The organism is Variovorax paradoxus (assembly GCF_030815855.1).
In the GTDB taxonomy this organism is placed as follows: domain Bacteria; phylum Pseudomonadota; class Gammaproteobacteria; order Burkholderiales; family Burkholderiaceae_C; genus Variovorax; species Variovorax paradoxus_M.
In genome coordinates this window covers 445,140-1,342,880 of the sequence record NZ_JAUSXG010000001.1, presented here as the reverse complement: position 1 = coordinate 1,342,880, position 897,741 = coordinate 445,140, and the positions used below count along the sequence as shown (strand labels likewise).

Genomic DNA, 897,741 nt, shown 5'->3' with positions numbered 1-897,741 from the left:
GTTGAGGGCGTGAAACTTCACGTCCACCAACCGCGCCGTGTTGTCGGCGCGCTCCAGAAAGGTGCCCAGGCGCGAGAAGTAAAAGGCCTCGTCCTGCAGCATGGTGCCGAGCGTCACGCCGCGCGACAGGTGCGAGCGGAACTTGACCCATTCGAAGAACTGCGCCGGGTCGCGCTCGAAATCGCCGGCGCGCAGCATGCGGTTGACTTCGAGCCAGGTGGTGTTCTGGGTTTCCCAGGCTTCGGTGGTCAGTGCGCCGCGAACCGCGCGCGCGTTTTCGCGTGCCGCCTTGAGGCAGGAGACGATCGAAGACGGATTGCTCTCGTCCTTGACCATGAATTCCATCACCTCGTTGGGCGCGATCTGCTCGTACTTCTTGTTGTACGAAGGCAGCAGCTCGCTGATGGACAGCACGCCCTGCCAGCCGTACTTGGCCACTTCGGCCGATTGGGGCAGGAGCGAGGTCTGGTAGTTGACGTCGAGCATGCGCGCGGTGTTTTCCGCGCGCTCGGTATAGCGCGACATCCAGTAGAGGTGATCGGCAGTGCGTGACAGCATCGTTTGTTCTCCTGATTCCTTGCTTTGCTTGCTTGTCTGCTGCGTCAGGCCGACTGCGATTGACTTTGCGATTGCGTCGCCTTGGGCTTGGCGCCGCGGTCCGCTTCGAGGATCCAGGTGTCCTTGGTGCCGCCGCCCTGCGACGAGTTGACCACCAGCGAGCCTTCCTTGAGCGCCACGCGCGTGAGGCCGCCGGGCACCATCTGCACTTCCTTGCCCGACAGCACGAACGGGCGCAGGTCGATGTGGCGCGGCGCAATGCCGGCATCGACAAAAGTCGGCGAGGTCGACAGGCTCAGCGTGGGCTGGGCGATGTAGCCGTCGGGCTTGGCGATCACGGCCTTCTTGAAGTCTTCGATCTCGGCCTGCGTGGCGGCCGGACCGATCAACATGCCGTAGCCGCCGGCGCCGTGCACCTCCTTGACGACCAGGTCCTTCATGTTGTCGAGCGTGTACTGCAGCTCGTCCTTGTTGCGGCACATGTAGGTCGGCACGTTCTTCAGGATCGGCTTTTCGCCGAGGTAGAACTCGATCATCTTGGGCACGTAGGGGTAAATCGACTTGTCGTCGGCCACGCCGGTACCCACCGCATTGCAGATCACGACGTTGCCTGCGCGGTAGGCGCGCATCAGGCCGGCCGTGCCGAGCGTGGAGGTCGAGCGGAACACGTCGGGGTCGAGGAAGTCGTCGTCGACGCGGCGGTAGATCACGTCGACGCGCTTCGGCCCGCGCGTGGTGCGCATGTAGACGAAGTCGTCCTTGACGAACAGGTCCTGCCCTTCGACCAGCTCGACGCCCATCTGCTGCGCGAGGAAGGCATGCTCGAAGTAGGCGCTGTTGTACATGCCGGGGGTCAGCACCACCACGGTGGGCTCGGCCGTGGCGGGCGGTGCGCTCGCACGCAGCGTTTCGAGCAGCAGGTCGGGGTAGTGCGCCACGGGGGCGATGCGGTTCTGGTTGAACAGCTCGGGGAAGAGCCGCATCATCATCTTGCGGTTCTCGAGCATGTAGCTCACGCCGCTGGGCACGCGCAGGTTGTCTTCGAGCACGTAGTACTCGCCGTTGCCCTGGGCATCGGGGGCGCGGACGATGTCGATGCCCGAGATGTTCGAGTAGACGTTGTGCGGCACCGTGACGCCCATCATCTCGGGGCGGAACTGCGCGTTGTTCAGGATCTGCTCGGCCGGAATGATGCCGGCCTTGATGATTTCCTGGTCGTGGTAGACGTCATGCAGAAAGCGGTTGAGCGCCGTCACGCGCTGCACCAGCCCTTTTTCCATGCTCTCCCACTCGTGGGCGGGAATGATGCGCGGCAACAGGTCGAACGGAATGAGCCGCTCGGTACCGGAGCCGTCCTCGTCCTTGGCGCCGTACACCGCAAAGGTGATCCCGACCCGGCGAAAGATCATTTCCGCCTCTTCGCGCCGCGCCCTCATCACCTCGCCGGGCTGCTTCGCAAGCCATTGGTCGTAGCGCTTGTAGTGTTGCCTGATCGCAGCCCCCGCATAGGGCAACTGCTCATACATCTCATCGAATTTGTGCATGGAACGACCAATCTCCTTGAGCCATAGCTTAGCAAGTTCGAGGCCAGTGAAAGCCCTATGTTGGCGCGGAACCCGGCCCCGCGGCCGCTTTCAGGGCAGCCGGTGGTGCCAATAACGGGCATTGAGCTCCCGCTCGCAGCCGACCTCCGCAGGCGCCGCGCTACGCCACAGCGCGGCGCCGCAGGGCACGTTCTCCACCAGCCTGACGCCGTGCGCGGCGTAGCGGTCGACCACCTCCCGGGCCGGATGGCCGAACCGGTTGCGATAGCCCGCCTGAACCAGCGCAATGCGCGGGCGCACCGCGTCGAGCAGCGCCTCGCTCGACGAGGTCTTGCTGCCATGGTGCGGTGCCAGCAGCACATCGGCGCGAAGCTCCGGAGTCCGCGACACCAGCGCCGTTTCCTGCAGGCGCTCGATGTCGCCGGCCAGCAGCACGGTGGCGCGGCCGTTGCCGATGCGCAGCACGCAGGAAATCGCGTTGGGTTTGGTGAAGGAAAGATAGTCCGCCGGCACGGGATGGAGAATTTCGAAATCCACGCCGTCCCAGGTCCAGCGCTGGCCGGCCTCGCAACGCGTCGCCGGCCGCACCGCCTGCAGCGGATGCGTCGCTTCGATCGAGCTCACGAGTGCGGCCTGCGGCTGCATCGCGAGCACCGCGGCCGCGCCGCCGGTGTGGTCGCTGTCGCGGTGGCTCAGCAGCAGCATGTCCAGCCGCTCGTCGAAGGCGCGCAGCAAGGGCACGAGCACGCGGTGGCCGGCGTCGCTTTCGAGGCTGTAGCGCGGACCCGCGTCGTACAGCAGGCTATGCGTTGCGGTGCGAACCAGGACCGCATTGCCTTGCCCGATGTCGGCGGCCAGCAGTTCGAACTGTCCGGCGGCCGGCCGGGGCGCCTGCCAGAGCAGCACCGGCAGCAGCAGCGGCAGGCCCAGCGCGCGAAGCGACCACGGCAGGCGCATCGCCAGCAAAACGCCGCCCGCCACGCCGCACGCGGCCATCCACATCGGCGGGGCAGCCATCGAGACCGTGGCGTAGGGCAACGCGGCCAGCCACTGCAGCAGCACGGCGAGCGCCTGCACCGCCCAGCCGGCAAGATTCCAAAGCGGCGCCACCGCGGTACCCAACATCGCCAGCGGAGTGATCACCAGCGTGACCCATGGGATGGCGATCGCATTGGCCAGCAGGCCCACCACGGACACCTGCTGGAAGAGCAGCAGGCTCAGCGGGGTGAGCGCCAGCGTGATCACCCATTGCTCGCGAAAAAACGCCAGCAGCCGGACCGATGCGCCCGTCTTCTCGTCGGCGGGCCGCATGAAGCCGGTCGTGAACAGGACGCCGACCGCGACGAAGCTGAGCCAGAAACCCGCCTGCATCAACGCCCAAGGGTCGATCGCCACCACCACCGCCGCGATCAGCAGCCAGACATGCGGCCATGGCCAGCGCCGCCCGGTGAGCCGCAGCAACGCCGCGGTCGCCAGCATCCAGACCGTGCGCTGCGACGGCACGCCCCATCCGCTGAAAAGCGCATAGAGCCCGGCCAGCAGCACGCCGCCGACAAGCGCGGCCTGCGGCGCGGGAAAGCGCAGCATCAGCCAGGCGCTGCGGCGCCACAGTGCGCCGACAGCGTGTGCGGCGAGCCAGGCGAACATGGTGATGTGGAGCCCCGAGATCGACATCAGGTGCGCCACGCCGGTGGCGCGAAAAATATCCCAGTCGCTGCGCTCGATGGCGCCCTGGTCGCCGGTGACCAGGGCCGCGATCACGCCGGCCTGCCGGGCGTCGGCCACGCGCTCGAACACCGCGTCACGCACCGCTTCACGTGCCCGCTCGAGCGGATGCAGCCAAGTGGACTGCAGGCGTACCGGCGCCGCATCGCGAGACCCGGTTCGCACATAGCCGCTGGCACGCACGCCCTGCTCCCACAGCCACAGCTCGTTGTCGAAGCCATGCGGATTGAGATTGCCGTGCGGCGCCTTGAGCCGGACCGTGAGGCGCCAGCGTTCGCCCGCATGCAGCGGGCCTGTGTCTTTGCCGGCCATGGCATGCCCTTCGGAGGCGCGGCCCCAGAGACTGGTGTCGTCGCGGTACCAGCCGAGCGCAATGCGCTGCGGAACACGAACGGGAGATGCAAGGCGCCCGTCGGCCCAGCGAGCGGATTCGACATCCAGCCGAAAACGCGTGCCGCCCTCGCTGCGCTGAGGCATTTGCGCGATCACGCCGACCACCTGCAGGTCTTGGCCCTCGAGGGCCGGGTCGAGTGCGCCGTTCGAATAGGCGGCCGCCCGCCAGCCAGCGAGGCCGGCGCCGGCGAAGGATCCGCAAGCCAGGGCAACGATCATGGGCAGCCCTGCCAGCATCGGCCATGCGTAAGCCCGACGAGACAGGAAAGCCGGCGGCCGCCACCGCCGGGAGAGCACGGCCAGTCCCGCAAGCCCCACGAAGAACAAGACCGCGTAGACACCCGCGCTCCACAGCCGCGCCTGATGCAACTGCAATGCCGCACCGAACAGCGTTCCGCCCAGCGCGGCAAAGGCCCACGATCCAGCCGTGACGCTGACGGACTCACGCGCGGGCGTCAACAACGAACTCCAGAAGACATGATGCAAACCCTCCCTGGGCTCACGCTCAATGGCGCGTTAATTGCTTGTCATCTGGGCTAGTATGCGTCTCACAAGAGACATCTTTTCGATGCAATCTCGCAGTACTGCACACAAAACGCATGTCCATTCACGCCGCACTCCACCACGTCACCCATTACAAATACGACCGCCTGGTGCAGTTGGGCCCGCAGGTCGTGCGCTTGCGTCCCGCGCCGCATTGCCGCAGCAACGTCATCTCGTATTCGCTGCAGGTCGAGCCGGCCGGGCATTTCGTCAACTGGATGCAGGACCCGTTCGCCAACTACCAGGCGCGGCTCGTGTTTCCCGAAAAGACGCGCGAGTTCAAGGTCACGGTCGACCTCGTGGTCGAAATGGCGGTCTACAACCCGTTCGACTTTTTTCTCGAGCCGCAGGCCGAGAACTTCCCTTTCAAGTACACCGCCTCGCAGGCCGAAGAGCTTGCCCCCTACCTCGTCACCGAAGAACCCACGCCGCTGCTTTCGGCCTACCTCGACAAGATCGAGCGCAAGGAGCAGCGCACCATCGACTTCCTGGTCGGCCTCAACCAGCAGGTCCAGAAAGACGTCAATTACCTGATCCGCATGGAGCCTGGCGTGCAGACGCCGGAAGAAACGCTCACCAGCGGCAGCGGCTCCTGCCGAGACTCGGGCTGGCTGCTGGTGCAGCTGCTGCGCCACTGCGGCCTGGCGGCGCGTTTCGTTTCGGGCTACCTGATCCAGCTCACGCCCGACGTGAAGTCGCTCGACGGCCCGAGTGGCACCACGGTCGACTTCACCGACCTGCACGCCTGGTGCGAAGTGTTCCTGCCGGGCGCGGGCTGGGTCGGCCTGGACGCCACCTCGGGCCTGATGGCGGGCGAAGGCCACATCCCGCTCGCCTGCACGCCCACGCCTTCGAGCGCCGCGCCCATCGAAGGCGGCGTGGATGAGGCCGAGGTCGATTTCGGCCATGAGATGAAGGTCTCGCGCATCTACGAATCGCCGCGCGTGACCAAGCCCTACACCGAAGAACAATGGGCCGAGGTGCTCGCGCTCGGCGACGCGGTCGATGCGCGCCTCACGGCCGGCGACGTGCGGCTCACGATGGGCGGCGAGCCGACCTACGTGGCCACCAGCGACCGCGATGCGCCCGAGTGGAACACCGACGCGCTCGGCCCCACCAAACGCGGCTACGCCACCGAACTCGTCCACAAGCTGCGCGCGGAATACGGCCAAGGCGGCTTCCTGCACTTCGGCCAGGGCAAGTGGTATCCGGGCGAGCAGCTGCCGCGCTGGGCACTGTCGATCTTCTGGCGCGCCGACGGCCAGACGCTCTGGCACGACCCCGAGCTCTTTGCCGACGAGCGCGTGCCCACGCACTACACAAGCGAAGACGCACGCCGCTTCACCACCGTGCTGGCGCACAAGCTCGGCATCACCGAGCGCTACGTCCAGCCCGGCTACGAAGACGTTTATTACTACCTCTGGCGCGAACGCCGCCTGCCGGTCAACGTCGACCCGTTCGAGTCGAAGCTCGACGACGAACTCGAACGCATTCGCCTGCGCCGCGTGTTCACGCAGAAGCTCGATGCGGTCATCGGCTACATGCTGCCGCTCGAACCGGGCAACGCCGATGCCGATGCACCGGCGCTCGAAGGCCCGGGCTGGAAAACCGGCCCCTGGTTCCTGCGCGACGATCGGCTCTATCTGATCCCGGGCGATTCACCGATGGGCTACCGCCTGCCGCTCGACTCGCAGCCTTGGGCCAGCAAGGGCGACTACCCCTATCTGGTCGAGCGCGACCCGACCGCGCCGCGCACCGCGCTGCCGAGTTCGGCCGACTACCGCGCGCGCTACGCCGTGCCGGCCAGCGGCGCACCGGGCGCCGACCTGGGCACCGTGCCCTATGACTTCGCTGCGCCTCCCCTGGTGCCCGCCAGCTTGCGCATGCAGTCGCCGGGCGCAGCCGCGAGCGGCGATGCGGCCGCGGCCCTCGCCACGGCATCGGCCGAGGCTGCCAGCAGTTCCGCGGCACCGGCCACCCGCCAGCCCGTGCGCGGCGAATCGGCCCACTGGGTCACGCGCACCGCGCTGTGCGTCGAGGTGCGCGACCCGCGCCGCGCGAACGGCCCGGCCGCCGAGAAAAAGGGCAGCGCCTCGGGCGTGCTCTACGTCTTCATGCCGCCGCTTGCGCGCCTGGAAGACTATCTCGACCTGGTCGCGGCCGTCGAAGCCACGGCCCGGCAGCTCGGCATGCGGATCGTGATGGAAGGCTATCCGCCGCCGCGCGACCCGCGCCTGAAGATGCTGGCCGTCACGCCCGACCCGGGCGTGATCGAAGTCAACATCCATCCGGCGCACAACTGGAAGGAACTGGTCGACCACACCGAGTTTCTCTACAACGCCGCATTCGAAACCCGCCTGTCAGCCGAGAAGTTCATGACCGACGGCCGCCACACCGGCACCGGCGGTGGCAACCACTTCGTGATGGGCGGCGCCACGCCGGCCGACAGCCCGTTCCTGCGCCGGCCCGAGCTGCTGGCGAGCCTGCTGCTCTATTGGCACAACCACCCTTCGCTGAGCTACCTGTTCTCGGGCATGTTCATCGGCCCGACGAGCCAGGCGCCGCGCGTCGACGAAGCGCGCAACGACCAGGTCTACGAGCTCGAAATTGCGCTGAAAGAAATCGCGAAGAGCCGCGAGATCCACGGCGCCAACATGCCGGCGTGGCTGGTCGACCGCACCCTGCGCAACATCTTGATCGACGTGTCGGGCAACACGCACAGGAGCGAGTTCTGCATCGACAAGCTCTACTCGCCCGACTCGAGCACCGGCCGCCTCGGCCTGCTCGAATTGCGCGCGTTCGAAATGCCGCCGCACGCGCGCATGAGCATCGCGCAGCAGTTGCTGATTCGCGCCCTGGTGGCGCGCTTCTGGGACGAACCCTACAAGGCGCCTGTCACCCGCTGGGGCACCGAGCTGCACGACCGCTTCGTGCTGCCGACCTTCGTCAAGATGGACTTCGACGACGTGATCAGCGAGATGCGCCAGGCCGGTTTCGCCTTCGATTCCGACTGGTTCGCGCCACACCTGGAGTTCCGCTTCCCGCTGGTCGGCCAGGTGCAGGCCATGGGCGTGGAGCTTTCGCTGCGCAATGCGCTCGAGCCCTGGCATGTGATGGGCGAGGAAGGCTCGGCCGGCGGCACGGTGCGGTACGTCGATTCGTCGCTCGAACGCATCGAGGTGCGCGTGACCGGCCTGAACGAAAGCCGCCACGTGATCACGGTCAACGGCAAGGTGCTGCCACTGCAACCCACCGGCACCGTCGGCGAATTCGTCGCAGGCGTGCGCTACAAGGCCTGGAATCCGCCTTCGGCGCTGCATCCGAGCATCGACGCCCATGCGCCGCTGACCTTCGACATCGTCGACACCTGGATGAAGCGCTCGCTCGGTGGCTGCCAGTATTTCGTCGCCCACCCCGGCGGACTCAACTACGACACCTTCCCCGTCAATGCCTACGAGGCGGAAAGCCGGCGCATGTCGCGCTTCACGCGCATGGGCCACACGCCGGGCCTGATGCGCACGCCCCCGGCGACCATCGAACTCGCGGGCAGCCGCGAATTCCCGTTCACGCTCGATTTGCGGCGGTGAAAAGAGTTAAAGGGACACAGGGCGACATTTAGCACATCGCCCGCCACCTGGCACGGTGACGGCAATGTGACAATCCATCCCCTGTGGAACCTTTGAACGAATCCCTGTTCGACGCCCAGGCACTGGAATTTCCAGCCGCCCTGGCGTCGGCGCTCGCCCCGGCCGCCCTGCCCGGCCACTTCGACGAGCTGCGCGGGCAAGCCACGCCGGCGCGTCAGGCTGCCGCGGCAGCGCCGCCCGCAGCGGCCATGCCGCCCATGCTCTACGACACGGCCGCCGAGCGCCCTGCGCCGGCGCCGAGTCCGTCGCAGGCTCAATCGCAATCCCAGACGCAGACACAGACCCAGGTCCTTCAGCCACCGCAGCCCTCCAACGAGAAGCCGCCCCTCACGACCGCCTGGAACGCTTTCTTCGAACAACTCGGCCCGGGTGGGTTCGGCGACCTGCCAAGGCGCGCGGTCAGCCTGGAACGGCAGATCCGGGACAACGGCGTCACCTACAACGTCTACGCCGACGCCAATGGGCCGCAGCGCCCCTGGTCGCTCGACCTGTTCCCGCTGATCGTCTCGCCCGAGAGCTGGAGCCAGATCGAAACCGGCGTGCTGCAGCGCATGCGCGTGCTCGACCGCGTGATGGCCGATGTCTACGGCCCGCAGCAACTGCTGGCCGAGGGCCTGTTGCCACCGGCACTGGTGCGCGGCCATCCGGGCTACCTGCGCGCCCTTCATGGCGTGAAGCCGCCTGGCGACACCTGGCTGCATATTGCGGCCTTCGACCTCGCGCGCGGGCCCGACGGCAACTGGTGGGTGGTGTCGCAGCGCACGCAGGCGCCCTCGGGCCTCGGCTACCTGCTCGAAAACCGGCTCGCCGTCACACGCCAGTTCCCTCAGGCTTTCGAGGCGCTGCACGTGCAGCGCCTGGCCGCCACCTACAGCGCCATGATGGACGGCCTGCAGCGCATGTGCCCGGCCGGCGTGCCGCCGCACATCGCGCTGCTCACGCCCGGCCCGTACAACGAGACCTACTTCGAGCATGCGTACCTTGCGCGCTATCTCGGCGTGACGCTGGTCGAGGGCAGCGACCTCACGGTTCGCGACCAGCGGCTCTACCTCAAGACATTGCAGGGCCTGCGGCCGGTGCACGGGCTCATCAAGAGGCTGGACGACCAGTTCCTCGACCCCCTCGAGCTGCGCCCCGATTCCACGCTGGGCGTGCCCGGCCTGCTGCAGGCCATTCGCGCCGGCAACGTGCTGGTGGCCAACATGCCGGGGTCGGCGTTTCTCGAATCGCCTGCGCTGCTGGGTTTCCTGCCCGGGTTGGCGCGCCGCCTCATCGGCGAAAAGCTCAAGCTGCCGGCGCTGCCGACCTGGTGGTGCGGCGAACGCGCCGCGCTCGAGGCGGTGCTGCCGCAGCTCGGCGCCTCTGCCATCAAGCCCACCTACCCAGGCTCCGACGGGCAGACCAGCTTCGACGCGGTGCTCGGCAGCGAGCTGAGCCGGCGCCAGCTCGACGAATGGGCCGGCCGCATCGTGCGCGAGGGCGAAGCCCACACCGTGCAGAGCTATCTGCCGCTGTCGCAGATGCCCACCTGGGCCAATGACATGGGCCCCGGCCACATCGCGCCGCGTGCGGTGCTGCTGCGCGTCTTCGCGGTGAGCGACGGCGCGCAGTCGTGGCGCGTGCTGCCCGGCGGGCTGGCACGGCTCGCAGGCCGCGATGCGCAAATCGCCTCCATGCAGCGCGGCGGCAGCAGCGCCGACGTGTGGGTGCAAACGCACGGCGAAGTCGACCGCACCACGCTGCTGCAGCCGCATGCCACGCCGGCTTCGCTCGCGCGGCACCGTGCGCCGGTTACCAGCCGTGCGGCCGAGAACATGTTCTGGCTCGGCCGCTACACCGAGCGCGCCGAAAACGCGGTACGGCTCGCGCGCCTCACGCTCAACCTGCTGGGCAGCGAAGACCAGTCTTCGCGCCCGCTGCTCGACTGGCTGCACCGCATGGCCTTGCGCAATGCGCTGGTGCCGGCGGGCGTGCCCAGCGCGCCGCAATCGCGACGCGTGTTCGAGCGCGCGCTGATTGCCGAGCTCGGCGATGTGGAGCGCGGCGGCAGCGTGGGCTTCAGTTTGCGCTGCATCCGGCAGGCTGCCGCCGCCGTGCGCGAACGGCTCTCGCAGGACAACTGGAATCAGATCGTGCGCGCCGAAGCCGAGTTTCTGCGGCGCGCGGCCGAGCAGGCCGGCGAAGGCAGCTTTGCCACCGGCGCGGCGCTGCGCGCGCTCGAATCCGCCAGCACCGCACTGGCCGCCATGACCGGCGCGCAGACCGACCGCATGACGCGCGACGATGCCTGGCGCCTGCTCTCGATCGGCCGCCACATCGAACGCCTGGGTTTTCTGTCGGACGCGCTGGAGGCCGGCTTCGAGAACGGTGCGGTGCACGAGGTGAGCGGCTTCGAGGCCATGGTGGCGCTGTTCGACAGCACCATCACTTTCCACGCCCGCTACCAGCAGCGGCGCGACGTGGCCACGCTGGTCGACTTGCTGGTGCTCGATGCCGAGAACCCGCGTTCGCTGGCCTGGGTCACGCAAACGCTGCGCGGGCGCATTGCGCGCCTTGCGGGCAGCGCGCCCGGCAAGCTCACGGCGCTGTCTTACGAACTGCCCGATCCCGCGGCCTGGACGCTCGAGCATCTTTGCGCGGCCGGAGCCGATGCCGACTATCCCGCGCTGGTTCAGCTTCTCGCCAACTGCGAGACGGCGGCCTACCATGTGTCCGACGCCATCGGCACGCGCTATTTCACGCTCACGTCGGAATCGCTGCGTTCGGTCGGCGCCTGAACACGCCCTTTCTCCAGGAGGCCGCCACATGTTTGCCAACCGCTGCATCCCGTGGATTGCCGCCGGCCTTCTCGCCGGAGTTGCTGCTCTTGCACTGGCCGGCTGCGGCAAGCAGGAGCCCACTCCCGCTGGTACGGCCCCGCCTCCGCCGGCGGCGGCCCGGGTGCTGGTGGTCGGCACCGATGCCGCCTACACACCGTTCGAGTCGCAGAACGAAAAGGGCGAGATCGCGGGTTTCGACATCGACGTGGTCAAGGCGATCGCGGGCAAGGCCGGCTTCGAGGTGAAGTTCGTCGACACGCCATGGGAAGGCATCTTCAACGCGCTCGACCAGGGCGACCGCGACCTGCTGGTGTCGGCCATCACCATCACCGGCGAGCGCCGCCAGACCATGGACTTTTCGAAGCCCTACTTCGAAGCCAGGCAACTCATCGCAGTCAAGCGCGACGCACAGGTGGCCAGGTTCGAAGACATCAAGGCCATGAAGGTGGGCGTGCAGAACGGCACCACGGGCGACGAGGTGGTGGGCAAGCTGCAGGGCAAATCGAGCGGCAACATCAAACGTTTCGAGTCCACGCCGCTCGCGCTCAAGGAACTCGAAGCCGGCGGCGTCGAAGCCGTGGTGGCCGACAACGGCGTGGTGGAGCACTACCTTGCCAACAACCCCGGCGGCGGCTTCAGGACGGTGAGCGATGCGGCCTTCCCGGTCGAGCAATACGGCATTGCGGTCAAGAAAGGCAATGCGGAGCTCCTGGCCAGGATCGACAAGGGCCTGGACGGCATCAAGGCCGACGGCAGCTACGACAAGATCTACGCGGCGCATTTCGGCAGCACGCCGAAGTAGCAGCCCCAGCAGGAACCCCATGCTTCTTCACGTCACGCACGAAACCCGCTACGAGTATTCGCCCCCGGTCGAAACGGCGCAGCACCTTGCCCACTTGAAGCCGCTGGCCACCGCCTCGCAGCGGCTCGTAAGCCACAAGCTCGTCATCGAGCCGCAGCCCGCACAGCGCAACGAACTGCCCGATGTGTACGGCAACACCCGCGCCTTTTTTGCGCTCGAGGCCACGCACGACAGCCTCGTGGTCACCGCCGAGAGCGTGGTCGAGACCTCGGCGCCTGTGCTTTCTTCAGCCGTGGCACGTGACCTGCCCTGGGAGGCCGTTCGCGAGCGTTTCCGCTACCGCAAGGACGCCACCTTCGATCCGGCTTCCGAGTTTGTGTTTCCCTCGCCCTACGTGCCCCGCCACGACGACTTCGCGGCCTATGCGCGCGCAAGCTTCGCGCCCGAACGGCCGACCTTCGACGTGGCGATGGACCTCACCGAGCGCATGTACCGCGACTTTGCCTACGAAGCCGACAGCACCGAGATCAGCACGCCCGCCGTCGAAGCGCTCGCGCAGCGCAAGGGCGTGTGCCAGGACTTCGCCCACATCATGATTGCCTGCTTTCGCATGATGGGCCTGCCCGCGCGCTACGTGAGCGGCTATCTGCTCACGCAGCCGCCGCCGGGCCAGCCGCGGCTGGTGGGCGCCGACGCCTCGCATGCCTGGGTGTCGGTGTACCTGCCCGGTGAAAGCGATGGGAATGGCGACGGCCCCGAGAGCGCCGGCGGCTGGGCCGAGTTCGACCCCACCAACGGGCGCCAGCCGGGCGAAGACTACGTCGCACTCGCCATCGGCCGCGACTATTCCGACGTGTCGCCCATGCGCGGCGTGCTGCACGGCGGCGCGCGCCACACACTCAAGGTGGGGGTGACGGTGCAGCCCATCGAAGAGCTGCGCACGCAGGCTGCGCACGCGGCGCAGTCACAATCACAGACACAATCGCAGATTCAATCGCAACCCTCGGACAAGGATCTCCAATGAGCGTTTACGACAAGCTTTCCAGCCTCGGCATCACCCTGCCCCCGGTCGCCGCCCCTGCCGCGGCCTATGTGCCTTTCGTGCGCACCGGCAACCTGGTTTTTCTCTCGGGCCATATCGCCAAGAAGGACGGCAAGGTCTGGACCGGCCAGCTCGGCGCGAACATCAGCACCGAAGAAGGCAAGCAGGCCGCGCGCGCCATCGCCATCGATCTGCTGGGCACGCTCCACGCGGCCGTGGGCGACCTGAACAAGATCACGCGCATCGTCAAGGTCATGAGCCTGGTCAACTCCGTGGGCACCTTCACGGAGCAGCACCTGGTGACCAACGGCGCCAGCGAACTGTTTGCCGAAGTGTTCGGCGCCGAGAAGGGCTCGCATGCGCGCAGCGCGTTCGGCGTGGCACAGGTGCCGATGGGCGCCTGCGTCGAGATCGACCTGGTTGCCGAAGTCGGCTGACCACCAGCTCCCGCGCGGGCAGCAACAGCCATGAGCGTGCAGGCCCTGCGCTCGTCCTTCGGCAACAACTGCCACTGGTGCGGCCTGCCCATGGATTTTTCGGAGCCTCGCAGTGCCCCTGACTCGGCCACCATCGAGCACTTGAACGACTCGACGCTGGGCGGCGTCCGCAAGCAGAAGCACCGGCGGCTCGCCCATGCCATTTGCAACCACACGCGCAACGAGTTCAAGCTGCAGGCCGAGCGGAATTTCCAGCGCTGGATTGCCGAGCGCGTCGAACTCGTCCGCCTCGTTGGCGCTGCGGATCAGCCTTCTATGCCGGCTGCGACGAGCCCCGCACCACCAGCTGGCCCGGAAGCAGCAACTGGCGCGGCGGGGCATCCAGTCCCTGCAGCCGTTCGATCAGGCACGTAGCGGCCGACCGTCCGATGGCGTCGGTCGGCTGCGCCACGGTGCTCAGGCCGGGGCCGATCAGCGAAGCCCATTCAGGATCGTCGAAGCCGACGAAGCCCAGCTCCTGCCCGAAGTGCCAGCCGAGCCGCGCCATGGCCTGCGCCACGCGCAGTGTGACCACGGCGTTGCCCGCGACCACCGCGGCACGGCGCCCGCGCTTTGCACGTCGACGCAAGGCGCGCAGGGCTTCGTCGAGCGCATCGCTTTCTCCCTCGACGCTTTCGAACACCTCGCCCGCCACGCGCGGCTCATGCGCCGCAACGCAGGCACCGAAAGCGGCGGCACGTTCGCGCCGCGAGCTCACGCCTTTTTGCGGCTCGGTCAGGTAGAGCAACTCGCGATAGCCGCCTTCGACCAGGTGGCCGCAGGTGTCCCGCATCGCCGAATGGTTGTCGAGCGAGACGAAATCGGTGTGCATGCCGGCGTGCCGGCGGTCGACCAGCACCGCGGGCTTGCCGTGCAGCGTGACCGCATCGACCACGTTGCTGCCGCGCCCCAGCGTGTTGAGAATGAAGCCGTCGACCTGGTAGCCCGCAAGCGCATCGATGGCCTCGCGCTCGCGTTCGCTCTCGTTGCCGAGGTTGAACAGCATCACCAGGTAGCCCGCATCCTGGCAGGCCTTCTCGGCACCGCGCAACACGGCCACTGAATACGGGTTGGTGATATCGGCCACGATCAGGCCGATGAGCCGCGAGCGCCCGTGGCTCAGCGCTTGCGCCATCGGGCTCGGGGTGTAGGCCAGCTTGGCGATGGCCGCTTCCACGCGCGTGGCGATGTCGCGGCTCAAGAGGCGCTCGCGGTGGTTGAGAAAGCGCGAGACGGTGGCCTTGGAGACGCCTGCGGCTTCGGCCACGTCGGCGATGGTGGCGCGGCCGCTGGGGTTCACGGATTTGCTCCTTCCCCCGCTGGGGGAAGGTTGGGATGGGGGCAGGCAGAGCGCTCGATGGATGCGCCGCTTGCCCCCAACCCAGCCCTCCCCCGGAAGGGGAGGGAGAAAATCCTCGGGGGATTCATGCAGCCGCCGTGTCGTACGGCGCCGTCGGTTTCTCGCCCGCCAGCACCTGCAGCAGATTGGTCGTCGCCAGTTCCGCCATCGCATGCCGCGTTTCATGCGTGGCCGAGCCGATGTGCGGCAGCGGCGTCACGCGCGGATGCGTGCGCAGCGGCGAATCGGCGGGCAGCGGCTCTTTCGCGAACACGTCGAGGCCGGCGGCGCGCAATGTGCCGTGGTCGAGCGCGTGGAGCAAGGCAGCTTCGTTCACGGTGGCGCCACGGCCGCCATTGATGAAGGACGCTTGCGGCTTCATGCGCGCGAAAAAGTCAGCATCGATCATGCCGCGCGTCGCATCGGTGAGCGGCAGCATCGCAAGGACGATGTCCGAACGCGCGAGCAGTTCGTCGAGCGGGGTGTGCGTGACGCGGCCCTGCAGTTCGGGCGCCTGCGCCGCCAGGTCGACCGGGCGGCGCGAGTGGTAGAGCACCGGCATGCCGAAGCCCAGCGCAGCGCGCCGCGCCACGGCTTGGCCGATGCGGCCGAAACCGAGAATGCCCAGCGTCTTGCCGTGCACATCGGTGCCGAAAAGTTCATCGCCGATATTCTTCGTCCAGCGGCCTTCGCGCACCAGGCTCGAGAGCTCGACCACGCGCCGCTGCGTGGCCATCAGGATCGCGAACACCGTGTCGGCCACTGTCTCGGTGAGCACGTCGGGCGTGTGGCACAGCACGATGCCGCGCTTGTGCAGTTCCGCCAGCGCGTAGTTGTCCACGCCGACCGACACGCTCGATATGACCTGGAGCTGCGGCGCCGCGTCGAGCAGCGCCGCGTCGACCGTGTGGCTCGCGCCGATCAGGCCGTTCGCGGTGCGCAGCGCCGCGGCAAAAGCCTCGGGTTCGGTGCGCGGGTCGGCAACGGTGACATGGTGCGCGGCCTGCAGGCGCGCCAGTTGGTCTTCGGGCAAGGGCCGGAAGACAAGCACGTTCTTTTTTGTGGTCATGGTCAGAGTCCTGCTTCTTCAAGTTCGGTGCGCGTCGGCAAGCCTTCGGTATCGCCCAGCACCTGCACGGCGCGCGCGCCGATCCAGGCGCCGCGGCGCACGGCCTCGGGCACGCTCTTGCCTTCGAGCAATGCGCTCACCACGCCGGCCGCAAAGCCGTCGCCCGCACCCACGGTGTCGACGACTTCCTTCACCGGAAAACCGTCGATGCGGCCGGTGCCGGCCACGTCGCTGTCGTAGTAGGCACCCTCGGCACCGAGCTTGACGACCACCAGCTTCGCACCGCGCTCGCGGTAGAAGCGCGCCACGTCCTCGGGCTGGGTGTGGCCGGTGAGCAGCAGGCCTTCTTCGATGCCGGGCAGCACCCAGTCGGCGCGCGAAGCCAGCTCGTTGATCCAGTGGCGCATGGTTTCGGCCGAAGACCACAGTGTGGGCCGCAGGTTGGTGTCGAACGAGATCGTGCGGCCGGCCGCGCGCATCACGTCCATCGTCTTGATCGCCGCCTGCAGGCTGGTGTCTGAAATGGCCGGGAACACGCCCGTGGCGTGCAAGTGGCGCGCCGAACGCAGCCAGGCTTCATCGACATCGGCCGGTCCCATCTGGCTCGCGGCCGAACCCTTGCGGTGGTATTCGACCGGCGGATCGCTGCCGTCCGTAACGCGGCCCTTGAACTGGAAGCCGGTGCGCTGCGCGGGGTCGCAGATCACGTGCGAGCAGTCGATGCCCTCGGCTTTCATCGTTGCAATCAGGTAGCGCCCCATCGAGTCCGTGCCCAGCCGGCTGGCCCAGCCCACCTTCAGGCCGAGGCGCGAAAGGCCGATGGCCACGTTGGTCTCGGCGCCCGCGGTGCGCTTGTGGAACGCCTCTGCGTTTTCCAGCGGACCGGGCCGGTCGGCCACCAGCAGCAGCATGGCCTCGCCGAAAAGGGCGACATCGAAAGCGGTGGGTTCTGTCATGTGTGGTTCTACGCGCGTGCGGCGCGGATGAAGTCGATGTGCATGCGCGTGACGGCCAGCAGGTCGTCGCCTACCAGAGGGTATTCGATGGCGTGCGGCACGTCTGCCGGCAGCGCGCGCAGCACCGCGCGCCAGGGCGCAGCCGAGTCGCCGAGCGGCACCGCCACCCACTTGTGGGGCAGGCGCTGTGCGCCCTTGCAATGCACGTAGCGCACACGGCGGCCCAGCGCCTCGGCCGCCTGCAGCGGGCATTCGCCGACCCAGTGCCAGTTGCCCATGTCGAAGGTCATGCCAAGCTCGACGCCGGCGCGGTCGGCCGCGTCGAAGAAGGCTTGCAGTGCCGGCAGCGTGCCGGCGCGTACGGTCTGGTCGTTCTCGATCAGCAGCTCGACGCGGGTTTCCGCAAGCTGCACCTTCAGGCCCCACAGCGATCCGTGCGACGACGCACGAAAGTCGCCGATCGACATCTTGAGCCGCCTGACGCCCAGCTTCGTTGCGGCAGCAATGCCGCGCGCAAGCGCCGCGCTGTCGAGCCAGCCGCCTTCGGCCCAGAGGCCTTCGGGGCTGGAATACACGGAGGCAAGCCCCGCCAGCGACGGCAGTTCCGCATCGGGGTTGCGCAACATCTCGCCGCGCACCTCGACCGAATCGGCTCCTGCCTCGAGCGCCAGTTGCGAGCACCAGAGCTGGCCATGCCGGCCCACCTCGGCCGCACCGAAGGACGACAGAGAAATCAGTACCTGGAAAGACATCAGTGAGCCTGGTGCGAACTCAGGATCTGGCCGAGGAACTGGCGCGTTTTTTCGTTCTGCGGATTGCTGAAGAATTCCTGAGGCGGCGCCTGCTCGACGATCTTGCCGTCGGCCATGAAGATCACCCGGTCGGCCACGCTGCGGGCAAAGCCCATTTCGTGCGTCACGCACAGCATGGTCATGCCGTCTTCGGCCAGGCCGATCATGGTGTCGAGCACTTCCTTGACCATTTCGGGATCGAGCGCCGAGGTAGGCTCGTCGAACAGCATGATCTTGGGCGTCATGCACAGCGCGCGCGCAATGGCCACGCGCTGCTGCTGGCCACCCGAGAGTTGGCTCGGATACTTGTTGGCCTGCTCCGGAATGCGCACGCGCGTGAGGTACTTCATGGCCACCTCTTCCGCCTGCGCCTTGGTCATGCCACGCGAGCGCATCGGTGCGAGCGTGCAGTTTTCCAGAATGGTGAGGTGCGGAAACAGGTTGAACTGCTGAAACACCATGCCCACTTCGGCACGCACCGCATCCACGTTCTTGCCGCCGGCCGTCAGATCGATGCCGTCGACCACGATGCGGCCCTTCTGCACCGTCTCGAGCCGGTTGATGCAGCGAATGAGCGTGGACTTGCCCGAGCCCGAAGGCCCGCAGATCACGATGCGCTCGCCCTGGCGCACCGACAGGTCGATGCCGGTCAACACCTGGAATTCACCGTACCACTTGTTGACCGCTTCCATGCGGATGATCGATTCCGTCGTCATGCCAGGATTCCTTTTTCTTCTTCAGCCCCTGCGGTTCACTGCATCTTCGGCAGGTCGGCCTGCAGCCACTTCTGGTAGAGCTTGTTGAGCTCGCCGTTGGCGGTGTTCTTCGCGACGAAATCGTTGACGGCCTTGTGCAGCTCGTCCTGGCCCGGACGCATGGCGATGCCCATCGATTGCTGCACCAGCGTGAACTTGTTTTCGTAGCTGCCGGCGGGTACGCGCTTGGCGATCTGCGCCGCCACGGTCACCGAGCAGCCGATGGCATCGACCTGGCCCGAGATCAGTGCTTGCATGGCCGAGGCGTCGTCGTCGAAACGGCGGATCTCGGTGCCCTCGGGTGCGGCCTTGGTCACGGCCACGTCTTGCGTCGAAGCGCGGGCCACGCCCACGCGCAGGCCCTTCAGGTCGCCTGCGGCCTTGATGGGCGTCTTGGTGGCGCCGTACAGCACGATGGTGGCGGCCGCGTAGGGCTGCGAGAACTGCACCTGCTTGGCGCGCTCGGGCGTGATGGCCAGCGAGGCGACCAGCACGTCGACCTTGTTGGTCAGCAGGAAGGGAATGCGGTTCGGGCCGGTCACGGGCACGATGTTGGCCTTGACGCCCCACTCTTTAGCCAGCAGCTTGGCCACGTCGGCGTCGTAGCCGTCAGGCTGGTTCTGCGCATTGGTGGTGCCGTAGGGCGGAAAGTCGACCAGCATGCCGATGGTGATCTCGCCCTTCTTCTTGATGTCGGCCACGGATTGGGCCGATGCGAAAGGTGCGAACACGGTCAGTGCGGCGCCCAGTCCCAGGGATGCGAGGGCTGCCAGCGCAACGCGGCGGGTGGTGGTACGGGTCATTGGATGTGTCTCCTGAAAAATGGAATGCGACGAAAAAAGAGAAAAACGATCAGCGTGCGAGCGCCTGCGCACGCTTGCGTTCCATGCGGCCCGCCAGCAACGAGAGCGGCCAGCAGATCGCGAAGTAGATGGCGGCCACCACCGAGAACACGATGAGCGGCTGGAAGGTCGCGTTATTGACGATTTGCCCCGCACGCGTCACCTCCACGAAACCGATGATGGCTGCGAGCGAGGTGCCCTTGATGATCTGCACCAGGTAGCCCACTGTGGGCGCCAGCGCAATCTTGAAAGCCTGCGGCAACACCACGTCGCGCATGCGCGCGCTGTACTTGAGGCTCAACGCTTCGGCGGCTTCCCACTGGCCGCGTGGAACCGCCTCGATGCAGCCGCGCCAGATCTCGCCAAGGAAGGCCGCGCTGTTGAGGACGAGCGCCACGCCCGCGGCCACCCACGGATTGATGTCGAGCCCCAGCACCGGCGCGCCGAAGAACACCAGGAACAGCTGCAGCAGCAGCGGCGTGCCCTGGAAGATCTGGATGAAGGTGGTCGACACCCCGCGCGCCCACGTTGATTCGGACGTGCGCATGAGCGCGATGATCAACCCGAGGATCGCGCCGCCGACAAAGGCGATGGCGGAGAGCGCCAAGGTCCACTTGGCCGCTTCGAGAATGAACAGGAATTCGGGAAAACCGAAGGTACGCATGATGAGTCTTGCTCCGTCCGGGGCTTGTTACCGGCGGTCCGGATAGTTGAGCGTGCGCTTGTAGATCAGCTTGAACATGGCCGAGAAAGCCAGCGCCAACGCGAGGTAGATGGCAGCCACCACGATGTAGATCTCGAAGCTGCGGAACGTTTGCGACTGCAGGTTGGCGGCCACCGAGGTCAGGTCGTCGGCCGAGATGACCGACACCACGGCCGAGCTCAGCATCAGCAAGATGAACTGGCTCGTGAGTGCCGGGTAGATGGCCTTGAGCGCCGGCTTGATGATCACGAAGCGAAAGATTTCCCACGGCTTGAGGTTGAGCGCCCTGCCCGCCTCGATCTGCCCCTTGGGAATCGACTCGATGCCTGCGCGGATGATCTCGGTCGCATACGCGCCGAGGTTCACCACCATGGCCACGAGCGCAGCCGTCTGCGGCGACCAGCGCAGGCCGACGGCCGGCAGCGCGAAGAAGAAAAAGAACAGCTGCACGAGGAAGGGCGTGTTGCGGATCACCTCGATGTACGCGTTGATGACAAAGCGCAGCCAGCCCGGCCCCGAGGTCTTGCCCCAGGCACAGAAGATGGCTACGACCAAGCCGATCAGCGTGGCGGAAAGCGAGAGCTGAATCGTGATCCAGGTGCCCTTGAGCAGCAGCGGCCAGGCAGCGAACACGGCGTCGAATTGAAACTGGTAATTCATGGGGGGCGAGCACGGGCGTAGCCGTGCGCAGGCCTCGAAAGCAATGCTTGCAGCTTATATGAAACCGGTTTCAGAGCACCCTAGGGATTCCCCTAGGTCAGCTTTTCGAAGCACCTTCTGCCTACACTGGCGCGATGCTGAATACACCCGCGGCCGACACGACTGCAGAGGCAGGCGCATCTCCTACCGGCGTTCTTGCAGCGCCGGCCGTGCAGCACTTCAGGCAGGCCCTGCTCTGGCCCTTGCGGCTGATGCCGGCGCCTGATGCCAAGCCCGCGCACCACGGCCCTTGGCACGTGCTGCGCGAGATGGGCGATGCCTCGCCGTGGCGCGAGGAAATCGACGAATACACCGGCGACAGCGGCCGCTTTCACGAACGGCACTACAACGAGTTCGTGAGCTTTCTGCCGTATGTGCAGCGCTTTCTCTACGGCGAAGGCCGCTCCAAGGGCAAGAGCAGCGAAGGCACCGGCAACGACGGCGATTCGCCGATGCGCATCTTTCGCCGCCACGACGTTGCCGCCGTGCGCGTGGTGCCGCAGGCCGGCGACGCACCCATCACGCTCGACGTGGTGCATTGCGACCTGTACTTCTTCTTCGACATCGACGTGGTGCTGCTCAACCTCGAAGTCGGCGCGGACCACCTGAGCCTTGCGCAGGCGCAAGACCTGCTCTACCGCTTCGGCCGCGCCTACCCCGCTGGCTGGAACGCCGACGGCGGCGCGCTGCATTGCATGGCCAGCGTCGAATGGCTGGCCGCCGACGGCAGCGTGCTCGCGCAATCGGATGCGCAGCAGCGCGAAGCTTTTCTTTCGCACGTGGCCCAGCACCGCGCGCCGCGCATCTCTGCCCACTGGGCTTACCTGATGCAGCCGTTGGTGAGCGACCATTCCGACGACCCCGGCGTGCTGCGCTACCGGCAGATCGAGTACTACCGCATGCCCGTGATGGCGTACCTCTCGCTCGACGATCCGAAGCGCCTCTCGCGCAACGACTTCATCCGGCTCGGCCTCGTCACCGGTGCCGCCGAGGCCGACGCGGCCCGGCATGCCCACTTGCCTTACGCGGAGCAACACCTTGCGGACTTCGAGCACAAGTACTGCTACGACCGCTTCTGGGTCGACGCCGGCGCGGCGCCGAATACGCGCTACCTGTGCAACGGCCATGCGCTGATCGTGGTGGGCGATGCACGCTCCGAATTCTTCTGCTGCCGCGACCGCGGTGTGCTCGCGCAGTTCCGGCACCAGCACTTCCTGCTGTTCCTCATCGCGCATTTCCAGAAGGCATCGCTCTTGATGTTCTCGGACCAGCTGGTGGAGGCGCTCAAGCGGCTCGACATCCGCAGCACGCCGAGCGTCAAGCAGTTCAAGCGCGCGATCCGCTCGAGCTTCGAGCGCTTTCTGCGCTTCACGCACCGCTACTGGTTCCACGAGATTTCCGAGCAGGCGCAAGTGCGCGCGCTCTCGCACATGTGCACCACGCACCTCGGGCTCGACCCGCTCTATGACGAGGTCAAGTCGCGTATCGCCGACATGAACACCTATCTGGACGCCGACAGCTTGCGCCGGCAGGCCAGCACCGTGGTGCGACTCACGGTGGTCACGCTGTTCGGCCTGATCGGCACCGTGACGACGGGCTTCCTGGGCATGAACCTGCTGGCCGAGGCCGATGCGCCGTTGTGGCGCAAGGCGATCTGGTTCGGCGTGGTGTTCGTCTTCACGACCTGGCTCACGATCTACACGATGGTGAAGTCGCAACGCCTGTCCGACTTCATCGACGCGCTGTCCAACGACCGGCTGGGGTTTCGCGGAAAACTCGGTGCTTTGGCGCGGGTCTGGCGATCTGGGGCTGATTGATCTTGCGTGGGTGCGCTGTTCGGGGCGGCGCTCCCGCCGACGGGGTACCTTGTTCCGCGAATGTCCCCCGGCCTGCGGCCTCCTCCTTGATTTCGCTGCGCAAGGCACCCCATCAGCGGGAGCGTTGCAAAGAGCGGGAGTTGATCAGCCGTACACCAGCAGCGTGCCCCAGTGCACAGGGCATCGGGTGCTCCCCGCAGCGAAATCAAGGAGGAGGCGAAGCCGGGGGACATTCGCGGAGGGGAGTACCCGGTGGCCTGTGCACGCGCCCCGAACGCCTTCACGAACGAAGTCCCTCAGGACTAAGATCGCGCGCTCGTCAGCTCTCAGAAAAGACCACGAATGCGCATAGCCCTCGTCTCCGACATCCACGGAAACCTCCCCGCTCTCGAAGCCGTGGTCGAAGACATTGCCCGCCGCGGCGCGGATGTCATCGTCAACCTGGGCGACAGCCTCTCCGGTCCGCTGATGCCGCTGGAGACCGCGCAGTTCCTGATGGCGCAGGACTGGGTTCATCTCGGGGGCAACCATGAACGCCAGCTGCTCACAACGCCTGCGGAAAAGTGCGGCCCGTCCGATGCGTTCGCGCATGCCCGGCTCGGTGCCAAGGAGTTCGAGTGGATGGCGTCACTCGGGCACAGCTTGCGCTTCGGTCCGGAAGTCCTGCTCTGCCATGGCACGCCAGCGAGCGACCTTGAATACTTTTTGGAAACCGTGGAGCCCACGGTGTTCCGCGCTGCCACCCAGACGGAAATCGATGCGCGCCTCGGCAACGTCGATGCGCAGCTGATCGCCTGCGGGCACACCCATGTACCGCGCGTGGCGCATGCATCCGGCGGGCAGTTGATCGTCAATCCGGGCAGCGTGGGCCTGCCGGCTTACGACGACATTCATCCGTACCCGCACGCCGTGGAAACCGGCTCGCCGAACGCGCGCTATGCCATCGTGGAGCGGCACGAAAGCGGATGGTCCTCCCGGCTGATTGCGGTGCCCTACGACCACGCGGCCATGGCGGCACTGGCGCTTCAGAACGGACGGCCGGACTGGGCTCATGCCCTGGCGACCGGGCGCATGCCCTAGCGTTCTGGCGTCAGTCGCCGAACGCGATCTCTGCGCTGGGCACCGCGCGGATCGGCACATCGAAGCTCGTGATGTCCGACAGCGTGGCATTGTGGTGCGCACGAATGAAGGCGCCGGTGGCGTGCGGCTTGTCATGCGAAGTGTGCGCATCGGCCGCAAGCACGACCTCGTAGCCCAGCGCGGCGGCACGCCGCACGGTGCTGTCCACGCAGAACTCCGATGAATAGCCGCAGATCACCACGCGCTGCACCGCGTGGCCGGTCAGCCACGCTTCGAGCGGCGTGCGCAGGAACGAGTCGGAGGCGGTCTTGCGGATCTTCGTATCGCTCGCATCCACGCGCAACGCATCGGCAAGTTGCCAGCGTTCGGAGTCGAATTCCAGGTCGATGGCGTTCTCGTGCTGGATGAAGGCCACCGGCACGCCCGCGGCACGGGCGCGCTCGGTCAGGGCATTGACCCGCTGCGCGACCTCGGCGGCTTCGTGAGGGCGCGGCGGGTCGTCATAGAGGCCACGCTGCATGTCGATGATGAGAACGGCGGTTTTCATGATGGATGGAAAAGCAGAGCCTTGAACCATCCGAGTATGACGCCGGAGCCCGCCTGGTTTCAGCCTCAGTTCCAGGCGCTCACCTCGAGCCGCACCTTGCCGCTGATGCCCGGTGCCGCCGCTGCCGCGCCCAGGCTCGAAAGCGGCACGATGAACTGCTGCTTGCCGTTGGCCAGTTGCGTCGAACTCATCGGCAGCGAGGCCTTGCCCGCGGTGTCGGTCTGCCAGCCGTAGTTGACGTTCCAGTTCTGCGCGGGGTCGTCAGCCCGGGGCGGCGCAAGCTCGATGACGAGGGTGTCGCGGAACAGCGAACTGCCCTCGTAGTGGCCGTCGAGCCAGAACTTCTTGTTGACCTGGTAGTCGGGCACGCGCACGCCCAAGGTCATGGCGTAGGCCAGCGTCGGCCGGTCCTGCTTCACGCGTGCCTTGTTGGCAAGGAACACGGTCGAGAGATAGACAGAACGGCGCTCGAGCCTTTCGGGATCGGTCAGCTCCTTGTGCGTGCGGCAAGCCGGCGAATCTTCCTCGGCCACGCGCCGGCTCAGGTACCAGCGCTTGCCGCGCGGCGCGGCGAGCAGTTCGATCTGGTAGAGCGCATCGACATCGGCGTCCTTGGGCAGGTCGGGCGGCAAGGTGACGCCGTCGACATCGAACCAGAGATCGACGCGCACGTCGCCGAACAGGAAGCGCACGAGGTTCTGGTACGCCTCCTCGGAATTGACGATTCCGAAGTAGCCCGAGTGCGACCGAAAGGCGTAGGCGGTGGCCACGGGCTTGCTGCGCTTCGCCTCGTCGATGGACCACAGCGAGGCGTTCTCGATGCGCACCAGCCCGTCGCTGCCGTGGCCCGCGAACATGCGCGACAGGCCCTTGGCAGCCTCATAGTCGCCGCGGTTCGAGCCCACCATGCAGAAGAAGCGCTCGGCCGGAAACGCCGCCGCGGGCAGGTAGTCCATGCGGCCATCGACCGGTGCCGTGTCCAGAAACTCCGACATCCTTTCGCGGTTGAAGGTGTTCATCTCGTTTGCCGTGAGCCAGCCCGGCACGTTGACGCCTCCCATGTCGATGCCGTTGTGCGGTGTGGCATAGGTGAACACCTTGTCGACACAGGCGCGCGCGGCCGCCTCGCCGAGCGTGGGGTTCTGCAGGAAGGCCCGCACGACCAGCCCACCCATCGAATGCGCCACCAGGTAGCAGCGAAAGTCCGCCGACGAGAACGCGGCGCCCTCGCGCAGAGCGACCAGGTCGCGCACGCGCAGGATCAGCTTGCCGAGGCCCTGCGCGTAGATCTTCACGTCGCGCGACTTGCCGTCGCCGAGCAGTTCCGAGCCGCTGTCGTAGTAGCGGTAGATGACGATGGAAGCCGCCGGAATGCCGTCCACGTCTTTTCCCGTTTCGTCGGGCGAGGGCTTCCAGTCGTTGTCGAGAATGTCCAGGCCGTTCTGGTAGACGCTCTGGTACTGGAAGTCGGCCAGGAGCCGCACCACCGGGGATTCGAAGACGAACTTCTGCGCCGGCGCCTCCTTCTTGACGGTGGCGCGGTACACGGTGGAGCCGACATTGAAGCCGCAGAACGGATCGGCCGCCGTGTCGTCGCGCTCGGCTTCGGTCATGGCATAGCCGCGCACGTAGATGATGGGATAGCGGTTGCTGCTCATGGTGGGTGTCGCCTTCTCTAAGGCCGCGGGTCCGGCGCTTTTCAGTGTGCCGCGCGCCGCCGCCACCGACCATAGATCGCATGGCATACGACGGGCGGCGCGGCAAAGTCCCTTTGCGCCGAATGTTTCTGCCGTTGAAACCATTGGCAACGAAGCCGCGGCTAAGCTCGCGCCGCAAACACCCCGAACATCCGCATCCATGAACGACGTTGCCCGCCCCCTGCTCTCTCCAACGCACCGCTTGAGCCGCCTTCGCCTCTATGGCACTTCGCTCTTTGCGGCAAGCTGCGCATTGCTCGCCGGCTGCGTGAGCAGCAGCGGGTGCGAGGCACGCTACGACGCATCGCCGCAGTTCAAGGGCTGCGGCTTCCAGAATCTGCCGAACCCGGAAGTCCTGCCTTCCGCCAGCGCTTGGCGGATCTGGTCGCGCTTCATCGTGGGCAGCAAGGTCGAGACCGTGCCGGTCGATCCGATTCCCGTGCACATGCAGAGCACCGCCGAACTGGAGGCGCTCGATCCCAAGGCGAACCACGTGGTGCGGCTCGGCCATTCGTCGCACCTGCTCAAGCTGCAAGGCAAATACTGGCTCATCGATCCCGTGTTCAGCGAGCGCGCATCGCCGTTCACCTGGGTGGGCCCCAAGCGCTTTCACAAGCCGCCGCTCGCGCTCGAGCAGTTGCCGCCCATCGAAGGCCTGATCCTCTCGCACGACCACTACGACCACCTGGACGTGGCCACCATCGAGTACCTCGCGCAGCGCGTGCAGCGCTACTTCGTGCCGCTCGGCGTGCGTGCGCGGCTGGTCGCCATGGGCGTGCCCGCCGAGCGCGTGACCGAACTCGACTGGTGGCAAGGCGGCGAACACGACGGCGTGAAGCTCACCGCCACGCCAGCGCAGCACTTCTCGGGCCGCACGCTGACCGACCGGGACCGCACGCTGTGGGCCTCATGGGTGGTGCAAAGCGGCGACCAGCGCATTTTCTACAGCGGGGATTCGGGCTACTTTCCAGGCTTCAAGCAGATCGGCGAGCGCTTCGGCGGCTTCGACCTGGCACTGATGGAAAACGGCGCCTACGACCCCTACTGGCCCGGCGTGCACATGACGCCCGAGCAAAGCGTGCAGGCCTTCGAAGACCTGCGCGGCAAGGTGCTCTATTCGGTGCACAACAGCACCTTCGATCTGGCCTTCCACACCTGGCACGATCCGCTGGACCGCATCGCCGATTTGACGCAGGCGAAGAAGATCGAGCTGGCGACCCCGGTGATCGGCGAAGTGCTGACGATAGGAAAGGCGCGCACCAACGAGCGCTGGTGGCAGGGCCTGCATTAGCCGGCGTCTGCCACAGGGCTTACTTAGCCGCGCTCCTTGCGCTCCCGAGCCCGGCGCTGCTGCCGGGTTTCGTTGGCTTGCGCCGCGATGCGGTCCTTCTCGCGCTGCTTGGCCCCGCGCTTCAGGCGCATGCGGCGGCCGAACCAGAAACTGCCAATCCCCGTGACCACCGCGATGGCGAGGCCGATGACACTGATGTCGATGCCGCCCATCACAGAACCCGCACGATGCTCGTCGGCTTGAAGCCGAGATCGGCCGCCTTGCCCTTGCGCGCACGGCTGCCGCGCGCGTTGTTGAGCGTGCGGATCTCCAGGGTTTCGTCGCGCTCCTTGCCGCCGCGGCCAATGCCTTCGATCTTCACGCTGCGCGTGTAGGCGGCGGCGCCTGCGAGCGTGTCCTTGGCGTCGAGATCGATCAGCGTGAGACCGCGGCCACCCTTCGGCAGGCTCTTGAGCTCAGCGATGTCGAAGGTCAGGATGCGGCCGCCGGTGGAGGCGCAGGCCACGTGCGTGGCGGCGGGCATCGGCTCGGCGCCGCTCGCACCGCCCACCAGCGAGGGACGGCAGAGCTGTTCGCCCTCGCCCACGTCGATGAAAGCCTTGCCGCCGCGCTGGCGCGACATCATGTTCTCGACCGTGGCAATGAAGCCGTAGCCGCCGGTGTTGGCCAGCAGCACGCTCGCGCCTGCGGGGCCTGCGAAGAAATGCGTGACGTGCGTGCCGGCATCGAGTTCGATGAGCGTGGTGACGGGCTGGCCGTCGCCGCGCGCGCCGGGCAACGATGCCACGGGCACGGTGTAGACGCGCACAGTCTTGTCCTTGGCGCTGCCGAAGACCAGCAGCGTGTCGACGCTGCGGCACTCGAAGGCGCCGTAGAGCGCGTCGCCGGACTTGAAGCTGTATTCGGGCGTGGCCGATCCGTTGGTGCCATTCTTCTCGCTGGCCCACCCCTTCTGCGCACGGACCCAGCCCTTCTGCGAAACGATGACGGTGACGGGCTCGTCGACCACCTTCACTTCGGCCACGGCGCGCTTCTCGGCCTGGATCAGCGTGCGGCGCGGGTCTTCGAAGGTCTTGGCGTCGGCTTCTATTTCTTTCACCAGCAGGCGGCGCAATGCGGTCGGACTGCCGAGGATGTCTTCGAGCTTTTTCTGCTCTTCGCGCAGGTCCTTGAGCTCCTGCTCGATCTTGATGGCCTCGAGCCGCGCGAGTTGGCGCAGACGAATTTCGAGAATGTCTTCGGCCTGGCGCTCGCTGAGATTGAAGCGCGCAATGAGCGCGGCCTTCGGATCTTCCGCCGCGCGGATGATCGCAATCACCTCGTCGATGTTGAGCAGCACCAGCTGCCGGCCCTCGAGGATGTGAATGCGCTCGAGCACCTTGTTGAGCCGATGCCGCGAGCGCTTCTCGACGGTGATCTCGCGGAACGCGATCCACTCGTTGAGCATCTGGCGCAGCGACTTCTGCGTCGGCTTGCCGTCGATGCCCACCATCGTGAGGTTGATCGGCGACGAGGTCTCGAGCGAGGTCTGCGCAAGCAGCGTGGTGATGAATTCTTCCTGGCTGATGCGCGAGGTCTTGGGCTCGAACACCAGGCGCACCGCGGCGTCCTTGCTGGATTCGTCGCGCACCACGTCGAGCACCGACAGCATCGCGGCCTTCAGCTGGGTCTGGTCGGCGCTCAGGGCCTTCTTGCCGGCCTTGACCTTCGGGTTGGTGATTTCCTCGATTTCCTCGAGCACCTTCTGCGTGCTGACGCCGGGTGGCAGTTCGTTGACCACGAGCTGCCACTGGCCGCGCGCCAGGTCTTCGATCTTCCAGCGCGCGCGCACCTTCAGCGAGCCGCGGCCGGTGCGATAGGCGTCGGCAATGTCGGCCGGGCCGCTGATGATCTGCGCGCCGCCCGGATAGTCGGGGCCGGGCACGATCTGCAGCAGCTCCTCTTCGCTGAGCTTGCCGTTCGACTTGATCAGCGCCACGCAGGCATCGGCAATCTCACGCAGGTTGTGGCTTGGGATCTCGGTAGCGAGGCCGACCGCGATGCCGCTTGCGCCGTTGAGCAGCGTGAACGGCAGCCGAGCGGGCAGCAGGCGCGGCTCTTCGGTGCTGCCGTCGTAGTTGGGAATGAAGTCGACCGTGCCTTCGTCGATCTCGTCGAGCAGCAGGCTGGTGATGCGGGCCAGGCGCGCCTCGGTGTAGCGCATGGCCGCGGCACCGTCGCCGTCGCGGCTGCCGAAGTTGCCCTGGCCGTCGACCAGCGGATAGCGCTGCGAAAAGTCTTGCGCCATGCGCACCAGCGCGTCGTAGGCGGCCTGGTCGCTGTGCGGATGGAAGCGGCCGAGCACATCGCCGACCACGCGTGCGCTCTTAACGGGCTTGGCGCCTACGGTGCCGTTGGTGCCACCGAAGCCCAGGCCCATGCGCGACATCGAATAGAGGATGCGCCGCTGCACCGGCTTCTGGCCGTCGGACACGTCGGGCAGTGCACGGCCCTTGACCACGCTGAGCGCGTATTCGAGATAGGCGGTCTGTGCGTAGTCGGCCAGCGTGAGGGTGGTGTCGCCGTCGGTGGGGCCTGCAAGGTCGAGCGGAGGTTGGGAGTCGTCCATGGAGAAGAGAGAAAGAGAAACAGTCGGGGGCCGAGCGCCTGCGCGCTCAGCCCAATGTGAAAGCCTCGTGCACCGCGGACTGCACGGAGCCGCCGAGCACCGCGCCGCCGCCGGCCACGTAGATCCAATCGCCGATCACAGCGGCACCGACGGCATGGCGCGGCGTGGTCATCGGTGCATGCCGTTGCCAGGCGTCGGCCGCGGGGTCGTAGCTTTCCATCTGGCCGAACACCTTGGCTTGGCGCGGCACGCCGCCCACCAGGAAACCGCCCTCTCCGCCCATGGCGAAAAGGCGGCCGCGATAGACCACGAGGCCGTGGCCCGATCGCGCGGTGGGCAGCGGCGAGCGCAACTCCCATGTGTCGCGCGCGGGCAGGTAGACGTGGTGCAGGTCGGTGTTGTATTCGAAGGTGTTGAAGCGCCCGCCGATCACGTGGATCTGGCCGCTGTGCGCCACGCAGCCGACATGGTCGCGTGCGCCGGGCAGCGGCTTGCGCGTGGTCCAGCGGTCGGCCTTCGGGTCGTAGACCTCGTGCCAGCCCACGCTCGCACGCTCGGCCGCGGGCTCGGAAGCGCCGCCGATCAGGTGCAGCTGCCCATCGAGCATCACGGCGGCCGCGGCACCGCGCGGGCGAGGTAACGGCGCGATGGCGGTCCAGCGGTTGGCGGCTATTTCGTAGACGTAGGCGTTGGTGTCGGAGCGGCGGTTCTGTTCGACGAAGCCGCCGAGTGCATAGACGCGGCCTTCGTCGGCCGCCACCGCGACGTGATTGGCACCGCGCGGCAGCGGCGCACCATCGAGCCAGCGGTCGGCCACGGGGTCGTAGATGTGGTGGTAGTCGCGGTTCACCGCGCCTTCGCCGTAACCGCCGACCACGTGCATGCGGCCTTGTGCCGCCGTGGCCCAGGCCATCTCGCTGCGCGGAATCGGCAAGGCCGCGCGCGGCATCCAGCGTCCGGCAGGCCCGGCCGGCGCGGGGCTGTCCGTCACGCGTTGGGCCTCCTGCTCGGGCGTCATGTGATGCGGCACGCCGCCTTGCAGCCGCGCATACGGCTCCTTCGACGAAGGCGCCGCCGGCAACGTGTCGTGCGTGGCCGCATGCTGCGCGCGCGCAGCGCCGCTCACCGCGCAAGCGGCGGTCGCAAGAACAAGGCGTCGGCGTTGCATGAAGGGCTCCTTCATTGACGGGTAAAGGCGGGGCGCGGCATCAGGACACCGGCGCTTCCGCTGCGCCGTCCGGCACCGCCGGCTGCTCGGAGACCCCGGGCATGGCCGGCATGCTGCTTGGCGAATCGGACGGCATGTTGCCACGGCCCATCGCTCCGCCCTTCGGAACCACCAGTTCCATGCGGATGCGGCCCGGCGTCTTGCCGCCACGCGCGCCGCTCGCACCGCCGCCACCGCCACCGCCACCGCCACCGCCGTCCATTGCCACCGCCGCCGACGGCTTGAGGTAAGCATAGAGCCGCAGCACCGTCTGCACGTAGTTCTGCGTTTCCTTGTAGTTCGGAATCTTGTTGCCCGCGCGCTGCACCGCGCCTTCGCCCGCGTTATAGGCCGCAAGCGCCAGCTCGATCTGGCCCGGGAACATCGCGATCAGGTCGCGCAGGTAGCGCGAGCCGGCGGCGATGTTGATGCGCGGATCGAACAGCTTCTTCTCGATGGTGCTGCGCTTGTCCGCCGAGACGCCATAGCGCTGCGCGGTGGCCGGCATGAGTTGCATGAGGCCCATGGCGCCCTTGGGCGACACGGCCTGCGCATCGAAGCCCGATTCGGTGGCGATCAGCGCCTGCAGCAACTCGTAGTCGATCGAGTGCTTGTTCGACGCATCGCGCAGTGCCACCTTGGCGGTCTTGTAGCTTGGCGATGCTTCGAACAGCGCAAGCAATGTCTGCGACGCGGGCGGCACCTTGCCGTCGAGCCTGCGCCCGCCACGGCCGAGCGGCGAAAGGCCCTTGGCCGTGTCGAAGCTCTGCCCCCCGCGAAAGAAGATCTGGTAGCGCTCGTCGATCTTTTCCGATGCGAAGTGCGCCACGCCCTTGCCGTCGATGTAGCCGTAGATGTCAGCGGCGTGCGCAAGCCCCTGCTGCGCGCACAGCAGCAGGGCCAGGAGCAACGGACGCATGAAATCTGAAATTTTCACGAGGGTGGTCAAACATCGATATCGACATCGTCGGCGCGCAGTTCCATCAGTTCGCGCCGCGCGGCCGCCTCGCCCTTGCCCATGAGCTTGGTGATCTCCCCTTGGGTGGACGTGAAGTCGAAGCGTCCCAGCTGCACCTTCATGAGGCGCCGGGTATCCGGATTGAGCGTGGTTTCCCACAATTGTTCCGCGCTCATTTCGCCCAGGCCCTTGAAGCGGCTGATGCTCCAGGCGCCTTCGCGCACGCCGTCCTTGCGCAATTTGTCGAGTGTGGCAGTCAGTTCGCCCTCGTCAAGCGCGTAGACCTTGGAAGCCGGCTTCTTTCCGCGCGCGGGCGCATCGACGCGGAACAGCGGCGGCTTTGCGACATACACGTGGCCGGTTTCGATGAGCTTCGGAAAGTGGCGGAAGAACAGCGTGAGCAGCAGCACCTGGATGTGCGAGCCGTCGACGTCGGCGTCGGAGAGGATGCAGATCTTGCCGTAGCGCAGGCCGCTCATGTCGGGCGTGTCGCTGGGGCCGTGCGGATCGACGCCCACGGCCACCGAGATGTCGTGGATTTCGGTGTTGGCGAAGAGCCGGTCGCGCTCCACCTCCCAGGTGTTCAGCACCTTGCCGCGCAGCGGCAGGATGGCCTGGCTCTCCTTGTCGCGGCCCATCTTGGCGCTGCCGCCAGCCGAGTCACCCTCGACCAGGAAGACTTCGTTGTGGCTGATGTCCTTGCTCTCGCAGTCGGTCAGCTTGCCGGGCAACACGGCCACGCCCGAGCCCTTGCGCTTCTCGACCTTCTGGCCGGCGCGCTGACGCGTTTGCGCGGCCTTGATGGCGAGTTCGGCGAGCCTCTTGCCGTAGTCGACGTGCTGGTTGAGCCACAGCTCGAGCGCGGGGCGCACGAAGCTCGACACCAGCCGCACCGCGTCGCGCGAGTTCAGGCGCTCCTTGATCTGGCCCTGGAACTGCGGGTCGAGCACCTTGGCGCTCAGCACATATGAGGCGCGCGCAAACACGTCCTCGGGCAGGAGCTTCACGCCCTTGGGCAGCAGCGAGTGCAGTTCGATGAAGCCCTTCACCGCGGTGAAGAGGCCGTCGCGCAGACCGCTTTCGTGCGTGCCGCCTGCGCTGGTGGGAATCAGGTTGACGTAGCTCTCGCGCACCGGCTGGCCGTCTTCGGTGAAGGCCACGCACCAGTCGGCGCCCTCGCCCTCTGCGAAGTTGTCGGCGTTCTTGTCGGCATGGCCGCTGCCTTCGAACAGCGGAATCACCGGGTCGCCGTTGAGCGTCTGCATCAGGTAGTCGCTCAGGCCGCCCTTGTAGAGCCACTGCTGCGTTTCCTTGGTCTTCTCGACCGTGAGCGTGACGCTGACGCCGGGCATCAGCACGGCCTTGCTGCGCAAGAGATGCGTGAGCTCGCTCATCGGGAGCGCTGCGGTCTCGAAGTATTTGGCATCGGGCCAGGCACGCACCGTGGTGCCCTGCTTGCGCTCGCCGGCTTCGAGCTTGCGGATTTCGAGCGCCTCGATCACATCGCCGGCACTGAAGGCCAGCTTGGCCACCGAGCCTTCGCGATGCGAGGTGACTTCGAGCCGCTTCGACAGCGCGTTGGTCACCGACACGCCGACGCCGTGCAGGCCGCCCGAGAAGCTGTAGGCGCCGCCCGAGCCCTTGTCGAACTTGCCGCCCGCGTGCAGCCGGGTGTACACGAGCTCGATCACGGGCGCCTTTTCTTCGGGATGCAGGCCGAACGGAATGCCGCGGCCGTCGTCTTCGATGCTGGCCGAGCCGTCGGCATGCAGCGTGACCTTGATCTTCTTGCCGTAGCCCGCCAGCGCCTCGTCGGCGGCGTTGTCGAGCACTTCCTGGATGATGTGCAGCGGGTTGTCGGTCCGGGTGTACATGCCCGGGCGTTGCTTGACGGGCTCGAGGCCCTTGAGCACGCGGATGGAGCCCTCCGAATAGCCGGAGGACGCGGATGAGGAACTGGGGGGAGTCTTGGGGGGAGTCGCCATGGGGGCGGATTGTAGTCAGTCGATCCGAAATGACTGGATACCCATACAGGAACCACCGCCTCCCCCCGGCCGATGGTCCGCTCCGGTGGCCTACTTGTTGACGATGGCCTGGCCCGCATAAGCCAGCCAGCCCATTTCGGCCCGGGCCTTCTCGGCGGGCTCCAGATCGAGCACGATGCTTCCGGCCGCCAAGCCGAACGAAGGCGACATGCGCACGTACTTCGTCTCGCCTTCGGCGAGCGGAATAGCGAGCGTCTTGCGAAGGTCGGTGGTGGTGGCGGCGAGGTAGGTGCCCGCGGGACGGTCGACGAAAAAGAAGCTGCCGGGCTTCGACGACCCGACACCCAGCTTGTCGATGCGCACGCCGGGCTGCAGCGCGGCGCCGAAGGGGCCCGCGGCGCGGAAGAAATAGATGCGGCCATCGCCGGACTTGATCTTCGGAATGACGTTGCCCATCTCCTGGAACTTCGGGCCGGTTGGACCGCTGGCGCAGCCGGCGATGACCATCGCCAGCATCGTGGCGGCGGCGAGCTTCAGGGCAATTCTTCTCATGGTTCGGGGTCCTTGGAGAGCGGCATGACAGGAGCCCGAAATGTAACAAACTACAAGCATGTGCTGACCCCGGGCGAGCGGCTTTGATGCCCGCTGCGCATCGAACTGGCTCCGATAAATCATCAATGGCCTCAGCCCCCACGCCGCCTGCCACGGCACGCAAGTCGCTACATTCGACGGATGCAAGCCTCCGCCCCCACTCTTTCGGTCAAGCAGGTACTGATCTGCGGCGCCATGATCGTCACGCTCTCGATGGGCATCCGCCATGGCTTCGGCCTCTGGCTGCAGCCGATCACCCAGGCGCAGGACTGGACCCGCCAGACCTTTTCCTTCGCGCTCGCGATCCAGAATCTTTCATGGGGCATCTTCGGCGTGTTCGCCGGCATGGTGGCCGATCGCTTCGGGGCCTTCCGGGTTCTGATCGCGGGAACGGCCTTCTATGCGCTGGGCCTGCTGGGAATGGCCTATTCCCCGACGCCGCTGCTGTTCACTCTGAGCGCCGGCGTGCTGATCGGCGCGGCGCAGGCGGGCACCACCTATGCCGTGGTCTACGGCGTGATCGGGCGTCAGATTCCGGCCGAGCGGCGCTCGTGGGCCATGGGCGTGGCGGCGGCGGCCGGCTCGTTCGGCCAGTTCCTGATGGCGCCCATCGAAGGCCGCTTGATCGGACATCTGGGCTGGCAGACCGCGCTGGCGGTGGTGGCCATGCTGGCGCTGGTGATCGTGCCGCTGGCCTTCGGGCTGCGCGAGCCGCGCGCGGCCTTGGCCGCGCATCGCGAGCAATCGATGCTGCAGGCGGTGGGCGAAGCCTTCCGTTACCCGAGCTTCGGCTTGCTGATGGCCGGGTATTTCGTCTGCGGCTTCCAGCTGGCCTTCATCGGCATCCACATGCCGACCTACCTGCGCGACCAGAAGCTGCCGGTGGACGTGGCGGGCTACGCACTGGCGCTGATCGGGCTCTTCAACGTGTTCGGCACCTACACCGTGGGCCTCTTGGGCCAGAAGCTCGCCAAGCGCAAGATCCTGGCCGCCATCTACTTTGCGCGGGCGGTCTCGATCCTGCTGTTTCTGCTGGTGCCGATCTCGCCGATGAGCGTGTACGTCTTTTCGGCGGCCATGGGCTTTCTCTGGCTTTCGACGGTGCCCGCCACCAACGCGATCATCGCGGGCATCTTCGGCGTGGCGCACCTGTCGATGCTCAGCGGCTTCGTGTTCCTGAGCCACCAGGTGGGGTCGTTCATCGGCGTGTGGCTGGGCGGCTATCTGTATGACACCACGGGCAGCTACGACATCGTCTGGTACATCGCGATCGGCCTCGGCGTGTTCGCGGCGCTGATCAACCTGCCCGTCAAGGAAGGCGCCATTGCGCGCGGGGGCCGGACGGCCGCCGTAGCGGGCTGACCGCTGACGGCGGACAATGGCCGACATGACTTCGCAGATGCACCACCGCCTCGTGCACGCCGGCTGGCTGGCCGCCGCGCTGGCAGTGCTGGGCGGCGTTTTCGCGCTTTACGTGCATCCGGACTTTCTCGTCACACTGGTCGACCAGGTCTGGTCCTGCTTCTGATGGCCACGGAAGACACCGCAGCTTCGCACGCGGGACTGGCCGCGTCGGAATGGATCGCCAGGTGGTCGCACCTGCTCGCCCCCGGGGCGGCCGTGCTCGACGTTGCCTACGGGCAAGGACGGCACATGCAGTGGTTTGCGGGGCGCGGGCACGCGGTCACGGGTGTCGATCGCTCGACCGAAGCGACCGAAGCCGCAAGCGCCTTCGGCCGCACCGTGACGGCCGACATCGAATCGGGCCCCTGGCCCTTCGCAGGCCGGGTCTTCGGCGCCGTGGTCGTGACCAACTACCTCTGGCGGCCGCGCCTGGCCGACATCGTGGCCGCCGTTGCGCCAGGCGGCGTGCTGCTCTACGAAACCTTTGCCGCCGGCAACGAAACGGTGGGTAAGCCCTCGCGCCCCGATTTTCTGCTGCAGCCCGGCGAACTGCTGGCTGCATGCCGGGAGCTGCGCGTGGTGGCTTACGAGAACGGCTTTCTTGCCGAACCTGAACGCTTCGTGCAGCGCATTGCCGCGGTCCGAGCCGGCAATGCCGCATCAGGCCAACCTGAACGCCATCTCCTGCGGGGAAACTGACCCCGCCGGCGCGGCCGTTTCCGGAAGCTCCGGAGTAAGTAGAATCGGCGCTTTCGTCCACCCGACAGAGAGATTCCCCCTTGGAGCAACTGACAGGCAGCATCGTCGCTCTCGTCACGCCGATGCACGACGACGGCAGTGTCGACTATCCCGCCCTGCGCCGGCTGATCGACTGGCATATCGACGAAGGCACCGACTGCCTCGGCGTGGTCGGCACCACTGGCGAATCGCCCACGGTCGACGTGGAAGAGCACTGCGAAATCATCCGCGTGTCGGTCGAGCAGGCCAAGGGCCGCGTGCCCGTGATGGCCGGCTGCGGCGCCAATTCGACCAAGGAAGCCATCGAGCTCGCCAAGTTCGCCAAGGGCGTGGGCGCCGATTCTCAGCTGCAGGTGGTGCCCTACTACAACAAGCCGACGCAAGAAGGCCAGTACCAGCACTTCAAGGCCATTGCCGAAGCCGTGGGCGACCTGCCCATCGTGCTGTACAACGTGCCCGGCCGCACCGTGGCCGATATGGCGCACGACACCGTGCTGCGCCTGGCCCAGGTGCCGGGCATCATCGGCATCAAGGAAGCCACCGGCAACATCGAGCGCGCGCAGTGGCTCATTCGCGACCTGCCGAAGCACTTTGCGGTGTATTCCGGCGACGACCCGACCGCGGTGGCCCTCATGCTCTGCGGCGGCCAGGGCAACATCAGCGTCACGGCGAACATCGCGCCGCGCAAGATGCACGAGCTGTGCGTTGCGGCCATTGCGGGCGACGTGCGCAAGGCGATGCAGATCCAGTTCGAACTGATGCCGCTGCACCGCAACCTGTTCGTCGAACCGAACCCGATTCCTCTCAAGTGGGCCATGTCCAGGCTCGGACTTTGCGGCGGTACCCTGAGGCTGCCGCTCACCGAACTGGCCGAAACGAACCAACCCGTGGTCGAGGCTGCCCTGAGCGCCTGCGGACTGCTCAAGGGCTGAGCCCGCTTCTTCCTCCCCAAACACCGCATCTCTTTTCTTTCCGCCGCATCGAGGTTACGCAACCTTTTGCCTGAACCGTGCTCAGAGAGTGCGGGCAATGCGGCCCCCTAGATTGATCGAACCCATTCCAACAAGGAAGACGACGTTGAAGAACCTTTCGCACATCTCGCGATTCGCACTGCTGGCCCTCGTTGTCAGCCTCGCCGCCTGCTCCGTTCTCGAGGGCGACAAGATCGACTACAAGAGCGCCGGCAAAGCCCCGACCCTCGAAGTCCCGCCCGACCTGTCGCAGCTTTCGCGCGAAAACCGCTATGCGGTGCCGGGCGGCGCGGTCACGGCCAACGCCTACCAGGCAGGCGCCACCAACGCGCCGGGCATTCCCACCGCGGTGGCCAACATCGGCGACGTCCGCATGGAGCGTTCGGGCACGCAGCGCTGGATCGTCATCAACCGCTCGCCCGACCAGCTCTGGGATCCGGTGAAAGACTTCTGGCAGGAAAGCGGCTTTCTGCTGACCACCGAGCAGCGCAACCTCGGCATCATGGAAACCGACTGGGCCGAGAACCGCGCCAAGCTGCCGCAGGACATCATCCGCGGCACGCTGGGCAAGCTGGTCGATTCGGTCTACTCGACCGGTGAACTCGACCGCTTCCGCACCCGCCTGGAGCGCACGCCCAACGGCACCGAGATCTTCATCAGCCACCGCGGCATGCAAGAGGTCTACAACAACAGCCGCCAAGACCAGACCGTATGGCAGCCCCGCCCGAGCGACCCTGAACTCGAAACCGAGTTCCTGCGCCGCCTGATGGTCAAGCTCGGCGTTTCGCAAGAACAGTCGAAGATCCTGGCCGCCACCACCGCGCCGACCAAGACCGCCACCGTTGCCAACGCGGGCGGCCAACCGGTCGTGCAGATCAATGAAGGCTTCGACCGCGCATGGCGCCGCGTGGGCCTGGCGCTCGACCGCACCGGCTTCACCGTGGAAGACCGCGACCGCAGCGCCGGCATCTACTACGTGCGCTACGTGACCCCCAACGCGGACAAGAAGGAACCCGGCTTCTTCGGCAAGCTGTTCGGCAGCTCTTCCAGCAAGAACGAAGCGCCGATCAAGTTCCGCATCCTCGTGAAGGGCCAGGGCGAATCGACCACGGTCTCGGTGCTGAACGAATCCGGCGCACCTGAAACCTCGGCCAATGCGCAACGCATCGTCCAGGTCATTGCCGACGACCTGAAGTAACCCGCATGCTCCGCTTCCGAAGCCTCGGCAGCGGCAGCACGGGCAATGCCGCGCTGGTCGAGGCGACCAGTGGCGGCCGCACCTCACGGCTCCTGATCGACTGCGGCTTCGGCCTCAAACAACTCGATCTGCGGCTTGCCAGGGCCGGGCTCGCGGCCGGCGACATCGACGCGATCTTCGTGACCCACGAGCACGGCGATCACATCGGCTGCGCCCATTCGCTGTCGCGGCGCAACCGCATTCCCGTCTGGATGAGCGAAGGCACCTGGCTCGCCACGGGCGGCCGCGATTTCGAAGGCCGGCTCAACCTCGCACGAGACGAAGCGGAGTTCGCGATCGGCGACATCTCGGTGCAGCCCTTTACCGTGCCGCACGACGCCCGCGAGCCGCTGCAGCTGCGCTGCTCCGACGGCGCGCGCACCCTGGGCGTGCTCACCGACCTGGGCCATGCCACGGCGCATGTGCTCTCCAGCCTGCGCGGCGTGCATGCGCTGCTGCTCGAGTTCAATCACGACAGCGAGCTGCTGGCCAATTCGGCCTATCCGGCCTTCCTGAAGCTGCGCGTGGGCGGCAAGCATGGCCACCTGTCGAATGAAGCGGCCGCGGAGATCGCACGCGCGGTTCGCCACGATGGCCTGCGCCATGTGGTCGCGGCGCATTTGAGCGAGCAGAACAACCGCCCCGACATCGTGCGGCGGCTCATGGCCGAAGCCCTCGGGGGCCATGAGGCCGAGATGCTCACGGCCAGTGCGTCGGAAGGCTCGCCCTGGCTCGACGTGTGATCGCGCGCCCCGGGCCTCTCCGGGCGCCATCGAAAAAGTAAAAAAGCCGCCAACAAGGCGGCTTTTTGCTGGGCGAACGGATGCCCCGGTCGGCGGTCGTTACTGCTTGGGCGCCTGATTCTTCTTAGCCTCTTCCGTCGCGGCATTGGCCGCGTCGAGGGCCGAGGAAGCGCCTGGCGAGGGCGTCGTTGCACCTGGCGAAGGCGTGGTAGCGGCCGAAGGATCGGTGGTCGAAGGTGCTGGAGCAGCCGCAGGCGGCGGTGGCGCCGGTTCGGTCACCGGAGCGGGCGGCGGTGTCACAACCGCCGGCGCGGCGTCCTCTTTCTTTCCGCACGCCACGAGTGCGGCAGCGGCGATCAACGAAGCGAGCAGGACGGATGACGACTTCTTCATGGAAACTCCTTTGGCAAAGATGTCTGGACGAAAAAATTCTAGACCCGCATCACTGCCCGTTTGTGTCTGGCCCCCTCATTTGCGGCATTGGCTTACAAGCCCAATGTCGATGCCGGAAATGCAGGCCGCCCCTCCCGCCATGACTCATCAATGGCCTCGCGCAATTCGCGCCGCGCACGCGGGTCAACACCGCACACGCCGCGGCTGCGCTCGGGGTCGGTACGAAGAGCGAACCACTCCGGCGTCCAGATGGCGCTCGGCACCCCATTGCCGGCCTCTGCGCGCACGGTGCGGCATTCAACAATGTGGTCCCACATGCGCCGCCACGGAACAAGGCGCGCGTGGCTTCGTTCGACCACGTCGAAGCGCTGCGCCAGCAAGATGAAGCGGCGGCCGGTGGCCGACCACGCCTGAAGCGCCTCGATGCTGGCCCGTTCGCCCAAGGGCCAGTCGGCGAAGTCAGGGTCGCTCAGAACCAGCTCTCTCCAGCCTTGCCGCGCCGCGCTCGAGAGTGCAGCCCGCACGATGCCACCGAAGGCCTCGCGGCCATCGAACCGGCCCTCGGGCAACGCCGGCTCGGCGGCCGTACCCTCACTTGGCATGGAGCCACCCCGCTTCGCACCACTCGGCCAGCAGCGCACGCGCGCCGTCGCTCGCACGCGCCAGTTCGCGCGGCCCGAGCGCGCGTTGGTCGGCCAGCCGCCGCATCAGCGTGGCATCGGCGCCGCCGGCACGAAAGCTCTCGCCGTTGATGTAGAGATGCCGCGCGTCGTACAGCATGCGCGTGCGGCGGTCGAGCACCACGTGGTGCAACACGTCCGGCGTTTCGCCGCCTTCATCGAACCAGACATTCGCCTTCGGCTCGGTCAGCGATTCGCCCAGCGCGCGGTCGATGGCGTCGGGGTCGCGCAGCGCGGCATCGACGGCCTTGCGCGCGAAGGCCTGCAGCGCGGCGGGCATGGCGGCCGGCGCATTGACCGCGGGCTGCGAAGGGTCGCGGTAGCGCGCCAGTTCGGTGGGGCCGGCATCTTCCAGGGCCTCCGAATAGGCCTGCGCCATGCGCGCCAGCAGGTCGGCACCAAGCTCGCCGGTCGCCGACGAACGCAGGCCGATGGAACAGGTCATGCAGTCGTCGCCGACCGCGACCCCGTCGTGCGCATAGCGCGGCGGCAAATAGAGCATGTCGCCCGGCTCGAGCACAAAGCTTTGCTCGGGCTCGAAGTTCTCGAGAATCTTGAGCGGAACACCCTGCTGCAGGCGCAAATCGCTCTGCTGGCCGATCGACCAGCGCCGCCGGCCCTGCGCCTGCAGCAGGAACACGTCGTAGCTGTCGAAATGCGCGCCCACGCCGCCTTTGTCGCTGGCGTAGCTGATCATCAGGTCGTCCAGGCGCGCATCGGGCAAGAAGCGAAACTGCTGCAGCAATGCGTGCACGCCGTCGTGGTGCAGATCGACGCCCTGCACCAGCAAGGTCCATTCGGGCTGCTTCAGCGGCGGCAACGCACGGCGCGCGAGAGGCCCGTGCCTGAGCGTCCAGCCGGTGTTGCCGTGGCGGATCAGGCGCGATTCCACCTCCTCGCGCTCGGCCAGGGCAAAGAGCGCGCTGCGCTCGATCGGTGGCACCATGGCGGGTATGGCCTGGCGCACCAGCAACGGCTTTTTCTGCCAATACCGCCGCATGAACTGCGCGGCGCTCAGGCCGCCGAGCAACGGCAGCGGTTGTGTGATCTCCATGGGAGAATTCTGCAATGGAAATCTCTGAACAATGCGTGGTCGGCCTGACCTGGACGATGAAAGACACTTTGGGCGAAGTGCTGGACGTGCTCGACGAGCCCGTGGAATTCATGGTGGGGGGCGACGACCTCTTCGACGTGATCGAAGCCGCCCTGCAGGGCCATGAGCCCGGCGCCCGGGTGCAATTGCAGCTCGAACCCGAGCAAGGCTTCGGCGACTTCAACGACCAGTTGCTCTTTCTGGAGCCGCGCTCGCTGTTTCCCGAGGGCACCGAAGAAGGCATGACCTTCGACGGCGCCGCACTGCCCCCGGGCGTGAGCGAGGCCATGCCCAAGGACGTGATCTACACCGTGGCCGAAATCTACCCCGACCACCTGGTGCTCGACGGCAACCATCCGCTCGCAGGCATTGCGGTTCGGCTCGACATCACGGTTCGCTCGGTGCGTGAGGCCACCGAGGAAGAAGTCGGCAGCGGAACGGCGGGCACGGCCTTTTTCAAGGTGCCGCCGACCGCGCCGGGCAACGATTTGCTGCACTGACGGGCCGGCGAGCGAGCCGCCGCGAACAGCAGAAAGCCGGGCATGCCCGGCTTTTTTTGCGGCTCTCGCGAAGACCGTTTGAAAGACCTACATGCGCGAGATCTGGCCGTTGTCGATGCGCACGCGGTCGCCGATGCGCAGGTCGCCGGGGTGCTGCACATCGAAGGCACGGTAGCCGCCGCGGTCGGTTTGCACCGAGATGCGGTAGCTTTCGTAGGCCCGCGGGCCGTTGTTCTGGGCTTCGATGGTGTTGCCCAGAAGCGCGCCGCCCACGATGCCCAGTGCGGTCGCCGCGGCACGGCCACTGCCGTGACCGAACTGATTGCCCACCACGCCGCCGACGACACCACCCGCCACGGCGCCGCCGCCGGTGGTGCCGCTGCCCCTGGTTTCGCTGCGCAGCACTTCGATGTTGGCCACATGGCCATACTCGACATACGCCGCTTCCTGGTATGGAACGGCCTGCGGCGGCGCTTGGTAGGGGTAGCGCGTGGTGTGATAGACCGGCGCGGGGGCGACGCAGGCCGTGAGCGTGGCAAGTGCCAGCACGGAAGCGCCGATGGAAATGAAGCGCATTGAAATTTTCATATTGAAGGCTCCTCGAAATAGTCGGTGCGTCAGAGCGCACCAAGCCTGTATCTAACGCCCTTCCCACAAGGGGGATGACGCATGACACACACCGACACGTAGGAGCAGGCCGCGAATTGGTCGGTTCCGATCTTTACGGAATCGATACGAAACCCGAGCGCGAGCCGGCCAGAGCAGGTGGTCAGTGTTTGCCGGTGGAGCCGTAGCCGCCTTCACCGCGTTGCGAAGCCGCAAATTCTGTGACCACCCGAAACTGCGCCTGCACCACAGGCACGATCACGAGTTGCGCAAGCCGCTCCATCGGCTGGAGCACGAACGGCGTGTCGCTGCGGTTCCAGGCGCTGATCTTGAGTTCGCCCTGGTAGTCACTGTCGATCAGCCCTACGAGGTTTCCGAGCACGATCCCGTGCTTGTGGCCGAGGCCCGAGCGCGGAAGGATCAAAGCGGCGTAGCCGGGGTCCGCGAGGTGGATGGCGATGCCCGTGCCCACGAGTTGCCAAGCATTGGGCTCCAGCGTGATGGGCTCGTCGAGGCAGGCCCTGAGATCGAGGCCTGCGCTGCCGGGGGTGGCATAGGCGGGCAATTGATCCACCATGCGGGGATCGAGGATACGAACGTCTACTTTCACTTCTACTTGCCTTGCTTTTGTTGCTGTTCTCTTTGCTTGCGGGCGGCTTCCTCGAGCAGCTGCTGCCACTTGGCGATACCGGGCGTGAGCTTCAGGCCCTTGAACTTGCTGACGAGCCAGAACGCAGCCCCCGCCAGTGCGACCAGCACGACAAGCGATACGCCGGCCGACCACAGCACCAGGAGCACCAGCGCCCCCACGGCGCCCATGACCTTGAGCGCCGCGGGCGTGAACGCCCCACCGGTCGGCGCCGAGGTATCGCCGTTCGAGGATTCGCGCCGCTGTGCTGCCGCCGCCGCGGCGCCCTGCGCGCCCGGCGCGGGCGTGATGCCCACGTCGAGCCCGTGGTCGCCTTCATGCGCGGCCCGCTTGGGCAATGCGGCCTGGGCCGACAGCCGTTCCACATAGCTGGCGAAATCGCCGTTCGGCGGCGTGTTCCATTGGGGATTCATCAGACCCTCCAGTCAGGCAGACGTGCGGCGATCTCGGTCATGAGCTCGCGCGCCAGGGTGAGCTTGGGCGCGCGCGGCAATTCACGCGTGCCGTTGGCATCCACCAGCAGCAGCGCATTGTCGTCCTGGCCGAAGGTCAGCGGGCCGATGTTTCCGACCAGGAGCGGAATCCCCTTGCGCTGGCGCTTGGCCTTGGCATGCTCGGCCAGGTTCTCACTCTCGGCCGCGAATCCGACGCAGAACAACTGGCGGGATTGGGCTCGCTCGCTCTTCGCGACCGCGAGCAGGATGTCGGCGTTCTCGACGAAATTCAGCACGGGTGTCTTGCCGCTGCCGTCCTTCTTGATCTTTTGCTCGCTGTGAGTGGCGGGCCGCCAGTCGGCCACCGCGGCCGTCGCTACAAAAATGCTAGCAGACTGCGCAGCCCTCAGGGTCGCCTCGAGCATGTCCTGCGCCGAAAGCACGTCGATGCGGCTCACGCCGCGCGGCGTGGGCAGGTGCACCGGGCCGGCCACCAGCGTCACCTCCGCGCCGGCTTCGCGGGCGGCGCGCGCAATGGCAAAACCCATCTTCCCGGACGAATGGTTGGTGATGCCGCGTATCGGGTCGAGCGGCTCGAAGGTGGGCCCTGCGGTCACGAGCAGCTTCTGGCCCGCGAGAAGCTTGGGCGCAAAGAAGGCGGTGATGTCTTCGAGCAGTTGCGCCGGCTCGAGCATGCGTCCGTCGCCCGTCTCGCCGCAGGCCTGCCATCCGCTGCCCACGCCCAGCACGGTGGCGCCGTCGGCCGACACCTGCATCAGGTTGCGCTGGGTGGCCGGATGCGCCCACATCTCGCGGTTCATGGCCGGTGCAATCAAGAGCGGCACGCGGTCCATCGGGCGAGCCAGGCACATGAGGCTCAGCAAGTCGTCGGCCCTCCCCTGCACCAGCCGCGCCACGAAATTGGCACTGCACGGCGCGAGCACGATGGCATCGGCCTCGCGGCTCAGGTTGATGTGGGGCATGTTGTTGGGCTCGCGCGCGTCCCACTGCGAGGTGTAGACCGTGCGACCCGAGAGCGCCTGCATCGTGACCGGCGTGATGAACTGCTCGGCCGCCTCGGTCATCACCACCTGCACCGTGGCGCCCGCCTTCACGAACAGGCGGCACAGCTCCGCCGACTTGTAGCAGGCAATACCACCGGTAAGGCCCAGGACGATGTGTTTGCCTGCGAGATCTTGCATATCGCCGAAGTGTAATGACACCGCTTCGCACCGGGGCTGCCGCGGCACGGCCCGGCCCGCCCCCGACACGGGGAAGGAGAAGCGCGTGCAGCAGTCGGGGCCTCGAGGCGGGCCATATACAATCAGCATTTCCCACTGCCCGGTCCTCGCGTCCGGAACTGGCATGACCAAATTTGTCTTCGTCACCGGTGGTGTCGTATCTTCCCTTGGCAAGGGAATCGCCTCCGCCTCCCTCGCCGCGATCCTCGAATCGCGCGGCCTCAAGGTCACTCTCATCAAGCTCGATCCGTACATCAATGTCGACCCCGGCACGATGTCACCGTTCCAGCATGGCGAAGTGTTCGTCACCGACGACGGTGCCGAAACCGACCTCGACCTCGGCCACTACGAGCGCTTCATCACCACGCGGATGCGCAAGGCCAACAACTTCACCACCGGCCAGATCTACAAGACCGTGCTCGAAAAAGAGCGCCGCGGCGACTACCTCGGCAAGACGGTACAGGTGATTCCGCACATCACCAACGAAATCCAGGAATACATCAAGCGCGGCGCCGGCCTCGGCACCGCCCATGAAGTGGACGTGGCGATCGTCGAAATCGGCGGCACGGTCGGCGACATCGAATCGCTGCCGTTCCTCGAGGCGGTGCGCCAGATGAGCCTGCGCAACGGTCCGAACAACTCGGCCTTCGTGCACCTGAGCTATGTGCCCTGGATCGCCGCCGCCGGCGAGCTCAAGACCAAGCCCACGCAACACACCGCCAAGGAACTGCGCGCCATCGGCATCCAGGCCGACGTGCTGCTGTGCCGCGCCGACCGCCCGATCCCGGACGACGAGCGCGCCAAGATCTCCCTGTTCTCGAACGTGCCCGAATGGGGCGTGATCTCGATGTGGGACGTCGACACCATCTACAAGGTGCCGCGCATGCTGCACGAGCAGGGCCTCGACGGCCTCATCTGCGACAAGCTGCGCATCAACACGCCGCCCGCCAAGCTCACCCGCTGGGACGAGCTGGTCTACGAAGTCGAGCATCCGCAGCAGGAAGTCAGCATTGCCATGGTCGGCAAGTACGTCGACCTGTCCGACAGCTACAAGTCGCTGAACGAAGCGCTGCGCCATGCCGGCATGAAGAACCATGCCCGCGTGAAGATCGACTACATCGATTCCGAAACCATTTCTCCGCAAGACGTTTCGCGCCTTGCCAAGTACGACGCCATCCTGGTGCCCGGCGGTTTCGGCCAGCGCGGCGTCGAAGGCAAGATTTCGGCGGCCCGCTTTGCACGCGAAGGCAAGGTGCCCTACCTCGGCATCTGCCTGGGCATGCAGGTGGCCACCATCGAATACGCGCGCCACGTGGCGGGCCTCAAGAACGCCAACAGCACCGAGTTCGACCCCGAAACGCCCTGCCCCGTGATCGCGCTGATCACCGAGTGGAAGGACGCCGACGGCACCGTGAAGACGCGCAACGAGAAGTCCGACCTCGGCGGCACTATGCGCCTGGGCGCGCAGAGCTCCGACGTGGCCGCCGGCACGCTGGCCCACAGCATCTACGGCGACGTGGTGACCGAACGCCATCGCCACCGCTACGAAGCCAACGTCAACTACCTGGACGAACTGCGCGCCGCCGGCCTGGTGATTTCCGCGCTCACGCAGCGCGAGCACCTGACCGAAATCGTCGAATTGCCGCAAGACGTGCACCCCTGGTTCATGGGCGTGCAGTTCCACCCCGAATTCAAGTCGACGCCCTGGAGCGGCCATCCGCTGTTCAACGCCTTCATCAAGGCGGCGCTCGATCACAAGGCGCGCAGTGCGGGCGGTACCAAGAACCTGAAGGCTGTGGCATGAAACTCTGCGGATTCGACATCGGGCTCGACCAGCCCTTCTTCCTGATTGCCGGTCCCTGCGTGGTCGAATCCGAGCAATTGCAGATGGACACGGCCGGCACGCTGAAGGAAATCACGTCCTCGCTGGGCATTCCATTCATCTTCAAGAGCAGCTTCGACAAGGCCAACCGTTCCTCGAGCACCAGCTTTCGTGGCCCGGGCCGCGAAAAGGGCCTGGAGATTCTTGCCAAGGTGAAGCGCGAGCTCGGCCTGCCGGTGCTGACCGACGTGCACACCGAAGAAGACATCACCGAGGCCGCCAAGATGGTCGACGTGCTGCAGACGCCCGCCTTCCTGTGCCGCCAGACCGACTTCATTCGCGCGGTGGCGCAGTCGGGCAAGCCGGTGAATATCAAGAAGGGTCAGTTCCTTGCGCCGCACGACATGAAGAACGTGATCGACAAGGCGCGCGCGGCGGCCAAGGAAGCCGGCCTGCCCGAAGACAGCTTCATGGCCTGCGAACGCGGCGCGAGCTTTGGTTACAACAACCTGGTGTCGGACATGCGTTCGCTCGCGATCATGCGCGAGACTGGCGCACCGGTGGTGTTCGACGCCACGCATTCGGTGCAGTTGCCGGGCGGCCAGGGAACGACCTCGGGCGGCCAGCGCGAAATGGTGCCGGTGCTGGCACGAGCGGCCATCGCGGTCGGCGTAGCCGGTGTCTTCATGGAGACGCACCCCGACCCCGCCAAAGCCTTGAGCGACGGCCCCAACGCCGTGCCGCTCAAGCACATGAAAACCCTGTTGGAAACACTGCTCGAGCTGGACCGCATCACCAAGAAGAACGGCTTCCTCGAAAGCTCCTTCAACTGAGCCCCACAACAAGACTATTGGAGAACACCGTGGCCCCCGCCTACATCATCGTCGACATGAAGATCACCGACCCCGAACAGTACAAGCAGTACATGGCAGCCGCGCCCGCCGCGGTGAAGGCCGCGGGCGGCGAGTACCTGGTGCGCGGCGGCCGGTTCGAGACCATGGAAGGCAATTGGCAGCCCGCGCGCGTGGCCATGCTGCGGTTCCCCAGCTATGAGAAAGCCAAGGCCTTCTACGACGACGAGTTGTACCGCGCCGCGCGCGCCAAACGTGCCGGCGCGACCGAGTTCTTCAACATGGTTCTGGTCGAGGGCGTTGCCGCCCCGGTCTGAGATTCAGTTCAAAAAAACGAAAGGCAATAAGTGAGTGCAATCGTAGACATCGTCGGCCGCGAAATTCTCGACAGCCGAGGCAACCCCACCGTCGAATGCGACGTGCTGCTCGAATCGGGCACCATGGGCCGCGCGGCCGTGCCCTCGGGCGCATCGACCGGTTCGCGCGAAGCCATCGAGCTGCGCGACGGCGACAAGAAACGCTACCTGGGCAAGGGCGTGCTCAAGGCGGTGGAGAACATCAACACCGAGATCTCGGAATCCGTGCTCGGTCTCGACGCCAGCGAGCAGGCTTTCCTCGACCGCACGATGATCGACCTGGACGGCACCGACAACAAGGGCCGCCTGGGCGCCAACGCCACCCTCGCCGTCTCGATGGCCGTGGCACGCGCCGCCGCCGAAGAGTCGGGCCTGCCGCTGTACCGCTACTTCGGCGGCATGGGCGGCATGCAGCTGCCGGTGCCGATGATGAACGTGATCAACGGCGGCGCGCACGCCAACAACAGCCTCGACCTGCAAGAGTTCATGATCATCCCCGTGGGTGCTCCGAGCTTCCGCGAGGCCGTGCGCTACGGCGCCGAGGTGTTCCACGCGCTCAAGAAAATTCTGGGCGACCGCGGCATCAGCACGGCGGTCGGCGACGAAGGCGGTTTCGCGCCCAGCGTCGATAGCCATGAAGCGGCCATTCAACTGATTCTCGAAGCCATCGACAAGGCCGGCTACGTGGCGGGCGAGCAGATTGCGCTCGGCCTCGACTGCGCCGCCAGCGAGTTCTACAAGGACGGCAACTACGTGCTCTCCGGCGAGAACCTCACGCTGTCGGCCGGCAACTGGGCCGACATGCTGGCCACCTGGGTCGACAAGTACCCGATCATCAGCATCGAAGACGGCATGCACGAAGGCGACTGGGACGGCTGGAAGCTGCTCACCGATCGCCTGGGCAAGCGCGTGCAGCTGGTAGGCGACGACCTGTTCGTCACCAACACCAAGATCCTGCAAGAGGGCATCGACAAGGGCATTGCCAACTCGATCCTGATCAAGATCAACCAGATCGGCACGCTGACCGAAACCTTCGCCGCCATCGAGATGGCCAAGCGCGCGGGCTACACGGCCGTCATTTCGCACCGCTCGGGCGAGACCGAAGACAGCACCATCGCCGACATCGCGGTGGGCACCAACGCGGGCCAGATCAAGACCGGTTCGCTCTCGCGCTCGGACCGCATCGCCAAGTACAACCAGCTGCTGCGGATCGAAGAAGACCTCGGCGACATCGCCAGCTATCCCGGCCGCCGCGCGTTCTACAACCTGAAATAGCGCCCGGAAGCCGGCGGCATGCGCTCGCGCCTCGTTCCACCCATCGTGCTGTTGCTGCTGCTGGCCATCCTGCAGTGGCAGCTGTGGAACGGGCGCGGCAGCGTGCTCGACGTCTCTCAGCTGCAGGCCAGGCTGGCAGCGCAGAAGGAAGCCAACGCCAAGGCTGCGGTGACCAACGACAGGCTGGCTTCCGAGGTCAACGATCTCAAGGTCGGCCTCGAGATGGTCGAGGAGCGTGCGCGGCAGGAATTGGGCATGGTCAAGCCCAACGAAGTGTTCGTTCAAGTGACCCACTGAACACGCACCCAAGACCTCACCGTTGATGCCCGAGTTCTTCTCGGCCCCCGCCTTCGCGCTCTGGGGCTCACCGGTCAGCTGGCTCGAGCTCGTGGCGGCCGTGCTGGCGCTGGCCATGGTCGGCTGCAACATGCGCGAGATTCATTGGGGCTGGCCGCTCGCGATCGTCAGCTCGCTGCTCTACGTGGCGGTGTTCGCGCAGGCCCGCATCTATGGCGACGCCTCGCTCCAGGTGTTCTTCGCGGTGGTTGCGTTCTGGGGCTGGTTCCAGTGGCTGCGCGGCCACCGCGCCGATGGCAGCGTATTGCGGGTCGACCGGCTTTCGCCGCGCGGCATTGCGCTTGCGCTCGTGGCCTGCGCGTTGGCATGGCCCGCGGTCGCCCTCTTCCTGCAGCGTTTCACCGACACCGACGTGCCCTGGTGGGACGGCTTCTCCACCGGGCTCAGCTTGGTTGGCCAATTTTTGCTCGGGCGCAAGTTCATCGAGAACTGGCTGGTGTGGCTGGCGGTGAACATCGTGAGCGTGGGCCTGTTCATTCACAAGGGCCTGTGGCTCACGGTCGGGCTCTACGCGGTGTTCGCGGTGCTCAGCGTGGCGGGCTTTCTGGCATGGCGCTCGCGCATGCACGGCGAGGCCGCGCGCGCATGACGCCCATGCTGCCGGCCGGATGCGTCATTGCACTGCTCGGCGCCGAGAGCACGGGCAAGACCGAACTCGCCCGCGCGCTCGTGCAGCGCCTGCAGGAGCGCGGCATTGCGGCCACGCTGGTGGGTGAGTATCTGCGCGAGTGGTGCAATCGCGAGGGCCGCACGCCCCGTCCTGACGAGCAACGCGCCATCGCCGACGAGCAGACGCGCCGCATCGATGCCGCAGCGGCGTCGGGTGTGGTGGTGGCCGACACCACGGCGCTCATGACCGCGGTCTACAGCGAGCAATTGTTCGGCGATGCCTCGCTCTATGCCGACGCGCTCGCCGCGCAACGGCGCTACGCCATCACGCTGCTCACCGCGCTCGACATTCCCTGGGTCGCCGACGCCTTGCGCGACGGCGACCACGCGCGCGAGCCGAGCGACGCTTTGGTGCGCGCGGCGCTTTCGGGCGCCGGGCTTTCATTCGCGGTGGTACATGGCGCCGACGGCGAAAGGCTCTCCAATGCCTGGAACGCCATCAATTCCATTGCCGGCAACGAAGGCCGCACCCGGGCACGGGGGCGCGCCGATTCGAAACCCACCTCCTGGTCATGGCCTTGCGAGAAATGCTCCGACCCGGAATGCGAACATCGTCTGTTCAGCGACCTGCTCGTTCGCCGCGACAACCCGTAAAACCCCGTTCGGAGATCTGATGTTTCCGCTTCGTTTCTCTCGCCTTGCTTGTCTTTTTTGTCTCCTCGGCCCGGCCCTGCTCGCAGCCGGCACCGCGACAGCGGCGCCAGTCGCAGCCACGGTGGAAAACGCCACCACCACCACCGCCTGCGCCGAAGAAGACAACGTCTCGCTGGTGCTGCGCGGAGAGGGCATCCGGCGCATGCGCATCGAGGCGCTGCAGCCGTCCTATCTCGAGAGCATCGGCAACGACACCACCGCGCCCGACTTCTCGGGCTGCAATTTCGACGGCGGCGCCCACCCCACCGATCCTGCGCACAAGTTCAAGCCGCGCCGCGTGGTACTGCTCGACGACGCCCAGTGGCGCATCGTCGGCATGACGCTGCCCAGCTTCTGGCGGCCGCAGCAGGTGCCGGTGCGCGTGGGCGCGCGCACGGACCGCGGCTTTCACCTGCTGCAGATCTTCCGCAAGGAAGAAGGCAAGGTGCTCGAGGCGCTGGTGCTCTATCCGGCCGACGGCTACTGGCGCATCAAGCCACTGCCGGAGGCGCGCTTCGGCGACGGGGTCTACGGCTCTTCGTTCCTGCTCGGCCCGGTCGAACAGGGCAGCCGGCCGGTGGTCGACATTGCGGCGATCCGCATCGTGCCGAAGCCGCTCGCCATTCACCTGCGCTTCGCCAGGGGCGGCAGCGCCGTGGCCAGGGTGTCCGAGATCAGCCGTGCGCGCACCGCGCTCGACGTGCGGCTCTCGTCGCGGACCACGGATGCGCGGCCCTTCGCGGTGCTGCGCTCGATGTATGTCGCGCCCGACAACGCCGACGTGAGCGAAATCCGTTGGGAGGAAGCGCCCGGCGCCACGGAGCAGGTGCTGCCCCTGCCCGACGTGAAAACGCTGAGCGGCACGCAATTGCGCTTCGGGCGCAGCCTGCCTTCGCGCCACAACACGAGCGCGCCCGACATCGCATTCGGCGACTTCGACGACAAGGCGCCGCGCTGAGCGAGTGCGCTGCCCAGCCGGGGGGCTCGCACGTGATTGGAGCAACGATCCGCTCCGAATGCGCGAGGCCCAGGCGCACTACTGCACAACGGGGCTGGCGGGAACCTGGTCGCCCGGCGGCGTGAAGATCTGGGCCGTGTCGACGGCATCGAAGCGGTACTGCTTGCCGCAGAAGTCGCAGCCCACCTCGATGTCGCCGCGCTCGGCGAGGATTTCCTCGGCCTCTTCCACGCCGAGGCCGCGGATCATCTGCGCCACCCGATCTCGGCCGCAGGTGCATGCGAAATGCGGACCCAGCAGGCCAGCCTGCGGCTCGAAGCGCAGCAATTTTTCTTCCCAGAACAGGCGGCGAAGAATGGTTTCGACGTCGAGCGTCAGGAGCTCGTCGCGCGTCAGGGTCGACGCCAGAATCGAGATGCGGTTGTAGTCCTCGTTGCGGCCGATCTGGTCTTCGTTGGCCTGGTCGTGGTCCTTGTCCGAAGTACCCGACGCGCCTTCGAGGTTGCCCTCGCCCTTGATCGGCAGGCGCTGGATCAAGAGGCCCGCCGCCACCTTGTCGTCGGCCGCGAGCACCAGCGTGGTGTCGAGCTGCTCGCTCTGCAGCATGTAGTGCTGCAGCACGTCGCTGAGCTTGCCGAGCTTCTCGCCGTCGTCGTCGAAGAGCGGCACCACGCCCTGGTACGGCGTCGTGCCCGGCAGCTTGTCCTTGGGGTCGAGCGTGATCGCGCAGCGGCCCTTGTTGTTCTCGTTGACCATGTCGGGCAGGCGCGCATCGGCCGGCAGGTCGCCGATCACCTTGGCGGTGGCGCGCAGGCTCAGGTCGGGCTTGGCCTCGGCCACGGCCACCTTGACCGGACCGTCGCCGAAGATCTGCAGAATCAGCGAACCGTTGAACTTGATGTTGGCCTGCATCAGCGTGGCCGCGGCGGTCATCTCGCCGAGCAGCTCGGCCACGGGCGGCGGATAGGCGCCGGTGGTGGTGTTGGAGGCGCGCCGCGCCAGGATTTCCTGCCACGCATCTGTCAGGCGCACGATCACGCCGCGCACCGGCAGGCCATCGAACAGGAATTTGTGCAGCTCGCTCAAAACGGATTCTTCTTTCTGTGGGGCCTGCGCGGTGTCAGGCAATTTTCTTGAGGCCCTTCGCATAGCGAACGGCGTTGTTGACGTAGTGGTCGGAGCCGTGGCGCAGGCGGGCGGCGTCTTCGTCGCTGATCGTGCGCATTACCTTGGCGGGCGAACCGAAGATCAGGGAATTGTCGGGAAACTCCTTGCCCTCGGTCACGACGCTGCCGGCGCCAACAATCGAATTGCGGCCGATCTTCGCGTTATTCAAGACCACGGCCTGGATGCCGATCAGAGAGTTGTCGCCGATGGTGCAGCCATGCAGCATGACCTGGTGGCCGATGGTGACGTTCTCGCCGATGGTGAGCGGGCTCCCGGGGTCGGAATGCAGCATCGACATGTCCTGCACGTTGCTGTTGCGGCCGATGGTCATCGTCTCGTTGTCGCCTCGCAGCACCGCGCCGAACCAGATGCTCGCGTTCTCGCCCAACTGCACGTTGCCGATCACTTCCGCACTGTCGGCGACCCATGCGCCGGCGCCGAGTTGCGGCGCAACGCCGTCGAGTTCATAGAGGGCCATCGTCGAGTCTCCGGGGGCAAAAACTAGAATTGTAGGGATGCACCCCCGATTGAGCGCGCTGGCCGCGCTGCGACTGACCGACCCTGAAGCCAAGGTGTCGGCGACGCGCGCCACTGCTGCATTGGCAGCTACCGATTCCATAGCAACTGAACCCCTCCGCGCCGAAGGGGACGATCTTGGCGTGCCGGGCCGCCCCGAACGGCCGCTGCGCGTGGCCGCCACCGCCGTACAGAAACGCTCGCCCTTCACGCCCGAGGGCCGCGCCGCGCTGATCCATTCGATCTGCCACATCGAGTTCAACGCGATCAATCTCGCGCTCGATGCGGTGTGGCGCTACGACGGCATGCCCGAGGCCTATTACCGCGACTGGCTGCGCGTGGCGGATGAAGAAGCACAGCACTTCACGCTGCTGCATGCGCACCTGCAAGGCATGGGCTACCGCTACGGCGACTTCCCGGGCCACGACGGGCTCTGGAGCATGTGCGAGAAAACCAAGGACGACGTGCTCGCGCGCATGGCGCTGGTGCCGCGTACGCTCGAAGCACGCGGGCTCGATGCGACGCCGCTCATCCAGGCCAAGCTCAAGCGCGTCAACACGCCGGATGCGCTGCGCGCGGTCGAGATCCTCGACATCATCCTGCGCGACGAAGTCGGCCACGTGGCCATTGGCAACCGCTGGTACCGCTGGCTCTGCGAACGCGCCGGCCGAGACCCGGAGGCGACTTATCCCGAACTCGTGGCGCACTACGAAGCCCCGCGCCTGAAGCCCCCTTTCAACCTCGAAGCCCGCGAACGTGCCGGCTTCAGTGCCGAGGAGTTGCGTGCGCTCTCGGCGGGCACCAAGGACTGAATAGAAGAAGGTTTATGCCGGCCTGGCGTGCACGACCAACCTGGGCGTGAAGTTCTGCACCACCTCGCCGTGCTGGTTGAGCGTGCGGCAGCGCATCGTCACCATCGCGCGGCCAGGCTTGGAACGCGAAGGCACGATCTCGACCACCTCGCTCACCACGTGCAGCACATCGCCGGGGCGCGTCGGCTTGGGCCATTGCAGTTCGCCGCCCGAGCCGATGATGCCCTCGGCGAGCGGAATGCCGCTTTCCACCAGCAGCTTCATCGTGAGCGCCGCCGTGTGCCAGCCGCTAGCCGCAAGGCCGCCGAAGAAAGTGCTCTTCGCGGCTTCTTCGTCGGTGTGAAAGGGCTGCGGATCGAACTGGTGCGCAAAGGCCTTGATCTGCGCCGCGTCCAGCGCGTGTTCGCCGCTCTGGAAACGGTCGCCGACCGACAGGTCTTCGAGATACATCGCGCGCTGGGCGCCGGTGTCCTCAGGGAGTGCCGCCATGGGAGTTCCTTGTAGTGCTTGCGCGCATTCTCGGACTTTCAGAGGCGTTCGAGGATGGTGGCAATACCCTGCCCGCCGCCGATGCATTGCGTGGCCAGGGCGTAGCGGCCCTTCTCGCGCGCCAGCAGAGCCGCAGCCTTGCCGGTGATGCGCGCACCGGTCGCGCCCAGCGGATGGCCGATGGCAAGGCCGCCACCATCGAGATTGACCTTCGCCGGATCGAGCCCGAGGTCGCGGATGCAGGCCAGCGCCTGCGACGAAAAGGCTTCGTTGAGTTCGATCACGTCGAGGTCGGCAGCATTCAGGCCGGCACGCGCCAGCGCCTTGCGCGCCGCGGGGATCGGGCCGATGCCCATGACCGCCGGATCGACCCCCACCGCCGCGAAGGACTTGATGCGCGCAAGCGGCTGCAGCCTGTATCTTGCGGCGAAGGCATCGCTGGTGACCAGCACGACCGCGGCGCCGTCGGTGAGCGGCGACGAGGTGCCGGCCGTCACCACGCCATCGGAACGGAACGCCGGCTTCAGCCCCGCCAGCGCCTCGGCCGAAGTGCTCGGGCGAATGCAGCCGTCCGCATCGACCACGTCGCCGGAGGCCAGCCGCACCGGCACGATCTCGCCTGCCAGGCGGCCTTCGGCGCGCGCGGCGGCAGCCTTGCGGTGGGACTCGACCGCGAACGCCTCCTGGTCGGCGCGGCTCACGTTCCAGCGCTGTGCAACGTTCTCGGCCGTCTCGCCCATCGAGATGTAGGCGTCGGTGTTTTCCATCAACTCCGGACTGGGCGAGAAGTTGAAGCCGCCCTGCGGCACCATCGTCATCGACTCCACGCCGACGCACAGGAAGGCCTCGCCCATGCCCGCTTCGATCTGCGCCGCGGCGATGTGCACCGCCTGCATCGACGAGCCGCAGAAGCGGTTCACCGTCATGCCGCCCACCTCGTGCGGCAGGCCCGCGAGCAGTCCGACGATGCGCGCAAGGTTGTTGCCCTGCGAAGCTTCGGGATAGGCACAGCCGAGGATGATGTCTTCGAGCAGCGCGGGATCGAGATCGGTGCGCTGCAGCAGGCCGCGCACCACGCCGGCGGCCAGCGTGTCGGGGCGAACCTCGGCGAGCGCGCCCTTCTTCGCGAAGTGGAAGGGCGAGCGGGCATAGGCGGAGATGACGGCTTTCATGAAGAGGCTCCTTGCAATGAGACTACCATCCAATCGGTAGGCAATCAGGTCAAAAAATAGGCACGCCGATGCGTGCCTGCGATACCGCCCGGCGATCAGCCGGGCAATGCACTCCTGAGCTGCGCGATGGCTTCGTCGAAGTCTTCGGCGCGCCCCGTCATGCGAGAGGCGAGCAGCGCGCCCTGGCAGACCGAGAACACATAGGCCGCCAGCGACGCGACCTTCTTCTGTCCGGCCGGCGCCAGCGCCCCCAGCACGCCGGTGAGCCACAGCACCTGGGTATTGCGCAGTTCCTGCACGGCCTGCCGCAGCTCCTCGTTGATGCAGTCCCAGCCGGGCGTCAACGCCCCCGCGGGACACATGCCCGAACCCGCCTTGAGCGTGTGGCGGTACATGCGGAAATAGGAGTCGAGCGCGGCCTTCGGCGTTCGCACCCTGGCGGCGTCCCAATCCTTGAAGGCCTGGGTGGCCTCGCGGATCACCGCGATGCCCAGCGCTTCCTTGGTGGGAAAGTGGTGATACAGGCTCGCCTTCCGGATGCCGACCGCATCGGCCACGTCCTGGAAGCTGAAGCCCAGATAGGAGCGCGTTTCGATCAGCGAGCGCGCCACCGCGAGGATCTGCTCGCGGGTGGTGCCGGTGGCAAAAACGGGGGCGCTGGACATCTACCTACTATAAGGTAGGGAAGCACCGGCCTGCAAGCCGCAGGATCAATCGGCCTTGATGTTCGCCGCCTTGATGATCCGCCCGTTGCTCTCGAACTCCGAGGCGATTTCCTTTGCGAAGGCGGCCGGGGCGCCACCGGTCGGCACGTTGTCGGTGGCGGTGAGCTTTGCGCGAAGCTCCGGGCTGGCCAGCGCCTTGTTGATCTCGGCGTTGTATTTCGCGATCAGCGCGGGCGATGTTGCCGCCGGCGCGAACACACCGAACAGCGAGTTGATGTTCGCCGCGCTGTAGCCCAGCTCGCCCAGGGTGGGGACCTGCGGCAGGCTCTCGAGTCGCGCGGGCGCGCCCACCGCCAGCGGACGCAGCTTGCCCGACTGAATGTGCGAGGACAGCGTGGGGCTCGCATTGGTCGAGAGAATTTCGAACTGCCCGCCCAGCGCATCGTTGAGCTGCTGGCCGCCGCCCTTGTACGGCACATGCGTGATGTCCACGCCCGTCGCCGCCCTCACCTGCTCCAGCACGATGTGGCCGAGCGATGCCGGACCCGAAGTGGCCCAGCGCACCGCGCCCGGCTGCGCCTTGGCATCGGCGATGAGCGCGCGAAAATCCTTTGACTTGCTGCCCGGCGTGGCGATCAGCAGCACCGGCGAATACATCACGCTCGCGACGGGCGCGATGTCTTTCTGCGCATCGAAGGGCAGCTTGCCCAGGTGGGGGCTCAGCACCAGCGGGCTGATGGCCGAGAAGCCCAGCGTCGCGCCATCGGGCGCGGCCTTGGCCACGGCGTCCATGCCGATGGCACCGCTGGCGCCGGCCCGGTTTTCCACCACCACGGTGGTTCCCAGCTGGACGGCGAGCTTGTCGCCGAGCGCGCGGGCGACCACGTCGCTGACGCCGCCGGCGGGGTACGCGACGATGAGGCGCACGGTCTTCGGAACGGTTTGAGCCTGCACACCGGCTGCGGCCGCGCAAAGCGCCACGCCCGCGAAAAGCCACAAGGGCTTGAACGAGAAATGCATATCGGGTCTGGGGTAGTTCATGGCTGCCGGTCTGGGGAGAGCGCCGATTCTGAAGCAATGCGCAACAGCGTGAGTGCGTTGCCCACAGCCTCGCCGCCCGCCGTGTTGTCGAAGATGCACCAGCACGCCGCGCCCTCCTCGCGCGCCTGCCGCAATCGCGCGGCGAGCCGCGTCAGCAGCGCGTCCTCATAGGCCGACCAGTAGCGGCGCGGCGAGCCGTGCAGGCGCAGGTACACCAACCCGGGCCATCCGCCGGGCGCGGCTGCCTCGTCGAACAGCACCGGGTCGGCCAGCACGCGCGCGACATCGAAATCCGACAGCACGGCTTCCGCCTGCGGCACGAACCAGCTGCGGTGCCGCGGTTCGAGCGCGACCGACCCTGAGTGCCGGCGCCGCAGCGCCGCAAGAAATCGCTTCACCGCGCCGGCATCGAACACGAGGCTGGGCGGAAGCTGCACCACGAGGCAGCCGAGCTTGGCGCCCAGCCCATCGGCTTGCGCAATGAATGCCTCGAATTCGGGCATGGCATCGAGCAGCCGTTTCTCATGCGTGATGGATTGCGGCAGCTTGACCGAAAAGCGAAAGCCCTCGGGCGTGCTGGCGTCCCAGCGCTCATAAGTTTCGCGACGGTGCGGCCGGTAGAACGAGGTGTCGATTTCCACCGTGTCGAAGCGCTGCGCGTAGCGCACGAGGTGCGAACCTTCGGCCGGAAACTCCGGCCACAGTGCGCGCGGCAGGCTCCAGCCGGCACAACCGATGCGCAAGGTCGGCAGCGGCATCGTGCGGTCCATTTCGCCGCGCCTTCAGCCCCGCGGGTGATGCTGCGCGTGCAACTGCTTGAGCCGCTCGCGCGCCACGTGGGTGTAGATGGTGGTCGTCGAAATATCGGCGTGTCCCAGCAGCAACTGCACCGCGCGCAAATCGGCGCCATGGTTCAGCAGGTGGGTCGCAAATGCATGGCGCAGCGTGTGCGGCGACAGCGGCACGTGAATGCCGGCGGCCGCGGCCTGCTTCTTCACGATGACCCAGAACATCACGCGCGTCATGCCCGCGCCGCGCGAGGTCACGAACAGGTCGGGCGTCTGCTGGCCATCGAGAATGGCCGGCCTCGACTCCTCCAGGTAGCGCTCGATCCAGCGGCGAGCCTCACCCCCGAACGGCACGAGGCGTTCCTTGTTGCCCTTGCCCAGCACGCGCAGCACGCCGTCGTTCAGGCTCATGTCGATGGCCTTGAGCGCAATGAGTTCGCTCACGCGCAGCCCGCTCGCATACATCAGCTCGAGCATGGCGCGGTCGCGCAACCCGAGCGGCGTTTCCACGTCGGGCGCGGCCAGCAGATCGTCGACCTGTTTCTCCGACAGCGTCTTGATGGCGCGCGGCATCTGCCGTGCCGGCGCGAGCCGCAGGCTCGGGTCGGCCACGATGCGCCGCTCGCGCAGCGCCCAGCGGTAATAACGCTTGAACACGGTGAGCCGCCGATTGGCCGACGTGGCCTTGCCCTTGGTGGAGAGGCGCACGCCCATGTAGGCCTGCAGATCGTTCTCCTGCGCGGCATCGAGCACCACGCCGCTGCGCTCCTTGCGAAGCCATTGCGCGAACAGCGCCAGGTCGCGGCGGTAGGCGGCCAGCGTGTTCTTCGACAGCCCGTCCTCGAGCCAGAGGGCGTCGATGAAATCGTCGATTTCAGGGGTTTGTCTGGGGGCAGCCTCGGTCATGCGTGCAAGATAGCAAAAAAGAAAAAAGCCGCCCGGGCGCGGGCGGCTTGCTCGGGGGGAAGCAGATCAGTCGAGCTTCAGCTTCTGCTTCACGACGACCTGCTTGTAGACCTCGTACTCGGCCTTGATCTGGGCTGCGAACTGCTCGGGCGTGTTGGCGACGATCAGCGAACCCGTATCTTCGATGCGCTTCTTCACGGCCGGATCTTCCACCGCCTTCTTCACGCCGGCGCTGATCTTGTCGACCACTTCCTTCGGCAGGCCCTTGGGCCCGAGGATGCCGTAGTAGGCCATGCGATTGACCGGCTCGAGCCCCACTTCCTTGAAGGTCGGCACGTTGGGCAGCGCGGCCAGGCGCTGCGGCGCCGACACCACGATGGGGATCAGGCGGCCGCTCTGGATGAACGGCATGGCCGAGGGAATGTTGTCGAACATGATCGGCACCTGGCCCGCCACCACGTCGTTGAGCGCGGGGCCCGCGCCGCGGTAGGGAATGTGCGTGACGAAGGTGTTGGTGAGGCTCTTGTAGAGCTCCATCAGCAGGTGGCCGATGCCGCCGGTGCCCGACGAGGCATACGAATACTTGCCGGGGTTCTTCTTGAGCTCGGCCACGAACTCCGCATAGTTCTTGGCCGGAAAGCTCGGGTTCACCGCAATGATGTTCGGCGTGGCCGCGATGTTGATGATCGGCGTGAAGTCGTTGATCGGGTCGTACGGCACCTTGGGGTTGATGGCCGGATTGGCCGCCGTGCTCGAGACCGTGGCCACGCCGAGCTTGTAGCCGTCGGGCGCGGCGCGTGCCGTTTCGGCGGCGCCCACGATGCCGCCGCCCCCGGCACGGTTGATCACCACCACGGGCTGGCCCAGCACCTTGCCCAGCGGATCGGAAATCACACGCGCCACGATGTCGGTCGTACCGCCCGGTGCAAAGGGCACGCTCAGCTCGACCGGCTTGTTGGGATAGCCTTGCGCGAAGCTCTGGCCAGCGACCGCGACCAGCGCGGCGGCACCCACCATGGCGCCCCATTGACGACGTTGCATCTATAACTCCTTGATTGATGGACTGATGTCGAAAAGCAAAGCCCCGGATGCTAGCGGCTTCGCATTCCGCCGGTGCTGTGGATTACCCATGGTCCGCCACGGTTTATGCTCGAAGCGGTGAACTTTGCTCAGCTGCTCTTTCCGGATTTTTCGCTCATTGCCATCGGATGGCTTCTTTGCCGCTACACCGCGCTCGACCGCCGTGTGTGGGACCAGGTCGAAAGCCTGGTGTACTACTTTCTATTTCCGGTGCTGCTGTTCCATTCGATCGTGCGCAGTCCGCTCGATTTCGGCGCCACCTCGAGCCTGCTCACCGCGGGCGTGTGCATCGGCCTCTGCGGCATCGCGCTGGCTTACGCATTGCCCTACGTGCCGGGCCTCCGCTCGCACATCGACCGCCGCGACCATGCGGCCAGCGCGCAGATCGGCTTCCGCTTCAACTCCTTCATCTGCCTTGCGCTCGCCGAGCGGCTGGCCGGCCCGCAAGGCCTGTTGATGATCGCGGTGCTGATCGGCGTGTGCGTGCCGATGTTCAACATCGCGGCCGTCTGGCCGATGGCGCGGCATGCCCAGAGCGGCTTCGCAAAGCAACTGGTGCGCAACCCGCTGATCGTCGCCACGGTAGCGGGGCTGCTGGCCAATCTACTGGGCTTCACCGTTCCGAACTGGGCCACGCCGACGCTCACGCGCATCGGCGCCGCGTCGCTCGCGTTGGGCCTGCTCGCGGCGGGCGCGGGCATGCAGTTCGCCACCCTGGGGCGCGGCAAGGTGCTCGCGGTGTCGGTACTGTCGATCCGGCACCTGGTGTTGCCGCTGGTCGCCTGGGGCCTGTCTCGCGCGCTGCGGCTGGACGCCACGCAGGCTTCGGTGCTGATGGCGTTCTCCGCCGTGCCCACGGCCTCGAGCGCCTATGTGCTCGCGGCGCGCATGGGCTACAACGGACCGTATGTGGCCGGCCTCGTGACCCTGTCGACGCTGCTGGGCGTCGCGAGCCTGCCGTTTGCGCTGGCCTTGCCGCGCTAAGGCTGGGCCACCGGCTCGGGGCGCTGCGCCAGCGCCCATGCCACATGCTCCCGCACCAGCTCGCTCGCATCCGATGCGCGCGTGGCCAGCGCTTCGGCAGCGCCGCTTTCGCCGGCGCGCAGCGCGTTGCCCAGTGCCACGGCGATGTTGCGCAGCCAGCGTTCGTGGCCGATGCGCCGAATGGGGCTGCCCTCGGTGAAGCGCAAGAAATCTTCCTCGCTCCAGGCAAAGAGCGAAGCCAGCGCCTGTCCGGTGAGCCCTTCGCGCGCATCGAAATCGGGCAGCGCGCTTTTCTTCGCGAACTTGTTCCACGGACAGATCAGCTGGCAATCGTCGCAGCCGTAGATGCGGTTGGCCATCAGCGGTCGCAGTTCGAGCGGAATCGGCCCGCCGTGCTCGATGGTGAGGTATGAAATGCAGCGCCGCGCATCGAGCCGGTGCGGCGCGATGATGGCCTTTGTCGGGCACACGTCGATGCAGGCGCTGCAGCTGCCGCAATGCGCGGTGACCGGCTCGCTCTCGGGCAGCGCCATGTCGACGTAGATTTCGCCGAGAAAGAACATCGAACCCGCGCCGCGGTCCAGCACCAGCGTGTGCTTGCCGCGCCAGCCCTGGCCGCTGCGCGACGCGAGCTCGGCTTCGAGCACGGGCGCCGAATCGGTGAAGGCGCGGTGACCGAAGGGGCCCACCTCTTCGGCGATGCGCTCGGCCAGCCTCGCGAGCCGCGCGCGCAGCACCTTGTGATAGTCGCGGCCGCGCGCATACACGGAGACGATGGCCTCGCCGGGCCGTGCGAGGCGCTCGAACTCCATGGCCTGCCAATTCTCGAGCGGCGTGTCGCGCGGCAGGTAGTCCATGCGCGCCGTGATGACGCTCACCGTGCCGGGCACCAGCTCGGCCGGCCGCGCGCGGCGCGTGCCGTGCGTTGCCATGTATTTCATCTCGCCATGGAACCCATGGGCCAGCCATTGCATCAGACCATCCTCGGCGCTCGATAAATCGACGCCCGCGATTCCGATTTGGGAGAATCCGAGTTCCCGGGCCAATGCCTGAATACGAGCAACGAGTGGATGGCTGACGATCACGTGCCGATTGTAGAAACGCCGAAGAACGCCGGCCGCACACTGTGCTGGCGCAGCGAGGAGGACACCGATGCCTTCGCACGCGCGCTCGCGGCTTCGCCCGCGTTGCGCGACGCCTTCATCGCGCTGCACGGGGACCTCGGCGCCGGCAAGACCACCTTCGTGCGCCACCTGCTGCGGGCGCTCGGCATCGAAGGCCGCATCAAGAGCCCGACCTATGCCGTGGTGGAACCGCATGAGGCACCGGACGGCCTCGCCATCTTTCACTTCGACTTCTATCGCTTCAACGATCCGCGCGAGTGGGACGACGCCGGTTTCCGTGACATTTTCGCCGGACCGGGGCTCAAGCTTGCCGAATGGCCCGAAAACGCCGCAGGCCGCACACCAATTGCCGACCTCGCTATTAAAATAGAAGCAATGACAGACGACACACGCAGCGTGACCCTTCTTGCGAACACTCCTCGCGGCGGCGATCTGCTGACGCACATCGCCGCATGAAGGCGGGCGGCCTCAAACGGCGCGTGCTGCTTCAGGGCGGCAGCATCGCGCTGATGCTCGGCGTGCACCAGATTGCGCGCGGCGCCACCATCCTCGCGGTGCGCGTGTGGCCCGCGGCCGACTACACGCGCGTGACCATCGAGTCCGATGCGCGGCTCAATTCTCAGCAGCTGGTGGTCGGCAGCCCGCCGCGGCTGGCCGTGGACATCGAAGGCATCGACCTCAACCCCGAGTTGCGCGAGCTGGTCGGCAAGATCAAGCCGGGCGACCCCTACATCAACGGCCTGCGTGTCGGGCAGAACGCGCCGAAGGTCGTGCGCATCGTGTTCGACCTCAAGCAGGCCGTGGTGCCGCAGGTCTTCTCGCTCGCGCCGATCGCCGCGTACAAGCACCGGCTGGTGCTCGACCTCTATCCCGAAAAAGCCGTCGATCCGATGGAAGCGCTGATCACCGAGCGGCTGCGCGAAGCGCCGCGAGGCAACGGCGGCGGAGGAAACGACACCGCTGTGGCCAGCGCGCCTTCGGTCCCGCCGCCCGCGGCACCCTCTTTGCGCCCCGCGCCCGACGGCGGGCCGCCGATCCTCGTGCGGCCCTCGCCCAACGTGCCGGCGCCGCGCCCTTTGCCCGACAGCAGCGCGCCTCCCGCGCGGCCGCCGGTGGCGGTGGCCATGCCCCCGTCCACACCTGCGCCTACGCCTGCGCCCGACCCTCTCGGCGAACTGATGACGCAGCAGTCGACGCGGCCCGGCCCCGCAGCGCCGCCACCGCCCGTTGCACCTCCGGTGGCCGTCGCGCCTCCTCCTGCGCCGGTCACCGCCTCGCGCGGCGGCGCCACCGCAAGCCGCACCGACCGCATCATCATCGTGGCGCTCGATCCCGGCCATGGCGGCGAAGACCCAGGCGCCATCGGCCCGAACGGCACGCGCGAGAAAGACATCGTGCTGCAAATTGCGCATCGCCTGCGCGAGCGCATCAACGCCAGCAGCGTCGGCGGCAATCCGATGCGCGCGTTTCTCACGCGCGATGCCGATTTCTTCGTGCCGCTCAGCGTGCGCGTGCAGAAAGCGCGGCGCGTGCAGGCCGATCTCTTCGTGAGCATCCACGCCGATGCGTTCACCACCCCGGCCGCGCGCGGCGCGAGCGTTTTCGCGCTGAGCCAGAGCGGCGCCTCGAGCAGCGCCGCGCGCTGGCTGGCCAACAAGGAAAACGAAGCCGACAAGGTGGGCGGCGTGAACGTCGGCAACCACGAAGCGCAGGTGCAGCGCGCATTGCTCGACATGAGCACCACGGCCCAGATCAACGACAGCCTCAAGCTCGGCGGCGCCATGCTCGGCGAAATACGCGGCATCGGCGCGCGATTGCACAAGCCCCAGGTCGAACAGGCCGGATTCGCCGTGCTCAAGGCGCCCGATATTCCGAGCGTGCTGGTCGAAACGGCGTTCATCAGCAACCCCGAAGAAGAAGCGAATCTGCGCAGCGTCGCTTATCAGGAAAGCCTGTCCGACGCGCTGATGCGCGGCATCCAACGCTACTTCGCGCAGAACCCGCCGCTGGCGCGCAGTCGCCAGCTTTAGAACCTTCAGTTTAGAACGCGCCGCCCTGCTGTCCCACGCCAACCGGCCCGTGGCACCGCACAGTCAGGCGCGGCAGGCTCCTACACAGGGGCCTGGCCCCTCTTGCTCATGATGAACCCATCACTCTAGAAAGGTGGACATCATGAAGGCACGAATCTGGATTACCGCTGCAGCAGCGACCACGGTCATGACATTGGCGGGTTGTGCATCCGGCCCCAATCAGAACCTGGGCACCGGGGTGGGCGCACTCGGCGGCGCGGCAGTGGGCCATGCCATCGGCGGCAACACCGGCAGCACCTTGGGCGGCGCAGCCATTGGCGGCGTGATCGGCAACCAGGTCGGCCGCAGTGTCGACGAGCGCAACGAGCGCAACTACTACGAGAGCCAGCGCGCCTATCCGCCGGGCACCTACTACCCGCGCAACGGCCCGAACTACTGACCCTCTGCCATCCCCCTTGTGAAGCGCGCCACCACTGGCGCGCTTTTTTCATGCGGGGTGTTCAGGCCTTCGAAGGCAATTGCGCGCGCGCTTTTTCGGCGCGCGAGGCGCGCCAGGCGCCGAAGATCGCAATCAGGCCAGGCACGAAGATCAGCGCCCAGATGATCTTGTCGAGATGCTCGCGAACGAAAGGCAGGTTGCCGAAGAAGTAACCCGCCGTTGCAATGCCGAGTACCCAGAGCAGCGCGCCGCCCACATTGAACATCGTGAACTTCGCGCGGTTCATTTCAGCCACGCCCGCCACGAAAGGCGCGAAAGTGCGAATGAACGGCATGAAGCGCGCCAGCACGATCGTGACGCCGCCGTAGCGTTCGTAGAACGCATGCGCCTGGTCGAAGGCCTTGCGATTGAAGAAGCGCGAACTCTCCCACTTGAAAACCTTGGGCCCGAAATAGCGGCCGATGCTGTAGTTGCACTGGTCGCCAATAATGGCCGCGACGATCAGCACTGCGCATGCGACCGGAAAGCTCATGAGCCCCACGCCGCACAGCGCGCCCACGATGAAGAGCAGCGAGTCGCCGGGCAGGAACGGCATCACCACCGCGCCGGTTTCCACGAACACGATCAGGAAGAGCAGCGCGTAGACCCAGGGGCCATAGGCGACGACGAAGGCCTCGAGGTGTTTGTCGACATGCAGGATGAAGTCGACGAGAAAGCTGATGATTTCCATGGTGGCGGATTATCCGTGCTGCAAGTCCACGGGCGTCCGGTGATGGATTCGGAGACGCGGAATGACAGGTCGATACATCCCTGCGGGGCTTCTAGAATGCTCGCGTGAGCGCCCTTCCCTCTTCCATTCCCTCCCTCGAACGCCGGCCGATCCGCGAGCTTCCCGACGAGCTGATCAGCCAGATCGCCGCCGGTGAAGTGGTCGAGCGGCCGGCTTCGGTGGTGCGCGAACTGCTCGACAACGCGCTCGATGCGGGCGCCAGCCATGTCACGGTGCGGCTGGCTTCGGGCGGCGTGCGGTTGATCTCGGTCGAAGACGACGGCCTGGGCATTCCGCGCGAAGAACTCACGGTGGCCTTGCGCCGCCATGCGACCAGCAAGATCGCGAGCCTCAACGACCTCGAAACGGTCGGCACCATGGGCTTTCGCGGCGAGGCGCTCGCGGCCATCAACGCGATTGCCGAGCTCAGCATCCTTTCGCGCTTTACCGGCGCCGACAGCGCCTTCGCGCTCGATGGCCGCACGGGCGAGCTGCGCCCGGTGGCACGCTCCGTTGGCACCACGGTCGAAGTGCGGGAGCTGTTCTTCGCAACCCCGGCGCGCCGCAAGTTCCTGAAGACCGACGCCACCGAGCTGGCCCACTGCATCGAGGCCGTGCGCCGCCACGCGCTGGCGCGGCCCGAGGTCGGTTTTTCGGTCTGGCACGACGGCAAGCTCATGGAGCAATGGCGCGCCGCCGACCAGCGCGAGCAGCGCCTGGCCGATGCGCTCAGCGACGACTTCGTGGCGCAAAGCGTGGCCGTCGATCACCTCGGCGGCGCGGTGCGCGTGGTGGGCCGTGCCGGCATTCCCGACGCGGCCCGCTCGCGCGGCGACCAGCAGTTCTTTTATGTCAACGGCCGCTTCGTGCGCGACAAGGTGCTTTCGCACGCGGTACGCAGCGCCTACGAAGACGTGCTGCACGGACAGCGCCAGCCGGTGTATGCGCTCTACGTCGAAATCGATCCGTCGCGCGTCGACGTGAACGTGCATCCGACCAAGATCGAAGTGCGCTTTCGCGACGGCCGCGAGGTGCACCAGGCGGTGCGCCATGCCATCGAGAACGCCCTGGCCGCGCCCCGCGCGGGTGATGCGGTGATGCCGGCCGCCGCGCAGCAGCCTTTTTTCAAGCCGAATGTGCCCGCCTCGGGGGCCACCTGGGCGCAACCCGCCATGAATTTCGTGGCGGCGGAGCGCGGCGTGGGCGACTTCGACGCGATGTGGCCGCGCCGAGGCGACGATTCCGCAATGGAGCAATCCGGGGCCGAAATCTCCCGCTGGCCGGTGATCGGCACGCCGCCCATGTCGTTCCGGGCGCCCGTCGGGCTGCCGGCCGGCCCGGCGGCTTCCGAGTCCCTTGCCACCCACGAACAAGCCTGGCCGCTGGGCCGCGCGCTCGCGCAGCTGCACGGCATCTACATCCTGGCCGAGAACGCTCAGGGCCTGATCGTGGTCGACATGCATGCGGCGCACGAACGCATCGTCTACGAGCGGCTCAAGACGCAGCTCGACGGCGCGGCCATCACGAGCCAGCCGCTGCTGATTCCGGCCACATTCGCGGCCACGCCCCAGGAAGTGGCCACCGCCGAGGCGTGCGCCGCGGTACTGCCCACGCTGGGCCTGGAGATCACGCCTTTTTCGCCCCGCACCCTTGCGGTGCGCGCGGTGCCGGGCAGCCTGGCCGACGGCGATCCGGTCGAGCTCGCGCGCAGCGTGCTGGCCGAACTGGCGCAGCACGACGCCAGCACTGTGGTGCAACGGGCACAGAACGAACTGCTCTCGACCATGGCCTGTCATGGTGCGGTGCGAGCCAACCGCAAGCTCACCATCGACGAAATGAACGCTTTATTACGTCAAATGGAAGCCACCGAGCGCTCGGACCAATGCAATCACGGCCGCCCCACCTGGCGACAGCTGTCGATTCGCGAGTTGGACGCGCTTTTCATGCGCGGCAGATAGCAAATCCGGGCTTTTTGAGGGTTTTTCCGGAGTTTTTGGCGGTCATCCGCCAAACGGGCATGGGCGTTGCATATGTAGAACAAAGTGCCACCGGAGCACTGCAGGGGAGGTCCTGAGGCGCAGTGTCGGCGCGTTTCAGTCGAAAGCGTATGAACTTTCTGCCGACTTCGCTGTCCCTCATAGTCCATGAAGCGCTGGTCCCTGCTTGCCTCCGTTCTTTCGCTGTGCGCCCTTCTGGCCGCCGGCTGCTCCACATTCGACGAGCAGCAACGCGAGTGGATCTTTCAACCGAGCGACCGCAGCTGGGGCAACACCGCCACCATGACCGAGGGCATGCAGGACGTCTGGATCGACTTCCAATCGTCCATCACCGGTGAACCGGCGCGTCTGCATGGCCTCTGGCTCGGCGGCGAGCCCGAGACCACCGACCGCCCGGTCATGCTGTACCTGCACGGCGCCCGCTACAACGTGGCCGGCTCGGCCCCTCGCATCCAGCGCATGCACGAACTGGGCTTTTCGGTGCTGGCCATCGACTACCGGGGTTTCGGCAAGAGTTCCAAGGGTCTGCCATCGGAAGAATCCGCGCGCGAAGACGCCCGCGCCGCCTGGACCTGGCTGGCTGCTCGCCACCCGCGGCAGCATCGCTACATCTTCGGTCACTCGCTCGGCGGCGCCATCGGCATCGACCTGGCCGCGAGCGTCAACGACGAGAGCGGCACCATCGTCGAAAGCACCTTCACTTCCATTGCCGACGTCGTGAGCGGCTTCAAGTGGGGCTGGTTGCCGTTCGGCGCCCTCATCACGCAGCGCTTCGAGGCGATCAACCGGGTCAAGGACATCGGCGCGCCGCTGCTGGTGGTGCATGGCACAGCCGACAGCCTGATCAACCCCACGCTGGGCCGCAAGCTCTACAACGCGGCCACGGTACCCAAGCTCTTCGTGCTGGTCGAGGGCGGGTCGCATCACAACACCAATTCGATCGGCGAGGCGCAGTACCGCGCAGCGCTCCTGCAGCTGTTCCGCATGAAGCCCGAAACCACGCTGGCCTCGCGGCAAACGGAAGGCGCACCCGTGGTGCACGGCGCGCAGCCGGTGCCGGTGCTGCCGGTGCCCGGCCGCGCGGATTCGGCCGCTCTGCCGCAGGAAGCACGCGCCAAGGCTGCGGCAAGCGCGCAGGCAATCTGAGCTGAAGTCCCGGCTTCGTTTTGTTGTTACCCTCGGGCGCTTATGCCGCCCTCCGTCGCCGCTTCCGGCCCTCCTGAAAACCTGAAATACATCGCGCTCGCGGGGCCGACCGCTTCCGGCAAGACCGCCGTAGCGCTCGCGCTGGCACGCGTGCGCCCGGTCGAGATCGTCAGCGTCGATTCCGCGCTGGTCTACCGCGGCATGGACATCGGCACCGCCAAGCCGAGCAAGGCCGAACAGGCCATGGTGCCGCACCACCTGATCGATATCCTCGACCCCGCCGAAAGCTACAGCGCGGCCGCCTTCGTGGCCGACGCGACACGGCTCGTCGGCGAGATCCGCGCGCGCGGCGCCTTGCCGCTGCTCGTGGGCGGCACCATGCTTTACTTCAAGGCCCTGTTCGACGGCATCGACGCCATGCCGGCCGCGGACGCCGCGGTGCGTGCGCGCATCGACGCCGAAGCCGCGGCGCTGGGCTGGCCCGCCATGCACGCACGGCTCGCCAAGGTCGACGCTGTGACAGCCGCGCGCCTGGCGCCGCAAGACAGTCAGCGCATCCAGCGCGCGCTCGAAGTGTGGGAGAGCAGCGGCCAACCCTTGTCGAGCTTTCACACGAGCGACAACAAGGCCGCGAAAGCGCTGGACGGCGGCGTTCTCTTTTCGCTCGAACCCTCCGATCGCGCCTGGCTGCATTCGCGCATCGCCGAGCGCTTCGACGCCATGCTGGCGGCGGGCTTTCTCGACGAAGTGAAAGCGCTGCGCGCACGTGGCGATCTGACGACCGGACTGCCCTCGATGCGCTGCGTCGGCTACCGCCAGGCGTGGGAGATGCTCGATGCCTGCGGCGGCTCGCCCCCCGACGCCAGGGCGATCGCCGCGCTGCGCGAACGCGCTATCGCCGCCACACGGCAGCTCGCCAAGCGGCAGATCACCTGGCTGCGCAGCATGCCCGCGCGCACCGTGATCGCCTGCGACACACCCGATGCGGTGCAGGCCGCCGTTCAGCGCATCTCGGCGATGGCGAGCGCCGCATGACGCTGCGCATTTCCAACTTGGCCAAGCACTACGGCGACGTGCCCGTCTTCGAGAACGTGACGCTTACCGTCGAGCCCGGCGAGTTCGTCGCCATCGTGGGCGAATCGGGCGTGGGCAAGTCGACGCTGCTCAACTGCATGGCGGGCCTCGACAGCTGGGATGCGGGCACTGTCACGCACGAGGGCACCGACATCGGCGCGCTCGACGGCGAAGCCTGCGCGCTCTGGCGCCGCCGCCATGTGGGCTTTGTGTTCCAGGCCTTCCATGTGCTGCCGCACCTCGACGTGGCGCAGAACGTGTCGCTGCCGCTGATGCTGCTGGGCCGCCAGCGCGAGGAAAGCCGCGTCGCGCACATGCTCGATGCGGTGGGCCTGCCCGGCATGGGCGTGCGCCTGCCGCAGACGCTCTCGGGCGGCCAGTTGCAGCGCGTGGCGATTGCGCGCGCACTGGTGCACCGGCCCGCGCTGCTGCTCGCCGACGAGCCCACCGGCAATCTCGACCCGACCACGGCTGCGAAGGTGATGGAGTTGCTGATCGGCCAGACCCGCGAGCACGGCGCTTCGCTGGTACTCGTCACGCACTCCGAGAGCGCGGCGGCCCGTGCCGACCGGCTGCTGCACCTGACGGCCGGGGGAATCCGCGCCTGAGAGCCTGAAAGACTCAGGCCAGCAGCGCCGCGTAGCGCGAGAGATCGACGTTGCCGCCGCTGATCACGATGCCCACGCGCTGGCCCTCGATGAGCTTGCCCGCTGCGACCGCGCCCGCGAAGGCAAGGCATCCTGTGGGCTCCACCACCATCTTCATGCGCTCGGCGAAGAAGCGCATCGCTTCGACCAGCTGGTCGTCGGTCACTGTGAAGATGTCGTGCACGTCGCGCTGGATGATGCCGAAGGTGTACTCGCCCAGGTGCTGCGTCTGCGCGCCATCGGCAATGGTCTTCGGCGTTTCGATGTGCACGATCTTCCCGCTGCGCAGCGACTGCTGCCCGTCGTTGCCTGCCTCGGGCTCCACGCCGTAGATCTTGCAATCGGGCGACAGCGCGCGCGCCGACAGTGCCGAACCCGACAGCAGCCCGCCGCCGCCCAGGCACACGAACAGGTGGTCGAGCGGCCCCGTCTCTTCGATCAGCTCCTTCACCGCCGTGCCCTGCCCCGTGAGCACGTCGGGATGGTCGTAGGGCGGAATCATCGTCATGCCGCGTTCCTGCGCAAGCCGCTTCGTGAGCGCCTCGCGGTCTTCGGTGAAGCGGTCGTACATCACCACTTCGGCGCCATAGCCCTTCGTGGCGGCAACCTTGGCGGCTGGTGCGTCCTTGGGCATGACGATCACGGCCGGCATCGCCAAGAGCCGCGCCGACAGCGCGATGGCCTGCGCGTGATTGCCCGACGAAAAAGCGATCACGCCGCCCTTGCGCTGCGCCGCATCGAACTTCGAGAGCGCGTTGAAGGCGCCGCGGAACTTGAACGCGCCCATGCGCTGGAAGTTCTCGCACTTGAAGAAGAACCGGGCACCCCAGCGCTCATTGGCGGTGGCCGACTGCAGCACCGGGGTGCGGTGGGCATGCCCCTCGAGCCGCGCGGCCGCGGCGATCACATCGTCGTAGGTAGGTAGTTGCATGCGCCGAGCTTAGCGAAGGCTTACGTTCTTTTGCAGCCCTCGTCGGTAAAAACCCGGGATGCGCGACCGGCTCGAAGTTCGTACTCTGTATACAGAGTTCAGAGAAAGACGTTCCCATGCCGGCCCAGCTCCTCAGCATCGAAGTCGCGCCCGACCTCGTCGACCAGGTCTACCGCGCCCTGCTCGGAGCCATCAGCAGCGGCTCGCTGGCCCCCGGCGAGCGCCTCACGCAGGAAGACATTGCGCAGCGCCTTTCGGTGTCGCGCCAGCCGGTGCTGCAGGCTCTGCGACTGCTCAAGAAAGACGGCTTCGTGCATGACGCGCCCGGCCGCGGCGTGCTGGTAGCGCCGCTCGATGCCGAGGGCATGCAGAGGATCTATCAGGTGCGCGGCGCGCTCGACGTGCTGGCCGCGCGGCTCGCCGCGCAGCAGCGTTTTCGCATCGACCCCAAGCTCATCGAGCGCGGCCGCCGCGCCGCGCGCGGGCGCAATGTCGAAGCCATGATCGATGCCGACGTGGCCTTTCACCGCGCCATCTACGAAGCCTCGGGCAACCCGCTGATCGGCCAGAGCGCCGACCCGCACTGGCGCCACCTGCGGCGCGCCATGGGTGCGGTGCTGCAGGCCGAGCCGCAGCGCGAGTCGCTGTGGAACGAGCATGAAGCCATCGCCAATGCGATGGCCGCAGGCAACGCGGACCGCGCCGCGCGCCTGAGCGAAGAACACGTCGCGCAGGCCAGCGAGGCACTGAGCCGTCGCCTCGCCGAGCAACTGGCGCGCACCGCATCCAACACCCTCACCCGCAAAGGAGACAAGGCATGAAGCTGACACCCGAGCAACGCGCGCAATTCGAGCGCGACGGCTACCTGTTCTTCCCCGGCCATTTCTCGCCCGAAGAAACGAGGGCGCTGACCGATGCGGTGCCCGACCTGTACAGCAAGCGCGAAGCCTTCAACGTGCGCGAGAAAGGCTCCGACGCCGTGCGCACGAACTTTGCCGCGCACCTGATCAGCGAGCCCTTCGCGCGGCTCGCGCGCCACCCGCGCATGGTCGGGCCGGTGATGGATCTGTTCGACGAAGAGGTCTACATGCACCAGTTCAAGATCAACGGCAAGATGGCTTTCGAAGGCGACGTGTGGCAGTGGCACCAGGACTACGGCACCTGGCTCAACGACGACCTGATGCCGACCGAGCGCGCGATGAACGTCGCCATTTTTCTCGATGACGTGAACGAGCACAACGGCCCGTTGATGTTCATTCCGGGCAGCCACCGCAAGGGCGTGGTCGATGCGAAGCACGACGCCACGACCACCAGCTACCCGCTCTGGACCGTGGACCACGACCTGATCCGGCAACTGGTGGACCGCGCCGGAGGAAAAAACGGAGGCATCGTTTCGCCCAAGGGACCCGCAGGTTCGATGATCCTGTTCCACAGCTGCCTGGTGCATGCCTCGGGCAGCAACCTGTCGCCCTTCAACCGAGTGGCGGTGTACCTGAGCCTGTGCGCCGTCAGCAACCACATCCGCCGCCACAAGCGGCCCGAGTACATCGCGCACCGGGACTTCACGCCCATCGAGATGCTGCCCGACGACTGCCTGCTGAAGCCCTACCCGGTCGAGGTGCCGTGGAAGAACGGCTTGCCCGAAAGCGCGTTGCGTACGTCGCTCGAAGTTCTCGATACCGTGGAGGCCTGACGCCATGAGTCTCCACACCCGCCTGCAGCAGCGCGCCGCCGAAGGCCGCCCCATCCGCATCGGCCTGATCGGCGCCGGCAAGTTCGGCTCGATGTATCTCGCGCAGATTCCGCGCACGCCCGGCGTGCAACTGGTGGCGATCGCCGACCTCTCGCCCGCGGCGGCGCGCGTCAACCTCGAGCGCGTCGGCTGGAACCCGCAACGCGCCGCGGCGGGGTCGATGCAGGAGGCGCTGAAGACCGGCAACAGCTGGATCACCGAAGACTGGCAGGCCGTGACGCGCGAGCCCTCCATCGACATCGTGGTCGAGTGCACCGGCAATCCGGTGGCTGCGGTCGATCACTGCCTCGACGCGTTCGCGCACGGCAAGCACGTGGTCAACGTGACCGTCGAGGCCGATGCCTTCTGCGGCCCGCTGCTCGCGCACAAGGCGCAGCAGGCCGGCGTGATCTATTCGCTGGCCTTCGGCGACCAGCCCGCGCTCATCTGCGACCTGGTCGACTGGGCACGCACCTGCGGCTTTCCGGTGGTGGCGGCCGGTCGCGGCCACAAGTGGCTGCCTCACTTCACCGAATCGACGCCGGAAACGGTGTGGGGCAACTACGGCCTCACGCCCGAACAGGCGCTGCGCGGCGGGCTCAACCCGAAGATGTTCAACAGCTTTCTCGACGGCTCCAAGCCATCCATCGAAAGCTCCGCGGTGGCCAATGCCACCGGCCTCACGGTGCCTTCGGACGGCTTGCTCTATCCGCCCGCGAGCGTGGAAGACATTCCCTTCGTCACGCGGCCGCAGAGCGAAGGCGGCGTGCTGGAGCGCAAGGGCATGGTCGAAGTCATTTCCTCGCTCGAAGCCGATGGGCGAAAGATTCCGTACGACATCCGCATGGGCGTGTGGGTCACGGTCGAGGCCGAGACCGACTACATCAAGAACTGCTTCGAGGAATACAACGCGCACACCGACCCGAGCGGGCGCTACTTCACGCTCTACAAGCGCTGGCACCTGATCGGCCTGGAGGTTGGCATGTCCGTGGCAAGCGTCGCCTTGCGCGGCGAAGCGACCGGCGCCGCCACCTGCTGGAACGCCGACGTGGTGGCCACGGCCAAGCGCGACCTCGCGCCCGGTGAAATGCTCGACGGCGAAGGCGGCTACACCGTCTGGGGCAAGCTGCTGCCGGCCGAGCGCTCCATGCGGCTGGGCGGCCTGCCGCTCGGGCTGGCGCACAACGTCAGGCTGGTGCGCGCGGTGAAGAAAGGCCAGAGCCTCTGCTGGGCCGATGTGGCCATGGACACCTCGACCTCCGCCTGCAGGCTGCGAAACGAGATGGAAGCCATGTTTGCGCCTGCCGATCAGGCCAAGGCAGCCTGAAACCGTAGGTATCGCAACCGTTGCGCCGAACGGCAATAGCGTAAAAAATCATCTGCTCGACACGGACGCCGTGTCGAAATGACCGGCAGCGGGCCGTCATTGTGGTGAGCGATCCTGCTCAGCCTCTTTTCCACAACGGAGAGACACCATGCAGTACATGTTGATGTTCTATCAGCCCGCGGCCGAATTCGAACAACGGGACGACGCTTCTTCGCAGGCCTACCGGGCCAACTGGATGGCATATGCCGATGCGGTGCGCCAGTCGGGCATTTCGCTCGGCGGCCACGGCCTCTTTCCGCCCATGACCGGCACCACGCTGCGCGTGCGCGGCGACAAGCGCCAGGTGCAGGACGGGCCCTTTGCCGACACCAAGGAGCAGCTCGGAGGCTACTTCGTGGTGGACGTGCCGGACCTCGATGCCGCGCTCGAATGGGCGGCCCGCGCGCCCTGCGCGGCCAGCGGGGGCGTGGAGGTGCGGCCGGTCTTCACGGCCACGGCCCTCGCCGCGGCGACACCGTGAACGACCCGGCGGCTCACCAGGCCGCCGAACGGGCGGCGCGCGAATCGTACGGCCGCCTGCTGGCCATTCTGTCCGCGCGCACGCACGACATCGCCGCATCGGAAGATGCGCTCGCCGAAGCCTTCGCGCGTGCGCTCGAGCGCTGGCCGGCCGACGGCATTCCCGCGCAGCCCGACGCCTGGCTGCTGAGCGTGGCCCGGCACCGCAAGCTCGACGCCTGGCGCCATAGCCGCGTGCAGGACGACGCGACACAGACCCTGCTGCTGCTGGCCGGCGAAGTGGACGACGCCGCCGGCACCGAAGGCGCGGCCGTGCCCGACGAGCGGCTGCGCCTGATGTTCGTCTGCGCGCATCCCGCCATCGACGCGGCGGCGCGCGCGCCGCTGATGCTGCAGACCGTGCTCGGACTCGACGCGGCCCGCATGGCTGGCGCCTTTCTCACCGGGCCTTCGACGCTCGGCCAGCGGCTGGTGCGGGCCAAGGCGCGCATTCGCGCCGCGGGCATTCCCTTCGAGTACCCGCAGGCGCGCGAGCTTGCACAGCGGCTGCAGGACGTACAGGATGGCGTCTACGCCGCCTACGGCACCGGCTGGGACGACATCGATGGCGCCGATGCCCTGCCGCGCGGCCTCACGTCCGAGGCCATCGATCTCGGCCGCATCCTGTGCAGCCTGATGCCCGATGAGCCCGAGCCGCTGGGCCTGCTCGCGCTGATGCTCTTCTGCGAAAGCCGCGCTGCGGCGCGCCGCAGCGAGACCGGCGCCTACGTGCCGCTCGACCAGCAGGACCCGCTGCGCTGGAATCCCGACTTGCTTGCGCAGGCCGAACGCTGCCTGCGGCGGGCTTCGGACATGAAATCCCTCGGCCCCTACCAGCTGGAGGCGGCCATCCAGTCGGCCCATTGCGAGCGCCGCGTCGGCGCGCCCGTGCCACCCGAAGTGCTGGTGTCGCTCTACGAAGGACTGCTGGCCTTGCGGCCCAGCATCGGTGCCCAGGTCAGCCTGGCCTGCGCGCTGGCCAATGCGCGCGGCCCCGAGATCGGCCTGCGCGCGCTGGAGGCCATTGCGGCGGCCGAGGTGGCGAGCTACCAGCCGTTCTGGGCCGCCCGCGCCTACCTGCTTGCAGCCGGCGGCGCACGCGCGGCGGCACGCCAGGCCTACGACCGCGCCATCGGCCTCAGCAGCAACGCCGCCGTGCGCGCCTACCTCAACGGGATGTCGGAACGGCTCTGAGTTTTTTCAGCGCCTGGCCGCTCGATGCTGCGGAAGGTCCACGGCCTTCGCCGTGCCAGCCACAATGACGGCATGCGTGCCTTGCTCACCACCTTTTCCTGGCAGGAACTGCGCCACCACCCTTGGCGCAATGCCGCAGCCGTGCTGGCCGTGATGCTGGGCGTGGCGCTCGCGTTCTCGGTGCAGCTGATCAATGCCTCCGCCCTCGACGAGTTCTCCAGCGCCGTGAGGTCGGTCAACGGCCAACCGGACCTCGAAGTGCGCGCCGTGCAGGGCAGCTTCGACGAAGCGGTGTTCGCGCGCCTCGCGCAGCACCCGCAGGTCACGCTGGCGAGCCCGGTGCTCGAGTTCCAGGCCCTCGCGCTGTCCGGCGAGCGCCAGGTGCCGATGCGCGTGATCGGCATCGATGCGCTCGCGTTGCCCACCATCGCACCGGCGTTGATGCCGCAACCCGGCAAGAACGCCGGCCGCTTCGCGGTATTGGCGCCGGGCCATGTCTTTCTCAACGCCGCGGCGCGCAGCGTGCTCGGTCTGCCGAGCGAAGCTGTGGAAGGCCGCGCCGAGACGGTGCAGTTGCGCACGGGCGGCGCCTGGCAGCGGGTCGAGGCCGCCGGCCATGTCGCCGCAAGCGGCGCCGCGCTCGCGGTGATGGACATTGCAGCCGCGCAGGATCTGTTCGACAAGGTCGGCCAGCTCAGCCGCGTCGACCTGAGGCTGGCGCCCGGCACCGACCGGGCGGCCTTCATCGCATCGCTGCAGCGGTCGCCGGGCTGGCCCGCCGGCTTGCAGTTCGCCGAGCCGGGCGACGCCGCCGAGCGCGTCAGCAATCTCTCGCGCGCCTACCGCGTCAACCTGACGGTGCTGGCGCTGGTGGCGCTTTTCACCGGCGCTTTCCTGGTGTTCTCGGTGCTGGCGCTCAGCGTCGCCAAGCGTGCGCAGCAGTTCGCACTGCTCGGCGTGCTGGGCCTCACACCGCGCGAGCGATTGCGCCTGGTGCTGGTCGAATCGTTCGTGCTGGGCTTGATAGGAAGCGGTGCCGGCCTGGCACTGGGCACGGCGCTCGCAGCCTTCGCGTTGCGCGTGCTCGGCGGCGACTTGGGCGGCGGGTACTTCGAAGGCGTGGCGCCCACGCTGCACTGGAGCAGCGGCTCGGCCTTGCTGTACGGCGGACTCGGCGTGCTCGCCGCGCTCGTGGGCGGCTGGTGGCCCGCGCGCGCGGCGCAGGCGCTGCCAGAGGCGCAAACGCTCAAGGGCCTGGGCGCCGCCCCTGTCCAAAGCAAAAGCCACTGGCTGGCGCTCGGCCTCATTGCGGCGAGCGCGGGGCTGGCCAACCTGCCGGCTGTGGGCGGCATTCCGGTGGCGGCCTATCTTTCGGTGGGCTGCCTGCTGGTGGGCGGCATCACCGCATTGCCCTGGCTGATTGCGCTGCTGTACGACCGCATTGCGCCCGCGTTTGCCCAGCGCGTGCTGCCGATGCTGGCCATCGAGCGCGCAAGGCGCATGCGCGGCACGGCGGCCGTGGCCGTCAGCGGCGTGGTCGCCAGCCTGAGCCTCGCGGTCGCACTCACCGTCATGGTCGCGAGTTTTCGCGATTCGGTCACGCGCTGGCTCGACGTGGTGCTGCCGGCCGATCTCTATCTGCGCGCCACCTCGAGCGGCCGCTCCGGCAATTCGGGCACGCAGAGCAGCAGCGATACAGCCACGTTTTCACCGGCATTCGTGCAAGCCCTGGCGCAGTTGCCCGGCGTGGAACGTACCGGCACGCTGCGCACCCGGTCGCTGCAGCTCGACCCTTCCCAGCCCGCCGTCACGCTGATTGCGCGAAGCCTCCAAGGCGGCGCCGCGCAGGCGCTGCCGCTGGTGGGGCCCGCGCTGCCGGTGCCCGCCGGTCAGGTCGGCATCTACGTGAGCGAGCCGATGGTCGAGCTGTATGGCGCCAAACCGGGCGCCTTGTTTGCGCCGCTGTCGAATGCGCTGGGTACCAGCGGGGCTGCACCGGCTGCGTTCTTCGTGGCTGGCGTGTGGCGCGACTATGCGCGGCAGTTCGGCGCCATCACCATCGATGCGCGCGACTTCGAACGCCTCACGGGTGAGCGCGAGGTGAGCGACGTGTCTTTGTGGCTCGCGCCCGGTGCATCGGAAGGCGCGGTGCAGGCTGCTGTTCGCGAATTGGCAGCACGCCGCGGAAGCGCCGCGTCCGATTCGAGCATCGAGATTTCGTCGGTCGGACAGATTCGTGCGATTTCTTTGCGCATCTTCGATCGCAGCTTTGCCGTGACTTACTGGTTGCAGGCAGTGGCCATTGCCATTGGGCTGTTCGGCATTGCGGCGAGCTTCAGCGCGCAGGTGCTGGCGCGGCGCAAGGAGTTTGGGCTGCTTGCGCACCTGGGGTTCACGCGGCGGCAAGTGCTGGCGGTGGTGGCGGGTGAAGGCGCGGCATGGACTGCGATCGGTGCGGTGGCGGGACTTGTGCTCGGGCTGGCGGTTTCGGTGGTGCTGGTGAAGGTGGTGAATCCGCAGAGCTTTCACTGGACCATGGATTTGCTGGTGCCTTGGATGAGGCTGCTGGCACTATGCGGCGCGGTGGTGGTGGCCGGCACCGTCACCGCCTGGCTGGCGGGACGGGCCGCGGCGGGCAAGGACGCGGTGCTCGCGGTGAAAGAGGATTGGTAGAACCCTACCGCGCCGGCGTCAATTGAATGCGCTCGACCGTCTCCTTTTCCACGGCCCCGCGGCTATAGACCAGCGGCACGTACTTGCCTTCGAGCCACAGCGGCGCAAGATCCCGATAGTTCGGACTCTCCGGATTGCCCGACTGCCCCGGCGTATTGATCACTCGCGAGGCATCCCAGTTGCCCACGTCCAGCACCATCCGAAACGAAGCCCCTGAAGCCAGCCTGTAGTCGCTCGCGCGATAAGTCGCCGCCATCGGCGTGAAGCTCGACCCCGACATCGGCCAGTTGCCCACGTCGAGCTTCTTGCGCGTCGCAGCGTCAACCACATCGGCAAGCGGATGCCGGAATTCCGCGCGATGCAGCGCGCCCCATTTCCACGCAGCCATGTCGGGCCCGAGCTTGGCGGTGAGCTCCTGCATCGCAGGCGGCAGCGTCTGCAGCAGCAAGGCATCGCGCCGCGCATCGTTGACCCAACCGGACGGGTTCTCGAGCAGCAGCACCACGCGCGTGTTGTCGCCTGGTGCCGCCAGCGATGCGGCGGCATCACCCGCGCCCGCCTTGAGCACGGCCGCGCGCAATGTCTTGCTGCTCCACACCTCGTACAGCGCAGCGGCAGCGCTGTCGCGGTCCATGGTGCCGTCCCAGCCTTGCAGCAAACGCAGGCCGGCCGCGGCTTGCGCATCGTCGCTGCGCAAGCCGGCCAGGAGTTTCAGCAGGCGCTGGGCGGGCGTCGCGACGATGTCGTTCTGCATGCGCTCCGAGTCCTCGAGGGTGAAGCGAGAGCCCGCCGCCACTTTCGCCGCGAACAACTCCTTGAGGCGGCGCGCACGGGCCGCATCGCTCCACTCGTAGCCGATGCCTTTCTTCGCCGCCGGATGATCGGGCGGAATATTGTTTTCGTTCGCGGTCACCACGTAGCCGCGCGCGGGGTTGAACTCCGAGGGCAATTCGTCGCCGTTGCGAAAGCCCGACCACTCGTAGCGGCCGTCGCCCGGCACGGGCATCAAGCCGTCCCAGTTGGGCCGGATGGGCGTCAGGCCGCCCGGCATCCAGCCGACGTTGCCGTTGCGGTCGGCGTAGACCTGGTTCTCGCCCGGGGCGCCCCAGCGGTTCATGGCGGCGCGGAACTGGTCCCAGTTCTGCGCGCGCATGTAGTCCATGGAACCGAAGTACGGCGCCATGCCGGGTTCGAGCCAGGCCGCGCGCAACGCAAACGCACGCTGCTTGCCGGGCTCGGACAGCAGCACCGGGCCGTGGCGGGTGAAGGTGTTGACCACCTCGCGCGGCGCGCTCTCGCCGCGCACCGCAATGCGTTCAGTCACGCTCGTCATCGGCTCCCAACGGCCCTGGTAGCGGTACTCGTTCGGGTTCTGGGGGTTCAGCTGGTACACGTACAGGTCTTCCTGGTCCATGTAGAAGCGCGTGAGGCCGAATGCGATGGTACCGTTGTGGCCGATCGAAAGGCCCGGCAGGAAGGGCTCGCCGGCGCCGATGGCATCCATGCCCGGCGCGCTGAGATGCGTCATGTAGCGCAGGCTCGGTGCACCGTGCGCGCGGTGCGGGTCGTTGGCGAGGATGGGCCTTCCGGTGGACGTGAGCTTTGGCGCGATGACCCAGTTGTTGCTGCCATAGGCGGCCGTGGGGTCGCCTTGCATGGCCTGCCGTTGCCGCTCTTCTTCCTCGGCGCTTCTTGCAATGGCTTCGGCGCTGCCGGGCGGAAGCACCGCCGACGCGGCCGCCGCGCCGGCCAGCCGCGTGTTCTCCTTGGTGAAGCGCGGCGAATCGGTGGCCCGCAGGTAGGCGGCGCGCAATTCAGCCGCCGGAATGGTGCAGGGATCGAAGCCAGGCGGCACTTGCGGCGTGACCGGCGGATCGAGCTCGCGGCGCAGCCAGTCGGCCTTGATGCCTTCGCTGCCGGCGCAGAAAGCGCGGGCGCGGTCGATCTCGGAAGTGAAGTTGAGCGTGAGGCCGTGATGGCGGATGCGCACCACGTCTTCGGGCGACCACATCGCGGGCTGGTAGCCCAGCAATGCAAATTCGGTCGGCAGCAGCGCCGGCTGCGCGCGCACCTGGGCCACGTAGGCGTTGACGCCGGCAGTAAACGCTTCGGCCACGCGCTTGGCATCGGAGCCGTAGGCTAGCCACTCGCGGTACATGTCGCCGCGATAAAGCACGGCGCGCGCGGCGCGGTCGCTCTCGACCCATGCGGGGCCGAAGTCCTTGGCCATTTCGCCGAGCCCGCGCTTGCGCCAGAGGTCCATCTGCCAGAGCCGGTCGCGCGCGGCAATGAAGCCCTGCGCAACGAAGGCGTCGTACAGCGTGCCGGCATAAAGATGCGGCACGCCCCATCGATCGACCAGCACCTCGGCGGGCTTCTCGAGGCCGGGCACGGCAAAGGACGAGGGCGCGCGCGGTGGCGTCTGCACACCCGAAGGCCCCGATGCGCAACCCGCGAGCACGAGGGCCGCGAGCGCTGCGGCGCCAATGGAATGCCTTTGGCCTGACGAGCGCCGCGACGTGGGGCGCAGGTGTCTTGTTCTCATGCGTGGTGTCTCCTGCCGGGTGGAATTTGGCAGCGCACAGTATCCCGATTTGCATATCCGCTGGGTACTGCGAGGGATGACTTGTAGACTTCCTCCTACATGCAGCAAACACCCTCCCCCATTTCATGCGGTGGCTGGCTCGGCTCTGCCATACGGCGCATTGAAGCCGACTACCAGCGCAGCGCCGACACGCACCTGATCCCGCTGCCACTGCCTTCGCTTGCCGCGGCCGGCATCGACCTGTACCTGAAGGACGAGTCGACCCATCCCACAGGCAGCCTGAAGCACAGGCTCGCACGTTCGCTCTTTCTCTACGCGCTGTGCAACGGATGGGTGCGCGAAGGCACGACCATCGTCGAGGCCTCGAGCGGCTCGACGGCGGTGAGCGAGGCCTACTTCGCGCGGCTGCTCGGCCTGCCCTTCATCGCGGTGATGCCGCGCACCACCTCGCCCGAGAAGGTGGCGCAGATCGCCTTCTACGGTGCGCGCTGCCACTTCGTCGAGCATGCGGCGCAGGTCTACGAAGAAGCGCGCGCTCTCGCCGAGCAGACCGGCGGCCACTACATGGACCAGTTCACCTACGCCGAACGCGCCACCGACTGGCGCGGAAACAACAACATCGCCGAGAGCATGTTCCAGCAGATGGCGCGCGAGCGGCATCCGGTCCCGGCGTGGATCGTGGTGGGCGCGGGCACCGGCGGCACCAGCGCCACCATCGGGCGATATGTGCGCTACCGCTGCCACGACACGCAGGTGTGCGTGCCCGATCCTGAAGGCTCGGTGTTTTCCGCCTATCACCGCACCGGCGACGCCACGCTGACGGCGGCGGGCTCGCGCATCGAAGGCATCGGCCGGCCGCGGGTGGAGCCGAGCTTCATCCGCACGCTGGTCGACCGCATGATCGAAGTGCCCAATCTCGATTCTGTCGCCGCCATGCATGCGCTCTCGGCGCTGCTGGGGCGCAAGGTCGGCCCTTCGACGGGTACCAACTTCGTCGGCATGCTGGCCGTGGCACGCGAGATGCGCGAGGCCGGCCGGCAGGGCTCCATTCTTTCGCTGCTGTGCGATGCGGGCGAGCGCTACCTGCCGAGCTATCACGATGCGGGCTGGGTGCAGAACGCGTTCGGCGACATCGGTCCGGCGCAGCAACGCATCGACGCGCTGGTTGCGCAGTAATGCCTGCACCCGCCTTCTGCAAGCTCTCGCGCCGCAGCTTGGTGCTTGCGGCGCTGGCCGCAGCGCCTGCAAGCTGGGCGCTGCCCGCGCGCACCCTGCAGTTCCCGCGCGACTTCGGCAGCCACCCCGACCTGCAAACCGAATGGTGGTACATCACGGGCCACGCGAAGACCCCGGCGGGACGCGAGTTCGGTTTCCAGGTGACCTTCTTCCGCTCGCGCGTCGAGGCGACCCAGGGCCTGCGCTCGGCCTTCGCGGCCAAGCACCTCGTGTTCGCGCACGCGGCGGTCACTGACCTCGAAGGCCGCGTGCTGATGCATGACCAGCGCATTGCGCGTGCGGGCTTCGGCGTTGCGTCGGCCAGCGAAGCCGACACCGACGTGCGCCTGCGCGACTGGTCGCTGGTGCGCAAGAACGGCAGCTATGCGGCGCGCGTTCCGGCGGGCGAATTCACGCTCGACCTGCGCTTCGTGCCCACGCAGCCGGTGCTGCTGCAAGGCAAGGCCGGGCTCTCGCGCAAGGGCCCCGAAGAAGCACAGGCCAGCTACTACTACAGCGAGCCGCAACTCAAGACGCAGGGCCGGCTCACCCTCAAGGGCCAGGCCTTCGATGTCGACGGAACGGCCTGGCTCGACCACGAATGGAGCGAGGCGCTGATGCATCCCGATGCCGTGGGATGGGACTGGATCGGCATGAACCTGGACGATGGCAGCGCCCTCACCGCCTTTCACCTGCGGCGCCGCGACGGCAGCGCGCTGTGGGCCGGTGGATCGTTTCGCACGCGCGAGGGTGCGCTGCGCGTTTTCGGCAACGGCGAGGTGCGCTTCGAGGGCGCGAACGCGTGGACCAGCCCGCGCACGCAGGCGAAGTACCCGACCCGGTGGCGCGTGCAAACCCCATCGGGAATCTTCGAGGTTCGAGCCCTGCTCGAAGACCAGGAACTCGACAGCCGCGGCTCCACCGGCGGGGTGTACTGGGAAGGTGTGAGCGAGCTGCTCGATGCGCAAGGCCGACGCGTGGGCCGGGGCTACCTGGAGATGACCGGCTACGCCGCACCGCTGCGGCTCTGAGGCCACTCAGCCCGCCTCTGTCATCACGCCGTCATGCCGAAGCCCTGAACTCGGCCTCCGACATCGCACGATGGAACGTGCGCCAAGGCTTGAATGAACAGAAGACTCCGAGTCATCGCGCTGCTGATGGTTGTTGTGGCCGCCGCCGGCGCCGCGTGGGTGTTCGCGGCCACACGGCCCGCATCACCGGTGACGGACGCAGTGCTTGAAATCCGCTGGCACGGCAACGGCATCATCCTCCAGGGCGCAGTGAGGGATGCGGCCACGCAGCACGTGCTGGTGGAAGGCGCGACCGCACGGCTGGGCGGAGAAGCCGACCAGGTGGTGGACTGGCTGGACATCGCGCCCGCGGCACCGCCCATCGCGGATGCCGCGTCGCTCGGCAGCCTCATCAACCTGGGGCAAGAGGGATGGCACCTGCAGCGGCACGCGACCGAGGCATGGCTCGCGGTGCGGTCGCCCGATGACGAGCGCAGCACGCAAGCCAGGCAACTGCTGCAACGCGCCTTCGGCCCCCAGGTAGCCATTCGTCTCATTCCCCTGTCCTGAGCCCACGATGCACGATGGCGGTCATGGCGACGTCATCTGCCTTGTCCAGCATGCGCTACATTCCATCAAAAAGAGGAGGGGCCCATGCCTGCATCGCTGAAACATCTCGCCATGGCGGGGGTTGTCCTGGCCACGTTGTCCGCCTGTGGCGGAAGCAACGACTCGAACGGCTTCATTCCGTTTCTCCCGCCGCCGGCCCCGGCGCCCGCTCCTGCGGCACCGCCGCCTGCTCCGGCCACACCCAGCAGCGTGGACGTGAAGCTCATCGCCTTCAACGATCTGCACGGCAACCTCGAGCCGCCCAGGCTTTCCATCACCGCCCCGGCCAACGGCGGCGGCACGGTGCCGGTGCCCGCGGGCGGCGCCGCGTACCTTGCTTCAGCGATTGCGTCGCTCAAGTCCAAGAACGAGAACAACGCCGTGGTGTCTGCCGGCGACATGATCGGCGCCTCGCCGCTGGTGTCGGCGCTGTTCCTCGACGAGCCGACCATCGAGGCCGTCAACGCGATGAAGATCGACTTCAATGCAGTCGGCAACCATGAGTTCGACAAGGGCCAGACCGAGCTCCTGCGCATGAAGAACGGCGGCTGCGCCAAGAACACGCCGCTGGAGCCATGCCGGGTCAACAAGGCGTTTCCGGGCGCCAACTTCGGGTTCCTGGCGGCCAACACCGTGAAGGCCGACGGCCACACGCTCTTCCCCGCCACGGGCATGAAGACCTTCACCAAGGACGGCGCCACCGTGAAGGTGGCGTTCATCGGCATGACCCTCAAGGGCACGCCAAGCATCGTGACGCCGGCCGGCGTCGCGGGCCTGAGCTTCAAGGACGAGGCGGACACCGCCAATGCGCTGATTCCGCAATTGAAGGCCGAGGGCGCCGACGCGATCGTCGTCGTGGTGCACGAAGGCGCCACGACCACCGTCGGCTACAACGACAAGAGTTGCGCGGGGCTGAGCGGCGACATCCTGCCGATCCTCAACAAGCTCGATGCGGCGGTGGACGTGGTGATCTCGGGCCACACGCACCGCTCGTACATCTGCGACTACGCAAAGACGAACCCGGCCAAGCCCTTCCTGCTGACGAGCGCCGGCCAGTACGGCACCTTGCTGACCGACATCAACCTGACGATCGACACGCGCACGCGCAAGGTCTCGGCCAAGTCGGCCGACAACGTGATCGTCCAGGGAGAGGCCTACACCAGCGGTGCCAATACGGTGGCGCTGACCGACCAATACCCCGTGTTCGGCAAGAACCAGGAAGTGGCCGCGCTCATCAGCCAATACCTTTCCGTTGCGGCCCCGCTGGTGCAGCGGGTGGTGGGCACCCTCTCGGGGCCGGCGACGCGCACGCAAACGACGTCCCGGGAAAGCGTGCTCGGCAACCTGATTGCGGATGCGCAGCTCGATGCCACCACCCCCAGCAACAAGGGCGGCGCGCAAATCGCCTTCATGAACCCGGGCGGCGTGCGGGCCGACCTCGTGCCGGCCAACGACGGCAGCGTGACCTATGGCCAGATCTTCAGCGTGCAGCCCTTTGGCAACAGCCTGGTGGTGAAGACGATGACCGGCGCGCAGATCAAGGCCCTGCTCGAGCAGCAGTTCAACAGCGGCACCAACACGGTCGCCGCGCCGAGGGTGCTGCTGCCTTCGCGCAGCCTGAGCTACAGCTTCAGCCTCTCGGCGCCCGCGGGCTCGCGCATCAGCAACCTGGCACTCAACGGCACCGCGATGACCGACGGCACGAGCTACCGCGTGACGATGAACAGCTTTCTGGCCACCGGCGGAGACAACTTCACGGTCTTCAACCAGGGCACGGACACCCTGGGCGGCGACCAGGACGTGGACGCCCTGGAGGCCTACATCAAGGCGAACAGCCCACTGGCACCGCCCGCGACCAACCGCATTACCGTGGTGCCCTGAGCGGGGTTCTGGCCCCAGAAGCGAAGAAGGCGGACATGGTCCGCCTTCTTTCCTTTCATCAAACCTTGCCGCGCCGGCGGTCGATGAAAGCGATGACCTCGCCCATGATGCCCTTGCGGAATGCGAGCACGCAGATCACGAAGATCAGGCCCGTGACCATGGTCACCGATTCGCCGAGCGTGTTGAACCAGTCGACACCCGTGAGGCGCGCCATGAAGGTGCCGAAGTCGCCGACCTTGTTCTCCAGCAGCACCACCACGGCCGAGCCCACCAGAGGACCCGAGAGCGTGCCGAGGCCGCCCACCAGCGTCATGAGGATCACGTGGCCCGATGCGGTCCAGTGCACGTCGCTCAGCGAAGCGAAGCCGAGCACCAGCGTTTTCAGCGAACCGGCCAGGCCCGAGAGCGCGGCCGAGATCACGAAGGCCAGCAGCTTGAAGCGGTTGACGTCGTACCCCAGCGAGATGGCGCGCGGCTCGTTTTCCTTGATGCCCTTGAGCACCTGCCCGAAAGGCGAATGCACGGTGCGCGCGATGAGCAGGAAGGCCGCGACCACGATGACCAACGCAACGTAGTACATCGTGAGGTCGTCGCTCAGGTCGATGAGGCCGAACAGCTTGCCGCGTGGCACGCTCTGCAGGCCGTCCTCGCCGCCGGTGAACTTGGCCTGCAGCGCAACGAAATACATCATCTGCGCCAGCGCCAGCGTGATCATCGAAAAGTAGATGCCCTGGCGGCGGATCGCCAGCCAGCCGAACACCAGCCCCAGCAGCGCGCCGGCCAGCGTGCCTGCGATCAGCCCGAGCTCGGGCGTGAGGTGCCAAATCTTGAGCGCGTGGCCCGTGAGATAGGCCGAGCCGCCGAGGAACGCTGCATGGCCGAAGGACAGCATGCCGGTGTAGCCCAGCAGCAGGTTGAAGGCGCAGGCGAACAGTGCGAAGCACAGCACCTTCATCACGAACACGGGGTAAAAGCCGATGAAGGGTGCGGCGATGAGCGCCAGCAGCAGCACCCCGTAGACGACGAGCGATATTTTCTTCATGGACTTTATTTTTCGCTGCCGAACAGACCGGCGGGGCGGATCAGCAGCACCACGACCATGATCACGAACACCACGGTGGCCGAAGCCTCCGGATAGAACACCTTGGTGAGCCCCTCGACCACGCCGAGCCCCAGGCCTGTGATAATGGCGCCCATGATCGAGCCCATGCCGCCGATGACCACCACCGCGAACACGATGATGATCAGGTTCTGCCCCATCAGCGGCGAGATCTGGATGACCGGCGCCGCGAGCACGCCCGCGAAGGCCGCCAGCGCCACGCCGAAGCCGTAGGTCATCGTCACCATCAAGGGCACGTTGACGCCGAAGGCCTCCACGAGCCGCGGGTTCTCGGTGCCCGCGCGCAGGTAGGCGCCGAGCCGCGTCTTCTCGATGGCATACCAGGTGGCAAAGCACACGACCAGCGACGCCACCACCACCCAGGCGCGGTAGTTGGGCAGGAACATGAAGCCCAGGTTGGTGCCCCCGCTCAGTGCCTCGGGCGTGCTGTAGGCCAGGCCGGACACGCCGTACACCGAGCGGAAGCCGCCTTCGATCAGCAGCGTGAGGCCGAGCGTGAGCAACAGGCCGTAGAGGTGGTCGAGCTTGTAGATCCAGCGCAGCAGCAGCCGCTCGATCAGCACGCCGAACAGGCCGACGATGAGCGGCGCCACCGCCAGCATGACCCAGTAGTTGACGTTGAAATAATTCATCGCCATCCACGACAGCACCGCCCCCATCATGAACAGCGCGCCGTGCGCGAAGTTGATGACGTTGAGCAGCCCGAAGATCACCGCCAGCCCCAGGCTCAGGATCGCGTAGAACGACCCGTTGACCAGCCCCAGAAGGAGCTGGCTCAACAGGGCAGGCATAGAGATGTTCATCGTGGAAACGGGTTCAGAAAAGCGTCAAGGACCGGGGCGGGCAACCGTTACTTCCAGAGCGCGCAGGTGCTCTCTTCCTTGGACGTGTAGACCTGGTCGCCGGGCACCTTCTTGACGATCTTCAGCAGGTCCCAAGGGCCCTTGGATTCGGATGGCTTCTTGACCTCGGCCAGCAGCATGTCGTGCACCATGCGGCCGTCGGCGCGAATCACGCCCTTGGCGTAGAAGTCGTTGATCGGCGTCTTCTTGAGCTGCGCCATGACCTTGTCGGCGTCGGTGCTCTTCACGGCTTCCACAGCCTTCAGGTAGGCCATGGTGGCCGAATAGTCCGCCGCCTGGATATCGGTCGGCTTGTTCTTGGTCTTGGCTTCGTAGCGCGCGGCCCACTTGCGCGACTCGTCGTCGGCGTCCCAGTACCAGCTGGTGGTGTGCAGCAGGCCTTGCGTGGCCGGCAGGCCCAGGCTCTTCACGTCGGTCAGGAACACCAGGAGGCCCGCAACCTTCATCGACTTGTCGATGCCGAATTCCTTCGATGCCTTCATCGAATTGATGAAGTCGCCGCCGGCGTTGGCCAGGCCCAGCACCTGGGCCTTGGAGCTCTGCGCCTGCAGCAGGAAAGAAGAGAAGTCCGATGCGTTGAGCGGCGCGCGCACGGTGCCCACCACCGAGCCGCCCTTGGCCTTGACGACCTTGGCGGTGTCGGCTTCGAGCGCATGGCCGAAGGCGTAGTCGGCCGTCAGGAAGAACCAGCTCTTGCCGCCCGTGTCGACCACGGCGCCGCCGGTGCTCTTGGCAAGCGCGACGGTGTCGTAGGCGTAGTGCACGGTGTAGGGGCTGCACTGTGCATTGGTCAGCGCCGAGGTGGCCGCGCCGTTGGTAAAGAACACGCGCTTCTTTTCCTGCGCCACCTTGGCGGTGGCCAGCGCCACGCCCGAGTTGGTGCCCGCGAAGATCATGGTGGCGCCGGCGGTGTCGATCCACTCGCGCGCCTTCGAGGCCGCAATGTCGGGCTTGTTCTGGTGGTCGACGCTCAGCACTTCCACCGGCTGGCCGAGCACCTTGCCGCCCATGTCGTCGATGGCCATCTGGATGGCGGCTGCACCGCCCTTGCCTTCGAGGTCGGCATACAGGCCCGACAGGTCGCTGATGTAGCCGATGACGACCTTCTCCTGCGCCTGCACGGCATGGCTGGCCAGACCCGCGGCTCCGAGCATGAGAGCAATGATTTTGAGCTTGGTTTGCATGTGTGTCTCCTGGATGGTTGAGAGAGTCAACGGGAAAAAAGGTTGGCGCGGCGGCGGCTACACGCCCAGCAGTTCGCTGAGCACGGGCATCTTGGCGTCGAGCTCCTTGGCGCCGAAAGCCTCGACCATGCGGCCGTGCTCCATCACGTAGAAGCGGTCGGCCAGCGGCGCGGCGAAGCGGAAGTTCTGCTCCACCATCACGATGGTGTAGCCCTTGCTGCGCAGGGTGTGGATCATTCGGGCGAGCGCCTGCACGATCACTGGCGCCAGGCCTTCGGAAATTTCGTCGAGCAGCAGCAGCTTGGCGCCGGTGCGCAGGATGCGCGCCACTGCGAGCATCTGCTGCTCGCCGCCGGAAAGCCGCGTGCCGGGGCTGTTGCGGCGCTCAGCGAGGTTGGGAAACATCTCGTAGATTTCGGCCACCGACATGCCCGGTCCCGCACCCTTGAGCGCGGGCGGCAGCAGCAGGTTTTCCTCGGCGGAGAGGCTGGCGAAGATGCCGCGCTCTTCAGGGCAATAGCCGATGCCCAGGTGCGCGATGCGGTGCGTGGCCATGCCGATGGTCTGCGTGCCATTGACCTCGATGCTGCCCTTGCGGGAGCCGGTCAAGCCCATGATGGCGCGCAGCGTGCTCGTGCGTCCGGCGCCGTTGCGGCCGAGCAGCGTCACCACTTCGCCGGGCTGCACCACCATGTCCACGCCATGCAGCACGTGCGATTCGCCGTACCAGGCGTGGAGGCCTTTGATTTCCAGGGCGGCGGTCATGTCAATGTGCGCCTTGCAGTTGTCCGTCGGTGGTGCCCATGTAGGCCTCCATCACCTGCGGATTCTTCGAGACTTCGGCATACGGGCCTTCAGCCAGCACGGCGCCGCGCTGCAGCACGGTGATGGTGTCTGCAATGGTCGAGACCACGCTCATGTTGTGCTCGACCATCAGGATGGTGCGTCCGGCCGACACGCGCTTGATGAGCTCGGCCACGCGATGCACGTCTTCGTGGCCCATGCCCTGCGTGGGCTCGTCGAGCAGCATCAGCTCGGGGTCCATGGCCAGCGTGGTGGCGATTTCGAGCGCGCGCTTGTGGCCGTAGGGCAGGTTCACGGTCAGTTCGTCGGCCTGGTCGGCCAGGCCCACTTCGGCCAGCAGCTCACGGGCGCGCGCATCGAGCGGCTTGAGCGTCTTCTCGCTCTTCCAGAAATGGTACGAAGTGCCGAGCGCGCGCTGCAGGCCGAGGCGCACGTTCTCGAGCAGCGTGAGGTGCGGGAACACCGCCGATATCTGGAACGAGCGGATGATGCCGCGCCGCGCGATCTGCGCCGGGTGCTCGCCCGTGATGTCCTGTCCGTTGAACAGGATCGTGCCCCTGGTGGGTTCGAGGAATTTGGTGAGCAGGTTGAAGCAGGTGGTCTTGCCGGCACCGTTCGGGCCGATCAACGCGTGGATCGAGCCGCGCACGACCGAGAGATCGACCTTGCTGACCGCGGTGAACCCCTTGAATTCCTTGGTGAGCTGGCGTGTTTCGAGGATGACGTCGCTCATCTCGCGAAGCCGCCCGGGTTCAGGAAGGATATGTCGGTCATGCGGTCCATCTCTCAATGCGCCACTGTCGAGCGCGGCCTGATTGTTGGTGGGCGCCCGGTACTTGCATACTGGGGCAAATGCCTATGCTGCAGTGCAACCTGTCCACGCGGACCATCGTCGGCATCGGCCGACTGTCGTCACAATGACAATGACTCATCGGTTTTCAAACCTCGACCATGCCGAACTTCCGCTCACCCGAATTCCTGACCGGCCACATCCTGCGCACGCTGGCTTTCTACGAGCCGGTCAGCCGCGACCCATCGGGCGGCTTTTTCCACTTCTTCAAGGACGACGGCACGGTGTACGACCGGCGCACGCGGCACCTGGTCAGCAGCACGCGCTTTGTCTTCAACCATGCGATGGCGTACCGGCGCTTCGGCCGTCCGGACGATCTGGCCGCCGCGCGCCATGGCCTGGCGTTCGTGCAGCATGCGCACGCGCAGCCGAGAGACGGCTACGCATGGCAGATCGACTGGCACGACGCCCGTGCCACGGTGCAGGACGGCACGCACCATTGCTACGGCCAGGCCTTCGTGCTGCTCGCGCATGCGCACGCGCTGATGGCGGGCATCGACGAGGCGCGCGTGGGACTGGAGCACACCTGGCAGCTGATGGAACGGCATTTCTGGGAGCCGCAGCACGCGCTCTATGCCGACGAAGCCACTCCTCCTGATTGGCAGGTGGGGCCCTATCGGGGCCAGAACGCCAACATGCACGCTTGCGAGGCGATGCTCGCCGCATACGAGGCCACGCAGGACATGCGTTATCTCGATCGTGCGCAGGCACTCGCGGAATCAGTCACGGGCCGGCTGGCCGCACTGGCCGGCGGGCTGGTCTGGGAGCACTACCGCGACGACTGGTCGGTCGACTGGGACTACAACCGCGGCGACAAGAGCAACATCTTCCGGCCCTGGGGTTTCCAGACCGGCCATCTCACCGAGTGGACCAAGCTGCTGCTGCAGCTCGAACGCGTGCTTGTTGCGGCAGGCCGCGAAGCGGCCTGGATCGTGCCGCGCGCCAGGCATTTCTTCGACACCGCCATGCTGCGCGGCTGGGACGCGGCGCATGGCGGGCTCGTCTACGGATTCGGCCCCGACGGCGCGGTGTGCGACCGCGACAAGTACTTCTGGGTGCAGGCCGAAAGCTTCGCGGCCGCGGCCCTGCTGGCGGCGCGCACCGGCGATGCGGGCGACGTGGGTTACTGGAACTGGTACGACCGCATCTGGGCCTACAGCTGGGAACACTTCGTCGACCACCAGCACGGTGCGTGGTACCGCATCCTCACGCCCGACAACCGCAAGATCAGCGACGAGAAGAGCCCGGCCGGCAAGACCGACTACCACACCATGGGGGCGTGCTACGACGTCTTGCGCGCGCTGGGCGCGTGAGAAGCGCGCCCTCTTTGCGACTTGCGGTCGCGCTCAGTGCGCGCCTGCTGCCGCGTCGCCGCCCGCGCCGCCCTTTTGCGGCCGTGCCAGCCACACCAGCGGAATCAGCAGCAGGAACAGAATCGCCGATGCATAGAAGATGTCGTTCGCGGCCAGCATGAACGACTGCTGATCGACCAGGCGGTTGATCTGCCCCAGCACCTGCTCGCTGCTCAGGCCGCTGTTCGCCAGGCCGGCCATGGCACTGGTGGCCGCGTTGTTGCCCTGGTTCACCGACTCGGCAAGCTGCGAATGGTGCAGCGCCGCGCGGTTCTCCCACAGCGTGGTGGTGATCGACGTGCCCATGGCACCCGCGGTGATCCGCAGGAAGTTTGACAACCCCGAGGCCGCCGGAATGCGGTCAGGTGTGAGCCCCGACAACGTGATGGTCACCAGTGGAATGAAGAAGAACGCCATCGCAATGCCCTGGATGATCGTCGGGATGATGATCGTCGCGAAGTCGGCCTGCGTGTTGAAGTTCGACCGCATCCACAGCACCAGCGCGAACACCAGGAACGAGAAGGTCGCGTAGCGGCGCGGATCGATCTTGGACACCGTGAGCCCGACCACCGGCGAGAAGAAAATCGCGAGCAGCCCCACCGGCGCCATGATCATGCCGGCCTGCGTGGCGGTATAGCCCATCCACTGCTGCAGCCACAGAGGCAGCAGCACCACGTTGCCGAAGAACAGGCCGTAGGCCACGGCGGTTGCCACCGCGCCCGACCAGAAATTGCGGCGCTTGAAGAGCGACAGATCGACCACCGGGTGCTTGTCGGTCAGCTCCCAGATCAGGAAGAACGCGAAGCCGACCACGGCAACAACCGCCATCGTGACGATCTCGGGCGAATGGAACCAGTCGAGCTCCTTGCCCTTGTCGAGCATGAGCTGCATGGAGCCGACCCACAGCACCAGGAGCGCGAGGCCGATGGCGTCGATGGGCACCTTGCGCGTGGTGCTTTCACGGTCGCGGTAGAGCGCCCACGTGATGGCCGCTGCGACGATGCCCACGGGAATGTTGATGTAGAAGATCCACGGCCACGAGATATTGTCGGTGATCCAGCCGCCCAGGAGCGGCCCCATCACCGGCGCGACCAGCGTCGTCATCGACCACATCGCCATGGCCAGACCGGCCTTGGCGCGCGGATAGCTCGACAGCAGCAGCGTCTGCGACAGCGGAATCATCGGCCCTGCGACAAAGCCCTGCAGCGCGCGGAACAGGATGAGCGTGGTCATGTTCGGCGCGAGGCCGCACAGCAGCGAGGCGACCATGAACAGAATCACGCTGGCCATGAACAGGCGCACCTGGCCGAAGCGCTGGGTCATGAACCCCGTGAGCGGCACCGCGATGGCATTGGCCACCGCGAAGCTGGTGATGACCCAGGTGCCTTGCGTGGTGCTCACGCCCAGGTCGCCCGAGATGGCCGGCAACGACACGTTCGCGATCGACGAGTCGAGCACGTTCATGAAAGTTGCCGCGGAAAGCGCGACGGTCCCCCAGACGCGGGCGGAGCCCTCGAGCGGTGGATGCGCGACGTAAGCGGGAGCGGCTGTGGCCATTGGCGTTGCCCTGAGAACCGGCGACGGCGATCAGCCGGGATGGGACTGCGATGCAGCGGGTGCCGCATTGCCAGCAGGTGCGGCGGTGGCTGCACGGCCCGCCGGCGCTGCGGCGGCTGCCGGCGCGCCGCGGCCGAGGTTGGCGGCCACGATGCGGTCGACTTCGGCGTCGGCGCCGCGGTCCAGCTGGCTGTAGACCTGCGTCTGCGAGATGGCGGTGTCGCGCGGTGCGTCGGCCAGCATCTTGCCGCCCTTCTGCGTGATGTCGATCTCGGCGTCCATCGACAGGCCGATGCGCAGCGGGTTGGCCTTGAGCTGTTCAGGATCGAGCGCGATGCGCACAGGCACGCGCTGCACCACCTTGATCCAGTTGCCGGTGGCGTTCTGTGCCGGCAACAGCGCAAAGGCGCTGCCGGTTCCCACGCCCAGGCCCGCCACCTTGCCGGTGTATTCGACCTTCTTGCCATAGACGTCGGCCCTGAGCTTCACGGGCTGATCGATGCGGATGTTGCGCAGCTGCACTTCCTTGAAGTTCGCGTCGACCCACAGCTGGTTCAGCGGCACGATCGACATCATCGGCGTGCCGGCGGCCACGCGCTGGCCGAGCTGCACGGTGCGCTTGGCGACATAGCCGTCGACCGGTGCGGGCATGGCCACGCGCTGGGTGGCCAGGTACGCCTCGCGCACCTTGGCGGCAGCGGCCAGCACGCTCGGGTGCTGGGCCACGCTGGTGCCCTCGGTCAGCGACTGGTTGCTTGCCAGCTGCTCGCGCGCGGCGACTACGCCGGCCTGGGCAGCGGCCAGCGCGCTCCTGGCATTGGCCAGCTGCGTTTCAGCGTGGTTGAGCTCTTCCTTGGAGACCGCACCATTGCCCGACAGCGCACGGCGGCGCTGCAGGTCGTCCTGCGCCTTGGCAATGTCGCTCTGCGCCTTGACGATATCGGACTGGCGCAGCGTGACCTGCGCGGCCAGCGAACCGTTGTTGGCGTAGAGCGTGCGCACCTGGCGCACCGCCTGCGCGAGCGCGGCCTCGGCCTGCTCGAGCGCCACCTTGGCATCGGCGGGGTCCAGCTGCACCAGCGGCTGGCCGGCCTTCACGAAGTCGGTGTCGTCGGCGCTGATGGCCATGACGGTGCCGCCGATCTGCGGCGTGATCTGGATCACGTTGCCCTGCACGTAGGCGTTGTCGGTGTCCTCGTAGTGGCTGGCCACCAGCCATTCGTAGACGCCCCAGCCGCCGCCTGCGACGATCACCACGGCCGCGAGCGCGGTCAGTGCGCGGCGGCGCTTGCCGTTGCCGGCGGGTGCTTCAGGCGTTGCGGGGGCTGCCGTGGCAGCGGGCGTCGGAGTGTTGTTATCGCTCATGATGAAGTTCTTTCCGAAGACGAAAAAGTCGGTTCAGTTCAGTTCAGTGCGGCCGATGAAGCCGGTGCCGTGGCGGTGGCCGTCGCCGGCGGCTGCCAGCCGCCGCCGAGCGCGCGCGCCAGGCCCACTTGCGTGTCGAGTGCGCGCGCGGCAAGGTCCACGGCCAGCCGGCGCTGCGCGAGCACGGCGGTTTCCGCGGTCAGCACGTTGAGGTAGTTGCCGAGGCCGGCGCGATAGCGCTGCACGGCGATGTCGTAGGCGCCTTCGGCCGCGGTCTGCGCATCGCGCTGTTCGGCCTGCTGGCGCGCGATGGACTGCGCGCTCGACACCTGGTCGGCCGCGTCGCGCACGGCATCGAGCACGGCGGCGTTGTAGCTCTCGATGGCCGCGTCGAGATCGGCCGCCTTGCCGCGCAGGTTGGCGCGCAGCCGGCCGCCTTCGAAGATCGGCAGATGGATGGCGGGGCCCACGCCCCACTGCTCGCTGCCCGACTTGAGCAGCTTGCCGAAACCCAGGCTCTGGAAACCGACGAAGGCCGTGAGGTTCACGTTGGGATAGAACTGGGTCTTGGCATTGGCCACGTCGCTCGTGGCGGCCTCGACCCGCCAACGCGCGGCGGCAATGTCGGCACGGCGGCCCAGCAGGTCGGCCGGAATGTTGGCTTGCAGGGGCATCGGCTTGACGGCTTCCACCATCGGCGGCTTGAGCGACGCGGACACATTGGGCTGGCCCACGAGCGCATCGAGTGCGTGCTGCTGCAGCGCGATCTGCTCGTTGAGCGCTTCGATCTGCTGGCGCGCTTCGGGCAAGCCGCCTTCGCTCTGGCGCAATTCGAGGCGGGTGTCGAGGCCGGCGGACACGCGGTCGCGCACGAGCTTGAGGGTTTCATCGCGCTGGGCCAGCGTACGCCGGGCCACGCCGAGCTGTTCGTTCAGGCGAGCCCATTGGAAATAGCTGCGGGCCACGTTGCTGGCCAGCAGCACGCGCGCCGCATCGGCATCGGCCGCCGCGGCGTTGGCACTGCCGATGGCCGCGTCGAGCGCGCTGCGGTTCTTGCCGAAGAAGTCGAGCTCCCAGCTTGCGCCGAGCTGCAGCAGACCGATGTTCTGGGTCGAGCCGCCGAGCGGTGCGGGATAGATGTAGTTGCTGTTGAACTTCTGGCGGTTCAGGTCGAGTTCGCCATTGACCTTGGGCTTCAGGGCCGACTCGGCGACGTCCGCCGAAGCTTGTGCCCGTGCGAGGCGCGCACGTGCGACCTGCAGGTTCGGATTGCCGGTCACGGCCTGGTCAATCAGCGTGTCGAGCTGCGCATCGCCGAAAGCTCGCCACCATTGGCTGTCGACACCGGGCACAACCGCAGCGTTGGTGTCAGCGGCAATGCCGACCGACGACGCATCGTGCAACTTGGCGTGCGAGTTGATGCCAGCCATGTCGGCACAGCCGGCCAATGCGGCCACCAACAGCGCGGCGGCCACGACGGGGGTGCGGCGCATAGCGCGCGCGGCGAAAGATTCAGTCATTTTTTTCTCCACGGGCTGCCAAGGCCTGCGCGTTGTCGAGGATGCGGCGCAGGTAACCCTTGAGCTGCTCCCACTCTTCGTTGGTGAAACCCGCCAGGTGCTCGTTCTGCACGCGGCTCAGCACGTGCGGAACTTCCTTGGCGGCGGCACGCCCCTCTTCGGTCAGTTCGATATTGACCACGCGGCGGTCTTCCACCGAGCGGACGCGGCGGCACAGCCCCTTGGCCTCGAGGCGGTCGAGCAGGCGCGTCATGGCCCCGGCGTCGAGCTCGCAGGCCCGGGCCAACTCGGCCACCGTAGTGGCGGCACCGACGTGCACCTTGTACAGGGGCAACCATTGGGGAAAGGTAGGGCTGCCAGGTTCGCACATGCGGGTTTCCACGGCCTGGGCCACAGCGCTCAATATGCGCCGCATCAAATACCCGATGCTTTCCTCGGCCTTGTAGGTTTCGGCACGGTAGAAGTCGGCCGGCCGCCGCTCGGGGTCGCCGGAGGGGGGCGGGACTTGCGGGGTTTCTGCATCGCTCATGAGGCAAATATTAATTGCCCAAGCAATTATTGTCAAGGCCGCCTTTGTGCGGGCAAGGGTCGGTAGAATCCGCGCCATGGCTTCCTCTCCCCTGTCTCCACCGGCCAAGGGCTCGCCCCGATCGCTGTCGGGCCTGAGCCCTTTTCTTCGGCCCTACCGCGTTCAGATCGTGCTCGCGGGCATTTTTCTGGTGCTGGCGGCCGTCACGACGCTGGTGTTTCCGCTGGCGCTGCGCAGCCTGATCGACGGTGGATTGATCAGCGCCGACAAAGGCGCGCAGACCATGGCGCTGCGCGAGCACTTCGGCGCCCTTTTCGCCGTGGCCGTGGCGCTGGGCCTTTTTTCGGCCGCGCGCTTCTACACGGTGAGCTGGCTCGGCGAGCGCGTGACGGCCGACCTGCGCAACGCGGTCTACGGCCATGTGCTGCGCCAGAGCCCGGCCTTTTTCGAGACCACGCAGACCGGTGAAGTACTGTCGCGCCTGACGGCCGACACCACGCTGGTACAGACGGTGGTCGGCTCGTCGTTGAGCATGGGTCTGCGCAACGCCGTCATGGGCGTGGGCGCGCTGGCGGTGCTGATCTGGACCAATCCCTATGTGATGGTCCAGGTGCTGGGCATCCTGGTGCTGGTGGTGCTGCCGAGCATGTGGTTCGGCCGGCGCGTGCGCAAGCTCTCGCGCGCCAGCCAGGACCGGGTGGCCGATTCGAGCGCCATCGCGGCCGAGGTGCTCAACGCGATTCCGGTGGTGCAAAGCTACACCGCCGAAGCGCGCGAGGCCGGCCGCTTCAATGCCTCGACCGAGAACGCGTTCAGAACCGCCGTGCGGCGCACGAAGGCGCGCTCGGTGCTGGTGGCCTTCATCATCATCGCCACCTCGGCGGCGCTGCTCTGGGGCCTGTATCAAGGCACGCAAGCCGTGCTGCGCGGCGACATCACGGCCGGCCATCTCGGCCAGACCGTGGTGTATGTCGCCATTCTTGCGAGCGCCACTGCGGTGCTCGGCGAGGTCTACGGCGATCTGCTGCGCGCCGCCGGTGCCACCGAGCGCCTGATGGAACTGCTGCATGCGCCGGCGGCCATCGTTTCGCCGGCCGATCCCGCGGCTGCGCCCGTTCCGGTCGCGGGCAGCGCGGTCAAGTTCGACGCGGTGACTTTCCACTACCCCTCCAGACCCGGCACCCCGGCGCTGAAAGACTTCAGCCTGGACGTCGCGCCTGGCGAAACGGTGGCGCTGGTGGGCTCGAGCGGTGCGGGCAAGAGCACGGTGTTCCAGCTGCTGCTGCGCTACTACGACCCCCAGTCTGGACGGCTGCTGCTCGACGGCGCCCCGCTGGCATCGCTCGCGTTGCCCGACTTGCGCACCCGCATCGGCCTGGTGCCGCAGGACGCGGTGATCTTCTCGGCCAGCGCTTTCGAGAACATCCGCTACGGCCGCCCCGACGCGACGGCCGACGAAGTGCATGCCGCCGCGCGCGCAGCCTTTGCACACGACTTTCTTCAAGCACTGCCAGAGGGCTACGACACGTTCCTGGGTGAGCGTGGGGTGCGGCTGTCGGGCGGACAGCGCCAGCGCATCGCCATTGCGCGCGCCATTCTCAAGAACCCGCCGCTGCTGCTGCTCGACGAAGCCACGAGCGCGCTCGATGCGGAGAGCGAACGCATGGTGCAGGCCGCGCTCGAGTCGGCGATGGAAGGCCGGACCACGCTGGTCATTGCGCACCGGCTCGCCACGGTGCAGAAGGCCGACCGCATCATCGTGCTCGACCATGGCGGCATTGTCGAACAGGGAACGCATGCCACGCTGGTGGCGCAAGGCGGGGTGTATGCCCGCCTGGCCGCGCTCCAATTCACGGCCTGAATCGGCGGGCGTTGCAGCAGGCGGCTGCGGCAGATTACTGCAGCGTTTCCTTGAGCGCTGCAGGAATCGGCAGCGGCATCACCGGAATGCCCTCGTCGAGCAGCGCTTCGGTCTGCTCGCGGGTGGCCTGGCCGCGGATGCCGCGCTCTTCGGTTTCGCCGTAGTGCATCTTGCGCGCCTCGTCGGCAAAGCGGTCGCCGACGTCCTCGGTCTTGGCGAGCACCTCGCGCACGGCGCGCATCCAGCGTGCCTCGGGAGACAGTTCGGCGGGTACCTGGGCCGCGGCGGGCGCCGAAGACGATGCAGCGGCTTCCACTGGCGCCTTGGCATTGCCCAGGTTGAGGCGCGGCGCGCTCAACAGCTTGACGATGCGCGTGTCGGCACAGACCGGGCACTCGACCAGGCCGGCGGCCAGCTGACCTTCAAAAGCTTCGTTGGACGCAAACCAGCCTTCGAAGCCATGTCCATGCGAGCAGCGGAGATCGAGAACCTTCATGCGCGGATTATCCCGCGCCGCCTTGCGAAGCGGTGTCCTGCCAATCGAGTGCCCATGCGCCCGAAAGGACGTTCTGCAGCCAGAGCGCGCAAGTGAGCGACTTGGCGTCGGTGATCTTGCCCTCGCGGCACCAGCCGGCCACTTCCTGCGGGGTGGCCGTGAACACGTCGAGAAACTCGCCGTGGTCGAGCTGGCGCGCGCCCAGAGAAAGGCCGCGCGCAAAGTAGATGTGGATGATTTCGGTGGAATACGCCACCGCCAGGTGCATGGCGCCGGCATAGGCCCATTCGCGCGCGGTGTAGCCGGTTTCCTCGAGCAGTTCGCGCCGGCCGCAGACGAATGGATCTTCTCCCGCGTCGAGCTTGCCGGCCGGAAACTCGACCATCACGTGCCCGACCGGATACCGATATTGCCGCTCCAGCACCACGCGGCCATCGTCCAGCAGCGGCACCACGACCACCGCGCCCGGGTGAATCACGTATTCGCGCGTGGCGGTATGCCCGTCGGGCAGCCGCACGGTATCGCGGCAGACCTGGAGGAAATTGCCCTTGAGCAGAACCTCGCTGGCCGTGCGTTCTTCCTTCAGGTGCGAATCGGCGATGGGAGATGTCATGTCGGTCATCGGTCAGTGCCTGTGCTTCATGAGGTAGCGCCAGGTAAAGCCTGGAAAGGCCAGCACGATGAAAAGCGCGCCGGTCACTGCATAGAACTCCCAGCCCTGCGGGGCGATCTGCCCTGCCCGGCTTTCGAACAGCAGGCCGATGCCGCCGGCAACGAAATACAGCACCACCAGTTCGGCGAGCCGCACCGCGAGCGGCTTGGGCTGCGTGGCCAGCGGCACGACGCCGAACAACCGCTCATTGAGGAACGGCAGGTTGGCGGCCACCAGCGCCACCAGCAGAACGACCCAGACCGATGCGGTTTGCGACACCGTGGGCAGACCGGGATCAGTTGGCCAGCGTGGCCACGATCGCCTTGGCGCACAGCGTCATGAGGCCGCCGGGAACGATGCCCAGCACGAGAATCAGCAAGCCGTTGACCGAGAGCACGGCGCGCACGTCGCGCGGCGCCGAGACGGTGCTGGCGGTCAGGGGCGCGTCGAAGTACATGACCTTGACCACGCGCAGGTAGTAGAAGGCGCCGATCAGCGACATGATCACCGCGAACACCGCAAGACCGATGTAGATCGCCTGGCCCGACGCGATCAGCGCCTGCAACACGGCCAGCTTGGCGTAGAAGCCGACCAGCGGCGGCAGGCCCGCAAGCGAGAACATCGCAATGGCCATCACGCCAGCGTACAGCGGGCTGCGCTGGTTCAGGCCGGCCAGGTCGGTGATCTCTTCGCTTTCGAAGCCTTCGCGCGCCAGCAGCAGGATGATGCCGAAGCTGGCCAGCGTGGTCAGCACGTAGGTCACGATGTAGAACATCGACGCGCTGTACGCGAACTGCGCGTTGTAGGTGGTGCCGTCGACCACGCCCGCCACCAGGCCGAGCAGCATGAAGCCCATTTGCGCGATGGTCGAGTAGGCCAGCATGCGCTTGAGGTTGGTCTGCGCAATGGCGGCCAGGTTGCCCACCAGCAGCGATGCGACGGCCAGCAGCGCCAGCATCTGCTGCCAGTCGATGGCCAATGGCAGCAGCCCTTCCACCAGCAGGCGGATGATGATGGCGAAGGCTGCCAGTTCGGGCGCCGCGCCGATCAACAGCGTCACCGCCGTCGGAGCGCCCTGGTACACGTCGGGCACCCACATGTGGAAAGGCGCGGCCCCCACCTTGAACGCCAGGCCCGCGACGATGAACACCAGGCCGAACACCAGCACCTGGTGGTTCACCTTGCCGCTGGCGATGATCTTGAACACTTCGTTGGTGTCGAGCGAGCCGGTCGCGCCGTACAGCATCGAGAGGCCGTAGAGCAGGAAGCCGCTGGCCATGGCGCCGAGCACGAAGTACTTCATGGCCGCTTCGCTGGCCACCGCGTTGTCGCGGCGCAGCGCCACCAGCGCATAGCTCGACAGCGTGAGCAGTTCGAGGCCCAGGTAGATCAGGAGGAAGTTGCTGCCCGAGATCATCACGAACATGCCCAGCAGCGCGAACATGCTGATGGTGAACAGTTCGCCGCCGCGCAGCATTTCGCGGTCGGCCGCATAGGGGCGGCCGTACACCAGCGTGACCATCAGCGCCACGGTGGCGAAGCACTTGAGCCAGTTGCCCATGGGGTCGCTCACGACCATGCCGCCGAAACCGTAGATCGTCTTGCCGTCGTTGGCCGTGATGCCGGTCAAAACGGCCACCACGGCCAGCGTGAGCAGCGTCAGGATGTAGGTGCGCGTGCGGCGCGGGCTCGTGTCCGACAGGTCGACCAGCGCAATGATGCAGGCCATGACCAGCAGCACGATTTCGGGGTAGATCGCGACCCAGCTGAGTTTGTCAATCATCTCGTTCTCTTCTTCAGCGTGGAATCAGGGCAGTTTGGACGTTGCCACATGGCGCAGGAGCTCCGTCACGGAAACGTCCATCACATCGGTGAACGGCTTCGGATAGATGCCCATCCACAGCACGGCAATGGCCAGCAGCGACAGCATGAGGAACTCGCGGGCGTTGATGTCGGTGAGTTCCTTGACGTGGTCGTTGCCGACCGGGCCGAGGTAAACGCGCTTGTACATCCAGAGGGTGTAGGCCGCGCCGAAGATCAGTGCCGTTGCAGAGCCGAGGCCGATCCAGAAGTTGTACTTGACCGCGCCCAGGATGACCATCCACTCGCCCACGAATCCGGCGGTGCCCGGCAGGCCGCAGTTGGCCATGGCGAACAGCAGCGCGAACGCGGCGAACTTGGGCATGGTGTTGACCACGCCGCCGTAGTCGGCGATCTGGCGCGAATGCACGCGGTCGTACAGCACGCCGATGCCGAGGAACATGGCGCCCGAGACGAAGCCGTGCGCAATCATCTGCACGATGCCGCCCGACACGCCCAGCTCGTTGAAGATGAAGAAGCCGAGCGTCACGAAGCCCATGTGGGCGACCGACGAATAAGCCACGAGCTTCTTCATGTCTTCCTGCACCAACGCCACCAGGCCGACGTAGATCACGGCGATGAGCGACAGCGCGATCATGAGCCAGGCCCATTCGTGCGAAGCATCGGGCGCAATCGGCATCGAGAAGCGCAGGAAGCCGTAGGCACCGAGCTTCAGCATGATTGCCGCCAGCACGGCCGAGCCGCCGGTCGGCGCCTCGACGTGCACATCGGGCAGCCAGGTATGAACCGGCCACATCGGCACCTTGACGGCAAAGGCGGCAAAGAACGCGAAGAACAGGAAGGTCTGCGCCGTCGAACCCAGCGGCAGCTTGTGCCAGCTCAGGATGTCGAAGCTGCCGCCCGACTTGTTGTACAGGTAGATCAGCGCCACCAGCATCAGCAGCGAGCCGAGCAAGGTGTAGATGAAGAACTTGAACGCCGCGTAGATCTTGTTCGGGCCGCCCCAGATGCCGATGATCAGGTACATCGGGATCAGCGTGGCTTCGAAGAACACGTAGAACAGGATGCCGTCGAGCGCGGCGAACACGCCGATCATGAAGCCCGAGAGAATCAGGAACGCGCCCATGTACTGGTTGACGCGCTCGGTGATCACTTCCCAGGCCGAGATCACGACCACCACGGTGATGAACGAAGTCAGCAGCACCAGCCAGAGCGACAGGCCGTCGACACCGAGGTGGTAGTTGACGTTGAAGCGCGCAATCCAGCTGCCCTTCTCGACGAACTGCATCGCGGCGGTGCCGTTCTGGAAGCCGGTGTAAAGCGGCACGGTGACCAGGAAGCTGACGATCGCACCGACCAGCGCGACCCATCGCACGCCCCTGGCGTTCTCGTCACGGCCGAACGCCAGCAGCGCGACACCGAATGCGATCGGCACCCAGATGGCAAGGCTCAACAAACCCATTTTTATTTTTCTCCAGCGCTTAGCTCAGCGCTTGAACCAGACGAAGTACGTCATCAGGATGAAGATGCCGAGCAGCATCGAGAAGGCGTAGTGATAGATATAGCCCGACTGCAGCCAGCGCACGACGCCCGAGATGCGGCCGACCACCTTCCATGAACCGTTGACGATGGCGCCGTCGATCAGCGCCTGGTCGCCGCCCTTCCACAGGCCGGTGCCAAGGGCACGCGCACCACGGGCGACGATGTTCTCGTTGATCCAGTCGAGGTAGTACTTGTTGTCGAGCAGGCGGTAGACGGGGCCGAACGCGCGCTTGATCGCGGCGGGCAGCGCCGGATTGATCATGTACATGTAGAACGAGAGCGCCACGCCCGCCAGCGCCAGCCAGAACGGCGGCGTCCGCAAGCCATGGATCGCCATGGCCACCGGGCCGTGGAAGGCTTCTTCGAGTTCCTTCATGGCATGGTGCTTGTTCGCGTCGACCTCGATGGCTCCCTTGAAGAACTCGCCGAAGAGCATCGGCTCGATCGTCATGAAGCCGATCACCACCGACGGGATCGCAAGCAGCACCAGCGGCAGCCACACCACCATCGGCGATTCGTGCGGCTTGTGGTCGTGGTGGCCATGGCCATGGTCGTCGCCGTGCGCCGCATGGTCGTCGTGGTGCGCGTCGGGGTTCTGGTCGTAGCGCTCCTTGCCGTGGAACACCAGGAAGTACATGCGGAACGAATAGAACGCCGTCACGAACACACCGGCGAGCACCGCGTAGTACGCGAACTGCGCGCCCCACAGATGGCTTTCGTGCACCGCCTCGATGATGCTGTCCTTCGAGTAGAAGCCGGCGAAGAACGGCGTGCCGATCAGCGCGAGCGAACCCAGGAGCGAGGTGATCCAGGTGATGGGCATGTACTTGCGCACGCCGCCCATCCAGCGGATGTCCTGGTTGTGGTGCATGCCGATGATCACCGAGCCCGCGCCAAGGAACAGCAGCGCCTTGAAGAAGGCGTGCGTCATCAGGTGGAACACCGCGACCGAATAGGCCGAGGCACCGAGCGCCACCGTCATGTAGCCGAGCTGCGAGAGCGTCGAGTACGCGACCACGCGCTTGATGTCGTTCTGGATGATGCCCAGGAAGCCCATGAACAGCGCCGTGATGGCACCGATCACCAGGATGAACGAGAGTGCCGTGTCGCTGAGCTCGAACAGCGGCGACATGCGCGCCACCATGAAGATGCCGGCGGTCACCATGGTTGCCGCGTGGATCAGCGCCGAGATGGGCGTCGGGCCTTCCATCGAGTCGGGCAGCCACACGTGCAGCGGGAACTGCGCGCTCTTGCCCATGGCGCCGATGAAAAGGCAGATGCAGATCACGGTCACCAGCATCCACTCGGTGCCCGGGAAGGTGATGCCGGCCAGCGTGCCGGCCTTGGCGAAGGCTTCGCCGTAGTTCAGCGTGCCGGCATAGGCCGCGATCAGGCCGATGCCCAGGATGAAGCCGAAGTCGCCCACGCGGTTGACCAGGAACGCCTTCATGTTCGCGAAGATCGCCGTCGGCTTGTTGAACCAGAAGCCGATCAGCAGGTATGACACCAGGCCCACCGCTTCCCAGCCGAAGAACAGCTGGAGCATGTTGTTGCTCATGACGAGCATCAGCATGGAGAAGGTGAACAGCGAGATGTAGGCGAAGAAGCGGTTGTAGCCCTCGTCTTCTTCCATGTAGCCGATGGTGTAGATGTGCACCATCAGCGAGACGAAAGTCACGACGCACATCATCATGGCCGTGAGGCCGTCGACCAGGAAGCCGACTTCCATCTTCAGGCCGCCGACCACCATCCATTCGTAGATCGTGGCGTTGAAGCGGGCGCCGTCGACGACGACCGACTTCAGCGTCATGGCCGAGATGATGAAGGCGACCAGCACGCCGAGGATGGTCAGCGAATGCGTGACTTTGCGGCCGATGTGGTTGCCGCCGAACTTGGTGCCGAACAGGCCCGCGACGGCGGCGCCGACCAGGGGTGCCAGCGGCACGGCCAGCAGGGTGGATGCAGAAAGGGTTGCGCTCATGTTGCTTTCAACCCTTGAGCGAGTTGAGTTCGTCGATGTTGATGTTCGACTTGTTGCGGAACAGCAGCACCAGCAGGGCCAGGCCGATGGCCGACTCGGCGGCGGCCACCGTCAGGATGAAGAACACGAAGATCTGTCCGTGCATGTCGCCCAGGTAGTACGAGAACGCCACGAAGTTCATGTTCACCGCGAGTAGCATCAGCTCGATGGCCATCAGCAGCACGATGAGGTTCTTGCGGTTCAGGAAAATGCCGATGACCGACAGCGCGAAGAGCATGGCGCCGAGCGAAAGAAAGTGTCCGAGCGTGAGCGTCATGCCTTGTTTTCCTTTGCCGCCGTTGCTGCGCCCGCATCTGCATCTGCGGGTGCTTCCACCACCGGCTCGGCGGCGCGCGTGACCTGCATCTGCACGATGCGCACGCGGTCGCGCGCCTTCACGCGAACCTGGTCGGACGGGTTGACATATTTGCTGTCCTTGCGGGTTCGCAAGGTCAGGGCAATGGCGGCCACGATGGCCACGAGCAGGATGACGGCCGCAATTTCGAGGGGATACAAATACTCGGAATACAGCAGCTTGCCGAGCTCGAGCGTGTTCGAGCTGTTGGCCGCCGCGGCGGCCCCGGCGCGCGGCGGTTCCGCAAGGCGGAAGCCGCCCATCAGCACGGCGGCCATTTCAAGCGCGATGAGCGCGCCCACGCCGGCTGCCAGCGGAAAGTGCTTCCAAAAGCCTTGCCGCAGGCCATCGACGTTGATGTCCAGCATCATCACGACGAACAGGAACAGCACCATCACCGCGCCAACGTAAACGAGCACCAGCGAGATCGCGAGGAACTCGGCGCGCAGCAGCAGCCAGATCGCCGATGCCTGGAAGAAGGCGAGCACCAGGAACAGCGCCGCGTACACGGGGTTGCGGGCGGTGATGACGCGGAAGGCTGCGAACAGCAGCACCGCGGCAAACAGATAGAACAGACCGGTCTTGACGTCCATGGAATTCGAATGGGTACGGGGTTCGGGCTGGTCGGATCAGCGGTACTTGGCGTCGGCCGCCTTGTTCGCTGCAATTTCTTTTTCGTAGCGATCGCCCACGGCCAGCAGCATGTCCTTGGTGAAGTACAGGTCGCCGCGCTTTTCGCCGTGGTATTCGAAGATGTGGGTTTCCACGATCGAATCGACCGGGCAGCTTTCTTCGCAGAATCCGCAGAAGATGCACTTGGTCAGGTCGATGTCGTAGCGCGTGGTGCGGCGCGAGCCGTCGTCGCGCACATCGGATTCGATGGTGATGGCCAAGGCGGGACACACGGCTTCGCAGAGCTTGCAGGCAATGCAGCGCTCTTCGCCGTTTTCATAGCGGCGCAGCGCATGCAGGCCCCGAAAGCGCGGCGACAGCGGCGTCTTTTCTTCGGGGAACTGCACCGTGATCTTGCGGGCGAAGGCGTACTTGCCGGTGATCGCCAGCCCCTTGAACAGTTCGAACAGCATGAAGCTGCCCAGGAAGTCCTTGAGCGAGAACGGAGCGGACGCAAGCTTGGAAGGGCGCGCGAGCGCGCCGGTGGTATGCGCAGCAGTCATGATGTTGGCGCTTCCAGTTATTTCCAGATATTGAACGGGGTCTGCATCCATGCACCGACCACGACCAGCCACACGAGCGTGACCGGAATGAAGATCTTCCAGCCCAGACGCATGATCTGGTCATAGCGGAAGCGCGGGAACGTCGAGCGAACCCACAGAAACATGGTGACCACGCAGAAGGTCTTGGCACCGAGCCAGATCCAGCCCGGGATGAAGCTCAGGAACTCGAACGGCGGCAGCCATCCGCCGAGGAACAGCACAACGCACAGGATCGAGACCAGCCACATGTTGGCGTACTCGGCCAGGAAGAACATCGCGAAGCTCATGCCCGAGTACTCGATCATGTGGCCAGCGACGATTTCGGACTCGCCTTCGACCACGTCGAACGGATGGCGGTTGGTCTCGGCCAGGCCCGAGATGAAGTAGACGACGAAGATCGGCAGCAGCGGCAGCCAGTTCCACGACAGGAAGCCGAGGCCCATGCCGGCGAAGGTGCCCTTGCCCTGCACGTTCACGATTTCGCTCATGTTCAGGCTGCCTGAAACCATCAGCACCACGACGAAGCAGAAGCCCATCGCGATCTCGTAGCTCACCATCTGCGCCGAGGCACGCAGCGCGCCGAGAAAGGCGTACTTCGAGTTGGACGCCCAGCCCGCGATGATCACGCCGTAGACCTCGAGCGAGGTGATGGCCATCACGAACAGCAGGCCGGCATTGATGTTGGCCAGCGCCATTTCGGGGCCGAAGGGAATCACGGCCCATGCGACGAGCGCCGGCATGATGGTCATGATCGGGCCCAGCAGGAACAAGCCCTTGTTGGCAACCGTCGGAAGAATGATTTCCTTGGTCATCAACTTGAGCGCGTCCGCGATGGGCTGCAGCAGGCCCAGCGGCCCGATGCGGTTCGGACCCACGCGGATCTGCGTGAAGCCGATGGCCTTGCGTTCCCACAGCGTGAGGTAGGCCACGGCGCCCATCAGCGGCAGCACGACCACGATGATCTTGATCAGCGTCCAGATCACGGGCCAGGCCACGGTCGTCCACCAGCCCGCATGGACCAGTCCCTGGCCGAATGCATGCAGTGCGTCGATCATGCCAATGCCTCCTCGGCACGGGCCGGTGCAATCGATGCGTTGCGGGCATCGGCGGTGAGTTGCAGCGACGGTGCGCGGCGCACGATGGAATCGAGCTGGTAGATGCCTGCAACCGCGGGTTCGGGAGCCGCGCCATTGGAAGCCACGGCCTTCGCGGCGGTTGCATTGCCCAAGGCCTCGGCGGGCACGGCACCGTTCTCGCCGACGGTGCGCAGCACTTCAGCGGTCGATTCGAAGGCGAAGCCCGGCAGCCCGAGCAGGTTGGCCAGCACGCGCAGCACCTTCCAGGCCGGACGGGTTTCGCCTTGGGGCTTCACGACGGCGTGGAAACTTTGCATGCGGCCTTCGGCATTGACGAAGGTACCCGGCGTTTCGGTGAACGGCGCGATGGGCAGCAGCACGTCGCTGAACTCGAGGTTGGCCTTGAAGGGGCTCAGCGTGACGACCATTTGCGCATTGCCGATGACATCGGCGGCTGCGGCACCCGCGGCCGAGTCGAACACCGGTTCGGTGTTGAGCAGCATCACGGCCTTGAGACCGGAACCCGCGGCCAGCATGCGGCCGGCGTCGAGGCCGCCGTTCTTCGGGAATGCGCCGACGAGCTGCGCACCCACGGTGTTGGCGGCTTCGGTCAGGTAGCCGACGGTGGCGCCGGTCTGCGCACCGATCCAGTTTGCGAGGGCCAGCAGGCTGCCGGCTTGTGCGTGGTGGGCGGCGGCATTGCCGAGCAGGATGGCCTTGCGCTCGCCGCTGAGCAGCGACGCTGCAATGGCTTGAGCGGCGGCGTCCGGTGCGTTTGCCGGTGCCAGCGGCGCGGCTTGGCCGGTGGTCTGGCCAACGGCGGCAGCAATGCCGGCGAGCACTTCGACCCACTGGCCCGCGTCGACGATCGACGCCTGCGCCACGCTCATGGCCCACGCCTCGCTATCGGCCATCAGGTTGGACGAGGTCAGCACCGACAGCGCGGCGCCCTTGCGCACGGCCTGGCGGATGCGCTGCGCGAACAGCGGATGGTCCTTGCGCAGGTTCGAGCCGATCACGAATGCACGCTGCAGCTGCGTGAGCGATGCAATCGAGGTGCCGAGCCAGCGCACGCCTTCGAACGCCGTGAATTCGGCGTTGCGCAGGCGGTAGTCGATGTTGTCGCTGCCGAGCTCACGCGTGAGCATGGCGGCGAGCTGAAGCTCTTCGAGCGTGCTGTGCGGGCTCGCCAGCGTGCCGATGCTTTGCGCGCCGTGGTCGGCCTTGATCTGCTTCAGGCCGTTGGCCACGTATTCGAGTGCGGTCTGCCAGTCGACCTGCTGCCATTGGCCGCCCTGCTTGAGCATGGGCTGCGTGAGGCGCTCGGGGCCGTTGAGGGCTTCGTACGAGAAACGGTCGCGGTCGGCAATCCAGCACTCGTTGACGTCTTCGTTCTCGAGCGGCACCACGCGCATCACGCGGTTGTTCTTGACCTGGACGATCAGGTTGGCGCCGGTGGAATCGTGCGGGCTCACCGACTTGCGGCGCGACAGCTCCCAGGTGCGGGCGCTGTAGCGGAACGGCTTGCTCGTGAGCGCGCCGACCGGGCAGATGTCGATCATGTTGCCCGACAGCTCGGAGTCGACCGAGTCGCCGAGGAAGGTTTCGATTTCGGAGTGCTCGCCGCGCTGGGTCATGCCGAGCTCCATCACGCCGGCCACTTCCTGGCCGAAGCGGACGCAGCGCGTGCAATGGATGCAGCGGCTCATCTCTTCCATGCTGATCAGCGGGCCGACGTCCTTGTGGAAGACGACGCGCTTTTCTTCTTCGTAGCGCGAAGAAGAGCCGCCGTAGCCGACGGCCAAGTCCTGCAGCTGGCACTCGCCGCCCTGGTCGCAGATCGGGCAATCCAGCGGGTGGTTGATCAGGAGGAACTCCATGACCGACTGCTGCGCCTTGATGGCCTTTTCGCTCTTGGTGCGAACGATCATGCCCTGCGTGACGGGCGTGGCGCAGGCCGGCATCGGCTTGGGCGCCTTTTCCACGTCGACCAGGCACATGCGGCAGTTGGCCGCGATGCTGAGCTTCTTGTGATAGCAGAAGTGCGGGATGTAGGTGCCCGCCTTGTCGGCCGCATGCATGATCATGCTGCCTTCGGTCACGTCGACCTTCTTGCCGTCGAGTTCGATTTCAACCATATATGTGTATGTGTTTCTCGCGCTCAGGCCTGGACGGGCGCTTTCGGGACGTAGCCCGGAATCAAGGCCTCGAACTCGTGACGGAAGTGCTTGATCATGGCGCGCACCGGCATGGCCGCCGCGTCGCCGAGCGCGCAGATCGTGCGGCCCTGAATGTTGTCGGCCACGGAGTTGAGCAGGTCCATGTCGGTCGCCCTGCCCTGCCCGTTGTGGATGCGGTCCACCACGCGGTAGAGCCAGCCCGTGCCTTCGCGGCACGGCGTGCATTGGCCGCAGGACTCGTGCATATAGAAGTATGAAAGGCGCCGCAGCGACTCGACCATCGAGCGACTGTCGTCCATCACGATGACCGCGCCCGAGCCCAGCATGGAGCCGGCCTTGGCGATGGAGTCGTAGTCCATCGTGCATTCCATCATCATCGACGCCGGCAGCACCGGCGACGACGATCCACCGGGGATCACCGCCTTGAGCGTGCGGCCCTTGCGCACGCCACCGGCCAGCTCGAGCAGCTTGGAGAACGGCGTGCCCATGGGCACCTCGTAGTTGCCCGGCAGCTCGACGTCACCGCTCACCGAGTAGATCTTGGTGCCGCCGTTGTTCGGCTTGCCGCATTCGAGGTACGCCGGTCCGCCGTTGCGGATGATCCAGGGCACCGCCGCGAAGGTTTCGGTGTTGTTGATGGTGGTCGGCTTGCCGTACAGGCCGAAGCTCGCCGGGAACGGCGGCTTGAAGCGCGGCTGGCCCTTCTTGCCTTCGAGCGACTCGAGCAACGCGGTCTCTTCACCGCAGATGTAGGCACCGAATCCGTGGGCGGCGTGCAACTGGAAGTTGTACGTGCTGCCCATGATCGCGTCGCCGAGGTAGCCGGCCGCGCGCGCCTCTTCGAGGGCTTCCTCGAAGCGGTCGTAGCTCTGGAAGATCTCGCCGTGGATGTAGTTGTAGCCCACGCTGATGCCCATCGCATAGGCGGCGATGGCCATGCCTTCGATCACGATGTGCGGATTGAACTGCAGGATGTCGCGGTCCTTGCACGTGCCCGGCTCGCCTTCGTCGGAATTGCAGACGAGGTACTTCTGGCCCGGGAACTGGCGGGGCATGAAGCTCCACTTCAGGCCGGTAGGAAAGCCCGCGCCGCCGCGGCCGCGCAGGCCGGAAGCCTTGACCTCGGCAATCACCTGGTCGGGCGTGAGGCCCTCGGTGAGAATCTTGCGCAGCGCCTGGTAGCCGCCGCGCGACTCGTAGTCGGCCAGGCGCCAGTTGGTGCCGTCGAGGCCGGCATAGATCTGCGGCTCGATGTGGCGGTCATGGAAGCAGGTCTGGACGCCCGTGGCCTGGAACTGCTGGAGCACTTGTTCGGGTGACATCATGCGGCCTCCCCTTTGGTGGAACCACGCAGCCCGTCGATGAGCTGGTCGAGCTTCTCGTTGCTCATGAAGCTGCACATGGTGCGGTCGTTGACCAGCATCACGGGCGAATCGGCGCAGGCGCCCAGGCACTCGCTTTGCTGCAGCGTGAACAGGCCGTCGGCCGTGGTCTCGCCCATCTTGATGCCGAGCTTCTTCTCGAGATGAACGAGCGCGGTGACGCCGTCGCGCAGCTGGCACGGCAGGTTGGTGCACACGTTGAGCTTGAACTTGCCCACCGGATGCTGGTTGTACATGTTGTAGAAGGTCGTGACCTCATGCACGGCGATCGGCGCCATGCCGAGGTAGTCGGCGATCTCGCGTTCGCGCTGCATGCTCACATAACCTTCGTCCTGCTGGACGATGGCCAGGCAGGCCATCACGGCCGACTGCTTGCCGGCTTCAGGGTACTTGGCAACTTCGCGCGCAAAGCGCTCGAGAATCGCAGGCTTCAGAGGAGCAGAAGGCGCCGTAGGCGCCGTGTCATGGTGGGTCGAGGAAGTCGTCATTCGCTCTTTCTCACCTGTCGATTTCGCCGAACACGATGTCCATCGTGCCGATCACCGCGACAGCGTCGGCGATCATGTGGCCGCGCGACATTTCGTCGAGGGCGGCGAGGTGCGGGAAGCCGGGTGCGCGGATCTTCAGGCGGTAGGGCTTGTTGGCGCCGTCGCTCACGAGATAGATGCCGAACTCGCCCTTCGGGTGCTCGACGGCGGCATAGGCCTCGCCTTCGGGCACATGGAAGCCTTCGGTGAAGAGCTTGAAATGGTGGATCAGCTCCTCCATGTTCGCCTTCATCGATTCGCGCGCGGGCGCGGCGACCTTGTGGTTGCTGGTGATCACCGGGCCGGGATTGGCGCGCAGCCATGCCGAGCACTGCTGGATGATCTTGTTGGCCTGGCGCATTTCTTCCACGCGCACGAGGTAGCGGTCGTAGCAGTCGCCCGTCTTGCCGACCGGCACGTCGAACAGCATCTGGTCGTAGACGTCGTAGGGCTGCTTCTTGCGCAGGTCCCATTCGATGCCCGAGCCGCGCAGCATGGGGCCGGTGAAGCCAAGGTTAAGCGCGCGTTCCGGCGTCACGACGCCGATGCCCACGGTGCGCTGCTTCCAGATGCGGTTGTCGGTGAGCAGCGTCTCGTACTCGTCGACCATCTTGGGGAAGCGCTTGCAGAAGTCGTCGATGAAGTCGAGCAGCGAGCCCTGGCGGTTCTCGTTGAGGCGCTCGATGGCCTTGGCGTTCTTGATCTTGCTGACCTTGTACTGCGGCATGGCGTCCGGCAGGTCGCGGTAGACGCCGCCCGGACGGAAGTACGCCGCATGCATGCGCGCGCCGGACACCGCTTCGTACATGTCGAACAGGTCTTCACGCTCGCGGAAGCAGTAGATCAGCATGTTCATCGCTCCGCAGTCGAGACCGTGCGCGCCGAGCCACAGCAGGTGGTTCAGCAGGCGGGTGATCTCGGCGAACATCACGCGGATGTACTGCGCACGGATCGGCACGTCCAGGCCCATCATCCGTTCGATGGCCAGGCAGTAGGCGTGCTCGTTGCTCATCATCGACACGTAGTCGAGACGGTCCATGTACGGCAGCGACTGGATGAAGGTGCGCGATTCGGCGAGCTTCTCGGTCGCGCGGTGCAACAGGCCGATGTGCGGATCTGCGCGTTGGATCACTTCGCCGTCGAGCTCGAGCACCAGGCGCAGCACGCCGTGCGCTGCGGGATGCTGAGGGCCGAAGTTGAGTGTGTAGTTCTTGATTTCGGCCATTAGACCTCCCGCCGGGCCGCCCCAAGGGCGGTCTGCGCCCCCTCGGGGGGCAGTGAATACACGAAGTGATGAGCGTGGGGGTAAAACATCAGTGCAAACCGCTGCCGTAGTTGTCTTCGCGAATCACGCGTGGGGTGATTTCCCGCGGCTCGATCGAGACCGGCTGGTAGATGACGCGCTTCTGCTCTTCGTCGTAGCGCATTTCGACGTGCCCCGAGACCGGGAAGTCCTTGCGGAACGGATGGCCGATGAAGCCGTAGTCGGTGAGGATGCGGCGCAGGTCGTCGTGGCCTTCGAACACGATGCCATAGAGATCGAAGGCTTCGCGCTCGAACCAGGTCGCGGCACTCCAGACGGGCTGGAGCGAGTCGACCACGGGCAGGTCTTCGTTCGGCGCAAACACCTTGAGGCGCACGCGTTGGTTGAGGCTCACCGAAAGCAAGTGGGTGACGACGCAGTAGCGCTCGCCCTGCCACTCGCCTTCGCGGTAGTCGGAGTAGTCCATCCCGCAGAGGTCGATCATCTGCTCGAAGCGGCAGCCCGGCGCATCGCGCAGCAGCGTGGCGGCGTCGATGTAGTCGGCAGCGCTCACCACGACAGTCACCTCGCCCAGTGCGAGCGTCACGCTCCTGGCCTTGGCGCCGAGCGTCTCGGCGATGGTGGCGCGCAGCACCTCCGGCGAAATTGCAAAGTCAGTCATCGTCGGCAATCTCTCAGGCGCGGGCAATGGTGTTGGTGCGGCGAATCTTCTGCTGCAACTGGATCACACCGTAGAGCAAGGCTTCGGCGGTGGGCGGGCAACCGGGGACATAGACATCCACCGGCACGATGCGGTCGCAGCCGCGCACCACCGAATAGCTGTAGTGGTAGTAGCCGCCGCCGTTGGCACAGGAGCCCATGGAAAGAACCCAGCGCGGCTCCGGCATCTGGTCGTAGACCTTGCGCAAAGCCGGCGCCATCTTGTTGCACAGCGTGCCTGCCACGATCATCAGATCGGACTGGCGGGGGCTGGGCCGGAACAGCATGCCGAAACGGTCGATGTCGTAGCGGGCCGCGCCTGCGTGCATCATCTCGACGGCACAGCAAGCCAGACCGAAAGTCATCGGCCAGAGTGATCCGGTCTTCGCCCAGTTCACCACCGAGTCGTAGGTGGTGGTGACGAAGCCTTCCTTCATGACGCCTTCAATGGCCATTTTGATGATTCCTTGTCATTCCCAGTCGAGCGCGCCTTTTTTCCACTCGTAGGCAAAGCCCACGACGAGGATGGCGAGAAAGATCATCATGGCCCAGAAGCCGACGGCGCCGATTTCCTTGAGCGCAATGGCCCACGGAAAGAGAAAGGCAATCTCGAGATCGAAAAGGATGAAGAGAATGGCGACGAGGTAATAGCGCACGTCGAATTTCATGCGCGCATCCTCGAAGGCCTCGAAGCCACACTCGTAGGGAGCGTTCTTCGCTGCGTCGGGCCGATTGGGACCCAGGATGTAGCCGATGACTTGCGGTGCGACGCCTACACCGACACCGACCAAAATAAACAAAAGGACGGGGAGATAGGAATCGAGGTTCATCGGGAGATTTTCACCGCTTGCCACCGGCAGAAACGCTCTGGATGAGGTTTTCTGCCGGTGAGATTTGGTGCGGTCGGCGAGACTCGAACTCGCACAGCTTTCGCCACTACCCCCTCAAGATAGCGTGTCTACCAATTTCACCACGACCGCGGTTTTTTGTTCGGATGGCATGAGGTACCTGTGAAGGTGTTTGGCTTTCCGAACAGCTTTAGAGTTTACCCTGAAATGGAGCCGTTTCTTGCCAGCGACTCCATGAAAACAACTGGATTATTTGCTCGGGATCTGGCCCGGACCCGAAACAGGCGCGGCAGGCGCCGAGGCCGGCGCATTGGCCGGTGCCGTGCCCGACGTCCCTGCGGGAATCTGGCCAGGAATTTGCCCAGCGGGAGCGGAAGCAGGTGCCGCAGGCGCGCCGACCGCTGCGCGCTCCAGCAGGCTGCCGCCGCCGGCGGGCCGTGCGTGGCTGAAGTAGGCCAGCAGCAGCGTGCATGCAAAGAACACCGCCGCCAGCACTGCCGTGGTGCGCGAAAGGAAATTCGCACTGCCGCTCGCGCCGAACAGGCTGCCGGCGCTGCCGCTGCCGAAGGCCGCGCCCATGTCGGCGCCCTTGCCGTGCTGGATCAGGATCAACCCGATCATTGCAAGGGCCGACAGCATCTGCACGCCGACCAAAAGATTGAGGACCACATTCATTCGTTCTTACTCCTAATTGATGGCAGCCACTGCTCGCATTCAGCGAGCGGCGGCGGAAATGATCTGCAAAAAGTCGGGGGCCTTGAGCGAAGCGCCGCCGATAAGGCCGCCGTCGATGTCGGGCTGCGCCAGCAGCTGAGCGGCATTGGCCGCGTTCATGCTGCCGCCGTAAAGAATGCAGATGCCGGCCGCGTGTTCGCTGGCCGCATGGTGCAGTTGCGCGCGCAGCACGGCATGCACCGCCTGCGCCTGCTCGGGCGTTGCCGTCTTGCCGGTGCCGATGGCCCAGACGGGCTCGTAGGCAACGACGATTTCGCTGATGCAATGGCCGTTGACGTGGATCACCGCGGCCAGCTGGCGCTTGACGACTTCTTCGGTGTGGCCCGCTTCGCGCTCGGCCAGCGTTTCGCCCACGCAGACGATCGGCGTGATGCCGTTCGCCAGCGCAGCCGCCGTCTTGGCCGCCACGGCTTCATCGGTTTCGCCGTGGTACTGGCGACGCTCTGAATGGCCGACGATGGCATAGCGCACGCCGAATTCCTTCAGCATGGCCGCCGACTGCTCACCGGTGAACGCACCTTGCGGGTGCGCCGAGATGTCCTGCGCACCAAGCGCCATGGCCGTGGAACCCGCCAGCAGCGATTGCAACTGGGCGAAATACGGAGCCGGCGCGCAAAGCGCTATATCGCAACGAGCCGGCGCCGCGGCCAAGCCCTGCAGCAAGGCCTTCACCAGCGCCTCGTTGGCAGCCAGGCTGCCGTTCATCTTCCAGTTGCCGGCGATCAGCTTCTTTTTCGTTGTCATCGTGTGTTGTCCGTCACCATGTCAGCACGATCTTGCCGATGTGCTGGTTGGATTCCATCAGCGCATGCGCCTCGGCCGCGCCAGCGGGTTCGCCACCTGCTGCAAAGGTGCTGTGGATCACGGGCTTGACCGCGCCGGTTTCGAGCAGCGGCCAGACCTTCTCGCGCAGCGCCTTGGCAATGGCGCCCTTGAACGCCACCGGCCGCGGACGCAGCGTCGAGCCGGTGATCACCAACCTCTTGCGCAACACCAGGCCTGCATTGAAGTCGCTCTTGACCCCGCCTTGCACCGCGATGATCACGAGCCGGCCGTCTTCGGCCATGCACTCGATCTCGCGCGCCACGTAGTCGCCGGCGACCATGTCGAGGATCACGTCCACGCCCTTGCCGCCGGTGAGCTTCTTCGCCTCTTCGGCGAAGTCGCTCGTGCGGTAGTTGATGGCATGGTCCGCGCCCAGCTTCCTGCAGGCTTCGCACTTGTCGTCGCTGCCGGCCGTGACGATCACGGTGGCACCGAGCGCCTTGGCGATCTGGATCGCGGTCACGCCGATGCCGCTCGAGCCGCCCTGAATCAGCAGGGTTTCGCCCTTTTGCAGGCGACCCCGTTCGAACACGTTGCTCCAAACGGTGAAGAAAGTCTCGGGCAGCGAAGCCGCCTCGATATCGGTCCACCCCTTGGGCACCGGCAGGCATTGCGCCACCGGCGCCACGCACAGCTGCGCATAGCCGCCGCCCGCGATCAGCGCGCAGACGCGGTCGCCGATCTTGAAGCCCGCCTCGGCCAAGGCCGCGGCGTCGCCCGCCACGATCACGCCGGCCACTTCGAGGCCCGGCAGGTCGGAGGCGCCCGACGGAACCGGGTAGTGCCCCTTGCGCTGCAATACGTCCGGACGGTTCACGCCGCTGGCTGCGACGCGAATCAACAATTCACCCACGCCGGCCACCGGATCGGGGCGCTCCACGGCGCGCAGCACCTCAGGGGCGCCGTACGAAGTGATTTCAATGGCTTTCATGGTCTTTGGCCTGCAACGCCCGCGTCCGGGCGTGGTTAGCTATTTAAAAAGTTGGCAACGGCGGCAAAGCTGCCGTTGCGCCCTTCTTACTCTTGCGAGTCGCGCGGTGCGTACGGCTGCTCGCCGGCGGGCGCCTGCGGTTGCTCGTTGCGCGGCTGCTGCTGCTCGTTGTTGAAACGAGGCGCGCGTTCGCCGCCGCGATCGCCGCGGTCACCACCACGGTCGCCACGGTCCGAGCGTTCGCGGCGCTCGCCGCCACGATCACCACGGTCGCCGCCGCGGTCTTCACGCGGTGCACGCTCCTGGAATTCCATGCCGGCCGGGCGCTCGCTCAGGGCCTTCATGGACAGCTTGACGCGACCCTTTTCGTCCGTCTCGAGAACCTTGACCTTGACGATCTGGCCTTCGCTCAGGTAGTCGGTCACCTTCTCGACGCGCTCGTGCGCGATCTGGCTGATGTGCAGCAGGCCGTCCTTGCCGGGCAAGAGGTTGATGAGCGCGCCGAAGTCCAGGATCTTGGTGACCGGGCCTTCGTAGACCTTGCCGATTTCGACTTCGGCCGTGATCTGCTCGATGCGCCGCTTGGCGAACTCGGCCTTTTCCGGATCGGTCGAGGCGATGGTGATGGTGCCGTCTTCGTCGATGTTGATCGTCGTGCCGGTTTCTTCCTGCAGGCCGCGAATGACCGCGCCGCCCTTGCCGATCACGTCGCGGATCTTCTCGGGGTTGATCTTGAGCGTGGTCAGGCGCGGTGCGAACTGCGACACCTCGGTCTTGGCTTCGCCCATCGCTTCCTGCATCTTGCCGAGGATGTGCATGCGCGCTTCCTTGGCCTGGGCCAGTGCCACCTGCATGATTTCCTTGGTGATGCCCTGGATCTTGATGTCCATCTGCAGCGCGGTGATGCCGTTGGTCGTGCCGGCCACCTTGAAGTCCATGTCGCCCAGGTGATCTTCGTCGCCCAGGATGTCGGTCAGCACCGCAAAGCGGTTGTCTTCCTTGATCAGGCCCATGGCGATGCCGGCCACGTGGGCCTTCATCGGCACGCCGGCGTCCATCATCGACAGGCAGCCGCCGCAGACCGAAGCCATCGACGAGGAGCCGTTCGACTCGGTGATTTCCGACACTACGCGCACGGTGTACGGGAACTCTTCCTTGGTCGGCAGCACGGCGACGAGCGCGCGCTTGGCCAGGCGGCCATGGCCGATTTCGCGGCGCTTGGTCGAGCCCATGCGGCCCACTTCGCCGGTGGCGAAGGGAGGCATGTTGTAGTGGAACAGGAAGCGGTCTTCGTACTCGCCGGCCAGCGCATCGATGCGCTGTGCGTCGCGTTCGGTGCCGAGCGTGGTGATGACCAGCGCTTGCGTTTCACCGCGCGTGAACAGGGCCGAACCGTGGGTGCGCGGCAGCACGGAATTGCGGATCTCGATGGGACGCACGGTGCGCGTGTCGCGGCCGTCGATGCGCGGCTCGCCCGACAGGATCTGGCTGCGCACGATCTTCGATTCGATGGCGAACAGCAGGTCGTTGACCTTGCCGGCGTCGAACGGCTCGCCGCTTTCCTTCAGCGCGTTCATCACGCTGGCGTTGGCTTCGCGCAGAGCCTGCGTACGCGCCTGCTTGCTGCGGATCTGGTACACGGCACGCAGCTTTTCTTCGGCCAAGCCCTTGACCTTGGCGACGAAGGCTTCGTCTTCGGCGGGCGGCTGCCAGTCCCACACCGGCTTGCCGGCGTCGCGCACGAGGTCATGGATCGCGTTGATCGCGATGTTGGCCTGCTCGTGCCCGAACACCACGCCGCCCAGCATGATTTCTTCGCTGAGTTGCTGGGCTTCGGACTCGACCATCAGCACGGCAGCTTGCGTGCCGGCGACGACGAGGTCCATCTGCGAATCCTTGCGGGCGGTCTGGCCCGGATTCAGCACGTACTGGCCGTTGATGTAGCCCACGCGGGCGGCACCGATCGGTCCGCTGAACGGAATGCCCGAGATCGACAGCGCGGCGCTCACGCCGATCATGGCGGCGATGTCGGCGTCGACTTCAGGGTTGAGCGACACGGTGTGGATGACCACATGCACTTCGTTCAGGAAGCCTTCGGGGAACAGCGGGCGGATCGGACGGTCGATCAGGCGGCTGGTCAGCGTTTCATGTTCGCTGGGCTTGGCTTCGCGCTTGAAGAAGCTGCCGGGGATCTTGCCCGCGGCGTAGGTCTTCTCGATGTAGTCGACGGTCAGCGGGAAGAAATCCTGGCCGGGCTTGGCGGATTTGGAGGCGACCACGGTCGCCAGAATCACGGTGCCGTCGATGTCGACCAGCACGGCGCCATTGGCCTGGCGGGCGACTTCGCCCGTTTCCATGACGACAGTCTTGTCGCCCCATTGGAAGGACTTGGTGATTTTGTTGAAGAGGCTCATGTTTGCTCCTGTTTTGATAGCGAACGACCTGTATTCAGTACAGGTTCCGCAGGGACGGAGGCTTCTCAGAACACGATGCCATTCCAGCGAAGTTCGGCGGGAACTTCATTGGAATGACACAGCTTCGCTCTGTTTTGGCACTCCGAAAGTGGATCGCGAAGTAAAAAACGCCTGAGCTAGCGGACTAACCCAGGCGTTTTTTCATGCGATTCGGTTTACTTGCGCAGACCCAGCTTGGCGATCAGCGCGGTGTAACGGTCGGCGTCCTTGGACTTGAGGTAGTCCAGGAGCTTGCGGCGACGGCTCACCATGCGCAGCAGGCCGCGACGGCCATGGTGGTCCTTGGCGTGCGTCTTGAAGTGGGGGGTGAGCTCGTTGATACGGGCGGTCAGCAGTGCGACTTGCACTTCCGGGCTACCGGTGTCGTTGGCGGCGCGGGCGTTGTCCTTGACGACTTCGGCCTTGATGGAGGCTGCGATCATGTTGATTTCCTTGTTCCGGGATGTTTGACTTGCGGTAAGCGCTGGAACTGCCCTTACCGTGCGCCTTGCGGCATGCAAAGCCTCGGGATTATAGCTCGCCCCGGGTTACCGCGTTTACTGCCTGGACAGCCAGGTTTTCAGGCGTTCCACGCCTTGCACCAGGCGCTGGGGGTCCTTGGAGGCGAAGCACCAGCGCAGCCAGCCCTGGGCTTCGGGGGCGAAGGCGTTGCCGGGGGCGAGGCCCAGGCCGGCCTCGACGACCAGGCGCTTGGCCAAGTCCAGGGAGTCGCCGAAGCCTTCGAGGCGGAAGAAGGCGTACATGCCGCCCTTGGCGGGGGCCACCTGTACGCCGGGCAATGCGGCCAGCAGCGGCACGAGCGTGTCGCGGCACAGCTTCAGGTGCGCCACCACACGGGGCGTGATGTCTGCCGTGTGCTCGATGGCTGCGACGGCGGCGCGCTGGGTGAAAACGCTGGCGCAGGAGGTGTTGAACTCGATCAGCTTGCCGATGCCCTCGACCAGCGCGGGTGGCAGCACGAGCCAGCCGAGGCGCCAGCCGGTCATGAGGAAGCTCTTCGAGAAGCTGTGCGTCACCACCAGCCGGTCATCAGGGCTCGATATGTCGAGGAAGCTGGGTGCACAACCGGTCGGCGTGGGCTCGAAATACAGCCGCTCGTACACCTCGTCGGCCAGGATCCAGGTGCCGGTTTCGCGGCAGTGGTCGAGCACGGCCTGCTGCTCTTCGCGCGTCATGGTCCAGCCGGTCGGGTTGTTGGGCGCGTTGACGATCAGCAGTTTCGTCTTCGGGGTGACCGCTTTGCGCAACGCGGCAAGGTCGAGCGTCCACTGCCCGTCCGCAGGCACCAGCGACACCGTGCGCACCCGGGCGCCCAGGATTGCAGGCTGCGCCGTGAGGTTGGGCCACACGGGCGTGACCGCCACCACCTCGTCGCCCGCGTCGACCAGCGCCTGCACCGCGAGCATCAGCGCGCTGACGCCGCCCGAAGTGACGGCGATGCGCGAAGCATCGACCTTGGGATGCAGCCTGCTGGTGTAGCCGGCGATCGCCTCGCGCAGTTCGGGCAGGCCGAGGTTGTGCGCATAGAAGGTTTCGCCGCGCTGCAGCGAGTCGATGGCCGCCTGGCGGATCACCTCGGGCGTGACCTCGTCGCTTTCACCGAACCAGAACGCGAGCACGTCGTCGCGGCCGAGCCCGGCATTGGCAACCTCTCGGATCTTGGAGGCTTCGAGGTTGTGGATGGCTTCACGCATGTCTTGGCTTTCTACTTTCTAGATTCTTTTCATCTTGCAGGTGGTCGGCAATTCGGCGCTTTCGGGCGCAATGGTCTTGATCACGCGAAAACCATAGCCCGAGCCTTCGACATCGAACTGCACGCCCGGCCTGCCCTGTTTGTCCATCACGCCGACCACGAGCTGCTGCTGGAATTGATGGTCCGCCGCGCGCATGCGGCCGCGCTGTCCGTAGAGGCTCACGTCGGCCTGTTCGAGCGCACGCGCCACGGCCTGCGCATCGACACTGCCCGCGCGTTCGATCGCTTGCGCCAGCGACTCCACGAGCAATTGCATGCGCATGTGCACGTAGTCGTCGGCGGGTTTCGGAAAGCGCGTGCGGAAGGCGCGATAGAACGCCTCCGACTGCGCGGTCTGCACGTTGGGCAGCCAGTCGGCCACGGCAATCACGCGGCCGATGCCGGCGTCGCCGATGGCCGCGGGCGCGCCGAGCGCGTTGCCATAGAAGGTATAGAAGGTGCCGTTGAAGCCGGCCTCGCGCGCCGCCTTCACGAGCAGCGTGAGGTCGTTGCCCCAGTTGCCGGTGAACACCGCCTGCGCGCCGCTCGCAATGATCTTGCTGGCGTAGGGCGCGAAGTCCTTCACCTTGCCCATCGGGTGCAGCTCGTCCCCGACGATTTCCACGTCGGGCCGCCGCACGCCCAATTGGCGCTTCGATTCGCGCAGCACCGCCTGGCCAAAGCTGTAGTCCTGCCCGATGAGGTAAGCGCGCTTGAGCGCCGCGTCGTCCTTCACCACTTCCATCAGCGCGGCCACGCGCATGTCGGCATGCGCATCGAAGCGAAAGTGCCAGAAGCTGCAGCGCTCGTTGGTGAGCGCCGGATCGACCGCCGCGTAGTTGAGGAAGATCACGCGCCGCGAAGGATCGCGCTCGTTGTTCTTCTCGATGGCATCGACCAGCGCCGCGGCGGTGGCCGACGAGTTGCCTTGCAGCACGATGCGCGCGCCGTCGTCCATGGCCGCGCGCAATGCCGACAGTGCTTCTTCGTTCTGCCCCTTGCTGTCGTAGCGGTCGAGCTGCAGGGGCCGCGCCCCGCCGGGCACGCCCGGCAGCTTGACGCCGCCGCGCGCGTTCACGCGCTCCACGGCCCACAGCAGATTGCGGAACACGGCTTCGCCGGTGTTGGCAAAGGGCCCGCTCATGCTCTCGATCAGCGCCAGGCGAATGGGCGCCGGCGGCGTTTGCGCCACCGCGGCAAAGGGGGCCGCGCATAGCGCCAGCGCCGCAAATTTCAAGGCCTTGCGACGCCAAATAAAGGGGGGGTTCATTGTCTTGAAACGGGTGCGGCCGCGCCTAGATGTGGTGTCAAGCGGCACTCAGGATTGAATGGCCGCGCAGTGTAAGGGACACACATTCTTGTCCTCATTGTGTTCATTCAGGAGTTCTCCCATGTTTTTCGCACCCACCCTTCGCACCGCCCGCTTTGCGCCCCGCTCCCATGACCGCGCCTTCGAACGTTTCGTCAACGAAGCCTTCGCCGGAACCCGCCGCTCGCCGCTCGTGGAACAGGACGACAAGAGCTGGACGCTTTCCATCGATGTGCCGGGCCTCTCGCGCGAAGACCTCGTCATCGGCATCGAAGGCGCCGTGGTTCGCATCGACAGCAAGGCCGAAGCCAAGCGCCAGTTCAAGGCCGGCTACGAGTTGCCGCAAGACATCGACGTGGGCTCGAGCGAAGCCAAGCTCGAGAACGGCGTGCTCACCCTGAAGCTGGGCAAGCAAGCGCCGGTCAACCACGCTTCGCAGCTGCAGATCAGCTGATCCTGCAAAGCCCACGAGAGGAAAGTGTCGTTAACTATTGTTTTTGACTTTGAAGACGCTCTCTAATCACAATAGGACCGTGAATAACGTCACATCATGTGACGTTTTCACATTTTTCTTCTATTATTTTCGTGGGCGTCTCGCAAACGCACCGAATCCCTGACGGTGCGGATTCGGGTGCCCCCTAAGGCACACCATGATCACGCACCTCAAGTCAGCCAATGACAACGAACGGTCCGATACGCTCCTGGTCTTCCTCCCCGGCGCCTATCTGAAACCCGACGAGTTCGAACGCGAAGGCTTCATCAGCGCCGTTCGGGAGCGCCACCTGGCCGCCGATTCGCTGCTGGTGGACGCAGACGTTTCCTACTACTACGACCAGACGCTCAGCGAGCGCCTGCACGCGGACGTCATCGAACCGCAGCGGGCCAAGGGCTACAAGTCGATCTGGCTCGTCGGCATTTCCATCGGCGGCTTCGGCGCGCTGGTCCACGAGCTGTCGAGGCCGGGTTCGGTCGATGGCATCGTCGCGCTCGCCCCCTATCTGGGACGGCGCGTGCTCGGCGCCGAAATTCTCAAGGCTGGCGGCCTGCGCGCCTGGCAAGCGCCCGCGGGCCCCCTGCCCGACGAGGAAGTCGACCGCAAGCTGTGGCCCTGGTTTCAGAAATACCTGGAACCCCAAAGTTCCAAGAACTTGCCGCAGCTCTATCTCGGGTTCGGCCTCAGCGACCGCTTCGCCAGCAACCACAAGTTGCTGGCCGACGCGCTGCCCGAAGGCCGCGTCTTCACCACCGAGGGCGGCCACGACTGGCCGCAGTGGCGCCAGTTGTGGCGCAACATGCTCGACGTGCTGCCAGTGCCGTCTCTCGGCCGCTCGCAGCGCCCTGCGGCTACGCGGGCACCTGCGGCGCCGCCTCGGAGGTCATCAGCGAAGCCATGGGCCATCGCGGCTTGACGTCGAAGGCATAGCGCTCGCTGGCTTGCGCCAGCCCTGACTGCAGCCGCATGGCCGCCGCCATTGCGATCATTGCGCCGTTGTCGGTGCACAGGTGCAGCTCGGGATAGTGCACACGCACGCGGCGTTTCGCGCAGGCGCTGTTCAGCTGCTCCCGCAGGCTCTTGTTCGCGCCCACCCCGCCGGCCACCACGAGCCGCTCGAGGCCGGTTTGCTCGAGCGCGGCGAGCGACTTCTTCAGCAGCACCTCGACGATCGCGGCTTGCGTGGAAGCCGCCAGGTCGGCCTTGCGGGCGTCGAGCTCGGCGCCGAGCTTCTTGGCCTGCGTCAGCACCGCGGTCTTCAGGCCGGCGAACGAAAAATCCAGGTCGCCGCTATGCAAAAGCGGCCGCGGCAGCTTGAAGGCCGTGGCATTGCCCTCTTCCGCCAGCTTGGCCAGCCAGGGGCCGCCCGGATACGGCAGCCCCATGAGCTTGGCGCTCTTGTCGAAAGCCTCGCCAGCCGCATCGTCGATGGTTTCGCCCAGCAACTCGTAGCGCCCCACCCCGTCGACCCGCATCAATTGCGTATGGCCGCCGGACACGAGCAGCGCCACGAAAGGAAACTCCGGCGGATCCGCGCTCAAGAAGGGCGACAGCAGATGCCCCTCGAGGTGATGCACCCCGAGCACCGGCTTGCCGAGCGCCGCGCCCAATGCGCAGGCCACGCCCGCGCCCACCAGCAAGGCCCCGGCAAGACCCGGGCCGCGCGTATAGGCCACCACGTCGATGTCGGCCAGCGAGCGCCCGGCTTCCGCCATCACAGCCTCGGTCAGCGGCAGCACGCGGCGGATGTGATCGCGGCTGGCCAGCTCGGGCACCACGCCGCCATAGGCCTGGTGCATGGCGATCTGGCTGTGCAGCGCGTGCGAGCGCAACTGCGGCAGTGCGCTGCCATGCGTTTCCACCAGCGCCACGCCGGTTTCGTCGCAAGAGGATTCGATTCCCAGAAGAAGCATCCGCAGGAGTGTAGGCGGCGCGGAATGCCCGTGCGGCACGGATGTTGCAGCACGCCTTTGCCGCCCCTCCCCACCATGAAATCCGGACTGAATTTCCTGATCGCCGCCAGAAAGTGCGAAATCGACGAGCTCGACCAGCTCGCGCGCACCAGCGACCTGGTCGGGCTGATCGCGCGGCTCGTCCATGCGCTGCAGCGGGAGCGCGGCATGTCCAACGTGTTTCTCGCCTCTCGCGGTGTCCGGTTCGCCGACCAGCGCGATCCGCAAATTGTGGAATGCCTGGCGCTCGAACAGGAAGTGCGCGCCGGATTCGACCAGCTCGAGAGCCAGGGCCGCCCGGGCGCCACTGCGGGCAACAGCGCCCGGCTCTTCAGCCGGATAGCCTGGGTGCTGCCGGGCCTGGACGGCTTGCCCGCGCTGCGCCGCCGCGTCGGCGCGCTCGAACTGACACCCGCACAGGCCACCGCCGCTTTCGCCAAGCTCGTCGCCGGCTTGCTGGCGGTGGTGTTCGAGGCGGCAGACGGCGCCACCGACCCCGAGATTTCCCGCCTGCTCGTCGCGATGTTCAACTTCATGCAGGGCAAGGAGTTTGCCGGGCAGGAGCGCGCGTTCGGCGCGGCGTCGCTCGCGGTGGGGCGTACCGACGAAGCGCAGCGCCAGCAATGGCTGCACCTCATCGCGCTGCAGGAGCGCTGTTTCCAGGTCTTCATCGATTTTTCGAGCAGCGGCGTGCTTGCGCTCTGGCACCAGAGCCAGTCCGACGCCGTCATGGCCGAGATCGAGCGCGTGCGCCGCATGAGCGTGACCTCCGCCCAAGCCGCTTCGGCGGCCGCACCCGATCCCCGGCTGAGCCAGAACTGGTTCGACTGCTGCACCCGCCGCATCGACGCGATGAAAACCGTCGAACAGCGGCTGGCCGAAGACCTGCGCGAGCTCTGCGCCCGCAAGATCGCGCAGGCGCGCGGCGAACTGCAGAAATACCAGGAGGTGCTCGGCACCCTTGCGCCGCAAGCCGAAGGCGCGGTCTTCTTCGACGACATCGGTGCGGAGGCCACCGCGCCGGCGCAATACGGGCGGCACCTCGAACGTTCGGTGCTCGACATGGTGCAGGAGCAATCGCACCGGCTGCAGGCCATGAGCGAGGAGCTCGAAACGGTTCGCGCCTCCCTCAACGAGCGCAAGCTGGTCGAACGCGCCAAGGGACTCTTGATGGCGCACCGCCGCATGAGCGAGAACGAAGCCCACAAGATGCTGCTGCAAACGGCCATGAACCAGAAGCGCCGGCTCGTCGACGTCGCCGAGTCGATGCTCGCCATGGCCGACTACCTGCCCCTGGATGTGACATCGCGGCGCTGAACCGCGGCTCGCATGCGTTCGAAATGGTGCAGCGCACAACAAGCGTGCATGGCGGCGGCTTTCCGCGCGAGGCGCCCCGCGCACGCACGCACAGTCGCTCTTTTGCTGCCTATTCGATAGCAAAGCGCTAGCAAAAAGCGGCCACTAAAGCTGGCACGCAGTTTGCTGAAGTAGTCCATGGACCCCTGGGTCCCAGGCAGGCAGCACCCAACGGCGGGTGTTGCCCACCGCAATCGGACAAAGGCGTCCCCCATCCCGCAAGGGCTCGTTCTCGAGCAGCCCCTTGCGCGGTGCGGGACGCCTTTTTGTTTTTTGTCTTCCTTTTGTCTGTTCTTCGACCGGAGCCCGTCACATGACCGACCTGCTGAAAACCCGCCTCAGCCGCCGCCGCGTACTGCAAGCCGCCGCCATTGGCGCCGTGGGAATCGATCCCGCCCTGCGCGCCGCCGTCTGGGCCCAGGGCTCCGACAAGCCGGAAAAGGAAGAAGTGAAGATCGGCTTCATTCCGCTGACCGACTGCGCCAGCGTGGTGATGGCCTCGGTGCTGGGAATCGACAAGAAGTACGGCGTGAAGATCGTGCCCAGCAAGGAAGCCAGCTGGGCCGGCGTACGCGACAAGCTCTCCAACGGCGACCTGGACATGGCGCATGTGCTCTACGGCCTGGTCTACGGCATGCACCTGGGCCTGAGCGGTCCCAAGAAGGACATGGCCGTGCTCATGACCCTCAACAACAACGGCCAGGCCATCACGCTGTCGAAGAAGCTCGCCGACAAGGGCGCGGTGGACGCCGCGTCGCTGGCCAAGATGATCGCGGCTGAAAAGCGCGAATACACCTTCGCCCACACCTTCCCCACCGGCACGCATGCGATGTGGCTGTACTACTGGCTGGCCTCGGCCGGTATCGATCCGTTCAAGGACGTCAAGAACATCACCGTGCCCCCTCCGCAAATGGTGGCCAACATGCGCGTGGGCAACATGGACGGCTACTGCGTGGGCGAGCCCTGGGGCCAGCGCGCGATCATGGACGGCATCGGCGTGACGGCCATCACCACGCAGGACATCTGGAAGGACCATCCGGAGAAAGTGCTCGGCACCACGGGCGACTTCGTCAAGAAGTACCCCAACACCGCGCGTGCAGTCACCGCGGCCATCATCGAAGCCGGCAAGTGGATCGACACCGGCTTGCAGAACAAGAACAAGATGGCCGAGACCATTGCCGACAAGAGCTACGTCAACACCAGCGTGGATGCCATCAACCAGCGCATCCTGGGCCGCTACATCAACGGCATGGGCAAGAGCTGGGACGACCCCAACCACATGAAGTTCTACAACGGCGGCGCGGTGACCTTCCCGTACCTCTCGGACGGCATGTGGTTCCTCACGCAGCACAAGCGCTGGGGCTTGCTGAAGGAGCATCCGGACTACCTGAAGGTGGCCACCGAGATCAACCGCATCGACATCTACAAGCAAGCCGCCGCCGCCACGCAGACGCCCGTGCCCAAGGACGTGATGCGCACCAGCAAGCTGTTCGACGGCTCCGTGTGGGACGGCAAGGACCCGAAGAAATATGCCGACTCTTTCAAGCTCCACGTCTGAGGAGAAACACATCATGGTCAGTGCTGTATTTCATTCGCCGATGGACGCGTCTCTTCCTCTCCCGCGTGCCGGAGAGGGCCGGAGCGAGGCGGTGCCCCGCGCCGAGGTGGCCCCTCACCCCAGCCCTCTCCCCAAAGCGGAGAGGGTGCAAAAGCAACGCGCATCCATCGACCTGCGTGCCTTCTGGATGCGCGTGCTGCCGCCGCTCGCGGGCTTCGGCCTGCTGGTGCTGATCTGGGAGCTGGTCGCCATGAAGAGCACCACCGGCTTTCCCTCGCCGCTCGCCACCTGGCAGCAGGCGCTCACGGTGTTCAGCGATCCGTTCTACAGCAAGGGGCCCAACGACCAGGGCGTGGGCTGGAACGTGCTGTCGTCGCTGCAGCGCGTGGCGCTGGGCTTCGGGCTCGCAGCCGCCGTCGGCATTCCCGCGGGCTTTGCCATCGGACGCTTCGAGTTTCTTTCGCGCATGTTCAATCCGCTGATCAGCCTGATGCGCCCGGTGTCGCCGCTGGCGTGGCTGCCCATCGGCCTCCTGGTGTTCAAGGGTGCCAACCCGGCCGCCATCTGGACCATCTTCATCTGCTCGATCTGGCCGATGGTCATCAACACCGCGGTCGGCGTGCAGCGCGTGCCGAGCGACTACATGAACGTGGCCAAGGTGTTGAACCTCAGCGAATGGAAGATCTTCACCAAGATCCTGTTCCCGGCCGTGCTGCCCTACATGCTGACCGGCGTTCGTCTGGCCGTGGGCACCGCCTGGCTCGTGATCGTTGCGGCCGAAATGCTCACCGGCGGCGTCGGCATCGGCTTCTGGGTGTGGGACGAGTGGAACAACCTCAACGTCGCCAACATCATCATCGCGATCTTCGTGATCGGCATCGTGGGCCTGGTGCTGGAGTTCGCGCTCATCAAGCTTGCTACCGCATTCACGTTCGAAGAGGTGAAGTCATGAGCCGCACGGCCGTTCCGAAGGCGAATACCGCAGCGCTGCTGCGCGGAGGTTTCCAATGAATGATGATTCGAAGTACATCGAGATCCACGACGTCGAGCAGCGCTTCAAGACGGCCAAGGGCAGCTTCGTCGCGCTGCAGGGCGTCAACCTGAATGTCGCCAAAGGCGAGTTCGTCACGCTGATCGGGCACTCGGGCTGCGGCAAGTCGACGCTGCTGAACCTGATTGCCGGCCTGACGACGCCGACGCAGGGCGTGCTGCTGTGCGCCAACCGCGAAATCAAGGGCCCCGGCCCCGAGCGCGCGGTCGTGTTCCAGAACCACTCGCTGCTGCCCTGGCTCACCTGCTTCGAGAACGTGTACCTCGCGGTCGAGCGTGTCTTTGCCGCCACCGAAGGCAAGGCGCAATTGCGCGCCCGCACCGATGCGGCGCTCGCGATGGTCGGCCTCACGCCCGCCGCGCAAAAACGCCCCGGCGAAATCTCCGGCGGCATGAAGCAGCGCGTCGGCATTGCGCGCGCGCTCTCGATGGAACCCAAGGTGCTGCTGATGGACGAGCCCTTCGGCGCCCTCGACGCGCTCACGCGCGCCAAGCTGCAGGACGAACTGCTCGCCATCGTGCAGAAGACCCGGAGCACCGTGGTCATGGTCACGCACGACGTCGACGAAGCGGTGCTGCTGAGCGACCGCATCGTGATGCTCACCAACGGCCCGGCCGCCACCATCGGCGAAGTGCTGAAGGTCGACATCGCCCGTCCGCGCAACCGTGTCGAACTGGCCGAAGACCCCGCCTACGTGCACGCGCGCAAGGCCGTGATCGATTTTCTCTACACGCGCCAGGCGCACGTGGAGAAGGTTGCCGCCTGACCCCACAGGCGCCGCACAACCGGAGTCAGGACATGATGACTTGCAGGCTGTGCTCGTACCAGGCGGTGAGGCGCTCGAAGGTATCGACCAGCGCCTCGCTGGACCGCACCAGCGTGGCGCGGCCTTCAGGGCTCTCGAGCGCCTGCACCCCACCCACCAGGCGCAGCCATTCGTCCCGTGCGGCCGCCAGTGCCGCGCGGATCTCGGGTGAACTGAGAGGGGCGCGCTCGAGTTCCAGCAGCGCGGCCTCGAACTCGTTCATCGTCGGCAGCAGGCGCTCGCGCGAAGCGCCCGCGGCAAGTGCCGAGGCCAGCAATGCGTCCTTGGCCAGGCGCTGCGCGCGCATGCGCTGCCGCCCGCAAATGTTGACGATGCGCAGCGCGCGCCGTGCCCCGGATGCTTCCAGCGCATCGGTCAGCGCCTCAGCCGCGGCCAGCAGATCGTCACCGCGCTGGTCGATATCGGCCAGTGCCTGCGGCACCGCGCGCGCCGCCAGTGCAGCAGAAAGCCCGCTCCACGCGGCCTGCACCTCGCCCAGCGCACCTGCACCCGGAGCGCCCAGTTCAAGGGTCGCCAGATGATCCAGGTTTTGCTGCACCCGCTCGACCGATTGCGTGCGCAAGACGCGCGCGCGCTGCACGTCGATGCCGGCCAGCATCTGCGCCGCGATCCGCACGAGCCGCTGCGAGAGCATGCGCAGTTGCCCGGCGCGGTTGATGGCATCGGCCCACTGCGCGGCCTCGATCACCGAGCGCGAGACCTCGCCGAGCCGCAGGTTGGCGTGCATGGCCGCACCGCGCAGCAAGCCGAAGGCCTCGTCCTCGCCAATGCCGCGGGACGACATCAGGAGGCCCTTGGCGCGGTCGACCCATTTGCGTTCGTCCATGCGTGTGCGCAGGCCGTCGAGTTCGGTGCGCAGCGCGGCCTCGCGTCCCCGACGGGCTTGCGCCAGGACCGTCAACGCGGAAAGAGAAGCGCCATCGACGGCGCCCAGCGGCAGCCACGCATGCACGCCGAGCGCGACCAGCGCTTCGTGCTGCGCGCTGTCCAGCGGGGCGCTGACGAGGCTCAGCGCGCAAGGGGGCGCGCCTTTCCACTCACCGAGGGCATCGAGCAGCGCCTGCAGCTGTTGCGCCGGCGCCGGTTCGGGCAGCCAGGCCAGCACCTGTTGCGGTGCAAGCGCCCCCGCCCGCTGCACCAGCGTGTGGCAGGTGGCCCGCTCGCCGGCGGTGGCACCGGCACTCGCCAGCGCCTGCCGGAGTTGCTCCGGCAACGGCGCGGAGTCGGCGAATTCATTGGGCAGAACGACAAGAAGGGAGATCATGGAAAAGCGGTTGAAGGCACGTCAAGCATAGGCCACGCCCGCTCGTTTTCGCAGGCACGTCTCTTGCATCGATACGGGTGCGGTGTAACGAAGCACCGCTTTGGTGAGGCTGCAGGCTCCTGCATCCATCTTGGCAGCGCAATGGCCGGGAAGCACCCCCACGCCGACAGCGTCCGCTGCCGGCATACCGCCCCAACCCCGTCCGTCGACACGGCCCTCGCAAGGCCGCGCCGCGGCATTTCGCACGATTGAACGACCCATGTCCAGCTTCAAGACCTTCTTGCACTCAGGCCACGGCCCGACGCTGTTCGCGGCCTTTCTGTACTTCACGTTCTCGTGCTGCATCTGGGTGCTCAACGGCGCCATGGCGCCGTTCATCGGGGAGACCTTCGATCTTTCGCCCGCGCAGAAGGGGCTGATGCTGTCGGTGCCGATCATCGCGGGCGCGCTCATGCGCTTTCCGCTGGGCATCCTCTCGCAATACATCGGCCGCAAGAGCGCCACCTTGGTCGAAATGGGCCTGATCGCGGTGGCGATGCTGTTCGGCTTCTTCTTCGTGAAGAGCTTCAACGACCTGCTCGCCATGGGCGTGCTGCTGGGCATTGCCGGCGCGAGTTTCGGCGTGGCGCTGTCGCTCGGCTCGGGCTGGTTCCCGCCTCAGCACAAGGGCCTGGCGATGGGCCTGGTGGGCGCCGGCAACGTGGGCACGGCGGTGTCGGTGCTGGTGGCCCCGCCGCTCGCGCAGTGGCTCGGCTGGCAGGCGGTGTATGCCGTGGCGGCCGCCGCCATTCTGGTGCCGATGGTCGTGATGGTGGTGTTCGCCAAGGAGCCGCCCGACGTCGACAGCCATGCGAGTTTCCGCGAGCACATCGCCTGCCTGTTCGAAAAAGACGGCTGGGTGTTCAGCCTGATCTACGGCGTGACCTTCGGCGGTTTCATCGGGCTCATCACCTTCCTGCCCTCTTACTACTACGACCAGTTCGGCGTGAGCAAGGTGCAGGCCGGGCAACTCACCATGCTCGCAGCCTTCATGGGCGCCGCGGTGCGCATCGTCGGCGGCTGGATCTCCGACCGCTGGGGCGGCGTGAACACGCTCACGGTGGTACTGCTGGCGGTGGCCGTCGGGCTGGTGCTGGTGGGCATTTCGTCGTCCTCTCTCGCACTCACCACGCTGCTTCTGATCTTGTGCTTTGCCGCGCTGGGCGCGGGCAACGGCGCGCTGTTCCAGTTGGTGCCGCTGCGCTGGCCCACGAGCACGGCGGTGGCCGGTTCGATGATCGGCGAGATCGGCGCGCTCGGTGGCGGCCTGGTGCCGAATGCCATGGGCCTGTCGAAGCAATACCTGGGCAGCTACGTCTGGGGTTTCGTCTTCTTCGGCGTGCTGTCGCTGATCATGCTGGGCGTCATGCGCGTGATGCAGATCCGCTGGACCCGCACCTGGGCCGAAAAAGGCGGCCGCGCACGCGCGTCGGCCTCACCGGCTCCGGTCAAGTACACCGCTCCACCGAAGGCGACGCGGCCATGACCTTTTCGCGTTCGCCGTCAGCGTGGCAAGAAGAGCAACCACACCACGAGCAGTGCGTTGAACAGCAACGACACGGCGAGCGCGATCTTGTAGAGCGCGGCCGGGTCGCGGCGGATCAGCGGCGTGGCGGGCGGCGCACCGACCGGGCGGGACGCACCCCGTTCGAGGGCCAGCAGCATTTCCTCGGCGGTTTCGAAGCGCTCCCGCGGATCGCGCGCAACGGCCTTGCGCACCAGGTGGTCGAGCCACACGGGCACATCGGGCCGCAGCCGCGAGAGTGCGGCCGGGTCGCGCCGGTAGCGCGCCACCTGGTAGGGCTCGATTTCGCCGTAGGGCAGATGCCCGCCGAGCCACTGGTACAGCGTGACCCCGAGCGCGAACAGGTCGCTCGCGGTATCGGCATGGGCGCCCTCCCATTGCTCGGGATTGATGTAGCTGGGCGTGCCCGCATGCAGTTCGCGCTGCGCCGCGCCTTCGCGCCCGGACAGCGCCACGCCGAGGTCGAGGATGCGCCACCGGCCGTCGTCGCCCAGGTGCAGGTTGCCGGGCTTGATGTCGCGGTGCACGACGCCATGGCGGTGCAGCCGGCCCAGAGCCTTGGTCACCTCGATGGCGGCGGCAACTACCTCGGCCACCGCGCCGCGCGCGCCGGATTTTCGCATTTGCTCCAGCGTGCGCCCGCCGTGCCAATCGAACACGATGTAGAGCGCGCTGGCGTTCTCGGCACGCTCGTGCACGCGCACGAATCCACCGCTTCCCACGCGCTGGCCCAGCCAGGCTTCGTGCGCAAGCATCGCGCGCTCCTGCGGATCGCTGGCGCGCGAGGGGTGCAGCGTCTTGAGCGCCACCAGCTCGCGCGTGGCCGGGTTGCGCGCCTGGTACAACAGGTGCACGCCGGTGTCGGCCACGAGCGCAGTGACGACGTAGCCGTCGAGCGCATCGCCCACCTTCAACAAGGGCGGCGGCGCCAGTCGGCGACCGTCGCCGAGCTCGTCGTCCAGCTGCCGCACGTCGAGACCGACGACGCGAATGACGAGCGCGGTCGCGTTGTCGCGCGTGCCGGCGTCGATGGCCGCCTGCACCAGGGCCTCGCTCGCTTGCTCGGCACCGCCCTGCAAGGCGAGCGCGGCGAGCCGCTGCGGCTTGAGCACGCCGTGCACGCCGTCGGAGGTCAGCACGAAGCAGTCACCCACGCGCACGTCGCCCTGCGCATAGTCGACACGCACCTGATCGTCCAGGCCGATGGCGCGCGTCAAGCGGCTGCGCATGTCGGGATGCTCGAAGGCATGGTCCTGCGTCAGCGGCATGGCCGGCTCGCCGTCGGCGCGCACGCGCCAGGCGCGCGTGTCGCCCACATGCGCGAGCGTGTAGCTCTGGCCATGCAGCACCAATGCCGTCAACGTGGTGAGCGCGGTCGCGCTGCCTTGGCGGCGCCGGTTGTGATCGGCGAGCCAGGCATTCTGCGCGGCGACCAGGCGGTCGAGCGCGGCGGTCGGCTCCCAGGTGTCGGGCGTGGCGAAGTAGTCGGCGAGCAGGCCCATGACCGTGGTCTGAGCCGCCTCCAGGCCGCGTCCGCCTGTGGACACGCCGTCGGCAATGGCCGCAATGAGACCACGCGACTCGTCGCCCGGCGGTGCGTTGACGGCACCGGCAAAGTCTTCGTTCACGTCGCGCGGTCCGCGCTGGCTGCTGTAGCCGATGTCCACTTCAAAGCTCATGGCGCCATTCTCCACGTGCTTCCACGCGCGCCCGAGCGCTTCCCATCGATTGATTCGCTGAAAGGCCCCACCCCATGAAGAAACTCAAGCTCGTGATGGTCGGCAACGGCATGGCCGGCGTACGCACGCTCGAAGAACTCCTGAAGCTCGCCCCGGAGATGTACGACATCACCGTCTTCGGTGCCGAGCCGCACCCCAACTACAACCGCATCCTCCTGTCGCCCGTGCTCGCGGGCGAGCAGACCGTGGACGAGATCGTGCTCAACAGCTGGGAGTGGTACAGCGACAACCACATCACCCTGCACGCCGGCAAGAAAGTCGTCGAAGTCGACCGCGTCAAGCGCATCGTGCGCGCCGTGGATGCCCAGGGCGGCGTCACCGAAGCCGCCTACGACCGCCTCCTGATGTGCACCGGCTCCAACCCCTTCATGCTCCCGGTGCCCGGCAAGGACCTCAAGGGCGTCATCGCCTACCGCGACATCGCCGACACCGACTACATGATCGAGACCGCGCGCACCCACAAGCATGCGGTGGTCATCGGCGGCGGCCTCTTGGGCCTGGAAGCGGCCAACGGCCTCATGCTGCGCGGCATGAGCGTCACCGTGGTGCACGTCATGCCCTGGCTCATGGAGCGCCAGCTGGACGACGTGGCCGGCAAGCTGTTGCAGAAGTCCCTGGAAGACCGCGGCCTGAAGTTCCTCATCGGCGCCCAGACCCAGGAGCTCGTGGGCGATGCCGACGAGGGCAAGGCCGGCCGGCCGGACGGGGAAGGGGCCCCGTCCAAAGGACGGGTCCGGGCCATCCGCTTCAAGGACGGCACCGAAGTGGCCGCCGACCTGGTCGTCATGGCCGTGGGCATCCGCCCCAATGTGGAGCTGGCCGAGAAGATGCGCCTGCACTGCAACCGCGGCATCGTGGTCAACGACACCATGCAGACCGTGACCGATGCGCGCATCTACTCGGTGGGCGAATGCGCCGCCCACCGCGGCATCGCCTACGGCCTGGTCGCCCCTCTCTTCGAGCAGGCCAAGGTCGCGGCCAACCACCTGGCCCAGTTCGGCATCGGGCGCTACCTGGGCTCGCTCACCTCCACCAAGCTCAAGGTGACCGGTATCGACCTGTTCTCGGCCGGCGAGTTCATGGGCGGCGAAGGCACGGAAGAGATCGTCATGAGCGACCCCTTCGGCGGGGTCTACAAGAAGCTGGTGATCAAGGACGACAAGCTGGTGGGCGCGTGCCTCTATGGCGACACGGTGGACGGCAGCTGGTACTTCAAGCTCCTGCGCGACGGGCGCAGCGTGCACGACATCCGCGACAAGCTGATGTTCGGCGAATCCAACATCGGCGACACCGGCCACGAGGGCCACAACAAGGCCGCCAGCATGCCCGACGAGGCCGAGGTGTGCGGCTGCAACGGGGTGACCAAGGGCACCATCTGCAAGGCGATCAAGGACAAGGGCCTGTTCACGCTGGACGAGGTCAAGAAGCACACCAAGGCCAGCGCCAGCTGCGGCTCGTGCACGGGCCTGGTGGAGCAGATCCTGATGTTCACCGCCGGCGGCGACTATTCGGCCACGCCCAAGAAGAAGGCGGTGTGCGGCTGCACCGATGCGAGCCACCAGGATGTGCGCGAAGCCATCAAGAAGGAACACTGGCTCGGCCACGACGCGGTGTACCGCGGCCTGGGCTGGCGCACGCCCAACGGCTGCGCGACCTGCCGCCCGGCCATCAACTACTACCTGATCTCGACCTGGCCCAAGGAGGCCAAGGACGATCCGCAGAGCCGCTTCATCAACGAGCGCAGCCACGCCAACATCCAGAAGGACGGCACCTACTCGGTCATCCCGCGCATGTGGGGCGGCCACACCACGCCGGACGAGCTGCGGCGCATCGCGGATGCGGCCGACAAGTACAAGATCCCGACGGTCAAGGTGACGGGCGGCCAGCGCATCGACCTCTTGGGGGTGAAGAAGGAAGACCTGGAAGGGGTCTGGAAGGACATCGGCATGCCTTCGGGCTTTGCGTATGCCAAGAGCCTGCGCACGGTGAAGACCTGCGTGGGCAGCGAGTGGTGCCGCTTCGGCACGCAGGACAGCACCCAGATGGGCAAGGACCTGGAGCGGGCGCTGTGGGCGATGTATTCGCCGCACAAGGTCAAGCTGGCGGTCTCGGGCTGCCCGCGCAACTGCGCCGAGGCGGGGATCAAGGACGTGGGGGTGATCGGGGTGGACTCGGGCTGGGAGCTGTACGTCGGGGGCAACGGCGGCATCAAGACCGAGGTGGCGCAGTTCCTGGTGAAGGTGAAGACGGCGGCCGAGGTGATGGAGTACTCGGGAGCCTTCTTGCAGCTGTACCGCGAGGAAGGCTGGTACCTGGAGCGCACGGTGCACTACATCGGGCGGGTGGGGCTGGACTATGTGAAGAAGAAGATCCTGGAAGACGAGGCCGGGCGCAAGGCGTTGTGGGAGCGGCTGCAGTTCGCGCTGGATGGGGAGCCCGATCCGTGGTTCGAGTCGAGCCAGGCGCAGGTGGATGTGCGGCAGTTCACGCCGCTGGCCGTGTGAGTGGAAAAGCGGAGAAAACCGGTTTGAAAAGACGACTCTTCATCGCTTCTTCCGCGCTGGCCGCGGCGGGTGCCCGCGCGCAGGTGGCCGACCTCAACGACGCCATCAACAAGGCGGGGCGCCTGCGCATGCTGTCGCAGCGCGCGAGCAAGGCCTACCTGGCGCTCGTGCAGAACGTGGAAACGCGCAATGCGCAGCAGGTGCTCGACAAGTCGATTGCGCTGTTCGAAAAGCAACTGGGCGAGCTCAAGGCCTTTGCGCCGAGCCCGGCCATCCGCGGCACCTACGACACGCTCGGCGGCGCCTGGGGCGACTTCAAGCGCGAGCTCATGGGCATGGAGCCCAACAAGGAAGAGGCCGCCAAGGTGGTCAAGCTCGATGCCGCCGTGCTCGCACTCGCGAACCAGGGCACCACGCAGTACGAAGCCGCTTCGGGCAAGCCCGTGGGCCGGCTGGTCAACATCGCGGGGCGGCAGCGCATGCTGTCGCAGCGCATGGCTAAGTTCTACCTGGCCGGCGCGATGCAGATCGACGCGGTTGGCAGCACGGCCGAGATCGCCAAGTCGCGCGCCGAATTCCTGGCCGCGCTCGAAATCCTGCGCGGTGCGCCGGAAGCCACTCCGCAGATCCGGCAAGAGCTGGTACTGGCCGATGCCCAATGGATGTTCTTCAATCGCGGGCTCCAACGCCTCGAAGGCGCGGGTGCCTCGCCCGCCCTCATGTCCGACGTGTTCGTGACCAGCGAGAACCTGCTCGCCATCATGGACCGCGTGACCGGCCTGTATTCCGACCTCAAAACCTAGAGACCCCACCATGAGCGAATGGAAAGCCATCTGCCGCATCGACGACATCCCCGTGCTGGGCGCCCGCCGCGTGGCGCGCCCCGTGGGCGTGGCCGTCGCCGTGTTCCGCAATTCAGAGGACCAGGTGTTCGCTCTGCTCGACCGCTGCCCGCACAAAGGTGGGCCTCTGAGCCAGGGCATCGTGTTCGGCACCAGCGTGGCGTGCCCGCTGCACAACTGGGCCATCGGCCTGGACGACGGATGCGCCAAATCGCCCGACGAAGGCTGCACGCCGAAGTTCGCGGTGAAGGTGACTGAAGGCGTGGTGCACCTGGATGCGGAAGAACTCAAGACGCATGCCATCGACCTGGCCCCGCCTCGCGCAGGCCCCGGCGCCGCAACGGCCGGCAAGCTGGGCGACGAGACCTTCGACGTGCAGGCGCCGCACGGCAGCTAGCCGCAAAAACGAAGGCACGACCCATGGAAGAAACTCGCTCCACCTGCCCCTACTGCGGCGTGGGCTGCGGTGTGATCATCGAGTCCGACGGCGCGCAGATTACCGGCGTGCGCGGAGACCCCGACCACCCGGCCAACTTCGGGCGCCTTTGCACCAAGGGCTCGACACTGCACCTCACGGCCACGGCCACGGTCACGCGCCAGACACGGCTGCTGCAGCCGATGCGGCGCGCCGCGCGCGGTGCCGAGCCGATGCCCATCGCGTGGGACGGCGCGCTCGACGGCGCGGTCGACAAGTTCGCGCAAGTCATCCGCGACCATGGCCCCGACGCCGTGGGCTTCTATGTCTCGGGCCAGCTACTGACCGAGGACTACTACGTCTTCAACAAGCTCGCCAAGGGGCTGATCGGCACCAACAACATCGACACCAACTCGCGCCTGTGCATGAGCAGCGCGGTGGCCGGCTACAAGCAGACGCTGGGCGCCGATGCGCCGCCGGCCTGCTATGACGACCTGAAGCACGCGAGCTGCCTTTTCATCGTGGGCAGCAATGCCGCGTGGGCGCACCCCATTCTGTTTCGCCGCATCGAGGACGCGAAGGCCGCCAACCCCGAACTGAAGATCATCGTGGCCGATCCGCGCCGCACCGACACGGTGGAAATCGCCGACCTGTTCCTGCCCATCCAGCCCGGCACCGACGTCATGCTGTTCAACGGCATGCTGCACCTGATGCTGTGGGAAGGCTGGATCGACAACCGCTACATCGCCGCCCACACCAGCGGCTTCGACGCACTGAAGACCACGGTGCGCGAATGCACGCCCGACAAGGTGGCGCAGATCTGCGGCATCTCGAAGGACGACCTGCTCACCGCGGCGCGCATGTTCGCGACCTCGCCCGCCACGCTGAGCCTCTACTGCCAGGGCCTCAACCAGTCGTCGAGCGGCACCGCGAAGAACGCGGCGCTGATCAACCTGCACCTTGCGACCGGCCAGATCGGCAAGCCTGGCGCGGGCCCGTTCTCGCTCACCGGCCAGCCCAATGCGATGGGCGGGCGTGAAGTGGGCGGCCTGGCCAACCTGCTGAGCGCGCACCGCGACCTGGCCAACCCTGTGCATCGCGCGGAAGTGGCGGCGCTGTGGAACCTGCCCTCGGTCCCCGAGAAGCCCGGCAAGACCGCAGTCGAGATGTTCCAGGCCGCGGCCGATGGCGAGATCCGCGCGCTGTGGATTGCCTGCACCAATCCGGCCCAGTCGATGCCCGACCAGGCGACGGTACGCCGCGCCCTTGAGCGCGCCGAATTCGTCGTGGTGCAGGAGGCTTTTTCGACCACCTCGACCTGCGCCTTCGCCGACCTGCTGCTGCCAGCCACCACCTGGGGCGAGAAGGAAGGCACCGTGACCAACAGCGAGCGCCGCATCTCGCGCGTGCGCCCCGCGGTGACGGCACCGGGCGAGGCGCGCCACGACTGGTCGATTGCCGTCGATTTCGCGCGCCGGCTCGAACAGCGGCTCGGCCGCCCGGCCACGCTGTTTCCATACGACTCCGCCGAACGGGTGTGGAACGAGCACCGCGAATCGACGCGGGGCCGCGATCTCGACATCACCGGCATGAGCTACGCCATGCTCGACACGGCCGGCCCCCAGCAATGGCCGCTGAAGGAAGGCGAAACCACCGGCCGCGTCCGCCTCTACGAAGACGGCGTTTTCCCCACGCCGGACGGCCGCGCGCGCTTCGTCGACACGGTCTACAAGCCGGTGGCCGAGGCGCGCGAGGCACGCTATCCGTTCTCGCTCAACACGGGCCGTTTGCGCGACCAGTGGCACGGCATGAGCCGCACCGGCACGGTCGGCCGCCTGTTCGGCCATGTGGCCGAGCCGGTGGTGCAGATGAATGCGCAAGACATGGCGCGCCGGCAACTGAAAGACGGCGACCTGGTGCACCTCACCTCCAAGCGCGGCTCCATCCTGCTGCCCGCCCGCGCCAGCGCCGAGATCGGACTGAGCCAGGCTTTCGTCGCCATGCACTGGGGCGAGGAATACCTGAGCGGCTGCTCGTCGACCGGCACGCCGCTGGCGGGCATCAACGCGTTGACCACGTCGGCCTACTGCCCCACCTCGAAGCAGCCGGAGCTCAAGCACACGCCGGTCAAGATCCTCAAGGCCGAGTTGCCGTGGTCGCTGCTCGCGATGGCCTGGCTGCCGCCCGACGCGGCGCTGGCCGCGCACCAGGCGCTCAAGCCGCTGATGGCGATGTTTCCGTTTGCCACCTGCGTGCCGTTCTCGGGCAATACGCCGGGCGAAGAACGCAGCGGCATCCTGTTCCGCGCCGCCGCGCACGACGCGCCGGCCGACGAGCTCATCGACCGGATCGAAGGCCTGCTCGGCCTGCGCGGCAGCGACGCCCTGCGCTACGCCGACCAGCGGCGCGGCCAGCGCCGCGTGGCGCGGCTGGTGCGGCGCGCCGACGGCAACGCCGGCCTCGAAGCCTTTTTGCTGGGCGGCGATACGAGTGCCGAAGCCTGGATCGGCACCCTGCTGCGCGAAGAAATTCCAGCGCAAACCTATGGCCGTTTGCTACTGTCCCCGGGCGCCCGCGCGCCGGTGGCGGTGCAGTCCCGCGGGCAGCCGATCTGCACCTGCTTCAACGTGACCGACCTGGCGATCCGGGCCGAGCTGGGCCGCTGCAACGGCACGCCCGAAGAACGGCTGGCTTCGCTGCAGGGCACGCTGAAATGCGGCACCAACTGCGGCTCCTGCCTGCCGGAGCTCAAGCGCATGGTCCGGGCGACGCCTTCCGAGGCAATGGCGGAAGCCCCATGACTCCCCGTCTTGCTCCCTCCCCCGCCGGAGGAGGGCTGGGGTAGGGGCAAGCGGCGCATCCATTGAGCGCTCTGCCTGCCCCCAATCCCGACCTTCCCCCGGAAGGGGAAGGGACAAGACAGAGGCATAAGCCGCCTTGCATTCCGGCATAAGCATTGCGGGACAATCGGGGCACCCATGGGAATCAGCCAATACATCAAGGAAATCGGCCGCGGCGCGCGAGGCGCCAAGCCGCTGACGCGCGAACAGGCCACCGACCTGTTCGGCCAGGTGCTGGACGGCACCGTCACCGACCTCGAAATCGGCGGCTTTTGCCTGGCCATGCGCATCAAGGGCGAAACGCCCGAAGAGATGGCGGGCTTCCTCGATGCGACGCATGAGCGGCTCAACCGCCTGCCTCCTGCTGACCGCCCGCTCATCGTGCTGCCGAGCTACAACGGCGCGCGCAAACTGCCGGTGCTCACGCCGCTGCTTGCGCTGCTGCTCGCCCGCGAAGGCTTGCCGGTGCTGGTGCACGGCAGCGCCACCGAAACCTCGCGCGTGTTGGCATCGAACGTGCTGGAGGCACTGGACATACCGATGCTCACAGCCATCCGAAAAATCCCGTCCGGCGAGGTTGGCTTTGCGCCGACCGAACTGCTCAACCCTGCACTCAAGCGGCTGCTCGACGTGCGCCGTGTGGTGGGCCTGCGCAACCCCGGCCACAGCGTGGTCAAGCTGATGCAGCCGACCACTGGCCCCTCTGTGGTCGTGGCAAGCTATACGCATCCGGAATATGCGCGCACCATGGCCGAAACCTTCGAGCTCATGGGCATGACCGCCCTGCTCTCGCGCGGCCTCGAAGGCGAAGTGGTGTCCGACCCGCGCCGCACCGCACAGATCGACGGCTTCGTGCGCGGCGTGCGCAGCGAGTTGCAGGCCCAGGCCGCTGGCACATCGAACGAGGTGCCGGGCCTGCCCAAAGAGATCGACGTCGCGACCACGGCCGACTACACGCGCCGTGTATTGAACGGCGAGCTTCCCGTGCCCGAAGCCATCGCCACGCAGGTCAGGCACATCACGCAACTGGCAGCCCACGCATGAACGCACTCACATCCTCATTCACCGCCGGAAGCTGCACGCTGGTGGGTGCCGGCCCCGGCGACCCCGAATTGCTGACGATCAAGGCCGTGAAGGCGATCCAGGCCGCGACCGTGCTGCTGGTGGACGACCTCGTGAGCGAAAGCATCCTCGCCTCCTATGCCCGGCCCGGCGCGCGCATCGTGCACGTGGGCAAGCGCGGCGGCTGCAAGAGCACGCCGCAGGCGTTCATCGAACGGCTCATGATCACCGCGGTGCGCGAAGGCGAAACGGTGGTCCGGCTCAAGGGCGGCGACCCGTTCATCTTCGGCCGCGGCGGCGAAGAGGTCGAGCACCTGCGCGAAGCCGGCATCGAGTGCACGGTGATCAACGGCATTACCGCCGGCCTTGCCGCGGTGACTTCGCTCGGCGTACCGCTGACCCACCGCGACCATGCCCAGGGCGTGGTGTTCGTCACCGGCCACGCCAAGACGGGCGCCAGTGCGCATGAAGACGCCACCGCCTGGCGCGCGCTGGCCGCCACCGCGCACAGCGCACGGCTCACGCTGGTGATCTACATGGGTGTGGCGGGCGCGGGCCACATCGAGCGCGAACTGCTGCAGGGCCTGCCTGGCGACACGCCAGTGGCAGTCATCCAGCACGCGAGCCTGCCGCAGCAGCGGCACGTCACGGCCACGCTCGACCGGCTGCAAGCCTGCATTGCCGACGCCGGACTCGCGAGCCCCGCGGTCATCGTCGTGGGCGATGTGCTGCGCGGGCTGGCCGCGGCGGCATTGCCGGTGGATTCGGACGCCGGCTGGTTCGGCACCTGAGCCGCCGGAAGAGAAGGCTCGGCAGGCCCGGGCTGTTCTCCAAGTAAGACCTGCTGGGCTCGGGTTTTTCGCGGGCCCACATAGGGCGCTTCTGCACCCATGTGGCATGGAGCGTGCTTAACGCCAGCATGCTCGTTTTCCGATCGTTTTCCGCGCCCCGCGCCCCCGGCCAATGACCGCCGTCGCCGCGCCCCCGCCCGCCGCTGTCGAGATCGTTGCGCTGAGCAAGCGCTACGCCGCGGGCACGCCCGCCGCCGTCGACCAGATCGACCTGCGCATTGCCAGCGGCAGCTACTGCTGCCTGCTGGGTCCCTCGGGCTGCGGCAAGAGCACCACGCTGCGCATGATTGCGGGCCACGAGTCGGTCACCAGTGGCGACATCCTGCTGGACAACCGCAACATCACGAACCTGCCCGCGGCCGCGCGCGGCACCGCGATGATGTTCCAGAGCTTCGCGCTGTTTCCGCACCTGTCGGCGACGGACAACGTGGCCTTCAGCCTCAAGATGAAAGGCGTCGGCAAGGCCGAACGCCAGAAGCGCGCACGCGACCTGCTGGAGCGCGTGGCGATGGGCCACCTGGCCGAACGCAAGCCCGGTGAACTTTCCGGCGGCCAGCAGCAGCGTGTGGCGCTGGCGCGCGCGCTCATTACCGAGCCGCGCGTGCTGCTGCTCGACGAGCCGCTGTCGGCGCTCGATCCGTTCCTGCGCATTCAGATGCGCGCCGAGTTGCGGCGCTGGCAGAAGGAACTGGGGCTGACTTTCGTTCACGTGACGCATTCGCAGGAAGAAGCCATGGCGCTGGCCGACACCATGGTGGTGATGAACCACGGCGTGATCGAACAGGTCGGCTCGCCGCACCAGGTCTACAACCGCCCTGCAAACGAATTCGTGGCGCGCTTCATGGGCGGCCACAACGTGTTCGACACGCCGGCCGGCCCGATTGCGGTGCGCAACGACCACATGCGGATCATCCCGTCGTCGGGCACCGGCGCCCCCGGTGGCCTGGCCGCGACGGTGACCGACGTCGAATACCAGGGCACCTACGTGTTGCTCGGCCTCGCGCTGCAAGACGCCGCGCCGAACCGCGGCAACGTCTCGGTGCTGCTCGGTGAAGCCGCCTTTCTTGCGATCCCCCATGCGCCGGGCGATGCAGTGCGCCTCGCCTGGGCCGAAGCCGACGCGCGTGCTCTCGGCCCGGGTGCCAAACCGCCGGCTGCGCGGGAACCGGCGCCGGTCCACGAAGGCGCCGTGCGCGACGACATGGCCGCGCTCGCCAGCATGCCGCTGTGAGCGCGCGGCGATTCACGCATTGCCCGCCTTCCTTTTTCTTCCGCGTTCCCTTCCCTGTTTTTTCAACGGAGACTCTTCCATGACCGACCCCATCGACTCGTCCGCCGGCCTCCAGCGTCGCACCCTGCTGCAAGGCACCGCCGGCATTCTGGCCACGGGCATCGCGCCCTTCGTACATGCGCAGGAAAAGATCGTGCTGCGCTACCTGGGAACCGCGGTGAACCAGGACAAGGCCATTGCCGAGAAGTTCAAGGCCGACACCGGCATCGAGATCCAGTACGTGGCCGTGACCACCGACGACGTGACCAAGCGCGCCGTGACCGCGCCCAACAGCTTCGACCTGATCGACACCGAATTCTTTTCGCTCAAGAAGATCGTGCCCACGGGCAACCTGAAAGGCATCGACACCAGGAAGATCAAGAACGCCGACAAGATCACCACGCTTTTCACCAAGGGCGAAGTCGCCGGCAAGGCGGTGGGCGACCAGGGCACCGCGCCCAAGAAGGTGATCTATCTCGAAGGCGAGAAGTCGAAGAAGTTCGCGGCCGAGCCGACGCAGTTCATGTCGCTCATTCCGACGGTCTACAACGCCGACACGCTGGGCATTCGCCCCGACCTCATCAAACGGCCCATCGGTTCGTGGGCCGAGCTGCTGAACCCCGAGTTCAAGGGCAAGGCCGCGATCCTGAACATTCCTTCGATCGGCATCATGGACGCCGCAATGGTGGTGGAGGCCAAGGGCATCCACAAGTACAAGGACAAGGGCAACATGACCAAGGCCGAGATCGACCTGACGATCAAGACCCTGATCGAAGCGAAAAAGGCCGGACAGTTCCGCGCGCTGTGGAAGGACTTCAACGAGTCGGTCAACCTGATGGCCTCGGGCGAGGTGGTGATCCAGTCGATGTGGTCGCCGGCCGTCACGGCCGTGCGCACCAAGGGCATTGCCTGCAACTTCCAGCCGCTCAAGGAAGGCTACCGCGCCTGGGCGGCCGGCTTCGGCCTGCCGGCCACGCTGTCGGGCAAGAAGCTCGATGGCGCCTATGAATTCATCAACTGGTTCCTCGACGGCTGGGCCGGCGCGTACCTCAACCGCCAGGGCTACTACAGCGCGGTGCTCGACACCGCCAAGGCCAAGATGGAAGCCTACGAATGGGCCTACTGGATGGAAGGCAAGGCCGCCTCGCAAGACATCAAGGGCCCGAACGGCGACCTGCTGGCCAAGGCCGGCGCGGTGCGCGACGGTGGCAGCTACGAACAGCGCATGGGCGGCATCGCCTGCTGGAACGCCGTGATGGACGAGAACGAATACATGGTCCGCAAGTGGAACGAGTTCGTCGCCGCTTGACCCTGTGAGCGCTCCGACCGCCAGCGCGCACGCGCCCAGCCCGTCCGTCCATGCCGTGAAGGCATGGTGGCAGGCGGCGCCGTTTGCGCTGGTTTTCTTGCTGTTCTTCTTGATTCCACTGGCGCTGATCGCGATGGTCAGCCTGTGGAATTTCAACGAGTACGAGTTGATTCCGGCGGTGACGCTGCGCAACTACGCGAGCCTGTTCGAGGGCTGCTCGCAGCTCACCGACAACGGCGACCTGTGCGTCACGCTCAACACCTACCTGAGCACTTTCAAGTTCTGCCTGCTGGTGTGGGGCATCACCCTGCTCGTCGGTTTTTCGGTGGCGTATTTTCTCGCGTTCCACGTGCGTTCATCGACGATGCAGACGGTGCTGTTCGTGCTGTGCACGGTGCCGTTCTGGACCTCGAACGTGATCCGCATGATCTCGTGGGTGCCGCTGCTGGGGCGCAACGGTTTGGCCAATCAGGGGTTGATGGGCCTGGGCGTCGTGAGCCAGCCCGTCGAGTGGCTGCTGTTCTCCGACTTTTCAGTGGTGCTCGCTTTTGTGCACCTCTACACGATGTTCATGATCGTTCCGATCTTCAACAGCATGATGCGCATCGACCGCTCGCTGCTCGAAGCCGCGAGCGACGCGGGCGCCTCGGGCTGGCAGACGCTGTGGAACGTCGTGGTGCCGCTGTCGCGCACCGGCATCCTGATCGGTTCGATCTTTGTCATCACCATTGTGATGGGCGACTTCGTGACCATCGGCGTGATGGGAGGCCAGCAGATCGCATCGATCGGCAAGATCATCCAGGTGCAGACCTCGTACCTGCAATTTCCGCTGGCCGCGGCCAACGCGATGATTCTGTTGGCGGTGGTGCTGATGATCATCTGGGGACTCACTCGGCTTGTCGATATACGCAAAGAACTCTGAGATGAAGCCTTGCTTTGTCGTCCGTCGCGTTGATGGGTCTGAACGCGGCTGTTCGTGGCGCGCTCCCGGCGACGGGGTACCTTGCTCCGCGAATGTCCCCCGCCCTTCGGGCTCCTCCTTTATTTCGCTGCGCAAGGCACCCCATCGCCGGGAGCGTTATTCAGAGCAGTCGTTGGTCGAGCGGAACAAGCGCAGCGCCCGGTGTGCACAGGGCATCGGGTGCTCCCCGCAGCGAAATCAAGGAGGAGGCCGCAGGCCGGGGGACATTCGCGGAGGGGAGTACCCGGTGGCCTGTGCACGCGCCCCGAAAGAAAGACAACACAAATGAGCCAACGCATAGGAGAACAGAGAAGCCCAGGCTTCTGGCCATTGGCAATCGTGTTCACCCTCTTCGTGCTGTTCCTCTACGGCCCGATGATCACGATCTTCATCCTGAGCTTCCAGGGCCCTGAAGGCGGCCTCACCTTTCCGCTGCGCGGCGTCTCGCTGCACTGGTTCCACAAGCTGGCCGAGGGCCTGGGCACCGTCGACATCGGCGCGGCCTTCAGGCGCTCGCTGGCGCTGGGCGCGGTGGTGATGGGCTTCACCGTGGTGCTGTCGGTGCTGGCCGGCCTCGCGTTCCGCAAGAAGCTCGCGGGAAGCAACGCGCTCTTTTTCGTCACCGTGGCGAGCCTCATCATGCCGTCGATCATCATTTCGCTCGGCATCGGCCTGCAGTTCAGGCTCATCGACACCGGCCTCAAGAGCGTGCTGACGGCGATGGACGCCACCACGCTCCTCGAAGGCTACGGCACCGCCCTCGGCCTGTTCAGCTCCGCGCTCGGCGCGCACCTGACGTGGACCCTGCCCTTCGGGCTGCTCATCATGTTCGCGGTATTCAACCGCTTCAACCCGGCCTACGAGGAAGCCGCGCGCGACCTCGGCGCCACGCCGTGGCAGACCTTCCGGCACGTGGTGCTGCCGCTGATCGGCCCGTCGATCGTCGGCATCGGAATGTTCGGCTTCACGCTGTCATGGGACGAAATTGCCCGCACCTCGCAAGCCATCGGCGACGTCAACACCTTGCCGCTCGAACTGCAGGGCTTGACCTCGACGGTCACCACGCCGTCGATCTATGCACTGGGGACGGTGACCACCGTCGTGTCGCTGCTCGTGATGGCCGTGGCAGTGGGAACGGCGGCGCTGCTGCGTCGGCGTGCCGTCCGGCCGCGCTGACCCCGAAGACCGGCGCCGCGTCTAGACCTTTTGGCGGACGTGGGCGTTTTCCTACAGCCGCCTAAAATCGCGCTCCAACAAAAGCGTAAACAACGAGAGAGGCGGGAATGCTCGACATCGACAAACTCAACGAATTCACCCAGAACCATGGCGAGCTGCAGCGCGGCCGCGGCTTGGTCACAGGAACCATCGCCCTGAGCCTGGGCATCCTGTGCTTCCTGGGCGTGCTGGCATTCCACTTTCCGCAGTACCTCACGACGCCCGAGTTGCGCCGAAGCTACAACGTCGATGTGATGCGCTTCATTCTGCTGGCGGCCATGGTCGTCTCGGGCGGAATGGCGCTGGTGAACATCATCTTCAACCGCTCGCGCTGGCTCTCTTCGGCCGCCTTCCTGCTGGTGGCCGCGGCCGCGCTGCTGGGCGGGCATAAGGTGCCGGTGAACGACTTTGCCGACAACACGCCCTATATCGGCCTGGACTGGTTCATTCTCGACCTGCTGGGCTCCTCGCTGATCTTCATCTTCATCGAGAAGCTGTTCGCGCTGCGCAAGGACCAGCCGGTGTTCCGCGCCGAGTGGCAGACCGACTTCCACCATTTCGTGGTGAACCACATGATCGTGGGCTTCGTGCTGCTGGCCACCAACCTGATGGTGCACAAGTTCTTCGGCTGGGCCGCCAACGACGGCATTCGCGGCTGGGTGGGCAACCTGCCGTTCTGGGCCGGGCTGCTGCTGATCATCCTGGTGGCCGACCTGGTCCAGTACTGGACCCACCGCGCCTACCACGAGGTGCCGGTGCTCTGGCGGCTGCATGCGGTGCACCACAGCGTGAAAAGCATGGACTGGATGGCGGGCTCGCGCCAGCACATCCTCGAACTGCTGATCACGCGCACGCTGGTGCTCGCGCCGATCTACGTGTTCGGCTTTTCGAAAGAAGTGATCGACGCCTACATCGTGGTGGTGGGTTTCCAGGCGGTGTTCAACCACTGCAACGTGAGCGTGCGGCTCGGCCCGCTGCGCTACATCATCGTCACGCCCAACTTCCACCACTGGCACCACAGCCAGGACGTGGAGGCGCTCGACAAGAACTATTCGGCGCATTACGCCTTCCTTGACTACCTCTTCGGCACCGCGGTGAAAAGCACCAAGCTCTGGCCCGAGAAATACGGCGTGCTCGGCGACTACGTGCCCAACGGCTTCTTCAAGCAGTTGAAATTTCCGTTCATCTGGAAGGGATGATGAACCGTTATCTCAATGCGGCGGCGGCAGTGGCTGCCGCCGCGGCTGCGCTGCTGCTTCTGTCGGGCTGCGCCACCCGCGTCGATCTGCCGACCAAGGACACGGGCTTGCGCCTGCGGGTGCAAAGCTCGGTCATCGCGCCGGGCAACGGCGGCGAGCTCATCGCGGCCGATGCGCTGCAGCCGGGGGACATCCTGCTGACGTCCATCGCCACGGTCAATTCCTTCGGCATCCGGCTGGGCACCTTCTCGCCGGTGAGCCACGCGGTGCTGTACCTGGGCGATGGCCTGATCGCCGAAGCCGTGGGCACCGGCGTGCGCGCACGGCCGTTGGCCGACGTGGTGGACGAAGAACAGATGGTCGTGGCCTTTCGCGTGCCCGGGCTCGACGCCGCGGGTGTCGAAAAGCTCCGTGCCTGGGCCAATTCGCAGGTCGGCACCCGCTACAACACCACCGGGGTGCTGCTGAACGCGCCTTTCGTGCTGAACCGGCGCCTGTGCGAGCTGCCGCTGATTCCTTCGGCCGTGAGCCACTACTGCATCAGCGGCATGGCCATGGTGCAGCTGGGCGCGAGCCGCGACGACCAGTTCTTCTGCTCGCAATTTGTGCTCGAGGCCTACCGCCGGGCCGGCCTGCCGATCACCGACGCCGATCCGCGCTGGGTCAGCCCGGCCGACCTGCTGCACATGCGCGAGGGCGACGTGCCCTCCATTGCCGCCACGCAGCCGCTGCGCTACATCGGGCACCTGAAGTACAACGCACCGCCGCTGCTTGCCGCGGACGGCCCCTGATCGCCTTGGGTACGTCCGCTCATTTCGACGCCGTGGTGGTCGGCGCTGGTGCCGCGGGCCTGTTCTGCGCGGCGCTTGCCGGGCAGCGCGGCCTCAAGGTGCTGCTGGTCGACCACAGCGCGAAGGTCGGCGAGAAAATCCGCATCTCGGGCGGCGGCCGCGCCAACTTCACCAACCGCGACCTCGACGTGCGCGCACCGCAGCGCCACTTCATCGGCGACAACCCGAATTTCTGCCGCTCGGCGCTCTCGCGCTATGCGCCGCAGCAGTTCATCGAGCTGGTGCAGAAGCACGGCATCGCCTTTCACGAGAAGCACAAGGGGCAGCTGTTCTGCGACGGCTCCTCCCAGCAGATCGTCGACATGCTGCTGGCCGAGTGCGATGTAGGCAACGTCACGCGCTGGCAGCCTTGCAAGCTCGGAAAGATCGTGTTTTCGGCACCGGAAGCCGGTGCGGCGGACTCCGGCAGCTACCGAATCGATAGCAGCAAAGGCCTGATCGAAACGCCCAAGCTGGTGGTTGCCACCGGCGGCCTGTCGATTCCGCAGATCGGCGCGAGCGATTTCGGCTACCGGCTGGCCGAGCAGTTCGGCCTGCGCGTGGTCACGCCCCGCCCGGCGCTGGTGCCGCTGACTTTCGGCGGCGAGGCCTGGGCGCCCTATGCGGAACTGGCCGGCCTGGCGCTGCCGGTGCGCATCGAGACCGGGGCCAGGAAGGAAAAAATGGCCTTCCTCGAAGACCTGCTGTTCACCCATCGCGGCCTCTCGGGCCCGGCCGTGCTGCAGATTTCGAGCTACTGGAAGCCCGGATCGCCGTTGACGCTCGACTTTGCACCGGGCGTGGACGTGGCCGAAGCGCTGGGCGAAGCCAAGCTGCGCTCGAAGAAGCGCATCGCCAACGAACTGGCCGCGCTGGTGCCCTCCAGGCTGGCAGACGCCTGGGTGGGCCAGGATCCCGCCCTGCAGCGCCCCGTCAACGAGGCCGCCGACAAGGCCCTCGCCGCGCTGGCCGAGCGCGTCGCCCGCTGGCAGATCACCCCCAGCGGCACCGAGGGCTACAAGAAGGCCGAAGTCACTGCCGGCGGGGTCGACACCCGGGATTTGTCCTCCCAAACGATGGAATCGAAGCAGCCGGGCCTGTATTTCATCGGCGAAGTGGTCGATGTGACGGGTTGGTTGGGTGGATACAACTTTCAATGGGCCTGGGCGAGCGCCCATGCGTGCGCAACCGCGCTATAATCGCGGGCTAACTTTGGCCTTCCCTCAACGGCCGCAAAAATTTTTCAGTTGAGGAACCCCGGCTTGGGGCCTCGATCTCCCCGAGCCAACTTCAGTTCAACGATTCATCAATGACCACCATCCGCGTTAAAGAAAACGAGCCTTTCGACGTCGCCCTGCGCCGCTTCAAGCGCACCATCGAAAAGCTCGGCCTGCTGACCGACCTGCGCGCCCGCGAGTTCTACGAAAAGCCGACCGCCGAGCGCAAGCGCAAGAAGGCAGCCGCCGTCAAGCGCCACTACAAGCGCGTGCGCAGCATGCAGCTGCCCAAGAAGCTGTACTAAGCAACACCCGGGTCCGGCCGTCGGCGAAAGTCGCGGTCAGCGCCCCGTTGCCTCAGCCGCGCCAGGGAAACCTGCCGCGGCTTTTGTTTTTTCCCGAACCAGGAGCCCCGAGCATGAGCCTCAAGGAACAGATCACCGAAGACATGAAGACCGCGATGCGCGCCAAGGACTCGGAGCGCCTCGGCACCATTCGCCTGCTGCTGGCCGCACTGAAGCAGAAGGAAGTCGACGAGCGCGTGGAGCTCGACGACGCCATGGTCGTCGCCATCGTCGACAAGATGGTCAAGCAGCGCAAGGACTCGATCGCCGCGTTCACGACCGGCGGGCGCACCGACCTGGCGGACAAGGAAAGTGCCGAGATCAAGGTGCTCGAGGTGTACCTGCCGCAACGCATGAGCGCCGACGAAGTGGCTACCGAAGTGAAGGCCATCGTGGCCGAGCTGGGCGCCAAGGGCCCTGGCGACATGGGCAAGGTGATGGGCGCCGTCAAGACGCGCCTCGCGGGCAAGGCCGACATGGGCCAGGTGAGCGCGGCGGTCAAGGCGGCCCTCGCGGGCGCCTGATGAACGACGGCGGCTGCGCCACCACCGTGCTGAAGGCCTGCGCCTGCCTGGTCGACGCACGGGGCCGGCTGTTGGTGTTCCGCCATCCCGGCGACGGCAACATGCAGCTGCCCAAGGGCACCATCGAGCCCGGCGAATCGCCCGAGGCGGCGGTGCGCCGCGAACTGCTCGAAGAGTCGGGCATCGACCATGTCGGCGAACTGCAGTCGCTCGGCACGCTGGCGCGCGAGTGCGAGGCCGGCACGGAAGGCAACACGCTGCGCCATCCGCAGCTGTGGCACCTGTTCCTGATGCGCGCCGAAGGGCCGCTGCCCGAAACCTTCGACCACGTGGCCATGGGCAGCCCCGAGGAAGACGGCCTGGTATTCTCTTTCAGCTGGCTGGCACCGGGCGACGACGTCGAGAACTTCAGCCTGCCCTATCGGCAAGCCATCGAACGCGTTCGCGAGGCCCTGCTCGAAACCTGAGGCCCTGCCGCGGTTCAGGAGTGGCTCACGCCAGCGCGCGAGCCACCATGTAAAGCCCCAGCAGCGCCAGCCCGGCCAGAAAGCAGCGCCGGAACACCGCCACGGGCAGCCGCTTTCGCAGCCACGTCCCCAGCGCCATGCCGCCAAGCGCGGGCGCCAGCATCGCGATGGAGCCGCCGAACGCCGACACCGGATACTCCCCGTTGCCCGCCAGCCCGATGGCGAGCACCACGGTCGACGTGGTGAATGAAATGCCCATCGCCTGGATGAGCGCGTCACGCTGGAACCCCAGAGCCTGCATATAAGGCACGGCCGGCACCACGAACACGCCCGTCACCGCCGTGACCACGCCTGTCGCCGCGCCTGCGACAGGGCCGAGCCAGCGCTCACGCTCCGCCGGCACATGCAGCTGCCGGCCCGTGAGCCCCCAGAGCGCATAAGCCATCAGCGCCACTCCGAGCGCCACCGATGCCCATGCGCCCCCAGGCACACCGAGCCACAACGCGCCGCCCAAGGTGCCGAGCGCGATGCCGGCCTGCATGCCGCCGATGCGGCGCATCACCGGGCCGAAAGTCGCGCGTGGCCCGGCCTGCCAGAGGTTGGTGACCAGCGACGGCACGATCAGCAAGGCAGCCGCCTGCGCCGGCGGCATCCGGAGCGCGAGCAACGCCATCGCCACCGTCGGCAGGCCGAGCCCGATCACACCCTTGATCGCGCCGGCCAGCAGAAACACAGCAGCGGCAGCGGTCCAGTGGCAGACCAGTTGGTTCGATATTTCCATCGGTGCCCAGTCTGCCGGCCAGCCCTGCGCCTGCAAATGCGGCATTGGCGCAGCCGGCCTCAGGCACAGACTGAGGCTGGCGTGCTACCTTGCGGGCTCATCATGCGATTCGATCTCACCGACCTTCGGCTCTTCCTCCACGTGGTGGAGGCCGGCAGCCTCACCGCCGGCGCACAGCGTTCGCACATGACGCTGGCTTCAGCGAGCCAGCGCGTGCGCGGCATGGAAGACGCGCTCGGCAGCCCGCTGCTCACGCGGCACGCGCAGGGCGTGCGCCCCACCGAGGCGGGCCGCACGCTGCTGCACCATGCGCGCGTCGTGCTGCAGCAGATGGAGCGCATGCGCGGCGAGCTCGGCGAGTACGGCCAAGGCCTCAAGGGCCATGTGCGCTTCATGTGCGGCACCTCGGCGCTGAACGAGCACCTGCCCGAGGTGCTGAGCCGCTTTCTCGCGCAGCATCCGCGCATTTCGGTCGACCTCGAGGAACGGCCGAGCCCGGATTCCGTCGAGGCGCTGCGCGCGGGCCTGTGCGACATCGGCATCGTCTCCGACGCGGTCGGCACCGAAGGCCTCGAATGCCACCCCTTCCGCCGCGACGACCTCGTGCTCGTAATGCCGCGCGGCCACGCGCTGGCCGGGCGCCGGCGCGTGCAGCTGGCCGACGTGGCCGACAGCGAATTCGTCGGCCTGACAGAGGACAGTGCGCTGCAGCGGCTGGTGACGCAGCATGCCCGCGCCATGGGGCAAGCAGCTGGCCTACCGCGTGCGCGTGCGCAACTTCGAGGCGGTGTGCGGCATGGTCGAGCACGGCATCGGCGTGGGCATCGTGCCGCAGACCGCCGCCGTACGCTGCGCCCGCTCGATGAAGATCGCGCGCGCCGGCCTGAGCGATGCATGGGCCGAGCGCACGCTGATGGCCTGCGTGCGTTCGTCGGACGATCTGCCGCTCAACGCGCGGCGAATGCTCGAGCACCTGCTGGCGCTGCCTGAAAAGGCTGCGGCGAAGTAACCGGGCCGTCCCTCAGGCGGGCGCCGGAAACTCGATCTGGATCTTCACGTCGGTCGCATTCCCCGCCGCCGCTTCCTCGAAGGCCTTGATGCCATCCTCGAATGCGAAGGTGCGCGAGATGAACGGTTTCACGTTCACCTGCCCCGAGGCGATCAGCGCCAGCGCCCGCGGAAAGATGTTGGCGTAGCGAAACACGGATTCGATGCGCACTTCCTTCGCCTGGATCGCGACGATGTCGAAGGCCACCTTGGCGGGCGGAATGCCGACCAGCACCAGGCACCCGCCGGGGCACAGCAGGTCGAAGATGCCATCGAAGGCCCGCGTGCTGCCGCTGGCTTCGAACACCACGTTGGCGCCCCATCCGTCGGTGAGCTTCTTCACGGTCTCGGCAAGGTCGGTGTCGCGCACGTTGACCGTGGTCACCGCGGGGTTGCCGGCAAACAGCGCCAGCTTCTCGGGCACGAGGTCCGCGAGGATCACGCGCGCCGCACCGCCCGCGAGGGCAGCCAGCGCCGTCATCGCGCCGATGGTGCCGGCGCCGATGACGACCGCCACGTCACCCGGCTTGAGCGCAGCTTTTTTCGCGGCCTGCAGGCCGATGGCCAGCGGCTCGACGATGGCGCCCTCGCCGAAGCTCACGTTGTCGGGCATGCGGAAGGTAAAGGCGGCCGGGTGCACCACGAACGGCGTCAGGCAGCCGTGGATCGGCGGCGTGGCCCAGAAGCGCACGGCAGGGTCGAGGTTGTAGATGCCTTCGCGCGTTGCGCGCGAATCCATCTGCGGAATGCCCGGCTCCATGCACACGCGGTCGCCGGGCTTCAGGTGAGTGACTTCAGCACCCACTTCGGCCACCACGCCGGAAGCTTCATGGCCGAGGATCATCGGCTCGTCGACCGTGTAGGGGCCGATGCCGCCATGCTGGTAGTAGTGAACGTCGCTGCCGCAAACGCCCACGGTGTGCATGCGGATCTTCACGTCGCGAGGCCCCACGTGAAGGGGAACCTCGACGTCGCGCAGCGTGAGTTCGTGCGCCTTTTCCAGGACAAGTGCTCTCATTTGGATCTTTCGGCTTGAAGGCGTGTGTATTTCAGGGTTCAGTGCAGCGGGGTGTCGCCGCGCAGCAGCGAGGCACCGGTCTCGATGTCGAACAGATGCACCTGCAGCGGGTCGGCCGCGAAGCTCACGCGCTCGTGCAGCCGCGGTCCTTGCGCCGATGGCATCAGCGCGCAGATTTCGGCGCCGTCTTCACCGAAGCTCACCAGCACTTCGTTCCCGAGGTACTCGATGAGCTGGACCTCGCCGGAGAAGCAGCCATGGCGCCCGCTGTTCGTGTCGAGCTGCAGGTGCGCGGGGCGCAGGCCCAGCGTCACGCGCTCGCGGCCTTCGAGCGCAAAGCGGCGCGCGTCCACATGCACGCTGCCGCCGCGCCCGCTCAGCTCGCAATGCCCGCCGAGATGCTTGACCGACATTTCCATCAGGTTCATCGGCGGCGTCCCGATGAAGCCGGCCACGAAGGCCGAACGCGGACGCTCGAAAATCTCCTTGGGCGTGCCGACCTGCTCGATGCGCCCGTCGCGCAGCAGCACGATGCGGTCGGCCAGCGTCATGGCCTCGTGCTGGTCGTGCGTCACGTACACGGTGGTGGTCTTCAGTGCCTGGTGCAGCTTCGCGATCTCGATGCGCATGTGGTTGCGCAGCTTGGCATCGAGATTCGACAGCGGCTCGTCGAACAGGAAGACCTTGGGCGTCTTGATCATCGCGCGCGCAATGGCCACGCGCTGCTGCTGGCCGCCCGAGAGCTCGGCGGGTTTGCGCTGCAGGTAGCGCTCCAGGCCGAGCGTGTCCGACACCTCCTTGATGCGGCTGTCGATCTCGGCCTTGGGCACCTTCAGGCGCTTGAGGCCGAAGGCGATGTTGTCGCGCACCGTCATGTGCGGATAGAGCGCGTAGTTCTGGAACACCATGGCAATGCCGCGCTCCTGCGGCGGAAGGTCGTTGACGCGCCGGCCGCCGATCAGCAGGTCGCCGCCGCTGATGTCTTCCAGCCCCGCCAGCATGCGCAGGATGGTCGACTTGCCGCAGCCCGAAGGCCCGAGGAACACGACGAACTCGTTGTCCTGCACCTCGAGGTCGAACTGGTGCACGACCTGCGTGCCGCCGTAGCGCTTGACGATGTTGTTGCAGCTGATCGCGGACATGGCCTGCTTTCGAATGGAATGGGGAACCGCGCTCATGCGGCATCTCCCTTGCGTTTGAACGCGGCGTTGAGAAAGCCGCTGAGCACGCCGACCATCAGCAGCGGCGGCACCGACAGCAGGATGACCGAGGCGTTCAAGATGCCCCACGGCACGTCGCGCCCGAGCTGGCTGAGCTCCGAGGCGACGATGGGCAGCGTCTTGGCGTCCGAGGTGGTGAGCATCAGCGCGATGAGGAACTCGTTCCACACCAGGACGAAGCCGAAGGCGATGGCACCGATCAGCGAGCGCGCCGCAATCGGCAGCGACACGCGGAAGAAGATGGCGTAGGGCCCGTAGCCATCGACCCTGCCGGCCTCTTCCACCTCCTTGGGCACGGCCTTGAAAGCCGGAATGGCCAGCCAGATCACGGTCGAGAGCGTGAGCAGCGTGTAGGTCACGATGAGCGCCACGCGGGTGTCGTACAGCTCCAGCTGCAGCCAGATCACCATCAGCGGTATGGCCACCGCCACCGGCGGCAGGAAACGCATCGACAGCACGAAGAACTGGATGTCGTCGGCCCAGCGCAGCGGATAGCGCGCCAGCGCATACGCGGCCGGCAGCCCCAGCACCGCGCCGATAACGACGGCCGAGCCGACCACCACCAGCGAGTTGACCAACCCGCTGGCCACGGAATCGCGGCCGAGCACGTAGAGGTAGTTCTCGAGCGTCGGCGTGAAGACGAACTTCGGCACTGCCGAGACGATGTCCACCCGGTTCTTGAACGAGTTGAGAAAGGTCCAGAGCACCGGCACCAGCGCGGAGAGCCCGGCGCCGATCAGCACCAGCCGCGCGAACAGCGTGCCGAAGGAAAACGGCTTCTTTTTGCCGGCGGTCATGAGGGTCGCGTCCATTTCCAGATGTAGGTGAACGCCACCGTGGAGGCGACCATCATCAGCACCGCCATGCTCGACGCATACGAGATGCGGCCCGACTCGATGAAGCCCTGCGAGAAGGCGTACATGTCCAGCGTCTCGGTCGAGATGCCGGGCCCGCCGCGCGTCATCACGTAGATCAGGTCGAAGGCGCGCAGCGACTCGACCATCTTCACGAAGGTCAGGCTGATGAGGGGCGCCTTGAGCATCGGCAGCGCCACGTAGGCATAGACCTCCCAGGTCTTGGCGTGGTCCATGCGCGCGGCTTCGAAGGGTTGCGGCGGCAGCGTCTCGAGCAGCTTGAGCACGATGACGGCGAAAAACAGCCCCCACTGCCACACGTCCACGAAAGCCACCGTCAGCAGGGCCGTCACCGGACTCGCGAGCAGGTCCAGAGGCTCGCCCGTGATGGCCTTGTAGGGCCAGGTCAGCAGGCCGAACAGCGGATGGAAGGCAAACTTCCAGACGAAGGCGGCCGATACGCGCGGCAGCAGCACCGGCACGATGAAGAGCATCGAGAGCAGGTTGCGCCAGCGCGGCGTCGTGCACTGGAAGAGCAGCACGCCCAGCAGCACCGCGAGGCCCATGGTCGCGCTGACGGTCAGCACCTCCCAGGTCAGCGAGACGCCCACCGAGTTCAGAAAGCGCCGGTCGGAAAAAAGCTGGACATAGTTCGAGAACCACACCCAGCTCGAATCGGTCTGGCCCAGCTCACGGTCCTGCAGCGAGATGACGATCGCGAACAGCGTCGGCACCAGCGCCAGCACGGCCAGCACCAGCAGCCCCGGCCCGATGAAGACGGCCGGCAGCCTGGTCTTGTTGCTCCTTGTTCTCTTCACTTCTTGCGTCGTGCGATCAATTGCTTGGCGTAGGCGTCGAGTTCATCGAGCCCGCCCTTGATGTCGGTGCGCGAACCGGTGATCAACTCTTCGAGGATGATTCCCCAGCGGTCGCCCAGGTCGGGCCAGGCCGCGTCCTGCCAGAAGTTCACTGCGGTGAGCTTGCCGGTGTCGGCCAGCGCCTTGCCCAGGTCGGCGCCGTAGCGCCTGGCGAACTCGGGGCTGCCGAGCACGCTGGTGCGGTTGAGTTCGCCGAACTGGCCTTCCGCAAGGCGGCGCTGCTCGTTCTTCTTGGACGTGGCCCAGGCGATGAACAGGCCCGCGCACTTCTTCGCCTCTTCGGTCTTGTTGGCCTTGGTGCCGATCGCCAGCCCGTGGCCGTAGCCGCCGCCGGTCAGCGGCGAAGGCGGCGGCAGGTAGGCGACCTTGCCGATGACGGTGGACATCTTCGGGTCGAGCGCGTTGCCCGCGAGCGGCGTCGATTCGATCAGCATCGCGACCTTGCCCGCCAGGAACGCGCCGGTGGCCTCGTCCCATCCGCCGGTCTTGGTGCCGGGCGCCGAGTACTTGAACAGGTCGAGATAAGTCTGCGTGGCCTTCACCGCCGCGGGCGAGTTGAACACCGGCTTTTCGCCGTCGAACCACTGACCGCCGTTGCCGCGGAAGAACGGCATCCAGCGCCACACGTTGGCACCCGAGCCGCGCTGGCCGCGCAGGGCCACGCCGTAGATGCCGTTGGCAGGGTCGTTGAGCTTCTTGGCGGCGGCCACGAACTCCTCGAGCGTGGTCGGTGGCTTGATGCCGGCCTTCTCGAGGAGGTCCTTGCGGTAGACCAGCAGGTCGCCGCCGCCGGTAAGCGGTGCGAACCAGGCTTCGCCGGCGAAGGTTGCGACCTTCTGGCGGCCGGGATCGAAGTCCGCGTAGTCGTAATCGGCCGGGTAGTACTTGGCCAGCGGCGCGATCCACTTCGACTGCGCGAACAGCGGCACGTTGGCCTCGTCGACGTAGTACACGTTGTACTTGCCGACCGTCGAGGCGTCGGCGCGCGTCTTGGTGCGGCGGTCGTTCTCGTTGAGGTTGTCGATGCTGAAAGACGCGCCGCTCAGGCCCTTGAACTCGTCCTTGTACTTTTCAAGCAAGGTCAGCCCGTCACGCGGCTGGGACAGCACGCGCACGTCCTCCTTGCAGACCTGGGCCTGCGCCTGGCCCCAGGTGGCCAGCGCTGCCAGCAGCATGGCGCCGGCCGTGACTCGGCGTGTGGTTCGAATCGACATCGTTCGTCTCCTAGTGGCTTGTTGTGAATTGCCGGCGAACTGCCGGCGAGTGGACGGCAGAAGCAGGAGGGACGAAGCGTATGCAGCCGATGCCCGGCGCCGCGTACACGCAGACCGGTCGACTGATATTTTTATGACCAGCCGGCTTGGGGTTTTGCCGGGGGTCGGGGTGCATCTCGCGAAGCGAGATGGCGGCGGCTCAGGGCCGAAGCTCAGCCCCGAAGAACAGCGAGCAGTTCCGCCATCTTCCGCAGCGCCGCTTCCGGCGTCGGCTCGATGTGGATCGAACAGGCCATCATCAGGTTCAGCGGCTGGCCGAAGTCCTCGACGGCAATGCCGCTGCCGTCTTCGCGCAGCACGCCGGCCGCATCGAGCACGCAGGGCAATGCAGACTTCGCGCGGTCCGCGTAGCTGCCTTCCGGCACACCGTAGGCCACGACCGGAATCTGCAACGCCACGGCCGCCCCAACCTCGAACACCGTCCCCGAATCGGGCTCCAAGCCGCGAAAGCACGCAAGGTTGGCCACCACGCCATCGGCACCGCGAAGGCGCTGCATGTTGGCTTCGTAGATTCGTTTTTCCGGCGCTTGCGCACTCAGCTCCTCGTTGCCATCGGCCGGCAGCAAGGCCGCAAGCCCCAGCGCGTCGCAAGCCGCCGCAAGCCGAACGAAGTGGTCCCTGGCGTCGGGACGAAAGACGTCCGGGCCCGCGAGGTAGATGCGCCGACGTGCGAGGAGGTCAAGGTTCTGGTTCATGGATAAAGCATGTCAAGCCGCGGCGGCAACCGGCGTGTTCTGCGCGGTGCGCAGCCCGAACCGGTCCTGCGCCTGGTGCCGGTAGGCCGAAGGCGTCATGCCCTTGAGCTGCAGGAAGCGGCGGTTGAAGTTCGCGAGGTTCGAAAAGCCCACCTCGTAGCAGATGTCGCTCACCAGCCGGTCGGACACCTGCAGCATCTCGCAGGCTTTCGAGATGCGAAGGCGGGTGACGAAGTCGGTGAACGTGCTGCCCATGTGCTTGTGAAAGTAGCGCGAAAAACTGCTCTCGGCCATGTTGGCGACAGCGCACACGGCCGGCAGCGAGAGCTCCTCGGTCAGGTGCTGGTCGAGGTAGTCGAGCACGCGGCGGATGCGTGAGTTCGCGCTCGGGTCTTCGCCCAGCGGCCCGGCCGCGCTCGAGATCTGGCGGCAGTCCTCCCAGCTCGCGAGTTCGTGCAGCAGGCCGATGAATTCCGACAGCCGGGCCAGGCCCTCCTGCCCCTGGACGCGCGCAAAGCGCTCCCGCACCCGGTCCCCGATGCCGAAGAACTCGACACCGAGCCTGGCGCGGTCGAGCATCGGCAGCACAGCCTCCAACTCGGGGAACAGACCGACGCCCTTGCGCAGCGGCTCGTCGCGGAAGTGGATCACCATGCTGCGGTCGGCAATGCCCTCGGGGGGCACGTCGTCGGAAATCCAGGTGTGCGGCAGGCGCCCGCCCACGAGCGCGACGTAGCCGGGCTCGAAGCGGCCGATGTGGTTTCCGACATACGCGTCGCCGCTGCTGCGGTTGATGATCTGCAGCTCGTATTCGTCGTGGTAGTGCCAGCAGTCGAACGGCCAGGGCACGCCGTGCTGCAGGCAGCGCACGGAGCTGCCGCCCGCGGGCTCGAATCCGAGCCGCGGATCGCGCATCAGTTCATGTTCGAGTTCCGGCTTTCGCGCGGTGTGGTGTCTGCTCATGGCCTCTCTCAGGGGTGGCTTGCGTGCCCGTTCGGCTCCGCCGCCTTGCCCAGCCCGGCACCGGCCTGGCTGCGGAACTGCCGCGGCGTGACACCGTTGCGCAGCCTGAAGCGGCGGCTGAAGTAAACGGCGTCGCCGAAGCCGCACTGCCGTGCGATGTCGGCAATGCGGGCATTCGACGTGAGCAGCAACTCTTTCGCACGCTCGAGCCGCCGCTCGGTCACTAGTTCGGTAAACGTGCGGTGGGTCTGCTTCTTGAGCAGATGCGCGAGGTAGTTGGGCGACAGCATCGCCGCCGCGGCGGCCTCGTTGAGCGACATCTCCTCGCCCAGATGTTCGCGCACATAGCGCATCACGCGCTGCAGCGCGTCGCGCCCCGAACTGCGACCGCCCTGCAGCGCGGCCTGCGCGAGCAGCGGCGCCTCGTGCCGGTCGCAGGCCAGTGCCATCAGCTGCAGCAGGATGCCGCGCATCGCGCCCACGCTGCCGAAGCGCCGCTCCCGGTTCAGCGCGGCAAGCTCTTCGAGCCACCCGAGAATGCGCGCGAAATCCGCTTCGCCGAAATGAAAGTCCATGTACTCCTGGAACAGGAAGGGCGCCAACTCGGGCTGGCGCGACACGGGCACCTCTTCAAGATCGAGCGCCTCGACCGCCAGCTCGGGCCAGAGAAAGCCCTGGTCAAAATTCACGATGGCATAGCGCGCGCCCGGCGGATGCGGCACCACGTGCACCCGGTAGGGCAGCACGAAGCTCAGGTGCCCCGCGGTGAACGGGCGCACCGCGCCGCCGATCACCTGTTGCGAGCCGCCGTGGATGCTCACCTGGATTTGGAAATACTCGTGCCGATGCGGCCGCGCCAGCACGTCCCGCGCGCCTTCGAAGCGGATGTCGAAGTCGAGGTGGTTCGCGCGCTCCTGCATGCCGTAGAGGCGAAGGCTGGATGGAAGGGCCGACATGGCGCGATGGTAAGCCTTTGCCTCGGGGCTGCCGAGCGGGCGGCCCGTGTTGCTTGCGTCCTGTTTTTGCGTAGATGCGTGCGGAAACGCCGCGGCGGCGCGCTCCAGAATGAACCGGCTGGCTGCGGCCGGCTTTCATCGCTCACCACAAAAGACTCAGGAGACAAAGACCATGTCCAGTTCACGACGCGGCCTGCTGGCCGGTTCCGCCGCCATGGCGGCCGGCGCAGTTGCCGGTTGCGCGCTGCCCGCCGGCGCATCGCGCGCGCCGCAAACCCCTTTTGCGGTCGCCCAGGCCACGGTGCCGATCGTCGGCAGCGAGCAGGCGTTTCCGGTGCGCCGCATCTACTGCATCGGCCGCAATTACGCGGCCCATGCGCGGGAAATGGGTTCCGACCCGACCCGCGAGCCACCGTTCTTTTTCCAGAAGCCGTCGGATGCGATTCAGGTCGTCATGCCCGGCACCGTGGCCGACCATCCGTACCCGTCGCTCACGAAAAACTACCACTACGAGGTGGAACTGGTCGTGGCGCTCGCCAAGGGCGGCCGCAACATCGCGCCTGCCGATGCGTTGGGCCTGGTCTACGGCTACTCGCTCGGCCTGGACATGACCCGCCGCGATCTGCAGCGCGAAATGGGCGACCAGAAAAAGCCCTGGGAAATCGGCAAGAGCTTCGACAATTCGGCGCCCATCGGGCCGATCCATCCGGTGGCCAAGGTCGGCCACTACACCGACGGCACGATCTGGCTCAAGGTGAACGGCCAGACCAAGCAGAACGCCACGCTCAAGCACATGATCTGGTCGGTGGCGGAACAGATCAGCCGCCTGTCGCAGGCGTTCGAGCTGATGCCCGGGGACATCATCTACTCGGGCACGCCGGAGAACGTGGGCCCGGTGGTGCGCGGCGACCTGATCGAAATCCACATCGACGGGCTGCCGAACCTTTCGGTCCGCATCGTCTGAGCGAGGCAGGCGGCCTGCGGCCTCAGCTGCCGGCCACCTTCATGCGGTTGACCAGCACCGAGCCCGTGGTCTTGGCGCCGAAGGTGTAGGCATCGGCGCCGATGGCCTCGATGCCCATCAGCATGTCTTTCAGGTTGCCGGCAATGGTGATCTCCTGCACCGGGAAGGCGATGCGCCCCTTCTCGACCCAGAAGCCGCTGGCGCCGCGCGAGTAGTCGCCGGTCACGTAGTTCACGCCCTGCCCCATCAGCTCGATCACGAACAGGCCGGTGCCGAGCTTGGCCAGCATGGCGTCGAGGTCGTCACCGGCCTTGGTCAGGCGCGAGCTCAAGATCAGGTTGTGCGAGCCGCCGGCGTTGCCGGTGGTCTTCATGCCGAGCTTGCGCGCGGAATAGGTCGACAGAAAGTAGCCTTCGAGCCGGCCGGCATCCACCACCTTGCGCGCGCGGGTCACCACGCCTTCGTCGTCGAACGGCGAGCTGCCCTTGCCGCGCATCACGTGCGGGTCTTCGGCCACATCGACGTGCTTGGGCAGCACCGGCTTGCCGAGCGAATCGAGCAGGAAGGTGCTCTTGCGGTACAGCGCCCCGCCGCTCACGGCCTGCACCAGCCCGCCCAACAGGCCCACGGCCAGCGGCGATTCGAACAGCACCGGGCATTCGGTGGTCTTGATCTTGCGCGACTTGAGCCGGCTCAGCGCCCGCTCGGCGGCGTAGCGGCCCACGGCCTGCGGGCTGGCCAGTTCGCCGGCCGAGCGCATCGAGCTGTACCAGGAGTCGCGCTGCATGTCGTCGCCCTTGCCGGCGATGGGCGCCACCGAAATCGAATGCCGCGAGCTGGCATAGCCGCCGCGGAAACCGTGCGTGTGGGCGCTGAAGAAGTGGCTTTGCTGGGCCGAAACGCCCGCGCCTTCGCTGTTGGTGATGCGCTTGTCGGTCGACAGCGCTGCGGCTTCGCATTCGAGCGCGAGCTTGGCGGCCTGCTCGCTCGTCACGTCCCAGGGGTGGAACAGGTCGAGCTCGGGGTGTTCCTTGGCGATGTCTTCCTCGTCGGGAAGGCCGCTGACCGGGTCTTCGGCCGTGAAGCGGGCAATGTCGTAGGCGGCCTGCACGGTCTGCTTGATTGCGCCCTCGGAGAAGTCGGAGGTGCTGGCGTTGCCGCGGCGGTGGCCCACGTACACCGTGATGCCCAGCGACTTGTCGCGGTTGCGCTCGACGTTCTCGAGTTCGCCCTTGCGGACCGAGACGCTGAGGCCGCAGCCCTCGGACGCCTCGGCGCCGGCATCGGTCGCCCCGAGCTTTTTGGCGTGGGCCAGGGCCGTGTCGACCAGGTTTTCGAAGAAGGAGCGGCTGTAGGCGAAGCCGGAATCGGCGCGCGAGGAAGATGTCGTCATGTGGTGGCTATGATACTTGCGCCCCCCATTTTCCGTTTTCCCCAGCTTCCCACTGCGCACTGCACGCGTTAGACGCGTTGCAAGGCCGCACGGTGCGGCCCAGAATCGACCCCATGTCCCGCAAACCCAAAAAAGGCTATTTCGTCCGTGGCCAGTTCGTCGCCGAAGGCAGCGAGCTCGACCTGGAGCTCAAGCGCGAGCTCAAGGGCACCGACGAAGCCAGCCGCACCGATCTCAAGCGCGAAAGCGACGAACTGCAAAAGCTCGGCGAGGAGCTGTTAGGCCTGCGCGCCGCCCTGTTCGACGCGCTCCCGCTCGGCGAAAAACTCGTCGATGCCGTCGCCGAGGCCAAGCGCATCACCAATTTCGAGGGCAAGCGCCGCCAGATGCAGTTCATCGGCAAGCTGATGCGCAAGCTCGACGAACCCACGCTCGAGGCCGTGAAGCAAGCGCTCGCCGAGCAGAACACCGTACCCGCAGCCGAAGCCGCCGCCCTGCACGAGGCCGAGCGCTGGCGCGACCGGCTGATCGCCGACGACGACGCGCTGGGCGGCTGGATCGAAACCCACCCCGCCACCGATTCCCAACAGCTGCGCGCCCTGGTGCGCCAGGCCCGCAAGGACCTGAAGACCGGCCCGGCCGGCGAAGCGCCGCGCCAGGGCAAGGCCTACCGCGAGATCTTTCAGCTCGTGCGCGCGCAGCTGGCGGTGCACGGTGGCATCGACCACGCAGCCTCCGCGGCCGCGCAAGACCGGGAAGACGACGCATGAGCCGGTTGTCTTTCGACTTTCTCCCTCTCCCGCTTGCGGGAGAGGGTCGGGGTGAGGGTCGACGGCCTGTCCACACGTACGCTCTTTCCACCGCCAGAAGCCCTCACCCCAGCCCTCTCCCGCAAGCGGGAGAGGGAGCAAGAGGCATGAGACCATGACCGCACCTGACTCCGTACGCATCGGCATCGTCTCCATCAGCGACCGCGCCTCCAGCGGCACCTACGAAGACAAAGGCCTGCCCTCGCTGAAGGACTGGCTCGGCCGCGTCCTGAAGAACCCGATCGAGTTCGAGGCACGGCTGATTCCCGATGAGGCGGCGCAAATCAGCGCCACGCTGATCGAACTCGTCGACGCGGGCTGCTCGCTGGTGCTGACCACGGGCGGCACCGGCCCGGCCCTTCGCGACGTGACGCCCGAGGCCACCCTGGCCGTGGCCCACAAGGAAATGCCCGGATTCGGCGAGCAGATGCGCCAGATCAGCCTGCGCTTCGTGCCCACGGCCATTCTTTCGCGCCAGGTGGCGGTGATCCGCGACAAGAGCCTGATCATCAACCTGCCGGGGCAGCCGAAGTCGATTGCGGAGACGCTCGAAGGGCTGAAGGACACCGAAGGCGTGCAGATCGTTCCGGGCATCTTCGCGGCCGTGCCGTACTGCATCGACCTCATCGGCGGTCCTTATCTGGAAACCGACGATACGGTCTGCAAGGCCTTCAGGCCCAAATCGGCGATCCGGCCGGCGCGCTGAGCGCTACTTGACCAGGGTCAGCAACGGCGCGCCCTTGTCCTTGACCATCGTCACGAGGAACTTCGCGGGCTTGGTGGCGCTGGCGTTGCGGCCGACGGTATGGATGTCGGCCGGGCCTTCGTAGAAGGTCTGGCCCGGGGTCAGCGTGACCTCCTTGCCGCCTTTCACGCCCATCACGATCGATCCCTCGAGCACGTAGACGAAGGCATGGGCGTCGTGGCGATGAACAGGGTCGACGGAGCCCGGCGGAAAGTCGACGATGAACGAGATCGCCTCCTTGCCGGGCATGTCCGCCAGGTCCTTCGTCATGAGCACGGTCACGGCGGCCTCGGGTGCTGCCAGGGCGGGCACCGTGGCGAACATGCCGAGCGCGAGTCCGAGGGAGATGCCGGTCTTTTGAAAGCGGGTCATGGTTGTCTTTCCGGCCCGTGTCGCGGGCCTTGACTGAATGAATGGGTGAATAGCCAGCGGTTCAGGCCCGCGCACGCTGCGCAAGCCAGTCCTCGAAGCGGGTGGTTCCGAGGCGCGGAGCGGTGTCGGGCGTCAGCGAGCGGTCGTCGAGCCGCACGCCGAAGTAGCTCGCCTCGGCATCGGTGACGACCGGCCGCTCGTCGCCCGTCGCCGCGAACAGGCGGCGCACCAGCGCGTCGAGCGGCAGCGCCTCCGGCCCCGCGATCTCGATCCGGCCCTGCGCGGGCGGCTCGGCCACCACGACGGCGAGCGCGGCGGCAACGTCGTCCGCTGCCATCGGCTGTATCAGCGCGTTCGACAGCCGGACTTCGCCGCCCTGCGTGCTCCCGTCGGCGATGCCGGCCACGAATTCGAAGAACTGCGTGGCCTGCACGATGGTCCAGGGCACGGGGGAGGACTCGATCAGCTCTTCCTGGCGCTGCTTGGCGCGGAAATAGCCGCTGGCCAGCAGGCGCTCGGTGCCGACCACCGACAGCGCGACATGGTGCGCCACGCCAGCCTTCGCGGCGGCGGCCAGCAGGTTGCGCCCCGCGGTGTCGAAGAAGCGGAGCGCCGGCTCGTCCTCGAACGAAGGCGAATTCGCGACGTCGACGACCACGTCCGCCCCCGCCAGCGCCGCCTCCAGGCCTTCGCCGGTGAGCGTGTTGACGCCCGTGGAGGGCGAGGCCGCGTTGACCTCGTGGCCGGACTGGCGCAGACGGGCGGCGAGCTTGGAGCCGATGAGGCCGGAGCCTCCGATGATGACGATCTTCATGGTCGATTCCTCGGTAAAGGGAGTCAAAAAGGAACGCCCCCTGTGGGCGTCCACGGAGGAAGACGTCCAGCGGGGAGCGTTTGTGACACGGGGATCGAAAATCTCCGGAATATCACGCTGCCGGGGGCGGCAGCCCCCTTGCCCATTCAATGAAAGGGCGTTGAGCGTCTGGTCTGGCGAAGACCAACAGACCGCTTCGGGTCCGAGCTCCCTGGCTGCAACCGGCTACAGTCGGCCAAAAAGCCGCGACCTGGCCCGTTCCGCCGATTTCTACAGCGCGTTACGGTGACAGACGACGGCCGACGCACCAACCGACATGAACATCATTGCGCGTACGCGGCGGCCGATACCGCGGCACGCAGACCGAGCAGATAGCTGTCGACGCCAAATCCGCAAATCTGTCCTTTCGCAATCTCTGCGAACACCGAATGGCGGCGGAATTTCTCGCGCGCATGGATGTTCGACATGTGCAGTTCGACGACCGGCACCGTGAGGATCGCCAATGCATCGCGGATGCCGTAGCTGTAGTGCGTCCAGGCACCGGCGTTGATCAGCACCGCGTCCACGCCCTCGGTGAAGCCGCGGTGGATGCGCTCGCACATCGCGCCTTCGCTGTTGGTCTGGAAGCTCTCGACCTCGGCGCCGAGCTCCTTGCCAAGTGCTTGCAACTGCGCGTCGATTTCGGCCAACGTCACCGTGCCGTATTGCTTCGGGTCACGCTTGCCGAACATGTTGTGGTTGTTGATGCCGTGCAGCATGAGTATCTTCATGGGAGTGCCTGCGCGTCGTCGAGTCAGACCAGGGGAATGCTCATCCGGTCGATGAGGCTGCGCGTGTCGGGCCGCACGCCGCGCCACCATACGAAGGCTTCCGCCGCCTGTTCCACCAGCATGCCGACGCCGTCGGCCAGCTTCGGCACGCCGGCGTTCCGCGCCAGGCGCAGGAAGGGCGTGAGGCCCTTGCCATAGGCGAGCTCGTAAGCCAGCTTCGCGCCCTGCAGCGCCACTGCGGGCAGGGGCGGCAACTCGCCCTTCAGGCTGGCCGAGGTGCCGTTGATGACGATGTCGAATCGCTCGCCTGCCAGATCGCCATAGCCGCAGCCTTGCACGCGGCCGTGTCCGGCAAACTGCCTTGCAAGATCAATGGCCTTTGTCTGCGTGCGGTTCGCCAGCACCAGCACGGCCGGTTGTTGTGCAAGAAACGGCAGCAGTGCACCACGCACCGCACCGCCCGCGCCGATCACCAGCATGCGCGTCCCTTTTAGCGAGAAGCCCAGGTTGCGCTGGATGTCGTGGGTCAGGCCCACGCCGTCGAAGTTGTCGGCAACGATGCGGTCGCTTTCGAACTTGAGCGCGTTGGTGGCGCCAGCGAGCTCGGCGCGTTCGAGCCGTTCGGTGGCCAGCGCGTAGGCCTGCAGCTTGAAGGGGGCCGTGATGTTCATTCCGCGCCCGCCTGCCTTGCGAAATGCGTGCACGTCGTCGGCGAAGCGGTCGAGCGAACCTTCGATCGCGCTGTAGTCGATGTCCTGGCCGGTCGCTTGGGCGAAGCTGCCGTGGATCATCGGCGACTTGGTGTGTCCTATCGGGTTGCCGATCACGGCGTACTTGTCGGTCATGACTGTCTCCTTACTTGCTGTAGAGCACGCCATCGGCCTGCATGTCGGCGATCTGCGCAGCGTCGAAGCCCAGGCTTTCCGCGATTTCCGCGTTGTGCTCGCCCAACTCGGGCGCCACCTGCGTGATCGAGGTGTCGCAACCCGACATGCGAAAGGGCAGGTTCGGCAGTCGGATCTTTCCGAGCACCGGATGGTCCTGTTCGACCACCATGCCGCGCGCGTGGATCTGCGGATCGGCCAGCACTTCGTCGATGCGTTGAACCTTGGCTGCCGGCACGTCGATGCCGTCCAGCATCTTCAGCACCTGTGCGACCGGCCGCGCCGCAACCCACGGCTTCACCACTTCGAGGATCTCGGCGCGGCGGGCATTGCGCCCGGCCGAAGCGTGCAGCCGCGTGTCGCTGCCGAAACCCGCGGGGCCGCCGTTCTGCTCGACCAGCGCAGCAAAGCGCTTCCAGGCATCGTCCACCTGCGCGGCGATCACGAGGTCGCCGTCCTGCGCGCGGAACACGCCGTAGAGGGTGGAGTTGGGCATATCGTGCCCGGTCTGCACCGGCACCTCCTGTCCGTTGGAGAGCGTGTAGCACTGCACCGCGTACTCGTGCATGGACACCAGCGTGTCGTACAGCGCCATGTCGATGTGCTGTCCGCGGCCGGATTTCACGCGCCCGAGCAGCGCGGCATTGATGGCGGCGACCGCATGGATGCCGGTGTACATGTCGCCCAGCGATATGCGCAGCAGCGGCGGCGCCTCGCCCGGATTGCCGACCATCTGCATGACTCCGCTCTTGGCCTCGGCGATGAGGCCGAAGCCCGCGCGGTGCGAGTCGGGGCCGGTGTGGCCGTAGGCCGAGATCGAGCAGTACACGAGGCCGGGGTTGGTCTCGGCGAGTTCGGCATAGCCCAGGCCGAGCTTGTCGAGCGCACCGGGGCGGTAGTTCTCGACGAACACATCGGCGCTGTCGACCAGCTTCTTCATCAACGCGCGGCCGCGTGGGTCCTTCGTGTTCACGCTGAGGCCCTTCTTGCCCATGTTCTGCTGCAGGAAGTAGCCGCTGTGCTCGCCGACGAACCACGCATGCTGGCGCCCTGCATCGCCCGTTCCGGGGCGCTCGACCTTGATGACTTCCGCACCGAGCGCGGCGAGGCAGCGACCGACATAGGGGCCGGCCAGGAAGTGGCTGTAATCGACGACGCGGAAGCCGGCCAGCGGCAGCGCCTGTTGCGCAGGCGTGCTCATGCCGGCTTCCTCGGCACCATCACGCGATGCTCGCCCTGTTGCACGACCTCGCCGCGCTGGTTGATGAGTGCGGACGGCAGCACGAGGATGCCCCACCCCGGCTTGCTCTTCGACTCGCGCTTGCTGCCGACGTGGAATTTGACGCGCACTGTGTCGCCCAGCTTGATGGGGCCGACAAAGCGCCATTCCCAACCGAGCGACATGCCCGGCATGAAGCGCATGTCGCTCTTCGTCTTGAGCCCGTCGGCCACCGACAGGCCGAACAGGCCGTGCGCCACGCGGGTGCCGAACGGCGTGGTGCGCGCATAGACTTCGTCGGTGTGAACGGGGGTGTGGTCGCCGGTGAGGTCGGCATACGCCATCACGCGGGCCTCCGTCACTTCGTAGGGCGGGCTGATGCACTGCTGGCCGACGACGGCGTCATCCCAGTACTTGTCTTCGATGGTCAAGGCGGTCATGGATGGGTGTCTCTCTGTGTAGGGGTGGCGGTTCTTCAGGCACGGGGGTCGATGGCGAGAGCGCGTGCCACGGTGCCAGCGCTGGCCTGGATGAGTTCGACGGCCAGGCCGTCCGGCAGGCGCAGCCAGTTGCGGCCCTGCGGCATTTCGGTCACGCCGAAGGCCTTTGCGGCGGCGAGTGCAACTTCGAGGTCTTCACACATCACGCCGAGATGGCCGAGGCGGCCCTCAGGCCCGGCGTAGTCCGGCTTGGCCATGAACTGCATGCCGCCGAGGGTCCAGTACTGGACCGGCTCTTCGAGCGTGCCCTGCACTTCGCGCATCGTCATGCCGCAGACGTCGTGGAAGAACCTGATGTGCCAGTGGATGTCCTTCACCCAGATGGCGACGTGTTCCACGTAGGCGCGTGGCGTGCTCACTTCGCCTCCAGCCGGCGCTCGATGCCCTTGATGGCGGCCACCAGCGTCTGGTTGACCGGCGTCGGCACGTTGTGCTGGAGACCGGCGCGTACCACCGCGCCGTTGATGAAGTCGATTTCGGTGATGGAGCCTTTCTCCAGGCTTTGCAGCATCGAGGTCTTGAACTCGTAAGGCAGGCCTTCGGCGGCCATCACCCATGCATCGCGCGGGGCCTTGATCGACAGCTTCACGCCGATAGCCTGCGCGACGGCCATGGCCTCGGCCACGGCGGCGATGGCCGTGGCCTCGATCTCGGGCACCGCGTAGAGGCTGCCGTACACCTGGCCTGTGATGCCGCTCAGTGCGCCGGTCGAGACGTTGATGAGCAGCTTGTCCCACATCACGCCCACGATGTTGTCGCTGACCTCGCAAGGCAGCCCGGCACGCTCGAACTCGGCTGCGATGGCGCCGGCGCGTTCGCTCACGTGGCCGTCGAGTTCGCCGATGACAGTGCGCTTGCCGCGCGTGCCGGCAATGATGCGGCCCGGGCCGAGTAGAACGCCGCCAACGTAGGTTTTGCCGGCCAGCACATGCCCGCCGCCGGCGACGTCGGCCAGGATTTCCTCGTGGCCCATGCCGTTCTGCAGCGACATCAGCGCGGTGCCGGGCCCGATGATCGACAACGCGCCTTCGATGGCCGAGCGCGTGTGGAAGGACTTGACCAGCACGATCACCAGGTCGGCTGGCGGCAGGCCGTCGACGCTGGTCGATGCGCGCACCTTGACGCGGCGTTCCGAGTCGCCGTCCTTCACGAGGAGGCCGTCGCGATTGATCGCGTCGACGTGCACCTGGAACGGATCGATGAGCGTGACGTCCGACCCGCCGGCCGCGAGCGTGCCGCCGATGGCGCAGCCGAGGGCGCCGGCGCCGAGGAAATAGATTTTCATGCGTGTCTTTCGACGGTGTGTCTCGAAGCTGTGTCTCGAAGGAATGCCCTTGAAGATAGGTGCCGATAAACATTTCGTCCATGACATGGGATGAATGATCTACATTTCGTTCTGAAATGAATGCAGACGATGACAACCTGGACGCGAGCGCGGGCCTGCTCAGCCTCAAGCTGCTGCGCCTGTTCGACCTGATCTACACCACGCAAAGCGTGACGCGCGCGGCCGACCAGCTCGGTCAGAGCCAGCCGACGGTGAGCAACTGGCTGGGCCGGCTGCGCCGGCACTTGGGCGATGAGCTGTTCGTGCGCACCGCGGCCGGCATGCAGCCGACGCCGCGCGCGGAAGAGCTGATCGTCCCGGCCCGCGAGGCACTGGCGGCGCTGCGCCGCGTGGCCGCGCCGCCAGAGGCCTTCGATCCGTCGAGCGCCACACGGCGCTTCCGGATCTGCATGACGGATGCCAGCCACATCACGCTGCTGCCGCAACTGCTGGCGCACGTGCGCGCGGTGGGTCCCGGCATTCGCCTGGAGGCTGCGCGCATCGACGAGCAGACCGGGCAGGCGCTGCAGTCCGGCCAGGCCGACCTCGCGATCGGACTGGTGCCGTGGCTCGAATCAGGCTTCTACCAACAGGTGCTGTATCCGCAAGATTGGGTGTGCCTGGTGAATGCGCGGCATCCGCGCGTCGGCTCGAAGGGCATGGGCCTGCGCGACTACAAGACCGAGGCGCACATCGGCATCGTCGGCGGCACGGGCGTGCAATTGCTGGAGGCGGCGCTGCTTCGGCACCGTGTGGCGCGCCGCATCCTGCTGGAGTTGCCGGGCTTCCTGGGCCTGGCCGCCATCGTCTCGACCACCGACCTCGTCGCGACCGTGCCCCGCCAGATCGGCGAGACGCTGGCCCGCACCCACGGGCTCGCAGTGTTCGATTGCCCGGTGCCCGTGCCGCCCTTCACCGTCAAGCAGCACTGGCATGCGCGCTACAACCAGGACCCGGCGAATCGCTGGCTGCGGGGTTTGTGCGAGCGGCTTTTCGCCAAGAAATCGAACGCGCGCAAATAGAGGATCGAGCTGGTCGACGACCAGGGTGAAGAGCACGATGCACTTTTGAGCGACTGCTTCAGGCGATAGCTTGGGCTTGAGCTTCTGACATGGAAATTTATGAGGCCAGCCCCTAGATCAGGCCCTGAGCCGTCCGTGGACGGTCGATGAGATTCCCCCGCACGGCTTCGAGAAGGGTCTGCTTTGCGTTTCAACACCTGACGATAGGCGCATAGCTCAGCTTTCGGTGGGGCCATGGGTCATCTCTCCTGTGCAGGAGCTAGCGGTGCGCCATGGCTCTGTTCGCGGACTTCTTCCACCTCTTCATCCTCATCGCGCCGGTGGGCGACGCGGTAGAGCAGCGGCAGCACCAGCAGCGTCAGCACAGTCGAGGAAAGGATGCCGCCGATCACCACCGTCGCCAGCGGCCGCTGCACCTCGGCGCCGGTGCCCGTGGCGATCGCCATCGGCACGAAGCCCAGCGACGCCACCAATGCGGTCATCAGTACCGGGCGCAGCCGCGTGAGCGCGCCTTCGCGAATCGCCTCGTCGAGCGGCAGCCCGCCCTCGCGCAGGTTGCGGATGAACGAGATCATCACCAACCCGTTGAGCACCGCCACGCCCGAGAGCGCGATGAAACCCACCGCCGCCGAGATCGACAACGGAATGCCGCGCAGCCACAGCGCGACGATGCCGCCGGTGAGCGCGAACGGAATGCCGGTGAACACCAGCAGCCCGTCCTTCAGGTTGCCGAACATCGCGAACAGCAGCGTGAACACCAGCAGCAGCGACACCGGCACCACGATCTGCAGCCGCTCGGTGGCCGACGCCAGGTTTTCGTATTGGCCGCCCCAGGCGGTCCAGTAGCCCGGCGGAATGCTCACCTTGCGCATGGCTTCTTCGGCCTCGGCCACGAAGGAGCCGAGATCGCGGCCGCGCACATTGGCACTCACCACGATGCGGCGCTTGCCGTTCTCGCGGCTGACCTGGTTGGGCCCCGGCGCGAGCTCCAGCGTGGCCACTTCGCCGAGCGGGATGAAGCTGGTGCGCTGCTCCTGCGTGCCCGCACCCCTGGGCAGGGCCACAGGCAGGCGCTTGATCGCCTCCAGGTCGGTGCGCAAGTTCTCGGGCAGGCGCACGAGGATGTCGAAGCGGCGATCGCCGTCGTACAGCGTGCCGGCCTCGCGGCCGCCTACGGCGATGGAGATCGCGTCCTGCACGTCGCCCACGTTGAGGCCGTAGCGTGCGGTCTTGCCGCGGTCGACGTTCACCGTGAGCATCGGCAGGCCGGTGGTCTGCTCGACCTTCACTTCGGCGGCGCCGGAGATCTTGCCCAAGGTTTCCGCAACCTCGGCGGCCGTCTTGTTCAGCACGCCCATGTCGTCGCCGAAGATCTTCACGGCCACGTCGCTGCGCACACCGGAGATCAGCTCGTTGAAGCGCAGCTGGATCGGCTGCGAGAACTCGTAGTTGTTGCCCGGCAGCTTCTCGACCTCTTCCTGCACGGCTGCCAGCAGCTCGGCGCGTGTGCGTTTCGGCGCGGGCCATTCGCTCTCTGGCTTCAGCATGATGTAGCCGTCGGAAATGTTCGGCGGCATCGGGTCGGATGCGATCTCGGCCGTGCCGGTGCGCGCGAACACGCGCTCGATCTCCGGAAACTTCGCCTTCAGCGTGCGTTCGATCTGCTTCTGCATCTCGACCGATTGCGTGAGGCTCGTGCCCGGAATGCGCAGCGCCTGAATCGCGAAGTCGCCTTCGCTCAGGCTCGGCACGAACTCCGTGCCCAGCCGCGTGGCCAGCAGGCCCGACAGAACCACCGCCACCACGGCCGCGGTAACGACCAGCGGCTTGGCCGTCATCACGCGCGCCAGCAGCGGCTCGTAGCCGCGCCTGGCCCACACCATCAACCGGTTTTCCTTCTCGCCAACCTTGTTGCCGATGAACAGCGCCACGGCCGCGGGAATGAAGGTGACCGACAGGATCATCGCGCCCAGCAGCGCAATCACCACGGTGAAGGCCATCGGGTGGAACAGCTTGCCCTCCACACCCGTGAGCGCAAAGATCGGCAGGTACACGATCATGATGATCAGCTGCCCGAACAGCAGCGGGCGCCGTGCCTCCTGCGAGGCCGCGAACACTTCGTGGAAGCGCTCGCTGCGCGTGAGCGCCCGCCCATGCTTCGCCTGTGCATGCGCGAGGCGCCGCACGCAGTTCTCCACGATCACCACCGCGCCGTCGATGATGATGCCGAAGTCCAGCGCGCCCAGGCTCATGAGGTTGGCGCTGACCTTCTGGTTCACCATGCCGGTGAAGGTGAAGAGCATCGACAGCGGAATCACCAGCGCGGTGATCAGCGCCGCGCGCATGTTGCCGAGGAACAGGAACAGCACGGCAATCACCAGCACTGCGCCCTCGAACAGGTTTTTCTTCACCGTGGCGATGGCCTTGTCGACCAGCACCGTGCGGTCGTACACCGTCACGGCCTTCACACCCGCGGGCAACGTGCGGTTGATCTCCTGCATCTTCTTGTCGACCGCTTGCGACACGGTGCGGCTGTTCTCGCCGATCAGCATGAAGACAGTGCCCAGCACCACCTCGCGGCCGTTGTCGGTCGCCGCGCCCGTGCGCAGCTCCTGGCCGATGCCGACCTCGGCCACGTCCTGCACGCGCAGCGGAATGCCGCCCGCATTGCCGAGGATGACGTTGCCGATGTCCTCCACCGACTTCACCTGCCCCGGCGCGCGAATCAGGTACTGCTCGCCGCGCTTCTCGATGTAGCCCGCGCCCACGTTGGCGTTGTTGCGCTCCAGCGCGGTGACCAGGTCGGTCATCGTGAGACCGTGCGCCAAGAGCTTCGCGGGGTCGGGCGCAATCTGGAACTCCTTGGCATAGCCGCCGATGGCGTTGATCTCGGTCACGCCGGGCACGTTGCGCAGTTGCGGCTTGATGATCCAGTCCTGTATCTCGCGCAGGTCTGTGGGCGTGTAGGGCTTGCCGTCGGCCTTCTTCGCGCCCTCTTCCGCCTCCACGGTCCAGAGGTAGATCTCGCCCAGGCCGGTCGAGATCGGCCCGATCACCGGCGAGATGCCGCGCGGCATCTTCTCGCGCGCCGACTGGATTCGTTCGTTCACGAGCTGGCGCGCAAAGTAGATGTCGGTGCCGTCCGCGAAGATCACCGTCACCTGCGAGAGGCCGTAGCGCGAGAGCGAGCGCGTCTGCTGCAGCCCTGGCAGGCCGGCCATCACCGTCTCGATGGGATAGGTCACGCGCTGCTCGGCCTCGAGCGGCGAATAGCCTGGCGCGGCGGTGTTGATCTGCACCTGCACGTTGGTGATGTCCGGCACGGCGTCGATCGGCAGCTTCTGGTAGCTGAAGACGCCGAGCGCGGCCATGCCGAGCACGGCCAGCAACACCAGCCAGCGCTGTTCGATGGAAAACCGGATGACTCGTTCGAACATGCGGCGTCCTCAGTGGGTGTGCGTGGCAGAGCTCTTGCCCTGCTGCGACTTCACGACGAAGCTGCCTTCCGCGGCGTAGGTCGTGCCGGGCTTGAGCCCGCCCAGCACCTCGACGCGCCGGCCGTCGCTGCGGCCGGTCTGCACGTGCTGCGGCAGGAAGCCGCCGGGTACCTTGAGGAAGACGGTGGGTTTGTCTTCCACCGTTTGCACCGCATCGGCGGACACCGTGACGGGCGCGTCCGTCTCGGACGACTCCAGCTCGACACTCACGAACAGCCCCGGCCGCCACACGCGCTGCGGATTGGTCAGCGTCGCGCGCGCCATCGCCGTGCGTGTCTGCGCGCCGATGAGCGAGCCCACATACGATACCGTGCCGCTCGCCGCCTGGTCGAAGGCGCTGGAGCGGATGGTCACCGGCTCGCCGATGCGCACCAGGTTCAGGTTGTTCGCAGCCACGCTGATCTCGGCCCACACCGTGGAGAGATCGGAAATAGTGAACACGCTGGCGTCTTCCTTGACCGATTCGCCGAGCGAGAGGTGCTTCTCGACCACCATGCCGTCGAAGGGCGCACGCAGTTCGTAGCGGCCGAGCGCGGACGAGCCCGGCGTGGCGCCCAGCGCCAGCAATTTCTGGTTGGCATTGGCCACGGCGATCTGCGCCTCCTGAAGAACCTGCTGCGCCTGCAGATAGTCCTGCTGGGCCGAGATCTTTTCTTCCCAGAGTTTTTTCTCGCGCTGGTAAGTGGTGCGGGCCAGTTCGAGCCGGCGCTGCGCCGATTGCAGCTCGCTGCGCTGCTCCGAGAGCGCCGGGCTCAAGAGCACCGCCAGCACCTGGCCGCGCTTCACCTCCTGGCCGAGGTTGGCCGGCACGCTCTCGACCACGCCCGCGACGCGCGGCACCACGTGGGCCGTGCGGTCTTCGTTGAACTTGATCTCGCCGGGCAGTTGCAGCGACGTCTTGATGCGCGCGGGTCCGGCGCTTTCGACACTTACGCCGGCGGCCTTGATCTGCTCGTCGGTGAAGGCGATCTTTTCCTCGCCTTCGTTGTGGCCCTTCTCGTGGCTCTCCTTGTGCCCGGTGTCCTCCTTGCCGCCATGGCCGGAGGCCTGGCTGTGATCGTTGCCGTGATCCTTTCCTTCCTCCTTGCTTTCTTCTTCGTGGTGCTCGCCATCGGCATGCGCCGCCGGTCCGGAATGCCCCACGGCGGCTTCGGAGCCGGCCGGTGCGGTGCGCAGGATCAACGCGCCCGCGGCAAGGCCGACGACCAGAACAGCCACGATGGCCATCCACTGCTTCTTGCCGATGCGCCCGGCGGGTGTGTTGCGTTCTTCTGTGTTCATGATGTGGATTCCTTGTCAGCGCGCAACGGCCATTGCGCGCAGGGGTTCGTCACCGTCGGTGCCCAGCAGCCGGTCGAGCTCGCCGGCCGCACGATGGGTTTCGGCGACGGCAAGCAGGTACTGGTTGCGTACCTGGAACAGCGTGCGCTGCGCATCGAGCGCTTCGAGAAAGCTGGACTTTCCGAGCTCGAATCCCTTGGTGGCAGTCTTGTAGGCCGATTCGGCACCGGGCAATGCATCGCGCTGCAAGGTCTCGGCGGTGGCGCGCGCTGCACGCAGGCGCTCGATGCCCTGTGCAACATCGGCGCCCAGTTGCAGCTCGGCCGCCACAAGGTCGTCGCGCGCCTTCTCTTCGCGGCTCAGCGCTTCGGCAACGTTGCCGCGGTTGGTGTCGAAGATCGGCAGCGGCACCGACAAGCCGACCACGACCTGGTTGCGGCCGCGGCCGGTGCCGTCCTCGGCCAGCACGCGTTTCGCGCCGAGCGATACGGTGAGGTCGGGCATGCGCCGGGCCTGTTCCAGTGCCGAAAGCGCCTGGCGCCGCTCGACCTCGAGTCGCGCCTGGTGCAGCACGGGCGCCGCCGCGAGCCGGCTCTGCGCGTCCTGTGCCGAGGGGACGGCCGGTAACCGATCGACCGCGCCCTCCGCCTGCGTGAAGCGCGGGTTCGGGTTGCCCCACAACGCCGCGAATTGCTGGCGCGCCGAGCGCAACGTACCCTCGGCCTGCAGCAGTTCGACCTGGATGCCTGCCTCGGCCACGCGCGAGCGGGTTTCCTCGAGCGGCGCAACCTTGCCGGCCGCCACGCGGTTGGCGGCTGCGCGAGTCGCCGCCTGTGCGAGCGTCACCGAGTCCTGAGCCAGCCGCAAGCGCTCCTGCGCGGTCAGCACTTCGAAGAAGAGCGTGATCGCCGATGCGCGCAATCCGGAGCGCCGCGCAAGCCATGCCGATGCGGCCTGGTCGCGGGCGCGTTCCGCCGCGGTCACGCGGGCCGCGCGCTTGCCGCCCAGCTCGATGGGCTGGCTCAGCAGCAGCGTGGTGGTGCGGTTGTCGCGGCGCAGGTCTTCCACCTGCGCCTCGAGCACGGGGTTGGGCCAGGCGCCGGCCTGCACGAGAGCCGCATCGCCGGCCTCCCGTTCATGCAAGGCGGCCGAAAGCCCGGGGTTGAACTGCTGCACGAGCGCAAGCGCGCTGCGCAAGTCGAGCGGTCCTGCGGGCTCGACCGTTCTTGCCGCGGCCTGCCGCAGCGGCAAAGGGTTGGAACCGGCGGCGGTTTGTGAAAATGCCGGGGGCGCCGCCAAGGCCATGACGGCCAGCGGCACGAAGAGCGTGCGCATCGAATTCTCCTGGGTTGCAAAACAACGGGCGGGGGAATTCGGCGAGAGCTCAGCTGATGTGGGGACTCAGGGGCGTGGGTTTGTTCTCTCGCCGAATCAAGCGGCGAGAAGCCGTGCAGGACGCACGGGCACTTCGGAGATATGCGAGACAAAATGCTCCGTCCGCAAGACACGCAGGGCCTGCGCAAACGCAGGGAGGCCTTGCCCCTGCTCTGCCGCCGACGGCATGTGCTGCGCGTGGCCGAGGTGGCAGGCGGCGCAATCGCCGGCTGGCGCGTTCGGTTGCGTGCCCGGGCTCTTCTGCGTGTCGTCGGCGCGGGCACCGTCCCCGCGGCCGGCCTCGGATGTCTGATGCTCGTGATGGCCCCAATGGCGGGGTTGCACATCGCGCTCGTGCTGGCAATAGGCCGCCGACGCCGCCCAGCTGAACTGGAACGGAAGCAGGAGCAGCAAGAAGATCTGAAGCCAGCGGCGCATGGGTCCAAAAGTATATCGGTGGGTTGTGGCACGCCTCCTGCAATGCCCCTGCAACGCCCCTGTGATCCGCAGGTCCCCTGGCGCGCTTGTACGACACTCGGCCGTGTTTTACTGGCGGTCCGCATGACGACATCGTCAACGCCACAGCGCCCATCTCATCACTGATATCCGCGATGCGAATTCTGGTCATTGAGGACGAGCCCCGGCTGGGCGACCCGCTGAAGAAGGGCCTGGAAGAGAACGGCTATGCCGTCGACTTCGTGCGCGGCGGTGCCGAGGCCCGCTACCAGGCCGCGGAGCGCGACTACGCGCTGATCCTGCTCGACGTCGTGCTTCCCGGCAGCGACGGCTTTGCGGCTCTGCAGGCGATCCGGCGGTCCAGCAACGTGCCCGTGCTGGTGCTCACGGAGCGGGACAAGGTCGAAGACCGTGTCCATGGCCTGCAGCAAGGTGCCGACGACTACCTGGTGAAGCCCTTCGGGTTCTCAGAACTGCTGGCACGCATGCGGGGCCTGCTGCAATCCGGCAAGCCGCAGGAATCCGCCGTGCTTCGGCTGGCCGGCCTGGAGCTCGATCTTGCCAGCGGCCAGTGCGTTCGCGACCGCATGCGCATCGAACTCACGGCCAAGGAGTTCACGCTGCTCGCGGTGCTGCTGCGCCATCGCGGGCAGACCGTGTCGCGCAGCGCGCTCACCGAGCAGGTGTGGCGCACGCCGCTCGACAGCGACACCCATGTGGTCGAAGTGGCCATCCGCAGGCTGCGCAGCAAGATCGACGATCCCTTCGAGGCCAAGCTGCTGCACACGGTGCGCGGCGGCGGCTACGTGCTGGAAGACCGCTCCTGGTCTTGAGCCCCCGAGGGATCGCATCCGCCGGTTACGGCTCCGCGTGTACCTGCGCTTCGGCCTCGGCCACGGGCGGCGTCTTGTGCCGCCCCATCACCAGGTTGATCAACGGCCCCGTCATCGCGGTGGTGGCAAGCGCCATCACCAGCAGCATGGTGAACAGCTCGGGACCGATCAGCCCCACATCGAAGCCGATCTTGATCACGATCAGCTCCATCAGCCCGCGCGCATTCATCAGCGAACCGGTGGCCAGGCTGTCGCGCCAGCCGTAGCCCGCGATGCGCGCCCCGGCCGCGCCGCCGGCGATCTTGCCGATGGTGGCCACGGCCACGATCAGCAGCATCGCCCCCAGGCTCGCACCGGTGAAGGCATTCGCCGTGGTGCCCAGTCCGGCCAGCGCGAAGAACAGCGGCATCAGCACGACGATGGAAATCGGCTCGATGCGTTCGCTCAGCGAGCGCAGCAGGCGGTCGTCGCGCGGCAGGCAGGCGCCGAACAGGAAGGCGCCGAACACCGCGTGCAGATGCAGCCACTCGGTCAAGAGCGCGGTGGCCAGCAGGCCGATCATGAGCGAGGCCATCACCGTGGTCGAAGGCTCGCCGTCGGGCGCCTTCACGCGCAGCAGCCAGGCGAACGCCGGCTTCAAGCCGAAGAACAGGAGCGCAAGCATCACCACCACGCCCCCGGTGATCTTGATCAACCCCGCGTAGCCCTCGCCCGCACCGACCAGGGCCACCACGAAGGCCAGCAGGATCCAGGCGAACACGTCGACCACGGCCGCGGCGCTGAGCGACAGCTGGCCGAAGGACGTGCGCGTCATGCCACGGTCCTTGAGGATGCGCGCCATGACCGGAAAGGCGGTGATGGAGAGCGCCGCCGCCATGAACAGCGCAAAGGGCCAGAAGGCGACGCCGGCCGGCGCGAGCGTGGGGTACAGCGTCGGCGAGATCGCGAGGCCCAGCGCCAGCGGCACGATCACGCTGAGCACGCCCACGGCGCCCGCGGCCTTGAGTTGCGAACGCATGTTCTGCGAAGCCCGCAGTTCCAGGCCGACGACGAACATGAACAGCACCAGCCCCACCGTCGAAAGCGACGACAGGCCCTGCAGCAGCTCCTTGGAGAACAACTGCGCGTGCAGCGTGGGAAAGAGCGCGCCCATGACCGCGGGCCCGAGCATGAGGCCCGCGGCCATTTCGCCCACCACGCTGGGCTGGCCGACGTAGCGAAGCACCCAACCGCAAATGCGCGCGGTGGTGAGGATGACGATGAGTTGCAGCAGCAGGGTGGTGACGGACATGGACGAAACTGCGGTGGCGGATCTCCGCGGTTGCGGGGAATATCACCCGATCTTAGTTCGGCCCCTCCGCGTCGAACCATCGGTCGGCCCACTGGTTGAGCGGCTTGAGCCGCTTGACGAGTTCGACGCCCGATTCGGTGAGCACGTAGCCCCCATCGGCCAGCGCGACGATGCCGCCCGCGCGCAGTTCCTTGAGCCGGTCGTTCAACACCGAGGGCGACATGTCCCCCGTGCTCAGGCGCAGCGCCCGGAAGGTCTGCGGCAGCCCATCGCGCAATTCCCACAGGATGCGCAGCGTGCCCTTGCGGCCCAGTTGCTCCAGCAGCCGCATCACGGGCCGGCGCGATGCCGCCGTCGCGGCCGGTTCTGGCGGAGATTCACCGTTGTTCATGCCTGAGATTTCCAAAGGAGGTCCTGCTTGCTCTTGCGCTACGCATTTCGTAGCGATAGACTGCAACGATCGCTACGCTTTTCGTAGCGATAGAAGCCGCATTCTACGAAGAATTCCGACCATGACGACCCTTGCCGCACCCGACTCGCGCGCGCCTCGCATCCCGCCGCTCGAAGCGCCCTTCCCCGAACCCATTGCCGACCTCCTGAACCGGATGAACCCGCCCGGAAGATCCGAGATCCTGGCGCTTTTCCGCGTGCTTGCCGTCAACCCCGAACTGGCCGAGCGAACGCTGGGATTGGGCCGCTACCTGCTGGGCCGCAAGGCAGCCATCGGCCTGCGCGACCGCGAGGTGGTGATCACGCGCGCCTGCGCCCGCTGCGGTGCCGAGTACGAATGGGGTGTGCACATGGCGGCATTCGGCGATGCGGCGGGCTTCAGCGCCACCGATCGGCGCGTGATGGCCTCCGTAGCCGGAGACCTGGAACTGCTCGCGCCGCGAGACCGCCTGCTCGTGCAACTGGTGGACCAGCTGCACGACACCGGCCACCTGGACGACGCGCTCTGGGAGGCGCTGAGCGCCCTCTGGAGCCCACCGCAACTGATCGAGCTGATGATGCTCGCGGGCTGGTACCACGCGGTGAGCTACGTGTGCAACGCGGCGCGCGTGCCGCTCGAGCCATGGGCCGCGCGCTGGTAGCAGCGAGCTTCGCCGCTCAGTCGCTCTTCGGCATGCGCATCAGCCGCAACCCGTTGGCCACCACCAGCAGGCTCGCCCCCATGTCCGCAAACACCGCCATCCACATGGTCGCGCTGCCGAACACCGCGAGCACGAAGAACACGGCCTTGATGCCGAGCGCCAGCGCGATGTTCTGCCACAGCACCGAGTGCGCGCGGCGCGAGAGGCGAATGGTCTCGGGAAGGCGCCGCAGGTCGTCGTTCATGATGACCACGTCCGCCGCCTCCATGGCCGTGTCGGTGCCCGCACCGCCCATCGCAAAGCCGATGTCGGCCTGCGCGAGCGCGGGCGCATCGTTGATGCCGTCGCCCGCCATGCCGACGACGCCGTAGCGCTGCTGCAGCGCCTTGACGGCGTCGAGCTTCTGCTCGGGCAGCAGGTTGCCGCGCACGTCGTCGATGCCCGCGTGGGCACCGATGGCCCGGGCCGTGGCGGCGTTGTCGCCGGTCAGCATCACCGGCGTGACGCCCAGGGCGCGCAGCTCGGCCATGGCCGCTTGCGATGAAGGCTTGAGGGTGTCGGCCACCGCGAACAACGCCAGCACCTCGTGCCCGGAAGCCAGCAGCGTCACCGTGCGGCCCGCTTCTCCATGGCGCTTCAGCTCGGTTTCGAGCGCGGGGCTGCACAGCCCCCGCTCCTCCATCAGCCGGTGGTTGCCGAGCACATAGGCCCGGCCCCGGTGCGTGGCCTGCACGCCGCGTCCGGGCAGGGCCGTGAATTCGCCCACCTGCTGCGGCTCGCGCTTCAGGCCATCGGCAATGGCCTTCGATACCGGGTGGTCCGAGCGGCCCGCGATGCTGGCCGCAATCTCGAAGACCGCGCCCTCGTCGCCCGCCGCGTCGAGCAGACTCGATTCGACCAGCCGCGGCTTGCCTTCGGTGATGGTGCCCGTCTTGTCGAGCGCCACCGCCTTGAGCTTGCGCGCCTCTTCGAGGTAGGTGCCGCCCTTGATGAGAATCCCGCGCCGCGCGGCCGAGGCCAGAGCGCTCACCACCGTCACGGGCGTCGAGATCACAAGGGCGCACGGGCATGCGATGACCAGCAGCACCAGCGCCTTGTAGAGGGCCTGCAACCAGCCCCAGCCCATGAGCCAGGGCGTGAGCACCGCGACGGCCAACGCCAGTGCGAAGACCGCGGGCGTGTAGACCGCCGCGAACCTGTCGACGAAGCGCTGCGTGGGCGCGCGCGTACTCTGCGCTTCTTCGACCGCGTGAATGATGCGGGCCAGCGTGGTGTTGGCCGCCACGGCCGTGACGCGGAATTCGAGCGAACCCGTCTGGTTGATGGTGCCCGCAAACACCGCGTCCCCTGCCGACTTGTCGACCGGAATGCTTTCTCCGGTGACGGGCGCCTGGTCGATGGCGCTTGTGCCGTCGGTGACGACACCGTCCAGCGGCACGCGCTCGCCGGGACGAATACGCACAATGGCAGCCAGCGCCACCGTGTCGGCCTTCGCTGTCTTCCAGCTGCCGTCGGGCTGCCTGACCTCGGCCCGTTCGGGCGCCAGCGCCAGCAGGCCCTGGATGGCGTTGCGGGCACGGTCGACGGCACGCGCCTCGATCATTTCGGCAATCGCATAAAGCGCCATCACCATCGCGGCCTCGGGCCATTGGCCGATCAGGAAGGCGCCCGTGACGGCCACCGCCATCAGGGCATTGATGTTCAGCCGCCCGCGGACCAGTGCCGCGAAGCCCTTCTTGTAGGTGTCGAGTCCGGCGAGGGCGATGGCGGCGAGCGCCAGCCCCATCTCCGCTGCCGTGAACCCGGCGCCCTCCGGCGCGAAAAATGAAATTGTCTCGGCCGCAATCGCCAGCACCAGCGCGGCAACCAGCCGCAAAAGCTCGGGCGTGAAGAGGCCGGTGCGGCGCGCCATGCCGGCAGCAGGCTGCGCGCCGGCCGCATCGTTCAGCGGCTCGGGCTTGAACCCGGCCTTGCGGATGGCTTCGAGCGCATCGGGCAACGCGGTGCCATCGGCCGTGATCGCCATCGTGCGTTCGCCGAGGCGAAAGCGCAGCCCGCTGATGCCGCGGACGGGCTCGAGCGCGCGGCGAATCTCGGACTCTTCGACGGCGCAGTCCATGGTGGGAATGCGAAACAGCAAAGCGCCTTTCGGAACGTCGGCTGCGTGGATGGGCGCGGACACCGATCCGCAGGCGGAGCTGCCGCAGCACGCTGTTTCGGCAGGGGCCGGCGGCTGCCGATGAGCATGCGGCGCCACGGGCTTCAGGGCATTCTGGTTCGTCATGAAAGCCATTGGAAACCCTGAAGCAGGTGTAGAGTCAAACGACGATTCGCCACTTCATTCTTGCCGCATCATGAAAATCGGAGAACTGGCCAAGGCCGCGAACACGCCGGTGGAAACCATCCGGTACTACGAGCGCGAGCAGCTGCTGCCCGAGCCGGCGCGCACCGAAGGCAACTACCGCATCTACGACGACGAGCATGCGCAGCGGCTGGGCTTTATCCGCCGCTGCCGTTCGCTCGATATGACGCTCGACGAAATCCGCAGCCTGCTGCGGTTTCGCGATGCGCCAGGAGAAGACTGCGGCGAGGTCAACCAGCTCTTGGACGACCACATCGGCCACGTGGCCGCGCGCATTTCCGAACTCAAGACGCTGGAGAAGCAATTGAAGGCACTGCGGCTCCAGTGCTGCGGCCCCGAATCGGCGCAGAACTGCGGCATCCTGCAAGAGCTGGACACCGCCGAGCTCGCCACAGAGCCTTTCGGGCAGCACGCGGGGCATGTGCATGGATCGCTGCACGCACCCCCGAAGCGATCGGCCTGAATCGGCCTCGCAGGCCCCGCTACTTGCCGATGAGCTGGGTGAGCTTCTCCGCCTCGAAGCTCTCGTCACGCGCCGCATCGCAAGGCACGCAGTCTTTGGTGCCCGGATGCGCAGACAGCTTCTCGATGGCCTGCCACAGCAGCGCGATCTGGTGTTCCTGCCCCGCGGCGCTGTCGATCAACCCGCGCATCGCCTGGCTCAGCGGATCGTCGTCCTGCGTGATGCCGTAGGCGGAAAACTTCTGCGGCGCGGCCACGTCGGCGCTCTCGCCGGCCTTCGACGGAATGATGCGTGCGGGAATGCCCACCGCGGTCGCCCCTGCCGGCACCGGCTTGATGACCACCGCGTTGCTGCCGATCTTGGCACCGTCGCCGACGAGGAAGCCGCCCAGCACCTTGGCCCCCGCGCTCACCACCACGTTGCGCCCCAGGGTCGGGTGCCGCTTGGTGCCTTTGTAGAGCGAGGTGCCGCCCAGCGTCACGCCCTGGTAGATGGTGCAGCCGTCGCCGATCTCGGCGGTTTCGCCCACCACCACGCCCATGGCATGGTCGAAGAACACCCGCTCGCCGAGCTTGGCCGCCGGGTGGATCTCGATGCCCGTGAGCCAGCGCGCCCAGTGCGCGATGAAGCGGGCCGGCCACTTGAAGCCGTGCGTCCAACAGGCGTGTGCCCAACGGTGCAGCACCACGGCGTGGAAGCCGGGGTAGACCGTGATCACTTCCCAGGCGCTGCGTGCGGCCGGGTCGCGTTCGAGGATGCACCGGATGTCGGCGCGCAATCGAGAAAACATCGCTGCCTTTGTTGTCGTTATATCGATAGGGCCCGGGCAGTCTAAAGCGCGGGGTCTTCGCGTACGGGCGATGGGGTTTTAGACGCGTGGGCGGCGTCGGCCATGGCCTTGGCAATGCCGCGAAGGATGTGAATTTCCTCGGGCGTGGGCTGCGCGCGGTTGAAAAGCTGCTGCAGCCGGGGCATCAGCTTTTTGGGCGCCTGCGGGTCGAGAAAGCCGATTTCCACCAGCGAACGCTCCCAATGCTCGAGCATGCCCGCCACCGCTTTCGCATCGGCCGCCGCGATCGGCGCGGTGGCGTCGCGCACTTCGTAGCCGCCCAGCGCCAGGCGCCATTCGTAGGCCACCACCTGAATGGCGGCGCCAAGGTTCAGCGAACCGAAGGCCGGGTCGGTCGGAATGCTCAGCGCCACGTTGCAGCGGTAAACGTCCTCGTTGCGCATCCCGAAGCGTTCGGAGCCGAACAGGAAAGCCACGTGCTGATCGCCCTGCTTCGCGAGCGGTTCCAGGTGCTCGCGCGGGGTGCGCGTGGGAGGGCCGAAGTCGCGCGGAATCATCGCGGTGGCGCACAGGTGGGTGATGCCGTCGAGCGCTTCGTCGAGCGTTGCGACGATCCGGGCGTTGGTCAGCACGTCGAGCGCGCCGCTGGCGCGCTGGATGGTTTCTTCCCGCCGAAGCACGTTGGCCCACCTGGGCGCCACCAGCACGAGGTCGTCGAAACCCATGGTCTTCATGGCGCGGGCGGCGGCGCCCACATTGCCGGCATGGCTGGTCTGGATCAGGATAAAACGGGTGCGCATGGAGGGTTTGGAGACACGAAACGGGCGGAGCCGGTAAAATGACCGATTCTCGCCGCCCGCATCGCCGGGCCGCAGGGTCGCCTTCAGAGGGGGACCACTCCCACCGTTCTTCTCACAATCCAGAATGTCGTCCCCCAACCTGCATCCCATGCTCAATGTGGCCGTCAAGGCCGCACGCGCCGCCGGCGCAATCATCAACCGTGCCGCCCTCGACGTCGAGGCCGTGCGCATTTCGCAAAAGCAGGTCAACGACTTCGTCACCGAAGTCGACCACGCCAGCGAGCAGGTCATCATCGAAACGCTGCTTGGCGCGTATCCGGGGCACGGCATCCTGGCCGAAGAATCGGGCACCCAGCATGGTGCCAAGGATTCGGACTACGTCTGGATCATCGATCCGCTCGACGGCACCACCAATTTCATCCACGGCTTTCCGGTCTATTGCGTTTCCATTGCGCTGTCGGTGCGCGGCAAGATCGAGCAGGCGGTCATCTACGACCCGAGCCGCAACGACCTGTTCACCGCCACCAAGGGCCGCGGCGCCTACATGAACGAGCGGCGCATCCGCGTCTCCAAGCGCATCAAGCTCAGCGAGTGCCTGATTTCAACGGGCTTTCCGTTCCGCAGCGGCGACAACTTCAAGCAGTACCTCGCCATCATGGCCGACATGATGCCCCGCATGGCCGGCCTGCGCCGCCCCGGCGCCGCGGCGCTCGACCTGGCCTACGTGGCGGCCGGCTTCACCGACGGCTTCTTCGAAACCGGCCTCAACCCCTGGGACGTGGCCGCGGGTTCGCTGCTGGTGACCGAGGCCGGCGGCCTCATCGGCAACTTCACGGGCGAGCCCGACTTTCTCGAGCAGCGCGAATGCTTGGCCGGTGCGCCGCGCATCTACGGCCAGCTGGTGCCGCTGCTTGCCAAGTATTCGAAGTTCGCCGGCATCGACGACAAGATGCGCGCCAGCGACCGCGTGCGTGCCGTGTCGGCCGCCGCGCGGCCCGACGCTGACGAATCGGTCGACCTCTATGCGCGCAGCACCGTCACCGATCTGACGGCCGCGCCGCTCGACGGCGAGGCGCCTGCGCCCGCGGTTGCGCCGGCACCGGTGTCGCGCAAGCTCACGCGCATTCGCCGCGACGCGCCTGCCGACGGCAGCCCTTCCGAAGGCGACGCTTCCGCCAAGTGATGCAGGGGCCCGGTGCCGCCCTGCGGATTCGTGCCGCGCTGCGCATTGCGCTGAGCCAGTACGTCGCCAACGGCTTCAGCGTCGCGCTGGGCCTGCTGGTCATCTCGGCCGGCGCGCATTTGTGGCTCGGCGCCATCGCCGCCTCAGCCGCCGCGGTCGGCGTGATCGTCACGGCCCCGCCCGACCTGCCCGGCCCGCGCCGCGGCAAGTTCTTTCAGATGCTGCCGGCCCCGCTGATCGGCCTGCCGCTGTTTTTTCTGGTGCAGCTGCTGCACACCGCGCCCATCCGCCTCGGCCTGTTGCTGGTGCCCGCCACCTTCGTCGCCTTTCTGGCCATGGCGTGGGGCAAGCGGGGCATTCCCATTGCCATCGCGGTGATGTTCTCGATGGTTTTCTCGATGGCCACGCCCGCGCCGAGCGGCATGGCCGAGGCCATCGAACGCACCTGGCATTTCGGCCTGGGCGCGGGGCTCTACGTGATCTGGGCCACGCTGGCCAACCTTGCGCTCAATGCGCGCTATCGCGTGCAGTCGGTCTCGGACGTGCTGTATTCGCTTGCCGCGCTGATGCGCACCGAAGCCACCCAGTTCACGCCGCTGGACAACACCAGCGACATCCGCGAAACCCCTGCCCCGCTGCTCGGCCGGCTGCTGCGCGAGCAGGCCGCGCTGGCCGACCAGCTGCAGGCCACGCGCGACATCGTGCTCGAATCGCCGCGCACGCCGCGCCGGCAGCGGCTGGCCGCCATGCTGGTGATCGTGCTCGAAATGCGCGACCAGCTGCTTGCGAGCGAGCTCGACCTCGACGCGCTCAAGAGCCACCCCGCGCATGCCGAGGCGCTCATCGAAATGCGCCGCGTGCTCGAAGAGCTGGCCGACGAAACCACCGCCCTCGGCGACGCGCTGCTGATGGGCCGCCAGCCCGAAACCGTGGCCGACCGGCGCCCGCGGCTCGCGTCGATTCATCTCCCCCGCGAGGACCATGCGGCGAACCACGGCCTGCCCGGCCCGAACGCCGCCATGCTCGCGCGCGGCCTCGCCAGCCGCATCGGCCACATCAACGACGAGGTGCTGCGCCTCTCGGCCATGGCGCGCGGCGATGCCGAGCCCAACCTTGCGGTGGTGCGCGCCAATTGGCAGATGTTCGTGAGCCCGACCGACTGGTCGTGGCGGCCCTTTCTTGCGCTGTGGCGCTGGGACGCGCCGCCGCTGCGCCATGCCATTCGCGCAGCGCTGGCCATTGCGGCCGGCTACACCATTGCGGTGTCGCTGCCCTGGGGTTCGCACGACTACTGGATTCTTCTGACCATTGTGGTGGTGCTGCGCGGCAGCCTCTCGCAAACGCTGGAGCGGCGCAACAGCCGCGTCGCCGGCACGCTGCTGGGCTGCGTGCTGGCCGTGGGCCTGCTTTCGGCGCATCCGTCGCCGCTGTTGCTGCTGGCCTTCGTCACGGTATCGCAGGCCATTGCGCACAGCTTCGCGGTGCGGCGCTACCTGATCACGGCGGTGGCGGCCACGGTGCTCGGCCTGCTGCAGGCGCACATGCTCAACACCGGCGCCGCGCCCATCTTCGCGCTGTTCGAACGCATTGCCGACACGCTCATCGGCGCCGCGCTGGCCTGGGGCTTCTGCTATGTGCTGCCCTCGTGGGAGCGCGGGCAGATTCCGGCGCTGGTGGCGCGCACGCTCACCGCGCAGGCGCGCCATGCACGCCTGGCGCTCGGCCTCGGCCAGCTGCAGGCGGTCGACAGCAGCCCCGAGCTGGAATGGCGGCTTGCGCGCCGCGAAGCCTACGACAGCCTTTCGGCCCTGGTGCAGGCCACGCAGCGTTCGTTGTCCGAACCGCGTGCCGTGCAGCCGCCGCTCGAGCCGCTGGAGCACCTGCAGGCGCACAGCTACCAGTTGCTCGCGCAGCTGAGCGCCGTAAAATCGATGCTCGTGCTGCGGCGCGACCGGCTCACCCCCGGCGAAATCGAAGGCCCGCTCGCGCGCACGGCACAGCGCATCGAAGCGGCCATCGGCACCGCGCCGACCACCGGTCCCACGCTGCCCGAAAGCCCCGGCTCCACCGCCGTGGGCGGCCCGATTCCCCTGCCCGACCCGTTCGACAACGACATCAGCCCCTGGCTGCTGCGCCGTCTCGATCTGGCCACGGCACTCGCCACGCAGCTGCGCGACGACGCGGCGCGCATTCTTCAACCCCTGGAGACACAAGCCACGACCACCGCTCAATGACCGAAGAGATGCTTGCCCACCCCTGGTTCGGCACCTGGCTCGCAGCCCTGCTCGCCGTTCCGCTCGCGCTGCTTGTCCACCGTCTCGGCGGCCTTGTCCTAGTGCGAATCACCCGGCCGGCACCCGCGCTTCACGCGATGGTGCTCAACTGCAAGCCGGTGGCGCGGGTGGTGCTGCCGCTGGTGGCATTGCTGCTCGTGTTCCAGGCCGCGCCGAACGACCTGCGCTTCATCGGCACCGTGCGGCATTTCAACGGCCTGCTGCTGATCGCCGCCACCACCTGGCTCGCGGTGAAAGCCATCAGCGGGTTCGCCGACGGCGTGCTTGCGCAGCATCCCTCCGACATTGCCGACAACCTGCACGCGCGCCGCGTGCTCACGCAGACCCGCGTGCTTGCGCGCACCGCGATGACGATGGTGCTGGTGGCCGGCGGCGCGATGATGCTCATGACTTTTCCCGGCGCGCGCCAGGTCGGCGCCAGCCTGCTGGCCTCCGCGGGCGTGATCGGCATCGTGGCCGGCCTGGCGGCCAAGCCGGTGTTCAGCAACCTGATCGCCGGGCTGCAGATTGCGCTGGCGCAGCCCATACGCATCGACGACGTGCTGGTGGTCGAGGGCGAATGGGGCCGCGTCGAGGAGATCACCGGCACCTTCGTGGTGTTGAAGATCTGGGACGATCGTCGGCTCATCTTGCCGCTCACCTACTTCATCGAGAAGCCGTTCCAGAATTGGACCCGCCATTCGTCGCAGCTGCTGGGCGCGGTCTTCGTCTACGCCGACTACGGCATGCCGATGGCGCCGCTGCGCAAAGAGGTCGAACGCATCGTGAAGGCGGCGACCGAGTGGGACGGCCGTTTCTTCAACCTGCAGGTGACCGACGCCACAGAGCGCACCATGCAGGTTCGCGTGCTCTGCACCGCCGCCACTTCGAGCCTCGCTTTCGACCTGCGCTGCAAGGTGCGCGAAGGGCTCATCGACTTCATGCAGCGCGAGTACCCGCAGTTCCTGCCGAGGATGCGCATCGAAAGCGACGGCATGCACGAGAAGCCGCTTCACCAAGGTGCACACGCCGTCCGCGCGGCCTACCCGATGGGCCAGTTGGCTCAGGAAGGCGTGCCGCCGCGCTGATCGGCCTGATCGGCCTGATCGGCGCGGCCAGCGTGGATACGGCGGCGCATCGGCGGAAGCTGGAGATAGGTGAACGCCCGCAGCACCCACTCCGAGGCCCATAGGCAAAGCGGTGCATCCACCACCGGCTCAGCACCAGGTTGCCCGCGAAGATCGCGAATGCCACGGCAAACGACGCCAGCGGCCCGATGGTTCCGACCCATCGCAGCCCGTAGGCCAGAAAGATCCACGCGCAGACCAGCGATTGCAGCAGGTAGTTCGACAGCGCCATGCGGCCCGCCGGCGCGAGCAGCCGCGCCAGCACGCGGCCGCGCCCCGTCTGGAACACGAGCAGCATGCCGGCCGCGTAACCGGCGGCCAGAAACGGCGCGGTCAGCAGAGTGACCGCAAGGCCCTGGAGCTCGCGCACCGCGTCGTTCAGCCGCAGGGCCGGCAGGGCGTAGGCCAGCGCGCCCGGCAAGCCGATGGCGAGTCCCCATGACATAACCCGCCACAGCAGCTTGCGATGCGCTTCCACGTGCGCGAGCAGCCCGCGCCGCCCGGCGATGAACCCCGCAAAGAACATGGCCAATGCCTCAGGTGCCTGCACCAGCGCGGTGACCCACCAGACATTCGAGAGATCGCGCAGGTGCTGGACCACCACCATGGCGGGCGAGGCGCGGTAGGCGGCCTGCGCCGCGGCGGCTTCGGCGTACGCCGCCCGCGCTGCCATCTGCATGTCCGCTTGCGAATACATGTGGCCGACGCCGGCCCATAGCGCCGAAACCAGCAGCACCAGCCCCATGGCCGCACACGCCAGAAACACATCCCCGCGCCGCCGCAGCATGAGCAGCACCGCGCCCAGCACCGCATAGGTGGTGAGAATGTCGCCGTAGTAGAGCAGCACGGCATGCACCGCGCCGATCACCCACAGCCCCACGAGCCGCCGCACCATGCGCGGCACGAACGCCTTGCCGTCGCGCTCGGCCGCACGCATCTGCAGCGTGAAGCTGTAGCCGAACAGGAACGAGAACAGCAGGTAGAACTTGGTCTCGAACATGAAGGCCCGCGCGAACGAGGCAGAGCGTTCGGCCAGGGAAACGGCCATCGGGTCGGGAATGCCGATGCCGTAGTACGTCGACGCGAAACTGGCGATGTTGACCACCAGGATGCCCAGCAGCGCGAAGCCGCGCAGCGCATCGACCATGTGCTGCCGCTCGTTCGAGGCACTGCCGGGGTTTTGCGTGGAAGGATTCTGGTGCGCCATGTGGCGTTGCGGGTTAGTCTGGAGGATGGTGGATTAGATCAATCGACTGTAGCGTCCCTACAGTCGTTCGAGACCGAACGCCAACCTGCGAGAACACCCGGGGGCTCCCCCAACGGCCGAATGATTGATTGAACGAGGAGGAACCTCATCATGCTGAAGAACACACCCCTTACCCGCCGCCTTGCCATGCTGCTTGCCGCAGCAGGCTTCATGGCGTCCATTGCCGCCATGGCCACAACCGCGAGCGCCCAGTCGCTCGACAGCCCGCTGCACATCGTCGTCGGCTATGCCCCCGGCGGTGCGACCGACCGCGTGGCGCGCATCGTCGGCGAGAAGCTCGGCACCAAGCTCGGCGTGCCGGTCATCGTCGACAACAAGCCCGGCGCGGGCGGCCGCCTTGCTGCGCAGCAGGCCAAGAACACGCCCGCCAACCAGAACGTGCTGATGCTCGCCAACCCCGCCGTGATGGTGGTGGCGCCGCTGGTCTTCAAGGACAACAACTACGACCCCGAGCGCGACTTCGTGCCCGTGTCGCACGTCAACTCCTACGACTTTGCGCTTTCCGTGTCGCCCCACCTGCCGGTGCGCGAGCTGAACCACCTGCTCGCATGGATGCGCGCCAACCCCAACCAGGCCAACGTGGGCGTGCCGGCCACCGGCAGCCTGCCGCACTTCTTCGGCCTCATGGTGGGCGAGAAGGCCAAGGTGCAAACGCAGGTGATCGGCTACCGCGGCTCGGCGCCGCTGCTGAACGACCTGATCGGCGGCCAGGTGCCCATTTCGGTCGACACCGAAGACGTCGTGCTGCCGCAACACACCGCCGGCAAGCTGCGCATCCTCGCGATTTCGGGTGACAAGCGTTCGCCCTTCGCGCCGTCGATTCCGACCTTCAAGGAAGCCGGCCTCGACCTGGCCGCGACCGGCTGGAACACCTTCTTCGCGCCGAAGAGCATGCCGAAAGAGAAGGTCGACCGCCTGTCCGTGATGATTCGCGAAGTCATGCAAGACCCCGACACCCAGCGCAAGTTCAAGGACGCCGGCATGACACCGGTGGTGAGCACGCAGGCGCAGACCGCCGCCATGCTCAAGGCCTACAAGGCGCAGTGGGCGCCCGTTGTCCAGAAGTCCGGCTACCAGCCCTGAACCTCGTCAGAGACATGACTCGACCCAACATCATCTTCATCGTGGCCGACGACCTCGGCTATGCCGACCTCGGCTGCTACGGCGGCCGCGATGCCACATTCGGCCCCGTGTCGCCCGTGCTCGACGGCCTGGCGGCCAACGGCCTGAAGCTCACGCAGGGCTACTCGAACTCGCCCGTGTGCTCGCCCACGCGCTTCGCGATGATCACCGCGCGCTACCAGTACCGCCTGCGCGGCGCGGCCGAAGAGCCCATTCGCAGCAGCAGCCGCGGCAGCACCACGCTCGGCCTGCCCACCGACCACCCCACCCTGCCATCGCTGCTGAAGGCCGGCGGCTACCAGACTGCGCTCATCGGCAAATGGCACCTGGGCTACCCGCCGCACTTCGGACCGCTGCGCTCGGGGTACGACGAGTTCTTCGGGCCCATGTCGGGCGGCGTCGACTACTTCACCCACTGCGACTCCACCGGCCAGCACGACCTGTGGTTCGGCGAAGAAGACAAGCAGGAAGACGGCTACCTGACCGACCTGCTCTCGAAGCGCGCCGTCGACTATGTCGAGCGCATGGCCGCCAAGCAGAAGACCGAGGAAGAAGCGCCCTTCTTCCTGAGCCTGCACTACACCGCCCCGCACTGGCCCTGGGAAACACGCGACGACGCCGAAAAAGCGCCGACCGTGAAAGACAACCTGTTCGACCTGGCCGGCGGCAACATTCACGTGTACCGCCGCATGATCCATCACATGGACGAAGGCATCGGCTGGATCATGGCCGCGCTCGAAAAGCACGGCATGGCCGACAACACCCTGGTGGTGTTTACCAGCGACAACGGCGGCGAACGCTTCTCGGACAACTGGCCCTTGGTCGGCGGCAAGATGGATTTGACCGAAGGCGGCATCCGCGTGCCATGGATCGCGCACTGGCCCAAGGTGATTGCCAAGGGCGGCGAGAGCAAGCAACTCTGCATGACCATGGACTGGTCCGCCACGATGCTCGATGCGGCCAGCGTGAAGGCCGATGCGGCCTATCCGCTCGACGGCGTCTCGCTGATGCCCGTGCTGAAGGATGCGAAGCACAGCTTCCGCAGGCCGCTGCATTGGCGCATGAACCATCGCGGACAGGAAGCCATGCGCGATGGGGATTGGAAGTACCTGAAGGTGGATGGGAACGAGTACCTCTTCAACATTCCGGCCGATGAGCGCGAGCGGGCGAATCTGGGGAAGAAGGAGCCGCAGAGGCTGACTGCGATGCGGGCTGACTGGGCGGCGTGGAATGCGACGATGCCTGGGATTCCGGAGGATGCGACGGTTAGCTTGGGGTATTCGGTTAAGGATATGCCGCAGAGGTAGGAGTGCACTGGCGTGGGAAACGAGCGTCGTGCATGTCTCTTCCGAAGGCGATCGATGGAGGGATCTTCGAGGGCTGCTTAAGACTGACAGCGGTCCTAAGGTCGCGACGAGTGAACGTCGCAATCGGGCCCTGAGCCGTCTTTCGGTCCTCCCTAAAGCAGCCCTTCCTTTCAATCGCTCGACGTTTTCATTCCCATGGTCGACAAAGGTCCAGTGACTCCAAAGACCCGGCTCGCCAAACTGCGTGGCCCTTGGTCTTGGAGGTGAACACCCCGTGCAGAAGAACATAGCTCCGATTCTTGCAGGCAGAAGAAATCGCCGCCCAATTCGGCGGAAGCACCAGCGAAACAGAATTCAACGAGATGCGTGCGGTTAGGTCTTCTTTGTGGAGGTACAGAGCATCACCTTCGAACTGGGTGTTTAGAACGCCAATCACCGCGACCTTTTTGCCTTCGAAGGCATCTGGATTGGCGATCAACTGAACCATCGACACCTCGTACATGCCGCACTCGCCATTCGCAGCGCGCGGAAGCCATAGCGAGCAGTGCTGCTCAGCACTCACCGTATTGAACGCTAGACCCACAACCATTGCTGCCGCTGCACGCCGAAGGTATCGGCCGAGACTCATCTGCTTTTTCATAGCCCAATACTAGGTGTGGATTGCTTCGGTGGGCAACGCTGCCGAACGGCCGGTTGTGGCCGAACTCGGAAGTCTAGCCATGAGCAGCGACAGTCCGCTTCCGCTGCATACCGGAACTTCGACACCATCGCGCAAACGCCAGCTGTGCGCATGCATATGACGTCGGACGGCCCGCATCACTCCTCGGCGAATCGCGGGAACATGAGACGAGCAGGTCTGGACTTGTTGCTGCGCAAGGGGCGCGAGGCGGACCAACCGCCTCGTGCCTATCCCCACCCTTCATCCATTCACGCCAAACTGGACCCTGCGCGCGAGGCTGCCGGCTCAGACGCGCCAGCCGTCAGCGAGAGCCCAGCCGCGGAGGCAGTGCCCGTCTCCAGCGAACACCATGCAGCCGCAGGTTTGCCCGCCTCCAGCGAGCACCACGCGGCTGCCGGTTTGTCCGCCTCGAGCGAACACCACGCGGCCGCAACTTTGCCCGCCTCGAACGAACACCAAGCCGCTGCAGGTTTGCCCGTCTCAAGCGAGCACCAAGCCGCTGCGGGCTTGCCCGCCTCAAGCGAACACCAAGCCGCTGCCGGCTTGCCCACCTCGAGCGAACACCAAGCCGCTGCGGGCTTGCCCGCCTCGAGCGAGCACCAAGCGGCCACATCCTTGCCCGGCCCGCGTGGAGACGCGACCGCCGGCTCACCGAATTCCTCGGCGGTCAGGCGCTGCATCTCCACGAAGGCCGCTTGCAGCGCCTTGGCGTCGTCCTCGCCGCGCAGGCCGAGGTATGGAAAGTGGTGCAGAAAATAGCCGAACGTGGTTTCGCAATCGGCTGCGTACTTTCTCGTGTCGAGAATGTGCATGTGCCAGAAGCGGTCGACGTCCTGCTCGGGAGCGAGCGTCAGGTCGGGGTGCTTGGCGTGCAGGATCAGGTAGCGCTTGTAGGCCACCTCCATCTGATCTGCGTAGGCTGCCGACCAGCCATAGCCGTCTTCTTTGCGGGAGGCCTTGAACTTGATGAGTGTGAGGTCGAGCCCCTTGATGGCGGCGATCGTCTGTTCCAGTGTTTTGCCTTGTGTCGAATGAATCATGAATGCTCCTGCGAAGTTGCTGCAATGTCCGGGCGAACGTGCCCGGTAACGATTGCTTCAAGGGTCCGGCCGTCAGGCCGCGACCGTTGGAGCAAATTGGTTTCGCAGGTGACGCGCCATGAAATTGCGCACCTCATCTGCAGACACGGGCTTGCACAGCCAATAGCCCTGGGCCTCGTCGCATCCGCGGCTGTGCAGGTAATCGAACTGGGCTGGGGTCTCGACGCCCTCGGCCACGACCTTCATTCGCAAGCCATGGGCCAGGGTGATGATGCCGTCGATGAGCGCCCGCGCGTCGGCGTCCTGCGACAGGTCGTTGATGAAGGAGCGGTCGATCTTGACCGTCGACAGCGGAAAATGCTTCAGGTAAGAAAGCGAGGAATAGCCGGTTCCAAAGTCGTCGATGGCGAGCCCCACGCCCATGTCTCGAATCGTCTGGAGCAATTGCGTCGCACGCTCGGGGTTCGCCATCACCGCGCCTTCGGTAATTTCCAGTTCCAGCAGCGACGGCTTCAGGCCGGAGGCTTCCAGAATGGCCTGGATGTCGGCGATGAGCGTGCGGCTTTCGAATTGGCGCGGCGATAGATTGACGCTCATCAGCACCTCGGGCAAACCGAATTCCTGCCACGAACGCGAATCGGCGCAGGCCCTCTCCAGCGACCACTTGCCCAGGGACACGATCAATCCGATTTCTTCGGCAATCGGAATGAACTTCACCGGTGGAACCATGCCCAGCACCGGGTGGTGCCAACGCATGAGCGCCTCGACGCCGACGATGCGCTGGGTCTGCAGGTCCATCTTCGGCTGGTAGTGCATTTCGAGCTCGCCACGCTCCAAGGCTCGGCGCAACGCGCTTTCCAGCATCAGCTGTTCGGTGCTCTGCGCATTCATCTTCGCCGCGTAGAACCGGAAGGTATTGCGGCCTTTTTCCTTGGCGCGGTACATCGCCGTGTCGGCATTCTTCAAGAGCGCCTCGGCGTCGCCGCCGTCGTCCGGATAGACGCTGACGCCGACGCTGGCGGTCACGTGGAGCTCGCGTCCCGCAACGGCGAAAGGCTCGGCGCAGCAGGCCAGCACTTTTTCGGAGAGCACCGCGGCATCGTTCGCGCTGGAGAGATTCTCCAGCAGCAGCACGAACTCGTCGCCACCGAAACGCGCCACGACGTCGGCCTCGCGCAGCAGTGCCGTCAGGCGCTCGCCGCAGATCTTGATCATCTCGTCGCCCACGCCGTGGCCCAGCGTGTCGTTGATGTGCTTGAAGCGATCGAGGTCGATGAACAGCACCGCGAACTGCTTCTGATGGCGATTGCTGCGCTTGATGGCGCGATCAAGCTCGTGCTGCAGCGCGGCGCGGTTGAACAACCCGGTCAACTCGTCGTGGCTGGCCATGAAGCGAAGACTTCTCTCAGCCAGCTTGCGTTGCTTGTACTGGGCGATCTGCAAGGCGATGACACGCAGCGACTCCAGCGTCTCGGCGTCGACAGCGTAGGTATTGGAGCCGAAGAGCTCCAGCGCCGTGGTCGAGCCGGTAATGACAATCGGCACGACGACGCCGAAAGTCAGCCCGGATTGGCCGGCGAGCACGTCGCGGGCAAAGTCGTGCGGCGCCGCCAGCGTGTCGATTTGCACGATGCCGGTGGTTTTCCAGGCGCGGCCCAGCGAGCCTTCGTCGGCCCCGTACTCGAGCGATCGGCTGTCGGAGACGAATTGCCGCAATGCCTGGGGGGCGTGGTCGGCATGCCAGGCGGCGGCGCAGCGAACCGCGCCGTCCTCTCCCACGCTCCACAACGCGCCGCAGTCCCAGCGCAGGTCGGTGCACACGGCTTCCAGCGCTTGCGTGATCACCATCTCGGCCCTGCCATCGGCGGCAAGCAGTCGGGCGATCTTGTACTCGAGCTTCTGGCGCAGCGCATCCTTGCGCGGCCGCGTGGCGTCGCGCACGGTGCCGCGCACGAGCGTCTTTCCATCTTCTTCGGCCGACTGTGCGATGACGTGGAGCCAGCGTTCGGTGCCGTCGGGCAGGCACAGACGGTGCTCGAATTCACTGCGCTCCTTGGACTCGGAGACCCATGCGATCTGCTGTTCGACCGCGGCGCGGTCCCCGTCCGGAACGCGCAAGAGCAACGCGGGCAGGTCCGACCGCAAGGAGCCGGTCTCGAAGCCCAGGATGCGCCGGGCTTCCTCGGAGCATTGCAGGGCTCCGGTCTTGGGATCGAGGATCCAGCTGCCCAGGCTTGCCAGATGCTGGGCCTCCTCCAACTGCCGCTCGCTGGTGCGCAGGTGGACGGTCATCTTGTTCGCCAACACCTGGGCCCGGCTGCGCGAGGTGGTCAACGAAAAGACGATGCCCGCAAGCAGCATGCTGGTGGCCAGCCCACCGAAGACGATGAACCATGGAATGGCCTTGTCGAGCGGACCGAAGACCTGGTTTTCGTCCTGGCCGATTTCCACCAGCCAGGAGTGGCCGCCCAGCTCGAATCCGAGCATACGTTCCAGGCTGCGCACGGGCGCGGCGGCGGGCTTCGCAGAGGCCGCGCTGTCGAACAGCAATTGCTGCTCGCCGAACGAGGCCGGCGTGACAAACCTGGTCTCGGCGCGTGTTCCGATCGCGCCCTGGCCCGGCCCGGCATCGATCAGGCGCAACCGGAATGTCCTCGCGGCCGTGGCACCCACCACATCGCCCAGCATCCCGGCCACGCTGAAGCCCGCGCCCACGGAGCCGAGATAGGCATTGCGCCGCTGCTCGAGCGTGTCGAGCGGTTGCCTTGGACGATAGACCGGCAGCCGCATCGCCAATCCGATGTCGGACTCGCGCCCCGCGATGCGGACTTTGCGGCCGGACATGACGAGCCCGCCCGTGTCGCGCCCCTGCTCGAGCGCGTCTCCCCTGTCGGGCATTGCGCCCAGGTCGTTGCCGAGCAGCCTCTCGTTTCCAGCCCGCGGCTCGATGTAGACCAGCGGATAGTAGATTTCCCGTTCGCCGGGCGGCTTGATGGCGAAGCTGGAGGCCACGCTGGCGGTCAGGTCGGCATCACCGCGCACCCGTTGCTCGAAGGCCTGCTTGTCGCCGGCCAACACGCGCGGCGCATAGTTGACGGCCTGGAAACCGGGGTACGCGCTGGCCAGGTTCAGCCCCGCGACGTAATCCGTGAAGTCGCTCCGCGCCACGGTTTCGGAGGTATTGAACCGGGCACGCAGGCCGATCAGCACGGCGATGTAGTCGTCGAAGCGGGCTTCGACCTTGCGTGCCAGATCGAGCGCGGTTGCGTCGAAGCGTGCCTGGGCACTGCGCCCGATCTCCTGGCGGGCGGAGACGGCAAGGGCGATCGATAGCACCGCGCCGGCCACGAAAATTGCCAGTGGCAAGCGAATCCTGACCCAGACGGACAATGACATTGGATGGAATCCTGTCGTTGCGCAGGCCGGTTGGCGCCGTGTGCACCAGTGCGGCACGGCGGAGAACGCAGCAGCTTGTATCCTTTGTCGCAAATGTATACGGACGTGTCCAGAGCGTCACGCGATTTGTCTCCGCGGGAGTGAGGGTTTGACCTTGGGTGATCGCCCGGATCACTGCGCAAGATGCATCCCCCAAAAACGGTATGGCGGCGTGAGACCACCGCAGGGAAAATCGGCTTGGCCGAAAGGCCTCGCAACGCATCTGTGTTGCTGTGAGTCTGCAATCGGGCGACGAGAACCGGCTCGATTTCAGAAGACATCAACATGTAACACTAAAGTTGCACGACAATTCCGGGCAGCGAAAACTACAGCCGAGAATCGCCATGACCCTGGACGAACTGTTTGCCGAAAGCCATTTGCTTCCCACGGTGCCCAAGGTGGTTTTCGACCTGATCGAGCTCCTTCGCAACGAAGACGCCGCCGTTTCCGTGGTGGCACGCAAGATCGAACTCGACCAGGTGCTGACGGCCCGGGTGCTGCGCATGGCCAACTCCCCGTACTTCGGGCTGCGCCGCAAGATCCTGTCGATCCACGACGCCATCCAGCTGCTGGGTTTCTCCTCGATCCGCTCGCTGGTGGTGAGCTCCGGCCTCACGGGCACGTTCCGGAAGATCGACGGCGTGCACCTGCCGGCCTTCTGGTCGCACAGCCTGCGCGTGGCGGCGGTCGCCCGCTACCTTGCGGGCAAGACCCGTCGCGTGGACCAGAGCCTGGCATTCACCGTCGGCAGCATGCACGCCATCGGCCACCTGATCATGGCCGGCGCAATGAAGGAGCAGGTGGCGGCGCTCAACGCCGTGCATCCCTTCGACCGCATGGGACGCCTCGAGGTGGAGCGGCAGAAGTTCGGCTTCCACTATGGCGAAGTCGGCGCGCGGCTGGCCGCCCGCTGGGAATTTGCGCCCGAGTTCATCAGCGCCCTCTCGTGCTTTGCCAACCCGATGGAGGCCGAGCACGTCGACCCGCTGGCCAATGTGCTGCACCTCGCGGTCTGGCGTGTCGCTCTCGAGCGCGAAGGGCTGCGCATCGGTGACGCGCAACACGTCTGGCCGGCCCAGTCGGCCGACGCCATCGGCCTTTCCGAAGATGCCATGCAGGAAATGCCGGCGCCTCGCGAACTGGCGTCCGACCTGGAATCGATGATCGCCTGATCGTCCGCGCGGGCATCTGCTGCCCGTTGTTTTTTGCCTGGCCTTCGGCCAGCTCTCCCTCTCACCGGCCTGTCGACGGCATCGCACGCAATGCGGCATACGCACGGTTGCTTGACTTTTTTAGATATATCTAAAATAATTTCGACATACCTCAAGAAGACATCGATATGAGACACCCACACTTCGGCCATCACCACCATCACCACTGCCACACCCCGCGTGGCGAACACGAAGACGGCCTCTCCGGCGGCCGCGGCCATCACGGCGGCGGCGAGGAGCGCATGCACGGAGGAGGCCGCGGCGGACGCGGCGGCGGGCGGGTGTTCGGCCACGGGGGCCTGCGCTTCGTGCTGCTGCAGCTCATCGCCGGCAAGCCGGCCCACGGCTACGAACTCATCAAGGCCATCGAAGACCGCCTGGGCGGCAGCTATGCGCCGAGCCCCGGCGTGGTCTACCCCACGCTGACGCTGCTCGAAGAACTCGGCTACCTCAGCGTGGAAACGGCCGACACCGGCGGGCGCAAGCGCTACAGCATCACGGCCGGCGGCCATGAGTTTCTGGCTGCCAACCGCGACACGGCCGACGCCATGATGGCCCGCATGAGCGGTGGCGTGGACGGCGCCGGCCCGCGCGGCGGGCGCCCGCCGCAGGTCACGCGCGCCATCGAGAACCTGAAGCTCGCGATGCGCATGCGCCTCTCGGGCACGCCCCTCACAGAACAGCAAGCCCACGATTTCGCCGCAGTGCTCGACAGCGCCGCCCAGCAACTCGAACGCATCTAGAAAGTATTTCTTGAAATGACCGACTTCTCGACCGATACATCTCCCGCCTCCTCCTCCCTGTCCGATCGCACCCCGCGCCGCGTGCGCCACGAGCTTCGCTTTCGCCGGCTCACGGTGAAGACGGTTCAGCGCATCACGCCGCACCTTGTGCGCGTCACGCTCACGGGCGACGACCTCGCGGGCTTCACGAGCCCGGGCTTCGACGACCACTCGAAGATCTTTTTTCCCGATGCCGCAACCGGCGAGCTCACGCTGCCGACCACCGGACCCGACGGCCCGGTCTGGCCCGCCGGCGGCCGGCCGACCATGCGCGACTACACGCCGCGCAGGTACGACGCACAGGCCAACACGCTCGAAATCGACTTTGCGCTGCACGACGCCGGCCCCGCCACCCAATGGGCCGAGCAGGCCAAGCCCGGCGACATTCTTGGCGTGGGCGGCCCGCGCGGCTCGTTCATCGTGCCGACCGAGTTCGACTGGCACCTGCTGATCGGCGACGACACCGCTCTGCCCGCTATCGCACGGCGCCTGGCCGAGCTGCCGGCCGGTGCGCGGGTGGTGGTGCTGGCGGAGGTCGACAGCGAAGCCGACCAGATTCCGTTCGAGACGCAAACCGAGCTCACGCTGCAGTGGGTACACCGCGGCGGAGCCGAGCCGGGAGTGAGCCCCGTGCTGTTCGACGCGCTCAAGACGATGAAGCTGCCGGCCGGCGACTTCCATGCGTGGGTGGGATGCGAATCGGCGATGGCGAAGGCTCTGCGCGCTCATCTGGTGGGCGAGCGGGGCGCCAACCCGAAGTGGACCCGGGCGTCAGGCTACTGGCGCCGCGGCGCGGTGGCCACGCACGACACCCACGACGAGTAACCCGCATTGCGCCTTCCCCTTCCGGGGGAAGGTTGGGATGGGGGCTCGCGGCGCTTGAAAGTCTGCGGGTACTTGATACGCCGCTTGCCCCCACCCCTGCCCTCCCCCAGAAGGAGAGGTAGAAAGAAACTCAGAGCCAGCCCGCGCGCCTGAAACGGTAGTAGAGGTAGCTGCAGGTGCCGCCCATCAACGCCAGCGCCGCCGCATAGCCGTAGCGGAATTTCAGCTCCGGCATGTGCTCGAAGTTCATGCCCCAGATACCGGCGAACGCGGTGCACACCGCAAAGATGCTGGCCCAGGCCGCAAGCCGCTTGGTGACTTCGCTCTCTTCGATGGTGACCATCGAGAGGTTCACCGAGATGGCCGTGCCGATGGTGTCGCGCATCGCGTCGATCGAGCCGTTGATGCGCACGAGGTGGTCGGCCACGTCGCGAAAATACTCCTGCGAGCTCATGCAGATATGCGGCACCCGCCCGCCGTGCAGCTTGCCCGCGGCTTCGGCCAGCGGCGCCACCGCGCGCTTCAGGATCATGCTGCGCCGCTTCAGGTCGTAGAGCTGCTTGATCTTGTCGCGCGCCGCGCCGCCCTGGGTAAAGATCTGCTGCTCGATGGATTCGAGCTCCACCTCGAGCGCATCGATGACGGGAAAGTAGCGGTCGACTACCGCGTCCATCAGCGCGTAGAGCACAAAGCCCGCACCGTTGCGCAGCAGCTCGGGTTCGCGCTCGCAGCGTTCGCGCACGCCCAGAAAGCCCTGCTGGCTGCGGTTGCGCACCGACAGCACGTAGTTCTTGCCGACGAACACGTCGACCTCGCCCACGTTCACGCAATGCTCGCCTTCGGGCGAGGGCTCGACCAGGTGCATCACCACGAAGAGCGAGTCGCCGTATTCCTCGACCTTGGGCCGCTGGTGGCCGTGGTGGGCATCTTCCACCGCGAGCGGATGCAGATTGAATTCGTGCTGCATCTGGGTCAGTTCTTCCGGCGTGGCGTCGCTCAGCGCCACCCAGACGAAGCAGCCGGGCCGGACGATGTATTCACTGATGTCTTCGACCGGAATGTCGGCAAGCTTGGCGCCGTTTTCGTAGGCCACGCAGTTGATCAGCATCGGTACTCGTCCATGGTCGATCTTGAAGGCGGGTCAGGCGGCCGAAGCCGGGTTCGAAGCCGCCGCCAAAGCCGCAGTGGCGGCCAACGAAGCTTCGATGGCCTGCGTCTCGCTCTTGAGCAGCGCCAAGCCTTTTTCGGCGAGTTCGGAATGGCTTGCAACGTCGGCCCACAGGCTGGCAGCCGCTTCGGCGCACGTCAATGACGTGAAGCGGATGCGCCCCTTCGCCAAGTCCATGAAGCGCTTCTCGCGCAGCGGGTCCGTCCGGTCCCAGGCGCCGCCGATGAGCACGCGCCGGCCGCGTTTGACGCGGGGTTCGAGCTCGGCGAAGAAAGGCAGCTTGGCGGACACCCAGCCCAGGATGCCGGAGTTCAACGCGGTGTCGAAGGCCGTGGGGGCGGTGTGCGACCTGGCGAACGCGCGCAAGGTGCCGAGCGCATAGCGCACCGGGTCTTTCGAGCCGGCTGCGCCGCTTTCCACTGGCTTGATGACGGGCGGGCCGTTGCCTGCCCGCCCATCGGGGCGTTTCGATTTGCGCAGGTCGGCCAGCTGGGCGGGCGACATGCAGAGATACAGCGCGGCGAGTTCTGCAGGCACGGTGGCGGTGTCGGGCAGCGCGTCCGCCTCAGTGCCTTTGAATTCATCCGGATGGGCCATGGGCGCCTTGTTCTTCACGCGGGGTTTGCGCCGGCGGATTTTAGAGCGGCGGGTGCGTGCAATGAACCGGCATATCGGCGAGCTTGGCGTCATTCCACGGGCCACCCGGATGATCGTCATGGGTATCCGGCAAAGTTCACGGTAATCGGAAGCGAGACGGTGCCACGCAGCGCAAAAGCATCCAGGCCTTCTCGACAATCGGAATCAGGGGAGCCATTGCGCATCAATCGCATCCGGCTTTGTGTATAAAATCTTATACAGACGGACGCGTCGATGGATGAGAAAGAAATCCGGTGGGTGGGGTCGTCTTATGTGGATCTGTTGGCCTTTCCTGCTGAACCGCGCCGTACGGCCGGTTTCGAACTGCGCAAAGTCCAGGCCGGACTGGATCCGACGGACTGGAAGCCATTCAACGATGTGGGCACCGGCACGCGGGAGATCCGGCTCAGGGATCCAAGCGGAATCTACCGTGTGATGTACGTGGCCAAATTCGACGAAGCAATCTACGTTCTGCATTGCTTCCAGAAGAAGACACAGGCGACCGGCCAGCAGGACAAAGGCACCGCGCAGGCGCGCTATCGCGCGGTGATCGAAGCGAGGAAGAATCGACCATGAAACCCGACACCGCCATCCATCACGTCACCAAGCCCGGTGCCAACATTTTCCTCGAGTTGGGCTTCCCGCCAGCCGAGGCCAAGCGCCTGCAGGCCGCATCGCAAAAGCAGATCAACGACACGCGGCTGCTGAAGCAGCAACTCATGGAAGAGTTGTCGAACTGGATCGCGGAGCATCATCTGAGGCAGGCCGAGGCGGCGGAAATCCTGATGGTCTCCCGCCCTCGGGTTTCCGACGTGGTGAACAGAAAGACTGCCAAATTCACCATCGACACGTTGGTTGAAATGCTCAGCCGCGTCGGCAAACCCGTCAGGCTGGTCGTCGGCTGAGCCGTCCGCCCGTCCCCGATAATCGTGCGAGTGAATACGACGACTGCCCGCCCCACCCTCTCGCCCAGCGACTTTTCCGGGCACACGCCCATGATGGCCCAGTATCTGGGCCTGAAAGCGGACCATCCGGACACCCTGCTGTTCTACCGGATGGGCGACTTCTACGAGCTGTTCTGGGCCGATGCCGAAAAGGCTGCGCGCCTGCTCGACATCACGCTCACCCAGCGCGGCCAGTCGGCCGGGCAGCCGGTGGTGATGTGCGGCGTGCCCTTCCATGCGGTCGATACGTATCTGGCGCGGCTCATCAAGCTGGGCGAATCGGTCGCCATTTGCGAGCAGGTGGGCGAGGTCGGCGCCAGCAAGGGGCCGGTCGAGCGCAAGGTGATGCGCGTGGTCACGCCCGGCACGCTGACCGACTCGGAACTGCTCAGCGACAAGAGCGAATCTCTGCTGCTCGCGGTGCATGCGGGCACGCGCAATTTCTGCGGCTTGGCCTGGCTCAGCGTGACGGGTGCCGAACTGCGGCTGGCCGAGTGCCCGGCCGACGCGCTCGAAACCTGGATCGCGCGCATCGCGCCGAGCGAACTGCTCTACAGCGCCGAGGTCACGCCCGCCTTCGAGCAGCGCCTGAAGGCCGCGCGTGCGGCCACCCCTTTCACGCTCTCGATCCGCCCTGCCTGGCAGTTCGACGGCGGGCTGGGCGAACGCAAGCTCAGCGAGCAGATGGGCAGCAACAGTCTTGCCGCGTGGAACGCCGAATCGCTCTCCAACGCGCATGCCGCGGCCGCCGCATTGCTGGGCTATGCCGAGCACACGCAGGGCCGTGCACTCTCGCACGTGCAGCGCCTGTCGGTGGAGCGCGACGGCGACCTGATCGAGCTGCCGCCCACCACGCGGCGCAACCTGGAGCTGGTGCAGACCTTGCGCGGCGAAGATTCGCCCACCATGTTCTCGCTGCTCGACACCTGCATGACAGGCATGGGCAGCCGCCTTTTGAAACGCTGGCTGCTGTCGCCCCGGCGCGACCGCAGCGAGGCGCAGGCGCGGCTCGAAGCCATCGGCGCGCTGCAGTCCACGGTGCTGGGCGGCACCGCCGCGCCCTGGCGCACGCTGCGCGAGCAGCTCAAGAACACGAGCGACGTGGAACGCATTGCTGCGCGCATCGCGCTCAGGCAGGTGCGCCCGCGCGAACTGCTGGCGCTGCGCCTGGCACTCGACAAGGCGGAGCAGCTGGCGCCGCTTCTTCCGGCATCGGCCGCGCTGCTCGACCAAATTGCCGCACGGCTTGCGCCGCCGCCCGGCTGCGCCGACCTGCTGATGAGCGCCATCAAGCCCGACCCTTCGGCGCTGGTGCGCGACGGCGGCGTGATCGCCACCGGCCACGACGCCGAGCTCGACGAGCTGCGCGCCATCAGCGACAACTGCGACGACTTCCTGCTGAAGCTCGAAGTCAGCGAGCGCGAGCGCACCGGCATCAGCAACCTGCGCGTGCAGTTCAATCGCGTGCACGGCTTCTACATCGAGGTGACGCAAAGCGCGCTCTCGAAGGTGCCCGACAACTACCGCCGCCGCCAGACGCTGAAGAACGCCGAGCGCTTCATCACGCCCGAGCTCAAGGCCTTCGAGGACAAGGCGCTGAGCGCGCAAGACCGCGCGCTCGCCCGCGAAAAATGGCTCTACGAGCAGCTGCTCGATGCGCTGCAGCCCTCGGTGCCCGCGCTCACGCAACTGGCCGGCGCCATTGCCACGCTGGATGCGCTGTGCGCGCTGGCCGAGCGCTCGCACACGCTGCATTGGCGCGCGCCGAGCTTCGTCTCGCACCCGTGCATCGAAATCCAGCAGGGCCGCCATCCGGTGGTGGAAGCACGGCTGGCCGAAAAGTCGTCAGGCGGCTTCATCGCCAACGACACGCAGCTCGGGCCGCAGCAGCGCATGCAGGTCATCACCGGCCCCAACATGGGCGGCAAGTCGACCTACATGCGGCAGGTGGCGATCATCGTGCTCTTGGCCTCCATCGGCTCGCACGTGCCGGCGGCGGCCTGCCGGCTCGGACCGATCGACGCGATCCACACGCGCATCGGCGCGGCCGACGACCTGGCCAACGCGCAGTCGACCTTCATGCTGGAGATGACCGAGGCCGCGCAAATTTTGCACAGCGCCACCGCGCAGTCGCTGGTGCTGATGGACGAAATCGGACGCGGCACCAGCACCTTCGACGGGCTGGCGCTGGCCGCCGGCATTGCCGCCCAACTGCACGACCGCAGCAAGGCTTTCACGCTTTTCGCGACCCACTATTTCGAGCTGACCGAGTTCCCGGCCACGCACCACGGCGCGGTGAACATGCATGTGAGCGCGACCGAAGCGGGCCGCGACATCGTGTTCCTGCACGAAATGCAGCCCGGCCCGGCCAGCAAGAGCTACGGCATCCAGGTGGCACGGCTCGCGGGCATGCCCGCCGCCGTGGTCAACCATGCGCGGCAGGCGCTCGAGGCGCTGGAATCGCAGCATGCCCAGACGCGTGCACAGGTCGACCTGTTCGCCCCTCCGCCGGCGGCCGAAACTCCCATGGCCAGCGCCGTAGAATCCGCCCTGGCCGCGCTCGATCCCGACGCGATGACGCCGCGGGAGGCGCTCGACGCGCTCTATGCCTTACAAAAACTGAACACGCGGGAACGCGCCGCCACATGAGCGGGCATCCTTCGTGCGAGATCAAGAAATGACTTACTGCGTAGGCATCAAACTCAACGCCGGCCTGGTGTTTCTCTCCGACTCGCGCACCAACGCGGGCGTGGACCACATCAGCATCTTCCGCAAGATGATTGTCTACGAGCAGCCGGGCGACCGCGTCATGGTGCTGCTGTCTTCGGGCAACCTGAGCATCTCGCAGTCGGTGCGCGAAATTCTCCAGATCGAGGAGCTGCGCGAAACCCGCGAAGACGGCTCGCAGGGCGACCCCATCACCATCTGGAACGCCAAGAGCATGTTCGATGCCGCGCGCGTGCTCGGCTCGGCCGTGCGCCACGTGTACGACCGCGATGCCGAGGCGCTCAAGCATGCGGGGCTCGACTTCAACGTGTCGTTCATCTTCGGCGGCCAGGTCAAGGGTGAAGGCATGCGCCTGTTCCTGGTCTATGCGGCCGGCAACTTCATCGAAGCCACCACCGAGACGCCCTACTTCCAGGTCGGCGAATCGAAGTACGGCAAGCCCGTGCTCGACCGCGTGCTGACGCCCGAAACCCCGCTCGACGAGGCCGCCAAGTGCGCGCTGGTGTCGATGGACTCGACCATGAAGTCGAACCTCTCGGTGGGCCTGCCGCTCGACCTGGTGGTGTACGAGGCCAACAAGTTCGAAACCGACCGCGTGATCTGCATCGATGCCGACAACCCCTACTACCGAATGATGCACAACAGCTGGGGCCAGAAGCTGCGCGAGGTGTTCGACAGCATCGAAGACCCGGTGTGGGACGACGCCGCCACCGAGCATCCGCTGAAGATGCCGGCCACGCGCCACAGCGCGCTGCGCAAGATTTCCACGCCCGACGAAAAGCTCATCTGAAGCCGGCGGCGGCCATGGCGATGCCCCCTGTCGTCTTCTCGCACGGCAACAGCTTTCCAGCGAGCACCTACCGCGTCGTTCTCGACAGCCTGCGCAACCGCGGCTTCGAAGTCGACGCCATCGAGAAGTTCGGGCACGACCCGAAGTACCCCGTCACCGACAACTGGCCGCACCTGGTGCAGCAGCTGGCCGACTTCGCGCAGCAGCACGCCGACCGTGCCGGCGGCCCGGTGTTCCTGGTCGGCCATTCGCTCGGCGGGTTCCTGAGCCTGATGTGCGCGGCGCTGCATCCGGCGCTTGCCCGCGGCGTGGTGCTGCTCGACTCGCCGATTCTGGGCGGCTGGCGCGCGAACACGCTGAGCCTCGTGAAGCGCACCCCGCTGATGAAGACGGTGTCGCCCGGCGCCATCAGTCGCAAGCGCAAGAACAGCTGGGCCCACCGGGAAGCGGTGTTCGAGCACTTCCGCAGCAAGAAGGCCTTTGCCAAGTGGGACGAGCAGGTGCTGCACGACTACATCGACCACGGCACCTTCGACAGCGAAGACACGCGCGAACTGAGCTTCGACCGCAACGTGGAAACCGCCATCTACAACACCCTGCCCCACAACCTCGCAGCCCTGCTGCGCCGCCACCCGCTCAAATGCAAGGTGGCCTTCATCGGCGGGCGCCAGTCGGCCGAGATGAAGCAGGTGGGCATGGCGATGACCCAGAAGGTCACCAAGGGGCGGATCGCGATGCTCGACGGCTCGCACCTGTTCCCGATGGAAAAGCCGCTGGCCACCGCGGCAGCCGTCGAGGCGGCGCTGCGCAACCTGCTGGGCTGATCGAGGCGCGGCCTCCGCGCTGCAGTTTTTTTCGCGGGCGGCTGTCGGCCCGACGCATACTCGTTCGTCCTTGGGGTGACCGGAGCAATGAAGCCCATGCGCACGACCGAAACAGCCTGGATCGCGATCACGCTGACCGCCTCGCGGCCGCGTGCCGTTGCGGCGCTGCTGCGCTACTTTCGCGAACTCGACCTGGCCGAGGAAGCTTTCCAGGAAGCCAGCCTGCGCGCCCTGCAGCATTGGCCCGTGAGCGGCCCGCCGCGCGATCCGCTGGCCTGGCTGATCTTCGTGGGGCGCAATGCCGCGCTCGACGAGGTGCGGCGGCGCAAGCTGCATGAAGCACTGCCCGACGACGAAGCGTCGATCTCCGACCTGGACGACGCCGAAGCCCGGCTCGTCGAAGCGCTGGACCACACGCATTACCGCGACGACGTGCTGCGGCTGCTGTTCGTCTGCTGCCATCCCGATCTGCCGCTGACGCAGCAGATCGCCCTGGCGCTGCGCATTGTGTCGGGCCTCTCGGTGCAGGAGATTGCGCGCGCCTTCCTGGTGGGCGAAAGCGCGATGGAACAGCGCATCACGCGGGCCAAGAAACGGGTCGCGTCGGCCGGCATTTCGTTCGACGCGCCCGGTCCACGCGAGCGCGGCGAACGGCTGGCGGCCGTGTGCACCACGGTTTACCTGCTGTTCAACGAAGGCTATTCCGCAAGCGGCGGCGCCGAGCATCTGCGCATTGCGCTCTGCGAAGAAGCGATACGCCTCGCGCGGCTGCTGCTCGAGCTGTTTCCGGATCATCCGGAGCTCATGGGCCTGGCCGCGCTGCTGCTCCTGCAGCATGCGCGCGCCGATGCGCGGCTCGATGCCGACGCCATGGTCGTGCTGCTCGAAGACCAGGACCGCAGCCGCTGGAACCGCGCGCTCACGGCCGAAGGGCTGGCCCTGGTCGAGAACGCGCTGCGCCGCAGACGGCCCGGCCCTTACCAGTTGCAGGCCGCCATTGCCGCCACCCATGCCCAGGCGGCGCATGCGGCCGACACCGACTGGGCCGAGATCGACCGGCTGTATGTCGCGCTCGAGGTGCTGCAGCCTTCGCCGGTGGTCACGCTCAACCGCGCCGTGGCTGTTGCCAAGCTCCGAGGGCCCGAAGCCGCGCTCGCGATGATCGGTCCGCTGGCCGGGCCGCTGTCGGCCTACTTTCATTTCCACGGGCTCAGGGGCGGACTGCTGATGCAGCTGGGCCGTTCGGCAGACGCGAATGCGGCTTTCTCGGAAGCCATCGCCCTTGCCCGCACCCCGGCCGAGGCGGCGCACATCCGCGCCCTGCTCGACCGGCTGTCGGCGCCCGATCCCGCCGCAACGATTCCATGACCCAGAAGGACGACCGATGCTCTATTCCATCCTGATCTACGGCTCCGAATCCGCCGTTGCCGCCTGGGCGCCTGGCATCGAAGACGAGATGCTCGAACGCCACACCGACCTGCGGGACGAACTGCAGTCCCAGGGTCGGCTCGGCACGGTGCTGCGCCTGATGCCCGACGCTTCCACCACGGTGCGCCGCGCGGGCGATGCCCATCCGCTGGTCACCGACGCCCCTTCGCCGAAACCAAGGAGCAGCTGATGGGCCTCTACATCGTCGACTGCGACACCTTGGAACAGGCGCGGGACGCCGCCCGCCGGCTGGACTTCGAAGGCGGTGTGTTCGAGATCCGGCCGGTCACCTGGTACGACCCGGGCGTGATCGCTCCGCGCATTCCGCAGGTCTGAGCGAAAAAATTTCGTCCGCGTTGTCGGATCGCGCCCCCGCGCGCCGTCCTTGGTTCGAACGCCCGCATGTCGCCGGGCGCACCACCAAGGAGAGAAGTTCATGTCGTTGAATTCGTTGCAGGACAAGCGCGCCGTCATCCACGGCGCCGGCGGTGCCATCGGCGGGGCGGTGGCCCGCGCCTTTGCCAGCGTCGGCGCGAGGGTGTTCCTCGCGGGCCGCACGCGTACCAAGCTCGATGCCGTCGCGAAGGACATCGCCGCCGCCGGCGGCAGCGCCGAAGTCGCGGTGGTCGACGCGCTCGACGAAGCAGCCATGCTGCGCCACGCCAACGAAGTGGCCGAAGGGGCCGGCGGCATCGACATCGCATTCAACGCCATCGGCGTGATGCATGTGCAGGGCCGGCCACTGTCGGCACTGTCTTTGGAGGACTACTTTCTCCCTGTCCACGCCTATGCCCGCAGCAACTTCCTGACTGCGAAAGCCGTCGCACCGCACATGGCACGACAAGGCGGCGGCGTGATCATCTCGGTGTCCACGCCGGCGTCGCGCCTGCCGGGGCCTGGCTATCTCGGCCATGCCGTGGCCTGTGCGGGCGTCGAGGCGCTCACGCGCCACATGGCGGGCGAGCTGGCGGCCTTCAACATCCGCAGCGTGTGCATCCGATCGCATGCCATTCCCGAAGCCGCCGCTGCCGGCTCGCACAGCCGGGAGGTGTTTCGCCCGGTGGCCGAAAGCATGGGCATGACGGTCGAGCAGATGCTCGCGGCCAAGCCGGCCGGTCTGCTGGTGGCGCGGCTGCCCTCGCTGGACCAGATGGCAGGCACCGCGGTCTTCCTGGCCTCCGGCCATGCCGGCGCGATGACCGGCACCGTGGTCAACATGAGCGGCGGCGTGACGCTGGATTGACCCGCCTCGTCTCCCGCCAGTTCGATGGCGGGCGATGGCAACACTCTGCAACAATCCGGGAACAAGCAAAAGCAGCCTGTTGACCTGCTACCGATCGGATTGCACCGGATGTCCATTTCCCCACCGGAAATCGTTGAACCCGTTTCCCTCAGTCCCTCGCTGGTGGTCGAAGACGATCCGGCGATGCGCGAGCGCCTGGGCCGCGTACTGTCGTCGATGCTCGGCGGCGGCGGCGAGCCGCAGATCGCCTGGGCCGGCAGCATTGCGACGGCCAAGGAACTGCTCGGCGCGCAGAGCTTCGGCGTCGCGCTGGTCGACATCGGCCTGCCGGACGGCAGCGGGGTGGAACTGATCGGCTGGATGCAGGGGCAGCATCCCAAGGTGCCCGCGGTGGTGATCTCGGCCTGGCGCACGGAAGAAATCATCTTCGCGGCGCTGCGCGCCGGCGCCATCGGCTACCTTTTGAAAGAGCGCGACGACCTCGAACTCGGCATGGCGCTGCGCAGCATCGAGCAAGGGGGTGCGCCGATCGATCCGGCCATCGCGCGCCATATCCTCGGCTGGCTGGCCATGCAGCAGACTTCGCGGCCTGTTGTGGCGGCGGCCGATGCACCCGCGCCGCTGCCCGCGCCGCTGACCCCGCGTGAACGCAAGATTCTCGAACTCGTGTCGCAGGGGCTGAGCAACCGCGACATGGCCGAATCGCTGTCGATCTCGAGGCTGACGGTGGAATGCCACACCAAGAACATCTACCGCAAGCTGGCCGTCACCTCCCGCACCGAGGCTGTCTACCAGGCCCGAAGGCACGGCCTGCTGCACTGATCGGCGCTGCTTTCTTTTCTGCGCGCCTCACCATGCATAACCCGCCTGCACGCGGGCGGCAACGCGGTTGCTACTGCCGCTGCTGGTTGCGGTGGAAATACCGAGCCCCAGGTTGAAGTTGTCGTTGACCTGGTAGCCGAAAGCGAAGCCGACGGCCGACGCGCCGGCGTAGTTGCCCACGGCGGCCCCCATCCATTTCTTGCCCACCGCCAATGTCGGCATCGATGGCATCGCCAACGCCGCCGCCACCCCCTGTGCGGCAAAGGCGTTCGCCTGACTGGTCGCGTTGCTCACCGCCTGCTGCAGCTGATTGACGTTGACGGCGTCGGTGCCCAGCACGCCGGGCGCGACGTTCGCAATGCCGCGCAACTGGCCGGTGGCCGCGTTGCCCACCGACACGGTGTTGTCGCGATCCGCCACCGAACCCTGGCCCAGCGCGACCGCATTGCTGCCCGAGGCCAATGTGTTGGCGCCCAGTGCCACGGCATTGTTGCCGGTGGCCACCGCGTTGTTGCCGACCGCGGTGGTGGGATCGGCCAGCGCCTTGGCCCCGGCGCCGATGGCCACCGACCCGGCATAGCGAGCCTCGGCGCCATTCCCGATGGCGACGGTGTTCTCGCCGCTGGCCTGCGCATTGATGCCCATCGACGTACTGCCGGCACCGCTGGCGCCGGCCCCAGGCCCGCAAGCCACGGCGCCGCCCGCGCCCACCGCGCACACGCCGCTGGCCAACGCCTGGTTCATCAAGGTCTGCAGCGCGGTGACTTGTTGAACGGTGAAGTTGTTCGCCGTGGTGATGGCGGTCTGCTGGGCCTGCTGCACCTGGCCGACGTTGGCGGCATCGGTCGCAACCTGGCCCGCGCTGACATTGCCGATGGTGGTGCCGGCACCGCCGTTGGGGTTGAGCTGAAGCGAAGTGCCGCCCGCGCCGTATTGCGCCGAGTTCTGCGCCAGGCCGAGCGCGGAGTTGGCCGTGCCTTGCGCGGCGGAGGCTGCGGATGCCGCTGTGCTGGCGGTCTGCTGCACGGTGAACAGCTGGCTGCCATTGACGGCATCGGTGCTTGTGGCTGTCACCGCTCCGGCACTGACGTTGACCAGGCCGCGCGTTTGGCCGGCGGACCCGAAAGACACCGTGTTGGCCGCCGTGGCAACGGAGTTCGCACCGATGGCCGCGCTGCCGTTCGCGCCGCTCGCGACCCGGCTGCCGGCGCCGATCGCCACGCTGCCCGCGGCCAATGCGGCCGCGCCCGAAGCGCCGCCGTTCGCGCCGCCGTTCGCGCCGCCGATCGCGGTGCTGCCGTTGCCGGATGCCACGGCGCCCCGGCTGGTGCCCGAGGCGCTTCCGATGGCGATCGCGGCGTTGCCCGAAGCCTGCGCGCCACTGCCGCCTGCCGGGCCGGTACCGCCGCAGCAACCATCGCCGCCCGCGCCTCCTGCGCCGAGCGCGATCGCACCGCCCGCGGAGGCCTGCGCGCCACGCCCCCCTGCGCCGCCCGTTCCCCCCGCTTCGCCCAGCGCGCCGGCACCACCACCCCCGACAGCCGTCGCGCCGCTTGCGGTGGCGCTGGCGCCCGCCCCGCCCGCGCCGCCGAATCCAGCAGCAGTTCCGGCGCCGCCGTCACCGCCCGCACCGACGGCGGTGGCCCCGTCTCCCGAGACGACGGCCGCAGCGCCTCCGGCGCCAGCCGACCCGGCGGAAGTTGCCGAGCCATCGTTGCCCATCGTGCCACCGGCAAATCCTGCCGCGTAGGCGTTTCCTGCGACGAGCAGCGCAACCACGGACAGATGCCGAAGTTTGCGCAACCCTTCACGTGTGCCATCGGCGCGGATCTGGACTGGCATGGATTCCTCGTTTTTGAAAGAAAATAAAACAAACGTGGCAAAGTGTGTCTTTCCAGGCTCGACGAGGCCATCCCCGAAAACTGGTAAATGCCACACCAAAAAGCTTTCCCCCGGGCATGGCTTGCCGTATTGACTGGCGCCTTCCTTTTCTTTATCGCCGTCAGCCCGGCGCTGGCGCTGGCGCAACAGCCCGCCCTTGAACTCCGTATCGAAGCCGTGCGCGGCACGGGCTGGGACGACACCCGTCCGCCGGCCGACGGTTGGACGCCCGTCACCCTGCCCGACAGCTGGGCCGGGCGTTGGCCCGGCTTCGACGGCGTGGTCTGGTACCGGCTGACCTGGGACCAACCCGCGCAGGTCGCCGAAATGGGCCTGCTGCTGCACTACCTCAACATGGCCGGCGCGGTGTCGCTCAACGGCAGCCCGATCTCGCGCGACGACAGCCTGGTCGAACCGCTGACCCGCGCCTGGAACAGCCCGCGCTACTGGCTGCTGGCGCCGCCGCTGCTGCAGGCGGGACGCAACACGCTGCTGATACGCGTCTCGGGCCTCCACGCCTATCAGGCCGGGCTCGGTCCGGTCAGCCTCGGTACACCCGCGGCCATGCAGGCGGAGTACGCGCACGAGCGTGTCTTGCGCCACGATCTCCAGATGCTCGGCTTGGCGGTAAGCGCTGCGGTCTCGGCCTTCTTCGCCGCGCTGTGGCTATTGCGCCGGCGCGAAACGGCCTATGGCTGGTTCGCGCTGATGTCGGTGCTGTGGCTTCTGTTCGGCTACAACCAGATCGCGACCAGCCCCTGGCCTTTTGCGAGCAACCACAGCTGGCAGGCGCTGAACACCTCGCTGCTGCTGCTTTTCAGCGTGTCGTACGTTGTCTTCGCGCTGCGCTTCTGCGGGCGGCGCATGCCCCGCCTGGAAAGCTTGGCGCTGCTGGTCGCCGTGGCCGGCGTGCTCGACCTGTGGCTTGCCGGCTCGGCAAACCTGGTCACTCACCGCGCACTCTGGACGCTGGTGGGCGGCCTCACGATCATTGCCGTGAACAGCGCCTCGCTGGTCCACGCCGTGCGCCACCGCAGCAGCCCGATGCGCTCCCTTGCGCCCTTCATGGCACTGTCGGCGGTGACGGGCGCGCACGACCTGCTGGTGTTCACCCAGGTAATCGACAGCAACATCTACTACACCACGATGTCGTCATACGGCTTGCTGCTGGGCATGGCGCTGACCCAGGCCGCGCGCTTCGTGCAAAGCCTGGAACGCATAGAGAACTTCAACACCGAGTTGATCGAGGAAGTAAACGCCGCCAAGGCCGAACTGGCGGCCACGCTCGCGCAGCAGCACGCTTTGGAGCTCGCGCATGCGCGCATCGGCGAGCGCGTCAACCTCGCGAGCGATCTGCACGACGGACTGGGCGGCATGCTGGTCGGCAGCATCGCAACGCTCGAACGCAAGCCCGAGAACCTCTCGGCGCCCGAACTGCTCGCCATGCTCAAGCGCTTGCGCGACGACCTGCGGTTGATCATCGAAGCCACGGGCCGCCACGACGGCGCGCGGGCTTTCGGCGAGCTGCTCGCGCCGCTGCGGCACCGCACCTCGCAGTTGCTCGACGCCAACGGCATCGACTGCCGCTGGCAGGTGTCCAACATCGAGACGCTCGAACTGCCGCCCTCGCAGAGCCTCGACCTGCTGCGTTTTCTGCAGGAGGCGCTGACCAATGTGCTCAAGCACAGCGCGGGCCGGCGCGTGGATGTGGCGGTCATGCGCGCCGGCGCCGAATTGCAGCTGAACGTGCGCGACGACGGCCGCGGCTTCGTGGTGGACGGCGCCGACAAGGGTGCCGGCGCGGGTTTGCGCAGCCTGCGCGCACGGGCGCGCAGGCTGGGCGCCGATCTGCAACTGCATTCGCAGCCGGGCAAGACGCAGCTGGTACTGCGCATGCCGCTGGCCTGAACGGGCGAGGCGTGTGCAAGGTTTGCCAAGGCAGGGACAAACCAGACGATACAAATTGCAATCAGCAGTAACAATGGGAGAAAATAAGTAAAAACGTCCCAGTTCTCCGGCCACCGCTTCAAAATGTCGCCTAAATGTCAACGTCTCAGTCGGAAGCCGTCTCTCTGAGTCCGACGCTGGTGGTCGAGAACGACCCGGCGATGCAGGAACGTTTGCTCTACATCCTGTCGATGCTCGGGTGCGACGAGCCGGAAATCACCTGGGTCGAAAGCGGCGACCTGGCCATGGAACTGCTCGAGACCCGGCGCTTCGGCGTGGCTCTGGTGGATGTCGGCTTGCCCGAGGGCAGCGGGGTGGAGCTCATCGACTGGCTGCAGGCGCACCATCCGCAGGTGCCCGCCGTTGCAATTTCCGCCTCGCGCACCGAGGAAGTCATTTTTTCGGCGTTGCGCGCCGGTGCGGTGGCCTACCTGCTGAAGGAGCGCGACGATCTCGAGCTCAGCATCGGCTTGCGCAGCATCGAGCAAGGCGGCGCGCCGATCGACGCTTCCATTGCGCGGCGCGTCCTTGCCTGGCACGCGGAGCACGCGTCCGACCCGGCGGCCGAGCCCGACGCGGCGCTGACGCCGCGCGAACGCAAGATGCTCGAGCTCGTGGTCCAAGGACGCAGCCACAGCGACATCGCCGAGACGTTCTCGGCGCCCCGGCTGGAGGTGGAACGCCGCACCAAGGGCATCTATAAAAAGCTGGCGCTCGGCTCGCGGGAAACGGCGCATGCGGCCGGCGAATATTTTTCGCCGCGCTGAGGCGGCGGCCACGCCCAGCGCCGCGGGCTGAGGTTTACTCGGCCCAGACCACCACACCGGTCCATGCCGTGGCCAGCACCACGATGCCGAAGGCAATGCGATACCAGGCGAACGGAATGAAGTCGTGGGTGCTGATGTACTTCAGCAGCCAACGCACGCAGAGCCAGGCGCTGAGGAACGAGAACACCAATCCCACGGCGAACAGCGGAATGTCGGCCGCTGACAGCAGCGCACGCTCCTTGTAGAGGCTGTAGGCGCCCGCGCCGATCAGCGTCGGAATGGCGAGAAAGAACGAAAAATCGGTCGCCGCCTGGCGCGAGAGGCCCAGCAGCATGCCGCCGATGATGGTCGAGCCGCTGCGGCTCGTGCCCGGAATCATTGCAAAGCACTGCACCAGGCCGACCTTGAGGGCGTCCCACATCGTCATGTCGTCCACGTGCTCGATGCGCACAGAACCCGGCGGCCGCTTTTCGGCCCACAGGATGATGAAGCCACCGATGATGAAGGTACTCGCCACCACCACCGGGGTGAAGAGGTGCGCCTTGATCATCTTGCCGAATATCAGGCCCAGCACCACGGCGGGCAGGAAGCCGATGATCACGTTGATGGCCAGGCGCCGTGCCTTCGGCTGCCGCGGCAGCGCGACCACGGTGGAGTGGATCTTCTGCCAGTACACAAGAATTACCGCGAAGATCGCGCCCGTCTGAATGGCGATGTCGAACACCTTGGCCTTGGCGTCGTCGAAGCCGAGCAGCGAGCCCGCAAGAATCAGATGCCCGGTCGACGAGATCGGCAGAAACTCGGTCAGCCCCTCGACGATGCCCATGACAGCGGCCTTCACCAGCAAAACGATGTCCACGCTTACTCCTTTAAAGAGCACCAATTATGGCGAGGCGTCGAGTCAGGCCGGGTTCAGGCAGCCCCGGACCACCGCGGGCTTTTGTCAGCAGCCTTGCCCGGAGCGCAACCGCAGCGCCCGCACGGCGCTGTCGACGGTGGTCAGTACCGGCAGGCCGCTGGCCTGCTCGCAGGCAGCACGCGCACGCGCCATGCTGAACTGCGCGAGCGCAATGCGCGTGCAGCCGCGCTCGCGCAGCATTGCGGCCTGCGCGGCAATCAGGGCGTCGTGCCGCTCGGTATCGCCGGCGTTCAACGCCTCGAGCGCGCCTTCGGCCAGCACGGCGTCGAGCGCGATGCCGGACGGAAACTCGGGCGGCATCGACACCAGAGTGGCCGCAAAGGTGGCGATGAGCCCGAGCTTGCCCTGCCCTTGGCTCTGCCCTTGCACGGCCTCTGCGACCATCGCCTCGTTGGGCTTGAGAACCGGAATGCCCGCATGCCGCCGCGCCACCGCCTCGATGCACGGCCCGAAGGCCGAGCAGGTGAAGAGGATGCCCTGCGCGCCGGTGTCGACAGCGTACTGCGCGAGACGCTGAAAGCGCGCGTGCATCGAAGCGTCCAGCCCCTGGCCGCCGCGCTCCAGATCGGCCGAGAGGCTGTCGTCCAGCAGGTTCATGCGCACGGCCTCGGGCCAGTCGCGCTCGAAGGCTGCATTGATGGGCGCAACCGAATGCGAAAGCGCGTGGATCAGGGCTATGCGTGTCATGCGGGAGCGGTGGTCAGATGCCCTTGGACGACGGGTTGGCGAAGGCCTCTTTCGTCTCGGCGTTGAGCGGGTAGTTGATGTTGATGCCCTTGGGCGGAATCGGCGACATGAACCATTTGTTGTAGAGCTTTTCCATTTCGCCCGACTTCATCATGCCCGACACGACGCGGTCCACCAGCGCCTTGAAGGCCGGGTCGTCCTTGCGCAGCATGAGCGACTGATTTTCGGTGCGCAGGCTCTCCCCTGTGATGACGAAGTCCTTCGGGTTGCGCGCATTCGCGATCTGGCCGGCCAGCAGGATGTCGTCGAGCACGAAGGCCTGCGCCCTGCCGCTCTCCACCAGCAGGAACGAATCGCTGTGGTCCTTGCCGCCGAGGTTGTTCACTTCGAGGTTGCGGCCCTTGTCGGCCTCGCGCAGCAGGCGGAACGACGTGGTGCCGGTGGTGGTGACCACCGTCTTGCCCTGCAGGTCGGCAATGCTCTTGATGCCCGAATCCGCCTTGACCAGCATGCGCACGTTGTAGCGGAAGATGTCCGGCGAAAACGCGACCTGCTTCTGGCGCTCGATGAGATTGGTGGTGGAGCCGCATTCGATGTCGACCGTGCCGTTCTGCACCAGCGGAATGCGGTTCGCCGAAGTCACGGCCTGGTACTTGATCTCGATGGCCGGCAGCTTGAGCTCGCTCTTCACCGCCTCGACGATGCGGTTGCAGATCTCGATGCTGTAGCCCACCGGCTTCAGGTTGCCGTCGAGGTACGAGAAGCCGAACGACGACTCGCGGTAGCCGAAGGTAATGGCGCCGCTCGCCTTGATCTTGGCAAGCGTGTCGTTGGTGTCCTGGGCCTGTGCGGCGGTATGCGGCAACAGGACGGCAAAGGCCACCGCGAGGGCGGCAGCACCGAAGGGAATCGGCAGGCGAAGCTTGGGCATGGAAGCGCTCCTCGGAACGGCGGTTGAAGAAAACAGCGGAGAGAAAATTGGGAGCGGTCAGCGCGCGGCGGTGCTCGTCACCGCGTCGATGGAAGCTGCAAGACGGGTGGCGATTTCCCGCAGGTCTTGCCGCGTGGCGATGAAGGGCGGCGCGAGCAGCACGTGGTCGCCCTGCCGGCCGTCGACCGTGCCGCCGAAGGGATAGCACAGCAGGCCGCGCGCCATGGCGTCTTTCTTGATGGCGGCGTTGATCTTGAAGGCCGGATCGAACGGCGCCTTGCTCGCGCGGTCGGCCACCAGCTCGATGCCCCAGAAGAACCCGCGGCCGCGGATGTCGCCCACATGCGCGTGGCCGCCGAGCGCCTCGGCCAGCATGGCGCCGAAGGCGGCCCCGTCGTCGCGCACCTTGGTGACCAGGCCGTCGCGCCGGATCACCTGCTGCACCGCGAGCGCCGCCGCACAGGCCATCGGATGCCCGAGGTAGGTGTGGCCATGCTGGAAGAAGCCGCTGCCCTTCGACATGGCATCGACGATCTTGCCCTGCGCCAGCACCGCGCCGATCGGCTGGTAGCCACCGCCCAGACCCTTGGCAATGGTCATGAGGTCCGGCACCACGCCCTCCTGCTCGCAGGCGTGCAGCGAGCCGGTGCGGCCCATGCCGCACATCACCTCGTCGAGGATCAGCAGCACGCCGTATTTGTCGCACACCGACCGCACGGCCTTGAAGTAGCCGGGCACGGGCGTGAGCACGCCGGCCGTGGCGCCGCCCACTGTTTCCGCCACGAAGGCGATCACGCGATCGGCGCCCTGCGCGACGATGGCCGCTTCAAGCTCGGCCGCGAGGCGCAGCCCGTATTGCTCGGCGCTTTCATCGGTGCGCTGCTCGCGGTACGGGTAGCAAGGCGCGACGTGCGTGGCCGGCACCAGGATGGGCGCGAACGGTTCGCGCCGCCACGCGTTGCCGCCCACCGCGAGCGCGCCCAGCGTGTTGCCGTGGTAGCTCTGGCGTCGCGCAATGAAGTGCGTGCGCTGCGGCTGGCCGATCTCGACGAAGTACTGCCGCGCCATCTTGAGCGCCGCCTCCACCGCCTCGGAACCGCCGCTCACCAGATAGACATGGCTCATGCCTTCCGGCGCCGAGGCGATCAGTTCGTCGGCCAGCTGCTCGGCCACCTCACTGGTGAAGAAGCTGGTGTGGGCGTAGGCCAACTTGTCGAGCTGCGCGTGCATCGCGGCCAGCACTTCGGGGTGCGCATGGCCGAGCGACGACACGGCCGCGCCGCCCGAGGCATCGAGGTATTCGCGCCCTTCGGCATCGCGGATGAACATGCCTTTGGAGCCTGCGGCAACAGGCGGAGTCTGGCGAAGGTGGCGATGGAAGACGTGCGTCATGGCGGTGGGTGTCGAATTCGTATTTGGAACTAACGTTTCCGATGGATTATTGTTTGGAACAATTGTTCCGTCAACTGGTCCGTTCGTTTCGCGCGTTCCAGGTCGTGCGTGGAACACCCGGCGCGACTCCGGTACATTCGTTCCAGACACATTCCATAGGAGCTCCCGCATGGGTGCCAGAGACCTGATCCGCCAGCGCTTCAACGAACTGAGCCCTGCACTGCAGCAGGTGGCGCGCTATGTGCTCGATCACCCCAACGAAGTGGTGACCGCGTCGATGCGCAACGTGGGCACGCGCGCGCAGAGCACGCCCGCCACGCTGGTGCGCTTTGCGCAGCACCTCGGGTATGCGGGCTGGCCGCAGCTGAAGGAAGCCTTCGCGGGCGACATGGGCCTGGGAAGCGAAACCTACGGCGGCCGCGCCAAGCAGCTCATCGGCCGCGCGCAGGACAGGAGCCTCACGGGCGAGATGTTCGAGGTGCAGCGCCGCAACCTGGAGGCCACGCACCAGCAGAGCGAACAGGCGCTGCAGAAGGCCTGCGCATTGATCGAGAAGGCGCCCGCGGTACACGCGGCGGGGTTCAGGGCGTGCTTTCCGATCGCGTTCTCGTTCGTCTATGTGTACCGCCTCTTTCGCGCCAGCGTGCACCTGGTCGACGGCCAGGGCGGCTCGCTCGAAATGCAGCAGCGCGCTTTTGCAAAGGGCGATGCACTGGTCGTCGCCAGCTTCATGCCCTATTCCCGTGAGGCGCTGCAGGTGGCGGAGGCGGCCAAGGCGGCGGGCTGCCGCATCGTCGCCATTACCGACAGCGTGGCGTCGCCGCTGTCCTTGCTGGCCGACGAAACGCTGCTCTTCACGATCAACAGCCCCTCGTTCTTTCCGTCGGTCGCGGCCGGCGTGGCCGTGACCGAGGCGCTGGTCGAACTGCTCGCGAGCCGCGCGGGCAAGCCGGTGATCCGGCGCATCGACCAGGCGGAAGCGCAGCTGTTCGAATCGGGCGCGTACCTGGTACCGCCGGTGGCGCGCGGAAGCTAGAAGGAGGCCGTCGCGAACTAGGCATGGCGAACCAATCGCATGCTGCAGCGCCGCATCGCGGAACCCCGCTGAAAACGCTTCGTCAAAGTGGTGTCGCGGTTTTTTTATTGCGACAGGAGGTAATGACCATGAAGCAAGTGAAGCATTGGCAAGACCCGGTCAACGTCGCTCTCGGCGTGTGGCTGATCGTCTCGCCCTGGGTCCTGGGGTTCCAGGACGTCACCTTTGCGATGTGGAGCGCAGTCGCGACGGGTATCGTGCTGGGCGCCGTGGCGCTGGGGGCAACCTTGGTTCCGCGTGCCTGGGAAGAGTGGACCGAAGGCGCGCTCGCTGTCTGGCTGGCCGTATCCCCCTGGGTGCTCGGCTTCGCCACGGTCGAGAAGGCGATGGTCAACGCAGTGCTCGTGTCCGCGGCGATCCTGGTGCTCGCGCTCTGGGTGCTTGTGACCGACAAGGACTACCTGGGCGGGTCGATGGACCGTCACGCGCACTGAAGGCAGGTTGATCGCATCGTGAAGAGCCGCCCCGCACGCTGTACGCGGCGGGGCTGACGGGACGGGCCAAGGTCCGTCCCGCGCACAGCCAATTCAATCCGCTCAGCGGAGAGGGGGAGGCTGTGCGGCCGACAAGGGCGTGTCGCCGCCCGCCCCTCCCGCTTGCCAACCGCCGCCCAGGGCTTGAATCAGCGCCACCGCGGCGGTCTGGCGATTCACCTGCAACTGCACCAGCGTGCGCCGTGCGCTGAGCGCGGCTGCCTGGGCCGTGACCACTTCCGTGTAGCTCACCTGGGCCGCGCGATACCGATTGAGCAGTTGCTGCTCGGTCTTGTCGGCGGCGGCCGAGGCCTCGCGCCGCAGGCCTTCCTGCTGCGCCAGCGCGGCGCCCGCCGTCAATTGGTCTTCCACCCCCTGGAACGCAGCGAGCACCGTCTGGCGATAGCGCGCCACGCTGGCTTCGTGGCCGGCCTTGGCCGAATCGACGCTCGCGCCGATGGCGCCCGCGTCGAACACCACCTGCGCGACCGACAGGCCGAGCGCCCACAGCGTGTTGGATGCATTGAACAGGTCTTTCACGCGGCTCGCGTTGCCACCGACGGAGGCGCTGAGACCGAAGTTCGGAAAGTACGCCGAACGCGCAATGCCGATCTGCGCATTGGCGGCCGCCACCGCGCGCTCGGCTGCGGCGATGTCGGGCCGGCGCTGCAGCAGCGTCGAGGGCACGCCGGTCGGAATGCCAGGCACCGTGGGCGTCCACTGCGCGGCCGGCAGGCTGAAGTCGGCCGGCGCCACGCCCACCAGCATGGCAATGGCGTGCTCCAGCGTGGCGCGGGTGCGCTGCAGCCCCACGCGCTCCGCCTGCGCGCTCACGAGCTGGGTCTGCGCCTGCAGCACGTCGGTCTGCGCGGCAATGCCGGCCTTGTAGCGGTTGCTCGTGATTTCGTAGGCGCGCTGATAGCCCTCGATGGTCTGGTCGAGCAGCACGATCTCGGCATCGGTTTCGCGCAGCGAAAAATAGTTGATCGCCAGGTCACCGACGGCCGAGAGCCGCGCCGAAGCCAGGTCGGCCTCGCTGGCCTGTGCGTTGGCCTGCGCGCTGCTCACGGCTTGGCGCAACCGCCCCCACACATCCGGTGCCCAGTCGACGCCGAGCGACGCGGAGAAGGTGCTGGCCGCGTTGCTGGTGCCGCCAGCGTTGCCGCTTCGCCTGGCGCTGCCGTCGAGCGACACCGTCGGGAACAGCGCCGCGCGCTCGCCCCGCACCAGGGCCTGAGCCTGCGCGTAGTTGGCGACGGCCGCGGCGATGTTCTGGTTCGACACCTGCACGCGTGCGGCCAGCTCGTCGAGCGTGGTGTCACCAAAGAGCTTCCACCATTCGCCGCGGTCGAGCGCATCGGCCGGCGCGGCCGGGAGCCAGCCTTCGGCGGTCTTCTGCTCTTTCCATCCGGCGGGCGCGGCCGCGGTGGGTACCTCGTAGGCGGGACCTACAGCGCAGCCGGCCACCATGGCGGCCAACACGAGTGCGGACAGCCTGCCGGGCAGATGCGATTGAGTGCGTTGTCGTTGTTTCATGGCAGGTTCGTTCGTTCTTCTGTTCATGTCGGCGAACTGGCGGCGCGGCTCAGATGCCGCTCGTTGCCGGAGCGCCGGCGCAGCTTGTCGAGCAACACGTAGACCACGGGCGTAGTCAGCAGCGTGAGCAGCTGGCTCGCCACGAGGCCGCCGATGATCGCCACGCCCAGCGGCTGGCGCAGCTCGGAGCCCTGGCCGAAGCCGATGGCCAGCGGCAGCGCGCCGAGCGCCGCGGCCAGCGTGGTCATGAGAATCGGCCGGAAGCGCAGCAGGCAAGCCTCGCGCACCGCTTCCACGGCCGAGATGCCACGCGCGCGCTCGGCTTCGAGTGCAAAGTCGATGATCAGGATCGCGTTCTTCTTCACGATGCCGATCAAAAGGAAGAGCCCGATGAGCGCAATGATCGAGAACTCCATGCGGAACAGCAGCAGCGCCAGCACCGCACCGACGCCCGCCGAAGGCAGCGTGGTCAGCACCGTGATCGGGTGGATCAGGCTTTCATAGAGCACGCCCAGCACGATGTAGATGACGACGATGGCCGCCAGGATGAGCGCCAGCTGCTGCCCCTGCGACTGCTGTGCCGCCAGCGCTGTGCCCTGGAAGCTGCCGCGCACGTTCACGGGCATGGCAATGTCCGCCTCGGCCTGCGCAACGATGCGCCGTGCATCCTGTAGCGTGACGCCCTCGCCAAGGTTGAACGACACGGTGCTCGCGAGCTCGGTGTCCTGGTGGTCGATGGAGCTCGGCACTGCGCGCTCGCTCACCTTGGCCAGCGCCGAGAGCGGCACCATCAGCGTGGTGTTCGCCGCCAGCGCCTGGCCGGTGGACGCGGTTCGCAGGCCGGGGTTGGCCGATGTGGTGATCGAGGTGCCGGTGCTCGCGTCGGTGGTGTTGGCCAGCGAGCTCACGGTGGTGGAGCCGCTCGCGGTGGTGCTGCTGGTGAGCGTCGAAGGCACGTACAAGTCCTTCAGTACCACGGGTGCTCGCTGGTAGCGCGGCGCCCATTCCATGATCACCGAATACTGGTTGAGCTCGTCGTAGATGGTCGCGACCGAGCGCTGCCCGTAGGCGTTGTAGAGCGCGTTGTCGACGGCGCTCGAAGTCACGCCGAGCCGCGCGGCGGTTTCGCGGTTGACGTCGACGTAAGTCTCCACGCCGTTGTCTGCCTGGTCGCTGTCGACGTCGGTCAGCGCGGTTTCCTGGCGCAGCCGGTCCGCCAGCTTCGCGGTCCAGGTGCGCAGGTCGGCGAGGTTGTCGCCCTTCAACGTGTACTGGAAGGCGGAGTTGCTCGAACGCCCGCCCATGCGCAGGTCTTGCACCGGGCTCAGGAACACGCGCAGGCCGGTCAGCTGGTTGAGTTGCGGCCGCAGCCGGTTGACGACTGCCGCGGTCTTCTCGCTGCGCTGCGACACCGGCTTGAGGTTGACGAACATGAAGCCACCGCCCGAACGGCTGCCGCCCGCGAAGCCCACCACGGAATCGACCGCCGGGTCCTTGTGGATGATGTCGACCGCCTGGCGCAGCTTTTCGCTCAGCGCCACCGATGAAATACTCTGGTCTGCGCGCAGGCCCGCGTTGAGCTGCCCGTTGTCCTGCTCGGGGAAGTAGCCCTTGGGAATGGCGGAGAACAGGTACACGTTGAGGCCGACCACCGCCAGCAGCACCACCATGACCACGGCCTTGCTCGCGAGCGCCCAGTCGAGGCTGTGGGCATAGGTGCGCAGGCTCCACTGGTACACGCCCTCCGACATGCGCGCCAGGCGCCCCGGCGGCTTGGCGTCGGGTGCCTCGGGCTTGAGCAGCATGGCGCACAGCATCGGCGTGGTGGTGAGCGATATGACCAGCGAGATCAGCACCGCCACCGACAGCGTGACCGCGAATTCGCGGAACAGCCGGCCGATCTGCCCGTCCATGAACAGCAGCGGAATGAACACCGCCACCAGCGAGAGGCTGATCGACAGCACAGTGAATCCCACCTCGCGCGCGCCGCGCAAGGCCGCCTCGATGCGGCCCATGCCGGCCTCGATGTGGCGGCTGGTGTTCTCGAGCACCACGATGGCGTCGTCCACCACGAAGCCCGTGGCCACCGTGAGCGCCATCAGGCTCAGGTTGTTGAGGCTGTAGCCCAGCAGGTGCATCACGCCGAAGGTGCCGAGCAGCGACACCACAGTGGCCACGGCGGGAATGATGGTGGCGCGCGCCTTGCGCAGGAACAGGCCGACCACCAGCACCACCAGCGCAATGGAGATCATGAGCGTGGCCTCGATCTCGCGCAGCGAGGCGCGGATGGAGTTGGTGCGGTCGGACGCCACCTGCACCTCGATGTCTTGCGGCAGCTGCGCGCGCAGTTCGGGCATCAGGTCGCGCACGCCGTCCACGGTTTCGATGATATTGGCGCCGGGCTCCTGCGTGACCAGCACGATCACCGCCGGCTCGCCGTTGAAAAGGCCCAGGGTGCGTGTGTTCTCCACGCTGTCGATCACCCGCGCCACGTCGCCCAGCCGCACGGCCGCGCCGTTGCGCCAGGCGATCACCATGTCGCGGTACTCCACGGCGTGCCGGCCCGGCGAGGGCGTGTAGATCTGCAGCCGGCGGTCGTCGTTCTCGATAGCGCCCTTGGGCCGGTTGGCGTTGTTGGCCTGGATGGCGGCGCGCACGTCTTCGCTGCTGATGCCGAAGCGGTTGAGCGAGAAAGGCTCCAGCTCCACCCGCACGGCCGGCAGCGAGCCGCCGCCGATCTCGACCTCTCCCACGCCTTCCACCTGCGAGAGCTTCTGGCTCACGATGTTGGAGACGGCCTCGTAGATCTGGCCCGGTGTGCGCGTCTTGGAAGTCAGCGCCAGGATCATGACCGGCGCGGCCGTCGGGTTGCGCTTGCGGTAGCTCGGGTTGCTGCGCAGGGTGGCCGGCAGGTCGGCCCGCGCCGCGTTGATGGCGGCCTGCACCTCGCGCGCGGCGCTGTCGATGTTGCGCTTGAGGTCGAACTGCAGGCTGATGCGGGTCGAACCGTTGGAGCTTGTCGAGGTGAGTTCGTTGACACCGGCGATCACGCCGAGCCGACGCTCCAGCGGCGTTGCGACGCTCGACGCCATTGTGCTCGGGCTCGCACCCGCAAGGCTGGCGGTCACCGAAATGGCCGGGTAGTCGACCTGCGGAAGCGGCGACACGGGCAGCACGAAGAACGCCGCAATCCCGGCCAGCGCGATGCCGATGGTCAGCAAGACCGTGGCAATCGGGCGCTCGACAAAAGGCCGGGAGAGATTCATTCCGCCACGGCCTCCGGCTTGCGCCCGAACCGGCGGCCCATGCGGTCGAACGCCAGGTACACCACCGGCGTGGTGAACAGCGTGAGCACCTGGCTCACCACCAGCCCGCCGAAGATCGCGAGGCCCAGCGGCCTGCGCAGCTCGGCGCCCTCGCCCCAGCCGAACATCAGCGGCAGCGCTGCGAACAGCGCCGCCAGCGTGGTCATCAGAATAGGCCGGAAGCGCAGCAATGCCGCCTGGTGAATGGCTTCCCGCGGCGACTTGCCCTCGCGCCGCTCGGCGTCGATGGCAAAGTCGATCATCATGATCGCGTTCTTCTTCACGATGCCGATCAGCAGGATGATGCCGATGATGCCGATCACGCCCAGGTCATTGCCGGTAACCATGAGCGCCAGCAGCGCGCCCACGCCCGCCGAGGGCAGCGTCGAGAGAATCGTCAGCGGATGGATGTAGCTCTCATACAGCACGCCCAGCACGATGTACACGCACACCACCGCCGCCAGAATGAGCCACAGCTGGTTGGAGAGCGACTTTTCGTAGGCCCCCGCCGCGCCCAGGAAGCTCATCGTCACGCTCGCCGGCATGCCGATTTCCTTGGCCGCCGCGCGAATGGCCGCCACCGACTTGCCGAGCGCCACGTTCTCGGCCGTGTCGAAGCCCACCGTGGCGGCAGGGTACTGCGCCACGTGCGTCACCTGCAGCGGCGCCGACTGCTCGCGCACCGTGGCAATCGACGACAGCGTGGTCGGCGCGCCGCTGCCGGTACGCAATTGCAGGTTGCCCAGCAGTTGCGGCGAGGCCAGGGCTTCGCGCTGCGCCTCGAGGATCACGCGGTACTGGTTGGTTTCGGTGAAGATGGTCGAGACGATGCGCTGGCCGAACGCGCTGTAGAGCGTGTCGTCCACCGAACTGGCCGTGACGGAGAGACGCGAGGCCGTGTTGCGGTCGATGTCCACGTAGGCGGCAAGGCCCTTCGCGCCTGCGTTGGTGGTGGCATTGCGCACCAGCGGTTCGGAGCGCAGGCGCTCCACGAGCTTTTGCGCCCAGGCATCCACGGTGCTGGTGTCCACCCCTTCGAGCGACACGCGGAATTCGGTCGGGCCGGTTTCGGCGTCGATGGTCAGGTCTTGCGTGGGCTGCAGATACAGCGTGACGCCCGCCACGGCACGCACGCGCTCGCGCAGGCGCTGCATCGTGGCTTCCTGGTCGCCGCGGCCGGCGCGCATGTTGATGAGCATGCTGCCGGTGTTCAGCGCCGTGTTGTTGGCCGCGTCCACGCCCACCACCGAGCTCACGCTGGCGACCTCGGGGTCGGCCAGGATTGCGTTGGCGGCCTGCTGCTGCAGCTCGGCCATGCGCGTGTACGACACGTCCTGCGCGGCCTCGATGCGCGCCTGCAGCTGCCCGGTGTCCTGCGTCGGGAACAGTCCCTTGGGAATCACGGCGTAGAGCAGGACGGTGAGTGCCAGCGTCGCCAGCGCCACGACCAGGGTCAGCGGCTGGTGGCGCAACACCCATTGCAGCCACACGTCGTAGCGGCCGATCACGCGGTCGAAGAAGCGCTGCACGCTGGCACCGAAGCGCCCGCCTTCTTCGGCCTGCGGCTTGAGCCAGCGCGCCGACATCATCGGCACCAGCGTGAGCGACACCACCGCGGAAATCAGGATGGTGATGGCCAATGTGACGGCGAACTCGCGGAACAACCGGCCCACCACGTCGCCCATGAACAAGAGGGGAATCAGCACCGCAATGAGCGACACGGTCAGCGAAATGATCGTGAAGCCGATTTGCGTCGCGCCCTTGATGGCCGCCTTGAACGGCGGATCGCCCTCCTCCAGGTAGCGCGCGATGTTCTCGATCATCACGATCGCATCGTCGACCACGAAGCCGGTGGCAATGGTCAATGCCATCAGGCTCAGGTTGTTGAGGCTGTAGCCCAGCAGGTACATCAGGCCGCAGGTGCCGATGAGCGAGATCGGCACCGCCAGGCTCGCGATGATGGTGGCGCGCACGCTGTGCAAGAAGAAGAAGATCACCAGCACCACCATCACGACCGCCAGCCCCAGTTCGAGCTGCACGTGAGAGACCGAAGCGCGGATGCCGGTGGTGCGGTCGCTCAGCACTTCGACCTTGAGCGAACCCGGCAGCGAGGCCTGCAGCTCGGGCAGCTGCTTCTTGATGGCATCGACCGTGCCGATCACGTTGGCGCCCGGCTGGCGCTGCACGTTCAGGATGATGGCCGGGTACAGCACCGGTTCCCGCTCGCCCACGCGCAGCGCGGCCCAGGCGCCCAGCTGCGTGTTCTCGGCGCCGTCGACCACGCGCGCCACGTCGGTCATCTTCACCGGCGCGCCGTTCTTCCACGCGACGATGAGGTTCTTGTAATCGTCCGCCGTCACGAGCTGGTCGTTGGCATTGATGGTGTAGGCCCGCCGCGGTCCGTCGAAGCTGCCCTTGGCGCTGTTGGCGTTGGCCGCGGTGATGGCGCTGCGCAGCGTGTCCAGGCCGATGCCTACCGCCGCCAGCGCGTTGGTGTCGGCCTGGATGCGCACGGCCGGCCGCTGCCCGCCCGACAGCGACACCAGCCCCACGCCGCCGACCTGGCTGATCTTCTGCGCGAGCCGCGTGTTCACGAGGTTCTGCACCTCGGTGAGCGGCATGGTCTCCGAGCTCACCGCCAGCGTGAGAACGGGCGCGTCGGCCGGGTTCACCTTGGCGTACACGGGCGGCGCCGGCAGGTCGGCCGGCAGCAGAGAGCCGCCGGCGTTGATGGCCGCCTGCACCTGCTGCTCGGCCACGTCCAGGGTCTGGTCGAGCGCGAACTGCAGCGTGACGATCGACACGCCCGCCGAGCTCACCGAACTCATGCGGTTGAGCCCGGCCATCTGGCCGAACTGGCGCTCGAGCGGGGCGGTGACGGTGCGGCTCATGACCTCGGGGCTGGCGCCGGGGTAGAGGGTCTGCACCTGGATGGTCGGGTAGTCGACCTGCGGCAGCGCGGCCAGCGGCAGCAGCCGGAGGCCCACAAAGCCGGCCAGCACGATGGCGACCATCAGCAGCGCCGTGGCCACCGGCCGTTCGATAAAAGGGCGGGAGGGACTCATCGCGAACGCGCTCGCTGGTTCCGTGGGTTGCTCGTCATTCAGGAGCGCGCTGGCGCCGCCGCTCCCCACCGCCTTCGCCGCGCTGGCCGCGTGGACCCGAAGCCGCACCGCGCGGCCCCGAGGCGCCGCCGCGCGGGCCTGCCGCGGGCCGGTCGCCCTGCAGCTGCACGACCCCGCCATCCTTGATGCGGTCGCCGCCCTCGGTCACGACGTTCTCGCCGGACTTCAAGCCTGAAGTGATGGCCACCACATCGGCATTGGCCTCGCCGCGCTTCACCTGGCGCATCGACACGGTGCGGTCGTCGTTGATGACATACACATAGTCGCCATTGGGGCCGGTGCGCACCGCCGTGACCGGCACCACCACCGCGCGCACCTTGCGCAGCAGCAACTGCACGTTGACGAACTGGCTCGGGAACAGCGTGGTCTGCGCATTGCCGAAGCGGGCCTTGGCCTTCACCGTGCCGGTGGTGGTATCGACCACGTTGTCGAGCGTGGAGAAGGTTCCCGTATCGAGCGTGGCCGCGCGGTTACGGTCGAAGGCAGTGACCGGTAGCGGCTCGCCCTTGGCAAGCTGCGCCTGGATGTCGGGCACGCGGTCTTGCGGCACCGAGAACTGCACGTCGATCGGGTTCATCTGCGTGATGACCGCGATGCCCGTTGTCGCATTGGCCGTGACGGTGTTGCCCGCATCCACCGCGCGCAAGCCGATGCGGCCGGCCACGGGCGAGGTGATGCGGGTGTAGTCGAGATTCAGCTTGGCGGCGGCCTCGGCGGCCAGGTCGGTGGTGACGGTGCCTTCCAGCTGCCGGACCAGCGCGGCCTGGGTGTCGACGTCTTGCCGGGCAATGGAGTCCTGCCCAAGCAGCGTGCGGTAGCGCGCAAGCGTGACGCGCGCGGCTTCGAGCTGCGCCTCGTCGCGCTGGCGCGTGCCGCGGGCCTGCATCAGCGCCTGCTCGTAGGGCCGGGGGTCGATGCGCGCGAGCAGCTGGTTCCTCGCGACCGTCTGCCCTTCGGTGAACAGCACTTCGGTCAGCACGCCGCCGACCTGCGCCTTGAGCGTGATGGTCGCCAGCGGCGTGACCGTGCCGAGCGCTTCGATGGTCACCGGCAGCTCGATTTCGCGCGCCGCCGCATGCCCGACCGTGGCGGTCACGCCGCCGAAACCCGGCCCGCCGGCGGGACTGCTCTTGCGGTTGATGAGATACCAGGCGCCGCCTCCCAACACCAGGAGCAACAGCAGCGCGATCAGGCTGCCGAGCCAGATCCTGCGGCGCGAAGGCGGCCGGGGCGGTGGAGACGAGGCAGGGTGTACCGGTTGAACAGCAGGCGAATCGCCGGAAGAAGGCTCGGAGTTCGGAGATTCCATGGGTGTGTGGCAATGCGCAAGTACGGCCGCTAGTGGAGCGCCGGATCGTAGCGCTCCTGTCTTATGAACCGTAAAGCGCCGGTAAAGCTGTGCCGCGGCGCTGCATTTCGCGTCCGTTCGCTGCGTCTGGCGCCGCCGACTGGCGTTTCGTCGCAGGGCCGTGGCGGCTGTGGCGGGGCGCCGGCACAGTCCGCCCATCGAATCGTCTTTTCACAGGAGAAACACCATGCTGCTGCAAATCATTCTTCACACCCCGAAGTGGGTTTTCGCCGTTTTCGTGCTGCTGCTGTGGCTCGGCTGCAAGCAGCTGCTCGCCGGCAGCGTCGGCCTGACGAAGGTGACCGTGATGCCCATCGCCATGACCGGCCTCTCATTGGCCGGCGTGATCTCGGCCTTCGGCGATTCGCCCGGTGCCCTGCTCGGCTGGGCCGTGGCGGCCGCCGCGCTGGTGCTGCTGGTGCTGCAGAGCCCCTTGCCCGCAAGCACCCGCTACGACAGGGCGGCACGCGAATTTCACCTGGCCGGCAGCGCGGTGCCGCTGGTGCTGATGATGGGTATTTTCTTCACCAAGTACGCGGTGGGGGTCGCGCTGGCCATGCACCCCGAGCTGCGCCAGCAGGCCAGCTTCGCCGTGGCGGTTCCCATGCTGTATGGCGCCTTCAGCGGCATTTTCGCGGCCCGCGCCGTGCGCCTGTGGAAGCTGGCGATCCGTAGCGACGCCATGGCCGTGGCCGCCCGCGCAGCCTAAGATCGCCGCCGGCCACACTCCAGGAACCGCCATGACCGTGCTCTTTCTGATCCTCAAGATTGCCGTCTCGGTCGTGCTCGCCGCATCGCTCGCCGAAGCGCCCGGCGCTGCCGCGGCGTAAGCGCCAGCACTCCGAATCGAAAGCCCAGTCGTGAACCTTCAGTCTTCACATATCGCGTTTGCCGCCGGTACTGCCGTCTACCTCGCGATTCGCGCCGCGTTCCAGCGCCGCGCTTCGTCAGAAGAAAAAACACTCAGCCGTGCCGACATGCGCGACCGCCTGCTGATCGTCCTCGTCGGAGCCTGCCAGATCGGCCTGCCAGTCGTCCTGATACTGACCCCTTGGCTCGACGCAGCCAACTACACGATGCCGATCGCCCTCACTTGGGCCGGCACGCTGGCCATGGGGTGCGCGCTGTGGCTGTTCTGGCGATCGCATGCCGACCTGGGCACCAGCTGGTCCGTGACTCTGGAACTGAACCGGAACCACCGCTTGGTCACGCAGGGTGTCTATCGCCGCATCCGGCATCCCATGTATGCGTCGTTCTTCGCCATGGGCCTGGGCCAGGCCCTGATGCTGAACAACTGGATCGCCGGCTGGGCTGCACTCGTGGCGGTCAGCCTGCTCTACGCCATCCGCAAGCCCCATGAGGAGCGGATGCTGCTCGAGTCTTTCGGCGACGAATACCGGACCTACATGCGGTGCACCGGCGGTATCGTTCCGCATTTCGTACTGCGCGCCACCTCCAATTCCTGATCGACTTTTATCCTGAGGAGACCTGTCATGAATGCCCATCCCTCTTCGACCCCGGCCTTTTCCGACCTCGACAAGCTCGCCCGCCGCCGCGCCGGCGCCAAGATGGGCTGGTACATCCATGCCTTGGTCTATGTGCTGGTCAACCTCGGGCTGGTCGCGCTCTCCGCATCGCGCGGCCACACCTGGGCGGTGTATCCGCTCATGGGCTGGGGCCTGGGCCTGCTGATCCACGGCGCGGTCATCTGGTTCATTGCGCCCGGCGGCAGCTTCTATGACCGGCTGGTCGAGCGCGAACGGCGCACGCTGCGGGCCGGGGAGCGCGGATGAGCGTCGGCGCGCTCCCCCGCTTTCGCGCGGAGAACATCCGGAGCATGCTCCGGCATGGCCTGATGACCGTCGCCTTCTGCTGCTTCATTGCCGCAGCGCTGGCCATCACCCAGCACGGGAGCTGGAGCGCGCAGATGGTGTATTCGATGTCCATCGGGCTGATCAGCTGGCTCTTCATCGACGTGGGCCGGCTGCTGATCAGCGGCCACAGGGAGATCCTCTGGCCATCCGGACCCTGGGGCTACCTGCTGGTGGCTGGCGGCGTGACAGTCGGCTTTCTGGGGGGCAATGCCATCGGCGACGCCTGGACCCATCAGCCCCTGCTCGACTTCGGCAGCTTCGGGGAGCGCAAGCTCGCGACCACGATCATCATCACGGTGACGGCCACCGTCTGTATGTGCTTCTTCTTCTACAGCCTCGGCAGGAGCAAGCACATGCTGCGCCAGATCGAGCTGGCGCAGCGCAACGCCACCGAGGCACGGCTCAAGCTGCTCGAAACGCAACTCGAGCCGCACATGCTGTTCAACACATTGGCCAACCTGCGCGTGCTGATCACGACCGACCCGCCGCGCGCCGTGGCCATGCTGGACCGCCTGAACAACTACCTGCGCATGACGCTCAGCGGTTCGCGCGCGCTCGCGCATCCGCTGTCGGCCGAGTTCGAACGGTTGGCCGATTACCTCGAACTGATGTCGGTGCGCATGGGCGAGCGCCTGCGCTACACGCTCGAACTGCCGGAAGATTTGCGCGACACGCCCGTGCCGCCGCTGCTCTTGCAGCCGCTGGTGGAAAACAGCATCCGCCACGGGCTGGAGCCCAAGGTGGAAGGCGGCGAGATCGCCGTGCGCGCACGCCAGGACGCCGGCCGGCTGGTCATCGAAGTGAGCGACACAGGCGTCGGCCTCGACGGCGCGCCGCCCTCGGAGGGCAGCGGCTTCGGGCTCGAACAAGTGCGCGAGCGGCTGGCCACGGTGTACGGCGACCAAGGCCGCATGAGCCTGGCCGCCGAGCCCGCCGGCGGAACCCGCACCACACTCAGCTTTCCCTTGCCGCCACACGCATGAACCCGACCGCACTCATCGCCGAAGACGAGCCCTTGCTCGCCCACGCCCTCAAGGCCGAACTGGCCGCGGCGTGGCCCGAACTGCAGCTGCTTGCCACCGCGGGCGACGGCCGCAGCGCCGTGCGCGAGGCCTTGCGGCTGCTGCCGCAGGTGTTGTTCTTCGACATCCGCATGCCCGGCCTCGACGGCCTGGGCGCCGCCGCCGAACTGGCCGACCGCTGGCCCACCGACGAGGCGCCCATGCCGCAGCTGGTTTTCGTGACCGCCTACGACGAATACGCCGCCCGCGCCTTCGAGACCCAGGCCATCGACTACGTGCTCAAGCCCGTGCAGCCCGAGCGCCTGCGCAAGACCGTGCTGCGGCTTCAGCAGGCGCTGGCCGGGCAGCAGCAACCGAAATCGGCCGCAGCCGACGAAGCGCTCGAGAAAACCCTTGCGCAGTGGCGCCAGGTGCTGGCCGCCGCTGCCGGCAACGGCGCGTCGGCATCCTCCGCCCCCGGCGCCCCGCTGCGCATGATTGCCGCCAGCGAAGCCGCCGGCAGCACCGTGCGCATGGTTCCGATCGACGAAGTGCTGTATTTCGAGGCGGCCGACAAATACATTCGCGTGCTCACCGCCACGCACGAATACCTGATTCGCACGCCGCTGAAGCAGTTGCTGACCCAGCTCGACCCGGAGGTCTTCTGGCAGGTGCATCGCGCCGTGGTGGTGCGCAGCTCGGCCGTGGAGGCCGTGCACCGCGACGAGGCCGGCAAGCTGCATCTCGATCTGCGCGGCCGGCCCGAGAAAATACCCGTCAGCCGTCTTTACGGCCACCTGTTTCGCGCCATGTGAAATTTACGGGCGCCCGAATGCCCATGAAAAAAGCCGGCCCTTCAGGACCGGCTTCTTTGCCTGGCAGGCGCCAACGAAGGCGCCGCTCCGCTACTTAACGCCAGTGGCCGTGACCGTGCCCATGGCCGCGGTAGTAGCCACGCGGGCCGTAATAACGCGGTGCGTAGTACGCCGGCGGTGCGTAGTACACCGGGGCCGGACGGTAGTAAACCGGCGGCGGCGGGCGGTAGTACACCGGCGGCGGCGCGTCGTAGTACACCGGCGCGGGGGCTGCGTAGACCGGGGCCGGGTAGTAGGCCGGAGCGCCCACGCCCACGGACACGCCCGGAAGACCCACGCCGACCGACCAGCTCACGTCGCCGCGGGCACTGGCCGAAGTGGCCGCAAACAATGCACCGGCTGCCACGACACCCGCGGCGGCCCATTTGAAGAAGGTTGAACGTGTGAGGCTCATGATCTGGAACTCCTTGTTGGGGCGTTTCGGCCCATGTAGGTATTGAACGCGCCAAATGCAAAGCGGTTGCCCGCCGCAATGTGAAGAACGTTGCCAAAGGTAACCGGCAGGGGGTGCCCTCTAGAATGCCGCAATGACCTCCCCGACCGACAAAGACAGCCCCAAGACGGCCGCCGCACCGAGTAATTTTCTGCGCCACGTGATCGAAAACGACCTTGCGCAGGGGGCCTATTCTGGCCGCAAATGGGGTGGCTCGCCCGGCGACGCCGCCCATCATGCCCAAGGCATGGCCGACCCGGCCAAGGTGCGCATGCGCTTTCCGCCCGAGCCAAACGGTTACCTGCACATCGGCCACGCCAAGAGCATCTGGCTCAACTTCGAGCTGGCCAAGGAATACGGCGGCGGTGTGCCACCTGCGCTTCGACGACACCAACCCCGAAAAAGAAGAGCAGGAATACGTCGACTCCATCCGCGACGCGGTCAAGTGGCTCGGCTATGAAACCTACCTGGCCGACCGCCCGAGCGCACCAGGCACCCTGCAGCCGCACGAATACTTCGCAAGCGACTACTTCGACTTCATGTACCGCGCCGCCGAATACCTGATCGGCGCCGGCCTGGCCTATGTGGACGAGCAAAGCGCCGAAGAAATTCGCGCCAACCGCGGCGACTTCAACACGCCCGGCACCCACAGCCCCTTCCGCAGCCGCAGTGTGGAAGAAAATTTGGCCCGCTTCCGCGCCATGCGAGACGGCCAGCTGCCTGATGGCGCCGCCATCCTGCGCGCCAAGATCGACATGGCGAGCCCCAATATCAACATGCGCGACCCCGCGCTGTACCGCATTCGGCGCGCAACGCACCACAACACCGGCGACAAGTGGTGCATCTACCCGATGTACACCTTTGCGCACCCCATCGAAGACGCGCTCGAGCAGATCACCCACTCCATCTGCACGCTGGAGTTCGAAGACCAGCGCCCCTTCTACGACTGGCTGCTCGACCGTCTGGCCGAAGGCGGCCTGATCGCCAGCCCGCACCCGCGCCAGTATGAATTTGCGCGCCTCAACGTCACCCACGTGATGACCAGCAAGCGCAAGCTGCGCCAGCTGGTCGAAGAAAAGCACGTCGACGGCTGGGACGACCCGCGCATGCCCACCCTGGCCGGCCTGCGCCGCCGCGGCTACACGCCCGAGGCGCTGCGCCTGTTCTGCGAACGCAGCGGCACGACGAAATCCGGCGGCTGGATCGACTACGCCAGCCTGGAGGCCGCGCTGCGCGACACGCTCGACCCCATCGCCCCGCGCGCCATGGCCGTGCTCGACCCGGTCAAGCTGGTGATCACCAACTGGGGCGATTTGATGGACGGCGACGGCGTGCTCGACGACTGCACCGCCCCCGTCAACCCGCGCGACCCCGAAGCCGGCCTGCGCCATTTCAAGATCGGCCGCGAGGTGTGGATCGAAAGCACCGACTACGAAGACGTGCAACCCAAGGGCTTCTTCCGCCTGTTCCCCGGCAACAGGGTGCGCCTGAAGTACGGCCACACCATCGAATGCACCGGCGCCACACGCGATGCCGCCGGCAAGCTGCTCGAAGTGCAGGCCACGCTGGTGCCCGACACCAAGAGCGGCACCCCGGGCGCGGACGCCATCAAGGTGAAGGGCAACATCACCTGGGTGGCCGTGGCCGATGCGGTGCAGGCCAAGGTGCGGTTGTACGAGCGCCTGTTTGCGGCGGCGAACCCGGGCAGCGGGGAACTGCTGGACGAGTTGAACAGGCAGAGCCTGGAAACCTGCACTGCGTTCGTCGAGCCGTCGCTGGCCAATGCCGAAGACGGCGCGGCGTTTCAGTTCGAGCGGCATGGGTACTTCGTGCGCGATGCGAAGGCCGGTACGGATGGCAAGCACGTGTTCAACCGCGCGGCGGGGATGCGGGACAGCTGGGGCAAGTAGCCACTGCTCAGCTGCACGATATCCTGCGGGGGTCATGAATTCTCCGAGTTCCTCCCGCCTGATCCGTTTCAACAAGCCCTACGGCGTCCTCAGCCAGTTCACGCCCGAAGGCCGCTGGCGCGGGCTGAAAGACTTCATCGACATTCCCGATGTCTATGTGGCCGGCCGTCTCGATGCCGACAGCGAGGGCCTGCTGCTGCTCACCAACGACGGCCAACTCCAGGCGCGCATCGCCGATCCGCGTTTCAAGATGGAGAAGACCTATTGGGTGCAGGTGGAAGGCGTGCCCACCGAGGCGGCGCTGGCCGCCCTGCGCGGCGGCGTGCAGCTCAACGACGGCCTCACGCGCCCTGCCCGCGCGCGCCTGCTCGACCCACCGCCCGACGTGTGGGAGCGGCAACCGCCCATTCGCGAACGCAAGAGCATTCCCACCGCGTGGCTGGAACTCGCGATCAGCGAAGGCCGCAACCGCCAGGTCCGGCGCATGACTGCCGCCGTGGGGCTGCCCACCCTGCGCCTGATCCGCGCCGCCATCGGACCGCACACGCTCGATGGATTGGCGCCCGGCATATGGCTCGAGTAACGCGGCCACGCGGCAGCACCTGTTTCCTTCGATCTCCCTTTCCATGCACATCCGACCCTCTTCCCCCGGTTTTCTCTCGCCTGCCCTGAATCGCCGTGGCGCACTGCTGGGGGCGCTCGGCCTGCTGGCGCTGCCCGCAACGCGCGTCGCCGCGGCCGCTCCTGCAAAGTCCAAGCAACAACAGCATTCGGACGTCTGGCCACATGCGTCCCAGGTGCCGGGCGGCGTGGCACGGCTGTCGCTCGGCCCGAGCGCCAAGCGCCCCGAAGCCTTTGCAGGCGACGTGCCCTTGCTCGTGCTGGGCGACGCCATCGAGTGGACGGCGCTGGTCGGCATTCCGCTCGCAACCTCGCCCGGCGACGCCAGCATTGCGATGCGGACCGAGAGCGGCACCGAAAAGCAGATCGCCTACACGGTAGGTGCCAAACAGTACCGCGAGCAGCGCCTGACAGTGCCGCCGCGCACTGTGGATCTCTCGCCCGAAGACGAGGCGCGCTACGAGCGCGAACGCGCTCACCTTGCCACCGTGATGGCCACGTTCACCGACCTGCGGCCGAACGCCTCGTTGCAGATGCGCGTCCCCGTGCCCGGCCGCCGCTCCAGCTCGTTCGGCCTGCGCCGTGTGTTCAATGGCCAGTCGCGCAATCCGCACAGCGGCATGGACATCGCAGCCGGTACCGGCACGCCCGTGCTGGCGCCGCTGCCGGGCCGGGTGATCGATACGGGAGACTATTTCTTCAACGGCGGCACCGTGTGGCTCGACCACGGCGGTGGCCTGCTCACGATGTATTGCCACCTGAGCCGGGTCGATGTGAGGGTGGGCGATGTGCTGAAGACGGGCGAGCAGCTCGCGGCAGTGGGCGCCACCGGTCGCGTGACGGGGCCGCATCTGCACTGGTCGGTGATGTTGAACCGGGCGATGGTGGACCCGGCGCTGTTCATTGCGGCTTGAGATGGCCCAGCGTCGGGGACGCATTCACTCCTGAAATCGTCGCCGCCTGATCTGCCGACCGAGCTCAGACCGGCTTCGTCAAATACACCGCCTCGCGCCCCACGATCACGCGCTGCGCGGGCATGAAGATCGTGCAGTCGTCGCACGGCGCGCGAATCTCGTCCGGTCCGTTGGTGGCAATCAGCTCGCCCTTGGCAAAAGTCTCGAAGCCGATCAGCGGGCGCACGAAGGCAAACTCTTCCGACTTGATGACGTGCGTCTGCAGCAGCTCGAAGCGGCGCTGCGGGCCGGGCGGCGGCACGGCCGGGTCCTTGTCGATGAGGCCGAAGTGCGCCAGAAAGTCGAGCGCAATGGCGGTGGCCAACTCGGAGGCGGAACGCAGGAAGTGCTGGCCGCACTCGGCCACCAGCGCCACGCCCTTGCCTTCAGGCAGGCCATGGCGGCCATGCTGGATCAGCGGTGTGCCGGAGCCCAGGCCCTCGGGCATCACCAGATGCACCGACGGACGGCCGATGGCCATCGCCGCTTCGGCATTGCGGTCGTAGGCGGGGTACACCCAGAACGGAATCACCGGCTGGCTGGTGGAGTGAATGTCCAGGATGTGGTCGGCCGCGCTCACCACCGGGCGCAGCACGCGGGCACGGCGCAGCTCGGGGCTGTCTTCGGTGCCGTCGAGCCATTCGGGCGACCAGATGCGGTTGAGGTTGTGCACCAGCTGGCGGCTGTCGAAGGGCAGCGCCTTGTCGAAAGACTCGTACGCTTCCACGTTGGCGAAGCTCACGGTCAGCGTGCCGATCTTCGGGCGCACGTTGGTGTCGAGCAGGTGCGTGGCGGCGGTCATGCCGCAGATTTCGTTGCCGTGCGTGAGCGCATTGATCAGCACGTGCGGGCCGGGCTTGCCGGACTCGAAGCGGTGCACGTAGTCGATGCCGACGTTGCCCTTGCGGTAGGCGGAGAGGTCGCGGGGGAGGACTTCGAGGGCGGGAGGCGGTTGGGTCATTGGCGTTGGCTGTGTTGAGCGAAGCGGTCCGGCGAGTTTGCTACAGGTGACAGTTCCGTGTGTTTGGCGCCTCAAACGACCGCGCTGCGCCGCAAATTCACATTTACGAATCATTTTTTGAGCCGATTCATCTAAAATTCGGCGCATGGCCATCTCCGCCCCGCTCTACACTTGGCAGCAGCCTGATTGGCCGCAACTGCGTTATGACGCGGCCGCCGCGAGCCCCGCGCTGCTGCGCGCGCGCGAGCTCAAGGGAGAAGTGAGCGGCATGGCGCGCGCCATCGGGCTGGAAGGCTTGGTCGAAGCCGAGCAGGAGTTATGGATGCAGGAGGCCGTGGCCACCGCAGCCATCGAAGGCGAACGGCTCGAGCTTGCGGCGGTGCGCTCCTCGGTGATGCGGCGCCTCGGTACCGGCGACACAGGTCCGACCGACAGGCATGTCGATGGTCTGGTCGAAGTCATTCACGACGCCACGACCCATTTCGACCAGCCGCTCGATGCAGACCGGCTGTGCCGCTGGCAGTCGGCGCTCTTTCCCGGCGGCACCACGGGCATCCGGCGCATCGCTGTCGGCCGGTACCGGGACCATGCAGATCCCATGCAGATCGTGAGCGGCCTGCCGGGCAGGGAGGTCGTGCACTACACGGCGCCACCCTCCTCTTCCGTCGCACAGGAGATGGACGCCTTTCTAGCGTGGTTCGCGCAATCACGGCACGCCGGCATGGACGGCATTGCGCGCGCTGCCATTGCTCATCTGTGGTTCGAAACCATCCACCCGTTCGAAGACGGCAACGGCCGCGTCGGCCGGGCGATAGCCGATACGGCGCTGGCACAAGACACGGGTGCATCGACGCGCCTTTTCAGTCTCTCAAGGCAACTGCTTGTCGACCGCAAGGGCTACTACGACGCGCTGGCCGCGGGCCAGTCCGGCGGCATGGACGTGACCGCCTTCGTGCAATGGTTTGCGCAGGCCTTCGGGCACGCATGCATCGCATCGAGCCTTGTGATCCAGTCTTCGCTGGAACGCTCGCGCTTCTGGTCCAGGCATGCGCGGCATGCAATCAACGAGCGGCAGCGGCTGTTGTTGTGCAGGTTGCTCGAGGCTGGCGACGGCGGCTTTCTTGGCGGGCTCAACGTCGAGAAGTACCTGAAGATGGTGCGTGTCTCGAAGGCAACGGCTACGCGCGACCTGTCGGACCTGGTGCGCAACGGCATGCTTCATACGGCGGGCCAAGGAAAGGCCCTGCGCTACTACGTGACCGTGCCCGGATGGACGCACGGTGTTGCGGACGAATCCGGTCTGCAAGGCGAATCCGCCGCCTGAGCTCACTCGCGTCGCGTCGTTGCGGCGCTCCCTTCGCTACCAGTTCACCTCACGCTCCGGCGTCGCCGAAATGTGGTGAATCGACAGGTCGGCCCCGTCGTATTCCTCTTCCTGCGTGAGCCGCAGCCCCATCGTCGCCTTGAGGGTGCCGTACACCGCGGCCCCCGCAAGTGCAGCCCATGCCACGCCAACCAAGGTGCCGATGAGCTGAGCCCACACGTTCACCCCGCCGATGCCGCCCAGCGCCTGCGTGCCGAAGATGCCGGCCGCAATGCCGCCCCAGGTGCCGCACAGGCCGTGCAGCGGCCATACGCCGAGCACGTCGTCGATCTTCCATTTGTTCTGCGTGAGCGTGAACATGACGACGAAGATTGCGCCCGCCACGCCGCCCACCACCAGCGCGCCCAGCGGATGCATCAGGTCGGAGCCGGCACACACCGCCACGAGGCCGGCGAGCGGGCCGTTGTAGACAAAGCCGGGGTCGTTCTTGCCCATGGCCAGCGCCACCAGCGTGCCGCCCACCATGGCCATGAGCGAGTTCACGGCCACGAGGCCCGAGATCTTGTCGATGGTCTGCGCGCTCATCACGTTGAAGCCGAACCAGCCCGCGCACAGGATCCACGCGCCCAGCGCCAGAAAAGGAATGTTCGACGGCGGATGCGCGCTCAGCGAGCCGTCGCCGCGGTAGCGGTTGCGGCGTGCGCCCAGCAGCAGCACGGCCGGCAACGAAAGCCAGCCGCCCACCGCGTGCACCACGACCGAACCGGCAAAGTCATGGAACTCGTGGCCCGTGGCCGAGGCAATCCAGGCCTGGATGCCGAAAGCCTTGTTCCAGGCGATGCCTTCGTAGAGCGGATAAACGAGGCCGACGATGACCGCCGTGGCAATGAGTTGCGGCCAGAACTTGGCGCGCTCCGCAATTCCGCCAGAGATGATGGCCGGAATGGCCGCGGCAAAAGTCAGCAGGAAGAAGAACTTCACCAGCTCGTAGCCGCTCTTGGCCGCGAGTTCGGTGGCGCCCACGAAAAAGTGGATGCCATAGGCCACGCCGTAGCCAACAAGAAAGTACACGATGGTGGAGACCGAGAAGTCGACCAATATCTTGACCAGCGCATTGACCTGGTTCTTCTTGCGCACGGTGCCCAGTTCGAGAAAAGCAAAACCGGCATGCATGGCAAACACCATGATGGCGCCGAGAAGGATGAACAGCGCGTCTGCGCCCTGTTTGAGTGCGTCCATGGGAGCTTCTTGCAGTTTTTGATTTGAATTGGTGCATTGCACCCGAATTGCCCGGGGCAGCGCCGCAAGGAAGCAAAAATGGTGCCTAAAAGCTCTCTAGTGGTGCGTTATCGGTGCCGATGAGCCTTCTCAGTGCGAAAGCCGCACCGGAACAGGACGAAGCCGAGTGTGGCGCGATCAGCCTGCGCCGGCACGCAAGGCTTCGCGGAATCGGCGGCTGCAGGGCACCGTGGTGCCATCGCGCATATGCAGCCGGGCGTCGCCGCTGTCGAGCGGCTCGATCTCCTGGATGCGCCCCAGGTTGATCGCGTGGCTGCGGTGCACGCGGACGAATTGGGCGGGGTCGAGCTGGGCCAGAAAATCGGTGAGCGTGGCGCGCAGCAGGTAGTCGTGGCCGTTGACGTGCAGGCCGACGTAGTTGCCCTCGGCCTGAAGCCAGTCGATGTCGCCGGCCGCTATCAGGAATTCGCGCCGCAGCTTGCGCACCAGAAAGCGTTCAGGACGCGCGGGCGGCGCGGGCGGATGGGTGTCGGGCTCGGCGGGCGCCGCCGCCTCGGGCGCATCGAGCACGCGCGCTTCGCCCTGCAGCCGCAGCATGAAGACGCCGTAGACCCAGATGCCGAACACCATCGACAGGTAGGCGCGCACGTCCTTCAGGTATTCGTAGCCCCAGCGGCCGGTCCAGCCGGCGAAGTCGTAGCGCTCGCCGACCGAGGCATAGACCATGGCACGCAGCGCAAACATGGCCGCCACGTGCACCACGCTGAAGACGACGCTGGCGGCCAGGTGCCACGCCAGATAGCGCAACAACTGGGTGCGGGCCAGCGGCGAGAGCCGGCGCTGGATGGCCACCACGGCCGGCACCAGTGCCAGCAGCACGAGGTGGCTCGACACCTCCCAGGTGACGATTTCCCAGGCGCCGCGGGGCACCGCCCGGTCGCGCGCATCGACCAGCGCCACGGTGGTGTTGAACACCGCCTGCAGCGCCATGAAGACGATCCAGAAGCCCGCCTCCACACGATGGCGGATGGGCTCGTAGCGCTCGTACAGGTTCTTTCGGGAATCTCCCATGCCCAGGATTCTCGCGATCCGTGCGCCCAGCGGGCGAATTTCGTCCCCCAAGGCCGCCGCTCGTCACAAAAAGCCCGCGATCCGTCCCTTGGGCAAGCCACCCGAGGCGGATGGGCGCAACCATCGCGCCTTCTCCCCCTGGGTTTTCGAGGAGCTTTCGATGAATGCACTCCCGCTGCAACCTGACCGCCGGCATGACATCGACGCGCTGCGCGCGCTGGCCTTCCTGCTGGTCATCCTGTACCACGTGGCGATGTACTACGTGGCCGACTGGCCCTGGCACCTCAAGAGCCCGCATGCGGCCGAATGGCTGCAGTGGCCGATGCGGGTGCTCAACCTCTGGCGCATGGACCTGGTGTTTCTGATCTCGGGGGTGTCGCTGGGCTTCCTGAGCCGCAACCAGGGCACCTGGAGCTTGCTGCGCAGCCGCGGCGCCCGGCTGATGCTGCCGCTTGCGTTCGGCATGGCGGTGATCGTGCCCTACCAGGCCTACGCCGAAGGAGTGGCCAACGGGCTGGTCGCCCCGGGCTTCGGCGCCTTCCTGCTGCGCTATCTGTCGATGAGCGATCCATGGCCGAAGCAGGCGTTTGCCGGCGCGGAGTTCGGCATCACCTGGAACCACCTCTGGTACCTGCCCTATCTGTTCGCCTACACCGCGCTGATTGCGCTCACGCTGCCGCTGTGGAGGTCGCCGGGCGGCCAATGGATGCAGCGCCGCTTCAACGGGCTGCGCGGCTGGAAGCTGCTGTGGCTGCCGGCGCTTCCGCTGCTGGTCTGGACGATACTGCTGGCCCGGCACTTTCCGCCCACGCACAACCTCGTCCGCGACTTCTACCTGCACAGCATCTTCTTCACCGTGTTTCTCTACGGCTACTGGATGGGCGTGGACACCGGCGTGTGGCGCGAGCTGGTGCGCTTGCGCCGGATGTCGCTGGCACTGGCGGCAGTGGCAATCGCCACGTTCATCGTGCTGCGGCTCGGCGCGAAGGGGCCGCCATCGGGCGTGGTGACGGACACGCTGCGCGTGCTGTACCTGTGGCTGGCGGTGGCCGCCATCCTCGGTTACGGCCACCGCTATCTGGACCGGCCCTGGCCGTGGCTGCGCTGGGCCAACGAGTCGGTCTACCCGTGGTACGTGCTGCACCAGACGCTGATCATCGCGGGCATTGCGCTGCTGGCGCCGCTCGCACTGGGGCCGGTGCTGGAGCCGGTGCTGCTGGTCGCGCTGACCCTCTTCGGCTGCTGGGCGCTCACCGACGGGCTGATTCGCCGCTTCAATTGGCTGCGGCCGCTGTTCGGGCTGAAGCTCCGGCGCACCGGAGGCAAAGCGGAAGTCACTTCGCCGGCGGCGTCTCTTCCACCGGAACAAGAATGGCGCTCCCGGTCGCCACGAGCTTGAGGTTGCCGTCCTCGCCCTGTCCATAGAGCTCGGCGCTCGCAAACACCTGCTTGCGCCCCGCCTTCACCACCTTGCCGCGCGCAATGAAGGCGCGGCCCAGCGCGGGCGAGAGGCAGTTCACCGAAAAGTGCGATGCCAGCACCCGCCCCGCCACCGTGGCGGCTGCGAAGCCGCAGGCCGTGTCGAGCATCGCGCCGATGAGCCCCGCGTGCAGGAACCCGGCGTACTGGCCCATGTCCTCCTCGCGCCACTCCATGCGCAGTTCGGCTTCTCCGGCGGCGGCCTGGGTTACCTCGAAGCCGGCCCAGCGGTTGAAGGCGGCGGTCTTGTTGATGGCCTGAATGGTTTCGAGCATGGCTGTCTTTCAGAGAAGAAGGATGAAGCGTCGAGAGCGGAAAAGCCACTCTACGAAGCGGCTCCGTTGCGCGCCGTCGCGCCCGTGACCCGCAAGGCCCGCGCAGTTGCGTTGGCGACAGCGCACTTTTTTTCGGCGGCTTTAACCCCGGTCGGCGAGCCCCGCCGTATGAGTGGGGGAACGATCCACTACCGAGGCTCCGATGAAAGCAATCTCTTCCTCTTCCTTTTTTCGCTCAAACCTGCGTGCCACCGTCGTTGCCGCGGCCTGGCTGGTCCTCAACACCGGTGCGCATGCGCAGCCCGTGGTGGCCGCCGGCGGCGCGGATGCATCGCGCATCACCCAAGTCAAGGTCTACCCCGGCAGCGCGACGGTGGAACGCGTGGCGCGGGTGGCGGCCGGCAGCCGATCGGTCACCTTCGCCTGCCTGCCCGCGGGGCTCGACGTGCAGAGCCTGCAGGTGTCGGCGGCCGCTTCGGTGCGCGTGGGCGAAACCTCGGTGCTCAGCGAGGCGCGCGAGCTTTCGGCGCGCTGCGCGACCAGCGGGCTCGACGGCCGCATTCGCGATCTCGAAGACAAGAAGGCCGCACTGCAGGCCGAGAACGAGGCGCTCGGCATGGTGACGGGTTATCTCAAGGGCCTCTCGGGTGGAGGCGGCGAATCGGCCCAAGGCGCGCGCGCGCCGATGGATGCGCGCAACCTTGCCGCCGTGACGGACGCGATGCGCCGCACCGGGCAAGACTCGCTGCTGAAGCAGCACCAGATCCAGCGCAAGCAGACCGACATCGACCGCCAGCTCAACCCGCTGCTGGCCGAACGCAAGCGCTCGCAAGGCGACGGCGCGCAGGTGATGGCCGTGACGGTGACGCTGGCCACCGGCACCGATGCCGACGTGAAGCTCAGCTACCAGGTCAACGGCCCCGGCTGGACGCCCACCTACCGCGCGCTGCTCGACACCGCCACGCGCAAAGTGCGCATCGAGCGCCAGGCGCTGGTGGCGCAAGCCACGGGCGAAGACTGGCGCGGCGTGAAGCTGGTGCTCTCCACCGGTCAGCTGCGCCGCGAAACCACGGGCCGCACACCAAGCGCGTGGCGCATCGGCATCGAGCCGCCGCAGCGCGCGCCGGCGAGCCCGGCCCCGGCCGCGATGATGGCGGCGCCGGCGCCCATGGCATCCGCCGACCGGCGGCGCGCGATGGCCGAGGCTGCAGAGCCGCTTTTCGACGTGGCCGTGTTCGACAACAGCTTTGCCACCGAATTCGCGGTGCCCCAAAACATCGACGTGCCCTCCAACGGCCAGCGCGTGACGCTGGCACTGGGCCAGCACGAAGACACGGCGAAGCTCGCCGCGCGCACCAGTCCGCGCGTGGACGCCAGCGCCTTCCTGGTCGCCGAACTCCCGCAACCCGCAGGCGTATGGCCGGCCGGCGCGCTGCAGCTGTACCGCGACGGCAACTTCGTCGGCAGCGGCCGCTGGAATGCGCCCAGCGATGCGAAGCTCACGCTTTCCTTCGGCCGCGACGAGCTGGTGCGCGTGCAGGCCGAGCCCGAGCAGGACAGCCAGGGCACGGGCGGCTTCGTCGGCTCGCGTGCCGAGCGCAAGGTGCAACGCGCCTATGTGGTGGAGAACCGCCATCGCACACCGATCGCAGTGCAGGTGCTGGAGGCGGCGCCGGTCTCGGTCGACGAGCAGGTGCGCGTGGCCGCGCAGTTCGCGCCGCAGCCCGGCGAACTGGCCTGGAACAAGCAGCCGGGCCTGGCCATGTGGAGCTTCGACCTGGACGCCGGCAAGACCGCGCGCGTGGCGGCCGACTACACCATCAGCTACCCGAAGGACGCTCGCCTGCAGATGCGCTGAACGCGCCCTTCTCTCTTCTCTTCAGTGCGGCTCGGGCGCCTGGCCTTCGGGCGGCTCGGCGCCGGGCTTGCGCTTCTTGCCGCGCGCCGCCTTCTTGGCCGCACGCTCCGCATCGATGCGCTGGCCTTCGGCCAGCCATTGCGCGAACTCTTCGGGCGTCTCGAGCGTGACGCGCCCGAGATTGCCGGCACGAAACTCGTGCATCACGATCTCGGCGGCCTTCTGCAGGTTGACGCGGCCCTTGCCCAGCAGCGCGCCGCGCTTGCGCCCGATGGCGTCGAGCACTTCTTCGTCCTTCATGGCAGCGATGCTCGCCGCGTCGTGCTCCACCAGCTTGAACCGGGTGGCGATTCCCGCCGCGTAGTGCGCCTTCAGGTAGTTGAGCAGCTCCAGTGCCACTTCTTCCTCGTCGAAGGCATTGCGCCCCACAGCACCGCTGGCGGCCAGGTTGTAGCCGCTCTTCGGCACCACGATGCGCGGCCACAGCATGCCGGGCGTGTCCCACAGGTAGAAGTCGTCGGCCAGCGTGATGCGCTGCTCCAGCTTGGTGATGCCGGCTTCGTCGCCGGTCTTGGCCTTGCGGCTGCCGGTCAGCGTGTTGATGAGGGTCGACTTGCCGACGTTGGGAATGCCGCAGATCAGCACGCGCATCGGCTTGGCCATGCCGCCGCGGTTGGGCGAGAGCTCATGGCACGCGCGCACGATGGCCTGTGCGGGCGTGGTCAGGCTCGCGTCGAGCGCAATGGCGCGCGTGGCCGGCAGCGCGTTGTAGTGCGCGAGCCAGAGCGCGGTGCGCGCCGGGTCGGCCAGGTCCTGCTTGTTGAGCACCTTCAGCGAGGGCCGCCCGGCCGTGAGCTCGGCCAGCATCGGGTTGGCGCTGGAGCCGGGCAGCCGCGCGTCGAGCAGCTCGATGACCACGTCGATGTCCTTCACCCGCTCGGTGATGGCCTTCTGGGTCGTGTACATGTGCCCGGGGAACCACTGGATCGCCATCGATGAATGTTCTTTCTTTCGCGCTGTTCGCGAGGGAGTGGGCCCAAAGGCCGGGGGCGCATTGTGGACCGGGAATGCGCACCAGATCACACCGCTACGCTTTCGATAGCTGCACGTGCTCATTTTGCCTGCCTTCGGAGCGCACGGCCCCCTAGAATCCGCGCGCTGCACCCGCAGTCGCATTCAAATAATCACCCGAGGGAAATCCATGCTCAAACGCCTTGCCGCTGCCGCCCTGATGGCGGCCACCGTTGGTTCCGCGACCGTCGTCCACGCCCAGCGTCCCTCGCCTCCGCAGGGCCCGCTGATCACCGGCTATCTGTGCTGCAACATGCGAACCTACGGCAATTCGATCAGCGACATCAACTACGACGAGCAGGGCACGAGCATCGTGGCCGTGGGCACACCGGCCCGCGTCACGGCCTACGACTTCCGCTGGTTCAATCTCGACCTGGCCGGCAAGCCGCAGCGCATCAAGAACGACTACAGCCGCAACATCACGCTGATCGACTTCGCCAAGCGCTATGTGGTGACCGAAGACCCGAAGCAGAAGATGGCGAGCTTTCCGCCCGCGATCCGCGACGCCATCCTTGCCGTGAAGGTGATGCCGGGCATGACGCGCGAGCAGGTGCTGATGGCTGTCGGCTACCCGGTGGCCGGCGAGAACCCCAGCCTCGATGCGCCCACGTGGCGCTACTGGCGCGACAGCTGGTCCGAGTACCAGGTGAACTTCGACGAGAAGGGCTTGGTCAAGACCGTGCTCGGCGACCCGGTGGCGCTCAGCCGCGTGCTGGCACCGACACCTTAGTTCGCCTTGGCGCGACACGCGCAATCCCTTAGAGGTTTTGCATCGCGGGGGGCTGTTCCGCCCCTATCATTTGACTGAATGCGGCGCATCGGCGCGTCGGTCGAACTGAAAACTTTTTGATGGAGTTACCGCGATGAAACCCGTCTCCGAACTGCTCAAGCGCCACGATTCCGCGGCCTGGCGCACCACGCCGGACACCAGCGTGTTCGATGCGCTGGCCACCCTGGCGCATTTCGAGGTGGGCGCGCTCATGGTGATGGACGGCGAGAAGCTGGTGGGCTTTCTCTCCGAGCGCGACTACACCCGCAAGGTGGCGCTGCAGGGCAAGAATTCCAAGGAAGTGAAGGTCTCCGAGATCATGACGCCCGACGTGATGACCGTCACCCCGCAGACCCGCACGCGCGCCTGCATGGCGCTGATGAGCCAGCGCAAGTTCCGCCACCTGCCGGTGGTCGACGGCAACAAGGTGGTGGGCATGATCTCCATCCAGGACTTGATGGACGACATCATTTCGGACCACGAAGAGACCATCGCGCAGCTTACGACCTATATCCAGAGCTGAGCCCCGGCTATTGCAGGGTTGGCTTGCATCCCTACGCGCAGCAGGGCCGTTTAGGGCGCACAGTAGGGGCTCGTTCATCCATCAGCAGGAACATGGCATGCAGATTCAGGTCAACACGAGCAACGGCGTCAACAACAAGGACGCGCTGGAGCGCTGGGCCGATACGGAAATCAAGCAACAGCTGAGCCGCTTTGTCGACGACGTGACCCGCGTCGAAGTGCATCTGAGCGACGAAAACCACGACAAGGCCGGTGCGGGCAACAAGTGCTGCGTGATGGAAGCACGCCTTGCCCACCACCAGCCGCTGGCCGTGACGCAACACGCCACCAGCCTCGACGAGGCCTTTCGGGGCGCGGCCGAAAAGCTCAAGCGCCTGCTCGACAACACGCTGGGCCGCCTGAACAACCACCGCGACCGCGACTCGATCCGCAAGGACACGGGGTTTATCGCAGAGTAGCGTGGGCGCCACCGGCGGCTAGCGCGGCCTGCGCGGTTTCCGCACGGGCGCCTTGGCGCCGGGCGTCTCGGCCGGAATCAACGGCGGCGCTTGCCGGCCTTGGTGGGCACATCGCCGCTGAACAGCACCACCACCCGGTCGCCCTCGGCAATGATGCGCTCGGTCTTGCTCCGGTAAGGGCCCGCGAACTGCGCGAACAGCGGCTTGATCAGTTCTTCGCGGATGGCCGCCTTGCCCGCGTAGGTGCGCGACCATGGCGTGGTTCCTTCCAGCGTCCAGGCGGCGTCGTCGGCCAGGCTGTCGATGAAGAGCTGGCCGTTGCCCTCGTCCAGTGCGGCATGGATGCGCTGCACCAGCGCCTTGTTGTCTGTCGTCGTGTTCATGGCGGCATTTCCTTGCGAATGAATGAACCGGAAGCCCCGGTGAATTCATTGGAAATGCTCCAGTGCGCTCTAGGTCAAGCGCCATGGACACGGATCACGCGTCAGCCCTTCCTTGCGTTCGCCATGGCCTTGCCGACCTCGTTGCTGCCTTGGGCGGTACCGCTCTGCGGCACGATCTCGCCCTCGCGCGAGGTCACTTCGGCGAGCCGCGCGGCCAGCTGTTCGGGCGTGTCCGCGCCGATGCCGAGCCAGGCGCCCTGCGTGAGGGTGATGTGCGCGGCTTCGAAGGTGCCGGCGCCCGCGCAAAGAATGGTGCGGTTCGGCGCGTCGGCGGAGGCCAGCACCAGCATGGCGGGCACCACGGCCTCGGGCTTGAGGGCTTCGAGCACTTCCTGCGGCATCAGCCCCTCGGTCATCCGCGTGGCTGCGGTGGGCGCCAGGCAATTGACGCGGATGTCGTTCTTCGCGCCTTCGATGCTCAGCGTCTGCATCAAGCCCACCAGCGCGAGCTTGGCGGCGCCGTAGTTGCTCTGGCCGAAATTGCCGTAGAGCCCGGAAGACGAAGTGGTCATCACGATGCGGCCGTATTTCTGCTCGTTCATGAGCGCCCAGACGGCCTTGGTGCAGTTCACCGCGCCCATCAGGTGCACATCGACCACCAGCTTGAAATCGGCGAGTTCCATCTTGGCAAAGCTCTTGTCGCGCAGGATGCCGGCGTTGTTGACGAGGATGTCGACCCGGCCCCAGGCGTCGACCGCCTGCTGCACCATGGCCTGCACCGCCTCGAAATCCGTGACCGAGGCGCCGTTGGCGATGGCTTCGCCCCCGGCGGCCTTGATTTCGTCCACCACGGCCTGCGCGGCGCTCACCGACGCACCGGAGCCGTCGCTTGCGCCGCCCAGATCATTCACCACCACCTTGGCACCGCGCGCCGCGAGGGCGAGCGCGTGCTGGCGGCCCAGGCCGCCGCCCGCGCCGGTGACGATGGCCACTCGGCCGTTGAAGTCGATGGGGGTGTTGCTGTTGCTCATGTGTCGCTCTCGCTGCTTTCCTTGGAGACGGGGGTATTTGCTGGCAGCCATGGCGGCCGCGTGGCGTTTTACCCCAGAAAAGCGCGCCGCCCCAGCTGCCCCGGCGCCGGCTCAGTCGCGCGCGTGACGCAAGGTTTCGCAGTAGGCCACCAGTTGGTCGAGCTCGGCCGACTTGTCGAAAAAAGCATCGGCACCCAGTTGCGCCGAGCGTTGGCGCATGTCGGACGTGGCGTAGTTGCTCAGCACCACGACCTTTTGTTCCGGCATGCGGTCGCGGCAGGCCCGGACCACGCCCAGGCCGTTGCCGCGCTCCAGGAAAAGATCGACGATGGTCAGGTCCCAGTCGTCGCGATGCTGATGCAGCCAGCGCACGGCCTCTTCCTCGCTGCTGGCGCAGGCCACCACGTCCGCGTCCGCCACGTCGTGGAGGAACCCGATGAGGTTTTCACGGATGAGGGCACTGTCCTCGACCAGATAGGCCTTGAAAGTCATGCCGGAATCTCCGGCCAGACCATGGGCCGGAACAGGAATCTGAAGCTTGCGGGGTGCATGCCGTCCATGGTCTGCGCGGCGCCGGCGCCCGCAGTGGGTCATGCAGGCCAATGCCTGTAGGTCATCGGCCCCCGCGACTGTCGTCAGGCGGGCTATGTGACAGTGAGACCTGTAGGACAGGACAAATTCAAGTTCAGGCCGCGACGGCCATGCGGCCATGGCCGATGCCCAGGCGCGCGGGCGACACGTATTGCTCGCGGTAGATCTCGAAGGGCATGGTGTCGGCGGCCTCGATGCGCTTCTGCTCCTGGATCGATTCCTCGGTCATGCGCTCGAACGCGGCCTGATCTTCGTCCGAGAACGGCAGCGCGAGGAGCTTGGCGCGTGTCTGCTCGGACTGCGCGCGCACGAAGCCGATGAACGAGTTGCCGTGGCGTTCTTCGACGGCGGCCAGCACGCGTGCGGAAGGCAGGCTGTCCGGATTCTGCAGGGCGGACAGCGCGGCTTGCACCGCTTCGGCGTGCTGCGTGCCGCCGTTCGCGGCATCGAGCGCGGCGGCAATGGGCAGGCATTGCTCGACCAGTTCGATGCCCCAGTCGGCCAGCGCCATCTCACGCCCGCCGCGCAGCAGGTTCAGTCCCGGCTCGCGTCCGCGCGCAGCGGTGAGGTGCTGGTTGTGGGCCAGCTCGGCAATTTCCTGTGGCGTGTCGGCCGGGCTGTCGCTGAGCAGGCACTGCAGCAGGAACACGTCGATGAAGCGCATGGTCTGCGCATTGATCCCCACCGGCTCGAAGGGGTCGAGGTCCATCAGCCGCACCTCGACGTATTCGACGCCGCGCTCGCGCAGCGCGTGCAGCGGACGCTCGCCGGGGTTGATCACGCGCTTGGGGCGGATGGTGCCGTAGAACTCGTTCTCGATCTGCAGCAGGCTGGTGGCCAGCTGGTTGTAGTCGCCGCCGAGATTGCGGATGCCGATGGCCTCGTACGCCGGCCATGGGCGCGTGAGCGCGTCCTGCAGCGACGCGCCATAGCCCTCGAGGCTGTTGTAGCTCACGGCCAGCGAAGCCTGGGCGTCGCTCTGGTAGCCGAGCCGGCCCATGCGCAGCGACGTACCGTGCGGCATGAACATGCTGCCGTCGCCGAGCGGCTGCAGCTCGTGCGGGCGGCCCGCGACAAAGCTCGAACACAGCGCCGGCGAGGCGCCGAACAGGTACAGCAGCAGGAAGGCGTGGCGACGGAAGTTGCGGATGAGCGCGAAATACTGTTCGCTCGACACGTCGGGCAGCGACCAGTTGTAGTGAATGCCCGAAATGGTTTGCATGCGCCGCCCGTAGCGGTGGCTCAGGCCCATGCGGTAGACGCTCTTGGCGCGCCCCACGTTCGAGGAGCCGTAGCGGCCGATGGGAATGGTTTCGTCGGTCGGCAGGCCGCAGGGCATGCTCGAGACCCACAGCCTCTCGTCGCCCAGCGTGTCGAGCACGCGGTAGGTGAACTGGTGGACGCGGGTCAGCTCTTCGAGCGCCGATTCGACATTGCCATGCACACCCGTGATGAGTTCGAGCTGCGATTCGCTGAAGTCGGTCGTGATGTGCGGATGGGTCAGCGCCGACCCGAGCGCGATCGGGTGTGGCGTGAGCGCGAGTTTGCCGTCCGGCAGCGCACGCAGGCTTTCCTTCTCGATGCCGCGCCGCATCCCCTTCAACCGCGCGGTCGAGAGCGCACCCAACCTCTCCTGCAATCTGCTGCTCATATTCTTATGACCCGTCAATCTTCTGAGGGGCTGGAAGGTAGCACGGCCGCGCGGGCACTGCTGGTGCAGGGAATCCCGGTAGCCGCTATGCTGCGCGGCGCTATTGTTTTGATAGCTGAGTTCACGGTTCTCGTGCTTTCAGGGCTCGTCCGGCACGAACGATCAGGCGCGTGCCGCCGCGAGGTCGATCTCGTCGGACTGGTAGACGGATATCTGCGGCATGCCGTCCGCCATGGCGGCCAGGGCCTTGGCAAAGGCGCGCGAGGCCTCGACGCGGAAATGCGCCTTCAGCGCCGCCATGTCGCTCCAGCGCTCCACGAAGGTGAGCCGCAGCGGCTGCTCCACGTCGGCGCTGACCTCGTGCGAGATGCAGCCAGGTTCGCTGCGCGAACGCAGCACATGCTCGGTGCTGATGGCCAGCATCGCCTGCAGGGTTTCGGCTTTCGCCAGGGCGTGTCCGATGACCAGAATCATTTTGTCGTCTCCTTTCGCGGGTGCGTGCGTGAAGGCGCCGAAGGGCATGAAAGGCGCTATGGCGCCAGCACGCGCAGAAGAAATCGGTTCAGGTCGGCAATTTCTTCCATGCAGACCGAATGCGCCATCGTGTACTCGTGCCACTCGACGGTATAGCCCAGCGCGGAGAGCGCATCGCGTGACTGCAGCGCCCTGTCGAGCGGCACCACCGGGTCTTGCCGGCCGTGGGCCAGGAAAACCGGGGTCTCGTGGTTGGCGGCGTGCCGCTCGGCCGCCGTGGTGGCTGCAATCGGCAGGTAGCCCGAGAGGCCGACGATGCCGGCCAGCCGCTCTGTGTGGCGCAGGCCGGTCATGAGCGCCATGGCGCAGCCCTGCGAGAAACCGGCCACCACGATACGGTCGGCCTTGATGCCGCGGCTTTTCTCGTGGGCGATGAGGGTCTCGATGGTGGCCTGCGAACGGCGCAGGCCCGCCTCGTCCTCGCGCGCGGCCAGGTCGGCCACGGCAATGTCGTACCAGGCCGGCATCTGGTAGCCGCCGTTGATGGTGACCGGGATCACCGGCGCATTCGGGAACACGAAGCGCACCGGGCCCACGCTCGACAGGTCGAGTTCATTGGCAATCGGCACGAAGTCGTTTCCGTCGGCGCCGAGGCCGTGCATCACGATCACCGTGGCGGTGGGATGGGGAGCGGTTTCGATTTCGATCGGGGAACGGGACATGGTCGGTAGAAGGTATTCAAAAAACGCGAAAACCAGACCTTAGCGCATTCGGGCCGCGCGCGGCGCCGTCTCACCGAATGCAACACAATGGCGGTTCCACGCAAAATTCATGAGCCCACACCCGAAGCCCTCCCCTGCCGCCAAGGCATCCGGCAGCGAAGCCCTGCTGCGCAGCACCGGCCTGCGCGTGACGCGTGCCGCGCAAACCGTGCTCGAATTGCTGGAACACGCCTCCCAGCCCCTGACGCACGACGACGTGGTGGCCGCCTACACCACCGCGACGGGTGAAACGCCCGACCGCGTGACGGTCTACCGCGTGCTCGACCGCTTGGTCGAAGCCGGCCTGTGCGACCGCCGCGTGGGCGCGGACCGCGTGAACCGCTTCTCGCGCCACGTCGAAGCCGCTTCGGGCAATATCTTCGAATGCGACCAGTGCCACAAGGTGCTGGCCCTGCCTTCCGACCCGGAGCTGCCCAAGGTGATGAGCCGGCTGGGCCGGGAGCTCCGCAAACAGGGCATCGACACGCGCCACACCGCGCTCACCCTGCACGGCACCTGCGGGGAATGCAGGGGCTGAGCGCCGGGCGATCCAGCAGCCGGGCGACTGCGGCCTACACGTTCCAGGAAGGAAAAGGGTCGGGAAGATTGGCCCACCACGAAGCGCCATAGCGCATTTCGCTGTCGGTCAGCAGGCAGGCATCGAGCCGCGCGCGCAGGCCGGCCTCGTCCATGCCGATGCCGATCAGCACCAATTCCTGCCGCGCGTCGCCAGTGGCCGGGTCCCAGTTCTTGCGGATGGTTTCCTGCGCTTCTTCGTCGGCCGGCCAATGCTCGCGCGGCACCGCGGCCCACCACAGGCCCGCGACGCCATAACGGCAGGCACCACCCGCTTGCGACCACGAACCGGCGCGCGTGGCGCGGCTCGCGAGCCAGAAGAATCCCTTGGAGCGCACCACGCCCTCCCACTCGCTTTGCACCAGGTCCCAGAAGCGCTGCGGATGGAACGGCAGCCGCGCGCGATAGACGAAGCTGCGAATGCCGTAGGTCTCGCTTTCGGGCGGGTGCTCGCCGCGCAGCTCGGCCAACCAACCCGGCGCGCGCTCGGCCTGCTCGAAATCGAACAGGCCTGTGTCCAGCACGCGGTCGAGCGCCACGCGGCCGAACTCCGAGGTCTCGATGCGCGCACGCGGATTGAGGCTGCGCAGAATGGCCATCAGGCGCTCCCGCTCTTCGGCCGTGACGAGGTCGGTCTTGTTGACCACCAGCACGTCGCAGAACTCGATCTGCTCGATCAGCAGGTCGACCACGGTGCGCGTGTCCTCGTCGCCGAGCGACTGGCCGCGCTGGCCCAGGCTGTCGGCCGAGCCGTAGTCGCGTAGGAAGTTGAACGCATCGACCACCGTCACCATGGTGTCGAGGCGCGCCACGTCGGCCAGGCTCTTGCCGTCCTCGCCGGCGAAGGTGAAGGTTTCGGCCACGGGCAGCGGCTCGGAGATGCCGGTCGATTCGATCACCAACTGGTCGAAGCGCCCTTCCTTCGCGAGCCGCCCGACTTCGACGAGCAGGTCTTCGCGCAGCGTGCAGCAGATGCAGCCGTTGCTCATTTCGACCAGCTTCTCGTCGGTGCGCGAGAGCTCGGCGCCGCCGTCGCGCACCAGCGCCGCGTCGATGTTGACCTCGCTCATGTCATTGACGATGACCGCCACGCGGCGTCCCTCGCGGTTGTGCAGGATGTGATTGAGCAACGTGGTCTTGCCGGCGCCGAGGAAGCCGGACAGCACGGTGACGGGAAGGCGGTCGGTCATGGATATGGTTTTATATGCAACAGAATTGCATTATATGAACCAACGCAACCGTGTTGCATTTGAATTTGCCTGCCCTCCGCGGTACGAAGCGTCGGCATAGACTCTTGCGCTGCATGACAGACCCGAGCCTTCCCGTTCTCTACAGCTTCCGCCGCTGCCCCTACGCCATGCGCGCTCGCCTCGCATTGGCCGCGAGCGGCGAGCATTGCGAACTGCGCGAGGTGGTTCTGAAGGACAAGCCGGCCGAGATGCTGGCCGCCTCGCCCAAAGGCACCGTGCCCGTGCTGGTGCTGCCCGACGGCGCGGTGCTGGAACAAAGCCTCGACATCATGCTGTGGGCCCTGCGCCGCAACGACCCGCTGCGCTGGCTGGACCCGGCTGCGGGCACGCTCGACGACATGCTCGCGCTCGTGGCCGCGTGCGACAACGGCTTCAAGCCGCAGCTCGACCGCTACAAATACCCGGGCCGGTTCGTGGACGCATCCGCCGACGCGCGCGAGCTGGGCGCGCAATTCCTGCTGCAACTGGAAGCTCGGCTCGCCGGTGGCTCCGGGCAGCAACTCTTCGGCGCGCGGGCGGCGCTGGCCGATGCCGCCGTCATGCCCTTCGTGCGGCAGTTCGCAATGGTCGAGGCCGCCTGGTTCGACGACCAACCCTGGCCGCTGCTGCGTGCTTGGCTCGCGGGCTGGACCGCCTCGCCGCTGTTCGATCGCGCAATGCGGAAGTACGCGCCCTGGGCCTCGGGCGGCGCGGGCGCCGCCTACCCGCCGGCCTGATCAGGTATTCATCGCAGCCGCGCAGGCGCGCTGGATGCATTCCACGAAGTGCTGCGCGGCCGGCGTCAACAGCTGGCCGCGCCTGCGTATGACGCACACGCTGAGCGTGGGCAGCCGCTCCTCCACCTCGACCCGGCGGATGCCGTGGCGCTTGAAGGCCAGGCGCACCAGCGGCTCCACGAACATGCCGATCAGGTCCATGGTGCCCACCAGTGCCAGCGCCACCGTGACCGACTGCCCCTGGATCACGCGCGCCGGCGGCGGCAGGCCGAGCGGCAGCAGCGGCGAGATCGTGTCGCGGCCGCTGAAGTGGTCGCCGTCGCCGGGCAATATCCATTCGGCCGTGTACAGCTCGCGCAGCGACCGGCTCGCGCGCATCGGGTGCCGCTCGCGCATGCCGATCACCAGCTGCACCGGAAAGAGCTCGAGCGCTTCGAAATCGGGGTCGAGCGTGCCGGGCACCACATGGGCGACGGCGAAATCCAGGTAGCCCTCGCGCAGCCGCGACATCATCATCGGCAGCACGGCCTCGCTGAACTGCACATGGACCGCGGGCAGGCGGGTGTGGAAGTCCTTGAACGCGACGGGCAGCACCGTGAGGGCGAATGAGGCGCTCACGGCCATCGATACTGTGCCCCTGACGCCGTCTCTGATCTGCGCGATTTCGTCGCGTGCGCGCCGCATGTCCGCCAAGAGCAGCCGCGCGCGCGGCGCAAAGGCCTCGCCGTATTGGGTGAGCTGCACGCCCTTGACGCTGCGCTCCACCAGCGGCGCGCCTACCTCGCGCTCGAGCTCGCGAACGATCTTGGTCACTGCGGGCTGCGAAAGCCCCAGCACGCGCGCCGCAGCGCGGATGCTCATCTGCTCGACCACTGCCACGAAGGCGTGCAACTGATTGGGTTTCATGGCAATGGATGACAACCAAAAGTTATCGTCATCGCCCAATTATTGTCTTTTCAGCAGCGCACCCACTCTTTAGCATCCGACGCCGATCGAGCACTTTCCCCGGCCACAACCGCAACAAAGACACTGGAGAGACATGAGCACCCCTTCCCCCGCGAGCCCCGGAACCACGCGAGCCAGCCGGCGCCGCACCATCGTCGCCACCACCATCGGCAATGGCCTGGAGTTCTTCGATTTCACCGTCTACGGCTTTCTTGCGCTGGTGATCGGCAAGCTGTTCTTCCCGACCTTCGACTCTTACGGCCAACTGCTGCTCACGGTGGCGAGCTTCGGCGTGGGGTTCATCATGCGGCCACTGGGCGGCATCGTGATCGGCGCGTACGCCGACCGCGCGGGCCGCAAGAAGGCCATGACGCTCACCATCTTCCTGATGGCGCTGGGCTGCGCGCTGATCGCCTGCACGCCCACCTATGCGGCCATCGGCGTGGCCGCGCCCCTCGTCATCGTGCTGGCGCGGCTGATCCAGGGCTTCTCGGCCGGCGGCGAGGTGGGCGCATCGACCACCCTGCTGGTCGAGCACGCCACGCCGGCCAACCGCGGCTACATGGCCAGCTGGCAGTTCGCGAGCCAGGGCCTGGGCGTGATGCTCGGCGCCGTGGTGGTGGGCGGCCTGACCTTCTCGCTCACGCCGGAGGCCATGCAGAGTTGGGGCTGGCGCGTGCCGTTCGTGCTGGGCATGCTGATCGCGCCCGTGGGCATGTACATCCGCCGCCACCTCGAGGAGTCGCTGCACATCTCGCCCGAGGCCGCGGCCGCGCCGCGCGAAAACAGCCTGAAGATCGTCTGCACGCAGCACGGCAGGACCGTGCTGGCGGCCATTCTCTCGCTGGTCGGCGGCACCACGGCCGCCTATGTGGTGACCTTCTACATGCCGACCTATGCCGTGCGCGAACTCGGGCTCACGCCCTCGGTGGCGCTGTTCGGCGCCGCGCTCACCGGACTGATCTCGTTCGCGCTGGCGCCGTTCGTGGGCAGGCTGTCGGACGTCGTCGGACGCAAGCCGCTGATTGTCTGGAGCCGCATTGCGCTGGCCCTCCTGATCTACCCCGGCTTCCTGTGGCTCAACGCCTCGCCCACGCCCGCGGTGCTGTTCATCGTGCTCGGCGTCTTGAGCATCGGCCTCGTGGCGCAGACGGTGCCGGGCATCACGATGCTGCCGGAGATGTTCCCGAAGGCGGTGCGAGCAAGCGGCATGTCGCTGGTCTACAGCGTGGGCGTGGCACTGTTCGGCGGCTTCGCGCCCTTCATCAGCACCTGGCTGCTCAACGCCACCGGCAGCAAGCTCGCGCCGGCCTGGTACCTCGTGGCGATGACGTTGGTGTCGCTGCTCGGCCTGCTCTGGCTGCGCGACCACACGGGCCGCGACATCGATGCGGCTGGCGCCCACGCGGCAGCCGCCTGACGAGCAATACCCCACGACATCCACGCACAGGAGCCTCATGCAAGCCCAATCCACCGCCGCCACCCGCCATTTCTCCGGCACGTACGCCGAAGCGCGCGCCAAGTTCCTCGATGCCGCGGCGAGGCGCGGCGCCGCGGTCGAATCCTTCGTGCTGCCGACGCACCGCGGCGCGCTCGGCGAGGAACTGGCCACCGACGTGGCGCTGATCGGCGCCAAGGACGCGAAGAAGCTGCTGCTCGTCACCTCGGGCACGCACGGCCCCGAGGGCTTCTGCGGTTCGGGCGCGCAGCTTGCCACGCTGAACGACCCCGACCTGCTGGGCCGGCTCGAACAGGCGGGTGTGGCGCTGCTGCTGGTGCACGCCGTCAATCCGCACGGTTTCTCGCACCTGCATCGCACCAACGAAGACAACATCGACCTGAACCGCAACCACATCGACTTCGGCGCGCCGCTGCCGGTGAACGCGGAATACGCCGAGGTCGAGCCGCTCGTGCTGCCCGCCACCTGGCCGCCGGCGCCCGCCGACGAGGCCGCCATGGCCGCCTATGTCGAGAAGCACGGCATGCGCGCTTTCCGCGCGGCCGTCACCCGAGGCCAGTACAGCTCGCCCGACGGCCTCTTCTATGGCGGTACCGCGCCCTCGTGGAGCAACCGCACGATGCGATCGATCCTGCGCAGCTACGCCGCGTCGGCCACGCACATCGGCTGGATCGACATCCACACCGGCCTTGGCCCCTACGGCCACGGCGAGAAGATCTACCCGGGCCGCAATGCGCCGGCCGACCTCGCCCAGGCGCACGCCTGGTGGGGTGCCGACGTGTTCGCGCCTTTTGCCGGCGACTCGGCCTCGGCCGATGTGTCGGGGCCGGTGGTCTCCATCGCCTATGACGAGTGCCCCAAAGCGAGCATCGCGCCCATGGGCCTGGAGTTCGGCACCCTGCCCGAGGGCGAAGTGCTGACCCGCCTGCGTGCCGACACCTGGCTGCGCCGCCATCCCGCGGCGCCCGAAGCGCAGAAGCGCGAGATCCGCCGGCAACTGCGCGACGCTTTCTACTGCGACAACGACGAATGGAAGGGCATGGTGCTGGGACAGACGCGCGTGGTGCTGCTGCAGACCCTGCAAGGCCTGAAGAAGGCCTGATCCAGCAGGCCGGACTTCAGCCGAAGTTCGGCGCGCGCCGTTCGCGCAGCGAAGCCACGCCTTCGCGCACGTCGGGGCCCGCGAAGCCCATGAACTCCATTGCCAGCGAGGCGTCGAACGTCGGCCCGGCCTGGCGCAGCCAGTTGTTGAGTGCGTATTTGGTCAGGCGGATCGCACTCTGGCTGCCGGCCGCGAGCCGGTCGGCAATTTCGTAGGCGCGCGGCAGCAGGTCGGCCTCGTCCACCGCGAGCGACACCAGGCCGATGCGCTCGGCCTCTTCCCCGCTCACCGGTTCGCACAGCAGCAGGTGGTACTTGGCCTTGGCCATGCTGCACAGGAGCGGCCAGACGATGGCCGCATGGTCGCCCGCCGCCACGCCGAGCCGCGTGTGGCCGTCGACGATCTTCGCGCCCTTGGCGGCGATGGAAATGTCTGCGAGCAACCCCGCCACCAGCCCCGCGCCCACGGCCGGGCCGTGCATCGCGCTCACGATGGGCTTGTCGCAATTGATGATGTTGTAGACGAGGTCGCGCGCTTCTTTCCACACGCGCTGGCGCACCGCGTCGTCGGTGGTCATGTCCTGCACCATCGCAAGATCGCCGCCGCCCGAGAAGCCCAACCCTTCCCCGCGCAGCACCGCACAGCGAACCGTGTCGTCGGCCGACACGTCGCGCCAGATCTCGGCGAGCTCGCGGTGGCCGTCATGGCCTGCCGTCGGCAGCTTGCCGTTGAGCGCGCGCATCTGGATATCGAGCACCGCACCATCGACGCCGCGGCGCGTGATGGCGAGGGTCTGGTAGCGGGTGTAGTCCATGGTGTCTCCGCCTCGCCTTACCGGCGAGGACATTCTTTTGGTCGAAAGACGGGGCTTTATTTTCGCGCCGCGACCTCGCGGCAGCGCTGCACATTCGCCTCGAAGCGCGTCGCCAGGCCGGGCTCGCATCCGTCGCCCGAGGGAGTGAGCTTGCACATGCCGACGACCACGTAGTCCATCACGGCCTCGGTACACATCGGGTACTTCGCCAAGTCGGGATTGGCCTGCGCCTTGAAACCCCAGCGCTCGGAAAACTGCACCGTGCGGGCCATCGCGCCCTGGAAGAAACTGCGGTCCTTCGCGGCGATGGCCGCCTCCATGCGAGGCAACTCCTCGTTCAGGTAGCCGACAGAATCGAGAGGGAATGCCGAAGGGTCCTGCTGTGCGCCGGCGATCGATGCGGCCAGCATGAGCGGCACGGCGACGAAGGCGCGCAGCCGCGAGACAGAAGAAGAAAGAGAAGGCGCGAAACGGGTGGTCGGGCGATGGTGTTGCATGGCCCTGGATTTTGCAACGTCTGGACGCATGTTTGCATCGCGGCCGCCAGGCCTACTTGCCTTTTTTCTGCCGGTCGAACTTGCGCCAGTACTGGAATTCGTCCTCGTGCACTTCGAGATCGACTTCCGAAATGCGGGACTGAAGGCGCTCCTGCACGTCGACCACGGCCTTGTTGTAGACGATCGGGCCGACCTCCTCGAGGAAGAAGCCGAGCAGCGCACCGGCTGCGATGTTGCCGATCTTCTCTTCCATGTTCTCGCTGAAGTAGCGCTCGATCGACGTGATCGCCTGTTGGCGCGCTTCCTTGGATATCTCGATGGTCATGCAGGCTGCTCGTGGGTGTTGGATTGTTCGATTGTGCCGCTACCATGCGCTGCGGCGGGCGTGCGCAGCCCGCAGTACAAAGACCTACAACACGGAGACCGACTCATGAAATTCCGCCGCCCTGCCGCATTGGCCGCCCTTGCCTTGGCCGCTCTTGCGGGCTGCACCAGCCTGACACCTACCGTGCCGCAGCGCCAGCTGATGGTGGTCGCCAACGACGAAAAGCAGTCGTGGAGCGATGCCGGTGCCGTGATCCTCGGCCCGATGGGACGCGACACGGTGCAGCTGCTCGACATCGGCACCGACCCGCTCGCACCGAAGCTCGTCGGTACGCTGCAGCTCGACAACACCATCGCCGGCCCGCCGACCAATCTTGCGATCACGCCCGGCGAAACGCTGGCGCTGGTCGCCAACTCGCTCAACGTGATCGAAGAAAACGGCGCGCGAAAGCAGGTGCCCGACAACCGCCTCTTCGTGATCGACCTGACCACCACGCCGCCCAAGCTGATCGACACGCTCACCGTGGGCAAGCAGCCTTCGGGCCTGTCGATCAACCGCGCGGGCAACCTCGCGCTGGTGGCCAACCGCGCCGACAACTCGGTCAGCGTGCTGCGCATCGCGGGCAAGAGGGTCACGCTGATCGACACTGTGCCCATGAACGATTCGGTGGCGCACGTGCGCTTCACGCCCGACGGCAAGCGCGCGCTGGCGGCCAAGTTCCCCACTCACAAGATCGCGCTGCTCGAAGTGAACGGCGAAAAGGTCAGCTACAACAAGGTCGACCTCGCAGCCGGCCTCTGGCCCTACAACGTCGACGTGACGCCCGACGGCAAGCTCGCGCTCACGGCCGACAACGGCAACTCCGGCGCATCGGACGGGCAGATCGACACCGTGAGCGTGATCGACCTCGAGGCCACGCCGCCGCGCGTGATCGACAAGGTGGTGGTCGGCGACGGCCCCGAAGGCCTCGCCGTGAGCCCCACCGGCCGGCATGCGGTCGCCGTGCTGCTGCGCGGCAGCAACGCGGCCAAGAACGCGTACTTCTACAACCGCAATGGTTCCGTGGTGCTGCTGAAGATCGACGGCAAGAAGGTGACGCGCGCCAATGAAGTGGTGGTGCGAGGCCTGCCCGAAGGCGCCGTGTGGAGCGCCGATGGCCAATACCTCTACGTGGGCAACTTCATCGACCAGGACATCACCATCCTGCGCGTGGACGGCGACACGCTGGTGCCGACGGGCAAGTCGTTTCCGCTGCAGGGGCATCCGGCGGCGATGCGCGGGACAATGACGCACTGACAACGCAAAACCGACCTGATCGACACAGCCATGGCGCAACCCAAACGACAACTCCGCGCGCTCGAGCGCGGCATCCTCTGCCTGGTGATCGGCGCCGCCGTTCTGCTGGCACCGCGCTTCCTGCAGGGCACGCGATGGTTCGACATGGTGGCCGGTGCCTACCTGGTCGGGTGGTTCGCACTGGTGCTGGGTGCGGCGCTGGTCGGGGTCGGCCTGTTCCAGCGCGGCAAATCGCGCGAATAGGTCGCGAACAGGAAAAAGGCGGGCCGATGCGGCCGGCCGGCGAGAAGGCTCAGGCCTTCTTGCCCCGGAGCTTGCCGACGAGCTCGACCGCCGCCAGCACGATGGCGCCGGCCACAAGGCCCACGCCCGCATTCACGCCCATGGACCCGAGGGCGCCGAACACGCCGCCCGTGGCCTTGGCCCAGTCTTCGACGGCATGGCCGAAGGCCGGTACGCCGTGCACCAGGATGCCGCCGCCTACGAGGAACATGGCCGCGGTGCCCGCCACCGACAGCCCCTTCATGAGCCAGGGCGCCGCCGCGAGAATGCCGCGCCCCAGGGCCTGCGCGGCCTTGCCGGCTTGCTGGCTCAGGTACAGGCCCGCGTCGTCGAGCTTCACGATGCCGGCCACCAGGCCGTAGACGCCGATGGTCATGATCAACGCGATGCCCGCGAGCACGGTGAGCTGCGTGAGAAAAGGCTGGCCCTGCACGGTGCCCAGCGTGATGGCGATGATTTCGGCCGAAAGAATGAAGTCGGTGCGCACCGCGCCCTTGATCTTGTCCTTTTCGACCGCGACCACATCGACCGCCTCATCGGCCACGGCGCGCTCGTGGCGCGCGGTGTCGGCCTCGTGTTCCTGTTTGTGCAGGAACTTGTGCGCGAGCTTCTCGAAGCCTTCGAAGCAAAGAAACGCGCCGCCCACCATGAGCAGCGGCGTGACCAGCCAGGGCAGCCAGCTGCCGATGGCCAGCGCCGCGGGCACCAGGATGAGCTTGTTGACGAACGAGCCCTTGCACACGGCCCAGACCACCGGCAGTTCGCGCTCGGCCTTGACGCCCGAAACCTGCTGCGCGTTGAGTGCGAGGTCGTCTCCGAGAACACCGGCCGTTTTCTTCGCGGCGACCTTGGTGAGGACCGAGACGTCGTCCAGAACAGTCGCGATGTCGTCGAGCAGCAGAAGCAGGCTGGTGGCCATGGCAAGGGTCGGTGTGGAAAAAAGAATCGGCGAGCTTAGCCGCAAGCCCGGTCCGCGCCGGCAATAACCGTACGCGGCGGACGCGTCAGACGACGCTGCGCTTGAGGCGGATTTCTTCGACCCGCACGGTGCCCAGTGCGGTGGTCTTGGCGGTCTTCATTTCGCGCTTGAAGCCGGCCAGCTCGATGAAGCGCATGGCGCGGTCATTGCGAATGGGCACCCACACGGTGACCGTGGTGCAGCCCTCTTCCTCGAGGCCTTCGCGTGCGGCATCCCAGAGCGCGACGCCGAGGCCCTTGCCCCAATGCTCGGGCTTGACGTAGAGGGCCCAGATCTCGCCCGTGGTGGACGGCGTCTTGGGATCGCGCGAGCGGTCGAAACCGACGAAGCCGACGATTTCGCCGTCCAGTACCGCCACCTGCACCTGCGGCTCGCTGAACTCGATGGCTTCGCGCCACTTGGCTTCACGGGTGGCCGGCGCCAGCGTGCGCAGCTCTTCGTCGGGCAGGATGCCCTGGTAGGCCGCCTGGGCGGCCAGGGTATGGACTTCGGCGACGGCCTTGGCGTCGCGCATCGTGGCGGGGCGAACTTCGTAATCTGACATGAATGCGGAAAATCTGATGGAACCGGGTATTGTCGCCGCACCGCTAAACTGCTTGCTACATACGCGGCAAACACAGCATCAACAGGAGTAGATATGGCCAAGGGTCAACAACGCGCGAACAAGGAAGCCAAGAAACCGAAGAAGGACACTTCTCCGCCCAAGCCGGTGGGCACCGGCGGCATCGAGCCGGTCCGCACGATCACCACCGCGGTGATCCCGCGCGGCAAGCTCAAGAACAAGTGACCGACGAAGCGCCAGCGCCCGCCAAGCCGGCCCAGCCCCGGAACCCGTTGCACGGGCTCACGCTGGAAGCCATCGTCACGGCGCTGGCCGAGCATTACGGCTGGGAACAGCTCGGCGAGCTTGTTCCCCTCCGCTGCTTCACGTTCGAGCCGAGCGTGGGCTCCAGCCTCAAGTTCCTGCGCAAGACGCCGTGGGCACGCGAGAAGGTCGAAAGCCTTTATCTCTTCATGCTGCGCGACCAGCGCCGTCAGCAGCAGCAACAGCAAACCCCGCGGTGAAAGTCCGGCTCGAACCCTCGGGCCTCGGCTTCGAGGCCGAGGCCGGCACCACGCTCCTGAAAGCCGCCGAGGCGGCCGGCATCGAAATGCCGAGCTCCTGCCGCAACGGCACCTGCCGCACCTGCATCTGCCAGCTGCTCTCGGGCTCGATCCGCCACATCGTCGAATGGCCCGGCCTCAGCGCCGAAGAAAAGGCAGAGGGCTGGATATTGCCTTGCGTGGCAGAGGCGCAAAGCGAGCTCGCGATCGATGCACCGAAGGCCTTCTCGGTCTTCTGAAAACCCGCGCCTGTCCGTTCTGTCTTGCCCCGTCTAGCCCTGCTTGACGGCCACAGCGGGCATCGCGACCACCAGCCGGTCCCGCTGGGCCAGCGAGGGGAACAGCTTGAACCAGCCCAGCGCCACCATCATGGTTCCCACGCCGCCCAGCACCACCGAGCCCACCGGCCCCAGCAGCGCCGCCGTCGCGCCCGATTCGAACTCCCCCAGCTGGTTGCTGGCGCCGATGAAGATCGAATTGACCGCGCTCACCCGGCCGCGCATGGCATCCGGCGTTTCGAGCTGGACCAGCGTCTGGCGGATCACTACGTTGACCATGTCGGCCCCGCCGGACACCGCGAGCGCGATCAGCGAAACCATGAAGCTGCGCGAAAAGCCGAACACCACCATGCACAACCCGAAGAGCCCGACGGCGATCAGCAGGGTGCGGCCGATGTGGCGTTCGATGGGTCGGCGCGTAAGCGCAATCGACATCACGAGCGCGCCCACCGCCGGCGCCCCGCGCAACAGCCCGAGCCCCCAGGGCCCGGTATGCAGGATGTCCTTGGCGTAGATGGGCAGCAGCGCCACGGCGCCGCCCAACAGCACCGCAAAAAGATCGAGCGATACGGCACCGAGCACGGGCTTGCGCTTCCAGATGAAGTCGACACCCGCGAACACGGTGGCCAGCGTGACGGGCTCGCGCGCGGCCGGCGTGTGGGCATAGCGCAGCCGCAGCACGAGCACGCAGGCGATGGCAAAGCACAGCACGCTGGCGCCGTAGACCACCGCCATGCCCGCCACGAACAACAGGCCGCCGAGCGCCGGCCCGCCGATGATGGCGCCCTGCATGCCGGCCGAGCTGAAGGCCATGGCACGAGGCAGCATGGTGGCCGGCACCAGAAGCGGCGTCAGCGCCTGCTGCGCCGGCATCTGGAAGGCGCGCACGGCGCCGAGCACCAGCGACAGGCCCAGCAGCAGGCCGCGCGTGTCATAACGCTGCACCACCGCGAGCAGCAGCACCAGCGCGACCACCCCCTGCACCGCGAAGCAGGCCGCCACGATGCGCCCCCGATGGCGGCGGTCGACCACGTGGCCGGCCAGCAGCGCCAGCAACAAGGCGGGAACGAACTGGTAGAGGCCGACCAGGCCGAGGTCCCAGGCGCTGCTGGTGAGCTCGTACATGTGCCAGCCAATGGCCACCAGCAGCATCTGCGACGCCGCGGTACCGAAGAGCCGCGCCATCCACAACTGCATGAAGGGGCGCTCTCGCCTGAGTTCGGAAAAGCTCGGGGGCGGCGGAACGGAGGCGGAAACCGGAGCAGGAGAAGCTGGTGGAGAAGCGGGGCCGGACATTCATTCGAGGATAGCCGAGGCGTCATGAGCTTGGCATGAGCGCGGGCTCTCCTTCTCCTTCCTTCTCTCTACACTCTGCGGCAGCCATGCCCGACACCGACCTTTTTATCGACCTCGTTCACGAAGACGCCCACCTGCTGGTGCTGAACAAGCCCGCAGGCCTCTTGTGCGTGCCCGGCCGCGGCGAAGACAAGCAGGACTGCCTGAGCGCACGCGCCATGCGGCAATGGCCTGATGCGCTGATCGTTCACCGGCTCGACATGGCCACCAGCGGGCTCGTGCTGATGGCGCGCGGCGCCGCCATGCAGCGGACACTCGGCGACGCCTTTGCGAACCGCCTGGTGCACAAGCGCTACGAGGCCATCGTGGACGGCACCATGCCGGTGCAAGACGAATGGTCGGTCATCGACACGCCGCTGATGGCCGATTGGCCGCGGCGACCGTTGCAGAAAGTGGATCCGGCCGGCAAGCCCAGTCTCACGCGGTGGCGGGCGCTGTCTTCAGCATCGGACGCAGAAGCCGCTGCCACGCATGTGCTGCTGGAGCCGCTCACGGGCCGGTCGCATCAACTGCGCGTGCACCTGCTCTCGATCGGCCATCCGATTCTGGGGGATGCGCTTTACGGCAGCGCCGAGGTCCAGGCGCGTGCCCCGCGCCTGCTGCTGCATGCGAGCGAACTGGGCTTCGTGCATCCGGCGACTCGGCAAATGCTCCGCTTTCAAAGCCCGCCGGACTTTGCCCTTTCGGATCTTTCCGCGCCTTCTTGCTCTTCTTCCTCTTCTTCGCTACTTACAGCCCGCCCTTGACCACCAGCACCGGCATGGTCGCGTCCTGCAGCACGCGCTGCGTCACGCTTCCGAGCAGCAGCTTCTCGATGCCGCTGCGGCCGTGGGAGCCCATCACGATCAGGTCGGCCGCGATGGCGATGGCAGTGTCGACGATGCCCTCGTGCACCACGTGGCCGTCGATCACGCGCTGGTCGCTGTGCAGGCCCTCGGCCGCGAGCGCGGCCACGCCGCGCGCGAGCGCCGCATTCGCGCTCGCGGTGGCCGCGGCCAGGTATTCGTTCTGGCCGAGCGCATAGTCCGCGCCCACGCCGATGAAGGGATAGTTGTCGATCACGTGAATCAACGTGATGCGGCTGCCGAAGGCCAGCGCCAGGCCGCTGGCCTTGCTGACCGCGAGCATGGAAGTTTCGGAGCCGTCGATCGGAACCAGGATGTGATTGAACATGGCGGACCTCACTTTCATTCGTTCGCGGACAGGCGCGGCTCGCAACCGAACCGGGCCTCGAATTTAACCCCTCGGCCGCGGCGTGACTGTAGGACTCAAGCCAGCGGGGTCAATCCCCCTGGAAACCCTGAGCGCGGCAGGTGACGACCAGGGTGTCGCGCCAGCCGGCGGCGCCTTCTTCGAGCGGCTGGATGGGCGTGGATTCGTGGATCACGCGCGCGTCGTCGAGCAGCAGCAGCGTCCAGGGCTCGGTCATGGTGAAGCGTTCGCCGCGCCGTCCGTTGGCTTCGAACACGCGCGTTTCGCCACCCTTGACGCCGCTGCGTCCGACCAGCGCGACCGCCACCAGGTCGACACCGTCGCGGTGCGCGCCTTCGGGCGTGGGCCGGCCGATGCCGCCCGCGGTATCGATGCGGAACTGATGCGCCTCGACGAACCACGGCTGCGCCGTGGTGCCGCGCATGCCGCTCGCCGCTTCGCCCAGGCGTTGCAGCAGGCGCTGCCACACCGGCTGCGCCACCGTGGCCTCGTGCATGGGCGCGAACCAGCGCTGCATGCCGCCATGCAGTGCGTTGTATTCGACCGGCTGCCAGTGCGCGCGATGCGGCACCTGCGCAATCGCCTCACCCGCCACCGTGAAGCACGCGTGGCGCCGCGTGCGGTAGCGGCCACCGTCCTTCAGGTATTCGTCGGGCGGAAGATCGTTCCAGTCGGCGTGCAGCGCCTCGAGCTGGCCGAGCGGCACGCCGAGCCAGTCGCTCACGCCCTGCGGGCTCAGCACTGCATAGCCTTGTTCGCGCAGCGCGGCCGGTAGTTCGGCGGGCTGAATGAACGGGGGCGCGAACGCGGCCGTGGTCACGACGCGGTGACTTTCACGTCCTTCCAGAACGCCACGCGATCGCGGATTTCCTCGGCTTCGGGCTTCGGGTCGGCGTAGTACCAGGCGGCATCCGCGTGGAGCTCGCCGTTGACCAGCAGCGAGTAGTAGCTGGCGGTGCCCTTCCAGGGACAGGTGGTCTTGTGGTTGCTGAAGGTGACGTAGTCGCGGTTGAGCGCGCTCACTGGGAAATAGTGGTTACCTTCGACGAGCACGGTGTCGTCGCTTTCGGCGATGGTGACGCCGTTCCAGGTTGCTTTCATGTCTTGCTCTCCAAGGGAAGGGATATTGTGCCCTTTGCTTTTGAACCGGATTTTCTGCCTGGAGATGGGGGCTTTGTTTCTTTCCCGAGGCCGGGTCTCGCCCCGGCGGGCGACTCACTTTCTTTGCTTCGCCAAAGAAACGTAGGCAAAAGAAAGGCGACCCCACTGTCTGCGACCCCTGCGCTTCGCTACGGGGCAACCTGCGGTGCTCGGGTTTCGCGGGGTCTCGCAGAACTCGCTTCGCTTGTATGGTTGAGGCGCTGGGGTGGAGGGACTCGTTGCGCATTCGGCCGCGGCAGCGGACCGACGGTTTTGAGATTTCTCCCGCCCCACCTTCCAACGTCGATTAGGAACTGAGCGGAGCTCCGTTTTTGGACGGTGCGACCGCCGATCTAGACGCAAGCAAACGTGGTCGGTGGGCTGCACCCCAGCTTGGCAAATTGTCCAACCGGAGGTGTCGTCATGCAAGAGCCAACCCTGTTTATCGGCGTGGATGTTTCCAAGGCCGAATTGGTCATTTCTCTGGGGTCTGGGCACCGGCCTCGCAGCGTGGTCAACAATGCCGCGGGCATTGCCGATTGGCTGCGGGAAGTGCCGCCCCATGCCCTGGTCGCCATGGAATCCACCGGGCGGTACCACGGTCTGTTGGCGCACCTTGCAAGCCAGGCTGGCCTGAAGGTGTTCGTGCTCAATGCACGCGACGTGCACTTCTACGCCCAAGCCTTGGGAATGCGGGCCAAGACAGATGGCGTTGACGCCCAGCTCATCGCTCGCTATCTGGCGGAACACCACGGTCATCTGCATCCCTGGCAGCCGGCCAGCGCAGTGCAGCAACGACTGCAAGATCTGCTCACGCGCCGAGCGCAATTGGCGGCGCAGCGCTCGGCCTTCAAGCAGATCGTGACGGGTGTGGACGCCAGCGATATCGACACCGGCGAGTTGCAAAGGGCCTTCGATACCCTTCTGAAGGCAATGGATAGCAGGATGCAGGAGTTGGTTACCAGCGATCCGCGGCTGTCCGCTGGCTGCCAGAGATTGCTCACGATCACCGGTGTAGGACCGCAGACCTCGGTGTTGCTGGCGACGCTGTTCAGTCGCTTCAACTTCGGCAATACCGATGCCTTGGTGGCCTATTGCGGACTCGATCCAAGACCCAACGATTCGGGTGCCCGGCATGGGCGACGTCGCTTGAGCAAAAAGGGGCCGTCGCTGTTGCGCCGACAGATCTATCTGGTGGGCTTTGCTGCAAGTCGTAGCAAGGCGCTCAGGCCGTTGTATGAGGCCATTCGGGCCAAGGGCTTTGCAACCACTGCGGCCTTCATCATTCTCGGGCGCAAGCTGCTGCGCGTGGCGTTTGCTGTTTGGAAAGGTACGCAGTCGTTCGATCCGGCCCGGTTGATGCCGAAGAATGACTTGCAAAAAACATAGAACCTCAAACAGCTGCGGCCCTGATCCCGCCTCCATCTGCGCTCCTCGGCGCATACAGAAGGGGTGGGTGCGGGCAGGCCATCGCTTCGCTCGGCCCCAAGCCCAACAGCCCGCCCCAATACCAACCACCGCGGCGCGCAGCGCCGCGGTGGCTTCGTGGCCGAGCGAAGCAAAGGCCCGTTCGGTTTCCAAGCCCCTCTGTATGCGCCGAGGAGCGCAGGGTTTCGCGGATCAGGGCTCGCAGCTGTCTGAGGTTCTATGTTTTTTGCAAGTCATTCTTCGGCATCAACCGGGCCGGATCGAACGACTGCGTACCTTTCCAAACAGCAAACGCCACGCGCAGCAGCTTGCGCCCGAGAATGATGAAGGCCGCAGTGGTTGCAAAGCCCTTGGCCCGAATGGCCTCATACAACGGCCTGAGCGCCTTGCTACGACTTGCAGCAAAGCCCACCAGATAGATCTGTCGGCGCAACAGCGACGGCCCCTTTTTGCTCAAGCGACGTCGCCCATGCCGGGCACCCGAATCGTTGGGTCTTGGATCGAGTCCGCAATAGGCCACCAAGGCATCGGTATTGCCGAAGTTGAAGCGACTGAACAGCGTCGCCAGCAACACCGAGGTCTGCGGTCCTACACCGGTGATCGTGAGCAATCTCTGGCAGCCAGCGGACAGCCGCGGATCGCTGGTAACCAACTCCTGCATCCTGCTATCCATTGCCTTCAGAAGGGTATCGAAGGCCCTTTGCAACTCGCCGGTGTCGATATCGCTGGCGTCCACACCCGTCACGATCTGCTTGAAGGCCGAGCGCTGCGCCGCCAATTGCGCTCGGCGCGTGAGCAGATCTTGCAGTCGTTGCTGCACTGCGCTGGCCGGCTGCCAGGGATGCAGATGACCGTGGTGTTCCGCCAGATAGCGAGCGATGAGCTGGGCGTCAACGCCATCTGTCTTGGCCCGCATTCCCAAGGCTTGGGCGTAGAAGTGCACGTCGCGTGCATTGAGCACGAACACCTTCAGGCCAGCCTGGCTTGCAAGGTGCGCCAACAGACCGTGGTACCGCCCGGTGGATTCCATGGCGACCAGGGCATGGGGCGGCACTTCCCGCAGCCAATCGGCAATGCCCGCGGCATTGTTGACCACGCTGCGAGGCCGGTGCCCAGACCCCAGAGAAATGACCAATTCGGCCTTGGAAACATCCACGCCGATAAACAGGGTTGGCTCTTGCATGACGACACCTCCGGTTGGACAATTTGCCAAGCTGGGGTGCAGCCCACCGACCACGTTTGCTTGCGTCTAGATCGGCGGTCGCACCGTCCAAAAACGGAGCTCCGCTCAGTTCCTAATCGACGTTGGAAGGTGGGGCGGGAGAAATCTCAAAACCGTCGGTCCGCTGCCGCGGCCGAATGCGCAACGAGTCCCTCCACCCCAGCGCCTCAACCATACAAGCGAAGCGAGTTCTGCGAGACCCCGCGAAACCCGAGCACCGCAGGTTGCCCCGTAGCGAAGCGCAGGGGTCGCAGACAGTGGGGTCGCCTTTCTTTTGCCTACGTTTCTTTGGCGAAGCAAAGAAAAGTAGGTCGCCCGCCGGGGCGAGACCCGGCCTCGGGAAACAAACTAAGCCAACAAAACTCAAGCCCCCAACCAATGCACACTAAACAACCTCTCAGGATCCGTCCAAACCGCCAAAGGCCGAAACCCCGCCTTCACAGCCAGCGCCCGCAGTCCATCCACAGTGAACTTGTGCGAGTACTCGGTATGAATCGTCTCCCCTTCCTCGAACCCGAACCGCTCACCGTCCAGTGAAACAGTCTGGGCCCGGCGGCTCACCAGGTGCATCTCGATGCGCTGCTTCGGCGCGTTGTAGAACGCCGCATGCGCAAAGCCATCAAGGTCGAAATCCGCATCGAGCTCGGCGTTTGCGCGCCGCAAAAGATTGAGGTTGAATGCCGCGGTCACGCCTTGCGCATCGTTGTACGCCGAATGCAGGCGAGCTGGCTCCTTCACCAGATCGACGCCGATCAGCAAGCCGCCGCCGCGCAGCATCCGCGCCGCGAGCTGCAGAAAAGCCAGCGCCTCGTCGGGCTCGAAATTTCCAATGGTCGAGCCGGGGAAAAATCCTACGCGCTTGCCTGCGCCGGGCAGTGGCGCCGGCAGCACCAGCGGCATCGTGTAGTCCGCCGCAATCGGCTGCACCACGAGTTGGGGGTAGTCGGCTTTCAGCCGCTCGGCGGCGGCCTCCAGATGCTCGCCCGAGATGTCGATCGGCAGGTAGCGCTTGGGCGCCTCGAGCGCATCCAGCAGCAGCCGCACCTTGGTCAGGGAGCCGGCACCGAACTCCACGATCTCGGCGCCGGGACCGATCTGCTCGGCGATCTCTCCGGCACATTCGCCGAGGATGCGCAGCTCGGTGCGCGTGGGGTAGTACTCAGGCAATTCGCAGATGCGGTCGAACAGCTGCGAACCTGCCGCGTCGTAGAAAAATTTGGGTGAAATGCTGCGCGGCTTGCGCGCAAGACCCGCCTGCATTTCACGGCCGAATTCGGAGAGCGGCGACCGGGCGGCGACCGGAGCGGGCGCCTCGGGTTGGCGCTGCGGTTGTGCGGCGGCGAACGAGAAGGAGGACGACGATGTTGGATTGCGCATGATTCAGACGTCTTTCGCGAGCCTCAGCCCCGAGAACTGCCAGCGCCCGGCCGGCGGAAAGAAGTTGCGGTAGCTGGGCCGCGTATGCCCGGCCGGGGTGGCCACGCTGCCACCGCGCAACACCAGTTGACCCACCATGAACTTGCCGTTGTATTCGGCCGCGATGCCGGGCATGGGCCTGAACCCTGGGTACGGGTCGTAAGAGGAACGCGTCCACTGCCAGACATGGCCGGCCATCTGCGAGATGCCGGGCGCGTCGAACGCGGCCTCCCATTCGAACTCGGTGGGCAGCCGCGCGCCGGCCCATTCCGCGTACGCCGCGGCTTCGTAGAAACTCAGTTGCGACACCGGTGCATCGGCTTCCATCGGCCGCACGCCATGCAGGCCGAACACCTGCCAGCCGCCCTGCTGCTGCTGGGCTCCCAGTCGCGGATCGTCCGCCGCCAGCCAATAGGCCGGATGCCGCCAGCCCTGTGCCTGCACCGCGGCCCAGCCGTCGGACAGCCACAGCTCGGGCCGCCGGTAGCCGCCATCGGCAATGAACTGCGCATAGTCGCCGCAATTCACTAGCCTGTCGGCAATGGCATAGGGTTGCAGCAGCGCTGCGTGGCGCGGTGTTTCGTTGTCGAAGGCAAAACCGTGCTGCAGTCCTTCATGACCTACCTGGACCACGCCGCCGGGCTGCGGCAGCCATCGCATGGCCGGCGGCACGGCGGCGAGCCGCAGCGCGGGTCCAGCGGCCGGCTTGTAGGCGGGCAGCAGCGGGTTGCATGACAACGCATGAAGAATGTCGGTGAGCAGCAATTCCTGGTGCTGCTGCTCGTGATGCAGCCCCAGCGTGACGATGGGCTCGATGGCGGCCCAGTCCTGGTCGCCGATCTCGCCGTCGAGCAAGGCCAGCACCGCCTTGTCGACATGGCTGCGGTAGGCCTGCACTTCGTCCACCGAGGGGCGCGTGAGCAGCCCGCGCTGCGGCCGCGGATGGCGCGGGCCCAACGCCTCGTAGTACGAATTGAAGAGGTAATGAAAACGCACGTCGAAGGGCCGGTAGCCCGTGGCGTGAGGCTGGAGCAGCACGGTCTCGAAGAACCACGTCGTGTGCGCGAGATGCCATTTGGTGGGGCTCGCATCAGGCATCGATTGGATGCACTGGTCTTCGGCGGAGAGCGGCGCGGCGAGTGCCAGGCTGGCGGCCCGCACTTCGCGAAACTTGTCGCGCAATGCGCTCGCCGCCTGGGTGATCGGCCGGGAAAGCGTCATGGTGTCTCCAGTCGGGTCAACCGCAAGTTGTAGCCGATTCGTATTGCCGCAGTGCGTAGGACAAGTTCTCGCCCTGGCTCTCTGCCGGGGGGCGCCAAATCGGTGGGGGAGCCACTGTGGCACAAGATGCGGCGGCGTGCAGGGCGGCTGCGTATCATCCGTTCGATGCAAACGAACAACGCCTCCGCCCGTCCCCATGTCGTCATCGTCGGCTGCGGATTCGGCGGGCTCGAAGCCGCCCGCAAGCTCGAAACCGCCGACGTCGACGTGACGGTGATCGAAAAAACCAATCACCACCTGTTCCAGCCCCTGCTCTACCAAGTGGCGACCGCGGGGCTCGCGGCTCCGTCGATTGCGGCGCCGGTGCGTGCGCTGTTCCGCGAGCAGCCGCGCATCACCACGCTGCTCGGCGAAGTGAGTGCCATCGATCCGGCGGCGCGCGCGGTTCAATTGGCCAACGGCAGCCGCGTGAGCTACGACCACCTGATCGTGGCGGCCGGCGCCACGCACAGCTATTTCGGGCATGACGAATGGGCACCCCTCGCGCCCGGCCTCAAGACGCTGGCCGACGCCTTCGAAATCCGCCGCCGCGTGCTGATGTCTTTCGAGGCGGCCGAAACCGCGACCGATCCGCAGCGCCGCCGCGCCCTGCTGACCTTCGTGGTGATCGGTGCCGGGCCGACCGGCGTCGAAATGGCCGGCACCCTGGCCGAAATTGCCAAGCACACGCTCTCCGGCGAGTTCCGCCACATCGACCCGGGCAGCGCGCAGGTGCTGCTGGTCGAAGGCGGGCCGCGCGTGCTGCAGGCCATGCCCGAAAGCCTGAGCCAGAAAGCGCTGGAGCAACTGGAAAAACTCGGCGTCGAAGTGCGGCTGAATGCCCGCGTGACCGCCATCGACGCCGGCGGGCTCGAAGTGCAGGCTGGCGGCGGCGCAGACGGCGCGCCGGCCACCAGCTACCGCATCGAGAGCAGCTGCGTGGTTTGGGCGGCGGGCGTTGCGGCCTCGCCGCTGGGTCGCATGCTGGGCGAAGCGACCGGCGCCGAATGCGACCGCGCGGGCCGCATCAAGGTCGAGCCCGACCTGAGCCTGGCCGGCCACCCCGAAATCAGCGTGGTCGGCGATCTTGCGGCGGCCATGAGCCACGCGCCCGGCAAGCCGCCGAAGCCGGTGCCCGGCGTCTCGCCCGGCGCCAAGCAGATGGGCCGCGCCACCGCTTCGAACATTCTTCGCCGCATCGCGGGCGCCCCCACCGTGCCCTTTCGCTACCGCGATTACGGCAACCTGGCGACCATCGGCCGCAACTCGGCGGTGGTGGACCTGGGTACGCCCTTCGGGCCGCTGCGCTTCAGCGGCCGGCTCGCATGGCTCTTCTGGCTGTTCGCTCACGCGTATTTCTTGATCGGCTTTCGCAACCGCATCGTCGTGATGATGGACTGGGCCAGCGCGTACTGGAGCTTCCAGCGCAATGCGCGCGTGGTGGCGGACGTACGGGGCAAGAGCGAGTCGTAGCCGCAGAAACTGCGAAGACGGACGGCTGCCGGACAGACATGTCATTGCCCCTGTGGATCGCCCTGCATGCGCTGGACGCGGTGTTCTGGCTGTGGGTCTTGCGCTGGGACGGCGCGGCATGGCTCGAAGGCACCTTCGCCTCGGGCTTCCTGGTCAGCATCTTCGCGCCGCACTGGAGCGCCGAGGGCCTGCGCATGTTCGCGCTGCTGATGCTGATCGTGTGCGCGGTCAGTGTTCTCGCGGGCGTCTTCGTGCCTTCGCTGCGCTGTTTTTATACCGGCGCCTGCTGAGGCGTCGGCAGCCGCCCGCGCGGCGCCTCAGAACATCGAATTGTTCGCCTGATTCTCGCGCTGGCGCCGCCGCCAATCCCACGGTGGCGTGGGCCTTGCGCCGGCCCATAGGCCTTGGCGCTGTGCGCGCGCGCTGTCCTGCAGCTTGAACAGTTCGCCGCCGCGCCGCGTGGCAATGCCGTTGAAGTCGTACACCCAGGCCCAGCCTTCGGCCACCATCTGGGTTCCCGCGTCATGGCCGTTGCAACTCACGTCGGCCACCGTGCGGCCATAGCGGTCGGTGTCGCGCTCGGTGATCACGGCCTGCTCGAAATAGCAGAGGCGGCTCAGCGCCTGCCTGCTGCGCTGGCCGTAAGGCTGCGATCTTTCAGGTGCATCGATGGCGGCGATACGCACCTTGATTTCCTCGTAGGAACCGAAGCGGCCGCAACGCGCGGTGAGCGTGTCGCCGTCACTGATGCCGACGACGAGACAGGTTCGAGGGTCGGCGTGCGACAGCAGCGGCAGAAGCGCGAGACAACAAACGACGGGCAGTAAGCGCAAGCGCATGAGCAGAGAGAGGAAGAGAAAAACGTGGCGGCGGAAGCCATGGATTCTCGGTGCGAAGCACCCTCGCCCCGCGGGCACGAACCCGCTGTTACGCGGCGGTTTCGGTCTCGTTCTCGTCTTCCTGCAGCAGCCGCCACATCACCTTGCCGCTGCCGCTCTTGGGCAATGCATCGACGAACTGCACCTTGCGCGGAATCTTGTAGACCGCCATGTTCTCGCGGCACCAGTCGATGATGTCCTGCTCGGTGGTGTCCTTGTGCGTGGCGCGCAGCACCACCACGGCCTTGACCGATTCGCCGCGATAGCTGTCCTTGGTCGAGATCACGCACGCTTCCTGGATGGCCGGGTGGCGGAACATCAAGAGCTCCACCTCGGCCGGCCACACCTTGAAGCCGCTCGCGTTGATCATGCGCTTGAGCCGGTCGGTGATGAAGAAATAGCCGTCCTCGTCCATGCGACCCATGTCGCCCGAACGGAAGAAGCGCTTGCCCTCGAACTCGACGAAAGCTGCCTTCGTAGCATCGGGCCGTTTCCAATAGCCCTGGAACACCTCGGGGCCGTGGATGATGATCTCGCCCGACTCGCCGATGGGCATTTCGGCCAGCGTGTCGGGATCGACCACGCGCGCGTCCGTGCTCATGAACGGAATGCCCAGGCACTGCTGCTTGGGGTTTTCCGACGGGTTGGTGTGCGACGGCGCGGCGGTTTCGGTGAGGCCGTAGCCCTCCTGGTACTTGAGGCCGTATTGCTCGAACAGCCGCTGCGCCACGGCCTGCGGCATGGCCGCGCCGCCGCCGCCGATGTGCGTGAGGCTCGACAGGTCGTAGCTCGCGAAGTTGGGGCTGGCCATGAGATCGATCACCATGGTGGGAATGTTGGTCCAGCTCGTGACCTTCCAGCGCGAGATGAGCCGCCCCGCCACCTCGCGGTCCCAGCGCGGCATGATGACCAGCGTGCCCCCCGCGAGGATGGAGGTGTGCATCATGCTCACCACGCCCGTGATGTGGAACATGGGCACCACCGCCAGCACCACCGCTTCCGACGTCGCCGGGCCCCAGAGCTGGCCGGCCACCGCGTTGTGCATGAGGCTGGAATGGTGGTGCACGCAGCCTTTGGGCAGGCCGGTGGTGCCGCTGGTGTAGGGCAGCAGGGCCATGTCGTCGGCGCCCACCACGTGCTCGGGCGCCGGGTGGCCGGCCGCCAGCGCATCGGTCCAGGCCTGAGCCTTGCCGCGCGCCAGCTCGGGCAGTGGATGGCGCGCGGTGAGCCACTCTTTCCATGCCGGCGCGGGCGCATCGTCGCCGCTGGCCTCGGCATCGAAGGCATCGGTGAACTGGGTCACGATGAGGTGGTCGAGCTGCTGCTCCGGCGGCAGCGCATTGCTGGCCTTGGCCAGTTCGCCGGCCAGGTCGCCGGTGGTGATGGCCACCTTGGCGTCCGGGTCGACGATGTAGTGCTTGAGCTCTTCCGCCCGGTTCATCGGGTTGACGGGCACCACCACCGCATTGGCACGCAAGATCGCGAAATGCGCGATCACGAGCTGCGGGCAGTTCTGCATGTTCAGCACCACGCGGTCGCCGCGCTTCACGCCCAGTGCATGCAGCGTACCCGCCAGGCGCTCGACCTGACCGGCGAATTCGCGGTAGCTCGTCACGCGGCCGAAGAACACGAGCGCGGCCTTGTCCGGATAGCGCGCCGCCGAGGTCGCAAGGTTGTGCCACAGCGAAGTGGCGGGAACGGTGATCGAATGCGGAAGGCGCTTGGGCCAGAACTTGTGGTGCGGGCGTTGTTGCATGGTCAAGGCAGACGGACGGAGAAGAAAGAAAAAGGCAGCCCGCAGCCTAAGCGGCACCGGCCGCCGCTCCCATCGGGGAAGCCCCCGAGGGCGTCGCCTTGGCGACGCCCATTCTTCCCAATTTGGCAATCTGCAGCGCATGCGCCTTGCGACTACAGACAAGCCGCTCATTCCGCGCGATACATGCGTTCCCATCACCCATCACCCGAATGAAGGAGCTCCCATGCCAGCAGACAAGCGCGCAAGTGTTCACTGGGAAGGCGCCGGCAAGACCGGCAAGGGCCTCGTCAGCACCGAGACCGGCGCCCTCAAGGACTATCCCTACGGTTTCGCAAGCCGTTTCGAGGACGACAAGCGCGGCACCAACCCGGAGGAAATCGTCGGCGCGGCCCACGCGGCCTGTCTGACGATGGCCTTTGCCTTCGCACTCGAGAAAGAAGGCTTCACCGCAACGACGATCGACACCAGGGCCGCCGTGCGGCTGGCCAAGGACGGCGAGGGCTTCAAGATCGACCGCATCGCACTCGAACTCGACGCCGCCGTGCCGAATCTCGAAGAAGCCAAGTTCCAGCAGATTGCGGCCGCCGCCAAGGCCGGCTGCCCGTTGTCGAAAGCGCTGGCCAGCGTGCCGGAGATCACGCTGAAGGCAACGCTCACCGGCTGAGCCGCTGCTTATGATCGTCTCCACTTGAAAAAAAGAGGAGACGATTCCATGGCTCATCCGGTCCGCGCCGCCATCCTGGCGGCTTTTTCGATCGCGTCGCTCGCGTCATTCGGCGTTGGCAGCTCCGCCATGGCCGCCTATCCCGACAAGCCGATCAAGGTCGTCATCGGCTTCCCGGCCGGCGGTCCGCTCGACCAGCATGCGCGCCTCTTGACCGACAAGCTGCAGGCCGTGCTCGGCCAGCCGCTGATCGTCGACTACAAGCCCGGCGCGGGCGGCTCGGTGGGCGCCGACGCGGTCGCCAAGAGCCCGGCGGACGGCTACACGCTCATGCTGGCCAACACCGGCGTGGCAGTGATCAATGGCGCGCTTTACAGCAAGCTGCCCTACAACACACAGCGCGACTTCGTGCCGATCGCGCGCACGGCCATGCAGCCGCTGGCGCTGCTGGTCACGCCCCAGTTGCCGGTGCAGAACCTCAAGCAGTTCATCGACTACGCGAAGGCGCGGCCCGGCCAGGTCAACTATGGATCGGCCGGGAACGGCGGCATCAGCCACCTGGTGCCCGAGATGTTCAAGACCGCGACGGGCATCTTCATGGTGCACATTCCGTACCGCGGCAGCGCCCCGGCCTTTACGGACCTGATGGGCGGCCAGGTGCAGTTCATGGCCGAGTCGATCCCCCAGGCCGCCAACTATCACAAGCAAGGCAAGGTGCGCGCACTGGCCGTGACCAGCCGCGAACGCAACCCCGCCCTGCCCGACGTGCCGACGGTCATCGAATCGGGCGTCAAGGGCTTCGAGGTGGTGGGCTTCTACGGCTTTCTCGCTCCCAAGGACACACCCAAGGAAGTGGTCGCCAAGCTCAGCGAGGCCTTCAGGCAGGTGCTCACCAGCCCTGAGGTGCGCGACCGCATGGTGAGCCAGGGCGCCGACCCGGCGTACCTGGGCAGCGAGGACTTCGCGCGCTTCCTGGCCACGGAGACGCCCCGATGGGACAAGGCGGTGAAGGCTTCGGGCGCGCGGATGGATTGAACTGGCGGCGGGTGTAATGCGCCTGAAAGAACAGCTGCGCCGAAATCAAAGCACCAAAAACACGACGGACAGCGCGAGAGTGCACCACCGACACGCAGACCGGCCCATTTCGGTGCACATATCTTGCATACCAGTTGGCACAAAAGCTGCTGGTATGCAGGCCAATGTCTACATCCGCATCCGAAATCAGTGCACGCATCGTCGAAGCGGTGATGGCGCAGAAGCTCGCCCCGGGTTCGCGCCTGGGCGAACAGCAGCTGGCCATGCTCTTCGACTGCAGCCGCACCATCGTGCGCGAAGCCCTCACCCGGCTGGCGGCGCGCGGCATCGTCACGGTGAGCGCGCGGCGCGGCTGGTTCGTGATCGAGCCTTCGCAGGAAGAAGCCCGCGAAGCCTTCGAGGCGCGCCGCGTCATCGAGCTGGGTCTCATCCGGAGTACCAGCAAGATCGACAAGGCCGCGCTGCGCCAGCTGAAAGCGCACCTTCAGCGTGAAAAAACGGCCCTGAAAGAAAACGACGTCGGCAACCGCAGCTTTCTGCTCGGCGACTTCCATGTGTGCCTGGCCGAATGCCTGGGCAACACGCTGCTGGCCGACACGCTGCGCGACTTCACGGCACGCACCACGCTGATCGCCATGCTCTATCAAAGCACCCATGACGCGGTGCAGTCGTGCGAAGACCACGTGCAGATCGTCGCCGCACTCGAGCGGGGCGATCACGCCGCCGCCGAAGCGCTGATGGCCGCGCACATCGGCACCGTGCAGTCGGCGTTGCGCGTGCAGGCGCCAACCGACCCGCTCGCGCAGCTGCGCGATGCGCTGGCACCGCTGCAACAGAACACCGCGGCCAAGCCCAAGCGGCGCAAGGCGGCCGCTTCTTCGCAAGACAACACCGATTCATCGACTTACCTAGGAGCCCTGCTATGACCCTCTCTTCGTTTTCTGCGTTTTCTTCGTCCAAACGCCACCTCACGCTCGCGTTGGCTTCCGTTGCCATGCTGGCCGCAGCCGGCACCGCCCAGGCCCAGAACGCTCTGGACAACGTGCTGAAGGCCAAGACCATCAAAATCGCCGTGCCGACCGACTACCCGCCCTACGGCTCGGTCGACAGGAACATGAAGCCGCAAGGCCTCGACGTCGAAATGGCCGAGCTTATTGCCGCCAAGCTGGGCGTCAAGGTCGAGCTGGTGCCCGTGACCAGCGCCAACCGCATCCCCTATCTCCAGACCCGCAAGGCCGACCTCGTGATCTCCACGCTCGGCAAGAATGCCGAGCGCGAGAAGGTGATCGATTTCTCCGCCGCCTACGCGCCTTTCTTCCAGGCCGTGTACGCCGCCAAGAGCATGAAGCTCACCAGCTTTGCCGACATGGCCGGCAAGACCGTCGCCGTGACGCGCGGCGCGATGGAAGACCAGGAACTGAACAAGGTAGCCCCGCCGAACGTCGACTACCGCCGCTTCGAGGACAACAACGCGACCATCGCGGCCTTCGTGGCCGGCCAGACGCAAACCCTCGCGACCAGCGCGGCGGTCGCCGGCGACATGCTCGCCAAGAATCCGAAGGTGAGCGCCGAATTCAAGCTGCTGCTCAAGGACAGCCCGTGCTTCATCGGCGTTGCCAAGGGCGAAACCGCATTGAAGACCAAGGTCAACGAGATCATTGCCGCCGCCAAGAAGGACGGCACGCTGGACGCCATGTCGAAGAAGTGGCTCGGCAAGGCGGCCGGCGACCTGCCCGTCTGACCGTCTGCCGAACCTCGCATAAAGGCGCGCCATGGAATTCGACTTCGGTGCAGTTCTCGTCGACTGGCGTCTGCTCGCCAAGGGCGTCGCGTGGACGGTGGGGCTGACAGCCATTGCCACCCTCATCGGCATGGCCGTCGGCGTGGCCTGCGCCTGGGCGCGCGCCAGCGGGCCGGCATGGCTTCGCTGGATCGTCGGCAGCTACGTGGAGCTGATCCGCAACACGCCGTTCATCGTGCAGCTGTTCTTCATCTTCTTCGGGCTGCCCGCGGCCGGCGTCAAGCTCACGCCCGAGACGGCGTCGGTCATCGCGATGGTGATGAACCTCGGGGCCTACGCCACCGAGATCATCCGGGCCGGCATCGAGGCCACGCCCAAGGGGCAGATCGAGGCGGCCGTGAGCCTGGCACTGAACAAGGTGCAGGTGTTCACCCGCGTGGTGCTGCCGCCGGCGCTCAAGAAGGTATGGCCCGCGATGGTGAGCCAGATCATCATCGTGATGCTGGGCTCGGCGGTGTGCGGGCAGATCTCCACCGAGGAGCTGAGCTACGCGGCCAACCTCATCCAGAGCCGCAACTTCCGCGCCTTCGAGGCTTTCATCATTGCCACGCTGATCTACCTGGCGCTGGCGGTGGGGCTGCGCAGATTGCTCAATTGGGCCGGGCCGAAGTTCTTCTTCGGCCGCTGAACGCGGGAACACCCCATGGTCGATTTTTCTCTCTGGGACATCCTGCGCAACCTGCTGATGGCGCTGCGCTGGACTGTCGTGCTCTCGCTCATCGCCTTCGTCGGCGGAGGGCTGGTGGGCGGCTTGCTGTTGTTCCTGCGCCTGCGCGGCGGCAGCGTCATGAACCGCGCCGTGGGCTTCTACGTGCAGCTGTTCCAGGGTACGCCGCTGCTGATGCAGCTGTTTCTCGCGTACTTCGGCATCGCGCTGTTCGGCATCGACGTGTCGGCGTGGACCGCCGCGAGCGTGGCGCTCACGCTCTATACCAGCGCATTCCTCACCGAGATCTGGCGCGGCTGCGTGGCCTCCATTCCCAAAGGGCAGTGGGAGGCATCGGGCAGCCTGGCCCTGAGCTTCAGTGAGCAGATGCGCCACGTGGTCCTGCCGCAGGCCGTGAAGATCGCGATTGCGCCGACGGTGGGCTTCCTGGTGCAGGTGATCAAGGGCACCGCGCTCGCCTCCGTGATCGGCTTTGTCGAACTCACCAAGGCCGGCAGCATGATTTCGAACGCCACCTTCCAGCCCTTCGTGGTGTTCAGCTGCGTGGCGCTGCTTTACTTCGTGCTGTGCTTCCCGGTAAGCCTGTACGCCAAGAACCTCGAGAGGAAATCCCATGGCCGCCGTGCTTGAACCCCAGACTTCCGCCGCGCCGATCGTGCGCGTGACGGCGCTGCGCAAATCGTACGGCGCCAACGAGGTGCTCAAGGGCATCGATCTCGAAGTGAAACGCGGCGAGGTCATCGCCATCATCGGCAAGAGCGGCTCGGGCAAGAGCACGCTGCTGCGCTGCATCAACGGGCTCGAGGCGTTCCAGGAAGGCTCGCTCACGGTGGACGGCAAGCCGCTGCTGCACGAAAGCGCGATGGCCATGCGCGAGCTGCGCCAGCGCGTGGGCATGATCTTCCAGAGCTTCAACCTGTTTCCGCATCTCACGGTCGGCAGGAACGTGATGCTCGCACCCACGCTGGTGAAGAAGCGCAGCAGCCTGGAGGCGGCGTCGCAAGCGCGCAAGCTGCTCGAGCGCGTGGGCCTGGCCGAGAAGTTCGACGCCATGCCCGACCAGCTTTCGGGCGGCCAGCAGCAGCGCGTGGCCATTGCGCGCGCGTTGGCGATGGAGCCGGCGGTGCTGCTGTGCGACGAAATCACTTCCGCGCTCGACCCCGAACTGGTGGGCGACGTGCTGCGCGTGGTGGAGTCGCTGGCCGACGAAGGCATGACGCTCCTGATGGTCACGCACGAAATGAGCTTTGCACGCAAGGTGAGCGACCGCCTGATCTTCATGCACCAGGGCCGCGTGCACGAAATGGGGCCGCCGGCGGAGTTGTTCGGCAATCCACAGACGGCCGAGTTGAAGCAGTTTCTCTCGTCACTGCACGACTGAGGCGGCAGGCGCCGCTCCGCGGCTACTTGCGGCCCTGCGCCCTCGCACGTTTGCGCACGGCCACGCCGGGCGGCGGATCGAAGTTGTCGTCGGATCCGAGACCGGTGGCCACGCCGAGCCGGGCTGCGAGGTGCGCGGCATCGTAGGGCGCGTGCACCTTCACGTCGTTGTCGAAGTAGCAGTACACGTCGCGCCCCTTTTTGCGTGTCTGCAGACGCGAGGGATCGGCCAGCCTTGCGTTCTTCACCTGCCGCCCGTGGCGCCAGGCATCGATGCGCTCTGCCCAACGGTCGAGCGCTTCGTCGCTGTAGCCGCTCGCATAGAGCTCCTTGTCGCCATGCAGCCGCATGTAGACGAAATCGGCGCACAAGTCTTCGAGCAGCGGCCAGCGCCCCGCCGTGTCGGCGACGACCAGCGCGACACCATGCCGGCGCAGCATCGCGATGAAATCCGGATTTTCGAAGCTCGCATGCCGCACTTCCATCGCATGCCGGATCTGGAGTTTCGCGGGCACCTTCAGAAACGCGCGGTCGTCGTCCAGTTTCTCGTTGTGCTGCCGCGCCAGCGCAAGGGCGGACCGGCCGTCTCTCGGCAACAGCGCCAGAAACTCGTCGAGGCGATCGGCGTGGTAGACAAAGGACGGCGGCAACTGCCACAGGATTGGGCCCAGCTTGGAACGGAGGGCGAACACACCCGACGCGAAAAAGTTGGCCAGCGCCGTGCGCGGCTCCTTGAGCCTCAAGTTGTGGGTGATGTAGCGCGGCCCCTTCACCGCAAACACGAAATCATCCGGCGTCGCGTCGTGCCACGCCTGGTACGACACGGGACGCTGCAGCGAATAGAACGAGCCGTTGATCTCGATGGTGGGCAGCATGCGCGAGGCAAAGTCGAGTTCGAGCCGCTGCGCCAGGCCTTTCGGATAAAAGCGCCCCCGCCAGGGCGCATAGCGCCAGCCAGAAATACCGATTCGCGTGGCACCCTGCATCGTTCGTCTTTTTTTCATGCGGAAGCCTTGAACGTGGCCTCCCCTGCGCCATCGCGGCGTAGGAGATTTTCCTGTTCGCATAGCAGCGCGGGCAACTTGCGCGGCTGGGCATCGGGAACTCCTCCGACCCGCCGGAACCATGCAGGCTGTGGCAAGCTCCGAAAAGTATGCAAATCCGCCCCCTGCCCTTCCCGTCCCGCCGCTGGATGCTGCGCGCTCTCCTGGGCGCCGCGGCCCTGCAGTCGCCGCTCTCGGCGCTGGCCGGCTTCAACTTTTTTACCAGCGAATACACCGCGACCCGCGACGAACTGCAAACGCAGATCGCCAGGCGCTTTCCGGTGGCCGAGCGCTATGCGGAAATCTTCATGGTCGGCCTGCGCGATCCGCAGTTGGGCCTCGACGCGCGCGGCAACCGCGCGGCCATCACGGCCACGCTGACCATTGCGAGCCCGTTGCTGGCCGCCTCGCCGGTGCAGGGCGTGGTGTCGGTCAGCAGCGCGCTGCGCTACGACGCCGCCACGCGCGCGCTGCGGCTCGACCAGCCCAAGGCCGAACGCCTCGAGCTGCAGGGCGTGGAAGGCCGCGACGCGGAACGCCTGCAGAAGATCGGCGCGGTGGTGGCGCAGGAACTGCTTCAGGGGCAGGTGCTGCGCAGCTTTACGGCCGACGAGCTCACGGTCGGACGCAAGACCTACGAGATCGGCGACATCACGGTGCAGGACGACGGCATCAAGGTGCAGCTGAAATGAAATACGCACTGCTCGCCGCCGCTTTGCTTGTCGCGGGCTGCGCGGCGATTCTCCCCACGGCCAAGCAGCACTTCGACCTGCAGGCCCATCGCGGCGGGCGCGGCCTGGCGCCCGAGAACACGCTGGCGGCATTCTCCAAGGCCATCGACCTGGGCGTGACCACGCTCGAGCTCGACATCGGGCTCACGGCCGACGGCGTGGTCGTCATCTCGCACGACACCGCGCTCAACCCCGACCACACGCGCGATGCCAACGGCGCGTGGCTCGCTCCAAAGAGCGGCGCCACGGTCCGTTCTCTGACGCTGGCGCAGCTTCAGAGCTACGACGTGGGCCGCCTGAACCCCACGAGCAACTACGCCAAGCAGTTCGCGCTGCAGCAACCGCGCGACGGCGAGCGCATTCCTACCTTGGCTGCGCTGTTCGACCATGTGCGCGCACGCGGCGCTGCGGCGGCCACGGTGCGCTTCAATATCGAAACCAAGATCGACCCGACCCGGCCCGACGAGACCGCCGCGCCCGAGCCGATGGTGCGCGCGCTGCTCGCGGAGATCGACAAGGCGCAGATGGCCGGCCGAGTGACCCTCCAAAGCTTCGACTGGCGCACGCTCGCGCTGGCCGGCCAGCTCGCGCCGCAGCTGCCGCGCGCCTATCTGAGCTCCGCGCGCACGCTCAAGGACAGCCGCTGGGCGGCCGGCCTCAACGCAGCCGATTTTTCTTCGACGCCGCAGCTGGTCAAGGCCGCCGCCGGCAAGCCGGGCGCGCAGGTAACCTGGTCGCCGGCCTACAACGACCTGACCCCGGCGGCCCTCAAGGAGGCGCAAGCGCTCGGCTTCAAGGTGCTGCCATGGACCGTGAACCAGCGCGCCGACATGCTGCGGCTGATGGACTGGGGCGTGGACGGCCTCATTACCGACTACCCCGACGTGCTGCGCGACCTGATGCGCGAACGCGGCCTCTCGCTGCCCCCACCCGGAAAGGAATTGCCATGAACACCGCCGCACGGCAACTCGAGAGCATCGGCAGCCGCATCGCGGCATTGCAAGGCGGCGGCGGCTCGGCCACCGCGCTGTCGAACGAAGCCCGTGCCAGCACGGACTTGCTCGGCACTCTGCCCCCGCGCTATGGGGACGTGCTGCTGAACCTGCTCGACCGGCTCGAATCGAGCGCGCTGTTCAGCGAAGAAAGCTGTTCGTTCAGCCAGAAAGACCTGCTCGACAACCTGCAGGTGTGGGTCGACAAGGCCCGGGCCCAGCTGGCATCATCCTGAGGAGAATCCGCATGCAAAGACGCACCCTTCTTCTGCGCGCCGGCCCGATGCTGGCGCTCGCATCCACGGTGGCATGGCCGCTGGCCGCATCGGCTGCCGCGCCGATGGTCGAGATATGGAAAGACCCGAACTGCGGTTGCTGCCAGGATTGGGTGAAGCATCTCGACGCGAACGGCTTCGCAACCCGCGTGCACGACAACGGCAACGATGCCGCGCGCGCACGGCTCGGCGTGCCGGCCAAGCTGGGCTCGTGCCACACCGGCCTCGTCGGCGGCTATGCACTCGAAGGCCACGTGCCCGCGCGCGAGGTGCACCGGCTGTTGCGAGAAAAGCCCAAGGCCGTCGGCCTGGCCGTGCCGGGCATGCCGGTCGGCTCGCCGGGCATGGACGGCGCCGCTTATGGCGACCGGCACGATCCCTACGACGTTCTGCTGGTGCTGGCCGACGGCGGCAGCCGCGTCTACCAAAGCTACCGCTGAGCCGTTCCACGCAGCAAGCTCGGCATCAGCCGAAGCGGGCGGGATCGAAAGGGGCCAGCACCGTCTCGGGCGCGAGGCCCGCGAGCAATTGCGCCGCAAGCCTGCCGGTGCGCGCCGAGCCGCACAGGCCCACATGACCATGCCCAAAGGCCAGCACGACGTCCGGGCTGGCCCCGGACGCACCGATGCACGGCAAGCCATCGGGCAGGCTGGGCCGGTGGCCAAGCCAGTGCTTCACAGAGGCCGCATCCGGCCCCTGCTGGCCGAGCGCGGGAAACATCGACAGCAGGTGCCGGTGCAGGATCTCGGCGCGCCGCCAGTCGGGCGCGGCCTCGAGTCCGCCGATCTCGACCTGGCCCGCGGCGCGCAAGCCGCCGTCCATCCAATGTGCGATGAGCTTGCCGTCGGCCACCATCGTGGGCGTGCGCGGGCCCACCGAGGCGCCTTCGACGACCACGTGATAGCCGCGCTCCGTTTCGAGCGGCACCGGCGATGCGGCCGCCGCGGCGAGCGGGCCCGAGCGCGCGCCGGCACAGATGGCCGCGGCGTCGCAGGCGATTTCGCCGGCGTCCGTCTGCACCGCGCGCAATCGTCCACCCTCGATGCGAAAGCCGGTGGCGCGCGCTGCCACGCGCTGCGCACCGGCGTCGATTGCATGTTGAGCCAGCGCGGCCACATAGGCCCCAGGGTTGCGACAGTGGCCGGCCTCGGGCACGAAGATGCCGAGCGTGTAACGCGCGTCCAGATCGGGCTCCCGCTGCCTCAGTTCGAGTTCTGCCCATTCCTCCCATTGCACGCCGGTGTTCCGACGCACGCGCCAACCGAGCGCGTCGCCCTCGAACTCTTCGCGCGAACGGTACGCATGCAACAGTCCGCGCTGTTCGATGAGCTGCGGCACGCCGGCCTCGGCGGCCAGCCGGGCGTGCAGCGCCGGCGCATCGGCGAGCAGCGTGCGCAAGGCATCGGCGGTGCGCTGCACGCGCGCCTCGGTCCATCCAGAAGCCAGGTAGCGCAGCAGCCACGGCATGGCTCGCGGCAGATAGCGCCAGCGCAGCGCGAGTGGCCCCAGCGGATCGGCCAGCCAGCCGGGCACCTTGCGCCACGCACCGGGCAACGCGGGCGGCACCACGGAATGCGAGGACAACCAGCCCGCATTGCCATAGCTCGTCGCCTGCGGGCCACCCGGCTCGCCGGGCTCCACCACCGTCACGCGCAGGCCGGCGCGCAGTGCCTCGATGGCGGTCGCGCTGCCCACGGCGCCCGCGCCGATCACGACCGCGTGGCGCCCGGCGCCGCCCGCGGAGAAACTTCTTGCAACTGTCATGGGGGCCTATCGTAGAGGGCGCGGTCCCATAATCGGCCGCCATGCCCGCTCCGTCATCCGCACCCTCTTCTCTTTCTTCGTCCTCAGGCGCCATCACCGATGTCGCAGGCATCGAAGTCGGCCACTTCTCCGACCCGCGCCGGCCCACCGGCTGCACCGTGATCCTGGCCCGCGAGGGCGCTGTTGCCGGTGTGGACGTGCGCGGCGCCGCACCGGGCACGCGCGAGACCGACCTGCTCTCGCCCGGCAACCTGGTGCAGCAGGTGCACGGCATCATGCTGGCCGGCGGCAGCGCCTGGGGCCTGGCCACCGCCGAGGGCGCGATGCGCTGGCTCGAGGAGCGCAACATCGGCATGGACGTGCGCTTCGGCCTCCTGCCCATCGTGCCCGCAGCCGTGCTGTTCGACCTGCCGATGGGCGACGCACGCATCCGCCCCGACGCCGCAGCCGGTTATGCAGCCTGCGATGCGGCAAGCAGCGATGCACCGGCCGAAGGCAACGTGGGCGCCGGCAGCGGCGCGCTCGTGGGCAAGCTCTTCGGCGTGCATCGCGCGATGAAGGGCGGCATCGGCACGGCTTCGGTCACGGTCGGAGGCGTGACGGTGGGCGCGCTCATCGCGGTCAATGCGCTGGGCGACGTGATCGACCCCGACACCGCGCAGCCCGTGGCCGGTGCGCGCACCGAAAACGGCCTTGCACTGCTCGACACGCGCCGGGCCCTGCTGCGCGGCGAGCCGCCCAAGCCGTTGCTCGCGGGCACCAACACCACGCTCGGCGTGATCGCGACCGACGCGGCGTTGACCAAGGTGCAGGCCAACCGCCTCGCCAGCGTGGCGCACGACGGGCTGGCCCGCGCCATCAACCCGGTCCACACGATGAGCGACGGCGACACGCTGTTCGCGGTCGCCACGGGCCGCGTTCCGCTCGACGGCCCCGGCTCCGAATCCAGGCCCGGCATGACCGTGCTCGGCACCATGGCCGCCGAAGCGGTGGCGCGCGCCACCCTGCGCGCGGTGCTGGCGGCACGCTCCGTCACCATCGGTGAATTGCATGTTCCCTGCGCGGCCGACCTCGCAGCTAAAAAAGGTTGAACTCCCCATGGCCATGCCCAAGACGCTGAAGCTGATCCTGCTGTCCATACGCGACCTCATCGCTTCGGCCGGTCCTGTCGTGTTCCTTGTGATCGGCGTGCTGATTGCCGCCTACTGGTGGCTGGAACCGCAGCCGCCCAAGCACGTGACGCTGGCCACCGGCCCCACCGGCAGCGCGTATGCGCAGTTCGGCAAGCGTTATGCCGAGCTGCTCAAGAGCAGCGGCATCGAGGTGGAACTGAAGGCCACCACGGGATCGACCGAGAACCTGCAACTGCTGCGCACCGGCGGCGCCGACGTGGGCTTTGTGCGCGGCGGCAGCGCCGACCCTGTGGCCGACGAGGAAGCCGGGCTCACGTCACTCGGTAGCCTGTTCTTCGAACCGATATGGCTCTTCTATCGCGCCGACAGCGCACAGAAGATCGATCGCAAGACGGCCACGCTGACCTCGCTCACGCAATTGCGCGGCTTGCGCGTGAACGTCGACATGCCCGGCAGCGGCCTGCCCGAGATCATGGAAAGGCTCTTCAAGGCCAACCATCTCGAGCCCGATGCGCTGCAGCTCTCGAACCTGGAACAGGCGGCCGCGGCCGAAGCCCTGCAAGCCGGCCTGCTCGACGCCATCGTGCTGGCCTCGGCGCCGCAGTCGCCGCAGGTGCAGCGCCTGCTGCGCGCACCCGACATCAAGTTGATGGACTTCGGCCAGGCCGATGCCTACTCGCGGCGCTTTCCCTTTCTTTCCGCAGTGACGCTGCCGCGTGGCGTGGTCGACCTGTCGAAAGACCTGCCGCCTTCGGACGTCACACTGCTCGCGGCCACCACCTCGATGCTCTCGCGCGACGAAACGCACCCGGCGCTGCGGCAACTCTTCGCGCAGGCCGCCCAAGGCGTGCACAGCGATGCCGGCTGGTTCAACCGCGCGCGCGACTTCCCCAACACCCGCACCAGCGAACTGCCGGTGAGCCCCGAGGGCGACCGCGCCATCAACGGCACGCCGCCGTTCTGGCAGCGCTACCTGCCGTTCTGGGCCAGCAACCTGATCGAGCGCATGTGGCTGGTGCTCGGCGGCCTGCTGGTGCTGATGCTTCCGCTGAGCCGCGTGGTGCCGCCGCTTTACCAGTTCCGTGTGCGGCGCCGCGTGTTCCGCTGGTATGCGCGGCTGCGCGACATCGAAGCCAAGATCGATGCGCAGCAAGGCGGACGCGAGGAATTGCTGAGCGAACTCGAAGATCTCGACCGGGTGGTGAACAAGGTGGCCGTGCCGCTTTCCTATGCCGACGAGCTCTATGCGCTGCGCAACAACATCCATACGGTGCAAAGGCGCGTGCAGATGCGCTGGCCGCAGCCGGGCGATTTCGCGCCCCGGACACCGCCGCCGAAAGCACCGGCTGCAGAAACCGCTTGACTTAGAGCGCGCTCCAACTTCGAGAATTCCCGCCATGGAAGCCAGCTTGACCATTGCGGAAGTCGCGCAGCGCACCGGCCTCACGGCCCACACGCTGCGCTACTACGAGCGCATCGGCCTGATCGCCGCGGTGCCCCGTGCACCGGGCGGTCAGCGCCGCTATGCAAGCGCCGACATGGACTGGCTGGCCTTCCTGTTGCGCCTGCGCGAAACCGGTATGCCCATCCAGGGCATGCTGGCCTTCGCCGGGCTTCGAAGCCAGGGGGACGCCAGCGCTGCCGAACGGTGCAAGATGCTCGAACAGCACCTCGCCGAGGTTCAGGCCAGGGCGGAGGCGCTGCAGCAATCGATGCAGGCGCTTGCGCTCAAGATCGCGCACTACCGTGCGATCGAGAGCCGGGCGAAGAAGCGTCCCTCGTTATCGGGCACTGCCCCGGAAGGAAAGACGAGCAATGACGAACACACCAGCAAGCCGGAACCGCAACGACGTCAACCTGCGCTACGAGCGCGGACTGGCCAAACTGCAGGAAATCGACGGTGAAGGCGGCATCAAGGTGGTCGAAAGCCTGGCCGACATCGCACCCGACTTCGCCCGCCTCCTGATCGAGTTTCCCTTCGGCGACATCTACTCGCGCCCCGGTCTCGACCTGCGCTCCCGAGAGATCGCAGTGGTGGCCGCCCTCACGGCCATGGGCAATGCGGCGCCGCAATTGAAGGTGCATATCCAGGCCGCGCTGAACGTCGGCGTCACGCGCGCCGAGGTGATCGAGACCATCATGCAGATGGCCGTGTACGCGGGTTTCCCGGCAGCGGTCAACGGCCTGGCCGCCGCGCGCGAGGTGTTTGCGGCCGACGATGAAAAAAGCGCGCAGCCCCTTGCGGAACCGCGCGCTCTTGCTGAAGCGGCCTGAGGCTTACTTGAGCGCCTTGTAGCGCATGCGTTTCGGCTTGGCGCCTTCTTCGCCCAGGCGCTTCTTCTTGTCGGCTTCGTACTCCTGGTAGTTGCCGTCGAAGAAGGTCCACTGGCTGTCGCCTTCGGCGGCCAGGATGTGCGTGGCGATGCGGTCGAGGAACCAGCGGTCGTGGCTGATCACCATGACCGTGCCGGCGAACTCGAGCAGCGCGTCTTCGAGGGCCCGCAGCGTTTCAACGTCGAGGTCGTTCGAGGGTTCGTCCAGCAGCAGCACGTTGCCGCCCGCGATCAGCGTCTTGGCCAGGTGCAGGCGGCCGCGTTCGCCGCCCGACAGCGTGCCGACCTTCTTCTGCTGGTCCGCGCCGTTGAAGTTGAAGCGGCCCGCGTAGGCGCGGCTCGCCATCTGGAACTTGCCGACGTTGATGATGTCGAGGCCGTTGGAAATGTCTTCCCACACGGTCTTGTTGTTGGCGAGTTCGTCGCGGTGCTGGTCGACAAAGGCCATCTTGACCGTCGAGCCGATGATGACTTCGCCGCTGTCCGGCTTCTCCTTGCCCGCGAGCAGCTTGAAGAGCGTCGACTTGCCGGCGCCGTTCGGGCCGATGATGCCGACGATTGCGCCCGGTGGCACGGTGAAGCTCAGGTTGTCGATCAGCATGCGGTCGCCGAAGGACTTGCTGACGCCGTGGAACTCGAACACCTGCTGACCCAGCCGCTCGGCCACAGGAATGAAGATTTCCTGCGTCTCGTTGCGCTTCTGGTATTCCATGTCGCTCAGCTCTTCGAAGCGGGCCAGGCGCGATTTGCTCTTGGCCTGGCGTGCCTTCGGGTTCTGGCGCGACCACTCCAGCTCCTTCTTCAGCGCCTTGGCGTGGGCTTCTTCGCTCTTCTGCTCCTGCGCCAGGCGTTCGCCCTTCTGCTCGAGCCAGGTGCTGTAGTTGCCCTTCCAGGGAATGCCGCGGCCGCGGTCCATTTCCAGGATCCACTCGGCCGCGTTGTCGAGGAAGTAGCGATCGTGGGTAATGGCCACCACGGTGCCCGTGAAGCGCTGCAGGAACACTTCGAGCCACTCCACCGATTCGGCGTCCAGGTGGTTGGTCGGCTCGTCGAGCAGCAGCATGTCGGGCTTGGACAGCAAGAGGCGGCACAGCGCCACGCGCCGCTTTTCGCCGCCCGACAGCAAGCCGATCTTCGCGTCCCACGGCGGAAGGCGGAGGGCATCGGCGGCGATTTCCAGTTGATGTTCGGAATCGGTGCCGGCGGTGGCGATGATGGCTTCGAGCTGGGCCTGCTCGGCCGCCAGCGCGTCGAAGTCGGCGTCTTCGGCACCATAGGCGATGTACACCTCTTCGAGCCGCGCCTTGGCCGCAAACACCGCGCCCATGGACTCTTCGACCGATTCGCGCACCGTGTGCTCGTTGTTGAGCTTGGGTTCCTGCTCCAGATAGCCGATCGTCATGCCCGGCATGGGCAGCGCCTCGCCCTCGAACTCCTTGTCCACACCCGCCATGATCTTGAGCAGCGTGGACTTGCCCGAGCCGTTCAGGCCGAGCACGCCGATCTTGGCGCCGGGGAAGAAAGAGAGCGAAATGTCTTTCAAGAGCTGCCGCTTGGGCGGCACGGTCTTGCTGACACGGTTCATCGAATAGACGTATTGAGCCATCTGTGAGGGTTACCTTGGGTAGCGGGGATTTCGGAAAAGTCGGAGAACAGCGCGGGCGCCTGAAGAAAGCTTTGAGGCGCGGCAAACCATGGATTATCGACTCATGCGACAATAGGCACCGTTGCCGGGTCCAGTTGCCCGCAACACCGGCTCTCTGCCGGGGACGAAGAAAGCCCTTTGACACGACGGGTTTTTCGGCTCCCACCCCTGACCTTCATCAGCCTTGACTGGCTCGGCGTTACCAAAAAACGCCAAGCGGGCCGATGCCACTGCGCCGTGTATGGCGCTTATTGTTTCCAATGAATTTTGACGAACTGAAGCTGGCTCCCGCCATCTTGAAGGCTGTGCACGAGCACGGTTACGACACCCCCACCCCCATCCAGGCGCAAGCCATTCCCGCGGTTCTCGACGGCCACGACCTGCTCGGCGGCGCCCAGACCGGCACCGGCAAGACGGCCGCCTTCACGCTGCCGATGCTGCACAAGCTCAGCACGAGCGCCCGCGCCACCAACAAGTTCGGCGGCATCGGCATCCGTGCCCTGGTGCTCACGCCCACGCGCGAACTCGCGGCGCAGGTCGAAGAGTCGGTTCGCACCTACGGCAAGTACCTGGAGCTCGACTCGACCGTCATTTTCGGCGGCGTCGGCATGAACCCGCAGATCAGCAAGCTCAAGAAGGGTGTCGACATTCTCGTGGCCACCCCGGGCCGCCTGCTCGACCTGCAGCAACAAGGCATGCTCGACCTGAGCCAGGTCCAGATGCTGATCCTCGACGAAGCCGACCGCATGCTCGACATGGGCTTCATCCATGACGTGAAGAAAATCCTCGCGCTGGTGCCCCGGGAAAAGCAGAGCTTGCTGTTCTCGGCTACCTTCAGCGACGAAATCCGAGACCTGGCGGCCACGCTGCTCAAGAACCCGCAGAGCATCCAGGTCACGCCGCGCAACACCACCGTGCAGCGCATCACCCAGGTGATCCACCCCGTGGGCCGCGGCAAGAAGAAGGCGCTGCTCGCGCACATCATCAACGAGAACAAGTGGAGCCAGGTGCTCGTGTTCACGCGCACCAAGTTCGGCGCCAACAGCGTGGCCGAGTTCCTCACCAAGAACGGCATCGAGGCGATGGCGCTGCACGGCAACAAGAGCCAGAGCGCGCGTACGCAGGCGCTGGCCGGCTTCAAGAGCGGCGACATCCGCGCGCTGGTGGCCACCGACATCGCGGCCCGCGGCATCGACATCGACGAGCTGCCGCACGTCGTGAACTACGAGATTCCGAACGTCAGCGAAGACTACGTGCACCGCATCGGCCGCACCGGCCGCGCCGGCTCGAGCGGCGAAGCCGTGAGCTTCGTCTGCCTGGACGAAGAAGGCTTCATGCAGGAAATCGAACGCTTCACGAAGCAGGCGATTCCGGTGCAGTTCGTCGAAGGCTTCGGCCCTGAAGACGGCGAACGCGCCGAGCCGATCGCCATGGGCCGCCAGACGATCTGGGGCGGTGCCGGCCGTCCGCCGAGCCGTGACGTGATGCAGGCGGCCGCCAAGGCGGCTCGCACCGAGATGCTGCAGCGCGTTCGCGAGAACAAGGCCGGCCAGGGCGGCGGCGAACGCGCCGGCGGCGGTGGCGGCAACGGCGGCGGTCAACGCCGCGGTGGCGGCCAAGGCGGCGGCGGCCAAGGCCGCAACGCCAATGGCGGCGGTCAAGGCCAAGGCCCACGCGGCCAGGGTGCCCGCCCGGCACAAGGCCGTGGACCGCAAGGCCCGGCCCGCACGCCGCACCATGCGCCCCAGCATCAACAGAACCACCTGCCGCATGACGAGCGCCAACCGCGCCATCACGGCAACAGCCACAGCCCGACGCAAGCCAACCAGGTTGCGCACCTGCGCGCCGAAGCGGTTGCGGGCGGCGATGGCCAGCCCGATCCGTTGCGCACGAGCGTCGACCACATGGGTGGCGGACGCGGTCGCGGCCGTTCGGGCGGCGGCGGTGGTGGCTACGGCGGCAATCGTTCGGGCGGCGGTGGCCGTTCGGGTGGTGGCGGTGGCTACGGCGGTGGTGGTGGTGGCAGCCGCTCCGGCGGTGGCGGCCGTTCGTTCGGCCGTTAAGCGGAACCGCGGGTAGAACACCTACCTCGCAATTGAACAAGGGCACCTCGGTGCCCTTTGTTTTTTCGAGGCCGCTTGTCAGCGCGGCGGCGCCGTGCTCGCCCGGATGTTCTTTGCGATCCTGGTTGCCAGCGCAGCCACCGCATCGTCATAGCTGCGGGTGACTTCCTGCGGCTTCGCCACCAGTTCGCTGAAGCTCCCCCAGCGGTCTCGCGCGTTCGCCGGCACGCTGCCGGAAGAATCGCCGCTGGCGTCGGCACCGTAGTAGATGGTCTCGGAGTACACGGAGTCGCCATCCTTCGCGGTCATCAAATAGGCGCTCAGGTTCACGCGCGGCACGTAGTCGGTCGAAAAGCGCGCCGAGTACATGCCGACCTCGTTGAAGTAGACATGCAGCACCGGTTCCGACGTCGGCAACTTGCCGTAATCGATGTGGTCCGGCGAAGCCGCCGGCCTGGACACGCCCTCGAGCGCCTGCGCCTGGTAACCCAGCGCGTTCAGTTGCTGCACCAGCGCCGCCGTCATCTTCGGCCCCATGTCTTTGCGAACGGCCTCCATGCGCTCGTTGAATTCAGAACCCTTCACACGATCGGCAATCGATTGCCACAGCACGCCGAGCGGGACGCCCTTGTTCTCGGTGTGAAGCTTGTTGATCGGCGCCACGGGGATCACCATGATGCGGGTGACGATGGGGAGTTCGGGCGCAGTGGTGGGCCTGGAGCCGCAGCCTGCGACCAACAAGGTGATGGCAAAGGCAAAGGCCAGCGACGTACGGTGAGATTGAGTGCTATGGAATTTCATGGTCAAGTTGGTTGGTTCTGCATGCCGACCACGGATATTTCGAACCGATCGTTGCTCTGACTGTGGCAACGTCGATCGGGCGAGCCGGCCCTACCAGGTCTTTCAAGCGATAGCGCGCCTTTTGCACGCCACCTTCGGGTACGGGCCAAGCGTCCGTGTGCTCGAGGAACGTATAAAGCGCGGGACCGGGATCCTGGTAGGACTTGGTGCCACTGTCGCGGCAGCGCGCCGCCGTCTCGATCAGCCGCCTGGCAGCGAGCTCATCACCTTCCGCCAGCCAGTTCGCGGTGGTCAGAAAAGATCCCAGGCCTTCGCAACTGCCGCCCTCGAGCGGACCAAAGCTCCGGCCATCGTCCAGGTTGAGCCGGATCGTTGCGTAGGGCATGAGCACGTAATAAGACATGGCGCCATGGTCCAGGCCGCTCATGCGGGGAACCAAGCGGTTCGCAATCGCCGTCACTACCAAGAGGCCTTCTTTGTCTGCACAGCTTTCCGGGGGCACCTGAGCCGCACACTTTTGCAGGGTTCCAACGGAGGACAGCGCGATGTTCTTCCAGCTGGTCCCTTGAGCAGCCGCAAACGCGCGCTGGCATTCGGCGGAAGCTTGGCGAGCTTCTCCCTTGGTGACACTCGACGACACCAGTGCAAAGATTCCTAGTGCGACCGGAACAATCAGCAAGGTAACTGCTGTGCGCCAAACGGTACTCGACCGCAGCAACTGGTAAAGACCGCGCTTCAATCGCTCGATAAGCGGTGCATGCGCATGGGCCTGCGCCCACCGCTCCAGGTGCCCCGGTGGGAATAGCACGGAGCCGAGCGGCGTGTGTGCATTGATCTCTTGCTCCGGCTTCCATAACTTCAACGCGCCAGCGGCCGTGGGCTCTCCGGCAAGTAGCAGCATCCGCTGAAGCCGCGCCTGGGAGGTCTGGCTGACTTCATCGAGCACCGCATTCATGATGGAGCCAGAGAACCCCATGCGCGAAAGATGCCTTGCGCCATCAACGCGCCAACCGAAAACTTCGGCCGCAGCAAGAAGCAGCGCGCCATTGCAAGCCCGAAACTGTCGTACCCGCAGCGCTTCCACGAGCAAAACCTCGAAGGCATCTCGCCGGGCCAACGAGGTCATTGCGTCGGTTTCGACGATTCCCCGGAGCACCATGATCGCTGCAGCTACGTTGTCGGACGCAAAGGTTGCCGAGCGTTTCAATTGGTCGAGGAGCCCTTCTGGCGCAAAGGCATCCGGCAATGGTGATTCCGATTCGAAGACGTATGGCTCGTCGTCATCGAAAGCTGCTTCGGCGGTTCCCTCCGGTGCCGCACTCGCCATAGGGCTTGGGTTCACCGATTCGAATCGATCGAAGCTCTCGCCGGGAACGGGGTCGGGTACATCCCCTGCCTGCGGCGCAAAATCCGTTGATCCCCGTGCGCCTTCGATGGCCAGTGCCTGTTCGTAGTCCTGCCGCAGTTGTGCAAAGCGTTCGGGTTGCGTGGCAATATCAAGCAGCTTGAGTGCCTTTGCATAGGCGCGCTTGATGGATCGCACGTCAGCATCGGCAGGCAAGCCGAGGCGGGCAAAGCAGCCCGTCAGATCGGCGGCGTTCATTGCTCTTCGTCCAGCAGAAATCTATCTTTTTCCACCGTGGCGACGAGCATCTCGAGCTGCGTGCGCGCCGGCGCGATACTCCGCTCTTCTTGGGTATTGAGCGCCACTTCGAAGCGGCTGATGGCATCGGCAAGATGCTCACGCGCCTGCCCCAACAGTTGTTGATGCAAACGTTCAGCGCGCGCAAGAAGCGTGCGGGTTTCCAGCTTCTCACGCGGATGAATCTTGAGTTGTCTCAGCGCGGCAAGTCGCATGGAAATCTCTTCGGGGGAGAGCCGATCCGTCGAGTTCTCGATCACGAGTTGCCGCGGTGCACCGGCAGGCCGGTCATCCTTCACGGGCGTTGCTTCGACTTCGAGCAGCCCGCTCGCGTCATAGGTAAAGCGCACATCGGCTCCCACCTCCCCCATTCGCCCCTTCGGCATCTCGAGATCGAACTGCCCCAACAGGATGTTGTCCTGGACGCGTCGTGCCTCACCTTGATAAACCACGATCCGCAACAGGTTCTGGAAGTCGGCCACCGGATAGAAACGCTGCACCCGACTGGCAGGAATGACCGTGTTGCGGTCCAAAATTGGCGCCATGAAACCAGGGGCGAGGCGCCCGTCGCCAAAGTGGCGCGAAGTTTCGATGCCCAACGTGTAGGGGCAGACGTCGGTCAACACGCGCTCGGAAAGCGCCGCATCGTTCATCTTCAGACCCGCTTGAACAGCTGCGCCCATTGCGACGACTTCGTCCGGGTTGATCGCCGTCTCCGGGAATCTGCCGAACATCCGCGCCACGAGTTGCCGCACCGAACGCAACCGCGTGCTGCCGCCTGCAAGCACGATGGCCTCGAGTTCGCTGGCGCGAATCTTGGCATCGCGCAATGCTCGTTCGATGGGTGCACGAAGCCGCTCCAACAAAGGAGCAATCACCGTCGCCAAAGTATCGGCGGTCAACTCCATGGTGTACTCCTGCCGCTGCGCCGTAACGGAGATCGTGACGCTTTCGCGTGTCTCCAGCGCGCGTTTGGCCGCCTCGGCACGCGCGCCAATCTGGGCTCGCAGCGTGGCATTGTTGGAGAGCTTCTCCGGCAGTTTGGTATGCGCAATGAAGGCACTCACCAGCAGCGAGTCCACGTCTTCGCCACCGAGATGGTTGTCGCCCGCCGTTGCTCGAACCTCCATTACGCCATCGAACATTTCGAGAATTGAAACATCGAAGGTTCCGCCACCGAGGTCAAACACCAGGAACTGCGTTTCGCTGTCCCGTTGATTGAGACCGTATGCCAATGCCGCTGCCGTGGGCTCATTGAGCAGGCTGACCTGTGTGAAGCCGGCCAGGGCACCTGCAGATCGCGTGGCCTGGCGCTGTGCGTCGGAAAAGTACGCTGGCACCGTGATGACAGCGTCATGCACCATTTCTCCGAGAAAGGCCTCGGCGTCGGCCTTGAGCGAGCGGAGGACCAGCGACGAAAGCTCTTCGGCGCGAAAACGCCGCGCTGCGAGATCGAACTGCTTGGCGGTGCCCATGGCGCGCTTGAATGCCGCCACGGTGCGCGATGGGTGGCTCTGCAAACGTTCGCGCGCCGCCCGTCCGACAAGAATGCTTTCGTCCTCGTCGATGCTCACGACCGACGGCGTCAGAAATTCGCCGAGCGCATTGGGAACAAGTTGGGCGCGCCCATCGCGCCAGATGGCCACCAGGCTGTGAGTGGTCCCAAGGTCAACTCCGATGATCATCGTTTGCCGATCTTTTTTCTGCAGTGGTGTGTGAAGAACCGGAAGCTTCGGCTTCAGAGCTTCCCGCTGTCGGCGGGGTTGTGCACGATCTGGATCAGCACGTCGGGCGTGTAAGACCTGGTACGCGAGATCTCGGCAATTTCTCCGCCGGCCGTGCCGGCAAAGACCAGCACGCCTTGGCCTTTGTAGGCAAGGTAATGGCGCCACCGGTCGGTGCCGTTGTAGGTGGGGATCCAAGCCTTGCCGGTGTTCCGGACGGTTTCGGCGTTGGGTTTGCCCGCGATCTTGATGACTTCCGCGTAGCTCATGCTCGGCCGAAGCTGAGCGAAGGTGGTGCCGGGCACCGGCTGGCCGACCACGGTGCGCTCCTCGTCTTCCTGGGCTGCGACGAGCGCGCGGCGACCAGGTTCGTACAAGGGGGCAGATTGACAAGCGGCAAGCGCAGCGCATGCCAGCAAGACAGCACTGCTCGTTCGAATCTTCATCTTTGGTTTCCTCCCGTTGGGTGTTTGGCGCGGACCATAGGCGTCCGCGGTGCGGACAAAAAGAGTCCGCAGCATCGAATTGTCGTTTTACGAATCTGGACACAAATGGTGCGGGAGCACAAATTCAGCACATTTCTCGCGCCTTTTGTCAGCTACGCCACAAAGCAGCCCCGCCCTCTCCTTGCTCGTTAATACCAAAGCGTGCGCTCGGCCGTCGCCAGGGGGACACAATCGCGGTCCATGCAATACATACCGCCCAACTACGCCACGCTTTTCGTCGCGACCTGCAACCTGCTGAATCTCGCAAATCCGCACCGCGTGTACTACGAGAACCAGGATGCGTATGACGAGCGCGAATACGAACGCAAGATCGGCTGGATCGGCGAGCGCATTCACGCGCTCAACGCCGACGTGCTTGCGGTGCAAGAGGTCTGGGACGAGAGTGCGCTGAAGGCCGCGATTGCGCGCAGCGGCCTGCGCTATGACTTCGTCGCGGTGCCGGGCGCCGAGAACACGCCGCCGCACAACGGCGCGCAGGGCACGCCGCGGGTGGGCATCGCCACGCGGCTGCCGGTGGACCACAGCCAATCCTTTGTCGACTTTCCGGCGGGTTTCGGCATCGACGTGCCGGGCCTGGGCCCGCATACGCGCTTCGAGCGCCCGCCTTTTCTGGTCACGCTGCGCATGAAGCACGGCCAGCAGGTGCATGTTCTGACAGCGCACCTCAAGTCCAAGCGGCCGAAATTCCTGCAGGACGCGCAAGGCAACCCCCTCGAAGACCGGGAGGACCGCAAGGTCGGCGCGATGGCTTCGCTGCGCTCGCTGGTCATGCGGGGCGTCGAAGCGGCGGCCCTGCGCTGCATCGTGATCGACCTGCTGCAGGGTACGAACACGCCGCTGGTGGTGATGGGCGACTTCAACGACGAGCCGCACAGCGTCACCACGCAACTGGTGGCCGCCACCTCCGAGGTGGCCTACGACAAGGCCGCGCGCGACGTGGCGCTGTTCAATGCGTACGAGATGCAGGGCGAGTCGGCGCTCAAGAAAGATGTGGCCTATTCGCACATCCATCAGGGCTTTCCGGCCGTGCTCGACCAGATCTTCGTGAGCGAGGAGTTCGTGGCGACGAGCCGGCGCAGCCTGGGCGACGTGCGCCGGGTCGATTACTTCAACGACCACCTGCACGAAGGGCGCGACCGCTCGCGCTCGGACCACGGCTTCGTGCGGGCGCTGCTACGGCTGCGCACCGACTGAGCCGGAAGGAAGCTCAGTTCAGCTCAGCTCAGGGCATGCGCCGGCCGCTCTGGCGGTCGAACAGGTGCACGCGGTCGGCATCGATGGCCAGGCCCACGGTCTGGTCGGGCTGCGCATCGACACGGCCGTGCACCGCCAGGACCAGCTTCGCTTCGCCGACCTGCACCAGCAGTTCGGTTTCGGCGCCCGTGGGCTCGACCACGATAACCTGCGCATTGACGCCGCTGCCCCCGCCCAGCGTGATGTCGCCAGGGCGGATGCCGTAGTGCACCGGCTGGCCGTCGGGTGCCGAGGTGCCCGGCGGCACGGGCCAACGCGCGCCGTGCGCCTCGACGTGGCATTCGGTGCCCGAGCGCCGCACCGTGCCCTCGATCACGTTCATCGACGGCGAGCCGATGAACTGTGCGACAAACAGGTTGTCGGGACGGTCGTACAGGTCGAGCGGCGTGCCGATCTGCTCGACGATGCCGTCGTGCATCACCACGATGCGGTCGGCCATGGTCATGGCTTCGATCTGGTCGTGCGTCACGTAGACCGTGGTGGTCTTGAGGCGCTGGTGCAGCGCCTTGATCTCGGCCCGCATGGCCACGCGCAACTTGGCGTCGAGGTTGGACAGCGGCTCGTCGAACAAGAAGACCTTCGGGTCGCGCACGATGGCGCGCCCCATGGCCACGCGCTGGCGCTGCCCCCCCGACAGTTCGCGCGGGTAGCGTCCGAGCAGTGCGTCGAGGTTGAGGATCTTCGCGGCCCGCGACACGCGTTCGTCGGTCACCGACTTCTCGGCGTTGCGCAGGCGCAGGCTGAAGCCCATGTTCTCGCCCACGGTCATGTGCGGGTAGAGCGCATAGCTCTGGAACACCATGGCGATGTCGCGGTCCTTCGACTCGAGGTCGTTGACCACGCGGCTGTCGATCATGATCTCGCCGCCGCTGATGTCTTCGAGGCCCGCGAGCATGCGCAGCAGGGTCGACTTGCCGCAGCCCGAAGGCCCGACCAGCACGACGAATTCGCCGTCGGTGATGTCGAAGCTCAGGCCCTGGATGATCTGGACCTTGCCGAAGGATTTCTGGATATTGCGAAAAGATACGGATGCCATTTTTTTATTCCCAGGTTCGCTCAGCTCTTGACGGCACCAGCGGTGAGTCCGCCCACCATGTAGCGCTTGAAGGCGTAGTAGATCGCCGCGGGCGGCAATGCGTAGATGAGGCCGGTGGCCATCAGCAGCTCCCACGGCGAATCGTCGGCCGAGAGGAAGTTGCCGAGCGCCACCGCCAGCGTCACGCTCCTGTCGTTCGACAGCAGCAGGAAGGCGTAGAGGTATTCGTTCCACGCCAGCAGCAGCGAATAGGTGCCCACCGCCACCAGCGACGGCACCATCAGCGGCAGGTACACGAGGCGGAACAGTTGCAGCGGCGAGGCGCCGTCCATGCGGGCGGCTTCGTCGAGCTCGTAGGGCAGCTTGTCCGACGCCTGCTTCAGCACCCAGATGCAGTACGGCGAGGCGATGGTCACCATCGCGAGGATCAGCGCCCACTGGCTGTTGAGCAGGCCGTAGTTGCCCATGGTCTTGTACATGGGCACCGCGAGGAAGGCCGCGGGAATGAAGTAGGTGAAGAGCGCCAGGTTCATCACCGTGCGCCCGCCACGCACGCGCAGCCGGCTGATCGCGAACGCGGCCGTGGTCGCGACGAACAGCGTGAGCGCGCCGACCGACAACGCGATCAGGAGCGAGTTCCACAGCTGCAGCCAGAAGTGGTCGAGGTAGAAGTGCTTCTGCTGGAACACGATGCGGAAGTTGTCCAGCGTCGGGTTCTTGGGCCACAGGTGGCCCGAGGTCGCGGAGTCTTTCGACGAGATCGCGAACAGCACCATGTGGTAGACCGGGATCAGCGTCCACAGCAGCACCGGAATGCCGATCAGCAGCAGCTTGGCCTCGGTCGCTATGGCCTTGGGGGTCCAGGACTTCATTTCGAGAGCCTCTTCATCATGAAGTACACGAGCGGTAGCACGAGTGGCAGCGCCACCACGATGGATGCCATCGACAGATCGACCTGGTCGAGCCGCAGGTAGCGGATGCCCAGCGTCGCAAGCACATGCGTGAGGTCGGCAGGTCCGCCGCCGGTCAGCAGGTAGACGCTGTTGAAGTCACCCAGCGTCCAGATCATCGAGAGGATCAGCGACGTGATGTAGAGCGTCTTCAGCGCGGGCCAGCTCACGAAGCGGAATTTCTGCCACGACGAGGCGCCGTCGACCGAGGCGGCTTCGTACTGCTCCGTGGGAATGGCCAGCCGGCCAGCCACGAGGATGAGCGTCCAGAACGGCAGCGACTTCCAGATGTGCACGATCATCGCGAAGGCCAGCGCCAGCGAAGGGTCGTTCAGCCAGTTGGGACCATCGGCACCGGTGAGGCGGAAGATGGTGCTGTTGATCACGCCCCACTCGGGGTTGAGCATGAAGCGGATCGACAGGATGGTGGGAATCGAGGGCATCGCCCATGGCAGGATGAAGATCGCCGAGACGATCTTGATCCACCAGCGCGATGTCACGAAGAAGCCCGAGAGCACGAGTGCCACGAGCATCTTGATGTTGATCGCCACGACCAGGAAGATGGCCGTGTTGATCACCGAGCGGAAGAAGATCGGGTCTTCGACCAGCTTCACGTAGCTTTGCGGATGGCGGGCGAGCCACAGCCCGTAGCCCACCGGGTACAGCACGAAGACCACGAACACCAGCAGGTAGGGCACGACCATCACCGCGCCCCAGAACTGCCAGCGCGCATGCCGCGCTCCAAGATTGACGAGAGGCGCCGGCAGCGGCGCGGCGGTGGCGGTGGCGGTGGAGCTCATGCGAGTCAGCCCGGTGAGTGGTTGCTATGGCGGCTTACTGGGCCGCCACCGTCTTGATGCGCGCGATCATCTCGTCCACGGCCTTGTCCACCGGAACCTTGTCGGTCACGATGCGGCTCATGGCCTTGGCCCAGACGTTCTCGTTGTTGAGCACGGTGAACTTGTAGTTCTTGGTGAATTCGAAGGTCACGGTGCCGGCGGCGTACTGGTTGTAGACCGAGAGGCGGTGCGGATCGGCCTTCCAGAAGTCACGCTGCTGCCCGGTCTTGGTCACGGGGAACCAGCGGCCCAGCGAACCCTCGACGTACGGCGTGAGGTTTTCCTCCTGCAGCAGGAAGGCCACGAACTCCTTGGCGCGCGCCTTGTTCTTGGCGTCCTTGAACACCACACCGGTCTTCACCGCGCTGCGATAGACCATCTTGCTGCCGTCGGGCTTGCTCGGAAAGCCGGCCGTGCGGATGCGCTCGGTGTAGTTCTTGCGCGCTTCCTCGCGCTGTTCAGGCGTGAGCGAGGCGTTGTTCGAATCGTCGAGCCACTTGGCGGCAATGGAGATGGTCGCGTTGTGCGTCATCAGCGTGGTCTTGTTGTGGAACGCGACGTTGTTGTCCGGGTCCTTCCAGCTGGTGGAAGAAGGCGGCGTGCAGCCCTTGGTGTAAGGCGCGGTGTAGTCGGTCAGCGCACCAATCAGGCCGGCGCGCACCTTCGGGTCGTCGACCAGCAGCTTGCCGTTGTCGTCCACCAGCTTGACGTTGTAGGCGTCCATGAAGGTCAGGAACGAATAGAAGGAGTCGCTGGAGTCCACGCCCATCGGCATGCCGATGCCGAAGGTGCGCTTGCCGCTTTCCTTGCGGCTGGCGGGCTGTGCCTTTTCGCACCAGAACGACCAGTATTCCTTCCAGGTGCCCGGAATGTCCGATTCCTTCAAGCCCGCTTCCGTCAGCATGTCGCGCCAGTACTCGATGTGCATCGTCTGCTGCTTGATCGGGAAGGCGTAATAGGCCTTGCTCTTGGTCTGGTCGTTATAGAGGTAGGTGGTCTCGAGCGTGTTGGGCGCGAAGCGGTCCTTCATCGGCGTGAGCACGCTGCTGATGTCTTCGAGCTTGCCGTCGTAGGCCCACTTGCCCGTGACCTGGAAGTCGTACACGTCGGCGTACGCCACGTCGGGCGGGCTGCCCGAGTCGAGCGCGGACACGGTCTTGGGGATCATGTCCTGGATCGGGTACTGCGACAGTTCGATCTTCACGTTCTTGTTCTTCTCTTCGAACTTCTTGATGGCGGCGAACAGCGCTTCGTCCTCCGCCTTGTAGAAGCCCTTGACCCACCAGACAGTGAGCTTGTCCTGGGCGGCGGCAGGGCCCGCGGACGCCAGCAACCCCAGCGCGAACAATGTCGGCGCAATCAGCGACTTCACGGCTACTTTCATGGTGTCTCCTTCTTCTTGACGGAAATGCTCGGTATGCGAGCGTGGGTGAAAAAAATGGTCGAAATACAGGCCGGTGCCGGGAGCATTCGGCCCGCAGCTACGTGGCCTTGAGCCTCGGAGGCGGCCGGCTGAGCCTGGGCAGGCGCCGGCGCGAACCGAGCACGTCCTCGATGTCTTGCCGCGCGCCGTCGATCAGGCGGATCACCGCGCGCTCGGCCTTGGCCGGATCGTGCGCAATCACCGCATCGAGCACCGCGCGGTGCAGCGGCAGCGAGAGCGCGGGGCCATCGGCCTTGGTGGTCGATATCTCGAAGCTGGTGCGCAGCAGCGCGCTGAGTGCCTTGCTCATCTGCGCCAGCATGCGGTTGCGCGCGGCGCTCAACAGGCCGTTGTGGAAGCGCAGGTCGAAGGTGACGTAGTCGCCACCGTTCTCCACGGCCTCTTTCATGCCGGCGAAGGCGCGCTCTATTTCCTCGATGTCTTGCGGGCTGGCCCGTTCCGCCGCGAGCCGCACAGCCGCCGGCTCCACCACGCGACGCAGATCCTGCAGGTCGCGCAGGAACTCGGGCGTGAGGCCGGCGCGCGACTGCCAGGTGATGACGTCGGGGTCGAACCAGTTCCACTTGTCCTGCGGCAGCACGCGCGTGCCGACCTTCGGTCCCGTCACGATCAGGCCCTTGGCCGCGAGCGACTTGATGGCTTCCCGCACCACGGTGCGGCTCACGCCCAGCTCCTCACCCAGGATGGGCTCGGCCGGTATCGACGCACCTATGGCATACCGACCGGCCACGACCGCTTCGCCGAGCAACTCGAGCGTGCGACCGTGGATGTTTTTGATCATGTATGTAATATGAAATTTGGTATCTCGACGCTCGAAAACACTAAGGGTCTCGGCGTGTTGATCGCGCTTATCATATGATGATTGAAATGGCCGTTCGGCAGGACAAACCCTGAGGTTTGAGGCGTAAGCGGTCGTAAACGGAGACAAGACCGATGAGCACTTCCCCCAAGAAAAAGCCCGGCGAATTGCGCAGCCAGCAATGGTTCGGCCGCAATGACCGCGACGGTTTCATCTACCGCAGCTGGATGAAAGGCAAGGGCGTGCCGCACGACCAGTTCGACGGTCGTCCGGTCATCGGCATCTGCAACACCTTCAGCGAACTCACGCCCTGCAATTCGCACTTCCGCACGCTCGCCGAGCAGGTGAAGATCGGCGTGTACGAAGCGGGCGGCTTTCCCGTCGAGTTTCCGGTGATGTCGCTCGGCGAAACGCTGCTGCGTCCCACCGCCATGCTGTACCGCAACCTCGCGAGCATGGACGTGGAAGAGAGCATTCGCGGCAACCCGCTCGACGGCGTAGTGCTGCTCATGGGCTGCGACAAGACCACGCCCGCGCTCATGATGGGTGCGGCCAGTGTCGACCTGCCGACCATCGGGGTCTCGGGCGGCCCGATGCTCTCGGGCAAATGGCGCGGGCAGGAACTGGGCTCGGGCACCGGCGTGTGGCAGATGAGCGAGCAGGTGCGCGCCGGCACGCTCAAGCTGCAGGACTTCTTCGAGGCCGAGAGCTGCATGCACCGCAGCCACGGCCACTGCATGACGATGGGCACCGCGAGCACCATGGCCTGTATGGTCGAATCGCTCGGTATCGGCCTGCCCGGCAATGCGGCCTGTCCCGCCGTCGACGGCCGCCGCAACGTGCTCGCGCGCATGGCCGGTCGGCGCATCGTCGACATGGTGCATGAAGACCTCGTCATGTCGAAGATCCTCACGCGCGAGGCCATCGAGAACGCCATCAAGGTCAATGCGGCCATCGGCGGCTCGACCAACCTCGTGATTCACCTGCTGGCCATTGCGGGACGCATCGGTGTCGACCTGTCGCTCGACGACTTCGACCGGCTCGCTTCCGAACTGCCCTGCCTGGTCGACCTGCAGCCTTCGGGCCGCTTCCTGATGGAAGACTTCTGCTACGCGGGCGGCCTGCCGGTGGTCATCAAGGAAATTGCCGAGCACCTGCACAAGGACGCGATCACCGCCAACGGCCAGACGCTGTGGGACAACGTGAAGGACGCCGAGAACTACAACCCGCAGGTGATCCGCCCGCTCGCCGAGCCCTTCAAGGACAAGGCCGGCATCTGCGTGCTGCGCGGCAATCTCGCGCCCAACGGCGCCATCATCAAGCCGAGCGCCGCCACGCCCGAGCTGCTGGTGCACAAGGGCCGCGCAGTGGTGTTCGAGAACGCCGACGATCTGCACAAGCGCATCGACGACGAGGACCTCGACATCGACGAGCACTGCGTCATGGTGCTGAAGAACTGCGGCCCGCGCGGCTACCCGGGCATGGCCGAGTCGGGCAACATGCCGCTGCCGCCGAAGGTGCTGCGCAAGGGCATCACGGACATGGTCCGCATCAGCGATGCGCGCATGAGCGGCACTGCCTACGGCACGGTGGTGCTGCACACGGCGCCCGAAGCCGCCGCAGGCGGTCCGCTCGCGCTGGTGCAGGACGGCGATATCGTCGAACTCGACGTGCCCAACCGCAAGCTGCATCTGCACGTGAGCGACGAGGAGCTCGCGCGCCGCCTCGAGAAATGGGTCGCACCCAAGGCGCCGCTCGACTCGGGCTACTGGAAGCTCTATGTCGACACGGTGCTGCAGGCCGACCAGGGGGCCGACCTCGCGTTCCTGCGCGGGCGCCGCGGGGCCTTCGTGCCGCGCGACAATCACTAGGATGACAAGACTTGTAGCAATCGACTGGGGCACGAGCTCCCTGCGCGGCGCGTTGCTCGACGCCGGCGGGAAGATGCTCGAAGAGCGCAGCGACGCGCGCGGCATTCTCAAAGTGCCGGCGGGCGGCTTCCCCGCCGTCTTCGAAGCCTTGTTCGGCGACTGGATGCGGCTCGAAGGCGCGCGCTGTCTGATCTCCGGCATGGCCGGCAGCAAGCAGGGCTGGATCGAGGCGCCGTATTGCGCCTGCCCGGCGGGCCGCGTCGAAGTGGGCCGCAAGATCATCGACATCGACGTGCTGCCGGGCTCGCGCATTGCCATCGTGCCGGGCCTCAGCGACGAGCATGACGGCGTTCCCGATGTCATGCGCGGCGAAGAGGTGCAGATCTTCGGCGCCATGGCTTTGATGAATGTCGACGAAGGCGTCTTCGTGCTGCCGGGCACGCACAACAAGTGGGCCACGGTCAAGAAGGGCCGCGTCACGGGCTTTCGCACCTTCATGACCGGCGAGTTCTATGCGCTGCTGAGCCAGCACTCGATTCTGGCGCGCACGCTCGACGCCGATGCACCGCTCGACGAGGCAGCCTTCGTGCAGGGCGTTACCCGTGCCGACAACGGCCAGGGCCTGCTGCACAACGCCTTCGGCGCGCGCACGCTGGCGCTGTTCGAACGCATGCCCGTGCAGGAGCTCGCCAGCTATCTCTCGGGCCTCTTGATCGGCGAAGAACTGCGCACGCAGTCGCTGCATGCGTTCGGCGAAGTGGTGCTGATCGGCTCCCCCGCGCTGACGCAGCGCTACACGCTCGCGCTCAGCGCCACCGGCACCGCCACGCGCACGCTCGGCGCCGAAGCCACCTGGGCCGGACTGCATGCGCTGTCCGGTTTTCTCGACACAGACAGAACGCTCCCATGACGACTCCCCAAGAAAAATTCGAAGCCGCAATGCGCGAGCTGCCGCTGGTCGCCATCCTGCGCGGGCTCACGCCCCCCGAGGCCGCCGACGTAGGCGATGCCATCGTCGAGTCCGGCTTCCGGCTGCTCGAAGTGCCGCTCAATTCGCCCAAGCCCTATGCCAGCATCACGCTGATGCGCACGCGGTTTCCGCAAGCGCTGGTGGGTGCCGGCACGGTGCTCGACGTGCAGCAGGTGCGCTACGTGCATTCGGCCGGCGGCGAGCTGATCGTGTCGCCCAACTTCAATGCCGAGGTCATCGCCGAAGCCGTGCGGCTCGGCATGGTCTGCCTGCCCGGCGTGATGACGCCGACCGAAGCCTTCGGCGCACTCGCCGCCGGCGCGACCGGGCTCAAGCTCTTTCCGGCCGAACTGGCATCGCCCGCGGTGGTGAAGGCGCTGCTCGCCGTGTTGCCCGCCGGCACGCCGCTGATGCCCGTGGGCGGTATCACGCCGGCCAACATGGCCGAGTGGCGCGCGGCTGGCGCGTCCGGCTTCGGCATCGGCTCCGCGCTGTACAAGCCCGGCAAGCAAGCGTGGGAGGTGCGCGCCGATGCCCAGAAATTCGTTGCAGCCTATGCAGGCGCAACCCGCGCCTGAGCGCATTTTTTCTAGTCACATCCATCCACACATCCACGAGGTCCTGTCGATGTCCGCAGATTCAGACTACGCCAGCCCCGCCGTGCGCAAGTTGCGCGAAGACCTCGCGCTTGCACTGCGCGCCGCCGCGCACCACGGCCTGTCCGAAGGGGTCTGCAACCACTTCAGCGTGATGCTGCCCGGTGCGCAGGACCGCTACCTGATCAATCCGCGCGGCCTGCACTGGAGCGAGATCGGGCCCGACGACATCGTGCTGATCGACGTGCACGGCGACGTGCTTGCCGGCCGCCACCGGGTGGAGCCGACCGCGCTGTTCATTCATGGCGCGGTGCACCGCCTGACCGGCCGCGCCGTCGTGCTGCATTGCCACATGCCGTATGCCACCGCGCTCACGCTCACGGCCGATCGCGCGCTCGACCCCACGCTGAGCCAGAACGCGATGCGCTACATGAACCGCATCGCGATCGACGCGGTGTACAACGGGCTCGCGCTCGACAATGCCGAGGGCGAGCGCATCGCGCGCGCCATGGAAGGAAAGGACGTGGCCTTCCTCGCGAACCACGGCGTGATCGTGGTGGGCGCCACCATTGCGCATGCCTACGACGATCTCTACTACCTGGAACGCGCAAGCCTGCACCAGGTCATTGCGCAGTCGACCGGACGCCCGCTGGTTCCCGTCGATGCCAAGCTGGCGGCGCTCGCCGCGGCGCAGATCCAGGGCGAACGCGAACAGTCGGACCTGTTTTTCGAGGCGCTCCGGCGGATGCTGCCTCCGCCGCACGGCTGACGTCCGTTCGGCTGGTTTCGGATCCGGCGCAAGGCGCCTAGGATGGCGGAACGGCTGCGCAGCGGCTTACAGCTCTTCATCGGATTTCGCTCCAGCCTTACACAGCGTTCACATGGAGCCACGACGATAGGGCTTCCAACCACTCCATTGGAGTTGCCATGAAAAAGCTCATCTTCGCAATCAGCGCCGCAGCCCTGCTCTCGCTGGCCGCCCTCAGCGCTCCGGCGCAAGCCCAGACCGGCGGCCGCTTCATCCAGGCGCAGGTGTATGTCGTGCCCGCGCCGCCGCCCCCGCGCCATCACTACTATGCGCCGCCGCCTCCGCGCCACCACTACTACGGCCCGGGCTACCACCGCGGCCATGATCGCTACGAAGACCGCCGGCATCGCCATTGGGAAGAACGCCGCTACGGCCGCAGGGACTACGATGGTGACGGCGTGCCCAATCGCTATGACCGCCGGCCCAACAATCCCTACCGCTATTGATTTCGCGCGATAGGCCTTGCCTGAGCTGAAAGCCGGCCTCAGGCTTGCGCCGCCACGCGCCGCAGCAGATTGGTGGGCGAGCGTGGCCAGCCCACACGGCCGAACCATGCGCCGCCTGCGATCGCCGACGCGATGACGATGCCGTACACCACGAGCGCCACGCCTTGCGCGGCAAATACGCCGGTCAGCCCGCCGCCCCAGCGCAACGCCAGCCCACCGCCGATGCCGGCGACGGCGAGCCGCGCGATGTTGCCGAGCACGGGCCACAGCAAGCGCCCCGCCCCTTGCGAGGCAAAGTACAGCACCAGGCCAACACCGAAGAAACCATAAAGCGGCCCCACCACGCGCAAGTAATGGGCGCCCGTTTCGAGCATGGCGGGGTCATTGCCGAACAGCAGCAGCCAAGGCCGCGGAAACAGGGCCGCGGCGAGCCCGATGGTTTCGGTCAGTGCAAACGCCAGCGCGGCACCCGCCCATGTGGCGCGCAGCGCGCGTTCGCGCTGCCCGGCCCCCATGCAGGTGCCGACCATCGCAACCAGCGGCGCGCCAAGGCCGAACACCAGCGGCACCAGCAGGTATTCGAGCCGCGACGCGGTGCCATAGCCTGCCAGTGCGCCTGAACCGAAATGACCGGTCAGTGCCGTGGCGATGCCGATCGACAGATTGGTTGCTACGGTCGACACCGCACCCACGAGCCCGATGCCCAGGATGTTGCGGAACAGCGGCCAGCGCAGCTTCAGCGCGGCGAGCGTCGGGCGCAGCAGGCTGCGTGGCGAGCGCAGGTAGACGATGAGCGCCACCGAGCCCAGCAGGTAATACAGCAGCAGCGCCATCGCGCCGCCCGCAATGCCCATGCCCGGCAGCGGCCCCCAGCCGAAGATCAGCAATGGCGAAGTGGGAATGAGGAACACCACGCCTGCCACCGTCACGTTCGCCGGTACCGCCATGTTGCCGGTGCCGCGGATGATGGCCGACAGCGAGTTGAAGAGCCACACCAGCACCGCGCCCGCAAACACCCAGTTCGAATACGTCAGCGCCGCCTCGAGCGAGGCGCCGGTGCCGCCCATGATGCCGTACAGCCAGCGCCCGCCCGCCAGCAGCGCGAGCGAGAAGAGCAAGCCGAAGCCGATGGCGATGACCACCGCGTGCCACACCAGTGCGTCGGCATCATCGCGGCGGCGTGCACCCAGGGCCCGCGCAATGGACGAGGCAATGCCGCCGCCCATCGCGCCGCTCGACGTCATCTGCATCAGCATGACGATGGGGAACACCAGGGCCATGCCTGCGAGCGCCTCGGTACCCAGCTTGCCGACGAAGTAGGTTTCGATGAGCCCGACGGAAGCCTGCGCCAGCATCACGAGCACGTTGGGCGCCGCCAGGCGCAGCAGCGTAGGCACGATCGGCGCTTCGAGCAGCAGCCGCGTGCGCGGATCGAGTTCCTGGCTCATTCACCGGCCTCCGTGCCGTGCAGCCCGGTGCGTGCTCATGCCGCCGCCAGCTTCGTCGAACGCACGAGCCGCGCTTCGCGGATGGGCAGGTGCACCAGCGCGGCGCCGGCGGCGAGCGCGATGTCGATGTACCAGACGATGTCGTAGCTGCCCGTGGCCTGGAAGACGTAGCCGCCCAGGAACGCGCCGAGGAAGCCGCCGACCTGGTGCGCCAGCATCACGATGCCGAACAGCATCGCCATGTTGGCCGGCCCGAACATCTTGGCGACGAGGCCGGCGGTCGGCGGCACGGTCGACAGGAAGGTCACGCCCAGCACGGCGGCGAACACCAGCATGACCGCGGTCGTCTTCGGCGCCAGCAGGAACACCAGCACGGCGATGGCGCGCGTGGCATAGACCAGCGACAGCAGCGACTTCATGCGCCAGCGCCCCACGGCCCAGCCCATGGCAAGGCTGCCGACGATGTTGAAGAGCCCGATCATCGCGAGCGCCCAGCCACCGACTTCCGCCGGCAACCCGCAGGCCGCGACGACGCCGGGCAAGTGCGTGGCAAGGAAGGCCACGTGGAAGCCGCAGACCAGGAAGCCCAGGCTCAGGTAGCGGTAGCTGGGCGTCGCGAGCGCCTGGCCGATGGCTTGGCGTGCGCTCAGCGGCTTCGTGCCCGATGCGGCCGCCGAGGCCGCGGCCATCGCGTTCGAATTGCCCTTGAGCACCCACGCGGCCGGCAGCGCCAGCAGCACCAGCACGCCGAGCCACTGCATGGCGCCGGCCCAGCCCACGGCCGCCGTCAGGCCGACCGCGATCGGCGCCATCGCGAACTGCCCGAACGAGCCGCCGGCATTCACCATGCCGGTGGCCAGGCCACGCTTGTTCGCCGGCACCAGGCGGGTGGTCGCGGCCATCAACACCGAAGGGCCCGCCATGCCGGCGCCGCCGGCGGCGAGCACGCCAATGGCGAAGATCAGGCCCGCCGTGCTTGTCATGAGCGGCGTGATCAGCGTGCCGACGGCCACCAGCAGCACCCCGATGACCACCACGCGCCCGGCGCCGATGCGGTCGGCCGCGGCACCCGCGAAGGGCTGCGTGAGCCCCCACCAGAGCTGCCCGAACGCGAACGCGAGGCTGATGCTGCCGATGCCGAGCGCAGTCGAGGTGTTGAGCGCCGAGAGGAACAGGCCCATCGTCTGGCGCACGCCCATCGTGAGCGCGAAAGCGCCGGCGGCTGCGAGCAGCACGAGCCAGAGCGCATGGCGCCGGACAGAGGTTTCTTCATTCATCGAGGGCTCCTGTTTGGTCTTCCGGTTGTCCATCGCCCAGCCCTGCGCGCTGCAGCAATTCCAGGCTTTCGTCGAGAAGGGCATGCAGCGCCAGCACGCGCTCCGTGCCGAGAATGTCGTTGAGCGCCAGCTGCGCGCCGTGCCACAGGCGCTGCGCCTCGGCCCGCTTGTCGCGGCCCGCGTCGGTGATCGCCAGCATGCGGCTGCGCGCATCGGGCCCCTCGGTCTGCACCAGGAAGCCCGCCGCCAGCAGCGGCTTGAGATTGCGCGTGAGCGTGGAGGCGTCGACGTTCATCTCGCGCGCGAGGTCGACCGGGCGCAGCGGGCCGAAATGCAGCACGTGCGAGAGCAGTGAATACTGCGTGGTCTTGAGCCCGCTGGGCGCAACGTGCGCGTCATAGAAACGCGACGCCAGCCTAGAGAGCCGGCGCAGGCGGAAATTGGTACATCCTTGGGGCTTCAGCTGAGCAGGCTTCAGAGCGGTGTTCATGTTTTTATTGTAGCTACAATAATTGTACCTACAACTATCTGGAGTTATTCCATGACCGCCCCCTCTGCCATCGACGCCTGGATCGCCGAAGAACGCCAGGTGGTCGAGCGTCTTGAAGCCGGCCCCGGCCCGGGACTCGCCCGCCCCGAACAGATCGCAGGCAAGACCGGGCTCGAAATGATGCTGGCGATGCTGAACGCTGAAATTCCCTATGCGGCGATCGCCAAGACGCTCGACTTCACGCTTCTGTCGGTGAGCCCCGGCGTGGCCGTGTTCCAGGGCACACCGCTGCCGCGGCACCTGAACCCGCTCGGCACGATCCATGGCGGCTGGGTTGCCACGCTGCTCGATTCGGCACTGGGTTGCTCGGTCCACACGATGATGCCGGCCGGCCGCGCCTACACGACCGCCGAACTCAGCGTGAACTACGTGAAGGGGCTCACGCCCAAGGTGCAGCGGGTCCGCGCAGAGGGCAAGGTGATCCATTGCGGCCGGCAGCTCGCCACGGCCGAGGCGCGGCTCTTCGGGCCCGACGGCACGCTGTACGCGCACGCCACGACGACCTGCCTGGTGTTCGAGGTTCCTTCGGCGCGTTGAGCAGTGGAGCCGTAGCCATGCCTTCCACGCCCCTCGACCCTTCGCTCGCACCGGCTTTCAAGACTCTTCTTGCCGAGCGGTACAGCTGCCGGGCCTACCTGGCAGAGCCCGTCGCACGCCAGACCATCGACGCCATCCTGGAGCTGGCACAGCGCACCGCCTCGTGGTGCAACTCGCAGCCGTGGCAGGTGATCGTCGCCAGTGCCGCCGCCACCGGGCGGCTGCGCCAGGCCTTCGACACGGAGGAAGCCGTAGCCGACGCTGCGTTCGACATTGCGCCACCCGCGGAATACCGCGGCGTGTACCGCGAGCGCCGCCGGGAATGCGGCTTTCAGCTCTACGAGAGTGTCGGCATTGCACGCGGCGACCGCGAGGCATCGGAACGGCAGGCGCGGGAAAACTTCAAGTTCTTCGGGGCGCCGCATGTGGCCCTCATCACCACCGAGGCGCTGCTCGGCACCTACGGCGCACTGGATTGCGGCGCCTATGTCAGCAACTTCATGCTGGCGGCGCGCAGCCTGGGCGTGGCCAGCATCGCGCAGGCCGCCGTTGCGTCGCGCTCGAGGTTCCTGCACCGCTGGTTCGAGATTCCGGACGACCGCCAGATCGTCTGCGGCATTTCTTTCGGCTACGAGGATCCATCGCACCCGGCCAATCGGTTCCGCACGTCGCGCGCCGTGCCGGATCAGGTTTGCCGATGGGTGGATTAGGGCTTCGATAGTCCTTCGCCGCGTAAGTGCAAGGATATAAAAGCCGCCCCAAGGGCAGTGATAATGATTCTCATCGTCACCATCACGGTTGCGATGAAATCCCACAACACGTCTCTGCACCTGGAGGATCCTTCATGACCGACCGCCTCGGCGTTCAAGGCCGCGCCGCCCGCGCATTGCTCGGCGTCTCCGCCGCCTGGCTGGCCGCTGCCGCCCTGCCTGCTTACGCCGCCAACGACGAACTCACGCTCTATACGACGCGTGAAGCCGCGTTGATTCAACCGTTGATCACGGCCTTCAGCACGCAGAGCAACATCAAGGTCAACACGGTGTTCGTGAAGGACGGCCTGCTGGAGCGCGTCAAGGCCGAAGGCGTGCGCTCGCCGGCCGACGTGCTGATGACGGTGGACATCGGCAACCTGATGGACCTGGTGGACGGCGGCGCGACGCAGCCGGTGAAATCGGCCGCACTCGAATCGGCCATCCCCGCCAACCTGCGCGGCGCCGACGGGCAGTGGTTCGCGCTCTCGCTGCGTGCGCGCGTGCTCTACGCCGACAAGAATCAGCCGCTCACCAGCTTCCGCTATGAGGACCTGGCCAACCCGAAGTGGAAGGGCAAGGTTTGCATCCGCGCGGGCCAGCACCCCTACAACACGGCACTCGTCGCCTCGATGATCGCGCATGACGGCGAGGCCAAGACCGAACAATGGCTGCGCGGCGTCAAGGCCAATCTGGCCCGCAAGGCCACGGGCGGCGACCGCGACGTGGCGCGCGACATCCTCGGCGGCATCTGCGACATCGGCTTGGCCAACTCGTACTACGTCGGCCAGATGAAGAGCGCTTCGGCCGGTACCGACGCGCGCAAGTGGGGCGATGCCATCAAGGTGGTTCGCCCGACTTTCGCCAACGCGAAGAGCGGCGGCACGCACGTCAACATCAGCGGCGCGGCGGTGGCAAAGAACGCGCCGCAGCGCGCCAATGCGGTCAAGCTGCTCGAGTTCCTGGTGTCGGAGCCGGCGCAGGCGCTGTATGCCCAGACCAACTACGAATACCCCGTGCGCAAGGGCGTGGCGCTCGATCCGATCATCGGCGAGACCATCGGCGAGCTGAAGGTCGACCCGCTGCCGCTCACCGAGATTGCCAAGTACCGCAAGCAAGCCAGTGCGCTTGTCGACAAGGTCGGCTTCGACCAGTGATCGACATGGCCGGGCACGCCTTGGCGGTGCCTGAATGCTGATCGCGCGGCGCCAACTGCAGGGCCTGCACGCTGCAGGCCCGCTCTGGCGTAGCGTGTCGTTCGCCATCGCCGTCGGCGTGCTTGCGCCGGTGCTGACGCTCGCATGGCTCGCGTTCGGCTCCGGTGTCGGGCACTGGGGGCCGCTGTTCGCGCATGTGCTGCCGCAGGCGGCGCTCAACACGGCCGTGCTGCTCGCAGGTGTCGGCGTGCTGGTGCTGGTGATCGGCACCGGCTGCGCCTGGCTGGTCACGGCCTGCGACTTTCCGGGGCGGCGCGTGCTGCACTGGGCGCTGCTGCTGCCGCTCGCGATGCCGACCTACATTGTCGCCTTTGCCTACCTGGATTTGCTGCACCCGATCGGGCCGGTGCAAGGCGCGATCCGCTGGGCGTTGGGCTTCGACAGCCCGCGCCAGTTCCGCCTGCCCGACCTGCGCTCGATGCCCGGTGCGATTTTCGTGCTGGGCTTCGTGCTCTACCCCTATGTCTACATGACCGCGCGCGCCATGTTCATGACGCAGCCGGCCCACTTGCTGGAGGCCGCCCGCACGCTGGGCGAAAGCCGGCGCGGTGCGTTCTTTCGCGTGGCGCTGCCGCTGGCGCGCCCGGCGCTCGCCGTGGGCCTGAGCCTCGCGCTGCTCGAAACGCTCAATGACATCGGCGCCTCCGAATTCCTGGGCGTGAACACGCTCACGGTGGCGGTCTACACCACGTGGATCACGCGTTCCGACCTGGCCGGCGCGGCGCAGATCGCTTGCGCCATGCTCTTCGTGGTGGTAGCCCTGGTCTGGCTCGAACGCAACGGCCGCCAGCACCAGCGCTTCGGCTCGGCCCAGCGCATGCGCCCCATGCAGCCGCGGCGCCTGCACGGCAGCGCGGCCTGGCTCGCCACCGCCGCTGCTGCATTGCCGGTGGTGATCGGGTTCGTGGCGCCTGCCCTTTACCTCGTCTGGGAAAGCGCCAAGCGGCTGCGCCAGGGCGGCGGCGTATCGCAAGGCCTGCTCGCAAGTCTCGGCAACACGCTGGCGCTGGCCGCGGGCGTGACCGTGGTGGCGGTTGCCGCGGGATTGGTGGTCGCATGGGCGGCTCGCAGCCAGGGCTCGCGTCCCAACCGCGCGCGTTGGCAAGCACGCGTGGCCACGCTGGGCTATGCGGTGCCGGGCACGGTGCTCGCCATCGGCTTGCTCACGCCCGCACTGGCGTTCGACGCTGCGCTGGCCAACGTGCTCGGCCTGCGAGGCTTGCCGCTCATGGGCGCGGGCGTCGTGCTGGTAACAGCCTGCGCAATCCGTTTCCTCGCCATGCCGGTGGGCGGCATCGAGGCCGGACTCGCGCGCATTCCGCCCGCCATCGAACAGGCCTCGCGGCTACTGGGCGAGACTACCGGCGGCACATTGCGCCGGGTGCACCTGCCGCTTCTGCAGCCTGCGATTGCCACGGGCGCGCTGCTGGTTTTTGTCGATGCCATGAAAGAGCTGCCCGCCACGCTGCTGCTGCGCCCCGCCAATTTCGACACCCTGGCCACCTGGCTCTACGCCGAGGCCGCTCGCGGCACCTACGAAGAAGGCGCGATCGCCGCGCTCGCCATCGTCGCGGCCGGCCTGCTGCCGGTGGTGCTGCTGGCACGCAATCAATTGGGCACGCCATCGGCCCTCCCCGGTTCGCATCAAACATGAGCTCCCCCCTTTCCCTCGAGTCGATCCAGCTCGCCTACGAAACGCCGCGCGGCCTGCACACCGTGGTCAACGATTTCTCGCTGTCCCTGCCCGCCGGCGAAATCGCCTGCCTGTTCGGCCCGTCGGGCTGCGGCAAGACCACCGTGCTGCGCGCGATTGCGGGCTTCGAGCCCGTGCGCGCCGGCACGATCCGGCTCGGCGACATGCTGCTGTCCTCGGCCCAGGCGCACCTGCCGCCCGAGCAGCGGCGCGTGGGCATGATGTTCCAGGAGTACGCGCTGTTTCCCCATCTGTCGGCGAGCCGGAACGTCGCCTTCGGCCTGCGCCGCTCGAGCCGTGCGCAGCAACAGTCGCGCGTGGCCGAAATGCTGGCGCTCGTCGGTTTGGCCGACGCCGGCGAACGCTTTCCGCACGAACTGTCGGGCGGCCAGCAGCAGCGCATTGCGCTCGCCCGCGCGCTGGCGCCTTCACCCGCGCTGTTGCTGCTCGACGAGCCTTTTTCGAACCTCGACGGCGGCACGCGCGAACGCCTGACCGCGGAGGTGCGCGGCATTCTCAAGCGCGCCGGGCAGACCGCCATTCTGGTCACCCACAACGAGGCCGAAGCCCATGCCATGGCCGACCGTATCGGCGTGATGCATGGTGGCCGCGTCACGCACTGGCTGGACACCGCCAGATAGCACAAGGCGCCCGTTCGGCGAATGGGCTTTTCGGGAAAAGGTTGTTCGGGACCGCAAGAATGCGGCGGTCCTCCAACCTATTTTTCGGAACCTCCCATGGCCAAGCCCCTTACCCTCGTCAGCCATTTGCTGTGCCCCTATGTGCAGCGCGCAGCCATCGCCCTGGCCGAGAAAAACGTGCCCTTCGAGCGCGTGGTGATCGACCTCGCGAACAAGCCGGACTGGTTCATCGCGATCTCGCCGCTGGGCAAGGTGCCGCTGCTGCGCCTCGAGCGGCCCGATGGCGGCGAAGCGGTGCTGTTCGAAAGCAACGTGATCTGCGAATACCTGGAAGAGACCCAGCCCGGGCCGCACCTGCACCCCGAAGACCCGCTCACCCGCGCCGAGCACCGCGCGTGGATGGAATTCGGCTCGGCCATATTGGGTGACCTGTGGGGCTACGAAACCACGCGCGACGCCGAAGTGTTCGAACAGAAGCGCCTGGCACTCGCCGCCAAGTTCGAGCGCCTCGAAGCCGCGCTGGGCGGTGGGCCGTACTTCGCGGGCCCAAACTTCAGCCTGGTCGATGCGGTCTTCGCACCGATCTTTCGCTACTTCGAGGTGTTCGACGAGATCGCCAATTCGCACATCTTCGACGCTTTGCCCAAGGTGAATGCATGGCGCAAGGCGCTGGCGGCGCGGCCCAGCGTGCGCGGCGCCGTCGTGCCGGAGTACCCGCAGCACCTGCGCGAATTTCTCCGGAAGCATGAAGCGCATTTGCTCGCGCTTGCATAAAACGGACAATCGAAATTCTTCTTCCCACCACAACAGGCACCCACGAGATGCGACTTCTCCACACCATGCTGCGCGTCGGCAACCTCCAGCGCTCGATCGACTTCTACACCCAGGTGCTCGGCATGAACCTGCTGCGCACGTCCGAGAACCCCGAGTACAAGTACAGCCTTGCCTTTGTCGGCTACGACAAAGGCAACCCCGAGCAGGCCGAGATCGAGCTCACCTACAACTGGGGCACCGAGAGCTACGAACTCGGTACGGCCTACGGCCACATTGCGCTGGGCGTACCCGATGCGTATGCGGCCTGCGAAAAGATCAAGGCCGCGGGCGGCAACGTCACGCGCGAAGCCGGCCCCGTGAAAGGCGGCAGCACCGTCATCGCGTTCGTGACCGATCCGGATGGCTACAAGGTCGAGTTGATCCAGGAAAAATCGAAGGTCGACGGCAACAAGGCAGAAACCGCCGCAGACGCTTTGCGCGCACCGTAGTCATCAGGCGCTCTACGTGCCGGCTGACCGCCCAGCCGCACCAGGTTGCAAGCAACCGTAAGAAACGCGGTGCATGGAATGCGCGGGTGAATTAACGAGACAAAATAGCCGCCGTCGCAGAGCGACCGGCATATTCTTTGCTGCGGTGCCTTGGCAAGAAGCGTTAGTGCTAAACGCTTCAAACGCCTGAATTTGCAACAAGAAACTTCATGCTTGAACACGGATGCGGGTTCAAAAGCATTGAAGTGCCCCCGTTAATTTTGCCCCGTGTTCCCAATGAGCGCTTTCTTCTAAGCGGAATGAATTTGACCAGTCTAAGCATTCGCGGCAAGGCCATCGACCCGGCGATATCGCTCATCGTATTTTTATTTGCCGCTCTCGTCGTTGGAGCCATCCCGTTTGCCTACCACGACACCGCCGCGCAGATTTTTCCGGACGAAGAAACGCTCCTGAGCTTCTTCGGCGCCGATGCCTGCCAGCTGACCTCCACGACCGTCGAGGAAAGAAACTCCTACGCTTGCAGCGCGTTCCTGTTGGAGTCGGTGGGACTGAGCGCAAGTACCGCGCCCTTCGCCGGCGCCCTGCTGAGCGTATCACTGACCTTGATACCGATATTCCAGTTCGCCCGCATACCCTTGGGTGTCTTTCTCGCATCGCTCGCATGGGGAGTGATCAGGGCCATTTTCCTGTCGGTTCTTTCCAAGGACATGCTGTCCGCGGCCGTGGTGCTCGTCTCGGTCATGGCCGCGCGACAATCATGGTTCGGGATGACGTGGCTTTTGTCCGCAACGATCTATGGCTGGGTGGTGAGAAAGTACTGGCTGCTGGTCAGTGCCGTATGGTTCGGGCTGAGGCTCATAAGAAAGCAACTCACTGTCTTCAGGCTGCTCGTCATCATCGTTCTGGTCTACGTTGCGCTTGCGCTGACGTTCCAGATTGCATTGGGCGTCACGCTCGACTTTGCGCGGCTGGCGGTCAATGAAAACAGAGAAGTAGGTGCCGAAGGATCGCGCACGGTGATCGAGGCGGTCATCGCTTCGGACAATGCAATCCTGCAAGCGCTCAATGCAACGATCACGTTCTTCCGGCTGGCATTTCCGCTCGAGCTTCTGCGCTTTGGATCGGTCAGCCAACTGGCATTCATTTCCATCATGCCTTTCACGTTCGTTTGGATGGTGAAAGTCATCGTCAAGAGCGCCAAATCGGACAACAAGAAGATCATCCAGGCCGGCAAGATCGCTCTTGCGCCCCTGTCTTTTCTCATCATCGAGGGGGTTTTTGAACCCGACTTCGGTTCATTTGCGCGTCACTTCGCCATCGTCAGTCCGCTCGTTTTTTCCGCGATGGCTTTGATGCAGAAAGCCGAGCTGGTTCAGGAAAAGCTGCTGCGGCGCAGCCATCCCGCCGCCCCCATCGCGCCAGCCTTCGTTGGTGCCATTCAGCAGGACCGCATCTCGTGAAGTCCCAATCCATTGCGGTCGATCAGCCCCAGTACGTCGAATCGATCCAGGCGGGACGAGGCATTGCCGCGCTGCTGGTGGTCATTCACCACATCGCGCAAAAATCGCACGCCTTGTCCGGCGGTGCGATTCCGCTGTTCGATTTCGGGATTGTCGGCGTCGACATCTTCTTCATGATCAGCGGCTTCATCATCTACTTCGTCACCGCCGGCAAGACGATGACGCACATGGAGTTCATGGAAAAACGCGTCGTGAGAGTGTTCCCGCTTTACTGGGGGCTCTCGCTGCTGGCGCTGCTTGTTCTCATCTTCAAGCCGAATTTGATCAACAGCAACGCGCAGCAGGCAACGGATATTGCGGCATCGTTTTTCTTGTGGCCCACGACCGCGCCCTACCTGGTGAACAACGGCTGGACGCTGACCTACGAAATCATCTTCTACGGACTCTGGGCCCTTGTCGCGTTGCCAACCGCCAGCCGAAAAACGGCCTACCTTGCCTGCCTGGTATTGGCCGCAGCGTCGTTTGCAGGACTGCTTTTCAGCGTCGACCCCAAGGTCATCAATTTTTCGCTGTTCGTGGAATTTGCCTTCGGGGTGGCCATCGGCATCGCATTCAAGAAGGGCTTGTTTCAGCAGAACATTCCTGCCTCGATCATCCTGACCGGCCTCGGCGCTTTGCTCGCCTACCTGGCCATATCCGAAGGCCTGGGCAGCGGCCAGCTGAGAGGATTTGCGCTGGCAATCCCCTCGGCCATGATGTTCATCGGAATCATCCTGCTCGGGCCGTTCTGGAAAAGAATGCGCACCGTGCTGGCCATCGGGGACAGCTCCTACTCGCTGTATCTTTTTCATCCGTTCATCCTGGTCGGAATCCCGATCACGGTGAAGCTGCTCGGCGTTTCATCGCCGGCTCAGATCCTCGCCATTTCCGCGGCGGTCGGCGTCGCGGCCATTGCGGCCTCGCACATGGTCTACAAGTTCGTGGAGTTTCCGCTCACGCAAATGATGCGCGGAATGATCAAGTCCGCGAAATCCCTCGGCGCTGCTAGAGCAAGGTAGTTGCGGCCGATGAGCAGCGGCGCGATCAGCAGCCCAGCTGATCCGCCAGTTGGTTGATGTCGCGCGCGTGCAGGTTGTTTTCGGGGTTCGGCGAAACATCCTTGGGCTGCGTGCGGCCGTATTCCTGAGGCCGCTCGATGTAGGCGGTCTTCAGGCCGCACACGCGCGCGGCGGCAAGATCGTCGTGGTGCGCCGCCGCCAGCATGACCTGGCCGGGCGTCGCGTCGAACACACCCGCCACGCCAAGGTAGGTGCGCGGATCGGGCTTGTAGGCCTTGAACACTTCCGCCGAGAGCACGCAATCCCACGGCAGGCCGGCACGCTTGGCCATTTCGGTGAGCAGGCCGATGTTGCCGTTGGAGAGTGTGCAGATGGTGAATTTCCTCTTCAGGCGCGTGAGCCCTTCGACCGCGTCGGGCCAGGCGGGCAGCCGGTGCCAGGCGCGGCTCAGGTGGCGCTTGGCGGCGGTATCGAGCTGCTCGGTCAAGCCGAAATCATGCAGCACCTGTTCGAGCATGCTCAGGTGCAGCTCGTCGAGCAGCGTGAAGCCGCCCTCGCCCGCGGCGATGCGCTCCATCACGGACTTCATGGCAGGCTGGTAGCCGGCGCGCCAGGCCAGCGCGAAGGTGGCGCCGTCGACACCCGGCAATGCGAGCTCGGCCTCGGCGGCAATGCCGCTGTGCCAGTCGACCACCGTGCCGAAAACGTCGAACGCGATGACCTTCAGGTCGCTCGCGTCGAAATCCGCGCGCATGCTCAGCGTTGCAGTTGGCTCGCGGCGCGCGCCAGCTGCTCGATCAACGCCCAGTTGCCCTCGCGGATGGCATCGGTCGGCACGATCCACGAGCCGCCCACGCAAGCCACGTTCGAGAGCGCCAGGAACTCGGCCGCGTTGCCCGCATGGATGCCGCCGGTCGGGCAAAAGGTGACGTCGCCGAACGGCCCTTGCCAGGCCTTGAGCATGGGCAGGCCGCCCGCTTGCAGCGCGGGAAAGAACTTGAGCTCGGTGTAGCCGTCTTCTTGCGCCATCATGATCTCGCTGCCGGTGGCCACGCCGGGCAGCAGCGGCAGGCCGAGGTCGCGGCACGCCTTGCCGACCGCGCGCGTATAGCCCGGGCTCACGCCAAACTTGGCGCCGGCCAGCGCCGACGCCTGCGCATCGGCCGCGCTGCGGATGGTGCCCGCACCGGCCACGGCGTCGGGCACGTCTCGGGCAATGGCCTCGATGCATTCGAGCGCCTGCGGCGTGCGCAGCGTGACTTCGAGCATGCGAATGCCGCCGGCCACCAGCGCGCGCGCCAGCGGAACGGCATGTTTCACGTCGTGCAGCACGATGACCGGAATGACCGGTGCATCGCGCATGACGTCGAGTGCGGTGAGCTTTTTGTTGTCTACAGCCATGAACAGGCTCCTTCTTCAGCAGTCAATGCATTGCGGCGCATGCCGGCGAACAGCTCGCGGCCGAGGCCGTGGCCGTCGGCGATGCGTTTCGCGTCGGGCAGATTGGCAATCTCGCGTTCGGCCCATTCGTCGTCGGGCACCAGCACGGCAAGGGTACCCGCCACCGCATCGAGGCGTATGACGTCGCCGTCGCGCACCTTGGCGAGCGGCCCGCCCGCGGCGGCTTCGGGGGAAACGTGGATGGCGGCGGGCACCTTGCCCGATGCACCGCTCATGCGGCCGTCGGTGACCAGCGCCACGCGAAAGCCCTTGCCCTGCAGCACCGACAGCGGCGGCGTGAGCTTGTGCAGCTCGGGCATGCCGTTGGCCTGCGGCCCCTGCCAGCGCACGACGCACACGACGTCGCGCTCCAGTTCGCCGGCGGTAAAGGCCTGGTGCAGCGCGGCCTGCGAATCGAAGACACGCGCCGGCGCTTCGATCACGTGGCGGTCGTCGGGCACCGAAGACACCTTGATCACGCTGCGCCCCAGGTTGCCGTTGAGCAGCTTCAGGCCGCCGGTGGCGCTGAAAGGGCTCTCGACCGGGCGCGCAACAGCTTCGTCCTTCGAAGGCGCGGCGGAACTCCAGACCAGGCGCTTGTCGTCCGCCAGGGACGGGACGTTCGCAAACTCGCGGATGCCGCCGGCGCGCACGGTGAGCACGTCGGCGTGCATCAGGCCCGCATCGAGCAGCTCGCCGATCACGAAGCCCGGGCCGCCCGCGGCCTGGAACGCATTCACGTCGGCGCTGCCGTTGGGATAGACGCGCGTCAGCAGCGGAATCACGTCGGAGAGCCGGGAAAAGTCGTCCCAGTCGATCACGATGCCTGCCGAGCGCGCCACGGCCACCCAGTGGATCAGGTGATTGGTGGAGCCGCCGGTGGCGAGCAGCGCCACCATGGCGTTGACGATACAGCGCTCGTCCACCACTTCGCCGATGGGCGGGCAACTGAATGCCGTCTCGCTCGCGCGCCCGAGCACCGTGCGAACGGCTTCGCGCGTGAGCGTTTCGCGCATGGCGTCGCCGGGCTGGATGAACGCGGTGCCGGGCACGTGCAGGCCCATGGCCTCGAGCAGCATCTGGTTGCTGTTGGCGGTGCCGTAGAAGGTGCAGGTGCCCACGGTGTGGTAGGCCGCCATCTCGGCGTCGAGCAGGCCCTTGCGGCCGACCAGGCCTTGCGCCGCCTGCTCGCGCACCTTGGACTTTTCGCCGTTCGACAGGCCCGAGGGCATCGGCCCGGCGGGCACGAACACCGTGGGCAGGTGGCCGAAATGCAGCGCGCCGATCAACAGGCCCGGCACGATCTTGTCGCACACGCCCAACAGCAGCGCGCCATCGAACATGTCGTGCGTGAGCGCGACCGCGGTGCCCATGGCGATCACGTCGCGGCTGAAGAGACTCAGCTCCATGCCGGGCGTGCCCTGGGTCACGCCGTCGCACATCGCGGGCACGCCGCCGGCGACCTGCGCGGTGGCACCGAGGCTGCGCGCCTCGTTCTTGATGATGTCGGGGTAGCTCTGGTACGGCGCGTGGGCCGAGAGCATGTCGTTGTAGGCGGTGACGATGCCGATGTTGGGCGCGCGCTCGGTCACGACCCTGAACTTGTCGTTGGCCGGGATGCCGGCCACGGCGTGCGCGACGTTGGCGCAGCCCATGCGGTCGGAGCCGCGATCTCGGTTGCGGATTTCGGCGAGGCGCTCGAGGTACGCGCTGCGCGACCCCCGGCTGCGTTCGCGAATGCGATCGGTAACGTCAAGGACGGTGGGATGTGTGCTCATGGGGATGTATTCGGTCGCGCTGCCGGCAACTGGCCCTTGTCACTTTTGCGACCTTCGACTTGGAAGTCAATGGTACCAAGACAGCGGGAACAAGGCCGATTGAAAACGGGCTCCCGGCAATACGCATTTACATCCGCGCGCCGATCCGGAGCGGAAGGCGCTCAATCGATGAGCTTGACCTCGACGCGGCGCGCCTCGGCGTTGTTGCCCGAACCTGCCGTGACGGGGGGCCTTTGCAAGTCGATCTTGCTCGCCGGAACGCCCAGGCCCACCAGCACGTCGCGGATCATCTCGGCACGCTTCTTGGCGAGCTGCTCGTTGATGGCCGCGTCGCCAGTGGTGTCATGAAAGCCCGACACCACCGCCTTGCGCCCGCTCTCCACGCCCTTGATGACCGCGGCCAGCGCCTCGGCCGCACCGGGCGCGAGATCGGCGCTGCCGGTCGCGAAATAGAAGTTCACCACGCCGTCGGCCACGCGAATGCTGGCGCCATCGGGAATCACCACCGTGACGGTCTCGGTGACCTCGGCCACGGTCGTGGTGGCGGCGGGCGCGGCGGGCGCCACTGCAACCGCAACGGCAGGCTTGGCCTTTGCCGCCGCGTTGTGGCCCTTGTGCCAGAACGCGATGCCCAGGACAAAGGAGATCACCAGCGCAATCAATATCACGAGAAATCCGAGGGCGAATTTTTGCTGGCTGTCGTCTTCATTCATGGGTGTGCGTATTCCGTAGGGAAGAGGTCGGTAAATAATGGTGCGGTGAACCATGATCGTGAAATTGTAGGCGCCGGTCCCTCGAGCCCCCTCCCCGATCCCGGACCACCGGGCCTGGACCCGATGCCGCGGCCGTTGCGCGACCCGCAGCCGATGCTCGAACAGGCCATCGCCGACTGGGGTGGCCGCGAGGATCTGTGGCTGTTCGGCTACGGCTCGCTCATCTGGCGCCCCGAGTTCGACTTTGCCGAACGGCGGTTCGCCTGGGTGCATGGCTGGCACCGCGCATTGAAGATGTGGAGCCGCATCAACCGCGGCAGCGTGCAGACGCCGGGCCTCGTTTTCGGCCTGCTGTCGGGCGGCAGCTGCCGAGGCATGGTGTTCCGGGTGCCCGCAGCCCACGGTCTTGAAACCTTGCGCAGGCTCTGGCTGCGCGAAATGCCCACGGGGGTGTACGACCCCAAGTGGCTCAAGTGCACCACGCCCGAAGGCCCGGTGCGCGCGCTGGCCTTCACGCTCTCCAGGCGCAGCCCCAACTTCACGGGCGAGCTCAGCGACGACCGCTACCGCCACATCTTCACCCATGCGGTCGGCCGCTACGGCAGCTCGCTCGACTATGCGCGACAGACCTTGCTGGAGCTGCGCCGGCATTCGATCCACGATGCGGCGCTGGCCCGGCTCGTTGCGCTGGCGCACGAGAGGCAAGAGCAGCAGGAGCGACAGGAGCAGCGAGAGCGACAGGAGCAATCCGGCGCGGCGGCCGATTGCGGCACGCCTCCTGCTCCGGTATACGTTCCGGGGTCGCCGGACAAACAATCTTCTTCTTCCCGTTCTTCTCAACCATCCTCCGGACCGTCCAAGGAAAAACCATGAACCATCGTCTTCTCGCCGCCACCGGCACCGCCCTTCTCGCCAGCGCCCTGCTTTCGGCCTGCGGCGGCATGATGGGCGGCAAGCCGAGCGCGGCCGCCGAACTGATGCCCACCGCGGCGATCTCGCCCAACCCCACGCGCGGCACGGTGACCTTCACCGCGCTGGACCATGGCGTGCGCGTGGCCGGCGAAGTGCGGGGCCTCGCACCGGGCAGCGAGCACGGTTTTCACATCCATGAAAAGGGCGACTGCGGCGACAACGGCAACGCGTCGGGCGGCCACTTCAACCCCGCGGGCGGCACGCACGGCAAATTCGGCGCACCGGGCAGCCACGCCGGCGAACTCCCGAGCCTGGTTGCCGACGCCAGCGGCGTGGCACGCTTTCGCGTCGACATCCACTCGATTTCGCTGACCGAAGGCGCCGCCAACAACGTGGTGGGCCGCGCACTCGTCGTGCACCGCGACCGCGACGATTTCACGACCCAACCGGCCGGCAACTCCGGCCCGCGCACCGCGTGCGCGGTGATTGCACGGAGCTGATCGTCGGTTAAGCCGAACCCGCCGAGCGCTCCCGCCACAGGGCCTCGGCGCGCATGAGGGCCTCGGGCGTGTCGATGTCGGTCACGATGCCGATGTCGTCCACCACCAGGTCGGCGACCGCATCGATAGCGCGCATCGCTTTGAGGATGGAAGATGCGCCGAAGTTGCCCTGTAGCGCCACCAGCTGCGCGCGGCATCCGGCCGCAAAGCCGACTGGATGGCCGCGCTCGCCCTTGTATTGCGGCTGCGCCGCGCACACGCGGCCGGTGAGGGCCCCCGCCACCGCGCGCAGTGTCTCGGGGCGCACCAGCGGCAGGTCGCCCGGCAGGATCAACCAGCCGGCGGCGTCGGGCGTGGCGCGCACCGCGGCGGCAATCGAATCGCCCATGCCCGGATGCCCGGCGTCTTCGAGGCGCCATGGCAGCCCGCTGGCGCGGACGGCGTCCAATGTTCGCTCGAGCAGCGGCTTGCCCGCGAGCGGCGCCTGCAGCTTGGAACCCACGCCGCCCGCCGCGTTGAAACGCTCGCCCCGGCCCGAAGCCAGCACGATCACGCACGGAGAATTCGCCTTTGTCGCCATGGGCCGAGTATGTCCGCGGAATGGCCGAAGTGCCGAGCGGCATTGCATGCGCAACAATGCCGGCATGACGACCTCTTCTCCCTCCAACGAAACCCTGGCCGCGCTGCGCAAGAGTTACGAGCGGGCCGAACTCGGCGAAACCCACAGTGCCGACGACCCGCTGAAGCAGTTCGAGCGCTGGCTCGGCGAAGCCATCGACGCCCAGGTGCCGGAGCCCAACGCGATGACCCTGTGCACCGTGGGCAGCGACCTTCGGCCTTCGAGCCGCATCGTGCTCATCAAGGGGTACGACGCACGCGGGGTCGTCTGGTACACCAACTACGAAAGCCGCAAGGGCCGCGAGCTGTCGGGCAATCCGTATGCGGCACTGCAGTTCCACTGGGTCGAGCTCGAACGCGTGGTGCGCATCGAAGGCCGAGTCGAAAAAACCAGCGCCGAGGAAAGCGATGCCTACTTTGCCAGCCGACCGCTCGACTCGCGCATCGGCGCCTGGGCCAGCCCGCAAAGCGAAGTGATCAGCGGCCGGGACGTGCTCGTGAAAAACGCCGCCGTGGCTGCTGCCAAACACCTGCTCTCGCCTCCGCGTCCCCCGCATTGGGGCGGCTACCGGCTCGTGCCCGATCGCTGGGAATTCTGGCAAGGCCGCAAGAGCCGGCTGCACGACCGGCTGCGCTACCGACTCGAAGGCGATGGCTGGGTGCGCGAACGGCTCGCGCCCTGAGCTTGGTCAAGCCTCGCACGGCGCGACTTTGAACTCCACGCGGCGGTCGAGCGCATCGCTTGCGTCGTCTGCGCCCGTACCCACGATGTTCTCGCGGAACCCCATGCCGGATTCGCGCAGCTTCTTCGACAGCGGCGGCGCCTCGCCCACGAGCCGGGTCTTCACGCTGACTGCGCGCTGCAGCGACAAGCGTTCGTTGACCGCCTCCGGGCCAGTGCGGCTCGTGTGGCCCGTGACCACCACGCACGAATCGATCTGCGCGGCCTGGCGCGCGATCTGCCGCAGCCACATCGGGTAGGCGGCGCTGATCTTCGGATCGGCCAAGAAGTCCGTCGAGCCGGGCTTGAACAGGAACTTCACGCTCAGGTTGTTGGTTTCCAGCCCGAGCCGCGCAAGGGTGCCGAAGGTCTTCTCCGCGTCCGCCGCGCGGCCCAGCTGGGCCTGCGTGAGATACAAGCCGCTGTAGATGCGCAGCTGCTGGCCGTCGGGCCGGCGCGATGCGGCTTCGTAGCGGCCGAGGGCCTCGCTCATGCGGCCCGCCTCGTAGGCCGCGGTGGCTTCCTGCAGCACGGTCGACGTAGGCAGGCGTTCCAGGTACAGCGCATCGGCGGCCTGCCCGGGCTGCGTCTCGGCGGTGCGGATGTAACCTTCCACGCCGCGGTCCTTGCCGTTCACGGGGCTGTCGCGAAAGAAGGCCGTGGGCCGCGTGTCGAGCGTCGCATCGCTGATGCGCGCCACCGACTGCGCGATGACCACGCCGCTCTTGATTTCGGTCAGCGCCAGGTTCAGGCGGTAGCGTCCCTCCGCCGCGTCCTTGTCGCGCACCAGCGTGCCGTTCAGCACGTACTGCGCGCGTTCGATCTCGGCGCTGTTGAACGGCGTGACGGTGAACTGCTTGAACTGCGACTGCATGCGCTGGACGACGCGCTGCTCGGCCACCCGCGTCACCTCGGTCTGCTGGCCGCTGGAGCTTTCGAGCAGCGGGTCGATCACGATGCGGCTCTGTTTGATGGTCGACTCCACCTTGGCCAGGAAGGCCGGCAGCTTCTGCGTCTGCACGATCAGATCGTCGACAGCCTGGTTGACGGCCTGGTCGAAAGGCATGGCGTTGCCCGGCGCCGGCCGATGCGCGCAAGCGGCGGAAAGCACCGCGGCGCACAGCGCGAGCACGCGCAGCGCATTCCGGATGGGGCGGGTGGTGTTCGTCGTCGACATCATCATCAGCATTGACTCCTCAAGATCTTCATGTCTTCGTTCGACAGCGGCTCACCGACCGCCGCGCGCATGTTGATGTCGCTGCAACGCCTGGAGAGCGGTGGCCTTTTCGGCGCCGCGGCCTTCTCCACCTCCGGTGCCGGCGGGGAGGGCGGCTGCGCCGCCACGGCCACCGGCTGCGGCCTGGGCCTGGCGCTCGGCCGTGTTGCCGCGGCGGGCGCCGGCTTGGGCTGTGCAACGGCGGGCTCGGGCATCGGCGGCTGCGGCGGCGCCGCGTCGCGCGGCACGGCCGCCGAAAGGCACGGCGTCCGGCACGGCTTCGTATCGGCTGCCGCCGGCAAGGCGACACAACACAGCGCGATCACCATCGCGATCGGCGCCATGGCGGAAAACGGCGAAGACCGCGCCTGGTAAATCATCAGCCGGCAAATGTAGAGCGGCAGGCGCCGCTCGCCATCTCGCCAAATGGCCACCCTGCCGAACGGCATAGGCGCCCGTTGCGGGCGTGGCCGTTGCCTCAGTAGCCCGAAAGGCTACGAAAACTTCAAGGAAGCCACTGCACCAAGGTCATCACCAGCGTCAGCGTGGCCAGCGCGAGCACCGTCGACACGGCGACGCTGGCCGTCACCAGGTCTTCGGCCGTGCGATAGCGCTGCGAAAAGAGAAAGACATTGGCGCCGATGGGCAGCGCCGCCGCCACCACCATCACGGTGAGCGGAATGCCGCGCACGCCGAGCAGCCAGCCGATGCCGGCCACGAGCAGCGGATGCAGCAGGTTCTTCACCAGCGCTTGCACCGTGGCGCCGCGCCAGTGCCGCCCGATGGGCGTCAATGCGAGCGTAATGCCCACCATCACGAGCGCCACCGGGCCGAACGCTTGCCCGAGCAGCATGATCGGCTTGTCGATGGACTCAGGCATTGCGAGCCCCGTCTGGGCAAACAGCAGCCCCGCGATGATGGGCAGCGGCACCGGGTGAATGATGGCGTTGCGCAGTGCCCGCAGCACGGTGCGGGACATGGGACGCTTCTCGGCGCCGCCCGCCCCCGCATGCTCGCGCGCCACGGCCAGTTCGAGCACCACCGTGGCGCTGGTCAAGAGCACCAGCGAGTGCAGCGAGATCAGCGTGAGCAGCACGACCATGCCCTGCTCGCCATAGGCGAGGCCGACGAGCACGATGCCGATCATCACGGTGTTGCTGTAGGTGTTGGCGAGCGCAATGACCGCGGCCGTGCGGTTGAAGCCGCGCAGCGCGAGCGTGGCCGCGAACAGCAGGCCGGAGGCAATGAAGTACGCCGCCACCGGCTTCAGGCTGAGCTCTTCCACGTGCACCGTGCTCATGGCGCGGAACAGCAGCGCGGGCGCGAGCAGCAGGAAGATGAGGTTCGACAGGTCCTTGACGGCGTTGCCGCCGATCCAGCGGCGCCGGCCCGCGAGGTAACCCACGGCGATGAGGAAAACGACGGGGAGCAGCGAAGAGATGACGAAAGAGTTCACCTCGCCGAGGATAGCTTCTCGCTTGCGTCCGGGGCGCTTGCGTTCGGGGCGCTTGCGTTCGGGGCGATTTTTCCGGGCGCCGTTGTTCGGGGCGCTTTTTTTCAGGGCGCGTGCACAGGCCACCGGGTACTCCCCTCCGCGAATGTCCCCCGGCTTCGCCTCCTTGATTTCGCTGCGGGGAGCACCCGATGCCCTGTGCACTGGGGCACGTTCGTGGTGTACCGCTGATCAACGACTGCTCTGAATAACGCTCCCGCTGGCGGGGTGCCTTGCGCAGCGAAATCAAGGGGGAGGCCGCAGGCCGGAGGACATTCGCGGAGCAAGGTACCCCGTCGGCGGGAGCGCGCCCTGAACACAGCCCAGAGCACGAGCGCCCCCGGCGCGAGACAAGATCAGAACGTCACGCGCAAGCCCACCTTCAGCGACCGCCCCGGCAACGGCGCATTCGGGTACACCGTCGTCGTCAGGATCGACGTCGGGCTGTAGGCCAGCTTGTTCGTGATGTTGTCGACACGCGCATACCACGTGAGGTTGGCGCGCTGTACCTTCATGCGATAGGAAATCGAGGCGTTCCACAGCGTGTAAGAGTCGGTCTCACGCGCGCCCACGCTCGGCACCCGGCGCTGCGCCGCGTTGTAGTCGAAGCCGAAGCGTGCGGCCCAGGGCCCGTTGCCGTAGGCCAGCGCGGCGCCCACGCGCAACGGCGCTATGCGCGGCAGCGGCTCGCCGGTGTCGAGGTTCTTGGCTCGCACGATGTCGCCGCGCCATTCCAGGTCGAGCGTCGAGGCATCGGCCGTCGGCGCGAAGCCGTCGGTGCCCAGCAGCCGCAGGTTGCCGTTCGCCTCGATGCCGGTGAACCGCGCGCGCACGCCGCTGTAGGCGTACTCGGCCAGCGTGTCGGTCGCCGCGGGGTCGGTCACCACCTGGCCTTCTTCGTCGAGCGTGCGGCCCGATGCCGTCAGGCCGATGTAGTTGCGAAAGCGCGTGACGTAAGCGTTGACACGGGCCGTGTTGGCGCCGGACTTCCATTGCGCACCCACATCGAAGCCGGTCGACTTTTCCTTGTCGAGGTTCGGATTGCCGACCTCCCACGCGGCCGTTGCCACGTGCGGGCCGTTGGCGAGCAGTTCGTAGTCCTTCGGTGCCCGCTCGGTATAAGCGAGGTTCGAGGTCAGCTGCCATTGCGGCGTCAGGTTCACCAGCGCGCCCAGCGCGGCGCTGTGCGGATTAAACGTGCGCTCGCCGACGGCAAAGCGCGTCACGCTCGGATCGTCCGGGTAGCCGAGCGACGTGACGCGGACCTTCTCGGTGCGCGCGCCGAAGCTCAGCTTGCCCCAGGAGGTGCCGTACTCTTCGTACATGAAGAGCGCATTGGAGCGCGTGCGGCTGTGCGGCGCAAAGGCCTCTTCGCCGTCGGCGGCGAAGCGGTTGCTTTCGCTGCTGAAGCCGACCAGGCCTTCGAAGTTGCCGATCTTCCGGTGGCGCGCCTCGATGCGCAGGTCGTTGCTCATGTTCGAGAACGTGGTGCCGGCCTCGCCGCCCTCGTACTCGGTGTGGCGGTAGTTGGTGTGGCTGAGCTTGGCGTGAACGCTGCTGATGATGCCGCCCGGGCGCCATTCGCCTTCGATCGCATAGCGGTCGGACTTCATGCCGATGGTCACGTCGTCTTCGGCCACGGTGCCGTAGTTGCTGCGGTAGGTGCTGGCCGAAGCGCCGATATAACCCTGGTCGAAAAACAGCGTGCCGCCCACCGCGCCGCCGTGCGCCTCGTTCGCCGAGTTGCAGATCTTGCGCGCCAGTGTGGGGCGGCCGGGCTTGCTGCATTCCAAATCGATGGGCGCCGAGACATCCTTCGAGTCGCGGTTGAACGCATCGACGTGCAGCGCCAAGCGGTCGTTGCCGCCTTCGAGCACGACGCCGCCGTTCTTCTCCTTGTTGCCGCTCGAAAAGCCCAGGTCGGCACGGCCGCCGAAGCCGTTGATCGGCTCGGTCGGAATGCGGTTGTCGATCACGTTGACCACGCCGCCCACCGCGCTGCCGCCGTACTGCAGCGCCGAGGGGCCGCGCAGCACTTCGATGCGGTCGGTCACGAGCGCATCCACGGGCACTGCGTGGTCGTAGCTGAGCGCCGAGGCGTCGGGCGCACCGCCGCCGTTCTGCAGGATGCGGATGCGGTCGCCGTCCTGCCCGCGGATGATCGGCCGGCTCGCATTGGGGCCGAAGTAGCTGCTGCTCACGCCGGGCACGTTGTTGAGCGTTTCGCCGAGCGTCGATTCGGAGCGCATCAACAGCTTGTCGCCCGAGAGCGTGGTGGTGGGCGCGATGAGGTCGGCCGCGCCCAGCGGATTGCCGGTGACGGCAATTTCAGGCAGGGTGGCCGCGGGCGCTTCGGCGGGTTGCGCCTGGGCCATGGCCGCGAAAGAAGCCAGCGAAAGAACGGCAGCGCCGATGGCGTTGCGACGGAAGTTGGGAATCATGAATGAGCACTCGTTGAATCAAGGGACGATCTGCCGCCACCCGCGAGACGCGGGTGCAGCAACCGGAACACGGAGGGATTCAGCGAGTGGAAGGCGGGCCGCGCGCGTCGAACAGCGCGACCCAGCGGGCGATGGCTTCGCCCTGCAGATAGGCAAAGGTGGCTGATGGCAAGAACACCGGCAGCACCACCATGGGAACGCCCAGTGCGCCCGAGCCGTGCGACAGCTGGTCGTACAGCCGGCATTCGGCGTCGGAGTGATCGCCGAACAGGCCGGCAATTCCATGGGACTGGTGGGACACGTGGGCTGTATGCCCGCCCATCTCTTCAGCATGCCTCGCCTGCGCGGCCGCGTTCGCCTGGCCAAGGCCCGGCACGTGCAGCGTGCGGTGGATCAGCCCCAACGTGCCCGCGAACCACAGCGCAACCACCAGTGCGATGGCGACCGCACGGGTCGACAGAATCGACCGATGCGGAGCTTGGCTGGCGGTATGCATGGCGAACGGGGCTTTCAGGAACCGATCAGGCCTTGACGCGCGAGGCGAAGGTCTTCTGGAACTTCTCTACTTTGGGGCCGACCACGAAAGCGCAGTAGCCCTGGTTCGGGTTGTTCAGGAAGTAGTCCTGGTGGTAGGCCTCGGCGGTCGAGTAATTGGTGAGCGCCGCCACCTCGGTCACGATGGGCGCGCTGTAGGTCTTGCTGGCTTCTATTTCGCGGACGATCTCTTCGGCCACCTGTTTCTGCGCTTCGTTCGTGAAATAGATGCCGCTGCGGTACTGCGTGCCGGCATCGTTGCCTTGGCGGTTCAAGGTCGTGGGGTCGTGCACCACGAAGAAAATCTCGAGAATTTCGCGCAGGGCGATGACGGCGGGGTCGAATTCCACCTTCACCACCTCCACATGCCCGGTGCGCCCGGTGCAGACCTGCTCGTAGCTCGGATTGACCGTCTGGCCGTTGCAGTAGCCCGATTCGACGTCCACCACGCCCTGCACGCGGTCGAACACGGCCTCGGTGCACCAGAAGCAGCCTCCCCCGAGCACGATGGTTTCGGTTGGCAACGGTGAAGAAGACATGGGCTGCTCCGGCAGATAGGAAAAAAGCGAACCCGATATTGTCGCGGCTTGACGGGTCGGATGCGGGTCACTACATTACTAACCCGCGAGTCATTAATCTCATGTCCACCCCCCGTTCCTTTGTCGACAAGCTCTGCCCCGTGCGCTCCAAACGCGAGCGCCGCAAGGAAGCGCGCCCTGGCGAGCTGTTGGCGGCCGCGCTCGACCTCTTCGTCGAGAAAGGCTTTGCCGCCACCCGCTCCGAGGAAGTCGCGGCGCGTGCGGGGGTCTCCAAGGGCACGCTCTTTCTCTATTTTCCGAGCAAGGAAGAGCTTTTCAAGGCCGTGGTGGTCGAAAACCTCAGCGGCCGGTTTTCCGAGTGGAACGAAGAATTCGAAACCTTCGAAGGCAGCTCGGCGGACATGCTGCGCTATTGCATGCGCGTCTGGTGGGAGCGGGTCGGCATGACCAAGGCCTCGGGACTGACCAAGCTCATGATGAGCGAAGGCGCCAATTTTCCCGACCTGGCGGAGTTCTACCGCAAGGAAGTGATCCGGCCGGGCCACGCATTGCTGCGGCGCATCCTGCAGCGCGGCATCGACAAAGGCGAATTCGCGCCGGTCGACATCGACCACGCCATCTATTCGGTGGTGGCGCCCATGGTCTTCCTGATGCTGTGGAAGCATTCGGCCATGGTCTGCGTCGACGAAGACACCGCGCTCGACCCCGAAAAGTACCTCGCCACCCAGGCCGAGACCGTGCTCTACGGCCTCACGCGCCGCCCCGAGGCCGCGGCATGAAGCGTGCATCGATGGCCGGGCTTCCGCGAATGGGCGCGGCGCAACCTAAAATTGAAGGTTTGTCCTGAGCCCCACAAGGAAAAGCCTCCCATGAACCCGACACCCACCCTCGAGCGCTTGCGCTTCAACATGATCGAGCAGCAGATCCGGCCCTGGGATGTGCTGGACCTGGAAATTCTCGACCTGCTGGCCGCCATCCGGCGCGAAGACTACGTGCCGCCCGCGCACCGCGGCCTGGCCTTCTTCGACATGGAAATTCCGCTCGGCGACGGCTCCGTTCCCGGCCAGGTGATGCTCTCGCCCAAGGTCGAGGCGCGCATGCTGCAGGACCTGCATGTGCAAAAGCACGAATCGGTGCTCGAGATCGGCACCGGCTCCGGCTTCATGGCCGCCCTGCTCGCCCACCGCGCCGCGCAGGTGCTGTCGCTCGAAATCGACCCGGTGCTGGCCGCCCGCGCCGCCGAAACGCTGCGCCAGAACGGCGTTGCCAATGTCGAGGTGCGCAACGCCGACGGTGCCGTGCCGCTGGCGAGCGGCCCGAGCTTCGATGTGATCGTGCTCAGCGGTTCCGTCGCGCGCATTCCGCAGAACCTGCTCGGCTCGCTCAAGGTCGGCGGCCGTCTCGCCGCCATCGTGGGCGAAGAGCCGATGATGCGCGCGCACTTCGTCACCCGCTCGAGCGAAAGCAAGTGGGACACCCTCCAGCCGTGGGACACCGTGGCACCGCGACTGCTCAATTTCCCCGAGCCTTCGCGCTTCTCGTTCTGAACGGACGCTTTCGAATGATCGATCAAGTCCGCCCCTCCGACCTGGCCGCCTGGTTTGCGCAAAACCCCGATGCGGCGCCCGTGCTGCTCGACGTGCGCGAACCCTGGGAGCTGCAGACGGCGAGCGTCGCCCCCCAGGGCTTCACGCTGGTCGCCATTCCGATGAACGAAATTCCGGCCCGGCTTGCCGAGCTCGGCGAGGGCCAGCGCATTGCGTGCCTCTGCCATCACGGCGCACGCAGCCAGCGCGTGGCTGCCTTTCTGAACCAGAACGGCTTTGCCGAACTGGCCAACGTGGCCGGCGGCATCGACGCCTGGTCCGCACAGCACGACCCCGCCGTGCCGCGCTACTGATTCTTTCTTCAAGGACGTTCAATGCCTCCACGGCCCAGGCTTTTGCCTCTTTCCGCAGCGCTCGCAAGCCTTTTTGCCACCCTGCTCGCACTGCCGGCCCAAGGCCAGACACTGAACGAACTCTACGAATCCGCACGCGGCTTCGATGCCACGTACCAGGGTGCGCGGGCCCAGTACGACGCGAACGTGGCGCGCGCCGCCCAGGCCAAGGCTGGCATCCTTCCCGCCGTGGGGCTCACGGCCGGCGCCACGCGCAACAACCTCGACATCGACACGCTCACCGGCCCCGGCCGCGGAACGAGCACGCCGCGCGACTTCACCACGCAGAACGTCGGCATCAACGCCACGCAGCCGATCTACCGGCCCGCCAACTGGGCCACCTACGAGCAGGGCAAGCGGCAGGCCGAGATTGCCGAGGCGGTGCTCACCGCGGCCGAGCAGGACCTGATCGTTCGCGTGAGCCAGGCGTATTTCGACGTGCTCGCGAGCCAGGACAGCCTGACGCTGGTGCGCGCGCAAAAGGTGGCCGTGGCCGAGCAGCTCGCATCGGCCAAGCGCAACTTCGAGGTCGGCACCTCCACCATCACCGACACGCGCGAAGCCCAGGCCCGCTACGACCTCGTGATTGCGCAAGAGATTGCCGCCGAGAACGACCTGCAGGTGAAGAAGATCATCCTCGACCAGCTGGTCGGCCGCCCCGGCAGCGTGCCGGTGCCGCTGTCGCAGCCCGTGGTGTTGCCGACGGCCATGCCGGCCAACATCGAAGCCTGGGTGGCGCAGGCCGAGGAAGCACACCCCTCCATCCGCCAGGCGCGGCTCGGCCTCGACGTCGCGGGCCTGGAAATCCGCAAGGCCGAAGCCGGCCACAAGCCCACGCTGGACGCCAACCTGGGTTACAACATCACGCGCAATCCGCACGGCACCAGCACCAGCACCGTGGGCACGCGCATCGATGCCGCGTCGGTGGGCGTGGTGTTCAACATGCCGCTCTTCGCGGGCTTTGCCACCGAGAACCGCATCAAGGAAACGCTGGCGCTCGAAGACCAGTCGCGCAGCGTGCTCGAAGGCACCCGGCGCAGCGTGGCGCAGGCCACGCGCGCGGCCTATCTCGGGCTGGTGTCCGGTGCGGGCCAGGTCAAGGCCCTCGAAGCGGCCGAGGCCTCGAGCCAGAGCGCGCTCGATGCCAACCGGCTCGGCTACCAGGTGGGCGTGCGCATCAACATCGACGTGCTCAATTCGCAGAGCCAGCTGTTCCAGACCAAGCGCGACCTCGCGCAGGCGCGCTACAACGTGCTCCTGGGCAACCTGAAGCTGCGCCAGGCCAACGGCACGCTGACGGTGGAAGACATGAACGCGATCAATGCGACGCTGGCGAAGAACGGAGGCACGCCTTCGCAGCCCGCGCTCGGCGAGCGTCCGCAGACATCGCCTTCCACAGTGCCGGTCACCCCGCCGAGCATTCCCGTGGTGCCGCCGGTGCCGGTGCCGCCGTTCAATCCGCCGGCGCCGACGATGCCGTCGACGCCGGTGCCGCCGGTGATCCTCAATCCGCCGGTGCGCTGAGGATTTCTCCCTCCCCTCCCGGGGGAGGGCCGGGGTGGGGGCACGACGGCCTCGGCCCGATCATGGCGTTCGTTGGGCGCTCGCCCCCATCCCAGCCTTCCCCCAGCGGGGGAAGGAGCCACGCACACTCAGTCGAGTGTGGGTTCGGCGCGCGGCGCTTCGCTTTCGAGCGGCGCGTGTTCCGACGCCACCGGGTCCGCAGCCTGCGCAATGGCCAGCACCGCCGCGGCCGTGCGTTCGGCCGCCCCGCGATTCGACGACGAAAAAGCCAGCGCGGCCTGCGCCATGGCGGCGCGGCGCTCGGGGTTCTCGACCAGCTTGAGCGCCGCGGTCACCGCCTGCTCCATGGTCTCGACGCGCAGCGAGGCACCGGCTGCGAGCGACAGCTGCGCGGCTTCGGCGAAATTGAAGGTCGAAGGGCCCATGACCACCGGACAACCGCAGGCGGCGGGCTCGATGAGGTTCTGGCCGCCCAGCGGCTCGAAGCTTCCACCGAGCAGCGCGACGTCGGCCAGGCCGTAGTAAAGCGCCATCTCGCCGAGCGAATCGCCGAGCCATATCTCGGCGTCGGTCGGCTCACCGGCGGCGCTGCGGCGCGCCACGGCAAAGCCCTGCGATTCGATCAGCGCGGCCACCTCGTCGAAGCGCTGCGGATGGCGCGGCACGATCATCCATTGCACGTCGTGCACGCGCTTGGCAATCGAACGAACCGCCCCCTGCTCCGGCGGCACCGGCGACGTGGCCCCGAAGCGCTTGAGCACGTCGAGCAGCATGCGCTCCTCGCCGTCGCGCGAGCTCGCGAGCACCACCATGGGCTTGGGCAGCCGCTCGCGCAGCGCCACGGCCGCCGAGAGCTGGCGCACGTCGGGCGAGGCATCGAACTTGAGGTTGCCGTAGATGCCGGCCACCTTGGCGCCGAGGGACACGAGCCGATGCGCATCGGCCTCGGTCTGCGCCCACACGGCGGCCAGCGCCGAATACGCGGGCCGCGCGAGCCAGCCCAGGCGTTCGGCCGCAGCCAGCGATTTCTCGTTGAGCCGCGCATTGGCGAGCACCAGCGGAATGCGGCGCTCGGCACACGCGGCAGCCATCTCGGGCCAGACCTCGGTTTCCATCAGCACGCCGATGCGCGGCTGAAAGCGGTCGAGAAAGCGCGCCACCGCGCCCGGCGTGTCCCACGGCTGCCAGACCTGCGTGTCGCCCGGTTCGAGCAGCTTGGCGCCTTCTTCGCGGCCGGTGGCGGTGCCGTGCGTGAGCAGGATCGGGATGCCCGGATACTGCCGCCGCAACTCCGCAATCAGGATCGCGGCCGCGCGCGTTTCGCCGAGCGAGACCGCATGCACCCAGCACTGGCCCTCGCCGGTGGTTGCGTCGTCGTAGGTGCCGAAGCGTTCCTCGACGGCGACGCCATAGCCGGGCTCGGCCACCGCGCGGTGCCGCAGCTTGCGGCGAACCAGCGGTTGCACAACGGAGGTGAAAACGCCGTAGAGGCGCAGCAGCAGCGATCGCACGGGGTTCAGTGCGACGCTTCGGCCAGCGTCGCGTCAGCCTTGACGGTTCTGAGGAGCGCGAGCATTTCGGCTTCGATGCGCTTCAGCGCCGCATCGGTCTGGCCTTCGAAGCGCAGCACCAGCACCGGCGTGGTGTTCGAAGCGCGAATCAGGCCGAAGCCATCGGGCCAGTCGACGCGCAGGCCGTCGATGGTCGAGACCACGGCGGGCGCCGCGAAGCTCGCACCTGCCACCAGCTTGTCGACCACCGCGTGCGGCTCGCCTTCGGCGCACTTCACGTTGAGTTCGGGTGTCGAGAAGCTCGTGGGCAGCGCGTTGAGCGTGTCGCTCGCGTTGGGCGTCTTGCTCAATATCTCGAGCAGGCGGCAGCCCGCATAGGTGCCGTCGTCGAAGCCGAACCAGCGCTCCTTGAAGAAGATGTGGCCGCTCATTTCGCCGCCGAGCGGCGAATCGATTTCCTTCATCTTGGCCTTGATCAGCGAATGGCCGGTCTTGAAGATCATCGGCTTGCCGCCCGCCGCCTCGATGGCCGGCGCCAGGCGCTGCGAGCACTTCACGTCGTACACGATGGTGCCGCCCGGCACGCGCGAGAGCACGTCTTGTGCAAAGAGCTGCATCTGGCGATCGGGGAAGATGTTCTGGCCGTCTTTCGTGACGATGCCCAGCCGGTCGCCGTCTCCGTCGAAGGCGAGGCCCAGTTCCGCGTCGCCGGTGGCCAGTGCGGCCATCAGGTCCTTGAGGTTCTCGGGCCGGCTCGGATCGGGGTGGTGGTTGGGAAAGTCGCCGTCGACCTCGCTGAACAGCTCGCTCACCTCGCAGCCGATGGCCCGGAAGATGGCGGGAGCCGAAGCGCCCGCGATGCCGTTGCCCGAATCGACCACGATCTTGAGCGGACGCGCCAGCTTGATGTCGCCGACGATGCGCTTCACATAGGCATCGGTCACATCGACATTGCGCACGCTGCCGCCGGGTGCCAGCTTGGCGGTGCCCTCTTCCATCACCTTGCGCAGGCCCTGGATCTCGTCGCCGTAGATGGCGCGGCCGGCCAGCACCATCTTGAAGCCGTTGTAGTCCTTGGGGTTGTGGCTGCCCGTGACCTGGATACCGCTGCTCGACAGCGTGTGCGCCGCAAAGTACAGCATGGGCGTGGTCACGGCCCCGACATTAATGACCTCGACGCCAGTGGCCACAAGACCCTTGATCAGTGCTTCGGCGAGCGCAGGGCCCGACAGGCGGCCGTCGCGGCCCACGGCCACGGTTTTTTCACCGGCGGCTCGGGCGGCGCTGCCGAAAGCCCGGCCGAGCGCTTCGGCGACCTCGGCATCGAGCGTGACGGGCACCACGCCCCGAATGTCATAGGCCTTGAAAATCGACGCACTGAGTTGCATGAGAAGGCATTCCCTGTAGTTCTAAAGACCGAGCCATTGTAGGCAAGCAGTCTCGTGCCCACATGTCCGAAAACGGCCAGTTGAAACGAGTCGAAACCGTATCATTTGCCCATGCCTTCCACACATGCCTCCACCGAAGCGCTCGAGAGCGATGCCTGCTACCTGGCAATGAAGACGCACGACGCGCGCTTCGACGGCTCGTTCTTCACCGCGGTGACCTCCACCGGCATCTACTGCCGGCCGGTCTGCCGCGTGAAGCTGCCGCGGCGCGAGAACTGCCGGTTCTTCCGCCATGCGGCGCAGGCGGAGGCGGAAGGCTTTCGCCCCTGCCTGCGCTGCCGGCCCGAACTGGCACCGCGCGCCGCGAGCTGGTCCACCGAAGATGCCTCGCGCATTCTCGCGCTGCAGGCCGCGCGCCTCATCGACGAGCCCGATGCGTGGGCCGAAGAAGGTCCGGGTGCCGCGCAGATCGCCGCGCGGCTCGGCGTGAGCGACCGCCATCTGCGGCGCATCTTCGAAGCGCAGTTCGGCGTCTCGCCCTTGCAATATCTGCAGACGCGGCGCCTGCTGGCCGCCAAGCAATTGATTGCCGATACGCGGCTGCCGATGACGCAGGTGGCCCTGGCCAGCGGCTTTGCGAGCGTGCGCCGCTTCAATGCCGCTTTCCTTGAGCATTACGGCCTGAACCCGAGTGCGCTGCGGCGCGCGGGCGGCGCCGAGGGCGGCGAAGGCAAGGCCATCGAAGTGCGCCTGGGCTTTCGCCCGCCGTATGACGTGAACGCGATGCTCGGCTTCTTTGCGCGCCGTGCGCTGCGCGGCGTCGAGCTTGCGTTCACGGCCGACGGCAAGGAGCCCGTCAAAGGCAGCACGCCCACGTATGTGCGGCTGGCCCGCACACTGCGCGTGCAGCAAGGCGCCCAGACACACGCCGGATGGCTGCAGCTTCGCTTCGACATGGAGCGCGAGCAGATGCTGCTCTCGGTCAGCGATTCACTCGCCGCCGTCCTGCCGATCGTGATCAGCCGCGCGCGCGCCATGCTCGACCTCGACGCCGAGCCGATGGCGATCAACGCCGCGCTGCACGACGCCTTTCCGCACGGCGACGGACTGCGTGTGCCGGGCACGGTCGACGGCTTCGAGCTCGCGGTGCGTGCGGTGCTGGGCCAGCAGATCACGGTGGCTGCGGCGCGCACGCTGGGCTCACGGCTGGTCGCGGCATTCGGCGAACCCATCGCTACGCCCATCGAGGGCCTGGACCGGCTGTTTCCCACACCTGCAGCCGTGGCAGCGGCGAGCGGCGACGCGCTTGGGCAGCTCGGCATCGTGCGCCAGCGGCAAGCCGCGCTGCAGGCCATTGCCCGGGAAGTCGCCTCCGGCAAGCTGCCGCTGCATGCGGGCGCCGACGTGCCTTCGACCATTGCCGCGCTGCAGGAGTTGCCCGGCATCGGCGCCTGGACCGCGCAGTACATCGCGATGCGCGCGCTGCGCTGGCCCGATGCGTTTCCCGCGGGCGACATCGCGCTGCAGAAAGCACTGGGCGTGACCACCGCCCGCGCAGCCAGCGAGGCATCGCAGGCATGGCGGCCCTGGCGCAGCTATGCGGTGCTGCGCGCATGGCATGCGCCTTCACCTTCACCGGCTACAGCCTCGGACTCATCCGGGGCAGAAGCTTCCAGCAACATCACAACGGCAGGCCTCGCAACCTGAAATGTCATGAAGTTCAAGAGCAAAGTCATCTACACATCGCACATCGACACGCCGCTCGGCGGCATCACGATGGCGGCCACCGACGAAGGCCTGGCAGGCGTCTGGTTCGACCAGCAGCGCCACTGGCCCGACACGACGGGCTGGCAGACCAAAGACGACCATCCCGCACTCGTCGAAGCCGGCGCGCAGTTGCGCGATTATTTCGCCGGCAAGCGCGGCACCTTCGACGTGAAGCTCGACCTGTCGCACGGCACCGCGTTCCAGCAGAGCGTGTGGCAGGCACTGCTGGCCATTCCGGTGGGCGAGACCCTGAGCTACGGCGCATTGAGCGCAAACGTGGGCAATCCGGCCGCGGTGCGCGCGGTGGGTGCGGCCGTGGGGCGCAACCCGATCAGCGTGATCGTGCCCTGCCATCGCGTGCTCGGCGCGAACGGCTCGCTGACCGGTTACGCTGGCGGGCTTCACCGCAAGACCGCCCTGCTGGAACTCGAGGCGAAATAGAGCTCGGCGCCGGCTGCGCGCACTGATCGAAAGAACGTATGAGTACAACAACAACGAAAGACAACACCCCAGCCGCCGACGCGCCGAAGCCCAAGGCCTGGCTCATCGACCTCGTGCTGCTCGGCGCACTCTGGGGAGCGTCTTTTCTTTTCATGCGCATCGGCGCCGCCGAGTTCGGTGCCTTGCCTGCGGCCGCGGTGCGCGTCAGCGTTGCCACGCTGTTCCTGTTGCCGCTGCTGTTCATGCGCGGCCACGGCGCGGCGCTGGCGCAGCACTGGAAGGCCTCGATGGCCATCGGCGTGCTGAATTCGGGTATTCCGTTCGCATTGTTCTGCTTCGCGCTGCTCACCATCAACAGCGGCCTGGCCGCGGTGCTCAACGCCACGGTGCCGATGTTCGGCGCACTGGTGGCGTGGGCCTGGTTCCGCGACCGCCCGGACGCATCGCGCATCGTCGGGCTGATCATCGGCTTTGCGGGCGTCGCGATGCTGGCGAGCCGCAGCGCGGGCCTGCATGCCGATGCGGGCGGCAATGCCGCGCTGTGGGCCGTGCTGGCCTGCCTCGGCGCCTGCGCTAGCTATGGCGTGGCGGCCAGCGCCACGCGGCGCTACTTGGGCGGCGTGCCCGCGCTGGCCACGGCCACCGGCAGCCAGATCGGCGCCACGCTGTTCCTCGCGCTTCCCGCGCTGTGGTTCTGGCCCACGCAAATGCCCAGCCTGCGCGCATGGCTCGCGTTGCTGGCGCTCGGCATTGCCTGCACCGGCCTGGCCTACATCCTGTTCTTCCGGCTCATCGCCAATGCGGGACCGGCGCGCGCACTGACGGTGACTTTCCTGGTGCCGGTGTTCGCGGTGTTCTACGGCGCGGTGTTTCTCGGCGAAAGCATCACGCAGTGGATGCTGATCTGCGCGGCCGTCATCGTCTGCGGCGTGGCGCTGTCCACGGGCCTCGTGAAGCTCTGGCCGGGCGCTGGCTCGGCGGCCGCTACATCGCCGCCGCGACCACGTTGACCGACAGCGCGAGCACCAGCATGTTGAATGCAAAGGCGAGCACGCTGTGCACCAGCGTGATGCGCCGCATCTCGCGCGAGGTGGCCTGCACGTCCGACACTTGCGAGGTCATGCCGACCACGTAGGCGTAGTACAAAAAGTCGAAATAGTCTGGCTCGTCCTTGCCCGGAAAATCCAGCCCACCGTCGGGCGCGCCGTCGCGCTGGTCGATGTAGTAACGGTGCGCGTAGTGAAAGGCGTAGATCGTGTGCATCATGAGCCACGAGCCCGCGAGCGCCATCACCCCGAGCGCAATGTGCCCGGCGCGCGCCGGCCCGCTCATCAGCTTGACCTGCTGAAGCAGCATCGCGATGGCGACCACGCTCGCACCGATCGCGACCAGCATCGACACGAGGATCACCAGGTTGGGCTGGTCCAGCGACTGCGCGCGCTCGCGGGTTCGCTGCGCATCGAAAGTGTGGGCCAGCCACCATGTGAGCACGAGGTAGACCGCGGCACTCACGCACCAGCCCGCCAGCCCACGCGTCATGAGGTCGAGCGGCCAGGGAATGGCCGCCATCACTGCGCCCGCCACGCCACCGTAGAGAAGACGCTGCGGGCCGGTGGTCGCGGAAAGATGTTTGTGCATCTTCAAAGCTTAGCTTGAATACTTTTTCAGGTGCGCAAACGCCCGGATCGACACCGTCCTACAAGCACAGCGGCAATCAGCGCATGGGTTTTTGGCATGTGCCCTATTAACTTGTCGGTCATCAAAAGGGAGCCCCACCCGGAAGCACCGCGCGCATAGAAATTGCGTGTCGGGCCCGAGGTATTTTTTTGCCTTCCCAAGGACCTTTCATGCTGTTGCCTCGCTCCCGCCCGCTCGCCCATACCGCACGTTTGACAACGCTGGGCACACTGGCCGGTGCCGGATTGCTCTTCGCCCACGCACCGGCCTGGGCTGAACCGTCGCCCGCCTTGGACCGCTTCAGCTTCTCGGTGGGAGCCTTCAGCGCCGATCCCAAGTTCAATGCCTCCGTCAGCTCGCCCTACGGTGCGCTGCGAACGCGCGACCTCGAGCCCGGCCGGGTGACCATGCCGCGCGTCACGGCCGACCTCTTGATCGGCGACAGCCACGGCATCTCTTTCGACTACTACCGCTACAAGCGCGACTACTTCGGTCAAGCCGGCGGCAGCGAATCCCTTGGCGGCTTCGGCACGTTCAATGCCCTCGGCAACGCCAGCCTCAACGTGAAGCTCGACTTCGCCAAGCTTTCGTACAAGTGGTGGCTGGGCTCGGGCAATACGGTGTTCGGCCTCGGCGCGGGCGCGGCCTACTACCGCATCAACGTCGGCGCGAACGCCAACGTGGCGGTCAACGGACGGATCGGCCGGTTGAACGAGGACGCGAGCGACGACGCGATTGCGCCCTTGCTCGAAGTCGGCGTGCGGCATGCCATCAACCCGGATCTGCGCCTCTTTGCCGACCTCTCGGGCGTGCGCAAGGGCGGTGGGCGCTTTCACGGCAACATCTACAACGCCAGTGCGGGCATGGAGTGGTTCCCGGTGAAGAACGTCGGCCTGGTGCTGGCCTACGGCGTCACCAACATCGACCTGGCGCGCGAAAGCAGCACCGCGGAAACGCGGGTCAAGGTCAAGCTGCACGGGCCGTCGGCCTTCCTCAAGGCGCGGTTCTGAAACATCTCCCCGCGCCGAGGCCCCGCGATGCATGCCATGGGCCGGGCGCCGCGCGCATAGGTGCTTGCGATCATCGGCGGCCGCGCCAAGGCCACATATGATCTTTTGATGTACATCACAGCCACTCCCCGCTCCGACGAACTCGATGGGCGCGCCGCCACTGCGCGCCGCACCCGCAAGCCGCGCCCGCTCGGCCTTGCCGTCTCGGCGGCGGCGCTGCTGCTGGCCGCGGGCGCGCCGGCCCATGCGCTGGTCATCGGCGTGACCGAAGGCGTGACCTACCAGGTCACCGAAAGCCAGATTGCACCCCGCTTCGAGCCCATTGCCGAGGTGCTGAGCAAGGCGCTGAAGCAGCCCGTGACCATCAAGGTGTTGATCTCGTACAACAGTGCGCGCGAAGCCCTGAAGGAACAGCAGGTCGACCTGGCGTTCATCCATCCGGCCCATGTGGCGCTCGAAGCCGTCAAGAGCGGCCGCTATCAGACGCTGGCCTGGACGAGCGGCTTTACCGCGTACAAGGTGTCGCTGCTGTGCAAGGAGCCGCAGCCCATCTCCGACTGGAAGAGCACCGCCGGCAAGGGCCTCGTGATGCCCGACGCGGATTCGATCACCTCGGTGATCACGCGCGCCATGCTGCGCGAGCAAAGCGTGCAGCCCGCTTCGCTCAAGCTCACCAACACACGCTACCAGGACGCCATTCCTTTCTACGTCCAGAACGGCTTCGTTGCCTACGGCGCCACGGCCTCGTCGGGCGTGATCAAGACCTGGAAGGACGGCGGCGGCAACGTCTGCGCGGAATCGCGCGCGGTGCCCATCAAGCAATGGCTGGTGTCGCGCAAGCTCGATGCCGCCACCGCCGCCGCCGCGCGCGAAGCCCTGCTGGGACTGGCTCAAAGCGACGCCGGCAAGCGCGCGCTCGCAACATCGACCTACACTGGCTTCGCCGCACCCTCCGCCGACGTCGAGGCAGCCTTGATGACCTGGCTCGGTATCTGAAACCGGAAGGCGCGGCGTCCCCAACTCCGCTTTCCTGATTCACCCATGACCGACCTGTCCAGCTTTCCCATCACCCAGAAGTGGCCCGCGCTCCAGCCCGACCGGCTGCAGCTGTATTCGCTGCCCACGCCCAACGGCGTGAAGGTTTCGATCATGCTGGAAGAAACCGGCCTGCCCTACGAGCCGCACCTGGTGAGCTTCGAAACCAACGATCAGATGTCGCCGGAATTTCTGTCGCTCAACCCGAACAACAAGATTCCCGCCATCCTCGACCCTGACGGACCCGGCGGCAAGCCGCTCGCGCTTTTCGAATCGGGTGCCATTCTTCTCTACCTCGCCGACAAGACCGGCCAGTTCATTCCGCAAGATGCCGCGGGCCGCTACGAAACCATTCAGTGGCTGATGTTCCAGATGGGCGGCATCGGCCCCATGTTCGGCCAGCTCGGCTTCTTCAACAAGTTTGCCGGCAAGGACTACGAGGACAAGCGCCCGCGCGACCGCTATGTGGCCGAATCGAAGCGGTTGCTCGGCGTGCTCGACAAGCGCCTTGCAAGCAGCCAGTGGGTGGCGGGCGACAGCTACACCATCGCGGACATCGCCATTTTTCCGTGGGTGCGCAACCTCGTCGGCTTCTACGAAGCGGGCGACTTGGTCGGCTTCGGCGAGTTCAAGAACGTGGCGCGCACGCTCGAAACCTTCGTTGCCCGCCCCGCCGTCGCGCGCGGCCTGGCCATTCCGAAGCGGGGCTGATCGCCGGCGGCGGCGCATCCGCCGCCCGATCCGAAAACAGAACTATTCATTTTTGGATCGAGTGTCTTTTCTAGGCACGCAGCTGGGGTTCCCGAACCGTTATCGCGCCTTGTTCAGCCGCGGTTAAGGTTACACTTCAATAAGAATAATTCTTATTCAACCACCCGAGTCACCCCCTTCGCTCTGCGCGGTGACCGGCCCGGGAACCACCATCACTGCGGATGCTTGCGAGAAGGCGATCGGATGCGCGACCTCGTCCAGGAATTGGTAGCTCACTATGCGGACTTGCGCCGTCAGCTGACGCGCGACCTGCGGGACCCCCACTACGCGGCGGACATCGCGCAGTCCAGCTTCGAGCGGGTGTATGCGCACGCGCTCAAGATGAACAACGGCATCCGCATCGATGCGGCGTCGGACAGCGCGCAAGGCACGGGCGGCATCGAGTCGCCGCGGGCCCTTCTGTTTCGCGTGGCACGCAACCTGTGCGTGGACGATGCGCGCCGTCGCAAGGTGGCGCAGGACTGGGTGAGCACGCATTTCAGCGCCGGTTCGCGCCAGACGGTTCCATCCTGCGAATACATCGCGTCGCAGCAGCAGGTGATGGCGCGCGTGGTCGAAACGCTGGAAACGCTGCCGCCCCGTCGGCGCGAAGTGTTCCTGCTGTTCCGCGCCTATGGCCATACGCGCGCCGAGATCGCGCAGCAGCTCGGCATCACCGAGATGGCGGTGGCCAAGCATCTGCTGCGCGCCGCCATCGACTGCTCGCGCGTGTTCGCCGCGCTGCGCTCGGAACTGATCGAGCAGACGACCGTCTCCAACCGCGCGGGCTTCGACGCGAAGCTGGCCGAAGACTTCGCCTGAGCTTCCGCATCGTGGCAAGCGCTCCGGACGAAAAGCTTATCGAGCGTGCGCTCGCGCTCGTCGTCGAAAGCGAAAGCGCGCCGCAAGACACCGCGGTTGCCGCGCGCCTGGCCCTCGCCCGGTGGCGCAGCAGGTCGGTGGAACACGCCTTAGCGGCCCAAGAAGCACGGCGCCGCTGGGATGCCCTTGGCGGCATTGCGGCCGAATTGCGCAACCTGCAAAAGTAGCCAGCCGCACGGCCGGCCTTCACTGCAGCTGCCTCTCTTCGCGCAGCGCCTCTTCCATCGATGGCTTGACCAGTGCAGCCCCGGTCAGCGCCCACAAGGTCAGCACGTCGTCCAGCGCGCAGATGTTGCCGGGGTGCACGCCGAGCCAGCGGACGAGCGCTTCGGCGCGTTCCGGCGAAGGCGCGTCATGCAGCGTGCAGAAGAGCATCCATGCGACGTCGAAGGCGGGGTCGTCGCAGGTTGGCCGGGTCGTCTTGTCTTTCATTCCCCTCCTTCACGCGGCGAGGCTTTCCCGCGATTCGCGCACCCTGTCTTCCGCGACCTGCCCTGACCGCATCGTGATCACACGGTCGGCCAGGTGGAAGTAGCGGTCGTCGTGCGAGATCACCACCAGCAGGTGACCCTTGGCGCGCAACTCGGGCAGCAGCTCGGTGTAGAAAAGATGGCGGAAGGTCGGGTCCTGGTCGGCGGCCCATTCGTCGAACACCAGCACCGGGCGGCCTTCGAGGTACGCGTGCACCAGGGCCAGCCGCTTGCGCTGGCCGGTCGACAGGTCGGTGGTGCTGAACGCGCCGTTCTTCAGGCTCACCTTGTGGGCGATTTCCAGCCGCTCCAGGTAAGGCAGGGCTGTTTCGGGCAGCACTTCCATGCCCGCGCCGCCTTCTCTCTCTTCACCGGCCACGAGATCCTCGAACAGGTAAAAGTCGGAGAACACCGTGGTGAAGAGCTGGCGGTAGTCGTCGCGGCCCTCGGGCTTCACGGCCGAACCGTCGATCAGCACATCGCCCGACTGCGGCGCATAGAGGCCCAGCAGCAGCTTGATCAGCGTGGTCTTGCCGGAGCCGTTGTCGCCCACGACGAACACCATTTCACCGCGCCGCAGCGTGAGGTCGATCGGCCCGAGCGTGAAGGCCTCGCCGCCTTCGGGCGCATCGAACGCATAGCGCACGCCGCGCATGCCGATCTCCTGCTTCAGGATCACGCCGTTGGATGCGCGCTCCAGGTGCAGGTGCGGCTCGGGCGTGGCAAAGCGCGCCGAGAGGTCGCCGATGCGCTGGAACGCGACCTTGGCGCGGCCCACGCCGGGCAGCAGGAGCGCGATCTGGTCCAGCGGCCCCTTCAGAAACAGCAACACCAGCACGAAGCCGCTGAGCACCGCGGGCTCGGTCGGCCGGAACGCCGCCCAGCCCAGGATCAGCGCGATCAGCAGGAAGAACAGCGCCGAGCCGAAGGCCGTTGCAATCACATAGGTGTTGATGGCGCGCCCGTTCACCACGCGGATGGTGTCGACGATGCGCTCGATCTGGCCCGAGAACATGCGCGTGCGGCGCGTGCGGTGCATGCGCAGTTCCTTCGCGCCTTCGCTGATGGCGCGGTAGGCCTTGTGCAGCTGGTCTTCCTGCTCGCGCGCTTTCCAGAAGCCCGCCTCGCCGCGGATCTGCGCCATCAGCTGCACCGTGATGCCGATCACCAGCGCCACCAGCATCAGGCCAAACAACGGCAATGACAGAAACGCGAGGTAGCTCAGGCAGCCCAGCGCCACGGCAATCGCAATCAGCATGCCCGACAGCGCGAAGGCCACGTCGCTGATCATGTCCACGTCCTGCGACAGCACCGGCATGAGGCGGTGCGTGCGGTAGCGCTCCAGCGCATCGATGGGCGCCGCAAGAATCTTCTGCGCCAGGCTCTTGCGCACCTGGGCCACCAGGCGCTGGCCGACGAAGTTGGTCGACACGTCGGACGCCATGCGCCCGAACAGCGCCACGCCGCACAGGCCGATGAAAGTCAGCAGCAGCCCACCCGCCAGTCCGCCCGGCTGGTTGAGCACCCGGTTGATGGTGCCGAGCAGCGCGACCGTGGCGGCACCGGCGCTGATGCCCGTGACCGCGGACAGCAATATCCACGGAAGAAAGGGTTTCAGCAGGCGCCCGATTTCGGCGCCATTGCCTGCGGTGGTGGTTGTCATGCAAAGGCTCTTTCCGCCCCGGGGGCGACAGCTGGGAAACGACCATGCCGCGTGGCACAGCCCCGGTGGCTTCGTGCCACCTACTGCCTAGACGGTTGAGCCGTGGCAATGTTCAGCGGGGCGCCGAATGAACAGCCGCCGCGCGAATCCGTCTTGCAGGGATGCGCTTGCCGAAGGCCGACCCATGATCCCGCTGCTCGCGCCCCTGTTCCCGGGCGAGCTGGCCGTGCATGGCGAGAAGCTGCAGTACACGGACACGCTGCCGGCCGGCGCGGTGCGCGTGGCGGACCTTGTGCGATCGCCCGCGCCGCTCGCCGACGTGCTGAGGCGCAATGCACGCTACAGAGGCGCTGACGGTACGGACGGCGCGGACCTGCGCGCCGTCGCTTCCGCCTGGAGCCTCGAATACATCGCGATGCTGCTGCCGCCGGTGATGGCCGCGGCCAGCATGCTGCAGCACGTGTTCCCCATTGCGGCGGAACACACCTGGGTGCGGCTGGACGCGCATGGCGGACCGCTCGGCTTTCACATCCGGCACATGGGCCGATCGCGGCATGGGGCCGACACGGCGGAGCGCTATGGCCCGCTGCTCTGGCAGCACCTTGCCCCGCTCTTCGAGGCGCTCTGCAGCCTGACGCGGCTCGCACCCAAGATTCTCTGGAGCAACACGGTGCGGCTGATGGAGCCGGTGTTCGACCTGGCCGAACACGCATTGGCCGCCACCGGCGGCGCACCGTTGATCTCGCTCGACCGGCAGCAGTTGCTGCACAGCGCCACATGGCCGAACGAACTTGGCGCCAACCCGCTTTACGGCCGCCAGCGCATCCATCCCGTGAAGCTGCACCGCGAGTGCTGCCTGAATTACCTGCTGCCGTATGAGCACCACTGCAACGCCTGCCCGCTCGCGCCTGAGCATCGCGGCCTCGGGTGAACAGATTGCCGGCCATTCCGTCTTCCATCTATCCATCCATTCCACACCTATGTCCAAGGCCAAGCTCGTCTACATCCTGTCTTTGAGAAATGCCGCCGCCGACAAGGCCGGCCAGCACATTGCGTACAAAGGGGGGCAGCGCTACATGGCCTCCCCGCTCGAGTCCCTGGCCAAGGCGCTCGACGAAACGCCGCTGGGCGACGCCTATTCGCTCGAAGGCATCGTGATCGACGACGACCCGGGCTCGCCGCGCGACCAGGCCGCGCTGCAGGACTACGGCTTCTCGTGCCAGCCCGAGAAGAAATGGATCTTCCCGGCCGGCCTGAAGGCGCAAGGCAAGAGGCTCACCGACATCTTCCACTCGGTGCCTTCCGAATACCGGCGACTGCCGCTGGACTCGGCCGACCGCGTGGCCGGCAAGAGCCGCTTCGAGCGCACGTTGCTCGACAAGCTGCTGACGCTGCAGGCCGACATCGTCGTGCTCGACGGGCTGCTCGTGATCCTCGACGAACTGGTGCGGCCCGGCGCGCCGTTCCACCGCAAGATCGTCAACATCCATCCGGGCATCACCCGCATCGAATCCCCGTACGAACGCCGCGGCGCCTACGCCACGCTCGATGCGCTGCATGGCGCGCAGGGCCGCAAGGTCGTGGACTGGCAAACGATGGAAAGCGTGGCCGTGCCGCCGCTCTGCAAGACGGGCGCTTCGCTGCACTACGTCGACAACGGCATCGACTCCGGCGAGGTGATCCACGACGCGCTGCGCACCACCATCGACCCCGAGGACACCATCCTCGAGCTGCGCTGGAACAACTTCAACCTCAGCCTCTTCCCCGCCTTGCACGAGGGCTTGGCCCTGCTCGCGCAGCAATGGCAACCGATCATCGAAAGAACCGCATGACGTCCACTCCCTATGTCTCCTATGCGGACGGCATGCCGCACGCGGTCATGCGCGAGGGCGAAACGCTCGGTGTGCGCAACACGCAGGACGGCACGCGCTCGCTCTGGAAGATCGGCCAGGGCGCGTCGGGCGCCACGCTCGATTGGGTAGACGGCAGCGCTGCCTCCACGGGCCATCTGCTCGCGGCGCTCGAAGGCGCGTTCGAATACCGCCCCTCGAGCAAGAGCCTCGCCGTGGCCCCGAGCCACCCGGCCGCGGCGCTCGTGCGGGCCGGCGTGCTGCTGCAGGCCGAAGGCGGCCATGCCCGCGCCTGCCGCGACATGCTGTGGCAGCAGCCTTCTCTCTGGCTGCCGACCGTGCACGCGCCCATGGCGCTGCAGTACGCGCTGACCCACGGCAAGCGCCACCCCGTGCGCCCGCCCAAGCCGCGCGGCGTGCTCTACCAGCGCTTCATTCCCTGGCTCGGCAAGACCTTCTCGTTCCGCAGCTTCGATTTCGAGGCCGACCTTGCGATGTTCAACCGCTGGATGAACGACCCCGACGTGGCCGTGATCTGGGAGGAAGAAGGCGATCTCGACAAGCACCGCCAATACCTCTCGGCGATCGACCGCGACCCGCACATGTATTCAATGATCGCCTGCCTCGACGGCGAGCCCTTCGGCTACTTCGAGATGTACTGGGCCAAGGAAAGCCGCATCGCACCGTTCTACGACGTGGACGACCACGACCGCGGCTGGCACGTGCTGATCGGCGAGCCCGCGTTCCGCGGCAGGGCCTTCGCCACCGCATGGCTCACATCCATCTCGCACTACATCTTCCTGTGCGACCCGCGCACGCAACGTGCGGTCGGTGAGCCGCGCATCGACCACGTGCAGCAGATCCGCAACCTCGACAAGTCCGGCTACGCGAAGGTGAAGGAGTTCGACCTGCCGCACAAGCGCGCGCTGCTGGTTGTGATGCTGCGCGAACGCTATTTCACCGACGCCCTCTGGCTGCCCCGCAGCGACGGCGCCGCCATGCCCGCCCAACATTCTGCATAAAGGAAAAACCGCCATGGTGATTCACGACCTCATCGGCATCGGCTTCGGCCCTTCGAACATCGCGCTGGCCATTGCGCTGGACGAGAAGCGCCGCGACGGCCGCCGCGTCGATGCGATGTTCATCGAGAAGCAGCCCGGCTTTGCGTGGCACCGGGACATGATGCTGGACCAGGCGCACATGCAGATTTCCTTCATGAAGGACCTCGCGACGCTGCGCAACCCGACCAGCCGCTTCACCTTCATCAACTACCTGCATGAAAAGAAGCGCTTGCAGGACTTCATCAACCTGAAGACCTTCTTCCCGAGCCGGCACGAGTTCAACGACTACCTGGGCTGGGCCGCGGCCCAGTTCGAGGATGCCTGCGTGTATGGCGAGGAAGTCTTCGAGGTGCTGCCCGAAAAAGAGACGCACGGCGGGGAAGTCTCGCTGCTGCGCGTGCGTTCGCGCGACGGAACCGGGCACGTGAGCGAACGGCTCGCACGCAACCTCGTGGTCAGCATCGGCGGCATGCCCAACATTCCGGACGGCTTCCGGCTGCTCAGGGACGACCCACGCGTCTTTCATTCGAGCAGCTATCTGCGCGACATGGCCCGTCTGCCCGAGGCCGCGAAGATCGCCATCGTCGGCGCCGGCCAGAGTGCGGCCGAGATCTTCATGGACCTGCAGGGCCGGCCGCACGCGCCGCAGGTCGACCTCGTCATGCGGGCCCGCTCGATCCGCCCCTCGGACGACAGCCCCTTCGTGAACGAAGTCTTCAACGTCGAGTTCACCGACTACATCTATAGCCAGCCCGAGGACGAGCGCGCCGCGCTGATCGACGAATTCGGCCACACCAACTACGCGGTGGCCGACCTCGATTTGATCCAGCAGATCTTCAAGATGTTCTACGAACAGAAGGTCCGCGGCGAGGAGCGCATGCGCTTCCTGCGCCGGCACGACATCCGGGGCGTGCATGCCGCGGCCGACGGCATCCACCTGACCCTGCACGACCAGAACACCGGCCATGAAACCACCTCGCGCTACGACGCCGTGGTGCTGGCCACGGGCTACGCGCGCGAGCAGCACAAGGCCCTGCTGACACCGCTCGCGCCGTACCTCGGAGACTTTTCAGTCGACCGGCACTACCGCATCGGCAGCACGCCGGACTTCCACCCCGCCATCTTCCTGCAGGGTGCCTGCGAGTCCTCGCACGGGCTCAGCGACACGCTGCTGTCGGTCACCTCGGTGCGCACGGGCGAAATCGGCAATGCGTTGCTCAAGGCGATTCCGGCCGGTGCACCGGTGGCCGCCATGGCCGCAAACGCCGCGAACAGCCCCCGCCACGAGCGTCAGCCGGTTCAGGCCTAGGCACGGCCACCCCGGGGGGCCGGGGAGACAAAAAGAAAAGGAGACAGGTCGCTGTCTCCTTTTTTTTAAGTCAAACGTCTCATGTATGGAAGCGCCAAGGTGCCGGAAACCGGCCGGCCTTGGGCGTCGAAACGTGAACACGTCGTATTCAAGCACCTGGAGTATCAACCTTATGCGTCCCCTGCCCCGTCAACGTCTATTGAACGCCGCGCTCGCCACGGCCTTCGGAACGGCTTTTTCCCTTTGCAGCGTGAGCGCCTCCGCGCAAGCCACGGGGCAGCAGCAGCCGCGGGCCGCCGACTCGACGCTGCCCGCAATCACCGTGAACGCCGATACGGAAGAATCCGCTACTGGCCACGTCAACGGTTACCTGGCCAAGCGCAGCACGGCCGGCAGCAAGACCGACACGCCGATCGTCGAGACGCCGCAGTCGATCTCGGTCATCACGGCCGACCGCATGGACGCCATCGGTGCCACCAACGTCAAGGACGCGCTCGGCTACACCCCGGGCGTCAACATCTCCAGCTTCGGTGCCGACTCGCGCTACGACTGGATCTCGATCCGCGGCTTCGACGGTTATGCGCCGGGCTTTTATCTCGACGGGCTGCCGCTGCGCAACAACGGCACCTGGGGTCTCTGGAAGACCGAGAACTACGGCGCCGAGCGCATCGAAGTGCTGCGCGGCCCCACATCGGTGCTCTACGGCATGGCAAGCCCGGGCGGCGTGGTCAACATCGCGAGCAAGCTGCCCACGGCGGAACCGCTGCGCGAAATCCAGCTGCAATATGGCAATGACGCCCGCCGCCAGGTGGCCGGCGACTTCTCGGGTGCGCTCGATGCCGAAGGCAAGGTGCTCTACCGCATCACCGGCGTGGTGCGCGACGCCCAACTGCCCGGTGGAAGCTCACGCGACGACCGCACCTACATTGCGCCCTCGATCACCTGGAAGCCCTCGAGCGACACCACCTTCACGCTGCTGGCGCAGTACCAGAAGAACCGTGCCGGCACCTACACCCGCATCCGCCCCGCCGAGGGTTCGCTCAAGCCGACGCGCATCGGCACCACCATTCCGACCGACCTGAATGCGGGTGATCCGAACTTCGATCACTTCAACCAGGACCAGAAGATGATCGGGTACCAGCTCGAACATCGCTTCAACGACACCTTCACCGTGCGCCAGAAAGTGCGCTACGGCAAGCTCGAGGTGGACTACCGCGCCCTGCAGGCGCCGAGCTTCGTCGCCATGGACCCGGTCAATGCGCTGAACCCCGCCAACTACCAGTACCTGACACGCGGCGTCTTCGGCAGCCAGGAGAGCACCTCGTCGGTCACCATGGACAACCAGGTCGAGGCCAATCTGCGTTCGGGCGACTGGCAGCACAAGGTGCTGGCGGGCGTGGACTACCAGCGCACGCGCATCGACCAGTACACCTACAGCAGCGGCCTCGGCGCACCGCTGCTCGACATCTACGCCCCCGTCTATGGCGGCGCCATTGACATTCCGAGCCCCTACGTCAACGGCGTGAGCCGGCTCGCGCAGACCGGCGTGTACCTGCAGGACCAGATCAAGTGGGGCGACCGCTGGTCGCTCACGCTCGGCGGCCGCTACGACACTGCGCAGAGCACCGCCTACAGCCGGCTCGACGGTACGACGCAGCGCATTTCCGAGCACAAGTTCACCAAGCGCGCGGGCCTGGTCTACCTGGCGCCGAACGGGCTGGCGCCGTACCTGAGCTACTCGGAATCCTTCGCGCCGACCGGCGCGGTCGACCCCGTGAGCAAGAGCCCGTTCAAGCCGGAAAGCGGGCGCCAGTACGAAGCCGGCATCCGCTACCAGCCGCCGGGCGGCAAGTCGCTCTACAGCGCGGCCATCTTCGACCTGCGCCGCAAGAACTACATCACCTACGACGCGAGCTTCCTGCCGAAGCAGACCGGCGAGATCTCGGTGCGGGGCCTTGAGCTCGAGGCCACCACCGAGCTGATGCCGCGTCTGAATCTCACGGCCTCCTATGCCTACACGCCGCGCGCCATCGTCACGGCCAGCAGCCGCGAATCGGAAATCGGCAAGCAGGCGACCTCCGTTCCGCGCAACCGCCTGTCGGTGTGGGCGGACTACCGCTTCAGCAACGGCCTGAAGGTGGGCGCGGGCGTGCGCTTCAACGGCTCGACGCATGGCGATGGAGAAGTGGTCGCGCCGGCCAAGGTGCCGTCGTACACGCTGCTCGACGCCATGATCGGCTACGACATCGACCGCTGGACGCTGGCGCTGAACCTGCGCAACCTGACCAACAAGACCTACATCGCGAACTGCGCCTACGGCTATTGCTACCTGGGCACGCAGCGCACGGCGGTGGCAACGGCGACCTATCGCTGGTAAGCCTCCGCACGCCAGAGCAAAGGCCGGATGCCCTCGCGGGCATCCGGCCTTTCTTATTGCGTGAAAGTGCCGCGGCCTACGCGAGGTCGAGCGCCAGCAGCCGGCTCTTCACCGCGGCGCCGAACTGCGCATCGCGAATGATGTCCAGGTGCCCGGTGCGCGGCACTACCTCGGTCGAGAGCACGCGCGCGCGGTCCGCCCAGCGGCGCAACGCACCCGGCGCCTGCAGCGATCGTTCGGCATGGAACACCTGCACCGGCAGGTCCGTGCCGGCCTGTGCGTAGCGCGCAGACTGCACGCGGCTGTCGAGCGTGGCCCACAGCAGGTACTCGTAGGCCTCGTCGCCGGTGCCGTCGAGCGGCGACGCCCAGGCCGGTGCCAGCAACTGCTCGGCCACCCAGGTCCGCTCGGCATCGGTCATGCGGGCGAACAGCGCTTTCCAATGCGCCGCCATGTCCGACTTCGCGAGCCAGGCGGCGAGCACCTCGTCGGCCTGCGCGCGCTGCATCGTCGTCAGCGTGCCCGCGGGAATCATCGGCTCCGACTCGAACACGTCGACAGCGCCGAAGAACACGATTTCGATGCGACCCTGCATCTGCCGCGCCACTTCGAAGGCCAGGTCGCCGCCCAGCGACCAGCCCAGCAATGCGCAGCGTCCACCGGTGGCGGTCGCGACGATGAAGTCCGCATACTCGGCCGCGAGCTCGCGAATGGCAAAGCCGCGCCAGCGCTTGCGTGTGTAGACGTGGCTCACGAAGGCATACACCGGCCGGTCGCCTTGCACCGCACGCGCCAGCGGCTGGAACTCGCGCGAGTTGACGATCAGGCCGGGCAGGCAGAACAGCGGCACGCCCGTGCCGCCTTCGTGCAGGCACACCGCGTCGTTCGCGCTCTCGGCCCGCTGGTGCACGCGACCGGCCATCTCACGAAGGTTTGCGGCCTGCATCACATCGGCCAGGCTCAGGTGGCTGCCGCCGGGCAACTGCTTCCGGATGCGCGCGATCAGCTTGAGGCTCAGCAGCGAATCGCCGCCCAGCTCGAAGAAGTTGTCGCCGCGCCCCACACGTGCCACGCCCAGCACCTCGCGCCATATGGAGGCCAGCGCCTCTTCGGCCTCGCCTTGCGGCGCTTCGTACACGCGTTCGCCCCCCAGCCCTTCCGGCTCGGGCAGCGCCTTGCGGTCCACCTTGCCGTTGGCGTTCAGCGGCAGGGCCGCGAGCGTGACGATCAGGCGGGGCACCATGTAGTCGGGCAGCACCTGGCCGAGGCGCTCGCGCAGCACTGCGCTGTCGATGGCCTGGTCCGCATGCATCGCGATGTAGGCCACGAGCGATGTGCTGCCCGGGCCTTCCTTCGCCACGACCACCGCCTCGCGCACTTCGGGCTGCGCGAGCAGTTGCGCCTCGATCTCGCCGAGCTCGATGCGCAGGCCGCGGATCTTGACCTGGTGGTCGATGCGGCCCAGGTACTCGATCTGCCCTTCGGTATTCCAGCGCACAAGGTCGCCGGTACGGTACAGCCTGCCGCCCTTGCCGTCGAACGGATCGGCCACGAAGCGCTCCGCGCTCAGGCCGGGCCGGTTCAGGTAGCCACGCGCCAGGCTCACGCCCCCGAGATAGAGCTCGCCCGCCACGCCGCGCGGTACGAGATTGAGTTCGGCATCCAGCACATGGGCCTGCGTGTCGGTGATCGGCTGGCCGATGGGCACGAGGCTCTGGCCATCGTCCCTGCAGGTCCAGCGCGTGACATGGATGGTGGTTTCGGTCGGACCGTAGAGGTTCTGCAGCTTGGCACCACTCAGCCGCTGCAGCGTCTCCTTCTGCGTCTCGGCCGGCATCGCCTCGCCGCCGCAGATGATGTGCCTGAGGCGCGTGCTGGCCTCGATGCCTTCGTGCGCAAGAAAGGCCTGCAGCATCGAGGGCACGAAGTTGAGCGTGGTGACCTGGTGGCGCTGGATCAGCTCGACCAGCCGCGCCGGGTCACGATGGTCGCCCGGATTGGCGACGACAAGGCGCGCGCCGGCGGTCATGGGCCAGAACAGCTCCCACACCGACACGTCGAAGCCGAACGGCGCCTTGTGCAAGACGGTGTCGGCGCGCGTGAGGCCGTAGGTCCGCTGCATCCATGCCATGCAGCTGTGCAGCGCGTCGTGCCGGATGGCCGCGCCCTTGGGTTTGCCGGTGGAGCCCGAGGTGTAGATCACGTAGGCGAGGTTTTCGCCGTGCAATGCCACCTGTGGATCGGCGTCCGATTCGCCGCTGAAGTCGGTGCCGTCGATCTCGAGCGTGGTCAGGCTGCTGCGGTCGTCGAGGCACTCGCGGGTGGCGCGGTGCGCCAGCAGCAGTTCGATGCCGCTGTCCTGCACCATGTAGGCGAGGCGTTCGGTCGGGTAGTCCGGATCCAGCGGCAGGTAGGCGCCGCCGGCCTTGAGGATGCCGAGCAGTCCCACCACGAGTTCGACCGAGCGCTGCATGACGATGCCCACGCGCATGTCGGACTTGACGCCGAGAGCGATCAGGCGGTGCGCCAGGCGGTTGGCTCGCCGGTTGAGTTCGTCGAAGCTCAGCACCTCGTCGCCGAAGAGCAGGGCCGTGGCCTGCGGCTGCAATCGGGCCTGTTGCTCGATCATGCGGTGCACCGGCTCGTGCCGCGGCTCGCGATGCGCATTCACGCTCCATGCCGCGAGCTGCGCCTTTTCGGGTGCGTCCATCAGCTCGACGTCGCCCACGGCGTGGGCGTCGTCGCCGGCCAGCGCAGCAAGCATCGCGACGTAGTGCGCGGTCATGCGTTCGACGGTGCCCTGCTCGAACAGCTCCGACGCATAGATGAAGCTCGCATGCAGCCGCCCGTCCGTGTCCTCACTGGTGCTCAGCACCAGTTCGAACTGCGCCACCGGCGCCGCGAGCGGATAGTCTTCCAGTTCAAGATCGGGCAGCCGCTTCAGCGTGCGGGAGTCGGTCCGCTCGTGGCTGAACATCACCTGGAACAACGGGCTCACGCTCAGGCTGCGCTCGGGCTGCAGCGCCTCCACCAATTGTTCGAACGGGAGGTCCTGGTGCGCCTGCGCACCCATCGCGGCCTCCTTCGCCTGCGCCAGCACCTTCGCTAGGCTCATGCGGCTTTCGACCGCGCTGCGCATGACCTGCGTGTTGACGAAGAGCCCGATGACGCCTTCCGTCTCCGCGCGATGGCGGTTCGCCACCGACACGCCCACACGGATGTCGGGCTGCCCGGTGTAGCGGTGAAGCAGGGCCTGGAACGCGGCCAGCAGCACCATGAAGAGCGTCGCGCCCTGGGCGCGTGCGCGCTTGTGAAGCCCTTGCACCAGCTCGGGCGCAAGGTCGACGCCATGCCGGGCCGCAGTGTAGTGCCCGCTCGGCCGCCGGCTGTGGTCCGTGGCGAGCTGCAGCACCGGGTTGCCGGTGCCGAGGCGTTCGGTCCAGTAGGCGAGTTGCCTGTCTTTCTCGCCCGCTTCCAGCCAGTTGCGCTGCCATGCCGCGTAGTCCACATAGCGGATCGGCAGCGGCGGCAGGTCCACCATCCCATCGCCGCAGACGCGCGCGCGGTACTGCGCGACGAACTCGCCCACCAGCAGATGCAGGGAGCCGCCGTCGGACACGATGTGGTGCATCACGAGCACCAGCACATGCACCTGCGGCGCGAGCCGGATGACGCCTACCCGCATCAGCGGGCCGGTCGTGAGGTCGAAGGGCGTGGCACTCAGGCTGCGGGCTTCCTCGCGTGCGCGCGCTTCCACATCGCCCTGCCCACCGGCCAGGTCGATTACCGGAATGTCGAGCTCGACGTGGTCCTGCACGATCTGTTCGCACAGCCCTTGCGTGTCCGGCTGGAACACCGTGCGCAGCGATGCATGGCGCTCGGCCAATGCCGCAAAACTTTGCTTCAGCGCCCCGATGTCCAGTTCGCCATGCAGCTTCAGCGCGCCGGAGATGTGATACGCCGTGCTCTTCGGGTCGAGCTGCCACAGGAACCACTGGCGCAACTGCGCATAGGAAAGTTCGGCCTTGGTTCCAGGCGGCACCGCCACGATGGGCAGCTTGGCGAAGTCCACTCCCTGCTTCTGCAGGAGGCCGAGAAAGGCCTTCTGTTTCTCGCGGGGTAGGCGCGCGAACCGGTCCGCGATGCTGTGCTTGTCGATCTCCATCAATCCTCCATGAGGTCGAGCAGCGCGGCCATCTGCGCAAGGTCGTCAGACCCTCCCGCTGCCGCAGTGCCGACCTCTTCCTGCACGACGTCGGCCATCGCGGCCAGCGTCGGGTTTTCGAAATAGCGTTTGAGCGGCAGCTGCACCGCGAACTGCTTCTGCACCTTGGTCTGCACGGCCAGCAGGCTCAGCGAGTGGCCGCCCAGCTCGAAGAAGTTGTCGTTGCGACCGACGCGGTCCACCTCGAGCACTTCGGTCCAGATGGCAGCGAGCGCGCTCTCCACCTCCCCCATGGGCGGCGCATACGCACTGCCGCTCGCAAGCTCCGGATCGGGCAGCGCCTTGCGGTCGACCTTGCCGTTCGAATTCAGCGGCACGGCATCGAGCACCATCAGGGCCGCCGGCACCATGTAGTCCGGCAGCTTCCGCAGCAGCCGCTCGCGCAGCGCCACCGCATCCGCCGTCTGCCCCGTCCGCGCGGACACATAGGCCACCAGCCGCGTACCGCCCGCGCCCTCCTTCGCAAGCACCACCGCTTGGCGCACTTCGGGCTGCGCGAGCAATTGCGCCTCGATCTCGCCGAGCTCGATACGAAAGCCGCGGATCTTCACCTGGTGGTCGATGCGTCCGAGGTAGTCGAGCTCGCCGTCATCGCGCCAACGCACCAGGTCGCCGGTGCGGTACAGCCGGCCGCCCGCAGGGCCGAAAGGCGCGGCCACGAAACGCTCTGCGCTCAGGCCGGCCCGGTTCAGGTAGCCGCGCGCCAGGCCCGCGCCCGAGACATGGAGCTCGCCAGCCACGCCGGCAGGCAGCGGGTTGAGGTCGCTGTCGAGCACCCACAGGCCGAGGTCCGGGATGCAGGCGCCCACCGGGCTGCTCTGCTCGTCGAGGTCGGCGCGCACGATCGGCCGATAGGTCACGTGCACGGTGGTCTCGGTAATGCCGTACATGTTGACGAGCTGCGGCTGCCGGTCGCCGAAGCGATCGATCCACGGCCGCAGGCTTTCGGGCTCGAGCGCTTCGCCGCCGAAGATCACGCAGCGCAGCGGCAGGCGTTCGCCCGCGGCCAGCGCCGCGCCGTGGATCAGCTGCCGGAAGGCCGACGGCGTCTGGTTCAGCACGGTGACCTGCTGCGCGCGCAGCAGCGCCACGAAATCATCGGGCGAACGGCTGACCCAGAACGGCACGACCACCAGCTTGCCGCCGGTGCACAGCGCGCCGAAGATTTCCCACACCGAGAAGTCGAAGGCGCAGGAGTGGAAGTTCGTCCACACGTCCTGCGGGCCGAAGCCGAACCAAGGCTGCGTCGAGTCGAGCAGCCGCGTGACGTTGCGGTGGTTCAGCTGCGCTCCCTTGGGACGGCCGGTGGAGCCCGAGGTGTAGATGACGTAAGCCAGGTGCTCGGCATGCACCGCCACCTCGGGCGCATGCGCGGGCTCCACGGCCAAGTCGGCCGTATCGAGCGCCAGCACATGCATGTCGCCATGCAGCGGGAGCTTCGGCGCCACATGGCTTTGCGTGAGCAGCAGGCGAATGCCGCTGTCCGCGATCATGTAGGCCAGGCGTTCGACGGGGTACTCGGGGTCGAGCGGCACGTAGGCGCCACCGGCCTTCAGGATGGCGAGCAGGCCCACCACCATCTCGATGGAGCGTTCCACCGCGATGCCCACCTTCACCTCCGGCGCCACGCCGAGGCCGATCAGCCGGTGTGCGAGCCGGTTGGCGCGTGCATCGAGTTCGGCATAGCTCAGGCTTTCATCGCCGAAGACCACCGCCGTCGCATCGGGATGCAACGCGGCCTGCCGTTCGAACCAGCGGTGCACGGGTTGTCCGGTGCCGCCGTCGTGCACGTTCTTCGCGGGTTCGGGTTGCGGTGAATCGCATTCGTCCCGCAGGCCGATGTCGCCCACCCGAGCACCCGGTGCGTGCGCGAGCGCTTCGAGCAGCGTCTCCATGCGGCGCGCCAGCGTCTGCACGAGCGCTTTGCCGAACTGGCTGCGCGTATGGCTGTAACTCAGCACCAGCGTCTCGCCCTGGTTGACCGAGAGCGTCATCGGGTAGTTCGTCTCCTCGCGGTTCCAGACTTCGCCGAAGCGCAGCCTGTCCGGCGCGCCCTGCTTCAGCGCCTGGTCCAGCGGGTAGTTCTCGAACACCACGATGCTGTCGAACAGGTCTTGCCCGCCCTGGCCCGCCCAGCGCTGGATCTCGTAGAGCGGCGTGTGCTCGTGCTCCTGCGCACCGAGGTTCTGCGCCTGCAGTTCGCGCAGCCAGTCGCCAACGCTTTGCGCCGGCTGCAGCGTGGCGATGACCGGCAGCGTGTTGATGAACAGGCCCAGCATCTGCTGCGCACCGGGGAGTTCCACCGGCCTGCCCGCCACGGTGGCGCCGAAGCTCACTGTGCGCTGCCGTGTGTGACGGGCCAGCAGCAGGGCCCAGGCGGCTTGCACCAGGGTGTTGAGGGTCACGCGTTCGCGCTTGGCCGCTTCCATCAGTGCGCGCGTGCGCTGCGCTCCGATCTCGAAGCGGTGCATGCCATGGCCCGCCTGCGCATCGCGCGGCTTGGGCAGGGTGTTGGCCAGCCATGTGGGGCCTTCGACACGGCCCAGCTGTTTGCGCCAGTAGCGCTCGTCGGCCGCGCCGTCGCGCTGCTGCAGCCAAGCGATGTAGTCCGCATAACGTCCACTCGGCGATGCCAGCGATTCACCGGCGTAGTGCCGCAGCATTTCACCCATCAGCTGCGAGGTGCTCCAGCCGTCCAGCAGCAGGTGGTGCAGGGTCCAGATGAAATGATGCTTGCCGTCCTGCGCATGCACCAGCACGAGCCGCATCAGCGGTGGCTGCGCCAGGTCGAAGCCCTGCGCGAGCTGTGCCTGCGCCAGGTCGTCGAGCGCATCGGCCACGTCGGCACGGTCTCGCCAGTCGTGCTCGGCCATCGGCAACTCGGTCTGCCGGGCCACCCATTGCAGGGCAGGTTCGCCGACGAGGAAACCGGTGCGCAGCACCTCGTGCCGCTCCAGCACTGCACGCCATGCAGCCCTGAAGCGCGCGACGTCGAGCCCGTCGATATCGACGCGCAGCTGGTTGACGTAAGCGCTGCCGCCGGGTGCGTACAGGCTGTGGAACAGCATGCCCGCCTGCATCGGCGAGAGCGGGTACAGGTCCGCCAGATTCGCCGCCGGAACCGGCAAGGCGTCGAGCTGTTGCGAGCCGATGCGGGCCAGCGGAAAGTCCGACGGCGTCACGCCTTGCGCGCCGCTCGTGCAATGCGCCACCAGCGCTTCGAGCTCCTGCTGGAACCGTTCTACCCAGCCTTCGACGGCCGCGCGGTCATGGCGCGCCTGGCTGTAGCTCACACGCAGCGCCAGCACGCCGTCGTGGACCTGGCCGTTGACCGCGAACTCGTGCGTCAGCGGTGCGCCGGCATCCACCGGCGCGCCGCTCGGTTCGTGGGCCAGCACCCATTGCGCGCGCTCGTCGGCGCCGGCATCGAACTGGCCGAGGTAGTTGAAGACCACCTGCGCCTGGGGTAGCGCCCGCAGCGCCTGTTGCTGCGCGGGGTTGCCGAGGTGCTTGAGCACGCCATGCCCCAGCCCCTTGTCGGGAATGCGGCGCAGGCTTTCCTTCACGCGCTTGATGGCTTCGCCCGGTTCGCCCAGCGGATCGAGCGCGACCGGGAACAGGGTCGTGAACCAGCCGACGGTGCGCGAGAGGTCGATGTGCTCGAACAGGTCTTCGCGGCCATGCCCCTCGAGATCGACCAGCAACTGGCCGTGGCCGGCCCATGCGCACAGCGAGCGGCCCAATGCGGTCAGCAGCAAGTCGTTGGCCTGCGTGCGATAGGCCGCGGGTGCGTCCTTCAGCAGCGCCTGCGTCGTCGCCTTGTCCAGCCGGAGCTCGACGGTCTTCTGGTCGGCGACGGTGTTCGATCCCTCCGGGTGGGCGCACGGCAGGGCCGCGGGAACGTCCGCCAGGGCCGCCCAGTGGCCGATTCCTTCGGCATGGCTCCGGGCGTAGCCCTGCAGCGCGGTGGTCCACTCCTTGTAGCTGCTGCTCTTGGCGGGCAGCACGATGGCCTCGCCCGCGAGGCTCTGGCGGTAGGCGTCCTGCAGGTCTTCCAGCAGGATGCGCCATGACACGCCATCGACGACCATGTGGTGAATGGCGAGCAGCAGCCGCGATTCGCCGCCCGGCAGATCGACGAGGAGCGCTCGCAGCAACGGCCCATGCGCAAGGTCGAGGCTGCGCTGCGCTTCGTCGCAGAGCGCTTCGAGCTGCGCCGCATCGCGGGCCTTGCGCACCCACAGCAGTTCGGCGAGCTCGCTCTCCGGCATCGCCGTGTAGTGCTGGTGCCATGCGCCATCGGCGTCCTGGCTGTAGCGCAGGCCGAGGCTGTCGTGGTGCTGCGCCACCGCGCGCAGTGCCTGCCGGAAGGCCGCCAGCTGCAGCGGCTCGCGGCACTTCAGCAGCACCGCCTGGTTCCAGTGGTTGCGCACCGGCATCTGCATCTCGAAGAACGCATGCTGGAACGGCAGCAAGGGCGCCTCGCCCTGCGCATCGCCGGCAGCCGGTCGCTTTGCATCGCCCACCGGTTCGGCCGCGCCCGCAAGCTGGGCCACGGTCTGCCGCTCGAAGATCTGCTTGGGGCTCACCTTCCAGCCCGCGAGGCGCAGACGCGCCACGATCTGCAGGCTCAGGATGGAGTCACCACCCAGCTCGAAGAAGTTGTCGTTCCGCCCCACGCGTTCCAAGGCAAGCACGCCGGTCCAGACGTTGGCGATGGCCTGTTCGGCCTCGCCCTGCGGCGCTGCGTACGCCTTTTCGTCCTGCAGCAGTTCGGGCTCCGGCAGCGCCTGGCGGTCGACCTTGCCGCTCGGGCTCAGCGGCAGCGCATCGATCACCACGATGGCCGAAGGCACCATGTAGTCGGGCAGCGCGCGCGCGAGCCGTTCCTTCAGTGCCGCCACGTCGACGGACCGATCCGCCTTCAGCGACACATAGGCCGCGAGCCGTGCGCCGGCCGGTCCCTGGCGTGCGATCACCACGGCTTCGCGCACTTCGGGCTGCGCCAGCAGCTGCGCCTCGATTTCGCCGAGCTCGACGCGGAAGCCTCGAACCTTCACTTGATGATCAATGCGGCCCAGGTACTCGAGCTGGCCGTCGTCGCGCCACCGCACCCAGTCGCCTGTCCGGTACAGCCGCCCGCCGTTTGCGTCGAAGGGGTCGGCCACGAAACGTTCGGCCGTGAGCGCGGCGCGATGCAGGTAGCCGCGCGCGAGGCCCTCGCCGCCAAGGTACAGCTCGCCCGCGACATGGCGCGGCACGAGGTTGAGATCGGCATCGAGCACGCGCGCACTTCGGTCGCCCACGGGCCGGCCGATGGGTGCGTAGCCCTCTTCGAAGCTCGCCGCGCCATCGACCTTCCACAGCATCGGCGTCACGACCGCTTCGGTGGGGCCGTAGCCGTTGATCAGCAGCTCGGGCTTCAGGTGTCGGCGCACCGCGTCGAAGCCTTCGCGCGACATCGCTTCGCCGCCGAAGGAATACAGCTGTACCGGCGGGCAGCGGCCGGTGTCGCGCGCCCAGTCGGCCAGCTGGCGCAGGTAGGCCGGCGGAAAGCCGGCATTGGTCACGCGGTGGCGCTGCATCGCGTCCAGCGTCTGCTCGGCGGTCCACAGCGTTGCGTCGCGCAACAGCAGCGAGGCACCGCAGCACAGCGCCGTGAAGAGGCGTTCGTGCGCGCCGTCGAACGAAAAAGAAAGGAAGTGCAGCTCGCAGGATTGCGACCCCATCTCGTACAGCACAGCAGTTTCCACGCAATGGGCGGCGAAGGGACCGTGCGAGACCATCACGCCCTTGGGCATGCCGGTCGAGCCCGAGGTATAGATGATGTAGGCCAGGTTGCCGGCATGCACCGCGACGTCGGGCGAGCGGTCCGGCTCGGTGGCCAGGTCGAGCGTGTCGAGTTGCAGCACGCGCACGTGCTCGCCGCAGGGAATGCGCGCCTTCACATGGCTTTGCGTCACGAGCAGGTCGATGCCGCTGTCCGCGACCATATAGGCCAGGCGGTCCGCGGGGTACTCCGGGTCGAGCGGCACATAGGCGCCGCCGGCCTTCAGGATGCCGAGCAGGCCGATCACCACGTCGAAGGACCGTTCCACCGCGATGCCGACGCGCGTGTCCGGCTTCACGCCGAGCGCGATCAGCCGATGGGCCAGGCGGTTGGCGCGGCGATCGAGTTCGCCGTAGCTCAGCGATTCGTCGCCGAACAGCAGCGCAGTGGCCTCGGGGCGCTCGCGGGCCTGCCGCTCCATCAGCCGATGCACGGGCTCGCAGCGCTGTCCGGCCGGTGCGTTGACGCCCCACAGCGCGAGCCGATCTTTCTCGGCGGGCGCGAGCAGGTCGATGTCGCCCACCGCCTGCGTCGGGCTCTCGGCCAGCGCCGTGAGCACCGCAAGGTAGTGCCCCGCCATGTGCGCGATGGTCCCGGCATCGAACAGCTCCTGCGCATAATGGAAGCTGGCCTGTACATGGCCCTGCGCATCTTCGAGGACGCTCAGCGTGAGTTCGAACTGCGCGGCCTGGCCGCCCAGCTCGTGGTCCTGCAAGCTCAGGCCGGGCAGGTTCTCCAGCGCGCGAAGGTCGCGCCGCTGGTGGTTGAACATCACCTGAAACAACGGGGCGGTACCCAGGCTGCGCTCGGGCTGCAGGGCCTCCACCAGCTGTTCGAAGGGCAGGTCCTGGTGCGACTGCGCCCCCAGCGCCGCATCGCGCGTGGCTTCCAGCGCCTGCAGCAGGCTCGTGCGGCTGGTCAGCACATTGCGCAGGACCTGCGTGTTGACGAAAAATCCGATGACCTTTTCAGCTTCCACGCGATGGCGGTTGGCCACCGGCACGCCGACACGGATGTCCTGCTGCGCGGTGTAACGGTGCAGCAGCACCTGCAGTCCCGTGAGCAGCACCATGAACAGCGTCGCGCCCTGGGCCTGCGCGCGCTTGTGCAGTGCATCCGTCAGCTTCTGCAGCAGGACAATGTCATGGCGGGCCGCACGGTACCGGCCGTCCGCGCGGCGCGGGTGGTCTGTCGGCAACTGCAGCACCGGATGCTCGGTGCCGAGATGCGCTTTCCAGTAGTCGAGTTGCCGCTCTTTCTCGCCGGCTTCCAGCCAGTGCCGCTGCCAGACGGCGTAGTCGGCGTACTGGATCGGCAAAGGTTGCAACCGAGACGGCTGCCCGTTGGTCCGCGCGCGGTAATGCGCCACGAATTCGTCCACGAGAATTTTCAGCGACCAGCCGTCGGACACGATGTGATGCATCACGACGACGAGCAGGTGCGCCTGTTCATCCAGGCGGATCAGCGCGACCCGCAGGAGCGGATCGGCCGTCAGGTCGAAAGGTGTTTCGGCGATGCGCCGGGCTTCTTCCTGGGCTCGTGCGTCGCTTGCCGCGCCCGCGAGCGCGCCGAGGTCGACGAGCGGAATGTCCAGCCCCGCCCGCTGCTGCACCACCTGCTCGACCAGGCCCTCGGCATTTGCGCGGAACACCGTGCGCAGCGATTCGTGGCGCTCGACCAAGGCGTCGAAGCTCGCCTGCAGCGCATCCCTGTCCAGCGCGCCCTGAAGCCGGAGCGCACCCGTGATGTGATAGGCCGAGCTGCCCGGCTCCAGCTGCCAGAGGAACCACTGGCGCATCTGGGCATACGAGGGCGCGCAGGCGGGGCGCGCCGCCTCGTCGCGCACAAGGATCGGGAACTGCCCGATGGTCAGCCCCTCGGTGCGGATCTTCTGGTACACCGCGCGGCGTTGCGCCGGGGTCAGCTTGGAGAAGCGCTTGCCGATCTGGTCATGGGTGGCCGCGATGTCCATCAAGCGATCTCCAGGCTGTCCATGAAGGCGTCGATGTCGGAGAGAGACTGGGCCACGGGTTTCCTTTCGCCGGCACCTGCAATGAGTCGAGCCATGTCCATGAGAACGGGCTGCCTGAAAATGTCGGCGACCGTCAGGTCCGCATGCATTGCGGCCTGCACCCGGGCGACCACCTGCACGGACATGAGCGAATGCCCGCCGAGGTCGAAGAAGTTGTCGTGCCGGCCCACGCGCGGCACGCCGAGCACCTCGGTCCAGATTGCCGCCAGCGCTTCTTCGGTGCCGCCCTGCGGCGCTTCGTAGGCCTGGGTGCTCGCGCGCTCGGGCTCGGGCAATGCCTTGCGGTCGACCTTGCCGTTGGCGTTCAGCGGCAAGGTCTCCAGCACCACGACAAGGCTGGGCACCATGTAGTCGGGCAGCGCTCGGCCCAGGTGTTCGCGCAGGCGCGCGGTGTCGATGGCGTGCCCGGCCTGCGCCGAGACATAGGCCACGAGCCGCGCCCCGCCCGCGCCGTGGCTCGCAACGACCACGGCTTCGCGCACTTCGGGCTGCGCAAGCAGCTGCGCCTCGATCTCGCCCAGCTCGATGCGAAAACCGCGGATCTTCACCTGGTGGTCGATACGGCCCAGGTAATCGAGCTGGCCTTCGCTGTTCCAGCGCACGAGGTCGCCGGTGCGGTAGAGCCGGCCACGGCTTTCGCTATTGAACGGATCGGCCACGAAGCGCTCCGCGGTCAGGGCCGCACGCTGCACGTACCCGCGCGCAAGCCCCGCACCGCCCAGGTAAAGCTCGCCCGCGGCGCCCGGTGGCATCAGGTTCAGTTCGGCATCGAGCACATAGGTCTGCGTGTCGTCGATCGGCTGCCCGATCGCCACCTTGCTGCGGCCGTCGTCGCGGCAGGTCCAGTGGGTCACGTCGACGGCGGCCTCGGTGGGGCCATAGAGGTTGTAGAGCGCGGCCTGCGGCAGCCGCCTGAACACCTCGTTCTGCGCCTCGGCGGGCAGCGCCTCGCCGCTGCTGACGATGCGCCGCAAGCTGGTGCAAGCTTCGATATCGGGGTGCGCAAGAAAGGCCTGGAGCATCGAGGGCACGAAATGCAGCGTGCTCACTTCATGCGTGCGGATCAATTGCGCGAGGCGCGCCGGTTCGCGGTGGTCACCGGGGTTGGCCACGGCCAGCCGGGCACCGAACATCAGCGGCCAGAAGAACTCCCACACCGACACGTCGAAGCTGAACGGTGTCTTCTGCAGCACGGTGTCCGCTTCGCCGAGCTTGTAGGCCTGCTGCATCCACACCAGGCGGTTGTAGAGCGCGCCGTGGCGGTTGGCCGCGCCCTTGGGCTTGCCGGTCGATCCGGAGGTGTAGATCACATAGGCCAGGTTCTCGCTGTGGAGCGCCACCACGGGGTTGCTTTCCGGACAGCCGATCAGCTCCAGCGTGTCGAGCGCGAGCATGGGCACGCCGGCCTTCTGCGGCAGCCGTTCTTTCAGGCGCTCCTGCGTGAGCACCAAAGCGAGCGCACTGTCTTCGACCATGTAGGCGATGCGGTCGACCGGGTATTCCGGATCGAGCGGCACATAGGCGCCGCCCGCCTTGAGGATGGCCAGCAGGCCGACCACCAGTTCGGTGCTGCGCTCCAGCGCCACGCCGACCTTCACCTCGGGGCGCACACCCGCTTCGATGAGGCGGTGCGCGAGCTGGTTGGCGCGGCGGTTGAGTTCGCCATAGCTCAACGCTTCCGTGCCGAAGATCAGCGCGGTGGCATCCGGGCATTCGGCGGCCTGCTGCTCGATCAGGCGGTGCACGCATTGCGCTTCGCCGCGGCGATGGGTGTTGACGCCCCACTGCGCGAGCCGGGCCTGCTCCGCATCGCCCAGCAGATCCAGTTCGCCGAGCGTCGATGCCGGCAGGCGCACGAGCGCCTCGAGCACGCGCTGGTAGTGGCCCGCCATGCGTTCGATGGTCTCCGGTTCGAACAGTTCGGCCGCATAGCGGAAGTTGGCCTGGATGCCGCCGTCTTCGCGTTCGACGGTTTCCAGCGTCAGCTCGAAGGGCGCCGCGCGTTCCTCGAGGTCGATGCGCCGCACCTGCAGATCGGGCCAGCCCCGCAGCGGCCTGTCCCCCTGCCCCAGGTGGTTGAACATCACCTGGAACAGCGGCGCCGCGGTGTGCCCGTGCTCCGCGCGCAACGCCTGCACCACGCGTTCGAACGGCAGGTCCTGGTGCGCCTGGGCTTCGAGCGAGGTGCCCTGGACCTGCGCGAACAGTTCGGCCAGGCTCGTTTGCGCATGCAGGCGCGCATCGAGCACCAGCGTGTTGATAAAGATGCCGATGACACCCGAGGTCTCCGGCCGACTACGGCCCGCCACCGGCACACCGACGCGAATCTCGTTCTGGCCCGTGTAGCGGAACAGCAAGGCGTGGAACGCCGTGAGCAGCGCCATGAACAAGGTGCCGCCCTGCGCGCGTGCGAGCTGCTTCAGGTCCTGCGCGAGGCCTGCGGAAATGTCGAGCGAATGCTGTGCCGCGCTGTAGTTGGCTTCGGCGGAACGCGGCCGGTCGGTGGTCAGCGCGAGCACCGGCTGGCTGGCGCCGAGGCGCTCGCGCCAGTAGGCCAGTTGCTGGTCGCCTTCGCCATCGTCCAGCCACTTGCGCTGCCACAGACTGAAGTCGACGTAGCCGATCTCCGGCCTGGGCCGCATGTCGGGCATGCCCTGCGTTTGCAGGGCGTACGCCTCGGCAAGGTCGTCGAGCATGAGCTGGACCGACCATGCGTCGGAGATGATGTGATGCATCATGAGCAGCAGCTGGTGCTCGCCATCCGCCATCTTCAGCAAGGCGCAGCGCAACAGCGGGCCGGTCGTCAGATCGAAGGCCGTGCGGCAGACCTGGGCCACCGCCTCGCCATAGCGGGATTCGCGCGCAGCGGCATCGAGCACGCTGAGGTCGACGAAGGGAATGTCGATGCGCACTTCCGCCAGGACGCGCTGCTCCGGCAGGCCTTCGGGACCGGGTCCGAACACGGTCCGCAACGCCTCGTGGCGCTTTGCGATGGCCTGCATCGCTTCCTGCAGCACCGCCACGTCGAGCGTCCCCGAAAAGCCCAGGCCGCCACCGACGTGGTAGGCGGTGTTCGCGGGGTTCAGCTGCCACAGGAACCACTGGCCCTGCTGTGCGAAGGACACGTGCACGGGGCCGTCGATGTGGCCGCGCACGATGGCCTCGCGCGCGGGTGCCGCATTGCCGCCTTGCTTCAACCGGCGCTGCAGCAGACTCAGCTGCTCGGGCGAGAGCCTCGCGCGCCGTTCGGAAAGAAGAGGTGTATCGCTCATGATGAAAAACTTGCAGTGATGCGATCCGCTGCCGGATGCAGGTCGTCGGTGGTCGGGGTCTCGCGCTCGATCTCCTCGATCAGCTTCAGCTCGACGAGCGCGGCCAGCTCGGCCACAGTCGGCGCCTTGAAGAAATCGGCCGGCTGCAGCTCCACGCCATAGGCCTTGCGCACGCGGGACAACAGGCGAATCGCCAGCAGCGAGTCACCGCCCAACTCGAACAGGTTGTCGTGCGCGCCCACGGGCGCGATGCCGAGCGCTTCGGCCCACAGCGCGGCCAGGCCTTCTTCCAGTTCGCCTTCGGGCGCGGCGAACGGGGTGGACAGCGCCGGACGCGCATGGCTGGCGCGGGCTTCGGCCGCCGGCGCGGCGTCCATGTCGTCGAGCAGGTTGGTCAGCGGTCGCAGGCGCGGCGCCAGCGGCGAAACGGAGACCACCGTCTGCGGCAGGTCGGGCCCGTTGACGATGCGCTCGAAGGCGAGCACGCCGGTGCGCTCGTCGAGGCCGACGCCCTCGGGCAGGTCCATGTCGGCCGCGGCGCCGACATCGCGCCAGGCGTCCCAGTTCACCGAGAACACCGGCAGCGCCGAAGTGCGGCGGTGCGCCGTCGCCAGCGCGTCGAGGTAGGCATTGGAAGCGGCATAGTCGCTGCGGCCCAGGCCACCGACGAGCGTGGCGATGGAAGAGCAGAAGAGCACGAAATCCAGCGGCTCGCCGCGCAGCGCATCGAGCAAGGCGCGAGTGCCCGCCACCTTCGGCGCGAAGGCCGCTTCCACCTGCGCCCGGGTGCGCTGGGCGATCATGCCGAGTCCCGGGTCCATGACGGCGTGAACCACGCCGTGGATCGCGCCGAAGCGCGCATGCGCGGCCGCCAGGGCTTCGCCCAGCTGGGCGGCATCGGTCACATCCGCCGTCACTGTCAGCACCTGCGCGCCGGCGGTTTCGAGTTCGATCAGCTGCCGCAGCTTGCGGCGCAGTGCCGCGGGCTCATCGCCCGATGCGACGATGCGCTCCCAGTCGCCGCGCATGGGCAGCGGCGTGCGGCCGAGCAGCACCAGGCGGGCCTTCCATGCGCGGCTCAGGTGCCGCGCCAGGGCGAGGCCTACGCCGCCCATGCCGCCGGTGATGAGGTACACGCCGCCTTCACGAAGCCGCGGCGTGGCGGGTTGCGCAGGCAGCGGCTCGTAGTTCTTGGTCCAGCGGTGCGGTCCGCGGTAGGCCACCACGAAGTCGTCCTGCGCGGACGCCGCCTCATCGGCGATGCGGCGCGCCAGGTCGCTTTCGGCGGCGCTTTCCGGTGCAGGCAGCACCACGTCGATGACGCGGCAAGCGACCGACGGGTATTCCTGGCCCAGCACCTTGGCGATGCCGAGCAGGGTCGCCTTCTCGGGCGCCAGCGCCTCGGTGCCGGCGACATCCTCGATACGGTCGGTGACGATGGTCAGCGCCAGCGGGGCCCGGCCCGATCCGCCGACGGCGTCGAGCGCCTGGGCCAGTGCGAGCAGGCTGAAGCAGCCGGCGTCGAAGACCTCCGCATGCGATGGCGCGGGCCGGTCGCCGTCCAGGCTCCACAGGTGATGGAGGCTGTGCACAGTCCCCGCTTCGGCTTCCACCGCGCGCAGCAGCGCTTCGTGGTCGGCGCGTTCGCCTGATCGCACCGTGTACTGCCCAGATGCGGTGCGTGCAAAGCGCGTACCGCGCAAGGCCAGCACCACCTGTTCGCCGCGCTCCCGCAGCGTGCGGGCGAGCCGGTCGGTGAAGCTGTTGGCATCGCCCAGGACCAGCGTGCACCCGGTTCTGTCGGCACGCTGCGCAGCGCGCGGCAACGGCGTGCTTCGCTGCCAGTTCGGTGCATAGAAAAGACCGGGTGCGGCACTGGGCGACGAGGGCCGTGCGGCATCCCCGGCGTCGACCCAGTAGCGCTGGCGCTGGAAGGCATAGGTCGGCAACGGCACGCGGCGGCGCTCGCTGCCTTCATGGAGCGCAGACCAGTCAATGTCGACACCGGCGGTCCACAGGCCGGCCACGGCATTCGCCAGTTGCTGGCTGTTGCGCGCAGTCTGCTGCGCATGCGCTTGGCTGGCCCAGAGGCCTGCGGCCGAGCTGCTGCCCGGATGCTGGCGCGCGAGCCCCGTCAGCGTCTCGCCCGGGCCGACTTCGAGCACCACGCGGCCGGGCTTGTCGAAGATGTGGCGCAGGCCATCGGCGAAGCGCACGGTGTTGCGCAGGTGCCGGCCCCAGTACGCGGGGCTGGTCGCCTCCTGCGCGGTGATCGGCAGCCCGGTGAGGTTGGAGATGAAGGGGATGCGCGGCGCGTGGCGCGGCACCGAGGCGATCAGTTGCTCCAGCGCGGCCACGGCCGGATCGACCAGCCGTGAATGGAAGGCCACGGCGACATGCAGGCGGCGCGGCAGATGCTGGCGCGCACGCAGTTCTTCCTCGGCGCGAGCGATGGCTTCGGGCGTGCCGGCCAGCACGCAGAGCTGTTCGCCATTCACCGCCGCGAGGTCGCAGCCCGCCGCGAGGAACGGCGCGAGTTCGGATTCCGGCAGCGGCACGGCGAGCATGGCGCCGGCCGACAGCACCTGCACGAGGCGCGCACGCTGCGCGACGATGCGCAGCGCATCGTCCAGCGAGAACACGCCCGCCACGCAGGCGGCGACGTATTCGCCGAGGCTGTGGCCCATCATCAGCGCGGGCTTCACGCCGCCGTGCAGCCACCACTGCGCCATGGCGTACTCGACGGCAAAGAGCGCCGGCTGCGCGACCTCGATGTGGAACAGGCGCTCGTTCGCCAGCGCTTCATCGCCGGCGGCGGGGAACAACAGCGGGTGCAGGTCGATGCCGCTTTGCGCGCGCAGCAAGGCCATGCAGCGATCAAGCGCCTCGCGGAACACGGCGCGCTCGCGATAGAGCGCCGCGCCCATGAAGGCATGCTGGCTGCCGCTGCCCGGAAACAGAAAGACCACCTCGGGCGCGGAAGCCGGCGCCTGGCGAGATGCGGCGGCCGGGGAAGACAGCATCTGAGCGGCCATCTCCGGATCGTTCGCCACCACTGCGCTGCGCCATGCGAAGGCACGGCGTCCGGTTTGCAGGGTGTGCGCCACGTCCTGCAGCGCCTGTGCGGGTTGCGCCTGCAGATGCGCCGCGAGTTGTGTCCGGCCTTGGGCCAGAGCCGCCTCGCTCTTGGCCGACACGGGCAAGACCTGCCATGCCGGCGCCGCCACCGCATTCACCGCGACCGGTGCCTCTTCGAGCACGACGTGCACATTGGTGCCGCCGATGCCGAACGAACTCACGCCAGCACGCCGCGGCACCCGCCCCTCGACCCAAGGCCGCGCCTCGGTGTTCACATAGAACGGGCTGGCCGCGAAATCGATCTGCGGATTGGGCTGCTCGAAATGCAGGCTCGGCGGCAGCACGCGGTGCTTGAGCGCCATCGTCGCCTTGATGAGCCCCGCCACGCCGGCCGCGGCATCGAGGTGGCCGATGTTGGTCTTCACGGAGCCGATGGCGCAGAAGCCGCGCCGCTCGGTGTCGGCGCGAAAGGCCTGGGTGAGCGCAGCGATCTCGATCGGGTCGCCGAGCGTGGTGCCGGTGCCGTGCGCTTCCACATAGCCGATGGTGTCCGCCGCCACGCCCGCGATGAGCTGCGCCGCGCGAATGACCTCGGCCTGCCCGTCGACGCTGGGCGCCGTGAAACCGACCTTGGCGGCGCCGTCGTTGTTGGCGGCCGAGGCCTTGATCACCGCGTGGATGCTGTCGCCATCGCGCAGCGCATCGTCCAGGCGCTTGAGCACGACCACGCCGGCGCCGCTGCCGATCAGCGTGCCCGCGGCCTTCGCGTCGAAGGCGCGGCAGTGGCCGTCGGGCGAGAGGATGGCGCCCGCCTGGTAGCGGTAGCCGCCCTCCTGCAGCAGGTTGAGCCACACGCCGCCCGCCAGGGCCATGTCGCAGTCGTGGCCCAGCAGGGCCTGGCATGCGGTGTGCACGGCGACGAGCGATGTCGAGCAGGCGGTCTGCACGGTGACCGCGGGGCCGCGCAGGTCGAGCTTGTAGGCGACGCGCGTGCACAGCGAGCCGCCGGAGTTGCCGTTCATCAGCCCCAGCAGGTCGGCGATGCCGCTCTCGGCGTTGAGGCCAAAGGACGGCAGCAGGTTGCGGATCAGGTACAGGTTGGTGCCCTCGCCCGCATAGACGCCGACCTTGCCCGGCCAGCGCGCGACGTCGCAGCCCGCGTGTTCGAGCGAAGCCCAGGCGCACTCCAGGAAGACGCGCTGCTGCGGATCGAGGGTTTCGGCTTCGCGCGGCGTGTAGCCGAAGAAGCCCGCATCGAACTGGTCGAAGCCGTCGAAGCGCACGCCGGCCTTCACGTACTCGGGATCGTCCAGCAGGCTTTGCGGCACGCCGCGCGCGCGCAGTGCATCGTCGGTGAAGCGCGAGACCGACTCCACGCCGCCCTGCACATTGCGCCAGAAGGCGTCCACATCGTCGGCGCCGGGAAAGCGCCCGGCCATGCCGACGATGGCGATCTCGATGCCCGTCGGTTCGGAGAGCTCGTGGGGGGTGGACATCAGTTGACTCTCTCTGCCGCCTTGCGGCGTTGAAGCATGGCGGCGCGCTGGCGCAGCGCCCTGTCGTCGCTGGCTGCGGCCGCGGCGGCAGACGACGCGGCACCGGCCGGCGCCTGCTCGATCCACTGGGCCAGCGATTCGATGGTGGGGTACTTGAAGAGATTGACCACGGGGATCGCGGCCTGCAGCCGGTCTTCCAGCAGACGGTGCGCGCGGATCAGCAGCAGCGAGTGGCCGCCGAGGTCGAAGAAGTTGTCGTGCAAGCCGACCTGCGCGACCTGCAGCACCTCGGACCAGACGGCCGCCACGGTCTGCGCGACATGACCCTGCGGTGCTTCGTAGGCAAGCTCGCTGGCGAAGGCCTGCTCCGGCAGTGCCTTGCGGTCGACCTTGCCGTTGGCGTTGAGCGGCAGGCTGTCGAGCACGGCGAAGGCGCGCGGGACCATGTAGTCGGGCAGCACCTGTGCAAGGCGCTCCTTGAGCACCGCAGTGTCGATGGCCTGCTTCGCATGTGCCGCGAGGTAGGCCACGAGACGTGCGCCGGCCGGGCCGTCCTTCGCCACGACGACGGCTTCGCGCACCGCGGGCTGCGCGAGCAGCTGCGCTTCGATCTCGCCAAGCTCGATGCGGAAGCCGCGGATCTTCACCTGGTGGTCGATGCGGCCCAGATACTCCAGTTGCCCTTCGCCATTCCAGCGCACGAGGTCGCCGGTGCGGTAGAGCCTTCCACCGCCCTCGCTGTCGAACGGATCGGCCACGAAACGCTCCGCGCTCAGGCCCGCCCGCTTCAGGTAGCCCCGGGCCAGGCTGATGCCGCCCAGGTACAGCTCGCCCGCGACACCCTGGGGCACGAGGTTCAGGTCGGCATCGAGCACGTGGGTGCTGGTGTGGCTGATCGGCTTGCCGATGGGCACCTGGCTCTGGCCGTCGTTGCGGCAGGCCCAGTGCGTGACGTGGATGGTGGTCTCGGTCGGCCCGTAGAGGTTCTGCAGGCCCGCGCCGTGCAGGCGCTCGAGCGTCTCCTTCTGCGTCTCGGCCGGCATCGCCTCGCCGCCGCAGATGATGTGGCGCAGGCGCGTGCTGGTCTCGATGCCCTTGTGCGCGAGGAAGGCCTGCAGCATCGAGGGCACGAAGTTGAGCGTGGTGACCTGGTGGCGCTGGATCAGTTCGACCAGTCGGGCTGGGTCGCGGTGATCGCCGGGGTTGGCGACCACCAGCCGTGCGCCCGACGTCATCGGCCAGAACAGCTCCCACACCGACACGTCGAAGCCGAAGGGTGCCTTGTGCAGCACGGTGTCGGCGCGCGTCAGCTGGTAGATGTCCTGCATCCAGACCATGCAGCTGTGCAGCGCGCCGTGGCGGATGGCCGCGCCCTTGGGCTTGCCGGTGGAGCCCGAGGTGTAGATCACATAGGCGAGGTTCTCGCCGTGCAGCGCGACCTGCGGATCGCTGTCGGGTTCGCCTTCGAGGTTGGTTGCATCGACTTCCAGCACCGTCAACGCACGGCGGTCGGGCACGCAGTCGACAAGGCTGCGCTGCGTGAGCAGCAGCCCGATGCCGCTGTCCTGCACCATGTAGGCGAGGCGCTCGGCCGGGTATTCCGGGTCCAGCGGCACGTAGGCACCACCGGCCTTGAGCACGCCGAGTATCGCCACCACCATCTCGACGGAGCGCTCCATCGCGATGCCCACCAGCACCTCGGGCCTGACGCCCAGAGCGATCAACCGGTGCGCGAGGCGGTTGGCGCGGCGGTTCAGTTCAGCGAAATTCAGCGACTCGTCGGCGAAGAGCAGCGCGGCGGCGTCGGGCTGCGTGCGCGCCTGCCGTTCGATCATGCGGTGCACCGGCTCGGGTTGCGGCTCGCGGTGCGTGTTCACGCCCCATTGCGCCAGCCGTGCCTGCTCCGGCATGCCGAGCAGGCCGATGTCGCCCACCGGCTGCTCGGGACAATCGGCCAGCGCCTGCAGGATCGCGACGTAGTGGCCGGCCATGCGCTCGATGGTGCCGGGCTCGAACAGCTCGGCCGCATAGATCACGGACAGCGACAGATGGCCGTCCGGCCTTTCGCGCGCTTCGAGCGTGAGTTCGAACTGCGCCGCGAGATCGGGCAGTGCGTGGTCGCTCGCCCCGATGCCGGGCAGTTGCGCGAATGCGCGCAAGTCCTCGAACAGGTGGTTGAACATCACCTGGAACAACGGGGTGTGGCTCAGGCTGCGCGCAGGCTGCAGCGCTTCGACCAGTTGCTCGAAAGGCAGGTCCTGGTGCGCCTGCGCGCCGAGCACGGCATCGCGGGCTTGCGCCAGCACGCGCGACGCGCTCAGGCGTCCGTGGATCGGATTGCGCAGCACCAGGGTGTTGACGAACATGCCGACCACGCCCTCGACGTCCACGCGGTTGCGGTTGGCGATCGGCGCGCCGATGCGGATGTCTTCCTGCCCCGTGTAGCGGTGCAGCAGCGACTGGAAGCCCGCGAGCAGCACGATGAAGAGCGTCGCGCCGTGGGTGTCCGCTACGCCGCGCAGCTGGCCGAGCAGGCCGGTTGGCAGCTCGAAGGCATGGCGCGCGGCGCTGTAGCCGGCCTGCGGCTGGCGCGGATGGTCGGTGCGCAGGTCGAGCACCGCGTGCGTGTCGCCGAGGTGCGCGCGCCACCAGGTCAGCTGCCGTTCGCCCTCGCCCGCCGCAAGCCACTCGCGCTGCCAGAGCGCGTAGTCGGCGTACTGGATACGCGATGCGGACTGACGCATGGGCGTTCCGCCCAGATGCGCAGCGTAGCCCGCGGCCAGTTCGTCGATCAGCAACTGCATCGAGGCGCCGTCGGAAATGATGTGGTGTATCACCACGGCGAGCACATGGGTGTCGTCGGCGGTACGGATCAACGCGGCGCGCAGCAGCGGACCTTGCGTCAGGTCGAAGGGCTCGGCCCTGAGGCGCCGGGTTTCTTCCGCCAGCTGCTCGTCGCGCTTGGTCGCGTCTGCACTGCGCAAGTCGATCAGTGCCAGCGACAGCGTGCCGGCGGGCTTGATCCACTGCTCCGCATTGCCGTCGGCGGCTGCGCTGAACACCGTGCGCAGCGATTCGTGGTGCATGACGAGGTCGTCGAGCGCAGCGCGCAAGGCATCGGTGTTCACCGCCCCGGTGAGGCGAAGCGCGCCGCTCACGTGGTAGGCCGCGCTTCGGGGATCGATCTGCCAGAGGAACCACTGGCGCTCCTGCGCGTGCGAGAGCGGCATCGGCAACAGCCGGCGCTCCGCCGACAGCACGGGAATCGGCGCGGGCTGCGGGCGCGCACCTTGCGCCTGCAGTTGCCGGATGGCTGCCGCGCAGGCCTGCAGGCGCGGCTGCTCGAACAGCATTCGCGCCGAAAAGTCGATCTGCCAATGCGCCGAGATGCGCGCGGCCGCCTGCGTCGCGGTGAGGGAGCTGCCGCCGCGGTTGAAGAAGTGGGCATCGCGTGCGAGCGGCCGGTCGTCGCCCTGCTTGCAGACCTCGCGCCAGATCGCGGCCACGGCCTGGTCGACCTCGTCCAGCGGCGCCTCCTCGGGCGCCGCTTCACTCGGGCCGCCCCGCACGAAAGCGCCGTACTGGTAGATCGCATACGCATCGGCGCTGCCGTCGATCCAGCCCGCGCGGCAGGCGCTGCGCTGCAGCTTGCCGCTCGTGGTCTTGGGCAGGCCGCCGGGGTTGAGCAGCAGCACGACCGACAGCGGCTCGCCGAACACCTCGCCGACCGCGGCGCCGAGCGCATCGACCAGCACCTGCGGCGGCACCAGCTTCTGCATGCTGCGCGACACCTCGGCCGCGACGCCGATGCCCTCGCCGTCCGTCCCCTGCACCGCAAAGACCGCGACGCGGCTCTTGCGCACCGCATCGACCTCGGCCTCGATGAGCCGCTCGATGTCCTGCGGATAGAGGTTGTGGCCGCGAACGATGATCAGGTCCTTGATGCGGCCGGTGACGTAGAGCTGGCCTTCGTGCATGAAGCCGAGGTCGCCGGTGCGCAGCCAGCGCTCGCCGTCGCGCAGCACGAAGGTTTCGCGGGTCTCGCGCTCCTTGCCCCAGTAGCCAAGGCAGATGCTCCGGCCGCTGGTCCAGATCTCGCCGATCTTTCCGGGGGCCGCGGTCGTCAGCGACACGGCATCGACGATCTCGACGCGATGGCCCGGTGCCGCCACGCCGCAGCCCACCAGCATCGTGCCTTCCGCGGCCGGCGTGCCGGCACCGCTGGCCAACCCCTCGGCGGAGAAGGTGTTGGCTACCATGCCGCCGCCGCGCGTGCCGCCGGTGACGAACAGCGTCCCTTCGGCGAGGCCGTAGCAGGGGTAGGCCGCGTGCGGCTCGAAGCCCGCGGCGGCAAAGCGCGCGATGAATTCGGTTTCGGTGTCCGCGCGCACCGGCTCGGCACCCGTGTAGGCCACGCGCCAGCTCGACAGGTCGAGCTGCGCGAGCCGCGCATCGTTCACGCGCTCCAGGCAGAGGCGGAACGCGAAGTCGGGCCCGCCGCTGTGGGTGGCGCGGTGGCGCGAGATCAGCTCGAGCCAGCGCACCGGGCGTTCGAGAAAATAGCCCGGCGAGGTGAGTACCAGCGGAATGCCGTTGTAGAGCGGCAGCAGCAGCCCGCCGATCAGGCCCATGTCGTGATAGAGCGGCGCCCAGCAGACGAACTTGTCGTCGGGGCCGACGCCCATGCCGTGCGTCATGGCGACTTCGTTGGCGATCAGGTTGCCGTGCGACACCATCACGCCCTTGGGTGCGGAGGTCGACCCCGAGGTGTACTGCAGGAATGCGACGTCGTCGCCCGCGGGTTCGAAGGGCGTCCATGCATCGGCGAGCGATGCATCCACCGCATCGACGGCGATGATTGCCGCGTCGCCGAACTGGCCGGCCGCGCTCATTGCGCGCGACAAAGCGGCGGAGGTCAGCACGCAGCGAGCTTTCGAATCGAAAGCGATGCCGGTGAGCCGCGCCAGATGCTGCGGGCGCATGGACTCGGGCGGAAACACCGGCACCGCGATCACGCCGCTGTAGAAGCAGGCCAGCATGCACACCGCATAGTGGTCGCCGTTGTCGAGCATGATGAGCACCCGCTCGCCCTTGGCGAACTGCTGCTGGAGCCGGGCCGCGAGTGCGCGCACGCGATGCTCGAACACGCCGTAGCTGATCGGGTCTTCGCTGTATTCGCCGTTCACCGTGCCGGCCAGGGTGAGCCAGATGTCGTCGGGCCGCGTGCGTGCCAACGTGCGCAGATGGGCAACGAAGTTCTTCGGCTGCGGGCTGGCCTCTACTTGCGGCATTTCACTCATGTCGATTCCTTTGCGCGCCATGCAAGCGCGGCGGCATAGCCGGCGGGCGCCTCGAGCGTCATGGCTTGAAAATTTGTCCATTCGGGAACGGCACTTTCGAGCGCATAGCGCCCGTCCGCGCCGGGATGAATGCCGATGGATTTCAGATGCTCGGCCACGCCGACGCCGATGGCCTTCAGCACCGCTTCCTTGCCCACCCAGCGGCTGTAGAGGGCCTGCAGCCGATCGGCGGCGCCGCGCACTTCATCGCATTCGCGCTCGGTAAACGCCAGCGAAGCGACGCCCTCGATGTCGACGTCGGCCATGCACTCCTCGATGTCGACGCCCACTTCGCTCACCGCGCGCGCATCGCCCAGCACGATGAGCGCATGCGAGCCCGAATGGGAGAGATTGAACAGCGGCGCACCGCCGCTTGCGAGTTCGAGGTACGGCTTGCCGTGCGCGCTCGATGCGAGCGGCACCTCGGCAGGCTCGCAGCCCACGCGCTCGGCGAGCAGGCGGCGGAGCGCGGCGCGCGTTTCCGTGAAGCGCACGCGGTCGGCGGTTCTTGCAAACCTGTCGGCCTTGGCGCGCTCGGCCGGCGTCAGCACCTGCCGCGCTGCCGTGGCCTCGGTGGCCAGATCGAAGTCGAGGCGGTAGACCTCGATGCCCGCGGGCAGCGGGTCAGGCCAGGGCGTGAGATGCATGGCGATTTCCTGCAATGGCTTGGCCGAGGCGCTGCGCGAGCGCGGCCAGGAAAGCTGTTTCCTGCTGGCGGATGAAGAAGTGACCGCCGTCGAACCAGTCGAGCGTGAAGACACCGCCCGCCTCGGCCGACCACGCATCGATGCGTGCGGCGTCGATGTCGTCCTCACGGCCTGCGAAGACGTGCACCGGCATCGGCAGCGGCGCTTCGCCGGCATAGCGAAAGCCTTCGCAGACGCGGTAGTCGGCACCCAGCACATCGAGGGTGATGCGCATCAACTCCGCGCTCGCGAACACTTCTTCGGGCGTGCCGCCCTGCTTGCGTAGATCGGCGGTCAGCGAGGCGTCGTCGGTCTTGTCCGCAAAGCGCGCGGGGTCACGCTGCGAGGGCGCGGAACTGCCGGAGGCCAGCAGCGCGAGAGGCAACGCGCGCCCCATCGACCGCAGGCGGCGGGCCATGCCGTAGGCCAGCAACGCACCCATGCTGTGGCCGAAGAGCGCGAAGCTGCCGCGCAGGGCCTCGGCCTGCTCCGCGCAGAGTTGCGCGACGAGGCTGTCGAAATCCCGAACCAGGCTTTCGCCCGAGCGGCTTCCGCGGCCGGGCAATTCCACCGGCACGATGCGGACCCAGCGCGGCAGCAGGCGGCACCAGCGCAGGTACATCGTGGCGCTGGCGCCCGCACACGGCAGGCACAGCAGCGAGACGCTCGTCTCCACGCGCGTCAACCGGCCGCGGTTTCGGTGGTCGTCGGGTGCTGTTCCTGCTGCGCCATCCATTCGCGCAGCGAGCGGGGTCGCATGTCGGTCCACGTCTCTTCGACATAGGCCAGCGCGGTCTTCTTGTCGCCCTTGACGCCGTCGACCGCGGTCCATCCCTTGGGCACGGCCTTCCAGTGCGGCCAGATGGAATACTGGTCTTCGTGGTTGACCAGAACGATGAAAGTCTCGTCTTCGCGATCGAAGCAGCTCGTCGACATGGATACGTCCTTATGCGGTTGAACAGATTAAAGCGATTCGGCGACCCGGCGGGTCATCTCTTCGCTCCTCTGATCAACAAGACGTTTCAGGACGCGATCTGTTCACTCCGAGGAAGCGGTGGGAGGCACCAGCCCCGCGAGCAGCCACAGGCGGGCCGCCTTGTCGTAGGCTTTGCGATGCAGCGGGTCGGCCAGAAGCCAGGCCGTCATCTCGGCACGCGCGGCCGCATCGAAGCTGTCGCGGTCGTGCTCGCGCTGCACCCATTGCCATGCGGCGCTCCAGTTAGGGTCGTCCTGCTCTTGTGTCATGCGTGGAGTGTGTGGCATTGCGCGGCAGCACCATGCGTCGGCGCTAAGGCTTTTACCTTACCCCAATCTCGCACGCGTTCGGGGTTCGATCGTCCAGCCGCTCAATCGTCGTCGAGCAAGCGGCCGCATTGCTTGATCGCCTGCGCCGCTTCGGAAATCAGCCCGTTCACCAGGCCGAGCGCGCACCCCAGGCGCAGTGCGATGTCGCGCTGCGTGAGGCCTTCGAGCCGATAGAGCTCGAACACCAGCCGCGTTCGCGCGGGCAGCCCCGCCAGCACCTTGTCGATCGCGTGGATGGCCTGGCGCTCGCGCATCAGCCGGTCCGGCGAAGGCGGTCCCGCCACGTCCAGTGCCTCCACGTCGACGTCGAAGGTGCGGTAGTTGGCTTCGACGGTATGGCGCCGGCAGCAGTCGAGCGCCACATTGCGCACGACCTGGCAGCAATAGCCGATCGGCCGGTCGGCCTTGCGCACGCAGGGGCCGTCGGCAATCTTCAGATAGGCGTCCTGCACCACATCGTCGGCGAGCTCCGCGGTGCGGACGATTCTTCGCGCCACGCGCAAAAGCTGCGGACGGTTCGCAATGAAGACCTCGGCGAGCGTGGGCTCGGAAAGAGGCATCGACAGGTCGACGGGCTCCCTCATCATGCGAGGCGGGGCGCGAACCGCCCGAAAGAACGTTGGCAAGGCTGCAGACACATGAACATGAGGGAGGTACTCCTGAAGTGCTCAATACAAATGAGAATTATTACTACTTGTGGATACAAAAAAGCCCTATTCCCCAACCCTTCATGCTCCATACCCAGTAGACGTTCGAGCACGCCAAAGCGAGACAGCCCAGCGACGATTTCACGCAACCAAACGTTCGGCGATGTTCGGCCGGTTGCATGACAGCCCGATGATCGCGCCCGCCCCGCATCTAGAATTCCGCCCCTTCCCCACCTCCCTGCGCTCCCGATCCCTCTCATGAACATCGTCGTCAACGAAGAACTCAAAGCCTATATCGATCCATTGACTCCGGAGGAACACGAGGCGCTGGAACGCAGCATCCTCACCGAGGGCTGCCGCGATGCGCTGGTGCTGTGGGGCGACGTGCTGGTGGACGGCCACAACCGCTACGGCATTTGCCAGAAGCACGGCCTGCCGTTCCAGACGGTGCAGAACACGCGCTTCAAGTCCATCGAGGACGTGCACCTCTGGATGATCGACCAGCACCTCGGCCGGCGCAGCATTTCGGACTTTCTGCGCGGCGTGCTGGCGCTGCGAAAGAAAGACATCGTCGACGAGCGCCGCGCGCGCGCACTGGCCGACACGGCACCGTCGGATGACGGCGCGCCCTTCGACGCCGACACGCCCGCCGACGGATCGTCCGCCGACAACGCTTCGGCCCTGCCCCCGCCCGCGCCGCTCAGCAGCCGCGAAGCCATCGCACGCGCCGCGCGGCTCAGCAGCAACCAGGTGGTGATGATCGAAAAGATCCAGAAGCAGGCCGCGCCCGAACTGGTGGCGGCCGTGAAGGCGGGCGTGATTTCCATCAACACCGCGGCGGCGGTGGCCAGCCTGTCCGCCGAAGAACAGGTTTCCGCGGCGAACGCGGGCAAGGACGAACTCAAGCAGGCCGCCAAGCGCGTTCGCGAGGCCAAGCGCAAGCCGCGTGAGGAGCCCGCCGAATCCGCTGAATCGAATCCCGCCGATCAGCCCGAAAAAAACCTTGACGCTCTCCAGCTGCTGGAGCAGCGCGTGGCCGAACTCACGGCCGAGAACGAGGCCTTGCGCAGGCAGATCGCCGAACTCGAGGCGCAGTTGGTGAACTGACCGGCCGGGCAGGGTTCGGCCGGCCCAACCACCTACAGCCGGATCTCGGTGATCTTCGCGCCCGACAGCGAGACGCCGGCCTCGAGGCCCACGTTGGTCAGCACGAAGCCGACCACGGGCTGGCGCAGCGTATTGGTATCGATGCTGCCGTTGGCACCGAATGTTGCGGCGGCCACGGTGGCATCGGCGCCGGCCGTCCACCCGTTGCTGCTGCGGAACTTGTCGAGCGCGGCCCGCGTGGTGAACACGTAGATCACCGCCTTCGACTGCGCGCCGGCCTGGAAACCGATCGAACCCGCGGTGGTGCTGTAGTAGGCCTGCGTGCGTCCGTTCACGCGCAACGCGCCGCGGCCGTACTCGGCGCCGATGCCCATGCTGGCACCGACCACGGCGGGAAACACCAGCACGCCGCTCGAGGAGGCGACCAGTTCGCGCGAGCCCCTGGCGGAGTCATACAGCTTGGACAACGCGGCGTCGACCTGGGCGTCGATCGAAGCGCGCGACGATGCGCTGCTTGCCTGGTCGCCAGGCCGCGTGGTGGTGCAGCCCACGGCCGCAATGCCGCCGACTGCAACGGCGCACGCGAGAGCAAGGCTGCGGAAATGGATGGATCGCATGGCGTTCTCCTTTACAAGACACGCAAGAACCGATGAACGAGCCGAGTGCTTTCGTGGCACCCGGCGGCCTGTTCGACCCATGCTAGTTCCGCAAAATCCCGCCGGAAACGGCTTGCGAAAATGGCCTACGCGAAGTCAAGCCGTCGAAGAAGCCCGGGCTGCGGGCTGAAAGAAAGCAAACCGGCTCAGCGCCGCTGCGCCGGCAGCTTCCCGAGCGATTCTTCAAGGAACTGAAGCAGCGCCTGCACGCGCGCCGTACGGCCCTGCCGCGTGGGCACCAGCGCGGCAACGGGCGCACTGTCGAGCGACCAATCCGGCAGCACCCGCACCAGGGTTCCGCGGGCAACCGACTCCGCGGCATCCCACTCGGAGCGAAGCACCAGGCCGAGGCCCTGCTCGGCCCACTCGCGCGCCACGGTGCCGTCGTTCGAGGTGTAGCTGGGCACGATGCGCACCGTCTCGCGCGGTTTCTGCCGCGGCGCGGCATCGTCCACCTTTGCCTTGCCCGAAGCCTTTGTCGCGGGCCGGTGAAAATGCCACAGCGTCACGTCTTCCTCGTTCTCGCGGATGCTGATGCAGCAGTGCTTCAACAGGTCGCGCGGCTCCTGCGGCGTTCCATGCGTGCGCAGATAGCCTGGGCTCGCGCACAGCCAGCGTTCATTGAAGGCGAGCGTGCGCGCCACCCATGATGAATCGCGCACCGTGCCGATGTGGATCACCACGTCCGAGTCGTGCCGGTCGGGCCACGGCGTTTCCCGCAAGTCAAGCTGCAGCCCCAGCGAGGGATGCAGCCGCGCAAAGCGGGCCAGCATCGGTGCGATGCGCTGCCTTCCATAGCCGAACGGCGCCGCAATGCGCAGCGTGCCGGTCAGCCTGCGGTCGTTGCGCTGGAACGATTGCGGCAGCGCCTCGAGGCCGGCCAGCAAGGCCGCCGCTTCGTGGGCGAAACGCTCGCCCTCGGGCGTCAGGCTCAGGCGCCGCGCCGTGCGGACCGCCAGCGCCACGTCGAGCATGGCCTCGAGCTTGCGCAATCGCATCGACAGCGCGGGCGGCGTGACGTTCAACACACGCGCGGCCGCGCTCAACGAGGGCGCCTGCGCGAGCGCCGCGGCAAGCTGGAGATCTTCGATGCGGAGCATTCAGCCGGGCTTAACGATAGTTGCAGTTTCATTAAACCACGCAGCCCCCTCGGATGACTACAGTCGACCGCATGAACACACCATCACCCCTTGCGGCGCTCGGCACGCCGGCCGCCCTGATCGACCTGCCGCGCATGCAGCAGAACATCGGCCGCATGCAGGCGCGCATGAATGCACTCGGCCCGCGTTTTCGCCCGCACGTGAAGACCACGAAGTGCACGCCGGTCGTGCGCGCCCAGCTTGCCGCGGGAGCGCAGGGCATCACGGTTTCCACGCTCAAGGAAGCCGAGCAGTTCTTCGCCGATGGCATCACGGACATCCTCTACGCGGTGAGCATGGCGCAGCACCGGCTGCCGCAGGCCCTCGCGCTGCGGCGCAAGGGCTGCGACCTGAAGATCATCACCGACAGCCCCGCTTCCGCCGGCCTCATCGCGGAGTTCGGCCGCATGCACGGGGAGGTGTTCGAGGTCTGGATCGAGATCGACACCGACGGTCATCGCTCCGGCATCAAGCCCGAGGAAGCGGCACTGCTCGAAGCAGCGAGCGCGCTGCAGGCCGGTGGCATGCGGCTCGGCGGCGTGCTCACGCATGCAGGTTCGAGCTACGACCTCGACACGCCAAAAGCGCTGGCGGCCATGGCCGAGCAGGAGCGCGCGGGCTGCGTGCGCGCGGCCGAGCGGCTGCGCGCCGCGGGCCTGCCCTGCCCCGTCGTCAGCGTCGGCTCGACGCCCACCGCGCTGTCCGCGCAGCAACTCGACGGGGTGACCGAAGTGCGCGCCGGTGTCTATGTGCTGTTCGATCTGGTGATGAAGAACATCGGCGTCTGCACCACGTCGGACATTGCGCTCAGCGTGCTCACGACGGTGATCGGCCACCAGGCCGACAAGGGATGGGCCATCGTCGATGCGGGCTGGATGGCCATGAGCCGCGACCGCGGCACGCAGAAGCAGAAGCGCGACTATGGCTACGGCCAGGTCTGCGGCGCCGATGGCGAACTGATCGACGGCTATGTTCTGAGCGGTGCCAACCAGGAGCACGGCATCCTGTCGCGCGGAGGCACGCCCGACACCGGCATTGCGGCGCGCTTTCCCATCGGCACGCAGCTACGCATCCTGCCCAACCACGCCTGCGCCACCGGCGCCCAGTTTCCCGAGTACCACGCGCTGGCGCAAGATGGAACATTGACAACCTGGAGCCGCCTCCACGGCTGGTAGCAAGAACATGACAAGCACCGTTCAACCCATCGCGCCGCAGGGCCTCGCCGCGCCGGGCGGGCACTACAGCCACGCCACCGTGGCCAACGGCTTCGTCTTCGTTTCCGGGCAACTGCCGATTGCGCCGGACGGCAGCAAGCTGGCGGCCGCCTCCTTCGAAGAGCAGACCCGGCAGGTGCTCGACAACGTCAGGGCCGCGCTGCAGGCGGCCGGAAGCGGCATCGATCGCCTGGTGCAGGTCCGCGTCTATCTCGACGCCATCGAGAACTGGCCCGCGTTCAATGCGATCTACGCCGAATGGGCCGGCGATGCACGGCCGGCCCGCGCCATCGTGCCGACGGGGCCGCTGCACTTCGGCGTGAAGGTCGAGGTCGAGGCCGTCGCCACCGTCTAGTGCCGGCGCCGGTGTTGCCGATGGCATACTGGCGCGCCGTTGCAATGGCCGCAGAAAAGGCTGCATGAATGAGAGCCTTGGCCCGCCCGAAGTACCTCAAGGGGAGCGCCATGAAACATTCGCGAGATGCCGTGTCTGCGCCTTCGCAGCGACCCTCGAACGCACGCGGATTTTCCCGAGGCGCCCCGTGGAAAGAGGTGCTTCTCTTTCTCGGCTGGATGGTCGTCTCGGCGCTTCCTTCCGCAGCCGAGGAAGCCGGGGCGCAAGGATGCAGAACAGCACCCAACGCAGGCCTTCCCCGCCTGGACCGCAGCCATGTGCGCGACGAGTTCCGCATCTTCTACACGCTCGAAGGCGAGCATGCCCTGCCGGATGCCCGCGATGCCAACCGCAACGGCGTGCCCGACAAGGTGGAGGACGTGGCCACGCAACTGGTGGTGGGGCGCCGCATCTTCTCCGAGATCATGGGCCTCACGCATCCGATGCGGCAGCCGCGCAACGCGCGCACCGGGTCCATCGACGTCTTCCTGGTCAAGATGGAGAAAGGCAACGGCCGCTCCTACGATGAGGCAACGAACTACCGGCTCGGAACCGACGAGCCCGCGGGCCGTTGCGCATTGCGCATCGACCTGCTGAACAGCCACGCGAACCAGAACGCGACACCGATCCACGAGCTCTTCCACCAGTACCAGTACGGCTACACGATGTTCAAGGCGCGCTGGCTGCTGGAGGGCACCGCGCGCTGGGCCGAGTACGCCTTGCGCACCGGCGTCGGCCCCGAGCGGCCGCTGCCCGGCACCTTGCCGGCCCTGCAAGCGCAAGTGTTCTCCGAAAGCTATGCAGCCGGCGCCCTGTGGAACCGTCTGGCCACGCTGCTGGACCCCGACGGCCGCCTCAAGCTCCCCGCCGATCTGGCGCGGACAACCTATGTCGACGGCAGCCTCGTGATCCATGACGACCAGCTGCGCGGCGCGGCTTTCATGAAGGCGCTGTTCGAAGCGCTCGGGCCGCTCGATCGCCAGGTTTCCGCGCGCAACGGCTGGGCCACGTTCGGGTGGAAGGAGGAAGACCAGCGCTCCCCCGCACACGATGCCGAGATCTTCCGGCAGGTACTGCAGGTGGTGCGTACGCAGACCGCGCGCCCCGGTGCGATCGCCGCCGCCGCTACGACGGCAGAGATGGAAGCCTTCCTCGCCCTGCAGTCGGCCCTGCATTGATGTGATGGGCGCCGTTCTCGCCTGTCTGCCGATCTATCGCGTGCTGATGGCCCACACGCCGGGCCATGCGATGCTGGTGGTCGGAGCCGTTCTGGCATCGCAATTCGGCCTGCTGCTGACACTTTGGCTGCCCTGGAAACTCGTGGCCATGCTCGCCGGCAGCTATGTGCCCACGCTGCTGCCGCAAACCGTCTCCGCGCTGCCGCAGAAAACCCAGGTCCTGCTTGTCGGCGGTGTCATCGCGGTGGCCTATGCGCTGCATCTGGCGGCCGAGAAGCTGATCGACGGGCTGTGCGAACACGGCGCGCGGCAGCAATGGCGTGCCAGCAACAAGACAGGCTTGTTCAACAACCAGTCGAAGACGGCGCGACAGGCCTATCAGCGTTTGCTGCGCAGCATGGCCGCGCTGGTTTTCGCCGGCCTGGCCATGGCGGCCCTGGCGGTGCTCTACCCTCCGCTGTTGCTGCTCTCCTTGCTGTGGTGCGGCCTGGTGCTGGTGGCGGTCCACCTGTCGATCACGTGGCGGCCGGGCCTGTCGCACGCGTTGCGCGGTTCGCTGAACAGGCTCATGGGCGGGTTCGTGCAGGGAGGATTCTTCTGCGCGCTGGCCTGCGTGGTCTGGCAATACTGGCGCGACGCTCTGCCGCCGCTGCAAGCGGTGTTGGTGGCATTGATTCTCCTGCGGCAAGCGCTGCAGCAGATCGCCCACCTGGTGCTTCACCTCTTCGCGATCGACCGGCAGCGCAGCCAGGTGCAGGCGCTGTTCCTGCCTGATGTGCAGTGGCAGGCTCCGGCGGCAGCGCGCAGCCCGTTCGACGAGTTGCTGGAGCCGGCGCGCCGCGAGCAATGGATGCGCGAGGTACTTCGTACGCAGCTCGCGTGGCCGCTCGATCACACCCGGCTGGACGTGCAGACCCGGACCATGGCCGACGGCCACATCAAGGCGCTGTTCGTGAAAGTGCTCGACGCCGACGGTGCCGTGAAGCAGGGCTTTCTTTTCAAGCTCTTCGATCACACGCGCGATGCGGCCGCTCAACAGGAGGCCGATCTCCTGGGCCTCGGCGCCTCCGGGCTGCCGTCGTTCGAATGGCTGGCGAGCGTGCGTGTGAGCGGCTATGCCTGCCATGCGATGCGCTGGAACCCGCAAGCCCACCGGAGCCAGGGGATGGAACATGCGCGAGGCATCGCTGCATTGCGCATCCGGTTGATGGCCTTCGAGCCGCCGGAGGCGCTGGTGGAACGATACCGCCGCTCGCGCGCCGTCCTGCCCGAGCGGCTCTCGCAGCTGCGCTTCGATGCGCTCGCCCAGGCCGCGGCCGACAAGTCCCAGGCGGGCGATATCGAGACGCTGCGGCTCGCCTGGCCCACGCTCCTGCAGGCATTGCAATCCATGCCGCTGCAACTGGTGCTGCCCGACCTCGCCAGCAACGCCGTGTTCAGGGAGGAAGACGGCAGCTTCCGGCTCCATCACTGGGCCGACTGGCGGCTGGAGCCGCTGGGCGCCGGCTGGCCGCTTTCGCGGCGGATCGGCATCGATCTGGACCATGCACTGGCACAGGCATCGGCCCTGCGCGCGCTCCCGGCAGGAGTGACCGCACGGCGCGCCGAACTCGCCGCCCGGCTGCATGAATTCGAGCGCCGCCATGCGCGGCAGAACTACCAGGGCGCGGCCAACATGGTGGCCGGCCTGCTGCGCTGACCGGACGCGCGGGCCGGTTAGTCCCGGACCGCGAACCCGTAGGCCGCAGCCTTGCGAAGCGCGAAGTCGGCGATGTCCTCGCGGTAGGTTTCCTCAGGCCTGCGCCCCGCCGCGGCGCGCGCGGCGAAGTCCGCAAGGAAGTCCTGCGCCCACTCTTCGTAGAGCTTGTAGCGGTTGCGGTTGTCGCCCGGGTAGTGCCTGGGGACAAGCGCTTCCGCGATGTCGACCAGGGGCACGATCAGGTCGAATTCATGTCGTTCGCGCATGCATCGTTCTCCCGTGCCCCGGCCGCTTCAGAACTTTCCGAGCACGTTGAGGAACCAGCCCTTGCTGCGATAGCTCATGTCGGTCAAGTTGTCGGAGTAGTCGGTGAAGTTGTAGCCCACGCCCACCTTCAGGTTCTCGTTGACGTGGTAGTAGGCGGCGGTGACCCAGCCGTTCTTGCGGTCCTTGAGTTCCTTGGCGCGCAGCGAGCGCCACTCGACCATCCAGTCCCAGTTGCGCACCAGCTTCCAGTCGACGCGCAGCACCGCGAGCTCGGCCGAGCTCTTGAACCACGGCGACGAGTTGTCGCGGCTCGCGCGCAGTTCGCCGCGGCGCCATGCGTACTTGCCGCCGACGGTCCAGCGCTCGTTGATGTCGTAGGTGGCATCGATTGCGAAGACGTGGCTGCGTTGCTGATAGTCGATGCCGGTGGTCGACACGGCGCCCAGGCTCGAGTCGAGCCCGCCCGCAGACACCACCTGCCCCGGCGACGAAAGGTCGTAGAGGTACGTGTACTTGAACAGCAGGTTGAGCCGGTCGTCGAGCGCCGGGCGCAGCGCGTAGCCGAGCATCGCCTCGGTGTACTTGGCCGCGGCCAGCGTACCGGTGCTGCTGTCGCTGTCGGCCCAGTTGAACTTGCCGACCCAGCGCGCGTCGTCGTTCACCTTCCACGAGAAGGAGTTCTTCACGAGCCAGCTGGTGCGCAACTCGGCCGCGGTGCGGTCCTTGCGGTACTCGAGGCCGCCGCTGTACTTGAGGCGCTCGTTCGAATAGCCGGCCGTCAGGGCCACCGCCTCGCGCCGCGTGGCGCCCAGCGTTTCGGCACCGACCCAGCCGTTCTCGAAATTGAGGCCCAGCGTCCAGTGCGTGTCGGGCGCGTACTGCACGCCATAGGCATGCGTGAGGCCCGGCTGCGTGCCGGTCGCGTGGCGGTGCTCGGTGAACATCGTGAGCCCGTCGGCCACGCGCGAGCGCACGCCGGTCACCAGGCTGCCGCCGCGGCCGATCAGGTTCTCGTCGGTGCGGCCGGTGTCGGCCACGTAGGTCATGTAGAGGTTGGAGCGGTCGTCGTACTGGTAGTCGACACCGGCCTTGCCCGCCGGGCCGCCATCGCCGGTCGAGAGTTCGCCGCGCAGTGCGAGCTTGTCGCTGACGCGGTAGCGCCCGCCAAAGCCCAGACGGTCGTTGTCCAGCCGCGTGCCGGTGCGCCGCAGCGTCTTCTGCGCGAAGCCATAGAGGCTCCAGCGGTCGTTGCCGGTGTATTCCAGCTGCACGGCCGCGTCGGCGCGCTCGCCCGACACGGCCTGCGTGGTGGGCAGCGACGGGCTGGTGATGAGCGAATCGCCGGTCTTGTCGTCGTAGCGCATGCCGAGGCCCAGCTTCCAGTCGGGTGACAGGCGCAGGCCGTATTGCGCGTCGAGCACGCTGCTGTTGTAGCCGTCGCGTTCGTCGCGGCGGTCGGCCTTCAGGCGCAGCTCGCCGCCCTCGCCTTTTTCGCCGAAGGGCACGGCGGCCGACACGCCGACCTGGCGCGTGGCATTGCTCGCGTACTGGCCCGGCGCCGAGAAGCCGGCGTCGCGCGACTGTGCATAGGCACTGACGCGGCCGCCGCCCTTCATCTCGAAATCGGCCAGATCGGCCTGGCCTTCGAGCCGCCATGCGTTCGCATTGCCGGTGGGTCCGTTGCCCAGGCGGGTTCCGGCCGTGCCATTGCGGCCGCTGAAGCTGAAGCCGCCATCGAGCGAATCGAGCTGGGCGGTGCCCGGGCCCTTGCTGCGCGCGAACTCGCCCTTGAGGTAGGTGGTCTCGGTCTTGCGCAGCGTGATGTCCGCACCCGCCAGCCGCTGGTCGGCGCCGATCTGGTCCTGCCGCGACGCGGTCACGCCGACGCCCACGTGGTCGTTGGCCCACCACGAGACGCGGCCGCCCACCGCGAGCGTGTCGAGCGAGCTCGCGATCGGCGTGTATTCGTAGTCCACCACCAGGAAGGCCGGCATGCCCGTGAGGCCGCCGGCGCGCACCAGCGAACCGTCGTCCGACAGGCTGGGCAGCGGCGCGGAAAGCAGCACGCGGCCCTGCAGGTAGTCGATCTCGTAGTCGGAGCTCGGCACGAGCTGCGTGCGCTTGAGCACGAAGCCCGAGTCGCGGTCGCGGATTTCGATGTTCACGCGTTCGGCGCCGCGCGTGATGTCCTGGTTGCGAAGGTAGTACAGCGAGCCACCGGTGCCGCGGAATTCCTCGCGCGCCGCCAGGGTGCCCGGTTCGGCCGCGAAGGCGTCGACTTTCAGGCGCGCCTCGCCGAACGAGGTCGACTCGTCGCCAAGATACCGGCCGTGAAAGCCGTAGAGGCCGCGGCTCACGCGGGTGAGTTCGGTGTCGCCGAAGTTGAGCTTGAAGTTGCCCCACATGGCCTGCGAGCGGCCGTCGTCCACGCGCAGGTAGAAGCGGCCCTGCGTGGGCGCGTCCTCGATGGTGGTGGAGTCGTCACCGAAGGTGCTCCACGAGTCCTCGGGATCGAAGCGGCGGAACAGCGAGGTCGGGTCCTTGCGGTCGAGGTTGCGGAACAGGTCCTTGAGCGGACGCTCCTCGGTGTCGACGCTGGCCGTGAGCGTCCAGCGGTCGTTGAGCTGACCCTTGGCATAGCCGGCGATGCGGCCTTCGCTCCAGCCGCCACCGCCGTAGCGGTTCTTGTCGTTGGTCATGATCGCGGCCGGGCCGCTCACGCTGTTGCTGCCCCCGGTGAGGTCGGCCTGGCCCACGAAGAACCAGTCGCTTGCGGGCAGCTCGAAGTCGCGGCGGTACGAGCGCGTGGCGCCTTGCGCATCGGTGACTGCAATCTCACCGGTCTGCACACGGCGCGGCACGAGCTGCTGGAACACGAAGCGGCCGTTGTCGTCCACCGGCACCGCGAAGCCGAGCGCGCGCACCTTTTCACCCGGGCGGATGGCCGCGCCGCTGGCGGTGACGGTGCCCGCCGCGAGCGGAATGTTGGCGATGGCGACGTTGTTCTGGCCATAGGCGCGCAGCAGTTCTCGCGCCGGGTCGGGCGTGGTCGTCTCGGGCGCGTGGCGCTCGGCCACGGTGAGCGAAAGATCGTCGGTTTCGTCGAAGCGGCCTTGGCGGTCGTACACGCGCAGCCGGTAGTAGAGCTTGCCGCCCGCGCCGTCGGCGAGGCGGTCGAGCAGGCCCGCGGGCACCTGCCATTCGCCGCGCATGCCGGTGTCCAGCGGCAGCGTGGCAAGCAGGCGGCGCTGCATCACGTCGTTGGCCGTGAAGATGCGCAGCTCGGCCTTGGCGGTGAACAGCAGGTAGTTGCTGTAGCCCGCGAAGCGCACGGTGTCGCCCGCCACCACGGTGGTGGGCCAGGCCGCAGCGCTCAGGCGGCGCGGCTGCGAGAGGTTGTCGTACTGCAGGCGCAGCTGGTTGCGTTCGAGCTGCACGTCGACGCAGCGCTGGCGGTCGGCGCTGGTGGCACCCTCGCTGGTTGGCGCAGCAGCGCCCTTGCCGTCGAGCAACTGGCCATCCACGCTCAGGCGCAGCGGCGCATCGTCGGTGCCAATGGCGGTGAAGGTGCGGCACACGCCCGGATCGCCCGGTGCCGCAGCGGGAGCGCTCGCGACGGCGGGCGCCGCGTCGGCCCAGTACACGCGCACTTCGACGCGCCGGTTGGCGGGCCAGTTGATGGGGTCCGACGCGGGTGCCGCCAGGGGTGCGTCGGGGCCGCGGGAGCTCGCCGCCGCGGCCGACTCGGGCAGGCCGAGGCGCTGCGTGAGATAGCGGGCCACCTGCTGCGCGCGCGCCAGGCCCAGTGCCTGGTTGTCGGCAAAGCGCTCGCGCGATCGGGCGCTCAGCGGCTGCGCATCGGTGTGGCCGACGATCTCGAAGCGCAACTTGTCGCGACCCTTCACCTGGCTGGCGATGCGGTCGAGCTGCGCCTTGTCCGCCGGAGCGAGCAGATCGGAGCCGGAGGCGAACTGCGGCGTCTCGGTATCGCTGCGCTCAATGGCCGGACCGGCGACCGGCGCTGCGCCGGTTGCCGCAGCCGCGACCGGCTCGCGTGCATCGCCGAGCACGAAGGTGGCCTTGGGCAGTTCGCGCTCGCCGCTGCGCGGCAGGTGGCGCGCGCCGTCGATGTCCACGGCGCGCGGATCGGCCGCGGCGCGGTCGTGCATGCGGCCGCGCACTTCGCTGTCCTGCGCCGCGGCAAGGCCCATGGTCATGCAGGCGGCGGTAACCGCGCCCGCGAGGGCGATACGCTTCTGAAGCTTTCTCATGTCGGCTCGCTTGAACGGGTTCTTCGGTGTCGGGGTGCTTTTCATGGCGTTCACTCGTTCTCGCGTCATGGCTTCACCGCCGGCGTGGTGGCGGGCACCAGCTCGACTTCGATGTCCAGGTTGAAGAGCGGCGGCTCCTTGCGGCTTTCGCGCTGCTCGCCCAGTTGCTTCCAGCGCGCGAACACGGCGGCCTTCACCGCATCGGTGCGCTGGCGGCCGAGCGCTTCGGCTTCGCCGGGCGCGGCCTTGTAGGCCAGGCGCAGCACCGAGGTCTTTTCGGCCAGCACGGCCACCGTGCGGTCGAGCTCGGGCACGAAGCCCGCGCGCAGTGCGGCGCTGCCCTCGTCGAAGGCCGTGCCCTGCAGCGCAAGCCGCACAACGCGGTGCACCGTGGCGCCGAAGTTCACCTTCAGCACCTTGCCGCGCGTGGCGCGCTCGGCGGCCGGGTTCTCGCTGGTCGTGCGGTAGCCCGAAGGCAACGTGCGTTCGTCGAGCTTGAGCACCAGGTTGCTGCCGGTGCCTTCCTTCGGAATGGCGGCGCAGGCAATGTGGTAGCGGCCTTCGGCGTCGGTGGTGACCAGCACGCCGTTCACGGTGGCAATGCGCACGTTGGCAAGGCCGGGCTCGCCTTCATCCTGGTAGCCGTTGGCGTTCTTGTCGTCGTAGACCTTGCCGATCACGTCGGTGCAGTCGAACAGCGCATCGGGCACCACGCGCACCGTGGCGGTGGCCAGGTTCGACAGCACGCGGCCGCCCACGCCTTGCGTGGCGATGACCTGGTTGACGAACTCGCCCTCGCCCACGCCGACCCCCACGCCCGCGACCATCAGGTATTCCTTGGTCTCGTTGGGCGCGAAGTTCTGGCCAGGCACCACGATCTGGCGGCCGTTGATCTGCGGGACCACCGGCAGCGCCACGCCGCCCGGCATGATGCGCACGGTGAGCGAGCCCTGCACGTAGCGGAAGCCCGGCGGCAGCGTGTCGACCACCGCCACACCCGGCACGGGGTTGCCGCGGGTGTTGCGCGCCGTGATGCGGTAAGGCAGCAGTTCGCCCTTCTTCACCGTGAGCTTCGAGGTGGTCTTGCGCAGCTCGATGAGCGTGGCATCCGACGGATCGAGCGGAATGTTGTTGGCCACCACGTGCTGGCCGCCGCCGCCCGGCATCTGGAACGCCAGGTAGTAGCCGGCGCCAGGCACCAGGCCGGCGCCCGGGCTCACCACGCAGGGGTTGCTCTGCGCGGGCGCGGGCCCGTTCGCCGGAGCGGAGCACGACTGCGTGCCGAGCCCGCCGGCCGCCGGCGGATAGATCGACGACGGCAGGTAGCTGCCCGGCGGCGTCACCGCCAGGCGGTACTCGCCGGCCGGTGCACCCGGCAGCAGGAAGAAGTCGTAGGTGCCGCTGGGGCCGGTGGTGTAGGTGTCGCGTCCGTCGAGCAGATGCTGCGCCGGGTCGAAGCCGGGCGGGCCCACGAGGCGCACCACCGCGCCGGGCACGGGGGTGCCGCTCACGCTGTCGTACACCACGCCACCCGGGTCGTACGGCAAGTCTTGCCGCTGCACGTTGGCGCCGGCGTTCACGCGCACCTTGATCGAGAAGCGCGGATCGCTCGCGGCGGGCGTGGGGTACGGGCCGTTCGCGTTGTTCTGCGCCGCATCGGTGGGCCACACGCCGCCGACGGTGCGGCCGTCGGGCGAGCGGAAGCGCACGCGGTATTCGCCGGGCGTGAGGTCGCCGAAGCGGTAGCTGCCGTCGGCGCCCGTGGTCACGGTGTAGAGCACGGTGGCCGCGGTTTCCGAACAGGCGTTGCCGCCGTCGGCGCAGCGCATCAGCTCCACGGTCCAGCCGTCGCCCTGGCCCTCGCCGCTTTCGCGGCCGCGGTTGTGGTTCTGGTCGAACCACACGGTGCCGGTCAGCGACGCGGGCAGGTTGTTGTGCTCGTTGAAGTCGTAGCCCGTGCCATTGGTGGCCAGCGTGGTGAAGTTCACGCGGATCTGGTTGGTGCCCTGCGCCGAGCCGCCCAGCGTGCCGGGAATGGCAATGCCCTCGTCGTAGCCGCTGGGCTGCGTCTCGGTGATCGTGTAGCCGCCGGTGCCGGGCAACGGCAGGCCGGCCAGTTCGTAGCGGCCGTCGGGGCCGGTGACGGCGGTGCGCGTCACGGGCTGGCCCGCGGCGTCCGTGCCGGTCAGCGTGATGGTCACGCCGGCAATCGGAAGGTCCTGCGGTTCGCGCGTGCCGTTGCGGTTCGCGTCGTTGTAGACGGTGCCCGCGATGGATGCGCCGCGCTCGCCGAAGTTGTAGTTGTCGCCGTTGCCGCCGCGGTACGCGATGGCGGAGAGCACGTCGTTGCCGAGCGTGCCGCTGGACGTGCCGTCGAGCGTGCCGACCGCGTCGAGCCCGTCCGCATACGTGACGGGTTGCGTCTCGCGCACGGTGTAGCCCGTGGCATCGGCCGGCAGCAGGCCGGTGAAGACATAGCGGCCGTTCGCATCGGTGACGGCGGTGGCGTTCACCACCAGGCCGCTGGCCGAGCGGCCGGTGAGCGTGAGCGTGACGCCCGGAATGCCCGGCTCGCCGGCCTGGCGGATGCCGTCGTTGTTGCTGTCGACGTAGACCCAGCCCGCGATCTGGCCGCCGCGCTCGCCGAAGTTGTAGTCGATGCCCGCTTCTTCCGACGCGAGCACGAGCGCGCCGAAGCGGTCGTTCACGCTGCCGGGGTTCACGGTGCCGCGCGGCGCGCCGCCCACGGTGCCGAGCGACTCGGGACCGTCGGCCACGCCGTCGGGCTGCGTCTCGTCGACCTGGTAGGTGCCGGGCTGCAGCTTGTCGACCAGGTAGCGGCCGTCGGCGGCGGCTTGCACCGTTCGCGTGACCGCGTTGCCGAGGAAGTCGGTGCCGGTCACGCGCACCGTGGTGCCCGCAATGCCGGGTTCGCCGCTGTCGCGGGTGCCGTTCGACGGTGCGACGTCGGCATACACGTAGCCGGACACGCTGGCCGGGCGCACGGCGGAGAAGTTGTTGCCGGCCGAACCCGAACCCGCGGCGCCGAGCACGATGTTCTGGATGACGTTGGCGTTCGAGCCGTTGGGGCCGTTCAACACGCCGTTGCCGCCCGTCGGGACGGAGCCCGGCGTGCTGCCGGCGCCGCTGACGTTGCCGGCGCGCGTGATGCCGGGCTCGTAGCCCGCGGGCCGCGTCTCGGTCACCGTGTAGGTGCCGGGCGCGAGATTCGCGAAGTTGTAGTCGCCGCTGGCATCGGTGGTGGTGGTGCGGGTCACCGGCTGGCCGTTGACGTCGTTGCCGGTGAGCGTGATCGTCACGCCCGCCAGGCCCGGCTCGGTGGCCGGTGCACCCTGCGCGCCGCTGCCGTCGCGGTCGTAGTACACGCGGCCCGAAATGCCGGCGGGCAGCAGCTCGCCGAAGTAGTACTCGCCTTGCGTGAGCGGCGGATTGGTGCCGGCCACGGTCACGCCGGTGATGCTGTTGCCGCCGCCCTGCGCGGTGCCGGGGTGGCCGTTGGCATTGGCCTTGCCGGGCGCGTAGTTGGCCGGTTGCGTTTCCGTGATGGTGTAGCCGCCGGGTGCCGAGGGCGGCACATTGCGGAACTCGTAGCCGCCGTCCGGGCCCGAGGGCACGGCGACGATGTTGACCGGGTTGCCCGCGGCGTCGGTGCCCGTGAGGCGCAGCTCCACGTTGGGAATGCCCGAATCGCCGGCCTGCGGCACGCCGTCGTTGTTGCCGTCCACGAAGACGCGCACCGGAATGCGGGTGAGCAGTTCGCCGAAGTCGTAGCCGGTGCCGTTCACGTTCGAGCGCAATGGGATGGTGTTCACCACATCGTTGCCCGCGGTGCCGCCGGCCGTGCCGGCCGCATCGCTGCCGTCCGCGAAGGCGGCCGGCTGCGTCTCAGTCACCACATAGGTGCCGGGCAAGAGATTGTTGAAGGCGTAGTTGCCGCTGCCGCCGGCCGTGGTGGCCGTGGTCGACACCGGATTGCCGAACATGTCGGTGCCGGTGAGCGTGACGGTAACGCCCGCGATGCCGGGATCGCCCGCGCTCGCGGCGTTGTTGTAGTCGGCGTCGCGGTACACGCGGCCGGCCAGGCTCGAGGGACGCACTTCGCCGAAGTTGTTGTTGGTCGAAGTGCCGCCCGCGCCAAGCACGATGGTGTCGATGCGGTTCGCATTCGAGCCGTTGGGGCCGTTCGAGGTGCCTGCCGGCACGGTGCCGGCGGTGCTGCCCACGCCGGTCACCCCGCCTGCGCGGGTGATGCCGGGCTGGTAGGCCGCGGGCTGGTCCTCGGCCACGTTGTAGCTGCCCGCGGGCACGGTGAAGCCCCAGTTGCCGTTGGTGTCGGTGGTGGTGGTCAGCGAGACGGCGTTGCCCAGGCTGTCGGTGCCGGTCAGGCGCATCGTGACGCCGCCAATGCCGGGTTCGCCGCTGTCGATCTGGCCGTCGCCGTCCAGGTCTTCATAGACGCGGCCGCTCAGCGCGCTGCTCTGCACCGCGATGCTGCCTTCGTTGAAGTTGTTGCCCGCGTCCGGGTCGGCGCCGCCGTTGGTGTCGCCCGAGCCGGTGGTCACCAGGTGCGCGCGGTTGGTGAACTGCGTGCCGTTGGCGGGCGTGCTGCCAACCGTGGTGCGCACCGGAATGCGCACGGTGGCCGTGCCGTTGGCCGGCATCGAAGTGATGGCGCAGCTCACGCTGTTGCCGCCGGCCGCGCCGGTGCAGGTGGGCGCGGCGGGCGTGAAGCTGCCGCCGGTCACTGTGAACACGGGCGTGCCTGTCAGCACCAGGCCCGTGGGCAGCGTGTCGGTGAAGCTCGTGGTCTCGGCGCTGTCGGGACCGTTGTTGCGCAGCTGCACGAGCCAGTCGAAGCCCTGTCCGATGGCCGCGGTCGCGAGCGGCGTGGCGGTGCCTGTCGACACGGCCGCCTTGGAGACCACCTGCACGTCGGCCTTGAAGCGGAACGTGGTGTTCTCCGCCACCGTGTTGTTGCCCTGGCTGGTGTCGAAGGCATTGCGCGACGCATCGAAGAAGTCGACCGCGGCGCGGTTCTGGAACGTGCCGCGCGAAACACCGCGCAGCACCACCTGGAACTGCAGCGTGCTGGGTTCGCCGGTCGACGTGTTGCCGGTGCCGCCCAGGGCCGGGATCGTGAACACGATCTGGCCGCCGGACGAACCGACCGCCGGTGTCTGGATGGTCACGCCCGCCGGCGCATTCGCCGACACGAAGGTGGGGGCCGGCTCGCCGCCGGTTCCAGCGGTTGGCAGGTTGTCGACCAGGCGGACCGCCTCGGCCGTCGAGGCGCTGTTGTTCGATACCGTGATGGTGTAGGTGACGTCGTCGCCCACGTTCGCCGGGTCGACGTCGTCGCGCTTGGTCACGACCAGGTCGTACACAGGCGCGGTCACGGAGGTGCTGGCCGTCGCCTGGTTGTTGGTGGCGTTGCCTTCCGTGGTGGCGGTGCTGATGGCGACCGTGTTGGCAATGGTCGAGCCATTGATGGCGAACAGCGGGCGTACCCGGACCGTGACCGTCTGCTGCTGGTTGCGGTCGAGCAAAGCCCAGCTGCAAACCAGTTGGTTGTTGGTGGTTCCGGTGCCCGTGGGGTCCGTGGTGTTGGGCTGCGTCGAGCAGGTGCCGCCGCCCGCCGCCGTGGCCGAGATGAACATCAGGCCGGCCGGCAGCGTATCGACCACCTGCACGTTGTAGGCGCGGCTGAAGCTGCTCTGCTGCAGCGACTGGTTGCGCGCCGTGAGGGTGTAGGTGAGCAGCTGGCCGACCGGCACCGCGCCGGGGCTGGCCGCCTTGGTCACCGTCACGTCGGTCAGTGCATTGAAGAAGGCGGTGGCGCTGCCGCTGTTGGTCAGGCCTCCATCGTCGAGCACCGGGTCGGCGGGCGTGGCCGGGATGGCGCTCGCCTTGTTGTCGATTCTGAAGGTGTGATCGGTGGCCGAAGCGCCGTCGCCGTAGTGGGTGGCGGCAACGCGGACCACAGGGCACAGCGGCACCGCGGTCGCCGGAGCAGTGCTCGCGCGACAGACCGGAAGCACCGCAATGCTGCAGTTCGAAAGCGATGGATTGCCGGCGTTGCCCGAGGCGGCGGGCAATGCACAGGTACCAGCGCCGAAGGTGGCGCCGTTGGGTACCTGGTCGACGGTGCCCGCGCCGTACACCTGCCGGAACGTGTCGCTGACCACGACGTTCTGCGCCGCCGAGGGGCCGCTGTTGACGACCTCGATTTCCCAGGTGATCGGCTGGCCCGCGGTCTGCCGGTTGGCGGCGCTGTTGCCGATTCCGACGACGCGCTTGAGCACCGTGACGTCGGCGTAGTTGGCGCTGTCGTCCACGCCGGTGCCCAGGCTCACGCAGTCGTTGCCGGTGTTGGCGTCGGGGTCTGCGCCTGAAGTGGGCGCGCCCGCAGGCAGTGCCACATTCACGCACATGCTGTTGACGATCGGGGCGCCGCCCGCCGGCAGCGCGGGAATCGTGACGTTCACCCTGACGAAGCCGGCATTGCGCGCGGTGTTGCCGCTCGAGGTGTCCACGCCGATGTCGGATGAGAGCGTGCGCGTGCAATTCACAGTGGCCGGCCCATCGACCGGCGCCGCGACGGTGGCGCCGCCCTTGATGATCGTGCACGCGTAGTCGGGACCCGGCGTGATGCTGTTGATGTGCACGCCCGCCGGCAAATCGTCGACCAGGTTGATCGTGCTGCCCGCGAGCAGGCGCGTGCCGCCGAGGTTGGTGGCGCCGACCTGGTAGTCGAAATCCTGTCCGATCGGCACGTTGTTCTGCGGCCAGCTGCGGCGCTTGTCGGCCCGGAAGTCGGCGGCCGAATTCGCCACGTCGGCCGGCGCACTGCCGGTGGCCGAGGTGGCGACCGGACCCGTGGCGCTCACGGTGGCATCGTTGACGACTCCCGTGCCGGCCGTCATGGCGATCACCGGAATCACGATGTTCCCGAGCGCGACGTCGGCACCGCCGGTGCCGATATTCGAGCGCGTGCAGCTCACCGTCTGGCCGGAGACAGAGCAGTTCCAGCCGGCTGCGGCGGAAACCGGCCCGTCGATCTGGAAGTTGGCCGGCAGCGTGTCGGTGAGCGTGACGCCCGTGGGTGCACTGCCGCTGAAGCGCGGCGCCAGCGTGAAGTTGAAGCGCTGGCCCACGAGGAGCTGGCCGCCGTTGTGGCTCTTGGCCATGGTGAGCACGGTGCCCGCCGTGACGGAGGTGTTGGCGGTCGCGCTGTCGTTCGCGGGCACGCCGTCGCCGGTGGAACCGGCGGGCGAAACCGCGGGCTGGTGCGTGATCGTGGAACCGGCGGCCGCGGTGACCACGCCGTTGACGGTGATCGTGCGGGTGCCATTGACCGCGAGGCTGCTGACGTTGCAGCTCAGCTGGCTGCCGCTGATGGTGCAGCCCGCGGGCAGGCCGCTGCCGGAGACCGACAACCCGGTGGGAATGTTGTACGTCAGCGTCGAGCCCGTGCTTGCGTCGGGCCCGTTGTTGGTCAGCGTGAAGACGATCGGCACCGTGGCGCCGCTGGAAGCGGTGGCGGGCGCGGAAATGGCGATCGCCACATCGGCACCCTGGTTCACGGTGATCGTCTTGGTCTCGCTCGAGCCGCCGCCCGCCGGGGTGGCCCTGACGCTCAGCGTGCCTTGCGAGACTGTGCGCAGCCGCAGTTCGAACTCCCGGGTCTGCCCGGCCGCAAGCGTGATGCCCGAGCAGGTGACCAGGCCCGGTCCGGCCTCGCCCACATTCACCGTCGAGCTGCAACTGCCCACCGGCACATTGCCCGTGCCCATGTAGATGCTGTTTGCGGGGATCTCATAGGTGAACGAAGTACCCGGCGCGCCGATCGGCAGGCTGTCGCTCTCGGCAATGGTCACGGTGCTGGTGACCGTGCCGCCGGCCGGAAGAATGTTGGGCACATGCACCAGGCTGGAAACCTGCGGCACCGCATGGGCGGCCGTGGCCAGCAACAGGCTCGCAAATGGCAGCGCAACGAGCACGGGCATCCGCGCCATGCGCCGGCGCAAGGCCTGGCGTGCAATGTTGAACAAATCGCGCGGCGCTTTCGCGCCCGACAAGATCGATGGGGTGTTGGACATCCCGTCCCTCGCATTGGCTCTGATGGCCCTGGCACCGTGTGTTCTGGCGCCGCGGAATGCGGCGCAGGTGTCCAGGAAAGAGCGCGATTCTTCGAGGGGGCGGCCCTACAGGCTTTTGCTGCTCAGGACGAAATGTTTACGAAAACTGACATTTGTTTACTATTACAACCAAACGTGTATTTGTTCACATGTGTTTCGCAGGGCCTCGCCCTACGCTCCACGAATGTCTTACTGGTCCTCCTCCCCACCCCGGCGTGCGCACATTCTTCTGGTCGACGACAACATCGACGAGCTGCAACTTCTCCTCGCCGCCTTGCGAGGCGAGGAGCACCGCATCAGCATGGCTTTCGACGCGATGCAGGGCTACAGGCGAGCGACCGCCCTGCAGCCAGACCTGATCCTGATGGACGTGCGCATGGGCGGCACCAGCGGCTTTGCCGCGTGCCGGCTGCTCAAGGCCGACCGCACGACCGCGCACATCCCGGTGATCTTCCTGACCTCCTCCAGCTCGGTGGAAGAGCGGCTGACGGGGCTGCGCGAAGGCGCGGTGGACTACATCCTCAAGCCCTACGAACCCGCCGAAGTGCTTGCGCGCGTGGCCGTGCACCTGGCGCTGGCCAGCAGCAAGTCCACGCACGGGAGCGCTGTCAGCGGCGGCACGCCGCCCGAAGACGAAAGGGAGTTCGGCCCCGATCGCGTCATCGCGTTGGCGGCCCAGCGCCTCGTGAGCTCGGACCTCGTGAACGTGCCCCCGCTGCCGGAGCTGGCCTCGCGCGTGGGAACGCACGAGAAGCGCCTCTCGCGCGTCTTTCGCGAGCAGACCGGCCGCACGGTGTTCGAGTTCGTGCGCGAAGCCCGGCTCACGGAGGCGCGCCGCCTGCTCGTGGAATCCGCGCTCAGCATCGAGGAAGTGGCGTTCGCGGTCGGTTTCTCGAGCGCCGCCAATTTCTCGACCGCCTTCCGCGAGCGTTTTCAAACGACACCGAGCAGCTTTCGGAACACGCTCGGCGGCAAGGCAATGTCCTTGCCCGTGCCGGAGCCCTTCCCGATGTTCGAGGCCTGAGGCGCCCGTGACTGCCGTGCGCGGCGCGGCCGCCCTGCTGTTGTGCGCCGCGTTCGCCAGCTGTTTCTGGGTCCGGCCCGTCGAGGCTGCCACGTTGCATCTGCGCGATATCGAAGGGCTGCCCATCGCGCTGGACGACAAGGTCGAGGTGCTGGAAGACCGAAAGGCGCAGCTCTCGCTCGAAGCCGTGGAAGCGCAGGACAGCCATTCACGGGGCGGCTTCGTGCCGGGCACCCGGGCTCGCATGCGGCCGGGCTTCACGAACTCGGTGTTCTGGCTGCGGCTTTCAGTGGCGAACGACAGCGGCACCGCTCGCTCGTTGCGGCTGGTGCTGAACACCACATGGCTCCAGTACGTCGACTTCCACGTGCAGCGGGAACAACGCGGCAAGGCGTCCGCGAAGACGTGGACGCATGAAGCGGCGGGCATCTCCATGCCCGGCAACCTCGATCGCAAGGTCAACCGCGTTCCCACGCTCGCGCTGGAACTGGCGCCCGGCGAGCAAGCCAACGTGCTGGTGCGCGTGCAAAGCCGCAGCAGCGTCAAGCTGGCGCCCGTGCTGCACAGCGCCGAAACCTGGCGCGAGAGCGAGAGCAGCCATGCACTCGTCGACGGCCTGCTGATCGGCGGCCTGCTCGTGCTCGCGGTCTATTCGATGGCGGTGTGGGGCATTTCGCGCAATGCAGCCATGGCGTCGCAGGGCCTCGGGTTCGCGCTGGTCGCGCTGTACGAAGCCACCTACCGCGGCTATGCGCGGCTGCTTTTCTGGCCCGACAGCACCGAATGGAGCTACCGCGCGGCAGGCTTCATTGCCGGATGCTGCGTCCTGAACATGGTGCTGTACCTGCATGCGCTCTCGCGCGGCGGACCGGTGCGCCGACCCGGCCTGTATGTGCTGGTAGCGCTGGCCGCGGTACAGGCGCTGATGACGTCCGGGACCCTGGTGGGCACCTATGGGCCTTTTGCGCAAGCCGGCATCTTGAGCGCCTTGGCGCTGGTGCTGGCTCTCACGGTCAGCAGCTTCGTCTACATGCGCCGGGCGGGGCCTGGCGGGCGGCTGGCTTTTCCGGTGATGGCGGTGGTCAGCCTGGGTGTGTGCCTGCGGCTCCTGGAACTCTCCATGCCGGAGCACGCAGTGCCGGGCTTCGATGCCTACGCGCTCGGTTTTCCCGGCCTGCTGGTCGGGCTGGTGGCGTTGGCGGCATGGACGCACCACCTCTCGCACCAGCGGCACTCCGCACAACGGAAACTGGTTCAGTGGCAGGCCCACGAGCAGCAGCGGCTGCACGACGAAGTGGCACGCAAGACCCGCGCGCTCAACGCCGCGCTCGAGCAGGCCGAACAACGCGCGCGCGAACAGACGCGGCTCATGGCCTACATCAGCCACGACCTGCGCGCGCCGCTGGCCACCATCGTGGGCCACGCCCGCATGCTGCAGGGCGAGCTGGCCTCGACGCCGCCGCAGCTGCAGGCCATCGAACGCAGCGCCAACTACCAGCTCGCCCTGGTCGACGACCTGCTCGAATACGCCAAGGGCGAACTGCTGCCGCTTGCGCTGGACCCCAAGGCGGTTCGCCTGCCCGCGCTGATCGAAGACATCGCGCAATACGCCGATGCGCTGGCGCAGCGCCAGAACAACCGCTTCATGCTCGAGCTTCGAGGAACGCTGCCGCCGGTGGTGCGCATCGACAGCAAGCGCTTTCAGCAGTTGCTGCTGAACCTGCTGTCGAACGCGGCCAAGTTCACGCACGGCGGCCAGATGGGCTTGCGGGTGCAGGCACACCCCGCCGACCACCAGTGGCGGCTGAGCCTGGAAGTCTGGGACAGCGGCATCGGCATCGACAGCAAGGACCAGCGGCGCGTGTTCCGCGCGTTCACGCAGGCGGACCCGGCCGCGGCCGGCAACGGGCTCGGGCTGGCGATTGCGCGGCGCATCGTTCAGCGCATGGGCGGCGAGCTGCGACTCGACAGCCGCCGCCACCTGGGCACGCGGCTGCGTTTTTCAGTCGTGGTCGACGCCGCCTCGGAGGACGAGGTGCCTTCCGCCGGCGCGGAGGCCGCGGCGCCCCTTCTTCAGGTGTCCGCCGAAATTCCGCGCCGACGCGCGAAGCCGGTGCCCGGGATCGCACCGCTGCCCGCGGACGTGCGCCGGGAACTCGAAACGCTGGCGCGCGACGGCCGATGGACCGATCTGCACGAATGGGCCGACCGGCTTGCGGCGGAACCGCGCCACGAAGCATTGGTGAAAGCGGTGCGCCAGGCGCTCGAGAGCCTCGACTTCGACCACATCAGCCACCTGGCGCGAGCGACACCCCACGCCGCCGCGGACTGATCGGCTTACCCCACTGCCGGCACTTTCGCCGCTGCGGGAGTCGCTTCGGCGCTGGCGGCGACATGCTGGGTGGAGGCCGACCGGCCGTGATCGATGAGCAACACCGCGATCATTCCGATCACAGCCGGAATCGCGATGGCGATGAAGTTCTGGTGCAGCGGCAGGCTCATGCCGACCAGCACGCCGATCAGGATCGGCGCCAGGATGGCACCGCTGCGGCCGACGCCCAGGGCCCATCCCAGGCCCGTCGAGCGGACCGCCATCGGATAGAACTGCCCGGTGTAGGCGTTGGCGACGATCTGGGTGCCGATGGTCGATGCACCGGCCAGGCCCACGAGGACGAACAGCGCCGGCGTGGGCATCTTGTAGCCGAGCAGCACCAGCGAGACTGCGGCCAGCGCATACATTCCGGCGAGCACGTACTTGATGTGGAACCTGTCGGCAAGCCAACCGCCGCCGATCGCGCCGGCCATCGCGCCCACATTCAATACCAAGACGAAGGTCAGCGCCGAGCCCAGGCTGTAGCCGGCGCCGGCCATCAGCTTCGTCAGCCACGAACTCAGCGCAAACACCATGAACAGGCACATGAAGAATGCGATCCAGAACATGGCCGTGCTGAAACCGCGGCCTTCACTGAAGAGGTGCTTGATGGCCGCGCTGTCGGCCCTGTCTTCGGCCGGCACCACGAACCGGTCGCCCGCAAGCGGCTGGTAGCTCGGGTCGAGTTTCGACACGATCTTGCTGAGCTCTTCGGTTCTGCCCTTCGCCAGCAGGAACGGCATCGATTCCGGAAGCGACTTCAGGATGACCGGAATCAGCAGCACCGGCAGGCCCGCCGCGAAGAACACCGATTGCCAGCCGTAGGCCTCGATGAAGCTCTTGCCGAGCATGGCCGCAATGATGCCTCCCACCGCATAGCCGCTGAACATCAGCGTCACGAGGGTCGCACGGATTTTCCTGGGGGAGTATTCGGTCATGTGCGCCACCACGTTCGGCATCACGCCGCCGATGCCGAGCCCGGCAAGGAAGCGCATTGCGCCGAACGTGAAGGGATCGCCGGCCAGGCCAGCGGCGGCCGTGAAAATGCTGAACAGGCCCACGCAGATGGCCACCGCCCAGCGGCGGCCGATCCTGTCGGCGATCGTGCCCAGGAAGATGGCGCCGAACATCATGCCGAAGAGCGCCGAGCTCACCATGAATCCCGCGTTGGTCGCATCCACGCCCATGTTCGACATGATCGACGGCAGTGCGATGCCGACCACCGACAGGTCGTAGCCGTCGAAGACGATGATCAGTGCGCACCAGAACAGCACGAGGCCGTGGAAGCGATTGAAGCGGGCATCGTCGGCCAGCTTGTGAAGGTCGATTTGACGCATGGCTCTTGTCTCCGGTCGAATGGGAAGAATGGCTTGTCGCAGCTCGAACATCGAGGCTCGATCTCACAGCGAGAGTTGCCTGGCGACGCGCCGATGATGAGGACGCTGCCGCGCCCGGTCCAACGCATTTTTTGGATAGGCCCCATGCAGCCTGGAAATGTTGGGGCGGGTCTTCCCACATCACCGCCCTCCGCGCCGAGGGAACTTCCACCCCGTGCCGGCGCGCTCCCATGCGCCTGGCGAATGCGCGCTATCACCGAATTTCGTTAGACCGCGCCGCGGGGCCTCCGTAGATTCAGCAACCAGGCAGCGGCCGATCCGGCGCCGTCATGACATCACGCATTCGCGGCTCGCGCCGCACGAAGGAGAACAGGCATGCAAGGAAAGATCGGGCTCGAGGAGCACTTTGCGATTCCCGAAACGCTGCAGGACTCGGCCGGCTTCGTGCCGGGAGCCTATTGGAAGGAGCTCAGCGCCCGGCTCCTCGACACCCATGAAGGCCGGTTGCGCCAGATGGACGCGCACGGCATGGAGATGATGATCCTGTCGCTGAACGCGCCCGCCGTTCAGGCAGTGCCCGATCCCCAAAAGGCCTATGAGCTTTCGGTCCGGGCCAACGACTTTCTGGCCGAGCAGGTCGCGAGGCGGCCCGACCGCTTTCAGGCATTCGCCGCCTTGCCGATGCAGGATCCTGAAAAGGCAACCCGGGAACTCGAGCGCTGCATGACCGAGCTCGGCTTCCGCGGCGCGCTGGTCAATGGCTTCTCGCAGGTCGGCACGCCCGAGAACGCCGTCTACTACGACGCGCCGCAGTACGCGCCGTTCTGGGCCGCGGCCGAGCGGCTCGACGCGCCGTTCTATCTGCACCCGCGCAATCCGCTCGCGAGCTGGTCGCAGATCTATGAAGGCCACCCCTGGCTGCTCGGCCCCACATGGGCCTTTGCACAGGAAACCGCCGTACATGCGCTGCGCCTCATGGCGTGCGGCCTCTTCGATCGCCATCCCGGCCTCAAGATCATTCTGGGCCACCTGGGCGAAGGGCTGCCCTACAACATGTGGAGAGTCGATCACCGCAACGCCTGGGTCGAGGCGCCCAAGGGCTATCCGGCCAAGCGCAAGCTTTGCGACTACTTCCACGACAACTTCTATCTGACGACCTCCGGCAACTTCCGCACCCAGACACTGATCGATGCGATGCTGGAAGTCGGATCGGACCGAATTCTTTTCTCGACCGACTGGCCGTTCGAGAACGTCGACCACGCGTCGAACTGGTTCAACGACACCAGCATCAGCGAGGCCGACCGGAAGAAGATCGGCCGCACGAACGCGTTGTCGCTGTTCAAGCTGGCCTGATCCCGGATCGCGCGGAAAGGCACGACACGAATGATCGACATCGACGAATGGACCATCACCAGCGCGGCCTTGAAGGCGCACAGCGCAACGCTCGATCCGCGCCTGAAGACCGTGATGGACAGCCTGGTGCGGCATCTTCACGACTTCGCGCGCGAGGTGCAGCTCACCGAAACCGAGTGGTCCCGCGGCATCGACTTTCTGACGGGTGTCGGAAAGATCACGGACGACAAGCGCCAGGAGTTCATCTTGTTGTCCGACGTGCTGGGTCTTTCGACGCTCGTCACCGCGCAGTGCAACCGGCGCCCCACCGGATGCACCGAGGCGACCGTCTTCGGGCCCTTCTACGTACCCGATGCCCCGGCGTACGACAACGGCGACGACATCTCCAACGGCGCGAGCGGTGAACCCTGCTTCGTCGGAGGAACCATCCGAGGCATCGGCGGCGAGCCGATCGCCGACGCGAGCATCGACGTCTGGCAATCCGACGATGAAGGCTGGTACGACGTGCAGCGCCCCGAGCTGGACCATGCACAGGGCCGAGGCCATCTGGCCAGCCTGGAGGACGGGCGCTATCACTTCAAATCCATCGTGGCCGTGCCCTACGCGATTCCCCATGACGGACCGGTCGGCCAGATGCTGGAGAAACTCGGCCGCCATCCGTGGCGTCCCGCGCACCTGCATTTCATGATCAAGGCGCCGGGCTACCAGACGCTTATCACCCATGTGTTCCGCGCAGGAGGCAGCTACCTGAACTCGGACGCCGTGTTCGGCGTGCGCTCCTCCCTCATCGCCGACTGGAAGCGCCACGAACCCGGCATCGCTCCCGACGGAACGCGCGTGGAGGTGCCTTTCTACACACTCGACTACGACTTCGTCCTGAACAAGGCACCGAAAGACTAGAGGCATGAACCGCTTCGTCTACACCGCGAACCCCTCGCGCATTGTTTTCGGCCCCGACAGCATCGACCAGCTTCCGGCGGAAATCGAACGCCTGGGCGCCAGGCGTGCGCTCGTCCTGTGCACGCCCGGCCAGCGCGATCAGGCGCAAGCCATAGCCGACCGGCTTCCCGGCCGCATCGCGTTGATCTTCGATGAAGCGGTCATGCACGTGCCGGTCGAGACCGCGCGCAAGGCACGCGCACTGGCTTCGGAGCTCAAGGCCGACTGTGCGCTGGCGATCGGCGGCGGCTCCACCATCGGGCTCGGCAAGGCCATCGCGCTGGAGGCGGGCCTGCCGATCATCGCCGTGCCGACGACGTATGCGGGAAGCGAAGTGACGCCCATCTACGGCATCACGGAAGCAGGCCTCAAGAAGACCGGCCGCGACCCGCGCGTGCTTCCGCGCGTGGTGGTGTACGACCCCAAGCTCACGCTGTCGCTGCCCATGGACCTGACGGTCACGAGCGCGATCAATGCCATGGCGCATGCCGCGGAAGGCCTGTACGCGCACGATGGAAATCCGGTGATCTCGTTGATGGCCGAAGAGGGAATCCGCGCTTGCGCGGCGTCGCTGCAGCCACTCCGGGACAATCCGCGCGATCTGCCGGCGCGCAGCCTGGCCCTCTACGGCGCCTGGCTGTGCGGCACGGTGCTCGGTGCCGTGTCGATGGGCCTGCACCACAAGCTGTGCCACACGCTGGGCGGCACGTTCGACCTGCCGCATGCGCAGGTGCATACGGTGGTTCTTCCGCATGCGCTCCGGTACAACGCGGACGCGGCGCCCGAAGCCATGGCCCGCATTGCGAAGGCGCTGGGCGTCGCGGACGCGCCCACTGGGATTTTCGAACTGGCAAGAACGCATGGCGCCCCCGTGTCGCTGAGGGCGATCGGCATGCCCGCCGACGGGCTCGAACAAGCGGCCGAACTGGCAGCGGCGAATCAGTACCCGAACCCGCGGCCGCTCGAGCGAGTGGCGCTGCGCGCCTTGCTGGACCACGCACTCGAAGGCGCGCCGCCCACGCCTTGATCACTTGTTCCGCGCTTGCGGTGCAGGTTCGCGGCTCGATCGTTCATGAAAGAGACCGAAGATCAGCTCGCGCAGCCAGCGGTTGCCGCTGTCTTGATGAAACCGCTCGTGCCACTGCTGGCGAATTTCGAAGGGCGTGACCGCGAAGGGGGCGTCGACGCTGTGCAGATCCGCGCGTGACGCCACCATCGCCTTGGCGAGGCGAGCCGGCGCGGTCAGCAGCAGGCCCGACGTGGCGACGATCGACGACAGGCCCAGCGAGTGGGCGGCGGTGAGAACAACCTGCCGCCGATCGAGCGCGCCCGCCCTGTCCAGGGTTTGCTGGAGCTGCGAGTCGGTGGTTCCCTGAGGCCGGTACGCGATGTGTTCCGCCGCGAGATAGTCGTCGAGCTCGATGCTCTCGAAGGCGCCCAGCGAGGACGCCTTCGACATCAACACGACGAATGTCTCGTCGAACAGCCGCTGCTGGTAAAACGACGGTCCCATCGGTTCCCAGCTGCCCAGCGCGATGTCGATCTGTCCGTGGAGCATTCGCTGCCGGGCTTCAGCCATGGAGACGTCCACGGTCTCGAAGCGGACCCCGGGCGCGATGCCGCGCGCAACCGAAAGCAGCTCGGGCACCATGACCAGTTGCCCGATGTCGTTGACCGCGATCCGGAATGTGCGGCTCGAAGTCTCCGGCTCGAATGTGCGGCCTTGGTCGACAGCCTGCACCAGGCAGGCGATTCCTTCCTCGATCGGAGCGATCAGGCGCTCGGCGACGGGGGTGGGGACCATGCCGTCCGTCGACCGCACGAAGAGCGCGTCGTTGAAGCGTTCGCGCATGCGCTTGAGCGCGTTGCTGACCGCGGACTGCGTCATGCCGAGGCGGTCGCCCGCGAGCGTGACGCTGCGCGTGGCGTAGATCGCCTGGAACACCAGGAAAAGATTCAGGTCGATGGAGTTGATGTTCATCGCGCGGTCTCCGGTCAAGCCGTCATTCGTTGTCCAGGACCGCCAGGTTGTCGTAGACCATCCGAAGCATGTCCCGGAGGGATTCGGCTTGCGCCACGCTCAGTCCCGACAACGACACGCGCTCGTACACCTGGGCCAGCGGAATGATGCGCAACGTGAGATCGCGGCCCGCCGGGGTCAGGCTCAGCGCGAGCGCGCGGGCATCCTCGTCCGATCGATCGCGCACCAGCACGCCGCGCTGCAAAAGGCCGTCGACCACCCGCGACAGCGTGGAGGGGTCCGTCGAGGTATGCAACGCGAGGTCGGAAAGCCGCTGGTGCGCCTTGTGATGCAGCGCGACGCAGACGCGCCACTCGGTCAGCGAGAGCTTGAACTGCTTGAGTTCCTTGCTGAACGACTGGCCCATTCTCATACCTGCGCGTGCAAGCAGGTAGGGAATGGCTCGCTCCAGGTCGTGATCTGCCGATTTATCTGCGGCTGCATTCAATTTTGGAAGCGTTTCAGCGTCAGCCTTGCGTGCCTTCCGAGGCTTCTCCTCGGGTGATTTTGTTCTGGCCATGCTGAATGCTACAGGCTAAATCCACTTGCGATATAGCGTAAACTCCGAGCATTTTTAATTGCGTTTGCAAGTTTTATCAGCTTCAATCGAGCCTTCCTTGCCGCGCTTCCCCCAAATCATTTGGAGACCACCATGACCGACACTGCGAACCCGTTTGCCCAGCTAGACCGCGTGGACCTTCCCGCTCCAGGCCGAAAGTCACCCGTGAAGGATGCGCCTCCGATCGAAAAAATAGCTGCATCTGCAAGCAATCTGCTTCCAATGCTTCGCGCCCGCGCCCAGCGCACCGAACAGGACCGCCGCGTGTCCGAGGAAACGACGCAGGCGTTCCACGACGCGGGCTTCTTCAGGCTGATGCAGCCTGCGCGCTATGGCGGCTACGAGTACGGGTTTACCGCCTTCATCGACGTGGTCAGCGAGCTGGCACGGGGCTGCACTTCGTCGTCGTGGGGCTGCTCCCTGGGCGCCATCCACCAGTGGCTGGTGGCGATCTTTCCGGAGGAGGCGCAGGACGACGTCTGGCGCAAGGACCCGAGCGCGATTGTTTGCGGCTCGTATGCCCCGGCGACCATGGCCGAGAAGGTCCACGGCGGCTACGTCGTGCAAGGCAAATGGCTCTTCGCGTCCAACGTGGACAACTCGCAGTGGGCCCTGCTGGGCGTTCAGTTTCCGCCCGAAGAAAAGGGCGCCCCGCCGACCGCGGGCTTCCTGCTCGCGCCGCGATCGGACTGGTCGATCGAAGACAACTGGCACGTCGCCGGCCAGGCGGGCACGGGATCGAAGGCGATCGTCATCGACACGCCCACCTTCATTCCGGGGCACCGCAAGCTGACATTCGCGGAGGCTTCCTCCAACTCCCCGCCGGGCGCCAAGGTCAACACGAACCCGATCTACCGCATCCCTTTTCTTTCGGCGGTGCCGGTCTGCCTCGTGTCGCCGATCATCGGCACGGCGCAAGGCGCGGTCGACGAACTGATCGAGCTGGCCAGCTCACGGGTGACTCGGGGGGCCGTCGCCGGAGGCGGAAGCCGGCTCAGCGAGTTCTTTCCCGTGCAGTCGCGCCTGGCCGAGGCCTCGGCGAGCGTCGATGCGGCGCGGCTTCTTCTCTACCGCGACACCGCGCAGGTGGAGCAGATGGCGCTCGACGGGCACGTCATCAGCATCGAACAACGAATCCGCAATCGGCGCGACCATGCTTTTGCCGCGCGCCTCTCGCGCGATGCCGTCGAAGCGGTGTTCGCCAGCGTGGGAGGCGCGGGCCTGTCGCTGAACCAGCCGATTCAGCGCATGTGGCGCGACACGAATGCGATCTCGCGCCACATCAGCCTCAACTGGGACGCGGTCTCTTCGATGGTGGGCCAGTACCTGCTCGGCCTCGAGCCCAAGGGCCAGTACTGATCGAGGCGCGGCCATGTACTCCTGGGCTCTCATTACGGGCGATGCGGCCGAGACGGTCGATGCCCGCCAACTGCGGCAGGCGCTCGGCGCCTTCCCCACGGGGGTGTGCCTCGTGACCACCACGACGCCCGACGGCAAGCGCGAGGGCATGACGATCAACTCGTTCGCTTCGGTATCGCTGGATCCACCGCTGATTCTGTGGAGCATCCGCGACGACACCCGCAGCGCCGATGCATTTCTTGCGGCACGGCCGTTCAACCTCAGCGTGCTGACCGCCGGGCAGCGGGACCTGGCCTGGCATTTCGCCAAGCCCGCGGCGGACAAGTTCGAACGCTTCGCCGACGCATTCGAGACCGCGCCCAACGGATGTGCGAGGCTCATCGAGAGCGTCGCGACTTTCGAATGCTCGACCTACTCGCGCCATCGGGAGGGCGATCACACGATCATCCTCGGGCGTGTGGACCGCTTCTCGCGGACGGACACGCCGCCCTTGCTTTTTCATTCGGGGCAGATGGGGTCGCTGTGGGAACTTGCCGAAACCCTGGCGCGGCCCCGATGACGCACTCCCGAGGGCGTGGTCCGCGAAGGCTGCTTTCAGGCCGACGGTTTCGATCGACAGCCTGATGCAGGTCGCTGCTTGGCCCATCGTGTTCATGGTGCGCTGGTGCGATGTCAAGCGCATCGGCTGATCCTTTCTCCAGCAGTCGGACATGCCGCGCGGCAAGCCGGACGGATGCTAAATTGAGCCTGGACTCACGTCCTCGCAGCAACGAGGCCGCCGTTTCTTTCTGATACCGACGGATGAATTCACTCAACCTCGCGCTCTTCGACACACTCGCGGCGGGCTTCTCTCCCTCCCCCACGCTGCTGTGGTTCGCATCGGCGATCGCGCGGGGCTCGTCGTGGGCATGCGCGGCCATTCTTGCGTGGGTGGCATGGCGCCGCCCTGCGCAGTGCATCTGTGTGCTGGCGGTGCTGGCCGCTGCAGCAGCGGCTTCGTTGATCTCGCACGAGATCGCGGCTTACGTCGGTATGCCGCGCCCCTTCATGGTGGGACTGAGCCCCGCCCATGTGCCGCACGGTGCGCGCGCCGGCCTGCCCAGCACGCACGCGACGGTGATGTTCACCATGGCGTTCATGCTCCTGCTGCGGCGCGGGCTGCGTGATGTGGGGCTGCTGGTTCTTGCCGTGGCCACCGTCACGGCGTGGTCGCGCATCTATGCCGGCATTCATTTTCCGTTCGACATTGCGGCAGGTGCGCTGTTGGGCGCCTGCATCGCCGGGACACTGCTTGCGCTGCAGGCTGCAGGGCGCGAGTTCGTCCGCGCACCCGCCGCGGCGCTGGCGTGGCCGCTGCGCGCATTGGGTGCCGACATGGCGGGGCCTTCGCTGGTGCTGGTGTTCGGCTTCGCCGCGGCATGGATCGGATTGAACACGCCCGAGTCGATCGGTTCGGCGGTCCTGGCGGAAGACGGACCGGTCGAAAGCAGCACGGTTCTCCTGTATCTTGCCGCGGCGGCATGCCTGGCGGCGGTGCGTGTGGCATCGCTCTCGGGGTTGGACAGGACGGCCATCTGCATCGTGCTTGTTGCCTTTGCCGCGCGCGAAGCGGATGGGCACCTGGCGCACCTCGGCGGCCTGATCTTCGCGCCCATCGCCGTGGCCGGCGCGTGGCTCGCAAGGCGCGCCTGGTCCGCGCGCGACGCCTTGCGCGCAGGATGGCAATGGCGACCGGAAGCCACCACCCTGCTGACCTTTGCCGCAGTGATCGGGACCGCGATCGTTCTGGACCAGGTACCCGCGGCGCTTGCCGATCAGCGCATCTTGGGCGAGAGCCCCGCAGGCCTGACCCGCCATCTGATGCTCAGCTTCGAGGAGCTTCTGGAACTGGCGCTGCCGGCTCTTGCGTTGCTGGGTACCGCGCAGGCAAGGTGGGGCAGGGACCGGGGCGCCGACGGCGCCGGGCGTTCAACGCGCGCGGCACTTTCCGCGCGAGCCGGTTCATAGGACGCCGTCCCGCGAGCGATGAACTCAGGGCTTGGGCCGGACGAATGGCAGGGCCTTCTGCAGGAACACCTTGTGCAGCGCATCGAGCTCGTCCAGGTCGCGCTGCAGCGCCGACTTGTCGTACGGCTTGCCGGCGGCGATGTCGGTCATCCACCGGTCGTATTTGTCTCGCTGGCTGCGCCACTCTTCATACGCGATGCGCAGCTCGTCCCATTGAACAGTCATGACGGCAAGCCGGGCCCGGTCATGCGTGCGCGTGGGCGTCGGCAAAGAGCCGGACCATTTCGCGGTCGAACGCCGGCAGGTCCTTCGGGCTGCGGCTGGTCACCAGATTGCCATCGACCACCACCTCTTCGTCCACCCACTTGGCGCCGGCGTTCTTGAGGTCGGTGCGCAGCGAAGGCCACGAAGTCATCGTGCGAGCCTCGACCGCCTTTGCCTCGATGAGCGTCCACGGACCGTGGCAGATGGCGGCAATCGGCTTGCGGGCCTTGACGAAGTCCTGCACGAAAACCACCGCTGGCTCGTTGATGCGCAGCGCGTCGGGGTTCATCACGCCGCCGGGCAGCAGCAGCGCGTCGAACTCGTGCGCGGCCGCTTGCGCAAGCGGAATGTCGACGGTGAAGGCATCGGCCGGGTCGCTGTGCTTCCAGCCGCGCACGCGGTCGTTCCGGGGCGACACGATCTTCGTTTCCGCACCCGCGGCCTCGAGGGCCTTGCGGGGATCGGTCATCTCGGATTGTTCGAACCCGTCCGTCACGAGAATGGCGACCTTCATTCCTTCGAGTTGGCGCTTGTTCATGTGATTCCTTTCGTTGGTGCGTTGGTGTGCATGACCAAGGAACCAAGCTACAGGCCCCTGCGCACCAACCGGTCGGCACGTGTCGGCTCCCGGTGTCAGACAAGTCGCGCTACGCAAGGACGGGAGCGCACAACAAAAAGCCCCTGTCGCAGAAACTGCTACAGGGGCTTGTGTTTGGCGGAGTGGACGGGACTCGAACCCGCGACCTCCGGCGTGACAGCGGCCCCGAGGGGGAATTCTCCGGACGTCTCCGGACAAAAAATTCCCCTTTAAAAATATCAGCTTAGGTCATTCTTCTCGTCCAAAGCCGTTCGCCTGAATACACTGAAATCCACCGATTTTCAGGACGAGGCTAGGACGTGAGATGGCAAACATCACCGTACGAGGCATCGAGGCGCTGAGGGCGACTGACAAGGAATACAAGGTCACCGTGGACCGTGGCCTGTACTTGCGCGTTGCTATTGACGGGTCAAGACCTGGCACGTTCAGTACGTTGGCGGCGGCGGATTCAAGCGGTCTGTCTGGCTGCGGGCGATGAGAAATAAAAGGCAACCTTGCGGCCGCAGTCAAGTTGGCGCCACAGCTCTCTCCGGCTCGACCGCCTGTTCCCGCATCCAATCGATGAAGTTCGTCACTTCGCTGCGCTGCACGTGGCGCTGAGGACAGACCAGGAAATGGGCATGAACCTTCAGGCACCAGCGCTCGTCGAAGACCTTCCTCAATCGGCCCTGGTGAAGGTGGCCCGCCGCCACCGATGAGCTGTCCAGGGCGACCCCGAGGCCCTGCACCGCGGCATCGAGGGCCATGGATGTTCGATCGAAACGGAATGCGAACTGCCCGCTCGAGAACACGATCTTGCGGCTGCGGAACCAATCCCCCCATTGCACGATATTGACCACAGACTGGATCAACGGAAGGTTCAGCAGGTCTGCAGGTTTCTCGATGCGATGCTTCTCGATGAACGCCGGGCTCGCCATCGGCTGAATCCGTTCCTCGAACACGGGTTGCACGTTGAGATGCGGCCAGTTCGGTACGCCGTATCGGATGTCGATGTCGACCTGCCCGCTCGCAAAGTCGGAGTGAACGACGGACGACGACAGCGAGAGTGCGATGCCGGGGTGCGCCCGCGCGAAGTCGGCCAGTCGCGGCATGAGCCACAGGCTCGCGAAACTGGGCGCGGCATGAACGTACAGGGCGTTGCGAACACCCTTGCGCGCGTTGTCGGTTGCCGAGCTGATCGCGTCCAGCGCGCCGGAGACACGGCTCATGTATTCGCGGCCGGCTTCGCTCAGCTCGATGCTGCGCCCCGAACGCTCGAACAGCCGCACGGCGAGGAGTTCCTCCAGCTTGGCGATCTGGTGGCTCACCGCCGAGGGCGTCAGATGCAGTTCGATGGCCGCCGCGCTGAAGCTCGCGCGCCGAGCCGCAGCCTCGAAGGCAAGCAGGCAACTCAGTGGGGGAAACGACGACCTCATCGGGTAAACCCTTTATGAACGCAATTCACTTATCGCTGACGAAGTGTCGTTTGTCCTCATGGGTGCCTTCATCCATAGTTACCCACCCGCACATCACTATCACGGAGACAGTCCATGCTGCTTACCGATCGCGTCGCCCTCATCACCGGAGGCGCCGGCCTCAACGGCCTGGGGTTTGCCACTGCACGCCTGCTGGCGTCGCAAGGCGCCCGCGTCGTCATCACCGACCTTGAAGCCGCCGCACCCCTGCAGGTCGCTGCCACGCTCGGCGACGCCCACCTGGGACTGGTTGCCGACGTCACCAACAAGTTCGAAGTCGAATCCGCGGTAGCGCGCGTGCTCGATAAGTTCGGCCGGCTCGACGTCCTCGTCAACAACGCGGGCATCACGCAGCCGCGCAAGACGATAGACATCTCCGGTGCCGACTACGACGCCGTGCTGGACGTCAGCCTGCGCGGCACGCTGCTCTTCTCGCAGGCCGCGATTCCCGCCATGCAGCGTCAAGGCAGCGGCTCGATCATCTGCATCTCTTCCGTTTCTGCGCAACGCGGCGGCGGGATTCTCGGAGGCCCCCACTACTCGGCCGCCAAGGCCGGCGTGCTGGGTCTTGCGCGCGCCATGGCGCGTGAGCTCGGCACCGACGGCATCCGCGTCAACTCGATCACGCCCGGGCTGATCGGCACGGACATCAGCAAGGGCAAGCTGACCGAAGAGCGCAAGGCGCAGATCGCCGGCGAGATCCCGCTCGGGCGGATCGGCGTCGCCGAAGACGTCGCCGGCGCATGCCTGTTCCTCGCCAGCGACCTGTCGAGCTATTGCACCGGTATCACGCTCGACGTGAACGGCGGCATGCTGATCCACTGATTCATCCCATCACAACAACGGAGACAAACCATGAATCGCAGAAACCTTGCCATCCTCGTCGGCGCATGGATCGCCACGGGCGGCCTTGCCTTCGCGCAGGCGCCCGCCAAGCTCACCTTCGGCCACGGCGCCGCGCCGGGCAATCCCCGGCATGAGGCAGCCGTGAAGTTCGCCGAAACCATCAAGGCCAAGACCAACGGGCGCTTCGAGATCCAGGTGGCGCATTCGGCGCAGCTCGGCGACGACGCCGCGATGATCACTGCGCTGCGCTCGGGAACCATGGACATATCCGCCAACAGCCAGGGCGCGATGGCCAACGTGGTTCCGGAGTACGCAGCACTGGGCCTGCCATTCCTGTTCACGGACATCCAGAAGGCCTGGCAACTGCTCGACGGACCCGTGGGCGAAGAGCTGTCCAAGCGGACGGCCGCCAAGGGCATGGTTGTGCTCGGCTACTGGGACAACGGCATCCGCCACGTCACCAATAACAAGCGGCCGATCAAGACGCCGGCGGACATCAAGGGTCTGAAGATCCGAACCCCGCCCGACTCGATGACCATGGACATCATGCAGGCGCTCGGCGCAGACGCGCAGCAGATCAAGTTCTCGGAGCTGTACGTGGCGCTCCAGCAGGGGGTTGTCGACGGACAGGAGAACCCGTTGACCAACATCGCGTCAGCCAAGCTCTACGAAGTTCAGAAGTATCTTTCGCTGACAGGCCACAAGTACGAAACCAACCCCTTCGTGATGAGCAAGCGTTCATGGGAGCGGCTGAGTCCCGCGGACCAGAAGATCTTCACTGAAGCCGCGGTCGAAGCGACGCAGATGCAGCGAAAGCTCTCCAAGGAGGCCGACGAAAAACTGACCACCGAGCTGAAGGCCAAGGGTGTGCAGATCGACGCGGTGGATCGCAAGGCTTTCGTCGAAGCGACGAAAGCCGTCTACGCCAAATGGGCCGCGAGCCCGGCCGGCGACTTTGTCAAGCGGGTCGTCCAGCAAGCTCAGTAGCGCACCCGAAGGCAGACGAACTACGCAGCGCAGCGCATTGACGCGTCGCGTCGCGGTGAAGTCTGCCGTCCCGAGTTCATGACAGCGCCTCCGCGCGCATCCTTCCTTCTTCGAGGGCATTGATATGTCGTTCCTTCTTTTTCTTGACCGATGCATAAGCGCGGCGTGTCGCGGCATGCTCTATGTGACGCTGACTGTCGTCTTCCTGATCCTGAGCATCAACGTGGGCCTGCGCTACGTCGCGGGAACCAGTCTCGCCTCGGCATCCGAGCTGCCGGAACTCATGTTCCCCTGGATGATCATGGCCGGCGTCGTTCTGGCGGCTCAGCACGGCTCGCATATGGCGGTCGTCATGTTCACGCAGAAGCTGCGCGCGACACGTCGCTGGGTTCTGGCGGGCGGATCGCTGGCCGTCGCGGCGCTCTATGGATCGCTGGCGGTGGCGGCCTGGCCGCTGATGGAGATCGCCGCAGACGAACGCAGCCCCATGCTGCAGGTTCCCAGCTCGGTCAGCGTGTGGGCCTTGATGCTGGGCTTCTTTCTGCTGAGCATGGTGAGCTTGTGCAAGCTGCCAGCGCTGTGGCGCAGTGCCGGGACCCATGAGCCCGACTCCGAAGCCGTTGCGCACGGAGCCTAGCCATGACCGCGCTCATCGTTGGACTCTTCATCGTCACCGCGCTGCTGTCGATTCCCATTGCGCACGCGCTGGTCCTCGCCTCCGTCGGCGGGCTTCTCATCATCGGCCAGGTGCCCATGCACCTTGCGGTCGAGCAGATGATTTCGCAGACACAGAGCTTCCCGCTGATTGCCATTCCCTTCTTCATGATGACGGGCGCGCTGATGGTCAGCGGCCGCCTCGGCCAGAGCCTGGTGAGCCTGCTGTCGATGATGATCGGACGCGTTCACGGTGGCCCGGCCCAGGTGGGGGTTCTGTCGTCGACCATCTTCGGCGGCGTCTCCGGCTCGGCCGTGGCCGACGCGTCGGCGATCGGCTCGATGCTGATCCCCTGGCTCAAGAAGCTGGGCTATCCGGCACCGTTCGCGGCCGGGACGCTGGCTGCAGCAGCGACGATCGACATCCTGATCCCGCCGTCCATTCCAATGATCGTGTATGCGCTGGTATCGGGAGCCTCGATCGGTGCGCTGTTCGTGGCGGGCATCTTGCCGGGGCTGCTGATGTGCGCGGGCTTCATGGCGGTGTGCTACGTGCAGGGCCGACGCAGAAACTTCCCGCGCGACACGACGCCTTTCGAATGGCCTGCGTTCTGGCGGCTGCTCGCACAAGCGGCCCCGGCGCTGATGATGCCAGTGCTCATCATCGTCTTCCTGCGCTTCGGCATCGCGACACCGACCGAGGTGAGCGTGATGTCCACGCTGTATGCGCTGCTCGTCTCGGGGATGGTCTACAAGGATCTCACGCTCGCGAAGGTCAAGACTGCGGCGGTCGAGGCGGGAATCTCCACCGGCGTGGTGCTCCTGATCATCATGGCCTCGAGCGTCGTTGGCTGGATCGTGACCTACGAGCAGTTGCCGGCGGAGTTCACGCGCTTTGCAAAGGAAACGCTGCGGTCGCCCTGGCTGATCATCCTGGCGATGAACCTGATCATGCTCGCCACGGGCATGTTCATCGACTTGCCCGCAGCCGTGCTTCTGCTCACGCCCATGTTCGTGCCGCTCGCCGCGGCCGTCGGAATGGACACCGTGCAGCTCGGGATCATGATGATCGTCAACCTTTCGATCGGCCTCTATCACCCGCCGATAGGAACCACACTGTTCATCACCAGCACCATCGCCAAGGTGCGCATCGGGGACGTCGTGAAGGAGTTGATCCCGTTCTACTTCGTCGCGATCGGGCTGCTGCTGGGCTTTGCGTACCTGCCCTGGCTCACGATTCGCTGAAGCGCTCTCCCCTTTCTTCCATCTTTCAAGAAGGATCATCATGTCTGATCAACTCCCTCTTTCCGAGCGTGCCTACCGCATTCGGCGCTATGCCCTGCGCATGGGCGAGGTGCAAGGCCAGGGCTACGTCGGCCAGGCTCTCGGCTATGCCGACGTTCTGGCCATTGCGTACGGCCATGCGATGACGTACCGGCCCGACGATCCCCAATGGGAAGCGCGGGACCGCTTCCTGCTTTCGCACGGGCACTACGCCATCGCGTTCTATGCGGCATTGATCGAGGCCGGAATCCTCCCCGAAGAGGAACTGGAAACCTACGGCAGCGACGACAGCCGCCTTCCGATGTCCGGCATGGCGACTTACACGCCAGGCATGGAGATGTCCGGCGGCTCGCTAGGCCAGGGCTTGCCGATCGCGGTGGGCATGGCGTTGGCCCTTCGGCTCAAGCGCAACCCGGCCTTCGTCTACAACTCGATGTCCGACGGCGAACTGGACGAAGGCTCGACATGGGAAGCGGCGATGGCGGCCAGCCACCATGGCCTTTCCAACCTGATCTGCCTGGTCGACATCAACAACCAGCAGGCTGACGGCCCGTCGTCCAAGGTCATGGCCTTCGAGCCGCTTGTCGACAAATGGGCCGCCTTCGGTTGGCACGTGCAGCGCGTCGACGGCAATGATCTTCCGTCCGTCAAGGCCGCATTCGACACAGCGCGTGCGTTGCCCGAGGCGAGGCCGCGGGTGATTCTCTGCGACACGCTGATGGGCAAGGGTGTTCCCTTCCTCGAGCAACGCGAGAAGAACCACTTCATACGGGTCGATCCACCGGAATGGCAACAGGCCATCGATCACCTCGACCAAGCGCAAGGAGCCGCAGCATGAATACGAGCCACACGATCGCCAACGTCGCAAAAAAACCGCGTCTGAAGACCTCGGCGATGATCGCCTCGATCGCGTCCGAAGGGCAGCGCGTCAAGGCGGCACCGTTCGGCAAGGCGCTGGTCGACCTGGCGGAATCGCGGTCCGAGATCGTCGGCCTCACGGCCGATCTTGCCAAGTACACCGACCTGCACCTCTTCGCGCACGCCTATCCCGAGCGCTTCTTCCAGATGGGAATGGCGGAGCAGTTGCTCATGGCCGCCGCTGGCGGATTCGCCAAAGAAGGCTTCGTGCCCTTTGCCACCACCTACGCGGTGTTCGGCACGCGCCGCGCCTTCGATTTCGTGCATCAGGTGATCGCGGAAGAAAACCTCAACGTGAAGCTGTGCTGCGCGCTGCCCGGGCTTACGACCGGCTATGGGCCGAGCCATCAGGCGACCGAGGACCTGGCACTGATGCGCGGCATTCCGGGCATGACTATCGTCGACCCTTGCGATGCACTCGACATCGAGCAGGCGGTGCCGCAGATCGCGGCGCACCAGGGGCCGGTCTACATGCGGCTGCCACGGGGCCAGGTGCCTCTGGTGCTGGACGAATACGACTACAAGTTCGAACTCGGCAAGGCCAAGCTCCTGCGCGATGGGCGCGATGTGCTCGTCGTCTCGAGCGGCTTCATGACCATGCGCTCCCTTGAGATGGCCGACGAGTTGCGCGCAGACAATGTGGATGTCGCCGTGCTGCATGTTCCGACGATCAAGCCGCTGGACGATGCGACCCTGCTCGCGGAGGTGAAACGGCTCGACCGCTTGGTCGTCGTCGCTGAGAACCATTCGGTGATCGGTGGCCTTGGCGAAGCCGTCGCGAGCCTGCTCATGCGAAACGGGGTGGCCCGAGCGTTCCGGCAGATCGCGTTGCCCGACGCCTTTCTTGACGCCGGGGCCCTGCCGACACTCCACGAACGCTATGGCATTTCCACGAGCGCCATGGCGGCGCGCGTTCGCGGATGGATCGGCTGCTCACCAAAAACTTGCACACCGCCTGTACGCGGCCGTTTCAGTTCGGCTGGGCTTTAGCTTCGGCCCGCGCGGCCGGCCGGCGTGCCGAGCACCGCCGTGACATTGCGTTGGGTGCTGAGAATGTGTTCTTCCAGCAGCGCGCAGGCCGTCTTCGCATCGCGCCGCAAGGTGGCTTCCATGATCTTGCGGTGCTCGGCCGATTTGCGCCGGGCCGTCTTGCGAAAGCGCGCCGAATAGCGGCGGTAGCGCTCCGCCTGGTCGAACAGGCTCGCGCTCCACGAGCGCATGCGCTCCGACGGGCAGGCCGCAATCAGCGCGGCATGGAACGCCGTGTGGACCTGGGTCCAGTTGTCGTCGAGCACGACCGGCCCGTCGCTGAGCCGGCCTTCGACTTTCTCCAGGCGGTGGAAGGCGCCGACCACGAGGGCTTCCCATGCGTCGTCGCCGTTGGCAATCGATTCCCGCAGCGCGGGGATGTCGAGCATGAGGCGCATCCGGCTGATGTCCGCCAGGTCCTCCGCCGAGATGTCCGCAACCCTGAAGCCCCGGCGTTCGTCGGCGCGGATCAGCCCCTCCTGCGCGAGCCGGCTGAGCGCTTCGCGCAACGGGCTGCTGGAAAAGCCGTAGGCGGTTTGAAGCTCGTCCAGCTTGAGCTTGGCCCCAGCCCCGTAGGTGCCCGACAGCACGTCCTGGCGCAACCGAAGGAAGGCCTGGTCGACCAGCGGAAGCGCCCGTGCGGCAGGCATGTCATTTTTGTACATCATTTCAATTTTATGCATAAACTCGCGCCTCATGAAACAGGAGTCGATAGCATTGCGGGCGGCGCCTGAGGCGGCAGCGGCCGAGAAGAGGGCCGCGCCGCAGCCCCGACAGTTCACGGCTCAGCCCGCGCGCCTCGCCCCCATGAGGACGAACAGCATGGTTGCGGGCTTGTCGCTCAGGTTGCGCCAGGCGTGGCGGTTGCCGTGCTGCACGGCAACGTCGTGCCTGCGCAGCGTGACCTGCGCGCCATCGTCCAGCTCCAGCGTGATCTCGCCTTCCAGCACCACGTCGTAGTCGATGCTCTCGGTGGTGTGCATGCCGGGATGATCGATCTCGAAGGTTTCGGCCAGGCCGGGCACCTTTTGTGCGAACTCCGCGCCGAATGCCGCGCCGTCGAAGTCGGCGCGCATCATCACCGCGTCGGGCGGAAAGGTCACGAACATCAGGACCGATTCCCCCTGCCCCGGCGCGAAGCCGGCCGCCTCGGTGCGGTCGCGCGGCGCTCCCGGGGCAAGCTGCTCATGGGCCGAGGTTGCCCACAGCAGCGTGGCCGCAAAGCCCGGCACGCTGTCGAACTCGACCGCCCTCGGCGCCCGTGCGTCCTGAAATACCCGGGAGCGGCCGTCGGCCGCTGTCCCCGCCACCACACGTCTGACTTTCATGGCGGCCTCTCAGGGGTTGATGACGAAGTTGCTGAAGCCGCCGTTGCGGCTTGCAATGCCGGAAATGGCCTCGTTGATGCGGTCGAGCGGATGGCACACGTGCTCGAAGACAGACAGGTCCAGGGTGCCGGCCTCGGCCATATCCGCGATGTCCTGCCCTTCGCCCGCGGTGAACCAGGCCGAGCCCTCGATGCTCTGCTGCTCGTCCATCATCGTGTGGAGGTCCATGCCGACCATCCCCGCGATGGCTCCGATGTTGTAGGCGCGCCCTCCCCGCTTGAGCGAACGCACGCCTTGCTGCAGCGTCTCGTGCGAGGCGCCCGGTCCCAGCGCGTCGAAGAAAGCGTCCACGCCCAGGCCCTCGGTCCGCGACTTGACCCAGCGGTCGATCGCCTCGCCCTCTGCATTCGAAAAGACTTCGATGCGCTCGGGTGCCAGCGCCTTCACGCGGGCGAGCAGCTCCCGGTTGCGGCCGGTGCCCAGAATGCGCGTGGCACCCATGGCCAGGCCGAAGAGCGCGCCGCCGATGCCCAGGGTTCCGCTGATGCCGTTGACCAGCATGCTCTTGCCGGGGCCGATGCCCGCCTTGCGCATCGCGGAGTACATGGTGCCGAGATAGCCGAAGCGCGCGGCCTGGTTGAAGCTCACATTGTCCGGCAGCTTCACCAACGCATACTGCGGCGCGATCATGTACTCGGCCAGGCCGCCGTTGGGGTAGTTCTTGTAGAGCTTGAGCGAGTTCTCCGAAAAGCCGAAGTAGCCGCTGAAGGCGTAGTGCGTGCAATTGATCAGGTCGCCGTTGCGGCAGGCCCGGCACCCGCCGCAGTAGAGGCTGGGGTTGACGTAGACCCGGTCGCCCGGCTTCCAGGCGTGCACGTGCGAGCCCACCGCCGTCACTTCGCCCGCCGGATCGAGGCCGAAGACGGCCGGCAGGGGCGGCAGCGGCAACTCCGGGAACCAGGTGGTCCAGTTGGCCAGGATGTTGCCCAGGTTCGGCACGATGCCGCACGACCTGACGCGCACCTGCACATCGTTGGCCGCGGGCTGGGGAATGGGCAGCTGCTCGATCTCCATGGGTGCGCCCACCTTGTACAGCCGGGCTGCTTTCATCATCGACATGCTTGTCTCCTTTTAAAAATGCATAAGCTCGTCTTTGTGCATTTTCTGCCTCGCCCATCCTCGCGCATCGGGTCGAACCCTGAATGCATTTTTTTAGTTTTTATGCACAATATGACTTTTATTGCACGATGAACACATGATCCATCCCGACAACGATGCCTTCGAAGTGGCCATCATCGGCTTCGGTCCCGTGGGCGCGTCGCTCGCGGCGCTGCTGGGCCGCCAGGGGCGGCGGGTCGCGGTTTTCGACAAGTCGGATCAGATCTATCCGCTGCCCCGCGCCTTCGCGCTGGACCACGAGGCGATGCGAACCTTTCAGCAGATCGGCATTGCCGGCGCGTTGGCCGCGGACATCACGCCGTACCGCCCGACCCTCTACCAGGGATGCGACGGCGAGCCGATCCAGCATTTCGACATGGGGCCGGCGCCGTATCCGCTTGCGTGGGCGCCCTCCTATACCTTCAACCAACCGGCGCTCGAAGCGTCGCTGCGGCATGCGGTCGGGAAACTGCCGACGGTGCAGGTTCATCTGGGCCACGAGGTGACGGAGGTCCAGGCGTCCGGCGAAGGCGCCGTGCTGACGGTGCGGGCGCCGGACGGCGATGCCGCGCCGGTGCGCGCACGCTATGTCGTGGCATGCGACGGCGGCACCAGCCCGACGCGCAAACGGCTCGGCCTGCGCCTCAAGAGCCTCGATTTCGACGAGCCTTGGATCGTCGTCGACATGCATGTGAACGAGTCCAAGCTGGCGGACCTGCCGGCCACCAACATCCAGTACTGCGATCCGTCGCGGCCCTGCACCTACGTGGTCGGGCCCGGAACACATAGGCGCTGGGAGTTTCTGCTGCTGCCGCACGAAGCCGAGCAGCGCGACATGCCGCACGATGCGATCTGGAACCTGCTGGCCCGCTGGCTCGCCCCTGCGGAGGCACGGATCTGGCGCGCAGCCACCTACCGCTTCCATGCCGTCGTGCTGGAGCAATGGCGAACAGGACCGATCCTGCTCGCCGGAGACAGCGCGCACCAGATGCCGCCCTTTCTGGCCCAGGGCATGTGCCAGGGTCTGCGCGATGCCACCAATCTGGCCTGGAAGCTCGGCTGGGTGCTGGACGGCCATGCGCCCGACAGCCTGCTCGACAGCTACGGCACCGAGCGCGGGCCCCAGGTGGAGGAAGTCACCGCCACCGTCAAGCGGCTCGGAAAAATCATCTGCGAGCGGGACCCGGCGCGCGCGGCGGAACGTGACCGCAGGTTGCGCGAGCAGCAGGGCAACGAGGTCCGGATGCAGTTGCGCCAGAGCCTGCTGCCGGGCATACGGCACGGCCTGATCGATACCGATCAAGCGCCCGCGGGCACGCCGTTTCCCCAGCCCATGGTCCGCATGGGCGCGGTGGGCGAGGCGCAAATGATGGACGACCTCGTGCCACCGGGTTTCCTGCTCGTGCTGCTCGGCGTGCCCACCGCGTCGGAGATGCAGCCATGGCTGGGTGCGCTGACGGCACTGCGTGCGCAAACCGTCTGCATCGGCGGCGGCCCCTCCCCGGCCGACGACGTGCTCGCGCTCACGGAAGCAGACGGACTGCTGGCGCGCTGGTACGCGCAGCACGGCTGCCGTGCCGCGCTTGTCCGGCCCGACCGCATCGTTCATGGCGTGGCGGCCGATGCCGCCGGGATCACCGGCTTGCTGCGGCGCGCCTGCAAGCAAATGAATATCGCCATCGAGGCCGCTCCATGCTCTCCTTCAGGAAAACTCTCATGACGACCACTCCCACTGCGGCTCCGGACGCCGAAGCCCTCCTTCTCGACCTGGAAGCGCAGCGCTGCGACGCGATGAAGCGCGGCGACTTCGCCCGGCTGCGCGAGATCCTGCACCCCAGTCTCACGCACGTTCACGCCAAGGGCCAGGTCGACGACTACGACAGCTACTTCCGCTCCGGCGGAACGCACGTCGAGTACCGGCAGATCGATCGTTCCGACCTGAAGGTCCGGGTGCTGGGCACTTCGGCACTGATGACCGGACGCCAGTTGCTCGTGGCCGTCCGCAAAAACGGCAGCGGCACGGTGCGCATCGATTCCCGCATCATGCAGGTCTGGACCCATGAGGAAGGACGCTGGCGGCAACTGGCTTTCCAGACGACGCCGCTGGAGATGAGCGTCACTTGAAGAGCGCCTGCGAAGGTTCACCGACCCCTCGAAGGCGGCCATGAGGAGAAGCCTGCAAGGCCGGGCGACGTGTGATCCTCGCCATCGGGAATTCGGCACCCGGAGCAGCCCGGTGTTGTTCCCGCGGGGGCAGCCACAGAGCCTGCGGTGGCTGCGCCATCGACCAGGAGCTCACGGCGGAGCGACGTCGGTCCGTCTTTCTCAGCATCCATCTCAAGTTTTTTCATCGTCGGCCGCGTTGGGTGGTGCCTGTCAGTGAGAGGGATCGTGACCCGCGGGCACTGAGAGAAAACGCCGCAGCCAGGACTACGCTGGGGTGTGCCCCAGCGCCGCTGAAAGCTTGCGGTGCGCGTCGGCCTGCATCTGGAGCAGGCGCGCCTTCTGCTCGAAGGCCTCAACCGCATCGGCGCCCGCAGGCCAGCGCAGCGGCGGGGTGGCCGCACCAGCCAGGCTCACCAATGCATCGGCAAGCTTGGCGGGATCGCCCCCTTGCCGACCATTCATCCCCTTCCAGGCCTCGACCGTCTCGCGCGTCGTCTTTGCGTAGTCGTCGATCGATGGCGTTGGGTACTTCGTCGACTCTTCCGTCAGGAGGTCGGTGCGGAAGTAGCCAGGCGCCACGATCATGGTGCGAATTCCGAAGGGCTCGATTTCCGGTGCCAGCGACTCCATCCATCCTTCGAGGCCGAACTTTGCAGCCGCATACGCCGATATGAAGGGTTGGCCAGTGATGCCCGCGAGCGAGGAAATCGTCACTACAAGGCCGGTGCGGCGAGCACGCATGATGGGGAGCACGGCACGCGTGACATTGATCGGACCAAACAGATTGGTTTCGATCTGGGCTCTGAAATCTGCGTCCGGCAGTTCTTCGAAGAAGCCCGCGTAGAAGTTGCCCGCGTTGTTGACGAGAACATCGATGTGACCGAAGCGCTCGACGGCGGCCACTGCAGCGGCCTCGGCATCCTCTGGTTTGGTCACGTCGAGCTTGACCACCAGCAAGTCTGCGGCGTCGCCCAATACCTTTCTCACCGCCTCTGCGTTGCGTCCGGTCGCGACCACCGCGTGGCCTGCGGCGAGGGCTGCCTGGACAATGTCGACGCCCATCCCACGGCCTGCGCCTGTGACGAGCCAAACCTTTTTCTCAGTCATCTTGTATCTCCAGTAAGTGCTGTCGGGGCGGATTCACCCGTGGGGCTCGTTCAGTTCAATACCACGCCCCGCAGTGCCTTCGACCTGGCTCAGGACTTGGCTCCGGCGGCCTTCATGGCGGCGAGGCATGCGGCGGTATCCCAGTAGCTCACCACCATTTCGGAGACGCGCCCGCCGCGGAACGTGAACCACTCGTATGCCGACATCGGAATCGGCTCGCGGGCGCCGGGCGCCAGCCATGGGAAGACCGCTTTGGCGACGATGGAGTCGCCTTCCTCGACCATTTGTTCGATCTTGATTTGCTCGGGCCTGATGATTGGTTCCGTGGTTGTCACGAATCCCATGAGCATCGTGAGAATGACTTGCCGACCGGCATGCGTACCGCCGTACGGCAACGAGTCTGAAATCCGCAAGACCGCGTCGGGCGCGAAGCCCTCCTTGATCGCGCTGCGGAGTTCGTCGGCGTTCTTGTGCTGAAGCGCGCTGTAGTAGCGCTCGAGCGTCGCGCGGTTTCGTGACATGCGTGTTCGCTGCTCCTGTTGCTGAGCCTGCCCAGCGGAAGACAACGTCATGCACGAAGCCGCAATGAAGGCCATCCCTGCGGCGCCGAGATCCCGGCGACCTAACTTGCCACGGCCCGCTCCGCTCGGAACATCATTCCGCGGCTGGTGAAAAACGTGATGATCTTCGGATGACATGATCGTTGCTCCTGGGCCAGGCCCGTTGTCTACAAAATAGAAGTTCAGTGTCGAGAAATTCCGGAGCAACGTCTCGCCGGATCTGCTGAGGTTCTTGCCTGAAATGACGGCATTCCGTCGAAATGGCCGATGTGGTGCGAGGCCAGGGCTAGGATGGGGCGACCCCGATAACCGGAGGAAATTCCCATGGACAGTGGCCTCTCATCCAACAAGCCCACGGCCCAGGCCTCGAACCAGCTGGCTCGCGCGGTTGCGGCCGTCGCAGCGTCCGACGGCGACTACGCAACGGCCATCCCCTCTCTGTTGCTCTACCGCCGGAAAGCCCCGACCGAGCCGCTCCCCTGCATTTACCACCTCGGTCTAGCCGTCGTCGCGCAAGGGGGCAAGCGGGTCTTGCTTGATGAGGAGGTCATCGATTACGGCCCGGGCCAAGCATTGCTGACGACGGTGGACCTGCCGGTGATCTCTCATGTGACGCGAGCCAGCGTGCACGAGCCGGTGCTTGCGCTGGTGCTAACCCTCGACGCTCTCGATATCGCACAGGTCGCGGCGGAGATGCGATTGCCGCCGCCGCGCCGGCCATCAGGTCGGTCCATCGCCGTCGAGCGTCTGGATGCGCCTCTCATGGAGGCGCTCGTCAGATTGGTCAATCTTCTCGCTGAGCCGGCGCTCGTTCCGCAACTCGCACCCTTGATCCAACGGGAGATCACGGTTCGTCTCATGGCCGGGCCGCATGGGCCCCGGCTCCAGCATCTGGCCTTGAACGGATCGCCCGGTCAGCAGATCGCCAAGGCGGTCGTCTGGCTCAAGCAGAATTTCAAGCAGCCGCTCAACATGAACGAATTCGCCGCGCGTGCGCACATGAGCCCGTCGACCTTTCGGCAGCACTTCCGATCCATCACCGGCACAAGCCCTCTTCAGTACCAGAAGCAATTGAGACTGCAGGAGGCTCGTCAAATGATGCTGAGCCAGAACATCGACGCAGGCAGAGCCGGCGGGCTTGTCGGCTACGAAAGCCCTTCCCAGTTCAGCCGCGAGTACAGCCGGCTGTTTGGAGCATCGCCGCGAGAAGACGTCAGGCGAATGCGCCTCGCGTAAGAAGTTTTGCCCTCCAAAGCCGCTACATACCTTAGATCGGCATTGTCTAGCATGGCTTGAACCTCGGTCTTCAATGGACCATCCACGAGCAGCCTGTGGACCGCATGTATCGAGATCCGGTGAGGTTCCAGTTGGTCGAAGTTCATCGCGAAGTAGATGACATGTCCCAATGTGTCCTCAGTCGCGTGGACGCATGGCAGGAAGGCCAGCAAATTCGCTTCCGCCCCGGTGCGTCGATGATGGAACGCGTGGTACTCCGGCGCGTTGCTTGGGAAGACGTAGTTGACTAGAACATCGTTCGAATCTGTGCCCTCAAGCTCGGTACCAAGGAGCCGTACACCAAGGGCGGATGGAAGGCGATGCTCGAAGACCTGATGCGCGAATGCATCGCGGAGGCCAAGAAGCGGAAGATGCCGTTCGCGAAGTTCTCGCTGCAAGACTGCCGGCCCAAGGGCACGACGGACAAGCAGCAGCGTGGGGACAAGGACACCAAGGATGCCCTACTGCATAGCAGCGATGCGATGCTGGCTAAGCATTACGACCGAAGCAAATCGAAGAAGGCAACGCCTGCGGGCTGAAGGGCAACCATGTTTTGCACCAACACGGAAACGATCCGGGCCAGGAAGCAGCATCAGTGCGCATGGTGCGGCGAGGCAATCGCCAAGGGCGACCTGCATCAAATGTGGAAGTCGGTCGATGATGGATGGTTCACCAACCGGATGCACCCGGAATGCGCCGATGCCTGCGGCGCAGAGTGCCGGGAGTGGCACGACAACGAGTACCACCCATACGACAACGAGCGGCCGGCATATTCCAAAGTACCCGCATCAGATTCCAAAAACCAAAATGGGCTGCAAGCTGAAGCGTGCAACCCATTGATTTCTAACGAGAATCTGGCGGAGTGGACGGGACTCGAACCCGCGACCCCCGGCGTGACAGGCCGGTATTCTAACCAACTGAACTACCACTCCTGGTAGACAACGTTCACTCCTTGCGGAGCCGAGTGTTGACAACTCGTGCCTGCTTCACTTGCATGAAACTGGCGACCCTACGGGGATTCGAACCCCGGTAGCCACCGTGAAAGGGTGGTGTCCTAGGCCTCTAGACGATAGGGTCAAAACCTTAGGAACCGTGCTGAGATCAGCACTTATCTTCTTCTCGACACTTTGATGGTGGAGGTAAACGGGATCGAACCGATGACCTCTTGCATGCCATGCAAGCGCTCTCCCAGCTGAGCTATACCCCCGTGTGGGTGTCGAGCCTCGAATTATAGACCGAAAAATCAGGCCCTTTTCAGACGCTCCACAACTTTTTCACGAGAAAAAATTGCGAGCACCGAATCGAGGGATGGCGTCTGCGGTGTTCCCATCACGAGGACGCGAACCGGCATGGCCAACACAGGCATTTTCACCGAATGCGCGGCCAGAACTTCCTTGATGGCCGCTGCGATCGAAACTTTTTCCCAGGGCACGCCCGCGAGCTTCTCGGCCAGCGTGGCGATGACGGGCTTCACGGCATCGGTCACGTGCTGCATGCGATCGGCTTCACTCGGCGTGACGTCCGCGTAGAACGCGGCGGCCCAGTCGGCCAGGGCGACGGTGGTTTCGCAGCGGTCCTTGAAGAGCGCGCAGATGGCGACGAGGCGATCGTCGGCCTCGATGTCGCGCTTCTTCAGCTGCGCAGCCACCAGCGGTGCGAGCTCCGCATCGGCCTTGGCCTTGATGTACTGCGCATTGACCCACGCGAGCTTCGCGGCGTCCCATTGCGCGGGGCTCTTCGACAGGTGCGAACCGTCGAACCAGCTCACCATCTGCTCGCGCGTGAAGAGCTCGTCGTCGCCATGGCTCCAGCCGAGGCGCGCAAGATAGTTGAGCATGGCTTCGGGCAGATAGCCGTTCTCTTCGTACGCGGTCACGCTCACGGCGCCGCGGCGCTTCGAGAGCTTCTGTCCGTCGTCGCCGAGGATGACCGGCACATGGCCGAACGCAGGCAGCGGCGCGCCCAGTGCGCGAAAGATGTTGATCTGCCACGGCGTGTTGTTGATGTGCTCGTCGCCGCGGAACACGTGCGTGATGGCCATGTCCCAGTCGTCCACCACCACCGCGAAGTTGTAGGTCGGCACACCGTCGGGCCGCAGGATGATGAGGTCGTCGATCTCGCGGTTGTTGATGGTGATCTCGCCCTTGACGAGGTCGTTCCAGGTCACGTCGCCTTCGGGCGGATTGCAGAAGCGCACCACCGGCGGCACGCCTTCGGGCACGGGCGGAAGCACCTTGCCCGGCTCGGGACGCCAGCGGCGGTCGTACAGCGTTTTTTCGCCGCGCGCGCGCTGCGCCTCGCGCATTTCGTCGAGCTCGGCCGGCGTGCAATAGCAGTGATAGGCGGTGCCGGCCGCGAGCATCTGCGCGATGACTTCGCGGTAGCGCTCCAGGCGCTGCATCTGGTAGATCGGGCCTTCGTCGTAGTCCAGGCCGAGCCAGTGCATCGAAGCCAGGATCTGGTCGGTCGAATCCTGCGTGGAACGGGCCACGTCGGTGTCTTCGATGCGCAGCACGAACTCGCCGCCGTGATGGCGCGCATAGGCCCACGAATAAAGCGCGGTGCGCGCGGTGCCCAGGTGAAGAAAACCGGTGGGAGACGGAGCGATGCGGGTGCGAACTTTGCCGGTCATGGGGTCGATCAGGATTTCAGGGTGCCAAGGCCGCGGAGCAAGTCGGCCTTGATGTCGTCGATGTACTCGAGGCCGACCGCGACGCGGATGAGCCCCTGGCTGATGCCGGCGGCCTGGCGCTGCACTTCGGTCAGGCGTCCATGCGAGGTGGTGCCCGGGTGCGTGATGATGGTCTTGGTGTCGCCCAGGTTGGTGGCAATGCTCACCACGCGCGTGCTGTTGATCACGTGGAAGGCATTGGCGCGCGCCGTTTCGGGGTCGCTACCGACCACGTCGAACGACACCACCGCCCCGCCCTGCCCCGACTGCTGGCGCATGGCCAGTTCATGCTGGGGGTGCGAGGCCAGGCCCGGGTAGTAGACGCGCGCAACGCCGGGCTGCGTTTCGAGCCACTGCGCCACGGCCAGCGCATTGGCGCACTGCGCCTGCATGCGGATGCCGAGCGTTTCCAGCCCCTTGAGCACCACCCACGCATTGAACGGCGACAGCGCCATGCCCGCGGTGCGAACCACCGGCCCGAACACGTCGACGATGAGCTTCGACGGACCACAGATTGCGCCGGCCATCACGCGGCCCTGGCCGTCGAGGTACTTGGTGCCGGAATGAATGACGAGGTCGGCGCCCAGTTCGGTCGGGCGCTGCAGCGCGGGCGTGCAAAAGCAGTTGTCGACCGCGAGCAACGCGCCGGCGCCGTGCGCCAGGTCGGCCAGCGCGCGGATGTCGCACACCTCGGTCAGCGGATTGGTCGGCGTTTCGGCGAACAGCAGCCGGGTATTGGGCTTCAAGGCCGCGCGCCATTCGGCCACGTCGGTCTGCGAGACGAAGGTGGTCTCGACGCCGAACTTGGCGAACTCCTTGCCGAACAGGTTCAGCGTGGAGCCGAACACCGAGCGCGAGCAGATCACATGGTCGCCCGCCTTGAGCAGGCCCATGCACATCATGAGGATGGCGCCCATGCCGGTGGAGGCGCCGATGGCGGCCTCCGTGCCTTCCATGGCCGCAAGGCGCTGCTCGAAGCTGGTGACCGTCGGGTTGGAAGTGCGCGAGTAGGTGAAGCCCGCTTCGGTGCCGGCAAAGCGGCGCGCCGAGGTTTCGGCGTCGGGCTGCACGAAGCCGCTGGTCAGGAACAGCGCTTCGGAGTGCTCGCCGTGCTGGCTGGGCGCGAGCCCGGTGCGCAGCGCGAGCGTGTCGCGGTGCAGTCCGAGCGGCAGGGTTCGTTCATCGGCGGTCAATTCAGCTCTCACTCGCTGTGATTGGGAAGCGCAAGGCGCGACGAATCTTCTTCGGTCTCTTCGATGCGCGGACGGTTACCGTTCATGCGCGAGATCGCCTCGGTGTCGATATCGCCGGTCACGTACACGCCGTCGAAGCACGAGGCGTCGAAGCCATTCAGCTTGGGGTTGAGCGAACCGATGGCGCGCTTCATCGCGTCCACGTCCTGGTAGATCAACGCGTCGCAGCCGATCAGTTCGCGGATTTCTTCGACCGTGCGGTCGTGCGCCACCAGTTCGTCCTTGGTCGGCATGTCGATGCCGTAGACGTTGGGGTAGCGCACCGGCGGCGCGGCGCTGGCGAGGTAGACCTTGCGCGCGCCGGCATCGCGGGCCATCTGCACGATTTCGCGGCTGGTGGTGCCGCGCACGATCGAGTCGTCGACCAACAGCACGTTGCGGCCCTTGAACTCGCTGGCAATCACGTTGAGCTTCTGGCGCACCGACTTCTTGCGCACGCCCTGCCCCGGCATGATGAAGGTGCGGCCCACGTAGCGGTTCTTCACGAAGCCTTCGCGGTACGGCACGCCCAGGAGGTGCGCGAGCTGGGTGGCGCTCGGGCGGCTCGATTCCGGAATGGGGATGATCACGTCGATCTGGTTCGGCGGCACGGTGGACACCACGCGCTTGGCCAGCGTCTCGCCCAGGTTGAGCCGCGCCTGGTACACCGAGATGCCGTCGAGCACCGAGTCCGGACGCGCCAGGTAGACGAATTCGAAGATGCAGGGGTTCAGCGTCGGCGCTTCGGCGCACTGCATCGAGTGCACCTTGCCCTGCAAGTCGATGAACACGGCTTCACCGGGTTCGATGTTGCGCTCGAACACATGGCCCGAACCTTCGAGCGCCACCGATTCGCTGGCCACCATCACGGTGCCGTCCGCGGCATTGCGGCCCATGCAGAGCGGGCGAATGCCGTAGGGGTCGCGGAAAGCCAGCAGGCCGTGGCCCGCGATCAGCGACACCACGGCATACGAGCCGCGCAGCCGCTTGTTCATGCTCTTGACCGCGGCAAACACCTCGGCCGGGTTCAGCGGCACGCCGCGCGAGGCGCGCTCGAGTTCGTGCGCCAGCACGTTGAGCAGCACTTCGGAGTCGCTCTCGGTGTTGGTGTGGCGGTGGTCGGTGGAGAACAGTTCCGCGCGCAGCGCATGCGCGTTGGTGAGATTGCCGTTGTGCACCAGCACGATGCCGAAGGGCGCGTTCACGTAGAAGGGCTGCGCCTCTTCCTCGCTGTAGGCGTTGCCGGCCGTCGGGTAGCGCACCTGGCCCAGCCCCACGTTGCCCGGCAGCCCGCGCATGTTGCGGGTGCGGAACACGTCGCGCACCATGCCCTTGGCCTTGTGCATGAAGAACTTGCGTTCGAGCAGGGTGACGATGCCGGCCGCATCCTGGCCGCGGTGCTGCAGCAGCAGCAAGGCGTCATAGAGCAGCTGATTGACGGGTGCGTTGCTGACAACGCCGACGATTCCACACATGAACGATTCCTCTCAGGGCAGGTAGCTTGCCAACTTTTCAGGCAGCGCGGGTTTCAGGCCCTGCAATGCCGCATCGAGAACAATGGCGCTGTGCGATTCGTGCCACCAGGCACTGTCGCTCAACGCCAGCAAATGAACAATGACCGCCAGCACGAGCAGGGCAACCGCACCCCGCGCCGCTCCGAAGGCCCCACCCAATATCCGGTCCACCGGCCTGAGGCCGACAGCTGCAATCAGCTTTCGCGTCAGCGCGGCCACCAGGCCCACGCCGAACGCCACCCCGACGAACACCCCCACGAAAGCCAGCGGATAGCGCCAGGTGGCCTGCGGGTCGCCGAACGGCAACCATGCCGCCACGTCCGATGCCAGCCACTGGGCCGCGATGAAAGCAGCCACCCAACCCGCCAGCGAGATCACTTCGAACACCAGGCCGCGCCACAGGCCGAACAGCATCGACACGACGATGAGCGTGACGGCAATCCAGTCGAGCAAAGCCACGGCAGCGAGCGATGGCTACTACAACGTGAGGATCGCGGCCGACAAAGACAAGCCCTTGACCTTCTCCGCGGCCTTGTCCGCCTCGGCGCGTGAGCTGAACGGGCCGACACGCACACGCGTGCGCTGCTCGCCGTCGGCCGTCTTGGCCACGTTCACATAGGTCTTGAGGCCCGCCTTTTCGAGTTTCTGCCGCACTTCGCGCGCCTTGTCCGCATCGGCAAAGGCACCGACCTGCACCACGAAGCGGCCGCCGTCTTCGGAAGCGGCGGGCTTGGTGCTGGTGTTGGAAGGCTTGCCTTCGAGCAGCGCGCGCGCGCGGTTGCCGTCTTCGGCCGAGGCGGGCTTTGGCGCCGCTGGCTTGGTTTCCGGCTTGGCTTCTGGCTTCGGCTTCGGCTCGGGCTTGGTTTCCGGCTTCGGCTCTGGCTTGCGTTCCGGCTTCGGTTCCGGCTTTGGCTCGGGCTTGCGCTCCGGCTTGGGCTCGGCCGCGGGTCGGGTTTCCGCCGCGGGCGTGCTGGCCGCCGGCTTGCTCGGATCGATTTCCCTGCCGTCGGCGGTTTCGGTGATCATGCCGCCGGACGACGGCGCCGCCGCGACGCGGGCGCCGCTGTCGGCCGCCCCGGTGGGAGCGGCCGGCGTCGTCGGTGTTGCAGGCACCGGCAACGGCTTGACCTTGTTGCGGTCGGGAATCTCGATCGGAATGTCGACCGACACCGGCCGCGGCTGGGTGTCGAACAACAGCGGAAAGCCGATCACGCCGAGCAAGACCAGAACCGCTGCGCCCACCAGCCGGTGGCGCGCACGGCGACGCATGGTTTCCACACTTTCCGCGGGGACGGCAGCCGGTGCGCTGCGTCCTTCGTTGCCTTGCTGGCCGCGCGTGCGGAACTTGAAAAACGCCATGAAGTTCGATCCCTGAAGGAGTGCAGCGAGGTGGTGCCAGGTGGGGCGGACGGTCCGGCGATCAGCCGCCGGGCAGCAGGTGTTTGGCTTGCAGCCGCGGAGTGCCGTGCTCCAGCACGCCGCCCACGGTGAAGAACGATCCGAAGACCACGATTCTATCAGCGGGGTCTGCGTGCTCGATGGCTGCGCGCAGCGCTTCCATCGGCCCCGCATGCACGCTGCCGGAGGCATCGGCGCGCGTGTTCTGCGCCTGCCAGCTCGCGAGCAGATCGCCGGCCTTGGCGGCGCGCGGCGTCGGCAGATCGGTGAAGTACCAGCGGTCGATCATCGGCCCGATGCGCGCGAGGATCGGGGCCAGGTCCTTGTCGGCCATGACACCGAACACGCCGTGCGTGGTCGGATAGAAACCCATCGCGTCGAGGTTCTCGGCCAGCGCCGCGACGGCATGCGCGTTGTGGGCCACGTCGAGCACCAGCGCAGGCTCGCCCGGAACGATCTGGAAGCGGCCCGGCAGTTCGACCATGGCGAGCCCCGTGCGTACCGCCTGCGCGGTGATGGGCAACTGCTGCCGCAGCGCTTCGAGCGCCGCGAGCACGCCCGCGGCATTGAGCAGCTGGTTGGCGCCGCGCAGCGCCGGGTACGCGAGCCCGCTGTAGCGCCTGCCGCGGCCCGACCAGCCCCACTGCTGCTTGTCGCCCGACACGTTGAAGTCGTGCCCGAAGCGCCACAGGTCGGCGCCGATGGCGGCCGCGTGGTCGATCACGCTTTGCGGCGGCATCGGGTCGCTCACGATGGCGGGCTTGCCCGGGCGCATGATGCCGGCCTTCTCGAAGCCGATGCTTTCGCGGTCGGGCCCGAGGTAATCCATGTGATCGAGGTCGATGCTGGTGATGACCGCGCAATCGGTGTCGATGATGTTGACTGCATCGAGCCGCCCGCCCAGCCCCACTTCGAGAATCGCCACGTCCGGCTTTTCCTCGATCATGCAGCGCAGGATGCCGAGCGTGGTGAATTCGAAGTACGTCAGGGCCATGTCGCCCCGGGCCGCTTCCACCGCCTCGAAATTTGCTATCAATTTAGAAGCATCGACGGCCTCGCCCTGGAGCCGAAGCCGCTCTTCGAAGCGCACCAGGTGCGGCGACGTGAAAACCGCCGTGCGGTAGCCCGCATGCGTGAGGATCGATTCGAGCATCGCGCAGGTCGAGCCCTTGCCGTTGGTGCCGGCCACGGTGATGACCGGGCAGTCGAAGCGCAGACCCATCCGGGCCGCCATCTCTTTGGCGCGGTCGAGGCCGAGCTCGATGTTCTTCGGATGGAGTTGCTCGGCGCGTGCGAGCCAGTCGTTAAGGGTTTCCATGGAGCCCGGCATTGTCGCCGACCCGGAACGCGCGGGCCGCGCCCGGTTTTATCGGCATCATTGGCATCCATGACAACCCTCTACGGAATTCCCAACTGCGACACCGTCAAGCGCGCCCGCGCCTGGCTCGACGAACGCGGCGTCGCTTACACCTTTCACGACTTCAAGAAGCAAGGCGTGCCCGAGGCCGAGCTCGACCAGTGGCTGAAAAACTCGGGCTGGGAGGCGCTGGTCAACCGCCGCGGCACCACCTGGCGCAAGCTCGATGAAGCCGAACGCAATGCGGTGGTCGATGCCGCTTCGGCCCGCGCGGCGCTGCTGGCGAACCCGAGCCTCATCAAGCGGCCGGTGGTCAACTGGGGCGCCAAAACCGGCGTTACGACAGGGTTCGACGCCGAGGCCTGGGCCGCAGCCGTGAACGCCGTGTAAACACCGGAACCCTGTCTCGCCAGCCAGCCTCCAACCCCGATCTGCAGGAGAGAACACCATGAACAGACACGTCTTTCGCACCCTTGCGGGCCTTTCGGCGGCTGGTTTGCTGACGGCGGGCGCGGCCACCGCGCAAGCCCAGGAAGCATGGGCGCGGGTGATTTCCGCCACCCCCGTCTACGAGACCACCGGCAGCAGCCCCAGCTACAACGTTACCTACGAATACAACGGCCGGCAGTACACCACGCGCATGAACAGCCGGCCGGGCGCGAGCATCCCGATCCAGGCCAATGCCTATGGCGTGACCACGGCACCGGTTGCGCCGCAACCGCAATTGCAGCCCTACCCCGTCGAAGCCGACAGTGGCCGGCAGCAGTACCAGCAGTCCCCGCAATACGCCCAACCCTCGCAGCCAGCCGGATCGCCGTGGGACAACGTGATCCCCGAGCAGGGCGTGGTGGTCTCCAATGCCCCGGCGCCGGCGCCGGTCTACGTACAGCCGGCGCCTGTGTACGCGGCGCCCGTCTATGTGCAGCCGAGCTACGTCTATCCACAGCCCTACATCTACCCACCGGTCGGTCTCTCGCTGAACTTCGGGTACTCCAGGGGATGGGGCGGCTACCGCGGCGGATGGGGTCATCGCCACTGGCGCTGAGCCGCCACGGGCAAGCACCGGACGGCCGGCATCGGCCAAGCCCTAAAATCGGGAACTTTTCCAACCCCCGAGGGGTGCGCCGCCGCGGTGGCGCGTCCCCGACAAGCCGACCGCGCATGCGCCGGCGCCATCCAATGACGACGACTACCGACACTCTCAACAGCGCCGCAGTGGCGACCAAGGCCAATGTGTATTTCGACGGCAAGTGCGTGAGCCACAGCCTCACGCTGGCCGACGGCACGAAGAAATCGGTCGGCGTGATCCTTCCGTCCACCCTGACCTTCAAGACCGGCGCGCCTGAAATCATGGAAGGCACGGCCGGCAGCTGCGAATACCAGCTCGAAGGCACCACCGAATGGGTCGCCGCAGGCCCGGGCCAGAAGTTCAACGTGCCGGGTAACTCGAGCTTCCAGATCCGGGTAGCCGGCGAGCCCTACAGCTACATCTGCCACTTCGGCTGAACCGCGAACCGGACACCCACATGTCGACCATTCTCCAAAACGTTCCCGCCGGCCAGAAGGTCGGCATTGCCTTTTCAGGCGGCCTGGACACCAGCGCCGCGCTGCACTGGATGAAGCTCAAGGGCGCGATTCCCTACGCCTACACCGCCAACCTCGGCCAGCCCGACGAGCCCGACTATGACGAGATTCCCCGCAAGGCGATGCTCTACGGCGCCCAGAACGCCCGCCTGATCGACTGCCGCGCGCAACTCGCGAACGAAGGCATTGCCGCGCTGCAGGCAGGTGCTTTCCACGTGACCACCGCGGGCGTCACTTACTTCAACACCACGCCGCTCGGCCGCGCGGTGACCGGCACCATGCTGGTGTCGGCCATGAAGGAAGACGACGTTCACATCTGGGGTGACGGCAGCACCTACAAGGGCAACGACATCGAGCGCTTCTACCGCTACGGCCTGCTCACCAACCCCAACCTCAAGATCTACAAGCCCTGGCTCGACCAGCTGTTCATCGACGAGCTCGGCGGCCGCGCCGAGATGTCGGCGTTCATGACCAAGGCCGGCTTCGGCTACAAGATGTCGGCCGAAAAAGCCTACAGCACCGACTCCAACATGCTGGGCGCCACGCACGAGGCCAAAGACCTCGAGCACCTGAACAGCGGGATGCAGATCGTGCAGCCCATCATGGGCGTGGCGTTCTGGAAGGACGAAGTCGAGGTCAAGCGCGAAACCGTCAGCGTGCGCTTCGAGGAAGGCCGCCCTGTCGCCCTGAACGGCGTCGAACACGCCAACCTCGTCGACCTGATCCTGGAGGCCAACCGCATCGGCGGCCGGCACGGCCTGGGCATGAGCGACCAGATCGAGAACCGCATCATCGAGGCCAAGAGCCGCGGCATCTACGAGGCCCCAGGCCTTGCGCTGCTGTTCATCGCCTACGAGCGCCTCATCACCGGCATCCACAACGAAGACACGATCGAGCAGTACCGCGACCATGGCCGCAAGCTCGGCCGCCTGCTCTACCAGGGCCGCTGGTTCGACCCGCAGGCCATCATGCTGCGCGAGACGGCGCAGCGCTGGGTGGCGCGCGCCATCACCGGCGAAGTGACCATCGAGCTGCGCCGCGGCAACGACTACTCGATTCTCAACACCGAGTCGCCCAACCTCACGTACCAGCCCGAGCGCCTGAGCATGGAAAAGGTCGCCGGCGCGTTCACGCCGCTCGACCGCATCGGCCAGCTCACGATGCGCAACCTCGACATCGTCGACACGCGCGAAAAGCTGGCGATCTACACCCGCACCGGGCTGCTGTCGCCGGGCCAGGGCACCTCGGTGCCGCGGCTCTCGAACGACGACGAGAGCAAGTAAGCCGACGCGCTTCTTCCAATGACAAACGGGCCCCTCGCGGGCCCGTTTTCATTTGTGCATCGTGCGCGCCTGTCGGTCGATCAGTCGCCGCCACCGCCGCCGCATCCACCACCGCAGCCGCCGCCATCGCCGCCGGAAGAGTCCCCTCCTCCGCTGCCGTCGCCGCTGCTGCTCGATTCACTGCCGCCGAAGCCGTTGGCATCGCCCGCGCCGCCGCCGTCCGATGACGACGACGAGTCGCCAAAACTGGTGCCGCAATGGGCATCCGAGCCGTTGTGCCGGTCGACGGCCCGGCAGTCGGGCACGTAGTCGAAGCCGCCCGGAATGCCGAACTTGACGTCGAGCGCGAACAGCAGCGGCAGGCGCGCCGGCTTGCGCGGATCGATGCTTTCTTCCTTGCAGGCCCAGTACCAGCTGCGCCGCAAGCCGTCGTTGCGCTTCGGGTCCCGGCCCAGCACCTCGGCGGGGCTGTGGTGCAGCATGCCGCCGAAGGCCGCCGTGCACCAGTTCTGATAGCCCTGCGTGTGCAGAATGAACTCATGCCAGGCGGTGTCGACCACCTTCGAAGGCATGGCCACGAATTTGCGGCCGCTGCGCAGATGGGCCATGAAGAACTGGCGCAAGCCGCGCAGCACCAGCTCGGCGTCGCGCACGCCGAGTCCCGGGTGCGCCGCGCGCAGCTTGGCGATCAGAAACGGCGGCATGCGGGCCTCGCGAATGAACTGTCGGCGCAGGCTGGTTTCCATGAAGCCCAGTGTGGCCGCAAGCGCCCACGCGCCAAGAATCAACGGCACGAGCACCAGCCAGCCGCTTCGGCGAAAGGCAAAGAATATCGAGAGAAACGCCGCCAGTAGCACTGCGCGGCGAATCCAGACCAGTGCGGCAATGCGCCGCCGGTAGTTCAGGTGCAGGAAGTCCAGGTCCATCAGACGACCACCGGCTCCGGCTCCAGCCGGATGCCAAAGCGCTCGTACACGCTGGTCTGGATGGCCTTGGCCAGCGTCATCACCTCGCCGCCCGTGACCGGGTTGTCGGTGCCGCCGCGGTTCACCAGCACCAGCGCCTGCCGTTCATAGACGCCGGCATTGCCGACCGACTTGCCCTTCCAGCCGCAGGCATCGATGAGCCAGCCGGCCGCGAGCTTGATGCTGCCGTCGTCCATCGGGTAGTGCACGATCTTCGGGTCGCGCGCGATGATGTCGGCGCACTGTTCGGGCGTGACGGTGGGGTTCTTGAAGAAGCTGCCGGCATTGCCGAGCACGCGCCAATCGGGCAGCTTGGCCCGGCGAATGGCGCAGATCCAGTCGAACACGTCGGTGGCGCTCGGCGTGAAATTGCCGGTTTCTTCCATCTTGCGCTCGAGGTCGAGGTAGCCCACCACCGCCTTCCAGGGCTTGGGCAGGCGGAAGCGCACGCGCGTGATCAGCGCCCGGCCCGACAGCCCGAAGTCGTTCGGCCCGCTGCGCACGTGCTTGAACACCGAGTCGCGGTAGCCGAAGGCGCACTGCGCGGCGTCCAGCGTGAAGCTGCGCCCGGTGTCCAGGTCGATGGCGTCGAGCGATTCGAAGCGGTCTTGCAGCTCGACCCCGTAGGCGCCGATGTTCTGCACCGGGGCGCCGCCCACCGTACCCGGAATGAGCGCCAGGTTCTCGAGCCCTGGGTAGCCGTTTGCCAGCATCCACTGGATGGCGTCGTGCCAGACCTCGCCGGCGCCGGCTTCCACGATCCAGGCGCGCGGGGTCTCGTCGACCAGCCTCAGCCCCTTGATCTCGACCTTGAGCACCAGCGGCTTCACGTCGCCGGTGATCACGATGTTGCTGCCCCCGCCCAGCACGAAGCGCGGAGCGTCGCGCCAGCGCGGGTCGGCCCGCAGCTCGGCCACGTCCGCCTCATTGGCGATGCGCACCAGGTTGTGCGCGCGCGCGACGATGCCGAAGCTGTTGTACGGCTGCAGCGGGACGTTGTTCTCCACGATCATGGGAGAATTGTCGCATCCAGCTACCGTGAATCCAGGAGGAGCCCATGCCGTCTTTCGATACCGTCTGCGAACCCAATCTGCCCGAAGTCAAGAACGCGGTCGAAAACACCGCCAAGGAAATCGCAACGCGCTTCGATTTCAAGGGCACGGCCGCCGCCGTCGAGCTCAAGGACAAGGAAATCACCATGATCGGCGATGCCGAGTTCCAGCTCGTGCAGGTGGAAGACATTCTTCGCGCCAAGCTCACCAAGCGCAGCGTCGACGTGCGTTTTCTCGACAAGGGCGACGTGCAGAAAATCGGCGGCGACAAGGTCAAGCAGGTCATCAAGGTCAAGAGCGGCATCGAATCCGAGCAGGCCAAGAAGATCACCCGCATCATCAAGGACAGCAAGCTCAAGGTGCAGGCCGCGATCCAGGGCGACGCGGTGCGCATCACCGGCGCCAAGCGCGACGACCTGCAGGCCGCCATGGCGCTCATCAAGAAGGACGTGCCCGACATGCCGCTGTCCTTCAACAACTTCCGCGACTGAGCCGCGAATGAAAGCCCTCGTCGTCGCGGCGCAGCTGCTGGCTGCCGCTGCAGGGGCGCATGCGGCGAGCTCGGTCATGCTGACCGGCACCATCGGCAGCCGCGCGATCCTGATCGTGAATGGCGCGCCACCCAAGACGGTGGCGGTCGGCGAGACCTTCCAGGGCGTCAAGCTCGTGTCGCTGCAGGCCGAACAGGCCGTGGTCGAGCTCGAGGGCAAGCGCGTCAACCTGCGCATGGACACGCCGGTGAGCATCGGCGGCGGCACAGGCACGGGCGGCGGCAGCCGCATCGTGCTGCCCGCCGACAGCCGCGGCCATTTCATGACGCAGGGCGCCATCAACGGCCGCGCGGTCACCTTCATGCTCGACACCGGCGCCACGTCCATCGCCCTGTCGGCCGCCGACGCGCAGCGCATCGGGCTCGACTACAGCAAGGGGCAGCGCGTCCAGATGAACACCGCCAACGGCGTGTCCAGCGGCTACAAGCTGCGGCTGCAGTCGGTGCGCGTGGGTGATGTCGAGGTGTACGACATCGATGCCATCGTCTCGCCGGAACCCATGCCTTTTGTGCTGCTGGGCAACAGCTTCATCAACCGCTTCTCGATGCGCCGGGACGCCGACCAGATGGTTTTGGAGAAACGGTATTGAGCGTCCGCGTCAGGCCTGCGCAGCCGTGACCACGATCTCGATCTTGTAAGCCGCATTGGCCATCTTGGCCTGCACGGTCGCGCGCGGCGGCGTGTTGCCGGCGGGAATCCATGCATCCCACACCTCGTTCATGGCCGTGATGTCGGTGATGTCGGCCAGGAAGATCTGCGTCATCAAGATGCGCGACTTGTCGCTGCCAGCCTCGGCCAGCAGGCGGTCGACCATGGCCAACACCTGCGCGGTCTGGCCGCGAATGTCCTGCGTGGTGTCGTCGGGCACCTGGCCTGCGAGGTAGATGGTGCCGTTGTGCACGGCCGTTTCGGAAAGGCGCGGGCCGACGTGAAAGCGGGTGATGGTTGCCATGGTGTTCCTTCTTTCCTTCAAGCTTTTTTCTTGGAGCCGAGTTTCGACTCCGTGCCGGCCGCGAGCCGACGGATGTTTTCGCGGTGCCGCCAGACGAGCAGCAGACTCATGACGATGATCGCAATCAGCACCGTGCGGTCGAGCGGCCACGCGATGTTGCCGCCGATCAGGTAGTAGGCCGGCGCAAAGAAGGCCGCGACCAGCGACGACAGCGACGAATAGCGGAAGAACACCGCAATGATCAGCCAGGTGGCGCCGGTGGCCAGACCCAGCCACGGCGCGATGCCCACCAGCACGCCGGCCGCCGTGGCCACGCCCTTGCCGCCCTGGAAACCGAAGAACACAGGGTAGAGATGGCCCAGGAAGGCCGCGAGGCCCGCCAGCGCGGCCACGCCTTCACCCAGGCCCCATTGGGCGCCGAAATGGCGGATCAGGAACACCGGCAGCCAGCCCTTGAGCGCATCGAGCAGCAAGGTGGCCAGCGCCGCGCCCTTGTTGCCCGAACGCAGCACGTTGGTGGCGCCGGGGTTGCCGCTGCCGTAGCTGCGCGGATCGGCCATACCGAGCGCTTTGCTCACGATGACCGCAAAGGACAGCGAGCCGATCAGGTACGAGGCCACGATGGCAAGAAGGGATGGCAAATGAAAGCTCAAGGCGGCGCTCCACGAAGGATGGATGTTGTTCTTATTCGCTGATTCGGGCAGAAGGCGTGCGTGCCGCCGGTCTCAACACCGGCGGGCCGGCTATTCTGCCAGCGCGCACTGCACGGGCTTGGCGCCCAGCAACGCCACGCACACCCGCGGGTCGATGCCCACCAGGTAGCCGCGCCGCCCGCCATTGATTGCGATCTTCGGCAGCTCGAGGATGGTCGACTCGATATAGACCGGCATCTGGCGCCGCGCACCGAAGGGTGAGGTGCCGCCCACCATGTAGCCGCTGTGGCGCTGCGCGACCTCCGGCTTGCAGGGCTCCACCGACTTGGCGCCGATCTGCCGCGCCAGGTTCTTGGTCGACACCGTGCGGTTGCCATGCATCAGCACGATGAGCGGCTTGGCGTCCTGGTCCTGCATCACCAGTGTCTTCACGACGGTGAAGGGGTCGAAGCCCAGCACTTCGGCGCTGTGCTGCGCGCCGCCGTGCTCCAGGTACTCGTACGGGTGCTCGGTGAAGGCGACCTTGTTCTCGCGCAGCAGCTGCGTGGCGGGCGTCTCGGAAACATGCGCCTTCTTGCTCACCGGTGGACCCTTCGCACTGCGCTCACGTTGCCGGGTCCCGGATCTCCCATCGGATCTTGTCGATCTCGGAGAGGATCTCGGGCGAGAGCGTGGTGCCCCACACGTCGATGTCTTCGTCGAGCTGCGCCACCGTGGTCACGCCGATGATGGTGCTCGCCACCTGCCACTTGGTGTAGCAGAAGGCCAACGCGAGTTGAACGGGCGAAAGGCCGTTGTCTCGCGCCAGCTGGTTGTAGCGGCGCGCCGCCTTGAGCGCGTCGGGCCGGCCCCAGCGCTGCTTGCGCACCGATTCGTAGCTCGAGATGCGCGCGCCTTTCGGTGCGTCCGGGCCCTCGATGCCGCCCTGGTCGTACTTGCCGGTCAACAGGCCGAAGGCCAGCGGCGAATACGCCAGCAGCGACACGCCCAGGCGGTGCATCGTCTCGTCGAGCCCGTTCTCGAGCCCGCGGCTCACCAGGTTGTAGACGTTCTGCACCGAGGCCACGCGCGGCAGGCCGTGCTGCTCGGCCAGCCGCACGAACTCGTGCACGCCGTACGGGGTTTCGTTCGAAAGCCCGATTTCCCGCACCTTGCCGGCCTTGACCAGCCCGCCCAGCGCTTCGAGCTGCTCGTGAATCGGCGTCTGCGAGGTTTCCTTTTCCGGGTCGTAGTAGAGGGCGCCGAAGGCCGGCACGTGGCGCTCGGGCCAGTGGATCTGGTACAGGTCGATGACATCGGTCTTCAGCCGCTTCAGGCTGGCATTGCACGAGGCCACGATGTCGGCCGCCGTCATGCCCGTGCCCTCGCGCACCCAGGGCGTGCCGCGCACCGGGCCGGCCACCTTGGTGGCGAGTGTGATCTTCTCGCGCGCGCCGGGGTTGGCCGCAAACCAGTTGCCGATGATGGTTTCGGTGACGCTGTAGGTTTCCTTGCGCGTGGGCACCGAGTACATCTCGGCCGTGTCGATGAAATCGACGCCGCGCTCGAGCGAGCGGCTCAAGATGGCGTGCGAGGTGGGCTCATCGACCTGTTCGCCGAATGTCATGGTGCCCAGGCAGATCGGGGTGACGTGCAGGCTGCTCTGACCGAGTTGGATTTTTTTCATGCGCGGAATGCTACCGCCCTCCTCCGCGGTGCGCTGGCCGGGGCCTCAAAACCCGGGCGCGCGCTGTCTTCTGCCGGACTGCGCCACGCCCGCCGGCTCCGTATCATCGGCGCCCATGTACCAAGCCCTCCGTCCCTCGCGCACCGAGTTCGTGCCCGTGCGCAACCTTCGCTACCACGTGCGCGTGTGGGGCGAGCCCTCCGCGTCGCGGCCGCCACTGGTGCTGCTGCACGGCTGGATGGACGTGGGAGCCTCCTGGCAGTTCGTGGTCGACGCGCTGGCCGAAGAGCGCTTCATCATTGCGCCCGACTGGCGTGGCTTCGGGCTGACCGACGGCGGCGATGTCGACAACTACTGGCTGCCCGACTACCTGGCCGACCTGGAATGGCTGCTCGACCATTACGCGGGCGAAGGCGATGCGGCGCGGCCGGTCGACCTGGTCGGCCATAGCATGGGCGGCAATGTCGCCATGCACTATGCGGGGGCAAGGCCCGAGCGCATTCGCCGCCTCGTCAACCTCGAAGGTTTCGGCATGCCCGCGCGCAAGCCCGAGGAAGCGCCCACGCGCTACGGGCAATGGATCGACGAACTCAAGCGCCTGCACCGCGGCGAAATGGCGCTTGCCGGCTACTCGTCGGTCGACGGCGTGGCACGCCGGCTCATGAAGACCAACCCACGCCTCACGCCCGACAAGGCCGAGTGGCTGGCCGGCCATTGGTCGAGCCCGCAGGCGCAGCCCGACGGCAGCGAACGCTGGCAGATTCTTGGCGACGCCGCGCACAAGATCATCAACGCCAACATCTTCCGGGTCGATGAAACGCTCGCCCTGTATGCGCGGATTTCGGCGCCCACGCTGATGGTCGAGGCGGCGGACGACAGCCTGCACGGCTGGTGGAAGAACCGCTACACGCTCGACGAATTCCACGAGCGCCTGAAGTCCGTGCCCTCGGTGCGCATCGAGCAAGTGGCCGACGCGGGCCACATGCTGCACCACGACCAGCCGCAGCGCGTGGCCGGGCTGATCGAGCAGTTCCTGGCCGGGTGAACCGCCCAGGTTTCAGCCGGCGTTGCGGCCCTGCACGGTGCGCCGCAACGCCGCGCGCGCCAGCAGCCGCGTGGAATCGAGCGTCGGCAGCGGCGAGTTCACGTCGTTCATGATCAGCGGAATCTCGGTGCAGCCGAGCACCACCGCATCGCAGCCGTCTTCGTCTTTCATACGCTGGATGACGCGCCGGAACGCCGTGACCGCGGCGGGCGTGAAAATGCCGCAGACCAGCTCGTCCATGATGATGCGGTTGATCTCTTCGCGCTCGTCCGCGGCAGGCCGGACGTATCCGAGCCCCTTGGCAGACAGCTTCTCGGGATAAACCTCGCTCTCGACCAGCCAGCGCGTGCCGGTGATGGCCAGGCGCTTGAACCCGCGCCGCGCGGCCTCGTCGGCCACGCATTCGGCAATGTGCAGCCAGGGCAACGGCGAACGCGCCTCGATGAAAGGCAGCGCCTGGTGAATGGTGTTGTCCGGGCAGACCAGAAAGCTGGCACCGATCTTCGCGAGCTTGTTGGCCGAAGCCAGCATGACCTCGCCCACGCCGCGCCAGTCGCCGCGGTAGATGTGCTGCATGTAGTCCGCGAGCGACGGCGTGTGCATCGAGACTTCAGGATGCGCATGCGGGCCTAGCAGCTGGGCCCCTTCCACGCAGATGGTCTGGTAGCAGAGCGCCGCGCCTTCAGCGGAGCATCCGACGATTCCGATGTGCTGGGTCATGCATGCATCCTACAAGCGGCGCCGCGCGATATCCATCCAGCGGATATCCAAGCGCGCAAATCTTCGTTCGTGCGGCGTCGGCCGCGCCCTAGAGTGCGCAGTTCCCCTTGCCCTTCCGTGGAGTTGTGCCATGCGTTCTTTCTTGCGCGCGCCCTCGTGGCTGCGCCGTCTTGCCCCGCTCTTCGGCGGCCTTGCACTGAGCCTGCTTCTCCAGGCTGGCGCCCGTGCCGACGATCTGCGCATCGGCTTCATGCCCGGGCCTTACCGCGATGCCTTCACCCACGGCATCGAGCCCCAGCTCAAGAAGCTGGGCTACACCGTCAAGTACGTCGAGTTCAGCCAGGGCGTGCAGCCCAACGATGCGGTCGAGCGCGGGCAGATCGACGCCAACATCTTCCAGCACTCGCTGTACCTCAATGCCACCAACAAGCAGCAGGGCTTCGACCTCGTGCCCGTGGTGCACGTGCCCACGCCGCCGATGGGGCTGTACTCGCAGCGGCACAAGTCGCTCGACACGGTGCCCGACGGCGCTACCGTCACGCTGCCCGCCGATCCGGTGAACGCGGCGCGGGCACTCAACATCCTCGCGGCCATCGGCTGGGTGACCGTCAAGCCCGGCGTGAGCCCGCTGAGCGTCTCGGAGCGCGACCTTGCGAGCAACCCCAAGCGCCTGAAGCTGGTGCCGCTGGACGCCGCGCAGGCTCCGCGCTCGCTGGCCGATGCCGACCTCGCAGCCGTGCAGGGCAACTTCGCCGTGGCCTCGGGCCTGAAGCTCACCGAGGCGCTCAAGCTCGAGAACATGACGCTGCCCTACGTGAACGTGGTGGCCGTCAAGCGCAGCAACGAGAACGCGAAGTTCGCGAAAGACATTGCGGCGGCCTACCAGTCCGCCGAGTTCCAACGCTTCTTCAGGGCCAACCCGGTATGGGCGGGCTACCGGCTGCCGGACTACTTCAGCCCATGAGCAACAACAGCACCGTACCCCGCAGGCAACTGCACCTCAACGTCAACATCCTGCACTCGGGCTTCGTGCCCTCGGCCTGGCGCCTGCCGGAGAGCGACCCACGGGCCTTTGCCGACATCCCGCACTACATCCGCACCGCGCAGATCGCCGAGGCCGCGAAGCTCGATGCGATCTTTCTCGCGGACAACGCGGCCGTCGTCGACCAGATCCATTTCCGCCCGATCACCGCGCTGGAGCCCACCATCCTCTTGGCCTGCGTGGCCGCGGCCACCACGCACATCGGCCTGATCGCCACCGCCTCCACCAGCTACAACGAGCCCTACAACATCGCGCGCCGCTTCGCCACGCTCGACCACGTGAGCGGCGGCCGCGCGGGCTGGAACATGGTGACCACGGCCGACCTGCCTTCGGCGCGCAACTTCGGCCTCGACGCGACGCCCGACCATTCGAAGCGCTACGCGCGTGCCTCGGAGTTCGCCGACATCGTGAAGGCGCTGTGGGACAGCTGGGAAGACGATGCCTTCGTCGGCAACAAGGCCACCGGCAGCTTCATCGACCCGGCCAAGGTGCATGCGATTGCGCACCGCGGCGAGCACTTCGCGGTGCAGGGTCCGCTGAACCTCCCGCGCCCGCCGCAGGGGCACCCGGTGCTGGTGCAGGCCGGTGCTTCGGCCGACGGACGCGAACTCGCGTCACGCCATGCCGAAGCGGTGTTCTCCGCCTCGCAGTCGTTCGAGGAATCACTGGCCTATGCACGTGCCCTCAAGACCCGCGCGGCCGAACTGGGCCGCGGCCCCGACGCCGTGAAGGTGCTCGCAGGCCTCACCACCATCGTCGGCGGCACCGAAGCCGAGGCGCGGCGACGGCGCGATGAACTCGTCGACCTGATCCCGTGGGACTACAGCCTCACGCGCCTGGCCGGCACGCTGGGCATCGCGCCCGAGCGCCTGAAGCTCGACGAGCGCCTGCCCGAGAACCTGCCGCTTCCCGGCAATGGCAACGGCAACCACACCTTCTTCAACGCGGTGGTGGCGGCGGGCCGCACGCACGGCTACACGGTGCGGCAGCTGATCCGCGAACTCGCCGGCGGCGGCGGTCACCGCGTGATCGTGGGCACGCCCGAGCAGATTGCAGACGACATCGAGCATTGGTTCAAGGGTGGCGCGGCGGACGGCTTCAACCTGATGCCCGATGCGCTGCCGCATGGGCTGCAGGATTTCGTGGATGGCGTGGTGCCGATATTGCAGAAGCGCGGCATCTTCCGCACGGAGTACGAGGGGCGCACGCTGCGCGATCACCTTGGGTTGGCGCGGCCCGGTGGGCGGGTGGCGCAGCGGCTGGCGGCTTGAGAGAGGCGAGTCTTTGCGAGCGCCGTGAGCCCCCATCCCAGCCTTCCCCCGGAGGGGAAGGAGCAATACCAGGGCTCCGGAGCCAGTGTTCTGACTTTCTCCCTCCCCTCCCGGGGGAGGGCCGGGGTGGGGGCACGCGGCGCTGAACTTACGAGCGGACGCCTTCGGCGCGCGATTCCGCCTTCACTCTTCGTCGGCGTCGTTCCCCGTCAGAGACAGCACTTCTTCCACGAAAGCTTCGAAGAGCGGCAACGTATCAGGCAGCCCATCAAGCGACTCCGCCTTGCCGGCATCGAAAAAATGCGGCTTGTCCGAGGGAATAGAAACCCACTCGCCCCCTTCGAACAACAACCCAAGGTAACCGTCAGGAATAGGCAGATAGAACAGCCCCGCCCCTTTAAGCACACGCTGCCCCTTGTTCGCCTTCCCCCGCCCCCAGCTCACACCCTGCCCGGCCAAATGCTCGGTGATCCAGCCGTCGCACACGTGCGTGTCGCGCCAGCTTCCTTCCGCATCGAACACAGCGAGCACTGGCATGAGAGGCGTCCTTCGTTGAAGTTTGACTGCTACTGCAGGAAGCTCGGCTTGGCGTAGCCCTGGAACTTGGTGTCCACCACCGTCTTGAATTCCTTCGAGTGGTAGGCCTCGACGATGTCCTTGGCCCAGGCCGAGTTCTTGTCCGCGCTCTTCACGGCGACCACGTTCAGGTAGTGATCCGGCGTCTTTTCCAGGGCCACGGCCTCGGTGAGCTTCAGGCCCGACGAAATCGCGAAGTTGCCGTTGACGATGGCGTACTCGGTGTCGCCCAGCGAGCGGGGCAGCTGCGCGGCCTCGAGCGGAATGAACTTGAGCTTCTTCGGGTTCTCGGCCACGTCCTTTTCAGACGCGCGGATGGGGTCGACACCGGCCTTGATGGTGATGAGCTTGTTCTGCTCCAGCAGCACCAGCGCGCGCGCCAGGTTGCTCGGGTCGTTCGGCAGCGTGAAACGGTCGCCCTCTTTCACCTCGGCCAGCGTCTTGCGCTTGGTCGAGTACACGCCCAGCGGCGCGATCGGGCCCTGCACCAGTTCGGCGAGGTCGAGCTTCTGGTCGGCCGAGAACTTCTTCAGGTAGACCTGGTGCTGGAAGAAATTGGCGTCGAGCGAGCCTTGGGCCAGCGCGAGGTTCGGCTGCACGTAGTCGTTGAACTCGACCAGCTTCACCTTGTAGCCCTTCTTCTCGAGGATGGGCACGATGCCGGCCTTGAGCTGGTCGATGTTGGAGCCGGCGGTGCCGCCGATCACGAGGTTCTTCTTGGCGTCTTGCGCCTGCGCCAGCGAGAGGCCGCCGAACGACAGGGCAACCAGGGACAGGGCAAGGACGGAGCGGCGCAGCAGTGCGGTTTTCATGAGATCGAAAAAAGAAAGAAAAGAAAAAAAGAAATCAACGCTTGTCCAGCCTGCGCGCCGTGGTGTTGCCCACGAACTGCAGGATCTGTACCAGCACCACGAGCAGCGCCACGGTGAGCACCATCACGTCGGTCTGGAAGCGGTAGTAGCCGTAGCGGATGGCCAGGTCGCCGATGCCGCCGCCGCCCACCACGCCGGCAATCGCCGAGTAGGAGAGAAAGCTCACCGCCAGCACCGTGAGCGCGAGCACCAAACCGGAGCGCGCCTCGACCACCAGCACGCGCCAGACGATCTGCAGTTCCGAAGCACCCATGGCGTGCGCCGCCTCGATCACGCCGCGCGGCACTTCGCGCAGGCACTGGTCGACCAGCCGTGCAAAGTAAGGAATGGCCGCGAACGACAGCGGCACCGCGGCCGCCAACGGCCCGATGGAGGTGCCCGCGATCACCCGCGTGAACGGCACCAGCGCCACCAGCAGGATGATGAAAGGGAACGAGCGCACGGTGTTGACGATCCAGTTCAGCACCAGGAACGCCGGCTTGTTCTCGAGCGACTGGCCCGGGCCCAGCAGGAACAGCAAAATGCCCAGCGGACCGCCGATGAGCACCGCCGCCGAGAGGCCGATGGCCAGCATCATGAAAGTCTGGCCCGTGGCGGTCCACAGCTCGGGGAGGATGGGCGCGATGTTCTCAAACATAGGCCACCTCCCGCGCGTTGCGCTGCGCCGACGAAGGGCGCGGCTCGACCGGTTCGCGCGCCTCGCGCTCGCGGCGGCGCACCAGCTCGTCGATCTCGCGGCCCAGTGCGGTCTTGCGCTCGACGCTCGGCGCATCGACCGCGAACTGCTCCACCAGCCGCCCCTTCTCGAGGATGGCCACGTTGCGGCACAGCACCTCGACCACCGAGAGCTCGTGCGTCACGATGACGATGGTCACGCCAATTTTCTGGTTGATGTCGCGCAGCGTTTCGAGCAGCGCGCGCGTGGTTTCGGTGTCCAGCGCCGAGGTGGGCTCGTCGCACAGCAGCACCTGCGGGCGCGGCGCCAACGCGCGCGCAATGGCCACGCGCTGCTTCTGGCCGCCCGAAAGCTGGGCCGGGTAGGTGTCGATCTTTTCGGCCAAGCCCACGAGCTCCAGGCATTCGCGCACGCGCGCATCGATCTCGGCCTTGGAGTGGCGGCCGTGGATCTTCAGCGGAAAGGCCACGTTGTCGAACACCGTGGCGTTCTGCAGCAGGTTGAACTGCTGGAAGATCATGCCGATGTTCTGGCGCGTGTCGCGCAGCTCGCGGCGCGAAAGCGTGGTGAGGTCGCGCCCGCCGACAAAGACCTTGCCCGCATCGGGCCGCTCCAGCAGGTTGATGAGGCGCAGCAGCGTCGACTTGCCCGCGCCGCTCTTGCCGATCAGGCCGAACACGTCGCCCTGATGGATGTCGAGCGAGAGCGATTGCACGGCGTCGAACACCTCGCCGCTGGGCAAGGCAAAGGACTTCTGCACCGATTGAAGACGGATGACGGGTTCCGCGTTGCCGCGGCCCGCATCGGGCGAATGGTTGGTCATGGAAAAGAGGCGCAGCCCGCGTGAAAGCGGGCCGCGAAGTTCGCAAAAAGGTGCCGAGTATGAAAACAAAGGCCCCGAAAGGGAACGAACAAATCGGCGCTTGCTTATGCATGAAAACGCATAAGCCCAAGGGGTCGCCCGTCGCGAATGCCATATCGATATGCCCATTGGTTCGTTCCCAAATGCGCCCGCCAATGCCACATTCGCGCCTTCATTTTTTCGATTTCGCACAACAACATGCACACCACTTTCCGCCGCCGCACCCTCGCCCTTGCAACGCTCGCCACGCTGGCCACGGCGCTCTTCTCCGGCAGCGCCGCCTTCGCGCAGGACAGCAACAACAAGAACACCCTCAAGGTCGGCGTCTCCGTCGGCAGCGCCGAGCAGGTGTTCGAAGTGGTCAAGAAGGTCGCCGCCAAGGACGGCCTGACCATCCAGGTCGTGGTGTTCAACGACTACCAGCTGCCCAATGCGGCGCTGGCCTCGGGCGACCTCGACGCCAACGCCTTCCAGCACCAGCCCTTCCTGGACAACCAGAACAAGGCACGCGGCTTCGACATCGTGCCGGTGGGCCTCACCATCACCGCGCCGCTGGGCTTCTACTCGCGCAAGATCAAGTCGATCGACCAACTGCCGGACGGCGCGGCGGTCGGTATTCAAAACGATCCGTCGAACGGCAACCGCGCGCTGCTGCTGTTGCAGTCGGCCGGCCTCATCACGCTGAAGCCCGAGGCGGTGAAGAACAACACGGCCACGCCGCTCGACGTGGTGAGCAACCCCAAGAAGCTGAAGCTGGTGGCGCTCGACGCGGCCCAACTGCCGCGCTCGCTCGACGACCTGACCATTGCCGCCATCAACAACGACTACGCCGGGAAAGCCGGCCTCACGCTCGAGAAAGACGCCGTGATCAAGGAGGCCGCAAAAAGCCCCTACGCCAACATCATTGCCGTGCGCCGCGCCGACAAGGACAAGCCCTGGGCCAAGCGCCTCGTGGCGGCGTACCAGTCGCCCGAGGTGAAGAGCTTCATCGAAACGCAGTTCAAGGGCTCGCTGGTGCCGGCGTTCTGACGCACCGCAGCGCTGATTTCCCCCTTGTCTCCTGTGCGCCCGCGACGCGCCCAGGGGGCTTTTTGCATTCTGGGCGTGTCGTCTGAAGGTATCTTCCGGGCTCCAATCAAATCCCGAAGGGTCCGCACCATGTTTTCGAGACACAGCCTCGCCATTGGCCTGGGCGCACTGGCGCTGCTTGGCGCCGCCACCACGGCCTCGGCCCAGCGGCTCCCCGAAACCGGCCCGGCGCCGGGCCAGATCAGCGTGACCGGCTCCGCCGCCGTGCGCGTGGCACCCGACGAGGTGTTCTTGACCATCGGCGTCGAGAGCCGCGACAAGAACCTGCAGGCCAGCACGCGCGACAACAGCGACCGCATCGCCAAGGCCCTGGCGGTGATCAAGCGCCACGGCGTGCCCGACAAGAGCGTGCAGCTCAACTACATTCAGGTCGAGCCCGACTTCGACACCAGTGTCAGCCGCACTACCCCGGTGGCCTACCGCGTCCGCAAGAGCATCGGCATCAAGATCACCAGGCTCGACAGCTTCGAGCCCCTGTTGACCGACCTGTTCGCCGTGGGCGTCAACCAGGTCGAGAACATCGAATTCCGCAATTCCGACATGCGCATGCACCGCGACAAGGCCCGGGAGCTGGCCGTGGTGGCCGCGCGCGAAAAGGCCGATGCGCTCACCTCGCAACTGGGCGTCAAGCGCGGCAAGGCCATGCGCATCAGCGAGAACACGGGCTGGAACTGGGGCGGCTGGAGCGGCCGCTACCGGGGAGACCAGGGCCAGATGCAGCAGAACGTGATGCAGTCCGCCCCCAATTCCGGCGGCCAGGGCGACGGCGCCGACGGCGACCTTTCGGTCGGCCAGATCAGCGTGACGGCCACGATCAGCGTCGACTTCCAGCTCGAATAGCACCGTTCCGGGGGCGCTTTTCAGCCCGTGAGAAAATGCCGGGTTACCCCGAACACCAACCCTACACAGTCAGGACACCCCATGGACGCAGAACAAATCAACCAAATCGGCGCAATGCTCGCGGACCTGAGCGTTCGCACGGTCGATTTACGGAGGTATCTTTGACTACGATGCCAAAGCTGAACGACTGAGGACAGTCAACGCATCGCTCGAAGACCCGAACGTCTGGAACGACCCCAAGAAGGCCCAGGAACTCGGCCGCGAGAAAAAGTCGCTCGACGACGTGGTCGTAACGCTCGACCGGCTCACCAACGGGCTGTCGGACAACACCGAACTCTTCGAAATGTCGAAGGCCGACGGTGACATGGACGGCTTGCAGTCCATTGCCGATGACGCCGCCACGCTCGAAGCCGACATCAAGCAGCTCGAATTCCGCCGGATGTTCAACAACCCGGCCGACCCGCTCAACGCCTTTGTCGACATCCAGGCCGGCGCCGGCGGCACCGAGGCCTGCGACTGGGCCAGCATGCTGCTGCGCCAGTACCTGAAGTACGCCGAGCGCAAGGGCTTCAAGACGCAGATCGAAGACGAAACCCCGGGCGACACCGCCGGCATCAAGGGCGCGACCATCAAGGTCGAAGGCGACTACGCCTTTGGCTTGCTGCGCACCGAAACCGGCGTGCACCGCCTGGTGCGGAAGTCGCCGTTCGACTCGTCGGGCGGGCGCCACACCAGCTTTGCCTCGATCTTCGTGTACCCGGAAATCGACGATTCGATCGAGATCGACATCAACCCTTCGGACGTGCGCACCGACACCTTCCGTGCCAGCGGCGCGGGCGGCCAGCACATCAACAAGACCGACTCGGCCGTGCGGCTGACGCACATTCCGACCGGTATCGTGGTGCAGTGCCAGGACGGCCGCAGCCAGCACAGCAACCGCGACGTGGCGTGGAAGCGCCTGCGCTCGCGCCTGTACGACTTCGAGATGCGCAAGCGCCAGGAAGAGCAGCAAAAGCTCGAAGACAGCAAGACCGACGTGGGCTGGGGCCACCAGATTCGCAGCTACGTGCTGGACAACAGCCGCATCAAGGACCTGCGCACCAACGTGGAAGTTTCGGCCACGCAGAAGGTGCTCGACGGCGACCTCGACGTGTTCATCGAAGCCTCTTTGAAGCAAGGCGTTTAACCGATGAGTTTGAAAAGCCTGAACGGTGGCAAGGTCGAAGCCTTCATCTTCGACATGGACGGCACCATGATCGACTCCATGCCCTGGCATGCGCGCTCGTGGGTGGAGTTTGTGGCGCGCCACGGGCTGAAGCTCGACGTGAGCGACATCCTTGCGCGCACCACGGGCCGCACCGGCACCGAGTGCATGCGCGAGCTGTTCGAGCGCGAGCTGGCCGACGACGAATGCCAAGCCCTGGTGCACGAAAAAGAAGAAATCTACCGTGCCATGTTCAGCGACAACTTCACCGAGGTTGCCGGCTTCAGCGCCTTTGCCAGGGCCGCCGTGGCACGCGGCCTGAAGGTGGCCGTGGGCACCGCGGGCGACCGGCACAACATCGAGTTTGCGATGTCGCGCCTGAAGATGGACCCGCTGCCGCTCGCCATCGTCGGCGGCGACGAAGGCTTTGCCGGCAAGCCCACGCCCGAGATTTTCTTGGAGGCCGCGCGCCGCATCGGCGTGGCGCCCGAGCGCTGCATCGTGTTTGAAGATGCCCCCTTCGGCATCGAAGCCGCGCGCCGCGGCGGCATGCGCGCCGTGGCCGTGTGCAGCACCCATTCCGCCGCCGAGCTTGCCGGCCCCCATGTGATTGCCGCGGTTCGCGACTACGACGAACTCGCCCATTCGAATTTTCTGGAGACACTCGATGCTGCTGCAGCGTGACGCCCAAGGGCAACCGGTTGCCATTCGCCGCGAAGACTATGCCGCTCCGGCATTCTGGATCGACACCGTCGACCTGACCTTCGACCTCGACCCCGCCAAGACCCGCGTGCTCAACCGCATGCAGCTGCGCCGCAACCCCGATGCGCCGAACCAACCGCTGCGCCTGGACGGCGACGAGCTGAACCTGGCGCGTGTGCTGGTGAACGGCCAGGGCGCCTCTTTCCGCATGGAAGGCGACCAGCTCGTGCTGGACGGCCTGCCGTCCGCCGAAGAAGGGGCTTTCGAACTCGAGATCTTCACCACCTGCTGCCCCATCAAGAACACCAAGCTGATGGGCCTTTTCGTGAGCGAAGACACCTTCTTCACGCAGTGCGAGGCCGAAGGCTTCCGCCGCATCACGTACTTCTTGGACCGCCCTGACGTGATGGCGATGTACACGGTAACGCTGCGCGCCGCCAAGGCCGCGTACCCGGTGCTGCTGTCGAACGGCAACCTCGTCGAGCAAGGCGACCTGCCTGAAGGCCGCCACTTCGCGAAGTGGGTCGACCCCTTCAAGAAGCCCTGCTACCTGTTCGCACTGGTAGCCGGCAAGCTGGTGGCGCGCGAGCAGCGCATTACCGCGCGCAACGGCAAGGAGCATTTGCTGCAGGTGTACGTGCGCGCCGGCGACCTCGACAAGACCGAGCATGCGATGAACTCGCTGGTCAACTCGGTGCTGTGGGACGAAGCCCGCTTCGGCCTGCCGCTGGACCTGGACCGCTTCATGATTGTGGCCACCAGCGACTTCAACATGGGCGCCATGGAGAACAAGGGCCTGAACATCTTCAACACGAAGTACGTTCTGGCCAACCAGGCCACCGCCACCGACGCCGACTACAGCAACATCGAAAGCGTGGTCGGCCACGAGTACTTTCACAACTGGAGCGGCGACCGCGTCACCTGCCGCGACTGGTTCCAGCTGTCGCTGAAAGAAGGCCTTACCGTCTTCCGCGACCAGGAGTTCAGCCAGGACCTGTGCGCCGACGCCTCCGCCCGCGCCGTGAAGCGCATCGAAGACGTGCGCGTGCTGCGCACCGCCCAGTTCCCAGAAGACGCCGGCCCCATGGCCCACCCGGTGCGGCCCGACAGCTACATCGAGATCAGCAACTTCTACACCGTCACCATCTATGAAAAGGGTGCCGAGGTGGTCCGCATGATGCAGACGCTGGTCGGCCGCAAGGGCTTCGAGAAGGGCATTACGCTGTACTTCGAGCGCCACGACGGCCAGGCTGTGACCTGCGACGATTTTGCGCAAGCCATTGCCGACGCCAACCCCGATTCGGAGCTGGCCCGCCTGCTGCCGCAGTTCAAGCGCTGGTACAGCCAGGCCGGCACACCCCGCCTGGCCGCGCACGGCGTGTACGACGCGCAGAACCGCAGCTACACCCTGAGCGTGCTGCAAAGCTGCCCGCCCACTCCCGGCCAGCCGACCAAGGAACCCTTCGTCATTCCACTGAACGTCGGCCTGCTCGACGCCAGCGGGCGCGAGCTTCCGATTCAGCTCGAAGGCGAGAGCCAAGCGGCGCAAGGCACGCGCACCGTGGTGCTTTCGCGCGCCGGCGAGCAGATCACCTTCGTGGGCCTCGACGCCGAACCCGTGCCTTCGATCTTGCGCGGCTTCAGCGCGCCGGTGATCCTCGACTTCGAATACACCGACGCCCAGCTGCTGACGTTGTTGGCCAACGACCCCGACCCGTTCAACCGCTGGGAAGCCGGCCAGCGCCTGGGCCTGCGCGCCGCGCTGCACGGCATTGCCGCGCTGGCGACCGACACCACCCCGGTGCTGAACGACGCCTACATCGACGCCATGCGCAGCGTGCTGCGCAACCCCAAGCTCGACGCCGCCTTCAAGGAACTGGTGCTCACGCTGCCTTCGGAAACCTACATTGCCGAGCAGCTCGACGTGGTCGACCCGCAGCGCGTGCACCTGGTGCGCGAAGCCATGCGCGCCCAGCTGGCCACCGCCCTCTTCCAGGACTGGCAGCAGGCCTACGAAGAAAACCACGACACCGGCGCCTACACGCCCGACCCGACCTCGTCGGGCCGCCGCGCGCTCGCCGGCATGGCGCTGAACTTCTTGTGCCTGGCGGCGCGCTCATCGGGCGACACCGTGTGGCCCGGCAAGACGCTGCAGCGCTTTAAAGACGCGGGCAACATGACCGACCGCTTCAACGCGCTCAATGCGCTCGTGGCGTCAGGCCACACGCTGGCCGCGCAGGCGCTCGCGCGATTCCACGCCATCTTCAAGGACGAGGCGCTGGTCATCGACAAGTGGTTTTCGCTGCAGGCCGGCGCGCCCGACCGTGGCGGCGACATCTTGCCGCTCGTGAAGCAGCTGATGAAGCACCCGGACTTCTCCATCAAGAACCCGAACCGCGCCCGCAGCGTGATCTTCAGCTACTGCAGCGCCAACCCCGGCGCATTCCACCGCCCCGACGCGGCGGGCTACGTGTTCTGGAGCGAACGCGTCGTGGAGCTGGACGCCATCAACCCCCAGGTGGCCGCCCGCCTCGCCCGCGCGCTCGACCGCTGGAGCAAGCTGGCCGAGCCCTACCGCAGCGCCGCGCGCGAAGCGATTGCCCGCGTGGCCGCCAAGCCCGACCTGAGCAAGGACACGCACGAAGTCGTCACCCGCGCCCTGGCCGGCAACTGAACAAGCAAGCAAGGAACACTGGAAGCACATGGCTCAACAACAGAAGATTTCCCTCACCCGCTACCTCGTCGAACAACAACGCGCCGACGGCCTCATTCCCGGCCAGCTGCGCCTCTTGCTCGAAGTGGTGGCCCGCGCCTGCAAGAGCATCAGCCAAGCCGTCAACAAGGGCGCGCTGGGCGGCGTGCTCGGCACCGCCGAAAGCGAGAACGTGCAGGGCGAAATCCAGAAGAAGCTGGACATCATCGCCAACGAAGTGCTCATCGAGGCCAACGAATGGGGCGGCCACCTCGCGGCCATGGCCAGCGAGGAAATGGACAGCATCTACGTGGTGCCCAACCGCTACCCGCAGGGCGAATACCTGCTCATGTTCGACCCGCTCGACGGCAGCAGCAACATCGACGTGAACGTGAGCATTGGCACCATCTTCAGTGTGCTGAAGAAGCCCGACGACACCCCCGGCGTGCAGGAAGCCGACTTTCTGCAGCCCGGCACCCAGCAAGTGGCCGCCGGCTACTGCATCTACGGCCCGCAGACCACCCTGGTGCTGACCGTGGGCAACGGCGTGGCCATGTTCACGCTCGACCGCGAGCAAGGCAGCTTCGTGCTGACGCAGGAAGACATCCAGATTCCGGCCGATACCAAGGAATTTGCCGTCAACATGAGCAACATGCGCCATTGGGACGAGCCCATGAAGCGCTACATCGACGAATGCCTGGCCGGCAAGGAAGGCCCGCGCGGCAAGGACTTCAACATGCGCTGGATTGCCAGTATGGTGGCCGACGTGCACCGCATCCTGATGCGCGGCGGCGTGTTCATGTACCCGTGGGACAAGCGCGAGCCCGAAAAGGCCGGCAAGCTGCGCCTGATGTACGAGGCCAACCCGATGAGCTGGCTCGTCGAGCAGGCCGGCGGCGCCGCCACCAACGGCAAGCAGCGCATCCTGGACTTGAAGCCGACCAAACTGCACGAGCGCGTGAGCGTGATGTTGGGTTCGCGTAACGAAGTCGAGCGTTTGACGAAGTACCACGCCGAAAAGGCCTGACAGGCTTGCTATAATCGCAGGCTTAGCCGGTGTAGCTCAGTCGGTAGAGCAGCTCATTCGTAATGAGAAGGTCGGGTGTTCGATTCATCTCTCCGGCACCAATACAGATAAGGCCCCGTTGCTATCAAAAAGATAGCGGCGGGGCTTTTTTCTTTCGCTAGGTAGCGGACGATGTAAGAGGATTTCAAGCATCGCAGCTCACCACCGCATTTAATTCAAACTGCCCGTGCTATCACTCAACTTGCATCAAGCGAGGGCGCCTTGTCCGCAACGCCGCAACTGCCGTAGCTCCTCTCGCCATCCACGTGCCTTCTATCGCACAACCGGTCTATCGGTGCGAGCCCGGCAGCAAGGGCGCGACGGGTCGAGGTCGACAGGGGCAGAAGGCCGGAGAGTGCTGCCCTCAGGGAATGCCGACGAAGACCTGGCCGTCTGCCATGTAGCGCGGGTGCAGACCGCCCTCAGCCACCACTCGGTCGCAGATGTCGGCGATGGCCTCAAACCCGGCCATGCTTGTCCAGCGACCATTCTCTGCCCACAGCGAACGGCAGGCCGTGTGGAGTTCGTCGAAGTATTTGCGGAACCAGTGGCCGTCGAGCGCAGCGGTCGTACGGGCGCGCTTTGGCACGGGGACATCAGCGCCATCAAGATCGCCCAGTAGGTAGGCCGCGAGCTTGAGGAGTTCGGCATAGGCTGTATACACCTCGTCGAGCGCCTGATCGACACGCCTATGCGTCCGGTAGTTCGCAATGAACTCATTGGCCTGCGGTCGCGTCCTCTCCAGTGCGCCGAGAAAGCTCTCCTCATAGTCGTCAGCCGGCACACGCCCGAAAAGCGCAGAGCCGTGCGTTGCCGCGTACTCGTCCCAGCAGGCCATCATCGCGCGCCCTCGGTACTGCTTCCAGACATCGGGGTAGGTCATGCGAAGCGACACCCCCGGAAAGGCCGTGTCGAACTTGGTGGTCGCGTCAACATGGGCGCACTCGTGGGCCAGCAAGTGCACCGCAAGTGGAAAGTCCGGGTCCTCCTCATTCTTCAGCGGCAGCGCGTAGGCAGCATTGATGAAGATGTGGCTCTTGAGCACCCCGTCGCGAAGCGCGCACGGGGTCATCGCGACGCCGACCACGTGGCCCTCGGTGGGAGCCAGCTTATTGGCCGTCTCGACGCCACGGTCGAACTCGCTAAGGGCCTGCGCATAGTCTCCGGCGACGGTAAGGCCGTCGAGCGCACTCAGGTCGAAGACGCGGCCGAACTCACGCACGTACGCGCCGACTGCTCCACAGACCTCACGCGCCTCTTCTTCGGTGCCGAAGCCCCTGCCGCAGATGTTGAAGCTGTCGGGCGCCGTCGAAGGCGGCAGCGGCGTGTTGGTTGCAGGCACGTCATCGCTCATGGCGCAGCGTCTCCAAGCACCCAGCAGACGCACTGCCCAAGGCGCCGGGCAGTCCGGTACTTGGCCTGCGTGGTGACCCGGTGCACGGCCTTGCTGCATTGTGAGCAATGACGCACACGCGCATCGCCGGTGGCTTCGAGGCCAGCCCAAACCATCGAACAGACGAAAGGCATTGAAATGTCGCAGGCCTTGAGTGCTTTCATGAATATTGCTCATTCGACGGCTGAGCTGCTGATCATTCTGGTGATCGCCGAGGCGTGCATGGCGTGGCTTCTGGCGGCTACGAAATCTCCATCCAGAATGGCGACCGCCAGTATCCAATGCCGTCAATGGCAAAGGTATCGGGCCAAAAGTTCCCATTCGAGTTCGATTTCAAGGTCGTTGCGTTGTATACGGCCTCGGTGATTCGCGTCGGAAAACTGATGTCGAGTCCGTTAAAGCTGTTCAGCTTCGAAGCATGATTGGCCGCAGAGCCAACCCAAACGATATCGTTGTCATCGCGAACACCCGTCTTTGCAGCGAGCAGGTTGCCCATGTCGATTCCGACCGTATGCTGAAGCGTATAGGCGCTTGACGGCCAAGCTCGCGCAAGCGGTGGGTTGACGATTTTGAGCACGGCCCAATGCAGTTGGAATGCAGCCTTGATCGCGCGATCGGCTTTGTTGTCGCCCATGAAGATCGACATCGCCCGGTCTCCGTCGTAAGCAACCACCTCGCCGCCGTTTGCACGCGTGATTTTCGCGGCGCAGTGCAGAAATGCCTTGTAAAGCTCAGCGGCGCGATGCGAATGCAGCTGATCGACCATCGCAGTCGATTTATGGATGTCCGAGTACATCACGCAAGCATCGACATTGGTGCCGGTGTTGCCGAAGGTCAGCGAGCCTGCTGTAGGGACTACTCTCCCTTGAGGCATCGGGTCCGGCCACATGCCCAGCGCGATCGATTCGACATGAGATTCCAACTCGTCTTTGAGCGCCATACTGTCCTCAGAACTCGGCCATCAGCCACACGGCGGGCAACCAACACGCAGCGCCCCCAAACGAAGCGAACATGGCACGTCGCACCCACGTATGCTTCGCCTCCGCGATCTTTGCGTTGGTGTGCACTTGGTAAAGCCAATCGTCTAGCAACTGTTCTGCGGTGGCAGTCTTGAACTGCGCTACATAGGCGTCGGCGTCACGCCTCGCCACCTTGCCGAAGAACAGCATGGAGTCATGTGGCGCCTTGACTCTGGGCATCAAGCACATAGCGGAAAACAACAGGCCAGCCATCAAGAGCGCAATGCAGCCTGCCGTAAATACGATTGCCCACGGGAGGTGCATTTTTGTGGATGCGAAGGAAGCGGCCAACCCCGCAAACATTCCGAGGTCCATAGTCACGAGTACTCCAATCTTAATTTCGGATTGCGAGACCCAAAAAAGCTGCCTTTCCAGATTCCATTGCGCTGACAAGACCTTCTGTTCGACTGTGTTCATGGGTCGCTGAGAGTGTTTGAGGTGACACATTGTGCAGCGGAGCTACCAAGCGCACCTTCTTTGCTGCGCCGATGAAATGAATGATCACGGGCTGCTGCTCGCCGGACATGAGGCCTATCGCGATGCTTCGCCAGATGTGCGCGATGCTCTCGGCAGCACCTCGATGCCTCGCTGGAGCCGCTCCGCGCTGCCGGCAAGCCGACAACTCGATGCCGGCCCCACGCGGTCTCAACTTTAGATGATCGGTCTGGTGCTCTGCTCGGTAAACCAATCGTTCAAACGGCTGTGTTCTACGAACGGCAGCTCAGGAGCAAACGTACAGTCGGTTAGCCGCGAGTGTGTTCTGCGGCGCTCCGCAACTGCATCCACGACGGCTGAAAATTTGAGCCAATCGCATCGAACCGCTCATCCCGGAGAGGCACGGCAGGTGGGAACGCTTTGGCGTTAGCCGAAGTGTTTTTCGCGATGGCAGTTTGGGCAGAGGGCCCAGGCGTTGGCCACCGTGTCATCACCGCCTTGCGCCAACGGCGCGATGTGATGCACCTCCAGATACGGATCGCCAGTGGCCCTGCTGACAAAGGGCGCTGGCTTCTTGCATCCTTCGCAGCGCCCTTCCGCTCGAAAGAGGACTTCGGCAACCACATCGGGATTTCTTACGAACGCTGTCGAAACGGTCCGAATGATCTTGGGCTTCGTCGGCGCGTTGGCTAAGCGTACAAGACGCTCTTGCCTTGGCCGCGTCGAGGCTTGAGCCACACGGTCCTGCAACTCTCGCTGCACATAGTCCGCGTCGGCGATCAAATCATCAGAGCCTATTAGCGCAAGCTCAAACCACTTCGCACCGTCCGGCTCTTCATGCATCTGCTGATTCGAGAAAGCCCCGGCATACACAAATGGATCGCCCTCCGCTTGCCGCACGAAAGCGAGTACTGGCAAGCCCGGCACGTTCAAAACCGCCGCGTTGGGCTTGAAGTGTTCACCAAATTGCACGACGCCGTTCCGAGTGATGCTCTTCAGGTAGTACTTCAGCCGTTGGCCTTCTTCCAGCCACGCGTTGTTGTACTTGCCTCCGCTCATGGTCGCCTTAATGACGACCGCCGTAGGGTGCTCTCCAGATTCGATGACCAGCATCCCTTCAGTGCGAGTGTCGTAGATCCCCGCAAAGATCAAGATGTCATGCGAGCTGTACGTTTCCCCAATGACGAAGTCCGATGCGCGAAACCGATCTCCGACCCAATCGGCGAACCGGCTTTCAAAAGGTTCAACGATGTCTTCGAACGTTTCGAGCCGAAGCGCGCGCATCTCTTCAGAGAGGCCGTCCTGTGTACGTCCGTTGAAGCGCTTCAGGTATACGAACAAGTCCCCTACCCGTCTGAAACGGTTCACCCATATCCCGGCGCTGCGGATTTTGAACTTGATCGAATCGGGCAGAGCGCTCGCGAGCGCGGGCTTCTGGACGGCTTCTAAAACGTACTCGCGCGCCGCGTGGATGGGGCTCATTGTGTTCATTGCTTCCAATGGACACATTGTGGTGCAACTTGTTAACGATTTGCTTTTGATGGGCCATTCGTTAACGCGTCAAAGCACTTCGGTTTCGCGCGGCAGCCCGTCCGCCAGTGACTGCAAACTCCGCGAACTACCCACCTACCGGAGCTCATCGCGCCCACTCTCGACGAGGCCGTGCTGTGCAAAATGGCCGCCCGCGGCCGACTCACCGGCGCCCTGGTCGACGGGCCGTCGGCCCTGGACAACGCGATCGGCGCCGAGGCGGCAAGCATCAAGGGCGTTGTCTCGCCGGTGGCAGGCCAGGGCCAAACGTGTTGATCGTGCCCGACGTCGCGCGGGCAACATGCTGGCGAAGAGCCTCGCCTTCCGGAGCGGGGCCTATGCGGCGGGCGTTGTGCTGGCCACGAAGGCGCCGATGATCCCGAGCAACTGCGCCGGGCAGACCCCGCGCCCTGCCTTTTGCGCGGTGGCGCCGATGCTCACGAAGGCTGGGCGCGAGCGGCCCATCAAGGCGTTGGCCTAAGCAATCGCTTCGCCGCAATCCAAAAACAGCCAACCCGCCTTTGTATGCCAGCGCCCCGGCAATCCGCCTAGGTAGTTCTCCCCCATCGAACGCCGCCATGCACAACCTAAAGCGCTACAAAAAGAGCATCATCGTCACTGACGGACCCACGCTGCAAACTGTGTGCGAGGCAGAGCATGACATGGTTCAAGAGGCTGTTCTGGATCGGCGCCGGTCTCGGTGTCGTGGGTGCGCTTGTGGCATTCGCGGCACACGAACTGAAGACTTCGCGGCTGCAATCGGCCTTTTGGCGCGACTTTTCCGCCGGCGCAAGCTTCAGCGTCGACGCGGGCGCCAGCAACGCCATCCGCTTTCCCCACACCGGGCCGTATGACGAGCGGCTGGGCTATCACGATCTTCCCGCTTTTATCGAACGGCTGGAGCCCCAGGGCTACACCATCACGCGCCAGGCGCGCATGTCGCCGCGGCTCATGGAGCTGCAAGAGCGCGGGCTTTTTACCCCCTACCGCGAGAAGAACCAGGCCGGCCTTACCGTGCGCGACTGCCGCGCCGCGGCGCTGCTGCACACGCGTTCTCCCCAGCGCGCGTACGAGCGTTTTGAAGAGGTGCCGCCGCTCCTGGTGAGCAGCTTGCTGTTCGTCGAAGACCGCCACCTGCTGGACGCGGAGCCGCCGCAGCGCAACCCCGCGCTCGACCCCGAACGTTTCGCAAAGGCCGCGCTGGAGCAGGCGCTGCGGGTGTTCAGCCCGGGCCAGATGGCGACGGGCGGCAGCACGCTGGCCACGCAAATCGAAAAGTACCGCCATTCGCCGCACGGCCGCACCGCGTCTGTGCGCGACAAGCTGCGGCAGATGGCGTCGGCCTCGGTGCGGGCCTATCAAGACGGCGACGACACGCTGGCGCGGCGCCGCCAGATCGTGGTCGACTATCTCGACACGGTGCCGCTGGCCGCGCGCCCTGGCATGGGCGAGGTGCACGGCATGGGCGACGGGCTGTGGGCCTGGTACGGGCGCGACTTTCGGGAGGTGAACCGCCTGCTCGCCGACCACGCGGAGGGCGCCGCCCCCACGCCCGGTGCGCAGCAGCGGCAGGCCGAAGCCTTCAAGCAGGCGCTGTCCCTGATGATTGCGCAGCGCCGCCCATCGCAGCACCTGCTGAGCGACGGTGCAAGCCTGGCGCGGCTGACCGACAGCTATCTGCGGCTGATGGCCGATGCGGGCGTGATCTCGCCGGCGCTTCGGGATGCGGCCCTTGCAGCGCCCCTGCACCTGCGGCCCGAGCTGCCCGCAACCGCGCGGCCAGACTTTGTTCAGCGCAAGGCGACGAGCGCGCTGCGCACCCACATCTCCACCCTGCTCGACGTGCCGCGCGCCTACGACCTGGAGCGGCTCGACCTGGAAGCCGAAACCAGCCTCGACGGCGAGGCCCAGGCGCTGGCGGCGCAGGTGCTGACGAGCATGCGCACGCCGGCCGCGGCCAAGGCGGCGGGGCTGTACGGCCCGCACCTGCTCGATGCTGGCGCCGACCCGAGCCCGCTGATCTACAGCTTTACGCTGTTCGAGCGCGGCCCCCAGGCCAACCTGCTGCGGGTTCAGGCAGACAACATCGACCAGCCATTCGACGTGAACCAGGGCGCGCGGCTCGACTTGGGCTCCACCGCCAAGCTGCGCACGCTGGTGAGCTACCTGGAGCTGGTGGCCGAGCTGCACGGCCGCTGGGCGGGCCTGAGCCCCGCTCAGCTGAGGGCGCTGGCACCCGGCCCGCGCGACCCCTTGGGTGCCTGGGCGCAGCAGTACTTGTTGCGCGCCAAAGACAAGCGCCTGGCGCCGATGCTCGAGGCGGCCATGGAGAGAAAGTATTCGGCCAACCCGGGCGAAGCCTTTTTTACCGGGGGCGGCCTGCATCAGTTCGAAAATTTCGAGCGCTCGCGCAACAGCGAGTGGATGACGGTGCGCGAAGGCTTCAAGCATTCGGTCAACCTGGTGTTCATTCGGCTGATGCGCGACGTGGTGCGCCACCGCATGTTCGGCGGCGAATCAGACGCCGAGGTCTTGCTGAAAGACCCCGCCGACCCGCGCCGGCGCGAACTGCTCGCGCGCTTTGCCGACCGGGAAGGCTCGGCCTACCTGATGCGCTTCTATCGCAAGTACAAGCGGTTGCCGGCCGCGGAGGCCGAGGCACGGCTGCTGCGCAGCACAAGGCCCACGGCACCGCGCGTGGCCAGCGTGCTGTTCACCATAGAGCCGGAGGCGAGCGACGAGCGGCTTGATGAGTTGCTCACGCAAAAGGTGGGCCGCGGCGCCGGCTCGCCGCGCGCACTGCGGGCGCTGCGCACCACCTACGCGGGCTTGTCGCTTGCAGATCGGGGCTACGTGGCGCGGGTGCATCCGCTGGAGCTGTGGCTGGTGGGCTTCTTGCGGAGCCACCCCGGCGCAACCCTGACCGAAGTGCTGAACGCGAGCGCGAACGAACGGCAAGAGGTCTACGCCTGGCTCTTCAAGACGCGCCACAAGAGCGCGCAAGACACGCGCCTGCGCGAGCTGGTCGAGATAGACGCCTTCGCGCAGATCCACCGCTCGTGGCAGCGCCTGGGCTACCCGTTCGAATCGCTGACGCCGTCTTACGCAAGCGCCATCGGCGCATCGGGCGACCGGCCTGCTGCGCTGGCCGAACTGATGGGCATCATCGCCAACGACGGCATGCGCAGGCCCGTGCAACGCGTGGGCGCCCTGCACTTTGCGCGCGAAACGCCCTACGAAACGCGCCTGGAGCCGCGCAACGCAAGCACCGAGCGAGTGCTGCCCACCGAGGTGGCCGCAACCCTGCGCCGTGCGCTGGTAGAGGTGGTGCAAGACGGCACGGCCCGCCGCCTGAAGGGCGTGCTGGTGGATGCGAACGGCCGCGTGCTCGAAGTGGGCGGCAAAACCGGCACCGGCGACCACCGCTACGGGCACACGGGCGGCAGCGGGCACAAGAACGCGGAGCGCAAGATCAGCCGCTCGGCCACCTTCGTGTTCACCATTGGCGACCGCTACTTCGGCACCATCATGGCCTACGTGAACGAGCCCTATGCCGCGCGCTACCGGTTCACCAGCGCGCTGCCAACCCAGTTGCTCAAGTCGCTGGGGCCGCAGCTGCTGCCGGTGCTGGAGCGCAACGGCTGCGGCGGCGACTGACGCCCTCGAGCCCGGGCGATGCGGGTGTAAAAAGGCGGCCCAGCAAGAGAAAGGGGCTTCCGATGCACATCCGCGAGCTCGCCGCCGGCCTGCAGTTTCCCGAAGGGCCGATCGCCATGGACGACGGCTCGGTGCTGCTGGTCGAAATTGCGCGCGGCACGCTCACGCGCGTGCGGCACGACGGCTTGGTGCAGGTGGTGGCCGACCTGGGCGGCGGACCGAACGGCGCGGCCATGGGCCCTGACGGCGCGGTGTACGTGTGCAACAACGGCGGCTTTCGCTGGCACACCGAGGCCGACGGCTGCCACCGTCCCATGGGCCAGGCCGAAGACTATTCGGGCGGCCGCATCGAGCGCGTGAACCTTGCCACCGGCCACGCCGAGCGGCTGTACGACACGGTCGACGGCTTTGCGCTGCGCGGGCCGAACGACATCGTGTTCGACGCGCAAGGCGGCTTCTACTTCACCGACCTGGGCAAGACGCGCGAGCGCGACATGGACCGCGGCGGCGTGTTCTATGGCCACAGCGATGGCGGCGGCGTGCATGCCATCGCGCAGCCGGCCATGACGCCCAACGGCATCGCGCTTTCGCCGGACGGCCGCACGCTCTACTACGCGGAAACCGAAGGCGCTCGGCTCTGGGCCTTCGACATCACGGCGCCGGGGCGGGTGCGCAAGGACGGCTGGCCTTCGCCGCACGGCGGACGCATGCTGTGCGCATCGCCGGGCGGGCACTACCAGCGCTTCGATTCGATGGCGGCCGATGCGCTGGGCAACCTCTGCGTGGCCACGCTGCTGCACGGCGGCATCACCATCGTCGCGCCGGACGGCAGCACCTGCGAGCACGTGCCGCTGCCAGACCGCTACACCACCAACATCTGCTTTGGCGGGCGCGACATGCGCACGGCGTACGTCACGCTGTCGGGCAGCGGGCGGCTGGTTGCCATCGACGATTGGCCCACGGCGGGACTCAGGCTCAACTTTCAGGCCTGACGGCGCGCGGCGCCGGTCACACCACGCCCTTCTTCGCACCCCCGGTCAGCGAGGCGACGGACGGCACAATCCAGCGCCGGTCGTCGAGCAGCCGCTGGATGCTTTCGCGCAGCCACCGGTGCGCCGGGTCGACGTGGTGACGCGGGTGCCATGCCATGCGCAGCGGCTCCGAATGCACTGCAACAGGCAACTCGAAGATCGTGAGGCCGAGCGAATCCGCCATGCCCCGCGCGGTGCGCTCGGGAACGCTGGCGACCAGCTCGGTTCGCGAGGCGGCAATCAATGCCGAGAACGTGCTGGGCACCAGCAACACCAGCTGGCGCTGCAAGCCCAGCTGGCCCAGCGCCGTGTCCACCGGCGACGGCTCGCCCTGGCGCGGCGTAACGCCGACGTGGCGCGCATCGGCATACCGCGCTGCCGTCATCGGCGTTTTCTTCAGCCCCTTGAGCAGCGGATGCCCGGCACGCACCGCGCCCACCAGTGTTTGCTCCGACAGCACCTGGGTTTCGGTCTCGGGATCGGTGCCTCTGAAGCTGCCCACGTCCAGGTCGATGCGCCCTTCGCGCAATGCGCCCGGGTCGGCGTAGGTTTCCGGAAGGAACTGGAGCGAGGCCAGCGGCATTTCCGCTTCCAGCGTTTGCGACACGCTGGCGCCGAACACCACCGCGATGCCCTCGGGCGCACGCACCACGAAGCGCCGCTTCACGGCCGCAAGGCTTTGCGCATCCGCCGGGGCGCGCAACGCCTGCGCCTGTGCGAGCAAGGCGCGCACGGGCTCCGCCAGCGCAAGCGCGCGAGGGGTGGGCACCAGCTTGCGGCCGGCACGCACCAGGATCGGATCGCCGAACGATTCGCGAATACGCGCCAGGGTGTGGCTCATGGCGGGCGTGCTCAGGTGCATGCGCGCGGCGGCCGCCGTGACGCTGCCGGTGGACAGCAGCGCATCGAGTGCGGTCAACAGGTTGAGGTCGTATGTGTTCGCCATGCGAAATCATATGTTCAATAGGTTGCACTGTACAAAAGTATTGCGGCTGCGGACACTGGCGCCCCTTGCCCTGACAGAACGGTTCCATGAAAGCCTCGCGCACCTCTTCGCCCCTGCTGCCCTTCGCCATGCTCGTGCTGATGCTCGTCCTCGCGGCGCTCGACCAGACCATTCTTTCCACCGCGCTGCCCGTCATTTCACGCGAGCTGCCGGGAGGCTGGCCGCTGGCATGGGTGTTCTCGGCCTATCTGCTGGCCGCGACGGTGGTCATTGCGCTGTATGGGCGCCTGGCGGATGTGCTCGGCAAGAAGCCGATGCTGCTGCTGGCCATCGGCCTGTTCCTCGCCGGTTCGCTGGCCTGCGGGGCGAGCCAGGACGTTCGGCAACTGGTGCTTGCACGCGCGCTGCAAGGTGCCGGCGGCGGCGGGCTGATGACGCTGGCCATGTTGACGGTGCCCGACCTGTTCGCGCCCGAAGAGCGCGGCCGCTACCAGGCGCTGCTCGGCGCGGCCTATGGCGTCTCGACCATGTTCGGCCCGCTGATGGGCGGCGCACTCGTGGAGCACCTGTCCTGGCATTGGGCTTTCTGGATGAACGTTCCGCCGGCAGCGTTGGCTTGGTGCGTGCTGGCATCGACGCTTCCATCGAAGCCGACGGCCGCGCAGCAAGCGCCGGCCACGCAAGGGCCGCAGCGCACGCGTGTCGACTGGCTCGGTGCGGCGCTGCTCACGGCCGCGCTCGTCTTGCTTTTGCTGGCCACCCAGCATGGCCAGCTGAACTTGCCCGAGCGCGTTTCGATGTGGGTTTTGCTGGCGCTGGGCGCAACATTCACGCTGGCTTTTGTCTGGCGCCAGAAGCGAGCCGCGCACCCCTTGCTGCCGTTGTCGCTGTTCACGCGCCCGGCGTATGCGGCGGTGAGCTTCATCGGAACGGCGACCGGCGTTGCGCTCTACGCCGCCGTGGTGTTCTTGCCGCAGTACCTGCAGATTGGCTTGCACCTGTCGCCCACCGGTTCCGCGTGGCATCTGCTGCCCTTGATGGCGGGCATCACCATGGCGGCTGTCACCAGCGGCAAGTTGCTGCGCGCGCAAAGGCCCGCCGCTTCAATAGCGCGTGCGGCCTGCATGCTGATGTTGCTGTCGTTCGGCCTGATGGCGGGCGTGCTGCGCTGGCTGCCGACGGAGCCGCTGGCGTTGTCGGCCGCGCTGCTGCCGTTGGGACTCGGGCTGGGGCTGCTCTTTCCCATCGTCACCGTCGTGGCGCAGCGCGTTTCGCCCGCGCAGCACATGGGCATTGCCACGGCGGCGCCGATCATGCTGCGCAGCCTCGGCGGCGCCGCGGGCGTGGCACTGCTGGCAGCGCTGCTCGCGCACCTGGTCAAAGGGGAACTTGCCGCTCCGGGTGCGCTGTCGCGCGGTGCAGCGGCGGATGCCGTCACAGCGGCGCTGGCCCATGGGTTGCAATCGGTGTTCGGTTGCGCCGCGGCGGCCGTTCTTCTGGCGTTGGTCGCTACGAACTGGCTGGTGAAGAAACAACCGCACGAAGGGCTGGCGAAAGACGGTGTTCTCGAGGCGACGTCTTAAAGGCAGCGCCGGTCGGACGCGTGAATCATCGAGGCAGGGCCCGCTTTCTCGCAGGATCGTACAAAAAGGCTGGACAACCTTGCTACCGCTGCGGGCCTTGCGGTTGCAGACTTTCCTTGGAGCTCACAGCCCGTTCGTCAACCTGCTTTTTCAAGGAGTCTTGTATGACCACGCAACGATATCTTTTCAGCCTGCGGTCGTTGGCCTTGGCCGCACTGTTCGGCATTGGCGGTCTTCTTTCCTTCGATGCGCTGGCCAATACGCCGCAGCCGACAGCGGAGCGCAACCGCCAGTTCATTGCCGATGCCTTCACGCAATGGCAGCAAGGCGGCCGAACGTTCTTCCAGGACGTGTTGTCGCCCGACGTGGTGTGGACCATCAAGGGCACGAGCCCCGTGGCCGGCACTTACCGCGGCCGGCAAGATTTTCTGGACCGCGCGGTGAAGCCTTTTGCCGACCGGTTGTCCGCGCCCATCCGTCCCGTGGTGAGAGACATCTGGGCCAGCGGCAACGACGTTATCGTGCACTGGGACGGCACCACCACTGCGGCCGACGGCGTGCCCTACAGCAACAGCTATGTGTGGATCTTCCGGATGAAGGACAAGCGCGCGACCGAGGTCATCGCCTTTCTCGACCTTGCACCGTACGACGACGTGCTCCGGCGAGTGCCGGCCCCAAAGTAGGCGAAGCAGCCGCCCGGCCTGCTGCCTTGCAGTGGCCGGATACGCCTGCTGGATGAGCATGCGCAGGGTATCCGCAACGCCAGACCGCCCTGCGCGCCATCTCCCGCTCACTCTCCGTTCAGGCCCGTTGCTCCTGCAGCGGGCCTGTGTACTCACCCCTGGCCGGGTACTCGTTCTTGATCACGAAATCCAGCGCCTGCACCACCTCCGCGAAATTGGGGCGTACAAAAGGCATCGACTGCACCGAGAGGTAGTAAACGGTGTTGTCGGGCCTGACGAGAAACAGGCCCGGCTCTGAAAAAAGCGCCGGCTCTTCGATGCCGATCGACGTCTTGCCGCGAGACGCCGACACATACAGCCCCCACTCCCTGGCCTTCGAAAGCGAAAGCCCGTAGCCGATTCGCAAGTTGGCTGCGCCAATTTTCTCGGCCATGGCGCGGGCGCGTTCTTCGCTGTCCGAGCTGATCGCGATGGTGCTGACGCCGCGCTCGGCAAATGAGGGCGTCAGCCGCTCCAGCTCTTTCAGGTAGGTGGCGCAAATCGGGCAATGCAGGCCCCGGTAGAAGCACAGCAGCGTCATTCGCTCGGGCGCGTCGTCGGCCAAGCGAAAGGGGGTACCGGCAAGGGTATCGACCACCAGTTCCGGGGCTTGTTGGCGTGGGATCAGCATCTGGATGTTCCTTTGGATGTGGTTGCAAACGAGCCCCAAAGATCGCATGCTTGCGATCATGAAGAGTCCAGATTTCATGATTCAAAGTCCAAACCTCGCCAAAGCCGACCGCCTTGCGGCGTTCATCGAGGTGTTCAAGCTGCGGGTTGCCGTGCTCGCCGAGGCTGCCACGCGAGGCCCGGTGTTGCTGCTTGCGGGCGCGGATGGCGTGAATGGCGAAGCCGGTGCCAGGGTCGTCTTTCGGTTGCACGGCTCCAGCGCGCTACCGCCCGATGTGCGCGTTGCAGCCCATGTCGATTTCGACAACGACACCAACCCGCTGATGAGCGCCATGCCCGACGAAATATCGGTGCCCTTGAAGGAGTCGCTTGCCCTCGAGGCCACCGCCAAGGCGTTTCTCTCGGAGGCGATCGAAAGCCGATGCGGCCGCAGCGCCGCCCTGAACCGCCTGGCGGAAGTGCTCATGCTGATGGTGCTGAGGAGCGCCATCGACACCGGTGCGCAGAAGCCGGGTTTGCTTGCCGGGCTTGCGCACCCCGCGTTGCATCGCGCGCTGGTGTCGATTCACGAGGCGCCGTCGCGGCAGTGGACGGTGGACGACCTGGCGGATCGGACGGCCATGTCGAGGAGCGCATTCATGTCGGCATTTCGCACCACGGTGGGAATGACGCCGATGGCTTACCTGAGCTCGTGGCGCCTCACGCTGGCGCGCCGGCACCTTGCGGCCGGAGAAGCCGTCAAGCTGACAGCGCGGCGGGCCGGCTTTGGGAGCGCCGCGGCTTTTTCGCGGGCGTTCTCCAGGGCCTATGGACACGCGCCGGCCGAGTTGAAGCGTTCCGCCGCCGCTTGACAATACGGCTGCATTCATCCAATACTCAACCAGACGGTTTACTATTTAACAAGAGGACACCGAGATGAAGTACCAGGGAAGCTGCCACTGCGGCCGCATCAAGTTCGAGGCCGAGGGCGAGATCACTTCGGCCATGTCCTGCAATTGCTCGATGTGCCAACGCAAGGGCACGCTGATGTGGTTTGTGCCGCGCGGCAACATGCAATTGCTCACGCCCGAAGAAGACACGAGCGTTTACCTCTTCAACAAGCACGCCATCAAGCACCGCTTCTGCCCGACCTGCGGCATTCATCCCTACGGTGAAGCCAAGGCTCCATCGGGCGAGGCGATGGCGGCCATCAACATCCGCTGCATCGAAGGCATCGACCTGCAGGCAGTTCCGGTCACCCAGTTCGACGGCCGCTCGCTCTAGGTTGACCCCGCATCCACGGCTTCTTCGGGAAGCTGGAACAATGCGGCCACCATGGACGGCCTCGATCTCATCAAAACATTCCGCGAAGTGGCGTTTCGGCGCAGCTTCTCCCGTGCAGCCATTTCGCTGGGCATGTCGAAAGCCACGGTCAGCCGCTATGTGGCGGAGCTCGAAGAGCGCAGCGGCGTTCGCCTGCTCAACCGCTCGACGCGTTCGCTGAGCCTGACGGACGCCGGCCAGGTGCTGCTCGACCGCAGCGCAGAACTGGTGGCCATGGCCGAGAACACGCTGAACGACCTGCAGGCCCATGGCTCGCATCCGCAGGGGCGCCTGCGCATGAGCGCACCGCACGGGCTGATCGCGGGTTGGTTGTCCGACGTGATTGCCGAGTTCATCAAGCTTTATCCCGACGTGTACGTGAGCCTGGTGTTCACCAACAACGAGATCGACCTGATCGAGGAAGGCATCGACATTCACCTGACGGGCGGGCGCATCGACGACATGAACCTGATCGTGCGGCGCCTGGTGCCGTTCGACATGGTGGTGTGCGCCAGCCCCGCCTACTGGGCCCAGCGCGGTATTCCCAAGGTACCCGAAGACCTGGCCCGCCACGACGTGCTGAGCTATTCGGCCAAGCCCGCCACCCACCTGCCTTTCGAGACCAAGGGCAAGCCGATCGACGTGCAGGTGCACAGCCGCATGGAAGCCAACGATGCCGTCGCGCTCATCGAGCTGGCGCTGCGCGGCGCGGGCGTGGCCTATGTGCCCGAGCCGCTGGCGCAGTCGCACCTGGAGCGCGGCGCGCTGGTGCCGGTGCTGCGCGAGCACATGCCGAAGGACCATTGGCTGTATGCCGCCTATTCGCAGCGCCGGCACAACAGCGCCGCCATGCGCACGATGCTCGACTTTCTCGAGCAATCGATGGGGCCGGCCGGCGAGCCGCCCGTCTTTCCGCCCATGACGCCGGCTGCATGCGGCCTTTCCATACCGCTCAAGGTCGAGGCTCCTTCCACGCCGCGCAAGGTCGCGGCACCCTCCATACCGCGCAAAGCCGCGCGCACCACGGCGTTGGCGGCAAGTCGCGCCGATCCATCACCTGCCGAAGAAGAAGCGCTGAACCCTTTCGTCGGTCGTTGAGCCGAGCCGAGCCGTGTTGCAATCGCATGTTTTCAACGTGCAGGCAGCCGACGCATGACGCCCTCCTCCTCCGCTCTTTCTTCTTCTCTCCTGATTCGCCCACCGGCGCCGGAAGACTACGCAGCCTGGAAGCCGCTCTGGGACGGCTACAACGCGTTCTACGAGCGCGAGGGCCCGACCGCATTGCCCGACGAGATCACGCGGGTGACGTGGCAGCGCTTCTTCGATGCCTACGAACCGGTGCACGCGCTGGTGGCCGAACGCGATGGCCAACTCGTGGGGCTGACCCACTACCTCTTTCACCGCAGTACCACCCGCATCGAGCCGAACTGCTACCTGCAGGACCTGTTCACGGCGCCCTCGGAGCGCGGCCGGGGCGTGGGGCGCCAATTGATCGAAGGGGTGTACGCGCATGTGAAGCGCGTGGGCGCGCATCGCGTGTATTGGCAGACGCATGTCACCAACACGGCCGGGCGCAGGCTGTACGACAAGATGGCGTCGCACGACGGGTTCATCGTGTACGGCACGCTGGTCTGATCGGTCGGCCGATCAGTTGAACGGAAAGCCCGGCGAGCGCCGCGGCTGAATATCAGTACTTGATGGTCACACCGGCTTTCACGCCGTTGTTGCTCTTGCCGTCGCTCAATACACCGCCCGTGAGCGACACGTTGCCGCCCGTGCTCGCGCCCAGCGAGTAGGTGGGCCGCGGCGTGGACGTATCGGTGCCGATGTAGCTGCCGCTGCCGTCAGGCCGCTGGACGCCGACGATGCCGCCCTTGGTGTAGGCCGAGGTTTCGGTGGAGTTGACATTGGGCGCCACGTAGATGGTGCCCTTCTCATCGCTGTCGACGGGCAGTTTCACGGGTTCCGCCATCGCGGTCACGGCCACGCACCACACGGCCGCACTCATCCCTGCAAGGGTCAATTTGCTCATGACGTGATGCTGCAGGCTGGGCGGCGCGGCGCCTGTAGGACGAGAGGCAAGCCTGCCTGCACGGGCAGGCGATTTGTCATGGTTTGTAAAAGCGCGCGCGGGGCGTTTGTCTCCCTGGAGAAGGGGCGCACCGCTCATGCCCGCGGCCGGCGCAATTTCTACAGTGGCTTCACGGCGAAAACGCTTGCGATCCGATGCGGACGGCAAGCGACGCCCCCGTTGGCAGGTCACCGGGGGACCCGCCGCGTAAAGGTAAAGCCATGAACAGAATCTTCCGAACTCTCTGGAATCCATCGCTCGCCGCCTGGGTGGCTGCCCCCGAAATCTCGCGCGGCCGCGCGCGGTCGGCCAGCGCGGGCTCCGGAATGGGTCCTGTCAGCAACTGCCGCCGCGCCCTCACCCTCACCGACCTGCACCTGCACGCCATCGCCCTGTCGGTGCTGCTGCTGGGCGCCGGCCTGGCCCTGCCCGCGGGCGCTGCCGGAGGCATCGGCGGCCAGCCCCTTGATCCCTCCCTGCACGCCGGCAGCGGCGGCAGCGACGGCCAGGGCGGCTCCGGCGGCCTCAACGACACCACCGTCAACGCCCACGGCGGCGACGGCGGCGCCTCGACCGAAGCCGGTGCCAGCGCCGGATCCGCCGCCGACATCGGTTCCTTCGGCGGCGCCACCCCGGGCGCGGGCGGCGCCGCCGGCGCTTCCACCACCCTCGTCTCGCCCGGCGTGCTGCAAGGCGATGCCGGCGGCGCGGGCCAATCCCAGACCGGCGACTTCACCAGCGGCAACGGCTATGGCGGCGGTGGCGGCGGCGGCCATGCCGGCGACGCCATGGCGCCGGCCACCACCAGCGCCTCGGGCAGCGCCACCGGCGGCGCGGGCGGCGCGGGCGGCCACGGCTACTGGGCCGCGGGCGGCGGCGGCGCCGGCGGCCTCGGCGCCACCCTGCTCGACCCGCTGTCCAGCGTCTCCAGCAGCGGCGTCTTCACCGGCGGGGCCGGCGGTGCCGGGGGCGATGCGTATTCACAGGGCGGCGGCGGCGGCAGCGGCGGCGGGAGCTTGTTCCTGCGCGCGGCCACGCCCGGCCTGGGCTTCACGAGCAGCGGCACCCTCGCGGGCGGGGCCGGCGGCGCGGGCGGCTCCGAACTGCTGCCGGCGCGCAGCAACGCCGCGGGCGGCGGCGGCGGTGCGGGCGGGGCCGGCCTCACGCTGGCGGGCAGCGCCGCGGTGAGCGTGATCAACAGCGGCCAGATCCTCGGCGGCGCCGGGGGTGCGGGCGGGGCCGGTGGTGGCGGGGTGGGCGGTACCGGCGCCCCCGGCAGCGGCGGCGACGGCGGGGCCGGGCTGGTCTCCACCGGCGCCGGTGCCACGCTCGTCAACAGCGGCACCATTGCCGGCGGGGCGGGTGGCCTGGGTGGAGCGAACAGCAATGGCGGGGCCGCTGGCACGTCCGGCGTGGGCGGGGTGGGGGTGAGCGGCGCCAACCTGAGCCTGCTGCACAGCGGCACCATCGCCGGCGGGCTGGGCGGCGACGGCGTCACACGCGCCGCGGCGATTGTCTTCACGGGCGGCAGCAACAGTCTGACCTTGAACGCGGGCGCCTCGCTGCTCGGGGCGATTGCCATCGAGAGCGGCGCGAGCGCCAGCGTGATCGCCGGCGCCGACGGGCTGAGCCTGGGCAATGCCTTGGTGCTGGGCGGCACGGGCACCTTCGACACCCAGGCCCACAGCCTGGGCTGGTCGGGCCCCGTTTCGGGCGCCGGGGACCTGGTGAAGGTCGGGTCGGGCACGCTGACGCTGAGCGGGACGAACACGTACACGGGCGCCACCCAGGTGGCGGCGGGCACCTTGCGCGCGGGCGCGGCCGGCACCTTCAGCAGCGCGAGCGCGGTGACGGTGGCCGCGGGGGCGATGCTGGACCTGGCGGGCCACAGCCAGACGATTGCGGCGATGGCGAATGCGGGCACGGTGTCGCTGCTGAGCGGTGCGCCGGGTGCGACGCTGACGGTGCACGGGCCCTGGGTGGGGGCGAACGGCACGCTGCGCCTGGGCACGGCGCTGGGCACGAGCAGCAGCCTGAGCGACCGGCTGATCCTGAGCGGCTGCACGGCGATTGCCAGCGGCACGACGACCATCCAGATCACGAACCTGGGCGGGCTGGGGGCGCTGACTTCGGGCAGCGGCATCGAGGTGGTGAGCGCGATGAACGGGGCCACGACGACGGCGCAGACCAGCCGCGATGCGTTCCGCCTGGCGGGCGGGCATGTGGATGCGGGGGCCTATGAGTACCGGCTGCATGCGGCCGATGCGAGCGGGGCGGGGGAGAACTGGTATTTGCGCTCGGGCATCATCGTCGCCCCTCCTCCCCCGCCTCCTCCTCCTCCACCTCCTCCTCCACCTCCTTCGCCATCGCCATCGCCTGCGCCTGCGCCTGCGCCGGCTCCAGCTCCGGCACCCGACGACGGCAATCCACTGGGCGCCCCACCGCCGGCCGGGGGCGTGATCGTGCCCACCTACCGCGCCGAAGTGCCGCTGTACGCCGCGCTGCCCGAGCAGTTCCGCCAGGCCAACCTGGTGATGGTGGGCAATCTGCACCAGCGTGTCGGCGACGAAGACGTGACCGGGGCCAGCATGCCCACGCCGGACCAAGGCTATCGCCAGGTCTGGGCCCGCATCGTCAGCATGGATCGCACCATCGGCCAGGCCGGCACCGTGAGCCCCACCAGCAAAGGGCGCCTCACGGGCTTCCAGGCCGGCAACGACTTGTGGGCCGACCCCCACTGGCGCCTCGGCATCTATGTCGGCGAGCTCGAGGGCGACATGCGCGTGAGCGGCTTTGCACGCGGCATGGCGAACTATGCGGTCGGCTCCAGCAACGTGCGCAGCCAGTACCTGGGCGCCTACGCCACCTGGAAGAACGACAGCGGCCTGTACCTCGACGGCGTGCTGCAGGCCGGGCGCCACCGCTACACCACGGGAACGGACCTGGGCGCTTCCAGTTCGGGCAAGGGCAACAGCCTGCTGGCCTCCATCGAGGTGGGCCAGGGCTTTCACGTCACGCCGGAATGGATCGTCGAGCCGCAGCTGCAGCTGGTGCATCAGCGCGTGAGCCTGGACGACACCGGCATAGCCGGCGCCTTGGTGCAGCAGCACAGCCACAGCGGCTGGCTGGTGCGCGCCGGGGTCCGCATCAAGGGCGAGATCACCACGAGCGCGGGCACGCTGCAACCCTATGCGCGGTTCAACGTCTACCGCAGCAGCAGCGGCACGGACGTCACCCGCTTCATCGGACCGGCAGGGTTCACCGACATTGCCACCCGCACCGGGGGCACGAGCACCGAACTGGCGGCGGGCGCGACGCTGCGGCTGACCCAGAACATGAGCGTGTATGGAGAGTTGGGCAAGGTGTGGGCATCGGGCGGCGAGACACGCACCAAGGGCGGAATCAACGCCAGCGTGGGCGTGAAGGTCCGCTGGTAAGCCGCCAAGCCGCGCGGGTCCGGTGCATGCCGCTCCCGCGCGCCGCCCCTACCCTTTCGACACCACCACGGGCGCCGGCGCGTCCGGCATTGCCAGCGGGTTGAGCCCTGGCTCTTGCACCCGCGTGAGAGTGTTCCGGTCGGTGTGGTGGAACGGTTCGGCCTGGCCCTGGATCTGCATCACCGTGTCCTGGTCGTAAGACCAGGTGCCGTCGGCATTGAGCGTGACGGTGATGTTCCACGCCAGCGTGGTGAAGGCCTGCTCGATGAAGGGGTTCGACACGATGCCGTTCACCAGGCTGCCGCGCTCGGCGCTGAGCGTGAAGCGCGTGTCGCCGGCCTTGGCATGGCCGCTCGCCATGGCCACCTGCCCGCGCGGAATGGCCAGCGTGTGCATCACCGTGCCGGTGGCCGGCTCCCAGAGCCAGTAGCCCACCTGGTCGTGGTACATCTTGGTGAGGCCGGGCTTGTGGATGTAGGTGTGATAGCGCAGGCCGTAGAGCAGCTGGGGGCCGTTGGTCTGCGGGTCGATCGGCTGCAGCTCGTAGCGCTCGACGTAGACCTGCGTCTTGGGGCCTTCGCGCTTGGGCTTCACGTCCACGCCGCGGCTGCCCTCCCAAACGCCCGCCATGGCCCGCAGCGGGCCGAGGTTGGCAAGGGTGTCGGGGTCGGCGTTCGGCTCGGTGTAGATGTCTTGGGTCGGATTCATGGTGTCGGTCGATCGTGGTGAGGGCTTCGGGACCTGTGATGCAAGCATCGCACCACCGCGCGGCGCGTCGGCCCGAATGCACCATAGCGTACCTGCAAGCCGCTCGCGGCCTGCACACGCTCGATCCATTCGTCGGCAGTGGCGATGCGCCCGGGTTCGTAGAGCGGCTGCGCACCTTGCAGCAGCCGGGTCAGTGCCTGCTGGTGGCCGAGGTCCGGCGCGTTGCTGAACGGCAGCGCGTCGAGGCTCGCGCCCTCTGCCGTGCGGTAGCCGGTGCACCAGCGCAGCGGCGCTGCATCAACGGCGTCGAGGTGGCTTGCCACCAGCCCGTCGAGCGGCCCGGTGGCAGCGAGCGCATAGCGCAGCAGCACCGCATCGGGATGGCCGCGGCGGAACACGCCCTGCCAGCCGGCCTCGGCGTTGTGCGGCTCGGCCAGCAGCTTGTCCAGGCCAGCGTCGTGCGTGGGAAAAGGGCCCGCGCCGTGGCGCGTCAAATAGCTGCGCAGCACGCCCAGGTGCTGCACGCGCATGGCGGGCTCGATGCCTGCCTCGCGCAGCACGGCTTCGACGGCCACTGTGGAGATGGTGCTCCAGCTCGTGTGCGGATGAAAGCCGCGCCACTCGTCGAGCAACACGCCCTGCGCGCCTTCGAACACCACGGTGCCTGGCCGCGAGAGCCGGTTGCCGATTTCGTCCGCGCTCGCGGGCGGCGACTGCCGCAGGCAAGGCGCCGCGGCCTCCAGCCAGCGCTGCGAGAGCGAGGCGTCTTCGAGCATCGCCAGTTCGCCGGCGGCTTCGGCATGCAGCGAGGCCGCATCGAGTGCGGCGAATCCGCGGCGCAGCGACATGCGCGAGGCCTCGAGTTTTTCAAAGGCACGCGCGGGAGATTTCAAGTCGCCATAGCGCAGCGCGAGCTCCGGCTCCGCCAGTGCCTGCCGCACCGTTTCCCCCACGCCGACGCCGCAGCTGCCATGCGCCGATGCACCCCGCGCCCATTCGCGCAGGCGGCCCGCAGCCTGGTGAAACGGCGTGGTGACGCGGCACCGCGCATCGACCAGCAGGCGCGAAAAGGCATCGCCGACGCCCACCTGGCGCAGCGCTTCCGCTTCGACGCGCAACGCCGTCGGATGCACCGCCACCGGGCTCGCGAGCACCGTTCCCACCCCGGCATGGAAGCTGCCGGCACCGAACTGCGAAAAGGTGTGGTGGCGGCCGTCGGGCAGCACCACGTTGTGCCCCGCCTGCGCACCGCCGTTGAAACGCACCACGGTGTGGGCCTGCAGCTCGCCGCAGAGGTGGTCGGTGAAGAGGCCCTTGCCGCAGTCGCCAAAGCCCAGGCCGAGCAGTGAGACGTAGCGCGTCGTAGTTGCCGACGTGGTGGTCACGCGGCCATCAGCCGAAGAGGCGCTTCCACCACGAAGACCGGGGCGCCGATCCCGCAGCGCTGGGCGGCGCGCGGCGCGGCGCATGGGGGTCGAGCAGCGCGGCATAGCCGTCGAGCGCATGAAGCACGCCGTTGACGCGCTGCTTCTCCATGCCGGTTGCGCTCATCACCCTGGCCAGGCCATCGAGATCGGGCACGGCTTTTTCCGTGAGTGCCACGATGCCGGCGGCAACGGCGCAGGCGTCGTCGGGCGAGTCCATGCAGATCACGTGGTCGCCGAGCAGTTCGCGCCAGCGCGGCTCGCAGCGGCGACGGCGCTGCGCGTCGGGAATCAGGAAGAACAGGTGGCAGGTTTCGGCCGCGGCGGCAATGACTTCCTCGATGGGAATGTCCTCGTCGAGCTTCTCGCCGATGAGCCCTTCGACCTGGCGGCGCGAAACGGCCGGGTACGGCAGCTCGTCGCCGGTCACGAACAGGTAGCCGCGCTTCTTGCGCTTCACCCAGCAGTCCATGTCGGTGTGCTGCGCCATCACGTAGAAGGCCAGTTCGTAGCTTTCTTCACCGCTGCCGCCGCCCCCGCCTTCGAGATAGCTCCAGGTCAGCCACTGGTCCATGAGCGGCGCGGTCGACTCGAACTGCCCCACCTGCAGCGACGCCTGGTCGGAGTTCGCGTCGCCGATGGCCATGAACATGAGCTGCGGATCGGCCACGCCGCAATCGGTCAGCAGCTTCATGAAGGTGGGCAGCTCGCGGCGCGCGAGGGTCTGCGGAATGTCGCCCATCGAACCCGTGACATCGAGCGCGAATGCAATGCCGAGCGAGTTGGGGTGGTCGGCGTTGTCGCGCGACTCGCGCACCTTGAGCCCGTGCGGGTTCATCAGCGGATGCGTGGCGGTTTGCGTGAACACCTCGGAGCCGGGCTTGGCGGCGCGGTCGGCGATGAGTGCCGTGTGCGCGGCGTGAGAGTAGTTTCCGTAGCCCATGGGTGCTCCTCTGTTTTCGAATGGTTGTCTTCAGGCGCGCGGCGCCGGGTCGAAATGAACGAACTGCGGCGCGCCGAAGGCTTCGCGCGATGCGGCGGAAAGCGCTTGCTCGATGCCGCGCGCGCCGAGCCGGCGGCATTCACCGGCGTCTTCGCTGCACTGGCGCAGCAAGGCGGCCAGCGGCGCGGGTGTGCGGGCGCCGAAGCCGGGGCTCTCGTCCGGATCGCGGCCCGGCGCCACGCCGTGCAGCACCGCGCGAATGGTCCAGGCGCTCTGCATCAGGTCGCGCGCCGCGGCGGCTGCATGTGCCGGCCCGGAGGCCTGCTGCGCCCGAGACCAGCCGACGATCAGCACGCCGTGGTCGCGCGGATGCACGAGCGCATGCGCGGGCGAGAGGTCGCGATGGGTCCAGCCCGCGTCGTGCACGAAGGCCAGCACTTCGAGCATACGGCGCCACAGCCACACGGCATGGCGCGGGTCGATGCCGTGCGGATTGGCGTGTTGCACGTTGTGCAGGCTGCCCCAGAAACCACTCGGGTGGCGCAGCACCAATGCTTGGCGGCCACCGTCGGCCAATCCCTCCGCCAGCCCCGTGCCCACGGGCAGCGGCAGACGGCGCGTGAAGTACGCGGCACCCGGCATGGAGAGTTCTTGCAGCGCCTGCAGCACGGCGCCCTCGCGCAGCAGCGAGCCGCCGTCCGCCGGCTCGCGCGCCAGCTTGATCGTGACGCGCTCGGGCAGCGCGCCCAGCCGCTCGGCCAGCAACACTTCGCTGTGCTCGCCGAAACCCAAGGGCGCGAGCACCCGGTAGCGCGCGCCGCGCCATTGCAGCGTGCGCCCCGTGCCGCTGTCGGCATTCGCGCGGCGCAGCGCCGCGCGAAAGCTCTCGCGCTCGACCGTTTCCTGGCCACGCGTGATGGTGGCGCCGCAATAGCTGCAGTTGACGGTGCGCCAGCGCGCGGCACGCGGCAGCGGCGCCGAGCATTGAGGGCAGCCGAGGGCCAGCAGCGAGAGCATCGGCCGGCCTAGTCGCTCTTCGCGGCCGACTTGTCGGGCGCAGCCAGCACCCTGTCGATGCGACGCCCCTCGAGCGCGGCAATCTCGAAATGCCAGCCCGCGCACTCGATGACCTCGCCGGTTTTGGGCAGATGGCCGGAGACGGACATCAGCAGGCCGGCCACCGTGTTGTAGCGCCCGCGCTCTTCTTCAGGCAGCTCGCGGATTCCGAGCCGCGCGCGCAACTCGGACACGGGCATCAGCCCGTCGAGCTCCCAAACGCCGTCGGGCCGCTCGCGCGCCCAGGCATCGGTCAGCGTGCCGGGCTGAAGTTCGCCGGTGATGGCTTCGAGCATGTCGCGCGGCGTCATGAGGCCCTGCACCACGCCGTACTCGTCGACCACGAACACCAGCCGGCCGCCACGTTCGCGGAACTGCTCGAGCAGCTCCATGCCGGTGAGCGTTTCGGGCACGAACACTGCGGGCGCGGCTTCCTGCCCGAGCACGCCGACATGGCCGGTGCCGAGCCGCAACAGATGCGCCACGCTGATGACACCGACCACGTCGTCGAGCGAATTGCGGCACACCGGGTACCACGAATGCACGATGTTGAGCGCACCCGCGTCGGCCACTTTCTGCAGCGCCTGTGCCACGGTGTCCGAGGCGTCGAGCCATTCGATGTCGGCGCGCGGAATCATCAGCGACGAGAGCCGGCGGTCGTCCAGGTGGAACACGTTGCGCACCATCTGGTGCTCGTGCTGCTCGATCACGCCGGCGTCCACGCCCTCTTCCAGGCTGGCCGAGATTTCTTCCTCGGTCATGGAGCGCGCGGCGTTGGCGTCGATGCGCAGCAGCTTCAGCACGGTGGCCGTGGCACCCGCGAGCAGCCACACGAAAGGCTTGGCGCCCTTGGCGAGCCCGCGCATCGGGCGCGACACCCAGAGCGCCACGGGCTCCGGGTAGAGCTGGCCGATGCGCTTGGGCACCAGTTCGCCGAAGATGATGGTGAAGAAGGTGATGCCGGTCACCACCACGGCGGTGGACGCCACGCTGGCCGTGCCGCGGCCCACGCCGAGGTTTTCCATCCAGAGCGCAAGCGGCGCCGCGAAGGCGGCCTCGCCCACGATGCCGCTGAGCATGCCGATCGAGGTGATGCCGATCTGCACGGTCGAGAGGAAGTGGGTCGGCTCCTCCATCAACCGGAGCGCGGCTTCCGCGCCGGCGTCTCCCGTCTCGGCCAGCGCGGCCAGGCGCGCACGCCGGCTGGTTGAAAGGGCCATTTCGGACATTGCGAACAACGCGTTGAGCGTGGTCAGCAAGGCCAGCAGGAGAACGTCCATGAACAGGGGGTGAAAATAAGGAAATGGCACTTTACTTGATCGGCGATATCCAGGGCTGCGACGCCGCCCTCCAGCAACTGCTCGACAAGATCGGTTTTTCCCCCAGCCGCGACACCGTCGTGCTGCTCGGCGACCTGGTCAACCGCGGCCCCGATTCGGCCGCGGTGCTGCGCCGCGTGCAGGGCTACGGCGCCTCGGCGCTGAGCCTGCTCGGCAACCACGACCTGCATCTGCTGGGCGTGGCGCACGGCGCGCGCAAGCCCAGCCGCAAGGACACGCTCGGCGGCCTGCTCGAGGCGCCCGACAGCGAAGCCATGCTCGAATGGGTGCGCCAGCAACACATGGCGCTGCACATGCAGATCGGCCAGGGCGACAAGGCAGGCGACCTGCTCATGGTGCACGCCGGCGTGCTGCCGCAGTGGACGGTGGGCGACACGCTGGTGCTGGCGGCGGAGGTCGAATCCGTGCTGCGCGGCCCGGCGCTGGGCGAATTCCTGCTCGGCATGTACGGCAACGAGCCCGCGCAGTGGAGCGACACGCTCACGGGCAGCGCGCGCCTGCGGGCCATCGTGAACGCGCTCACGCGCATGCGCTTCTGCTCGGCCGAAGGCGTGATGGAGTTCGAAACCAAGGACGGCGCCGCCACCGCGCCCGAAGGCTTCATGCCGTGGTTCGACGTGCCCGGCCGCAAGACCGCGAATGCCACGGTTGCGTTCGGCCACTGGTCGACACTCGGTTGGCTCTCGCGGCCCGACCTGCTTTCCACCGACACCGGCTGCGTCTGGGGCGGTTGCCTGAGCGCGGTGCGCATCGGCGCGACGCTGGACGAGCGCGAGCTGATCCAGGTGAAGTGCGAGCAGGCGCAGAAGCCCGGCTGAATCTGCCGGGCCCCCAAAGCCCCCCAAGCCGTCAGTCGCGCGGCACGCGGAAGCTGCCGAGCGCCATGCGCTGCTTGCCCTCTGAATCGAAGTTTTCCGGGGCCAGCCAGCGCTCGAATGCCGTGCGCAGCGCCGGCCATTCGCTGTCGACGATCGAGAACCACGCGGTGTCGCGGCTGCGGCCCTTGTAGACGATCGCCTGCCGGAAGATGCCTTCGAACCGGAAGCCCAGCCGCCTGGCCGCGCGCTTCGACGGTTCGTTGAAGTTGTCGCACTTCCACTCGTAGCGACGGTAGCCGAGTTCGTCGAAGGCGAGTTTCATCAGCAGGTACTGCGCCTCGGTCGACATCGGCGTGTGCTTCAGAAGGGGCGAGAAGTTGACGTGGCCGACCTCGACCACGCCGTTCGCGACGTCGATGCGCATCAGCGACAACGTGCCGATGGCCCGCCCGCTCTGCCTGTCGATGACGGCGAAGTGCAGCGGATCGGTGCTCTGCGCGAGGCGCTCGATGTGGGCGCGCGTGGCTTTAAGGTCGGCGGGCCGCTCGACGCCCAGGTAGGTCCAGTCGCGGCCGTCCGGGGCCTGCGCGTAGGCGGCGTGCAGGTCGTCGGCGTGCTTTGCGGCATTCACGGGCTCGAGCGTGCAATAGCGCCCTTCGACGGGCTCGCGCGGCGGCACCTGGCGCGGACTCCATTCGGGCATCAGGTGACCGATGGACTGGCCGTATTCGTTGTGGCGTACTGGCATGGGAGGAGCTTTCGACAGGAAAAGGACGGCATCGCCGGAGACCGATAAAGTACGCGCAACGTGGCGCCACCGGAAGTACCACGATGGACGCTTTTCATGGTGCCACGCACCTTGCCCTTCAATGACCGATTCGCCAGACCTCGTCACCGCCACGCTGCTCGAAGCTGCCCTCGTGAAAGACCGCGGCGCAGGCCCGATGCAGCGCCAGCTGCACGACCGCCTGAAGCGCGCGATTCTCGACGGCAGCCTCGCGCCGGGCAGCCGCTTGCCGGGCTCGCGTGCGCTGGCCGAGGCGCTCGCCATCTCCCGCAACACCGTCACCGCGACCTACGAGCACCTGGCCGCCGAAGGCTATGTGCGGCCCGACCGGCAGGGCACGCGCGTCACCGAGCTGCGCTCGCCTGCGCTGGCCCCGTTGTCCAGGCGCGCCGGCAAGCTGGTTGCCACGCCGCCCACGGCGCAGCGCCTCGCCCGCATCCGGCCCGGCGCCCCGCGCGCCGAGATGGACGCGGCGCTGCGGCCCGGCATGCCGGCGCTGTCGCACTTTCCCGCGGCCGCATGGCGGCGCGCGCTCGACCGCGCGATCCGCAACGCCAGCCCCGCCACGCTCGGCTATGGCGATCCGCTGGGCGAGCCGCCGCTGCGCGCGGCCATCGCGCGGCACCTTGCCATCGCGCGGGGCGTGCGCTGCGAGCCGCACAAGGTCGTCATTGCCGAAGGTGCGCAGGAGGCCATTTCGCTGTGCGTGCGGCTGCTGTCGAACCCCGGCGACATCGGCTGGGTCGAAGACCCGGGCTACCGCGGCGTGAAGGCCGCTATGCACGCGGGCGACCTGCGCGTCGTGCCGATGCGGGTCGATGCCGAAGGCCTGCGCGTGAGCGAGCGCGACTGGCAGCAGCACCCGCCGCGGCTGATCTACACCACGCCTTCGCACCAGTACCCGGCCGGCTCGGTGTTGAGCATCGCGCGCCGGCTGGCGCTCATCGCGCAGGCCCGCCATCACGGCGCGTGGATCATCGAGGACGACTACGACAGCGAGTTCCGCCACAACGGCGAGCCAATCGGGGCGATGCAGGGGCTGGTGGCGCAATCGCCGGTGCTCTACGTCGGCACTTTCAGCAAGACGATGTTTCCGTCGCTGCGGCTGGGCTTCGTGGTGCTGCCCGAGCCGCTCATGGCCGCGGTGCAGGCGCCACTCGAGGAAATGCTGCGCGGCGGGCACCGCCACGAGCAACTTGCCATGGCCGACTTCATCGAGAGCGGCCAGTTCAGCCGTCACCTGGGCCGCATGCGGCGGCTGTACCGCGACCGGCAACAGGCACTGCGGCAGGCGCTGGGCAAGCACTTCAAGGTGCCGCACGAGATCGACGGCGGCCACTGCGGGCTGCACCTGACGGTGCGGCTGCCAGAGCGCTTCGGCGACCGGCAGATCGCGGCCGAGGCGCTGCGGCACCGCATCGCGCCGTCGGCGCTGTCGGGTTTCGCGATGCAGCCGCTGCCTTCGGACAACGGGCTGGTTCTGGGCTACGGCAACACGTCGGCCGAGATGTTCGAGCCGTTGGTCAAGCGGCTGTCGCAGCTGGCGCGCGCGGCCGAACGCGCCTGATCAGAGCCTGATCAGCGCCTGGTCAGGCGGACCCGGCGCCGAAGCCGGTATCGAACGTGCCCTTCACATCGAGCGGCTGCTTGATGAGCCCCACCTGCCGGTAGAAATCCGCCGTGCCCTGCTGGTCGGCAATGACCTGCGCATCGATCGGTATCCACTTCTGCTTGCGGCGCTCGAACTGCAGCTTGGCCGCCTCGGGCGGAATGCCGATGATGCGGGCAAGCGCGGCCGAGTAGGCATCGACGTTGCGGTACGACCAGAGCTGCGCCTTCACCACACGCTGCAAAAAGTCTTGCAGCACCGGCCGCTTGGCGGCAATGGCCGCATCGGTGGCCGCCAGGTAGCTGAGCCCCGGCAGCAGCCCGCGTCCGTTCACGAGCACGCGCGCGTGCTGGCTGACTTCCGCCAGGGCGGTGTAGGGCTCCCAGGTGGCCCAGGCATCGACCGAACCTTGCGTGAGCGCGAGCTTGGCGTCGGCCGGCGCAAGGAAGCGGATGTTCACCTCTTCGGGCTTCAGGCCAGCCGCGGTGATGGCCTTGAGCGTGACGTAGTGGCCGATGGAGCCGCGGTTGGTCGCGATGCTCTTGCCCTTGAGGTCGGCCGCGGTCTTGAGCGGCGAATCGGGCTGCACCAGCACCGCGGTGCCGTACGAATCCGAACGGTTGGCACCGATGGCCTTGACGCGCGTGCCCGCGGCCAGCGCGAAGACGAGCGGCGCATCGCCGATGGGGCCGGAATCGACCGCCCCGGCGTTGAGCGCCTCGGCCAGCGGTGCGGCCGCGGGAAATTCGGACCATTGGATGTCGTAGCCCAGGCCTTCGAGCCCGTTGGCCGCTTCGAGCAACGCGCGCAGCCCGCCCTTCTGGTCGCCGGCCTTGAGCACCGGGCGGCCCTGGGCGTGGGCCTGGAACGAGAAGGCGGGCAAGGCGATGGCGGTGGCCGCTGCGAGTCCCTGTGCGAGGAGCTGCCGGCGCGATCGGTCGGGATGCGATGAATTCATGATGGGGTTCTCCGTGTTCAGTCGAGTCAAAGAAAGTCAGTGGATGAAGCCGCCCTTGACGAAGCGCACCGGTTCGGCGTCCATGCGGGCGATCAGCGCGCCCAGGCCGTCGGCGGGTGGCGCGGCAACGTCCGACGCCGCGCCCGTTGCGCGTTCGCTGCGGCAGATCAGGTCGTCGTCGGACCATCCCGCCTTGCCGGGCTCGCCGCGCGCACGCAACCAGCCGTCGCGGTCGGCGATGAGCTGGACGCCGGCAAGCCGGTCGGTGCCGGCGATCAAGGCCAGGGCCTCCCACGCGGCGGCGGACTCGGCGACGCAATCGGCGGCGGCCATCGTTGAAGCCGGCGACGACGGCTGCACCAGCAGCACAGTCATGAGCCGCGGATCTTCGGTGGGCATTGCGTCACCCGCCACGATGCGCACGCGCTGCCCACGCCAGCTCGCGAGCGGCCGCGGCGGCTGCGCGCCGCAGCGCACCACCATGTCGGGCAAGCCGATGGGCTGCGGCCAGCTGCCGAGCGCGCGCAGGCTCTGTCCCGCGCCTAGCGCTTTCATGTAGTCGATCAACGCCCAGGCATCGGCTTCGTCGAGCTTTCCGGCGAAGCCGGGCATCGTGATGTTGCCGCCCTGCGGTGCTGCGCGCGTGCCGTGAAGAATGCGCCAGAGCAGATCGCCGTCGGCGCGCCGCCAGAGCAAGGGGCCGCTCAGGTTTGGCGGCCACACCGCCAGCGAGGCTGCGAGCGGTCCCTCGCCCTTGCCGTCCGCGCCATGGCACGCCACGCAGTTCTGTTCGTAGAGGCCGCGGCCCCGCGCGATGGAGGCGGCCGTGAAGCCGGTCGGCGATGACTGGAAGCTCGCGGGCGTTGCGCGAACCAACACCACATGCGCCTCGGGCCACGGCGCCGCGATCAGCAACATCGGCACCAGGGCGAGAAAGTAGAAGCGCGGGCGCCGCCAGAACAGTGCGAGCAGCAAGGCGAGCACCGCCATCGCGACGAACACCAGCGTCCACGCGAGGCTGCGCGCCTGGCCCAGGTCGATCAGCAGGTTCTCGCCCGACAGCCGCCGCGCCCACGGCCACGCCGGCTGGCCATGCACGTGCTGCGCGAGACCGAGCGCATCGAGCACGCGAAGCAACTGCAGCTGCGCGCCTTGCAGCAGGCCGATCAGCAGGTTGAGCCAATCGGCCTCGGGCGTGCTGTTCATCTCACCAGGTGGCATCGAGCCCCAGATGCCGCAGCGCTTCGTGGCGAAGCTCTGCCAATCTGGCATGCCCGCGATGCCGCGGATACGGCAGGTCGACCACGATCTCCGCCGCGATGCGCGCCGGCCGATCGCTCAAGACGATGACGCGGTTGGCGAGGAACAGCGCCTCTTCCACGTCGTGCGTCACCAGAAGCGCCGAGAAGCCCGCGCGCTGCCACAGGTTGACCAGCTCGCTCTGCATCGCAATGCGTGTGAGCGAGTCGAGCTTGCCGAGCGGCTCGTCGAGCACCAGCAGTTGCGGATCGTTGACCAGCGCGCGCGCCAGCGCCACGCGCTGCGCCATGCCGCCCGAAAGCTGGTGCGGAAAGGCCTTGGCAAAGTCGGTGAGGCCCACGAGCTTGAGTGCCTCGTCGACACGCCCGCGCTGTGCCTTGAGCACGCCGCGCGCCTGCAGGCCCAGCGCCACGTTGTCCCACACGCTGCGCCACGGGTAGAGCGTCGGGTCCTGGAACACGACGATGCGCGAGGGGTCGGGCCGCGTGATGGGCGAATCGTCCTGCGTGATGCGGCCGGCCGTGGCGGGTTCGAGCCCTGCGACCAACCGAAGCAGCGTCGACTTGCCGCAGCCGCTCGGCCCCAACAGCGCGACGAATTCCCCCGGCTTCACCGTGAGGTCGATGTCGTCGAGCACTTGCAGCGGCCCCGCGGGCACGTCGAACCAGTGGCTCACGCCGCGGATGTCGATGTGCGCGCCGGCCTGGCGCACGCCCGCTTCGGCAATGGCTACCATTTCACGGTTCCCTTCTGCCACGACAGCACGCGGTCGCGCACCTTGAAGAGCAGCGTGATCAAGCCCGAGCACAGCACGGCCATGACGATCAGCGCGGCGTACATGTTCGAGTACGAAGCCCAGCCCTGCGCCCATGAGAGATAGAAGCCGAGCCCCGCCTTCACGCCCATCATCTCCGCGGTGACGAGCACCGAAAAGGCCGCGCCAAGGCCCATGAAGAGGCCGACGAACACCTGCGGCAACGCGGCCGGAACGGCCACCCGCAGCACCAGGAAGCGCTCGCTCGCACCCATGGTGCGGGCCACGTCGTAGTAGTTGCGGTTGACCGTCGCCACGCCCGACCAGGTGAGCACGGCCACCGGAAAGCCCGTGGCAAGGGCAATCAGGAACACCGCGGCCGCATAGCTCGACGGAAAGAAGAAGAACGCCAGCGGCAGCAGCGCCGAGGCCGGCACCGGCCCGACGAAGCGCAGCACCGGGTGCACCCAGTAGCCCGCGACGCGCGACCAGCCGATGGTCACGCCCGTGAGAAAGCCCGCGAGCGCACCCAGCACGAATCCGTGGGCAAGCAGGCGAGTCGAGTGCAGCAGGCTCTCGCCAAGGCGGCGCCAGTCGTCGATGTAGGTTTCGACCAGGCTTTGCGGCGGCGCGAAGAACGGCGTGGGGAGCAGTGCGAGCTTGGCCGTCGCGATCTCCCAGACTGCGAACAGCACCGGCAATGCGACCAGCCACGGGCCAGCGGGCCGAAGCACGCGCGCGACACGTCCGGCGCGCGGTCCGAGCCACACGACGGCGAGCAGCAACGCGCCAATGGCGATGGCGGCGATGCCGAACTCGTCGGTGTAGGCCCAGTCGCTGAAACCCACCGCCTGGTTCGGCCAGTAGATCGTGAGCAGGCCCAGGGCGAACCATGCGGCGGTGGCGGCGAATCCGCTGCGCCATGCGGGCAGGGTTGCCGGGGTGCGGGGCAGTGTGGGTGCGGGGGCTGTGGTGCGTTCAGGCGCCGCGGCCCCCACCCTGGCCCTCCCCCGGAAGGGGAGGGAATCGAAGCCCAATGCGGGGTCGGGTGTGCTCATGCGAGGGGATCGAAGGAAACGTGTTCGGCGAATTTCACCGGATCGGTGGTCTTCTTGAGCACGCCGACACCACGGAAATCGCGCGCATAGAACTCCACCTCGTCGCGCAGGTTCTTGCCGAGCGGATGGTGGTTGTGCGTGAGCGTGCCGAGCAGCGCGCGCAGGTCTTCCACCGGCACCTTGGGCGAATACTTGGCGAAGAGCTTGGCCGACTCGTTCGGGTTCTCGGCCACGTAGTCCGAGGCTTGCGCGATGGCGCGCACCAGCGCGGCCACGGCCGGCTTGTCCTTGCGCACCAGTTCGCCGCGTGCGCCGACGATGCAGCAGACCTTGTCCTTGTATTCACCCGAGAGGTTGCTTGCAATCTCCACGAACGCGCCCTTGTTGCGCTTCTCGATCAGGTAGACATTCGGGTCGCCGTCGGCAATGGCGTGGATCTCGCCCTTCTGCACCGCGATGTCGAGCAGGTCGGCCGGGTACTGGCGCCAGGTCACGTCGCGGTCGGCGTCGATGCCGTTCTTGGCCAGCAGGATCGAGAAGAAGTTCTTGCCCGGGCTCGCGATGTCCGACACGCCGATGATCTTGCCCTTGAGGCTTGCGAGGCTGGTCGCGCCCGCAGCCTTTGCGCCCACCAGCCGCACGCAGCCGCCATGCGAACTGCCGACGATCTTCACGTCGAAGCCCGACTCCAGCGGCTTGAGCCAGCGGTGGATCATGCCCACCGCGGCATCGGCCTTGGCCGTGGCGAGCGACTCCAAAAGCTGGTCCGTCGAGCCGGTGTAGTTGATCAGGTCTACCTGCAGCCCGTTGCGCTCGAAGTAGCCGCGCTCCTGCGCCACCACCACCGGCGAAAGGCAGAACGCGGCGGCGTTCCATGCGAAGGTGAGCTTGCGCGCCTGCTGCGAGAAGGCCTGCGAGGCGATCAGGCCGCCAGAGGCCACCACGGCAGCGGCGCCGCCTGCGCGCAGAACGCTGCGGCGTGAAAGGGATGCGGTCATCGGGAACTCCGTTGGTTTTTTTCTTCAGTCCAGCAGCTCGGGCTCTGCTTCCACAAGACCTTCGTAGAGGCTGTCGAAGGAATGAATGGCCCCCTCCGGGCCGCCGATCTGGCTGTGAGTGTGGCGCGCGGTTTCCTCGTCGATGGGCTGCGGCTTGCCGGCCGCCTCCGCGAGGAGCTGCGTGTGGCAGGCGTTGTCGAGCGCGATGTACCACCACGCGGCAGCCTCCACCGTGGGGCCCGCCGTCAGGATGCCGTGGTTCTTGAGAATGGCGCCCTTCTTGTCGCCCAGCGCCTCTGCGATGCGATCGCCCTCGCTGGTGTCGACCACCATGCCGGTGAAGTCGTCGAACAGCGCCACGTCGTCGTGGAACACGCAGCTGTCCTGCGTGATCGTGTCGAGCTTGCGGCCCAGCGTGGACCAGGCCTTGCCGTAGGTCGAGTGCGTGTGGGCGGCGGCAACGATCTTCGGGTTGTGCTCGTGAATCGCGGCATGGATCGCGAAGGCCGCCTTGTTGAGCGGCCTGTCGCCGATGACCGTCTCGCCCTTTGAATTGACGAGCAGCAGGTCGGACACCTTGATGCGCGAGAAGTTGATGCCCAGTGGGTTGACCCAGAAGTGATCGCTGAGCTCAGGGTCGCGCGCGGTGATGTGGCCGGCCAGGCCCTGCGCGAAACCGAAGCGGGCGAACAGGCGGAAGGCGCCGGCCAGGCGCTCCTGCCGGTGGCGGCGTTCGGCCTGCACGCTGGTGCGCGGGGGGATGGGGTCGAACCAGTATTTCTGCTGCGGGTTCGGGTTGAACTTGAGCGGCTGGGGGACATTGCGGTCGATGGAAAGAACGGCACTCATGGGGACTCCTCGTATTCGGTTTTGCTCCTTCCCCTTCCGGGGGAAGGTTGGGATGGGGGCACGCGGCGCTCGAAAGGCTGCGTTGTCTTGAAGGCCGCTTGCCCCCGCCCCTGCCCTCCCCCGGAGGGGGAGGGAGAAAGTCAGGTCATGCCGCCTTGCGTTGCGATTGCGCGCGCTGCGTCACCAGCTCCCGCGTGCGCGGAATCAGCTCCCGCCCGTAGTCCGCCGCATCCTCCAGCGGATCGAAGCCGCGAATCAGGAACGTCGTCACGCCCAGGTCGTAGTAGTCGAGCAGCGCATCGGCCACCTGCTCCGGCGTGCCGACCAGCGCGGTGCTGTTGGAGCGCCCGCCGATTTCCTGCGCGACCGCGGTCCACAGCCGCTTGTCCACGCGCGGGCCCTTGTCGGCTGCGGCCAACAGGCGCTTGGCGCCTTCGCTCTGCTGCGGGCCGCCGCGGTTGTAGCCCTGCACCACGCGCAGGCGCTTGGTCTCGGCCAGGATGTTGTCGGCGCGCGCCCATGCGGCCTCTTCGGTTTCCGCGAGGATCGGGCGGAACGACACCGAGAAGCGCACGCTGCGCCCGTGCTTCGCGGCTTCGGCGCGCACGCGCGTCGTCAGCTCGCGCGCCTGGTCGAGCGATTCGCCCCACAGCGCATACACGTCGGCGTACTTGCCTGCGACCGGAATCGCCGCCTCCGACGCGCCGCCGAAGTACACCGGCACGTGCGGCTTGCCGTTGCGCGTCTGCAGCGGCTTCACTTCCGAGAAGGCGTTCTGGTATCGGTAGTGCGCGCCTTCGTGGTCGAAGGGCTTGTCGGCGGCCCACACCTTATGCAGCACCTCGAGGTATTCGTCGGTGCGGGCGTAGCGCTGGTCGTGGTCGAGCCAGTCGCCGTCGCGCCGCTGCTCCTCGTCGGAGCCGCCCGAGATGTAGTGCACGCCGAGCCGGCCGCCGCTGAACTGGTCGAGGGAGGCGAACTGCCGCGCCGCCAGCGTGGGCGACACGAAGCCGGGGCGGTGCGCAAGCATGAAGTGGATGCGCTCGGTCACCGAAGCCGCATAGGCCACGGTGAGCGTGGCGTCGGGGCCAGTCGAATGATGCGGCACCAGCACGCGGTCGAAGCCTGCGTTCTCGTGCGCCTGCGCGAAGGCGCGCACGTAGTCGCGGTCGATGGCCGGGCCTTTGGCGGCATGAATCTCAGAGACCTTCTGGCCCTGGATCATGCCGATGAATTCAACGTCGTTCTGGCTCATGGTGTCCTCGTGTTTTCTGGGTGGGGTGTCGGGTGGTTCAGGCGGCGGGAAGGCGCAGCACGCTTTCGAAGCTGCGGTCCCACAAGGGCTTCACGTCGGCCGGGCCGTCGAGCACGCCGATCTTCAGGAAGGTGTCGGCCACTTCCTGGTGGCTGCGCACCACGGCGTCGCTCACCGGGCCGAGGCTGTAGTCGCCGCTGCGGCGGTTGAACAGCTCGACCAGGTCGCCGACCGGCACGCGCGTCTCGGCCGACTGCGCACGCGCATAGGCCAGGAAGTTGCCGTTGATCCATGCGAACGAGCGCTGCAGGCGCTGCAGCAGGTCGCTCAATGCCGCGCGCCGCGGCGCGTCGTCGAGCGCGCGCGGGTTGGCATAGATCGGGAAGTTGCCCGAGAGGTAGCCCACGCCGGTCTTGATGACTCGCGCGCCGTACTGCGTGCGTGCGATCTGGCCGTTGTAGCCGTAGATGGCCCAGGCATCGAGGTCGCCGCGCGCGAAGGCCGAAAGGCCGTCGGACGGCGTGAGGCTCACGGCCTGGATGTCGTTGAAAGAGAGGCCCGCCTCGGCCAACTGCTTGGCCAGGTAGTAATGCGAGGTGGTGGCGCGCACGTAGCCCACCCGCTTGCCCTTGAAGTCGGCGATGCTGCGGATCGGCGAGTCCTTGCGCGCCAGGGTGGCCTGGTTGTTCAGGTCTTCGTGCGTCACGGCCACGAGCCGTACGCTGGATTTCTGCCGCGCCGCGAACACCGGCGGAATCTCGCTGCCCGAACCCAGGTCGAGCGCATCGCCGTTGATGGCCTCGATGTGCAGCACGCCGTTGTTGAGCTCGCGCCAGTCGATCTTGTAGGGCGTGTCGGCCTGGCCGGAGGCTTGCAGCAGCGGCCGCCAGAGGCCCTTGTAGGTGCCCACGCGCAGGGTCACACCCGAAAGGTCGCGCGCCGGTGCCGCGGCCCGCGCGGCGCCCGTTGCAGCCATGGCGCTCCAGGCCGCGGCAGCCTGGAGCAGGCGGCGCCGATCGAGTGGGAATTCAGGTTTCATGCACCGGACCGTACCGGCGCACACGGCAAAAACGAACGCAGAAAAACGAGTTTGCATATGCGGGATGCGTCGTTTCCGGCGCGGCAGGCGGCCGGTACTGTGCGCAACCATGAGTGCCCTCCCCTTGCGCCGCCCGCCGGCCCCCCATGAAGACCCCACGCCCGCCGCCGCGCAGGCTGAAGTCGACGCCGCCCTTCTTGCGCGCCTGTCGGCGCAGTTCGCCGCCACCGCGGCCGACCACGACCGCAGCGGCGCCTTTCCGCGCGAGAACTTCGAGGCGCTTCAATCGCACGGCCTCATCGGCCTGGTGGCGCCCGCCGCGCACGGCGGCGGAAGTGCCCCGCTGGCGACGGCGCGGCGCGTGATCGCGGCCGTGGCGCGCGGCGAGCCGGCCACCGCGCTGATCCTCACGATGACCTACCTGCAGCACCATGCGCTCACGCGCGGCGACAACCGCTGGCCGCCGCAGCTGCGTGAACGCGTGACGCGCGATGCCGTGGAGCGCGGCGCGCTCATCAACGCACTGCGCGTGGAGCCCGCGCTCGGTTCGCCGGCCCGCGGCGGCTTGCCCGAGACCGTGGCGCGGCGCGATGGCAACGGCTGGACGATCGACGGCCACAAGCTCTACACCACCGGCATCGAAGGCCTCACATGGCTCGCCGTATGGGCCCGCACCGACGAGGCCGTGCCGCGAACCGGCGTGTTCCTGGTGCCGCGCCATGCGCCCGGCGTGCGCGTGATCGCCAGTTGGGACCACCTGGGCCTGCGCGCCTCGGGCAGCCACGAAGTGCTGTTCGAGAACGTCGCGATCGACCTCGGCCATGCGGTGGACCTGCGCGCGCCGGCCGACTGGGCACCCGACGCCGGCAGCCAGACCGACATCGATGCGCATGCCGCGCAGCAAGCCTGGATGGTGGTGCTGCTCGGCAGCCTCTACGACGCGGTGGCGCAAGCCGCGCGCGACTGGCTGGTGGGCTTTTTGAACCGGCGCGCGCCGGGCAGCCTGGGCGCGCCGCTCGCGAGCCTGCCGCGCGTGCAGGAGAGCGTGGGAGACATCGAGGCATTGCTGCGCACCAACCGCGTGCTGCTCGACGATGCGACCGCCGCGGTCGACAACGGCCATGCACCGCCGGCTGCCGACAGCGGCCTGCTCAAGTACACGGTGACGAGCAACGCGATTCGCGTGGTCGAACTCGCGCTGCAGCTGAGCGGCAATCATGGCCTCACGCGGCAGAACCCGCTCGAGCGGCACTACCGTGACGTGCTGTGCAGCCGCATCCACACGCCGCAGAACGACGCGATCCTGGTTGCGGCGGGCAAGCGCGCATTGTTGTCGACGGGAGCCGCCGCATGACCGATCTCCTGTTCTCCAAAACCTCGCGCCGCGCCTGGCTCCAACAAGGCGCGGCGATCTCGCTGGCTGCGGCCGGTTCACTGCGCGCCTGGGCGCAACCGCAAACCACGCTGGTGCTCGGCGACCAGGCCGGCGGGCTGCGGGCCCTCTTCGAAGCGTCGAAGGCGCTCGAAGGCGTGCCCTTTGCCTACCGCTGGGCCAACTTCCAGGGCGCGGCACCGCTGTTCGAGGCGCAGCGCAGCGCGGCGGTCGACACCGCGGTGGCCGGCGACCTGCCGGTGCTGGCCGCGGCCGTCGGCAAGACGCCGCTGAAGATCGTGGCCACGCGTGTCGGCAAGGCCGATGCGCTGGGCATCGTGGTGCAACCCGATTCACCGCTGCGCAAGGTGGCCGACCTGCGCGGCAAGACCGTGATCGTCTCGTCCGCGCGCGGCAGCATTTCGCAATACCAGCTGTATGGCGCGCTCGAGGAAGCCGGCGTGCCGCGCAGCGAAGTCACGGTGAAGTTCGTGCTGCCGACCGATGCGGCCGCCGCCTTTGCTTCGAAGCAGATCGATGCCTGGGCCGTGTTCGACCCCTACTACACGATCGCGCTGCAGCAGGGCGGGCGCATTCTGCGCGACGGGCGCGGCATCAACACGGCGCTGGGCTTCATTACCGCGAGCGAACCCTCGCTGGCCGATCCGGCGAAGCGTGCCGCAATCGTCCAGTTCCTCGACCGGCTGGCGCAGGCGGGTGAATGGGCGCTGGCCAATCCGGAGGCGTATGCGCAAGCCTACAGCCAACTCACGCGCTTGCCGATCGAGTCGTCGCGCATCATCACGGCGCGCGCTTCGGTCACGGGGCGGCCGGTGTCCGAGGCTGACATCGTCGCGTTGCAAGCGGTGGCCGACCGCTCGGCGCGCGACGGCATCCTGCCGGTGCGCGTGGACGTGCGGGCCATCACCGATGCCCAGGTCTGGAAACGCCCCGCGTGAGCCGCGCGTCTTCGATTGCGCCGCTGCGCGATTTCGTTGGCGCGTTCGGCCGGCTGCTCGACAGCGCGCCCGGCGAGCCCCGCATCCTGCGTGAAGGCGGCGCGCTGCTGCGCACGCTGGTTGCGCACGACGACTGGCTGCCCGATGCCTTCGCGCAGCCCGATCCGGCGCGCTACCAGCAGTTTTTGCTGCATGCCGACAGCACCGAACGCTTCTCGGTCGTGAGCTTTGTCTGGGGACCGGGCCAGGCCACGCCTGTACATGACCATACGGTGTGGGGCCTGATCGGCATGCTGCGCGGCGCCGAATACAGCCAAGGCTATGCCACCGGCAGCAATGGCCGTGCACGGCCGCAAGGCGAAGCCGTGCGCCTCGACGCGGGCGATGTGGAAGCGGTGTCGCCCACCGTTGGCGACCTGCATCGGGTGCACAACGCGCATACAGACCGCGTGTCGATCAGCATCCATGTCTATGGCGCGAACATCGGCGCCGTGCGGCGTCATACTTACCCCGCCGAGGGCGGATGCAAGCCCTTTGTCTCGGGCTATTCCAACACGCTGCTTCCCAACCTGTGGGACCGCTCCGCCGAACTCAGATCGACGACATCCGCATGACAACCACTGCCTTCCCCCTCCTGCCCTCTGCTGCCGTGCGCACGCGGCTGCTCGCACGCGAAGAAACCGCGTTGCTCGACGTGCGCGAAGAAGACCCGTTCGCGCAGGCGCATCCGCTCTGGGCTGCGAACCTGCCGCTCTCGCGCATCGAGATCGAGGCCTGGCGGCGCATTCCGCGGCGCGACACGTTCATCGTGCTGTACGGCGCGCACGAGGGCACCGACCTCGCGCCGCTGGCCGCACGCACGCTGGCCTCGCTGGGCTACACCAGCCTGCACCTACTCGAAGGCGGCCTCGAAGGCTGGCGCGCGGCCGGCGGCGAGCTGTTCCGCGACGTGAACGTGCCGAGCAAATCCTTCGGCGAACTGGTCGAGCACGAGCGCCACACGCCCTCGCTCTCCGCACCCGAGGTGAAGGCGCTGGTCGACAGCAAGGCGAACGTGGTGGTGCTCGACGCGCGGCGCTTCGACGAGTACCAGACGATGAGCATCCCGTCGGCCACCAGCGTGCCCGGCGCGGAACTGGTGCTGCGCGTGCGCGAGCTCGCGCCCGACCCGGCCACGCAGGTGATCGTCAATTGCGCGGGCCGCACGCGCAGCATCATCGGCACGCAATCGCTGGTGAATGCGGGCATTCCGAACCCGGTCGCGGCCCTGCGCAACGGCACCATCGGCTGGAAGCTCGCGGGACAGGTGCTGGACCACGGAGCGGATCGAAAAGCGCCGGCCGTGGTGTCCGATGCGCATCGCGCGCAGGCCCAGGCCGACGCGCGCCGCGTGGCCGATGCGGCCGGCGTGCGCCGCATCGCGCTCGACGCGCTGCATGCGCTGGAGGCGCCGGGCCGCACCGTGTACCGCTTCGACGTGCGCACGCCCGAGGACTACGCGGCGGGCCACCTGCCCGGCTTCGCGAGCGCACCCGGCGGACAGCTGGTGCAGGAGACCGATCACCAGGTGCCGGTGCGCGGCGCGCGCATCGTGCTGGCGGACGACGATGGCGTGCGGGCTTCGATGAGCGCGTCGTGGCTGGCGCAGATGGGCTGGGAGGTCTATGTGCTGGATGCCGTGCCCACGGCGGCCGCATTCACCGAGACGACGGCGCCGTCGCCCGCCTATCCGCCTGTCGCCTTGCCTGCGGGAGAGATTGCGCCCAAGGCGCTCGCCGAACTGCTGAAGCAGCCCGGCACGGCAGTGATCGACGTGACCACCAGCGCCAACTACGTGAAGCGCCACATTCCCGGCGCCTGGTACGCCATTCGCGCCCAGTTGGCGCAAGCCATCGGCACGGCCATTCCGCCGGCGCAGCGCTATGTGCTCACCTGCGGCAGCAGCCTGCTCGCGCGCTATGCCGCAGCCGACCTGCGCAGCTTGCTCGACGCGCGCGGCCAACGCGAGGCGGAAGTGCTGGTGCTGGCCGGCGGCAACGCGGCGTGGTTCGCTGAAGGCCTCGAAGCCGAAGCCGGCGAAACGCGGCTCGCCACACCGCGCACCGACCGCTACCGCAGGCCCTACGAAGGCACGGATGCGCCGGCCGAAGCCATGCAGGCTTATCTCGACTGGGAATACGGCCTTGTCGCGCAACTGGCGCGCGACGGCACGCATCATTTCAAGGTGATCTGAGGGCCCGGGAGCAGACGCCTGCGAGGCCGGTTTGCAACGGCCCGGTCACATTATTTCGTGGGGGTAAAGGCCGTCATCCGCCGATGGCGTCGGGCGTTTTCTGGGAATACCGATCACAACTCGTCCCAGGAGCATCACCATGAGATTGCCTGTTCTCGCCCTCTCGGCCGCCGCGCTGGCGGCCACCCTGACCGGCTGCGTGGTCGCACCGGCGCAACCCGTTTATGCCGCGCCGCCGGGCGTGGCCTATGTGGCGCCGACCTATGTATCGCCAGGCGTGGGTTTTGTCTGGAGCTCTCACCCGCGCTATGGCTGGGGCTGGCACCACCCGCGCTACGGGTGGCACCGGGGCTGGAGATAAAAAAAAGCCCCCGGAAGGGGGCTTTCGATCAGTTGGTTTCGGCGCTCTTGAACAGCGCCGCAACCTTGCGCTTGGTCTTGATATTGTTCGAGATCCCGCGCGAAGGCGCTGCCTTGGCGGCCGCCTCCCAGTCGGGAGCGGCTTCGCGCTCGCCCGGCTCATAGGGCTTGTCGAAGAACGGATCGCGCGGCGCGGACGGTGCGCGATGCGGACGCCCGCCGCCGCGGCGCGCATCGGCGCCGATGCTGCTGCGCTCGCGCGGCTGGTCGAGCACGTCGCGCGCGTCGCCGGCCTCGCCCTCTTCGCGCCAGTGACGGCGTCCGTCGTTGATGCGGCCGCGCGGCTGGTCTTCCTCGAACTCGACGGGTTCGAGCTCGATCTTCTTCTTGATCAGCTTCTCGATGTCGGCCACCAGGCGCGCATCGTTGCCGCCGCTGGCAAAACTCACGGCCAGGCCCGAGGCGCCGGCACGGCCGGTGCGGCCGATGCGGTGCACGTAGTCTTCGGCGTTGAACGGAATGTCGAAGTTGAAGACAGCCGGCACGTCCTTGATGTCGAGGCCGCGGGCCGCGACGTCGGTGCACACCAGCAGGTCGACTTCGCCGGCCTTGAACGAGGCGAGCGCCTTCAGGCGTTCGTCCTGGCTCTTGTCGCCGTGCAGCGCGGTGGTGCGAAGACCGTCGCGCTCGAGCGAGCGAGCGAGGCGCGCACAACCGAGCTTGCTGTTGACGAAGACAAAGGCCTGCGTGATGCCGCGCTGCTTGACAATCTGCTTGAGCGCGCGGCGCTTGTCGTCGTCGGTCACGCTGTAGAAGTGCTGCTCGACGGTGGACGCCGTTTCGTTCGGCCGCGCCACCTCGATGGTGACGGGGTTCTGCAGGTAGCTGCCTGCCAGGCGCTTGATCTCGGGCGAGAACGTGGCCGAGAACAAGAGCGTGGTGCGCTGCTTAGGCAGGTAGCTCAAGATGCGCTGCAGGTCGGGCAGAAAACCGATGTCGAGCATGCGGTCGGCTTCGTCGAGCACCACGTACTCCACCTGGTTGAGCACTGCGTTCTTGGCTTCGATGTGGTCGAGTAGCCGGCCCGGCGTGGCCACCAGCACTTCGACGCCCTTCTTGAGCTCGAGCGTTTGCGGCTTCATGTCGATGCCGCCGAACACCACCGTGCTGCGCAGGTTGGTGTACTTGGCGTACATCTTGACCTGCTGGGCCACCTGGTCGGCCAGTTCGCGCGTGGGCAGCAGCACCAGTGCACGCACCGGGTGCCGCGCGGGCGACGTGGAGGTGTTCTCGTGCTTGAGCATGCGCTGCAGCAGGGGCAGTGAAAACGCCGCGGTCTTGCCGGTGCCGGTCTGTGCGGCCCCCATCACGTCCTGGCCCGAAAGCACGACCGGAATGGCCTGCTCCTGGATGGGAGTCATGGTCTCGTAGCCCATTTCGGCTACGGCGCGCGCCAGCGGTTCCGCCAGCGATAGATTGGAGAAGGAGCTTGTCATTAAGCCCTCTATTGTCGCACTGCCGGAAAAAATGGCAGTGACGGCGCCGTGACAACGTCCGCGCAGGCGGTATTGCTATTTATTTTATAGCACTAGAGCCAGCAATCGCGGGCGCTTCAACTGTTTGATGCTCACAGGCTGCGCGCGTTGAAGGTGTCGCACGACTTGATGTCGCCGCTTTGATACCCCGCGCCGAACCATCGCTGGCGCTGCGCGCTCGAGCCGTGGGTGAAGCTGTCGGGCACCACGGCCCGGCCCGCGGAGCGCTGCAATGCGTCGTCGCCGATCTTCTGCGCGGCATTCATCGCGGCCTCGATGTCGCCCGGGTCGAGCCACTTCTTCGACTCCTGCGAGTGGTGTGCCCAGATGCCGGCAAAGCAATCGGCCTGCAGTTCGACGCGCACGCTCAGCGCGTTGTTCTGCGACTGGCTCAGGCGCCCGCGCATGCCGTCGACCTTGCCGGTCACGCCGAGTTCGTCCTGCACGTGGTGGCCGACCTCGTGCGCGATGACGTAGGCCTGCGCGAACTCGCCGGGCGCGCCGAGCTGATTCTTGAGCGTGTCGTAGAAGCCGAGGTCGATGTAGACCTTCTTGTCGCCGGGGCAGTAGAACGGTCCCATGGCCGCCTGGCCGGTGCCGCACGCGGTGGGCGTGGCGCCTCGGAACAGCACCAGCCGCGGTGCCTGGTAGGTGCCGCCGTTCTGCCGGAAGATGCCGGTCCAGACCACTTCGGTGTTCTTCAACACGGTCGAGACGAAGGCCGCCTCGCGGTCGCTCGACGGGGGCTTGGGTGCGGGCCCCTGATGCTGCTGCACCTGGGCCTGTTCGCCACCGCCGCCGCTCAAGAGGCTGAGCACGGTCAGCGGATTGATGCCGAAGATCCAGCCCGCGACCAGCGCGACGGCGATGGTGCCGATGCCGATGCTTCGCCCGCCGATGAAACCGCCGCCACCGCCGCCACCCTCACCGCGGCGGTCTTCGACGTTGTCGGATTGTTCATTGCCTTCCCATCTCATCGCAGTCTCCTTACCGGCCTTGCAGAAGTTTTGCCGGAGCGTCAGAGGATGGTACTTGGCCCGGCCGCAGGCCACGTAACCGGCGGTCAGAACGCGCGGATCAGGTCTTGGGCAGCGTGACGCCGCGCTGGCCCTGGTATTTGCCGCCGCGGTCCTTGTAGCTGGTTTCGCAGACCTCGTCGCTCTCGAAGAACAGCACCTGCGCGCAGCCCTCGCCCGCATAGATCTTGGCGGGCAGCGGCGTGGTGTTGCTGAACTCGAGCGTCACGTAGCCTTCCCATTCGGGCTCGAACGGGGTCACGTTGACGATGATGCCGCAGCGCGCATAGGTGCTCTTGCCCAGGCAGATGGTGAGCACGTTGCGCGGGATGCGGAAGTACTCGACCGTGCGTGCCAGCGCGAAGCTGTTCGGCGGAATGATGCAGTAGTCGCCGTGCATGTCGACGAAGCTCTTCTCGTCGAAGTTCTTCGGGTCGACCACGGTGCTGTGGATGTTCGTGAAAACCTTGAATTCGGGTGCGCAACGGATGTCGTAGCCGTAGCTCGAGGTGCCGTAGCTGATGATCTTGTGGCCGGAGGCCTCACGCACCTGGCCGGGCTCGAAGGGCTCGATCATGCCGGTCTGCTCGGCCATGCGCCGGATCCATTTGTCGCTCTTGATGCTCATATGCGCTCGCTGATGCTGCTGCGGGGGAGGAATGGCGCGAATTGTGGCATGCGCCACTGCCCTGCCCCTGCACCCGCAGTGCCCTGCGGGCTACCCTGCCTGCGAAATCACCGCCCGCTCGATCAGCCGGTCGTCGCCCAGCACGATCATCGCGAACAGCAGTTCCTCGAGGTTGTTCGCGAGCGACGTCTTGCGCGCGAGCAGCGGCGTGGCCGCGGGGTTCAGCACCAGAAAGTCGGCCTCGCAGCCGGGCTGCAGGTTGCCGACCACGCCGCCGAGCCCCAGCGCGCGCGCCGCGCCGCCGGTGTGGCGCCACCAGAGCTCGGAAGGCGCGATGCTGAGGCCGGTCTTGGTCTGGCCCTCGCGGCCCACGTAGTACGCGGCCATCATCGTGTGGAAGGGGCTGAAGCTGGTGCCGCCGCCCACGTCGCTGGCCAGCCCGTACGGGTAGCCCACGCGGTCGGCCGCGCCGAAGTCGAAAAAACCGCTGCCCAGGAACAGGTTGCTGGTGGGGCTCACCGCGGCCGCCGTCTGGGTGTCGCGCAGCAGCGCGCGGTCGGTGTCGTCCAGGTAGATGCAGTGCGCATACACGGCGCGTTCGCGCATCAGCCCGAAGCCGGCATACACGTCGAGATAAGAGCGCGCCTGCGGATACAGCTCTCGCACCCAGGCCACCTCGTCGCGGTTCTCGGCCACATGCGACTGGATCCAGGTGTCGGCGTATTTCGCGGCCAATTCGCCGGCGCCGCGCATCTGCGCGTCGGTGCTCGCAGGTGCAAAGCGCGGCGTGATGGCATAGCCCAGGCGATCGACGTTGTGCCACTTGCGGATCAGCGCTTCGGAGTCGATGAGGCTCTGCTCCGTCTCGTCGCGCACGCCGTCCGGCGAATGCCGGTCCTGCAGCACCTTGCCGCTGATCATGCGCAGGCCGCGGCGCTGGGCGCCTTCGAAAAAGGCATCGACCGACGCCACATGCGAGGTCGCGAAGGCCAGCGCGGTCGTCACGCCGTTGCGCAGCAGCTCATCGAAGAACACGCCGGCCACTTCGTTCGAATGCGCCGGGTCGACGAACCTGGCTTCTGCCGGAAAGGTGTAGTTCTCGAGCCAGGGCAGGAGCCCCGGCGAGGGCGAACCGATGATGTCGGTCTGCGGAAAATGAATGTGCATGTCCACGAAGCCCGGCGCCAGGACGCGCCCCGGCAGGTGGGCCACATCGGCATCGGGATGGCGCGGCGACACGGCGGCGTGGCTGCCGGCATCGACGATGCGCTGGCGGCCGGCGCTGTCGGGTGCGACGACCAGCAGGCCGTCTTCATCGAAAACCGGCAGGCCGGCGTCGTCGAATCGCAGGAGGGAGGCGCGGTAGGCTTTTTTCATCGTGGATGCGGAGGGTAATCCAGCCCCGCGCCGCCGCAATTTCCATGCGCGTATGAGTGCTATATGCGGAATGCACTCGCCGGCGGCCGTGTCAATCGCTCGGCAAGGCGCGCGACTGGATGTCGAAGGGCACGCCGCGCGGCACGGCCGCATCGTCGTCCTTGTGCTCGAGCAGCAGCGCGTACTTCGATTCGATGAAATAGACGCGGTCGCCCAGCACCGCGCCGGAGGACGGGTCGTTCAGCCCCGCCACCACCGTTTGCAGGCCGAGCTTTGCGCCCTCGACGCGCGCCACCGTGACCTGCCCGCCGTACGGCCCGTCGCCGAAGGCATTGCTCTCGAACAGCACCAGCCGGCCGGGTTTCCAGGCGCGGATCGCGTCGACGTTCTTCATCACGCGCGGCGCCTCGATGCGCGTGACCTCGCCGGCCTGGCCGCCGCTGCCGAGGTCGATGCGCAGCAGGTAGGGCGCCGCGGCCACGAGGCTCACGTAGACATTGCGGCCGCCATCGATGGCGATGCCATTCAGTCCCTTGTAGGGGCCGGTGCCGGCCAACGCCGGATCCTCCTTCCAGACCGTGAGCGCCGTGGCACCGGGCGCGAGCCGAAGCACGCGCGGATGAAAGGAGTCGGTCACGTAGATGTTGCCGGCGGCGTCCTGCGCCATGTCGTTGCAGTAGCCCGCATCAGGCATCGCATAGCTCGCGCGCGGGGCGCCGGTCGCGAGCTCGTAGCGCTTGAGCGCGCTCGGCGTCTGCGGCACGGTGGTGAAACCGCTGTTGCCGGAGCAGACCCACAGGGCCTGGTGTTTTGCGTCGACCAGCACGCCCTGCCCGTTCGCCAGGCCGTTCGCGCCGGGCTTCACCAGCACCTCGGCTTTCGGCGCAACGCCCGGCTTCAATCGTGCGACCGCACCTTGGCGCCAGCTGCCGACATAGAACGAACCGTCGGGGCCGATGGCGACGCTCTCCGGATACCAGTCTTCGGGCAGCGCCTGCACGACAGGCGGTGCGGCGGCGGCCGCCATCGCGGCGAGCGCGAGCAGCGCGCCGGCCAGCCGTGTGCGCCCTCTCATTGCCACACGCGAAACACGCGCCCCGTCAGCGGCCCCTCGACGCTGCGCACATAGGCCAGCGCCACGCGCGCGGCCGGTACGGTTTCGACGCCCGGAAAGAATGCGCCATACGCGGCCAACGATTCGGTCAGCAGCGTCGGGCTCACCGCATTGATGCGCAGGCCGCGCGACAGCTCGATGGCTGCGCCTTTCACAAAACCCTCGACGGCTGCATTCACGGCCGCCGCATTGCCTCCGCCGCGAACCGGGTCGTCGGCCGCGACACCCGTGGTCAGCGTGATCGAGCCGCCGTCGGTCAGCACATGCTGGCCCAGCAATGCGAGCCGCACCTGCCCCAGCAGCTTGTCCTGCAGGCCGATGTTGAAGTCGGCCGGCCGCATCTCGGCGAGCGGTCCGAAGAACAGGCCACCCGCCGCCGAGACGATCGCATCGACACGCCCTACCGCGGCATACAGCGCCTCGACGCTGGCGTCGCTCGTGATATCGACTTGCAGGTCGCCGCGCGTGCGGCCGGCGCGCACCACCTCGTGCCCGCGCGCGGCCAGCACCTCGGCCACCGCACTGCCCACGGCGCCCGTCGCGCCCACAACAAGAATCTTCATGAAAACCTCACCAGATGAATCAGGAAGCGCCCATTGTTTTGCGAATTGATAGTTCGATAAACTGCCGTCCGGTTCGGCGATTCGAAACTTTGGGTTCTTAATATGGACAAGCTGCGCGCCATGGAAGTCTTCGTCGCCACGGTCGATGCGGGCAGCTTCGCCGCCGCTGCCGATGCGCTCGATCTTTCGGCCGTGATGGTCGGCAAGCACATCCGCGCGCTCGAAGAGCAACTCGGCGCGCGCCTGCTCGAGCGCACCACGCGGCGCCATGCGCTCACGGAGATCGGCGCCGCCTATCTCGAACGCTGCCGCGACGTGCTCGCGAGCGTGCACACGGCCGACGGCGTGGCGGAGTCGCTGCGCGCCATGCCCCAGGGCGTGCTGCGCGTCACGGCGCCGGTGGCCTACGGCGCGCACCGGCTCACACCGGTGATCGCCGAATACATCGCCGCCTATCCGCAGGTGAAGGTGGACCTGAACCTCAACGACCGCGTGGTCGACTTGGCCGAAGAAGGCTTCGACTGCGGCATTCGCTCGGGCGCGCCGGTCGACGAACGGCTCATCGCGCGGCCGCTCGCGTTGGCGCGCATGTTCGCGGTGGCAAGCCCCGCCTGGGTTGCGCGCCACGGACTTCCGAAGCACCCGTCCGAGTTGGAAGCTTTTCCGCTGCTCGGCTTCGCGGCGTGGGGCGCGAACCATTCATGGCGCTTCACGCGCGGCGGGCAGACGGTGCATGTGCCGGTGCGCGGGCCGCTCAGCACCAACAACGGGCAGGCATTGCTGGCCGCCGCCATGGCTGGCGTGGGCGTGATCGTGCAGGCCGACGCGCTGCTCGGCCCTGCCCTCGCCTCGGGGCAGGTGGTTCAACTGCTGCCCAAGTGGGACTTGCCGACGCGGCAGGTTCACATCATGCGGTTGCCCGAAGCCCGGCCCAGCGCCAAGCTTCGGACCTTCGTGGACTTCGTGATCGAGCGCCTGGGTTAGCTAGCGCGCGACGCGCCCCTGCACGCCTTCGGCCAGCCAGTTCATCTTCAGGATCTGCTCGTCGTTCAGCTGCGCGCCTTTTGCGATGACGACGCGGCCTTCGTTGTCGCGCACGTCGCCGTTCACGGCGCGAAACGGCTGCAGCTTGCCCGCGGCAATGTCCTGCTGGCGCGCCAGGACTTCCTGCTGCACGGCCTTGGGCACCTTGGTGCCGAAGTCGCCGGCGCGGATCATTCCTTCCTTCACGCCGCCCCAGACATTGCCGCTCTTCCAGCTGCCGTCGAGCACCGCCTTCGCGCGCTGCGTGTAGTAGCCGCCCCACTGGTGCGTGACGGCGACGATCTGCGCATCGGGTGCGATCTTGCGCATGTCCGAGTGATAGGCCACGGCCATCTTGCCGCGCTCCTGCGCCGCGGCCATCACTGCGGTGGAGCCGGTGTGAAACGCGACCACGTCGGCGTTCTGGTTGAACACGGCCATTGCCGCGTCGCGCTCCTTCGGCGGATCGAACCATTCGTTGAGCCACACCACGATGACCTTGGCGTTCGGGTTCACCGAGCGCATGCCGAGCGTGAAGGCGTTGATGCCCTGCAGCACCTCCGGAATCGGAAAGCCCGCCACATAGCCCGCCACGTTCGTCTTCGTCATGCGGCCGGCTGCGACGCCCGCGAGATAGCGGCCTTCGTAGTAGCGCGCGTTGGCGGTCGCGACGTTGGGCGCGGCCTTGTAGCCGGTGACCGATTCGAACTTCACATCGGGGAAGTCCTTTGCCACCTTGAGTGTCGGCTCCATGTAGCCGAAGCTGGGCGTGAAGATCAACTGGTTGCCCTGCTGCGCGAGGTCGCGGATCACGCGTTCGGCATCGGCACCCTCGGGCACGTTCTCGACATACGTGGTCTTGACCTTGCCGCCGAGTGCCGCATCGACCGCCTTGCGGCCCTCTTCATGCTGGCGCACCCAGCCGGCGTCGGTGATCGGCGTGACGTAGACGAAGCCGATCTTCAGCGGCTCTTTAGAGGCCTGCGGTTTCGAAAAGGCGGGAGATAAAAAACAGGCGGCTGCCCACGCCAGAACGGCGCGGCCCGCGAGGTTTTTGTACATGGTGTTCCTCTACATGGCCCCGGAAAAGCAAGAATCCGCAGCCAGCCGGGACGCCCGGCTGCGGGGTGCGGATTCTAGTGCGCCGCGTCGGCCTGCACATGCTGCCGCACCGCCTCGAGCAGCAGCGTGGCCAGCCGTGCAACCGGCGCCTCGGCCGCGGCCTGCGCGCGGTAGAGCATGAGCGACATCTGCGGCAGCGCCGGAAGGCCGACGGCCGTGCGGTCGATGGCACGCACGTGCGCAGGCAGGCCGAAAGGCGTGCGCACCGACAGGCCCAGGCCGGCCGATGTGGCCGCCCATAGCGCGGCGAGGCTGGCACTGGTGAACGCATGGCGCCACGGCGTGCCGGCCCGGTCGAGCGCGGCGGTGACGATGTCGCGCAGCGGGCATGGCGGATCGAGCAGCACCAGCGGCAGCGGCTCCTTGCTCTTTCGGGCGCCGCTGATTCGGCGCTCGCGCTCCTTCCACCACGCGGCGTCGAGCGCGTCGGGCGCCCTGGGTCCGATCCATTGCAGAGGCAGGCGCGCCACGCGCTCGCCGTGCGGCGTGATCTGCTCGCCGGTGTCCCACACCAGTGCCAGGTCGAGCTGCCGGAGCTCGAGCCGTTCGCGCAGCTCCGCGCTGCGCGCCACGCAGGCCTCGATGCGCACCCTGGGATGCGCGCGTGAAAAACGGCCGAGCACAGCGGGCAGCAGCGTTTCGCCGAAGTCTTCCTGCAGGCCGAGCCGCACCCAGCCCTGAAGGTCCGCGCCGCGCATTGCGGCGGCCGCTTCTTCGTTGAGTTCGAGCATGCGGTGGGCATAGGCGAGCAGCGTCTCGCCCGCATCGGTGAGCTCCAGGCCGCGGCCGGCCTTGCGGAACAGCACGGCACCGGCCTGGCCTTCGAGCTTCTTGAGCTGCGCGCTCACCGCCGACGTGGACCGGCCCAATTTGTCGGCCGCGCGCGCATAGCTGCCGAGCGCGATGCCGGTCGAAAAACTGCGTAGCACGTCGAGATCGAACATCACCTGGGACATGGATTCTTCCTTTGTTGACCGTCCTGTTTTTTTGAACGATTTCCTCATTATTTTCTGATTTTCAAAACCTTTGCAACGGCGGACACTGCGCCGCAATGACTCATCCGACCCGCTCTTCTTCGTTCCCGCCGCGTCACCGCTGGAAGGTGCTGGCCGCAGGCGTGGCGGCCAATGCCGCGTTCTCGGTCGCCTTCAGCGGCATTCCGATGACCGCGGTGCTGATGCGCACCGGCTACCAGCTCGACAACGCCACGCTCGGCCTGGTGCTCGGCCTCATGGGCCTGGGCATTGCCGTGAGCGAACTGCCGTGGGGCCTCTTGACCGACCGCTGGGGCGACCGGCCGGTGCTGCTCTGCGGCCTCGGCAGCACCGCCCTCGCGCTGGTGGCCATGGCACTTTGGGCTGCGCCGGATGCGCAGCACATTCCCGGCCTCGGCTGGCTGGGCGGCGGGCTGCTGCTGGTCGGCCTGCTGGGCGGCAGCGTCAACGGCGCCAGCGGGCGCGCGGTGATGACGTGGTTCGATGCCGGAGAACGCGGGCTTGCGATGAGCATCCGCCAGACCGCCGTGCCGCTGGGCGGCGGTGTCGGCGCGCTGGCGTTGCCGTTCGTCGCATTGCACTTCGGCTTTGCCGCGCTCTATGGCCTGCTGGCGGTGCTGTGTGCGCTGAGCGCGGCGATGAGCTGGGCCTGGGTGCACGAGCCGCCGGTTGCACCGCGCACAAAGGCCGACGCTGCGCAAGCCTTGGCCGTGCCGAAGACCGGTCCGCTGCGCGACGCCCGCGTCTGGCGCATCGTGGCTGGTATCGGCATTCTGTGTGCGCCGCAGTTCGCGGTGCTGTCTTTCGGCACGGTGTTCCTGCACGACTTCGCCCATGCGGGGCTCGCAACGATCACCGCCACGATGGTGTTCGTGCAGATCGGCGCCATGGCCATGCGCGTATGGAGCGGCCGCTGGACCGACCGCCGCCGCAACCGCCCGGCCTACCTGCGCGCCTGCAGCGCCCTCAGCGTGCTGCTGTTCGCGGGCCTCGCGTTGCTGGCGATGGCCGCGGGCACGCACGTTGCGGGCTCACCAATGCTGCGCATTGCGCTGGTGGTCCTGCTAGGCGTGAGCGGGGTCTGCGTCTCGGCCTGGCACGGCGTCGCCTACACGGAGTTGGCCACGCTCGCCGGCGCGGCCCGGGCCGGCACCGCGCTGGGCATGGCGAACACCAGCGTGTTCCTGGTCTGCTTCGTCACGCCCTTTTCGATTCCGCATCTGCTGGCACTGCAGGGCTGGCCGCTGGTGTGGCTCGCGGCCAGCGCCTGCGCTCTGGTGGCGATGCCGCTGCTGGTGCCGCGGCCCTCCGCCGCGACGGTTGCCGATCAGAAGGTCGCGAAGACGGCGTTGAGCCGGTCCACATAGGCGCGCTTGGCCGCCGCGCCGATGAAGCTGCCTTCGAAGCTGTTGGCCGCGAGTTGCCAGGCCTGCTGTGCGTTGAGCCCGGTGGCCGCGAAGGTCTGCGTGAAGTTCTGGTTCATGTAGCCGCCGAAGTAGGCGGGGTCGTCCGAGTTGACGGTGGCGACCAGCCCCGCGTCGAGCAGCGCACCGAGGTTGTGCTGCGCCAGGTCGGGGAACACGCAGAGCTTGAGGTTCGACAGCGGGCACACGGTGAGAGGAATGCGCTCTTGCGCGAGCCGCTTCATCAGAGCCGGGTCTTTCGCGCTCTGCACGCCGTGGTCGACCCGCTCGACCTTCAGCACGTCGAGTGCGCTCCACACGTAGGCCGGCGGCCCCTCTTCACCCGCGTGCGCGACGAGGTGAAAACCCAGCTCGCGGCAGCGCGCGAACACACGTGCGAACTTTTCTGGCGGATGGCCGAGCTCGCTCGAATCGAGCCCCACGCCGATGAACTTGTCGCGGAACGGCAGCGCCTGCTCCAGCGTCTCGAACGCTTCTTCTTCGCTCAGGTGCCGCAGGAAGCACAGGATCAGCGCCGCGCTCACGCCGAGCTTCGGCGCTGCATCGACGCAAGCGCGGTGCAGGCCGTTGACCACCACCTCCATCGGCACGCCGCGCGCCGTGTGGGTCTGCGGGTCGAAGAACATCTCGGTGTGCACCACGTTGTCGGCCGCGGCGCGCTCGAGGTAGGCCCAGGCCATGTCGTAGAAGTCCTGCTCCTTCAGCAGCACGCTCGCGCCGGCGTAGTAGATGTCGAGAAAGCTCTGCAGGTTGGTGAAGGCGTAGGCGCGGCGCAGCTCTTCGACGCTCGCATACGGAATGGCCACGCCGTTGCGCTCGGCGAGCGCAAAGATCAGTTCGGGCTCGAGCGAGCCTTCGATGTGCATGTGCAGCTCGGCCTTGGGCATGGCGCGCAGCAGCTCGGGCAGGCGGTCCGCGGCAATGTTGCAGAAGCTCTTGTCGAAAACGGGTCGGAAATCGGTCATGGTGGGGAATCGGCGTTGTGATTGCGCACAGCATAAGCGCAGCCGCGCCTGCGCGCGATGCCGCCATTCCCAGACGGATGGCCCCCCCCAGATAATCAGGCCTCTACCCGCACGAGGCCCCCATGAAAGCCATCGCACCCGTCGCAGCCCTGCTTCTGGCTGCCTTCTCGGCGGTCGCGCCCTCTGCCTTCGGGCAGCCCGCGCGGGACACACCGCCCTACGAAGGTCCGCTGTTCGACACGCACCTGCACTACAACCAGGAAGCCTGGGACGGCAACACCGGTCCTTACCCTCCCGCGGAGGCGCTTGCGCGCATGCAGCGCAACAATGTGAAGGCGATCGTCGCCAACTCGCGGCCCAACGCGGGCACGCAAACTCTGGCCGCGGCACGCGAAACCCGCGGCGCGGGCGTGACCGTGGTGCCCTTCGTGCGCCTGTACCGCAACCGCGACGACTACAGCAACTGGTTCCGCGACGAGAGCATCCACGACATGGTGCAGACCGAACTGGCGCGCGGCACCGCGAGCGGACCCTACCGCGGCATCGGCGAGTTCCATCTGTACGAGAGTGCCAATGCCAACGGTCCGGTCGCCAAGAAGCTGATTGCACTCGCAGAGCGCCAGAAGCTCGCGGTGCTTGCGCACGTCGACGACGTGGCGATCGACCTGCTGATGGCCAACGCGCCGTCGAAGGGCCAGGCCCTGCGCCTCATCTGGGCTCACACCGGCATCGGCGGCGCGCCGATCGAGCGGGTGCAGGCGCTGCTGGAACGCTATCCGCTGCTGATGGGCGAACTCTCGTACCGGCCGGGGCTGACTTGCGAAGGCGGCAAGCTGTGCCCCGAATGGCGCGCGCTGATTCTCAAGTACCCGGAGCGGTTCGTCGTCGGCTCCGACACCTGGGTCAACCAACGCTGGAGCGCCTACGACGAAATCATGCGCGGCTACCGCGTCTGGCTCGGCGACCTGCCGCCCGACGTGGCGCAGCGCATTGCCTGGGGCAACGCGGCCGCGCTGTTCAACCTGCGCTGAGCGGGTCTGCTTTTCTGGCTTCGACCGGAAGCTCGAGCGTGAACGCCGCGCCGGTGCCCGGCCCGTCGCTGTGGACCGTGAGCGTTCCGCCCATTTCATGCGCGGCAATCACCGCGCTGTGCAGGCCGAACCCATGGCCGGTCTTCTTCGTGGTGAACCCATGCGCGAACACCTGGGTCAGGGCCTGCGCCGCGATGCCCACCCCGTTGTCCGCAACGCAGATGCGCAACCGCTCGCCTTGCACCAGCTCGACCCGCAGCGTGAGCTTCGGCTCGCGATCGGTCACGCCCTCCATCGCCTGCTCGGCGTTGCTGATCAGGTTGACCAGGATCTGCAGTATTCGCCCGCGGTCCAGCAGAAACTCGGGAACGGCGGCCATCTCTTTTTCCACCGCCATCTGCCGCCGCGCCAACGACTCTGCGTTGATGCGCAATGCGTCTTCCACCAGTTCGCGGATCTGAACCTTCTCCAGCAGCCTCGACGATCCCGCGTGGGCCTGCTGCGCGGCGATGATCTCCTTGATGTGCTCCACGTTCTTGCTCAGCGCCGCCAGTTCCTTGATGGCGTCGTTCTGCTCCGCCACCAGCGCGGAAGCCAATTGGCGCAGATAACCGGGAAGCACCTTGCCCTTGGCATCCGATGCCAGGAACGCACCCAGGTCGCCGGCGTGCTCTTCCATCAGCTGGACCGCCCGTGAAAGCCCCTGAACCTTGGAAGCGCGAACGCGCGAAAGAATCAGCGCGGCCGATACGTTCACGCTGTTGAGCACATTGCCCACGTTATGCAGCACATTGGTGGCAATCCGGGCCATGCCCGCGAGGTGCGAGGCCTCGATCAGCTGCTTGTGCGCCTCGGCAACCTGGCGCTCGGCCTCCTTCAGGTCGGAGATGTTCTTGGTGATGCCGAAGGTTCCGATGATCTGGCCCGCGCCGTTGCGCAGAGGCATTTTTGTGGTCAGCGCCCAGCTGTCGGGCCGTCCATCCATCCAGGTTTCCCGTTCCACCTTGCCGATCATCGGCAAGCCGGTGCGGATGATTTCCTGCTCGTCCTCGAACGCCGGGCGCGCGTGGTCGTCGGAAAAAACGTCGAAGTCCGACTTGCCCACCAGCCCTTCGGGTGTGGCCATTCCGAACTCGAGGGCTTGGGCCGTGCTGGTCCTGATGAAACGGGACTGCCTGTCCTTGAAGTAGATGTGGTCCGGCGAGTTGTCCAACAGCGCGCGGAGCAGATCGCGCTCGTTGGCCAGCGTGTCGTCCTCCGGGTTGCGTCGGGTCGCACCGAACAGCACGCCCTGGCTGCCGACGATGGCGCCATCCGGTCCCAACACCGCGGACTCGACAATCCGCCAGGATTGCGGCGGGCCGCCGGGCTCTGAAAAAGCTTCTTCCCGCTCGACCTGCTGCCCGGTTTGCAGGATCTGCGCGTGTTGGCGGCTTTCCTGCTCGGCGAGTTCCGCTCGCCATGCCGAGTCCGGTCCCGCCGCCGCATCGGACGCGATCTCGACGGCAGTCCTACCCAGAATCCGCTCAGCGGGAGTGCCCTTGACTTGGCAAAACCGGGCATTGACGAAGATGAACCGCCCCGCGGCGTCCTTGCGAAAAATACCGATCGGCAACTGCTCGACGATCGGCGCCGCATCCTCCAGGAGGGTTGCATTCGAGGCGGAGACGGGTTGGCTTTGCATGGCGATGTGCGGTTCCAAAAAGTGGATGTCCCTGGCTGCGGGCGGCGGATGAGGGTGCAACGGCCTATGGGGGCGTCGCTATGGCGCAGCCCTGCCTTGCACCTGAGCCTTGAAGCCGCGGTTGTTTTCGAACGCCACGTTCAGCTGCGGGCCGTCGAAGCGCAGCTGGTACATCGACACGTCGCCATCGCTCAGCGAACGCGAAACGATGCGAAAGCTCTGCGGGTCGGTCCAGTCGCCTTTGACCGCAACCGGCGCGTCGGCCACCTTCTCGTTGAGGCGATAGTAGCCATCGAGCCCCAACGGTCCTGTCACCGGCGTGGCGGGTGCGTCGGGGCGCCCGTTATCGAACAGTATTTCGTAGCTTGGGCTGGCCGCCGTCAGGTCGAGCATCAGGCGCTTCACGCCCAGGGCATTGCGGTCGAACTGCCAGGCTTTGCGCGAGACCGCTGCCGCGAGTTCGGGCGGAGGCGCCACCGGGCTTTGCTTTTCGACGGACGCAGCGCGAATGCGATCGGCCAACTGGGCCTGCGCTGCGCCGTCTTCAGGCAGCGGCCGGGCCGAACGGGCGGAGGCGGCGATCATGTCGATGAAGGGCGGCAGCAGATAGTTGCGCCGCCCCGTGACCACCGCAACCACGTCGATCTCGGGCAGCACGATGATCAGTTGCCGGTTCATGCCGGCGGCAATGTAGGCGCGCTTTTCCGGAATGGTCCACCAGCCGTTCGCATAACGGAACACGGGCCCGGCGCCGAAGCCCATGTCCACGGAGGCTTGAAAGACCTGATCCACCCACGCGGCGGGGAGCAGCTGGCGCCCCTCCCATTGGCCCTTGCGCAGGTAGAGATAGCCGATCTTCGCCATGTCGCGCGGATGCAGATAAAGGCCGGCACCGCCGGTCTCGATGCCCTGCGGATCTTTGCGCCAGCGAACGTCGCCGATGCCCAGCGGCTCGAACAATCTGCGCTGCGCATAGGCCAGCGTGCTGCCGCCTGTTTTCTTCGCAACAATGGCCGAGAGCAGGTGCGTGTTGCCGCTGTTGTAATTGAAGCCGCTGCCGGGCGGCTGCGCCATCGGGCGGTCGAGCACAAAACCTTGCCAGTCGCGGCTGCGTCCAAACTGCAGCCCTGTCTCGGGCGCCGAGCCGTCGAGCTTTTCCTTCCAGTCGATGCCCGATGTCATGTCGAGCAGATGCCCGAGGGTCATCGCCTTCTTGGACGCATCGAGGTTCGCGATGGTGCGCTCGGGAAAGAAGTCGAGCACCGGCTGGTCGCGCGAAGCCAGCAGCCCGTCCTGGATCGCCATGCCGGTGAGCGTTCCGACGACGGCCTTGGTGGTGGAGTTCACCGCATGCTTGAGACCGGCACGGTAGGGTGCGTAATAAGCTTCGGCCACCAGCCTCCCGTGGCGCGTGACGAGCAGGCTGTCCATCGCGTTCGCGGCGCCGAAATCGACCAGCCTGGCGACGGCGGCGGATTCCATGCCTTGCGCCTCGGGTGTGCTCGGAGTCCATCCGGCCGTGGGCCAGACGACCGGTTCGTCGGCCGGTGCGGCTCTGAGCGGCAAGGCTGCAACGAGCAGCACGGCCGCCAGGCTGGCGAGGAAACTTGTCTTGCCGTGCGCACGCATACCGGTCTCCCAGTGGTTTGGCGGAGATCATATCGGCGCATTGCTTGCTCTGGTGGCGCCGATTGGCGCCGATGGGCGCCAGCGCCGTCTCAATCGCCGAACGCCCGCAGCATCGCCTTGCGCAGCCAGGCCTCCGCCGAGTCCTTGTCAGTCACGGCGCGCCAGGCCAGCTTGATCTGGTATGTCGGGCTTTCGAAGGGCAAGGCCTCATGGCGAAGGCGGCCCTGCGCCGACAGCGCCTGTGCCACGTGCTCGGGCACCGTGGCCAGCAATTCGGTGCCGGCCAGCACGGCGGGCAGGCTGCCGAACTGCGGCACCGAGAAAGCCACCTCGCGCTGCCTCCCGAGTTCGTTCAATGTTTCGTCGACCGTGCCGCAGAGGTCTCCGGCGTAGGTCACGAGCACGTGCCGCCGACGGCAGTAGTCGTCGAGCGTGAGCTTGCCGGTTGTGGTGTCGGCACGAAGCAGTGCAAAGCGCACCGTGCGCACCTTGCGTACCTTGGCACCAGCCGGCAGGTCTTTCAGGAAGGTCATCACCGCACTGACCTGCCCCTCGTCGAGATGGCGAGCGGCGTTGCGATAGCAGACCGTGAGCGTGACCAACCTGGCCCCGGGCGCTTCGGCACTGAGCGCGCGCAGCAGGCGCGGCAGCATGGCGATCTGCAGATCGTCGGTCAGGCCGATGCGAAACACCGGCGCGGCGCGTTCGGGCTCGAACTCCGCCTGCGCCCGAAACGTGGCCTCGATCTGCTCGAGTGCCGGCCCGAGGCCTTGCATCAAGGCCAGGGCGCGCTCGGTCGGCTCCATCACCCGCCCCTGGCGCACCAGCAGCGGATCGCCCGTGAGCTCGCGCAGCCGCGCAAGTGCGTGGCTCACCGCGGGCTGCCCCAGGTGCAAGCGCTCGGCGGCGCGGCTGACGTGCCGCTCGCGCATGAGGGCCGCCAACACGGTGAGCAGGTTCAGGTCGATACGGCTGAGTTCGATGGGATTCATCCAGGCACTTTGAAGCTATCGATTGCGTGCATACCGAATATCGTGTGAATCGATTTCCTTGATTGTTCCGGGGCTTCTAGATTGGCGTGGCCGGTTCGTTTCAATTCCGTAGCCGCCGGCCTTCAAGGAGTATTTTTGTATGGGAAAGAGGGTTCGCTTCCACGAGTTCGGCGGTGCCGAGGTTCTCAAGATCGAGCAGGTCGCGGTGCCCGCGCCAGGCGCTGGCGAAGTGCGCATCGCCGTGCAGGCAATCGGCCTGAACTGGGCCGATGTGCTGTGGCGCCAAAGCCGGTACATCGAAGACGCGACCCTGCCCGCCGGGCTGGGCAACGAGGCCGCCGGTGTCGTCGACGCGGTGGGAGCGGGCGTGAGCGGCCTCTCCGTCGGCGACCGGGTCGCGGTTCTACCGGGTGCCAATCAGGGCCGGTATCCCACCTACGGCGAGAGCATCCTGTTCCCGGCGACGCACGCGGTGCGTTACCCGGACAACCTCTTGCCCGAGCAAGCCGCCGGCGCCTACATGGCTTACCTGACGGGTTACTTCCCGCTGTTCGAGATGGCGCGCCTGCAACGCGGGCAAACGATGCTCGTCACAGGCGCTTCATCGGGCACGGGCATCGCGGCACTGCAGATGGCGCGCATGGCCGGCATCGTCGCCATCGCCACCACCCGCACGGCGGCCAAGCGCCAGGCGCTGCTCGATGCCGGCGCGGCGCACGTGGTGGTGACGGAAGACGAAGACATGGCCGAGCGCGTGCTGGCGCTCACCGATGGCCGCGGCGTCGATCTGGTGTACGACGGCGTGGGCGGCTCGCAGATGGAGCGGCTCGGCGACGTCGTCGCACAGCGTGGCTGGTACGTGCTGTACGGGCTCTCCGGTGGCGCGGAGCTCAGGTACCCCGTGCTTGCGCAGTTTCGCAAGAGCTGGCGCTTCCACGTCTACACGGTCCTGGAGTTCATCGGCTCGGCCACCATGGGCCTGCCGCGCGATGAAGACGCGCTCGGCCGCGCGCTCAGCTTCGTCAATGGGGGCCTGGCCAGCGGCGCCTTGCAGATGCGCATCGACCGCAGCTTTGCGTTCGACGATGTGGTGCAAGCCCACGAGTACCTCGAACGCGCCGGTCACATCGGCAAGATCGTTCTCACGGTCTGAGCTACCAGCCCGCGTCGCCACCTTGCAGCGCACGCCGCGCGAGCAGAAAGGTGGCGGCGTTCCAGCTCTGGCCGGCCATTCCCATCGGCACCAGCGTGCGGCCATGGAACCACTCGGTAAAGCGCCAGCCGCCGAGTTCGTTCACGTGTGCCAGGCGCGCGAGCTCGGGCCACGCCAATTCGTGCAGGCCCATGCGCGCAAGCGCCATCACCCAGAAGCCACCGACGAAGGGCCATATGCCGCCGTTGTGATACTGGTGCACGATGTTCTGCTGATGGCGCGCCATGTACGGTCGCCACAGCGCATGCTCGCGCGTCAGCGGATGCAGCACCACGCGCACTGGGTACGGCTCGCAGGCACGCGCGGCGACGATGGTCTTGACGATGCGTTGCGACATGGCCGAATCGGCCAGCCCGCTCTGTATGGCCAGCACATTGCCGAACACGTCGCCCTCGTTGCCGACGAAGGAAAGATTGACGAAGCTCAGATACAGGCCCGGGTCGTCCCGGCCGCGGCGTGCGTAGTGGCGCATCAACCGGGCGCGGTGGTATTCGGGCAGGTCTTGCTGGAACGGATTGAACAGGTGGTTGAAGTGATGCTCGGTGGCCTCGGCGTGGTCCAGTGCGAAGCGGCGCTTCACGTCGTACCAGAGCGCGTTGGTGTACAGCACGTAGCCCGAGCGGGGCATGATGTCGGCCCAGTCGCTGGCCTCGTTCTGCTGCAGCAGCCGGAAGTGCTGGTGCTCCTGCGCCAGCAGCCAGTGGATCGCAATCTCCACCTCGCCGCTCCAGTGCGACGCGCCGACGCGGCCGTGGCGGCGCACATGGTCCACGGCAATGAGCCACCACAGGGTGGCATCGATGCAGCCCAGGTACCAGAAGTCGGCGTCGAGCCCCTCGGGGTCGACATATTTGGGAATCTGTCCGTTCGCCGCCTGCTGCGCCGCCAGTGCATCGAGGCTGGCGACCGCGCCCTCCTCCAGCGCGGGCACGCCGCTGCCGCACATCGCCATCACGCAGATCGCGGCGTCGCGCCCGAAGATGCGCGTGTAGCGGCGCGCCACGGCCGCCTCGGTAGGGCTGGCGGCCAGGATGCCGTGCGGCGTCAGGTTGCGTTCGAGGAGTTGGAGCGAAGCTCGGGAACAGTCGTCGATCAGTGCGAGGGTGGTGGCGTCAAGTGTGGTCATGGGTTCGATAGGCTTGCGGCGTCTGGCCGTGCTGCCGCGCGAAGGCGCGCTGCAGCGCATCCACCGAGCGAAAACCGCTGCAGCTTGCAATCCGGTCTTGCGGCCACTGCGTCTGCCGCAGCAGCTGCGCGGCGGCCGCCACGCGAATCTGTTCTACAAAGCGCGCCGGCGTGCGGCCGGTCTCAGCCCCGAAGGCGCGCGCGAAATTCCTCGGGCTCATCTGCACGCGCTCGGCCAGCGCCTCCACCGACAGGTCGTCCTGCGGATGCGTGCCGATCCACGCCACCAGTTCGCGCAGGCGATGGCTGGCCACGGCCTGTGCCTGGAGCGCCTGGCTCAGCTGCGGCTGCTCTCCGCCGCGCAGCATCGGCAACGCCAGCGTGCGGGCAATGTCCATCGACACGGCATGCCCGAGGTCGTCTTCGACCAGCGCGAGCGCCAGCTCGATGCCGGTGGTCACGCCGGCCGAAGTCCACACCGGGCCGTCGTGCACGTAGATGCGCTCGCGCTGCACCCGCACCTGCGGCCGCAGCGCCTGCAGCTGGTCGCAGGCGCGCCAGTGCGTGGTGGCTTCGCGGCCGTCGAGCAGGCCGGCCGCGGCCAGAGCGAACGCGCCGCTGCACACGCTGGCAATGCGGCGTATGCCAGGCGCAGTCTCCGCGAGCCAGTCGCCGATGCGCTGCTCGACGATGGCCGCACGCACGCCGGGCTCGTCGCCGCCCGCGACGACGAGCGTGTCGATCGCGGCAGGCAGTTGCCGCAGGTTGCACGTGCCGGCAAAGCTCAGGCCGCCGTTCGTCAGCACGTTGCCGCCGGCCGGCGATGCGATGTGCAGGCGGTAGCTGCCGGGGCGCAGCAGTTCGGCCTTGCTGAACACGCTCGCCGGGCCGGCGATGTCGATCGCCTCGACGCCGTCGAACGCGACAAGCACCACATTGCTGGCAGAAACCGCGGTTTCTTCGTCCTTGCGGGTGAGGGTGGGTATTCGTAGGCTCAAGACATCACGGTCAACGAGGGACAGCATGTCTAGGTTACTACGGGTGCTGGCAGAGGCAAGTATGACAACACTGGCGGTGCTGGCAGTGGCAGCTTGCGGAAGTGCCACCCCGCTGCCGCCGGCACCGGATGACGCGGGCATGATCGAGCGCGAAAAGCAGACCTTCATCGAGGCTTTGAAGCCGCGCCGCGAAGGCAGGCCCGTGGTGGCCGTGCTCGCCCTGAACGAAGGCACCGAGATGACCGACCTGCTGCTGCCGCATGCGGTGCTCAAGCGTGCCGATGTGGCCGACGTGCGGATCGTGGCGCCGCGCAGCGGACGGGTGAAGCTGTATCCCGCGCTGGAGATCGACGGCGCACAGGACTTCGCCAGCTTCGACCGGCTTCACCCTTCGGGTGCCGACTACGTGATCGTGCCCGCGATGATCGCCGACGATGACCCCGCCGTGGCGGCCTGGCTGAAGCAGCAGGCGGCGCGGGGCGCGCGTGTGGTCGGCGTCTGCTCCGGCGCGCTGGTGGTCGGCCGCGCCGACCTGCTTGACGGACGGCGCTTCGCGGGCCACTGGTACGACCGCGGCACGCTGCTGAAGCGCCACCCCGGCGCCACCTACGTGCCCCACCAGCGCTACGTGGTCGACCGCGGCGTTGCCACGACCACCGGCATCACCGCCTCGGTACCAACGATGCTCGCAATGGTCGAAGCCATCGGCGGGCCCGAGAAGGCGGAGGCACTCGGCACCGAACTGGGCGTGGCCTCCTGGAGCCCCGAGCACGACAGCACGCCGTTCTATCTCGACACAGGCCGCAGAGTCGACTTTCTGCTGAACAAGGCCGCGTTCTGGCGTAATGAGCGCCGAACCATCCAGGTGCAGCACGGCAGCGACGACATCACGCTCGCGCTCGTGGCCGATGCCCGGTCGCGCACCGGCCGCACAAACGTCGAGGCCGTGTCGGCTTCAGGCCCGGTCACGCTGCGCAGCGGGCTGGTGCTCATCGCGCAGTCCTCCAACAATGGGAAAGCGCTACCCCTGCCGCTCTCGGCAACGCTCAAGCCCGTGCAGCAACTGGACCGAACTCTGTGCGAGATCGGCGAGCGCCACGGCGTAGCGCGGCGCAACTGGGTCATGCTCGAGATGGAGTACCCCGGGCCGGTGAACGGCTGCCCCGGCTGATCTCCATCCGCGCAAAAACAAAAGGGTCGCCCCCGGGCGACCCTTTCATGCACGCAAAGCGCGGACCGATTTACTTCTTGTCCCCGCCCGGTACCTTGCCTTCCACGCCCTTGACGTAGAAGTTCACGCCCGACAGGAACTTGTCGTCGGCCACGGCATCCTTGGCGACCAATTCCTTGCCGTCCTGGCCCAGGATCGGGCCCTTCCAGATCACGAAGCTGCCGTCCTTCAGGCCCTTCTTCACTTCCTCGACCTTGGCCTTGGTTTCGGCCGGCACGTCCTCGGCGATCGAGACGATGTCGATGGCGCCTTCCTTCACGCCCCACCAGCTCTGGCCCGTGGCCCACTTGCCGTCGAGCGCGTCCTGCGTGGCCTTGATGTAGTACGGCGCCCAGTTGATGGTGGCCGAAGCCAGGTGGGCCTTGGGGCCGTAGGCGGTCATGTCCGAATCCCAGCCGAAGGCGCGCTTGCCCTTTTCCTGTGCGGTCTTGAGCACGGCCGGCGAGTCGGTGTTCTGGAACAGCACGTCGGCGCCGCCGTTGATGAGGGCGGTGGCGGCTTCGGTTTCCTTGGGCGGGCTGAACCATTCGTTCACCCACACCACCTTGGTGGTGATCTTCGGGTTGACCGACTGCGCGCCCAGCGTAAAGCTGTTGATGTTGCGCAGCACCTCGGGAATCGGCACCGAGCCCACCACGCCGAGCGTGTTGGTCTTGGTCATGGCACCGGCAATCACGCCGGCCATGTAGGCGCCTTCGTAGGTGCGGCTGTCATAGGTGCGCATGTTCTCGGCGGTCTTGTAGCCGGTGGCATGCTCGAACTTCACGTCCTTGCTGTCGGTGGCCACCTTGAGCATCGGCTCCATGTAGCCGAAGGTGGTGCCGAAGATCAGCTTGTTGCCTTGGCCGACCATGTCGCGGAACACACGCTCGGCGTCGGCGCCTTCGGGCACGCTCTCGACGAAGGTGGTCTTGATCTTGTCGCCGAATTCCTTCTCGAGCGCCTTGCGGCCGTTGTCGTGCGCGAAGGTCCAGCCGCCGTCTCCCACCGGGCCGATGTATGCGAATGCGATGTTGAGCGGCGCGGTCGGGGCCGGCGCAGCTGCAGCGGGCGCCGGGGCTGGCGCGGGGGCCGCAGCCGGTGCCGCCGCCTCTTCTTTCTTGCCGCAGCCGATCAGGGCTGCCGAAGCGACCGCCGTAAGGGCAGCGAGCTTGAGCAGGGAAGAGCGCTTGTTCAGATCATTCATTGTCGGAAATCCTCAAAAAGGACAGAGTTGGCGGGAAACGAAAAACGCGATTATGAGCCGGGGTAGAACGGTTTCCCTATGGAGGCCGGCATGTTGATGCGGATGAACGCCGGGTTGCGCGAAATCAGCGCCAGCACCACGATGGGCGCGATGTACTGCAGCATGCTGAGGAACTGCGGCGGCACGTCGACGCCGCTGCTCTGCAGATGGAAACCGAGCATCGAGACGCCGCCGAACAGGTAGGCGCCCAAAAGCACGCGAATCGGCCGCCAGGTGGCGAAGGTGGTGAGCGCCAGCGCAATCCAGCCGCGGCCCGCCACCATGCCTTCGACCCAGAGCGGCGTGTAGACGGTGGAAAGATACGCGCCCGCCAGCCCGCACAGCGCGCCGCCCGCGATCACCGCCATGAAGCGGATGCGCCGCACCGGATAGCCGAGCGCATGCGCCGATTCGGGCGATTCGCCGACCGAGCGCAGCACGAGGCCGGCGCGAGTGCGGTAGAGAAACCAGATCAGCCCAACGGTCAGGACGACCGCGAAATACACCATCGGGTGATGCCGGAACAGCGCGGGCCCGACGAGCGGAATGTCGCTGAGCACCGGCACCGCGTACGACACGCTCTCGGGCAGCTTGGCCTGCACGAAGTTGATGCCGGCGAACGCCGAGAAGCCGACGCCGAACAGGCTGAGCGCGAGGCCGGTGGCGTACTGGTTGGTGTTGAGCCAGATCACCAGCACGCCGAAGAAGGCCGCGAGCAAGGCCCCGGCCGCCATGCCGGCGAGGAAGCCGAGCCAGGGGTTGTGCGTGATGACGACGGTCGCAAAGCCCGCGATGGCGGCGCAGAGCATCATGCCCTCGGCACCGAGATTGACGATGCCGGCTTTCTCGTTGATGAGGAGGCCGAGCGCCGCGATGGCGAGCACGGTGCCGGCGCTGAGCGTGGAACCGAGCAGGAGTGCGTAGCTGTCCATGTCAGAGGGCTCCTTCGGTCGAACGCGCGGCCGGGACCGTCAACGGCGTGCTGGCTTGCAGCGAACTCGTCGTGTGGGCGGCGGCCTTGATGACCGCCTTGCGTCGGATGCGATAGGCGATGAGCGTGTCGCAGGCCAGCAGCGTGAAGAGCAAGAGGCCCTGGAACACGCCGGTGAGCGACTTGGGCAGGCCGAGACGCGACTGCGCGAGCTCGCCGCCGATATAGAACATGCTCATGAGGATGGCCGAGAACACCATGCCGACCGGATGCAGCCGCCCGACGAAGGCCACGATGATGGCCGCGAAGCCATAGCCGGCCGGCACGTACGGCGTGAGTTGGCCGAGCGGGCCGGCGACCTCGAGCGCACCGGCCAGACCGGCCGCGCCACCCGAGGTGAGCAACGCGATCCACACCGCGCGCCGCGCCGAAAAACCCGCATAACGCGCCGCCGCCGGGGCGAGCCCACCGACCTGCTGCGCGAAACCCGCGCGCGTGCGGAACAGGAACACCCAGAGCGCCCCCACGCCGAGCAGCGCAATGATCAAGCCGATGCTCACGCGCGAACCCTTGAAGAGCCGCGGGATCTGCGTCACCGCCTCGAAGGTCTTCGACTGCGGAAAGTTGTAGCCCTGCGGATCCTTCCAGGGGCCGAACACCATGTAGCCGAGCAGCAGCGTGGCCACGTACACGAGCATCAGGCTCACGAGGATTTCGTTGGCGTTGAACTTGTCGCGCAGGAACGCCACGATGCCGGCCCACACCATGCCGCCGACGGTGCCCGCAACGAGGATGGCCACCACGATCCACGAGCCCGTGGTCTTGTCGGCCATCAGCGCGACGCCGCCCGCGGCGATGGCGCCGAAGACGAACTGGCCCTCGGCGCCGATGTTCCACACGTTGGAGCGAAAGCACACCGCGAGACCGAGCGCGATGATGAGCAGCGGCGTCGCCTTGATCGTGAGCTCGCCGATGGCGTAGCCGCTTTTGATGGGTTCGTAGAAGAACACCAGCAGGCCCTTGACCGGGTCTTTGCCCAGCGCGGCGAACAGCGCCACGCCGATCAGCACGGTAATCAGCAGCGCCAGGATCGGCGAGGCAAAGGTCCAGAAGCGCGAAAGCTCCGGGCGGGGTTCGAGCTTAAGCATGATGGGTCGCTTCCTTCTTCGCTGCCGAAGAGGCGGCACTGCCTTGCTGCGGCCACAGGCCGCTCATCCATTCGCCGATCTGCGGCAACGTGGCGGCGGCGCGGTCGATCGAAGGCGACAGCCGGCCCTTGGCAATCACGTGCAGGCGGTCGCTGATGTCGAACAGCTCGTCGAGTTCTTCGCTCACCACCAGCACCGCGCAGCCGGCGTCGCGCAGCGCAAGGATCTCGCCGCGGATCAGCGCGGCCGCACCCACGTCCACGCCCCAGGTCGGCTGCGAGACGATAAAAAGCTTGGGGTTGGCGTCGATCTCGCGGCCGACGATGAACTTCTGCAGGTTGCCGCCCGAGAGCGAGCGCGCCGCCGCGTTCGGTCCGCCGGCCTTGACGTTGAAGCGCTCGATGATGCCCCTGGCGTGCTTTTCAAGCACCGAGGTGCGGATCCAACCGCCCTTGCCCACTGCGTTACTGCGTGTGAGCAGCAGGTTGTGTGCGAGCCCCAGCGTAGGCACCGCGCCACGGCCCAGCCGTTCTTCCGGCACGAAGTGCAGGCCGAGCGCACGCCGCGCGCGCGGCCGCAGCCGCCCCGCGGCCTTGTCGAACACCTGGACCATCGCAGGCTCGGCGCGCACGTCCTCGCCCGAGAGCGTGTAGAGCAGTTCCTTCTGGCCGTTGCCGGACACCCCCGCAATACCGACCACCTCGCCGGCGCGAACCTCGAAGGCAATGCCGTCGAGGTCGACACCGAACTGGTCCTCGCGTGCGAGCGTGAGCGTGTTCACACGCAGTGCCACCGCGCCCGCATGCACCGGCCGGTGCTTGAGCGGCGGCGGCTCGGCGCCGATCATCAGCCGCGAGAGCGACTCGTTGCTCTCGTTTTGCGGATTGCACACGCCCGTGACCTTGCCGCCGCGCAGCACCGTGCAGGCCGTGCACAGTTCGCGGATCTCGTGCAGCTTGTGGCTGATGTAGAGAATGCTGCAGCCCTCCGACGCCAGCTTGTTCAGCACCGTGAACAGCTTGATGACCGCCTGGGGCGTGAGCACCGAGGTCGGCTCGTCGAGGATCAGCAGCTTGGGGTTGGTGAGCAGCGCGCGAATGATCTCCACCCGCTGCATCTCACCCACCGAGAGCGTGTGCACCGGGCGCGAGGGGTCGATGTCGAGCCCGTATTCGCTCGCCTTGGCCGTGATGCTGCGCGCCACTTCGGCCAGCTGCAGCGACTTGTCCAGGCCCAGCCACACGTTCTCGGCCACGGTGAGCGTGTCGAACAGGCTGAAGTGCTGGAACACCATGCTGATGCCCAGCGCCCTCGCCTGCTGCGGGTTGCGCAGGTTGACGGCGTGGCCGTCGAAAGTGACCGTGCCTTCGTCGGGCTTGATCGAGCCGTAGATGATCTTCATCAACGTCGATTTGCCGGCGCCGTTCTCGCCGAGCACGGCATGGATTTCGCCGGGCGCCACGGCCAGCGAGATGTCGCTGTTCGCCACCACCGCGGGGTAGCGCTTCGTGATGTTGGCGAGCTGGAGTCGGGGGGTTGTCATGCCGGGTTTCGTGGTTTGTCTCGTTCAACATCAACAAGCGGAAAACATAGCTACAAGTTTAATAGCGTGTCCGCCTCCATCGGCGCCCGACGGCGCTTCGCTCAGTGTCCGCCTATGTAGGCGAACTTGAACAGGAAAATCGCCGCGATCACCCAGACCATCGCATGCACTTCCCGTGCCCGGCCGGTGAAGAGCTTGAGCACCGCATAGGTGATGAAGCCGAAGGCCAGGCCGTTGGCGATCGAGTAGGTGAACGGCATGGCCAGCGCGGTCACGGCCGCGGGGATCACCTCGGTGGTGTCCTCCCAGTCGAGCTCGACCAGGTCGCGCAGCATCAGGCAGCCCACGAAGAGCAGCGCTGGGGCGGTGGCATAGGCCGGCACCGAGCCCGCCAGCGGCGAGATCATCAGGCAGGCGAGGAACAGCGCCGCCACCACCACCGCAGTGAGGCCGGTGCGCCCGCCGGCCTGCACGCCGGCCGCGCTTTCCACATACGCGGTGGTGCTCGAGGTGCCGAGCAGCGATCCCGCGAAGATCGCGCCGCTGTCGGCCAGGAGCGCCTTGTTCATGCGCTCCATCTTGCCGGGCACCAAGAGGCCCGCGCGCTTGGCCACGCCCATCAGCGTGCCGGTGGCGTCGAACATCTCGACCAGGAAGAACACCAGCACCACGTTCAGGATGCCGCCCTTGAGCGCGCCCAGGATGTCGAGCTGCATGAAGGTGGGCGCGATCGACGGCGGGGCGTCGAACACGCCGTGGAACTTGTTGCCGCCGAAGAAGAACGACAGCACCGTCACCAGCATGATGCCGATGAGGATGGCCCCTCGCACCTTGAGCCGGTCGAGCGTCACGATGACGAGAAAGCCCAGCGTGGCCAGCACCACCGGCGCCGAGTGCAGGTCGCCCAGCGTGACGAAGGTCGCGGGCGAAGCGGCGACGACGCCCGCGCTCTTCAACGCGATGAGCGCGAGGAACATGCCGATGCCCACGGTGATCGCCGTTCGCAGCGACTGCGGTATGCCTTGTATGAACAGCTCCCGCAACCCGGTGACCGTGACGATGAGGAACAGGCAGCCCGAGATGAACACCGCGCCCAGCGCCACCTGCCATGTGTAGCCCATGCCCAGCACCACCACATAGGCGAAGTAGGCGTTCAGGCCCATGCCCGGCGCCATGGCAATCGGGTAGTTGGCATACAGGCCCATGATCAGCGTGCCCAGCGCCGCGATCAGGCAGGTGGCCACGAACACCGCGCCCTTGGGCATTCCCGCGTCGCCGAGGATCGTCGGGTTCACGAAGATGATGTAGGCCATCGTGAGGAAGGTGGTGAGCCCGGCGATGACCTCGGTGCGCACCGTGGTGTTGTGCTCGGTGAGCTTGAACACGCGTTCAAGCCAGTTCGCGTTCTGCGGCGCGCTGCGCGCGGCCTTCATCCCCGAGGCGTGGGGATCGGTGACCTTGGGCACCTCTTCAAACCTGTTCATGTCGCTTGTCTCCAGCTGTTGTATTGGGCGATTCATTCATCGTTGCCTCGGGCGCGTCGCCGGCGCGGCCGAAGAATTCGTCAGGGCGGATCGGACGTGTCGGCCGCAAGGGCCCTCGAGGCCGGTGTGGTGAAGGCGGGCCGCAGCGAGGCAGCCACCTCCTTGATGCATTCGCGCAGCCAGCGCGCGGAGCTCGACGAATGGGTGCGCTCGTGCCAGAGCTGGTAGTACATGAGGCGCGGCAGCGCCACCGGGCATTCGAGGATCTTCACCGGCAGCCGCGCCGCGAAGCGTTCGCAGTACTGCCGGCCGGTGGTCAGCACCAGCAGGCTCGACGCGACCATGTCCGGAATGAGGCCGAAGTGCGCACAGCGCGCTGTGATGTTGCGCTGCCGCCCGAGCTCGTCGAGCATCTGGTCGATGATGCCGCGCCCGCCCGGATGCATGGGCGTGGGCGCAATGTGCTCTGCGGCGAGCCAGGTCTCCAGGTCCCAGCCGCGGCGCACGGCCGGATGGTCCTGGTTGACCAGCGACACCACCTCGTCGCCGAAGAGCCGCGCCATGTGCAGGTCTTCCGGCGGCTTCTGCCAATTGCCGATCACCAGGTCGACCTGCCCCAATGCGAGATGGCCGTGGTAGTCCGAGTCGGGCGTGAGCGCATGGATCTCGATCTGGCACAGCGGCGCCTCGCGCTTCACGTGCGCCACCAGCATCGGCAGGAAGAGCGGGTCCATATAGTCGCTCGCCGCGATGCGGAAGGTGGTGGCCGCCGACTGCGGCTCGAAGCCGCGCGCATCGGAGAACAGCATTTCGGCCGCGCGCAGGATGCTGGCCGCCGGCTCGATCATGCGCAGGCCCGCATCGGTCGGCACCATGCCCGAGCCCGAGCGCACCAGCAGCGGATCGCCCGAGAGTTCGCGCAGGCGCTTGAGCGCGGCCGAAACGGCCGGCTGGTACATGCCCAGGCGAATGGCGGCGCGCGAGACGCTGCGGTCGGTCAGCACGGTGTGGAGCACCCGGATGAGATGCAGGTCGATCTTGTCGAACAGCGCCTGGTCACGCATGGCGTTCTCCCCCGGCAAAGCCGGTTCCGCGGCGTTTCGCGAAGAGGACGAGGGCGTGGTGCATTGGGAGGACTTTGGACATGCGCCAAAGTCTACGGGTGGGCTATGCGGACTGGACGGCCGTGATGGCGCGAAGAATCGATTCGCTCGTAGCCGGCGCCTTCAGCGGCGGATCGACCTTGTGCTCGCCGGCCGCCGACACCGCGTCGCGGATCGCGAAGAACACCGAGAACGGCAGCAGCACCGGCGGCTCGCCCACGGCCTTGCTGCGGTGGATGGAGTCCTCGAAGTTCTGGCCTTCGAACAGCCGCACGTTGAAGACCGGCGGGCAGTCGTTCGCCGTCGGAATCTTGTAGGTGCTGGGCGCGTGCGTGGTGAGCTTGCCGCTTTGCGGGTGCCACACCAGCTCTTCGGTCGTGAGCCAGCCCATGCCCTGGATGAAGGCGCCTTCGACCTGGCCGATGTCCACGGCCGGGTTCAGCGACTTGCCCGCATCGTGCAGGATGTCGGCACGCAGCAGTTTCCATTCGCCGGTGAGCGTGTCGACGATCACCTCGCTCACCGCCGCGCCGTAGGCGTAGTAGAAGAATGGGCGGCCCCGCATCTTCTCCTTGTCCCAGCTGAGGCCAGGCGTGGCGTAGAAGCCGTCGGACCAGAGCTGCTTGCGGTCGAGGTACGCCTCGCCCACCACGGTGCTGAACGCCAACGTGCGGCCGTTGACCTCGACCTTGTCGTTGGCAAAGCGCACTTCGCCCGGCTTGCCGCCATGGCGTTCCGCCGCGCTCTCGGCCAGGCGCTCGCGGATCTGCCGCGCCGCATCCTGCGCGGCTTTGCCGTTCAAGTCGGCGCCGGTCGATGCGGCGGTGGCCGAGGTGTTGGCCACCTTGGTGGTGTCGGTCGCTGTGACGCGCACGCGCTCGAAGCTCACGCCCAGCTCGTGCGCCACCACCTGCGCCACCTTGGTGTTGAGGCCCTGCCCCATCTCGGTACCGCCATGGTTCACGAGAATGGAGCCGTCGGTGTACACATGCACCAGCGCGCCGGCCTGGTTGAAGTGCTTCACGTTGAACGAGATGCCGAACTTGAGCGGTGCGAGCGCAAGGCCGCGCTTGAGAACCACGCTCTTCTTGTTGAAGGCCGCGATCTCTTCGCGCCGGGCGCGGTAGTCGCTGCTGGTTTCAAGGTCGGCCACCAATTCGTGAACGATGTTGTCGGTCACGATCTGGCGGTAGGGCGTGACGTTGTTCTGCGTCGTGCCGTAGAAGTTGATGCGCCGCACGTCGAGCGGGTCGCGCTTCAATTCGCGCGCCACCGAGTCCATGATGTTCTCGATCGCAATGGCGCCCTGCGGGCCGCCGAAGCCGCGGAATGCCGTGTTGCTCTGGGTGTTGGTCTTGCCCGAGAAGCCATGCATCGCCACGTTGGGCAGCCAGTAGGCGTTGTCGAAGTGGCAGAGCGCACGGGTCATCACCGGGCCCGACAGATCGGCCGAATGGCCGGCGCGCGAGACCATGGTGATTTCCGCGCCGAGGATGCGGCCCTCGTCGTCGTAGCCCACCTCGTACTCGTACCAGAAGCAGTGGCGACGGCCGGTGATCAGAAAATCGTCGTCGCGGTCGAGCCTGAGCTTGACCGGGCGGCGCAGCTTGCTGGCCGCCACCGCGGCCACGCACGCGAACAGCGCCGACTGCGACTCCTTGCCGCCGAAACCGCCGCCCATGCGCCGGCATTCGACATGCACTTCGTTCGACTGCAGGTGCAGCGCATGCGCCACCAGGTGCTGCATTTCGCTCGGGTGCTGCGTGGAGCAATGGATGTGCAGCGCGCCGCCCTCCTTCGGAATGGCGTAGCTGATCTGGCCTTCGAGGTAGAACTGCTCCTGCCCGCCCACGTCGAGTGCTGCCTTGTGGCGATGCGGCGCCTTCGCGATAGCGGCGCGCACGGCGGCCTCGTCGCCTTCGTTGGCGCTGCCGCCGCTGCGCACGATGTGCATCGGAGGCACCACGTACTGGCCGAGCGCATGGGCATCTTGCGGCGTGAGCACGGGCGGCTGGGCCTCGACAGCGATGGCGTCCTTCGCCTTCGCGGCGGCGCGGCGAGCGGCATCGCGTGTCTCCGCGATCACGGCGAACACCGGCTGGCCCAGGTAGCGGATCTGGCCGCCGTCTTTCAGCGAAAGCAGGATCGGGTCGTCGTGAACGATCGAGCCGCAGTCGTTGGTGCCCGGAATGTCGTCGGCGGTGAGCACCGACACCACGCCCGGCATCGCGCGAATGGCATCGAGCGACAGCGCCGTCACGCGGCCGTTGGCCGCGGGCGAGAGGCCGAGCGCGCAATGCAGCGTGCCGACGATCTCGGGAATGTCGTCGATGTAGGTCGCTTCACCGGCGACATGCAGATGCGCCGATTCGTGCGGCCGGCTGATGCCGACGCGCGCGCCGAGGTCGTGCGCGACCGCTTCGGCCACGGGGTCGATGCGCGCGGCGGTGTTCTTCAGGTAGTCGGCAAAGGCCTCGGCGGGCTGCAGCAGGCGGGCGTCGATGGGTTTGTTCATGGTCAGGCTCCTTCCGCCGCGGCCTTGGCCGCGGCATGCGGCATCACGCTCCAGACGCTGGTTTCTTCGAGCGACAGCGCGTCTTCGGCGCGGGTTTCGAGCCAGAGGCGCTGGATGAGGTTCTGCGCCACCTGCAGCCGGTAGTCGGCCGAGGCGCGCATGTCCGACAGCGGCTTGAAGTCTTGCGCCAGCGCGAGCTTGGCGGCGTTCACGCTGGCTTGCCTCCACGGCTTGCCCACGAGTGCGGCCTCGGCTTGGGCGGCACGCTTCACGGTGGCGGCCATACCGCCGAAGGCCAGGCGCACGGCCTTCACGGTGTCGCTGCCCGCTTCCAGTTCGATGGCAAAGCCCGCACAAAGCGCCGAAATGTCGCAGTCGAAACGCTTGCTGATCTTGTAGGCGCGCACTTGGCGGCGCATGGCCGCGAGCGGAACCGCCAGCCCCTGCGCGAACTCGCCGGGCTGCAGCTGATTCTTCATGTAGTCGATGTAGAAATCGGGCAGCGGCAGGCGGCGCACCACGTCGCCGCGGCGCAACTCGATCTCGGCGTCGAGCGACATCAGCACCGGCGGCGAATCGCCGATGGGCGAACCGTTGGCCACGTTGCCGCCCATGGTGCCGGCATGGCGGATGGGAGGCGAGGCAAAACGCAGCCACACGTCCGTGAGACTCGGTACGCGCTGCACGAGGGCTTCGAAGGCCGATTCGAGCGAGGCGCCGGCGCCGATGTAGAGCTCTTCGGCACTATCGACCGAACGGACTTCGATGGTCTTCATTTCGGCCACGTCACCCACGTAGATGATGTCGCCCAGGTCGCGGAACTGCTTGTTGACCCACAGGCCGACGTCGGTGGAGCCGGCGAGCAACTGGGCGCGCGGCTTCTGTTCGCGCAGCGCGGCGAGTTGCGCCAGGGTCTTGGGGGCGTGGAAGTGGTCCATGCGGGCGCCGAGCGGCGCGGCGTAATCGAGGCCGTCGTTCTGCAGCGCAGTGAGCGCAGCCACCACGGGCTCGGTATCGAGCCGCACGCTCGGCAGGTCGAACATGCGCTGCCCGGCGTCGAGAATCGGCCGGTAGCCGGTGCAGCGGCACAGGTTGCCCGAGAGCTCGTCGGCGAGTTGCTGGCGCGTGGGCTGCGTGCCCTCGGCCTGGTGGTGCTCGTAGGCGGACCACAGCGACATCACGAAGCCCGGCGTGCAGAAGCCGCACTGCGAGCCATGGCAGTCGACCATGGCCTGCTGCACCGGGTGCAGGCGGTGCACGGGATGCGGGCGCTTGTCTTGCGCCTGCACTTCGGTCTCGCCCCCGGCATGGGCCGGGCACTGGTCCTTGAGGTCTTCGACCGTGAAGAGCGCCTTGCCGTGCAGGGTGGGCAAAAACTGGATGCAGGCGTTGACCGTCTGCAACTGCAACCCGCCGACCGTGCCCGGCGCGTCAGCGTCGGCGGCGAGTTCGCCGATCACCACGGTGCAGGCGCCGCAGTCGCCTTCGTTGCAGCCTTCCTTGGTGCCGGTGCAGTGCGCGTCCTCGCGCAGCCAGTCGAGGACCGAGCGCGTGGGGTGGACGCCGCTGACGTCGACGATTTTTCCGCGGTGGAAAAACCGGATGGGTTGGATCTTGTTGCTGCTCTCGGTGCTCATGCTCTTCGTGCTCGTGGGCGGCTCGTTTCGGCCAAGCGTTGACGTTAGCGGCTTGCGCGGCCGGGTACATACCGCAGCGCCCATATTGCGTATGTGGGGGCCGGTATGCAAGCTACGGGGAAACCCTTGAGAGCGTGAGCAATTCCCGGGCCATGGGCCGCGAGCAGGCCCATGACCGAACCGGGCGGAAAGAAAACCCGCCCGGGCGTCCGGCTGGCGTCAGCCGCCGCTGGCCGCGGCCAGCGACCGTGGCCGCATGTCGCGCCAATGGGCTTCGATGAAGGCGCTGCAGGCGGGGCGGTCGGTGGCGTTCAGGGCTACATCCCAACCGGCGGGCACGGCAATGAAGCTCGGCCAGAGCGAATATTGGCCTTCCTGGTTGACCAGGACCAGGAAATTGGCGTTCTTGTCGTCAAAAGGGTTGCTCATCGTCGATTTCCTTTGCTTGGTTTTCAAGCCATTTCCGCGTAGGCGGAGCTTGTCTCGCGCAGCGATGCGAGCGCTTCGGCGATGCCGGGCAGCGCGCGATGACGCGCGAAGTCCTCGCACAGCGCGGCGGCGCGGCGGCGATAGGTGGATTCGCCCAGCACCTTGCGCACGGCGTCGCCGATCTGGCGCGCGCCCGGCTGGCTGCTGCCCAGGTTGATGCCCGCGCCCGACCAGGCCACGCGCGCGGCGATCTCCGGCTTTTCTTCGGAAGTACCGGCGACCACCAGCGGCACGCCCAGGCTCAGCGCATGGTTGACGGAGCCGTAGCCGCCGTTGGTCACCATCGCGTGCACCTTGGGCAGCAGCCGGTCGTAAGGCAGGAACGGCAGCACGCGGGCATTGGCGGGCACGTTCGCGCTCAGCGCCGGGGGCACCGGGCCGCCGGTGGTGGCGATGACGAGAATGTTCCTGTCGCCCGCCAGCGCCTGCAAGGTCGGGCCGATCAGCTGTGCCGGGTTCTGGTTGGCCAGCGTGCCCTGCGTCACCAGCACGACCGAGCGGCCGTCGTCCAGTTCGTGCCACCAATCGGGCGGCGCGAACTCGCGGCTCGCGGGCGCGAGCAGCGGGCCGACGAACCGGACCGACGCGGGCAGGTCGCTGCGCGGGTATTCGAAGGACTCCGCCGTCAGCTGCAGGTACAGGTCCGGCAGCTTGACCATGGCGTCGATGAAGAAATCCGGCAGCGCGGGCGAGCCCGAGCGCGTCAGCAAGGCATCGAAATAGCGCTGCACGTCTCCGAACATCGCCTGCTTGAGGTTGGCATTCATCGCCTTGTTGCGTTGCCGCCCTTCCGGTGTGGAAGACGGCGGCAGCGCGGTGCCGAAGAAGGCCGTGTCGCAGCTGGACAGCGGCAGCGCCGAGATGCCGATGGAAACGATGGCCGGGCGGTCTTCGCGATGGCCCAGCAGCAACGGAAACGTGCCGCAGAACATCGTGTCGACCACGATCGCGTCCGCGTCGAAATCCCGCAGGATGGCGCGAAGGCCCGCCAGCTGAGGCGCCATGGCATCGGCAAAGAAATGCTTCAGGCCGAAGCACAGTTGCGCATGTGCCGAAGGCAGCCGCTGGCGTTCGGGAAAGCGCTTGTCGAGGTCGCGGTAGTCGAAGTCGATGACGGGTTCGAAGGCGGTAAAGCCCGCGCCGGTCGCCTCAGCCTGCGCCCCGAACTGGCTCGCGGTGTGCACCCGCACCTCGTGCCCCTGGTTCACCAGATGCTGCGCGATGGCCAGCATCGGCAGGACGTGGCCCGGCAAGGCGGTTGCGGCGATGAGATAGCGTGCCATCGGATGCTCCTATGACGTGGTGGTTTCCGGGGTGCGGCGCGCCTTGGTGTCGATGCCCAGATCGACGAAGTAGCGCTGCAGCAGATCGTGGTCCACCGGCCGGATCGGCGCGCCGATGGCTTCGAGCTGCGCATGGGTGGCCGCGCCGCTCACCTGCGGCGGCGTGGCCGAGGTGTCGTAGCGGTCGAGAATGGCGAGCACGGCGGCCAGGTCGCGGTCTTGCGCCACGGCCAGCCGCGCATGCGCGCGCTGCAGCCACGGCTCGAGGCCGACCGGCTCCAGCCGCATGCCCATGCGCTCGAAGACTTGCGGGATGTCGCGCACCCGCAGCGCCGCCTGGCTCATCAGGTGGAACACCTGGCCCCAGGAATCCTGCTGGCCCGCGAGGCCGAGAATGGCGTGCGCCACATCGTCCACCGGCGTCAGGTTGAGCGGCAGGTCCATGTCGGGAATCGCCTCCAGGTCGGCATAGAGATGCGCCACGCGCCAGATCAGGTCGTCGGCGTTGCAGATCGCATGCGTGTGGTCGCCGGTGACGGCGCCGAGCCGGTAGATGGCCACGGGCATGCCGCGCGCCTGCGCCTCGCGGGCCAGTGCATCGCCGACCCACTTGCTCTGGCTGTAGCCGTCGACCAACCCGCTCCAAGAGGCCAGCGCCGACTGCTCGGTGATGGTGTCTTCCTTGTTGTTCTGGTCGATCACCGCCAGCGTGGAGACGTAGTGCATGCTCTTCGCGCGGCCCTGCGATGTCCATTCGAGCAGCGTGACCACGCTCCCGACGTTCGCGGGCTTGAGGCTCGCGTAGGGATGCAGGAAGTCCACCTGTGCGGCGCAGTGGTAGATGGCGTCGCAGCCATCCTGCACCAGCTGCACGGCGCTGTCGTCGAGGCCAAGGCGCGGCTTGCCGAGGTCGCCGGTCACCACCTTGATGCGCGCGTCGTCCCAGATCGCGCCGAGCTGGCGCTGCGCCAGCGTGTGCTGCAGGCGCAGCTTGCCCGCTTCTTCATCGGGTGCCCGCACATGGCAGACGACACACGCCGGGGTGTCGCGAAGCAGCGCGGCCAGCAGATGGCTGCCGACGAAGCCGCTGGCGCCGGTCAGGAACACCCGCTCGGGAACCAGCTTCGGCGCAGTGCTCTGCGGTTGAATGTGCGCGGGCAGATCGAGCTCGCGCGACAGGTCCAGCGCCTCGGCCGCGCCGCCGGCGTTGTCGATCCATGCAGCCAGTTCGGCAATCGACGGGCGGTTGTACACCTCCGCATGCGGAAAGTCCGCGCGCACCTGCTGGCGGATGCGCATGCCGAGCTGGATCGCCATGAGCGAATGCCCGCCCAGTTCGAAGAAGTTGTCGTGAATGCCCACGCGCTCCAGGTGCAGGGTTTCGGCCCACAGCCCTGCGAGCAGCCTCTCGGTGGGCGTGCGCGGTTCGGCGTACGGCGCGGCGGCCGGCTGCAGCTCGGGTGCGGGCAGCGCTTTTTTATCGAGCTTGCCGCTCTGGGTCAGCGGCAGCGACGGCAGGTGCACGAAGGCCGACGGCACCATGTAGTCGGGCAGCGCCTTCGCCATGTGCGCGCGCAGCTCGACCGGCTGCGGGTCATCGGAGGCGGCGGTGAAGTAAGCCACCAGGCGCTTGTCGCCCGGCATGTCCTCACGCACGATCACGGCCGCCTGCGTCACTTGCGGGTGCTTCAGCAGCACCGATTCGATCTCCCCAGGTTCGATGCGGTAGCCGCGAATCTTCACCTGCTGGTCGGCACGGCCGAGGAAGTCGAGGCTGCCGTCGCTGCGCCACCGTGCCAGGTCGCCGCTGCGGTACATGCGGCTGCCGGGCTCGCCGAAGGGGTCGGCGATGAATCGCTCGGCGCTGAGCAGCGGCCGCTTCAGGTAGCCGCGCGCCACGCCGCTGCCCGCGATGTAGAGCTCGCCCGCGACGCCCGGAGGCACCGGCTGCAGGCTGTCGTCGAGCACATACATGCGCGTGTTCCAGATCGGACGACCGATCGATGGCGGCGCTTCGGCGCTCATCGGCTCGCTCATGCTCGCGCAGATGGTGATTTCCGTCGGCCCGTAGGCGTTCACCATGCGGCGGCCTTCCGACCACCGCGCGGCCAGTTCGGCGGGGCATGCCTCGCCGCCCACCACCAGCGTTTGCAGATGCGGGAACTCACCCTGCGGCAGGGTCGCCAATGCGGCGGGCGGAATCAGCGCATGGCTGACGGCTTGCCTTTCGAGCAGGTCGGCCAGGTCGGTGCCGAGCCATTGCGGCGCGGCGGGTACGACGAGCGCGGCGCCGGCATGGAAGGCCATCAGCTGGTCCATGACCGAGGCATCGAAACCGCTGGACGAAAACTGCAGCACGCGCGAATCCGAAGTGATCGCGAGCCGCTCGGCCATCGCCGTTCCGAGGCTGTTCAAACCGGCGTGCGGCACCACCACGCCCTTGGGCACGCCCGTGGAACCCGAGGTGTAGATGATGTAGGCGGCATCCTGGGGGTCGATTGGTTGCGCGTGCACCGGCGCGTCCTTCGGCTGCATGGCCAGCGCGGCCACGGCTTCATCGCTGTCGAGCGCCAGGCAATGCGGAACACCGGCCAGTTGCGGCAGCAGCGCGGCGTGGGTCAGCACCGCGGCAGGCGCCGCCTCCTCGAACACGAAAGCGCTGCGGCCTGCCATGTGGTTCGGGTCAATGGGCAGGTAGGCCGCGCCGGCCTTGACGATGGCCAGGTGGGCCACCACCAGGTCGAGCGAACGCGGCAGCACCGTGGCAACGACGGCACCTCGACCAATGCTCCGGCCGCGCAGCAGATGCGCGAGGCGATTGGCGTGTGCATCGAGATCGGCATAGCTGACCGTGGCGCTGTCGAGCACCACCGCCGCGGCATGCGGGCGCGCCGCGGCATGGGCCTGCACCATGTCGGCCAGCGTGAGCGGCGCCAGTTCGCGCGTGCTGCCGCTCCAGTCTTGCAGCAGGCGGTGGTTTTCCTCGGTGCTCAGGATCGCCAGGCTGCCGATGGCCTCGTCGGGCGCATCGCAGGCCTCTTCGAGCAAGCGCGCCAGCCGCGCCGCGATGGACTCGACCGTGCCGCGGTCGAACAGGTCGGTGCTGTATTGGATGCCGCCTGCAATGCCGCCCGGCAGGCCATCGGCGCCGCGCAGCTCGTCGAGGATGAACGACAGGTCGAACTTGGCGGTGTCGACGGCCACTGGCTGCGGCGTGATCGACAGGCCCGGCAAGCTGAACGACAGCCGGCTGCCGCCCTGCTGGAAGCCCAGCATGACCTGGAACAAGGGCAGGTTGGCGCCCGAGCGCCCCGGCCGCAGCAGTTCCACGATGCGGTCGTACGGGAACTCCTGGTTCGCGTACGCCGCGAGGTTGGTGGTGCGAACCCGCGCGATCAGTTCGCGCAGGCTCGGCTGCCCCGAGAGGTCGTTGCGCAGCACCAGTGCGTTGACGAAGCAGCCGATGAGCTCGTCCAGCGCGTGGTCGCTGCGCCCGGCCACCGGCGTGCCGATGGCGATGTCGTCGCCGGCACCCAACCGATGCAAGAGACCCGCGAGCGCGGCCTGCAGCACCATGAAGACGCTGGCCTGGCCGTCGCGTGCCAGCTGCAGCATGCGTTCGTGGACATGCGGTGGTATCTGAATCGGCACCACGTCGCCGCGGTAGCTGGGTGCGGCCGGGTGCGGCCGGTCGACAGGCAGGCTCAGCCGCTCGGGCAGGTCGCGCAAGGTCTCGCGCCAGAATTCGCGCTGGCGGCCGGCCATGCTGTCGGGGTCGTCTTCGCTGCCGAGCAGTTGCTGCTGCCACAGCGCGTAGTCGGCATATTGCAGCGGCAGCGGCGCCCAACCCGGTGCCTTGCCTTCGCATCGCGCGGCGTACGCCACGCTGAGGTCGCTCGCGAGCGGCATGAGCGAGGCACCGTCGCCCACGATATGGTGCGTGAGCAGCAACAGCACGTGCTCGTCGTCGGCCAGCCGGAACAGGTGGGTGCGCAAGGGCACGGTACTGTCGAGCTTGAAGCCGCAGCGGGCCGCGGCATGCAGCTGCGCGGCGATTTCTTCTTCGCTGCTGACGGCTTCGATCACCGCGGGCCGCGCCTGCTCGCCATCGAGAATGTGCTGGTACGGCAGCCCGTCTTCGTTCGGGTAAATGGTGCGCAGGCTTTCGTGGCGCTGCACCAGGTCGCCCAGTGCCTCGTGCAGCGCCGCGCGGTCCAGTACGCCCGAAAGCCGCAGCGCGAGCGGCATGTTGTAGGCCGGGTCGGCGTCTGCCAATTGGTTCATCAACCACAGGCGGCGCTGCGCGAAAGACAGCGGAATGCGCGCCGGGCGCGGCATCGGCGTGAGGCTGGGGCGCGCGCCCGATTCCTGGTCGAGCAACTCCGCAAGGCCGGCGATGGTGGAGACCTGGAACAGCGTGTCCACGGGCAGGTCGATCATGAACTGCTGCCGGATCATCGAGATCAGCTGCACGATCATCAGCGAGTGCCCGCCGAGCTCGAAGAAGTTGTCGTGGATGCCCACGCGCTGCAGATGCAGCGTCTCGGCCCAGAGCCCGGCCAGTATCTTTTCGGTGGGCGTGCGCGGCGCCGCATACGGCGTCGCAGGCTGCAGTTCGGGCGGCGGCAGCGCCCTGCGGTCGAGCTTGCCGCTGGGCCCGAGCGGCAGGGCCGGCAGGCTCACGAACGCCGAAGGAACCATGTAGTCGGGCAGGGCCAGCGCCAGGTGGTCGCGCAGCTCCGCGGCCTGTGGATCGGCCGCCTCGGCAGCGACCACATAGGCCACCAGGCGCTTCTCGCCCGGTGTGTCCTCACGCGCGATGACAGCCGCCTGCGCAACTTGCGGGTGCTGCAGCAGCACCGCTTCGATCTCGCCGGGTTCGATGCGCAGGCCGCGGATCTTCACCTGCTGGTCGGCGCGGCCGAGGAAGTCGAGGCTGCCATCGCTGCGCCAGCGCGCGAGGTCGCCGCTGCGGTACATGCGGCTGCCCGGTGCGCCGTACGGGTTGGCAATGAAGCGTTCCGCGCTCAACAGCGGACGGTTCAGATACCCACGCGCCAAGCCCATGCCTGCGATGTACAGCTCGCCTGTGACGCCGGGCGGCACCGGCTGCAGGCCGCTGTCCAGCACGTGCATCTGCGTGTTCCAGATCGGCCGGCCGATGGGCACGCTCGCCGAAGCCGATTCGGCCATCGGTTCGCGCAGGCACTCCCACGAGGTGACGTCGACGGCGGCTTCGGTCGGCCCATAGAGGTTGTGCAGCTCGCAAGGCAGCTTCTGCTGGAACTGCGACTGGAGCGCGGGCGACAACGCCTCGCCGCTGCAGATCACGCGGCGCAGCGTGGTGCACGCGGAGGCCGCGGGCTCGAGCAGGAAGACTTCGAGCATCGACGGCACGAAGTGAACGGTGGTGACGCCCTCTTCCGCGATCAGTCCCGCCAGGTACGCCGCATCCTTGTGGCCGCCCGGCTTCGCGAGCACCAGCGTGGCGCCGTCGATCAGCGGCCAGAAGAATTCCCACACCGACACATCGAAGCTCGACGGCGTTTTCTGCAGCACGCGGTCGTCGGCTTGCAAGCTGTAGCGGTCCTGCATCCAGCGCAGGCGATTGACGATGGCGCGATGCGACACCACCGCGCCTTTCGGCATCCCGGTAGAGCCCGACGTATAGATCACATAGGCCGGATGCGCGGGATCGATCGCCGCGCCAAGGTCGGTGTCGGGACAAGTCCCCAGTTCGGCAATCGTTTGCGGCAGGTCGAGCAGCAATTGCGATGCGTCGCCCGGCAGCGTCTCCGCGAGCGCCGCGGTGGTGATCAGGCACACCGGCTGCGCGTCGCCGAGCATGAACGCGATGCGGTCCTGCGGAAAATCGGGATCGACCGGCAGGTAGGCGGCACCGGTCTTCAGCGTGGCCAGCAAGGCCACCATCAGTTCCAGCGAACGCGGAATGGCCAGTGCCACGGTGCGCTCCGGGCCCGCGCCGCGCGCGCGCAGCAGGTGGGCCAGCCGGTTGGCGCGGCGGTTCAGTTCGCCGTTGCGCATCGCATGGCCGTCGAAGCGCAATGCAATGCCCTCGGGATTGCCTGCGAGTTGCGCCTCGATCAATGCGGTGAGCGTGGTGTGCGGCACCGTGTGCGCCGTGTCGTTCCAATCCACCAGCAGCCGCCTGCGCTCGCCGGCGCCGAGCAGGTCGATGTGGCCGATGGCCTGGTCGGGCTGGTGGATCACGGCCGTGAAAAAGGCGAGCAGCCGGCGTTGATGGTCGGCCAATTTCTCGGCGGTATGCACCGCGGGATTGGCATCGAAATCGATCTGCAGGTCTTGCCCGTTGCCGCGCTCGTACAGGAAGATGCCCAGGTCTTCTGCGGTGCCATTGGAAAGGTTGCGCGGCTTGGCGGCATGCCCGGCAAAGCGGAAGTCGTAGTCGAAGGGCTCGACGTTCACGACGGTGGTGAACAGCTGCCGGTTGTTGACCAGCATGTTGAGGTCGCTGCGCAAGTGCTCGTAGCGATAGCTTTGGTGCCGGAGGATCTGCCGCATCTGCCGCCCCACTTCGCGAATCAACTCCGGAATCGGCAGGTCGGCGCGCATCGCCAAGCGCAGCGGCAGTGCGTTCGCAACCATGGCCGGCACACGCCGCATGCGATCGTTGTGGCGTGCCGTCACGGGAATGCCGATCACCATGTCTTCGACGCCGGTGGCGCGGTACAGATAGGCCGCGGTCGCGGCAATCAGAATCTGCGGCAGCGTGGTTCCCAACCCTTGCGCGATGCCTTGCAAGGCTTGCACGCTCGCCGCCGGCAGGTGCACCGTTTGCCGTAGCAGGCCCCCGACGTTGACCGAGCGTTGCGAGGCCAGGCTCAAGGGATCGGGCGCATCGCCGAAGCGATCGGTCCAGTACTGCCGGTCGCGCGGGAAACGGCCGGACTCGCGGTAGGCGTTGTCCTCCTCGGCCAGTTGCGAGAGGGGCGCCAGGCGCGATTCTTCCGCGACTTCCGCGTGGTTGCCGGCCATCGCGCTGTAGACGTCTGCGAGGCGGCGCGCAATCAGGCCGCCGCCGAATCCGTCGAGCACGATGTGGTGGCTTCGGTGATACCAGATGTGTCGATCGGGTGCGATGCGGATCAGCGCCGAAAGCCACAGCTGCCCGCGCGCCAGGTCGATGCTGCGGGTGAAATCGGCACGCATCCAGCGCTCCGCCGCGCCGTGCGGATCGCTCTCGCCGCTGACGTCGAGGTAGGGAATTTCGCCAGTGAAGGTGGGTGCCAAGACTTGGCGCGGGCCTTGTTCCGTATCGACAAAGTTCAGGCGCGTGGCTTCGGCTTCATCGGCCACTTGCCGGATGGCTGCGAGAAAGGTTTCGAGATCGATCTCGCCGTCGATATCGATGGCTTCGGCAAGATTGAAATTGGTGTCGGGCGAAGCGAACTTGGCGCCGAGCCACATCGCCATTTGTCCCGATGTGAGGGGTGCTGTTTTTCCCTGGTGAACGACGCTCGTCATGCACTTCTCCATGATGTCTTGAATGAAATCGGCAACGATGCATGTGCGCGTGAAATGGACGCGTGATGCACCCGCCGCTCAAGGAGAAATGCCGATGGCCCCGCGGTGACAATCCATTCACACTGCCGGACCAATGTACAAGTTGTTGCCGCAACTTCAATGACGCTTTTTCGTAGAAGAAGCGCTCTCTCGGAACACTGAGCGCGAAAGAATTCATCGAGAAGCGAGCATTCGATTCGAGACGTCGAAATGCGAAAGCTTTCAACGTAGTTCAGACAAGAAATGCGTTGAAGCAACGTTGCGATGCAACAACTTGGGTTATTTTCTGTAGGGGAATAGACGCGCGGTGCGTTGAAAAAATCGCGCTTCGCGGCGCGTACTTTGGTTGTGCTGCGCGAGCTTTTTTCTACGGCTCCGAGAACAGGGCGGTGATCACTTCTCGCAACCAGCGGTTGGCCAGATCGGCCTCGAAGCGCTTGCTCCAATGCAGCGAGACCGTGAAATCGCGCAACGGAAAAGCGGGCTCGACGATGGCGTAGCCGCCCTCCTCCGCAAACCCGCGCGCGATGTTGCGCGGCATCACCACGGCAAGATCGGTGGCCCGCACGATGGCCGGCAGCACCATGAAGTGCTCGGTGGTGAGCCGCACGCGCTCCTCGAGATTGAGCAGCTGCAAGATGCGCAGCGTCTCCGCATGCGTGCGCACCGCCACGTATTCGAGCGTCTGCAGCGCCTCGATGAGCGCCTGGCTGTTGCGCCTACCGCGCGCGAACGGGTGGCCCTTGCGCAGCAGCACGATGTAGCGGTCTTTCAGCAGGTGCTTGCGCTGCGTGTCGCGCACCTTGGGCAGAAAGCCGAAAGCGAAATCGATGCGGCCGCTGTCGAGCGCGGGCGCTATGTCGGTGGGCGGCAACGGCAGTGTCTCGACGCGCACGCCGGGCGCCAGCTCGCCGAGCCGCGCCATGAGCGGGGGCAGGAAGCGGCCTTCGCCGATGTCGCTCATGTGAATGCGGAATGTCTTGCGCGATGCCTGCGGCTCGAAGCGGCCGGGCTCCTGCAGCGCTTCTTCCAGCGTGTTGAGTGCGGCCTGCACCGCGGCTGCCAGCCGGTCGGCGCGCGGTGTCGGTGCCACGCCACCCGGTGCGCGCGTGAAGAGCGCATCCTTCAGCAGCAGGCGCAGGCGGCCGAGCCCGTGGCTCGCCGCCGGTTGCGTCAGGCCCAGCTCTTCGGCCGCGCGGCTCACGCTGCGCGCGCGATAGACCGCATCGAACAGGCGCAGCAGGTTGAGGTCCATCGTTTGTATATGCATGCAATGCATATTACTTAGTCCGATTATTTTATTGAATACCTTGCGCGCTGCTCGCACACTGGCCGCCGTTGCCGATCGAGACGTTCGGCGAACAGCGAGAGAGAAAGAGCCCCACCACGAGAAGGAGACAAGACATGGCCAGACTGCGTCCGCGTGCGGCAATTGCCGCCCTGCTTTGCGTTGCCACCACCGCCGCGTGGGCCCAGCAGCCTCCGGCCGAAGAGCCGGGCTGGGCCAAGGGGCGTCCCAAGACCGAAGCCGCCACGCGCATGGCGCCGGTGCCCTCGTTCCCCATTCCAACGGCGGCCGACCAGCTGCCCACCGCCAAGTTCAAGCTGCCGCCGGGCTTCAAGGTGGAAACCTGGGCCTCCGGCGTACTCGACGCGCGCTCGCTGCGCCAGGGCGACAAGGGCACGGTGTTCGTGAGCACGCTGTTCGTGGGCAACAAGGTCTACGCCATTGCCGAGAAAGGCGACCGCAAGCCCAAGACCATCATCGACAAGACCGAGTTCGCCACCGGCATCGAGTTTCACAAGGGCGCGCTGTACCTCGCCACGCACAAGCAGATCGTTCGCTACGACGGCATCGAAGACAAGCTCGACAACCTCGGCACCCCGGCGGTGCTGAACGACAAGCTGCCCGGCGGGCAGGACCACAGCTGGCGCTACCTGCGCGTGCACAACGACAAGCTCTATTACGCGGTCGGTGCGCCCTGCAACATCTGCGACCCCGACGAGGCGCATGCGCGCATCTTCCGCATGAACCTCGACGGCAGCGGTATCGAGACCGTGGCACGCGGCGTGCGCAACACGGTGGGCTTCGACTTCGACCCGAAGACGGGCAACCTCTGGTTCACCGACAACGGACGCGACTGGGTCAGCGAAGACCTGCCGAACGACGAACTGAACGTGGTGACCGCACCCAACCAGCACTTCGGCTACCCGTATTGCCATCAGGGCAACATCGCCGACCCCGAGTTCGGCTGGGGCAAGAACTGCGGCGAGTTCACCAAGCCCGCGGCGCTGCTCGGCCCGCATGCCGCCGGGCTGGGCCTGGCCTTCTACAAGGGAACGATGTTCCCGGCCAAGTACCGCGGCGCCATGTTCATCGCACGCCATGGCCCGTGGAACCGCACGGTCAAGTACGCCGACATCGCCGTGGCATGGCCGGACGGCAAAGGCGGCGCGAAGGTCGAGCCGTTCATGACGGGCTTCGTCGAGAACAACAACTATCTCGGCCGACCGGTGGACTTTTTGGTGCTGAAGGACGGCTCCATGCTCGTGAGCGACGACCACGCGGGCGCCATCTACCGCATCAGCTACGGCGGCCGATGAGCAGGGGTTTCGTTCTCGCGGCTTTCATGCAGGCCGGCGTAGCCATGGCCATGACGCTCCTCGCTTCAGCGGCGCCTTCCGCCAATGCCCAGGGCACGCAGGCCGCGCAGGGCACCTATGCGCAGCGCTACGCGGCGGTGTGCGCCGCCTGCCACGGCGCGAACGGGCGCAGCGACATGGCGGGCACACCGGTGCTCGCGGGCCAGCATTCGTTCTACGCGATCACGCAGCTGTTTCTGTTCCGCGAAGGCCGGCGCGACAACCCTGCGATGTCGGCGGTGGCCAAGACCATGAAGGACGAAGACCTGCGCGGCTTCTCGGAGTTCATTGCGACGCTGCCGGCCGTGCCCGCGCCCCCGCCGGCCGCGCCGCCCGATGCAGGGCGCATGGCACGCGGCCAGTCGCTCGCGCAGACGCACCGCTGCGTGATCTGCCACGGCGCCGACCTGAGCGGCGGCCAGCAGGTGCCGCGCATCGCGCAGCAGCGCGAGGACTACCTGCAGATGACGCTGCATGGGTTTCGCACCGGCAAGCGGCCGGGCTACACGCAGGCAATGACCGAAGCCGTGAGCGGCATCCCGCCCGAAGACCTGGACACGCTGGCCTATTACGTGGCGCACTTCCCCGGCACGGCCGCCAAGCCACCCGGCAAGTAGCAAACCATTTCGCAACGCAACACCGGCAAGAAGCGCGGTGCGGGGCAACCCGCGCGCATGCGCCCAAGCCATCGACACACATCAACCCATCGGAGCCGAATCTCTTGGAAGTTTCATTCAGCAAGGAAGTGCAATCGCTGCGCCTGGGCGCCGGCGACACATTCCACGGCGAGGGCATTCTCGCGATCACCAAGGGCCTGCTGCAGTCGGGCGTGGCCTATGTGGGCGGCTACCAGGGCGCGCCGGTCTCGCACCTGCTCGACGTGATGGTGCAGGCCAAGACATACATGGACGAACTCGGCGTGCACGTGGAGGCCTGCTCGAACGAGGCCTCCGCGGCCGCGATGCTCGGCGCTTCCATTCACTACCCGCTGCGCGGCGCGGTGACGTGGAAGTCCATCGTCGGCACCAACGTGGCGGCCGATGCGCTCTCCAACCTCTCGTCGCCCGGCGTGACCGGCGGCGTGCTGGTCGTGGTCGGCGAAGACTACGGCGAAGGCGCGAGCGTGATCCAGGAGCGCACGCATGCCTATGCGCTCAAGTCGAGCATGTGCCTGCTCGATCCGCGGCCCGACCTCGGCCAGATGGTGCGCATGGTCGAACACGGCTTTCGCCTTTCGGAAACCTCGAACATGCCCTGCCTCATGGAACTGCGCATCCGAACCTGCCACGTGCGCGGCAGCTTCGAGTGCAAGGACAACATCGCGCCCGCCGTGTCGACCCGCGCGCTGATGAACGAGCCCGCGGGCTTCGACTACATGCGGCTCGCGCATCCGCCCGTCACCTTCCGCCACGAGAAGCTCAAGGGCGACGAGCGCATTCCCGCGGCGCGGCGCTACATCGTGGAACACGGGCTCAACGAGCTCGTTCCGGGCAGCCGCCATGCCGACCTGGGCATCGTGGTGCAGGGCGGGCTCTACAACGCGCTGATCCGCAGCCTGCAGCAGCAGGGCCTGGCCGATGCGTTCGGCGAGACGGACATTCCGGTCCTCGTGCTCAACGTGACCTACCCGCTGGTACCCGAACAGGTGGCCGACTTCTGCGCAGGCAAGCGCGCGGTGCTGGTGGTGGAAGAAGGCCAGCCCGAGTACATCGAACAGGACATCGCGACGCTGCTGCGCCGGCGCGGCATCCAGACGCCGCTGCACGGCAAGGACATGCTGCCTTCGGCGGGCGAATACGGCGTTGAAGTGCTCGCGGGCGGCATCGGCACGTTCGCCGCGAAGTACATCGGGTCCAGCGAAGCCTCGTCCTCGGCCCAGGCTTGGCTTGCGGGCAACCGCGAGCGCCGCGAGGCGGTGGCGCGCCAGCTCTCCGCGCTGCTTCCCAACCGGCCGCCGAGCTTCTGCGTCGGCTGTCCCGAGCGCCCGGTGTTCTCGGCATTGAAGCTCGCGCAGCAGGAGACCGGGCCGGTGCACATTGCGGCCGACATCGGCTGCCACGCCTTCGGCACCTTCGAGCCGTTCTCGATGGGGCATTCGATCCTCGGCTACGGCATGAGCCTGGCGAGCCGTGCGGGCGTGGCGCCCATGATGAACCGGCGCACGCTGTCGATCATGGGCGATGGCGGCTTCTGGCACAACGGCCTGCTCACGGGCGTGCAGAGCGCGCTTTTCAACGACGACGACGCGGTGCTGCTGATCTTCAAGAACGGCTACACCTCGGCCACCGGCACGCAGGACATCATCTCCACGCCCGACGACGAAATGAAGGAGCGCGCGGTCGACAAGCAGCAGAGCCTGGTCGACAAGAACCAGACCATCGAGGCCACGCTCACGGGCCTGGGCGTGAAGTGGATGCGCACCGTGACCACGTACGACGTCGAGCGCATGCGCAAGACGCTGACCGAGGCGCTCACCAGCGACTTCAACGGCCTGAAGGTGGTGATTGCCGAAGGCGAGTGCCAGCTCGAGCGCCAGCGCCGCATCAAGCCGTGGATTGCAAGCCTGCTCAAGAAGGGCGAGCGCGTGGTGCGCGTGAAATATGGCGTGGACGAAGACGTGTGCAACGGCGACCACGCCTGCATCCGCCTCTCGGGCTGCCCCACGCTCACGCTGAAGGACAACCCCGATCCGCTCAAGGTCGACCCGGTCGCGACCGTGATCGACGGCTGCGTGGGCTGCGGCCTGTGCGGCGAGAACGCGCACGCGGCCACGCTGTGCCCGAGCTTCTATCGCGCCGAGGTGGTGCAGAACCCGAAATGGCACGAACGTCTTCTGCACGGCCTGCGTGGTGCGGTCGTGCGTGCACTGCAACCCGCATGAGGTACGCCATGGAACAGAACCGGCCCATCACCCTTCTCGTCTGTGCCCTCGGCGGCGAAGGCGGCGGCGTGCTCACCGAATGGCTGGTCGACATCGCCCGCCACGCCGGCTATGCCGCGCAGAGCACGTCGATTCCCGGCGTGGCGCAGCGCACCGGCGCCACCACTTACTACATCGAGGTGTTTCCGGTGCCGCTCGCACAGCTCGGCGGCAAGCGCCCGGTGTTCAGCCTGAGCCCGGTGCCGGGCGCGCTCGACGCCATCGTGTCGTCGGAGCTGCTCGAGACCGCGCGCCAGATCGGCAACGGCATGAGCGCGCCGCTGCGCACGCTGGTCATCAGCTCCTCGGCGCGCACCTTCACCACGGCCGAGCGCATGCGGCCCGGCGACGGCCGCGCCGATGCGCAGCAGTTGCTCGACGTGGTCAAGGCCTTCAGCCGCGAACACCATGTGTTCGACATGAACGCCGTGGCGCGCGAGGCCGGCACGGTGGTCAGCGCGGTGATGCTCGGGGCCATTGCGGGGAGCGGCCTCTTTCCGTTTCCTCGCGAAGCCTACGAGCACGTGGTGCGTGGCGGCGACACCAGCGCGCCTGAAAAGCTCGGCAAGATGGCCGCCGCCAGCCTGCGCGGCTTTGCCGCCGCCTTCGACGCGGTGAGCGCGCCGCGCGCACAGGCCGCCTTCGTGAGCAGCGTGATGGCCGGCGACACGAGCGACGCACCGCCACCGGCCCGCGCGCTGCCCGACGACGTGGCGCGGCGCTTTCCACCGGCCGTGCACGACATGCTCGCCCTCGGCCACGCGCGCGTGCTCGACTACCAGGACGCCGCCTATGCCGAGCTCTATGCCGCGCGGCTGGCCAAGGTGCTCGATGCGGAACGCGCGGCCGACCCCGCGGGCGCGCAAGGCTTCGCCGTCACCCGCGAAACCGCGCGCTGGCTCGCGCTGTGGATGGCCTTCGACGACATCGTGCGCGTGGCCGCGCTCAAGGGCCGCGCGAGCCGTGCCCAGCGCGTGAGGCAGGAAGTGCGTGCCACCGATGAAGACATCGTGAAGGTCTACGACCACTTCAAGCCCGGCGTGCCCGAGTTCGCCGCGCTGCTGCCGCCTGCACTGTCGCGCCGCGTGACGGCGTGGGACCGAGGACGCCAGGCGCGCGGCCGCGAGCCTTGGGCGATGCCGCTCAAGGTGGGCAGCCACTCGGCGTTCGGCATGGCGTCGCTGCGGCTTTTGTCTTCGCTCAAATGGCTGCGCCGCCGCGGCCAGCGCTTTGCCGAGGAGCAGGCATTGATCGAACGCTGGCTCGCAGCCGTGGAAGCCGGCACGCGCGAAGCCTGGGCGCTGGGTCGCGAGCTGGCGCTGTGCGGGCGCCTCATCAAGGGCTACGGCAGCACCAACGAGCGCGGCAAGCACAACCTTCTGCACGTGATCGACGAACTCGCGGGCCGCGTGGTGTTGCCCGCGCCAACGCGCGCCGAAGCGATTGCCTCGGCGCGCGAGGCGGCCCTGGCCGACGAAGGCGGCCAGGCGCTCGACGCCGCGCTGGTACGCCACGGCGCCGCGCCGCGGCCGGTGCAGGCACAGCCTATCCGCTGGATGAAACGGCCGCCCTCCACCACCGTTCGATCCTGATTTCATAACAACCACGGAGACACGACACCATGCCCCACCACGCCCTTCCCTGGCGGCGACGCCTTCTGTTCGCCGCCGCCTGCGCGCTGCTGGCCTGCACCCACGCACAGGCGCAGCCCGGCACATGGCCCGCCAAGCCGATCAAGATCGTCGTCAACTTTCCGCCCGGCGGCGCCGCAGACCAGATCGCACGCGCGGTCTCGCAGCCGCTGCAGGAGGCGCTCAAGCAACCCGTGGTCATCGAGAACCGCGCGGGTGCCAACGGCAACGTCGGCGGCGAGTCGGTGGCGCGCGCGCCAGCCGACGGCTACACGCTGCTCATGAGTTCGGGCGGCATGGTGTCGGTGAACCCGCACCTGTATTCACGCATGGGCTTCGATCCCGCCAAGGACCTGGTACCGGTGGCGGCAGCCGCGCGCGTGCTGGTATTTTTGGTGACCAAGCCTTCGCTGCCGCCCACCAATGTGCGCGAGTTCATTGCGTACCTCAAGGCCAACCCGGGCAAGCTCTCTTACGGCTCCCCGGGCAACGGCAGCTCGCCGCATCTGGCAGGTGAGATGTTCAAGGGCCAGGCCGGCGTCTTCGCGCTGCACGTGCCCTACCGCGGCGCGGCGCCCGCGCTGCGGGACCTGCTCGCGGGCCAGATCGACTATGCGTTCGACCCGGGCATCGGCCTGCAGCAGGTGCGCGCCGGCAAGCTCCGGCTGCTGGCGGTGGGCAGCCCGCACCGCTCGCCGCAGTTTCCTGAGGTGTCCACACTCGACGAGGCCGGACTTCGCGGCTTCGACGCCGACACGGTGTTCGGCTTCTACGCCCCCGCGGGCACGCCGCCCGACGTGGTGGCGCTGCTCAATGCGCAGATCAACCGCGCGCTCGCACTGCCGGCCGTGAAAGAGCGCATCGCCGCGCTCGGCGGCGAGGCGGTGCCGGGCTCGCCGGCCGATTTCCAGCAGCGTGCCGCAGCCGATTCGCAGCGCTTCGGCGCGCTGATTCGCGAGCGGAAAATCGTTGCCGACTGAGCACCGCGACAATGAACCGATGAGCAGCAGCAAAGAAATCACCTACACCGCGCGCGTCGAATTCGGCGACTGCGACCCGGCCGGCATCGTCTGGTTTCCCAACTTCTTCCGCTGGATCGATGCGGCCTCGCGCCACTTCTTCGCGGAGTGCGGCGTGCCACGCTGGGAAGAAACGGCGCAGACCCTCGGCGTGATCGGCACGCCGCTGGTCGACACGCACACGCGCTTCGTCAAGGCCGCGAGCTACGGCGACACGCTGCACGTGGCGGTACGCATCACCGAGTGGCGCGACAAGAGCTTCGTGCAGACCTACCGCGTCACGCGCGGCGAAGACCTGATTCTCGAGTGCGAGGAAGTGCGCATCTTTGCGGCCAGGCGCGAGGGCGGCGGCATTCGCGCGGTGCCGATTCCGCCCGCGATCCGCGCGCTCTGCGAGCAGCCCCCCGGGTCTTAGAATGGCCCGATGAATTGGCGCACCCTTCTCCCGCTCGCTTTGCTCGTTACCGGCTGCTCGATACCCCCCAATGAGGTGGTGCCATTCCGAGACGGCGTTCTGCGCGCCGTCACCTACACGCAGGCGGCCGACTATTGCAGCGCCAAGGCCCAGACGCCGCGCTGGCTCGGAAAAGCGCCGGCGGAATCGGGCGTTCTGTTCCAGTGCAACTGACCGCCAGCAGACTTCTTTCGGATGCCCTTTCTGCACGGTGCGATAGCCCGCCCAGGGTTGACGTGCCTCATGACGCAGTGCAACAATCGCAAGATCTTCACTTCGGAGCCTCGTGCGTGGACAGTGCCAGTTGGATCAGTGACAAGACGCGTGCCTCGGCAGGCGTGACACATCCGGCCCTCTAGCGCAGGCTCTCTTGCGCTGCGGCCGCCGTGCGCGCAGCGTGACCCGTTCGCCCATCAGGCCAGCGGTTCTCCCCTTCCGAATCCCGCCGTTCTGCGTCACTGACTTTTTCAGTCAGCTTGCGTGCGTCCGTGCGCGGGGCTCCTTCATCGCGAAGGAGCCTTGCCATGCGTCAATTCCAATCTCGTCAGCAGCACCAGCAGCCGGTGCAGGACACCGTTCGCCCGTCGGCGCACGTGCCTGCGCGCGAAGCAACCAACAGGCAGGACCTCGACAACGAGATGCTGGACCGCGCCGCCGCGCTCTGGACCACGCGGCGCATCCGCAGCTTCTTCCTGCTGCTGGAGCACCCCTCCCGCACCACGCACCGCTGAAGCGTCGCACCGCAGCTCGGCACGCACGAAACAAGGAGGCCTTCCATGGACCCCGCTTCTCATCGGCGCCCCTGCGCGCCGCCCATGTTCCTAAAGATCGATAACAACAGTTTGCAGCGCATGGCGCCGCAAGGGGATTCCCACGCCTGATTGACGCGGGAGGTTCTTCCCTTCGCGGCCGGCGCCGTGAAGGAAAAAAGAAATGAAGAACGTCCTGAAGTCCGTGTTCGAGAGCTTCCTGCGCAGCCGCCGCATGCTGCATCACTTCGAGCGCTGGCAGACGATGCTGGGCTCGAAGCCCGTCGGCGTAGCCTCCGCCACCATGCCGCCCGACATCGCGAAGGCGCTGGCCGCTGCATCGCAGGCCGATGCAAGCGAGCTGCTCGCCACGCTCGGCAGCTCGCCGCAGGGCCTGGACGAAGACCAGGCACTGGCGCTGCGCAAGCGCCTCGGCAGCAACGAGGTGCGCCACGAACAGACACTGCCGTGGTGGACGCACCTGTGGCAGTGCTACCGCAATCCGTTCAACCTGCTGCTCACGGTGCTGGCGCTGGTGTCGTACGTCACCGAGGACATGAAGGCCGCGCTCGTGATCGGCAGCATGGTGGGGCTGTCGACGGTGCTGCGCTTTCTGCAGGAGTCGCGCTCCAACATGGCGGCCGAGCGGCTCAAGGCGATGGTGAGCAACACCGCCACGGTGCTGCGGCCCGCGCCCGGCGCGACGAGTGCGCCGCGCGTCGAAGTGCCGATGCGCGACCTGGTGCCGGGCGACGTGATCGCGTTGTCGGCCGGCGACATGATTCCGGCCGACTGCCGCCTGCTGGGCGCCAAGGACCTGTTCATCAGCCAGTCCGCATTGACGGGCGAAGCCATGCCGGTCGAAAAATTTCCCATCGACCGGGGCAGCCGCGAAGCCGGTGTGCTGGAGCGCGAGAACCTTCTGTTCATGGGCACCAGCGTGATCAGCGGAACCGCCACCGCGCTGATCGTGCACACCGGCAGCCGCACTTTTTTCGGTGCGCTCGCCCAGCGCGTGGCCGCCGCCGACCAGGGCACCAGCGCATTCCAGGCCGGCATCAACCGCGTGAGCTGGGTGCTGATCCGCTTCATGCTGGTGATGGCGCCGCTGGTGCTGGTGATCAACGGCGTGACCAAAGGCGACTGGTGGGAAGCGGCGCTGTTCGCGCTGTCGATCGCCGTCGGCCTCACGCCCGAAATGCTGCCGATGATCGTGACCGCCACGCTCGCCAAGGGCGCGGTCGTGATGTCGCGCCAGAAGGTGATCGTGAAGCGGCTCGAAGCCATTCACAACTTTGGCGCGATGGACGTGCTGTGCACCGACAAGACCGGCACGCTGACGCAGGACCGCATCGTGCTGGAGCGCCATACCAACGCCTGGGGCGAAGCCTCGGACCATGTGCTGCAGCTGGCCTACCTGAACAGCTTTCACCAGACGGGTCTCAAGAACCTGCTCGACAAGGCCGTGCTGAACCACGCCGAGATGCGGCTCGAGACACAGCTGCAGACGGCCTGGCGCAAGATCGACGAAGTGCCATTCGACTTCTCGCGCCGCCGCATGTCGGTGGTGGTGGAGAACGGCGGCAGCGAGCACCTGCTGATCTGCAAGGGTGCGCTGGAAGAAATCCTGTCGGTGTGCACCGCCGTCGAACGCGGCGCGGAAGTGCTGTCGCTCGATGGCAATTTGCTGGCGAGCATTCACCGTGTGGCGTCCGAACTGAATGCCCAGGGGCTGCGGGTGGTGGCCGTCGCCAGCCGCGCACTGAGAGCCGATGCCCGCAAGCCTGCCTACGGCGTGGCCGACGAATCAGGGCTCACGCTGCTGGGGTACGTGGCTTTCCTCGATCCGCCGAAGGAATCGACCGCGCCCGCGCTGCGTGCCTTGGCGGACCATGGCGTGGCGGTGAAGGTGCTCACGGGCGACAACGAACTGGTCGCACGCAAGGTTTGCGGCGACGTGGGCATCGAGGCCGGTCATGTGGTGCTCGGCCGCGAGATCGAAGCGCTGGACGACGCGAGATTGCGCACGCTGGTCGAGCAGCACCAGGTGTTCGCCAAGCTCACGCCGGCGCACAAGGAGCGCATCGTGCACGCGCTGCATGCGAACGGGCACGTGGTCGGCTTCATGGGCGACGGCATCAACGATGCGCCGGCGCTGCGTGCGGCGGACATCGGCATTTCGGTGGACGGCGCGGTGGACGTGGCCAAGGAATCGGCGGACATCATCCTGCTCGAGAAGAGCCTGATGGTGCTGGAGCAAGGCGTGATCGAAGGACGCCGCACCTTCGCCAACATGCTCAAGTACATCAAGCTCACGGCGAGCTCGAATTTCGGCAACGTGTTCTCGGTGCTGGTGGCGAGTGCGTTCCTGCCATTCTTGCCGATGCTGCCGCTGCATCTCTTGGTGCAGAACCTGCTCTATGACGTGTCGCAGATCGCGATTCCATTCGACAACGTCGACCCCGAGTTCCTGCGCAAGCCGCAAAGCTGGAACCCCGCCGACCTGGGCCGCTTCATGTTGTTCTTCGGCCCGCTGAGCTCGGTGTTCGACATCCTGACCTACGCCGTGATGTGGTTCGCGTTCTCGGCGAACACGGTCGCGAACCAGACTTTGTTCCAGTCGGGCTGGTTCATCGAAGGGCTTCTCTCGCAAACGCTGATCGTGCATCTGATCCGCACGCGAAAAATCCCGTTCCTGCAGAGCCGCGCCGCATGGCCGCTGCTGGCGATGGGCGCCGCCATTGCCGCGGCCGGTATCTGGCTGCCGATGGGGCGGCTCGCGCATTACTTCAGGCTGCAAGCGCTTCCGCTGGCCTACTTCCCATGGCTGGCCGCAATGCTGGCTGGGTATGCGGCGCTCACGCAGACGGTCAAGGGCTGGTATGCGCGGCAGTATGGGTGGCAGTGATGTTTTGTTCTCTGCGCTGCTGTTCAGGGCGTGTGCACAGGCCACCGGGTACTCCCCTCCGCGAATGTCCCCCGGGCTTCGCCCTCCTCCTTTATTTCGCTGCGGGGAGCACCCGATGCCCTGTGCACTGGGGCACGCTCTGGGTGCACCGCCGATCAACGACCGCTCTGAATAACGCTCCCGCTGGCGGGGTGCCTTGCGCAGCGAAATCAAGGAGGAGGGCGAAGCCCGGGGGACATTCGCGGAGCAAGGCACCCCGTCGGCGGGAGCGCCGCCCTGAACAACGGCACAAAAAAAAGCGGCACCGCCGAAGCGATGCCGCCTTTCCAAAAGAACCCGAGCGTTCTGAACGAACCGCTTAGATGCTCATGATCGAAACAGCCTTGGTGTTCAGGTAAGCCTCGAGCGCCTCGGGGCCGCCTTCCGAACCGTAGCCCGAGTCCTTCACGCCGCCGAACGGCATTTCCGGCGACGGCGCGGCGGGCTGGTTGATCCACAGCATGCCGAGCTCGAGCTTCTGGCTCAGCAGGTGCGCGTTCTTGATCGACTTGGTGAAGGCGTAACCGGCCAGGCCGAACGGCAGGCGGTTGGCTTCTGCGATGGCTTCTTCGAGCGTGTCGAAGCCGCGGATGGCCGCGATGGGACCGAAGGGTTCGTTGTTGAACACGTCGGCATCGAGCGGCACATCGGTCAGCACGGTGGGCGCGAAGAAGTTGCCCGTGTCGCCGATGCGTTCGCCGCCGGCGGCCACGGTCGCGCCCTTCTTGCGCGCATCGTCCAGCACATGGGCCATGGCCGTGAGGCGGCGTGCGTTGGCGAGCGGGCCCAGGGTCGTGCCTTCGGCGAGGCCGTCGCCGAGCTTCAGGCCTTCGGTGTACTTGACCAGCGTGCGGGCGAATTCTTCGCGCAGGCTGTTGTGCACCAGGAAGCGGGTCGGCGAAATGCAGACCTGGCCCGCATTGCGGAACTTGGCGGCGCCGGCGGCCTTCACGGCCAGTGCCACGTCGGCGTCTTCTGCCACGATGACCGGGGCGTGGCCGCCCAGTTCCATCGTCACGCGCTTCATGTGCGAGCCGGCCAGCGCGGCCAGCTGCTTGCCGACCGGGGTGGAGCCCGTGAAGGTCACCTTGCGGATGATCGGGTGCGAGATCAGGTAGTTCGAGATTTCGGCCGGGTTGCCGAACACCAGGCCCACGGTGCCGGGCGGAATGCCGGCATCGACAAAAGCCTGCAGCAGCGCGGCGGGCGAGGCCGGGGTTTCCTCGGGCGCCTTCACCAAAAACGAGCAGCCGGTGGCCAGCGCGGCACCGAGCTTGCGCACGATCTGGTTGATGGGGAAGTTCCACGGCGTGAACGCGGCGACCGGGCCCAGCGGCTCCTTGATCACCAGCTGCTGCGCGGCCAGGTTGCGCGAGGGCACGATGCGGCCGTAGACGCGGCGGCCTTCGTCGGCGAACCATTCGATGATGTCGGCGGCGGCCAGCGTTTCGCCCTTGGCTTCGGCGAGCGGCTTGCCCTGCTCCTGCGTCAGCAGCTTGGCGATTTCGGGGGCGCGTTCGCGGATCAGACCGGCGGCGCGGCGCATGATGGCGGCGCGCTCGTTGGCGGGCGTGTTGCGCCATTTTTCGAAGCCGCGCTGGGCGGCGGCCAGGGCGCGGTCGAGGTCGGCAATGCTGGCGTGCGCCACCTTGCCGATGGCCTTGCCCGTGGCGGGGTTCACGACGTCCAGCGTCTTGCCGCCGGTGGCGTCGACCCATTCGTTGTCGATCAGCAGGCGGGTGTCGGTGTAAGTGGCGGTCATGGCGAACTTTTCCTTCGAGGACTGGATGATGAAAAAAGGGGAAATCTGGGGGGCGCGGTGCGGCACCCGGGAGGTGCGCTTGCGACAACGGCGGCAAATTGCCGCCGGGGGCATAGATTAACCCGAGTTCGCAAACCGCGTCCGCCGCCGGTCACGAAGGCCGCAGGCATGCCTGTGCGCCATGCATGCCGCACATAATCCCCCGCCAAACAAACTCACAAACTCACAAACTCACAGAGGGCCAGAGGGAAATCATGCACGCAGCACTTCGCAACAACCTGTTTTTCATCAAGGAACACGTCGGCATCTTCAAGGCGGCCAACAACTACGACATCTTCGATCCGCAATCCCAGCAGAAGATTCTCGAATGCCGCGAGCCGAACCTCGGCTTCTTCAGCAAGCTGCTGCGCTTCACCGACTACAAGCGTTTCACGCCCTTCGACGTGGTGGTGTCCACGCCCGAAGGCCAGAAGGTGCTGTCCGTCAAGCGCGGCGTGTCCTTCCTCCTGTCGAAGGTACAGGTGCTGGACGGCAATGACCGGGTCGTCGGCTCGTTCAGGCAAAAGCTCTTCTCCATCGGCGGCAAGTTCGACGTGTTCGATGCGCAGGAGCAGGTGGCCTGCACGCTCAAGGGCACCTGGACCAGCTGGGATTTCCGCTTCGTGAAGGGCGGGGCCGAATTCGCCGCCGTCTCCAAGAAATGGGCGGGCCTGGGCAAGGAGCTGTTCACCACCGCCGACAACTACATGCTGTCCATCGACCCGGGCGTGCCGGCCGGTGACAGCCGGCGCCTGCTGATCGTGGCGGCGGTGATGTGCATCGACATGGTGCTCAAGGAGTGAACCTCCGCCGCTCGCGGGACGGTCGTGACGGCTACAGCACCAGCAGTGCGCGAAAGTCGTTGACGTTGGTGTTCGTCGGCCCCGTCACGAACAGGTCGCCGATGGCGTCGAAGTAGCCGTAGGCGTCGTTGCGGTCGAGATGGTTCGACAGCTTCTTCCCGGCGGCGGTGGCGCGCGCCAGCGTGTCGGGCGTCACGAAGGCTCCGGCGTTGTCTTCCACGCCGTCGATGCCGTCGGTGTCGGCGGCCAGCGCCCAGACCTGCGGCTGGCCCATCAGCGCACCGGCCAGCCCCATGCACAGTTCGCCGGCCCGGCCGCCGCGGCCCTTGGCCTGGCCGGGCTGGCGCGGGCGGATCGTGACCGTGGTTTCACCGCCCGACAGAATGACGCAGGGCCGCGCGAACGGCTGGCCGCGCTGCGCCACGGCGCGCGCCAGCGCGGCATGTACCTTGCCGACCTCGCGCGATTCGCCTTCGATTTCGTCGCTGAGGATGTGCGCTTCGATACCTGCCGCGCGCGCCGCACCGGCCGCCGCTTCGAGCGACTGCTGCGGCGTGGCGATCATGTGGACCTCATGGCCCGCGAACACCGCATCGCCCGGCTTGGGGGTTTCGAGTTCGCCGCTTTCGAGCTGCGCACGCACGGGGCCCGGCACCTCGATGCCGTAGCGGTCGAGAATGGCCAGCGCCTCGGCGCAGGTGGTCGCATCGGGCACGGTCGGGCCGCTCGCGATCACGGCTGCGTCGTCGCCCGGGACGTCGCTGATGGTGAGCGTCACCACGCGCGCCGGCGCGCAGGCTGCCGCAAGACGGCCGCCCTTGATGCGCGAGAGATGCTTGCGCACGCAGTTCATCTCGCCGATGTGGGCGCCGCTGTCGAGCAGTTGCTTGTTGATGCGCTGCTTGTCGGCCAGCGTGAGGCCTTCGGCCGGCAGCACCAGCAGCGAGGAGCCGCCGCCCGAGATCAGGCACAGCACGAGGTCGTCGGCCGTGAGCCCCTGCGTGAGCGCGAGGATGCGCTCGGCCGCCTGCTGCCCGGCCGCATCGGGCACGGGATGCGCGGCCTCGACGAGTTCGATGCGCTGCGGCACGCCTTCGGGACGGGGCGGAATGTGGTCGTAGCGCGTGACGACCAGGCCCGAGAGCGGCGCGTTGGCCGGCCACAGGGCTTCGAGCGCCTGCACCATCGAGCCGCCGGCCTTGCCGGCGCCGAGCACCAGCGTGCGGCCCTTCGGCGGCTTCGGCAGGTGGGCGCCCAGGGTGGACAGCGGCAGCGCGCGGTCCACCGCCACGCGGTACAGATGTTCGAGAAAAGCGCGCGGTGCTTCGCGCGGATCGGGCGCGGGCCCGATGGACGAGGTCGATGCGGTCATGGCTTGCGTTGTCTCCATCCGGCGATTGTGCGGCGAACGGCGGCCCGCTCTCTTGACCGCGGTCTATCTCGGCGTCTAGTTCGTCTTGGCCCCGGCCTGGAACCACCGGCCGATCAGCGCCCGTTCTTCGTCGGTGATGCCGGTCGCGTTGTTCATCGGCATGATCTTCGTCACGACGACCTGCTGGTAGATGGCCTGTGCATGCGCCGCCACCTGGTCGGGCGTATCGACGCGCACGTTCTTCATCTGCGTGGCCGCGCCATGGCACATGAAGCAGCGCTGCTCGAGCACCTTCTGCACATCCTTGAAAGCCACGGCGGGTGCCGCGGCCGAAGCGGCCGGCGCGGCCGCCGGCTCCGGCTTCATCCACACGATGGTGAGCCCCAGCACCACGATGCCGATCAGCGCATAAGGCAGCGGGTTGCCCGCGTTGCCGAGCTTGAAGCGGTGCCGCACCACGAAGAACTGCCGAATGGCCGCGCCGCCGAGCATGATCAGCAGCAGCACCACCCAGTTGTACTTGTGCGTGTAGGTGAAGCTGTAGTGGTTGCTCAGCATCGCGAACAGCACCGGCAGCGTGAAATACGTGTTGTGCACGCTGCGCTGCTTGCCGCGCTGGCCGTGCACCGGGTCGACCGGGCGCCCTTCGCGCAGCGCCTGCACGTTCTTGCGCTGGCCCGGAATGATCCAGAAGAACACGTTGCCGCTCATCGTGGTGGCCATCATCGCCCCCACGAGCAAGAAGGCCGCACGGCCCGCGAACCACTGGCAGGCCAGCCAGGTCGCGAAGACGATGAAGACCGCGATCAGCACGCCGACGATGGTGTCGCCGTTCTTGCGGCGGCCGAAGACCTGGCAGATGCCGTCGTACACCATCCAGAACACGACGAAGAAGGCCAGCGCCACGCCGATGGCGGCACCGGGCTGCCAGTCCATCTTCGACTTGTCGATCAGGTAGGTGCTGGCGTTCCAAAGGTACGACATGGTGAAGAGCGCAAAGCCCGTGAGCCACGTGCTGTAGCTCTCCCAGTACGACCAATGCAGGTGGTCCGGCAGCTTCCTGGGCGCCAGCGCGTACTTCTGCATGTTGTAGAAGCCGCCGCCGTGCACGGCCCACTGCTCGCCGCCCACGCCCTTGTCGAGCGACTCGGGGTCCTGCGGCTTCTCGAGGCTGTTGTCCAGCATCACGAAGTAGAAGGAGGCGCCGATCCAGGCGATGGCGGTGATGACATGGACCCAGCGCAGCAGCAGGTTGGCCCAGTCGAGGTAGTAGCTTTCCATCGGAGTGCTCTCTCTAGCCCTTGCGACGCGCAGGCGCGCCATCGAGGGGTTTCAGCCTGCTCACCACTGCGGGCGCTGTAAGCAGAGAAAGTGCCGCGAACGCAGGCTCCACGCAATGGGCCTCGCTCCGCTGCGGCTTGTTGTGGACTGAAAGTGTATACAGTTTTGGCAATTGGCGGATCTTTTTTGTTCAGCCCAGAGACTGCAACAACTGTGCCGCCACGGCGACCGCGATCACCTCGGGCTCCTTGCCCGTGATACCGGGCACGCCGATCGGGCAGGTGATGCGCGCCAGTTCGTCGGGCGCGAAGCCCCGGGCCTCGAGCCGGTGGCTGAAGGTGGCCCATTTGGTCTTGCTGCCGATCAGGCCGATGTAGGGCAGGTCATCGTGGGTGCGCAGGCGCTTGAGGCAGGCGATGACGATGTCCAGGTCTTCGGCATGGCTGAAGCTCATGATCAGCACGCGGCTGCCCGGTGCGAGCGCGGCCACGGCGTCCTGCACGGGCTCTGAGTGTTCGGTGTCGATCTGCGCGGGCAGCGCCTCGGGAAACACGCCGTCGCGGCTATCGATCCAGCGCACGGTGAACGGCAGGCTGGCCAGCAGCCGCGCGAGCGCTGCGCCCACGTGTCCGCCGCCGAACAGCGCCACGGGCTTGAGCTGCGCGACCAGTTCACGCTGCAGCGCCGGCGCATCGGCGGCCGTGATGCGGCGGTACGAGAGAAACACCACGCCACCACAGCACTGGCCCAGGCTCGGACCGAGCGGGTAGCGCTGGATGTCGTCGATGGCGCGCTGGCTGGCGAGCAGCTCACGCGCCTCCTGCGTCGCCTGGAACTCGAGCTGGCCGCCGCCGATGGTGCCCGTGAGCCCTTCGGCCCACACCGCCATCCAGGTGCCGGCCTCGCGCGGCGCCGAGCCTTGCGTCGATTCGACGCGCACCAGCACCGCCTCTTCGCGCGCAAGACGGGCCAGCAGTTGATCGACCATGCCGTTCATTTCCGACACCTTCGGTTGCGGGGTTGCACGAGACTCACGGTATAAACCCAAGGATGAACCGTCAGCTTACGCCGCGCCGCCTTGCACTGGCGGCATCCGCTCTTTGTTCCGCACTCTGGCTCGCCGGCTGCGGAAGCCCCGGGGCCGTTCCCGGCCAGTTGAGCGAAGCCACGGCCGAGCGCGGTGCACTCGGCGCCCTGCCGCGCACATCGAATGCGGCCAATGCGCGCGACTACCGCCGCGACGCGGCGCGCCATGTCTACGACGCCAACCGGTCGCGCATCTACGGCGGCCAGCTGCCGCCGATGCTCTATGCGGTCGGCACCCTGCAGGTCAACCTCGATGCCGGCGGCAAGGTCGTGTCGATGCACTGGATGCGCGCGCCCAAGCATGCGCCCGAGGTCATCGCCGAGATCGAGCGCATGGTGCTGAAGGCCGCGCCCTTCCCTGCCGCCACGCGCCTCGGCGCGGTCACCTGGACCGACACCTGGCTGTGGGACAAGAGCGGGCGTTTCCAGCTCGACACGCTCACCGAAGGCCAGCAACAAGGCGACTGACCTCAGGACCCGCGGTAGGTGGAGTAGCTCCACGGGCTCACGAGCAGCGGCACGTGGTAGTGCTGGTCGGTGTGCGCCACGCCGAAGTCCAGCGACACCTTGTTCAGGAAGTTGGGCTCGGGCAGCGTCACGCCGCGCGCCTTGAAATAACCCGCCACGTCGAACACCAGCCGGTAGGTGCCGACCTTGAGCGAGTGGTTGTCGTAGAGCGGCCCATCGCTGCGGCCGTCCGAATTCAGCGTGAAGCGCTTCACCAGCGTCGCGGCGTCGCCCTGCGTGGTGTACAGCGCCACCTCCATGCCGGCCGCCGGGCCGCCGTGCATCGTGTCCAGTACGTGAGTGCTCAGGCCCATGGGGCGCTCCTTCAATGATGGAACCGAGGGTTCGAATGGGGCGGGAAATTCCGGTGGACAAAAGTGTATACAGTTACCGGCTTTGGGTCTATCATGAAAAACATGGAGTCCTCCACCACCCGTTCGATCGTCGACGCGCTGACCAAGGCCATCGTCGAGCACCGGCTGCAGCCCGGCACCAAGCTGGCCGAGCAGAAGCTGGCCGACCATTTCGGCGTATCGCGCACGCTGGTGCGCCAGGCACTGTTCCAGCTCTCGCAGAACAAGCTCATTCGGCTCGAGCCCGCGCGCGGCGCCTTCGTGGCGGCCCCGGCCGTCGACGAGGCGCGCCAGGTGTTCGCGGTGCGCCGCATGCTCGAGGCCGAAATGACGCGCGAGTTCGTGCGCACGGTCACGCCCGCGAAGATCAAGGCGCTCAAGGAACACGTGGCACTCGAAAAGTCCGCCGTGTCGGGCGAGGACATCTCGGGCCGCACCGAGCTGCTCGGCGACTTCCATGTGCGCATGGCCGAGCTCATGGGCAACCAGGTGCTGGCGCAGATTCTCGGCGAGCTCATCTCGCGCTGCGCGCTCATCACGCTGATGTACCAGAGCACCAGCGCGGCCGAGCACTCCAACGACGAGCATGCCGACATTGTGAAGGCGCTGGCTGCCCGCGACGAAGAACGGGCCGTGCGCCTCATGACCGAACACCTGGAGCACGTCGAGGCCAACCTCACGTTCGACCGCAAGGTTCCCACCAACGACATCTCGCTTGCACTGTCTTGAACGAACGCCCATGACCGTCTACGACACCACCCTGCCCTACCCGCGCGACCTCGTCGGCTACGGCCGCAATCCGCCGCATGCCCAATGGCCCGGCGGCGCGCGCATCGCGGTGCAGTTCGTGCTCAACTACGAAGAAGGCGGCGAGAACGCCACGCTGCACGGCGACGCGGGCTCCGAACAGTTCCTCTCAGAGATGTTCAACCCGGCGAGCTTTCCGGACCGGCACATCAGCATGGAAGGCATCTACGAGTACGGCTCGCGCGCCGGCGTCTGGCGCATCCTGCGCGAGTTCGAGAAACGCGGCCTGCCGCTTACCGTGTTCGGCGTGGGCATGGCGCTGGAACGCTACCCCGAGCTCACGGCGGCCTTCCAGGAACTCGGCCATGAAATCGCCTGCCACGGCTGGCGCTGGATTCATTACCAGAACCTCGACGAAGCCACCGAGCGCGAGCACATGCGCCTGGGCATGGAAGCCATCGAAAAGCTGACGGGCGAACGTGCCTTGGGCTGGTACACCGGCCGAGACAGCCCGCGCACCCGGCGCCTCGTGGCCGACTACGGCGGCTTCGAATACGACAGCGACTACTACGGCGACGACCTGCCGTTCTGGATGAAGGTGCAGAAGACCGACGGCAGCGTGGTGCCGCAGCTCATCGTGCCCTACACGCTCGACTGCAACGACATGCGCTTTGCACTGCCGCAGGGCTACTCGCATGCCGACCCGTTCTTCCAGTACATGAAAGACACATTCGACGCGCTCTATGCCGAAGGCGACGCGCAGGGCGACAACAGCCCGAAGATGATGAGCATCGGCATGCACTGCCGGCTGCTCGGGCGGCCCGGCCGCATCACCGCGCTGCAGCGCTTTCTCGACCACATCGCGCAGCACGACGGTGTGTGGGTTTGCAGGCGTGTCGACATCGCACGCCACTGGAAGCAGACCCACCCCTTCGAAGCGGCCGCCACAGGAAACCGACCATGAGCCTGACCCTCGATCAACTCAACGCAGCCGCGCCGGCCGAAGCCGTCGCGCTGCTCGACGGCATCTACGAACACTCGCCCTGGATCGCCGAGCGTGCGCTGGCGGCGCGCCCGTTCCGCTCGCTCGCGCACCTCAAGCATGCGCTGGTGCAGGCGCTGGCCGCAGCGTCGGCCGACGAACAGCTGGGCCTGATTCGCGCCCACCCCGAGCTCGCGGGCAAGGCCATGGTGAGCAAGACGCTCACGGCCGAATCGACCCATGAGCAAGGCAAGGCCGGCCTCACCGATTGCACGCCCGAAGAGCTCGCAAAAATCCAGCAGCTCAATGCGGACTACAACGCGAAGTTCGGTTTTCCCTTCATCCTCGCGGTGCGCGGTCCACGGGGAACGGGCCTGTCGAAGCGCGAGATCATCGACACCTTCGAGCGCCGGCTGCACCATCACCCGGCCTTCGAACTCGGCGAGGCACTGCGCAACATTCACCGCATTGCCGAGATCCGGCTCGACGACAAGTTCGGCGCCGACATCTCGCTCGGCAACGACGTGTGGGACTGGCACGAAGCGCTCGCCGTGCACACCGACCCTGGCTATGCCGAAAAGGGCCAACTCACCGTCACTTACCTCACCGACGCGCACCGCGCCTGCGCCGCGCAAATCTCGCAACTGATGCGCGAGTGCGGCTTCGACTCGGTGCACGTCGACGCGGTGGGCAACGTGGTCGGCCGCTACGAAGGTGCAACGCCCGATGCCAAGGCCCTGCTCACCGGCTCGCACTACGACACCGTGCGCAACGGCGGCAAGTACGACGGGCGCCTGGGCATCTTCGTGCCGATGGCCTGCGTGCGCGAACTCAAGCGCCAGGGCAGGCGCCTGCCCTTCGCCTTCGAGGTGGTGGGCTTCGCGGAAGAAGAAGGCCAGCGCTACAAGGCCACTTTTCTCGGTTCGGGCGCGCTCATCGGCCACTTCGACCCACGCTGGCTCGAGCAGAAAGACGCCGACGGCATCGCCATGCGCGAAGCCATGCGGCATGCGGGCCTGAACGAAGCCGACATTCCGAAGATCCAGCGCGATCCGGCGCGCTATCTCGGCTTTGTCGAGGTGCACATCGAACAGGGCCCGGTGCTCACCGAGTTCGACATTCCCCTGGGCATCGTCACCTCCATCAACGGCGGCGTGCGCTACGTGGGCGAGATGATCGGCATGGCCAGCCATGCCGGCACCACGCCGATGGGCCGGCGCCGCGATGCCGCCGCCGCGGTGGCCGAACTGATTCTTTTCGCCGAGCAGCGCGCGGCAAAAGACGGTGACTCCGTCGCCACCGTGGGCATGCTCGAAGTGCCGAGCGGCTCGATCAACGTGGTACCCGGGCGCTGCAGGTTCAGCCTGGACATCCGCGCGCCCAACGATCCGCAGCGCGACGCCGTCGTGGGCGACGTGCTGGCCGCGCTGCAAGAGATTGCCGACCGGCGCGGCGTACGCTTCGTCATCGAGGAGGCCATGCGCGCAGCCGCCGCGCCCAGCGCGCCCGAATGGCAGCGGCGCTGGGAAAAGGCCGTCGAATCGCTCGGCGTGCCGTTGTACCGCATGCCCAGCGGCGCCGGCCACGACGCGATGAAGCTGCACGAGGTCATGCCGCAGGCCATGCTCTTCGTGCGCGGCATCAACTCGGGCATCAGCCACAACCCGCTCGAATCGAGCACCAACAACGACATCCAGCTCGCGGTCGAAGCCTTCCAGCACCTCCTGGACGACCTTGCCGCTGAACAAGCCCACTGAAAAGAAAAGACATGACCGACTACGCCAAGCTCGACGCCTGGATCGACGCCCACTTCGACGAGGAAGTGGAGTTCCTGCAGCAACTGGTGCGCGTACCCACCGACACCCCGCCCGGCAACAACGCCCCGCACGCCGAGCGCACCGCCGAGCTGCTGAAGGACTTCGGCTTCGACGCCGAGAAGCACGCCGTGCCGGAACAGGAGGTGAAGGACTACGGGCTCGAATCGATCACCAACCTGATCGTGCGCCGCAAGTACGGCAACGAAGGCCGCACCGTCGCCCTGAACGCCCACGGCGACGTGGTGCCCCCCGGCGAAGGCTGGACGCACGACCCGTATGGCGGCGAGATCGAAGGCGGCAGCCTTTACGGCCGCGCCGCCGCGGTGAGCAAGAGCGATTTCGCAAGCTTCACCTTCGCGCTTCGCGCACTCGAAGCAGCCGCCAAGCCGACGAAGGGCAGCGTCGAGCTGCACTTCACCTACGACGAGGAATTCGGCGGCATCCTCGGCCCGGGCTGGCTGCTCAGGCAAGGCCTGACCAAGCCCGACCTGATGATCGCGGCCGGCTTCAGCTACGAAGTGGTCACGGCGCACAACGGCTGCCTGCAGATGGAAGTGACGGTGCACGGCAAGATGGCCCACGCGGCCATTCCGACGACCGGCGTCGATGCGCTGCAAGGCGCGGTGAAGATCCTCAATGCGCTCTATGCGCAGAACGCGCTCTACCAGCAGGTGACGTCGAAGGTCGAGGGCATCACGCACCCCTACCTCAACGTGGGCCGCATCGAAGGCGGCACCAACACCAACGTGGTGCCCGGCAAGGTCGTGTTCAAGCTCGACCGCCGCATGATTCCCGAAGAGAACCCGGTCGAGGTCGAGGCGACGATCCGCAAGGTGATCGCCGATGCCGCCGCCAGTTTTGGAACGGACGGCGCCGGCATCACGGTCGACATCAAGCGCCTGCTGCTCGCCAATTCGATGCGGCCGCTGGCCGGCAACAAGCCGCTGGTCGATGCAATCCAGAAGCACGGGGAAGCGGTGTTCGGCGAACCGATCAAGGCCATGGGAACGCCCCTTTATACCGACGTGCGCCTGTATGGCGAAGCCGGCATTCCAGGCGTGATCTACGGCGCCGGTCCGCGCACCGTGCTCGAATCGCATGCCAAGCGCAGCGACGAACGCGTGGTGCTCGAAGACCTTCGCCGCGCCACCAAGGTGATCGCGCGCACGCTGAGCGACCTGATGGCCTGATTGTCCAGAGCCGCCGCCTGCGTTGCGGGCGTCCGACGCAGCGCGTCAGCGGCCACCTACACCCGCCGGCACGCACCGGCGCGCAGCATGGGGCGCATGACCGAACACAGTTCCATGTCCCCCTTGCCCGCCGATGCCCACGCGGTCGCGCATTGCTTCATCGATGTCGACGGGACTCAGATCTTCTACCGCGAAGCCGGCCCGCGCGACGCGCCGGTGCTGCTGCTTCCGCACGGCTACCCATGCTCGTCGTTCCAGTACCGCCGGCTCATGCCCGCGCTGGCCGACAGATGGCGCCTCGTGGCGCCGGACTACCCGGGCTTCGGCCTCAGCGGCACGCCTTCCGTCGATGCCTTCGGCTTCGATTTCGACGCCTATGCGGGCTTTCTCGAGGCCTTCTGCAACAAGCTGGGTATCGGCAGGTACGCCCTGTACCTGCACGACTACGGTTCGCAGATCGGCCTGCGTCTGGCGATTCGCCATCCGGACCGCGTGGCTGCGCTCATCATCCAGAACGGCGACATCTACGAAGACACGCTCGGCCCCAAGTACAAGGCCATCCAGGAATTCTGGCGCGACCCGTCGGCAAAGAACCGCGCGGTGCTCGAAGAGGCGGTGAGCGAAGACGGGTTTCGCGCCGAGTTCGTCGGCGAGGTGCCCGAAGCGCAGGCCGCGCAGATTCCGCCCGACCTGTGGAAGCTGCATTGGCCTTTGATGAACACGCCGCCGCGGCGGGAGCTTGCGCGCAAGCTGATGGAAGGCCTGAAGCAGAACCTCGAATGGTTCCCGCGCTATCAGGCCTACCTGCGCGAGCACCAGCCGCCGGCGCTCATCGTCTGGGGACCGAACGACGGCTACATGCCCGAAGCCTCCGCGCGCGCCTACCTGCGCGACATTCCAAAAGCCGAGCTGGTGCTGACGGACGGCGGGCACTGGCTGCTCGAGACGCACCTCGAGCAGGTGGTGCCGGTCATCCGCCGGTTCCTGTCGGCAGCCCTTTCGCGCTGACGGCAATCTCCTGCGTCACCCGGAGAAACTTCTCCATGTCGGCGATGGAATTGCAGTGCAGCGGCGATACGCGCACCGTGCCTTCGAGCCCGAACGAATCGAGCATGCGCTTCGAATAGAGGCTGCTCGCCACGCGCTCGTAGACCGTCACGCCGCGCTTGCCGTACTCGACCACCGCCTGCGTGCAATCGAGATGCTCGAAGCCGATGCCGATGATCAGGTCGCGCTTCGTGAGGTCCGGGTGGTCGAGGAAGACCTTCACGCCTTCGATCTTGCGCAGGCCCATGGCCTTGCCGCTTCCGTCGAGCAACGCCGCGAGCAAGGCCCGCTCGTGCAGCTCGATGTGCGCGATGCCCGCTTCGAACAGCGCCCGGCGCTCGGTGGCATCCGAAAAGTGCCCGCCGAGCCAGCACACGTAGTCCACGATTTCGGTGACCACGGCATACTGCCAGGGGGCCGAACTTCCCAGGTCCCAGAAGTCGGGCTTCTTGCCCGCGAGCTTGTGGTGCGGCAGCAGCGCCGCGCGGTCCGACACCCATGAAAGCCCCGAGCCCCGGCAACCGAAGAACTTGTAGGGCGCCATGTTGATGCCGTCGACCGGCGTCTTCTGCAGGTCGATCAGCCCGTGCGGCGCATGCTGCACGGCGTCCACCACGATGTAGAGATCGGGCTTGATCTCGCGCGCGCGGCGGACGATCTGCGCCAGGTCGAGCTTGGCGCCCGAGATGTTCGATGCGTAGATGACATTGAGCAGGCAGGTGTCCTTGTCCACCAGCCGCACGATCTCGTCGGCATCGACGCCGCCGGTCTCTGGGTTGCTCTTCGCCACCCGCAGCTCGCGACCGAGCTTGCCGGCATAGAGGCTCATCGCGTCGAACGACGAGGGATGCTCGAGCACGGTGGTGACCATGTTCGTGCCCGGCACGTTCTCGGCCACGGCGCGCACCATGTCGAACATCGCGCCCGAAGCGGTCAGCGACGCGTAGACGCTGCCGCCCTGTGCGTTGAGGATGGTGCGCACGTCGGCCGTGCCGCGGGCCTGGATCTCTTGCAGTTCGACGGCGGTGGCGTGGATGCGTTCCGCGTTGTCGGGAATGGCGTCGACCTGCGCGAAGCGCTCGACCGCCGCCTTCAGCCGGAACGAGCCGCCTGCGTTGTCGAAGTAGAGGCGTTCGCGTCCGTGGTGGTCGCGGTCGACATGGAGAAAGCGCTGCCTCACCTCGCGCATCAGCGCGTCGGGAAGCGCCAGCCCGTTGGCGTGGTGTGTGTTCACCGGCATCTTCAAACGCCCTTGTTGTTCGGGTTCTTGTAGGCCTCGCGCACGGCGTCGGACATCGGGAAGTTGAGGTTCACGTTGCGCGGCGGAATGGGCGCCATGAACCACTTGGCGTAGAGCTTGTCGATGGCGCCCGACTTCATCATCTCGGTCACGGCCTGGTCGACGACGGCCTTGAACTCGGGGTCGTCCTTGCGCATCATGATGCCGTAGGGTTCTTGCCGCAGCACGTCCTTCAGCAGCTTGTAGTCGGAGGCGTTGGGCTGGTTGGCGATGAGGCCGGCCAGCTGCACGTCGTCGAGCACGTAGGCCACGGCGCGGTCGCTCGCGAGCAGCAGGAACGCATCGGCGGTGTCCTTGCCGGCGATTTCCTGCACTTCGATGTTCTCGGTCTTGCGGAAGCCGCGCAGCAGCTGCATCGAGGTGCTGCCGGCCACCGTGGCCACGGTCTTGCCCTGCAGGTCGGCAATCGAGTTGATGCCCGAGTTCTTCTTTACCGCGGCGGTGATGTTGGTGACGAAATGGCTCGGCGCGAAGTCGACCTGCTGCTGGCGCTGCACGGTGTTGGTGGTGGTCGCGCAGTCGAGATCGACCGTGCCGTTCTGCACCAGCGGAATGCGGTTGGTCGAGTTGAGCAGCGTGTAGCGCACCTCGATCTTCTGAAGGCCGAGCTTGGCCTTGATGGCGTCGACCACCTTGAGGCAGATCTCGTTGGTGAAGCCGATGGGTGCGCTTTCGGCGCCGGTCTTGTAGGAGAACGGAATCTGCGTGTCGCGGCTGCCGATCTGCACGGTGCCGCTTTCCTTGATCTTGCGCAGCGTGGGGCTCTCTTGCGCGGCCGCGGCGCCGCAAATCAATGCAACGCTGGCGCCGAGCGCGAGGGACAGTTTGAAGTTCATGGAAGAGTCCTTTGAAGATGAGGCGTGAGGCGGCACCGGCGAATCTTCGGCCCCGCTTCAAATTTCCAAAAGCGATTTTTAGTGATCGAATAAGATGAACAAAAGCGTTCAATGCAGGGCCTTGCACCGTGATGACCTTCAAGCAGCTCGAAGCCCTGTACTGGATCGCCAAGCTCGGCGGCTTCGCGCAGGCGGCCAACCAGCTTCATACCTCGCAATCGGCCGTGTCCAAGCGGGTGCATGAGCTCGAGCTGCTGTTCGACACCGAGCTCTTCGACCGCAGCCAGCGCACCGCACGGCTGACCGAAAAAGGCGAAGAGATGTTCGTGCTCGCGGCCAGGCTGCTCGAACAGCGCGACGCGGCCGTCGAGCAGTTCAGCAAGCCGGGCGTGGTGGAGCGGCGGCTGCGCATCGGCGTGACGGAGCTCACGGCGATGACCTGGCTGCCGCGGCTCGTGGGCCTGATCCAGCAGCGCTACCCCAAGGTCATTCTCGAGCCCGACGTCGACGACAGCCTGCAGCTGCGCGACAAGCTGCTGGCCGATGAACTCGACCTGGTGATCGTTCCCGACACCTTTGCCGATTCGCGCATGCAGAGCAAGGCCATCGGCGAGGTGAAGAGCGCCTGGATGTGCAAGCCCGGCGTGGTGCAGGCCACCGGCAGCGTGCGGCTGCACGAACTCGCGCGGCACCGCATGCTGGTGCAAGGCAAGAGTTCAGGCACCGGGCGCGCCTACGACGCCTGGATGAAGGACCAGGGTGTGCAGCCAGTCGACACCATCGTGGTGAGCAACCTCGTGGCGCTGACCGGGCTCACGGTGTCGGGCCTGGGCGTGAGCTACCTTCCGCGCCAGTGCCTGGCCCCGCTCGTTGCGGCCGGCATGCTGGCGGTGATCGACGTGGTGCCCGCCCTGCCCGTGGTGCGCTACGTCGCCATGCACAAGGGCGAGCATCGCAGCGCACTCACGTCGTCGATCGTGATGCTGGTGCAGGAATGCTGCGATTTCACGCGCATGTTTCAAGCACAAGCCGACGACGAGCCCCACGGATGAGCAAGCGGCTGGTGCACACTTGCGCACATGAAACGCCGCAATCCAACCTCGTCCACGCCCTTCATCCGGGTGGCACCCAGCGGAGTGCACGGGCTCGGCGCCTTCGCGACGCGCGACCTGCCCGCCTACGCGTTCCTCGGCCTCTATGAAGGCCGGCGCTACACGCAGCCGGAGATCGCCGCCAAGGCGTGGGACGACCAGCTCACCTACCTGTTCACGCTCTCCAACCACGAGACCATCGACGGCGGCAAGGGCGGCAACGGCACGCGCCATTTGAACCACGCCTGCGATCCGAACTGCGAAGCCGTCGAAGAGTACGACGACGCGGGCGAACTGATGCTGAAGTTCCAGACCATCGTGGCGGTGGACGCGGGCGACGAGTTGTTCATCGACTATTCCCTCACGGCCGACGACGGTTCGCCGGCCTCGAAGTACCCCTGCCGCTGCGGCTCGCCGAACTGCCGCGGGACGATGCTCGCCCCGGCCGAGGCGGACTGACCGCCCGGCCGCCGAAGGTATTCAGCGCACCAGATCCTGGAAGCGGTAGTACGCGCCGACGATCGGAAGAAACCACGGCTTGCCGAAATGCCCGGGAATCGCGGGCCAGTCGAAATCGCGCCACGGGTTCAGGTCGGCGCGGCCATCCAGCACCTCGGCCATGATCGTTCCCATGTAGGTCGACATGTGGGTACCGTGCCCGCTGTAGCCCATGGAATAGAAGAGGCCGTTGCGCTCTCCGGCACGCGGCAGGCGGTCGCGGGTCATGTCGACCATGCCGCCCCAGCAGTAGTCGATGCGGGTATCTCTGAGCTCGGGAAAGACTTCCACGAGCGATCGTTGCAGGATGGCGCCGCTCTTCACGTCCGACTTGGGATTGGTGGCAGCAAACCGCGCGCGGCCACCGAACAGCAGGCGGTTGTCCGGCGTCACGCGGAAGTAGTTGACGAAGTTCTTCGTGTCGGTCGTCATCCGGCGCCGCGGCGTCAGCCGGTCTAGCACTTCGACCGAGAGCGGTTCGGTCACGATGATGAATGCACCCACGGGCACGATGCGGCGGCGGAACCAGGCCAACGGCCCCACGGCCGATGTGCCCGTCGCGAGCAGCACCTGTTTGGCGCGGATGCTGCCGCCGGGCGTTTCGACCTGGTGCACCGAACCGGCCTGCCGCTTGAGGCCGACGACCGGCGCGTTTTCGTAGATGCGCACGCCGCGCTTCGCGGCCGCCACGGCAAGGCCATGGCCGTAGCGCCCCACGTGCATGCCCGCGCTCTTGCCGAAGACCATGCCGCCAAAGTACTGATCCGACCCGATTTCGCTGCGCAGTTCTGCCCGCGTCACCATGTGGGTGTCGGGATCGCACTCCTTCGCCATCAATGCCTGTGAGCGGGCCAGCTTCTCGTAGTGCTCCGGCTTGGCAGCGAGCTTGAGCTTGCCGACGCGCTTGAAGTCGCAGTCGATGCCTTCCTCCGCGATCAGCGATTCCACCTTGGAAACGCCCGCGTCGAAGGCGCGGTAGAGCATGTTGGCCCGCTCCCGCCCGAGTTGGCCCGACAGCGCACAGTAGTCTTGTGCGAAGCCGTTGTTGCACATGCCGCCATTGCGGCCGGAAGCAGCACTGCCCACGTTCCCGGCGTCGAACACCGCAACACTCGCACCTTTCTTCGCCAGTGCGATGGCCGCGGACAAGCCGGTGAAGCCCGCGCCGACCACCGCCACATCGACGTCGCCGCCGGGCGCTTCGGTCTGCCCACCGGTGAATTTGGGCGCAGTGTCGAGCCAGTAGGGCATCAGCTTCATAGGTGGATTTCCATCATGTCAGGGGATGTGCGATGAGTCGTCGGGTCAGCCGAACGACTGGTTCGAAAGGGCGAACAGGCGCGGGTGCGCATCTGCAACGGCATCGGCAACGGCATCGATCGCGCGAGGCTGGACGTCCCGCACCATCGGCACGGCATGCCCGACGCAGGGCAGCCCTGTTTCGGTCAACCAGGCGGACAGACCACTGCCCTCTGTCACGTCGATGCGAAGAAACCGGCCGCGGACTTGGTCGGAGAGTGCGGTGATGAGATCCCTCGCATCGGCCGCACTGTTTGGGCCGGATGCGGCCACAGGGCCGATCACCACGCCGCGCCCGAATTCCCGCGCGCAAGCGTAAGCCGAGACGCCGGCGCCGCGGTCGACAACCATCGTCGTCCCGGCCTCGAACAATGCATCGAGCAATGCTGTGCGGTCCATCCCCGTGGCGGCCAGGTCCAACCGGCGCACGCTCTCGCTGTCAGCTTCCTGCATGGGACGGACGCTCGCCGGTTCGGTGGCAAGAACGGTGGTTGCCGGCCATAGGGCCTGGTGCTGGAACACCCGCCCGCGGGCGACGAACCCCAGCTGCGCATAAAGCGGGAGCCCTTCTTCCGTGGAGTTCAGCACCACCGTGCGGTTGCGCGCCTCGTGGAGCAGTTTTGCCATCAGGGCACGCCCCAGGCCCTGCCCCTGCATGCGCGGGTCGACGATGATCATGCCCACCGAGGCATGGGTCTTGCCATAGGGCCACCACATCGCCGTAGCGACCAGACGACCGTCGACTTCCGCCGCGAAGCCGCTGCCGAGATCGAACGCGAAGCGCCAGTCGGCTTCCCGGTATGGCCATCCCAATGCGGAGGATTGCCTGACGGCTTCCGGCAAGTGATCGGCGCGCAGCGCGGTCAGGAGCTTGGACATTCGGGGCCTGTTCGCAGGGGTCTGATGGTGGGCTCATGCTAAAGAAAGCACTGCCGCGCCGATGCTGAACCTAGTGTCGAGAAAAGCGCGAAATGTGCGATTGCGAGCCGCCCACAGCGGATCCTGCCGGCACGGCGAATCCGTCCGCCGACTGATCAGTACAGCGTCGTGGGCTTTGTCCGACGTGCGGATGCGCAAGCCTCGCGCGCACGCCGCCGCCGGGACGTCGAAAGGTGGAGCCGTCGCCCACTGCAGGAGCTCTTTCCGTGTCTCCACTCTCCGCAGCGAAACCCTCGCCCTCCGACCGCTCATCGGGACCCGCCGACGCCACGCCTCACACGCTGCGCCAAGTGGTGGTGGTGCTCACCGGCGCTTCCAGCGGCATCGGCCGTGCCGCCGCGCTGGCCTTTGCCGCGCAGGGCGCCTCGCTCGTGCTGGCCGCGCGCAACCGGGAGACGCTGCAGTCGGTGGCCGACGATTGCGAGCGCGCCGGTGCGCGCGCGCTCGCCGTGCCTACCGACGTGACCGACCCTGCGGCCATGTCGGCTCTCGCGCAGGCGGCCATCGATCATTTCGGCCAAGTGGACATGTGGATCAACAACGTGGGCGTCGGCGCCGTGGGGCGGTTCGAGGACACGCCGCTCGCATCGCACAGGCGCGTGGTCGAGGCCAACCTGCTCGGCCACATGCACGGCGCGTACGCCATCGTTCCCCACTTTCTCGCGCGCGGCCGCGGCACGCTGGTCCACATGATCTCGCTGGGCGGCTGGGTTGCCACGCCCTATGCCGCGGCGTACACCGCCAGCAAGTTCGGCATTCGCGGGTTCTCGGAGTCGCTGCGCGCGGAGCTCTCGGGCCATCCGGGCATCCACGTCTGCGAGGTGTTTCCGACTTTCGTGGATTCGCCCGGCATGTCGCATGGCGCGAACTACAGCGGGCATCGGGTCAGGCCACCGCCGCCGGTGGTCGACCCGCGCCGTGTGGCCAATGCGCTGGTCGCGCTGGCCACCCGGCCGCGCGCACGCACCTACATCGGTGCGCAGGCGCGCCCGGGCATCCTGATGCATGCGCTCGCGCCGCACCTGATGGCGCGCGCGCTCGGATGGGTGGGCGGTGCGGCAATGCGACACGCCGCGCCCGCCGATCGCACCGACGGCAACCTGTTCGAGCCCTCGCGCGGCTGCGCCATCGACGGGGGCTTCCGCCAAAAGGCGCGGTCCGCCGATGCGCTGTGGCTCGGCCTGGGCGCGCTCGCCGGGGTGGCCGTGGCCGCCTGTCTTTCAAGCAACGCAAGGAGCACACGATGAAGAAATCACCCACGGCCGATTCCGAGAACGACGCCGGCGCCTGAACGCCGAGCCGGCCCCTTCCACCCTTTCCTTCCATCCATCCCTTCATCCAGGAACCACCATGACAGATCCTCGCCAAGCCGGTGCGCAGCCGCCCTTTTCCACACCCGCGCAGCAACCGCCCGGCCTCGAATCGAAGATGTCGCCGCCACCCGATTTCGGCGAGCAGTCGTACGTCGGCAGCGGCAAGCTCCAGGGCAAGGCCGCGCTCATCACCGGCGGCGACAGCGGCATCGGCCGCGCGGTGGCGCTCGCCTTCGCGCGTGAAGGCGCCGACGTGCTCATCTCCTACCTTGCCGAGGAAGAGGAAGATGCCCAGGTCACCCGCGAATGGATCGAGCGCGCAGGCCGCCGCTGCATCGCGGTGCCCGGCGACATCTGCGAAGAGGCGCATTGCCGCAGCCTCGTGGACCGCGCATTCGACGCGTTCGGCCGGCTCGACGTGCTCGTCAACAATGCGGCCTTCCAGATGAGCCACAAATCGCTCGACGAGATCTCGCCCGAGGAGTTCGATCGCACCTTCCGGACCAACGTCTACGCCAACTTCTTTCTGTGCCGGGCTTCCGCGGCGCGCATGAAGCCGGGTGCCTCGATCATCAGCACCACATCGATCAATGCCGACAAGCCCAACGCCACGCTGGTGGCCTACGCGGCGACCAAGGGTGCGATCCAGAACATTTCGGGCGGCATGGCGCAACTCCTCGCCGAGAAAGGCATCCGGGTGAACTGCGTGGCCCCGGGGCCGTTCTGGACACCGCTCATCCCGTCGACGATGCCGGCCGAGCAGGTGAAGGAGTTCGGCAAGCAAACGCCGATGAAGCGGCCGGGCCAGCCGGCGGAGCTGCAGGCGGTCTACGTGCTGCTCGCCAGCGACCAGGCAAGCTACATCTCGGGCGCGACCATCCCGGTGACCGGCGGCGTGCCCTTCATCTGAGCTCGTTGAAGCCGGCATCGATACCGATGCGGCTTCGTGATGACCTCCTGGCTTCTCAGGGGATGATGCAACGCGTGCGGTAGGCCCGAGCTGTGCATGCCCTCAGCGGACCAGACATGGTTTTTTATTGTCGAAAGTCCACCCCGGGACTAGGTATTGCATGGCCTGCGCATCGTTGCGCGCGCCCAGTCCGTGCTTCAGGTAGAGCTGATGCGCCTTCTCGACCGCGTCCATGTCGAGCTCGATGCCCAGTCCGCCACGCGTCGGCACCTTCACGAAACCGCCCTCGATCTGCAGCGGCGCCTTCGTCAGATGCTGGCCGTCCTGCCAGATCCAGTGCGTGTCGATGGCCGTGACCTTGCCCGGCGCGGCCGCCGCGACGTGCGTGAACATCGCCAGCGACACGTCGAAGTGGTTGTTCGAATGCGAACCCCAGGTCAGGCCCCAGGCCTGGCACAGCTGCGCCACGCGCACCGAGCCCTGCATTGTCCAGAAGTGCGGGTCGGCCAGCGGAATGTCGACCGACTGCAGCGAAAGGCTGTGGACCATCTCGCGCCAGTCGGTCGCCACCATGTTGGTGGCGGTCGGGAGACCCGTGGCACGGCGGAATTCGGCCATGACTTCGCGGCCCGAGAACACGCCCTCGGCACCGCACGGGTCTTCGGCATAGGCCATGACGCCATGCAGGTCGCGGCAGAGGCGAATGGCATCCTGCAGCAGCCAGCCGCCGTTCGGGTCGAGCGTGACGCGCGCCTGCGGAAAGCGCTCGTGCAGCGCACGGATGGCCTCGACTTCTTCTTCGCCGCGCAGCACGCCGCCCTTGAGCTTGAAGTCGGTAAAGCCGTAGCGCGCATGGGTGGCTTCGGCCAGGCGCACGATGGCTTCAGGGGTCATCGCTTCTTCATGGCGCAGGCGGAACCAGTCGTTGTCGGCGCCGGGGGCGCTTTGGTACGGCAGGTCGGTCTGGGTGCGGTCGCCCACGTAGAACAGGTAGCCGAGCATCTGCACCGCGTCGCGCTGCTGGCCTTCGCCGAGCAGTGCGGCCACGGGCACTTCGAGGTGCTGGCCCAGCAGGTCGAGCAACGCCGCCTCGACGGCGGTGACCGCATGGATGGTCACGCGCAGGTCGAAGGTCTGCTGGCCGCGGCCGCCGCTGTCGCGGTTGGCGAAGGCGCTGCGCAGGCTGTTGAGCACGGCGTTGTGGCGGCCGAGGGGCTGGCCCACGATGAGGCCGCGCGCATCTTCGAGCGTCTGGCGGATCTTCTCGCCGCCCGGCACTTCGCCGACGCCGGTGTGGCCGGCGCTGTCGGTCAGGATCAGCAGGTTGCGCGTGAAGAACGGGCCGTGCGCGCCGCTCAGGTTCATCAGCATGCTGTCGTGCCCCGCGACGGGGACCACGCGCATGGCGGTGACCACGGGGGTCGAGAACGAAAGAGAGGAAGAAGGAGATGTCGTCATGTGCTCGGTGAAGAAGAAAGAGAAAGGTCCGCTGCGCGGACCCGTGGCTGTCAGTCGGCGGTGATCTTGCGTGTCTCGATGAGCGTCTTCCAGCGGGTCCACTCACGGGCCTGGAAGGCGGTGAACTCGGCGGGCGTGCTGGCGACGATCTCAAGGCCCTGCTCCACCATCCGCTTCTTCACCTCCGGGTCGTTGATGGCGGCAATCGCGGCCGCGGCCAGCTTCTCCTTGACGGCCGGCGGCAAGCCCTTCGGTGCCGCAAGACCTTGCCAGGAATAGACTTCGGCCCCCTTCACGCCAGCCTCGGCCAGCGTCGGCACATTGGGCAGGACGGGGGAGCGCTTGTCGCCCGTCACGGCAATGGCGTGAAGCTTGCCGGCCTTGATGTGCTGGAGCACGGCATTGACGTTCTGGAACGAGAAGTTCACCTGATTGCCCAGCAGGTCGTTGATCGCAGGTGCGCCGCCCTTGTAGGGAATGTGGAGTCCTTCGGTCTGGGTCTGCTGCCAGAAGACCTCGGCAGACAGGTGGTCCGACGAACCGTTGCCCGAGCTCGCGAAGCTCACCTTGCCCGGGTTCGCCTTCAGTTCGGCAATCACTTCGGCCACGGTGCGCGCCTTCTGCCCCGGGCTGGCGACCAGCACGTTCGGCGCCTGGACCGGGACGCTGATGTAGTCGAAGTCCTTGGTCGCGTCGTAGGGCACGCTCTTTTGCAGGTGCGGCGTCACGACGAAGGCACCGAGCGACGAGACCAGCAAGGTGTAGCCATCCGGTGCCGCGCGCTTGACGAAACCCGCGCCGATCGTGCCTGTGGCGCCGGGCTTGTTGTCGACGAGGAAGGTCTGCCCGAACTTGGTCTGCATCTGCAATGCCATCGCGCGCGCCACCATGTCGGTCGATCCGCCCGCCGGGAATGGCACGACGATGGTCACGGGCTTTTCAGGCCAGTTCGCCGTCTGCGCGAAAGCGGCCACCGAAACCGAACAGGCCAGTGCAATCAAGAGCTTTTTCATGATGTCTCCGTTGTAGGGGTGGAGGGGAGTTACTGCGGGCCGAGCGCGTCGATAAGCGTCCCGAGCTGTTCCGGCCATGCGATCTGCCGGGTATATGTTAACGTTAACATAAAAATTTCTTCTTGAGGCTAACCCCAACCTGCTTGGCGAGCGCCGAGTGCGCACCCTGCCCTCTCCTCTATTGGGAAAAGAATTCTCTCCCGCCGGGTTTATCCGGATGAGCACTCAATTTGGTTGCGCTAACAATTCAATTTGTTAACGATAACTTCCCGCCCAGCGACGGGCAACCAACAGGAGACAGGAATGAAGAAATTCACGATGCTCGCGGCCGCATCGGTCGTGGTCGCAGGTTGCGGTGGCGGCGGGTCGAACGGATACGCCTTCATTTCGGCCCCTGCTGCACCTCCGCCAGCCCAGGCGACGGTGACCGACGACTGCGCCGCCTTGCCGGGCGCCACAGCGGCCCCTTCCTCAGCAGCACTTCCATTGGTCTTGCAGACGATCAAGGTCAACGGCGAGGACCGGCAGTACTACGAGTACGCGCCCCGCGACGTCGCGGCCCTTCGCGACCAGGACGCCAGGGGCGTGGAAGTGGTCGTCTCATTGCATCGGGCGGGGCAATCCGCCGAGGACAGCGCCCGCCTCACCGGCTGGCCCACGCTCGCGGAAGAGAAGGGCTTCGTCGCGATTTTTCCGGTGGCCAAGCCAACCGGCTGGAACACGGTCAAGGACGCGGCCCGCTCCGACGATCACGCGTTTATCGTCGCAGCGGCCGCAGCCGTGCGCACGCGCTACGGGCTTCCATCGACGATGTCCACTTTCCTGACCGGCGCAGGATCCGGCGGCGTCATGGCGCAAGAGCTCGCCATGCGCGAGCTCGGGGTCATGGCCACCGGCGTCGCGTCGTTTGGCGCCGCCGCCGAACCGGCAACGCTCAATATCTCCGCGGAAAGCCTGCCCAAGACCGCGATGGCCGTCTGGCAATTCCAATGCGGCGCCGATCCATTTGCCAAGCAGACGGGCTTCTGGCGGCAGGCCAACGCAACGGATGCGCAAAACCAGCAGGCAGTCGGCGGCCTTCCGACCGTGACGGATTTCGTGAAGGGCAATCCGGTCCAGCAAGTCAGGCTGTCACGGCTCGACCGCCCTGCGGAGTCGGCCGCGGTCTCGAGGCTGGTCTGGGAAGAGCTGTTCGGCAAGGTGGTGCGCTTCCCGGACAACAAGTCCTACAACGGCACGCTGCATGCGGAAAAAAGCATCGCGGACATGGGGCTCACGGAGACGATCAAGAGCCTGCGCCCCGGCGAGCCGCGGCGCTGGTTGACGTACGTTCCTCCGCAATATCAGAAGCTGGTGGCGGAAGGAAAGAAGCTTCCGCTGCTGTTCTCGTTTCACGGCCGCAACGGGTCGGCTCGTTTCCAGGCGCAGATCTCGGAGTGGCACGACGTGGCGCGCGACGAAGGCTTCATCGTTGTCTATCCGCATGGTCTCAAGGCGACCTGGACGACATCGATCGATGCAGACAACCCCGACGTCCAGTTCTTCCTCGACCTGCTCGAGGAGATGAAGAGGACCTACCAGATCGACGACGGCCGTGTCTTCCTGAACGGATCGTCGCAGGGCACCGCGCTCACGAACCGCATCGCGGTGCAGTACCCGCAGCTGTTCGCAGCGATCGCGCCGTGCTATTCGGGGCACCTCTCGGCTGCCAGCTATGCGAATCCCATCGTGCGAACCGACATCGCGCTGCCGGTGTGGCAATGCCGGGGGGAGCAGGAACTGCCGACTGAATTTCCCGGCGGCACCGCAGGCGAAACGGCCGCGAGGACGTTCTGGCGTGAAACCGTCAACCAGAACTTCTCCTCGCCGGCCATCACGATCGACGGGCGGCGCACGACCGAGATCTGGAACAGCGGACGCGCGGAATACCGCTGGCAGATCACCTCGGACATCGGCCATGCGTGGCATCCGGGCCAGGCCCGAAAGATGTGGGACGAGATGCTCAAGCGCTATCGCCGCAACCCCGATGGCTCCTTGCAACGCCTTTGAAGCCCATGGCCATTGGAGATCCCTCATGAAGACAGTTCTGAACCACCGGCGCATCGTTCCTGCGCTGCTCGCATCCATCCTGGTGCTCGGCTGCGGCGGAGACGGCTCGAGCGGCAGCGGAGGGTTTTGGACCCCTGGCGCGGGCGGCAGCCCGGAGGCCCCGCCTGTGCAACCTGCAGCCTCGGTCTTCAGGGCCGCGGGCCTCGTGTACGGCACGCCGGCCGCAATCTCGGACGACAAGGGCAACGACACCGTGAGCATCCCGGTGCTCACGCAGAGCGGCGCAAGGAGCTTGTCGGTCGCCGTTCCCGCCGCGAAGACGGCCACCCTCCTCGCCAGCCTTGTGCCGGGTAATCTGGTGGACTGGATACCCGGCAGCGATGCCGGCACGGTGGCCGTTCCGGTCGACGCCACGCCAATCTTCAATGTCATCCTCGCGAAGGGCAAATCGACCGCCGCCCAGTTCAACCTCAAGAAATACGGCGCGGCCGTGAGCCGGAACGACAACGCGCCCGGCCCCATGGTCGCGGCGGGCTGGGTCTACGACAAGACAGGCAGCACCATCACCGTGGGTGACGGCCACAACCTGACGGCGGACCAGGCCGGCCGGCCCTATGCGCAGCCGATCAGGCGCTACGAGGAAACCTATGCGGTCTCGCCCGATGTGAAGGTGTTCAACGTCGAGACCGCCGACTATGCGAAGAGCGCCGTTTCCAACTTCGCTTCGATTCCGGTCACTGCCAGCTACGACTACAGCACCACGTCGCGCCAGAGCGCCTATCTGCTTTTCGACAACAACTACCTCGCGGCCGAGACGGCCAAGGTGGTCGCGATCTGGTACTTCACGCCGCAATCGACCACGGACGGCAAGCCGGTGTGGGACGTGCCCACGCTCAGCACCATGCTGGCCGACAAGGGCAGCGATCCCGTCTCCGGTCAGCCGTATAACAAGATCAACGCGACCTCGCCGTCGTCGGCGCCGTACTCCCGCAGCACCGAGCCGTTCGAGATGGTGAAGAACACGATGTACTACGTGGGCGACAACGAAGTCGCCTCGTATCTGCTCAAGGCCGACATGGGCACGCCCGACGACCCCTCGGACGACAAAGTGATCAAGGTCGATGCCGGATGGCCCAACAGCGGCTACCAGTACTGGAAGAACATGGAGCTTGTCGGCGTCGACCCGCGATCGGTCACCGACATCTGGCTGACGCATGGCCACAGCGACCATTACGGCACGGTCGTCGAGCAGCTCAGGATGATGGACAACGCCGGCAAGCCGATCGCGCTCTGGGCGTCGAAGGAAGATGCCGTGGGCGTCACCTCCGACCTGCAGGGCAACGCCTGGAACATCACGGGAGCGCTGCCGGCCGGCGAGACCGAGATCCGCGAGCGCGTCTCGCATGCGTACGAATACGACAAGTGGTACGACTACGGCAATGTGAAGATCATGGTGATCTGGTCGCCGGGCCACACACCGGGCAGCACCAACATGCTGTTCAAGGTGAAGAACCCGGGCGACGGCAAGTTCTACACCTTTGGCTACCACGGAGGCTACGGCTTCAATGGCCTCAACAGCCCGACCGCCGCCAACGGTTGGTTGCGCCTGTCTTTCCAGCATGGCTTCAGCTATTTGCAGAACACGCTCGATGTGGACTTCGTGGCGCCGCAGCACACCAACCAGTTTCCCATCGTCGAGGTCTACCAGGCGCTGAAGGCCTACAACCGCGACCCGGCGAACGCGGGTGCCCAACTGACCATGCTCGATGCGATGCGCTCGAAGGTGTTCGACTCGCCAGCCATCGGCGGCGTGAACATCACCGGCGAGTTCTCCAACCAGTTGGAGAAGCGCCGCTCGGTGGCATCCTACGCAGCGAGCGACGCTGCGAATGCGACGTACAAGAGCATCGAGACCTCCGGTCCGTTCAAGCCCGGGCGCGAAGCCGGCCTGACCTCCGTGTCGGCCCGAATCCTGGACGACGGGAAGATCATTCAGGGCTTCGTCGGTCCGCAGAACAAGAACCCGAAGCTCCCCCTGCTGGCGAACGGCATCACGACAGCGACCGACCAGTACGTGAACGATCCGGGCGGCTACTACGTGCAGGTCGCCATCGACGTGCAGGACACGGTCTACAAGGGCTACATCCCCGAGGGCTTCACGCAGTTCAGTCCGGGGCTGGGAACCACCATCACCTACAAGGGCGGCCCCGTCGAGTCCGTCCACGCGGACAAAGGCACCTTCCATCCGCCGGAGTACCTGCGCACGCAACGCCTGAGTTCGCTGGCCGACGCGCAGGCCGTGCTCGCCACCATCGCCAAGGGGCAGACGAAGACCATCTCGCTCACCCGGGCGAGCGAGATCGTCGTGCCGGCCGTCGTCACCCAAACCTTTCAATGAGGCGGGGCCGCTGTGCGAGGAGACCCATCGATGGCGCAGGATCATCCAAAGGCCGCTCGCCTCCTTCCTGCCCTCCTCGCGCTCTGCCTTGCCGTTCCTGGTTCTTCCGCGGCGGCGCATCCGGGCGATCCCGAAGCGCAATACGAGCTGGCACGGCGATACAGCAGCGGCGCGGGGGTGCCGATGGACAAGGGACAGGCGTTCAAGCTCTACGCGGCGTCCGCCGCGCAGGGCTTTGCGAAGGCGGAATACGAGCTCGCCAACCACTACCGTGGCCGAACGGGCCGGGCACTGGACCTGGACGCGGCATCCGGTTACCTCGAACGGTCGGCGCGGCACGGGTACGCACCGGCCCAGGCCGACCTCGGCTTCGTCTACTTCAACGGAAACGGCCGCACGCCCAAGGACCTCGTGAGATCGTTCCACTGGTTCAAGCGCGCCGCGGACGGCGGCGCCGTGATCGCGCAATGCATGGTGGCCGACTTCTACAGGCAGGGTCTGGGTGGCGCCGAGCGGAACGCTCGCGAGGCATTCAAGTGGTATCGGCTGACCGCGACCCGCGCCGATCGATGCGCCGCGAAGTCTCAGTATGAGCTGTACGCAAGCTATGCGTCGGGCAGTGGCGTCCGCAAGGACCTGCCGACGGCCATGGCCTGGTTGAAGCGCGCAGCGAAAGCCGACAATCCTCAGGCTCAACGCGCCCTTGGCCTGGCTTATGAGAACGGTGTGGGCGTCGAGCGCAACCCGGTGCTCGCGCGCACGTGGCTCAAAAAGTCCCGCGAAGGGGTCGCACCGCACGATGACCATGAGCACGACCATGCGCACGAGGACGAAGCGAAACCAGGGCGAGTCCCTGTCCCGGGGCACGCCCACTGACGTGCGCCAGAAAGGCCGGGACGACGCTAGGCGCTCGCCCGACGAACGATCGTGAAGCCCACATCGACGATCAGCTCCGGCGGACGCCGTCCTGCGGCTCGCTCGACGATGCAGTCGGCTGCGATCTGGCCGATGCGCCGCCCGTCGATCCGCACGGTGGTCAGCGCCGGGTCCAGGTCGGCCGCAAAGTTCAGGTCACCGAAACCGACGACCGAAAGATCGGCGGGAACGCCGAGGCCGGCGGCACGCGCTTCGGTCAGCACGCCCAGCGCCAGCATGTCGGAACTGCAGAAAACCGCGTCGACCGGCAGGTTGGACTGCAGGATCGAACGCAGGGCACGCCGCCCATCGCTGAGCTTGGTCGGCGCGGGGACGAGATGCACGATCGGGGCCACGGCACCCTGTGCCTGCGCCATGGCAGTGAACGCTTCCGCTCTACGCACCGAACGCGGATCGTCGCCGCCGATCAGCGCGAGCCGCCTGCGGCCCTTCTGGAGCAGGTATTCCGCGACGCTGCGGCCAACGGCTTCGTGCGAGAAACCGACCAGCATGTCGATCGGATCGAGCGCCACATCCCAGGTCTCGACGATCGGAATGCCAGCCGCAAGGAGCCGCTGGCGCCCGAGTTCGCTGTGCACGACGCCGGTGAGCACGATGCCGTCGGGCCGGCGCCCGATGATGTCGCGCACGAGGTCGTCCTCCGTCGAGGTGCTGTAGCCGCTCTGCCCCACCATGAGTTGGTAGCCGTGCTGCTGGAGCCGGGAATTCAGCGCTTCGATGGTGTCCAGGAAGACAGGCCCCGACAGGGTCGGCACCACCGCCGACACCAGGCGTGTCTTGGCGGAGCGCAGCCCCCCCGCGCCACGATTCGGCACGTAGCCCGTGGACGCCACCGCCGCCTGCACCTTGGCGAGCGTCTTGGCGTTGACCGAGTGGGGTGCATTGAAGACCCGCGACACCGTCATCGCCGACACGCCCGCGAGCTTGGCGACGTCCATCACGGTGACGCTCAGATGGCGAGGCTGCAAAGGACGATCTGTCATGGTTGGAGCGGACTATAACGGCCGGGGCTGGCGCCTCCTGAGGCCCGCACCGCGAATCAGGTTAAGCTTTTCGCGCCCTTGCCACCGTCCATGCCGACCCCTTCGAACAAACAACCTGCCGCAGCAGGACGTTCCGCGCCCTCGCCTCTGCCGCCGCGCCGCGGAAGGGTCGCCGGCGGCATCACCCTGCTCGAAGTCGCTCAGCTGGCGGGCGTCTCCGCGATGAGCGTGTCGCGCGCGCTGAACACGCCCGATCAGGTGTCGGCCGCCATCCTCGCGAAGGTTCGTGCGGCGGTCGAGTCGACGGGCTACGTCGCCAACCGGGTGGCCGGAAGCCTGGCCTCGCAGCGAAGCCGCCTGGTCGCGGCTGTCGTTCCTTCGATTGCCGGGCCGGTGTTCCAGGAGATGGTGCAGTCCCTCATCGCCGAACTCGCGGCCCGCGACCACCAGTTGATGCTGGGCCAGAGCGGCTATGGCACGCAGAAGGAGGACGCGCTGCTCGAAGCCATCATCGGCCGTCGGCCCGACGGCATCGTGCTGGGCGGGGTCGTGCCCTCTCCGGCCGGCCGACGGCAACTTGTGGCTTCGGGCATTCCGGTGGTGGAGACGTGGGACATGGTGCAGGACCCGATCGACATGCTGGTCGGCTTCTCGCACGAGGCCATCGCGACCGCCGTGGCCGCGTTCCTGATCGAGCGTGGCCGTCGCCACCTGGGGTTCATCGGCGGCAATCACGAGCGTGCGGCCCGCCGGGCCAGCGCCTTCGTCAATGCGGCGCTACACGGCCCCGCGCGCGGGCGCGCGCTTGCTGCGCAGGTCGAGACCGTGGTGGCACCGGCCACCGTGCGTAGCGGCCGCCAGGCGCTGGGCGAGATGCTGCGGCATCAGCCCGAGACCGACGCCATCTTCTGCAGCTCGGACGTGCTGGCGCTCGGCGTCGTCACCGAAGCCGCGGCGCGCGGCCTGCGCGTGCCGCAGGACATCGCCGTGGTCGGCTTCGGCGACCTCGATTTCGCGGCGGACGTGTCGCCCTCGCTCACGACCGTGCGCATCGACAGCACGCGCATCGGCCAGCTCGCGGCTCGGTTCATCGTGAGCCGCAGCGAAGGCATCGAGGTCGAAGAAGCGAAGGTCGACGTGGGCTTCTCCATCGTTTCGCGCGAGAGCGCCTAGATAGAAACCCGCACACGCGGGCCCACAGATGCTCGTACCATTGGTTTTGGTAGCGCTACCATACAATTGATAAAGCCAGATGTCCACCACCATTCGATCGGTCGACTGCCTCCAGCTTCGATTGCCCTTCGACCACGGCGCGCCGGCACCGCTGTTCGCCGGACGGCCGAGAACCACGCTGGACAGCGGCCTTGTGCGCGTCGAGCTCGACAATGGCCTGGTCGGCTGGGGCGAATCGTATGGCGCCGAACTCGACGCGCTCTCGGCGATCTTTCGCAGCCGGGTCGCCCCCCTCGCGACAGGCCGGGACGCGGCGGACCCCGAGCTCATGGCTTCGCTCGAACGCACGCTGCACAACATGGGCCGCTCGGGGCCGGTGCTGCATGCGTTGAGCGGCCTGGACATCGCGATCTGGGACCTGAAGGCGAAGATTGCCGGCGTGCCGCTGCATGCCCTGCTCGGCGGAGCGCGACGCACCCGCCTGCCCGCGTACGCGTCGCTGCTTCAGTACTACGGCGACACGGCGCTGGTGGCCAGGAATGTGGAGCGTGCGCTGGCGGCCGGCTTCACACAGGTGAAGCTGCACGAGAAGACTCCCGAGGCCGTGGCCGCTGCGCGCAGCGTGATGGGCCCGGGCATGCCGCTGATGGTCGACGCGAACTGCGCCTGGACGGCCGACCAGGCCGACGAGGTCGTAGCCAGGATGGCGGCCTTCGGCCTGCATTGGATCGAGGAACCGCTCTGGCCGCCGGAGGACATCGAGGCACTTCGTGCACTGCGCATGCGAACCGGCGTGCCGACCGCTGCCGGCGAGAACGCCAGCAGCGTGCATGAACTGAGCGCCATGGCGAGAGCCCAGGCCGTCGACTATCTGCAACCTTGCGCGATCAAATCGGGAGGCGTCACCACGCTGCTGCGGCTCTCGCGCGAGTGCGCCGGCAGCGCCGTGCATTGCGCACCGCAGTCGGCCTTCTTCGGCCCCGGGTTGCTGGCCACGCTGCACGTGCTGGCCGCGCAGGAGGACGAAGTGCATGTGGAGCGACTCTTCTGCGATCTCGGCTTCACACCCTACGGCGACGCCGTGCCCTGCATCGACGGCGCCTTTCAGCTGACAGACCGGCCTGGGCTGGGCGCCGACCCGGAACCAGCGCTGCTCGACAGCGGCTTCGTGCGCCGCGTTTAGAACTTATTTTCAGGAGACAGAAATGCCCATGCACAACAGGCGCTCGTTGATTCGCGGGGGCGTTGCGCTTTCCTTGGTGGGTTCGCTCGGCGCGGGGCGCCTTGCGCTCGCAGACACGAAGACGCCGGTCCGACTCATCGTGCCCTACCCTCCGGGGGCCGCCACGGACACGCTCGGCCGGCTGATGGCGCAGGCATTGGAGCCCGCCGTCGCGGCCCCGGTGATTGTCGACAACCGAGGAGGTGCCGGCACGCAGATCGGCACGCGCGCGGTCGCCACTGCGGCGCCGGACGGCCGCACGCTCGGCTTCGTCGACACGGCATTCGTGATCAACCCCGGGCTTTTCGGCAGCGCGCTGCCGTACGACACGGAGAAGGACTTCGCGCCAATTTCGCTCATGGCATCGGCGCCGCTGGTGCTCATCGTGCACAGCGCGGTTGCCGCAGCGACGCTGAAGGAGTTCGTCGCCCTGGCCAAGGCAAAGCCGGGCGGTCTCAACTACGGATCGGCCGGCGTCGGCAGTGCGCCGCACCTGGCCGGCGAGCAGTTGCGCAAGGCCGCCGCGATCGACATCAACCACGTGCCGTACCGGGGCGGCGGCACCGTACTGAACGACCTGCTCGCGGGCCACGTCCAGTTCGGGTTCACCACCGTCCCCACGATGATCGACCACATCCGCGCGGGCACCGTCCGCGCCCTGGCAGTCACCGGGATGCGCCGGGCCGCGCAACTGCCCGACACGCCGACGATGCAGGAAGCTGGGCTGCCCAGCGTCGACGCCACGCCGATCTTCGGTTTGATCGGCCCTGCCAGATTGGCGCCGGACACCGTGTCCCGGTTGTCGTCCACCGCGGCGCAAGCCGTGCGCGCGGGCCCGCTGCATCAGAAGCTCGTCGAACTCGGCTTCGTGCCGGTCGGCAGCACCGCCGAGGAGTTCAGGACCCGCATCCGCCAGGAGATCGAGAAATGGGCGGCGGTCGTCAAGGCCGGCAACATCAAGCCCAATGCCTGAGACGACGCCCGCAAGCCCCCATGCAGCCACTCGTTTCCCTACGACGGCCGAGGCCTTGCGCTCCGCGGAACAGCGTGCGGCCTACGATCTGATCGAACGGCGGCGCGGCCGCGTGCCGGCCCCCTACCTGCCACTGCTGGGGAGCCCCCCGATCGCCGATCTTCTGGAGCAACTCTCGACCGAGCTTTGGACTGGCACGCTGCCGCAGCGGGTGCTGGAAGCCATCTTTCTCATGACGGCGCACAGGCAGCAATGCCGCCACCAGTGGGAGACTCACGCAGCCAAGGCGTTGTCGGCCGGACTTTCGATTGAAATGGTTGAAGCGATTGCAGCCGGCAAGATTCCGAAGGATGGCGGGTCCGTGGAAGTAGCCGGCCGGTTCTTCCTGGCGCTCACCGAACACCACGGCGTTGCGGACGACGTGTTTGAGCAGGTGCAGCGGCACTTCGGAGAACGCGGCGTGGCCGAACTGGTTGCGTTCTGCGGGCTGGCCGCAACAGTCGCCCTGCTCTTGAATGTGCAGGTCCCTCAAGCGCCAGCCTGCTGAATCTGAGAATCGCCGGCGACGTCCGGGAAAGCAGTCAATTGCGCGGCAAGACCAGCGCCTTCCGGCCAACGGCGCGCTCACGCTTGCGCCGGATGAGTCAGAGTTTTTCCGGTGCCTTACGCAGCACGCCACCCCCGTCTCAGGGAATCTACGGATATATGATTTGCCGGATGGGCTTGATTGCACACGGTTTTTGTATACAAATAACGCACCCGATCCCGGCGCGGAATTTGCATCGGAACGGTCCTCCCGACAAACCAACCATTCGCACGAGGAAAGACCATGAGCACAGTCGTCAGCCAGGCCCCCGCGGGGGCGAGCGAAGCCGGCCATGCGCCGCATGCCGAGTCCAATGCGCTGATCAAGCCCGGCTACCACCCGCGGCTGACCAACGAAGACCTTGCGCCGCTGAAGAAGCAGACTTGGGGCCAATACAACATCTTTGCGTTCTGGATGTCCGACGTGCACAGCGTGGGCGGCTACATCACGGCCGGCAGCCTGTTCGCGCTGGGCCTGTCGAGCTGGCAGGTGCTGGTGTCGCTGCTGGTCGGCATCGTGATCGTGCAGTTCTTCTGCAACCTCGTGGCCAAGCCCAGCCAGGTGACGGGCGTGCCCTACCCCGTGGTGTGCCGCGCGCCCTTCGGCGTGCTGGGCGCCAACATCCCGGCCATCATCCGCGGGCTCATCGCGGTCGCCTGGTACGGCGTGCAAACGTACCTCGCGTCGGCCGCCTTCATGGTGCTGGCGCTGCACATGTTCCCCAATCTCGCGCCGTATGCCGACGTGGCCGCGCACGGCTTCGCGGGCCTGTCGACGCTGGGCTGGGTGGCGTTCATGGTCATGTGGGTGCTGCAGGCCTTCGTGTTCTGGCATGGCATGGAAGCCATCCGCAAGTTCATCGACTGGGCCGGCCCGGCCGTGTACGTGGTCATGGCGGTGCTGTGCGGCTGGCTGGTGTGGAAGGCCGGCTGGAGCAAGATCGACCTGAACCTGGGCGGCATCAAGTTCCAGGGCTGGGACGCACTGCCCGTGATGCTCTCGGCCATTGCGCTGGTGGTGAGCTACTTCAGCGGCCCGATGCTCAACTTCGGCGACTTCTCGCGCTACGGCAAGAGCTTCGAGGCGGTGAAGAAGGGCAACTTCTGGGGCCTGCCGGTCAACTTCGTGTTCTTCTCGCTCTTGACCGTGATCACCACGGCCGCCACGCTGCCGGTGTTCGGCGAACTCATCACCGATCCGGTGCACACCGTGGGCAAGATCGACAGCACCACCGCCGTGGTGCTGGGCGCGCTGACCTTCATGATCGCCACCATCGGCATCAACATCGTGGCCAACTTCGTCTCGCCGGCGTTCGACTTCTCGAACGTGGCGCCGCAGCACATCAGCTGGCGCACGGGCGGCATGATCGCGGCGGTGGGCTCGATCTTTCTCACGCCTTGGAACCTCTACAACAGCCCCGAGGTCATTCACTACACGCTCGACGTGCTGGGCTCTTTCATCGGCCCGCTGTTCGGCATCTTGATTGCCGACTACTACATCGTGCGCAAGCAACAGATCGACGTCGACGCGCTCTACACCATGAGCAAGCAAGGCAAGTACTGGTACAGCGGCGGCTACAACCCGAAGGCGATCCAGGCGCTGATTCCCTCCGCGCTGGTGCCGATTCTTTGCGTGATGGTGCCGACGCTGCGCGGTGCCGCCAACTATGCGTGGTTCATCGGCATGGGGCTGGGCTTCGTGTTGTACGTGCTCGTGAACCGCAACAACAAGACTTGAAATACCGAAAGAGAAAGAAAGGGACCGCGCCGTGCGCATCAAGATCATCAATCCCAACACCACCTGGAGCATGACCGAGAAAATCGGCGCCTGCGCCCGCGCGGTAGCGCACGCCGGCACCGAGATCGTGGCGGTGAGCCCGGCGATGGGGCCGGTCTCGATCGAGAGCCACTACGACGAAGCGCTGGCCGTACCCGGCCTGCTGCAGGAGATTGCGGCCGGCGAGCGAGACGGCTTCGACGGCTACGTGATCGCCTGCTTCGGCGACCCGGGGCTGAAGGCCGCGCGCGAGCTGGCGCGCGGCCCGGTGGTGGGCGTCGCCGAAGCCGCGATGCACCTGGCCAGCATGGTGGGCAGCCGGTTCAGCGTGGTGACCACGCTCGGCCGCACCATGGGCCAGGCCTGGCACCTGGCCGAGATCTACGGCATGGAGCGCTTCTGTGCCAACGTGCGCGCCTGCGAGCTGCCGGTGCTCGAGCTCGAGGAGCCCGGTTCCAACGCCCGCGAGCGCATCGTCGACGAGTGCCGGCGTGCTCTGGAGGAAGACGGCTCCGACTGCATCGTGCTCGGCTGCGCCGGCATGACCGACCTGTGCGAGCACATCGGCAGCCTGCTGGGCGTGCCGGTGATCGACGGCGTGGCCGCGGGCACCAAGCTCATCGAGTCGCTGGTCGCACTCAGGCTTTCGACCAGCAAGCACGGCGAACTGGCGCGCCCCCTGCCCAAGACCATGAAGGGCGCGCTCGAAGGCTTCACGCTGGCCGCGCGATAGGGCCGGCGCCGGCGCGGCAGCATCCGCTGGGCCACAATCTCCGCATGCCCCGCGCCAGCTCCAAACCTCCCGCCTCCCCTGCCACTGCCGCTCCGGCAGAGAACGGCGCGGCTGCCGCCGACAAGGGCAGCTCCATCGAAAGCATTGCGCAGGACATCGCCACCGCGATCGTCGAAAAGCGCCTGCCGCCGGGCACCTGGCTGCGCGAAGAGGCGCTGGGCCGCGTCTATTCGGTGAGCCGCACCAAGGTGCGCGCGGCGCTCCTGATGCTCTCGAAGGACAAGCTCATCGAGATGATTCCCGACAAGGGCGCCTTCGTCTCGCAGCCCACGGTGCAGGAGGCGCGCGAGGTCTTCGCAGTGCGCCGCATTCTCGAGAGCGAGGTGGTGCGCCTGTTCATCGCCCAAGCGCGGCCGCGCGACTACCAGGTGCTGGAGCAGCACGTCAAGTTCGAGCGCGCCGCGCTGCGCCAGAGCCCTGCCATGGGCACCGTGCGCGAGAAAGTGCTGGGCGATTTCCACGTGGCGCTGGCCGAGGCCACGGGCAACCACACGCTGACGGAACTGGTGCGCGAGCTGGTGGCGCGCAGCTCGCTGATCGCGATGCTCTATCACTCGTCGAACGATCCGCACTGCTCGTCGGACGAGCACTCGGATTTCCTCCGCATCTGCCGCAAGGGCGACGTGCAAGGCGCCGTGGCCTGCATGACCGACCACCTGGAGCGCATCGAAGCCAGCCTGGAGCTGGGCACCGACAAGCCCGACCGGCAGCTTGATCTGGTGAAGGCGCTGCTCGCCTGAAGCGCTCCGCGTGCGACCGCGGCGTTGTTGCACGCTGGCTGGCTGCGCGTCAGATCATCGCGAGCGGTGTCTTGCGCCGCGGCGGCGGATAGATGCGGTCGAGTTCGGCGAGCGTGGCGGCATCGAGCTGCAGATCGGCGGCCGCGAGGTTCTGCTGCAGATGCACGCTGCGTACCGCTTTCGGAATGGCGACCACGCCCGGCCGCGCAATCACCGCAGCCAGCGCGAGTTGCGCGGCCGTCACGCCGAGCCGCTCCGCCAGTTCACCGAGCGCACCATCGCCGGCCAAGGCTCCCTGGTCGATCGGGCTGTAGGCCATCAGCGGCATGCCGCGTTCGCGCAACCACGGCAGCAGGCTGAACTCGGGACCGCGCTCGCCCAGCGACAGGTACACCTGGTTGGCCGCGCAGCCAGGGCCATTGCCCGTGGCCTGGGCCAGCTCTTCCATGTCATCGGTATCGAAATTGCTCACGCCCCAGTGGGCGACGCGTCCCTTGGCCACCAGCGCCTGCATCGCATCGACCGTTTCGCGCAGCGGATGGCTGCCGCGCCAGTGCAGCAGGTAGAGGTCGATCATGTCGAGACCGAGGCGCTTCAGGCTGCGCTCGCAGGCCTCGGGCGTGCCGCGCCGGCTCGCGTTGTGGGGATAGACCTTGCTGACGATGAAGAGCTCGTCGCGCCGCACGTCGCCCGCGCGCAGGGCCTCGGCAATGGCCTGCCCGAGCACGGTTTCCGCGCCGCCCTCGCCATACATCTCGGCGGTGTCGATCAGCCGGTAGCCCATCCCGATGGCCTCGCGCACGGCGGCTACTTCGGCCGAGCGGCGGTTCGCCACCTCGCCCATGCGCCAGGTGCCGAGGCCCAGGACCGGTAGTTCGTTGGCGTGGGAGAGAGGGAGTGTTCGCATCGGGCAAATCGTAACGGGAGACGCGCCGGCCCGCCAGCATGTCACCCGCCTGAACCGCCGCCGTCGGCGCAATTCCTACAGCGCTTGGGCAACTCTCCGACAGATGGCGGAGATTCGACGGCGCAGTCTGGTTGCAGACGTGGTGCCCTCCTCTGGAACCGAACGGTGCTTTTGCGGAATCGAGCGAGCACGATGTGCAAGGAACCAGACATGACGGCGGACAAGCCAATGAGCCAGACTCGTGGGCCAAAGCGCATGACATGAAAAGCGCACCACGTCCCTTTTCCAGCGGCCTGATTCTCGAACCCGCGAGATTGCGGATTCGCGTCACCCCCCGACGCGTTGCGCCCAGCGCAGCGACACCCATGTGCCTTCGCCGCGGCGGCTCTCGATGCGCAGCCGCGCGCCGATCGCATCGGCCTGCTCCCGCAGCCCCACGAGCCCGTAGTGCCCCGCTGCGCCCGCGCTCGGCTCGAAGCCGACGCCGTCGTCGCCGATCTCCAACTCCACACCGCCGTGCGCAACGCGGTGCAGGCGGATCAGCAGCCGCCGCGCGCCCGCGTGGCGTTCGACGTTGCGCAGCACTTCCTCGCACATGTGGAACACGGTTTCCGCCGGCTCGGCCGCCAAGGCGGACAAGGCGGGTTCGATCTGGCAGTCGAGCTCGATGCCGGAGCGCTCGCTTAGGTTCTTGGCCAGCTCGGCCAGCGCCGCGCCCAGCCCGATGTCGCGCACCGGGTTGCTGCGCAGCTGGTCGATCGCGCGGCGTGCCTCGTCCAGCCCGTCGCGCGCCGCGCGTTCGGCCCGAACCAGCTCGTCCGGCAGCGCATCGGGCCGGCTCGATGCCAGGTGCTTGAGCACACGGATCTCGGTGAGCATCGCCATCATCGAATGCGCCAGCGTGTCGTGCAGTCCGCGCGCCAGGCGCAGGCGCTCGCGCACCACCGCGGCATCGCGCGACTCCTGCGCGAGCCGGCTGATCTCTTCGGTGCGCTGCCGCACGCGCTCGTCCAGTTCGGTATTGAGCCGGCGCAACTCGTCGCGTTCGCGCTGCAGCGTGTCCAGCAATCGGTCGAGCGCGCTGCCCAGCCGTGCGGCTTCGTCGGCACCCTGCGGCACTTCGATGCGCGTCGCGCTCCCGGCCAGCACCGCGTCGGCCGAATGGGCGATCACGCTCACGCGGCGCGTGAGGCGGTGCGCCACGATGATGCCGGCGACGGCGGTGGCCAAGCCCAGCAGGCTCAGCACGATCGAGATGCGCCATTCGATGGCCGTCGCGAATGCCGCAACCGATTCGACCGGCTGGATCACCACGGCCTGCCAGCCGAGCCGGCGCAGCGTGCCGTCGCGCGCATTGGGCGGGGAGGCGATCAGGTAGGGCCGGTTGTCCAGGAGCCGCCTTGTCCGGATGCGCGTGGGCAGATCGGATCCGTCGTTCCCTAAGCCGGCGACGACGGGATCGAATGGCGTGATGGGATCGCCGACGTCTTGCCAGCGTTTTCCCAGCAGGGCACCCGGCCCGTGGCGCACGATGCCGTCGCGGTCGATCAGCAGCCATTCGCCGGGAGAGGCGCGGATTTCGGCCACCATCTTCTCCACCCAGCTCCAGCTCAGGTTGGCCGCGGCGACGCCGATGATCGCCCCGTCGGCATTGCGCACCGGCGCGGTGAGCTTCAGGAAGCGTTCGCCCGGCGAGCGGCCTTCCTCGATCCACGCGGCGTTCAGGCCTTGCGAGATCCATGCGTGCTGATTGACGTTCTGGCCGACCACCTGCTCGTCGGTCGCTGCGACGATGAAGCCGTCGGCATCGGTCACCGCCAGCCAGATCAGGTCGGGCACGCCGCGGCGTACGGCCTGGAGCGTCCGCTTCAGGCGTGCGCCTTCGCTGTGCTGCACGTCTTCCGACAGCATGGCCGCCACCACGCTGACCGCCTGCAGGCGCAGCAGCAGTGCGGTGTCGAGTTCGGCATTGACGTGCTCGGCCGCGGCCTCCAGCCGTTGGCCGTGCTGCTCGAGCAGCGTCGCACGCACGAAACCGCGCAGCCACAGGTTGGCCACGAGCGCCAGGCACAAGGTGAGCGCAATCAGCAGCCAGCCGATCGCGGCGGCCATCGAGCGCCGTGGGTCGATGCGACGTGCGAGGTTCATTGGCTGCGCATTCTCGCAAACGGCCGCCATGACTTTCGGCACGGGTAGTTCCCCTGAGCCCTCCGGGTTTGTCTCGACTCGACGCGTGACTTCCGGCAGGCGCGCCGACGGCGGTTTGCGGCAACAGTTGCACCCATCGCGATCCGTGCCCCCAGCGCGACTGAATTCAAACCCCTGCAACGTGCCGCGACGCGATCGGCGCGACAACGAATGGAGACAAAAGCGAATGAACCCCACTTCCCCGACATACATCTCATCCGGCGCGCCGCCGCGATTGATCGATAACCGCTGGCTGCAGCTGGTGGTCGGCATCGTCTGCATGATCGCCACGGCCAACATCCAGTACGCATGGACCTTGTTCGTGCCGGAAATCCAGGGCAAGTTCGGCTGGGAGCGTGCGTCGATCCAGGTCGCCTTCACGATCTTCGTGCTGGTGCAGACCTGGCTCGCGCCGATCGAGGGCTACTTCATCGACAAGTTCGGACCGCGCCTGATCGTGGCCTTCGGCGCGCTGTTCATCGGCGCGGCCTGGGCCATCAACTCGCAAGCCACCACGCTGATGGGCTTCTACCTCGGCGCGGCCATCGGCGGCATCGGCGTGGGTTCGATCTACGCCACCTGCATCAACAACGCGCTCAAGTGGTTCCCCGACCGCCGCGGCCTGGCCGTCGGCCTGACGGCGGGCGGCTATGGCGCCGGCTCGGCCGCCACCATCCTGCCGATCGCGGCGATGATCGAATCGTCCGGCTTCCAGCAGGCTTTCCTGTTCTTCGGTTTGCTGCAGGGCTCGCTCGCCTTTGCCGCTGCCTGGTTCCTGCGCCAGCCCAAGGGCAACGAGGTGCGCGGCTCGGCCAAGGTCGCGCAGAGCCGGCGCGACTACACGCTGGGCGAAGCGCTTCGCACGCCGCTGTTCTGGCTGATGATCCTGATGTTCTCGTGCGTGGTCACCGGCGGCATGATGGCCGTGGCGCAGCTGGGCGTAATCGCACAGGACCTGGGCGTGAAGAACTTCAAGGTCGACCTGTACTTCGTCACCATGGCCGCACTGCCGCTCGCGCTGATGCTCGACCGCGTCATGAACGGCATCTCGCGGCCGCTGTTCGGCTGGATCTCCGACCACATCGGCCGCGAGAAGACGATGGTGATCGCCTTCACGCTCGAAGGCATCGGCATCATCGCGCTGGGCTACTTCGGCCACAACCCGTGGGCCTTCCTGATCTTGTCGGGCGTGGTCTTCCTGGCCTGGGGCGAGGTGTATTCGCTGTTCTCCGCGCTCGCGGGCGACGCCTTCGGCACCAAGCACATCGGCAAGATCTATGGCGTGCTGTACTGCGCCAAGGGCGTCGGCGCGCTGTTCGTGCCGCTCGGCAACCTGATGATGGAGGCGACCGGCACCTGGTCGACCGTGCTCTACACCGTGGCGGCGCTCGACCTGTTCGCAGCCTTCCTCGCGATCGTCGCGCTGCGGCCGATGCTGGCGCGGCACACGGCCAGCAATGCCGCCGCATCGCATGCGCCTTCGCCGGCGCCTGACCTCGCGATGCCTGGCGGCTTGTCGCCCGCAGGCCGCGCGGCCTGACCGGCACAAGCTCTTCCATTTTTCAGTGCACCCGTGGTACCGGCCTTGCCGGGCCACCGGGTGCATTTCGCATTGGGGAGGCGCCTGAGGGACGTGGGGCGCGTACGGCGCGCAGGACGCAGCGCTTTATTTCTTGAGCACGAGAACCGCCAGCTCGGTGCGGGTGTTCGCGTGAAGCTTTTGCATGATCCGGCTGACGTGGTTCTTTGCCGTTCCCTCGGCCAGGTTGAGCGCTGCGGCAATCTGGCGGTTGCCGTAGCCCTTGGCGATCAGTTCGAGCACCGCGGCCTCGCGGTCGGTGAGCGGCTTGGTCATTGCGGCGGGCTGCGACGACTCCCCGGGCACGGTGGCTTGCGGCTCGGCGCGGAGATCCGGCGCAGCTGCGACCGGCTGCTCTTGCGCGACACGATCGGCCAGCAGCCGGAACTGGTCCATCACCTTGCGCGCGATCTGCGGCGTGAGCCGTGACTCGCCGCGATGCACCGCGCGAACGGTGTCCAGCACCTCTTCTTCCGACGCGTCCTTGAGCAGGTACGCCTGCGCACCGGCACGCACCGCATCGAAGACCAGGTCGTCGCGGTCGAAGGTGGTCAGCACCATCACGCGCGTGCGCGGCAAGGCCGCCGATATCTCGCGCGTCGCGAGCACGCCGCCCTTGCGCGGCATGTGCAGATCCATCAGCACCACATCGGGCAGCAGGCGGCGGGCCAGCTCCACGGCTTCCACGCCGTCGGCCGCCTGGCCGACGACCTCGATGTCCGGCGCGGCATCGAGCAGCATGGCCATGCCGCGGCGAATCAGCGCCTGGTCGTCGGCAATCAGCACGCGGATCTGCGGCGCGGCATGCGGAGGGGGGAACGACGGTTCGGCAACGGTGCTCATGGCAGGGCCGATTGTGCCCCGAGGTGCACAGGTTTTGGCTAGATCGGCATACCCGTCGGATCCGCCTGTACACAGGCTTTTGTTAAAGTTTGCGCCCGTTCGCAACGCTGTCCATCTCGTGACATTGCGTTTTTGTTGTTGTTCAGCCCGCCCGAAAGCCGCCATGACCGCCGGAAACTCCCGAATCATCTACACCCTTACCGACGAGGCGCCGCGCTTGGCCACGGCCTCGCTGCTGCCCATCATCCAGGCTTTCGCCGCGCCGGCGGGCATCGATGTCGCCACCAGCGACATCTCGGTGGCCGCCCGCATCCTGGGTCAGTTTCCCGAGGCGCTGACCGAAGCGCAGCGGATGCCGGACAACCTGGCAGAGATGGGCAAGCTGACGCTGCAGCCCTCGGCAAACATCATCAAGCTGCCCAACATCAGCGCCTCGGTAGCCCAGCTGAAGGCCGCCATCAAGGAGCTGCAGGACAAGGGCTACAAGATTCCCGACTACCCCGAGAGCCCCAAGACGGACGAGGAGAAGGACATCCGCGCGCGCTACAACAAGTGCATCGGCAGCGCGGTGAACCCGGTGCTGCGGGAGGGCAACTCCGATCGTCGCGCACCCAAGGCCGTGAAGGAGTTCGCGCGCAAGAACCCGCACAGCATGGCGGACTGGAGCCAGGCGTCGCGCTCGCATGTCTCGCACATGCACCACGGCGACTTCTACCATGGCGAAAAGTCGATGACGCTGCAGAAGGCGCGCGACGTGAAGATGGAGCTGATCACCAGGAGCGGCAAGGCCATCGTGCTCAAGCAGAAGGTTTCGCTGCTCGACCGCGAGGTGATCGACTCGATGTTCATGAGCAAGAAGGCCCTGCTCGATTTCTACGAGCAGCAGATCCAGGACGCGCACAACACGGGCGTGATGTTCTCGCTGCACGTGAAGGCCACCATGATGAAGGTTTCGCACCCCATCGTGTTCGGCCACTGCGTGAAGATCTTCTACCGCGAGGCCTTCGAAAAGCATGCCAAGCTGTTCGAGGAACTGGGCGTGAACGTCAACAACGGCATGGTCGACCTGTACAACAAGATCGCCGCCCTGCCTCAAAGCACGCAGGACGAGATCCGGCGCGACCTGCACGCCTGCCATGAGAACCGCCCCGAGCTGGCGATGGTGGACTCCGCCAAGGGCATCACGAACTTCCATTCGCCCAACGACGTAATCGTGGACGCCTCCATGCCCGCCATGATCCGCAACGGCGGCAAGATGTACGGTGCCGACGGCCGACTGAAGGACGTGAAGGCCGTGATGCCCGAGAGCACCTTTGCCCGCATCTACCAGGAGATCATCAACTTCTGCAAATGGCACGGCGCCTTCGACCCCAAGACCATGGGCACCGTGCCCAACGTCGGCCTGATGGCGCAGCAGGCCGAGGAATACGGCTCGCACGACAAGACCTTCGAGATCCCCGAGGACGGCGTGGCCAACATCACCGATCTCGATACGGGCGAGGTGCTGCTCAGCCAGGACGTGGAAGCCGGCGACATCTGGCGCATGTGCCAGGTCAAGGACGCCGCCATCCGCGACTGGGTCAAGCTCGCCGTCACGCGCGCGCGCAACTCGGGCATGCCGGTGGTGTTCTGGCTCGACGCCTACCGCCCCCATGAGGCGCAGCTCATCACCAAGGTCAAGATGTACCTGCACGAGCACAACACCGCCGGACTGGACATCCAGATCATGAGCCAGGTGCGCGCCATGCGCTACACGCTGGAGCGCGTGATCCGCGGGCTGGACACCATCAGCGCCACCGGCAACATCCTGCGCGACTACCTGACCGACCTGTTCCCCATCATGGAGCTGGGCACCTCGGCCAAGATGCTGTCCATCGTCCCCCTGATGGCTGGCGGCGGCATGTACGAAACGGGCGCCGGCGGCTCGGCACCCAAGCACGTGCAGCAGCTGGTGGAGGAGAACCACCTGCGCTGGGATTCGCTGGGCGAGTTCCTCGCGCTGGCCGTGAGCCTGGAGGAACTGGGCATCAAGACCGGCAACGCCAAGGCCAAGGTGCTGGCCAAGGCACTCGACACCGCTACCGGCAAGCTGCTCGACAACAACAAGGGCCCGTCGCCCAAGACCGGTCAGCTCGACAACCGCGGCAGCCACTTCTACCTGGCGCTCTACTGGGCCCAGGCCATGACCGAGCAGGCCGAAGACAAGGAACTGGCCGCCTATTTCAAGCCGCTCGCCGAAGCTTTGGCTGCCAACGAACAGAAGGTCGTGGACGAGCTCGCCGCCGTGCAAGGCAAGCCGGCCGACATCGGCGGCTACTACCTGCCGGACGTGCGCAAGACGGACGCAGTGATGCGGCCGAGCGCGACGTTCAACGCGGTGCTGGCTGCCGCAGCGGGCTGAAGCAAGGCGCGGCTGCCAGCTTGGCGGCACGCGGCGAAAGCTCGAACCGTCGATTTGCCACCGAAAACTGACCCTCCGAACGCCGGGGGTCAGGGATCGGTGGGAACTCGACAGCCCGGGAATACCCTCTCCCCGGCCAGGGCATCCGTTGCCTACATTGCTTGTATGCAAGATTTGGTTGATCTTGCATCCAAACCAATGGAAGGTTCCTCCATGCCCCGCTTCGTCAAATCCCTCTTCGGCCAGGTCGTCATCGCGCTGGTGCTCGGCGTGCTGGCCGGCCTCTTCGCGCCGGAGTTCGCCGTCAAGCTCAAGCCGCTCGGCGACGGCTTCATCAAGCTGATCAAGATGATCATCCCGGTGCTGGTGTTCTGCGTGGTGGTGCACGGCATCGCCGGCGCGGGCGACCTGAAGCGCGTGGGCCGGGTCGGCGTGAAGGCCCTGATCTATTTCGAAGTGCTGACCACCATTGCGCTGGCCATGGGCCTGGTGCTGGCCTTCGTGTTCCAGCCGGGCACGGGCATGAACGTGGACCCGGGCAAGCTCGACGCGAGCGCCATGAGCGCCTATGCCTCGAACGCCGACAAGCTCACGAGCGGCGGCACGGTCGAGTTCCTGATGAAGCTGATACCCACCACCGTGGTCAACGCCTTCGCCACCGGCGACGTGCTGCAGGTGCTGCTGTTCGCGGTGTTGTTCGGCTGCGCGCTGTCGCTGCTGGGCGAGCGCGGCAAGCCGGTGGGCGCGGTGGTGGACGCGCTTTCTCTGGTGCTGTTCAAGATCATGGGCATCATCATCAAGCTGGCGCCGCTCGGCGTGCTGGGCGCCATTGCCTTCACCGTGGGCAAGTACGGGATCGGCTCGCTCAAGCAGCTCGGCATGCTGGTCGCCCTCTTCTACGGCGCGGTGCTGATCTTCGTGTTCGTGGTGCTCGGGCTGGTCATGCGCATGTCGGGCTTCAGCCTGTGGAAGCTGCTGCGCTACCTGCGCGAAGAGCTCGCCATCGTGTTCGCCACCACCTCGTCGGACAGCGTGCTGCCGCAGATCATGGCCAAGCTTCGCCGCATGGGCATCCGCGATTCGACAGTGGGCCTGGTGATTCCCACGGGCTACTCCTTCAACCTCGACGCCTTCTCGATCTACATCACGCTGGCGGCGGTGTTCATCGCGCAGGCCACCAACACGCCGATCTCGATGGCGGACCTGCTGACGATCCTCGCCATTGCGCTGGTCACCTCCAAGGGCGCGCACGGCGTGCCGGGCTCGGCCATCGTGGTGCTGGCCGCCACGCTGCACGCGATTCCCGCCATTCCGGCGATCGGCCTGGTGCTGGTGCTGTCGGTCGACTGGTTCATGGGCATTGCCCGCGCACTGGGCAACCTGATCGGCAACTGCGTGGCCACGGTGGCCATTGCGGCCTGGGAGGGCGACATCGACCGCGAGCGCGCGCATGCCGTGCTCGACGGCTCCTACTCGCCGGACGACGAGCCGCTGGCCGAGCCCGGGAACCTGCCGGCCGCGGGCGTGGCCACACCCATGGGCAGCCATTGAAAGCGATGGCCGCCGACGTCAATCCCACCTCCATTGCGGAGCGCGTGGTCGAGGCCATCCTGGCGCAGAAGCTCGCGCCGGGCGAACGGCTCGGCGAGCAGGCGCTGGCCGAGAATTTCGCGGTGAGCCGGACGATGGTGCGCGAGGCGCTGATGCAGCTGCAGGCGCGCGGCTTCGTCGAGGTGCAGTCGCGCCGCGGCTGGTACGTGGTGGAACCTTCGGCCGAAGAGGCGCGCGACGCCTTCTCGGCGCGGCGCATCGTCGAAGCGGGCATCCTGGCCGAAAGCGAAGGCCGGCCGCTGCAAAAAGTCATACGCAAGCTGCGCGACCACATTGCCGACGAGCGGCGCGCCATCGAGGGCGCCGACGCCGCCACGCGCGCCTTTCTGCTGGCGGATTTCCACGTGTGCCTGGCCGAGCAGATGGGGCACCAGCTGCTGGTCGACGTGCTGCGCGACCTCACGGCCCGCACCACGCTGGCCGCCACGCTCTACCAGTCGAGGCACGAGGCCGGGCAATCGTGCGCCGAGCACGGCGCCATCGTCGCGGCGCTTGAAGCCGGCGACACGGCCAAGGCGCGCCAGCTGATGATCGAGCACATCGGCAATGTCGAACGTTCGCTCGAGGTGGAAACGGCGGTGGAGCCCGACGCTCCGTCGCGGCTGCGCGCCACGCTGGCGCCTGTGGCCCTGCCGCGCGCCAGGCGCTGAAGCCGCCGCGGCGGGTTCGAACGCGCCGGCGCTTGCGACAAGGGCATGCCGACCGACGAGAAGGTGCGTTCCGGCTCGGCTACAGTCCGAGTCACGTATGAACTCACCCCAACTCCAGCGCGGCGTATTCCTCGCCCTGCTCGCCATCGTCACTGTCGCCTTTCTCTGGGTGCTGATGCCGTTCTTCGGCGCGGTGCTGTGGGGAGTTGCGCTGGCGATTCTCTTCACCCCGCTCTACAAGCGGCTGCTCAAGAAAATGCCCGGCTGGCCCAACGCCGCAGCGCTCTCGACGCTGGCCATCTGCCTCTTCATCGTGATTCTTCCGCTGGCCATGGTCGGGGTGTCGCTGGTGCAGGAGATCGTGCAGGTCACGCAGAGCATCCGGTCGGGGCAGATCAATTTCGCGGCCTACTTCCAGCAGATCCTGAACGCCGTGCCGCAATGGCTGATGAGCATCTTCGAGCGCTTCAACCTCGGCGACATGGAAGCCTGGCAGGCCCGCATTTCGGCCGGCGCCGCGCAGGGCAGCCAGCTCATCGCGGGCCAGGCGCTCACCATCGGCCAGAACACCTTCGACTTCCTCATCAGCTTCTTCGTGATGCTGTACCTGCTGTACTTCCTGGTGCGCGACGGTTCGACGCTGTCGAAGATGATGCGTGAAGCCGTGCCGCTGGCCAAGCCGCACACGCATTACCTGCTCAACAAGTTCACCACCGTGATCCGCGCCACCATCAAGGGCAACGTGGCCGTGGCGATTGCGCAGGGCGCCATCGGCGGACTGGCGTTCTGGCTGCTCGGCGTGCAGGGCGCGCTGCTGTGGGCCGTGCTGATGGCCTTTCTCTCGCTGCTGCCCGCGGTGGGCGCGGCGCTCATCTGGGGGCCCGTGGCCATCTATTACCTTGCCACCGGCCATCTCTGGCAGGGCGGCATCCTGATCTTCGTGGGCGTGTTCGTGATCGGACTGGTCGACAACATCCTGCGCCCGGTGCTGGTGGGCAAGGACACGCAGATGCCCGACTACATCGTGCTGATGTCGACCATCGGCGGCATGGCGATCTTCGGCATCAACGGCTTCGTGATCGGTCCGGTGATCGCGGCGCTGTTCATGGCGGCATGGAGCCTGTTCGTGGAATCGGGCCAGCTGGAAACCGGCCCCGGCGAAGACGGCAAGAGCCGCTGAAGCACGCCGGCGCGCCCATTCAGAGGTGCGCGCGTCCTGCGCTGCCGGCGCGCGTTCGGCGCGCGCATTCCGCATTTCGTCGCATTGCGCTGGCCGGCACACGGCGCCTGCGAGATCGTCGAGGCCTCCAACTTCCAACGAGGTCTCTCCGATGAACTTTCTTTTGCCCCGACCGGGCGTGCGCGCCCTGTGCGCCGCCGCGCTCCTTTCACCGCTGGCCGCGCTCGCGGCCGACTTGAGCCTGAACGTGGCCGGCGGCCCCGCCACCGAAGCCACGCTCTACGTGGCGCTGTACGACAGCGCCGCGGCTTTTGCCGGCGGCAAGTCGCTGGCTGCGCAAACCGTCCCCCTGCGCGCCGGCGCGGCCCAGCTCCGCTTCAACGGCCTGGCGCCCGGCCGCTACGCGCTGCGCGTGTTCGCCGACGAGAACGGCAACGGCAAGCTCGACACCAACCTGGTGGGCATGCCCATCGAGCGCTACGGCTTCTCGAACGACGCCAAGGGCAACCGCGGCGCGCCCGACTTCGAGGCGGCCGCGCTCAACGTCGAGTCTGCCGATCTCCAGACCGCCATTCAGCTGCGCTGAGGCTCGCATGGAACGACGCGAACTCCTGCGCCTGCTCGCGACGGCCGGCGCCCTGCCCCTCCTGCCTGCACTGGCACGCGCCACCAACGGTGCCGACGACTGGCAAACCGAATTCGAAGCCGCCGGCACGCCGTGGAAATCCGGCTTCGCCACGCCGCCCGGCGACTTGCCGCTCACCCGCGCCACCGTGCGCGGGCGCTTTCCCGATGCCGTCGCCGGCACGCTGTTCCGCAACGGCCCGGCGGGGCACGACCTCGGCGGCGAGCGCTATCGCCACTGGTTCGACGGCGACGGCATGGTGTATCGCTTCACGATCGAAGGCACCGACGTGCGGCACCAGGGCCGCTATGTCGCCACACCCAAGCGCGTGGCCGAGCTGCGCGCCGGGCGCCGGCTGGCCGAGGGCTTCGGCACCATGCCGCCGGGCGCCGAGCCGCCGACCTCGCCGGACAGCATCAATGTCGCCAACACCAACGTGCTGCCGATACAGGGCGAGGTGCTGGCGCTGTGGGAAGGTGGCTCGGCCACGCGGCTCGATGCACGCACGCTGGAGACGCTGGGCGTGAAGACCTGGCGCCTCGATCTCGCGGGCATGCCCTTTTCGGCCCACCCCAGAGTGGATCCCGACGGCACGGTGTGGAACTTCGGCGTCAGCGCGGGCCAGAGCATGCTGGCGCTGTACGAAATCGCGCCCGACGGCACTCTGCGCCGCGCCACCGCGATGCCGGTGCCCGATCTGCCGATGATCCACGACTTCGCGGTGACCGAACGGCACCTGGTGTTCCTGATGCCGCCGCTGGTCTACGACAGCAAACGCAAGGAGGCCGGCGCGAGTTTTCTCGATGCGCATGTCTGGCGGCCCGAGCTGCAGATGCGCGTGCTGGTGATCGACAAGCGGAACTGGGAGCGCCGCCAGCTGCTGACGCTGCCGGCCGGTTTTCTGTTCCATGTGGGCAATGCCTGGGAAGAAGACACGCCGGGCGGCACGCTGATCCATATCGACTACGTGCGCTCTGAGAATGCCGATTCGGTGTTCACCACCAACCGCGAGGTGATGCGCGGGCGCTGGGTGAAGCGCGCCGATCCGCACCTGACAGTTGCCACCATGAACCTGCGCACCGGGCGCGCCACACAGAGTGCGCTGGCGCTCGATGCCGAGTTTCCGCGCATCGATCCGCGCCGCGTCGGGTTGCGGCACCGCCATGTGGTCCATGCGACCCAGGGCAGGCCGGACCAGCCCGGCTTCGGTGCCGTCGCGCGCACCAACGTCGAGACCGGCCGCAGCCAGCGCTTTGCCTACGGCAGGCAGGCCATCGTGGAAGAACACATCTTCATTCCGGACGGCGCGAGGCCCGGTTGGGTGCTCGGCACGGTGCTCGACTTCGGCCAGCAGAAAACGCTGCTCTCGTGCTTTGCGGCCGACAATCTGGCGGCCGGCCCGGTGGCGCAGGCCACGTTGCCGTACACACTGCCGCTGGGCCTGCACGGCGCCTTCGTGCCGGCCTGACAGAGAAGATGGTGGGCGCGGTCAGTCGCCCCACCACCCCTCGTCGAACCGCCCCTGCAGGAAAGCCACGAAGCCCGACACCTTGCCCGGTACCAGCTTGGGCGAGGGAAAGACGGCGTGGATCTCCTGCTCGGGCAGCTTGTGGTCGCCGAGCACTTCGAGCACCTTGCCCGAGGCCAGCGACTCGCTCGCCACGTAGCGCGGCATGAGCGCAATGCCGAGGCCGTCGCGTGCCGCGGCCAACACGGCGGAAAGGTTGTTGGAGCGGAAGCGGCCCGAGACGGGCACCGTCACCGGATCGCCCTTGGGCGTGTGCATGCGCCAGAACTCGTCGCCCACCACGCTGCTGTAGATGAGCGCCACATGCGCGCTCAGGTCCTGCGCGCGCTTGGGCGTGCCGTGCTTCTTCAGGTAGCCCGGCGCTGCAACCATGGCCCAGGGATTGGTGCCCAGATAGCGCGCCCCCAGCGATGAATCGGCCAGCTTGCCCATGCGGATGGCCACGTCGATGCCCTGCGCGATCAGGTCGACGTAGCGGTCCTCGAAGCTCAGGTCGAGCTGCACCTGCGGATGCCGCCGCATGTACTCGAGCGCCAGCGGCACCACCACGCGGCGGCCGAAGGCCACCGAGGTGCCGATGCGCAGCAAGCCCTGCGCCTGGTTCTGGCGCAGCTGCACGATGCTGTCGGCCTCCGCGGCCTCGCGCACGATGCTCTTGCACTTCTCGTAGTAGAGCGCGCCCGGTTCGGTCAGGCTCACGCCGCGCGTGTTGCGGTTGAGCAGCCGCACCTTCAGGCGCGCCTCCGTGGCCGCCACCTGCTTGGTCACGGTGGGCTGGGTGGTGTGGAACTCGAGCGCCGCCTTCGAGAAGCTGCCGGTCTCGACCACGCGCACGAACATTTCCATTGCCAACAGTCTGTCCATGGGCCGATGGTAATCACTTATTCCAGCGCGGAATAGGTTTTATGGTTCCCAGCCATCTTCTTCGAATGACCTCCGCTTCCTACAGTGGACGTCACTTAATGGAGACAGTCCCATGGCAAAAATGAAAGCGGTCCAGGCCGCCGTGCTGGTGATGGAAAAAGAAGGCGTGACGCAGGCCTTCGGCGTGCCCGGCGCGGCCATCAACCCGATGTATTCCGCGCTGCGCCAGCGCGGCAGCATCGGCCACATCCTCGCGCGCCACGTCGAGGGCGCGTCGCACATGGCCGAGGGCTACACGCGCGCGGTGGCCGGCAACATCGGCGTGTGCATCGGCACCTCGGGGCCCGCGGGCACCGACATGATCACGGGCCTGTATTCGGCCTGGGCCGATTCGATTCCCATCCTCTGCATCACCGGCCAGGCGCCGCGCGCGCGGCTCTACAAGGAAGACTTCCAGGCGGTCGACATCGAGTCGATCTCCAAGCCGGTCACCAAATGGTCGGTCACGGTGCGCGAGCCCGGCCAGGTGCCGCAAGTCTTTCAGCAGGCCTTCCACCTGATGCGCTCGGGCCGCCCGGGCCCGGTGCTGATCGACCTGCCCTTCGACGTGCAGATGGCCGAGATCGAGTTCGACATCGACAGCTACGAGCCGCTCACCCCCTACAAGCCGGCTGCCACGCGGGCCCAGATCGAGAAGGCCGTCGGCATGCTCAATGCGGCCGAGCGCCCGCTGATCGTGGCCGGCGGCGGCGTCATCAACGCCGATGCCTCCGACCTGCTCGTGCGCTTTGCCGAGGCGACCGGCGTACCGGTGATTCCCACGCTGATGGGCTGGGGGTCGATTCCCGACGACCATCCGCTGATGGCCGGCATGTGCGGCCTGCAGACCAGCCACCGCTATGGCAACGCGACCATGCTCGCGAGCGACTTCGTGCTCGGCATCGGCAACCGCTGGGCCAACCGGCACACGGGCTCGGTCGATGTCTACACCAAGGGCCGCACCTTCGTGCACGTGGACATCGAGCCCACGCAGATCGGCCGCGTGTTCACGCCCGACTTCGGCATCGTGTCGGACGCCAAGGCGGCGCTCGAACAGTTCGTCGCCGTGGCCGAGGAGATGAAGGCTGCCGGCAAGCTCACAGACCGCCGCACTTGGGCCAGGTCGTGCATCGAGCGCAAGAAGACCATGCTGCGCAAGACCAACTTCGACGAAGTGCCGATGAAGCCGCAGCGCGTGTACCAGTGCATGAACAACAACTTCAGCAACGACACCTGCTACGTGAGCACCATCGGGCTTTCGCAGATCGCGGCCGCGCAGTTTTTGCACGTGTACAACCCGCGCCACTGGATCAACTGCGGCCAGGCAGGCCCGCTGGGCTGGACCATTCCGGCTGCGCTGGGCGTGCGCGCCGCCGACCCGTCGCGCAAGATCGTCGCGCTTTCGGGCGACTACGACTTCCAGTTCATGATCGAAGAGTTGGCCGTGGGCGCGCAGTTCAAGCTGCCGTACATCCACATCGTGGTCAACAACTCGTACCTGGGCCTCATCCGCCAGGCGCAGCGCGGCTTCGAGATGGACTACTGCGTGCAGCTCGCGTTCGACAACATCAACGCGGGGCCCGATGCGGGCATCGAGAGCAGCTACGGCGTGGACCACCTGAAAGTGGTCGAAGGCCTGGGCTGCAAGGCGATCCGCGTGAACAGGCAGGAAGAAATCGCGCCGGCCATCCAACGCGCCGAGGCACTGATGGCCGAGTTCAGCGTGCCGGTCGTCATCGAGGTGATGCTCGAGCGCGTGACCAACATCGCGATGGGCACCGAGATCGACAACATCACCGAGTTCGAGCCGCTGGCCGAACACCCGGCCGATGCGCCTACCGCCGTCGCGGCCGAGATGCTGGACTGAACGAAGAGACACAAAGATGCCCAAGTTCGCAGCCAACCTCACGATGCTCTTCACCGAGCTGCCATTCATGCAACGCTTCGAGGCCGCCGCCAAGGCCGGCTTCGAGGCCGTGGAATACCTGTTCCCCTACCCCTTCGAAAAGAAGGAGCTCACCGCGGCTCTGCGCGCCAACGGTTTGCAGCAGGTGCTGCACAACCTGCCGGCCGGCGACTGGGACAAGGGCGAGCGCGGCATCGCCTGCCACCCGGACCGCACGGGCGAGTTCCGCGAAGGCATTGCCATGGCCATCGACTACGCCACGGCGCTGGGCTGCCCGCAGCTCAACTGCCTGGTCGGCAAGGTGCCGGCCGGCGTGAGCACCGAGACCGCGCACAAGACGGTGGTCGAGAACCTGCGCCTTGCCTCCCGCGAACTCGAAGCGGCCGGCCTGCGGTTCTTGATCGAGCCGATCAACACCTTCGACATTCCGGGCTTCTTCCTCACGCGCACCGACCAAGCGCTGGCGCTGATCGACGAAGTGGGCTCTCCCAACCTGAAGGTGCAGTACGACATCTACCACGCGCAGCGCATGGAGGGCGAACTCGGCAACACGCTGTCGAAGCACCTCGCGCGCATCGGCCACATCCAGCTGGCCGACAACCCCGGGCGCGGCGAGCCGGGCACGGGCGAAATCAACTACCCGTGGCTCTTCAAGCACATCGATGCGATTGGCTACGACGGCTGGATCGGCTGCGAATACAAGCCGCGCACCGACACCGTCGATGGTCTGGGTTGGCGCCAAGCCCTGACCCAGCAGAAGTGAACCCAGACAACAGCATCCAAGGAAACTGAAGACATGTCGCAATCTCAAAAAATCGGATTCATCGGCCTCGGCATCATGGGCGCGCCCATGGCGGGCCACCTGCTCGACGCGGGACACCAGCTGTACGTGAACACCCAGGGCAACACGCCCGAGCCCTTCATCTCGAAGGCCACCATCTGCGCCTCGGCGGCCGAGGTGGCACGCCAGGCCGACATCATCTTCATCATGGTGCCCGACACGCCCGACGTGGAGAAAGTGCTGTTCGGCGAGCCGGGCACGCTGGGCGTGGCCGAAGGCCTGAAGGATTCGCGCGGCAAGATCGTGGTCGACTGCAGCTCCATCGATCCGATTGCCACCAAGGGCTTCGCCAAACGCATCATCGCGCTCGGCTGCGGCTACATCGACGCGCCGGTCTCGGGCGGCGAGGTGGGCGCCAAGGCCGCGAGCCTCACCATCATGTGCGGCGGCGACGAAGGCACGTTCGGCCGCGTGCGTCCGCTGCTCGAGAAGATGGGCAAGAACGTCACGCTGGTGGGCAACGTGGGCGACGGCCAGGTCTGCAAGGTGGCCAACCAGATCATCGTGGCGCTGAACATCGCGGCGGTGGGCGAGGCGCTGCTGTTCGCCTCCAAGGCGGGCGCCGATCCGGCCAAGGTGCGCCAGGCGCTGATGGGCGGCTTCGCGAGTTCGCGCATTCTCGAGGTGCACGGCGAACGCATGATCAAGCGCACCTTCGCGCCGGGCTTCCGCATCTCGCTGCACCAGAAGGACCTGAACCTCGCGCTGCAGAGCGCAAGGGCGCTGGGTGTGGCCCTGCCGCAGACGGCGGGCGCGGCGCAGCTGATGAACGCCTGCGCGGCGCTGGGCCACGGCCAGCAGGACCACTCGGCACTGGTGCGCGCGCTCGAAGCACTGGCGCAGCACACGGTCACGCCGGACTGAGCCTGCGGCTCAGGTCTTTGCTGCTTCCAGGGACTCTTTCAGGTTGCGCCGGCGCCATGCCCAGGTCTTCACGGCCTGCGGCAGGATGCCGATGCACGAGACGTAGTAGGTCACCTTGAAGCCCCAGAAGCGCGGGCCGATGGGCGTGTCGCGGAACAGGTCGCCAGCCAGTATGGACAAGAGCGCCTCCTGCATGCGCCAGATGTTGCGCGGCGCCATGAAGAGCCGGCGAATGGCCGGCGAGGTGATGCGGTAGATGAACCACGAGAACATCTTCGGCCCGTGCTTCATGATCTTCTCGTAGCGGCGGAAAGCCTTCTCGGCTTCCTTCGCCTCGCCCTTGAGCCAGTGATCGGCCGCCGTGGCGGCTTCGAAGCCGCTGTTCATCGCCAGGTACACGCCCGAGGAGAACATCGGGTCGACGAAGGCATAGGCGTCGCCGACCATCATGAAGCGGTCGCCGCGGCAGAACTTGGAGTCGTAGGCGTAGTTGCCGGTGGTGGTGGCGCCCTCCATCAACGTGGCGTTCTTCAGGCGCGCGGCCAGCTTGGGCGCGAGCGCGATGGTTTCCATGAGGAACCCTTCGAGCGACTTGCCCTGGCGGCGCTTGAAGTAGGCGGGCGAGGCCACGGCGCCCACGCTCACGGTGCCGTCCTTCAGCGGGATGTACCAGAACCAGCCGTGGTCGAACCAGAAGAGCGAAATGTTGCCCTCGAAGCGGCCCGGCCGGCGCTCGGCATTGGCGAAGTGGCCGTACAGCGCCGCGCTCGCGTGCTTGCGGTTGCGCTGCTTGGCGTCGAACTGGTTCGACAGCAGCGTGTCGCGCCCGCTGGCATCGATCACGAAGCGCGGGCGCCAGCTGGTCTCGGTGCCGTCGTCGGCCTTCACCTTCACCAGCGGGCGGTTGTCGGGGCTGCCCTTGCCGGCCTCCATGTCGACACCGGTGACGCGCTGGCCTTCGAAGGTGCGCGCGCCGCGCTTGCCGGCGTGGCGGAACAGCAGTTCGTCGAATTCGGAGCGGCGCACATGCACCGCGTACGGAAAGCTCTTGTCCATCGCTTCGCCGAAATCGAAGTGGCTCGTGTGGTCGTGCCACGGCGAGACGAACTCGGCGCCGTGCTTCTTGATGCCGATGGCCTCGACCTCGGTGCGCACGCCCAACCGGTCGAACAGCGGCATGTTCATCGGCAGCAACGATTCGCCGATGTGAAAGCGCGGATGCTGCGCCTTCTCGATCAGCACCACGTCGTGGCCCTTGTCCGCGAGCAGCGCCGCCACGGTGGAGCCCGAAGGCCCGCCGCCGATGACCACGACGTCGGGGTCGTTGGTGGTGAAAGCTCCGGGTGTCATGCGCTGCCCCTCTTTGTTGTCTTTGTGTGTCTTGATTGACGATGACCGGCCGCCTTGGCTGCACGGCTCTGCATTGCCTTGTTTAACCTTGGTTGCCCTTGGCCAACACTTTCGGAGTTTAGCGAACCGGCGCTTCGGTTCCGCGCAAGCTATGGGTTCAGGCGTTTTCGGCATTTCCCCTTTGGGAACGAGCCATGCTTTTGCGGTAGCCTCATTGCCCGTCAGAAACAAGGAGACATTTCATGGCTGCACCCCTCTCCCCCGCAGAAGAAGCTCTTCGCGAAGCAGCGCGCGAATACCACCGCTCGCCCGTCAGAGGCAAGATCTCGATCACGCCGACCAAGCCGCTCCTGAACCAGCGCGACCTGTCGCTGGCCTATTCGCCCGGCGTGGCCTACCCCTGCCTCGACATTGCCGCGGACCCGTCGCTGGCGGCCGACTTCACTGCGCGCGGCAACCTGGTGGGCGTTGTCACCAACGGCACGGCGGTGCTGGGCCTGGGCAACATCGGCCCGCTGGCGGCCAAGCCGGTGATGGAAGGCAAAGGCTGCCTGTTCAAGAAATTCGCCGGCATCGACGTGTTCGACATCGAACTGGCCGAGAACGACCCCGACAAGCTGGTCGACATCATCGCGGCGCTGGAGCCCACGCTGGGCGGCATCAACCTCGAGGACATCAAGGCGCCCGAGTGCTTCTACATCGAGAGGAAGCTGCGCGAGCGCATGAACATTCCGGTGTTCCACGACGACCAGCACGGCACGGCCATCATCTCGGCCGCGGCGCTGCTCAACGGACTCGAACTCGTCGGCAAGAAGATCGAAGAAGTGAAGATCGCCGTCTCGGGCGCCGGCGCGGCCGCCATCGCCTGCCTCGACGTGATGGTGGGCCTGGGCGCCAAGCCGGCCAACATCTACGCCTGCGATTCCAAGGGCCTGATCTACATGGGCCGCGGAGGCGGCTTCGACGAGTCCAAGGCGCGCTATGCCCAGCAAGACACCGGCGCCCGCACCCTGGCCGACGTGGTGAAGGACGCCGATGTGTTCCTCGGCTGCTCGGCCCCCGGCGTGATGAGCGCCGAGATGGTCAAGACCATGGGCACGCAGCCCATCATCCTGGCGCTGGCCAACCCCGAGCCCGAGATCCGGCCCGAGCTCGCCAAGGCGGTGCGGCCCGACTGCATCATTGCCACCGGCCGCTCGGACTACCCGAACCAGGTCAACAACGTGCTGTGTTTCCCGTACATCTTCCGCGGCGCGCTCGACTGCGGCGCCAGCAAGATCACGGAAGAAATGAAGCTGGCCTGCGTGCGCGAGATCGCCGAGCTCACCAAGGCCGACATCAGCGAAGAGGTGGCCACCGCCTATGCCGGGCAGGAACTGTCGTTCGGGCCCGACTACATCATTCCCAAGCCCTTCGATTCGCGGCTCATCCTGCGCATTGCGCCGGCGGTGGCCAAGGCTGCGCACGCCTCCGGCGTGGCCGCGCGACCCATCGAGGACATGGATGCCTACCGCCAGCACCTGACGCGCTTCGTCTACCAGACCGGCATGTTCATGCGCCCGGTGTTCAGCGCCGCCAAGATCGCCGCCGCCAAGCGCGTGGCCTATGCCGAGGGCGAAGACGAACGCGTGCTGCGCGCGGCGCAACTGGCCGTGGACGAAGGCCTCGCCCAACCCATTCTGGTGGGGCGCCCCGCGGTGATCGAGGCGCGCATCAAGAAGGCCGGGCTGCACATCCGCATCGGCACCGACGTGGAAATCGTCGACCCTGAAGACGATCCGCGCTTTCGCATCTACTGGGAGAGCTTTCACAGGATCATGGGCCGCCGCGGCGTGACGCCCGAGGCCGCCAAGACCATGGTGCGCCGCTCCAACACCATCATCGCCGCGCTGATGCTGCATCTGGGCGATGCCGACGCCATGATCTGCGGGCTGGTCGGGCGCTTCGACGTGCACCTGGAGCACATCCGCAGCCTCATCGGCTTGAAGGCCGGCGCGCCGGGCTTCGCCACGCTGAACGCGCTCACGCTCGAGAAGCGCACGGTGTTCATTACCGACACCAACGTGAACGAAGACCCGAGCGCCGAGCTGCTGGCCAGCATTGCCGTCATGGCGGCCGAAGAGGTGCGCCGCTTCGGGCTGCCGCCGAAGGTGGCCTTTCTTTCGCACTCGAACTACGGCACCTCGAGCCGAGGCTCGGCGCGCAAGATGCGGCTCGCGCGCGACCTGTTCGCCCACATGGCGCCCGACATCGAATGCGACGGCGAAATGCACGGCGACTCGGCGCTGTCGGAAGAAGTGCGCCGCACCGCGCTGCCCGAGACCACGCTCACCGGCGAAGCCAACCTGCTGGTGTGCCCCAACCTCGACTCGGCCCACATCCTCTACAACGTGTTGAAGATGACCGGCGCCAACGGCATCACGGTCGGGCCGATCCTGCTGGGCGCCTCGGGGTCGGCGCATGTGCTCACGCCTTCATCGACCGTGCGGCGCGTCGTCAACATGACGGCGCTGGCGGTGGCGAATGCGACGACGGCGCTGAAGTAGCCTCGTCGCCTTCCCTGAACCGACGCCTCGCTGCAGCACGCAGCGGGGCGTTTTTCATTGCGGGACGGTCGGTGCATGCACCGTTTTCGCCCGCCCATCATTTTTTTCGCTGGCATGCAATCTGCTAATACCCTGAGCGGATATTTTAAATATCTTATTAATATATTTACGCAACACCAGCCGATCCGACTCTTCGCCAACTCCTCGACTTCAGAAGCACTCCACCGCTTCCCTTCTCACCATGGACAGACACGCTTTGGAACGCGGGGGCTTCTCCCGCCGGGTGCTCGATGCATCGGACTTCGTGCTGCGCTGCGAGCGCCGCCTCCTTTCCGGCCTGATGGGCCTGCTCATCGCATTGGTGCTGCTGAACGTGGTCACGCGCTACAGCGGCGTGCCGCTCTACTGGGTCGACGAGGCCTCGGTGTACTGCGTGGTGTGGCTCACCTTCATCGGCGCTTCGGCGATGACGCGGCTGCGGCTCGACTTTGCCGTAACGCTGCTCACCGACAAGCTCGGCGAAAAAGCCGCGCGCATCGCCAAGGCCAGTGCCTCGGGCGGCGTGCTGCTGCTGGGCTTTGCGCTGCTGGCGATGTGCTGGCTCTACATGGACCCGGTCGGCATCGTGCGCTATGGCTTCGACGCCAAGGAATACGCGGCCGAGTCGTTCAACTTTCTTTATACCGAGCGCACGCAGACGCTGAACTGGCCAACCTGGGCCATTCAGCTCATTCTGCCGATCTTCTCGGCCACGCTGAGCCTGCATGCGCTGGCCAACCTCATCGAAGACCTCGGTCTGCAGCCCAAGCGCACGCACACCGAGTTCCATGTGACCAACGCAGACGCGGTGAACTGACATGCTGACCTCCGCATTCTTCCTTTTGATCATGCTGGTCGGCGTGCCGATCGGCGCCTGCCTGTGCCTTGCGGGCATTTTCTACATCCTCAACTCCGGCGACACGGTGCTGTTCCAGTCGTTTCCGGTGCAGATGTTCGGCGGCGTCGACAGCTACAGCCTCATCGCGATCCCGCTGTTCATCCTGATCGGCGAAATCATGAACGGCGGCGGCATCACCAAGCGCCTGGTCGACCTGGCGCTGGCCTTCATCGGGTCGGTGAAGGGCGGCCTTGCCTACGTGAACATCCTGGCCAACATGCTGGTGTCGTCGATCATCGGCTCGGCCACCGCGCAGGTGGCGATCATGAGCCAGATCATGGTGCCCGAGATGGAGAAGCAGGGCTACGACAAGACCTTCGCGGCCGGCATCACGGTGTACGGCGGCATGCTCGGACCGATCATTCCGCCCTCTGTGATGTTCGTGGTGTACAGCGTGCTCGCGCAGGTGGCGGTGGGCGACATGCTCATCGCCGGCATCATTCCCGGCGTGATTCTCACGGTGCTGTTCTTCATCGTGATTGCCTGCATGGGGCTGATCTACAACTACCCGCGCACCGAGAAGCGCACCATCAAACAGCGCCTGCACACGATGCTCACGGCCTGCCCCACGCTGCTGATTCCGATCGTGATCGTCGGCTCGATTCTCGGCGGCATCGCCAACCCGACCGAATCGGCGGCGGTGGGCGCGGTGGCCGCGGTGCTGATCGGGCGCTACGTCACCAAGGAATTCCGCTTCGCGATGATTCCGCAGATCCTGCTCAAGTCGGCGATCTACTCGGCCGTGGTGCTGTTCCTGGTGGCAGCCGCCGCGGTGTTCTCATGGCTCCTGATCTACGGCAAGGTGCCGCAGGCCACGGCGGCCTGGATCCAGACCGTGGCGAAAGACCCGATCGCATTCCTGCTGCTGGTGAACCTGATCCTGCTGGTGATCGGCACGGTGATCGACGGCATTCCGGGGCTGATCATGACCGTGCCGATCCTGCTGCCCATTGCCACGGAGATCTACGGCATCGACCCGCGCCACTTCGGCGTGGTGGTGGTGATCAACCTCGTGCTCGGGCTGATGACGCCGCCCGTGGGTCTGAGCTTTTTCGTGGCTTCCGCCGTGACCGGCGCCAAGCCGGGAAAGATGTTCATCGTGACCTTGCCGTTCTTCCTGATCTGCTGCGCCGCGCTGGTGCTGCTCTCGCTCTTTCCGAGTCTGTCGCTGGCCTTGCTCAAGTAGATCGGGCAAGCGTCCCCTTTTCCTTTCACTCAACCCGGAGCCTCGCATGTCCCTCTCCCGCCGCCAATTCGTCGTCCAAGCCGCAGCAGGTACCGCCGCCGCATCGTCCGCGCTCTTCAGCACCGTATCGCGCGCTGCGGCCGCCAAGGAATTCCGGCTCGGCCTCATCACGCCCGCCGGCCACTCGTGGAACCGCGCCGCGGTGAGCTTCGGCGAGGCACTCAAGAAGGCGACCGACGGCCGCCTGAGCGCCACGGTGTTCCACTCGGGCCAGTTGGGCAACGAGTCGGCCATGATGCAGCAGCTGCAGTCCGGCGCATTGGACATGGGCTGGATCCAGGCCGCCGAGCTCGGCTCGCGCGTCTCCAGCGTGGCGGCCATCAACGCGCCGTATCTCGTGCGCTCGACCACCAACGTGGCCTCGCTGGTGCGCACGCCCGCGGCGCTGAAGCTGCTCGACGTGCTGCCGCGCGAAACCGGCACCATCGGCCTGGGCTGGGGCATCACCGGCATGCGCGTGGTGTTTTCCACCAAGCCCATCTCCACGCCCACCGATCTCAAGGGCATGAAGCTGCGCATCAACCCCACGCCGGTGTACCGCGACTTCTACCAACTGCTGGGCGCCGCGCCCACGCCCATTCCCACGCCGGGCGTGTTCGACGCCATGTCCAACGGGCAGGTCGACGGGCTCGAGGCCGACATCGAGTTCTCGTGGAACCAGCGCTTCGACCGCGTCGCCAAGACGATGCTGCCGATGAACGCGCTGTTCATGCCCTTCGCGCCGCTGGTGTCGGGCCGCATCTGGCAGACGCTCGACGCCAAGGACAAGTCGCTCATCACCGACCTGGTGAAGCAGTCGCTCGACGCGCAGATCAGGGACATCGTGACCACCGAACTCGGCCTCGTCGACAAGTTCAAGGCGAGCGGCATCACCATCAAGGGCGACACGGGCTACAACCCCGCGCCGATCATTGCGGAGTTCGACAAGATCTGGCTGCCGAAGGCGCCGCAGATCGCGGAGCTGCGCAAGATCGGCGCGACGCTCTGAGGCTGCGCGCGGCGGACTCTGGTGGCGCCAGCTGACACGGCGGCGCCCCATGGTGGTTCGGCTTCGATGCTTCTTTCGGCTGAAATTCACCAGAACTCACAACGAAGGTGCATCGCGGCCTCGAAATTGCACCGCGGCAGTTCGCCGGGAGGGTTCGCACCAATCGCGTGCGGGCACCGTTTTTGCTTGAATGCGGAAGCATTCACCTCTAACGGATCCGCATGAACAAGCGCCAACTGCTCCAGTCCTTCCTCGCCGCCTCGGCCCTCAGCTTCGGCCTTTCTTCGGCCCTTGCCCAGACCACGACGCCGATCAAGTTCCAGCTCGACTGGCGCTTCGAAGGACCGGCCGCGCTGTTCCTGCACCCGGCCGCCAAGGGTTACTTCAAGGCCGCGGGCCTGGACGTGACCATCGATGCCGGCAACGGCTCGGGCGGCACGGTCACGCGCGTGGCCTCGGGTGCCTACGAGATGGGCTTTGCCGATCTCGCCGCGCTGATGGAGTTCCACGCCAACAACCCCGACAGCCCGAACAAGCCGGTCGCGGTGATGATGGTCTACAACAACACGCCGGCCTCGGTCATGGCGCTCAAGAAGAGCGGCATCGCCAAGCCGGCCGACCTGGCCGGCAAGAAGCTCGGCGCGCCGGTGTTCGACGCGGGCCGCCGCGCGTTCCCGATCTTCGCCAAGGCCAACAACATCGGCGCAGTCAACTGGACCGCCATGGACCCGACGCTGCGCGAAACCATGCTGATCCGCGGCGACATCGACGCGATCACGGGCTTCACCTTCACCTCGCTGCTGAACCTGGAGGCGCGCGGCGCCAAGGCCGCCGACATCGTCGTGTTGCCCTACCCCGACTACGGCGTGAAGCTCTACGGCAACGTGATCATCGCCTCGCCCAAGCTCATCAAGGAGAACCCTGAAGCGGTGAAGAAATTCCTCTCGGCCTTTGCAAAGGGAGCGAAGGAAGTGATCGCCAACCCGGCAGTGGGCATCGAATCGGTGAAGGCGCGCGACGGCATCATCGACAGCAAGCTCGAAACACGTCGCCTGCAGATGGCGATCGACACGGCGATCAACAGTGCCGACGCGCGCAGCGAAGGCTTCGGCGCGGTGAACGCGGGCCGCATGTCGCTGATGGCCTCGCAGGTATCGGACGCGTTCAACACCAAGACGCGCGTGAGCCCTGACGCCGTGTGGACCGCCGCGCTGCTGCCGCCCGCGGCCGAACTCAACGGCGTGCTGCGCAAGTGATGGCGGTGGACGCATCGAGCGACAACGCTGCGCCCTTCGTCGACTTTCAGGACGTCTGGCTCGCCTACAACGAGGAGCTCCTGCGCGAGAACCACTTCGCGGTCGAGGCCATCGACCTGAAGGTGAAGCGCGGCGAGTTCATTGCCATCGTCGGCCCTTCGGGCTGCGGCAAGTCGACCTTCATGAAGCTCGCCACTGGCCTCAAGATGCCGTCGATGGGCAAGATCCGCATCGACGGCCAGCCCGTGACCGGGCCGCTCAAGATCTCGGGCATGGCGTTTCAGGCGCCTTCGCTACTGCCCTGGCGCACCACGGTCGACAACGTGCTGCTGCCGCTGGAAATCGTCGAGCCCTACCGCTCCAGCTTCAAGGCCAGGCGCAAGGAATACGTCGAGCGCGCGCGCAAGCTGCTGCAGAAGGTCGGGCTCGCGGGCTACGAAGACAAGTTTCCGTGGCAGCTCTCGGGCGGCATGCAGCAGCGCGCGAGCATCTGCCGCGCGCTGATCCACGAGCCCAAGATGCTGCTGCTCGACGAACCGTTCGGCGCGCTCGACGCCTTCACGCGCGAGGAGCTCTGGTGCATCCTGCGCGACCTCTGGACCGAGCAGCAGTTCAACGTCATCCTGGTGACGCACGACCTGCGCGAATCGGTGTTCCTGGCCGACACGGTGTACGTGATGAGCAAGAGCCCGGGCCGCTTCGTGGTCAAGCGCGAGATCGAGCTGCCGCGCCCCCGCGAGCTGGAGCTCACCTACACCAAGGAGTTCACCGACATCGTGCTCGAGCTGCGCGGGCACATCGGCGCGATCCGCAACACGGGCATCGGCGCGGCGCAAACAGCGGCCGCCGCGGTATCTCACTGAAGGCGCGCCATGAAGAACACCAAGCAAATCGAACGCTGGTCGCCCTGGCTGCTGCTCGTCGCGGTGATCCTGCTGTGGCAGGTGATCTGCGCGGGCTTCGGCGTGTCGGACTTCATCTTTCCGAGCCCGCTGCGCATCTGGAACCAGTTCTGGGAATTCAAGGAGATCATCGCGGGCCACGCATGGCGCACCTTCTGGGTCACGATGGCGGGCTTCGGCCTGGCCATCGTGGTGGGCGTGCTGCTGGGCTTCGTGATCGGCAGCTCGCGCATCGCGTATGCGGCGATCTATCCGCTCATGACGGCCTTCAACGCACTGCCCAAGGCGGCCTTCGTGCCGATCCTCGTGGTGTGGTTCGGCATCGGCGCCGGGCCGGCGATTCTCACGGCCTTCTTGATCAGCTTCTTTCCGATCATGGTCAACATCGCGACCGGCCTCGCCACGCTGGAGCCAGAACTCGAAGACGTGCTGCGGGTGCTCGGTGCCAAGCGCTGGGACGTGCTCATGAAGATCGGCCTGCCGCGCTCCATGCCTTACTTCTTCGGTTCGCTCAAGGTGGCGATCACGCTGGCCTTCGTCGGCACCACGGTGAGCGAGATGACGGCCGCCAACGAAGGCATCGGCTACCTGCTGATTTCCGCCGGCTCGGCCATGCAGATGGGCCTGGCCTTTGCGGGCCTGATGGTGGTCGGCGCCATGGCCATGCTGATGTATGAGCTGTTCAGCGTGATCGAGAAGCACACGACCGGATGGGCGCACCGCGGTTCGCAGAACCAGTGATGCGGAGCCAATGACACGCGACCAGATCATTCGTGCGCTGCGGCGCGCCGACCAGGCGGCGCGCCGCGCGATGGCAATGGGCCGACATCCGTTCGGCGCCGTGCTGGTTGCCCCCGACGGCGAAACCATCCTCGCCGAGCAGGGGAACATCGACACGGTAAACCACGCCGAAGCCACGCTGGCGCGCCATGCCGCGCAGAACTGGCCGGCCGACTATCTGTGGCAATGCACGCTGGTGACGACCTTCGAACCCTGCGCGATGTGCGCGGGCACCAGCTACTGGGCCCACATCGGCCGCATCGTCTACGGCGCGGAAGAAAGCGCGCTGCTCGCGCTCACGGGCGACCACCCCGAGAACCCCACGCTGAGCCTGCCCTGCCGCGAGGTGTTCGCGCGCGGGCAGAAGAATGTCGAGGTGATCGGCCCCGTGCCCGAAGTGGCGGAAGAAATGATCGCCACGCACCGCGGCTTCTGGGAATCTCGCTAGGCCAGCAGCAGCGTGGCCTCGTCGCGCCAGTAGGCCACTGCCGCCAACCAGCCTTCCCACACGCAGCCGTTGCAGCCCCGCCCGCAGCAGGTGGTGGGCTCGGGCGGCGGTACACGCAGGGCGAGCTGCTGTACAGCCGCCTCGCGCTGAACCGCCTCGATCAGCGCCTGGGCGCTGGCAAGGTCGACAGGAACAGGCAGGTCTTTGTCTGCGAACGACATGGGTTGGCGGCGGTGGCCAGGCACCGCGCGGCGGGCTTGCGCCTTACCAGAAGATCCAGAGTGCAAGGCCGCCGAAGATCGACCACTTCACGAGGTAATACGCCCGCTTGTCCCAGGCCTTGAGCCGCTTGCCGATCACGCGGATCTGGTAGATGTATTTGAACGCGCGGTTGATGCCGCCCGTCTTGTCGCCGGCATCGTTGGGCGAAGCAGCAGCCGCCAGCAGGTTCTTCGCGAACCAGCGGTTCACGGCACTGGCCCAGCGGTATTTCAGCGGACGCTCGATGTCGCAGAACAGGATCACGCGGTCGTGGTCGGTCGTGTTCTCGGCGTAGTGGATGTAGGTTTCGTCGAACACCACGGCCTCGCCGTCGCGCCAGTGGTAGCGCTGGCCGTCCACGTCGATGTAGCAGCCCTCCACGCCCGGCGTCCACAGGCCCAGGTGGTAGCGCAGCGAACCGGCGAAGGGGTCGCGGTGCCGCACCAGGCGGCTGCCGGGCGGCAGCTCGGCGAACATGGCGGCCTTGATGGTGCCGATGCCCTTGAGCAGCTCGGTGGTGCGGGGGCACAGCACGGCGGCCGAGGGATGCGCCTCGTCGTACCACTTCAGGTAGAAGCGCTTCCAGCCGCTCTTGAAGAAGGAGTTGAAGCCCACGTCGTTGAACTGGCTCGAGGCCTTGATGCTGCCGCCGTTGCGCATGGCGAGCGCCTCTTCTCGAATGACCTGCCAGTTCTCCTCGAGCACACGCATTTCGGGGAACTGTGCGGGCGACAGGTACGGCGTGCTCGGCACCTTCGAGAAGATGTACATGAAGGCGTTCAACGGCGCCAGGAAGGTCGAATGATCAGAAAGCTGTCTGAAAAAACGATGCCGGACCTGGCCGCGGAAGTGAACGTAGAGCGCGCTGAGCGCGAAGATGGCGAGAATGACCCACTTCATTAAAGTGTCCTGTAAAGCGGCGTCTAGTGTAATTCTTCACACTTCTTTCGGCTTTCCAGCGCCATTCATGCCCTTGGTGGCCCTCAAGGCCGCAGCAGCTTGATCAGCGCGGCCAGTTCCTCGCCGCCCAGTCCCGCGGCATCGGCCCGCTGGAACAGCCCCGCAGCAAACGCCGGAAATTCGGTGTTGATGCCGGCCTGCTGCGCGGTCTGCAGGATGCGCTGGGTCGCCTCCACCGAAATGCGCATCGGGCTTTGCGAAATGGCGAAGTCGCCCGACTGGATGACCTTGGCTTCGTGCTGCAGAAAACCCCCGAAGGTCGGCATGATCCCCGCCACGATGCGGCCGTATTCCGCCACGTCGAAGCCTTCGTGCTCGGCCACGCGCGCGCCGTGCAGAAAGCCGAGCAGCGTTCCGTAGATGGTCGACAGCGTGGCGAGGTCCATCGCCGCGGCCGCGCTCGCCTTGTCGCCCAGATAGACGATGCCGCCGCCCAGCACGCCGAGCAACGGCTCGGCCGCGCGGAAGACGGGCTCGGCGCCCGACATGAGGATCGGCGTGTCGGGCTGGCCCATCTGGTCGGGCGCGGCCTGTATGGCGCCTTCGAGATAAGTGGCGCCCTGGCGGTGCGCCCAGGCTTCAGCGTCGCGCGCGTCCTGCGGGCTGCCGGTGGTGAGCTGCACCAGCAGGCGGCCATCCATCGCGGCCGCCACGCCGTCCGCGCCGAGGATGGCATCGGCCGCGCGGTAGTCGTACACGCACATCAGGGTCACGGGGCTGGCGCGCACGGCTTCGGCGGCGCTGCGCGCGAGCACGGCGCCCCGGCTGGTCAGCGCCGCGGCCTTGTCCGCCGTTCGGTTCCAGACCGTGACCTTGTATCCCTTGTCGAGGAACAGCCGCGCGATGGTCACGCCCATCGATCCGAGGCCCAATACGGTGATTTCCTTGTTGCTCATGGCAGGTCGTTCGCGAGTTGTGAAGAGGTCTGCATCCTAGGAATTGCACTCTCCAGTGGTCAAGTACCTACAATAAAGTGAGGTACTTACCAAAACGTAAGTAATGAACCAGCAACAGGATCGCAGAGGAATCGAGATGAAAGCCAAGAAACCCTATTCCTGCGGCATCGGCCCCGCGTTCGAGGTCATCGGCGGCAAGTGGAAGGCCGTGATCCTGTGGGAGCTTCATCTGCAGGCGCGCCGCTTCGGCGAGCTGCGGCGGCTCTTGCCCGACATCAGCGAGAAGATGCTGATCCAGCAGCTGCGCGAGTTGGAGGCGGACGGCCTCGTGCACCGCGAGGTGTTCCACGAAGTGCCGCCGCGGGTGGAGTATTCGGAGACCAAACTGGGCGCATCGCTCAACGCGGCGCTCGGCCCTCTGGCCGATTGGGGCGACCGCTACGCCAAGCGCGCGGGCGCTGCGCGCTGAGCGGCGCCGCTCAGCGGTCCACCGCGAGCATCAGCGTTTCCTTGATTTCTTCCATCACCACGTAGCTGTGCGATTCGGCCGCCACGGGCAGCTTCTTGAGGATGTCGCCCAGCAGGTGGCGGTACTCGCTCATGCCGCTCAGGCGCGCCTTCACCAAGTAATCGAAGCTGCCTGAGACCAGGTGGCATTCGAGCACCTCGGGCATGTGCAGCAGCTCCTTGCGGACCTTGTCGAACACGTCGCCCGACTTGGCCGAGAGCTTGATTTCGACGAACACCAGCAGCGTCTTGCCGAGTGCCTCGGGTGACACATGCGCGTGATAGCCGCTGATGACGCCATCGCGCTCCATGCGCTTCACGCGTTCGGCGCAAGGCGATGCCGAAAGGCCGATGCGCTCGGCCAGTTCGGTCATGGAAATGCGGCCCTGGCGCTGCAGCAGGTCGAGGATCTTGCGGTCGATGCGATCGAGTTCGGGCATTTCACTTCTCCGGGGGCGCGAGGCAGCCATTTTCAGTGAATTTCCCTGCAAAACTCTTGAAAACGATGAAATTCACTGCATTGCGCACTTTAGATTTCGTGTATTCACCTTCATTCTGGTAAATACCCATGAAAGTCATCGTTCTCGGCGGCGGCGTGATCGGCACCACGACGGCCTACTACCTCGCGCGCTCGGGTGCCGATGTCACGCTGCTCGACCGGCAGGCCGGCCCCGCCGAGGAAACCAGCTTCGGCAACGCCGGGCAGGTGTCGCCGGGCTACTCGACGCCATGGGCCGCGCCGGGCATTCCGTTGAAGGCCATCAAGTGGATGTTCCAGAAGCATGCGCCGCTGTCGATCCGCCCCGACGGCACGCTGTTCCAGCTGCGCTGGATGGCGGCGATGCTGCGCAACTGCTCGCCCGAGCGCTATGCGGTCAACAAGGAACGCATGATGCGCGTGGCCGAATACAGCCGCGGCTGCCTGCAGCAATTGCGCGCCGAAACCGGCCTGCAGTACGAACACCGCACCGGCGGCACGCTGCAGCTGTTCCGCACGCAGGCGCAGCTGGACGCGGTGCAACGCGACATCGCGGTGCTCGAGGAATGCGGCGTGCCCTACGAATTGCTCGACCGCGATGCGCTCGCGCGCGTCGAACCCGCCCTGGCCGGTGCGCGCGACCGGCTCACGGGCGGCCTGCGCCTGCCGAACGACGAAACCGGCGACTGCCACCTGTTCACGCGCGGCCTGGCCGACATCGCACGCGGCCTGGGCGTCGACTTCCGCTTCGGGCAGACCATCGAAGGCCTCGAGATGGCGGGCGACCGCATCACGGGCGTGCGCACCAGTGCCGGCAAGATCCTCACGGCCGACCGCTACGTGATGGCCTTCGGCAGCTATTCGCGCGCCGCCGTCGCCTCGCTGGGGCTCGACATTCCGGTGTACCCGGTCAAGGGTTACTCGCTGACCGTGCCGCTGCTCGACGAATCGCTGGCCCCGCAATCGACCGTGCTCGACGAAACCTACAAGGTGGCCGTCACGCGCTTCGACAACCGCATTCGCGTGGGCGGCATGGCCGAACTCGGCGGCTTCGACCTGCGGCTGAATCCGCACCGCCGCGCCACGCTCGAAAAAGTGGTGAGCGACCTGTTCCCCGGCGGCGACCTGCCGCGCGCCACGTTCTGGACCGGTCTGCGCCCGATGACGCCCGACAGCACGCCCATCGTCGGCGCCACGCGCTATGCGAACCTGTTCCTCAACACCGGCCACGGCACGCTGGGCTGGACCATGGCCTGCGGCTCGGGCAAGCTCATCTCCGACATCGTGACGGGCCAGCGGCCGGAGATCCGCACCGACGGATTGGCGATGGACCGCTACGAAAGGGGCTCGCCCCGCGCAACGCGCCCGAATCCCGCGGCAGCCCACGCCTGAAGCGGCGGCCGTTCAGGCGGCCGTTGCGACGGGAATGACCGTGCGCGTGCCGCGGTGGATTTCCACCTCGCCATGTTTCGCAAGCAACTGCATCAGGTGCTTGCGAATCAGCATGCCGGGCCGGTCCGATTCCATCGAATACTCGACGCCGCGCCGGCGCGTGTCGACCAGCGCATCGGGGTCGGTCGATTCGAGAATGTCCTTGTCCTCGCGCGTGACCGCCTCGTCGAAGTCGATCAGCATCTGCGCCGTGCAATCGGCCTCGGTGTCGTTGCGGAACAGCCATTGGCACAGCTGCATGCGGCCGTCGTCGATGGGTGTGAAGCAGTTGATGATGATGTGGCGTACGCCGCTCGGATACTCGATGTCGAGCCGGCGCGAGAACGGCAGGAAGTAGGCGTTGCGCATGTGGCGCGTGGTGATCGGGTCGGTCACGCCGCTGATCGCGTGAAACTTGACCGGGTTGGTCGCTTCGATCACCGTCTCGGCATAGAAGCCGCTTTCGTTTTCCACCAACTCGTACTTGCTCGGTTTCGGGCTTGCGGCCACGCCGAAAGTGGCACGGTGCACGAAGCTGAAATGCGAGTTGTCGAACGAGTTCTCGAGCGCGCGCATCGGGCTGGTCTGCCACTCTTCATAGAACTGGAAGATGGTGCGGTAGCCCGGGTCGGTGAACTCCGGAATCGCCGGGATCTCGGCAATGGGCTCTTCCAGCGCCACCCAGGCGTAGCCGTAGCGCGCGGTGCAACGGTAGGCGGTGGTCTTGTATTCCGGCGATATCTCGCGGCCAGACTCGTACTGGGGAATGCGGATCACCTGCCCGCTGCGGTCATAGGTCCAGCCGTGGTAGCCGCACTGGAGGGCGCCCTGCCCGCAGGCCTTTCCTTCGCCGTCGACGCACCAGCCCTTCGAAAGTTTCGCGGTGCGGTGGCAGCAGCGGTCGCGCAGTGCGGCTGGCTGGCCGTCGGCATCGATGAACAGAACGATGTCTTCGCCCAGCAGCGTAAAGGGCTTGGGGCCATGGGCCAGTTCGGTGAGCGGCATGACGGCATGCCAGAACTTGCGGAAGACGGGTTGTCGGGTAACGAGCATGCGTGGACTCCTTCTGTTGTTGCGCGTGGGTACGAACGAACCTGAAAGAGCAATTTCCTGCCGCAAGGGCTGAACGCTTCTACTCTGCGCCACTTGTCATGCAAATTGCGCGCCCGAATTGTGGCATGGCTCATGCATGAACTCCCGCAAGAGTAGAAGCGTTCAGCAGCGCACGCACCACCTGTGTGCGCCCGCCCGGAAATTGCTCTTGAAGAGCCTCTGCCTTCGTGCGGGGGATTCAAGACTCAAAGATCCGAGGCCCCACATGCAACGTCGATTCTTTCTTGCGGCCAGTGCCGCCACCCTTGCCGCTCCCGCTGTTCTTGCCCAAGGCGGCGGCAAGCTGACTCCGCTCAAGTTCACGCTCGATTTCCGCATCAACGGGCAGACCGCGCCGTTCTTCCTCGCGCACAGCAAGGGCTACTACAAGGATGAAGGCCTGGACGTGGCCCTCGACACCGGCGCGGGGTCGGTCGCCTCGATCACGCGCATTGCAAGCGGCGTCTATCAAATGGGCTTGGGCGACATCAGCTCGCTGGTCGAGTTCAACGCGCAGAACCCCGGCACTCCGATGGTGCAGGCGGTGTACCAGTACTACAACCGCGCACCGTTCGTGATCATCGGCCGCAAGGACCGCGGCGTGACGACTGATTTCAAGAGCCTGCAAGGCAAGAAGGTGGCGGCGGCAGCCGTCGAATCGACGCGCCGCGCATGGCCGATGGTGGCGCGCAAGCAAGGCATGCGTAGCGATGCCTTCCAGTGGCAGACCACCGACTTCAGCGCGCGCGACAACGTGATGGTGCGCGGCGACGTCGATGCCGCCACCTACTTTCACGACTCTGCCATTTCGCTCTTCGCACGCATGAAGCCGGAGGAACTCTCGGTGCTCAAGTATGCGGATGCCGGCGTCAACCTGTATGGCAACGCCATCCTCGCGAGCAGCAACCTCATTGCGCAGAACCCCAGGCTGGTTGCGGCCTTTCTGCGCGCGACGAACCGCGCCATTGTCGAGACCTTTGCCAGCTCGTCACCCAGCATTGCGGCCACGCGCCAGCGCGAACCCATGCTCGACGAAAAGATGGAGCTCGAGCGCTGGGGCGTCACGGCGCAGTATGTGGGCGCCGCGGACACGCACGGCCACGGCCTGGGCGACATCAAAAAGCTCACGCTCGAGCAGCAGGTCGACGAGGTCGTCGACGTATTCGGCCTCAAGGTCAAGCCATCGTCCGACGCCATCTTCAACACGTCGATGCTGCCATCGCGCAACGAACGCACTCTTCTCAAGACATGATTCAAGGCATGAACTTCAGCAACAGCCCCACCGTTATCCCTGAAGAAACCGCGCTCGACGAGCGCGACGAGCGCTACCTGCGCAAGGCCATCGTCTGGTCGCATGCGGCGCGCCGGCGCGGCAACCGGCCCTTCGGCTCGGTCATCGTCTCCGCCGCCGGCGAAGTGCTGGCCGAAGCCGCCAACAGCAACGCCGAGACCGGCGACTGCACCGCGCATGCGGAGGTGAATGCCCTGCGCGCGCTAGCGGGGCGCGGCCTCACGCGCGAAGAGCTCGCGGGCGCCACGCTCTATGCATCGGGCGAGCCCTGCGTGATGTGCGCGGGCGCCATCTTCTGGTCGAACATCGGCCGCGTGGTGTTCGGCATCGACGCCGAACGGCTGCGCGTGTTCCGCGGCGAGCGGCAGGAGCAGCGCGATGCGGAACTGTCGTGCCGCGACGTGTTCCGTGCGTCGCCGCATCCGATCGAATGCATCGGGCCGGCGCTGCTCGATGAAGCGAGTGCCGCGCACGACGGTGCATGGAAATGAAGAAGGGGAAGAGGCCCGACTAGACTCCACGGATGCCCTGGCACGCCCATCTTCATCTCGACTACCGACAGGAATCCGCCCGCAGCGTTGCGCGTTTTCGCCACGACGGGCCGCTGCGCATCCTGCAGAGCCTGTACCCCGAGGGCGATGCGATCTGCCACAACGTGCTGGTGCATCCGCCGGGCGGGCTGGTGGGCGGCGACACGCTCGACATCGACATCGAGGCGGCGGACGGTAGCCACGGGCTGATCACCACGCCGGGCGCTTCGCGCTTCTACCGCTCCGAAGGCGAATTGGCGCTGCAGCGCACGCGCATCCGGCTAGCGAAGGGTGCGCGGCTCGAGTGGCTGCCGCTGGAGGCCATCTGCTATAGCGGGTGCCGGGCCGAGAACCGGCTCACCATCGAGGCCGAACCGGGCGCCGAGTTGATCGGGTGGGACGTGACGGCGCTCGGGCTGCCGAACGCGAATCAGCCGTTCGAACGCGGCACCTATCTGCAGCACATCGAAGCACCGGGTGTCTGGCTGGAGCGCGGGCGCATCGATGCGGCCGACCAGCGGCTGCTGCAAAGCCCGCTGGGCTTCGGCGGGCATCGCTGTATCGCATCGCTGTTCTTCGTGGCGGGCACGCCGGCCACGCGGGCACGGCGCGAGGCGCTGCTTGCGCTCGCGCGCGAAGCTATCGACGCGCGCGGCCTGCAGGAGAGCGCGGGCGCGACGAGTCCGCATGCGGAGATCGTCGTGCTGCGCGTGCTCGCACCGGTGGTCGAGCCCGCAATGCAGCTGCTGCGGCAGGTATGGCAGGCGTGGCGCGCGGAGTTGTGGCAGTTGCCGGCGAGCTCGCCGCGCATCTGGGCGACTTAGCGCCAGACGCTACGCCGCCGGTGTGCCCTGTCGCGCGGCGTGGCTTTCCAGCAGGACGGCCGACAGCGCGAGTATCTTGGTCTGAGGGGCTTCCTTGAGCCACACCAACCTTGTCTTGGCGTGGCCGAATTTCGAATGCAGCCTGTGGACGCTCAGGCGATCGCGCTCTGCGTAGCTGTCGAGCACGCTGTGCGGCACCAGCGCGATGCCCATGCCGACAGCGACACAGCCAAGAATCAGGTGGTAGGAACCGGCCTCCACGATTCGGCCGGGCGCGACGCGGCCGCGCAGGAACCAGTCCTCGAGTCTCTTGCGATGCGGGCAGCCTGGATGAAAGGCAAGGATCGTCTTCGACGGCAGGTCCTTCGGCGACGAGATGCGTGCGTGCCTGGCTTCCGCGACGATCACGAGTTCCTCGTCATAGATCTCGATGGATTCCAGCCGAGGGTCGGAGGTGGGGTCTGCGATGAGCGCCGCATCCAGTTCGGAGCAAAGAACCTGCCTGACCAAGTCGAGGGGATCGCCCGAGAAGAGTTCCAACGCCACTTCGGGGTAGCGTTCATGGAAGCGGCCGAGCGGCTCGGGCAGACGGGCCGCGGCCGTGCTTTCCATCGCGCCGAGGCGTAGCACACCGGTGGGCCGATCCGACTTGATGGCGTTGGTCGCTTCCTTGGCCAAGTCGAGCATGCGGTCGGCGTAGCCGACAAGTATCTTGCCGTGGGGCGTGAGTTGCATTCGGCGTCCCTCGCGCAGGAACAGCTGGACACCCAGCTTTTCTTCCAGGACCTTGATGCGAGCCGTCACGCTCGACTGTGCCCGATGCAGGACCTCCGCTGCCCGCACCACACCGCCGGCCTGGACCACGGTCCGAAAAATCTGCAGATCCGAGAACTCCATGCATCGCCTTCGCTGAACTGTTCGTTCTGTATTTGTCGTTTCTTTGCCGAGCACATTCTCTTTAGAGTTCTTTGCAACTTCAACAAGGCAATGGTTCCTGAATCAGGAATACCAACAGATCATCATGAAAATCGGGCTTATCGGTGTTGGCGTCATGGGAGAACCCATGGCGAAGAATCTCAGGAAGGCCGGGCACAGCGTCACGGTCTACAGCCGAACACCCGCTCGCTGCGACGTACTGCGCCCCTTGGGCATCGAAGTCGCCGACACGCCGGGCCAGGTCTTCGAGGCGTCGGAAACCGTCATCCTCATGGTCCCGAGCCATGCGGAGGTGGACCAGGTTCTGGATCGTTCCTCGGAGGGTGCGATCGCCGCGCCCGTGAGGGGCCGCACCATCGTGCTGATGGCCACCGTGGCACCGGCGTACTCGACGGCGCTGGGCACGAGCCTCGCGGCGGTAGGAGCCCGCTACATCGAAGCGCCGGTTTCGGGCTCCAAGCAACCCGCCGAGACGGCGCAGCTCGTGATCCTGGCGTCGGCCGCCGAGCAGCAGTACATCGACGACGTCCAGCCGCTGTTCGACGCGATCGGAAAGAAGACCGTTCGTTGCGGCCCGGTTCCCATGGCCATGCGCATGAAGCTGGCCAATCAGCTGCTGCTGATTGCCTGCTTCGAGGCGATTTCCGAAGCGACGCACTTCGCTGCAGGCATCGGCCTCGACGTGCAGCAGTTTCTCGACATGGCGCAGGCCGGTCCCTTGGCCAACGACGTGCTGCGCTCGAAAGCCGCCAAGCTCGTGTCGAATGACTTTGCCCAGCAGGCGCCGATCCGCCATGTCGCCAAGGACATCGGACTGGTGTGCGACGAGGCCGAGCAACGCGGCCTGTGGCTTCCGATTTCCACGGCCAACCGTTCGCTGTTTTCGGAGGCCATGCGGGCCGGGCAAGCGCAGGACGACGCCATCGGCATCATCAAGATCCTGCGCAGGGGCAGGTAGCCATGTCTGCAGTTCCTTCCGTCGTGCTGGCAGGGTCCGCGGGGCGGCACTCGCTGGCCCTGGGCATGGTGTGCGGTCTTGCGGTCGCGCTGATCTGGTCGAGCTGGTCGGTGGCCACGCGATTTGCCGTAACCACCACCCTCGGGCCGCATGACGTGACGTTCCTGCGCTTCGGTGTTTCGGCATTGCTCCTGTGGCCCATCCTCGCCCGAAAGGGCCTTGGCATCGCGCAGATCGGCATCGTGCGGTTGCTGGTGATGGTGCTGGGCGCGGGCGTGCCTTTCATGATGCTCGGCTCGGTGGGCATGCAGTTCGCGCCCGCATCGCATGTCGCCACGCTCATGATCGGAACGATGCCGATCTGGGTGGCGGTGTTGTCCGGCATTCTGTTCGGCGAGAAGTTCACCCGCCGGCAACTCGGAGGCATGGCGGTCGTGCTCGCTGGTGTGCTTTGTATCGGCGGCTACGCGCTCCTTGCCAACCGTGCGGCCGGGGAGTGGCGAGGCGATCTGCTGTTCCTGTTTGCAGGCTTCTGCTTTGCAAGCTTCACCATTGCCCAGCGCCGCTCCGGCATCAGCCCATGGCACGCAACGGCGCTGGTGAACGTGTGCTCCGCCGTGCTGTTCGCACCGGTCTACTTCTTCTGGTTCACGCCGAACATCTTCACTGCGCCGCCGGTAGCCGTCGGGTTCCAGGTGATCGCGCAAGGCATTCTGGTCGCGATCCTCGGGATGTACTTCTACACCGAGGCCGTGCGCCGGCTCGGCGCGCCGAGGGCGGCTTTTTTTGGCGCCCTCGCGCCGGTGCTCGCCGTCTTGATCGGCGCACTGTTTCTCAAGGAGATACCGGCCTGGCTCACCATGGCCGGTATCGCCCTGGTGATGGGCGGTGTCGCACTCGTTGTGCGAACACCTGCCGCGTGACCGGGTTTACCATGTGGCTGCGCACGCAAAGGTGGTCCTGGGCGCCGGGTGACGGCACCTCCCGCAGATCAGGCGGCCACCGGCTCGGGAAGAATCGCCGTCAGCGCGAAGTCGACCAGGTGGAGCCAGGTCGCTTCGAGGCCCATGATGCTGTGGTGGTCGGAAGCGGGAACGGTCTGCACGCTGACGGGCGTGGGCCAGGCTGCGATGAGCTTCTGCGAGCGCTCGGGCAGCACCACCTCGTCCCGCTCGGCCAGCAGCACCTGTGTCTTCGCGGCGACTTCCTTGCAGTGCGTCAGCGAATCGAACCGGTGCCGCAGCAGCAGCGCCAGCGGAACGAGCGGAAAACGCTTCTTCGCCACTTCGAGCATCGAATCGTAGGGCGTGACCAGCTGCAGGCTCGAGAACTCCTGCTGCGCCACGAGCTGGATGGCCACGCCCGTTCCCAGGCTCCGGCCGACCACGTGCAGGCGCGCCTGCGGAAAAGCCTTGCGCAAGTGCCGGGCAAACTGCATGGCGTCGGCAACCGATGCGATCTCGGACGGATGGCCCTGTGAATCGGCCACGCCCCGGTAGTTGATTGCGGCAAACCCGAAGCCCTCCGGCAGCCAGTGCAGCGCCTGCGCGGTAGCGCGCACGTCTTCGCCACGCCCCGCGAAGTAGATGAACAGGTCCTGCAGCGCCTCTTCGCCGTGCGGGTGATAGACATACCCGCGCACCATGCCGCCCGGCACGGTGTGAGAGTAGGTGGAGAAATCGTCGGACAAATGAACGACGGGAAGCTTTCGGACGTCGAACAGGATATGTCCCTGGCGCGTGGCCAAGAGAGTCCAGTACGCCGCGATGCCGCCGATGGCGGCGGCCGAAGCCGAGAGTGCAATGCGGAAGGCTTTGGATGACAAGGTTTGCTCCGGGAGAAGGCTCTGCGCCAGGCGGCTACTTCTTGCAGTCGCCGCCGACGGAAACCGTGCCGTCCTTGCACTCGGTCAAGATGCGTTCGCCACCCGCGCGCGGGGCCGAGGGGGTGCCGGGCGAGGCCGCATCCGGCGCAGGTGCGCCTTCGCGCTGATAGACGATCTTCTTGCTGCCGAGCTCGCAACTGCCCACCACCTGGCCGCTTGCCTCGGCATTGGCGTCGACGGTGGTGACCGTGAACCGCGTGACGCCGGACGCAGCGATCTTCGATTCGATCTGGGTGCGCAGGGCTTCGCAGTTTTCAGCTGCGGCATGGGCCGCGCCCGCCGAAGCAAGCGCGATGGAAATCAACCAGAGTTTCATGATGATGAGTCTGTCTCGTACCGAGGGTAGCGAGGGTTTGGTGAGCCAGGAGTCTAGCCCGCCATTCCCGGAAGAAGCATCCTCGCACACGCACTGGTAACCGCAGGTCACGGCCGCCGGCACGCAGACTCATGGGCGCGCTCATTCGCAGGTGTTTCTTCCGGCCGGAGATTGGCGCAGCCGGTTCAGGAAAGTGAGTTGGGTCTTCGCCATATCGCTGCCCTGCGACGCAGCCCGAAGCATCCATCCGCGGGCCTCGCAACGGTCTGCTTGAATCTCGGGGCCGTAAAGCGTCGGGCCCGCCAGCAGCACCATGCCCAGCATCTCCTGCGCCTCGGCGCTGCCCTCCCCGGCGGCTTGCCGAAGCTCGTCGAGCATGGTGCGGTAGTCGCGAGCGGTCTGCGCTTCGAGCGCGAGCTGAAAGCGCTGTTCGGCATGCAGGACGACATTCGTATCTGGCGGCTGCGCCGCCGAGAGCGCCGCCATCAGGCACAGCCCGCTCGCGAGGACGATGCGCCAGCGCAGCGACCAGCTTGCGATTTGATTCAGTTCGGATGCCATCGATGTTCTCCACCAGTTGTTTTGCGTGGAGGCATCGTGGCAGCAAGCGCTTGCAAAAAGAAACGGGATTTCACACAGGAAGACTCAGGCGGCGCCTGAGCCCGCCGCCTGCCGAAGCTTCAGTTCGCGCTCAGGTCCATCAACATGCGCGACAGCAGATAGAGCCGCGGCACCACGCTCTCGACTTCGGCATATTCCTCCGGCGTGTGGATGCCGCCGCCCACGATGCCGAAGCCGTCGAGCACCGGCACGCCCACGCCCGCCACCAGGCTCGCGTCGGCCGCGCCGCCGCTGCTTTCGATGGTGAGCTTCTTGCCGATCTCGGCGTAGATGCCCTCGGCCATGGCGACGAGCTTGTCCGATGCAGGCGAGCGCGGCATCGGCGGCAGGCCGCGGATGAGGCGCACGCGCACTTCGGTGTCGGGAATCAGCTTGTTCTGCGAGATGCGTGCGAGGTCCTTCTCGACGCGGTCGAGCTCCTCGGGCGTGGCGGCGCGCACGTCGCCCTTGGCGCTCGCAGTGGCGGGAATCACGTTGGTCGGCCCGTTGGCTGTGAGCACCGTGAAGTTCACCGTGGTCTTCTTCGCCGCATCGCCCGTCTTCGACAATTGCAGCACCTGGTGCGCCACCTCCATCGCCGCGTTGCGGCCCGCCTCGGGCGCGACGCCCGCATGCGAGGCCAGGCCCTTCACCTCGATGAGGGCCGTGGCCGAGCCCTTGCGCTCCACCACGAGGCCGTCGGCGGGACGGCCCGGCTCCAGGTTGAGCGCCACGTCGTGCTGCTTGGCCACGCGCTCGATGAGCGCGCTGGTGCCGACCGAGCCCACCTCTTCGTTCGTGTCGATGAGGAAGGTGATCTGCCCATAGTCCTTGAAGCCGATCTTCTGCAGGATCTTCAAGGCCTGGAGCCCGGCCACCACGCCGCCCTTGTTGTCCATCACGCCGGGGCCGTAGGCGCGCCCGTCCTTGATGTAGAACGGCTTGGCCGCGGCCGTGCCTTCCTTGAACACGGTGTCGATGTGAGCAAGGATCAGTATCTTCTTCTTGCCCTGCCCCGTGAGCGTGGCGACCACGTTGGTGCCGGGATGCGGCTCGGCGGGAAAGGTCTCGATGCGCGCGCCGAGCTTGTGCAGCTCTTCGACGGCAATTGCGCGGACCTTGTCGAGCCCTTCGGTGCTGGCCGAGCCGGAGTCGATGTTGACCATGCGCTCCAGCAGCTTCAGCGCCTCTTCCTTCTGCTGCGTGGCCGCGTCCAGCGCGCCCTGGTGCGGCTTCTGGGCCATGGCATTGCCGGCGATCAGTGCGCAGGCCAGCACCACGCCGTGGCAGGCGGCGCGCAGCGGCGCGGGTTTCGTGAAGGGGAGGCGCTTGTGCAGAGTCATGAGGTCCGTTCTGTTGTTTGTCCGGGTGTCCCCGGCGGAAAGACGCCCGCTGGTCGCGGGCGCCGCAGGCTATCACCCGCGTTCCGCGCGGGTCAAGCCTGAATGTGGCATCGGCCTTGCGCTGGTGGAAGGCCGCGTCGGCGAAGAGCGCAGCGAGGCCGGCGAACACGGCCGATGCGCGGGGACGACAGCTCAGCGCGCGTGCGCGCGCGTCAACAGGTAGTCCTGATGCAAGACGTTGTCGAAGTGGTAAGGCGCCGCCAGCGCTTCGAACTCGGCGCGCAGCAACTCAAGCTTCTGCGGATCGCCCGCAAGGCTCTCCACCAGCTTTTGCACCGGCCCGACCGAGCGCTCGATGAACAGCCGGAAATGTTCGACGCTGAGGGCCGGGTACGCCATGACGCCGCGATCGAAGAACGGCGCATCGAAGCTCGCCCCGAGCCGCTCGGCCACGGTGGCGGGATTGCCCCACAACGGCGGCGGCGAGGCGCCCGCGGGCGGCGGCGGCGAATTGCGCCCGACGAAGGCGAACATGCGCCCCACGAAGTGCTCGGGCGGCCAGGTGGCGAACGCCACCTGCCCGCCGGGCTTCAGCACGCGGCGCATCTCCGCGATCGCCACCTCGGGGCGCGGCGCGAACATGTGGCCGAACTGGCTGAGCACCACGTCGAACGATGCATCGGCATAGGGAAGCTGCTCGGCATCGCCCTCGGTCCACACGATTTCTTCATGCCTGGCGATGCGCGCGTTCTCGCGGGCCACCTCCAGCAGCTCAGGCGTGAGGTCCAGGCCCGTGACCTTCGCACCGCTTCGCGCGGCGGTGATGGCCACGACGCCGGTGCCCGTGCCGACATCGAGAACGGTTTCGCCCGGTTTGATGCGCGCGAACTTCACGAGGTGCCCCGCGACGGGAGGCGTGAACGTGGCCGTCGGCGCAAAGCTCGACCACATGTCCCGCTGCCGCTTCTTGAACTCTGCGAACGGATCCTGGCTCATGGTGTCCCCCAAGCCGCTCGCGAACGTGCGGGCGTGGGCGGACTGTATTCCTGAAGCTCCGGTCTTGAAAGCCGAATCCCGTACGGCCGGCATGGCCCTAGCAGCAGCGTCCCTTGCCGCCGCCGTAGCGCGCCTCGAGCCGCTCGCGAAAGAAGGCCTCGTAGCTCATCGGCGGCTGGTCCGGGTGGGTGGCCGCCATGTGGCTCAGGTAGGCGTCGTAGTCGGGCAGCCCGACCATGAGCCGCAGCGACTGCTTGAGCGAACGGGCAAAGTAGCGCCCGGCTTCGGGCAATGCGAGCCCCATGGTTTGCTCAGCGCGCGGCCGATGCGGCCAGCGGCTCGAACGGCGTCTCTTGCGCTGTGGGCCGGTTGGCCGCGCGCGCCGCGAGGCAGGCCTTGATGCTGTACACCAGCACGCTCAGCACCACGAACATGAAGAGCGCGCAGAGCGCAGCGTCGAGCCGGTCGTTGAAGACGATGCGCGACATGGCTTCGGGCGTCTTGGCCGGCGCCACCAGCACGCCGTTGGCCAGGCCTTCGGCGTACCTGGCTGCGTGCGAGAGAAAACCGATCTTCGGGTCGGGCGAGAAAATCTTCTGCCAGCCCGCGGTGAGCGTGCACGCCAGCAGCCATGCGGCCGGCGCAATCGCTACCCAGGCGTAGCGCTCGCGCTTCATGCGGAACAGCACCACCACACCGAGCAGCAACGCCACCGCGGCCAGCATCTGGTTGGAGATGCCGAAGAGCGGCCACAGCGTGTTGATGCCGCCCAGCGGATCGACCACGCCCTGGTACAGGAAGTAGCCCCAGGCCGCCACGCACAGCGCGGTGGCGATCAGGTTGGCCGGCAGCGAATCGGTACGCTTGAGCGCGGGCACGAAGCTGCCCAGCAAGTCTTGCAGCATGAAGCGGCCCGCGCGCGTGCCGGCGTCCACGGCCGTCAGGATGAAGAGTGCCTCGAACAGAATCGCGAAGTGATACCAGAAGGCCATCATGGCCTGCCCGCCGATCACCTGGTGAAGGATGTGGGCCATGCCCACGGCCAGGGTCGGCGCACCGCCCGCGCGGCCGAGAATGGTGCTCTCGCCCACGTCCTTGGCGGTTTGCACCAGCATCTCGGGCGTGACCACGAAGCCCCAGCTCGAGATGGTTTGCGCCGCCTGCTGCACCGTGCTGCCCACCAGCGCGGCCGGGCTGTTCATCGCAAAGTAGATGCCCGGCTCGATGCACGAGGCCGCCACCAGCGCCATCACCGCCACGAACGATTCGGCCAGCATGCCGCCGTAGCCGATGAAGCGCGCATGGCGTTCGTTGTCGAGCATCTTGGGCGTGGTGCCCGAGGAGATCAGCGCATGAAAGCCCGACACCGCGCCGCAGGCGATGGTGATGAACAGGAACGGGAACATGCTGCCCGACCACACCGGCCCGCTGCCGTTCGCAAACTGCGTGAGCGCGGGCATCTGCAGCGTGGGCATGACGAACACGATGCCCAACGCCAGCGCGATGATGGTGCCGATCTTCAGGAAGGTCGACAGGTAGTCGCGCGGCGCCAGCAGCAGCCACACCGGCAGGCTCGCGGCCACGAAGCCGTAGCCCACGAGCATCCACGTGAGCGCCTTGCCGTCGAAGGTGAAGAGCGGCGCCCATGCGGGGTTCTGGCTCACGGCCTGGCCGCCGAAGATGGCAAGCATCAGCAGCACGAAGCCGATCAGCGACACCTCGCCGATGCGCCCCGGGCGAATGAAACGCAGGTACACGCCCATGAACAGCGCCACCGGAATGGTGGCCGCGACCGTGAAGGTGCCCCACGGCGATTCGGCCAGCGCCTTCACCACGATCAGCGCCAGCACGGCAAGGATGATGATCATGATCATGAAGGTGCCGAAGAGCGCGATCATTCCGGGCACCGTGCCCATCTCCTGCTTGACGAGGTCGCCGAGCGAGCGGCCGTCGCGCCGCGTGGAGATGAAGAGAATGATGAAGTCTTGCACCGCGCCCGCGAACACCACGCCCGCCAGCACCCACAAGAGCCCGGGCAGGTAGCCCATCTGCGCCGCAAGCACCGGGCCCACCAGCGGGCCCGCGCCCGCAATGGCCGCGAAGTGGTGGCCGAACAGCACGTTCTTGTCGGTCGGCACGTAGTCGAGCCCGTCGTTGTGGCGGTGCGCCGGCGTCTTGCGGTTGCCATCGAGCACCAGCACCTTCTCGGCGATGAACAGGCTGTAGTAGCGGTAGGCGATCAGGTAGGTGCAGATTGCGGCGGTCACCACCCACAGGGCGTTGACGCTTTCACCGCGCGTCAGGGCGACGGTGCCCAGCGCGAATGCGCCGAGCACGGCCACGGCGAGCCACACCAGGTGGCGGCGGATGCTGTGCATGGGAATGTCTCCTCGGTATTGAACCCGGGAGTGTTCCCCGCCCGCCTCGAACCCGCATCCGTCGGACCGCGCGGGCCGCGTGCGTGGCTTTGCGTAATGGAAAACCCGAATTCAGAGCCGGCGCGCCTGCATCGGCTGGCGCGACCAATAGGCGCCGTCGAGCCGATCGAGCCGCACTTCGCCGCCGGTCGATGGCGCATGCACGAACTGCCCCGCGCCGACATAGATGCCCGCATGCGACGGCGTGGACGCGCCGAAGAGCACCAGGTCGCCCGAGCGGATGTCGGACGCCGGCACAGGGCGGCCGAACCCGGCCAAGCTCGCCACCGTGCGCGGCATGGCCTGGCCCGCGTTGTTTCTGTACACGTAGCCGATGAGGCCGCTGCAATCGAACCCGCCTTCGGGCGTGTTGCCGCCATAGCGGTACGGCGTGCCAACCAGGCCCAGTGCATGGATCGCAACGCCATTCGATTGTTCGGTCGTCAGCGGCGAGGTGCTGTATGTGGACGACGATGGCGGCGCTCGTGGGCTCGCGCAGCCCAGCGCCAGCAGGCAGGCGCCGATGGGGAGCAGCCGGAGCAGCAACGGCATGCGGCGGCGTGGCGTGGGCATGGAGGCGTCTTGCAAGTTTGGCATTGGCAATGGCGGGGCTTGTGGACGTCGCCAGACTCTAACGCGATTGGTAGGCGGAAAGATGCAGCGGCTGTGCCCGATGGCAAGATGAGGTGTGCAACAACATGCATGCATGCATGCGTGCACGCCCGCGCAAGCAACGGAGGCAACAGAAAATGGCAATCAACCGTCCCGCCACGATCGACGAATACATCCGCGCTGCCCCACCCGAGGGCCAACCGCATCTGCGCCGGGTGCACGCCATCCTCAAGAGCGTGGCGCCGGACGCCGAGGAAGCGATCAAATGGGGAACCCCTTTCTTCGTAGAGCCCCGGTTCCTGTTTGCTTTCTCCGCGCACAAGGCGCACCTCAGCTTCGCGCCCACGGAAGCGGGGTTGCAGGTATTTCGCCAGGAGCTGGCAAAGCACAAGACAACCAAGAACTACCTTCAGGTTCCCTACGACGTGCCCCTGCCGGAAGACCTGATTCGCAAGATTGCCGAGCACCGCGTCCGCGTCGTACGTGACCGTAAGGACGACGCTTTCTGGTAGCCCCGTTTTTCGAGCAGCAGCCCTTCAGGCTTTCGCCTTCTTCGCCGAAGCTTTCGATTTGCCCGAGCTGTTGAGCGCGACCGCTTCGCGGACCAGCGCCTTGAAGGCGGATTCATCGACTTCTTGTCCTTCGAAGATGTCGATCGCGCGGCGCACGTTGCCATCGAGACTCGAGTTGAAGAGACCGGCCGGATCTTTCAAAGAGGCGCCCTTTGCGAAGGTGAGCTTCACCTTGTCCTTGTAGGACTCGCCGGTGCAGATGATGCCGTCGTGCGACCACACCGGCGTGCCCATCCACTTCACCTCTTCGACGACGCCCGGGTCTGCTTGCTGGATGAGCTTGCGCATTCGGCCCAGCGCTTCCCCGCGCCAGCCCCCGAGCTCGGCGATTCGTTTCGAGATGAGCTCCGATGCCGGCTGGTCCTGGATCGCGTCCGTTTTTTTCATGTTCTCTTCCTGAAAATTCAAGCGCCTGCTTCAACTGCAATGCCCGTGGAGGATAGCCATGCTCCAGGGCAATGCAAAGGGTGCCGTGTGGCACGATGAAAACATGCTCGAGCCCTCCCGCCGCATTCCCGATCCGGCAAAGCCGACGCCTTCGCGCCGCAAGCGCTGGCTCGGCCTGGCCGCGCTCTGCGCCGTGCTCGCCGCGCTTGCCGTGGGTGCGTGGGCCGTCGCGACCGGCAGGGTCGAGATTCCGGAGCGCTTCAATCCATGGGCGCCGCTCGACGTGATGGCGCCGCCGAACTGGCTGACCGGCTTCAGGCTTTCGCGAGCCCGCACCGAGCCGGCGCGCTGCCTTGCGGCGCTCGCGCAAACCGGCATGCAATACGACCTGCTGCCCGACCGCGTCACCGCGCCGGGCTGCGGCTTCCAGAACGCCGTCAGGCTGCGCTCGGCCGGCGTGCGTCTGGGCACGGCGCCTTCGCTCAGTTGCCCGATGGCGCTGTCCTTCTTCATGTGGGAGAGGCACGCGCTGCAGCCGGCCGCCATGCAGCGCTTCGGCCAACCGGTGGCGGCCATCGATCACCTCGGCAGCTATGCCTGCCGCAACGTGAATCGCGGCGAAGGCACCGTGCCGGGCGCGTCGCGCAGCCGGCATGCGACAGCCGATGCGCTCGACGTGGCAGCCCTGACGTTGGCCGACGGCCGTCGCATCACGGTGCTGCAGGCCTGGCCTCGCAGCGGTGCGGCCGATGCGGCAAGCAGCACGAACGACCCCGCCGCCCTGCTGCTGCTCGATGCACACCGCGGTGCCTGCCGCTATTTCAATGGTGTGCTCGGCCCCGACTACAACGCCGCGCACCGGGACCACCTTCACCTGGAAACCGGCGGGTACGACATGTGCCGCTAGCGGTGTGTGCGGGATGAGAACCTTGGAGCTACATCGCCTGCGCGCGTCTTGAAAAGCGCTAGGCGGCCGCATGGGATTCACACACAATCCCGCCGGTGTCGAAGTTTGCACAATGCAAACCAACGCTCCCATCGCGACGCTTTCGAAGGACCGCCAATGAATTGCTCGTTCCGCCGTTCCCTTGTCACGACCGCCGCGGCCCTGAGCCTGGCAGCCGCGCTGGCCTCTTGCGGCGGCGGCGGCGGCGGGGGTGGAGGCGGCGGAGTCGTCGGTGTTCCGGTGGCACCACCCCCGCCCACCACGGCGCAGTTGCCCGAACGCGAAGCGCTCATTGCCCGGGCACGGGCGCTCGAACTGAACACGCCCTACGTGCCGCCTCCCGGCAACGTGCTGGAGCACAACACTTCGGGCTATGCCAAGACGATGTGCTCGGCAGTGTTCATCACGGGCATCGACCCCGACGTTGCCGCTGAAAGCCTCGGCTACTTCGTGGGGCCGTACGAGCAGCGCAAGAACGTCGGCAAGCCCGTGGTCGACCGCGTGAAGAAAGAGGTTCGCATCTCGATTCCCAACGGGCCGACGCTGGTGGCGCGCCATTTCGGCTCGCAGGGCTGCGTCACGCTCCCGGCCGGCAGGGACGATGTGTTCTTCATGCCCGTCGAGGTCAAGACCACGCTGCCCGACCCGGCGACGCAACCCTGGCCGATGGGCGACGTGCTGCCGGGCGACGCGCCGCCGTCCGAAGTCAACATGGCCAAGGTGAACCAGGCCGTCGAAGCTGCGTTCGGCACGCCGGAGGCCTACACCTCGGCCTTCGTGGTCACGCACAAAGGGCGCATCGTTGCGGAGCGCTACATGAACGGCATCGGCGCAACGACACCGCTCGAATCGTGGTCGATGGGCAAGAGCGTCGTGGCCACGATGATGGGCGTGCTCATCAAGCGGGGCGACTACAAGCTCGACCAGCCGGCGCCGATTGCCGAGTGGCAAGGCGCTGGCGATGGGCGGCAGCAGATCAAGATCTCCGACATCCTGCAGATGTCGAGCGGGCTGCGCATCAAGGCGCCGGACGATCCCGACTTCGACCCCAACGGCACCTATCCCGACCACATCTACTACTACACGGGCCGGATCAACGCGTTCAACTACGCTGCCACGCGGCCGCAGCAATGGCCACCCGGCGCCGTGGGCCGCTACCGCAACACCGACCCGGTGCTGGCCAACTACCTGGTGCGCCTTGCGGTGGAAAAGCGCGGCGAGGAGTACCTCTCGTTTCCGCAGCGCGCGCTGTTCGACAAGATCGGCATCCGCTCGATGGTGATCGAGACCGACCCCTACGGCAACTTTCTGACGCAGGGCTACGACTTCATGTCGGCGCGCGACTGGGCCCGACTGGGCAATCTCTACCTGCAAGACGGCGTGTGGAACGGCGAGCGCATTCTTCCCGAAGGTTTTGTCAATTTCGTGAGCAGCGTTGCGCCCGCCTGGGCGGCGGACAAGCGGCCGATCTACGGCGGCTTTTTCTGGATCAACGGGATGAGCTCGCTGGCAATGCCGACCTCGGCCTATTACATGCTCGGCGCCGGAGGCCAGTTCGTGCTGGTGATTCCGTCGCACGATCTCATCGTGGTGCGGATCGGGCATTCCAAGGGCGAGCGGTTCGCGGGATCGACGCTGAACCAGGCACTGGCGCTGCTCACGGCCGCGGTGCCCCGCGTGCGCTGACAGGATTCAGGACGCGGGCTTGCCGCCCCTGCGCAAGGTCGGCAAGCCAACGCCAGCGGCATCGAAGCCGCCGTCCACCGCGAGCACCTGGCCGTTGATGAAGCTGGCCTCGTCGCTGCACAGAAAGCCCACCGCGTTGGCCATTTCTTCCGTCGTGCCGTAGCGGCCCAGCGGGATGGTGTCGTAGTAGTCGGAGCGGATCGCCGTGCTGTGGACGAGCTTGGCCATCTCGGTCTCCACCGGCCCCGGCGCGATCACGTTCACGCGCACGCCGGCATTGCCCAGTTCGACCGCGTATTGCTTGGTCAAGTGAATGAGTGCCGCCTTGCTGGTGCCATAGGCGACACGCAACGTGCTCGCGCGCAGCCCCGAGATGGAGGCGATGTTCACCACCGCCCCGCGCCCGCGCTCGACCATCAGCTTGCCGAACGCCTGCGTGCACAGGAACGCACCGTCGAGATTGGTGCCAAGCACCGCGCGCCATTCTTCGAACGAGATGTCGAGCGCCGGCTTGAACACCGCCACGCCCGCGTTGTTGACCAGCGCATCGACCTGCCCGAAGCGCTCGACCACGGCTTTCGCGGCAGCGTCGACCTGCGACGAATTCGACACGTCGCAGTGCACGCCGAGCACCCTCTCGGGCTGAGCCAGGTCGGCCACGGTTTGATCGAGCGTGACGCCATCGATGTCGAGCAGCGCGACGTTGTAGCCGTGCGCCAGGAACCAATGGCCGATGGCCAGGCCGATGCCGCGCGCGCCGCCAGTGACGACTGCGACGCGAGGGGAAGTGGAGAGCTCAGTCATGGAAGTTTCTGCCGTGGGCAAAGTGACACTCACGGAATTGTGCGCCCGCCGCCCACGGCCCACCACCGAGGTGGCCGTGCGGCGCAGCTCACGTCACCGAGGGGCCGTCAAGCGCACGAAGCCCCAGGCCTGCGGCTCGAACGCGAGATAGTCGAGCGCGGTGCCCACCGCAATCGTGTCGCCGCCTTCGTCCGCGGCGCCGATCACCGTGGGAACGTAGGCGTTGAGGTTGGGGCTGTCGACCACCTCCAAGGCTTGGCTCTTGCTCTGGATGAACCACCAGCCGATCTCCGCTGTCGAGATCAGGCACCAGAGCTGGCGCGAGAGAAGCGCGGGTTGCTTGACGTCCGCGACGATCGACGGGTGCGGCAGTTCCGAGTCCTGGAGCGTCATGACGCGCTCGGGATTCATCGCCGTCTGCAGAAAGTACCACCCCGGGTTTTCCACGGAAGGAATGAACTGCCATTGCTGGCTGGGAGCGCCCGCCTGCTTGGCGCGCGCCACCACTTGCGAGTTGGGCGTGGTTCCCCACACATCCAGCACATCGTTCGGGGAGAGCTTGCGCTGGATGTAGAAGAACTCGCCGTGTCCGGGCGTGGATGCCGGCGCGGAGGCACCGCGCGCGGTGGCCTTCGATGATGATGACGACGATGCGAGAGCGCTCGGCTTCGCACTGTCCTTGGCCGCAGGCTTGGCCTGCACGCCCTCCGTGTACGGCCAGTATTTTTCGATCAGTGCCGTCGCCTCGTCGATGTTCACCGTCTGGCCGTGGCGCTCCAGCAGATCGAGCGCCTGCGAGTTGGTCGAATTTTCCGGAATGAAGCACGGCAGCGTCGGGTTGATGTTCACGTAGCGGTCGCCCAGCAGCATCTTGGCCAGGCGCGGCATCATCTCGGCGGATGTGCCGCTCAGGCACATGTCGAGCACCGGCGAGGGCTGCGACTGGTTCATGAGGAACGGCGGCGTGTTGTCGAACGGATTGCCCGCGCCGTTCATCCATTGGTGGGCGCCCCACGCGTGCGTATCGGTGGCAATCCAGTCAGGCATCAGACCCGTGCCGATGGTGATGGCCACGATGTTCTCCAGCGCCACGCCGCTGCGCACGGCCAGCGCGATGGCAGCGACCGTCGGATCGTGGTTGAAAAACGCGCCGTCGACATTGCCCTGCAGCGAGCCCAGCTGCCCGGGCATCGCGCCGCTGGACGATGCGGCCACGGCAATCGGCGTGTCGCTGTTTCCGTCGAGCCCGTCTCTCTTGTCCCGCTCCGTCTTGAGCATGTTCGTGAACATGAGCGTGTCCCAGGGCTTGGGCACAACGCGGCCATCGCTTTGCGTCTCGAGCCCGCCGACATTGAACGACACGAAGAGCACGTTGCGCCCGGCGTTTGCCACCGTGGTGTCGCCGTGCAGCTTGACCTGCGAGGCAAGAACCTCGTCGATCGGGTATGCGGGCTTACTCGGATCGGCGTTCATCCTGTTGTAGAACGAAATCTCTCCGCCCTTGAACAGATCGATGAGATCTCCAGGCGTCCTGTTTGCCAGCAACTCGCTGGTGATGATGGACCCCGTCGAGCAACCGGCCAGAAGACTGGTGTTGCTCAGTACCACGCCCCCTCTGACGTTGGCCAGCCGCTGGAGAATCGTCGCGGACAAAAGGCCACGAATGCCGCCGCCTACGAACGAGACGATAGTGAACACGGGTTGATTGGGATCCACGGCAGACTCCTGGTGAATGAATACGTCCCGACAGGGGACGGAGTGTCATTGGCAGGAAGATGAATCGTCTACGAGTGGAATCCCGTTCAGCAGAACGGCGTAACCCCAAACGGTGCGTATCGAAAAAGTGATGCCGCGATGGATAAGAAAGCTCGCGTCCGCGTGGCGCGCTAGAGGCCGAAGACCAGCAGCAGGTTGTTCGCGGGCATCGCATGCCGTTCGCGCAATGCGAGGCCTGCTCGGCGCGCCTCTGCCGCCGCATCTTCCAGGCGGCGTATGCCCCAAGCGGAATTGCGAGCGCGCAAGTCTTCGTCGAATGCCAGGTTGCTCGGCGCCGGCGGAACACCTTCTTCGAAGTAAGGCCCGTACGTGACCAGCACCCCGCCAGGAAGCAGATGCCGCGCGGCCCCTTGCATCAGCGCGGCGCACGTGGCCCAAGGCGCGATGTGCAGCATGTTGGCGCAATAGATCGCGTCGAACTTGTCTTCGGCCTTTTGAGAGAACGCCGGACCCTGCGATGGCCATTGAGGCGCCATCACGTCGAGCAGGAGTGGCGGGCGGAGATTGGGCAGTGCAATTTCCGCGACCCGGCTTGCGAGTGCGGGGAGCATGCGCGCGTCTGCGTCGGTGGGCTGCCAGGTCCATTGGGGCATGGCTGCCGCGAACCAGGCGGCGTGCTGGCCTGTGCCCGATGCGATCTCCAGGGCGGCGCCACGCGCGCCGAGGATGCGAAGCAGTGCATCGAGGATGGGCTGCTTGTTGCGGTCGGCGGCGGGACTGTGCGGGAGATCGGTCATTCGAGTTGCTTCGATTGGGTTGGTGTGGCTTGGAGCGTATCAGCGCGTCGGAGTGCTTGCGCGCCAGCCTTTGAGATACCCGGTCACGAGACGTGCACTCTCGTCGATGAGCGCCTCCATCGGATCGTCGCTCAGCACTTTGGAATGATGCAGCACCGCGTTATGCGTCAATGCTTCGATCGTGGTGACACAGACAAACGATGCGAGCTCCAGGTCATCGACGCCGATTTCGTTCCGGGCTCCTTCGAGATAGGCCCTGAACAGACTGAAATTTTCACGACTGAAGGTTTCCAGCTTCTCGAGTTTTCCCACGCGCGGAATCTGCTCCGCGAGCACTCGATGCAATTTCGGATCGAGACGATGCGCTTTAAGGAACGTCTGATCAAGTCGCAAATTGGCTTGAGGACGAGTGTGCTTGCTGTCCCGCTGCGCGCGAAGGCTCGTTGCAGTGGGCATGCCATGCGTTTGAGAGCCTTTGCGGCCCATTCACGCCGTCTGCGGACGCACCTGTCCCATCATCGCAATCAGTTGCCTTCTGGCCATCCACAGATTCGACAACGCAAACAGCGTGATCACATGCGCCGTGTTCTTGGCCAGCCCCTTGAACCTCACCTTCGCAAGGCCGAACTGCCGCTTGATCACCCGGAACGGGTGCTCCACCTTCGCCCGGATGCTGGCCTTTTGATATTCCTGCTTGCGCGCTCTGGTCTTGGCCCGGCCCTCCGGCATCTTCGCCATGTCGCTGGGGCGCCCTGCAATGTGCCATTGCACGCTGCGCTCCACTCGGCTCTGTGCTCCGCGATAGCCCGAGTCGGCCCACACCGCGTCCTCTTTGCCATGCAGCAGGTCGCTCACCTGCTCCACGTCGGCCTCATTGGCCGCCGTGGTCGTCACCGTGTGCACCAGCCCCGAGTCCGCGTCCACGCCGATGTGCGCCTTCATCCCGAAGTGCCACTGGTTGCCCTTCTTCGTCTGGTGCATCTCCGGGTCTCGCTGCCCGCTCTCGTTCTTGGTCGAACTGGGTGCCGCGATGATCGTGGCGTCCACGATGGAGCCTCTCTTCAGAAGCAGCCCCTTCTTGGCCAGGTGGGCATTGACCTGCTTGAAGATGTCCTCGGCCAAATCGCTGGCCTCCAGCAGGTGGCGGAAGTTCAGGATCGTCGTCTCGTCGGGAACCGACTCCATCCCCAGGCCCGCGAACGCGCGCAGCGAGGCGATCTCGTACAGGGCTTCCTCCATCGCCGGATCGCTCAGCGCGAACCAGTTCTGCATCAGGTGCACGCGGAGCATCGCCTCGAGCGGATACGGCCGGCGTCCGCGGCCTGCCACAGGGTAGTGCGGCTCGATGACTTTGAGCAGGGCCTTCCAAGGCACCACCAGTTCCATCTCGGCAAGGAAGACTTCCCGGCGTGTCTTCTTCCTCTTGCCCGCATGCTCAGCATCCGAAAAAACTGATCTGGCTCATCTTTGGCGCTCCTTCAGCATGCGTGATCAACGTTCAGACCGTCTATCGGTGGACTTGATCAGACGTTCCTTAACCGCGACCGCGACGAATTTGCGCATTGCCACGTCCAGCGGCTGGGTCGATACCCGCGTCAACTCGCTTCGCACCGTTTGCATGATCTGCTGTTGGTGGCGCTCGACCACGGCGGCGACAAGCGCCTCCTTGCTGGGGAAATATTGATAGAGCGAACCGATGCTTACCCCCGCAACCTCCGCAATGCGATTGGTGCTCGCCTTGTCGAAGCCTTCCTTGACCAGAATGCGAGCAGTTGCCTCGATCAGGTTTTCGACCGTCACGCGCGATCGCTCCTGAGTCGCGATTTTCCTGGGCTTGATAGCTGGTTTTCGCGCCATTTTCTGGTGCCGCCAATGCGAGTAGAAAAAGCGAATAATCGCTCATATTCTTGGCTGACGTGCAAGGTTCGCGCAACATCTTGCATGTGAGATCTGTAGCGCGCAAACACTCCAGGAGATCCACAACGTGGACAACACATTGCATCGCCTCTTCAGATACAAAGCGTGGGCGAACGACCACCTATTGACCGCGCTTGCCCGGCTTGGCGACAACTCCCCGATCACCGCATTGGCCATCAAGGCTTTGAGCCACACCTATGTGGTCGACCGGATATTCGCCGCGCATGTCAAGCGAGAAGCTCACGCGTACCCATCGGCCAATCTGGGTGAGATGCCGACACTGGAATATCTATCTATTGATCTCAGAAGAAGCGACCAGGAATACATCGACTATGTGTCGACGCTCGACCTTGGCCAATTGACCGAACGAATCGATTTCGCATTCACCGACGGCGCACCGGGGCGTATGTCCCGCGAGGAGATGCTCATGCATGTCGTCACCCACGGAGCAGGTCATCGAGGACAGATCAGCGCAGTGATGCTGCTCAACTCAGCTCCCCCGGCCAAGGATGGCTTCACGACGTATCTGCATGAGGCGGAAGCGTCTGCGAGAGGGCGAGTTCCAGCCTGAAACTGGGGGCCGGCGGGTGACTGAAGCACGCTCCAGGCCTGCCGATGCAGCCTTCCGCGCGGGCCGGGAAGCACCATCACGCATGGCAGTGCTTGAACGAGCCGATATGTAACCCTGCGTATCGAGATCAGTCACTTTTGGGCAGAATCCGCCAAGAGGAGGAAATCACCGATGGCTCGCCGCAAAAAAACCAGCCCCGCCGAAGACGTGGTCGACCTGATCGCGCTGTTGCCTTGGTACGTGGGGGTCATTCTGGCGATTGCCGGGTACCTGCTGCTCCACCGCATCGCGATAGCGCCCCTTCCGGTTGCCCTTGCCCCCGGCGAGATGGGCAACGCGATGGTCGGAGCCGTGGGACGCGGCCTTGCAACCGCCGGGCAATACATCGTGCCGATCCTCTGCCTTGCTGGCGCGGCCATCTCCGCTTGGCGCCGTCACGCGCGCCGATCATTGGTGGACAGCGTGACCCGCTCAGACGCGCCCGACATCCTCGACAACATGAGTTGGCGCGAATTCGAGATGCTCGTCGGCGAGGGCTTTCGCTTGCAGGGCTACCAAGTCACGGAGAACTTCGAGCCGGGCCCAGACGACGGCGTCGATCTCACCCTTCGCAAGAACGGAGAGAAGTACCTGGTGCAGTGCAAGCAATGGCGGGCCTTCAAGGTTGGCGTGCCGGTGGTGCGCGAGCTCTACGGCGCCATGGCGGCCAAGCGCGCCGCCGGTGGATTCGTGGTCACGTCTGGTCGATTTACGCCGGAGGCCGAAGCTTTCGCCAGTGGTCGCAACCTCCGCCTGCTCGATGGCCCGCAACTGCACCGGTTGTTGACGCAGGCCCGAGGAAGCTCTTCGGCCAAGCCCGACGATCGCAACAAGGCGGGGCATGCCAGCAATGCAGCACCTCAGGCTGCGAAGACGGCCGCCCCGAGCTGCCCCAAGTGCACGCAGCCCATGGTGCGACGTACGGCGAAGAAGGGAGCCAACGCAGGCCAGGAATTCTGGGGGTGTTCGGACTATCCGCGTTGCCGCGGCACCGCCGCTTGACGGTTGTAAGTACTGTGGCCCGCCGAGGGTCGGCTATGCAACGATCGCGGTCTGTCGTGCGTCTGCAATTGGCGTCCGCTTCTTGCTAGTGAACTGCCCTTCAACGCGGCTGCTCCGACTACCAGCGGGAATAAAAGCTGGCCACAAAAGTCGGGGCGATTCAGTTCGCCCTGTGCTGTTAGCCTTACATGGTCGGCAGGGCCTCTGCCACGCCAACTCCGGCCATCGTGCCCAATTTTAGAAGTGAACTCACTATGACCAGCCCGCTGTACAACGCCTCCGTTCCCGTCATGCAGCAGATGCTGCGCGCCCTATCCGACGTGCTCAAGAAGGCCGAAGACCACGCGACGCAAAAAAATATCGATTCAAATGCGCTGCTGCAGGCGCGGCTGTTCCCTGACATGTTTCCGCTGGTACGTCAGGTACAGATCGCCGCAGACTTCTCCAAGGGCATTGCCTCCCGCCTGGCTGGTGCCGAGGTGCCGTCCTGGCCCGACACTGAGGTCAGCTTCGCCGACCTGCAAGCGTTGATCGCCAAAGCTTTGGCCCATATCGGCTCCTTCAAGTCTGAGCAATTTGATTCGAGCGAGAGCCGCGAGATCGTATTGCGCCCCGGCACTCCCAAGGAAAAGAAGCTGACCGCAGGTGCATATCTTCTACACTATGGACTGCCGCAGTTTTTCTTCCACTTGACCACCACCTATGCCATCTTGCGCCACAACGGTATTGAGATCGGTAAGCGCGACTACATGGGTGCCTACTAACCCAAGACAGACAGGAGTTCAGCCACTCTGGCCACTACCGCTCGATAGCAACTAGAGCCTCCGCGTTCGACGTTGGTCTGCTGATGGCGGCTATGCAGCGGAAGTGGACTGCCGCTGCTCAAGGCTAGACTTCCGAGTTCGGCCAAAAGCAGAAGTTCGCCTCGACCCTCCAGTTTTTCCCCAACGACCATCAAGATGCAGTTCTTGTTCGAAATCGAAGACGTGTTTGATATCGGCGGCCGAGGTTGTGTGCTCGTGCCGGTGGTTCCGTACGCGTTCGGACGGGACGTGAAGACTGGGGCGCAGCTCCTCATCGAGACTCCGCAGGGCGCGCAGGTTCGGACGAACATCGCCGCCTTCGAGATGATTAACCGAGGGCGGCCTATGGTTCACGCGCCGTTTTCCTTGCCTCGTGCGGTCGCGAAGGCCAGTCTTCCCGTAGGCTCGAAGGTGTACCTTCTCGGCTCCGCCGCCGTCTGATGGCCAAGACCGGGCAGTCGACGGCGAGGCAGAATTCGCCCCAACGCGACCATTTGGTTTCAGCGGATCCATCAAAAATCGAAGGCTCATATCCATGAACGAGCGCAATGAACATGACCGGCGCTGCTGAAGTTGACGCCACGATTCGAGAGGTTCGGAGTGCTGCGGCAATGCGCGGTGCCGGCGCGGTTCAAGCGCTTGACCGAGCGCTGGAAGACCTCGTTGCCCGTCCCACTGCTGCCTATATTGGTCCGCTGCTTCTCTTACTGGATGACGAGGCCGACTATGACGAGGCCATGTTCTCGCTCATCCATGTGGCAGAGGCGTTCACCGACGCTGAATACGTCGCAGGGCTTCTTCAGGTCCTGCCTGACATGCGAGCGAGAGCTCCCAAGTGGGCTTCGATAGTGCTGATGCGTGTTCTGAACAGTGCGTCCGCCCGAGCTGCGCTTGTTCGAAAGCTTCGCGAGGCCGATTCGCCGACGAAGCAAGCTTCGTTGTGGTTGTGCGAGCGCATCAACGAACGAAGCCCAACGTTTTGGGCCCAAACCACTGCTGTCATGCTCGCGGCGCAAGCTGCATGACAGACGGTTGTCGGCCATGAGCCGACGTCCGGTACCCTCGCCCATTTCGCTTGGAAGCTGAACCTACCGGTCGCGTTCTGATGTCGTTGATCGACTCTTTCCGCCTAGCGACCCTAGCAGCGCGTGTTCTGTTGCTGCGGCTATCTGGTCTGCGAAGTTACTTCCTACGGAACGTGCAAGCGTAACCGCTCCCGCAAGCGAAGAGAGGGCGGCGCAAGCGGCTCCAATGTCTCGTGGTGCATTTGGCGAGGCTGGACCGTCGACGATCACCTGCGCAACGTCGCGCAAAGCCTTTTCAAACGTCTCACGGGAACCTTCATCCGATCGCGCGACTTCTGCCGGCATCGTCTGAAGCGTGCAACTCTCTGACAAGTCACAGGTCCGCTTGGCACTGAGGTAGAAGCGCACAAACTCCGGCCACCACGTGCGTCCGTGCTTTTCCTGGAAGTGCAGCACGCCGCCTCGCAATTCGGCCATGCCCTGTGCGACCGACTCCCGGAATGCGTGGGCCTTCGAGTCGAAATGAACGTAGAAGGCACCCGATGTCAGGCCTGCTTCCTTCGCCAGGCCGTCAACCCCAATCCCGCCAAATCCTGCCTTGCGAAACCCGCGCCCTGCGCCATCCAGTATGCGTTGCCGCGTCTGCACCTTCTGTTCGGACCTTGACACGAGGGGCTCCTTCAACATGTGAAGCTGACGATTGTAGTTGTTCAAAACACGATCGTTATGTATTATCGAATAACGGTCGTTACTTGAAATGTTCTGCGGTTCGCAGCGCATGAGCGACGCCGTTCTTTCTGTTTGGAGTACCCATGCCACTTACTCTCACCCTCACCGAGGGCGTTCTTCCCAAAGGCCAGGAAAAAATCGCCTTCAGCCGCCTGTCAGATGCCATGCTTAGATGGCATGGCTTGGCAGAAAACAAGGCGATGACGCCCAACATCGTGGGCTCGATCCACGTCTTGCCAACGGAGCACACGTACTCCGGATCAAAGGAGGCCTCCGTGGCGTTCGTCGAATGGAAGGTCCCGTCCTTCGCGTTCGCCAGTCGGGAGGTTCAAGTTGGCTACATAGAAGAAGCCACGAACATCATTCATGAGCTGTCAGGCGCGCAGCACCCGAAGGAGCGTATATGGGTCAACGTCGTGCACGCGGTAGACGGGGCCTGGGGCATCGCCGGGATGGCTCTCACCAATGCGCAACTCGGCGAAGGAGCCGCCTCGGCCTGACGCCCCATCTACGTCTGGGAATACCAACATGCAACTCTCGAACTATTTGTTTTTCACCACGACCTGTGATGACGCCCTGGCTTTCTATACTCAATGTGGTCTTGGTCGTGTCGTCGAGGTGCTTCGCTACGGGGTCGATGGCATGCCCGTGAAGAACGAGGCCATGCGCGGCAAGGTCATGCATGCCAAGTTCGAGGGACCAGACTTGCTCTTCTATGCCTCCGACAACGATGATGCTGAGCCGATGCGGGGCTCCGCGCATTTGCTTGCGATGAACGGTCGAGATTCAACGAACAATCTCTTCCGAGCTTTGGCTGCAGGTGGAACGGTCACGACCCCCTTGGGCATTCAGCCGTGGGGGGACTACTACGGCAAATTGACCGACCGGTTCGGTGTTCAGTGGATGCTGAACTGCGCTGAGTAAGAGCGTTGCCGGCCCAGTTGCGAATGACTGCTTCGTGAAATTTCGTAGTACCGCTTTGGGCCCGATTGCGACATTCACTCGTCGCGACCGTAGGACCGCGGTCAGTCTGAAGCAGCCGCCTACGCCTTCATATCGCCGTATGCAGCCCCCTCATCCGCCTGCTCGCTCACGCCCAGTTCTGCCCCACCCAACTGCGCACCGCAGCCCAGTCGGGTGAGGTCTCTATGTAGTTCTGCGTCGCGCGCACCAACTCGCCTACGTTCTTGTAGTCGTCCAGGCCGAACGGCTGGGCCAGCGGCACATTGCCGCGCATGTAGTTGTTGCCGAGCAGTTGCTGGGCCTGGATTGCCGCCAACTCCGCGGTGGCATCCATGGTGAGATTGAGCAGCGCCGTGGCGGGCACCGCGCCGTCGCTGAACGGCCACAGCCAGTGCGTAGCGCCCCAGTTCAGCGGATTGGACACGGAGCCAGGCGGCACGCCCACCGGGTTGTCGCCGGTGCCCAGCGACAGCATCACGATGTCCGACGCGGCGGTGGCGTAGCCTTGGTAGATTGCCTCCACGACCGCCGTCATCGAGGGGTTGTTGGCAAAGGTACCGCCGTCGGCGAAGTAGCCGAAGTCCTCCACCTGGTACGGCGGGAAGTACGTCGGCGCAGCCGAAGTGGCCAGCGCGGCGTCCACCATGCTGATGCCGCGGTAGATGTTGTTCGGGCCGTTGGAGATGGTGCACGGTGCCCAGTTGTTGTCGCTCGCATCCCACAGCCGCGCGGAGTTGACGGCCACGAAGCGGCTCGCCGACGACAACGCGCCGTTGCCCACCAGCTTCTGGGCGACCGCCTGCAAGCCGGTGTTGACGTACTGGCATTTGAAGATGCCGGGGCCGCTGCCCAGCAGTTCCTCCGCCGACCGAGCCGGCGCCCGGTCTTGCTGCTTGGCCTGTGCGTCCAGCCACCAGCCGTTGGGCTCGAAGATCTTGGCCCCTTCGTTTTGGTAGAGATCGACGATGGCGTCAATGCCCACATTGCTCGCGAGGCCCAGCGAGATCAGGCCACCAGTGGAAGTGCCGGCGAAACCGTCTGCGCCTTGGACGATGCCGAAGCTTCGGTCCAGGTCCTGGATCAGCAGCGCCGTGATGACGCCGCGAATGCCGCCGCCGTCGCAGCAGAGAATCTTGAAAGACATGGCCGTGCTCCTTGCTTGAGTGGATGGATGAGAAGTGCGCGCTCGTCCCCGAAATCGACGGGAACGCCCGGATGCCAACATTGGGCGCAACAGACCGAAGGCCACGCGCCATGCGATCTGCGGGTCCAGGCCGGCGATGGCATCAAAGAAAGCCATCGTCTTGCCCATTCCGCCCAAGCCGGGAACCGAACTTGATCACTGTGGCGCCTGTTCATGCGCCAGTCCATTTCACTTCATTACAGACGGGTTCTGGCCCAGCTTGCTCGTTGAGCACAGCCAGAGGTGCGAGCTCACCCGCCCCCAAACTCCCTCGCATGCTCCACCGCATACTTGATCAACTCCGCCTGCCCCTCAATCCCCAACCGCCGCTTGATGCTCTGCCGATGCGCCTCCACGGTACGCACGCTCAGCCCCAAATCCCGCGCAATCTGCTTGCTCGATTCGCCCCGGCCTAGCGCAGTGAGTATTTCGCTCTCGCGCGGCGTGAGCAGCGGCCTGGGCGCCTGGTTGCGAAACAGCTTCTTCGACACCGCGGGGCTCAGGAAGGTGCCGCCGGCTGACACGGCCTCGATGGCGGCGACGATCTCGGCGGCCGGCGCGTCCTTCAGCACGTAGCCGCGCGCGCCCACCTGCAGGGCCTTCTGCACGTACTCGGGGTTGTCGTACATGCTGAGCATCACCACGTGCGGCGCGGGCTGGCGTTGCAGCACGAGCGCGGCCAGGTCGATGCCGTTCATGTCTTTCATGCCGACATCCATCAGCAGCAAGTCGGGGCGCAGCTGTTCGACAAGTGCCAGCGCCTCGGTTGCGCTGCCCGCCTCGCCGACGATCTCGAGGTTGGGCATGGCGCCGAGCCGCGCGCGCAGGCCATCGCGCACCAGCGGGTGGTCGTCGACGAGAAAGAGGCGGATCGGGGCGGCAGCGTCTTTTGTCATCGGCTATTTATTCAGGCCTTGCGCTGGCGGCCGGCACTTCGGCCACGATGGATGTCCGGCCTTCGCCGGAATGCACGCTGAGGTGCCCGCCGATGGATTCCATGCGTTCGCGCATGTTGCGCAGGCCGATGCCCCGGCGCGGGTCGAGTTGCATGGCGTTGACGTCGAAGCCGGTGCCGTCGTCGCCGATTTCGAGCCGCACGCCTTCGTCGTCGGAGAAGCTCAGTGCAATGTGCACGCGCTGGGCCTTCGCGTGCTTGCGCACGTTGGTGAGCGCCTCTTGCGTGACGCGAAAGAGCGCGGTCTTGGCCTCTTGCGAGAGTTCGAAGGCTTCGCCCTCGACCATGATCGATGCATCGATGGCGCCCTCTTCCGCAAACTCGTCGCCCAGGCGTTCGAGCGCGGCCGGCAGCCCGAGCGTGTCGAGCAGGGCCGGCCGCAGGCGGTGCGAAATGCGGCGCACTTCGAGCAATGAATCGTTGAGCCGTTGCAGCGCCTTGCTCAGTGCGGGCGGCGTGGGCTGGCGTTCGCGGTCGAGCGCATCCACGGCGGATTCGATCAGCAGCTTGGCCGACACCAGCGTCTGGCTGGTGCCGTCGTGCAGCTCGCGCGCGAGGTGGCCGCGCTCTTCTTCCTGCGACTGCACCACGCGCCGCGCCAGCAGCCGCAGCTTGGCTTCGGCCACGCGGTGCTCGCTGAGGTTGAGCAGCAGGCCGGTGGCGCTGACCACGCCCAGGCACAGCGCGGCAATGCCGGCAATCCAGAGCAGCGTGGTGGTGACGTTGGCGCTCATCTGGCGGTCGAGCGTCTGCATGGTGGTTTCGATGTCGTCCAGGTACAGGCCGGTACCGACCATCCAGTTCCAGCGCGGCAGCGCCGTCACGTAGCCGAGCTTGGGCGCCATCTGCTCGCTGGAGGGCTTGCGCCATTCGTACTCGACATAGCCGCCGCCTGTGCGCGCGCCCGCTATCAGGTCCTGGATGGTGAAGCGTCCTCGGGAGTCGCGCAGTTCCCAGAGGTTCTGGCCCACGAGATCGGGCTGGCGCGAATGCATGAGCGAGCGGCCCTGCATGTCGTAGACGAAGAAGTAGCCGTCGTCGCCGTAGTCGAGCGCGGCCAGGCGACGCAGGGCTTCGGTGCGGGTTTCCTCGTCGTCCCGGCCGGCGTCGTACAGGGGCCGCACGATGCTCACGGCCAGGTCGACGTAGCTGCGCAGTTCGCTGCGCCGCTGGTCCATGTAGCTTTTTTCGATGAGCGCGCGCTCACGCCGGGCCAGGTCATGCTCCTGGTGGCGCACCGCCAGGGCCACCAGCACCAGCGCAATGAGCAGCGGTGCTACGGCCAGCGCGACGATCTTGGTGCGGAGGTTCATCGGGGGAGAAGACTACCACCCGGACAAGGCCCCGAACCTTAAGATCGCGAGGGCACAGGGACGCACACCGGAGATCATTCATGCAGACAGGCAGCGCTGCCGTACTGGCCCTTCTTGTCTGGGCAGGCACGGGCACGGCCATGGCCGAAGCACCGTTCACGGGGGTGTTCAGCGGAACGGGGCGTGCATGTTCGGGCGGGCTCTACGTGCGAACGAAAACCATCGAATGGAATTCGAGCTTCAGCATTTGCAAGCCCGCGCGCTACCGTGTTCTGGAGAAAGACCTTGCCGGCGATCACGGGCGCATTGCCTTTCGCCTCGAGGCCCGCAGCCGGCGGTGCCGGTACGAGGTGATCGAGGCGGAGCAGGTCAGCACCTACGGTTGGAGCGTTCAGGGCTACCAGTCGCTGGAGGCCTACCGGAAGCGCGCCCTGCCCGGCTGGCGCAATTCGCCGCTCGACGAGCGATTGGTCCTCTCTTGCCCGATGGTCCGGCTGGACTGATCAATGCAGGCTGGTGGGGCGGCCCGAGGCCACCCAGGCGTCGAGCCCGCCGGTGAGCGGCAGCGCCCGCCGCGCACCGCGCGCCAGCAGCACGCGCGCTGCCTGGGCGGCCGACACCTCGTTGGGGCAGTTGCAGTAAAGGACCACGTCGCGCCCGCCGACGAGCGGCAGTTCCCCGTGCCGCTGCTGCAGCGCCTTGAGCGTGTACGACAGCGCACCGGGAATGCGGCGCGGGTCGACCTGCACGCCCGCCTCGCCGCGCACGTCGATGACCAGCGGCGGCGCCTCGCTGGCCAGCAGCCCGTGCAGTTCGTCCACGGTGATGCGCGGCATGCCGGTCAGCCGCATGAACGCGCGGCGGCGCCAGTAGCGCACCGCGAGCGCCACGGCCAGCACTATCACCAGCGCCAGGGTCGCGATGCCGCCGGCCTGGGCCAGCATGGCCAGCACCTCCTGGATCTGATCGCGAAAAGCCCAGCCGAGCCCAAGGAAGACGCCGGTCCAGATCAGCGCGGCGCCAATGTCGAAGCCGATGAAGCGCCACACCGACATGCCCAGCGCACCGGCCATCGGCGGTGCCACCACCGACACGCCGGGCACGAACTTGGCGGCCACCAGCGAGAGCCCGCCCCACCGGCCGATGAGCGATTCGCCGCGCCGCACGCAGGAGTCGGGCGACAGCGAGATGCGGCACAACAGGCGCATAAAGCGGTAGCCGAAGCGCCGGCCGGCATAGAACCAGGCGCCGTCGCCGAGCAGGTTGGCCAGCACGGCGGCCGCCACCACACCGGCCACCGACACGTTGCCGGCCGCCAGCAGCGCACCCGACACGACCAGCACCGCGGCTGCGGGTACCGGCAAACCGAGGCGCGCGGCAAAGCTCGCGGCGAAAACGATCGCGATGGCGTGCTGCACCAGCAGCGACATCAGCTGTGCCATGGCGGCAGCGCGAGGTTGGGGTTCACTCCTTCGGGGCCTAGCGGGGCGCGTCGCCCTTGCGGTATTCGGCCGTGAGCTCGTCGAGCTTCTGCTTCAGGGCCGGGTCCAGCTTGTACTCGGCGGCGGCCAGCGTGGCGTCGAGCTGTTCGGGCCGGCTGGCACCGAGCAGCGGCGCAGTGATGAGCGGGTTGGCCATGACCCACGCCACCGCCAGCGTGGCCAGCGGCACGCCGGCTTCGTCGGCGAGCTTGTGCAGCTGCGTCACGGTGTTGAAGCTGCGCTCGTTCCAGTAGCGGTCCTGGTACATGCCGCCGGCGGTGCCGAGCGTGAAGCGGGTGTTCTCTTCGGGCGTGGCGCCGGGCTTGTATTTGCCGGTGAGCAGGCCGCCGGCCAGCGGGTTGTAGGGAACCACACCCAAGCCTTCTTCGCCCGCGAGCGGCAGCAGTTCGCGCTCGATTTCTCGGAACAGCAGGCTGTAGCGCGGCTGCACCGACACATAGCGCGTGAGCTTGTGCAGCTCGGCCTTGCCGAGCGCGCGGGCCAGCCGGTAGGCCAGGAAGTTCGACACGCCGATGTAGCGCGCACGGCCCGACTTGACGATGACGTCGAGCGCCTCGAGGCTTTCTTCGAGCGGCGTCTCGCGGTCGTCGCTGTGCAGCTGGTACAGGTCGACGTGGTCGGTCTGCAGCCGCTTGAGCGAAGCGTCGATGGCGTCGAGCAGGTGCTTGCGCGAGGCGCCCTGGTCCCAGCTGTTGGGGCCGACCTTGCCGACCGCCTTGGTCGCCACCACGAAGCGGCGGCGGCCGGTGGGGCCCTGCTTCTGCAGCCAGCGGCCGATGATTTCTTCAGTGCGGCCCGTGGTCTCGACGGTGCCGCCGAGCGGGTACACGTCGGCGGTATCGAGAAAGTTGATGCCGCCCTCGGCAGCCTTGTCGAGAATGCGGTGCGACACGGCCTCGTCGGTCTGCAGGCCGAAGGTCATGGTGCCGAGCGCAAGGCGCGACACGGTGAGGCCCGTGCGGCCGAGACGGGTGGTGGGAATGCTCATGGTGGTCTCGCTCCGAAGCGATGAGAGAGGTAGGAAGGCGCCGGCCATCATAGACACGGCTGCGCGATCCTGCAGGCGCCGGATATTTCAGGTGGCTTCGAGGTGCACGCCCGGCGCGCCGCGCTCCACCGCAAAGCGGGCCATGGGCGCCACGGCGGAGTCGGCGTTTTTCTCGTCTTCCACGGCGCGGAACTCCACTGCGCAGCCGCGCGCATCGAGCGTCATGTGCGCATAGCCGCGCTTGTCGCCCCGGCCGTAGCGCAGGTGGTCGTTCTTCGCGAGCATGTGGGCCACGTTGGCGGCGCTGGGGCCTTCCGAGGTGATGGCACCGCCGACGAACTCGGTCGCCACCGCGGGGCCTTGCGGTTCGCGGCGCAGGTCGGCGGCCCAGAAGGCATGCACGTCGCCGCTGATGACCAGCGCATCGCCGCCGCGCGCCTTGTGGGCGGCCAGGCTGTCGAGCAGGCGCGCGCGGGAGGCGGCGTAGCCGTCCCAGCCGTCCATCCAGTAGCCGTGCTCCGGGCCGCGCTTGCGGTCGGCCTCGGCCAGCAAGGTGGGTTGCGCGATGACCGTCCAGCGCGCCGGCGGCGCGGCAAGTTCGCGTGCGAGCCACGCCTCTTGCGCCGCGCCCAGAAAGCTGCGCTCCGGCGCGAGGCGGTCGGCGCAGTCGGCCAACGGCGAGGCGCTGCGGCCCGCAAGACAGGCGTGGTGCGAGCGGTACTGGCGGCCGTCGAGCAGGAACACGTCGAGCATGCGGCCGAAGCGATGGCGGCCGTAGATGGTGGCCGAAGCCCCGGTCGGCCGCATGCTGGCGGGCACGGGCATGTGCTCGTACCACGCCTGGTAGGCCGCGGCGCGGATGGCAAGGAACAGCGCGGAGTCGATGGTGCGCGGCGAGACGTCGTCGGTGTAGTCGTTCGCCACCTCGTGGTCGTCCCAGGTCACGAGCCAGGGGCACGCGGCGTGCGCGGCCTGCAGGTGCGGGTCGGTCTTGTAGAGCGCATAGCGGTCGCGAAACTCGCCGACCTGCGTGGGAATGCCGCCCTGGTGATGGCGCACATGGCGCGAGCCCCAGGAGCTCTCGTAGATGTAGTCGCCCAGGTGCACGACGAAGTCGAAAGGCTGCGCGGCCATGTCGCGATACGCCGCGTAGTAGCCCTGCTCGTACTGCTGGCAAGACGCGAAGGCAAAGCGCAGCGGCTGCGGCGCGGCATCGGTTTCGGCCGGCGCGGTGCGGGTGCGGCCGGTGGGGCTTTGCACGCCTTCGGCCGTGAAGCGGTACCAATACGGCCGGCCGGGCGCGAGGCCTGGCACGTCGATGTGCACCGAATGCGCGAGCGCCGTCACGGCCGTTGCCCTGCCCTTCGCCGCGAGGCGCGAAAAACCTTCGTCATGCGCCACCTCCCACCGCACCTCGACCGGGGCCTCGCCCATGCCGCCGCCCTGCAGCGGCTCAGGCGCGAGCCGGGTCCACAGCACCATGCCGTCGGGCCTTGGGCTGCCCGATGCCACGCCCAGTGTGAAGAGTTCGCGCGAGGCCTGTTGCGCGTTCAGCCTCAGGAAGGGGTGACCCAGCGATGCGGCAGCCACCCCGCTGAGCAGCAGGCGGCGGCGCGAAACAGGCCTTCCCTCGTTCATCTTTTTCCGCTCGGGCGGGGCCAGGTCGGGTCGGTCGGTGGTGATCTGGCGCACGGGCATGGTGAGCCATTGTGCGCGGCGCTGAAGCTCTGCTACGAAGCGCTCGGGGCGCGCTGAGTGGTGCCCTGCCGCGCATCGGCCCGCGCGCTCGTCACGCCCCAGCCGAAGATGCCGATGCCCGCGAGCGCGAGCAGCGCGCCGACCCAGCCGGTCGAGGTCCAGCCCAGGCCGGCCGAGATGGCCACGCCGCCCAGCCACGCGCCCAGCGCATTGGCCATGTTGAAGGCCGAGTGGTTGAGCGCGGCGGCCAGCGTCTGCGCATCGCCCGCCACGTCCATGAGGCGGATCTGCAATGCCGGGCCGATGGCCACGGTGGTGCCGATGAGGAACACGCCGATGGCCGCCGTGACCACATGCTGCGCCGCGAAAGTGAAGAGCGCGAGCACCAGCACCGCATACACGAGCACGCCGGCGATGGTGCGCATCAGCGACTTGTCGGCCAGCCGCGAGCCCACGAGGTTGCCGGTGACCATGCCCAGGCCGAACAGCGCGAGCACGAAGGGCACGTTGTGCACCGAGAGGTGGGCCACCTCGGTGAGCGTGGGCTTGATGTAGCTGAACACCGCGAACATGCCGCCGAAGCCGATGGCGCTGATGCCGAGCGTGAACCACACCTGCTTGCGCTTGAGCGCGCCGAGTTCGCGCCAGGGGCTGGCACCGGCTGCGGCGGCGATGTCGGGCACGTCGCGGCGCAGCAGCACCACGGCAACGAGCGCGATCACGCCGACGAACACGAAGGCCGCGCGCCAGCCGAACAGCTGGCCGAGCCATGCGGCAATGGGCACGCCCACGAGGGTGGCCCCGGTGAGCCCGAGCATCACGAGGCCCACGGCGCGGGCACGGCGCCCGGGCGGTGCGAGCGTGGCGGCCACCAGCGCGGCCACGCCGAAGTAGGTGCCGTGCGGCAGCCCCGTGGCAAAGCGCAGCAGGTTGAGCGAGAGATACCCCGGCGCCATCGCGCTGGCGAAGTTGCCGGCGGCGAACACGGCCATCAGTGCGATCAGCAATGCGCGCCGGCCCCACCCTGCCGCGAGCACCGCCAGCACCGGCGCGCCGATGACCACGCCGAGCGCATAGGCGCTGATAACGTGGCCGGCCTGCGGAATGGTCACGTCGATGTCGTTCGCGACTTCGGGCAGCAGGCCCATGATCACGAATTCGCCGGTGCCGATGGCGAAGCCGCCGACGCCGAGTGCGAGCACGGCCCGCAGGAAACTGACGGGCTTCGCCGAAGGAGAAGAAACGGAAATGGCGGTGTCCGCGCCGTCCAGCGCGGGTGGGGAGGCGTTCAAGGCCAGGCTCCTGGGAGGTCGCCCGGCGGCGACGGGCAGAAGCCGGATTTTAGGGTAAACCCTGAATTTCTGCCGGTACGGCGATGCCGCGGGACAGTACCGCGATGCTGGCCGCTGGCGGCCGGCCCGGTTTCAGATGGCCACGAGCTGGCGCACGCCCTGCGCTTCCATGTCCTTGCCGAGGCCGCGCGCAATGACTTCGCCGCGTTCCATCACGAGGTAGTCGTCGGCCAGTTCCTGGGCGAAGTCGTAGTACTGCTCGCACAGCACGATGGCCATGTCGCCGCGGTCGGCCAGCATGCGGATGACGCGGCCGATGTCCTTGATGATGCTGGGCTGGATGCCTTCGGTCGGCTCGTCGAGGATCAGCAATTTGGGCTTGGGTGCCAGGGCACGCGCGATGGCGAGTTGCTGTTGCTGGCCGCCGGAAAGGTCGCCGCCGCGGCGGTTGATCATCTGCTTGAGCACCGGGAACAGTTCGAACAGTTCCGCCGGAATGGGCGTGCTGCCGCTCTTGTAGGCCAGGCCCATGCGCAGGTTTTCTTCGACAGTGAGCCTGGCGAAGATTTCGCGGCCTTGCGGGACGAAGCCGATGCCGGCTCTTGCTCTTTCGTAGGGCGTGGCCTTGTGGATGGGCTTGCCTTCGAGCTCGATGCTGCCGCTCTTGATGGGCACCAGGCCCATCAGCGACTTGAGCAGCGTGGTCTTGCCTACGCCGTTGCGGCCCAGCAGCACCGTGACCTTGCCGAGCGTGGCCTCGAAGCTCACGTCGCGCAGGATGTGGGAGCCGCCGTAGTACTGGTGGATGTTCTTGACTGTCAGCATTTTGTTGACGCCTTCCTTTGTCCTTGTTGGAGGCACCCGGTACGCGGCACGGCGCGGTCGGCCCCACTATGCCGGCCCTTCGGGCTTCCCTGCGGTGCTCGCGTTTCGCGGGGTCTCGCAGAACTCGCTTCGCTCAGACAGCTGCGAGCCCTGATCCGCGAAACGCTTCGCTCCTCGGCGGCACAGAGGGGCCGCCCACGCCGCACCGCATACCGGGTGCTTGTCGTGGCGTTGAGGCCGTCTGCCCTCACCCCAGCCCTCTCCCGGAGGGAGAGGGAGGAAGTCAGGGGCTCGATCGCCATCGCCGTACCCCGAACAGGATCAGCGCCCAAGATAGACCTCGATCACGCGTTCGTCGGCCTGCACTTCGTCGAGCGTGCCCTGCGCCAGCACCGATCCGTCGCACAGCACCGTGACAATCTCGGAGATCGTGCGGATGAAGCTCATGTCGTGCTCCACGACCATCAGCGAGTGCTTGCCCTTGAGCGTGAGAAACAGTTCGGCGGTGCGAGCCGTTTCCTCGTCGGTCATGCCGGCGACGGGCTCGTCGAGCAGCAGCAGCTTCGGGTCCTGCATCAGCAGCATGCCGATTTCGAGCCACTGCTTCTGCCCGTGGCTCAGGTTGCCGGCGAGGCGCGAGACGCTGTCGGCCAGGTGAATGGTGTGCAGCACTTCGGCCAGCCGGTCGCTTTGCGCGGAGTCGAGCCTGAACAGCATCGAGGCGCGAACGCCCTTGTTGGTCTTGAGCGCGAGCTCGAGGTTCTCGAACACGGTGAGATGCTCGAACACCGTCGGCTTCTGGAACTTGCGGCCGATGCCCAGCTGCGCGATGTCGGCCTCGCGGTGGCGCAGCAGGTCGATGGTGCTGCCGAAGAACACCGTACCCGAGTCGGGCCGGGTCTTGCCGGTGATGATGTCCATCATCGTGGTCTTGCCTGCGCCATTGGGGCCGATGATGCAGCGCAGCTCGCCCGGCGCGATGTCGAGCGACAGCTTGTTGATGGCCTTGAAGCCGTCGAAGCTCACGCTCACGTCTTCGAGATACAGGATGCGGCCGTGCGTCACGTCGACCTCGCCCGGCGTGGCGATGCGGCCGAAGTCCGCGGAACGGCCGCCCGACTCGGTGCTGCCGCTCACGTGGGGCATGCCATGGGCGCGCGCGATGCGCTCGGCGCCGGCTTCCATCAGATCGGGCGTCATGCGCGGGCTCCCTTCGCATCCACGGGCAGCGAGGCCAGTGCATCGGGCTCGACGCCCTGCTCTGCCGCCACGGCGCGCCTTGCCTCCTGCGCGGGCTCGACCGGTGGCACCTTCTCGCGCGACAACCATTTTTTCACCAGACCCACGATGCCGTTCGGCAGGAACAGCGTGACAGCAATGAACAAGGCGCCCAGGAAGTACAGCCAGTACTCGGGGTACGCCACCGTGAGCCAGCTCTTGGCGCCGTTGACGATGAAGGCGCCGATGATCGGTCCGATCAGCGTGGCACGCCCGCCCACCGCCGCCCAGATCGCGATCTCGATGGAGTTGGCCGCGCTCATCTCGCCCGGGTTGATGATGCCGACCTGCGGCACATACAGCGCGCCGGCCACGCCGCACATGATGGCGGAGATGACCCAGATCGTGAGCTTGTACGGCAGCGGGTTGTAGCCCGAGAACATCACGCGCGTTTCGGCATCGCGAATGGCCTGCAGCACGCGGCCGAACTTGCTGCCGATGAGCCACTTGGCGAACAGGAAGAAGCCGAGCAGCGTCAAGCCGGTGAGCGCGAAGAGCGTCATGCGCATCTCCTGCGTGGCGATCGGAATGTTCAGGATGCGCTTGAAATCGGTAAAACCGTTGTTGCCGCCGAAGCCGGTCTCGTTGCGGAAGAACAGCAGCATCGCCGCGAAGGTCATGGCCTGCGTGATGATCGAGAAATACACGCCCTTGATGCGCGAACGGAACGCGAAGAAGCCGAACACGAAGGCAATGAGGCCCGGCACCGCGACAACGAGGATCAGCGTGGCGATGAAGCTGTCGCTGAAGGTCCAGTGCCAGGGCAGCGTCTTCCAGTCGAGAAACACCATGAAGTCCGGCAGGTCGCTCTTGTAGTTGCCGTCGCGGCCGATCTGCCGCATGAGGTACATGCCCATCATGTAGCCGCCCAGCGCGAAGAACAGGCCGTGGCCCAGCGAGAGGATGCCGGTGTAGCCCCAGATCAGGTCCATGGCCAGCGCGCAGATGGCGTAGCACATGATCTTGCCGACCAGCGCCACGGCGTAGTCGCTCATGTGCAGCGGGCTACCGGCCGGCACCACGATGTTGAGCACCGGTGCCACCGCGCAGACCACGATCAGCGCGACGAAGAAGGCTGTCCAGCCCTTGCCGCTCAGGAGCGGCCCTTTGGTGGGTAGTACGACCTTGCTCATGCTTCCGCGCTCCGGCCCTTCATGGCGAAGATGCCCTGAGGTCTCTTTTGAATGAAGATGATGATGAAGACAAGCACCGCGATCTTCGCGAGCACCGCGCCCGCCCAGCCTTCGATGAACTTGTTGAGAATGCCGAGCCCCAGCGCCGCATACACGGTGCCCGCGAGCTGGCCGACGCCGCCCATCACCACCACCATGAAGCTGTCGACGATGTAGCTCTGGCCCAGGTCGGGGCCGACGTTGCCGATCTGGCTCAGTGCGCAGCCCGCGAGGCCGGCAATGCCCGAGCCGAGCGCGAACGCGTAGGTGTCGATGCGCGCGGTGTTCACGCCCATGCACGAGGCGATCGGGCGGTTCTGCGTCACGCCGCGCACGAACAGGCCGAGGCGCGTGCGGCCGATGAGCCAACCCATCGCGAGCAGCACCAGCACCGCGAAGATGATGATGCAGATGCGGTTCCAGGGTAGCGTCACGTTGCTGAGCATCGTGAAGCCCCCGCTCATCCAGCCGGGGTTCTCGACGCCGACGTTCTGCGCGCCGAACAGCGTGCGCACGAGCTGCTGCAGCATCAGGCTGATGCCCCAGGTGGCGAGCAGCGTCTCGAGCGGCCGACCGTAGAGGAAACGGATCACGCCGCGTTCGAGCACCGCGCCCACGAGCGCCGATGCAAGAAAGGACACAGGAATGGCCGCGACCAGGTACCAGCCGAAAGCCGCCTCGGGCATGTAGCGCTGGAAGATGCCCTGCATCACGTAAGTGGCATAGGCGCCGATCATCATCAGCTCGCCGTGCGCCATGTTGATGACGCCCATCAGGCCGTAAGTGATGGCCAGGCCCAGCGCGGCGAGCAGCAGCACCGAGCCCAGGCTGATGCCGCTGAACACCGCGTTGATGCGGTCGCCCCAGACCAGCGAGCCGTCGATGCTGGCAATGGAAGCGACGATGGCGGCTTTGACGTCGGTCTCGGTTTCGTCGGCGAGGCGCTGGTTGAGCAGCAGCTTGGTGTCGGGGCTGCGGTTGGCGCCAAGCTCCTTGGCCGCGGCCAGGCGCCTGGCCTTGTCGGCGCTGGTGAGCATGCTGGCGGCGCGCACGAGTTGCAGCTGCGCCTTGATCGCGGGATTGGTCTCGGCGGCCAGTGCCTTCTCGACCATGGGCACGCGCGATTCGTCGGGCTCCTTGAAGAGCGCTTGCGCGGCTTCGGCGCGCACCGCGTCGTCCTTGCTCGTGAGCTTGAGCGCGGCTTGCGCGGCATCGAGCGCCCCGCGCATGAGGTTGTTGTTGACTACGTCTTCCGCGGTGTCGGGCACTTTCAGTTCAGTGCCGGTCACGGGGTCGTAGCCTTTGTCGTCCTTCATCACGAAGACCTTGTCTTCGGTGTACTTGACCGCGTCTTCCGACATGGCCTGGATGAAGGCGGCCGTCTTGTCGTCGGCCGTGAGCACGGCCTTGTTGAGCGCGGTGATGCGGGATTCGGATTCGCCGGAGGCAATGGCCTTGGCTTCGTCGGCGGTCAACGCGTGAGCGGCCGATGCCATGAGCAGCATGGCGGCGAGTGCGCAGTGAAGGGTTCGTCGAAGCATCGTGAATTCGTGTTGCCCCCTCTCCCCTTGGGGAGAGGGTTGGGGTGAGGGCCGTCGGCCTTCAAACAGATACGGTGGCCAGATCGACCGCCGCTCCCCCTCACCCCTGCCCTCTCCCCAAGGGGAGAGGGAGCAAGGCAAGGGACCTGTCGAAGAATTACAGCGACTTGCCAGCCGGCTGATCCGGCTTCTTGTCGTTGCCTTCGATGTACGGGCTCCACGGCTTGGCCTTGACCGGACCCGGCGTCTTCCACACCACGCTGAACTGGCCGTCGGCCTTGATCTCGCCGATGAACACGCTCTTGTGCAGGTGATGGTTCTTCTCGTCCATCTTCGAGACGATGCCCGAGGGTGCCGTGAAGGTCTGGCCAGCCATCGCCGCGATCACCTTGTCGGTGTCGGTGCTCTTGGCCTTCTCGACCGCCTGCTTCCACATGTGGATGCCGATCCAGGTGGCTTCCATCGGGTCGTTGGTCAGCGGCTTGTCCTTGTGGCCGGCGATGTTCTTGGCCTTGGCGTAGTCGCCCCACTGCTTGATGAACGCCGTGTTGGTCGGGTTCTTGATCGACATGAAGTAGTTCCATGCGGCCAGGTGGCCCACCAGCGGCTTGGTGTCCACGCCGCGCAGTTCTTCTTCGCCCACCGAGAAGGCGACAACCGGCACGTCCTTGGCCTTGAGGCCCGCGTTGCCCAGTTCCTTGTAGAACGGCACGTTGGAGTCGCCGTTGATGGTCGACACCACGGCCGTCTTGCCGCCAGCCGAGAACTTCTTGATGTCGGCGACGATGGTCTGGTAGTCGCTGTGGCCGAACGGCGTGTACTTCTCGTCGATGTCGGTGTCCTTCACGCCCTTGCTCTTCAGGTAGGCGCGCAGGATCTTGTTGGTCGTGCGGGGGTACACGTAGTCGGTGCCCAGCAGCACCCAGCGCTTGGCGCCGCCGCCTTCCTTGCTCATCAGGTAGTCGACGGCCGGAATGGCTTGCTGGTTGGGCGCGGCGCCCGTGTAGAACACGTTCTTCGAGAGTTCTTCACCCTCGTATTGCACGGGGTAGAACAGGAGGCCGTTCATTTCCTCAACCACCGGCAGCACCGACTTGCGCGACACCGAGGTCCAGCAGCCGAAGATCACCGACACCTTGTCCTGGCCGAGCAGCTGCTTGGTTTTTTCAGCGAACAGCGGCCAATTGGAAGCCGGGTCGACCACCACAGGCTCGAGCTGCTTGCCCAGCACGCCGCCCTTCTTGTTGATGTCGTCGATGGCCATCAGCACGGTGTCTTTCAACACGGTTTCCGAGATGGCCATCGTGCCCGACAGCGAGTGCAGCACGCCGACCTTGATGGTGTCGGCGGCAAAGGCCGGCGCAGCGGAGATGCTGGCCAGGGCGACGGCGGCGGTGAGCGCCTTGAGGGTGAAACGACGTTGCATGTGGACTCCTGCTCCGGGGTGGTTGAAACCTGGTCGCCGGGCTGGCCGGACGATGGAGGGGAGTCTGCGGAATGCACCAACAAGGGGAAATACGCCGGGTGGCGTACACGGAGGTACTCAGGCGGATGGGGCACCGCCGAGCGCCTACCTAACAAACCCATTTTGGGCTTTAAAATGCCCAAAATGGGTAAATCAATAGCGCCAGCCGTCGAGAAAACCGCCAGCCTGGCGGATGCTCTTTTCACCATGACTCAGCAGCGCGTGCTCGGCTACCTTTTCGGCCAGCCCGAGCGCAGCTTCTTTTCCAGCGAGCTGATCAAGCTTACCGGTGCGGGCTCCGGCGCCGTGCAACGCGAACTCAAACATCTGACCGACAGCGGCCTGCTCGTCACCTCGCGCGTCGGCAACCAGAAGCACTATCAAGCGAACGCCTCGGCGCCGATCTACGAGGAGTTGAGCAGCATCGTGCGCAAGACCTTCGGGCTCGCCGGTCCGCTGCGGGAAGCCTTGGCACCTCTCGCCGACAAGATCGACGCTGCCTTCGTGTTCGGCTCGGTCGCCAAGAAGAGCGACACGGCAACGAGCGACATCGACCTGCTCCTGATCAGTGAAGAACTTGCGTATTCGGATCTGTTTCTCGCGCTCGACGCGGTATCGGCACGACTCGGCCGTACAGTAAACCCGACCCTGTTCACGAGAAAGGAACTCATGCGAAAACACAAGGACGGCGAATCGTTCGTGAGGCGCGTCATGGAACAGCCCAAGCTCTGGGTGATCGGCGACGCAGATGCCCTCCCCGCTTGAAAACCTGTGCGGCCCGGCCAAGCCGCTCGCCGCTGAACCCCCTGACGCCCGCGAATTCGCAGGGCTGATGCGTTCCGGCTTGGCGCGCCTGGCGGATGCCCAGGTGATGCAACTCTCGGTCGAGGGCCGCTTCGATCTGGCCTACAACGCGGCACACGCGATGTGCCTCGCGGCGCTTCGCTGGCATGGCTACCGGTCGAGCAACCGCTTCATCGTCTTTCAGGTTCTGCCCCACACACTGGCGCTGGGGCCGGAAGTCTGGCGCGTGCTGGCCAAGGGTCACGAAATACGAAACCTCGGCGAGTACGAAGGCGACCTGAATGTGGATGAACGCATCGTTCGCGACCTGATCGCGGCATGCCAGAGCGTGGTCTCGAAACTCTCTGCGCTGCCGCCGCCAAAACCAGGCTGAGCGTTCGCGGTGGGCTCAGTGCTGCGTCGCCCGCCGATGCAGCACCGCCACCATCAACGCAGAGACCGTCAGGTACACCAGCGCCACACCGAATGCGCCCGCATAGCCCGCCGCATTCGCCGCATCGCCCAGCCGCCCATAGAACAGGATGCCGATCAGCGCCACGCCCAGCGCATTGCTCGCCTGCTGCACCATCGACAGCACACCCGACGCCACGCCCGCATGCTGCGACGGCAGCCCGGCCAGCACGGTGGAGACCAACGGCGCCATCACCATGCCGAGCCCCGCGCCCTGCACCAGCAGCAACGGCACCATCCACGCGACCACATGCGTGTGGCCAACCCACCCGGCGACGTTGACGAACTGCAGCGCATGGCCAGCGGCCAGCACCGGCGCACCGAGCGCGATCGGCGGCTTGCCGCCGAAGCGGCGTGCAAGGCGCGCACCGGCCATCGAGGCCGCGAAGAAGCCGATCGCCAATGACGTGAAGACGAGGCCCGAGGTCAGCGGGCCCAGCGCCAGGCCTTGCTGCAGGTAGAGCGCCAGCACGAAGTACAGCGAAGCGTTTCCGGCATAGAAGGCCAGTGTGGTGAACAGCCCCATGGCGAAGCGGCGGTTCGCCAGCAGTGCGGGCGCCACCAGCGGTGCGCCGCCTCTTGCAGCGAGGCGGCGCTGCTGGAAGGCAAAGGCAGCCAGCAGCGGCAGCGCCGTGGCCAGGCACAGCCAACTCCAAAGCGGCCAGCCTTGCGCGCGCCCTTCCACCAGCGGCAGCACCACGGCCACCGAAGCCGCGGCCACCAGCAGCATGCCGATCAGGTCGAGCCTGCTGGTGCCGCTGTTCGCCAGCGGCGGAATGACGCGCGGTGCCAACACCAGTGCCAGCAGGCCGATGGGCACGTTGATGAGAAAGCAACTGCGCCATCCAAGCCCGGCCACGTCGGCATGGATCAACAGCCCGCCCACCAACTGACCCAGCGTGGCGCCCAGGCCCAGCGTGAGCCCATAGGCCGCAAACGCACGCGCACGATCCTCGCCGGCGTAGGCCAGGCCGATCATCGCGAGCACCTGCGGTTGCAGCAGCGCACCGGCCAGCCCCTGCAGCACGCGAGCCGCTACCAGCAGCTCGGCATTCGGTGCGAAACCGCAGGCGGCCGAGGCGAGCGTGAACAGCAAGAGGCCCAGCATGAACATGCGGCGCCGGCCGAACAGGTCGCCGAGCCGGCCGCCGGTGATCAGGCCCGCGGCGGTGGCAAGGCCATAGCCGGCCACCACCATCTGCAAGGTGCCCGTGCCGGCCTGCAGCTCGCGCTGCATCGAGGGCAGCGCGACGTTGACGATGAAGAAGTCCAGCACCACCAGGAAGGTGCCGCTGAGCATGACCCACAGGGCGAGTGGGCCGGGCCTGGCCGCGCTCGCGCCGTGGCCGGCCGTGGATGAAAGCGATGCTGCCGGAACAGCGATGTTTGACTGCGTCATGATGGATTCGAGTGTTGGGCCGAGGCGGCGCTGCGGCAATGACCTCGGAGGTCATCGCCGGGGCTTCAGGCCGAAGGCGTCGGCAGGATGAACTGGTAGTCGGCGGCGATGCGCCCGTCCTCGGCAAGCACCAGGAACTCGAGCCCGAGCGCAGCGACGGGGCCGCCCCCGGCCGGCACCATCTCCCAATGGAACATCACGGTGTTCTGCAGCAACTGGGCGTCGCCGGCCGCGCGAAAAAGAAAGCCGCCGTCGCGCACGTTCCTTTCGTGCGAACCGGTGACACGCTGCGCCAGCGCCTCGTAGCCCTTGGCCCGCAGCGTGCGCACGCAGTGTTCGCCCTGGGGTGCCCACAGGCTGGCGATGGCATCGCGGCGCGCGCCCGCGTCCGTCAGGTTCCAGAGCGCGACGTAGCGCTCGGCAAGTTCGGCGAAGTCGATGTCGAGCTTGGTATTCGTATTCATGGGGTCTGCTCCGGCGTTTTCGAGAGAGTGAAACTGCAGTTTCTGCCGCGACCGGTGGACAGTGAATGCCTGCCAGGCCGAGAATCATGTCCATTCGTCCACCCTCACAGGAGCTCCATGGATCCGCTCGACGACGTCTTCGCCGCCATGCGCGTGCGCAGCGCGCTGTATGCCCGCCTCGAAGCCGGCGCGCCCTGGGGCCTCAGCCTGGCAGGTGGCGAGAGTGCGCGCTTCGGCCTCGTGGTGCGCGGCAGCTGCTTGCTCGAAGTCGATGGGGTCGACCACCCTGTCGCGCTCGCCGCCGGCGACTGCTATGTGCTGGCGCACGGCTCGCCCTATGTGCTGCGCGACCGTCCGGACACGCCGACGGTGAGCTGCACCTCGGTCGTGCGCGACCGCATCGGCGGCGTCGTCGAACTGGGCGGCACGAGCGCCGCGGCCTCGGTGATCTGCGGCTGGTTCCATTTCGACCCGCGCGCCGCGCGCCCGTTGCTCGACCTGTTGCCGGTGCTGCTGCACGTGAAGATGGAAGAGGCGCGCGCCCTGGCGCTGCAGGGCACGCTGCAGCTGCTTGCGATGGAAACCGGCGAACCCGGCCTCGGCTCCGGGTTGCTCGTGAGCCGGCTGGCCGACATCGTGTTCGTGCAGGCAGTGCGCGCCCACGTCGCGGCCGGCGGCGAATCGCAGACGGGCTGGCTGGGCGCGCTGGCCGACACCCGCATCGGCCCCGCGCTGCGCGCGATGCACAAGGACATGGCCCGCGACTGGACGGTGGAATCGCTGGCCTCTACCGCCAGCCTGTCGCGCTCGGCCTTCGCGCAGCGCTTTCGCGAGCGCGTGGGGCAGGCGCCGCTGGAATACCTCACGCAATGGCGCATGTTCAAGGCCGGCAACATGCTGGGCCAGGGCAACGCCGCGCTGGGCACCATCGCCGGCGCGGTGGGCTATGAATCGGAAGCCGCGTTCAGCAAGGCCTTCAAGCGCGAGAAGGGGATGGCGCCCGGTGCCTGGCGCGCGGCGACACGCGAGGGCGTCGCGGCCTGAGAAGGATTTGCTCCTTCCTCAAGCCTTGGCGGCGTGCTTGAACTGCGCGGCTGCAAAGGCCCAGGCCATGCGCGTCGCATCGGGCCCGGCCGCATCGCTGAACAACAGCTTGGCCGCGCCGCCGCTCCACGCATGGCCGAGCCCGGCGATCTCGCACAGCGCGACGACGGTGCGGCCCTTGCGCCTGAAATCGGTCAGGCGCATCGCGCGGCGCTTCCCACGCTGCACGTCGCGCGGCAATCCGGGCCGCGCGCCCATGGCCGTGGCCCACACGGCGGCGCTGCTCACGGCGTTGCTGGGCGCCACCACGGCATCGGCATCGCCGTGCAGCACCAGCATCGGGGGCAGGGTCGCGAAGACGGCCGCGGCGCCCATCGCCTTGCCCACCGCGGTCGCGGGCATCGGCGGTACGTTCTGGCCGCGCATGGCGCCGAGCGCAGTGGCCGGCGACTTCGCGGCGCCGGGTGCCACGCCCGAATGCATCACCACCGCGCGAAAGCGCTGCGGATAGCGCGTGGCCAGCAGCGCCGCCATGCTGGCCCCGGCCGAAAGACCGGCCAGCGCCACGCGATCGCGGTCCACCGGGTAGAGCATGCAGGCCTGGTCGACGGCGGCCATCAGCGTGGCGGCCTCGGCGTCGGCCTTACCGGAGCGGCGCTCGTACCAGTTCCAGCAGCCTTGCGGATGGGCCAGCCTGTCCTGCTCGGGGTAGAGCACCAGGAAGCGCTGGCGCACGGCCAGCGCGTTCATGCGCGTGCTGGCCGCGAAGTCTCGACCGGTCTGGCCGCAGCCGTGCAGCATGACCATCAGCGGCAGCTTCTCGCCGGGCTTCAGTTGCAGGCCGGCCGGACGAAACAGGTGATAGCCCCGCGCGCCGCCGGGGCCGAGCGCCATGCCGCTGAGCCAGTCGCCCTTGCCGGGCGGCGGCTTGAGCCGCTGGCCTGCCGCGCGCTGCACCTGGCCGGCCACGCGCTTGCTGTTGCCGAGCGTGATCTTGGTGAGTGCCTTGAGGTTGCGCTCGTAGGCGCGGGCGAAAACGGAAGCAGTGGAACGACGGACCATGGCGCAGTGTGAGGGCAAAGCGCCAGCCGGCCAAACAGACGGCGCCAGTTCGCGTCAGTAGATCTCCGGCACGATCATGTTCGCCGGCACGGGTTGGCGCAGGTAGTCGTCGTGCCGCACGCGCGATGGCAGCTCGACCGGCGGATGCGCCACTTCCTGGTAGGGCAACTGGCCCAGCAGATGGCTGATGCAGTTCAGGCGCGCCTTCTTCTTGTCGACGGCCTGCACCACCCACCACGGCGCTTCGGGGATGTGGGTGCGCTCCAGCATGATTTCCTTCGCCTTGGTGTATTCCTCCCAGCGGCGGCGGCTTTCCAGATCCATGGGGCTCAGCTTCCACTGCTTGAGCGGATCGTGGATGCGGCCGAGAAAGCGCATGTGCTGCTCGTCGTCGGTGATGGAGAACCAGTATTTGATGAGCTTGATGCCCGAGCGCACCAACATCTTCTCGAACTCCGGCACGGTGCGGAAGAACTCTTCGTATTCGCCGTCGGTGCAAAAGCCCATCACGCGCTCGACGCCGGCGCGGTTGTACCAGCTGCGGTCGAACAGCACCATTTCGCCGGCGGCCGGCAGGTGCGCGGCATAGCGCTGGAAGTACCACTGCGTGCGTTCGCGGTCGTTGGGCGCGGGCAATGCGGCCACGCGGGCCACACGCGGGTTCAGGCGCTGCGTGATGCGCTTGATGACGCCGCCCTTGCCGGCCGCATCGCGGCCTTCGAAAAGAATGACCACCTTCTGCCGGCTGTGCTGCACCCAGTCCTGCAGCTTCACGAGCTCGCCCTGCAGGCGGAACAGTTCCTTGAAGTAGGCCTGCCGGGCGGCCTTGTCGCTCGAACGGGCCTCGGGGTCGGAGCCGTCGAAGTTGCGGTCCTCGATTTCGAGCTCGAGCTCTTCGTCATAGCTGTCGATCAGGTCGCGGGCGATGCGTTGCATCAGGTCTTCGTGGTCTGGAAGTGCGCTCGTCGGCATCATGGCAAGGAGAGAAGAGGTGTGGGGTGGAACAGGGCATGCTGCCCGCCGCATGTGACCGTTGCATGACGGCGTTGCGTCAGCCGACACGAAGTTGTCACATGCGGCGAACACCATCCGGGGCACTCCCTTTTGTCTTTCCTGATCGACACGCACCTTGCCGGCACTCCATGACCTGGCCGCCAGTTCATACGGCGGCGACGAAGCCGGGCTGATCTGCGGCTATCTGTTCGACGCCGCCGCGTCGAAACCCGTAGAGACCATCGACTCGGCGCGGGCCGCGGCTTGGCTGGACAGCGGCGAGTCTCCCTCGTCGGACTCCGCATTCTTGTGGTTGCACTTCAATTTGAGCCACGCGCAGGCCGAGCGGTGGCTATTGCGCCATGCGCAACTCTCCGACACCTTCTACGAAACCCTGCACGAAGGACTGCCCTCCACGCGCATCGAGCGCGCCGACGATTCGCTGATCGCGGTCATCAACGACGTGCACTTCGAGTTCAGCTTCGAGCCTTCGGACATCTCCACGCTCTGGATCAGCGTGGGGCCGCGCCTCGTGGTCACGGCGCGCACCAAGCCGCTGCGCTCGGTCGATGCGCTGCGAACGGCGGTCAAGGCCGGCGACGCGCCGCGCTCGAGCACCGAACTGCTCGAGCACCTGCTACGCGCCCAAGCCGATGTGCTGGTGAAGATCGTGCGCGGCGTCACTTCTCGCATCGACCGCATCGAAGACGAGCTGCTGGCCGGCCGGCTCGACCACAAGCGCGCGCGGCTCGGCGTGCTGCGCCGGCTGCTGGTCCGGCTGCAGCGGCTGCTGGCCCCCGAGCCCGCCGCCCTCTTCCGCCTGCTGCAGGGGCCGCCGGCCTGGATGGCGGAGCCCGATGTGCAGGAACTGCGCGGCTCTACCGAAGAGTTTTCGGTGGTGCTGCGCGACATGCAGGCGCTGCAGGAGCGCATCAAGCTGCTGCAGGAAGAAATTGCCGCCAATGTGAACGAGGACAACAACCGCAGCCTCTTCGTGCTGACGGTGGTGACGGTGCTCGCCCTGCCCATCAACATCCTCGCCGGCCTGTTCGGAATGAACGTGGGCGGCATACCGCTGGCCGAGCACAAGCACGGGTTCTGGATCGTCGTGGCCATCGTCGCGAGCTTTACCGCGGTGGCGGCGTGGGCGGCTTTTCGCAAGAAGCGCTGAGCCGCACCGGCTGTTGCAGTAATGCTATTTATTTAATAGCAATCGCAATAGCATCCACGCGCCCGCATCGGGGTTCCAGACCCAATAGAATGACGCTGTGTCCTCCATTCTCAATGCCGATCTGCACTGCCATTCCGTGGTTTCCGACGGCACACTGACGCCCGAAGAATTGGCCGCGCGCGCCGCCGCCAACGGGGTCGAGCTCTGGGCTCTCACCGATCACGACGAAGTCGGCGGCCAGCACCGCGCGGCCGACGCGGCACGCGCAAACGGCCTGCGCTATCTCACCGGCACCGAAATTTCGGTGACCTTCGCCAACGAAACGGTGCACATCGTCGGACTGGGCTTCGACCCCGACGACGCCGCGATGACGCAGGGCCTCTACGACACGCGCGGCGGCCGCGGCAAGCGCGCGCAGGAAATGGCCGAGGGTCTGGCCAAGGTCGGCATCCATGGCGCCTATGAAGGCGCGCTCAAGTTCGTCGGCAACCCGGAGCTGATCTCGCGCACCCACTTTGCACGCTTTCTGGTCGAGCAGGGCCACTGCCGCGACACGCCCGAGGTGTTCCGCAAGTTCCTCACCGAGGGCAAGCCCGGCTACGTGCCGCACCGCTGGGCGTCGCTGAAGGACGCGGTGCAATGGATCACGGCCGCCAAGGGCATGGCCGTCATTGCGCATCCGGGGCGCTACAAGTTCACCGCGAACGAGGAATACGCACTGTTCCTCGAGTTCAAGGCGCATGGCGGGCAGGCGATCGAGGTCGTCACCGGCAGCCATACGACAGCCGAATACGTCGAATACGCCGACAAGGCGCTCGAGTTCGATTTCGCCGCTTCGCGCGGCAGCGATTTCCACAGCCCCGACGAAAGCCATTGCGATCTCGGCAAGCTGCCACCGTTGCCCGGTGCGCTCACGCCGGTGTGGGAACTGCTCAGCCATCGCATCCAGCAGTGAGCCAGAGCCCCGGGCCCGGCACCGGCAGCGCGGCATCGGCCGCACTGGCGAACGCCCGCGCCGCAGCGCAGCGGACGCGCGACGTCGAATCCGAACGCATCCTCGCGGGCATCGGCATGGTGCTGGTGGCGGTGGCCTGCTTTGCGACGCTCGACACGGCCACCAAGACATCGACCGCGGCCGTGCCGATCCTCATGGGCGTGTGGTTCCGCTATGCCTTCCAGGCCGTGGCCACTGCGGCCGTGCTGCTGCCGCGCCACGGTACGGCGCTGTTGCGCACGCAGCATCCGCGCTATCAGCTGCTGCGCGGCGCGTTGTTGCTGGTGTCGAGCACGCTGGCCTTTCTGAGCCTGCGCTACATGCCGCTGGCGGAATTCACGTCCATCGTGCTGATTGCACCGCTCGTCATCACCCTGCTGGCGGCCACCACGCTCAAGGAGCATGTCTCGGTGCTGCGCTGGGCCCTGGTGGCGGGCGGCTTCATCGGCACGCTGGTCATCCTGCGGCCGGGCGGCGATGCGTTCAGCTGGGCCGTGCTGCTGCCCATCGGGCTGGTGCTGACCAACGCATGGTTCCAGGTGCTCACGAGCAGGCTGGCGCAGACCGAGAACCCGCTGACCATGCACTTCTATACCGGCTGGGTGGGTGCGCTGATCGCCTCGCTGGCGCTGCCGTTCGTGTGGACGGCGCTGCCCTCGTGGCACTGGTGGGCATTGCTGTGCCTCATGGGCTTCATGGGCACGGTGGGGCACTTCATTCTGATCCTCGCCTACCAGCGCGCACCTGCATCGACGCTCACGCCGTACCTGTATGCGCAGATCGCCTTTGCCATGCTGGGCGGCTGGCTTGTTTTTTCCCACGTGCCCGACCGCTTCTCGCTCATCGGCATCTCGATGATCGCGGTGTGCGGTGCGGCCGGCGCCTGGCTGACCGTGCGCGAGCGCCGCGTCCCCATCGAGCCCGCGGAATCGTAATCAGGAGTCTTTCATGGCCCAGTACTTCGAAGTTCACCCCGACAACCCCCAACAACGCCTGCTCAAGCAAGCCGCCACGCTGCTCCAGCGCGGAGAGATCGTGGCCGTGCCCACCGACTCGAGCTACGCGCTGGCGTGCCACCTCGACGACAAGGACGCGGTCGACCAACTGCGCCGCATCCGCCAGGTCGACGAGAAGCACCACCTCACGCTGCTCTGCCGCGACCTGAGCGAACTGGCCAACTACGCGCGGGTCGACAACAAGCAGTACCGCCTGCTGAAGGCGGCCACGCCGGGGCCCTACACCTTTCTGCTCGAAGCCACCAAGGAAGTGCCACGGCGCGTGAGCCATCCACAGCGCAAGACCATCGGCCTGCGCGTGCCCGACCACAAGGTGCTGCTGGAGCTGCTGATGCTGCACGGAGCGCCGCTGCTGGCCACGACGCTGATCGCACCCGGCGAAACAGAAGCGCTGAACGATGCGCAAACGATCCGCGAGCGCTTCGAGAAGCAGATTGGCGCCGTCATCGACGCCGGCGCCTGCGCTTCGCAACCCACCACGGTGGTCGACCTCACGCCCATGGCCACGGGCGACGATCCGGTCGTGGTGCGGCAAGGCCGCGGCGCGCTGGCGGTGCTCGGCCTCTGACGAGCGGCACCGAAGCTTCTACTCTGTCTGACACAATCGCCCAGTGGATATTTCCAACCTGATACAGACCGTGCTTATTTACGCACTGCCCGTGGTCTTCGCGATCACGGTGCACGAGGCGGCGCACGGTTATGTGGCGCGCCATTTCGGTGACAACACGGCCGAAGTGATGGGCCGCGTGACGCTCAATCCGATCAAGCACATCGACCCCATCGGGACCATCCTGATGCCGCTGATGCTGTACTTTGCAACCTCTGGGGCCTTCCTGTTCGGCTATGCCAAGCCGGTGCCGGTGAACTTCGGGCACCTGCGTCATCCGAAGCGCGACATGATCTGGGTGGCGCTGGCCGGCCCGGTGTCGAATTTCATACAGGCCATTCTTTGGGCGCTGGTGCTGGTCGGGCTCATCGCGGCAGGCATCAATGAAACCTTTTTCATCAAGATGGCGCAAGGCGGCGTGCTGGTCAACCTCGTGATGTGGGCCTTCAACCTCTTTCCGCTGCCTCCACTCGACGGCGGCCGCGTGCTCGCGGGCCTGCTTCCCAACGGACCGGCGCAGAATTTTCTGGCGCGCATCGAGCCCTTCGGTTTCTTCATCGTGATGGGCCTGGTGATCGCGGGCGTTGTCAGCACCTTCTGGCTGCGCCCGTTGATGGACGTCGGCTACACGGTCATCAACCTGCTTATCTCCCCGCTCACGGCTTTGCTGCGTTAAGTTCCTCTCCCATGGCTTCGTCTTCTTCTGCTCCCCTGCGCGTCCTGACCGGCATCACGCCGTCCGGCACGCCGCACCTCGGCAACTACGTCGGCTCGATCCGCCACTCGGTGCGGCAGAGCGTCGCGCCGGGCGTGGAGAGCTTCTTTTTCCTGGCCGACTACCACGCGCTCATCAAGGTGCAGGAGCCCGCCCTCATCCAGCGCTCTACGCTCGAGATTGCCGCCAGCTGGCTGGCCTGCGGGCTCGACCCCGAACGCGTGACCTTCTACCGCCAGTCGGACATCCCCGAAATTACCGAGCTGACCTGGTTTCTCACCTGCGTGACCGGCAAGGGCGTGCTCAACCGCGCGCATGCCTACAAGGCGCAAATCGACAAGAACGTCGCCAAGGGCGAAGACCCGGACGCCGAAGTGACGGCCGGCCTCTTCATGTACCCGGTGCTGATGGGCGCCGACATCCTGATGTTCAACGCGCACAAGGTGCCCGTGGGGCGCGACCAGGTGCAGCACATCGAAATGGCGCGCGACATGGCGCAGCGCTTCAACCACCAGTACGGCGAGCACTTCACGCTGCCCGACGCCGAGATCGACGATGCGGTCGCCACCCTGCCCGGCCTCGACGGCCGCAAGATGAGCAAGAGCTACGGCAACACGATCGCGATGTTCGCGCCGCGTGCGCAGCTGCAAAAGCAAATTGCCAGCATCGTGACCGACTCGCGCGCCCCCGGCGAACCGAAGGACACCGAAGGCTCCGCGCTGTTCCAGATCTACCAGGCCTTTGCGACAGCCGAAGAAACCGAAGCGCTGCGCAAGGCGTACGCCGAAGGCATCGCCTGGGGCGATGCGAAGCAGATGCTGTTCGAGCGCATCGACCGCGAAGTGGCGCCGCTGCGCGCCCGCTACGAAGCGCTGATGAACGACCCGGCGGAGATCGAGCGCATTCTGCTCATCGGTGCCGAGAAGGCCCGCAAGCTCTCGGGCCCCTTCATGACTGAACTGCGCCACGCGGTGGGGCTGCGCAATCTCGCGGCAGGCCGCGACAAGGGCGGTGCGCGCAAGGCGGCGAAGGTTGCCAAGCCGACCTTCAAGCAGTACCGCGAGCGCGGCGACGGGCTGTTCTATTTCAAACTGCTCGACGCGAACGGCGCAGCCCTGCTGCAGAGCCGTGGTTTCGCATCGCCGCAGGAAGCGGGGCGCGCCATTGCCGCCTTGCAGCAACAGCGCGGCGCGGCACTGGCCAGGCTTGCCGACCAGCTCGAGCCGGTCGGCACGGAAGAATTGCGCGCCGCGGATGCGGCGCTGGAAGCACTGGCGGAGGCAACGACCCCTACCCACGGGAGTTGATCCGGCAAGGATCCATCGGCTTACCCGCCGAGGACAAATGAGAGAAGACGGGCGATCACAAAGGAAGAAAACATGAGCATTTATGTCATCGACGACCATCCCCTGATGCGCGACGCGATCGTGATGGTGCTGCGGCGCCTGCGGCCGGCCGAAAATATCGTCGAGCTCGAGCGGCTGGACAAGCTCGCAAGCGCGGTCCAGCAGCGCGGGGCGCCGACCCTTTTCTGCCTGGACCTGAAGCTGCCCGACACCAACGGCGTTTCGGGTGTGGTCGCAGTCAAGCAGGTCTATCCCAACGTGCCGATCGCCGTTTACTCGGCGGCCCCGGCCGCGGACATGGAAGACGCGTGCATCGAAGCGGGCGCCGACACCTACATCGAGAAGTCGGCCAGCTCGGCCGAACTGGCCGCCGTGCTGCGCGGTCTCTTGATGGCCGGTTCGGAAGAGGCGGACGAGCCCGCGCTGGCCAACAACAGCAAGCTGTCGAAGCGCCAGACGCAGCTGATCGCCATGCTCGACAAGGGCATGAGCAACCGCGACATCGCGACCGACCTCGAAATCAGCGAGCACACGGTGAAGGTGCATCTGTGGCGCCTGTTCCGCCGCCTGGGCGTGAAGAGCCGCACGCAGGCGCTGCACTATGCGCGGACCAACGGGCTGCTTTCGAGTAACTAGGCTCGCCCCCAGGCTCCGCGCACTTCGTGTCGCTTCTCCCTCCCCCTACCGGGGGCAACACCTGAGGCCCGGCAAAGCCGGTTCCTCGGTGTTTCTGGAAGGGGCACGCGGGCGAGTTGTTGGCCGCTGAAACCGCGCTCTGGCGCGGTTTTTTGTTGGCGCTCGGTCTTCTCTAGCCGCCGGAGGCGCTGACGCGGGCTTGGGCCACGGCTTCGTCGGCGTCGTGCAGCGCGACGCGGAACACGCTGCCGCTGCCCAGGCGGGAGCGCACGCTGACGGGGTGGCCGAGCACGTGGGAGAGGCGGGCGACGATGGCCAAGCCCAGACCGAAGCCGTCGGACGTGCCGGCATGGTCGGCCACCTTGTAGAACTCCAGGAACACGTCGCGCAGGTGTTCGGGCGCAATGCCGATGCCGGTGTCCCACACCTCGATGCGAAGGCCGTCGCGCGTCTGCCGCGAGGCGAGCAGCACGCCGCCGTCGGTGGTGTACTTGATGGCGTTCGCAATCAGGTTGCCGATCATGCGGCGCACGCGGATCGGGTCCGTCAGGAAGCTGCCTTCGGTCACGTGCACCCGGAAGTCGAGCCCCCGGGTTTCGGCGACAGGACGGTATTGCAGTTCCAGGTCGTGCAGCAACTCGGCCACTTCGACGCGCTCGATGTGCAGGCGCACCTGGCCCGAGTCGATGCGGGCCAGATCGAACATCGAATCGAACAGCGCATTCACGGCGTGCGTGGCGCGAACGATCTTCGGCGCGAGCTCCAGCACCAGTTCGGGCTCGTTGCGCAGCCAGTCGGCGTAGAGCGATAGCGCCAGCACCGGCTGGCGCATGTCGTGCGCGGCGCTCGCGAGAAAGCGGTTCTTCATCGCCACCGCCGCCACCGCGGCCTGCCGCTGCTGCGTGAGCGACTTGATCAGGATGTGGTTGTGGAACAGCAGCTCCAGGCTGTTGCGCGCCGTCTCGTGAATGTGGCGCCCCGCGCGCAGCAGCAGAAACCAATGCAGGATGGGCAAGATCGGCATCAGGAAGCCGTACTGGAAATGCGGCTCCACGATATTGATGCTCACGAGCCGGATCAGAACCGCCCCGAGCATGGTGATGAAGAGCGTGTTGACGTAGCGCTTGAGCAGCGGCGGGTGCAGCGCCAGTCCGTTGAGCGGGAACGTGCCGACGCCGGCCACGATGAGCCAACTCATGAACTGGTTGACCTGCGGCGTGCGCTCGAAGAACAGCAGGATCGACGCCCCCCACACGATGGCGCTGGTGCTCCACACGAAGCCGTAGCGCTCGATGAACTGCTGCTGCGCCGCTGCGCTCCGGCCGGCGTAGCGCACCGCATAAACCCTGGCGCCCCACGCGCGGAAGGCGGTCGCAATGAGGCCGACGGCAAGCCACGTGAGCAGCTCCCAATGGGGTATGTAGCTCCAGTTCAGGCCGACCATGGCCGGCATGAGCGCGGCCGACACGAAGTACGAACCATGCGCGGAGCGCATCAGGCTGCGGATCAGTTCGCCGCGAACCCACGATTCGGCCTCATCGGCCGAGGTCGGAACCGGTGTCACGCTAGCGATCGACGCATTGGCCATGTGGCGCTCCGCCCTTTTTTTCTCATTCGACTACAGGAATCCCTCGGCATGCGGGCATGAAGAGGTGGCGATCTTAACGGGCCGAAGCCACCGCTTCGGGAAAGAACCGGTGCGGAGCGCCCGAGGGCACGGCGAGGCGCGGGGCCCGAAAACGAAAGTCTGCGCTCTCGCCCGATGCTTGAACTCTGGGCGCCTTCCGACCAAGTGCCGCCGGGCAAAAATGCATGCTTTGCCAGGAATGCCAACACAGCTGGCGTAATCACCACGTTGCCGATGTCGAACAGCGGCGTATGGACTTGTGAACTTCGATGGCATGAAGCTGCCCGACTTTGTCGCGCTGGCAGAAGCATGCGAAGGCGAGTGAATACCTTCGCGGCGGGAATCGCCCGCAGCGAGATCGTTGAACGTCAGCACCTCGCCCGGAATTGCTGGTCCCTGGCTTCCTTGCGCCGCTCGGCGATCCAAGACTGGGAGGCGCCGCTTTGTGGCTGTCGCGCCAGCCGGTCGTAGTACTCGACCTGCTGGTTCCAGTGCGCGCAACGTGAAGAATCGCCAGCAGTCACGCCGGCCGTCGCCGCGCCGCGCTGCTCCATCGCCTGGCGCTGCACCGCGTAGCCCTGCCGGGTTTGCTGGTCGGCAATCTGGACCTGCTGCTCCCACGAAAGGCCGCCGGGAACAGCCTCTATCCGCTCCACCAATGCACCGCGCTCCCTGCAATGGTCCGGCGACCAGAAACGACCGCCGCTGTTGCTCACGCACAGAAACACCTGGGCTGAACCGGCCGAATCGAGATTGCGTACCGGCGGCGAGACGTCCACCACCTTGCCCTTGCCGCACGACTCGGTGCTGTACTGGTTGCCGCAGCGGTAGACCTGCTGGGCTTGAGCCTGAGCCATGGGGCCAGCGGCCATGACCAGCAAGGTGAGGACAACGAAGCGCATTCCGGGATAGTAGCCCCGCAATACACATTTGCACGGCCTGCTTACCTTCGATGGAGCGATCCAAGGGTTCGACCCTGGCGCGTTCTGGAACGCCGGGCCGCATTCCGAGGGAAACAGGCAAAAAAATAGCCCCTTTGCGGGGCCATTCTTGGAGGAGAGGGAGGGATTCGAACCCTCGGTACTATCGCTAGTACGCCTGATTTCGAGTCAGGTACATTCGACCACTCTGCCACCTCTCCGGTGCTGTCGAGCCTGCGATTCTAGCAGACAAAAACGGGGCTTTTGAAGCGCCGGGCGCGTCAGGCGCGCAACAGTTCCAGACCGCCCAGGTAGGGCCGCAGCGCGGCGGGCACATTGATCGAGCCGTCTTCGTTCTGGTGGTTCTCCAGCACCGCGACCAGCGTGCGGCCGACGGCCAGGCCCGAGCCGTTGAGCGTGTGGACCAGTTCGTTCTTGCCCTGCGCGTTCTTGAACCGTGCCTGCAAACGGCGCGCCTGGAAGGCTTCGCAGTTCGAAACCGAACTGATTTCACGGTAGGTGTTCTGCGCGGGCAGCCACACCTCGAGGTCATAGGTTTTGGTGGAGCCAAAGCCCATGTCGCCCGTGCACAGCAGCACCACGCGGTACGGCAGTTCCAACGCCTGAAGCACGGCTTCGGCATGGCCGGTCATCTGCTCGAGCGCGTCGTAGCTCTTTTCGGGGTGGACGATCTGCACCATCTCGACCTTGTCGAACTGGTGCTGGCGGATCATGCCGCGCGTGTCGCGGCCGGCGCTGCCAGCTTCCGAGCGGAAGCACGGCGTGTGGGCCGTGAGCTTGATCGGCAGTTGCGCCTCGGCCACGACTTCGTCGCGCACGAAGTTGGTCAGAGGCACTTCGCTGGTGGGAATGAGGTAGAGCGCCGAGTGGTCGGGTGCGGGCTCGCCATCCTGGCCGCCCTTCTTGGCCGCAAACAGGTCGCCTTCGAACTTGGGCAGCTGGCCGGTGCCGCTGAGCGTGGCGGCGTTGACGATGTAGGGCACGTAGCACTCGGTGTAGCCGTGCTTCTCGGTCTGGGTGTCGAGCATGAACTGCGCAAGCGCGCGATGCAGCCGGGCAATCGGCCCCTTCATGACGGAGAAGCGCGAGCCCGAGAGCTTGGCACCCATTTCGAAATCGAGCCCGAGCGGCGCGCCAAGATCCACATGGTCCTTGGGCGGAAAGCCCAGTGGCGTGGCGTTGGCGCCGACACCGCCTTGAGGGCTCCAGCGGCGCATTTCGACATTGCCGGTTTCGTCTTCGCCGACCGGCACGCTGGCGTGCGGCAGGTTGGGCACGGCCAGCAGCAGCGCGTGCAGTTCGGGCTGAATTTCTTCCAAACGCTTGGATTGCGATTCCTGCTCGGCCTTGAGCGCGTTGACCTCGGCCATCAGCGCATCGACCGGTTCGCCCTTGGCCTTGAGCGGCCCGATCTGCTTGTTCAGCGTGTTGCGGCGGGCCTGGATTTCCTCGGTGCGGGTTTGCAGCGTCTTGCGCTCGGCCTCGAGCGCGGTGAACGCCGACACGTCGAGGTAGGGCTGGTTCTTCTTGCGTTTTTCGAGGCCGGCCACAGCGGAGGCCAGGTCTTTGCGGAGCAGGGTGATGTCGAGCATGCAAGGATTTTAGGCGGGCGTAGTATCTTGGCCTCGACAACCAAAGGGGAAACAACAATGCAAGCCTATCTGACATTCAACGGCAACGCGGCCGAGGCACTGGCCTTCTACGCCAAGGCGCTGGGCGGCAAGGTCATCTTCAGCATGACCTTCGGCGAAAGCCCCATGGGCGCCGAAACGCCCGATGCCTACAAGGGCAAGATCATGCACGCCACGCTGGAAGCCCGAGGCCACCAGCTGATGGCTTCCGACATGCCGCCGGGCGTGGCGTTCGAAGGCTACAAGGGCTTTTCGCTCTCGGTGCAGGGCAACAATGTGGACGAAGGAAAAAAGCTCTTCGACGCGCTGGCCGAGGGCGGCGAGGTCACGATGCCGTACGGCCCGCAGTTCTGGGCCGTCGGCTTCGGCATGCTGACCGACAAGTTCGGCGTGTCGTGGATGGTGAACTGCGAGAAATAGGGCCCCCCGGCTTTTCACTTCGCTGCGCTTCGTGTAATTCTCCACCCCCCCAGGGGGAGGCGCGGCTCGCCTTGGGGCGGCCCGGCGGCGGCCGCCTCCGCCTGCTTCAAATCGGAGGGTCAGGCGACCGTAGCCGGATCGACGTTGGCGCCGCAGACGATCAGGCACACTTTCTCGCCTTCGCGCGGCAGGTAGGCGCCGGTCTGCAGCGCCGCCAGCGGCAGCGCGGCGGCGGGCTCCACCGCGAGCTTCAGTTCCTTCCACAGCCACTGCTGTGCGGCGCGGATGGACTCGTCGGACAGCAGCAGCGCATGCTGCACGTATTTCTGGGTAATTTCCCAGGAAATGGCGCCGATGCGGCGCGCGCCGAGCGAATCGGCGGCAATGCCACCCACGTCGACATCAACCGGCTCGCCGGCTTGGCGGGCACGGAACAGCGTCGGCGCTTTTTCGGGCTCGAGCGCCACCACGCGGGCGCGATTTTCGAACCATCCGGCGAGGCCGCCGATCAGGCCGCCGCCGCCCACGCTCACAAGCACGGAGTCGGGCAGGCCGCCCTGCGCTTCGATCTCTACCCCCAGCGTGCCGGCGCCGGCCACGACTTCGGGCTGGTCGTAGGCATGGGTCAGCAAGGCGCCGCTTTCCTTCTGGCGGACCAGGCAAGCGGCCAGCGCGTCGGGATACAGCTCGCCGACCACCACCACTTCGGCGCCAAGCGCCCGCAGCCGGGCGCGCTTGGCTTCGGGCGAGACGCCCGGCAGGAACACCTGGCAGCGCACGCCCAGGGCCTTGGCCGCTGCCGCGGTCGCAATGCCCGCATTGCCGCCCGAAGCCACGACCACGCCGCTTTCGGGAATGTCGTTGGCCAGCAAGCGGTTCATCATGCCGCGCGCCTTGAAGCTGCCGCTGACCTGCATGTGCTCGAGCTTGAGCCAGACCTCCACGCCCGGCACCTCGATCCCAAAGGCGGAAGCCGGCAGCTTCCAGAGCGGGGTTTCGCGCAGGAAACCGCCCGAGCGTTCACGCAGCCTGCGGGAAGCGCTCTCCATTTCAAGGCGCCAGTTCGTCGTTTGATTGTTCAAGAGATGTGTCCCGGCGGAGGAATGTCGTCGAGCTTGAGGCCCTTGGGCAGCGGGAACTTGATGGTTTCCTCGATGCCGTCCATCTTGCGGACCGACACCGCGCCGAGCGCCCGCACGCGCTCGATCACTTCGCGCACCAGCACTTCAGGCGCCGAGGCGCCGGCCGTGAGGCCGATCCGGCCCTTGCCTTCGAACCACTCCGGCTTGAGCTCGTCGGCCGAATCGACCATGTAGCTTTCGGTGCCCAGGCGCTCGGCCAGTTCGCGCAGCCGGTTGCTGTTGGAACTGGTGGGGCTGCCGACCACGATCACGAGGTCGACCTGCGGGCTCATGATCTTCACCGCGTCCTGGCGGTTCTGGGTGGCGTAGCAGATGTCCTGCTGCTTGGGCTCGCGCACCTTCGGAAAGCGCGCGCGCACGGCCGCCGCGATTTCGGCGGCATCGTCCACGCTGAGCGTGGTCTGCGTCACGACGGCGAGCTTTTCGGTCTGGCCGGGCGACACCTTTGCCACGTCTTCCACGTCTTCCACCAGGTGGATGCCGCTCGAGAGCTGGCCCATGGTGCCCTCGACCTCGGGGTGCCCCTTGTGGCCGATCATGATGAACTCGTAGCCTTCCTTGGCGAGCTTGGCGACCTCGACGTGCACCTTGGTCACCAGCGGGCAGGTGGCATCGAAAACGTCGAAGCCGCGGTCGCGCGCCTCTTGCTGCACCGCCTTGCTCACGCCGTGGGCGCTGAACACCAGCGTGGCGCCGGGCGGCACGTCGGCCAGGTCTTCGATGAAGATCGCCCCCTTGGCCTTGAGTTCGTTCACCACGTAGGTGTTGTGCACGATCTCGTGGCGCACGTAGATCGGCGCGCCGAACTTGGCAAGAGCGCGCTCGACGATCTCGATGGCGCGATCCACGCCCGCGCAAAAACCGCGCGGCTCGGCAAGGATGACTTCTTCGAGGCCTTTGTTCATAGCACGCCTATGAGCCGCACCTCGAAGGTCACGGGTTGCCCGGCCAGCGGATGGTTGAAGTCGAAGCGCACCGCGGTTTCGTTCGATTCGACCACCGCGCCCGCGTAGCTGCCCGTGCCGTCCGGCGTGGGGAACTGCACCACGTCGCCGGTTGCGTACTGCTCGTCGGGGTCGCCCATCTGGGCCAGCAGCTTCCTGGCCACCCATTGCTGCATTTCGGGGTTGCGCTCGCCGAAAGCCTCGCCGGCCGGCAATTCGAAGGTGGCGTGCGTGCCCTCTTCCAGGCCCATGAGCCGCTGCTCCATGGCGGGCGAAAGCTCGCCGGTGCCCAGCGACAGGGTCGCGGGTTTGTCGGCGAAGGTGTTGATGATGTCGCCCGCAGGACCGGCCAGCCGGTAATGCAGGGTCAGGAACGAGCCGGAAGTCACGACGTGGGACATGGGTGCAGCGGAGGTAGGCAAAGACAAGATGGGTGTCCCGATAAACTGGACTGCATTTTAAGGAGCCGGGGCTTCCACCCGCTCTTTCAAGGTTTCACCCAGGTTTTCGATGGCATTCAAGGATCTCCCCGCCCACGCCCGCCCGCGCGAAAAACTCATCGCGCGAGGCGCCGCCGCGCTGGCCGACGCCGAACTGCTGGCGTTGCTGCTGCGTACGGGCGTGGCGGGAAAAAACGTGCTCCAGCTCGCGCAGGAACTGCTCGACCACTTCGGCGGCCTTGCGGGGCTGCTGCAGACCGGCGCCGAAGACCTGAAGGTGATCAAGGGCATGGGCGGCGACGCCAAGCGCGCCGAGCTCATCGCGGTGCTCGAACTGGCGCGCCGGGCCATGGCCGAGCGCCTGAAGGAGCGCACGGTGTTCGACTCGCCCGGAGCCGTGAAGGAATATCTTCAGATGCACATCGGCTCTCGCCCGTACGAGGTGTTTGCGGTGCTGTTTCTCGATGCGCAGCACCGGTTGATCGTGCTCGAAGAGCTGTTTCGCGGAACGCTCTCGCAGACCAGCGTGTACCCGCGCGAGGTGGTCACGCGTGCGCTGCACCACCACGCGGCGGCCGTGGTGCTTTCGCACAACCACCCCAGCGGCAGCATCGAGCCCTCGCGTGCCGATGAATCGCTGACGCAAACGCTCAGGGCCGCGCTCTCGCTGATCGACGTGCGCGTGCTCGACCACGTGATCGTCAGCGCCGGCCAGAGCTTTTCGATGGCCGAGAAAGGGCTGCTCTGATGGCCTCCCGCACACCGCCCATCAAGAACCTGGCAGACCTGAAGCAGGTGCAGCGCATGCTGGCCGAAACCCGCGAGCGCGAAGCGGCCGCCGCAGCCGCCAAGGCCGCGGCGGAGCGCAAGCGCGCCGCCGAAAAAGACCTGTTCACGCGCGCCATCGGCGCCACGGAGCCGCTTCGCCGCAAGGCGGCCGTGGTGCCGCTCGCGCCCGAGCCGCCGGCGCCCATTCCGGTGCAGCATCAGCTCGACGAACAGCGCGTGCTGCGCGAATCGCTCTCCGACGAATTCGACGTGACGACCCTGCTCGACGTCGACGACGCCATGAGCTTTCGCCGCCCAGGCATCGGCACCGACGTGACCGCGCGGCTGCGCAAGGGCGACTGGAGCATCCAGGCGCAAGTCGACCTGCACGGCCTGCGCAGCGACGAAGCGCGCGAGGCGCTCGGCGGCTTCATTCGCAATGCCTACAAGCAGGGGTTGCGCTGCGTGCGCGTGGTGCACGGCAAGGGCCTGGGTTCACCCGGCAAGCAGCCGGTGCTCAAGACCAAGACGCAGCGGTGGCTCATCCAGAAGAACGAGGTGCTGGCCTTCGTGCAGGCCAAGCCGGCCGAGGGCGGTGCGGGCGCCCTGGTGGTGCTGCTTGCGCCGGCGCGGCGCTGACCCTGAACGCCGCGCTACGGCTTACGAGAGGTGGTTTTTCAGCGGGACCGACGCATCCGCTACCGCCACCGCATCCGGGCTGCGGCCCGCTTCGAGCAGCTTGCGGCTCATCATGTGATCGACCGGCGCGTTGACCGATTCGACGCACACCAGCTGCCCATCCACATAGTGGAACAGTGAGAACGCATCGGGCTTGGGCCCGGCGCGTCGCACGCTGGCCAGCGCCGGCGTGCCTTCGGCCGGCATCAGTCCGACCATCTGCAGCCGCAGGCCGCCCTGATCCGACCAGAACCACGGCACCGCGTCGTGCGGCCGCGCGGCGCCGGTCAACGTCGCCACCGCCGTGCGTGCCTGGTCGTTCGCGTTCTGCACCGACTCGAGCCGCAGCGCGCGGCCCGCGCGGCGATCGGGAAAGCGCGTGCAGTCGCCCACTGCGAGCACGTCGGCCGCGCTGGTCTGCATGTGGGCATCGACCACGATGCCGTCCGCGCACTCGATGCCCGCGGCCTGCGCCAAGGCGGTTTCAGGCACGGCGCCGATGCCGAGCAGCAGCAGGTCCACGGGCTGCTTCGCACCATCGACCTGGATCGACAGCAAGCGGTCGCCTTCGATCTCGAACGCGCCAGTACGCGCGCCAAGCACGACGTCGATGCCCGCCGCGCGATGCGTGGCGAGCACATGGGCCGACAGCTCGGGCGACACGGCGCGCCCCAGCAGGCGCGGCGCGCTTTCGATCACCTGCACGCGCTTGCCGAGCGCGTTGGCCGTGGCCGCCACTTCGAGCCCGATGAAGCCGCCGCCCAGCACCGTGACCTGCTGCGCATCGGCGAGCCGCGCGCGCAGGCGATGCGCTTCGTCGGCGGCGCGCAGGCTCGCGACGTTTTCCAGCCCCGGCTTCAGGTCGGGCATCTGGCGTGCGCGCGTGCCCGTGGCCAGCACCAGCCGCTCCCACGGCAAGACGGCGCCCGAATGCAGCGTGACGGTGTGCGCCTCGCGGTCGATGGCCACCGCCGCATCGCCCAGGTGCAGCGTGATGCCCGCGTCACGGTACCAATCGGCGGCCTTGTGCGGCTGCGTGGTTTCCTCGGCGCTCTTGAGAAAGGCCTTGGACAGCGGCGGCCGGTGGTACGGCTCGCAAGCCTCCTCGCAGACCAGGTGCACGCGCGCGCCCTGCCCCGCTTCAGCCAGGCCCGCGCAAAGCTGGGCCGCGGCGTGGCCGCCGCCGATGATGACGATTGAATTCATTGAAGAGAGTCTCTTTCGGAGTCGTTGTCTGTCTTATTGCTCACCACGGTTTCGCATCCAGTCCGCGGTCTGGAAGAACGAATCGCGAAGCCGAGCGCGCAACCCTTCGGGCACACCCGTTTCGCCCATCGCCTGGTCCATGCAGGCCAGCCACTGGTCTCGCTCCTTGATGCCGATGCTGTGCCCGCCGATGCTCTGCGGCAGATGCCGCGCGCGCAGCATCGGGTGGCCGAAGCGGTCGGTGTAGTGCTGCGGCCCACCGAGCCAGCCGCACAGGAACCAGAAGAGGCGCTGGCGCGCATTCTCGAGGCTGGTGCCGTGCACCGCGCGCAATTGCGCATAGGCCGGCTCGAGTTCCATCAGGTCGTAGAAGCGGTCGACCAGCGCCTGCACCTTGGGTTCGCCGCCGATCCATTCGAAGGGGGTGTCGACGGGAGGCTTTTCGTGAATCTGCATGGCGGGAGTATCCCTCCAGCAGCCTCCGCGGCCCGCACGCCAACTGAATTCTCGCGAAGCCAGTACCGGCATCAGGACCATTCGGGCACCCATATGCATATGTCGATTGAGGATTTAATAATCCACGGTTTTATTGATATGGTGCCGTCCTTGTTTCCAAGAAGGAGAAGAACATGCGCTTGAATTTGATTGCCGCGGCCCTTGCCGCCTCCGCCCTGCTGACGGGCATCGCCGCCCACGCGGACCAGCTCGCCGACATCAAGAAAAAGGGCGAACTCGTGGTCGGCGTGCTCGGCACCGACGAACCCGCGACCTTCATCGATCCCAAGACGCGCCAGATCGTCGGCTACGAAGTCGACCTGGTGAACGCCATCGCGAAGAAGATTGGCGTGAAGCCGGTGCTCAAGCAGATCGCCGTGGCCGCACGCATTCCCGAGCTGCAGCAGGGCCACGTTGACCTGGTGGCCGCCGGCCTCACGCACAACAAGGAGCGCGAGGCGCAGATCGACTTTTCTCTCACCACTTTCGTGACGGGCCAGAAGGCCATCGTGAAAAAAGACAGCGGCATCACCGACGTGCCGCAGCTCGCCGGCAAGAAGGTGCTGACCATTCGCGGCGGCACGCAGGAGCCGAACATCCGCAAGGCCGTGCCCACCGCCGAGGTCGTGACCTTCGATACGAGCCAGCAGGCCTTCCAGGCGCTGCAGCAGGGCAAGGGCGTGGGCTATGTGGACGACGAAGCCGCGCTGCTGCGCAGCTACGCCAAGCTCGGCCCGCAGAAGGCCAAGTATGTGGTGCTCAAGCAGAACCTGAGCACCGAGGCGCTGGCCATCGGCATCAAGAAGGGCGAGAGCGGCCTGAAGGCCGTGGTGGACGACACGCTGCGCGAGCTCGAGAAGTCGGGCGAAGCACAGAAGATCTTCGTCAAGTGGTACGGGCCGAATACGGCTTCGGGATTCCAGACGCGCGACTTCAAGCTCGATAGCGACAAGATCGACTGATCTGGTGTGTTTCTCCTTCCCCTTCCGGGGAAGGCCGGGATGGGGGCTGACAGCCTTCGCACAGGCTGCGGCGCATCAGGCGCCGTCGTGCCCCCACCCCAACCCTCCCCCGGAAGGGGAGGGAGCGAACACTCTTCGCGGCGGTGATACTGTCGCCCCTCATGCCCCTGTTCGACTATTCGCTGCTGCTGACCGGCAAGTACCACGACATGCTGGTCGCGGGCCTGTTGCTCTCGCTGCAGCTCCTGGCGGCCTCGCTCGTGCTGGCGCTGCCGATTGCGCTCGTGGTGGCGCTGCTGCGCTTGTCGCCCCTCGCGCCGCTGCGCTGGCTCGGCTTTGCGTACGTGGAAGCTATCCGCAACATCCCGCTGCTCGCGCACATGCTGTTCTGGTATTTCGGGGCGCCCGAGCTGCTGCCCGAGGGCATCAAGCAGTGGCTCTATGCGGGGCACATCGAGGCCTACAGCGCCATCATCGCGCTTGCGCTCTACACGGCCGCCTTCATGGCGGAAGACATCCGCAGCGGCATCCGCGCGATTCCGACCGTGCAGTTCGAGGCCGGCCGCGCGCTGGGCTTCGGCTTCCTCGGCACCATGCGCCGCGTGATCCTGCCGCAGGCGCTGCGCGTGACGGTGCCGCCGCTGATCTCGCAGACGCTGAGCCTCTGGAAGAACACCTCGATCGCCACGGTGATCGGCGTGGCCGAGCTGATGTATCAGGCAGGGCAGGTCGAGAGTGCGACCTTTCGCAGCTTCGAATCGTTCGCGTTCGCGAGCGCGGCGTACCTGACGGTGTCGCTCGCGATCACGGGGCTGGCCACCTGGTACCACCACCGGTTTCCGGTAAGAACCATCTAGAGCCGCAGAACAGATGCTGGAAATCATCAACGACTACTGGGTGTACTTCCTCATCGGGCAGTACCCGAACGGCCCGCTCGGCGAGCTGGTGCTCACGCTGCTGCTCGCGTCCTGCGGCCTCGTGCTCGCGCTGCCGCTGGGCATCGTGCTCGGTCTCGCGCGTGTGAGCCCGTGGCGCTGGCTGCGCTGGCCGGTCACGGGCCTCGTTTTCGTGGTGCGCGGCCTGCCGCTCCTGATGGTGATCTTCTGGGCCTACTTCTTCCTGCCCAGCGTGACAGGCGTGAAAACTGACCAGTTCACTACCATGCTGATCGCGCTCGTGATCTTCGATGCGGCCTACCTCGCCGAGATCGTACGCGCCGGCATCCAGGGCCTGCCGCGCGGCCAGATGGAAACCGCCCGCGCGCTGGGCCTCGGCTACGGCCGCGCAATGCGCCTGGTGGTGCTGCCGCAGGCCCTGCGCAGCATGCTGCCTTCGCTGGTGAACCAGTTCGTCTCGACCATCAAGGAAACCTCGCTCGGCTACATCATCGGGCTGGCCGAGGTGTCGTTCATCGCCACGCAGATCAACACGCAGGTGTTCACCAAGCCGGCGCAGATCTACCTGATCCTGGGCGGCACGTATTTCATTCTTTGCTTCGGCCTGTCGCGCTTCGCCTACTGGCTCGAACGCCGGCTCGCGCGGCGCGGCATGTCCGCGGCCGACCCCATCTCGGTCCCCAAGGTGTCCGCATGATCGAACTGCAGAACGTCAACAAGTGGTACGGCAGCTACCAGGCCCTGGTCGACATCAACGAGACCATCCACAAGGGCGAGGTGGTCGTGGCGTGCGGCCCTTCGGGCTCGGGCAAGTCGACACTGATCCGCACCTTCAACCGGCTGGAGCCGATCCAGTCGGGGCGCATTCTGTTCGAGGGCCAGGACATCCACGCGCCCGGCACCGAGGTGAATGCGTTCCGCTCGCGCATCGGCTTCGTGTTCCAGCAGTTCAACCTGTTCCCGCACCTCACGGTGCTGCAGAACTGCACGATGGCGCCAATGCAGCTGCGCGGCCTCTCGCGCAAGGAGGCCGACGAGCGCGCGATGGCGCTGTTGCAGCGCGTGGGCCTCGCGCACAAGGCCAATGCATGGCCCAGCGAGCTGTCGGGCGGCCAGCAACAGCGCGTGGCGATTGCGCGCGCACTCGCCATGCAGCCGCCGCTGATGCTGTTCGACGAACCCACCAGCGCGCTCGATCCCGAGATGGTCGGCGAAGTGCTGCTCGTGATGCGCGACCTCACGCGCGACGGCATGACCATGGTGTGCGTCACGCACGAGATGGGCTTTGCGCGCGAGGTGGCCGACCGCGTGATCTTCATGGACGAGGGCAAGGTGCTCGAACGCGCCACGCCCGACGACTTTTTCAACCGGCCGCAGCATCCGCGCGCGCAGCAGTTTCTTTCGGACATCCGCTCGCCCTTCGCGCGCGGCGCATGACATGCTCTCTTCGACCATGAATGACACACAGACGCTCCCCGTGATCGACGTCGCACCGCTGGTCGCCGGCACGGCCGAACGCGACGATGTGGCCGCCCAGATCGGCGCCGCCTGCCGTGCGCACGGCTTCTTCTATGCCACGGGACACGGTGTCGATGCCGCGCTCGTGCAGCGGCTCGAAGACCTGAGCCACCGCTTCTTCGAGCTGCCCGAAGAAACCAAGATGCAGTGGCGCATGGCGCTCGGCGGGCGCGCGTGGCGCGGCTTCTTCCCGCTCGGCGGCGAGCTGACCTCGGGCCGGCCCGACTGGAAGGAAGGCCTCTACCTCGGCACCGAACTGCCCGCCACGCATCCGCAGGTGCTGGCGAAGACGCCGGTGCACGGCCCCAACCTCTTCCCCGACGTGCCCGGTTTCCGCGAGACCATCCTCGGCTACATGGCCGCGGTGACGCAGCTGGGCCACCGGCTGATGGAGGGCATCGCGCTGAGCCTTGGCCTGCCGGCCATGTATTTCGCCGAGCGTTACACCGCTGATCCGCTGATCCTGTTCCGCCTCTTCAACTACCCCTCGCAGCCCGTGCCCGAGGGCCTGGACGTGCAATGGGGTGTCGGCGAGCACACCGACTACGGCCTGCTCACCATCCTGCACCAGGACGATGTCGGCGGCCTCGCGGTACACACACCGGGCGGCTGGATCGACGCGCCGCCCATCGCCGGCTCGTTCGTCTGCAACATCGGCGACATGCTCGACCGCATGACCGGCGGACTCTACAAATCGACGCCGCACCGCGTGAAGCGCAACACTTCGGGGCGCGACCGGCTGTCGTTTCCGCTGTTCTTCGATCCGAACTTCGAAGCGCGCGTGCAGCGCATCGAAGGCCTCGCCGGCGCCGAGGCGCTCGATGACAGCGCCGAGCGCTGGGACCGCGCCAACGTGCACGCCTTCAGCGGCCGCTACGGTGACTACCTGCTCGCGAAGGTCTCGAAGGTGTTCCCGCAGCTGCGCGACGAAGTGCTCTGAGGCGAGCCTCCGGGGACGTTGATGAACTCGTCCTCCCAAGTGCCCACGTCGGCTTCGGGATCGGAGATGGGCACGAGCTTGTCGCTGCGGCAATAGAAGGTCCAGTCCTCGAACAGCACGTCATAGTAGGTGCCGGGCAAGTAACGTTCGCTGGGCGCTTCGTAGGGCGCCGAGACCACCTCGACGATGCGGCCGACCGCACGTTCGGTCATCGGCGATGCGAGGCAGCTGTCGACGACGTGGCACAGGGTGCCTGTCTTGATGACCATGAGGGACCTCCGGACTTCGGAAAGTTTCAGGCAGTGAGCGTCAGTAGGTCAAGCAGGCGCTTCGCATCGCTCGCGCCGATGGAAAAATGCCTGTGCGGCCAGTCGATGCGCATCCAGGCCCAGTGGGCGCCATCCAAATGGACGCTGGCATCCAGCACGGTGTCCGCACCCGGCGGGAAGTAGCTGGTCATCGTCAATCGCCGTTCGGCCACCATGGCCTCCGTCGCGGCGGCGAGGCGGTGCGCCTTTGCAAGGAAGCCGACGAGCGCGTCGCTGCGCGGTCCCAGGCTGCGAAGCCGCACTTCGCCGGTATGGCGCAGCACATGCATTCGCGGATCGACCACTTTCCAGTCGGGCCCGATGTCGATGGCCAGTCCGACGGTCTCGGTGCCCGCATCGGCCTCGGCCACCACGGACATCGTGCCATCGGATGCGGCGCATTTCTCGGTAAGAGAGAGGTCGAACACCCAGAGGCGGTCCAGCCGCCTGGCCCTGCGCATCGGCATGGGGTGTGCGTGAACGGGCATGCACAGCGGCACGAGGGCGGTTCCCAGAAGCAGGTTCCGCCGCTGCATCGTCATGCCGACACGGGGGCTGTCGGACGCTCTGGAAACCAGCGCGGCAGGTGCGCCGTTGCGTCGTGCAGGGAATCGAGCACATGGAAAGCCCGCTCAACGATCGACGCGGGCGGGTGTTTGAGGTCGGGAACGATCACGACGCGCATCCCCGCCGCCAGCGCGGCCTTGGCGCCGTTCTCGCTGTCCTCGAAGGCGATGCATTGCGACGGGTCCACGCCCAGGCGCGCGGCTGCGAGCAGGTACAGCGCCGGGTCGGGTTTGGCGCGCGCCACCTCGTCACCGCCCGCGAAGGCGTCGAAGTGGTGGAGCACGTCGAGGCTTCCGAGGCAGGCCTGGATCTGCCCGCTGGTCGAGGACGAGGCCACGGCGCAGCGCGTGCCCCGCTCGCGGAGCGCACCCAGGAACTCGGCCGCGCCGGGCTTGATGGGAAAGAGCGGCGCGCCGTCCGAGCGCGCCAACTGCAGCCGCTGGCGAACGTGGGCGATCGCGTGGCGGTAGGCATCGGGCCCGCCGAGCAGCGCACCGAGGATCGCCTCGGACTCCACCATGGCCAGGCCGACGACCTGCAGGTACTGGGCGTGCGAAAGCTCGATGTCGAGCGTGCGGGCCGCTTCGATCCAGGCGGCCATGATGGGCCGCTCCGAATCGATGAGCAGCCCGTCCATATCGAAGATGGCGGCGGCGAACATGGAGCGAATCCTAAGCCAGCGCGCGCCGTCGGGGCCGGCCCTGCCCGATCAGTCCCGCACCAGCGCCCGGTTCAACCCCAGTGCCGCCAGCGTGCCGACGGCCCCGGACAGCAGGTAGACGCTGACATACGCCAACCCGAAATGCGCTGACAGGCCCAGCGCCACCAGCGGCGCAAACGCGGCACCGATGAGCCACGCCAGGTCGGCCGTGAGCGCGGCGCCGGTGTAGCGGTACTTGGGTTCGAAGTTGGACGTCACCGCGCCCGCCGCCTGGCCGTAGGACAGCCCGAGCAGTACGAAGCCCAGCAGAATGAAGATGTCCTGCCCGATGCGGCCGCCGTCGAGCAGCGTGGGCGCAAAGCCGCTGAATACCGCAATCAGCGCGGCCAGGCCGCCCAGCGTGAAGCGACGGCCCACGCGGTCGGCGATCAGGCCCGAGGCCACGATGCCGCCGGCGCAAAACACCGCGCCGATCATCTGCACCACGAGGAACTCGGTGATCGACTGGTCGGAATACAGCGTGATCCACGACAGCGGGAACACCGTGATCAGGTGGAACAGCGCATAGCTGGCCAGGGCCGCGAACGCACCGATCAGCAGGTTGGCGCCCTGCGAGCGGGCCAACTCGACCACGCTGGTGGGCTGCAGCTCGCGCTCTTCGAGCAGGCGGGAATAGTCTTCGGTCGCCACCAGCCGCAGGCGGGCGAACAGCGCCACCACGTTGATCGCGAAGGCCACGTAGAAGGTGTAGCGCCAGCCCCAGTCGAGGAAGTCCTTGGCCGGCAGGTTGGCGTACAGATACGCGAACAGTGCGCTGGCCACGAAAAAGCCAAGCGGCGCGCCCAGCTGGCCGAGCATGGCGTACCAGCCGCGGCGGTTCTGCGGCGCATTCAGCGCCAGCAGCGACGGCAATCCGTCCCACGAGCCGCCGAGCGCCAGGCCCTGGGCAAAGCGAAAGACCGACAGCAGCACGATGGCCGTGAACCCGATGCTCGCGTAACCCGGCAGGAAGGCGATGCCCGCGGTGGAAGTTCCCAGCAAGAACAGAGCAATCGTCAGCTTGGCTTCGCGGCCGAATCGTCGTTGGACGGCCATCGAAATGACAGTCCCGAAGGGCCGGGCGATGAACGCGAACGAAAAGACCACGAACGCATAAAGGATTCCCTCGAGACGCTCCTCGAACGGGAAAAATACGTGCGGAAACACCAGCACCGACGCAATGCCGTAAACGAAGAAATCGAAGTATTCCGATGCCCGCCCAATGATCACGCCGACAGCGATTTCGCCCGGCGCGATGTGGGAGTGTTCGCCGCCTGGCAGGGCGTCGTTTTCGGACGTGTGCGACACAGGCTGGGCGCCTTGCGGACTGATGCTGGACGTCGTCGTCATTGCGTTTTGTAATTCGGGTGTCACGTGCAGTGACAAAGGTAGACCATGAACAGAGGCTCCAAGCGTCTCACCGAACGGGGATTCTCGCCATAGGACAAAACGTCCAATAGCCGGGCGCAATCTTTGGTCGTAGATTGTGGGGTCTTTGCGCAGCCCCTGCACTTCTTTCTTTCGGCATGCCCACCCTCAAATCTCTTCGCCGATGGCCCCTGTTGCTCCCCCTTGCCTTGCTGGCAGGCTGCAACACGGTGCTCATGAACCCCTCCGGCGACATCGCCAATCAGCAGGGACGCCTCATCGTCGTCTCTACCGTGCTGATGCTGATCATCATCGTTCCGGTGATCGCGCTGACCCTCTTCTTCGCCTGGCGCTACCGCCAGTCGAACAAGGAGGCCGACTACAGCCCCGACTGGGACCACTCCACCCAGCTCGAACTCGCGATCTGGGGCGCGCCCCTCCTGATCATCATCGCGCTCGGTGCCATCACCTGGATCAGCACGCACACGCTCGACCCCTACCGGCCGCTGGGCCGGCTCGACGCCGAGCGCCCGATTCCCGCCGAGGCCAAGCCGCTGGTGGTCGAAGTGGTGGCGCTCGACTGGAAGTGGCTCTTCATCTACCCCGAACAGGGCTTTGCCACGGTGAACGAAATGGCCGCGCCGGTCGACCGGCCGATCACCTTCAAGATCACGGCCACGTCGGTGATGAACTCCTTCTTCATTCCCGCGCTGGCCGGCCAGATCTACGCCATGCCGGGCATGGAAACCAAGCTGCACGCGGTCATCAACAAGCCGGGCGAATTCGAAGGCTTCTCGGCCAACTACAGCGGCGCAGGCTTCTCGGGCATGCGCTTCAAGTTCCACGGCCTGAGCAATGAGGGCTTCGACGAGTGGGTGAAGAAGGCCAAGGCCGGCAAGGACGGCGAGCTCAACCGCGAAAGCTACCTGAAGCTCGAAGCCCCGAGCGAACGCGACCCCGTGCGCCACTACGCCCGCGTGGCCCCCGACCTGTACGACGCCATCCTGAACCGCTGCGTGGACCGCAACAAGATGTGCATGAAAGAGATGATGGCCATCGACGCGGACGGCGGCCTGGGCAAGCCCGGCGCCTTCAACGTGGCCACGAAGCCGCTCTGGCAGCCCGACCGCATCAATTCCATCAATTCGCCGACTCGCAAGTACGTCACGGCGATGTGCACCACCGAAGAATGACGATGTTCGAGAACCTTGACCTGACGAAGCTCATCTTCGGCCGCCTCACGTGGGAGGCGATTCCCTACCACGAGCCCATTCTGCTGGCGACCTTTGCGGCCGTGGTGCTGGGCGGCCTCGCCGTCCTGGCCGCTCTCAGCTACTTCAAGCTCTGGGGCACCCTGTGGCGCGACTGGATCACCAGCATCGACCACAAGAAGATCGGCATCATGTACATCGTGCTGGGCCTGGTGATGCTGCTGCGCGGCTTTGCCGACGCGCTCATGATGCGCGCCCAGCAGGCGGTCGCCTTCGGCGACAACGCGGGCTTCCTGCCGCCGCACCACTACGACCAGATCTTCACCGCGCACGGCGTGATCATGATCTTCTTCGTGGCCATGCCGCTGGTCACGGGCCTCATGAACTTCGTGGTGCCGCTGCAGATCGGCGCGCGCGACGTGGCGTTTCCGTTCCTGAACAACTTCAGCTTCTGGATGACCACCTTCGGCGCCGGCCTGGTGATGGCGTCGCTGTTCGTCGGCGAATTCGCCAAGACCGGCTGGCTGGCCTACCCGCCGCTGTCGGGCATTCTCTTCAGCCCTGACGTGGGGGTCGACTATTACATCTGGTCGCTGCAGATCGCGGGCGTCGGAACCCTGCTCTCGGGCGTCAACCTGCTGGCCACCATCGTGAAGATGCGCGCCCCGGGCATGACGATGATGAAGATGCCGGTGTTCACCTGGACGGCTCTCTGCACCAACGTGCTCATCGTGGCCGCCTTCCCGGTGCTCACCGCCGTGCTCGCGCTGCTGTCGCTCGACCGCTACGTCGGCACCAACTTCTTCACGAACGACCTCGGCGGAAACGCCATGATGTACGTGAACCTGATCTGGATCTGGGGCCACCCCGAGGTGTACATCCTGATCCTGCCGGCCTTCGGCATCTTCTCGGAAGTGGTGTCCACCTTCAGCGGCAAGCGCCTCTTCGGCTACGCCTCGATGGTGTACGCCACCATCGTGATCACGATCCTGTCGTACCTCGTCTGGCTGCACCACTTCTTCACCATGGGCTCCGGCGCCAGCGTGAACTCGTTCTTCGGCATCACGACGATGATCATCTCGATTCCGACCGGCGCGAAGATCTTCAACTGGCTCTTCACCATGTACCGCGGCCGCATCCGCTTCGAGCTACCCATGATGTGGACCGTCGGCTTCATGGTCACCTTCGTGATCGGCGGCATGACGGGCGTGCTGCTCGCGGTGCCCCCGGCCGACTTCGTGCTGCACAACAGCCTGTTCCTGATCGCCCACTTCCACAACGTGATCATCGGCGGCGTGCTGTTCGGCATGCTGGCCGGCATCACCTACTGGTTCCCGAAGGCCTTCGGCTACAAGCTCGATCCGTTCTGGGGCAAGTGCTCGTTCTGGTTCTGGCTCGTGGGCTTCTGGGTCGCGTTCATGCCGCTGTACGTGCTGGGCCTGATGGGCGTCACGCGCCGCATGAGCCACTTCCAGGACATGTCGCTGCAGTTCTGGTTCCAGGTGGCCGCCTTCGGCGCGGTGCTGATCGCACTGGGCATTGCGTCGTTCCTGATCCAGCTGGTGGTGAGCTTCGTGCGCCGCGAGTCGCTCCGCGACACCACGGGCGACCCGTGGAACGGCCGCACGCTCGAATGGTCGACCTCGTCACCACCGCCGGCCTACAACTTCGCGTTCACGCCGCGCATCCACGACAACGACGCCTGGACCGACATGAAGCGCCGCGGCTACACACGCCCGCTCGAAGGCTTCACGCCCATCCACATGCCCAAGAACACCAGCGCCGGCTTCATCATCGCGGCCCTGGCCGCGGCCTGCGGCTTCGCGATGATCTGGCAGATGTGGCTCGTGGCGGGCGTGGCGTTCGTCGCCATGCTGGCCGCGGTGATCGTCCATACCTTCAACTACAAGCGCGACTACTACATTCCCGCGGAAGAAGTCGTTCACACCGAGGCCGAGCGCACGCGCCTCCTGGCAGCAGCCCATGTCTGATACCACCGCCCTCCATTCCCCCGCGGCCGGCCACGCCCACAGCGACCAGACGGGCAAGCCGCCCGTGTTCGAGCTGTTCCACGTCGGCAACGACCACCACCCCGAGAACGGCACGCTGCTCGGGTTCTGGCTCTACCTGATGAGCGACTGCCTGGTCTTCGCCTGCCTGTTCGCGGTGTACGGCGTGCTGGGCCGCAGCTATGCGGCCGGCCCTTCGGGTGCCGACCTGTTCGACCTGCCGCTGGTGGCCGTCAACACCTCGCTGCTGCTGCTGTCGTCCATCACCTATGGCTTCGCAGTGCTCGAAATGCAGAAGAAGCGCATGGGCGGCACGCTGGCCTGGTTGGCCATCACGGGCCTGCTGGGCGCGGGCTTCATCGGCCTCGAGCTGTACGAGTTCGCCCACCTCATCCATGAAGGCGCGGGCCCGCAGCGCAGCGCGTTCCTGTCGTCGTTCTTCGCGCTGGTCGGCACCCACGGCCTGCACGTGAGCTTCGGCATCGTCTGGCTCGTCGTGCTGATGATCCAGCTGCCCAAGCATGGGTTCAGCGCCGCCAACCGCCGCCGCGTGATGTGCCTGTCGATGTTCTGGCACTTCCTGGACGTCGTGTGGATCGGCGTCTTCACCTTCGTTTATCTGATGGGATCGATGGCATGAGCACCGCCCACACTGAAACCGCAGCGCACGGCCACGGCGCGCATGACGCCCACGACGACCATCACGACGATGGCCCCGTGAGCCACAGCACCTTCAAGGGCTACATGACCGGCTTCGTGCTGGCCGTGATCCTGACCGCGATTCCCTTCTGGCTCGTGATGGGCAAGGTGCTCGTCAGCACGCACACCACCTCGCTGGTCATCCTCGGCTTTGCCGCGGTGCAGATCGTGGTCCACATGATCTACTTCCTGCACATGGACGCCAAGTCCGAGAGCGGATGGAACATGCTGGCACTGATCTTCACCATCGTGCTCGTCGTGATCACGCTGGCCGGCTCGCTCTGGGTCATGTACCACATGAACGCCAACATGATGCCGATGTCGGTGCACGACATGAAGAACATGCCTTGACGACGACGCTGCCGCCAGACCAGAGCACCCGCAACACACAGGCCGGCCGGCAGCGCTCGACGGCCGCGCGGGCGATCTTCATGGTCTGCGCGGCGCTCGCCTTTGCCGGTTTTGTCGCACTCGGCAACTGGCAGGTCGAGCGCAGGGCCTGGAAGCTCGATCTCATCGCCCGCGTCGAGCAGCGCGTGCATGCCCCGGCCACGGAAGCCCCCGGGCGAGACCGCTGGCCGCAGGTCAACGCAGCCGACGACGAATACCGGCACCTGCGCATCGCCGGCACCTTTCTCCACGACAAGGAAACCCTGGTGCAGGCCAGCACCCGGCTCGGTGCCGGCTTCTGGGTGCTGACGCCGCTGCAGGCCGCCGACGGCACCACGGTGCTGGTCAATCGCGGGTTCGTGCCGCCTGAAGCGCGCGATCGCTCGGCGCGCATAGCCGCCGAGCCCAAGGGCGAAACCACCGTGACAGGCCTGCTGCGCATCACCGAACCCAAGGGCGGCTTCCTGCGCAAGAACGATCCCGCGGCCGATCGCTGGTTCTCGCGCGACGTGCAGGCCATTGCGGCTGCACGCGGCCTCGACAACGTCGCGCCCTACTTCGTCGATGCCGATTCCGCGCCCTCCGCGCCCGGCGCAGCGCCCACCTGGCCCGCCGCGGGCCTGACGGTCATCGCCTTTCCCAACAGCCACCTCGTCTACGCCATCACTTGGTACGGCCTGGCGTTGATGGTCGCGGGCGCGGCGTGGTTCGTGTGGCGCGACGATCGGCGCCGGCGCAAGCTCGGGGACCCGCCCGGCTCAGCCGGCAGCAGCGACGACAATGCCTTTCATGCCGACGGAAGAACCCGCCAAGACGCCCGCCGCCCCGACTGAGGCCTCCGCCGTGGCGGGAGAACTGCACGCGCCGCGTGCGGGCGTGGTGAGCCTGGACAACGCCACCGGCCACAAGAACATGCAGCAGCTGATCCAGCTGCGCTGGTTCGCGGTGGTCGGGCAGGTCATCACCATCCTGTTCGTGCACTACGGCTTCGGCATACGGCTTCCGCTGAACCAGATGCTGCTGGTGCTGGCCTGCCTGGCCCTCTTCAACGTGGTGAGCCTGCTGCGCTCGCGCACGCTTCGCAAGGTGACCAACGGCGAACTGTTCTTTGCGCTGCTGGTCGACGTGGCCACGCTCACCGCGCAGCTCTACCTGAGCGGCGGCGCCACCAATCCGTTCGTCTTTCTGTACCTGCTGCAGGTCATTCTGGGCGCGGTGCTGCTCAAGGCCTGGTCGACGTGGACCATCGTCGTGGTCACCAGCCTCTGCTTTGCGGGACTGGCGCTTTTCTCGCGCCCTCTTGCACTGCCGCTCGACCACGACCGCGGACTCTGGAGCCCGTACGTGCAGGGCATGCTGATCTGCTTTGCGCTCAATGCCGCGCTGCTGGTGGTCTTCATCACGCGCATCAGCCGCAACCTGCGCGCACGCGATGCGCGGCTGGCCGACCTGCGCCAGCGTGCGTCGGAAGAAGAGCACATCGTGCGCATGGGCCTCTTGGCATCGGGCGCCGCGCACGAGCTGGGCACGCCGCTTGCCACGCTCGCGGTGATCCTCGGCGATTGGCGCCGGCTGCCGCATTTCAGTTCCGACCCCGAACTGCTGACTGAAGTGGCCGAGATGGAGCTGCAGATCCAGCGCTGCAAGAGCATCGTGAGCGGCATCCTGCTGTCGGCCGGCGAGGCGCGCGGCGAGTCGTCGGAAGAAACGACCGTGAGTACCTTTCTCGACGAACTGGTCGAGGAATGGCGCACCACGCGCCCCGTGGAAGATTTCGACTACGACAACCGTTTTGGCCGCGACCTGCCCATGGTTTCCGACTCGGCCGTGAAGCAGATGATCTGCAACGTGCTGGACAATGCCCTGGAGGCCTCGCCGCACTGGCTGCGCTTCGAAGCGGCGCAAGAGGCCGACGCGCTGACGCTCACGGTCACCGATGCGGGCCCGGGTTTTCCGGCCGCGATGCTGAAGCAGTTCGGCAAGCCCTACCAGTCGAGCAAGGGCCGGCCGGGCGGCGGGCTCGGGCTGTTCCTGGTGGTGAACGTCGCGCGCACGCTCGGAGGCCGCGTCGCAGTGCGCAACCGTCCGGAAGGCGGCGCCATCGTGGCCATCACGCTGCCGCTTGCGGCCGTCGTGCTGGAGGAAGAAGACGAAGCCATCGAGACCCTCGCAATGACCGACACCGAAGCCCATGACCGAAGCCACCGAAGCTGAGCGCCAGTTGCTGATCGTCGAGGACGACGCGGCTTTCGCGCGCACGCTCGGCCGCTCGTTCGAGCGCCGCGGCTACGCGGTCACGCATGCAAGCAATGCCGAAGAGGTCGAAACGCTGCTGCAAGCCCATTCGCCCGGTTATGCAGTGGTCGACCTCAAGCTCAACGGCGAAGCCTCGGGCCTGGCCTGCGTGCAGATGCTGCACCGGCATAGCCCCGAGATGCTGATCGTGGTGCTCACGGGCTTTGCGAGCATCGCCACGGCTGTCGAGGCCATCAAGCTCGGCGCCTGCCACTATCTTGCCAAGCCTTCCAACACGGACGACATCGAAGCCGCCTTCGGCCGTGCCACCGGCACCACCGAGGTCGAGCTGACCAACCGTTCGACCTCGATCAAGACCCTGGAGTGGGAGCGCATTCACGAGACGCTCGCCGAAACGGGCTTCAATATTTCAGAGACCGCGCGGCGGCTCGGCATGCATCGGCGCACATTGGCGCGCAAGCTGGGCAAGCAGCAGGTCAAGTAGAAAATGAGCAGCATGACGAATCCGAACAAGTCCACGTCAGCGGCGGTCCGTAACCAGACTGCGCTGGAAGAGATCTTCAACGCACTGAGCCACGGCCTCGGCCTGCTACTGGCCATTGCCTCGCTGCCGATCCTGGTCTACAGCGCCTCCCAGAAGGGGCAGGCCGCCAGCATCGTCGGTGCATCGCTTTTTGCGGGCACAGCCATCGTGCTGTACCTGATCTCCACGCTGTATCACGCGTTGCCCGTCGGCAGAGCCAAGGCGTGGTTCAACCGGCTCGACCACGCAGCCATCTACCTGTTCATCGCGGGCAGCTACATGCCGTTTCTCTTCGGCGTGCTGCGCGGCCCCTGGGGCTGGACGCTGTTCGGCGCCCTCTGCGCTGCGGCGGTGTTGGGGGTGGGCGCCAAGCTGTTCAACCGGCTTCGGCACCCGCTGTGGTCGACCGGGCTCTATGTGGCGATGGGCTGGATGGCGTTGATGGCGGCGGTACCGCTGTACGAACGCATGTCACCGGCGGGGCTGGGCTGGCTGGTGGCCGGTGGATTGTTCTATACCGCCGGTGCGGTGGTCTTCCTGTTCGACAACAAGGTGCGCTTTGCACATTCGGTGTGGCACCTGTTCGTGCTGGCCGGCAGCACCTGCCACTTCTTCGCAGTGCTTTGGCACTCGCACGGGTGATCCTGTTGGGAGCTGAGCGGGCGCTGTTGTTCAGGGCGCTGTTGTTCAGGGCGCTGTTGTTCAGGGCGCTGTTGTTCAGGGCGCTGTTGTTCAGGGCGCTGTTGTTCAGGGCGCGTGCACAGGCCACCGGGTACTCCCCTCCGCGAATGTCCCCCGGCTTCGCCTCCTCCTTTATTTCGCTGCGGGGAGCACCCGATGCCCTGTGCACACCGGGCGCTGCGCTTGATCCGTGCGATCGACGACCGCTCTGAATAACGATCACGCTGATGGGGTGCCTTGCGCAGCGAAAGCAAGGGGGAGGCCGCAGGCCGGAGGACATTCGCGGAGCAAGGTACCCCGTCGGCGGGAGCGCCGCCCTGAATGACAGCGCACCGAATAGAAACCGACCGTAGACAAGGCTCTCAGTAATGCGGCGGCAGCTCGTCCCGTAGGTTGCGCGCTGCCCCTTCCTGCCCCGCGTTCTGGCTCTGCTGTTTCAGCTGTGTGACCTGCAAGATCAGGCTGTCGATCTGCTGCTGTTGCCGGTAGATCGTCATGTTCAATTGCTCCAGCAGGTCCTCGGCATAGCTCGACTTGATCTCGAGTTCGGTCAGCCGCTCTGCAATGTCGTCCGATAAGTGTTCCATGCCTCTATTGGACAGGAACCGCCGCAACAGCGCTTTCCTCGACCGGTGTGGTGGCCTCGTTCGCCATACGGCTCAGCATGAGCGCGGCCTTCAAGGGATACAGCGTGCGCGCATCCCCCTCTGCCTTGTTGCTCACGATGGTGCCCGTTGACGACCCCATGCTGGCCGTGCGCACTGCATCGGGCCGATGAACCGGCACCATGAACGGCGAGTGCGTGGTGTAGATGATCTGGTTGCCGAAGTCCCGCTCGAAGTGCGCGAGCAAGTCGGCCTGCGAGCGCGCATGCAAGTGAAGTCCGGGCTCGTCCAGCAACAGGATGGCATCGCCTGCACGGCCGCCCTTCGTGTCCGCAAAGAAGGTGATGTAGAACGAGAAGAACCACTGGAAGCCACGGCTGCGCTCGTCGAGGTTCACTTCCACCTCATAGGTGTCGCCGGCGTCGGACACCAGCGTGTCCATGTACGGCCCGTCGACGTTGAAGCGCACCTTGAGTTCACGGTCCTTCCAGAGCCGGCGGATTTCGGAAGTGACGACGGCGCCCGCGCGGTTGACGAGCTGGTTGCGTGTGGCCAGGTCGTTCTTGTCGAGCAAGTCTTGCAGTTGCTGCGGATCGAGCCCCGCCACCTTGCACAGCTTTTCGAAGCCCTGCTGCTCAGGCGCCGCCTGGCCCCAGCCCTTGCGCACCAGGTAGTCGGCAGTGTTCTGGCGGCCTGGCAGCGACGGATATTCGTCCACGTAGATGAAGCGAGGCAGCTTTTCGAGCACCCACTGCTTCGCCTTCGCAAGCGCCGGCGTGTCGTTGGCAATCGCGCGGGCCATGTCCTCCAGTTCGACCAGCATCTGCTCCTGCTTGTCGCTGAGCTCGGCCTGCGCAACCGCCAGCGCCTTGCGCAGGGTTTGCAGGGCCTCGACCGCGCCTTCCGACCACCGGATGTAGTCGGGGCTCAGGATCATTGCGGCGTCGAAGGCCTCGGCCTCCTGCTCGAGCGTGGCCCTTGCTTCCTCGGCGACTTTCTCGGCCGCGGCCTTCACCGCGGGCACGATCTTGCGGACCTTGCCCTTGATGTCGGACACATCGAGCGACAGCTCCGCCAGGCCTTCGAGCCCCGTCCAGCGTGCGGTGCCGTAGCCCCGGCCCGCGGTGAAGTGGCGCACGTTGGCCGCGCGCGGAAGCATCTCCACCAATTCGGCACGCTCGCTGTCGTCGAGGGCCCAGCGTGTCGCAACGACCGGTGTGTCGGCTTGGCACTCTTCGAGGCGGCGGTGCCGCGGAAAATCCTTGATCGGGCTGAGCTCGGCAATGCCTTCGGCGGGGTTCAGGCTGTGCAGCGCGCGCAGCAGGTTCGACTTGCCGCTGTCGTTGCGGCCGAGGATCGCCGTGAGCTGCGTGGAATCGATGGAGCCGCTGTCGTTGATCGAGCGAAAGTTGGTGATCTGGAATGACGCCAAGCGCATGGAGGGGGGTTCTCATCGAATGAATGCAGGGCCGGGGAATGTATTGCATTCCCAGGCCCTTCCCGCCCATCCCGGAAGAAAAATCTACTCGGCCGCGCGCCGCAGCGTGTCCACCACCGGCCTGCGCAGCACGTCGCGCAAGCCCCACCATCCTGCGGCCAGCGCCAAGACCGCGCCCGCGAGCGCCCCTGCGATCGGCACCACGGGCGATGCGGTCCAGGTGAAGTCGAACACGTAGCGCGCCAGGCCCCAGCCGATGACCGATGCCACGATGCTCGCGAGGAAGCCGGCGAGCAGGCCGACACCGGCCAGTTCGGCGCGCTGCACCTGGCGCAGCAGGCTGGCGCGCGCACCCACGGCGCGCATCACGGCGAATTCGCGCGCACGCTCTTCGCGCGTGGCGGTGACGGCGGCAAACAGCACCACCAACCCCGCCGCGAGCGTGAAGCCGAACAGGAACTCGACCGCGCGGATCACCTGGTCGAGCACGCGCTGCACCTGGTTGATGGTGGCGCTCATGTCGACGTTGGTCACGTTGGGGTAGCTGCGCACCAGCGCGTTGTCGAAGCCCCGGGTTTCGGGCGCGCGGAAGGCGCCCATGTAGGTCACCGGTACATCGGGCAATGCGGCCACGGTGTACATCACGAAGAAGTTCGCATGCATCGAACCCCAGTCGACCTTGCGCAACGAGGTGATGCGCGCGTCGTTCTGCATGCCGCCGATGTCGAAGCGCAGCACGTCGCCGAGCTTGAGGCCGAGCGTTTCGGCCAAGCCTTCCTCCACGCTCACCTCGCCGGGTGCATCGGGCTTCCATGCACCCGCCACGATGCTGTTGTGTGCCGGCGCTTCCACGCTGTTGCTGAGGTTGAACTCGCGGTCCACCAGGCGCTTGGCGCGGTCTTCGATGTAGTCGTCGGGCGACACGGGCTTGTCGTTGACGGCCACCAGGCGGCCGCGAATCATCGGGTACCAGTCGAACTTCTTCACGCCGGCATCGCGCAATGACTTCTGGAACGCGGTGCTCTGGTCGGGCATGACGTTGATCACGAAACGGTTCGGCGCATCGGGCGGCGTGGCCTTGCGCCAGCTCGCGACGAGGTCGGTGCGCAGCAGCACCAGCAGCACCAGTGCAAGCAGGCCCACGGCCAGTGCGCTGACCTGCACCACGGCATAGGCCGGTCGCGCCGAGATCTGGCGCGTGGCCAGCACCAGCCAGCGCGGCGCGGTGGTTTCATTGACGCTGCGGCGCAGCACCTTCACCGCGAGCCAACTCAGCAGCGCGAACACGGCCACGGCGCCTGCAAAGCCGCCGACGGCGATCAGGCCCAGCTTCAAGTCGCTGCTGGCCGCGATCAGCAAGGCCGCGAAGCCGGCCACGCCGATGCCCAGCACCGCGAGCGACGCGGGCTTGAGCCCGCCGACGTCGCGCCGGATCACGCGCAGCGGAGGCACCTTGGCCAGTTGAAGCACGGGCGGCAGGCCGAAGGCGAACAGCAGCGTGAGCCCCATGCCCAGGCCGAACGCCACGGGCCACAAGGTGGCGGCGGGCAGCGCCGTTTCGACCAGCCCGGCAAGCAGCACCACGAACACGTAGTGCACGGCAAAGCCGATTGCCACGCCGAGGCTGCTGGCCACGACGCCGACGACGGCGAATTCGAACGAGTAGGCCATCGCGATGGTGCGCTGGCTCTGGCCGAGCACGCGCAGCATGGCGCAGTCGTCGAGATGGCTGGCCGCGAAGCCGCGTGCGGCCAGCGCCACGGCTACGGCCGACAGCAGCGCCGCGAGCAGCGCGACCAGGCTCAGGAATTTTTCGGCACGGTCCAGCGTCTGGCGCATTTCGGGGCGCCCGCCTTCGAAGGAGTCGAGCCGCACGCCGCGCAGTTCGCTCTTCTTGATCGTGGCCTCGGCCCAGTCGGAGAAACGCTTGACGGCTGCGTTTTCGCCGGCCACCGCATAGCGGTACCCGACACGGCTCGCGGGCTGCACGAGGCCGGTGCGCGGCACGTCGGCCTGGTTGAGCATCACGCGCGGCGAAAAACTCATGAAGCCTGCGCCCCGGTCGGGCTCGAGCGTGATCACGCGGCCGATGCGCAAACCGGTGTCGCCAAGAAGAAGCATGTCGCCCACCTTGAGCGCGAGCGAGTCGAGCAGCGAGGCATCGACCCACACTTCGCCCGCGGGCGGAATGTCGCGTGTGAGGGTGCCGGGTGCATCGGGGGCGTTCGCGGTTTGCAGGTTGCCGCGCAACGGGTAGCCCGCGGCCACGGCCTTGAGTGCCACCAGCTTGCTGGCGCCGCCCTGGGCGTCGTCGGCGCGCGCCATGGTCGGGAAGCCGTAGGTACCGCTGCCCTGGAGTCCGAACGCGCGAGCCTGCGCAATGAAGACTTCGGGCGTGGGGTTGTCGCTCACGATCACCGCGTCGCCGCCGAGCAGCTGCCGCGCATCGCGCTGCAGGCCGCCCTGCAATCGGTCGGCGAAGAAGCCGACGGCCGTGAGCGCGGCCACGGCCAGCAGCACGGCAACGATCAAGAGGCGCAGTTCGCCGGCACGCAAATCGCGCCAGAGGGTGCGCCAGCCAAGGCGAAGGGAGGCATTCATGGGCGAGACGATAGCCGACGCGCGCGCGCCGGCGCCTTTCAGGGGCTTAGCGCGAGGAGGGGAACAGCCCTCAGGCCGGACTGCGGCGTGCGAGTTCCGGCTGCAGCACCAGCCGATCGACGCCCGCATAGCAGACGAAGTGCCGGTTGGTCGCCCGGCCGATGGCGCACAGCCCGACGCGCGTGGCCACCTCGTGGCCCATCTGCGTGATGCCGCTGCGCGAAACCACGATGGGCACGCCCATCTGCGCCGACTTGATCACCATCTCGCTCGTGAGCCGGCCCGTGGTGTAGAAAACCCGGTCGCCTGCCAGCGTGGCCGGCGGCTGCATGGCGCACCAGCCCGCAATGGTGTCGATGGCGTTGTGGCGGCCCACGTCTTCGACGAAGCAGTGCATCGTGGCTTCGGTGCCGCCGGGCTCGAGCGTGAACAGCGCGCAGCCGTGCACCGAACCGGCCGACTTGTAGGTGCTCTCCTGGAGCCGGATCGCGTTGACCAGCGCGTAGAGCTGCGCCTGCGTCATGCGCGTGGGCGGCAACTCAAGACTGTCGATGTCGGCCATCAGGTCGCCGAACACGCTGCCCTGGCCGCAGCCGGTGGTCACCACCTTCTTGGCGGTTCGCTCTTCGATGCGGTCGATGCCGGCGTGCGTCTTGACGGCGGCGGCGCCCACTTCCCAGTCGACCGTGACCGATTCGACGTCGCTGGCCGTTTCGATCAGCCGCTGGTTCAGCAGGTAACCCAGCACCAGCAGTTCGGGCTGGGCGCCGAGCGTCATCAGCGTGACCAGCTCGCGCCGGTCCACATACACCGTGAGATCGCGCTCGGCCGGAATGGAAACCGTGCCATGCGCGCCATGCTCGTCGACGACCTCGACCTCCCGCGTGAGCGCGGCGCGGGCCTCGGTGAGACGCGGAAGCGGCAGCACCTGCAAACGCGTGGTCACTGCGCCTTGGGCGTGGGATTGACGGTGGCGGCCGGCTGAATGGTGCTGGGTGGCGACGCCGCCGTGGGGGCCGGCGAATGCGCGCCCGACACCTCGAGCGGTTTGGTTTCTGTCGGCGGCGTAAAGGCGAAGGGCCCCGGATCGGCGCAAGGCGGCGTTGCAGCGTCCGTAGCCACCGGCTTGCCTGCCGCGGCCGCGCTTGCGCGGTACTTCGCAGCCACGCGGTCCTGCGCCAGGCAGAGCTTGTATGCATCGACCTTGCCGCTCCAGGCGGTCTTGGCGGCGGTTTCGGCGGCCTTGGCCTTGGCTTCGGGCGTGGCGGACGGGGGCGGCAGCTTGGCCCATGCAATGGGTGCGGCCAGCGCGAGCACCAGCGCGAAAAGTTTCAACGACACAGACAGCTTCTTCATGAGGACGTTCCTTCAGCAGGCTGCGGCGCCCGCACTGCGACAGGTGCCGACGCATCGGCCGGAACCGTGCGCTGCGCGGGAATCTTGCCCGCGGCAATGTCGTCGTACCAGAGTTCGTGGTGTTCCTTGGCCCAGGTCTCGTCGACGTAGCCGGTGCGCATGGCCTTGTAGGCGCCCGTCATGCCCAGCGTGCCGATGTAGATGTGGCCCAGGATCATCGCCATCATCAGCAACGTTGCAACGCCGTGGACCATCTGCGCCACCTGCATCTCGCCGCGCGTGTAGACGAAGCCCGGCAGCAGCTTGTCGAGGAAGAGCCCCGAGCCGATGACGAAGAGCCCGAGAAACAGCACGCCGCCCCAGAACACCAGCTTCTCGCCTGCATTGAAGCGGTGCGACGGCACTTCCTTGCCGCCGAAGAGGCCGCCAAAACGCACCAGCCATTTCAGGTCCATTGCGCGCGGAATGTTGTCGCGAATGAACGTGAACACCATGAACACCGTCGTCACCACGAACAGCGGGCCAACGAAGTTATGGACATTCTTGAGCGCGTAGGCAATCCAGCCGAAGAGCGTCGCGCCCATCCACGGCATCAGGAAGAACTTGCCGAACGCCATCACGATGCCGGAAATGGCGAGCGTGACGAACGCAATGGCGTTCGACCAGTGCGCGGCCCGCTCGAACGGCGTGAAGCGCTCGATCTTGCGGCCGGTTTCCTGGCCGTGCAGCCGGATGGGCCCGCGCGTGAAATAGAAGATGGCCAGCGCCAGCAGCGTGACGAACAGCAGCGCGGCGCCGTAGGGAATGATCCAATCGTTGCGCACCTGGCGCCAGGCTTCGCCGGCATTGGTGAAGCGCGAACCGGGGTACTGCACGAACGGCTGGATCAGGTTGCCGGCCTCGGGCGCCTGGCTTTTCGGCAGGCTGCTGTAACCGGTCGCGCCCTGCCCCACCTGGCGCCACATCGGCGCATTGTTGCCGGGCTGCACCTTCATGCGCTCGCCATTGGTCTGGTTCGGATAGTTGGGGTCTGCGCTCGCTTCGGGCCTGACCTCGAAGATGTTCTGGCTGCGGATGCCGCCCGCGGCAGCTTCCGGCTTGGCCGCGACAGACGGCGCCGCGGGTGCGGCTGTCGTTCCCGGCGCGGCCGGCGGCTGCGCCTGCGCGAACACCGAACCCAGCGCGGCGGAAAGAACGAGAGCGGTCAGCGCTTGCTTCATTGGCTCTCCGTTCAGTTCTCTTTGTTGTATTCGTTCTGCCCGTTTTGCGTGCGGGTCTTGAGCTGCTGCTGCCAGGCGGTCTTGTCGCCGACCTTCCAGTCCGGCGCGGTGAACACCGTGCCGGCGTTCTCCTTGCTGCCGGTGCCGCTCCAGGGAACGGCGTCGTGCTTCACGCCCTGCGCGTTGGTCTGCGGCTTCTCGCCGCAGGCCGCGAGACACGTGGCGACCAGCGCAACGCCCAGAACGACGAGGCCCTGCCGCTTCACTTTTGCACCCCACCGGCCGGCGGTGTGCCGGCTTGCTGCGAGCCGTAGGCTGTGCCCCAGCCCCAGACTTCGGCACCCTTGCCGCGCTGGACGACGCGGGTGCGGAAGATGTCGGCCACCACGTCGCCGTCACCAGCGAGCAGCGCCTTGGTCGAGCACATCTCGGCGCAGGCCGGAAGCTTGCCCTCGGCGAGCCGGTTGCGGCCGTACTTTTCAAATTCGGCTTCGGAGCCGTTGGCCTCGGGGCCGCCGGCGCAGAAGGTGCACTTGTCCATCTTGCCGCGCACGCCGAAGGTGCCCTGCGACGGAAACTGCGGCGCGCCGAACGGGCAGGCATACGAGCAGTAGCCGCAGCCGATGCACACGTCCTTGTCGTGCAGCACCACGCCTTCGTCGGTGCGGTAGAAGCATTGCACCGGGCACACCGCCATGCAGGGCGCATCGGAGCAATGCATGCAGGCCACCGAGATCGACTTTTCGCCCGGCACCCCGTCGTTCAGCGTGACCACGCGGCGGCGGTTCACGCCCCACGGCACCTCGTTCTCGTTCTTGCAGGCCGTGACGCAGCCGTTGCATTCGATGCAGCGTTCCGAGTCGCAGACAAATTTCATTCGTGCCATGGTGCTTCCTTATGCCTTTTCCACATTGCAGACCGTGGTCTTGGTCTCTTGCATCATGGTCACGCTGTCGTATCCGTAGGTGGTGCCGGTGTTGATGGCCTCGCCGCGCACCACGGGGGCCGCGCCGGCTGGGTAGTAGCCGAGCATGTCGACGCCCTGCCAGTGGCCCGAGAAGTGGAACGGCATGAAGACCGTGTCGGGCCCGACACGCTCGGTGACCAGGGCCTGCACGTTGAGCTTTGCGCCCGTGGGCGTGTGCACCCAGGCGCGCTCGCCGTTGCGAATGCCCTTCTCGGCCGCGACCTTGGGGTTGATCTCGACGAACATCTCCTGCTGCAGTTCCGCGAGCCAGGGATTCGAACGGGTTTCCTCGCCGCCGCCTTCGTATTCGACCAGCCGGCCCGAGGTCATCACGTACGGGAATTTTTCGGCCACCTTGTCGGCGATGTTCTTCTGCTGCACGCTCTTGTAGAGCGTGGGCAGGCGCCAGAACGCCATCTTGTCGTCGTGCGTCGGGTACTTGGCCATCAGGTCCGGCCGGTTGCCGTACAGCGGTTCGCGGTGCTGCGGAATCGCGTCCGGGAAGTTCCAGACCAGCGCACGCGCCTTGGCATTGCCGAAGGGATGGCAGCCGTGGTTCTTCATGAACACGCGGATCATGCCGCCCGAGCTGTCGGTCTTCCAGTTCTTGCCCTCGGCCTTCGGTTTCTCGGCCTCGGTGAGCTCGTCCCACCAGCCCAGCTTCTTGAGCAGCACGTGGTCGAGCTCGGGGTAGCCGGTGGTGATATCGGCGCCGACCGAATGCGAGCCGTCCTCGGCCAGCAGGTTCTTGCCGTCGCGCTCCACGCCGAAGTTCGCGCGGAAATTGCCGCCGCCTTCCATCACGTGCTTGGACGTGTCGTACAGGTTGGGCGAGCCCGGGTGCTTGAGCTCGGGCGTGCCGTAGCAGGGCCACGGCAGGCCGAAGTAGTCGCCCGTGAGGTCGTAGCCGTTGACCTTGTCCTTCACGCCGGCCTTCACCTTGAGCGTTCGCACGTCGAAGGCGCCCATGTTGCGCATGTGCGCCTGCAGGCGCTCGGGGCTCTGGCCGGTGTAGCCGACGGCCCAGCAGGTCTTGTTGATTTCGCGCAGGATGTCGTCGGGCACGGGCTCGTCCATGCCCTTGACCTTCTGCATCTTGAAGTTCTTGCTGAGCTCCTTGCCGAAGCCCAGGCGATCGGCGAACTGCTGCATGATCATGTGGTCGCTGCGGCTTTCCCACAGCGGCTCGATCACTTTTTCGCGCCATTGGAGCGAGCGGTTCGACGCCGTGACGGAACCGCTGGTTTCGAACTGCGTGCACGCGGGCAGCAGGTAGACGGCGCGGTTCTTGTTGAGGTCGTCCGGGTTGCCGGGCATGGCCGCCATGGCCGCCGTGGCCGACGGGTACGGGTCGACCACCACGAGCAGGTCGAGCTTGTCCATGGCGCGCTTCATCTCGAGGCCGCGCGTCTGCGAGTTGGGCGCATGGCCCCAATAGAACACGCCGCGCAGGTTCGAGTCCTGGTCGATCAGCTCGTTCTTCTCGAGCACGCCGTCGATCCAGCGCGACACGGTGATGCCGGGCTTGCTCATCATCGCGGGCGATGCGAAGCGGCCCTTGATCCATTCGTAGTCGACGCCCCACGTGGCCGCAAAGTGCTTCCACGAGCCTTCGACGATGCCGTAGTAGCCGGGCAGCGAGTCGGGGTTCGGGCCCACGTCGGTGGCGCCCTGCACGTTGTCGTGGCCGCGGAAGATGTTGGTGCCGCCGCCCGACTTGCCCACGTTGCCGAGCGCAAGCTGCAGGATGCACGAGGCGCGCACGATGGCGTTGCCGATGGTGTGCTGCGTCTGGCCCATGCACCACACGACGGTGCCGGGGCGGTTCTCGTTGAGCCAGGTCGCTACCTTGAGCACCTGCGCCTCTTTCACGCCGCAGGCCTCCTCGACCTTGTCGGGCGTCCACTTGGCCAGCACCTCTTCGCGCACCTTGTCCATGCCGAAGACGCGGTCGTTGATGTACTGCTTGTCTTCCCAGCCATTCTTGAAGATGTGGTGCAGGATGCCGAACAGGAAGGCGATGTCCGAGCCCGAGCGGATGCGCACGTACTCGTCGGCCTTGGCCGCGGTGCGGGTGAAACGCGGATCGACCACGATCATCTTGCAGCCGTGCTCCTTGGCATGGAGCATGTGCAGCATGCTGACGGGATGCGCCTCGGCGGCGTTGGAGCCGATGTACATCGCCACCTTGGAGCCGCGCATGTCGTTGTACGAATTGGTCATGGCGCCGTAGCCCCATGTGTTCGCCACGCCCGCAACGGTCGTCGAATGGCAGATGCGCGCCTGGTGGTCGCAGTTGTTGCTGCCCCAGAAGCTCACGAACTTGCGCATCAGGTACGACTGCTCGTTGCTGTGCTTGGAGGAGCCGATCCAATAGACCGAATCGGGTCCGCTCGCCTGTCGCAGGTCCTTCAGCTTGGCGGTGATCTCGTCGAGCGCCGTGTCCCAGCTGATGCGCTCGTACTTGCCGTTGACCAGCTTCATCGGATAGCGCAACCGGTACTCGCCGTGGCCGTGCTCGCGCAGCGCGGCGCCCTTGGCGCAATGCGCACCGAGGTTGATGGGCGAATCGAACACCGGCTCCTGGCGCACCCACACGCCGTTCTCGACCACCGCATCGGAGGCGCAGCCGACCGAGCAGTGGGAACACACGGTCCGCTTGATTTCAACCTTGCCGGCACCGATGGCGGCGGGCCGTCCGTTGCCTGCCGCCTCGGCCTTGCGCATCAGCGTGAGTTGGCCGGCGGCCAGTCCCACGCCGACGCCGAGCCCGGAGCGGCGAAGGAAGGCGCGCCGGTCCATGGTGGGCAGCGCGCCGGAAAGGCCGCGCCGCAGGCTGTGAATGAACGCAGAAGAAGATTCGCGTTCCCCTGGCCGCGAGACACTGTTCGCGGGGGTCGTTTTCTTGGTCAGCAACATCGTGGATGTCCGCTTCAGGCCGAAGCGGTCTTGTAGTAGCGCTTGACGTGTTCGCTGAGCGAATAGCCGCCGCCGTTTTCAGGCGCGGGCTTCAGCGCGGGAGCGGCAGCCAGGGCGGCTGCGGGGGCTTCGGCGACCTTGGGGAGCACCGAAACCGCGGCGACCGCGGCACCGGCGCTGGCGGCACCGAGAAAGAAACCTCGACGCGAGGCCGGCTTGGTGCCGGCCGCTTGGCTGTCCTGCATGTGATCTCCAGGAGTGGCTGGGGGCAAATCGGATGTGAACTGATCTTTGTACATCTGGATACTAGTCTAGACCCTTAGTTCGCACAATCGAACTTTCCCTGTGAAACGCCCAATCAGCCGAGCATGTCGAAGCCCTGGACTTCGATCTCGGCGAAAGCGCAAGTAAAAGCAGCCAGCGACGCATAGAAATGCGCCTTCGGATGTTGCGCCACCGCATCGCAGAGCGTCGGCAGCCATGGCTGCAGGTGCGTGGCGAAAAAGGCCTGCTGCTGCGCGAGGTTGGACACCTCCGCGTCGTCACCGGCAATAAGGTAGCGCATCACCTCGAACAGGCAGGCCACATGGTCTTCGCTTTCGGACACGGCCTCGTCCCGCGCGAGCCCCAGCCGCGCCAGGTCGGTGCGCAGTTGTGCCAGCGGCTTGTCGTTGAGAAAACCGCTCAGGTAGTGCGACCCGAACAGGTAGATCTCGGGCTTGCCCATGCCGCCGAACAGCGCGTCGTATTCGGCATGCAGCGCGGCCGCATCGGTGCCGCGCGCTACGCCGACCAGCTGGCGCCAGGGCTCCTCCAGGAAAGCGCCGGCGGCCGGCGCCTCGGTGGGCGCCACGCTGAAGGCGCCGAGCAATTCGGCGTCGGGCGCGGCATACCAGAGGCGCGCGAGCAGGCCGTAGACCTCGGCACGCGCAATTTCCTCGTCGAGCGCCGAGGAGATTGGATAACCTTCGTGCTTCGCACTGCGGTGCGAGCTCGTTTGGGGCGGCCCGGCACTACGCTCAGGAGGAAACTGGCTCATAGCTGTGTGATCTTCATTTCGTTCTGCGCGCTGTACAGGTCGATCACCCGGCAGTCGCTGCACATCTTGAGCCGCTCGAGCGCTTCGCCCTGAAACATGGCGTGCCCCGCCAGCTTGCCGAGCATCGCCTCGATGGCTTTCTGCGTTCCGAAGGGCTTGCTGCAGCGGATGCAGGCCCAGGGCTTGGCCTCGTTGAGCACCACGGGCTGCTTGCGCTCGGGCGCGGCGAGCAGGCGCGGCACCAGCGCAATCGCGTTCTCGGGGCAAGTGGTTTCGCACAACCCGCACTGCACGCAGTTCTTTTCGATGAAGCGCAGCTGCGGCGCGTTCTGGTTGTCCTGCAGCGCGCTGGCGGGGCAGGCGCTCACGCAGGCCAGGCACAGCGTGCAGCTGTCCTTGTTGACGGTGACCGCGCCAAAGGGCGAGCCGGCGGGCAGCGGAATTTCAAGCGGTGCGGCGGCATCGTTCGACGGCGCCGATAGCACGGGCGCCTGCGCCATCAGGTGGTCGAGCGTCATCTCGAGCGTGCCGCGCTTCTCGCCGCCGACAGCAAATCGCGCCGCGGTGGCCGGCACACGCTGGCGCGTGGTGCGCAGCCCGGCCAGCGCTGCATCGAGCATGGCTGGGGTGGAGGCCTCGATCAGGTGGAAATGCGTCCCGGTGTAGCCGAGGCCCGTGAGCAGCGCCTGCGCAACGGCCATCTGCTTCTTCAGCGCCTCGAGGTACTGCGGCGCTTCCTCGCCGGTGGAGAGCACCGCCACCTGCGAGGCGCCGAAGGCGATGGCACTGAGCCAGAGATCGATGCCGGTGCTCGCGACATGCATCAGCGCCACCGGCAGCACATGCGCAGGCACGCCGCCCACGCCATCGCGCTTGCCGCGGCCCAGCTGCGCCGCGCGGCCGAGCTGCTCGACGAGCGCCTGCCCGCCCTCTTCGTTGTGCAGCAGCACCGCGGCATCGCGGCCGCCGGCTCCTGTGTAGGTGGACAGCAGCGTGCGCAGCTTGCGGCCCTGGTCGGGCGCGCGCGGATAGGTGTAGCCCAGCGCGCCGGTCGGGCATACGGTGGTGCAGGCGCCGCAACCGACGCAAAGCTGCGGATTGACGACGATGCGCTGGCGTTCCTTGTCGCTCGAGATGGCGTGCGCCGAGCACACCTCGACGCAGGCGTTGCAGCCCACCACCTCATTGCGGCTGTGGGCGCAGAGCTTCTGCTTGTAGTCGAAGAACTTGGGCTTCTCGAACTCGCCCACCATCTCGCGCAGGCGCAGCAGGGTCGAAAGACCCTCGGCATGTGCGAGTCCGCCGGCGAGGTGGAAATATCCCTGCGGCGGCGCATGCCAGTCGATCAGCGCGCTGGCGCCCAGGTCGAGCACCAGGTCGAACTCGGCATCGAGTGCCTCGGGCGCGCGGCTGAAGTTGATGGCGCCGGCCACGCTGCACGCCTTTTCGCAGTCGCGGTGCGAAGTGCACTTCGCGAGGTCGATCTGGTAGTCGAGCCCGATGGCCTGCTCAGGGCAGGCAGCGATGCAGGCGTTGCAGCGCGTACACAGGTCGAGGTCGATGGCGTTGTCGCGCGTCCACCGCAGCGAGAACGCACCGAGCCAGCCTTTGAGCGATTCGACGCGCCCCGCCATCACGGGCCAGCGGCGTTCCTGCCCGCCGCCTGTGGCGCCCGGACCGGTGGAAAAGATGGAGACCTGCAGCGAATCCGCCACCAGCGCCGCGGCCTTCTCGGCCTGGTCGAGCGGACCGACGATCAGGAGCCGGCCCTGGCTCGTGTAGCTCACCGTCGAGACCGGATCGGGCTCGGGCAGGTGGGCCAGCGCCAGCAAGGCGGCGATCTTGGGGCTGGCATTCTTGGCGTCGCGGCTCCAGCCGCCGGTTTCGCGAATGTTCACGAAGCGGATCGGCGAAGTCGCGCCTTCGGTCTGCTCGGCCAGCTCGGTGAACAGCCGGCGCTCCTGCGTGCAGGCGACCACCACGTCGTCGCCCGACCGGATGGCGCGCTGGAAAGCGGGCGCCTCGCGGCGGCACAGGGTGGAGTGAAGGGGCAGCGACTCAGCCAGCGCCGCGCCGAGCGTCTTCGGCTCGAGCGGCATTGTCTGGTTGCAGTCGCAGATCAGCGTGGTGGTCATCGGTCTTCTGGCTTGCGGGTTGCGCATTTGCAACCTGCTGGCTGGGGAGGAGATCCTCCGGAGGCTCGGACTGTGCCACGTCCGGCGGCACGTCGTCTTGCGGGGTTTCCGCGGGTTCTTCGATTTTGTGCGCCTGCTCTTCTTCCTCGTGCTCGAACAGCTTGAGGAACTTGGCGCTCGCCATCTGGCGCAGCACGCTGTCCGGAATAGGCGTCGACTGGGAATAGTCGTCGATGTAAGTATCCATGCCGTCCATCACGTTGAACTGTGGATCGGCAAAAAGCTTCTTGAAGGCGGTGTTCTTCACCTCGGGCGCGACGTTCCTGCCAACGAAGGGGCGGAAGTCGGACTCGGGCGTGAGTGCCTCGGCGTCAGCCAGCGTGGGCTGCGGAATTTCTTCCTGCCCTTCGGTGGGAAGGCTGGCTATCAGGTCGTAGGCCGCAGGCAGGGACGCTGCGGTTTCGGCGCGCGCACCGGCCGGCTTTTCCACCTCTTCCACAGCCGGAGGAGGCGGCACCTCTTCGCGCGCTTCCTTCTTGCGCCGCGACCACCGGTCGAAGAAATTCTCAGACATCGCCCGCTCCGCGTCCGCGCTTTTTCTCGGTCGATACGCTGGCCGCGTTGCCGAAACGGTCGACAAGCGGGCGGAAACTCTCGGGCCGCTTGCGGCGCTTGGGCTCGATCACGTAATGCGCCTGCACGAAGTCGCGCATCCACTCGATCACCTCTTCGGGCGCGGGCACCTGCTCGACCGTTTCCTGCGCGTCGAGCCAGCGACCGGCTTCGTTGTAGCTGAGGCTCACCACCACCGGCCGCGCCAGCGGCTCGTCGGCAATGGTGGGCTCTTCTTCCATGCGCCACAGCACGAACCAGCACGGCGCGGGTGTGGTGGCGTTCAGGTGATAACCCTCGACGTCGTCGCGGAACAGTTCGGTCTTGAAGCCCGGATGCAGCCAGCGCTGCGCGCTCTCGCCCGTTTCGAGCAGGCGCGGCTCGGTGCCGAAACCGGGCTGGTCGGGGGCGACGCTCTCGAGAATCCAGCGCCAGGATTGCCAGCGGCTGTCGACGCGTTCGCGGCGCATCACGACGGCAACGTCAATGGAAGGATTCATCCGCCGATCGTAGCGCCGCGGCATGGCGCTTCTGGTTTGAGGGTCATCCGCGGCGGCCGGCCGGCTTTGCGTTGCTCAGGCGCCCGGCGCGCCGTGCATCAGCAGGCCGCGCAGCTTGCGGTGCAGGGGCGTGGCTTCGGCGGCCGGCACACCGCCCGCCTCGCGCAGCGCAATGTCGCGGCTTTCGGCGTTGTGCAGATCGATCTCGCGCACCACGCGCCCCTTGTCGTAGACGAAGGCGACGTCGGCCAGGGCGAGCACGTCTTCGATGTCGTGCGTGATCATCAGCACCGGAATGCCCCACTGGCGGCGCACCTGGGCCAGTTCGTTGCGCAACTCGCTGCGCAGCATAGGGTTGAGCGCGGCAAAGGGTTCGTCGAGCAGCAGCACCTGCGGCTGGCAGGCGAGCGCGCGGGCCAGCGCCACCCGCTGCTGCTGGCCACCCGAGAGCTTCTGTGGCCGGCTGTCAGCCAGAGCGGCCAAGCCGAAACCTTCAAGCAGCGACTGCACCATCTCCGCCTCGCGCGGCGGCAGCTTGCGCCGGTGCCACGCCGTCAGGCCGAAGGCGACGTTCTCGCGCACCGACAGGTGCGGAAACAGCGCGTAGTTCTGGAACAGGTAGCCGATGCGCCGCTCCGGCGTGGGCACCTCGATGCCGCGCGCGGAGTCGTAGAGCGTGCGGCCGTCGAGCCGCACATGCCCTTCGGACGGCCGCAGCAGCCCCGCAATGGCTTGCAAGGTGAGCGTCTTGCCGGCGCCCGAGGGACCGTAGAGCACGGCAAAAGGCACATCGGTCGCGAAGCGTGCCGCCAGGTCGAAGCGGCGCGTGCCGTCGGTGACCGTGAGCTTCAGGTCGACGTCGATCATGGCCTGGTGAACCCGTAGCGTGCGAAGACTTCGCGCGCGGCATCGCTGGAAAGAAAGGCGACGAAGTCTTTGCCCAGCGGCTTCTGCCTGCTGTCGGCGACCACGGCGGCGGGGTAGGTCACCGGCGTGTGGCCTGCGGGCGCGAACGCGGTCTTGACCTTGTCGCCCGCCATGGCCGCATCGGTGCGGTAGACGAAACCCGCCTCGACCTCGCCGCGAGCGACGTAGTCGAGCACCTGGCGCACGCTGTCGGCCTGCACGAACTTCGGCTCGAGCACGCTCCAGAGCCCTGCCCCCTCCAGCACCTGCCGCGTGTAGCGGCCCACCGGCACCGTGGCCGTCTTTCCGATCGCGATTTTTCGGACGCCCGCGCCGGCAAGGTCCTGCAGCGATTTCACGCCGGCCGCATCCCTGAGCGGCTCGATCAGCACCAGGCTGTTGCCGGCGAAATTGCGGCGCGTGTCCGCATCGACGAGCTTCTGCCCCACCGCGCGGTCCATGGTTTCCTGGTCCGCGCTCGCGAACACGTCGACCGGCGCGCCCTGGGCGATCTGCTGCAACAGCACGCCCGAGGCCGCGAAATTGAAGCGCACCGTGGCGCCCGGCTTGGCCGCTTCGAACCTGGGCCCCAGCTCCTTGAACGCGTCCGTCAGGCTGGCTGCGGCGGACACGGTGATCTGCTGCGCCACCGCGGCCAGCGGCAGTGCCATGGCCAAGAGAAGAGAAAGGAGTCGGAGCGGGCGCATGTGTGGTTTCCGGATCGGGCGATGGTCCGCTCAGCGCAGCGAGAAGAACCGGTTCGACAGCACCAGCACGGTGATCGACAGTAGCGAAGTCACCGCTACCAGCAGCAATGCCAGGTCGTCGTTGCCGGATTGCGCGGCGTCGTAGATGGCCATCGACAGGGTCTGGGTCTGCTTGGGAATGGACCCCGCCACCATGAGCGAGGCGCCGAATTCGCCCATGGCGCGCGCAAACGCGAGCAGCGTGCCGGCCAGGATGCCGGGCCAGGCCAGCGGCAGCGTGACGCGCAGGAAGACGGAAAACGGCGACTGGCGCAGCGTGCTGGCGGCGGCTTCGAGCGAGCGGTCCACGCCCGCGAAGGCGGCGCTGGCCGACTTCAGCACCAGCGGCAGCGCCACCACGGCAGACGCCACGACGGCGCCATGCCAGCTGAAGATGATGCTGTAGTCGAGGTGATCGCGCAGCCAGCTGCCCAGAGGGCTGTGGCGCCCCGCCGCCACCAGGATGGCGTAGCCGATGACCGTGGGCGGCAGCACCAGCGGCAGCATGCACACGGCTTCGAGCACCGAGCGCCCCGGAAAACGCTTGCGCGCGAACACCCAGCCCAGCGCCACGCCGGCAATGAGCGCCAGCAGGGTCGCGACGGTGGCCACCTTGAGCGACAGCACCAGCGGGAACCAGTCGGCCGAGGCGATGAGGGAGTTCGTCGTATTCATGAAGATACAACGTGATTGTTGCACGAACGCCCCTTCCCCCTCGACCGGGCCTCCGTGGCAGGTGCGGGAAGACGGCGCCGATATCCCTCCGGATACAGCGCGGGAGATGAATCAGGGCGCCAGCAGGCGCGTCAGCGCGCGGACGTCCGCCGCCGTGGCCAGGCGTGCGGCATTCTCGATAGCCCGGTAGTGCTTGACGATTTCCTCACCCACGGGCGTGAGCGCGGTGCCGCCGCCGCGCGAGCCGCCGGCCGCGGTATTCACGGCCGGGGAACTCAGGGCGTTGTTCATCTCGTCGATGAGCATCCAGGCGCGCCGGTACGACATGCCCAGTTGGCGTGCCGCGGCGGAGATCGAGCCGGTCTGCGCCACGGCTTCCAGCACGTCGATCTTGCCGGGGCCGAAGGCGATGCTGTCGTCCCTGTAGATGCGCAGGCGGAACTGGACTCTGGTTTTCATGCCGGTGGTGATGGGAAGCGGTGCGGAAGCTTGGCGCCAAGGTTAAACCATGGCCGCACCCACGCTCCGCCCGCCCCCCGCGTCAATCCACCGCCGCCAGCACGCCCGAGCCGGTTCCGTAGCCGGCCGCCGCCATCGGCTGGCCGCCGCGCGCAATGCGCACCGCGCAGTACTTGAACTCCGGAATCTTGCCCATCGGATCGAGCGCGGCGTTGGTCATCAGGTTGGCCGCCGCCTCGTAGTAGGCGAACGGAACGAACACCGCGCCGTTCGGCGTGCCGTCGTCGCGCCGCACGTGGATGGCCACCTCGCCGCGCCGCGATTGCACGGTGATCACGTCGCCGGCCTGGAGGCCGAGCTGCAGCAGGTCGGCCTGGTTCATCGAGGCGGTGGCCATGGGCTCCAGCGCGTCGAGCACGGTGGCGCGGCGGGTCATGCTGCCGGTATGCCAATGCTCGAGCTGGCGGCCGGTGATAAGCACGAACGGGTATTCGGCATCGGGCCGCTCGTTGGCCGGAATGATGTCGGCCGGCACCAGCTTCACGCGGCCGTCGGCGGTCGGGAAGTCGTCGATGAACACCGTCGGCTGGCCCGGGTCTTCCTCGCTCAGGCACGGGTAGGTCACGCTCGAATCGCGCTGCAGCCGCTCCCAGCTGATGCCGCTGATGACCGCATGCATGGCTTGGCGCATTTCCTCGTAGACCGCGGCCACGCCCGATTCCTCGCCCTCGTAGTTCCATTGCAGGCCCATGCCCTGGGCGATCTGCTGGATGATCCAGAGATCGGGCCGCGCATCGCCCGGCGGATTGAGCGCGCGCTTGCCGAGCTGCACCATGCGGTCGGTGTTGCTCACCGTGCCGGTCTTCTCGGGCCAGGCGCTCGCGGGCAGCACCACGTCGGCGAGCCACGCGGTCTCGGTCATGAAGATGTCCTGCACCACCAGGTGTTCCAGGCTCGCGAGCGCATGGCGCGCATGGTTCAGGTCGGGGTCGCTCATGGCCGGGTTCTCGCCCATGATGTACATGCCGCGCACCTTGTGCGGATCGGTGTCGGGCGCCAGCGCCTTGTGCATGATCTCGACCACGGTGTAGCCCGGCGTTGCGTCGAGCGGCGTGCCCCAGAAGTTCTCGAACCATGCATGCACCGCCGGGTTGTCGACGCGCTGGTAGTTGGGGAACATCATCGGGATCAGGCCCGCGTCGCTCGCGCCCTGCACGTTGTTCTGGCCGCGCAGCGGATGCAGGCCCGAGCCGGGCTTGCCGATCTGCCCGGTGACGGTGGCCAGCGCAATGAGGCAGCGTGCGTTGTCGGTGCCGTGCACGTGCTGGCTCACGCCCATGCCCCAAAGGATCATCGAGCCCTTGGCGGTGGCAAAGGCCCGCGCCACTTCGCGCAGGGTTTCGGCCGGCACGCCGCAGATGGGTGCCATCGCCTCGGGGCTGTAGCCCTTCACGTTCTCGCGCAGCGCCTCGTAGTTGCTGGCGCGCGTGCGCACGAACTCCTGGTCGACCAGGCCTTCGTCGATCACGGCGTGGATCAGCGCGTTGAGCATGGCCACGTCGGTGTCGGCCTTGAACTGCAGCGTGCGCCAAGCATGGCGGCTGATGTCGGTGCGGCGGGGGTCGGCCAGCACGATCTTCGCGCCGCGCTGGGCGGCGTTCTTCATCCAGGTGGCGGCCACCGGGTGGTTGGCCGTGGGGTTCGAGCCAATGACGAAGATCAGCCCCGCATGCTCCACGTCGTTGACCTGGTTGCTCACCGCGCCCGAGCCCACGCCCTCGAGCAGCGCGGCCACGCTGGAGGCGTGGCACAGGCGCGTGCAGTGGTCGATGTTGTTGCTGCCGAAACCCGTGCGCACGAGCTTCTGGAACAGGTAGGCCTCTTCGTTGCTGCCCTTGGCCGAACCGAAGCCCGCGAGCGACTTGGCGCCGTAGGTGTCGCGCAGGCCCGAGAGCTTGCCGGTGGTGAGCGCGAGCGCTTCTTCCCAGCTGGCTTCGCGGAAATATTCGCTCCAGTCGTCCGGCCGCGGCGTATCGCCAAAATCTTTCGGCGCGCCCGCCTTGCGGATCAGCGGCTTGGTCAGGCGCTGCGAGTGGTGCGCGTAGTCGAAGCCGAAGCGGCCTTTCACGCACAGGCGGTTGTGGTTGGCGGGTCCGTCGCGGCCGTCGACGCTGACGATCTTTTCGTCCTTCACGTTGTAGGTCACGAGGCAGCCCACACCACAGAACGGGCACACCGAATCGACCTTGCGATCGACCTCCTGCGAGCCGATGTGGCTCTTGGGCATGAGCGCGCCCGTGGGGCAGGCCTGCACGCATTCGCCGCAGGCCACGCAGGTGCTGTCGCCCATCGGGTCGTCGAGGTCGAACACGATCTTGCTGCCTGCGCCGCGCAGCGCGTAGCCGATGACGTCGTTGACCTGCTCCTCGCGGCAGGCGCGCACGCAGCGGTTGCATTGGATGCAGGCGTCGAGGTTGACAGCCATCGCAGGGTGCGAGATGTCGGTCTTCGGCTGCTCGCGGCGCAGCGCCTTGAGCTCGGGCCGCACCGCGATGTCGAGCTTCTTCGCCCAGGCGCTGAGCTCGCCGTGCTGCTGGGTGGCGTCGTCGCCGATCCATTTGTAGCCTTGGTCGGGCATGTCGGACAGCAGCATCTCGACCACCATCTTCTGGCTCTTGAGTGCCCGCTCGCTGGTGGCCTTCACTTCCATGCCGGCCGTCACGTTGCGGCAGCAGCTGGGCGCCAGCGTGCGCTCGCCCTTCACCTCGACCACGCAAGCGCGGCAGTTGCCGTCGGCGCGGTAGCCATCCTTGAAGCACAGGTGCGGAATCTCGACGCCGTGGCGCTCGGCCGCCTTGTAGATGGTCTCGCCGTCGAAGGCCTGGATAGGCTGGCCGTCGAGCGTGAATTCGATAGTTTGCGGCATGAGCTCCGCGAGCTTGGATGGGGCGTTCATGCCACCTCCTCCGGAAAGTATTGCTGGATGCAGCGAATCGGATTGGGGGCCGCCTGTCCGAGCCCGCAAATGGAGGCATCGCCCATCACCTGCGCCAGGTCTTCGAGCGTGGTGTTGTCCCACGTGGGGGCCTGCATCAGCGCCGCGGCCTTGGCGGTGCCGACGCGGCACGGCGTGCACTGGCCGCAGCTTTCGTGCTCGAAGAAGCGCATCACGTTGAGCGCGGCATCGCGTGCACGGTCGTGCTGGCTCAGCACCATCACCGCGGCCGATCCGATGAAGCAGCCGTAGGGCTGCAGCGTGTCGAAGTCGAGCGGAATGTCGTTCATGCGCGCCGGCAGAATGCCGCCCGACGCGCCGCCCGGAAGGTAGGCGTACAGCGAGTGGCCGTCGAGCATGCCGCCGCAGTATTCGTCGATGAGCTCCTGCACGGTGATGCCGGCTGGCGCGAGCTTGACGCCCGGGTGCTTCACGCGGCCGCTCACGCTGAAGCTGCGCAGCCCCTTGCGGCCGTTGCGGCCGAAACCGCTGAACCAGGCGGCGCCCTTTTCGACGATGTCGCGCACCCAGTAGAGCGTTTCGAAGTTGTGTTCCAGCGTCGGGCGGCCGAACAGGCCCACCTGCGCGATGTACGGCGGGCGCATGCGCGGTTCGCCGCGCTTGCCCTCGATGCTTTCGATCATGGCCGACTCTTCGCCGCAGATGTAGGCACCCGCGCCGCGACGCAGCTCGATGCGCGGCAGCGCGCACGGCGGGTCGGCCTGGAGCCGGGCCAGCTCTCTTTCGAGCAGCGCGCGGCAGTCGTGGTATTCGTCGCGCAGGTAGATGTAGCACTGCTCGATGCCGACGATCTGCGCCGCCACCACGAGGCCTTCGAGAAAGCGGTGCGGGTCGCGCTCGAGGTACGTGCGGTCCTTGAAGGTGCCGGGCTCGCCTTCGTCGATGTTCACGGCCATGAGCCGTGGGGCCGGCTGGTCGCGCACGATGCGCCACTTGCGCCCGGCCGGAAAGCCCGCGCCGCCCAGGCCGCGCAGGCCCGAGTCTTCCATCGTCTTGATGATGGCCTCGGCGTCTTCCTCGCCGTTGACCAGCGCCGCCGCGAGCGCGTAGCCGCCGTGCGCGCGATAGGTGGCGTAGTCGGTGAAAGTCGGCATGCGCTCGATGGCGCCGGGCAGCGGCGAGACGCTTTTCTCTGCGAATGCCGCGGCGTCGAAATACGAAACCGTGGCTTCATCGGGGTCGGACTTCAGCGCCTGCAGCACCTTCGCCGCGGTTGCGAGCGGCACGGCCTGCCGGTCGACGACCACCGCGGGCGCCTGCTCGCAGCGGCCGACACAGGGCGCGGCAATCACGCGCACCTCGCTGCTGTCGGCGCCCAGCAGTTCGGGCAGCCGCGCCAGCAGATCCTTGGCACCGGCCAGTTCGCAAGCCAGCCCATCGCACACGCGCACCGTGAGGCCGGGGGCGGCTTCGTCGCCGCGGACCACCTCGAAGTGGTGATAGAAGGTCGCGACCTCGTACACCTCGGCCATGGGAATGTTCATTTCCCGCGCCAGTGCCACCAGGTGGCGGTCGTGCAGGCAGCGGAAGGTGTCGTTGAGCTTGTGCAGGTGCTCGATGAGCAGGTCGCGCCGGTGGCCCTCGGCCGGGCGCGCACCGATGAGCGTGCGCACTTCGACCAGAGCCGCCTCGTCGGGCTGCCGGCCCTTGAGCTTGCTCTTGCGGCGGATGCGCTCGCGCATCTCGTCGGCGGTGGCGAGCGGCACGATGGTGTGCGTCGGGGCCGCCTTGGCTGTTGTCTCGCGGGTCGTGGCTGGGTGGTTGTTCACTGCCTGGGCCTTTTCTCGATGTCTCGGAACTGCCCCCAATGCTCGAGGGCTGACCGAGTGTGTGGGGCGGCCCTGAGCCCGTCAAATTCGATCGGCGCATCGATCGATTCAATAACTAAATGGTGCGCAGGGCTCGTGGCGCCCGCGCCTGCCGCCCGATTATTCGCCGAGCGCGCCGCTGTGCAGCCGCACCTGCTCCCGCCAGGCCGGCGTCTGCAGGAACACCAGCGCGGCATCGAGCGCCCGCGAGGGGCGCACGCCGGTCTGGGTCATGAAACCCAGCGGGGTCTTGACCTCCGGCCCCACGAGCGGCAGCGCCTCCAGCTCGCGGTAGCTGCGCACGGCCGCGACCATGGCGCCCGGCAGCACGCTGCTCACGGTGCCCGCGAGCACGGCCAGTGCAAGGGTAAGTACCGAGTTGGTCTCGATCGCCGGCGCGACCGAGGTGTCAGCTTCGCGCAACGCCTGGTCGATGATGGAGCGGTTGTGCATGTCGGGCGTGAGCAGGCACAGCGGCAGCTTGCCGGCTTCGGCCCACGACATCGGCTGGCCGATGCGCAGCCGGTCGGCCGAGGGCTTGGCCGCGCGCCGCAAAAGATAGTAGTGCTCCACGCTCTGCGGCCAGGCCGTGAGCTTGATGCCTGGCAGGTGCATGCGCTCGGTGTAGCCGAGCGCCAGGTCGACGGAAAGGCTTTCGAGCCCCGTTTCCAGGTCTTGCGAGCTCATCGACAGCACGGCCGGCACGATGCCCGGGTGCAGCTCGTGCAGCATCGCGGCAAAGCGCGACAGCATCGGAATGGCGGTGGGCACCGCCGCCATGCGCAGCCGCCCGCGCGGATGGCCCTCTTCGCTGCGCAGCTCCTGCTGCAGCACCTCGTTGTCGCGCAGCATGCGCTGCGCCGTGGCCAGCACCCGCTCGCCTTCGTGCGTCAGGCCCACGTACGTGCGCGCCCGCTTGACGATGACCACGCCGAACTCGCCTTCGAGCGAGCGCAGCGCGTTCGACAGCGCCGGCTGGGTGATGTGGCAGGCCTGCGCCGCGCGCCCGAAATGCTTGTGCTCGCTGAGCGCAACGAGATAGCGCATCGACGCGAGAAGGTTCACGGGGCGCGCCGCCGGTCAGGTGTTCTTGCTGATGGAAATCGTGGGGAACTTCGACGAGAAGTCCTTGGCCTTTTCGGCGATGCCCACGGCCACTTGCCGCGCGACGGCCTTGTAGATGCCGGCCACTTCGCCGTCCGGGTCGGCCACCACCGTGGGCTTGCCGCTGTCGGCCTGCAAGCGGATGTTGATGTCCAGCGGCAGTGCGCCGAGGTATTCCATTTCGTACTGCGCCGCCATCTTCTTGCCGCCTTCGGAGCCGAAGATGTGCTCGACATGGCCGCAGTTGGAGCAGATGTGCACCGCCATGTTTTCAACGATGCCCAGGATCGGCACGCCGACCTTCTCGAACATCTTGATGCCCTTCTTGGCGTCGAGCAGCGCAATGTCCTGCGGCGTGGTGACGATCACCGCGCCGGTCATCGGCACGCGCTGCGAAAGCGTCAACTGGATGTCGCCGGTGCCGGGCGGCATGTCGACGATCAGGTAGTCGAGGTCTTTCCAGTTGGTCTGGCGCAGCAGCTGCTCCAGCGCCTGGGTGGCCATGGGGCCGCGCCAGATCATGGCTTCGTCCTGGTCGACCAGGAAGCCGATCGACATGACCTGCACGCCGTGGTTTTCGAGCGGCTCCATGGTCTTGCCGTCTTCGCTCTCGGGCCGGCCTTCGATGCCCAGCATCATCGGCTGGCTCGGGCCGTAGATGTCGGCGTCGAGCAGACCCACGGCGGCGCCTTCGGCCGCCAGCGCCAGCGCCAGGTTGGCGGCCGTGGTGCTCTTGCCCACGCCGCCCTTGCCGGAAGCTACCGCAATGATGTTCTTGACGTTGGGCATCAGCTGAACGCCGCGCTGCACCGCATGGCTGATGACCCTGGTGACGATGTTGACGGAGACGTTGCTCACGCCCGGCACCGTCTTGGCGGCCGCGACAAGCGCCTTGCGCAGGGCCGCATGCTGGCTCTTGGCCGGATAGCCGAGCTCGAGGTCGAACGACACGTCGCCGTCCGATATCTGCAGGTTCTTGAGCGAGCGCGTCGCCACGAAATCCTTGCCGGTGTTAGGGTCCGAGACGGCCTTGAGCGCGTCCATGAGCCCTTCTGGGGTGAGTGCCATTGATCTAACTCCTGAATGGCGGGTAGTCTAGTGGGTCTGATGGCTCGCCCCGAGGCGGCGCACGCTTCGCCTTTCCCCTGCCGGGGACAAAGCCACCGGCCCGCCAAGCCAGCGCCCGCGCCGCTCCGCGAACCGGCCGTGGGCTCGCGCCCTTTTTCATTCGAGAACAACAATACAAATGCCAGAGACACCCCCCGCCACCGGCCTCCTGCTCACCGGGGGCGGTGCCCGGGCCGCCTACCAGGTCGGCGTGCTGGAGGCCATTGCCGGCATGCGGCGTGCGGCGGGTTTCGCCGGCCAGCGCAACCCCTTTCCCGTGATCACCGGCACCTCGGCCGGCGCCATCAACGCGGCCGCGCTGGCCTGCGGTGCCGACGACTTCGACGCGGCCGTCGCGCGCATCGCGCAGATCTGGCACAACTTCCATGCGGGCCAGGTCTACCGCGCCGACTCGCTGTCGGTCATCGGCAGCGGCGCGCGCTGGCGCATGCTGCTCGGGCTCGGGCGCTTTGCGGCCAACTGGATGCGCATCAAGCCACGCTCGCTGCTCGACAACGCGCCGCTCGCCGAGCTGCTGGCCCGCATGGTGCCGCTGGACCGTCTGCCGCAACTCATGCAGGAAGGCCACCTGAAGGCGCTGGCCGTGACCGCGTCGAGCTACAGCTCGGGCGAACACGTCACCTTCTTCGAAGCCGCCGTGCCGATGGAGCCCTGGGTGCGTTCGCAGCGGCTGTCGGTGCGCGACCGCATCAGCCATGCGCATCTGCTGGCCTCGTCGGCCATTCCCTTCGTGTTCCCGGCCACCGCGCTGCCGATGCAGGACCACACCGAGTATTTCGGCGATGGCTCCATGCGCCAGTCGGCACCCATTGCGGCGGCGATCCATCTCGGCGCCCAGCGCATCCTGGTGATCGGCGCGGGCCGCATGCACGAGCCGCGCGACACCGACGCGCCCAACACCTACAGCGGCTATCCCACCATGGCTCAGATTGCGGGCCATGCGCTGTCGAGCATCTTTCTGGACGCGCTGGCCGTGGACATCGAACGGCTGCGGCGCATCAACCACACGCTCGGCCTCATTCCCGAAGAGGCCCGCGCCTCGAGCTCGCTGCGCCCGCTCGACCTGCTGGTGATCTCCCCGTCGGAGCGGCTCGACGTGATTGCGGCGCGCCATGTCGATGCGCTGCCCGGCGCGGTACGGCATCTGCTGGGTGGCTCCAAAGTCGCGGCCGACGTGAAGGGCGGCGCGCTCGCGAGCTACCTGCTGTTCGAGTCGGGCTACACGCGCGAGCTCATGGCGCTCGGACGCGCCGATGCCATGCGGCAACGAGAAGAGGTACTGCGCTTCTTCGGGTGGGATGCGGCGGCCTGACGCGGAGGCCAAATCCTTTCAGCTGTTCAGCCGTTCACCGCCTGCCAGATCGCTTCTTCGACAGGGCAGCGTGCCGGCGATGGCGGCTCGATATTGAAGGGTTGTGCGGGTAGCAACGGCGGCTGCGCCATGAAACGAGGCCGCGTGCCGCGGTGCGGCTGGGCCGAATGCACGAGGAACGGATGGCACAGGTACACGGTGCCCGCGGCGCCCGTCGCCAGCACCTCGGGCCGCGCGGCGGACTCGGCAAAGCCGTTGCGCGCCAGTTCACCGAGCGACAGTCCCTCCTCGCCCGCCGGCATCAGCAGCCGGGCGATGTCGGCATGCGAGCCGGCACGGATGCGCGTGGGTGCGTCGTTCTCGCCCACATCCGAGAACAGGAAGAGCATCAGCAATGCCCGCCCTTTGGAGCGAACGTTCGCGCGCCATGACATGAAGTCCGGGTTCTCCAACCCGAAGCTCACGTCGATGTGCCAGCCGGCGTCGCCCGGATCTTCGCCTGAGGGAAAGCGCACGGGGAAGGTGCCCATGCTGCGGCACGGCTGCCACCGGCCCGGGCCGACGAGGAGGTCGAAGGCAACGTGCAGAAGCGGCGTGTTCGCGGCCTCGACGAACGGCCGCTGCGAGTACATGCCGAGCCTGACAACGGGCTTCGTCCATGTCGATGGATCGTCCGGATCGCACCCGGTGTCGCGCCAGAGGATCGCGCGCGCCTCGGCTGCGAGTTCGCGTGAAAAGGCGTTGTCGATGCGCAGGAAGCCGTCTCGGATGAAGGCTTCGGAGCGCGGGTCGTTCGCCGGAAAAATCGAGTGCTCGGGCATCGAGGCTAATTGAGTCCGAAGAGCACCAGCATGCCCATGACGAACCAGTTCGTGGTGGTCGCACGGGCCGCACTTTCTTTCGAGATCGGCACCAGCTTTGCACGCTTCCATGCCCGCAAGTTGAAGGCAACAGCGAGCACCAGCCCACTGAAAAAGAACAGAGACGAGTCCAGGCCGAGCTCGCCGATCAGAGACAGCACCAAGATGACGACGCCCGCGGCCCAGATGCCGTTCGATGTGCTTGCCAGCACATGGCTGAGAGCGCCGCAGGCGTCACAAGTGACAGGAGCGCCGCGGCTTGACCAACGCTTGGCCAAGCCGCCGATTCCCGGCTCGCGGCAACTCGGACATGTATGTTTCATGTGCTGCGCAAGATACCGCAGTTCAGCCGCAGCGCACAACCGGCTGCTGCTGGCGGCGCATCCGCTAACCCGCCTCGGGAGAAATCCCAAGCTCCGAGCACACCCGCCCCAACAGCGCCTTCAGCGATGCCAGCTCGGCCTCGAGCCGCGCCACATTGGCCTTGAGCGCCGCGACCTCGCCGAGCGGTGCATCGTGCGATGCGTATGCGCCTTCGGCCGATGCACCGGCCGGCCCGGCAAGCTCTTCCGCCGGCGCGCCGCTCAGCAGATGCGCCCATCGGCTTTCACGCGCGCCGGGCAGGCGTGCGAGCTTGACGACCAGCGCCCCGGCCGGCCGCTCCGCAAGTTCGTCGAGAAAACCCTCGACCGACGAGATGTCGGCAAAGTTGTGCATGCGGTCGCAGGCAATGCGCAGTTCGCCCGCTGTTTGCGGACCGCGCAGCATCAGCACGGTGAGCAGGATGACCGACTGCGACGGAATGCGCAGCACGCGATCGATGTTGTGCTCGTAGCGAAACGCCCTGCCGCCGCTGGTTTCCGCCACCAGGCTGTAGCCCTTGAGGCTGTCGACCGTGGCCTGCACCTGCGCCTCGTTCAGCTCGAGCACGGGGTTGCGGCTGGTCTTCTGGTTGCAGCCGGACACCAGCGAATTGAGCGTGAGCGGATAGCTGTCGGGCACGGTGCGCTGCTTTTCGGCCAGCACGCCGAGCACGCGGGTTTCGGCGAGCGAAAGAATGGGAAGGGCTTGGGTCATCGGTCGAAAATTCTGGATGGAATCGCTGAAAACAAAGGTCGGTTCATGGCACCGCCACGCCGAGTATCGGGCCCAGCTCCCTGACGAAATCGCTGCGCCGCAAGGAGGGCGAATGCAATGCGGACACGGTGCCGTCGAGATAGAGCGCGTCGCGGCAGTGCAGCACATCGCGAAAGTAGAGCGCGAACTCGTAGAAGTTCACGGGCTGCTCGCTGATCACGAAAATTGCAGTGTGGCCCGACACGCCCACGCCGTTGCGGATCTTGCGCGAATCCGAATCGGGAATGAAGGCGGGATGCACCGCGCCATGGCGCAGCAGCAGCGGGCCCGACTGCGTCGCGAGGCGAACACCCTTGGACAGCGCCGGATACTCCGACGACTCGACCACGCGCGGCCCGGCGTCCGACACCAGGAACACGCCGTTCGGCCTGAGGAAGAAATTGCCCGCGCCCGCGGACAGGTTGAGAGGCGAAACCTCGCGCCCCTCCTGCACCAGCAGGCCCACCGGGGAAAAGTCGGCGTGGTACATGCCGGCGTTCATCGCGAATACCAGTTGCCGGTTTTGCGCGGCGAGCCAGGCTTCCAGCCGGTCGAAGCGCTTGAACTCGACGCCCGCGTCGTCGCGCAGGAACAGCTCCAGCCGTTCCGTGCGCAGATCGATCTTGACGACGGTGTAGCGCGGCTCCCCCGCAGCGGCTGCCGTGGCAGCCATGCCGGCCGCGCTCGCCACGCCGGCCGCGCAGAGCGCCAGCAGGAGCAGCAGCTTTCTCATGAAGCGATGGAAAGCCGCCTGTGCTTCAGCCGTTCTGGATGCGGCTGACCAGCGCCTTGGTGAAGGCTGCCGTGTTGGCGGTGCCGCCGAGGTCGCCGGTGCGCACCTTGTCGATGTTGAGCGTGTCGTCGATGGCCTTGCGCAGGCGCGTGGCCATCTCGGGCAGCTTGACGTGCTCGAGCATCAGCGCGGCGGCCAGCAGCAGCGCGGTCGGATTGGCGATGCCCTTGCCGGCGATGTCGGGCGCCGAGCCGTGCACGGCCTCGAAAATCGCGGCATCGGCGCCGATGTTGGCGCCCGGTGCCATGCCCAGCCCGCCGACCAGCCCGGCCACCAGGTCGGAGAGGATGTCGCCGAACAGGTTGGTGGTCACCAGCATGTCGAACTGCCACGGATTGAGCACCAGCTTCATTGCGCAGGCGTCGACGATGATTGAGTCGAGCTCGAACTTGCCCTTGTACTTTCTCTCGTACAGGTCGAGGCCGGTCTCCAGGAAGAGGCCGGTCAGCACCTTCATGATGTTGGCCTTGTGGACCAGCGTGACCTTCTTGCGGCCCGTGGCAATGGCGGTCTCGAACGCGTATTCGAGCAGGCGCAGGCATCCCTGGCGCGTGTTGATGCCGGTGGCCATGCCCACGGCATGCGGGTCTCCGTCGATGCGCACGTAGTGCTCGTGACCAATGTAGAGGCCTTCGAGGTTTTCGCGCACGACCATCAGGTCGATCTTGTCGAAGCGGCCGCCCGGAACGATGGTGCGGGCGGGGCGCAGGTTGGCGTAGAGCTGGAACTCTTCGCGCAGGCGCACGTTCGACGAGCGGTAGCCGCCGCCCGACGGGGTTTCGAGCGGGCCCTTGAGGGCCAGGCGGGTGCGGCGGATGCTGTCCAGCGTCGCCTGCGGCAGCGGATCGCCCGAGGCCGTGACGCCGCCGAGACCGGCAATCTGGCGGTCCCATTCGAAGGGAGCCTTCAGCGCATCGAACGCAGCCAGCGTCGCGTCGACGATTTCGGGGCCGATGCCATCGCCGGGAATCAGGGTTGCGGGAATGGGGATGGTCATCGGAAACTCGCTTTCTGTGTATCTATCTTGTATATCTCTTCGCCATATCAGGAGGGAACGCTGGCGAAATGCGCGGTGTGGAGCATACGTCGCGCGGGAGACACCCCGACGGCTTTCGGGTCACTGGACATCGGGCCGCTCCCGCGCCGCAAGCGGCGAAGCGGTAAAACCGGCCATGCAGGCGGTGAGATCGACGGCATCCGGCAGGGGGGCGATGCTGCCACCTAAAATGTCCGGTTCCCGGAAGCGGCCGCTGGCCGCCCTCCGTCGCCAGTTCGCCACTCCCCGAAAGCGCCCTCTCCGATGTCCGCCCCGCGCAAGCTCTTCGTTACCACCGCCCTGCCGTATGCCAACGGCAAGTTCCATATCGGCCACATGATGGAATACATCCAGGCCGACATCTGGGTGCGGAACCAGCGAATGAATGGCGCCGAGGTCAACTTCGTCTGCGCCGACGACGCGCACGGTGCGGCCATCACCATCGCGGCCGACAAGGTCGGCGTGACGCCGCAGGCCTTCGTGGCAGAGATCGCCGCGGGCCGGAAGCCCTACCTCGACGGCTACTACATCTCGTTCGACAACTGGCATTCGACCGACGCGCCCGAGAACCACCAGCTCGCGCAGGACATCTACCGCGACCTGCGCGCCAACGGTTTCATCAGCACCAAGAGCGTCGAGCAGTTCTACGACCCGGCCAAGGGCATGTTCCTGGCCGACCGCTTCATCAAGGGCGAATGCCCCAACTGCCACGCGAAGGACCAGTACGGCGACAACTGCGAGGTGTGCGGCGCCGTGTACGCGCCCACCGAGCTGATCAACCCCTACTCGGCCCTGTCGGGCGCCAAGCCCGAGCTGCGCAGCTCGGACCACTTCTTTTTCAAGCTCTCGGACCCGCGCTGCGAGGCCTACCTGAAGGACTGGACCGCCGCCCCCGGCCACGTGCAGTCCGAGGTGCAGAACAAGATCCGCGAGTGGCTCTACAAGGACGACGAGGGCAAGGGCGGTCTCGGCGACTGGGACATCAGCCGCGACGCGCCCTACTTCGGCATCGAGATTCCCGATGCGCCGGGCAAGTACTTCTACGTGTGGCTCGACGCGCCCGTAGGCTACCTCGCCTCGCTGAAGAACCTGCTCGACAAGCGCTGCATCGAACTCGGCGGCGACGGCATCTCGTACACCGAATACATGGCTGACCCCGACCTGGAGCAGGTGCACTTCATCGGCAAGGACATCATCACCTTCCACACCCTGTTTTGGCCCGCGATGCTGCATTTCAGCGGCCGCAAGGCGCCCGATGCGGTGTACGTGCACGGCCACCTGACGGTGAGCGGCGAGAAGATGAGCAAGAGCCGCGGCACCGGCATCGACCCGCTCAAGTACCTCTCGATCGGCCTCGACCCCGAATGGCTGCGCTACTACATCGCGGCCAAGCTCAACGGCCGCAACGAGGACATCGACTTCAACCCCGAAGACTTCGTGGCGCGCGTCAACAGCGACCTCGTGGGCAAGTACATCAACATCGCGAGCCGCGCGGCGGGGTTCATCGGCAAGCGCTTCGGCGGCAAGCTGGGCGAGGTGTCGGCCGACGGCGACGCACTGCTGTTCGCGCTGCGCGATGCGGCCGGCCAGGTTCATTCGCTGTACGACGGCCGCGACTACGCCCGCGCACTGCGCGAGGTGATGGCGCTGGCCGACAAGGTGAACGAGTACGTCGACCAGAACAAGCCCTGGGAACTGGCCAAGAAGGAAGGCCAGGAGGCGCGCCTGCACGATGTGTGCACGGTATGCATCGAGGCTTTCCGCCTGCTCACGCTGTACCTGAAGCCGGTGCTGCCGGCGCTCGCGGTGAATGTCGAAGCCTTCCTCAAGATTTCGCCGCTGGCCTGGGCCGACGCTGCGCAGGCGCTGCCCATCGGCCATGCCATCGGCGAATACAAGCACCTGATGCAGCGCGCCGATGCCAAGGTGGTCGACAAGCTGTTCGACGCACCCGAAGCACCGCCGGTGGCCGCGGCCGAAGCTGCAAGCGCCGGCGCACTGCCCGGCGGCGAAGCCATCGCGCCCACCATCACCATCGACGACTTCGCGAAGATCGATCTGCGCATCGCGAAGATCGTGGCCTGCGAGAAGGTCGAAGGCTCGACCAAGCTGCTGCGGCTGACGCTCGACGCGGGCGAAGAAAAGACGCGCAACGTGTTCAGCGGCATCGCCTCGGCCTACCAGCCCGAGCAGCTCGTGGGCAAGCTCACGGTGCTGGTTGCCAATCTGGCGCCGCGCAAGATGAAGTTCGGCGTCAGCGAAGGCATGGTGCTGGCCGCGAGCCATGGCGACGAAAAGACCAACCCCGGCATCCATGTGCTCGAACCCTGGCCCGGTGCGACGCCCGGCATGCGGGTTCGCTGATTCTCGAGAGGACCGCACCCATGCTCAAGCGCACCATCCTTCTGTTGTCATTCGCGGCCCTGCTGAGCGGCTGCGCGGTGGTGACCGTGGCAGGAACCGCGGTGAGCGTGGGCGCCAGCGCGGTCGGCCTGGCGGCCGATGCGGCCATCGGTACCGCGCGCATCACCGGCAAGGCCGTGGGCGCGGCGGCCGACGCGGTGATTCCCGACAGCGACTGAGCCCGGCCGAGCGACCCGCGACAGGTGTGGCCGCCAGCCCCTGCTGGGCGGCGTACGCGGTGCCGCGGGCCAGGAGCGGGGTCCACAATGGATGCCCATGCATTCACCGCTGAACATCACCCGCTTTCGTCCACGCCTGCTGGACGCCATGGCGGGCTACGACCGGGGACGCTTCTTCAAGGATCTGGGCGCGGGCGCCACGGTCGGCATCGTGGCGTTGCCGCTGGCCATGGCTTTCGCCATCGCCTCCGGGCTCAAGCCCGAAGCGGGTATCTGGACGGCGATCATCGCGGGCTTCCTGATTTCGCTCCTGGGCGGCTCGGCGGTGCAGATCGGCGGGCCGGCGGGCGCCTTCATCGTGATCGTCTACGGCATCGTCGAACGCTACGGCCTCGCGAATCTGCTGATATCGACCGCCTGCGCCGGCGTGCTGCTGTTCGCAGCGGGGCTGTTCGGGCTCGGCCGGCTGGTGCGCTTCGTGCCGCTGTCGATCGTGGTCGGGTTCACCAACGGCATCGCGGTGCTCATCCTGCTGTCGCAGCTCAAGGACCTGCTGGGGCTCACGGTCGCCAAGATGCCGGCCGATGTGTTCTCGCAGCTGCATGCCATGGCGCTGCAGATCGGCACCTTCAACCCCTATGCCTTCGCGTTGGGGCTGGCCTGCCTGGCCGGCCTCGCGATCTGGCCGATGCTGCTGCGGGGCGAATCGAAGGTGGGCCTTGCGGTGCAGCGGCTGGCAGGACGCATCGCGCGAACCCGCGCGGTGCAGGTGGGCGCGCGCCTGCCGGGCCCCATCGTCGCGCTGGTCACGCTCACGCTGGTGTCGTGGGGCTTCGACCTGCCGGTGGAAACCATCGGCACGCGCTTCGGCGGCATTCCCGATGGCTTGCCGACCTTCGCGCTGCCCGATTTCTCGTGGGAAACGGTCAAGCAGCTGGTCACGCCGACGCTGACCATCGCGCTGCTCGGCGCCATCGAGTCGCTGCTGTGCGCCCGCGTGGCCGACCAGCTCAGCGGCCAGCCGCGCCACGACCCGAACCAGGAGCTGATGGCGCAAGGCATCGCCAACCTGGTGGCGCCGTTCTTCGGCGGCATGCCGGCCACCGGCACCATCGCGCGCACCGTGACCAACATCCGCTCCGGCGGCAACTCGCCGATTGCGGGCATCGTGCATGCGCTCACGCTGCTGATCGTGGTGCTGCTGGCTGCGCCGCTCGCGCGCCATGTGCCGCTCGCGGTGCTGGCGGGCATTCTCGTGTTCGTGGGCCTGAACATGGGCGAATGGCGCGAGTTCACCCCGGGGCAGCTGCGGCACTTCAGCCGCCATTACCGGCTGCTGATGCTCGGCACCTTCTTTCTCACGGTCGTGTTCGACCTGACGGTGGCGGTGCAGGTGGGCATCGTGCTCGCCTGCGCCCTCTTCATCCGCCGCATGAGCGGGCTTTTCAGCGTCGAACTGGTCACCATGCAGCCGCCGGTGCTCACCTACCGGCTCTACGGGGCGCTGTTCTTCGGGGCGGCGGCCAAGCTGGACGAAGCGGTGAACGCGGCCGAAAGCGCGCCGCGCGGCATGACGCTGGTGCTCGACGCCACGCACCTGATCTACCTGGACGCCACCGGCGTCGACGCGCTGCGTCAGCTGCACCGTGCGGTGCTGGCGCGCGACGGGCTGCTGCGCCTGGAGTCGCTGCAGCCACAGCCGCTCGAGGTGATCGTTCGCTCGGGGTTTGCCGATGAGCTGACGAGCGGCCGGCCGCATGCGGCGGAAGGCCAGGAACCCTCCGGGCCCTAGTTCGCCTCGGTGGCCCGGTCCGGCGAAGAGCCGCTGCGCACCACGCGCTGGTCGTCGTTCAGCGTGGCGGTGAACACCATGGGCGAATTCGGCGGCTGCACCCAGCGCCACTCCCACTCGGTTTCGCGCTTGAGCACGTAGGGCGTGACCTTCGCGGGCTTGCCGAGCAGCTTGCGCAGGTCTTCCATCATCATGCCGGGCTGCACCCTGGCGAAGTTCTCGGGCGTGAGCACCTGGCGCAGCGCGCTCATCTTGCCGTCGGCACCGATGGTGATCATGTAGTTCTTCTGGCCTTGGGGCTGGCGGTTGTACTCGAACACGCGGCCGTTGGGCGCGTCCCAGATGTTCTCGGGCTGGCCGAATTTGGCGCGCACGTCGGCCTCGGTCGAGACGCCTTCCTCCAGCTCGCCAATGCGCTGCGGATCGCATCCAGAAAGCCCCATCACCGCCGCCAATAACGCCGTTGCCATGCCGATCTGCCACTGTTGTCGTCGCTTCATTCCATCCCCGGTAAAATTCGCGCTACAAAGGTCCAGTCTATGTCCATCTTCCGCCGCCCCCACTACACCTCCGAGATCACCAGCTTCATCGAGGAGATGAAAGAAAAGAAGCCGACGCTGGAAGCCGAACAGCGCGCCGGCCGGGCCCTGCTTTGGGACAAACACCTCGACCGCAGCCTGCTCGAGGAATACAGCGAAGCCCGCGTACCGCAGCAGCCGTACGTCTACCAGACCCAAAGCAAGTAATGGTGCCCTTCCGGCATCCGTCGCTCGTCCCCATCGCGCCCGCAGCTATTGAAACGATAGCAAGCGCCCGATGAAGGACAGCGAGGACAACGGCACGCTCGTGGCCAGCATGCCCGAGGTGGTCGACCAGGTCGCGCTCGCCAGACTGTATGGCGAGCCGTTGTTCGCGATGCCGAAGGACCTGTACATCCCGCCCGAGGCGCTGCAGGTCTTTCTCGAGGCCTTCGAAGGCCCGCTGGACCTGCTGCTCTACCTCATCCGGAAGCAGAACTTCAACATCCTCGACATCCCGATGGCGGGGCTCACGCGGCAGTACCTGAGCTACGTCGACGAGATCCGCCAGACCAACCTGGAACTCGCGGCCGAGTACCTGCTGATGGCCGCGATGCTGATCGAGATCAAGTCTCGCATGCTGCTGCCGCCCAAGAAGGTGGCGGAAGGCGAGGAAGCCGAAGACCCGCGCGCGGAGCTGGTGCGCCGGCTGCTCGAATACGAGCAGACCAAGCTGCAGGCCGCCTCCATCAGCGCCATGCCGACCTACGGGCGCGACTTCTGGAAGGGGCAGGTCTATATCGAGCAATCGCTCAAGCCTCGCTTCCCCGACGTGAACGTGGTCGAGCTGCGCGACGCGTGGGCCGACATCATGAAGCGCGCCAAGCTCGTGCAGCACCACAAGATTTCGCGCGAGGAACTCAACGTGCGCGAGCACATGAGCATCGTGCTGCGGCATCTGCAGGGGCAGCGCTTCGTGGAGTTCGAGAAGCTGTTCGACGTGTCGCGCGGTGCGCCGGTGCTGATCGTCACCTTCATCGCGATGCTCGAGCTCGCGAAGGAAACGCTGATCGACATCACGCAGGCCGAGGCCTTCGCGCCCATCTACGTCCGCCTGGCGTACTCGCCGGCCTGACTTACCGGCTTTCGCCCTTGAATTCCGCCGTGCGCGACTTCGACGTTCTCATCGTCGGCAGCGGCCTTGCAGGCCTCTCGGCGGCATTGCACCTGGCGCCCACGCACCGCGTGGCGGTGCTGACCAAGCGCGCGCTCAACGACGGCTCGAGCGCCTGGGCGCAGGGCGGCATTGCCGCCGTGCTGGCGGCGGGCGACAGCTTCGACGCCCACGTGGAAGACACGCTGGTGGCCGGCGCCGGGCTCTGCGACCCCGAGGCCACGCGTTTCGTCGTCGAGCATGCGCCCGAAGCCATCGACTGGCTGCGCGAACTCGGCGTGCCTTTTTCTTCCGAAGCCGACGGCGAGCTGCACCTGACGCGCGAAGGCGGCCACAGCCAGCGCCGCATCGTGCACGTGACCGACGCCACCGGCGCGGCCGTGCAGCAGACATTGATCGAGCGCGTGCGCCGCACGCCGAACATCGCGCTGTTCGAGCACCACACGCTGGTCGACCTGATCACCGGACCCAAGCTGGGGCTGGACGATCCGGCCTGCCTGGGCCTGTACGCGCTGGACGACAAAACCGACGAGGTGCTGAGCTTCCGTGCCCCACACACCATCCTGGCAACGGGCGGCGCGGGCAAGGTCTACCTCTACACGACCAACCCCGACACCGCCACGGGTGACGGCATCGCGGCGGCCTGGCGCGCAGGTTGCCGGGTGTCGAACATGGAGTTCATCCAGTTCCACCCCACCTGCCTGTACCACCCGCACGCGAAATCTTTCCTGATCAGCGAGGCGGTGCGCGGCGAAGGCGGGCTGCTCAAGTTGCCGGAATCGGCGGGAGGCACCCGCTTCATGCCGGCGCACGACGAACGCGCGGAACTCGCGCCGCGCGACGTGGTGGCGCGCGCCATCGACTTCGAAATGAAGAAGCACGGGCTCGACTGCGTCTACCTGGACATTTCGCACCAGAGCCCGGCGTTCCTGAAGGAACACTTCCCCAACATCCTCGCGCGCTGCGCCGAGCTGGGCATCGACATCACGCAGGAGCCCATCCCCGTCGTGCCGGCCGCGCACTACACCTGCGGCGGCGTGCTGAGCGATCTGGCGGGCCGCACCGACGTGCCGGGCCTCTACGCCATCGGCGAAACCGCCTGCACCGGCCTGCATGGCGCGAATCGGCTCGCGAGCAACTCGCTGGTCGAGTGCATGGTGTTCGCGCGCGCCGCGGCCGGCGCGATTGCGGCGGCCCCGGGACGCACTGGCATCGCGTTGCCGCCCTGGGACGACAGCCGTGTGACCGATGCCGACGAGGCCGTGGTCATCTCCCACAACTGGGACGAGCTGCGCCGCTTCATGTGGGACTACGTGGGCATCGTGCGCACCAACAAGCGGCTGGAGCGCGCGAGCCATCGCATTGCGCTGCTACAGGCCGAGATCCACGAGTTCTACGCCCACTTCCACGTCACGCGCGACCTGCTGGAACTGCGCAACCTGGTGCAGGTGGCCGAACTCATCGTTCGCTCGGCGCAGGCCCGGCACGAAAGCCGCGGGCTGCACTTCAGCCGGGACTATCCTTCGCTTGCCGAGCCCACCACGCCGACGGTACTGGCGCCGCCGGCCCGCTGACCGCCAGCCCCACCCGCCTTCAGGTTCTTATTCACTCAAGGATGCCCGGCCACCGACGCCCGCAGGGAGAAACCCAACCATGTCGAACACCACCGCAACCCCATCTTCCGAGACTCCGGCGGCCGCCACGCCCTACGGCACGCTGCCCCCGGCGTCGCCGCTCGCCTCGCGCAAGCCCGTGAGCCTGCCGCGCCTGGCCGACATGCATGCGCGCGGCGAAAAGATCTCGATGCTCACCGCCTACGACGCCACCTTCGCAGCCATGGCCGACGCGGCGGGCGTCGATTGCCTCCTGGTCGGCGATTCGCTCGGCATGGTCTGCCAGGGCCTGAACAGCACGGTGGGCGTGAGCCTGGACACCATGCGCTATCACACCGACAGCGTCTCGCGGGGCCTGCGCCGCGTGCAGGGCACGGCCTGGCTGATTGCCGACCTGCCCTTTGGCAGCTACCAGGAGTCGCGCGAACAGGCATTGCGCAGCGCCACGGTGCTGATGCAGGCCGGCGCGCACATGGTCAAGCTCGAAGGCGGCGGCTGGACCACCGAGACGGTGCGCTTCCTGGTCGAGCGCGGCATTCCGGTCTGCGCGCACCTGGGCCTCACGCCGCAGACCGTGCATGCACTGGGCGGGTACCGCGTGCAGGGCAAGGGCGATGCAGCCGGCACGCTCCTGAAGCAGCAGGCGCATGCGCTGCAGGACGCGGGCGCCGCGATGCTGGTGCTCGAGATGGTGCCGGCCGCGCTGGCCACCGAGCTCACCGGCGAACTGAAGCACTGCGCCACCATCGGCATCGGCGCGGGCAAGGGCACCGCTGGCCAGGTGCTGGTGTTGCACGACATGCTGGGCATCAACCTCGGCAAGATGCCGAAGTTCGTGCGCAACTTCATGGCCGACGCGCCGGGCGTACTGCCCGCCCTCAAGGCCTACGTGCAGGCCGTGAAAGACGGCAGCTTTCCCGACGACCGACTTCACGCCTGGTAGGCAAGGAACAGAGACCATGTACATCGCCCACACCATTGCCGAATTGCGCGACCGCCTGGCCGCCTTCAAGCGCCCTGCCTTCGTCCCCACCATGGGCAACCTGCACGACGGCCACCTGGCGCTGATCAAGCAGGCCAAGCCGCTGGGCGACGCCACGGTGGCGAGCATCTTCGTCAACCGCCTGCAGTTTCTGCCGCACGAAGACTTCGACACCTACCCGCGCACCTGGGACAGCGACTGCGAGAAGCTGCGCGCGGCCGGCTGCGATGTGCTGTTCGCACCCGACGAAAAGGCGCTCTACCCCGAGCCGCAGACCTGCAAGGTGCACCCGGACGCGGCGCTGGCCGACATCCTCGAGGGCCACTTCCGCCCCGGCTTCTTCATCGGCGTGTGCACGGTGGTGATGAAGCTCTTCCAGTGCGTGCAGCCGCGCGTGGCCGTGTTCGGCAAGAAGGACTACCAGCAGCTGATGATGATCCGCCACATGGTGCGGCAGTTCGCGCTGCCCATCGAGATTGTCGGCAGCGAAACCTTCCGCGCGGCCGATGGGCTGGCGCTGTCGTCGCGCAACGGCTACCTGAGCGAGACCGAGCGCGCCGAGGCCGTACAGCTCTCGAAAGCGCTGAAGACCATGGCCGCAGCCGTGCAGGCCGGCGAACGCGATTTGGCCGCAATCGAAGCGCGGGCAATGCAGACGCTGACAGAGCGCGGCTGGCAACCGGACTATCTTGTGTTGCGGCGGCGTACCGATCTGCAGGCGCCCACTTTCGGGCTGGCCGGCGAGCCGCTCGTGGCGCTGGCCGCGGCACGGTTGGGCGGTACGCGGCTGATCGACAACCTCGAAATCGAGAACCCGGCTTCTTCATGACCTACGCCGTCAAGGAAATCTTCTACACCCTGCAGGGCGAAGGCGGCCAGGCGGGCATGCCGGCCGTGTTCTGCCGCTTTGCGGGCTGCAACCTGTGGACCGGCCGCGAGGAAGATCGTGACACGGCCGTCTGCCGCTTCTGCGACACCGACTTCGTCGGCACCGACGGCACGCTCGGCGGCAAGTTCAAGACCGCCGATCTGCTGGCCGACACCATTGCCGCGCAATGGCCGGCCGGCGACGTCGAGCACCGCCTGGTGGTACTGACCGGCGGCGAGCCGCTGCTGCAGGTGGACGCCGCGCTGGTCGATGCATTGCACGCGCGCCGCTTCCGCATTGCCGTGGAAAGCAACGGCACGGTCGCCGCACCCGAAGGCATCGACTGGCTCTGCATCAGCCCCAAGGCCGGCGCCCCCTGGGTGCAGCAGCGCGGGCAGGAACTGAAGCTGGTGTGGCCGCAAACCGAATTCGACCTCGACACGATGGCACGCACCGGCGAGTTCACCCACCGCTTCCTGCAACCGATGGACGGCCCCGACCGCGTGGCCAATACCGAGCTGTGCATTGCCGAATGCATGCGCCAGCCGGTTTGGCGCCTCAGCGTGCAGACCCACAAGATCACCGGCATCCGCTGAGCGCGGAGAGACTTTCCAGATGCGATTCACCATCAGCCAACGCTTTTTCTTCGACGCCGCCCACACCTTGAAGCGCGACATCGAGGTCGCAGGCAGCCGCCGTATCCACGGCCATACGTACCACGCCGAGGTGTGGCTCGCGGGGGAGCGCGATCCCATCACGGGCATGGTGATCGACCTGGGGTTGCTGCGCCGCCGGCTGGACGAGGTGCGCGAGCTGCTGGACCACCACCTGCTGGACGACGTGGCGGGGCTGCATCCGCCGACGCTCGAGAACCTGTGCGTGTTCATTGCGGATGCACTGCCGGAGTTTCGGACTTCGCTGGCGCGGGTGAAGGTCTGGCGCGAAGCGCTGGGCGACAGCTGCACCTTGGAGTTCTAGGCTCTTGCCTTGCTCCCTCTCCCCTCGGGGAGAGGGTTGGGGTGAGGGCCAAGGGCAATCAACGGTGCGCGATGTTGCAAGGCCCCGGCCCTCACCCTAGCCCTCTCCCGGAGGGAGAGGGGACAAGACCTCAGGCTGCGCCGATGCCGGCGATCAAGCTTCCGGGCGGCTGGCCGTTCTTCAAGCCGGCCGTGAACGCCAGCATCCGGTCGATCGGCACCCGTGCCCGCAGCCCCAGCGCCGGGTCGACATGAATTTCGCCCGCACCGGTTTCCAGCGCATTCGCGAGTTCCACCAGTCCGTTCATCGCCATCCAAGGGCAATGCGCGCAGCTCTTGCAGGTGCCGCCGTTGCCGGCCGTGGGCGCCTCGATGAAGGTCTTGCCGGGGTTCAGCGTGCGCAGCTTGTGCAGCATGCCGCTGTCTGTGGCAACGATGAATTCCTTCGCGTCCATGCGCTGTGCCGCATTCAGGATCGCGGAGGTCGAACCGACTGCATCCGCCAGCGCAATCACGTCAGCCGGCGATTCGGGGTGCACCAGCACCTTTGCGGCGGGATGCGCTTTCTTGAGCAGTTCGAGCTCCAGCGCCTTGAACTCGTCATGCACGATGCAGGCGCCGTTCCAGCTCACCATGTCGGCGCCGGTCTGGCGCTGGATGTAGTCGCCCAGGTGGCGATCCGGGCCCCAGAGAATCTTGCGGCCCTGTGCGTGCAGGGCGCTCACCACGTCGAGCGCGCAGCTCGAGGTCACGAGCCAGTCGGCGCGCGCCTTCACGGCCGCGCTGGTGTTGGCGTAGACGACGACGGTGCGGTCGGGATGCTGGTCGCAGAACGCGCTGAATTCGTCGACCGGGCAGCCGAGGTCGAGCGAGCAGTTGGCGTCCAGGTCGGGCATGAGCACGCGCTTCTGGGGCGAGAGGATCTTGGCGGTCTCGCCCATGAAGCGCACGCCCGACACCACCAGCGTGGTGGCGGCGTGGTCGCGGCCGAAGCGCGCCATTTCGAGCGAATCGCTCACGATGCCGCCGGTTTCCTCGGCCAGGTCCTGCAGGTCGGGGTGCACGTAGAAATGCGACACCATCACCGCGTTGTGCTCGCGCAGCAGGCGGCGAATGCGCTCCTTGAGCGCGACGCGCTCGTCGGGCGAAGGTTCGGGCGGCACGCGTGCCCAGGCGTGGCGGGTGTCGCAGGCCGCGCCGGCTTGGGCCACGGGTTGTTCGTAGTCGACGCCGATGACGAAAGAAGAAGCCATCGCCGCCGCCCTCAGCTTTCCTGGAAGCGCATCGAAAAATCGATGGCCTTCACGTCCTTGGTGAGCGCACCGACGGAGATGCGGTTCACCCCGGTTTCGGCCAGGGTGCGCAGGCCTTCGAGCGTCACCCCGCCGGATATTTCGAGCACGGCCTTGCGTTCGTCGCCGGCCGCGTCGTTGATGCGCACCGCCTCGCGCAGCGTGGGCAGGTCCATGTTGTCGAGCAACACCATGCGCGCGCCGGCTTCCAGCGCTTCGCGCAGCTGCGCGAGCGTTTCGACCTCGACCTCGACGAAGGCCGCGCGCCCCGCTACCGGCGCCACGGCACGCAGCGCCGCAGCCACGCCGCCGGCCGCGGCGATGTGGTTTTCCTTGATGAGCACCGCGTCGTAAAGACCGATGCGGTGGTTCACGCCGCCGCCGGTGCGCACCGCGTACTTCTGTGCGAGACGCAGGCCCGGCAGGGTCTTGCGGGTATCGACGATGCTTGCGCGCGTGCCCTTGACGGCATCGGCATACATGGCCGCCTTGGTGGCCACCGCGCTCAGCAACTGAAGGAAATTCAACGCGGTGCGCTCGGCCGTCAGCAGCGCGCGGGCCGAGCCCTCGATGTCGAGCACGGCCTGGTCGGCCGCGCAGCGCTCGCCTTCATTGCACAGCCAGTGGATGCGAGCCTGCGGATCGAGCTGCCGCACGGTGGCCTCGACCCAGGGCGCGCCGCAGACCACGGCCGATTCGCGCGCCAGCACGCGGGCATGCGCCCGGCGGGCGGGATCGACCAGCGAAGCGGTCAAGTCACCGTCGGCAACGTCTTCCTGCAAGGCACGGGCGGCGTCGGCCTGGGCCAGTGCGGCCACGGCCGGCGCCGAAAAATCAAAGCGAAGGCTCATGGCTTGTTTGTCTCTTCAATCTTGTTGGGGTGAACCGCCGGACCCGTGGGTCCGGACCGTTTCAGGCACCGGGTCGCGTCCGGTCAGCGAGGCGACGACCTCCTGGGGGCTCAGCCGGCCATCGAGCAGCGCGACCACGCCTTCGGCAATGGGCATTTCCACGCCGAGGCCGCGCGCACGCTGCACCACGGTGCGCGCGCAATAAACACCTTCGGCCACGTGACCCAGCGAAGCCACGGCCTGCGCCAACGTATGGCCCTGCGCCAGCAGCAGGCCCACCTTGCGGTTGCGCGAGAGGTCGCCGGTAGCGGTGAGCACCAGGTCGCCAAGGCCGGAAAGGCCCATGAAAGTCTCGGCGCGCGCGCCGAGCGCCAAGCCGAAGCGGGTCATTTCGGCCAGGCCGCGTGTGATGAGGGCCGCGCGCGCGTTGAGCCCGAGCGCCAAGCCGTCGCAAAGCCCGGTGGCAATGGCCAGCACGTTCTTGACGGCGCCGCCGACCTCGACACCCACGATGTCGTCATTGGCGTAGACGCGCAGAGCCGGGCCGTGGAACGCATCGACGAGCGCGTCGCGTACCTCGGCATGCGGGCTCGCGGCCACCAGCGCGGTGGGGCGGCCTTCCGCCACTTCCTGCGCAAAGCTCGGCCCGCTGAGCACGCCCGCTCTCAATTCAGGAGCAACTTGCGCCCAGATCTCGTGGGCCAGCAGGCCGAAAGCAGCGGGGGAATTGTCCTGCGCGGGCTCCACGCCCTTGCAGAGCCACGCCACCGGCGCGTCCGTGCCGCGCAAGGCCGTGAGCTGCTGGCGCAAGGCGGCCATCGGCGTGGCCACGATGACGAGTTCGGCGCCCGCGTGCGCCTGGCCGATATCGCCGGCCCGCACCGCGACCGAGGCCGGCAAGGCCAGGCCAGGCAGGTAGCGGGTGTTTTCGCGCGCCTTCGAGATCGCCTCGGCCTGGGCCGCATCGCGCGCCCACAGCGTGACCTCGTGGTGGCTTGCCGCATTGACAGCCAGCGCCGTGCCCCAGGCACCGGCGCCATGAACGCAGATCTTCATCGGCGTTGGCGGCGTTGTGCCGGTTTACTGCGCGAGGGTCGGCGAGGGCTGGCCGGCGGCCTGCGCCTGCTGCTGCTCGTACATGGCCTGGAAGTTGATTTCCGCCAGGTGCACGGGCGGGAAGCCGCCGCGCTGGATCACGTCGGCCACGTTGCCGCGCAGGTACGGGTAGACGATCTGCGGGCAGGCGATGCCGAGGATCGGGCCCATCTGGTCTTCGGGCAGGTTGCGGATCTCGAAGATCCCGGCTTGCTTGGCTTCGACCAGGAACACGGTCTTGTCCTGGATCTTGGTCTGCACGGTGGCCGACACGGTGATTTCGAAGATGCCGTCAGCGACCGGCTGGGCGTCCACGCCGAGCTGGATGTCGACCGTGGGCTGCTCCTGCTCGAGCAGGATGCCGGGCGAATTGGGCTGTTCGAGCGACAGGTCCTTGAGGTAAACGCGCTGGATCTGAAAAATGGGATCTTGGGCTTGCTGGTCGGCCATGGCTGAACTTTCGAGAATCAAAACAATGCCCGCCGGGGAGAGGTTCCCGCAGCGGGCTGCAGATGAATGAGCAAACGATTATCGCCCGGCGCCCGGACCGCTTCCGTGACACCCGGCTGATTCGTCGTCAGGCGGCTTGCAGCAGGGGCACCAGGCCGCCGCGGCTGTCGAGTGCCATCAGGTCGTCGCAGCCGCCCACATGGGTGTCGCCGATGAAAATCTGCGGCACCGTGCGGCGCTGGGTGATTTCCATCATGGTGCTGCGGGCCGCGGGGTCGGTGTCGATGCGGATTTCTTCGATCTCGTCGACGCCCTTGGACTTGAGGATCTGCTTCGCACGAACGCAGTACGGGCAGAACGCGGTGGTGTACATCTTGACGGCTTGCATACGCTCTACCTTGGGAAGACTTAGGCTTTTTCAACCGGCAGGTTAGCCTCTTTCCAGGCCTTGAGCCCGCCGGAAACCGCTTGGGCCTGCTCGTAACCGAGTTTCTTGGCCATGGCGACGGCGCGCTGGGCGCGGGCTCCGGTGGCGCACACCAAGAGCAGCGGCACGTTCTTGTTCTTGACGGCGCCGGCCAGCTTTTCTTCCAGCAGGTTCAGCGGCACATTCTTGGCGCCGATCATGTGGCCGGTGGCGAACTCTTCGGGTTCGCGCACGTCGACCAGCACCGCGCGTTCGCGGTTGATCAGCTGCACCGCCCCCTGGGCCGTGAGGGTGCCGCCGCCGGCGCCGCCGCGAATCAGCGGCCAGGCCAGCATGCCACCCGAGCTGAGTGCGATCAGGATCAGCATCCAGTTCGCGGTGACGAATTCGATCAATTTCACGGAGGTTCCTTGGATGGCAAACCCGAGATTTTAGAATGCTGGTTTTCCCAAGCGCTTCCAAAGGCCTCCCACATGCACAAACTGGTACTGATCCGCCACGGCGAATCGACCTGGAACCTCGAAAACCGCTTCACCGGATGGACCGACGTCGACCTGACCGAAACCGGCATCGAACAGGCCAAGCAGGCCGGCCGGCTGCTCAAGGCCGAGGGCTACGACTTCGACGTGGCCTACACCAGCGTGCTCAAGCGCGCCACCCGCACGCTCTGGCACACGCTCGACGAACTCGACCGCACCTGGCTGCCCGTGGTGCATTCGTGGCGCCTGAACGAGCGCCACTACGGCGGCCTGCAGGGTCTGAACAAGGCCGAAACCGCCAAGAAATACGGTGACGAGCAGGTGCTGGTCTGGCGCCGCAGCTACAACACCCCGCCGCCGCCGCTGGAAGCCGACGATCCGCGCAGCGAACGCAGCGACCTGCGCTATGCCAAGCTCTCGCCCGAGCAGATTCCCCTCACCGAGTGCCTGAAGGACACGGTGGCGCGCGTGCTGCCGTTCTGGAACGAATCGATGGCGCCGGCCATTCGCACCGGGCGCCGGCTCGTGGTGGCGGCACACGGCAATTCGATCCGGGCGCTGGTCAAATACCTCGACGGCATTTCGGACGACGCCATCGTCGGCCTCAATATTCCGAACGGCATTCCGCTGGTCTACGAGCTCGACGACGACCTCAAGCCGCTGCGGCACTACTATCTTGGCGACGCCGCAGCCGCCGAAAAAGCCGCCGCAGCGGTGGCTTCGCAGGGCAAGGGCTGAAAAAGAAAGCCCCTCGGCGGCGCTCCCCCGTGGAACCCCGGCGGGCAATTTGCTTCCAAGCTGTGTATATTGGCTGGACAGCCGACAAGGACAATCACTCATGATGGGCCAGAAATTGAAGATTACCGGCTGGGTTGCCGCTGGCGCCGTCGCCGGCGTCCTGACCACCGTCTCGCTGCAGACGGTCGCACGCGGCTCGCTCGCGCCGCTCCCACTCGAAGAATTGCAGCAACTCGCCGCGGTTTTCGGCATGGTCAAGAGCGACTATGTCGAGCCGGTCGATGAGAAAAAGCTCATTTCCGACGCCATCTCCGGGATGGTCGCCGGGCTCGACCCGCATTCCCAGTACTTCGACAAGAAGTCCTTCAAGGAATTCAGGGAAGGCACGACGGGCCGCTTCGTCGGCGTCGGCATCGAAATCTCGCAGGAAGACGGCCTCATCAAGGTGGTGTCGCCGATCGAGGGCTCCCCGGCCTTCCGCGCGGGCCTGAAGCCGAACGACCTGATCACCAAGATCGACGACACCGCCGTGCGCGGCCTGTCGCTCAACGAAGCCGTCAAGCGCATGCGCGGCGAGGCCAACACCAAGGTGCTGCTGACCATCTTCCGCAAGGACGAGAGCCGCACCTTCCCGGTCACGATCACGCGCGAGGAAATCCGTACCCAGTCGGTGCGCGGCAAGGTCATGGAACCGGGCTACGGCTGGATCCGCCTGTCGCAGTTCCAGGAGCGCACGGTCGACGACTTCGTGAAGAAGGTCGAAGAGATCTACAAGGAAGAGCCCAACCTCAAGGGTCTGGTGCTCGACCTGCGCAACGACCCGGGCGGCCTGCTCGACGCGGCGGTGGCCATCTCGGCCGCCTTCCTGCCCGAGAACGTCACCGTCGTTTCGACCGACGGCCAGCTGGCCGAAAGCAAGTCGGTCTACAAGGCGGCGCCCGAGTTCTACCAGCGCCGCTCCGGCAGCGATCCGCTGCGCAACCTGCCCGCGGCCCTCAAGAATGTGCCGCTGGTGGTGCTGGTGAACGAAGGCTCGGCCTCGGCCAGCGAAATCGTGGCGGGCGCGCTGCAGGACCACAAGCGCGCCACCGTCATGGGCAGCCAGACCTTCGGCAAGGGCTCGGTGCAGACGGTGCGCCCCCTGGGACCGGACACGGGCCTCAAGATCACCACGGCGCGCTACTACACGCCGAGCGGCACCTCGATCCAGGCCAAGGGCATCGTGCCCAACGTGCTGATCGACGAAAGCGCCGAGGGCAGCCCCTTCGCCGCCCTGCGCATGCGCGAGGCCGACCTCGAGAAGCACCTGGCTAGCGGCCAGGGCCCCGAGACGAAGGACCCGGAACGCGAAAAGGCCCGCGACGAAGCCCGCAAGCGCCTCGAGGAAGAAGCCAAGAAGCCGCCGCAGGACCGCAAGGTGCCCGAGTTCGGCACCGACAAGGACTTCCCGCTGGTGCAGGCGCTCAACCGCCTCAAGGGCCAGCCGGTGCTGGTCAGCAAGACCCAGGTCATCGTCGACAACAAGGAAGAGAAAAAAGAGAACTGATCCGGAGCCGGTGTTTTCTAGATTCCAAGATACCGCGGAACCGGCGCTGCCGGGCCGCGGTTTTTTGTATCTGGCGAAGGCCGGAGTGAGCCGCCATGAATGACGACGACCTGCTGCGCTATTCGCGCCACATCCTGCTAGAGGAATTCGGAATCGACGGGCAGGCGCGCGTCAGCGCCGGCCGCGTGCTGGTCATCGGCGCGGGCGGCCTGGGCTCTCCCGTGGCGCTGTATCTCGCGGCCGCCGGCGTCGGGCATGTCACGCTGGTGGACGACGACGAGGTCGACCTCACCAACCTCCAGCGCCAGGTCGCTCACACCCAGGCTCGCGTGGGCCGCCTGAAGGTCGAATCGGCTGCGGAGGCCATGCGCGAGATCAACCCCGGCATCGCCATCGAGACTCACGCCCTGCGCGCCGACGAGGCGCTGCTGGCGCGGCTGGTCGCGGCGGCGGACGTGGTCGTCGACTGCTGCGACAACTTCGCAACCCGCCACGCGGTCAACCGCGCCTGCGTGGCGCACAGCAAGCCGCTCGTGGCAGGCGCGGCCATCCGCTTCGACGGCCAGTTGAGCGTGTACGACACGCGCGACGACGCGTCCCCCTGCTATGCCTGCATTTTTCCGCCCGACGCGGCCTTCGAGGAAACGCTCTGCGCGGTGCTCGGCGTGTTCGGCCCCGTGGTCGGCACCGTCGGCACGCTGCAGGCCAGCGAAGCGTTGAAGCTGCTCGCGGGCATCGGGCCGTCGCTGGCGGGCAAGCTGTTGATGTTCGACGGGCGCCGCACCGCGTTCGACACGCTGCAGATTGCGCGCGATCCGCACTGCAGCGTGTGCGCGCAGCGCCCCGGCGGCGTCTGACCCGACCCGGGCCTTTTTGGCTTTTTCCGGCCTCAGCGCTGCTTGGCGCCTTCGCCTTGGCCGCGCCCGAGGCTGCCGCACCGGGGTTGGGCTTGTTGGCCTCCGACAGCACGCCCTTGCAATCCGCATCCTCGCCCGGCCCGGTCTCGATGGTCGCAGCCAGCGCCAGCAGCGGGTTGATGGCGCCGAGCACCAGTGCGGCAAGGCCGCGCTCCGCCAGCGGCGCCGCCTGCACGCCCGCGGCGGGCGCGCCGAAGGTGCCGCCGATGACCAGCGGCCCCCGCAGCGAGAGGATGCTGACGTCCTTGGGCTCGGGCCGCATCACGAAGTCGAGCTTCTCGGTCGCCAGGTTGGCCTGGCCGGTGGCGTAGAAAACCGTGTCGACGGTATCGAGCACCATGCTGCGGCTCGTCATGACGCCCTTGTTGACGTCGAAGGCCACCGCGGCGCAGCGCAGTTCGACGTTCTGGTCGCCGCGCAGCAGAAACTTGATGATCTCGGCGCCGTCCAGCCCCATGAACTCCAGCAGCAGGTTGCTGAACCGGCCTCGCCCGGTCAGGGCCGCCACATCGCCCGAGGCGCCGCCGAGCCAGCTGGCCACCGATGTGCCCCGGCCCGAGAGATTGATGCGGCCGTCGAGCCTGCTGAAGCTGCTGCGCATGGTTTCGATCTTCGGAACCAGTCGGTTGAGCTGCACGTTGCGCAGATCGAGCGACGCGCGGATGTCCGCCGGGTTCTGGGTGGCGTCGATACGGATGGCACCTGCCAGCTTGCCGCCACCCACGCCCAGGTCGAGCGGGTCGAGGGCGAGCACGCTGTTGTTCAGCTTGACCTGCACACTGCCGCGGTCGAGCGGCACGTTGCGCACGTTGCGGATGCGGTCGGCCGTGTACTTCACCTCGGCATTCATCGCACGCAAGCGGTTGAAGTCGAGCGTGGCGGTGGGCAGTACCTTGTCCCCCGCTGCGCGTTTGGCCTGCTTGATGGTCGGCGGCGGCGCCACGCCTTCGACCGCCTTGGCGGACCGTTCGGTGGGCGGCAGGCCGATGAGCGGGCCCAGGTCGTCCATGTCCATCAGGCGCGAGCGCAGTTCGCCCGCCAGGTGCGGCCGCTGGCCGGCCTGGTCGAAGCGCATGTCGCCTGCAATGTCGGAAAGGCCGAGCCTGCCTTTGAGCCCGGCCACCTCCCACAGCTTGCCGCGCTTGCGCAGGTCGCCGCTCAGCGCATAGGGAGAGGTCTCGGGCAGCGCGATGCCCAGCAATGGAAACAGGGCGCCGAGCGTCTGGCCCTTGAGTTCGAACTTGGCGTCGATGCCGTCGAGGTCGGCGAAGTCGGTCACCGTGCCTTCAGCCTTGAGCCGCGTCTGGCCCGCCGCTGCGTCGATCTCCAATGGAAACGGCTGCTGGCCGGCCGCCTTGAGCCGAAGCACGTTGCCGGTCCGCCCTTCGGCGGTCAGTGGCTGGTTCTTGTAGCGGCCCTCGATGCGATAGCTGAGCGGAAGCGCGCCACGGCTGGAGTCGTAGCTCACGTCCGCGTGCAGATCGACGCCCAGGTGCTTGGCCAGAAAGTCGATCACGCCGCGGTCGACCTCCATGAGCCCGATGACGGGAACGGTGCCGGGGTCCGAGGTGTCCTTGCCGAGCGCCCATGTGCGGCGTCCGTCCGGCTCCATTTGAAGGCCCAGCGTGGGCGAGGACAGCGCCAGCCGCGGAATCACGATCTTGCCCGTGATGAGAGGCCACAGCCGTATGTCGAACTCCGCGCGCTCGGCCTTGACCAGGTACGGATCGCGCGCCCACGGCGGGTTGGCGAACTCGAATCCGTCGACCTTGACGGTGGCTCCACGCAATCCCACGCCGAGGTCGAGCCGCCGGGTGATCTCGAACTTGCGCCCGGTCTTCTCGCTGACATAGCGGTTGACGGGCTCGCGCAGCGTGTCCCACGGAAAGAACGCCAGCACCACCGCCAGCAGGGCGAGCAGCAGCACGAAGCCCCCCAGCAGCTTGAGCCAGAGCGGCCGGTTGCGAAGGACGTTCGTTGCCATGAGGTCTGGATATACGCCCCATCGATTTTTCCGGGTCGGCAACGAACCGCAAAAACCGTGCGGCATTGCCTACGGAAGGCCTCGGCGAGACCGCTTCGTCAGAAGCCGCCTACATCACCCTTCCTCCGAACCCTGCATGATGCGGGGCGGCGACACCTCAATCTTCGATGCGCAGGTATTCGCCAGCAGGGGCGTTCTCGAGACACCTGCCAACAGAGGAAGCGCGGTTCGGCATGGATACCAGATTGCAGACATACATCGTCGAAGACAACCTCACGATCCGTGAAAACCTCATTGGTACCCTGGAAGAACTCACCTGCACGACGGTGGTCGGCTTTGCCGAAACCGAGGCGAACGCGCGCCAGTGGCTGCAGGACCACAGCGAAGAGTGGGACCTGGCGGTGGTCGATCTTTTTCTCAAGCAGGGCAGCGGCCTGGGCGTGCTCCAGGCCTGCACCTCGCGCAGGCCGAACCAGAAGGTGGTGGTGCTCAGCAACTACGCGACGCCCGACATCCGGCGGCGCTGCGCCGAATTCGGCGTGGACGCGGTGTTCGACAAATCGAACGAGATCGACGCGCTGGTCGACTTCTGCATCCTGGAGGCGGTGGCTCACCGTCCCGCCACCGGCACGGAGTAAAGAAGAAGTCGAAGAAGCCTCGACGGCCTCCTGCTTCCTCTTTTGCCGCGGCCGGTTCTTCTCAATCGATCAGCTTGTTCTTCAGCGCGTAGTACGTGAGGTCGCTGTTGGACGACAGGTTCATCTTCTCCATGAGGCGCGTGCGGTAGGTGCTGACGGTCTTGACCGACAGCGACAGCGTCTTGGCGATGTCGCCCGCGGTCTCGCCCTTGGCGAGCTTCAGGAACACCTGGAATTCTCTTTCCGACAGTTGCTCGTGCGGTGCCGCGTCGTCCTTGCGGTCGAGCTGGCGCGCGAGCAATTCCGCCACGGCCGGCGTGATGTAGCGGCGGCCGAGCGAGATGGTGCGAATCGCGTTGACGATCTCGATCGGATCGCACTCCTTGTTGAGGTACCCGCTCGCGCCCTGACGGATCAGGTTCATCGCGTAATGTTCTTCAGGGTAGCCGCTCAGGATCAGGATGCCGACGTCCGGCGCCTTGGCGCGGATCATCGCGAGCGCATCGATGCCGCTCTGCCCGGGCATGGAAAGATCCATCACCAGCACGTCGAGTTCGGTGGTGCGCACCAGTTCGATGGCTTCGCGCCCGCTGGCGGCTTCGCCGGCCACGCGCAAGTCCACGTGTTCGGAGAAGAACTGCCGCAGGCCCGATCTCACGATAGCGTGGTCGTCCACAATTCCAATTTTGATCATCTGTTACTTTCTTCGTTGTGTTGCGTCTGTGGAAGCCGCAACATGCCGGTCCCCGGTTGTTATCAATTATTCACGAACTTGTGTTGAAAGCATCTTCGAAAGTTTCATGCACTGGCTAGCTCCCCCAAAAATGGCCGTGAGCCTCCTGCTCGCGGCGCTGGCTGCGCTGGCCCTCGTCGGCATCAACGAGGCCGGGTATCGCCAATCGACCCGCGCTCTGGCAGAGATCGGCGAGGCCCAAAAGGTGCGCAGTACGCTCAACCAGATCCTGCAGAACATGCTCGATGCCGAGACGGGCCAGCGAGGTTACTTGCTCACGGGCGAAGCCAGCTACCGGAAACCCTACGACACCGCGGTCAAGCAGGTCGACGGCCATCTGGCGACACTGCGTCAACTTTACGCCGAACGGCCGGCCGAGCGCACGCAACTCGTGGAGCTGTCGAAACACGTGCTGCGCAAGGTCGCCGAAATGGACATGAGCGTGCGCCTGCGGCAGGACGGAAAGGAAGACGCCTGGAAATTCGTCATCACGACCGACGTGGGCCGCGAGGAAATGGAAGCCATTCGCAAGACCGCCGGAGAACTGGTGAACATCAGCGAGCAGACCCTGCAAGAAAGCCAGGCCCAGGTGACGCAGTCGCTACGGCTCGCGCGCATCGGCACCGCCATCGTGGCGCTCGCGGCCCTGTTCGCGTTCTTCCTGTACCTGCGGCAGACGCACGCGCTGCGCTCCATCGGCGAGCGCCAGCAGGAAACGCTGCAGCGCGAACGCAATGCGCTCGAAGACGAAGTGCGCGAGCGCACCGCGTCGCTGGCCGAGCTGGCCACCCACCTGCAGGACGTGCGCGAAACCGAGCGCGGCTATCTCGCGCGGGAACTGCACGACGAACTCGGCTCGCTGCTGACCGCGGCCAAGCTGGACGTCGCCCGCCTGAAGTCGAGGCTGCTCGAGGCACCCGACGCCACCCAGCGGCTGCAGCACCTGACCGAGCTGCTCAACAGCGGCATCGCACTCAAGCGCCGCATCATCGAAGACCTCCGGCCGTCGTCGCTGTCGAACCTCGGGCTGGTGGCGTCGCTCGAAATCCTCGGGCGCGAATTCGCCGAGCGTTCGGGCATCCAGGTGCAGATGGCGCTCGAACCCGTGACCATGGACGAGTCGCGCCAGCTCACCATCTACCGCATGGTGCAGGAGAGCCTGACCAACATCGGCAAGTACGCCGAGGCCGACGAGGCGACGATCGTCCTGAAGAACTACGAGAACCACGTGATCGTGGAAGTTGCCGACAACGGCAAGGGCTTCGACCCGCAGCGCATCCACCCCTCGACGCACGGCCTCGCAGGCATGCGCCACCGCGTCGAGGCGGCCCGCGGCAGGCTCACGATCTCGTCGACGCCTGGACGGGGCACCCGCCTGAGCGCGATGCTGCCGGTCGTCAAGCCGGCCTGACGCACCGCTGTTTGAGGGCCCGAGGAACTCGGTCGTCTCCTACGTTCCCGGCGCCCAGCCGCTGACAGGGCCTGGCGGAGGGGCCACTTAAGGTTGCTCCTGTGCGGTTCATTCCCTTTGAATGCGCAGTTCCCAACAACGAGCGAAGCCTCGAAGGAGTCCACATGTTGCATTACACCGTGGTGTTTCTGGTCATTGCGTTGATCGCCGCCCTGTTCGGCTTCGGCGGCATTGCCGCCGGCGCGGTAGGAATCGCCAAGATCCTTTTCGTGATCTTCGCCGTACTTGCCATCGCCAGTTTCCTGGCCGGCTTGCTACGACGCAAGTAGCGTCGTTACGATCAACAGGCTCCCGCAATTCATCTTCCCGGAAAGGAAATTTTCATGAACACGACCAAGACTCCCTCGCAACTCGCCGACGACGCACGCCAGACGGCCAACGAAGCTGTCGAATCCACTCGCGCCTACGCACAGAACGCGGTCAATGCGGCCGGCGAGAAGGTCCGCGAACTGCGCCGCGATGCGGAACCGGCGGTCGAGCAACTGGCAGCGCGCGTACAGCAAGCCGTGCAGCGCGGCCTGGATGCGGCCTCGACCACCAGCGCCCGCGCACAGCGCCGCCTCGAGCAAGCCGCGGACGTCACCGGCCGCTACATCTCCGACCAACCGGTGCGCTCGGTGCTGATCGCCGCCGCAGCCGGCGCCGCGATCACCGCGCTCATCGTGCTGGCCAGCCGCAGCAGCCGCCGGGACGAATACTGATCCGCTGACACGCCGTTCCACCGATACCGCGCACCATGCTTCATCCGATTTTTTCCACGGTGCTCGGGCATCCGGAACTCATCGCCGAACACGCCGCCAACTACGCGGCACTTGTCAGGCAAGAGGCCTCCGAAGCGGGCCGCGGCCTTGTCGCCCGCATCGTGGCCGGCGTGCTGGCGGCGGCCAGTGCGATGCTGGCGCTCGGGCTCATCGGCGTCGCGGTGTTGATGGGCGTGCTGCATGGCAGCTTTCATTGGGTGCTGGTGGCCGTGCCGGGCGTTGCGCTGGTGATTGCCGGCCTCTGCGCCTGGATGGCGTCCCGGCCGTTCCCCGGCTATGCCTTCGACGATCTTCGCGCCCAGGTCGATGCCGACCTGCAGGCTTTGCACGACGCAGGAGCCCGCCATGAACGGCACTGACCGCAGTTCACTCACGCCGCAAGAGCGCCTGGCGCTTTCGCGCCGCGCACTCGTCAGGCAGTTGAACGGCGAGGAAGAAGAACCGCGGGACAGCGCGCGCGGCAGGCGCAGTGCCGCGGGCGAAGCCTATGCCGAGACGTATGCCTCAGACAGCGCCGATGAAAAGGCTTCTCCGCGCCGTGGCCATCAATGGACATCGATGGCGCGCAGCATGACCGAACGCTGGTGGCGCCGTCATCCGGCCCATGCGGCGGGCCAGCTTGCGCGCCCTTTGCTCGAACACTACGCACGCAAGGAGCCCGCCAAGCTCATGGCCATCGCTGCGGCCACGGGTGCCGCCATCGTGCTGATCAGGCCATGGCGTCTGCTTTCCTTCACGGCGGTGCTGGCGGCCGTGCTCAAGACCTCCGACGTTGCTGATGTCGTCAACACGTTGATGCAGCAGAAAAACACGAGTCCACGAAAGGATCCCCCATGAATGCGAATTCCCCGGGCACCAACCCGGCACGGCACCAGCACCTGGTGCTCGACGAGCAGGCCATCGAGGCGGCAGCCAAGAGCCTCGACGACGGCGCGGTCACGCCCAGCTACGGCCCCTGGCGCGACGACGTCGTCAAGCTGCTGAACGACGCGCTGGCCACCGAACTGGTTTGCGTGCTGCGCTACAAGCGCCACTATTTCACCGCCAGCGGCGTGTCGTCGCCGGCCATCGCCGACGAATTCCTGGCGCACGCCAACGAAGAGTCGGCCCACGCCGACCGCATCGCCGAACGCATCGTGCAACTGGGGGGCGAGCCGGACTTCGCCCCGACCCACCTGCTCGAGCGCAGCCATGCCGGCTACGACGAATCCACCGACCTGCAGGCCATGGTGCGCGCCAACCTCGTGGCCGAGCGCATCGCCGTGGAAACGTACCGCCAGATGATCGTGCTGATCGGCGACAAGGACCCGACGACCCGGCGCATGCTGGAAGACATTCTTTCCGACGAGGAAGAGCACGCGGACGAGCTCAAGGACTGGCTCGGGCACTGATCGCTGCCTTGGCGGGGCCGGACCGATGCCCCTCGCCTCCAACAAAAAGCCCGGATGACCGGGCTTTCTGCCGAAGGAGAAGTAATCGCGCTCAGCCCTTCACTTCGAGCTGGTTGCTCACCGAGGTCACCCCTTGAACGCCCTTGGCGATGTCCTCGGCACGCGCCTTGGCGGCGGCCGTGGGCGCGGGCCCCTTCAGGCTGACTGCGCCGCCCTTGGTGTCCACGTCGATCTTGATCGCGCTCAGGTCCGGGTCCTTGGCGAGGCCGGCGGACACCGATGCGGTGATCGCGGCATCGTCCACGGTCGCGCTTGCGGCGGCACCGGCATTCTTCGCGCTTTCCTTCAGGTTGGCCATGCCGTCCTTTACCTCGGCGGTGGTGCCGGAGGCGTCGACTTTTGCCTTCGCCTCCCTGAGGGCCTCTCCGGTCTTGGTGGCAGCGGTATCGGCCGCCTTCTCTGTTTTGGCGATCGCGCTGTCTAGCTTTTCGCCCGCGGTCCGGTTGTCGGACTTGTCGCAACCCGCAAGCGTCAGCGCCGCGGCGGCCAGCAGCAGCGCGGACGGCCATGTGCGCAAGAACGGCATGAAGTTCATTTGACGACGTTTGTTCATTTGGAAATCCTCCAGTCGCTCCGAAGAGCGGTATGTGACGCGCGCACGTTGCGCGCAGCAAATCCGGACGGAGCCCGGACCGCCCTTCCAATCTAGCCTTCAGGCAAGGAACACGGGAGTCGCAGCCCGCGCGTAACCCTGTAGGACAACAAAGCTCACGCCGTGACGATCCACCCTTCGATCGGATCGAACCGTTCAGGCAATCCGTAGCCCGGCCCGGGCGTGGAGGCGCGTTGCGCGCTCCACGCGGCCTGCACGAGGCAGAGCACCGCATCGATGCGGTCACCGCGGGCATCGCCCAGCAGTTCGAGGCGTTGATCGCCGCCGAGCACGAGCCGCAGGGCCAGCCGCGTGGTGCCAGCCTCCAGCGCGGCGAGCAGGCCGGTGCGCGCCGCCAGCCGCTCGGGCGTCTGCTTGGCTGCCTCGTCGCTCTTGTAGCTGCGGCGGCCGATCAGTTCGCGCGCCAGCAGCCCGGGATAGGCCTCCAGCGCAACACGGCTCCCATGGCTGCCGGCATGCTGCCCCGGGAGGCTCGCTCCGGCGGCAAGCAAGGGCGGCACTCCCGCATGCAGCATGAAAGCCACCGGCGGGTTGACCCACTTCATTGACGTGCTCGAGCCGGCGGGTGCATCGGTCGCCCGGTGCGCGAACTTGCCGCCGACCGGGCGCGCGGCGCAGAAGGCGGCAAAGGTGGCGCGGATCTCGGCGCGGCTCAGGCTCGCATAGTGGGCCATGAGCGCATTCCACTCCCCGGGCCAGCGCAGATGCTCGACCAGTTCGCGCGGCAGGCCGAACGGAAAATCGAAGCCGCCGATCCAGGCCGGCTCGGCGCGCAGCCACTCGGCCCAGGCGTCGAGCGTCGTGAAGCGCTTCAGGCCCGTCAGCACCAAGGTGCCCGCATCGCCTGCGCTGCCGATTGCCACCACGATCGGCTTGCGCGAGGTGGGTGCAGAGGAAAAATCGCAGCCAAAGAGCATGAAGCCGCCCTCAGCCCAGCGCGAGTGCCACCACGCCGGCAGCGATGAAGCCGGCGCCCAGCAGGCGCAGCAAGCGGTCGCCCTCGCGCAGCAGGTGGCCGCCGATCAGCGCGGCGAACAGCATCGAGACCTCGCGCGCCGGGGCGACGTGGGAAATGGGCGCCTGCTGCACCGCATAGAGGACCAGCACGTAGGAGACGGGGCTGATTGCCGCCACCAGCAAGGCGTACTTCCACTGGGCCCGCCACATCCGCGCGGTGGCCGCCCGGTCCTGCAGCGCCGCGGGCAACAGCAGGCCCACGCGCACGAAGTTGCCGAAGTAGTCGAGCAGGATCGGCGACATCGCCAGGAACTTCACCGCGTAGCTGTCGGCCACCGTGTAGGCCGCGATGAAGGCGCCCGTCAGCACGCCGTAGCGAATGCCTTTCTGCACCCGCGCGCGCTGGGCAGGATCATGCTTCTTGCGCCACAGGCCCGGTCCGCCGGCCACCAGGAAGACGCCGAGCACCACACCCGCAATGCCCGCCACGCCCGTCAGGCTGATCCGCTCGCCGAGGAACAGGACCGCGACCAGCGACGACAGCAGCGGGCCCGAGCCGCGCGCCAGCGGGTAGACCACGGTGAGATCGGACTTGCGGTAGCCGCGCAGCAGGATCACGTAGTAGAAGACATGCAGCACGCCGCTCAGCGCGATGAAGCCCCATTCCTTCGCACCCCAGGTCGGCACGACGCTCCAGCCCAGCGTGAGGCCCACCGGCGCCCACACCACGGCCATGAACACGCCGCTCTGGAACGCGAAGCGTGCATCGCCGTTCGCCTTCTTGGCGGCGATGTTCCAGCTGGCGTGAATGATCCCGGCAAGCAGGATCAATGCGAAGGCGGAGAGCGGCACTCCGGGGCGTTATGCGATGCCGAGGGAACGCGAAGTGCCTGGCGCGGCCACCACTGTCTTCAGTGGCGGCCAACGATGGCCGCGGTGGCCATCAGTTCCTCGAGCAGCGCCAGCGAGACCTTGCCCGACACGGCATAGGGGTTCAGCTCGGGCTTTTCCGAATACTTGAGCAGGGTCGAGGCATTGAGCTTCGAGAGGTTGACCTGCCCCATGGTCCAGCCACCGAAGCGGCGCTCGGAAATTTCTTCGTAGTGCAGCAGCACCACGTCCTTGTGGCGGGCGTCGCGCTGGATATGGCCGTAGAGCTCGCTGATGGCCATGCGCCCGCCTTCGATGGCTTGCAGGAAGGTGCCCGCGCCATAGCAAAGAATGCCGGTGATGCCGCAGGCCGTGTTGTGCGTGCGCGATTGCGCGAGGATGGCTTCGATGGCCTCGGGGCTGGTATCGACGGCGCGGCTGGCGTAGAGGAGTCGGACCAACATCTTCAGCTTCTCCTCGGCAGCAGGGAAAGGAATTCGCGGCGCAGGCTCGGGTCTTTGAGGAACACGCCGCGCATCACGGAGTTGATCATCTTGCTGTCCATTTCCTTCACGCCGCGCCAGGCCATGCAGAAATGCTCGGCTTCCATGACGAGGGCCAGGCCGTCGGGCTGGGTTTTTTCCTGGATCAGGTCGGCCAGCTGCACCACGGCCTCTTCCTGGATCTGGGGCCGGCCCATCACCCATTCGGCCAGGCGCGCGTACTTCGACAGGCCGATGACGTTGGTGTGCTCGTTGGGCATGATGCCGATCCACAGCTTGCCGATGATCGGGCAGAAGTGGTGCGAGCAGGCGCTGCGCACGGTGATCGGGCCGACGATCATCAGCTCGTTCAGGTGCTCGGCGTTCGGAAATTCGGTGAGCGACGGCGGTGCCACGTAGCGGCCCCTGAACACCTCGTTCAGGTACATCTTGGCCACGCGGCGCGCGGTGTTGCCGGTGTTGTGGTCGTTCTCGAGATCGATCACCAGGCTCTCGAGCACGCCCTTCATCTTGACCTCGACTTCGTCGAGCAAGGACTCGAGCTCGCCCGGTTCGATGAACTCGGCGATGTTGTCGTTGGCATTGAAGCGCTTGCGCGCGGCCGTCAGGCGTTCGCGGATTTTCACCGAGACGGGCGTGCCCTCGTCGTCGTTGTTTCCGTCAGGGCGCGGTTCCACGTCGGTTTTCCTCAGCATCCGCGCATGGTATCAGTGAACGTATTTTGGCCACGTCCCGAGGGGAACACTGCGAAACCGGCGCTCATGCCAGCGTGAAGTCGGCCACCAGCGGCAGGTGATCGGACATCCGCGCCCAGATCGGCCCGCGCGGCACCGAGCAGGCCACCGGCTCCAACTGGCGTCCATAGACGAAATCGAGCTGCGCCACCGGCAGCCGCGAAGGATAGGTGAGCGTTCGCGGACCGCGCAGGTCGCTGGCATCGCGCAGGCCCATCGCGTTCATGGCGTAGCGCATGCGCGCGCCCCAGTCGTTGAAGTCGCCCGCGACGACCACGGCCTCGCCGGGCGGCACTTCGCGGTCGATGAACTCCCGCAGCCGGGCGACCTGACGCACGCGGCTGCCCTTGATGAGCCCCAGGTGCACGACGATGGCATGCACAGGCCTGCCCTCCACCTCGATGACGACGTGCAGCAGCCCGCGCTGCTCGAAGCGATGGTCGGAAATGTCTTGGTGGCCGGTGTGGATCACCGGCCAGCGGGTCAAAAGCGCATTGCCATGCTCGCCGTGGCGCGTGATGGCATTGGTTTCATACACGGCGGTGTAGCCCTCGGGCGCCAGGAAGTCGGCTTGGGGAAGCGCGGGCCAGCGCTCGAACCGCATCTCGGCCTGCCGATTCATCTTGCGCACTTCCTGCAGGCAGATGATGTCGGCGTCGAGCTGCTCCATGGCGTGCCCGAGGTTGTGGATCTCGAGGCGCCGCGCGGGCCCGATGCCCTGCACACCCTTGTGGATGTTGTAGGTCGCGACCCGGAGGGTGTGTGCCGGCAGGTTCATCGCGCAAATTCTGGCAGCAACAGAATGGCTTCGGCATTCGACGGGGAAAAGCACGCGTCGGCCGCCTCGCGGTAGGGCAGCCATTTCCAGTGGGTGTGCTCGCGCGGCGCCAGCGTGGGCACCAGGCGTTCGGGCACGCAGAGGCCGAACAGATGCTCGGTGTTGTGCGTCACGCCCGGTTCATAGCGGGCACGCCAGCCCGGATAGATTTCGTAGATGTTGCTCAGTTGCCAGTCGGTCAACCGCGCGGCCAGCGGGGTGCCCTCCCCGCACTGGATGCCGGTTTCCTCGGCCACCTCGCGTGCCGCGGTGAGCATGAGCGGCTCGTCGGCCAAGTCCTTGCTGCCGGTGACCGACTGCCAGAACTCGTCGGCGTCGGCGCGCCGGATCAGCAGCACCTCGAGCGCCGGCGTGTGAATGACGACCAGCACCGACTCCGGAATCTTCCAGGGCCGGATGCCTGCCGTCATGAGCGCATCAGGCAGGCTGCTGGACGTTGCGCAGCCGGATGTGCAGCTCGCGCAGCTGCTTCTCGTCGACCGGGCTCGGCGCCTGCGTCAGCAGGTCTTGCGCGCGCTGGGTCTTGGGGAACGCGATCACGTCGCGGATCGATTCGGCGCCGGTCATGAGCATGACGAGGCGGTCCAGGCCGATGGCGATGCCGCCGTGCGGCGGTGCGCCGTACTGCAGCGCGTCGAGCAGGAAGCCGAACTTCAGCTGCGCGTCCTCGGCGCTGATTTTCAGCGCGCGGAACACCTTGCTCTGCACTTCCTCGCGATGGATACGCACCGAGCCGCCGCCCATCTCGATGCCGTTGAGCACCATGTCGTAGGCCTTGGCAATGCACTTCTCGGGGGCGGTGTCCATGAGGTCTTCATGGCCGTCCTTCGGTGCGGTGAACGGGTGGTGCACGGCGCTCCAGCGCTGGCCTTCCTCGTCGAACTCGAACATCGGGAAGTCGACCACCCACAGCGGCGCCCAGCGGTCGTCGAACAGGCCCGCCTTCTTGCCGAAGGCGCTGTGGCCGATCTTCACGCGCAGCGCGCCGATGGCGTCGTTGACGACCTTTTCCTTGTCGGCGCCGAAGAACAGGATGTCGCCGTTGCGGGCGCCGGTGCGGGCGATGATTTCGGCCAGCGAGGCGTCGTCGAGGTTCTTGACGATCGGGCTCTGCAGGCCTTCACGGCCGGCGGCTGCGTCGTTGACCTTGATGTAGGCCAGGCCCTTGGCGCCGTAGATCTTGACGAATTCTTGATAAGCGTCGATTTCACCGCGCGACAGGCCGCCCTCGGCGCCTCCGCCCGGCACGCGCAGCGCGACGACACGGCCGCCGACCATCGTGGCGGCGTTCGAGAACACCTTGAAATCGACGCGCTTCATGAGCTCGGTGAGTTCGGTGAATTCGAGCTTCACGCGCAGGTCGGGCTTGTCCGAGCCGTACTTGAACATCGCGTCGCCGTACGTCATGGTCGGGAACACCGGCAGGTCGATGCCCGCGGCGTTGCGGAACACGGTGCGGATCATTCCTTCGAACATCTCGCGGATTTCTTCTTCGGCGAGGAACGAGGTCTCGATGTCGATCTGCGTGAATTCGGGCTGGCGGTCGGCGCGCAGGTCTTCGTCGCGGAAGCACTTCACGATCTGGTAGTAGCGGTCGTAGCCGGCCACCATCAGGAGCTGCTTGAAGAGCTGCGGCGACTGCGGCAGCGCGAAGAAGCTGCCGTCGTGCACGCGGCTGGGCACCAGGTAGTCGCGCGCACCTTCGGGCGTGGACTTGCCGAGCATCGGGGTCTCGATGTCGATGAAGCCGTTGGCATCGAGGAACTTGCGCGTTTCCATCGTCACCTTGTAGCGCAGCATCATGTTGCGCTGCATGGCCGGACGGCGCAGGTCGAGCACGCGGTGCGTGAGGCGCGTGGTTTCCGACAGGTTGTCGTCGTCCAGCAGGAACGGCGGCGTGACCGACGGGTTGAGCACCTTGAGCTCGTGGCACAGCACTTCGATCTTGCCGCTCTTGAGGCTGTCGTTGGTGGTGCCTTCGGGGCGCGCGCGCACCAGGCCCGTGATCTGCACGCAGAACTCGTTGCGCAGGTTCTCGGCCACGGCGAAGGTGGAGGCCCGGTCGGGGTCGCACACCACCTGCACGTAGCCTTCGCGGTCGCGCACGTCGATGAAGATCACGCCGCCGTGGTCGCGGCGACGGTTGACCCAGCCGCACAGGGTGACGGTTTGGCCCATCAGGGCTTCGGTCACAAGACCGCAATAGTGAGTACGCATGGCCATATCTTGAATTCCAGCGCCGCGAAGGCGCGTTTTTTACTTGTTCGCGAGGGTCGAGGGGCCGCCGGGAACGACCACGCCCATCGAGACGATGTATTTGAGCGCTTCGTCCACGCTCATCTTGAGTTCGATGCAGTCGCTGCGCTTGAGCATCACGAAATAACCGCCCGTGGGGTTGGGCGTTGTCGGCACGTAGACGCCGAGGTAGTCGCCGCCGCCCAGGTGCTCGACCACGTCGCTACCGGGCGTTCCGGTCACGAAGGCGATGGTCCAGACGCCCTCGCGCGGCCACTGCACCAGCACGGCCGTCCGGAAGGCGTTGCCGTTCTCGGAAAACAGCGTGTCGGACACCTGCTTGACGCTGGAGTAGATCGAGCGCACGACCGGAATGCGCCGCACCACCGCATCGCCCCAGCCGAGCAGGCGCTTGCCCACGAAATTGCTCGCGATGGCACCCACGCCGAGCAAGATGGCCAGCGTGAGCAGCACGCCGAGCCCGCGCACGTTGTTGTCGTACAGCCATTTCTGCCAGACCACTGGCAGCACCCAGAGCGTCTGGTCCAGCGTGTCGATGATCCACTTCAGCACCGCCAGGGTGATGAACAGCGGAACGATCACCAGCAAGCCGGAGAACAGCCATTTGCGCAGGGCAAGCATGGTGCCTTCTTATTCGCTCTTGGCAGCGGGCGCTGGCGCGGGCGCCGGAGCAGGGCTGGAGGCAGGCACGGCCGCAGGAGCGGGCGCAGCGCTGGAAGAAGAATCTGCCGTGCCGGCGGCCGGCGCGGCGGCGGTATCGCCGTTCGCCGCGGGGGCCGCGCTTGCAGACTCGGCCTTCTTGCCGCCGCCATCGCGGAAATCGGTCACGTACCAGCCGGAGCCCTTGAGCTGGAAGCCGGCGGCGGTGACTTGCTTCTCGAAGGCACTCGCGCCGCATGCCGGACACACCGTGAACGGCGCATCGGACATTTTTTGCAGGGCATCCTTGGCAAAGCCGCAGGCACTGCACTTGTAGGCGTAAATGGGCATGGAATTGAGTAAAAAGGCGGCGCAGAGAACGAAACAGAGGCCGCTTGCAAAGCCCTCGATTATAAGGGCCGCCCTACTCAACAGGTGGCCTTCAGGCCGGCTCGGTCGCCAGCAGCCGGTGCGGCGTGCGGGTGTTGGTGACCCATTGAGGCGCCAACGACCCGGCCACCATGCCCACGAACGAAGCGAGCACGCCGGCCAGCTGGGCCGGAAATTCGGCGCCCCAGGGCATGGACAGGAACAGCAGCCAGACCCCGATACCGAACAGGATCGAAACGATGGCCCCCTGGGTGGTGGCGCGGCGCCAGTAGAGCCCGCACACCAGCGGCACGAAGGCGCCCACCAGCGGCACCTGGTAGGCGCCCGACACCAGTTCATAGATCGGCGTGCCCTGCATGCGGATGGCATAGGCCAGCACGGCCGCGCTGAAGACCAGCACCGTGATGCGCATGGTCATGAGGTTCTGGCGGTCGGTGCCCGAGGGCCGGAACTGGCGCCAGATGTTCTCGGTGAAGGTAACGCTGGGTGCCAGCAAGGTGGCCGAGGCGGTCGACTTGATGGCCGACAGCAGCGCGCCGAAGAACAGCACCTGCATCACGAAAGGCATCTTCTCGAGCACCAGGGTCGGCAGCACCTTCTGCGGATCTTCCTTCAGCAGCGCGGCCGTCTGCTCCGGCATGATCAACAGCGCGCTGGCCACCAGGAACATCGGCACGAAGGCGAACAGGATGTATGCCACGCCGCCGATGACCGGCCCGCGCGTCGCAGCCTTCACGCTGTTGGCCGACATGACACGCTGGAACACGTCCTGCTGCGGAATGGAGCCCAGCATCATCGTGATGGCCGCGGCAAAGAAGAACACCATGTCGTGCCAGTTGGGTTCGGGCCAGAACTTGAACAGGTCCTTGCTGACCGCGAAAGCGACCACCTTGTCGGCGCCGCCCGCCATGTTGCCGGCGAACACCGCGATCACCGCGAGGCCGGAGACCAGGATGATCATCTGGATGAAGTCGGTCACCGCCACCGACCACATGCCGCCGAACAGCGTGTAGGCCAGGATGGAGACCACCCCGATCACCATGCCCACCGGAATGCTGATGGCGCCTGCCGAAAGCACGTTGAACACCAGCCCCAGCGCCGTGACCTGCGCCGACACCCAGCCCAGGTAGCTCAGCATGATGATGAGCGAGCAGGCCACCTCGACGCTGCGGCCGTAACGCTCGCGGTAGTAGTCGCTGATGGTCAGGAGCGTCATGCGGTAGAGCTTGCCCGCGAAGAACAGCCCGACGAGGATGAGGCAGGTGCCCGCACCGAACGGGTCTTCGACCACGCCGTGCAGGCCGCCTTCGATGAACTTGGCCGGGATGCCGAGCACCGTTTCGGAGCCGAACCAGGTCGCGAACGTCGTGGTCACGATCATGAAGAGCGGCAGGTGCCGCCCCGCGATCGCGAAGTCGGTGGTGTTCTTCACCCGCTTGGCGGCGTAGAGGCCGATCGCAATGGTGACCAGCAGATAAACGACAACCAGCGTCAGCAGCACGGGGACTCTCCTCTAGAACAACTTCACACGCATCAGCAATTGCATCGCGAGCAATCCCAATACAAATCCTATGCCACCGTAGATGATGGTCTGGAGCAACCGGTTGGTGCGCTTTTGCGCGGCCAGCAGTTCCAGCAATTCGCGGCGGTTGTCCGCAGGCCGATTTTCAAGGAAATCGTGCAGCAGCCGCGGCAATTGCGGCAGCAGTTTCGCGTAGCGCGGCGCCTCGGCCTTGAGTTGCTGGAACAGCTTCTTCGGGCCGATCTGGTCGACCATCCACTTCTCGAGGAAGGGCTTGGCGGTGTGCCAGAGGTCAAGCTCCGGGTCGAGCTGGCGGCCCAGGCCCTCGATGTTGAGCAGGGTCTTCTGCAGCAGCACCAGCTGCGGCTGGATTTCGACATGGAAGCGGCGCGAGGTCTGGAACAGCCGCATCAGCACCATGCCGAGCGAAATTTCCTTCAGCGGCCGGTCGAAGTACGGTTCGCACACGGTGCGGATTGCGCCCTCGAGCTCGTCGATGCGGGTGCCTTCGGGCACCCAGCCGCTTTCCAGGTGCAGCTCGGCCACGCGCTTGTAGTCGCGCCGGAAGAAGGCCACGAAGTTCTGCGCCAGGTATTCCTTGTCCGACTCGGTCAGCGTGCCGATGATCCCGAAATCGAGCGAGATGTAGCGCCCGAAGGTTTCGGGCTCGAGGCTCACCTGGATGTTGCCCGGGTGCATGTCGGCGTGGAAGAAACCGTCGCGGAACACCTGGGTGAAGAAGATCGTGACGCCGTCGCGCGCCAGCTTGGGAATGTCCACGCCGGCCGCGCGCAGGCGGTCGAGCTGGGCAATGGGCACGCCGTTCATGCGTTCCATCACGATCACCTCGGGGTGGCAGAAGTCCCAGAACATCTCGGGAATCAGCACCAGGTCGAGTTCGGTCATGTTGCGGCGCAGCTGGGCTGCGTTGGCCGCCTCGCGCACCAGGTCGAGTTCGTCGTGCAGGTATTTGTCGAACTCGCCGACCACCTCGCGCGGCTTCAGGCGCTTGCCGTCGGCCGAGAGGCCTTCGATCCAGCCGGCCATCATGGCCATGAGCGCCAGGTCTTTCTCGATCACGCCGCGCATGTTGGGACGCAGCACCTTGACCGCGACCTCGCGCACCTCGCCCTCGTTGGTGCGGATGGTCGCGAAGTGAACCTGGGCGATCGACGCGCTGGCAATCGGCGTCTCGTCGAACTGCACGAACACGTCTCCCACCGGACGCCGGAAGGCGCGCTCGATGGTCGCGATCGCCACCGACGAGGGGAACGGCGGCACCCGGTCTTGCAGGAACGCGAGCTCGTCGGCAATGTCGGGCGGCAGCAGGTCGCGCCGGGTCGACAGCACCTGGCCGAACTTCACGAAGATCGGCCCCAGCCGCTCGAGTGCCTCGCGCAGGCGCTGACCGCGGGGCGCATCGAGGTTGCGGCCCACGGAAATGACGCGCGCCACGATGCGCAGCCACGGCTTCTGGAAGCTCGTGAGCACGAGCTCGTCCAGGCCATAGCGCAGCGCGACCCAGACGATGAAAATCCCGCGGTAGAAGCGCCTCATTCGGCCGTGCTCGCCGAGCCGGCCGCCGAGCCGCCGGCCTGCTGGCCCTTGCGATCGCCGACGAACTGGCGCAGTGCGCCCACGACCCGCCGCGCCGCGTTGGCGACGGTGTGCGCCGGCACGTCGCCGACCAGGCGGGCGAGGTCGTCCTCGACATCCCAGCGCACGTGGTCGACCAGCCAGTTGACTTCGGCCGCGAGTTGCACGTCGCCGATGATCTGCACCGACGGCTTGTCGCCGCGCAGCGTGGCGCGGGCCAGGTCGAAGGGAGATTCGTCCGTGACGGTGAGCGTGAGTTCGGGCACGGATCCGGGCGGCGCCAGGTCGAGCAGGCCGGCGGGCGTGGCCACCAGCTCCATCGTCACGAAGCGCCACTGGAAGCGCACCACGCGGCCCTGCTGCCGCAGCAGCCGCTGCTGGGCCTCGGGCTCCTGCTGCAGCACGTGGTTGAGGAACAGCACCGCGCGATGCTGGATCTCGTGCACCGCCCAGGCGGGCGGCTGCAGGCGCTCGCCGATGCGATTGAACAGGTCGTCGAGAAAAGAAAATGGGGACGATGGTGTGGCCATGTCCCCATTATCGGTTCTGTGGTTCTGTACGCGGCCCCATGGCCGCCGAAATCGCTTACTGCAGCGCTTGCACGCCTGCCACGAGCCAGCCGCTGGTGCCGCTGACCGGCTTGGTCATGTTCCAGACTTCGCGGAAGGGGCCCGGCCCGGCCGAGGCGTCTTCGCGGATCATGCCGGAGAACTCCACGCTGGCCATGTAGGCGTCGGCCAGTTCCTCGATGCCGAGCAGCTTGGCGTCGAGCATCACGACCTCGGTCTTGTTCGAAGAACCGCCGGTGTGGCTGGCACGGTCGGCCAGCTGCGAGCGGATTTCGTCGACCATGCTGTCGGTCATCATCGAGCGCAGCGTGGCGACGTCGGCGCGGTCCCATGCGTCCTGGAGGGTCACGAAGTTGCGCTTGGCAGCGCCCAGGAAGCCGTCCACATCGAAGCCGACCGGAATGCCCCACGACTGCGAACCGGCGAGCGCCGAGCCGATCATGCTGCCGCCGGCTGCGGCGCCTGCCGCGGAGAGGCTGCTGCCGTGCCGCTCGTCGGCCTGCGCGGGCGCGGCATCGAAGGCGGTCGCGTTGCGTTCCCACGGCCGTGCCGATGCGTCGTTGCCGACGTTGGCGGGGCTGTATTGCGCAGGGGCGCTGGCGTTCGCCGGATTACCCGCGCCTTCAAAGGCGAAGCCGCCCTGGCGGTTGGCGCCCGACGACGCCGCCGAACGTGCCTTGAACATGCGCCAGACAAACAACCCGGCCATCACGAGCAGTCCGATCAGCAGGATGTTCGCGAAGCCTGCGCCGAGGCCCAACGAATTCGCGAGCCATGCCAGGCCGAGGCCGGCGGCGAGACCACCGAGCATGGCACCCCACGGGCGCTTCGGCGCCGCGGCGGCGGGCGCCGGCGTTGCGGGCCTCGGCGCTGCATTGGTCGCGTTTTGCTGCGCGGGTGCGCTGGGCGATGCGGATTCACGCTGCGTCACGTTCGACGACTGGCGGCCGACCGATTTGCCGCCGCCGATGCGCGCTGCATCGGCTTGCACGCTGACCAAGGCCAGCACGCAAGCCAGGAACAAAGAACTCAAACTTTTCATCTCGTCTCCTCTTTAGAGCGAAGAAATTCGCGTCATCAACACTTGATTCCAACATGAAGGGCAACCACGCCACCCGTCATGTTGTGATAGTCCACATGCCCGAAACCGCCCTCTTTCATGAGGGTCTTGAGTTCGTCTTGCGCGGGATGCATCCGGATGGATTCGGCCAGGTAGCGATAGCTCGCATCGTCGCCCGCCACCAGCTTGCCCAGCTTCGGCAGAACGTTGAACGAATACCAGTCGTAGGCCTTGGCGAGGGGCTTCGCGACCTTCGAGAACTCGAGCACCAGGAGCTTGCCGCGCGGCTTGAGCACGCGGTTCATTTCCTTCAGCGCGATGTCCTTGTGCGTCATGTTGCGCAGGCCGAATGCCACGGTCACCACATCGAAATGGTCGCTCGGAAACGGCAGCTTCTCGGCATCGCAGACCAGCGTGGGCAGCGCCACGCCGGCATCGAGCAGACGGTCGCGGCCGGTGCGCAGCATGGCTTCGTTGATGTCGGTGTGCACCACCTGGCCGCTGGCGCCGACCTTCTTCGCGAAAGCCAGTGCGAGGTCGCCGGTGCCGCCCGCGATGTCGAGCACGCGCGAGCCTTCGCCCACGTTGGCCACCATCACGGTGTACGCCTTCCAGGCGCGGTGCAACCCCATCGACATCAGGTCGTTCATGAGGTCGTAGCGCGTGGCCACGGAATCGAAGACGCCGCGGACACGTTGCGCCTTCTCGCTTTCGTCGACTTTTTCGAAGCCGAAGTGGGTGGTGCTCATGCGCCTGATATTAGGCCGGAAGCACACACCTCAAGAGTGCGACCCTCCGGACACGGCGGGCATTTGTTGCTTTTTCTTCAAATAGCGCGGCGCTGCAGGGCGCGCCGCGCCTGCATCCGAGGCTATCTTTTCGCTAGCGAAGGCCTTGGGGCCGGGTCAGTGGGTGCTGCAGGCGGAGCCGCCTTTGTCGATCATCGGCGCATCGCGGTCGGCACCGGCGGCAGCGAGCCGGCGCTCGTATTCGGCCCAGAGCTCGGCCTCCTTGGCGCCGAGTTCGTACAGCAGGTTCCACGAGAAGATGCCGGTGTCGTGGCCGTCGCTGAAAACCGGCTGCACGGCGTAGTTGCCCACCGGCTTCAGGTCGACCAGCTCGACCTCGCGCTTGCCGGTCTGCAGGATTTCCTGGCCCGGGCCGTGGCCCTGCACTTCGGCCGACGGCGAATAGATGCGCATCAGCTCGAACGGAATACGGAAAGTGGCCCCATCCGAAAAGCCGACTTCGAGTACGCGCGACTGGCCATGCACAGTGATCGATTGCGGCGTCGGTGCGCCGGCTTGCAAACCTGCCATCAGAAGCTCCTTGTGCCCAGTCGGGCGATCATCGCACTCTCGATTGCAGGCAGGCGTGCGGCCACGGCGGCGTTGTGGGCCGCATTGGGTTCGCGCTGCACCGGCGCCCAGACCGAGCCCGGAAAATGGGTGTCGTCGGCGAACCGTGCGATCACGTGCCAATGCAGGTGCGGCACCATGTTGCCGAGCGCCGCGAGATTGATCTTGGCCGGCGCCAGGTGCTCGCGCAGGCACTGCTCGACCACCGTCACCGCTTCCATGCACAGCACGCGGTCGGCCGCGTCGAGGTCGGAAAACTCCGCCGCATGCTCGCGCCAGATCACGCGGTAGAAGGCCGGAAAGCCGGCCTCTTCGGCATGGATGACGCGCAGCTTCGCGCCTTCAAAGACGACGCGGCCACCCGGGCCTTCGCAGAAAGGGCAGCCTTGTTGCTTTGTCATACCAGCACCCGCTCGATCCCGCCGTGCTTGGCGGCGGCCACGTAGTCGGGCATCCAATCCTTGCCGAGAATCTTGTTGGCCATCTCGACCACGATGTAGTCGGCTTCGAGCAGGCCGTTGTTCAGGTCGTTGCCGTAGCGCGAGAGGCCTTGCAGGCAGCTCGGGCAGCTGGTCAGGATCTTGACGTTGTCCTTCTCGCCAACTTGCCCGTTCGCTCGCAGTGCGGCCTCGCCCTTCTTCAGTTCTTCTTCCTTGCGGAAGCGGATCTGCGTGGAGATGTCGGGCCGCGACACACCCAGCGTGCCCGACTCGCCGCAGCAGCGGTCGTTCTTGAGCACGTTGTCGCCGACCAGCGCCTTCACGGTCTTCATCGGGTCCTGCAGCTTCATCGGGCTGTGGCAGGGGTCGTGGTACAGGTAGCCGCCACCGCCTGCATCCGCCAGCGTGATGCCCTTTTCGAGCAGGTACTCGTGGATGTCGATGATCCGGCAGCCCGGAAAGATCTTGTCGAACTGGTAGCCCTGGAGCTGGTCGTAGCAGGTGCCGCAGCTCACCACCACCGTCTTGATGTCCAAGTAGTTGAGCGTGTTGGCGACGCGGTGGAACAGCACACGGTTGTCCGTGATCATCTTCTCGGCCTTGTCGAACTGGCCGCTGCCGCGCTGCGGATAGCCGCAGCACAGGTAACCCGGCGGCAGCACGGTCTGCACGCCCGCATGCCAGAGCATGGCCTGCGTGGCGAGGCCCACCTGCGAGAACAGCCGCTCCGAGCCGCAGCCCGGAAAATAGAAAACTGCCTCCGTTTCCGAGGTGGTCGCCTTCGGGTTGCGGATGATCGGCACGTAGTCGGCGTCCTCGATGTCGAGCAGCGCGCGCGCCGTCTTCTTCGGCAGGTTGCCCGGCATCTTCTTGTTGATGAAGTGGATCACCTGTTCCTTGACGGGCGCCGGGCCGAGCGTGGCCGGCGGCGCGGCCGTCTGCTTGCGCGCAAGCCCGCGCAGCAGGTCGTTGGCCAAGCGCTGGGCCTTGAAGCCGATGCCCACCATGCCCGCTCGCACCGCCTTGATGGTCTGCGGATTGGTCGCGTTGAGGAAGAACATCGCGGCCGCATTGCCGGGACGGAAGCTCTTCTGCCCCATCTTGCGCAGCAGGTTGCGCATGTTCATCGACACGTCGCCGAAGTCGATCTTCACCGGGCACGGCGTGAGGCACTTGTGGCACACGGTGCAGTGGTCAGCCACGTCCTCGAACTCTTCCCAGTGCTTGATGCTGATGCCGCGCCGGGTCTGCTCTTCGTAGAGGAAGGCCTCCACCAGCAGCGAGGTCGCGAGGATCTTGTTGCGCGGGCTGTAGAGCAGGTTGGCGCGCGGCACGTGGGTGGCGCACACCGGCTTGCACTTGCCGCAGCGCAGGCAGTCCTTCACGCTATCGGCAATGGCGCCGATGTCGCTCTGCTGCATGATGAGCGACTCGTGCCCCATGAGGCCGAAGCTCGGCGTGTAGGCGTTGGTCAGGTCGGCATGCAGTTCGATGTTTTGGCCGGCCGGCGCGCGCAGCAGCTTGCCCTTGTTGAAGCGGCCTTCGGGGTCGACGCGCTGCTTGTAGTCCATGAAGGGCTTCAGCTCTTCGTCGCTCAGGAACTCGAGCTTGGTAATGCCGATGCCGTGCTCGCCCGAAATCACGCCATCAAGGCTGCGCGCCAGCGCCATGATGCGCACCACCGCGGCATGCGCGGTCTGCAGCATGTCGTAGTTGTCGCTGTTGACGGGAATGTTGGTGTGCACGTTGCCGTCGCCCGCGTGCATGTGCAGCGCCACCCATACGCGGCCCTTGAGCACCTGCTTGTGGATGGCGGTGCACTCGGCCAGGATCGGCGCGAACTCGGCGCCCGAGAATATTTCCTGCAGCGGCTGGCGCAGCTGGGTCTTCCAGCTGGCGCGCAGGGTGTGGTCCTGCAGCTGTGGAAACAGCGTGTCGACGTCGCGCAGCCATTCGGCCCAGAGCGCTCGCACGCCCTGCACCATCGCCACGGCCTGCGCCACGCGGTCTTCGAGCAGCTCGGCGGCCGGGATCTCGTGCGCGTCGTCGGTCTTGCCGAGCGGCAGGTTGCCACGCAGCAAAAAGGCTTCGAGCGCATCGGTGAGCGCGAGCTTGTTCTGCAGCGACAGCTCGATGTTGATGCGCTCGATGCCGTCGCTGTATTCCGCCATGCGCGGCAGCGGGATCACCACGTCTTCGTTGATCTTGAAGGCGTTGGTGTGCTTGCTGATGGCGGCCGTGCGCTTGCGGTCGAGCCAGAATTTCTTGCGCGCCTCGGGGCTGATGGCAATGAAGCCTTCGCCGCTGCGCGAGTTGGCGATGCGCACCACTTCCGAGGTGACGCGCGCCACCGCATCGGCGTCGTCGCCCGCGATGTCGCCGAACAGCACCATCTTTGGCAGGCCGCCGTGCTTCTTCGACTTGGTGGCGTAGCCCACGGCTTTCAGGTAACGGTCGTCCAGATGCTCGAGGCCCGCCAGCAGCACGCCGGAGCGCTTCTGCTCGGCGAACATGAAGTCCTTGATCTCGACGATGCTGGGCACCGCGTCCTTCGCGTTGCCGAAGAATTCGAGGCACACCGTGCGCGTATGCGCCGGCATGCGGTGCACGACCCAGCGGCAGCTGGTGATGAGGCCGTCGCAGCCCTCTTTCTGGATGCCCGGCAGGCCCGAGAGGAACTTGTCGGTCACGTCCTTGCCGAGGCCTTCCTTGCGGAAGCTGCGGCCGGGAATGTCGAGGCGCTCCGTGCGCAGCTTGGTCTTGCCGTCGGCGGCGTAGTACTGCAGCTCGAACACGGCGCTTTCGGCGTCGTGGATCTTGCCGAGGTTGTGGCCGATGCGCGTGACTTCGAGCCATTCGGCCTGCGGGGTGACCATGCGCCACGACGCCAGGTTGTCGAGCGCCGTGCCCCAGAGCACGGCCTTCTTGCCGCCCGCGTTCATCGCCACGTTGCCGCCAACGCACGAGGCTTCGGCGGAGGTGGGATCGACCGCGAACACATAGCCCGCGCGCTCGGCCGCGTCGGCCACGCGCTGCGTGACCACGCCCGCTTCGGTCCAGACGGTGGCCACGGGCGCTTCGAGGCCCGGCAGCGAGACCATCTCGACCTCGGTCATGGCCTCGAGCTTTTCGGTGTTGATGACCACGCTCTTCCACGTGAGCGGAATGGCGCCGCCGGTGTAGCCGGTGCCGCCGCCGCGCGGAATGATGGTCAGGCCCAGTTCGATGCAGCCCTTGACCAGCAGCGCCATCTCGGCTTCGGTGTCGGGGCACAGCACCACGAACGGATATTCGACGCGCCAGTCGGTGGCGTCGGTGACGTGCGAGACGCGCGAGAGGCCGTCGAACTTGATGTTGTCCTTGGCCGTGAGGCGGCCCAGCACGCGCGTGGCCTTGCGGCGAAGCGCCGCCACGTCGCGAAAGGCGGTGTCGAAGGCGGCGACGGCCTGGCCGACGAGCCCCGTGAGTTCGCCCACGAGCTGGTCGCGCGGCAGGTCGCTGTCGGGGGTGCGGCGCTTCTGGACCTCGGCCAGGCGGTGCCTGAGCGCATCGACCAGCTGGCCGCGGCGGCGCGGGTTGTCGAGCAGGTCGTCGACGAGGTAGGGGTTGCGCTGCACCACCCAGATGTCGCCGAGCACTTCGTAGAGCATGCGCGCCGATCGGCCGGTGCGGCGCTCGGCGCGCAGGGTCTGGAGCAGTTCCCAGCCGCGCTCGCCCAACAGGCGGATCACGATCTCGCGATCGGAAAAGCTGGTGTAGTTATAGGGGATCTCGCGCAGTCGTACAGGCTCTGCGGCCTGCGACAACAGCGTGGTCAACGCGGTCGGAGCATTCATCGGGGGTGGCACCTCGGCCGGGCGCTGCGCGCCCATAGCCGGGGGTGGGGATTTTAGGGCAGGGACTGGGGGCTTGCCTTGTGAGGGTCGCCGTTCCCCTTTTGGGAGGCGCCCGGCCGACGGTACGGCGCGGTCGGCCCCACTATGCCGGCCGCTTCGCGGCTCCCCTGCGGTGCTCGCGTTTCGCGGGGTCTCGCAGAACTCGCCTTCGGCTCAAACAGCTGCGAGCCCTGATCCGCAAAACGCTGCGCTCCTCGGCGGCACAGAGGGGCCGCCCACACCGCACCGCCGGCCGGGCGCTTGTGTGTTGTTACGGCCGCTGCCCTCACCCCAACCCTCTCCCGGAGGGAGAGGGGGCAAGACCGGAAAGGCCTTTCAGAACAGCACGCGGCTGCGGATCGTCCCGTTCACCTTGGCGAGTTTTTCCAGGGCCAGGTCGGAATACGCCGCATCGATGTCCATGACCACATAGCCGATCTTCTCGTTGGTCTGCAGGAACTGCGAGGAGATGTTGATGTTGTTGTCCGAGAAGATCTTGTTGATTTCGGACAGCACGCCCGGCACGTTGCGGTGGATGTGCAGCAGCCGGTGCTTGCCGGGGTGGGCCGGCAGCGCCACCTCGGGAAAGTTGACGGACGAGGTCGAGGTGCCGTTGTCGCTGTACTTGACGAGTTTTTCCGCCACCTCGAGCCCGATGTTGGCCTGCGCCTCCATGGTCGAGCCGCCGATGTGTGGGGTCAGGATCACGTTGTCCAGGCCGCGCAAGGGCGACTGGAACTCGTCCTTGTTGGTGCGCGGCTCGACCGGGAACACGTCGACCGCGGCGCCCAGCAGCTTCTTTTGCTTCAGCGCCTCGGCGAGCGGCTCGATCTCGACGACCGTGCCGCGGGAGGCGTTGATCAGGATGGCACCTGGCTTCATGGCGGCGATTTCGGCCGCGCCGATCATCCACTGGGTGGCCTGCGTTTCGGGCACGTGCAGGGTCACGATGTCGCTCTGGGCCAGCAGCTGGTGCAGTTCGCGCACCTGGCGCGCGTTGCCCAAGGGCAGCTTGGTGACCACGTCGAAGAAAGCCACCTGCATGCCGAGCGCCTCGGCCAGCACCGACAACTGGGCGCCGATGGAGCCGTAACCCACGATGCCCAGCGTCTTGCCGCGGATTTCGAAGGCGTTTTCGGCCGACTTGAGCCAGCCGCCGCGGTGCGCCACCGCGCTTTTTTCAGGCACACCGCGCAGCAGGAGGATGGCTTCGGCCAATACCAGTTCGGCCACCGAGCGGGTGTTGGAATAAGGCGCGTTGAACACCGCCACGCCGTGCTCGCGCGCGGCTTCGAGGTCCACCTGGTTGGTGCCGATGCAGAAGCACCCCGCCGCCACCAGCTTCTGGGCGGCCGCGAAGACCTCGGCTGTCAGTTGCGTGCGCGAGCGGATGCCCAGGAAGTGCACGTCGGCGATCTTGGCCTTGAGCTCCGCGTCGGGCAGCGCACCTGGCAGCGACTCGATGTTGGTGTAGCCCGCGCCGCGCAGGACCTCCACGGCCGAAGGGTGGATGCCTTCGAGCAAAAGGAACTTGATCCGGCTTTTGTCGAGGGAGGTTTTGCTGCTCATGACTTGCTCGCTGAGACCCCGGCCACGGCGACAGGCTAGGCCGAAAAAGGGGATGACGATGCTAGCATGGTGCAGCGCAACATGCAGGCCCGCGCCCCGCGCCGGGCTTGCCGCCAAAGGGGTTTCCCCGATTGGAGGATGGTCGTGGTCCGTGCGCCAATGTGACGCGGCTGTGTCATCCACATGGCCTAGCATCCGCGCTTTCCATTTTCCGTTCAGGAGTCTTCATGCGATTCAAGACGCTCGCGCTGGCATCGGCGCTGGCCGCCACCACGCTGTTCAATGTGGCCCACGCCCAAACCGAGATCCAGTGGTGGCATTCCATGACCGCCGTGAACAACGAGTGGGTCAACGACCTGGCCAAGCAGTTCAACGAGAGCCAGAAGGAATACAAGATCGTGCCGACCTTCAAAGGCACGTACGACGAATCGATGACGGCCTCCATTGCGGCCTACCGCTCCGGAAACGCCCCCCACATCCTGCAGGTTTTCGAAGTGGGCACCGCCACCATGATGGCCAGCAAGGGCGCCATCGTGCCGGTCGGCCAGGTCATGAAGGACGCGGGCGAGAAGTTCGACCCAAGCGCCTACATTCCCGCGGTGGGCGGCTACTACACCGCGCCCAACGGCCAGATGCTGAGCTTCCCTTTCAACAGCTCGACCACGATCTTCTATATCAACAAGGACGCCTTCAAGGCGGCCGGCCTGCCGACCGACAAGGCCCCGTCGACCTGGCCCGAAGTGGTGGCCGCGGCCGCCAAGCTCAAGGCCAGCGGCCACAAGTGCCCGTTCACCACCGCCTGGCAGAACTGGACGCAGGTCGAGAGCTTCTCCGCCTGGCACAACGTGGAATTCGCGAGCAAATCGAACGGCCTGCAAGGCCTGGATGCGCGCCTGAAGGTCAATTCGCCGCTGCACCAGCGCCACATCGAGAACCTCGCCAGCATGGCCAAGCAGGGCCTGTTCATCTACAAGGGCCGCGGCAACGTGCCCGAAGCGTCGTTCGTCTCGGGCGAGTGCGCCATGATCAATACCTCTTCGGGCTTCTACGGCAACGTGGCGAAGAACGCCAAGTTCGCCTACGGCCTGGCGCCCCTGCCCTACTACCCGGACGTGCCCGGCGCCCCGCAGAACACCGTGATCGGCGGCGCCAGCCTGTGGGTCATGTCGGGCAAGAAGCCGGCCGAGTACAAGGGCGTGGCCAAGTTCTTCAGCTTCATCTCGACGCCTGAAGTGCAGTCGGCCAGCCACAAGCGCACGGGCTACCTGCCCGTCACCATGGCGTCGTACAAGCTCACCGAGGAATCGGGCTTCTACAAGCAGAACCCCGGCACCGACGTGGCCGTGACGCAGATGATCCGCAAGGTCACCGACAAGAGCCGCGGCATCCGCCTGGGCAACTACGTGCAGATCCGCGCCATCGAGGACGAGGAACTCGAACAGGTCTGGAACGGCAAGAAAACCGCCAAGGAAGCCCTCGATTCCATCGTGACCCGCGGCAACGAACAACTGGAACGCTTCCAGAAAGCCAACAAAAGTTAACGATTGAGACCCGGACCCTCGTGTCCGGCTAATATCGCCCGCCTCCCGTTCGCTCGTGCGCCTGTGCGCAAGAGCGGACCGGGCGGGATTTTTTATGCAGAGGGTTCATGGAAAAACGCGTTTTCTTTCGCTCGGGCTGGCTGCCCTGGCTGCTTCTGACACCGCAGATGGCGGTGATCCTCGTGTTTTTCTTCTGGCCGGCGGCGCAGGCGCTGCTGCAGTCGTTGCAGCAGCAGGACGCCTTCGGCACCACGGTCGAGTTCGTCGGGCTGCAGAACTTCAAGGATCTGTTCCAGGACCCGGCCTACGCCGAGTCGTTCAAGACCACCGCCCTGTTCTCGGTGCTGGTGGCGAGCATCGGCATCAGCCTGTCGCTGCTGCTTGCGGTGTTCGCCGACCGCATCGCGCGTGGCGCCACTTTCTACAAGACCATGCTGATCCTGCCCTACGCGGTGGCGCCCGCCGTGGCGGCCGTGCTGTGGGTCTTCATGTTCTCGCCCTCGCTGGGCGTGGTGGCCTATGCGCTCGGCAAGATCGGCATCAACTGGAACCACCTGCTCGACTCGGGCCACGCCATGACGCTGATCGTCATGGCCTCGGTGTGGAAGCAGATCTCCTACAACTTCCTGTTCTTCCTGGCCGGCCTGCAATCGATCCCGAAGTCGCTGATCGAGGCCGCGGCCATCGACGGCGCGCGCCCGTGGCGCCGCTTCTGGACCGTGCAGTTCCCGCTGCTGTCGCCCACCACCTTCTTCTTGCTGGTGATCAACGTGGTCTACGCCTTCTTCGACACCTTCGCGATCGTCGATGCGGCCACGCAGGGCGGCCCGGGCAAGGACACGACCATTCTGGTCTACAAGGTTTACCACGACGGCTTCAAAGGCCTGGACCTGGGCGGCTCGGCCGCGCAGTCGGTCGTGCTGATGGTGATCGTGGTGGCCCTGACGGTCATCCAGTTCCGCTACGTGGAAAAGAAAGTCCAGTACTGATGATGATGAAGCAGAAAAACACTCCCGCGGAGGCCCGGCATGGTTGAAAGACGCGGCACCCAGGGCATCCTGGCGCACGTGGTGATGATCCTCGGCGTGTTCATCGTCGCCTTCCCGCTCTACCTCGCGTTCGTGGCGTCCACGCATACCGCGCAGGAGATCGTGCAGGCGCCGATGCCGCTGCTGCCCGGCACCAACATCTGGGACAGCTACAAGGGCGCGCTGTTCGGGCGCGCGAGCGCCGCCGGCTCCAATGCGCCGGTCGCCCACATGATGTGGGTGAGCTTCGTGACCGCGATGGTGATCTCGGTCGGCAAGATCGCGATTTCGCTGCTGTCGGCCTTCGCCATCGTCTACTTCCGGTTTCCGTTCAAGAAGATCTGCTTCTGGGCCATCTTCGTGACGCTGATGCTGCCGGTGGAGGTGCGCATCCTGCCCACCTACAAGGTGCTGTCGGACCTGAACATGCTGAACACCTACGCGGGCCTCACGGTGCCGCTGATTGCGTCGGCCACGGCCACCTTCCTGTTCCGGCAGTTCTTCCTCACGGTGCCCGACGAGCTCACCGAAGCCTCGCGCATGGACGGCGCCAGCCCGATGCGCTTTTTCTTCGACGTGCTGCTGCCGCTGTCGAAGACCTCGATTGCGGCGCTGTTCGTCATCCAGTTCATCTATGGATGGAACCAGTACCTCTGGCCGCTGCTCGCCACCACCGGCGAAGACATGTACCCCGTGGTGGTCGGCATCAAGCGGATGATTGCCGGCGGCGACGGCCAGAACGAATGGAACGTCGTGATGGCGACCGCCATCCTCGCCATGCTGCCGCCCGCGCTGGTGGTGGTGCTGATGCAAAAGTGGTTCGTCAAGGGCCTTGTGGACACTGAAAAATAAGTTATGGCTGCTCTCTCCCTTCGCAACGTCATCAAGCGCTACGGCCACGGGCCGAAAGCCAACCAGGTCATCCACGGCGTGAGCGCCGAGATTGCCGACCATGAATTCATCGTCATCGTCGGGCCTTCGGGCTGCGGCAAGTCCACCCTGCTGCGCATGGTGGCCGGCCTGGAGGAAATCTCGGCCGGCGAAATCTCCATCGGCGGGCGCGTGGTGAACCAGCTCGAACCCTCCGAGCGCGACATCGCCATGGTGTTCCAGAACTACGCGCTCTATCCGCACATGAGCGTGTTCAAGAACATGGCCTACGGGCTGAAGATCGCCAAGGTGCCGGAGCCCGAGATCAAGACGCGCGTCGACAAGGCCGCCAAGATCCTCGAGCTCGGCCACCTGCTCGAGCGCAAGCCGCGCGAGCTCTCGGGCGGCCAGCGCCAGCGCGTGGCCATGGGCCGCGCCATCGTGCGCCAGCCGCAGGTGTTCTTGTTCGACGAGCCGCTGTCGAACCTCGATGCCAAGCTGCGTGCGCAGACCCGCATCGAGATCCAGAAGCTGCACCGCGAACTCGGCATTACCTCGCTGTTCGTCACGCACGACCAGGTCGAGGCCATGACGCTGGCGCAGCGCATCATCGTGATGAACGGCGGCGTGATGGACCAGTTCGCAACGCCCGAGGAGGTGTACAACCGGCCCGCCACCACCTTCGTCGCAAGCTTCATCGGCTCGCCGCCGATGAACCTGCTGCAGCATGCCCCCGGCGTGCGGCCGGGCCAGATTCTCGGCATCCGCCCCGAGCACATGAAGCTCGACGAGAGCGGCTGGTCCGTGCAGGTCGAATCGGTCGAGCTGCTGGGCGCCGAACGGCTGGTGTACGGCCGCATCGGCGACGAGCAGATCATCATGCGCACCGACGAAGGCGATCATCCGCCGGTCGCGGGCGACACGGTGAAGATTGCCGCGCGCCAGGACAAGCTGCACTGGTTCGACGCCGGCTCCGGCAAGCGGGCCGACTGAACGATGCCGGCGCTGAAGCCCTGGCCCTATCCGCGCTGGGTTGCGCACCGCGGCGCCGGCAAGCTGGCCCCTGAGAACACGCTGGCCGCATTCCGGCTCGGCGCGGCGCATGGCTACCGCATGTTCGAATGCGATGCCAAGCTCAGCGCCGACGGGGTCGTGTTCCTCATGCACGACGCCACGCTCGACCGCACCACCAACGGCCACGGCATCGGCGGCGAACAGCCCTGGAGCGCGCTCTCGCAGCTCGACGCCGGCGGCTGGCATTCGCGCGCTTTCGCGGGCGAGCCGCTCGCCACGCTCGAGAACCTGGCCCGCTTCTGCCTGGCGAACGACCTTCTGCTCAACATCGAGATCAAGCCCACGCCCGGCACCGAGCGCGAAACCGGCGAAGCGGTGGCGCGGCAGGCAGCCCAGCTGTGGCAGGGCGCGGCCGTTCCGCCGCTGCTCACGTCCTTCCAAACCGAATCGCTGGCGGGCGCGAAGGCGGTGCAGCCCGGACTGCCGCGCGGGCTCCTGCTCGACACGCTGCGCGACGGCTGGCTGGCCGCGGCCACCGGCCTCGACTGCGCCGCCATCGTCTGCAACCACGCGCTCTGGGATGCCGCCACAGTGGCGCAAGCGCACGATGCGGGCATGCGCGCCCTGAGCTACACCGTCAACGACGAATGGGCCGCGCAGCGGCTGATCGACCTGGGCACCGACGGCATCATTACCGACCGGGTCGACCTGTTCAGCCCCGCCGCCTGATCGCGGCACGCGGCGTCGGCTCGACACACGCTGTCACGCGCCGCGCCGTGGGCCGGAATTGGCGCCTTCTATGATGGCAGCCATGAGTTCGATCCCACGCCTGATGGCTTTTTGGCTGGCTGCCCTGCTGTTGTGCGGTGCCGCGGCGGCCCAGCCGGACAGCAACAACAACAGCAGCAGCGGCAGCAACAGCGCCGCTGCGGCGCTCGCGCCAGAACCCACCGTGGCCGAGCTGCGCGAGCAGCTCACCAAGATCACCGCAGCGGCCGATTCCGACGAGGACGTGCCCAAGCGCCTGGCGCAGATCAACGACATCGGCGCCCGGGCCGACAAGTTCGTTGCCGCGCGCACCAGCGAACTGGCCGACCTCAATGCCCGGCTCGGCGAGCTCGGCAATCCGCCGGCCGCGGGCGCCACCGAAGCCCCTGACATCACGCGCCAGCGCGCCCGCCTGACCAAGGAGCGCAACGCGCTGGACGCCGACATCCGGCTGGCGCGCCTGCTGGCCATCGACGTGCGGCAGCGCGGCGCCGAGCTGGTGACCCAGCGCCGCGCGCTCTTCGAGGCGCAGATCACCGAACGTGCGCCGTCGCCGCTGGGCGGCGAATTCTGGCGCGACCTGCAGGAGGCATGGCCGAGCGACCTCGATCGCCTGCAGACGATGGTGTCGGGCCTGCGCGACGGGCTGGCGCAGGCCACGCAGCAGGGAACCCGGACCGCGGTGTTCGGGGCCTTGATCCTGGCGCTGCTGCTCGCCGTGCTCGGCAACTGGGTCGCCGAGCATCTGCTGACGCGCATTGCCGCGCGCTTGCTGCCGGCGGGCCGGCTTCGGCGTTCGCTGCTGGTCATTGCCATCGTGGCGAGCCATGTGCTGCTGGTCGCCGCGGCGGCGCACGGGTTCGTGTGGGTGCTCGAGGAATACGCCACCTGGGAGCCGCAGGCGCGCAAGGCGATGCGCTCGATGGCGCAGGCGCTGGTGTTCATGGCCTTCGTCATCGGGCTCGGCCGCGCGCTGCTGGCCACCAGGCGACCGAGCTGGCGGCTGCCGCCGATTCCCGACGCCATGGCCACGCGGCTGGCCGCGCTGCCGTGGCTGGTCGCGCTGGTGGCCGCGCTGGCCTGGACGCCGGCCGAAATCAACCAGCTGGTGGACGCGAGCTTTGCGGCCGTGGTGGCCACCCACGTGCTCACGGCGCTGATACTCACCGCGCTGGTCGGCGTCGTGTTCTACCGCCTGAAGCCGCTGCGCGCCGACGCGCCCGAGGCGGGCCTGCCCGAGCGGCCGATGTGGGTGGGGCTGCTGGTGGCATGCATCGGCATGCTCATCGTCGCGATCTGGGTGCTGGTGGCGGTGGGTTACGTGGCGCTTGCGAGCTTTCTGGCGTCGCAGCTCACCTGGAGCGGCATCGTGGCCGCCGCCTTCTATGTGCTGTTCAAGTTTGCCGACGACGTTTTCATGGCCGGCGTGTCGTCGCGCAGCACCTTCGGCCAGCGCCTGCAGAAAAGCTTCGGGCTCGCGCCGCAGACGCTCGACCAGGCGGCCACGGTGCTCTCCGGCCTGAGCCGCGTGGCGCTTTTCTTCTACATGCTGATCGCGCTCGCGGCCCCCCTGGGTACCGGGCCCGGTGAAGTGTTCCAGCGCAGCGGCAAGTTCGGCACCGGCGTGAAGGTGGGCGAGTTCCAGCTGGTGCCCGGTGCCATCCTGAGCGCCATCGCCGTGGCGTTGGTCGGCTTCATCGCGCTGCGCGTCTTCAAGCGCTGGCTCGCCCGCAGCTATCTGCCCAGCACGCAGTTCGAGCCGGGCATGCAAAGCTCGATCACCACGCTGCTCGGGTACGCGGGCGGCATTCTGGTGGTGGCGTTTTCGCTTTCCGCGCTGGGCATCGGCATCGAACGCATCGCGTGGGTGGCCAGTGCGCTGTCGGTGGGCATCGGCTTCGGCCTGCAGGCCATCGTGCAGAACTTCATCTCGGGCCTCATCCTCCTGGCCGAACAGCCGGTGAAGGTGGGCGACTGGGTGGTGCTGGGCACCACCGAGGGCGATGTGCGACGCATCAACGTGCGGGCCACGGAAATCCAGGTTGCAGACCGCTCGACGGTGATCGTGCCGAACTCCGAATTCATCACCAAGACCGTGCGCAACATGACGCTGGCCAATGCGGAAGGCCGGGTGCTCATTCGCCTGCCGATGCCGCTGACCACCAACGCCCAGCGCGTGCGCGACCTCATCCTGGAGGCCTGCCGCGCCCACGAAGGCGTGCTGGAAACGCCCGCGCCGTCGCTCACGCTCGAAGGCATCGAGGGCGGCCTGCTCATTTTTCAGGCCATTGCCTATGTGCCCAGCCCGCGCCTGGCGGGCGGCGTGCGCAGCGACCTGCTGTTCACCATCCTCGAGCGCCTGAACGCGGAGCAGCTGCCGCTGGTGCCCTATGCGGCCCCGCCGCCGCCGATGCCTGCGGACGGGGCCGCGCCGGCCGTCTAGTTACGGGTTGCCGCACCGATCGCCCAAGCAGGGGGCAAATGCCCATGCTGATCGATCAATTGTCCGGGGCCCTGAAAACGAACAATCAGCAGCCATGAGCAGGCGTTCTCTCGCCAACGCTCGCCCGGAGCATCAATGGCTGAAGAAAGCGACCTCGAAAAAACCGAACCTGCCTCATCGCAGCGCCTTGACAAGGCGCGCGAGGAAGGGGACGTCGCCCGGTCGCGGGAGCTGGTCACCTTCGTCATGCTGGGCACGGCCGTCGCCGGCCTGTGGCTCACGGCCGGCTCGCTCGGCGGCACCTTGCGCGGCGCCCTGACCCAGGGCCTGCACTTCGACCGGACCGCGGCGTTCGACCCTTCCTACATGATGGCCCGCGCTGGGCTCATCGTGATCGAGGCGCTGCTCGCACTCGCGCCGCTGTTCGGCATGATGGTGGTCGCCGCCGTAGTCGCCCCGATGATGCTCGGCGGCTGGCTGCTGTCGACCAAGGCCCTCGCTCCCAAGTTCAGCAAGCTCGACCCGATGGCCGGCATCGGCCGCATGTTCTCGACGCAGGCCCTGTCGGAGCTGATCAAGGCGCTGACCAAATCGCTGCTGATCGGCGGCGTGGCGTGGCTGGTGATCATGGACAACATGGACGAGGTCACGGCGCTCATGGCGCAGTCGGAGCGCGCCGCGCTGCCGCAGATGATCGGCCTGGTGGCGCACAACTGCGCCCTCATTGCCGCCTCGCTGCTGCTGGTGGCGCTCATCGATGTGCCCTACCAGCTGTGGAGCTACCACCGCAAGCTGCGCATGTCGCGCGAAGACCTGCGCCAGGAGCACAAGGAGAGCGAGGGCGACCCGCACGTCAAGGCGCAGATCCGCCGCCAGCAACAGCAGATGGCACGCCGGCGAATGATGTCCGAAGTGCCGAAGGCCGACATCGTGGTGACCAACCCCACCCACTTCGCCGTGGCGCTCAAGTATGTCGACAACGACATGCGCGCGCCGCGCGTGGTGGCCAAGGGGAGCGACCTGGTGGCCGCGCGCATCCGCGAGCTCGCACGGGAAAACAACGTCGCGATCCTCGAGGCGCCGCCGCTCACGCGCGCGCTGTTCAAGCACACCCGGCTCGGTGACGAAATCCCGGCCGGCCTCTACACCGCAGTGGCCGAGGTGCTGGCCTGGGTCTACCAGCTCAAGCGCTGGAAGAGCGAAGGCGGCGAAGCGCCGCGCACGCCCGTCGACCTGCCGATTCCCGAATCGCTCGAATACTCGTTGAACGCCGCATGAACGCCACGCTGACCCGCCTGCAGGCGCAACTGTTCTCCGGAGCCCAATGGAAGGGGCTCGCCGGCCCGGTGCTGATCGTGCTCATCCTGAGCATGATGGTGCTGCCGCTGCCGGCCTTCCTGCTCGACCTGCTGTTCACCTTCAACATCGCAATGTCGGTGATGGTGCTGCTCGTGAGCATGTACACCATGAAGGCGCTGGACTTCGCTGCCTTCCCCGCCGTGCTGCTGTTTTCCACGCTGCTGCGGCTGTCGCTCAACGTGGCCTCGACGCGCGTGGTGCTGATGCACGGCCACACGGGGCCGGATGCGGCGGGCAAGGTCATCGAGGCCTTCGGGCACTTCCTGGTCGGCGGCAACTTCGCCGTCGGCGTGATGGTGTTCATCATCCTGGTGCTGATCAACTTCATGGTCATTACCAAGGGCGCGGGGCGCATTGCCGAGGTGGGTGCGCGCTTCATGCTCGACGCCATGCCCGGCAAGCAGATGGCAATCGATGCCGACCTGAACGCCGGCCTGATCGGCGAGGACGTGGCGCGCAAGCGGCGCACCGAGGTGTCGCAGGAAGCCGACTTCTACGGCTCGATGGACGGCGCCAGCAAGTTCGTGCGCGGCGACGCCGTGGCGGGCCTCCTGATCATGGTCATCAACATCATCGGCGGCCTGGTGGTCGGCATGGTGCAGCACGGGCTGGACTTCGGCAGCGCCGGCAAGACCTACACGCTGCTGGCCATCGGCGACGGCCTGGTGGCGCAGATTCCGGCGCTGGTGATCTCCACCGCCGCCGGTGTCATCGTGTCGCGCGTGACCACCGACGAAGACGTGGGCCGCCAACTGACGGGGCAGCTGTTCTCCAACCCGCAGGTGCTCTTTCTCACGGCCGGCCTCATCGGCCTGATGGGCATGATCCCCGGCATGCCGAACCTGGCGTTCCTGCTGATCGCGGGCGGCCTGGTGTGGCTGGGCCGGCGCATTCTCAAGCGCGCGCCGCAGGCCGCTGCCGAGCAAGCCGCCGCGGCCCACGCCGCCGCCGCACCGGCCGTGGAAGCCCCCGAAGCCACGTGGGACGACGTGGCGCTGGTCGATCCGCTCGGCATGGAAGTCGGCTACCGGCTGATCCCGCTCGTGGACCAGACGCAGAACGGCGAACTGCTGGGCCGCATCAAGAGCATCCGCAAGAAAACCGCCCAGGAAATCGGCTTCCTGGCGCCGGTGGTGCACATCCGCGACAACCTCGAGATTGCGCCCAACACCTACGTGATCAGCCTGAAGGGCGTCGAGATCGGCCGCGGCGAAGCCTTCCCCAACCAGTGGATGGCCATCAACCCCGGCCAGGTGACCGGCACCCTGCCCGGCACGCCGACGCAAGACCCGGCCTTCCATTTGCCCGCGGTGTGGATCGACGCCAGCCTTCGCCAGGAGGCGCAGGTGCTCGGCTACACGGTGGTCGATGCCTGCACGGTGATGGCCACGCACCTGAACCACCTGATTCAGACCCATGCCGCCGAGCTGCTGGGCCGCCAGGAAGTGCAGCAGCTGCTCGACCAGATCGGCAAGACCGCGCCCAAGCTCACCGAAGACCTGGTGCCCAAGGTCATCTCGCTGAGCACGCTGCACAAGGTGCTGCAGAACCTGCTCGACGAAGAGGTGCCGATCCGCGACATGCGCACGATTCTCGACGTGATGGCCGAGCACGCGCCGACCGTGAAGGACGCGGCCGAGCTCACCTCGCTCACGCGCCTGGCACTTGGCCGCGCGATCACGCAGCAGCTGTTCCCAGGCGATTCCGAACTGCAGGTGATCGGCCTGGACGGCGCGCTCGACAGCGTGCTGCAGCAGGCGCTCGCCAACAACAACGGCATCGAGCCAGGCCTTGCCAACAGCCTGATGCAACAGACCCGCGCCGCGATTGCGCGCCAGGAGCAGATCGGCCTCGCACCGGTGCTGGTTGTCCAGCATTCGCTGCGGGTCCTGCTCTCGCGCTTTCTGCGCCGCAGCTTCCGCCAACTCAAGGTTCTCTCGCATGCCGAGATACCTGATACCCGCAACATCAAGATCACCGCCACCATTGGAGGAAGAGTTTGAACACCCAGACCGACGTGCGGACCAGCGCACGCAAGTTCGTCGCCCCGACCAGCCGGGAAGCCCTGCGCCTTGCGCGCGAAGCGCTCGGCGCCGAAGCGATGGTGCTGACCAACCGCGTGGTTGCCGAAGGCGTGGAGATCGTCGCCATGGCACCGGACGATGTGGAAGAAGTGCGTGCGAGCGCGCCCGCCGCGCAGGCTGCGCCGCAAGCCGCTCCTGTATCCGCTCCCGCAGCTGCCCCCGTGGTCGCCCCCGCATCCGCCTTCATGCTCACCCCGGCGCCCGCCCCCGCGCCTGCGCCTGCCCCCGTCGCAGCCGAGAGCGTGCTCGGAGAGCTCCACTCGATGCGCTGCATGATCGAAGAGCAGCTCGCCGGCGTGGTCTGGAACGACAAGCAGCGCCGCGACCCGATGCGCGGCCGCCTGCTGCGCACGCTGCTCGGCGCCGGCTTCAGCGCGCGGCTCTCCAAGGCCATGCTGGAGCACCTGCCCACGGGCCAGAGCTATGCCCAGGGCATGGCCTTCGTGCGCTCCGAACTGATCCGGACCCTTCCGGTGCATGACGACGAAGACGCGCTGTTGGCGCAAGGCGGCGTCTATGCCCTCATGGGGCCGACCGGCGTGGGCAAGACCACGACCACGGCCAAGCTCGCCGCGCGCTGCGTGATGCGCTTCGGCGCCGAGAAGCTGGCGCTGGTCACCACCGACAGCTACCGGATCGGTGCTTACGAGCAACTGCGCATCTACGGCCAGATCCTCAATGTGCCGGTGTACGCCGTAAAAGACGCGGCCGACCTGCACCTGGTGCTGCAAGACCTGCGCGACAAGCACATGGTGCTGATCGACACCGTCGGCATGAGCCAGCGCGACCGCGCCGTCTCCGACCAGATCGCGATGTTCTGCAACAGCCAGCGGCCCGTGAAGCGGCTGCTGCTGCTCAATGCCGCGAGCCACGGCGACACGCTCAACGAAGTGGTGCACGCCTACCGGCATGGCGGCGGCAACGAGCTGGCGGGCTGCATCTTCACCAAGGTCGACGAGGCCACCCATCCCGGCGCGCTGATCGACACCGTGATCCGCCACCGCCTGCCGGTGCACTACGTGTCCAGCGGACAGAAGGTGCCCGAGAACCTGATGCGCGCCGACCGCGCCCAGCTGGTGGACAGCGTGTTCCAGGCCAACAGCCGCAGCGCGCTCTTCGTTCCCGGCGAAAGCGACATGCAGGACGGATCTGCGGCCAGTGCCGCGGCGTCCGAAGCGCACGCCGAGGCCGAACGGCAACGGCTGCGTTACCGCCAGCTGATTCGCGCCATGGCGCACGACGCACAGGAAGTGGCAGCCGCCGCGGCGGCGCTTGCGAGCGCTCCGCTCGGCTTCGAGCAGTCGCGCGCGCTCTGGCGCCAGGCCGCCGACGAAAACGTCGGCCACAAGGCGGTGCTGCAGGCGCTCATGACGCACGCCACGAGCGAGATCGCCACCGGCTGCGACACCCATCTGCTGGCGCTGTCGAGCCAGGTCGGCCTCAAGTCGGACGAAGGCGGCGACGCCTATCAATGCCATGGCAGCCTGCTGCTGTCCGATCGCGACGGCATGCCGCTGGCCGCACCCAACCAATGGCTCTCCACGGGCGCGACCCGCAATGCCGCCGACCCCACGCGCAGGCCCGGCGTGCGGCAAGTGCAGTGGCTGCGCCAGCAGGACTTCGGCAAGACCGTGGTGCACATGCTGTCCAGGCTGCCGGCTGCCGAGCTCATGCTGCAGTGGAAGGTGCAGCGCCAGCAATGGATGGCGCGCGCACCCGGCTCCACCGCGGTGATCGACCCGCGCACCGGCGAATACGCCACCCTCACGGGCCTGGACTTCTCGTTCGGCGAAGAGCGGCCCGTGACCTTCAAAGGCCGCCCCGCGCTGCAGTCGGAGGCCCAGGCCAGCATCACGCTGCGCACCGACGGCGGCCCGCCCGGCCTGCGCTGCGTCGTGACCCGCGTCACCGATCCACGCAGCCGCAAGGTGGTGGCGCAGAGCTATGCGCTCTCCAACGTGAGCCAGGAAGTTTCCGTGCGGCAGCTTGCGCAATGGCAGGCCTGGGCCGCCGAAGCGGAGCCCTGCTTCCGCCTGCTGCGGCAGGGCCTCTCGGTCATCGGCGGGCTCGGCGAGGCGGGCGACCCGCACATGATGAAGCGCCTGCTCATCGCCGGCCAGGTCACCACCACGGTGTGGCGGCTGCTGCAGGCCGACGGCGATCGGGCCGGCCGCACGCGTGCGCTGCTGGGCCAGCTGACCGGCCGGCCGGTGCGGCCCGGCCGGCCGCTCTCGGGCAATGTTCTGTATGCAGGCATGGGCAAGCTGTTCTTCCTGCTGGAGGCACTGGACACGTGAGCAAGCTGGTGCCGGATCAAGCCGACGGACTGCGGCGACTGCTCGCGCAATCGTCCGTGCGGCTCATCGCCATCGCGGGCATGGAACGCCGCCAGGGCGCCACCACGGCGGCGATGAACCTGGGCGCGGCCCTGGCCCACATGGGCAAGGACGTGCTGCTGCTGGACGAGCACAAGGTGGGTGCGAACTCGGTTCGCGGCGCATGGGCTGTCGACCCGCTCGGAACGCTGGCCGACGTCGCCACCCGGCGGTTGACCTGCGAAGGCGCCGCCGCGCGCACCGAGTGCGGCGTCAACGTGCTGCCGGCGCTGCCGGGCGGCCAGCCCGACCACGTCGACCCGCGTCTTTTCTGGGACGGCGACGTGGTGCTGATCGACGCTGCGCTCGACAGTGCCGGCCACTTGTCGCCGCTGGCGCGGCTGGCGGACGACCTCGTCGTGGTGCTCCAGCCCAACCCCGCGTCAATCACCGCCACCTACTCGGGCATCAAGCGGCTGCATTACGCGCATGCGCTGCACCAGCTGCGGTTGCTGGTCAACGGTGTTGCCGACCCCGAGGCGGCCCGGCGGCTCATGGCCAATCTGATCGACACGGGCAGCCGCTACCTGGCGATTTCGATGCATGCCGCCGGCTGGGTGCGCGCCGATCCGCACCTGGACGATGCAAGGCGCCTGCACCAGACCGTCGTGGAGGCGTTTCCGGCCAGCCCGGCGGCGGTGGACTTCCGCGTCATCGGCGCCGACGTTGCCCAGTGGCCATGGCGCCCGTCGGTTCGCGCGCACGACGCGGAGCCGGCGCCCTGGCGGCCCGAGGCCCTGGCGCCGCAACAAGCACATGAGGAAAGGGAAGGCCGTGTACACCGCTCAGGGCAATATTGAGAAGTCTCACCTGCTGAAGCAGCACCAGCCCATGGTGCGCCGCATGGCGCTCCAGATGCTGGCCAAGCTGCCCGCCAGCGTCGAGCTCGACGACCTGATCCAGGCCGGCATGATCGGCCTGCTGGACGCCTCCACCCGCTACCAGGACAACCGCGGCGCGCAGTTCGAAACCTTTGCGAGCCAGCGCATCCGCGGCGCCATGCTCGACGAACTGCGCGCCAGCGACTGGGGCTCGCGCAACCTGCGCCAGCAGGCCCGCAAGGTCGAACAAGCGATCCAGTCGCTGGAGCACCGCCTGGGCCGGCCCGCCACCGAAGGGGAGATCGCCAAGGAACTGAAGATGGACCTCGACGACTACCAGTCGCTGCTGCAGGAGATCCAGGGTTGCCAGCTGTTGTACGTCGAAGACTTTGCGCAGGACGGCGAATCCGACAACCCCTGGCTCGACCGCCAGGCGCGCAGCGGCCGCCCGAGCGCCGACGACGATCCGCTGGCGCAACTGCTCGAAGCCGGCTTTCGGCACGAACTGGTCGACGCCATCACCGCCCTGCCCAAGCGCGACCAGCTGCTGCTGAACCTGTACTACGAGGAAGAACTGAACCTGCGCGAAATCGGCGCCATTCTGGAAGTGACCCAGTCGCGCGTGTGCCAGCTGCACAGCCAGGCGATCAGCCGGCTGCGCGCGAAGCTGAAGGACTCGCTTTAGGATCAGGCGCGTCTCGCCCCCTCTCTTCTCTCCTCTCTGTTCATGGGCGAAGAGCTAACGAACAAAATGACCTTCGTCACTTACCTTTCTGCGCGAAACCGTTAAATTGCGCTGCGTGAATCCCGACGCGTCGAAGCATTCCCCGCCAAAACACTGCGCTCCTGCGCACGTACAGCGACCACGCGCCATTCTGGTCGTGGACGATCATGAGCTGATACGCCTGGGCGTACGGGCACTGCTGCAGGCCCAGTGTTCTCCGTCGGGCGAGGCGGCGGAGGTCAAGGTCTTGGAGGCCGGCAGTCTCGCCGAGGCCATGGACTTGTATGAAAGAGCCCAGGGTGCCGTCGACTTGGTGCTGCTGGACCTGGCCTTGCCCGACACCCAGGGCCTGAGCGGTCTGGTGGAATTTCATGCCCGTTACCCCGCGGCCCGCATCGTGGTTCTTTCCGGTTCCGGCACCTCGCTCGCTCAGAGCACGATTGCGCAGGGCGCGCTGGCCTTGGGTGCCAGAGCCTTCATTCCCAAGTCGACAAACCTCAAGGAAGTGGTGAGCTTCATCCGGGCCTGCGGATTGCTCGGGAGCGACGCGGTCGATGGTTTGCCTCACCTTTCAACCGCATTCACCTCCCCCGAGAAACCCGCCCACCGCCGCGCCTGGCAGGCGCTTGCGCCGCGGCAGGTACAGGTGCTTCAGTGGGTGCTGGAAGGCAAGACCAACAAGGAGATCGCCGAGGCGGCAGCGCTTGCCGAAGGCACGGTGAAGAACTACGTGTCGACGATTCTCTTGCTGTTCGGTGTCCGCTCGCGCGCGCAATTGATCAGTAGCTTGCGATAAGCCCGGCTACGCAGGCGAAATACGAATATCCAGGAGACAACTCCTGCGGGGAGGCAATTCGATGAGCAAGATCGTGTCGCAACACCTGGCTGTCGACGCCGCGCTCGGCCTGCGCATACTGCGCGAGCACGTGGCTTCGGTCTACGCCGGCCACAGCACGGCGGTTCTGGCCCATTTCGGTTTTGCAGCCGCGCTGGCCGTCTTCAGCTACTCGCGCCTCAACCATCAATGGCTGCTGTACTGGCTGCTCGTTCTTGCGGCGGTAGACCTGTACGCGTTGCTGACGCCGCGCTGGACCCCTGGCACGCCGATATCCGACAGCCCCTATTGGGCGCGCAAGTACGCTCGTCTGGTCACGATGGTCAGTGTTGCGACGGCTCCGGCGCCCTTGCTCTTTGTGTCGACGACGGATCTGGTCATGACCACCGTGTTCACGGTGGTGATCATCGGCAGCTGGACACGCGCGGTGCAGGCGCGATGGCCTCTGAAGCCGGCCATGTTCGGATATGGCATCCCCATGATGACAGGCCTTATCGCGGCCCTGCTCTGGCACGGCAGCGCTCTGAACTGGTTCCTCGCCGCATTCGGAATTGCCAACCTGGTACTCACCCTTCGCGCCGGCTTGCAAGAAAACAGGCGGTTGACCGAATCGCTGATCCTGCGTTTCGAGAACGAGGCCCTGGCCGCTCGCCTGAGCGAGCAAATCGCCGCAACCGAACGTGCCAGTGCCGAGAAGACCCGCTTCCTGGCCACCGCCAGCCATGACCTGCGTCAACCGATGCACGCCATCGCATTGTTCGGCGCAGCCCTGGAGAATGCCCTGCACAACCGCCCCGAAGGGGAAAACGCCGAGCGCCTGATGCGGGCGGTCGACACCCTGGGTGCGTCGCTGAACACCATGCTCGATGTTTCCCGTCTCGATGCGGGAGTGGTGGTGCCCGAGCCATGTGACCTGGAACTCGACGCGCTGTTTCGTCCGCTCAATCACACCTTCTCGGCGCAGGCAGACCAGAAGAATTTGCAGTTGCGCATTCGCGCCAGCGGACTGTGGGTGCGCAGCGACCCGCAACTTCTGTATCGCATGCTCTCCAATCTTGTCGACAACGCGTTGAAATACACGCGACACGGCGGCGTGACCGTCACGGCACTTCCGCGTGGAAATCTTGTCTGGATCGAGGTGCGGGACACCGGCATCGGTGTTCCGCCCGGGCAGCTGGACCGCATCTTCGAGGAGTTCTATCAAATCGGCAATCCGGGGCGCGATCGCTCCCGAGGCCTGGGCATCGGGTTGTCGATCGTGCAGCGCCTGTCCCAGCTGCTCGACCATCCGGTGCAAGTGCGCTCGCGCCCAGGCCGCGGCACACGCTTTCGCCTGCGGGTGCCGATGGCCGAGGCATCACCGGACTCGCCCACGGATCTCTTGCTCCGCGATCTCGAATCGCCCGTGCGCCATCGCTTCGCGGTGCCTGATTTGCGCGGCCGCATCTTGCTGATCGACGACGAGTCCGAGATCCGGCAAGCCATGACGGTGCTGCTGCATGCCTATTCCCTCGATATCGTGGCCGTAGCCGACGAAGCCGCCGCAGTCGAGGTGTTGACGCATCCCGATGCACAGGCGAAGCCGTTCGCACTGCTGCTGTGCGACTACCGGTTGGCCGAAGGGGTCGACGGGCTCGACGTCGGCCTGCGCCTGCGCGAATGCTTTCAGCCGGATGCATCGCTGCTTCTGATCACGGGCGAAACCGCGCCCGAGCGGCTGCAGCATGTGCGCGCCTCGGGCGTACCTGTGCTGTTCAAGCCTGTGAGCGCGGCGACGCTCCTGCAAACCATGGCTGAGCTCGCGTCTGCAGACTCCCAGCGTTTGCATGAGCGCAACAGGTGACTTTAGACACTAGAGGTCGTCCCTGCCTTCTCCTAAATTTGCATCGGGCCGGATCCCGGCCTTTTTGACAAACAACAGGGAGGTCGTATGCAGAGAAATCCGTGGGCCATCGGAGCGATGGCGGTCGCCATCACGGCGACATTGGCGGCATGCGGGGGAGGAGGCGGGGGCAACGGTGGCGGCGGATCTCCGATCCTGCCCTTCCCGTCTGCTCCGGCGCCCGCACCGCTCCCTTCGCCGCCACCGGCGCCAGCGCCTGCGCCGGCATCGGCAACCAGCTCGGCCCCCTGTACGAACGAAGCGGATTTCCATGCCGGGACCGTGCGGGATTACGAAGAACGAACGACGATTTCCGGGCAATCTCCCACGGTGAACCACACCGTCGAAACAGTTGGCGAACGCAAGTCGTTCGCTGGCGCCACGCCTGTGACCGTCAAGGTCCAACCCCACGATACCGCCGGCAACCCATCGCCCGCCGCCGAAAAATTACCACGACCTGGTCAATGGCGACGTGATCTCGTACGGGTCGATTGCACAAGTCGCGACCCAGATCATCACGGTGACGTTCGATCCACCCGTGGCCGGCCCCGTGGACATGCAGCCGGGGCAAGTGGCAAGCGGCAGCTACAAGATCAAGACTGTTGCCGCCAGCACGGTGGACGGGTCAAAAATCGAGAGCGAGTACCCGGTATCGCGGGACTTGACCTACGTCGGCCGGGAAGCCTTGCAAACGGCAATGGGCGCCTTCGATGCTTGCAAGTTCACGAACAAGCAAACAACAGGTACGGGCGCAGCAGCCTTCGTCACGATCTTCACCACATGGGTCGCCGCCGAGGGACCGTACCGGGGTCAGTTGCTCAAGATCCATACCCGTCCTGAAGACTCCCGGCCCGAGTTCACAACAGAGCGGATCAAGATGACCTACACGCCGAAGTAGCCGTCGAAACCGCTGCAACCATGGCTGAAATACACGCCTGCGGACCTTCGTCGTCTGCACATGGATCTCGGCGTTTTGCCGATGAACAGGTGAAAGCACACATGAAAAAACCCATGGATACGGCGCACCTGCCGTTTTCAAACTCGCAGAATTCGCTGCTGCAGCAACCGAGGCCCGCAGACCCCAAGCTCGACAAGCGGGGCCGATGCGCAAGATTTGCGACAGTCACGGCGGTGGCCGGGCTCATGGTTCTGGCAGGCTGCCAGAACATGCCCGCTCTCGACATGCAGATGGGCAGCCCATCCGCCAAGACGGTGGCCACCGGCAGCGCGGCCGGCTCGGCCGCCTCCGGCGAAAGCAGCGCCCTCGAGCGCTGCGACTCGCCGCTCGGCACCGTCTCGCTGGTCGAGAACGTCAATGCGGGCTGGTACACCGTGCTCACCGGCGAATACCGCCTGCCACCCACGGCCAACCTGCTGCGCCTCCTGGTGCAGCAATCGAACTGCTTCGTGGTGGTCGAGCGCGGTGCGGCCGGCATGAACGCCATGACGCGCGAGCGCGCGCTGCAGCAGTCGGGCGAAATGCGCGGTGGCAGCAATTTCGGACGCGGCCAGATGGTGGCCTCCGACTACGGCCTGTCGCCCGAGATCGTGTTCAGCAACAGCGATGCCGGCGGTCTCGGCGGTGCGCTGGGTGGGTTGGTGGGTGGAGGACGAGGCCTCGCCATTGCCAAACTGGGCGCAAGCTTGCAGACAAAGGAAGCCAGCGCACTGTTGACCCTTATCGACAACCGCTCGGGCGTGCAGGTGGCGGCGGCCGAAGGCAGTGCGTCCAAGACCGACTTTGCGGGCTTTGCCAATCTGAGCGGCCTCTCCGCCGCCGGCGGCATCGGTGGCTACACGCGCACGCCACAGGGCAAGGTGATTGCCGCTGCGTTCATGGACTCCTTCAATCAGATGGTCAGGTCGCTGCGCAGCTACAAGGCGCAGACGGTACGCGGCCAGGGCCTCGGCGGCGGTGGGCGCCTGGGCGTGGATGGCGGGGCGGCGCCTTCGTCGACTTCGGCGCCTTCTGCGTCAAATCGCAGAGGAAAGTAGGCCCGCCCCCCGGACCTAGAACCCCAGGCTCTCCAGCAGGTCATCGACCTGGGCCTGGCCCGTTACAGCATCGGGATTGCCCGCAACCACCTGCGGGCCGTTCTGCAAACTGCTGGCTTCCGTTTCCTGGCGCTTCTCGAGACTCTTCTCAAGATGCTTTTCGAGGTGCGAATTGTCGATCAGCACCTGGAGCAACTGCGTCTCCACGTCGTTGACCACTTCCATCATCTTCTTGATGACCTGGCCGGTCAGGTCCTGGAAGTCCTGCGCCATCAGGATCTCGATCAGCTGCGTGTTGATCGCGCCGGCCTTCTGCGGCACATCCTGCAGGTAGCCGCGCGTGTCCATGACCAGTTGGCGCGCATGGTCGAGTTCGACCGGGTTCGCGAACCATTCGTCCCAGCGCCGGCTCAGCCCCTTGGCATGCGTGGCGAGGTCTTCCTGCAAGGGCTGCGCGAGGTCGATGGCGTTGAGGGCGCGGTGCGCCGCCCGTTCGGTCATCGAGGCGATGTAGCCTAGGCGGTCGCGCGCATCGGGAATAGCCTGCGCCGCCTTGGCCACCTGCTTGTCGAGCCCCAGCTCGCGCAGGCCTTCGCGCAGTTGCCGGGTCAGTTGCCCGATGCGCCCGAGCAACTCTTCGGCTGTATTCCCATGCTCCGCGGGTTCGAGCGCAGCGTGTGTCATTTCAGGCCGCCTCTTTCTGGAGCTTCTCGAAGATCTTGTTGATCTTCTCTTCGAGCGTGGCCGCCGTGAAGGGCTTGACCACATAGCCGTTGGCGCCGGCCTGCGCGGCCGCGATGATGTTTTCCTTCTTGGCCTCGGCCGTGACCATGAGCACCGGCAGCTTGCCGAGCTCGGGGTCGGCGCGAATGGTCTGCAGCATGGTCAGGCCGTCCATGTTGGGCATGTTCCAGTCCGAAACCACGAAGCCGAAGTTGCCGCCGCGCAGCTTCTCAAGGCCGGCCGCGCCGTCTTCCGCCTCGTCGACGTTGAGGAACTCGAGTTCCTTCAACAGGTTGCGCACGATGCGCCGCATGGTCGGGAAGTCGTCCACAACCAAAATTTTGATGCTCTTATCGATCACGATTTTTCCAACTCCAACAGTTCGTTTTCAAACCCGGTTCGCACGTTCGCCGAAGGTGCGCAGATGGGCCAGCACGCGGCGCCCCATCTCTCCTACCGGCGCCACGTCGTCAACGGCACCCAATGCAATGGCTTCCCGCGGCATGCCGAAGACCACGCAGCTGGCCTCGTCCTGGGCGAAGGTGTAGGCGCCGGCCTGCTTCATGCGCAGCAGCCCTTCGGCGCCGTCCTTGCCCATGCCCGTCAGGATCATTCCGATCGCGTTCTTGCCGGCATGCCGCGCAGCCGAGTCGAAGAGCACGTCGATGGACGGACGATGGCGGTTCACCGGCGGCTCCTCGTTCAGCTGGGCCACGTAGTTGGCGCCGCTGCGGCTGAGCGAAAGATGAAAGCCGCCCGGCGCGATGTAGGCATAGCCCGGCAGCACGCGCTCGCCATGCTCGGCCTCCTTCACCGTGATGCGGCACAGGCCGTTCAGGCGCTGCGCGAAGGACCGCGTGAAGCCGGCCGGCATGTGCTGCGCAATGAGCACGGCCGGCGCGTCCGGCGGCAGCGGCAGCAGCACCTCGCGGATGGCTTCCGTTCCGCCCGTGGAAGCGCCGATGATGATGAGCTTCTCGGTGCTCAGCAGCGGGCTGCGCAGCATCGGTTCCTGCGGGCTGTCCGGCGCACCCTTCGCCGACGCGGCGTGCCGGCTCGGCAGCAACCGGGCCGCGGCGGCCGTGCGGATCTTGCCCGCGATGATTTCGGTGTACTGCATGAGGCCGTCGCGCACGCCCAGCCGCGGCTTGGTCACGAAGTCGATCGCGCCCAGTTCCAGCGCGCGCAGCGCGATTTCCGAGCCGCGCTCGGTCAGCGACGAGACCATGACGACGGGCATGGGGCGCAGGCGCATGAGCTTCTCGAGAAACTCCAGCCCGTCCATGCGCGGCATCTCGACGTCGAGCGTGAGCACATCCGGGTTCGTCACCTTGATGAGGTCGCGCGCCTGAAGCGGATCCGCCGCGGTGCCGACCACCGTCATGTCGGCCTGGCTGTTGATGATCTCCGTCATCACGCTGCGAATCAGCGCCGAATCGTCGACGCAAAGTACCTTGATCTTCTTCATGCGACCCAACTCCCCTTGCCATACGTGGCAGACCATTTGCGCAGCAGCTCGCCTTCGTCGTGCTGGACCGCCTGGATATCGGCTTGCGCGCGCAGCTTGCGCACCACCGCCTTGCCGGCGGCAGGCAGCAGGCACACGCGGCGCGCGTGCAGGCCGCGCAAGTCCTGCGCGGCGACGGTGACGCGCTGTTTCTCGAGGTAGCGCAGCACGAAATCGGCGTTGCGCCCGCCGATGTTGAGCATGGTCATGTTGGCCAGCACCGCGGCGCCGCCGAAGACCTTGGCCCGCAGACGTTCGCGCCTTCCCCCCGCGCGCAGCAGCTCGGCAATCAGCACGTCCATGGCGTAGGCGCCGTAGCGCATCGACTCGACCTGGTCGCATGCATCCGCCTCGGCATCGTCCGGGAGCATGAAATGATTCATGCCCGCCACGCCGGCTTCCATGTCGGTGATGCAGGCCGCCACGCAGGAGCCCAGCACCGTGGTCAGCAGGATGCCGGCGTCGGTCACGTAGTACTCGGCGGGCAGCAGCTTGACCGCGGTGCAGTCGAAGTCGCGGTCGAAGTAGTGGTGGCTGGCCACCGAGCCCGGCACGGCCGCCGGCTGGAAACCCCGCTCGCGAAGCAGGTTCGGGCTCATGCAGCGGCCTTGCTCTTCGTGTAGACCGTCTGTCCCATCGTCTTGAACGCCGGGTTGACCAGCGAGGCGTTCTCGGAGTGGCCGGCGAACAGCAGCCCGTGCGGCTTCAGCAGCGGGATGAAGCGGTCCAGCAGTTTCTTCTGCGTGGGCTTGTCGAAATAGATCATCACGTTGCGGCAGAAGATCGCATCCACGGGCTCTTTCACCGGCCACGACGCATCGAGCAGGTTGAGCCGCGAGAACTTGACCATGGCGGCCACCTCGGGGCGCACCCGCACCTTGCCCGCGTTCGCACCCGTGCCCTTGTTGAAAAAGCGCCGCAGGCGGTCGGGAGATAGCCGGTTGACCTGCTCCGCGGTGAACACGGCGGCCGAGGCCTTGGCCAGCACCGAGGTGTCGATGTCGGTGGCGATCACCCGTGCGCTGCTCGCTCGCTCGCCGAGTGCCTCCATCAGCGTGATCGCGATCGAGTAGGGTTCTTCGCCGGTCGATGCGGCCGCACACCAGACGGTGATGGGCTGGGTGCATTTGCGCGCCAGGTCCGCAAGCACCGGAAAGTGATGCGCTTCGCGGAAGAACGAGGTCAGGTTGGTCGTCAGCGAATTGATGAACAGCTGCCACTCGTCGCCGTCGCGGCTGTCTTCCAGCAGGCCCAGGTAGGTCGAGAACTGGGGAATGCCCAGGTCGCGCAGGCGGCGCGAAAGCCGGCTGTACACCATCTGGCGCTTGTGCTCGCCGAGCGCGATGCCGGCGCGGCGATGAATGAGCGTGCGGATCCGGGAGAAATCGCCGTCGGTAAAGAGAAATTCGGAGGCGTTCATGCTCAATGCGCCGCTTCGGCCGGCACCGCGTCCTGCGACCAGGCCAGTGCGGAAAGGTGTGCGGCGTTGACCTGGTCGGCGCTCAGCAGAAGGGACTCCGACAGGCGCGCCGCATCGCCGGTGTTCGACTCGCAGGCCTCGGCCAGCGAAAGGAAGGGGCCGTACACGCCCTGGCGCGCAAGGATGGCTTGCTGGACCGAATCGGAAAGCTGCACCTTGTTCAGCACCTCTTCCATCGGGATGCCCAGCAGCTGGTCGATCAGCGAGAACATGCCGACCACGAAGAGGTTGTCCGACTCGCCCTTCGGCAGCATGATTTCGCCCATCAGCTCGACGAAGCGGCCGCGCATGATGGCCTTCTTCATCATGAAAGGCGGACTGCCCGTGGGATTGCTCGTTGCCAGCAGCATCGACAGCCAGCGGAACAGCGGCGAATAGCCGAGCATCGTCACCGCATGGTGCAGCGAATGAATCTCGACGCCGGCACCCACGGCGGGCGAATTCATGTGCCGCAGCAGCCTGTAGGTGAGCGCTGCGTCGCGCTTGAGGGCGGCTTCGATCTCGCGCAGGTCTTCGTTGCGCTGGATCATCTGCAGCAGCCGCATGATCAGCACCGATTCCGGCTGCAGCGTGCGGCTGCCGGTGTTGGCGGCGGGCGGCGCGCCGCAGCTCGCATCGACGAACACGTCGATGCGGCGCGCGGCGCATGCATCGAAATCTTTCCACGAGGCCATGCGCGTGGCGATCGGCTGAACGGGCATGTGGTCGGGCTGCTCGCCGCGCCGGGCCGCCGCGACGAGCATGGCGTCTCCGCCGCCCACGTCGAAGTGGGTCACCATCCCAAGCAGCTCGTGGTCCTCGGGCAGCGCCGTGGCGCCGCGCAGCATGAAGCTGAACCCCTGCTCGCGAAGGAACAGCAGCACCGGCCGAAGCTCCTCGATCGCAAAATCGGCGAGCTCCACGCAGAAGACGGTGTATTCGGGCGGCAGCGATTGCAGCGCGCCGTGTGCCAGCGATTCCGCATTCACGTCGAAGAACAATTCGCTGCGCCCCAGTTGCCAGGGGGTGTCCGGCGGATTGAGGTGCTCGGTCACGCAGGCCACCAAGGCCTTGAACTGCGTGATCGCGTCGGGCGCCTCTTCGGGCTTGGCTGCCGAGCGCCAGCTGAGCTTGTAGCCTGCAACGCGCTTCTGTGCATCCAGCAGCAGGGTGTAGGCGACATAGCCGTCTGCATTGCGCAAGGCCGTCAAGTCTTTCGACTGTCCGGCCGCCGCGGTTTCTTCGGCGTTGGAGCGCCGGAAAAAATCAAAACGCATTGCATCGTCTCCGTAGGGTGATCGTTGTCAGGCGGCAACCGGGTCCATCCGGGCTGCATGCGCCAGGGCGGTGGTGCGCGTCGCATGCGCGCGCTGGATGCGCGGCATGGCGTCCACATCGATGATGAAAGCCACACTGCCGTCGCCCAGGATCGTCGCGGCCGAGATGCCCGGAACCTTGCGGTAGTTGGTCTCCAGGTTCTTCACCACCACCTGGTGCTGGCCCAGCAGTTCGTCGATCAGGAGCGCAAAGCGCGTCTCGTCGGCCTGCACGATCACCAGGATGCCCTGGGTCGGATCGGTCTGGGCGCCCGACACGTCGAATACGCTGTGCAGCTCGATGAGCGGCAGGTATTCGCCCCGCACCTTGATCACGTGGCCGTCGCTGGTGATCGAATGCAGGTGCTCGGGCCGTGGCTGCAGCGACTCGATCACGTAGCTCAGCGGCAGGATGTAGGCCTCGCTGCCGACCTTGACCGACATGCCGTTCAGGATGGCCAGCGTGAGCGGCAGCACGATGCGCGTGGTGGTGCCCCAGCCCTCGCGCGAGCTGATCTCGACATGCCCGCCCATCTCCTGGATGTTGCGCTTGACCACGTCCATGCCCACGCCACGGCCCGAGATGTCGGTGACCTGCTCGGCCGTGGAGAAGCCCGGCGCGAAGATCAGCTGCCACACCTCGTCGTCGGGCATGGTCTCGGAAACGGGCAGCCCCTGCTGCATGGCTTTGGCCAGGATCTTTTCGCGGTTGAGGCCGGCACCGTCGTCGCTCACTTCGATCACGATGTTGCCGCCGTGATGCTGGGCCGACAGCAGCAGTTGCCCTTCGGCCTCCTTGCCCTTGGCAATGCGCTGCGACGGCGTCTCGATGCCGTGGTCGAGGCTGTTGCGCACCAGGTGCGTGAGCGGATCGATGATGCGTTCGATCAGGCCCTTGTCGAGCTCGGTTTCCTTGCCGAAGGTGTCCAGGCGAACCTCTTTGCCGAGCTTGGCGCTCACGTCGCGGATCACGCGCGGAAATCGGCTGAACACATAGTCCATCGGCATCATGCGGATCGACATGACCGACTCCTGCAGGTCGCGCGCGTTGCGCTCCAGATGGCCCAGGCCGCTCAGGAAGCGCTCGCATTCCACCGGGTCGAGCATGGTGGCGGCCTGCGTCAGCATCGATTGCGTGATGACGAGTTCGCCCACCAGGTTGATGAGCTGGTCGACCTTCTCCACGTCCACGCGGATCGAACTCGAGTCCTTCGCAGCCGTTGCCGCGCCCGCGGCTGCAGGCTTGGCGGCTGCGCCTGCGGGTGCCGCGGCAGGCCGGGCCACTGCCGGGGCGGCCAGTGCGGCCGCCACCGCTGCGGCGGGCGGCGCGCTAGCCGTGCTCGCAGCGCTGTCCGCGCCCGCTGCAGCGGCGGCTTCCGGCGTGATCTCGATCTGCGATTCGTCGATGACGAAGCAGCACACGGCAATGATGTCGTCCGGTGCGCAGGTGGTTTCGAGCACCACCGTCAGCTGGTCGTTGCTGCGCGTGCGCGACAGCAGCTTGCCGAGGTTTCCGAGCTCGTCGGCCAGCAGGTCGCATTCGCTGTCGGAAAGGCGCGAGAACTTGATGCGCAGCGCGTCGTGGCCCGCTGCGGCCGCAGCGGCAACAACGGGGGCGGCAACCACCACCGGCGCGGGCGTGGGTGGCGGAGCAGCGGCTGCGGCGCCGTCCGTCTCCAGCGCGAGTTGCCGAAGCACGCCGCAGATGTGGGCAACCATTTCGGGATCGGGTTCGTTCTCGGCCTGATAGGCAATCAGTTGTTCTTGCAAGGCGTCCTTCGTTTCCAGAAATGCATCGATCATCGAGCGGCTCAGGTTCAGCTGGCCGTGGCGCGCGCGGTCGAGCAGGGTTTCAAGCAGGTGCGTCGTATCGGTCAGCGCAACGAAGCCGAACGTGGCCGCGCCGCCCTTGATGGAATGCGCCGCGCGGAAGATGGCGTTGAGCTGCTCGCTGTCGGGCGCGTCGGCGTCCAGCTCGAGAAGCAATTGCTCCATCTGCGCCAGAAGCTCGACGGCTTCGACAAAAAATGCCTGGGTGAACTGACTGAGATCCATCGTTGCTCCGAACCGGCGTGCTGTAGGGCCGGCATCAATTTCTATGGGTGCTCTGCGGGTGCGCCGCCGCCGGCGCTCCCCCTGGCCGTGACCTTGACGCCCTGGGCGGGCAGCAGCGGCGAAGCCGACGGCTGTAACTTGGCGGGCCAGCTCGCGGCATTGCCGCTTCCGCTGTTCTCGCGCTCTATCTGGTGCTGGGTGCGGTGGTTGAGCAGGATGATGCTGATGCGCCGGTTGATCGGGTTGCGCGGGTTGCTCCTGTCCAGATGCATGCTGTCGGCCAGCCCGACCACGCGCAGCACCTTGTTCTCCGCCATGCCGCCCACCACCAGTTCGCGCCGCGAGGCGTTGGCCCGGTCGGCGGACAGCTCCCAGTTGCCGTAGGCGCGGTCTCCGTTGGTGTAGACGATGGCGTCGGTATGCCCCGACAAGGTGATCTTGTTCGGCAGCTCATTGAGCGTCGGGCCGATCTCCCGCAGGATGGCGCGCATGTGCGGCACCAGCTGCGCGCTGGCCAGGTCGAACATCGGGCGGTTCTCGCTGTCGACGATCTGCAGGCGCAGCCCCTCGGTCGTGATGTCGATCAGGATCTGCGAGCGGAACTGCTTGAAGGCCGGGCTGTTCTCGATGAGCTTGTCGAGCCGGTCCTTCATGCTGGCCAGGCGCTCCGCATCGGCGTCTTCTTCGGCGTCGGCACGCTGGACCTCGCCGTCGAAACGCGTGCTCGGGTCCATGCCGCCGCCCGGAACCACACTCTCGCTGGTGCTGCTTTTCTCGCCGCCGCTGATGGCCACCTTCAGCGGCATGCGAAAGTGCTCCGCAATGCCTTCACGCTGCTTGGGCGACGCATTGGACAACAGCCACATCACGAGAAAGAACGCCATCATGGCCGTCATGAAGTCGGCATAGGCAATCTTCCAGCCGCCGCCGTGCCCACCGCCACCGTGGGCGGCAACGCGCTTGACGACAACCCTGTGTTTTTCCGTGCTCATGGCAATGTTCCACGCCGAAGGTCAGCGGGCCTTGACCTCGCGCACGTGGCTGTCCAGCTCGGTGAAGCTGGGCCGCTCGGTCGAGAACAGCACCTTGCGGCCGAACTCCACCGCCAGCTGCGGCGCATACCCGTTCAAGCTTGCGAGCAGGGTCACCTTGGTGCACTGGTACATCTTCATGCTCTCGGCCACCTTCTGCTCGATGAGCGAAGCCAGCGGCGAGACGAAGCCGTAGGCCATCAGCACGCCCAGGAACGTGCCGACCATCGCGTGCGCAATCAGCGCGCCCATTTCCGAGGGCGGCAGGTCGGCCGAGGCCAGCGCATGCACCACGCCCATCACGGCCGCGACGATGCCCAGCGCTGGCAGCGCGTCGCCCACGCGCGAAAGGCTGTGCATGGGCACTTCGGCTTCGTGCTTGATGGTCTCTATCTCGTGGTCCATCAGCGCTTCGATCTCGAATGCGTCGGTGTTGCCGCTGATGACCAGCCGCAGGTAGTCGCACAGGAACTCCATCACGGGCGCGTCGGCCAGGATGTTGGGATAGCGGGCGAAGATCTCGCTCTTGGCCGGGTCCTCCACGTCGGACTCCAGCTTCATCATTCCTTCCTTGCGCGCCTTGGCCAGCAATTCATAGAGCAGCGCCAGCAGATCCAGGTAGAGCTGCCGGTTGTGCTTGGAGGAGCGCAGCAGGAGCGGCAGCTCGTTGAGGGTCGACTTGATCGTCTTGCCGTTGTTGCCTGCAATGAACGCGCCCAGCGCCGAGCCGCCGATCATCAGCAGCTCCACGGGCTGGAACAGCACGCCGAAGTGCCCGCCCATGAGCGCATAGCCGCCGAACACGGCGCCTATCACCACCAGATAACCAACCAAAAGGAGCACGCGCTTCCCCTACTGCCCTTGAGGCGTCGATTCAAAAGCCTGGCCCGCGAGGGCAAGGTCCGCTTTTTTCAATGAAGTCCACCACCGTCGAGCGCCGATTCCACGGCAAGACCGATGCTTTCCATGCCCGGCACCGAGATTTCGCCGCCCGCGGCGCGCTTCGAACCCCGCGCCTTGCCTGCCCGGGACGGGGGCCGGCAGAGCACGCAGACGTACCCGCTCTTGTGATCGTGCGCATGCGCCACGAACTGCCCCGCGCAGCGGCGGCAGGTGCTCAGTTGCAGCATGTCGCTGTCGAAGAAACGAACCATCGTGCAGGCACGCGTGAAATCCAGAATTGGCTCGCTTTCCTGGGCTTCAATTTGCTGAAGATATAACTTGTAACTCTTAATTAATACCCACACCTTTTCTTCATCAGAATGGGTTTTCATGAATTGATACATGTTGTAAAACATTGACGAATGGATATTCGCCAGCCAGGTCATGTACCAATCGGTTGAAAAAGGGAGCAAGCCCTTGGGCGGAGAGACGCCCTTGATTTCCTTGTAGAGGCGGATCAGCCGCTCGCGGCTCAGGCCCACTTCCGACTCGAGGAACTGCAGACGGGCGCCGAGGTGGATCAGCTGGATGGCCAACTGAACTTCGCGCACTTCGCCAAGGACGCTCTTGGTGCTCATACCGTGGCGGCTTCTTTTCGGCCCTGCAGGCTTCGTGCAGACATCAGTATCGACATGTGTGCTTGTTGCAGCATCGTGTCCTTACCTTCGCCAACCACGGCCGACATCGACGCATGCTCGTCGAGGCGGAAACTGCACAGCAGGAAGTTCGAGGCCGCGAGCTTCAGGATCTGCGCCAGCGACATGCTGGCCAGCATATCGGCCAGTTCACGGCTCACGCCCAGGCGGAACATCGCCGCCACGCGGTCCTGCTTGACCAGCTTCTGCGCCAGCAACATGTAGGCAAGATTGATATCGCCGATCTCCTGGGAGATCTCGCCGTTGGCCACGTTCATCACAATTTCCGTTTCCAAAATGCACTCCGTTCAGATGTCTTGAGTGAATTATTCCAACTATTTAACAGTTTGTAACTTTCGTTCCCGGGGAAACTGTAAAGCGGGCTACAAGTACATGTAAGGTTTTGTTGCAGCCGCACGACTGGGTTTCTGCCGATGAAGTTAGTTCTCATTTAGTTGGAAGGATTAATTACAAAGCATTAACTTTTCCGGACCCTGTCACACCCTGGCCGGCCTCGATCCGATGGACCCACGCCATCACCTCCGCCACCGCCAGATAGAGCTGCGGTGGGATCTGCCGATCGAGGTCTATTTGCATCAGCAGCCTGATCAGGTCCGCCGAGGCGTGCACGTACACGCCGCTCTCCCGCGCCTGCCGCAAGATCGACTCCGCCGTCACGCCGTAACCCTTGGCCACGACCACCGGCGCCTTCGCCGGGTCGGCATAGGAGAGAGCCACTGCGCTCGGGCGCGCATCGGTCGAGGCAGTCATCCGGCATGCTCCACCGGGCTCATCGCCGTGATTTGCAGGTCTTGCAAACGCAATCCGGCGGCTTCGAGGCGCGGGCCCAATTCGCCGCTGCCGTTGCGCAAGCGCGCCAGCGTCGCGGTTTCGCTGGCGGCGAGGCGGGCCTGAACGAGTTCACCCGTGAGGCTCAGCCGAAGATCGACGTCGCCCAGCGTGGGCAACGCGAGCGACACGGTGGTCGACCAGCTGCGCGGGCGCTCCTTGCGCTCGTCGTTGCGCTGGTCGCCAGGTGCATCGGTCCCTTCATCGCCCTCTTCGTGAATGGACCACTTCATCGGAACGTTCGGCCACGCCTCGCCGCTCCAGCGGAAGACAGAGGTGGCCAGGAGATCGAGCTGCTGGTGCACCACGGCGACTGTCTGCGGATGAATCATTTCGGCCGGTGCGGCAACCGGAGCAGCGGTACGCGCCGAAGAAGCGGGCGTGCTGTTTTCGCCAAGGTGGCGGCCGAAGGCACGCTCGTCGGAAACCATGGCCGGATCAACCGGGAAAGCCGGCGCCGAAGCCACCGGAACGCCCTGGCTGGTGTAGACGGATGCCTGCGGCACCTGCGTCAACGCAGCTTGCGGAACGATCACGGCTTGTCCTTGTGCGGGCGCACCCGGCAGGGGCTGGCCCACGGCGGAAACAGACGGGCCCGTAGCGGCAGCCATCGGTTGGCTCGCAGCCGGAACCGACAAGACCGGTTCGGCAGCAAGAGGCCGACCCGCCATCACCTGGCCGGATTGCTGCGCTTGGGCCGCTGCCGCAGTGGCGGACGCAGCGGACGCGGTGCCAGCCTGCGTCAAGCGCATTTGCGGCTCCTCGGCCAACTGCTGCACGGTGCGAAGGCCGTTGGCAAATTCGGCCAGATGCGATTCGTAGAACAGCCCGCTCCCGGCCACGGTCTGCGCCAGCGCGCCGGCGAGCACGGGCGCCGCGGGCGTCTGCGCCGACGGCCACAGGGGCGCCGTGCCGCGCACCGGCTCGGGTTCGGCATGAAGATCGGCCAGCACGGCGCTGATGGCGCGAGCCGCCGCCGACCACTGGGTAGCCACCGAAGGCGGGGCATCGGAGGGGCGCGGCGCGCCGGCCGGCGCCCTGGCCGGCAGCACGGCCTCGAGCAGCGAGTGGGACGGCAGCCGGACATCGTTCTTGACCTGCTGGACCTCGGCCACTGCGCCGGCCGGCGCGCTGGTGCCGACCTCGGTCTGCAGCGCGGCGAGCTCCGGCCGCAGTGCGGCGAGCTTCGTTGCGAGCGGTGCATCGACGGGTCCGATCGGTCTGTTCATTGCGTTGCCGTGCTGTCTTGCAGGTCAATACGGCGTGCCGTAGGCCTTGCCGAGCTCGCTGCGCTTCTGCAACTGCGCCATCTTGACCATCAGGCTCTCGAGTTGCGGCTTGACCATGTCGCACACGTCTTCCTGGTCGGAGTGGATGCAGTCGATCAGGCTGCGTACCTGTTCCAGCTGTACCGGGTCCAGCGACACCTTGCCGATCGCCTTGAGCCGGTCGACCAGCGCCGCGCAGCGCGCTTCGAGCTCGGCAAGGCGTTCCCACTCCCTGGCGCGGGCGAGCGCCGCCATGAGCGACATGGTCGAGGCCAGCTCGCCATAGCAATGGAGGACTTCGTGGCGCACCGGCATGGCCTGCGATTCCGGTATTTCAGTTGTCGACACTGGCACCGCCGACTTCGCGCCATGCGGACGCAATGTTCTCGAGAATCGCTTCGGCCTCGTCGAGCGACTTCGCGTCGTGGTGCAGGTTTGCGTACAGCAGCCGACGAATCACGAAGTCGTACAGCGCCGACAGGTTGGCCACCAGCTCGGCGCCGGCCGCGCCGGCCGCCTTGGCGTCCAGGCTGGCCTTGAGCCCGTTGTCGACGATGCTGATCGCCTTGGAAATCGCGTTGCCCTTGGCCATGGTGTCGCCGCTTGCCATGTGGTGCCGCGCCATGCCGATCGTGGTGACGACGCCGTCGAACAGCATCACGATGAGCTGGTGAGGCGACGCGCTCATCGCGCGCGTCTCCACGCCGACGCGTGCATACGCATTGGCACCGGCTCTGAAGGTGTGGGGGGTGTACATCGATTGCTCCGCTGGAATTACTTGCTGCTGCTTTGCATGCTCGCGAACTGCTGCGTGAGATAGCTGCTGGTGCTGCTCATCTGGCTCATCAGCAGGTCGAGCTGGGTGAACTGCGCGCGATAGCGCTCCACCTTGGCATCCACGCGCATCTTCATGTCGGTGAATTGCTGGTCGAGCTGCTTGAGGGAGGCCGTCATGCCATCCGAAGCCACCTTGAGAGCGCCGCCGGTGGAGGTGAGGTTGTCCACCACCGCGCTGATCTGCTTGCCGTATCCGGCGGTGCTGCCGGTGGCGCTGGAAAAGAGCCCCGCAACGCCCGAAAGATTGGTGCTGACGGCCGCCTTGAGCTTGGTCGAATCGACCGCCATGGTGCCGTCCTTCTGGAAGGTGACGCCGATCTCCGACAGCACCTTGAGGTCGGTCGGGCCGCCGGCCTGCGGCGTGGTGAGCGCCTGGCGGATGCGCGTCTGCAGGTTGCGCAGCGTCGAATCGCCGACCAGCGCGGCGCCGGTCTTCGAATCCTGGTCATACGTGGTCAGGGTCTTGGCGGTCGCCTGCAGGCTGTTGTAGGCCTTGACGAAGTCGTTGACCGCCGCTTCCACGGTGGCCGTATCGGGCTGCGTCGCCAGGTTGCTGGACCCCGTCTTCAACAGGTTCAGCGTGGTGCCCTGGATCGCTTCCTTCACGGTATTGCTTGCGCTGGTCACTGCAATGCCGTTGACCGTGAGCTGGGCGTTCTGCCCCGCCACCGTCTGCCGCAGGTTCTGCGTGGCCGCGGGATCGTTGTTCAACAGGCTCTGCAGCGCCGCATCGCCGGCCACCGAGATGCGCATGCTCGAAGCCTCGCCCGTCTGCGACGACGTCAGCACAAGCCGGTGGGGCGTGCCGCTGCCGTCGTTCACGATGCTGGCCGAAACGCCGGCCTTGGCCGCATTGATCGCGTCGCGGATGCCTTCGAGCGTGTTGTGGGTGCCATCGATGGTGATCGGCACGGCGGTGCGGCTGGCGTCCTTCGTGAAGCTCGCACCGGTATACGTACCGGTTGCGGCGTCGAGCGTGCCGCCGCCCACGGTGCCGAAGTCGATGGTGATGGTGCCGGTGCCGACGGCGGCCTTGGCGTCCGCCCGCCCGGCGGCCACCAGGGATTGCGGCTGGGCGAGCTTCGTCACGTCCACCGTATAGGTGCCGGCCGTGGCCGTGCTGCCGGCCGACGCGGTCAGCACCTCGGGCACGCTCGAGGTGACTTTCGCGCCCTGGAACAGCGCGGGCTCCGACAGCTTCTTGGCCGCCGCCTGCAAGGTGCTGAGCGAGCTTTGCAGCGTGCCGTAGGCCGAGAGCTTGCTCGTGTAGCTCACCTGACGTTGCTGCAGCAGCACGAGGGGCTGGCTCTCCGCCGTCTCGAGCTGGGTGAGCAAGGTGCTCAGGTCGAGCTTGGAGCCAACGCCGAGGCTGCTGATCGATGCCATGTTGAGATGTCCTGGAAACTACGAATAAGAGAAGAAGAAAAAAGAAGGGAACCCGTCAGGCCGCCTGGCTCACCAGCAGGCCGGGCGCCTTGCCCAGCACCTTCGCGATGCGCACCACTTCCTCCGAAGGAATCTGGCGGATGACTTCGCCGCTCGTCCGGTCGACCACCTTGACGATCATCTTGTCGGTGTCCTCGTCCAGCTCGAACTGCAGGCCGACCGAACGGCTCTGCAGCGACGTGTTGATCTCGCGCACCGCCTCGGCAACCTGTGTGGGCGTTGCTTCCTCGATCACGCCGGACGTCATGGCCGCCGGCTCCGCAGAGACGGGCTCGGCTGCGCCCACCGTCCGCTCGGAGAGCATCTGCTTCCACCACTGGCCGTCTGCCGCCGGGGTTACGGGAATCGACATGATTTCCACCTTCTTGATTGCTTTCGCTGTCGTCTGCAGCCTGGCCGAAGCCAAGCCGCAGGGAACAGCGCAGGCGGAGCCGGGCTTTCACCCGGGCGCCTGCGCAATGCCTTCTCAGATCAACGCAGGAGCGACAGCACGCCTTGCGTGGTCTGGTTCGCCTGGGCCAGCACCGAGGTACCGGCTTGCTGGAGGATCTGCGCGCGGGTCATGTTCGACACTTCGACGGCGTAGTCGGCGTCTTCGATGCGCGAACGCGAAGAAGACAGGTTGGTCACCGTGGTGCCGAGGTTGGCGATCGTGGAGTCGAAACGGTTCTGCACCGCACCCAGCGAGCTGCGCAGGTCGTCGACCATCTTCAGCGCTGCGTCGAGCTTCTTCATCGGGTCGACCGAAGCCGCACCGGCGAACTCGGCCGTCTTGCCAGCACCGCTCAGGACGATGTCCGTGCCGGTGTTGTCGAAGTCGGTCGGCGCGTTGCCGCCGTTGGCCAGTGCGCCAGCGCCGACCGAGAAGTTCTTGCCTTGCACGCCAACATAGGCGGTGGTGGCGCCAGCAGCGTCCACACCCACCTTCACCAGCTGGTCGGCCAGTGCAACAGCGGTCGTCACGCCGTTGTCGGTGTCGGTGAACTCGACGTCGGCCACGTTCAGGACCACGTCGCCGGTCGTGTCGTCGACCGAAGCAGCGTAGAAGTCGTCACCCGACTTGACCACGAAGTTGGCGGTGGCGGCGCCGGTGGCGTCCTTCACGTTGTGCAGGCTCAGCGAAGAAGCGTCCACACCCAGCGAGGTGGCAGCCGACGAGAGGTCGACGTCCGTGGGCGTGCCGGAGAGGTTGGTCTGCGTGATCGGAGCGCTGACCGGCAGCGCGTTGCTGCTGACCGAGAAACCCGCCAAGCCGAGCGTCGTCGAGTCGATCTGCTTGAGGTCGATCTTGATCGTTTCGCCGTCGTTGGCACCGACTTGCACGGTCAGGGGCTTGGCGCCGGCCGACAGAACCTTCACGCCGTTGAAATCGGTCTGTGCCGAGACGCGGTCGATTTCGCTCATGCGCTGGGTGATTTCGTCCTGGATCGACTTCAGGTCGCTGGCCGAGTTGCTGCCGTTGGCGGCTTGCACTGCGAGCTCACGAACGCGCTGCAGGTTGTTGTTCACTTCCTTCAGTGCGCCTTCAGTCGTTTGCGCCAGCGAGATGCCGTCGTTGGCGTTGCGCTGGGCTTGCGACAGGCCCTTGATGTTGGCGGTGAAGCGGTTGGCAATGGCCTGGCCCGCTGCGTCGTCCTTGGCACCGTTGATGCGCAGGCCCGAAGACAGGCGCTGGATCGCGGTGTTCAGCGACGATTGCGACGCGTTGAGGTTGTTCTGCGTGAGCAGGGAAAGGCTGTTGGTGTTGATGACTTGCGCCATGTTCGACTCCTGATAGACAAAGGTTGTGGACTCCGGCCGTCCGGCCGCAACGCTGGACCCGCTCCCACTGTGAGACTCAAGCCATCGTTGGTTTAGTTATCGGCAGGGGTTTCCAAACATTTAGAGTCCGGCGCAAAAAAGTTGCGCTGCCCACAACCCACGGGATCAGGCGGGCAGGTTCATCACTTCCTGATAAGCGGCGACCAGCCGGTTGCGCACCTGCAGGCCGGTCTGGAAAGCCACGTTGGCCTTCTGCAGGTCGACCATCACGTCGTTCAGCGCAACGCCGGGCTTGCCCATTTCGAAGTCCTCGGCCTGACCGTAGGCTTTGGTCTGCGCGGTGCTGATGTTGTCCAGCGAACGGCGGAGCTCGGCGGCAAAGCCTCCTGGCTCGGCCGCTTCGGCGGCGGGCTGGGCAATGCCGGTCTGGAGCGAGGTGACCCGCATCTGCTGCAAAACGGACTCGATGGCGGCAATCGACATGGAATGCTTTCTCTCTGTGTGAATTCAGGGATGGACAAGGAAGCACCGGGGCGCCTCCGCGTGGTTTCAGCGTATCAGGGGAAGCCCTTGGGACATGCCCCCAACTGACGGCAAAACCCCCGGTTGTTCGACCAATCGAAACTGGCGCGCCTGCTGAGAATCAACGCCGATCCCCAAGCCCGCTGACGACACCACAGCCCACCGGCATGACTCCAGAACATCGAAGCCTCCAGCCCCTCACCATGACCCCGCGCCGCCCGGTGCCCCTGGCCATGGCCGGGGTACCCGCATGAGTTCGGCGGCGCCCGCGGGCGCCATGCCGTCGCCCGGTTCCGCACTTGCGGACCGCCTGCGCGCGCAACCGAAACTGCCACTGATCGTCGGCGCCGCCGCGATCGTCGCGGCCGCCGCCGCGTTCCTGCTCTGGAGCCGCGGTCCCGATTACGGCGTGCTCTATACCAATGTGTCCGACCGCGACGGCGGCGCCATCATTGCGTCGCTGCAGCAGATGAACGTGCCGTACAAGTTCGCCGAAGGCGGCGGCGCGATCCTGATCGCCGGCGACAAGGTGCCCGAAGTGCGCCTGAAGCTCGCGGCGCAGGGCCTGCCCAAGGGCGGCGGCGTGGGCTTCGAACTGCTGGACAACCAGAAGTTCGGCACCAGCCATTTCGCCGAGCAGGTCAACTACCAGCGTGGCCTCGAGGGCGAGCTCGCGCGCTCCATCGAATCGATCGGCTCTGTCGAATCGGCGCGCATCCACCTGGCGCTTCCCAAGCCCTCTCTCTTCGTGCGCGACCAGAAGAAGCCTTCGGCTTCGGTGGTGCTCACGCTGCACCGCGGCCGCAGCATCGACGAAGGCCAGGTCAGCGCCATCGTGCACATGGTTTCGAGCAGCGTGCCCGAACTGAATGCCAAGAGCGTGACCGTGGTCGACCAGCACGGCAACCTGCTGTCGGCCGCCAACGCCGGCGCGCGCGGGCTGGACGTGAGCCAGCTCAAATATGCGCAGGAAATCGAGCAGGGCTACATCCGCCGCATCGAGGCCATCCTGCAACCCATTCTTGGCGCCACCAACGTGCGCGCGCAGGTCGCGGCCGATATCGACTTCTCCGTGGTCGAGCGCACCGAAGAAACCTACAAGCCGAACCAGGACCCGCGCACCGCGGCGGTCCGCAGCCAGCAATCGAGCGAATCGACGCAGCAAGGCGCCACGCCGCCGGGCGGCATTCCGGGCGCGCTGTCGAACCAGCCGCCGCAAACGCCGAACGCGCCCATCACCGCACCGGCGGCTTCCAATGCCGCGGCCGCACCGGGTGCAACGGGTGCTGCAACAACGGCCGGCTCGGCACCGGGCAGCGCACGCAAGGACTCGACGACCAACTACGAACTCGACCGCTCGATCCGCCACGTGCAACAGGGCGCGGGCGGCGTCAAGCGGCTCTCGGTGGCGGTGGTGGTCAACCATCGCAGCGCGCCGGACGCCAGCGGCAAGCTCGTGCAGCGCGCGCTCACGCCGGCCGAGATCGAGCAGATCCGCAACCTGGCCAAGGAAGCGATGGGCTTCAGCCAGGATCGAGGCGACTCGCTCAACGTGGTCAACAGCGCCTTCACCCGTGATAGCGACGACGGCCAGGCCGGCCCCGAGCTGTCCTTCTGGCGCGACCCGGCCAACCTGGGCCTCGCCAAGACGATCGGACAGTATGTGCTGCTCGCCTTCCTGGCCCTGTTCGCCTGGTTCGCCGTGCTGCGGCCCCTGCTACGCAAGCACCTTGCGCCCCCGGCGCCTCCAGCGGCCGCCACGCCAGCCGGCTCCGGCGCCACCGCCGCAGCCGACGGCATGAGCGACGAGGACGAAGCCAACGCATCGCGTGTCAGCGCAAAGGCACGCGAGATCGAACGCCAGAAGGCCGACCTCGGCTACGCACACGAGACCGCCGACCAGGACCCGCGCCTGGTGGCCACGTTGATCAAGCATTGGATGAACACATGAGCGATGCCGGCACACGAAAAAGCGCAATCCTGCTGATGTCCCTCGGCGAGGACCGCGCGGCGGCCACGCTGGCCCACCTGCCCGCGACCGAAGTGCAGGCGCTGGGCGCGGCAATGGCCAAGCTGAGCCAGGTCTCCAAGGACGAGCTGGCGGCCGTGCTGGCCGAGTTCCGCATGGAGACCGAGCAGCTGTCCGCGCTGCACCTGGGCTCGGGCAGCTACATCCGCGCCGTGTTGCGCAAGGCACTCGGCGACGACCGCGCCAGCAACCTGCTCGAAGACATTCTCCAGCCCGAGCAGCCGCATGGCGGCATCGAGCGGCTGAACGATCTGGAAGCCGGCGAAGTGGTGGAACTCATCCGCGACGAGCACCCGCAGATCCTTGCCACGCTGCTGATCCACCTGGACCGCAAGAAGGCCTCGGAGGTGCTGGAAAAACTGCCGGAGCGCCTGCGCCACGACGTGATCCTGCGCGTGGCCACCTTCGGCGGCGTACAGCCTGCCGCTCTGGCCGAGCTGACCGACGTGCTGACCGAAATGCTCTCGGGCGAAGGCCTGAAGCGCAGCCGCCTGGGCGGCGTGCGCACCGCGGCGGAAATCGTCAACCTGATGAACAGCGCGCAGGAAGAAGGCGCCATTGCCCATGTGCGCGAACACGACGACGCGCTGGCCCAGCGCATTCTCGAAGAGATGTTCGTGTTCGAGAACCTGCTCGACCTGGAAGACCGCTTCATCCAGCGCCTGCTCAAGGACATCGAATCCGATTCGCTCATCGTCGCGCTCAAGGGCTCGGCGCCCGAGCTGCGCGAGAAGTTCCTCAAGAACATGTCGCAGCGCGCCGCCGAAACGCTGCGCGAGGACATCGAACTCCGCGGCCCGGTACGGGTGTCGCAGGTCGAAACCGAACAGAAGGCCATTCTCCAGGTGGTGCGCCGCCTGGCCGATGCCGGCGAAATCGTCATCTCCACGCCCGGAACCGATGACTTCGTCTGAAACCATGTTGCAAGTCCAATTCCGCGGTCAGCGCGGTACCGCGGGGAGTCGATGAGATGACGTTGGCCAACCCATCCTTTGCGTCCCGTGCGCGGCAGAGCACGCCGTCGATGCCCGCGAGGCCCCGCCTGTCGGCGTGGCAGCGCTGGGAGATGAGCTCGCTCGACGAAGACGCGCTCGCAGCCGGCGCGCCCGTCGAAGCGGCCGCGGCGCCGCGCGTGGACCCCGCGGCCCTGGCGCGCGAGGCCGAGCTCGAGCGCCTGCGGCTGGAGGCGCGCGCCACCGGTGAGGCCGAAGGCCGCCGCGAGGGCTGGGCCCAGGGCCATGCCGACGGGCATGCCGTCGGCATGGCCGCGGGCCTGGCCGGCGCCAGCGCGCATGCGGAGCAACTGCGCGCGCTCGCCGCGGCGCTGCCCGCCGCACTGCGCAGCGCCGAGAGCGAACTGGCCGATGCCATGCTGGCGCTCGCATTCGATGTGGCGCGCCAGGTGATCCACCGCACGCTGCGCACCGAGCCCGAATGGGTGCTTGCGCTGGTGCAGGATCTGCTGCACGCCGAGCCCGCGCTGCAAGGCGAGCCGCGCCTGCTGCTGCACCCCGAAGATGTGGCGCTGGTCAAGAACAGCCTCGGCAACGAACTGCAGGCCGCCGGCTGGCAGGTGCGCGCCGACGACACCCTGGCCCGCGGCGGCTGTCGCGTGCGCTCCGCGAGCGGCGAAGTGGACGCGAGCCTGGAAACCCGCTGGAAGCGCGTGGCCGATGCGTTCTCGCCCCGCGGCGGCGACTCGGCCGGAGGCTGAAAACGATGTCCGCTACAGAACAAGCCGCAGCACCTTCCACATCCGCTGCCAACCCGCACCTGCAGTCCTGGCTCGGCACGCTGGCGCAAGCCCGCCGCGACGTCGGCCTTTGCTCGACCATTGCCACCTCGGGCCGGCTGACCCGCGCCGTCGGCCTGGTGCTGGAGGCCGTGGGCCTGCAGTTGCCGGTCGGCAGCGACTGCCTGATCGAACTGCCACCGGGCTATCCGCAACGTCATGCGGAAGCCGAAGTGGTCGGCTTCGCCGGCGACCGCCTGTTTCTGATGCCGCAAAGCGAAGTGGCCGGCCTGCTGCCCGGTGCGCGCGTGTTTGCGCGTCCCGGCCCCGCGCAATCCATTGCCGGCGGTAACCCGGGCGATGCCCATACCAAGCGCCTGCCAGTGGGCGAAGGCATGCTCGGCCGCGTGGTCGATGCCGCCGGGCGGCCGCTCGACGGGCTCGGTCCGCTCGACGTGAGCCGCAGGGTGCCGCTGAGCTCGCCGCCGATGAACCCGCTCGCGCGCGCGCCGATCGATTCGGTGCTCGATGTCGGCGTGCGCGCCATCAACGCCATGCTCACGGTGGGCCGCGGCCAGCGCATGGGCCTGTTCGCCGGCTCCGGCGTGGGCAAGAGCGTGCTGCTGGGCATGATGGCGCGCTACACCAGCGCCGAGGTCATCGTGGTCGGCTTGATCGGCGAACGCGGCCGGGAGGTGAAGGATTTCATCGAGAACACGCTGGGCGAAGAAGGCCTGGCGCGCGCCGTGGTGGTCGCCGCACCGGCCGACAACTCGCCGCTGCTGCGCCTGCAGGGTGCGGCCTACGCCACCTGCCTGGCGGAGTACTTTCGCGACCAGGGCCGCGACGTTCTGCTCATCATGGATTCGCTCACGCGCTATGCCATGGCCCAGCGCGAAATCGCACTGGCCGTCGGCGAGCCGCCGGCCACCAAGGGCTACCCGCCTTCGGTGTTCGCCAAGCTGCCGGCGCTGGTGGAGCGGGCCGGCAACGGCGCGCGCGATGCCAATGGGCGCGGCGGTTCGATCACGGCTTTCTACACGGTGCTGTCCGAAGGCGACGACCAGCAAGACCCGATCGCCGACTCGGCGCGCGCCATCCTGGACGGCCACGTGGTGCTGTCGCGCACGCTGGCCGAAGCCGGCCACTACCCGGCCATCGACATCGAGGCGTCCATCAGCCGCGCGATGACGTCGCTGATCGAACCCTCGCAGTTCGACACCGTGCGCCGCTTTAAGCAGGCGCTCTCGCGCTACCAGCGCAACCGCGACCTGATCAGCGTCGGCGCCTATGCGGCCGGCCACGACCCGCAACTCGACCAGGCCATTGCGCTGTACCCGCGCATCGAAGCCTTCCTCCAGCAATCGATGGAAGAGCGCTGCGACTACGCCACCTCGATCGCCCGCATGGGCGGACTGTTCGAACCTGCCTGAGCCACCACCATTCCGGAGCCGCCATGCCGCACAAACTTCCGCTCGACACGCTCACCGATCTCGCCCGCAACAAGACCGACGACGCCGCGCGGCAGCTCGGCCTGCTGCAGAACGCGCAGGTCAGCGCCGCTCAGAAGCTCGAGCTGCTGCTGCAATACCGCCAGGACTACAGCGACCAGCTGCACGTGCTGATGCAGAACGGCCTGCCCTCGGCGCAATGGCACAACTACCGCAACTTTCTCGGCACGCTCGACGGCGCCATCAAGCAGCAGCAAGCCATCGTCGCGCAGGCCGCCACACGCCTGGACCTCGGCCGCAACGAATGGCAGCACCACAAGCGCCGCCTCAATTCCTTCGATGCGCTGGCCGAGCGCATGCGGCGGCAGGAACTCGTGGTCGGCGCACGGCGCGAGCAACGCGACAGCGACGAACGCGCGGCGCGCAAGTTCTTCGACCGCGCCTCCCAACCGACCCCCTGACGTTTTCCTGAAGAACCGCCATGCCCACCTTCATCGCTCCTTCCTTCGCGCCGAGTGCAGCCAACGCCTCGGCCTCTTCGACGGATCCCGGCCCGCGCGGCCGCAACGCCGAGGAAGCCGACGGCCGCAGCTTCAATGCGGTGCTGAGCCGCTCGCGCGGCGCCGGCAAGCCACAGGGCCAGGAAGATTCCGCCTCGCCCGCGCTCGAAGCCAGGGCGCGGCAAAAACCCTCTCGCGCCGCCGACCGCAAGGACGAGCTGCCCGCGGAACTGCTGCCGCTGGCATTTTTTACGCCGACGATGACCGCGTTGGCCTCATCGCCCGCGCCGGCGTCGGCACTCCCGGCCGGCGCCACCGTGGCGGCCACCCTGCAGCAAGGCGCCCAGAGCCTGTTGCCGAACGATGCGGCCGTGGCGGCCCTGCCCGCCGATGCCGCAGCGGATGCGCGACCTGGCGAGACGCCCGAGTCCAAGGAGATCGAAGCCGAAACCCCCGCCATGGCCGCACTGGCGCGCGATGTTCAAGCGGTGGCGTCGGAAACCGCACAACCCAACAAAAAGAAGAGCGGCGCCGACGTCGCCATTGCGCAGCCGGCGGCCGAGCTGCCCTTGCCGGCAGCTGCAGGTAGCGCCACAGGGGGGGCCGCCGCACCGGTGGCCGCCATGGTTCCGTCCAGCGATGCATCCGCCGCAACCGTGACCTCCATGGCCGGCGAACAGGCAAAGGGCGCGGCCTCGTCCGCGACCGCCGACAAAGCCCCAACGGCGCCGGCGGCCGCGATGCTCTCAGCCGACAAGCCAGACCTCGGCGCCGCAGCATCCAATGCAGCCGATCCGTTCACCCTGCCGCAGGCGATGACGTTCGCGACGGCTGCGGCCGACCGCACCAACCTGCCGGCCAACGCCGGCCAGGTGCCCGTACTGAACGTGGCGCCGCCCGTGGGCTCCGATGAATGGGGCCCGGCACTCGGCCATCAGATGCTGCGCATGAACGCGGCGAGCGCGCAAGTTGCCGAGCTGAACCTGAACCCGGCCGGTCTCGGCCCGCTGAAGGTCACGCTCTCGATGGGCGACAACCAGGCGCAGGCCATGTTCGTCTCGGCCCACGAAAGCGTGCGCAAGGCCGTGGAGGCTGCGCTGCCGCAATTGCGTGCCAGCCTTGCGGAGCAAGGTATCAGCCTGGGCCAGACCTCGGTCGGTGCGGAAGCGCATCGCTTTGCCAGCCAGGGCGGCGCCTTCGGCGAGCAAGCCCCACAGCAGGGTTCGGCCCGGCAGCCGGAGTACCCGGCGCCCGAACGCGCGGACGCCACTGCCCTGGCCGACCCGCTGCACGGCAGCCTCCCGCGCGCCACGCCGCGCACGTCCAGCGCCGGCGTAGACACCTTCGCATGAGATGAACGCGGGATCTGAGGCCTTTTCCCGCGCTTGATCAGCCCTTCGCTTGCCAGGCACCTGGCAAAGAATAGTCCCAACCAGACATCGTTTCGCAGTTCAAATATGGCTACCAGTCCTTCTGTCGCACTCGCTCCGCCCGCCACCGCGCCTCGCTCCTCGAAGCTGAAGATCGTGATCCCGCTCGCTGTGCTGGCCAGCGTTCTTGCCGGCGGCGGCGGTTACTACTTCATGAGCCATCGCTCATCCGCGGCACCGGAGGCATCGGCTGCGCCGGCACCCGTGCCCGAGAAGCCGATCTTCGTGACGCTCGAGCCCCTGACCGTGAACGTGCAATCCGAAGGCCGCTCGCGTTTCCTGCATGTGGGCATGGCCCTGAAGGTGCGCGACGAGCAGGCCAAGGCGCACGTCGTCGAATACATGCCCGAAGTGCGCAGCCGCGTGTTGCTGCTGCTGTCGAACCGGCCGCCCGAGTCGCTGGTGACCACCGACGACAAGGCCCGGCTGGCCGAGGAAATTCGCCTCGAGCTGAGCCGCCCGCTGGGTGCAGGCCTCCCCGCGCAGGAAATCGGCAGCGTTTCCTTCAACACCTTCGTGGTGCAGTAACTTTTTCCGGACCGGCGATCCATGGCCTATGAACAGGTGCTCTCCCAAGACGAGGTCGACGCGCTACTGCAGGGCGTCACCGGCGGCGGGGTCGAGCAGAACGAAAGCGCTGTCCCCAGGCCCGACGGCCTGCCGGTCTACGACCTGGGCGCGCCCGACCGCGTCGTGCGCAGCCGCATGCACACGCTGGAGGTCATCAACGAACGCTTTGCGCGCCATCTGCGCAGTTCGCTGTTGAACTTCATGCGCCGCAGCCCCGACATTTCGGTCGGGCCGGTGCACATCCAGCAGTACGGCGAGTTCGTGCGGCACCTGCCGGTGCCGGCCAACATCAACATGCTGCACATGAAGCCGCTGCGCGGCACGGCGCTGTTCGTGTTCGATCCGAAGCTGGTGTTCCTGGTGGTCGACAACCTGTTCGGCAGCGACGGGCGCTACCACGTGCGCGTCGAAGGGCGCGACTTCACGCGCACCGAGCAGCGCATCATCAAGCGCCTGCTGAATCTCACGCTGCAGTGCTATGCAGACGCCTGGCAGCCGGTGTTCCCGCTGAGCTTCGACTACGTGCGGGCCGAAATGCACGGCAAGCTGGCCAACATCGTCGCGCCGAACGAAGTGGTGATCAACACCACGCTGCAGATCGAGTTCGGCCCCGTGGGCGGCTTTCTGCACGTGTGCATTCCCTATTCGATGATCGAGCCGATCCGCGACCTGCTCTCCAACCCGGTGCAGGACGAGATCGAGGTCGACAAGCGCTGGGTGCGCCAGATGTCGCAGCAGATGCAAAGCGCCGACGTGGAACTGAGCGCCGAATTCATCACCTTGCCCTCGACCATCGGCGAGGTCCTCAAGCTGCAGGCGGGCGACGTGCTGCCCATCGAACTTCCCTCGTCGATCACCGCACGCGTCGACGGCATTCCGGTGATGGAGTGCGGCTACGGGGTATCGAACGAACGCTATGCCCTGCGCGTGCTGCAGATGATCTCCCACCAAGACAGCGATCTGAAGAACGACCATGACTGACAACACCCCATCCACCAGCGATGCGGACGACTGGGCCAGCGCGCTGGCCGAGCAGACCGCGGCTTCCGCACCCGCTCCCGCCCCGGCACCTGCGCCGGCTCCCGCCTTTGCTCCCGCACCGGCCGCCGCTCCCGCGGGCAGCCGCGTCTTCCAGCCGCTGCATCCCGCCCCGTCGGCGGCCGGTTCGCCGGTCGACGTGGAACGCATTCTCGACGTGCCGGTGCAGCTGACGGCCGAGCTCGGCCGCACCCGCATCACCATCAAGAGCCTGCTCCAGCTGTCGCAAGGCTCGGTGGTCGAGCTCGACGGCCTGGCCGGCCAGCCGCTGGACGTGCTGATCAACGGCTACCTGATCGCGCAAGGCGAAGTGGTCGTGGTGAACGAGAAGTACGGCATCCGCCTGACCGACATCGTGACGCCCTCCGAGCGCATGCAGAAGCTCGGCAGGTCATGAGTCTCCTTGCCAGGCGGTTGCGACAGGCAGCCGCATCGATCGCGGCCGCGGCATGCGGCCTGGCCGTACACGTCGCGCATGCCGCACTGCCGACCGTGCCCTCGCCCGCCGAAGCGGCGCCGGCGGTCGGGGCATCCAGCCTGCTGCAGGCCGGCTTCGGCATGTTCGCGGTGCTGGGCCTCATTTTTCTGTGCGCCTGGGCGGCGCGCCGCTTCGGCCTGCAGCGCCTCGGCGGCGGGCAGACCGTGAAAGTGGTCTCCAGCACCATGGTCGGCCAGCGCGAGCGCGTGGTGGTGGTGGAAGTCGGCGCCACGTGGCTGGTGCTGGGCGTGACGCCGAGCCAGGTCAACACGCTGCATTCGATGCCGGCGCAAGCCGGCACGGCCATGTCGGCACCGGGCGGTGCGCCTTCTCCGCCCTCGATGCCGGATGCACGTTTTTCCGGCGCGGCCGGCCTGTTTGCCCAGAAGCTGCGCGACTCCCTCGGACTCAGGCAGCGGCCGAACCCATGATTCGCATTGCCTTTCATCGACGCCTTCGCGGCGTCGTGCTGATGCTGCTCGCCCTCGCGCTGCCGATGACGGCATGGACGCAGGGCCTGCCCGGCCTCACCAGCACGCCCGGTCCCGGCGGCAGCCAGACCTGGTCGCTCAGCGTCCAGACGCTGGTGATGCTGACCTCGCTCACGTTCCTGCCGGCGCTGCTGCTGAGCATGACGAGCTTCACCCGCATCCTCATCGTGCTGGGCCTGCTGCGCACGGCCATCGGCACGCAGTCATCGCCGCCCAACCAGATCCTGGTGGGCCTGTCGCTGTTCCTGACCTTCTTCGTGATGTCGCCGGTGTTCGACAAGGTCCACGACGAGGCCTACAAGCCGTTCTCGGAGAACAAGATCACGGCGGAGAAGGCGCTGGAGAAAGGCATTGCCCCGTTCAAGTCCTTCATGCTCAAGCAGACCCGCGAGAACGACCTCGCCCTGTTCGCGAGGCTCGCGAAGATTCCCGACATGCAGGGACCGGAGGAAGTGCCGCTTCGCATTCTTCTGCCCTCGTTCGTGATCAGCGAGCTGAAAACGGCGTTCCAGATCGGCTTCACCATCTTCATTCCGTTTCTCATCATCGACCTGGTGGTGGCCAGCGTGCTGATGTCGATGGGCATGATGATGGTGCCGCCCGCCTCCATCGCGCTGCCCTTCAAGCTCATGCTGTTCGTCATGGCCGACGGCTGGCAATTGCTGATCGGCGCATTGGCCCAGAGCTTTTATCTTTAGAGGCGCGCAATGACCCCCGAATCCGTCATGTCCCTGGGCAGCCAGGCCATCCACGTCTCGCTGCTGCTCGGCGCGCCGATGCTGCTGGTGGCGCTGGTCGTCGGCCTGGTCATCAGCATCTTCCAGGCCGCCACGCAAATCAACGAAGCCACGCTGTCCTTCATTCCCAAGCTGCTGGCGGTGTTCGCAGTGCTGGTGATTGCCGGCCCGTGGATGCTGGCGCAGATGCTCGACTACATCCGAACGCTGTTCTCGAGCATCCCACAGCTCGTCGCCTAGGATGAACGCCCCCCGAAGCGCCTTCGGCGCCTCCCCGCACTGGGGGGCGCATCCGGCGGACCGGCACAGCCGGTTCCGCGGGTGCACTGGAATGGGCTCGTTGTGTTTCCTGGCTCCGCCGAAGACCTGACATGCCTGCCATCTTCTCCGTCACATCGGCGGAGCTGACCGCCTGGCTCACGGCTTTCCTGTGGCCGTTCGTCCGCATGCTGGCGCTGGTCAGCACGGCGCCGGTGTTCGGCGAGCCCGGTGTCTCGCGCCAGCTCAAGGTGGCCATTGCAGCCTTGCTGGCGATTGCCATTGCGCCGACGCTCGGACCGATGCCCCAGGTGCCGGTGGTCTCCGCCGGCGGCATCTGGATCATCGTGCAGCAGGTGCTCATCGGCGGTGCCATCGGCTTCACGATGCGCATGGTGTTTGCCGCCGTGCTGGCCGCGGGCGAATACATCGGCCTGCAGATGGGCCTTTCTTTCGCGTCGTTCTTCGACCCGATGGCCGGCGGCGCCACGATGGTCATCGCGCGGCTGATGCACATGCTGGCCATCCTGCTCTTTCTGGCGGTGGACGGCCATCTGCTGATGGTGGCCGCGCTGGCCGAAAGCTTCAGCACGCTGCCGATTGCCGATGCGCCGCTGGCGGCCCAAGGCTGGATGCTCCTGGTAGCCGGAGGCGGCCAGATCTTCGTCAACGGGTTGATGCTGGCGCTGCCGCTGGTCACCGCGCTGCTCACGCTGAACCTTGCGATGGGCATCCTGAACCGGGCCTCGCCGCAGTTCAGCATCTTCGCGGTGGGTTTTCCGCTCACGCTGCTGGCGGGCATCGGCATGATGCACCTGCTCATGCCGCAGTTCGGCGCGTTCCTCGAGCCGCGCTTTGCCGCCAGTCTCTCTTCGCTGCTCCAGCTGACCGAGGCGCTTCGGCCCTGAGCCTCCGCCTGCCGGCAGAAGCCGGCGAGGCGGCGCGCACCGTCTCAGCGCGGGTCACAGGTAGTTGAACAGCGCAATGCTGTGCAGCCGCGCGAAGGTCTGCTGGGTGGCCTTGAGCGAGGTTTCTCTCTGCAGGTATTCCGAGATGGCGCTGGCCGGGTCCAGGTCTTCCAGTTCCGAGAGGTAGCTCTTGTCGATCAGGTAGCGCGAAGCGCCGCCGGTGTTGAGCGCGTCGAGTTCGTTCATTCGCGAACCGACCGACGACACGACCGTGAGCACGTTGTCGTGCGCATTGGTGATCTTGACGTTGAAGGTGCTCAGCGCATTGAGCAGTTCGGCCTGTGCCGGATCGCCGCCGCCGGTCAGCGGCTTCTTCAATGCCGTGACGAGCTCGCCGATGGCGGCGAACACGTCGGTGCCCGCGTTGCGGGCCGTGGCCACCTGGAAGGTGTCGCCGTCGGCGGGCGTGCCGCTCATCTTGATCTGCAGGCCGCCGAAGGAAATCGGCGCGTCGGGCACGTAGGGGCCCGTTGCGGCGACCACGGGCGGCGTGTCCTGCGTGGTCACGGTGTAGTTGCCGCCCGCGAAGCTGATCGTGAAGTCCTTGCCGTAATTGGCGGCGGTCGCATCGGTGAGGCCCACGGCGCCGAAGACGCCGGAGCCGGTGTTGGCGGCGCCGGCCGAGCTCACGTAGCCCGCGCCGCCCTGCACCGACTGGAACACGCTGCGTCCGTCGTCCGTGGTCGACATCTGGCGCGAGACGTCGATCTGCATGAGGCGCTGGCCCTGGTCGCCCATGTACTGGATGCCGCCGCCGGCCTCGGCCACGAAGGGCGGGCTGGCGCTCTTGAAACCGGCGAACAGGAACTGGCCGTTGCCGTCGTCGGCATTCGCCACGTTCACGAGCTGGTCCAGGTTGCTCTGCAGCGTGGTGGCGAGCGAGGCGCGGTCGGCATCGGACAGCGTGCCGTTGCCCGCCTGCACGGCCAGCGTCTTCATGTTCTGCATGATCGAGGTGGCCGACTTCAGCGCGGTTTCCTCTTGCGAGAGCGAAAGCATGGCGCGGCTGCGGCTGCTGGTGTACTGGGCCGACTCGGCCATCGACTGGCTGACGCCCAGCGCGCGCGCGGCCGCCACCGGATCGTCGGCCGGGGTGAGGAACTTGGTACCCGCGGCAAGCTGCTGCTGAATGCGGAACAGCTGCTGCTGCTGCGAACCCAGGGCGCTCATGCTCTGGGCGTAGAAGGATTGGGTGCTGATGCGCATCTCGGCTCCTGAAATCTGTTCTGTATGAAGTGAGGCCGGATCAGCCGCGGATGCCGAGAATCGCGTCGAACATGGTCGATGCGGTCTGGATCACCTTGGCATTGGCCTGGTACATCTGCTGGTACATCAGCAGGTTGGCGGTTTCTTCGTCCTGGTTCACGCCCGAGATCGAATCGCGGCTTGCGCGGATCTGGCCCGTCACGCTGTCTTGCGTCTGCGTTGCCACGCGAATTTCCATGGAGCGGTTGCCCACCTCGCTCACCAGCTTGGCGAAGGCGCCGTTGAAGGTGGAGGTGCCGCCGTCCATGGCGTTCTTGCGCTGCAGCGCGCCGAGCTTCAGCGCGTTGCTGCCGTCCGACACGCCGGCCACGTTCTTGCCGATGGTGAAGGTGTCGCCCTGCGCGGGTGCGCCGGTGAGCTTGACCTCGATGCCGTCGAAGCGGATGGAGGCACCCGCGGTATACGGCACGGCGGTGCCTGCGGGGTAGCTGGTGGAGCTGCCGTCGGCCAGCGTCACGGTGACGGGCGAGGTCGCCGGAAAGCCCGACAGCGTGTTGCCGCCCGCGTCGTACGCGAGCGTGACCGTTGCGGCGAGCGGCGTGGCCAGGTAGCTTGGGTCGACGACGGCGGGGCTCAGGGCGCCCGTGCCCTTGTTGCCGACCGTCTTGCCGGTGACGATCGGCGACGCGGCGGCCACCTTGGCCGTTTCGCGCACCAGCACGTCCATGTCGCGCGCACCGGTGCGCGTGGGCTGCACCAGGAAGGAGTCGCCCGCCTGCGCGGTGCCGCTGGCCACGGAGAGGCTCACGCCGTCGAAGCTGGCCGGGAATGCGGTGAAGTCGCCCATGACCTGCTTGTCCGACAGCCGCGTGACGGTGTAGGTCATCGTGCCGGCCACGTCTTTCACCAGCACCGAATAGTCGCTGGTCGAAAGCTGCGAGGTGTCGGTCACGCTGGCGCCGAGCACCATGTCGCCGCCGTTCTTTGCATGGGAGAACACGCCGGGCACCGCTTGCGAGAAGAAGTCCGTGCCCAGCGCGCCGTTCAGGTCCACGCCGAGCTTGTGCTGGTCGTTGAACTCGCTGGCCAAGGCCATTGCGAGGCGGCCGACGGCGTTCTGCGTGCTGGTGAGCGTTTCGGCGCGGAAGGCCAGCAGCCCGCCCAGCGAGCCGCCGGTGAGCACGTTGTTGTTGAGCTCGGAGACCGTGCCGGCCACACCGACCAGCGCGATCGCCTGGCGCGTGGGATCGGCGGCGGACTGCACGGCCTGCATCTTGGCGGCGCGGTCGCCGAGCACCAGCGTCTGGCCGTTGCCGATGAAGACGTTGTACTGGCCGCTGTCCTGCTCCATCACCTTGACCTCGACGATCTTGCCGAGCTCGCTCACCAACTGGTCGCGCTGGTCCATCAGGTCGTTGGGCGGCTGTCCGCCGGCCATGGCGCTGAGCTGGCCGATCTGCTGGTTCAGGCTTGCGATCTGCGTGGCGTAGGTGTTGATCTTCGCGGCGCTGCCTTCGATCTGCTCGTTGACCGCGCTGTTCAGGTCCGTGAGGTACTGGTCGGTGGAGCGGAACTTGTTGGCCAGCGACTGCGCCGCGCTGATGAGCTGCTGGCGCGCGGCCGGGTCGGCCGGCGTGTTGGCCACGTCCTGCACGCTGGCGAAGAAGCTCTGCATCAGCGGCGTGATGCCTGCCGTCTTGTCGGCCAGCAGCGAGTCGATGCGGTTGATCTGCGAACCGTAGCTCGCGAGCGCCGCGCCCGCAGCCTCGGCGCCGTTGAGCTGGGCCGTCAGGTAGCTGTCGTAGCTGCGCTGCACCGTGGTCACGCGCGCGCCGTTTCCGACAAAGCCGGCGCCGGTCACCGTGCCGCCGAGCGAAGAGACCAGAGCGGTCTGGCGGTTGTAGCCGGTTGTGTACACGTTGGCCGTGTTGTGGGCGGTGGTCATGAGCGCGGTTCGCGCCACGCTCAGGCCGGACAGGCCCGTATAGAACATCGACATGAGGCTTTACCTGTAAAACGTTTCTTGTGTTTGACGGAGGGCGCCGCTCAGGGCGCCTGCTTCCTGTTTATCGGCAGGGCCGGCGAAAAATGAAGTCCCGGTGGATTTCATGTCGAGCTTCAGGCTTCGAGCCTGAACACGCTCACGGCGCTGACGAGGCTGGCGGCCTGCTCCTGCATCGACTGGGCTGCCGCGGCTGCTTCTTCGACCAGTGCCGCGTTCTGCTGCGTCACCTGGTCCATCTGCGCAATGGCCTGGTTGACCTGCTCGATGCCCGTGCTCTGCTCCTGGCTCGCCGCGGTGATCTCGCCGATGATGTCCGCGACACGCTTGACGCCGCTCACGATCTCTTCCATCGTCTTGCCGGCTTCACCCACGAGTGCGCTGCCCACGTCGACCTTGCCGACGGAGTCGTCGATCAGGCCCTTGATTTCTTTCGCCGCCGCGGCCGAGCGCTGCGCCAGGCTTCTGACTTCGGATGCGACGACGGCAAAGCCCCGGCCCTGCTCGCCGGCACGGGCCGCTTCGACGGCTGCGTTCAATGCCAGGATATTGGTCTGGAAGGCGATGCCGTCGATCACGCCGATGATGTCGACGATCTTTTTCGACGAGGCATTGATCGAGGCCATGGTGTCGACCACCTGGCCCACCACGTTGCCGCCCTTGACGGCAACCTCGGAGGCCGAGAGCGCGAGCTGGTTGGCTTGCCGTGCGTTGTCGGCGTTCTGCTTGACCGTGGAGGTGAGCTCTTCCATCGAGGCAGCGGTCTCTTCGAGAGAACTCGCCTGCTCTTCGGTGCGTGACGACAGGTCCTGGTTGCCCGCGGCAATCTGGCCCGAGGCCGTGGCAATGGCATCGGTGCCCTGGCGTACGCCGCCGACCACCGCGGCAAGGCCGTCGCGCATCGATTCCACCGCTCGTGTGATGACGCCCATTTCGTCGCGGCGCTCCGACCTCAGCGGCTGGGAAAGATCGCCGCGGCCGATGGTCTGCACATGTTCGCTCAGCACGCTGAGCGGCCGCACGGTGCGCCGGATGAAGATGATCAGCGTCGCTCCCAGCACCAAGGCGGCCAGCGCGATGAAGCTGCCGAGCAGGGTCATCTCGCGATAGAGCTCGGCCATCACCTCCGAGACGGAGATTTCCGCAACCACCAGCCAGCCGGTCGCTTCGCTCTTGCTCACGGACGCATAGTGCCCTGCTTGCTGCGCCGGCAGAAGCACCGCGGGCGCGTTGTCGATCCACGATGCGCCCTCGCCTTTCAGCCGGCCGAGCCACTCCGCAGGATTCGCATTCGGGAGCAGCACTTCAGACAGCTTCTTCCCGGTTGCGGAAGGGTGAAACACGAGCGTCGCCGCGGCGGGGTCCGCGCCCGGGTCGATGATGTAGAGCCCGCCGGTGTCGAAGATCCGCGTCTGGCCCACGGCTTCGCCGAACGAGGCCTGCTGGCGCGAGATGTCGAGGCCGATGTAGAGCACGGCGACCACCTGGCCCGCGGCATCGCGCACCGGGTCGTAGACCGTGATGTAGGGCCGCCCGAACAGAGTGACACGGCCGACGAATCTCTTGCCCGAGCGCAGCAATGGATAGGCGGCGCTCTTGCGGTCGAGCAGCGTGCCGATGGCGCGCTCGCCGTTTTCCTTCTTGACCGAGGTGGTCACGCGGCGAAAGTCTTCGCCCTGCGCCACGAACACCGTGGCGTTGGCACCGGGAAAGTCGCGCGCGAACGCATCCACCTCGGCCGTGCTCCCGCCATTGATCGGCACGCCGAAGCTGCTCACGACGCCTTGTGCGGCGTCTTCGACCACGAAGGTGGCCGCAAACTGGCGCCGGAAAACGCCGTAAGCGTTCTCGGCCGTCATCTGCATGGTGCGGTCGAAGATGTCCAGTGAGCGGGCGATGGCCTCCGCCTTTGCATTGGCGTACTGCGCGGCGTTGCGCTGCTGCTGCGCCGAGCCAAGTGCATAGAACGCGCCGAGGAGAAGCAGTGTGACCAGAAGAATGGCGAGCGTGGCCCTGACGGTCAGCGTGCGCGCCAACGAAACGAAGGGGCGCTGTGGCTGGGACGAACCCATGGCTGCTGCGTTCATCAGGGGCTTTCTGCTGAGGTGTGGTTAAAACTCGGTCCAGTCGCCCGCGGCGCCGCCGGCCAGGGCCAAGGGAGGCGTGGAGGCAATGGTTCCCTTCTTGCGCGAGCCAGCGAAAGGGCGGGCGGGCGCCGCGGCCCTGTGCGAAGGTTCGATGCGGGTGGCATGGCTCCCGTGTGCGCCGGCCTCGAGCCTGAACACGCTCACAGCTTCCACGAGGTTCGCGGCCTGCTCCTGCATCGACTGCGCCGCGGCGGCCGCTTCTTCCACCAGCGCCGCGTTCTGCTGCGTCACCTGGTCCATCTGCGCGATCGCCTGGTTCACCTGCTCGATGCCGGTGCTCTGCTCCTGGCTCGCCGCGGTGATCTCACCGATGATGTCGGTCACGCGTTTGACGCTGCCCACGATCTCGGCCATGGTCTTGCCGGCTTCGCCCACGAGCGCGCTGCCCACGTCGACCTTGCCCACGGAATCATCGATCAGGCCCTTGATTTCTTTCGCCGCCGCGCCCGAGCGCTGCGCCAGGCTGCGCACTTCGGAGGCCACCACCGCGAAGCCGCGGCCCTGTTCACCCGCCCGAGCGGCTTCGACCGCGGCGTTGAGCGCCAGAATGTTGGTCTGGAAGGCGATGCCGTCGATCACGCCGATGATGTCGACGATCTTCTTGGACGACGCATTGATCGAGGCCATGGTGTCGACCACCTGACCGACGACGTTGCCGCCTTTGATTGCAACCTCGGAGGCTGACAGGGCCAGCTGGTTCGCTTGGCGGGCGTTGTCGGCGTTCTGCTTGACGGTGCTGGTGAGCTCTTCCATCGAGGCCGCGGTCTCTTCGAGCGAGCTGGCCTGCTCTTCGGTCCGCGAAGACAGGTCCTGGTTGCCCGCGGCAATCTGGCCCGAGGCCGTGGCGATGGCATCGCTCGACGTCTTGATCCGCACGACCACGTCGGTCAACTGGTCTTGCATCCGCTTGATCGAGAACAGCAGGCTGCCGCTGCGGGCCGTGGGGGCCCGCACGCTTTCGGTCAGGTCGCCGCTCGCGATGCGGCCGACCACATCGGCGGCGTAGCCGGGCTCGCCGCCCAGTTGCCGCGCCAGGAGCCTTGCCACCACCACGCCGAGCCCCAGGCTGATGACCACCCCGGCCAATGCCAGCAGCAGCATCAGGAGCCGCGAGTGCTTGAAGGTGCCGGCGGCGTCTTCCATGCTGGTGCGAGCCTGCTGGTCGCTGTGCGCGACCATGCTCTGCAGCACCTTTTCAAGTGCGCGAGATTCCTTCAGCAGCAACGCGCTTTCCTCGGGCACGCTGCCTTCGAACTGCGAGCTGTCGAGCGACTGCTTGGCAATCAGGTCCGCAAAATCGCCCAGGTGCTTCTTCAGCGGCGGCATCAGCTTCAGGTACTGCTCGTGGAGCTCGCGCCCCTCGGGTGTTTGCTCGAACAGCGGCTTCACCTCGGCCACATTGGACTCGAGTGCCGCCACGGCTTCCTTCAGCTCCTTGAAGCCGACGCTGCGCTCGCCCTTGGTGCCCGCCGACAGCAGGCCCATCTGGGCGCGGCTGGCATCAAGCAGGTGGATGTTGGCCGCCTGCACCGCCTTGATGGCCCGCAGGTCGTTGTTGTAGAGACGCTCGGTCGAGGCGTTGACGCGCCCCATGTGGAAGATGCCCAGCCCGCTGACCGCCGCGCCCACCGCGGCAATCACGAGAAAACTGAGAACCAGCCTGACGGCGACACGAAGCCCTTGGAACCATTTCATTTTTTTTCCTCCTGGGAGACGTTGAAATTCGTTGGAACTCGTTAGAACTCGGTCCATTCGCCCGACGAGGCATGGGCCGCGGCGAGCCTCGGAGGGGCCTTGGCTTGCGCTGCGGGTCGGGCCGGTCCCTTCAGCGCGGGCACGGCCCTGCGCGGCGGCAGCGCCGGCTGCAGCTTGGCCTGCACCTGCGCGAGCGGGCGCGTTGCGGCGCGGCCGTCGAGCTTGAACACGCTCACGGCCTGGACCAGGCTCGCGGCCTGCTCCTGCATCGACTGCGCCGCGGCCGCCGCTTCTTCCACCAAGGCCGCGTTCTGCTGAGTGACCTGGTCCATCTGCGCAATCGCCTGGTTCACCTGCTCGATGCCCGTGCTCTGCTCCTGGCTGGCCGCGGTGATCTCGCCCATGATGTCGGTCACGCGCTTGACGCTGTCCACGATCTCGTCCATCGTGCGGCCCGCTTCGGCCACCTGGCGGCTGCCGGCTTCGACCTTGCCCACGGAGTCGTCGATCAGGCCCTTGATTTCTTTCGCTGCCGCACCCGAGCGCTGGGCGAGGTTTCGCACTTCGGAGGCCACGACTGCGAAGCCGCGGCCTTGTTCACCGGCACGCGCGGCTTCCACGGCGGCATTGAGCGCCAGGATGTTGGTCTGGAAGGCGATGCCGTCGATCACGCCGATGATGTCGACGATCTTTTTCGACGAGGTGTTGATCGAGCCCATGGTGTCGACCACCTGGCTGACCACGCCGCCGCCGCGCATCGCGACCTCGGAGGCCGAGACAGCCAATTGGTTGGCTTGGCGCGCGTTGTCGGCGTTCTGCTTGACGGTGGAAGTGAGCTCTTCCATCGAGGCGGCGGTCTCTTCGAGCGAACTGGCCTGCTCTTCGGTGCGCGACGACAGGTCCTGGTTGCCCGCGGCAATCTGGCCCGAGGCGGTGGCGATGGCATCGGTGCCCGTGCGCACTTCACCGACCACCTGGGCAAGGCTTCCGTTCATGCCCTTGAGCGCGTGCATGAGCTGGCCGGTTTCATCCTTCGTCGTCACTTCGATGCGGCTGGTCAGGTCGCCGGCGGCAACGGCTTCGGCCACTTCGACCGCGCGGCGCAGCGGATGCGTGATGCTGCGAACCAGCAACCAGGCAAGCACCAGGCCCAAGCCCAGCGACAACGCGCTGAAGATGACCAGCATCAGGCTTGTGTTGGCGCGCATCTCCTTGCTGCGCTCCGCCGCGGCATCGAGCTGCACGCGCTCGGCGTCCACCATTTGCTGCACACCCGCAAGATAGCTGCGCGACGTGGGCTCGAACCGTTCGTTGAAGATCCGGTTGGCGCCTTCGAGGTCGCCCGCCAGCTTGGCCTTGCTGACTTCTTCGCGAGCCGCAAGGTAGGCTTTGCGAAGCTCGCCGACCTTCTCGTACAGCTGGCGCTTTTCCGGCGTGTCCATGTGCTCCTCGATGAGCTTCTGCAGCTCATTGGTTTCCTTGATGGAGAGGGCAGTGGCCGGTGCAAAGTAGGCAATCAGGCTTGCGTCGCTGCTCTTGGCAATGGCCGCGGCGCGCTGCACGCCCGAGTTGGTGTTGCGCAGCCAGTCGGCACCGGCGCGCTCGGTCTTGATGTTCTTCTCGACCATCGCGTTGATTTCATCGCCGATCTGCCGGAGCTTCAGCACGGCAAGCACGCTGCTCGTGAGAGACAGGGCGAGGATGACGCCGATCACGACGGCCAGCCGCTTGCCGATGGAAGTATTGCTCAGAAACATGCTCATGACTCCAGAAGATCAGGAAAGGGCAAGGGCACGCCACGCGCGCTTGCCGCAGGAAAAAGTTGTGTGCACCGGCCGCTTTCGCGCCGGTGCTTTTGCGGTGCGCGATGGCGTGGCGCTCAGGAAGACTCCCAACCGCCGGCTACCGCCAATGCGGGCATGGTTCTGCGCGGCGGCAACGCGGGCTGGAGCTTGGCCTGCACTTGCGCGAGCGGTCGAACTGCAGTGTTGTCGTCCAGCTTGAACACGCTCACGGCCTCCACGAGGCTTGCGGCCTGCTCCTGCATCGACTGCGCCGCGGCCGCCGCTTCTTCCACCAAGGCCGCGTTCTGCTGCGTCACCTGGTCCATCTGGGCAATCGCCTGGTTCACCTGCTCGATGCCGGTGCTCTGCTCCTGGCTCGCCGCAGTGATCTCGCCCATGATGTCGGTCACGCGTTTCACGCTGTCCACGATCTCGTCCATCGTGCGGCCCGCCTCGGTCACCTGGCGGCTGCCGGCCTCGACCTTGCCCACGGAGTCGTCGATCAGGCCCTTGATTTCTTTCGCCGCCGCACCCGAGCGCTGGGCGAGGTTGCGTACTTCGGAGGCCACGACTGCGAAGCCACGGCCTTGTTCACCGGCACGGGCCGCTTCCACCGCGGCATTGAGCGCCAGGATGTTGGTCTGGAAGGCGATGCCGTCGATCACGCCGATGATGTCGACGATCTTTTTCGACGAAGCGTTGATCGACGCCATGGTGTCGACCACCTGATTGACCACGCCGCCGCCCTTGACGGCCACTTCCGAGGCCGACAGGGCCAGCTGGTTGGCCTGCCGTGCGTTGTCGGCGTTCTGCTTGACGGTGCTCGTGAGCTCTTCCATCGAGGCGGCGGTCTCTTCGAGCGAGCTGGCCTGCTCTTCGGTGCGCGAAGACAGGTCCTGGTTGCCCGCGGCAATCTGGCCCGAGGCGGTGGCGATGGCGTCGGTGCCGGTGCGCACTTCGCCGACCACCTTGGCCAGGCTCTCGTTCATGCGCTTCAGCGCATTCATCAATTGACCGGTCTCGTCGCGCGAGTCGACTTCGATGGCTGAACTGAGATCGCCGCTCGCCACCGCTTCCGCCACCTTGACCGCACGGCCGAGAGGCCGGGTGATGCTGCGGGCGATCAGGAAGGCGCAGAGCGCGCCCAACACCAGCGTCAGTACCGCCAGCAGGACGCGGAGATTGAAGCCGCGCGCGTTGGCATCGTCGATCGCATGGCTCATGTCGTCGATGGCCTTGCGTTCGAGGGCCAGCAGTTCGAGCACGCGCGTTTCGTACGCCTTGGCAGCGGGCTGGAAGACGTTCTTGAAAACGGTCTCCGCCTCCGCGGGGTTGCCGCCGGTCTTGGCTGCTTGCACCGCATCCTTGCCCGCCTGGTACTTGGCGCGCAGCTCGACGATGTCCTTGAAGGTCGACTTCTCCAGGTCGGTGACCAGCAAGGCCTCGACCTTGGCCATGGTCTCTCCGCCCTTCTTGACGCTGTCGGAGATGACGTCGGCAAAGGTGACCGGCAGCGATACGTCGGTACTCCTGGCGATCATCGAGGTGCGCGCAATGGCCGAGTAGGTCAGCACGTACCAGTCGGAGATGAGGCGCTCCTTCGCGAGCGGGCTCTGCATCATCTGGTGCGTGGCTTCGGCATTGCTTCGGGCGGTCATCAGCGCCAGGACGGCTGAGATCACCGTCACGACGAGCACCAGGCCGAAGCCCATGGCCAGCCGCGTTCCGATGCGCATGTTGGAGAGGAAATTCATGATGAGTGGCTGAAATGAAATGAAGAGAAGAAGGCGATCGGATGCAAACAAGGTCGAAAGCTCGGGCTCATGCGTCGATCGACCCCGCGCTCTTGGCGCGGCGGAATCAGGCGGCGATCTTCTCGACCAGGCCCATCTCGTCGCTGGACATCAGCTTGTCGATGTCCACGAGAATCAGCATCCGCTCGTCCAGCGTGCCCAGCCCGATCAGGTAATCCGTGTCCAGCACGGCGCCCATCTCGGGCGCGGGCTTGATCTGCTCGGCGCTCAAGGTGATCACGTCCGACACGCTGTCCACCACCATGCCCACCACGCGCCCGCCGATGTTCAGCACGATCACCACCGTGAACTGGTCATAGGTCGGCGCACCCAGCTGGAACTTGATGCGCATGTCGATGATCGGCACGATGATTCCGCGCAGGTTCACCACGCCCTTGATGTACTCGGGCGCATTGGCAATGCGCGTCACCGCGTCGTAGCCGCGCAGCTCCTGCACCTTCTGGATATCGATGCCGTATTCCTCCTGGCCCAGCGTGAAGGAAAGGAATTCCAGCGGCCGAACTGGCCGTGACGGAACGGCGTTGCGGCTGTCCGCGTTTTGTTGGGTTGGGGTTGCAGTCATCGTGAAATCTGTCGCTGTTGGTTAAAACTCTGCCCACTCGCCGCCGGCGGCACCGGCCATGGCCAGTTGCGGGGACGTGGGTGCTTCTTTGGTCTTCTTGGCGGGTGGCATGCGCCGGGCCTTCGCGGAGGCCTCGGTCGGGCGGACTGCCTTCGACGCAGCGAAAGCACGCCGTGCATCCGCGGATGCGGCGGGGGCGCTGCCGCCGCCTTCGAGCTTGAACACGCTCACGGCCTGGACCAGGCTCGCGGCCTGCTCCTGCATCGACTGCGCCGCGGCCGCCGCTTCTTCCACCAGCGCCGCGTTCTGCTGCGTCACCTGGTCCATCTGCGCAATCGCCTGGTTCACCTGCTCGATGCCGGTGCTCTGCTCCTGGCTCGCCGCGGTGATCTCGCCCATGATGTCGGTCACGCGCTTCACGCTGTCCACGATCTCGTCCATCGTGCGGCCCGCTTCGGCCACCTGGCGGCTGCCGGCCTCGACCTTGCCGACCGAGTCGTCGATCAGGCCCTTGATTTCCTTGGCGGCTGCGCCCGAACGCTGGGCGAGGTTGCGCACTTCGGAGGCCACGACTGCGAAGCCGCGGCCTTGTTCACCGGCACGCGCGGCTTCCACGGCGGCATTGAGCGCCAGGATGTTGGTCTGGAAGGCGATGCCGTCGATCACGCCGATGATGTCGACGATCTTTTTCGATGAGGTGTTGATCGAGCCCATGGTGTCGACCACCTGGCTGACCACGCCGCCGCCGCGCATCGCGACCTCGGAAGCCGAGACAGCCAATTGGTTGGCTTGGCGCGCGTTGTCGGCGTTCTGCTTGACGGTGGAAGTGAGCTCTTCCATCGAGGCAGCGGTTTCTTCGAGAGAACTCGCCTGCTCTTCGGTGCGCGACGACAGGTCCTGGTTGCCCGCGGCAATCTGGCCCGAGGCCGTGGCGATGGCATCGGTGCCCGTGCGCACTTCGCCGACCACGTTGGCAAGGCTGTCGCGCATGCCCTGGATCGCATGCAGCAGGCTGGCCTGGTCCCCGGGCTTCAGCTCGATGCGAACCGCCAGATCGCCGTCGGCAATGCGGTGCGCAATGGCAGTCGCGGCGGCGGGCTCGCCGCCAAGCTGCTTCAGCAGGCTGCGCGAAATCGCCCAGCCGAGGGCGAAGAGCGCCGCGGCCAGCACCAGCGCACCGATCGACAGGTCGATGATCCGCCCCATGATGGTGGTCTGCACCGTGTCCACGTAGACGCCCGAGCCGATGATCCAGCCCCAGGGCTCGAAGCCCTTCACGTACGACACCTTCGGCACCGGCTTGTCGCTGCCCGGCTTGGCCCAGAGGTAGGGCACGAAGCCGGCGCCCTTGGCCTTCACGATATCGACGAAGGCGACGAACAGCTGCTTGCCGGTGGCATCCTTGTTCGACGAGAGATCCTTGTTGTCGAGCGCCGGGCTGATCGGATGCATCACCATGCGCGGCTGCATGTCGTTGATCCAGAAATACTCGCTGCCGCTGTAGCGCAAGCCGCGGATCGCCTGCATCGCCTGTTCCTTCGCCTGCGGCTCGGTCAGCGTGCCCTTGGCCGCAAGCGCGTGGTAATGGACCAGCAGGCCATGCGCGCTTTCCACTACCTGGCGCACGCTGGCTTGGCGCTCCTCCATGATGAGCCTGCGCTCCGAAAACAGAAAAATGGCCGTCAGGGCCGCCACGCCCACGATGGCGCTGGCCGTGAGCAGCCCGAGCTTCTGGCCGATGCGCAGGCCGCGGGAATTCAAACGGTTGAACATAGTCTCTTCCTTGGGTGGATGTCTTTTGTGCGGTGCTGTCGACAGGTTTATCGGCAGGTGCGCGCAAGACTTGAGGCCATTAGTTCAAAATTCCGTCCAGTCGCCACCCGCCGTGGCCAGTTGCGCAGGTTCGGCGGGCTCGCTTTTCCTGACCAGCGCCGGGCGCGGGGCCTTGGAGATGGCCTTGAGGGGTCCGAAGGCCGATCGCGCCGCCGGCGCCGCAAACGTCGGCTCGCTTCGCTGCGGCTGCGCCCCGGGTTCCAGCCTGAACACGCTCACAGCGCTGACGAGGCTGGCGGCCTGCTCCTGCATCGACTGCGCCGCGGCCGCCGCCTCTTCCACCAGCGCCGCATTCTGCTGCGTCACCTGGTCCATCTGCGAAATGGCCTGGTTCACCTGCTCGATGCCCGTGCTCTGCTCCTGGCTCGCCGCGGTGATCTCCCCGATGATGTCCGCGACACGCTTGACGCCGCTCACGATCTCTTCCATCGTCTTGCCGGCTTCACCCACGAGTGCGCTGCCCACGTCGACCTTGCCGACGGAGTCGTCGATCAGGCCCTTGATTTCTTTCGCCGCCGCGGCCGAGCGCTGCGCCAGGCTTCTGACTTCGGATGCGACGACGGCAAAGCCGCGGCCTTGTTCCCCAGCGCGCGCGGCTTCGACCGCGGCGTTGAGCGCCAGGATGTTGGTCTGGAACGCGATGCCGTCGATCACGCCGATGATGTCGACGATTTTTTTCGACGAAGCATTGATCGAGGCCATCGTGTCGACCACCTGACCGACGACATTGCCGCCCTTGACGGCGACCTCGGAGGCCGAGAGCGCGAGCTGGTTGGCTTGCCGTGCGTTGTCGGCGTTCTGCTTGACGGTGCTGGTGAGCTCTTCCATCGAGGCAGCGGTTTCTTCGAGAGAACTCGCCTGCTCTTCGGTGCGCGACGACAGGTCCTGGTTGCCCGCGGCAATCTGGCCCGAGGCCGTGGCGATGGCGTCGGTGCCCGTGCGCACACCGCCGACCACCGTCGCAAGGCTTGTGTTCATGTTCTTGAGGGCTTGCATCAGCAGGCCTGTTTCGTCGGTGGACGAGGATTCGATATGGCTGGTGAGGTCGCCGTCGGCCACGGTTTGCGCCACGCGCACCGCTTCGTTCAACGGCCGCGTGATGCTGCGGGTCAGGAGCCACGCCAGCACGGCGCCGAGCAGCAGCGCCACCAGGGCCAGCACGGTCACGTTGGCGCGGCCCGCGCGGTTCAGGCCCTCCACGGCCTCGGCCGCCTTGTCGATCCGCTCCGCCTGGTGCGTCAGCATGCTGCGAATGCTCGCGTCGTACACGTCGAGCATCGGCACCAGCTTGTCGTTCGTGAGCTTGGCGGCTTCGTCCTGCTTGCCTTCGGCCTTGAGCTTGAGGATGGCGTTGCGCAGGGCCACGTACTGGGTGCGCTTTTCCTTGATGTCGGCGCTGATCGCCTGCTCCTCGGGCGAATCGAGCATCGCTTCGAGCTTGGTCTGCGTTTCGGAAATGCCCGCACTGGTCTTGCTCATTTGCTTCTGCAGGTATTCCTGCACTTCCGCATCGTTGCTTTTGACCAGTGCGAAGGTGCGCACGCTGTTGCTGCTGGTGTTGAGCAGCCAGTTCGCGGCCAGCCGCTCCTTCACGAGCGAACGCTGCACCATCTCCTGCACCGCGTGGCCTACGCCTTGCAAACGGAACACACCGATGCCCGCAATGCACGCCATGAGCGCCAGCACCAACGCGAAACCAATGCCAAGCCGTGTGCCGATTTTGAGGTTCTTCATTTCGGTTGCTCCGTATGCACCAATGTCAGATGACTTTTTCGACCAGGCCCATCTCGTCGCTGGACATCAGCTTGTCGATGTCCACGAGAATCAGCATCCGCTCGTCCAGCGTGCCCAGCCCGATCAGGTAGTCCGTGTCCAGCACGGCGCCCATCTCGGGCGCGGGCTTGATCTGCTCGGCGCTCAAGGTGATCACGTCCGACACGCTGTCCACCACCATGCCCACCACGCGCCCGCCGATGTTCAGCACGATCACCACCGTGAACTGGTCATAGGTCGGCGCGCCCAGCTGGAACTTGATGCGCATGTCGATGATCGGCACGATGATTCCGCGCAGGTTCACCACGCCCTTGATGTACTCGGGCGCATTGGCAATGCGCGTCACCGCGTCGTAGCCGCGCAGTTCCTGCACCTTCTGGATGTCGATGCCGTATTCCTCCTGGCCCAGCGTGAAGGTCACGACCTCCAGCCGGCTGGAGACCGCGGGCGCCGCGGCGCCGCGGTGGTGCTGTTGTTGGGGTGGGGGGGTCATGATCTCTGCCATATAAATTCCTTCAGCTGAACTTCTGCATGATGCGAACGAGCTTCTGCCCGTACTGGGGATCGGTTGCGTAGCCGGCCTTCTGCAGGCCGTGCGCGGCTTCGGCCGGGGTGTCGGCCGCCAGCACGTTGGCGTAGCGCGGATTGCGCGTGATGAACTTGGCGTAATCAGTGAAGGCTTCGTCGTAGGAGCCGTAGGCCCTGAACTTCGCGCGCACGCGCTGCGGCTCGCCGTCCACGTATTCGGTCGTGGTGGTTTCCACCACCGGGCCTTTCCAGCCACGATCGGCCTTGATGCCGAACAGGTTGAAGCTCTGGGTGCCGTCGTCGGCGCGAATCTCCCGCTTGCCCCAGCCCGATTCGAGCGCGGCCTGCGCAAGAATGAGCGGCGCGGGCACGCCGCTGGCGGCACTCGCCACCTGCGCCGAGCCGCCCATGCGCTGCACGAAACTGTCGACATTGCCCTGCAGCGATGCGACAGCGGCCGGCGCCGGACGCTCGCTGTTGCGCTGGTAGATGCTCAGGTCGACCGATGCGGCCGGCTGTCTTGGCGGCACGGACGAAGACGGCGCCGAGCCAAGCGGAATGCCCGACTGCGGCGTGAGCGCAATGCCCCCGGCGCGCGGCGTGAGCGGCATGGCCCCCATGCCGTCTTCCGTTTCACCGCCGGATGCCGAAGCGCGGCTGAGCTGCGTGAACATGGCTTCGGCCAGGCCGACACCGCGGCCTGAGAGGTTCTGCGCGAGCTGTTGGTCGAGCATGGAGAGGTAGACCTTCTCGTCGCGGTTCTCGAGCAGGCCGCTCGAAGGCGTGGCCTCGCGCATGCTCTTGAGCACCATGTTCATGAACAGCGCCTCGAACTGCCGCGACACCTGCTTCAGGCCTTCATCGGGCGAGGTGCGAACGGTGTAGCGCAATGCATCGACGCTCTGTACGTCGAGCGCAAGGCGCTGGTCCAGCGCGCCGTTTCTGCTTTCCGTGATGGCCATGCCGGTGCTCAGATGATTTCGAGCTCGGCGCGCAATGCGCCGGCGGATTTCATGGCCTGCAGGATCGACACCAGGTCTTGCGGATTGGCGCCCAGGCTGTTGAGGCCCTTGATCACGTCGGCCAGCGAGGCCCCGCCGCGCACCATCTGCAAGGCGCCGCCGCCCTGATTGATCGAGATCTGCGAGGTTTGGCCGACCACGGTCTGTCCGCCTGCAAAGGCGTTGGGCTGGCTCACCACGGGATCGGTATTGATGACCACGGAGAGATTGCCGTGCGCGACCGCGCAGTCGTTCACGCGCACCGCCTGGTTCATGACCACGGAGCCGGTGCGCGCATTGACGACCACGCGCGCCACCGCCTGCGTCGGCGTGACCTCGAGGCTTTCGAGCTGCGCGAGAAAGCCGACGCGCTCCTGCGGCGCGGGGGCCTGCACATGGATCACGCGGGCATCGAGTGCCTGCGCCGTGCCCGCGCCGAACTGCCGGTTGATGGCCTCGACCGCGCGCTGCACCGTGCCGAAGTCGGACCGGTTGAGTTCGAGCGAGAACGTGCCCTCGCCGCCCACCGGCGCTTCGAGGCCGCGCTCGACCAGCGCGCCGGCCGGGATGCGGCCCGAACTGAGCTGGTTGATCTGCGCCTTGCTGCCGTTGGCCGATGCGCCGGCACCGCCGACCACCATGTTGCCCTGGGCAATCGCATACACCTGCCCGTCGACGCCCTTGAGCGGCGTCATGAGCAGCGTGCCGCCGCGCAGGCTCTTGGCATTGCCCATGGACGACACCGTCACGTCGATGTTCTGCCCGGGGCGTGCGAACGAAGGCAGCGTGGCCGTGACCATGACCGCCGCCACGTTCTTGAGCTGCATGTTCACGCCCTGCGGAATCGTGATGCCGAGCTGCTGCAGCATGTTGTTGAGGCTTTGCGTGGTGAACGGCGTCTGCATGGTCTGGTCGCCGGTCCCGTCCAGGCCCACCATCAGGCCGTAGCCGATCAGCGGGTTGTCCCGCACGCCCTGGATGCTTGCCAGTTCTTTGAGGCGTTCCGCATGAGCGGGTGAATGCAGGGCCGCGGCGCACAGCGCCAGCAGGCCGATACGGCGCACGGTATTGCAGATGTTTTTCATGGTGCTAGAACGGCATGACGTTGAGGAAGATGCGCTGCATCCAACCCATGTGCTGCGCCTCGTCGATGTAGCCCTTGGCCGTGTATTCGATGCGTGCGTCGGCCACCAGGGTCGACGGCACGGTGTTGTTGCCCGAGACCGTGCGCGGGTTCACCACGCCCGAGAACCGGATGTATTCGGTGCCCTGGTTGATGCCCATCTGCTTCTCGCCGCTGACCAGCAGGTTGCCGTTGCGCATCACGTCCACCACGGTGACCGTGATCACGCCGTTGAAGGTGTTGTTGGCGTTGGCGCCGCCCTTGGCGTCGAGCTTGTTGCCGCCGGACAGCTTGGCGTCCTGGCCGTCGAGCAGCGAGCCCAGCAGCTTCGGAATGCCGCCGGCAAAATCGGCGGCCAGGCTGCCCGTGCGGCTCGCGGTTGCGCCCGAGTTCTTGCTGGCGTTGACCCTCTCGCTGATGACGATGGTCAGGATGTCGCCCACGTTGCGCGGCCTGCGGTCTTCGAACAGCGCACTGCCGCCGGGCCCGTCCTGGAAGATCGCGCCGGTCGCGCGCCGCGGCGCCGAAGCCACGTTCTCCGCCCGCGCCGTCATCGGTTGATGCACCAGCGGCTCCCGGGGAATCTGCGCGCAGCCCGAAGCCAGCGCGACGGCAACCGGCAGCACCAGGCGCAGGTTGAGGCGGGTCATAACTGGGCGAGGCGCTGCAGCATCTGGTCCGAGGTCTGGACCGCCTTGCTGTTGATTTCGTAGGCGCGCTGCGTGGCGATCATGTTCACGAGCTCTTCCACCACATTGACGTTCGACGCCTCGACGTAGCCCTGGCTCAGGATGCCGGCGCCGTCGACGCCGGGGTTCACCTGGTTGGGTGCGCCCGACGCGTCGGTTTCGGCATAGAGGTTCTCGCCCTTGCTCTGCAGGCCGGCCGGGTTCAGGAACGTGGCCAGCTGAAGCTGCCCGACCTGCACCGTGTTGGTCTGCCCGGCCTGCGTGATCGACACGATGCCGTCGCGGCCGATGGTCACGCTGGTGGCATTCGCCGGCAGGGTGATGGCCGGCTGCACCGGAAAACCGCTGGCGGTGACGAGCTGGCCTTCGCGGTCGGTCTGGAAGGCGCCGGCGCGTGTGTACGAGGTGGTGCCGTCGGGCATCAGCACCTGGAAGAAGCCGCCGCCGTTGATGGCGACGTCCGTCGGCTTGTCGGTCTTGGTGAGGTTGCCCTGCGAGTGGATGCGCTCGGTGGCAACCACATGCACGCCGGTGCCCACCTGCAGGCCCGAAGGCAGGCGGGTCTGGTCCGAAGTCTGGCCGCCGACCTGGCGCAGGTTCTGGTACATCAGGTCCTCGAACACGGCACGGCTTCGCTTGAAGCCCGTGGTGCCGACGTTGGCGAGGTTGTTCGACACCACGTCGAGTTGGGTCTGTTGTGCATCGAGGCCGGTCTTGGCGATGTAGAGCGAGCGCATCATGGTGAAAAATTCCTTGGGAGTTGTGTGAGGCGCCGGCTTAGCCGTACGCCAGCAGCTTGTTGGCCGACTGCGCGTTCTCGTCCGCGGAGCGCATCGACTTCATCTGCATCTCGAAGCTGCGGGCGTTGGCGATCATGGCCACCATGGCCTCCACGCCGTTGACGTTGCTGCCCTCGACCGCGCCGGTGGTCACGGTCACGGCCGCATCGGCCTCGGCGGGCGGCAGGCCTTCACGCATGCGAAAAAGGCCGTCGGCGCCGCGCACCAGGTCGGCCACGGGCGGGTTGACCAGCTTCAGGCGGCCCGCCTCGGCAATGCCGGTGGCCGGGTCGCCAGCGCCGCGCGCCGTGACCAGGCCGTTGGCGGCAATCGAGACCGCGGAGCCGGGCGGCACCACCAGTGCGCCGGCATCGCCGGCCACGGGCAGCGAGCCCATGGTCGTGAGCTGGCCTTCAGCGTTCACCTGCAGGTTGCCCACGCGGGTGTAGGCCTCGCCGCCATCGGGCGTCTGCACCACGAGCCAGCCGTCGCCGTGCACCGCGACATCGAGTGCGCGGCCGGTTTCGGTCAGTGGACCGTGGCTGAAGTCGGCGCCCGGTGTGGTGGCAACCACATAGGCGCGCGTCGGCGCTTCCGGGCCGCCCGTTACCGGCACCGCGCGAAAGCTGTTGATCTGCGCGCGGAACCCCGGGGTCGAGGCGTTCGCCATGTTGTTGGCGACGGAGGCCTGCTGCTCCATGGCCTGCTTGGCGCCGCTCATGGCGACATACAGCATGCGATCCATGGCGGGCTCAGCGGATGTTGATCAGCGTCTGGACGACCTGATCCTGCGTCTTCACCGTCTGCGCATTGGCCTGGTAGCTGCGCTGCGCGACGATGAGGTTGACGAGCTCGGAGGTCAGGTCGACGTTGGACGCCTCCAGCGCGCCCGATGCGAGCGAGCCCTGTTTGGTGCCCGCGCCCGGCGTGCCGGTGAGCGGCTGGCCCGAGGCCAGTGTTTCGGCCCAGACGTTCTCGCCCTTCGGCTCGAGCCCGTTCGGGTTGGCGAACGAGGTCAGCACCACCTGGCCCATCAGCGTGGTCTGTTCGTTGGAGAACTTGCCGGTGATGGTGCCGTCGGGGTTGATGGAGAACGAGGTCAGCGTGCCGGAGGTGTAGCCGTCCTGCTTGAGCGTCTTGATTTCGTTGACGTTGCCGAACTGCGTGGTGCCCGACAGGTCCACCGAGGCATTGAGCGCCACCGAGCCGTTGCCGAAGTTCATCGCGGGCAAGGTGATCGCGCCGCCCGCGGGCGTGAGCAGGTTGCCGTTGCCGTCGAAGGTCATCGTCGAGATCGGCGCCCCGGCGTTGAGCGCGGCGCCGTCGGCCGCGCCGTACACGTTCCATGCGTTGGCACCGCTCTTCACGAAGAAGACGCCGAGCTCATGCGGATTGCCGAGCGAGTCGAAGATCGGGCCGAGGGCGTTCGAATAGTTGAAGGTGTCCGAATCGGTGGGCGAGAATGGCGTCTTGGTGGGCACCGTGCCGCGCGCGTCGAGGTTGAAGGTGGCGTCGATGGCCGTGGTGGCCTTCGGGCTCATGGCCGTGGTCTGGATCTGCAGCGGAGCGGGCGTGCCGCCATCCAGCCCGCCGGTGGCGGAAACGCCGTAGCCCGTGAGGCGCAGGCCGGCGGCGTTGACGACGAAGCCGTCCTTGTCGCGCGTGAACTGGCCATTGCGCGAATACATCACCTCGCCGCTCGGGCTGCTGAGCCGGAAGAAGCCGTCGCCGTTGAGGATCGCAATGTCCAGCGGTCGGCTGCTGGTCTGCACCGAGCCCTGGGTGAAGTTCTGCACGATGCCCGACACCGCCACGCCGAGGCCGACGCGCGAGCCCGCATACACGTCCTGGAACGTGGCCGCGCCCGACTTGAAGCCGACGGTGCCCGAGTTCGCGATGTTGTTGCCGATGACGTCCAGGTTGGCGGCGGCTGCGGACAAGCCGCTGATGCCTTGGGTAAAGCCCATGATCGAATCCTTGTTTCAGTGCGAAAAGAAGAAATGGAATTGGCGTGCGACGCGCAGGCCGCTGCCGATGAAGAAGACTTGCGCCGAACGCTCAGAGGAACATGCGCACATCGGCCAGGCCGATGCTCTTGCCGGTGGCCAGTTCGAGCGTGACGCCGTTGACGCCCTGCTTGACGGCGGCCACCTGCGAGAAAACGAGCGAGGTGGCTTCCACGTTCGTTCCGTTGTTGGCAGCGGAAACGGTGAAGCTGTAGGCGCCGGCCGGCGCCACGGTGCCGTCGTCGGCCTTGCCGTCCCAGGTGACGGCATTGACGCCTTCGGTCATCGAACCGAGCGACAGCGTGCGCACCGTGTTGCCCGCGGCATTGACGATCTTCACTTCGACGTTGCCCGCGGTCGCCGGCAGCTGCACGGCAAAGGGCACAGGCGCCGGCTCTTCGCCGGTTTTCGGCTCCGTGGTGCCGATGGCGTTGCCCGGCGACAGCACGTTGTAGCCAATGAGCGATGCCGCCTGGAGCACTTGGTTGGCGCCGGTCTGGTTCACCAGCCCGCTGAGCGCGGTGTTGAGCCGCTCGATGCCGCTCACGGTGCTCATCTGCGCCAGTTGCGAGGTGAGCTCGGCGTTCTCCATCGGGTTGAGCGGGTCCTGGTTGTTGAGCTGCGTCACCAGCAGCTTCAGGAAGCGCTGTTCGCTGTCTGCTTCGGAAACGTTGCCGCCGCTCGATGCGGCCGTGGCTGCGTTGAGCCCGGAGATGGAGGAGGTATCGGAGATGGCCATGGTTTTTTCTTGCGGTGTTCGGGGTTACTGGCCGATGGTCAGCGTCTTGACCATCAAGGTCTTGGCTGTGTTCAGCACTTCGACGTTGGCCTGGTAGCTGCGCGAGGCGGAAATCATGTTGGTCATCTCTTCGACCACATTGACGTTCGGCATCGCCACATAGCCCTTGGCGTCGGCATGCGGGTTCTTCGGGTCGAAGACCATCTTCAGCGGCGAAGGGTCTTCGACGACGCCGGCCACCTTCACGCCGCCGATGTCCTGCTGGCCGGAACCGGAGGAGGCCACTTCGAACACGACCTGCTTGGCGCGGTAGGGCTTGCCGTCGGGACCGGCCACGCTTTCGGCGTTGGCGAGGTTGCTCGCCGTCACGTTCATGCGCTGCGACTGCGCAGCCATGGCGGAGCCCGCCACGCTGAAGATGTTCATGGAAGTGCTGGGATGCGGCATGCCTGCTCTCCTCTATTTATTGGGCTGCGGAGAGCAGCGACTTGATCTTGGCGCTGACCACCGTGAGGTTGGCCTCGTAGCGCAGCGCGTTGTCCGCGAAGTTGATGCGCTCGGCATCCATCTCGACGGTGTTGCCGTCGATGCTCGACTGGCTGGGCACGCGGTACAGCAGGTCGCGGTCGGGCATCGAAGAGGCCTGGCCCTGGATGTGGCGCGACGATGTGGCGGCCATCTGCACCGACTGCCCTCCGCGGCCCTGCTCGACCGCCTGCGTCAGGCGGCTGGCGAAGTCGAAGTCACGCGCCTTGTAGTTGGGCGTGTCGGCGTGGGCGATGTTGGCGGCCAGCACCTCCTGGCGCTGTGCCCGGAGATTGAGTGCTTCGCGGTTGAAGCGCAGTGCCGCATCCAGCTTGTCGATCATGTGTTTCCATCATTGGTGGCATCGCGTCCCTGGCGGGCATGGCGACTGATGGAAAGCGAGTCTATGCATGCACTGCTTTCGCAATGGGCCGAACAAAGGGGCATTTGGGGTGCACTTCGAATCTTCGGATCGGGGGCGTCTTCCTAGAATTGCCGGGCACCCATGATGGAAAAAACCCACTCCCGCAAGCGCCTCCTGAAGACCGTGCTGCCAGCCTTGGCGGCAGGACTTGCAGCGGCGACATCCGTTGCCGCTGCGCCACTGGCAGGCGACGCGCGCGCCGCTGTGGACAAGTTGTTGCAGGCGCAAATCGCCGGGCTGCCGGGCAAGGTCAGCATCCGCGTCGAGGCTCCGGGCGCCGGTCCGCTGCCCGCCTGCGATGCGCTCGAAGCTTTTTTGCCGCGCGGCGCCGCAGCCTGGGGCCGCGTGTCGGTCGGCCTGCGCTGCCATTCGGACCAGAAGCCCTGGACGCGCTTCGTGCTGGCGCATGTCGCGGTCGAGGGGCAGTACTTTGTCGCCGTGCGGAACATCGAGAAGGGCCAGGCTTTCGGCGCAGGCGACTTCGCCGTGCGCACCGGCGACCTCACGGCCCTGCCACGCTCCGTGGTCACCGACGCCGCGCAGCTCCAGGGCGTGGTGGCCGCCAACCGCATCGCATCGGGTGCGCCGCTGCGGCGCGAGCTGGTACGCGGCGTGTCCGTGATCCAGCAGGGCCAGACGGTCAAGGTGGTGGCCGAGGGGCCCGGCTACAGTGTGAGTACCGAGGCCCGGGCGATGACCAGCGCGGGGGCCGGCTCGACGGTGCGGGCCAAGACCCTGGACGGCCGCCTGGTCAGCGGTATCGCCGATGAGGAAGGCCAGATCCGGCTGGCGCAGTAGCCGAATTCACGGCGCGATGCGCCAAGCCCTAAAGTTTCGGTCCGAACTGCCGATACACAAGGCAGCCCTTTGAGGAACCATCTTGAAAATCGATCCATCCGCCCCTTCGGCCACACTGCTCACCCGAACGAACAAGGGCGCATCGTCATCGCCAGCCAGCGGCACCGCAGCCGCCCAGGGCGGCAAGGACGTGGTGCAGCTCTCGTCGGGCGGCCAGGTGCATTCGCTGCCCGACGCACCCAACGCCGACTTCGATGCAGCGCGCGTGGCCGCGATCCGCGAGGACATCCGGGCCGGGCGCTATGAAATCCATCCCGAGCGGATCGCTCGCGGCCTGCTGAGCAGCGTGCGCGAACTGCTGGACGAAAACGGAAAGCTGTAGACGCCATGCTGGTTCACCTGTTGGCCGAGAAAGCCTGCATCGAGGAATTCCTGTCTGTGCTCGACCAGGAAGCAGATGCCATGAAGAACGGCCGCTTCACGGAACTGCCGCGTCTGACGGAGCGCAAGACCGGTCTGCTCGACCGCATGGCGGCACTCGACCAGGCCCGCGAGGCAGCCCAGGTGGCACGAGGCTTCGAGCCCGGCCGTTCGGGCGCCGAAGCGGCCGCCGCAGCCGACGGCAAAGCCTCGCTCGCGGCCTGGGGGGCTCTGGTGGAGCTTGCGCAGCAAGCCAGGGCCGACAACCGCCGCAACGGATCGATGGTGTACAGCCAGCTGGATTTCACGCAGAACGCGCTGCACTACCTGCAGGCCAGCGCGCAGCCCTTCTATGGGCCGGACGGGATCCGCAAAGCCGCCAGCGGCGCGGGAACCCGGCTGGCAGTGGGTTAGCGGGCATCTGCCGGCATCTGCGGACATCTCCCGGCCGCGGCCGCGTCAACCCTTGCGGGGCTTGCCCGACTTGGGCGGCGCCTCGAACAGTTCCGAGAAAAACGATGGATCCACCTCGCCGGGCGGGTTCGCGGGCGGCATCGGCTCGCCCGGAGGAAGCTCCTGGAAGTCCGACGACGCGAAATGCGGCGGAACGTAGACCCCGTGCTCGTCCCGCCTGACCAGGCCGCGGCGCTCCAGGTCGCGCATGGTCTTGTTGACCTGCATTCTGGACAGCCCCGAATAAGAGGCGATGACCGATTGCGTGATGCGCTTGTCGTAGCCGCCACCGGTACCCGGGGCCAGCACGGTGAGCTCATGCAGGATGCGGCTGATGAGCCGTTCGGACGAGGCCGATGAAATCTGCCTGATCTGCCTGCGCAGCACCGTCGTGCGCTTCATCACGACCTCGAGCAGCCCCATCGTCACCGCGGGGAACCGGTCGCACAGGGCCCGCAATTCGAGCGTCGGCACCAGGTAAAGGGAGGTGGGCAATGCCGCGACCAATGTGGCGCCGGGCTGGTAGCGCTCGTCGACGAGCGCGGAATTCAGGAAGATGTCGTCCTGCCGGATGAAGTCGGTGGTGACGTCGCCGCTGTCTTCACTGCCTTGCACGACCACCCGCAGCAGGCCCGTGGCGACGCAGTACACGCGGTCGGTCCACTCATCCGCACCCAGCACGACTTCGTTGCGCCGGTAGGAACGAAGTTCGATGCGCTGGACAAAGGCGGCCCGCTCATCGGGGGGAACGCTGGCAATAAGAGGATGCAAATACATCGATTCCGTCCATGGGCCGCCTTGCCACGCATGCTTAAGGCGGTTTGCCTGTAACTCTTCCCGTTCTCAAGTGTGACAAATTACCGCCCCGATTAATATATTAACCGAAGTAACATATTGACACGCAGATCGTGCGTTGTCGTGCGCCGCGTCTACCCTCGCCAAGCGCCCGACACCCACCATTGGCTTGTACCGCAAGCCAACACGAGCGCCGCGTAGGTGGCCATCGCGCCATCACGACCAAAAAAGACCAAGCCGCCCAGAAGCACCAGCGCGCCCACACCGGCGTTGATTGCCCCCTGAATCCACCAGCTGGGTACCCCGGCCGCCCTGCGGACGAAAACCCGACCCATCAGCGCACACAGGAAGCCGACGGCCAGGGCAGGCGCCACGAAATTGAGCAGGTGGTTGAGGAGATCCAGCAGGGACATGAGGGAGAAAGGGGGAAGAGAGGGACGGAGGCCCGCCAGATAAAGCAAGGGCGCTCGCGGCGCCCTTTCTGGTTTTGCTGATTACACGGCAAACCCTTCGGCCGCCGCATAGCTCCTGCTGATTTTATAATCAGGAGATATGTCAGTCTGGACCCTCGGGTTGAACCACACGACCGCGCCGCTCGACCTGCGCGGTCGTTTCGCGTTCGCGCTCGATCAGCTGGCGCCCACGCTGCAGAGTCTGCGCAATTCGTTCGCCACCGGCCGCCATCCGCAGGTCGAGGCCGCGATCATCTCGACCTGCAACCGCACCGAGATCTATTGCGCCGCCGAGCACGCCGCGCTCGACCACACGGTCGGCTGGCTGGCCGAGAACGGCGGCGTGGCGCCGGCGCTGCTGCGCTCGCACGCCTACACGCTGCATGACGACGAGGCCGCTCGCCATGCGTTCCGCGTGGCGAGCGGGCTCGATTCGATGGTGCTCGGCGAAGCGCAGATCCTCGGCCAGATGAAAGACGCCGTGCGCGCGGCCGAGACCGCGGGTGCGCTCGGCAGCACGCTCAACCAATTGTTCCAGCGCTCTTTCGCGGTGGCGAAAGAGGTGCGTACCGCCACCGAAATCGGCGCGCATTCGATCAGCATGGCGGCCGCGGCAGTTCGGCTGGCCGGACAGCTCTTCGAAGACCTGCACCAGACGCGCGTGCTGTTCGTGGGCGCCGGCGAAATGATTGACCTGGCCGCCACGCATTTCGCGGCCAAGGACCCGAAGTCGATCGCCATTGCCAACCGCACGCTCGAACGCGGCGAAAAGCTGGCCTCGCGCTTCGGCGGCGAGGCGATGCGGCTGGCTGACCTGCCGAGCCGGCTGGCCGAATTCGACATCGTGGTGAGCTGCACCGCGAGCACGCTGCCGATCATCGGCCTGGGCGCCGTCGAACGTGCCCTCAAGGCCCGCAAGCACCGCCCGATGTTCATGGTCGACCTGGCGGTTCCGCGCGACATCGAGCCCGAGGTGAAGGCGCTCGAAGACATCTATCTCTACACCGTGGACGATCTCGCCCAGGTGGTGCAGCAGGGCCACGCCAACCGGCAGGCCGCGGTGGCCCAGGCCGAAGTCATCATCGACGCCGGCGTGCAGAGCTTCATGCACTGGCTGGGCCAGCGCGGCACGGTGCCGCTGATCCAGCAGCTCAATGCGCAGACCGACGAATGGCGCGCGGCCGAGATGGCCCGCGCACGCAAGCTGCTGGCAAAGGGCGAGCCGATCGACGCGGTGCTCGAAGCCATGTCGCGCGGACTCACGCAGAAAATGCTGCACGGCGCGCTGGCCGAGCTGCATGCGGGCGATGCGGCTTCGCGCGAGCACACGGCCCAGACGATTTCGCGGCTCTTCCTGCGCAAAGAGCGTTAGCGACGCTTGCCGCCGCCGGCCCTGGCCTGTTGCCGCGGCCATTCCGCGCCTTGCCGCCGCGAGCCGCGCTCCCTCCTTCTTCTTCGGCCCTTTTTCGACGTGAAACCTTTTCTGCGCCACCAACTCGAGCGCTACGCGCAGCGCCTCGGCGAACTCGACTTCCTGCTGTCGCGCGAAGACATCATGAGCGACATGGCGCAATACCGCACCATCTCGCGCGAGCATGCCGAAATCACGCAGATCGCGGGCCGCTACGAGCGCTACAGGCAGCGCGAAGCCGACATCGCCGGCGCGCGCGAGATGCTCGACGACCCCGACATGGCCGAGATGGCCCGGGAAGAAATCGCGGGGGCCGAGGCCGAGTTGACGCAGTTCGAGGAAGAGCTGCAGCGCCTGCTGCTGCCCAAGGACCCGGACGACGCGCGCAACGCCTTCATGGAAATCCGCGCCGGCACGGGCGGCGACGAATCGGCGCTGTTCGCGGGCGACCTGCTGCGCATGTACACGCGCTATTGCGAGCGCGCCGGCCTGCGTTGCGAGGTCGTGAGCGAGAGCGCGAGCGAACTCGGCGGCTACAAGGAAGTGGTGATCCGCATCGTCGGCGACGACGTCTTCGGCAAGCTGCGCTTCGAATCGGGCGGCCACCGCGTGCAGCGCGTGCCGGCCACCGAGACGCAGGGCCGCATCCACACCAGCGCCTGCACGGTGGCCGTGCTCGCCGAGCCCGACGAAACCGTGGCGGTGCAGATCAACCCGGCCGACCTGCGCATCGACACCTACCGCGCGAGCGGCGCCGGCGGACAGCACATCAACAAGACCGATTCGGCCGTGCGCATCACGCACATTCCCACGGGCATCGTGGCCGAGTGCCAGGACGACCGCAGCCAGCACCGCAACAAGGCCAAGGCGCTGCAGGTGCTGTCGGCGCGCATCCAGGAGAAGGAGCGCAGCGAGCGCGCCGCCAAGGACGCCGCCATGCGCAAGGGCCTGATCGGCAGCGGCGACCGCTCGGACCGCATCCGCACCTACAACTTTCCGCAGGGCCGGCTCACCGACCACCGCATCAATCTCACCCTCTACAAGCTGCTGGCGATCATGGAAGGCGACCTGGGCGACGTGCTGGACGCGCTGCGCGCCGCACGCGAGGCCGAGCAGCTGGCCGAGCTCGAGTCGAGCCTGCCGGCGTGACGATGACTGCCGCCACGCCGCTCACCGTAGCGCAGGCGCTGGCCGCGGCGGTGGCGCTGGGTGTCGACAAGCTCGACGCCCAGTTGCTGCTGCTGCACACGCTCGGCCGCGCGCCGCACGACCGGGCGTGGCTGCTGGCACACGACACCGATGCCATTTCCGACCCGGCGTGGGCCGCGCTCGCGGCGCAACTGTCGCGCCGGCTGACGGGTGAACCCGTGGCCTACCTGCTCGGCGAAAAAGAGTTTCACGGCCTGACCCTGCAGGTGGATGCCCGGGTGCTGGTGCCGCGTCCGGATACCGAAACGCTGGTCGATTGGGCCTTGCAGTGCCTCGAGGGTCATGAAGCCCCGCGCGTGCTCGACCTCGGCACGGGCAGCGGCGCGATCGCGCTGGCCCTGCAGCACGCGCGCCCCGATGCCCAGGTCGATGCGGTCGATGCCAGCGCCGATGCGCTGGCCGTCGCCGAGGCCAATTCGCAGCGCCTGCGCCTGGCGGTGCGTTTCGCCCAGGCCCATTGGCTGGACGGCGCTGCCGGCGGCTACGCGGTCATCGCCAGCAATCCGCCGTATATCGCCGCCGACGACCCGCACCTGCCCGCGCTGCAGCACGAGCCCTCGGCAGCGCTTGTCGCGGGTACCGACGGGCTCGACGACATTCGCCAGATCGTGCAGCACGCCCCTTCCCACCTCGAGGAAGGCGGCTGGCTGCTGCTGGAGCACGGCCACGACCAGGCCCCCGCCGTGCGCCGGCTGCTGGAAACGCGAGGTTTCTCGGAGGTTCAAAGCCGCGACGACCTTGCCGGCATCGCGCGCTGTTCCGGCGGAATCTGGCGCCCGGTGAAATAATCCCCCCAAGCCCACTTTTTCAGGAGTTCCCATGTCCGACGCTCAACAACGCATCGACGATCTCGTCAAGACCAACGACCTCGTGCTCTTCATGAAGGGCAACGCGAGCTTTCCGATGTGCGGCTTTTCGGGCCGCGCCATCCAGATCCTCAAGGCGGTCGGCGTCGACACCAAGGCGCTCAAGACCGTCAACGTGCTCGAAGACGACGGCATCCGCCAGGGCATCAAGGAATACAGCAACTGGCCCACGATTCCCCAGCTCTACGTGAAGGGCGAGTTCGTCGGCGGCTCGGACATCATGATGGAGATGTACGAGTCGGGCGAGCTGCAGCAGGTGCTGGGCGGCAGCAACGCCGGCTGATTTTTTTCGCTGGCCGCTCGATGAGCCACGACCACGAAGACCACTCGCACGGCGGCGAGTCCGCCCCGGCCTGGAAGCATGACGGCGTGCGCGTGATCGCGGCCAACCAGCTCGACGTCAATACCGCGCAGACGCCGGGCATGAACCGGGCCGCAGCCATCAATTTCGCGCGTGTCGGCGCGCAGAAGCTGTGGGCCGGCACCGTCACCATCCATGCCGACGCCAAGACCGGCGCCCACCACCATGGGCATCTCGAATCGGTGATCTACGTGGTGCGCGGCCGGGCCCGCATGCGGTGGGGCGAGAAGCTCGAGTTCACGGCCGAAGCCGGTCCGGGCGACTTCATCTATGTGCCGCCCTACGTGCCGCACCAGGAAATCAACGCCAGCGCGACCGAATCGCTCGAGTGCGTACTGTGCCGCAGCGATGGCGAGGCCGTGGCGGTGAACCTCGACATCGAGCCCGTGGAAAAACCCGAATCGGTACTCTGGGTCGACCCGACCCATCCCCACGGCGGAGTCTAGGCTTTGCGGAGCCGGGCAAGCCCGGTTTTGCGGTGTCGCCGGAATGCGCGCCGTGTCATGGCACCATGGCACTCTTCGACGTGCCACCATGACTCTTACCCAAAGCCTGCTCATCATCATCTTGCTGATCGCGATGAGCGCGTTCTTCTCCCTTGCCGAGATCACCCTTGCCGCGTCGCGGCGCCTGCGGCTGCGCCAGATGGCCGACGAGGGCGACGCGCGCGCCGAGCGCGTGCTGCGCGTGCAGGAGCAGCCTGGCCATTACTTTACCGTGGTGCAGATCGGGCTCAATGCGGTGGCGATCCTCGGCGGTGTGGTGGGTGAGGGCTCGCTCAGCCCGTACTTCGCGCGCTTCTTCGAGCACTGGCTCAGCGTCGAGGCTTCGGCGAACGTGGCTTTTCTGTGCTCGTTCGTGATCGTCATTGCGGTGTTCCTGGTGTTCGCCGACCTGTTCCCCAAGCGACTCGGCATGAGCGACCCGGAGCGCATCGCCGTGCGCATGGTCGGCCCGATGCTGGTGCTGATCACCACGTTCAAGCCGCTGGTGTGGCTGTTCACCCGCTCGACCGACATGCTCTTCAAGCTGCTCGGCATGCCGCTGGTGCGTGACGACAAGATCACCTCGGCCGACATCCTGGCCATGACCGAAGCCGGTGCGCGCGCGGGCGTGCTCGCGGTCCGCGAGCAGCAGGTGATCGCCAATGTGTTCGAGCTCGACACGCGGCTCGTCAGCAGCGTGATGACGGCGCGCGACAGCATCGCCTGGTTCCTGCACGACGATCCCGAATCGGTGCTGCGGGCGCGCATCGTGGCCGAGCCTTTTTCGGCCTATCCGGTGTGCGACGGCGACATCGACCATGTGCTCGGCTACATCGACGCCAAGGAAATGTTCCAGCGCGTGCTCAGCGGCCAGCCGCTGGCCTTCGACCAGGGCCTGACGCTGCACAAGGCGCTGGTCGTCCCCGACCGGCTCTCGCTGACCGAAGTGCTCGAGCAGTTCCAGCAGGCGCACGAAGACTTCGCGATCATCGTCAACGAGTACAGCCTGGTGGTGGGCGTCATCACGCTCAACGATGTGATGAGCACGGTGATGGGCGACCTCGTCTCCATGCCTGACGAGGAGCAGATCGTGCGGCGCGACGAGAACTCGTGGCTGATCGATGGCGTCACGCCGATCCAGGACGTGCAGCGCGCGCTGCACATCGACGAGTTGCCGCACCCGGACGACTACGAAACGCTGGCGGGTTTCCTGATGGTGATGCTGCGCCGTGTGCCCAAGCGCACCGACAGCGTGAGCTGGGGCGGCTACACCTTCGAGGTGATGGATGTCGACAGCTACCGGATCGACCAGGTGATGGTGACGAGGACCTAGCTCGAAAGACTTGGCTCGCCCCCAGTCTGCGCGCACTTCGTGTCGCTTCGCCAACCCCCTACCGGGGGCAATACCAGCGGCCCGGCAAAGCCGGTTTCGCGGTATTCCTGAAACAGATATTCAGGCTGCCGAACGGTCCCGCTCGCGTTCTCGCGCTTTGTCGTCGTAGGCCCACAGCCGCTGGTTCGCGAACACGGCGTTCGGATACGGCGACTTGCCGCGGCTGCCGTTGTAGCGGCCGAGCGTCATGTACAGATCACCGTTCTCGCGGTCGAGGTAGTGGCGCAGGATGACGCAGCCGAAGCGCAGGTTGGTCTGCATGTGGAACAGCTTGGCGGGGTCGCTGTCGCCGATCACACGGGTCCAGAACGGCATGACCTGCATGTAGCCGCGGGCACCGGCGCTGGAGACCGCGAACTTGCGGAAGTTGCTCTCGACCTGCACGAGCCCCAGCACCAGGCTCACGTCCAGCCCCGAGCGCTTGCTTTCGTACCAGACGGTCTGCAGGAATTCCTTGCGCGTGGGCCAGTCGGCGATTTTCTTCTTGAGGCGCTCGCTCATCTCGCCGAGCCAGCGCAGATAGTTGAGACGGGCCTCCGTGTTCGAGAACTCGGGAACCGGCGGCGCCTTGTTATGGACGGCCGAACTCAGCGCGGTGCGCACCGAATCGATCAACGGCTCTTCGATCTGGGCGCCGGCCAGCGCGGCCCGCGGCAGCGACAGCACCCCGAGGGCGCCCGCCGTCACGGCGCCGCCCAGGCACCGGCGTCGCGAGAGGCCGCCCTCCGGGCTCATTTCGCGAGCTTGCCGGTGATGAATTCGGCGATGCCGGCCGCGGGCACCTTGGTGGCCGCCGTGTCGCGGCGATGCTGGTATTCGAGTTGGCCTTCCTTCAGGCCGCGGTCGGAAATGACCACGCGGTGCGGCACGCCGATCAGTTCCCAATCAGCGAACATCGCGCCGGGGCGTTCGCCGCGGTCGTCCAGCAGCACGTCGACGCCGGATGCGAGCAGTTGCTCGTAGAGCGCTTCAGCGGCCACCTTGACCTCGGGGCTGCGGTCCATGCCGATCGGGCAGACCACCACGGTGAACGGCGCCAGTGCGTCCGGCCAGATGATGCCGCGCTCGTCGTGGTTCTGTTCGATGGCGGCGGCCGGCAGGCGCGTGATGCCGATGCCGTAGCAACCCATCTCGAGGAACTGCGGCTTGCCGCCTTCGTCGAGGTAGGTGGCGTTCATGTCCTTGCTGTACTTGGTGCCGAGCACGAACACGTGGCCGACCTCGATTCCGCGCTCGATGGCCAGCACGCCCTTGCCGTCGGGCGAGGCGTCGCCCGCCACCACGTTGCGGATGTCGGCCACCAAGTCGGGCTCGGGCAGGTCGCGGCCCCAGTTGACGCCGGTCATGTGGAAATCGACTTCATTGGCACCGGTGATCCAGTCGGCCAGCACGGCTGCTTCGCGGTCGGCCACCAGCTTGACCGGCTTCTTGAGGTTCAGCGGCCCGAGGTAGCCGGGCTTGCAGCCGAAGTGCTCATCGATTTCTGCGAGGGTCGCAAAGCGGAAGCTCTTGTCCAGGCCGGGCACCTTGCCGACCTTGATCTCGTTCATGTCGTGGTCGCCGCGCAAAAGCAGCAGCCAGACCTGCGAACCCTTCAGGTTGCCAGCCTCATCGACGATGTCGGAGGCGAGCACCAGCGACTTGATGGTGGTCGAGAGCGGCACGCCGAGCAGCTCGGCAACCTCGGCGCAGGTGGCCTTGCCGGGGGTCGGCGTCTTTTCGAGCGCCTTGGCGGGTGCAGGGCGTGGCCCGGCCGGAGCCAAGGCTTCGGCCTTTTCCATGTTGGCGGCGTAGTCGCTGCCCGGGCAATAGACGATGGCGTCTTCGCCGGTGGCGGCAATCACCTGGAACTCTTCGCTCAGGTCGCCGCCGATGGCGCCGCTGTCGGCCGCCACGGCGCGGTAGCGCAGGCCGAAGCGGTCGAAGATGCGGCGATAGGCATCGGCCATGAGCTGATAGCTGGCCTTGGCGGCATCGAGGTCGCGGTCGAAGCTGTAGGCATCCTTCATGATGAACTCGCGCCCACGCATGAGGCCGAAGCGCGGACGGCGCTCGTCGCGGAACTTGGTCTGGATCTGGTAGAAATTCTTCGGCAGCTGCTTGTAGCTGCGGATTTCCTGCCGCGCGATGTCGGTGACCACTTCTTCGCTCGTCGGCTGGACCACGAAGTCACGGTCATGCCGGTCCTTGATGCGCAGCAGCTCGGGGCCCATCTTGTCGAAGCGGCCGGTCTCTTGCCAGAACTCGGCGGGCTGAACCACCGGCATTGCCATCTCGACGGCACCGGCGCGGTTCATTTCCTCGCGCACGATCGCCTCGACCTTGCGGATCACGCGCAGTCCCATCGGCATGTAGGTATAGATACCGGTGCCGAGCTTCTTGATCATGCCGGCGCGCATCATGAGCCGATGGCTCGCGACCTCGGCGTCGGCGGGTGCTTCCTTGAGGGTGGAGACAAAAAATCGGGAAGCTTTCATCGGGATCGTGGCGATGGACTCGCTGAATTCGAAGTTGGGATGTGGGGGACAACTCCCCCGGGGAGACCCTGAGAGCCTGGCGTCGGTCGCTTGCCGTGTGCAACCCGGCATGCATAATCGACTCAGTTCAAAAATTGGGGTTTGATTATGCTCGACCGGGACGGCTTCAGGCCCAACGTCGGCATCATCCTGCTCAACCAGAGAAACCAGGTTTTCTGGGGCAAACGCATACGCACGCATTCCTGGCAGTTTCCGCAAGGCGGCATAGACCGCGGCGAAAGTCCCGAGCAAGCCATGTTTCGGGAACTGCACGAGGAAGTCGGGCTCCATCCGGAGCACGTGCGCATCGTGGCCCGTACCCGTGACTGGTTGCGCTACGAGGTGCCGGATCGGTTCATTCGCCGTGACGCACGGGGCCACTACAAGGGCCAGAAGCAAATCTGGTATTTGCTGCAATTGATCGGTCACGACTGGGACTTGAACCTGCGCGCGACCGACCACCCCGAGTTCGACGCCTGGCGATGGCACGACTACTGGGTGCCGCTCGATGTGGTCGTGGAATTCAAACGCGGCGTCTACGAGATGGCACTGACCGAGCTCGCTCGCTACCTGCCGCGGCAGGATTTCCGCAACCGCTTCCTGCGCAGCAACGTGCGCGCCCGAGAGTTCGAGCGCCACACGCCAGACGGCGGCGCACCCGCAGGCCTGGACCTGCCGCCCGGCGGCAGTTTCGACCCGCATCCCGACCTTCCTTCCGTGAGCGATGAATCTTCCTCTCCCAACAACAAAGCGCCCTTCTTTCCGTCGCAACGCTGAGCGCGCCTTGCTTCTCGCGTGTGTCGCCGCCCTGCTCGCCGGGTGCGCATCGGGCAAGCACGACACCGACAACCCCGACTGGGCGCAGGCCGGCATGCCGCCGGCCGCCAAGCGGACCGAGGCGGATGCCGAGTGGGAGGAAACCAAAGCCCCCCCGCCGCCGGCCTTCAGCGAGAGCCGTCTGCTGCCGATCGAGATGCCGCCCTACATGAGCCTGAAGTTCGGCATCGACCCCCGCACCATTGCCATCACAGGGGACGGCATCGTGCGCTATGTGGTGGTGACCCAAAACCGCAACGGCGGCGCCGTCAATGCGTCCTATGAGGGCGTACGCTGCTCGACCGCGGAATTGAAGAACTACGCCCGCTACAACAATGGCTCCTGGCAGGAAACGAAGACGCCGGAGTGGAAACGCATCAACGATCTGAATTCGCTCTACGCCAAGGCGCTGTCGACCCAGGCGCTGTGCCGAGGCAATGCGCCGCGCAATTCGGTCGGGGACATGGTTCAGAACCTGCGCAACCCGATTCGCGAAGTGCAGTAAAACGACGGGGCCTCGCGGCCCCGTTTTTTTTGATCAGCTGGGCATCAGCACCATGTTGTCGCGGTGGACCATTTCGGGCTCCGCCACATAGCCCAGCAAACGCTCGAACTCGGACGAGGGCTTGCGGCACAGCAGGCGGGCTTCCATGCTCGAGTAGTTGGCCAGGCCGCGGGCCAGTTCCACCCCCTCGGTGTCGCGCACGGCGATCACGTCGCCCCGCGAAAACTCGCCCGACACGCCCGTCATGCCGATCGGCAGCAGGCTCTTGCCTTCGGCCCGCACCTTGGCCGCCGCGCCGGCGTCGACGGTGACGGCACCCCGCAGCTGCAGATGGTCGGCCATCCAGCGCTTTCGGGCCTGGTGCTTGGCGGTCTGGGCAACGAGCAGGGTGCCGATGGATTCACCGCGCGTCAGGCGCAGCAATGCGTCGGGCTCGCGGCCCCAGGCAATCACGGTGGAAGCGCCGGACCCCGCAGCGCGCTTGGCCGCCAGAATCTTCGTGATCATGCCGCCGCGGCCGAGGCTGGAGCCCGCCCCGCCCGCCATGGCTTCGAGCGCCGGATCGCCTGCCGCCGCCTCGTGCACGAACTTGGCGTCCGGGTCCTTGCGCGGATCGGCCGTGAAGAGCCCCTTTTGATCGGTGAGGATGACCAGCGCATCGGCTTCGACCAGGTTGGCCACCAGTGCACCGAGCGTGTCGTTGTCGCCGAACTTGATCTCGTCGTTGACGACGGTGTCGTTCTCGTTGATGACCGGCACCACGCCGAGCCTGAGCAGCGTGACGAGCGTCGAGCGCGCATTGAGGTAGCGCTCGCGGTCGGCGAGGTCGGCATGGGTCAGCAGCACCTGCGCGCTGCCCATTTCGTTCTCGCGCAGCTTGGTCTCGTACATCTGGGCCAGGCCCATCTGCCCGACCGCCGCAGCGGCCTGGAGTTCGTGAATCTCGTGCGGCCGGGTGCGCCAGCCGAGGCGCTTCATGCCTTCGGCGATGGCACCGCTCGACACCATCACGACCTCTCGCCCGTCGCGCACGAGGGCCGCAAGCTGGCGGCACCATTCGCCGATGGCGCCCTCGTCCAGACCCCGCCCTTCGTTGGTCACGAGGCTCGAGCCCACCTTGACGACGATTCGGCGGGCGTCCCGCAAGGCAGTGGATCCGGAATTCGAGGTCATTTGAGCTGTAGCGGTCGTGAATACTGCGTGTTCTGCTGTCTAGGAAGCCCGCTGCATCGGTATCGATGCCGCGAGGTACTCAGCTGGGATCCGGCGGCGGCAATTCGACAAAGCGCGGATCGACCTCGGCCGGAACCTGTTCCGCCACCTGCTGCGCCTTGATGTGCTGATAGACCGCTTGCACCAGGTGCTCGCAGCCTTCCCGCGTGAGCGCGGAGATCTCGAACACGGGCCCCTTGAAACGCATGCGCTTCACGAAATCCTTGACGCGCGCCGAACGTTCGTCTTCAGGCACCATGTCGAGCTTGTTGAGCACGAGCCAGCGCGGCTTCTCGTAAAGCGCGGCGTCGTACTTCTTCAGTTCGCCGATGATGGCCTTTGCCTGTGCGACCGGGTCGACGGCATCGTCGAAGGGCGCCAGATCGATCACGTGCAGCAGCAGGCGCGTGCGCTGGAGGTGGCGCAGGAACAAATGGCCCAACCCCGCACCTTCCGACGCGCCTTCGATCAGGCCCGGAAGGTCCGCCACGACGAAGCTCTGCTCAGGACCGACGCGCACCACGCCAAGATTCGGATGCAGCGTGGTGAACGGGTAGTCCGCAATGCGCGGGCGTGCGTTCGAAATGGCGCTGATCAAAGTCGACTTGCCTGCGTTGGGCATGCCGAGCAGCCCCACATCGGCGAGCACCTTGAGCTCGAGCTTGAGACTCTTCTTCTCGCCCGGCCAGCCCGGCGTCTTCTGACGAGGCGCGCGGTTGATGGCGCTCTTGAAGCGCATGTTGCCGAAGCCGCCGTCTCCGCCCTTGGCGATGGTGACGACCTCGCCTTCGGTCAACAACTCGTACAGCACCTCGCCCGTTTCGGCGTCGGAAATGATGGTGCCGACCGGCATTCTGAGCGTGATGTCGTGGCCCGCGGCGCCGAACATGTCGGAGCCCATGCCGTGCTCGCCGCGCTTGGCCTCATGGCGGCGCGAGTAGCGAAAGTCGACCAGGGTGTTGAGGTTGGAATCGGCCACCGCGTAGACGTGGCCGCCGCGGCCACCGTCGCCGCCGTTGGGACCGCCGAATTCCTTGTATTTTTCATGACGGAACGACACGCAGCCGTTGCCGCCATCGCCGGCGGCGATGTCGATGAAGGCTTCGTCGACGAACTTCATGGGGTATCCAGTGTACAAATGAAGAAGCCCCGGCAAAGCGGGGCTTCGAGCTGATCGAAGTGACTCGACTTACGCCGGGGTCACGTTGACCATGTGCTTGTTCATTGCGCCCTTGACGCCGAACGACACATGGCCGTCGACCAGTGCAAACAGCGTGTGGTCCTTGCCCACGCCGACATTCACGCCGGGGTGGAACCGGGTGCCGCGCTGGCGCACGATGATCGAGCCTGCGCTGATCAGTTCGCCGCCGAAAGCCTTAACGCCGAGCATCTTGGGCTTGGAGTCGCGCCCGTTTCGCGTTGAGCCGCCGCCTTTTTTCTGTGCCATGGAATGTTCTCCTTAGCCGGCGATCGCGCCGATTTGCAGTTCCGTGAACTGCTGGCGATGGCCTTGACGTTTCTGATAGTGCTTGCGACGACGCATCTTGAAGATGTGAACCTTGTCGTGCTTGCCGTGCGACAGTACCGTGACTGTCACCGTTGCGCCGGACACCAGGGGCGTACCGACCTTGATTTCGCTGCCGTTGCCGACTGCGAGAACCTGATCGATCACGATTTCCTGGCCTACATCCGCAGCAATCTGTTCTACTTTAATTTTTTCGCCGGAAGCAACGCGATACTGCTTGCCGCCGGTTTTTATGACCGCGTACATGTGAACCTCTTGGGAATATGAGCTCTACGGCGAATTCCGCAGAGCCTTAGATTCTAGCACGGTTTGCGCGCGCTAACATGGTTTCGGGCCGAAGCCAAGCCGGAAGGCACCCGCGCATCCCTATAATCTGCGCCTTCCGGCCTTGTGCCGCCGCACCTTTCGCATTCAGACGCGCCGCGCGCAAACGCTTTGCCAGTTCACGCCGCCGATACCTCCCCCACCGCCACCGTGCTGGATTTGATTGCCGGCGACATGGTCGAAGTCGACCGTGTGATTGCGCGGCGCCTCGATACAGGCGTGCCCCTGGTGAGCCAGGTCTCGAAGTACATCATTTCCGCCGGCGGCAAACGCCTGCGCCCCGCGCTCCTGCTTCTCATGTCGGGCGCCCTGGGCTACACGGGCGAGCAGCGCTTCAATCTGGCGGCGGTCGTGGAGTTCATCCACACGGCCACCTTGCTGCACGACGACGTTGTCGACGAGTCGACCCTGCGGCGTGGCCGCCCGACTGCCAACGAATCGTTCGGAAATCCGGCCAGCGTGCTGGTCGGCGACTTCCTGTACTCGCGCGCCTTCCAGATGATGTTGGATGCAAACAACATGCGCATCATGCAGATCCTGGCCGAGGCGACGAACGTGATCGCGGAAGGCGAGGTGCTCCAGCTGATGAACATGCACGACGCTTCGCTGGACGAAGCCGCCTACTTGCGCGTGATCCGCTCGAAAACCGCCAAGCTCTTCGAAGCCAGCACGCGGCTCGCCGCCGTGCTGGCAGGCGCGACGCCCGAAGTCGAGGAAGCCTGCGCGACCTATGGCCAGGCCCTTGGCACGGCGTTCCAGGTGATCGACGACGTGCTCGACTACGCCGGCGACGCCCACGAAACCGGCAAGAACGTGGGCGACGACCTGCGCGAAGGCAAGACCACATTGCCGCTGATCTTCGCCATGCGGCGCGGCAATGCCGACCAGAGCAGCCTGGTGCGCGCAGCCATCGAGGCGGGCGATACGGCCCAATTGGGCAAGATCGTGGAAATCGTCCACAGCACCGGGGCGCTGGACGCATCGCGCGCCGCCGCGGCCGACGAGGCAAAACGCGCGATTCACGCCTTGCGCGACTTTCCGTCCAATTCGCATGCCGACGGTTTGCTACAATTGGCGGCTCAGTTGCTTGAGCGACGTGCCTGAACACCTCACAAGAGTTGGCAAGGACGACTTCTCTTTTTTTGCAACCAATCGGGGTGTAGCTTAGCCTGGTAGAGCGCTACGTTCGGGACGTAGAGGCCGGAGGTTCGAATCCTCTCACCCCGACCAGTCTTTTCGGCTGGCACCAATAATGCCCATGCCTGTTGCTGCGTAGCGATTTACATGGCGAGGGCGTTCAGCGATGATCGTGAAGCATTTTTTCACATCTCTTGCAATTTCGCTGAATGGCTGCCGCCGAACTTCCTGTTAAAGAAAATACGCAAATCGCCCTCCCGGGACTTGCGCGCGCCTTGGTCTCGGCCGGCAAGCTTCCCGCGAAGATTGCGGAAGACATCTATCAAAAGTCGCTCAGCGGCCGCACCAGCTTCATCGCCGAGCTGACCGGCAGTGGCGCCGTCTCGGCCGCGGATCTGGCCCACACGCTTTCGTCCGCCTTCGGCGCCCCGCTGCTGGATCTTGACGCCATCGACCACCAGCGCCTGCCGAAAGACCTGCTCGACCCCAAGCTGTGCCTCGCCTACCGCATCGTGGTGCTCAGCAAGCGCAACAACCGTCTCATTGTTGCAACAGCCGACCCCTCGGACCAGCAGGCGGTGGAAAAAATCAAGTTTGCGTCCCAGATGGGCGTGGACTGGGTCATTGCCGAATACGACAAGCTGTCGCGCATGATCGAGGCCGCCGCCGTCAGCGCGTCGGAAACCCTCAACAACATCGTCGGCGGTGGGGACTTCGAGTTCGACGACGTCACGGCGGATACATCGGGCGATACCAACGAACAGGCGGCTGTCGCCGAAGTCGAAGATGCGCCGGTCGTGCGCTTCCTGCACAAGATGCTGCTCGACGGCGTCAGCATGCGGGCGTCGGACATCCACTTCGAGCCCTACGAGCACAACTACCGCGTGCGCTTCCGCATCGACGGCGAGTTGCGCGAGATCGCAAGCCCCCCGACGCTCATCAAGGACAAGCTGGCTTCGCGGATCAAGGTGATTTCGCGGCTCGACATCTCCGAAAAGCGGGTGCCGCAAGACGGCCGCATGAAGCTCAAGATCGGCCCCGACCGCGTCATCGACTTCCGCGTCAGCACGCTGCCCACGCTGTTCGGCGAGAAGATCGTGATCCGTATTCTCGACCCGAGCAGCGCGCGCCTGGGCATCGACGCGCTCGGCTACGACGCCGACGAGAAGGAGCGGTTGCTGCGTGCCATCGGCCGTCCCTATGGCATGGTGCTGGTCACCGGCCCCACCGGTTCGGGCAAGACCGTGTCGCTCTACACCTGCCTGAACCTGCTGAACCAGCCCGGCGTCAACATCGCCACGGCCGAAGACCCGTCGGAAATCAACCTGCCGGGCGTGAACCAGGTCAACGTGAACGAACGGGCCGGGCTGACGTTCGCCGCCGCGCTGCGCGCCTTCCTGCGCCAGGATCCCGACATCATCATGGTCGGTGAAATCCGGGACCTCGAAACCGCCGACATCTCGATCAAGGCTGCGCAAACAGGCCACCTGGTGCTCTCCACGCTGCACACCAACGATGCGCCGACCACGCTCACGCGGATGCGGAACATGGGCATTGCGCCGTTCAACATCGCCTCCAGCGTCATCCTGATCACCGCGCAGCGGCTGGCGCGCCGGTTGTGCCACGTGTGCCGCATGCCGGCCGACGTGCCGCGCCAGGCCTTGCTCGATGCGGGCTTCAAGGAAGAAGAGCTCGACGGCTCCTGGAAGCCCTACCGGCCGGTGGGCTGCTCGGCGTGCAGCAGCGGCTACAAGGGCCGGGTCGGCATCTACCAGGTGATGCCGATCTCGGAAACCATCCAGGCGATCATCCTGCGCGACGGCAGCGCACTGGACATTGCTCGCCAGTCCGAGGCCGAAGGCGTTCGCTCGCTGCGGCAGTCCGGGCTCAGAAAAGTCATGCAAGGGCTCACCTCACTCGAAGAAGTGGTGGCGGTCACCAACGAATAACGAACACACTGCAAGAAATCGGAGATCGAATGGCAACAGTGGCATCCACCCGCACTTCAAACACGCTCAAGGAATTTGTCTACGAGTGGGAAGGCAAGGACCGCAACGGCAAGCTGGTGCGCGGCGAGCTTCGGGCCGCCGGCGAGAACCAGGTGCAGGCGGCTTTGCGGCGCCAGGGCGTTCTTGCATCCAAGATCAAGAAGCGCCGCATGCGCTCGGGCAAGTCCATCAAGCCCAAGGACATCGCGATCTTCACGCGCCAGCTCGCAACCATGATGAAGGCCGGCGTGCCGCTGCTGCAGTCGTTCGACATCGTCGGCCGGGGCAATGCCAACCCCAGTGTTGCCAAGCTCCTGAACGACATCCGCAGCGATGTGGAAACCGGAACCTCGCTGTCGGCGGCCTTCCGCAAGTTTCCGAAGTATTTCGACAACCTCTATTGCAATCTGGTGGAAGCCGGTGAAGCGGCCGGTATCCTGGAAGATCTGCTGGACCGTCTTGCCACCTACATGGAAAAGACCGAGGCGATCAAGTCGAAGATCAAATCGGCGCTGATGTATCCGACGTCCGTGGTCGTGGTCGCGTTCGTCGTGGTGGCCATCATCATGATCTTCGTGATTCCGGCCTTCAAGCAGGTGTTCACCTCCTTCGGCGCCGATCTGCCGGCGCCGACGCTCTTCGTGATGGGCATGAGCGAATTCTTCGTCTCGTACTGGTGGCTGATCTTCGGCGTGATCGGCGGCGGCACCTACTTCTTCCTGCAGGCCTGGAAGCGCAACGAAAAAGTGCAGCGGGTCATGGACCGCGCGCTGCTGCGCGTGCCGATCTTCGGCACCCTGATCGAAAAATCCTGCATCGCCCGCTGGACCCGCACCCTCGCCACCATGTTCGCCGCCGGTGTCCCGCTGGTCGAAGCGCTCGACTCGGTCGGCGGCGCATCGGGCAACACCGTGTACAGCGACGCCACGGCCAAGATCCAGCAGGAGGTCTCGACCGGCACCAGCCTCACTTCGGCCATGACCAACGTCAACCTGTTCCCGTCGATGGTGATCCAGATGACGGCCATCGGCGAAGAGTCCGGCTCCATCGACCACATGCTCGGCAAGGCCGCGGATTTCTACGAGTCCGAAGTCGACGACATGGTTGCGGGCCTCTCGAGCCTGATGGAACCCATCATCATCGTGTTCCTCGGCACGATCATCGGCGGCATCGTGGTGTCGATGTACCTGCCGATCTTCAAGTTGGGCCAAGTCGTTTGATGCTGGTGTCGCAGGGGTTCGACGCCGCCTTCGCGGGTGTCCTGGGGTTGCTGGTCGGCAGCTTCCTCAACGTGGTGATCTACCGCACCCCGGTGATGATGTACCGGGACTGGCTCGCCGATGCCGTGGCCAACCTCATGTCGTCCAAGGACGCTCCCTCGCTCTGGAGCCTCGTGTTCGGGCCGAAGGCAGCGCCCCCGCCCGGGCTCGAAGCCGCAGCAGACAAGGCGGCCGTGGCCATCGAGAGCCTGCCCCCTTTCGACCTGAGCCGGCCGGCTTCGCGCTGCGGAGCCTGCGGGCACAAGATCCGCTGGTACCAGAACATTCCGGTGCTGAGCTACCTGGTGCTGCGGGGCCGTTGCGCCGCCTGCAAGACATCCATCAGCCCACGCTATCCGCTGGTCGAACTGGTGACCGGCGCGCTCTTCGCCCTCTGTGCCTACCGCTTCGGCCTGACGCCCACGGGTGCGCTCTGGGCGGCGTTCGCAGCGTTGCTGATCTGCCAGTTCCTGATCGATTTCGACACCCAGTTCCTGCCCGACGCGCTGAACTACCCCCTGCTCTGGCTGGGGCTCATCGGTGCGGCCATGGGCTGGACCGGCGTTGCGCTGAGTTCAGCGGTGTGGGGCGCCGTGTTCGGCTACCTGAGCCTCTGGCTTGTGTACCATGGCTACCGCTTGGCAACGGGCAAGGAAGGCATGGGTCATGGCGACTTCAAATTGCTGGCGGCGCTCGGCGCATGGCTGGGGGCCGATTCCCTCATCGCCATCATCCTCGTTTCGTCGCTGGTGGGCGCCGTGATCGGGCTCGCGCTGCGTTTTGTCGGGAAGCTGGCGCACAAGGACATTCCCATGGCCTTTGGTCCTTTCCTTGCCGGCGCCGGCCTTGTCTGTCTCGTCGCCGGTCCGGAGCTCGTGAGGCAATGGATTCCCTTCGCCTTTCCGTTCAGCGCAATCGCCCGTTGAAGAGCGCGTGATGCGGCGCATCGGCTTGACGGGTGGCATCGGAAGCGGCAAGAGCACCGTGGCTGCGCTGCTGGTCGCCGAGGGCGCCGTACTGGTCGACACCGATGCGATCGCACGCCGCATCGCGCAACCCGGAGGCGCCGCCATGCCCGCGATCGAGGCCGCGTTCGGCTCCGCCGTCATGGCACCGGATGGCGGCCTGGACCGCGTCGGCATGAGGCAACTCGTGTTCGCCGACAGCGGCGCCAGGAAGCGTCTCGAGTCGATCCTGCACCCGCTGATCGGCGCCGAGACGGAGCGCCTGGCCCTCGCCGCGGGCCAGCAAGCCACGGTCGTCTTCGATGTGCCGCTTCTGGTCGAATCCGGCCGCTGGCGCGCCATCGTCGACCGGGTGCTCGTGATCGATGCATCCGAGGAGACGCAACTGCGCCGCGTCATGGCGCGCTCAGGCTGGACGCCCGAGGCCGTGCGCGCGGTGATTGCCCAGCAGGCTGCGCGCAAGATGCGCAGAGCGGCCGCGGATGCGGTCATTTTCAACGAGTCGCTCTCGTTGGAGGAACTCGGCACAGAGGTACGGAGTCTCTGGAAGCTGTGGGCTCCGCCCGGCACGCGATAATCCGAGACTTGCCGCTGCAGCGGCCGCATAACGATCAAGACAGAGAAGGCGCTCACCGGGGTGCCATTCCCCCGCGATGCTTTTCAATTCGTATCCCTTCATTTTTGTCTTTTTCCCGCTGGTCCTGATCGGTTTCTTCCTGATCGGTAAGCGCAATGCCCGGGCCGCCGCGGGATTTCTCGCCCTGGCATCGCTGTTCTTCTACGGCTGGTGGAGCGTCAAGGCCCTTCCGCTGCTATTGGCGTCGATCTGCATCAACTACTGGTTCGGCCTGCGCCTGACGCCCGCTCCCGGGAGGGACGACCGCAAGCGAAAGTCCTTGCTGGTGATTGCGCTGGTGGTCAACCTCGGTGTGCTGGCCATCTTCAAGTACGCCAATTTCTTCGTTTCGAATGTGAACGACGGGCTGGCCGCGGCGGGCCTCTCGCAGATTCCGCTGCTGCACATCGTGCTGCCGATCGGCATCTCGTTCTACACCTTTACCCAGATCGCCTTCCTGGTCGACTGCTGGCAGGGCAAGGTGCATGAGCGCAGCTTCATTCACTACGTTCTTTTCGTCACCTATTTTCCGCACCTGATCGCGGGCCCGGTGCTGCATCACGCGCAAATGATGCCGCAGTTCGGCAACCCGTCCACCTACCGGGTCAACGCCAACAACATCGCGCTTGGCCTGGGCATCTTCACTTTCGGACTCGCCAAGAAGATGCTGATCGCCGATCCGCTGGGGCAGTACGCCGACATGATGTTCAAGGGCGTCCACGAAGGCGTGCTGCCCTCGCTGTACACCGCCTGGCTCGGCGTGCTCGCCTATACCCTGCAGATCTATTTCGATTTCTCGGGCTATTCGGACATGGCGGTCGGCCTGTCCCTGTGCCTGGGCGTGCAGCTGCCGCTGAATTTCCGCTCGCCGTACAAGTCGACCAACATCATCGAGTTCTGGCGCCGCTGGCACATCTCGCTGTCCAACTTCCTGCGCGACTACCTCTACGTGCCGCTCGGCGGCAACCGCAAGGGACCGGCTAGGCGCTACCTGAACCTGTTCCTCACCATGCTGCTGGGCGGCCTGTGGCACGGCGCCGCATGGACCTTCGTGATCTGGGGCGCGCTGCATGGCCTCTTCCTCATGGTCAACCATCTCTGGAACGCCACGGTGCGGCGCGGCAAGACAAGCTCGTCGCGCCTCGGCCGCGTGCTCGGATGGTTCATCACTTTCCTGTGCGTGATGGTGGCGTGGGTGGTGTTCCGCGCCGACAGCATGACGGCGGCCATCGAGATCTACAAGGGGATGCTGGGCATGCATGGCGTGCTGCCGAGCGCCTTCGGCGAGTTCAAGGTGCCGTTCCGCAAGCCCGAGTTCTTCCAGACGATGCTGGCCGGCCTCGTCATCTGCCTGGCGCTGCCCCCGACCATCACGCTCGACCGGTGGCTCCCGACCGTGGCCGCACTGGCTGGCCGCCCGGCGCTCAACCGTATCGCAACCGTGGTGACGGCCTTGGGATGCGTGTTCCTGTTCGGCTTGTGCGTGTCGAAATTCGGCAGCTACAGCCCCTTCCTCTATTTCCAGTTCTGACATGGAAGATACGAAACCGGCCCGCATGTGGCTCGCGATCTTCGCCGCAGGCTTTCTGGTCTGTTGCGCGTTGTTGGTCACCAGCCTGCTGACGCCCATTCCCTACGGCGACCTGACGCGGATCGGGCGCATCTCCGAGCGTGATTTCGGATGGCACCATCCGCCTCCGCCGATTCCGGACGCGAACATCAAGGCCTCCTCGATCCAGGACGCCGACGTGCTCGTGATCGGCGACAGCTTTTCAGTCCGCTATGCCTGGCAGTCGCCGCTGGTCGGTGCCGGATACCGCGTCGCGACGGCGCATTGGGACAAGACCGGGCCGATGTGCAGCGACTTCTCGGCCTGGGTACGCAAGTCAGGATTCAAAGGCAAGGTCGTCATCATCGAAAGCATCGAGCGCCTGCTTCAGGGGCGCATCGAAGTCTCGAAGGAATGCGCGGCCATGAAGTACGCCTTCCTACCGTCGCCCCCTCCCTTCGAAAATCCGTCCAAGCCCGCACCTACCGGTTTCCGTCTGAATTGGGACGCGGAACTGCTGAGGGGCTGGCTGACCTACCGAAACACCCGCGCCATCGAACGTTCCGAGAGCTGGACCAACACGCCCGACCGCTGGGGCCCGCTCATCGACGCGCGCACGGTGCCCGATGGCTGCAAGCAATTCAGCCATGTGGCTTGCAACAAATTGCTCATGACCGCGGAGGACCGTCTGATGGACCCACTCACCGCGGATTCCGCTACCTTCATGGCGAAGTTCACGGAAAAAATGGCGCCGTCACTCCGCATCATCTGGATGGTCGTGCCCAACAAAAGCACGGTATACCTCGACCAGAGCCATGCCGCCGCATTCCGGAGCACTTTCAACGACCTGAAGATCGGCCCCGATCTTTTTGCACTGTCCGAGCAGAACCGCTTCAAAATCACGGACTTGTATCCAGCCAACGAAACCCACGTTTCCACCGCCGGATACTTGCTCTTCGGTCAGCGTATGCTGGAGGCTGTGCGTGAAGTGCAGCCGACTCCGGCGGCTGCGAAATCGCCATGAACTCGTCCCCGACATGAACCGACACGCGTGATCCTCTACGAGTACCCCTTCAACGAGCGCATCCGCACCTACCTGAGGCTGGAACACCTGTTCCGTCGCCTCGGAGAGTTGGTGCCCTCCGAATCGCCGCTTTCCCACCATTACGCCCTGGTCACGATCTTCGAGATCATGGACGTTGCCGCACGCGCCGACCTCAAGGCCGACGTCATGCGCGACCTCGACAAGCACAAGAGCGTCTTCAACAGCTACCGGGGCAATCCGGCCATCGCGGAAACGGTGCTGGATCAGGTCGTCCAACAGCTGGAGGGCAATTTCTCCGCCCTCAACAGCGTGGCGGGCAAGGCCGGCCAGTCGCTGACGGAGAACGAATGGCTCATGAGCATTCGCAGCCGCGCCGGCATTCCGGGCGGCACCTGCGAGTTCGATCTGCCCGCCTACTACGCCTGGCAACACCGCACCGCGGCAAGCCGCCGCGCGGATCTCGAGCGCTGGTCGAACACGCTCTCACCGCTCGCATCGTCCATCTACCTGCTGCTCAAGCTGCTGCGCGACGCGGATGTGCCCTACAAGGTCATTGCCACGGGCGGCCAGTTCCAGCAGAACCTCCCCCAGGGGCGCAGCTTCCAGTTGCTGCGCCTGCGTATCGATCCGAGTTTCGGGTTGGTGCCGGAAATCAGCGGCAACCGGCTCATGGTTTCGGTTCGAATGATGCGCCACGAGGCCGACGACCGCCTGCACCAGAGCACCGAAGACGCCGCCTTCGAACTCACGCTCTGCTCTTGAGCGCAGCCGACGGCAAGGACACGCCATGAGCAACGGCAAGACTCGCAACGACATCGGCGAACGGATCGTCCGCTGCCCCGCCTGCGGCGGCGACAGCGTCTACGCCGTCAGCAACCCCTATCGGCCGTTTTGCAGCGCACGCTGCAAGGGCATCGACCTCGGCGCCTGGGCCAACGAGGAATTCAGGATGCCCGCTGAAGGGCCGCCGGACGACGAGCCCTTCGGCGATCCAAAGCTGCAGCAGTAGCCTTCGAGGCGCTTCTCTCCGCGCTATTTCTTCGGCGCAGAACCACCCTCGTCCTGCAACGCACGGTCCATGTAGGTTGCGAACGAGCGCGTGTACTTGGGCCGCAAGTGGCCGGAATCCTTGTATGCGGGCGCGCCGTCCTGCATGGTGCGCAGGCACTGGCCGTTCGCCGTGCACAGGTTGGCCACTGCGTCGATCACCTCCACGCCGCTCGCAACGCCGATCTGCCGCAGCTTGTCGTTCAGTTCGCGCTGGTCCTGCGGTATCGGCAGCGTCGGCATCGACGTCGACAGCTTCATGGACGTCAGCCGGCTGCCTTCGAGCAGACGCTTGGGTTCGAAATCGGGGGCCACAGGGATGTCGAGCAGCAGATACACCTTCTTGCCCTTGCTCGACAACTCGCGCAGCAGCTGGCCAAGCGAATCGAATGCCAGTGCCATGCCGTCGCCACCCCGGAACTGATGCGCCGCACCGCTCGCATCGCGGAAGTAGTAGCCTGGCGCGCCGCCCGCGATGAAATAGCAGTTCCAGCAGCCGCCGATCACCACCGTGTCGATCTCGGGGCTGCGGGCGAAGTCCAGCACCGTCGCGCGTCGCTCGGCACAGCCCACGTTCGCATCGGCAAAAACGCCGGGGATCGGCGGGCAGGAACCCTGCGTCGCGAAGTAGATGGTGTTTGCCTTGTCCGGCGCCGTGCGGGCGAGTTCCTCGGCGCGCGGGCCGTACTGCTGCACATGGCTGTCGCCGATCAGCAGGCTCTTGCGCGGACCTTTGCCGACTTGATAGAGCAGATGCCGCCCGAGTTCGTAGTTCTTGAAGTCGTCGTAGTAGCCCACGTCGGCCGCGGCCTCGGAGATCTGCTGGAGGCGAACGTCGTGATGGCGCGGTTGCAGCACGCCAGAGAACACCACCAGGCCCACGACCACCAGCGCAATGCCCAGGCCCGCCAGCACGCGCAGCAAGCCCGGGCTGGTGCGCGTGCGTGTGTAGCGCTCGACGAACCGGTAGGTCAGCCAGGCCAGAACCACGCTCGCGACGACCGCGCCCGCACGCACGGGCAGCGATGGCGACCCATCGCTCAGGATGCGCGCATAAGCGAGCAACGGCCAATGCCACAGATAGAGCGGATAGCTGATAAGCCCGATCCACACCATCACGCGGTTCGACAGCAGGTACTTGTTGAGGAAGCCGGTGGGGCCGGCTGCGATGCAGCTCACCGCACCCAGCGTGGGCAGCAAGGCCCACCAGCCCGGGAAGGCCTTGTCGCCGCGAATCATCACCAGCCCGAGTCCGAGCAAGCCCACACCGACGAAGGACTGCACGTGGCTGCGCAAGCGGCTCGGCGCTGCGGGCTTCAGCCGCATGCACGCCAGGATGCCGCCCACCATCAGCTCCCAGAAGCGCGAAGCCGGCGAATAGAAAGCCGCCGTGCGAAACGGATGGATCGTGAGCACATTGACGAGAAACGACACCACCGCAATCGCCAGGATCACGCGGATCATCGGCCAGCGCCGGCGCCAGGCCACGCCCAGCAGCACCGGCCAGAAAATATAGAACTGCTCTTCGATGCCCAGCGACCACAGATGCAGCAGCGGCTTGGTTTCCGCGGCGGTATCGAAATAGCCCGCGTCGGCCCAGAACACGAAATTGGCAAAGAAGGCCGCACCGCCCGTGACCTGCTTGCCCAGCTGCGCGAACTCGTCGGACAGCAGCATGTACCAACCGAAGCACAGGGTGGCCAGAAGCACCAGGATGAGCGCCGGGAAGATACGCCGGATGCGCCGGGCGTAGAAGTCGCGGTAGCTGAAATCGCCCGCGATCTGGCTTTGCAGAAGAATGGTCGAGATCAGGTAGCCCGAGATCACGAAGAAGATGTCGACGCCAATGAAGCCGCCAGGCAGCGCACCCGGAAACGCGTGATAGATCACCACGGAGGCCACGGCGATGGCACGCAGGCCGTCTATGTCCGGTCGGTACTTGGGATGCAGCATCTCGGGGGTCGTTGAACGCGCTGTGGCGGTCCTGGTTGTTTTTTAGGGGACTACGCCGCTGACCCGGCGGCGTATGGAATGCCGCGTTCCTCTGCCAGCCATTCGAGCACCGGCATGGCGCCGGGCAGTACGGGCGTCACATCCAGCGGCAATTGCTGCCACCGCATTTCCTGCCCTTCGCGCATTTCGAACTCGCCGCTCCAGGCCGTGACCTTGCACCAGTGCAGCCGCACCAGCGCGTGCGGATAGTCGTGCTCGGTGACTTTCCAGACCTCGGCGCCTGCGATGGTGATGCCGAGCTCTTCCTGCAGTTCGCGCCGTAGCGCCTGCTCGACCGTTTCGCCGGCTTCGATCTTGCCGCCTGGAAACTCCCAATAGCCTGCGTACGCTTTGCCTTCGGGCCGGGTCGAGAGCAGCAGCGCATCGTCGGCCAGCCGGATCAGCACGCCGACCGCGACCTCGGTGTGCTTGCGGTCCTGGGGTTGCGGCCGCGCGCTCATGCGCTGGCCCGCCCGGCATAGTCGCGCGCGAACTGGTAGGCCACGCGGCCGCTGCGCGAACCGCGCTCGAGGGCCCAGACCAGCGCCTCGGGCCGCGCCGCCTCGATGGCGGCCTCGCTGACGCCGAAGGACGAGAGCCACTGCGCGACGATGGCCAGGTATTCGTTCTGGCTGAAGGGATAGAAGCTCACCCACAGACCGAAGCGCTCCGACAGCGAGATCTTTTCTTCGATCACTTCGCCGGGGTGCACTTCGCCGTCCTCGGTGTGGGTGTACGACAGGTTGTCCTTCATGTATTCGGGCAACAGGTGGCGCCGATTGCTGGTCGCGTAGATCAGCACGTTGGGCGTGGCCGCCGCAATCGAGCCATCGAGAATCGACTTCAGCGCCTTGTAGCCCGGCTCGCCCTCGTCGAAGCTCAGGTCGTCGCTGAACACGATGAATTTTTCAGGCCGCTGCGACACCACCTCGACGATGTCCGGCAGGTCGGTCAGTTCGGCCTTGTCGACTTCGATCAGGCGCAGCCCCTGCGGCGCATAGGCTTGCAGGCAGGCCCGAATGAGCGACGACTTGCCCGTGCCGCGCGCACCGGTCAGCAGCACGTTGTTGGCGGGCTTGCCTTCGACGAACTGGCGCGTGTTGCGTTCGATCTTCTCCTTCTGGAGGTCGATTTCCTTGAGCGAATCGAGCGCCATCGAAGCCACATGCTTCACCGGCTCGAGCACGCCGTGGCCTGAACTGCGGCGGCGATAACGCCATGCGATCGACGCATTCCAGTCGGCGGGTGCAGCCAGCGGCTGCGGCAGGATCGATTCGATGCGGCCGATCAGCTGCTCGGCGCGCTCGATCAGCCTCTGGAACTGCTCATTCATCGACGCCCGCCCGGCCGCCCGAAGGGCGTTGAGCGCCCCCTCGGGGGCAGCGACGACACGAAGTGCGGAGCGTGGGGGTCATTCATCATGACCTGTAGTCGGCGTTGATGGTCACGTAGTCGTGGCTCAGGTCGCAGGTCCACACGGTCTCGCTGGCGTTGCCGCGGCCCAGCCCGATGCGCACAGTGATTTCGCTCTGCTTCATCACGCGCTGCCCGTCTTCCTCGCGGTACGACGGATTGCGCCCGCCCTTGACCGCCACATGCACGTCGTCCAGGAACAAGTCGATGCCGGTCTGGTCGAGGTCGGCAATGCCCGCGTAGCCGACGGCCGCCAGGATGCGGCCCAGGTTCGGGTCGCTCGCGAAGAACGCGGTCTTGACCAGCGGCGAATGCGCCACCGCATAGGCCACCTGCTTGCACTCGGCCGCATCGCGGCCGCCTTCGACCTGGATGGTGATGAACTTGGTCGCGCCTTCGCCGTCGCGCACGATGGCTTGCGCCAGCTGGCGCGCCACGTTCTGCATCGCAGCCACGAGCGCCTGGCCCTCGGCGGATTCCAGCGAGGTGATGGTCGCGTGCGCGGCCTTCTGCGTGGCGATGACCACGAAGGAATCGTTGGTCGAGGTGTCGCCGTCGATCGTCACGCGGTTGAACGAAGCGTCGGCCAAGCGCCTGGCCAGCGGCTGGATCAGCGACGGGTCGATCTTGGCGTCGGTGGCCATGAAGCCGAGCATGGTCGCCATGTTCGGCCGGATCATGCCGGCGCCCTTGCTGATGCCGGTGACGGTAACAGTGGCGCCGCCGACCTGAGCCTGCTGGCTGAAGGCCTTGGGGATCGTGTCGGTGGTCATGATGCCTTCGGCCGCACGCGCCCAGTGGTTCTCCGAGGCATCGGAGAGCGCGGCAGGCAGGCCGGCCTCGATGCGGTCCACCGGCAGCGGCTCCATGATCACGCCCGTCGAGAACGGCAGGATCTGCTCGGGCGCAATCTCGAGGTGGCGCGCCAGTGCAATGCAGGTGGAGCGCGTGCGCATCAGGCCGTCTTCGCCCGTGCCGGCGTTGGCGTTGCCGGTGTTGATGACCATCGCGCGAATGCCGTAGTTGGCCGCCAGGTGGTCGCGGCAGACCTGCACTGGCGCCGCGCAGAAGCGGTTCTGGGTGAACACCCCGCCGACCGCCGAGCCTTCGTCGATCAGCACGACCGTCAAGTCCTTGCGGTTGGCCTTGCGCACGCCCGCTTCGGCCACGCCGATGCGGACGCCGGGCACCGCGAACAGGGCGGCAGGATCAGGGGCGGACAGGTTCACGGGCATGGGGTTTTCTCTTCGGAAGTTTTCTGGGTCAGCTGAGCTTGCCGTGGCACTGCTTGTACTTCTTGCCACTGCCGCAAGGGCACGGGTCGTTGCGGCCGACGCGCGCAAAGGCAGCCGCTTCGGCGCTGAGCGTGCCGAGCCCCAATCCCGCGGCCGCGATGCGGCGCTGGTTTTCCTCATCGAGGCGCACCTCGACTTCGCCGGTTTCGGTCGGCGCGCTGTAGGTGATGTTCGACACGTTCTCGCCGCGGCTCTCGAGCGCATCTGCGGCTTGTTCGAGCTGCTCGCCCGACTGCACGCGCACCGTCATGAGCTGGCGTGTGACTTCGTTCTTGACCGAGTCGAGCAGCTGGCCGAAGAGTTCGAAAGCCTCGCGCTTGTATTCCTGCTTGGGCTGCTTCTGCGCATAGCCGCGCAGGTGAATGCCCTGGCGCAGGTAGTCGAGCGAAGCCAGGTGCTCGCGCCAGTGCGTGTCGATGCTCTGCAGCAGCACCATGCGTTCGAACTGCGTGAAGTTCTCCTGGCCGATCAGCGCCACCTTGGCATCGAAGGTGTCGTTGGCGGCCTTCACCACCTTTTCGACGATGTCTTCGTCGCTCACGGCCTCGGCCGCCTCGACTTCCTTCTTCAGGGGCAGGTTGTCGATGCCCCACTCGTTGGAGAGGCTCTTCTCGAGCCCGGCCAGGTCCCATTGCTCCTCGACCGATTCGGCCGGCACGTACTGCCGCACCAGGTCCATGAAGCAGCCTTCGCGCAGCGCCGCGATCTGCGCCGTGAGGTCGGCCGCGTCGAGGATGTCGTTGCGCTGCTGGTAGATCACCTTGCGCTGGTCGTTCGACACGTCGTCGTATTCGAGCAGCTGCTTGCGGATGTCGAAGTTGCGCGCCTCGACCTTGCGCTGCGCGCTTTCGATGCTGCGCGTGACGATGCCGGCTTCGATGGCTTCGCCGTCGGGCATCTTGAGGCGGTCCATGATCGCCTTCACGCGGTCGCCCGCGAAGATGCGCATCAGCGGATCGTCCAGGCTCAGGTAGAAGCGCGAGGAACCCGGATCGCCCTGGCGGCCCGAACGGCCGCGCAGCTGGTTGTCGATGCGGCGCGACTCGTGGCGCTCGGTCGCGATGATGCGCAGGCCGCCCAGCGACTTGACGAACTCGTGGTCCTTGGTCCATTCGGCGCGGATGCGCGCCACCTCGGCCTCTTTTGCGGCCGCGTCGAGCGACTCGTCGTTTTCGACCGCTTCGACCATCTTCTCGATATTGCCGCCCAGCACGATGTCGGTACCGCGCCCGGCCATGTTGGTCGCGATGGTGATCATCTTCGTGCGGCCGGCCTGCGCCACGATGTCGGCTTCGCGCGCATGCTGCTTGGCGTTGAGCACCTGGTGCGGCAGGCCTGCCTTGGTGAGCAGGCCGTCGATGATTTCGGAGTTCTCGATCGACGAGGTGCCCACCAGCACCGGCTGGCCGCGCTCGTAGCACTCGCGGATGTCCTGGATCGCCGCCTCGTACTTCTCGCGCGTCGTCTTGTAGACGCGGTCGAGCTGGTCCTCGCGCTTGCTGACGCGGTTCGGCGGAATGATCATGGTCTCCAGACCATAGATCTCCTGGAACTCGTAGGCTTCGGTGTCGGCGGTGCCGGTCATGCCGGCCAGCTTGCCGTACAGGCGGAAGTAGTTCTGGAAGGTGATGGAGGCGAGCGTCTGGTTCTCGGCCTGGATCTGCACGCCTTCCTTGGCTTCCACGGCCTGGTGCAGGCCGTCGCTCCAGCGCCGGCCGGTCATCAGGCGGCCGGTGAATTCGTCCACGATGACCACTTCGCCCTGCTGCACCACGTAATGCTGGTCGCGGTGGTACAGGTGCCGTGCGCGCAGCGCGGCGTTCAGGTGGTGCATCAACGTGATGTTGGCCGGGTCGTAGAGCGAAGCGCCTTCGGGCAGCAGCTTGAATTCGCTCAGCAGTTGCTCGGCCTTTTCGTGCCCGTCTTCGGTCAGGAACACCTGGTGCGTCTTTTCGTCGACCGTGAAGTCGCCCGGCACGGTGACGCCTTCGCCTGTGCGCGGATCGGCCTCGCCTTCCTGCTTGACGAGCAGCGGCACCACCTTGTTGATGGCCAGGTAGAGGTCGGTGTGGTCTTCGGCCTGGCCGCTGATGATCAGCGGCGTGCGGGCCTCGTCGATCAGGATGGAGTCCACCTCGTCGACGATGGCGTAGTTCAGGCTGCGCTGAACCCGGTCGCCGGGCTCGTACACCATGTTGTCGCGCAGGTAGTCGAAGCCGTACTCGTTGTTGGTGCCGTACGTGATGTCGCTGGCGTAGGCCTGCTGCTTTTCCTCGCGCGGCATTTGCGGCAGGTTGATGCCCACCGTGAGACCCAGGAAGTTGTACAGGCGCCCCATCCATTGGGCGTCGCGGTTGGCGAGGTAGTCGTTCACCGTGACCACGTGCACGCCGTTGCCCGACAGCGCATTCAAATACACCGGCAGCGTGGCGGTCAGCGTCTTGCCTTCGCCGGTGCGCATTTCGGCGATCTTCCCGTTGTGAAGCGCCATACCGCCGAGCAGCTGCACGTCGAAATGGCGCATCTTCATGACGCGCTTGGAGCCCTCGCGCACGGTGGCAAAAGCTTCGGGCAGCAGGGCATCGAGGGTTTCGCCCTTGGCGATGCGCTCCTTGAACTCCAGCGTCTTGGCGCGCAGCCCATCGTCGCTGAGCTTCTCGAACTCGGGTTCGAGCGCATTGATGCGCTCCACCGTCTTGCGATACTGCTTGAGGAGCCGGTCGTTGCGACTGCCGAAAATCTGGGTCAGGAAGTTGGTTGCCATTGGCGTGGAGATGGGCGGGCACCTGACCAGGCAGGCA

Annotated in this window: 830 protein-coding genes, 7 tRNA genes and 5 pseudogenes (1 of these 842 cut by a window edge); 398 read left to right on the top strand and 444 right to left on the bottom strand. The window is 66.6% G+C overall.

The annotated features are described in order from the left end of the window. The 3 genes from QFZ42_RS06300 to QFZ42_RS06290 all read right to left on the bottom strand — a co-directional run. Positions 1–558 carry the 5' portion of an alpha-E domain-containing protein gene (locus QFZ42_RS06300; RefSeq protein ID WP_307700137.1) on the bottom strand. The gene continues 399 nt to the left of window position 1, outside the view, so the window shows 558 of its 957 coding nt (coding positions 1–558); it begins with the start codon at positions 556–558; the stop codon falls past the left edge of the window. A 44-nt stretch (positions 559–602) separates the two neighbouring features. Then, positions 603–2,102, bottom strand: coding sequence for a circularly permuted type 2 ATP-grasp protein (locus QFZ42_RS06295; RefSeq protein ID WP_307700136.1), 1,500 nt, complete (start codon positions 2,100–2,102; stop codon positions 603–605). Between the two features lie 90 nt (positions 2,103–2,192). Beyond that, positions 2,193–4,679: a DNA internalization-related competence protein ComEC/Rec2 gene (locus QFZ42_RS06290; RefSeq protein ID WP_307700135.1), complete on the bottom strand. Its 2,487-nt coding sequence runs from the start codon at positions 4,677–4,679 to the stop codon at positions 2,193–2,195. Positions 4,680–4,819: 140 nt separating this feature from the next. Here QFZ42_RS06290 and QFZ42_RS06285 point away from each other — a divergent pair, with 140 nt between their 5' ends. From QFZ42_RS06285 to QFZ42_RS06265, 5 genes are all read left to right on the top strand, one after another. Further along, positions 4,820–8,350: a transglutaminase family protein gene (locus QFZ42_RS06285; protein WP_307700134.1), complete on the top strand. Its 3,531-nt coding sequence runs from the start codon at positions 4,820–4,822 to the stop codon at positions 8,348–8,350. 83 nt (positions 8,351–8,433) lie between these two features. Further along, the gene (locus QFZ42_RS06280; RefSeq protein ID WP_307700133.1) at positions 8,434–11,187 is read left to right on the top strand and encodes a circularly permuted type 2 ATP-grasp protein; all 2,754 of its coding nucleotides are present in this window, start codon (positions 8,434–8,436) and stop codon (positions 11,185–11,187) included. 28 nt (positions 11,188–11,215) lie between these two features. After that, the gene (locus QFZ42_RS06275) at positions 11,216–12,031 is read left to right on the top strand and encodes a basic amino acid ABC transporter substrate-binding protein (protein WP_307700132.1); all 816 of its coding nucleotides are present in this window, start codon (positions 11,216–11,218) and stop codon (positions 12,029–12,031) included. Positions 12,032–12,050: 19 nt separating this feature from the next. Beyond that, positions 12,051–13,055: a transglutaminase family protein gene (locus tag QFZ42_RS06270; RefSeq protein WP_307700131.1), complete on the top strand. Its 1,005-nt coding sequence runs from the start codon at positions 12,051–12,053 to the stop codon at positions 13,053–13,055. Next, the gene (locus QFZ42_RS06265; RefSeq protein ID WP_281146578.1) at positions 13,052–13,510 is read left to right on the top strand and encodes a RidA family protein; all 459 of its coding nucleotides are present in this window, start codon (positions 13,052–13,054) and stop codon (positions 13,508–13,510) included. The genes QFZ42_RS06270 and QFZ42_RS06265 overlap by 4 nt, the downstream gene beginning before the upstream one ends. Before the next feature lie 313 nt (positions 13,511–13,823). Here the strand turns inward: QFZ42_RS06265 and QFZ42_RS06260 are convergent, their stop codons facing one another. The 8 genes from QFZ42_RS06260 to QFZ42_RS06225 form a co-directional block, all read right to left on the bottom strand. Continuing rightward, on the bottom strand, positions 13,824–14,849 hold the full coding sequence (locus tag QFZ42_RS06260; protein WP_307700130.1) for a LacI family DNA-binding transcriptional regulator: 1,026 nt from the start codon (positions 14,847–14,849) through the stop codon (positions 13,824–13,826). 124 nt (positions 14,850–14,973) lie between these two features. Beyond that, positions 14,974–15,957 (bottom strand): 2-hydroxyacid dehydrogenase, encoded by a 984-nt coding sequence (locus tag QFZ42_RS06255; RefSeq protein ID WP_307700129.1) that lies wholly within the window; start codon positions 15,955–15,957, stop codon positions 14,974–14,976. Between the two features lie 2 nt (positions 15,958–15,959). Further along, the gene (locus QFZ42_RS06250) at positions 15,960–16,913 is read right to left on the bottom strand and encodes a sugar kinase (RefSeq protein ID WP_307700128.1); all 954 of its coding nucleotides are present in this window, start codon (positions 16,911–16,913) and stop codon (positions 15,960–15,962) included. Positions 16,914–16,921: 8 nt separating this feature from the next. Further along, entirely contained in the window at positions 16,922–17,665 is a 744-nt protein-coding gene (locus QFZ42_RS06245) for a sugar phosphate isomerase/epimerase family protein (protein WP_307700127.1), read from the bottom strand. After that, positions 17,665–18,420: an amino acid ABC transporter ATP-binding protein gene (locus QFZ42_RS06240; RefSeq protein WP_307700126.1), complete on the bottom strand. Its 756-nt coding sequence runs from the start codon at positions 18,418–18,420 to the stop codon at positions 17,665–17,667. The genes QFZ42_RS06245 and QFZ42_RS06240 overlap by 1 nt, the downstream gene beginning before the upstream one ends. 35 nt (positions 18,421–18,455) lie before the next feature. Next, positions 18,456–19,262 (bottom strand): transporter substrate-binding domain-containing protein, encoded by an 807-nt coding sequence (locus tag QFZ42_RS06235; protein WP_307700125.1) that lies wholly within the window; start codon positions 19,260–19,262, stop codon positions 18,456–18,458. 49 nt (positions 19,263–19,311) lie between these two features. Further along, on the bottom strand, positions 19,312–19,965 hold the full coding sequence (locus QFZ42_RS06230) for an amino acid ABC transporter permease (protein ID WP_307700124.1): 654 nt from the start codon (positions 19,963–19,965) through the stop codon (positions 19,312–19,314). Positions 19,966–19,992: 27 nt separating this feature from the next. Further along, the gene (locus QFZ42_RS06225) at positions 19,993–20,664 is read right to left on the bottom strand and encodes an amino acid ABC transporter permease (RefSeq protein WP_307700123.1); all 672 of its coding nucleotides are present in this window, start codon (positions 20,662–20,664) and stop codon (positions 19,993–19,995) included. Positions 20,665–20,798: 134 nt separating this feature from the next. Between QFZ42_RS06225 and QFZ42_RS06220 the strand changes: the two genes are divergently transcribed. Together QFZ42_RS06220 and QFZ42_RS06215 are read left to right on the top strand one after the other, a co-directional pair. After that, entirely contained in the window at positions 20,799–22,520 is a 1,722-nt protein-coding gene (locus QFZ42_RS06220; protein ID WP_307700122.1) for a hypothetical protein, read from the top strand. A 342-nt stretch (positions 22,521–22,862) separates the two neighbouring features. Beyond that, a complete protein-coding gene (locus tag QFZ42_RS06215; protein ID WP_307700121.1) occupies positions 22,863–23,600 on the top strand; it encodes a metallophosphoesterase family protein in 738 nt (245 codons plus the stop codon). Between the two features lie 10 nt (positions 23,601–23,610). Here QFZ42_RS06215 and QFZ42_RS06210 read toward each other — a convergent pair whose 3' ends face one another. Together QFZ42_RS06210 and QFZ42_RS06205 are read right to left on the bottom strand one after the other, a co-directional pair. Continuing rightward, positions 23,611–24,147, bottom strand: a complete 537-nt coding sequence (locus tag QFZ42_RS06210; RefSeq protein WP_307700120.1) for a cysteine hydrolase family protein — start codon at positions 24,145–24,147, stop codon at positions 23,611–23,613. Between the two features lie 65 nt (positions 24,148–24,212). Beyond that, a complete protein-coding gene (locus QFZ42_RS06205; RefSeq protein WP_307700119.1) occupies positions 24,213–25,805 on the bottom strand; it encodes an esterase/lipase family protein in 1,593 nt (530 codons plus the stop codon). A 199-nt stretch (positions 25,806–26,004) separates the two neighbouring features. Between QFZ42_RS06205 and QFZ42_RS06200 the strand changes: the two genes are divergently transcribed. Next, entirely contained in the window at positions 26,005–27,135 is a 1,131-nt protein-coding gene (locus QFZ42_RS06200) for an MBL fold metallo-hydrolase (RefSeq protein WP_307700118.1), read from the top strand. A gap of 23 nt (positions 27,136–27,158) precedes the next feature. Here the strand turns inward: QFZ42_RS06200 and QFZ42_RS06195 are convergent, their stop codons facing one another. From QFZ42_RS06195 to QFZ42_RS06170, 6 genes are all read right to left on the bottom strand, one after another. Further along, on the bottom strand, positions 27,159–27,347 hold the full coding sequence (locus QFZ42_RS06195; RefSeq protein WP_307700117.1) for a hypothetical protein: 189 nt from the start codon (positions 27,345–27,347) through the stop codon (positions 27,159–27,161). After that, complete coding sequence (gene parC, locus QFZ42_RS06190; RefSeq protein ID WP_307700116.1) at positions 27,347–29,743, bottom strand: DNA topoisomerase IV subunit A; 2,397 nt, start codon at positions 29,741–29,743, stop codon at positions 27,347–27,349. Before parC ends, QFZ42_RS06195 begins: the two co-directional genes overlap by 1 nt. A 46-nt stretch (positions 29,744–29,789) precedes the next feature. Then, positions 29,790–30,911: a Kelch repeat-containing protein gene (locus tag QFZ42_RS06185; protein WP_307700115.1), complete on the bottom strand. Its 1,122-nt coding sequence runs from the start codon at positions 30,909–30,911 to the stop codon at positions 29,790–29,792. A 40-nt stretch (positions 30,912–30,951) separates the two neighbouring features. Further along, on the bottom strand, positions 30,952–31,869 hold the full coding sequence (locus QFZ42_RS06180; RefSeq protein ID WP_307700114.1) for a lytic transglycosylase domain-containing protein: 918 nt from the start codon (positions 31,867–31,869) through the stop codon (positions 30,952–30,954). 26 nt (positions 31,870–31,895) lie between these two features. Continuing rightward, on the bottom strand, positions 31,896–33,893 hold the full coding sequence (locus QFZ42_RS06175; protein ID WP_307700113.1) for a DNA topoisomerase IV subunit B: 1,998 nt from the start codon (positions 33,891–33,893) through the stop codon (positions 31,896–31,898). A gap of 90 nt (positions 33,894–33,983) precedes the next feature. Further along, on the bottom strand, positions 33,984–34,445 hold the full coding sequence (locus QFZ42_RS06170; RefSeq protein ID WP_307700112.1) for a hypothetical protein: 462 nt from the start codon (positions 34,443–34,445) through the stop codon (positions 33,984–33,986). 180 nt (positions 34,446–34,625) lie between these two features. Here QFZ42_RS06170 and QFZ42_RS06165 point away from each other — a divergent pair, with 180 nt between their 5' ends. The 6 genes from QFZ42_RS06165 to QFZ42_RS06140 all read left to right on the top strand — a co-directional run bounded on the left by QFZ42_RS06165 (position 34,626) and on the right by QFZ42_RS06140 (position 39,577). Further along, the gene (locus QFZ42_RS06165) at positions 34,626–35,846 is read left to right on the top strand and encodes an MFS transporter (RefSeq protein WP_307700111.1); all 1,221 of its coding nucleotides are present in this window, start codon (positions 34,626–34,628) and stop codon (positions 35,844–35,846) included. A 25-nt stretch (positions 35,847–35,871) separates the two neighbouring features. Further along, positions 35,872–36,012, top strand: a complete 141-nt coding sequence (locus QFZ42_RS06160) for a hypothetical protein (protein WP_307700110.1) — start codon at positions 35,872–35,874, stop codon at positions 36,010–36,012. Further along, entirely contained in the window at positions 36,012–36,587 is a 576-nt protein-coding gene (locus tag QFZ42_RS06155) for a class I SAM-dependent methyltransferase (protein ID WP_307700109.1), read from the top strand. Before QFZ42_RS06160 ends, QFZ42_RS06155 begins: the two co-directional genes overlap by 1 nt. A gap of 80 nt (positions 36,588–36,667) precedes the next feature. Then, on the top strand, positions 36,668–37,558 hold the full coding sequence (gene dapA / locus QFZ42_RS06150) for a 4-hydroxy-tetrahydrodipicolinate synthase (protein WP_373423311.1): 891 nt from the start codon (positions 36,668–36,670) through the stop codon (positions 37,556–37,558). A 145-nt stretch (positions 37,559–37,703) separates the two neighbouring features. After that, positions 37,704–38,795, top strand: coding sequence for an outer membrane protein assembly factor BamC (gene bamC, locus QFZ42_RS06145; protein ID WP_307700108.1), 1,092 nt, complete (start codon positions 37,704–37,706; stop codon positions 38,793–38,795). 5 nt (positions 38,796–38,800) lie between these two features. Beyond that, a complete protein-coding gene (locus QFZ42_RS06140; RefSeq protein ID WP_307700107.1) occupies positions 38,801–39,577 on the top strand; it encodes an MBL fold metallo-hydrolase in 777 nt (258 codons plus the stop codon). A gap of 99 nt (positions 39,578–39,676) precedes the next feature. Here QFZ42_RS06140 and QFZ42_RS06135 read toward each other — a convergent pair whose 3' ends face one another. The 3 genes from QFZ42_RS06135 to QFZ42_RS06125 form a co-directional block, all read right to left on the bottom strand. Continuing rightward, positions 39,677–39,970, bottom strand: coding sequence for a hypothetical protein (locus tag QFZ42_RS06135; protein WP_307700106.1), 294 nt, complete (start codon positions 39,968–39,970; stop codon positions 39,677–39,679). Positions 39,971–40,062: 92 nt separating this feature from the next. Next, complete coding sequence (locus QFZ42_RS06130) at positions 40,063–40,572, bottom strand: hypothetical protein (RefSeq protein WP_307700105.1); 510 nt, start codon at positions 40,570–40,572, stop codon at positions 40,063–40,065. Continuing rightward, positions 40,562–41,704 (bottom strand): JmjC domain-containing protein, encoded by a 1,143-nt coding sequence (locus QFZ42_RS06125; protein ID WP_307700104.1) that lies wholly within the window; start codon positions 41,702–41,704, stop codon positions 40,562–40,564. The genes QFZ42_RS06130 and QFZ42_RS06125 overlap by 11 nt, the downstream gene beginning before the upstream one ends. A 14-nt stretch (positions 41,705–41,718) precedes the next feature. Between QFZ42_RS06125 and QFZ42_RS06120 the strand changes: the two genes are divergently transcribed. Continuing rightward, on the top strand, positions 41,719–42,243 hold the full coding sequence (locus tag QFZ42_RS06120) for an FKBP-type peptidyl-prolyl cis-trans isomerase (protein ID WP_307700103.1): 525 nt from the start codon (positions 41,719–41,721) through the stop codon (positions 42,241–42,243). A gap of 87 nt (positions 42,244–42,330) precedes the next feature. Here the strand turns inward: QFZ42_RS06120 and QFZ42_RS06115 are convergent, their stop codons facing one another. The 4 genes from QFZ42_RS06115 to coaBC all read right to left on the bottom strand — a co-directional run bounded on the left by QFZ42_RS06115 (position 42,331) and on the right by coaBC (position 45,134). Beyond that, positions 42,331–42,831 carry an outer membrane lipoprotein gene (locus tag QFZ42_RS06115; protein ID WP_307700102.1) on the bottom strand — a complete coding sequence of 167 codons (501 nt, stop codon included), beginning with the start codon at positions 42,829–42,831 and terminating at the stop codon, positions 42,331–42,333. A gap of 181 nt (positions 42,832–43,012) precedes the next feature. Further along, positions 43,013–43,459, bottom strand: coding sequence for a dUTP diphosphatase (gene dut, locus QFZ42_RS06110; protein WP_307700101.1), 447 nt, complete (start codon positions 43,457–43,459; stop codon positions 43,013–43,015). Positions 43,460–43,461: 2 nt separating this feature from the next. Further along, positions 43,462–43,911: a hypothetical protein gene (locus tag QFZ42_RS06105; protein ID WP_307700100.1), complete on the bottom strand. Its 450-nt coding sequence runs from the start codon at positions 43,909–43,911 to the stop codon at positions 43,462–43,464. Beyond that, positions 43,911–45,134 carry a bifunctional phosphopantothenoylcysteine decarboxylase/phosphopantothenate--cysteine ligase CoaBC gene (gene coaBC / locus QFZ42_RS06100; protein WP_307700099.1) on the bottom strand — a complete coding sequence of 408 codons (1,224 nt, stop codon included), beginning with the start codon at positions 45,132–45,134 and terminating at the stop codon, positions 43,911–43,913. The genes QFZ42_RS06105 and coaBC overlap by 1 nt, the downstream gene beginning before the upstream one ends. A 163-nt stretch (positions 45,135–45,297) precedes the next feature. Here coaBC and QFZ42_RS06095 point away from each other — a divergent pair, with 163 nt between their 5' ends. The 8 genes from QFZ42_RS06095 to QFZ42_RS06060 are packed head-to-tail and all read left to right on the top strand — an operon-like array spanning position 45,298 to position 52,094. Next, entirely contained in the window at positions 45,298–46,977 is a 1,680-nt protein-coding gene (locus QFZ42_RS06095) for a CTP synthase (protein WP_307700098.1), read from the top strand. After that, the gene (gene kdsA, locus QFZ42_RS06090; RefSeq protein WP_307700097.1) at positions 46,974–47,828 is read left to right on the top strand and encodes a 3-deoxy-8-phosphooctulonate synthase; all 855 of its coding nucleotides are present in this window, start codon (positions 46,974–46,976) and stop codon (positions 47,826–47,828) included. The genes QFZ42_RS06095 and kdsA overlap by 4 nt, the downstream gene beginning before the upstream one ends. Positions 47,829–47,857: 29 nt before the next feature. Further along, positions 47,858–48,163, top strand: coding sequence for a DUF1330 domain-containing protein (locus QFZ42_RS06085; RefSeq protein ID WP_307700096.1), 306 nt, complete (start codon positions 47,858–47,860; stop codon positions 48,161–48,163). 30 nt (positions 48,164–48,193) lie between these two features. After that, positions 48,194–49,477, top strand: coding sequence for a phosphopyruvate hydratase (gene eno, locus QFZ42_RS06080; protein WP_307700095.1), 1,284 nt, complete (start codon positions 48,194–48,196; stop codon positions 49,475–49,477). Between the two features lie 18 nt (positions 49,478–49,495). Continuing rightward, on the top strand, positions 49,496–49,774 hold the full coding sequence (gene ftsB / locus QFZ42_RS06075) for a cell division protein FtsB (RefSeq protein WP_307700094.1): 279 nt from the start codon (positions 49,496–49,498) through the stop codon (positions 49,772–49,774). A 25-nt stretch (positions 49,775–49,799) separates the two neighbouring features. Beyond that, positions 49,800–50,423: a nicotinamide riboside transporter PnuC gene (pnuC, locus tag QFZ42_RS06070; protein ID WP_307700093.1), complete on the top strand. Its 624-nt coding sequence runs from the start codon at positions 49,800–49,802 to the stop codon at positions 50,421–50,423. Continuing rightward, positions 50,420–51,097 (top strand): ATP-binding protein, encoded by a 678-nt coding sequence (locus QFZ42_RS06065; protein WP_307700092.1) that lies wholly within the window; start codon positions 50,420–50,422, stop codon positions 51,095–51,097. The genes pnuC and QFZ42_RS06065 overlap by 4 nt, the downstream gene beginning before the upstream one ends. Positions 51,098–51,116: 19 nt before the next feature. Beyond that, positions 51,117–52,094, top strand: coding sequence for a hypothetical protein (locus tag QFZ42_RS06060; protein ID WP_307700091.1), 978 nt, complete (start codon positions 51,117–51,119; stop codon positions 52,092–52,094). Between the two features lie 78 nt (positions 52,095–52,172). On the opposite strand, the gene hslO is transcribed toward QFZ42_RS06060, so the two are convergent. Beyond that, the gene (hslO, locus tag QFZ42_RS06055; RefSeq protein WP_307700090.1) at positions 52,173–53,180 is read right to left on the bottom strand and encodes an Hsp33 family molecular chaperone HslO; all 1,008 of its coding nucleotides are present in this window, start codon (positions 53,178–53,180) and stop codon (positions 52,173–52,175) included. A 34-nt stretch (positions 53,181–53,214) separates the two neighbouring features. Next, entirely contained in the window at positions 53,215–53,739 is a 525-nt protein-coding gene (locus QFZ42_RS06050) for a gamma carbonic anhydrase family protein (protein ID WP_307700089.1), read from the bottom strand. Positions 53,740–53,776: 37 nt separating this feature from the next. Between QFZ42_RS06050 and QFZ42_RS06045 the strand changes: the two genes are divergently transcribed. Then, positions 53,777–54,589: a ferritin-like domain-containing protein gene (locus tag QFZ42_RS06045; RefSeq protein WP_307700088.1), complete on the top strand. Its 813-nt coding sequence runs from the start codon at positions 53,777–53,779 to the stop codon at positions 54,587–54,589. Between the two features lie 12 nt (positions 54,590–54,601). Here QFZ42_RS06045 and QFZ42_RS06040 read toward each other — a convergent pair whose 3' ends face one another. The 7 genes from QFZ42_RS06040 to QFZ42_RS06010 all read right to left on the bottom strand — a co-directional run bounded on the left by QFZ42_RS06040 (position 54,602) and on the right by QFZ42_RS06010 (position 60,691). After that, on the bottom strand, positions 54,602–55,078 hold the full coding sequence (locus tag QFZ42_RS06040; RefSeq protein WP_307700087.1) for a MaoC family dehydratase: 477 nt from the start codon (positions 55,076–55,078) through the stop codon (positions 54,602–54,604). 38 nt (positions 55,079–55,116) lie between these two features. Further along, positions 55,117–56,250: a thiolase family protein gene (locus tag QFZ42_RS06035; RefSeq protein WP_307700086.1), complete on the bottom strand. Its 1,134-nt coding sequence runs from the start codon at positions 56,248–56,250 to the stop codon at positions 55,117–55,119. Between the two features lie 95 nt (positions 56,251–56,345). Next, positions 56,346–56,915: a TetR/AcrR family transcriptional regulator gene (locus tag QFZ42_RS06030; RefSeq protein WP_307700085.1), complete on the bottom strand. Its 570-nt coding sequence runs from the start codon at positions 56,913–56,915 to the stop codon at positions 56,346–56,348. Positions 56,916–56,960: 45 nt separating this feature from the next. After that, a complete protein-coding gene (locus tag QFZ42_RS06025) occupies positions 56,961–57,935 on the bottom strand; it encodes a Bug family tripartite tricarboxylate transporter substrate binding protein (protein WP_307704177.1) in 975 nt (324 codons plus the stop codon). 17 nt (positions 57,936–57,952) lie between these two features. Continuing rightward, a complete protein-coding gene (locus tag QFZ42_RS06020; protein ID WP_307700084.1) occupies positions 57,953–58,726 on the bottom strand; it encodes a DUF72 domain-containing protein in 774 nt (257 codons plus the stop codon). Positions 58,727–58,738: 12 nt separating this feature from the next. Then, entirely contained in the window at positions 58,739–59,650 is a 912-nt protein-coding gene (xerD, locus tag QFZ42_RS06015) for a site-specific tyrosine recombinase XerD (protein WP_307700083.1), read from the bottom strand. A gap of 66 nt (positions 59,651–59,716) precedes the next feature. Then, a complete protein-coding gene (locus tag QFZ42_RS06010; RefSeq protein WP_307700082.1) occupies positions 59,717–60,691 on the bottom strand; it encodes a tripartite tricarboxylate transporter substrate binding protein BugE in 975 nt (324 codons plus the stop codon). Positions 60,692–60,796: 105 nt separating this feature from the next. On the opposite strand from QFZ42_RS06010, the gene QFZ42_RS06005 reads away from it, so the two are divergent. Continuing rightward, entirely contained in the window at positions 60,797–61,714 is a 918-nt protein-coding gene (locus QFZ42_RS06005; protein WP_307700081.1) for an AEC family transporter, read from the top strand. Here QFZ42_RS06005 and queG read toward each other — a convergent pair. Beyond that, positions 61,711–62,799, bottom strand: a complete 1,089-nt coding sequence (gene queG / locus QFZ42_RS06000) for a tRNA epoxyqueuosine(34) reductase QueG (protein ID WP_307700080.1) — start codon at positions 62,797–62,799, stop codon at positions 61,711–61,713. The genes QFZ42_RS06005 and queG overlap by 4 nt on opposite strands. On the opposite strand from queG, the gene tsaE reads away from it, so the two are divergent. From tsaE to QFZ42_RS05985, 3 genes are all read left to right on the top strand, one after another. After that, positions 62,785–63,294, top strand: coding sequence for a tRNA (adenosine(37)-N6)-threonylcarbamoyltransferase complex ATPase subunit type 1 TsaE (gene tsaE, locus QFZ42_RS05995; RefSeq protein WP_307700079.1), 510 nt, complete (start codon positions 62,785–62,787; stop codon positions 63,292–63,294). The genes queG and tsaE overlap by 15 nt on opposite strands. Then, positions 63,291–64,868: an N-acetylmuramoyl-L-alanine amidase gene (locus QFZ42_RS05990; protein WP_307700078.1), complete on the top strand. Its 1,578-nt coding sequence runs from the start codon at positions 63,291–63,293 to the stop codon at positions 64,866–64,868. Before tsaE ends, QFZ42_RS05990 begins: the two co-directional genes overlap by 4 nt. 142 nt (positions 64,869–65,010) lie before the next feature. After that, positions 65,011–65,307, top strand: coding sequence for a glycine zipper domain-containing protein (locus QFZ42_RS05985; RefSeq protein WP_307700077.1), 297 nt, complete (start codon positions 65,011–65,013; stop codon positions 65,305–65,307). Between the two features lie 61 nt (positions 65,308–65,368). On the opposite strand, the gene QFZ42_RS05980 is transcribed toward QFZ42_RS05985, so the two are convergent. Then, a complete protein-coding gene (locus QFZ42_RS05980; protein WP_307700076.1) occupies positions 65,369–66,037 on the bottom strand; it encodes a DedA family protein in 669 nt (222 codons plus the stop codon). 104 nt (positions 66,038–66,141) lie between these two features. Between QFZ42_RS05980 and mutL the strand changes: the two genes are divergently transcribed. The 4 genes from mutL to QFZ42_RS05960 all read left to right on the top strand — a co-directional run bounded on the left by mutL (position 66,142) and on the right by QFZ42_RS05960 (position 70,901). Beyond that, a complete protein-coding gene (gene mutL / locus QFZ42_RS05975; protein WP_307700075.1) occupies positions 66,142–68,034 on the top strand; it encodes a DNA mismatch repair endonuclease MutL in 1,893 nt (630 codons plus the stop codon). A gap of 186 nt (positions 68,035–68,220) precedes the next feature. Beyond that, the gene (locus QFZ42_RS05970) at positions 68,221–69,219 is read left to right on the top strand and encodes an alpha/beta hydrolase (RefSeq protein WP_307700074.1); all 999 of its coding nucleotides are present in this window, start codon (positions 68,221–68,223) and stop codon (positions 69,217–69,219) included. 42 nt (positions 69,220–69,261) lie between these two features. Then, on the top strand, positions 69,262–70,254 hold the full coding sequence (gene miaA / locus QFZ42_RS05965; protein ID WP_307700073.1) for a tRNA (adenosine(37)-N6)-dimethylallyltransferase MiaA: 993 nt from the start codon (positions 69,262–69,264) through the stop codon (positions 70,252–70,254). Continuing rightward, on the top strand, positions 70,251–70,901 hold the full coding sequence (locus tag QFZ42_RS05960; RefSeq protein WP_307700072.1) for an ABC transporter ATP-binding protein: 651 nt from the start codon (positions 70,251–70,253) through the stop codon (positions 70,899–70,901). The genes miaA and QFZ42_RS05960 overlap by 4 nt, the downstream gene beginning before the upstream one ends. A gap of 13 nt (positions 70,902–70,914) precedes the next feature. On the opposite strand, the gene QFZ42_RS05955 is transcribed toward QFZ42_RS05960, so the two are convergent. Continuing rightward, complete coding sequence (locus QFZ42_RS05955) at positions 70,915–71,871, bottom strand: threo-3-hydroxy-L-aspartate ammonia-lyase (RefSeq protein WP_307700071.1); 957 nt, start codon at positions 71,869–71,871, stop codon at positions 70,915–70,917. A gap of 116 nt (positions 71,872–71,987) precedes the next feature. On the opposite strand from QFZ42_RS05955, the gene QFZ42_RS05950 reads away from it, so the two are divergent. The 6 genes from QFZ42_RS05950 to QFZ42_RS05925 all read left to right on the top strand — a co-directional run bounded on the left by QFZ42_RS05950 (position 71,988) and on the right by QFZ42_RS05925 (position 79,355). Continuing rightward, complete coding sequence (locus QFZ42_RS05950; RefSeq protein ID WP_307700070.1) at positions 71,988–72,692, top strand: GntR family transcriptional regulator; 705 nt, start codon at positions 71,988–71,990, stop codon at positions 72,690–72,692. Beyond that, positions 72,689–73,564, top strand: a complete 876-nt coding sequence (locus tag QFZ42_RS05945) for a phytanoyl-CoA dioxygenase family protein (RefSeq protein ID WP_307700069.1) — start codon at positions 72,689–72,691, stop codon at positions 73,562–73,564. The genes QFZ42_RS05950 and QFZ42_RS05945 overlap by 4 nt, the downstream gene beginning before the upstream one ends. Before the next feature lie 4 nt (positions 73,565–73,568). Next, positions 73,569–74,930: an NAD(P)H-dependent oxidoreductase gene (locus QFZ42_RS05940; protein ID WP_307700068.1), complete on the top strand. Its 1,362-nt coding sequence runs from the start codon at positions 73,569–73,571 to the stop codon at positions 74,928–74,930. Between the two features lie 148 nt (positions 74,931–75,078). Continuing rightward, positions 75,079–75,450 carry a YciI family protein gene (locus tag QFZ42_RS05935; protein ID WP_307700067.1) on the top strand — a complete coding sequence of 124 codons (372 nt, stop codon included), beginning with the start codon at positions 75,079–75,081 and terminating at the stop codon, positions 75,448–75,450. After that, a complete protein-coding gene (locus QFZ42_RS05930; RefSeq protein WP_307700066.1) occupies positions 75,447–76,682 on the top strand; it encodes an RNA polymerase sigma factor in 1,236 nt (411 codons plus the stop codon). The genes QFZ42_RS05935 and QFZ42_RS05930 overlap by 4 nt, the downstream gene beginning before the upstream one ends. A 72-nt stretch (positions 76,683–76,754) precedes the next feature. Further along, positions 76,755–79,355, top strand: a complete 2,601-nt coding sequence (locus QFZ42_RS05925; protein WP_307700065.1) for an FtsX-like permease family protein — start codon at positions 76,755–76,757, stop codon at positions 79,353–79,355. A gap of 4 nt (positions 79,356–79,359) precedes the next feature. On the opposite strand, the gene QFZ42_RS05920 is transcribed toward QFZ42_RS05925, so the two are convergent. Continuing rightward, entirely contained in the window at positions 79,360–81,900 is a 2,541-nt protein-coding gene (locus QFZ42_RS05920; RefSeq protein WP_307700064.1) for a penicillin acylase family protein, read from the bottom strand. 99 nt (positions 81,901–81,999) lie between these two features. On the opposite strand from QFZ42_RS05920, the gene QFZ42_RS05915 reads away from it, so the two are divergent. From QFZ42_RS05915 to QFZ42_RS05900, 4 genes are all read left to right on the top strand, one after another. Continuing rightward, positions 82,000–83,076, top strand: a complete 1,077-nt coding sequence (locus QFZ42_RS05915) for a PLP-dependent cysteine synthase family protein (protein ID WP_307700063.1) — start codon at positions 82,000–82,002, stop codon at positions 83,074–83,076. Beyond that, complete coding sequence (locus QFZ42_RS05910) at positions 83,076–84,146, top strand: lipocalin-like domain-containing protein (RefSeq protein WP_307700062.1); 1,071 nt, start codon at positions 83,076–83,078, stop codon at positions 84,144–84,146. Before QFZ42_RS05915 ends, QFZ42_RS05910 begins: the two co-directional genes overlap by 1 nt. A 93-nt stretch (positions 84,147–84,239) precedes the next feature. Continuing rightward, entirely contained in the window at positions 84,240–84,695 is a 456-nt protein-coding gene (locus tag QFZ42_RS05905) for a hypothetical protein (protein ID WP_307700061.1), read from the top strand. Between the two features lie 84 nt (positions 84,696–84,779). Beyond that, on the top strand, positions 84,780–86,615 hold the full coding sequence (locus QFZ42_RS05900; RefSeq protein ID WP_307700060.1) for a bifunctional metallophosphatase/5'-nucleotidase: 1,836 nt from the start codon (positions 84,780–84,782) through the stop codon (positions 86,613–86,615). A 58-nt stretch (positions 86,616–86,673) separates the two neighbouring features. Here the strand turns inward: QFZ42_RS05900 and QFZ42_RS05895 are convergent, their stop codons facing one another. From QFZ42_RS05895 to QFZ42_RS05875, 5 genes are read right to left on the bottom strand one after another with little or no spacing between them, the layout of a single operon-like run. After that, positions 86,674–87,657: a branched-chain amino acid ABC transporter permease gene (locus QFZ42_RS05895; RefSeq protein WP_307700059.1), complete on the bottom strand. Its 984-nt coding sequence runs from the start codon at positions 87,655–87,657 to the stop codon at positions 86,674–86,676. Between the two features lie 5 nt (positions 87,658–87,662). Continuing rightward, entirely contained in the window at positions 87,663–88,538 is an 876-nt protein-coding gene (locus QFZ42_RS05890; RefSeq protein ID WP_307700058.1) for a branched-chain amino acid ABC transporter permease, read from the bottom strand. A gap of 47 nt (positions 88,539–88,585) precedes the next feature. Continuing rightward, a complete protein-coding gene (locus QFZ42_RS05885; protein ID WP_307700057.1) occupies positions 88,586–89,782 on the bottom strand; it encodes an ABC transporter substrate-binding protein in 1,197 nt (398 codons plus the stop codon). 57 nt (positions 89,783–89,839) lie between these two features. After that, a complete protein-coding gene (locus QFZ42_RS05880) occupies positions 89,840–90,547 on the bottom strand; it encodes an ABC transporter ATP-binding protein (RefSeq protein ID WP_307700056.1) in 708 nt (235 codons plus the stop codon). Position 90,548: 1 nt separating this feature from the next. Next, positions 90,549–91,319 carry an ABC transporter ATP-binding protein gene (locus QFZ42_RS05875; protein ID WP_307700055.1) on the bottom strand — a complete coding sequence of 257 codons (771 nt, stop codon included), beginning with the start codon at positions 91,317–91,319 and terminating at the stop codon, positions 90,549–90,551. A 218-nt stretch (positions 91,320–91,537) separates the two neighbouring features. Between QFZ42_RS05875 and QFZ42_RS05870 the strand changes: the two genes are divergently transcribed. Beyond that, the gene (locus QFZ42_RS05870) at positions 91,538–92,749 is read left to right on the top strand and encodes an AGE family epimerase/isomerase (protein ID WP_307700054.1); all 1,212 of its coding nucleotides are present in this window, start codon (positions 91,538–91,540) and stop codon (positions 92,747–92,749) included. 33 nt (positions 92,750–92,782) lie between these two features. On the opposite strand, the gene QFZ42_RS05865 is transcribed toward QFZ42_RS05870, so the two are convergent. From QFZ42_RS05865 to QFZ42_RS05850, 4 genes are read right to left on the bottom strand one after another with little or no spacing between them, the layout of a single operon-like run. Continuing rightward, the gene (locus tag QFZ42_RS05865; protein ID WP_307700053.1) at positions 92,783–94,345 is read right to left on the bottom strand and encodes a DHA2 family efflux MFS transporter permease subunit; all 1,563 of its coding nucleotides are present in this window, start codon (positions 94,343–94,345) and stop codon (positions 92,783–92,785) included. A gap of 30 nt (positions 94,346–94,375) precedes the next feature. Further along, complete coding sequence (locus QFZ42_RS05860) at positions 94,376–95,710, bottom strand: HlyD family secretion protein (protein WP_307700052.1); 1,335 nt, start codon at positions 95,708–95,710, stop codon at positions 94,376–94,378. Positions 95,711–95,748: 38 nt separating this feature from the next. Beyond that, complete coding sequence (locus QFZ42_RS05855; protein ID WP_307700051.1) at positions 95,749–97,230, bottom strand: efflux transporter outer membrane subunit; 1,482 nt, start codon at positions 97,228–97,230, stop codon at positions 95,749–95,751. Further along, complete coding sequence (locus QFZ42_RS05850; protein ID WP_307700050.1) at positions 97,223–97,759, bottom strand: MarR family winged helix-turn-helix transcriptional regulator; 537 nt, start codon at positions 97,757–97,759, stop codon at positions 97,223–97,225. Before QFZ42_RS05850 ends, QFZ42_RS05855 begins: the two co-directional genes overlap by 8 nt. A 76-nt stretch (positions 97,760–97,835) precedes the next feature. Between QFZ42_RS05850 and QFZ42_RS05845 the strand changes: the two genes are divergently transcribed. Further along, the gene (locus QFZ42_RS05845; RefSeq protein WP_307700049.1) at positions 97,836–99,620 is read left to right on the top strand and encodes an ABC transporter transmembrane domain-containing protein; all 1,785 of its coding nucleotides are present in this window, start codon (positions 97,836–97,838) and stop codon (positions 99,618–99,620) included. A gap of 34 nt (positions 99,621–99,654) precedes the next feature. On the opposite strand, the gene QFZ42_RS05840 is transcribed toward QFZ42_RS05845, so the two are convergent. The 25 genes from QFZ42_RS05840 to QFZ42_RS05720 form a co-directional block, all read right to left on the bottom strand. Continuing rightward, positions 99,655–100,116 carry a DUF1178 family protein gene (locus QFZ42_RS05840; protein WP_307700048.1) on the bottom strand — a complete coding sequence of 154 codons (462 nt, stop codon included), beginning with the start codon at positions 100,114–100,116 and terminating at the stop codon, positions 99,655–99,657. Positions 100,117–100,123: 7 nt separating this feature from the next. Beyond that, positions 100,124–100,729: an NUDIX domain-containing protein gene (locus QFZ42_RS05835; protein ID WP_373423310.1), complete on the bottom strand. Its 606-nt coding sequence runs from the start codon at positions 100,727–100,729 to the stop codon at positions 100,124–100,126. 12 nt (positions 100,730–100,741) lie between these two features. After that, entirely contained in the window at positions 100,742–101,047 is a 306-nt protein-coding gene (locus QFZ42_RS05830) for a DUF2818 family protein (protein WP_307700046.1), read from the bottom strand. A 16-nt stretch (positions 101,048–101,063) separates the two neighbouring features. Then, the gene (nuoN, locus tag QFZ42_RS05825) at positions 101,064–102,551 is read right to left on the bottom strand and encodes an NADH-quinone oxidoreductase subunit NuoN (RefSeq protein WP_307700045.1); all 1,488 of its coding nucleotides are present in this window, start codon (positions 102,549–102,551) and stop codon (positions 101,064–101,066) included. A 24-nt stretch (positions 102,552–102,575) separates the two neighbouring features. Beyond that, positions 102,576–104,051, bottom strand: coding sequence for an NADH-quinone oxidoreductase subunit M (locus tag QFZ42_RS05820; RefSeq protein ID WP_307700044.1), 1,476 nt, complete (start codon positions 104,049–104,051; stop codon positions 102,576–102,578). Between the two features lie 24 nt (positions 104,052–104,075). After that, a complete protein-coding gene (nuoL, locus tag QFZ42_RS05815; protein ID WP_307700043.1) occupies positions 104,076–106,112 on the bottom strand; it encodes an NADH-quinone oxidoreductase subunit L in 2,037 nt (678 codons plus the stop codon). A gap of 7 nt (positions 106,113–106,119) precedes the next feature. Next, positions 106,120–106,428 carry an NADH-quinone oxidoreductase subunit NuoK gene (gene nuoK / locus QFZ42_RS05810; protein WP_307700042.1) on the bottom strand — a complete coding sequence of 103 codons (309 nt, stop codon included), beginning with the start codon at positions 106,426–106,428 and terminating at the stop codon, positions 106,120–106,122. Further along, entirely contained in the window at positions 106,425–107,099 is a 675-nt protein-coding gene (locus QFZ42_RS05805) for an NADH-quinone oxidoreductase subunit J (RefSeq protein ID WP_307700041.1), read from the bottom strand. Before QFZ42_RS05805 ends, nuoK begins: the two co-directional genes overlap by 4 nt. Positions 107,100–107,135: 36 nt before the next feature. Beyond that, the gene (nuoI, locus tag QFZ42_RS05800; RefSeq protein WP_307700040.1) at positions 107,136–107,681 is read right to left on the bottom strand and encodes an NADH-quinone oxidoreductase subunit NuoI; all 546 of its coding nucleotides are present in this window, start codon (positions 107,679–107,681) and stop codon (positions 107,136–107,138) included. 17 nt (positions 107,682–107,698) lie between these two features. Further along, positions 107,699–108,775, bottom strand: a complete 1,077-nt coding sequence (gene nuoH / locus QFZ42_RS05795) for an NADH-quinone oxidoreductase subunit NuoH (RefSeq protein ID WP_307700039.1) — start codon at positions 108,773–108,775, stop codon at positions 107,699–107,701. Beyond that, positions 108,772–110,934, bottom strand: coding sequence for an NADH-quinone oxidoreductase subunit NuoG (nuoG, locus tag QFZ42_RS05790; RefSeq protein WP_307700038.1), 2,163 nt, complete (start codon positions 110,932–110,934; stop codon positions 108,772–108,774). The genes nuoH and nuoG overlap by 4 nt, the downstream gene beginning before the upstream one ends. Before the next feature lie 23 nt (positions 110,935–110,957). After that, a complete protein-coding gene (gene nuoF, locus QFZ42_RS05785) occupies positions 110,958–112,298 on the bottom strand; it encodes an NADH-quinone oxidoreductase subunit NuoF (RefSeq protein WP_373423309.1) in 1,341 nt (446 codons plus the stop codon). After that, complete coding sequence (locus QFZ42_RS05780) at positions 112,298–112,846, bottom strand: NADH-quinone oxidoreductase subunit NuoE family protein (RefSeq protein ID WP_307700036.1); 549 nt, start codon at positions 112,844–112,846, stop codon at positions 112,298–112,300. The genes nuoF and QFZ42_RS05780 overlap by 1 nt, the downstream gene beginning before the upstream one ends. A 10-nt stretch (positions 112,847–112,856) precedes the next feature. After that, the gene (locus tag QFZ42_RS05775; RefSeq protein ID WP_307700035.1) at positions 112,857–114,110 is read right to left on the bottom strand and encodes an NADH-quinone oxidoreductase subunit D; all 1,254 of its coding nucleotides are present in this window, start codon (positions 114,108–114,110) and stop codon (positions 112,857–112,859) included. 88 nt (positions 114,111–114,198) lie between these two features. Continuing rightward, positions 114,199–114,810 carry an NADH-quinone oxidoreductase subunit C gene (locus QFZ42_RS05770; RefSeq protein WP_307700034.1) on the bottom strand — a complete coding sequence of 204 codons (612 nt, stop codon included), beginning with the start codon at positions 114,808–114,810 and terminating at the stop codon, positions 114,199–114,201. A gap of 13 nt (positions 114,811–114,823) precedes the next feature. Continuing rightward, positions 114,824–115,303, bottom strand: coding sequence for a NuoB/complex I 20 kDa subunit family protein (locus QFZ42_RS05765; protein WP_012748606.1), 480 nt, complete (start codon positions 115,301–115,303; stop codon positions 114,824–114,826). A 15-nt stretch (positions 115,304–115,318) separates the two neighbouring features. Next, complete coding sequence (locus QFZ42_RS05760) at positions 115,319–115,678, bottom strand: NADH-quinone oxidoreductase subunit A (RefSeq protein WP_012748607.1); 360 nt, start codon at positions 115,676–115,678, stop codon at positions 115,319–115,321. A 65-nt stretch (positions 115,679–115,743) separates the two neighbouring features. Beyond that, a tRNA-Leu gene (locus QFZ42_RS05755) sits at positions 115,744–115,828 on the bottom strand. A gap of 117 nt (positions 115,829–115,945) precedes the next feature. After that, on the bottom strand, positions 115,946–116,371 hold the full coding sequence (gene secG / locus QFZ42_RS05750; protein ID WP_307700033.1) for a preprotein translocase subunit SecG: 426 nt from the start codon (positions 116,369–116,371) through the stop codon (positions 115,946–115,948). A 39-nt stretch (positions 116,372–116,410) separates the two neighbouring features. Continuing rightward, a complete protein-coding gene (gene tpiA / locus QFZ42_RS05745) occupies positions 116,411–117,175 on the bottom strand; it encodes a triose-phosphate isomerase (RefSeq protein WP_307700032.1) in 765 nt (254 codons plus the stop codon). 13 nt (positions 117,176–117,188) lie between these two features. Beyond that, positions 117,189–118,187: an NAD(P)H-quinone oxidoreductase gene (locus tag QFZ42_RS05740; protein ID WP_307700031.1), complete on the bottom strand. Its 999-nt coding sequence runs from the start codon at positions 118,185–118,187 to the stop codon at positions 117,189–117,191. A gap of 86 nt (positions 118,188–118,273) precedes the next feature. Beyond that, on the bottom strand, positions 118,274–120,601 hold the full coding sequence (pnp, locus tag QFZ42_RS05735; RefSeq protein WP_307700030.1) for a polyribonucleotide nucleotidyltransferase: 2,328 nt from the start codon (positions 120,599–120,601) through the stop codon (positions 118,274–118,276). 215 nt (positions 120,602–120,816) lie between these two features. Beyond that, positions 120,817–121,083 (bottom strand): 30S ribosomal protein S15, encoded by a 267-nt coding sequence (gene rpsO, locus QFZ42_RS05730; RefSeq protein WP_007837783.1) that lies wholly within the window; start codon positions 121,081–121,083, stop codon positions 120,817–120,819. Positions 121,084–121,197: 114 nt separating this feature from the next. After that, positions 121,198–122,355 carry a pyridoxal phosphate-dependent aminotransferase gene (locus tag QFZ42_RS05725; protein WP_307700029.1) on the bottom strand — a complete coding sequence of 386 codons (1,158 nt, stop codon included), beginning with the start codon at positions 122,353–122,355 and terminating at the stop codon, positions 121,198–121,200. A gap of 18 nt (positions 122,356–122,373) precedes the next feature. Further along, positions 122,374–123,663, bottom strand: a complete 1,290-nt coding sequence (locus QFZ42_RS05720) for a branched-chain amino acid ABC transporter substrate-binding protein (RefSeq protein ID WP_307700028.1) — start codon at positions 123,661–123,663, stop codon at positions 122,374–122,376. 121 nt (positions 123,664–123,784) lie between these two features. Here QFZ42_RS05720 and QFZ42_RS05715 point away from each other — a divergent pair, with 121 nt between their 5' ends. Together QFZ42_RS05715 and QFZ42_RS05710 are read left to right on the top strand one after the other, a co-directional pair. Further along, positions 123,785–124,156 (top strand): Hsp20/alpha crystallin family protein, encoded by a 372-nt coding sequence (locus QFZ42_RS05715; protein WP_307700027.1) that lies wholly within the window; start codon positions 123,785–123,787, stop codon positions 124,154–124,156. A gap of 196 nt (positions 124,157–124,352) precedes the next feature. Beyond that, a complete protein-coding gene (locus QFZ42_RS05710; RefSeq protein ID WP_307700026.1) occupies positions 124,353–125,111 on the top strand; it encodes an alpha/beta hydrolase-fold protein in 759 nt (252 codons plus the stop codon). Here the strand turns inward: QFZ42_RS05710 and tsaD are convergent. Continuing rightward, the gene (gene tsaD, locus QFZ42_RS05705; RefSeq protein ID WP_307700025.1) at positions 125,047–126,108 is read right to left on the bottom strand and encodes a tRNA (adenosine(37)-N6)-threonylcarbamoyltransferase complex transferase subunit TsaD; all 1,062 of its coding nucleotides are present in this window, start codon (positions 126,106–126,108) and stop codon (positions 125,047–125,049) included. The genes QFZ42_RS05710 and tsaD overlap by 65 nt on opposite strands. A gap of 75 nt (positions 126,109–126,183) precedes the next feature. On the opposite strand from tsaD, the gene QFZ42_RS05700 reads away from it, so the two are divergent. From QFZ42_RS05700 to QFZ42_RS05685, 4 genes are all read left to right on the top strand, one after another. Then, the gene (locus tag QFZ42_RS05700; RefSeq protein WP_307700024.1) at positions 126,184–127,464 is read left to right on the top strand and encodes a nitrate regulatory protein; all 1,281 of its coding nucleotides are present in this window, start codon (positions 126,184–126,186) and stop codon (positions 127,462–127,464) included. A gap of 352 nt (positions 127,465–127,816) precedes the next feature. Next, positions 127,817–129,061: a CmpA/NrtA family ABC transporter substrate-binding protein gene (locus QFZ42_RS05695; protein WP_307700023.1), complete on the top strand. Its 1,245-nt coding sequence runs from the start codon at positions 127,817–127,819 to the stop codon at positions 129,059–129,061. Between the two features lie 13 nt (positions 129,062–129,074). Beyond that, positions 129,075–130,013 carry a nitrate ABC transporter permease gene (ntrB, locus tag QFZ42_RS05690; RefSeq protein ID WP_307700022.1) on the top strand — a complete coding sequence of 313 codons (939 nt, stop codon included), beginning with the start codon at positions 129,075–129,077 and terminating at the stop codon, positions 130,011–130,013. A 55-nt stretch (positions 130,014–130,068) separates the two neighbouring features. After that, positions 130,069–130,878 (top strand): ABC transporter ATP-binding protein, encoded by an 810-nt coding sequence (locus QFZ42_RS05685; RefSeq protein WP_307700021.1) that lies wholly within the window; start codon positions 130,069–130,071, stop codon positions 130,876–130,878. Between the two features lie 25 nt (positions 130,879–130,903). On the opposite strand, the gene QFZ42_RS05680 is transcribed toward QFZ42_RS05685, so the two are convergent. After that, complete coding sequence (locus tag QFZ42_RS05680; RefSeq protein WP_307700020.1) at positions 130,904–132,202, bottom strand: type IV pili methyl-accepting chemotaxis transducer N-terminal domain-containing protein; 1,299 nt, start codon at positions 132,200–132,202, stop codon at positions 130,904–130,906. A 259-nt stretch (positions 132,203–132,461) separates the two neighbouring features. Between QFZ42_RS05680 and QFZ42_RS05675 the strand changes: the two genes are divergently transcribed. After that, positions 132,462–133,727 carry an MFS transporter gene (locus tag QFZ42_RS05675; protein ID WP_307700019.1) on the top strand — a complete coding sequence of 422 codons (1,266 nt, stop codon included), beginning with the start codon at positions 132,462–132,464 and terminating at the stop codon, positions 133,725–133,727. Positions 133,728–133,744: 17 nt separating this feature from the next. On the opposite strand, the gene QFZ42_RS05670 is transcribed toward QFZ42_RS05675, so the two are convergent. Beyond that, a complete protein-coding gene (locus tag QFZ42_RS05670; protein ID WP_307700018.1) occupies positions 133,745–135,445 on the bottom strand; it encodes a bifunctional protein-serine/threonine kinase/phosphatase in 1,701 nt (566 codons plus the stop codon). 74 nt (positions 135,446–135,519) lie between these two features. On the opposite strand from QFZ42_RS05670, the gene nirB reads away from it, so the two are divergent. The 16 genes from nirB to QFZ42_RS05590 all read left to right on the top strand — a co-directional run bounded on the left by nirB (position 135,520) and on the right by QFZ42_RS05590 (position 153,355). After that, complete coding sequence (nirB, locus tag QFZ42_RS05665; RefSeq protein ID WP_307700017.1) at positions 135,520–138,009, top strand: nitrite reductase large subunit NirB; 2,490 nt, start codon at positions 135,520–135,522, stop codon at positions 138,007–138,009. 23 nt (positions 138,010–138,032) lie between these two features. Further along, the gene (locus QFZ42_RS05660; RefSeq protein WP_307700016.1) at positions 138,033–138,812 is read left to right on the top strand and encodes a type IV pili methyl-accepting chemotaxis transducer N-terminal domain-containing protein; all 780 of its coding nucleotides are present in this window, start codon (positions 138,033–138,035) and stop codon (positions 138,810–138,812) included. Between the two features lie 10 nt (positions 138,813–138,822). After that, positions 138,823–139,248 (top strand): nitrite reductase small subunit NirD, encoded by a 426-nt coding sequence (gene nirD / locus QFZ42_RS05655; protein ID WP_307700015.1) that lies wholly within the window; start codon positions 138,823–138,825, stop codon positions 139,246–139,248. 23 nt (positions 139,249–139,271) lie between these two features. After that, positions 139,272–142,067, top strand: coding sequence for a nitrate reductase (locus QFZ42_RS05650; RefSeq protein WP_307700014.1), 2,796 nt, complete (start codon positions 139,272–139,274; stop codon positions 142,065–142,067). A 177-nt stretch (positions 142,068–142,244) separates the two neighbouring features. Further along, positions 142,245–143,150, top strand: a complete 906-nt coding sequence (gene ybiB, locus QFZ42_RS05645; protein ID WP_307700013.1) for a DNA-binding protein YbiB — start codon at positions 142,245–142,247, stop codon at positions 143,148–143,150. After that, on the top strand, positions 143,147–143,959 hold the full coding sequence (gene cobA / locus QFZ42_RS05640) for a uroporphyrinogen-III C-methyltransferase (RefSeq protein WP_307700012.1): 813 nt from the start codon (positions 143,147–143,149) through the stop codon (positions 143,957–143,959). The genes ybiB and cobA overlap by 4 nt, the downstream gene beginning before the upstream one ends. Positions 143,960–144,131: 172 nt before the next feature. Continuing rightward, entirely contained in the window at positions 144,132–145,250 is a 1,119-nt protein-coding gene (locus QFZ42_RS05635) for an ABC transporter ATP-binding protein (protein ID WP_307700011.1), read from the top strand. A gap of 79 nt (positions 145,251–145,329) precedes the next feature. Beyond that, a complete protein-coding gene (locus QFZ42_RS05630) occupies positions 145,330–146,598 on the top strand; it encodes an ABC transporter substrate-binding protein (protein ID WP_307700010.1) in 1,269 nt (422 codons plus the stop codon). Positions 146,599–146,602: 4 nt separating this feature from the next. Beyond that, on the top strand, positions 146,603–147,520 hold the full coding sequence (locus QFZ42_RS05625; RefSeq protein WP_307700009.1) for an ABC transporter permease: 918 nt from the start codon (positions 146,603–146,605) through the stop codon (positions 147,518–147,520). Between the two features lie 324 nt (positions 147,521–147,844). Further along, positions 147,845–148,735, top strand: coding sequence for an ABC transporter permease (locus QFZ42_RS05620; protein ID WP_307700008.1), 891 nt, complete (start codon positions 147,845–147,847; stop codon positions 148,733–148,735). A gap of 107 nt (positions 148,736–148,842) precedes the next feature. Continuing rightward, the gene (locus tag QFZ42_RS05615; RefSeq protein WP_307700007.1) at positions 148,843–149,973 is read left to right on the top strand and encodes a sterol desaturase family protein; all 1,131 of its coding nucleotides are present in this window, start codon (positions 148,843–148,845) and stop codon (positions 149,971–149,973) included. Further along, a complete protein-coding gene (locus QFZ42_RS05610; protein ID WP_307700006.1) occupies positions 149,970–150,764 on the top strand; it encodes a YaeF family permuted papain-like enzyme in 795 nt (264 codons plus the stop codon). The genes QFZ42_RS05615 and QFZ42_RS05610 overlap by 4 nt, the downstream gene beginning before the upstream one ends. Positions 150,765–150,769: 5 nt before the next feature. After that, positions 150,770–152,002 carry an NAD(P)/FAD-dependent oxidoreductase gene (locus tag QFZ42_RS05605; protein WP_373423308.1) on the top strand — a complete coding sequence of 411 codons (1,233 nt, stop codon included), beginning with the start codon at positions 150,770–150,772 and terminating at the stop codon, positions 152,000–152,002. Positions 152,003–152,112: 110 nt separating this feature from the next. Then, positions 152,113–152,325: a 30S ribosomal protein S21 gene (gene rpsU / locus QFZ42_RS05600; RefSeq protein ID WP_007833691.1), complete on the top strand. Its 213-nt coding sequence runs from the start codon at positions 152,113–152,115 to the stop codon at positions 152,323–152,325. A 113-nt stretch (positions 152,326–152,438) separates the two neighbouring features. Beyond that, positions 152,439–152,888, top strand: a complete 450-nt coding sequence (locus QFZ42_RS05595; protein WP_307700005.1) for a GatB/YqeY domain-containing protein — start codon at positions 152,439–152,441, stop codon at positions 152,886–152,888. Then, positions 152,888–153,355: an NUDIX domain-containing protein gene (locus QFZ42_RS05590; RefSeq protein WP_307700004.1), complete on the top strand. Its 468-nt coding sequence runs from the start codon at positions 152,888–152,890 to the stop codon at positions 153,353–153,355. Before QFZ42_RS05595 ends, QFZ42_RS05590 begins: the two co-directional genes overlap by 1 nt. A 25-nt stretch (positions 153,356–153,380) precedes the next feature. On the opposite strand, the gene QFZ42_RS05585 is transcribed toward QFZ42_RS05590, so the two are convergent. Further along, on the bottom strand, positions 153,381–154,136 hold the full coding sequence (locus QFZ42_RS05585) for a sulfite exporter TauE/SafE family protein (RefSeq protein ID WP_307704175.1): 756 nt from the start codon (positions 154,134–154,136) through the stop codon (positions 153,381–153,383). Positions 154,137–154,238: 102 nt separating this feature from the next. Between QFZ42_RS05585 and QFZ42_RS05580 the strand changes: the two are divergent. Beyond that, positions 154,239–155,145 (top strand): annotated as a pseudogene (locus QFZ42_RS05580) (LysR family transcriptional regulator). 12 nt (positions 155,146–155,157) lie between these two features. On the opposite strand, the gene QFZ42_RS05575 reads toward QFZ42_RS05580, so the two are convergent. The 8 genes from QFZ42_RS05575 to QFZ42_RS05540 form a co-directional block, all read right to left on the bottom strand. Then, positions 155,158–156,201 (bottom strand): NAD(P)-dependent alcohol dehydrogenase, encoded by a 1,044-nt coding sequence (locus QFZ42_RS05575; protein WP_307700003.1) that lies wholly within the window; start codon positions 156,199–156,201, stop codon positions 155,158–155,160. A 38-nt stretch (positions 156,202–156,239) separates the two neighbouring features. Then, positions 156,240–157,379 carry an ABC transporter ATP-binding protein gene (locus QFZ42_RS05570; protein WP_307700002.1) on the bottom strand — a complete coding sequence of 380 codons (1,140 nt, stop codon included), beginning with the start codon at positions 157,377–157,379 and terminating at the stop codon, positions 156,240–156,242. Further along, positions 157,376–158,218, bottom strand: a complete 843-nt coding sequence (locus tag QFZ42_RS05565) for a carbohydrate ABC transporter permease (RefSeq protein ID WP_307700001.1) — start codon at positions 158,216–158,218, stop codon at positions 157,376–157,378. Before QFZ42_RS05565 ends, QFZ42_RS05570 begins: the two co-directional genes overlap by 4 nt. Next, complete coding sequence (locus tag QFZ42_RS05560) at positions 158,215–159,093, bottom strand: carbohydrate ABC transporter permease (protein WP_307700000.1); 879 nt, start codon at positions 159,091–159,093, stop codon at positions 158,215–158,217. The genes QFZ42_RS05565 and QFZ42_RS05560 overlap by 4 nt, the downstream gene beginning before the upstream one ends. Beyond that, on the bottom strand, positions 159,090–160,367 hold the full coding sequence (locus tag QFZ42_RS05555) for an ABC transporter substrate-binding protein (protein ID WP_307699999.1): 1,278 nt from the start codon (positions 160,365–160,367) through the stop codon (positions 159,090–159,092). The genes QFZ42_RS05560 and QFZ42_RS05555 overlap by 4 nt, the downstream gene beginning before the upstream one ends. A 212-nt stretch (positions 160,368–160,579) precedes the next feature. Then, positions 160,580–161,122 (bottom strand): nucleoside 2-deoxyribosyltransferase, encoded by a 543-nt coding sequence (locus tag QFZ42_RS05550; protein WP_307699998.1) that lies wholly within the window; start codon positions 161,120–161,122, stop codon positions 160,580–160,582. Between the two features lie 12 nt (positions 161,123–161,134). Continuing rightward, positions 161,135–162,085, bottom strand: a complete 951-nt coding sequence (locus tag QFZ42_RS05545) for an AraC family transcriptional regulator (RefSeq protein WP_307699997.1) — start codon at positions 162,083–162,085, stop codon at positions 161,135–161,137. An 8-nt stretch (positions 162,086–162,093) separates the two neighbouring features. Beyond that, entirely contained in the window at positions 162,094–163,005 is a 912-nt protein-coding gene (locus tag QFZ42_RS05540) for an AraC family transcriptional regulator (protein ID WP_307704174.1), read from the bottom strand. Between the two features lie 208 nt (positions 163,006–163,213). Between QFZ42_RS05540 and QFZ42_RS05535 the strand changes: the two genes are divergently transcribed. Continuing rightward, on the top strand, positions 163,214–164,005 hold the full coding sequence (locus tag QFZ42_RS05535) for a fumarylacetoacetate hydrolase family protein (RefSeq protein WP_307699996.1): 792 nt from the start codon (positions 163,214–163,216) through the stop codon (positions 164,003–164,005). Positions 164,006–164,027: 22 nt separating this feature from the next. Here QFZ42_RS05535 and pmbA read toward each other — a convergent pair whose 3' ends face one another. Continuing rightward, positions 164,028–165,398, bottom strand: coding sequence for a metalloprotease PmbA (pmbA, locus tag QFZ42_RS05530; protein WP_307699995.1), 1,371 nt, complete (start codon positions 165,396–165,398; stop codon positions 164,028–164,030). 113 nt (positions 165,399–165,511) lie between these two features. Between pmbA and yjgA the strand changes: the two genes are divergently transcribed. Together yjgA and mog are read left to right on the top strand one after the other, a co-directional pair. Further along, positions 165,512–166,168: a ribosome biogenesis factor YjgA gene (gene yjgA / locus QFZ42_RS05525; protein WP_307699994.1), complete on the top strand. Its 657-nt coding sequence runs from the start codon at positions 165,512–165,514 to the stop codon at positions 166,166–166,168. A 154-nt stretch (positions 166,169–166,322) separates the two neighbouring features. Then, positions 166,323–166,913 (top strand): molybdopterin adenylyltransferase, encoded by a 591-nt coding sequence (gene mog / locus QFZ42_RS05520; protein ID WP_307699993.1) that lies wholly within the window; start codon positions 166,323–166,325, stop codon positions 166,911–166,913. A gap of 3 nt (positions 166,914–166,916) precedes the next feature. On the opposite strand, the gene QFZ42_RS05515 is transcribed toward mog, so the two are convergent. From QFZ42_RS05515 to QFZ42_RS05480, 8 genes are all read right to left on the bottom strand, one after another. Beyond that, the gene (locus QFZ42_RS05515) at positions 166,917–167,324 is read right to left on the bottom strand and encodes a cupin domain-containing protein (protein ID WP_373423307.1); all 408 of its coding nucleotides are present in this window, start codon (positions 167,322–167,324) and stop codon (positions 166,917–166,919) included. 61 nt (positions 167,325–167,385) lie between these two features. Then, on the bottom strand, positions 167,386–168,138 hold the full coding sequence (locus QFZ42_RS05510; protein WP_307704172.1) for an SDR family oxidoreductase: 753 nt from the start codon (positions 168,136–168,138) through the stop codon (positions 167,386–167,388). A 323-nt stretch (positions 168,139–168,461) separates the two neighbouring features. Then, a complete protein-coding gene (gene aroQ / locus QFZ42_RS05505) occupies positions 168,462–168,908 on the bottom strand; it encodes a type II 3-dehydroquinate dehydratase (protein ID WP_307699992.1) in 447 nt (148 codons plus the stop codon). 23 nt (positions 168,909–168,931) lie between these two features. Further along, positions 168,932–169,753 carry a shikimate dehydrogenase gene (gene aroE, locus QFZ42_RS05500; protein ID WP_307699991.1) on the bottom strand — a complete coding sequence of 274 codons (822 nt, stop codon included), beginning with the start codon at positions 169,751–169,753 and terminating at the stop codon, positions 168,932–168,934. A gap of 10 nt (positions 169,754–169,763) precedes the next feature. Continuing rightward, positions 169,764–170,993, bottom strand: a complete 1,230-nt coding sequence (locus QFZ42_RS05495; RefSeq protein ID WP_307699990.1) for a CaiB/BaiF CoA transferase family protein — start codon at positions 170,991–170,993, stop codon at positions 169,764–169,766. After that, complete coding sequence (locus QFZ42_RS05490) at positions 170,990–171,442, bottom strand: MaoC family dehydratase (RefSeq protein WP_307704171.1); 453 nt, start codon at positions 171,440–171,442, stop codon at positions 170,990–170,992. The genes QFZ42_RS05495 and QFZ42_RS05490 overlap by 4 nt, the downstream gene beginning before the upstream one ends. A 44-nt stretch (positions 171,443–171,486) precedes the next feature. Next, entirely contained in the window at positions 171,487–171,870 is a 384-nt protein-coding gene (locus QFZ42_RS05485) for a VOC family protein (protein WP_307699989.1), read from the bottom strand. Continuing rightward, the gene (locus QFZ42_RS05480) at positions 171,867–172,796 is read right to left on the bottom strand and encodes a ketopantoate reductase family protein (RefSeq protein WP_307699988.1); all 930 of its coding nucleotides are present in this window, start codon (positions 172,794–172,796) and stop codon (positions 171,867–171,869) included. The genes QFZ42_RS05485 and QFZ42_RS05480 overlap by 4 nt, the downstream gene beginning before the upstream one ends. 116 nt (positions 172,797–172,912) lie before the next feature. Here QFZ42_RS05480 and QFZ42_RS05475 point away from each other — a divergent pair, with 116 nt between their 5' ends. Then, positions 172,913–173,857, top strand: a complete 945-nt coding sequence (locus tag QFZ42_RS05475; protein WP_307699987.1) for a LysR family transcriptional regulator — start codon at positions 172,913–172,915, stop codon at positions 173,855–173,857. A 239-nt stretch (positions 173,858–174,096) separates the two neighbouring features. Here the strand turns inward: QFZ42_RS05475 and QFZ42_RS05470 are convergent, their stop codons facing one another. From QFZ42_RS05470 to czcI, 4 genes are all read right to left on the bottom strand, one after another. Then, positions 174,097–177,294 carry an efflux RND transporter permease subunit gene (locus QFZ42_RS05470; protein WP_307699986.1) on the bottom strand — a complete coding sequence of 1,066 codons (3,198 nt, stop codon included), beginning with the start codon at positions 177,292–177,294 and terminating at the stop codon, positions 174,097–174,099. A gap of 9 nt (positions 177,295–177,303) precedes the next feature. Beyond that, positions 177,304–178,635 (bottom strand): efflux RND transporter periplasmic adaptor subunit, encoded by a 1,332-nt coding sequence (locus QFZ42_RS05465; protein ID WP_307699985.1) that lies wholly within the window; start codon positions 178,633–178,635, stop codon positions 177,304–177,306. Positions 178,636–178,650: 15 nt separating this feature from the next. Next, positions 178,651–179,970 (bottom strand): TolC family protein, encoded by a 1,320-nt coding sequence (locus tag QFZ42_RS05460; protein WP_307699984.1) that lies wholly within the window; start codon positions 179,968–179,970, stop codon positions 178,651–178,653. 96 nt (positions 179,971–180,066) lie between these two features. Next, the gene (czcI, locus tag QFZ42_RS05455) at positions 180,067–180,447 is read right to left on the bottom strand and encodes a cation efflux protein, CzcI family (protein ID WP_307699983.1); all 381 of its coding nucleotides are present in this window, start codon (positions 180,445–180,447) and stop codon (positions 180,067–180,069) included. A 173-nt stretch (positions 180,448–180,620) separates the two neighbouring features. On the opposite strand from czcI, the gene QFZ42_RS05450 reads away from it, so the two are divergent. After that, positions 180,621–181,298: a response regulator gene (locus QFZ42_RS05450; RefSeq protein ID WP_307699982.1), complete on the top strand. Its 678-nt coding sequence runs from the start codon at positions 180,621–180,623 to the stop codon at positions 181,296–181,298. A gap of 25 nt (positions 181,299–181,323) precedes the next feature. Here QFZ42_RS05450 and QFZ42_RS05445 read toward each other — a convergent pair whose 3' ends face one another. Next, positions 181,324–182,589: a cation:proton antiporter gene (locus QFZ42_RS05445; protein WP_307699981.1), complete on the bottom strand. Its 1,266-nt coding sequence runs from the start codon at positions 182,587–182,589 to the stop codon at positions 181,324–181,326. A 52-nt stretch (positions 182,590–182,641) separates the two neighbouring features. After that, positions 182,642–182,980, bottom strand: a complete 339-nt coding sequence (locus QFZ42_RS05440; protein WP_307699980.1) for a winged helix-turn-helix transcriptional regulator — start codon at positions 182,978–182,980, stop codon at positions 182,642–182,644. Positions 182,981–183,101: 121 nt separating this feature from the next. On the opposite strand from QFZ42_RS05440, the gene QFZ42_RS05435 reads away from it, so the two are divergent. After that, entirely contained in the window at positions 183,102–183,680 is a 579-nt protein-coding gene (locus QFZ42_RS05435) for a carboxymuconolactone decarboxylase family protein (RefSeq protein WP_307699979.1), read from the top strand. Between the two features lie 16 nt (positions 183,681–183,696). On the opposite strand, the gene QFZ42_RS05430 is transcribed toward QFZ42_RS05435, so the two are convergent. Further along, positions 183,697–185,964 (bottom strand): heavy metal translocating P-type ATPase, encoded by a 2,268-nt coding sequence (locus tag QFZ42_RS05430; RefSeq protein WP_307699978.1) that lies wholly within the window; start codon positions 185,962–185,964, stop codon positions 183,697–183,699. A 70-nt stretch (positions 185,965–186,034) separates the two neighbouring features. Between QFZ42_RS05430 and cadR the strand changes: the two genes are divergently transcribed. Next, entirely contained in the window at positions 186,035–186,505 is a 471-nt protein-coding gene (cadR, locus tag QFZ42_RS05425) for a Cd(II)/Pb(II)-responsive transcriptional regulator (RefSeq protein WP_307699977.1), read from the top strand. Positions 186,506–186,524: 19 nt separating this feature from the next. On the opposite strand, the gene cysE is transcribed toward cadR, so the two are convergent. Together cysE and QFZ42_RS05415 are read right to left on the bottom strand one after the other, a co-directional pair. Continuing rightward, the gene (gene cysE / locus QFZ42_RS05420; protein WP_307704170.1) at positions 186,525–187,316 is read right to left on the bottom strand and encodes a serine O-acetyltransferase; all 792 of its coding nucleotides are present in this window, start codon (positions 187,314–187,316) and stop codon (positions 186,525–186,527) included. 20 nt (positions 187,317–187,336) lie between these two features. Further along, a complete protein-coding gene (locus QFZ42_RS05415) occupies positions 187,337–188,095 on the bottom strand; it encodes an RNA methyltransferase (RefSeq protein ID WP_307699976.1) in 759 nt (252 codons plus the stop codon). 124 nt (positions 188,096–188,219) lie between these two features. Here QFZ42_RS05415 and QFZ42_RS05410 point away from each other — a divergent pair, with 124 nt between their 5' ends. The 3 genes from QFZ42_RS05410 to QFZ42_RS05400 are packed head-to-tail and all read left to right on the top strand — an operon-like array spanning position 188,220 to position 192,639. Next, positions 188,220–189,278, top strand: a complete 1,059-nt coding sequence (locus tag QFZ42_RS05410; protein ID WP_307699975.1) for an inositol monophosphatase family protein — start codon at positions 188,220–188,222, stop codon at positions 189,276–189,278. Next, the gene (locus QFZ42_RS05405) at positions 189,278–191,512 is read left to right on the top strand and encodes an FUSC family protein (protein ID WP_307699974.1); all 2,235 of its coding nucleotides are present in this window, start codon (positions 189,278–189,280) and stop codon (positions 191,510–191,512) included. The genes QFZ42_RS05410 and QFZ42_RS05405 overlap by 1 nt, the downstream gene beginning before the upstream one ends. After that, positions 191,509–192,639: a mechanosensitive ion channel family protein gene (locus tag QFZ42_RS05400; RefSeq protein WP_307699973.1), complete on the top strand. Its 1,131-nt coding sequence runs from the start codon at positions 191,509–191,511 to the stop codon at positions 192,637–192,639. Before QFZ42_RS05405 ends, QFZ42_RS05400 begins: the two co-directional genes overlap by 4 nt. On the opposite strand, the pseudogene QFZ42_RS28290 reads toward QFZ42_RS05400, so the two are convergent. Then, positions 192,615–193,885: pseudogene (locus QFZ42_RS28290) on the bottom strand (DUF418 domain-containing protein). The gene QFZ42_RS05400 and the pseudogene QFZ42_RS28290 overlap by 25 nt on opposite strands. A gap of 150 nt (positions 193,886–194,035) precedes the next feature. Between QFZ42_RS28290 and QFZ42_RS05390 the strand changes: the two are divergent. Together QFZ42_RS05390 and QFZ42_RS05385 are read left to right on the top strand one after the other, a co-directional pair. Beyond that, positions 194,036–195,028 (top strand): Bug family tripartite tricarboxylate transporter substrate binding protein, encoded by a 993-nt coding sequence (locus tag QFZ42_RS05390; protein WP_307699972.1) that lies wholly within the window; start codon positions 194,036–194,038, stop codon positions 195,026–195,028. A gap of 14 nt (positions 195,029–195,042) precedes the next feature. Next, positions 195,043–196,374, top strand: coding sequence for a sulfatase family protein (locus tag QFZ42_RS05385; RefSeq protein WP_307699971.1), 1,332 nt, complete (start codon positions 195,043–195,045; stop codon positions 196,372–196,374). Positions 196,375–196,561: 187 nt separating this feature from the next. Here the strand turns inward: QFZ42_RS05385 and QFZ42_RS05380 are convergent, their stop codons facing one another. The 3 genes from QFZ42_RS05380 to QFZ42_RS05370 form a co-directional block, all read right to left on the bottom strand. Next, positions 196,562–197,014, bottom strand: coding sequence for a hypothetical protein (locus QFZ42_RS05380; RefSeq protein WP_307699970.1), 453 nt, complete (start codon positions 197,012–197,014; stop codon positions 196,562–196,564). A gap of 287 nt (positions 197,015–197,301) precedes the next feature. Then, the gene (locus QFZ42_RS05375; RefSeq protein WP_307699969.1) at positions 197,302–198,093 is read right to left on the bottom strand and encodes a glycine-rich domain-containing protein; all 792 of its coding nucleotides are present in this window, start codon (positions 198,091–198,093) and stop codon (positions 197,302–197,304) included. A 72-nt stretch (positions 198,094–198,165) separates the two neighbouring features. Then, on the bottom strand, positions 198,166–201,489 hold the full coding sequence (locus tag QFZ42_RS05370) for a bifunctional diguanylate cyclase/phosphodiesterase (protein ID WP_307699968.1): 3,324 nt from the start codon (positions 201,487–201,489) through the stop codon (positions 198,166–198,168). Between the two features lie 383 nt (positions 201,490–201,872). Between QFZ42_RS05370 and QFZ42_RS05365 the strand changes: the two genes are divergently transcribed. From QFZ42_RS05365 to QFZ42_RS05355, 3 genes are all read left to right on the top strand, one after another. Beyond that, positions 201,873–202,700, top strand: coding sequence for an HDOD domain-containing protein (locus tag QFZ42_RS05365; protein WP_307699967.1), 828 nt, complete (start codon positions 201,873–201,875; stop codon positions 202,698–202,700). A 167-nt stretch (positions 202,701–202,867) separates the two neighbouring features. Then, complete coding sequence (locus QFZ42_RS05360; RefSeq protein WP_307699966.1) at positions 202,868–203,482, top strand: PadR family transcriptional regulator; 615 nt, start codon at positions 202,868–202,870, stop codon at positions 203,480–203,482. Between the two features lie 15 nt (positions 203,483–203,497). Continuing rightward, positions 203,498–204,346 carry a siderophore-interacting protein gene (locus tag QFZ42_RS05355; RefSeq protein WP_307699965.1) on the top strand — a complete coding sequence of 283 codons (849 nt, stop codon included), beginning with the start codon at positions 203,498–203,500 and terminating at the stop codon, positions 204,344–204,346. A gap of 130 nt (positions 204,347–204,476) precedes the next feature. Here the strand turns inward: QFZ42_RS05355 and corA are convergent, their stop codons facing one another. Both corA and QFZ42_RS05345 read right to left on the bottom strand, forming a co-directional pair. Next, positions 204,477–205,454, bottom strand: coding sequence for a magnesium/cobalt transporter CorA (gene corA / locus QFZ42_RS05350; RefSeq protein ID WP_307699964.1), 978 nt, complete (start codon positions 205,452–205,454; stop codon positions 204,477–204,479). A gap of 33 nt (positions 205,455–205,487) precedes the next feature. Continuing rightward, positions 205,488–206,111 (bottom strand): hypothetical protein, encoded by a 624-nt coding sequence (locus QFZ42_RS05345; protein ID WP_307699963.1) that lies wholly within the window; start codon positions 206,109–206,111, stop codon positions 205,488–205,490. Between the two features lie 273 nt (positions 206,112–206,384). On the opposite strand from QFZ42_RS05345, the gene QFZ42_RS05340 reads away from it, so the two are divergent. The 10 genes from QFZ42_RS05340 (at position 206,385) to QFZ42_RS05295 (ending at position 214,928) form a co-directional block, all read left to right on the top strand. Then, positions 206,385–206,726 carry a type II toxin-antitoxin system RelE/ParE family toxin gene (locus tag QFZ42_RS05340; protein WP_307699962.1) on the top strand — a complete coding sequence of 114 codons (342 nt, stop codon included), beginning with the start codon at positions 206,385–206,387 and terminating at the stop codon, positions 206,724–206,726. After that, a complete protein-coding gene (locus tag QFZ42_RS05335) occupies positions 206,723–207,055 on the top strand; it encodes a helix-turn-helix domain-containing protein (protein ID WP_307699961.1) in 333 nt (110 codons plus the stop codon). The genes QFZ42_RS05340 and QFZ42_RS05335 overlap by 4 nt, the downstream gene beginning before the upstream one ends. 90 nt (positions 207,056–207,145) lie before the next feature. Continuing rightward, on the top strand, positions 207,146–209,743 hold the full coding sequence (mutS, locus tag QFZ42_RS05330) for a DNA mismatch repair protein MutS (protein ID WP_307704169.1): 2,598 nt from the start codon (positions 207,146–207,148) through the stop codon (positions 209,741–209,743). 28 nt (positions 209,744–209,771) lie between these two features. Then, positions 209,772–210,611, top strand: a complete 840-nt coding sequence (locus QFZ42_RS05325) for a proteasome-type protease (protein WP_307699960.1) — start codon at positions 209,772–209,774, stop codon at positions 210,609–210,611. Positions 210,612–210,625: 14 nt separating this feature from the next. After that, a complete protein-coding gene (locus tag QFZ42_RS05320; protein WP_307699959.1) occupies positions 210,626–211,435 on the top strand; it encodes an alpha/beta fold hydrolase in 810 nt (269 codons plus the stop codon). 96 nt (positions 211,436–211,531) lie between these two features. Next, positions 211,532–212,803 (top strand): RNA polymerase sigma factor, encoded by a 1,272-nt coding sequence (locus QFZ42_RS05315; RefSeq protein WP_307699958.1) that lies wholly within the window; start codon positions 211,532–211,534, stop codon positions 212,801–212,803. Positions 212,804–212,819: 16 nt separating this feature from the next. Continuing rightward, a complete protein-coding gene (locus QFZ42_RS05310; protein WP_307699957.1) occupies positions 212,820–213,053 on the top strand; it encodes a YciI family protein in 234 nt (77 codons plus the stop codon). Next, complete coding sequence (locus QFZ42_RS05305; protein WP_307699956.1) at positions 213,053–213,199, top strand: hypothetical protein; 147 nt, start codon at positions 213,053–213,055, stop codon at positions 213,197–213,199. The genes QFZ42_RS05310 and QFZ42_RS05305 overlap by 1 nt, the downstream gene beginning before the upstream one ends. Positions 213,200–213,299: 100 nt before the next feature. Next, positions 213,300–214,106: an SDR family NAD(P)-dependent oxidoreductase gene (locus QFZ42_RS05300; RefSeq protein ID WP_307699955.1), complete on the top strand. Its 807-nt coding sequence runs from the start codon at positions 213,300–213,302 to the stop codon at positions 214,104–214,106. Between the two features lie 108 nt (positions 214,107–214,214). Beyond that, complete coding sequence (locus QFZ42_RS05295; RefSeq protein WP_307699954.1) at positions 214,215–214,928, top strand: response regulator transcription factor; 714 nt, start codon at positions 214,215–214,217, stop codon at positions 214,926–214,928. 27 nt (positions 214,929–214,955) lie between these two features. On the opposite strand, the gene QFZ42_RS05290 is transcribed toward QFZ42_RS05295, so the two are convergent. Next, complete coding sequence (locus tag QFZ42_RS05290; protein ID WP_307699953.1) at positions 214,956–216,770, bottom strand: YadA family autotransporter adhesin; 1,815 nt, start codon at positions 216,768–216,770, stop codon at positions 214,956–214,958. An 87-nt stretch (positions 216,771–216,857) separates the two neighbouring features. On the opposite strand from QFZ42_RS05290, the gene QFZ42_RS05285 reads away from it, so the two are divergent. Then, a complete protein-coding gene (locus QFZ42_RS05285; RefSeq protein ID WP_307699952.1) occupies positions 216,858–218,717 on the top strand; it encodes a sensor histidine kinase in 1,860 nt (619 codons plus the stop codon). Positions 218,718–218,851: 134 nt separating this feature from the next. After that, positions 218,852–219,523, top strand: coding sequence for a response regulator transcription factor (locus QFZ42_RS05280; protein ID WP_307699951.1), 672 nt, complete (start codon positions 218,852–218,854; stop codon positions 219,521–219,523). 34 nt (positions 219,524–219,557) lie between these two features. Here the strand turns inward: QFZ42_RS05280 and QFZ42_RS05275 are convergent, their stop codons facing one another. From QFZ42_RS05275 to QFZ42_RS05260, 4 genes are all read right to left on the bottom strand, one after another. Further along, positions 219,558–220,382: an undecaprenyl-diphosphate phosphatase gene (locus tag QFZ42_RS05275; protein ID WP_307699950.1), complete on the bottom strand. Its 825-nt coding sequence runs from the start codon at positions 220,380–220,382 to the stop codon at positions 219,558–219,560. Between the two features lie 84 nt (positions 220,383–220,466). Beyond that, entirely contained in the window at positions 220,467–221,129 is a 663-nt protein-coding gene (locus QFZ42_RS05270; protein ID WP_307699949.1) for an aspartate/glutamate racemase family protein, read from the bottom strand. 13 nt (positions 221,130–221,142) lie between these two features. Next, on the bottom strand, positions 221,143–222,060 hold the full coding sequence (locus QFZ42_RS05265; protein WP_307699948.1) for a transporter substrate-binding domain-containing protein: 918 nt from the start codon (positions 222,058–222,060) through the stop codon (positions 221,143–221,145). 57 nt (positions 222,061–222,117) lie between these two features. Beyond that, positions 222,118–223,452: an aspartate aminotransferase family protein gene (locus tag QFZ42_RS05260; RefSeq protein ID WP_307699947.1), complete on the bottom strand. Its 1,335-nt coding sequence runs from the start codon at positions 223,450–223,452 to the stop codon at positions 222,118–222,120. 169 nt (positions 223,453–223,621) lie between these two features. On the opposite strand from QFZ42_RS05260, the gene QFZ42_RS05255 reads away from it, so the two are divergent. Together QFZ42_RS05255 and QFZ42_RS05250 are read left to right on the top strand one after the other, a co-directional pair. Continuing rightward, positions 223,622–224,488 carry a MurR/RpiR family transcriptional regulator gene (locus QFZ42_RS05255; protein WP_307699946.1) on the top strand — a complete coding sequence of 289 codons (867 nt, stop codon included), beginning with the start codon at positions 223,622–223,624 and terminating at the stop codon, positions 224,486–224,488. 128 nt (positions 224,489–224,616) lie between these two features. Then, positions 224,617–224,982: an SPW repeat protein gene (locus tag QFZ42_RS05250; RefSeq protein ID WP_307699945.1), complete on the top strand. Its 366-nt coding sequence runs from the start codon at positions 224,617–224,619 to the stop codon at positions 224,980–224,982. A gap of 102 nt (positions 224,983–225,084) precedes the next feature. On the opposite strand, the gene QFZ42_RS05245 is transcribed toward QFZ42_RS05250, so the two are convergent. From QFZ42_RS05245 to QFZ42_RS05230, 4 genes are read right to left on the bottom strand one after another with little or no spacing between them, the layout of a single operon-like run. After that, on the bottom strand, positions 225,085–226,557 hold the full coding sequence (locus QFZ42_RS05245; protein WP_307699944.1) for an efflux transporter outer membrane subunit: 1,473 nt from the start codon (positions 226,555–226,557) through the stop codon (positions 225,085–225,087). Between the two features lie 23 nt (positions 226,558–226,580). Next, positions 226,581–229,823, bottom strand: a complete 3,243-nt coding sequence (locus tag QFZ42_RS05240; RefSeq protein ID WP_307699943.1) for an efflux RND transporter permease subunit — start codon at positions 229,821–229,823, stop codon at positions 226,581–226,583. Next, entirely contained in the window at positions 229,820–232,927 is a 3,108-nt protein-coding gene (locus QFZ42_RS05235; protein WP_307699942.1) for an efflux RND transporter permease subunit, read from the bottom strand. Before QFZ42_RS05235 ends, QFZ42_RS05240 begins: the two co-directional genes overlap by 4 nt. Positions 232,928–232,961: 34 nt before the next feature. Continuing rightward, positions 232,962–234,296, bottom strand: coding sequence for an efflux RND transporter periplasmic adaptor subunit (locus tag QFZ42_RS05230; RefSeq protein WP_307699941.1), 1,335 nt, complete (start codon positions 234,294–234,296; stop codon positions 232,962–232,964). A 226-nt stretch (positions 234,297–234,522) separates the two neighbouring features. Between QFZ42_RS05230 and QFZ42_RS05225 the strand changes: the two genes are divergently transcribed. The 5 genes from QFZ42_RS05225 (at position 234,523) to QFZ42_RS05205 (ending at position 238,025) form a co-directional block, all read left to right on the top strand. After that, a complete protein-coding gene (locus QFZ42_RS05225; protein ID WP_307699940.1) occupies positions 234,523–235,044 on the top strand; it encodes a DUF6622 family protein in 522 nt (173 codons plus the stop codon). Positions 235,045–235,195: 151 nt separating this feature from the next. Then, positions 235,196–235,801 carry a protein-S-isoprenylcysteine O-methyltransferase gene (locus QFZ42_RS05220; RefSeq protein WP_307699939.1) on the top strand — a complete coding sequence of 202 codons (606 nt, stop codon included), beginning with the start codon at positions 235,196–235,198 and terminating at the stop codon, positions 235,799–235,801. A 27-nt stretch (positions 235,802–235,828) separates the two neighbouring features. Further along, the gene (locus QFZ42_RS05215; RefSeq protein ID WP_307699938.1) at positions 235,829–236,128 is read left to right on the top strand and encodes a 2TM domain-containing protein; all 300 of its coding nucleotides are present in this window, start codon (positions 235,829–235,831) and stop codon (positions 236,126–236,128) included. After that, on the top strand, positions 236,125–237,192 hold the full coding sequence (locus QFZ42_RS05210; protein WP_307699937.1) for a sensor histidine kinase: 1,068 nt from the start codon (positions 236,125–236,127) through the stop codon (positions 237,190–237,192). The genes QFZ42_RS05215 and QFZ42_RS05210 overlap by 4 nt, the downstream gene beginning before the upstream one ends. Beyond that, on the top strand, positions 237,189–238,025 hold the full coding sequence (locus tag QFZ42_RS05205) for a LytR/AlgR family response regulator transcription factor (protein WP_307699936.1): 837 nt from the start codon (positions 237,189–237,191) through the stop codon (positions 238,023–238,025). The genes QFZ42_RS05210 and QFZ42_RS05205 overlap by 4 nt, the downstream gene beginning before the upstream one ends. Positions 238,026–238,119: 94 nt before the next feature. On the opposite strand, the gene QFZ42_RS05200 is transcribed toward QFZ42_RS05205, so the two are convergent. Further along, positions 238,120–238,479 carry a hypothetical protein gene (locus tag QFZ42_RS05200; RefSeq protein WP_307699935.1) on the bottom strand — a complete coding sequence of 120 codons (360 nt, stop codon included), beginning with the start codon at positions 238,477–238,479 and terminating at the stop codon, positions 238,120–238,122. Positions 238,480–238,612: 133 nt separating this feature from the next. On the opposite strand from QFZ42_RS05200, the pseudogene QFZ42_RS05195 reads away from it, so the two are divergent. From QFZ42_RS05195 to QFZ42_RS05185, 3 genes and pseudogenes are all read left to right on the top strand, one after another. After that, positions 238,613–240,428 (top strand): annotated as a pseudogene (locus QFZ42_RS05195) (glutamine--tRNA ligase/YqeY domain fusion protein). Between the two features lie 34 nt (positions 240,429–240,462). Next, a complete protein-coding gene (locus QFZ42_RS05190; RefSeq protein WP_307699934.1) occupies positions 240,463–241,011 on the top strand; it encodes a pseudouridine synthase in 549 nt (182 codons plus the stop codon). A gap of 43 nt (positions 241,012–241,054) precedes the next feature. Next, positions 241,055–241,963: a M23 family metallopeptidase gene (locus QFZ42_RS05185; protein WP_307699933.1), complete on the top strand. Its 909-nt coding sequence runs from the start codon at positions 241,055–241,057 to the stop codon at positions 241,961–241,963. 64 nt (positions 241,964–242,027) lie between these two features. Here QFZ42_RS05185 and QFZ42_RS05180 read toward each other — a convergent pair whose 3' ends face one another. Further along, positions 242,028–242,963: a succinylglutamate desuccinylase/aspartoacylase domain-containing protein gene (locus tag QFZ42_RS05180; RefSeq protein WP_307699932.1), complete on the bottom strand. Its 936-nt coding sequence runs from the start codon at positions 242,961–242,963 to the stop codon at positions 242,028–242,030. A gap of 145 nt (positions 242,964–243,108) precedes the next feature. Between QFZ42_RS05180 and QFZ42_RS05175 the strand changes: the two genes are divergently transcribed. Beyond that, a complete protein-coding gene (locus QFZ42_RS05175) occupies positions 243,109–244,287 on the top strand; it encodes a Fic family protein (protein WP_307699931.1) in 1,179 nt (392 codons plus the stop codon). Positions 244,288–244,323: 36 nt separating this feature from the next. Here the strand turns inward: QFZ42_RS05175 and QFZ42_RS05170 are convergent, their stop codons facing one another. Beyond that, a complete protein-coding gene (locus QFZ42_RS05170; RefSeq protein ID WP_307699930.1) occupies positions 244,324–245,526 on the bottom strand; it encodes an ammonium transporter in 1,203 nt (400 codons plus the stop codon). 177 nt (positions 245,527–245,703) lie between these two features. Next, the gene (locus QFZ42_RS05165; RefSeq protein ID WP_307699929.1) at positions 245,704–246,597 is read right to left on the bottom strand and encodes a LytTR family DNA-binding domain-containing protein; all 894 of its coding nucleotides are present in this window, start codon (positions 246,595–246,597) and stop codon (positions 245,704–245,706) included. Between the two features lie 160 nt (positions 246,598–246,757). Here QFZ42_RS05165 and QFZ42_RS05160 point away from each other — a divergent pair, with 160 nt between their 5' ends. After that, positions 246,758–247,996, top strand: coding sequence for an acyltransferase family protein (locus QFZ42_RS05160; protein ID WP_307699928.1), 1,239 nt, complete (start codon positions 246,758–246,760; stop codon positions 247,994–247,996). Here QFZ42_RS05160 and QFZ42_RS05155 read toward each other — a convergent pair. Then, entirely contained in the window at positions 247,932–248,351 is a 420-nt protein-coding gene (locus QFZ42_RS05155) for a PaaI family thioesterase (protein ID WP_307699927.1), read from the bottom strand. The genes QFZ42_RS05160 and QFZ42_RS05155 overlap by 65 nt on opposite strands. 202 nt (positions 248,352–248,553) lie before the next feature. Between QFZ42_RS05155 and QFZ42_RS05150 the strand changes: the two genes are divergently transcribed. Continuing rightward, positions 248,554–250,209 carry a DUF4139 domain-containing protein gene (locus QFZ42_RS05150; protein WP_307699926.1) on the top strand — a complete coding sequence of 552 codons (1,656 nt, stop codon included), beginning with the start codon at positions 248,554–248,556 and terminating at the stop codon, positions 250,207–250,209. A 21-nt stretch (positions 250,210–250,230) separates the two neighbouring features. Here the strand turns inward: QFZ42_RS05150 and ylqF are convergent, their stop codons facing one another. Beyond that, entirely contained in the window at positions 250,231–251,202 is a 972-nt protein-coding gene (gene ylqF / locus QFZ42_RS05145) for a ribosome biogenesis GTPase YlqF (protein WP_307699925.1), read from the bottom strand. A gap of 208 nt (positions 251,203–251,410) precedes the next feature. Here ylqF and QFZ42_RS05140 point away from each other — a divergent pair, with 208 nt between their 5' ends. The 3 genes from QFZ42_RS05140 to QFZ42_RS05130 all read left to right on the top strand — a co-directional run bounded on the left by QFZ42_RS05140 (position 251,411) and on the right by QFZ42_RS05130 (position 253,029). Beyond that, the gene (locus QFZ42_RS05140; protein ID WP_307699924.1) at positions 251,411–252,010 is read left to right on the top strand and encodes a cell envelope protein SmpA; all 600 of its coding nucleotides are present in this window, start codon (positions 251,411–251,413) and stop codon (positions 252,008–252,010) included. A gap of 133 nt (positions 252,011–252,143) precedes the next feature. Further along, entirely contained in the window at positions 252,144–252,572 is a 429-nt protein-coding gene (locus QFZ42_RS05135; RefSeq protein WP_307699923.1) for a CBS domain-containing protein, read from the top strand. Between the two features lie 97 nt (positions 252,573–252,669). After that, a complete protein-coding gene (locus tag QFZ42_RS05130) occupies positions 252,670–253,029 on the top strand; it encodes an HPF/RaiA family ribosome-associated protein (RefSeq protein ID WP_307699922.1) in 360 nt (119 codons plus the stop codon). Positions 253,030–253,106: 77 nt separating this feature from the next. Here QFZ42_RS05130 and QFZ42_RS05125 read toward each other — a convergent pair whose 3' ends face one another. The 6 genes from QFZ42_RS05125 to QFZ42_RS05100 all read right to left on the bottom strand — a co-directional run bounded on the left by QFZ42_RS05125 (position 253,107) and on the right by QFZ42_RS05100 (position 257,881). After that, positions 253,107–253,412, bottom strand: a complete 306-nt coding sequence (locus QFZ42_RS05125; protein ID WP_307699921.1) for a nuclear transport factor 2 family protein — start codon at positions 253,410–253,412, stop codon at positions 253,107–253,109. Positions 253,413–253,513: 101 nt separating this feature from the next. Continuing rightward, a complete protein-coding gene (locus QFZ42_RS05120; protein WP_307699920.1) occupies positions 253,514–254,443 on the bottom strand; it encodes an SDR family NAD(P)-dependent oxidoreductase in 930 nt (309 codons plus the stop codon). Between the two features lie 111 nt (positions 254,444–254,554). Continuing rightward, complete coding sequence (locus QFZ42_RS05115; RefSeq protein WP_307699919.1) at positions 254,555–254,935, bottom strand: response regulator transcription factor; 381 nt, start codon at positions 254,933–254,935, stop codon at positions 254,555–254,557. Between the two features lie 193 nt (positions 254,936–255,128). Further along, on the bottom strand, positions 255,129–256,685 hold the full coding sequence (gshA, locus tag QFZ42_RS05110; protein WP_307699918.1) for a glutamate--cysteine ligase: 1,557 nt from the start codon (positions 256,683–256,685) through the stop codon (positions 255,129–255,131). Positions 256,686–256,847: 162 nt separating this feature from the next. Next, the gene (locus QFZ42_RS05105) at positions 256,848–257,159 is read right to left on the bottom strand and encodes a putative quinol monooxygenase (protein WP_307699917.1); all 312 of its coding nucleotides are present in this window, start codon (positions 257,157–257,159) and stop codon (positions 256,848–256,850) included. A gap of 56 nt (positions 257,160–257,215) precedes the next feature. Beyond that, entirely contained in the window at positions 257,216–257,881 is a 666-nt protein-coding gene (locus tag QFZ42_RS05100; protein WP_307699916.1) for an alpha/beta hydrolase, read from the bottom strand. A gap of 109 nt (positions 257,882–257,990) precedes the next feature. On the opposite strand from QFZ42_RS05100, the gene QFZ42_RS05095 reads away from it, so the two are divergent. Beyond that, the gene (locus QFZ42_RS05095; RefSeq protein ID WP_307699915.1) at positions 257,991–258,458 is read left to right on the top strand and encodes a Fur family transcriptional regulator; all 468 of its coding nucleotides are present in this window, start codon (positions 257,991–257,993) and stop codon (positions 258,456–258,458) included. A 34-nt stretch (positions 258,459–258,492) separates the two neighbouring features. Here the strand turns inward: QFZ42_RS05095 and zigA are convergent, their stop codons facing one another. After that, positions 258,493–259,686, bottom strand: a complete 1,194-nt coding sequence (gene zigA / locus QFZ42_RS05090) for a zinc metallochaperone GTPase ZigA (RefSeq protein WP_307699914.1) — start codon at positions 259,684–259,686, stop codon at positions 258,493–258,495. A gap of 113 nt (positions 259,687–259,799) precedes the next feature. On the opposite strand from zigA, the gene QFZ42_RS05085 reads away from it, so the two are divergent. Continuing rightward, on the top strand, positions 259,800–260,462 hold the full coding sequence (locus QFZ42_RS05085; RefSeq protein ID WP_307699913.1) for a glutathione S-transferase N-terminal domain-containing protein: 663 nt from the start codon (positions 259,800–259,802) through the stop codon (positions 260,460–260,462). On the opposite strand, the gene QFZ42_RS05080 is transcribed toward QFZ42_RS05085, so the two are convergent. Then, entirely contained in the window at positions 260,463–261,368 is a 906-nt protein-coding gene (locus QFZ42_RS05080; protein ID WP_307699912.1) for a LysR substrate-binding domain-containing protein, read from the bottom strand. A gap of 133 nt (positions 261,369–261,501) precedes the next feature. On the opposite strand from QFZ42_RS05080, the gene QFZ42_RS05075 reads away from it, so the two are divergent. Both QFZ42_RS05075 and QFZ42_RS05070 read left to right on the top strand, forming a co-directional pair. After that, positions 261,502–262,827 carry an MFS transporter gene (locus tag QFZ42_RS05075; RefSeq protein ID WP_307699911.1) on the top strand — a complete coding sequence of 442 codons (1,326 nt, stop codon included), beginning with the start codon at positions 261,502–261,504 and terminating at the stop codon, positions 262,825–262,827. Between the two features lie 37 nt (positions 262,828–262,864). Continuing rightward, positions 262,865–263,968, top strand: coding sequence for a M14 family metallopeptidase (locus tag QFZ42_RS05070; RefSeq protein WP_307699910.1), 1,104 nt, complete (start codon positions 262,865–262,867; stop codon positions 263,966–263,968). 16 nt (positions 263,969–263,984) lie between these two features. Here QFZ42_RS05070 and QFZ42_RS05065 read toward each other — a convergent pair whose 3' ends face one another. The 3 genes from QFZ42_RS05065 to QFZ42_RS05055 are packed head-to-tail and all read right to left on the bottom strand — an operon-like array spanning position 263,985 to position 265,604. After that, positions 263,985–264,782: an enoyl-CoA hydratase/isomerase family protein gene (locus tag QFZ42_RS05065; protein WP_307699909.1), complete on the bottom strand. Its 798-nt coding sequence runs from the start codon at positions 264,780–264,782 to the stop codon at positions 263,985–263,987. A 56-nt stretch (positions 264,783–264,838) separates the two neighbouring features. Then, positions 264,839–265,279, bottom strand: a complete 441-nt coding sequence (locus QFZ42_RS05060) for a hypothetical protein (RefSeq protein WP_307699908.1) — start codon at positions 265,277–265,279, stop codon at positions 264,839–264,841. A gap of 52 nt (positions 265,280–265,331) precedes the next feature. Next, a complete protein-coding gene (locus QFZ42_RS05055; RefSeq protein WP_307699907.1) occupies positions 265,332–265,604 on the bottom strand; it encodes a DUF2164 domain-containing protein in 273 nt (90 codons plus the stop codon). 105 nt (positions 265,605–265,709) lie between these two features. Between QFZ42_RS05055 and QFZ42_RS05050 the strand changes: the two genes are divergently transcribed. Continuing rightward, on the top strand, positions 265,710–266,900 hold the full coding sequence (locus QFZ42_RS05050) for a lactonase family protein (RefSeq protein WP_307699906.1): 1,191 nt from the start codon (positions 265,710–265,712) through the stop codon (positions 266,898–266,900). Between the two features lie 30 nt (positions 266,901–266,930). After that, positions 266,931–267,143 carry a hypothetical protein gene (locus QFZ42_RS05045; RefSeq protein ID WP_307699905.1) on the top strand — a complete coding sequence of 71 codons (213 nt, stop codon included), beginning with the start codon at positions 266,931–266,933 and terminating at the stop codon, positions 267,141–267,143. A gap of 49 nt (positions 267,144–267,192) precedes the next feature. On the opposite strand, the gene QFZ42_RS05040 is transcribed toward QFZ42_RS05045, so the two are convergent. Next, positions 267,193–268,101 carry a DUF808 domain-containing protein gene (locus QFZ42_RS05040; RefSeq protein ID WP_307699904.1) on the bottom strand — a complete coding sequence of 303 codons (909 nt, stop codon included), beginning with the start codon at positions 268,099–268,101 and terminating at the stop codon, positions 267,193–267,195. A gap of 85 nt (positions 268,102–268,186) precedes the next feature. Then, positions 268,187–268,705, bottom strand: a complete 519-nt coding sequence (locus QFZ42_RS05035; protein ID WP_307699903.1) for a GNAT family N-acetyltransferase — start codon at positions 268,703–268,705, stop codon at positions 268,187–268,189. Between the two features lie 93 nt (positions 268,706–268,798). On the opposite strand from QFZ42_RS05035, the gene QFZ42_RS05030 reads away from it, so the two are divergent. Genes QFZ42_RS05030 through QFZ42_RS05020 form a run of 3 tightly spaced genes read left to right on the top strand, consistent with a single transcriptional unit; the run spans position 268,799 to position 269,504 of the window. After that, the gene (locus tag QFZ42_RS05030) at positions 268,799–268,948 is read left to right on the top strand and encodes a hypothetical protein (protein ID WP_015866429.1); all 150 of its coding nucleotides are present in this window, start codon (positions 268,799–268,801) and stop codon (positions 268,946–268,948) included. Then, a complete protein-coding gene (locus QFZ42_RS05025) occupies positions 268,945–269,226 on the top strand; it encodes a VF530 family protein (protein ID WP_307699902.1) in 282 nt (93 codons plus the stop codon). The genes QFZ42_RS05030 and QFZ42_RS05025 overlap by 4 nt, the downstream gene beginning before the upstream one ends. Further along, a complete protein-coding gene (locus QFZ42_RS05020) occupies positions 269,223–269,504 on the top strand; it encodes a 2Fe-2S iron-sulfur cluster-binding protein (protein WP_307699901.1) in 282 nt (93 codons plus the stop codon). The genes QFZ42_RS05025 and QFZ42_RS05020 overlap by 4 nt, the downstream gene beginning before the upstream one ends. Positions 269,505–269,537: 33 nt before the next feature. On the opposite strand, the gene QFZ42_RS05015 is transcribed toward QFZ42_RS05020, so the two are convergent. Further along, on the bottom strand, positions 269,538–270,740 hold the full coding sequence (locus QFZ42_RS05015) for an MFS transporter (RefSeq protein WP_373423306.1): 1,203 nt from the start codon (positions 270,738–270,740) through the stop codon (positions 269,538–269,540). A gap of 185 nt (positions 270,741–270,925) precedes the next feature. On the opposite strand from QFZ42_RS05015, the gene QFZ42_RS05010 reads away from it, so the two are divergent. Continuing rightward, positions 270,926–271,645 carry an RluA family pseudouridine synthase gene (locus QFZ42_RS05010; protein ID WP_307699899.1) on the top strand — a complete coding sequence of 240 codons (720 nt, stop codon included), beginning with the start codon at positions 270,926–270,928 and terminating at the stop codon, positions 271,643–271,645. Here QFZ42_RS05010 and QFZ42_RS05005 read toward each other — a convergent pair. From QFZ42_RS05005 to QFZ42_RS04995, 3 genes are all read right to left on the bottom strand, one after another. After that, entirely contained in the window at positions 271,629–272,072 is a 444-nt protein-coding gene (locus QFZ42_RS05005; RefSeq protein ID WP_281147008.1) for a universal stress protein, read from the bottom strand. The two genes, QFZ42_RS05010 and QFZ42_RS05005, sit on opposite strands and share 17 nt — an antisense overlap. A gap of 109 nt (positions 272,073–272,181) precedes the next feature. Beyond that, on the bottom strand, positions 272,182–272,931 hold the full coding sequence (locus tag QFZ42_RS05000) for a 2OG-Fe dioxygenase family protein (RefSeq protein ID WP_307699898.1): 750 nt from the start codon (positions 272,929–272,931) through the stop codon (positions 272,182–272,184). Further along, positions 272,928–273,212 (bottom strand): DUF427 domain-containing protein, encoded by a 285-nt coding sequence (locus QFZ42_RS04995; RefSeq protein WP_307699897.1) that lies wholly within the window; start codon positions 273,210–273,212, stop codon positions 272,928–272,930. The genes QFZ42_RS05000 and QFZ42_RS04995 overlap by 4 nt, the downstream gene beginning before the upstream one ends. 462 nt (positions 273,213–273,674) lie before the next feature. On the opposite strand from QFZ42_RS04995, the gene QFZ42_RS04990 reads away from it, so the two are divergent. Then, entirely contained in the window at positions 273,675–274,640 is a 966-nt protein-coding gene (locus tag QFZ42_RS04990) for an IS110 family transposase (protein WP_307699896.1), read from the top strand. A 256-nt stretch (positions 274,641–274,896) separates the two neighbouring features. On the opposite strand, the gene QFZ42_RS04985 is transcribed toward QFZ42_RS04990, so the two are convergent. From QFZ42_RS04985 to egtB, 3 genes are all read right to left on the bottom strand, one after another. Then, positions 274,897–275,862, bottom strand: coding sequence for an IS110 family transposase (locus QFZ42_RS04985; RefSeq protein ID WP_307699896.1), 966 nt, complete (start codon positions 275,860–275,862; stop codon positions 274,897–274,899). Positions 275,863–276,264: 402 nt separating this feature from the next. Further along, positions 276,265–277,278: an L-histidine N(alpha)-methyltransferase gene (gene egtD / locus QFZ42_RS04980; protein ID WP_307699895.1), complete on the bottom strand. Its 1,014-nt coding sequence runs from the start codon at positions 277,276–277,278 to the stop codon at positions 276,265–276,267. Between the two features lie 3 nt (positions 277,279–277,281). Beyond that, a complete protein-coding gene (gene egtB, locus QFZ42_RS04975) occupies positions 277,282–278,538 on the bottom strand; it encodes an ergothioneine biosynthesis protein EgtB (protein ID WP_307699894.1) in 1,257 nt (418 codons plus the stop codon). Between the two features lie 165 nt (positions 278,539–278,703). Here egtB and QFZ42_RS04970 point away from each other — a divergent pair, with 165 nt between their 5' ends. Together QFZ42_RS04970 and QFZ42_RS04965 are read left to right on the top strand one after the other, a co-directional pair. Then, positions 278,704–280,050 (top strand): NAD(P)/FAD-dependent oxidoreductase, encoded by a 1,347-nt coding sequence (locus QFZ42_RS04970; protein WP_307699893.1) that lies wholly within the window; start codon positions 278,704–278,706, stop codon positions 280,048–280,050. Positions 280,051–280,088: 38 nt separating this feature from the next. Next, positions 280,089–280,340 (top strand): hypothetical protein, encoded by a 252-nt coding sequence (locus QFZ42_RS04965; protein WP_307699892.1) that lies wholly within the window; start codon positions 280,089–280,091, stop codon positions 280,338–280,340. Between the two features lie 27 nt (positions 280,341–280,367). On the opposite strand, the gene QFZ42_RS04960 is transcribed toward QFZ42_RS04965, so the two are convergent. After that, positions 280,368–280,889: a thermonuclease family protein gene (locus QFZ42_RS04960; RefSeq protein WP_307699891.1), complete on the bottom strand. Its 522-nt coding sequence runs from the start codon at positions 280,887–280,889 to the stop codon at positions 280,368–280,370. An 88-nt stretch (positions 280,890–280,977) separates the two neighbouring features. Beyond that, positions 280,978–282,684, bottom strand: a complete 1,707-nt coding sequence (locus tag QFZ42_RS04955; protein WP_307699890.1) for a long-chain fatty acid--CoA ligase — start codon at positions 282,682–282,684, stop codon at positions 280,978–280,980. Between the two features lie 223 nt (positions 282,685–282,907). On the opposite strand from QFZ42_RS04955, the gene QFZ42_RS04950 reads away from it, so the two are divergent. From QFZ42_RS04950 to QFZ42_RS04920, 7 genes are all read left to right on the top strand, one after another. Then, entirely contained in the window at positions 282,908–283,348 is a 441-nt protein-coding gene (locus QFZ42_RS04950; protein WP_307699889.1) for an OsmC family protein, read from the top strand. A 48-nt stretch (positions 283,349–283,396) separates the two neighbouring features. Further along, complete coding sequence (locus tag QFZ42_RS04945) at positions 283,397–284,383, top strand: Bug family tripartite tricarboxylate transporter substrate binding protein (protein ID WP_307699888.1); 987 nt, start codon at positions 283,397–283,399, stop codon at positions 284,381–284,383. Between the two features lie 164 nt (positions 284,384–284,547). Then, the gene (locus QFZ42_RS04940; RefSeq protein WP_307699887.1) at positions 284,548–285,309 is read left to right on the top strand and encodes a GntR family transcriptional regulator; all 762 of its coding nucleotides are present in this window, start codon (positions 284,548–284,550) and stop codon (positions 285,307–285,309) included. Next, positions 285,306–286,124 (top strand): transporter substrate-binding domain-containing protein, encoded by an 819-nt coding sequence (locus QFZ42_RS04935; RefSeq protein WP_307699886.1) that lies wholly within the window; start codon positions 285,306–285,308, stop codon positions 286,122–286,124. Before QFZ42_RS04940 ends, QFZ42_RS04935 begins: the two co-directional genes overlap by 4 nt. A 31-nt stretch (positions 286,125–286,155) precedes the next feature. Next, positions 286,156–286,812 (top strand): amino acid ABC transporter permease, encoded by a 657-nt coding sequence (locus tag QFZ42_RS04930; RefSeq protein ID WP_307699885.1) that lies wholly within the window; start codon positions 286,156–286,158, stop codon positions 286,810–286,812. A 15-nt stretch (positions 286,813–286,827) separates the two neighbouring features. Next, positions 286,828–287,481 carry an amino acid ABC transporter permease gene (locus tag QFZ42_RS04925; protein ID WP_307699884.1) on the top strand — a complete coding sequence of 218 codons (654 nt, stop codon included), beginning with the start codon at positions 286,828–286,830 and terminating at the stop codon, positions 287,479–287,481. Beyond that, positions 287,465–288,232 (top strand): amino acid ABC transporter ATP-binding protein, encoded by a 768-nt coding sequence (locus QFZ42_RS04920; protein WP_307699883.1) that lies wholly within the window; start codon positions 287,465–287,467, stop codon positions 288,230–288,232. Before QFZ42_RS04925 ends, QFZ42_RS04920 begins: the two co-directional genes overlap by 17 nt. Positions 288,233–288,254: 22 nt before the next feature. Here QFZ42_RS04920 and QFZ42_RS04915 read toward each other — a convergent pair whose 3' ends face one another. Further along, a complete protein-coding gene (locus QFZ42_RS04915; protein WP_307704168.1) occupies positions 288,255–289,217 on the bottom strand; it encodes a DUF72 domain-containing protein in 963 nt (320 codons plus the stop codon). Positions 289,218–289,423: 206 nt separating this feature from the next. Here QFZ42_RS04915 and QFZ42_RS04910 point away from each other — a divergent pair, with 206 nt between their 5' ends. The 4 genes from QFZ42_RS04910 to QFZ42_RS04895 are packed head-to-tail and all read left to right on the top strand — an operon-like array spanning position 289,424 to position 291,712. Beyond that, positions 289,424–289,966: a DUF1439 domain-containing protein gene (locus QFZ42_RS04910; RefSeq protein WP_307699882.1), complete on the top strand. Its 543-nt coding sequence runs from the start codon at positions 289,424–289,426 to the stop codon at positions 289,964–289,966. Beyond that, positions 289,963–290,955: a glycerophosphodiester phosphodiesterase gene (locus tag QFZ42_RS04905; RefSeq protein ID WP_307699881.1), complete on the top strand. Its 993-nt coding sequence runs from the start codon at positions 289,963–289,965 to the stop codon at positions 290,953–290,955. The genes QFZ42_RS04910 and QFZ42_RS04905 overlap by 4 nt, the downstream gene beginning before the upstream one ends. After that, complete coding sequence (locus QFZ42_RS04900; protein WP_307699880.1) at positions 290,952–291,233, top strand: hypothetical protein; 282 nt, start codon at positions 290,952–290,954, stop codon at positions 291,231–291,233. The genes QFZ42_RS04905 and QFZ42_RS04900 overlap by 4 nt, the downstream gene beginning before the upstream one ends. 11 nt (positions 291,234–291,244) lie before the next feature. Next, a complete protein-coding gene (locus QFZ42_RS04895; RefSeq protein ID WP_307699879.1) occupies positions 291,245–291,712 on the top strand; it encodes a DUF411 domain-containing protein in 468 nt (155 codons plus the stop codon). 25 nt (positions 291,713–291,737) lie between these two features. Here the strand turns inward: QFZ42_RS04895 and QFZ42_RS04890 are convergent, their stop codons facing one another. Then, on the bottom strand, positions 291,738–293,036 hold the full coding sequence (locus QFZ42_RS04890; RefSeq protein ID WP_307699878.1) for an NAD(P)/FAD-dependent oxidoreductase: 1,299 nt from the start codon (positions 293,034–293,036) through the stop codon (positions 291,738–291,740). A 41-nt stretch (positions 293,037–293,077) separates the two neighbouring features. Between QFZ42_RS04890 and QFZ42_RS04885 the strand changes: the two genes are divergently transcribed. From QFZ42_RS04885 to QFZ42_RS04870, 4 genes are read left to right on the top strand one after another with little or no spacing between them, the layout of a single operon-like run. After that, on the top strand, positions 293,078–294,127 hold the full coding sequence (locus QFZ42_RS04885; protein ID WP_307699877.1) for a P1 family peptidase: 1,050 nt from the start codon (positions 293,078–293,080) through the stop codon (positions 294,125–294,127). Positions 294,128–294,134: 7 nt separating this feature from the next. After that, positions 294,135–295,532 carry a TAXI family TRAP transporter solute-binding subunit gene (locus QFZ42_RS04880; RefSeq protein WP_307699876.1) on the top strand — a complete coding sequence of 466 codons (1,398 nt, stop codon included), beginning with the start codon at positions 294,135–294,137 and terminating at the stop codon, positions 295,530–295,532. Between the two features lie 34 nt (positions 295,533–295,566). Beyond that, the gene (locus tag QFZ42_RS04875) at positions 295,567–296,073 is read left to right on the top strand and encodes a MerR family transcriptional regulator (RefSeq protein WP_307699875.1); all 507 of its coding nucleotides are present in this window, start codon (positions 295,567–295,569) and stop codon (positions 296,071–296,073) included. Next, the gene (locus QFZ42_RS04870; RefSeq protein ID WP_307699874.1) at positions 295,985–296,443 is read left to right on the top strand and encodes a carboxymuconolactone decarboxylase family protein; all 459 of its coding nucleotides are present in this window, start codon (positions 295,985–295,987) and stop codon (positions 296,441–296,443) included. Before QFZ42_RS04875 ends, QFZ42_RS04870 begins: the two co-directional genes overlap by 89 nt. A 3-nt stretch (positions 296,444–296,446) precedes the next feature. Here the strand turns inward: QFZ42_RS04870 and ettA are convergent, their stop codons facing one another. Continuing rightward, on the bottom strand, positions 296,447–298,108 hold the full coding sequence (ettA, locus tag QFZ42_RS04865) for an energy-dependent translational throttle protein EttA (protein ID WP_307699873.1): 1,662 nt from the start codon (positions 298,106–298,108) through the stop codon (positions 296,447–296,449). Between the two features lie 299 nt (positions 298,109–298,407). Here ettA and QFZ42_RS04860 point away from each other — a divergent pair, with 299 nt between their 5' ends. Next, the gene (locus tag QFZ42_RS04860) at positions 298,408–300,210 is read left to right on the top strand and encodes a DEAD/DEAH box helicase (RefSeq protein WP_307699872.1); all 1,803 of its coding nucleotides are present in this window, start codon (positions 298,408–298,410) and stop codon (positions 300,208–300,210) included. A 78-nt stretch (positions 300,211–300,288) separates the two neighbouring features. On the opposite strand, the gene QFZ42_RS04855 is transcribed toward QFZ42_RS04860, so the two are convergent. From QFZ42_RS04855 to QFZ42_RS04840, 4 genes are read right to left on the bottom strand one after another with little or no spacing between them, the layout of a single operon-like run. Continuing rightward, complete coding sequence (locus QFZ42_RS04855; RefSeq protein ID WP_307699871.1) at positions 300,289–301,011, bottom strand: hypothetical protein; 723 nt, start codon at positions 301,009–301,011, stop codon at positions 300,289–300,291. Further along, positions 300,998–302,614: a hypothetical protein gene (locus QFZ42_RS04850; RefSeq protein WP_307699870.1), complete on the bottom strand. Its 1,617-nt coding sequence runs from the start codon at positions 302,612–302,614 to the stop codon at positions 300,998–301,000. Before QFZ42_RS04850 ends, QFZ42_RS04855 begins: the two co-directional genes overlap by 14 nt. Next, entirely contained in the window at positions 302,611–304,338 is a 1,728-nt protein-coding gene (locus QFZ42_RS04845) for an Hsp70 family protein (protein WP_307699869.1), read from the bottom strand. The genes QFZ42_RS04850 and QFZ42_RS04845 overlap by 4 nt, the downstream gene beginning before the upstream one ends. A 53-nt stretch (positions 304,339–304,391) precedes the next feature. Beyond that, complete coding sequence (locus QFZ42_RS04840) at positions 304,392–304,754, bottom strand: hypothetical protein (protein WP_307699868.1); 363 nt, start codon at positions 304,752–304,754, stop codon at positions 304,392–304,394. 309 nt (positions 304,755–305,063) lie between these two features. Between QFZ42_RS04840 and QFZ42_RS04835 the strand changes: the two genes are divergently transcribed. Then, a complete protein-coding gene (locus QFZ42_RS04835; RefSeq protein ID WP_307699867.1) occupies positions 305,064–306,077 on the top strand; it encodes an endonuclease/exonuclease/phosphatase family protein in 1,014 nt (337 codons plus the stop codon). A gap of 28 nt (positions 306,078–306,105) precedes the next feature. On the opposite strand, the gene QFZ42_RS04830 is transcribed toward QFZ42_RS04835, so the two are convergent. From QFZ42_RS04830 to QFZ42_RS04810, 5 genes are all read right to left on the bottom strand, one after another. Beyond that, positions 306,106–307,173, bottom strand: coding sequence for an ABC transporter ATP-binding protein (locus QFZ42_RS04830; RefSeq protein ID WP_307699866.1), 1,068 nt, complete (start codon positions 307,171–307,173; stop codon positions 306,106–306,108). Between the two features lie 20 nt (positions 307,174–307,193). After that, positions 307,194–308,045, bottom strand: a complete 852-nt coding sequence (locus QFZ42_RS04825; protein WP_307699865.1) for a carbohydrate ABC transporter permease — start codon at positions 308,043–308,045, stop codon at positions 307,194–307,196. Then, the gene (locus QFZ42_RS04820; RefSeq protein ID WP_307699864.1) at positions 308,042–308,923 is read right to left on the bottom strand and encodes a carbohydrate ABC transporter permease; all 882 of its coding nucleotides are present in this window, start codon (positions 308,921–308,923) and stop codon (positions 308,042–308,044) included. The genes QFZ42_RS04825 and QFZ42_RS04820 overlap by 4 nt, the downstream gene beginning before the upstream one ends. Positions 308,924–308,957: 34 nt before the next feature. Beyond that, positions 308,958–310,346 (bottom strand): ABC transporter substrate-binding protein, encoded by a 1,389-nt coding sequence (locus QFZ42_RS04815; protein ID WP_307699863.1) that lies wholly within the window; start codon positions 310,344–310,346, stop codon positions 308,958–308,960. 97 nt (positions 310,347–310,443) lie between these two features. Next, on the bottom strand, positions 310,444–311,187 hold the full coding sequence (locus QFZ42_RS04810; protein WP_307699862.1) for a FadR/GntR family transcriptional regulator: 744 nt from the start codon (positions 311,185–311,187) through the stop codon (positions 310,444–310,446). A gap of 152 nt (positions 311,188–311,339) precedes the next feature. Here QFZ42_RS04810 and QFZ42_RS04805 point away from each other — a divergent pair, with 152 nt between their 5' ends. The 5 genes from QFZ42_RS04805 (at position 311,340) to QFZ42_RS04785 (ending at position 315,896) form a co-directional block, all read left to right on the top strand. Then, a complete protein-coding gene (locus QFZ42_RS04805; RefSeq protein ID WP_307699861.1) occupies positions 311,340–313,076 on the top strand; it encodes an IlvD/Edd family dehydratase in 1,737 nt (578 codons plus the stop codon). A gap of 1 nt (position 313,077) precedes the next feature. Then, a complete protein-coding gene (locus tag QFZ42_RS04800) occupies positions 313,078–313,986 on the top strand; it encodes a 2-dehydro-3-deoxygalactonokinase (protein WP_307699860.1) in 909 nt (302 codons plus the stop codon). Next, a complete protein-coding gene (locus tag QFZ42_RS04795; protein WP_307699859.1) occupies positions 313,983–314,624 on the top strand; it encodes a 2-dehydro-3-deoxy-6-phosphogalactonate aldolase in 642 nt (213 codons plus the stop codon). The genes QFZ42_RS04800 and QFZ42_RS04795 overlap by 4 nt, the downstream gene beginning before the upstream one ends. 49 nt (positions 314,625–314,673) lie before the next feature. Further along, entirely contained in the window at positions 314,674–315,411 is a 738-nt protein-coding gene (locus QFZ42_RS04790) for an aldolase (RefSeq protein ID WP_307699858.1), read from the top strand. 158 nt (positions 315,412–315,569) lie between these two features. Further along, complete coding sequence (locus QFZ42_RS04785; RefSeq protein WP_307699857.1) at positions 315,570–315,896, top strand: hypothetical protein; 327 nt, start codon at positions 315,570–315,572, stop codon at positions 315,894–315,896. Between the two features lie 38 nt (positions 315,897–315,934). Here QFZ42_RS04785 and QFZ42_RS04780 read toward each other — a convergent pair whose 3' ends face one another. The 3 genes from QFZ42_RS04780 to QFZ42_RS04770 are packed head-to-tail and all read right to left on the bottom strand — an operon-like array spanning position 315,935 to position 319,111. Then, positions 315,935–317,344: an MATE family efflux transporter gene (locus QFZ42_RS04780; protein ID WP_307699856.1), complete on the bottom strand. Its 1,410-nt coding sequence runs from the start codon at positions 317,342–317,344 to the stop codon at positions 315,935–315,937. Between the two features lie 35 nt (positions 317,345–317,379). Then, complete coding sequence (locus tag QFZ42_RS04775) at positions 317,380–318,621, bottom strand: MFS transporter (protein ID WP_307699855.1); 1,242 nt, start codon at positions 318,619–318,621, stop codon at positions 317,380–317,382. Further along, positions 318,614–319,111: a MarR family winged helix-turn-helix transcriptional regulator gene (locus QFZ42_RS04770; protein WP_307699854.1), complete on the bottom strand. Its 498-nt coding sequence runs from the start codon at positions 319,109–319,111 to the stop codon at positions 318,614–318,616. The genes QFZ42_RS04775 and QFZ42_RS04770 overlap by 8 nt, the downstream gene beginning before the upstream one ends. Positions 319,112–319,162: 51 nt before the next feature. Here QFZ42_RS04770 and QFZ42_RS04765 point away from each other — a divergent pair, with 51 nt between their 5' ends. From QFZ42_RS04765 to QFZ42_RS04725, 9 genes are all read left to right on the top strand, one after another. Next, positions 319,163–319,708: a PaaI family thioesterase gene (locus QFZ42_RS04765; RefSeq protein WP_307699853.1), complete on the top strand. Its 546-nt coding sequence runs from the start codon at positions 319,163–319,165 to the stop codon at positions 319,706–319,708. 17 nt (positions 319,709–319,725) lie between these two features. Beyond that, entirely contained in the window at positions 319,726–320,418 is a 693-nt protein-coding gene (locus QFZ42_RS04760) for a nitroreductase (RefSeq protein ID WP_307699852.1), read from the top strand. A gap of 134 nt (positions 320,419–320,552) precedes the next feature. Next, positions 320,553–321,614, top strand: coding sequence for a Fe(3+) ABC transporter substrate-binding protein (locus QFZ42_RS04755; protein WP_307699851.1), 1,062 nt, complete (start codon positions 320,553–320,555; stop codon positions 321,612–321,614). 34 nt (positions 321,615–321,648) lie between these two features. Beyond that, positions 321,649–323,328 (top strand): ABC transporter permease, encoded by a 1,680-nt coding sequence (locus tag QFZ42_RS04750; protein ID WP_307699850.1) that lies wholly within the window; start codon positions 321,649–321,651, stop codon positions 323,326–323,328. Continuing rightward, the gene (locus tag QFZ42_RS04745; RefSeq protein ID WP_307699849.1) at positions 323,325–324,008 is read left to right on the top strand and encodes an ABC transporter ATP-binding protein; all 684 of its coding nucleotides are present in this window, start codon (positions 323,325–323,327) and stop codon (positions 324,006–324,008) included. Before QFZ42_RS04750 ends, QFZ42_RS04745 begins: the two co-directional genes overlap by 4 nt. Positions 324,009–324,104: 96 nt before the next feature. Next, entirely contained in the window at positions 324,105–324,782 is a 678-nt protein-coding gene (locus QFZ42_RS04740) for a glutathione S-transferase family protein (protein WP_307699848.1), read from the top strand. Positions 324,783–324,829: 47 nt separating this feature from the next. Further along, the gene (gloA, locus tag QFZ42_RS04735; protein WP_307699847.1) at positions 324,830–325,270 is read left to right on the top strand and encodes a lactoylglutathione lyase; all 441 of its coding nucleotides are present in this window, start codon (positions 324,830–324,832) and stop codon (positions 325,268–325,270) included. Between the two features lie 209 nt (positions 325,271–325,479). After that, complete coding sequence (locus QFZ42_RS04730; RefSeq protein WP_307699846.1) at positions 325,480–326,730, top strand: hypothetical protein; 1,251 nt, start codon at positions 325,480–325,482, stop codon at positions 326,728–326,730. Continuing rightward, positions 326,727–327,788 carry an acyltransferase family protein gene (locus QFZ42_RS04725; RefSeq protein WP_307699845.1) on the top strand — a complete coding sequence of 354 codons (1,062 nt, stop codon included), beginning with the start codon at positions 326,727–326,729 and terminating at the stop codon, positions 327,786–327,788. Before QFZ42_RS04730 ends, QFZ42_RS04725 begins: the two co-directional genes overlap by 4 nt. 25 nt (positions 327,789–327,813) lie before the next feature. Here QFZ42_RS04725 and QFZ42_RS04720 read toward each other — a convergent pair whose 3' ends face one another. From QFZ42_RS04720 to QFZ42_RS04705, 4 genes are all read right to left on the bottom strand, one after another. Beyond that, positions 327,814–328,542: a haloacid dehalogenase type II gene (locus QFZ42_RS04720; protein ID WP_307699844.1), complete on the bottom strand. Its 729-nt coding sequence runs from the start codon at positions 328,540–328,542 to the stop codon at positions 327,814–327,816. Between the two features lie 2 nt (positions 328,543–328,544). Then, positions 328,545–329,189, bottom strand: a complete 645-nt coding sequence (gene eda / locus QFZ42_RS04715; protein WP_307699843.1) for a bifunctional 4-hydroxy-2-oxoglutarate aldolase/2-dehydro-3-deoxy-phosphogluconate aldolase — start codon at positions 329,187–329,189, stop codon at positions 328,545–328,547. Next, positions 329,180–331,006 (bottom strand): phosphogluconate dehydratase, encoded by a 1,827-nt coding sequence (edd, locus tag QFZ42_RS04710; RefSeq protein WP_307699842.1) that lies wholly within the window; start codon positions 331,004–331,006, stop codon positions 329,180–329,182. The genes eda and edd overlap by 10 nt, the downstream gene beginning before the upstream one ends. Before the next feature lie 161 nt (positions 331,007–331,167). Continuing rightward, positions 331,168–331,719 (bottom strand): OmpA family protein, encoded by a 552-nt coding sequence (locus tag QFZ42_RS04705; protein WP_307699841.1) that lies wholly within the window; start codon positions 331,717–331,719, stop codon positions 331,168–331,170. Between the two features lie 45 nt (positions 331,720–331,764). Between QFZ42_RS04705 and QFZ42_RS04700 the strand changes: the two genes are divergently transcribed. Together QFZ42_RS04700 and QFZ42_RS04695 are read left to right on the top strand one after the other, a co-directional pair. Next, positions 331,765–332,592, top strand: coding sequence for a gamma-glutamylcyclotransferase (locus tag QFZ42_RS04700; protein WP_307699840.1), 828 nt, complete (start codon positions 331,765–331,767; stop codon positions 332,590–332,592). Next, complete coding sequence (locus tag QFZ42_RS04695) at positions 332,589–333,131, top strand: superoxide dismutase family protein (RefSeq protein WP_307699839.1); 543 nt, start codon at positions 332,589–332,591, stop codon at positions 333,129–333,131. Before QFZ42_RS04700 ends, QFZ42_RS04695 begins: the two co-directional genes overlap by 4 nt. 7 nt (positions 333,132–333,138) lie before the next feature. Here QFZ42_RS04695 and QFZ42_RS04690 read toward each other — a convergent pair whose 3' ends face one another. Beyond that, positions 333,139–333,711: a nucleotidyltransferase family protein gene (locus QFZ42_RS04690; RefSeq protein ID WP_307699838.1), complete on the bottom strand. Its 573-nt coding sequence runs from the start codon at positions 333,709–333,711 to the stop codon at positions 333,139–333,141. Between the two features lie 46 nt (positions 333,712–333,757). On the opposite strand from QFZ42_RS04690, the gene pdxH reads away from it, so the two are divergent. Then, positions 333,758–334,432 (top strand): pyridoxamine 5'-phosphate oxidase, encoded by a 675-nt coding sequence (pdxH, locus tag QFZ42_RS04685; RefSeq protein WP_307699837.1) that lies wholly within the window; start codon positions 333,758–333,760, stop codon positions 334,430–334,432. Positions 334,433–334,438: 6 nt separating this feature from the next. Here pdxH and QFZ42_RS04680 read toward each other — a convergent pair whose 3' ends face one another. Beyond that, positions 334,439–335,647 (bottom strand): OmpA family protein, encoded by a 1,209-nt coding sequence (locus QFZ42_RS04680; protein WP_373423379.1) that lies wholly within the window; start codon positions 335,645–335,647, stop codon positions 334,439–334,441. Between the two features lie 30 nt (positions 335,648–335,677). Between QFZ42_RS04680 and QFZ42_RS04675 the strand changes: the two genes are divergently transcribed. Continuing rightward, a complete protein-coding gene (locus QFZ42_RS04675; RefSeq protein WP_307699836.1) occupies positions 335,678–336,061 on the top strand; it encodes a hypothetical protein in 384 nt (127 codons plus the stop codon). Between the two features lie 130 nt (positions 336,062–336,191). On the opposite strand, the gene QFZ42_RS04670 is transcribed toward QFZ42_RS04675, so the two are convergent. The 4 genes from QFZ42_RS04670 to msrA all read right to left on the bottom strand — a co-directional run bounded on the left by QFZ42_RS04670 (position 336,192) and on the right by msrA (position 340,692). Continuing rightward, a complete protein-coding gene (locus QFZ42_RS04670) occupies positions 336,192–337,142 on the bottom strand; it encodes an AEC family transporter (protein ID WP_307699835.1) in 951 nt (316 codons plus the stop codon). Positions 337,143–337,534: 392 nt separating this feature from the next. After that, entirely contained in the window at positions 337,535–339,619 is a 2,085-nt protein-coding gene (locus QFZ42_RS04665) for a TonB-dependent receptor (protein WP_307699834.1), read from the bottom strand. A 79-nt stretch (positions 339,620–339,698) separates the two neighbouring features. Further along, positions 339,699–340,115 carry a hypothetical protein gene (locus tag QFZ42_RS04660; RefSeq protein ID WP_307699833.1) on the bottom strand — a complete coding sequence of 139 codons (417 nt, stop codon included), beginning with the start codon at positions 340,113–340,115 and terminating at the stop codon, positions 339,699–339,701. Positions 340,116–340,140: 25 nt separating this feature from the next. Then, the gene (gene msrA, locus QFZ42_RS04655) at positions 340,141–340,692 is read right to left on the bottom strand and encodes a peptide-methionine (S)-S-oxide reductase MsrA (protein WP_307699832.1); all 552 of its coding nucleotides are present in this window, start codon (positions 340,690–340,692) and stop codon (positions 340,141–340,143) included. 101 nt (positions 340,693–340,793) lie between these two features. On the opposite strand from msrA, the gene QFZ42_RS04650 reads away from it, so the two are divergent. From QFZ42_RS04650 to QFZ42_RS04635, 4 genes are all read left to right on the top strand, one after another. Further along, on the top strand, positions 340,794–341,471 hold the full coding sequence (locus QFZ42_RS04650; RefSeq protein WP_307699831.1) for a TetR/AcrR family transcriptional regulator: 678 nt from the start codon (positions 340,794–340,796) through the stop codon (positions 341,469–341,471). A 90-nt stretch (positions 341,472–341,561) separates the two neighbouring features. Continuing rightward, complete coding sequence (locus tag QFZ42_RS04645; RefSeq protein WP_307699830.1) at positions 341,562–342,239, top strand: protein-L-isoaspartate O-methyltransferase family protein; 678 nt, start codon at positions 341,562–341,564, stop codon at positions 342,237–342,239. Between the two features lie 14 nt (positions 342,240–342,253). After that, on the top strand, positions 342,254–342,592 hold the full coding sequence (locus QFZ42_RS04640) for a rhodanese-like domain-containing protein (protein ID WP_307699829.1): 339 nt from the start codon (positions 342,254–342,256) through the stop codon (positions 342,590–342,592). Positions 342,593–342,613: 21 nt separating this feature from the next. Then, positions 342,614–344,155 (top strand): TolC family outer membrane protein, encoded by a 1,542-nt coding sequence (locus tag QFZ42_RS04635; RefSeq protein WP_307699828.1) that lies wholly within the window; start codon positions 342,614–342,616, stop codon positions 344,153–344,155. Positions 344,156–344,283: 128 nt separating this feature from the next. Here the strand turns inward: QFZ42_RS04635 and QFZ42_RS04630 are convergent, their stop codons facing one another. Both QFZ42_RS04630 and QFZ42_RS04625 read right to left on the bottom strand, forming a co-directional pair. Next, positions 344,284–345,666 (bottom strand): 3-deoxy-D-manno-octulosonic acid transferase, encoded by a 1,383-nt coding sequence (locus QFZ42_RS04630; RefSeq protein WP_307699827.1) that lies wholly within the window; start codon positions 345,664–345,666, stop codon positions 344,284–344,286. A 5-nt stretch (positions 345,667–345,671) separates the two neighbouring features. Then, positions 345,672–347,054 (bottom strand): phosphomannomutase/phosphoglucomutase, encoded by a 1,383-nt coding sequence (locus QFZ42_RS04625; protein WP_307699826.1) that lies wholly within the window; start codon positions 347,052–347,054, stop codon positions 345,672–345,674. A 111-nt stretch (positions 347,055–347,165) separates the two neighbouring features. Here QFZ42_RS04625 and QFZ42_RS04620 point away from each other — a divergent pair, with 111 nt between their 5' ends. The 3 genes from QFZ42_RS04620 to QFZ42_RS04610 are packed head-to-tail and all read left to right on the top strand — an operon-like array spanning position 347,166 to position 350,272. Continuing rightward, complete coding sequence (locus QFZ42_RS04620; RefSeq protein ID WP_307699825.1) at positions 347,166–348,761, top strand: DNA-3-methyladenine glycosylase 2 family protein; 1,596 nt, start codon at positions 347,166–347,168, stop codon at positions 348,759–348,761. 6 nt (positions 348,762–348,767) lie between these two features. Then, positions 348,768–349,262 (top strand): methylated-DNA--[protein]-cysteine S-methyltransferase, encoded by a 495-nt coding sequence (locus QFZ42_RS04615; RefSeq protein ID WP_307699824.1) that lies wholly within the window; start codon positions 348,768–348,770, stop codon positions 349,260–349,262. A 38-nt stretch (positions 349,263–349,300) separates the two neighbouring features. Then, positions 349,301–350,272, top strand: coding sequence for a DMT family transporter (locus QFZ42_RS04610; protein WP_307699823.1), 972 nt, complete (start codon positions 349,301–349,303; stop codon positions 350,270–350,272). Here QFZ42_RS04610 and QFZ42_RS04605 read toward each other — a convergent pair. Beyond that, on the bottom strand, positions 350,247–350,900 hold the full coding sequence (locus QFZ42_RS04605; protein WP_307699822.1) for a DUF1345 domain-containing protein: 654 nt from the start codon (positions 350,898–350,900) through the stop codon (positions 350,247–350,249). The two genes, QFZ42_RS04610 and QFZ42_RS04605, sit on opposite strands and share 26 nt — an antisense overlap. 209 nt (positions 350,901–351,109) lie before the next feature. Between QFZ42_RS04605 and QFZ42_RS04600 the strand changes: the two genes are divergently transcribed. From QFZ42_RS04600 to QFZ42_RS04580, 5 genes are all read left to right on the top strand, one after another. After that, the gene (locus tag QFZ42_RS04600; RefSeq protein WP_307699821.1) at positions 351,110–351,949 is read left to right on the top strand and encodes a hypothetical protein; all 840 of its coding nucleotides are present in this window, start codon (positions 351,110–351,112) and stop codon (positions 351,947–351,949) included. A 108-nt stretch (positions 351,950–352,057) separates the two neighbouring features. Continuing rightward, positions 352,058–352,945, top strand: coding sequence for a phosphate/phosphite/phosphonate ABC transporter substrate-binding protein (locus tag QFZ42_RS04595; protein ID WP_307699820.1), 888 nt, complete (start codon positions 352,058–352,060; stop codon positions 352,943–352,945). Positions 352,946–352,990: 45 nt separating this feature from the next. After that, positions 352,991–353,695, top strand: coding sequence for a glutathione S-transferase N-terminal domain-containing protein (locus QFZ42_RS04590; RefSeq protein ID WP_307699819.1), 705 nt, complete (start codon positions 352,991–352,993; stop codon positions 353,693–353,695). Positions 353,696–353,938: 243 nt separating this feature from the next. After that, positions 353,939–354,556 carry an RNA polymerase sigma factor gene (locus QFZ42_RS04585; protein ID WP_307699818.1) on the top strand — a complete coding sequence of 206 codons (618 nt, stop codon included), beginning with the start codon at positions 353,939–353,941 and terminating at the stop codon, positions 354,554–354,556. A gap of 11 nt (positions 354,557–354,567) precedes the next feature. Continuing rightward, a complete protein-coding gene (locus QFZ42_RS04580; protein WP_307699817.1) occupies positions 354,568–354,783 on the top strand; it encodes an iron dicitrate transport regulator FecR in 216 nt (71 codons plus the stop codon). Between the two features lie 19 nt (positions 354,784–354,802). Here QFZ42_RS04580 and QFZ42_RS04575 read toward each other — a convergent pair whose 3' ends face one another. Beyond that, on the bottom strand, positions 354,803–355,048 hold the full coding sequence (locus QFZ42_RS04575) for a hypothetical protein (protein ID WP_307699816.1): 246 nt from the start codon (positions 355,046–355,048) through the stop codon (positions 354,803–354,805). A gap of 9 nt (positions 355,049–355,057) precedes the next feature. Continuing rightward, on the bottom strand, positions 355,058–356,749 hold the full coding sequence (locus QFZ42_RS04570; RefSeq protein ID WP_307699815.1) for a cyclic peptide export ABC transporter: 1,692 nt from the start codon (positions 356,747–356,749) through the stop codon (positions 355,058–355,060). A gap of 184 nt (positions 356,750–356,933) precedes the next feature. Between QFZ42_RS04570 and fhuF the strand changes: the two genes are divergently transcribed. From fhuF to QFZ42_RS04545, 5 genes are all read left to right on the top strand, one after another. Beyond that, the gene (gene fhuF, locus QFZ42_RS04565; protein WP_307699814.1) at positions 356,934–357,680 is read left to right on the top strand and encodes a siderophore-iron reductase FhuF; all 747 of its coding nucleotides are present in this window, start codon (positions 356,934–356,936) and stop codon (positions 357,678–357,680) included. Between the two features lie 49 nt (positions 357,681–357,729). Continuing rightward, positions 357,730–358,581 (top strand): formyltransferase family protein, encoded by an 852-nt coding sequence (locus QFZ42_RS04560; RefSeq protein WP_307699813.1) that lies wholly within the window; start codon positions 357,730–357,732, stop codon positions 358,579–358,581. Then, on the top strand, positions 358,578–359,621 hold the full coding sequence (locus QFZ42_RS04555) for a GNAT family N-acetyltransferase (RefSeq protein ID WP_307699812.1): 1,044 nt from the start codon (positions 358,578–358,580) through the stop codon (positions 359,619–359,621). The genes QFZ42_RS04560 and QFZ42_RS04555 overlap by 4 nt, the downstream gene beginning before the upstream one ends. 13 nt (positions 359,622–359,634) lie before the next feature. Then, positions 359,635–360,969: a lysine N(6)-hydroxylase/L-ornithine N(5)-oxygenase family protein gene (locus tag QFZ42_RS04550; RefSeq protein ID WP_307699811.1), complete on the top strand. Its 1,335-nt coding sequence runs from the start codon at positions 359,635–359,637 to the stop codon at positions 360,967–360,969. 172 nt (positions 360,970–361,141) lie between these two features. Beyond that, entirely contained in the window at positions 361,142–363,346 is a 2,205-nt protein-coding gene (locus QFZ42_RS04545) for a TonB-dependent siderophore receptor (RefSeq protein ID WP_307699810.1), read from the top strand. Between the two features lie 76 nt (positions 363,347–363,422). Here the strand turns inward: QFZ42_RS04545 and QFZ42_RS04540 are convergent, their stop codons facing one another. From QFZ42_RS04540 to QFZ42_RS04495, 10 genes are all read right to left on the bottom strand, one after another. Further along, entirely contained in the window at positions 363,423–367,511 is a 4,089-nt protein-coding gene (locus QFZ42_RS04540) for an amino acid adenylation domain-containing protein (protein WP_307699809.1), read from the bottom strand. Continuing rightward, entirely contained in the window at positions 367,511–375,373 is a 7,863-nt protein-coding gene (locus tag QFZ42_RS04535) for a non-ribosomal peptide synthetase (protein WP_307699808.1), read from the bottom strand. Before QFZ42_RS04535 ends, QFZ42_RS04540 begins: the two co-directional genes overlap by 1 nt. Next, entirely contained in the window at positions 375,373–378,705 is a 3,333-nt protein-coding gene (locus tag QFZ42_RS04530; protein ID WP_307699807.1) for an amino acid adenylation domain-containing protein, read from the bottom strand. The genes QFZ42_RS04535 and QFZ42_RS04530 overlap by 1 nt, the downstream gene beginning before the upstream one ends. Then, a complete protein-coding gene (locus tag QFZ42_RS04525) occupies positions 378,702–383,279 on the bottom strand; it encodes a type I polyketide synthase (protein WP_307699806.1) in 4,578 nt (1,525 codons plus the stop codon). Before QFZ42_RS04525 ends, QFZ42_RS04530 begins: the two co-directional genes overlap by 4 nt. Further along, positions 383,279–388,579 (bottom strand): non-ribosomal peptide synthetase, encoded by a 5,301-nt coding sequence (locus QFZ42_RS04520; RefSeq protein ID WP_307699805.1) that lies wholly within the window; start codon positions 388,577–388,579, stop codon positions 383,279–383,281. The genes QFZ42_RS04525 and QFZ42_RS04520 overlap by 1 nt, the downstream gene beginning before the upstream one ends. Continuing rightward, positions 388,576–389,265 (bottom strand): 4'-phosphopantetheinyl transferase family protein, encoded by a 690-nt coding sequence (locus QFZ42_RS04515; RefSeq protein WP_307699804.1) that lies wholly within the window; start codon positions 389,263–389,265, stop codon positions 388,576–388,578. The genes QFZ42_RS04520 and QFZ42_RS04515 overlap by 4 nt, the downstream gene beginning before the upstream one ends. Further along, positions 389,243–389,926 carry a thioesterase II family protein gene (locus QFZ42_RS04510; protein WP_373423378.1) on the bottom strand — a complete coding sequence of 228 codons (684 nt, stop codon included), beginning with the start codon at positions 389,924–389,926 and terminating at the stop codon, positions 389,243–389,245. Before QFZ42_RS04510 ends, QFZ42_RS04515 begins: the two co-directional genes overlap by 23 nt. A gap of 59 nt (positions 389,927–389,985) precedes the next feature. Continuing rightward, positions 389,986–390,240 carry an MbtH family protein gene (locus tag QFZ42_RS04505; RefSeq protein ID WP_307699802.1) on the bottom strand — a complete coding sequence of 85 codons (255 nt, stop codon included), beginning with the start codon at positions 390,238–390,240 and terminating at the stop codon, positions 389,986–389,988. Positions 390,241–390,342: 102 nt separating this feature from the next. Then, positions 390,343–390,549 carry a DUF4880 domain-containing protein gene (locus QFZ42_RS04500; RefSeq protein ID WP_307699801.1) on the bottom strand — a complete coding sequence of 69 codons (207 nt, stop codon included), beginning with the start codon at positions 390,547–390,549 and terminating at the stop codon, positions 390,343–390,345. Between the two features lie 101 nt (positions 390,550–390,650). Next, positions 390,651–391,196, bottom strand: coding sequence for a sigma-70 family RNA polymerase sigma factor (locus QFZ42_RS04495; RefSeq protein ID WP_307699800.1), 546 nt, complete (start codon positions 391,194–391,196; stop codon positions 390,651–390,653). A 318-nt stretch (positions 391,197–391,514) separates the two neighbouring features. Here QFZ42_RS04495 and QFZ42_RS04490 point away from each other — a divergent pair, with 318 nt between their 5' ends. After that, entirely contained in the window at positions 391,515–392,363 is an 849-nt protein-coding gene (locus QFZ42_RS04490) for a plasmid replication/partition related protein (protein ID WP_307699799.1), read from the top strand. 32 nt (positions 392,364–392,395) lie between these two features. Here the strand turns inward: QFZ42_RS04490 and QFZ42_RS04485 are convergent, their stop codons facing one another. Further along, entirely contained in the window at positions 392,396–392,980 is a 585-nt protein-coding gene (locus tag QFZ42_RS04485; RefSeq protein ID WP_307699798.1) for a BPSL1445 family SYLF domain-containing lipoprotein, read from the bottom strand. Between the two features lie 185 nt (positions 392,981–393,165). Then, a complete protein-coding gene (locus QFZ42_RS04480) occupies positions 393,166–394,119 on the bottom strand; it encodes a LysR family transcriptional regulator (protein WP_307699797.1) in 954 nt (317 codons plus the stop codon). 71 nt (positions 394,120–394,190) lie between these two features. On the opposite strand from QFZ42_RS04480, the gene QFZ42_RS04475 reads away from it, so the two are divergent. The 4 genes from QFZ42_RS04475 to QFZ42_RS04460 all read left to right on the top strand — a co-directional run bounded on the left by QFZ42_RS04475 (position 394,191) and on the right by QFZ42_RS04460 (position 398,643). Further along, on the top strand, positions 394,191–395,333 hold the full coding sequence (locus tag QFZ42_RS04475; RefSeq protein WP_307699796.1) for a DSD1 family PLP-dependent enzyme: 1,143 nt from the start codon (positions 394,191–394,193) through the stop codon (positions 395,331–395,333). Positions 395,334–395,340: 7 nt separating this feature from the next. Beyond that, the gene (locus QFZ42_RS04470) at positions 395,341–395,727 is read left to right on the top strand and encodes a RidA family protein (RefSeq protein ID WP_307699795.1); all 387 of its coding nucleotides are present in this window, start codon (positions 395,341–395,343) and stop codon (positions 395,725–395,727) included. Positions 395,728–395,837: 110 nt separating this feature from the next. Next, positions 395,838–396,944 carry a hypothetical protein gene (locus QFZ42_RS04465; RefSeq protein ID WP_307699794.1) on the top strand — a complete coding sequence of 369 codons (1,107 nt, stop codon included), beginning with the start codon at positions 395,838–395,840 and terminating at the stop codon, positions 396,942–396,944. Between the two features lie 4 nt (positions 396,945–396,948). Beyond that, a complete protein-coding gene (locus QFZ42_RS04460) occupies positions 396,949–398,643 on the top strand; it encodes a hypothetical protein (protein WP_307699793.1) in 1,695 nt (564 codons plus the stop codon). Between the two features lie 17 nt (positions 398,644–398,660). Here QFZ42_RS04460 and QFZ42_RS04455 read toward each other — a convergent pair whose 3' ends face one another. From QFZ42_RS04455 to QFZ42_RS04445, 3 genes are all read right to left on the bottom strand, one after another. After that, positions 398,661–398,909: a hypothetical protein gene (locus tag QFZ42_RS04455; protein ID WP_307699792.1), complete on the bottom strand. Its 249-nt coding sequence runs from the start codon at positions 398,907–398,909 to the stop codon at positions 398,661–398,663. Between the two features lie 27 nt (positions 398,910–398,936). After that, complete coding sequence (locus tag QFZ42_RS04450; protein ID WP_307699791.1) at positions 398,937–403,181, bottom strand: OmpA family protein; 4,245 nt, start codon at positions 403,179–403,181, stop codon at positions 398,937–398,939. Between the two features lie 65 nt (positions 403,182–403,246). Next, positions 403,247–411,301: an SdrD B-like domain-containing protein gene (locus QFZ42_RS04445; RefSeq protein WP_307699790.1), complete on the bottom strand. Its 8,055-nt coding sequence runs from the start codon at positions 411,299–411,301 to the stop codon at positions 403,247–403,249. A gap of 223 nt (positions 411,302–411,524) precedes the next feature. Here QFZ42_RS04445 and QFZ42_RS04440 point away from each other — a divergent pair, with 223 nt between their 5' ends. Together QFZ42_RS04440 and QFZ42_RS04435 are read left to right on the top strand one after the other, a co-directional pair. Beyond that, positions 411,525–412,364, top strand: coding sequence for a response regulator transcription factor (locus QFZ42_RS04440; RefSeq protein ID WP_307699789.1), 840 nt, complete (start codon positions 411,525–411,527; stop codon positions 412,362–412,364). Positions 412,365–412,371: 7 nt separating this feature from the next. Then, positions 412,372–414,696: an ATP-binding protein gene (locus QFZ42_RS04435; protein ID WP_307699788.1), complete on the top strand. Its 2,325-nt coding sequence runs from the start codon at positions 412,372–412,374 to the stop codon at positions 414,694–414,696. Positions 414,697–414,701: 5 nt separating this feature from the next. Here QFZ42_RS04435 and QFZ42_RS04430 read toward each other — a convergent pair whose 3' ends face one another. After that, the gene (locus QFZ42_RS04430; protein ID WP_307699787.1) at positions 414,702–416,072 is read right to left on the bottom strand and encodes an MFS transporter; all 1,371 of its coding nucleotides are present in this window, start codon (positions 416,070–416,072) and stop codon (positions 414,702–414,704) included. A 375-nt stretch (positions 416,073–416,447) separates the two neighbouring features. Between QFZ42_RS04430 and QFZ42_RS04425 the strand changes: the two genes are divergently transcribed. Genes QFZ42_RS04425 through QFZ42_RS04415 form a run of 3 tightly spaced genes read left to right on the top strand, consistent with a single transcriptional unit; the run spans position 416,448 to position 419,391 of the window. Continuing rightward, on the top strand, positions 416,448–417,425 hold the full coding sequence (locus tag QFZ42_RS04425; RefSeq protein ID WP_307699786.1) for an amidohydrolase family protein: 978 nt from the start codon (positions 416,448–416,450) through the stop codon (positions 417,423–417,425). 30 nt (positions 417,426–417,455) lie between these two features. Beyond that, positions 417,456–418,325, top strand: coding sequence for an intradiol ring-cleavage dioxygenase (locus QFZ42_RS04420; protein WP_307699785.1), 870 nt, complete (start codon positions 417,456–417,458; stop codon positions 418,323–418,325). Positions 418,326–418,329: 4 nt separating this feature from the next. Next, entirely contained in the window at positions 418,330–419,391 is a 1,062-nt protein-coding gene (locus QFZ42_RS04415) for a maleylacetate reductase (RefSeq protein ID WP_307699784.1), read from the top strand. Here the strand turns inward: QFZ42_RS04415 and QFZ42_RS04410 are convergent, their stop codons facing one another. Both QFZ42_RS04410 and QFZ42_RS04405 read right to left on the bottom strand, forming a co-directional pair. Continuing rightward, positions 419,392–420,345, bottom strand: coding sequence for a LysR family transcriptional regulator (locus QFZ42_RS04410; RefSeq protein ID WP_307699783.1), 954 nt, complete (start codon positions 420,343–420,345; stop codon positions 419,392–419,394). Between the two features lie 22 nt (positions 420,346–420,367). Continuing rightward, entirely contained in the window at positions 420,368–420,904 is a 537-nt protein-coding gene (locus tag QFZ42_RS04405) for a MarR family winged helix-turn-helix transcriptional regulator (protein ID WP_373423305.1), read from the bottom strand. 132 nt (positions 420,905–421,036) lie between these two features. Here QFZ42_RS04405 and QFZ42_RS04400 point away from each other — a divergent pair, with 132 nt between their 5' ends. The 3 genes from QFZ42_RS04400 (at position 421,037) to QFZ42_RS04390 (ending at position 424,309) form a co-directional block, all read left to right on the top strand. Beyond that, positions 421,037–422,302 carry an acyl-CoA dehydrogenase family protein gene (locus QFZ42_RS04400; RefSeq protein WP_307699782.1) on the top strand — a complete coding sequence of 422 codons (1,266 nt, stop codon included), beginning with the start codon at positions 421,037–421,039 and terminating at the stop codon, positions 422,300–422,302. A 13-nt stretch (positions 422,303–422,315) separates the two neighbouring features. Continuing rightward, a complete protein-coding gene (locus QFZ42_RS04395) occupies positions 422,316–422,861 on the top strand; it encodes a flavin reductase family protein (RefSeq protein WP_307699781.1) in 546 nt (181 codons plus the stop codon). A gap of 242 nt (positions 422,862–423,103) precedes the next feature. After that, positions 423,104–424,309 (top strand): phosphatase PAP2 family protein, encoded by a 1,206-nt coding sequence (locus QFZ42_RS04390; protein ID WP_307699780.1) that lies wholly within the window; start codon positions 423,104–423,106, stop codon positions 424,307–424,309. A gap of 24 nt (positions 424,310–424,333) precedes the next feature. Here QFZ42_RS04390 and QFZ42_RS04385 read toward each other — a convergent pair whose 3' ends face one another. From QFZ42_RS04385 to QFZ42_RS04375, 3 genes are all read right to left on the bottom strand, one after another. Then, positions 424,334–424,534: a hypothetical protein gene (locus tag QFZ42_RS04385; protein WP_307699779.1), complete on the bottom strand. Its 201-nt coding sequence runs from the start codon at positions 424,532–424,534 to the stop codon at positions 424,334–424,336. 19 nt (positions 424,535–424,553) lie between these two features. Further along, complete coding sequence (locus tag QFZ42_RS04380; RefSeq protein WP_307699778.1) at positions 424,554–425,111, bottom strand: type 1 glutamine amidotransferase domain-containing protein; 558 nt, start codon at positions 425,109–425,111, stop codon at positions 424,554–424,556. 566 nt (positions 425,112–425,677) lie between these two features. After that, positions 425,678–426,586, bottom strand: a complete 909-nt coding sequence (locus QFZ42_RS04375; protein WP_307699777.1) for a LysR substrate-binding domain-containing protein — start codon at positions 426,584–426,586, stop codon at positions 425,678–425,680. Positions 426,587–426,700: 114 nt separating this feature from the next. Here QFZ42_RS04375 and QFZ42_RS04370 point away from each other — a divergent pair, with 114 nt between their 5' ends. From QFZ42_RS04370 to QFZ42_RS04345, 6 genes are all read left to right on the top strand, one after another. Next, positions 426,701–427,450, top strand: a complete 750-nt coding sequence (locus QFZ42_RS04370) for an SDR family NAD(P)-dependent oxidoreductase (RefSeq protein ID WP_307699776.1) — start codon at positions 426,701–426,703, stop codon at positions 427,448–427,450. A gap of 30 nt (positions 427,451–427,480) precedes the next feature. Then, entirely contained in the window at positions 427,481–428,458 is a 978-nt protein-coding gene (locus tag QFZ42_RS04365; protein WP_307699775.1) for a TRAP transporter substrate-binding protein, read from the top strand. Between the two features lie 124 nt (positions 428,459–428,582). Continuing rightward, positions 428,583–429,095, top strand: coding sequence for a TRAP transporter small permease (locus tag QFZ42_RS04360; RefSeq protein WP_307699774.1), 513 nt, complete (start codon positions 428,583–428,585; stop codon positions 429,093–429,095). Between the two features lie 2 nt (positions 429,096–429,097). Further along, positions 429,098–430,357 carry a TRAP transporter large permease gene (locus tag QFZ42_RS04355; protein WP_307699773.1) on the top strand — a complete coding sequence of 420 codons (1,260 nt, stop codon included), beginning with the start codon at positions 429,098–429,100 and terminating at the stop codon, positions 430,355–430,357. Between the two features lie 40 nt (positions 430,358–430,397). After that, complete coding sequence (locus tag QFZ42_RS04350) at positions 430,398–431,234, top strand: transketolase (RefSeq protein ID WP_307699772.1); 837 nt, start codon at positions 430,398–430,400, stop codon at positions 431,232–431,234. Next, positions 431,231–432,304 carry a transketolase family protein gene (locus QFZ42_RS04345; protein WP_307699771.1) on the top strand — a complete coding sequence of 358 codons (1,074 nt, stop codon included), beginning with the start codon at positions 431,231–431,233 and terminating at the stop codon, positions 432,302–432,304. Before QFZ42_RS04350 ends, QFZ42_RS04345 begins: the two co-directional genes overlap by 4 nt. Here the strand turns inward: QFZ42_RS04345 and QFZ42_RS04340 are convergent. The 3 genes from QFZ42_RS04340 to QFZ42_RS04330 form a co-directional block, all read right to left on the bottom strand. Beyond that, positions 432,301–433,026: a GntR family transcriptional regulator gene (locus QFZ42_RS04340; RefSeq protein WP_307699770.1), complete on the bottom strand. Its 726-nt coding sequence runs from the start codon at positions 433,024–433,026 to the stop codon at positions 432,301–432,303. The genes QFZ42_RS04345 and QFZ42_RS04340 overlap by 4 nt on opposite strands. Before the next feature lie 102 nt (positions 433,027–433,128). Beyond that, complete coding sequence (locus tag QFZ42_RS04335) at positions 433,129–433,671, bottom strand: cupin domain-containing protein (RefSeq protein ID WP_307699769.1); 543 nt, start codon at positions 433,669–433,671, stop codon at positions 433,129–433,131. A gap of 9 nt (positions 433,672–433,680) precedes the next feature. Then, entirely contained in the window at positions 433,681–434,790 is a 1,110-nt protein-coding gene (locus QFZ42_RS04330) for an alcohol dehydrogenase catalytic domain-containing protein (protein ID WP_307699768.1), read from the bottom strand. 136 nt (positions 434,791–434,926) lie between these two features. On the opposite strand from QFZ42_RS04330, the gene QFZ42_RS04325 reads away from it, so the two are divergent. Next, positions 434,927–436,549 (top strand): bifunctional 3-(3-hydroxy-phenyl)propionate/3-hydroxycinnamic acid hydroxylase, encoded by a 1,623-nt coding sequence (locus QFZ42_RS04325; protein ID WP_307699767.1) that lies wholly within the window; start codon positions 434,927–434,929, stop codon positions 436,547–436,549. Continuing rightward, on the top strand, positions 436,546–436,953 hold the full coding sequence (locus QFZ42_RS04320; protein WP_307699766.1) for a nuclear transport factor 2 family protein: 408 nt from the start codon (positions 436,546–436,548) through the stop codon (positions 436,951–436,953). Before QFZ42_RS04325 ends, QFZ42_RS04320 begins: the two co-directional genes overlap by 4 nt. Before the next feature lie 306 nt (positions 436,954–437,259). On the opposite strand, the gene QFZ42_RS04315 is transcribed toward QFZ42_RS04320, so the two are convergent. Further along, positions 437,260–438,102, bottom strand: coding sequence for an SDR family oxidoreductase (locus QFZ42_RS04315; protein ID WP_307699765.1), 843 nt, complete (start codon positions 438,100–438,102; stop codon positions 437,260–437,262). Positions 438,103–438,191: 89 nt separating this feature from the next. Next, a complete protein-coding gene (locus tag QFZ42_RS04310; RefSeq protein ID WP_307699764.1) occupies positions 438,192–438,800 on the bottom strand; it encodes a nuclear transport factor 2 family protein in 609 nt (202 codons plus the stop codon). A 186-nt stretch (positions 438,801–438,986) separates the two neighbouring features. Here QFZ42_RS04310 and QFZ42_RS04305 point away from each other — a divergent pair, with 186 nt between their 5' ends. Both QFZ42_RS04305 and QFZ42_RS04300 read left to right on the top strand, forming a co-directional pair. Then, a complete protein-coding gene (locus QFZ42_RS04305; RefSeq protein WP_307699763.1) occupies positions 438,987–439,898 on the top strand; it encodes an AraC family transcriptional regulator in 912 nt (303 codons plus the stop codon). Positions 439,899–440,257: 359 nt separating this feature from the next. Then, positions 440,258–440,476 (top strand): hypothetical protein, encoded by a 219-nt coding sequence (locus tag QFZ42_RS04300; protein ID WP_307699762.1) that lies wholly within the window; start codon positions 440,258–440,260, stop codon positions 440,474–440,476. 316 nt (positions 440,477–440,792) lie between these two features. Here the strand turns inward: QFZ42_RS04300 and QFZ42_RS04295 are convergent. The 9 genes from QFZ42_RS04295 to folC form a co-directional block, all read right to left on the bottom strand. Then, positions 440,793–440,869, bottom strand: a tRNA-Asp gene (locus QFZ42_RS04295). A 69-nt stretch (positions 440,870–440,938) separates the two neighbouring features. After that, positions 440,939–441,014, bottom strand: a tRNA-Glu gene (locus QFZ42_RS04290). A gap of 54 nt (positions 441,015–441,068) precedes the next feature. Further along, positions 441,069–441,144 (bottom strand) — tRNA-Ala (locus QFZ42_RS04285). 36 nt (positions 441,145–441,180) lie between these two features. Continuing rightward, a complete protein-coding gene (gene gltX, locus QFZ42_RS04280) occupies positions 441,181–442,569 on the bottom strand; it encodes a glutamate--tRNA ligase (protein ID WP_307699761.1) in 1,389 nt (462 codons plus the stop codon). Positions 442,570–442,577: 8 nt separating this feature from the next. After that, complete coding sequence (locus QFZ42_RS04275; RefSeq protein ID WP_307699760.1) at positions 442,578–443,801, bottom strand: O-succinylhomoserine sulfhydrylase; 1,224 nt, start codon at positions 443,799–443,801, stop codon at positions 442,578–442,580. An 8-nt stretch (positions 443,802–443,809) separates the two neighbouring features. Beyond that, positions 443,810–445,315 carry an amidophosphoribosyltransferase gene (purF, locus tag QFZ42_RS04270; RefSeq protein WP_307699759.1) on the bottom strand — a complete coding sequence of 502 codons (1,506 nt, stop codon included), beginning with the start codon at positions 445,313–445,315 and terminating at the stop codon, positions 443,810–443,812. A gap of 12 nt (positions 445,316–445,327) precedes the next feature. Continuing rightward, on the bottom strand, positions 445,328–445,813 hold the full coding sequence (locus QFZ42_RS04265; protein WP_307699758.1) for a CvpA family protein: 486 nt from the start codon (positions 445,811–445,813) through the stop codon (positions 445,328–445,330). A gap of 18 nt (positions 445,814–445,831) precedes the next feature. Beyond that, positions 445,832–446,713, bottom strand: a complete 882-nt coding sequence (locus tag QFZ42_RS04260) for an SPOR domain-containing protein (protein WP_307699757.1) — start codon at positions 446,711–446,713, stop codon at positions 445,832–445,834. A gap of 61 nt (positions 446,714–446,774) precedes the next feature. Next, on the bottom strand, positions 446,775–448,082 hold the full coding sequence (folC, locus tag QFZ42_RS04255; RefSeq protein ID WP_307699756.1) for a bifunctional tetrahydrofolate synthase/dihydrofolate synthase: 1,308 nt from the start codon (positions 448,080–448,082) through the stop codon (positions 446,775–446,777). A 57-nt stretch (positions 448,083–448,139) separates the two neighbouring features. Here folC and QFZ42_RS04250 point away from each other — a divergent pair, with 57 nt between their 5' ends. From QFZ42_RS04250 to argG, 4 genes are all read left to right on the top strand, one after another. Further along, positions 448,140–448,499 carry an ArsC family reductase gene (locus QFZ42_RS04250; RefSeq protein WP_307699755.1) on the top strand — a complete coding sequence of 120 codons (360 nt, stop codon included), beginning with the start codon at positions 448,140–448,142 and terminating at the stop codon, positions 448,497–448,499. A 58-nt stretch (positions 448,500–448,557) separates the two neighbouring features. Next, the gene (locus QFZ42_RS04245; protein ID WP_307699754.1) at positions 448,558–449,154 is read left to right on the top strand and encodes a hypothetical protein; all 597 of its coding nucleotides are present in this window, start codon (positions 448,558–448,560) and stop codon (positions 449,152–449,154) included. A gap of 134 nt (positions 449,155–449,288) precedes the next feature. Then, complete coding sequence (ppnP, locus tag QFZ42_RS04240; protein ID WP_307699753.1) at positions 449,289–449,615, top strand: pyrimidine/purine nucleoside phosphorylase; 327 nt, start codon at positions 449,289–449,291, stop codon at positions 449,613–449,615. 20 nt (positions 449,616–449,635) lie between these two features. Next, entirely contained in the window at positions 449,636–450,976 is a 1,341-nt protein-coding gene (argG, locus tag QFZ42_RS04235; protein WP_307699752.1) for an argininosuccinate synthase, read from the top strand. An 80-nt stretch (positions 450,977–451,056) separates the two neighbouring features. On the opposite strand, the gene QFZ42_RS04230 is transcribed toward argG, so the two are convergent. Both QFZ42_RS04230 and murB read right to left on the bottom strand, forming a co-directional pair. After that, positions 451,057–451,902: a glycine-rich domain-containing protein gene (locus tag QFZ42_RS04230; protein WP_307699751.1), complete on the bottom strand. Its 846-nt coding sequence runs from the start codon at positions 451,900–451,902 to the stop codon at positions 451,057–451,059. After that, positions 451,902–452,954 (bottom strand): UDP-N-acetylmuramate dehydrogenase, encoded by a 1,053-nt coding sequence (murB, locus tag QFZ42_RS04225; protein WP_307699750.1) that lies wholly within the window; start codon positions 452,952–452,954, stop codon positions 451,902–451,904. The genes QFZ42_RS04230 and murB overlap by 1 nt, the downstream gene beginning before the upstream one ends. A gap of 44 nt (positions 452,955–452,998) precedes the next feature. On the opposite strand from murB, the gene QFZ42_RS04220 reads away from it, so the two are divergent. Together QFZ42_RS04220 and QFZ42_RS04215 are read left to right on the top strand one after the other, a co-directional pair. Then, positions 452,999–453,484 carry a YajQ family cyclic di-GMP-binding protein gene (locus QFZ42_RS04220; protein WP_015866547.1) on the top strand — a complete coding sequence of 162 codons (486 nt, stop codon included), beginning with the start codon at positions 452,999–453,001 and terminating at the stop codon, positions 453,482–453,484. A 7-nt stretch (positions 453,485–453,491) separates the two neighbouring features. Beyond that, on the top strand, positions 453,492–454,133 hold the full coding sequence (locus tag QFZ42_RS04215) for a retropepsin-like aspartic protease family protein (RefSeq protein ID WP_307699749.1): 642 nt from the start codon (positions 453,492–453,494) through the stop codon (positions 454,131–454,133). Positions 454,134–454,142: 9 nt separating this feature from the next. Here the strand turns inward: QFZ42_RS04215 and QFZ42_RS04210 are convergent, their stop codons facing one another. From QFZ42_RS04210 to QFZ42_RS04195, 4 genes are all read right to left on the bottom strand, one after another. Further along, the gene (locus tag QFZ42_RS04210) at positions 454,143–454,496 is read right to left on the bottom strand and encodes a RidA family protein (protein WP_307699748.1); all 354 of its coding nucleotides are present in this window, start codon (positions 454,494–454,496) and stop codon (positions 454,143–454,145) included. A 17-nt stretch (positions 454,497–454,513) separates the two neighbouring features. Next, positions 454,514–455,149, bottom strand: coding sequence for a glycerol-3-phosphate 1-O-acyltransferase PlsY (plsY, locus tag QFZ42_RS04205; protein ID WP_307699747.1), 636 nt, complete (start codon positions 455,147–455,149; stop codon positions 454,514–454,516). A 90-nt stretch (positions 455,150–455,239) separates the two neighbouring features. Next, complete coding sequence (locus QFZ42_RS04200) at positions 455,240–455,731, bottom strand: aminoacyl-tRNA deacylase (protein WP_307699746.1); 492 nt, start codon at positions 455,729–455,731, stop codon at positions 455,240–455,242. A 22-nt stretch (positions 455,732–455,753) separates the two neighbouring features. Next, entirely contained in the window at positions 455,754–456,815 is a 1,062-nt protein-coding gene (locus QFZ42_RS04195; protein ID WP_307699745.1) for an aldo/keto reductase, read from the bottom strand. Positions 456,816–456,930: 115 nt separating this feature from the next. On the opposite strand from QFZ42_RS04195, the gene QFZ42_RS04190 reads away from it, so the two are divergent. Next, positions 456,931–457,860, top strand: coding sequence for an alpha/beta fold hydrolase (locus QFZ42_RS04190; RefSeq protein WP_307699744.1), 930 nt, complete (start codon positions 456,931–456,933; stop codon positions 457,858–457,860). A gap of 12 nt (positions 457,861–457,872) precedes the next feature. On the opposite strand, the gene QFZ42_RS04185 is transcribed toward QFZ42_RS04190, so the two are convergent. Next, a complete protein-coding gene (locus QFZ42_RS04185) occupies positions 457,873–458,580 on the bottom strand; it encodes an aspartate/glutamate racemase family protein (RefSeq protein WP_307699743.1) in 708 nt (235 codons plus the stop codon). Positions 458,581–458,710: 130 nt separating this feature from the next. Between QFZ42_RS04185 and QFZ42_RS04180 the strand changes: the two genes are divergently transcribed. Both QFZ42_RS04180 and QFZ42_RS04175 read left to right on the top strand, forming a co-directional pair. Then, the gene (locus QFZ42_RS04180; RefSeq protein WP_307699742.1) at positions 458,711–459,544 is read left to right on the top strand and encodes a MetQ/NlpA family ABC transporter substrate-binding protein; all 834 of its coding nucleotides are present in this window, start codon (positions 458,711–458,713) and stop codon (positions 459,542–459,544) included. Next, entirely contained in the window at positions 459,541–460,893 is a 1,353-nt protein-coding gene (locus QFZ42_RS04175) for an LLM class flavin-dependent oxidoreductase (protein ID WP_307699741.1), read from the top strand. The genes QFZ42_RS04180 and QFZ42_RS04175 overlap by 4 nt, the downstream gene beginning before the upstream one ends. A gap of 183 nt (positions 460,894–461,076) precedes the next feature. Here the strand turns inward: QFZ42_RS04175 and QFZ42_RS04170 are convergent, their stop codons facing one another. Genes QFZ42_RS04170 through QFZ42_RS04155 form a run of 4 tightly spaced genes read right to left on the bottom strand, consistent with a single transcriptional unit; the run spans position 461,077 to position 463,840 of the window. Next, positions 461,077–461,430, bottom strand: a complete 354-nt coding sequence (locus QFZ42_RS04170; protein ID WP_307699740.1) for a hypothetical protein — start codon at positions 461,428–461,430, stop codon at positions 461,077–461,079. Positions 461,431–461,459: 29 nt separating this feature from the next. Beyond that, positions 461,460–462,281 carry a MetQ/NlpA family ABC transporter substrate-binding protein gene (locus QFZ42_RS04165; protein ID WP_307699739.1) on the bottom strand — a complete coding sequence of 274 codons (822 nt, stop codon included), beginning with the start codon at positions 462,279–462,281 and terminating at the stop codon, positions 461,460–461,462. Between the two features lie 34 nt (positions 462,282–462,315). Continuing rightward, entirely contained in the window at positions 462,316–462,978 is a 663-nt protein-coding gene (locus QFZ42_RS04160; protein ID WP_198789284.1) for a methionine ABC transporter permease, read from the bottom strand. After that, positions 462,971–463,840, bottom strand: coding sequence for a methionine ABC transporter ATP-binding protein (locus tag QFZ42_RS04155; RefSeq protein ID WP_307699738.1), 870 nt, complete (start codon positions 463,838–463,840; stop codon positions 462,971–462,973). Before QFZ42_RS04155 ends, QFZ42_RS04160 begins: the two co-directional genes overlap by 8 nt. 237 nt (positions 463,841–464,077) lie before the next feature. Between QFZ42_RS04155 and QFZ42_RS04150 the strand changes: the two genes are divergently transcribed. The 7 genes from QFZ42_RS04150 to QFZ42_RS04120 all read left to right on the top strand — a co-directional run bounded on the left by QFZ42_RS04150 (position 464,078) and on the right by QFZ42_RS04120 (position 471,534). Next, positions 464,078–464,908 (top strand): MetQ/NlpA family ABC transporter substrate-binding protein, encoded by an 831-nt coding sequence (locus QFZ42_RS04150; protein WP_307699737.1) that lies wholly within the window; start codon positions 464,078–464,080, stop codon positions 464,906–464,908. 129 nt (positions 464,909–465,037) lie between these two features. Next, positions 465,038–465,808, top strand: a complete 771-nt coding sequence (locus QFZ42_RS04145; protein WP_307699736.1) for an SIMPL domain-containing protein — start codon at positions 465,038–465,040, stop codon at positions 465,806–465,808. A gap of 81 nt (positions 465,809–465,889) precedes the next feature. Further along, a protein-coding gene (prfB, locus tag QFZ42_RS04140; protein ID WP_307699735.1) for a peptide chain release factor 2 occupies positions 465,890–466,994 on the top strand; the annotation gives its coding sequence in 2 pieces (ribosomal slippage) (positions 465,890–465,970 and positions 465,972–466,994; 1,104 coding nt in all). A gap of 3 nt (positions 466,995–466,997) precedes the next feature. Continuing rightward, the gene (locus QFZ42_RS04135) at positions 466,998–467,696 is read left to right on the top strand and encodes an HAD family hydrolase (protein WP_307699734.1); all 699 of its coding nucleotides are present in this window, start codon (positions 466,998–467,000) and stop codon (positions 467,694–467,696) included. Beyond that, the gene (pepN, locus tag QFZ42_RS04130) at positions 467,680–470,388 is read left to right on the top strand and encodes an aminopeptidase N (protein WP_307699733.1); all 2,709 of its coding nucleotides are present in this window, start codon (positions 467,680–467,682) and stop codon (positions 470,386–470,388) included. Before QFZ42_RS04135 ends, pepN begins: the two co-directional genes overlap by 17 nt. A gap of 28 nt (positions 470,389–470,416) precedes the next feature. Next, entirely contained in the window at positions 470,417–471,433 is a 1,017-nt protein-coding gene (locus tag QFZ42_RS04125) for a class 1 fructose-bisphosphatase (protein WP_307699732.1), read from the top strand. Between the two features lie 25 nt (positions 471,434–471,458). Continuing rightward, positions 471,459–471,534: transfer RNA gene (locus QFZ42_RS04120), tRNA-Thr, on the top strand. 302 nt (positions 471,535–471,836) lie between these two features. Here the strand turns inward: QFZ42_RS04120 and QFZ42_RS04115 are convergent. From QFZ42_RS04115 to QFZ42_RS04095, 5 genes are all read right to left on the bottom strand, one after another. Next, on the bottom strand, positions 471,837–472,826 hold the full coding sequence (locus QFZ42_RS04115; protein ID WP_307699731.1) for a hypothetical protein: 990 nt from the start codon (positions 472,824–472,826) through the stop codon (positions 471,837–471,839). Then, positions 472,823–473,029, bottom strand: coding sequence for a hypothetical protein (locus QFZ42_RS04110; protein ID WP_307699730.1), 207 nt, complete (start codon positions 473,027–473,029; stop codon positions 472,823–472,825). The genes QFZ42_RS04115 and QFZ42_RS04110 overlap by 4 nt, the downstream gene beginning before the upstream one ends. A 77-nt stretch (positions 473,030–473,106) precedes the next feature. After that, on the bottom strand, positions 473,107–473,805 hold the full coding sequence (locus QFZ42_RS04105) for an adenylate/guanylate cyclase domain-containing protein (RefSeq protein WP_307699729.1): 699 nt from the start codon (positions 473,803–473,805) through the stop codon (positions 473,107–473,109). 7 nt (positions 473,806–473,812) lie between these two features. Beyond that, positions 473,813–474,301 carry a Pycsar system effector family protein gene (locus tag QFZ42_RS04100; RefSeq protein WP_307699728.1) on the bottom strand — a complete coding sequence of 163 codons (489 nt, stop codon included), beginning with the start codon at positions 474,299–474,301 and terminating at the stop codon, positions 473,813–473,815. Between the two features lie 444 nt (positions 474,302–474,745). Next, the gene (locus QFZ42_RS04095; protein WP_307699727.1) at positions 474,746–475,801 is read right to left on the bottom strand and encodes an HNH endonuclease; all 1,056 of its coding nucleotides are present in this window, start codon (positions 475,799–475,801) and stop codon (positions 474,746–474,748) included. Between the two features lie 705 nt (positions 475,802–476,506). On the opposite strand from QFZ42_RS04095, the gene QFZ42_RS04085 reads away from it, so the two are divergent. Next, a complete protein-coding gene (locus QFZ42_RS04085) occupies positions 476,507–479,506 on the top strand; it encodes a transglycosylase domain-containing protein (RefSeq protein WP_307699726.1) in 3,000 nt (999 codons plus the stop codon). A 62-nt stretch (positions 479,507–479,568) separates the two neighbouring features. After that, positions 479,569–480,498, top strand: coding sequence for an SMP-30/gluconolactonase/LRE family protein (locus tag QFZ42_RS04080; RefSeq protein WP_307699725.1), 930 nt, complete (start codon positions 479,569–479,571; stop codon positions 480,496–480,498). Between the two features lie 16 nt (positions 480,499–480,514). Here QFZ42_RS04080 and QFZ42_RS04075 read toward each other — a convergent pair whose 3' ends face one another. Beyond that, complete coding sequence (locus QFZ42_RS04075; RefSeq protein WP_307699724.1) at positions 480,515–481,483, bottom strand: LysR family transcriptional regulator; 969 nt, start codon at positions 481,481–481,483, stop codon at positions 480,515–480,517. An 86-nt stretch (positions 481,484–481,569) separates the two neighbouring features. Here QFZ42_RS04075 and QFZ42_RS04070 point away from each other — a divergent pair, with 86 nt between their 5' ends. After that, positions 481,570–483,066, top strand: coding sequence for an MFS transporter (locus QFZ42_RS04070; protein ID WP_307699723.1), 1,497 nt, complete (start codon positions 481,570–481,572; stop codon positions 483,064–483,066). A gap of 164 nt (positions 483,067–483,230) precedes the next feature. After that, positions 483,231–483,749, top strand: coding sequence for a nuclear transport factor 2 family protein (locus QFZ42_RS04065; RefSeq protein ID WP_307699722.1), 519 nt, complete (start codon positions 483,231–483,233; stop codon positions 483,747–483,749). Positions 483,750–483,867: 118 nt separating this feature from the next. On the opposite strand, the gene QFZ42_RS04060 is transcribed toward QFZ42_RS04065, so the two are convergent. After that, complete coding sequence (locus tag QFZ42_RS04060; protein ID WP_307699721.1) at positions 483,868–484,479, bottom strand: peroxiredoxin-like family protein; 612 nt, start codon at positions 484,477–484,479, stop codon at positions 483,868–483,870. Between the two features lie 16 nt (positions 484,480–484,495). Between QFZ42_RS04060 and QFZ42_RS04055 the strand changes: the two genes are divergently transcribed. The 4 genes from QFZ42_RS04055 (at position 484,496) to QFZ42_RS04040 (ending at position 487,355) form a co-directional block, all read left to right on the top strand. Beyond that, positions 484,496–485,269, top strand: a complete 774-nt coding sequence (locus tag QFZ42_RS04055) for a helix-turn-helix domain-containing protein (protein WP_307699720.1) — start codon at positions 484,496–484,498, stop codon at positions 485,267–485,269. Between the two features lie 64 nt (positions 485,270–485,333). Next, positions 485,334–485,681 (top strand): GFA family protein, encoded by a 348-nt coding sequence (locus tag QFZ42_RS04050; protein WP_307699719.1) that lies wholly within the window; start codon positions 485,334–485,336, stop codon positions 485,679–485,681. A gap of 51 nt (positions 485,682–485,732) precedes the next feature. Next, positions 485,733–486,818: a LysR family transcriptional regulator gene (locus QFZ42_RS04045; RefSeq protein WP_307699718.1), complete on the top strand. Its 1,086-nt coding sequence runs from the start codon at positions 485,733–485,735 to the stop codon at positions 486,816–486,818. Positions 486,819–486,872: 54 nt separating this feature from the next. Next, positions 486,873–487,355: a GNAT family N-acetyltransferase gene (locus tag QFZ42_RS04040; RefSeq protein WP_307699717.1), complete on the top strand. Its 483-nt coding sequence runs from the start codon at positions 486,873–486,875 to the stop codon at positions 487,353–487,355. Between the two features lie 52 nt (positions 487,356–487,407). Here QFZ42_RS04040 and QFZ42_RS04035 read toward each other — a convergent pair whose 3' ends face one another. Beyond that, the gene (locus tag QFZ42_RS04035) at positions 487,408–487,752 is read right to left on the bottom strand and encodes a hypothetical protein (RefSeq protein ID WP_307699716.1); all 345 of its coding nucleotides are present in this window, start codon (positions 487,750–487,752) and stop codon (positions 487,408–487,410) included. A 260-nt stretch (positions 487,753–488,012) separates the two neighbouring features. On the opposite strand from QFZ42_RS04035, the gene QFZ42_RS04030 reads away from it, so the two are divergent. Further along, positions 488,013–491,228: an autotransporter outer membrane beta-barrel domain-containing protein gene (locus QFZ42_RS04030; protein ID WP_307699715.1), complete on the top strand. Its 3,216-nt coding sequence runs from the start codon at positions 488,013–488,015 to the stop codon at positions 491,226–491,228. 48 nt (positions 491,229–491,276) lie between these two features. Here the strand turns inward: QFZ42_RS04030 and QFZ42_RS04025 are convergent, their stop codons facing one another. Genes QFZ42_RS04025 through QFZ42_RS04005 form a run of 5 tightly spaced genes read right to left on the bottom strand, consistent with a single transcriptional unit; the run spans position 491,277 to position 496,639 of the window. Further along, positions 491,277–491,936: an FABP family protein gene (locus QFZ42_RS04025; protein WP_307699714.1), complete on the bottom strand. Its 660-nt coding sequence runs from the start codon at positions 491,934–491,936 to the stop codon at positions 491,277–491,279. After that, positions 491,933–493,321 (bottom strand): adenylosuccinate synthetase, encoded by a 1,389-nt coding sequence (locus QFZ42_RS04020; RefSeq protein WP_307699713.1) that lies wholly within the window; start codon positions 493,319–493,321, stop codon positions 491,933–491,935. The genes QFZ42_RS04025 and QFZ42_RS04020 overlap by 4 nt, the downstream gene beginning before the upstream one ends. Before the next feature lie 7 nt (positions 493,322–493,328). After that, on the bottom strand, positions 493,329–494,303 hold the full coding sequence (locus QFZ42_RS04015) for a VWA domain-containing protein (RefSeq protein ID WP_307699712.1): 975 nt from the start codon (positions 494,301–494,303) through the stop codon (positions 493,329–493,331). Positions 494,304–494,333: 30 nt separating this feature from the next. Next, positions 494,334–495,320, bottom strand: coding sequence for a protein kinase family protein (locus QFZ42_RS04010; protein WP_307699711.1), 987 nt, complete (start codon positions 495,318–495,320; stop codon positions 494,334–494,336). An 8-nt stretch (positions 495,321–495,328) separates the two neighbouring features. Next, complete coding sequence (locus QFZ42_RS04005) at positions 495,329–496,639, bottom strand: hemolysin family protein (protein WP_307699710.1); 1,311 nt, start codon at positions 496,637–496,639, stop codon at positions 495,329–495,331. Between the two features lie 23 nt (positions 496,640–496,662). Between QFZ42_RS04005 and QFZ42_RS04000 the strand changes: the two genes are divergently transcribed. Next, positions 496,663–497,517, top strand: coding sequence for a symmetrical bis(5'-nucleosyl)-tetraphosphatase (locus QFZ42_RS04000; RefSeq protein ID WP_307699709.1), 855 nt, complete (start codon positions 496,663–496,665; stop codon positions 497,515–497,517). Positions 497,518–497,548: 31 nt separating this feature from the next. Here the strand turns inward: QFZ42_RS04000 and QFZ42_RS03995 are convergent, their stop codons facing one another. Beyond that, entirely contained in the window at positions 497,549–498,265 is a 717-nt protein-coding gene (locus QFZ42_RS03995; protein ID WP_307699708.1) for a GNAT family N-acetyltransferase, read from the bottom strand. A gap of 121 nt (positions 498,266–498,386) precedes the next feature. Between QFZ42_RS03995 and pdxR the strand changes: the two genes are divergently transcribed. Further along, positions 498,387–499,871 (top strand): MocR-like pyridoxine biosynthesis transcription factor PdxR, encoded by a 1,485-nt coding sequence (pdxR, locus tag QFZ42_RS03990; RefSeq protein ID WP_307699707.1) that lies wholly within the window; start codon positions 498,387–498,389, stop codon positions 499,869–499,871. A 22-nt stretch (positions 499,872–499,893) separates the two neighbouring features. Here the strand turns inward: pdxR and QFZ42_RS03985 are convergent, their stop codons facing one another. The 8 genes from QFZ42_RS03985 to QFZ42_RS03950 all read right to left on the bottom strand — a co-directional run bounded on the left by QFZ42_RS03985 (position 499,894) and on the right by QFZ42_RS03950 (position 508,084). After that, entirely contained in the window at positions 499,894–500,871 is a 978-nt protein-coding gene (locus tag QFZ42_RS03985; RefSeq protein WP_307699706.1) for an ABC transporter substrate-binding protein, read from the bottom strand. A 36-nt stretch (positions 500,872–500,907) separates the two neighbouring features. Then, positions 500,908–502,077, bottom strand: coding sequence for a c-type cytochrome (locus tag QFZ42_RS03980; RefSeq protein WP_307704165.1), 1,170 nt, complete (start codon positions 502,075–502,077; stop codon positions 500,908–500,910). A 1-nt stretch (position 502,078) separates the two neighbouring features. Beyond that, on the bottom strand, positions 502,079–502,867 hold the full coding sequence (locus QFZ42_RS03975) for an ABC transporter ATP-binding protein (protein WP_307699705.1): 789 nt from the start codon (positions 502,865–502,867) through the stop codon (positions 502,079–502,081). Further along, complete coding sequence (locus QFZ42_RS03970) at positions 502,861–503,943, bottom strand: ABC transporter permease (RefSeq protein ID WP_307699704.1); 1,083 nt, start codon at positions 503,941–503,943, stop codon at positions 502,861–502,863. The genes QFZ42_RS03975 and QFZ42_RS03970 overlap by 7 nt, the downstream gene beginning before the upstream one ends. Beyond that, a complete protein-coding gene (locus tag QFZ42_RS03965) occupies positions 503,940–504,941 on the bottom strand; it encodes an ABC transporter substrate-binding protein (protein WP_307699703.1) in 1,002 nt (333 codons plus the stop codon). Before QFZ42_RS03965 ends, QFZ42_RS03970 begins: the two co-directional genes overlap by 4 nt. A 24-nt stretch (positions 504,942–504,965) precedes the next feature. Next, the gene (locus tag QFZ42_RS03960; RefSeq protein ID WP_307699702.1) at positions 504,966–505,790 is read right to left on the bottom strand and encodes a class II aldolase/adducin family protein; all 825 of its coding nucleotides are present in this window, start codon (positions 505,788–505,790) and stop codon (positions 504,966–504,968) included. A 145-nt stretch (positions 505,791–505,935) separates the two neighbouring features. Next, on the bottom strand, positions 505,936–507,045 hold the full coding sequence (locus tag QFZ42_RS03955) for an LLM class flavin-dependent oxidoreductase (protein WP_307699701.1): 1,110 nt from the start codon (positions 507,043–507,045) through the stop codon (positions 505,936–505,938). 37 nt (positions 507,046–507,082) lie between these two features. Continuing rightward, on the bottom strand, positions 507,083–508,084 hold the full coding sequence (locus QFZ42_RS03950) for an ABC transporter substrate-binding protein (protein WP_307699700.1): 1,002 nt from the start codon (positions 508,082–508,084) through the stop codon (positions 507,083–507,085). A gap of 109 nt (positions 508,085–508,193) precedes the next feature. On the opposite strand from QFZ42_RS03950, the gene QFZ42_RS03945 reads away from it, so the two are divergent. From QFZ42_RS03945 to QFZ42_RS03925, 5 genes are all read left to right on the top strand, one after another. Beyond that, positions 508,194–509,438, top strand: a complete 1,245-nt coding sequence (locus QFZ42_RS03945; RefSeq protein WP_307699699.1) for an acyl-CoA dehydrogenase family protein — start codon at positions 508,194–508,196, stop codon at positions 509,436–509,438. After that, positions 509,435–510,415 (top strand): ABC transporter substrate-binding protein, encoded by a 981-nt coding sequence (locus QFZ42_RS03940; RefSeq protein ID WP_307699698.1) that lies wholly within the window; start codon positions 509,435–509,437, stop codon positions 510,413–510,415. The genes QFZ42_RS03945 and QFZ42_RS03940 overlap by 4 nt, the downstream gene beginning before the upstream one ends. Next, positions 510,412–511,029 (top strand): cysteine dioxygenase family protein, encoded by a 618-nt coding sequence (locus tag QFZ42_RS03935; RefSeq protein ID WP_307699697.1) that lies wholly within the window; start codon positions 510,412–510,414, stop codon positions 511,027–511,029. Before QFZ42_RS03940 ends, QFZ42_RS03935 begins: the two co-directional genes overlap by 4 nt. Next, positions 511,026–512,648 (top strand): rhodanese-related sulfurtransferase, encoded by a 1,623-nt coding sequence (locus tag QFZ42_RS03930; RefSeq protein WP_307699696.1) that lies wholly within the window; start codon positions 511,026–511,028, stop codon positions 512,646–512,648. Before QFZ42_RS03935 ends, QFZ42_RS03930 begins: the two co-directional genes overlap by 4 nt. 139 nt (positions 512,649–512,787) lie before the next feature. Next, positions 512,788–513,009 carry a hypothetical protein gene (locus QFZ42_RS03925; RefSeq protein WP_307699695.1) on the top strand — a complete coding sequence of 74 codons (222 nt, stop codon included), beginning with the start codon at positions 512,788–512,790 and terminating at the stop codon, positions 513,007–513,009. A gap of 28 nt (positions 513,010–513,037) precedes the next feature. Here QFZ42_RS03925 and QFZ42_RS03920 read toward each other — a convergent pair whose 3' ends face one another. The 6 genes from QFZ42_RS03920 to QFZ42_RS03895 form a co-directional block, all read right to left on the bottom strand. Beyond that, positions 513,038–514,504, bottom strand: coding sequence for a DEAD/DEAH box helicase (locus tag QFZ42_RS03920; RefSeq protein ID WP_307699694.1), 1,467 nt, complete (start codon positions 514,502–514,504; stop codon positions 513,038–513,040). 131 nt (positions 514,505–514,635) lie between these two features. Continuing rightward, the gene (ypfJ, locus tag QFZ42_RS03915) at positions 514,636–515,520 is read right to left on the bottom strand and encodes a KPN_02809 family neutral zinc metallopeptidase (RefSeq protein ID WP_307699693.1); all 885 of its coding nucleotides are present in this window, start codon (positions 515,518–515,520) and stop codon (positions 514,636–514,638) included. A 100-nt stretch (positions 515,521–515,620) separates the two neighbouring features. After that, the gene (dcd, locus tag QFZ42_RS03910) at positions 515,621–516,187 is read right to left on the bottom strand and encodes a dCTP deaminase (RefSeq protein WP_013542862.1); all 567 of its coding nucleotides are present in this window, start codon (positions 516,185–516,187) and stop codon (positions 515,621–515,623) included. Positions 516,188–516,277: 90 nt separating this feature from the next. Then, complete coding sequence (gene guaD, locus QFZ42_RS03905; protein ID WP_307699692.1) at positions 516,278–517,564, bottom strand: guanine deaminase; 1,287 nt, start codon at positions 517,562–517,564, stop codon at positions 516,278–516,280. A 91-nt stretch (positions 517,565–517,655) separates the two neighbouring features. Next, positions 517,656–518,639, bottom strand: coding sequence for a hypothetical protein (locus QFZ42_RS03900; protein WP_307699691.1), 984 nt, complete (start codon positions 518,637–518,639; stop codon positions 517,656–517,658). Next, positions 518,636–519,241, bottom strand: a complete 606-nt coding sequence (locus tag QFZ42_RS03895) for a short chain dehydrogenase (protein ID WP_307699690.1) — start codon at positions 519,239–519,241, stop codon at positions 518,636–518,638. The genes QFZ42_RS03900 and QFZ42_RS03895 overlap by 4 nt, the downstream gene beginning before the upstream one ends. Positions 519,242–519,361: 120 nt before the next feature. On the opposite strand from QFZ42_RS03895, the gene QFZ42_RS03890 reads away from it, so the two are divergent. Next, the gene (locus QFZ42_RS03890) at positions 519,362–520,225 is read left to right on the top strand and encodes a LysR family transcriptional regulator (protein WP_307699689.1); all 864 of its coding nucleotides are present in this window, start codon (positions 519,362–519,364) and stop codon (positions 520,223–520,225) included. On the opposite strand, the gene QFZ42_RS03885 is transcribed toward QFZ42_RS03890, so the two are convergent. Beyond that, complete coding sequence (locus QFZ42_RS03885; protein ID WP_307699688.1) at positions 520,226–521,326, bottom strand: BMP family ABC transporter substrate-binding protein; 1,101 nt, start codon at positions 521,324–521,326, stop codon at positions 520,226–520,228. A 74-nt stretch (positions 521,327–521,400) separates the two neighbouring features. After that, positions 521,401–522,342: a LysR substrate-binding domain-containing protein gene (locus tag QFZ42_RS03880; protein WP_307699687.1), complete on the bottom strand. Its 942-nt coding sequence runs from the start codon at positions 522,340–522,342 to the stop codon at positions 521,401–521,403. A 95-nt stretch (positions 522,343–522,437) separates the two neighbouring features. Between QFZ42_RS03880 and QFZ42_RS03875 the strand changes: the two genes are divergently transcribed. Next, entirely contained in the window at positions 522,438–523,748 is a 1,311-nt protein-coding gene (locus QFZ42_RS03875; protein ID WP_307699686.1) for an MFS transporter, read from the top strand. Here QFZ42_RS03875 and QFZ42_RS03870 read toward each other — a convergent pair. Continuing rightward, positions 523,709–524,770 carry an adenosine deaminase gene (locus QFZ42_RS03870; protein ID WP_307699685.1) on the bottom strand — a complete coding sequence of 354 codons (1,062 nt, stop codon included), beginning with the start codon at positions 524,768–524,770 and terminating at the stop codon, positions 523,709–523,711. The two genes, QFZ42_RS03875 and QFZ42_RS03870, sit on opposite strands and share 40 nt — an antisense overlap. A 122-nt stretch (positions 524,771–524,892) precedes the next feature. Here QFZ42_RS03870 and QFZ42_RS03865 point away from each other — a divergent pair, with 122 nt between their 5' ends. Continuing rightward, entirely contained in the window at positions 524,893–525,801 is a 909-nt protein-coding gene (locus QFZ42_RS03865; RefSeq protein WP_307699684.1) for an amidohydrolase family protein, read from the top strand. Here QFZ42_RS03865 and QFZ42_RS03860 read toward each other — a convergent pair. The 3 genes from QFZ42_RS03860 to QFZ42_RS03850 form a co-directional block, all read right to left on the bottom strand. Next, a complete protein-coding gene (locus QFZ42_RS03860; protein ID WP_307699683.1) occupies positions 525,788–527,485 on the bottom strand; it encodes a PAS domain-containing sensor histidine kinase in 1,698 nt (565 codons plus the stop codon). The two genes, QFZ42_RS03865 and QFZ42_RS03860, sit on opposite strands and share 14 nt — an antisense overlap. A gap of 78 nt (positions 527,486–527,563) precedes the next feature. Then, entirely contained in the window at positions 527,564–529,114 is a 1,551-nt protein-coding gene (locus tag QFZ42_RS03855) for a serine hydrolase domain-containing protein (protein ID WP_307699682.1), read from the bottom strand. Between the two features lie 89 nt (positions 529,115–529,203). Further along, a complete protein-coding gene (locus tag QFZ42_RS03850) occupies positions 529,204–530,106 on the bottom strand; it encodes a LysR family transcriptional regulator (RefSeq protein ID WP_307699681.1) in 903 nt (300 codons plus the stop codon). 139 nt (positions 530,107–530,245) lie between these two features. Between QFZ42_RS03850 and QFZ42_RS03845 the strand changes: the two genes are divergently transcribed. Next, a complete protein-coding gene (locus QFZ42_RS03845) occupies positions 530,246–531,259 on the top strand; it encodes a zinc-dependent alcohol dehydrogenase family protein (protein WP_307699680.1) in 1,014 nt (337 codons plus the stop codon). Between the two features lies 1 nt (position 531,260). Here the strand turns inward: QFZ42_RS03845 and QFZ42_RS03840 are convergent, their stop codons facing one another. Both QFZ42_RS03840 and QFZ42_RS03835 read right to left on the bottom strand, forming a co-directional pair. Further along, positions 531,261–532,445, bottom strand: coding sequence for an amylo-alpha-1,6-glucosidase (locus QFZ42_RS03840; protein ID WP_307699679.1), 1,185 nt, complete (start codon positions 532,443–532,445; stop codon positions 531,261–531,263). Further along, entirely contained in the window at positions 532,432–533,430 is a 999-nt protein-coding gene (locus QFZ42_RS03835; protein ID WP_307704164.1) for a GlxA family transcriptional regulator, read from the bottom strand. The genes QFZ42_RS03840 and QFZ42_RS03835 overlap by 14 nt, the downstream gene beginning before the upstream one ends. Positions 533,431–533,503: 73 nt before the next feature. Between QFZ42_RS03835 and QFZ42_RS03830 the strand changes: the two genes are divergently transcribed. After that, positions 533,504–534,613, top strand: coding sequence for a DJ-1/PfpI family protein (locus QFZ42_RS03830; RefSeq protein WP_307699678.1), 1,110 nt, complete (start codon positions 533,504–533,506; stop codon positions 534,611–534,613). Between the two features lie 70 nt (positions 534,614–534,683). Here the strand turns inward: QFZ42_RS03830 and QFZ42_RS03825 are convergent, their stop codons facing one another. The 12 genes from QFZ42_RS03825 to QFZ42_RS03770 form a co-directional block, all read right to left on the bottom strand. Further along, on the bottom strand, positions 534,684–535,859 hold the full coding sequence (locus QFZ42_RS03825; RefSeq protein WP_307699677.1) for a BMP family ABC transporter substrate-binding protein: 1,176 nt from the start codon (positions 535,857–535,859) through the stop codon (positions 534,684–534,686). A 50-nt stretch (positions 535,860–535,909) separates the two neighbouring features. After that, positions 535,910–536,830 carry an ABC transporter permease gene (locus QFZ42_RS03820; RefSeq protein ID WP_307699676.1) on the bottom strand — a complete coding sequence of 307 codons (921 nt, stop codon included), beginning with the start codon at positions 536,828–536,830 and terminating at the stop codon, positions 535,910–535,912. 1 nt (position 536,831) lies between these two features. After that, positions 536,832–537,977, bottom strand: coding sequence for an ABC transporter permease (locus tag QFZ42_RS03815; RefSeq protein ID WP_307699675.1), 1,146 nt, complete (start codon positions 537,975–537,977; stop codon positions 536,832–536,834). Next, positions 537,970–539,520 carry an ABC transporter ATP-binding protein gene (locus tag QFZ42_RS03810; RefSeq protein WP_307699674.1) on the bottom strand — a complete coding sequence of 517 codons (1,551 nt, stop codon included), beginning with the start codon at positions 539,518–539,520 and terminating at the stop codon, positions 537,970–537,972. The genes QFZ42_RS03815 and QFZ42_RS03810 overlap by 8 nt, the downstream gene beginning before the upstream one ends. A gap of 101 nt (positions 539,521–539,621) precedes the next feature. Beyond that, a complete protein-coding gene (locus QFZ42_RS03805; RefSeq protein ID WP_307704163.1) occupies positions 539,622–540,953 on the bottom strand; it encodes an NCS2 family permease in 1,332 nt (443 codons plus the stop codon). Positions 540,954–541,084: 131 nt separating this feature from the next. Then, positions 541,085–542,068 carry a LysR family transcriptional regulator gene (locus tag QFZ42_RS03800; RefSeq protein ID WP_307699673.1) on the bottom strand — a complete coding sequence of 328 codons (984 nt, stop codon included), beginning with the start codon at positions 542,066–542,068 and terminating at the stop codon, positions 541,085–541,087. A gap of 103 nt (positions 542,069–542,171) precedes the next feature. Further along, complete coding sequence (xdhB, locus tag QFZ42_RS03795; protein WP_307699672.1) at positions 542,172–544,622, bottom strand: xanthine dehydrogenase molybdopterin binding subunit; 2,451 nt, start codon at positions 544,620–544,622, stop codon at positions 542,172–542,174. A gap of 2 nt (positions 544,623–544,624) precedes the next feature. Further along, positions 544,625–546,259 (bottom strand): xanthine dehydrogenase small subunit, encoded by a 1,635-nt coding sequence (xdhA, locus tag QFZ42_RS03790; RefSeq protein ID WP_307699671.1) that lies wholly within the window; start codon positions 546,257–546,259, stop codon positions 544,625–544,627. A 219-nt stretch (positions 546,260–546,478) separates the two neighbouring features. After that, a complete protein-coding gene (locus QFZ42_RS03785) occupies positions 546,479–546,688 on the bottom strand; it encodes an MbtH family protein (protein ID WP_307699670.1) in 210 nt (69 codons plus the stop codon). Positions 546,689–546,711: 23 nt separating this feature from the next. Then, positions 546,712–548,031, bottom strand: a complete 1,320-nt coding sequence (locus QFZ42_RS03780; protein WP_307699669.1) for a glycosyltransferase — start codon at positions 548,029–548,031, stop codon at positions 546,712–546,714. Positions 548,032–548,040: 9 nt separating this feature from the next. After that, entirely contained in the window at positions 548,041–555,537 is a 7,497-nt protein-coding gene (locus tag QFZ42_RS03775; protein WP_307699668.1) for a non-ribosomal peptide synthetase, read from the bottom strand. A 406-nt stretch (positions 555,538–555,943) separates the two neighbouring features. Continuing rightward, positions 555,944–556,846, bottom strand: a complete 903-nt coding sequence (locus QFZ42_RS03770; RefSeq protein ID WP_373423304.1) for a LysR family transcriptional regulator — start codon at positions 556,844–556,846, stop codon at positions 555,944–555,946. Between the two features lie 134 nt (positions 556,847–556,980). Between QFZ42_RS03770 and QFZ42_RS03765 the strand changes: the two genes are divergently transcribed. From QFZ42_RS03765 to mgtA, 9 genes are all read left to right on the top strand, one after another. Next, positions 556,981–558,180, top strand: coding sequence for a PQQ-dependent sugar dehydrogenase (locus QFZ42_RS03765; protein ID WP_307699666.1), 1,200 nt, complete (start codon positions 556,981–556,983; stop codon positions 558,178–558,180). A gap of 44 nt (positions 558,181–558,224) precedes the next feature. Next, entirely contained in the window at positions 558,225–558,836 is a 612-nt protein-coding gene (locus QFZ42_RS03760; RefSeq protein ID WP_307699665.1) for a c-type cytochrome, read from the top strand. A gap of 104 nt (positions 558,837–558,940) precedes the next feature. After that, positions 558,941–561,100: an indolepyruvate ferredoxin oxidoreductase subunit alpha gene (locus QFZ42_RS03755; protein WP_307699664.1), complete on the top strand. Its 2,160-nt coding sequence runs from the start codon at positions 558,941–558,943 to the stop codon at positions 561,098–561,100. An 8-nt stretch (positions 561,101–561,108) separates the two neighbouring features. Further along, complete coding sequence (locus tag QFZ42_RS03750) at positions 561,109–562,731, top strand: indolepyruvate oxidoreductase subunit beta family protein (RefSeq protein WP_307699663.1); 1,623 nt, start codon at positions 561,109–561,111, stop codon at positions 562,729–562,731. Positions 562,732–562,760: 29 nt separating this feature from the next. Continuing rightward, the gene (locus tag QFZ42_RS03745) at positions 562,761–563,750 is read left to right on the top strand and encodes a Bug family tripartite tricarboxylate transporter substrate binding protein (RefSeq protein WP_307699662.1); all 990 of its coding nucleotides are present in this window, start codon (positions 562,761–562,763) and stop codon (positions 563,748–563,750) included. Positions 563,751–563,769: 19 nt separating this feature from the next. Then, complete coding sequence (locus QFZ42_RS03740; RefSeq protein ID WP_307699661.1) at positions 563,770–564,204, top strand: acyl-CoA thioesterase; 435 nt, start codon at positions 563,770–563,772, stop codon at positions 564,202–564,204. A 78-nt stretch (positions 564,205–564,282) separates the two neighbouring features. Beyond that, a complete protein-coding gene (locus tag QFZ42_RS03735; RefSeq protein WP_307699660.1) occupies positions 564,283–564,417 on the top strand; it encodes a hypothetical protein in 135 nt (44 codons plus the stop codon). 350 nt (positions 564,418–564,767) lie between these two features. Continuing rightward, positions 564,768–564,974 (top strand): hypothetical protein, encoded by a 207-nt coding sequence (locus QFZ42_RS03730; protein ID WP_307699659.1) that lies wholly within the window; start codon positions 564,768–564,770, stop codon positions 564,972–564,974. A gap of 202 nt (positions 564,975–565,176) precedes the next feature. Further along, the gene (mgtA, locus tag QFZ42_RS03725) at positions 565,177–567,900 is read left to right on the top strand and encodes a magnesium-translocating P-type ATPase (protein WP_307699658.1); all 2,724 of its coding nucleotides are present in this window, start codon (positions 565,177–565,179) and stop codon (positions 567,898–567,900) included. Positions 567,901–568,258: 358 nt separating this feature from the next. Here mgtA and QFZ42_RS03720 read toward each other — a convergent pair whose 3' ends face one another. Then, positions 568,259–569,701 carry an NAD-dependent succinate-semialdehyde dehydrogenase gene (locus QFZ42_RS03720; RefSeq protein WP_307699657.1) on the bottom strand — a complete coding sequence of 481 codons (1,443 nt, stop codon included), beginning with the start codon at positions 569,699–569,701 and terminating at the stop codon, positions 568,259–568,261. 254 nt (positions 569,702–569,955) lie between these two features. Here QFZ42_RS03720 and QFZ42_RS03715 point away from each other — a divergent pair, with 254 nt between their 5' ends. Beyond that, the gene (locus QFZ42_RS03715) at positions 569,956–570,543 is read left to right on the top strand and encodes a phospholipid scramblase-related protein (protein ID WP_307699656.1); all 588 of its coding nucleotides are present in this window, start codon (positions 569,956–569,958) and stop codon (positions 570,541–570,543) included. Positions 570,544–570,574: 31 nt separating this feature from the next. Here the strand turns inward: QFZ42_RS03715 and QFZ42_RS03710 are convergent, their stop codons facing one another. The 3 genes from QFZ42_RS03710 to xdhC form a co-directional block, all read right to left on the bottom strand. Next, entirely contained in the window at positions 570,575–571,915 is a 1,341-nt protein-coding gene (locus tag QFZ42_RS03710; protein WP_307699655.1) for a glycerate kinase type-2 family protein, read from the bottom strand. A gap of 75 nt (positions 571,916–571,990) precedes the next feature. After that, positions 571,991–573,196, bottom strand: coding sequence for a urate hydroxylase PuuD (locus QFZ42_RS03705; RefSeq protein ID WP_307699654.1), 1,206 nt, complete (start codon positions 573,194–573,196; stop codon positions 571,991–571,993). Between the two features lie 190 nt (positions 573,197–573,386). Further along, on the bottom strand, positions 573,387–574,193 hold the full coding sequence (gene xdhC / locus QFZ42_RS03700) for a xanthine dehydrogenase accessory protein XdhC (protein ID WP_307699653.1): 807 nt from the start codon (positions 574,191–574,193) through the stop codon (positions 573,387–573,389). 53 nt (positions 574,194–574,246) lie between these two features. On the opposite strand from xdhC, the gene QFZ42_RS03695 reads away from it, so the two are divergent. After that, positions 574,247–574,750: a hypothetical protein gene (locus tag QFZ42_RS03695; protein ID WP_307699652.1), complete on the top strand. Its 504-nt coding sequence runs from the start codon at positions 574,247–574,249 to the stop codon at positions 574,748–574,750. Positions 574,751–574,752: 2 nt separating this feature from the next. On the opposite strand, the gene uraH is transcribed toward QFZ42_RS03695, so the two are convergent. Continuing rightward, positions 574,753–575,103, bottom strand: coding sequence for a hydroxyisourate hydrolase (gene uraH, locus QFZ42_RS03690; RefSeq protein WP_307699651.1), 351 nt, complete (start codon positions 575,101–575,103; stop codon positions 574,753–574,755). A 102-nt stretch (positions 575,104–575,205) separates the two neighbouring features. Between uraH and QFZ42_RS03685 the strand changes: the two genes are divergently transcribed. The 5 genes from QFZ42_RS03685 to QFZ42_RS03665 all read left to right on the top strand — a co-directional run bounded on the left by QFZ42_RS03685 (position 575,206) and on the right by QFZ42_RS03665 (position 580,886). After that, on the top strand, positions 575,206–575,871 hold the full coding sequence (locus tag QFZ42_RS03685; RefSeq protein ID WP_225612662.1) for a GntR family transcriptional regulator: 666 nt from the start codon (positions 575,206–575,208) through the stop codon (positions 575,869–575,871). A gap of 10 nt (positions 575,872–575,881) precedes the next feature. Then, a complete protein-coding gene (puuE, locus tag QFZ42_RS03680) occupies positions 575,882–576,853 on the top strand; it encodes an allantoinase PuuE (RefSeq protein WP_307699650.1) in 972 nt (323 codons plus the stop codon). Then, the gene (gene uraD, locus QFZ42_RS03675; protein ID WP_307699649.1) at positions 576,850–578,628 is read left to right on the top strand and encodes a 2-oxo-4-hydroxy-4-carboxy-5-ureidoimidazoline decarboxylase; all 1,779 of its coding nucleotides are present in this window, start codon (positions 576,850–576,852) and stop codon (positions 578,626–578,628) included. The genes puuE and uraD overlap by 4 nt, the downstream gene beginning before the upstream one ends. A gap of 11 nt (positions 578,629–578,639) precedes the next feature. Then, positions 578,640–579,878, top strand: coding sequence for a M20 family metallopeptidase (locus QFZ42_RS03670; protein ID WP_307699648.1), 1,239 nt, complete (start codon positions 578,640–578,642; stop codon positions 579,876–579,878). Between the two features lie 96 nt (positions 579,879–579,974). Next, positions 579,975–580,886 (top strand): alpha/beta fold hydrolase, encoded by a 912-nt coding sequence (locus QFZ42_RS03665; protein ID WP_307699647.1) that lies wholly within the window; start codon positions 579,975–579,977, stop codon positions 580,884–580,886. On the opposite strand, the gene QFZ42_RS03660 is transcribed toward QFZ42_RS03665, so the two are convergent. Then, on the bottom strand, positions 580,849–582,165 hold the full coding sequence (locus tag QFZ42_RS03660) for an aminotransferase class V-fold PLP-dependent enzyme (RefSeq protein ID WP_307699646.1): 1,317 nt from the start codon (positions 582,163–582,165) through the stop codon (positions 580,849–580,851). The genes QFZ42_RS03665 and QFZ42_RS03660 overlap by 38 nt on opposite strands. A gap of 2 nt (positions 582,166–582,167) precedes the next feature. Further along, positions 582,168–583,061: an amino acid ABC transporter substrate-binding protein gene (locus QFZ42_RS03655; RefSeq protein ID WP_307699645.1), complete on the bottom strand. Its 894-nt coding sequence runs from the start codon at positions 583,059–583,061 to the stop codon at positions 582,168–582,170. 131 nt (positions 583,062–583,192) lie between these two features. Here QFZ42_RS03655 and QFZ42_RS03650 point away from each other — a divergent pair, with 131 nt between their 5' ends. Beyond that, the gene (locus QFZ42_RS03650; protein ID WP_307704162.1) at positions 583,193–584,113 is read left to right on the top strand and encodes a LysR family transcriptional regulator; all 921 of its coding nucleotides are present in this window, start codon (positions 583,193–583,195) and stop codon (positions 584,111–584,113) included. A gap of 27 nt (positions 584,114–584,140) precedes the next feature. Continuing rightward, positions 584,141–584,611, top strand: a complete 471-nt coding sequence (locus QFZ42_RS03645) for an SET domain-containing protein (RefSeq protein WP_307699644.1) — start codon at positions 584,141–584,143, stop codon at positions 584,609–584,611. Between the two features lie 21 nt (positions 584,612–584,632). On the opposite strand, the gene QFZ42_RS03640 is transcribed toward QFZ42_RS03645, so the two are convergent. After that, a complete protein-coding gene (locus QFZ42_RS03640) occupies positions 584,633–585,910 on the bottom strand; it encodes an NAD(P)/FAD-dependent oxidoreductase (RefSeq protein ID WP_307699643.1) in 1,278 nt (425 codons plus the stop codon). 45 nt (positions 585,911–585,955) lie between these two features. Further along, positions 585,956–586,828 (bottom strand): GNAT family N-acetyltransferase, encoded by an 873-nt coding sequence (locus QFZ42_RS03635; protein ID WP_307699642.1) that lies wholly within the window; start codon positions 586,826–586,828, stop codon positions 585,956–585,958. Between the two features lie 266 nt (positions 586,829–587,094). Between QFZ42_RS03635 and QFZ42_RS03630 the strand changes: the two genes are divergently transcribed. Beyond that, positions 587,095–588,135, top strand: a complete 1,041-nt coding sequence (locus QFZ42_RS03630; protein ID WP_307699641.1) for an SDR family oxidoreductase — start codon at positions 587,095–587,097, stop codon at positions 588,133–588,135. A gap of 103 nt (positions 588,136–588,238) precedes the next feature. Beyond that, positions 588,239–589,111 carry an SDR family oxidoreductase gene (locus QFZ42_RS03625; RefSeq protein WP_307699640.1) on the top strand — a complete coding sequence of 291 codons (873 nt, stop codon included), beginning with the start codon at positions 588,239–588,241 and terminating at the stop codon, positions 589,109–589,111. Positions 589,112–589,213: 102 nt separating this feature from the next. On the opposite strand, the gene gudD is transcribed toward QFZ42_RS03625, so the two are convergent. Both gudD and QFZ42_RS03615 read right to left on the bottom strand, forming a co-directional pair. Continuing rightward, positions 589,214–590,569: a glucarate dehydratase gene (gene gudD / locus QFZ42_RS03620; RefSeq protein ID WP_307699639.1), complete on the bottom strand. Its 1,356-nt coding sequence runs from the start codon at positions 590,567–590,569 to the stop codon at positions 589,214–589,216. 50 nt (positions 590,570–590,619) lie between these two features. Next, positions 590,620–591,582, bottom strand: a complete 963-nt coding sequence (locus QFZ42_RS03615) for a Bug family tripartite tricarboxylate transporter substrate binding protein (protein ID WP_307699638.1) — start codon at positions 591,580–591,582, stop codon at positions 590,620–590,622. A 303-nt stretch (positions 591,583–591,885) separates the two neighbouring features. Here QFZ42_RS03615 and QFZ42_RS03610 point away from each other — a divergent pair, with 303 nt between their 5' ends. The 3 genes from QFZ42_RS03610 to QFZ42_RS03600 are packed head-to-tail and all read left to right on the top strand — an operon-like array spanning position 591,886 to position 596,905. Then, the gene (locus QFZ42_RS03610; RefSeq protein ID WP_307699637.1) at positions 591,886–593,631 is read left to right on the top strand and encodes a PHB depolymerase family esterase; all 1,746 of its coding nucleotides are present in this window, start codon (positions 591,886–591,888) and stop codon (positions 593,629–593,631) included. 25 nt (positions 593,632–593,656) lie between these two features. After that, positions 593,657–596,029, top strand: coding sequence for an MBL fold metallo-hydrolase (locus tag QFZ42_RS03605; RefSeq protein WP_307699636.1), 2,373 nt, complete (start codon positions 593,657–593,659; stop codon positions 596,027–596,029). A 30-nt stretch (positions 596,030–596,059) separates the two neighbouring features. Then, a complete protein-coding gene (locus tag QFZ42_RS03600) occupies positions 596,060–596,905 on the top strand; it encodes a tetratricopeptide repeat protein (RefSeq protein WP_307699635.1) in 846 nt (281 codons plus the stop codon). A gap of 26 nt (positions 596,906–596,931) precedes the next feature. Here the strand turns inward: QFZ42_RS03600 and QFZ42_RS03595 are convergent, their stop codons facing one another. Next, a complete protein-coding gene (locus QFZ42_RS03595) occupies positions 596,932–597,948 on the bottom strand; it encodes a LacI family DNA-binding transcriptional regulator (RefSeq protein ID WP_307699634.1) in 1,017 nt (338 codons plus the stop codon). 90 nt (positions 597,949–598,038) lie between these two features. Between QFZ42_RS03595 and QFZ42_RS03590 the strand changes: the two genes are divergently transcribed. The 7 genes from QFZ42_RS03590 (at position 598,039) to QFZ42_RS03560 (ending at position 605,211) form a co-directional block, all read left to right on the top strand. Further along, positions 598,039–599,121, top strand: a complete 1,083-nt coding sequence (locus QFZ42_RS03590; RefSeq protein WP_307699633.1) for a LacI family DNA-binding transcriptional regulator — start codon at positions 598,039–598,041, stop codon at positions 599,119–599,121. A gap of 79 nt (positions 599,122–599,200) precedes the next feature. Continuing rightward, positions 599,201–600,304 (top strand): mandelate racemase/muconate lactonizing enzyme family protein, encoded by a 1,104-nt coding sequence (locus QFZ42_RS03585; RefSeq protein WP_307699632.1) that lies wholly within the window; start codon positions 599,201–599,203, stop codon positions 600,302–600,304. Between the two features lie 22 nt (positions 600,305–600,326). Continuing rightward, a complete protein-coding gene (locus tag QFZ42_RS03580; RefSeq protein WP_307699631.1) occupies positions 600,327–601,316 on the top strand; it encodes a tripartite tricarboxylate transporter substrate binding protein in 990 nt (329 codons plus the stop codon). Continuing rightward, on the top strand, positions 601,309–601,863 hold the full coding sequence (locus tag QFZ42_RS03575) for a carboxymuconolactone decarboxylase family protein (protein WP_307699630.1): 555 nt from the start codon (positions 601,309–601,311) through the stop codon (positions 601,861–601,863). Before QFZ42_RS03580 ends, QFZ42_RS03575 begins: the two co-directional genes overlap by 8 nt. 282 nt (positions 601,864–602,145) lie before the next feature. Further along, positions 602,146–603,639 (top strand): NCS1 family nucleobase:cation symporter-1, encoded by a 1,494-nt coding sequence (locus QFZ42_RS03570; RefSeq protein ID WP_307699629.1) that lies wholly within the window; start codon positions 602,146–602,148, stop codon positions 603,637–603,639. Between the two features lie 31 nt (positions 603,640–603,670). Then, complete coding sequence (locus QFZ42_RS03565; protein ID WP_307699628.1) at positions 603,671–604,411, top strand: aspartate/glutamate racemase family protein; 741 nt, start codon at positions 603,671–603,673, stop codon at positions 604,409–604,411. Between the two features lie 44 nt (positions 604,412–604,455). Continuing rightward, positions 604,456–605,211 carry a GntR family transcriptional regulator gene (locus tag QFZ42_RS03560; protein ID WP_307699627.1) on the top strand — a complete coding sequence of 252 codons (756 nt, stop codon included), beginning with the start codon at positions 604,456–604,458 and terminating at the stop codon, positions 605,209–605,211. Positions 605,212–605,260: 49 nt separating this feature from the next. Here QFZ42_RS03560 and QFZ42_RS03555 read toward each other — a convergent pair whose 3' ends face one another. Together QFZ42_RS03555 and QFZ42_RS03550 are read right to left on the bottom strand one after the other, a co-directional pair. Beyond that, the gene (locus QFZ42_RS03555) at positions 605,261–606,118 is read right to left on the bottom strand and encodes an aldo/keto reductase (protein WP_307699626.1); all 858 of its coding nucleotides are present in this window, start codon (positions 606,116–606,118) and stop codon (positions 605,261–605,263) included. A 327-nt stretch (positions 606,119–606,445) separates the two neighbouring features. Next, positions 606,446–608,266 carry a sensor histidine kinase gene (locus QFZ42_RS03550; protein ID WP_307699625.1) on the bottom strand — a complete coding sequence of 607 codons (1,821 nt, stop codon included), beginning with the start codon at positions 608,264–608,266 and terminating at the stop codon, positions 606,446–606,448. Positions 608,267–608,492: 226 nt separating this feature from the next. On the opposite strand from QFZ42_RS03550, the gene oxlT reads away from it, so the two are divergent. After that, positions 608,493–609,845 (top strand): oxalate/formate MFS antiporter, encoded by a 1,353-nt coding sequence (oxlT, locus tag QFZ42_RS03545; protein WP_307699624.1) that lies wholly within the window; start codon positions 608,493–608,495, stop codon positions 609,843–609,845. Positions 609,846–609,971: 126 nt separating this feature from the next. On the opposite strand, the gene QFZ42_RS03540 is transcribed toward oxlT, so the two are convergent. Continuing rightward, a complete protein-coding gene (locus QFZ42_RS03540) occupies positions 609,972–610,727 on the bottom strand; it encodes a response regulator transcription factor (protein ID WP_307699623.1) in 756 nt (251 codons plus the stop codon). Between the two features lie 163 nt (positions 610,728–610,890). Here QFZ42_RS03540 and QFZ42_RS03535 point away from each other — a divergent pair, with 163 nt between their 5' ends. The 6 genes from QFZ42_RS03535 to QFZ42_RS03510 all read left to right on the top strand — a co-directional run bounded on the left by QFZ42_RS03535 (position 610,891) and on the right by QFZ42_RS03510 (position 618,662). Further along, positions 610,891–613,128 (top strand): NADP-dependent isocitrate dehydrogenase, encoded by a 2,238-nt coding sequence (locus tag QFZ42_RS03535; RefSeq protein ID WP_307699622.1) that lies wholly within the window; start codon positions 610,891–610,893, stop codon positions 613,126–613,128. 213 nt (positions 613,129–613,341) lie between these two features. Further along, positions 613,342–614,679 (top strand): C4-dicarboxylate transporter DctA, encoded by a 1,338-nt coding sequence (locus tag QFZ42_RS03530; protein ID WP_307699621.1) that lies wholly within the window; start codon positions 613,342–613,344, stop codon positions 614,677–614,679. Between the two features lie 5 nt (positions 614,680–614,684). Then, positions 614,685–615,389: a GntR family transcriptional regulator gene (locus QFZ42_RS03525; protein WP_307704161.1), complete on the top strand. Its 705-nt coding sequence runs from the start codon at positions 614,685–614,687 to the stop codon at positions 615,387–615,389. 97 nt (positions 615,390–615,486) lie between these two features. After that, complete coding sequence (locus QFZ42_RS03520; protein WP_307699620.1) at positions 615,487–616,569, top strand: AI-2E family transporter; 1,083 nt, start codon at positions 615,487–615,489, stop codon at positions 616,567–616,569. A gap of 151 nt (positions 616,570–616,720) precedes the next feature. Beyond that, entirely contained in the window at positions 616,721–617,155 is a 435-nt protein-coding gene (locus QFZ42_RS03515; protein ID WP_307699619.1) for a DUF2141 domain-containing protein, read from the top strand. A 7-nt stretch (positions 617,156–617,162) separates the two neighbouring features. Beyond that, a complete protein-coding gene (locus tag QFZ42_RS03510; protein WP_307699618.1) occupies positions 617,163–618,662 on the top strand; it encodes a carotenoid oxygenase family protein in 1,500 nt (499 codons plus the stop codon). A 21-nt stretch (positions 618,663–618,683) separates the two neighbouring features. Here QFZ42_RS03510 and QFZ42_RS03505 read toward each other — a convergent pair whose 3' ends face one another. Continuing rightward, complete coding sequence (locus QFZ42_RS03505; RefSeq protein WP_307699617.1) at positions 618,684–619,586, bottom strand: LysR family transcriptional regulator; 903 nt, start codon at positions 619,584–619,586, stop codon at positions 618,684–618,686. 112 nt (positions 619,587–619,698) lie between these two features. On the opposite strand from QFZ42_RS03505, the gene gcl reads away from it, so the two are divergent. From gcl to QFZ42_RS03490, 3 genes are read left to right on the top strand one after another with little or no spacing between them, the layout of a single operon-like run. After that, complete coding sequence (gcl, locus tag QFZ42_RS03500; RefSeq protein ID WP_307699616.1) at positions 619,699–621,492, top strand: glyoxylate carboligase; 1,794 nt, start codon at positions 619,699–619,701, stop codon at positions 621,490–621,492. A gap of 16 nt (positions 621,493–621,508) precedes the next feature. Beyond that, positions 621,509–622,294: a hydroxypyruvate isomerase gene (hyi, locus tag QFZ42_RS03495; protein WP_307699615.1), complete on the top strand. Its 786-nt coding sequence runs from the start codon at positions 621,509–621,511 to the stop codon at positions 622,292–622,294. Between the two features lie 33 nt (positions 622,295–622,327). Continuing rightward, a complete protein-coding gene (locus QFZ42_RS03490) occupies positions 622,328–623,236 on the top strand; it encodes a 2-hydroxy-3-oxopropionate reductase (RefSeq protein ID WP_307699614.1) in 909 nt (302 codons plus the stop codon). Between the two features lie 9 nt (positions 623,237–623,245). On the opposite strand, the gene QFZ42_RS03485 is transcribed toward QFZ42_RS03490, so the two are convergent. Beyond that, positions 623,246–624,586, bottom strand: a complete 1,341-nt coding sequence (locus QFZ42_RS03485) for an NAD(P)/FAD-dependent oxidoreductase (RefSeq protein ID WP_307699613.1) — start codon at positions 624,584–624,586, stop codon at positions 623,246–623,248. A 242-nt stretch (positions 624,587–624,828) separates the two neighbouring features. Here QFZ42_RS03485 and QFZ42_RS03480 point away from each other — a divergent pair, with 242 nt between their 5' ends. From QFZ42_RS03480 to QFZ42_RS03445, 8 genes are all read left to right on the top strand, one after another. Beyond that, positions 624,829–627,132: an NADP-dependent malic enzyme gene (locus QFZ42_RS03480; protein ID WP_307699612.1), complete on the top strand. Its 2,304-nt coding sequence runs from the start codon at positions 624,829–624,831 to the stop codon at positions 627,130–627,132. A gap of 241 nt (positions 627,133–627,373) precedes the next feature. Further along, positions 627,374–627,988 carry a TRAP transporter small permease gene (locus QFZ42_RS03475; protein ID WP_307699611.1) on the top strand — a complete coding sequence of 205 codons (615 nt, stop codon included), beginning with the start codon at positions 627,374–627,376 and terminating at the stop codon, positions 627,986–627,988. 1 nt (position 627,989) lies between these two features. Further along, the gene (locus QFZ42_RS03470) at positions 627,990–629,255 is read left to right on the top strand and encodes a TRAP transporter large permease (protein WP_307699610.1); all 1,266 of its coding nucleotides are present in this window, start codon (positions 627,990–627,992) and stop codon (positions 629,253–629,255) included. Between the two features lie 46 nt (positions 629,256–629,301). Next, positions 629,302–630,303 carry a TRAP transporter substrate-binding protein gene (locus QFZ42_RS03465; RefSeq protein ID WP_307699609.1) on the top strand — a complete coding sequence of 334 codons (1,002 nt, stop codon included), beginning with the start codon at positions 629,302–629,304 and terminating at the stop codon, positions 630,301–630,303. 221 nt (positions 630,304–630,524) lie between these two features. Then, a complete protein-coding gene (locus QFZ42_RS03460) occupies positions 630,525–631,559 on the top strand; it encodes an ABC transporter substrate-binding protein (RefSeq protein ID WP_307699608.1) in 1,035 nt (344 codons plus the stop codon). Continuing rightward, entirely contained in the window at positions 631,559–632,422 is an 864-nt protein-coding gene (locus tag QFZ42_RS03455) for an ABC transporter ATP-binding protein (protein ID WP_307699607.1), read from the top strand. The genes QFZ42_RS03460 and QFZ42_RS03455 overlap by 1 nt, the downstream gene beginning before the upstream one ends. A 9-nt stretch (positions 632,423–632,431) precedes the next feature. Next, entirely contained in the window at positions 632,432–633,202 is a 771-nt protein-coding gene (locus tag QFZ42_RS03450) for an ABC transporter permease (RefSeq protein WP_215247881.1), read from the top strand. Between the two features lie 10 nt (positions 633,203–633,212). Next, positions 633,213–633,689 carry a nucleoside deaminase gene (locus tag QFZ42_RS03445; protein WP_307699606.1) on the top strand — a complete coding sequence of 159 codons (477 nt, stop codon included), beginning with the start codon at positions 633,213–633,215 and terminating at the stop codon, positions 633,687–633,689. Here QFZ42_RS03445 and QFZ42_RS03440 read toward each other — a convergent pair. The 3 genes from QFZ42_RS03440 to QFZ42_RS03430 form a co-directional block, all read right to left on the bottom strand. Continuing rightward, positions 633,686–633,910 carry an oxidoreductase-like domain-containing protein gene (locus tag QFZ42_RS03440; protein ID WP_307699605.1) on the bottom strand — a complete coding sequence of 75 codons (225 nt, stop codon included), beginning with the start codon at positions 633,908–633,910 and terminating at the stop codon, positions 633,686–633,688. The genes QFZ42_RS03445 and QFZ42_RS03440 overlap by 4 nt on opposite strands. Before the next feature lie 43 nt (positions 633,911–633,953). Continuing rightward, positions 633,954–634,850, bottom strand: a complete 897-nt coding sequence (lpxO, locus tag QFZ42_RS03435; protein WP_307699604.1) for a lipid A hydroxylase LpxO — start codon at positions 634,848–634,850, stop codon at positions 633,954–633,956. 83 nt (positions 634,851–634,933) lie between these two features. Next, the gene (locus tag QFZ42_RS03430; protein WP_307699603.1) at positions 634,934–635,806 is read right to left on the bottom strand and encodes an NAD(P)-dependent oxidoreductase; all 873 of its coding nucleotides are present in this window, start codon (positions 635,804–635,806) and stop codon (positions 634,934–634,936) included. Positions 635,807–635,942: 136 nt separating this feature from the next. Here QFZ42_RS03430 and QFZ42_RS03425 point away from each other — a divergent pair, with 136 nt between their 5' ends. Continuing rightward, positions 635,943–636,275 (top strand): winged helix-turn-helix transcriptional regulator, encoded by a 333-nt coding sequence (locus QFZ42_RS03425; protein ID WP_307699602.1) that lies wholly within the window; start codon positions 635,943–635,945, stop codon positions 636,273–636,275. A 10-nt stretch (positions 636,276–636,285) separates the two neighbouring features. On the opposite strand, the gene QFZ42_RS03420 is transcribed toward QFZ42_RS03425, so the two are convergent. Next, positions 636,286–636,753 carry a winged helix-turn-helix transcriptional regulator gene (locus QFZ42_RS03420; RefSeq protein WP_215247886.1) on the bottom strand — a complete coding sequence of 156 codons (468 nt, stop codon included), beginning with the start codon at positions 636,751–636,753 and terminating at the stop codon, positions 636,286–636,288. Positions 636,754–636,881: 128 nt separating this feature from the next. Here QFZ42_RS03420 and QFZ42_RS03415 point away from each other — a divergent pair, with 128 nt between their 5' ends. Next, positions 636,882–638,183, top strand: coding sequence for a D-amino acid dehydrogenase (locus QFZ42_RS03415; RefSeq protein WP_307699601.1), 1,302 nt, complete (start codon positions 636,882–636,884; stop codon positions 638,181–638,183). 12 nt (positions 638,184–638,195) lie between these two features. Here the strand turns inward: QFZ42_RS03415 and QFZ42_RS03410 are convergent, their stop codons facing one another. Next, positions 638,196–639,275 (bottom strand): aromatic ring-hydroxylating dioxygenase subunit alpha, encoded by a 1,080-nt coding sequence (locus QFZ42_RS03410; RefSeq protein ID WP_307699600.1) that lies wholly within the window; start codon positions 639,273–639,275, stop codon positions 638,196–638,198. 265 nt (positions 639,276–639,540) lie between these two features. Here QFZ42_RS03410 and QFZ42_RS03405 point away from each other — a divergent pair, with 265 nt between their 5' ends. Genes QFZ42_RS03405 through QFZ42_RS03395 form a run of 3 tightly spaced genes read left to right on the top strand, consistent with a single transcriptional unit; the run spans position 639,541 to position 641,959 of the window. Next, positions 639,541–640,566 (top strand): ABC transporter substrate-binding protein, encoded by a 1,026-nt coding sequence (locus tag QFZ42_RS03405; protein ID WP_307699599.1) that lies wholly within the window; start codon positions 639,541–639,543, stop codon positions 640,564–640,566. 8 nt (positions 640,567–640,574) lie between these two features. Continuing rightward, entirely contained in the window at positions 640,575–641,096 is a 522-nt protein-coding gene (locus QFZ42_RS03400; RefSeq protein WP_307699598.1) for a nucleoside deaminase, read from the top strand. Between the two features lie 32 nt (positions 641,097–641,128). Then, complete coding sequence (locus QFZ42_RS03395) at positions 641,129–641,959, top strand: urease accessory protein UreD (RefSeq protein ID WP_307699597.1); 831 nt, start codon at positions 641,129–641,131, stop codon at positions 641,957–641,959. A 9-nt stretch (positions 641,960–641,968) separates the two neighbouring features. Here the strand turns inward: QFZ42_RS03395 and QFZ42_RS03390 are convergent, their stop codons facing one another. Beyond that, on the bottom strand, positions 641,969–642,856 hold the full coding sequence (locus QFZ42_RS03390; protein WP_307699596.1) for a LysR family transcriptional regulator: 888 nt from the start codon (positions 642,854–642,856) through the stop codon (positions 641,969–641,971). Positions 642,857–642,980: 124 nt separating this feature from the next. Between QFZ42_RS03390 and QFZ42_RS03385 the strand changes: the two genes are divergently transcribed. Continuing rightward, positions 642,981–643,853, top strand: coding sequence for an NAD(P)-dependent oxidoreductase (locus tag QFZ42_RS03385; protein ID WP_307699595.1), 873 nt, complete (start codon positions 642,981–642,983; stop codon positions 643,851–643,853). A 2-nt stretch (positions 643,854–643,855) separates the two neighbouring features. After that, on the top strand, positions 643,856–644,776 hold the full coding sequence (locus QFZ42_RS03380; protein ID WP_307699594.1) for a DMT family transporter: 921 nt from the start codon (positions 643,856–643,858) through the stop codon (positions 644,774–644,776). A gap of 68 nt (positions 644,777–644,844) precedes the next feature. Here the strand turns inward: QFZ42_RS03380 and QFZ42_RS03375 are convergent, their stop codons facing one another. The 8 genes from QFZ42_RS03375 to QFZ42_RS03340 form a co-directional block, all read right to left on the bottom strand. Beyond that, positions 644,845–645,678: an alpha/beta hydrolase gene (locus QFZ42_RS03375; RefSeq protein WP_307699593.1), complete on the bottom strand. Its 834-nt coding sequence runs from the start codon at positions 645,676–645,678 to the stop codon at positions 644,845–644,847. A 34-nt stretch (positions 645,679–645,712) separates the two neighbouring features. After that, positions 645,713–646,054, bottom strand: coding sequence for a DUF1161 domain-containing protein (locus QFZ42_RS03370; protein ID WP_307699592.1), 342 nt, complete (start codon positions 646,052–646,054; stop codon positions 645,713–645,715). A 141-nt stretch (positions 646,055–646,195) separates the two neighbouring features. Further along, complete coding sequence (locus QFZ42_RS03365) at positions 646,196–646,615, bottom strand: sel1 repeat family protein (RefSeq protein WP_307699591.1); 420 nt, start codon at positions 646,613–646,615, stop codon at positions 646,196–646,198. A 119-nt stretch (positions 646,616–646,734) separates the two neighbouring features. Beyond that, entirely contained in the window at positions 646,735–647,997 is a 1,263-nt protein-coding gene (locus QFZ42_RS03360) for a glutamate carboxypeptidase (RefSeq protein WP_307699590.1), read from the bottom strand. A gap of 192 nt (positions 647,998–648,189) precedes the next feature. Further along, complete coding sequence (locus QFZ42_RS03355) at positions 648,190–648,993, bottom strand: class I SAM-dependent methyltransferase (protein WP_307699589.1); 804 nt, start codon at positions 648,991–648,993, stop codon at positions 648,190–648,192. Between the two features lie 97 nt (positions 648,994–649,090). Beyond that, positions 649,091–649,297, bottom strand: coding sequence for a YbdD/YjiX family protein (locus tag QFZ42_RS03350; RefSeq protein ID WP_307699588.1), 207 nt, complete (start codon positions 649,295–649,297; stop codon positions 649,091–649,093). Positions 649,298–649,304: 7 nt separating this feature from the next. After that, positions 649,305–651,371 carry a carbon starvation CstA family protein gene (locus tag QFZ42_RS03345; RefSeq protein ID WP_307699587.1) on the bottom strand — a complete coding sequence of 689 codons (2,067 nt, stop codon included), beginning with the start codon at positions 651,369–651,371 and terminating at the stop codon, positions 649,305–649,307. 111 nt (positions 651,372–651,482) lie between these two features. Then, complete coding sequence (locus tag QFZ42_RS03340; RefSeq protein WP_373423303.1) at positions 651,483–651,998, bottom strand: C40 family peptidase; 516 nt, start codon at positions 651,996–651,998, stop codon at positions 651,483–651,485. A gap of 161 nt (positions 651,999–652,159) precedes the next feature. Between QFZ42_RS03340 and QFZ42_RS03335 the strand changes: the two genes are divergently transcribed. Further along, positions 652,160–652,534 (top strand): iron chaperone, encoded by a 375-nt coding sequence (locus QFZ42_RS03335; RefSeq protein WP_307699585.1) that lies wholly within the window; start codon positions 652,160–652,162, stop codon positions 652,532–652,534. Between the two features lie 24 nt (positions 652,535–652,558). Here QFZ42_RS03335 and QFZ42_RS03330 read toward each other — a convergent pair whose 3' ends face one another. Next, the gene (locus QFZ42_RS03330) at positions 652,559–652,981 is read right to left on the bottom strand and encodes a DUF1801 domain-containing protein (protein WP_307699584.1); all 423 of its coding nucleotides are present in this window, start codon (positions 652,979–652,981) and stop codon (positions 652,559–652,561) included. A gap of 103 nt (positions 652,982–653,084) precedes the next feature. Here QFZ42_RS03330 and QFZ42_RS03325 point away from each other — a divergent pair, with 103 nt between their 5' ends. Together QFZ42_RS03325 and QFZ42_RS03320 are read left to right on the top strand one after the other, a co-directional pair. Beyond that, positions 653,085–653,888 (top strand): extensin-like domain-containing protein, encoded by an 804-nt coding sequence (locus QFZ42_RS03325; protein WP_307699583.1) that lies wholly within the window; start codon positions 653,085–653,087, stop codon positions 653,886–653,888. A 156-nt stretch (positions 653,889–654,044) separates the two neighbouring features. Beyond that, the gene (locus QFZ42_RS03320; protein ID WP_307699582.1) at positions 654,045–655,613 is read left to right on the top strand and encodes a serine hydrolase domain-containing protein; all 1,569 of its coding nucleotides are present in this window, start codon (positions 654,045–654,047) and stop codon (positions 655,611–655,613) included. 6 nt (positions 655,614–655,619) lie between these two features. Here the strand turns inward: QFZ42_RS03320 and QFZ42_RS03315 are convergent, their stop codons facing one another. The 6 genes and pseudogenes from QFZ42_RS03315 to QFZ42_RS03290 form a co-directional block, all read right to left on the bottom strand. Continuing rightward, positions 655,620–656,417, bottom strand: a complete 798-nt coding sequence (locus QFZ42_RS03315) for an SDR family NAD(P)-dependent oxidoreductase (protein WP_307699581.1) — start codon at positions 656,415–656,417, stop codon at positions 655,620–655,622. Positions 656,418–656,510: 93 nt separating this feature from the next. Then, entirely contained in the window at positions 656,511–658,133 is a 1,623-nt protein-coding gene (locus QFZ42_RS03310; protein WP_307699580.1) for a patatin-like phospholipase family protein, read from the bottom strand. Positions 658,134–658,303: 170 nt separating this feature from the next. Further along, complete coding sequence (locus QFZ42_RS03305) at positions 658,304–658,930, bottom strand: DUF938 domain-containing protein (RefSeq protein WP_307699579.1); 627 nt, start codon at positions 658,928–658,930, stop codon at positions 658,304–658,306. Positions 658,931–658,969: 39 nt separating this feature from the next. Beyond that, positions 658,970–659,416, bottom strand: coding sequence for a hypothetical protein (locus tag QFZ42_RS03300; protein WP_307699578.1), 447 nt, complete (start codon positions 659,414–659,416; stop codon positions 658,970–658,972). Then, positions 659,417–660,379, bottom strand: a pseudogene (locus QFZ42_RS03295) (IS5 family transposase); the annotation flags it as partial. A 42-nt stretch (positions 660,380–660,421) separates the two neighbouring features. After that, positions 660,422–660,730 carry a TetR/AcrR family transcriptional regulator gene (locus tag QFZ42_RS03290; RefSeq protein WP_307699577.1) on the bottom strand — a complete coding sequence of 103 codons (309 nt, stop codon included), beginning with the start codon at positions 660,728–660,730 and terminating at the stop codon, positions 660,422–660,424. A 184-nt stretch (positions 660,731–660,914) separates the two neighbouring features. On the opposite strand from QFZ42_RS03290, the gene QFZ42_RS03285 reads away from it, so the two are divergent. From QFZ42_RS03285 to QFZ42_RS03265, 5 genes are all read left to right on the top strand, one after another. Continuing rightward, positions 660,915–661,418 (top strand): DinB family protein, encoded by a 504-nt coding sequence (locus QFZ42_RS03285; protein WP_307699576.1) that lies wholly within the window; start codon positions 660,915–660,917, stop codon positions 661,416–661,418. Positions 661,419–661,589: 171 nt separating this feature from the next. After that, the gene (locus tag QFZ42_RS03280) at positions 661,590–662,459 is read left to right on the top strand and encodes a restriction endonuclease (RefSeq protein ID WP_307699575.1); all 870 of its coding nucleotides are present in this window, start codon (positions 661,590–661,592) and stop codon (positions 662,457–662,459) included. Between the two features lie 254 nt (positions 662,460–662,713). Further along, positions 662,714–663,223 (top strand): DUF1993 domain-containing protein, encoded by a 510-nt coding sequence (locus QFZ42_RS03275; protein WP_307699574.1) that lies wholly within the window; start codon positions 662,714–662,716, stop codon positions 663,221–663,223. Between the two features lie 195 nt (positions 663,224–663,418). After that, positions 663,419–663,703 carry a hypothetical protein gene (locus QFZ42_RS03270; RefSeq protein WP_307699573.1) on the top strand — a complete coding sequence of 95 codons (285 nt, stop codon included), beginning with the start codon at positions 663,419–663,421 and terminating at the stop codon, positions 663,701–663,703. A gap of 107 nt (positions 663,704–663,810) precedes the next feature. Then, on the top strand, positions 663,811–664,287 hold the full coding sequence (locus QFZ42_RS03265; RefSeq protein WP_307699572.1) for an Imm30 family immunity protein: 477 nt from the start codon (positions 663,811–663,813) through the stop codon (positions 664,285–664,287). Positions 664,288–664,350: 63 nt separating this feature from the next. On the opposite strand, the gene QFZ42_RS03260 is transcribed toward QFZ42_RS03265, so the two are convergent. Further along, a complete protein-coding gene (locus QFZ42_RS03260) occupies positions 664,351–665,067 on the bottom strand; it encodes a TetR/AcrR family transcriptional regulator (protein WP_307699571.1) in 717 nt (238 codons plus the stop codon). 32 nt (positions 665,068–665,099) lie between these two features. Between QFZ42_RS03260 and QFZ42_RS03255 the strand changes: the two genes are divergently transcribed. Continuing rightward, entirely contained in the window at positions 665,100–665,516 is a 417-nt protein-coding gene (locus tag QFZ42_RS03255; RefSeq protein WP_307699570.1) for a 4-oxalocrotonate tautomerase, read from the top strand. A 28-nt stretch (positions 665,517–665,544) separates the two neighbouring features. Further along, a complete protein-coding gene (locus tag QFZ42_RS03250; RefSeq protein WP_307699569.1) occupies positions 665,545–665,940 on the top strand; it encodes a VOC family protein in 396 nt (131 codons plus the stop codon). A gap of 166 nt (positions 665,941–666,106) precedes the next feature. On the opposite strand, the gene QFZ42_RS03245 is transcribed toward QFZ42_RS03250, so the two are convergent. From QFZ42_RS03245 to QFZ42_RS03235, 3 genes are all read right to left on the bottom strand, one after another. Next, complete coding sequence (locus QFZ42_RS03245; RefSeq protein ID WP_307699568.1) at positions 666,107–667,123, bottom strand: patatin-like phospholipase family protein; 1,017 nt, start codon at positions 667,121–667,123, stop codon at positions 666,107–666,109. A gap of 290 nt (positions 667,124–667,413) precedes the next feature. Further along, a complete protein-coding gene (locus tag QFZ42_RS03240) occupies positions 667,414–668,058 on the bottom strand; it encodes a response regulator (protein ID WP_307699567.1) in 645 nt (214 codons plus the stop codon). Between the two features lie 7 nt (positions 668,059–668,065). Further along, positions 668,066–669,430, bottom strand: coding sequence for a cache domain-containing protein (locus tag QFZ42_RS03235; protein WP_307699566.1), 1,365 nt, complete (start codon positions 669,428–669,430; stop codon positions 668,066–668,068). An 80-nt stretch (positions 669,431–669,510) separates the two neighbouring features. On the opposite strand from QFZ42_RS03235, the gene QFZ42_RS03230 reads away from it, so the two are divergent. Beyond that, positions 669,511–669,933 (top strand): hypothetical protein, encoded by a 423-nt coding sequence (locus tag QFZ42_RS03230; RefSeq protein WP_307699565.1) that lies wholly within the window; start codon positions 669,511–669,513, stop codon positions 669,931–669,933. On the opposite strand, the gene QFZ42_RS03225 is transcribed toward QFZ42_RS03230, so the two are convergent. The 9 genes from QFZ42_RS03225 to urtA form a co-directional block, all read right to left on the bottom strand. Further along, complete coding sequence (locus QFZ42_RS03225; protein WP_307699564.1) at positions 669,934–670,872, bottom strand: VTT domain-containing protein; 939 nt, start codon at positions 670,870–670,872, stop codon at positions 669,934–669,936. It lies immediately after the preceding gene. Between the two features lie 37 nt (positions 670,873–670,909). Continuing rightward, entirely contained in the window at positions 670,910–671,920 is a 1,011-nt protein-coding gene (locus tag QFZ42_RS03220) for an aldo/keto reductase (RefSeq protein ID WP_307699563.1), read from the bottom strand. Between the two features lie 87 nt (positions 671,921–672,007). After that, positions 672,008–673,618, bottom strand: coding sequence for an alkaline phosphatase D family protein (locus QFZ42_RS03215; RefSeq protein ID WP_307699562.1), 1,611 nt, complete (start codon positions 673,616–673,618; stop codon positions 672,008–672,010). 32 nt (positions 673,619–673,650) lie between these two features. Beyond that, complete coding sequence (locus QFZ42_RS03210) at positions 673,651–674,910, bottom strand: MFS transporter (RefSeq protein ID WP_307699561.1); 1,260 nt, start codon at positions 674,908–674,910, stop codon at positions 673,651–673,653. 132 nt (positions 674,911–675,042) lie between these two features. Next, positions 675,043–675,735: an urea ABC transporter ATP-binding subunit UrtE gene (gene urtE, locus QFZ42_RS03205; protein WP_307699560.1), complete on the bottom strand. Its 693-nt coding sequence runs from the start codon at positions 675,733–675,735 to the stop codon at positions 675,043–675,045. A gap of 321 nt (positions 675,736–676,056) precedes the next feature. Further along, positions 676,057–676,935, bottom strand: coding sequence for an urea ABC transporter ATP-binding protein UrtD (urtD, locus tag QFZ42_RS03200; protein ID WP_307699559.1), 879 nt, complete (start codon positions 676,933–676,935; stop codon positions 676,057–676,059). Next, on the bottom strand, positions 676,932–678,146 hold the full coding sequence (gene urtC / locus QFZ42_RS03195) for an urea ABC transporter permease subunit UrtC (RefSeq protein WP_307699558.1): 1,215 nt from the start codon (positions 678,144–678,146) through the stop codon (positions 676,932–676,934). The genes urtD and urtC overlap by 4 nt, the downstream gene beginning before the upstream one ends. After that, positions 678,143–679,690, bottom strand: a complete 1,548-nt coding sequence (urtB, locus tag QFZ42_RS03190; protein ID WP_307704160.1) for an urea ABC transporter permease subunit UrtB — start codon at positions 679,688–679,690, stop codon at positions 678,143–678,145. Before urtB ends, urtC begins: the two co-directional genes overlap by 4 nt. Positions 679,691–679,883: 193 nt before the next feature. Beyond that, on the bottom strand, positions 679,884–681,152 hold the full coding sequence (gene urtA, locus QFZ42_RS03185) for an urea ABC transporter substrate-binding protein (RefSeq protein WP_307699557.1): 1,269 nt from the start codon (positions 681,150–681,152) through the stop codon (positions 679,884–679,886). A gap of 174 nt (positions 681,153–681,326) precedes the next feature. On the opposite strand from urtA, the gene QFZ42_RS03180 reads away from it, so the two are divergent. Beyond that, positions 681,327–681,956, top strand: coding sequence for a nucleotidyltransferase domain-containing protein (locus QFZ42_RS03180; protein ID WP_307699556.1), 630 nt, complete (start codon positions 681,327–681,329; stop codon positions 681,954–681,956). Further along, a complete protein-coding gene (locus QFZ42_RS03175) occupies positions 681,940–682,368 on the top strand; it encodes a hypothetical protein (RefSeq protein ID WP_307699555.1) in 429 nt (142 codons plus the stop codon). Before QFZ42_RS03180 ends, QFZ42_RS03175 begins: the two co-directional genes overlap by 17 nt. A 15-nt stretch (positions 682,369–682,383) precedes the next feature. On the opposite strand, the gene QFZ42_RS03170 is transcribed toward QFZ42_RS03175, so the two are convergent. Both QFZ42_RS03170 and QFZ42_RS03165 read right to left on the bottom strand, forming a co-directional pair. After that, on the bottom strand, positions 682,384–683,844 hold the full coding sequence (locus QFZ42_RS03170) for an MFS transporter (protein ID WP_307699554.1): 1,461 nt from the start codon (positions 683,842–683,844) through the stop codon (positions 682,384–682,386). A gap of 65 nt (positions 683,845–683,909) precedes the next feature. Then, positions 683,910–684,308 carry a hypothetical protein gene (locus QFZ42_RS03165; protein ID WP_307699553.1) on the bottom strand — a complete coding sequence of 133 codons (399 nt, stop codon included), beginning with the start codon at positions 684,306–684,308 and terminating at the stop codon, positions 683,910–683,912. A gap of 117 nt (positions 684,309–684,425) precedes the next feature. Here QFZ42_RS03165 and QFZ42_RS03160 point away from each other — a divergent pair, with 117 nt between their 5' ends. Further along, positions 684,426–685,352, top strand: coding sequence for an AraC family transcriptional regulator (locus QFZ42_RS03160; protein WP_307699552.1), 927 nt, complete (start codon positions 684,426–684,428; stop codon positions 685,350–685,352). Positions 685,353–685,370: 18 nt separating this feature from the next. On the opposite strand, the gene QFZ42_RS03155 is transcribed toward QFZ42_RS03160, so the two are convergent. Continuing rightward, complete coding sequence (locus QFZ42_RS03155; RefSeq protein WP_307699551.1) at positions 685,371–686,414, bottom strand: extracellular catalytic domain type 1 short-chain-length polyhydroxyalkanoate depolymerase; 1,044 nt, start codon at positions 686,412–686,414, stop codon at positions 685,371–685,373. 54 nt (positions 686,415–686,468) lie between these two features. Further along, positions 686,469–687,386 carry a polyphosphate kinase 2 gene (gene ppk2, locus QFZ42_RS03150; protein ID WP_373423377.1) on the bottom strand — a complete coding sequence of 306 codons (918 nt, stop codon included), beginning with the start codon at positions 687,384–687,386 and terminating at the stop codon, positions 686,469–686,471. Positions 687,387–687,543: 157 nt separating this feature from the next. Here ppk2 and QFZ42_RS03145 point away from each other — a divergent pair, with 157 nt between their 5' ends. The 7 genes from QFZ42_RS03145 to QFZ42_RS03115 all read left to right on the top strand — a co-directional run bounded on the left by QFZ42_RS03145 (position 687,544) and on the right by QFZ42_RS03115 (position 693,892). Next, entirely contained in the window at positions 687,544–688,578 is a 1,035-nt protein-coding gene (locus tag QFZ42_RS03145; protein WP_307699549.1) for a transporter, read from the top strand. A 97-nt stretch (positions 688,579–688,675) separates the two neighbouring features. Beyond that, positions 688,676–689,533 carry a 3',5'-nucleoside bisphosphate phosphatase gene (locus tag QFZ42_RS03140; protein WP_307699548.1) on the top strand — a complete coding sequence of 286 codons (858 nt, stop codon included), beginning with the start codon at positions 688,676–688,678 and terminating at the stop codon, positions 689,531–689,533. Then, on the top strand, positions 689,530–690,507 hold the full coding sequence (locus tag QFZ42_RS03135) for a DMT family transporter (RefSeq protein WP_307699547.1): 978 nt from the start codon (positions 689,530–689,532) through the stop codon (positions 690,505–690,507). The genes QFZ42_RS03140 and QFZ42_RS03135 overlap by 4 nt, the downstream gene beginning before the upstream one ends. A 13-nt stretch (positions 690,508–690,520) precedes the next feature. Next, positions 690,521–691,156 (top strand): L-threonylcarbamoyladenylate synthase, encoded by a 636-nt coding sequence (locus QFZ42_RS03130; RefSeq protein WP_307699546.1) that lies wholly within the window; start codon positions 690,521–690,523, stop codon positions 691,154–691,156. A 43-nt stretch (positions 691,157–691,199) separates the two neighbouring features. Further along, positions 691,200–691,871 carry a site-2 protease family protein gene (locus QFZ42_RS03125; RefSeq protein WP_307699545.1) on the top strand — a complete coding sequence of 224 codons (672 nt, stop codon included), beginning with the start codon at positions 691,200–691,202 and terminating at the stop codon, positions 691,869–691,871. Between the two features lie 11 nt (positions 691,872–691,882). Beyond that, positions 691,883–693,217 carry a tryptophan--tRNA ligase gene (locus tag QFZ42_RS03120; RefSeq protein WP_307699544.1) on the top strand — a complete coding sequence of 445 codons (1,335 nt, stop codon included), beginning with the start codon at positions 691,883–691,885 and terminating at the stop codon, positions 693,215–693,217. Positions 693,218–693,289: 72 nt separating this feature from the next. Beyond that, positions 693,290–693,892 carry a response regulator transcription factor gene (locus tag QFZ42_RS03115; RefSeq protein WP_307699543.1) on the top strand — a complete coding sequence of 201 codons (603 nt, stop codon included), beginning with the start codon at positions 693,290–693,292 and terminating at the stop codon, positions 693,890–693,892. Between the two features lie 172 nt (positions 693,893–694,064). Here the strand turns inward: QFZ42_RS03115 and shkS are convergent, their stop codons facing one another. The 4 genes from shkS to serS form a co-directional block, all read right to left on the bottom strand. Then, positions 694,065–695,480 (bottom strand): surface-behavior sensor histidine kinase ShkS, encoded by a 1,416-nt coding sequence (gene shkS / locus QFZ42_RS03110; RefSeq protein ID WP_307699542.1) that lies wholly within the window; start codon positions 695,478–695,480, stop codon positions 694,065–694,067. 407 nt (positions 695,481–695,887) lie between these two features. Then, positions 695,888–696,376 carry a hypothetical protein gene (locus QFZ42_RS03105; protein WP_307699541.1) on the bottom strand — a complete coding sequence of 163 codons (489 nt, stop codon included), beginning with the start codon at positions 696,374–696,376 and terminating at the stop codon, positions 695,888–695,890. A gap of 194 nt (positions 696,377–696,570) precedes the next feature. Next, positions 696,571–696,660: transfer RNA gene (locus tag QFZ42_RS03100), tRNA-Ser, on the bottom strand. A gap of 60 nt (positions 696,661–696,720) precedes the next feature. Further along, positions 696,721–698,052, bottom strand: a complete 1,332-nt coding sequence (gene serS, locus QFZ42_RS03095; RefSeq protein WP_307699540.1) for a serine--tRNA ligase — start codon at positions 698,050–698,052, stop codon at positions 696,721–696,723. Positions 698,053–698,109: 57 nt separating this feature from the next. Between serS and QFZ42_RS03090 the strand changes: the two genes are divergently transcribed. Beyond that, positions 698,110–698,511 (top strand): VOC family protein, encoded by a 402-nt coding sequence (locus QFZ42_RS03090; protein ID WP_307699539.1) that lies wholly within the window; start codon positions 698,110–698,112, stop codon positions 698,509–698,511. A gap of 119 nt (positions 698,512–698,630) precedes the next feature. Here QFZ42_RS03090 and QFZ42_RS03085 read toward each other — a convergent pair whose 3' ends face one another. From QFZ42_RS03085 to QFZ42_RS03075, 3 genes are read right to left on the bottom strand one after another with little or no spacing between them, the layout of a single operon-like run. Continuing rightward, the gene (locus tag QFZ42_RS03085) at positions 698,631–699,560 is read right to left on the bottom strand and encodes a threonine/serine dehydratase (RefSeq protein WP_307699538.1); all 930 of its coding nucleotides are present in this window, start codon (positions 699,558–699,560) and stop codon (positions 698,631–698,633) included. A gap of 29 nt (positions 699,561–699,589) precedes the next feature. Next, the gene (ispH, locus tag QFZ42_RS03080; protein ID WP_307699537.1) at positions 699,590–700,558 is read right to left on the bottom strand and encodes a 4-hydroxy-3-methylbut-2-enyl diphosphate reductase; all 969 of its coding nucleotides are present in this window, start codon (positions 700,556–700,558) and stop codon (positions 699,590–699,592) included. Then, entirely contained in the window at positions 700,555–700,998 is a 444-nt protein-coding gene (locus tag QFZ42_RS03075) for an FKBP-type peptidyl-prolyl cis-trans isomerase (RefSeq protein WP_307699536.1), read from the bottom strand. Before QFZ42_RS03075 ends, ispH begins: the two co-directional genes overlap by 4 nt. A gap of 109 nt (positions 700,999–701,107) precedes the next feature. Here QFZ42_RS03075 and radC point away from each other — a divergent pair, with 109 nt between their 5' ends. Continuing rightward, positions 701,108–701,785 (top strand): RadC family protein, encoded by a 678-nt coding sequence (gene radC, locus QFZ42_RS03070; protein WP_307699535.1) that lies wholly within the window; start codon positions 701,108–701,110, stop codon positions 701,783–701,785. Then, positions 701,785–702,444: a Smr/MutS family protein gene (locus QFZ42_RS03065; RefSeq protein ID WP_307699534.1), complete on the top strand. Its 660-nt coding sequence runs from the start codon at positions 701,785–701,787 to the stop codon at positions 702,442–702,444. The genes radC and QFZ42_RS03065 overlap by 1 nt, the downstream gene beginning before the upstream one ends. 21 nt (positions 702,445–702,465) lie before the next feature. On the opposite strand, the gene QFZ42_RS03060 is transcribed toward QFZ42_RS03065, so the two are convergent. Together QFZ42_RS03060 and QFZ42_RS03055 are read right to left on the bottom strand one after the other, a co-directional pair. Next, positions 702,466–703,689 carry an NAD(P)/FAD-dependent oxidoreductase gene (locus tag QFZ42_RS03060; RefSeq protein ID WP_307699533.1) on the bottom strand — a complete coding sequence of 408 codons (1,224 nt, stop codon included), beginning with the start codon at positions 703,687–703,689 and terminating at the stop codon, positions 702,466–702,468. Positions 703,690–703,722: 33 nt separating this feature from the next. Continuing rightward, positions 703,723–704,145: a group II truncated hemoglobin gene (locus QFZ42_RS03055; protein WP_307699532.1), complete on the bottom strand. Its 423-nt coding sequence runs from the start codon at positions 704,143–704,145 to the stop codon at positions 703,723–703,725. 173 nt (positions 704,146–704,318) lie between these two features. Between QFZ42_RS03055 and QFZ42_RS03050 the strand changes: the two genes are divergently transcribed. The 5 genes from QFZ42_RS03050 to QFZ42_RS03030 all read left to right on the top strand — a co-directional run bounded on the left by QFZ42_RS03050 (position 704,319) and on the right by QFZ42_RS03030 (position 708,500). Then, positions 704,319–705,146, top strand: coding sequence for an ABC transporter substrate-binding protein (locus tag QFZ42_RS03050; protein ID WP_307699531.1), 828 nt, complete (start codon positions 704,319–704,321; stop codon positions 705,144–705,146). A gap of 161 nt (positions 705,147–705,307) precedes the next feature. Further along, positions 705,308–706,003, top strand: coding sequence for an amino acid ABC transporter permease (locus QFZ42_RS03045; protein ID WP_307699530.1), 696 nt, complete (start codon positions 705,308–705,310; stop codon positions 706,001–706,003). 13 nt (positions 706,004–706,016) lie between these two features. After that, positions 706,017–706,739 (top strand): amino acid ABC transporter permease, encoded by a 723-nt coding sequence (locus QFZ42_RS03040; protein ID WP_307699529.1) that lies wholly within the window; start codon positions 706,017–706,019, stop codon positions 706,737–706,739. Next, on the top strand, positions 706,736–707,479 hold the full coding sequence (locus QFZ42_RS03035; RefSeq protein WP_307699528.1) for an amino acid ABC transporter ATP-binding protein: 744 nt from the start codon (positions 706,736–706,738) through the stop codon (positions 707,477–707,479). Before QFZ42_RS03040 ends, QFZ42_RS03035 begins: the two co-directional genes overlap by 4 nt. A gap of 16 nt (positions 707,480–707,495) precedes the next feature. Next, positions 707,496–708,500: an isopenicillin N synthase family dioxygenase gene (locus QFZ42_RS03030; protein WP_307699527.1), complete on the top strand. Its 1,005-nt coding sequence runs from the start codon at positions 707,496–707,498 to the stop codon at positions 708,498–708,500. Here QFZ42_RS03030 and QFZ42_RS03025 read toward each other — a convergent pair. From QFZ42_RS03025 to QFZ42_RS03010, 4 genes are all read right to left on the bottom strand, one after another. Then, positions 708,443–708,769 carry a hypothetical protein gene (locus QFZ42_RS03025; RefSeq protein ID WP_307699526.1) on the bottom strand — a complete coding sequence of 109 codons (327 nt, stop codon included), beginning with the start codon at positions 708,767–708,769 and terminating at the stop codon, positions 708,443–708,445. The two genes, QFZ42_RS03030 and QFZ42_RS03025, sit on opposite strands and share 58 nt — an antisense overlap. Positions 708,770–708,795: 26 nt before the next feature. Further along, complete coding sequence (locus QFZ42_RS03020) at positions 708,796–709,275, bottom strand: hypothetical protein (RefSeq protein WP_307699525.1); 480 nt, start codon at positions 709,273–709,275, stop codon at positions 708,796–708,798. 71 nt (positions 709,276–709,346) lie between these two features. Then, positions 709,347–710,036, bottom strand: a complete 690-nt coding sequence (locus QFZ42_RS03015) for an HAD family hydrolase (RefSeq protein ID WP_307699524.1) — start codon at positions 710,034–710,036, stop codon at positions 709,347–709,349. Between the two features lie 48 nt (positions 710,037–710,084). Next, positions 710,085–711,425, bottom strand: a complete 1,341-nt coding sequence (locus QFZ42_RS03010; RefSeq protein WP_307699523.1) for an MFS transporter — start codon at positions 711,423–711,425, stop codon at positions 710,085–710,087. A gap of 176 nt (positions 711,426–711,601) precedes the next feature. On the opposite strand from QFZ42_RS03010, the gene cyoA reads away from it, so the two are divergent. The 8 genes from cyoA to trhA all read left to right on the top strand — a co-directional run bounded on the left by cyoA (position 711,602) and on the right by trhA (position 719,173). After that, complete coding sequence (gene cyoA, locus QFZ42_RS03005; protein WP_307699522.1) at positions 711,602–712,636, top strand: ubiquinol oxidase subunit II; 1,035 nt, start codon at positions 711,602–711,604, stop codon at positions 712,634–712,636. Beyond that, on the top strand, positions 712,633–714,645 hold the full coding sequence (gene cyoB, locus QFZ42_RS03000; protein ID WP_373423376.1) for a cytochrome o ubiquinol oxidase subunit I: 2,013 nt from the start codon (positions 712,633–712,635) through the stop codon (positions 714,643–714,645). Before cyoA ends, cyoB begins: the two co-directional genes overlap by 4 nt. After that, positions 714,638–715,303: a cytochrome o ubiquinol oxidase subunit III gene (gene cyoC / locus QFZ42_RS02995; protein WP_307699520.1), complete on the top strand. Its 666-nt coding sequence runs from the start codon at positions 714,638–714,640 to the stop codon at positions 715,301–715,303. The genes cyoB and cyoC overlap by 8 nt, the downstream gene beginning before the upstream one ends. Further along, entirely contained in the window at positions 715,300–715,713 is a 414-nt protein-coding gene (gene cyoD, locus QFZ42_RS02990) for a cytochrome o ubiquinol oxidase subunit IV (RefSeq protein WP_307699519.1), read from the top strand. Before cyoC ends, cyoD begins: the two co-directional genes overlap by 4 nt. An 80-nt stretch (positions 715,714–715,793) precedes the next feature. Further along, positions 715,794–716,585, top strand: coding sequence for an SURF1 family protein (locus QFZ42_RS02985; RefSeq protein ID WP_307704159.1), 792 nt, complete (start codon positions 715,794–715,796; stop codon positions 716,583–716,585). After that, positions 716,542–717,966: an ATP-binding protein gene (locus QFZ42_RS02980; RefSeq protein ID WP_307699518.1), complete on the top strand. Its 1,425-nt coding sequence runs from the start codon at positions 716,542–716,544 to the stop codon at positions 717,964–717,966. The genes QFZ42_RS02985 and QFZ42_RS02980 overlap by 44 nt, the downstream gene beginning before the upstream one ends. Beyond that, the gene (locus tag QFZ42_RS02975; protein WP_307699517.1) at positions 717,944–718,492 is read left to right on the top strand and encodes a response regulator transcription factor; all 549 of its coding nucleotides are present in this window, start codon (positions 717,944–717,946) and stop codon (positions 718,490–718,492) included. The genes QFZ42_RS02980 and QFZ42_RS02975 overlap by 23 nt, the downstream gene beginning before the upstream one ends. Positions 718,493–718,504: 12 nt before the next feature. Continuing rightward, complete coding sequence (gene trhA / locus QFZ42_RS02970) at positions 718,505–719,173, top strand: PAQR family membrane homeostasis protein TrhA (RefSeq protein ID WP_373423302.1); 669 nt, start codon at positions 718,505–718,507, stop codon at positions 719,171–719,173. 401 nt (positions 719,174–719,574) lie between these two features. Here the strand turns inward: trhA and QFZ42_RS02965 are convergent, their stop codons facing one another. From QFZ42_RS02965 to apbC, 22 genes are all read right to left on the bottom strand, one after another. Next, the gene (locus tag QFZ42_RS02965; protein WP_307699515.1) at positions 719,575–719,799 is read right to left on the bottom strand and encodes a SlyX family protein; all 225 of its coding nucleotides are present in this window, start codon (positions 719,797–719,799) and stop codon (positions 719,575–719,577) included. Between the two features lie 4 nt (positions 719,800–719,803). After that, a complete protein-coding gene (locus QFZ42_RS02960) occupies positions 719,804–721,255 on the bottom strand; it encodes an AAA family ATPase (protein ID WP_307699514.1) in 1,452 nt (483 codons plus the stop codon). Between the two features lie 84 nt (positions 721,256–721,339). Beyond that, a complete protein-coding gene (locus QFZ42_RS02955) occupies positions 721,340–723,856 on the bottom strand; it encodes an ABC transporter permease (protein ID WP_307699513.1) in 2,517 nt (838 codons plus the stop codon). 70 nt (positions 723,857–723,926) lie between these two features. Further along, positions 723,927–724,802, bottom strand: a complete 876-nt coding sequence (locus QFZ42_RS02950; RefSeq protein WP_307699512.1) for a formate dehydrogenase accessory sulfurtransferase FdhD — start codon at positions 724,800–724,802, stop codon at positions 723,927–723,929. Further along, positions 724,799–725,212, bottom strand: coding sequence for a hypothetical protein (locus tag QFZ42_RS02945; RefSeq protein WP_307699511.1), 414 nt, complete (start codon positions 725,210–725,212; stop codon positions 724,799–724,801). Before QFZ42_RS02945 ends, QFZ42_RS02950 begins: the two co-directional genes overlap by 4 nt. Beyond that, a complete protein-coding gene (locus QFZ42_RS02940) occupies positions 725,209–726,432 on the bottom strand; it encodes a formate dehydrogenase subunit gamma (RefSeq protein WP_307699510.1) in 1,224 nt (407 codons plus the stop codon). The genes QFZ42_RS02945 and QFZ42_RS02940 overlap by 4 nt, the downstream gene beginning before the upstream one ends. Before the next feature lie 11 nt (positions 726,433–726,443). Continuing rightward, entirely contained in the window at positions 726,444–726,698 is a 255-nt protein-coding gene (locus QFZ42_RS02935; RefSeq protein WP_307699509.1) for a hypothetical protein, read from the bottom strand. Then, positions 726,695–727,318 carry a formate dehydrogenase FDH3 subunit beta gene (fdh3B, locus tag QFZ42_RS02930; protein ID WP_307699508.1) on the bottom strand — a complete coding sequence of 208 codons (624 nt, stop codon included), beginning with the start codon at positions 727,316–727,318 and terminating at the stop codon, positions 726,695–726,697. Before fdh3B ends, QFZ42_RS02935 begins: the two co-directional genes overlap by 4 nt. 9 nt (positions 727,319–727,327) lie before the next feature. After that, the gene (locus QFZ42_RS02925) at positions 727,328–730,318 is read right to left on the bottom strand and encodes a formate dehydrogenase subunit alpha (protein WP_307699507.1); all 2,991 of its coding nucleotides are present in this window, start codon (positions 730,316–730,318) and stop codon (positions 727,328–727,330) included. 14 nt (positions 730,319–730,332) lie between these two features. Continuing rightward, complete coding sequence (locus QFZ42_RS02920) at positions 730,333–730,563, bottom strand: formate dehydrogenase (RefSeq protein ID WP_307699506.1); 231 nt, start codon at positions 730,561–730,563, stop codon at positions 730,333–730,335. Positions 730,564–730,676: 113 nt separating this feature from the next. Next, entirely contained in the window at positions 730,677–731,357 is a 681-nt protein-coding gene (locus tag QFZ42_RS02915; protein ID WP_307699505.1) for a TorD/DmsD family molecular chaperone, read from the bottom strand. Continuing rightward, positions 731,354–733,492: a 4Fe-4S dicluster domain-containing protein gene (locus QFZ42_RS02910; protein ID WP_307699504.1), complete on the bottom strand. Its 2,139-nt coding sequence runs from the start codon at positions 733,490–733,492 to the stop codon at positions 731,354–731,356. Before QFZ42_RS02910 ends, QFZ42_RS02915 begins: the two co-directional genes overlap by 4 nt. After that, positions 733,416–734,066 carry a DUF3306 domain-containing protein gene (locus QFZ42_RS02905; protein ID WP_307699503.1) on the bottom strand — a complete coding sequence of 217 codons (651 nt, stop codon included), beginning with the start codon at positions 734,064–734,066 and terminating at the stop codon, positions 733,416–733,418. Before QFZ42_RS02905 ends, QFZ42_RS02910 begins: the two co-directional genes overlap by 77 nt. Beyond that, positions 734,059–734,628, bottom strand: a complete 570-nt coding sequence (locus tag QFZ42_RS02900) for a DUF3305 domain-containing protein (RefSeq protein ID WP_307699502.1) — start codon at positions 734,626–734,628, stop codon at positions 734,059–734,061. The genes QFZ42_RS02905 and QFZ42_RS02900 overlap by 8 nt, the downstream gene beginning before the upstream one ends. 51 nt (positions 734,629–734,679) lie before the next feature. After that, on the bottom strand, positions 734,680–735,471 hold the full coding sequence (locus QFZ42_RS02895; protein WP_307699501.1) for an ABC transporter ATP-binding protein: 792 nt from the start codon (positions 735,469–735,471) through the stop codon (positions 734,680–734,682). After that, positions 735,468–736,217 (bottom strand): molybdate ABC transporter substrate-binding protein, encoded by a 750-nt coding sequence (gene modA, locus QFZ42_RS02890; protein ID WP_307699500.1) that lies wholly within the window; start codon positions 736,215–736,217, stop codon positions 735,468–735,470. Before modA ends, QFZ42_RS02895 begins: the two co-directional genes overlap by 4 nt. 30 nt (positions 736,218–736,247) lie before the next feature. Next, complete coding sequence (gene modB, locus QFZ42_RS02885) at positions 736,248–736,931, bottom strand: molybdate ABC transporter permease subunit (RefSeq protein ID WP_307699499.1); 684 nt, start codon at positions 736,929–736,931, stop codon at positions 736,248–736,250. A 111-nt stretch (positions 736,932–737,042) separates the two neighbouring features. Beyond that, positions 737,043–737,390, bottom strand: a complete 348-nt coding sequence (locus tag QFZ42_RS02880) for a winged helix-turn-helix domain-containing protein (RefSeq protein ID WP_307699498.1) — start codon at positions 737,388–737,390, stop codon at positions 737,043–737,045. Positions 737,391–737,472: 82 nt separating this feature from the next. After that, positions 737,473–740,346 carry a formate dehydrogenase subunit alpha gene (gene fdhF, locus QFZ42_RS02875; protein ID WP_307699497.1) on the bottom strand — a complete coding sequence of 958 codons (2,874 nt, stop codon included), beginning with the start codon at positions 740,344–740,346 and terminating at the stop codon, positions 737,473–737,475. Further along, a complete protein-coding gene (locus QFZ42_RS02870; RefSeq protein ID WP_307704158.1) occupies positions 740,343–742,088 on the bottom strand; it encodes an NAD(P)H-dependent oxidoreductase subunit E in 1,746 nt (581 codons plus the stop codon). The genes fdhF and QFZ42_RS02870 overlap by 4 nt, the downstream gene beginning before the upstream one ends. A 246-nt stretch (positions 742,089–742,334) precedes the next feature. Next, positions 742,335–743,279, bottom strand: a complete 945-nt coding sequence (locus QFZ42_RS02865; RefSeq protein WP_307699496.1) for a LysR substrate-binding domain-containing protein — start codon at positions 743,277–743,279, stop codon at positions 742,335–742,337. A gap of 15 nt (positions 743,280–743,294) precedes the next feature. After that, entirely contained in the window at positions 743,295–744,386 is a 1,092-nt protein-coding gene (gene apbC / locus QFZ42_RS02860; RefSeq protein ID WP_307699495.1) for an iron-sulfur cluster carrier protein ApbC, read from the bottom strand. A 178-nt stretch (positions 744,387–744,564) separates the two neighbouring features. Here apbC and QFZ42_RS02855 point away from each other — a divergent pair, with 178 nt between their 5' ends. After that, positions 744,565–745,758 (top strand): patatin-like phospholipase family protein, encoded by a 1,194-nt coding sequence (locus tag QFZ42_RS02855; RefSeq protein WP_307699494.1) that lies wholly within the window; start codon positions 744,565–744,567, stop codon positions 745,756–745,758. A gap of 26 nt (positions 745,759–745,784) precedes the next feature. Here the strand turns inward: QFZ42_RS02855 and QFZ42_RS02850 are convergent, their stop codons facing one another. From QFZ42_RS02850 to QFZ42_RS02830, 5 genes are all read right to left on the bottom strand, one after another. Continuing rightward, positions 745,785–746,579 (bottom strand): phytanoyl-CoA dioxygenase family protein, encoded by a 795-nt coding sequence (locus tag QFZ42_RS02850; RefSeq protein ID WP_307699493.1) that lies wholly within the window; start codon positions 746,577–746,579, stop codon positions 745,785–745,787. A gap of 5 nt (positions 746,580–746,584) precedes the next feature. Next, positions 746,585–746,896, bottom strand: a complete 312-nt coding sequence (locus QFZ42_RS02845; RefSeq protein WP_307699492.1) for a hypothetical protein — start codon at positions 746,894–746,896, stop codon at positions 746,585–746,587. A 109-nt stretch (positions 746,897–747,005) separates the two neighbouring features. Next, positions 747,006–747,695 carry a YceH family protein gene (locus QFZ42_RS02840; RefSeq protein ID WP_307699491.1) on the bottom strand — a complete coding sequence of 230 codons (690 nt, stop codon included), beginning with the start codon at positions 747,693–747,695 and terminating at the stop codon, positions 747,006–747,008. Between the two features lie 43 nt (positions 747,696–747,738). Then, entirely contained in the window at positions 747,739–748,467 is a 729-nt protein-coding gene (locus tag QFZ42_RS02835; protein ID WP_307699490.1) for a phosphodiester glycosidase family protein, read from the bottom strand. Between the two features lie 25 nt (positions 748,468–748,492). Continuing rightward, positions 748,493–749,524 carry an isocitrate/isopropylmalate dehydrogenase family protein gene (locus QFZ42_RS02830; protein ID WP_307699489.1) on the bottom strand — a complete coding sequence of 344 codons (1,032 nt, stop codon included), beginning with the start codon at positions 749,522–749,524 and terminating at the stop codon, positions 748,493–748,495. Positions 749,525–749,827: 303 nt separating this feature from the next. On the opposite strand from QFZ42_RS02830, the gene metG reads away from it, so the two are divergent. The 3 genes from metG (at position 749,828) to QFZ42_RS02815 (ending at position 753,937) form a co-directional block, all read left to right on the top strand. Then, entirely contained in the window at positions 749,828–751,927 is a 2,100-nt protein-coding gene (gene metG, locus QFZ42_RS02825) for a methionine--tRNA ligase (RefSeq protein ID WP_307699488.1), read from the top strand. 20 nt (positions 751,928–751,947) lie between these two features. Continuing rightward, on the top strand, positions 751,948–752,145 hold the full coding sequence (locus QFZ42_RS02820; protein WP_307699487.1) for a hypothetical protein: 198 nt from the start codon (positions 751,948–751,950) through the stop codon (positions 752,143–752,145). 97 nt (positions 752,146–752,242) lie between these two features. Then, positions 752,243–753,937 carry a SulP family inorganic anion transporter gene (locus tag QFZ42_RS02815; protein ID WP_307699486.1) on the top strand — a complete coding sequence of 565 codons (1,695 nt, stop codon included), beginning with the start codon at positions 752,243–752,245 and terminating at the stop codon, positions 753,935–753,937. Here the strand turns inward: QFZ42_RS02815 and QFZ42_RS02810 are convergent. Continuing rightward, complete coding sequence (locus tag QFZ42_RS02810; RefSeq protein WP_307704157.1) at positions 753,934–754,407, bottom strand: outer membrane protein assembly factor BamE; 474 nt, start codon at positions 754,405–754,407, stop codon at positions 753,934–753,936. The two genes, QFZ42_RS02815 and QFZ42_RS02810, sit on opposite strands and share 4 nt — an antisense overlap. Positions 754,408–754,476: 69 nt before the next feature. Here QFZ42_RS02810 and QFZ42_RS02805 point away from each other — a divergent pair, with 69 nt between their 5' ends. The 7 genes from QFZ42_RS02805 to QFZ42_RS02775 all read left to right on the top strand — a co-directional run bounded on the left by QFZ42_RS02805 (position 754,477) and on the right by QFZ42_RS02775 (position 760,070). After that, positions 754,477–754,683 (top strand): DUF3460 family protein, encoded by a 207-nt coding sequence (locus tag QFZ42_RS02805; protein ID WP_126748409.1) that lies wholly within the window; start codon positions 754,477–754,479, stop codon positions 754,681–754,683. A 70-nt stretch (positions 754,684–754,753) separates the two neighbouring features. Beyond that, complete coding sequence (locus tag QFZ42_RS02800) at positions 754,754–755,590, top strand: segregation and condensation protein A (protein ID WP_307699485.1); 837 nt, start codon at positions 754,754–754,756, stop codon at positions 755,588–755,590. Positions 755,591–755,619: 29 nt separating this feature from the next. After that, a complete protein-coding gene (gene nadB / locus QFZ42_RS02795; protein ID WP_307704156.1) occupies positions 755,620–757,203 on the top strand; it encodes an L-aspartate oxidase in 1,584 nt (527 codons plus the stop codon). 79 nt (positions 757,204–757,282) lie between these two features. Continuing rightward, positions 757,283–758,185 carry a 3-methyl-2-oxobutanoate hydroxymethyltransferase gene (gene panB, locus QFZ42_RS02790; RefSeq protein WP_307699484.1) on the top strand — a complete coding sequence of 301 codons (903 nt, stop codon included), beginning with the start codon at positions 757,283–757,285 and terminating at the stop codon, positions 758,183–758,185. A gap of 16 nt (positions 758,186–758,201) precedes the next feature. Beyond that, positions 758,202–759,053, top strand: a complete 852-nt coding sequence (gene panC / locus QFZ42_RS02785) for a pantoate--beta-alanine ligase (RefSeq protein WP_307699483.1) — start codon at positions 758,202–758,204, stop codon at positions 759,051–759,053. Next, positions 759,050–759,688, top strand: coding sequence for a 7-carboxy-7-deazaguanine synthase (gene queE, locus QFZ42_RS02780; protein ID WP_307699482.1), 639 nt, complete (start codon positions 759,050–759,052; stop codon positions 759,686–759,688). Before panC ends, queE begins: the two co-directional genes overlap by 4 nt. Positions 759,689–759,707: 19 nt before the next feature. Then, positions 759,708–760,070, top strand: a complete 363-nt coding sequence (locus tag QFZ42_RS02775; protein WP_307699481.1) for a 6-pyruvoyl trahydropterin synthase family protein — start codon at positions 759,708–759,710, stop codon at positions 760,068–760,070. A gap of 130 nt (positions 760,071–760,200) precedes the next feature. Here QFZ42_RS02775 and nadA read toward each other — a convergent pair whose 3' ends face one another. The 6 genes from nadA to QFZ42_RS02745 form a co-directional block, all read right to left on the bottom strand. Continuing rightward, positions 760,201–761,322 (bottom strand): quinolinate synthase NadA, encoded by a 1,122-nt coding sequence (nadA, locus tag QFZ42_RS02770; RefSeq protein ID WP_307699480.1) that lies wholly within the window; start codon positions 761,320–761,322, stop codon positions 760,201–760,203. 11 nt (positions 761,323–761,333) lie between these two features. Continuing rightward, entirely contained in the window at positions 761,334–762,212 is an 879-nt protein-coding gene (nadC, locus tag QFZ42_RS02765) for a carboxylating nicotinate-nucleotide diphosphorylase (protein ID WP_307699479.1), read from the bottom strand. Positions 762,213–762,227: 15 nt separating this feature from the next. Next, complete coding sequence (locus tag QFZ42_RS02760; protein WP_307699478.1) at positions 762,228–763,268, bottom strand: NAD(P)H-dependent glycerol-3-phosphate dehydrogenase; 1,041 nt, start codon at positions 763,266–763,268, stop codon at positions 762,228–762,230. 24 nt (positions 763,269–763,292) lie between these two features. Further along, entirely contained in the window at positions 763,293–763,757 is a 465-nt protein-coding gene (gene secB, locus QFZ42_RS02755) for a protein-export chaperone SecB (RefSeq protein WP_307699477.1), read from the bottom strand. A 127-nt stretch (positions 763,758–763,884) separates the two neighbouring features. Next, positions 763,885–764,145, bottom strand: coding sequence for a glutaredoxin 3 (gene grxC, locus QFZ42_RS02750; RefSeq protein WP_307699476.1), 261 nt, complete (start codon positions 764,143–764,145; stop codon positions 763,885–763,887). 20 nt (positions 764,146–764,165) lie between these two features. After that, positions 764,166–764,585 carry a rhodanese-like domain-containing protein gene (locus QFZ42_RS02745; RefSeq protein WP_307699475.1) on the bottom strand — a complete coding sequence of 140 codons (420 nt, stop codon included), beginning with the start codon at positions 764,583–764,585 and terminating at the stop codon, positions 764,166–764,168. 72 nt (positions 764,586–764,657) lie between these two features. Between QFZ42_RS02745 and gpmA the strand changes: the two genes are divergently transcribed. From gpmA to QFZ42_RS02730, 3 genes are all read left to right on the top strand, one after another. Further along, the gene (gene gpmA, locus QFZ42_RS02740; protein ID WP_307699474.1) at positions 764,658–765,401 is read left to right on the top strand and encodes a 2,3-diphosphoglycerate-dependent phosphoglycerate mutase; all 744 of its coding nucleotides are present in this window, start codon (positions 764,658–764,660) and stop codon (positions 765,399–765,401) included. A 103-nt stretch (positions 765,402–765,504) separates the two neighbouring features. Next, positions 765,505–766,947, top strand: a complete 1,443-nt coding sequence (locus QFZ42_RS02735) for a S41 family peptidase (protein WP_307704155.1) — start codon at positions 765,505–765,507, stop codon at positions 766,945–766,947. 95 nt (positions 766,948–767,042) lie between these two features. Further along, the gene (locus tag QFZ42_RS02730) at positions 767,043–767,804 is read left to right on the top strand and encodes a HesA/MoeB/ThiF family protein (RefSeq protein ID WP_307699473.1); all 762 of its coding nucleotides are present in this window, start codon (positions 767,043–767,045) and stop codon (positions 767,802–767,804) included. Between the two features lie 49 nt (positions 767,805–767,853). On the opposite strand, the pseudogene QFZ42_RS02725 reads toward QFZ42_RS02730, so the two are convergent. Beyond that, positions 767,854–769,848: pseudogene (locus tag QFZ42_RS02725) on the bottom strand (AsmA family protein); the annotation flags it as partial. Positions 769,849–770,081: 233 nt separating this feature from the next. On the opposite strand from QFZ42_RS02725, the gene QFZ42_RS02720 reads away from it, so the two are divergent. After that, positions 770,082–770,486: a response regulator gene (locus QFZ42_RS02720; RefSeq protein ID WP_307699472.1), complete on the top strand. Its 405-nt coding sequence runs from the start codon at positions 770,082–770,084 to the stop codon at positions 770,484–770,486. 61 nt (positions 770,487–770,547) lie between these two features. On the opposite strand, the gene QFZ42_RS02715 is transcribed toward QFZ42_RS02720, so the two are convergent. After that, positions 770,548–771,180: a response regulator gene (locus QFZ42_RS02715; protein ID WP_007837167.1), complete on the bottom strand. Its 633-nt coding sequence runs from the start codon at positions 771,178–771,180 to the stop codon at positions 770,548–770,550. Positions 771,181–771,310: 130 nt separating this feature from the next. Here QFZ42_RS02715 and QFZ42_RS02710 point away from each other — a divergent pair, with 130 nt between their 5' ends. From QFZ42_RS02710 to QFZ42_RS02685, 6 genes are all read left to right on the top strand, one after another. Next, on the top strand, positions 771,311–772,630 hold the full coding sequence (locus QFZ42_RS02710) for a sensor histidine kinase (RefSeq protein WP_307699471.1): 1,320 nt from the start codon (positions 771,311–771,313) through the stop codon (positions 772,628–772,630). A 164-nt stretch (positions 772,631–772,794) separates the two neighbouring features. Beyond that, the gene (locus tag QFZ42_RS02705) at positions 772,795–772,959 is read left to right on the top strand and encodes a DUF1328 domain-containing protein (RefSeq protein ID WP_307699470.1); all 165 of its coding nucleotides are present in this window, start codon (positions 772,795–772,797) and stop codon (positions 772,957–772,959) included. Positions 772,960–773,013: 54 nt separating this feature from the next. Then, positions 773,014–773,391 (top strand): hypothetical protein, encoded by a 378-nt coding sequence (locus tag QFZ42_RS02700; RefSeq protein ID WP_307699469.1) that lies wholly within the window; start codon positions 773,014–773,016, stop codon positions 773,389–773,391. 35 nt (positions 773,392–773,426) lie between these two features. After that, positions 773,427–773,810 (top strand): phage holin family protein, encoded by a 384-nt coding sequence (locus QFZ42_RS02695; RefSeq protein ID WP_307699468.1) that lies wholly within the window; start codon positions 773,427–773,429, stop codon positions 773,808–773,810. Next, positions 773,797–774,288: a hypothetical protein gene (locus QFZ42_RS02690; RefSeq protein WP_307699467.1), complete on the top strand. Its 492-nt coding sequence runs from the start codon at positions 773,797–773,799 to the stop codon at positions 774,286–774,288. The genes QFZ42_RS02695 and QFZ42_RS02690 overlap by 14 nt, the downstream gene beginning before the upstream one ends. Then, positions 774,285–774,842: a ferritin-like domain-containing protein gene (locus tag QFZ42_RS02685; protein ID WP_307699466.1), complete on the top strand. Its 558-nt coding sequence runs from the start codon at positions 774,285–774,287 to the stop codon at positions 774,840–774,842. Before QFZ42_RS02690 ends, QFZ42_RS02685 begins: the two co-directional genes overlap by 4 nt. A 91-nt stretch (positions 774,843–774,933) precedes the next feature. On the opposite strand, the gene QFZ42_RS02680 is transcribed toward QFZ42_RS02685, so the two are convergent. The 19 genes from QFZ42_RS02680 to serA form a co-directional block, all read right to left on the bottom strand. Continuing rightward, positions 774,934–775,455: a BON domain-containing protein gene (locus QFZ42_RS02680; RefSeq protein ID WP_373423301.1), complete on the bottom strand. Its 522-nt coding sequence runs from the start codon at positions 775,453–775,455 to the stop codon at positions 774,934–774,936. 155 nt (positions 775,456–775,610) lie between these two features. After that, complete coding sequence (locus QFZ42_RS02675) at positions 775,611–776,432, bottom strand: DUF429 domain-containing protein (protein WP_307699465.1); 822 nt, start codon at positions 776,430–776,432, stop codon at positions 775,611–775,613. Positions 776,433–776,442: 10 nt separating this feature from the next. Beyond that, positions 776,443–777,324 carry a DMT family transporter gene (locus QFZ42_RS02670; RefSeq protein ID WP_307699464.1) on the bottom strand — a complete coding sequence of 294 codons (882 nt, stop codon included), beginning with the start codon at positions 777,322–777,324 and terminating at the stop codon, positions 776,443–776,445. A 59-nt stretch (positions 777,325–777,383) separates the two neighbouring features. Then, a complete protein-coding gene (locus QFZ42_RS02665) occupies positions 777,384–777,806 on the bottom strand; it encodes a BLUF domain-containing protein (RefSeq protein WP_307699463.1) in 423 nt (140 codons plus the stop codon). 2 nt (positions 777,807–777,808) lie between these two features. Next, the gene (folE, locus tag QFZ42_RS02660; protein WP_258502055.1) at positions 777,809–778,540 is read right to left on the bottom strand and encodes a GTP cyclohydrolase I; all 732 of its coding nucleotides are present in this window, start codon (positions 778,538–778,540) and stop codon (positions 777,809–777,811) included. Positions 778,541–778,604: 64 nt separating this feature from the next. Continuing rightward, positions 778,605–779,357 (bottom strand): endonuclease/exonuclease/phosphatase family protein, encoded by a 753-nt coding sequence (locus tag QFZ42_RS02655; protein WP_307699462.1) that lies wholly within the window; start codon positions 779,355–779,357, stop codon positions 778,605–778,607. Further along, positions 779,354–779,827: a dihydroneopterin triphosphate diphosphatase gene (gene nudB, locus QFZ42_RS02650; RefSeq protein ID WP_307699461.1), complete on the bottom strand. Its 474-nt coding sequence runs from the start codon at positions 779,825–779,827 to the stop codon at positions 779,354–779,356. Before nudB ends, QFZ42_RS02655 begins: the two co-directional genes overlap by 4 nt. Positions 779,828–779,834: 7 nt before the next feature. Further along, entirely contained in the window at positions 779,835–781,640 is a 1,806-nt protein-coding gene (aspS, locus tag QFZ42_RS02645) for an aspartate--tRNA ligase (protein ID WP_307699460.1), read from the bottom strand. A 33-nt stretch (positions 781,641–781,673) separates the two neighbouring features. Further along, the gene (locus QFZ42_RS02640; RefSeq protein ID WP_307699459.1) at positions 781,674–782,294 is read right to left on the bottom strand and encodes a DUF502 domain-containing protein; all 621 of its coding nucleotides are present in this window, start codon (positions 782,292–782,294) and stop codon (positions 781,674–781,676) included. Between the two features lie 9 nt (positions 782,295–782,303). Next, positions 782,304–782,663, bottom strand: coding sequence for an FmdB family zinc ribbon protein (locus QFZ42_RS02635; RefSeq protein WP_307699458.1), 360 nt, complete (start codon positions 782,661–782,663; stop codon positions 782,304–782,306). A gap of 91 nt (positions 782,664–782,754) precedes the next feature. After that, positions 782,755–784,203: a sodium:solute symporter family protein gene (locus tag QFZ42_RS02630; RefSeq protein ID WP_307699457.1), complete on the bottom strand. Its 1,449-nt coding sequence runs from the start codon at positions 784,201–784,203 to the stop codon at positions 782,755–782,757. Between the two features lie 12 nt (positions 784,204–784,215). Then, entirely contained in the window at positions 784,216–785,781 is a 1,566-nt protein-coding gene (gene ubiB, locus QFZ42_RS02625) for a ubiquinone biosynthesis regulatory protein kinase UbiB (RefSeq protein WP_307699456.1), read from the bottom strand. After that, positions 785,778–786,350, bottom strand: coding sequence for a ubiquinone biosynthesis accessory factor UbiJ (locus QFZ42_RS02620; protein ID WP_307699455.1), 573 nt, complete (start codon positions 786,348–786,350; stop codon positions 785,778–785,780). Before QFZ42_RS02620 ends, ubiB begins: the two co-directional genes overlap by 4 nt. A 55-nt stretch (positions 786,351–786,405) precedes the next feature. Continuing rightward, the gene (locus QFZ42_RS02615) at positions 786,406–787,431 is read right to left on the bottom strand and encodes a Tim44 domain-containing protein (protein WP_307699454.1); all 1,026 of its coding nucleotides are present in this window, start codon (positions 787,429–787,431) and stop codon (positions 786,406–786,408) included. Positions 787,432–787,466: 35 nt separating this feature from the next. Beyond that, positions 787,467–788,198, bottom strand: a complete 732-nt coding sequence (gene ubiE / locus QFZ42_RS02610) for a bifunctional demethylmenaquinone methyltransferase/2-methoxy-6-polyprenyl-1,4-benzoquinol methylase UbiE (RefSeq protein ID WP_307699453.1) — start codon at positions 788,196–788,198, stop codon at positions 787,467–787,469. 156 nt (positions 788,199–788,354) lie between these two features. Continuing rightward, a complete protein-coding gene (locus tag QFZ42_RS02605) occupies positions 788,355–788,768 on the bottom strand; it encodes a DUF971 domain-containing protein (protein ID WP_307699452.1) in 414 nt (137 codons plus the stop codon). Then, positions 788,768–789,208 (bottom strand): HIT family protein, encoded by a 441-nt coding sequence (locus QFZ42_RS02600; RefSeq protein WP_307699451.1) that lies wholly within the window; start codon positions 789,206–789,208, stop codon positions 788,768–788,770. The genes QFZ42_RS02605 and QFZ42_RS02600 overlap by 1 nt, the downstream gene beginning before the upstream one ends. Beyond that, positions 789,205–793,083, bottom strand: a complete 3,879-nt coding sequence (locus QFZ42_RS02595; RefSeq protein WP_307699450.1) for an FAD/FMN-binding oxidoreductase — start codon at positions 793,081–793,083, stop codon at positions 789,205–789,207. The genes QFZ42_RS02600 and QFZ42_RS02595 overlap by 4 nt, the downstream gene beginning before the upstream one ends. 375 nt (positions 793,084–793,458) lie before the next feature. Beyond that, on the bottom strand, positions 793,459–794,691 hold the full coding sequence (serA, locus tag QFZ42_RS02590; RefSeq protein WP_307699449.1) for a phosphoglycerate dehydrogenase: 1,233 nt from the start codon (positions 794,689–794,691) through the stop codon (positions 793,459–793,461). Positions 794,692–794,918: 227 nt separating this feature from the next. On the opposite strand from serA, the gene ugpB reads away from it, so the two are divergent. From ugpB to QFZ42_RS02515, 15 genes are all read left to right on the top strand, one after another. After that, positions 794,919–796,232 carry a sn-glycerol-3-phosphate ABC transporter substrate-binding protein UgpB gene (gene ugpB, locus QFZ42_RS02585; protein ID WP_307699448.1) on the top strand — a complete coding sequence of 438 codons (1,314 nt, stop codon included), beginning with the start codon at positions 794,919–794,921 and terminating at the stop codon, positions 796,230–796,232. A gap of 107 nt (positions 796,233–796,339) precedes the next feature. Beyond that, positions 796,340–797,221, top strand: coding sequence for a sn-glycerol-3-phosphate ABC transporter permease UgpA (gene ugpA, locus QFZ42_RS02580; RefSeq protein WP_307699447.1), 882 nt, complete (start codon positions 796,340–796,342; stop codon positions 797,219–797,221). 39 nt (positions 797,222–797,260) lie between these two features. After that, a complete protein-coding gene (ugpE, locus tag QFZ42_RS02575; protein ID WP_307699446.1) occupies positions 797,261–798,112 on the top strand; it encodes a sn-glycerol-3-phosphate ABC transporter permease UgpE in 852 nt (283 codons plus the stop codon). A 3-nt stretch (positions 798,113–798,115) separates the two neighbouring features. Further along, the gene (locus tag QFZ42_RS02570; protein ID WP_307699445.1) at positions 798,116–799,123 is read left to right on the top strand and encodes a sn-glycerol-3-phosphate import ATP-binding protein UgpC; all 1,008 of its coding nucleotides are present in this window, start codon (positions 798,116–798,118) and stop codon (positions 799,121–799,123) included. A gap of 3 nt (positions 799,124–799,126) precedes the next feature. Next, complete coding sequence (gene ugpQ / locus QFZ42_RS02565; protein WP_307699444.1) at positions 799,127–799,873, top strand: glycerophosphodiester phosphodiesterase; 747 nt, start codon at positions 799,127–799,129, stop codon at positions 799,871–799,873. 70 nt (positions 799,874–799,943) lie between these two features. Then, positions 799,944–802,355 (top strand): DUF3772 domain-containing protein, encoded by a 2,412-nt coding sequence (locus QFZ42_RS02560; RefSeq protein WP_373423300.1) that lies wholly within the window; start codon positions 799,944–799,946, stop codon positions 802,353–802,355. Positions 802,356–802,490: 135 nt separating this feature from the next. Then, positions 802,491–803,633: a flagellar biosynthesis protein FlhB gene (flhB, locus tag QFZ42_RS02555; protein ID WP_307699442.1), complete on the top strand. Its 1,143-nt coding sequence runs from the start codon at positions 802,491–802,493 to the stop codon at positions 803,631–803,633. Continuing rightward, positions 803,630–805,717, top strand: coding sequence for a flagellar biosynthesis protein FlhA (gene flhA, locus QFZ42_RS02550; protein WP_307699441.1), 2,088 nt, complete (start codon positions 803,630–803,632; stop codon positions 805,715–805,717). Before flhB ends, flhA begins: the two co-directional genes overlap by 4 nt. Continuing rightward, entirely contained in the window at positions 805,714–808,095 is a 2,382-nt protein-coding gene (gene flhF, locus QFZ42_RS02545; protein ID WP_307699440.1) for a flagellar biosynthesis protein FlhF, read from the top strand. The genes flhA and flhF overlap by 4 nt, the downstream gene beginning before the upstream one ends. Further along, positions 808,092–808,973 carry a MinD/ParA family ATP-binding protein gene (locus QFZ42_RS02540; RefSeq protein ID WP_307699439.1) on the top strand — a complete coding sequence of 294 codons (882 nt, stop codon included), beginning with the start codon at positions 808,092–808,094 and terminating at the stop codon, positions 808,971–808,973. Before flhF ends, QFZ42_RS02540 begins: the two co-directional genes overlap by 4 nt. Then, the gene (locus tag QFZ42_RS02535) at positions 808,930–809,679 is read left to right on the top strand and encodes an RNA polymerase sigma factor FliA (protein WP_307699438.1); all 750 of its coding nucleotides are present in this window, start codon (positions 808,930–808,932) and stop codon (positions 809,677–809,679) included. Before QFZ42_RS02540 ends, QFZ42_RS02535 begins: the two co-directional genes overlap by 44 nt. 115 nt (positions 809,680–809,794) lie before the next feature. Next, positions 809,795–810,514, top strand: coding sequence for a response regulator transcription factor (locus QFZ42_RS02530; RefSeq protein ID WP_307699437.1), 720 nt, complete (start codon positions 809,795–809,797; stop codon positions 810,512–810,514). A 61-nt stretch (positions 810,515–810,575) separates the two neighbouring features. Further along, positions 810,576–812,396 (top strand): ATP-binding protein, encoded by a 1,821-nt coding sequence (locus tag QFZ42_RS02525; RefSeq protein ID WP_307699436.1) that lies wholly within the window; start codon positions 810,576–810,578, stop codon positions 812,394–812,396. A 559-nt stretch (positions 812,397–812,955) separates the two neighbouring features. Next, a complete protein-coding gene (locus tag QFZ42_RS02520) occupies positions 812,956–813,333 on the top strand; it encodes a hypothetical protein (RefSeq protein WP_307699435.1) in 378 nt (125 codons plus the stop codon). Positions 813,334–813,578: 245 nt separating this feature from the next. Next, on the top strand, positions 813,579–814,430 hold the full coding sequence (locus QFZ42_RS02515) for a peptidoglycan-binding protein (protein WP_307704153.1): 852 nt from the start codon (positions 813,579–813,581) through the stop codon (positions 814,428–814,430). Between the two features lie 15 nt (positions 814,431–814,445). Here QFZ42_RS02515 and cheZ read toward each other — a convergent pair whose 3' ends face one another. The 19 genes from cheZ to fliE form a co-directional block, all read right to left on the bottom strand. Continuing rightward, positions 814,446–815,114, bottom strand: coding sequence for a protein phosphatase CheZ (cheZ, locus tag QFZ42_RS02510; RefSeq protein WP_307699434.1), 669 nt, complete (start codon positions 815,112–815,114; stop codon positions 814,446–814,448). Between the two features lies 1 nt (position 815,115). Continuing rightward, complete coding sequence (gene cheY, locus QFZ42_RS02505) at positions 815,116–815,511, bottom strand: chemotaxis response regulator CheY (RefSeq protein WP_307704152.1); 396 nt, start codon at positions 815,509–815,511, stop codon at positions 815,116–815,118. A gap of 30 nt (positions 815,512–815,541) precedes the next feature. Next, positions 815,542–816,621, bottom strand: coding sequence for a protein-glutamate methylesterase/protein-glutamine glutaminase (locus QFZ42_RS02500; RefSeq protein ID WP_307699433.1), 1,080 nt, complete (start codon positions 816,619–816,621; stop codon positions 815,542–815,544). After that, positions 816,618–817,259: a chemoreceptor glutamine deamidase CheD gene (gene cheD, locus QFZ42_RS02495; protein WP_307699432.1), complete on the bottom strand. Its 642-nt coding sequence runs from the start codon at positions 817,257–817,259 to the stop codon at positions 816,618–816,620. Before cheD ends, QFZ42_RS02500 begins: the two co-directional genes overlap by 4 nt. Next, positions 817,256–818,080: a CheR family methyltransferase gene (locus QFZ42_RS02490; protein WP_307699431.1), complete on the bottom strand. Its 825-nt coding sequence runs from the start codon at positions 818,078–818,080 to the stop codon at positions 817,256–817,258. The genes cheD and QFZ42_RS02490 overlap by 4 nt, the downstream gene beginning before the upstream one ends. A 2-nt stretch (positions 818,081–818,082) precedes the next feature. After that, on the bottom strand, positions 818,083–819,396 hold the full coding sequence (locus QFZ42_RS02485; RefSeq protein WP_307699430.1) for an EAL and HDOD domain-containing protein: 1,314 nt from the start codon (positions 819,394–819,396) through the stop codon (positions 818,083–818,085). A gap of 27 nt (positions 819,397–819,423) precedes the next feature. Next, positions 819,424–821,490, bottom strand: coding sequence for a chemotaxis protein CheA (gene cheA, locus QFZ42_RS02480; RefSeq protein ID WP_307699429.1), 2,067 nt, complete (start codon positions 821,488–821,490; stop codon positions 819,424–819,426). A 41-nt stretch (positions 821,491–821,531) separates the two neighbouring features. Continuing rightward, a complete protein-coding gene (motB, locus tag QFZ42_RS02475) occupies positions 821,532–822,482 on the bottom strand; it encodes a flagellar motor protein MotB (RefSeq protein WP_307699428.1) in 951 nt (316 codons plus the stop codon). Positions 822,483–822,503: 21 nt separating this feature from the next. After that, positions 822,504–823,364 (bottom strand): flagellar motor stator protein MotA, encoded by an 861-nt coding sequence (motA, locus tag QFZ42_RS02470; RefSeq protein ID WP_307699427.1) that lies wholly within the window; start codon positions 823,362–823,364, stop codon positions 822,504–822,506. 68 nt (positions 823,365–823,432) lie between these two features. Then, entirely contained in the window at positions 823,433–824,041 is a 609-nt protein-coding gene (flhC, locus tag QFZ42_RS02465; RefSeq protein WP_307699426.1) for a flagellar transcriptional regulator FlhC, read from the bottom strand. Continuing rightward, positions 824,038–824,376 carry a flagellar transcriptional regulator FlhD gene (flhD, locus tag QFZ42_RS02460; RefSeq protein ID WP_307699425.1) on the bottom strand — a complete coding sequence of 113 codons (339 nt, stop codon included), beginning with the start codon at positions 824,374–824,376 and terminating at the stop codon, positions 824,038–824,040. Before flhD ends, flhC begins: the two co-directional genes overlap by 4 nt. 190 nt (positions 824,377–824,566) lie before the next feature. Beyond that, on the bottom strand, positions 824,567–824,869 hold the full coding sequence (locus QFZ42_RS02455; RefSeq protein ID WP_307699424.1) for an EscU/YscU/HrcU family type III secretion system export apparatus switch protein: 303 nt from the start codon (positions 824,867–824,869) through the stop codon (positions 824,567–824,569). Then, the gene (fliK, locus tag QFZ42_RS02450) at positions 824,866–826,176 is read right to left on the bottom strand and encodes a flagellar hook-length control protein FliK (protein ID WP_307699423.1); all 1,311 of its coding nucleotides are present in this window, start codon (positions 826,174–826,176) and stop codon (positions 824,866–824,868) included. The genes QFZ42_RS02455 and fliK overlap by 4 nt, the downstream gene beginning before the upstream one ends. A 24-nt stretch (positions 826,177–826,200) precedes the next feature. Beyond that, positions 826,201–826,530, bottom strand: a complete 330-nt coding sequence (locus tag QFZ42_RS02445; RefSeq protein ID WP_307699422.1) for a flagellar protein FliT — start codon at positions 826,528–826,530, stop codon at positions 826,201–826,203. A gap of 19 nt (positions 826,531–826,549) precedes the next feature. Then, entirely contained in the window at positions 826,550–826,972 is a 423-nt protein-coding gene (gene fliS, locus QFZ42_RS02440; protein ID WP_307699421.1) for a flagellar export chaperone FliS, read from the bottom strand. Between the two features lie 17 nt (positions 826,973–826,989). Beyond that, positions 826,990–828,438, bottom strand: a complete 1,449-nt coding sequence (gene fliD / locus QFZ42_RS02435; RefSeq protein ID WP_307699420.1) for a flagellar filament capping protein FliD — start codon at positions 828,436–828,438, stop codon at positions 826,990–826,992. A 55-nt stretch (positions 828,439–828,493) separates the two neighbouring features. Further along, positions 828,494–828,850, bottom strand: coding sequence for a flagellar protein FlaG (locus QFZ42_RS02430; protein WP_307699419.1), 357 nt, complete (start codon positions 828,848–828,850; stop codon positions 828,494–828,496). Positions 828,851–828,969: 119 nt separating this feature from the next. Beyond that, complete coding sequence (locus QFZ42_RS02425; protein WP_307699418.1) at positions 828,970–830,259, bottom strand: FliC/FljB family flagellin; 1,290 nt, start codon at positions 830,257–830,259, stop codon at positions 828,970–828,972. A gap of 165 nt (positions 830,260–830,424) precedes the next feature. Continuing rightward, complete coding sequence (gene fliE, locus QFZ42_RS02420; RefSeq protein ID WP_258502108.1) at positions 830,425–830,742, bottom strand: flagellar hook-basal body complex protein FliE; 318 nt, start codon at positions 830,740–830,742, stop codon at positions 830,425–830,427. 289 nt (positions 830,743–831,031) lie between these two features. On the opposite strand from fliE, the gene fliF reads away from it, so the two are divergent. From fliF to fliR, 13 genes are all read left to right on the top strand, one after another. Beyond that, entirely contained in the window at positions 831,032–832,732 is a 1,701-nt protein-coding gene (gene fliF, locus QFZ42_RS02415; protein WP_307699417.1) for a flagellar basal-body MS-ring/collar protein FliF, read from the top strand. Beyond that, positions 832,729–833,724, top strand: a complete 996-nt coding sequence (gene fliG, locus QFZ42_RS02410; RefSeq protein WP_157615469.1) for a flagellar motor switch protein FliG — start codon at positions 832,729–832,731, stop codon at positions 833,722–833,724. Before fliF ends, fliG begins: the two co-directional genes overlap by 4 nt. Positions 833,725–833,780: 56 nt before the next feature. Next, the gene (gene fliH / locus QFZ42_RS02405) at positions 833,781–834,524 is read left to right on the top strand and encodes a flagellar assembly protein FliH (RefSeq protein ID WP_307699416.1); all 744 of its coding nucleotides are present in this window, start codon (positions 833,781–833,783) and stop codon (positions 834,522–834,524) included. A gap of 5 nt (positions 834,525–834,529) precedes the next feature. After that, positions 834,530–835,975: a flagellar protein export ATPase FliI gene (gene fliI / locus QFZ42_RS02400; RefSeq protein ID WP_307699415.1), complete on the top strand. Its 1,446-nt coding sequence runs from the start codon at positions 834,530–834,532 to the stop codon at positions 835,973–835,975. A 23-nt stretch (positions 835,976–835,998) separates the two neighbouring features. Then, positions 835,999–836,454: a flagellar export protein FliJ gene (gene fliJ / locus QFZ42_RS02395; protein ID WP_307699414.1), complete on the top strand. Its 456-nt coding sequence runs from the start codon at positions 835,999–836,001 to the stop codon at positions 836,452–836,454. A gap of 20 nt (positions 836,455–836,474) precedes the next feature. Beyond that, positions 836,475–837,845 (top strand): flagellar hook-length control protein FliK, encoded by a 1,371-nt coding sequence (locus QFZ42_RS02390; RefSeq protein WP_307699413.1) that lies wholly within the window; start codon positions 836,475–836,477, stop codon positions 837,843–837,845. A 105-nt stretch (positions 837,846–837,950) separates the two neighbouring features. Further along, on the top strand, positions 837,951–838,451 hold the full coding sequence (gene fliL / locus QFZ42_RS02385) for a flagellar basal body-associated protein FliL (RefSeq protein WP_307699412.1): 501 nt from the start codon (positions 837,951–837,953) through the stop codon (positions 838,449–838,451). A gap of 21 nt (positions 838,452–838,472) precedes the next feature. Continuing rightward, positions 838,473–839,474: a flagellar motor switch protein FliM gene (gene fliM, locus QFZ42_RS02380; protein ID WP_307699411.1), complete on the top strand. Its 1,002-nt coding sequence runs from the start codon at positions 838,473–838,475 to the stop codon at positions 839,472–839,474. Then, positions 839,467–839,928, top strand: a complete 462-nt coding sequence (gene fliN / locus QFZ42_RS02375; RefSeq protein ID WP_307699410.1) for a flagellar motor switch protein FliN — start codon at positions 839,467–839,469, stop codon at positions 839,926–839,928. Before fliM ends, fliN begins: the two co-directional genes overlap by 8 nt. Then, on the top strand, positions 839,925–840,440 hold the full coding sequence (gene fliO / locus QFZ42_RS02370; RefSeq protein ID WP_307699409.1) for a flagellar biosynthetic protein FliO: 516 nt from the start codon (positions 839,925–839,927) through the stop codon (positions 840,438–840,440). The genes fliN and fliO overlap by 4 nt, the downstream gene beginning before the upstream one ends. Then, positions 840,437–841,198: a flagellar type III secretion system pore protein FliP gene (gene fliP / locus QFZ42_RS02365; protein WP_373423299.1), complete on the top strand. Its 762-nt coding sequence runs from the start codon at positions 840,437–840,439 to the stop codon at positions 841,196–841,198. Before fliO ends, fliP begins: the two co-directional genes overlap by 4 nt. A gap of 9 nt (positions 841,199–841,207) precedes the next feature. After that, the gene (fliQ, locus tag QFZ42_RS02360; protein ID WP_307699408.1) at positions 841,208–841,477 is read left to right on the top strand and encodes a flagellar biosynthesis protein FliQ; all 270 of its coding nucleotides are present in this window, start codon (positions 841,208–841,210) and stop codon (positions 841,475–841,477) included. 131 nt (positions 841,478–841,608) lie between these two features. Continuing rightward, positions 841,609–842,403 carry a flagellar biosynthetic protein FliR gene (fliR, locus tag QFZ42_RS02355; protein WP_307699407.1) on the top strand — a complete coding sequence of 265 codons (795 nt, stop codon included), beginning with the start codon at positions 841,609–841,611 and terminating at the stop codon, positions 842,401–842,403. A gap of 54 nt (positions 842,404–842,457) precedes the next feature. Here the strand turns inward: fliR and flgL are convergent, their stop codons facing one another. The 19 genes from flgL to flgB form a co-directional block, all read right to left on the bottom strand. Next, positions 842,458–843,669, bottom strand: coding sequence for a flagellar hook-associated protein FlgL (gene flgL, locus QFZ42_RS02350; RefSeq protein WP_307699406.1), 1,212 nt, complete (start codon positions 843,667–843,669; stop codon positions 842,458–842,460). A 40-nt stretch (positions 843,670–843,709) separates the two neighbouring features. After that, a complete protein-coding gene (flgK, locus tag QFZ42_RS02345) occupies positions 843,710–845,668 on the bottom strand; it encodes a flagellar hook-associated protein FlgK (protein ID WP_307699405.1) in 1,959 nt (652 codons plus the stop codon). 119 nt (positions 845,669–845,787) lie between these two features. Beyond that, positions 845,788–847,758, bottom strand: a complete 1,971-nt coding sequence (locus QFZ42_RS02340) for a methyl-accepting chemotaxis protein (protein WP_307699404.1) — start codon at positions 847,756–847,758, stop codon at positions 845,788–845,790. A 24-nt stretch (positions 847,759–847,782) separates the two neighbouring features. Beyond that, positions 847,783–849,513 carry a methyl-accepting chemotaxis protein gene (locus QFZ42_RS02335; protein WP_307699403.1) on the bottom strand — a complete coding sequence of 577 codons (1,731 nt, stop codon included), beginning with the start codon at positions 849,511–849,513 and terminating at the stop codon, positions 847,783–847,785. A 41-nt stretch (positions 849,514–849,554) separates the two neighbouring features. After that, positions 849,555–851,270, bottom strand: a complete 1,716-nt coding sequence (locus QFZ42_RS02330) for a methyl-accepting chemotaxis protein (protein WP_307704150.1) — start codon at positions 851,268–851,270, stop codon at positions 849,555–849,557. A gap of 122 nt (positions 851,271–851,392) precedes the next feature. Continuing rightward, complete coding sequence (locus QFZ42_RS02325) at positions 851,393–853,051, bottom strand: methyl-accepting chemotaxis protein (RefSeq protein ID WP_307699402.1); 1,659 nt, start codon at positions 853,049–853,051, stop codon at positions 851,393–851,395. Positions 853,052–853,157: 106 nt separating this feature from the next. After that, on the bottom strand, positions 853,158–853,673 hold the full coding sequence (locus QFZ42_RS02320; RefSeq protein ID WP_307699401.1) for a chemotaxis protein CheW: 516 nt from the start codon (positions 853,671–853,673) through the stop codon (positions 853,158–853,160). A gap of 21 nt (positions 853,674–853,694) precedes the next feature. Then, the gene (locus tag QFZ42_RS02315) at positions 853,695–855,446 is read right to left on the bottom strand and encodes a methyl-accepting chemotaxis protein (protein ID WP_307699400.1); all 1,752 of its coding nucleotides are present in this window, start codon (positions 855,444–855,446) and stop codon (positions 853,695–853,697) included. Positions 855,447–855,530: 84 nt separating this feature from the next. Further along, positions 855,531–857,240, bottom strand: a complete 1,710-nt coding sequence (locus QFZ42_RS02310; RefSeq protein ID WP_307699399.1) for a methyl-accepting chemotaxis protein — start codon at positions 857,238–857,240, stop codon at positions 855,531–855,533. 25 nt (positions 857,241–857,265) lie between these two features. Further along, on the bottom strand, positions 857,266–857,772 hold the full coding sequence (locus tag QFZ42_RS02305) for a chemotaxis protein CheW (protein ID WP_307699398.1): 507 nt from the start codon (positions 857,770–857,772) through the stop codon (positions 857,266–857,268). Positions 857,773–857,794: 22 nt separating this feature from the next. Continuing rightward, positions 857,795–858,769 (bottom strand): flagellar assembly peptidoglycan hydrolase FlgJ, encoded by a 975-nt coding sequence (gene flgJ / locus QFZ42_RS02300; protein ID WP_307699397.1) that lies wholly within the window; start codon positions 858,767–858,769, stop codon positions 857,795–857,797. Positions 858,770–858,777: 8 nt separating this feature from the next. Then, positions 858,778–859,893 carry a flagellar basal body P-ring protein FlgI gene (locus QFZ42_RS02295; protein WP_307699396.1) on the bottom strand — a complete coding sequence of 372 codons (1,116 nt, stop codon included), beginning with the start codon at positions 859,891–859,893 and terminating at the stop codon, positions 858,778–858,780. 4 nt (positions 859,894–859,897) lie between these two features. Further along, complete coding sequence (locus QFZ42_RS02290) at positions 859,898–860,581, bottom strand: flagellar basal body L-ring protein FlgH (RefSeq protein WP_307699395.1); 684 nt, start codon at positions 860,579–860,581, stop codon at positions 859,898–859,900. After that, entirely contained in the window at positions 860,578–861,360 is a 783-nt protein-coding gene (flgG, locus tag QFZ42_RS02285; protein WP_307699394.1) for a flagellar basal-body rod protein FlgG, read from the bottom strand. The genes QFZ42_RS02290 and flgG overlap by 4 nt, the downstream gene beginning before the upstream one ends. Before the next feature lie 37 nt (positions 861,361–861,397). Further along, on the bottom strand, positions 861,398–862,144 hold the full coding sequence (locus QFZ42_RS02280) for a flagellar basal body rod protein FlgF (RefSeq protein ID WP_307699393.1): 747 nt from the start codon (positions 862,142–862,144) through the stop codon (positions 861,398–861,400). Between the two features lie 7 nt (positions 862,145–862,151). After that, on the bottom strand, positions 862,152–863,366 hold the full coding sequence (flgE, locus tag QFZ42_RS02275; protein ID WP_307699392.1) for a flagellar hook protein FlgE: 1,215 nt from the start codon (positions 863,364–863,366) through the stop codon (positions 862,152–862,154). Positions 863,367–863,457: 91 nt separating this feature from the next. After that, positions 863,458–864,144, bottom strand: a complete 687-nt coding sequence (locus tag QFZ42_RS02270; RefSeq protein WP_307699391.1) for a flagellar hook assembly protein FlgD — start codon at positions 864,142–864,144, stop codon at positions 863,458–863,460. Positions 864,145–864,168: 24 nt separating this feature from the next. Continuing rightward, positions 864,169–864,591: a flagellar basal body rod protein FlgC gene (flgC, locus tag QFZ42_RS02265; RefSeq protein ID WP_307699390.1), complete on the bottom strand. Its 423-nt coding sequence runs from the start codon at positions 864,589–864,591 to the stop codon at positions 864,169–864,171. A 16-nt stretch (positions 864,592–864,607) separates the two neighbouring features. Next, positions 864,608–865,012, bottom strand: a complete 405-nt coding sequence (gene flgB, locus QFZ42_RS02260) for a flagellar basal body rod protein FlgB (protein ID WP_307699389.1) — start codon at positions 865,010–865,012, stop codon at positions 864,608–864,610. 162 nt (positions 865,013–865,174) lie between these two features. Between flgB and flgA the strand changes: the two genes are divergently transcribed. The 3 genes from flgA (at position 865,175) to QFZ42_RS02245 (ending at position 866,725) form a co-directional block, all read left to right on the top strand. Continuing rightward, positions 865,175–865,891, top strand: coding sequence for a flagellar basal body P-ring formation chaperone FlgA (flgA, locus tag QFZ42_RS02255; RefSeq protein WP_307699388.1), 717 nt, complete (start codon positions 865,175–865,177; stop codon positions 865,889–865,891). A gap of 82 nt (positions 865,892–865,973) precedes the next feature. Then, positions 865,974–866,273: a flagellar biosynthesis anti-sigma factor FlgM gene (gene flgM / locus QFZ42_RS02250; RefSeq protein ID WP_307699387.1), complete on the top strand. Its 300-nt coding sequence runs from the start codon at positions 865,974–865,976 to the stop codon at positions 866,271–866,273. 5 nt (positions 866,274–866,278) lie between these two features. Then, on the top strand, positions 866,279–866,725 hold the full coding sequence (locus tag QFZ42_RS02245; protein ID WP_307699386.1) for a flagella synthesis protein FlgN: 447 nt from the start codon (positions 866,279–866,281) through the stop codon (positions 866,723–866,725). Between the two features lie 45 nt (positions 866,726–866,770). On the opposite strand, the gene QFZ42_RS02240 is transcribed toward QFZ42_RS02245, so the two are convergent. Next, positions 866,771–867,541: a Crp/Fnr family transcriptional regulator gene (locus tag QFZ42_RS02240; RefSeq protein WP_307699385.1), complete on the bottom strand. Its 771-nt coding sequence runs from the start codon at positions 867,539–867,541 to the stop codon at positions 866,771–866,773. Positions 867,542–867,693: 152 nt separating this feature from the next. Beyond that, a complete protein-coding gene (locus QFZ42_RS02235; RefSeq protein WP_307699384.1) occupies positions 867,694–867,972 on the bottom strand; it encodes a hypothetical protein in 279 nt (92 codons plus the stop codon). Positions 867,973–868,111: 139 nt separating this feature from the next. Here QFZ42_RS02235 and hemA point away from each other — a divergent pair, with 139 nt between their 5' ends. From hemA to QFZ42_RS02205, 6 genes are all read left to right on the top strand, one after another. Continuing rightward, the gene (gene hemA / locus QFZ42_RS02230; RefSeq protein WP_307699383.1) at positions 868,112–869,383 is read left to right on the top strand and encodes a glutamyl-tRNA reductase; all 1,272 of its coding nucleotides are present in this window, start codon (positions 868,112–868,114) and stop codon (positions 869,381–869,383) included. Between the two features lie 99 nt (positions 869,384–869,482). Continuing rightward, positions 869,483–870,571, top strand: coding sequence for a peptide chain release factor 1 (gene prfA / locus QFZ42_RS02225; RefSeq protein WP_307699382.1), 1,089 nt, complete (start codon positions 869,483–869,485; stop codon positions 870,569–870,571). A 2-nt stretch (positions 870,572–870,573) separates the two neighbouring features. Beyond that, entirely contained in the window at positions 870,574–871,419 is an 846-nt protein-coding gene (prmC, locus tag QFZ42_RS02220; protein WP_307704149.1) for a peptide chain release factor N(5)-glutamine methyltransferase, read from the top strand. Between the two features lie 31 nt (positions 871,420–871,450). Beyond that, positions 871,451–871,780, top strand: coding sequence for a Grx4 family monothiol glutaredoxin (grxD, locus tag QFZ42_RS02215; protein ID WP_307699381.1), 330 nt, complete (start codon positions 871,451–871,453; stop codon positions 871,778–871,780). Between the two features lie 20 nt (positions 871,781–871,800). Then, on the top strand, positions 871,801–872,304 hold the full coding sequence (locus QFZ42_RS02210; RefSeq protein ID WP_307699380.1) for a cupin domain-containing protein: 504 nt from the start codon (positions 871,801–871,803) through the stop codon (positions 872,302–872,304). A gap of 88 nt (positions 872,305–872,392) precedes the next feature. Beyond that, complete coding sequence (locus QFZ42_RS02205; protein WP_307699379.1) at positions 872,393–873,676, top strand: hemolysin family protein; 1,284 nt, start codon at positions 872,393–872,395, stop codon at positions 873,674–873,676. Positions 873,677–873,796: 120 nt separating this feature from the next. Here the strand turns inward: QFZ42_RS02205 and QFZ42_RS02200 are convergent, their stop codons facing one another. Beyond that, a complete protein-coding gene (locus tag QFZ42_RS02200) occupies positions 873,797–874,471 on the bottom strand; it encodes a lytic transglycosylase domain-containing protein (RefSeq protein WP_307699378.1) in 675 nt (224 codons plus the stop codon). After that, positions 874,468–876,213 (bottom strand): proline--tRNA ligase, encoded by a 1,746-nt coding sequence (locus tag QFZ42_RS02195; protein WP_307699377.1) that lies wholly within the window; start codon positions 876,211–876,213, stop codon positions 874,468–874,470. The genes QFZ42_RS02200 and QFZ42_RS02195 overlap by 4 nt, the downstream gene beginning before the upstream one ends. Positions 876,214–876,360: 147 nt before the next feature. On the opposite strand from QFZ42_RS02195, the gene QFZ42_RS02190 reads away from it, so the two are divergent. Both QFZ42_RS02190 and QFZ42_RS02185 read left to right on the top strand, forming a co-directional pair. Continuing rightward, positions 876,361–877,029 carry an RNA pyrophosphohydrolase gene (locus QFZ42_RS02190; protein WP_307704148.1) on the top strand — a complete coding sequence of 223 codons (669 nt, stop codon included), beginning with the start codon at positions 876,361–876,363 and terminating at the stop codon, positions 877,027–877,029. A gap of 7 nt (positions 877,030–877,036) precedes the next feature. Next, the gene (locus tag QFZ42_RS02185; protein WP_307699376.1) at positions 877,037–877,573 is read left to right on the top strand and encodes a CNP1-like family protein; all 537 of its coding nucleotides are present in this window, start codon (positions 877,037–877,039) and stop codon (positions 877,571–877,573) included. A gap of 33 nt (positions 877,574–877,606) precedes the next feature. Here the strand turns inward: QFZ42_RS02185 and proB are convergent, their stop codons facing one another. From proB to rplU, 4 genes are all read right to left on the bottom strand, one after another. Then, positions 877,607–878,746, bottom strand: coding sequence for a glutamate 5-kinase (gene proB, locus QFZ42_RS02180; RefSeq protein WP_307699375.1), 1,140 nt, complete (start codon positions 878,744–878,746; stop codon positions 877,607–877,609). A 79-nt stretch (positions 878,747–878,825) separates the two neighbouring features. After that, a complete protein-coding gene (gene cgtA / locus QFZ42_RS02175; protein WP_307699374.1) occupies positions 878,826–879,905 on the bottom strand; it encodes an Obg family GTPase CgtA in 1,080 nt (359 codons plus the stop codon). 69 nt (positions 879,906–879,974) lie between these two features. Next, positions 879,975–880,232: a 50S ribosomal protein L27 gene (gene rpmA / locus QFZ42_RS02170; protein ID WP_307699373.1), complete on the bottom strand. Its 258-nt coding sequence runs from the start codon at positions 880,230–880,232 to the stop codon at positions 879,975–879,977. Between the two features lie 12 nt (positions 880,233–880,244). Continuing rightward, positions 880,245–880,556, bottom strand: coding sequence for a 50S ribosomal protein L21 (rplU, locus tag QFZ42_RS02165; protein WP_307699372.1), 312 nt, complete (start codon positions 880,554–880,556; stop codon positions 880,245–880,247). A gap of 189 nt (positions 880,557–880,745) precedes the next feature. Between rplU and QFZ42_RS02160 the strand changes: the two genes are divergently transcribed. From QFZ42_RS02160 to QFZ42_RS02115, 10 genes are all read left to right on the top strand, one after another. Further along, entirely contained in the window at positions 880,746–881,738 is a 993-nt protein-coding gene (locus QFZ42_RS02160) for a polyprenyl synthetase family protein (protein ID WP_307699371.1), read from the top strand. A gap of 49 nt (positions 881,739–881,787) precedes the next feature. Further along, positions 881,788–881,864, top strand: a tRNA-Pro gene (locus QFZ42_RS02155). A 116-nt stretch (positions 881,865–881,980) separates the two neighbouring features. Further along, a complete protein-coding gene (gene pilB / locus QFZ42_RS02150; RefSeq protein ID WP_307699370.1) occupies positions 881,981–883,720 on the top strand; it encodes a type IV-A pilus assembly ATPase PilB in 1,740 nt (579 codons plus the stop codon). A gap of 29 nt (positions 883,721–883,749) precedes the next feature. Continuing rightward, positions 883,750–884,979 carry a type II secretion system F family protein gene (locus QFZ42_RS02145; protein ID WP_307699369.1) on the top strand — a complete coding sequence of 410 codons (1,230 nt, stop codon included), beginning with the start codon at positions 883,750–883,752 and terminating at the stop codon, positions 884,977–884,979. After that, positions 884,979–885,944 carry a prepilin peptidase gene (locus tag QFZ42_RS02140; RefSeq protein WP_307699368.1) on the top strand — a complete coding sequence of 322 codons (966 nt, stop codon included), beginning with the start codon at positions 884,979–884,981 and terminating at the stop codon, positions 885,942–885,944. Before QFZ42_RS02145 ends, QFZ42_RS02140 begins: the two co-directional genes overlap by 1 nt. Before the next feature lie 10 nt (positions 885,945–885,954). Further along, entirely contained in the window at positions 885,955–886,560 is a 606-nt protein-coding gene (gene coaE, locus QFZ42_RS02135) for a dephospho-CoA kinase (protein WP_307699367.1), read from the top strand. A gap of 76 nt (positions 886,561–886,636) precedes the next feature. Further along, positions 886,637–888,130 carry an MBOAT family O-acyltransferase gene (locus QFZ42_RS02130; RefSeq protein WP_307699366.1) on the top strand — a complete coding sequence of 498 codons (1,494 nt, stop codon included), beginning with the start codon at positions 886,637–886,639 and terminating at the stop codon, positions 888,128–888,130. A 1-nt stretch (position 888,131) separates the two neighbouring features. After that, entirely contained in the window at positions 888,132–889,172 is a 1,041-nt protein-coding gene (locus tag QFZ42_RS02125; protein WP_307699365.1) for a hypothetical protein, read from the top strand. 27 nt (positions 889,173–889,199) lie between these two features. Continuing rightward, positions 889,200–889,955 carry a cell division protein ZapD gene (gene zapD / locus QFZ42_RS02120; RefSeq protein WP_307699364.1) on the top strand — a complete coding sequence of 252 codons (756 nt, stop codon included), beginning with the start codon at positions 889,200–889,202 and terminating at the stop codon, positions 889,953–889,955. Between the two features lie 25 nt (positions 889,956–889,980). Next, complete coding sequence (locus tag QFZ42_RS02115) at positions 889,981–890,202, top strand: DNA gyrase inhibitor YacG (RefSeq protein WP_307699363.1); 222 nt, start codon at positions 889,981–889,983, stop codon at positions 890,200–890,202. A gap of 23 nt (positions 890,203–890,225) precedes the next feature. Here QFZ42_RS02115 and QFZ42_RS02110 read toward each other — a convergent pair whose 3' ends face one another. From QFZ42_RS02110 to secA, 5 genes are all read right to left on the bottom strand, one after another. After that, positions 890,226–892,193 (bottom strand): acyltransferase family protein, encoded by a 1,968-nt coding sequence (locus QFZ42_RS02110; RefSeq protein ID WP_307699362.1) that lies wholly within the window; start codon positions 892,191–892,193, stop codon positions 890,226–890,228. Between the two features lie 50 nt (positions 892,194–892,243). Further along, a complete protein-coding gene (gene mutT, locus QFZ42_RS02105; protein WP_307699361.1) occupies positions 892,244–892,693 on the bottom strand; it encodes an 8-oxo-dGTP diphosphatase MutT in 450 nt (149 codons plus the stop codon). Then, positions 892,690–893,565 carry an ATP-binding protein gene (locus QFZ42_RS02100; RefSeq protein WP_307699360.1) on the bottom strand — a complete coding sequence of 292 codons (876 nt, stop codon included), beginning with the start codon at positions 893,563–893,565 and terminating at the stop codon, positions 892,690–892,692. The genes mutT and QFZ42_RS02100 overlap by 4 nt, the downstream gene beginning before the upstream one ends. 85 nt (positions 893,566–893,650) lie before the next feature. Continuing rightward, the gene (argJ, locus tag QFZ42_RS02095) at positions 893,651–894,880 is read right to left on the bottom strand and encodes a bifunctional glutamate N-acetyltransferase/amino-acid acetyltransferase ArgJ (protein ID WP_307699359.1); all 1,230 of its coding nucleotides are present in this window, start codon (positions 894,878–894,880) and stop codon (positions 893,651–893,653) included. Between the two features lie 28 nt (positions 894,881–894,908). Then, positions 894,909–897,704: a preprotein translocase subunit SecA gene (gene secA / locus QFZ42_RS02090; RefSeq protein WP_307699358.1), complete on the bottom strand. Its 2,796-nt coding sequence runs from the start codon at positions 897,702–897,704 to the stop codon at positions 894,909–894,911. Positions 897,705–897,741: the final 37 nt, after the last annotated feature.

Bases quoted from the DNA above. Each gene is read 5' to 3' on its own strand.
- QFZ42_RS06295 (WP_307700136.1), bottom strand. From the start codon at position 2,102: ATGCACAAATTCGATGAGATGTATGAGCAGTTGCCCTATGCGGGGGCT.
- QFZ42_RS06285 (WP_307700134.1), top strand. From the start codon at position 4,820: ATGTCCATTCACGCCGCACTCCACCACGTCACCCATTACAAATACGAC.
- QFZ42_RS06275 (WP_307700132.1), top strand. From the start codon at position 11,216: ATGTTTGCCAACCGCTGCATCCCGTGGATTGCCGCCGGCCTTCTCGCC.
- QFZ42_RS06270 (WP_307700131.1), top strand. From the start codon at position 12,051: ATGCTTCTTCACGTCACGCACGAAACCCGCTACGAGTATTCGCCCCCG.
- QFZ42_RS06265 (WP_281146578.1), top strand. From the start codon at position 13,052: ATGAGCGTTTACGACAAGCTTTCCAGCCTCGGCATCACCCTGCCCCCG.
- QFZ42_RS06255 (WP_307700129.1), bottom strand. From the start codon at position 15,957: ATGACCACAAAAAAGAACGTGCTTGTCTTCCGGCCCTTGCCCGAAGAC.
- QFZ42_RS06250 (WP_307700128.1), bottom strand. From the start codon at position 16,913: ATGACAGAACCCACCGCTTTCGATGTCGCCCTTTTCGGCGAGGCCATG.
- QFZ42_RS06245 (WP_307700127.1), bottom strand. From the start codon at position 17,665: ATGTCTTTCCAGGTACTGATTTCTCTGTCGTCCTTCGGTGCGGCCGAG.
- QFZ42_RS06240 (WP_307700126.1), bottom strand. From the start codon at position 18,420: ATGACGACGGAATCGATCATCCGCATGGAAGCGGTCAACAAGTGGTAC.
- QFZ42_RS06235 (WP_307700125.1), bottom strand. From the start codon at position 19,262: ATGACCCGTACCACCACCCGCCGCGTTGCGCTGGCAGCCCTCGCATCC.
- QFZ42_RS06230 (WP_307700124.1), bottom strand. From the start codon at position 19,965: ATGCGTACCTTCGGTTTTCCCGAATTCCTGTTCATTCTCGAAGCGGCC.
- QFZ42_RS06225 (WP_307700123.1), bottom strand. From the start codon at position 20,664: ATGAATTACCAGTTTCAATTCGACGCCGTGTTCGCTGCCTGGCCGCTG.
- QFZ42_RS06220 (WP_307700122.1), top strand. From the start codon at position 20,799: ATGCTGAATACACCCGCGGCCGACACGACTGCAGAGGCAGGCGCATCT.
- QFZ42_RS06215 (WP_307700121.1), top strand. From the start codon at position 22,863: ATGCGCATAGCCCTCGTCTCCGACATCCACGGAAACCTCCCCGCTCTC.
- QFZ42_RS06210 (WP_307700120.1), bottom strand. From the start codon at position 24,147: ATGAAAACCGCCGTTCTCATCATCGACATGCAGCGTGGCCTCTATGAC.
- QFZ42_RS06205 (WP_307700119.1), bottom strand. From the start codon at position 25,805: ATGAGCAGCAACCGCTATCCCATCATCTACGTGCGCGGCTATGCCATG.
- QFZ42_RS06200 (WP_307700118.1), top strand. From the start codon at position 26,005: ATGAACGACGTTGCCCGCCCCCTGCTCTCTCCAACGCACCGCTTGAGC.
- QFZ42_RS06195 (WP_307700117.1), bottom strand. From the start codon at position 27,347: ATGGGCGGCATCGACATCAGTGTCATCGGCCTCGCCATCGCGGTGGTC.
- parC (WP_307700116.1), bottom strand. From the start codon at position 29,743: ATGGACGACTCCCAACCTCCGCTCGACCTTGCAGGCCCCACCGACGGC.
- QFZ42_RS06185 (WP_307700115.1), bottom strand. From the start codon at position 30,911: ATGCAACGCCGACGCCTTGTTCTTGCGACCGCCGCTTGCGCGGTGAGC.
- QFZ42_RS06180 (WP_307700114.1), bottom strand. From the start codon at position 31,869: ATGCGTCCGTTGCTCCTGGCCCTGCTGCTGTGCGCGCAGCAGGGGCTT.
- QFZ42_RS06175 (WP_307700113.1), bottom strand. From the start codon at position 33,893: ATGGCGACTCCCCCCAAGACTCCCCCCAGTTCCTCATCCGCGTCCTCC.
- QFZ42_RS06170 (WP_307700112.1), bottom strand. From the start codon at position 34,445: ATGAGAAGAATTGCCCTGAAGCTCGCCGCCGCCACGATGCTGGCGATG.
- QFZ42_RS06165 (WP_307700111.1), top strand. From the start codon at position 34,626: ATGCAAGCCTCCGCCCCCACTCTTTCGGTCAAGCAGGTACTGATCTGC.
- QFZ42_RS06160 (WP_307700110.1), top strand. From the start codon at position 35,872: ATGACTTCGCAGATGCACCACCGCCTCGTGCACGCCGGCTGGCTGGCC.
- QFZ42_RS06155 (WP_307700109.1), top strand. From the start codon at position 36,012: ATGGCCACGGAAGACACCGCAGCTTCGCACGCGGGACTGGCCGCGTCG.
- QFZ42_RS06140 (WP_307700107.1), top strand. From the start codon at position 38,801: ATGCTCCGCTTCCGAAGCCTCGGCAGCGGCAGCACGGGCAATGCCGCG.
- QFZ42_RS06135 (WP_307700106.1), bottom strand. From the start codon at position 39,970: ATGAAGAAGTCGTCATCCGTCCTGCTCGCTTCGTTGATCGCCGCTGCC.
- QFZ42_RS06130 (WP_307700105.1), bottom strand. From the start codon at position 40,572: ATGCCAAGTGAGGGTACGGCCGCCGAGCCGGCGTTGCCCGAGGGCCGG.
- QFZ42_RS06125 (WP_307700104.1), bottom strand. From the start codon at position 41,704: ATGGAGATCACACAACCGCTGCCGTTGCTCGGCGGCCTGAGCGCCGCG.
- QFZ42_RS06120 (WP_307700103.1), top strand. From the start codon at position 41,719: ATGGAAATCTCTGAACAATGCGTGGTCGGCCTGACCTGGACGATGAAA.
- QFZ42_RS06115 (WP_307700102.1), bottom strand. From the start codon at position 42,831: ATGAAAATTTCAATGCGCTTCATTTCCATCGGCGCTTCCGTGCTGGCA.
- QFZ42_RS06105 (WP_307700100.1), bottom strand. From the start codon at position 43,911: ATGAATCCCCAATGGAACACGCCGCCGAACGGCGATTTCGCCAGCTAT.
- coaBC (WP_307700099.1), bottom strand. From the start codon at position 45,134: ATGCAAGATCTCGCAGGCAAACACATCGTCCTGGGCCTTACCGGTGGT.
- QFZ42_RS06095 (WP_307700098.1), top strand. From the start codon at position 45,298: ATGACCAAATTTGTCTTCGTCACCGGTGGTGTCGTATCTTCCCTTGGC.
- kdsA (WP_307700097.1), top strand. From the start codon at position 46,974: ATGAAACTCTGCGGATTCGACATCGGGCTCGACCAGCCCTTCTTCCTG.
- ftsB (WP_307700094.1), top strand. From the start codon at position 49,496: ATGCGCTCGCGCCTCGTTCCACCCATCGTGCTGTTGCTGCTGCTGGCC.
- pnuC (WP_307700093.1), top strand. From the start codon at position 49,800: ATGCCCGAGTTCTTCTCGGCCCCCGCCTTCGCGCTCTGGGGCTCACCG.
- QFZ42_RS06065 (WP_307700092.1), top strand. From the start codon at position 50,420: ATGACGCCCATGCTGCCGGCCGGATGCGTCATTGCACTGCTCGGCGCC.
- QFZ42_RS06060 (WP_307700091.1), top strand. From the start codon at position 51,117: ATGTTTCCGCTTCGTTTCTCTCGCCTTGCTTGTCTTTTTTGTCTCCTC.
- QFZ42_RS06050 (WP_307700089.1), bottom strand. From the start codon at position 53,739: ATGGCCCTCTATGAACTCGACGGCGTTGCGCCGCAACTCGGCGCCGGC.
- QFZ42_RS06045 (WP_307700088.1), top strand. From the start codon at position 53,777: ATGCACCCCCGATTGAGCGCGCTGGCCGCGCTGCGACTGACCGACCCT.
- QFZ42_RS06040 (WP_307700087.1), bottom strand. From the start codon at position 55,078: ATGGCGGCACTCCCTGAGGACACCGGCGCCCAGCGCGCGATGTATCTC.
- QFZ42_RS06035 (WP_307700086.1), bottom strand. From the start codon at position 56,250: ATGAAAGCCGTCATCTCCGCCTATGCCCGCTCGCCCTTCCACTTCGCG.
- QFZ42_RS06030 (WP_307700085.1), bottom strand. From the start codon at position 56,915: ATGTCCAGCGCCCCCGTTTTTGCCACCGGCACCACCCGCGAGCAGATC.
- QFZ42_RS06025 (WP_307704177.1), bottom strand. From the start codon at position 57,935: ATGCATTTCTCGTTCAAGCCCTTGTGGCTTTTCGCGGGCGTGGCGCTT.
- QFZ42_RS06020 (WP_307700084.1), bottom strand. From the start codon at position 58,726: ATGGACCGCACGATGCCGCTGCCGACCTTGCGCATCGGTTGTGCCGGC.
- xerD (WP_307700083.1), bottom strand. From the start codon at position 59,650: ATGACCGAGGCTGCCCCCAGACAAACCCCTGAAATCGACGATTTCATC.
- QFZ42_RS06010 (WP_307700082.1), bottom strand. From the start codon at position 60,691: ATGCAACGTCGTCAATGGGGCGCCATGGTGGGTGCCGCCGCGCTGGTC.
- QFZ42_RS06005 (WP_307700081.1), top strand. From the start codon at position 60,797: ATGCTCGAAGCGGTGAACTTTGCTCAGCTGCTCTTTCCGGATTTTTCG.
- tsaE (WP_307700079.1), top strand. From the start codon at position 62,785: ATGGCTGACGATCACGTGCCGATTGTAGAAACGCCGAAGAACGCCGGC.
- QFZ42_RS05990 (WP_307700078.1), top strand. From the start codon at position 63,291: ATGAAGGCGGGCGGCCTCAAACGGCGCGTGCTGCTTCAGGGCGGCAGC.
- QFZ42_RS05985 (WP_307700077.1), top strand. From the start codon at position 65,011: ATGAAGGCACGAATCTGGATTACCGCTGCAGCAGCGACCACGGTCATG.
- QFZ42_RS05980 (WP_307700076.1), bottom strand. From the start codon at position 66,037: ATGGAAATCATCAGCTTTCTCGTCGACTTCATCCTGCATGTCGACAAA.
- QFZ42_RS05970 (WP_307700074.1), top strand. From the start codon at position 68,221: ATGAAGCGCTGGTCCCTGCTTGCCTCCGTTCTTTCGCTGTGCGCCCTT.
- miaA (WP_307700073.1), top strand. From the start codon at position 69,262: ATGCCGCCCTCCGTCGCCGCTTCCGGCCCTCCTGAAAACCTGAAATAC.
- QFZ42_RS05960 (WP_307700072.1), top strand. From the start codon at position 70,251: ATGACGCTGCGCATTTCCAACTTGGCCAAGCACTACGGCGACGTGCCC.
- QFZ42_RS05955 (WP_307700071.1), bottom strand. From the start codon at position 71,871: ATGCAACTACCTACCTACGACGATGTGATCGCCGCGGCCGCGCGGCTC.
- QFZ42_RS05950 (WP_307700070.1), top strand. From the start codon at position 71,988: ATGCCGGCCCAGCTCCTCAGCATCGAAGTCGCGCCCGACCTCGTCGAC.
- QFZ42_RS05945 (WP_307700069.1), top strand. From the start codon at position 72,689: ATGAAGCTGACACCCGAGCAACGCGCGCAATTCGAGCGCGACGGCTAC.
- QFZ42_RS05940 (WP_307700068.1), top strand. From the start codon at position 73,569: ATGAGTCTCCACACCCGCCTGCAGCAGCGCGCCGCCGAAGGCCGCCCC.
- QFZ42_RS05935 (WP_307700067.1), top strand. From the start codon at position 75,079: ATGCAGTACATGTTGATGTTCTATCAGCCCGCGGCCGAATTCGAACAA.
- QFZ42_RS05925 (WP_307700065.1), top strand. From the start codon at position 76,755: ATGCGTGCCTTGCTCACCACCTTTTCCTGGCAGGAACTGCGCCACCAC.
- QFZ42_RS05920 (WP_307700064.1), bottom strand. From the start codon at position 81,900: ATGAGAACAAGACACCTGCGCCCCACGTCGCGGCGCTCGTCAGGCCAA.
- QFZ42_RS05915 (WP_307700063.1), top strand. From the start codon at position 82,000: ATGCAGCAAACACCCTCCCCCATTTCATGCGGTGGCTGGCTCGGCTCT.
- QFZ42_RS05910 (WP_307700062.1), top strand. From the start codon at position 83,076: ATGCCTGCACCCGCCTTCTGCAAGCTCTCGCGCCGCAGCTTGGTGCTT.
- QFZ42_RS05905 (WP_307700061.1), top strand. From the start codon at position 84,240: ATGAACAGAAGACTCCGAGTCATCGCGCTGCTGATGGTTGTTGTGGCC.
- QFZ42_RS05900 (WP_307700060.1), top strand. From the start codon at position 84,780: ATGCCTGCATCGCTGAAACATCTCGCCATGGCGGGGGTTGTCCTGGCC.
- QFZ42_RS05895 (WP_307700059.1), bottom strand. From the start codon at position 87,657: ATGAAGAAAATATCGCTCGTCGTCTACGGGGTGCTGCTGCTGGCGCTC.
- QFZ42_RS05890 (WP_307700058.1), bottom strand. From the start codon at position 88,538: ATGAACATCTCTATGCCTGCCCTGTTGAGCCAGCTCCTTCTGGGGCTG.
- QFZ42_RS05885 (WP_307700057.1), bottom strand. From the start codon at position 89,782: ATGCAAACCAAGCTCAAAATCATTGCTCTCATGCTCGGAGCCGCGGGT.
- QFZ42_RS05880 (WP_307700056.1), bottom strand. From the start codon at position 90,547: ATGACCGCCGCCCTGGAAATCAAAGGCCTCCACGCCTGGTACGGCGAA.
- QFZ42_RS05875 (WP_307700055.1), bottom strand. From the start codon at position 91,319: ATGAGCGACGTCATCCTCGAAACACGCCAGCTCACCAAGGAATTCAAG.
- QFZ42_RS05870 (WP_307700054.1), top strand. From the start codon at position 91,538: ATGCCGAACTTCCGCTCACCCGAATTCCTGACCGGCCACATCCTGCGC.
- QFZ42_RS05865 (WP_307700053.1), bottom strand. From the start codon at position 94,345: ATGGCCACAGCCGCTCCCGCTTACGTCGCGCATCCACCGCTCGAGGGC.
- QFZ42_RS05860 (WP_307700052.1), bottom strand. From the start codon at position 95,710: ATGAGCGATAACAACACTCCGACGCCCGCTGCCACGGCAGCCCCCGCA.
- QFZ42_RS05855 (WP_307700051.1), bottom strand. From the start codon at position 97,230: ATGACTGAATCTTTCGCCGCGCGCGCTATGCGCCGCACCCCCGTCGTG.
- QFZ42_RS05850 (WP_307700050.1), bottom strand. From the start codon at position 97,759: ATGAGCGATGCAGAAACCCCGCAAGTCCCGCCCCCCTCCGGCGACCCC.
- QFZ42_RS05845 (WP_307700049.1), top strand. From the start codon at position 97,836: ATGGCTTCCTCTCCCCTGTCTCCACCGGCCAAGGGCTCGCCCCGATCG.
- QFZ42_RS05840 (WP_307700048.1), bottom strand. From the start codon at position 100,116: ATGAAGGTTCTCGATCTCCGCTGCTCGCATGGACATGGCTTCGAAGGC.
- QFZ42_RS05835 (WP_373423310.1), bottom strand. From the start codon at position 100,729: ATGACATCTCCCATCGCCGATTCGCACCTGAAGGAAGAACGCACGGCC.
- nuoN (WP_307700045.1), bottom strand. From the start codon at position 102,551: ATGATTGACAAACTCAGCTGGGTCGCGATCTACCCCGAAATCGTGCTG.
- QFZ42_RS05820 (WP_307700044.1), bottom strand. From the start codon at position 104,051: ATGGGTTTGTTGAGCCTTGCCATCTGGGTGCCGATCGCATTCGGTGTC.
- nuoL (WP_307700043.1), bottom strand. From the start codon at position 106,112: ATGAGCGCAACCCTTTCTGCATCCACCCTGCTGGCCGTGCCGCTGGCA.
- nuoK (WP_307700042.1), bottom strand. From the start codon at position 106,428: ATGACGCTCACGCTCGGACACTTTCTTTCGCTCGGCGCCATGCTCTTC.
- QFZ42_RS05805 (WP_307700041.1), bottom strand. From the start codon at position 107,099: ATGGACGTCAAGACCGGTCTGTTCTATCTGTTTGCCGCGGTGCTGCTG.
- nuoI (WP_307700040.1), bottom strand. From the start codon at position 107,681: ATGACTGCTGCGCATACCACCGGCGCGCTCGCGCGCCCTTCCAAGCTT.
- nuoH (WP_307700039.1), bottom strand. From the start codon at position 108,775: ATGATCGACGCACTGCATGCATTCGGCCAGGGACTGGTCCATGCGGGC.
- nuoG (WP_307700038.1), bottom strand. From the start codon at position 110,934: ATGGTTGAAATCGAACTCGACGGCAAGAAGGTCGACGTGACCGAAGGC.
- nuoF (WP_373423309.1), bottom strand. From the start codon at position 112,298: ATGTCACCCGAACAAGTGCTCCAGCAGTTCCAGGCCACGGGCGTCCAG.
- QFZ42_RS05780 (WP_307700036.1), bottom strand. From the start codon at position 112,846: ATGACGACTTCCTCGACCCACCATGACACGGCGCCTACGGCGCCTTCT.
- QFZ42_RS05775 (WP_307700035.1), bottom strand. From the start codon at position 114,110: ATGGCCGAAATCAAGAACTACACACTCAACTTCGGCCCTCAGCATCCC.
- QFZ42_RS05770 (WP_307700034.1), bottom strand. From the start codon at position 114,810: ATGACTGACTTTGCAATTTCGCCGGAGGTGCTGCGCGCCACCATCGCC.
- QFZ42_RS05765 (WP_012748606.1), bottom strand. From the start codon at position 115,303: ATGGCCATTGAAGGCGTCATGAAGGAAGGCTTCGTCACCACCACCTAC.
- QFZ42_RS05760 (WP_012748607.1), bottom strand. From the start codon at position 115,678: ATGAACCTCGATTCCTATCTCCCCGTCCTTTTGTTTATTTTGGTCGGT.
- secG (WP_307700033.1), bottom strand. From the start codon at position 116,371: ATGAATGTGGTCCTCAATCTTTTGGTCGGCGTGCAGATGCTGTCGGCC.
- tpiA (WP_307700032.1), bottom strand. From the start codon at position 117,175: ATGACAACGAAAAAGAAGCTGATCGCCGGCAACTGGAAGATGAACGGC.
- QFZ42_RS05740 (WP_307700031.1), bottom strand. From the start codon at position 118,187: ATGAAAGCCATTGAAATCACTTCGTACGGCGCCCCTGAGGTGCTGCGC.
- pnp (WP_307700030.1), bottom strand. From the start codon at position 120,601: ATGAGCCTCTTCAACAAAATCACCAAGTCCTTCCAATGGGGCGACAAG.
- rpsO (WP_007837783.1), bottom strand. From the start codon at position 121,083: ATGATCGCAGCCTCCATCAAGGCCGAAGTCGTCAAGGACAACGCCCGC.
- QFZ42_RS05725 (WP_307700029.1), bottom strand. From the start codon at position 122,355: ATGCGTGAAGCCATCCACAACCTCGAAGCCTCCAAGATCCGAGAGGTT.
- QFZ42_RS05720 (WP_307700028.1), bottom strand. From the start codon at position 123,663: ATGAACCCCCCCTTTATTTGGCGTCGCAAGGCCTTGAAATTTGCGGCG.
- QFZ42_RS05715 (WP_307700027.1), top strand. From the start codon at position 123,785: ATGTTTTTCGCACCCACCCTTCGCACCGCCCGCTTTGCGCCCCGCTCC.
- QFZ42_RS05710 (WP_307700026.1), top strand. From the start codon at position 124,353: ATGATCACGCACCTCAAGTCAGCCAATGACAACGAACGGTCCGATACG.
- tsaD (WP_307700025.1), bottom strand. From the start codon at position 126,108: ATGCTTCTTCTGGGAATCGAATCCTCTTGCGACGAAACCGGCGTGGCG.
- QFZ42_RS05700 (WP_307700024.1), top strand. From the start codon at position 126,184: ATGAAATCCGGACTGAATTTCCTGATCGCCGCCAGAAAGTGCGAAATC.
- QFZ42_RS05695 (WP_307700023.1), top strand. From the start codon at position 127,817: ATGACCGACCTGCTGAAAACCCGCCTCAGCCGCCGCCGCGTACTGCAA.
- ntrB (WP_307700022.1), top strand. From the start codon at position 129,075: ATGGTCAGTGCTGTATTTCATTCGCCGATGGACGCGTCTCTTCCTCTC.
- QFZ42_RS05685 (WP_307700021.1), top strand. From the start codon at position 130,069: ATGAATGATGATTCGAAGTACATCGAGATCCACGACGTCGAGCAGCGC.
- QFZ42_RS05680 (WP_307700020.1), bottom strand. From the start codon at position 132,202: ATGATCTCCCTTCTTGTCGTTCTGCCCAATGAATTCGCCGACTCCGCG.
- QFZ42_RS05675 (WP_307700019.1), top strand. From the start codon at position 132,462: ATGTCCAGCTTCAAGACCTTCTTGCACTCAGGCCACGGCCCGACGCTG.
- QFZ42_RS05670 (WP_307700018.1), bottom strand. From the start codon at position 135,445: ATGAGCTTTGAAGTGGACATCGGCTACAGCAGCCAGCGCGGACCGCGC.
- nirB (WP_307700017.1), top strand. From the start codon at position 135,520: ATGAAGAAACTCAAGCTCGTGATGGTCGGCAACGGCATGGCCGGCGTA.
- nirD (WP_307700015.1), top strand. From the start codon at position 138,823: ATGAGCGAATGGAAAGCCATCTGCCGCATCGACGACATCCCCGTGCTG.
- QFZ42_RS05650 (WP_307700014.1), top strand. From the start codon at position 139,272: ATGGAAGAAACTCGCTCCACCTGCCCCTACTGCGGCGTGGGCTGCGGT.
- ybiB (WP_307700013.1), top strand. From the start codon at position 142,245: ATGGGAATCAGCCAATACATCAAGGAAATCGGCCGCGGCGCGCGAGGC.
- cobA (WP_307700012.1), top strand. From the start codon at position 143,147: ATGAACGCACTCACATCCTCATTCACCGCCGGAAGCTGCACGCTGGTG.
- QFZ42_RS05635 (WP_307700011.1), top strand. From the start codon at position 144,132: ATGACCGCCGTCGCCGCGCCCCCGCCCGCCGCTGTCGAGATCGTTGCG.
- QFZ42_RS05630 (WP_307700010.1), top strand. From the start codon at position 145,330: ATGACCGACCCCATCGACTCGTCCGCCGGCCTCCAGCGTCGCACCCTG.
- QFZ42_RS05620 (WP_307700008.1), top strand. From the start codon at position 147,845: ATGAGCCAACGCATAGGAGAACAGAGAAGCCCAGGCTTCTGGCCATTG.
- QFZ42_RS05615 (WP_307700007.1), top strand. From the start codon at position 148,843: ATGCTCGACATCGACAAACTCAACGAATTCACCCAGAACCATGGCGAG.
- QFZ42_RS05610 (WP_307700006.1), top strand. From the start codon at position 149,970: ATGATGAACCGTTATCTCAATGCGGCGGCGGCAGTGGCTGCCGCCGCG.
- rpsU (WP_007833691.1), top strand. From the start codon at position 152,113: ATGACCACCATCCGCGTTAAAGAAAACGAGCCTTTCGACGTCGCCCTG.
- QFZ42_RS05595 (WP_307700005.1), top strand. From the start codon at position 152,439: ATGAGCCTCAAGGAACAGATCACCGAAGACATGAAGACCGCGATGCGC.
- QFZ42_RS05590 (WP_307700004.1), top strand. From the start codon at position 152,888: ATGAACGACGGCGGCTGCGCCACCACCGTGCTGAAGGCCTGCGCCTGC.
- QFZ42_RS05585 (WP_307704175.1), bottom strand. From the start codon at position 154,136: ATGGAAATATCGAACCAACTGGTCTGCCACTGGACCGCTGCCGCTGCT.
- QFZ42_RS05575 (WP_307700003.1), bottom strand. From the start codon at position 156,201: ATGAGAGCACTTGTCCTGGAAAAGGCGCACGAACTCACGCTGCGCGAC.
- QFZ42_RS05570 (WP_307700002.1), bottom strand. From the start codon at position 157,379: ATGAGCGCGGTTCCCCATTCCATTCGAAAGCAGGCCATGTCCGCGATC.
- QFZ42_RS05565 (WP_307700001.1), bottom strand. From the start codon at position 158,218: ATGACCGCCGGCAAAAAGAAGCCGTTTTCCTTCGGCACGCTGTTCGCG.
- QFZ42_RS05555 (WP_307699999.1), bottom strand. From the start codon at position 160,367: ATGTCGATTCGAACCACACGCCGAGTCACGGCCGGCGCCATGCTGCTG.
- QFZ42_RS05550 (WP_307699998.1), bottom strand. From the start codon at position 161,122: ATGAACCAGAACCTTGACCTCCTCGCACGTCGGCGCATCTACCTCGCG.
- QFZ42_RS05545 (WP_307699997.1), bottom strand. From the start codon at position 162,085: ATGAGCAGACACCACACCGCGCGAAAGCCGGAACTCGAACATGAACTG.
- QFZ42_RS05540 (WP_307704174.1), bottom strand. From the start codon at position 163,005: ATGCAGGAGCGCGCGAACCACCTCGACTTCGACATCCGCTTCGAAGGC.
- QFZ42_RS05535 (WP_307699996.1), top strand. From the start codon at position 163,214: ATGTCCAGTTCACGACGCGGCCTGCTGGCCGGTTCCGCCGCCATGGCG.
- pmbA (WP_307699995.1), bottom strand. From the start codon at position 165,398: ATGACGACATCTTCCTCGCGCGCCGATTCCGGCTTCGCCTACAGCCGC.
- yjgA (WP_307699994.1), top strand. From the start codon at position 165,512: ATGTCCCGCAAACCCAAAAAAGGCTATTTCGTCCGTGGCCAGTTCGTC.
- mog (WP_307699993.1), top strand. From the start codon at position 166,323: ATGACCGCACCTGACTCCGTACGCATCGGCATCGTCTCCATCAGCGAC.
- QFZ42_RS05515 (WP_373423307.1), bottom strand. From the start codon at position 167,324: ATGACCCGCTTTCAAAAGACCGGCATCTCCCTCGGACTCGCGCTCGGC.
- QFZ42_RS05510 (WP_307704172.1), bottom strand. From the start codon at position 168,138: ATGAAGATCGTCATCATCGGAGGCTCCGGCCTCATCGGCTCCAAGCTC.
- aroQ (WP_307699992.1), bottom strand. From the start codon at position 168,908: ATGAAGATACTCATGCTGCACGGCATCAACAACCACAACATGTTCGGC.
- aroE (WP_307699991.1), bottom strand. From the start codon at position 169,753: ATGACCGACAAGTACGCCGTGATCGGCAACCCGATAGGACACACCAAG.
- QFZ42_RS05495 (WP_307699990.1), bottom strand. From the start codon at position 170,993: ATGAGCACGCCTGCGCAACAGGCGCTGCCGCTGGCCGGCTTCCGCGTC.
- QFZ42_RS05480 (WP_307699988.1), bottom strand. From the start codon at position 172,796: ATGAAAATCTATTTCCTCGGCGCCGGCGCCCTCGGCTGCGCCATCGGC.
- QFZ42_RS05475 (WP_307699987.1), top strand. From the start codon at position 172,913: ATGAATGCAGACGATGACAACCTGGACGCGAGCGCGGGCCTGCTCAGC.
- QFZ42_RS05470 (WP_307699986.1), bottom strand. From the start codon at position 177,294: ATGTTCGAACGAGTCATCCGGTTTTCCATCGAACAGCGCTGGCTGGTG.
- QFZ42_RS05465 (WP_307699985.1), bottom strand. From the start codon at position 178,635: ATGAACACAGAAGAACGCAACACACCCGCCGGGCGCATCGGCAAGAAG.
- QFZ42_RS05460 (WP_307699984.1), bottom strand. From the start codon at position 179,970: ATGCGCACGCTCTTCGTGCCGCTGGCCGTCATGGCCTTGGCGGCGCCC.
- czcI (WP_307699983.1), bottom strand. From the start codon at position 180,447: ATGCGCCGCTGGCTTCAGATCTTCTTGCTGCTCCTGCTTCCGTTCCAG.
- QFZ42_RS05450 (WP_307699982.1), top strand. From the start codon at position 180,621: ATGCGAATTCTGGTCATTGAGGACGAGCCCCGGCTGGGCGACCCGCTG.
- QFZ42_RS05445 (WP_307699981.1), bottom strand. From the start codon at position 182,589: ATGTCCGTCACCACCCTGCTGCTGCAACTCATCGTCATCCTCACCACC.
- QFZ42_RS05440 (WP_307699980.1), bottom strand. From the start codon at position 182,980: ATGAACAACGGTGAATCTCCGCCAGAACCGGCCGCGACGGCGGCATCG.
- QFZ42_RS05435 (WP_307699979.1), top strand. From the start codon at position 183,102: ATGACGACCCTTGCCGCACCCGACTCGCGCGCGCCTCGCATCCCGCCG.
- QFZ42_RS05430 (WP_307699978.1), bottom strand. From the start codon at position 185,964: ATGACGAACCAGAATGCCCTGAAGCCCGTGGCGCCGCATGCTCATCGG.
- cadR (WP_307699977.1), top strand. From the start codon at position 186,035: ATGAAAATCGGAGAACTGGCCAAGGCCGCGAACACGCCGGTGGAAACC.
- QFZ42_RS05415 (WP_307699976.1), bottom strand. From the start codon at position 188,095: ATGCGCACCCGTTTTATCCTGATCCAGACCAGCCATGCCGGCAATGTG.
- QFZ42_RS05410 (WP_307699975.1), top strand. From the start codon at position 188,220: ATGTCGTCCCCCAACCTGCATCCCATGCTCAATGTGGCCGTCAAGGCC.
- QFZ42_RS05405 (WP_307699974.1), top strand. From the start codon at position 189,278: ATGCAGGGGCCCGGTGCCGCCCTGCGGATTCGTGCCGCGCTGCGCATT.
- QFZ42_RS05400 (WP_307699973.1), top strand. From the start codon at position 191,509: ATGACCGAAGAGATGCTTGCCCACCCCTGGTTCGGCACCTGGCTCGCA.
- QFZ42_RS05390 (WP_307699972.1), top strand. From the start codon at position 194,036: ATGCTGAAGAACACACCCCTTACCCGCCGCCTTGCCATGCTGCTTGCC.
- QFZ42_RS05385 (WP_307699971.1), top strand. From the start codon at position 195,043: ATGACTCGACCCAACATCATCTTCATCGTGGCCGACGACCTCGGCTAT.
- QFZ42_RS05380 (WP_307699970.1), bottom strand. From the start codon at position 197,014: ATGAAAAAGCAGATGAGTCTCGGCCGATACCTTCGGCGTGCAGCGGCA.
- QFZ42_RS05375 (WP_307699969.1), bottom strand. From the start codon at position 198,093: ATGATTCATTCGACACAAGGCAAAACACTGGAACAGACGATCGCCGCC.
- QFZ42_RS05370 (WP_307699968.1), bottom strand. From the start codon at position 201,489: ATGTCATTGTCCGTCTGGGTCAGGATTCGCTTGCCACTGGCAATTTTC.
- QFZ42_RS05365 (WP_307699967.1), top strand. From the start codon at position 201,873: ATGACCCTGGACGAACTGTTTGCCGAAAGCCATTTGCTTCCCACGGTG.
- QFZ42_RS05360 (WP_307699966.1), top strand. From the start codon at position 202,868: ATGAGACACCCACACTTCGGCCATCACCACCATCACCACTGCCACACC.
- QFZ42_RS05355 (WP_307699965.1), top strand. From the start codon at position 203,498: ATGACCGACTTCTCGACCGATACATCTCCCGCCTCCTCCTCCCTGTCC.
- corA (WP_307699964.1), bottom strand. From the start codon at position 205,454: ATGCTGATCAACTGCGTGGCCTACGAAAACGGCGCCAAGCTTGCCGAC.
- QFZ42_RS05345 (WP_307699963.1), bottom strand. From the start codon at position 206,111: ATGGCCCATCCGGATGAATTCAAAGGCACTGAGGCGGACGCGCTGCCC.
- QFZ42_RS05340 (WP_307699962.1), top strand. From the start codon at position 206,385: ATGGATGAGAAAGAAATCCGGTGGGTGGGGTCGTCTTATGTGGATCTG.
- QFZ42_RS05335 (WP_307699961.1), top strand. From the start codon at position 206,723: ATGAAACCCGACACCGCCATCCATCACGTCACCAAGCCCGGTGCCAAC.
- mutS (WP_307704169.1), top strand. From the start codon at position 207,146: ATGATGGCCCAGTATCTGGGCCTGAAAGCGGACCATCCGGACACCCTG.
- QFZ42_RS05325 (WP_307699960.1), top strand. From the start codon at position 209,772: ATGACTTACTGCGTAGGCATCAAACTCAACGCCGGCCTGGTGTTTCTC.
- QFZ42_RS05320 (WP_307699959.1), top strand. From the start codon at position 210,626: ATGGCGATGCCCCCTGTCGTCTTCTCGCACGGCAACAGCTTTCCAGCG.
- QFZ42_RS05315 (WP_307699958.1), top strand. From the start codon at position 211,532: ATGCGCACGACCGAAACAGCCTGGATCGCGATCACGCTGACCGCCTCG.
- QFZ42_RS05310 (WP_307699957.1), top strand. From the start codon at position 212,820: ATGCTCTATTCCATCCTGATCTACGGCTCCGAATCCGCCGTTGCCGCC.
- QFZ42_RS05305 (WP_307699956.1), top strand. From the start codon at position 213,053: ATGGGCCTCTACATCGTCGACTGCGACACCTTGGAACAGGCGCGGGAC.
- QFZ42_RS05300 (WP_307699955.1), top strand. From the start codon at position 213,300: ATGTCGTTGAATTCGTTGCAGGACAAGCGCGCCGTCATCCACGGCGCC.
- QFZ42_RS05295 (WP_307699954.1), top strand. From the start codon at position 214,215: ATGTCCATTTCCCCACCGGAAATCGTTGAACCCGTTTCCCTCAGTCCC.
- QFZ42_RS05290 (WP_307699953.1), bottom strand. From the start codon at position 216,770: ATGCCAGTCCAGATCCGCGCCGATGGCACACGTGAAGGGTTGCGCAAA.
- QFZ42_RS05285 (WP_307699952.1), top strand. From the start codon at position 216,858: ATGCCACACCAAAAAGCTTTCCCCCGGGCATGGCTTGCCGTATTGACT.
- QFZ42_RS05280 (WP_307699951.1), top strand. From the start codon at position 218,852: ATGTCAACGTCTCAGTCGGAAGCCGTCTCTCTGAGTCCGACGCTGGTG.
- QFZ42_RS05270 (WP_307699949.1), bottom strand. From the start codon at position 221,129: ATGACACGCATAGCCCTGATCCACGCGCTTTCGCATTCGGTTGCGCCC.
- QFZ42_RS05265 (WP_307699948.1), bottom strand. From the start codon at position 222,060: ATGCCCAAGCTTCGCCTGCCGATTCCCTTCGGTGCTGCCGCCCTCGCG.
- QFZ42_RS05260 (WP_307699947.1), bottom strand. From the start codon at position 223,452: ATGACGCACGTCTTCCATCGCCACCTTCGCCAGACTCCGCCTGTTGCC.
- QFZ42_RS05255 (WP_307699946.1), top strand. From the start codon at position 223,622: ATGGGTGCCAGAGACCTGATCCGCCAGCGCTTCAACGAACTGAGCCCT.
- QFZ42_RS05250 (WP_307699945.1), top strand. From the start codon at position 224,617: ATGAAGCAAGTGAAGCATTGGCAAGACCCGGTCAACGTCGCTCTCGGC.
- QFZ42_RS05245 (WP_307699944.1), bottom strand. From the start codon at position 226,557: ATGAAACAACGACAACGCACTCAATCGCATCTGCCCGGCAGGCTGTCC.
- QFZ42_RS05240 (WP_307699943.1), bottom strand. From the start codon at position 229,823: ATGAATCTCTCCCGGCCTTTTGTCGAGCGCCCGATTGCCACGGTCTTG.
- QFZ42_RS05235 (WP_307699942.1), bottom strand. From the start codon at position 232,927: ATGAGTCCCTCCCGCCCTTTTATCGAACGGCCGGTGGCCACGGCGCTG.
- QFZ42_RS05230 (WP_307699941.1), bottom strand. From the start codon at position 234,296: ATGGAATCTCCGAACTCCGAGCCTTCTTCCGGCGATTCGCCTGCTGTT.
- QFZ42_RS05225 (WP_307699940.1), top strand. From the start codon at position 234,523: ATGCTGCTGCAAATCATTCTTCACACCCCGAAGTGGGTTTTCGCCGTT.
- QFZ42_RS05215 (WP_307699938.1), top strand. From the start codon at position 235,829: ATGAATGCCCATCCCTCTTCGACCCCGGCCTTTTCCGACCTCGACAAG.
- QFZ42_RS05210 (WP_307699937.1), top strand. From the start codon at position 236,125: ATGAGCGTCGGCGCGCTCCCCCGCTTTCGCGCGGAGAACATCCGGAGC.
- QFZ42_RS05205 (WP_307699936.1), top strand. From the start codon at position 237,189: ATGAACCCGACCGCACTCATCGCCGAAGACGAGCCCTTGCTCGCCCAC.
- QFZ42_RS05200 (WP_307699935.1), bottom strand. From the start codon at position 238,479: ATGAGCCTCACACGTTCAACCTTCTTCAAATGGGCCGCCGCGGGTGTC.
- QFZ42_RS05190 (WP_307699934.1), top strand. From the start codon at position 240,463: ATGAATTCTCCGAGTTCCTCCCGCCTGATCCGTTTCAACAAGCCCTAC.
- QFZ42_RS05185 (WP_307699933.1), top strand. From the start codon at position 241,055: ATGCACATCCGACCCTCTTCCCCCGGTTTTCTCTCGCCTGCCCTGAAT.
- QFZ42_RS05180 (WP_307699932.1), bottom strand. From the start codon at position 242,963: ATGACCCAACCGCCTCCCGCCCTCGAAGTCCTCCCCCGCGACCTCTCC.
- QFZ42_RS05175 (WP_307699931.1), top strand. From the start codon at position 243,109: ATGGCCATCTCCGCCCCGCTCTACACTTGGCAGCAGCCTGATTGGCCG.
- QFZ42_RS05170 (WP_307699930.1), bottom strand. From the start codon at position 245,526: ATGGACGCACTCAAACAGGGCGCAGACGCGCTGTTCATCCTTCTCGGC.
- QFZ42_RS05165 (WP_307699929.1), bottom strand. From the start codon at position 246,597: ATGGGAGATTCCCGAAAGAACCTGTACGAGCGCTACGAGCCCATCCGC.
- QFZ42_RS05160 (WP_307699928.1), top strand. From the start codon at position 246,758: ATGAATGCACTCCCGCTGCAACCTGACCGCCGGCATGACATCGACGCG.
- QFZ42_RS05155 (WP_307699927.1), bottom strand. From the start codon at position 248,351: ATGCTCGAAACCATTCAGGCCATCAACAAGACCGCCGCCTTCAACCGC.
- QFZ42_RS05150 (WP_307699926.1), top strand. From the start codon at position 248,554: ATGAAAGCAATCTCTTCCTCTTCCTTTTTTCGCTCAAACCTGCGTGCC.
- ylqF (WP_307699925.1), bottom strand. From the start codon at position 251,202: ATGGCGATCCAGTGGTTCCCCGGGCACATGTACACGACCCAGAAGGCC.
- QFZ42_RS05140 (WP_307699924.1), top strand. From the start codon at position 251,411: ATGCTCAAACGCCTTGCCGCTGCCGCCCTGATGGCGGCCACCGTTGGT.
- QFZ42_RS05135 (WP_307699923.1), top strand. From the start codon at position 252,144: ATGAAACCCGTCTCCGAACTGCTCAAGCGCCACGATTCCGCGGCCTGG.
- QFZ42_RS05130 (WP_307699922.1), top strand. From the start codon at position 252,670: ATGCAGATTCAGGTCAACACGAGCAACGGCGTCAACAACAAGGACGCG.
- QFZ42_RS05125 (WP_307699921.1), bottom strand. From the start codon at position 253,412: ATGAACACGACGACAGACAACAAGGCGCTGGTGCAGCGCATCCATGCC.
- QFZ42_RS05120 (WP_307699920.1), bottom strand. From the start codon at position 254,443: ATGAGCAACAGCAACACCCCCATCGACTTCAACGGCCGAGTGGCCATC.
- QFZ42_RS05115 (WP_307699919.1), bottom strand. From the start codon at position 254,935: ATGACTTTCAAGGCCTATCTGGTCGAGGACAGTGCCCTCATCCGTGAA.
- gshA (WP_307699918.1), bottom strand. From the start codon at position 256,685: ATGAGCAGCAGATTGCAGGAGAGGTTGGGTGCGCTCTCGACCGCGCGG.
- QFZ42_RS05105 (WP_307699917.1), bottom strand. From the start codon at position 257,159: ATGATTCTGGTCATCGGACACGCCCTGGCGAAAGCCGAAACCCTGCAG.
- QFZ42_RS05100 (WP_307699916.1), bottom strand. From the start codon at position 257,881: ATGTCCCGTTCCCCGATCGAAATCGAAACCGCTCCCCATCCCACCGCC.
- QFZ42_RS05095 (WP_307699915.1), top strand. From the start codon at position 257,991: ATGAGCCCACACCCGAAGCCCTCCCCTGCCGCCAAGGCATCCGGCAGC.
- zigA (WP_307699914.1), bottom strand. From the start codon at position 259,686: ATGACCGACCGCCTTCCCGTCACCGTGCTGTCCGGCTTCCTCGGCGCC.
- QFZ42_RS05085 (WP_307699913.1), top strand. From the start codon at position 259,800: ATGACAGACCCGAGCCTTCCCGTTCTCTACAGCTTCCGCCGCTGCCCC.
- QFZ42_RS05080 (WP_307699912.1), bottom strand. From the start codon at position 261,368: ATGAAACCCAATCAGTTGCACGCCTTCGTGGCAGTGGTCGAGCAGATG.
- QFZ42_RS05075 (WP_307699911.1), top strand. From the start codon at position 261,502: ATGAGCACCCCTTCCCCCGCGAGCCCCGGAACCACGCGAGCCAGCCGG.
- QFZ42_RS05070 (WP_307699910.1), top strand. From the start codon at position 262,865: ATGCAAGCCCAATCCACCGCCGCCACCCGCCATTTCTCCGGCACGTAC.
- QFZ42_RS05065 (WP_307699909.1), bottom strand. From the start codon at position 264,782: ATGGACTACACCCGCTACCAGACCCTCGCCATCACGCGCCGCGGCGTC.
- QFZ42_RS05060 (WP_307699908.1), bottom strand. From the start codon at position 265,279: ATGCAACACCATCGCCCGACCACCCGTTTCGCGCCTTCTCTTTCTTCT.
- QFZ42_RS05055 (WP_307699907.1), bottom strand. From the start codon at position 265,604: ATGACCATCGAGATATCCAAGGAAGCGCGCCAACAGGCGATCACGTCG.
- QFZ42_RS05050 (WP_307699906.1), top strand. From the start codon at position 265,710: ATGAAATTCCGCCGCCCTGCCGCATTGGCCGCCCTTGCCTTGGCCGCT.
- QFZ42_RS05045 (WP_307699905.1), top strand. From the start codon at position 266,931: ATGGCGCAACCCAAACGACAACTCCGCGCGCTCGAGCGCGGCATCCTC.
- QFZ42_RS05040 (WP_307699904.1), bottom strand. From the start codon at position 268,101: ATGGCCACCAGCCTGCTTCTGCTGCTCGACGACATCGCGACTGTTCTG.
- QFZ42_RS05035 (WP_307699903.1), bottom strand. From the start codon at position 268,705: ATGTCAGATTACGAAGTTCGCCCCGCCACGATGCGCGACGCCAAGGCC.
- QFZ42_RS05030 (WP_015866429.1), top strand. From the start codon at position 268,799: ATGGCCAAGGGTCAACAACGCGCGAACAAGGAAGCCAAGAAACCGAAG.
- QFZ42_RS05015 (WP_373423306.1), bottom strand. From the start codon at position 270,740: ATGCAGTTGTGGATGGCGCGGCTCTTCGGTACCGCGGCGTCGCAGATG.
- QFZ42_RS05010 (WP_307699899.1), top strand. From the start codon at position 270,926: ATGCCCGACACCGACCTTTTTATCGACCTCGTTCACGAAGACGCCCAC.
- QFZ42_RS05005 (WP_281147008.1), bottom strand. From the start codon at position 272,072: ATGTTCAATCACATCCTGGTTCCGATCGACGGCTCCGAAACTTCCATG.
- QFZ42_RS04995 (WP_307699897.1), bottom strand. From the start codon at position 273,212: ATGAAAGCAACCTGGAACGGCGTCACCATCGCCGAAAGCGACGACACC.
- QFZ42_RS04990 (WP_307699896.1), top strand. From the start codon at position 273,675: ATGCAAGAGCCAACCCTGTTTATCGGCGTGGATGTTTCCAAGGCCGAA.
- QFZ42_RS04985 (WP_307699896.1), bottom strand. From the start codon at position 275,862: ATGCAAGAGCCAACCCTGTTTATCGGCGTGGATGTTTCCAAGGCCGAA.
- egtD (WP_307699895.1), bottom strand. From the start codon at position 277,278: ATGCGCAATCCAACATCGTCGTCCTCCTTCTCGTTCGCCGCCGCACAA.
- egtB (WP_307699894.1), bottom strand. From the start codon at position 278,538: ATGACGCTTTCCCGGCCGATCACCCAGGCGGCGAGCGCATTGCGCGAC.
- QFZ42_RS04970 (WP_307699893.1), top strand. From the start codon at position 278,704: ATGCAAACGAACAACGCCTCCGCCCGTCCCCATGTCGTCATCGTCGGC.
- QFZ42_RS04965 (WP_307699892.1), top strand. From the start codon at position 280,089: ATGTCATTGCCCCTGTGGATCGCCCTGCATGCGCTGGACGCGGTGTTC.
- QFZ42_RS04960 (WP_307699891.1), bottom strand. From the start codon at position 280,889: ATGCGCTTGCGCTTACTGCCCGTCGTTTGTTGTCTCGCGCTTCTGCCG.
- QFZ42_RS04955 (WP_307699890.1), bottom strand. From the start codon at position 282,684: ATGCAACAACGCCCGCACCACAAGTTCTGGCCCAAGCGCCTTCCGCAT.
- QFZ42_RS04950 (WP_307699889.1), top strand. From the start codon at position 282,908: ATGCCAGCAGACAAGCGCGCAAGTGTTCACTGGGAAGGCGCCGGCAAG.
- QFZ42_RS04945 (WP_307699888.1), top strand. From the start codon at position 283,397: ATGGCTCATCCGGTCCGCGCCGCCATCCTGGCGGCTTTTTCGATCGCG.
- QFZ42_RS04940 (WP_307699887.1), top strand. From the start codon at position 284,548: ATGTCTACATCCGCATCCGAAATCAGTGCACGCATCGTCGAAGCGGTG.
- QFZ42_RS04935 (WP_307699886.1), top strand. From the start codon at position 285,306: ATGACCCTCTCTTCGTTTTCTGCGTTTTCTTCGTCCAAACGCCACCTC.
- QFZ42_RS04930 (WP_307699885.1), top strand. From the start codon at position 286,156: ATGGAATTCGACTTCGGTGCAGTTCTCGTCGACTGGCGTCTGCTCGCC.
- QFZ42_RS04925 (WP_307699884.1), top strand. From the start codon at position 286,828: ATGGTCGATTTTTCTCTCTGGGACATCCTGCGCAACCTGCTGATGGCG.
- QFZ42_RS04920 (WP_307699883.1), top strand. From the start codon at position 287,465: ATGGCCGCCGTGCTTGAACCCCAGACTTCCGCCGCGCCGATCGTGCGC.
- QFZ42_RS04915 (WP_307704168.1), bottom strand. From the start codon at position 289,217: ATGCAGGGTGCCACGCGAATCGGTATTTCTGGCTGGCGCTATGCGCCC.
- QFZ42_RS04910 (WP_307699882.1), top strand. From the start codon at position 289,424: ATGCTGCGCGCTCTCCTGGGCGCCGCGGCCCTGCAGTCGCCGCTCTCG.
- QFZ42_RS04905 (WP_307699881.1), top strand. From the start codon at position 289,963: ATGAAATACGCACTGCTCGCCGCCGCTTTGCTTGTCGCGGGCTGCGCG.
- QFZ42_RS04900 (WP_307699880.1), top strand. From the start codon at position 290,952: ATGAACACCGCCGCACGGCAACTCGAGAGCATCGGCAGCCGCATCGCG.
- QFZ42_RS04895 (WP_307699879.1), top strand. From the start codon at position 291,245: ATGCAAAGACGCACCCTTCTTCTGCGCGCCGGCCCGATGCTGGCGCTC.
- QFZ42_RS04890 (WP_307699878.1), bottom strand. From the start codon at position 293,036: ATGACAGTTGCAAGAAGTTTCTCCGCGGGCGGCGCCGGGCGCCACGCG.
- QFZ42_RS04885 (WP_307699877.1), top strand. From the start codon at position 293,078: ATGCCCGCTCCGTCATCCGCACCCTCTTCTCTTTCTTCGTCCTCAGGC.
- QFZ42_RS04880 (WP_307699876.1), top strand. From the start codon at position 294,135: ATGGCCATGCCCAAGACGCTGAAGCTGATCCTGCTGTCCATACGCGAC.
- QFZ42_RS04875 (WP_307699875.1), top strand. From the start codon at position 295,567: ATGGAAGCCAGCTTGACCATTGCGGAAGTCGCGCAGCGCACCGGCCTC.
- QFZ42_RS04870 (WP_307699874.1), top strand. From the start codon at position 295,985: ATGACGAACACACCAGCAAGCCGGAACCGCAACGACGTCAACCTGCGC.
- ettA (WP_307699873.1), bottom strand. From the start codon at position 298,108: ATGGCTCAATACGTCTATTCGATGAACCGTGTCAGCAAGACCGTGCCG.
- QFZ42_RS04860 (WP_307699872.1), top strand. From the start codon at position 298,408: ATGAATTTTGACGAACTGAAGCTGGCTCCCGCCATCTTGAAGGCTGTG.
- QFZ42_RS04855 (WP_307699871.1), bottom strand. From the start codon at position 301,011: ATGAAATTCCATAGCACTCAATCTCACCGTACGTCGCTGGCCTTTGCC.
- QFZ42_RS04850 (WP_307699870.1), bottom strand. From the start codon at position 302,614: ATGAACGCCGCCGATCTGACGGGCTGCTTTGCCCGCCTCGGCTTGCCT.
- QFZ42_RS04845 (WP_307699869.1), bottom strand. From the start codon at position 304,338: ATGATCATCGGAGTTGACCTTGGGACCACTCACAGCCTGGTGGCCATC.
- QFZ42_RS04835 (WP_307699867.1), top strand. From the start codon at position 305,064: ATGCAATACATACCGCCCAACTACGCCACGCTTTTCGTCGCGACCTGC.
- QFZ42_RS04830 (WP_307699866.1), bottom strand. From the start codon at position 307,173: ATGGCATCCGTATCTTTTCGCAATATCCAGAAATCCTTCGGCAAGGTC.
- QFZ42_RS04825 (WP_307699865.1), bottom strand. From the start codon at position 308,045: ATGAAGTCCTGGACCCCCAAGGCCATAGCGACCGAGGCCAAGCTGCTG.
- QFZ42_RS04820 (WP_307699864.1), bottom strand. From the start codon at position 308,923: ATGAGCTCCACCGCCACCGCCACCGCCGCGCCGCTGCCGGCGCCTCTC.
- QFZ42_RS04815 (WP_307699863.1), bottom strand. From the start codon at position 310,346: ATGAAAGTAGCCGTGAAGTCGCTGATTGCGCCGACATTGTTCGCGCTG.
- QFZ42_RS04810 (WP_307699862.1), bottom strand. From the start codon at position 311,187: ATGATCAAAAACATCCACGGTCGCACGCTCGAGTTGCTCGGCGAAGCG.
- QFZ42_RS04805 (WP_307699861.1), top strand. From the start codon at position 311,340: ATGAGCACTTCCCCCAAGAAAAAGCCCGGCGAATTGCGCAGCCAGCAA.
- QFZ42_RS04800 (WP_307699860.1), top strand. From the start codon at position 313,078: ATGACAAGACTTGTAGCAATCGACTGGGGCACGAGCTCCCTGCGCGGC.
- QFZ42_RS04795 (WP_307699859.1), top strand. From the start codon at position 313,983: ATGACGACTCCCCAAGAAAAATTCGAAGCCGCAATGCGCGAGCTGCCG.
- QFZ42_RS04790 (WP_307699858.1), top strand. From the start codon at position 314,674: ATGTCCGCAGATTCAGACTACGCCAGCCCCGCCGTGCGCAAGTTGCGC.
- QFZ42_RS04785 (WP_307699857.1), top strand. From the start codon at position 315,570: ATGAAAAAGCTCATCTTCGCAATCAGCGCCGCAGCCCTGCTCTCGCTG.
- QFZ42_RS04780 (WP_307699856.1), bottom strand. From the start codon at position 317,344: ATGAGCCAGGAACTCGATCCGCGCACGCGGCTGCTGCTCGAAGCGCCG.
- QFZ42_RS04775 (WP_307699855.1), bottom strand. From the start codon at position 318,621: ATGAATGAAGAAACCTCTGTCCGGCGCCATGCGCTCTGGCTCGTGCTG.
- QFZ42_RS04770 (WP_307699854.1), bottom strand. From the start codon at position 319,111: ATGAACACCGCTCTGAAGCCTGCTCAGCTGAAGCCCCAAGGATGTACC.
- QFZ42_RS04765 (WP_307699853.1), top strand. From the start codon at position 319,163: ATGACCGCCCCCTCTGCCATCGACGCCTGGATCGCCGAAGAACGCCAG.
- QFZ42_RS04760 (WP_307699852.1), top strand. From the start codon at position 319,726: ATGCCTTCCACGCCCCTCGACCCTTCGCTCGCACCGGCTTTCAAGACT.
- QFZ42_RS04755 (WP_307699851.1), top strand. From the start codon at position 320,553: ATGACCGACCGCCTCGGCGTTCAAGGCCGCGCCGCCCGCGCATTGCTC.
- QFZ42_RS04750 (WP_307699850.1), top strand. From the start codon at position 321,649: ATGCTGATCGCGCGGCGCCAACTGCAGGGCCTGCACGCTGCAGGCCCG.
- QFZ42_RS04745 (WP_307699849.1), top strand. From the start codon at position 323,325: ATGAGCTCCCCCCTTTCCCTCGAGTCGATCCAGCTCGCCTACGAAACG.
- QFZ42_RS04740 (WP_307699848.1), top strand. From the start codon at position 324,105: ATGGCCAAGCCCCTTACCCTCGTCAGCCATTTGCTGTGCCCCTATGTG.
- gloA (WP_307699847.1), top strand. From the start codon at position 324,830: ATGCGACTTCTCCACACCATGCTGCGCGTCGGCAACCTCCAGCGCTCG.
- QFZ42_RS04730 (WP_307699846.1), top strand. From the start codon at position 325,480: ATGCTTGAACACGGATGCGGGTTCAAAAGCATTGAAGTGCCCCCGTTA.
- QFZ42_RS04720 (WP_307699844.1), bottom strand. From the start codon at position 328,542: ATGCGCGCGGATTTCGACGCGAGCGACCTGAAGGTCATCGCGTTCGAC.
- eda (WP_307699843.1), bottom strand. From the start codon at position 329,189: ATGGCTGTAGACAACAAAAAGCTCACCGCACTCGACGTCATGCGCGAT.
- edd (WP_307699842.1), bottom strand. From the start codon at position 331,006: ATGAGCACACATCCCACCGTCCTTGACGTTACCGATCGCATTCGCGAA.
- QFZ42_RS04705 (WP_307699841.1), bottom strand. From the start codon at position 331,719: ATGAATGAAGACGACAGCCAGCAAAAATTCGCCCTCGGATTTCTCGTG.
- QFZ42_RS04695 (WP_307699839.1), top strand. From the start codon at position 332,589: ATGAACCATCGTCTTCTCGCCGCCACCGGCACCGCCCTTCTCGCCAGC.
- QFZ42_RS04690 (WP_307699838.1), bottom strand. From the start codon at position 333,711: ATGGCGACAAAGGCGAATTCTCCGTGCGTGATCGTGCTGGCTTCGGGC.
- pdxH (WP_307699837.1), top strand. From the start codon at position 333,758: ATGCGCAACAATGCCGGCATGACGACCTCTTCTCCCTCCAACGAAACC.
- QFZ42_RS04680 (WP_373423379.1), bottom strand. From the start codon at position 335,647: ATGTCGACGACGAACACCACCCGCCCCATCCGGAATGCGCTGCGCGTG.
- QFZ42_RS04675 (WP_307699836.1), top strand. From the start codon at position 335,678: ATGTCTTCGTTCGACAGCGGCTCACCGACCGCCGCGCGCATGTTGATG.
- QFZ42_RS04665 (WP_307699834.1), bottom strand. From the start codon at position 339,619: ATGATTCCCAACTTCCGTCGCAACGCCATCGGCGCTGCCGTTCTTTCG.
- QFZ42_RS04660 (WP_307699833.1), bottom strand. From the start codon at position 340,115: ATGCATACCGCCAGCCAAGCTCCGCATCGGTCGATTCTGTCGACCCGT.
- msrA (WP_307699832.1), bottom strand. From the start codon at position 340,692: ATGTCTTCTTCACCGTTGCCAACCGAAACCATCGTGCTCGGGGGAGGC.
- QFZ42_RS04650 (WP_307699831.1), top strand. From the start codon at position 340,794: ATGTCCACCCCCCGTTCCTTTGTCGACAAGCTCTGCCCCGTGCGCTCC.
- QFZ42_RS04645 (WP_307699830.1), top strand. From the start codon at position 341,562: ATGAACCCGACACCCACCCTCGAGCGCTTGCGCTTCAACATGATCGAG.
- QFZ42_RS04640 (WP_307699829.1), top strand. From the start codon at position 342,254: ATGATCGATCAAGTCCGCCCCTCCGACCTGGCCGCCTGGTTTGCGCAA.
- QFZ42_RS04635 (WP_307699828.1), top strand. From the start codon at position 342,614: ATGCCTCCACGGCCCAGGCTTTTGCCTCTTTCCGCAGCGCTCGCAAGC.
- QFZ42_RS04625 (WP_307699826.1), bottom strand. From the start codon at position 347,054: ATGCAACTCAGTGCGTCGATTTTCAAGGCCTATGACATTCGGGGCGTG.
- QFZ42_RS04620 (WP_307699825.1), top strand. From the start codon at position 347,166: ATGCCTTCCACACATGCCTCCACCGAAGCGCTCGAGAGCGATGCCTGC.
- QFZ42_RS04615 (WP_307699824.1), top strand. From the start codon at position 348,768: ATGAAGTTCAAGAGCAAAGTCATCTACACATCGCACATCGACACGCCG.
- QFZ42_RS04610 (WP_307699823.1), top strand. From the start codon at position 349,301: ATGAGTACAACAACAACGAAAGACAACACCCCAGCCGCCGACGCGCCG.
- QFZ42_RS04605 (WP_307699822.1), bottom strand. From the start codon at position 350,900: ATGCACAAACATCTTTCCGCGACCACCGGCCCGCAGCGTCTTCTCTAC.
- QFZ42_RS04600 (WP_307699821.1), top strand. From the start codon at position 351,110: ATGCTGTTGCCTCGCTCCCGCCCGCTCGCCCATACCGCACGTTTGACA.
- QFZ42_RS04595 (WP_307699820.1), top strand. From the start codon at position 352,058: ATGTACATCACAGCCACTCCCCGCTCCGACGAACTCGATGGGCGCGCC.
- QFZ42_RS04590 (WP_307699819.1), top strand. From the start codon at position 352,991: ATGACCGACCTGTCCAGCTTTCCCATCACCCAGAAGTGGCCCGCGCTC.
- QFZ42_RS04585 (WP_307699818.1), top strand. From the start codon at position 353,939: ATGCGCGACCTCGTCCAGGAATTGGTAGCTCACTATGCGGACTTGCGC.
- QFZ42_RS04575 (WP_307699816.1), bottom strand. From the start codon at position 355,048: ATGAAAGACAAGACGACCCGGCCAACCTGCGACGACCCCGCCTTCGAC.
- QFZ42_RS04570 (WP_307699815.1), bottom strand. From the start codon at position 356,749: ATGACAACCACCACCGCAGGCAATGGCGCCGAAATCGGGCGCCTGCTG.
- fhuF (WP_307699814.1), top strand. From the start codon at position 356,934: ATGATCCCGCTGCTCGCGCCCCTGTTCCCGGGCGAGCTGGCCGTGCAT.
- QFZ42_RS04560 (WP_307699813.1), top strand. From the start codon at position 357,730: ATGTCCAAGGCCAAGCTCGTCTACATCCTGTCTTTGAGAAATGCCGCC.
- QFZ42_RS04555 (WP_307699812.1), top strand. From the start codon at position 358,578: ATGACGTCCACTCCCTATGTCTCCTATGCGGACGGCATGCCGCACGCG.
- QFZ42_RS04550 (WP_307699811.1), top strand. From the start codon at position 359,635: ATGGTGATTCACGACCTCATCGGCATCGGCTTCGGCCCTTCGAACATC.
- QFZ42_RS04545 (WP_307699810.1), top strand. From the start codon at position 361,142: ATGCGTCCCCTGCCCCGTCAACGTCTATTGAACGCCGCGCTCGCCACG.
- QFZ42_RS04540 (WP_307699809.1), bottom strand. From the start codon at position 367,511: ATGGAGATCGACAAGCACAGCATCGCGGACCGGTTCGCGCGCCTACCC.
- QFZ42_RS04535 (WP_307699808.1), bottom strand. From the start codon at position 375,373: ATGGACATCGCGGCCACCCATGACCAGATCGGCAAGCGCTTCTCCAAG.
- QFZ42_RS04530 (WP_307699807.1), bottom strand. From the start codon at position 378,705: ATGAGCGATACACCTCTTCTTTCCGAACGGCGCGCGAGGCTCTCGCCC.
- QFZ42_RS04525 (WP_307699806.1), bottom strand. From the start codon at position 383,279: ATGTCCACCCCCCACGAGCTCTCCGAACCGACGGGCATCGAGATCGCC.
- QFZ42_RS04520 (WP_307699805.1), bottom strand. From the start codon at position 388,579: ATGAGTGAAATGCCGCAAGTAGAGGCCAGCCCGCAGCCGAAGAACTTC.
- QFZ42_RS04515 (WP_307699804.1), bottom strand. From the start codon at position 389,265: ATGCATCTCACGCCCTGGCCTGACCCGCTGCCCGCGGGCATCGAGGTC.
- QFZ42_RS04510 (WP_373423378.1), bottom strand. From the start codon at position 389,926: ATGTACCTGCGCTGGTGCCGCCTGCTGCCGCGCTGGGTCCGCATCGTG.
- QFZ42_RS04505 (WP_307699802.1), bottom strand. From the start codon at position 390,240: ATGTCGACGAGCTGCTTCGATCGCGAAGACGAGACTTTCATCGTTCTG.
- QFZ42_RS04500 (WP_307699801.1), bottom strand. From the start codon at position 390,549: ATGACACAAGAGCAGGACGACCCTAACTGGAGCGCCGCATGGCAATGG.
- QFZ42_RS04495 (WP_307699800.1), bottom strand. From the start codon at position 391,196: ATGATGAGGGAGCCCGTCGACCTGTCGATGCCTCTTTCCGAGCCCACG.
- QFZ42_RS04490 (WP_307699799.1), top strand. From the start codon at position 391,515: ATGAACATCGTCGTCAACGAAGAACTCAAAGCCTATATCGATCCATTG.
- QFZ42_RS04485 (WP_307699798.1), bottom strand. From the start codon at position 392,980: ATGCGATCCATCCATTTCCGCAGCCTTGCTCTCGCGTGCGCCGTTGCA.
- QFZ42_RS04480 (WP_307699797.1), bottom strand. From the start codon at position 394,119: ATGCTCCGCATCGAAGATCTCCAGCTTGCCGCGGCGCTCGCGCAGGCG.
- QFZ42_RS04475 (WP_307699796.1), top strand. From the start codon at position 394,191: ATGAACACACCATCACCCCTTGCGGCGCTCGGCACGCCGGCCGCCCTG.
- QFZ42_RS04470 (WP_307699795.1), top strand. From the start codon at position 395,341: ATGACAAGCACCGTTCAACCCATCGCGCCGCAGGGCCTCGCCGCGCCG.
- QFZ42_RS04465 (WP_307699794.1), top strand. From the start codon at position 395,838: ATGAAACATTCGCGAGATGCCGTGTCTGCGCCTTCGCAGCGACCCTCG.
- QFZ42_RS04460 (WP_307699793.1), top strand. From the start codon at position 396,949: ATGGGCGCCGTTCTCGCCTGTCTGCCGATCTATCGCGTGCTGATGGCC.
- QFZ42_RS04455 (WP_307699792.1), bottom strand. From the start codon at position 398,909: ATGCGCGAACGACATGAATTCGACCTGATCGTGCCCCTGGTCGACATC.
- QFZ42_RS04450 (WP_307699791.1), bottom strand. From the start codon at position 403,181: ATGAGAAAGCTTCAGAAGCGTATCGCCCTCGCGGGCGCGGTTACCGCC.
- QFZ42_RS04445 (WP_307699790.1), bottom strand. From the start codon at position 411,301: ATGTCCAACACCCCATCGATCTTGTCGGGCGCGAAAGCGCCGCGCGAT.
- QFZ42_RS04440 (WP_307699789.1), top strand. From the start codon at position 411,525: ATGTCTTACTGGTCCTCCTCCCCACCCCGGCGTGCGCACATTCTTCTG.
- QFZ42_RS04430 (WP_307699787.1), bottom strand. From the start codon at position 416,072: ATGCGTCAAATCGACCTTCACAAGCTGGCCGACGATGCCCGCTTCAAT.
- QFZ42_RS04425 (WP_307699786.1), top strand. From the start codon at position 416,448: ATGCAAGGAAAGATCGGGCTCGAGGAGCACTTTGCGATTCCCGAAACG.
- QFZ42_RS04420 (WP_307699785.1), top strand. From the start codon at position 417,456: ATGATCGACATCGACGAATGGACCATCACCAGCGCGGCCTTGAAGGCG.
- QFZ42_RS04415 (WP_307699784.1), top strand. From the start codon at position 418,330: ATGAACCGCTTCGTCTACACCGCGAACCCCTCGCGCATTGTTTTCGGC.
- QFZ42_RS04410 (WP_307699783.1), bottom strand. From the start codon at position 420,345: ATGAACATCAACTCCATCGACCTGAATCTTTTCCTGGTGTTCCAGGCG.
- QFZ42_RS04405 (WP_373423305.1), bottom strand. From the start codon at position 420,904: ATGGCCAGAACAAAATCACCCGAGGAGAAGCCTCGGAAGGCACGCAAG.
- QFZ42_RS04400 (WP_307699782.1), top strand. From the start codon at position 421,037: ATGACCGACACTGCGAACCCGTTTGCCCAGCTAGACCGCGTGGACCTT.
- QFZ42_RS04395 (WP_307699781.1), top strand. From the start codon at position 422,316: ATGTACTCCTGGGCTCTCATTACGGGCGATGCGGCCGAGACGGTCGAT.
- QFZ42_RS04390 (WP_307699780.1), top strand. From the start codon at position 423,104: ATGAATTCACTCAACCTCGCGCTCTTCGACACACTCGCGGCGGGCTTC.
- QFZ42_RS04385 (WP_307699779.1), bottom strand. From the start codon at position 424,534: ATGACTGTTCAATGGGACGAGCTGCGCATCGCGTATGAAGAGTGGCGC.
- QFZ42_RS04380 (WP_307699778.1), bottom strand. From the start codon at position 425,111: ATGAACAAGCGCCAACTCGAAGGAATGAAGGTCGCCATTCTCGTGACG.
- QFZ42_RS04375 (WP_307699777.1), bottom strand. From the start codon at position 426,586: ATGAGGTCGTCGTTTCCCCCACTGAGTTGCCTGCTTGCCTTCGAGGCT.
- QFZ42_RS04370 (WP_307699776.1), top strand. From the start codon at position 426,701: ATGCTGCTTACCGATCGCGTCGCCCTCATCACCGGAGGCGCCGGCCTC.
- QFZ42_RS04365 (WP_307699775.1), top strand. From the start codon at position 427,481: ATGAATCGCAGAAACCTTGCCATCCTCGTCGGCGCATGGATCGCCACG.
- QFZ42_RS04360 (WP_307699774.1), top strand. From the start codon at position 428,583: ATGTCGTTCCTTCTTTTTCTTGACCGATGCATAAGCGCGGCGTGTCGC.
- QFZ42_RS04355 (WP_307699773.1), top strand. From the start codon at position 429,098: ATGACCGCGCTCATCGTTGGACTCTTCATCGTCACCGCGCTGCTGTCG.
- QFZ42_RS04350 (WP_307699772.1), top strand. From the start codon at position 430,398: ATGTCTGATCAACTCCCTCTTTCCGAGCGTGCCTACCGCATTCGGCGC.
- QFZ42_RS04345 (WP_307699771.1), top strand. From the start codon at position 431,231: ATGAATACGAGCCACACGATCGCCAACGTCGCAAAAAAACCGCGTCTG.
- QFZ42_RS04340 (WP_307699770.1), bottom strand. From the start codon at position 433,026: ATGCATAAAATTGAAATGATGTACAAAAATGACATGCCTGCCGCACGG.
- QFZ42_RS04335 (WP_307699769.1), bottom strand. From the start codon at position 433,671: ATGAAAGTCAGACGTGTGGTGGCGGGGACAGCGGCCGACGGCCGCTCC.
- QFZ42_RS04330 (WP_307699768.1), bottom strand. From the start codon at position 434,790: ATGTCGATGATGAAAGCAGCCCGGCTGTACAAGGTGGGCGCACCCATG.
- QFZ42_RS04325 (WP_307699767.1), top strand. From the start codon at position 434,927: ATGATCCATCCCGACAACGATGCCTTCGAAGTGGCCATCATCGGCTTC.
- QFZ42_RS04320 (WP_307699766.1), top strand. From the start codon at position 436,546: ATGACGACCACTCCCACTGCGGCTCCGGACGCCGAAGCCCTCCTTCTC.
- QFZ42_RS04315 (WP_307699765.1), bottom strand. From the start codon at position 438,102: ATGACTGAGAAAAAGGTTTGGCTCGTCACAGGCGCAGGCCGTGGGATG.
- QFZ42_RS04310 (WP_307699764.1), bottom strand. From the start codon at position 438,800: ATGTCATCCGAAGATCATCACGTTTTTCACCAGCCGCGGAATGATGTT.
- QFZ42_RS04305 (WP_307699763.1), top strand. From the start codon at position 438,987: ATGGACAGTGGCCTCTCATCCAACAAGCCCACGGCCCAGGCCTCGAAC.
- QFZ42_RS04300 (WP_307699762.1), top strand. From the start codon at position 440,258: ATGCTCGAAGACCTGATGCGCGAATGCATCGCGGAGGCCAAGAAGCGG.
- gltX (WP_307699761.1), bottom strand. From the start codon at position 442,569: ATGACCGGCAAAGTTCGCACCCGCATCGCTCCGTCTCCCACCGGTTTT.
- purF (WP_307699759.1), bottom strand. From the start codon at position 445,315: ATGTGTGGAATCGTCGGCGTTGTCAGCAACGCACCCGTCAATCAGCTG.
- QFZ42_RS04260 (WP_307699757.1), bottom strand. From the start codon at position 446,713: ATGGCGTTTTTCAAGTTCCGCACGCGCGGCCAGCAAGGCAACGAAGGA.
- folC (WP_307699756.1), bottom strand. From the start codon at position 448,082: ATGCCGGGCTCCATGGAAACCCTTAACGACTGGCTCGCACGCGCCGAG.
- QFZ42_RS04250 (WP_307699755.1), top strand. From the start codon at position 448,140: ATGACAACCCTCTACGGAATTCCCAACTGCGACACCGTCAAGCGCGCC.
- QFZ42_RS04245 (WP_307699754.1), top strand. From the start codon at position 448,558: ATGAACAGACACGTCTTTCGCACCCTTGCGGGCCTTTCGGCGGCTGGT.
- ppnP (WP_307699753.1), top strand. From the start codon at position 449,289: ATGACGACGACTACCGACACTCTCAACAGCGCCGCAGTGGCGACCAAG.
- argG (WP_307699752.1), top strand. From the start codon at position 449,636: ATGTCGACCATTCTCCAAAACGTTCCCGCCGGCCAGAAGGTCGGCATT.
- QFZ42_RS04230 (WP_307699751.1), bottom strand. From the start codon at position 451,902: ATGGACCTGGACTTCCTGCACCTGAACTACCGGCGGCGCATTGCCGCA.
- murB (WP_307699750.1), bottom strand. From the start codon at position 452,954: ATGATCGTGGAGAACAACGTCCCGCTGCAGCCGTACAACAGCTTCGGC.
- QFZ42_RS04220 (WP_015866547.1), top strand. From the start codon at position 452,999: ATGCCGTCTTTCGATACCGTCTGCGAACCCAATCTGCCCGAAGTCAAG.
- QFZ42_RS04215 (WP_307699749.1), top strand. From the start codon at position 453,492: ATGAAAGCCCTCGTCGTCGCGGCGCAGCTGCTGGCTGCCGCTGCAGGG.
- QFZ42_RS04210 (WP_307699748.1), bottom strand. From the start codon at position 454,496: ATGGCAACCATCACCCGCTTTCACGTCGGCCCGCGCCTTTCCGAAACG.
- QFZ42_RS04195 (WP_307699745.1), bottom strand. From the start codon at position 456,815: ATGAAAAAAATCCAACTCGGTCAGAGCAGCCTGCACGTCACCCCGATC.
- QFZ42_RS04190 (WP_307699744.1), top strand. From the start codon at position 456,931: ATGTACCAAGCCCTCCGTCCCTCGCGCACCGAGTTCGTGCCCGTGCGC.
- QFZ42_RS04185 (WP_307699743.1), bottom strand. From the start codon at position 458,580: ATGACCCAGCACATCGGAATCGTCGGATGCTCCGCTGAAGGCGCGGCG.
- QFZ42_RS04180 (WP_307699742.1), top strand. From the start codon at position 458,711: ATGCGTTCTTTCTTGCGCGCGCCCTCGTGGCTGCGCCGTCTTGCCCCG.
- QFZ42_RS04175 (WP_307699741.1), top strand. From the start codon at position 459,541: ATGAGCAACAACAGCACCGTACCCCGCAGGCAACTGCACCTCAACGTC.
- QFZ42_RS04170 (WP_307699740.1), bottom strand. From the start codon at position 461,430: ATGCCAGTGCTCGCTGTGTTCGATGCGGAAGGAAGCTGGCGCGACACG.
- QFZ42_RS04165 (WP_307699739.1), bottom strand. From the start codon at position 462,281: ATGAAAACCGCACTGCTGCGCCGCTCCGTCCTTGCCCTGTCCCTGGTT.
- QFZ42_RS04160 (WP_198789284.1), bottom strand. From the start codon at position 462,978: ATGTTTGAGAACATCGCGCCCATCCTCCCCGAGCTGTGGACCGCCACG.
- QFZ42_RS04155 (WP_307699738.1), bottom strand. From the start codon at position 463,840: ATGACCAACCATTCGCCCGATGCGGGCCGCGGCAACGCGGAACCCGTC.
- QFZ42_RS04150 (WP_307699737.1), top strand. From the start codon at position 464,078: ATGCACACCACTTTCCGCCGCCGCACCCTCGCCCTTGCAACGCTCGCC.
- QFZ42_RS04145 (WP_307699736.1), top strand. From the start codon at position 465,038: ATGTTTTCGAGACACAGCCTCGCCATTGGCCTGGGCGCACTGGCGCTG.
- QFZ42_RS04135 (WP_307699734.1), top strand. From the start codon at position 466,998: ATGAGTTTGAAAAGCCTGAACGGTGGCAAGGTCGAAGCCTTCATCTTC.
- pepN (WP_307699733.1), top strand. From the start codon at position 467,680: ATGCTGCTGCAGCGTGACGCCCAAGGGCAACCGGTTGCCATTCGCCGC.
- QFZ42_RS04125 (WP_307699732.1), top strand. From the start codon at position 470,417: ATGGCTCAACAACAGAAGATTTCCCTCACCCGCTACCTCGTCGAACAA.
- QFZ42_RS04115 (WP_307699731.1), bottom strand. From the start codon at position 472,826: ATGAGCGATGACGTGCCTGCAACCAACACGCCGCTGCCGCCTTCGACG.
- QFZ42_RS04110 (WP_307699730.1), bottom strand. From the start codon at position 473,029: ATGAAAGCACTCAAGGCCTGCGACATTTCAATGCCTTTCGTCTGTTCG.
- QFZ42_RS04105 (WP_307699729.1), bottom strand. From the start codon at position 473,805: ATGGCGCTCAAAGACGAGTTGGAATCTCATGTCGAATCGATCGCGCTG.
- QFZ42_RS04100 (WP_307699728.1), bottom strand. From the start codon at position 474,301: ATGAACACAGTCGAACAGAAGGTCTTGTCAGCGCAATGGAATCTGGAA.
- QFZ42_RS04095 (WP_307699727.1), bottom strand. From the start codon at position 475,801: ATGAGCCCCATCCACGCGGCGCGCGAGTACGTTTTAGAAGCCGTCCAG.
- QFZ42_RS04085 (WP_307699726.1), top strand. From the start codon at position 476,507: ATGACATGGTTCAAGAGGCTGTTCTGGATCGGCGCCGGTCTCGGTGTC.
- QFZ42_RS04080 (WP_307699725.1), top strand. From the start codon at position 479,569: ATGCACATCCGCGAGCTCGCCGCCGGCCTGCAGTTTCCCGAAGGGCCG.
- QFZ42_RS04075 (WP_307699724.1), bottom strand. From the start codon at position 481,483: ATGGCGAACACATACGACCTCAACCTGTTGACCGCACTCGATGCGCTG.
- QFZ42_RS04070 (WP_307699723.1), top strand. From the start codon at position 481,570: ATGAAAGCCTCGCGCACCTCTTCGCCCCTGCTGCCCTTCGCCATGCTC.
- QFZ42_RS04065 (WP_307699722.1), top strand. From the start codon at position 483,231: ATGACCACGCAACGATATCTTTTCAGCCTGCGGTCGTTGGCCTTGGCC.
- QFZ42_RS04060 (WP_307699721.1), bottom strand. From the start codon at position 484,479: ATGATCGCAAGCATGCGATCTTTGGGGCTCGTTTGCAACCACATCCAA.
- QFZ42_RS04055 (WP_307699720.1), top strand. From the start codon at position 484,496: ATGATTCAAAGTCCAAACCTCGCCAAAGCCGACCGCCTTGCGGCGTTC.
- QFZ42_RS04050 (WP_307699719.1), top strand. From the start codon at position 485,334: ATGAAGTACCAGGGAAGCTGCCACTGCGGCCGCATCAAGTTCGAGGCC.
- QFZ42_RS04045 (WP_307699718.1), top strand. From the start codon at position 485,733: ATGGACGGCCTCGATCTCATCAAAACATTCCGCGAAGTGGCGTTTCGG.
- QFZ42_RS04040 (WP_307699717.1), top strand. From the start codon at position 486,873: ATGACGCCCTCCTCCTCCGCTCTTTCTTCTTCTCTCCTGATTCGCCCA.
- QFZ42_RS04035 (WP_307699716.1), bottom strand. From the start codon at position 487,752: ATGAGCAAATTGACCCTTGCAGGGATGAGTGCGGCCGTGTGGTGCGTG.
- QFZ42_RS04030 (WP_307699715.1), top strand. From the start codon at position 488,013: ATGAACAGAATCTTCCGAACTCTCTGGAATCCATCGCTCGCCGCCTGG.
- QFZ42_RS04025 (WP_307699714.1), bottom strand. From the start codon at position 491,936: ATGAATCCGACCCAAGACATCTACACCGAGCCGAACGCCGACCCCGAC.
- QFZ42_RS04015 (WP_307699712.1), bottom strand. From the start codon at position 494,303: ATGGGCTACGGAAACTACTCTCACGCCGCGCACACGGCACTCATCGCC.
- QFZ42_RS04010 (WP_307699711.1), bottom strand. From the start codon at position 495,320: ATGCTCTCGCTGCTGGCCCTCGGCTGCCCTCAATGCTCGGCGCCGCTG.
- QFZ42_RS04005 (WP_307699710.1), bottom strand. From the start codon at position 496,639: ATGGACGTTCTCCTGCTGGCCTTGCTGACCACGCTCAACGCGTTGTTC.
- QFZ42_RS04000 (WP_307699709.1), top strand. From the start codon at position 496,663: ATGGCACTTTACTTGATCGGCGATATCCAGGGCTGCGACGCCGCCCTC.
- QFZ42_RS03995 (WP_307699708.1), bottom strand. From the start codon at position 498,265: ATGCCAGTACGCCACAACGAATACGGCCAGTCCATCGGTCACCTGATG.
- pdxR (WP_307699707.1), top strand. From the start codon at position 498,387: ATGACCGATTCGCCAGACCTCGTCACCGCCACGCTGCTCGAAGCTGCC.
- QFZ42_RS03985 (WP_307699706.1), bottom strand. From the start codon at position 500,871: ATGAATTCATCGCATCCCGACCGATCGCGCCGGCAGCTCCTCGCACAG.
- QFZ42_RS03980 (WP_307704165.1), bottom strand. From the start codon at position 502,077: ATGAACAGCACGCCCGAGGCCGATTGGCTCAACCTGCTGATCGGCCTG.
- QFZ42_RS03975 (WP_307699705.1), bottom strand. From the start codon at position 502,867: ATGGTAGCCATTGCCGAAGCGGGCGTGCGCCAGGCCGGCGCGCACATC.
- QFZ42_RS03970 (WP_307699704.1), bottom strand. From the start codon at position 503,943: ATGAGCACACCCGACCCCGCATTGGGCTTCGATTCCCTCCCCTTCCGG.
- QFZ42_RS03965 (WP_307699703.1), bottom strand. From the start codon at position 504,941: ATGACCGCATCCCTTTCACGCCGCAGCGTTCTGCGCGCAGGCGGCGCC.
- QFZ42_RS03960 (WP_307699702.1), bottom strand. From the start codon at position 505,790: ATGAGTGCCGTTCTTTCCATCGACCGCAATGTCCCCCAGCCGCTCAAG.
- QFZ42_RS03955 (WP_307699701.1), bottom strand. From the start codon at position 507,045: ATGAGCCAGAACGACGTTGAATTCATCGGCATGATCCAGGGCCAGAAG.
- QFZ42_RS03950 (WP_307699700.1), bottom strand. From the start codon at position 508,084: ATGAAACCTGAATTCCCACTCGATCGGCGCCGCCTGCTCCAGGCTGCC.
- QFZ42_RS03945 (WP_307699699.1), top strand. From the start codon at position 508,194: ATGAGTGCCCTCCCCTTGCGCCGCCCGCCGGCCCCCCATGAAGACCCC.
- QFZ42_RS03940 (WP_307699698.1), top strand. From the start codon at position 509,435: ATGACCGATCTCCTGTTCTCCAAAACCTCGCGCCGCGCCTGGCTCCAA.
- QFZ42_RS03930 (WP_307699696.1), top strand. From the start codon at position 511,026: ATGACAACCACTGCCTTCCCCCTCCTGCCCTCTGCTGCCGTGCGCACG.
- QFZ42_RS03925 (WP_307699695.1), top strand. From the start codon at position 512,788: ATGAGATTGCCTGTTCTCGCCCTCTCGGCCGCCGCGCTGGCGGCCACC.
- QFZ42_RS03920 (WP_307699694.1), bottom strand. From the start codon at position 514,504: ATGACAAGCTCCTTCTCCAATCTATCGCTGGCGGAACCGCTGGCGCGC.
- ypfJ (WP_307699693.1), bottom strand. From the start codon at position 515,520: ATGAGATGGGAAGGCAATGAACAATCCGACAACGTCGAAGACCGCCGC.
- dcd (WP_013542862.1), bottom strand. From the start codon at position 516,187: ATGAGCATCAAGAGCGACAAATGGATCCGGCGCATGGCCGAGCAGACC.
- guaD (WP_307699692.1), bottom strand. From the start codon at position 517,564: ATGAAAAAAGCCTACCGCGCCTCCCTCCTGCGATTCGACGACGCCGGC.
- QFZ42_RS03900 (WP_307699691.1), bottom strand. From the start codon at position 518,639: ATGAGAGGGCGCACACGGCTGGCCGGCGCGCTGCTCGCGCTCGCCGCG.
- QFZ42_RS03895 (WP_307699690.1), bottom strand. From the start codon at position 519,241: ATGAAGATTCTTGTTGTGGGCGCGACGGGCGCCGTGGGCAGTGCGGTG.
- QFZ42_RS03890 (WP_307699689.1), top strand. From the start codon at position 519,362: ATGGAAGTCTTCGTCGCCACGGTCGATGCGGGCAGCTTCGCCGCCGCT.
- QFZ42_RS03885 (WP_307699688.1), bottom strand. From the start codon at position 521,326: ATGTACAAAAACCTCGCGGGCCGCGCCGTTCTGGCGTGGGCAGCCGCC.
- QFZ42_RS03880 (WP_307699687.1), bottom strand. From the start codon at position 522,342: ATGTCCCAGGTGATGTTCGATCTCGACGTGCTACGCAGTTTTTCGACC.
- QFZ42_RS03875 (WP_307699686.1), top strand. From the start codon at position 522,438: ATGACTCATCCGACCCGCTCTTCTTCGTTCCCGCCGCGTCACCGCTGG.
- QFZ42_RS03870 (WP_307699685.1), bottom strand. From the start codon at position 524,770: ATGACCGATTTCCGACCCGTTTTCGACAAGAGCTTCTGCAACATTGCC.
- QFZ42_RS03865 (WP_307699684.1), top strand. From the start codon at position 524,893: ATGAAAGCCATCGCACCCGTCGCAGCCCTGCTTCTGGCTGCCTTCTCG.
- QFZ42_RS03860 (WP_307699683.1), bottom strand. From the start codon at position 527,485: ATGCAAAGCCAACCCGTCTCCGCCTCGAATGCAACCCTCCTGGAGGAT.
- QFZ42_RS03855 (WP_307699682.1), bottom strand. From the start codon at position 529,114: ATGCGTGCGCACGGCAAGACAAGTTTCCTCGCCAGCCTGGCGGCCGTG.
- QFZ42_RS03850 (WP_307699681.1), bottom strand. From the start codon at position 530,106: ATGAATCCCATCGAACTCAGCCGTATCGACCTGAACCTGCTCACCGTG.
- QFZ42_RS03845 (WP_307699680.1), top strand. From the start codon at position 530,246: ATGGGAAAGAGGGTTCGCTTCCACGAGTTCGGCGGTGCCGAGGTTCTC.
- QFZ42_RS03840 (WP_307699679.1), bottom strand. From the start codon at position 532,445: ATGACCACACTTGACGCCACCACCCTCGCACTGATCGACGACTGTTCC.
- QFZ42_RS03830 (WP_307699678.1), top strand. From the start codon at position 533,504: ATGACAACACTGGCGGTGCTGGCAGTGGCAGCTTGCGGAAGTGCCACC.
- QFZ42_RS03825 (WP_307699677.1), bottom strand. From the start codon at position 535,859: ATGAATGATCTGAACAAGCGCTCTTCCCTGCTCAAGCTCGCTGCCCTT.
- QFZ42_RS03820 (WP_307699676.1), bottom strand. From the start codon at position 536,830: ATGGACAGCTACGCACTCCTGCTCGGTTCCACGCTCAGCGCCGGCACC.
- QFZ42_RS03815 (WP_307699675.1), bottom strand. From the start codon at position 537,977: ATGCTTAAGCTCGAACCCCGCCCGGAGCTTTCGCGCTTCTGGACCTTT.
- QFZ42_RS03810 (WP_307699674.1), bottom strand. From the start codon at position 539,520: ATGACAACCCCCCGACTCCAGCTCGCCAACATCACGAAGCGCTACCCC.
- QFZ42_RS03805 (WP_307704163.1), bottom strand. From the start codon at position 540,953: ATGAAGGCCGCGCGCAGCGCGCCGCAGAACGCGAACTGGCTTGAACGC.
- QFZ42_RS03800 (WP_307699673.1), bottom strand. From the start codon at position 542,068: ATGCGTGACCAGGCGCTGTTCGACAAGATCGACCTGCATCTCATCCGG.
- xdhB (WP_307699672.1), bottom strand. From the start codon at position 544,622: ATGAACAAACCCATCGACGCCCGCCTGCTGCAGCCCGCCGAGGCCTTT.
- xdhA (WP_307699671.1), bottom strand. From the start codon at position 546,259: ATGAGCACCGAGAGCAGCAACAAGATCCAACCCATCCGGTTTTTCCAC.
- QFZ42_RS03785 (WP_307699670.1), bottom strand. From the start codon at position 546,688: ATGAGCAACCCTTTTGACGACAAGAACGCCAATTTCCTGGTCCTGGTC.
- QFZ42_RS03780 (WP_307699669.1), bottom strand. From the start codon at position 548,031: ATGGCACGCTATCTCATCGCCGCAACCGCCTTGCCGGGCCACGTCCTG.
- QFZ42_RS03775 (WP_307699668.1), bottom strand. From the start codon at position 555,537: ATGACGAGCGTCGTTCACCAGGGAAAAACAGCACCCCTCACATCGGGA.
- QFZ42_RS03770 (WP_373423304.1), bottom strand. From the start codon at position 556,846: ATGCATATACAAACGATGGACCTCAACCTGCTGCGCCTGTTCGATGCG.
- QFZ42_RS03765 (WP_307699666.1), top strand. From the start codon at position 556,981: ATGGCCAGACTGCGTCCGCGTGCGGCAATTGCCGCCCTGCTTTGCGTT.
- QFZ42_RS03760 (WP_307699665.1), top strand. From the start codon at position 558,225: ATGGCCATGACGCTCCTCGCTTCAGCGGCGCCTTCCGCCAATGCCCAG.
- QFZ42_RS03750 (WP_307699663.1), top strand. From the start codon at position 561,109: ATGGAACAGAACCGGCCCATCACCCTTCTCGTCTGTGCCCTCGGCGGC.
- QFZ42_RS03745 (WP_307699662.1), top strand. From the start codon at position 562,761: ATGCCCCACCACGCCCTTCCCTGGCGGCGACGCCTTCTGTTCGCCGCC.
- QFZ42_RS03740 (WP_307699661.1), top strand. From the start codon at position 563,770: ATGAGCAGCAGCAAAGAAATCACCTACACCGCGCGCGTCGAATTCGGC.
- QFZ42_RS03730 (WP_307699659.1), top strand. From the start codon at position 564,768: ATGCGTCAATTCCAATCTCGTCAGCAGCACCAGCAGCCGGTGCAGGAC.
- mgtA (WP_307699658.1), top strand. From the start codon at position 565,177: ATGAAGAACGTCCTGAAGTCCGTGTTCGAGAGCTTCCTGCGCAGCCGC.
- QFZ42_RS03720 (WP_307699657.1), bottom strand. From the start codon at position 569,701: ATGACCGCCACTTACACCGACACCCGCCTGCTGATCGACAACGAATGG.
- QFZ42_RS03715 (WP_307699656.1), top strand. From the start codon at position 569,956: ATGCACGCAGCACTTCGCAACAACCTGTTTTTCATCAAGGAACACGTC.
- QFZ42_RS03710 (WP_307699655.1), bottom strand. From the start codon at position 571,915: ATGACCGCATCGACCTCGTCCATCGGGCCCGCGCCCGATCCGCGCGAA.
- QFZ42_RS03705 (WP_307699654.1), bottom strand. From the start codon at position 573,196: ATGGAAAGCTACTACCTCGACTGGGCCAACCTGCTGCTGCGCTGGGTC.
- xdhC (WP_307699653.1), bottom strand. From the start codon at position 574,193: ATGAACGGCATGGTCGATCAACTGCTGGCCCGTCTTGCGCGCGAAGAG.
- QFZ42_RS03695 (WP_307699652.1), top strand. From the start codon at position 574,247: ATGAACCGTCAGCTTACGCCGCGCCGCCTTGCACTGGCGGCATCCGCT.
- uraH (WP_307699651.1), bottom strand. From the start codon at position 575,103: ATGGGCCTGAGCACTCACGTACTGGACACGATGCACGGCGGCCCGGCG.
- QFZ42_RS03685 (WP_225612662.1), top strand. From the start codon at position 575,206: ATGGAGTCCTCCACCACCCGTTCGATCGTCGACGCGCTGACCAAGGCC.
- puuE (WP_307699650.1), top strand. From the start codon at position 575,882: ATGACCGTCTACGACACCACCCTGCCCTACCCGCGCGACCTCGTCGGC.
- uraD (WP_307699649.1), top strand. From the start codon at position 576,850: ATGAGCCTGACCCTCGATCAACTCAACGCAGCCGCGCCGGCCGAAGCC.
- QFZ42_RS03670 (WP_307699648.1), top strand. From the start codon at position 578,640: ATGACCGACTACGCCAAGCTCGACGCCTGGATCGACGCCCACTTCGAC.
- QFZ42_RS03665 (WP_307699647.1), top strand. From the start codon at position 579,975: ATGACCGAACACAGTTCCATGTCCCCCTTGCCCGCCGATGCCCACGCG.
- QFZ42_RS03660 (WP_307699646.1), bottom strand. From the start codon at position 582,165: ATGCCGGTGAACACACACCACGCCAACGGGCTGGCGCTTCCCGACGCG.
- QFZ42_RS03655 (WP_307699645.1), bottom strand. From the start codon at position 583,061: ATGAACTTCAAACTGTCCCTCGCGCTCGGCGCCAGCGTTGCATTGATT.
- QFZ42_RS03650 (WP_307704162.1), top strand. From the start codon at position 583,193: ATGACCTTCAAGCAGCTCGAAGCCCTGTACTGGATCGCCAAGCTCGGC.
- QFZ42_RS03645 (WP_307699644.1), top strand. From the start codon at position 584,141: ATGAAACGCCGCAATCCAACCTCGTCCACGCCCTTCATCCGGGTGGCA.
- QFZ42_RS03640 (WP_307699643.1), bottom strand. From the start codon at position 585,910: ATGAAGCTGATGCCCTACTGGCTCGACACTGCGCCCAAATTCACCGGT.
- QFZ42_RS03635 (WP_307699642.1), bottom strand. From the start codon at position 586,828: ATGTCCAAGCTCCTGACCGCGCTGCGCGCCGATCACTTGCCGGAAGCC.
- QFZ42_RS03625 (WP_307699640.1), top strand. From the start codon at position 588,239: ATGACAGATCCTCGCCAAGCCGGTGCGCAGCCGCCCTTTTCCACACCC.
- gudD (WP_307699639.1), bottom strand. From the start codon at position 590,569: ATGACGACATCTCCTTCTTCCTCTCTTTCGTTCTCGACCCCCGTGGTC.
- QFZ42_RS03615 (WP_307699638.1), bottom strand. From the start codon at position 591,582: ATGAAAAAGCTCTTGATTGCACTGGCCTGTTCGGTTTCGGTGGCCGCT.
- QFZ42_RS03610 (WP_307699637.1), top strand. From the start codon at position 591,886: ATGAAGAAATTCACGATGCTCGCGGCCGCATCGGTCGTGGTCGCAGGT.
- QFZ42_RS03605 (WP_307699636.1), top strand. From the start codon at position 593,657: ATGAAGACAGTTCTGAACCACCGGCGCATCGTTCCTGCGCTGCTCGCA.
- QFZ42_RS03600 (WP_307699635.1), top strand. From the start codon at position 596,060: ATGGCGCAGGATCATCCAAAGGCCGCTCGCCTCCTTCCTGCCCTCCTC.
- QFZ42_RS03595 (WP_307699634.1), bottom strand. From the start codon at position 597,948: ATGACAGATCGTCCTTTGCAGCCTCGCCATCTGAGCGTCACCGTGATG.
- QFZ42_RS03590 (WP_307699633.1), top strand. From the start codon at position 598,039: ATGCCGACCCCTTCGAACAAACAACCTGCCGCAGCAGGACGTTCCGCG.
- QFZ42_RS03585 (WP_307699632.1), top strand. From the start codon at position 599,201: ATGTCCACCACCATTCGATCGGTCGACTGCCTCCAGCTTCGATTGCCC.
- QFZ42_RS03580 (WP_307699631.1), top strand. From the start codon at position 600,327: ATGCCCATGCACAACAGGCGCTCGTTGATTCGCGGGGGCGTTGCGCTT.
- QFZ42_RS03575 (WP_307699630.1), top strand. From the start codon at position 601,309: ATGCCTGAGACGACGCCCGCAAGCCCCCATGCAGCCACTCGTTTCCCT.
- QFZ42_RS03570 (WP_307699629.1), top strand. From the start codon at position 602,146: ATGAGCACAGTCGTCAGCCAGGCCCCCGCGGGGGCGAGCGAAGCCGGC.
- QFZ42_RS03560 (WP_307699627.1), top strand. From the start codon at position 604,456: ATGCCCCGCGCCAGCTCCAAACCTCCCGCCTCCCCTGCCACTGCCGCT.
- QFZ42_RS03555 (WP_307699626.1), bottom strand. From the start codon at position 606,118: ATGCGAACACTCCCTCTCTCCCACGCCAACGAACTACCGGTCCTGGGC.
- QFZ42_RS03550 (WP_307699625.1), bottom strand. From the start codon at position 608,266: ATGAACCTCGCACGTCGCATCGACCCACGGCGCTCGATGGCCGCCGCG.
- oxlT (WP_307699624.1), top strand. From the start codon at position 608,493: ATGAACCCCACTTCCCCGACATACATCTCATCCGGCGCGCCGCCGCGA.
- QFZ42_RS03540 (WP_307699623.1), bottom strand. From the start codon at position 610,727: ATGAGCACCGTTGCCGAACCGTCGTTCCCCCCTCCGCATGCCGCGCCG.
- QFZ42_RS03535 (WP_307699622.1), top strand. From the start codon at position 610,891: ATGACCGCCGGAAACTCCCGAATCATCTACACCCTTACCGACGAGGCG.
- QFZ42_RS03530 (WP_307699621.1), top strand. From the start codon at position 613,342: ATGCCCCGCTTCGTCAAATCCCTCTTCGGCCAGGTCGTCATCGCGCTG.
- QFZ42_RS03525 (WP_307704161.1), top strand. From the start codon at position 614,685: ATGGCCGCCGACGTCAATCCCACCTCCATTGCGGAGCGCGTGGTCGAG.
- QFZ42_RS03520 (WP_307699620.1), top strand. From the start codon at position 615,487: ATGAACTCACCCCAACTCCAGCGCGGCGTATTCCTCGCCCTGCTCGCC.
- QFZ42_RS03515 (WP_307699619.1), top strand. From the start codon at position 616,721: ATGAACTTTCTTTTGCCCCGACCGGGCGTGCGCGCCCTGTGCGCCGCC.
- QFZ42_RS03510 (WP_307699618.1), top strand. From the start codon at position 617,163: ATGGAACGACGCGAACTCCTGCGCCTGCTCGCGACGGCCGGCGCCCTG.
- QFZ42_RS03505 (WP_307699617.1), bottom strand. From the start codon at position 619,586: ATGGACAGACTGTTGGCAATGGAAATGTTCGTGCGCGTGGTCGAGACC.
- gcl (WP_307699616.1), top strand. From the start codon at position 619,699: ATGGCAAAAATGAAAGCGGTCCAGGCCGCCGTGCTGGTGATGGAAAAA.
- hyi (WP_307699615.1), top strand. From the start codon at position 621,509: ATGCCCAAGTTCGCAGCCAACCTCACGATGCTCTTCACCGAGCTGCCA.
- QFZ42_RS03490 (WP_307699614.1), top strand. From the start codon at position 622,328: ATGTCGCAATCTCAAAAAATCGGATTCATCGGCCTCGGCATCATGGGC.
- QFZ42_RS03485 (WP_307699613.1), bottom strand. From the start codon at position 624,586: ATGACACCCGGAGCTTTCACCACCAACGACCCCGACGTCGTGGTCATC.
- QFZ42_RS03480 (WP_307699612.1), top strand. From the start codon at position 624,829: ATGGCTGCACCCCTCTCCCCCGCAGAAGAAGCTCTTCGCGAAGCAGCG.
- QFZ42_RS03475 (WP_307699611.1), top strand. From the start codon at position 627,374: ATGGACAGACACGCTTTGGAACGCGGGGGCTTCTCCCGCCGGGTGCTC.
- QFZ42_RS03470 (WP_307699610.1), top strand. From the start codon at position 627,990: ATGCTGACCTCCGCATTCTTCCTTTTGATCATGCTGGTCGGCGTGCCG.
- QFZ42_RS03465 (WP_307699609.1), top strand. From the start codon at position 629,302: ATGTCCCTCTCCCGCCGCCAATTCGTCGTCCAAGCCGCAGCAGGTACC.
- QFZ42_RS03460 (WP_307699608.1), top strand. From the start codon at position 630,525: ATGAACAAGCGCCAACTGCTCCAGTCCTTCCTCGCCGCCTCGGCCCTC.
- QFZ42_RS03455 (WP_307699607.1), top strand. From the start codon at position 631,559: ATGGCGGTGGACGCATCGAGCGACAACGCTGCGCCCTTCGTCGACTTT.
- QFZ42_RS03450 (WP_215247881.1), top strand. From the start codon at position 632,432: ATGAAGAACACCAAGCAAATCGAACGCTGGTCGCCCTGGCTGCTGCTC.
- QFZ42_RS03445 (WP_307699606.1), top strand. From the start codon at position 633,213: ATGACACGCGACCAGATCATTCGTGCGCTGCGGCGCGCCGACCAGGCG.
- QFZ42_RS03440 (WP_307699605.1), bottom strand. From the start codon at position 633,910: ATGTCGTTCGCAGACAAAGACCTGCCTGTTCCTGTCGACCTTGCCAGC.
- lpxO (WP_307699604.1), bottom strand. From the start codon at position 634,850: ATGAAGTGGGTCATTCTCGCCATCTTCGCGCTCAGCGCGCTCTACGTT.
- QFZ42_RS03430 (WP_307699603.1), bottom strand. From the start codon at position 635,806: ATGAGCAACAAGGAAATCACCGTATTGGGCCTCGGATCGATGGGCGTG.
- QFZ42_RS03425 (WP_307699602.1), top strand. From the start codon at position 635,943: ATGAAAGCCAAGAAACCCTATTCCTGCGGCATCGGCCCCGCGTTCGAG.
- QFZ42_RS03420 (WP_215247886.1), bottom strand. From the start codon at position 636,753: ATGCCCGAACTCGATCGCATCGACCGCAAGATCCTCGACCTGCTGCAG.
- QFZ42_RS03415 (WP_307699601.1), top strand. From the start codon at position 636,882: ATGAAAGTCATCGTTCTCGGCGGCGGCGTGATCGGCACCACGACGGCC.
- QFZ42_RS03410 (WP_307699600.1), bottom strand. From the start codon at position 639,275: ATGCTCGTTACCCGACAACCCGTCTTCCGCAAGTTCTGGCATGCCGTC.
- QFZ42_RS03405 (WP_307699599.1), top strand. From the start codon at position 639,541: ATGCAACGTCGATTCTTTCTTGCGGCCAGTGCCGCCACCCTTGCCGCT.
- QFZ42_RS03400 (WP_307699598.1), top strand. From the start codon at position 640,575: ATGAACTTCAGCAACAGCCCCACCGTTATCCCTGAAGAAACCGCGCTC.
- QFZ42_RS03395 (WP_307699597.1), top strand. From the start codon at position 641,129: ATGCCCTGGCACGCCCATCTTCATCTCGACTACCGACAGGAATCCGCC.
- QFZ42_RS03390 (WP_307699596.1), bottom strand. From the start codon at position 642,856: ATGGAGTTCTCGGATCTGCAGATTTTTCGGACCGTGGTCCAGGCCGGC.
- QFZ42_RS03385 (WP_307699595.1), top strand. From the start codon at position 642,981: ATGAAAATCGGGCTTATCGGTGTTGGCGTCATGGGAGAACCCATGGCG.
- QFZ42_RS03380 (WP_307699594.1), top strand. From the start codon at position 643,856: ATGTCTGCAGTTCCTTCCGTCGTGCTGGCAGGGTCCGCGGGGCGGCAC.
- QFZ42_RS03370 (WP_307699592.1), bottom strand. From the start codon at position 646,054: ATGAAACTCTGGTTGATTTCCATCGCGCTTGCTTCGGCGGGCGCGGCC.
- QFZ42_RS03365 (WP_307699591.1), bottom strand. From the start codon at position 646,615: ATGGCATCCGAACTGAATCAAATCGCAAGCTGGTCGCTGCGCTGGCGC.
- QFZ42_RS03360 (WP_307699590.1), bottom strand. From the start codon at position 647,997: ATGACTCTGCACAAGCGCCTCCCCTTCACGAAACCCGCGCCGCTGCGC.
- QFZ42_RS03355 (WP_307699589.1), bottom strand. From the start codon at position 648,993: ATGAGCCAGGATCCGTTCGCAGAGTTCAAGAAGCGGCAGCGGGACATG.
- QFZ42_RS03350 (WP_307699588.1), bottom strand. From the start codon at position 649,297: ATGGGGCTCGCATTGCCCGAAGCCGGGCGCTACTTTGCCCGTTCGCTC.
- QFZ42_RS03345 (WP_307699587.1), bottom strand. From the start codon at position 651,371: ATGCACAGCATCCGCCGCCACCTGGTGTGGCTCGCCGTGGCCGTGCTC.
- QFZ42_RS03335 (WP_307699585.1), top strand. From the start codon at position 652,160: ATGGCAATCAACCGTCCCGCCACGATCGACGAATACATCCGCGCTGCC.
- QFZ42_RS03330 (WP_307699584.1), bottom strand. From the start codon at position 652,981: ATGAAAAAAACGGACGCGATCCAGGACCAGCCGGCATCGGAGCTCATC.
- QFZ42_RS03325 (WP_307699583.1), top strand. From the start codon at position 653,085: ATGCTCGAGCCCTCCCGCCGCATTCCCGATCCGGCAAAGCCGACGCCT.
- QFZ42_RS03320 (WP_307699582.1), top strand. From the start codon at position 654,045: ATGAATTGCTCGTTCCGCCGTTCCCTTGTCACGACCGCCGCGGCCCTG.
- QFZ42_RS03315 (WP_307699581.1), bottom strand. From the start codon at position 656,417: ATGACTGAGCTCTCCACTTCCCCTCGCGTCGCAGTCGTCACTGGCGGC.
- QFZ42_RS03305 (WP_307699579.1), bottom strand. From the start codon at position 658,930: ATGACCGATCTCCCGCACAGTCCCGCCGCCGACCGCAACAAGCAGCCC.
- QFZ42_RS03300 (WP_307699578.1), bottom strand. From the start codon at position 659,416: ATGGGCCGCAAAGGCTCTCAAACGCATGGCATGCCCACTGCAACGAGC.
- QFZ42_RS03280 (WP_307699575.1), top strand. From the start codon at position 661,590: ATGGCTCGCCGCAAAAAAACCAGCCCCGCCGAAGACGTGGTCGACCTG.
- QFZ42_RS03275 (WP_307699574.1), top strand. From the start codon at position 662,714: ATGACCAGCCCGCTGTACAACGCCTCCGTTCCCGTCATGCAGCAGATG.
- QFZ42_RS03270 (WP_307699573.1), top strand. From the start codon at position 663,419: ATGCAGTTCTTGTTCGAAATCGAAGACGTGTTTGATATCGGCGGCCGA.
- QFZ42_RS03265 (WP_307699572.1), top strand. From the start codon at position 663,811: ATGAACATGACCGGCGCTGCTGAAGTTGACGCCACGATTCGAGAGGTT.
- QFZ42_RS03260 (WP_307699571.1), bottom strand. From the start codon at position 665,067: ATGCGCTGCGAACCGCAGAACATTTCAAGTAACGACCGTTATTCGATA.
- QFZ42_RS03255 (WP_307699570.1), top strand. From the start codon at position 665,100: ATGCCACTTACTCTCACCCTCACCGAGGGCGTTCTTCCCAAAGGCCAG.
- QFZ42_RS03250 (WP_307699569.1), top strand. From the start codon at position 665,545: ATGCAACTCTCGAACTATTTGTTTTTCACCACGACCTGTGATGACGCC.
- QFZ42_RS03245 (WP_307699568.1), bottom strand. From the start codon at position 667,123: ATGTCTTTCAAGATTCTCTGCTGCGACGGCGGCGGCATTCGCGGCGTC.
- QFZ42_RS03240 (WP_307699567.1), bottom strand. From the start codon at position 668,058: ATGACAAAAGACGCTGCCGCCCCGATCCGCCTCTTTCTCGTCGACGAC.
- QFZ42_RS03235 (WP_307699566.1), bottom strand. From the start codon at position 669,430: ATGAACCTCCGCACCAAGATCGTCGCGCTGGCCGTAGCACCGCTGCTC.
- QFZ42_RS03230 (WP_307699565.1), top strand. From the start codon at position 669,511: ATGCAGACAGGCAGCGCTGCCGTACTGGCCCTTCTTGTCTGGGCAGGC.
- QFZ42_RS03225 (WP_307699564.1), bottom strand. From the start codon at position 670,872: ATGGCACAGCTGATGTCGCTGCTGGTGCAGCACGCCATCGCGATCGTT.
- QFZ42_RS03220 (WP_307699563.1), bottom strand. From the start codon at position 671,920: ATGAGCATTCCCACCACCCGTCTCGGCCGCACGGGCCTCACCGTGTCG.
- QFZ42_RS03215 (WP_307699562.1), bottom strand. From the start codon at position 673,618: ATGCCCGTGCGCCAGATCACCACCGACCGACCCGACCTGGCCCCGCCC.
- urtE (WP_307699560.1), bottom strand. From the start codon at position 675,735: ATGCTGACAGTCAAGAACATCCACCAGTACTACGGCGGCTCCCACATC.
- urtD (WP_307699559.1), bottom strand. From the start codon at position 676,935: ATGACGCCCGATCTGATGGAAGCCGGCGCCGAGCGCATCGCGCGCGCC.
- urtC (WP_307699558.1), bottom strand. From the start codon at position 678,146: ATGAGCAAGGTCGTACTACCCACCAAAGGGCCGCTCCTGAGCGGCAAG.
- urtB (WP_307704160.1), bottom strand. From the start codon at position 679,690: ATGCTGCTCATGGCATCGGCCGCTCACGCGTTGACCGCCGACGAAGCC.
- urtA (WP_307699557.1), bottom strand. From the start codon at position 681,152: ATGCAACGTCGTTTCACCCTCAAGGCGCTCACCGCCGCCGTCGCCCTG.
- QFZ42_RS03180 (WP_307699556.1), top strand. From the start codon at position 681,327: ATGCCCAAAATGGGTAAATCAATAGCGCCAGCCGTCGAGAAAACCGCC.
- QFZ42_RS03175 (WP_307699555.1), top strand. From the start codon at position 681,940: ATGCCCTCCCCGCTTGAAAACCTGTGCGGCCCGGCCAAGCCGCTCGCC.
- QFZ42_RS03170 (WP_307699554.1), bottom strand. From the start codon at position 683,844: ATGACGCAGTCAAACATCGCTGTTCCGGCAGCATCGCTTTCATCCACG.
- QFZ42_RS03165 (WP_307699553.1), bottom strand. From the start codon at position 684,308: ATGAATACGAATACCAAGCTCGACATCGACTTCGCCGAACTTGCCGAG.
- QFZ42_RS03160 (WP_307699552.1), top strand. From the start codon at position 684,426: ATGGATCCGCTCGACGACGTCTTCGCCGCCATGCGCGTGCGCAGCGCG.
- QFZ42_RS03155 (WP_307699551.1), bottom strand. From the start codon at position 686,414: ATGGTCCGTCGTTCCACTGCTTCCGTTTTCGCCCGCGCCTACGAGCGC.
- ppk2 (WP_373423377.1), bottom strand. From the start codon at position 687,386: ATGCCGACGAGCGCACTTCCAGACCACGAAGACCTGATGCAACGCATC.
- QFZ42_RS03130 (WP_307699546.1), top strand. From the start codon at position 690,521: ATGGCCCAGTACTTCGAAGTTCACCCCGACAACCCCCAACAACGCCTG.
- QFZ42_RS03120 (WP_307699544.1), top strand. From the start codon at position 691,883: ATGGCTTCGTCTTCTTCTGCTCCCCTGCGCGTCCTGACCGGCATCACG.
- QFZ42_RS03115 (WP_307699543.1), top strand. From the start codon at position 693,290: ATGAGCATTTATGTCATCGACGACCATCCCCTGATGCGCGACGCGATC.
- shkS (WP_307699542.1), bottom strand. From the start codon at position 695,480: ATGGCCAATGCGTCGATCGCTAGCGTGACACCGGTTCCGACCTCGGCC.
- QFZ42_RS03105 (WP_307699541.1), bottom strand. From the start codon at position 696,376: ATGGCTCAGGCTCAAGCCCAGCAGGTCTACCGCTGCGGCAACCAGTAC.
- serS (WP_307699540.1), bottom strand. From the start codon at position 698,052: ATGCTCGACATCACCCTGCTCCGCAAAGACCTGGCCTCCGCTGTGGCC.
- QFZ42_RS03090 (WP_307699539.1), top strand. From the start codon at position 698,110: ATGCAAGCCTATCTGACATTCAACGGCAACGCGGCCGAGGCACTGGCC.
- QFZ42_RS03085 (WP_307699538.1), bottom strand. From the start codon at position 699,560: ATGGAGAGCGCTTCCCGCAGGCTGCGTGAACGCTCGGGCGGTTTCCTG.
- ispH (WP_307699537.1), bottom strand. From the start codon at position 700,558: ATGAACAAAGGCCTCGAAGAAGTCATCCTTGCCGAGCCGCGCGGTTTT.
- QFZ42_RS03075 (WP_307699536.1), bottom strand. From the start codon at position 700,998: ATGTCCCACGTCGTGACTTCCGGCTCGTTCCTGACCCTGCATTACCGG.
- radC (WP_307699535.1), top strand. From the start codon at position 701,108: ATGGCATTCAAGGATCTCCCCGCCCACGCCCGCCCGCGCGAAAAACTC.
- QFZ42_RS03065 (WP_307699534.1), top strand. From the start codon at position 701,785: ATGGCCTCCCGCACACCGCCCATCAAGAACCTGGCAGACCTGAAGCAG.
- QFZ42_RS03060 (WP_307699533.1), bottom strand. From the start codon at position 703,689: ATGAATTCAATCGTCATCATCGGCGGCGGCCACGCCGCGGCCCAGCTT.
- QFZ42_RS03055 (WP_307699532.1), bottom strand. From the start codon at position 704,145: ATGCAGATTCACGAAAAGCCTCCCGTCGACACCCCCTTCGAATGGATC.
- QFZ42_RS03050 (WP_307699531.1), top strand. From the start codon at position 704,319: ATGCGCTTGAATTTGATTGCCGCGGCCCTTGCCGCCTCCGCCCTGCTG.
- QFZ42_RS03045 (WP_307699530.1), top strand. From the start codon at position 705,308: ATGCCCCTGTTCGACTATTCGCTGCTGCTGACCGGCAAGTACCACGAC.
- QFZ42_RS03040 (WP_307699529.1), top strand. From the start codon at position 706,017: ATGCTGGAAATCATCAACGACTACTGGGTGTACTTCCTCATCGGGCAG.
- QFZ42_RS03035 (WP_307699528.1), top strand. From the start codon at position 706,736: ATGATCGAACTGCAGAACGTCAACAAGTGGTACGGCAGCTACCAGGCC.
- QFZ42_RS03030 (WP_307699527.1), top strand. From the start codon at position 707,496: ATGAATGACACACAGACGCTCCCCGTGATCGACGTCGCACCGCTGGTC.
- QFZ42_RS03025 (WP_307699526.1), bottom strand. From the start codon at position 708,769: ATGGTCATCAAGACAGGCACCCTGTGCCACGTCGTCGACAGCTGCCTC.
- QFZ42_RS03020 (WP_307699525.1), bottom strand. From the start codon at position 709,275: ATGCCGATGCGCAGGGCCAGGCGGCTGGACCGCCTCTGGGTGTTCGAC.
- QFZ42_RS03015 (WP_307699524.1), bottom strand. From the start codon at position 710,036: ATGTTCGCCGCCGCCATCTTCGATATGGACGGGCTGCTCATCGATTCG.
- QFZ42_RS03010 (WP_307699523.1), bottom strand. From the start codon at position 711,425: ATGACGACGACGTCCAGCATCAGTCCGCAAGGCGCCCAGCCTGTGTCG.
- cyoA (WP_307699522.1), top strand. From the start codon at position 711,602: ATGCCCACCCTCAAATCTCTTCGCCGATGGCCCCTGTTGCTCCCCCTT.
- cyoB (WP_373423376.1), top strand. From the start codon at position 712,633: ATGACGATGTTCGAGAACCTTGACCTGACGAAGCTCATCTTCGGCCGC.
- cyoC (WP_307699520.1), top strand. From the start codon at position 714,638: ATGTCTGATACCACCGCCCTCCATTCCCCCGCGGCCGGCCACGCCCAC.
- cyoD (WP_307699519.1), top strand. From the start codon at position 715,300: ATGAGCACCGCCCACACTGAAACCGCAGCGCACGGCCACGGCGCGCAT.
- QFZ42_RS02985 (WP_307704159.1), top strand. From the start codon at position 715,794: ATGGTCTGCGCGGCGCTCGCCTTTGCCGGTTTTGTCGCACTCGGCAAC.
- QFZ42_RS02980 (WP_307699518.1), top strand. From the start codon at position 716,542: ATGCCGACGGAAGAACCCGCCAAGACGCCCGCCGCCCCGACTGAGGCC.
- QFZ42_RS02975 (WP_307699517.1), top strand. From the start codon at position 717,944: ATGACCGAAGCCACCGAAGCTGAGCGCCAGTTGCTGATCGTCGAGGAC.
- trhA (WP_373423302.1), top strand. From the start codon at position 718,505: ATGACGAATCCGAACAAGTCCACGTCAGCGGCGGTCCGTAACCAGACT.
- QFZ42_RS02965 (WP_307699515.1), bottom strand. From the start codon at position 719,799: ATGGAACACTTATCGGACGACATTGCAGAGCGGCTGACCGAACTCGAG.
- QFZ42_RS02960 (WP_307699514.1), bottom strand. From the start codon at position 721,255: ATGCGCTTGGCGTCATTCCAGATCACCAACTTTCGCTCGATCAACGAC.
- QFZ42_RS02955 (WP_307699513.1), bottom strand. From the start codon at position 723,856: ATGAATGCCTCCCTTCGCCTTGGCTGGCGCACCCTCTGGCGCGATTTG.
- QFZ42_RS02945 (WP_307699511.1), bottom strand. From the start codon at position 725,212: ATGAAGAAGCTGTCTGTGTCGTTGAAACTTTTCGCGCTGGTGCTCGCG.
- QFZ42_RS02940 (WP_307699510.1), bottom strand. From the start codon at position 726,432: ATGAAGCAAGCGCTGACCGCTCTCGTTCTTTCCGCCGCGCTGGGTTCG.
- fdh3B (WP_307699508.1), bottom strand. From the start codon at position 727,318: ATGGCACGAATGAAATTTGTCTGCGACTCGGAACGCTGCATCGAATGC.
- QFZ42_RS02925 (WP_307699507.1), bottom strand. From the start codon at position 730,318: ATGTTGCTGACCAAGAAAACGACCCCCGCGAACAGTGTCTCGCGGCCA.
- QFZ42_RS02920 (WP_307699506.1), bottom strand. From the start codon at position 730,563: ATGCAGGACAGCCAAGCGGCCGGCACCAAGCCGGCCTCGCGTCGAGGT.
- QFZ42_RS02915 (WP_307699505.1), bottom strand. From the start codon at position 731,357: ATGAGCCAGTTTCCTCCTGAGCGTAGTGCCGGGCCGCCCCAAACGAGC.
- QFZ42_RS02910 (WP_307699504.1), bottom strand. From the start codon at position 733,492: ATGACCACCACGCTGATCTGCGACTGCAACCAGACAATGCCGCTCGAG.
- QFZ42_RS02905 (WP_307699503.1), bottom strand. From the start codon at position 734,066: ATGTCTGAGAATTTCTTCGACCGGTGGTCGCGGCGCAAGAAGGAAGCG.
- QFZ42_RS02900 (WP_307699502.1), bottom strand. From the start codon at position 734,628: ATGCCGCGGCGCTACGATCGGCGGATGAATCCTTCCATTGACGTTGCC.
- QFZ42_RS02895 (WP_307699501.1), bottom strand. From the start codon at position 735,471: ATGATCGACGTCGACCTGAAGCTCACGGTCACCGACGGCACGCGCCGC.
- modA (WP_307699500.1), bottom strand. From the start codon at position 736,217: ATGCGCCCGCTCCGACTCCTTTCTCTTCTCTTGGCCATGGCACTGCCG.
- modB (WP_307699499.1), bottom strand. From the start codon at position 736,931: ATGAATACGACGAACTCCCTCATCGCCTCGGCCGACTGGTTCCCGCTG.
- QFZ42_RS02880 (WP_307699498.1), bottom strand. From the start codon at position 737,390: ATGAAAACCAGAGTCCAGTTCCGCCTGCGCATCTACAGGGACGACAGC.
- fdhF (WP_307699497.1), bottom strand. From the start codon at position 740,346: ATGAACGCCCCATCCAAGCTCGCGGAGCTCATGCCGCAAACTATCGAA.
- QFZ42_RS02870 (WP_307704158.1), bottom strand. From the start codon at position 742,088: ATGCGCGAGCGCATCCGCCGCAAGAGCAAGCTCAAGGGCCGGCAGCCC.
- apbC (WP_307699495.1), bottom strand. From the start codon at position 744,386: ATGGCACTCACCCCAGAAGGGCTCATGGACGCGCTCAAGGCCGTCTCG.
- QFZ42_RS02855 (WP_307699494.1), top strand. From the start codon at position 744,565: ATGCCAGAGACACCCCCCGCCACCGGCCTCCTGCTCACCGGGGGCGGT.
- QFZ42_RS02850 (WP_307699493.1), bottom strand. From the start codon at position 746,579: ATGCCCGAGCACTCGATTTTTCCGGCGAACGACCCGCGCTCCGAAGCC.
- QFZ42_RS02840 (WP_307699491.1), bottom strand. From the start codon at position 747,695: ATGACCCAAGCCCTTCCCATTCTTTCGCTCGCCGAAACCCGCGTGCTC.
- QFZ42_RS02835 (WP_307699490.1), bottom strand. From the start codon at position 748,467: ATGAGAAAGCTGCTGCTCCTGCTGGCGCTCTGCGCGGCCGGCGTGGCG.
- QFZ42_RS02830 (WP_307699489.1), bottom strand. From the start codon at position 749,524: ATGACCATCCCCATTCCCGCAACCCTGATTCCCGGCGATGGCATCGGC.
- metG (WP_307699488.1), top strand. From the start codon at position 749,828: ATGTCCGCCCCGCGCAAGCTCTTCGTTACCACCGCCCTGCCGTATGCC.
- QFZ42_RS02820 (WP_307699487.1), top strand. From the start codon at position 751,948: ATGCTCAAGCGCACCATCCTTCTGTTGTCATTCGCGGCCCTGCTGAGC.
- QFZ42_RS02815 (WP_307699486.1), top strand. From the start codon at position 752,243: ATGCATTCACCGCTGAACATCACCCGCTTTCGTCCACGCCTGCTGGAC.
- QFZ42_RS02810 (WP_307704157.1), bottom strand. From the start codon at position 754,407: ATGGCAACGGCGTTATTGGCGGCGGTGATGGGGCTTTCTGGATGCGAT.
- QFZ42_RS02805 (WP_126748409.1), top strand. From the start codon at position 754,477: ATGTCCATCTTCCGCCGCCCCCACTACACCTCCGAGATCACCAGCTTC.
- QFZ42_RS02800 (WP_307699485.1), top strand. From the start codon at position 754,754: ATGAAGGACAGCGAGGACAACGGCACGCTCGTGGCCAGCATGCCCGAG.
- panB (WP_307699484.1), top strand. From the start codon at position 757,283: ATGTCGAACACCACCGCAACCCCATCTTCCGAGACTCCGGCGGCCGCC.
- panC (WP_307699483.1), top strand. From the start codon at position 758,202: ATGTACATCGCCCACACCATTGCCGAATTGCGCGACCGCCTGGCCGCC.
- queE (WP_307699482.1), top strand. From the start codon at position 759,050: ATGACCTACGCCGTCAAGGAAATCTTCTACACCCTGCAGGGCGAAGGC.
- QFZ42_RS02775 (WP_307699481.1), top strand. From the start codon at position 759,708: ATGCGATTCACCATCAGCCAACGCTTTTTCTTCGACGCCGCCCACACC.
- nadA (WP_307699480.1), bottom strand. From the start codon at position 761,322: ATGGCTTCTTCTTTCGTCATCGGCGTCGACTACGAACAACCCGTGGCC.
- nadC (WP_307699479.1), bottom strand. From the start codon at position 762,212: ATGAGCCTTCGCTTTGATTTTTCGGCGCCGGCCGTGGCCGCACTGGCC.
- QFZ42_RS02760 (WP_307699478.1), bottom strand. From the start codon at position 763,268: ATGAAGATCTGCGTTCATGGCGCCGGTGCCTGGGGCACGGCGCTGGCT.
- secB (WP_307699477.1), bottom strand. From the start codon at position 763,757: ATGGCCGACCAGCAAGCCCAAGATCCCATTTTTCAGATCCAGCGCGTT.
- grxC (WP_307699476.1), bottom strand. From the start codon at position 764,145: ATGCAAGCCGTCAAGATGTACACCACCGCGTTCTGCCCGTACTGCGTT.
- gpmA (WP_307699474.1), top strand. From the start codon at position 764,658: ATGCACAAACTGGTACTGATCCGCCACGGCGAATCGACCTGGAACCTC.
- QFZ42_RS02735 (WP_307704155.1), top strand. From the start codon at position 765,505: ATGGGCCAGAAATTGAAGATTACCGGCTGGGTTGCCGCTGGCGCCGTC.
- QFZ42_RS02730 (WP_307699473.1), top strand. From the start codon at position 767,043: ATGAATGACGACGACCTGCTGCGCTATTCGCGCCACATCCTGCTAGAG.
- QFZ42_RS02720 (WP_307699472.1), top strand. From the start codon at position 770,082: ATGGATACCAGATTGCAGACATACATCGTCGAAGACAACCTCACGATC.
- QFZ42_RS02715 (WP_007837167.1), bottom strand. From the start codon at position 771,180: ATGATCAAAATTGGAATTGTGGACGACCACGCTATCGTGAGATCGGGC.
- QFZ42_RS02710 (WP_307699471.1), top strand. From the start codon at position 771,311: ATGGCCGTGAGCCTCCTGCTCGCGGCGCTGGCTGCGCTGGCCCTCGTC.
- QFZ42_RS02705 (WP_307699470.1), top strand. From the start codon at position 772,795: ATGTTGCATTACACCGTGGTGTTTCTGGTCATTGCGTTGATCGCCGCC.
- QFZ42_RS02700 (WP_307699469.1), top strand. From the start codon at position 773,014: ATGAACACGACCAAGACTCCCTCGCAACTCGCCGACGACGCACGCCAG.
- QFZ42_RS02695 (WP_307699468.1), top strand. From the start codon at position 773,427: ATGCTTCATCCGATTTTTTCCACGGTGCTCGGGCATCCGGAACTCATC.
- QFZ42_RS02690 (WP_307699467.1), top strand. From the start codon at position 773,797: ATGAACGGCACTGACCGCAGTTCACTCACGCCGCAAGAGCGCCTGGCG.
- QFZ42_RS02685 (WP_307699466.1), top strand. From the start codon at position 774,285: ATGAATGCGAATTCCCCGGGCACCAACCCGGCACGGCACCAGCACCTG.
- QFZ42_RS02680 (WP_373423301.1), bottom strand. From the start codon at position 775,455: ATGAACAAACGTCGTCAAATGAACTTCATGCCGTTCTTGCGCACATGG.
- QFZ42_RS02675 (WP_307699465.1), bottom strand. From the start codon at position 776,432: ATGCTCTTTGGCTGCGATTTTTCCTCTGCACCCACCTCGCGCAAGCCG.
- QFZ42_RS02665 (WP_307699463.1), bottom strand. From the start codon at position 777,806: ATGTTGGTCCGACTCCTCTACGCCAGCCGCGCCGTCGATACCAGCCCC.
- folE (WP_258502055.1), bottom strand. From the start codon at position 778,540: ATGCTGAGGAAAACCGACGTGGAACCGCGCCCTGACGGAAACAACGAC.
- QFZ42_RS02655 (WP_307699462.1), bottom strand. From the start codon at position 779,357: ATGAACCTGCCGGCACACACCCTCCGGGTCGCGACCTACAACATCCAC.
- nudB (WP_307699461.1), bottom strand. From the start codon at position 779,827: ATGACGGCAGGCATCCGGCCCTGGAAGATTCCGGAGTCGGTGCTGGTC.
- aspS (WP_307699460.1), bottom strand. From the start codon at position 781,640: ATGGCCATGCGTACTCACTATTGCGGTCTTGTGACCGAAGCCCTGATG.
- QFZ42_RS02640 (WP_307699459.1), bottom strand. From the start codon at position 782,294: ATGCTTGCCCTGCGCAAATGGCTGTTCTCCGGCTTGCTGGTGATCGTT.
- QFZ42_RS02635 (WP_307699458.1), bottom strand. From the start codon at position 782,663: ATGCCCATTTACGCCTACAAGTGCAGTGCCTGCGGCTTTGCCAAGGAT.
- ubiB (WP_307699456.1), bottom strand. From the start codon at position 785,781: ATGAGGCGCTTCTACCGCGGGATTTTCATCGTCTGGGTCGCGCTGCGC.
- QFZ42_RS02620 (WP_307699455.1), bottom strand. From the start codon at position 786,350: ATGGCCACACCATCGTCCCCATTTTCTTTTCTCGACGACCTGTTCAAT.
- QFZ42_RS02615 (WP_307699454.1), bottom strand. From the start codon at position 787,431: ATGAAAAGTTTGAGTTCTTTGTTCCTGGCTTGCGTGCTGGCCTTGGTC.
- ubiE (WP_307699453.1), bottom strand. From the start codon at position 788,198: ATGAGCACCACCCACTTCGGCTTCGAAAAAGTCGACGAAAGCGAGAAG.
- QFZ42_RS02605 (WP_307699452.1), bottom strand. From the start codon at position 788,768: ATGGCAGGTTTGCAAGCCGGCGCACCGACGCCGCAATCGATCACTGTG.
- QFZ42_RS02600 (WP_307699451.1), bottom strand. From the start codon at position 789,208: ATGACAAAGCAACAAGGCTGCCCTTTCTGCGAAGGCCCGGGTGGCCGC.
- QFZ42_RS02595 (WP_307699450.1), bottom strand. From the start codon at position 793,083: ATGAATGCTCCGACCGCGTTGACCACGCTGTTGTCGCAGGCCGCAGAG.
- serA (WP_307699449.1), bottom strand. From the start codon at position 794,691: ATGAGCAGCAAAACCTCCCTCGACAAAAGCCGGATCAAGTTCCTTTTG.
- ugpB (WP_307699448.1), top strand. From the start codon at position 794,919: ATGCGATTCAAGACGCTCGCGCTGGCATCGGCGCTGGCCGCCACCACG.
- ugpA (WP_307699447.1), top strand. From the start codon at position 796,340: ATGGAAAAACGCGTTTTCTTTCGCTCGGGCTGGCTGCCCTGGCTGCTT.
- ugpE (WP_307699446.1), top strand. From the start codon at position 797,261: ATGGTTGAAAGACGCGGCACCCAGGGCATCCTGGCGCACGTGGTGATG.
- QFZ42_RS02570 (WP_307699445.1), top strand. From the start codon at position 798,116: ATGGCTGCTCTCTCCCTTCGCAACGTCATCAAGCGCTACGGCCACGGG.
- ugpQ (WP_307699444.1), top strand. From the start codon at position 799,127: ATGCCGGCGCTGAAGCCCTGGCCCTATCCGCGCTGGGTTGCGCACCGC.
- QFZ42_RS02560 (WP_373423300.1), top strand. From the start codon at position 799,944: ATGATGGCAGCCATGAGTTCGATCCCACGCCTGATGGCTTTTTGGCTG.
- flhB (WP_307699442.1), top strand. From the start codon at position 802,491: ATGGCTGAAGAAAGCGACCTCGAAAAAACCGAACCTGCCTCATCGCAG.
- flhA (WP_307699441.1), top strand. From the start codon at position 803,630: ATGAACGCCACGCTGACCCGCCTGCAGGCGCAACTGTTCTCCGGAGCC.
- QFZ42_RS02535 (WP_307699438.1), top strand. From the start codon at position 808,930: ATGAGGAAAGGGAAGGCCGTGTACACCGCTCAGGGCAATATTGAGAAG.
- QFZ42_RS02525 (WP_307699436.1), top strand. From the start codon at position 810,576: ATGAGCAAGATCGTGTCGCAACACCTGGCTGTCGACGCCGCGCTCGGC.
- QFZ42_RS02515 (WP_307704153.1), top strand. From the start codon at position 813,579: ATGGTTCTGGCAGGCTGCCAGAACATGCCCGCTCTCGACATGCAGATG.
- cheZ (WP_307699434.1), bottom strand. From the start codon at position 815,114: ATGACACACGCTGCGCTCGAACCCGCGGAGCATGGGAATACAGCCGAA.
- QFZ42_RS02500 (WP_307699433.1), bottom strand. From the start codon at position 816,621: ATGAAGAAGATCAAGGTACTTTGCGTCGACGATTCGGCGCTGATTCGC.
- cheD (WP_307699432.1), bottom strand. From the start codon at position 817,259: ATGAGCCCGAACCTGCTTCGCGAGCGGGGTTTCCAGCCGGCGGCCGTG.
- QFZ42_RS02490 (WP_307699431.1), bottom strand. From the start codon at position 818,080: ATGAACGCCTCCGAATTTCTCTTTACCGACGGCGATTTCTCCCGGATC.
- QFZ42_RS02485 (WP_307699430.1), bottom strand. From the start codon at position 819,396: ATGCGTTTTGATTTTTTCCGGCGCTCCAACGCCGAAGAAACCGCGGCG.
- cheA (WP_307699429.1), bottom strand. From the start codon at position 821,490: ATGGATCTCAGTCAGTTCACCCAGGCATTTTTTGTCGAAGCCGTCGAG.
- motB (WP_307699428.1), bottom strand. From the start codon at position 822,482: ATGAGCACGGAAAAACACAGGGTTGTCGTCAAGCGCGTTGCCGCCCAC.
- flhC (WP_307699426.1), bottom strand. From the start codon at position 824,041: ATGAGCACCAAGAGCGTCCTTGGCGAAGTGCGCGAAGTTCAGTTGGCC.
- flhD (WP_307699425.1), bottom strand. From the start codon at position 824,376: ATGAACGTGGCCAACGGCGAGATCTCCCAGGAGATCGGCGATATCAAT.
- QFZ42_RS02455 (WP_307699424.1), bottom strand. From the start codon at position 824,869: ATGACTGCCTCGACCGATGCGCGCCCGAGCGCAGTGGCTCTCTCCTAT.
- fliK (WP_307699423.1), bottom strand. From the start codon at position 826,176: ATGAACAGACCGATCGGACCCGTCGATGCACCGCTCGCAACGAAGCTC.
- QFZ42_RS02445 (WP_307699422.1), bottom strand. From the start codon at position 826,530: ATGCCGGTGCGCCACGAAGTCCTCCATTGCTATGGCGAGCTGGCCTCG.
- fliS (WP_307699421.1), bottom strand. From the start codon at position 826,972: ATGTACACCCCCCACACCTTCAGAGCCGGTGCCAATGCGTATGCACGC.
- fliD (WP_307699420.1), bottom strand. From the start codon at position 828,438: ATGGCATCGATCAGCAGCCTCGGCGTTGGCTCCAAGCTCGACCTGAGC.
- QFZ42_RS02430 (WP_307699419.1), bottom strand. From the start codon at position 828,850: ATGTCGATTCCCGTAACCCCGGCGGCAGACGGCCAGTGGTGGAAGCAG.
- QFZ42_RS02425 (WP_307699418.1), bottom strand. From the start codon at position 830,259: ATGGCGCAAGTCATCAACACCAACAGCCTTTCCCTGCTCACGCAGAAC.
- fliE (WP_258502108.1), bottom strand. From the start codon at position 830,742: ATGTCGATTGCCGCCATCGAGTCCGTTTTGCAGCAGATGCGGGTCACC.
- fliF (WP_307699417.1), top strand. From the start codon at position 831,032: ATGAGTTCGGCGGCGCCCGCGGGCGCCATGCCGTCGCCCGGTTCCGCA.
- fliG (WP_157615469.1), top strand. From the start codon at position 832,729: ATGAGCGATGCCGGCACACGAAAAAGCGCAATCCTGCTGATGTCCCTC.
- fliH (WP_307699416.1), top strand. From the start codon at position 833,781: ATGACGTTGGCCAACCCATCCTTTGCGTCCCGTGCGCGGCAGAGCACG.
- fliI (WP_307699415.1), top strand. From the start codon at position 834,530: ATGTCCGCTACAGAACAAGCCGCAGCACCTTCCACATCCGCTGCCAAC.
- fliJ (WP_307699414.1), top strand. From the start codon at position 835,999: ATGCCGCACAAACTTCCGCTCGACACGCTCACCGATCTCGCCCGCAAC.
- QFZ42_RS02390 (WP_307699413.1), top strand. From the start codon at position 836,475: ATGCCCACCTTCATCGCTCCTTCCTTCGCGCCGAGTGCAGCCAACGCC.
- fliL (WP_307699412.1), top strand. From the start codon at position 837,951: ATGGCTACCAGTCCTTCTGTCGCACTCGCTCCGCCCGCCACCGCGCCT.
- fliM (WP_307699411.1), top strand. From the start codon at position 838,473: ATGGCCTATGAACAGGTGCTCTCCCAAGACGAGGTCGACGCGCTACTG.
- fliN (WP_307699410.1), top strand. From the start codon at position 839,467: ATGACTGACAACACCCCATCCACCAGCGATGCGGACGACTGGGCCAGC.
- fliO (WP_307699409.1), top strand. From the start codon at position 839,925: ATGAGTCTCCTTGCCAGGCGGTTGCGACAGGCAGCCGCATCGATCGCG.
- fliP (WP_373423299.1), top strand. From the start codon at position 840,437: ATGATTCGCATTGCCTTTCATCGACGCCTTCGCGGCGTCGTGCTGATG.
- fliQ (WP_307699408.1), top strand. From the start codon at position 841,208: ATGACCCCCGAATCCGTCATGTCCCTGGGCAGCCAGGCCATCCACGTC.
- fliR (WP_307699407.1), top strand. From the start codon at position 841,609: ATGCCTGCCATCTTCTCCGTCACATCGGCGGAGCTGACCGCCTGGCTC.
- flgL (WP_307699406.1), bottom strand. From the start codon at position 843,669: ATGCGCATCAGCACCCAATCCTTCTACGCCCAGAGCATGAGCGCCCTG.
- flgK (WP_307699405.1), bottom strand. From the start codon at position 845,668: ATGTCGATGTTCTATACGGGCCTGTCCGGCCTGAGCGTGGCGCGAACC.
- QFZ42_RS02340 (WP_307699404.1), bottom strand. From the start codon at position 847,758: ATGAACGCAGCAGCCATGGGTTCGTCCCAGCCACAGCGCCCCTTCGTT.
- QFZ42_RS02335 (WP_307699403.1), bottom strand. From the start codon at position 849,513: ATGAAATGGTTCCAAGGGCTTCGTGTCGCCGTCAGGCTGGTTCTCAGT.
- QFZ42_RS02330 (WP_307704150.1), bottom strand. From the start codon at position 851,270: ATGTTTCTGAGCAATACTTCCATCGGCAAGCGGCTGGCCGTCGTGATC.
- QFZ42_RS02325 (WP_307699402.1), bottom strand. From the start codon at position 853,051: ATGAATTTCCTCTCCAACATGCGCATCGGAACGCGGCTGGCCATGGGC.
- QFZ42_RS02320 (WP_307699401.1), bottom strand. From the start codon at position 853,673: ATGACTGCAACCCCAACCCAACAAAACGCGGACAGCCGCAACGCCGTT.
- QFZ42_RS02315 (WP_307699400.1), bottom strand. From the start codon at position 855,446: ATGTTCAACCGTTTGAATTCCCGCGGCCTGCGCATCGGCCAGAAGCTC.
- QFZ42_RS02310 (WP_307699399.1), bottom strand. From the start codon at position 857,240: ATGAAGAACCTCAAAATCGGCACACGGCTTGGCATTGGTTTCGCGTTG.
- QFZ42_RS02305 (WP_307699398.1), bottom strand. From the start codon at position 857,772: ATGACCCCCCCACCCCAACAACAGCACCACCGCGGCGCCGCGGCGCCC.
- flgJ (WP_307699397.1), bottom strand. From the start codon at position 858,769: ATGGCCATCACGGAAAGCAGAAACGGCGCGCTGGACCAGCGCCTTGCG.
- QFZ42_RS02295 (WP_307699396.1), bottom strand. From the start codon at position 859,893: ATGAAAAACATCTGCAATACCGTGCGCCGTATCGGCCTGCTGGCGCTG.
- QFZ42_RS02290 (WP_307699395.1), bottom strand. From the start codon at position 860,581: ATGACCCGCCTCAACCTGCGCCTGGTGCTGCCGGTTGCCGTCGCGCTG.
- flgG (WP_307699394.1), bottom strand. From the start codon at position 861,360: ATGATGCGCTCGCTCTACATCGCCAAGACCGGCCTCGATGCACAACAG.
- QFZ42_RS02280 (WP_307699393.1), bottom strand. From the start codon at position 862,144: ATGGATCGCATGCTGTATGTCGCCATGAGCGGCGCCAAGCAGGCCATG.
- flgE (WP_307699392.1), bottom strand. From the start codon at position 863,366: ATGGGCTTTACCCAAGGCATCAGCGGCTTGTCCGCAGCCGCCGCCAAC.
- QFZ42_RS02270 (WP_307699391.1), bottom strand. From the start codon at position 864,144: ATGGCCATCTCCGATACCTCCTCCATCTCCGGGCTCAACGCAGCCACG.
- flgC (WP_307699390.1), bottom strand. From the start codon at position 864,591: ATGCCGCATCCCAGCACTTCCATGAACATCTTCAGCGTGGCGGGCTCC.
- flgB (WP_307699389.1), bottom strand. From the start codon at position 865,012: ATGATCGACAAGCTGGATGCGGCACTGCGCTTCAACCGCGAAGCACTC.
- flgA (WP_307699388.1), top strand. From the start codon at position 865,175: ATGATGGAAAAAACCCACTCCCGCAAGCGCCTCCTGAAGACCGTGCTG.
- QFZ42_RS02245 (WP_307699386.1), top strand. From the start codon at position 866,279: ATGCTGGTTCACCTGTTGGCCGAGAAAGCCTGCATCGAGGAATTCCTG.
- QFZ42_RS02240 (WP_307699385.1), bottom strand. From the start codon at position 867,541: ATGTATTTGCATCCTCTTATTGCCAGCGTTCCCCCCGATGAGCGGGCC.
- QFZ42_RS02235 (WP_307699384.1), bottom strand. From the start codon at position 867,972: ATGTCCCTGCTGGATCTCCTCAACCACCTGCTCAATTTCGTGGCGCCT.
- hemA (WP_307699383.1), top strand. From the start codon at position 868,112: ATGTCAGTCTGGACCCTCGGGTTGAACCACACGACCGCGCCGCTCGAC.
- prmC (WP_307704149.1), top strand. From the start codon at position 870,574: ATGACTGCCGCCACGCCGCTCACCGTAGCGCAGGCGCTGGCCGCGGCG.
- grxD (WP_307699381.1), top strand. From the start codon at position 871,451: ATGTCCGACGCTCAACAACGCATCGACGATCTCGTCAAGACCAACGAC.
- QFZ42_RS02210 (WP_307699380.1), top strand. From the start codon at position 871,801: ATGAGCCACGACCACGAAGACCACTCGCACGGCGGCGAGTCCGCCCCG.
- QFZ42_RS02205 (WP_307699379.1), top strand. From the start codon at position 872,393: ATGACTCTTACCCAAAGCCTGCTCATCATCATCTTGCTGATCGCGATG.
- QFZ42_RS02200 (WP_307699378.1), bottom strand. From the start codon at position 874,471: ATGAGCCCGGAGGGCGGCCTCTCGCGACGCCGGTGCCTGGGCGGCGCC.
- QFZ42_RS02195 (WP_307699377.1), bottom strand. From the start codon at position 876,213: ATGAAAGCTTCCCGATTTTTTGTCTCCACCCTCAAGGAAGCACCCGCC.
- QFZ42_RS02190 (WP_307704148.1), top strand. From the start codon at position 876,361: ATGCTCGACCGGGACGGCTTCAGGCCCAACGTCGGCATCATCCTGCTC.
- proB (WP_307699375.1), bottom strand. From the start codon at position 878,746: ATGACCTCGAATTCCGGATCCACTGCCTTGCGGGACGCCCGCCGAATC.
- cgtA (WP_307699374.1), bottom strand. From the start codon at position 879,905: ATGAAGTTCGTCGACGAAGCCTTCATCGACATCGCCGCCGGCGATGGC.
- rpmA (WP_307699373.1), bottom strand. From the start codon at position 880,232: ATGGCACAGAAAAAAGGCGGCGGCTCAACGCGAAACGGGCGCGACTCC.
- rplU (WP_307699372.1), bottom strand. From the start codon at position 880,556: ATGTACGCGGTCATAAAAACCGGCGGCAAGCAGTATCGCGTTGCTTCC.
- pilB (WP_307699370.1), top strand. From the start codon at position 881,981: ATGGCTGCCGCCGAACTTCCTGTTAAAGAAAATACGCAAATCGCCCTC.
- QFZ42_RS02145 (WP_307699369.1), top strand. From the start codon at position 883,750: ATGGCAACAGTGGCATCCACCCGCACTTCAAACACGCTCAAGGAATTT.
- QFZ42_RS02140 (WP_307699368.1), top strand. From the start codon at position 884,979: ATGCTGGTGTCGCAGGGGTTCGACGCCGCCTTCGCGGGTGTCCTGGGG.
- coaE (WP_307699367.1), top strand. From the start codon at position 885,955: ATGCGGCGCATCGGCTTGACGGGTGGCATCGGAAGCGGCAAGAGCACC.
- QFZ42_RS02130 (WP_307699366.1), top strand. From the start codon at position 886,637: ATGCTTTTCAATTCGTATCCCTTCATTTTTGTCTTTTTCCCGCTGGTC.
- QFZ42_RS02125 (WP_307699365.1), top strand. From the start codon at position 888,132: ATGGAAGATACGAAACCGGCCCGCATGTGGCTCGCGATCTTCGCCGCA.
- QFZ42_RS02115 (WP_307699363.1), top strand. From the start codon at position 889,981: ATGAGCAACGGCAAGACTCGCAACGACATCGGCGAACGGATCGTCCGC.
- QFZ42_RS02110 (WP_307699362.1), bottom strand. From the start codon at position 892,193: ATGCTGCATCCCAAGTACCGACCGGACATAGACGGCCTGCGTGCCATC.
- mutT (WP_307699361.1), bottom strand. From the start codon at position 892,693: ATGAGCGCGCGGCCGCAACCCCAGGACCGCAAGCACACCGAGGTCGCG.
- QFZ42_RS02100 (WP_307699360.1), bottom strand. From the start codon at position 893,565: ATGAATGAGCAGTTCCAGAGGCTGATCGAGCGCGCCGAGCAGCTGATC.
- argJ (WP_307699359.1), bottom strand. From the start codon at position 894,880: ATGCCCGTGAACCTGTCCGCCCCTGATCCTGCCGCCCTGTTCGCGGTG.
- secA (WP_307699358.1), bottom strand. From the start codon at position 897,704: ATGGCAACCAACTTCCTGACCCAGATTTTCGGCAGTCGCAACGACCGG.